Raw genomic sequence first — 916284 nt, forward strand, 5'->3', positions numbered from 1 at the left:
GTGAGCTTCGTCGGCTCGACGCCGATCGCCGAATACATCTACTCGACCGGCTGTGCGAACGGCAAGCGCGTGCAGGCGCTCGGCGGCGCGAAGAACTTCGCGGTCGTGATGCCCGACGCGGACATCGGCAACGCGGTGAACGCGCTGATGGGCGCCGCGTACGGCTCGTGCGGCGAGCGCTGCATGGCGATCCCGCTGGTCGTCGCGATCGGCGACGAGACGGGCGACCAGGTCGTCGCGGGCCTGAAGGCCGAAATCGACAAGATGAAGGTCGGCCCGGGCAACGGCGCGGGCATCGACATGGGCCCGCTCGTCACGCAGCAGCACTTCGAGAAGGTGACGGGCTTCGTCGAAGCGGGCGTGGCAGCGGGCGCGACGCTCGTCGTCGACGGCCGCGGCGTGAAGGTCGACGGCCATGACGGCGGCTACTACCTCGGCCCGTGCCTGTTCGACAACGTGAAGCCCGGCATGCCGATCTACCAGCACGAGATCTTCGGGCCGGTGCTCGGCGTGATCCGCCTGAAGTCGCTCGACGAGGCGATGGCGCTGATCGACGCGCACGAATACGGCAACGGCACGTGCCTGTTCACGCGCGACGGCGAGGCCGCACGCTACTTCAGCGACAACATCCAGATCGGCATGGTCGGTATCAACGTGCCGCTGCCGGTGCCCGTCGCGTACCACTCGTTCGGCGGCTGGAAGCGTTCGCTGTTCGGCGACCTGCACGCATACGGCCCGGACGCCGTGCGGTTCTACACGAAGCGCAAGACGATCACGCAGCGCTGGCCGTCGGCCGGCGTGCGCGAAGGGACGGTGTTCAGCTTCCCGTCGAACCGCTGACGCGCATGCCGGCTGCATGCGTCGCCGGCCTGTCGGCTGGCGATGCAAGGCGGCCAACGTGAAGATGCGAAGGCCCGCCCCGGTCGACGACGATCCGGGCGGGCTTTTTTACGTCCGCGCCGGTTGCGCGGACGGCGGCGCAATAACGCTTACGGCGCGACCACGTGCCACATGTCCTTGAAGTTGTCGCCGTTGCGGTCGCCCTGTTTCATGTCCTTCGAGAAGAAGTACAGCGGCTTGCCCTTGTACGCCCATTGCGGGCTGCCGTCGTCGCGCTTGACGATCGTGTAGGGCCCGACCGGAACGTCGGTCGCGCTGGCCTTGTACGGCGGCCAGAAGGTTTCGCACTGGCCCGTGCACGCACTGGTCCCGGCGTTGGGCTGGTCCTTGTCGAAGGTGTAGACGGTCATCCCGTTCGCGGCGACGAGCGCGCCGTTTTCGACTTTCGTGATCGAGCCTTGGGCCGAGGCCGAAGCGGATGCAATGGCGAGCAGGGCGGAGCTGACGAGCAACGCGGCTTTCATGAATGCCTCCTGTAATCCGGTGGGCGGCCGCGATCGTGCGCACGGGCGAGCGGGCGCGACGATCGCGATGAATGGTGCCGGAACGCGGTGCCGTTGCCGCCGGTGCGAGCGACTCAGGGTCGGATGGCGACGAACGGGGCGCTTCATTCACGATAGGCGGTTTTTGGCAGGGCTGCGAGAAAGTCGGGGGCGCGTGTCGGCGACGCGTAGGCGGCGCGCAACGGTGCTGCGAGTGCCGTCGCATCCGGTATTCGGGATCCGTCCCCGAGCCTGCGCGGCGTGTGCCGATGCGTCAGCGCCGTGCGCGATTGACCAGAGCGACGCCCGCGATCACGAGCGCGCGCGGCCGACGATGTCGAACCGTGCGATGACTGGCCAGCAGGCTGATTCAGTGGGTATCGGGCGGGGCGGCGCCGTCAGCGAAACGCCGGTGCCGACGCGAGCGCCGTCAGCACGACCGGCATCGCGAGCGCCGCGGCGATCGTTTGGAACGCGGTGATGCCGGCCATCAGCGCTGCATCGCCGCCGAGTTGGCGGGCCATGATGTACGACGCCGACGATGTCGGCAGCGCCTGGAACAGCAGCGCGACCGTCAGCGCCGCATCGCCGAGCCCGAACAGGCGGCCGGCCGCGAGCGTAATGAGCGGCATCGCCATGAACTTGAACGCCGACGCGACGCACACCGGCTGCAGCCATGCACGGGCCGCATCGAATTTCAGCGCCGCGCCCACGCACAGCAGGCCGAGCGGCATCGACGCGGCGCCGAGCGCGCGCACGGCCGGCTCGACGGCAGCGGGAAATGCAACACCGCCGGCCTGCATCGAGATTCCGAGCGCGCACGCAACGACGAGCGGATTCGACAGGATCTGCCGCACGAGCGCGCCCGCACCGAGCCGCGTGTCGCCATACCGCGCGAAGACCAGCACGCACATCAGGTTGACGGTCGGGACGATCGCCGCGACGCAGACGGCCGCGAGCGCGATGCCTTGTGCGCCGAACAGCCCGGCGGCGAGTGCGGTGCCGACATAGTTGTTGAAGCGCACCGCACCCTGGAACACGGACGTGAAGCCGGCGCCGTCGACCCGGACGAACCGACGGACCAGCAGAAGAAGCGCAGCGGCGACGGCGGTCGAACCGACCAGCGCGGCCGCGAGCGGTAAAACGGGCAGCGCTTGGAGTCGCGCGTTCGCGAGGCCGTCCGCGAACAGCGCCGGCAGCAGCACGTAGTAGCAAAGGCGCTCGGCCTGCGGCCAGAACGCATCGGCGATGAAACCCGTGCGACGCAGGCCATGGCCGAACGCGACCAGCAGCGCGACCGGCGCCAGCGCGAGCAGGATCGGGCCGATCATCGGCGCGCCTTCATGCAGGCTGCGTGCAGCGGCTGGCAGGCGGAGCGGCGAAACGACGCGGGAATCCATCCGGCGGGCAACATGGCGACTCGCAATCGAAAGAGTGACGATGCCGCCAAGTTAACACGCGAAATCAACAGGAATAATTGTTAATTATCGGGCGTTCAATGAGAAATTCTCATCGATGACGCGGTGACTTCAGCGGCCAGCGCACGCGCGAAACGCTCGGCCGGACGCGACTGGTGTTCGAGCAGCACGACCGCGCGCCCCATCTGCGGCTGGCCGAACGGCAAGCGCGTGACGGGCGGCAGGCGCGCGAGCGTCGCATCGGGGAGCGCGACGATCGCGGCGCCGAGCCCGCGTGCCACCATGCGTGCGATCGTTTCCGCGCTGTCCAGCACCATCTCTTCACGCACGCGCACGCCGATGCGGCGCAGCTCGGCCGCGATCATGCGGCCGGCCCAGGCCTGTGCGTCGAAGCGGATGAACGGCAGAGCTTCGAGCAGCGTGCCCGCGTCGCGTTCCGCATGGTCCGGCGGCGCGAGCAGCCAGAAGCGATCCTCGTACAGCGTCGTCCACGTCAGCTCCGCCGGATGCGGGCGCACGGGGCGCATCGTGATCGCCGCATCGAGTTCGCCGGCCGCGACGCGGTTCGCCAGCTCGGCCGACATGCCGGCCGACACGTGCACGCGCAGCGACGGATGTGAGTTGCGCAGCGCGAGCAGCGCGTCGGGCAGCGGGCCGGACAGCGCGGTCTGGATCGCGCCGATCCGCAGGCGGCCGACGAGCTTCTTCTCGTCGCTGAGCGCATCGGGAATCCGGTCGACCATCGCGAGCACCTGCTCGGCCTGCGCGAGCAGGATGTTGCCGGCTTCGGTGAGCACCGGTTGCCGGCGCGAACGGTCGAACAACTGCACGTTGTATTCGCTTTCCAGTGCCTTGATCTGCAGGCTCACCGCCGACTGCGTGAGCCCGATGGCTTCGCCGGCGCGTGCGAAGGTCCGGTATCGGGCGATGGCGACCAGCGTTCTGAATGCGCGTAGTGACATGGACGAAGTGACGTTGGCGACGGGGCCGGCATGCGGATTGCTCGCACGACGGCGGCAGCGTTCGCGTGACACGCTGCACAGGTGCAGCGAGGTCGGCGAGAACCAGCGGAACAAGCGGCCGGCGAGTTCGCGGACATCATGCCTGTGCCCGTCGAATCGGGCAACCGCGGCATTGCCGGCTTACGATGGAAAGCGCGGGCTGCCGGCCGATTCGGGTTCGCGTGGATGGCCACGGACGCGTTCCGCCGAAACATCTGCACCGGTGCGAGCGAGGCTCACGCCGATTCTTCGAGGAGGGCACGACGATGCTTCAGAACCCGGGCGACGTTGCGCGCGCGAGCTACCGCGCGTATGCCGACAAGAACCGCGACGCGATCGAAGCGCTGATCGCACCGGATTTCCATTTCACGAGCCCGCTCGACAACCGGCTCGACCGCGACACGTATTTCCGGCGTTGCTGGCCGAACAGCGTGACACTGGCGCGTTTCGATTTCGTCGAAGTCGCCGTTCACGGCGAGCACGTATTCGTCGTGTACGTGGCGGAAACGAGCAGCGGCAAGCGGTTCCGGAATGCGGAGCGGTTGCGCGTCCGCGACGGGCGGATCGTCGACGCGGAAGTGTATTTCGGCTGGAACGTGCCGCACGATGCGCCCGACGGCGGCTTCGTCGAACCGCGCGGTTGAGTGGAGGGCGCGAGCGGGCCGTGCATTGCGAAACGGCTCACCAATGCGGGATCGGCCGCCGCCGCGTCACACCCAGAGCCGATACATCCAGAACGATTCGTCGTCGATGAAGCGTTGCGTGAATTCGCTCGGCGAGAATCCCGTGATGCGCTTGACCTCGCGGCTCAGGTGCGCCTGGTCGGCGAACCCTTCGTCCAGCGCCAGCGTGGCCCAGTTGAACGCGGCGCCGGCTTCGAACCGGTCGCGCGCCGCGAAGAATGCGCTTTCCGTCCTGACGAGCGCCTGCCATTCGCGCAGCGATCGGCCGCTGTAGGTCTTGATGCGCCGTTCGACCTGACGCGGGCTGCGCGTGCCTCGCCACTCGCGCGCTTGCAGCGCGAGCCGCTCGACCCAGCTGCGCCCCGCGTTGCGCAGCGATGACAGCGGCGTCGAGGGCCGAAGCGCCTGCCAGCGGGGCGCGAGGTGGCGATCGATCACCGCCAGCGCGTCGGCGTCGCGATCCGCGCCGATCAATGCATCGAGCAGCGGGTGCCAGTCGCGGCCGAGGCACGCGTGCGCGTCGAGCACGCGGTCGTGAATGCCCGGCAGCGCGATGCCGAACAGCGTCCGCGCCGCATCGGCGGTGAAACAGATCATGCCGATCAGCCCGCCCGTCGGCGCCCATGCGACGGTGGGGGCCGAATGGCTGCCCGACAGCGTCGCGGCCGCGCCGAAGGGTCGCCATTGCGGGCCGTCGGCCGTGGGTTCGATGAAGCCGACGTCGAGATCCCGATACCACGACACGCAGACGAGCGGCGTGGCCGGAAAGTGCGAGAGTCGCTGCGCGTCGCTCAACGCGAGGCCGCGCGTGTCGTACAGGACGATCGCGACCACCGCGCCCTGCAGCGCGGCCGGCGCGGGATGCAGCCGCGCATGCGGCGACTGTCCGCCGCTTTGCACACGGGGCGCGCGCGCAAGCGGATCGGGGCATGACGGCGGGATCGATGGCGGTCCTGAGAACATGACGCCGGAGTATAGGGACCGGCCGTACGCGTGTCGATGTCGTTTGCGTTCAAGACCGCCGGCTCGCCGATGCGGACAATCCGGCGCATGAACACACGATCCTCTTCCCAATGTCCATTCCATGCGGGCACCGCTGCGCCGGCGCCCGTGCTTCACCCGCCCGGCGTATGGCCGCCGGGGCCGCGTGCCGGCCTGACGGGGTGGGCGCTGCTGCGCGCGATGTCACGCGACCTGATCGGCACGCTGGCCGGCTGGCAGCGCGATTATTGATCAGAAATATTTGATCTTGAATCAAGCTGCATAGCGGATGGGTTTATGCATGAAATAACGAGTAACCCGTTGCGGCGACTTCTGAAGCCGTCGCAAATGGCTGATAGCGGCTTTCTTCAGATGCCCCTTGGTCCGAGCGGGAGCCTGGCGTGTGATGCTGGCCTTCAAATCGGCGTTGAGCATCTCGTCGGGATTGAGCTCCGGGCTGTACGAGGGCAGGTAGAACACTTCGATCTTGTCGGCATGTTCAGCCAGCCACGCCTTGACCAGCTTGGCGTGATGAACCTTCAGGTTGTCGAGGATCAGAAACACCTTTTTGCTCCGCATGTCTTTGATCAGTCGCTTCAAGAAGTCGATCAGGATGTCGGCGTTCATCGCGCCTTCGAACACTTTCCAGCGCACCTGGCCGCGGTTCGTCACGGTCGACATGATCGACAGCCCTTCGCGTTTGCTCATGACACGCCGCTCGGGTGTCTTGCCGATCGGCGCGTAGGAGCGCCCGCGCACATCGTCGGAACGCAAGCCCGTCTCGTCGCCCCACTGGATTTCCGCACCTTCGGTCTGCGCACGGCGCGCAATCTCCGGATACGTCTCGTTCAACCACGTCTGAACCGCCTGCGGCTTTTGTTCGTACGCCCGCTTCAGCGGCTTTTGCGGCGTAAAGCCCCAGCGTGCCAAGTACAGACCGACGCCCTGCAGCGTGAGCGTGCGACCCGTACGTTGTCGAATCAACTCCCGCACGGCGTGGCGGGTCCACAGCGCAAACGGCATCTTCAACTGATCCGGCATTTGATCGCGCATCAACACACGCACCTCGATCTCCTGTTGCTCCGTCAGGGCGCGCTTCTGGGTGACGGCACGCCCGCTCGGCTTGTCACGCAAGGCTGCCGTGCCTTCCTGCACGTAACGCTTGCATATATCGAACACACCCGTTCGCGACAGATCGGTAAGTTGGGCGATCTCGTCGTAGGTCATCCCGCCTTCCCGGAGGGCGATCACCTGTCGACGCCGTTCTTCGCGCGCTTCGCGTGGAAGCGATCTCATGTCTCGTTTTTCCATGCTCAAAACGTGAGGGCTTATTTTCCAATTTCAAGATCAAATGTTTCGAATCAATACGGCGACGTCGTGCACTTGCGCGTGTGGCCCGAGCACGCGGTGGTCGTGACCGATCCGGCGCTCGCGCGCGAGCTGCTGGTCACGCATCACGATGCGTTCGGGCGCTGGGAGCGCGCGATCCGCGTCTTCGCGCAGGTCCACGGCCATAGCGTGCTGGTCGCCGAGGGCGATGCGTGGCGCGACAAGCGGCATGCGTTGCAGCCGAACTTCATGCCGAAGCCGGTTCAGGCGTTCGTTCCGGCGATCGCGGCGACGGCTGGTCATGCACTCGCGCAGTGGCCCGCGCGCGATCCGGACTGGCCGATCGAAAGCGCGCTGACGTCGTTGGCGATGGACGTGATCATGCGCACGATGTTCTCCGATACGATCGGCGACGATGCGCGTGCGGCCGAGGAGGCAGTGCGGGCGGTGAGCGCTGCGGCCGACGCAGAGTTCTATCAGCCGGCGAGCACGCCGGACTGGATGCCGTGGAAGCGCGGCAAGGCGCGGGCAAAGGCGGTGCTGAACGGGCTGATCGACCGGCAACTGCGTGCGCGCGTCGACATGCCGGAGCGTACGTGGCCCGACGATCTGCTGTCGCGCCTGTTGCGGCTGCATCGGGCGGATGGTCGGAAATGGCCGCTGCAGGCCGTGCACGACGAATGCATGACGGCGTTCCTGGCCGGTCACGAGACGACGGCCGGGGCGCTGACCTGGTGGGCATGGTGCATGGCCACGAATCCGGCCGTGCAAGCCGCCGCGCGCGACGAGGTGTCCCGCGTGCTGGGCGGTCGAGCGCCGTCCGCCGAGACGCGATCTTCGTTGCGCTATCTGGCGCAGACGCTGGACGAAACGCTGCGCCTGTATCCATCCGCGCCGATCCTGATCAGCCGCCGTGCATCGCGGCCGGTCGCGCTGGGCGCATGGCAGTTTCCCGCGCGCACGCTGTTCATGCTGCCGCTGCAGCTCATGCATCTCGACGAACGATGGTTTCCGGCGCCGCATGCGTTCCGTCCGGAGCGCTTCGCCGAAGATGCGCCGGCACCGCCGCGCGGCGCGTACATGCCGTTCGGCTCGGGCCCGCGCGTATGCCTCGGGCAGCATCTGGCGATGACGGAGATGACGGTGGTGGCCGCAATGATCCTGCAGCGTCATGTGTTGTCGGTGCCGCCCGGCATGACGCCGCCGCGCGCGGTGTTGAACGTGACGCTGAGGCCGGAGCGGGCGCTGCATCTGGCGATCGAACCGACGGGGCTGACGGCCCATACGGTCTGCGCATGATGTGGGCATAAGCGGTCGATTCGACCCGGCCTGCATCGCGCGGGCGATTGCCGTTTGTGCGACGCGGGGTCATCGAATCGTCGGAATGTGAATGCGTGCCGGCAACTGCTTGCGGCGCCACTGGCGCGGCGTCGCGTAGCACCTATGCTTGAAGGGCCCAGGCCGGGCGGAGCCCAAGGAGGATGGTCATGCGCATGCTTCTCAACATACGAATCCCTCACGAGCCGTTCAACACGCTGGTGCGCGACGGCAGCGTCGGCGACGTGATCTCGCGAATACTCGAAGCGGTCAGGCCGGAGGCCGTGTATTTCACTGAGCAGAGCGGCGGGCGCGGGGCGGTCGTGATCGTCAATCTGGATGACCCGTCGCAGGTCCCGGCGCTCGCGGAGCCGTGGTTCCTGATGTTGAATGCGGACTGCGAGTTTCGCGTGGTGATGCTGCCGGATGATCTCCGGAACGCCGGGCTCGCGCAACTCGGCGCGAAGTGGAGGTAACAGGACGCTGCGCATGACCGTGCCCCTGCCCGAAAACGGGGCGGGCGGCATGGCGCGGCGTTCGCGTGCCGGCTATTGCGCAGACTGTGACGGCTCGACGTTTGCTGCTTGCCTGTCTTTCGGCCGCCGCAGCAGCAACAGCAGGCCGCTCAGCGCAGCCGCGCCCAGGAACATGAAAAAACACCGTTCGTTCCACACGGTCAGGCTGTCGGGAGCAACGCCGCCCGCACTCCCGGCCGCGGCACCGGCTTCCAGCAGGAACGTGAAGACCGCCGGCACCGGCGCGGAACCGAGGTAGGCCAGGAACGCGAACTGCAGCCGGCCGCGCGTCAGGATCGACCAGACATCCTTCCCCATCAGGCAGGCGACCAGCAGCAGCGGCGGCACGAGCACGATCGATGCGGCGCTGATGGCACACAGAAGCAACCAGCCGAGTCCGACGAGCGGAATGAGCGACATGGATCGGGGTTCCTGTTTCCGGGCAACTTCGTTGTCGACGGAACATCCGCGTGTGCTTCACCGGATGACCACGGATTGCGGCGCTTCACGGATATTGCACGATTCCGCGCCCGTTGCCATCCGTGCTGCACGATGCGCTCATCCCGCCGCATCTTCTCCCAGCGCCTGGATGAACCGCGAAAACAGCTCGGGCTGCGACGAAATCCCGAGCTTCGCGTAAAGATGCCGCCGATGCACCTTCACCGTTTCCGGCGAGATCGCCAGCCGCTCGGCAATCGCCTTCGACGAATTGCCGCGCAGCACCATTCTCGCGATCGACATCTCGCGATCGGTCAGCACGCCCGCGCCGAAGCGCGCGAGCGCCTGCTCGACGCGCGCGCCGAGATCGGCGTCGGGCGTCGTGCGCGCGGCGTCGCCCACCAGCCGCCAGTGCTGCCGGATCGTCGCGAGCACCCACGGCATCGCGGCCGTCAGCTTGCCGAGCGGCTCGACGTCGAAGCGCGCGGCCGCGCCGAGCGACAGCGACAGCAGCGTGTCGGCGTTCGGCCGCACGAGGATCTGAATCTCGTCGTCACCGACCGCATCGCGGAAGTAGCTCAGGAAATACTCGCTTTGCCGGAACAGGTCGGGCGCGACTTCCTCGAGCCGGTAGCAGCCGTCGGCGAGCCCGTCGTGCGCGGCCTGCAGGAACGGGTCGAGCAGATATAACCCGTTCAGGTAAAGCGGCACCGGCGACGCGGCGTCGGTGCCGCCGGTGTCGTATTCGTCGAGCACGAGCGGCACGCCGTCGCGGCCGATCGCGGTCGCGAGCGCATTGTCGAACGGCGCCATTTCATTGAGCAGCAGCACCAGGAACCGCCAGAAGCGCGGCTGGCCGAGGTGATCGATTGCGCGGCCAAGCGCCTGGTGCATCGCGATTTCGGAAAAGAGACTATCCATACCACCACCGGAAGGGCGTAACACGAAGGGGGAATAGCGGTCCTGAAATTGGCTTCCTAGACTGCCACGCAATCAATCGGGCCCGAGTATGGGTGTTCAAAAAAGTGCAGCACAGGAGAACGAGATGGCGATGATGTCGGAATCGACGGGCACGCTGCAAGCGGCGCCTGCAACGGAAGACGCGCCGCGCGCGCTGTCGCAGACGCTCAGCGTGCGCGACGCGGTGATGATCACCGTATCGGGCGTGACCCCCGCAAGCTCGATCTTCGTGATCGCGCCGTTCGCGATCCAGCAGGCCGGCAGCGGCGCCGTGCTGTCGTTCCTGCTCGGCGGCGTGCTCGCGCTCGCATTCGCGCTCTGCTATGCGGAGCTCAGCGCCGCGCACCGCAGCGCGGGCGGCGAATACGTGATGGCCAAGCGCGTGTTCGGCACGCTGCCCGGCTACCTGACCTTCATCACGGTGCTGTCCGTCAGCGTGTTCATTCCGGCCGTGCTCGCGAGCGGTGCCGCGCCGTACCTGAACAACGCGCTCGGCACGCACTTCGGCAACCAGTCGGTCGCGCTGACGATCGTGCTGCTCAGCTACCTGCTCGGCATGCTGAACATCAAGACGAATGCGTGGATCACCGGCGCGTTTCTCGTCGTCGAGATCGGCGTGCTGATGCTGATCGCGGGGCTCGGTTTCGGCTCGATGCATCGCGGCGCCGACGTGCTGGTCGCGCCGGTCGTCGCGAGCGGCAACGCGCTCGTGCCGGCGACGCTCGCCGCCATCGTACCCGCGATCGGCACGGCGATCTTCTGCTACAACGGATTCGGTTCGGCCGCATACCTCGCCGAAGACTTGCGCGGCGGCAACCGCAACGTCGCGAAGGCCGTGATCTATTCGCTGCTCGTGATCCTCGTCGTCGAACTGGTGCCGCTGACCGCGATCGTGCTCGGTGCGCCGTCGCTGACGGAACTCACCAAAAGCGCCGACCCGATCGGCTATGTCGTGCGTTCGCTTAGCAACCCGGCCGTGTCGCGCGTGGTCAGCGCCGGGATCTTCCTGTCGGTGTTCAACGCGATCATCGCGATCGTGATCACGATGGGCCGCCTGTTGTACAGCAGCGGCCGGCACGCGCTCTGGTCGCGCACCTGCAACCGTGCGTTCTCGACGATCCATCCGCGCCTGGAATCGCCGTGGCTCGCGACGATCGCGCTCGCGGTGCCGTCGGCGGGGCTCGTGTTCGTGTCGAGCCTCGACGAGCTGACCGCGTTCACGGTCGACCTGCTGCTGCTGATTTACCTGGTCGTCGGGCTGGCCGCGCTCGCGAGCCGGTTCGTGCGCCGCGACGTCGAACATCACTACCGGATGCCGCTGTGGCCCGTGACGCCGCTCGTCGCGGTGGCGGGTGCCGCGTACACGCTCTACACGACGCTGGCGACGGCGACGAAGCCGACCGACCTGATCATCATCGCGGGGCTGCTGGTTGCCGCACTCGTGATGTATGTCGTCTGGGCGCGCCACAGCGAAGCATTCCGCGCGCTCTGAACGCCGGATCGTCACGTTGCAGCACCGAAACACCGAACCATTGAAAGACTGGAGGAATTGCATCATGCGCACGAGGGATCTCGGCATCCGCATCGGACTCGGCACGCCGGGCCGCTTCAACGCGATCACGGACGTTCCGGGCGTGCGGGTCGGACATTGCACGCTGAACGTCGAGAATGGCGACGCATCGATCCGGACCGGCGTCACCGTCATCGAGCCGCGCGCGGGCGCCGCGCACGATTCGCCGTGTTTCGCGGGCGTGCACGTGCTGAACGGCAACGGCGATGCGACAGGGCTCGAATGGATCCGCGAGGCCGGCCTGCTGACGACGCCGATCGCCTATACGAACACGCACAGCGTCGGTGCGGTGCGCGACGCGCTCGTCGCGAACGAGCGGGAAGCGGCGGCCGGCCGCGTGTACTGGTGCATGCCGGTCGTGATGGAAACCTACGACGGGCTGCTGAACGACATCTGGGGGCAGCACGTGAGCGCCGCGCACGTGCAGCGCGCGCTGGCCGCCGCGCAGTCGGGGCCGGTCGCCGAAGGCGGCGTGGGCGGCGGTACGGGCATGATCTGCCACGAGTTCAAGGGCGGCATCGGCACCGCGTCGCGCGTGCTCGCGGCCGATGCGGGCGGCTGGACCGTCGGCGCGCTGGTGCAGGCGAACTACGGCGTGCGCGAGATGCTGCGCGTGGCCGGTTATCCGGTCGGCGAAGTGCTGCGCCACGTGCATTCGCCGTTCCGCGCGCCCGACGCGACAGGCGAGGCCGGCATGGGCTCGATCGTCGTGACGATCGCGACCGACGCGCCGCTGCTGCCGCATCAATGCACGCGCGTCGCGCAGCGCGCGAGCGTTGGGCTCGCACGCGTCGGCGGCGGCACCGAGGATTCGAGCGGCGACATCTTCCTTGCGTTCGCAACGGGCAACGACGGGCTGCCGGCCGCGAACTACGGCAGCAAGGGCGCGCCGACCACCGGCGTGAAAATGGTCAACAACGACCATATTTCCGCGCTGTTCGTCGCGGCGGCCGAGGCGGTGGAGGAAGCGATCGTGAATGCGCTCGTCGCGGGCGGCGACGTCGAATCGCGCGGTGCGCGGGTCGAAGGGCTCGGGCAGGCGCGCCTGCTGGATGCGTTGCGCGAAGTGGGGTGGCGGCCGGGGCGCGGCACCTGAAACGGCATGCGCCGCTTCAATCGAAGCGGCGTGGAGCGGGGCAGTGCAGCGATCGGCCGGTCCGCCGCCCGCCCGCGGACTGGATGCGGGCGATGCGGGCCAGGCCGTGACGACGCGGCGTCATGCTCAGCTGCCGAAGTAGATGTTGCAGAAGCTGACGGGGCCGACACAGGCGTTCGGGTCTTCCTGCTTCGACTGCGAACGATCGACGCGGCCTGCGGCCTTGACGGCTTCGGTGCGATTCGCCTGTTGCGGTGCGGCGTCGGCCGGCGCCGGCTGTGCGTGGGCGACAGCAGCGGTCAGCGACAGGGCAACGAGGGCGAGGTGCAGCGGCTTCATTTTGTTTCTCCTGGGTGAGTGCCAGTCTCGCTGGCAGTGAGGAAACTATAGGCTCGCACTGCTTAAAGATTAATCACCGCGCCTGTAGAGCTTATTTCCATTCGGAACAAGGATCCCGTTGCACGCGCATCGATGTTCAATGGCGGCGCCGGTTGAACGGCGCGTCCTTGTCGAGCAGCGCGCTGCGCATGAAGTGCAGGCAGCCGACGATCCGCTGCATGCGGCGTCGCTCGTCGGGCACGGCGTACCACGCTTGCAGCGTGTGCTGAGCGGCGCGGATCGCGAGATTCACCGATTTCAGCGTGCGCGCATGGTGGCCGGGCGTCGGATCGTCGAAGAAGCGCGGCAGCTCGTGCAGCACCGCGTCGATCGAACCGGTCCAGCGCAGCATCTGCGGCGGTTTCGCTTCACAGAACGCGTGCAGTTCGTCGCGCAGGTCGATCACCGCATGGCCGACCTCGAGCGTCGACAGCATCCAGCGCAGCGCGTCGCGATGCTGCCGCGTGCGTCGCACGAGCATCGTGCGCAACTGCGCCATCAGGTCGTGCGTGCTCGACTGGAAGCGCTGCGCGAGGCCGTCCGGCGCGCCTTCGCACGCAAGCGTGACCTGGCGGCGCAGATCGTGCGCGATGCGGCCCGTGAGCCAGGGCATGTGGGTGGGGAACACGACCGCGAACACGAGCGAGCACGCGAGCATCGCGACGACGACGGCCAGCCCGTTGTTGATCAGCACCTCGGGCGTATACGCGATTGCGTTGTCGGGGCCCGCGAGCAGGCAGAAGAACACCGCGAAGCCGATCCCGTAGCCGGACAGGCCCGGCCGCATCGCGAGAAACGCGCCGAGGCCGAGCACCGGCGCGAGCGTTGCGCACAGCAGCGGGAAGCCGTCGATGTTCGGATACACGTAGCACAGGAACAGGTAGCCGACGGCAGTCGCGAACGCCGCGCCGACGCCCATCTGCGCGACGAACTTCGGTGCGCGCGGCGACGTCGAGCTGAGCGCGCACGCGATCGCGGTGGCGATCACCGCGAGCGAGCCGCTCGGCCACTCCGACGCGATCCAGAACGCGCTCATCGCACCGACGGCGATGACCGTGCGCAGGAACGCGAAGCCGACGAAGAACGAATTGGTCTTCACCGCGTAATGCGTGACGGAGCGCTCGAATGCGTGATCGTCCTGGTCGAGCGATGCGTAGGTATCGGCGTAGCCGAGATACTCGCCGATGAAGCGGTACAGCAGCTCGATCGCGGTATCGAAATCGAGCAGGCCGCCGGCCGCGTGTTCCTCGATGGTCCGCCGCGACGCGCGCGCGGCCTTCGGCAACGCGCCATGGAAGCGGCGCAGTTCGAGCAGCGCGCCGGTGGCCGGTGCGATGCCGTGCTGCCGCTCGTCGCGCAATGCGGCGAACCGCTGCGCGAGCGCGTCGACGTGCGGCGCGAGCGCGTCGAGCACCGCGTCGGAGCCGTTCGCGCGCAGGCGCTTGACGAGCTGGTGCAGCGCATGCAGCCGCGTGCATGCGTTCATGAACTCGCTGTTCAGCCGTGCGAGCCGCCGGCTGCGTGCGCGAATGTGCGGATCCTCGAACGACGCGAATGCGCGGTTCGCTTCGAAGCCGACGATGTCGTCGACGAAATCGGCGAAGCGCCGTTCGAAATCGCCGCGTGCGACGTCGCCCGCGAGCGCGCCGGCCGTGAACGCCGCGAACGTCGTGTGGCGCGTGTTCAGCGAGCGCATCAGCGCCTTCGCGGAACTGAGCGGCAGGATCAACGCGCTGACCGCGCCCGAGCATGCGATGCCGAGCGCGACTTCCGCGGCGCGCGTGAGCGCGGACTGGAACAGCGTCTGCGGCGTCATCACCGCCGGCAGGCCGATCAGCGCGGCCGTGTAGCCGGCGAGCACGAAGCCGTACCAGCGGAAGTGGCGGTTGCGCACCGCCAGCGCGATGCAGCCGCCGATCCACAGCGTGATGCCGGCCATGTACAGTTCGGGCTGCTGCGCGAACAGCCCGCCGAGCGCGAGCGCGGCGACGAGGCCGGCCGCCGTGCCGAGCATGCGGTAGAAACTCTTCGCGAACACCATCCCCGACAGCGGCTGCATCAGCACGAACACGGTCGTCATCGCCGTGCGCGGCTGCGACATCTCGAGACGCATCGCGATGCCCATCGCAAGGAGGGCTGCGAACACGGTCTTCGCGAGGTGCAGCCAGATCAGCCCGTCGCTGACGGCCCAGTCGCGTGCCGCGTCGCCGAGCGGATCGAGCCATGATCGCCATCGTGCCGGTTCGATGGAAGGTCGCTCGATCGCAGGTTGTGGCTTCATGAAAAGAGGGGGCCCGTGCGGGGCCCGGCGAAGTGCCGCGGCCCGTCGAAACGGGTCCGTTCGACTGGTGAGGCGCCGATTGTAGGAGTGCGGCGCCCGCGCATTAACGCAGCTATGGGGAAACGATAGTTGCAGCCGGAGTAACAATCTGTCGCATTCAGTGGAGGAAAATAGCGCCTCCGCTACAGGTTGCTCACAGGAATGGATACCCTACAAAACATGCGGGTGTTTTCGCGCGTCGTCGAGACCGGCAGCTTCACGGCCGCCGCACAATCGCTGAATTCGACGACGGGCGCGATGTCGCGCGCGGTGTCGGAGCTCGAGGCGCGCCTGCGCACCCGTCTGATGAATCGCTCGACGCGCCGCCTCGCGCTGACGTCGGCCGGCGAAAGCTATCTGCGGCGCTGCCGCCAGATCCTCGCCGACGTCGACCGCGCGGAAGAAGAGGCGAGCTGCGCGCACGAACGGCCGGCCGGCGTGCTGCGCATGCACAGCTTCGCGAGTGTCGGCCATCACTATGTATTGCCCGCGCTGACGCGCTATCACGCGCAGTTCCCGGGCGTGTCGATCGAACTGTCGCTGTCGCAGCGCATGCCCGACCTGTTCGACGGCACGAGCGACATGGCCGTCGTGACCGCGTCGTCGCTGCCCGATTCGGAACTCGTGTCGCATCTGCTCGGTTCGACGTTCAGCATTCTGTGCGCGTCGCCCGACTATGTGAAACGGCACGGCGTGCCGGCCCGTCCGCAGGATCTCGCCGCACATGCGTGCCTGACGCTGTGTACGCCCGCGTTCCCGACGCACGAATGGGTGCTCGAAGGGCCCGAAGGCGTCGAGCAGATCCACGTTGCCGGGCCGGTGCAGACCAATACGGCCGAATCGCTCGCACTCGCGATCCGCGACGGCATCGGGGTCGGCATGCTGCCGCTGTACTCGGCGATCGACGCACTGCGCGACGGCACGCTCGTGCGCGTGCTGCCCGCGCATATCCTGCAGAAGATGAACGTGTATGCGCTGTATCCGTCGCGCCGCTTCGTCGACGCGAAGGTGCGGACCTGGGTCGAGATGCTGCGCGCGCAGGTGCCGGGGATGATCGCGCGCGACGTCGAGATGCTGAATGCGATCGACCGCGAACCGCAGGCGGCCTGAGCGCCGGGCGTGCAGCGGGAGGTCGATACGTTGCGTGGGCCGGTGATCAGGCTTCTTCATGCAGACGCAACATGCGCGCCGCCCGCAGCACACGATTCATGCGGGCGGCGCGCTTCATCACATCGTCACAGCGCGGGTTTCGCCGCCGTGCCCGATTCGGTTGCCGGCTCGCCGGCCGGGCCGTATGCGGCCTGCGCAGCCTTCCGTTGCGCGAGACGCTTCGCCTGCAGTCGTTCCTGTGCCGCCATGATGTCTTCCGGATAGTTGCCGGCTTCACCGCGCGCGGGGTTGTAGCCGACCGACTCGAGATCGACCAGTTCCTGCAGCACCTGCGCGCGCGTGACGGGCGACTTCGCCGACTGGGCGAACGACAGGGCCGGCGCGGCAAGCAGGACGGCAGCGGCGGCGGTAACGACGAGCGATTTCACGAGGTTCTCCTGGGTGAGGGGTAGACGTTCGGTTCGACGCGCGATGCGCGCTCCGGACCTTCGATACGAGTCTACGCAGCGCTTGTGCGCGCAAAAACCCCGATTCCAGGCAGGCTGCCTTCCAGACGAAACAACATTGGCGCGCGTCGCCCGCAGCGAACGAACCCGCGTGCGAACGCGGGTTCGTTGCCGGCGGGCGACGTTGCGTCACACCGGTCAGAACCGCGTGCGCATGCCGATCGCGCCGACGATCTGGTTCGGCGTGCTCGACGCGCCGCCCGAACCGTTGATGAACGCCTGGTAGCCGCGTCCCGACGCATGCTGGTACATCGCTTCCGCATACAGGTCGGTGCGGCGCGACAGCTTGTACACGGCCTGCAGGTCGACCTGGTGCCACTTCGGATCGGTACCGTGCTTGCTGTCCGGGTTCGACACGCTGGCGTCCGTGTACACGTAAGCCGCACCGAGGCTGACCGCCGGCGTCACCGCATAACGCACGTTCACGTCGTAGTTGTTGAACGCGACCTGGCCGCTGGAGCCGAACGAGCCAGTGTTGTCGTACTGCGAGCGTGTATAGACGAAGCCGACGGTCGCCGGGCCGAACACGTAGCTGACGCCGCCGCCGTACGAGCGCATGCGGTCCGAGCCGATCGACCAGCCGCCCTGGTTCACGCTCTTCGCCTCGGCAGAATCGGTCGCGCCGGGGCTGGCGCTCGTCGAGCCCTTCGTGCCGTTCATCTGCAGGTACGCGCCGGCCAGCTTCAACGGGCCGTTCGTGTAGCTCGCCGCGACGCTGTACGCGCGGTTCGCGCTGAAGTTCGTCGAGTTGGAGAACGCGTACATCGCGCCGACCTTGAAGCCCGCGACCGTATCGCTCGTGTACTTGACCGCGTTGTTGATACGCAGCGAGTGGTTCAGGTTGTCGTTGTCGAACGGATGCGCGAAGCCCGCATCGCCGAAGTCGCCGGCCGTCGCGGACAGCGGCGCGACGAAGTCGACCATCGTGTCGTACTGGCGGCCGAGCGTCAGCGTGCCGTAGCCGTTACCGCTCAGGCCGACATACGCGTGGCGGCCGAACAGCTTGCCGTCCTGGCCGAGCGCGCCGTTGTTCGCGTTGAAGCCGTTCTCCAGCACGAACAGCGCCTTCACGCCGCCGCCGAGATCCTCGGTGCCGCGCAGGCCGAAGCGGCTGCCGTTGATCGTGCCGGTGGTCAGGCGCCACAGCGATGCGCCGCCGGCGTTGTTGGTATAGGCGATGCCGGCGTCGATCAGGCCGTACAGCGTGACCGAGCTTTGCGCGTGGGCGAGCGGGGCGAACAGCGCGGCCGCGCAAGCGCCGGCGATGAGGGTTTTTTTCATGGTGAAGCTCCTGCGTGTGGGACTGGAAACGAAAGTTCGGCGCAAGTATAGGAATGCACGGCGCGCGCAAGGCCGCCGGCGCGGCGAGCGCACCTTTCCGGATCCGGCAAAAGTCCTTCACAAAACTGACACGACGCGCCGAGCGCACCCGAGGCCGGCCGTTTTTGCGCGATGGCCTGCACGCGGCATTCGCCCGGCGCGACCCGGCTGTCGCGCCGTTGCAACATGCGCGGGACGCGGCACGGCGGTTGATCCGCACGGCCGACGCGCGGAGAATGAGCCGCTCGTGCCCACGACCGGAGACACACGATGCCCCAGCCCGACCGCCATCCGCCGATCAGCGCCGCCGTGTACTACCGCGATCCGGGCGTCGCGCTCGAATGGCTGCAGCACGCGTTCGGCTTCGCATGCGGCATCGTCGTCCGTACGCCCGAAGGCGAGGTCACGCATGCGGAGCTCACGCATCGCGGCGGCGTCGTGATGATCGGCGGACACTGGGCCGATTTCGTTGCGATCCCTCAAGAGATCGGCGGCAGGAACACGCAAAGCGTGCACGTGCAGCTTGCCGACGGCCTCGACGCGCATTGCGAACACGCGCGGCAGGCCGGCGCGGAAATCCTGCAGGAACCGGCCGACCAGTTCTATGGCGACCGCACCTATCGCGCGCGCGATCCGGAACAGCACGTATGGACGTTCGGCCAGCACGTGCGCGACGTGACGCCCGAGCAGGCGGCCGCCGAAACCGGCCTGACGTTCGAAGGCTGGTCCTGATGCGCGGCGCGTGCGCGCATCGATGCTTTTCATCCATAGATTCGGCGTGAACCGGAGCGCATCGCTTATCCGGATCGACCGGGTTGATGCGGAACGCGGTTGCAAGTTGCTCGCGCTATATATTCATGAAATGCATGAGTCGATTCGAAAAATACGTTTGTCGCATGAGACGCGCGAGCCTACGATGCGGTCCTGATGACGGCGCGCATGTTGCGCGCCGTCCTTTCGATCCCCGTTCGCCGACCTCATGCGCCTCGATCTCCCGTCCGCTCCCGCATCCGCTTCCCCGCCCGCCAGCCCGTTCGCGCGCGTGGCCGTCGTCACGATCCTGACCGGCGTCGGTGCGGGCTTCGGCGGCATGCTGATCGCGTTGCTGCTGCATGCGATCCAGCACGTTGCGTACGGTTACAGCATCGCGCACGTGATCGGCACCGAGAGCTTCCTCACCGGCGTGACCGGTGCCGATCCGCTGCGCCGGCTTGCGGTGCTGATCGTCTGTGGGATCGTCGCCGGCGGCGGCTGGTGGGCGCTTTACCGGTACGGCCGGCCGCTCGTCAGCATTCGCCGCGCGGTGCGTGCGGCCGATCCGCGGATGCCGTTCGTCAGCACGACGATCCACGCGCTGCTGCAGATCGTCACCGTCGCGCTCGGTTCGCCGCTCGGCCGCGAAGTCGCGCCGCGCGAGATCGGTTCGCTGCTCGCCGGGCAGCTCGCGCATCGCGCGGGGCTCACGCCCGGCGACTGCCGGCTGATGGTCGCGTGCGGCGCGGGCGCGGGCCTCGCGGCCGTCTACAACGTGCCGCTCGGCGGCGCGATCTTCGTGCTCGAAGTGCTGCTCGGCACGTTCGAACTGCGTGCGCTGATCGTCGCGGTCGTGACGTCGGCGATCGCGGCGGCCGTCGCGTGGATCGGCCTCGGCAACGAACACCAGTACACGGTGCCGCCGTTCGTACTGAGCGCGCCGCTCGTCGCATGGTCGATCGTCTGTGGACCGCTGTTCGGCTTCGCCGCGTACGGCTTCGTGCGGCTCACGACCGGAGCGCGGGCGAACGCGCCGAAAGACGGGCGGCTGCCCGTGCTTGCGCTGGTCAATTTCGCGGTGATCGGCGTGCTTGCGATGCGGTTTCCGCAACTGCTCGGCAACGGCAAGGGGCCGGCGTCGCTCGGCTTCGACGGCACGCTGACGATCGGACTCGCGGCGACGCTGCTCGTGCTGAAGGTGCTGATCGAGGCGGGCAGCCTGCGGGCCGGCGCCGAGGGTGGCCTGCTGACGCCGGGCGTCGCGAACGGCGCGCTGCTCGGCGTCGTGCTCGGCGGGCTGTGGAGTCTCGTCTGGCCGGGCGCATCGATCGGCGGGTATGCGCTGATCGGCGCGACCGCGTTTCTCGCCGCGTCGATGCAGATGCCGATCACGGCGGTCGTGCTGCTGCTCGAATTCACGCGCGCGAATCACGACAGCCTCGTGCCGATGCTGCTTGCGGTGGCCGAAGCGCTTGTTGCGTACCGGTTTGCGCAAAGGCAGGCCGAGCGGCGGGCGAACGCGATTGCGATGGTGGGCGAACACTCGGCAGCGACGCGCTAACTCAGCAACGAGGCGCGCGAGACGTTGGGCGGCCGGTCGCTGACGCTCGACGCGCTGGTGGCGAAGTATCGCGCGCGCGATTACCGGAATCCGGTCGTCGAAGTGGAAGTGAAGGGCGTGAAATTCGACTTCCTGAAGTGCGCCGACCTGTATCACGGCAAGGAACTGGACGCCGCGGCGAAGAAACACGTCTTGAGCCCGAACAGCACCTATCGGACAGGGAACCCGCGGAAACCGCAGGAGTGATCGAACGCCGCTGCGCAATGCAGCGGCGTACCGTTTCCATATCGCGCTCCCTATTCAAGCGTCCTGATCGAATTGCTGATGCCGCGCGCACAGTCGATCACGGCCGGCGCGAGCTTGCGGCGCGCGTCGTCGAACGTCCAGCGGCTCGTCGGCGCGACCACATGCACGGCCGCGACGGGCTGCCCCTGGCTGCCGAGCACGGGCGCCGCGATCGACATGTCGCCGATGAACAGTTCTTCCTGATTGGTGGCGTAGCCTTCGTGCCGCGCGCTGTCGAGCAGCGCGACGAGTGCGTCGAGCGCCGTGACCGTGCGCGGCGTATGCGGCGTGCGTGCCATGCCGTCGAGCCGCGCGCGCGCATCGTCGGGCGGCAGCGCGCTCAGGAACGCGCGGCCGCTGCCGGTGCAGTACATCGGGATGCGGCTGCCGATCGGCATGTGGATCGGCACGAACTTCGTCGACACGAAACGCGCGACGTACACCATCTCGTCCTCGTCCGGTTCGGTGAGGTTGGTGGTTTCGCCGGTCAGGTTCGTGAGCTCGGACAGGAACGGATTCGCGACGTCGATCAGCGTATCGGCCGCGAGGTAGTTGAAGCCGATCCGCATCACGTGCGGCGTGAGCTGGTAACGCCGCGTGACCGGATGCTTGCGGATATAGCCGAGCTTCTCGAGCGTATAGACCATCCGCTGCGCCGAACTCTTCGTCATCCCCGCCGCGTCGGCCACTTCCGCAAGCGTCATCGTGCGCCGCTTCGCGCTGAACGCGCGCAGCACGTTCAGCCCTTTCTCCAGCGACTGGTTGAACAGCAGGTCGTTCGACTGATCGGGCAAAGTTTCCATGAGCAGGGGCTTGATCGATTCGATATCGAATCATATCGTATCGAATATCGATACCCAAAAATCTATTTGCGATATTTTTGATTCGTTTTAAGATCGGGTCATCGTCGCAACGTCGATCGGCGACTGGCGGCGCACCGGATTATTCGAGAAGGGGACACCATGGTTTCGTTCATCAAGCAGTTCGGCGCACTGGCCGCCGGTTTCGCCACCTGTATCGCAATCTCCGCGGCATCGGCGGGCGCCGTCGCGGCCGAGCCGACGCTGAAGGTCGGCGCGACGGCCACCGGCGTTCCGTTCACGTTTCTCGACGTCAAGAGCAATTCGATCCAGGGAATGATGGTCGACGCGATCACCGCGGCCGGGAAATCGGCCGGTTTTCGCGTCGACGTGCAGCAGACCGTGTTCTCGGCGCTCATTCCGTCGCTCACCACGCAGAAGATCGACATCATCTCGGCCGCGATGCTGAAGACGCCGGCGCGCCAGCAGGTCGTCGATTTCTCCGACACGGTCTATTCGTTTGGCGAAGGCCTGATCGTGAAGGCGGACGACCCGGGCCGCTATACGTCGATGGACGATTTCAAGGGGCAGGTGGTCGGCGCGCAGGTCGGCACGGCGTTCGTCGATGCGCTCAACAAGAAGGGCATCTTCAAGGAAGTCCGGACCTACGATTCGATCGCCGACATCATGCGCGACGTCGCGCTCGGGCGCATCAAGGCCGGCTTCGCCGACCAGCCGATCGTCGCGTACCAGATCGAGCACGGCGTCAACCGCCAGGTGCGGCTCGTGCCCGAATACCAGAGCGTCGTGAAGGGGCAGGTCTGCTTCATCGTGCGCAAGGGCGATACCGCGACGCTCGAGCAGCTCAACGGCGCGATCCGCAAGATGAAGGGCGACGGCACGCTGCAGCAGATCCTGCAGAAGTGGCACATGAGCTGAGCGCCGGCCCCCGGTTCCACGCCGGTATCGCCCGCGTCTCGCGGGCACCCGCTGCGGCGGCCCGCTCGGCTGTCGCATAGGAGACCTCATGTTTTTTCAGAATGCGATCGATTTCCTGCCGATCCTGTTGAAGGGGGCGGTGGTCACGATCGAGATCACGGCATGCGCGTTCGTGCTCAGCTCGGTGCTCGGGCTGGTCCTCGCGCTGCTGAAGGTGTCGCGCAACCGCGCCGTGTCGACGGCCGGCAGCACGATCGTCAACGTGATCCGCGGGCTGCCGATCATCGTGCAGCTGTTCTACATGTACTTCGTGCTGCCCGATCTCGGCGTGCAGCTGTCGGCGTTCCAGGCCGGCGTGCTCGGCCTGGGCATCGCGTACTCGGCCTACCAGGCGGAAAACTTCCGCGCCGGCATCGAGGCGATCGACCGCGGCCAGATCGAGGCCGCACACGCGATCGGCATGCGCGGGCCGATGATCATGCGGCGCGTGGTGCTGCCGCAGGCGTTCCGCATCGCGCTGCCGCCGTACGGCAACACGCTCGTGATGCTGCTGAAGGATTCATCGGTCGCGTCGACGATCACGGTCGCGGAGATCACGCGGGCCGGCCAGTTGATCGCGTCGTCGACGTTCCAGAACATGAGCGTCTATACGCTCGTCGCGCTGCTGTATCTCGCGCTCGGCCTGCCGCTGATGTTCGGCGTGAACCGGCTCGGCAAGCGGCTCGCGCTGAGGAGAGGCGCATGATCCGGATCGATTCGATACACAAGCGCTTCCAGCAGCACGCCGTGCTGAAGGGCGTGAGTCTCGACGTGCGGCAGGGCGAAGTCGTGTGCCTGATCGGGCCGTCCGGCTCGGGCAAATCGACCGTGCTGCGCTGTATCAACGGCTTCGAGACCTACGACGAAGGCTCGATCACGATCGACGGCGTGAAGGTCGATGCGCATTCGAAGCGTATCCACGAACTGCGGATGCGGGTTGGCATGGTGTTCCAGCGCTTCAACCTGTTCTCGCACCGCACGGCGCTCGAGAACGTGATGGAAGGCCCCGTGCATGTACGGCGGGTGCCGGCCGCGCAGGCGCGCGAGCAGGCCCGCGCGCTGCTCGACAAGGTCGGGCTCGCGCATCGGATGAATGCATACCCGTCCGAGCTGTCGGGCGGCCAGCAGCAGCGCGTCGCGATCGCACGCGCGCTGGCGATGGAGCCGCAGGCGATCCTGTTCGACGAGCCGACGTCGGCGCTCGACCCCGAACTCGTCGGCGAAGTGCTCGGCGTGATGCGCGGGCTCGCGCGCGACGGAATGACCATGGTGGTCGTCACGCACGAGATGGGGTTCGCGCGAGAGGTGGCCGATCGCGTGTGCTTCCTGCACGACGGCACCATCTGCGAAAGCGGGCCCGCGCGCGACGTGCTCACGCAGCCGACGCATCCCCGCACGCAGGAATTCCTGCGTCGCCTGCTGGCGTCGGACGGCGCCGCCAACCCGGATCGACCATGAGCGAAAGGAAATCGGCACCCGCATGGCCCGACTCACAGTGGCCGGATTCGCTGTGGGCGGCGACCGCCGCGCCGGCGCCTGACACCCCCGCGCTCGATGCGTCCGCGTCGTGCGACGTGGCGATCGTCGGCGCCGGCTTCACGGGTCTGTCGACCGCGCTCCACCTGGCCGAACGCGGCGCCAACGTGCGCGTGATCGACGGCGCGCAGCCGGGCTGGGGGGCGTCGGGCCGCAACGGCGGGCAAGTGATCCCCGGGCTGAAATACGACCCCGACGAACTGATCCGCCGGTTCGGCGACGAGGCCGGCGAGCAGCTTGCCGGCGTTGTCGGCGGCGCGGCCGACACGGTGTTCGACCTGATCGCGCGGCACGCGATCGATTGCGATGCGCGTCGCCACGGCTGGATCCAGCCGGCGCCGACTGTCGCGATGCTCGATACGGTCGCGCGCCGCGCGCAGCAGTGGGCCGCGCGCGGCGCGCCGGTCGAAGTACTCGGCCGCGACGACGTCGCGCGGCGGCTCGGCACGCACGCGTACGCGGGCGGCTGGATCGATCGCCGCGCAGGCAGCGTGCAGCCGCTCAGCTATACGCGCGGCCTCGTGCGCGCTGCGCAGGCGAGCGGGGCGGTCGTGCACGGGCTGACGCGCGCCGTCGGGCTGACGCGTGCCGACGGCCGTTGGCGGATCGCGACGGCCGGCGGTGCGACGCTGTCGGCGGATCGCGTCGTGATCGCGACCAACGGCTACACGGACGGGCTGTGGCCCGGCTTGCGCCAGTCGGTGATCGCCGCGAACAGTTTCATCGTCGCGACGCAGCCGCTCGCGCCGGATCTCGGTCGCGACATTCTCGCCGGCGGCGAGGTCGCATCGGATGCGCGGCGCCTGCTGCTGTATTTCCGCCGCGACTCGGCCGGCCGCCTGCTGATGGGCGGCCGCGGCCCGTTCGCGGAGCCGCGCGCGACGAGCGACTGGCGCCATCTCGAGCGCGCGACGACGCTGCTGTATCCGCAACTGAAGGGTGTCCGGTTCGAATACCGCTGGGCGGGGCGCGTCGCGATCACCGCGGATTTCGTGCCGCACGTGCACGAGCCCGCGCCGGGCGTGACGATCGCGCTCGGCTACAACGGCCGCGGTATCGCGATGGCGACGACGCTCGGCAAGCATCTGGCCGCGCACCTGTCGGGCGATGCGCAACTGCCGCTGCCGTTCCGGGCCATGCCGATCCGGCCGATTCCGTTTCACGGGTTGCAGCGCTTCTACATCGCGGCCGGAGTGGCCTGGTATCGGCTGCTCGACAGCCTTTCCTGACGGGGCGCGGGCGCGGGTCGCCATGCGTCGTCCGATCGGGCAGAATCGACACTCCCAGTTTCCGCCGACGGATGCCGCATGACCGACTCGATCGATTCCCCCGGCCGCCGCGCGTACGCGAGCTTCGCGCAACGCTATGCGGACATCGCGCCGACCAAGGCGCACAACGCGCTCTACGAGCGTCCGGCGACGATGGCGCTGCTCGGCGACGTCGACGGCCTGACGGTGCTCGACGCCGGCTGCGGGCCCGGCATCTGCAGCGAGCACCTCGCGCGCCACGGCGCGACCGTGCACGCATTCGACGTGACGCCGGAGATGGTTGCGCTTGCCCGCACGCGTTGCGCGGGTCTTGCGGTCGAGGTGACGGAAGGCGATCTGTCGGTGCCGCTTGACTGGCTGCCCGACGGCCGTTTCGACAAGGTGCTGTGTTCGCTGGCGTTCGATTACGTGCGCGACCTCGAAGCGCCGCTACGCGAATTCTGGCGCGTCGCGCGGCCGGGAGCGACGCTCGTGTTCTCGATGGCGCATCCGATGCGCGACTGGAGGGACGAACGCACGCGCGGCGAGGGCACGTATTTCGACACGTCCCGGTTCGGCTTTCACTGGTCGGGCTTCGGCGAACCGAAGCCGTATGTCGAAGCCTGGCGGCGGCCGCTCGCCGACATCCTGAACGCGGTAGCCGACAGCGGCTGGCGGCTCGACCGGTTCGTCGAACCCAAGCCGCTGCCGGATATGAAGGCTGTGTCCGAACGACTCCATGCGGAGCTGTCGCTGGCGCCGGCCTTCCTTTGCATCCGCGCGCGCCGCTGACGCGGCGCGGCGATCAACCGGCGCTCAATGTTTCACCGGCTCGTCGTTCAGCGTGCCGAGAAACGCTTCGATATCCTGGATATCCTGCGCCGTCATCGCGGGCGTGTCGCCCGGCTTGCGATCGAACGGTGCATCGGTCACATCGACGTTCGCGCGATACTTCGGCGGGATGTCGTCGTACTGGTCGATCTTGCCGTCCGCGCCGCGCGAATAGAACTTCTGCGGCGAGATGCTGCGCTCGTTGTAGAACGCCATCACCTGGTCGAGCGTGTGGAACACGCCGTTGTGGAAGAACACATGGCGCGTCGCCGAGTTGCGCAGCGTCGGCGTGAGGAACATCCCGCAATACTGCGTCTGGTCCTTCAGGTCGTCACGGAACGGCCCGCACACGCCGAGATCGTAGAACGCCGCGTTGCGGTTCTGCGCAAGCTGCTGGTTGCGCGGCGCGCCGAGCGCCTCGTACTGGTAGTCGGTAAACATCGGCGGCAGCCCGTCCTTGCCGGGCTTCGACAGGTGGCAGCCTGCGCAATTCGCCTTGTCCGGATCGTTGAACAGGCGCAGCCCGCGCAGTTCGGCCTGCGACAGGCGCGCACGGCCCTCGAGCCAGCGGTCGTACTTGCTGTTGTACGGATGGAACGACGGATCCTCGACCTGATACCGCGCGATCGCGAACATCGCCTCCGACACCGCGAGCTGCGGGCTGTCGAACACGCGCACCCCGAACAGTTGCTCGAACTGCGCGCGGTGCGACGACTGCGCGAGCTTGTGCGCGACGTCGTCGATGCTCGCGTTCGCCATCTCGACCGGATTCAGCAGCGGGCCGAACGCCTGCTGCTGCAGCGTATCGGCGCGGCCGTCCCAGAACATCCCGCCCTGCGGCACGAGCTGCGGCGCGGCCGACGTGCCGGCCACCTTCTGCGCCTTGACGACGCCGGCCGCCGCCGCGGCCTGCTGCGCGACACTCGGCGCGGCGTCGTTTTCACCGGCATCGGGGCCGATGCTGAAGTTCGGCTGGCGGTACAGATACATCAGCGACGGCGGCGGGCGATACCCGTGCTGCGTCATCGCGAGGCCGCCCGGCTGCACGTCGAGCGCGTTCGGCGGGCCGTACGCATGATCGGGGCTGTGGCACGACGCGCACGACTGCTTGCCCGACGCGGACAGCGACGGATCGACGAACAGCGCCCGCCCGAGCTGCGCGACCGCCGACAGCGGCTGCGCGGCGGGCCGCTGCAGCGCGACCGGATGCGGATTCGCGCCCGTCCAGTCGGCGACGACGGTGCCGATCGCCGCGGGCACCCGCGCGGGGAACGCGATCGCGAACACGCCATAGCCGAGCACGGCCGCGCCGAGCACGAACGCCGCACGGCGCAGCAGGCGGGAGGGGGAACGCGGCGCGGGGGGGCCGGAGGCGTCGGGAGACGGGAACGCGGGGCGAGCTGTCATGCTGTCGGTCGGAAATCGGGCGCCGCGCGAAGCGGCGCGTTAAATGGAAACGGCCGGCGCGTGATGCGCCGGCCTGCGGTCAACGGAAGCCGATCAGATCGACGGTGCCGCGCTCAATGCCGTACCGAGCGTCGGGTCGAGGTACAGCGGCGTCGTGTTCGGCTTCGACGTGAAGTCGAACAACCCGCGCAGGTCGCCCGCCGTCGCATCGAACGAGCCGCCGCCGATGCGCTGGCCGCCGAGCCAGTTGTCCTCGATGAAGCGCACGACCGATGCCTGGTCGATCATCGTGTGGTCGACGTAGTTCTGCTTCGCGTACGGCGAGATCACGATCAGCGGAATGCGCACGCCCGGGCCGCAGCGGCCGTTCACGGTGCCGCCGTTCACGCCGGTGGTGCCGCCCGTGCCGCACTTGCCGTTGCCGTTGACCTGGTCGACGGCGTCGGACGACGAACGGGTCGGCGCCGCGTACACGTGGTCGTACCAGCCGTCCGAGTCGTCATAGGTGACGATCACGGCCGTGTTCTGCCAGTCCGGCTGCTGCTGCAGGAAGTTGACGACCTTCGTCACGAACGCCTGCTCGTCGAGCGGATCCGAGTAGCCCGCGTGCGCATCCTGCGCGGCCGGCGCCTTCAGGAAGCTGACCGACGGGAAGTTGCCGGCCTTCACCGCGGCGAAGAAATCGTCGCTGTCGTACTGGTGGTTCGCGGGTTCCGCCGTCTTGCCGTCGGTCTGGACGCTCGAACCGATCGCCGCGATCGAGCTCGGGCGCGTGTGCTGCGGATTCGACGTCGACGCGTAGTACTGGAACCAGTTGTGGTGCGGGATGTAGTCGGCCGTCGCCGCGTTCACGGCGGTGGCGACCGTGCTGCGGCTGCAGCCAGTCGTGCCGTTGCCGTTGGTCGTCGACAGGTTGAAGCCGCCCATGAAGCCGCCCCACGTGATCTTCGCGCCGTTCAGCAGATCGCCGATGTTCTTGCCCGTCATCATCGCCTGGTCGGTCGTGCTCGAGCACACGTCGAAGCCGGGGTCGACGTCGTTGATCATCGTGAAGCCGCCCTGGCCGTCGTTGATGTAGTACGAGGTGGCTGCGAGCGTCGACGGCTGCTTCGACGTCTTGACGATCTGCATCCCGTTGGTCTGCCCCGACACGACGTTCAGCGCGCCCGGTGTCGACGGGCCGTAGACCGTCGTGTATGCGTTGTCGCTCATCGCGAAGCGCTGCGCGTAGTTCCACAGCGCGGTCACGGTGTTGCCGTCGAAGTAGCCCATCACCTGGCCCTTCGTGCCGAACGCGCCGGCGCCGCCGGACGAGCCCTTGCCGGTGTATTTCGGGAACAGGTCGGCGAGGCCGTTGTCCTCGGCCAGTTGTTCGGCCGTGTACGCGTGGTTCTGGTCGGCGGTCGCGGCCTGCGTGCGGTCGAGGCGGAACGGGTTCGCCGCGTCGGTGCCGTTGGCCGTGTTCGTGAAGTTCGGGTTCGCGGTGAGCAGCGTGTCCGTCAGGCCGTTGGGCGTCGGCGTGCCGGGCTTCGCGGTGAACGCCGGTTCGCCCGACGGGTTCGCCGCGTTCGGGTAGGTGCCGAAGTAGTGGTCGAACGAGATGTTTTCACCGTAGATCACGACGACGTGCTTGATCGGCGTGGCGGTCTGCAGCGCATCTTGCGACGACACCGCGGGCGTCGACGTCGGATCGTCGCTGCCGCCGCAGGCGAACAGCGCAAGCGCCGCGGCTGCGCAGGCGGTGACGAGCAAGGCTTGACGGAACATCGGGAAACTCCAGGTAAGGCCTTCGATGGTGGAGAGCGGCCCCGTCGCCGTGTCGGTTCGGCGCGGAGCTCGCGAGAGAGCACGCGCATTGGAACAGTCGCGTATGAAGATATGGGGACGGAGCGGTTTCGCGACGGTTGCGCTGCGGTATCGATTCCATTACGGCGCAACGCGGTGCGAAAGAGAACGGAAAGGGGCAGACCGCGCGCAACCACGAAGACACATTTCGCGGCGCGCGGGGCCGTTGCCGTGAATGCCGCGCGAGGCGGGCGAGAGGGTGCCGCCGGCCGGTTCGCGCGTAATGCCGTGGTTACCGCGTTTTTGACAATCGTGTGACGTATTCATACGATGAACGCCCTGAGGCGACGATTTCATGTTGCCGACCGTTACCGAGAATTCAGCATGCCGATCCCCGTTCTGTTTGCTGTCCTGTGTGCGGCGTTCCTGCATGCGTCATGGAATGCACTCGTGCGCAGCAGCGGCGACCGGCTGCGGTCGGCCACGGTGCTGCAAATCGCGATCGGGCTGTTCGCGCTGCTGTTCCTGCCTGCCGCCGCGCCGATCACGCCCATGGGCTGGCTCTGTGTCGTCGCATCGGCCGTGATCCATGTGGTCTATACGTTGCTGCTGGTGCGCGCCTACGAGCACGGCGACCTGACCGTCGCATACCCGGTTGCGCGCGGCACCGCGCCACTGCTCGTCACGCTCGGCGCGGCGGCGTTCGCGGGCGAGCACCTGAACGCCGGCGCGCAGGGCGGGCTCGTGCTGATCTGCGCGGGCATCATGGCGATCGGGCTGGAGGGCGGGCGTGGCGCGAAGCACCGGATGACGCAGGTGCTGCCGACCGCGTTCGCGACCGGCGTGTCGATCGCGGCCTATAGCGTGGTCGACGGGATCGGCGTGCGGGAAAGCGGCAGCACGGTCGGCTATACCGCGTGGATGTTCGTATTGACGGGCATGATGATGGCCGCGTACTACCGGCTGCGCGCGGGGCCGCTGCGGCTGACGCAGGATGTCGGCGAGACGGCGAAGGCTGCGTGCGGCGGCGTATTCGCGGCGCTCGCGTACGGCATCGTGATCTGGGCGATGGAACGCGCGCCGATGGGGCCGGTGTCGGCGCTGCGCGAAACGAGCGTGGTGTTCGCGGCGCTGATCGCACGCGTGTATCTCGGCGAGCGGCTGACGCCGCGCCGTGCTGCGGGATGTGCGGTGATTGCGGCGGGGGCGCTGCTGATCAGTGCGCTCGAGGCGGTGCGGTGAAGGCGTCCCAGGATGCGCAATGCGTATATGGCCGGGTGCTGATTTTCAGAACCGAAATCCGAAAGCTGACGTGTACGCTTAATCGTTGCTGACGCAACAAATTAAACCGTATTTGGAGAGAACCGTGGAGGGGGGCGAAGCGGCGCACAAACTCCATCGGGCCGCTTCGATAGGCCGATTTAGCCGAAAAGACCTAGCGCGGGGAGCGCGTAGGTCGCAAGATGAAAGAGAACAACAAATAGCGTAGCTGCAATGAACGTGATACCCCACTTGCGCGACGACCAACGTCGGTAAGCGAAGGCATTGAGTGCGGCAAAGACGACCGAAGGCCACAAGGTCAGAGCGAACAGGCCGACGATGAATACCGCGTGTGGAGCGCAGTGTTCCATGTCGTTGCAGCCGGTCGAATGCGACGGCGGAGCAGGCCAATGAATACGGCTGAACAAAGGGACGCCCATGTGATGAGCAAACCCCATAGGAACCCCGGAACTGCAACCGACAGTCGTTTCATTTAACTTCCCAGAAAAGGATTTCTTTCGAGTCGGCCAGATCTGAATACCAATTCCCGCGTCGACCCCGAAGGTAATCAAGTGGGTTAATCATGCTCGGCACGCCTATGCGAAACCTCCAGAACGAAGCATCGAATATCGTTGACGTGACGGCAATGACGAATCCGCCGGTAGTTGTTGAGTCACTGTCTCTTGCTGCTGTTCTGCGCATCGTCGTTTCCTTTTGCGTTAAGGAATCGAAGACAGTCATTGATAAGGGGGAAATTGTCTATGGGACTAATTCGAATTTGCGTGTGATTCATTCGACGGTTTGTATGCGTTAACACATCGTCGATGTGACGTGAGGCAAGCAACAACGCGCTCGAGTTGCTGATGATCGCGAATTCCATGTCGAAATCGACCGCCACGTGGCGGCAACGCCGCCGTCGATCTCGCCGACGCCCATCTGCGAATGACCGGCAGGCGCGCCGGCTGTCACGCTTCAACCGGCATCGCGCTCGTGCACTTGATCTCGTCGAGGCACACGCTCGAATGCACGCCGCTCACGCCGGGAATCCGCATCAGCGTTTCGAGCAGGAACTGCGACAGCCCCTTCAGGTCGTGCGCGACGACCTTCAGCACATAGTCGATGTCGCCCGTGACCGAGAAACACTCCTGGATCTGCGCGAGATCGGATACCAGTTTCTGGAACTTCGACAGGTCGCGGATATGCCCGCGCTCCATCGTCACATGCACGAACGCGGTGACGCCGAAGCCGAGCGTGTCGGGGCAGAGCCGGGTTTCGTAGCGGCGGATCGCGCCGATCTCTTCCAGCCGCCGGTGGCGCCGCAATGTCTGCGCGGGTGACAGGCCGACGGCCTTCGCCAGATCGAGGTTCGACGCACGGCCGTTCTCCTGCAGGATCGAAAGCAAGTGGCGATCGATGCGGTCGAGAACCGGTTCAGGCATTTTTATTTCCTCATTTGTCTCCTGGATGCAATCTTATCTCATAATGTAGGGTTTGCATGAACGGGTTACGAAACCCGATTTCGCCGTCGCGACGCTAAACTGACGCCGGATTTTCGTGTGTGGCCGCAGCAATGCGGCGTGGGCGACAAGTCGGCGGCCGGTCTGGCGGGCACGCCGACGCGAATCGGGCGCCGCCACGCGAAGATTGCAGTCCCCAACCCGGCGGCTCCACGAACGCCGCCGGCACAGCGAAAACAGCGCCCGGCACACCGAGGCGCGCCGCACCGCTTCAGGCGGAGGCGGACAGAGTGGAGAAGACATGGTTTCTGGAAACGAGAGCGACGGCCTGAAGCGCGGGCTGAAGAACCGGCACATCCAGCTGATTGCGCTCGGCGGCGCGCTGGGCACGGGGCTGTTCCTCGGCATCGCGCAGACGATCAAGATGGCCGGCCCGTCCGTGCTGCTCGGCTATGCGGTGGCCGGCATCGTTGCGTTCTTCATCATGCGCCAGCTCGGCGAGATGGTCGTCGACGAGCCCGTCGCAGGTTCGTTCAGCTACTTCGCCAACAAGTATTTCGGCCACTTCACGGGCTTCCTGTCGGGCTGGAACTACTGGGTGCTGTACATCCTCGTCAGCATGGCCGAACTGTCGGCCGTCGGGATCTACGTGCAGTACTGGTGGCCGGGCGTGCCGACCTGGGTGTCGGCGCTCGTGTTCTTCGTCGTCATCAACCTGATCAACCTGACCAGCGTGAAGTCGTACGGCGAGACGGAATTCTGGTTCTCGATCATCAAGGTCGCGGCGATCGTCGGGATGATCGGCTTCGGCGGCTGGCTGCTCGCCAGCGGCAATGCCGGGCCGGAGGCCAGCGTCAGGAACCTGTGGCAGCACGGCGGCTTCTTCCCGAACGGCGTGTCGGGCCTCGTGATGTCGATGGCCGCGATCATGTTCTCGTTCGGCGGGCTCGAACTCGTCGGCATCACGGCGGCCGAGGCCGACGATCCGAAGCACAGCATCCCTCGCGCGACCAACCAGGTCATCTACCGCATCCTGATTTTCTACATCGGCGCGCTTGCCGTGCTGCTGTCGCTGTATCCGTGGGAGAAGGTCGTCAGCGGCGGCAGCCCGTTCGTGCTGATCTTCCACGCGCTGAGCAGCAACCTGGTCGCGAACGTGCTGAACGTCGTCGTGCTGACGGCCGCGCTGTCGGTCTACAACAGCGGCGTGTACTGCAACAGCCGGATGCTGTTCGGCCTCGCGCAGCAGGGCAATGCGCCGAAGGTGCTGTGCTCGGTGAACAAGCGCGGCATTCCGCTCGCCGCGCTCGGCGCGTCGGCGCTCGCCACCGGCGCGTGCGTGCTGGTCAACTACTTCATGCCGGGCAAGGCGTTCGAGGTGCTGATGGGCCTCGTCGTGTCGGCGCTGATCATCAACTGGGCGATGATCAGCCTGATCCACCTGAAGTTCCGCCAGGCCAAGCGCGCAGCCGGGGAGAAGACTTCCTTCCGCAGTCTGGGCTATCCTTTCACGAATTACCTGTGCCTGGCATTCATGGCCGGCATTCTCGTCGTGATGTACCTGACGCCCGATCTCCGCCTGTCGGTATACCTGATCCCGGTATGGCTCGCGGTGCTCGCGATCGGGTATCGCTTCCGTCAGAAGGATGCAGGCTATGCGGTGCGCGACGGCGCGTCCGCAGGCTGACGCAGGCCACCACCGACGATTCTTCCAAACGAGACCGACTCAAGCCATGTTCGAACACATCGACGCGTACCCGGGCGACCCGATCCTGACGCTCAACGAGAACTTCCAGAAAGATCCGCGCGACCAGAAGGTCAACCTGAGCATCGGCATCTACTTCGATGCCGAGGGCCGGATTCCGGTGATGGGTGCCGTGCGCGAAGCCGAAACCGCGCTGCAGCGCGAGAGCGGCCCGAAGCCGTACCTGCCGATGGTCGGCCTGCCTGCGTATCGCGACGCCGTGCAGGCGCTCGTGTTCGGCGCCGATCACCCGGCCCGCGCGGCCGGCCGCATCGCGACCCTGCAGACGCTCGGCGGCTCGGGCGCGCTGAAGGTGGGTGCCGATTTCCTGAAGCGCTACTTCCCGGACGCGCAGGTGTGGCTCAGCGATCCGAGCTGGGAAAACCACCGCTTCATCTTCGAGCGCGCCGGCTTCACGGTGAACACGTACCCGTACTACGACGAGGCGACCGGCGGCCTGAAGTTCGACGCGATGCTCGCGGCGATCGACGCGCTGCCGGCGCGCAGCATCGTGCTGCTGCACGCGTGCTGCCATAACCCGACCGGCGTCGACCTCGACGAAGGTCAGTGGGAAAAGCTGATCGACGTGATCGAGGCGCGCGGCCTGCTGCCGTTCGTCGACATGGCATACCAGGGCTTCGGCGCGGGCCTCGATGCGGATGCGTTCGCGGTGCGCGAGCTGGCCCGCCGCGGCGTGCCGGCGCTGGTCGCGAACTCGTTCTCGAAGAACTTCTCGCTGTACGGCGAGCGCGTGGGCGGCCTGAGCGTCGTCTGCGAGGATGCGGCCGCGGCCGAGCGCGTGCTCGGCCAGTTGGCCGGCGCCGTGCGCTCGAACTACAGCAACCCGCAAACCTACGGCGCGAAGGTCGTCGCGGCCGTGCTCGGCACGCCGGCGCTGCGCAAGCAGTGGGAAGAAGAGTTGTCCGCGATGTGCCGCCGCATCGCGCGGATGCGCCAGTCGATCCACGACGGCCTGCGCGACCACGTCAGCGGCGAAGCGCTCACGCGCTACGTGAAGCAGCGCGGGATGTTCACGTACACGGGCCTGACCGAGTCGCAGGTCGACGCGCTGCGCGAAGTGCACGGCGTGTACATCCTGCGTTCCGGCCGGATGTGCGTGGCGGGCCTGAACGACTCGAACGTCGGCATCGTTGCCGACGCAATCGGCAAGGTGCTGAAGAGCGGCGTCTGATCGTCGCGCGCCCGGCGCGCAACGCTGCCGGCCGAACCGGCTGTCTCCCGTCGCGGAGGCAGCCGGTTTTTTGTTGCGCGGCCGCGATGCGTGCTGCCCGGCTTACGCGCGCCCAGGCGCGGCGGTACGATCACGGAATCGGACACAGGACAGAGGAGCGACATGGGCATCCGGATCATCCAGCTCGGCACGCCGCGCGCGGCCGGCGAGGGCCTGCGGATCGGGACGGTGCGGCGGCCGCCGCGCGGCGTTCCGAAGGCGGAATTCGCGTCGCGCAACTACTATGATGTATGGTTGCCGACGCTGTCGCCGAGCCCCGAGCTCGTCGCGCAGGCGCAGGCGGCCGAAACGGACGCCGAATGGAACGCGTTCAAGCGCCACTTCCGCGCGGAGATGGCGCATGGCGATCCGGCAAAGGTGCTGGACCTGCTGGCGGCGCTGTCGGCGACCACCGCGTTCTCGATTGGCTGTTACTGCGACGACGAGCGCCATTGCCACCGCAGCGTGCTGCGCGAGCTGCTCGCGGAGCGCGGCGCGGCGATCGAGCCCGATGCGGGCTGAAGCGGGCTGAATCGGACTGACGCGGCGGCACGATACCGCACTGCGATCGTGCGGTGCAGCGAACCGGTTGACGTGGGTCAAGCGGGCGGCCGCGCGCGCCACTATGCTCTCGTCATGGAGTCATCACGACAATGACAGGCGGACAGATGCACATTACCTTCCCGCCCGAGCCGGCCGAATATTGCGCGCGCGACCTGGTCGTCGCGTTTTCGGCGCTGGTCGACGGACGTTGCGTGCAGTGCGCGGTCACGGCCGAGGCACTGGAAGACCATTTCGGCGCGCCGTCGCTGCTCGAACGCGACCTGCTGGCCGCGTTCGACGCGCACCGGCCGGCGATCGAAGCGATGGCACGACGGATGCTCGAGGAAATCGGCGGCCGGCCGGTGCTGCTGCACAGCGGCCACTTCCGGCTCGGCGATTGACACCGCAGGAGGGGATATGACTCTGCAGGGCAACATTCACGAACGCGACTGGTCGGTCGAAGTCGAGACGCGCCCGTGCGAATCGGGGGAATTCCGCTGCCGCGTGTCGGTCGAGCACGGCAGCGGCGCCGGGCGCTTTCATCATACGTTCGAGCACAGCCATGCGTATCCGACCGAGCGCGAGGCGATGATCGAAGGGCTGCGGGCCGGAATGACGTGGATCGAGATGAAGACGTCGCAGGTATTCAACGTATGAACGGTGCCGCGCCGACAGAGGTGCGGACAGACTTATCGGCAGGCCAGCGATCGAAGAATCCGCGCCACGCCACGGGAAATACGCACCGCCGCCTTTCGGCGCGGCCGGTGCATGCAAGGCGGTCGACGAGCGGGCGGCCCCGTCAGGAGAAACGACATGGGTGTGGGCATGCAGATCGCCTGCCTCGGATTCACGGGTTCGGCCGCGATCGAAGCCGAAGCCGGCGCGCAACTGGTGCGGCTCGAACGGTTTCGCGCGCTGATCGACGGCTGTCACCTCGCAATCGAATCGCGCGTGGCGGCCGACGGCGCGCGCACATACGACGTGCGGCTCGACCTGGTGTTTCATGACGAGGCGCTCAGGCCGCTGCCGCCGTGCAGTGGCGATGACGTGGACGATGCGCTGCACCGCGCGTTCGCCCAGGCCGAACAGGCGCTGATCGCGCGGCAGGCGGGCGGTGGCAGGGTGATGCTGCGCGACGCGGCGACCACCGATGGCACGGCTCGGTGACGCACGGCGCGCGATGCCGCGCGGACGATGCCGGCGCGTACGTCCGACCCGAGTCAGACCCGCGCGAGCGCTTGCGCGTCGATGATGCGCACGCGCTTGCCGCGTGTTTCGACCAGTGCTTCGCGATGGAAGCGCGAGAACATCCGGCTGACCGTTTCCAGCTTCATCCCGAGATAACAACCGATTTCCTCGCGCGTCATCCGCAGGTTGAATTCGGTCGCCGAATAGCCGCGCGCCTCGAAGCGCGACGACAGGTTCAGCAGGAAATGCGCGACGCGCTGTTCGGCCGACATCGTGCCGAGCAGCAGCATCTGGCTCGATTTCCGCACGATCTCGCTGCTCAGCATCTGATAGAGGAAGTGCTGCATCGGCTTGATTTCGCGGCACGCCGCTTCGAGCGCACCGAACGGGATGACGCACACGACGCTGTCTTCGAGCGCGATCGCGTCGCAGCAGTGCTGGCCGCTGCCGATGCCGTCCATCCCGAGCGTGTCGCCGGCGATCTGGAAGCCGGTCACGTGTTCGCGGCCGTCGCGATGCATCATCACCGTCTTGACCGAACCCGCGCGCACTGCATAGATGCTCTGGAACGGATCGTCGGTGCGGAACAGCGCGTCGCCCTGGCGAACCTGCCGGGTCGTGCAGATGATCGCGTCGAGCCGGCCGTATTCGGCGGCCGTCAGTTGCGGCGGCAGGCACATCGAGCGCATCGCGCAGGCCGAGCAGCGTGCGGCGGGATGTTTGGCGGCGTCGGCGCGCGTGACCGCACGAAGCGGAGTCGTCGGCCGGGGCGCGACGGGGACGTCGGCGGGGCAGGCGGTGGCTGTGGACATGAGTCGCTCCGGCACGTCAGGGGCGGTGCACGCGAGCGTGCACCAGGGATTCGATGACACGGCACGCGGCGTCGAATTCGACGGTCTTGTCGAAGAAGTAGTCGGCTCCGGCTGTCGCGCATGCCTCTCTGAATGCCGGCGCCGAATGATTCGTCAGCACGATCGTGACGATGCGCGGCGCGGCCTTCGACAGCATCCCGATCAGGTCGAGGCCGCTGCCGTCCGCGAGCCGCAGGTCGACGATCACGACATCCGCCCGGCTGCCGCGGATCTGCGTCCACGCGTGCTGGCCGTCTTCCGCTTCGCCCACGACGGCGACGCCGCGAATCGCGCCGACGAGCAGCGCGATCCGCTGCCGGACGGCGACGGCGTGATCGACGAGAAACACCCTGAGCGTGGCGGGCGACAAGCTGGCATTCATGCCGGCAGTATCGTGTTGCGCCGCCAAAAATGAAATCGGCCGAATTGGAAGTTGGTGTAGGCCGCTTCGACGCGTTGTAGGGCGTTTCCTACAACGCGTACGGGAAAGTGTCGGAGCGCTCCGGATGTTGCAACGCCGCACCGGCGCCGCGCGCGCGGCCGGTGGGCTTCGCTGCCGGGTCAGCCGGCCCGGCGCGCGTCCAGCGCATCGCGTGCGGTGCGGCACGCGGCAAGATCCCACGCAGCGCAGCCGACGCTCTTGAACAGCAGCGGTCCGCCGACGGCGAATGCGCCGCCCAGCACGTCGGCGAGCGACGCGACCTGCTGCCAGTCGACCTGCGCGACGATCAGGTCGCCGGCCTCGTGGCGCGCGCCGGCCGGATCGTCGACGACGAGCCGGCTGCCGTGCACCGTGTTCGCATCGATCTCGGCCGCATCCGCGGTGAACGCGCCGACGCCGACCACGAGCCGGCCTTCGCGCGCGGCTTCGCGGTAGACGGGCGTGCGGCTCGTCGTCAGCGTGACGACGACGTCGATCGCATCGGGAATCGCGTCGCCGTCGAGCGGTGCGAGCCGCGGCGCCTGCGCGCGGTGCGCGGCGCAGAAGGCGGCCGCGCTGTCGGCGCTGGTGCCGCGCACGTGAAGGCGCGCGTCGGGAAAGATCGCCGCGAGCGCTTCCGCGTGATTGGCCGCCTGCTTGCCGGTGCCGATCAGCAGGATGTCGCGCGGCGCGGCGCCATGCAGCGCGTCGATGCCGAGCGCGGTGACGGCCGCCGTGCGGCGGCCGGTGACCGTCGGGCCGTCGAGCGCGAAGCGCATCTCGCCGGTGGTCGCGTCGTACGCGGTCACCTGGCCGAGGATCGTCGGCAGCCCGCGCGCGCCGTTGCCGGGGCATACGTTCACGAGCTTGTGGGTGGCAAGGTCGCGCGCGCTCGACGGCATCGACAGCATCACGCCGCCGGCCTGCAGCGGCACGACCAGGCGTTCGGGGCTGACGATCTCACCCGCCGCGTACTCGGCGACGGCCTGCCTGAGCGTGGCGAGCAGCGCCGGGTAGTCGAGCAGCGCGGCCGTGTCGGCCGCATCGAAAACGGGAATCCGGGAAAGGGCGGTCATCGTGTACGTCGCAGGCGTCGGTGAACGTGGACGACGGGCGCATGACGCGCCCGCCAAGGGGGCTGCCGGATACCGTGACACGGTGGCAGTGTGGATCGAATCTATACCACTTTCCATCGCACCGGCAACCCGGAAAATAAACCGAAGCGCCGGTTTTGGTTCTAATATCTGTCCAAAAGGGTCGCCGTGGTCTCGATGCCGGCACCGCTCCGGTATAGTGCGAACCCATTCCAAGTCCACGCCCGCGACCGGGCAGGAGCCATACGATGATGTCCGCGCGTCCCGAATCACTCGAAGGCGGTTTCAGGCCGCTGCAGATCTACGAGCAGGTCGCCGAGAAGATCCGCGACGAGATTCGCGCGGGGCGCTACGCGGCCGATTCGCGGCTGCCGTCCGAGCGCGAACTCGCGGTGCTGTTCCAGGTCGGCCGGCCGGCCGTGCGCGAGGCGCTCGGCGCGCTGCAGAACGAAGGGCTGGTGTTCACGAAGCGCAATTCGGGCACCTACGTCGTCGCGTCGCCGCTCGACGTGCTCGCGGAACGCGGCGACACGCGTGCGGCGTCCGAGGCCGATTTCAGCCCGACGTCGACGCTCGACGTGCGGCTGATCCTGGAACCCGCGATCGCGCGCCTCGCTGCCTCGCACGGCCGCGCCGACCCGGGCGCCGAGCGCTATCTCGCGCAGATGGAAACCATCACCGACGTCGACGATCCGCACCAGCGCGCGCTGTGGAACGAGAGCGACCGGCTGTTCCACCGGCAGCTCGCGCTGATGACCGGCGACCCGCTGATCGTGAAGATCGCGGACGAGGTCGCGAAGACGATGGACCAGCCGCTATGGAAGCGGCTGAAGGACGACGGCATCTACGACGCGGGCCGGATCCGGCTCTACGTGTCCGAACACCGGCTGATCTACGAGGCGATCGTGTCCGGCGATGCCGATGCGGCTGCGTTCTATGTCGAGCAGCATATCCGCCGCGTGCGGCGCGACATCGCGCCGAAGTGATGCGCACGGGTTCGTTCTGGTCTGAAATATGACCAGAAACATGAAAATTATTTTGAAATTGCTTGCGATGTGACCACGCGTGTCCTACATTGGTTTCACACAAAACCAATCAGGAGACATCATGCGACATCTCGTTACCGCGCTCTCGGTGGCCGTTGCCGCCGGCGCGCTGACTTCCGCGCACGCGCAGGAAGTCGTGATGATCGGCCATTCGGCGCCGCTGACGGGCCCGCAGGCCGCGAACGGCAAGGACAACGAAAACGGCGCGCGCCTTGCCGTCGACGAACTCAACAAGGCCGGCGTGAAGGTGGCCGGCAAGACCGTCACGTTCAAGCTGATTTCAGACGACGACCAGGCCGACCCGAAGGCCGGCGTGCAGGTCGCGCAGAACCTCGTCGACAAGGGTGTCGTCGCGGTGCTCGGGCCGTACAACTCGGGCGTCGCGATCCCGGCATCGCGCGTGTATTCGAATGCAGGCGTGCCGATCCTGCCGGTCGCGTCGAATCCGGCACTCACGAAGCAGGGCTTCAAGAACATCTTCCGGATCGGCGCGAGCGACGAGCAGCTCGGCGGCACGATGGCCACGTTCGCCGCGAAGACGCTGAACGCGAAAACCGCGGCCGTCGTCGACGATCGCACCGCGTACGGGCAGGGCGTCGCCGAGCAGTTCATGAACGTCGCGAAGGCGAACGGGATCAAGATCGTCGACCAGGAATACACGAGTTCGTCGGCCACCGATTTCCTCGGCATTCTCACCAAGATCAAGGCGGGCAACCCGGACGTGATCTTCTTCGGCGGTTATGCGGCGCAGGGCGCGCCGATGGCCAAGCAGATGAAGCAGCGCGGGCTGCGCGCGAAGCTGCTCGGCGGCGACGGCATCTGCTCGGCCGACATGGGCAAGGTGGCGGGCGATGCGGCATCGATCGTCTACTGCGCGCAGGGCGGCGTCGCGCTCGAGAAGACGCCCGCCGGGCGCGAATTCCTGAAGAAGTACCACGACGCCTATCACACGGACACGCAGGTCTACGGCGTCAACTACTACGACGGCGTGAAGCTGCTCGCCGACGCGATGGTCAAGGCCGGCACGACCACCGACAAGGCGAAGCTGATCGCGCAGCTCGCGAAGTCGAACTATGCGGGCGTCGCGGGCACCTATTCGTTCGACGCGAACGGCGACCTGAAGGGCGCGCCGACGTCCGTCTACGTGATCCGCAACGGCTTGCCCGAGCCGTACGCGAAGTAACGGGGCCAGCTTGCCATCGGACGGCGGCCCGGCCGCCGTCCTTCGTTTCAACGCATTCGACCGAATATGAAAATTTCCCGATCCCTTTCCACCGTCGAAGTCCATACGGGCGGCGAAGCGTTCCGCATCGTCACGAGCGGGCTGCCGCGCCTGCCTGGCGACACGATCGTCCAGCGCCGCGCATGGCTCAAGGAGAACGCCGACGAGATCCGCCGCGCGCTGATGTTCGAACCGCGCGGCCACGCCGACATGTACGGCGGCTACCTGACCGAGCCCGTGTCGCCGAACGCCGATTTCGGGGTGATCTTCGTGCACAACGAAGGCTACAGCGACCATTGCGGGCACGGCGTGATCGCGCTGTCGACCGCCGCGGTCGAGCTCGGCTGGGTGCAGCGCACGATGCCGGAAACACGGGTCGGCATCGACGCGCCGTGCGGCTTCATCGAGGCCTTCGTCAGGTGGGACGGCGAGCATGCGGGGCCCGTGCGCTTCGTCAACGTGCCGTCGTTCATCTGGCGGCGCGACGTGTCGGTCGATACGCCGTCGTTCGGCACCGTGACCGGCGACATCGCGTATGGCGGCGCGTTCTATTTCTACGTCGACGGCGCGCCGTTCGACCTGCCGGTGCGCGAGGCGGCGGTGGAAAAGCTGATCCGCTTCGGTGCGGAAGTGAAGGCCGCCGCGAACGCGAAGTACCCGGTCGTGCATCCGGAGATTCCGGAAATCAACCATATCTACGGCACGATCATCGCGAACGCGCCGCGCCATCCGGGCTCGACGCAGGCGAACTGCTGCGTGTTCGCGGATCGCGAAGTCGACCGCTCGCCGACCGGCTCCGGCACCGGCGGGCGCGTCGCGCAGTTGTACCAGCGCGGGCTGCTCGCGGCCGGCGACACGCTCGTCAACGAATCGATCGTCGGCACGATCTTCAAGGGGCGCGTGCTGCGCGAGACGACGGTCGGCGACATTCCGGCCGTGATCCCGGAAGTGGAAGGCAGCGCGCATATCTGCGGTTTCGCGAACTGGATCGTCGACGAGCGCGATCCGCTGACCTACGGTTTTCTCGTGCGCTGAGCAGCAGCGCCGATCGGCCGCCGTCGCGCGGCCACCCGGTTGTCGTACCAGGCCTGGCGCGTCGTTCCCGTTGCGGGGGCACGCGCCTTTTTTGCGTGCGGCCGGTAGCGAAGCCGTGCGGTGTGCGCCGGCGCAAGGCCGCCACCGCCGGCGGGCCGCGCGAGTTTTGGTACGATGCACCCTTTTCAGCCGAGCTCCACCCGCGTGAATCGCCGAAACGTGTCGTCAGTGCGTGACTTATGTGCCAGCTGGGTTGCGCGCGCCCAACCCGTCGCGGCTGCCGCCGTCGCGAGGGTCAAGCCTCTCGCCGCCGCCGCGTGGCAGCATCTCCGTCGTCCCACGCGCCGCGGCGTACTGCTCACGGCGGCCGGCGTGCCGGTGCTGTTCGTGCTGTACGTGATCGCGCTGATCCCGTTCACGCCGGGCATCGGCGACATCCGCAAGGCGCGCGTCGACCAGCCCGCGCAGGTGCTGTCCGCCGACGGCAAGCTGCTGGCCGAATTCAAGCCGTCGAACCGCGAGTGGGTGCCGCTCAAGCAGATCTCGCCGCACATGGTCGACGCGCTGATCGCGACCGAGGATCATCGCTTCTACGAGCATCACGGCCTCGACTGGAAACGCACCGCGTCGGCCGCGCTCCATACGTTCTCGGGCAGCCGCCAGGGCGGCTCGACGATCACGCAGCAGCTCGCTCGCAACCTGTATCCGGACGAGATCGGCCGTGCGCCGACGCTCACGCGCAAGGTGAAGGAAGCCATCACCGCGCTGAAGATCGAGGCCGTCTACAGCAAGGACCAGATTCTCGAGACCTACCTGAACACGGTGCCGTTCCTGTACAACGCGTACGGCGTCGAGATGGCCGCGCGCACCTATTTCGACAAGTCGGCCGACGAACTCGACGTGCTCGACAGCGCGACGCTCGTCGGAATGCTGAAGGGCAACAGCTACTACAACCCGGTGCTGAACCCCGAGCGTGCGCTGCAGCGGCGCAACACGGTGCTCGGCCAGATGGTGAAGTACGGCAAGCTGTCGACGGCGCAGTTCGCGCAGTTGCAGCGCAGGCCGCTGCGCATCGACTTCGAGCGCCAGAAGGAGCCGCCGGGGCCGGCGCCGCATTTCGCGCAGCAGTTGCGCAAATGGCTGATCGCGTGGGCCGACCGCAACGACTACAACATCTACTCGGACGGGCTGATCGTGCGCACGACGATCGACTCGCGGCTGCAGCAGATGGCGACGCAGGCGCTCACGCTGCAGGGCAATCAGTTGCAGGGCATCGCGAACAACGCATGGAGCGGCCGCGACGGCTGCGGCACCGACAACGAGGTGTTCCGCACCTTCATGCGCGAGTCGCCCGAGTACAAGGCTGCGCAGGACGCCGGCAAGGACGACGCGGCCGCGATGAAGCTGCTCGCGGCCGACCGCGGCTTCATGCGCGCGCTGTGCAAGACGAAGACCGACGTACAGGCCGGCTTCCTCGCGATCGATCCGCGCGACGGGCAGATCCGCGCATGGGTCGGCAGCCGCGACTTTACCAACGAGCCGTTCGACCACGTCGCGCAGGCACGGCGCCAGCCGGGCTCGACGTTCAAGCCGTTCGTCTATGGCGCCGCGTTCGCGGGCGGGATGAAGCCGGAGGACACGTTCATCGACCAGCCGGTCGAGATCCCGCTGAAGGGCGGCGAGATCTGGCGGCCGAACGACGACGTGCCGCCGACGGGCAAGCCGATGACGCTGCGCGACGCGGTCGCGCTGTCGCGCAACCGGATTACCGCGCAGGTGATGGAGAAGGTCGGGCCGGCGGCGGTCGCACGGCTCGCGCGCGACATGGGCGTGCGCGAAAGCCCGCTCGAACGCGTGCCGTCGCTCGCGCTCGGCACGAGCCCGGTCACGCTGAAGGAGATGGTCGCGTCGTACGCGACGATCGCGAACGGCGGCCTCTACGTCGAGCCGCAAATGGTGGTGCGCATCGAGAACCGCCAGGGCGACGTGCTCGCCGAGTACGCGCCGTCGCCGCCCGAGCGCGCACTCGACGCCGAAACCGACAAGACGCTGCTCGACGTGATGCGCGATGTCGTGACGCGCGGCACCGGCGGCAGCATCCGCACGCGCTTCGGCATTCGCGGCGATGTAGCCGGCAAGACGGGCACGACGCAGGACAACGCGGACGGCTGGTTCATCCTGATGCAGCCCGGCCTCGTCGCCGGTGCGTGGGTCGGTTTCGACGACGGCCGCGTGACGCTGCGCAGCGATTACTGGGGACAGGGCGCGCACAGTGCGCTGCCGATCGTCGGCGATTTCTTCCAGCGCGCGCAGCGCGCCCGGATCGTCGACACGAAGGCGAAATTCGATACCGAGCCGTCGCCCGGCTGGTTCGCGTCGCTGCGCGAGCGTGCGACGGATCTGTTCGACACGTGGTTCAGGCCCGAGCCGACGAAGGCGCCCGCGCCGGTCAGGACGCAGCGCATGGAGCCTTCATCGGAGGCCGACGAAGGCGCCGCATCGGCCGCGTCGGCGGCATCGGCGCCCGAAGCGGCGTCCGGCGGCATCGTCGAGGAATGGATACCGGCGTCCGAAGTGGCCGCATCGGCCGCCGCATTGTCGCCAGGCGCATCGCAACCGCAGACGGCGCAGCCCCCGGCAGTGGGCGCAAGTACGACGAGCGACGGCAGTGCGGGCATCGGTGCTGCGCCGGCCGCCACGCCGGCCCAGCCGCCCGCGCCGGTCGCTCCCGACGCGACGGGCGCCTCGCAGTAACGAAGCCGTTCAGAATTCGCGCGATGCTGCCGTAATCATGTTGTCACGACAGTTCGCGCGGTCGTTCCGCGCCTCTCCGATGCGACCTCCCACCGACTACGTCGCGCTAGCGCGCGACGACCTCTGCGTTGGCGTTCCGCTCGGCTTCGATCTCTACGATGCCGACGGCGCCGCGCTGCTGCCGGCCGGCACGACGCTGAGCGATGCCGCGCAGCATGCTTTCCTGTTCGACCATTTCCGGCCCGTGCGCATGCGCGATGACGCCGATGCCGAGCCGCGCGCGCATGGCGCGGTGCCGCCCGCCCCGCGCATGGGGCTGTCGGCCGGTGCCGCGATCGGCATCCGCCGCCGGGTCGGCACGACACGCGGACTGCAGCGCTTCCGGCTAATCGGCGTCGCCGCGTCGGGCGCGCTGTTCGTCGAGCCGCAGCCGGCGGCCGTGTTCGACTTCGCGCGCGGCGACGACATCGAAGCGGTAGCGATCGGCCGGGCCGCGGTGTCCCGTTTCGGCGCGACGGTCGAGTCGGTGCAGGTGTCGGGCGCCGCGCGGTTCATGATCCTGTCGCCGCCCGGCTTCGTCGACCGGCTGCGTACGCGCGCAGAGCCGCGCGTGCCTGCGCGGATCGCGGCCTGCTGCACGGGTGGAGCCGACGGGGTGGAAGGCATCGGAATGGTGCACGACATCAGCCTGAGCGGGCTGTCGATCGCGGTCGACCGGACGATCGCCGCAAGCGGAGAGCCGTTGCGCGTGCTGCTGCCGTACGCGGCGGGCGACCGCGTCGAGCAGCTGGCGCTCGACGGCACGGTGCGGGCCGTGCATGCCGATCCGGCGGCGCCGGCACTGACGCTGCATCACGCGGCGTTCGGCGAGACCGGCGCCGACGATCTGGTCCGCCTCAAGGCCCTGCTGTTCGACAGGCTGATGGCGTCGGTGGACATCGATCAATCGCGCTGACGCGTGGGCCGCGCGCGCCAGATGCTGTATCGCAGCATTCGGCGTATGAATGTCGACAATCGTCTGATGATTGAGGCTATTCCGGCGAAATTGTACGGTTTCCGTCAACAGTGAATTTGCGATTTAAGTATTTACCCTGATAGTCACCCCTCCTAGACTTCTACTCATGCGCAACGACCCCGAGTCCGAAGCGCCTGACAAAACAATCCTGGAGGTAACGCATCATGAAATCGCTGATCAAGGCAGTTGCACTGGCCGCCCTGGTGGCCGCACCGGTCGTCTCGTTCGCCCAATCGAACCAGCAGCCGCTGACGCGCGCGCAAGTGCGCGCCGAGCTGGTCCAGCTCGAAAAGGCCGGCTACAACCCGAACGACTGGGTGAACTATCCGGAAAACATCCAGGCCGCGCAGGCAAAGATCGCCGCAGCGCAGAACACCGGCGCGCAGGCTGACGCAACGGGCTACGGCGCGAATGCCGCCGCGACGTCGCAGTCGGGCCAGCGCGTCGTCGTGCCGGCCGCCGCCGATCGCACGTCGGTGTACTTCGGCCACTAAGCGGGCCGGCGCCCGCAACGGTGCCCGGTTTGCGGTTTCCCCAAAACCCGTGCACGGTATCCGTGTACGGGTTTTTCGTTTCCGCATGACCGAATGAGCCGGGGCGAGCGCGGTGCGCCTGCCTGGCATTACGGTGCGGTGCCCGCGTGGCGGGCACGAGTCGCGAGCACGACCGCGACGCCACCGAGGATGGCGGCCGATGCGAGCGCGAGCCGCCAGGTCGGCTGTTCGGACAGGAACAGCACGGCGCCGCACGCGGCGATCGGCGGCACGGACAACTGGATTGCCGCGGCGCGCATGGCCGTGAGGTGCCGCAGCGCGGCATACCAGACGACGTAGCCGAGGCCCGAGGTGAGCGCACCGGAAAGCACGGCAAGCGCGACGCCGGCCGGCGTCACGCGCATGCGGGCGGCGAGCGCGACGCTCAACGTGAGCGCCAGCGGTGCGGCACGCAGGAAGTTGCCGGCGGTCGCCGCGACCGGATCGGCAGGCTTGCGGCCGCGTATCGAATAGATGCCCCATGCAATGCCGGCGACGGTCATCAGCGCGGCGCCTTGCGGCGTCGGCGCCGCGAGCCCCGGCGACACGAGATACAGCAGCCCGCCGAGCGCGACACCGAACCCGGCCCAGCCCGCCGGGGCGAACCGTTCGCCGGCGCGCCATCCCGCCGCGAACATCGTCAGTTGCACGGCGCCGAACAGGATCAGCGCGCCGGTTGCGGCACTGACGGTCAGGTACGCGAACGAGAAGCACGCGACATAGGCGAACAGCATCGCCGCCGCGGGCCAGTCCGCGGGCGGGGCGGGCCGTCGCGCACCCGCGCGGGCAACGATCGCGAGCATCAGCGCGCCCGACACGAGGCGCAGGCTGCCGAAGCTGGCCGCGTCGATCCGCCCGGCCTGTAGCGCGAGCCGGCACAGCAGCGAATTCGACGCGAATGCGAGCATCGCGACGGACGTCAGCGCGGCGACCCGCACGCCCGGCCGTACGTGCAGCGCGAATGCGGAGGCGGGCGGGCGCATCGCGGGCCTCACGCGTGGTTCGCGACGATCAGCATGGCCACGCCGAACAGCGCGGCGCCGAGCGGCGCCGTGAGCTGCCGCCCCCACGCCGCATTCTTTTCGATGGCCATTAGCGCGGCGAGCGACAGCATCCAGCCGAGACTGCCGGCGCCGACGACGAACATCAGCAGCATCAGCGCCCAGCAGCACCCGACGCAGAAGAGCCCGTGGCTTGCGCCCAGCGCAAATGCGTTGCGCAACGGCGTGCGGCCGCGCCAGCGGCTGATCACGAAACTGAAAGGGGTGCGGCACCGGTCCAGGCAGTGTTCCTTCAGCCAACTGAACTGAAATGCGCCGGCGAGCGCAAACACGGCCGCGCCGATCAGCCAGCCGCGCCACGCGAGCGCCGGCACATGCGCGACGCCCGTCAGCACCAGTGCATGCAGGCCGTGCGCGACGAGACCGAATCCGCTCCACACGACGACGTAGCCTACGCCGACGAGCGCGAGCAGGCGCGCCTGGTCGGGGCGGTTCGCGACGACGCGCGCGAACGCATTGAACAGCGCCAGCGTCGTCGGCAGCATCATCGCAAGGATCATCAGCGTCCAGGCGGCCGCGTCGAGCACGGCCGGCAGCCATAGCGCGCCGCCCGGCAGCGCGCGACAAAGCGCGCTGAACGGTTCGGAGGCGGCACCGTCGCCGTGCTCGAGATAACGCCCGTACGGACTGCGCGTCCACGCCCACAGCGTGATCCACGCGAATCCAACCAGGCTCGTGAGCACGAGCGGAAACAGGCGCCGATGCAGCGACGCTGCCATGGCCGTTTCCGTGCGATCGCGATTCACGCGTCGAACAGGAACGTGCTCTGCAACGCGTTGTGATTCTTCAGATCGACGTCGATGCCGATCGCCGCATTCTTCGACCGGTAGACGGGCGCCTTGCCGACGAACACGGGGGCGCCGGGCACGGTCGAGAACACGGTGTCGGTCAGCGTCGTCTGCGCGCCGCTCGGGCCCAGGTACGGCTCGAGTTCCGCGTGATAGTCGGTGCCGATCGACAGCGTGCCGCGCGCGCCTTCGACGTCGAACCGGATCGGTGCGCGCTCGATCGACACGACCTTGCCGATCAGTTTCGCGAGTTCGGCGATCGGGCCGCCGGCCTGTCCCGTATAGACCTTGAGGAGCGCCTGCTCCTGCTCGTCGGACGCCGTGTCGCTGACGTAGATCGCAGCCGTCCAGTTGCCTTCCAGGATATTGCCCGGCACGCGGCACACCGCGGCGATCGTGTTGCCGCCGACGTCGACGCCGTCGACCGTGCCCTTGTCGACATGCCATGCGACGATGGTGTCGCACACGCCGAAATCCGGATCCTCGCCGATCCAGCATGGGCACAGTACGCGACAGTTGCAGACCTCGAGCAGACGGCCTTCCAGGTGATAGCTCATGATTTCCTCCAGAGAGCGACGGCGATCGCGCGTTGCGCAAGGCAGAGGAAACCGGCTGACGAAACGTCACGCCCGCTCGGCGGCACGAACGCGAAATGCGCTGAGAAATGCGCGGAAGCGGGATGGGATGGACGCGATAGCGCTGGCCTGAAGCGGCGTATCAATTTTTCCAGTGTAGGTGCGCGTGGATGATATGCAAGCCGACGCGCGAGCATGATGCCGGCTGACAAGCGGACGCGCGTGCGCTAGCATCGCGGACGGTGTCGCCGCGCGCCGAGGCGCGGCAGGGGCGTCATGCTCCGCACCGGCTTCCACGACTTCAACGAACAACAAGGAGCATCCATGCGTGTCTTGACCGGTCTGCTGTGCTCGCTGGCACTCGCGGCGAACGTTGCCCATGCACAGGCGAATTGTGCGGACGCAACGGATCAGGCGACGATGACGGCGTGTGCCGATCGCGCGTACAAGAAATCCGACGGGGATTTGAACCGGACCTACCAGTCCGTCACCGCGCGCCTGCGCGATGCACGGCCGCTTGCCGACAAACTCGTGAATGCGCAGCGGGCGTGGATCGCGTACCGCGATGCCGAATGCAGTTTCTCCAGCGCGAATGCCGAGGGCGGCAGTGTGTATCCGATGGTCGTATCGACCTGCCTCGACGATCTGACGAAAGCGCGTACGGAAACGCTGAAGGCCTATCTGTCCTGCGAGGAAGGCGATCTCGCGTGCCCGGTGCCCGCCAGGTAGGTAAAAGTCACGAACCGTTACCGGCCGCATGCCGCGCGGCCGGTCAAGCCGCCATCCGCAGCTACACGTCGTCCGTTACACGTCGTCCGTTTCGTCGAGCAGCTTGTGCCGCATCGCGTAACGCACCAGCGCCGCTTCGTGCGGCATCTGCATCTTTTCCAGGATTCGCGTCTTGTAGGTGCTGACCGTCTTCGCGCTCACGCACAGCGCGTGCGCGATCTCGGTCAGCGTCTGGCCGGCGGCGATCCGTCGGAACACGTCGAATTCGCGATCGGACAGCCGCTGGTGCGGCAGCGTCTCGGCCGGCTCGTTCAGGCTCTGCGCGAACTGCTCGGCCATCGCGAGGCTCACGTAGACGCCGCCCGACGCCACCTTCGTGACCGCGCCGACCAATTCGGCGCTCGCGCTTTCCTTCGTCAGATAGCCTGACGCACCCGCGCGGAACGCGCGTACCGCATATTGCTGTTCCGCGTGCATCGTCAGCACGAGCACGCGCAGCGCGGGCTTCTCGTCCTTGATCTGCTTGATCAGTTCGACGCCGTTGCGGCCCGGCATCGACAGGTCGAGCACGAGCACCTGCGCGGGTGTCGAGCGCACGAGCGCGATCGTCGACGGGCCGTCGCAGGCTTCGCCGGCCACCTCGAATCCGCTGGCGTTCTGGAGGATGTGCCGCAGACCGTCGCGCACGAGCGTATGGTCGTCGGCGATGAGCACCTTGATCATGTGATGAGGGTTTCCTGTTGGACGGTACCGAGCGGTAACGCGACGGTAATCGAGAAACCGCGCGCGAGCGCGGTGTCGATCGTCACGGTACCACCGAGCATGTGCGCGCGTTCGCGAATGCCGATCAGGCCGAACGATTTGTCCTCGTGGACCGTGCCGCCGGGCGCCGCGCCGCGGCCGTTGTCCGCGACGCGCAGCACGCAGAAGCCGTCCTCGATGTCGAGCCGCAGCGCGACGCGCGTCGCATCCGCATGGCGCGCGACGTTCGTCAGCGCTTCCTGGACGATCCGGAACAGCGTGGTCGCGCCCGCGCTGGCGAACGTAAGGCCGCCCGTTTCGATGTGACGCTCGACATCGATCCCGTAGCGGTTCGTGAAATCGTTCGCGAGCCATTCGATCGCGGGCACGAGGCCGAGATCGTCGAGCATCACCGGCCGCAGGTCGGCCGCGATGCGCCGCACCGACGCGACCGTCGCGTCGATCAGCCGCCGCATGCCCTGCAGGTGCGACAGCATGCCTTCGTCCGGCTGCGCGCGGCCGGGCACGCGCAACTGCTGCTCGACCACCGACAGGTCCATCTTCAGCGCGGTGAGCTGCTGGCCGAGGTCGTCGTGCAGCTCGCGCGCGATGCGCGTCTTTTCTTCTTCACGCACGTTCTGCAGGTTCGCCGACAGTTCGCGCAATTCCTCGCGCGATTGCTTCAGCGCATTCTCGGCGCGCAGCCGCTCGGTGATGTCGCGCAGCATCACCGTATAGAGCTTGCCCGACGCGTCGCGAATCTGCGAGATCGACGCCTCGATCGGAAATTCCTCGCCGCTGGCGCGCAGCCCGAACAGCACGCGCTGGCGGCCCATCTGCCGCTCGGAAACGCCCGTCACGCCGAACTGGTCGACATGCCTCGCGTGTGCGGCGCGGAACCGCTCGGGAATGAAGCGCGACAGCGGTGCGCCGATCGCCTCCATCGCGGACACGCCGAACACCTGCTCGGCCATCGGATTGAAGATCACGACCGTCTGCTTCTCGTCGATCGTGATGATCGCTTCCATCGACGAACGGATAATGCCCATCATCCGCGCCTCGTTGAGGATGCCGCGGCTGCTCGCGCCGGAATCGGCCGTGGCGCCGGACCGGCTGCGCATCAGCGCATGGACGAGCGCCGCGAACGCGAACGACGCGATCAGTCCGGCGGCAAGCACGGTGCCGGCCGCGCGCTGCGCACCGGTCGCGCTCGGGCGGCCGTCGGCGGAATAGGCAAGCGTCAGCACGGTGCCGCCGAAATTCAGCACGTCGGTGCGCCGCAACAGGTCGGGCGAAGCCAATGCCTCGTCGGTCGTCGTTTCGACGCTGGCGATCGCGCGCGGATCGCCGCCGGCGGTCATCCACAGGTCGATTCCGCGTTCCGCGTCGAGTGCGCGCTCGACCAGGCGCCGCGGGCTCAGCGCCGCGAACAGCATCCCGTCGGCGCCGGCTTCGCGCGTGCCGGACGGCGTGGCGGCCGCATGCGGCGAGGTGCTCACGGGCAGGAACAGTGTGAGGGTGCGCGCGTCGCGGGACGTGTCGTCGTCGGCCGGGTGAACGCCGAGCGCGATGTCGCCGGTCTGCAGCGCGCGCGCCAGCGGCGCCGCGTCGGACGTGCCGAAGCGCACGACGGGCGAACTCGGCGGGGGCGCGCTGAGCGCCGCGGCCGCGAGCGCGCCGCCCGGCATCGGTTTCGAGCCGGCGAGGGCGCTGCGTGTCGCGGGCGGCAGCGGCACATAGCCGATCTGCCGGACCGGCGAGCGGCCGCTGTCGAGATCGAGCGTCTCCGCATACCGGCGCCATTGCTCGGCCGTCATTTCCGGGACGAGGCTGAATGCGCCGCGCGCGCCTTCGAGCACGGCGACGCCGGACTGCAGCTCGTGGCGCAGCATCGCGGTCACGTGCGTCGTGCGGCGCTCGAAGCGCGTACGGACGGCGCCTTGCCACTGCTCGCGCACCAGCAGCGCGACGCCGAGCGACAGCACCGCGCCGGCGCACAGCGCGACGATGCCAGCCGCAAGCGGCTGGCGTAACATGCTCTGGAGGCGCGTGGGCCCTCGGGAATCACGCGTCGGGGTTCCACTGGCGGTCATTCGATGGCCATTCTGTTGTCGGGGCGGCCCGCAGCACTCGGGCAGCGCGGCAAAACCGGGCAAAACTCGCACCGGCTGCGTACAGCGTCTATTTTGAAGATGAAATTGTGCGCGTTTTACACGTTTTATGTAATAGGGTCGGCTGAAAATGCGGCAAACGGCACGGAGCAGCGGGTGCGCCGGCCGCGCTTGACGCGCGTCAACGAGCGCGTCGGCACGTGGGGCAGACTGTTCGGCAAGCGAGCCGGCACCGGGCCGGCTTGCGGTAACGGGCCGTCGTCGTACAACGCGCGACGCATGCCCGGTCGGAGGAACGGACCATGTACAAGCGGATTTTCGTCGGGCTCGACGGCGGCCCGAGCGCGCGTCTCGCGCTGAACGAGGCGATCCGGATCGCGGCGGCGTCCGGCGGCGAGGTCACCTGCGCGTATGTCGTCGAGCATCGGCCGCAGCTCGTCGACGTCGACGCGGGCTTCGCAGCCGAGCGCGATGGCGATGCGGCGGCCACCGCCGCTGCGACGCCGGTGCTCGACGCTGCGAAAGCGGAGCTCGCTCAGCAGCACGTGCCGGGCACCGTGCGCGCGCTCGACGCGTACGGCGAGGATGTCGCCACGGTGCTGATGCGCACGGCGGCCGAAACCGATGCCGACCTGATCGTAATGGGCACGAGCGGGCGGCACGGGCTGCGCCGGCTGTTGCTCGGCAGCGTCGCGGAATCGCTGCTGCGCACGGCCGACCGGCCCGTGCTGCTGGTGCGGCACAGCGAGCCGGGCGCGCCGGCGACCGCGTGATGCATGCGGTGCGTTGCTGACGCATGAGCGGTTGCGGGCAGGAGACTGCCGCCCGCCTGTGCCGGATGTCTGCCTGATGGAACGCGCGACGCGCTGATCGGCGCAGCGCGCGTGAGTGCGCCTGTCGCGTTCGACGCATGCGTCGTCCGGACGAGAGGGCGCCCCGGATGCGCATGCATAGGCGCCATTGCACGCCCGCGGGTTGCATCCCGACCCGCAGTTCTGGCAGCATCGACCGTGTCCGCTTCCTCGCCGCGCGCATGGCCGCGGCGATCGACGCAGCGGCATCTGGCGGCACCCGGTCGTATCCGCGACGAACCGGGCCGTAGCCGGATGCCGGTTTCTCACGTTACCGACGTCATCCGCCATGCCGATTTCCGCCACCGACCTGATCCGCCAGTTCGACCTGCAGCCGCACCCCGAGGGCGGCTATTTCCGCGAAACCTACCGTGCGGCCGATTCGGTCGTGCGTCCGGCCGACGGCGCACGGCGCGCCGCATCGACCGCGATCTACTACCTGCTTTGCGACGGCGCCTATTCGTCGTGGCACCGGATCCGTTCCGACGAGGTCTGGCATTTCTACGCAGGCGATCCGCTCGAAGTGTGGGTGCTCGACGAGCGCGACGGGCTGACGATCCATCGGCTCGGCAATCCGCTCACGCATCCGGGCACGGTGTTCCAGACGGTCGTGCCGGCCGGGCGCTGGTTCGGTGCGCGCTGCGCGTCGCCGGAGCATGTCGCGCTGGTCGGCTGCACGGTTGCACCGGGGTTCGAGTTCGCGGAATTCGAGCTGGCCGACGCAGCCGCGCTGGCTGCCGCGTTTCCCGACTACGCGGAGCACGTTGGAAGGCTCGCGCAGCGCCCGGACGCGTAACTTGGTGCAGCCGTCGGTCTGAAGCCCGTGACGGTCGCGTGTGTTCCGCGCGATCCCGGTCAAACCCGTTTAGAATGCCCGTGATGCACAAGGTCTGCTGCGGACGTGCCGCGGCGGCCGTTGCGCAGCCGGTCCGACGGCCCCCGTCGCGCGGCCCGCATGTCTTCCAGGAGCGCCGCCGTGTGGCACTTTCCCATTGCAATTCCATCGTCGCTCGGCCCGTGGGCCGTGTTCGCGAGCGTGTTGATCACGCAGCTCGGCGTGCCGGTGCCGGCCGTGCCGATGCTGATTCTCGGCGGCACGATGGCGGCAATGGGGCAGGCGTCTTGGGCCAGCATGTTCGCGGCGGCGATCGGCGCGACGATGCTCGCCGATTCGCTGTGGTTCTTCATGGGCCGCACGCGCGGCCGGCGCCTGCTGAACGGCCTCGTGCGCTTTTCGCTGTCGCTCGACACGACGCTGCGCTTCGCGCGTAACGTATTCGAAAGATACGGCGCGCCGCTGCTCGTGCTGTCCAAATTCCTGCCGGGCCTCGGCCTCGTGTCGGCGCCGCTGCTCGGCACGACCGCGATCGGCGTGGGCGTATTCCTGTTCTGGGATTTGGCCGGCGCGTCGCTGTGGGCCGCGTTCTGGCTCGTCGGCGGCGCGGCCATTCACGACCAGATCGTCCAGTTCGTGCTGTGGGTGCGCGCGAGCGGCGGCACGATCCTCGACGCGTTCCTCGCGATCTTCATCACGTTCCTGCTGTACCGCTGGGTGCGCCGCGTGCAGTTCCGCCGCTATCTCGCGCAGGTACGCATCTCGCCGCCGCAGCTCGTCGAGATGATGACGTCGGACGAGCCGCCGCTGATCTTCGACGCGCGGCCGCGCGCGATCCGCGAACGCGAGCCGTACCGGATCGCCGGCGCGGTGCCGGTCGATCTCGACTCGCCGGACCTGCTCGACCCGGAAATGCTGAAACGGCCGATCGTCGTCTATTGCGTGTGCCCGAACGAGGCGACCGCGAAGCGCCTGATCGCGAAGATGCAGCGCAAGAAGATGATCCACAACATCCGGGCGCTGAAGGGCGGCCTCGATGCGTGGGAGAAGCACGGCTATCCGGTCGAGCCGCTGCCGGCCGATCTCGATTCGTCGCGCTATTTCGTGCGCCCCGAACACGGCGCGCTCGAAGGCGAATATACGGTGCGCGCGACGCTGTCCAAATAAATGCGCGCGCGGCGCCGCGCGCATTCGAATTCCGCCAGCGGTTTCACGCATCGCGATTTTGCGAAAATCGGCTGGCGTGAAACCTCCGATCATTCATATAATCCCGCCTGCATATTGCTGCGCATGATCGCGCACATTCGACGCGCGTTCGTTAGCGCCGAAAGCGATTGATCCCGTTGCCGCTCGTCACGCGCACAGCCGCGTCGCACGGGCCGCACGGGCGTATTCCGTGAAAAGCCCGATCCGTTTTCCGGATTGTTCCGGAGAATACGGATAATCCGCGGCGATTCCAGTCGGATTGACGCAGTATTCGTGTCGTTTCTCATTCGAAAAACGACAGCGGAGATTATTTCGTTTTCGGCTGCCGGGATCGGCATGAACGGTCGCGCATTGACATCGACACAATGACGGCGGCCCGCGCGCGGCTGCCAGGAGACGGACTTGAAACAACCAGAAGACCAGTTGCACCGCGGGCTGGAAGAGCGGCACATCAACCTGATGGCACTCGGCGCGACGATCGGCGTCGGCCTGTTCCTCGGCTCGGCCACCGCGATCCGCACGGCCGGCCCGGCAATCCTGCTGACCTACCTGCTGGGCGGCATCGCGATCTTCCTGATCATGCGCGCCCTCGGCGAGATGGCGATCACCAATCCGGTCGCCGGCGCGTTCAGCCGCTACGCGCGCGACTACCTCGGCCCGCTCGCGGGCTACCTGACCGGCTGGACCTACTGGTTCGTGTGGATCGTCACCTGCATGGCGGAAATCACGGCGGTCGGCGTCTACATGCACATGTGGTTCCCCGGCGTACCGAACTGGATCTGGGCGCTCGCGGCGCTCATGGCAATGGGTTCGGTGAACTTCATCGCGGTCAAGCTGTATGGCGAATTCGAGTTCTGGTTCGCGTTGATCAAGATCGTCACGATCGTGCTGATGATCGTCGGCGGCGGGTTGATGATCGCGTTCGGCATCGGCAACGGCGGTGTCGCGACCGGCATCTCGAACCTGTGGGCGCACGGCGGCTTCATGCCGAACGGCATCGGCGGCGTGATCGCCGCGCTGCCGATCGTGATGTTCGCGTATCTCGGCGTCGAAATGCTCGGCCTCACGGCCGGCGAGGCGCGCAACCCGGAGAAGTCGCTGACGAAGGCCGTGAACTCGGTGTTCTGGCGCGTGCTGATTTTCTACATCGGCGCGCTGTTCGTGATCATGTCGCTGTATCCGTGGGACCAGATCGGCACGCAGGGCAGCCCGTTCGTGATGACGTTCTCGCGGCTCGGCATTCCGGCCGCCGCCGGCATCATCAACTTCGTCGTGCTGACCGCGGCGCTGTCGTCGTGCAACAGCGGCCTGTTCAGCACCGCGCGGATGCTCTACAACCTCGCGCAGCAGGGCCAGGCGCCGGCGCAGCTCGGCCGCGTGAACCGCAACGGCGTGCCGGTGTACGGCGTGATCGTGTCGGTCGCGCTGCTGCTGATCGGCGTGCTGCTCAACTATCTCGCGCCGCAGCACGTGTTCACGTGGCTCACGTCGGTGTCGACGTTCGGCGCGATCTGGACGTGGTGCGTGATCCTGATCGCGCAGATGCGCTTTCGCCGCACGCTTTCAGCCGACAAGATCGCGCGCCTGCCGATCCGCGTGCCGTTCTATCCGCTGGGTTCGTATATCGCGCTCGGATTTCTCGGGTTGGTCGTGGTGCTGATGGCGTTCACGCCCGACACGCGCGTCGCGCTCGTGATCGGGCCGGTGTGGATCGTGCTGCTCGGCATCGCGTATGCGCTGTTCTACGCGAACCGTCCGGCGGCATCGGTGCCGACGAAGTCGTAAGCAGTACGGGCAGGGGCTGCGCGATCGTTGATCACGATCATGCGCGCGTGGGCCGGACGTCCTATGCTGAACGCATTGCTTGTCCGCGCTTCGCGTGGTCACCCGGCGATCCCCGCGACCGCGCCAGCCGTTCGGCCGCCCGGCCGTCGCGCGCCGCTTCCGCGCGAAGCTCCCGTCGTCGTTCCGCGACGACGCGCACGCACGGAGGCCTTCGCCATGCAGCCTGCTCATTCCATCCCGACGCTCGCGCGAATCGCGCTGGCCGTCGATCCGACGCCCGAATCGCTGGCCGCCGCGCGCTACGCGCGCACTCTTCTGCGCCCCGGCATGCGATTGCGCATCGTCTGCACGATCGACAACCCGCGCCTCGTATTACCCGACATCCCGCGCATCGACGCGCTGCTGACGTCGGCGCGCGAGGACATGATCCGCGAGGCGCAAGCCACCAACGCGCGGATCGCGGCGCTGTTCGACGACAGCGGCATCGAGGTCGAGCAGGTCGTCGTCGATACGTCGGTCACGGGCGGCACGGTCGCCGATGCGCTGGTGAACGACACGCTGGCGTGGCGTGCAGACGTGCTCGTGGTTGGCGCGAATCCGCATCACGGGCTGCTGCGGCTCGTCGAAGGCGCGATGTCGGACACGCTGACGACACGCGCGCGCTGCGCGCTGCTGATCGTGCCGGCCGGCTATGCACGTCCGTCGGACGGCACGCTGCAGCGGCTGATGTTCGCGGTCGACGGCAGCGAGCCGTCGCTGCACGCGGTGCGTGTCGGGCTCGGCTTCGCGGCGCCGACGACGTTGCTGTATGCGGCGTACGTGATCGATCGCGCGGTTCGTCTGACGGATTTCGTGCCGGTGCGCGCGCTGGAGGATGCGTACCGTGCGGAGGGCGAGGATGCACTTGCGAAGGTCGGTCCGCTGTTCCATGCGACCGGTAACCCGACCAAGCGCGGTATCGTCGAAACGCGTCCGACCAGCGACGACGTGGCCCATGCGCTGATGCGCGACGCCGTGCACTGGCGTGCGGAACTGCTGGTGGTCGGCTCGCACGGCCGGCGCGGCATCGCCGCCTGGCTGATCGGCAGCGTCGCGCGCCGCGTTGCGCATCTCGCGCAAGTGCCTGTCTTGCTCGTGCGTGGCGCGGAGTGACTGGCGCGCTGTCACGCACGAAGCGGGTTTCGGTTGACCTGCATCAGAAACGTCGTGCGCATCGCGTGAGATATTCATGGAGCATCCGCCGACGCGGCCGGTCTGTCGTGCAAACGTAATGACAGTCGCGCATGAACGCGGGCATCGATCGACGGCGCGTTGGTCGTCGACCCATCCTTTTCAGGAGGCGCGCCTCGCAGTGCATGGCGCATCGTCCGACCCGGAACTCTCTGGCACGAGGGTAGGCAGCCGACCGCTGCCTTGGAGGACGGGCGGGGTGCGAGTCACCCCGTCCGCTTTCCGCATTGCCGGTCCCGTCAGATTTCTTTTCCCCGCAGGAACTGTCGTGAATGCTGCCGTGTGGAACGGCACGTCATGGCACGTCATGGCGCGCGGTCGATGCGGGCCGGCGGATGCTCGCGGCATGCATGGCATCGCCGTACATGCGCGCACGCGGCAGGCCCTGTAGAAGCCAGGCCATCGCACGGCCCCGCGCCGTGCCGGCTAGAGGGTGCGAAGAATGGACCGCAGAGTGTGCCGGCGGCCGGCACCGCGGCGTACATGCGGATGCGGGCGTCGGCGCACGACATGCAGCGGTGCGCACACGCCGCATGTGCGATTGCGCAGCCGGTTCGCATGCGGCCAGCCAGGGCGCGCCTTGCGGCGCGACTCCGAAACGGCCGGCGCGTCGTCCGCGGCCCGCGCGCAGAGTGCCGCGGCGAACCGTTGCAGCGCGAGTACCGACCCCGCGACGCTCTGGTATTTTTCGCGGCCGATCTGCCCGTCGAGCGTGACGAGCAACCCGGCTTCGCGTGCGAGCGCGAGCAAGGTGTCGAGATCGTCGGACGGACGGATGCCGGCTGACCCGGCCCGGGCGGGCAGGGCGCGCGCATTGCCCGACGCGTGCCGCTGGCCGTCCCGGCCTGCGAAGTTGCGATGTGTCATGGTTGGTCTCCTGCGCCGGACCCCGCATGCCGGCTCGATGGCCGGCTGGGCGATGACCCGGTATGAACGCTTTGTTCATGCCATCAGTATCGGGCGGCGACAACGCGCTGCCAAGCAGCGTGCGCTGAAGTCGCTGTCAGGCATTGCGCGGTGCGTATCGGAATCCGCTGACACGCGTGGCGGCCGATCGGCGGGTGCGGTGCTATCTGCCGTGATCCGTGCGTTCGTTCCGACGAATGAGCGGGGTGCGGCAGACGTCGCTTGACGCATGATTTCGGCCGGTCTAAGTTCCCCAACTGCATCGGCGTCGCGCGGCGTTCCATCGTCAGCCCGTCGACCGGTGCCGCGCCCGGGGTGGCGTGGCAGGGCTTCCAGTTTCGTTCGCGGGCGGTTTGCGCCGCGAACCGGGCGCGGCCGGTCCGGAGACGGATCGGCACGGCGGCACGCAACGTGCCGTTGATCGCGCGCAAATATGCTCCGGCGCATCGCACGCCGCGCAGCCGTCCAGTCTCTAAACTTCCAGTACCGTCTTCTTTTCGTTCCTCGACCGTCAGGAGTTCGTCGATGTCCAAGGACAATTTGCTCGATTCACTCAAGGAAGCCGCCCAACAGCGTGCGATCGGCGCAGACCAGTTGCGCGCGATGCTCGACGACGAAGTGCGCGCGCTGTCGTCCGGCGCGCGTGTGCACGACTACATCCACGTGTTCGCGATCCGGCACCTGCGCGAACGGATGCGCCAGCAGGACGATCTCGACAGCGACACGCGGGCCGATACGTCGCCCGCTGAATCCGATCCGCGCCCGAGCCACCGTCTATGACGGGCGCTCGCCGCGGCTGACGCGGCGGGCGTTACCCGATCCGTCGCCGGGCCGCGGTCAAATCCCGCTCGACCTTCACGCATGCGGTCGACGGCGAGCCGGCCAACCCGAAACGCCCGGCTATTTCCGCGCACGAGGCCGTCGGCACCGTCGCCGCGCCCGGCGACCTGCACGGACACCGGTCAGGCACGGCAGTCTCCTGACGATCCGCCGACAGCCGGCGGCGTTTCGTCATACATTTCGCTGAATTGTCGCAACGGCCTCAAGTAAGCGGCGCGATTGCCGTTTACCCGGTGAACTGGTCCACCGCGCGTTCGCGCTCCCTTACCGAGTCGTTGCCATGTTCTCCTCCATCCGCGCCCGCATCCTTGCCGCGTGCGTCGCCATCGTCGTATTCGCGCTCGTCGCCACCACGCTGATCAACTACTTCATCGCACGCTCGTACAACGACGACGCGATCGACCGCAACCTGACCTCCGTCGCGAGCGGCCACGTGGTCGGGATTGCCGACTGGGTCGCCACCCGGAGCCGGATGATCGCGTCGCTGCAGGATGCCGCGCTGGCGCCCGATCCGCTGCCCGTGTTCAAGCAGATGGCCGCGGCCGGCGGCTTCACGAACGTCTACGCGGGTTATGCCGACAAGGCGTTCCGCTTCTCCGACCCGACCGGCATCCCGCCCGACTACGATCCGACCGGCCGCCCGTGGTACAAGCAGGCCGCGCAGGCCGGCAAGCCGGTCGTCACGCCGCCTTACGTCGACGCCGGCACCGGCAACCTGGTCGTCACGTTCGCGGTGCCGATCCTGCGCGACGGCGCGCTGAAGGGCGTGGTCGCCGCGGACGTCGCAATGGACAGCGTGATCGCGAACGTGAAGTCGATCCATCCGACGCCCGCGAGCTTCGGGATGTTGATCGACAGCAGCGGCCATGTCGTCGCGCACCCGAACCCGAAGCTCACGCTGAAGCCGGTCGCCGACGTGTCGCCCGAGCTCGGCGCGACGAGCGCCGCGTCGATCGCGGCCGCGACCGCGCCCGTCGAGGTCAGTGTCGGCGGCGACGCGAAGCTGGTGCGCGCGCGGCCCGTGCCGGGCACCGACTGGTACGCGCTGGTGCTGCTCGACAAGACCGAGGCGACGGCCGGGATGCGCTCGCTGCTGACCGCGTCGCTGATCACGCTGATCGTGATCGTCGGCGTCGCGTCGCTGATCATCGGCGCGATCACCGCGACCGCGTTCCGCCGCCTGTCGCTGGTGCGTCAGGCGATGGCCGCGATCGGCTCGGGCGCGGGCGACCTGACGCAGCGCCTGCCGGCCGACGGCCGCGACGAAGTCGCCGACATCGCGCGCTCGTTCAACAGCTTCATCGACAAGCTGAACGACGTGATGCGCCAGATCCGCGACGCGAGCGAATCGGTGCGCACGGCTGCGAACGAAATCGCGGCGGGCAACCAGGACCTGTCGTCGCGCACCGAATCGGCGGCGGCGAGCCTCGAGGAAACGGCCGCTTCGATGGAAGAAATCACGGCCACCGTCGGCCAGTCGGCGGCAGCCGCCGGCCAGGCCGACGAACGCGCGGCAGCCGCGTCGCGGATCGCGTCGCACGGCGGCGTGGTCGTGTCGGACGTCGTCGCGACGATGGGGAAGATCGAGGAAGCGTCGGGCCGGATCGGCGACATCATCGGCGTGATCGACGGGATCGCATTCCAGACCAACATCCTGGCGCTGAACGCGGCCGTCGAAGCGGCGCGCGCGGGCGAGCAGGGCCGCGGCTTCGCGGTCGTCGCGCAGGAAGTGCGCAGCCTCGCGCAACGCAGCGCACAGGCCGCGCGCGAAGTGAAGGTGCTGGTCGAATCGACGGTCGCGAGCGTGTCGGCCGGGTCCGGGCAGGTGCGTCAGGCCGGCGACACGATGCGCGAGATCGTGTCCAACGTGTCGAACGTGACGACGATCATTTCCGAGATCACGCACGCGGCGAACGAGCAGACGCGCGGCATCCAGGAAGTGAATCGCGCGGTCACGCAGCTCGACGAAATGGTGCAGCAGAACGCGGCGCTCGTCGAACAGTCGACGGCGGCCGCAACCGCGCTGCAGTCGCAGGCGAACGCGCTGGCGACGACGGTCGGGCAGTTCAAGGTCGCATGACGCGGCACGCCGGATGCGCGGCCGTGCCGCTCAGGAGCGGCCCCGGTCGCGCATCAGCGCGAGCCGGTTGTAGAGCGTCTTCAGGCTGATCCCGAGCGCTTTCGCCGCGCGCGGCTTGTTGCCGTCGAAATGACGCAGCGTCGCCGCGATGAAGCGCTGCTGCGCATGGTGCAGCGTCGCGCCGAGCGGCAGCGCCATTGCGCTCTCCGACGTGCGGTCGGGCGGCATCGCCAGCTTCGGCAGCGCGACGTCGATGCCGTCGTCCGCCAGGATGTACGCGCGCTCGAGCGTGTTGTGCAGCTCGCGCACGTTGCCGGGCCACGAATACGCGCGCAGCGCCGCGATCGCCGCGTCGGTCAGCCGCTTGTGCGAGCGATGCCGCGCGTTCAGCGTATCGACGAATTCCAGCGCGATCGTCTCGATGTCTCCGTCGCGCTGGCGCAGCGGCGGCACGTACAGTGCGAACGCGGCGAGGCGATAGAACAGATCCTCGCGCAACCGGCCGTCGCGCACGGCGTCGGCCGGATTATGGCGGGTGGCCGACACGATCCGCACGTCGAGCGGAATCGGCTCGGTGCCGCCCACCCGCACGATCGCGTTCGACTCGATTGCCCGCAACAGCTTCACCTGCAGCGCCGCGGGCATTTCCGCGATCTCGTCGAGCAGCAGCGTGCCGCCGCGCGCGGCTTCGAAAAAACCTTCCCGCTGCGCGATCGCGCCGGTAAAACTGCCTTTCTCGTGCCCGAACAGTTGCGACTCGGCAATATCGGGCGGAATCGCGCCGCAGTTCACGGGAACGAACGGGCCGTCCCGCTGCGCGCTGAGATCGTGCAGCCAGCGCGCGACGATATCCTTGCCGACCCCGCTTTCGCCGGCAATCATCACGCTGGCGCGGGTCGGCGCGATTTTCTCGATGCGGCCGAGCAGCGTGCGCATCGCGGAGGACCGTCCGGATAGCCGGCGGCCGTCTGCGCGCTGCTTCGACCGGTTTGCGGGTTCGACCATCGGCGTTAGCGGGCCGTTTTGAAAATCGGCATCACGTGTTCCGTTCATTGCAATATTTATCATCGACAGCGAAACGGCCGCGAAGGTGCCGCTGAATAGGAATTTCCAATGTGTGCGGCGTGAGCGGAAGGAATCGCCCATCGGTCGTTCCGCGAACCCGTGGAACGATCCACCGGCGCTTTTTTACAGAAACCCGATGAAAAAGCCGGTTGCGATTGCATTCCTCCCGGGCGGACCGCGACTTCGACCGGTGCAGGACCGGCTGCGGCCGAACAGACTGCCGCCATGACGCCGGTCCGACCATTCTCGGTCCGGACACCGCCCCAGGCCCGCATCGGGCATGTTGCTTGCTGATACCACCATGCTCGCTCGGCACGCTCGACGACAATGCCGGATGGCCGACAAGCGGCACGATGCCGCGCGACGGGAGCCGGCGCGATGCAAGGATGCAATGAGGACCCTGAACCGTGAGCTGTTACGGCAGGGTGCATGGGTCGTGCTGGCCGTTGGGCTGGCGTCCGCGCTGCAGGCGTGGGCGATTCGCGTCGTCGGCGAGCACGCGCCAATTGCGCCGCTGCCTTTCTATGCGGCCGTTGCGGCTGCTGCGTGGCTGACGTCATTCGGCGGCGGCCTGGCCGCGACCGTTGCGAGCGTGGCCGTGATCGGCATGCTGTGGTGGCGCGATGCGCCGCTGGCCACATTGTTCGCGCAGGCCGGCACGTTCGTCGCGATCGGCTTCGTCGAGTGCGTGCTCGTGACGGCCGTGAAGCCATTGCTCGCGAACGATCGTCCGCGTCCGCGCGAAATCGATGACGACGGCCACGGCAATGCCCGCTCGCCGCGCCGCGAGCCCGCGCCCGCCGCGCGCGCGCCTGACGACAGCCAGCTGCGCCGTGTGGTCGACGCGTCACCCGATGCGATCGTCGGGGTCGACGCCGCGCGGCGAATCACCAGCTGGAATCCGGCCGCGTGGCGGATCTTCGGGATCGACGCGGCGCAGGCGACCGGGCGCGACATCGTTTCGATGATCGCGCCGCGCTGGTTGCGGCGGCATCCGGTGCCCGCATCGTTCGCGAACCTGCATGCGCCTGTCGGGCCGCTCGACGTGCTGTGCGTGCGCGGCGACGGCGGCCGCTTTCGTGCGACCTTTGCCGCGTCGCCGATCATCGATGCGCAGGGCAACTGCACGGGCCTGTCGATGACGCTGAGCGAAGCGCGCGAACGCCGCCGCGACGAGCGGCGCGATCTGCGTTCGCTGCGCGGCGCGCGCGACGCGCGTGCGCAGGCCGACTCGTCGAACCGGCTGAAGGACGAACTGCTGGCCACGGTTTCGCACGAGCTGCGCACGCCGGTGAACGTGATCTACGGCTGGGTCGAGGTGCTGCGCAACGTCGACGGGCAGGGTTTCGCGCAACAGGCGATCGACGCGATCGATCGCAGCGCGCGATCGCTGTCTCACATGGTCGGCGACCTGCTCGACGCATCGTCGCTCGCGACGGGCCGGCTGCGCCTTGAACACGTGCCGGTCGATCTCGTGCGCGTCGTGGGCGACGCCATGCGCGAACTCGACGCGACGGCACGGGCGAACGGGCTCGTGCTGTCGACGGAGTACTCGATGCCGACCTGCGTGATTTCGGCGGACGGCGAGCGCGTGCGCCAGATTCTGTCGAACCTGCTGTCCAACGCGATCAAGTTCACGCCGCCGGGCGGGCGCATCACCGTGTCGCTGACGCGAGCGGGCGAGCGCGTGCGGCTGTCGGTCGCCGATACGGGGCAAGGCATTGCGGCGGAATACCTGCCGCACCTGTTCGAGACGTTCAGCCGGCCCGAAGGCGCGTTCGCTTCGCCGAAACGCGGCCTCGGGCTCGGCCTGTCGATCGTGCGCAACATCGCGCAACTGCACGGCGGCGACGTCGTCGCAACGAGTGCGGGCGCCGGACGCGGGACGACCGTGACGGTCACGCTGCCGGCCGGCTGGGACGCAGACGATCCGGTCGCACAACCGGTGCGCACGGCGGGCCGGCCGGCCGCGGCCGCGCTCGACGGCCGGCGCGTGCTCGTCGTCGACGACGACGCGACGTCGCGCGCCAGCCTCGCCGCGGCACTCGAAACGATGGGCGCGCAGGTATCGACCGCGCAGTCGGGGCACGATGCGCTCGACGTGGTGGAACGGCATCCGCCGAGCGTCGTGTTGTCGGATCTCGCGATGCCCGACGGTGACGGCTTCTGGCTGCTCGACCGCATTCGGCATTTGCCGGGCGGCGGCGGACACCTGCCGGTCGTCGCGGTCACCGCGCACGCCGGCAAGGCCGACCGTCACCGCGTGCTGGCCGCCGGTTTCGACGCATATCTGTGCAAGCCGGTCGACATGCCGACGCTGGCGAGCGTGATCGTCGACGTCGCGCCGGACGATTCACGCGACGGGAAAGTGCGCGACCGGTAGCAGCGGATACAGCGGGCGCATGGAGCAACGGCGCAGGACCGATTTCCTTACGTCGGCCGAGCGTCCCGAGTGACGGAAAACGCGCGGCCGGCCCGCTCCGTCTCGCATACGGAGGTCCCCGGATGAAAACGAACCGGATGAACCGGGACGAACGCCGGCCGGCGGCAGGCGCGCTGGCCGCCGCCGGCGCACTGGCGTTCGCGCTCTCGCACGCGCAGGCGCCGCCTGCTTCGTCGGTGCAGGTCGCGCCGGGCGTCGTCAGCCCCGGCCCGACCGCCGACGAGGCCGCCATGACGCAGCGGCCGACCGGCATCGATGCCGAATTCGTCGACAAGGCCGCGATGCTCGGCAAGGTCGAGCGACAGGCCAGCCAGCTCGCGCTCGACCGCTCGTCGAACCCGGACGTAAAGGCATTCGCGCGCCGGATGATCGACGATCTCACGCGCGTCGCCGCCGAATTGCGGCAGCTTGGCGCGCAAAAGGGCGTACCGGTCCAGACGCGGATGCTTGTCGATCCGGCAGTGACGGCATTGCGAACGAAGGATGGCCGCGCGTTCGACACGGCCTATGTCGCGCTGGCGGGCCCGCGCGCGCACGAGGCGGCGATCCGGCTCTACGAAGCCGAGGCGCGCAACGGCCGCGATCCGCAGCTTCGCGCATTCGCGGCCCGCGCGCTGCCGACGCTGAACGCGCATCTGGCCGCCGCACGGCGGCTCGCGCAGACGGTGGCGGCCGCGCACTGAATCGCGTTGCAGCCGGCCGATTTCAACGCCTGCGCCGGCCGTCGTCTTCGGGGCCGCCCGGCGACGCCTCGTACGGCGGCGAGTCGAGCGCCGTTTCGCCTTCCTCGATCAGCCAGTACGGCGCACTGCCGTAGTACGCATGCAGCGCCTCGGCCCAGTCCGGATCGGCCATGGCCGGCCAGCGGTTCCTGTCGAAGCCGGGTGCTTCGCGCACCTGCTCGGCGGCAACGGGCAGCACGAAGCATTTGCGCTCGACGTCGAGTATCAGCGCGTTCCACGGCACCGCGAGCAGCTTGTCGCCGCTCCCGCCGCGCGATGCGACGACCGCATATGCGATCCGGCCGGAACGCACGTCGAGCATGATGTCGGTGACCTTGCCGATGTCGTCGCCGTCCACCGTCAGAACGCGATCGCCTTCGAGCGTGCGGGCGGCCATCACGTCGGGCCCCGGCCCACCCGCGTGCGGGCGGCGGCCGGCGCCGACGATGCGCGCGGCGTCGCGCGACGGTTTGTCCGTTGTCATCGAAAACCTCCTGGTCGAAACGGCAACCCGGCGCACGCGCGAAACGCGTGCGTGTGCGCGTCGCACCCGGGCAGCGGGCCGTCGTGCGGAACGAGGGAGCGCGCGTGTGTCAGCGCCGACGCGGCAGCGACACGTCCTCGAGCGTATTGGCGAGCTCGTCGCGCTCAGGGCCGCCCGCGCGCGTTGCGATGTCGCCGAGCGACACGATGCCGACGAGCCGCAGGCTGCGGTCGAGCACCGGCAGCCGATGCAACTGCACGTCGGCCATCCGCTGCTGGACATCACCGACGCCGTCGTCCTCGACGCACCACTGCACGGGTGCGGATGCGACCGCCAGCACGGGCGTATCGGACGAATGGCCGTGCGACAGCGCCCGCACCGCGAGGTCGCGGTCGGTCACGATCGCGACGAGTTCGGTGCCGTCGCAAACGGGCAGCACGCCGATATCGAAGCGCTGCATCAGTTCGGCCGCATGGCGAATCGTATCGGTCGGCGCGACGCACACCACGTCGCGCGACATGATCTCGTTGACGCGATACATGAAGCCTCCTTCGTGAGCGAATCGATTCGGGAGCAGATACCGTGCCGCGCGCGCTCCGCGCACGCCGGCCCTTGTCGGCCGGACGACGGAGAAATTTGCCAGCCCGCTTGTACATCTTCCACGGCGGCAGTCGCGAACGGGCGGCAAGCGATGTCAGTGGCCGATGCCGGTCATCGCGACGATCGCGAGCACCACGGCGCTTTCGATCGCCGCCAGCGTCGCGACGCCGGCGGCGCCGCTGATTTCATGCCATCGGCGTTCAAGGATCTTCATCGGATCGCTCCGGATTTCGCCGGCCCGCCGGTGCGCCGCAGCGCATCGTGAGCCGGGTGCCGCCGTCAGCCGTGATCGCGGGGCGGGGAAGGGACGTGCGGCGCACGACGTTCGTGCTTGCCGGACGGCTTGGCGGGGTCGATACGCGTCGCACCGCCGACGGCGGGCGGATCGCTGGCCGGGAACGTCTCCTCGAGCCCTTCGTCGATGCGCTCCTCCGTCTTGTCTTCGGGCGGCGGGCGGGACGTGGCGAGCCTGAGCAGGCCGGCAGCCGGTGACACGGCGTCGCGGCGGCCGGGGGCATGAACGTTCATGGTCGAACCTCCTTGTTCGTTGATGCGGGCGCAAGCGCCGTGCCTGCGCGGCATCGGCGGCACGACGCTTGCACGCCGGGGACGCCGGCCGGTGCGACGGGCATGACCCGCGCGCCGCCGGCATGGACGAGAGGACATCGTGATGAATGCAACCAAGGAAAGGATACGTTACGACGCAAACGTATGCGGCGGCGATTTCGGCCACGTACGCGAGCGGTTCGACGCGTGGAACCGCGAATCGCTGGTCTATCGGCCCGAACGACGCATGTTCGACGGCAAGGACGAGGTGCGCGAGCTGAACGACGTCGTCTACGACGGTCCCGAACGCGCGCAGCGGGCGCTCGTCGCGCAATGCTCGCCGTCCGATCCGTTCGCGCTCGCGGTGCGGCTGATCGCGGAAGGGCGCACGATGTGGCTGGTGATGGCGGCCTACGACGACTGACCGCACGGCAGCGTCAGGCCGGATCGGGCAACGGGCACGCCGCTTGCGCACGGCCGCAGCGCCATCGAGATGTGCGCCGTCGCGCAGGAGTGACATGAAGACGCCATTCACGCTGCACCGCCCCGAACCGACACCTGACGTCGACCCCGATCCGACGCAGCCCGAGCACGACGATCCCGTCGATCCGCCCGTGCCCGAGGGGTTGCCGCACGGCGATCCGCCGTCGCACCCGCCGCCGATACGGATGCCGGGCGGGCGCGGTGCGCCGCAACCGGCCGCACGACCACTGAAAGGAGGACCATCATGGACATTCACGTGCAATCGCCAGACAAGCGCGCGATCGCTCAGGTGCTGGGCCGCTATTTCGAATCGCGCTCGTTGCGTTATCACATCGAGGAATTGCCGGGCGGCGTGCTGCATATCGGCTTTCGCGCCAGCGGCCGCCCGGTCGCCGTCACCGTATCGTTCGACGATGCTGCATACGACACCTATACGCACTGGGATACCAGCCAGAAACAGCTCGCGCTCGGGCGGCTCGCGGACGGCTTCTCGCGGATGATGTCGACGCGTAGCCCGGCCGCGCTGGCCGGCGACTATCACGTCGAGCGTTTCTGATCCGGCAACGCTTCACCCATCCATTCCGGAAAGCGGCAAAGTGCCCGCGCGCAGCGGGCGCTTTGCGTCTGCGCGCGCGTCGCGTAGGATGTCCGTTAATTCAGCGCACGCTACGTTCGTGCCGCAGGCTGCGCTGCGCTTTTCCTCAGGTTCGTTTCGCGCAACCGACGGAGACCGCCTTGATGACCGTTGCCCGCCCGTTACTGTCACCCGGCGCACGCCGGTTCGTATCCGGCTTGTCGGCATGCGCGGCGCTTGCCGCGGCCGGCGCCCGCGACGCGTCGGCCCAGACACCTTCGCCGCTCGGCGAGTGGCAATACTCGGCAGGCGTGCCGCTCGAGAAACTGTTCGATCCGACCGTCTCCACCTGGCAGGTCAGCGTCGGCGCCGCGATGACGCTGCAGCCGCGCTATGCGGGCTCCGACCGCTATCGCGTGATGGGCGGCCCGAATCTCGACATTCGCTATCGCGACCTGTTCTTCCTGTCGACGGGCGAAGGGCTGGGCGCGAACGTGCTGCGCGGGCCGAACTGGCGCGTGAGCCTGTCGGTCGGTTATGACCTCGGGCGCCGCTCGGCGGACGATCTCGGCCACCTGAACGGCCTCGACAACATCAACGCGGCGCCCGTGATGAAGCTGGCGGCCGATTACGTGATCTCGAAGGAATTCCCGCTCGTGCTGCGCGCGGATGTCCGCCGCAGCATCGGCGGCTCGAACGGCTGGACCGGCGATTTCTCCGCATACATGCCGATGCCCGGCAGCAACGAAAACTTCTTCTGGTTCGCGGGGCCGACCGTATCGTTCGCCGACTCGCGCTACATGAACAGCTGGTTCGGCGTGAGCCAGGGCGCCGCCGCTCGCTCGGGGCTGCCGGCTTATTCGTCGGGCGCGGGGATCAAGTCGGCTGGCCTGGGCGTGACGATGGTCTGGTTCGTGAACAAGCACTGGTTCGTGACGATGGACGGCGCGATCGAGCAGCTCGTCGGCCGCGCGGCGCGCAGCCCGATCACGCAGCAGTCGACCAACGGCGTGTTCGACATGTCGGTGAATTACCAGTTCTGATCCAGGTGTCTGGCCGGGCGGCGGCGTGCGGCAACTCCCGTCACATTTGATATGATTCCGACCTGTACAAACGTACAGTGATCGATTCCCGTGACGCCTGCTTCGCCGACGCCCCCGGCGTTTTACTACCTGACCAATTTCGAACGCGCGCTGGCCTGGCTCGGCGAGCGTTACGACGATCTGCTCGACCATCGGGAGCAGGCGTTCGTTCGCGATTTCGCGTTGCTGCCGCAGGCGTCGCGCGCGCTGCTGGTGCGGATGCTGATGCGCAGCGGGTCCGACTTCCGCGCAAGCAAGCTCGCGTACGACGAAATCGGCTGCACGCTCGATGCGGCCGCGCCGCTCGTCGCGCTCGGCTGGGTCGATCCGGCGCCCGCGCTGACGATCGACGAGCTGTTCGCGCTGTCGACCAAGGCCGACCTGCTGCGCATCTTCCCGTCGCTGGCCGCGCATGCGGGCGAGCGCAAGCCCGAATGGCTCGAACGGCTGCGGCCCGCGCACGATGCCGCGCAGCCGCTCGACGCGTGGTGCGCGCAGGCCGGCGACCGCGTGCTGCGCGTGACGGTCGGCGCGCTGTGCGACCGGCTGCGCCTGATGTTCTTCGGCAATCTGCATCAGGACTGGAGCGAATTCGTGCTCGCCGATCTCGGCGTGTTCCAGTACGAAAGCGTGCCGATCGCGCCGTCGTCGCGTGCGTTCCAGCAGCGCGACGACGTCGACGCGTATCTCGCGCTGCAGATGTGCCGCGACGCGCTCGACGCGTGGCCCGACGATCTGCCGTTCGACGACCTGCTGCGCGCGATCGATGCGGTGGGCTGTGCGCAGCCGTGGCTCGCGACGCGTCGCGCGAAGCTGCTGTTCGCGCTCGGGCAGACCTGCGAGCGCCGCGCCGACTGGGCCGCCGCGCTCGATGCTTACACGCGCAGCGCATGGCCGGGCAGCCGCCATCGGCGCATCCGCATGCTCGAGCGCTGCGGGCGCGACGACGACGCGCTCGCACTGGCGCTCGATGCGCGTGGCGGTTTCGAGAGCGACGAGGAGCGCCAGCGCGTCGAGCGCATGCTGCCGCGCCTGCAGCGCCGCGTCGGCCAGCGCGTCGAACGCGCGGCCGCCGCGCCGGACGTGCCGCGCGAGACGCTCGTGCTGGCGCGCCCCGACGCGTTCGTCAGCGTCGAATTCGCGGTGCGCGACCATCTCGCGCAGCCGGCGTCGACGGTCCATTACGTCGAGAACACGCTGATCAATTCGCTGTTCGGGCTGTTGTGCTGGGAGCCCGTGTTCGCGGCCGTGCCCGGCGCGTTCTTCCACCCGTTCCAGCGCGGCCCGGCCGACCTGCACGCGCCCGATTTCGCTGCACGCCGCGCGGACGCGTTCGCCGCCTGTTTCGCGCAGCTCGATTCGGGCGCGTATCGCGACACGATCCGCCGGCATTACTCGACGAAGGCGGGGCTGCAGTCGCCGTTCGTGTTCTGGGGCGTGCTGACGGACGAACTGCTCGACGAGGCGCTCGCGTGCCTGCCGCCCGAGCACCTGCGGCTGTGGTTCGCACGTCTGCTCGCGGATATCCGCGGCAACCGCTCGGGGCTGCCCGATCTCGTCCGCTTCTGGCCCGGCGAGCGCCGCTATGAACTGATCGAGGTGAAGGGCCCGGGAGACCGGCTGCAGGACAACCAGACGCGCTGGCTCGCGTACTGCGTCGCGCACGGCATGCCGGTGCGCGTCGTCGATGTCGAGTGGGCCGGCGCGGGCGGCGCGCAAGCCGACGCGGCGAGGCTGTCCGCGTGAGCTACGTCGTCGCGGTGCGGGCAATGTGCGAGTTCACCGCGCGGCGCGGCGATCTCGACCTGCGCTTCACGCCTGCGCCGACCGCGCTCGAAGGCATCGCCGGCCACGGCGCGGTCACGTCGAACCGCGGCGCGCGCTACGAAACCGAGATCGCGCTGACGGGCACGTGGGGCACGCTCACCGTGCGCGGCCGCGCGGACGGCTACGATCCCGTGGCGAACCGCATCGAGGAAATCAAGACCTATCGCGGCAGCCTCGACGCGATGCCGGCGAACCACCGCGCACTGCACTGGGCGCAGGCGAAGGTCTATGCGTACCTGATGTGCGACGCGCGCGGTCTCGCGGAAATCGACGTCGCGCTCGTGTATTTCGACATCGTGTCCGAGCGCGAGACCGTGCTGACTGAAACGCTGGACGCGCACACGCTCGCAGCGTTCTTTGCCGAGCAGTGCGCATGCTTCGTCGGCTGGGCCGAGCGCGAGACGGCCCATCGCGCGGCGCGCGATGCGGCGCTGCGCGCGCTCGCGTTTCCGCATGGGCAGTTCCGCAGCGGCCAGCGCGAGCTGGCGGTCGCCGTCTATCGCGCGGCGCGCGACGAGCGCTGCCTGATGGCGCAGGCGCCGACCGGCATCGGCAAGACGCTCGGCACCGTGTTCCCGCTGCTGAAGGCGTGCGGCGAGGGCGAGCTCGACCATGTGTTCTTCCTCACCGCGAAAACGCCCGGACGCGCGCTCGCGCTCGAAGCGGCGACGACGCTCGGCGCCGGCACGCCCGCGCTGCCGCTGCGCGTGCTGGAGCTCGTTGCCCGCGACAAGGCGTGCGAGCATCCGGACAAAGCGTGCCACGGCGAATCGTGTCCGCTCGCCCAAGGCTTCTACGACCGGCTGCCGGCCGCGCGCGACGCGGCGATCGGCGCCGGGCTGCTCGATCGCGATACGGTGCGCGCGGCCGCGCTCGCGCACGACGTCTGTCCGTACTACCTCGCGCAGGAGCTCGCGCGATGGTCGGACATGATGATCGGCGACTACAACTACTACTACGACGGCAGCGCGATGCTGCACACGCTCGCGCAGCAGAACCAGTGGCGCGTCGGCGTGCTCGTCGACGAAGCGCACAACCTGTTGGACCGTGCGCGCAAGATGTACAGCGCGTCGCTCGATCCGTTCGCGTTCGCGGCCGCGCGCGAAGCCGCGCCCGCGGCGCTGCGCAAGGCGTTCGACCGGCTCGCCCGCGCATGGGGCACGGTCAATCGCGCGCAGGCCGAACGCTATGCGGCGTATCCGGACATTCCGGGCCCGATCGTGTCGGCCGTGCAGAACCTCGTCGCGGCGATCGGCGAGCACCTGACCGACGCGCCGCGCGCGAACGGCGACGCGCTGCTGCGCTTTCATTTCGAGGCGATCCAGTTCGGCGTACTCGCCGAAGCCTTCGACAGCGCGTCGATCTTCGACGCGACGCTGCACGGCGAGCCGATGCCGCGCCAGCCGGCGCTCGACGGCGTCGCGTCGGCCAGCCGGCGGCGCCGCGTCCAGTCGACGCTGTGCGTGCGCAACGTGATCCCGGCCGGATTTCTCGCGCCGCGCTACGAAGCCGCGCGCGCGACCGTGCTGTTCTCGGGCACGCTGAGCCCGTTCCATTTCTACCGCGACACGCTCGGGCTTCCCGGCGATACGGGCTGGCTCGACGTCGACGGGCCGTTCCGCGCCGAGCAACTGACGGTGCGCGTCGCGAGCCACGTGTCGACACGCTGGCGCGACCGCGACCGTTCGCTCGAACCGATCGCCGACCTGATCGCCGCGCAATACGCGACGCGGCCAGGCAACTACCTTGGTTTCCTGAGCAGCTTCGACTACCTGGGGCGCGTGGTCGCGCTGATGCAGACGCGCCATCCGGACGTGCCGGTATGGGCGCAGGCGCCCGGCATGGCCGAAAGCGAGCGCGATGCGTTTCTCGCACGCTTCGACGCGGGCGGGCGCGGCGTCGGCTTCGCGGTGCTGGGCGGCGCGTTCTCGGAAGGCGTGGACCTGGTCGGCGAACGGCTGATCGGCGCATTCATCGCGACGCTCGGGTTGCCGCAGGTCAACGATGTCAACGAGCAGATGCGGCGCGCGATGGACGCGCGCTTCGGCAACGGCTACGACTACATGTACCTGTATCCGGGCTTGCAGAAGGTCGTGCAGGCGGCCGGGCGCGTGATCCGCACCGAGCACGACGAAGGCGTCGTGCATCTGATCGACGATCGTTACCGGCGGCGGGAAGTGCGCGATCTGTTGCCGCGGTGGTGGCGGATCGGGTGAAGGGAAACAACCCGGCGGGAGGACTGCCGGATTCGGTGCCGGGGCGTGATCCGTCGCGCAGCAATGTAGCGGTGCAGCAAGCCCGTTCAGCGCGGACGAGACGCTACAGCACGTTCAGCATCGCCAGCGCGGCTTCCTGCAGGTGCGGCAGTACGCGCCGCACGGCAGCATCGGTCGTCTCCGTGCCGATCGGCATGTTCGTGCTCAGCGCGGCGACGACTTCGCCGTGACGATTCTTCAGCGGCACCGCGATCCCGCGCACGCCGACCTGCAATTGCTGTTCGATCGCCGCAAAACCGGCGTCGCGCGCGTGGTCGACCTGTTCGAGCAGGCGCGCCTTGTTGGTGATCGTGTGCGGCGTGAACGGCGGCAGTTCGGTATCGTCGAGCCACGCTCGCACGGCCTCGCGATCCGGATGATGGGCGAGCAGCACGACGCCCGGCGACGTCAGCGGCGCCGGCACGCGCGCGCCGAGCACGAAGCCGGTCGTCATCACGCGCGACACGCCGTTGCGTGCGATGAACACGAGTTCCCAGCCGTCGAGCACGCTCACGTAAGCCGATTCGTTCAACGACGCGCTCAGTTGCTGCAGATAGGGCTGGACCGTGCGCGGCAGCCGCGCCGAGTCGAAGTACGACCAGCCGACCCGCAGCACACGCGGCGTCAGGCCGTACAGCTTGCCGTCGGTGTAGACGTAGCCGAGCGATTCGAGCGTCAGCAGGTAGCGCCGCGCGGCCGTGCGCGTGAGGCCGGTGCGCGCGGCGGCCTGCGTGGGCGTCATGCGCGCGTGCTGGCTGTCGAATGCTTCCAGGATCATCAGGCCTTTTTCGAGGCCGGCAATCCAGTCGCGTCGGTCGAGTTCAGGCTTTTTCATCGTCGGGAAGCGGTGCCGTCATGCGCGATGATCGCGTGGGAGTGGGCGATTATCGCGCAATTCTAACGGTGGGGCCTGCGCTGCATGCGTTATGCCCCGACTTTGCAGACGAGATATGGGAGATATACAATCATCGATGTATATCCAAAGTCCAAGGAGGTCCGTATGCAAGTCGCAAAGTGGGGCAATAGCCTGGCCGTCCGCCTTCCCGCCAGCGTGGTCGATGCACTGGAGCTCCGCGAAGGGGACGATATCGAAATCGTCGTCGATAGCCCGCGCGTGTTTGCCGTCAGCCGCAAGCCGAGGCCCGATGAACTTCTGCAACGGTTGCGGCGTTTCAGGGGCAAGCTGCCCGCCGATTTCAAGTTCGGCCGGGACGATGCGAATGAGCGGGATTGAGTCGGCGAAGTCGTTCGTCGACAGCAATATCGTGCTTTATCTGCTGTCCGGGGACGAAACCAAAGCGAATCGGGCGGAGGCGCTGTTCCTTCGGCGGCCGACCATCAGTGTCCAGGTACTGAACGAAGTCGCCAGCGTTTGCAGTCGAAAATTGCGGATGCCGTGGAGCGACGTGGGGCAGTTTCTGGAGCCGATCAGGAGCTTGTGCCATGTCGTACCGGTCACGATCGATACGCATGACCTGGCGCGAAGGCTGGCGGAACGGCATGGCTTGTCCTTCTATGACGCGTGCATCGTCGCCGCCGCGTCGCTCGATGGCTGTGAATACCTGTACACCGAGGACATGCACGACGGCCTGCGCGTGGACGGCGGTCCGGTGCTGCGAAATCCGTTCGCCTGAACGTCGGGAATTCCGGGTTTGCTACCGGCAGGACACGATCGTCGTTTTTGGAACCCAACATGAAATTTCGTGAACTCTCGGCGGCCTTGCTCGTTGCGGCCGTGCCGGCGCTCGCTGGCGCCAGTCCTGCAGGTGACACCAGACTGGCTCGTCCGGCCGTCGACATCCGCGCATGGCCGCGCATGCCGTCGCCGGAATTCGGCTGCACCCTCGAAAAGACTTTCGACTATCGAGACAAGCGCTTCAACTGCGCGCTGAAGAAGTACCGGAACACCGGCGACGCGTGCAAGAACACGAAGTCGTACTACGAAGGCCCCGCATTCCCCGGCCGGCTCGCGGCCCGCGTGCATCCGCTCGCGACGAAAGTCGACCTGGACTGGGAGCATGGCGACCTGCAGATGGTCACCGTGACGCTGAAGGGAACCTGGAACGAAGCGGACGTGCGCAAGGCGTTCGGGTTGCCGCGCGCGGAAGGGCGCAAGCTGACCGAGGCGGAACTGCGCAAGCAGCCGGCCAACCTGATGGACACGAGCATCCAGTATCCGTCGAGCCCGGCCGACGACGGCCTCGGCAGGCGGCCGAGCGATCCCGCGCACGGGACGACCGCCGTGATGCTGTACGGCTTCGACCACATGGGAGCGGGCGACGTCGAGTGCGGGGAGGGAGAGTAACGCCTGGAAGCGAAGCGGCGATCCTTCAACGCGCGCCGCTTGCCGGGCAGTTTGCCGACGCCGGCCGGGGAAGGAGGGAAGACGGATGCGGCGCCGACTTCACGCGAGCCGCACCCGCCCGAGCGGCATTATTCGCTGCTCGTCCACTCGACGTTCGCGCCGACCGAGCGCAGGTTCTCGACGAAATGCGGATGTGCGCGGCGAATCGGCAGCGCGTTCATGATTTCCGAGCGGCCTTCGATGCTCGCGGCCACCATCAGCAGCGCGATCGCGACGCGGATGATGTACGGGCTCTCGACGCGCGCCGGCGTCAGTTGCAGCCCGCCGAACGTGATCAGCCGGTGCGGATCCGACAGCAGCACGTGCGCGCCGAACTTCGACAGTTCGCCGGACCAGCCGAGCGCACCGTCGTAGACCTTGTTCCAGAACATCGCGCTGCCTTCCGCACGCACGCCGAGCGCGATGAAGATCGGCAGCAGGTCGACCGGCAGGTACGGCCACGGCGCGGCTTCGACCTTGGTCAGGATGTTCTGCGTGAACGGCCGGCGCACGCGCAGCGGGCCATCGCGTTCCGCGCGCGACCAGCCGTCGCGGTGCGTGACGTTGACGCCGAACTTCGCGAACGTGCGGTCGATCAGCGGGAAATGCTCGGGCGACGAGTTGCGCACGGTGATGTCGCCGCCCGTGATCGCGCCGAGCGCGAGGAACGTCGCGATCTCGTGGAAATCCTCGGCGAAGCGGAATTCGCCGCCGCCGAGCTTGCCGCCGCCCGTCACGCAGAGCCGCGACGTGCCGATGCCTTCGATCGTGACGCCGATCATCGCGAGGAACTGGCAGAACTCCTGCACGTGCGGCTCGGACGCCGCGTTCATCAGCGTCGACGTGCCGTTCGCCGCCGTCGCGCACAGCGCGAAGTTCTCGGTGGTCGTCACCGACGCGTAGTCGAACCAGTGATCGTTGGCCGTCAGCGGGCCGTCGGTGCGAACGATCAGCGAATCGGGCGTGCGCTCGATGTGCGCGCCGAAGCGCTCGAATACCTCGACGTGCGGATCGATCTCGCGCACGCCGAGCGTGCAGCCTTTCACGTCGTTCTCGAGGCGCGCGACGCCGAAGCGCGCGAGCAGCGGCGGAATCAGCATGATCGACGAGCGCATCGCCTCGGGCAGCCGGTGGACGGCCGGATCGAACTTCGTGTTGCGATGGTGGAGTTCGAGCAGGCCGGTCGTGAAGTCGACCGACACGTCGCTGCCGAGCGTGCGGAAGATGTCGAGGATCTTGCGCACGTCGGTGATGTCCGGCACGCCGACAAGGCGCAGCGGCTGATCGGTCAACAGGGTGGCGCACAGGATCGGCAGGACGGCGTTCTTGTTCGCGGACGGCTTGATGTCCCCGCGCAGCGGAGTGCCGCCGTGGACGATGAGATTCGACATGATATGGGGGCGTATCGGTGACTGACGTAGGCCCATATGATGCCATTGGTCGGCGGGCGGCGTGGAATGTTCAGCGGGGAAAAGGGGAATCGCCGCGCGTGATTGACGGTGTTTGACGTTGGGCGGGGGACCGCCGTTCGGCCGGCGGCCGACGCGGAGAAATGGCCGGCCGCGGATCGGGCCGGCCACGCGCTCACTTCGTCACTGCGCCGCGCGCATCCGCGCGGCAACCACCAGCGAGATCAGGCAGCCCGCCGCGAGATAACCGGCGACGAGGTGCCACGAGCCACCGGCGAGACTGACCAAGCCGACCGCGATGAACGGCGTGAACCCGCCGCCGACGACGCTCGCGAACTGGTAGCCGACGCCCGCGCCGCTATAGCGGTATTCGGCGCCGAACAGCTCGGTGAACAGCGGCTGCTGGACGCTCACGACCATGTCGTGCGCGGCGTTCGCGAGCAGGATCGAGAAGATCACGATCCACGCGATCGACCGCGCCTCCAGCGCGATGAAGAACGGCACCGCGGATGCAAGGCCGATCAGCGCGCCGATCAGGTAGATGCGGCGCAGGCCGTAGCGGTCGGCCAGCCACGCGAAGCACGGGATCGTCACGCAGCTCACCGCACCGACCAGCAGGCCGACGTTCAGGAACAGGTCGCGCGACATGCCGAGGTTCGTCGTCGAATAGCTGAGCGCGAACGCGGTGACGATATACATCGTGAACAGTTCGGCGAGACGCAGCGCGACGATCAGCAGGAACGCCTTCGGATGGCGCGTCAGCGCTTCCAGCACCGGCAGGCGCAGCTTGCGGTTGCCGTGCTCGACCTTCTCGACGAACTCCTGCGATTCGTCCATGCTCTTGCGCACCCACAGCCCGACCAGCACGAGCACGATGCTGAACACGAACGGCAGGCGCCAGCCCCACGACTTGAACGCGGCTTCGCCGAGCGTGTGGCTCAGGATCGACACGATGCCCGTGGCCAGCACGAGCCCGACGCCGTAGCCGACCTGCACGCCGCTGCTGTAGAACGCCTTCTTTTGCTTCGGCGCGCTCTCGACGGCCATCAGCGCCGCGCCGCCCCATTCGCCGCCGACCGCGAAACCCTGGATCGCACGCATCAGCACCAGCAGCACCGGCGCCCACCAGCCGATGGTCGCGAAGGTCGGCAGCAGGCCGATCGCGACCGTCGACAGCCCCATCAGCATCACCGTCAGCACCAGCATCCGCTTGCGGCCGAGCCGGTCGCCGTAGTGGCCGAACACGACGCCGCCGAGCGGCCGGAACAGGAAGCCGACGCCGAACGTCGCGAACGCCGCGAGCGTGCCCATCGTCGGGCTGACTTTCGGGAAGAACTCGGAATTGAATACCAGCGCGGCGACGATCCCGTACAGCAGGAAGTCGTACCAGTCGACGACGGCGCCGACGAAGCTGCCGAGCGCGGCCTTGCGGGCCTGGCTGCGCGCGCGGCTGCCGGCGGCGACGTCGAGGGTGTCGAAGGTTGGGGTCATGGCGGTGTCTCCTGGTACGGCGCATCGTGGAATCGTGGCGGCGCCGCGTCCGATGCTGCATTGAAGTCGATGAGTGAACGGAGAATAGGGTGCGCGCCGCACGGCGGCAATTGGCCAATCGGGCAAAGTGCGCGATTATCGTTCAATATCGTGCGATTATCGAACGCTTTTCGGGTTTGCACTAGGCGGCGCGGCGATATCCCGTTCGGCCAGGGTGTGCCGTCGTGAACGATCTGGTTAAAATCTGCAGCATGAAAACTCGCCCGCTCGGGGCGGATGCCCGGTCGCCACATCGGCCGCGCATGCCGCCTGCGCGGGGCGCCATCCCCCTCGACCGCATGCCCCCGGAGACTGGAATGCCCGGCAATTCCCACCCCCTGTCCAGCGATACGCCGTCCGTCGTCGATCCGGCCGCCAATCCGCTCGGGATGGCCGGCCTCGAATTCGTCGAATTCGCGGCGCCCGTGCCGGAAGCGCTCGCGCAACGCTTCGAGCAGCTCGGGTTCAAGGCGATCGCGCGGCATGTCAGCAAGAACGTCACGCTGTACCGGCAAGGGCAGATGCATTTCCTGATCAACGCCGAGCCCGATTCGTTCGCCGCACGCTATGCGGAGGAATACGGGATGGGCGTCTGCGCGATCGGCTTGCGCGTGGCGAATGCCCGGCGCGCGTTCGAGCGCGCGATCCAGCTCGGCGCGTGGGCGTTCGAAGGCGAAAAGGTCGGTGTCGGCGAGTTGAAGATCCCGGCGATCCAGGGCATCGGCGATTCGCACCTGTATTTCGTCGACCGCTGGCGCGGGCGGAACGGCCAGCGCGGCGGGGTCGGCGACATCTCGATCTTCGACATCGATTTCCGGCCGATCGACATCGCGACCGCACACACCGATCTCGACTGCGCGGGCGTCGGCCTGCAGCAGGTCGACCACTTCACGCAAACCGTCGGCGCAGGCCGCATGCAGGAGTGGCTGGATTTCTACCACGACCTGCTGCATTTTCGCGAGATCCACCAGATCGACGCGCACTGGCATGTGTCGGAGGAATCGCGCGTGATGGTGTCGCCGTGCGGCGCGGTGCGAATTCCGGTCTACGAGGAAGGCACGCGGCGTACCGAACTGATGCACGCGTATCTGCCCGACCATCCGGGCGAGGGCGTCCAGCACGTCGCATTGTCGACTGACGACATCCTGTCATGCGTCGATGCGCTGCGCGCGAACGGCGTCGAATTCATCGAGCCGCCCGCACGCTATTACGACGACGTCGATGCGCGGCTGCCCGGGCACGGCGTCGATCTCGACGCGCTGCGCAGCCGCGCGGTGCTGGTCGACGGCGAGATCGGCAGCGACGGCGTGCCGCGCCTGTTCTTCCAGACCTTCGTCAAGCGCCGGCCCGGCGAGATCTTCTTCGAGATCGTGCAGCGCAAGGGGCACCACGGATTCGGGGAAGGGAACCTCGCGGCACTCGCCCGCGCGCGCGACGCGGGCTGAGCGGCTCGCGGCGCCCGTCAAACCTCACGCGGCACTTCCCGCCCCGAGCTTGCGGCTCTGGCGACGCATGCCGTTGAAGATCGCGTCCGCCACATCCGCCGGAAAATCCACCGGGATCTGCGCCGCGACTTCGGCAATCGCGGGTTCCGTGCGCGCGGCGACAGCCGCCATCGCCACGCGCACGTCATCTTCGGTCAGGCCGACGCGCCGCCCCTGCGCGATCCAGTGACGCGGCTGGATCTCGCCGATCACGTAGTGCCGGTTCTTCCCGCGCACGGCCATCGCGAGCCGTGCGCGGCGCGGCGGCAACTGGTTGCGGCGTGTACCGATGATCGGATGCGCGGACAGCACGTCGTACAGCGGCGTGCTGCGGTACGTATTGCCGGGCAGGTGCGCGATGCTGAAGTTCTTCGCGTGGCCGTCGATCGCCGCCAGTACCCAGAACACGAGCTGCGCGACGAAGAAATTCATCCTGTCGTGCGCGGCGTCGGTCGAATTCGCGAGGATGCCCATGATCGTATCGATGCCGGGGCCGCCGTCGGATTCGTATTTCGCGCCGGACGGCGTGCCGGTCGCCTGGCACATGTCCTCCTGCGGCAGTCGCAGGATCCACGTGCCGTCACGCGAAGGACGCCGGTCGAAGCGCTCGACGATCAGCGCCTTCTGGTCGTCGAACCGGCCGATCTCGCACGGCGCGACCGGCAGGCCGTATGCGGCGACGAGCTTCGAGCACAGCCATTCGTTCTCGACGGACGTCCGCATGTCGGCCTGCATGTTCCCGACGCGCCCGAGCGGCAGCTTGAAAATGTGTGTCGTCGGCGTGCTGCCCGACGGCCGCAGCCAGCGGTTTCCCTGACGCAGCAATGCGGTCTTTTCCTGCGCGCCGGCGATCGACAGGCGCAGGTCGCCGTCCGGCTCCGCGCGGCCGGGCAGCGGAGCGGCGGTCGCGTGGCGCAGCACGTCGGCGACGGCTGCGTCGTCGAGCGCCACGCCGTCGATCGTCTCGAGGTCAACGGGCATTTCGCCGGGCGGCAGCATCTGGATCGCGCCGACGCAATCCCGGCCGATCGACGCGAGCAGTTCGAACGGTGCCGTCGATCCGAGCCGGTAACGCTGCGCGATGCGGCGGCGGATCGGCTCGCTGTCCGGCAGCAGGTTGTCGAAGTAGTCGGCGACGATCGCGCCCTGGTGCGGCTGGTTGCCGGGCGTAAAGGGCAGCGAAAGCGATAGCGGCCGCCCCTGGGGATCGTCGAGCCAGCCCGGCAGGTAGACGAGGCGCTCGACGCCGCGCCGGATTTCCCAATAGCCGACCGGAATGCCGTTCATCCACAGGTCGAGCCGGTCGTGGCGGGCGCGCGATGCCATCGTCACCAGTCCTCCCGTTTCGAGACCCGTGGCTTGCCCGGCGCTGCTGTCGCCGGCCGCTTGCGCGCGGCGCCGGTCGTGGTTTTGGTTTGAGCTTTTGCGGCCGTTGCGCCGCGCGCCGGGTCCGGCATGCGCTTTTTCGCGGCCGGCTTGGGAGCCGCCGGTCGTGCATCGGTACTGGCTGGTCCCGCCGATTCGTCCTGCGCGCCCAGGTCGAGCGTCATACGAACGCCAAGCGTGTTCAGCACCTTGAAAAGCCGTTCGATGCTCACCGCCGACGGATTGGCTTCGAGCTGCGCATAGGATTGCTGCGTGACGCCCAGGCGGGCGGCCAATTGCGCCTGCGTGAGCCCCGCGGATTTCCGGAAACCGACGAGTATCGGGCGCAACTGGGTCAGGGTCTGGACAGGAAAGGCCATCGGGCGCTCCGCAGGATGACAGGCGATCGTTTGTAATCTGAAAATACAGTCTATGGCATGTATTGTAAAAATACAAACCTGGGGCTGTATTTCGTTAAAACAAACGATAGCCTGTTACGCGAAAACCGGACCAACCCTCCTGCCGGCACCGCGACCCCGCAGCCGGCCGTATCGATTCGATCGTCGGTGGGCTGGTTGGCAACCCAAGCTCGGCCCATTCATCGCCAACCGGGCGCGCAATGGAGACAAGGAGGGGCGCCAGCGCGCGCGTCGATTCCACGCGCCACACCGATCTTCGGCCATCTCGACATTATAGAAATAATGTCAAATAAATAGACTGCAAGAATTAGATATTTAACGGTTTACGTTATATTATTTACGAAATTCCCGACGAAACCACACCATGTCCGATCTCGCCGCCGACGAACCCCGCCTGACCGCCGAAATCGAGCGCCTCAAGGCCGACTTCCCGAAAACCCGCGAGCTATACCGCGAGGTCTGCGCGCTGCTGTTCTTCCGTTTCGGCATCACGCCTACCGCGAACCGCCTGTACCAGCTCGTCCGCAAGGGCAGCATGAGCACGCCGACGGCTGTCCTAGGCGAGTTCTGGGCCGAGCTGCGGGAAAAGAGTCGCGTGCGGATCGAACATCCCGGCCTGCCGGCCGATCTGCAGGCGGCAGCCGGCGAGTTGGTCGCGGCGTTGTGGAATCGTTCGAGCACCGACGCGGCCGCCGCGCTCGACGTACTGCGCGCGGAAGTCGAAGCCGAACGAACGGCGGCGAAAGCGGAAGTCGCTACGCTGCAGGCCGAGCTGGCCCGCACCGAAACCGCGCTCGAACAACGCACGGCCGCGCTGCTGGCCGCGCAGGTGCGCATCCAGGAACTGGAGCAGGCGAGGGCGGCCGACGACGCATCGAGGCGCGCGATGCAAGCGGAGATCGAACGCCTGAAAGCCGACAACGCGGAAGGCGACCGCGCACTTGCGCAGGCGCGTGCGGATTTCACGACTCAACTTGACCGGCTGCGCGACGACGCAGGCCGGGCCGAGGAACGCTTGCGCGCATCGGAGAAGCGCGCGCTTCAGGAGATCGATCGCGAACGGCTCGCCGCCGCACGGCTGCAAAAGGAACTCGACGCGACGGCATCGCGCGCCGAGCAGCGCGATGCGCAGCAGCGGAAGGATGTCGCCGCGCTGCAGGCGCAACTCGGCGATGCACTGCATCGATGCGGGGTGCTTCAGGGGCAGCTCGACGGCGCGCAGGCGACCGATGCGGCGCGCGCCAAGGAGCTCGATGCGTTGAGGCGGGAGATGACGGTGCTCGCGCGCCGGGCACCGGTGCGCGGCACGAAGACGGCTCCGGCCGCGCAGCGAAGCGAGCGGCGGGCGCGCACGAGGAAACGCGCCGACGAAGCGGCGCGCTGACGGCGGTCGATTGTCCGGTCGCGATCGGGTAAAGTGCCGCTCAACATGTCGGCCCGGCGTTGCTAGACGACCGGTCTAATCGTTGCTACCATACGCCATCATGAATGCATCTTCAGGCGCGGAAGTCCGCCAGCACATCCTGAACATCGCGAAGCCGATCATGCTCCACAAGGGGTTCTCGGCGGTCGGTCTGAACGAGATTCTCGCTGCGGCGGGCATCCCGAAGGGCTCGTTCTACCATTACTTCGGCTCGAAAGAAGCATTCGGCGAGGCACTGCTCGAAGCGTATTTCGAAGGTTATCTCGCGCATCTCGACAACCTGCTCAAGCATCAGACCGGCACGGGCGCCGAACGCCTGATGACGTACTGGGGCAACTGGCTGCACACGCAATGCGCGGACGATCCGGAGGGCAAGTGCCTCGCGGTGAAGCTCGGCGCGGAAGTGTCGGACCTGTCGGAAGCGATGCGCGCGGTGCTGCGGCGTGGCACGAGCCAGATCATCGAACGGCTCGCGGGCGGCATCGAGGCAGGGCTTGCCGATGGCTCGCTGCGTGCGGTCGACGATCCGCCGCACACGGCCGCGATCCTTTACGAGCTGTGGCTTGGCGCAACGCTGCTGGAAAAGATTCACCGCAACCGCAAACCGCTCGAAAGGGCGATGATCGAAACGCGGCGCATGCTGAACCTGCCGCCGGCCGCGCATGACGGAGCGCAGTCGTAACCCGGGCGCGCATCGGCGCGCCTTGTTTTTGCCCCGATTCTAGACGACTGGTCTACTTATCCGCGCATGACGAATACCTCGCTCCGCGTTACGCTGTCCCGATTGTTCCAACCGCACGCGTGCAATCACGCCGGCCTGACCGCCGACGCTGCCACGCGTGCGCGCCTTCTGTCGGTCCATCCCTGATCCGATCGTGCCCACGAAGCACGTTTATTCCTGTTGACGGAGACACTCTTATGCCGCAAAGCAAAACCGCAAACCGCCAGATCATCCTGACGTCGCGCCCGGTCGGCGCGCCGACGCCGGGCAACTTCCGCACCGAATCCGGCAACGTGCCGACGCCCGGCGCCGGCCAGGTGCTGCTGCGCACGGTCTGGTTGTCGCTCGACCCGTACATGCGCGGCCGGATGAGCGACGCGCCGTCCTATGCCGCGCCGGTCGAACTCGGCGACGTGATGGTCGGCGGCACGGTCAGCCGCGTCGTGTCGTCGAACCTGCCCGCGTTTCGCGAAGGCGATCTCGTCGTTGCCGGCGCCGGCTGGCAGGACTATGCGCTGTCCGACGGCCGCGACCTGATTCCGCTCGGCCGCGATTTCGCGCATCCGTCCTACGCGCTCGGCGTGCTCGGCATGCCGGGCTTCACCGCGTACACCGGGCTGCTGAAGATCGGCGAACCGAAGGCCGGCGAAACCGTGGTCGTCGCGGCAGCCAGCGGCGCGGTCGGCTCGGTCGTCGGCCAGATCGCGAAGCTGAAGGGCTGCCGCGTGATCGGCGTCGCGGGCGGCGCCGACAAGTGCGCGTACGTGACCGACACGCTCGGCTTCGACGCGTGCGTCGACCACCGCGATCCGGCGTTTGCCGCGAAGCTGAAGGACGCCTGTCCGAACGGCATCGACGTCTATTTCGAGAACGTCGGCGGGGCCGTGTTCGACGCAGTGTGGCCGCTGCTCAACGATCACGCGCGCGTGCCGGTGTGCGGCATCATTGCGCATTACAACGACGCGGCATACGACGACACCGCGGTGTCGACCGGCCGTGATCGCGTGCCGGCGCTGATGGGTGCGATCCTGCGCAAGCGCATCCGCGTGCAGGGTTTCATCATCCTCGATCACTATGCGACCGGCTATGCGCCGTTCCTGAAGGAGATGAGCGAATGGGTCGCGCAGGGCAAGGTGAAGACGCGGGAAGATGTCGTCCCCGACCTCGCCGACGCACCGGAAGCGCTGATCGGCCTGCTGGCCGGCAAGAATTTCGGCAAGGTCGTCGTGCGCGTGGGCCCGGACGAACTGGCCTGATGCTGCGGCACGGCAACACAAACACACCGAGGTTGCACGCTGGCGTCACGCGACGCCGGCTTGTGGCATGCTCGATTCCGTTTCGAAAGGAGTGACAAGATGGCGCTTCACGTGATTGCTTCGCTGTTCGTGAAACCCGAACACGCTCAGGCCGCCGAGGCCGAACTGCGCAGCCTGGTCGTCAAGACGCGCACCGAACCGGGCAACCGGCGCTACGACCTGTTCCGCGAGCAAGACGGCTCGCCGAACCTGCACCTGTACGAAATCTACGACGACCAGGCCGCATTCGACGCGCACCTCGCCAGCCCGTATTTCGGCGAATTCCGCACGAAGTCGGCCGACTGGTTCACGGCACCGCCGGTCATCAAGGTGCTGTCGGGCATCGACGTGGCCGAGTAACGACGCAGGACCACCGCCGCGGCTCGTCCCTCCCGGGCCGCGCGGCATCCGTTGCGCACCCGTGACGGCAATGACAACGACGACCCCGCGCGGCGCGCCATGCGCGCCGCTTCCCCAATACAACGGCCCCGGAGGCTGAATGGTCACCCTCAACATCAACGGCGAAACCCGCACGGTCGACGCCCCCGACGACATGCCCTTGCTCTGGGTGCTGCGCGACGTCGTGGGCCTCACCGGCACGAAGTTCGGCTGCGGGATCGCGCAATGCGGCGCGTGCACCGTGCATCTCGACGGCGTCGCCGCGCGCTCCTGCGTGCTGCCGGTCGCGGCCGTCGCGGGCCGCAGGATCACGACGATCGAAGCCGTCGGCGCCACGCCGGCCGGCCACAAGGTCCAGCAGGCATGGCGCGAGCTCGACGTCGTCCAGTGCGGCTACTGCCAGTCGGGGCAAGTGATGGCGGCCACCGCGCTGATTGCATCGAACCCGAACCCGAGCGACGCCGACATCGACGCGGCGATGGCCGGCAACATCTGCCGCTGCGGCACGTACAACCGGATTCGCGCGGCGGTCAAGCAGGCCGCGAAGGGGGCTTGACATGTCGCGAGGACTGATCGAAGCAGGCACGGCCGCCGGACAAGCGGCAGGCGCCGGCGTGTCGCGCCGCGGGTTTCTCAAACTCGGCATGTCGCTCGGCGCGGCGGCGGGCGGCGGCATGCTGCTCGGCTTCAGCCTGCCGGCGGCGGGCGACGACACGCGCCGTTCGGTGATCGGCGGCGACGGCGATGAAACCGCGCGCGCCGGCGTGTTCGCGCCGAATGCGTTCGTGCAGATCGACCGCGGCGGCAAGGTCACGCTGGTGATGCCGAAGGTCGAGATGGGACAGGGCGTCTATACGGCGCTGCCGATGCTGATCGCCGAGGAACTCGAAGTGCCGCTGTCGAGCGTGACGCTCGATCATGCGCCGCCGAACGAGAAACTGTTCCTCGATCCGCTGCTCGGCGGCCAGCTCACCGGTGGCTCGACGTCGGTGCGCTACGCATGGGAGCCGCTGCGTCGCGCGGGCGCAACGGCGCGCACGCTGCTGGTCGCGGCGGCCGCGAAGCAATGGAATGTCGATCCGGCATCGTGCCGCGCCGCGAACGGCGAAGTGCAGCATCCGCCGAGCGGCCGGCGCGCGTCGTACGGCCAGTTGGCCGACGCCGCGGCGAAGCTGCCGGTGCCGAAGGATGTCGTGCTGAAGAAGCCGGAGGATTTCAAGCTGATCGGCACGCCCGCGAAGCGGCTCGACTCGCCGGAGAAGGTCGACGGCACCGCGCAGTTCGGGCTCGACGTGCGGCTGCCGGGCATGCTGTACGCGGTGATCGTGAACAGCCCGGTGTTCGGCGGCACGGTCGCGAGCGTCGACGACACGGCCGCGAAGAAGATTCCCGGCGTGCGCCAGATCGTTCGTGCGGACAACGCGGTCGCGGTGGTCGGCGATCACACGTGGGCCGCGAAGCGCGGCGCGTCGGCGCTCGTCGTGAAGTGGAACGAAGGCGCGGACGCGAAGGTGTCGACGAAGGACATCGTCGCCGATCTCGCGCAGGCCGCCGCGAACGGCAAGGGCGCGGTCGCGCGCAAGGACGGCGACGTCGGCAAGGCGTTCGCGAACGCGAAGACGCGCATCGACGCCGTCTACGAGCAGCCGTTCCTTGCGCACGCAACGATGGAGCCCGTGAACTGTACGGTGCACGTGCGCGGAGACGGCTGCGAGATCTGGGTCGGCACGCAGGTGCCGACGCGGGCGCGCGATACGGTGCAGCAGCTCACGGGCCTGCCGCCCGACAAGATCGTCGTGCACAACCATCTGCTCGGCGGCGGCTTCGGCCGGCGGCTCGAGACGGACATGATCGGCCAGGCGGTGAAGATCGCCAAACAGGTCGGCGCGCCCGTGAAGGTGGTCTGGACGCGCGAGGAGGACATCCAGCACGACATGTACCGGCCGTACTACTACGACCGGATCTCGGCCGGCCTCGACGCGAACGGCAAGCCGGTCGCGTGGCAGCACCGGATCGTCGGCTCGTCGATCCTCGCGCGCTTCGCGCCGCCCGCGTTCAAGAATGGCGTCGATCCCGACGCGGTGGAGGTCGCAACCGACCTGCCGTACGACCTGCCGAACCAGTTGATCGACTACGTGCGGCAGGAGCCGCGCCACGTGCCGACCGCGTTCTGGCGCGGCGTCGGGCCGACGCGCAGCACCTTCGTCGTCGAGAGCTTCATCGACGAGCTGGCCGCGCAGGCCAAGACCGACCCCGTGCAATACCGCCGCTCACTGCTCGGCAAGACGCCGCGCGCGCTCAACGTGCTCGACGTCGCGACGAAGGCAGCCGGCTGGGGGCCGTCGCTGCCGAAGGGGCAAGGGCGCGGCGTGTCGGTGATGCACGCGTTCGGCAGCTTCTTCTCGATCGTCATCGACGTCGCGGTGGACGACGGCGAGGTGCAGGTCAAGCGCGTCGTGTGCGCGGTGGACTGCGGGATGTTCGTCAATCCGAACACGATCGAGGCGCAGGTGCAGGGCGGCATCATCTTCGGGATCACGGGCGCGCTGTACGGCGAGATCACGATCGAGGACGGCCGCGTCGTGCAGAGCAACTTCACCGACTACCGGATGATGCGAATCAACGAGACACCGCCGATCGAAGTCCATCTGGTGAAGAGCGGCGAAGCGCCGGGCGGGATCGGCGAACCGGGCACGGCCGCGACCGCGGCGGCGCTGTCGAACGCGATCTTCGCGGCAACCGGCAAGCGGCTGCGCAAGCTGCCGGTCGGCAATCAACTGAAGACGGCCTGAGGGGAGGAGACGAACATGCGAAACCTCATGCTGAACTCGCTCGGCGCATCGCTGCTCGCACTGTCCGCGCTGCTGGCCGGCACGGCTGCGCACGCCGCGCAAACGGCACCGGCCGACAGCGCGCTCGTCGCGCGCGGCGCATATCTCGCGAAAGCCGGCGATTGCGTCGCATGCCATACCGCGCCGCGCGGCACGCCGTTCGCGGGCGGCCTGAAGATGGTCACGCCGATGGGCGCGATCTACACGACCAACATCACGCCCGATCCGGACACGGGCATCGGCGGGTACACGGAAGCCGAATTCGCGAGCGCGCTGCGCCGGGGCGTCGCGAAGGACGGCCATCGTCTGTATCCGGCGATGCCGTATCCGTCGTACGCGAAGCTGAAGGACGACGACGTGAAGGCGCTGTACGCGTACTTCATGCACGGCGTCGAACCGGTGAAGCAGGCGAACCGGGCGGCCGACATCCCGTGGCCGCTCAACATGCGCTGGCCGCTCGCATTGTGGAACGCGGTGTTCCTCGACACGACGCCATATGCCGACAAGCCCGGAAAGGATGCGACGTGGAACCGCGGCGCGTATCTCGTGCAGGGGCTCGGGCACTGCGGGTCGTGCCACACACCGCGCGGTGTCGGCTTCCAGGAGAAGGCGCTCGACGAAGGCGGCTCGGCGTTCCTGTCGGGCGCGGCGATCGACAACTGGTTCGCGTCGAACCTGACCGGCGAGCACAACACGGGGCTTGGCCGCTGGAACGAGGCCGACGTCGCGCAGTTCCTGAAGACCGGCGCGAACCGGCACGCGACCGCGTTCGGCTCGATGGTGAGCGTGATCAACCACAGCACGCAGGCGCTGAGCGACGACGATCTGGCAGCGATTTCCCGCTACCTGAAATCGCTGCCGGCCGCGGGCGGCACGGGCGCGCCGCCGTACAACTACGATCCGAAGCCGACGCAGGTGGTGCTGGGCCGGCCGGCAGCCGACCCGGGCGCGAAGGTGTATAACGCTTACTGCCTGCATTGCCACGGCGTGGACGGGCGCGGTTACGCGCCGCTGCTCGCGCCGCTCGCCGGCAATCCGAACGTGCTCGAAACCGATGCATCGTCGCTGATCAACGTGACGCTGAACGGCAGCGACACGCTCGTGATCGAAGGCGTGCCTTCCGCGTATCCGATGCCGGCGTTCTCGAACCAGTTGAACGACCGGCAGATCGCCGACGTGCTGACGTTCATGCGCGCCGGCTGGAACAACGGCGCGCCGGCCGTGCAGGCGGCGGACGTCGCGAAACTCCGCAAGGCGACGGCGGCCGCGCACTGAGCGCGGCCCATGCGGAACGACGGCAGGCCGGTGTGCCTGCCGTCTGCACCGCTGCCGGTTGCGCGATGCTCCCGGCGGCTTTGCTCTTTCTGTCAACCGGCGCGCGGCCGTTCGCGGCAGCGCGCGTTTTATCGACGCAATGTAGGGGTGTCTGGATGGCTAACGTGACTTATACGGATACGCAACTGCTGATCGACGGCGAGTGGGTCGACGCCGCGAGCGGCAAGACGATCGACGTCGTGAACCCGGCGACCGGCAACGCAATCGGCAAGGTGGCCCACGCGGGCATCGCCGACCTCGACCGCGCGCTCGCCGCCGCGCAGCGCGGCTTCGAAACGTGGCGCAAGGTGCCCGCGCACGAACGCGCGGCGACGATGCGCAAGGCGGCCGCGCTGGTGCGCGAGCGCGCCGACACGATCGCGCAGCTGATGACGCAGGAACAGGGCAAGCCGCTCACCGAGGCACGCGTCGAAGTGCTGTCGGCGGCCGACATCATCGAATGGTTCGCGGACGAAGGCCGCCGCGTGTACGGCCGGATCGTGCCGCCGCGCAATCTCGGCGCGCAGCAGACGGTCGTGAAGGAGCCGGTCGGCCCGGTCGCCGCGTTCACGCCGTGGAATTTCCCGGTCAACCAGGTCGTGCGCAAGCTGAGCGCCGCGCTCGCGACCGGCTGCTCGTTCCTCGTGAAGGCGCCGGAGGAAACCCCCGCATCGCCGGCCGCGCTGCTGCGCGCGTTCGTCGACGCAGGCGTGCCGGCCGGCGTGATCGGCCTCGTGTACGGCGATCCGGCCGAAATCTCGTCGTACCTGATCCCGCACCCGGTGATCCGCAAGGTCACGTTCACGGGTTCGACGCCGGTCGGCAAGCAGCTCGCCGCGCTCGCGGGCCAGCATATGAAGCGCGCGACGATGGAGCTGGGCGGGCACGCGCCGGTGATCGTCGCCGAGGACGCCGACGTCGCGCTCGCGGTGAAGGCCGCCGGCGGCGCGAAGTTCCGCAACGCGGGGCAGGTCTGCATTTCGCCGACGCGCTTCCTCGTGCACAACAGCATCCGCGACGAATTCACGCGCGCGCTGGTCAAGCATGCCGAAGGGCTGAAGATCGGCAACGGCCTCGAGGAAGGCACGACGCTCGGCGCGCTCGCGAACCCGCGCCGGCTGACCGCGATGGCGTCGGTGGTCGAGAACGCGCGCAAGGTCGGCGCGAGCATCGAGACGGGCGGCGAGCGGATCGGCTCGGCAGGCAACTTCTTCGCGCCGACCGTGATCGCGAACGTGCCGCTCGAAGCCGACGTGTTCAACAACGAGCCGTTCGGCCCGGTCGCGGCGATTCGCGGCTTCGACAAGCTCGAGGATGCGATCGCGGAAGCGAACCGTCTGCCGTTCGGGCTGGCCGGCTACGCGTTCACGCGTTCGTTCGCGAACGTGCACCTGCTTACGCAGCGCCTCGAAGTGGGGATGCTGTGGATCAACCAGCCGGCAACGCCGTGGCCGGAAATGCCGTTCGGCGGCGTGAAGGATTCGGGCTACGGGTCGGAAGGCGGGCCGGAAGCACTCGAGCCGTACCTCGTGACGAAGTCGGTGACGGTGATGGCGGTTTGACAACAGGTTGAGCGTAGTGAGGCCGCCGCTTCCGCGTATGGGGCGGCGGCGTTTTCTTGGCGCGTTGCCGACGGCGAACCTCAGCGGGCCGGCAGAATGCCTTCAAAGACGCCTTTCACTGCCTTCTGCTGGTCGGGGTTCAGATTTCCGTAGGTTAGCGGAACCCTGCCGCATTCGGCGACCTTCGCGCTTGCGACCTTTCCTTTCGCGACTGCCCATTCGGCCGACAGATTGCCTTCGAATATCATGCCGAAGTCGCTATTGGCACCTGCCGCCTGGCCCCAGCCGTCCACCATCATGGTTTCCTGCGCTCCGCCCCACGCGATCGGGTGCTTGCCGTTCTGCGACTCACCGCGGTTCTGGCAGGACTCGGCATTCGGCACGCAGTGGCCCCCGATGATTTGCGCCGGCGTGGCCTTCTTCACGTCGGCCAGGTCCATCAACATGTAGTTCTCGAGGTTGACCAGATAGTCGCGATTGCTTTCGGCGATCAGGATCGCCGCCATCGCGTTGCCGAGCGCCTGATCGTTCGCGTCGGTTCCACTCAGGCCGCCCGAGTAGACCGTCTTCATCGCGTTGAGCAGGTCCGCCGGCTTCCTGTCTTTGGTGGCCTTGGCAAACATCGTCGGGTAGTCGCTGGCGAAACACGTGCTCGGGTTCCCGTTCGCGCGTCCCCAGAAGTGAATGTAGTTCGAGTATTGCCCGCCTCCACACTGGCGATAATAAATGGCCTGGTTCATCGAGAAGAACTGACTCTGGTTTCCGGCTCCCGCGCATTGATACGCCGCGAGACGCAGGAACTTCAACGGGCTCACGACATTGCCGAAGTAGTTGCGGGTGCCGGGACCGTCCGCAGGAAGGTGATCGTTCGCCCCGTCGCAACGTTTCGGGTCGGGCGGGGGCTTTACCGGCGTCAACGGCGTATTCTCGAGGGCGGTGACTCGCGCGTTCGCGACCTTGAGCGCGGCTTCGCGCAACACCCCCGACGTCACGTAGAGCTGCGATCCGCGCATGTCGACGGCATAGCAGGCGCTCGCCCCCTGCGCCTGCGTGGCGAAAGAAAGTGCGGCGGCAAACGAACATGCGGCGATCCCCAGGGTGCCGCCGATAAAGTTACGATCGATATCCATGAACGGGCTCCAGTGATTTCGTGAATGGGAGAGGGCCCACGAGCGGGCATGCGTCAGCGATAAGCAGGCGCACGTAGACGGCCTATGGGCCGAAAGCGCTGCCCGGCATCATGGGGTGAAGGACACAGGGGGAAGGGACGTTCGGGGCGAGCTGTTGTGACCTGCCCGGGAAGCGGAGAGGCGCTGTGCCGCTGTGCGTTAGTCACGCCCGAGCGGTATTACGGGCCGCCGGCCCATTGGCTATTCTCTGATCGATACGAGTATCGGGATTTCGCGGACGGCAACGCGCGCGTAATGGAGAAATGACGATTGCGCCATAGGCTCTTCAACTGCCTCGCCCACAAAAATGCGGTCAGGTTCGTTCCTTTTTTTGTCGTGACGAGCGACGTCCGCGGTAAAGCGAACCCGGACTAGTCGAGTGACTGTCATTGCGGGGGGGCGGTCCATCGCCTATTCTCTGACCAGTACGAATATCAGGATTTCACGGACGGCAAAGGCGCCTGTAATAGAAGAACGGAAAATGCGCCATACGAAACGGGGATCATGCTGACAGAACTTGCAACAATCCCCGAGCGACGCCATTTGATTGAAACAGTCTTCCTGTGATTCGGCGATCGGCTTGAATTGAGCGATCAGCAAACGATCGATACAGCTTTCCGGCACCCAGGTCAAAACCTGGCACTTTCAACAAACAACGAAAAAGAGCAGCGGGACGCAATTCAGGCATTAACCACCACTACGGAGATATCTTCATGGCCAGCTCGATAGCGAATCAATTCGTCGATTGGGGTTCGGAATTTCACAATCCGCCGTGGCAAGCGAACGACAGCATCGCGATTGCCCCCGGCGTGACGACCGTATTCGATCTGCTGACGGCCGACGGCGTGTCGCCCGCTCTCAACCCGCAATGGCAGGGTTCAGGCGCGAGCCTGTTCATTACGGCCTTGGGTGGAGTAGAGGCCAACCAGGGCGGCAACGGCTACTGGTGGGTGTATTTCGTCAACGGCCAGATGCCCGACGTCTCATGTGCGGTCTACACGCTGCAACCCGGCGACAGCGTGGCCTGGGACTACAAGCACTACTCGAGCGGCTTGAAGCAGGCGGTTCATCCGCCGCTGGTTTGACGTTCGTCACGCGATCCATGCGACGCGGCCGGCATCGGCCCCTTCAATGCCGGCCGCTCCCCCGATAGCTTTCCACTTCCGCGTCGTACGCCGCCAGAAACGCCTTGCCGAACACCGACGCGAAATCGTCCTCGATCGCGAACACCGTATCGCGATGGGTCGCCGCATAGCGATCCCACATCCGCGCCTTGTACAGCGCGGGCACGCGCTTCTCGTACCAGCGCATCGCATCGTCGCGTTCGCGCAGCCGTTGCGGCGAAAAACGCGTCAGCAGATCCATCAGCGCGGCGCGCATGCCGGCGACCATGCCGATCTGGTGCGCGTGCAGATCCTGGAACGCATCGCTGACCGCGCTCTGCGGCGACATGAAGCCCGGCAGCGGCAGCCCGAACATCTGCCGCAGCACCGCGCCGCCGTCCGGCAGCAGTTTCAGCGGATTGTTCTCGCGATCGAGCAGCATCGTCATGTGCGCCTTCACCTCGCGCTTCAGGATGCTGCGCGACGACAGCAGCTCGACCGTGCCGTTGGCGAACAGCGCCAGCAACTGGCCCGCGATGTAGAGCTGTTCGGCCGACCATTGATGCGATTCGGCGGCCGTATCGAGCCCCGCGCCTTCGAAGAACGCGTTCAGCAGTTCGTCGGGTGTCGGCGGCGCCGGCGCACGCGCGGCATGCGGCGCCGGTTCATCGGCCGGACGCACGTCGGCGCGCGCGGCTGCCGGCTGCACGCGCACGTGCTGCGTCCACTCGGGCGCGTGGTCCGCCTGCGTCGCGGACGACGCTGCGCGATCCGCATTGCCGCGCTCGGCCGGCGGCGCCGAGCCCGGCGTGCCGATATCGCCGGACGACTGCGCGAACAGGTCCAGCGGATCGGTCGATAGCTGATTCAGGTCGCGCTGCGACGGTGCGGATGGCACGGCGTGCTGCGCGGCACGGTTCGCCGACTGCGCTGCGTCGGCGCGGGCAGGACCGCCCGGCCTGGCGCCGGTATCCGCCGCCTTGCCGCGCGGGGCGAGACGGTCCTGGAGCAGCCCCCATAGCCGGTTGCCCGCGCCTTTCGTGTCGTCGCGCGAAGGCGAGGGCGAAGGCTGCGCCGATCCGGCGGCCTCCGGCGCGCCGCGCCTGTCGACGTGCACGCCGGGCGCCATGTCGATGACCGGCGCGTCGCTGCCGTCGTCGCCATCATCGCGTTCGGCCCTCAGCACGTACGGCCCGATGCGGATGATGTCGCCGGTATTGAGCGGGCGTTCCTGCGCATAGCCGACCGGCTCGCGATTCACCTCGATCGTCGACACGCTGCTCAGGTTCTTCAGCAGGCACGCGTCGTCGCCGACCTGCAGCAGCGCCTGCAGCCGCGAAATCTGCCGCGTGTCGTCGCGCAGCACCAGATGGTTGTCGCTGGCCCGGCCGATGGTGCCGCCCGGCGGGTGAAACACGACGGCGTCGTAGGAGTCGTTTTCGACCGGTTCGCCGGCATGTTCGATCACGATCAGTTGCATGTCATACGTCGCTCGGTGGATGAAGCGCTCGCGTGGAAACCAGTTCGTTCAGGATGACGACGCATGTCTGCGGCGCGCGAACTCGAACGCGGGCCCCCAGACCGGATGCCCCTTCTCGGCGGCGGACAGGTCGAAGCGCGGGTTGAGGTCGAGAATCTTCGAGAACTCGGCGCGGCACTGCATGACGCGGTTCGTCACGCAATAACTGAACGCGAGGAGCTTGTGCGCGGCAACCTGTGTGTCGGTGTCGGCGCCGTCGATCTCCTTCGCGCGGCTCAGCAGCGCGATCGTGCGCCCGTAGTCGCCGGCGGCGTACGCGGCGCGCGCGCTGTCGACCGTCGCATGCGCGGCCGACCGGGTCGGGGACGTGCTGCACCCGCCGACCCCCAGCAACAAGGCGCCGAGGAAAATAACGAGCAATGAACGGCCTTTCATTTTTGAAATGAAAATTCGGCGTAATTGGAAGGTGGCGCACAAGCGCTGTTGGATTCTAGTGCCAATCATCGGCATCGATGCCGCTGTTACGTTTTGTTTCAACTGGGCGATCCGATTCCATTTTAATCTGAAAATGGACTACGAATTTCATCACTTGTTAATCTAGGAAAACGATCTATAGTTCGTTGTGTTTTTCGGATTCGTCAGTTGTTTTGTCAGCGCTCGGCAATGCACAAAAAACCGGACCGTCCGTTCGGGCGGCACGAACAGCCTGGCACACCATCAGCGTCGCGAGCATCCCTTGCCCGGCGGCCGGCTGGCTTGCGCCCCACGCCCATCCGACAGGTGTCCATGCAATAGAACCGGGCCGCCACGGCGAACCGGTCGGGTAAGTTTTTTCGATTAATAACCAATATCGATTCAATTACCTTTCGCCTCGACAATTCAACTTTCATAAACCCAGGATGATTTGCCCCGGTTTTTACGATAAAAATTTTCCGGAAAAAATTTCAGCGGAAGGATATGCCAGCCACATAATTACCGGTCAATTAATTGTCCCTTTTTTAATCCGATCAACCGGTTTCGAACTCGAAAACCGGCGGATGGCTATTGGGTGGCGAGGGTGGAATATGCAATGGCGGTCGAGTAGTTTCATCGTATGGGGATGCGTATTGCTGTTTCCGGGGTGCGGCGCGACGGAGCACGCGGCCGCGGTGCCGTATGCGATCACGGTCGACGTTGCGCCGGACGTCAACCCTGACATGAATCGCAAGCCTTCGCCGATCGTGCTGAAGGTGTTCCAGCTTCGAGCGGCGTCGGCGTTCGACAGCGCGGATTTCTTCTCGCTGCAGGACAAGCCCGGGAACGTGCTCGGCGCGGATTTGCTCGGCACCGACCGCGTGATCTTGCGGCCGGGCGAATCGCGCACGCTGCACTATCGCGGCAACGTCGAGGCCGGCGCGATCGGCGTCGTCGCCGAATACCGGATGCTCGAAAAGAACCGCTGGCGGCTGACGGTGCCGCTGCCGCGCGCGAAGCAGCTCAACCTCTACAAGTTCTGGCAGACGTCGCCGGGCGAGCTGAAGCTGTCGATCGCGGTCCGGAACGGCGGCATCGCACTGAACGACGCGCAGGGGCGCCCATGACCGAACCGACGATGTCCGCGACGCCGGTCGCGGCCCTCCGCCAGCGCGTGGTGTGGACCGAGGGGATGTTCCTGCGGCCGCAGCATTTCCAGCAGCTCGAACGGCACTGGGAACGCTACGTCGCGCTGCGCTGCCTGCCGCTGCAGGGGTTCTACTGGGGCTTCGATGCGCTGGAAATCGATCGCGAGCAGCTCGCGCTCGGCAAGGTCGCGCTGCGAGCCGCGTCGGGCGTGATGCGCGACGGTACGCCGTTCGACCTGTCCCATCCGGACGATCTCCCCGAACCGCTCGACGTGCCGGCCGACGCGAAGGACCAGCTCGTCGTGCTCGCGCTGCCGCTGTGGCGCGGTGGCGGCGAGGAGGTGTCGTTCGGTGCAGGTGCAGTCGTAGGCGTAGGAGCAAGCGCCGGAAACGTCGCGAACAACGCGAACGGCGGCAACGGCGCAAACGGCAACGCCGACGTCGCACGCTACGTCGTGCGCGAATACGAAGTGGCCGACGCGAACGCGGTCGCGCTCGGCCCCGCGCTGCTGCAGACGGGGCGCCTGAACGTGCGGCTGATGCTCGAAGCCGAGCTGACCGGCGACTGGCATGCGCTCGGCGTCGCACGGATCGTCGAGCGGCGCACCGACGCGCGGCTGCTCGTCGACGACGGCTACATTCCGCCGCGGCTCGTCGCACAGCGCGATGCGGTGTTGCTGGCGTATGCGCGCGAACTGCACGGGCTGCTCACGCAACGCAGCGAGGCGCTCGCGGAACGGCTGTCGGAGCCGGGGCGCGGCGGCGTGTCGGAAGTCGCGGACTTTCTGCTGCTGCAGCTCGTGAATCGTTATCTCGCGCTGACCTGGCATGCGCAGCAGCACGTGTCGACGCATCCGGAAGCGCTGTTCTGCGACTGGCTGAAGCTCGCATGCGACCTGAGCACGTTCACGGCGGCCGGCCGCCGCCCGCAGTCGCTCGCGGTCTACGTGCACGACGACCTGCGCACGAGCTTCGCGGAACTGATGACCGAACTGCGCCGGTCGCTGTCGACGGTGCTCGAACAGAACGCGATCCAGATCGAGCTGCGTGACGCGGGCAACGGCATCCGCGTCGCGACGCTGGCCGATCCGGCGCTGCGCGACACGGCCGGCTTCGTGCTCGCGGTGCGCGCGGACGTGCCGGCCGACAGCCTGCGCGCGCGCTTTCCCGCGCAGGCGAAGCTCGGGCCGGTCGAGCGGATCCGCGATCTGGTGCAGTTGCAACTGCCGGGCATCACGATGCGCCAGTTGCCGGTCGCGCCGCGGCAGATCCCGTATCACGCGGGTCATACGTACTTCGAGATCGACAAGGGCAGCGACCTGTGGAAGCAACTGGCGCGCTCCGGCGGTCTCGCATTTCATTTCGCCGGCGAATTCCCTGGGCTCTCGATGGAGTTCTGGGCGATCCGCGGGTGAGGGCGGGCATCGCGATGAATAGTTCCTCCGATTCGATCGCCACCGGCGCAGGCGCGGGCGGTTTTGTGCCGCCGAATCCGGGCGGCATGCATCCGGCCGCCGCATCCGGTACTTCCGGCGCGACCGGGCCGACGGCCACGCAGCCGCGGCCCGGCCGCTGGGCCGCGAGCGGCACGAACCCGCTCGTCGCGGCCGCGAACCCGTTGCTCAACCTGGTGCCGCAGATCCGCTCGACCGTCCATCATCCGAACCCGGCGTGGCTGCGCGAGCATCTCGTCGTCGAGATCCGGCAGTTCGAGGCGCGCGCGCAGGAAGCCGGCGTGCCGTCCGAGGCGATCATCGGCGCGCGCTACTGCCTGTGCACGGCGCTCGATGAAGCGGCCGCGCTGACGCCGTGGGGCGGCAGCGTATGGTCGTCGCACAGCCTGCTCGTGTCGTTCCACAACGAGACGTGGGGCGGCGAGAAGTTCTTCCACCTGCTTGAACGACTGTCGCAGCAGCCGCGCCAGCATCTCGACCTGCTCGAGTTGCTGTATTTCTGTCTCGCGCTCGGTTTCGAGGGCCGCTATCGCGTGCTCGACAACGGCCACGCGCAACTCGATGCGCTGCGCCGCCAGCTCGCGCAGACGATCCGCTCGGTGCGCGGCGAATTCGATCCCGCGCTGTCGCCGCACTGGCGCGACGTCGTCACGCGCGACGTCGCGCGCCGCTTCACCGTGCCGCTGTGGGTGTGCGTGGCGCTCGCGCTGCTGATCGGCTTCGGCGTGTTCGTCGGGCTGCGCATCGCGCTTGCCGGGCATTCGGATCGACTGTTCGCGTCGATCGACGCGCTGCACGTGCCGAAGCTGCAGCCCGCGCAGGCGCCGCCGCGCCCGGCGCCGGCGCCGCGCATCGCGAAGTTCCTGGCACCCGAGATCGCGGCCGGCCTCGTGTCGGTGCGCGACGACGCCGATCGCAGCGTGATCGTGTTGCGCGGCGACGGGCTGTTCAAGTCCGGTTCGACCTCGGTGATCGACCGCTACGTGCCGGTGCTCGCGCGCGTCGCCGACGCGCTGAACAAGGTGCCCGGCAACGTGCGCGCGACCGGCTATACCGACGACACGCCCGTGCATACCGCGCGCTTCGCGTCGAACTGGGACCTGTCGCGCGAACGCGCGGAAGCCGTGCGCAGCATGATCGCCGCGCGGCTCGACCATCCGGAGCGGCTCGCGGCGGAAGGGCGCGGCACGCTCGATCCGGTCGCGCCGAACGATTCGCCCGCGAACCGCGCGCTGAACCGGCGCGTCGAGATCACGCTGCTGCCGGCGCCCGGCAGCGCCGCCGTTGGCGCGACGCAGGGGGCCAACTGACATGAACCAGGCTGTCGCGCGTTTCGTCCGGCCGTTGCCGTCGCGGGAGATCTGGACCTTCGCCGGTCTCGTCGTGCTCGCGTGCTTCGTGTGGCTCGCGGGCCCGCTGTTCGCGTTCGCCGAGATCCGGCCGCTCGAAAGCGGTTGGGCGCGCGGGCTGACGATCGCGGTGCTGTTCGCCGCGTGGGGTGCGCGCGTCGCGTGGCGAAGCTGGCGCGCGGGCCGCCTCAATGCGCAGTTGCTGAACCAGTTGCGCGAGGCCGCGCCGGGGCCGGCCACCGCCGACGATCCGGCGAAGGCGCAGCTCGACGAGTTGCGCAGCCGTTTCGACGAAGCCGCAACGCTGCTGAAGAAGGTCCGCTTCGGGCAGGCCGATGCGGTGCGCAAGGGCCTGCCGCGCTGGTTCGACCGGATGTCGCGCCAGTATCTGTATCAATTGCCGTGGTACGTGTTCATCGGCGCGCCGGGCTCGGGCAAGACGACCGCGCTCGTGAATTCCGGGCTCAGCTTTCCGCTCGCCGAGCAGTTCGGCCGCGCGGCGATACGCGGCGTGGGCGGCACGCGGCACTGCGACTGGTGGTTCACGAACGACGCGGTGCTGATCGACACGGCCGGCCGCTACACGACGCACGAAGGCAACCGCGCGCTCGACGAAGCCGAATGGAAAGGCTTCGTCGACCTGCTGAAGAAATACCGCACGCGCCAGCCGCTGAACGGCGCGATGCTGACGATCAGCGTGGCCGACCTGCTCGGCGCGTCGGAGGCCGAACGCACGCAGCATGCGATGGTGCTGCGCAAGCGGCTGCTCGAACTGCGCGCGCAGCTCGGCATCCGTTTTCCCGTATACCTGCTCGTGACGAAGGCCGATCTGCTCGCGGGCTTCGCCGAATATTTCGGCAACTACGGCCGCGCGGAATGCGCGCAGGTGTGGGGCTTCACATTCCCGCTCGCGCAGAGCGAGGCACCCGGCTTCGACCTGCGCGCGGCATTCGACCGCGAATACCGGCTGCTGCACCAGCGGCTGAACGACGGGCTGCCCGAACTGCTCGCCGCGCAAACCGATGCGCGCCAGCGCGAGATGACCTACCTGCTGCCGCAGCAGATCGCCGACCTGCAGGACATGCTCGGCCAGTTCGTCGCCGAGGTGTTTTCCGTGTCGAGCTTCGAGCCGATGCCGATGCTGCGCGGCGTCTACCTGACGAGCGGCACGCAGGAGGGCACCGCGTTCGATCGCGTGATGAGCGGCATCAAGCGCTTCCTGAAGATCGAGGGCGTGCCGCCGGTCGCGCAGGTCGGCTCGACTGGGCGCAGCTTCTTCCTGAAGTCGCTGCTGCAGGAGCACATCTTCCGCGAAGCCGCGCTCGCCGGCAGCGACCTGCGCTGGCATCAGAAGCGGCGCGTGCTGCGGATCGCCGGCTACGCGCTGCTCGCGCTCGCATGCGTGGCCGTGCTGGCCGCGTGGCTGCGCAGCTATTCGAACAATCGCGCGTATCTGGACCAGATCGCCGCGCGCGTGCCGGCCGTCGATTCACGGATCGCCGGCGCGAAGTTCTCCGACGCGGCCGACATCGCGCGGCTGCTGCCCGTGCTCGATGCGCTCGGCGGGCTCGCGAATGCGGGCGGCGTCGACCTGCAGCATCCGCCGCTCGCATATCGGTGGGGGCTGTTCCAGGGCGAGAAGATCGACGAGGCCGTCGATGCCGTGTACCGGCGCGCGCTCGACGACGTGCTGCTGCCGATCGCCGCGAGCCGGATGGAGGCCGCGCTGCGCGACGCGCGGCCCGACGAAACCGACTACGCGTATGCGGCGCTGAAGGCGTACCTGATGCTGTACGACAGCGCGCACTACGATCCCGCGTTCGTGCAGGCCGTCGTCGATCTGGAGATGGAGCGCTCGCTGCCACCGGATTTCTCGCCGGCCGAACGGTCGGCGCTGCGCGCGCATCTCGCCGCGCTGTTCGGCAACCGCGTCGCGGTATCGCCGTATCCGATGAACGAGCGGCTCGTGGCCGACGTGCGCGACCGGCTGCGGCAGGTGCCGTTCTCGCAGCGGCTGTACCGGCAGCTCACGCGCACGCTGCGCCCGGCGACGTCCGCGTTCGACTTCAGCGTCGCGCGCGCGGTCGGCCCCGACGCGTCGCTGGTGTTCCGGCGCCAGGGCGGCAAGCCGCTGTCGGAAAGCGTGCCGGGCCTCTATACGCGCAACGGCTATCGCAACGTGTTCGCGCCGCGCCTGGCCGGCGAGGTCGAAGCGTACGGGCGCGAGGAAGTGTGGGTGCTGAACCTCGGATTGTCGGAGATCCCCGGGCCGAACGACGCGGCCGCGTGGGCGCGCGATATTCGCCAGCTCTACCTGAACGACTACCTGAAGATCTGGGACGACTATCTCGCGGACATCAAGCTGCAACGCACGGCGACGCTCGCGCAGAGCATCCAGGTGGCGCGCGCGCTGTCGTCGGCCGATTCGCCGCTTACGCGGCTGATGGTCGCGCTCGCGCGCGACACGGCGCTCGGCGATGCGCCGGGCGGGGCGCGCAATTTCGCGGCGCGTGCGCAGGACAAGGTCGACGAGGCGCGCAGTTCGCTGTCGCAGATCTTCGCGGGCCAGGCCAGCGACGCGAATCCGTCCGCGGCGGCGCCCGCGAGCCCCGAGCAGATCGTCGACAGCCACTTCGCCGGCTTGCGCGCGTTCGCGCCGGGCAGCGGCGACCAGGCGCAGGGATTCGACGCGGTGCTGAAGTCGATCGACGCGCTGTACACGTACCTGACGGCCACCGACGACGCGCTGCGCAGCGGCGCGCAACCGCCGCCGTCCGACGCGCCCGCGCGGCTGCGCGCGCAGGCCGGCCGCCTGCCGACGCCGTTCCGCGAAGTGCTCGACGACCTGTCGAACGTCGCGAACGGCAGCGTCGCGACCGTCGAGCAGCGCAGCGTCGCGCTGCGGGCCGGCGCGAATGTCGGCGACTTCTGCCGGCAGGTGATCGCGGGCCGCTATCCGTTCGCGCGCGGATCGTCGCGCGACGTCGCGCCGGCGGATTTCGCGCAGATGTTCGCGCCGGGCGGGCTGATGGACGATTTCTTCCAGAAGAACCTGCAGTCGATCGTCGATACGACGTCGCACCCGTGGCGCTTCGCGAACCGCAATGCGGACGCCGATCCGTCGGCGGCCGCGATGCTCGCGTCGTTCGAGAAGGCTGCGGTGATCCGCGACGCGTATTTCGGCGGCGGGGCGCGCACCGCGCAGTTGAAGGTGCAGATCCAGCCGCTCGAAATGGACCCGTCGATCACGGAGATGGTGCTCGACGTCGACGGGCAGATCGTCCGCTACGCGCACGGCCCGCTCGTGCAGAGCGCGGTGGACTGGCCGGGCCCGCGCGGCAGCAACCAGGTGCGGCTGCAGGTGTCGGCGCAGGCCGGCGCGACCGACGGTTTCACGACCGGCGGGCCGTGGGCGCTGCACCGGCTGTTCGACCGCGCGGCGGTATCGGCCGGGCACGGCTCGGACCAGATGATTGCGCGCTTCACGGTCGACGGCAAACCGATCGTGCTGCAGGTGAATGCGGGCAGCGTCCGCAACCCGTTCAGGCTGGCCCAGATGGAGTCCTTTACATGCCCTCCGAAGCAATGAGCCCCACACCGCCGCTCACGAGCACGGCCGGCGACGCGCCGGCCTGGTACGGGAAGATTCCCGGCGCCGGTGACTTCGTGAACAGCCGGCTGCCGCATGCGCTCGCGCTCTGGTGGGAACGCTGGCTCCAGCAGGGGATGGCCGCGATGCGCCAGCGCGGCGCGGACGAGATCGAACGCCATTACACGGTCGCGCCGGTCTGGAATTTCCTGATCCCGACGGGCGCCGGTGCGTCGTGCGTGCAGCCGGGCTGCCTCGCGCCGAGCTGCGACCGCGTGGGGCGCTACTACCCGGTGATCGTCACGCTGCCGATGCGTGCGGCCGATTACTGGAACGGGTTGCCGGACGCCGCCGACGCGTTCTACTGGCAGGTCGGCCATGCGCTGCTCGACGCGATCCGCCATGCGCGCGCGCCGGGCGATCTCGAACGGACGCTGGAACGCGTGCGGCTCGTGCCGGGCGGCGGCAGGTACGCGGAACGCGTCGACGGCATGCCGGCCGCGCTGCCGGAGCAGCCGGCGCCGGCCGCGTGGCCGGGGCTGTCCGGCTATTTCGATCCGCACGGCGGCACCAGCTTCTGGTGGACCAACCGCGCCGACGGATCGCCGCTGCGCACGCATGCGCATACGGGCACGCCCGACAACGCGCTGTTCCTGACGCTGTTCGGCGGCGGTCAGCAGCCCGGCTGAAGCGCGGCGGGCAGAAGACACACGGTTTCATGAGGTGGACATGAAGGACGCTGGATCGAGAGACAACGAGTACGACACGGCGACACGCGGCGACGCATCCGAATTCACGGTGCGGCCGCTGCCGCTCGGCCATCGCCTCGGTGAACTGCAGCTCGACGAGGTGCTGGGGATCGGCGGTTTCGGGATCGTCTATCGCGCGTTCGACCGCACGTTGCGGCGCGCGGTCGCGATCAAGGAGTACATGCCGTCGATGCTCGCGACGCGCGGCGGCGACTATACGGTGTCGCTGCGTTCCGAGCGGTTCGCGCAGGCGTTCGACGCGGGGCGCGGCGCGTTCCTCAACGAGGCGCGCCTGCTCGCGCAATTCGATCATCCGGGGCTCGTCAAGGTCCTGCACTTCTGGGAAAGCCACGGCACCGCGTACATGGTGATGCCGTTCTACGAAGGGCGCACGCTCAAGCAGCTGCTCGACGGCGGCATGCGGATCAGCGAGACGCAACTGCGCAACATCGTCGGCGCGCTGCTCGGCGCGCTCGACACACTGCATCGCGCGCAATGCTTCCATCGCGACGTCGCGCTCGACAACGTGCTGATCCGCCCGAACGGCAGCGCGATCCTGCTCGACTTCGGCGCGGCGCGCAAACGGATCGGCGATCTCGTCGACGACGGCGCGATGATGATCAAGCCCGGCTACGCGCCGATCGAGCAGTACACCGACGATCCGGCGTTCAGCCAGGGGCCGTGGACCGATCTCTATGCGCTCGGCGCGGTGATGCACGCGATGATTACCGGCGAATTGCCGCCCGCGGCCGTCGTGCGCAGCATCAAGGACACGTACCGGCCGCTCGCGTCGCGCGAGTTGCCGGCCGGCGAGGTATACAGCCCGGCGTTTCTCGCGGCCGTCGATCATGCGCTGCAACTGCGGATTCCGGATCGGCCGGAATCGGTCGCGGCGTTCGCGGCGGAACTCGGGTTGCGGGACTTCGACCGGACGGGCGCCGGGTATGGCGCGGCGGTCGTGCCGCCGGTCGGGGACGCGGGCAGCGGCGGGGAAGGGAAGACGGAGGCTTCGGTGGGTTCCGCTGCGGCGGGCATCGCGTCGGCTGCTGCGGCGGCGATCGGCGACGGCGGGACGGCTTCGGGCAAGACTGTGTCGGATGTGCAGTCGTCAACGCCTGAGCGTCAGGACGGTATGTCGACGCCGACGGACACCGCATCTGCTGCATCTGCCGTGTTCGGTGCCAAGCCGGAGGTGGGTGCGCCTTCAACGTCGAAGACCGCTGCGCAGGGCGCCGCGATTGCGGCAACGGGCGCGCTGGCATCGTCGGCCTCGCATGCTTCGCAGCCCGCGGCGAAGCCGGTCGAATCCGGTGCGCCGAACGGAAACGCCGAGCGTGCAACGGAGCCGGCCCCTGCCGGAACCGATACGCACCACGAAGCAGATACACGATCCACGCGTGCCGACGCAGACATCGGCAAGCGCAGCGCAGCGGATTCCGGGAACACGAACGGGAACGCGTATGCGACTGCCGGCGCCGACGATACGACCGCACCGCATCCCGCTGCATCGGCATCGAGCCGGGCATCCGCGCCGTCCGGCACCCAACGCAGCCACTTACTCGCAGGATCGCGCCGCCGCATACCGGTCTACGTCGGTGGCGCGCTCGTCGCGCTGATCGCCGTCGGCCTCGCCGCGACCTATCTGTCGCGTCCCGCGCGCGTTGCCGACGAGGCCGCACCGGGCGCGAGCCAGCCGCAGGCCGGCACGTCGTCGCCCGCCAGCACGCCGGACACCACGCTGGCCCAGCACGGACCGACGCCGATCGTCGTGCCGCCGTCGAGCCTGCCGGCCGGATCGTCGGCTCAGGTCCCGCCGCCGCCCGTTGCCGCCGCGCCGGCCAGCACACCGGCCGTAGACGCCGCCGCAACCACACCGCAGGTCGCGACCACCGTCACGAACCCGGCCCCGTCGCAATCCGGCTCCAGTTCGACCATCGCGCCCGCCGGCAGCCTCGACACGTCGGAGCGCGTCGTCAGCGTGCCGCCGTCGGCAGCGGCCGCATCACCGGCGACGACGCCGGCCCCGGCGCCGAAGCCGCCGTCGGAAGCCGATGCGGCCGTCGCCGCCGTGAACGTGCTGCCTGCCGAACAGCGTCCGCCGAAGACGCAGGAAACCGTCCAGGTGCGCTTCAACGTGCGGCCGTGGGGCGACGTGTACGTGAACGGCGCGCGGCGCGGCGCGAGCCCGCCGCTGCGCTCCGTGTCGTTGACGCCGGGCGTCTACCAGATCGAGATCCGCAACGGCTCGCTGCCGCCGTTGCACCGCACCGTTGCGGTCGATTTCGGCAGCAAACCGATCAATATCGACTATGCATTCGAATGACATCAGCCAGGCGGCGCTGGCCGCCGCCGCGCTTTCCCCGGGGCCGCCCGGCGTATCGTGGGCGACGCCGCGCGCCGACCTGATCGGCCGGCTGCTCGCGGACGTCGCGCCCGATGCGCCGTGCGGCGCGAATCTCGAATACGACGCCGAGTTCCTGCAGTTGCAGGAGCGCGCGACGCCGCGCGCCGAGCAGCAGTACGGCGACACCGTGATCCCGGCCGAGGCGCCCGACTGGGGCGCGGTCGAGCGGCTGGCGCTGGCGCTGTCCGCACGCACGAAGGACCTGCGCGTCATTGCGCACCTCGCGCGCAGCTGGATCGAGCAACACGGCCTGCCCGGCTATGCGGACGCGCTCGCGGTCGTCGCGAACTTGCTCGAGCGCCGGTGGGACGACCTGCATCCGAGGCTCGACGCCGACGACGAACCTGACCCGACGCCACGGATGAACGCGCTCGCCGACGTGGCCGGCGCGCACGACTGCGCACGTGCGGCGCGCCGCCAGCCGCTGTTCGACGGCGGCCCGAGCGTGCGCGATGCCGAACGGCTGCTCGACGGCCGCGACGAAGCCGGCGGCCGCGCAAGCCTGATTGCCGCGCTGTCGGCCGTGCGCGGCGACGGCACGACGCCGCTCGACGCTGCGCGCGCCGCGTTGCAAGCGCTGGACACGATCCGCGCGTGCGTGATCGACAAGCTCGGCCGCGAGTGGGCACCCGATGCGGGCGATGCGGAGAAGGCATTGCAGAGGATCGTGCGCGAAGTGCCGGTGCCCGAATCGCAGCCGGGCGCGTCGGACGGAGCGAACTCCACGCCGCAGGCCGCATCCGGTGACGCATCGCAGGCCGGCACCGTGCCGGCCGCGCCCGCTGCGATGCCGAACGCGCATGCATGGCGCGATGCCGAGCTAACGAGCCGCGACGACGTACGGCTCGGCCTCGACAAGATGTGCCGCTATTTCGAGCTGCACGAGCCGAGCCATCCGGCGCCGCTGCTGCTGCGGCGCGCGCAGCGGCTGCTCGCGCTCGACTTCTACGAAATCATCCGCGATCTCGCGCCGGAGAGCCTGCCGAAGCTGGACCTGCTGAGCGGCGAGCGAAGCGAATGAACCGAACGAGGGAAGCCGCCACGCGGGCGGCGGCAACGTACCGCGCAACCTGATCGACGTGAAGGAGTGGACGATGACTGACAGAACCAAGGCAGCGGGCAGCGGACAGAAGTTCATCGCGCGCAATCGGGCACCGCGCGTGCAGATCGAGTACGACGTCGAAACCTACGGCGCCGAGCGCAAGGTGCAGCTGCCGTTCGTGATGGGCGTGATTTCGGACCTGGCGGGCAAGCGCGCCGAGCCGCTGCCGGACCTGCCGGAGCGCAAGTTCCTCGAGATCGACGTCGACAACTTCGACGAGCGGATGAAGTCGGTCGCGCCGCGCGTCGCGTTCCAGGTGCCGAACACGCTGACGGGCGAAGGGATGCTCAACGTCGATATGACGTTCGAGCAGATCGACGATTTCTCGCCGGCCGCGATCGCGCGCAATGTCGACGCGCTGCGCCGGCTGCTGGAAGCGCGCACCGAGCTGTCGAACCTGCTGTCGTACATGGACGGCAAGCACGGTGCCGAACAACTGATCGAGCGCGCGATCAACGATCCCGACCTGCTGAAGACGCTCGTGCGCAATCCGCACGAATCCGCGCAGCGCGGCGATGCGACCCAACCGGAGGCCCGCGATGAATGACCCCGTCCAAACCCGCGCCGACACACGCGACGCCGCGCAGCCGGCCGTCGCGCACGACGAGTTCGCCGCGCTGCTGCAAAAGGAATTCAAGCCGAAGACGGCCGAGGCGCGCGAATCGGTGGAGCGCGCGGTGCGTACGCTCGCGCAGCAGGCGCTCGAACATACGGTCGGCATGACGACCGACGCGTACGGCAGCGTGAAGCAGATCATCGCGGAGATCGACCGGAAGCTGTCCGACCAGATCAACCAGATCCTGCATCACGAGGAGTTCCAGACGCTCGAAGGCGCGTGGCGCGGCCTGCATTACCTCGTCACGCATACCGAGACCGACGAGCTGCTGAAGATCAAGGCGCTGCCGGCGTCGCGCAACGAGGTCGCGCGGATGCTGAAGCGCTACAAGGGTGTCGCGTGGGATCAAAGCCCGCTGTTCCGCAAAATCTACGAGGAGGAATACGGGCAGTTCGGCGGCGAGCCGTTCGGCTGCCTGGTCGGCGATTTCCATTTCAACCACAGCCCGCCCGACGTCGAGATGCTCGGCGAGCTGTCGAAGATCGCGGCGGCCGCGCACGCGCCGTTCATCGCCGGGGCGTCGCCGGAGCTGATGCAGATGGATTCGTGGCAGGAGCTGTCGAACCCGCGCGACCTGACGAAGATCTTCCAGAACACCGAATACGCGGCGTGGCGCAGCCTGCGGCAGTCGGAGGATTCGCGCTACGTCGGCCTCGCGATGCCGCGGTTCCTCGCGCGGCTGCCGTACGGCGCGCGCACCAATCCGGTCGACGAATTCGACTTCGAGGAAGATACGGACGCCGCGAACCACGCCCGCTACACGTGGGCAAACTCGGCATACGCGATGGCCGCGAACATCAACCGCTCGTTCAAGCAGTACGGCTGGTGCTCGTCGATCCGCGGCGTCGAATCGGGCGGGGCGGTCGAAGGGCTGCCGAGCCATACGTTCCCGACCGACGACGGCGGCGTCGACCAGAAGTGCCCGACCGAAATCGCGATTAGCGACCGCCGCGAGGCCGAGCTCGCGAAGAACGGCTTCATGCCGTTCGTACACCGGAAGAACTCGGATTTCGCGGCATTCATCGGCGCGCAGTCGCTGTACCAGCCGGCCGAATACCACGATCCCGACGCGACCGCAAACGCACGGCTGTCCGGCCGCCTGCCGTACCTGTTCGCGTGCTGCCGCTTCGCGCACTACCTGAAGTGCATCGTGCGCGACAAGATCGGCTCGTTCCGCGAGCGCGACGACATGGAGCGCTGGCTGAACGACTGGATCATGAACTACGTCGACGGCGACCCCGTGAACTCGTCGCAGGAAACCAAGGCGCGCAAGCCGCTCGCGGCCGCGCAGGTGGTCGTCGACGAGGTCGAGGACAACCCCGGCTACTACACGTCGAAATTCTTCCTGCGGCCGCACTACCAGCTCGAAGGGCTCACCGTGTCGCTGCGGCTGATCTCGCGGCTGCCGACCGCGAAGGCGGCGAACGAATGAGCTGAAAAATGAGCGGAAAGCGGCATTCAACACGGCATTCAACCTGACCTCGAACCGAAACGGAGACGGCAATGGGCGTGGCAATGTTTATGAAGGTGGACGGCGTGACCGGCGAATCGGCGGACGCGCAGCACAAGGGCTGGACCGACATCCAGTCGTTTACGTGGGGCGCGAGCCAGCCGGGCGCGATGGCGAGCGGCAGCGGCGGCAATGCAGGCAAGGCGAGCTTCAACGATCTCGTCGTCGCCGCATACATGGACAAGGGCGCACCCGCGATCATCAAGAACTGCGCGAACGGCAAGCACCTTTCGTCGGTCGAGATTTCCGCGTGCAAGACGGGCGGCACGCAGGTCGAGTTCATGCGCGTGACGCTGCAGGAGGTGCTCGTCACGTCCGCGCAGGTGGCGGGCGTCGATCCGGGCGACGTCGCGGACCGGCTGATGATGCATTACGGCTTCCAGGCCGCGAAGGTGAAGAAGCAGTACTGGCAGCAGAACGACAACGGCGGCAAGGGCGCCGAAGTGACGGTCGGCTGGAACATCAAGGAAAACACCGAGATGTGACGGGCCGGGCAGGCACGGAGACGACGATGGACGACCCGCGAACCCGCGACGGACGCGAGGGCCCGGAAGGCAGCCTGCGCGACCGGCTGCAGCCCGCCTTGCTCGACCGCCTCACCGACGATGCGCCGCAGCGCGCGGCCGAAGCGCCCGGCACGCAATGGATCGGCACCGAGCGGCTGCGCGCGGCCGTGCTGCGCGATCTCGCGTGGCTGCTCAACACGCGCAACGCCGAGGACGGTTTCGTCGACTGGTCGGCGTTCGCGCACGCGCAGGCGTCGGTGCTCAACTACGGGATGCGGCCGCTCGTCGGCAAGCCGATGTCGGGCGTCGAGCGGATGTCGGTCGAGGCGTCGATCCGCGACGCGATCGTGCGCTTCGAGCCGCGCATCGCATCCGACAGCGTCGAGGTGCGCAGCGTGCTCGACGCGCCGGGCGGCCGGGCCGGCGAACGGCGCCACAACGTGCTGCTATTCGAGATCCGCGGCACGCTGTGGTCGATCCCGCATCCGCTCGAATTCGTGCTGCGCTCCGACCTCGATCTAGAGACGGGCGCGATGTCGCTGCAATCCGTGGCGGGGGCCTGACGCAATGGATACGCGCCTGCTCGACTACTACAACCGCGAACTCGCGTATCTGCGCGAGCTCGGCGGCGAATTCGCGCAGCAGTTCCCGAAGGTTGCCGCGCGGCTGCGGCTGCATGAATCGGGGCCGCCCGACCCGTACGTCGAACGGCTGCTCGAGGGTTTCAGCTTCCTCACCGCGCGCGTGCAGCTGAAGATGGACGCCGAATTCCCGCGCTTCACGCAGGCGCTGCTCGATGCCGTGTATCCCGGTTACATCTCGCCGTTACCGTCGATGGCGATCGTCCGGGTCGCGCCGCTGATGAACGAAGGCAGCCTTGCGCAGGGCTGGCGGCTGCCGGCCGGCACCGCGCTGCGCGCGCGACCGGCGGCGTCCGAGCAGACCGCGTGCGAATTCCGTACCGCGCACGACCTGACACTGTGGCCGCTCGAACTGACCGATGCGACCGTCACCGGCGCGCCGTCGTGGCTGCCGCGCGGCGCCGTCGCGGCGCGACAGGACGTGCGCGCCGCGCTGCGCATCCGGCTGAAGGCGCGCGGCGGCGCCAAACTATCGCAGTTGCCGCTCGACCGGCTGACGTTCCATCTCGCGGGCCCAGAGCGCGACGCGCTGCACCTGCTCGAACTGATCGCCGCGCATGCGCTCGGCGTCGTGTGTCACGACCCGGCGCAGCCGCCGCGCTGGCTGCATACGCTCGACGCCGACGCGATCGTCCACGAGGGTTTCGATCCGGCGCAGGCGATCCTGCCCGACGACGGCCGCAGCTTCCACGGCTACCGGCTGCTGCGCGAGTACTTCGCGTTTCCGGCGCGCTTCCTGTTCTTCGGCATCGGCGGGCTGCGTGCCGCGCTGGCGCGCGCGACCGGCGACGAGTGCGAGCTGACCGTGCTGTTCGATCGCCACGACGCGGCGCTCGAAGCGGCCGTCGACGTGCGCCATCTCGCGCTGAACTGCACGCCGGCCGTGAACCTGTTCGCGCGCCGCGCTGATCGGATTCCGCTGCAGCCGGGTGCGCGCGAGCATCATGTCGTCGTCGACCGCAGCCGGCCGCTCGACTACGAGGTCTATGCGGTGCAGCGGCTCGCAAGCGAGCAGCGCGACGACGGCCAGTCGCGCGAATTCCGGCCGTTTCACGCATCGTTCGCCGGCGACGACGGCAACCACGGCGCGTACTACACGGTGCGGCGCGAGCCGCGGCTGGTGTCCGCGCAGGCTCGCGCGAACGGCACGCGCACCGGCTACGTCGGCAGCGAGACCTACGTGTCGCTGGTCGACAGCCAGTGCGCGCCATACGACGAAACGATGCGCTACCTGGCGGCCGATACGCTGTGCACGAACCGCGATCTCGTGCTGCTGCAGCCGCCCGGCGACGCGAACACGTTCACGCTGCGCGTGTCGGCCCCGGTCGAGCGCATCGTCGCGATCCGCGGCCCGTCGCGGCCGCGCCCGCCGATCGCCGATGCGCAGACGGCCTGGCGGTTGATCCGCCATCTCGGGCTCGCGCGCCACACGCTGACCGATCTCGACGACGACGAAGGCGCGCATGCGCTGCGCGAACTGCTCGGCCTGCATGCCGACCCGGCCGACGCCGCGATGCGCCGGCAGATCGACGGCGTGCAGCGCGTCGCGTTCTCTCCGGTATTCCGCCGGCTGCCGGCGCTCGGGCCGCTGATGTTCGGGCGCGGCGTGCAGGTCGACGTGACCGTCGACGACCATGCGTTCTCCGGCGACAGCCCGTTCCTGCTCGGCGCGGTGCTCGAACAGTTCTTCGCGCGCCATGTGTCGATCAACGCGTTCGCCGAATGCGTGCTGACCAGCGCGCAGCGCGGCACGCTCGCACGCTGGCCCGCGCGCATCGGCAGGCGGCCTGCGATATGAAACGCGATACGTCGCCCGGCACTCGGCCGGCCGCCGAAGCCGCACGCCGCGACGCGTGGTGGGCACGGCTGCGGGCCGCGCCGCACGGCTACGACCTGTTCCAGGCGCTGCGCTGGCTCGATGCGCTGTCGCCCGGCCGCGCGCCGCTCGGCCACGCCGCGCGGCCGCGCGACGAGCCGGTGCGGCTCGGGCAGCAGCCGTCGCTCGCATTCGCGGCGTCGATGCTGGCCGGCGTGCACGAGAACGGCACCGCGCCGCCGCGTATCGCGATCCACGGTTTCGGGTTGTTCGGGCCGAACGGGCCGCTGCCGACGCACCTGACCGAATACGCGCACGAGCGCGCGGCCCAGCACGACGACCCGACGTTCGCCGCGTTCGCGGACCTGTTCCATCACCGGCTGATCCTGCTGTTCTACCGCGCGTGGGCCGACGCGCAGCCGACGGTGAGCCTCGATCGCCCGGAACGCGCACGGTTCGACGGCTATATCGCGAGCCTGATCGGGCGGTCGTCGCATGGCGACACGCCGACCACGCCGACCACGCCGACAGACACCGACACGCTCGCGCCGCATGCACGCTATTTCCATGCCGGCCATCTCGTGCGGCACACACGCAACCCGGAAGGGCTCGTGCAGATCCTGCGCCGGCATTTCGGCGTCGATGCGCGCATCGTCGAGCACGTACCGCAGTGGGTCGCGATCGAACGCTCGCAGCGCTGCACGATCCGCGCGACGCGACCGACGTTGCGTGTCGGCGCCGTCGCGCTCGGCGTCGCGGTGCGCGATGCGCAGTCGCGTTTCCGGATCGTGCTCGGCCCGCTGTCGCTCGACGCCTACCGCGGCTTCCTGCCGGGCGGGCCGCACGCGCGGCAGCTCGCGCAATGGGTGCGCGAATACGTCGGCATCGAGTTCGACTGGGACGTGCAGCTCGAACTGGCGGCCGACGCGGTGCCGGCGATCGCGCTCGGCGCGCCGCAGGAGATCGGCCGCACCGCGTGGCTTGGGCAGCGTCTCGAACCGGGCCCCGCGCGCGACCTCGTCGTCCGCTACGACGTGCGGCGTGGCCGTGCCCCCCTTCATCGCGAAACCGCCTAAACGGGAGCCGTCATGTCCGATATCGGCCGCGTCAACCTGTTCGGAAAACTGAATCCGTTCCTCTACGAGACGCTCGAGCAGGCGACCGGGTTCTGCCGGCTGCGCGGCAATCCGTACGTCGAGCTCGCGCACTGGTTCAAGCAGATGCTGCAGCGGCCCGACGGCGACCTGCAGCGCGTGCTGCGCCGCTTCGACATCGACACGGATGTGATCGACCGCGCGCTGGTCACCGCGCTCGACCGGCTGCCGCGTGGCGCGGGCTCGGTGTCGGACCTGTCCGTGCACATCGACGACGCCGTCGAACGCGCGTGGGTCTATGCGACGCTGAAGTACGACGCGACACGGATTCGCGGCGCGGTGCTGTTGCTCGCGACCCTGAAGACGCCGCAGTTGCGCAACGTGCTGATTTCGATCACGCGCGAATTCGAGCGCATCGTGCCTGACGTGCTCGCCGACGAACTCGAATCGATCGTCGCCGGCTCGCCCGAGGCGCAACCGGCCGCACAGGCATCGAAGGGCGACGCGTTGCGCGCCGCGCCCGCCGACGGCTCGGCGCTCGCGCGCTTCGCCGTCGACCTGACCGAGCGCGCGCGGGCCGGCGAGATCGATCCCGTCGTCGGGCGCGACGCCGAGATTCGCCAGATCGTCGACATCCTGCTGCGGCGCCGCCAGAACAACCCGCTGCTGGTCGGCGAGGCCGGTGTCGGCAAGACAGCCGTCGCAGAAGGCTTCGCGCTGCGGATCGCCGCCGGCGACGTACCGCCGTCGCTGCGCGACGTCGCGCTGTACCTGCTCGACATCGGGCTGCTGCAGGCCGGCGCCAGCGTGAAGGGCGAGTTCGAGAGCCGGCTGCGCGGCGTGATCGACGAAGCGATGTCGTCCGAGCGGCCGGCGATCCTGTTCATCGATGAAGTGCATACGCTCGTCGGCGCGGGCGGGGCGGCCGGCACCGGCGACGCCGCGAACCTGCTGAAGCCCGCGCTCGCGCGCGGCCTGCTGCGCACGGTCGGCGCGACCACGTGGTCCGAGTACAAGCAGTACATCGAGAAGGACCCCGCGTTGACGCGGCGCTTCCAGCTCGTGCACGTACTCGAGCCGGAAGAAGAGGCCGCGCTGACGATGCTGCGCGGCCTCGCCGCGAAGCTCGAGGCCCATCACCGCGTGCTCGTGCTCGACGACGCGCTGCAGGCCGCCGTCACGCTGTCGCACCGGTACATCCCCGCCCGGCAGTTGCCGGACAAGGCGATCAGCCTGCTCGATACGGCCTGCGCGCGCGTCGCCGTCAGCCAGCACGCGGTGCCCGCGCCGATCGAGGACGCGCGCCGCCGCATCGACAGCCTGCGTGTCGAACAGGAGCGGATCGGGCGCGAGTGCGCGCTCGGCACCGGTGATGCCGAGCGGCGCGACGCGATCGACACCGACATTGCGGCCGCGCAGGCGGAACTCGATCAGCTCGACGTGCGCTGGCAAACCGAGCGCAACGCATTGGCGGCGATCGTCGAATCACGCGCCGCGTTGCTCGACGACGATCCGTCGCGCGAACTCGATGCCGCCACGCGCGCCGAAATCCAGGCGCACCTCGCGACCGCGCAGCAGGCGCTGGCCGACCTGCAGGGCGACGCGCCGCTCGTGCTGCCCGCCGTCGACACGCATGCGGTGGCGGCCGTGGTCGCCGACTGGACCGGCATTCCGCTCGGCCGGATGGTGCGCGACGAGACGCAGGCCGTGCTGAAGCTCGCCGATACGCTCGGCGAACGCGTCGTCGGCCAGCGGCATGCGGTCGAACTGATCGCGCAGCGGATCCAGACCGCTCGCGCGAAGCTCGACGATCCGACCAAGCCGCACGGCGTGTTCCTGCTGTGCGGCCCGTCCGGCGTCGGCAAGACCGAGACCGCGCTCGCACTGGCCGACACGCTGTACGGCGGCGAGCACAACGCGATCACGATCAACATGAGCGAGTTCCAGGAAGCGCATACCGTATCGACGCTGAAGGGTGCGCCGCCCGGTTATGTCGGCTACGGGCAGGGCGGCGTACTCACCGAAGCCGTGCGCCGCCGGCCTTACAGCGTCGTGCTGCTCGACGAGATCGAGAAGGCGCACCGCGACGTGCACGAGATTTTCTTCCAGGTGTTCGACAAGGGCTGGATGGAGGACGGCGAGGGGCGCGACATCGATTTCCGGCACACCGTGATCCTGCTGACGTCGAACGTCGGCGCCGATCGCGTGATGCGGCTCTGCCGCGACTCCGAGCACCTGCCCGACACGCAGACGCTTGCCGATGCGCTGCGCGCGCCGCTGCTCGACGTGTTCCCGGCCGCGCTGCTCGGCCGGCTGACCGTCGTGCCGTATTACCCGCTCACCGATGCGACGCTCGCGCGGATCGTCGCGTTGCAGTTGCGGCGGATCGAGAAGCGGATCGACGCGCATCACGGCATCCGGCTGCGCTGCACCGACGCGGCGACCGCGCTGATCGTCGAGCGCTGCAGGACGATCGAATCCGGCGGCCGGATGGTCGACGCGATCCTCACGCACACCGTGATGCCGCGCATCAGCCGCGCGATCCTGCAGGCCACGCTCGAAGGCCGCGCGCTGTCGTCGATCGAAGTGAGCGCGGCCGATGGGGAATTCGCTTACCGGTTCGACGAGGAGGCAACGACGTGAATCGCGTATTCACCCTCGACAGCCCGCACGGCGACGACCTGAAATTCCACACGCTCGACGGCAGCGACGAACTCGGCCGGCTGTTCGAATTCCGGATCGAGGCGCTTGCGGACAGTCACAGCCTGTCGCTGAAGGACATGCTCGGCAAGCCGGTGACCGTCCGGATCGAACAGCAGGACCAGTCGACGCGCTACCTGAACGGCATCGTTGCGCGCGCATCGCTTTCCGGCAGGCGTGCCGAGCGGCACTACGGCTACGAGCTGGTCGTGCGCCCGTGGCTGTGGCTCGCGACGCGCCGCTCCGATTGCCGGATCTTCCAGAACAAGACCGTGCCCGAGATCGTGCAGGAGGTGCTGTCGACGTACGGCTTTCCGATCGAGAACCACCTCGCCGAATCGTATGTGCCGCGCGCGTATTGCGTGCAGTACAACGAGACCGACGCCGCATTCGTGTCGCGGCTGATGGAGTTCGAGGGCATCTATTACTGGTTCAGGCATGCGGAGGACACGCATACGCTGATGCTGAGCGACGCGATGTCGTCGCACACGGCGCTGCCCGGCTATGAAACGATTCCGTACATCGCGCGCGACCGCACCGCGATTGCCGACGAGGAGCACATCGACGGCTGGCTGCCCGCGCAGGAGGTGAGCGTCGGCAAGCATCAGACCAGCGACTACGACTATACGAAGCCGCGCGCCGATCTTTCGTCGCAGAAGGTCGATCCGCGCGGGCATGATCACGACGGCTTCGCGTCGTTCGAATGGCCGGGCGGCTATCGCGACGATGCGCCGGGCGCGCATTACAGCCGCGTAAGGCTCGAGGAGCAGCAGGCCGAGCACGAGCGGGCGAGTGCCGATACGGATGTGCGCGGTGCCGCGCCGGGGTATCTGTTCACGCTCGCGCATTGCCCGCGTGCCGATCAGAACCGCGAGTACCTGATCGTGCGGTGTCAGTACCGCTTTCAGGAGAACGCGTATGCGAGCGATCAGGGTGCGGAGGCTGTCGTGCATCAGACGATGATGCTCGTGCAGCCGTCGAGTTTGCCTTATCGATCGCCGCGTGAGACGCCGCGGCCGCGAACCAACGGGCCGCAGACGGCGACTGTCGTCGGGCCGCCGGGTGAGGAAATCTGGACCGATCAGTATGGGCGGGTGAAGTTGCAGTTCCGCTGGGACAGGTATGGGCAGAGCAATCAGGATTCGTCGTGCTGGGTGCGTGTGTCGAGCCCGTGGGCCGGCGGTGGGTTTGGAGGCGTGCAGATTCCGCGTGTGGGCGACGAGGTCGTGGTCGATTTCCTGAATGGCGATCCGGATGAGCCGATCGTGACCGGGCGTGTTTATAACGGCGAGAAGATGCCGCCTTGGGGGCTGCCGGGGAGTGCGACGCAGAGCGGGTTGTTGTCGAGATCGTCGCCGGGTGGAACGACCGAGCATGCGAATGCGTTCCGGTTCGAGGACAAGAAAGGCGCTGAGCAGCTTTGGATGCATGCGGAAAGGAACTTCGATGCGGAGACGGAGGCCGATCACACGCTTTCCGTCGGGAACAACCATACGCATACGGTCGGGAACGACGAGACGATGCAGGTGAAGAACAACCGGCAAAGGAGTGTCGGGCAGAACGAGACGGTGAATATCGGCAAGAACCGGGTCGCGCAGATCGGGGTGGATGAAACGCATGAGGTTGGCGGGAACCGGACGCGAACGGTCGGGAAGAAGGAAACCGTGACGATCGCGTCGGATCGTGAGGCGACGATCGGCGGCAGCCACACGGAGTCGGTCACGCATGCCAAGACCGAAACGATTGGCGAAGGCAAGACGCTGAACGTCGGACAGATGTATCAGACGACGTCGCAGGACATGAAGACGCTGGTTGCGTCGGCGCATACCGAGGAGATCGGCACGCGGACCTCGACGATCGCCAAAGCCCATACGCACACGGTCGGCGGCGAACACACCGTCAACGTCGGTGCGAACCATACGACGAACGTGCAGCATCAGGTCACCGTCAACGCCGGCGATCAGCTTTCGCTCGTCTGCGGGATGTCCAGCATCGTGATGAAAAGCGACGGCACGATCACGATCCGGGGCGTCAACGTCGCATCAAGCGGCACGGAAAGCCACAGCGTGAACAGCAAGAAGGTAACGTCGTCGGCGTCGGTCGAGCACACGGTCGAAGGGACGATCTTGAAACTGAATCCGTGACGGAGGTCCGCACGAATGCAGAACTGGCAGCCGACCAATCCGGTGGAGCGCAGGTTCATGGATGCGCATACGGACTGGATGAGTTTCGCGAAGGAACGCGACGCGCGATTGATGATATGGCAGACCGACGAGACGGATGCGGAACTCGTGCGGCTGTATTTTCAGGTCCAGGATGAAACTTCGTGTGCGGTCAGGACGATGCGGGCGTCGTTCGTCAATGAAGCGGGGTATGCGAAGGCTTTGACGGATGAGCTTATCGCGTTCTACGACAGCCGGCGCGAGGGGTCCGCAGCGCAGGGCGTGCGTGCGGATTGGCAAGCGCCGTACGACGATGGGAAGAATCCTTTGCTGTATCTGTTCACGGTTGCCGACAGCCTGATGCAGCACCATCCGGATATTTTTCCGGCGATGGTATTCGTGCTGGAACCGGCGAAAGTGCGGGATGACGCGGCATGGGTGCAGTGGATGGATGGCTTGCTGACGATCATGGCGGTCGCGCCGCAGCTTGGCGAGCGTGTGCGTTTTGTCGTGCCGCGTATCGATATCGCGCCGTTTGCAGCGTTGATGCAACGGCATCGGGCTGCGGTGCGCGTCGTGCAAGGCAAATATTCGATGGCGAGCGTGCCGCGCGAATTGCTGGCGGAGTCGGGCGAGCGCGGGCCGAGTGGTGAGTTTAGACGACATTTCGTGATGCTGACCGAGGTGATTGAAGGCGGTAATCCGGTTCGGCTCGAAGAATTGCGTGCGGCGGCGCTGAAGGTAGCTGAACGCGAGCAGTGGTTCGACCAGTGCGTTGTCGTGCATTTGATCGCAGGTGCGGCGTATCTGAAGTGGCGCGATCGCGAGCGTGCGATAGAAGCGTACCGGAGCGCCGCCAGCAGCGGCATGCTCGCGGTCGAGGCAGGGCATCCGGCAGGGCACAAGCTTGTTGCTAACGGGCTGTTCGGCGAGGCGAGCGTGCATCTGACGCACAAGGATTACGCTCACTCGGCGTATTGCTATGAACGCGCAGCGGCGTCGACCACGGCTGCAAAAGACGGGCTGATGACCGTCGAGGCGTGGCGCATGAGCGCCGTGTGCTGGGAGCGGGCAGGAGAGCGAGAGCATGCGCTCGAGGCGGGGTTCAATGCGCTCGATGCGGGATTGATGGTCGACGAACCGATGCGGGCGAAAAGTAATCTGCCGATGGTTGTCGAGTGGATGATTTCGCAGTTGGGTGTGCAAGACCGGCGGCGCAACGCGCTCAGCGAGAAGGTCGCCGCGTTGCGCGGTGGGCGCTGAGCGGGGAGGATGACGTGGGACTACTGGCCGTCAAGCATCTGGATCCCGTCGTTGGCATCGACGTTCATTCGGTGTTGGTTGCACCTAGCCCGACGCCGGTGTTTCTACCGCATCCCCACGTCGGGTTCATGCTCGACCTGCGGGAGTATGTCGAGGCGGCGAAGGGCGTCGTTGGCAGCATCGCGATGGCGATTGTTCAGGAGAAGGTGACCGAGTATCTCGAGGACCATCCGGATGTCGTGAAGAAGCTCGACGATGCGGCAGCGTTCACGTCGGGAAAACTGACGGATATCCAGGACAACTCGATCATCGAGGAGGGGCTGAAACTCGAACAGCAAGCCGCGGCACTACGGAACAGCATTGGAAGCGTGCTCGGCGCAGGCGTCGGAATGGGTGGAGCCGCCGGCAGGCCGATATTCGTGAACGGCTTGATGCGGGCCACAGTCGGGACGCATTCGTATCACGTTCCGGGGCTGCATTTTCCACTCGGGGAGTCGTTCGCACCTCCGCCGGCGCCGGATCCCATGCCGTCGGACGACGCGGAGTCGTACATGGGCAGCCGGACGGTACTGGCCAACAACGATCCGATGTCGTTCATGGCGCTGCCGGCGTTGAGTTGCTGGTCGATTGGGATGGAACCACCGGGGCATAACAGCGCGCATACGGAGCGGACTTATCCGTCGATGCCGAGTTCGGTGATGTTGCCGATTCCGGCGGGAAGGCCGGTGATGGTCGGCGGGCCGCCGGTGTTGAATATGGCTGCGGCGGCGAAGGGGCTGTTCAAGGCGTTTCAGGGGTCGAAGTGGGCGAAGAAGCTCGCGGACAAGCTGAATCTCAAGCCGGGTTTTCTGAAATGCAACATCCTGCATGCGGAACCGGTGGACGTCACGACAGGAGAAGTCATCGTTGCGCAGCACGACTTCACTGTCACCGGACATCTTCCTCTCGAATGGAACCGGCGTTATGCGAGCAGCGACCGGCGCCTCGGTACCATTGGCGTCGGATGGAGTACGCCAGCAGACATTCAATTGAATCTCGTTTCGCGCGACGACGGCATCGGGGCAGCCGTCTACTTCGTCGATCACGCCACGGCATTCGATGAAGTTCCCAGGCATGAGGGGTGGTCGACGCGGGTCTACGATTGGCAATACGGCTATGCACTGTATTCCCGCGACAATCAACTGGTACTGAGAACGGGCGAAGGCATCGAATACGGGTTCTCGTTACCGCAATCGTGGGACGCGGCTGTCGGCAGCCTAGCCAACACGCCCGCGCTAACGCTGATGCTCGACTGGATCGGCGATCTCCATGGTCACGCGTGGCTGTTCGAGCGCAAGCCTTCAGGTCATCTTTCGCGAGTACTCGAACATGACGTCGATGGTCCAAGCGGACGATGCATCGAATGCGAATCCAGTATCGTCTCGGATGTAGCGTTAACGACGTCGATGACGCTAATCGATGCCGACATGCATACATATCCGCTCGCAGGGTACGAATACGATCGCGAATTGAATCTGGTCGCAGCACTCGACGCCATTCGCAACTCGTGCCGTTTCAACTACGAGAACGGCAATCGAATGACCGGGCATACGAGCGCACGCGGCGTTTCGTTCCATTACAGCTATCTGCAAGGTAGCGACGGCATATGGCGTGTCGATCACGCATGGGGCGATGAGGGCGTGCTTGATTACCGCTTCGCCTACGATCTCGACCGATACGAAACGCGCATTACCGATTCCATCGGACACGTCGCCGTCATCCAGATGAACGGGCGTCACGTTCCGATCGCCGAGATCGACGTACTCGGAGGCATAACCAGCTACGGTTACGACGCCCATGGGCGAACCAGTACCGAGACGGACCCGATGGGCCGTACGTCTCGATGGGAATACGACGTGCACGGCAATCTGACCGCGCAATTCATGCCGGACGGTCAGGCTGTCCGAACCGAATATGATGCGAATCACAAGCCCCGGTTCGTCACCGCCCCGGGGGGGCGCCAGTGGCAATACGAATGGGATTCACGCGGACGCCTTCTCTCTTACATCACCCCATCCCGAGCGATATCCAGATACGAGTACGACAGTCATGGTCGCATCACATCCTGGACCGGGCCGAACGGCGATGCGACGACATTCGGTTACGACCGTCATGGCAATCTCACTTCAATAATCGATGCGCTTGGGAACGCCACGCAATACGAGCGTGACGCGCGTGGATACGTCGTTGGCACTGTCGATGCAGCCGGACATGAAAACCGATACGAACGCGATCCATGCGGCAGGCTCGTGCGAGCCATCGAATCCGACGGACGTGAAACCCACTGTACCTACGACGCAGATGGCAATCTGGTGCGGTATCACGATCCGGCCGGCCATGTGATACGCCTAACCTATACAACGCTTGGTGAGATCGCTAAGCGTATTCAGCCGGATGGCACCGAAGTCCAGTATCACTACGATCCTGAAGGACAACTTGTCGAGGTTGTCAACGAGCGAGGAGAGCGCTACCTGATCAAGCGCGACGCGCTAGGAAGAATAGTCGAAGAAATCGACTATTGGGGGCAGTCACGCCGCTACGAATACGGCCAGACCGGTGAACTCCTACGCTCGATCAACCCTCTCGGTCAAACAATCCACTATCGATATGACAGAGTGGGGCGAATCGTCGAGAAACGCATTCCCGATCCGGACCAGCAGAACGGATTTCGTACGGATTGCTTTCATTACGACGAACATGGGGATCTTGTCCGCGCATCAAACCCATCCGTGATCCTTCAGTTCAGATATGACTGCGACGGCCAGCTGATCGAAGAACGACAGGGTAACAACTTCAGGCTTTTCAATCGATACGACGCTGCCGGTAATCGCGTCGAACGAAAAACACATCTCGTTTCCGGTGGCAAACCCGTCGAGCAATCGATTCGTTACGGCTACAACGCATTGAATGCCGTCGTCCGAATCGAGATCGACGGACACGCGCCGATCGTTATCGAACGGGATGCGCTTGGTCAAATCCGCGACGAACGCCTGGGCGATGTTCTCCGCCGCGAGATGTCGTATGAAGCAAGAGGGCGTTTGTCTCGGCAATCGCTGCTTGCCGAGACCGGGGAAATGTTCGCAATCGAGTATGCGTATAACGCGAACGGCGATCTGATCGAGCGACGCGATTCCCGGTCGGGTATAGAGCGGTTTCAATACGACCCGGTCGGAAACGTCGTTGCGCATATCGATCCCGCGGGTACGGTACGTCGTTTTCTGTACGATCCCACCGGAAATCTGCTGCGCACCAAGAATTTTCTGACGGGCGCTATCCAGAACAGTTCGACGTCGCGCACATGGTTGCGCGAAGGGTGGCACGGCGACAGTCGCTACGTGTTCGACAGAGCGGGCAATCTCACGCACAAGCAAGATGCGGAACAGGATATTGCGCTTCGATGGGACGCCGCAGGGCAATTGACCGAGACGCTAGCGACCCGGCACTCAGGAAAAAGCAACCGCAGTCACGATTGTCGTATTCGCGTGCGGTACGAATACGACGCTTTCCAGCGACGAACCAGGAAAATCACGTCGACACTGCGGCGCGAAGTCAGCCGAACGTGTGTCCATCGATTCTTCTGGGACGGCGATATGCTCGCCAGCGAATTACGGTTCGATGCCGAAACGACGGACGAGATCACACCAGAAGCCGAGCAAGCCGCGTGTCGCCCCGGCATGGTCCAACCGGGCATGCGCGACGCGCCAACTCGTCAGGACGTACGGGACTGGATCTATTATCCGGACACATTTCGTCCGATCGCAATGGTTCATCGGAACTCCAACGTTGATATAGGGCGCACGACGCGACAAGACGAATATCCAGGCGAGACAGACGAGCCTTTACGAAAACGGTCGCGACCGCCTGCGCTGGTTCCAGACTACGCCACGCAAATCGACACAGCTGATCGGTCGCAGTCCTATCATCCGCGTGGCACAGTCTACTTCTTTCACAATGACCCGAACGGCGCACCAGTCCGCCTGGTCGATGAACATGGCGACGTCGCGTGGGAAGTGAGTTACGCCACATGGACAAGCGATGCCCCGATACAGGGGAAAGACAGAACGAATCTTGATCAGCCCATTCGTCTTCAAGGACAGTACTACGACGAAGAAACCGGTTTCTGCTACAACCGATATCGGTATTTTGACCATGAAATCGGGCAATTCATCAGTCAGGACCCGAGCCGGATCGAGGGCGGTCCAACCCTCTATCAATATGCTCCGAATCCTGCCTCCTGGGTCGACCCCTATGGTCTTGCGAACACCATTGACGGACAGGGGAATACGGTCCCGATCGTCGCCCTGGGTATCCCTGATAGGACCTTGTTCAAACCCAAGTCCGGCATCACGACGCCATACTCGCGCAATTCAAAATGCGGACCAACCCCAGCACAAACGAGGGCGGTACAAGGCAAACCATGCGCGGAGTGTGGCCAGACGAAGCCCAGGATGATTGCGGACCATATCGATGCACTTGTGGTCGAGTATTATCGAACCGGCGCCAACGACGTCAGCGTGCAATCGTCAGTTGCCGCAGTGCAACCACATTGCCCCACTTGCTCGCCATCCCAAGGGGGCAAGGCATCGGCATTTTCGAAAGCAATGAACAAGATTCTCGGTATCTGAACGCACATCCGGAAGAGGAAGATGGAATCACGACACGAAGCAGCGATTGCGGAAATGCAGCGCGAAGTATGCGAACGATATGGGTTGCGCCGCGAACCCGTGGAGGACATGGTCGCCTTCGCGACCTCGACTTTGGGTCAGATGCCTGTCTATGGCACGCGCGTTGAACGCGGTGCGGGAGACAATATCAGTTGGTACTTTCATTGTGGTGAATACTCGGACGCCGACGATTTCTATCAGCCGATACATACGGAGCATCTTCAACAAATGCTGCCGCTCGTCATCAAATATCTCGCGTTACCGCCGGGCACACATTTCATCATCGACGATCAAGGATACGAAGATGTGTGGCAGGAGCCGGCCTGAAATCGTCGCGGTAGTCGACCGCTGGGTCAATGATCGTCGCAACTCGGTTTGCGTGCAATTTTGATTTTACATAACGTGAATTATCAACGTTAAATCTTGTAGCGGCTAAGTTGTAATGTCCGCTTCTGGCTAAGTTCAAATGTCCGCTTTTCGACCCATCGTAAGCTGACCGGCCGCTGGGAATCCAGCGCTGGAGGCTTCGATGGCTGCAACGGAACGGATCACGATGACGATGTGCGAGCTGGACAGGTTCAAGGTCATTCAGGACGTGGCGGACGGCAAGCTCCAGCCGTGGCGCGCGGCCGAACGACTCGGGTTGACGACGCGGCAGATCCGGCGACTGGTCGGCCGATTGCGTGAGCACGGGCCGCAAGGTCTCGTGTCGCAACGGCGCACGAAGCCCAGCAACAACCGACTGGATAGCATGATGACTGATCGGGTGCTGTCGATCATCCGGGATCGCTACGCCGATTTCGGACCGACGTTGGCCTGCGAGAAGCTGTACGAATGCCACGACATTCGGCTGGCCAAGGAAACGGTTCGCAAGCTGATGACCGACGCTGGCCTATGGGTGCCGCGCCGGCAACGCCCGCCCAAGGTCTATCAGCCGCGAGCACGACGCGCGTGCCTGGGCGAACTGATCCAGATCGACGGCTGCGATCATCGGTGGTTCGAGGAACGGGCGCCGGCCTGCACGCTGCTGGTGTATGTGGACGACGCGACGAGCCGGCTGATGGGGCTGCACTTCACGCAGACCGAATCGACGTTCAGCTACTTCGAGGCGACGCGTGCGTACATCGAGCGCCACGGCAAGCCGAGTGCGTTCTATAGCGACAAGTACAGCGTGTTCCGCAATACAACGCCGGGCAAGACTGGTAATCGGGTGACGCATGAGCTATCGTTGAAAGTGGTGTATGCGGCGTAGGGTTGAGGCAGGAGAAGGCGGTGGCGATTGAAGGAGAATGTTGCTTCTCACGGTAACACTTCCTCAATCGAACTCCACCACCATGGCGAAACTTACGCAGGATACGAGCGGCAGTCAAACAACAGAAGCAGACATCAAGGGTACGCCCGGCCTGGACGATCTGATCCAGCAAGGGGCGCGGCGGATCATCCAGCAGGCAATCGAGGCGGAACTGGCGGCAATGCTCGAACAGTATTCGAATGTGAAGACGATCGATGGCCGGCGCGCTGTCGTGCGCAACGGGTACCTGCCAGAGCGCGAGATCGTCACGGCAGTCGGTCCGGTGCCCGTTCAGGTGCCGAAGGTCCGCGATCGTTCGGGCTCCGGCATCAAGTTCAATTCGACGATCGTGCCGCCCTATGTGCGCAAGTCGCCGCGCGTGTCATCGTCGCTGCCGTGGCTGTACCTGCGAGGAGTCTCAACCGGCGACATGGGCGACGCACTGTCCGAGCTGCTCGGCGAACAGGCTAAAGGGCTGTCAGCGAGCGTCGTGAGCCGCCTGAAGGCCGCCTGGTCAGAAGAGTACGAGAAGTGGAACAAGCGCGACCTGTCCACCTCGCGCTGGGTCTACTGGTGGGCCGACGGCATCCATACGCAAGCCCGCGCAGAGGATTCGGACGGGCAGTGCCTGCTGGTGATCATCGGCGTGAAACCGGACGGCAGCAAGGAGCGCGTGGCGCTCAACGACGGCTATCGCGAATCGAAGGAATCCTGGAAAGAGCTGCTGCTCGATCTGAAGAAACGAGGTCTGCAGGCGCCGCCGCTGCTTGCCGTCGGCGATGGCGCGATGGGGCTGTGGGCGGCGCTTGAAGAGGTGTTCCCGCAGACACGGCACCAGCGCTGCTGGTTTCACAAGATCGGCAACATACTCAACGTCATGCCCAAATCGCAGCACGGCAAGGCCAAGGTTGCGCTCGCCGAGATCTGGAATGCCGCGACAAGAGCCGACGCAATCGCCGCGTTCAACCAGTTCGTCGACACGTACGCGGCCAAGTACCCAAAGGCCGTCGAGAAGCTCACGAAAGACCGCGACGCACTGCTCGCGTTCTACGACTTCCCGGCCGAACACTGGCAGCACGTGCGGACCACGAATCCGATTGAATCGACGTTCGCGACGGTGCGCCACCGCACGAGCCGCACGCGCAACTGTCTGTCGCGCTCGACCTTCCTCGCGATGGCGTTCAAGCTGATCGAAGCGGCCGAGCAGACCTGGAGGAAGATCCGCGGCGTCGACAGGATCGAACCGCTTCTGAAGGGCATTCCCTTCAAGGACGGCACCCCGGTGATGGAAAGCACACCGGCTCCTCAAGCGCTAGCCGCCTGATCATGCCGCCCGACCCGCGTACACCAGTCTTGACGATTGCTCGTGACGCATTTCGGTCGAGCGATGTACGAGCTGAACATCGACACGTTTTGCGCAAACAGTAGTCCGGCCAAGGGGCGAGTCGAGCGAGCACATCTGACGTTACAGGATCGCTTGGTCAAGGAGATGCGACTACGCGGGATCAACACGGTGGCCGACGCTAACGCTTACGCGCCCTCCTTCATGGCTGCTTACAACGCGCGCTTCGCAAAGCCGCCGAAGAGCGACTTCAATGCACACCGGCCGCTGCGCGCCGATGAGAATCTCGACTTGGTGCTGACGTGGCGCGAGCCGCGGAAAGTCACGAAGTCGCTGACGGTGCAGTACGACCGAGTGATGTATTTGCTGGACGATACGCCGGAGAATCGGAAGCTGATCGATCGAACGATTGAGGTTTGGGAGTACCCGGACGGGCGCATCGAACTCCGAACAGAGGGTCGCGTGTTGTTCTGCAGGCAGTACGACCGGCTGGCCGAGATCGATCAAGCCGCTGTTATCGAACACAAGCGCCTGAGTCATGTGCTCCAGGTTGCTCAGGCGATCCAGGCGCAACGCGATAACAGCAGGATCGGTAAAGCTCCATCCAGAACGCATCGAGGCGACTCGACCAAGACGAACCGCAACACCTCTCAGCCGAACAAAAAGAAGCAGCGTGAGTTCACGCAGGCCGACGTCGAGAAAGTGATCGTGGATCTCGCTGAACGCAGACAGAACCAACAGCCCGCACGCAAACCTGGCCGTCGGTCTGCAAGGGACAGCGACGCAAGCGTAAGCACCCTGCCCGTTCAGGATCCACTCTTCGACACTGCGTGATCTGTAACCCAAGAGAAACACACCTCAAGCCCGCAAACCCGGACATTTCAACTTAGCTGGGAAGCGGACATTTGAATCTGGTCTAGACAAATCTGTAGTAGCTTTTTAGATGGAATGGTCGCCTCCCGCCACAACGACCGTTCCAGCGCCTGATCGTGCTTTCTCAGCTCCTGGTGTGGATGTGCGACAGTGCTTTGTCCGTTCTTCCGTTCAGGAGAGATTCCATGGAGCCCACGACGATAGCCATCGACCTGGCCAAGCGCGTTTTCCAGATTCACTTTGTCGATCCGGATGGCAGAATTCACAGCAAGGTGCTCAAGCGTGACCAGATGCTGCCATTCTTCGCCAACCGGCCTGCAGCCCGGATCGTCATGGAAGCTTGCGGCAGCGCCCATCACTGGGCCCGGCAACTGACAGCGCTCGGGCACGAAGTCAGGCTCGTAGCGGCCCAGTTCGTGCGCCCGTTCGTCAAGTCGAACAAGAATGATGCGGCAGACGCGGCAGCGATCTGGGAGGCGTCTCTGCGCCCCGGCATGCGCTTTGTTGCCGTCAAATCGGCGGACCAACAGGCAATGCTGGCGCTACACCGGATGCGCCAGCAACTGGTCCGGATCCGCGTCATGCAGGTCAACCAGCTGCGGGGATTGCTCTATGAATTCGGCGTCGTCTTGCCACAAGGCCGACGTCCATCGATCCAGGCCGCGCAAGCGGCGATCGCGACGCTAACCGATCAACTGCCGGGAATGCTGATCGATAGCCTGCGTGATCAACTGTCTCGGCTTCACCTGCTCGACGACCAGATCCAACGCATCGAGCAGCGCATTATCGGGTGGCGACGCGGTGACGAAGCCTGCCGGCGGATCTCGGAAATTCCGGGCGTGGGTCCACTGACGGCAACCGCAGCAGTGTCGGTCATCGGTCAAGCGCAAACCTTCCGTTCCGGACGGGAATTCGCGGCCTATCTCGGCCTTGTGCCAAGACAAAACGGTTCAGGCGGAAAAGTTCGGCTTGGCGGAATCAGCAAACGCGGTGACGTTTATCTACGGACCCTGCTGATTCACGGCGCACGAGCCGTGATCTCGAGTTCGAAGCATCTGCCGGCGCACATGCGGGATCTGTTGGCACGACGGCCGACGAATGTCGTCGCCGTCGCGTTGGCGAACAAGATGGCCCGCACGATCTGGGCATTGCTGGCTTACGGCCGAACTTACCAACCAGCGGCGGCGCTACCGAGCTAAAGACCCAATAAACGAACATCAAACTCATCCACGGTTGCACGGGTGATATTGAACGATGGCAAGACAGGTTGGACCGCGCAAGGGCAAGCCTGAGACATTTCTCGGACCTCGAGTCCGCTAGTTAGATTAGGACCCTTGCGGCGAAATCCATCGGGGCCGGCAGGCACGTCCTGCAATCGAGTCCGGATATAAGTCCGCAACCACCCTCCTCGCCGCGATCAAAATCGCCTTGCAAATGGGAGGCGACCATATAAGAAATGTCGCGTTTGGACCTCGGTAAGCTTGCCGGCTCCCTGTCAGATCATGGAGCCGGCGATGCACCGAACAGCACTGGTGACATTGAACATGCGAGAACTCGACCGTCTGAAGGTAATCCAGGCTGTAGTGGATTTGGGCCTGAAGCCTGGCCGCGCGGCCGAACGACTGGGCCTAACGGTCCGGCAGATCGAACGGCTAGTGATTCGGTACCGGGAATCTGGTGCGGCTGGACTGACGTCGCGCAAACGTGGTCGTCCGGGGAACCGGCGATTGGACGAGGAACTGGCTCGGCGAGCGCTGACGATCATTCGCGAGCGCTACGCGGATTTTGGCCCGACGCTGGCCTGCGAGAAGTTGTCCGAGTGCCATGGCATCCAGTTGGCCAAGGAAACGGTACGGCGGCTGATGACGGATGCCGGTTTGTGGGTGCCACGCCGGCAGCGTCCACCCAAGGTCTACCAGCCGCGAGCGCGCCGGGCGTGCCTCGGTGAACTGATCCAGATCGACGGCAGCGATCATCGATGGTTCGAGGAACGGGCGCCCGCCTGCACGCTGCTGGTGTACGTGGACGATGCAACCAGCCGACTAATGATGCTGCACTTCACGCAGACCGAATCGACCTTCAGCTACTTCGAGGCGACGCGAGCGTATCTGGAGCGCTACGGCAAGCCGGTGGCGTTCTACAGCGACAAGTACAGCGTGTTCCGCAGCCCGACCGCGGGCAAGACCGGAAGCAGCGTGACGCAGTTTGGCCGGGCCATGTATGAGCTGAACATCGATACGTTTTGCGCGAACAGCAGCTTGGCCAAGGGCCGTGTCGAGCGAGCGCATCTGACCTTGCAAGACCGGCTCGTGAAGGAACTGCGGCTGCGCGGGATCAGCACGGTAGCCGAGGCCAATGCGTATGCGCCCTCCTTCATGGCAGCCTACAACGCACGCTTCGCGAAGCCACCGCGCAGCGACTTCAATGCGCATCGGCCACTGCGAGACGACGAGGATCTGGATACGTTGTTGACGTGGCGTGAAACACGCCGGGTATCGAAATCGCTGACCGTGCTCCACGACCGAGTGCTTTACTTGCTGGACGACACGCCGGTCAACCGGAAGCTGATTCACCGCTACATCGATGTATGGGAGTACCCCGACGGGCGAATCGAAATCCGAGCCGATGGCAAGGTCCTGTCTTGCCGTCTTTACGACAAGCTGGCCGAAGTCGATCAAGGTGCAGTGATCGAGCACAAGCGATTGAGTCACGTGCTGCAAGTTTCGCCAGCGATTCAGGTTCAGCGCGACAACCGTCGAGCTTCCGAATCGCCGTCGCGAACCAATCAAGGTCAGGCCGTGCGCGGTTCAAAGCAACCCGTTGGCACGAGGAAGCAACGTGCATTTACGCAGGCCGACGTCGAGCAGGTAATCTTGGATCTCGCTGAACACCGACAGGCACAGAATCAACCTCGCAAACCTGGCCGACGGTCTGCGAAGACTAACGCAGTAAGCGTAAGCGCCCTGCCCGATCAGGACCAGCTCTTCGACACGGCGTGATCTGCAGCCCATGAGAAACAAATCCTGAACCCCTGAAAACACGACATTTCCATTTAGCTGGCGCTACGACATCTTGAAATGGCTTTGACACGCTACGCGACGAACCGGATCGCGCTGTTCTCGATGGCAGCCTGGTTGCCGTATTGCCAAGTGATGTTGCGGTGTTCATGTCCGATCGGCAGACCCGAGTAGATCGGCAGGCCGAAGCCGCCCAGCACGTCGACAAGCATCTGCTCGAGCGTGAAATCCGCGCCGTCCGGGATCGGGCAGCGCGTGAATTGCCCGAGCACGAACGCGCGGGCCCCGTCGAACGCGCCGCTCAGACGCAGTTGCGTCAGGCTGCGGTCGAGCCGGTAGCCGAATTCCGTCACGTCCTCCAGCAGTACGATCGCGTCGCGTGAGCGAAGCGACCAGCGTGTACCCGCGACGCTCGCGAGCACCGTCACGTTGCCGCCGCACAGACGTCCCCGCACCGCACCAGGGGCGCCGGACAAATGCCGCAGGCTCAGCGGGGTGCGTTTGCCACCGGTCAGCATGGCGCGCATGTCGGCACGCGTCGCGTCGTCGACCTTGGTCGCCAGGCTGTGGAATGTCGGACCATGCAACAAGCGCACGCCGGGCCGGTCTGCAAGCGCGCAGAATAGCGACGTCGCGTCGGAAAAACCGACGATCGTCTTCGGCGTCGCGATCTCGTCGGGCAGGTGCTCGAGCAGATGCGCGCAACCGAATCCCCCTCGCGCGAGCCAGACGATATCGATTGACGGATCCATCAAGGCGCGCCGCAGATCGTCCGCGCGCTCCTCGGCGGTACCGGCGAAATAGCGGTACCGGCTGCCGAGATGTGCGCTCGTCGTGACCTTGAAGCCCCAGCTTTCGACGAGCGCGATGCCGCGCTCGATTCCTTGCGGATCGGGCACACCTGCGGGCGCGACGACGCACACTGTCTTGCGTCTTGATTCCATTGAACGGATACCGTGAGGATAAGAACCCGCTGAATATACCTGATACCCCTCGCGAGCCGCTCACACCCGCGAGGCGACATTGAACGCGGGGAGATGCCATTCTCCGTCGTCCGCGAATCCGATTCGCTTCCAGCGCCGCTTGAGAATAAATCCGATAATCTGTGAGCAACCAACCTGTACTACGCCTAGAAATCTAAGAGAAGCGTAGAACCAAGCGACGCAACACGGTCCCTCAAGTACCAAGATACGATTGTTTTGTTTGTGGCAGCAAAGTTGAAATGTCGCGTTTGGACCTCGGTAAGCTTGCCGGCTCCCCGTCAGATCATGGAGCCGGCGATGCACCGAACAGCACTGGTGACATTGAACATGCGAGAACTCGACCGTCTGAAGGTAACCCAGGCTGTAGTGGATTTGGGCCTGAGGCCTGGCCGCGCGGCCGAACGACTGGGCCTGACGGTCCGGCAGATCGACCGGTGAACGCATTGCGCGCCGGCACCCCGCCCACGCGCACGCTCGCCGGCCGCCACGAAGCAGCCGGCTGCCGCCCGTTCAAGGCTCGATCACACGCGGCGTCACGAGAAAGAGCCGCTCACTATGGCCGTCCTGCCTGTCGGTCGAGCGGAACAGCGCGCCGACGAGCGGCAGCTTCGACAGCACCGGTATGCCCGATTGCGTGCTCGAGCGCGCATCCACCTTGTAGCCGGCGATCAGCAACGCCTGCCCCTGCTCGATGAACGCCTGCGTGTTGATCTCGTTCGATACGATCACCGGAATGTTGTCGACCGTTTGCTGCGACAGCTCCCCGTCGACGATCCGCACGTCGAGCTTGATCTGCGTGCGCCCGCCCTCCTCGACGACCATCGGCAGCACGCGCAGCGACACGCCCGTCGAGATGCTGTACAGGTCGGCCGACGTGTAGCCCGCGACGCGCACGAAGAACTGCTTCTTGTTGTCCATCACCGCTTCGACGTTGTCGAGCGTCGTGACTTTCGGGCTCGCGTCGGTGCGCGCCTGGTTCGACGATTCGAGCGCGTTGATCCGCGCCAGCAGATAGCGGCCCGCGTCGCCGAGCACGGCCGTCAGCGACAAACCGAGCGGGCTCGCCGGCAGGCCAACCGAATCGTTGCCAGGCAGCGTGATCGAACCGAATGTCGGATTCAGCGAACCGTTCGCATACGAGTTCTGCGACGTGAGCCCCGTGCCCGTCTGCAGGTCGAGATGGCTGTTGTGCGCGCGCCAGTCGACGCCGAGCTGCTTGAGCGCGCCTTCGTCGATCTGGATGATGCGCGCCTCGATCTCGATCAAGCGCGGCTTCACGTCGAGGAGCGCGATCAGGTCCGGATACTGCGCCATGTGTTCCGGCACGTCGCGCACGAGAATCGAGTTCGTGCGCGGATCGGCCTGGATCACCGGCAGGTCGGTCGAATCGCTCGCGCCCACCGGTACGCCGTTCGCACCGCCGCTCGCGTCGGGCCAGCCGGCGCCCGACACGCGCGCCGCGCCCGGATTGGCGATCGCGGCGGCAACCATGCCGCTCGGACGCGGATCGCCGCCCTGACCGCCCTGACCGCCGAGGCCGCCGGCCGGCATGCCCGCGCCATCGCCCGACTGCGCGCCCTGCATGTACGGCGGCAGCGGCGGCAATTGAGGCACGCCGCCGCGCCCGCCGCCGAGATCCGTCATCGGTGCGGCGCGGCTGATCGGCTTGCCGACCGTCGTCTGCGACGCGCGCTTGCCGTCGCCCGGGTGATACATCCGGTTCAGCAGCGACGCGACGCCCGGCATCGTCACCGTCGTGCCGTCGACGTTGACGTCGCGGTCGGCGGCCCACGCGTGCTTCAGCGAGAACACGCGGATCGTCGTGCCGCCCGTGCGCGCGGAATTCTCGTCGAGCCGCGCGGCGACGCTCGTCACGAGCTCAACGTAGCGCGGCGGCCCCGCGACGAGCGCGGTGCGCTGCTGCGCGTTGTAGGTGACCGGATAGCGCGGATCGGCGACCTTCATCTGCTCGAGCAGGTCCCGCAGGTCGCCCATGTTCGCGTGATCGAGCTTGACGAGCGTGCTCTTCATGTCGCTCGCGGGCGTCACGTACAGCACGGTGCCGTCGTAGTACCAGACGAAGCCGAACGACGCGGAGAGCGTGTCGAGGAAGCGCTGCGGCGGCATCTTCATCTTGCCGCTGACGGCGCCGCTCACGCCGGACGCGACGTTCGCCGCGATGTTCTGGCTCGCGGAGAGGTCGCGCAGGACGTCCTTCACGTCCTTGCCTTCCGCCGCGTACTGGATTTCGGTGCTGCGCCAGCGGATCGGCGCGGCATCGACGGAAAGGCTCGCAAGCGAGCACATCAGGGACAGCAAAATGGAAATCTTGGCCTTCATGGGTCCGTCCGGTGAGGACGCGCGGCCGTCGGTCGGACAGGCGCGCGCCGCGAATGGGAGACCCGTGCAGTTAACCGCATCCGGGCGCGGCAGCGGCCGCGCGCGGCGAAGGTCCGTTCAATAGAACGAATTGATGGTCCAGCCGGTTGCGAGCGGCGTCTGAAGGAAGGTCTGGCCGCCGCCGCAATAGGAGGACGTCCACGGCGTCTTCGCGTAGCTGTCGTACGTCGCCCATTTGCTCGAAAGCCTGACCGTGTATCCGCTGCGCGGCTCGGCGGCCACGTTCAGCGTGACGTTGATCGTCGCGGCGTCTTCGCGCAATTTCGGCGACTGCGCCTCGTTGTGCGCGATCACCTTGTCGCCCTGACGGTCGATGACTTCGACGACCAGGCGCATCTGCCCTTCCCGCCCCTTCAGGTCGCAGGTCGCATAGCTCATGTGCATGTATGCGCTCACCGCAATCAGCCCATTGTTGTCGAGCTTCACCGGCCGGTCGATCGTGTACGTGTACGTGCCGTCCCGTTCGTAGGTGATGAGCGGCGGATTCGGATACCCGCCACGGTAGGTGAACCCGCATGAAAAATCACTCGCGCCAGGCGTCTCCATCAGGATCGCGCATGCCGTGTCGGTGCCGCCGATCTTGATCCCTGACTGCGGCAGCCACTTGCCGTCCTGGCATGACAGCACTTGTCCGTCCTGGCCCATCGATATGAGGCCGGCAGTTGGACGATTTTTGTCGGACGCGCACGGCGTGTTGACGACGACACGCCCGGTGATCTCGTACTGGTTCGCGGAAACGACGCCGGGCACGATCAGGTTGTCGTTCTGATCGACCGCGAGCGCCTGCCAGGCGGCGCCCGTCCACGCATAGGCGCGGAATGTGTCGAGCGTGAGGCGCACGTCGCCGACTTCGTTCGATGCATCGGTGGGCAGATCGTTGGCCCTTTTGACAGGATCCTTCCAGTGGCCGCCCGCGCCGCGCCACACGCCACTCTTGCAGCTCAGCAGATTGCCGAGTGCGTCCGCGCCAAGCTTGCCGTTCGTGAAGTTGCCGGCCGTTCCGCAGTTCGCCGCGTCGGGGTTGCCGTCCGTGAACGTGTGCGTGAGCCAGATCGGCACCTGCATCGCGTTCGCCTCCGGATGGCCGCCGACGCCAACGCGGTACAGGTAATCGCTGTTGATCTGCTGGCCCGGGCCGTTGAAGAAGATCTCGTTCGCGAGGTGTCCCACATTCGGCGGCGTGGCGCCGTTCGGACCGCAGGTTGGCGAGCTGCCGCCGAGAAACGTGCCGAGCGGCATCCGCCACGCGTCGAATGCGCCGCGCACTTCATTCGGAAACGCCCTGCTGATCGAACCGCCGCCCGGCCCCGCACTCGCGGCGACGAGCCCGAGTTCCTTGTCGCCGATCGTCTCGCCGCCGGTCGTCACGACCAGCGCGTCGAGCCCGGTGCCGAGCGCGCTCCGCTTGACGAGTACGCACGTGTTCTGGCCGTATGCATTCGTTGGCCGAAGTGCTGCAGGCAGATCATTCGTCGCCTGCAGATCGGCAAGCTTCATCACGATGGGCGTCTGCTGGTTCGCGCGCTGCAGCCAGGTATCGTAATCGCGCTTCAACGCCCGCGTGGCGGCGGCCGTCACCTGCGCCTGGTATTGCGCGGCCTGCTCCGCACGCACGTCGTCCAGCGACGAATCCATCATCATCGCGATGCCGGCGAGCATCACTGCGGCGATCGCCAGCGCGCCGAGCACCTCGATCAGCGCGATGCCGCGCGCGCGGCGACGGGAAGACTTGAAATGCATCAGTACGCTTGCCCCATCCAGACCGGCATGCCGTTCGCAATTTTCAACCCGGCTGGCAGCGGCACGCCGCTCACCGGCGCGTTCGGATTCGCGTTGCCGGGGCGCACGACCGCATTGCGATACGCGACGCCCGCGAACAGCGAACCGTCGGCGAGCGTCGTGATTTCGCCGGTGATATTGACGGACGGCGCCGCCGACGCATACGCGACAACGGTGCCGTCCATGACGTAGTTGCGCCATAGCGGGTTCGCGCCCGGATACCATGTCGGAAACGGCAGCCGCGTATTCGGCACCGCGCCGCGCGTGCCGGGATGCACGCGCGCGTAGTCGAGCGTCGCCTGCCGGTAGATGGCGAGGTTTTCGGCGAGCGCCTGCGCGGTGCGCGCCGGTTGCAGCGCGGGAATGGCGGACGGGTCTTGCAGCGTCGCATAGACAGCGGCGATCGACGCGAAGGCCAGTGCGGCGGCGAGGGCGTACATAAGTGAAGTGGGTGATGGCGAATGAGTCTGGTGGCGTCAGTTCGACGTCCAGATAATGGTGGCGTTATCGGTGCAAGCGCCCGTCGCGTCGTTCGGCGAGACCGGATAATCGACGGATTTTTTGCCAATCTTCGCCGATTTCCAGTTTCCGCCGGCCGTCAACGTGTTGACGCAGACTTCCCTCGGCACCTGCGTGTAAGTGACTGTGAAAGTCTGGTTCGCACCGGTCACGGTCACAGTCCCTCCCCACGTATTCGAAACACCGCCGTTGCCGTCCGGTGTCAGCGTCCCCGGAAACACCTTCGCCGCACTCAAATTCGCGTTCATCGAATCCGAGCCGTAGTTGTTCACCTGCCCCATGTAAAGCTTTTTTGTGCCCGTCTGAATCGCATTCAGATCCTCAGTCAGCCGATTCGTATTCGCGCTCGAGAACGCCGACCCGAGCAGCGCGATCGCGCCGACGATCACGATCGCCGCGACGCCCAGATACGCGATGCTCTCGAGCAGCGACGCACCGCGCTCCTTGCGGTGCCTCCGGCAGAACGCCGGTGTATGTCGATAGGCGGGAGGGTTGGCGAGTGGTTTCATAGTGTGTTCTCCTGAATTGAAAATGCGCGACGTCAATGCATCGCGCGCGTCATCGCGGCGATTTCCTGCTGAATGCCGAAAAAGCCCGTCACGAGCCAGCCGATCACCATCGCGAGCGCGACGATCGCGACGCCGTTCAGCACGCGCATCTGCGCGGTAATCCGCGCGACGCCCTCTTCGAGCCATTCGTCGGCGAGCATCTTGAGTGCCGCGTCGAAGCCGCCGTATTCGGCGTAGATGCACAAATCCTCGACGATCTCGCGCGACGGAAACTGATAACCGGCGTTGAGCAGCGCCTCGCCGGCGTTGAGGCCCGACTTCACGCCGACCAGCGTGTCGTCGATCCGCTCGCGCAGCCACGGCTCCGCGACCGCGCCGATCTTGAGCAGCGCCCTCTCGACCGTGACGCCCGACGCCTGCAGCGCCGAGAACGCGATCAGGAAGCCGCTGCCCGTGACGAGCCGGTAGATCGAATAAGGCGGCACGCGATCCGCGTAGATGCGCAGCGGCCCGCGCCAGCGCGGCAGCGACCACGCGAGCGCGGCGAGCACCGCGACGAGCGCCGCGACGACGACGAGCATCCAGCCCTGCACGAACAGCGACATCAGGTACAGCGAGCGCGCGGCGCCGCGCCAGTGCGTCGGATCGGCGATCAGCGCGAACTTCGGGATCACGTGCGTGCCGAACAGGTACAGATAGCCGATCACCATCACGACGAGCCCGACCGGATACGCGACGCCGCCCGTGACCGCGCGGCGGATCTTGCGGCTCGACTGCACGATGTCGGCAACCGACACGAGCGCGTCCTCGATGCGCCCCGCCTGCTCGCCCGCCGCGACGATCATCTGCTCCGTCGCGGGCACCCATGCCTCCATCGCCTCCGACAGCATCCGGCCGTTCTGCACGGCGAGCCGCCAGTCGGTCAGCACGATCGCGAGCGGCTCGCGCGGCTTGCGCCCTTCGCGCGACGCGCGCCATTCGAGTTCCTCCAGCACCTTGAGGAGCGGCAGCCCGTTGCCGAGCATCTTCGCGATCTTCCGATAGACGCGCAGCCGCTCGTCGGCATTCAGGCAGAACTTGGCCCAGCGCCGATTCAGCTCAAGTGCCATAGCTGAATCCGACGAGCGACAGTTGCTGTCGCGCTTCGCCCGCAACCGGCGCGAGCGTGCCGACGACGCGCTCGACGCCGCGCGGATCGACGAGCCCCGCCGCGACCTTGCGCAGCGCGTGCTCGCCAAGCGTCATCCCGCCGCGCGTGCCGGTCCAGTACTCGAGCGCGCCGACCTTGTCGCCGTCGCGCAGGAATTCGAACAGCCGCGCATCGGGCAGGATCACTTCGGCGACGACGGTGCGGCCGATCGTGCCGACCGTGCGGCAGTGCTCGCAGCCGTCGCCTGCGATGCACACGTCGTGCATCCGGCTGTCGAGCGCGAGCCGCAGCCGCGCGAACAGGCCCGGCTCGATCCGGTCCGGATGATCGACGAGCCGCAGCTTGCAATGCGGACACAGCAGCTTCACGAGACGCTGGCTGATGAGCCCCGAGATCACCGTGTGATCGGTGACCATCCGCGCGTGCAGGCCGAGATCGATCAGGCGGTCGGCGATCGCGAGCGCGCTGTTCGCGTGCACCGTCGTCCACACCTGGTGGCCCGTCATCGACGCGCGCAGCGCCGTCTGCCCGGACGCGCGGTCGCGGACCTCGCCGATCATGATCGTGTCCGGATCGAGCCGCATCGCGTTCGTGATCGCCGCCGCGAACGCGAGCGCGCGCGCGTCCTCGGTCGGCGCGTTCGCGACGGGCGTCTGCACCGCGCCGTCGATCGGATATTCGATCGGGTCCTCGACCGTGATCACGTGCAGGCTGCCGCGCGACTCGTCGATCTGCGCGGCGAGCATCCGCTGCAGCGTCGTCGATTTGCCGGAACCCGTCGGGCCGCTGATGATGTTCATCCCGTGCGGCTGTGCGCGTAGCGCACGGAACGCCGCGACGTGCTCGGGCGCGAAGCCGAGCGCCGCGAGATCGGTCGCGTCGCCCGCATCGTTGTACAGGAGCCGCAGCACCATCAGGCTGCCTTCGTTGGTCGGCGTCGTCGCGATCCGCACGCCGTACAGATCGTCCGGCAGCTTGTCGCGGTCGCCAATGCTCGCGTCCTGACGTTCGCTCGGCCGGTAGCTGTTGTCCGACACGGTCGTCATCGCGCCGTACAGCGTCGCGAGCAGCCGCTCGCCGTGCTCGCGCGTGTGCTCGTTCACGCGCATGAGCTCGTTGTGGATCCGGAAGTAGACCTCGGTGCTGAAGCGGCGCACGCGGATATGGATGTCCGATGCGCGCTCGCGGCACGCGCGGCCGATCAGCTCCTTCGCGAGCACCTGCATCACCGTGTGATCGAGCCGCTCGCCGCCGCCCGCGGCGTTCTGCCGGTACGCCTCGCGCACCTGCATCAGCGTCGCGGGTGTCGGCCGGTACGGCCGGCCCATCCGGTCAAGCCGCGCGCGATACGACAGCACGAACGGATTCATCTCGTGGCCGTCTGCAATCAGGAGACGCCCGTCGTCGAACAGGCAGACGAACTTGCGTTCCTCGACGCTCGCAGCGAAGTCGCCCGCTTCGCTGACGGCGCGCGGGCCGCGCGGCGGCGCGGCATCGCCGCTGGCGGGCAGCGGCGCGCGCACGGGCGTCGCGTCGGGTGGTTGCGCGGCGTGGCTCATGATCCGCTCGCCGGCAGTGCGGGCAGCATCGGCGGCGGCGCGGCCGGGTCGGCCGGCAGCGGCGGATTGCCCGCGTACGACGGCGACGCCGTCGACAGCCTCGTGGTGCGCCCACGATTCGACACGACGACCGCACGCGGCTCGATCGCGACGACGCGTCCACCGTCCGGCAGCGCGTCGCCGCGCTGCACTTCGAATTCGGCGCCGCCGTTCATCCGCAGCGTCGCGAACGCGCGCTTGCCGACGCCTTCGATCGCCGTCACCGCGAACTGCCCGGCCGGCGCGCCGCCGCGCACGCGCGCGAGCTGCGCGGACCGCTCGGCGACCTGTTGCTCGGTCTCGAGCTTCTTCAACTGCGCCTGCAGCAGCACCGTCTCGCTTTGCAACTGCGTGAGCCGCGCGGCGGTCGCGCCGTCCTCGTCGGACGACACGGGCCCCGCCGCACGCACGGCGCCGGCGAGCACCGCCAGGCCAAGTGCGCACATCCATCGGACGCGACTATTTCGCATAGAGCACTCCTTCGAGAGTCCACTGATTGTTCTGGTAAGCAAGGCGCTGCACGCGCAGCCCCGGCACGTCGATCGCGCGCACGAACTCGGGCGGCGCGACGCCGCCGAGGCTCGCGTTCAGCCGGTACGCGCGCCACCCGACCGCGGCGGCCGCCTGCTGCGCGAGATTCGCGAGCGGGGCGCGCGCCGCCTGATCGGGAAGCAGCGGGTCCAGTTTAGCCACGGCATCGAGCCATTGGAGACGCGACAGAAGTTGCGTCCTGACAACCGAATCGTCGACGAGCGGCGTATCGCCCGCCGTCGGTGCGGCGAGCGGCACCTCGAGCGTCGCGCGTTCGCCGTCGGTGTCGACGATCGCGTCGGGCTCCGCGGCGAGCAGGTAGCGCACGTTCGAGCCATTGCGCGCCCACGTGTAATGCGCCGCGTCCGGCGTGCATTCGTAGCGATCGAGCCGCCAGCCGCCCGGCGCGAGCCGGCCGAAGCGCGTCGCGCACGCGCGCGCGAACCCGACCGCGTCGGGCAGCGCCGCCCACGGCGGAACGATGGGGCCGCTCTTCGCCTGCCGCGCGGCGAGCTCCGCGCGCACGCGTTCGAGCGCCGCCTCGCGTTGCTCGTCCTCGACCTTCGCGCGGTGATGCCAATAGGCGAACGCGCCGCCGCCCGCGACGCACACGACCGCCGCGGCGACCAGCGCGGCGCGCGGCGACAAGCGCCGCTCGATGGGCCGCAACGCCCACCAGCGCTCGGTACGCGGCCGGCCGCCACGGCGCGGCAGCAGATCGTCGAGCCGCTTCGGCTGGAAATTCTGGAAGCCCTGCTTCTCGAGCTCCAGCTCGCCGATCACGACGTTCCAGCCGCCCCAAGCGTAATCGGTATGCAGCCGTTCCAACGCTTCTTCGCGAGTGCCGACCCAGTCGCCGTTCGGCATGAACGCGTGGTCGCGCACCGCGAAGTACGCCCAGCGTCCGTCGGGCAGCGCGAACGCGCCGAGCCAGTTCGGCGCGGGCTGCCGGCGTCCGTTGTAGAACGCGCCTTCGAGCGCGATCGCGCGCGACACCATCGCGCCGAGCGACAGATGCCCGGGCGCGAAGCCGTCGCGCGTGTTCGCATAGCCCGCCGCCGCGCCGCCGCGATCGATCCGCAGCACCATCAGGTCGAACTTCAGCTTCTTCGCGAGCTCGACTGCTTCGGCGCGCAGCTCGTTGCGCCTCGACAGCGACTGCCAGAACAAGCCGCCGACGAAGCGCTGGCGGCCGATTTGAATCACCTGCGCGCTCATTGCCGGCTCCGTCAGGCGCCGCCGCGCTGCGTGACGGGCGTGATCAGGATCACGATCACCTCGCGCGAGCGTTGCGCCTCGTAGCCGCCGCCGAGCGCGATCATCTTCGGCGTGCCGATGCCGCGCTCGTCGAGCGAATCGTTCGTGCCTTCGTAGCCGCTGATGACGAGCGTCTCGCCCGACTTCATCGCGACCCGCTGCAGGAAGTTGCGCATGTCGACGTCGGGCGTCTGGATCCGCGTCGCGCCGCTGCCCGTGCTGCTCGACACTTCCTTCAGCTGGAGCAGCGACGAGATGTTCGTCGAGAACTGCAGCATCACGGTGCCATCGTCGAGCACGTGCGGCAACAGCGTCATGTTGAAGCCCGTCGTTACGGTGCCCGGCGTGAGCGCGGTCGACGAGCCGACGTTCGCGGTGTTCGTCGTCGACACCGACGCGAGATAGCCCGTCTGCGTCGCGACCTGCACGGGCACCGGCTGGTTGTTGAGCGTCGTGACCGACGCCGACGTCTTGCGCCGCACCGTCCCCTGCTGCGACAACGCGCGAATCAGCAGCTTGGTGCCGTTGAAGCGGCTCGTCGGGCTGAGCACCGTCGCGGACAGGTCGCCGGGCGTCACCGCGGCCGGCGTGAACGGGTTGGAGATCCCGAATTGCGCCGACACCGTCTTGTAGACGAGGCTCCAGTCGATCCCGTATGCGTCGCCCGCCTTCAGCGACACGCTGAGCACCGTCACGTTGAGCATCACCTGCCGCGACAGCGAGCGGTTCTGCTGCGTCATGAACGCGGCGACGCGCTCGATCACGTCGGGCGTGTCGGTCACCGAGATCGAGCCGGTCGCGGGCGATGCGACCGAGCTGCCGTAGCGCGACAGCATCGACTGGATCGCGCTCTGCAGCCCGTTGAACACGGACAGCTGCGAATTCACCGCGGTGTTCGCCGTATTGTTCGCGGTGAGGCCCGTCGTGCCGGAGCCCGAGCCGCTCGCGCCGCCGCCCGAGCCGCCGGACTGCGAGCCGCCCGACGTGCCGTCGCTCGTCGCGCCGCTCACCACCGACGCGTTCAGCGACGAGTCGCCGGGAATCGCGTTGACCTGGAACGTGCGGGTATCGGTGAAGAAGAAGCGGATCGTCCCCTGCTCGTATTTCCAGAAGACCCCGAAGCGCGCGCATGCCGCGTCGAGCAGGCCGCGCAGCGTGCCGCCCGTGTACAGGATGCGCGCCGGCGCGAACGACGTGCCGGCGCCGCCGCCGTCCGCGCCGCTGCCCGCCTTGCCGCCGCCGGACGACCCGCCACCCGGCATGCCGGGCGGCAGCGGCGGCACCGAGCGCCCGCCCGCCGCGTCGAGGAACGCGGGTGCGCCGCGCGCGACGCCGTCCGCGCCGCCGCCTTGCTGCGAACGCGCGGCCGCCTGCTGCGCGCTCGCGGCGACCTGCGTCGGTACCTGCGTGAGCCGCGTGATCTGCTCGGCGAATTCGGATAACGAAGAGACCGCGCGGTCGAACGACGCCGGCTCGTCGAATAGCGCGGGGAGCTGTTCGCGGCTCTGCAGCTTCACGGCGCCCGCCGACACCCACAGCCCGTTGTCGACGACGACGGGCGACAGCGCGTGCACGCTGTTGTCGCCGTCGGCGGTGCGCTTGAGGAGCGCGCCGGATTCGTCCGAATCGCGTCGCACGTCCCGCTCGATGCCGCTGCGCAGCCCGGTGCAACCGCTCAGCAGCGCGGCGGCCAGTAACGAAATGACGAAAAAGACGCGCATCAGCCCGCTCCCTGCGCGACGACGCGCAACACGTGATTACCTTGATAGAGAATCGCCTGGATCGGCGTCGCCGTGCGGCCGAGACTCGCGACGAGCACTTGCAGCGCATCCTCGAACGAGCCGCGCAACGTCGCCTGCGCGTCGATGCTGAAATCGACCGGCGCATCCCAGACGAGCTGCCAGCCCGCCGTGCGCGCCCATCGCAACAAGACGCCGCGGATCGTGCCGTCGGACGCGCGCACGTCCCAGACGGGTGCGTCCGCAACGGGCAGCGACGCGGGCCGCGCGGCCGTGGCCGGCGCGGCCCCGGCTGACGCCGATGGCGATATCGCGCGCAAGACGTCGACGCGCGTTGCCGTCAGCGGTGCGTGATCGAAGCGCTCGACAAATGGGCCGCCGATCGCCGGATCGGTGCCGGCGGGCGGGCCGCTCGCCGCGCAATCGGTTGCAAAAAGCGCGGTCGCGATGAACGCGGCCGCGGCGACCGTAGCGCCGTGCATCATGATTGTCCTCGTTACTCGACTGCTGCCGTGCGCCGCTGGCCCCCGCGCTTTGCTGCTCGATGATCCCGGATGCCGCGTTCGACGCCCCGGACCGCCTGCGCGGCCGGAAATGGCTTTCCGAACATGGGATTACCGCAGCGTTACATAATAGGTCTACGCACGCAGTCGCATTATTGAAGTGATTATTGCGCGGCAAATATACCCCGAACAGTTTGACAAAAGCTAGTTTGCATGCAAAATTAAATAGACCATTCAATTTTCTCTTTCACCGCGCGAAATCCGCCGCCCAATCCATTCATTCGAACTGCCAAGATGAACCAGCATGCCGCCGCCCCGCTGCGCGATCTCGCGGGCGAAGTGCTCGGCCTGATCGACCTGAAGCAGATGTTCACCGACATCCACATCGAGCAGGACCGTCCCGTCACGATCAAGACCCCGCGCGGCTGGGTCGAGACGAGCGACGAACCGGTGCTCCTCGACGACATGCGGCCGCTGCTCGACGCGATCGACGAGCATTGGGAAGCCGCGCTGCGTCAAGGCACGCTCGACCGCCCGTTCGTCCTCACGCGCTGCCGGCTGCGCTGCCACGTGTACCGCGCGGGCGGCGGCCGCAAGATCGTGATCTCGATGCGCCGGCTGCCGCTCAAGCCGCTGCCGCTCGAGGAACTCGGCCTGCCCGTCTACGTGCGCTCGATGCTCGACAACACGAAGGGCATCATCCTCGTCACGGGCCCGACGGGCTCGGGCAAGACAACGACGATCGCGTCGCTGCTCGAGCACGTCAACGCGACGCGCAACACGCATATCGTCACGATCGAGGAGCCGATCGAATACTATCTGGAGCGCCGCCAGTCAATCATCTCGCAGCGCGAAGTGCCGACCGATACGCCGAATTTCCCGCACGGGCTGCGCGAGGCGCTGCGGCAGAAGCCGGACGTCGTGATGGTCGGCGAGGTGCGCGACGCGCAGACGGCCGACACGCTGCTGCAAGCGGGCGAATCGGGGCACCTCGTGCTCGCGACGATGCACACGGGCAGCGCGGTCAGCGCGCTCAACAAGCTGCTGTCGTTCTTTCCGGTCGAGCAGCGCGACCGGCACGCGGTCGCGCTCGCCGAATCGCTGATCGGCATCGTCTGCCAGAGCCTCGTGCCGAGCGCGGACGGCGAAAGCCTCGTGCTCGCGAGCGAACTGCTGTTCAACAACAACAACCAGGTCGCGAAGCTGATCGCGGATCCGACGAAGCTGCACCTCGTCAACGAGTTCCTGCGGCGCCGCGAGGACAACATGTCGCGTTCCCTGAACGACGACCTCGCCGCGCTCGCGGCCCGCAACCGGATCTCGACGAAGGACGCGTTACGGGCGACTTACAATCGGATCGAGCTGAATGAAATGATGCAGTCGATTGTTAATCGTTAGGCACGCATCCGATCCGGCATTTTTCCATGCCGATCTAAAATCGGAAAAAATCGTATAAACATGCCGAATCCCGTGTTAATCGACTGGTGGAATTAATTTCAAAAGCCGATTGTCATCGCGCGTCTAAATCATGCCAGACCGTCGTTTAATAATGCGTGGAGTTTGCATCAATTGCCGAGCAGGCGCGTCTGCGTGCTGAGGCCGAGGCCGTCCGGCGGCGTCGCCGGCGGATGCGCGCGTAACGTCTCGCGCGTTTGCGTCGCGCGCTTCGCGGTTTCGGGGAAGCTGGCGATTGCGCTTGCCGCGGCCGGCGCGCGTCGCGCCTGCGCGGTCGGCGATGCCGGCAGCGGCCGGCGCACGGGATCGGCGGACGTCACGCGCGGCGTCACCAGCACGAGCTGCTGCGCCTCATGTCCGGCGGCAAGCGGCAGCGCGAGCGCCACGCATTCCCCTGCCGAGAGCGTCGCGCCGGACACGGTTTCGCGCGACGACGATGCGCCGGCCGAGCGGCTGTCGCGGTCCGCCCAGCGCTCGACGATCCGCATGTCGAGCGCATAACGGCCCGCCTGCGCGGTCTCGCGCGGCGTAACCCGCATCGCGAATCCGTTCCGCTGCGCGTCGAGCGATCGCGCATCGCCATCGCCCGACGTGACGAACACCTGCCGCAGACGGCCGAAATCCGCGCTGTCGTCGGGGAGCGTCAGCGTCGAGCCGTCGGCGTCGATCGATGCGTCGCCGTGCGCGGCAAGCTCGGCGATGCGCTCGCGCATCGGCGCGCAGCCGTCCGGCGCGGGCGCGATCGCCACGCGCGGGGCGGATGCGCCGGAGGATACGGACGCCTGCGTGTCGTCGCGCCACCGCAACCCGAGCGCGTCGATCTGCGCGCGCGCGAGCGTCGCGCCGAACGCATCGATCCGAATCGACGCGGGCAGCGTATCGAGCTGCGCGACGAGCCGTGCATCGCGCGCCAGCCGCGCGGGCACGTCGCGGATCAGCACGGTGTTCGAGCGTGCATCCGCGTCGACGATCGGCAGCGACGCCGTGAATTCGCGCACGCCGGGCACCGCGCGCGGCGCGACGCCGTCCTGCTCGAGCCGGCGGCGCAGCCGCGTCGCGAGCCCCGGCAGCGACGCATCGCCCGCGTCGCCGCGCACGGCGCGGTCAGCCGCCGCGCGCGCATGCAGCCTGAACGCGCGCGTCTCGGTCCGCACGCGCGCCTGCGCGGCTTCGTCGAGCGCACGCGCGGCGGCGAGCACGAGCGCGACATAGCGCGGCGGGCCGGCGACCCGCACGATCCGCGCCGCGTCGTCATAGCCGGGCCGCCAGCGCTCGTCGACGATCCGCTGCCGTGCGAGCGTCGCGCGCAGCTCGGCCGGCGTCGCGTAATTGAGCCGCACCGCCGCACGCTCGAACGCATCGGGCGCGACGAGCTGCAGCACCGCGCCGTCGTAGTACGCCGCAAGTCCGCACGTGCGCGCAACCCAGTCGACAAAACGCCGCGGCGGCAGCGCCTCGCGCACGTCGAGCCGGCACGCCGCGCCTGCGTCCGCGTCGATCGCGACGCCCGAGCGGCGGCTCAGTTCGCTCAACGCGGCGGCGGCACTCACCGGCCCCACGCGATAGTCGAAGCGCGCGAGCGGCCACGCGAGCGGCACCGCATGCAGCGCCGGCGCATGGCTCGCGAGCGCGATGGCGATGGCGGCAGCCGACGCGGCCGCGCGCCACGTCACGATGCGCGATCCGCCGGCTCTGCGTCCGCGCCCAGGTTCAGGCGGTAGCCTGTCGCGTACGCCGCATGCACGGTCCAGCCGAGGCCCGCCGCTTTCAGCCGGCTGCGCAGCCGGCTCACGTACATGTCGACCGTGCGGGTCTGCGCGGACGCTTCCGCGCCCCACACGAGCCGCAACAGATCCTGCCGCTGCACGACGGTGCCGGGATGCTCGGCCAGATGCCAGAGAATGTCGAACTCCTTCGCGCTGAATGCGTGCGACGCGCTGCCGTCGGACACGGTCAGCGTCGCGCGCGACAACACGCAGCCGCCGAGCTGCATGCGCCCGCTGTCGACCGACAGCGCCGCGAAGCGCCGCAACAACGCGCGCACGCGTGCGAGCAGCGTCTGCTTCTCGAGCGGCTTGATCAGGAAATCGTCCGCGCCGGCGTCGAGAATCTTCACGATGTCTTCTTCGTCCGAATGCACGGTCTGGAAGATCACCGGGACGATCGAGCGCGCGCGGCCACGCACCCACCCGAGCAGCCGCTCGCCCGTCATCCCGGGCAGGTCCCAGTCGAGCACCAGCAGATCGGCCCAGCTGTCGCCGAGGAAACGGCGCGCGTCGAGCCCGTCGTCGAACGCCTCGACGCGGTAGCCCTCGGCCTTGAGCCAGGTGACGAGCAGCGTGCGCTGCACCGGATCGTCCTCGACGACGACGATCTGCTTGGGCTGCTGCACGGTGCGCTGCATGTTCGGTTCGGACATCGCGGAAATGGGGTTCGTCAAGCGAAAAGGAAAGGATGCCGGCGCTCAGCCATCGGGCGTGACGCTCGCGCGCCAGCGCGCGATGCCGTCCGGCACGGCCGAAGCTGCCGCGCCTGCCGGCGCGGGCATCGGCAGGCGCATCACGAACGCCGTGCCGACGCCGCGATTCGATTCGGCGTACAGCGTGCCCGCATGCGCGGCGGCGACCTGCGCGGCGAGCTGCAGCCCGAGGCCGAAGCCCATCGAGCCACGCTTCGCGAGCGGCGCGAAATCGGTCATGCGCCCGTCCGTGGCGAGGCCCGGCAGGCCGCCGGCCCAATCGCGGATCGTTACTTCCGCGTGCGCGTCACGCACGTGCAGCCGGATCTCGACGCGCGCGCCCTGCCGCGACGCCTGCACCGCATTGTCGATCAGGTTCTGCAGCGCGCGGGCGACGAATACGCGCGCGCCGTGCAACCACAGCGGTACGGCGTCGTCGAGCCAGAGCTGCAACGCGACGCCGCGATAGACGGCGCCCACTTCGAGCTTCGGCACGAGCTCGCGCAGCATCGTGCGCAGGTCGAAGCGCATGAAGTGGCGCTGCCGGAGATCGTCCGCCGCCGATGCGACGAGGTAGTCCTGGCCGAGCAGCAACGCGTGCCGCGCGAGCTGCGCGATCCGTTCGAGGCCGCCGCACGCGGCGAACGCGTCGGGATCGGCGTCGTGCAACTGGGTCAGCGCGAGTATCGAATTCTGCGGCGAACGCAGGTCGTGCGCCAGAAAGCGCAGCGACGCGACGCGCTCGTCGAGCGCGCGGCGCAGCGGCGTGACGTCGGCGACCGTGACCGTCGCCGCGATCGCCGGATCGTGCTCAACCGGCTGCAGCGTCAGCCACAGGATCGCGTCGTCGGTTTCGAATTCGAATCCTTGTTCGAGCGTGTCGAACAGCGCGGCGGGATCCGCGCTCGCCGCGTCGCCGAGCAGCGCGTGCAGCGGCAGCCCGGCGACGAGCGTGCGGCCTAACAGCGCGTGCGCGCGCTCGGTGGCCGCGACGATCGCGCCGTCGCGGTCGAGCGCGAGCGTGCCCCACGCCTGCCGGGCCTGCATCACCTCGAGGATTCGGGCGTCGGCCCGTTGCGACACGATCAAGTTCGACTCCGGCGGACGTCGCGGTCCGCGAATGATTGGACGGGCCGCGACGCGGCGGCGCGAGCGCGCAGTGTGCACCGATTCGAAAGCGCGTGTCCAGTGCCGCCGCGCCGCCCGCGCGGTCAGAAGTCGTTCTTCTGGTCGACGTCGCCCGCGCTCACCGTCACTTCGTCCGGCGTGAACTCCATGTTGCCGCCGGCGCCGCGCTTGCCGACGTTCGCGTTCATGAGCGGATTGCCGCCCGTCTCGAGGCGCTCCAGCTCCTTCGTCGCACCGGAGTTCAGCTTCACGTTGCCGTCCTTGTCGACGACGCCGACCGAATTGCCGCTGCCGTTGTACAGGTTGCCCTGCGTGTCCATCTTCAGGTGCAGCGCCTCGCCGCCCGCTTTCGTGTTCAGCTTGACGTCGCGCATGTCTTCGCCGGGCTTGTCGCCCGTCGACGGCGTCACGTGGTTCGTCGGGGTGTTGTCGCCGGTCGGCGTGTTGCCGTTCGAATCGCCACCGATGTCCGTATCGTCGCCGTCTCCCGAATCGTCCTGCATCAGCAGCGCTTCGATTTCGTGGAGCAGCTTGTCGATCTTCTGATCGCGGCTGCTCGACGACGTCGACGAGGAGTTGAACTGCGACGGGTGGATAGTCGTCGATGTAATGCCGTTAACGCTCATGATCGTCTCGCTATGAATGTGAATCGACTGAAGGAAAGGGAACAGAACGCGCACGGCGCTCATGCGCCCGCGGTTCGACGACAAGCTTAGGCAGCGCGTACGCGCGCGCCGCGAACCGCGCGAAGCGACGTCGCGGCGACCGAAACGATCGGTCGCGCATCGTGCGCCGCCGCCGCAACGCGCGCATCGCTTCGCCGCGCACGATGTCGCTTCGCACGCGCCGGCCGCTCGCGCGCGTACGACGGCGATCATCGCAGGCGGATCATCTCTTCTCGACGCATCGCACCGACATGGCGATCAAATCGTGCAACAAAGCCGCATTGCGCGCGTTGCTCTCGGCCTTTTCGGTCGGGCTGCGCGCGAGCGCACACGCGGACCTCGACGAACTGCTGATCGCGCTGCGCGTTCTGCAGCCGCGCAACGCCGCGGTCGACCTGTGCGACGTGCGGCTGCGGATCAGCCGGCGCGACTGGATCGGCGCGCTGCACATTCTGCGCACGCTCGAAGACCAGGAGCGCGGCACGCCGATGTGCACGGCGCTGCAGAGCTGGTGCCTGTACGCGCTGCAAGACGACGATTGGCGGCGCTATGCGCAGACCGTGGTGCTGTCGGGGGATCGGGCGTCGACGGTGCTCGTCGGCCGGTTCCTCAAAGTGGATGAGCTCGCGGAGGGCGCCGGCGCGCACGACGGCGACGTCGCCGCACGCATCTCGCAACTGCTGCGGCTCGACCGGTATCAATGGGCGCGGCATGTGCATGCGAGCGGGATGGGGTGAAGATCGGGCGGGTTTGTGGTTTGCGGCGATCGTGGCGAGCCGCACATCGGTCGTCACCGTGTCACGCGAACCCGAATGTCGAGAGCCCGGATACGCGCGACGTTCGACCCGGCGAACCCGCATCTCCGTCGCGACTTCCGTCATGGGTCGGACGCGGCGGCGAAAGTCAGCGAGACCGCACGAAATCCGCGATGCGCGTCGCGACGAATCGGACGCAGGCAATCGACGCCCGGCGCGCGCGTAGGCGCGGATCGTCGCGGCCACCCCGCCGCCCTGGCGCTCCCGTGCAAGCTCCTCGCCGGTTCACGCAGCCTGGCGCGCCGACGCCTGCGCGTCGCGGGTCGCGACGGCCTCGCCCAACGGCCCCGGCGCCCTGGTGATCGCGAACAGATAGCTGTCGCCCGCGCTCATCCCGCGATTCGGACGCGCCTCGTAGTTGCGCACGACGCCCTCGCTGACGAAACCCAGCTTCGGCATGAACGGCGCGGCGCGGCCCGTCACCGAGCAGAACGCCTCGATCCGGTATACGCCCGGCTGCGCGATCAGCCAGTCGAGAAACCTGCGCAGCATCTCCGACCATGCGCGGGTCCGCACGCGCCCCGGCGCGAAGCTCGTCACGAGCCCGATCTCGACGCGCGGCAGGCGACCGTGCATCTCGAGGGTGCCGATCAGACGGCCGTCGCGCTTCTCGAACAGTCCCCAACTGAAAAACGCGCCGCTGCGCCAGCCCTCGGCGAGACGACCGATGCACGCGCGCGTTTCGTCGACGCTGCGATGCATCGGCCACGGCAGGTCGAGCGTCGTCGCCGGATCGCCGAACAGCGCGTCGAAGGCTTCACGTGCGTCGGCGGCGGTGAGCGGGCGCAGATAGAGGCGCTCGGTTTCGATCAGTTCGGGTGGGCGGATGGCGTTCATCGGCGGCTCCGGTTCAGGGAATGGACACGCCGATTGTCGGGCGCCGACGCGCGAGCGTGCCCCATGCGCGCGAAGCCGCGGCGGCGTATGCGAATCGCGATCGCGCGAGCCGCGTCGCTTCGGCGACGTTCGCGCGCGGGTGTATCGCTTCGCACCGCGATCGTAATGCGTCGCCGCGACATCGAAGCAACGCGGTGAGGCATTGGCGCGGCGAGCCCGCGCGCCGGCTTCGCCCGGCCAGAACGATCGCCCGGTGTGCAACAGCCGACCGGCGGCGACGCGCTGTGCGTCGCCCCCCGCGTCCTCACCGGTCGAAGGTCTGCGAAGGCGCCTCGTCGAACATCCGCCGATAGCCGTTGACCAGCGTCGACCGATGCTGGATCCCCCAGCGGTTCGCGATCTCGAGCACGCTCGCCGCGCGCGGCCCTTCCGACAGCAGCTCGCCGCGAATCCGCTCCATCCGCTGCCGTCGGATCAGCTGGCTCGGCGACAACCCGAGAAACGTCTTGAACGCCGCCTGCAATGCGCGCTCGGTCACGTCGATGTGCGCGGCGATCTCCCGCACCGACAGGTCGCGCTGGTCGAGCCGCTCCATCAAATAGCGATACGCGCGCCGGTACTTGCCGGGCAGCCGCGCGCTGACGTCGTCGCTCGGCGCCGCCGCATGCGTGCCGCACCGCGCGATCGCGAGCGAGGGCGCGAGCGCCGCGCCGTCCGAGCGCACGTGCCGCACCGAGGCGAGCGCATAGCGCGCATACAGCGACGACGATTCGCGAATCCGCCCCTGCTGCTCGCACACCTTCGCCGCGCAGTACAGATAGTCGAGAGTCCAGCGCACGTGCGAGCCGCAGCGCCCGGCCGCGTCGCGATACGGCGCGATCATCGCGTTGGCGACATTCGGCGCGTGCCCCGCGAGTGCCGCGAGCGCGACTTCAAGGCACACGCTGCGCTGGTAGTCGACGAGGCCCGTCTTCGCGCACCAGCTCACATGCGCATCGATCCGCGCGAGGGCCGCGTGGTCGCCGGCGGCGAGCGCGCATGCCTGGCGCATGTAGTCGACGCGCATCCGCAGCAGCGGCAGCGCATCGGCATCGGCCGCCGCCGCGCCCGTTTCCGCGAACGCCGACAACGGCAGATCGGCCAACGCGGAGCACCAGTAGACGTGATCGCCGAGCGCGTCGGCGCGACCGATCCGGTATTGCAGCAGCAAGTCCGCGCGCAGCGCGCCGGCGAGCTGCCGCCAGCGCGGATCGGCATCGCGAGCGGCTGCGTCGAGCCCGTCGAGCGCCACCATCGCGTCCTCGGCGCGGCCGAGATGATGCATGACGACGCACGCGCCGACGAGGCTCTCGAGCTTCTGCCCGACGCTCGCAGCGCGATCGTCGGCGATCCGTCGGAAGCCCGCCTGCGCGACGCCGAAACGGTTCTGGAAGAACGCCTGCCAGCTCGCGTTGCGGCAGGTCATCACGCGCGTCTGGTCGCGCGAATCGCGCAGCAGCTTCAGCGCGCGGCGGAACGTGTCCTCGGCCTCCTCGAAGCGGCCGAGCACGAGCTGGATGTCCGCGTACGCGCTGACGTCGCGCACGTCGTTGGCCGGGTCGCCCGGGTCGGCTTCGCAGCGCGCGGCGACGAGCGTGGCCGCTTCGGCGAAGCGGCCGTCGAACACGCGCGCTGCGTAGGCGTCGTTCGACGCCGGATTGGCAAGCGCGGCGGCGGCGGCGAAATAGAGTGTCGAAAACATGGTGGATCCTCTCGGCAAGCGGGTTCGAATACGAAGTTCGGGCTCGATCCGCGCGCCGCGCCGCCGCTCGTCGCGGGGCGCAGCGCATGGATGCGTGCCGCTATCGTCTCGTTCGCGCCGGATCCGCGCAGCAATTTGTGACGTTCCGTTACGATTGGCCCGCCGGTTGCGCGTGCCGCCGTCGGGCTCCGCTACACCCGCAGCCAGAAATATTCGCCGGACGCGATACCGCTGAACATCTCGTCGCCCGATTCGATGATGTTCTGCCGCCAGTAGCGGCCGTGCTCCGCATAGTGCGCGAACAGATCGGCGAGCGTCCCGCCCGTCACGTCCGGCGTGAGCGGCAATCGCATCAGCAGCACGATGCTGCCGGTGTCCGCGTCGATCCCGAGCTGCGCCTGGTCCTGCGCGTAGATCAGCAGGTTCGCCTCGAGCAGCAGCCGGTACACCGCGAGCGTGCGGCCCGCGCTGACGATGCCGTAATGGAAATTCACGTACATCGACTCCGGATCCTCGTCGAAGTAGTCGACGCGCACGTCGAAGCCCTCGACGTCGATCGTGCGCGTCTCGAGCACGTAATCGACGTCCGGCAAGCCGACGACCGCGCATACCTCCGCGACGACCTGTGCATAACGTTCCCAACTCATGACAGTTTCACCCCGGTATCCGGCGTCCCCCAAAAAATACAGCCGGCGCTCGCGCGCCGGCCGCCCAACACGATGCCGAATGGCAGCCGGCTTACTGCGCCGGCTTCGACGCGTCGCTGACCATCTTCGTGGCCTGCTTCTTCACGTCGTTCTCCGCCTTCGTCATCTCCTGCATCTGCTGCAGTTTCGTTGCAGCCTTCGAAAACGCGATGCCTGCCATCGTGTCCTTCGTCATTTCGCCCAGTGCACCGCCTACCAATGCCGACATGATTACTCTCCAGAAAGTGCGTGATTCGATCACGCGTTGACAAAGTTCCGGCGCCGCCGCTTCATGTCGCGGCCCGCCGCTTTTCTGCCGCGCAGCGTGCGGCATCGTCGGGAACGGCTCGCGCCGCTCCGTCCGCCGCCGCACGCTGCGCGGCGAAACCATGGCCGCTACGCGGCCGTCGCGTTCGCCTCGTGCAACGTCGCGACAATCCGCTGCGCCGCCAGCAAGCCGCGATAGACCTTCTGCATCGCGTCGCGGTCGTAGTCGCTCGCCGCCTGCGCGGTGGCCGCGCTCACCCGCTCGGCCGTCTCGCCGAGCGCCTCGCGGAGCACGCCGATCCGTACCGCCGCGTCAGGCGCCCCGAGCGCCTGCTCGAGCGGTCCGCATTCATCCGCTGCCCGTTCCAATGCTTCGTACATGCCGTTTCTCCCGTCAGTTGAGGTCCGGCGCGCCGTCCGCCGACGCGCCCGCAAACACGTGCTTCACGCCGTCCGGCGTCTCGATGTAGCGCACGTCGCCGATCTCGAGCATCCCCGAGTACGCGACGGGCACCGGTGCGTCGCCGGACTGGCGTGCATCGACGTCGATCGCGCGCACGTTCGGCCCGACGTCGGCGCGCACGCGCTCGACCGCCGCGCGTAGCTGCGCGATGTCCTGCACGATGCCCGACACCCGAAAGCGCCCCTGCCCCGCATACGCGACCGTCGCCCCCGACACGCCGAGCGATTCGCCGATGCTCTGCGCATCGTCCTGCGCGACGTCGTACCGGCGCTCGACGCGGTGCGCGGCGAGCCGGTCCAGCAGCTTGCGCGCGGCGAGGTCGTCGGCCTGCGTCGCGACCATCCCGGTGACCGCGATCATCGCGCCGCGCGGCGCCGTGTGCAGCTCCGCATAGCCCGCGCGCCGCAGCTCCGCGCCGATGCGCGTCGCGAGCGCATCGGTACGCTCGACCGGGGGCGGCACGCCCGGATGGGCGCTCGCCAGCATGGCCCCCATCGCAAGCAGGCCGGCGACCAGCGCGCCGCCTGCCGCCGCGCACGCGGCGAGCTTGCGTTGCGCGCCCCGCCGCGCCGCATCGGCGCCAGGCGGGGGCGCCCACAAGGTCGCGAGCAGCTCGAGATCGCTCGGCCACTCGCCGTTCGCGGGCCCGACGCACAGCGCGGTCTCGCCGAACGGCACCGGCACGAAGTCGAGCATCAGGAGCGGCGAACCATCCGCGTCGAACGCATCGGCGGCCGCCTCGGCCGGCACGGGCGCCGCACGTCGTGCGCGGGTTGCGCCCTGCGCATCGATCGACAGCAGCAGATCGCCGTCGCGCCAGTCGGTGATGCGAATCTCCGCGTCGTCGCCCGCGCCGATCCGGTGCTCGCCGGCATCGAGCGCGATTTCCGCACCGGCATGCAGGCCGGTCAGGATCCGCAGCAGCTTCATCGGTTGCTCCTTATCCGTGCGTCGTGTGTTTCATTTGCGTCGATCGAATCGGTCGCGATCGGTGCATCCGTTCGATCGCGCCGCATCGTTCGTCCATGCAGCCAGAATAGTTCGACGCGGCATCGGTGTTTGTCCGTCGCGCGAATTCGCCGCCGCATTTGCGAAGCGTCGCGTGCGCCGCGACGTTCACGCTCGCTGAGCGGCCAACACGCCCTTGTGCAACGTCTCGACGCTTGCATACGCGCGTGCGAGTTGCGCGTTCGTCGACGGACGCTCCGCGTTGAACACGATGAGCGGCAGCAGAATATAATGCGTGCTCGCGCGCTCGCTACGCGCGGCCGACGCGTCGCGCGGCGCACCGCCCGCGCTTCGCATCGCGTCGAGCAGCAACTGCTTCACGCCGCTCCAGCCGATCGGCGTCCACGGCCCGGTGTGCAAGCGGGCGGCGAGCAGGTCCGCGTTGTGATTCAGCAGCGCGGCCGTGATGCGCGCGCCGGGATCGGTATCGACGCGCCGGCCGAGCTGGAGCAGTATGTCGGCCCAAAGATGCCGCAACGCATGCTCGCGCTCCATCGGGTCCGCGAGCGTATGCGCGACGTCGCGCAGCGCGCGCTGCGCGGGCACGGGCGCCGGACGCGCTCGCGACGCGCGCACGCGCGGCAGCGCGGCGACGTTCGCCGAATCGCCGTCGCGTTCGTCCTGCTCGCGCTGCTCCCGGCCGCCGCCCTGCCCGCCCGAATGCCGGTCGTGCTCGTCGTGCGGCGCGACGTGCGCGTGCGGCACCGTCGATTCCTCTCCCGCATCGAACGCTTCGCCCTGGCTGTCGGCGCGCCGGCGCCGCCGCGATCCCGCGGCGCCCGCCTTCGGACGCGGCTTCAGCTTCGCGAGCATCTGGTTGCGCGCGGCGAGCGCGGCCGCCTGATTGCCGTTCGAATACGTGAAGCGCGTGCCGTATTTGCCGTAGGTCGTGGCGGTGCGCGCGCGCACCGGCCGGCGTCGTCGCGGATCGGGCTTCGCCGCGTGGATGGTCTGCGCGATCGCGCGCGTAATGCGGCTCATGACGGCACCGCCGCCGACAGCAACTGCTGCGCGAAATGCAGGATCTCGGCGGCCGCCCACGGCCCGGCGATCGCGACGGTCACCGTCACCGCAACCAGTTTCACGCCGTACGAGATGCTCTGCTCCTGCAGCGACGTGATCGCCTGCAGGAACGAGATCGCGAGCCCGGATGCGGCCGCGACCAGCACGACGGGCAGCGAGATGTAAAGACACAGCATCATGCCTTGCGAGGTGAGCCGGATCAGGTCATCGATTTCCATCGGACAAGCCTCCTCGGAATCGGAATCGGGATTGGAATTGGAATTGAGATCGGGACATCAGGAATAGGTCAGCACGAGGCCGTGCACGAGCGTCGACCAGCCGTCCATCACGACGAACAGCATCAGCTTGAACGGGATCGCGACGTTGGTCGGCTGCACCTGGTTCATCCCCATCGACATCAGCACGTTCGCGATCACGAGATCGACGATGATGAACGCGATATAGAGGATGAAGCCGATGCGGAACGCGTCGGTCATCTGCGCGAGCGTGAACGCGGGCGCGAGCACGATCAGGTCGTCCTCGCGCAGTTGCGCGGCCGCGGCCTTCGGCCAGATCACCGACGCGGAGCGCAGGAAGAAGCGCTTCTCGCGCTCGCGCGAGTGCGCGGCGAGGAACTGGCGGAACGGCTCCTTCGCCGCGCCGAACGCCTGCAGCATCGCCTGCGTCGGCTGCGGCGACAGCGCCTGCCCCTGCAGCTGCTGCTGCGCGGCGAAACCGATCGGCGCCATGATGTACAGCGACACGAGGATCGCGATGCCGTTCAGCACCATGTTCGGCGGCACCTGCTGCACGCCGAGCGCGTTGCGCAGCAGGCCGAGCACGACGACGATCTTCGCGTACGACGTAACGACCATCGCGATGAACGGCACCATGCTCATCACGAGCACGGCGATCAGCAGGCCGGTGATGTCGTTAAACTGAACCATCGTCGCCCGCCATCCGATCGATCCGCACGCCGAGATGCGCGCCCACCGCGACGAGCCTGCCGCCGCCGATCGCCTGGCCGTATGCGACGAGCCGCACCGGCACGTCGCGCGCGGCGAGCGGCAGCTCGAGCACGTAGCCCGGCCGCAGCGCGGCCAGCTCGGCGATCGACAGCGACAGCGTGTCGATCTCGACGTGCACGGGCAGGTCGACGTCGCCGAGCGCGGCCGGCTCGGGCGCCGCGAGCGGCGCGTCGTCGTCCGGCGCGGCGGCCGGCAGGTCGCCTGCGACGATCGGCTCGTCGAGATCGTCGGCGGTGTCTGGTGTTTCGGTCATCGTCATCGTGGTTCCCTCGATCAGAACGGTTGCATGCCATTGCGTCGCGCGACGCGCGCCCCACCACGCGTGCAGCGGGCCCGCCCGCGCGGTGCCGAGTGCGGCCGGCGCCATGTCCAGCAGCACGTCGCCCGGCCGCAGGCTGCGCAGCACCGACAGCGGCAGCGCGCGCGAGCCGAGCCGCACGCGGCCGGGCAGGCGAATGCATGCGAGCTGGCTCGCCGTATCGCCCGTCCGCTCGCGTCGCAGCCGGGCCGCGAGCGCGTCGAGCCATGGCGTCTGCGCGTCGAGCAGCGCGCAGCGCATCGGCGCGCCGTCGAGCGCGAACGACAGCACGCAACGCGTCGCGTCGAGCGCCGCCGGATGCACGGCGCGCAGCCCGCCGATCGTCACGTCGTCGAGCCCCGCCGCCGCGAACGCGGCGACGAGCGGCGCCAGCAGCGTCGACGCGAGCGCCGTGCGCAGCGACACGCTCGCGTCGCCGGGCGCGTCGGGCGTCGGCGCGGCGACGACGTCGAGCGCCGGAAACGCCGCGAGGTCGATCGCGACGCGCGCGGTCGCGCCGTTCAGTCGCAGGTCGAGCACGCCGGGGCGCGCGAAACGCGGCCGCTCGCCCGGCGCCGCGCGCCAGTCGGACAACGCCGGGAAGCGCGCGAGCCACGCGGCGAGCCGCGCATCGGCGACGATGCGCGCGAGCGCCGCGTCGAACGCGTTGCACGCGAGCAGCGGCAGCGCGGCGTCGATGCCGCGCGGCGCGGCGGCGGCGAGTTCCAGTTCGCTTGTCTCGGGTTCCATCGTCGCGGTCGGTCGGATTCGGTTGTACGGGCGCTCAGTCGACGTCGATCTCGATCGTGCGCGGCGCGCCGCGATGGGCGAGCAGCGTGTCGAGTCGCGCGTGCAGCGTTGCGCCATGCGTGCAGAGTAAGTGCCGCGTCGCCGCGTCCGGCGTCTCGAACCGAAGCCGCAAGTCGAAACGCGAAAGAACGAGGTGCAGCACCGTGTCCGGCAGCAGTGCGGCGTCGAGCGGCAGGCTGATCTCCCAGTGGCCCGACGCGTCGTCGCCGCACAGCGCCGCAATCTCGGCCACGAGCGCCTCGGCGACGCGCACCATCCGCTCGCGCTGCGCGAACACCTGATTGACGAACGCATCGGAGCCCGCGCACGCGCGCGCCATCGCTTCGCGCCCGGCCGCGTCCGGCAGCGCGGCCGGATCGCGTTCGAACGACGGCATCGCGCCGTCGTGCCAGGGCATCGATGCGTCATGTCGCCGCTCGTCGTCGGCCGCGGCGCGCTCGCCGGCCGGCGCGACGCGCGAGCGCCGCATCAGTTGCGCATAATCGAAGCCGCGCCGCGCCGTGCGCGACGCGCACGCGCCGTCCGGCCCGGCGGCAGGCTCGCCCGCGATGATTCGCACGGGCCTCAGATCGGCGGCGCTCACGCGTGGGCCGCCGCCGGCATCGTCACGCGGCCCACCGGCTTCAATTCGACCTGGTCGCCGAGTTCCTGATACGAGTAGACGGGCAGCCAGCCGAGCCGCGCCTCGATCATCCGTCGCGTGTAGCGGCGCACGTCCATCGACGTGACGAGCGCGACGTCGTCGCGCGGCGTCTCTCCGACGAACGACGCGACGCTGTCGACGAGATAGCGGACCTGCTCGGGCGGCAGCGCGAGGAAATTGCCCGCGGGCGTCTGCTTGATCGATTGCCGGATATGCTGCTCGACCGGCAGATCAAGCAGCACGGCCGGCAGTTGCCGCGCGCCGCGCGCGGCGCGATACGCGAGATAGCGCGACAGGTCGCCGCGCACGTATTCGGCGAGCATCAGCATGTCCTTCTCCTTCGGCCCCCACGCGACGAGGCTCTCCATGATGTCGCGCGCGTTGCGGATCGGGATGTGCTCTTCGAGCAGGCGACGCAGCACGTCGGCGATCCGCTGCGTCGGCAGCGCCTTCTGCACTTCGGCGACGAGCCCCGGATAGTCGGTTCCGAGCTGGTCGAGTATCCATTGGGTTTCCTGGATGCCGAGGAACAGATGCGCGTTGCGTCGCAACAGCACGATCGTCTCGTGCGCGATCACCTGCTCGGCACGCCACGCGCGCGCGCCGGCCGGCACCGCCTTGTCGTCGATCCAGTAGCTCTCGGCGAGCCCGCCCGCCGGGCCGCGCTTGGTGCAGCGGCCGGCGAGCGCCGGGTCCGAGGCCGCGTCGGGCAGCATCGTCTGGTCGGCCGGCAATTCGAGCCGCGTCTGCGGCACGTCGCGCATCAGGATCTCGCACGTCGCTTCGGGCAGCGCGTCGCTCGTCCACAGCGTGATGCCGGGAAACGGCAGCCCCTGCTCTTCCTGCAGCTTCGCGCGCTCCTCGTCGAACGCGCGATCGAGCGCGGCGGGCGCGAGCCGCGCGACGAGATCCGGCGACACCCGCACGCCGATCGCGCACGTGAAGAGCGGCGCGCGCGGCAGGATCGACGGCGTGCTGCTTTTCGCGCCCGCGCGCTGCAGCGCGATCACCGGCTCGCCGCGCGCGGTCGTGCGGCGCGCGCCCTTCTGCAGCCGGTAGCCGGAAAACGCGAGAATCGCCGACAGCAGCACGAACAGCGCCGCCGGGAAGCCCGGCACCGCCGCGAAGCCGATCAGCAGCACCGCCGCGAAGTACAGCGCGCGATAGCTGCCGCCGAGCTGCTTCGCGATCTCGGAGCCGAGCGACGTGCCTTCGCCTTCGTCGTGATCGTCCGCGACGCGCGTGATCATCACGCCGGCCGCGACCGAGATCAGCAGCGACGGAATCTGCGACACCATCGCGTCGCCGACCGACAGGATCGAGAAGCGGTTCGCCGCTTCGCCGGCCGTCATCCCGTGATACATCACGCCGATCGCGATGCCCGCGACGATGTTGACGAGCGTGATGATGAGCCCCGCGATCGCGTCGCCCTTGACGAACTTCATCGCCCCGTCCATCCCGCCGTGCAACTGGCTCTCCTTCGCGAGCGTCGCGCGCTTGCGGCGCGCCTCGTCGGGTGTCAGGATGTTCGCGCGCAGGTCCGCGTCGATGCTCATCTGCTTGCCGGGCATCGCGTCGAGCGTGAAGCGCGCGCCGACTTCGGCAACGCGCTCCGAGCCCTTCGCGATCACGATGAACTGCACGGTCGTGATGATCAGGAACACGACGAGGCCGACGACGAGATTGCCGCCGACGACGAGCTCGCCGAAGCTCTCGATGATGTCGCCCGCGTTCGCGTGCAGCAGGATCGACTTCGTCGACGCGATGTTCAGCGACAGCCGGTACAGCGTCGTGAACAGCAGGACCGACGGAAACACCGACAGCGACACGATGCTGCCGACGTACATCGTCACCATCAGCAGCGTGACGCTGATCGCGATGTTGATGCCGAGCAGCACGTCGATCACCTCGGGCGGCAGCGGCAGGATCATCAGCGAGACGATCGCGACGACCAGCACCGTGATGCCGACCTCGCCGCCGGCGGGGAGTTTGAGGGTTTTCAGCGTCATGACGACCTCTCGGAGGGAACGGCGGCGTCGGTGCGCGCGCCCGCGACCGACTCGACCCAGCGCAGGATCGCGGCCACCGTTTCAAACAGTTCTTCGGGAATCGCCGCGTCGCGCTCGACGCGGTACAGTGCGCGCGCGACGGGCGGATTGCCGACGATCGGCACGCCGAGCGCGTGCGCGTGGCGGCGCAGCGCGAGCGCGCCGTCGTCGACGGCTTTCTCGATCACCCGCGGCAGCGGATGCTCGTCGGGCGCATAGCGGATCGCGACCGCGTAATGCGTCGGGTTGACGACGAGCACGTTCGCCTGGCCGACCTTCTGCCGCGCCGGCGCGCTCGTCGCGATCTCGCGCGCGAGCCGGCGGCGCTCGCCCTTCGTGTGCGGATCGCCTTCGCTCTCCTTGTTCTCGCGCTTCGCCTCTTCCTTCGTCATCCGGTTGTCGCGCATGAACATCACGCGCGCGATCTTGTAGTCGGCCGCCGCGAACACCGTGACGACGAGCGCGACGACGCCGAGCAGCTTCATCAGCACGGTCCACAGCACGCGCGACAACTGCGGCGTCGCCTCGTACACGCTCGCGACGACCAGCGGAAACAGCGACATCATCATCTTCCAGATCACGCACGCGAGCACGACCGCCTTGACGATCATCTTCACGAGCTCGAGCAGCGACTTCATCGAGAAGATCTTCTTGATGCCCGCCATCGGATTGATCGCGTCGAACTTCGGCATCACGGGCTCGAGCGTGATCATGAAACCCGCCTGCGGCGCCTGCGATACGACGCCCGCGACGATCGCGGCGACGACGAACGGCAGCATCGTCAGCGCGGCGCTCGCGGCGAGGTCGTGCAGCGCGGACAGCGTCGCCTGCGGCGTGCGTTCGCCATTCACGAAATCGAGCGCGGTGCGGATCGTGCGCGACAGGCCGCCGGTGAGCATCGATTCACCCGCCGTCAGCACGCCGATCGCGGCGGCCAGCGTCACCGCGTCCGCGACGTCCTTGCTCTTTGCGACCTGGCCCTTCTCGCGGACCTTCTTCAGCTTCCGTTCGGAGGGTTCTTCGGTTTTCTCTTCGGCCATCGCCGCTGTTCCTGTCGAGAGTCGGACATGGCGCGTACGTTAGCGGCACGCGGCGGCGGCCGCGCGCGCCGACCCGAAGCGGCGCCGTCCGGCGCGAAGCGCGTGCGGCGCTTCGCCTCGCGCGCGCGCACTTCGCATCGGCGGCCGGGCGGGCGCGGCGCGCTGCTACCTTGTGCTCCATACGCCATTTCCTCAACGACATGCGCCGCTCGCGCGGCGACACGGAGCGCACACCATGGACGAATCCCGGCCGACCTATCTGCGATGCAACCAAGCGGCGCTGAACGAACTGATCGACGCCGCGAGCCTCGCGCTCGGCGGCGCGCTCGACGGCCCGGCCGCCGATCCCTACGACATCGGCCTGCTGATCGACGCGCTGCGCGTGCTCGCGCCGCAACTGCCCGCCGCCGACATGTTCGACGGCATGCTGCACGTCGCGCTCGGCAACTTCGACGACGCGGTGCGCGTGTTCGCGGAGATCGCGAACGGCACGACGAACACGATCTACGGCAAGGCGCTGCTCGCGTTCGCGCTGCAACTGAAGCGCGATCCGGAATGGCGGATCGCCGCCGACGAGGTGCTCGCGGCCGGCAGCCCCGCGCAGGCGGTCGCGCTCGTGCGCGCGCTCGAGCGACAGCACGACGTGATGCTCGCGAAGGAACACGCGGATCGCACGGGTGTCTGGGAGCTTCCCGAATCGGCCGCGGCGGCCAACGGCGACACGCCCGATGCGCCGCCCGCGAACCCGGCGGGCGGCTTCGATGCGCAGGCCGCGTTCGCGCATCAGCAATATCTGCGTCTTTGACGAGGAGGCCCGCATGAATGCCCCGCTTTCCCCGGTCGACCTGACCCGCGCGCTCGACGTCGCGTTCTCCGACGCGGCGGCGGCGCCAGCCGGCGCGACCTCCGCGCCGACGCCCGACGTCCCGGCCGACGTCGCCAGCCGTTTCCAGGCGCTGATGTCGAACGCGACGCCGACGCCGCCCGTCGCGCATTCGCGCGAAGCAAGCGCCGTGTCGAAGCTCGTCGAGACGTCGGACGCCGCGATCAAGCAGGTGCTCGACAACTCCGCCTACCTGAGCCAGCACGCGGACGAACTGTCGATGAACCAGATGTTCGCGGCGTCGATCCAGGCGTCGGCCGAGGCGACCGCGATGCAGATCGACCTGCAGGCAAAGATGGGCGTCGTCACGTCGACGAAGGACGCGATCGGCTCCCTGATGAAGAACCAGTGACCATGGAACGACTCCCTTCCCCGATCGCCGCCGGCGGCCGCCGCCGCGCGGCCCGGCTTGCCGCGCTGCTCGCGTGCGCGGCGCTCGTCGCCGGCTGCCAGCAGGAGCTGTACGGCGGCCTCGCCGAGCGCGACTGCAACGAGATGATGGCCGCGCTGCTGCAGAACGGTGTCGACGCGCAGAAGAAGACGCCCGACGGCGGCAAGACGTGGACGCTCGCCGTCGACGACAAGCAGATTGTCAAGGCGATGGAAGTGCTGCGCGCGCGCGGGCTGCCCGCGACGCGCTACGACGATCTCGGCGCGCTGTTCAAGAAGGACGGCCTCGTGTCGACGCCGACCGAGGAGCGCGTGCGGTTCATCTACGGCGTGTCGCAGGAGCTGTCGGACACGCTGTCGAAAATCGACGGGGTCGTCGTCGCGCGCGTGCACATCGTGCTGCCGAACAACGATCCGCTCGCACAGGTCGCGAAGCCGTCGTCGGCGTCGGTGTTCATCAAGTACCGGCCGAACGCGAATCTCGCGACGCTGACGCCGCAGATCAAGAACCTCGTCGTCCATAGCGTCGAAGGGCTGACGTACGACGAAGTGAGCGTCACGTCGGTCGCCGCCGATCCGGTCGATCTCGTGTCGGCCGCGCAGCCGAGCGCGCAGAAGTCCGGCGGTGCGATGCTCGTCGGCCTGCTGATCGCCCTCCTCGTGTGCGTCGTGCTCGCGGCCGCGGGCGGTGTGCTGTGGTGGCGCGCGCGCAAGCACGGCGGCGCGGGCGTGGGCGGGCTGGCCGCGCGACTGCGCGGCGGCAACGACGCGCAGGCCGCGGCCGCGCCTCAACAGGCCGGTGCGCGATGAGCGGCGGTGCGCCGATCGCGAGCGTCACGGCGCGGGCCGCGTGGCTCGCCGGCTACGACGCGAACGCGCGACGCGCGGCCGACTGGGTCCACGCGAGCTGGCACGGCACGCTCGCGCCGCTCGTCGCGACGACGCGCGAGCATGCACCCGCGCTGCGCGCCGCGTGCTCGCTGCTGCTGTTGCGCACGCTTGGGGCGACGTCGCCGTCGCTCGACGGTTTCGATGCGCGTGCTGACCGGCTCGCCGCGCTGCCGGTCGCCGACACGCTGCGGCTGCTGCGCGTGCGTGCGCTGCTGTGCCGGCGCACCGAGCTGCGCCACTGGATCGACCGTGCGAGCCGCGAGCGGCTCGCCGGCTGGGTTGGCGCCGACGGCTGCAACGCGCTCGCGGCGTTGCCCGACGCGCCGCGCGCGCGCGATCTCGATCGCCGCGAGCCGGTCGCGCCGCTCGCGCAACTGTCCGGCGACGACATCGCGTGGGAAGGCTGGTGCCTGTTCGAACGCGAACGGGCCTGGGCGCCGGCGGGGCCGATGCGCATCGTGCGCCACGCGTTGCCGCGCGACACCGCGCGCCCGCCGTGGATCGAACGCGCGGCGGCGGACGCGGACGGCGCGACGCTGCTTGCGCGCCTGCCGTCGCTATTTCCGGAGTGGTCATGGCTTTTTGGCTGAAAAACCGGCAGATTCCGCTCACCGACGATCTCTGCTTCGACGCGCCGCACGGCGTGCTGCGGCGCGACGCGTTCGAGACGGTTCAGGCGCTCGACGCCGCGCTCGACGCGCTCGCGGCCGAACGCGACGCGGTGCTGCACGCGGCCCGCGACGAAGCCGAACGGATCGGCGCCGACGCGCGTGCGCAGGCCGGCGCGCTCGTCGAAGCCGCGCGGCGCGAGCACGACGGTGCATATGCGCGCGGCTACGACGCGGGCCGCGCGCAGGCGATCGCCGACTGGCACGCGCAGGCGGCCGACTCGTTCGAGCAGGAGCGGCGCGTGCGCGACAAAATGCGCGAACGGCTCGCGGAGCTCGTCGCCGCGGCCGTCCAGCAGATGGTACGCGCGGAGGACGCGCGCGGTCTGTTCGCGCGCGCGGCGGAAACGGTCGAGCGCGTCGTCGCCGACGCAAGCTATCTGACGGTGCGCGTGTGCGACGCCGATTACGACGCCGCGCGCGAGCAGTTCGGGCTGCTTGCCGACGCGTGGCGCCGGCAAGGTCGCAACGTGCCGGTCGAGGTCGTCGTCGAGCCGCGCGTCGCGCGCGGCACCTGCGTGTGCGAATCCGACTTCGGCACCGTCGACGCGAGCCTCGACACGCAACTGAACGCGATCCGCGCGGCGCTCGGCCGCGCACTCGACGACGCGAGCCGCCCATGAACGCACTGACCGATTTGTCCCGCGTCGCCGACGCGATGGCCGCGCGGCTTGCGATCGAGCCTGCCGTCAGCATGACGGGCAAGGTGCTCGAGGTGATCGGCACGCTCGTGCGCGTCGTCGGCCTCGAAGCGACGCTCGGCGAGCTGTGCGAGCTGCGCAGCGCGTCGGGCGCGCTGCTCCAGCATGCGGAAGTCGTCGGCTTCACGCGCAACGTCGCGCTGCTGTCGCCGTTCGGCACGCTCGGCGAGATCAATCGCGGCACGCGCGTGATCGGCTTGCGGCGGCCGCTGTCGGTGAAGGTCGGCAACGGCATCCTCGGCCGCGTGATCGACAGCTTCGGCGAGCCGATCGACGGGCGCGGCCCGCTCGACTACGACGCGCTGCGCCCCGTGCTCGCGCCGCCGCCGAACCCGATGTCGCGGCGGATGGTGGACGCGTCGCTCGCGACCGGCGTGCGGATCGTCGACGGCCTGATCACGCTCGGCGAAGGCCAGCGGATGGGGATCTTCGCGCCGGCCGGCGTCGGCAAGAGCACGCTGCTCGGGATGTTCGCGCGCGGCGCGTCGTGCGACATCAACGTGATCGCGCTGATCGGCGAGCGCGGCCGCGAAGTGCGCGAGTTCGTCGAGCTGATCATGGGCGAGGACGGCATGGCACGCTCGGTGGTCGTGTGCGCGACGTCCGACCGCTCGTCGATCGAGCGCGCGAAGGCCGCGTACGCGGCGACCGCGATCGCCGAGTATTTCCGCGACCAGGGCAAGCGCGTGCTGCTGATGATGGATTCGCTGACGCGCTTCGCGCGCGCCGGGCGCGAGATCGGCCTCGCGGCCGGCGAGCCGCCCGCGCGGCGCGGCTTCCCGCCTTCCGTGTTCGCCGAGCTGCCGCGCCTGCTCGAGCGCACCGGGATGGGCGAGCAAGGCTCGATCACCGCGCTCTACACGGTGCTCGCCGAAGACGATTCCGGCAGCGACCCGATCGCCGAGGAAGTGCGCGGGATTCTCGACGGCCACATCATCCTGTCGCGCGAGATCGCCGCGCGCAACCAGTATCCGGCGATCGACGTGCTCGGCAGCCTGTCGCGGATCATGCCGCAGATCGCGACGCGCGAGCACGTCGGCGCGGCCGGCCGCCTGCGCCAGTTGCTCGCGAAGCACCGCGAGATCGAAACGCTGCTGCAACTCGGCGAATATCAGGCGGGCAGCGACGCGGCAGCCGACGAAGCGGTCGCGAAGATCGACCGGATCCGCACGTTCCTCAACCAGCGCACCGACGAGTACGCGCCGCCCGACGCGACACTCGCCGCACTGCACGCGCTCGTCCAATGAGGAACCCGAAACAGCGCGCCTTCGAGACGCTGCTTGCGCGGCGCGAACAGCGCGGCGCGAAGCTGCGTACCGAGCAGGCCGCGCAGCGCGCCGAACGCGACGCGGCGGCGGCCGAGTTCGCGCAGGGCGAAGCGCACGCGCACGCGAAGCTCGATGCGGCGAATCGCTATGCGGCGCGCGTCGACGCGATGGCGGCCGGCCATGCGGCGTTTGCGATCGGCGATTACGCGGCGTGTCGCCGCTATCGCGACGTGCTGCTCGACGAACACACGCTCGCGAGCGCGCAGTGCGCTCGCCTGCATGCGGCGCTGCAGGCCAAGATCGAGCAGCTCGCCGCGACCGCACGCCGGATCGCGCGCAACGACGCGCAGATCGACGTCGTGCGCGAGCGGATCCGGCGGCTCGCGTGCGCGGCCGAGGCAGCCGCCGAAGACGTACAGGACGAGGAGATCGAGGAAGGCGTGCTCGCACGCCGGCTCGCGGCCGTGCGGGCCTCGACCTGAATCCTGTTCCCGCCAATGACGGCCGGCCCCGCGAATGCATTCTCGACATCGCGGGAACGTGCCCTGGACATGCGCATGACGACCTACGACATCTTTCCGCTGCAGCACCTGGGCGACGAATTCATCGGCTTCATCGTGCTGCTCGCGCTGTCGAGCGAGCGGCTTCTCGTGATCATGACGATCCTGCCCGCGACCGCCGACAACGTGCTGAAAGGCCCGCTGCGCAGCGGCGCGGCCGCGATCTGGTGCCTGTTCGTCGCATGTGGACAGCAGGCGCTGATCCCGCAGCTCCGCGGCGCGTTCCTCGTGATCGCTTGCGCGAAGGAAGCCGTGATCGGGCTCGTGCTCGGCATCGCGGCCTCCACCGTGTTCTGGGCCGCCGAGGCGATCGGCACCTACGTCGACGATGTCGCCGGCTTCAACAACGTGCAGATGCAGAACCCGAGCTCGGGCACGCAGACGTCGCTGATGGCGACGCTGCTCGGGCAACTGACGATCGCGTCGTTCTGGATGCTGGGCGGCATGACGTTCCTGCTCGGCGCGCTGTACGAATCGTATGCGTGGTGGCCGCTCGGGTCGTTCAACCCGGTTCCCGCGCCACTGCTCGAAATGTTCGCGCAGGCGCGGCTCGACATGCTGATGAACATGGTCGCACGGATCGCGACACCGATGATGGCGATGCTGCTGCTCGTCGACCTGGGCCTCGCGTTCGTCTCGCGCTCGGCGCAGAAGCTCGATCTGATGTCGGTCAGCCAGCCGCTCAAGGGCGCGATCGCGGTGCTGATCGTCGCGGTGCTGGCGGGGAGTTTCGTGAGCGAGATGCGCGGGCAGATTTCGCTGGCTGGGCTCGCGCAGCAGGTGAAGCAACTGGCCGGCCGATAGGCGGGGCAACTGCTTTCGCACGGCGAGCGCCATCGGGACAGCTGACGTTCGGGGCGGTTCCACGCCGGCATTCATGCGAAGGATGCGTCGACGTCGTGGAAGAAGCGCGTGCTGCGCGACGCGATCGACCCGCGCCGACCGGATTCCGGTCCACGCACTCGACGTTTCGCTTTCGCGCCGCTCGCTTCGCGTATCCGGCCGTCACGCCCGCCGCGACGCGCATCATCCCTCCATCGATCGGCAGTTACCGTCATGCGGTTCCGACGGCGGAGCGGCCCGTCGATTTCGCCGTCGAGCGCCACGGCGCCCGACGCACTTTCCTCCTCTTGATCGAAGGTACCGACCATGACAAAAATCACCGGTGGCAGCATCGCGCCTCTCGACAATCACGCCACGACCACTTCGTCGAGCGACGATTCGCAGTCGACCCGGCGTTCGAGCGATCGACCGACGGGCGGCGCGACGCTGAGCGGACTGAACAATCTGTCGACGCCGCATACACGCCGCAACGACGTAACGAACCAGGCGGCCAGCCATATGGAGAAACCGGGCGCGACGTACTATTCGGCGGCCGTGTTTGGGGTCAGCTCGGTGCTGCAGCACGGCCAGCTCGGCATCACGGAAGGCTCGCACAACAGCGTGGTGGGCAATCTCGACGGCATCTCGCAAGGCAAGCAGACGCATACGGGCGCGCACATGAAGGAAAGCAAGTCGTTCGGCAAAGACGCGGTCGAGCATTTTCAGCGCGGAGAGTATCGCGACGCCGCGGTCACCGCGGCCGGTTCGGCGATCAACGCCGTGGCTTCGATGACCGTCGGGCCCGCGCGCGATTTCGAGACGGCCCGGCAACATCCGGATCCGAAAATCTCCGTGGCCGCGTCGGCGAGCCTGCATCAGGACTTCGCGACGCTGCCTTCTCCGACGCACGAATGACGCATTCGATGCGTCACGCGGCGCGCCGCCTCGCCCCCCGTCCCGCGGGGGCGAGGCGCTGGAACGGTCGTTGTAGCGGGAGGCGATCATTCCAATTATTGAACTGGCAAGCGGATATTTAAGAATAGTTTTGACGACAAAAATATTCGCGATATCTGAATTTGTTGTATTTATCAATTCAATTCCCGACCATGCCGAACGCGGCGTCGGCATTCATTCCGCGACTCGCACCAGTCACTCGAGCCTCGCACGAATGACGGTCATGCCAACCGTACCGGCGATCCCCGGCGCACCTGTCAACTCTCCCAGCTTGGCGTTCCGCATTCCGTTTCCTATTTGAAACAAAACATTCGTTAATACAATTGCGCAAATCTATATCGGCGCAACCTGGGACCCCGGCGCCAGGATCCCTGATTCCCCATCCAAACCGACCCAAGGCTCCGCTGCTCCCGAGAGCGCAGGCCTTTCGCGCGGGGCAATCCGCTTCGTGAAGCGACGCTCGTTTCGCCTCGGTGAACTTCGCGATGCTTTATTCACTGCTTCGGCAACCATGCTCGACCGGAGTCAACAAATCCCGAGATAATTAACCGGAGTCGATTAATTTAATCAAATTAAGATGTTTGATGGCATCGATTTCAATCAATAACTAGAGCCATTCATCAATATGAATGTTTACTTTCCAATCTTACTTCCGTTAAGCTTGCGGCAAGAATTTTTCGGCACCCATTGCAACGATCCAAGAATTAAGAATCTCGATTGATATGAATTAAATCGATTGATTATTGTTTATTTTGAAATTGAAATGAGACGGAATGAATCTATAAAAACCGGCAAGCCATCATGTGATTGACCGGGCTCTCTGTGCGTCGCTCGGCGACATGTGCCTGCCGCCTCGACCGCATCTCTTTGGCATCGCGATTCAGGCTGTGCGGGACGGGCCCGATCATATGGCCCGGCCGGCGCCGCACTGCTATTGCGGACTTCGAACTCACACTCTTGCGAGCGCTGACGATGGACGACTTTTGCCGCGCGAACTTGCCCCCTGCCGAGGATTGGCCGACGTTTGTCTTTGAGTTGCCGGGGCTGCAGTTTCCGCCGTTTCTCAATTGCGCCGCCGCGCTGCTGGATACTGCAGTCGAAGAACGGGGCTGGGGCGATCGCGTTGCGATCAGGACCGAGTCGGGCATCGCATGGTCGTATCGCGAATTGCGCGATGCCGGCAACCGGATCGCCAACATGCTGGTCCGCGATGCGGGCCTGGTGGCCGGCAATCGGGTGCTGTTGCACGGCGCCAATCACCCGATGCTTGCCGCCGCGTGGTTCGGCGTGGTCAAGGCCGGTGGCGTGGCCGTCGCGACGATGCCGAAGCTGCGCGCGGAAGAACTGTCGGCCATCATCGGGCGAGCCCGGGTCACGCACGTCATCTGCGAGGCCGGGCTGTCGACCGAGCTCGACGCGGCGATGGCGAGCATGCGGTGGCGCGGCGAAGTTCGGCGCTACGAGACGGACGACACGCATCCGCACGCGCGCTGGCTCGGCGGCTATTCAGCGGAATTCGCGGCCGCCGAAACGCGCGCGGACGATCCTTGCCTCATCGCGTTCACGTCGGGGACGACCGGGGAACCGAAGGCAACCGTCCATTTTCATCGAGACGTGATGGCAGCCTGCCACTGCTTTCCGCAGCACGTGCTCCGGCCCACGTCCGATGACGTCTTCTGCGGGTCGCCGCCGCTCGCGTTCACGTTCGGCCTCGGCGCGCTGCTGCTGTTTCCGATCAGCGTCGGCGCGAGCGTCGTGCTGTTGCCGAAAGCGAACCCGGAACGGCTGCTGGCCGCCGTCGACCGGCATCGGGTCAGCATCCTGTTTACGGCACCGGCGGCCTATCGGTCCATGCTCGACCATCTCGACAGGCATGACATGTCGTCCCTGCGCAAATGCGTGTCGGCGGGTGAGGCGCTCCCGTCGTGGACGCGCGACGCATGGCGGGAGCGCACCGGCCTGCACCTGATCGACGGAATCGGGTCGACCGAGATGCTGCATATCTTCGCGTCGACAGGCGACACCGGCGCGAAGGACGGCGCGATCGGCAAGGCGGTGCCCGGTTACCGCCTTGCCGTCGTGGACGAGCACGGCCAATGCCTGCCGCCCTACGAAATCGGCTATCTGGCCGTGCAGGGGCCGACCGGGTGCCGCTACCTGAATGACGCGCGGCAACGCGACTACGTCAAGCACGGCTGGAACCTGACGGGCGACAGCGCCTACCTGGACGAGGACGGCTATCTGTTCTATCAGGCGCGCGCGGACGACATGATCATCAGCTCCGGCTACACGGTGTCTCCCGGCGAAGTGGAGCAGGTGCTGCTGCGCCATCCCGATATCGCCGAATGCGGCGTCGTCGGACAGATCGACGAATGGGGCGGCACGCTCATCTGCGCGCATGTGGTGCTGCGGCCGGGCGTCGACGGCTCGGAGGCGTTGACGACGCAGCTGCAGCAGCACGTCAAGAGCGTGATTGCGCCGTACAAATGTCCGCATCGTATTGCCTATCACGCCGGCAGTCTGCCGCGCAACGAATCGGGCAAATTGCGTCGCGCCGTGCTCCGGCAGGCGGGTCATGGCGCGACGCGTCCCGTAAATCAAGCAGTCCAGAACGAGCATGCCCTATGAAAATTCTCGGAGCCGCGGTGGCCATTCCGGACCCAGCGACCACCGCGCAATCCTGCGCCAACGATTACGCGATCAAGGCAGCCAGGCAGGCGCTGCTGCAAGCCGGTTGCCTGCCGTCGGAACTGGATCTGATCGTCAGCCTGTCGATTTCTCCCAGCCGGATGGCGGACGCACCGACGATCGCCGGGCCGCGGCTGGCGCACCCGGTGCAGCGCGACCTGCGTGCGCGACATGCGGCCGTGTTCGATCTGCTCGACGCAGACTGGGCGCTCGCACTCGATCTCGCGCAAAGCCATTGCAAACAGCTCGGCTATCGACGCGCGCTCGTCGTTCGCGCGGAGGCGCTCGCGGATGTCGAACAGGTGACCACGAGCGGCTTCGCCGACGGCGCGGGGGCGATCGTCCTGACGCCTTCCGGCCATGACCGCGTGTATGCCGGCCGCTACGCGGACCTCGAGTCGCCCCCGTTCGCGACGCTCGACGCGCTTCCCGCCCGGCGCGTGAACGGCATCCTGTCACTGGCCCGCTTCGAGAGCCGGTTCGATCACGCAACCGGTCGATTCGACGCCGAACCGGCCAATGCTGCCACCGCGGTGCGCGCGATGGTCGACGCGGTGCAGAGCCGCATCGACCGGCGCCCCGCCGCGCTGTTTTGCGAATCGTGGTTGAGCGGATGGCCATCGATCGCCACCGGCGTGGGTCGCGATTTCCACGTCGATGTCGTCGCCGGTTCGACGGACATCCCGAACCCGTTCCAGTTGCCCGCGTGGCTCGCGTCCCGCGTCGCAAATTCGATGTCGTTGCGTGACGATGAACATACGGTGGTCGCCATGACGCTGGATCCGTTCAGGCCGCGCATCGCCTGCAGCACGATGGAGGTCTGATGGTGCACAACGTCCGAATCGCAAGTCTGGCCTGCCGCCTGCCGGCACGCCGGGTACCCAACGACGATCCCGTCTTCGCGGGCGTCGAGCCCATTCCGTCGGAATGGTGGCAATTCTGGGGCATCGAATCGCGCTACATGATCGATCCCGATGCCGGCGAATCCGAGCTTGCGCTGGCCGAGCGCACGGCCCGCGACGCACTCGCCCGTGCCGGCGTGGAGGCCGCCGAACTCGATCTGGTGCTGTTCAACATGACGTCGCCGTTCGTCTCGCTCGCCGACGGCCGGCGCCGTTTCGCGCCGCGGCTGGCGCGTGCGCTGCGCGACAGGCTCGGCGCCACGCGCGCGCTCGACGCCGATGTCGAGATGGAATGCGCGAGCTTCGTGCTGCAACTGCAGATCGCCACCAACCTCATCAAGCAGGGACGGGTGAAGCGGGCCCTGGTGTGCTCGTCGGAGCGCATGTCGGCAGTGGTCGACTACACCAGTAAATCGTCGACGAACTTCGGCGATGGCGCGGCCGCGGCCGTGCTCGTCGCCGAGCCGGCCGATCCCGACGGCGCCGATTGGCTGGATGCCGCGTATCACAGCGATGCAACCCGCTACGACCTCGTGACGATGCAGTGGCGCAACGCGCGGGCTGCGGCAGGCGACGACGCGGCAACCGGCGCCGACAACCCGTTCGGCGTGTATTTCACGCTCAAGCCCGAAGCGCAGGAGGCGATTTCGCGTTTCATGCCGGTGGCCATTCCCGATATCGTCGAGCGGCTGTTGCACCGGAGCGGAACGGGCATCGCCGACATCGATGCGATGGTGTTCCATCAGCCGTCGGCGCTGCTCGTGCGCGCATGGGCGCAGCGGCTCGGGCTCAAGCCCGACCAATACGTGATTCGCGTCGCCGATTGTGCGTGCCTCGTGTCGGCCGCCGTGCCGTTTGCGCTGGCCGAGTCGATCCGGGAAGGCGTGATCCGGCCGGGATCGTTGGTCGTGATTGCCGGCGCAGGCGCCGGCTGGGGCTTCGGCGCGCAATTGTGGCGCTGGGGCGAAACCGTCGTGACCGATGCGGACGATGCCGTCGCCGCCGTGACGGAGCAGGAGGTGCGGACATGACCGCCAGACTCGTCATCGCCGGGATGGGCCACGCACTGCCGGACCGGATCGTCGGCAACGACGAAGTCGCCGGCATGATCGACACCAGCGACGCGTTCATTCGCGAACGAACCGGCGTCGTGGCGCGACGCTATCTTGCCCCCGATCAGCATCTGGCGGATCTTGCGTGCCCCGCCGCGGAACGGGCGATGGCCGACGCCGGCGTCACGGCGCGCGACGTCGATCTGCTGATCGTCAATACGCTGTCGCCGGATCATCACGATCCGTCGCAAGCGTGCTACATCCAGCCCCGGCTCGGATTGCGGGAGATTCCGTGCTTCGATATCCGCGCGCAATGCAGCGGCGGGCTCTACGGGATCGAGATCGCGCGCCACTTCCTCGCGAGCGGCCTGTATCGCAACGTGCTGCTGATCTGCGCCGAGGCCCTGTCGCGGCGGATCGACTCCAGCAATGCCGGCCGCAATCTGTCGATCCTGCTGAGCGACGGCGCCGCCGCGCTGCTGCTGCAAGCGACAGACCACCCGGCGCACGGGCTGATCGACCTGACGCTCGGCGCCGACGGCACCCAGTTCGACCTGCTCAGCACGGAAGCGCCCGGCGCGCGACGCCCGCGCTTCATCGACGAAGACGACATCGCGGCCGGCCGGCACCATTTCCGGATGAAAGGCAGGCCGATGTTCGAAGACGCCACGCGGCGCATCGTCGACGCGTGCCGGCAGATGCTCGACAAGCACCGGCTGACGATTGGGGATATCGGCCTGGTCGTGCCGCACCAGCCTAACCTGCGCATCCTCGACGCGGTCATCGGGCAACTCGGGCTGCCCCGCGAGCGGTGCATGATTTCCGTCGATCAGCTGGGCAACATGGCGAGCGCGGCGTTTCCGGTCGCGCTCGCCATCGCACGCGAGCAAGGCCGCATGCCGGCTGGGCAGATCAACCTCCTCGTGACCTACGGCGCGGGCGCGACATGGGCCTGTGCGCTTTACCGGAGCTGAACGACATGCTGAACGCTTCCCCTGGGTGGATCGATCAGCGGCTGGCCCTCGTCGGCACGGCTGACGTGCCGCTGTACGTGATCGTCAACGACGAGGCCGCGACGCTGATCGAGGGCGGCCTGAGCGGCATGACGGAGCTCGTGTGGCAGCAGCTTCACGACCTGCTGCGGGACTTCGGCGGCATCCGGCATTTGCGCTATTGGCTGATCACCCACTCGCACTATGACCATTGCAGCCTGCTGATGACGCTCAAGTCGCGCATGCCGTGGCTCCATGTATCCGGTTCTCCTGACGCGTTCGACGCGTTCCAGAGCCCGTCGGCCTGCCGAACCATCCGTCAGCTCGACGCGCAGGCGTCACAGTCGTGGGATCCCGCCGCCGGCGTCGATTTCACCGAGTTGTCCGACCTGCCGTTCTACCCGGTCAATCCGGGCACGCAGCTCGACATCGGCGACGGGATGCAGATTCGCACGATCGCGCTGCCGGGCCACAGCCGTTGCCAGTTCGGCTACTACTGCCCGCAGCTGGACATCGGTTTCGTGTCGGATGCGCTCGGCGAGTTTCACGGCGCCACCAGCTGGCTGCCGCTGGTCTTTCAGGACCTGTTTGCCTATCGGCACTCGCTGGACGTCATCGAGCAACTGCAGGCGCCGCGGCTCGCATTGGGGCATCACGGCATCCTCACCGGCGAGCTCGCCCGATCGGCCGTGCGGCATGCACGTGCGTGCCTCGATGCGCGCGAGGCCAACGCACGCGCGGTTCGCGGCAACGCCACCGCCACGCACGAACTGGCCCACCACTGGACTGCGCGTTATGCGGCAAGGAGCGAACGGGTGGTGCCGCATTTCCTGCATCTCAAAAGCATGATGCACATGATCGATCTGTTCCATCGCGCCGAATAGCCTCCTGCGGATTCCCGCCGCAGCAACGCATGGGCGCCGGCCGGCGTCAGGCCGCTGCTCGCTGTTTTCATTCCTCTTCCGACGACATCATGACCACTGCGACCTTGCCGACCACGCTTAGCGAATTGCTTCAGAACCGGGCCGCCACACTCGGCGACAAAATCGCCTACGTGTTCCTGAGCGGCCCGCCCGAACAGGAACAGGCCGAATCGATGACCTTCGCGGAGCTCGACACGCGCGCCCGCCGGGTCGCCGCGCTGCTGCGGCAGAACGCGGTCGACATCGGCGACCGGGTCCTGCTGCTGTGCCGGCCGGGGCTCGACTATGTCAGTGCCTTCATGGGGTGCCTGTATGCGGGCGCCATCGCGGTTCCCGCCTACCCGCCGCGCAACAGGCAGCATATGGTGCGGATCGCCGGCATCGTCGAGAGCGCAGGCGCGAACACGATTCTGTGTTCGGCCGAGGACCATGCGCGCTGCACGACCTGGCTCGCCGATACCGATGCATCCGGCAGCACGCTGCTCGACGTCGGGGGCGCGCAGGCGCTGGATCCCGTGCATTCGCCCGCCAGCGTGCAGCCATCCCGGATCGCCTTTCTGCAATACACGTCGGGGACCACCGGTAGCCCCAAGGGCGTGATGGTGTCGCACGGCAACCTGATGCACAACCTGGAAATGATCGGCAAATGGCTGGCCTATGACGAGCGGAGCACGATCGTCAGCTGGCTACCTCCATATCACGACATGGGGTTGATCGGCGTGATCCTGACGTCGCTCTATGGCGGTTTCCGCAGTGTTCTGATGGCCCCGGAGCGGTTCATTCAGCATCCGTTCCTGTGGCTGCGAGCCATCAGCCAGTATCGGGCGGATCTGACGGGCGCGCCGGATTTCGCATACCGGATGTGCTGCCGGCGAATCTCCGACGAACAGCTGGCGACGCTCGACCTGTCGTGCCTGCGGGCCGCCTATAACGGCGCCGAGTCGGTGCGTGCCAGCACCTTGTCGGATTTTGCGCGGCGCTTCGCCGCCGCGGGCTTCGCCGCCGACGGTTTCCTGCCGTGCTACGGGCTGGCGGAAGGGACGCTGTACGTCGCCGGCCGCACGAAGCAGCATCCGATCCGGACGCTGTGCGTCGACCAGGCCGCCCTCCAGCGGCAATCCGTGGTGCCGCGCAGCGAGTTCCTGGGCGTGTCGCCGCAGCTGCTGGATCGTCCGGGCGAACGGGTCCTGGTCAGCGTGGGCCGCACCGACGGCGAACAACAGGTGATCGTGCGCGACCTGGAGACGAACGAGCGTTGCGCCGATCGGACCATCGGCGAAATCTGCGTGGCCGGCCCGAGCGTCGCCGCCGGCTACTGGCATCTGGACGAGCAGACGCATTCGACCTTCCAGCACAGTCTGGCGGGCCATCGGGATCAGGTGTTCATGCGCACCGGCGATCTCGGCTTCATTCTGGGCGACGAGCTTTACGTCACCGGCCGGCTCAAGGACATGGTGATCCTGGCCGGCCGCAACTACTACTCGGAAGACATCGAGTACGCGCTGATCGTCGGCGTGGCGGAACTCGTGCCGAACGGTTGTGCAGCCTTCATGGACGACCAGGTCGACGCGGAGCGCCTGATCGTCGTGGCGGAAGTCGAGCGCTCGCAGCGCAAGGGCAATCTCGACAGCTTCATCGACGCGATTCGCCAGGCGATCTGGAACCGCCTCGACATCGGCCCGAGCGCGATCGTGCTGGTGTCGCCCGGCAGCGTGCCGAAAACGTCGAGTGGCAAGGTGCGCCGCAGCACGTGCCGCACGCAGCTGCGCGACGGCGCACTGACGATCCTTGCACAGTGGGACGTCGACGCCGGCACGCAAACGCCGGCTGCCGATCGCCGGCAACCCGCGCGCCCGGCAGCCGGCATCGACATGCCGGCGGCCAACGATCGTCGGCGCGATGACAGCGCCACCGTCGACGAACTGAACGACTGGCTCAGGCACTACGCCCGCACGCGGATCGATTCGCGAACCATCGACGAGCGTCGCACCATTCCGCCGCACGTCGTGCTCGATTTCGGGAACCGGGGCCTGCTCGGCATGCCGATCGACCGTTCGTACGGCGGCCTCGGCCTCGGCCAGCGCGACATGTCGCGCGTGTTTGCGCAGTTGGCCGCGATCGATTCGACCCTTGCTTTCTTTGTCGCCTTGAACAACACGCTCGGGATCCTGCCGATCATGCAGCATGCGCAGCCGCCATTGCGCGAGGAATTGCTGCCGAGCCTCGCGAGCGGCCGGATGCTCGCCGCATTCGCGATCACGGAGCCGGCCGCGGGCTCGCATGTGCGCGCGATCGCCACCCGCGCGCAGCGCATCGAGTCCGGCGACTGGCTGGTCACGGGGAACAAGAGCTGGAGCGGCTCATCCGCATGGGCGGGGATCATCAACGTGTTCGCGAGGCAGGCCGACGGCACGGGGATGGTCGGATTGGCGGTGCGCCCCGGCACGCCAGGCGTGCGGATCGGCGCCGAAGAGCTGACGATGGGCGTGCGCGGCATGATCCAGAATGCGCTGCATCTGGATCGCGCGCGGATCAGCGACGCGTACCGGCTCGGCGACATCGGGCAAGGGATGTTCGTGGCGCAGCACGCGATGAACATTGCGCGCCTCGGCATCGCTGCCGTCTGCGTGGGCGGAATGAAACGCTGTGCGCAGCTGATGCATCGCTACGGGGCGCGGCGCCAGGTCGGGACCGGGCTCCTGCTGGACAATCCGCTGAGCCGCCTGCGCCTGGGCGAGCTGCGGCACCGCATCGATGGGCTCAACGCGCTGGTCGAGCACTTGTCCGCCGAGCTGGACCTCGGCGTCGCGCTGCCTGAAGACTGCCTGCTGATTTCGAAGATTCTCGGCTCCGAGCTGCTGTCGCAATCCGCTGACGAGATGATGCAGTTCCTGGGCGGCCGGGGTTATATCGAGACCAACCTGGCGCCGCAAATCTTCCGGGACGCGCGCCTGACCCGCATCTTCGAGGGGCCGACCGAAACGCTGCTGGTTCACCTGGGCAGCCGTCTGCTCAACGGAAGCGACGATTTGCCGCGCTATCTGGAGAGTGCGCTGAGCGCCGGCACGCTGGCCATGGAGCTGCGCCAGCTGGGCGCACAGCTGTCGCAAGACGGGCTCGCCAATGCGTCAAAACTCGACGGCGCCGCGCACGCCGCCGTCTGGGTCAATTACTGGCTCGGCACGGTCGCGCAATGGGGACTGCTGCTGGCGGTGATCGAACGCGCGGCTGCGCAGCAGCGCATCGACGACGGCGCGCTGCGCTGGGCGCAGAGCCAGTACGAACTCGCGATCGAGGCGGCGCAGCGGCAGGTCGGCCTGCGCTCTGCCCTGTCCACGTCGGCGGAATTGAACGACTGGGCAGCGCGCACCGGGTTCGAGATCGGCTCGATCGAACAAACGATCCCGGGCGCAAGCCAACTCGTCGATCCGTTGCTGGACGCCAATGCCGACGCGCATTCGGTCTCCCGCGCGCCCGACGCGCCAGCCGGCGAAGACCCCGGTTCGGCGGCGGCCCCGATCGTGAGCGAGCCGGCGAGCCTGATCGATCGCCAGCAGGTTCATGCCGTCGAACAATGGCTCATCGCGTGGCTGGGTGAGCGCCTCAAGCACCGCAAGGTTCGATTGACGCGCGAGTCGACGTTCGCCGAGATCGGCTTCGACTCGATCCTCGCCGTCGAAACGACGCTCGTATTCAGCGAGACGTTCGGCGTGACCGTCGATCCGTCCGCGGTCTGGGACTACCCGTCCATTCGCGCGCTGGCCGCCCATCTCGCGCCGCGGACTCGCGGCGCCGCGCCGGCGGTTGCCGTAGCGCACGCCGATTCGGATGCACCTTCACCCATTGCAGCTCAATCTTCGACCCTGTGAGACCGTCCAACATGCACGCCCGATTCGACCTGAGTGACTCCACCACCGCGCTGGCCCGGCAGCTCGAACACTATCTCGACGCATATCCCGACGAAACGCGCACATTGCTCGGCCTGTCGGCCGGTACCTCGATCGGCGTCGAGGTGCTCGACATGGAGCTGCCGGTCAGGCTCGAGCAACACACGCACGCGGCCACGCTGCGCATCGGCCGACACGATGCGCAGCGCGTGATGGCCTATACGCGCAGTTGCAACTGGGCAAGCGGCATCGTGCTGGTGCCGACGCTGGCGCGCCTGGTGTTTGCCGGCGCATTCCGCGGCCTGCGGGCCGGAGCGCCCCGCTCGATGCGCGCGTTCGCGAAGTCCCGCCAGCCCGACCCGACCCGTAACCTGGGGGTGCTGTGGGGCGCCCTCAACCTGTTGAGCCTGGCAGGCTGGCTGACCCTCGATCGCGGCGACGAAGACGCCGAATATGCGCTCACCCCGGCCGGTGAATATGTCGTCGCGTGCGTCGAGCGCGCCCGGCCGCTGTTCGAGCAACTGGCGGATGCCACGTCGGTGCTCCAGCATCTGCATGCACTATGTCATCGAACGCGCGTGGCGGCCAAAGACAGCGTGCTGTATGCGCAGCTCGCGCGGATCTGCGTGGCGGGTTGGCCGGAGCTTCCGCCCCCGGCCACCGATCTGGAGCGCCAGGTGAATGGACAGCTACGCACGGCGATGGACGGCCTGCTGCTCGGCCCGACCTGGGTCGCGCTCGATATGCCGGTGTTCGACAGACAGCCGGATGGCCAGTACTCGCAGTCGGCGCCCGGAATCCTCGGCAAGTTCGACGAGCAGCCCGGCGGGGTTGCGGTCGGCGCCTGGCCGCATGCTGATCCTGTCGTCCTGCGCGCGGCATGGGCGCTGATGTGCAAGTTCGGCATGGCGGAAATCGATCGGGAAAAGGTGCGCCTCACCGAGTCGGGCCGGATTCACCGGCCGATTGCCGCTCCATACGCGGGGTTGCCCGCATCCTATCTGCGTTCGTATGCGCTGCTCGACGAACTCCTGTTCGGCAACCCCGATCCGCTCGATATCGATAGCGACGGCCACATCGATCGCGTGATGAACGTGTATGCGTCGAGCGGCGCGGGGTCGGGGCCGGCGTCGCAGGAAATCACGACGAAAATCCTGCGCGAGCTGTTCGACGACACGCCGCTGGATCGCCAGCCGGCCGGCATCGCCGACATGGGCTGCGGCGACGGCAGCGCAGTGAAGCGCCTGGCGGAATACGTCATTACGTCGACGCGGCGCGGCCGACACCTCGCGACCTATCCGCTGCTCGTGATCGGCGCGGACTACAACGAATCCGCGCGCGGTCGCGCCGCCGCCACGCTGTCTGTGCTGAAGGACATCCCCGGTGTGCAGGTACGCGTGATCGCCGCCGACATTTCCCAGCCCGACCGCTACGACGAAGCCGTGGCCGAAAGCGGCCTGACCGTCAGGCAGCCGGACGGCAGCGTGCGCCCGGCGCGGCTGAGCGACCTGTTGCATACTTTCATGTTCCTGGTCCACAACCGCCGGTTGAGCATCCGGCGCAAGGACGCCGCCGAAGCGATCCTCGAGCGCCATCTCCGCACCGTCGATCGAGCCCGCCTGCGCGCGGTTATCGACCAGCACTATGCAGGCATCCTGACGGTATCGGATCAGGCCGGGTTGCCGATCGCGCTCGATCAGATCAAGCGTGCGTTCAAGGTGGCGTACAGCGATGCGGAAGGCCTTGTGCCCGGTTACGTGGCGGCTGCGGATCTCATCGATTTCCTGACCCGCTGGAAGCGCCACGCGAAGCACGGCTTTCTCATCGTGGAAGGACATAGCCCGTGGGCGGAGAATCTTTGCGCGCGTGCGCCGGGCGGGCCGGACACGTGGTTGCGCACCGAGCAGCTTCCGTCGGTGTTCAACTGGGGCATGCATTTCGTGTCGCGTCAGTTCATGGCGCCGTTCAACGAATTCACGCTCGCGTTGACCCTGGCCGGCCTGCGCCCCGACAGCCCGATTTATGGGCGGATTCATCCGGAGGGGTTCCCGGCGCCGGATCTGCTGAGCAACTATCGATTCTTCAGTATCGCGAACTATGTTGCCGATCCGGTCGTAACGCCGTGTCCGTGACTGCTGATCCCAAGTCACAGGTGGGTCGGCCGCGATTCGCGACATTTCGCCGAGTGCCCCTAAGCGATCGATTCAAAATTAAAATCGATGCTTGGCGCGAGCGGTGACACCTTCCGCCGGCGATCCGGCAGACAGGCCCCGAGCCCGGTTGATGGGCTCGGGCCGGTATGGCGAATGCACCTTGAAGACGTCGGCGTCGATCGGATGCCCGACCGCATGACATCGCTCGACTATCAGGGTTCGCAGTTGCCGGACGTCGGGGATTGCTTTGTACTGGCGATGCTTCGCGCACCGCCGTGCAGGTGCGAATGCATTCCCGGGCGCTGTCACGTTGGCGGGGTGTTCGCGTAACATGATGCGATGACGAGAACGAAATCGCTTTATCACGGCCACCGGTTCCCGTCGATGGTCACCCCGCTACCCTCCGCTTCACCCTGCGTGCCGGACGCTTTCGCGTCCGGCACCGCGTCACTTGCCGGCGACCGAAATCGCCGGCGTCGAGCGCGATTGCATGCGCAGCGTAAACCTGACGAGCGGCGCGGTCAGCGCCGTCGTCACCAGCGCGAACACGACGAGAATCGTGTAAACACGCGCCGGAAGAATCTGCATCTGCAGGCCGATCGATAGCACGATCAGCTCCATCAATCCGCGCGTATTCATCAGCGAGCCCACCAGCATCGCGTCGTGCGGCGCAAGCCCGGTGACACGCGCACCCAGATAGCTGCCGCCGAACTTGCCGACGAACCCGCCCGCGAAAAACACCCCGAACCACAGCCATGAAGTCGCGTCGTCGATCCTCCCTACCGACGCATGCAGCCCCGCATGGGCGAAGAACACCGGCATCAGCACCAGCTTGACGAAGCCCTCGACGCCATCGTGCCAATCCTTCGCGACGCCCGGCACACGCCGCACGAACAGCGCCGCGGCAAGCGCGCCGAATGCGCTGTGGAACCCGATCATCGAGGTCGCCAGCGCCGACGCCATCACGAAGCAGAACAATACTGCCAGCCGGTCGCGCGAGGCATGCGCCGTCGATGCGAGCCGCGCGAGCGCCGGGCGGATCACGAAGCGCACCAGCAACGCGCTCAGCGCCAGATACACGAGCAGGCTGACAAGCATGCGCGTGAATGCCCAGCCCGGCCCGCTCGACAACGATGCGATTGCCGCAAGCAGCATCCAGCCGAGCGCGTCGGTGAGCATCGCGGCAGACATCGCATGCCTCGCGCCCGCCATCGCGCCGAGCGTCAGGTCATCGACAATGCGCGCCATGACCGGCACCGCCGATACCGCGAGCGCGACGCCGCAAAACAGCACGTACTGCAACGCCGGTGCATCGCTGGCGAGCGCCCCCTTCGACACGACCGCCACGATCATGCCGATCGCGGCCGGCACGAACAGGCCGCCTGCCGCAATCGCAACCGGCACGCGCCACCGGCTGCCGCGCAGCGTGACGCCGAGCTCCATGTGCAGACCGACCTGAAACATCAGCAACACCAGACCGACCTCGCTGACTTGCGCCATTCCCGACGGCGCACGCGGGCCGAACAGCACATCGTAGAAATCAGGTGCGATGACGCCGAACAGCGAAGGCCCGAGCAGCAGGCCGGCCGCGATCTCGCCGACGACCGCGCACTGGCCGAGCCGTTCGGCAACGCGGCCGCAAACGTTGCAGAGTCCGATCACGACCACGAGTTGTAGCAGCCAGATAGTCATGAAATGCCTCAGGAAAGTGCGACCGACGCAAAGACGCGGAAGACGGACAAGCGGGTGACAGCCGTTCGGGCTCGACGGAGCCGGCTGCGGTATGGTTCGCGTACTCGTGCGATCGCAAAGGCATCCATCCTCAGACCCACTCGCCGGATTCGAAGGCATCCGGCAAGCCGATGCGTACGGCGGCTTCGACGAATTGTACGCAAGTGGCAAGATCCGCGAGGCTGCTTGTCGGGACCACGCGCGGAGAAAAGACTACGAGATCCACGCGAGCATACCGACGGACGAGACCCACGAACTGCTCGGGACTCGCCAGGTTCGCGAGCGCCTGACGGAACGATGCGGCCGAGACCGGCTCGGCTAGGGCTGCCGACTCACGCATTGCCGCTCACTCGCGGCGGCGCGGTCACGCGGTTGAGCGGTCGCCTCGGCGACGCGGTCGACCCAGCTCCGGTAGAACGCGCGGTACTTGAGCACGAGCTTGTCGTACCTGCTGTACGCGCCGCCGCCGTCCGGCTTCATCCCGTTCCAGATCTTGACGTCGTACCCCGCGGCCTGTTTGGTCTGCAGCCCGAACAGCACGTAGTCGGTCGCGCGACGCAGAGCGCCGCCCACCTTCTTGATCGAGATGAGCATGTGCATGACGTTCTTGCCGTCGCTCACCGGCGTCACGCACTGGAGCAGCTTGTATTTGACGTCTCCGTCCAGGGCGACGGTCATGACGCACCCGCCGGGGTATCCATCGAAGTGCAGGTTCATCTGCGACATGTCCATGCCAAGCGCGCGCGACAGCATGCCGAGGGGCCCGAAGTACCGGTCCACGGTGAAGTCGATCCCGGCACCGAACCACGCGCCCGCCCGCGCCAGCGACTCGACCTCCGGCCACTGGCGCCAGTCGTCGAAGAGCTTGAGCTCGAAGGCCGAGACCGGGAGCGCGTGCACAGGGGTCGCGTGCTGCGCGTCGTAGAAGTTCTCGACGATCCGCAAGACCGCCGTCGTCGTCTCGAACGCGAAGTGCAGGTGCATGAAGTCGCCGTTGTCGACGTCGGCCGCGGCGATTTCGGGCAGCGGGTGCAGCGGCTGCGGGGAGCCGTACCAGACCCACACGTAGCCGTACCGCTCGGCGGTGACCAACGTCGGCTGGCGCGCCCCGCGCGGGACGGGCTCCAGCCGGCGCACCTCCGGGCTGTGGCCGGGGATGTGAACGCACTGGCCCTGCTCGTCGTACCGCCAGTGGTGAAACGGGCACTGGATGCACCCGTCCTTGATCCGCCCGTCGGCCAGGTTCGCGCCAAGGTGCGAGCAGTGACGGTCCATCACCACGGCCCGGCCCGTCGCGCCGCGCCACGCCACGCACGGACGGCCGAACAGTGTCAACTCCGCCGGCTTGTCCTTGAGGTCGTCCGAGCGCATCGCGACGTACCAGCTCGCGGCCACGCGCGTGGTCGCGTCGTACGCCGCCTGGGGTTGCTCCTTGACGCTCGGTTGATCGAATTGAATGTCGTCCATCATTTTCTGTGTGGTCGTCGGTCGATTACTTCAGCGCCAGGCCGATGCGGGTCGTGATGTACGCCTTGAGCAGCGCGAACATCGGGTTGTAGTCGAAGTACTTTTTCACCTCTGCCGGCGCGCTGGTTTGCGTCCAGTACATCAGCTTCATCGCCGGCAGCAGGCTGTACTTCGAGTTGTTGAGCTGCGGCTTGTCCCCCGTGATGCAGTACCCGAAGCCGAACATCGGCCTGGCGAAGTCTCGTTCGTCGATGAGGGCGTGAATCCGCGCCGCGGCCTCCTCGGCCGGCTTGCGCCCGGCGCTCACGGCCTCGACCTCGGCCTTGGCGTCGTTGAACAACTGGTAGTACTCCTCCATGTCCGCGCACAGGTACCCGAGGTACGGCGGATCGTTGTCGAGGTGATCGAGGTCGCCCTCGTCGCGCGACGCGCGGAACCTCGCGTGGGCTTGCACGAGCCGGAACTGCCCGAGGATCGTGCCGACCGCCCACAGCCTGTGGAACGCGTCCCACAGGCGGAAGTCCGAGAACGCCGTGTAGCAGCAGCTGACGAAGTCGTCGTTGTGATCCAAAAGCTTCTGCTGCAGGCGCTCGATGTACTCGAAGCGCTCGGGGGAGAAGTCGTCGTCGCGCAGCGCCTTGATGAGGCGCGCCGCGAGCGCGTGGATGGTCACCGCGGTGTTCTCGAGCCCCCGGGAAAAGAGCGGGTCGATGAACCCGTTCGCGTGCAGCATCAGGCAGTAGCGGTCGCCGACGCAGGCGCTCGACGAGAATTGCAGGCGGTCGGTCTTGACCCAGTCGCGCACCGGCACGGCGTCCCGGAACTGCGCGCCGATGCTCGGAAACCGCGCGAGGAACTCGTCGAATTCCTGCTGCGCGGAGATGTCCGTTTTCGGGTAGACACGCGGGTCGAGCTGCAGGCCGACGCTCACCAGGTTGTTGGTCGACCGCGGGTGGTTGTTGAACGGAATCACCCAGAGCCAGCCGCCCTCGAACATGTGGTGCAAGGTCCCCTCGTGCCAGCGCCAGCGCTGCCCCTTGACCTTGAAGATGTCGTCGAACGGCTTGACCCCGAGCATGTGCGTGTAGAGGCTGCGGGAGTGCGTCTTGAAGCGACACGGCTCTTCGCGGAGCCCGAACTTGGTCGCGAGCGGCGCGCGGGGGCCTCCGCAGTCGATCATGTACCGGCCGGTGAACCGTTCGCCCTGGGCGGTGGCCACCGCGACGCCGTCCTTGTCGGCGTGGTATTCGGTCACGTTCGTCTTCTGGCGGACCGTGCAGCCGTATTTGATGGCGGCTTGCAACAGGTAGGCATCGACGTCTTGCCGGTAATAATGGCTCTCCGGCCCCCACGGCAGCTCGGGAATCACGCACTGCGTGAACTCCTTCGGGTCGTGCTCCTGGCCGGGCTTGTGGAACACGAAGCCGAAGTTGCGCTTGATGCCCGTGCTCGACGCGACGTAACGCTGCGTCGCATAGAACGACGTGATGTGGTCGAGCTCCGGAATGCCGTAGCGATCGGCGATGATGCGGTTCATAAGAGACGTCTCGGGGATCGACGATTCGCCGATCGTGAACCGCGGGTGCGACGACTCCTCGATGATCAGCACGCGAAACTGTTGTTTGGCCAGGATGGCCCCCATCTGGGTGCCGGACATGCCCGAGCCGAGGATGATCACGTCGAAGTGGTTGCTATCGCGCCCGTTCGCGGGGCTCTTCTGAGTCATGGGGGCAAACTCTCCTTGTGAGATGGAACACATGGCCGCGCGTGTCAGGATTCGTCGAGCGCGGCGCGGAGGCGGGACCGCGCGGCACGCGTGAGTTCGAGTAGATCGCCGAGCATGCTGGGCGCGTATCCCCCGCTGCCGATCGTGGGGCCGCTTCGCCCGGCTTCGTACGTCCGCTCCGCCAACTTGAGGTGAGGCGCCCGGAAGTGCAGCAGGACCTCGAAGACCCGCTCGAGGGCCGCCAGCCCGGCCCCGACGGGTTCGCCCCGCACGCGGGCCGCTTGCGCCTCGTCGAGCGCGCGGTCGACGAGCGCCGGCCCCCCGGCGAACCGGGCGTAGACCTCCCTGAACGCGGGAAGCACGTACGGCAGGTACGTCTCCTTGAATTCTCGATAAGCCGGGTGGTCCGATTGCGAGCCCCACAGGACGTGCTCCAGCACGAAGAGCGGCATCTCTACGGCGCCGGGGCCGAGGTAGCTCTGCCCCCCGACTCGAATCGGTTCGTAGTACGGGCGGAGCTCGTCGTAGAAGACTTGCGGCGAGATGAAGCGGTAGGCGTAAACGATCGATTCGACCATTTTCTGAAGATAGGCCGCCAGCTCGACGCACCCTTGCTCGAACGCAGGCGACCGCAGGGGCACGTCGGACAACTCGACGGTCAACGCGATGGCCGCCTCGAGGGACGCCATCGAGATGCGTACGCTCTCGAGCAGGTGCGCTTCGTCGCGGAGCCCGGTGTAGCTCCGCTGCGCGTCGGCTGCCGCGGGGTTCCAGACCGTCACATGCAGGAGCGTCTCGCGCGGCGGCAGGTCGGTCGCACGCGCCAGGTCGAGCAGCACCGGCTCGAGCCCGGGCACCGCGTCCACGGGCTCGTGTCCGTGCCGCTTGAGCGACCCCAGGAAGAACCCGATGTCCCGCATCGCGGCGGCGGCTTCGACGAAGCCCCAGCCGGCGGGCACGCCGTGCACCGGAAGGAACTCGCGCAACAGGCCGACGATGCCGGGCACGTCCTTCCTGCGATTCAGGCCCGGCAGTTGCAGGACGAGCGCCCTCGCCTGCAGCGGATCGCAGGCTGCCACCTCGGCGTGCGTGGCCGCGAATGTGCATACCGGGTCCAGGGCGCTTTCCACTACAGCACCTCCGGCGTCGCGAGCGTCGGCCCGGGCTGGCTGCGAGACAGCCCCGCGTCGCCCTCGCGCAGCGACCGCAGGTAGTCGTAGTTCGTCGGCAGGCTCGTCCGCAGACGCTCGGCCTCGCGCCGGATGCGGGCGAACATCGCCTCGGCCTTGTCGATCGACTCCGGCCGGTGCCGCAAGAGCGGCAGCGACCGGTCGGGCAGCAGCCCCAAGCCGGCAAAAATGCAGTAGTAGTTTCCGTTCAACCAGAAGTTCTTGAATTCGTAGTCGAAGGTCTCGTAGTACGTGGAATCGTCGAACGACGTGGTGGTCAGCGGCAGCCCCGCCTTGTAACGTTCAACCTTCTCCTTGATGGCGTCCGAGAGCCGCAGGTCGTGCCGGTTCGCGAGCCAGAACGGCGTGTCTTCGCGCGACGTGGTGAAATAGTGCGCCTGGACGAAATCTCGGCAGTCGTCGAACATGTAGACGATCTCGGCGTTGAATGCGTCGGTCAACCGCGGGTCGAACGAGGTGTCGGGGAAGTGCTTCACGAGCTGGTAAAGCGCCGCGTAGATGAAGTAGATTCCCGTCGATTCCAGGGGCTCCAAAAAGCACGACGACAGCCCGATAGAAACGCAGTTATTGACCCACGCCCGCCTGTTGCGCCCGACCCGGAACTTGATCTGGTTGAGCGGCTGCTTGTCCGAGAGGCCCCAGAGGTCGAGGAAGTCGGCGGTGGCCTGGTCGCGCGACGTGAACTTGCTCGAGAAGACGTAGCCGCTGCCGAACCGGCCAAGCATGGGAATTTTCCAGGTCCACCCCGAGTTCATGGCGATCGCGGAGGTGTACGGCTCGATCCCCACGCGCGCGTCGTCGTTGGGCACGGCGCTGGCGACCGCGCTGTCGCACAGCAGGTAGTCGGACATGTCGATGAAGGGTTCCTTCAAGGCCTGGTTGATCAGGAGCCCCCGCATGCCGGAGCAGTCGATGAACAGGTCCGCCTCCAGCGTGCGCCCCTCCTTGGTGGACAGGCTGGAGATGTAGCCGCGCTCGTTCAGGTGAACGTCCACGACCTCGTCGACCACGCGCTTCACCCCGCGTTCGACGGCCCAACGCTTCAGGAAGTCGGCCACCAGGTGCGCGTCGAAGTGCCACGCGTGGGACATCTGGCGGGTGCCGTCGGCCAGGCACGGTGCCAGATTGCCGTCGAGCGCCCCGGGCTGCGGGTAGCACGCGTACTCCATCGGCTGCTGGAAGCCCTGTTCGCGCTTGCGCAGCCAGTAGTGGGTAAGCGGCACGCCGTCGCAGTTCGGCACGCTGCCGAACAAATGGTAGAAGTAATCGTCGCGCGAGCGGTCGGGAGACTTCTTCCAGTTCACGAACTTGATGGCGGCCTTGAATGCGCCGTTCACCTGGGGCATCCACTCCCGCTCCGGTATCCCGAGGAAGTCGAAGAACACCTTCTGCAAACTCGGGATGGTCGCCTCGCCCACGCCGATCCGGGGGATCGCCGCAGACTCGATGAGCGTAATGTTCGCCTGCTGTTGGAGCGCCCGGACGAGGTACGAGGCAGCCATCCACCCCGCGGTGCCACCGCCCACGATGACGATATTCTTGATCGGATTGCTCATGACACGCTTCCCATAGGATTTAAAAACCGAATGGACTTCCGAGAGGGTGGTCAATTAATCGGCACCCAGAATAGGCTGGCGATTATTTAAATCAAACTGATATGTTTGACAGGGTTTTGATTTTTTATCCGCCACATTTAATTGCGCCATCCCAAATCGGAAAACTATACGTGCCGTAAGGAAATAATTTCATATTGGAGGTTTTTTTATTTTCGAGCAATTTTATGGTTAGCGTTTGTTTATTAAACAATCCATATTGTTGCGGTAGCTGTGGACGACTGCGTTATCTTGGACTTCGTAAAGTCCAATAAAAACGGCAATGGAAAGTCGGATTGTGCCGCCGAGCTAAACAGTTCAATTTTAGTCACATGAGAGGAATTATGCGGAATTTGGTGAAAAGCATCCTGATTGTGGGCGGGGGAAGCGCGGGATGGATGACCGTCGCCCATCTTTCCAAAGCGGATGATTACAAGGTAAAAATCTCACTGATCGAGTCACTCACCATTCCAAAAATTTGAGTGGTCGAGGCAACCATTCCGAATCTGCAAGAGGTATTAGCCATGCGTGGCATTTCGACGCTCATCTCGTCGCCAATTACCTCGGGGATCTCGCGGCAAGTTGGGGTGTCGAGCATATCGAGGGCGAAGTCGTCGAGACGCGACTGAATGAAGATGGCGAAATCAAGCTCGTTGAAGCAACTGCCAGACCCCATCGGCAGCAGTGACCGTGCGAAGACCCGGCAGGGGCCGGCAATGATGAAAGCGGAAAGCGCGTCGGAGCGCGCTACCCACGCTGCTTTTCCTCGAAATACGGCTGACGTGCCGCGACGAGACGCAACTCGTCGAGCAACGCCGCGGCAGCACGCAACAGATCGTCGAGCGTGACGATGCCCACCAGTTGGCCGTCGTCGCCGACGACCGGAAGCCGGCGTATGCCATGCTGCCGCATGCGCTTTGCGAGCAGCCAGACATCTTCGTCGCCGTTTGCAACCGCGACGGGTTCCGACATGATGTCCCCGACGAACAGCGAGCCCGCCTCCGCGCCCGGGCTCACCACGGCGAGCACGATGTCGCGGTCGGTCACCATGCCGACCGGCAGAAGGTGCCCTTCCCGTTCACGCACCACGACCAGATCGCCAGCGTGCGCATCGCGCATCCGTTCGGCTGCCTCGACGACCGTGATCGTTTCGAAACACGTGGCGACATCGCGAGTGCAGAGCATCGCAGCATTCATGTCATCTCCTGGTTGTCCCGGGCAACGCGAGTCGTCACCGCGGTTCGGACATCCTTGACCGTCGATCAACGTCTGTCCTGCTCCGAACCGATCAGGCAATCGACAGGTGATCGACGACTTCGCGCACACCCCTCACCGACCCTGCCGCGCCGCACGCGGCACGCTTTTCGGCCAGCGATGCGACCGTGCCCGTCAACGTAACGATCCCGTCGGCCGCGTCGATCGAAATCCCCGCGGATTCGCGCCGTGCGCGTCGCGCAAGCGCTTCGGCAACCCGGGCGCCGACGTCCGGCACCGTATGGTCGGTACGCACCCGGATGCGGTTCGCCACGCCGACGACGCCGATCATCCGGCTCACCATCGCTTCCGCCGCACGGCTCTGGAACGCGTGATCCACTTCGCCATCGAGCGTCACGCAGCCGTGATCGACCTCGACGCGAATCTCGTGATCGCGTAACGCGTCCTGCCAGCCGAGCGCGAACGTGATCGCGATCGCCAGTTCCTGATCGGCGCATGCGCTCTCCGGCGGCGCAACGTTCAGTTCGAGCACCAGCGCGCGCGCGTCCGCGACATGCAGCGCCGTTTTCTGCGCCTCGAGTTTCTGGGCCCAGCTGTCGACCGTGCCTCGCAACGTGACGATCCGGTCGCGGACGTCGACGTCGATCCGGCGCGCGTCGATCGCCGGATTCCAGAAAAGCGCCTGCTCGACATCCTGCTTGAGTGCTGCATCGGACTTCATGGCGGTCTCCCGTCGGCCCGTGTCGATCGCGGGTCTTGCAATCGGATGCGTGCCGCACCGCATTCAGCATCGCGCATGGCAACTCGGGCAGCTTGACGAGGATCAATCAACGGCGGGCTTGCCGCAGCGGGCGGCCGGCGGGCGACGCCTGAATGTGTCCGTTGATACGGTTCGGTGCGCCACACGATCACGACACCGGATTCCACGAAAGCCGTGGCAACCGGAACGCTTCGCGAATTCCTCTTACGGATATCGTTGTTATCCAAGATGGAACACGGCATCGCCGCAGGTATTGAGCCAGGTCAACGGGTTCACCGCCGCGCCGCTGTAGGAAACGTCCTACAGCCCTTCCGCATCACCTACCTCATCTTCAATGCCGGCTGATTTCCCTGGCGCTGCGCGGCATCCATACTTCCCATCAAGAACAACAAACACACGTGCCTCCCGGCGCAAAGGCAGCATCACCGTCGAGACCGGCGCATCGGTCTCCTGGCGCATCCGGTGGGGTTCTCCCTTCACGAAGGCGGCAGACGCCAAGGCCGCCAGCAATACAGCCAGCGCGATCCTGCCCGACAGCAATTCGCCGCTGCCCCACGAATTGGAGCCGATCATGGAGAGCCATGCCAATGTCTCGACGACCATGCCGTTGCGCCCGTTGCACCCGTTACGCCCGTTCATCCCGCTGCGTCCCGTCGAGCCGGCGGACCAGCCGAAGCGCGCCACGTCCCGATGTTCGACATGCACGTTGCGTACCGTCTGCATGCCGCCCGATCTTTCGCCTGACGATTTCGCGCGTCTCGACGCAATGATCTGCACGACGCGTCACGTCAGGCGCGGTGAAACGCTGTTTCGCGCAGGCGATGTGTTCAACAGCATCTATGCGGTGAGAACCGGTTCGTTCAAGACCACCATGATGCATCGTGACGGGAACGAGCAGATCACCGGCTTCCAGATCGTCGGCGAATCGCTCGGGCTCGACGGCGTGCACACCGGGCACCACAACGGCGACGCGATCGCGCTCGAGGACAGCACCGTCTGCATCATCCCGTTCGGCCAGCTCGAGCAGATGTGTCGCGAAGTACGGTCGATGCAACATCACGTGTACCAGATGATGAGCGGCGAAATCGTCCGCGAATCCGCGCTGATGCTGCTGCTCGGCACGATGACAGCCGAGCAGCGCGTGGCCGCATTCCTGCTGAACCTTTCCACGCGCTTCAAGGCACGCGGCTACTCCGCCGCGGAATTCGTGCTGCGGATGACGCGCGACGAGATCGGAGAATATCTCGGGATGAAGCTCGAAACGGTCAGCCGCATGCTGTCGAAGTTCCAGCACAAGGGGCTCGTCGCGGCGCACGGCAAGCAGATTCGCATCGTCGATTCGGACGGCCTCGAGCAAATCTGACCTCGCTGCGGGTGCGTCGCACGCAGGCTCCCGGGGCTCGCCGACCTCCGCACACTGGACATCCGACAGGCTCGCGCATGAGCGTTCCTGTTCAGCCGACAAGCAAGGCTTTGTCGGACCTTGCCCGGATCGCCGACCATGTAGAGCGCTTTCGAGTCGGGTCGATCGGCTGCGTCGTGCCTGTGCCGCCGACGGCCGCACGACGGCACTCGAAGCATGCCGTTACCCGTCGAATGCGGCACATCTTGCGACGACGCAGCCGCCGGAGACTCATTGGCCGTGCCCGCCCAGTTTCCGGATCACCTCGTCATACCCGATTTCCTCCGATTCGGCGTTGCATCCGTTGGCATGGGCAAAGGCGCCGGCCACGAGCGTTCCATTGACATGCGCAGCGTCATCGGAATTTTCGAAACCATCTTCCGAATCGAACGCGCGTAGCCGCAGCTGTTCATACTCATTTCGATTGCCGCAACCGAACGTCACGCGCCGGCATTGGCCGCCGTCGTTCCAGTCCACGTAATACATCGCATCGCGCCGCTTGATGCGATCACCGGGTTTCAGTGTGCGCTCGTAGACGCGCGCGGTGGAATCGCTCGCTTGTTCCTCGCGGCACGTCATGTCGAGCCGGTCGTAGAAGCCTTGCGCCTTCACGTGCGAGGTCAGCTGCATGCGAACCTTCTTGTCGTGGTTGACGCCCTCGGTCATGCGCTGCACGGCCTCGTTCAGGATCCGTATTCCGAGCCCCTTTTCTCGCGCTGCCGGCGCCACGCACAGCACATGCAGCTCGACTTGCTTGGCGATGTCGGTCGCCTTCTTCCGCGACTCGTCCGTCTTGAAGGTTTCGTAAGCGAATACGCCAACCGGCGTCGCCTTGTCATACGGCGTCGCGCCGTTCGCGCCAGTATCCTTGCAAAGGTATCTCGTCAGTTCGGGTTGATTCGGCCTCGATTTGACAAAGAGGTCGGCGCCTTCACGCTGCTGCGTATGCGGGTCGTCGTGGAGCGGGTAATAGTTGCCATACAGCCAGTAGTCGTCGGCGCGGGCCCAGTCCGGCCGGCACATCCTGTTGACGATCGTGTCGACGCCGCCGTTGCTTTCCAGACGATGCAGGTCTTTTCCCCATGTGTTGTTCAACTGTTTGCCCGTTTTCACGGTGACAGGCCGGCATTCGATTTCCGCCGATGCGTGCCGAGGCATGGCCGCGCTCGCCACCGTCACCGCCACCGCAATCAGCACGCCCTGCATCGATACGCACTTACCCCAGATTCGCGTCTTCATGATGTTGCCCTCCGTTGGTTGGTCTTTGCTCCATGCCGCACGCTCACAGGCACATCGCTTTTTTCGCGATCGCCCACCGGTGCATCCGGTCTTCGAGTCCATTGACACCGCCGTTGATGCGCCTCGTCAGCGACACGAAATCGCCCGAGTCGGCGATCAGGTTGCAACCATGCCGTTCCCACCACCAGGCCGCCGAGCGCGCGGCCAGCGGTTCCCGTTCGAGGAGTTCGGGCTGGCGCTCGAGATCGGCACCGAGTGCGTTGCCGCATTCGCGGTAATTCGCGCGCCCGGTGATCTGGATGAGCCCGCGTCCGAGGAAGCGCCTGCCATCGCCCGCCTGGACGTTGCCGAGTTCGGCGGCCTTGCGCGACGGCGGCTCATAGGCGCGCTGTGCAGTTGTCGGCCCCCACAGCTCGCGCGTGAGCGTGAAGCCGAGCGTCTCGTGGCCGGTCTGCGCGACGAAGGCCGCGATACGCCCGGGGGTCGAGATGCCGTACTCGGCCATCGCGGCGGCAAGTGCCGGATACCAGCGTTGCGCGAGCACGGCGGATACGGCGGCGGCGGACTGGAATTCATCGGGTGTCATCGCGTTCTCCTTGCGAGGCATGGCCGAGCGAGGCCGCGCCGGACGCGCTCGGCGGTGAGGAAACGGTCGAAGCAGTCAACGCGGCAGCGTCGTCCACCTCCGAACGCGTCGGGCTGCGCGGCGAAGGCGGAACGTTGCGATGCGCAGCCGGCCCGGTTCGTTGCGATTGCGCGTCGATCGCGGCGACGATCGCGCGCAGCGACTCCGGCTTGACGCTGACTTCGCCTGCGAACGGACGGTCGACGGCAAGCACGAAGAAGAACGCGAGTCCGAGCGTGAGCGCCCAGCTCGTGACGAGCGCGATGTTGAAGCGCGTGCCCGGAAGGATGTAAAGGAGCAGAAACGACACGACACTCGCGAGCAGCACCACGCCCCACAGCGTGGCCGGCATCGCGACGTCGAGCGTCAGCAGGCGCTGTTCGCGATGCTTGGCCATCTCGTTGACGCGTGCGAGCACCTCGCCGAGCAGCACGCGTTGCCGCTCGCTGCGCGGCTCGATCCGGTTGGCCATGTCGAACAGGCGATCGAAGCGGGCCGCCGCCTGCGCATCCGCACTCGCGTGCTGCTGCATCGTCGGCCACTCGTAACGGACGACACCATCGAGATAGGTGCGCAGCGCGCCCGAGGCGGCGTCGGCAACCGGATCGCCGAACGCGGCGAGATCGCGCGACAGCTCGCCGGCCGCGGTCGCTTCCGCGTCCACGGTGCGCTCCGCGCTGTTGTACGCGTCCCACACGCTGATCGCCGAAAACGCGACGAGCAGCGAGTTGATCGTCGTGATGACCGACACCATCGTGATCGCCATCGCTCGCTGCTCGGGATGCACGTCGACCGGCGCGATGCGGCGGAACAGCGCGTAGCCGGCCAGTGCGGCCGCGACGGTCGCGGTCACGATGAAGAGCCCCATCAGCCACGACGGCCAGTTGTAAAGAAAGAGCATGGTCATTCCCCGATTGCATTTGCACCGTCGTGACGGCCCGTGCGCGGCGCGTCTGCCGATAGCATTGCGCGTGTGAATTCGGCAAGCCGCTGCTTGACCGCATCGGCCGGCATCCCCGTTTCGAGCGATTGCTGAAGCCGCAGCAGATCCGCCGCGAGTTCGCTTTGCCATTGCACGCGCTCGGTTGCCGCATGGGCGCGATGCGCTTCGAAGGTCGCTTGCGCGGCGGCCGCGGTGTCGCCGCGCACGAGCGTCTCGAGCGTTTCGACGAGCCGGTGCAGCAACCGATGCACGGCGGTCGCCGAGAAACCGCCGAGCATCGCAAGCGCCGGCTTGCCGAAGCTGCGCGTGCTTGCGCCGTCGTACAGGTGCGGCGGCAGCAGCTCGACGAGAATCAGGCCCGCGATCACGCCGAGAATCAGCCGCGCGCCGTACGACGCGTCGTACTTCGGGTCGTATGTCGAATTCGCGACGTAGCGATGAGCCTGGAACAGCGTTGCGAATGACGCGCCGAGCCCGGCGCAGAACATCAGGAACAGCGCATTCCACAGCAGCCGGGTGCCGTGCGAATCGAGAAACCCCTGATCGATGTTCGCGACCGACACTTCCGGCGACAGCGACGTCGCAATCACCGCGACCAGAAACGTCGCGGCGGAGAGCGTCAGCGCGCGGATCAGCGGTACCGGGCCGAGCCACGCGAAGCGCGAGCGGACGCGCAGTTCGCCGTCGAGCAGCGTGACCGCCTGCGGCGTCGCGGGCGCGATCGCGACCGCGAGCCGACGATGAATCGCGGCAAGCGCATACGATGCGCCGTGCACGGACGACGCATCGTCCGCCGCGGATTCGGCCGCGGCGCGCGACGCCGCGACCATCAGCATCGACAACTGCGCGATCAGATCGGGCGCCACTGCGATTCCGTGCTGCAATGCGTAGCGCGCCATCGCATTGCATTCGATTTGCAGCTGCCCGATCAGATCGCGCCTCGATGCGGCCGTGTTCGTACCGTCCGCTTCGGGCGGTGCGTCCGCCGTTGTCCGGGACCATGAACGATGCGTGCGCATGACGGTTCTCCACGATGTCGGCGGGCAGCGCGCGCTACAGCCGCACTTCGTCGCCGCAATTGCCGCCCGGCGCCAGGACCAGCATGCCGCCCTTGTCGCGATACACGAATACGTCGGACCAGTCGCGCAGCCGGTAGCGCACTTCCGCGAGCCGTCCGTCGGGCGTGCACAGGAACTGGACCGCCTTGTCCGCGCCGAGGAAGAAATCGTGCAGTTGCGCGTTCTTCAGCTCGTCGAGCCGCACCACCTTGTTGTCGTGCTCGTTCAGGTAGCGGCCGAGGTTCGTGAGGCCCACTGCACGCGCCATCGCGGCAAGCTCGGCGGCGTAGCCGGCGGGCGCGTAGCCCGTGCAGCTCCCGTAGCGGTTCCAGTGCTGCTGGAATGCATCGGCGCTCGCAAGCGCGATATACGGCGCGGCATCGCCGGGCAGCGTGTCGGCCGGAACCGCCGCCGTGCCGCAATCGCGCCGAGGCGTATACAGGCCGATCGCCGTGATCCGGATCGGTGTGCCGTCGGCGTCCTGGCGCGCGGACGGCGGCTGGCCGGCCGTGCATGTCTGCGCGCCGTCGCCGCCGACGCACGAGCCTAGCTTCCAGGACAGCGACAGCGTCCAGTCCTGCGCGTGTGCGCCGGCACAGGTCAGAATCAGGCTGGCGGCGCAGGCCGCCCGGGTGATGCGCAACAGGGTCGACATGTCGAATTTCTCCTTGTGTGTGGCGACGTGCGCCGGCCGACGGAATCGGCCGGCGATCGGCGATCGGCCGGCGCGGCTCGCGCGCGCTCAGCGGGCCGCCTGCTGCAACAGCTGGCGAAGGTTCTGGATGCGTGGCAGGCCGGCGCCGAAGCGATTCGCGACGTCGTATTGCACGATCGGCGTGCAGATCATCCGGATCAGATGAAACAGCGCGGCGACGCGCTCCGGCCGGCGCGGCCCGAGATGGCTGGCGATCTGCGGATCGCTCAACAGCAGCGCCGCGAGCCCCGTGATGTGCGGCGCCGCCATCGACGTGCCGGATTCGGCATTGAACGCCGACCCGGGCACGGTCGATACGACGCCGACGCCCGGCCCGCACACGCCGATTTGCGGACCGTGGCACGAGAACGTCGGCGCGAAGAGGCCGTCGGGCGTCGCGGCCTGCGCGACGATCTGCGTTTGCTCCCACGTGTTGCCGGGCAGCTCGCGCTGCAGCCCCAGCGCCGATACCGCAAGCACGTACGGCGACGAGGCCGGGTACTGCACCGGGCCGCCCGAATTGCCGGCCGCGACGATGCATGCGACGCCGGATTGCACGGCCTCCATCAGCTTCTGCTCGACGGCGAGCGACGCCTGCGGCGCGCCAAGGCTCAGGTTCACGACGTCGATGTCGTGGTCGATGCAATAGTCGAGCGCCTGGATCAGCGTACTGAACTGGCCGCCGGGAAAGATCTTCAGCACATGGATCTCTGCGTCGGGCACGAAACCGCGCATCGCCATCTGCGCGTCGGCAGCCTGCGGACTGATTCGCGCGGCGATCACGCCCGCGCAATGCGATCCGTGGCCGATCACGTCGTCCTTCCAGGTATCCGGGTTCTGGTCGTTGGTCAGGTCGGCGCCGCGCAGGATATGGTTCAACAGCGGATGCGACGCGTCCGCCCCCGAATCCACGATCGCGACGCGAACGCCGCGCCCCGTCGCCGTGTCGGGAAGCTCGTCGAGGCCCATCAGGCGCTGCCCCCACCCGAGCAGCGCACGCGGCGGCACGTTCGGGTTCGGCTGGGACAACGGCGTGAGCCGCACCACGTTCGCCTGATCGCTCGACAGCAGCGGCGCCGGCAAATAGACATTCCAGTACGTGTGGGGCGGTCGCACCGCCAGCGACTGGAGCGGCCCGGGCGCCATCTGCGCGACGGTCAGCGTCGTTTCGCCTCGCGCGTCGGTGGTGCCGCTCACCGGGAAGCCGTCGCCCGCGAGCGTCACCGGCACGCCGGGTTCGGGCTGGTCGTTCGCTCCCAGCACGCGGATCGTCACCGGGCGCAAGATCATCGACGCGACGGCCGCCTGCGGACGAAGCTCGGCGCCGGACTCCTGTTGCGGCTTTTTCCCATAGCCGAGCGGATGATCCTCCTCGACGATCATTCCCGGCGGCGCCGTCGCCTGCAGCACTTGCGCGTTCGCGGGATCCATCTTGACGACATACGTGTCGGTCGCTTCGTCCGGCCTCGCCGACATCATCTGCGCGTTCTTGTGGCTGTTGATCACGCGCACGACCTCGACGCCGGGGAGCCGGCCGACCGCGTTGTCGAGGTCGTGAGCCGACATCGGCGTCACGGCCGCCTGACGTGCGAGCACGCCGCGCCGAGGCGCGATCAGATACTGGCGCTTGCCGCTCGTCACGTGGACCGCTTCGTTGGCCGAATCGGGCGGCGTGACGTCCGATGCGGTAGCCGCGTTGTCCGTCGGCATGGCTGCCGCCTTCGCGGCAGCGGGCTTCTTGTCCTTGTCCATCGCAATCTCCTTCGCGGCGCGGCAATTGCGACGCGTCGCGGGGTTGGTTGGTCGAAAGTAACGGGCGCGCATCCCGACGCGATCGGATCGTTGCGCGACGGGCGTCCGTCGGGTGCGCCACCGCGCGGTCACGCACGGTGGCGCAGGTCTTCAGTAGCAGCGGTCAGTGGAATGCCGGCTGGGCAGGCATGACGGAGAACGGCAGAAAGCCGCCGAGCTGTCCGGCGACGGAGCCGACGGTCGGTGCGACCGACTTCAGGATGTCGCCGAACACGCCTTGCGGTGCGAACGCAGCCTGCGGTTGAACGGCAAACGGCAGCAGGCTGCCAAGTTGGCCGAGCAGCTCGCCGATCATCGGCGCGGCGGTACCGACGATGGCCCCGCCCACGCCCTGCGGCGCGAACGCGGCCTGCGGTTGCATCGAGAACGGCAGCAGACCGCCGAGCTGACCGACAACGGTGCCGACAGTCGGCGCGACCGACTTCAGGATGTCGCCGAACACGCCTTGCGGTGCGAACGCGGCCTGCGGCTGCACGGCAAACGGCAGCAGGCCGCCGAGTCGGCCGAGCAGTTCGCCGATCATCGGCGCGGCGGTACCGACGATGGCCCCGCCCACGCCCTGCGGCGCGAACGCTGCCTGCGGCTGCACCGAGAACGGCAGCAGGCCGCCGAGCTGACCGGCGACGGAGCCGACAGTCGGCGCGACCGACTTCAGGATGTCGCCGAACACGCCTTGCGGCGCGAACGCTGCCTGCGGCTGCACCGAGAACGGCAGCAGACCGCCGAGCTGACCGGCGACGGAGCCGACGGTCGGCGCGACCGACTTCAGGATGTCGCCGAACACGCCTTGCGGTGCGAACGCTGCCTGCGGCTGCACGGCAAACGGCAGCAGGCCGCCGAGTCGGCCGAGCAGTTCGCCAATCATCGGCGCGGCGGTACCGACGATGGCCCCGCCCACGCCCTGCGGCGCGAACGCTGCCTGCGGCTGCACCGAGAACGGCAGCAGACCGCCGAGCTGTCCGGCAACGGAGCCGACGGTCGGCGCGACCGACTTGAGGATGTCGCCGAACACGCCTTGCGGTGCGAACGCTGCCTGCGGCTGCACGGCAAACGGCAGCAGGCCGCCGAGTCGGCCGAGCAGCTCGCCGAGCACCGGCGCGGCGGTGCCGACGATGGCCCCGCCCACGCCCTGCGGCACGAACGCACCTTGCGCCACGGTCGACGCGTAAGCCGGAATGTGTCCCGTGACCGTGTGCGGTACCCCCGGCAATGCATGGTGTACATGAGTCATTTTCAAGTCCTTGATCGAGAGGAAAGAGACGGCGCACAAGCCGCAGGCGGTGCGTCGTGCGCGCCGTTCACATGCCGGCCGGCGATGCTTCCATCGACTCAGGACGCGTGCGTCGAAGCAAACATCGGAGGAATCGGCAGGTCAATTCTGCGAGTCGGGTCCTGCCGGCTCCATTCGGCAAATGCGGTATGCGTCGTTGTCATTGCGAGCCGGACAACGGAATCGAAAATGGTTCGGTGAGCCAGCCGGAAAGCACGGCCGTATGGAGCAGCGCGCAGATATTGGTGGAGGCCGTCTTCCCGAGAAGATGCGAGCGATGCTTGCGGGCGGTCTGGTCACTGATGCCCAATGCACGGGCGACCTGCTTGTCGCTCATGCCGGCCGCGAGCAGTTTCAGGACCTCGCGTTCGCGCGGCGAGAACGGGTCGGCACGACGCGGGGCGCCGTTTTTTTGAGCACGTCAGGAAAGAGAATGAAATAGCGAATGGTCAGCTGCGCGGATTTCCGGACGCCGAATTTGTTGAGCAGATTTTCACGATGCTTGCGCGCGGTTGATACGGAAAAGACCAGTTCGGCCGCGATTTCACGGTCGGTCAGGCCTTTCGCGACCAGGCCCAACACGACTGTCTCGCGTGTAGTGAGTTTCAAGATGGATTCCCCGTTGACCCTTGAAAGGGCATCCCCTTTTCGTCACGGGAGCGGTGATCTCCTTTGAATTTTCATGACAACCTCACCAGCGACCGGACTCCGCCCCTTACGCACGCGACATGCAAAGGTGGATGCGCTCGAGACTGCAGTGATATTTCCGGCCAACCCTTTATGAAACGAATTTGCCGCGAGTATTCATGCCTGCTCGGCGGTCAAGGCAACACTGCTCGGATTATTTGAATTCGGGCGATCGGAACGATGCATCATACGCCCGCCATTCGGCTTTGCATGATGATTGATATTACTGATTGAATTGACTCAATCGGTGTGCATTAAATTATGAATTCACAGGTGAATTTTTATTTTTGTTTATAATTCACGGAATTCGAAACAAATGAGAAATTCTCGGTTATTTAATTACAAACCGACGAAATCGAATTAGACGATTGAAAGCTACCGGGTCGAGGATTTGCGCTGGGCGTCTTCGTCCTTCCGAGTCGATCCTTTTCGTTCGCAGATGCCCGCGCCCGCTAAAGGGGCGCCCGGACGGCCCTGTCTTGGCTTCGTCGAGTAACGCGGAGAGCGTGAAAATGTGAGTCGGTGCCTGCGAGCCACGCGGAAGCGGGCGCAACCGCGATCAACTTCCCGGCAGAGGTGAAATCATGCGGTCGGCTTGCGATTGCATGCAACGTCGACGCTGCATGGCAGCGTCTCCTGGCAAACCGGGCTGTTGCGCGCCTCGCCTGAGATGATCGCAACAGATTGAGCTGAACTGACGTGCAACAGGCGACCACCCGAGAAGCTCGCTATTCCGCGGGCGGCTCACCTGCACTACGCGTAGAAATATAAGAGAAACACCGTTTTGTCTCGCGGATTTCCCGACAGAAATCTCGATCGCCACTGCCAACACGCAGTTCCCGGCTACGTCACCACGCCGACCTGCCAGGGCACGAACTCGTTCTGCCCATAACCGTGCAACTCGCTTTTCGAATACGCGCCCGATGCGCAGTCGAGCATGCTCCTGAAAATGTCGTCGCCGAGCCGGGCGACCGTCGTCGTGCCGTCGATCACACCGCCGCAATTGATGTCGATGTCCTCTTCCTGACGCTCCCACAGCGCCGTGTTCGTCGCAAGCTTCAGCGACGGCGCCGGCGCGCAGCCGTATGCGGAACCGCGCCCCGTCGTGAAGCAGATCAGGTTCGCGCCCGACGCGACCTGCCCCGTCGCGGACATCGGGTCGTAGCCCGGTGAATCCATGAAAACCAGGCCGCGCACATCGATCCGCTGCGCGTACTCGAACACGTCGACGAGGTTCGTGGTGCCCGCTTTCGCGATCGCGCCCAGCGATTTCTCGAGGATCGTCGTGAGTCCGCCCGCCTTGTTGCCGGCCGACGGATTATTGTCCAGCGCGGCGCCGTTGCGCGCGCAATAGCCTTCCCACCAGGCGATTCGCGCGAGCAGCTTCTCGCCGACCTCGCGGCTGACGGCGCGCCGGGTAAGCAGATGCTCGGCGCCGTAGACTTCCGGCGTCTCGGAGAGTATCGCGGTGCCGCCCTGGCGTACCAGGCGGTCGACCGCCGCACCCAGCGCGGGATTCGCGGAGATGCCCGAGTATCCGTCGGAGCCGCCGCACTGCAGCCCCACCACGAGATGCGATGCCGGCACCGCGACACGCGTCGTGCAGTTCGCTTCCGCGAGCATGTTCGTGACCATCGCGATGCCGCGCTCGATCGTCTTGCGCGTGCCGCCGCTTTCCTGAATCGTGAAATGCTGCAAGCGTGCGCCATCCGCGTGCCCGCCTTCACGAAGCACATCGCCGATCTGATTGGTCTCGCACCCCAGGCCGATGAACAGTACCGAATGGAAGTTCGGATGCGCGGCATAGCCGGCCAGCGTTCTGCGAAGAATCGCGATCCCGTCGCCGCGCGAGTCGATTCCGCAGCCGAGCCCGTGCGTGAGCGCGATCACCCCGTCGATGTTCGGATAACCGGCCAGTGCCTGCGGGTGCACATCGCGCCGGAAATGGTCGGCGATCGCGCGGGCTACCGTCGCGGAACAATTCACGCTCGTCAGTATGCCGATGTAATTGCGCGTCGCGATCCGTCCGTCAGATCGGCGAATGCCCATGAAGGTCGCCGGTGTTTCGTCGAACAGCGTCGGACTCGCGGCCACGCCGAATTCATGCTCGCGCGCGAACTCGGCCATGCCGAGATTGTGACTGTGCACGTGCTGGCCGCGCGCGATCGCTTCGCGCGCGACGCCGATGATCTGGTTGTAGCGCCTGATCGGCTCGCCTTTCGCGATGTCGCGCGTCGCGATCTTGTGACCGGGCGGAATCAGGCCGGCGACGACGAGCGCCTCGGATGCGATCCGGGCGCCGGATACGAGCTGGCGCGTCGCGATCACGACATCGTCGTTCGGATGCAGCCGGATCGCGACCTGTTCGGTGGCGGAGGTAGTCATGGTGATGATCCTGGATGGGTCGTGGGATGGCGCGCTGGCGAAGGTTATCGATGCGTGCCGACCTGCGCGCCGCCGTGCGTGCCTTCGGCCGCCGCGTGCCCCATGCCGCGCAGCGAACGCAGCAGCAGCACGCTGACGAAGCACAACGCGGCGACCACCACGAAGCCGGCGCGCGAATCGTGCGACGCCGCGTCCGCGAACGCCTTGATCTGAGGCGACACGAAGCCGCCGAGATTGCCGATCGACACGATGAACGCGATGCCGCTCGCCGCGCCCGTCCCGCCGAGATAGCGTGTCGGCAGGCACCAGAACACCGGCTGGCACGCGACCAGGCCGGGAATCGCGATGCAGAATGCGAGCAGGGTCGGCACCGGCGTATTGATCACGGACAGCGACGCGAACGCGAGGATCCCGACCGTCAGCATGCCGGCCGCGACCTGCAGATGATTGTCGCGACGATCCGCGAAGCGGGTCGCGACGATCATCGCGGCGATCGTGCACAGCCAGGGAATCGTCAGCAGCAGACCGATTTTTCCATTGACCTGGGAGCCCATCGTCGCGGCGAATTTCGACGGCAGGTAGAACGCGAGCGGCGCATTGCCGATCTGGATGCAGAAGTACGCGGCAATGAACGTCAGCACGCGGCGGTCCTTCAGCACGCCGAACACGGCCGTCGACAGATGCCGGGGCTTCGCGCGCTCCTCGGCGTCGAGTGCGTGGCCCAGCGCCCGCTTCTCGTCCTCGGTCAGCCAGCGCGCGTCTTTCGGCCGGCTCGTCAGGTAGAAAAACGCGATCACGCCGACCACGGTCGCCATCAGGCCCTCGACCAGGTACATCCATTGCCAGTTCCGCAAGCCGAACATGTCATGCATCTGCAACAGGAAGCCCGACAGCGGATTGCCGATCAGCATTGCGATCGGCACGCCGAAGTAGAAGAGCCCGAGCGCACGGGCGCGCCCCTTCGCCGGAAACCAGTAGGTCAGGTACAGGATGATCCCGGGAAAGAATCCGGCCTCCGCCGCACCGAGCAGGAAACGGATCCAGTAGAACTGCGTCGGCGTGTGGGCAAACATCATCGATGCCGACACGAAGCCCCACGTCACCATGATTCGGCTCATCCATACGCGGGCGCCGATGCGGTTCATGATGAGGTTGCTGGGCACCTCGAACAACGCATAGCCGATGAAGAAGATACCGGCGCCGAATGCGAACGCCGCGTCGCTCAGGCCTGTGTCGGCCTGATAGGCGATCTTTGCGAAACCGACGTTCGCGCGATCGATAAACGCCAGCGCGTACATCAGCGTCAGGAACGGCAGGAGCCGGATCGCGGCCTTCCTGACCGCGCCGGCGAGATGCTGCGATTGTTGAGGATCATGGTTCATCGTTGTCTCCGGGATTGTTCTCGTCGTGGGGCCGATCGCTCACGCCCGCCATTCGGGCCCGATCACGAACAGCTTCGCGAGCGACTTCACCGCATCGACGCACAGTTCGTTGCCGCGGCCGATCGTGAAGGTCAGGCCGCGCCCGTCGATGCCGTTGCGCGCATCGGTAACGAGCGTCACGTAGGTCGCCGAGTAATCCGGATTACCGTTCATCGCGTCGGAGCCGTCCATGCTCTTCGACGTCGGAAAGCGAATGTCACGTACCTGCGCATCGATAATGCGTGTCGCCATCGCTGCATGTCTCCTTGTCGTTTCATCTCGTCTGATCTTGTCGCCGCGCCCGGACGCCCCTGCAACGAGCCCCTGCCACTGCGGCCGTTCAGCCAAGCGCCGCGATCAGGCGCGGCTGCCCGATCGGCAGCTTCAGCGCGCGCGCCATTTCGAGCACCGGGCGCAGGCGTCGCAGCTTCTTCATGTCGTGATTGCCGGCAATGTCGGCCAGCCGGTGCGCGAGGAATGGATTCGCGAACCTGTCGCGTACCTCGTCCAGATACGACAGCGCCGCGTCGCGCTCGCCGAGCGCAACGAACACCGGCATCACCTCGTCGTTCCACACCGCTTCGAGCGGTTCGCGATATGCGGGATCGTCCATCGCCGCACCGACCGTCATGTCCGCCGCACCGCCAAGCGTGAGCCATTGCTGCGCGAGCATCGTGTGTCCAAGATTGAGCAGCAGCAGTTTCAGGCGCTCGTAGCGTTCGAGATCGTCGGTCACGACGATGTCGGGGTGTTCGCACGGCAGCGTCATCCCGGCCGTGCGCCGAACCGCCCACAGCGCATACGGCTCGGCAATCGCGCCGACCGGATGGATCGGCTCCGACACGATGCGGTCGACGAGGGAATTGACCCACACGCAGCCGCCGATCAGGTAATCGACGAATGCCGCGTCCGCGCGCCAGCCCCGCGCGACGCCGACCACCAGGTCGCGCAGCGTGTCGCCGTTGCGCGCGACGAGTTCGCACGGCAGCAGCGTGACAGGCTCGCCGCCTGCCCGGAAACGCTCGTGCAGGAGCACCGCAAGCTTCGCCGCGAAGCCGCGCGGCGTGCGGTGCCCGTCAAGCAGGCCCCCGCCGTCGTCGTCGAACAGCGCATAACCGCTGTCACCGGTGTTCGATACGATCGCCCGGACGTCGTGCGCCACACGCTCTCGCAACAGCGCCCAGTCCTCGCTCGCATGCAGCGCTTCCGTGATCGCCACGCAGTCGACCTGCCGGTCGATCGTCTCGCCATGCCGCCTGCCGCGGATTCTCACCGGATAGCGTCCGGCCGCGCGCAGCGCATCGATGCGCGCGCGACTCTCGGCGCTCGACGTCGTCTGCACGACCGTCACCGCACCGAGCGCGCGGCCGACAGCCAGCGCTTCGGACGTGAACAGGTCGACATGCGCCTGCAGGAAGCGGCTGGTCCCGAATTGCAGGATCGGATTGGCCATCGGTTTGCCGTCCGCGCTCAGCATTCGACGAGCGCCTTGATCACGCCGGCGTCCGGTTCGAGCAGCTCCGCGAAGCGGTCGGGCAGATCGGCCAGGCTCAGCGCGTGCGTCTTCAGCGCATCGGTCGGAACCTGGCCGGCACGCATCGCGGCGAGCACCGTTTTGAAATCCACCGGCGTCGCGTTGCGGCTCGCGAGCAGCGTCGTTTCGCGTTTGTGGAATTCCGGGTCCGAGAACGAGATGCGCCCTTTTACGAGCGAGATCAGCACGTACTTGCCACCGTGCGCGACGAAGTCGAGGCCGCGCTCCATCGCCGCGAGATTGCCGGTGGCATCGAACACGACGTCGAAAAATTCATCGTCGGTGAGCGCCGCGAGACGCCGCGCGTCCGTGCCCGCCCCCGTCGTATCGAGCCGCACGGCGGCGTGCGCACCCAGCGCCGTCTCGCAAACCGCGAGCCGGTCTGCGCGAGCGTCGAGCACGCAAACCCGCGCGCCGCGCAGCGTCGCGAAAATCAGCGCGGCCATGCCGATCGGACCAGCGCCGACAACCAGCACGCGCTGCCCGGAGCGAACGTCGGCACGCGCCACGGCGTGTGCGCCGATCGCGAGGAATTCGATCATCGCGGCCTGATCGAGCGTGACGCCGTTCGCGTCGAACACGAATGCCTGCGGGACGGCGAGGTATTCGGCCATGCCGCCGTCCGCGTGCACGCCCAGCACCTGGATTCGCGTGCAGCAGTTCGTCTTGCCGGCCCGGCACGCGATACACGTGCCGCATGACAGGTACGGCATCACGTAGACCTGGTCGCCGGCCTTGACGCGCGCACCCGCCGGGGCGCTCTCGACGATGCCGGCCAGTTCGTGCCCCATCACGCGCGGATAGGCGAGATACGGCTGGTTGCCGGTGAAAATGTGCATGTCGGTACCGCATACGCCGACCCGCTTCACGCGAATCAGCACATCGTCGGGCCCCGCGGCCGGCATCGGACGCTCGGCAACAACGAGGCGGCCGGGTTCTTCGCAAATGACTGTTCTCATCGGGATCTCGATAACGTATGAAAAGAGGACGGTGTTGATGCAAATTGGCCTGACCAGACGAAGGCTATTGGCCTGACCATTCGTGGTCAAGCCAATTTCGTCAAATCCATGGAAAACACCTAGATCGCGATGCTGCCGAAAAAACCATGACAAGCCTTATTCTACCGTCCCATAAGGCTTACAACGGAATACACCAAGCAGCGAACGATGCCGTCCCGGGGCACTTCGGTAAGGCCAATTCAAAGGCCAATGCAAACTACTCTGTCACTGGTCTCCAGAACGCCCGATAAATTGGTCAGGCCACCAAACGTGCAGTAGACTCGTTGCTCCGGAGCACACGTGCGCGGTCCGCCGCGAGGGGGAGCATTGCCGGGCCAGTTCAATCAGGTGGATACCCGCCGTCTCTATCAGCGCATCGCCGACCAGATTCGCTCTCTGATCGAGGAGGGGCGCTTTGCCGACGGAGAACGCCTGCCGCCCGAGCGGGATCTCGCGCAACAGCTTGGGGTTTCGCGGCCGTCCGTTCGGGAGGCGCTCATTGCCCTGGAGATCGAAGGCGTCGTCGAGGTGCGGATGGGGGCCGGCGTGTTTGTGTGTGCCGTCGCGAAGGCCCCGGCGGCGCCGGAGGCATCGCTTGGCGAAAACCCGATCGAGCTGATGAATGCCCGTGCGGCGCTGGAAGGCAGCGTGATCGAGTTGGCCTGCGCCCGCGCGACGCCCGAACTGCTGGCACCTGTACGTCGCGCCGTGGAAGCGATGCGATCCGCGATTGCGGAAGGCCGCTCTCCGCTCCAGCACGATCGTGAACTTCACGTGGCAATTGCCGCGATGACGGGCAATTCCGTTCTGGTCCGACTGGTGGGCGAGCTCTTCGATGGGCGCCACAGTCCGATCTCTTCACGCGTCAGCGCACGGGCGGAGAGCAGGCAAACGTGGGCCAAAGCATTCGAGGAGCATGAATCGATCCTTCATGCGCTCGAGAATGGCGAAGTGCTGATGGCACAGGCAGCCATGCGGACACATCTTTACGCTTCGCAACGACGCTGGCTGGAGCAGGAGCGCAACTGAAGAGGCTGTGCGGCGCGCCAACGGCAACCTGTCGTCAGCGGCGCGCACGCTCGGCATTACCCGCGCACAACTGGCTTATCGTCTGCAGCGGCGGGCGGACGAGTCCACCAAGGGCTGACGTGCCGTCGGCGATCTGCCTGGCGATGCTCCGCCGCCATCACCCGAGCGCCACGGACTGATCCGGTGCTTGCCGACGCCCTGCGCCGGCAAGCACCGCCCGAACTCGCCGCCATCCATCACCCGACGATCACCTGCTGCCCGGGAGCGATCTCGCCCGGATTGCTCGCCAGATTCCGGTTGAGCTGCAGGATCTCGTTGAGCGCGACGTTGATCCGCTGACCGTCCGACATCCGCTGCTGTTGATCGGCCGGCACATGGGCCGCGGCAAGCAGCGATCCTTCGTGACGTTCGGCAATCGTCCACAACGAATCGCCCGCGACCACATTCACGGTCAGCGGCGTAGCACTTGGCGAACTCGACGGAGGCTGCGCCGGTTGCGACGGTGTCGCGGATGCGCTCGGTTGCGACGGCGTCGCTGACGCGTTCGGCTGAGCCGGCGCCGTCGTCGCGCCCGGCGACGGCGCAAGCGACGCGCCCGGCGTCGGCGTCCCGGCGTTCGAACCCGAATGATTCGTCGATGAACCGGGCGTCTTGTGCTTATCATCCGACGTCGCCGAGGTAATCAGATTGATCCCCTGCATGACGCCGAAGATCGCCACCGGCGCCAGCGCGATGCCGGTCGGCAAGCGCTCCAGCCACGGCGTCGCATTCGGGAAATGCGAATGCAGGCGCCCGGCACCGAGCAGCACGCCGGACATCGTCGTCAGCGTGCCGGTATACGGATCGCCCGTCATCGCGGTATGGATGCCGCTTGCGATGCTCATCGCCGAGGTCAGGTAATCGCCGGTCGCGCTCACGGTACGTGCCAGCTGGCTGCGATTCTCGGCATTCACGCCGCGCAGGCTGCCCTTGTAAACGATGCCGGTATAGGCGGCGCTGAATAGCCCGCCCACGGCCTGCCCGCCGGCCACCAAGTCTCCCTTCGCGTACGCCTTGGCCGCGTTCATCGTGATCGAGCCGGCGTAACCGCCCAGCGCAAGCACGCGGCCGATCCGGCCGATCGAGTGTCGCGGGCTGCCGTGATGCAGCAGCTTCAGCGAGGTCCCGCCCACCACGCCCTGCATCTGCGCGAGCATGTCGGCGGCGATCGCCTTCGTATGCGTCACCGTATCGTCGAACGACAGTTGCCCGTCATCGTTGAGCGCGCGCAGCTGCGCAGCCTTTGCCTTGCCCTCGTACGCAATCTGCTCCAGTTGCGCGCCGCGCCCCGCCACGTCGAAACCGTTCGCCTTCAGTTGCGTCTGCAGCCCGCGCACGAGCCGGTCGACCACCCGGTCGAACACGCGCGGATCGCCGTTCTTGAGGCTGGCGACCGCGCCGTGATGCAGCGCCTGGAACACGCGGCCGACCCGCAGCCCCGCATACAGCGAATTCGTCGCGGTGCGCACCGACTCCCGGCCCAGCCCGATGAGCAAGCCGGCCCCGGCGCCACCGGTTACGGTGGCCGCCGTGATGTCGCCGGCAATCCGCCGCGGCGACGGCGGCGGCCGGTTGTCGCCGATCGGCTCGTCGTGCACACGCAGCGCATGCAGTTCCGCCTGTGCGCGCTTCGCGTCGGGAATGGCGACCTTCGCGAGCTGGGCGGCCTCCCGGCGGCTCGCGCCGATCGGCTTCGTGCCGTCGTTGATCAGCGCGGGATCGCGCACGACCGCACGCCAGTGGTCGAGCGGGTCCGCCGCGGCCGGCCGCGCGCGCGTGGTCACGCGGTCGGGCACGCTGCTGCCGTATTGCTTCAGCCAGCGCCCGCCGAACGCGCGCGCGCCCTTGTCCGTGGGGAAGCGCGGCTTGTTGCCGTCGGCGTCCCACTTCTTCGTCGCGTGCTCGATCGTCGCCTTGCGCGCCTGATTCAGCCACACCGTCGTGTTGCCTTCGTAGATTTTCTGGCGCAACCCGGCGATTTCGGCGGGCGTCATTCCGTGCGCGGCGCCGATCCGCTCGACCTCCGCGAACAGCAACTGATGTTGATTCGCCAGCGTCGTCCGGTCGACACGTTCGAACACGCGCGTCAACGCATCCGCGCCGTGCAGGCGGTTGATCACCTCGGGCCGGTTGCGGTTTTCGACGATCAGCTTCGCGAGCGCGCCGGTGAGCTCCTGGTTGCCGATGAAGTCCGCGCCGTGCGTGCCGTACGACAGCCCCATATGCACCCATTCGAGCCCCTTGCGCTCGAGCACCGCGCGCAGCAGCTTCTCGTGCCCCGCGCCCGGCACCGATTCGGGTACCGCGTCCCAGCCGTGGAACGTGACCATCACGTTCGGCGCGACCGTGTCGGGATGCGCGTTCGACCAGCGTTCGAGCGCCGTGACGACCCGCACATAGTCGTGATACGTGTCGTTGGTGCCCGACTGGAACCGGTAGTCGACGCCGGACACGAGCGCGCGCGACGGCGCCGTCTCGAGCCGGATCGCGAAACCCGTGCGCGCCGCCTCGTCGAGCCAGCGGTGCAGATGTTCGAGATCGTCGAGCGCGAGCGCCTTCCCGTCCGAACCGGGCGCGGGATGAATCATCCCGTTCTCGCCGTCGAACTTCGCATGCTTCTGGTCGCCGAGTGCCTTCACCGCGCTCAGGAAATCCGGATCGTGTGCCTTGCCGAGCGCCGCCGCGAGCGAATGCGGGTCGATCACGAGCGTAACGACCGGCATCACGCCGCCGTACCGTTCGACCTGCGCGCCCATCAGCGCCGGATCGTCGCGCAACGAGTACGAACGCGCCATCGGCACCATCCTGTCCTGCAACTGCGGGTCCGAGCGCGTGTGGAATTGCCGGATCCGCTTGTCGGCGACGGTCGCGGCGCCGACGCGGCGCGTGTGCGGGCGCAGCTTGCCGTTGACCGGCAGGAATCGCGATGCCGACGTCGATACGTCGCGCGCGACAAACAGCTTGTTGAGCAGCGTGCGCCACATGCCCACGTCGACCATCACGGCCTGCGGTTCGCCCTTCAGCACGAGATTCACGTCGCCGGGCCGCCGAGCCTGTTTGTTGAATGCCTCGATCTGCTCGTGGGTCGGGAAATAATCCTCGGTCTTCGCCGCGCCGTTGCGCAGGCTGAACTCGACGACCGTGGCCGACGGCAACCCAGGCTGGTACGGTTCGATCGACAGCGACTCGGGCGCCTGGCCGCTGCTCCCCAGACGCCGCAGTTCGCCGAGCACGTCGTTGTAGCGGTGCTGGAGGCGGGCCGCCAGCGCGCGGAACGCCGCCGACTGCTGGCCGCGCACCTGCGCGTCGGACACTTGCTCCTTGAGCGCTTTCTCGCGCGCCTCGAGCGCCGCGACGCGCGTCGGCCGCGCACTGTTCAGGAAGTCGCGCGGCTGCAACTGCGTGAGCAGGAAATGCACGTCCGCGCCGAAGCGATCGGTACCGATCGGCATTTCGTCGAGCGGGATGCCCGGCTTGTTCTGGTTACCCGCGTGCTTGATCTCGTCGAACCAGCGCATCTCGCCGTTGCGCGCCGCGATCGCGCCGAGCGGATTGTCGAGTGCCTCGGCCACCGCCCGATCCGTCTTGAACACGTAGATCACGTGACGCCCGCCGTCCAGCGAGCCGTTGCGGATCGCGGTCAACAGGTGCGACACGCCGTTGCCGCTGAAGTCGACCGCGTTGAGTGTGGACTTGTCCGACGGCAACAGGTGCGGATCGACCGGCGGCCGCGGCGCCGCGTTCGTGCCGCCGCCCTGCTCCGCGGTTGCCAGCGGTTTGCGGACCGGCACGATCGACTGGAACATGTCGCCGGCCGAGCGCAACGGTTTCTTGTCGGTGGCAGCGGCGTCCTTCGCCGGCCGGAACCCGCCGATGCGATCGACGACCTCGGGCCTGACATCGCTGACCACGAACCGGATACCGCGGCGCGGCGAGCGGCCGACCGGAATGCCGCCCCGGCGGCGGCGCCGGAACACGGTACGCAGGTTCTGCTCGGGAATCTCGGTATCGCCGAGCGGCGCCTTCTCGACGTACTTCCATTCGTGGTTCGTGTTGCGCTGCGCGTAGCCGAGCACCTTGCCCGTCTCGTCCTCGACCACGTGAATCCAGCGGTGCTCGCCTTCGACCGCGCGCACCGCCTGGCGCGGCCGCTTGAAGCCCGGCGCGTCCTGCAGCTTCGACACGGCGGCGGCGAGCTCGGGATCGATCGGGCCCGACGCGGTCACGGGCCACGACGTCTTGCCGTCCGGCGTCTCGATCTTCGACGGGCCGCCGAGTTGCACCAGCTCGTCGTGCGTGACCGGCGATACGTAGAAATCGTACTGGCGCCGCGCGCGGCGCCCGTGGCCGGTGGCTTGCTCGAGCGCCTTTTGAAGCGTCTGCTGCACGCGTTTGCCGTTCAGCATCCGCGCCGGGCCCAGCGTGCCATGCGCATCGGTTTCGAGCACCGCGACGACCGCCGGCATCGCGTGCTCGGCGCCGTCGGCGGGCGGCACGCTATGCGTTGTGATCAGCACGTGCGCGTTGGGTCCGAACTGGCGTGCCAGCCCGTCGAGGGTCGGCGCGTGCCGGCCGTCGATGCGCGTGAGCGTGCGCCGGCCGACGCTGTCGAGCCATGCGGCGGCACGCGCCTGCGGATCGGCCGCTGTCGCCACCGCGGTGCCCTGCGGCGCGGCGGGCGCGCCCGCATGACTGGCGACGGTGGCGGGCGTCGCCGCGCCGGACGGGTCGCCGGCGGTGCCCGCGAGGCGGCCGGCGGCCGGATCCGCACCGCCGAGCATCGGCCAGACCGGGCGGCCGGCGACCGAGCCGACCGCGCGCAATCCGGACGCATGCACGGCCGCATATCCTTCCGGCAATCCGGAACGATCGACGCCGGCGAGCCGGTACGACACGTCGCCGGTAGCCGCATCACGGGTTCGCACGACATACATGTCGACGCCGGCCGGCTTGAACAGCTCGCCGCCGGGCGTGGTGATGCGCAGCGCGCGTGCCGGATCGTGGCCGAGCGCCGACAACAGCACGACGTCGGCCGGCGCGGCGGCCTCGACGGCGGCCAGGTTCGCCACCGCGTGGGCCGCGACGCGTTCCTGCGCCGTCAGGTCGCCCTGCGCGAAGGCGATTGCGTCCGGTAGCGCATCGGCCGGCACGTACGCGTGATGGCGCGGCCCGGTATGCGCCGCATCGAGCGCCGGGCCGAGATCGTCGTGCGCGACCACCCGCGTGCCCTCCGGCAGCGCGCGCTGTCCATCGGGCATCGTGTGGCCCTGCGCATGCGTTGCCGCGGCCGTGGCGTCGGGCACGGTGCCGCTGAAGCGGAACCAGCCTTCCTCGGGATCGAGCGCGCCGAAATCGGTGCCGCTGCCGAGCACGATGCTGCCGTCGCGCGTGACGAATTCGACGCGCAAGTTAGTCAGGCCGGCTTCGTCGAACGCCTGCATCACGCCGTCGATCACGCGGGTCGGCTGAGGCTCGTCGAGGAAATCGCTCGGCCAGTGCTGGCTCACGGTGCCGCCGGCACGCGTGACACGCGCGGCGTCGCCGATCACGCCCGGCCGATCGGTCAACGCGCTGCGGAACGGATGGTCGAGCGTGACGGATTCGAACGTCCCGTCCGGAATCGCGGTGAAATCGTAGCCGGGATCGGCAAACGTCGGATCGGCCACGCGCGGCACGGTCGGCCGCACCGGTGCCTCGCGCATCGGCCGGGCCGCCGTGTACGCGGTGGCCGGCGAAGGTTCGGCGCCCGACTCCACGCCCGACCCGGCGGGAAGCGCCGCGCGTCCGGCGCGCGCCGGGTCGCCGCGGAAACTCTGCATCGGCAGGCGATCCTTGTCGACCTGGCCGGTCAGTCGCGTCCCGCGCACGGCGGTCGAACCGTCGTGCTCGACGAGCAGGATGTCCGGCGGCGCCCAGACCGACGTCGGCCGCCCCGTGAACTCGGACAGGCGCTGCGCGAGCGCGGCGGCGAACGTCGTGCTCGCAGCCCGCACCTGACCGGGCGCAACGCGCAACGGATCGTGCTTGTTCGAACCGCCGAAGCACGAATACAGCGTCACGTCCTGCCCCGGTTCGAGATGCGGCGCGACGCGCTCGGCCACCTCGTCCGGCGTCAGCGGCCGGCCTTCGGGGCCCAGCATCGCATCGGCCGACATCCCGTGTCCGAACACCACGTGATGACCCGGCGGCGACATCAGCGCGCGCGCGCCGATCGCATGCAGCGGGTCGCTCGGCGGCATCAGCAGCGTGTCGGCCGGGCGCAGGAATTCCGGGTGCTGCGTCGCGTCGACGCCGGTCACGTCGTCGAATCCCGTCTGCAGGATCGACTGGCCGTGGATCGTCGTCGTGATCACGCCGCCGTCGACGATCCTGCGATCCGTATAGACGCGGCTGTTCTTCGGATAAATCTTCTGCGGGATGCCCGACAGGCCGTCGTCGGCCTCGTCCGCGACGGCCTGCTCGGTGCGCGCGGCCCATTCGTCCGCCGTGAAGATCTGCCCGGGCCCGACCTCGACGAGCGGGGTCGGCACATAGACGGGCGGCTCGCCCGCGTCCGGTTCGGGCGCGAGACGCGGATGCGCGGGCCCGCGCGGCGTCGATGCCGGCCGCCCGGCATCGCCCGGCGTGCCCGCGTTGCCGCGCCGCCCGCTGTCCTCTTCCGGATCGATCTGTGACTCGATCGGGCGCACCGGTTCGACCGGCGCGTCGCCGTGCGCGGTCGCGTTCGGCACGGGTTCGCCCCGCCGCGCGAACACCATCGGCGGATCGCTCGCATCGGGCGCCTCGGGGATATGCAGATAGAGCCGCGTCGACACGTCGGGATCGTGCGCCGGCACGACGATGTCGTCGCTGTTCGGATGCAGGAACAGCGCCCCGGTGCCGCGCACCGAGTTGGATGCGATCGACGCGATCACGGGCACCTGCAGCTCGTACGCAAGCTCCTGCGCGAACGGATAGCTGCCGGAGCCGAGATAGCAGCCCGTCAGCAGCACGCCGTTGCCCTCCGTATAGGCGGGATCCTCGAGCAGCTTGCGGGCGAATTCCCTCGGCGACATCGTGCTGCCGCCTTGCGTGACGGCGGCCGAGCTCTCCCAGCTCACGTCGCGCGGCTTCGTGCCGTGCGATTCGGCGATGTCGAAGCCCGACACCTTCAGGAATTGCCGCGCGGTCGCGTGGCCGAGCAGGTTCACGACGCTCGAACCCGGCACGGGCCGCAGTTCCAGCGGATTGACGCGAACCGGCTGTGCGCGGCCAGGCGAGAACTTCCCGTTCACGTCGGGTTCGATCTGGAAGCGCGCGAGCCGGCGGCCCGGATCGGGAATCGCGCGGCGCCACCCGGCCGCGTCGTCGTCGCCGAGCCGGCCGAATACCGGCGCCTGGATCAGGTCCGCGAATTCCTGCAGCAACTCGGGATCGGCGCCGCTGTGCGGCCCCTCCAGTGCGACCGGCACGCCCGGCGTGTAGCCCTTCCACGCCAGATCCTCCAGCGCGTACGTCATCTCGAGCGCGCTCGCCGAACGGCCGCTGCGCGGATTGACGATCGCCCCGCGATTCGTCAGCACGCGCCACACGTACACGCCGAGCGGCACGCGTGACTGCCCCGACGCGTCGCGGCCGCCCCAGCGGTTCGAAACCGGGCGCGGCGCCACGGTGCTCCAGTCGACCGCATGCGCGCCCTGATCGATGACCGCCAAGGCCGGCGAGAATCGGTAGGTACGCGGCGCATACTGCACCGAGTGGTCGGGCTTCCCCGCGTAACTGGGCGCGCCGGGTTCCAGCTCGATGCCGGCCGTGTAACCGGAGTCGGGGCCGTCGCTGCGATAGCGCGGCGAACGCCATACGACGAAGCCGCTCGAGCCGTACACGTCCACCCCCAGCACGTTCGCCAGCAGTTGCGCGAACGACGTCACGCGCGTGCCCGCGCCGCACGCATAAAGGATCACCGGCGATTTACCGTCCCAGCCGCTCTGGCGCACCATCTCGGCCACGTCGTCGGCGCTCATCGGCTTGCCGGTCGCGCTCGCGAACGCATCGGACCACGCGTGCGCGTACACCGCGAAGTAGCCGGGCGGCACCGGCATCAACGGCCGCTCGCCCGCCGGCAGCCGGTTCTCGGGCTGTGACGGGTCGTTCGAATAGATCGCGAGGTCGGCTTCGCGGCGCGGATACGCGCCCCACTGCGTTTCGTGCATGCCGACCAGCGCGTTGACCACGTCGATGCGCTTGCCGTCCTCGAAGCGGATCAGCGGCTTGGCCGGATCGAATCCGCGCGGATACACCACGCGCAGCGTGCGATCGTACGTATCGTTCATCGACAGGGTCAGCGCCTTGCCGGCATCGTCGAGCCCGACATGGCCGACCATCGCTTCGGGCGGCACCGTGCCGTCCGCGGCGAGCCTCGTGGTGTCGACCAGCGCGACCTGGTAGCGGCCCGCCACCGTCCCGCCGAGCGCGACCATCATCGCGTCGTGGTACGACGCATACCGCGTCACGCCGATCGTGCCGTCCGCGTCGGATGCCGCGGCCGCGCGTGCCGCCGCATCGTCGCCCGCGGCCGCGCGCCGTTCGTCCGCGTTCGCCGCGCGGATGTCGTCCGGCAGGTTGCCGCGGTCGGTCGCGGGCAGTCCGTCCTCCTCCGGGTTGCGCACGTTGCCTTCGGTATCCTCCAGCGCGTACACGTAGTATTCGATGTCTTCGAGACGGTTGCCGCCGGCGAGAACCGATCCGACCACGCTGCGCAGCACGTCCGGATCGGCCGCCGCGCGCGCGGGAATTTCCCACGACGCGGGACGTCCCGTCGTTGCAGGCGTGCCGGCCTCGGTCGGCGGCGCTTCGTCGGCGGCCAGCGCGTGCGCGATCGCCGGCGTGGGTTCGCCGTCGATTGCTTCGGCGTCGGGCGCCAGTCTCAACGGGATCGCGCCGCCGTCTTCCGGCATGCCCAGTGTGCGGTGCGCCCGCAGCCACGCGGAGAATCTCGCCCGCAGCCCCGTGCCGGCCGGCGACACCGGTTCGCCGTCGTCGGCCGATTCGCCGAAACTGTTCGCCTGTTCCTCCGCGTGTTGCCACGGGTTGCCGATCTCGCCCACCGCGAGACGCTGGTTCGCCAGCCCGTTGGCGAGCATCGAGTTCACGACGTCGACCGCGACCGGCCGCGGCATTGCCGGCGGCGCGGGCGTCTTCGTGATCGCGCGGATCGGCCGCTCCATCAGCGTGTGCGAACCGAGGCCCATCTGCGCGACGCCGATCCCGAGGTTCAGCAACTGCTGCGCGCGATCGGAATCGGACATCGCGTCCCAGTTCTTCACCAGCGACACGCCCTGGTCGGCCATCTGGTAACCGCCGATCACGCCGCCGGTGACGTTGAACACCCCGGCCGTGCGGCCGGTCATCTGCGCGAGCGTCTGGAACGCGTCGGCCCCCTGCGTCAGACTGCCGACCCCGGCCGCCTCGGCCGTGACGCCCTCGCCGCGCGATGCCAGCGTGAGCATGTCCGAGACCTGCCCGGTCGTGCGCAACAGCGACGACGCTTCGGCGAACGACTTCGCCGCGACGCCGAGCCCGCCGCCCGCGAAGCCGGCGCCGCTGCCGATCAGGCTGATCCAGTCGCCGCGCGCCTGCGCATTGCCGAAGCCGGTCGACTGGCCGTGATCGCTCAGGTTCTTCAGGTCGGCGATGGCGGTCGGCACGCCGACCGCCATCCCCGCACCGACGGCCGCCATCGCATAACCGATCAGCGGGCCGCCGCCGATCGCCCCGATCCCGCTCGCGACCAGCACGACACCGCCGGCCGCCGCGAGTATGCCGGTGCCGATCTCGAGAATGTGTTCGGCGTGCTGGTACCACTCCGTCTTGTGCGCGTCGATCGGTTCGTATTGCCCAAGATCGACGGGCGACCCATCGAGCTTCAGGTTCTTCGGCACGTACAACTGGCCGTCGTCGGACAGCGCATTGTTGTGCTGGTAGTCGTCGACGGTGTCGTACTTCCAGCCGCGATCGTCGATCAGCTTGTACTGGTCCGGATGCCCCTCGACCTGCACCTTGAACAGCGCGCTCGGCGCGGTGCCCGTGCTCTTCGACACGTAGTAGATCGGCACCAGCGACACGACCGCGTGATCGCCGCCGACTTTCCGGATCTGGTCGACGACGGTCTGGATCATCTGTGTTGCGGCGGAATTCTTCGCGTACAGCGACTGGCTGTTCACCGCCGTGCCGTTCAGCAACTGCCCGTTGCCGACGATCATCTGCTCGAGCAGCGCCATCGACGGCACGTCGTTCGCGTCGGTCGGCACCGCGCCCGGGTCGTCGGGCTGTATCCCGAGCCCCGCGCCGACGAAGTTCGTGAGCTGGTCGGAACCGACCGTGAACGTCCGGGACTGGCCGTCGAAGTTCTTCTGGAAGTCGTTGAAGTACGCCTTCAGCTGCTTGTCCGGATCGGACTTGAACAGGTTGTAGCTGGCCGTCGCGGCCTGCTTGTTCTGGTTGCTCTGCGCGTGCTCGGTGCCTTGCTGGTAACGCAGCTGGAAGTCGTTCGCGAAGCCCGAGCGGAACCGGTCGTCGTTCTGCATCTTCGACAGCAGCGCCTTCGACAGCGAAGGATCGACGCCGGACGAAAGCGCCTGGCGCACGCCGTCGAACCCGTATCCCGTGTCGCTGCCGCGCAGCGTGTAGATCATCGTCTTCGCGTTGCCGTTGGCGTCGAGCAGCCAGCTCGCGACGTCGTCCTCGCGATGCACGGGCTCGCCGTTCGCGGTCGGCTGCTGGTCGGCCAGCCCGACCGCCTTGCTGAGCCCCTTGTAGAACTCGGTGCCGTCCCCGTAAGGCTGCGGCGTGCCCGTGTTCGACTGCGTCCACTTGTTGCCGAAATCCTTCTTGACGGTGTCGAGCACGACGCCCGCGAATTCGGGCGGCGCATTGGCGAGGATGTCCTGCATCCATTTGCCGGCCTTGTCGGCATTCATCCTGCCGTCGTAACGCGCCTGCATGCTCGCCTGGTCCGTCGCCTTCGAATCGGGCTTCTGCATCAGCGGATCGATCTGCGAATGGATGAAGTTCGCGTCGAAATGCGGCTGGCCGGCCTGCGTCCACAGCGTCTGGCGCTCGTCCAGCGAGAACGATGCGTCCATGTTGGTCTTCAGCACCTGGAGCGCGGCGCCGGGGTTGCTGCCCGGGTTCTGCATCAGCTGCGAGACCTGCTGCTTCGTGTACTGCAGCCGCACGTCGGGCGCCGCCGCGAGCAGCAGCTGGATCTTCTGGTACCCGGGCCCGGGCGACTTCGGGTCGACCTTCCCCATTGCATACTGGAACACGCCCTGCTGGTCGATCTGATCCTTCAGCGCCTTGGCCGCGGCCGGGTCCTTCAGGTTGGCCGGATTCACTTCGACACCCGTCAGCTTGACGAACGCCTCCGCGAGCGGGTTCTGCTTGGCCAGCGCCTGTTCCTGCGTCGACAGCTTCGGGTCGTTCGGGTCGACGGTCTGGCCCGTGTCCTGCAGCAGCGCAAAGGTGACCGGATCGGACTGCGCGAGCTGCTTCATCTGCGGCGTCAGCGACGGATCGTCGGGATTGATCGTCGCGATCGTGCGCTTGAGCTGGCTTTGCTCGCCGAATACGTCGACGAGGCCGGTGTACCACATGCCGTCGTGGTTCTGCTTCACGGACGCGACGGTCTGTTTCTGCTCGTCGGGCGTCACGTAGGTCAGCGCGGTGTCGTCGCCGCCCGTCACCACCTTGTCGTACTGGCTCTGTGCCTGCGACATCTCCCGCGTGATGTCGGCCTCGTCGGCACGGCGCAATCCGCCCGGTTCCTTCTGCCACGCCGCGTAGTCTGCCTTCGCGTCGTTCAGGCGCAGCGTCGCGGCCGACACGTTGTATTCGTGGCGCAGTGCGGTCGTCAGCGCCGTGTAGGCGGTGTCGCTGTTCGCGTCGGCCGTGCTGGCCGCCTGACGCAACTGCGCACCGGTATCGGGGTCGTCGCGGCGGATCCCGCCCGGCAACGCGTTGTACCGCTGCAAGTCGGCATTCGCGGCCTGATCCTGCTGCGCGACCTGCGCAAGCTGGAATGCCTTCTCGTTGGTCGCCCGCTGGGGTGCCGATTCCGCCGAGACCGCCTTCTGCGCATCGTCGAGGACCTCGCCGAGCACGGGATCGTTCGGCGTCGCGTTGCGCAGGTCCGCCGCGACGCCCGCGATCGCCTTGTTCGTGTCGCCGCCGCCGTCCGCGGCGACGCGCATCTGGTTCTCGACGGCTGCCTGCACGGCGCCCCACGCGCTCTCGGCCTTCTTGACCTGGTTGTCGAGGTCGGCTTGCGACGCGCCCTGGTCGTTCAGGCGCTTGAGCGTCGCCATCTCCGCCTGCGCCAGCTGGAGCAGGCGCTGCGTCTCGGCCTGCGCCGCGGCAAGGGCCTTCTGTTCGGGTGTCTGGGCCGGAGGGGCGCCGGCGGCGCCGTTGGTGTTCGTCCCGTTGGTGTTCGTCCCGTTGTTGTTCGTCGGGTTGTTGTCGCTCTGCGGCTGCGGCACGTCGACCGGTCCGCCCCCGCCCCCTCCCACTGCCATCAACACCATGTCCGTTCTCCCGCGGCATGCGTGACGTACCGGGCAAGCGGCAGGCCGCCACGCGCAATGGTCCATTGTGCCGAACCGACAACGCGCAAAAAGTCGCGAATTACGTAGTCGCCGGCCCGGTTACGCCGGCACCGGGAAACGTGCGCTACGAATGTGGTGCGGGCAACGGCCGTTGCTTGCCGATACCGGTTCGGCGCAACACGAACGGTAAATTTTTCCGTTGCCTCCGTCCGTGTCGTCCATCCATACTCTGCGGTCGGGCGAAAGCCGCGGCGGTCGCGGCACTGCTTTGACGTTCATCGCCGTTTCCGGCTGACTTGAACGTCGAACGACAACACTCCCTCGAAAGCGACCTTCGCGATGCACTACCATCCCGACGACATCCGTCGGCTGTTCCTGAGCGTGCCGACGCTGCTGCTGAACCGCCCGGCTCCGGCCGAACGATTCCTCGCCGCCGCCGTCGATACGGGCGTCGAGCTCAAGCATGTGCTGTGCGACTACCCGCATGTCCGCTACCAGCCGCTCGACTTCCACTACCTTTGCCAGCAAAGCCTGTCCGTGCTGGACGACGCGCTGCTGGCCGACCTGACGCGCGACCTGAACCATGGATGGCGCGGCGCGCACTGGGCCGCGCTGCTGATTGCGTTATCGGGCAACGCACGTTACCTGCCGCACCTCGACGAGGTCAGGCGCCATCGCGATGTCGAGTGGTCGGCCGAGCTTGCCGAAGCCGCATCGGGTTCCGACGCATCGTCGGCGGCATTCCGTTGCTGCCAATCGATCGTGCGCTTGCGCAATCAGCTTGCTGCGTTGCCGCGCGTCGTCGTTCGGCTAAGACCCTGCCCGTCGCCGGAAGCGATCGAAGCCAAAGCGATCGCCGTTCGTGCCGCGTATCGAAGCGGCGGCGTCGAAACCGCGCTGCCGATTGCTCGCCGCTAATCGTTCGACCGTCGATCACGCGCAGACGACTTGAACCGCTTGGCGTCACGCTGAATCTGAAACGCGTCGCCGACGCCGCGACGCACACCCTCCTGCGCCACACGCGCCGCGCTCCCGACTGGATCCCCGGCGCCGGCGCGCCGCGATTCTGCTCGATTCCGCAGAGGACCTTTCCTGTGCAACGCCTTAATCGACCGTCGCACGATCTCCAATAATGGCCGCTCGATCCGCCGGCCAGCATGGCGGCGCGACCCGCCGGCGACCGCGCCGGGCCAACGATAAAAACTCCTATGCATTCCTACCAGATGAACAAGCATGCCGGCGCGCGCGTCGCGGGGACCCTGATCGCCGCATGCCTGACCGGCTTCGCGCCGGCCATCGCGCACGCACAGAGCAGCGTGACGCTGTACGGCCTGATCGACACGTCGATCACCTACTCGACCAACCAGCGCACGCAGGGCGCCGGCTCGCCCGGCAGCGGCAGCGTCGCGATGACAAGCGGCGCACTGAACGCGTCGCGCTGGGGGCTGCGCGGCCGCGAGGATCTCGGCGGCGGCATGGCCGCGGTCTTCACGCTCGAAAACGGCTTCTCGGGCACCACCGGCAAGCTGTCGCAGAAGGGCGTCGACATGTTTGGCCGGCAGGCATGGCTCGGCGTGAGCTCGAAGACGGCCGGCACGCTGACGTTCGGCCGCCAGTACGACCTGATCCTCGACTTCGTGACGCCGCTCGGTGCGTCCGGCCCCGGCTGGGGCGGCAACCTCGCGGTCCATCCGTACGACAACGACGATTCGAACCGCAACCTTCGCATCAACAACGCGGTGAAATACACGAGCCCGACGTATCGCGGGCTGACGTTCGGCGCGATGTTCGGTTTCTCGAACACGGCCGGCCAGTTCGCCAACAACGCGGCATGGAGCGCGGGGCTGTCGTATGCGAACGGGCCGCTGAAGCTCGGCGCCGGATACCTGAAGATCAGCCGCGACCGCAATGCGCCGAACCCGGACGGTGCGCTGAGCACGGTCGACGGGTCGGCGACGATCACGGGCGGCAACCAGCAGATCTGGGCCGCGGCCGGCCGTTATGCGTTCGGGCCGCATTCGGTCGGCGCCGCGTGGTCGCACTCGACCACCGACGGCGTGACGGGCGTGCTCCAGGGCAGCAATATCGCGCCGCTGAAAGGCGAATCGCTCGTGTTCGACAACTTCACGGTCGACGGGCGCTTCTTCGTCACGCGCGCGTTGAGCCTCGCCGCCGCGTACACGTACACGATGGGCCGCTTCGACACGCGCACGGGCCAGACGCGCCCGAAGTGGAACCAGGTCGTCGCGCAGGCCGACTATGCGCTGTCCAAGCGCACGGACGCGTATCTCGAAGGCGTGTACCAGAGCGTGAGCGGCGGCAACGGCAATCCCGCGTTCAACGCGACCGTCTGGACGCTGACGCCTTCGGCGAACAGCAACCAGGTCGTCGTCGCACTGGGGCTGCGGCACAAGTTCTGACGACGCGGCGCTTCGCCGCTTCACTGCCCGGTCGATCGCGTACGGCACGCGTTTCGAGCCCCGCTCGATCGTGGTGACCTGTGCAGAAAGGGCCGCGCCCGTGCGCGGCCCTTTCGCTGCGGCATTGCGTACCGCGCGGCGCCGGCGGGAGCAAGAATGCGTCCCCGACTGTCGCGTCCGCGCAAAAAATGCGGAGAAACTGGTCGCGTTGCGACATTTTTCCTACTCTGTTTGCAGCGACGCGGTGATTCGGTGTTCCGGTCGCAACACTCTTTCACATGGCGCACCACCGGCTTACGGACATGCATCGCGTCGACGGAGCCGAACCTTTCGCGCCGTTGCAGCCGGATATCTACGTGCCGATGACACGCACCACGCTTTCAACGCAGTCAACCGCTGGAGACGAACGATGAGCAAAACGAACCGATTTGCGATCCTGGCCGCCCTCGCGCTGCTGGCCGGTTGCCACCACGCGGCGAAAACACCCGAGAATGCCGGCATGGCGCCGACACCATCGAGCGAAGCCGTCGCAACGGTGACGGCCGACGATCTCGACAATCCGAACAGCCCGCTCGCGAAGCGCAGCATCTATTTCGATTTCGACGCGTACTCCGTGAAGCCCGAATTCCAGTCGCTGCTGCAGGCGCACGCCGACTACCTGCGCGGCCATCCGGCCCGGCGCGTGCTGATCCAGGGCAACACCGACGAACGCGGGACGTCCGAATACAACCTCGCGCTCGGCCAACGCCGTTCGCAAGCCGTGTTGAGCGCGCTGGAAACGCTCGGCGTGCCGGGCACGCAACTCGAGGCCGTCAGCCTCGGCAAGGAAAAGCCGGTCGCGCTCGGCCACGACGAGGATTCGTGGGCGCAGAACCGCCGCGCCGATCTCGTCTATCGTTGACCGGACGCCGCCGCGACGGCGGCATCCGCGTAAAGGAACGCGTGGCAGGCCGCCGGCCGCGGGCGCGGCCGAGCGGTGCCGTTCGGCTCGCCGGGTTCATGCGCGTCACCGTTCACGCACCCGATACGCGGCGCGTCGCGCTCAACGCCGGCGTTCGAGCCGCCGATGCAGCCAGTGCGACATCACGGCCGACGTGACGATCGCATCGAGCGTCGCGATCGCGTTGATGTCGCCGACCTTGTCCGCCTTGATCAGCCAGGTCTGGAGCAGCACATAACCGACCATCGTGCCGGCGCCCACGATCACGCCCAGCAACACGAACCAGCGCCGCCGGATGCGCGTGCCGAGCGCCCCCATGATGCCGCCGGTCACCATCGCGGGCAGGAAATAGCCGAACAGGAACGATGCAAAGAAGATCAGCGGCACCATGCTCGCGCTGGTTTTCAGGACGTCCCATGACGGGCCGTCGATCAACGACCACGCGATCAGCATCACGCCCGGCCAGACGAGCGCCGCGACCAGCGGGCCGCCGACGGCAAATGACAGGCAGCCGAACACTGCACGGCCGGACGCACGCAACGGTTTGCGCGAAGGGCTCTCGAGGGTTGCACTCATGGTTTTTGTATTTTGTAGTCGGAATCGGAATGGCGGCGTGCCGGAGTGTACCAAGACACCGCGCAGCGGATCCGATCCGGCACCATCGCGCGCGACGATACGCAAAAAGCATGGAATAAACGGCCCGCCCGAGACGTTTCGTCATCGCGCAGACGCGCGGTTCACGCGAACCGGCCTGTCCTGCGGCCTGCGCGCTGCAAGGAGATTGCAATGAAATCGACAACGTTGGCCGCGGCGTTGATCGCGGCGCTGATGCTTGTGCTGTCGGCGGGATGTACGCAGCCGGGCAGCGGCACTTCGCAAGGACCGGGCATGAGCCGGTACGGCGGCGGCGGCTCGGGAGGCGGCGGAGGCGGTGGCGGAGGTGGCGGCGGCTACTGAAGAACCGCCTCGAAAAGTCGGGCGACGCATCGCGCGCGAGCACCGGAAACCGGCCGCATCGCGCGCGACGCCCCGCCCTGCGGCGTGACCTGGACCTAACGCATCGCCTTCACGTCGGCCGGCGTGACGCTCGCGGGCTGGCCGCCCCACGTCGCGCGCAGGTAGTTCGCGAGCTGTGCGAGTTCGTCATCGCTCAGCGTGCGTGCGAAACCCGGCATCGGCTGCAGGTTTTCGAAGCCGGCAAATTTCTGCTCGTCGATGCCGTCGAGCATCGCGACCAGCAGGTTGCGCGGATCGCCCTGGCGCACCGTCGAGTTGCCGTTCATCGGCACCGCAACGTGCGGCTTGCCTTCGCCGTTGAAGCCGTGACAGCCCGCGCACACCGCGAGATATACCGAGCGGCCGGCCGCGAGCTGCGCGGCGTCGGCCGACACCGGCTTCACGGGCTGCGGCGCGGGCGGCGTATCGCCGAGCAGGTACACGGACAGCGCGCGCAGGTCGTCCTTCGTCAGGGTCTGCGTGCTCAGGTGCACGACCGGATACATCTCGCCGAACGCCGAGCCTTGCGGCGCGATGCCGACGCCGAAGAACGCCTGCAGGTCGGTGCCCGTCCAGCCGCGCGCGGCGAGGCCGGCCGGCGTGATGTCAGGCGCGGCCACGCGGCCGAGCGCGGCGCCGGCAAGCGGCTTCGCGCTGTCCAGTTGGCCCGTGAACGTGCGCGGCGTGTGGCATTCCGCGCAGTGACCGAGCGCGTTCGCCAGATAGCGGCCGCGCTGCCAGTCGGCGGATTGCCCGGCCGACGCGTCCGGCAGGCTGTCCTTCAGGAACAACAGATCCCACACGGCCATGCCGAAGCGCAGGTTGTACGGGAACTTCAGCGCGTGCGCGCGGTTTTCCTGCGCGACCGGCTTGACCGTCATCAGGTACGCATACATCGCGTCGGTATCGGCGCGCGTGAGCTGCCGGTACGACGTGTACGGCATCGACGGATACAGGCGCTTTCCCGGCGCCTTGCCGTCGTGCAGCGCGGCGTAGAAGTCGTCCGCGCTCCAGCTGCCGATCCCGTGATCCTTGTCGGGCGTGATGTTCGAACCATAGAACGTGCCGTACGGCGAATCGAGCTTCGCGCCGCCGGCGAACGGTGCGCCGTCCTTCGCGGTGTGGCACGCCGCGCAGTCGGCGGCCTTGACGAGATAACGGCCGCGCGCGACCTGATCGGCACCGGGTGCGCCGGATGCCGCGTTCGAGGCCGGCGCGTCATGGCCGCCGCAGGCGGCCAGCAACAGCGCGCAGGCCGCCGCGAGCGCGGGCAAGCCCGCGGCCCGCGCGACACGATGGGTGAATGTGCGTTTCATGCGGCGTCCTTCACGAGTCCCGGCGTCGTCAGTACCACGTCCTTGACGGCTTCGTAGTAGCGGACGTAGCCCGTGCAGCGGCAGATATGCGCGTCGAGCGCGTCGGTGATCGTACGTTCGACGTCGGCCTTCGCGATCGGCTCGCGCTTCAGGCGTTCGATCAGCACGGTTGCCGCATTGACGAAGCCCGGCGTGCAGTAGCCGCACTGGAAGCTGAAGTGCTCGAGGAACTTCTGCTGGATCGGCGACAGCTCGACCACTTCGCCCGCGTCGTTGCGCTTCGCGTGGCCTTCGATCGTGCGGATCGAGCGGCCGTGGAAGAAGTGCGCGCCGGTGATGCAGGTGCGCATTTCCTCGCTCGTGCCGTCCGGCTTGTCGACGATCACGACGCATGCGTGGCAGATGCCCTGCCCGCAACCGAGCCGCGAACCGGTGAGGCCTGCGTATTCGTGCAGGAACTCGATCATCATCAGCCCTTCGGGCACCTGCATCGGGCCGACGGCCTTGCCGTTGATGTTGACCGACAGCGGCTTCTGCTGGAACCGGACGAGCGGACGCTCGACGGCGACGGGCGCAGCAGCCGGAGCGGATGCCGGCGCGGCCGAAGCCGCGTTCGGCGCGGAAGCGCCGGTCGCAGCCGCGCTGGCGCTCGCGGCCGAAGCCGCGGTTTGGGCGGTCGTCATGCGAGCACCTCCTGAATCTTTTGCGGGGTCACCGGCAGGTCGGTGAAACGATGGCCGATCGCGTGCGCGATGCCGTTCACGATCGCGCCGACGACGGGGATCATCACCACTTCGGCGACGCCCTTCGGGGGATCCGTCTCGGACAGCGGCGGCAGGATGTCGCCCGTCTGCGACCATACGGCGACGTCGGATGCGCGCGGCAACGGGTAGCGGTTGAAGTTCCACGTGCCGTTGCCGGGGCCGTCCTCGTAGAGCGGCAGATATTCATGCAGCGCATGGCCGATGCCCATCGCGAGGCCGCCCTGCAACTGGCCCGACACGAGCTGCGGCGAAATCTGGTTGCCGCATTCCATGATCGAGTGGTGCGTGAGCAGTTCGACCTTGCCGGTCGCTTCGTGCACGGCCAGCTCGACGAGCGTGCCGACAGCCGTGTAGTACGTGACGGCCGCGTTGTTGCGGCTCGTCGGCGGGATGAACACGCGCTTGCGGTCCAGCACGCGGTAGCCGTTCGCGGTCGGCGGCAGCGTGCCGCGCATCGCGGTCGCGCCGGCCGGTGCGGCGGTGCCCGGCACCGGGCCGCTGCCGTCGCCCGTCTTGTCGCCCGTCTTGTCGCCCGTCTTGTCGCCCGTCTTGTCGCCCGTCTTCGGCGCGCCGACGCGCAGCGACAGCCCGTCGATCGGCAGGCGTTCGACCGTGCCGCCCACTTCGAACTCGGCCTCGGTCCATTGCCAGCGGTTGAACACGTGCACGACGGCGCCGGTCGGCAGGCCGAGCGCATGCGCCTGCTTCGCGAGCTGTTCGAACGTCAGCGGCTCGAGGCCGTCGGCGGTCAGCTTGCCGTCGACCCAGCGCGCGTCCTCGATGCGGATCGTGTATGGCGCGGCCTGGCCGCCGCCGAGGCCGCGCGTCCAGATCGACATCGCGGCCGGCCACAGCCCGTAGCGGAACACCGCGCGCGCGGCTTCGCGCGTGCTGTGCGTGAAGTAGTACGCCGAATTCGTCGCGCTCGACGGCGACGCATAGTTCGGCGACCAGCGCGGGTTCGCGCTCAGCCGATCCTGGTCGGCCTGCGACATGATGTACGGATCGCCGCTCGTCTCGACCGGCAGGTCCGGCCATTCGGTCACGGCAACCCGTACTTCGGTCGCCGGACGGCCGAGCCATTTCGCGACCGCGACGGCCTGCGACGTCGACATGCCCGTGCCGATCTCGGCGGCCGTGTGCTGCAGCGACACCTTGCCGTGCTCGTCGAACTCGACCTTCGCGAACGACGCTTCCGCGCCCGTGCCGAAATCCTTCTGCACGCAGGCGAAGCCGACGCCGTAGCGCTTGCCCGGGTTCGCGGCCTCGAATTCCGCCTTGCGCGCGGCGCGGCGCGTCCACAGCGGATGCTGCCTCGCGCGCTCCAGCACTTCGTCGACGCGCAGCGCGCCGGCCGGAATCGCACCCTGCGTGTTCCTCATCCCCGAACGCAGTGCGTTGCGCAGCCGGAAATCGATCGGGTCGAGGTTCAGTTGCGCGGCGATCTCGTCGATCGCCATCTCGGTCGCGGCCATGCTCTGCAGCGTGCCGTAGCCGCGCGCGGAACCGGCGTCGATCGCGCGCGACGCGATCGCCACCGCCGCGAGGTCGCTCTTCGGGAAGTAGTAGATCGATTGCGCGGCCGTCGCGCCGACCATCGCCACCGACGGCGAGAAGTTCGAGCGCCCGCCGCCGTTCGCCTCGAAGTCGCCCTTGAACGACTGCAGCAGGCCCGTGTTGCGGTCGACCGCGATCCGGTAGTGCATCCTGAACGCGTGACGCTTCAGCGACGTCTGGAACTGCTCGTAGCGATCGTTCGCGAAACGCACCGGGCGGCCGTCCGCGTATAGCGCGCAGACGAGCCCGTAGAACGGCACGTTGAAGTGATCCTTGGAGCCGTAGCCGACCGTGTAGCACGGATGCACGAACAGCTTCTTCACCGGGAAGCGGGTTTTCGCGACCATCGCGGCCGCGTTCTCCGCCACTTCGAGCGGCGATTGCGTCGGCACGACGAGATGCAGCGACTGCGTCGCGGCGTCGTACCAGCAGTTCGCGTTGTCGGGTTCGAGCGCGGCCGTATCGACCGACTGCGTGTTGTACTCGCGATCGAACACGAGCCAGTCGGCCGTCGGATGGTCGAGCTCGGCGGCGATCTGCCCCGCGAGGAACATGCCCTGCTCGTCGAGCTTGCCGTGCTCCTTGCCGTCCGGCCATACCGGCAGGTGCTTGCGCATCATGCTCGGGAAGATCGGCGCATCCTTCAGGCTCGAATAGACGTCGTCGTCGTAGGCCGTCTTGCCGCCCACGCGCACGTAGCGGAAGGTGCCCCACGGATCGCGCTCGAGCGGGCCCGTGACCGCGCCGTAGCGGATCACGTCGTCACGGAACTTGAGCGCGTTCTTCGCGAAGCGGAAGCGCGCGAAGTCGTGATAGATGAGGATCGCGACCGCATGGCCGAGATACGCGGGCGTCTTGCCGGCCGGCAACAGCATGTCGTCGCCGTAGAACGCCGGGAACGCGACGCCGTCGCGCGCCAGATCGTCGGCCGTGACCACGCGGTCCGGCTTCAGGTCGTCGCCGAGCAGCGACAGGTCGAAGCCTTCGTAGGTGCGGTCGGCCTGCGTGACGCGCAGGATCAGCGCATGCGACTGCTGCTGCGGCCAGTGCGGCATGTCGGCCGCGCGGACGTCGCGGGCGAACACTTTCGAGCCCGTGACCTTCGCGATGCCGTCGATGCGGAATTGGGGGATGCCGGTGACGCTATCCCATTTGACGGGGGTGAGGAGTTTTTCTTCGAAGAGCGCCGCGAATGCGCGGCTGCCCAGCGGCGCGACATATACCGCGACGCCCGCCAGCACGCTGGCTTTCAGAAAACCCCGCCGTGACAGGCCGTGGTTTTTCATTTGGGGGGAACCTCCTGATGCGGCTCGATCGGCGATCGGGTGTCGCGGCGTTCGGAGCGGCGCGCATTCTGGCATTGTTTTAGATATATCGCCTATAGTATTTCCCGCATGAAATACTTATTGAATTTCTTATAACGGGATTCAGCCGAGGTGCGGCGCGTGGTCGCGGGGTGCGCAATGCGTCGGCGCTTTGCGCGCGTTTGCCCCCGTCGCACCGGCTTCGGCCGGCATCGACATCTGCCGACGGGCAAGCGCGCCACGCATCGCGGCCAGTCTCCGATCGGCCGCCGTACATTGTTCCGTTCGCAACGATCCTGCCTGCCCCCTTCGAATGCGCAACAATTTCGCAGGCGTGGTTGACGACTTGCGGCCGGCGCGATGTTCAGTGTCGATGAACTGCGCCTGCCATGCGTCCGGGCACCCCGCGCCGCCCGTGTTTCATGGTAATGTCGCGCGTATCCGGCTTGCCGGCGCCTCCGCCACGTGCCGTGCGGGCGCCGCCAGCCATCGCGACTCGTGTCGAGGTCAAAAACCATGGCAGTCAGGGCATCAATCCTGAACTCCGTTCTCGCCACACCCTCCTCCGGCAACCACCGTGTCACGGCGGCGTTGCGCCCGTCGATGCTGGTCACGCTGTTCGAAGATATTCGCCCGATGGCGATGTCCGGGCTCGCGAGCGGCTTCGTCGCGGCCGTCGCGCTGATCCGGCTGCAGCAGCTCTGGTGTCTCGTGTGGCTGATCGTCGACGTCGGCCTGCTCGCCGCCCGGCTCGCGATCGCGCGTGCGTACACGGTGCACCGCGACGCCGGCGACGATCGCGCCGAATACTGGGCGAGGCGCTATGCGCCCGTGTCGCTCGCCGCATGCTACGTGCTCGGCCTCGGCGTGATGGGCTGCGTGGACGCCGTCGACGTCGAGCTCGGCACGCTGTCGGTGATGGTCGCGGGCGGCGTGTTCGGCGGGATCGCGTCGCGCAATTCGGCGCTGCCGCGGCTCGCGATGACGCAGGTCACGCTCGGCGTGCTGCCGATCGGCCTCGGCGCGTTGCTGGCGGACCGGCCCGGCGCGTGGCTGCTGCTGCCGCCGCTCGCGATCTATCTCGCGGCCATGCGCACGGTCGTCCAGCGCCATTACCGCGTGCTCGTCGCGCTGATCGCCGCGCGCCAGCGCAACGCCGAACTCGTCGCGCACTTCGACGCCGCACTCACCTACATGCCGCACGGTCTGTGCATGATCGACGGCGAGACCCGCGTGATCGTCGCGAACCGCCGCACCGCGCAGCTGTTCGGCTCGCCGCGCGAGATCATGCTCGAAACGCGGCTGGCCGACGTCGTCGCGGCGCTCGGCGCGAACGCCATATGCGATCCCGGCGGCGCCGGTCTCGCCGCGCAGTGCGACGTCTGGCTGACCCGCGACGAACCCGAGCCGTTCGACATCGTGCTCGCCGACGGCCGCCAGCTCGAACTGACGCGCCACCGCGTGCCGGACGGCAACGCGGTGATCATCGTCGAGGACGTCACCGCGCGCCGCCAGACCGAGCAGCACATCCGGCATCTCGCGCGGCACGACGCGCTGACGGGTTTGCCGAACCGCCACGAACTGCATGCCCGGCTCAAGCGGATGCTGTCGCACCGGCCGCGCATGCCGGGCCCGTCGCTCGCCGTCATGTATCTCGACCTCGACGGCTTCAAGGCGATCAACGACCGCTTCGGCCACCAGGCCGGCGACGAGGTGCTGACGCAGGTCGCCGAGCGGCTCGGCAAGACGCTGCCGCCCGGCGAGCTTGCGGCGCGCATCGGCGGCGACGAATTCGTGGTCGCGATCGACGACACGACGATGCACGCGTGCTCGATCCTCGCCGCGCGCATCATCCGGCAGATCTCGGCACCGTATACGTTGTCGATCGGCAAGATCGTCAGCCTCGGGATCAGCATCGGCATCGCGCTCGACGACGGGCACGGCTCCCCCGACGAACTGATCCGTCAGGCCGACAGCGCGCTGTACGACGCGAAGTCGGCCGGCAAGGGCATCTACCGCTTCTATTCGAACGGCAGCCGCCGCGTGGCACCGGTCACCGCCAGCTGATCCGACAGCACGCGCGGCCCGTTCATCGTCGTTTCCACTACCGGCCGCATCCTCCCGGCGATTCAATTTCGAAACGCGTTGCGTGTTCGCACGTCGCGCCGCGCTCGCGTGTCACGTGACGTGTTCCGTAACATCGCCGCTCGCCACCCGTTACGTTGACCGCAGATGCCTGCACGATCGATGCAGCGGCCGACATTTCGTGGTTGGCATTCTTATTGCTCCTTGATGGGGAAAGAACGTTTCAGGGAGCCCAACATGAATACCGTCGAAGTCCTCGCCAGAACCGAAACGATCGACGAACAAACCGTGATCGACGGCGCGTCCCTGATCCGGCGGCTCGTTTTCGAGCGCCGCACGCCCGCCCGTGAAGCCGCGTGCGTCGACAATCCGCCGCTGACGCTGTACGGCGCGTTTCGCCAGGGCGTCACCGATTACGGCGCGCGGCGCGCGAATCCGTATCGCGCCGGCAGCCGTTTCTGGGCATTGTGGGAAGAAGGACGTCTCGAAGCTGAAACATCGGGCCGCTGAGCCGGCCGCGCGTGCCGGCCCTGCTGCGGCAAGGGGTCGGCGCGAAATTTGACGCATGAATGCGGCCGGCCGCGCGGCGGCATGCGTTCACCGATGCAACATCGCGCGCGGTCTCGCATATCGGAAATTCGGCTCGCCATGCGCATCCGCGCGCATGCCGGTTGACGGCGGTCGGCGTTGCGCGCTCCCCGTGCGCCGCGTGGCGGTCGTTTCCCGATAAGATGGCAGATTCCGTTCATCGAACGATGCCGCCATGACCGCCCCTTCCTCACAGCGAACCCCCATCCACTGCGAAATCGATCTCGACGCGCCAGGCAAGCACGCGGGCTACCTGCGGCTGCCGCATTCCGTGCACCGCTCGGCGTATGGCTGGCTGCCGATCCCGATCGCGTCGATCCGCAACGGCGACGGCCCGGTCGCGCTCGTGATGGCCGGCAACCACGGCGACGAATACGAAGGCCAGATCATCGTGTCGCAGCTGATGCGCGAGATCGAACCCGAGATGGTCAGCGGGCAGTTGATCCTGCTGCCGATGGCGAATTTCCCCGCGGCAGACGCGGGCCTGCGCGTATCGCCGCTCGACGAAGGCAACCTGAACCGCAGTTTCCCCGGCGATCCAACCGGCACGCCGACGCAGATGATCGCCCACTACATCGAGCACGCGCTGCTGTCGCGTGCGCAGTACCTGGTCGACCTGCATTCGGGCGGCAGCTCGCTGCTGTACCAGGGCGGCAACATGCTCGCGATCGATCCGCTCGACGCGGACGAAGCCGCGAAGCTCAACGGGCTGCTGGTCGCGTTCGGCTTGCCGAATGCGCTGCTGCACGCGCCGAACCCCGTGCATTCGGCGTCGGCCGCGCGCCGGCAGGGCGCGATCTCGATCGTGACCGAACTGGGCGGCGCGGGCATGGCCGATCCGTCGCTGATCCGGCTCGGCCGCCACGGGCTGCTGCACTACCTCGGTTATATCGGCCTGCTGCGCGGCACGCTCGTGCCCGACGCACCGCCGACCGTCACACGCTTCATGCGCGTCGACGGCGACCGCCACTTCGTCTATGCATACGAGCGCGGGCTGTACGAGCCGCTCGTCGAACTCGGCGACCAGGTGAAGGCCGGACAGCCTGCCGCGTGGGTGCATTTCCCCGATACGCCGCTGCGCGAACCGATGCTGCACCGGTTCAACGGCGACGGCGAAGTGGTGTGCAAGCGCGTGCCCGCGCAGGTGCGGCGCGGCGATTGCCTGTTTCAGCTGGCGGAGTTGTCGGCTGCGCCGAGCGTCGGCCAATGAGTCAGATCCTATCGTTCAGGAAATCACGAACATGAAATGTCCTGCCTGCGGTGGCGCGCAACTGATCCGTGACACGCGCGACATTCCGTACACCTGCCAAGGTCGCTCCACCGTCATACCGCGCATAACGGGCGACTTCTGCCCGGCATGCGAGGAATCCGTGCTGGACATCGAAAATGCAAGCCGCCTCGGCGAAGCGGTGACACGGTTCGCAACACAGATACGAGGTCAGGCGACGTAGCCGCGCGTCATCCGTCGCCCCGCATTCATCAAACGGGCGCGCCTGCACGGAGCGCCCCATTCGGCTTGCCCCTACCCCACTCCCGCTGCAAGCCTTCTGACGTCTGCCGCGAAATCCTTATCGAAATTGCTTCGTTCGCCTTTGCCGGCCGCGCCGCTAACGTGTTCAAAACGGCGGCGGCCCGCCACATGCATCGCAGGATGCGCACCGGCCGCCGTCATCACGACAACCGCGCCGCGATAACGGAACAGACCGGACGGGCCGCGTGCCCGAGCCCCGAACGGAACGTCCGCATCGCGCGCCCTTCGCGATGCCCATGGCCACGAACGACCGCCTCATCGACACGACGCCGCTCGACGTCCGCGCGCAGCCTCTGATCGACGCGCTGATCGACGAGTATTCGACCCGTTACGACGCGTACCGCCCCGACAGCCGCGCATCCGCGCGCGACGAACTCGCGCGCTACCCGGCCGAACTGTTCGCGCCGCCCGAAGGCGCCTTCGTGCTGCTGCTGCGCGACGGCGAAACGATCGGCGGCGGCGCGTTCAAGCGCTACGACGCGCAGACCGCCGAGCTCAAGCGCATCTGGACCCGCACGGACCTGCGCCGCCAGGGGCTCGCGCGACTCATCGTCGAAGCGCTCGAGCTGCGCGCCGCGCAGCAGGGCTATCGCCGCCTGTACCTGACCACCGGTTTTCGCCAGCCCGAAGCGTGGGCGCTGTACGACCGCACCGGCTATACGCGGCTGTTCGATTCGTCGATCGACCCCGAAGCGTATTTCCACCTGCGGTTCGGCAAGGATCTCGCCGACCCGTCGCGCACGGCGTCGCTCGCCGACCTGTGGGCGCCGTTGCCCGAGCCGGCGCTGCCGCGCTAAGCCCACTGACCCGACTCCGCTCCCTACGACACAACAACAGGACGTTTTCATGCAACGAGCCGTACCGCTTTCTTCCCGCGCCATCCGCACGCTGGCCGCCGCGCTGATCGGCCTGACCGCATTCGCCGCGGCCGCCGCGACGTTCGACCTGAGCCCCGAGCAGCGCGGCCGTCCGCGCGGCGCGGCCGATGCGGCGGTCGAACGCGCGGTGCCCGCGTCGTTCAAGTTCGCCGAGCCCGGCACGCTGACGATCGGCATCGCGCCGAGCCTGCCGCCGATCAGCTCGTATGCGACCGACGCGCGCACGGTGGTCGGCTTCGACGCCGACGTCGGCCAGCTCGTGTCCGACAGCCTCGGCCGCAAGCTGAAGATCGTCGCGCTCGCATGGGCCGACTGGCCGCTCGCGCTCGAATCCGGGAAAGTCGACGCGGTGATCTCGAACGTGACCGTCACCGAGGAGCGCAAGCAGAAATTCGATTTCTCGTCGTACCGCCACGATCTGGTCGGCTTCTACGTGCGCAACGACAGCAAGATCCAGGCGATCCGCGAGCCGAAGGATGTCGCGGGGCTGCGCGTCGTGACCGACGCCGGCACCAACCAGGAAAAGATCCTGCTCGCGTGGGACCGTGAGAACGTCGCGCACGGGCTGAAACCCGTGCAGATCCAGTACTACGACGACCAGGCGATGCGCATCGTCGCCGTGCAGTCGGGCCGCGCCGATGCCGTGTTCAGCGTGAACTCGGTGCTCGCGTATCAAAGCGCGCAGCAAGGCAAGACGCGGCTCGTCGGCGCGATCAGCGGCGGCTGGCCGCGCACGGCCGACATCGCGATCGCGACGCGCCGCGGCAGCGGGCTCGCCGAGCCGCTGACCGTCGCGCTGAACGGGCTGATCAAGAACGGCCGCTACCAGCAGGTGCTCGACCGCTGGAACCTCGCGTCCGAAGCAATCGACCAGTCGCGCACGAATCCGCCGGGGCTGCCGAAGAGCTGAGCGTCGCGCGCGCCCCCGTCCATCCACGCCTCACGCAGGAATGCCGCTCACCATGTCTTATTCGCTTTCGTTGCTGGACAAGAGTCCGATCGCCGACGGCGCGAGCGCCGCCGACGCACTGCGCTTCACCACGACGCTCGCGGAGCGCGCCGAACAACTCGGTTACGAGCGCTTCTGGGTCGCCGAGCATCACGGCACGCCGGGCTTCGCGAGCTCGGCGCCGGAGATCGTCGTCGCGCACCTGCTCGCGCACACGTCGCGCATCCGCGTCGGCTCGGGCGGCGTGATGCTGCAGCACTACAGCCCGTTCAAGGTCGCCGAAGCGTTCAAGCTGCTGGCCGCGCTCGCGCCGGGCCGCGTCGATCTCGGCATCGGCAAGGCACCCGGCGGGCTGCCGCTGACCACGCGCGCGCTGCAGTGGTTCCACGACAAGGCGCGCAAGCCCGACTTCGCGGGCCAGCTCGCGGAGCTCGACGCGTTTCTCGGCTGGGGTGTCGCCGAAGATCATCCGCTCGCCGGCGCGGTCGCGATGCCGGTGCCGCCGCAGCCGCCCGAACGCATCCTGCTCGGCGGCTCGCCGGACAGCGGCGCGCTCGCCGCGCGCAACGGCTGGCGCTTCTGCTACGCGGGGCATTTCAACGGCGACGACGCGAATCTCGAACGCTCGCTCGACGCGTACCGCAGCGCGGGCGGCACGCGGCCGCTCGTCGCGCTGTACGCGGTGGCAGCACCGACACGCGACGAGGCCGAACAGCTGATCGGACCGCTGAAGATCTTCAAGCTGCAGTTCGCGGGCGGGCAGAGTTTCAACCTCGCGAGCGCGCAGGCGGCCGCCGAATTCGCGCGGCAAAGCGGCGCGTCCGACTACCGGATCGACGAGCTGCGCCCGACCGTGCTGGCCGATACGCCCGAGCGCGTGCACCGCGCGCTCGATGCGCTGAGCCGGCGGCTCGACGTCGATGCATTCGTGATCGACTCGCCGGTGACCGACTACGCGGCGCGGCTCGCGTCGGCCGAATGGCTCGGCGGCGCGCTGTCGGCCACGCCGCTGCAAGCGGCCCTCGCGGCCGACCGCTCCCTTTCCCCTGACCAGAACGCGTGACGCTCCCATGACGACCCGACGATCGATCCCCTTCGGCCTGATGCTGCAAGGCGCAGGCAGCCACATGAACGCATGGCGGCACCCGAGCAACCCGCCGGACGCGAGCATCAACCTCGACTTCGCGATCGGCATCGCGCGCAAGGCGGAAGCCGCCGGCATCGCGTTCGCGTTCGTCGCCGACGGCCTCTACATCAACGAGAAGTCGATCCCGCACTTCCTGAACCGCTTCGAGCCGCTGACGGTGCTGTCGGCGCTCGCGGTCGCGACGAAGAAGATCGGGCTCGCCGGCACGATCTCGACGTCGTACAGCGAGCCGTTCACGGTCGCGCGCCAGCTCGCGTCGCTCGACGCGATCAGCGGCGGCCGCGCGGGCTGGAACGTCGTGACGACGCCGCTCGAAGGCACCGCGAAGAATTTCGGCAAGGTGCATCCGGATCACGAGTTGCGCTACGAGATCGCCGACGAATACCTCGACGTCGTGCAGGGCCTGTGGGACAGCTGGGACGACGACGCGTTCGTGCGCGACCGCGCGACCGGCCGCTTCTTCGATCGCGCCAAGCTGCATACGCTCGATCACCACGGCCGCTTCTTCCAGGTCGCGGGCCCGCTGAACATCCAGCGCTCGCCGCAGGGGCAGCCGGTGATCTTCCAGGCCGGCTCGTCCGACACCGGCATCGGGCTCGCGGGCAAGTATGCGGACGCGGTGTTCACGCATTCGCCGTCGCTCGACGAGACAGCCGCGTTCACGCGGCGCGTGAAGCAAAGCGCGGTCGAGCACGGGCGGCAAGCCGACGACGTGAAGATCTTCCCCGGCGTCGGGCCGATCGTCGGCCGCACGGCCGCCGAGGCCGAAGACAAATACCAGGCGATCCGCGACCTGCTGACGATCGACGAGGCGCTCGCGTATCTCGGCCGCTATTTCGATCACCACGATTTCACGCAATACGCGCTCGACGCGCCGTTCCCGGAACTCGGCGAGCTCGGCCGCAACAGCTTCCGCTCGACCACCGACCGGATCAAGGCCGACGCGAAGAACAAGGGCCTGTCGCTGCGCGAGACGGCGCTAGCGGTCGCGACGCCGCGCCCGAACTTCATCGGCACGGCCGAGCATGTCGCCGACGAGCTGATCCGCTGGCACGACGCGGGCGCCGGCGACGGTTTCATCCTCGGCTTTCCGGTGCAGGCGCAAGGCGTCGACGATTTCGTCGAACTCGTGATTCCGGTGCTCGAGGCGCGCGGCCGCTACAGCCGCGACCTGCCCGGCGCGACGCTGCGCGACCACCTCGGCCTGCCGCGCAAGGCGAGCCGCCACGCGGTGCCCGGCGCGTCGCAGGAAGCGGCGGCCGAAGCGCACGCCTGACCCACCGCGGCCCGGCCACGGGCCGACGTGCCGCGCCGCCCGGGTGCGGCGCTTCCGACCGATTCGAGGACTTCCAACGACATGAGCGACACGACCCACCTCGGCGGCGCGCTGCCGCCGCTCTCTTCCCCCGGCGCGCGCGAGCCCGGCACGCGGTTCCGGATCGTGCCCGCGCGCCACCGGGCGCGCACGGCCGGCACCGTGCTCGCCGTCGTGCTGATCGCGATCGCGCTGCATTCGATCCTCGGCAACCCGCAATGGGGCTGGCCGGTGTTCGCCGAATGGTTCCTGTCGCCGCCGGTGCTGTCGGGGCTCGCGCGCACGCTGGTGCTGACGCTGCTCGGCGCGGTGTTCGGCTTCGTGCTCGGCGCGTTCGTCGCGCTGGCCCGGCTGTCGCGTTCGCGCCTGCTGTCCGCGAGCGCATGGACCTTCGTGTGGCTGTTCCGCTCGATTCCGCTGATCGTGCTGCTGCTGATCCTGAACAACCTCGGCTACCTGTACGAGCATGTGCGGCTCGGCGTGCCGTTCACCGATATCGTGTGGTTCGAAGCGCCGACGACCGACCTGATCAGCCCGTTCCTCGCGGCCGTGCTCGGCCTCACGCTGAACCACGCGGCGTTTTCCGCGGAAGTGATCCGCGGCGGCATTCTCGCGGTCGACCAGGGCCAGCTCGAAGCGGCCGCCGCGCTCGGGCTGCCGCGCAGCCGCCAGACCGCGCGGATCGTGTTGCCGCAGGCGATGCGCGCGATCCTGCCGACCGCGTTCAACGACCTGATCACGCTCGCGAAAGGCACGTCGATGGTGTACGTGCTCGCGATGCCGGAGCTGTTCTACACGGTGCAGGTGATCTATCGCCGCAACCTCGAAGTGATTCCGCTGCTGATGGTCGCGACCGTCTGGTACCTGATCATCCTGACGGTGCTGTCGGCGATCCAGGTGCAGGTCGAGCGGCACTATGCGCGCGGCGCGCTGCGCAATCCGCCGCCGTCGGTGCTCACGTTCGCGCTCGCGCGCATCGGCGTGCTGTGGCGGCGTGCCGCGTCGCGCCATTCGGCGTCGATCGTGCGGGCCGCAAGCGATACCGATACCGTGGCCGCCGCCGTGCCGCACGCCGGCGGCGAAGTGGCCGTGCATGGCGTGTCGAAACAGTTCGGCATGCAGCGCGTGCTCGACAACGTGTCGTTCGTCGCGCCGCGCGGCAGCGTGACCGCGATCGTCGGGCCGTCGGGCTCGGGCAAGTCGACGCTGCTGCGCACGATCAACCATCTCGAACGCGTCGACGACGGCTTCATCGACATCGACGGCGAACTGATCGGCTATCGACGCGACGGCGACGTGCTCCACGAGCTGAAGGAGCGCGACGTGCTGAAGCGGCGCACGGCCGTCGGGATGGTGTTCCAGAATTTCAACCTGTTCCCGCACCTGACGGTGCTCGAGAACCTGATCGAGGCGCCGATCGCCGTCGCCGGCGTCACGCGCGATGCGGCCGAGCGCACCGCACGCACGCTGCTCGCGCGCGTCGGTCTCGCGGATAAAGCCGATGCGTACCCGCGCCAGTTGTCCGGCGGCCAGCAGCAGCGCGTCGCGATCGCGCGGGCGCTTGCGTTGCGTCCGAAGGTGCTGCTGTTCGACGAGCCGACGTCCGCGCTCGACCCGGAGCTCGTCAACGAGGTGCTCGACGTGATCAAGGAGCTCGCGCGCTCGGGCACGACGCTCGTGATCGTCACGCACGAGATCGGCTTCGCGCGCGAAGTCGCGGACAACGTGCTGTTCATGGAACGCGGGCGCATCGTCGAAGCCGGCCCGCCGGCCGTCGTGCTCGACGCGCCGTCGCATCCGCGCACGCGCGCGTTCCTGTCGAGGGTGCTGTGATGCGCATCCCTGCCGATGACCGGGGCGCCACGATGATCGATCGACGTCAATTCATGACCGCCGCGCTGGTCGCGGCATCCGGCAGCCTGCCGTCGCGCATCGCGCACGCGGCGGCCGCAACCGCCGACCTCGACCCGCGCCAGGCCGGCCGGATTCGCGCGTCGCGTGACGACACGGCCATCCGCGAGGCAAGCGGCTACCGCTGGGTGCGCGACGGCGCATTCACGGTTGCGATTTCACCGCACGCGCCGCCCGTATCGACCTACGCGACCGACGCGCGCACCGTGGTCGGCGCCGATCCCGACTACGCGCAGCTCGTCGCCGATGCGCTCGGCCGCACGCTCGTGCTGGTGCCGATCGCGTGGGCCGACTGGCCGCTCGGGCTGACGTCCGGCAAGTACGACGCGGTGATCTCGAACGTCGGCGTGACCGAGAAGCGCAAGGAGAAATACGATTTCACGACCTACCGGCTCGGGCTGCACGGCTTCTATGTACGCACCGGCAGCCCGATCGCGAAGATCGCCGAGCCGAAGGACATCGCGGGCCTGCGGATCATCACCGGTGCCGGCACGAGCCAGGAGCGCATCCTGCTCGAATGGAGCCGGCGCAACGTGGCTCAAGGGTTGAAGGCGACCGGGTTGCTCTATTTCGACGACGATGCGACCGCGCGCGTCGCGTTGCTGTCGGGCCGCGCCGATGCGGAGCTGAACCCGAACGCGTCGCTCGCGTACGAGGCCGCGCGCAGCGGCAAGATCCGCCGCGTCGGCGTCGTCAATGCGGGCTGGCCGAACAATGCAGATGTCGCGATCGCGACGCGTCGCGGCAGCGGCCTCGCGCCTGCGCTGACGCTCGCGACGAATGCGCTGATCGGCAGCGGCCGCTACGGGCAGGCGCTCGCGCGATGGGGATTGCAGAGCGAGGCGATCGCGCGCGCGGAAACCAATCCGCCGGGGTTGCCGTCGTTCTGAAGGCGTCGATGCCTGAGTGACATCGCCCCGGCATTCCACGATGGAAATACCGGGGCGCAGTCGAAGCAGTACCGTTCGTCGCCGAGTCGCGCCTACGCCGTCACCGCCGCTTGATACCGGTCGAGCTCCGCGACCTGCGCATGAATCGCCGGAATCAGGTCGCGCCCGTAGGCCAGCGCATCATCGAGCGGATCGAACCCGCGAATCAGGAACGTCGACACGCCGAGCCGGTAGTACGCGCCGAGCGCCCGCGCGACCTGTTCGGGCGTGCCGACCAGCGCGGTCGAATTCCAGCGCGCGCCGGTCAGGTTCGCGACACCCATCCACAAGCGCTCGTCGAGCACGTCGCCCTGCGCGGCGGCCGCCATCAGCCGCTGTGAACCGGCATTCTGCGGCGCATGGCCGGCGATCGGCTGGCCGTTCGCGACCCGCGTCGCGCGCACACGCTCGCGGATCGCCTCGGCCTTCTCCCACGCGGCGGCCTCGGTATCGGCGACGATCGGCCGGAACGACACGCTGATGCGCGGCGCGCGCCCGCACGGCGCGGCGGCGGCCCGCACGCGCGCGATCTGCTCGCGCACCGATGCGAGCGGCTCGCCCCACGTCATGTAGACATCCGCGTGCTCGCCCGCGACCGCGAGCGCGGCCGGCGACGAGCCGCCGAAATAGATCGGCACGTGCGGCCGCTGCGCGCCCTTCACGACAGGCGACGCGCCGCGCAGCCGGTAGAACTCGCCGTCGTGGTCGACCGGCGCATCGGCCAGCCAGATCCGCTTCAGCACGTCGAGATATTCGCCGGTGCGGCGGTAGCGCGCATCGTGCGGCACGAAATCGCCGTCGCGCTGCAGGTCCGTATCGTCGCCGCCCGACACGACGTTCAGCGCGAGCCGGCCGCCGCTGAACACGTCGAGCGTCGCGATCTGCCGCGCGGCGGCCGACGGCACGATCACGCCCGGCCGGTGCGCGAGCAGGAGGCGGATGCGTTCGGTCGCGGCGGCCGCGAACGAGGCGACGATGAAGCCGTCCGCGGCGTTGCTGAAATGGCCGACCAGGATCTGGTCGAAGCCCGCCGCCTCGTGCGCCTGCGCGAAACGGCGCACGTAGTCTGGCTGGACGGCCGCGCCGCCCGGTACGTCGACCTCCGCGCCGGGCGTCGCGGTGATCATGCCGATGATGTCGACTGGCATGTCGGGATGTCCTTCTGGTTCTCGATCGGGAATCGTGGATGCGGCGGCGCGATTACTGCGCGGCGGCCGTCTTTTGCGCAGGCGCCGCGAACGCGCCCGCATACGAGCGGTCGAGCAGCTTCGACGTGTCGTACGCGGCCGGAATCACGCCGGCCTTGTGCAGGAAATCGGCCGTGTTCTGCGCATCCTTCGCGGCCGTGTCGTCGACCGGGCCCACGCGCTGCTTCGCATTGCCGAGCCAGCGATACGCGACATCGGGTTCGAGCTTCGCGCGCTTCGACCACAGGTCCGCATACTCGCGCGGATGGCTATCGACCCACTGGCGCGCGGCCACGACCCGCTTCAGGAAATCGGTAATCTCCGCGCGCTTGCCCGACGCGGCCTGCTCGTTCGCCGCGACGAAGCTCAGTGCGGGCATCAGCCCCTGTGCGGTGGTGATGGACCGCGCGCCCTGCCGAAGCGCGAGCGTGCTGACGAACGGCTCCCACAGCGACACGGCATCGACCGACCCGTTCGCGAGCGCGTTGGTCGCGTCGATCGGCATCAGGTACGCGTACTTGACCGAATCCGCACGCAGGCCCGCGTGTTCGAGCGCACGCAGCACGAGCTGCTGGCTCCAGGCGCCGCGCCACACGGCGACGGTCTTACCCTGCAGGTCGGCCACGGTGCGCACCGGCGAATTCTTCGGCACGAGGATCGCGACGCCGTCGAGGCTCTGCCGCGACACCGCGACGACCTTCACCGGCGCGCCGCGCGCGGCCAGCGTGAGCAGCGCGGAATCGCCGAGAAAGCCGATGTCGATCGCGTTGCCGTTCAGGCTCTCGGCGACGGGCGCGGCGGCCTGGAAATGTTTCCACTCGATCGTGTAAGGCAGGTCCTTCAGCATGCCGGACGCCTCCATCGACGCCTGGATGTTGAAGTAGTTCTGTTCACCGACGCGCAGCGTGACGGTGTCTTTCGCGATGCCCGGCTGCGCGGCAAGCGCCAGCAAGAGCACCGTGGCGATTCGGCTCAGCAACGTAATCTCCCGGATGGTTGGCGGGCTGCCGCGAAATGGCGGCGCCTCGTTGTCCGCCGTGCGAAACGGCCGGCACAACGGATGGAACCAGTGAAGATACGGCGCTCCCCTTCATGACACAAACGCAATATTCTTCTATACAAAGATGCAAATATTTTATGGAGCGAACAGCACCACGCGATTCCTGACGCCGCCCTCCCGCACCCGTCGTTCGAATGATTCCTCGACAGATATTTCGTTAGCGAAATAAATCCCGGACTATATTTCGCATACGAAATAACCACCTGGAACGAGGACGACCATGACCTCCCAACCGATCGAGTTTTCCGCCATCGACGGCTATCCGCTGCGCGGTACGCTATGGACGCCCGACGCCGAACCGCGCGCGCTGGTGCTGATCCATCCGGCGACGGCCGTGCCGGAGCGGCTGTATGCGGGCTTCGCGCGCTTCCTGACCGGACGCGGCTTCGCGGCATTGACCTACAACTACCGCGGCATCGGCGCGTCGCGGCCCGCGCGCCTGGGCGCGCTGCGAGCCCGCATGCGCGACTGGATGGAGCTCGACGTCGGCGCCGCGACCGCATGGGCACGGCACGCGTACGAAGGGTTGCCGCTGCTGGCGGTCGGGCACAGCGTCGGCGGGCATGCGATCGGGCTGTCCGCGAGCACGACGCACCTGCGCGCGGCCGTGCTCGTCGCCGCGCATGCGGGCAGCACGCGACTGATCGCGCAGGCGGCCGAACGCCTGAAGGTGCGGCTGATCCTGCGCGTGCTGGGCCCGCTGATGTCCGCGCTGCTCGGCTACGTGCCCGGCAAGCGGCTCGGGCTCGGCGAGGACTTGCCGGCCGGCGTGTTCCGCGAATGGAGCCGCTGGACGACGCTACCGCACTATTTCTTCGACGATCCGACACTTGGCGCGGCCGATCGCTTCTCGAAACAGCGGCTGCCGATCCTCGCGCTCGGCTTCGACGACGATCCGTGGGCGAACCCGGCCGCGATCGACCTGCTGGTAAGCTATCTGACCGGCGCGGCGGTCGAGCGCCGCCAGATCGATCCGCACGCGGCGGGCAGCGGCCCGGTCGGGCACATGGGCTTCTTCCGCAGCCGGCCCGGCACCGTGCTGTGGCCCGACCTGGCCGACTGGCTCGCGCAGGCACTCGACGCGCCGCGCGCCGCGGGCCGTCCATCCCTTTCCATTGCAGCCGGGAACCCAGCTTGAGCGAAAACCGACGACTGTTTTTCCTGTTGAACATCGGCCAGCGGCGCGTGCAGCGCTGGGTCGACCGCAAGGCCGAGACCGATACGCGCGCGAGCGCCGCGCAGGCCGGCGTGCTGTTCTGTCTCGCGAAGCAGGACGGCGCGCTGATCGGCGAAGTCGGCGCCGCGCTGCAGCTCGCGCCGTCCGCGATGACGGGGCTCGCCGACCGGATGGCGAAAGCCGGCCTGCTCGCGCGCCACGCCGATTCGGACGACGGCCGCGCGACGCGCCTGTACCTGACCGACGACGGCCACACGGCGCTCAAGCACGCGCGCGTGCTGCTGCGCGAGCTGAACGGCAAGCTGTGCGACGGGTTTTCCGACGCGGAACTCGATATCGTCGCGCGCTGGCTGCACGCGTTGCAGGACCGGTTTCCGGCGGAGCGCTGAGCAGCGGCAACACGGACGCCGCATCGCCTGCCGGCAGCGAATCGATTCGACAAACCGGCTCGCGCCGGCTGCAATCGAAAGCGATTGCGATTCGCCTTTTCGATTCGATTTCCGCGCACTCGCGACGGCAAATTTTGCGTTCGCGCCGCGCCGCTCCGGCAACGCTTTCCGGCTACGCTCTGTTACAAAAAATTGCCTGCCGCGCCGCATCCGGATCATCTACATTGCAATCCACTTCTACGCATTCTTCGCCTGCCCGAACCGGCCTCCCAGCCGGGCTGGCATCAACGACACATCCGTCACAAGCAATAAAAACGAATAGGAGTCTTGACCGAAGTGCTGGCGGTATCCAGCGCACGCGGATCGCGATGGCTGAAGCGGTATCCTGAACGACACGTCCCGGCGGCACGCATCGTGCGCGTCGCCGCGGCGCCCCGATCCGGCGGCCTGTGCCGCCGCACATCGGCTCGCGCTGCCTCGTTCCGCCGCACCATCGCGGCCGCACGTCAACGAGGAGCAGTCCATGCGACGCACTATCGTGTCCCACCCGCTTTTCACCTGCCTGCCCGCCGTGATGGCGCTGGCCTGTGCCGCCGCGCACGCCGATCCCGTGCTCGTGTCCGGCCCCAGTCCATACGCCGCCTGCACCATAGGCGGCCCCGGCACCGTCTATGTGAATGCCGAGGTCGAACCCTGGCTTTCGGTCAATCCGGCAAACCCGACGAACATGATCGGCGTATGGCAGCAGGACCGCTGGTCGAACGGCGGCGCGCACGGGCTCGTCGCCGGTTATACGTTCGACGGCGGCGCGACCTGGGCGCGGACGACGCAGCCGTTCAGCGCATGCGCGCCGGGCGGGCTCAAGTACGAGCGCGCGTCCGACCCATGGGTGTCCTTCGGCCCGGACGGCACCGCGTATTCGGTATCGATCTCGTTCAACCAGTCGAACAACAGCAACGCGGTTGGTGCGTCGGTGTCGACCGACGGCGGGCAGACCTGGAGCAGCCCCGCATTGCTGATCGCGGACAACGAACCGACCACGCAGTTCTTCAACGACAAGGAATCGGTGACGGCGAACCCGGTGAAGGCCGGCACCGCATACGCGGTATGGGACCGCCTCGAACTGCCGAACGGCAACCCGTACGCGAACCTGCATACGCAGGCGTTCCGCGGGCCGACGCTGTTCTCGAAGACGACCGACGGCGGCAAGACCTGGAGCAAAGCGAAGGTCATCGTCCACGTGCCGTCGCGCCAGCAGACGATCGGCAACCAGATCGTCGTCGATCCGAGGAACGGCACGCTGTACGATTTCTTCAACCTGATCCAGCCGCCGTTCAGCAAGGCCGCGGGCAAGGTCGCGTTCATCAAGTCGACCGACGACGGCGTGACCTGGACGCAGCCGCAGGTGATCTCGGGGCTGCAGACGGTCGGCGTGACCGACCCGAACACCGGCGAACCCGTGCGCACCGGCGACATCATTCCCGAGCCCGCGATCGATCCCGCGTCGGGCCAGCTTTACGTCGTGTGGCAGGACAGCCGCTTCAACGGCGGCAAGTACGACGAGATCGCGCTATCGACGTCGAAGGACGGCGGCGCGTCCTGGAGCGCGCCGCAGCAGATCAACACGCCGACCGGCCGGCCTGCCTTCAATCCGTCGGTGCGCGTCGACAACGCGGGCGCCGTGATGGTCACCCACTACGACTTCCGCGACCTGCTGGCCGGGAACACGACGACGCTGCCGACGGGCTTCTGGCGCAAGATCTCGCACGACGGCGGCGCCACGTTCAGCGACGAGCGGCGCGTCGGCGGACCGTTCGACATGAAGCTCGCGCCGAACGCGGAAGGCTTCTTCATCGGCGACTACCAGGGCCTCGACGTCGGCCCGTCGTCGTCGTTCCATCCGTTCTTCGTCCAGACCAGCGCGGGCAACCTGACGAACCGCACGGACGTGTTCTTCGCCCCATGACGCGAACCGGCAGCACGGCCGCCGTCGCGACGTGATCCGTCGCGCGGCGGCCGCCCGCGTCACTGCATCTCGGTCAGCACGATGCGCCCGTCGACCTTGCCTTCGCGCAGCTTCGCGAACACGTCGTTGATGTTGCCGAGCCGGTCGCGATGGATATGCGCGCGCACCAGGCCGTCGGCCGCGAAGTCGAGCGATTCCTGCAGGTCGCGGCGCGTGCCGACGATCGAGCCGCGCACGGTGATGCCGTTCAGCACCGTCGAGAAGATCGGCAACGGGAAATCGCCGGGCGGCAGCCCGTTGAGCGCGACCGTGCCGCCGCGCCGCACCATCCCGAGCGCCTGCGCGAACGCGCTGCGCGACACTGCCGTGACGAGCACGCCGTGCGCGCCGCCGATCTCCTTCTGGATCACCTTCGCCGGATCGTCGACCGATGCGTCGATCGTCAGTTGCGCGCCGAGCTGCCGCGCGAGCGCGAGCTTGTCGGGCGAAATGTCGATCGCCGCGACGTGCAGGCCCATCGCGCGTGCGTATTGCACCGCCACGTGCCCGAGCCCGCCGATGCCGGAGATCGCGAGCCACTGGCCGGGGCGCGTATCGGTGACGCGAATGCCCTTGTAGACGGTCACGCCCGCGCACAGGATCGGCGCGATCTCGTCGAATTCAACCTGTGCCGGCAAATGGCCGACGTAGTCGGGATCGGCCAGCACGTATTCCGCGTAGCTGCCGTTCACCGAATAGCCGGTGTTCTGCTGGTCGTGGCACAGCGTTTCCCAGCCCGTGTAGCAGTACTCGCAATGTCCGCAGGCCTTGTAGAGCCACGGCACGCCGACGCGGTCGCCCTCGCGCACGTGCGTGACGCCCGCGCCGACCGCCGCGACGATGCCCACGCCTTCATGCCCCGGAATGAACGGCAGCGACGGCTTCACGGGCCAGTCGCCGTCGGCCGCGTGCAGGTCGGTGTGGCAGACGCCCGACGCCTTGATGTTGACGAGGATCTGGCCCGGGCCCGGCGTCGGCACGGGCACTTCCTCGATACGCAACGGTTCGCCGAATGCGTGCACCACGGCCGCTTTCATGGTTTGCGTCATGCGTCGCTCCTGTCTGGTCATTGAGCGACCCAGTATCCGGTTTCGGCATCGGAGAACGTTGATGCGTATCAACGCGATGCGCGCTATCCGGCGATCGCGGCTGCATCGTCTCATCGCACGGCGGCGCGGCGCGGTCGGGCGCACGCCGCTTCGCGGCACGCCATACCGGTCGCACTAGCGAACGATCATCGGCCAGCGCGCCTTCCACTACAGCCGACGTTTCACCGATCCGACGGAAGCCGTACGCACCGCCGACATCCGGCTTGGAATTTGAGATGATATAACATATCATTTCGCGTGCTCGTCCGCCTGACTCCGTTCCACTGTGGGTGGCCGAGCGTCGCCGAGCCATGTTCCAACGGGTCATCGCGCGTCGTTGACGCAACAATATATCGTATCCAGCCGTGACCCGCATCGCTCGTTATCCGATCCGATTCCAACCGATTCACCGACCATGCGCGACCTCCCTCGTCTACCGCTTCGCCCGCTTTCGCCCCTTTCGCTGATGCTGCTCGCCGCCGCCGCGCACGCGCAGACCAATGCACCCGCCGTGTCGGGCACGCCTTCGGCTACCGCGCTCGCGCCGATCTTCGTGACCGCGAACCCGCTCGGCGATACCGAACTGATCTCGCCGACCGTCCAGCTTTCCGGCGACGCACTGACGCGCCGCCAGGCCGATTCGCTCGGCGAAACGCTCAACGGGCTGCCCGGCGTGTCGACCACCACCTACGGGCCGATGGTCGGCCGCCCGATCATCCGCGGGATGGACGGCGACCGGATCCGGCTGCTGCAGAACGGCGTCGCGTCCTACGACGCGTCGTCGCTGTCGTACGACCATGCGGTGCCGCAGGATCCGCTGTCGATCGAACGCGTCGAGATCGTGCGCGGCCCGGCCGCGCTGCTGTACGGCGGCAACGCGGTGGGCGGCGTCGTCAACACGATCGACAACCGGATTCCGCGCGAAGCGATCGAAGGCGTGACGGGTGCGCTCGACGCGCGCTACGGCGGCGCGAATTCCGTGCGCGCGGGCGCCGTGCAGGTCGAAGGCGGCAACGGCCGCTTCGCGTTCCACGTCGACGCGTTCGACCGCGAAACGAGCAAGCTGCGGATTCCCGGCTACGCACGCAGCAGCGCGCAACGCGCGCTCGACGGCCCCGACACGCCGCAGCCGGAAGGCAGCGTGCCGAACAGCGACGGCCGCGTGCACGGCGGCGCGGTCGGCGCGTCGTACACGTGGGCGGACGGCTTCGCGGGCCTGTCGTACAGCGGCTACGAATCGAACTACGGGTCCGTCGCGGAAAGCGACGTGCGGCTGCGGATGCGCCAGGAACGCCTCGCGCTCGCGTCCGAGGTGCGCAACCTGAGCGGGCCGTTCACGAAGCTGAAATTCGACTTCGCGTACACCGACTACCGCCACAAGGAAGTCGACAACGGCGAGACGGCAACCACCTTCCGCAACCGCGGCTACGAGGCGCGCATCGAGGCGCGGCATCGCAGGATCGGCCCGTTCGAAGGCGCGATCGGCGTGCAGTTCGGCCAGAACACGTTTTCCGCGCTCGGCGACGAGACGCTCGTGCCGTCCACCCGCACCAACAGCGTCGCGCTGTTCGGCCTCGAGGAATGGCAGGTCGTCCCGGCGCTGAAGCTGTCTCTCGGCGGCCGCTTCGAGCACGTGAAGGTCGACCCCGATCCGGCCGGCGTCGAGAAATTCGCGGGCGCGCAGCCGCGCGATTTCAACGCGGGCAGCCTGTCGGCCGGCGCGCTGTTCTCGCTGACGCCCGTGTGGTCAGTCGCGGCGAACGTCGCGTACACCGAACGCGCGCCGACCTTCTACGAGCTGTATTCGAACGGCCCGCACGATGCGACCGGCCAGTTCCTGATCGGCAACCCGAACGCGTCGAAGGAAAAGGCCGTGTCGACCGACCTGTCGCTGCGCTATGCGAACGGCCCGAACCGCGGCAGCGTCGGCGTGTTCTACAACCGCTTCTCGAACTACCTGACCGAGTACAACACCGGCCGCGTCGTGAACGACGACGGCGAGCCCGTCGCGCCCGGCGCCGACGGCTCGCTGAACGAAGCGATCTATCGCGGCGTGCGCGCCGAGTTCTACGGCATCGAGCTGGACGGAAAATGGCGCGCGTTCTCGCGGCGCGGCCATACGGTCGACCTGGAACTGACGGCCGACTACACGCACGCGCGCAACGTCGACACGGGCCAGCCGCTGCCGCGCATCGCGCCGCTGCGCGCGACGCTCGCGGCCGACTACGGCTACGGCCCGTTCGGCGCGCGTGCGCAGGTCACGCACGCGTGGTCGCAGCATCGCGTGCCCGACAACGACTTCTCGACGGACGGCTATACGTCGCTGGGCGTGATGCTGACCTACAAGTTCCGCGTCGGCGCGACGCACTGGCTCGCGTACCTGCGCGGCGACAACCTGACGAACCAGGAAATCCGCTATTCGACGTCGGTCGTGCGCGGCTTCGCGCCCGCAGGCGGCCGCAGTGTGATGGCCGGGTTGCGCACCACGTTCTGAGTCCCGTGTGGCCCGCCGCCCCTTGCGCACGCGGCGCTCGCCCGCGCAAGTTCCGGCCCCGCCCGTCGCGAGATGCGACGCACATCGTGCGCATCTCGCCGTTTTCCCATGCGCCGATGCAGACTTTTAAAACTGGCGAATGACGAGTATCCTAAAAAAAGCACTCCCCGTTCGGACGGCGAATCGCGTGCCCTGATTCCCGTCCGATCGCATTGCGGCCCCATCGCATCGCGCGCAGCGCGCCGATGGCGGCGTCCGCTTCGCGCCCCGGCCGCACGAACCTTCCCCCAACAATCGTCAGGAGAGCTGGTGAGCCGTCTCGTCGTCGTATCCAATCGCATCGCAGATCCCCGTAAAGCCGCGGCCGGCGGCCTCGCCGTCGCCGTGAAGGACAGCCTGCAGGAAACCGGCGGCGTCTGGTTCGGCTGGAGCGGCAGGCTGCGCGGCGCCGACGATCAGCCCTCGCAGGGCGAAGAGGTGCAGATCCAGAACGTCGGCGGGATCCAGCTCGCGACGATCGACCTCGACCCGCAGGACTACGACGCTTACTACCTCGGCTATTCGAACAACGTGCTGTGGCCGGTGTTCCACTACCGGCTCGATCTCGCGCAGTTCGACCGGCGCTTCGCCGACGGCTACCGGCGCGTGAACCAGCTGTTCGCGCGCAAGCTGCGCACGCTGCTGCGCCCCGACGACATCGTCTGGGTGCACGACTACCAGCTGATTCCGCTCGCCGCCGAACTGCGCGCGATGGGCTGCACGAATCCGATCGGCTTCTTCCTGCACATCCCGATGCCGCCGCCGCCGATCATGGCCGCGATCCCCGAACACGAATGGCTGATGCGCTCGCTGTTCGCGTACGACCTCGTCGGCTTCCAGACCGAATCGGATCTGCTCCACTTCGAGCATTACGTCGAAGCGGAAGCCGGCGCGGCGCGGCTGCCGGACGGTCGCCTGCGCGCGTTCGGCCGCACGCTGTCGGCCGGCGCGTTTCCGATCGGCATCAACGTCGACGAGTTCGAGTCGCTCGCCCGCGATCGCGACGGCATCGACATGTTCGACCGGATGCGCGATGAATATTCGCGCCGCCAGTTGCTGGTCGGCGTCGACCGGCTCGACTACACGAAGGGGCTGCCGCAGCGCGTGCATGCGTTCCGCCAGTTGCTCGAGCAGTATCCGGAGAACCGCAACCGCGCGACGCTGATCCAGATCGCCGCGCCGAGCCGCGAGGATCTCGGCGCGTACGACGACCTGCGGCGCGAGATGGACAGCCTGTGCGGCGCGATCAACGGCGACTACGGCGAACTCGAATGGATGCCGATGCGCTACATTCACCGCACCGTCGCGCGCAAGCGCTTGCCGGGCCTGTATCGCGCGAGCCGCGTCGCGCTCGTCACGCCGCTGCGCGACGGGATGAATCTCGTTGCGAAGGAGTTCCTCGCCGCGCAGGACGCGGCCGACCCGGGCGTGCTCGTGCTGTCGCGTTTCGCGGGTGCGGCCGAGCAATTGAAGCCGGCGCTGCTCGTCAATCCGTACGACACGCAAGGCACCGCGCAGGCGATCCAGCGCGCGCTGACGATGCCGCTCGACGAACGCCGCCAGCGCCACTCCGCGTTGATGGCGATCGTGCGCAAGACCGACGTGCACTGGTGGCGCACGCGTTTTCTCGAAGCGCTCGCGGAAGCGGCCGAAGTCGCGGCGGCCACCGAGCACTGACCGCACTCACATGTCCGTCGCCGCGTATTCGAGCGCCGCGCCGTTCACGTCGCACACATCGACCGAGATCGGGATGCCCGCACGTATGCTCTCGGTCACCACGCAATACGCATCGAACTGATCGAGCACGCGTGTCGCCGCCGCGAGATCGGCCCACGTCTTGCCGATCGACAGCCGCACGGCCATCGCGCTCACGCGCACCCTGCCCGCTTCGTTCTGCGCCATGTCGACGTCGATCCGCGCGGTGACCGGCTCCGGATCGACATGCTGCCGGTTCAGCGCGAACAGCAGGCTCGCCGCGAGACAGCTCGCGACCGACGCGGCAAGCAGCCGGATCGGGTTCGGCCCGCGCCCGTCGCCGAGCGGCGGCGGTTCATCGATGAGCACCGGCGACAGCGTCGTGCCGGCAAACCTGACTTCGAAGCCGAATCGCGCCTGCTGCGCGACTTCGACCGATACGTGCGCCTCGCTCATGGCGACTCCGTAGCTGGAAAGAGGGAAAGGAATTCCGGCGCATCGCCGCATCGACACGCGCCGGCCGCAGGATTGCGGCGCGTTCAGCGTTCGGGTTCGCGCGGCGGCCCGTACGCGACGAAATCGCGCTCGACCGCCGACGCCTGCTCCGGCGCGAGCGCGTCGCCGCGCGGACCGGCATCGCCGTCGGCTGCCGCCGCCGCGGACGACGGTTCGATGCGCCCGTCGATAAGCGCCTGCAGCGCGTCGCGTTCGAGCACTTCGCATTGCAGCAGCCGTCGCGCGATGCGTTCGAGCGCATCGCGACGTTCGCCGAGCGTCGCCGCGACCCGCGCATGCGCGTCGGCCAGCAGCGCGTGCACCTCGTCGTCGATCATCCGGGCCGTGTGCTCGCTGCAGCGTCCGGCGCCCGCATGCCATGCGCCGGGCATGCCCTGGCGCGTATCGCCGTCGTCGAACGTCGCGAGCCCGATCTTCTCGCTCATCCCGTACTGCATGACCATGTGGCGCGCCATCGCGGTCGCGCGTTCGAGATCGTTCTGCGCGCCCGTCGACACGTCGCCGAACACGAGTTCTTCGGCGACGCGCCCGCCGAGCAGCGCGTCGATCCGGTCAAGCAGCTCGCTCCTGCGCAGCACGTAGCGATCCTCGGTCGGCACCTGCTGCGTATAGCCGAGCGCGGCGACGCCGCGCGGAATGATCGACACCTTCTTCACCGGATCGCAGTGCGCGCGGCTTTCCGCGACGAGCGCATGGCCGGCCTCGTGATACGCGATGGTCAGCTTCTCCTGCGCGTTCATCACGCGGCTCTTGCGCTCGAGGCCCGTCAACGCGCGGTCGATCGCCTCGTCGAAGTCGGCCATGCCGATCGCCGGCTTGCCGAGTTCGGCCGCATGCAGCGCGGCCTCGTTGACGACGTTCGCGAGATCGGCGCCGACGAAGCCCGGCGTGCGCGACGCGAGTTCGCCGAGGTCGACCTCGGCCGCGAGCTTCACGCGCTTCACGTGCACGCCGAGGATCTGCCGGCGGCCGTTCACGTCGGGCCGGTCGATCGCGATGTGGCGATCGAAGCGGCCGGGCCGCAGCAGCGCGGGATCGAGAATCTCCGGCCGGTTCGTCGCGGCCATGATGATCACGCCGGAGCCGGCCTGGAAGCCGTCCATCTCGACGAGCAGCTGATTGAGCGTCTGCTCGCGTTCGTCGTTGCCCGACATCGGGCCGACGCCGCGCACCTTGCCGAGCGCATCGAGCTCGTCGACGAACACGATGCACGGCGCCTTCTGCTGCGCCTGCTCGAACAGGTCGCGCACACGCGCGGCGCCCACGCCGACGAACATCTCGACGAACGCCGAGCCGCTGATCGAGAAGAACGGCACGGCCGCCTCGCCGGCCACCGCGCGCGCGAGCAGCGTCTTGCCGGTGCCCGGCGCGCCGACGACGAGCACACCCTTCGGGATCTTGCCGCCGAGCCGCTGGTAGCGGTCGGGGTTGCGCAGGAACGAGACGAGCTGCTGCAGCTCGGCCTTCGCCTCGTCGATGCCCGCGATGTCGTCGAACGTGATGCCGGTTTCCTGCTGCACGTACACGCGCGCGCGGCTCTTGCCCATCCCGGTGAAATCCTGCAGCCCGCCGCGCCTGCGCAGCATCATGTTCCACACGAACACGAACAGCACGAGCGGCAGCAGCCACGACGCGAGCGACGCGATCCAGCCCGTGTCGGGCGTGCCGTGATAGCGGATGCCGGCGGCGGTCAGCGTGTCGGTCAGATGCTCGTCGGTCACGCGGTTGGTCGTGAAGCGCCACGGCGCGCCGGCCTGCTGCACGGCCGCGGCTTCGGACGCCGGCAGCATCGTGCCGGCCTGCGGCATCTTCAGCGTGCCCGTGATCGACGCGGGGCCGACCTCGAGATCGTCGACGAGCCGCGCGGCGACGAGACGGTGGAAATCGCTGTACGCGATCGACGCCGACGCCGGGTGCAGCATCAGCAACTGCGCGGCGAACAGCACGAAGAAGCCCGCCGCGATCAGCAATCCCGGGTAGTCGAATTTCCTGTCCATGGCATCGGACCAGCCGCACGCACGGTGCGGCGCGCACTCACTCCGACAACCGCACGCGACCGGCGCGCGGCATCGGCAGCCATGCGGAAGCGGCATTCATCCGCGTCATCGTCGTCTCGCTGTGTCGCCTCGGTTCGTCGCATCGATGACGCCGCGGCGGCGCCGTCGGCCGGCACCGTCGGGCGATCGTCGCCCGGGCGGCACGCCGCGACGCGCCGCCCCTGAATTCAGTCTAGCTCGCGCGCGGGCGTCGCGCATCGCCCGCCGTGCAAGTCGAATCGTCCGACAAACACCTTTCGTCGGCGGCACCCGCCGCGTTATAGTCGCGTTCATGACATTTGTGTGACAGTTGCATCGCACCTGCTTTTGCGCGACGCCGGCCGTTGCTGTCCGTTTCGCATCGCGGCAGCCCGAGCGACGCGGCCGTGTATCGATCCACACCGCCAACCTGCCCATTCGAGGAGCCCACGACGTGACCGACACCCCCGATCGCCCCGACGACCTTCCCGCCGATCCCGACCGCCGCCGCGTACTCGGCGGCCTCGCCGCGCTCGGTGCCGGTGTCGCGCTCGGCGGCTGTGAAACCACGCCGGGCAGCGCGCCGCGCTCCGCCGCCGACCAGCGCATCGACGAAGCGTTGCGCCAGCGCGTGCGCCACATCGTCGTGATCTATGCGGAAAACCGCAGCTTCGCGAACCTGTACGGCGATTTCCCGGGCGTGCGACATCCGCTGAGCGAGGTGCGGCCCGAGCACGCGCGGCAGCTCGACCGCGACGGCAAGACGCCGCTGCCCGTGCTGCCGAAGATCTGGGGCGGGCTCGTGCCGCAGGCGCAGGAAGTGGACGGCAAGCGCTACGCGATCGCCGAGCGCGACATCGACAAGCTGCCGAACGCGCCGTTCCGGATCGCCGACGCACAGGGCAAGCCGCTGCCGAACGGCGTGATCACGCGCGACCTGTGGCACCGCTTCTATCAGAACCAGATGCAGATCGCGGCCGGCCGCAACAACCAGTTCGCCGCATGGGCCGATTCGGGCGGCCTCGTGATGGGCCATTACCGCAATTCGGCCGACACGCTGCGGCTGTGGAATCTCGCGCGGCAATACACGCTGTGCGACAACTTCTTCATGGCGGCCTTCGGCGGTTCGTGGTTGAACCACATGTTCCTGATTTCCGCGCAGGCGCCGCTGTATCCGGACGCACACAAGCATCCGCATGCGGCGAAGCTGCTGTCGAAGGTCGAAGGCGACGATCCGGCCGGCACACGCCTCGCGCTCGCCGCCGATTCGCCGGCATCCGCGCTCGACGGCCCGCCGAAGTTCGCGGGCGACGGCCCGCTGACACCCGACGGCTACGGCGTGAACACGATGGCGCCGCCGTACCAGCCGAGCTACGTGCCGCCGCCCGACCCGGGCAACGCCGCGTATGCGGACCCGGACGACCATCGCGTACTGCCGCCGCAGGGCTACGCGACGATCGGCGATCGCCTGTCGGAGAAGAACATCGACTGGGCGTGGTACAGCGGCGCGTGGCAATACGCGCTCGAGCATCGCGACACGGGCACCGTGCCCGATTTCCAGTACCACCACCAGCCGTTCAACTACTTCCGCAACTTCGCGCCGGGCACCGCCGCGCGCCAACGGCACCTTCGTGATGCAGGGCTCGGCGACGAGCCGTCGACGAACCGCTTCATCGCCGACATCGATGCGGGGCGCCTGCCGGCCGTCACGTTCTACAAGCCGCAGGGCAACCTGAACATGCACGCGGGCTACGCGGACATCGAATCGGGCGACCGCCACATCGCGACCGTGATCGACCATATCCGGCGCGGGCCGCAATGGGACAACACCGTGATCGTGATGACGCACGACGAGAACGGCGGCTGGTGGGATCACGTCGCGCCGCCGGTCGGCGACCGCTGGGGGCCGGGCTCGCGGATTCCGGCGCTCGTGATCTCGCCGTTCGCGAAAAAGGGCTTCGTCGATCACACGCTGTACGACACGAACTCGATCCTGCGCTTCATCAGCCGCGTGCACGGGCTCGCTCCACTCGACGGCGTGGCCGCGCGCAACAACGCGTTCGCCGCGCGCGGCGAGACGCCGCCCGGCGATCTCACCAACGCGCTCGATCTCGGCTGACGGCCGGTTGGTCGCTTGGCCGGTTCACCGGTTCACCGCTTGAAACGACGACGCCCCGGGCAATGCGATCGATTGCCCGGGGCGTCGTGCATTTGCGGCCATGCTACGCGGCGCTGCGCAATGCGTCGCGCACCGCGTGCGCGGCGTATGTCCGTCGTGGACAGGCCCGCCGCGTCGCATTTCGCGAGATGCGGATGGAGAAACGGCATCGATGCAAAAACGTCCCGCCGCCGGCGATGGAAGCCGGCGGCGGGACGTCAGGGTCAATGCATCGTTGCGGATCGTCAGCCGCCGAGGCGCTGCTCGATCTTCTTCATCGTGTCGGTCATTTCAGCCGGCAAGCGCAGCTTCAGCATGTCGAACAGCGCCGCGTGCAGCTTCAGCTCCTCGCGCCATTCGTCGGCGTTCATCGACGTCACCGCGGCGAACTGCTCGCGCGTGAAATCGAGCCCGTCCCAGTGCAGGTCTTCATAAGCGGGGGACACGCCGAACGCATGTTCGCCGCCGCCACCGGTGCCTTCGAGACGGTCGAGCATCCACTTCAGCACGCGCATGTTCTCGCCGAAGCCAGGCCATACGAACTTGCCGTTCGCGTCCTTGCGGAACCAGTTCACGCAGTAGATCTTCGGCAACGTCGCGCCCGCGCCTTCGAGCTGCTTGCCGAGCTTCAGCCAGTGCGCGAAATAATCGCTGACGTTATAGCCGCAGAACGGCAGCATCGCGAACGGGTCGCGGCGCACGATGCCCTGCTGGCCGACTGCCGCGGCGGTCGTCTCCGAGCCCATCGTCGCGGCCATGTACACGCCTTCGACCCAGTCGCGCGCCTCGGTCACGAGCGGTACCGTCGTCGAGCGGCGGCCGCCGAAGATGAACGCATCGATCGGCACGCCGGCCGGGTTCTCCCAGTCCGCGTCGATCGACGGGCACTGCGCGGCCGGCGCCGTGAAGCGCGAATTCGGATGCGCGGCCTTGCGGCCCGTTTCCTTGCCGATTTCCGGCGTCCAAGGGTTGCCCTGCCAGTCGGTCAGCTTCGCGGGCGGCGTGTCGGTCAGCCCTTCCCACCACACGTCGCCGTCTTCCGTCAGCGCGACGTTCGTGAAGATCACGTTTTCCTTCAGCGTCGAGATCGCGTTCGGGTTGGTCTTCACGCCGGTGCCCGGCGCGACGCCGAAGAAGCCGGCTTCCGGATTGATCGCATACAGACGGCCGTCTCGGCCCGGTTTCAGCCACGCGATGTCGTCGCCGATCGTCGTGACCTTCCAGCCGTCGAAGCCCTGCGGAGGAATCAGCATCGCGAAGTTGGTCTTGCCGCACGCGGACGGGAACGCGGCCGCGACGTGATACTTCTTGCCGGCCGGCGACGTCACGCCGAGGATCAGCATGTGCTCGGCGAGCCAGCCCTGGTCGCGGCCCATCGTCGACGCGATGCGCAGCGCGAAGCACTTCTTGCCGAGCAGCGCGTTGCCGCCGTAGCCCGAACCGAAGCTCCAGATCTCGCGTGTCTCGGGGAAATGCACGATGTACTTGACCGGGTTGCACGGCCACCGCACGTCTTGCTCGCCTGCTTCGAGCGGATGGCCGACGCTGTGCACGCACGGCACGAACTCGCCGTCCTCGCCCAGCACGTCGTACACGTCGCGGCCCATGCGCGTCATGATCCGCATGTTCACCACGACGTACGGGCTGTCGGACAGTTCGACGCCGACGTGCGCGATCGGCGAGCCGAGCGGGCCCATCGAAAACGGCACCACGTACAGCGTGCGGCCGCGCATCGAGCCGCGGAACAGCTCGTTGAGCGTCTCGCGCATTTCGGCGGGCGCGACCCAGTTGTTGGTCGGGCCGACGTCGTCGCGCGATTCCGCGCAGATGAACGTGCGATCTTCGACACGTGCAACGTCGGACGGATCGGATTGCGCGAGATACGAGTTCGGGCGCTTCGCCGGGTTCAGGCGCGTAAGCGTGCCCTGGTCGACCATGGCCTGGCACAGCGCGTCGTATTCCTCCTGCGAACCGTCACACCACACGACGCGATCGGGCTCCGTGAGCGCCGCGATGCGCGACACCCAGTCGATCAGCTTGCGATGCTTGACGAAAGCCGGCGGAGCGATCAGCGGGCCGTACGTTGCTTCGGCCAGATTGTTTTGCGACATGGGGATGTCTCCAGATTATTGGACGGGAATGGGAGATGCGGGGTGAACCCGCCAGATGGGAAATGCGATCGGAATGCAGGACGCAGCAACGCGCAACGCGGGGCACGCGAGCTGTGCGCGTGTCGATGCCGCGATGCGGGCGAGAGGATGTGATGTCTCGTTAGAAGATGCGAACGCGAGTTTCGCCATGCCAGCAACCTGCCTTACAACTTCCATGCCGGCCAGCATACCATCGCCGTTATCGAGCGGGCGTTGCGTTGCAACAAGAAACAACTGTCACGACATGCAGGCACATGTGTTGCAGGAAAGTCATTTCAACTGCATCGATGCGATCGCTGTCAGGGACGAAACGCGGGGAACGTCCGTCGGACAAGCGTTTGGCGAAAGCGGCAAGTTCGGCCCGCCGGCTGCGCGCATGAAAATTGCACATGCGCGCCCGGCGAATTCTCGTTTTCGCTACTCAGGCAAACCCTGAATTAGGTTGCGTACACAAACATCGTGCTCCAACGCGTGATGTACGCCCCCGCTCAAAACGGCGCGCCCGGCAATCCGGGGTAATACGACGCTTCGTCGCTCGCGAGGAACAACGTCGCGCGTGCAATCTCGTCGGGCGGGACGACGCGCCGCAGCGGCACGTTCTCACAGTGCTTGTTGATCTCCTCGAGCGGCGCACCGGTCGGGTTCGACATCGCAGTGTTCACGTCGCCCGGATGAATCGAATCGCATGCATGCGCGGCTTTCGTCCGAACAGACGATGTGATGCAGGCGCCTTCGTTCCTGCCATCGAACGACACCACCACGAGATACGGCGATGGCCGACACGACCCGCACGCTCCATGAATACGAGCAGATCCGGTAGCTGAAGTACCGGTATTTGTGGCGCGACGCACAGGCCGCGCACGATCAGTGGAGCCGCACGGTGCACGCGCAGCTCGCGTTCCTTAACACTCAGTCATCCGTCATCCCTTTACGCGTGCTTGCCCGACGTCAACCGCTCGGCGAGATCGATGACATCAAGCCAGCACCGCCTCTACGGGACGGCGGGGTGAGAAAGGCAGCGTCGCCCCGTAGCCGAAGCGCAGGACAATATCCGGCCGCCGACCGGCCTGGCCGACAAGGGCTGCCAGTTCAGAGCGAAAGCGCGCGACTTCAACGGGTTGATTGACGAAGGCGACTTTGATCCCGAGGTTCGTCGCCGTGAGCGCGAAGCGCTGGCAAGCCTGGCCGACCTTGAACCAATGCGCCCTGTCTGCCCGATCGCCGACGAACACGGCGATGCCGGCCGACGAATCGATCTGGCGGGCGTATTTGTCGTTCTCGGTGCGGGCGGTGAAAAAACGTTCGAACGCGAAGCGGCCGAAAGCGCTCGGCAGCACGGGATTCCCGCTCGTAGCGGAGAACAGCCCATCGCCCGACATCATGGCGCTGCGCGGGTTGAAGCGGATCCACTGCTCCAGTTCGGTCAGGAAGGCCAGATCTTCCATTTGAACGCCGTTGGCGGCCACGACCAGATCCTTGACCTTGTTGACCCGCGTCCGGTCGGTGAGGACTATCAAGTGGACGCCGGGCATGGCCGCTGCCTGTTCGAGCAATGCAAGCTCGGCGACAGGAACAGGACGCCGGTCATATTCGGTGCGGGTCGATTGTCGCCTGGTAATCGCGGCATAAAGCGGACTCGTCCTCATTGATCCGCTCACGAATGCATAACGTGCCCAGTCGCCGTCCGGATTCATCTGGAGCTCGCCGGGCCGCCCTGTCGCTGCAGCCGCGATGGCGAGGTTTTCCGCTGCGCATCCCAGGCTCACGAACAAATGATGGTCATCTGGATCGACAGCCGGTGTCCTCCGCGAGAAGTCCGGCAGAACGTCGATGGTCCCTTCGCCGACGCGAAAACGCCAAGGCTGCGTATTGTGACTGTTGGCGGCGAGCGTTGCATAGCGGAGGAGGCCGCGTATGTCCGCCGGCATCGTCAGACCGGCGCGCAGGCCGTTTGCATAGGCCTCGTAGTCGACCATTGAACCCACAGTCGACATCCACGCGACGGCGCCGCCCGCCATCATCAGGGCGCCGCCGCTGGCGCCGACGATGAAACCCCGCCGGTTCACGAGAACGTAGTTGCGGCCTGCCTTGATGCAGGCAGCCCACTTCGTTGAATGCACTCGCGTAGCGCCGAAGTTACGAGAGGCAGCACCGCGAGAACTCGCGAGTCCGCAAAATCATGGCGATGAAAAGAGTTCATCGTAAGTTGTGCTTCCAACTTGCAAGTTTTCCGAAGTCAATTCACGCCTGGGGACCAATTGCGAACCGTAGGCGAAGGCACACACGGATGCGCGGCAGCAGGCCAAGTCCAATCAACCACGCATGGATTCGGGTCCACATCCTGCCATACAGTGCCGGGCGCCAACCGCGGCAAAAGTATCGTGAGCGGGAGCCGGCATGCTCTGCCGGGCCTTCCTTTCGCATCGTGCGTACTCTTTCAATCTCAGTGTTTGAAGCGGCCAGCTTTTCTCTTCACATGCATATCATGCTGCACGGCGGGCTGGCGCTCTTGACACGAGTCAAACGAGTCGAAGGAGTTTCCGATTGCCGATGCACCCGGCTAGGTCGCTGGGGAAACGAACTCCGCGTCAGCGGACGGTGATGTCGACGGTCACGATTTCGTATCCTGGGTCGGCGTTCTCGTTCGCCGCTTTTTTCGCTTCCTCATACGACAGAAAGGACATGGCGTCTTCAATCACCGGTGCCATGCCGATGTCGCCATCCTCACCGGTGCAGAGGAACTGCTCACCGGTCTTCACGACATAGATGGTCGTCATGCCTCCCTCCATGGTTTGCATGGGGAACTTCCAGTCTAGCTTCCACGATTCCGTATGCAACCCCGGCAGTCGAATTGATCTGCCGTCAAGATTCGTCGTCCTCCGTGATCGCAGTTACGCCAAAGGTCATCCGGCATGCGCCAAAGGACCAGCTCAGCGATAAACGCTTGCCATCATGACAAAACGTCTATAATTGGACAATCCATCGACCAACCCGCCCGGAACGACATGAGCGACATGAACGACTACCCCGTTTTCGACACGCTTTGCGACCTGCTGACCACGTCCGGCGCCCGTTTCCGCGTGCTGGAGCACCCGGCGGAAGGTAAATCCGACGTAATCGCCGCAATCCGCGGCACGCGCCCCGAACAGGGCGCGAAGGCGATGCTGTGCACGTTCAAGGACGGCGGCGACACGACCGCGCTCGCCGTGATCCCCGGCCACCTGAAGATCGATTTCCGCAAGGTCGCCGATGCCGTCGGCCGCCGCAAGGCGACGCTCGCGTCGCCCGATGTCGCGGCCGCCGTTACCCGCTGCGTGATGGGCGCCGTGCCGCCGTTCGTGTTCGATGGAAACGTGGCGCTCGTCGTCGATCCCGCGCTGGTCGAACGCAACGACGAGATCGCGTTCAACGCGGGCCGCCTCGACCGCTCGGTCGTGCTCGATGCGGCCGACTACGTGCGGATCGCGCGCCCGTTGCTGGCCGACATCACGCGGCCGGAAACGACAGCCGACCAGGAACACGCCGGTTGACCGTTTCCCGAAACCGTCGCATCGATCCGAAACCTGAACGCGAGCCCACCATGACCACCACCCGAAACAAAGCACAGTCGGAGCAGGCATCGCTGATCGAACAGGTGCAGCGCATCGCCGAAGGGCTCGGTGAGATGTTCGCGCCGTTCACCGAGGTCGTGGTCCACGACCTGCGCACGCCGAAGCACGCGATCCTCGCGATCCACAACAACCTGTCCGGACGCGCGGTCGGAGACCCCGCGACCGAGCTCGGCCTCGCCCGCATCGAGGACGACGATTTCCCGCAGGTGCTCGCGAACTACCCGAACCGCTTCGCCGACGGTCGCACCGCGAAAAGCACGTCGATCGGCATCAAGGATTCGACCGGGCGCTACGTGGCCGCGCTGTGCCTGAATGCCGACGTCACGCTGTTCCGCGGCTTCCAGGGCATGCTGAACCAGTTCTGCAGCACGGACGGCGAAACCGTCGCCGAAACGCTCGACCCGGCCGGCGCGGACGCGATCCGGCAACGCATCGACGCGTTCGCGACGCGCCTCGCGACGACGCCGCGCGAACTGAAGACCGACCAGCGCCGCGAGTTGATGCAGACGTTGAAGGCCGACGGCTTTCTCGAAGTGCGCCGCGCGATGGAGATCGTATCGCAGCACCTCGGCGTATCGCGCGCGACCGTGTACAACGATGCGAAATGAAACAACCGCGCTGCTTTCATGTTGACTAAACTTTCCGACCCTCGAACGACCATGAACTCTCCGACTCTCCCCACGTACGACGACGTTGCCGCCGCCGCGGCCCGGCTCGAAGGCCATGCGCACCGCACGCCGGTGATGACGTCGCGGACGATCGACGAGGCGCTCGGCGCGCAGGTGTTCTTCAAGTGCGAGAACCTGCAGCGCATGGGCGCATTCAAGTTCCGCGGCGCATTCAACGCGCTGTCGCGCTTCGACGCCGAGCAGCGCCGCAATGGCGTCGTCGCATTCTCGTCCGGCAACCATGCGCAGGCGATCGCGCTGTCGGCGCGCATCCTCGGCATCCCGGCGACGATCGTGATGCCGCAGGATGCGCCGGCCGCGAAGATGGCCGCGACGCGCGGCTATGGCGGCAACGTCGTGACCTACGACCGCTACACCGAGGATCGCGAGCAGATCGGGCGCGATCTCGCGGAGAAGCACGGGCTCACGCTGATCCCGCCCTACGACCATCCGGACGTGATCGCCGGCCAGGGCACGGCGGCGAAGGAGCTGTTCGACGAAGTCGGGCCGCTCGACGCGGTATTCACGCCGCTCGGCGGCGGCGGGCTGCTGTCGGGCACCGCGCTGGCCACGCGTGCGCTGTCGCCGCACGCGACGTTGTACGGCGTCGAGCCGGAAGCCGGCAACGACGGCCAGCAATCGTTCCGGTCGGGCGCGATCGTGCATATCGACACGCCGCGCACGATCGCCGACGGCGCGCAAACGCAGCACCTCGGCAACCTGACGTTCCCGATCATCCGCCGCGACGTCGACGACATCCTCACCGCGACGGACGCCGAACTCGTCGACTGCATGCGTTTTTTCGCGACGCGTATGAAGATTGTCGTCGAGCCGACCGGCTGCCTGTCGTTCGCCGCCGTGCGACGGATGAAGGACCAGCTGCAAGGCAAGCGTGTCGGCGTGGTGATCAGCGGCGGCAACGTCGATCTCGAGAACTTCTGCGCGCTGGTATCGACATCGGCATGAACGTCGCGGCGCGCATGAACATCCTGTCATCTGCGCGCCGCCGCTCCTTCACGTCGCGTTAAGTTTCGCGCCCTAAACTGATTACGTTGTCCTGAAGTCAGTCGTGAAGGAGCCATCATGAACACGCACGCGATCGTCGCCGCCGCCCTGGCGGCCGTTTCCCTTTCGGCGTTCGCTCAACCGGGCGTTACGTCAGCCGGTTTTCCCGCCGCATCGCCGCACGACGCAGTCGCGCAGGCGCCCCATCGTTCGCCCGGCGCGTTGCCGGCCGCCGGCTTCGTGCTCGCGAAGATCGATCAGAACAATACGCCGCCCGACCGCGGCGGCGACCCGAGCGGCCGCACGCACACCGGCACCCGCATGTAACGGCGCGTGCCGGCCGGCGCTGCCGCGCGCGGTCGTCATTGTCGGAACGACGGCAGCGACGGATCGCGCGCAGCGAGGATGTCGTCGGCGCGCCGAGCATATTCAGTTCTCCGTACAGTGATTCCGACTGTCGAAACTCGGCACGCGCAATGCGCGCCGGCCGAGCCGTTCAGCAATCGACACGAGCGTGTTGCCGCTCGGCGCCGCCGACCGCTTCGACGACACCCGCCGCATCGAAACCGATCTTTCGCCAAGTCATTAACGGTTTGATCGGAAAGAAAAAAGATCACCCAGAGTGATTTTTCCTTGAGAACGACAAACCAGACGTGGCCCGATCTGCACCCGGTGCAAGGAAGACCATCCGGCCCTCCTCACCCTTATGACGTCGAGGTCGGTTTATTTCGATTGTCTTTCGGGCGGCCGTGATGCTCGAACTGCTCACACATCTGCGGACGGCTGTCGACGATATAAGGTCGAAAGGCGATGCCCCGCTTCAGGACCAGACAAGGCCGCGCACGCCCGCGACCACCTGGATCGCGCCGAATGCCGCGACGACGACGGCTGACACGCGCGACAGCCCGTGCATGAACGCGAACGACATCTTCGTGCGCAGCGCGGCGGTCGCACCGCTCAGGCACAGCCACCAGGTTGCGGAACCGATGAACACGCTGGCGACCATCAGCGACACGGCCGGCCACATCGCGCCTTCCCTCGCGCCCGACAACGGGCCGAGTGCCGCGAAAATCCCGACGAACGACAGGATCGTCATCGGGTTCGACAGCGTCAGGCCGAACGTCGTCAGGAAATCGCGCAGGACGGTCGTGCGCGGCAGGTCGCGTTGCAGCGCCGACACAGCCGGCGCCTGGCGCGCGATGGTCCACGCGAGCCACACGAGGAACGCGCCGCCGCCGATCTTCAGGCCGACGGTCAGCATCGGGAATGCGGTGACGATGCCCGCGATGCCCAGCGCGCCGAGCAGGCCGTAGATCGCGTCGGCGCACGCGGCACCGACACCCGTCGCGAACCCTGCCTGAAAGCCGCGGCTCAGGCTGCGCTGAATGCACAGCATGCCGATCGGGCCGACGGGTACCGCGATCGACAGCCCCATTACGACGGACTTGATGAACAGCATCGCCTGCTCCTTGCGACATGCAACGGGTTGAACAGGCATCGTAGGGAAAGTCCGGTCGCCGCTGAATGCGGTTTTTAAGGAAAAATAGCCGTTCCGCCTTAAAAAACCACCGCGATGGACGATCTGGACTGGAAGATACTCGCGCTGTTGCAGGCCAACGGCCGCATCAGCTATACGGAGCTGGCCCGCCAGGTTCATCTGTCGGTGCCGGCGGTGACGGAACGCGTGAAGCGCCTTGAAACGGCCGGCATCATCGAGGGCTACACGGCCCGGATCAATCCGGCCGCGGCCGGCTATCCGGTGAGCGCGCTTATCGGCATCACGGTGCCGCAGCCGGCGAAAGCGAAATTCCTCAAGTTGCTGGAGACGATTCCCGAAGTCGTCGAATGCCATCATGTGACGGGCGCCGACTCGTATGTCATGCGGTTCGTCGCCACCAGCATGACCCACCTCGAACAGCTGATCGAACGCATCAACCTGTACGGTGAAACGCGCACATCGATCGTGATGTCGACGCCGCTACCGGTGCGCGGGCTGGCGCGGCCGCCGTCGAAGTTCGACGACGGCCGCAAGTAGCCGGCCGGGTTTTCATGGCCGACCGACAGATCCCTGCCTGAACCTTTGGCGGCCGGTGACGGCCGCCATTCGGTCATTCGGCCGTTTGCCTCTGTGACGTTCGGTGCCGATCGGCTATTTGCCGACCGCGCCGCCGAGCAGGCCGCCCACCAGCGACGTGACCGGCGCGAGCGGATTGGCGAGACTGCCCGACGGCGTGCCGCCGCCGGTGCCGGTGCCGGTAGCGGAACCGTCATGCACGATCCACGGCACGCCGCCGACCACGCTCGTCACCAGACCGGCGATCGGCACCGCGCCGTTCGCGCCGCTCGGGTTCACGAGCCCACCCACATTGCTCACCGTGTTGCCGACCGCTCGGACGAGTTCGCCGACACCGCTAACGACCGGCTGCGGCGACGCGGATGTCACCTTCCATCCGGCCGACGTGATGGCCCCGCCGACCTGCCCGAGCAGGCCGGCGACCGGCTGGCCGAGGCCGGTTGCCGTGCCGACCTGTTGCGTGAGTTGGCCTGCTGTCGTCACGAGCGGGGTGATCGCGGTGCTGAGCGCCTGCGTCGCCTGCTGGACCGGGCCCGACGACAGGGCCGAGCCGAGCATGGTGCCGCCCGACTTCAGACCGCCGGCCACCGTGTCGAGCAGGCCACCGACTGGCGTCGTGATCGGCGCCAGCGGCGACAACGGGCCGGTGCCGAGCGCCTTCACCGTTTCGCTGAGACCATTAACCGGGTTGCTGGTCGAGCCGACGATGGTGCCGAGGCCGGCGACCGTCGTGCCGACCGGGTTCGCCGTGAAGCCGATCTGGCCTATGCCGCTGCTCACGGCGTCCGCGGTATCGCGGACGAGCGTGCCGACGCCGGTGACCGTGTCGGCCGGCCCGGCAGTCACGCCCTTGCTGACGCCGCCGGGCAGGCTCGCGCCGCCTATCGTGACGCCCACGTCCGTGACGACCGAGCCGACGGAGCTGACGATACCGTTGGTGCCCGGCGTGCCGCTCGTTCCGCTGGTGCCTCCGATTCCGCTGGTGCCGCTGGTGGCGCCGCTTGTTCCGCTTGTTCCGCTTGTTCCGCTTGTTCCGCTTGTTCCGCTTGTTCCGCTTGTTCCGCTTGTTCCGCTTGTGCCGCTTGTGCCGCTTGTGCCGCTTGTGCCGCTTGTTCCGCTTGTTCCGCTTGTTCCGCTTGTGCCGCTTGTGCCGCTTGTGCCGCTTGTTCCGCTTGTTCCGCTTGTTCCGCTTGTTCCGCTTGTTCCGCTTGTTCCGCTTGTGCCGCTTGTTCCGCTTGTTCCGCTTGTTCCGCTTGTTCCGCTTGTTCCGCTTGTTCCGCTTGTTCCGCTTGTTCCGCTTGTTCCGCTTGTTCCGCTTGTTCCGCTTGTTCCGCTTGTTCCGCTTGTTCCGCTTGTTCCGCTTGTTCCGCTTGTGCCGCTTGTTCCGCTTGTGCCGCTTGTGCCGCTTGTGCCGCTCGTGCCGCTTGTGCCGCTTGTGCCGCTCGTGCCGCTTGTGCCGCTCTCGCCACTGGTCCCGCTCGTCCCACTGCTCCCGCTAGTGCCGCTCGTACTCGTCCCGACGTTGTTACCGGCCAGTTTCGGCACCGTAACGTCGCTGCCGCCGCACGCTGCCAGCGCACACGCCGCGGCAATGGCGGCGAGCGCAACGTTCGCCTTGATGAAATGATTTTGCATGGAAGTCCCCGTCAGCTATTCAGCGCGAACATTCCGGCAAGCATCTACCATGCCATCTTCGTCGGCTTCGTTAACAATTCCTCAACCGCGCCGTGGCGGCTTTCCTGACGGCACTTTCCGGTACGACGCATCGCATGCGAGTCCAGCCCTGCGGTTCGATCCGCCCTCCCGTCCCCGCGACACCGACGTAACACCGGCACTGCGTTACGTAGCACGAGCGGTGAAAAACCGGCCGCGACCGCACCTCGCTTGCTCCCGCCCCGGCACCTCGCGCATGCCACCGCTTCATCGAAAATCTCCCGTTACCTCGAAGACGCTTCCGCTGCGTGTGGAAGTCGCGCATCGCGAATGACTTGCGAACTCGGATGCCCCGTTCAAACGATCAACGTCACGCCGGCCCAGGCGATCAGCACGACGCCCAGCACGCGCCCGACCAGATCTCCACCTGGCAGGATTTTTTCCGCGAACACGAACAGCGACAGCGCGGCAATCCAGACGACATTCATCACGCCGCCGACGAACAGCAGCGCCATCAGCAACCAGCAGCAGCCCACGCAATACATGCCGTGGCGCGCGCCGAGCAGGAAACTGCCGACGACGCCCGGACGCCAGTGCGAGACAAGAAAACCGGCCGGCGCGCGGCATTGCCGAAGGCACGCGCGCTTCAGCGGCGAGAATTGATAGAGCCCGGCCAGCGCGAGAACGACTGCGGAAAGGACAGCGCTCTTCGACCACAGCATCATTGCGGAGATCAGCCCGGCCGGCTGCAGCAGCGCCTGAAGCAACGCCGCGCCGATCGAGAACGCGAGCCATGCGGCCAGATAACCGGCCAGCAGCGACACCGACGTGAACGCGGCACCCGGGCCGTCCGCGCCGCGATGCCGCAGCACGCGCCGGTACAGCATCACGAGCGGCGCCGCGCTGGGCGTCATCATCGCGATCATCATCACCCACCACATCGCGATCACGGTCGGCAGCGACGGATCCATGCTGCCCATGCCGGCCGCCAGTCGATGCGGAAAGAGCGCGACCGTCGTCATCTCCAGCGCCGACATGCCGGTTCCCGCGCCCGTCCACAGATAGAACCAGCACGCGCCGACGAGCGCGGCCATGCCGAGCAGCGTGACGACGCGCTCGCGCCCGAGCCAGGTGTCGAACGGAGTCATGCCGCGACGCGATGCCGGATCAGCCCGTGGTTGTTCATGTGCAGCCGCGCGAACTGCGCGTAGGTTCCGTCGAGCGTCAACGCGATGTTGCCTTGCGAGCGCCCCGTGCCCGAACCGATCTCGGCAAGTTCGTATTCGAAGCCGTCCGGCAGGTCGATTCGCGCGCGATGCTCGGCGCCCGTCACCGGGTTAAGAATCGGATCGCCCGCAACGTCGAACACGCCGTCGACATGAATCCGGCCGCGCCGCGCATCGACATCGACGTCGAAATCGATCTTCGTGAAGATCGGCTCGAACGCGTGCTCGAGCGTCGACGCATACACCGAGAACATCGTCGCAAACGGATCGGTATCCTGACCGGTCATGATCTTCAGCACCGCTTCGCGCTGTGCCGGGCTGGCGCGCTCGTCGACGATCGGCTGGCACTTCCCCTTGCCTTCGTGGACCGCCCCCGGCCACTGAAACACGACGGCGATCCTGACGCCGTCGAGCACCACGTCGCCGTAGTGGCCGCTGTCGATCGAAATCGCGCCCATCGCTTCGCAATTGCCGTTGGTCGGCAACGCACTGAACTGGCAAGGACAACCGTATGAGCAATTGCAACTGATCAATTCGGTGCCCTGAATCTCCCACGGAGTCATGACTCCACCTCGCGCTCGGTGACATATGAACGCTTCGAATCTAGTGCACGGCACTGGGGAAATCAAAGCCGGAATGGAAGCCCGGTTCGACGCGTGAAACCCGTGCGTTCCGGCCTCACGCGTGACGTTCCGAACTACTCGACGAAGGCGGTTCCGGCCACCGTCGTCGCACCCCGGATCTCACACGAACAGCGACGCGACAATCGCACACCACGCGGCACTCGCGCCGCCCGGAAACACTCGCCGAGGATCGCCGAGATCTCTTCCGCCGGCAGCAGCTCGCGAGTTCATTTCCGGTTCGATTGAATCAAGAGCGGCTTCGCCGCTGGCCAGCGAATACGCGTAGTCACGAATTGACAGAGTCGATTCGATCGAGCGCCATGTTGCAGCCGATTCGTCGAACACGAACACGGGTGTCGCCCGTTAATCCGGCTTTCTCGCCGCCTCTGCGACAGCCACCCAGCCCATCACGGCGCCGGCGACCCAGCAACACGTGACCAGCAGGTCGAGATCCATCCAGCCTTCGAAATTCGCGCTGTTTTCGAAGCTGCAGCGCTGATGGCCCCTGACCCACATGCAACCGCTGATGAACTGCTGAATGTGCATGTAGACGTTGAACACCGCAAAGGCGGAGGTAATGACGGCGACCCGCAGGCGTATGCTCGTTTTCATTGGCGCTGAAGGCGTGGGATGAACTGCTGCCGATCTTAAGCCAACGGCGACGGGTGACGCAATCGATCCGGTATCGGCCCGATCATCGTGGCTTGCGCGCCGCGATGTTTGCCGGCGCAGCCGTTCAGTTGACGGGTGCGGCGGTAGCGGCAGTCAGCGTGCAGCGCGCGCGGCAGGCGGCGTGACGCATCGCGGCCTGTCTCACGCACGCACCGGCTTCACACTGCGCCAACCGTGCGCCGCCATACCCGTCAGCGATGCTTCCCGCCATGCCGGCGCCGCCGGTGTTCCGCACGCGCCTGCAGCAGCGTCGGCATCAGCTCCTCGATGTATTGCCGCGCCTGCCCACGCGTCACGATCTCGCTGAAGCGCAGATGGGCGTTGTCGTGACCGACCAGCGCCGCATGCGCTTTCTTCAGGATGTGCAGATAGGCGATCAGGCTCGTGCCGTCGCGCACGGGCAGCGCGTCACGCGGGTCCGGGGTCGTGCTCATGATCCAATCCTTTGCGGGCAGTCGGTGCGGCAGGTGGTCGTCACGAGCGCCAGCAGGTCGTTGGCGAGGCGGTCGCGATCGGTCAGCGGCGCGAGGCCGAACAGCCGCTCGAGCGTCGCGGCGACCGAAGCATGATCGTACGGCGTGTGGTCGACCTTCCCGGCCGCGACCCACGGCGAAATCACGATCGCCGGCACGCGCACGCCATACACGTCGAAGCCGAAGCCGCTCGCATTCAGCGTCGCGGCCGCGCCGTCGTTCGGCGGCGGCGCGGCGCCCGGCCTGACCGAATCGTAGAAGCCGCCGTGCTCGTCGTAGACGATCACAAACAGGCTGCTGTTCCACACCGGCGAATTGCGGATCGCGTTGTACACGCGTGCGGCGAGCTGGTCGCCGCCGGCCAGCCCGTCCATCGGGTGTTGCGAGCTGCCGTTCCGGTAGGTGCCGTGCACGATGTCGCCGTAGCCGGGCTCGATGAACGTATAGCGTGCCGTGTAGCCGGCCGCGAGATCGGCCTCGAAGTGCGCGAGATCGTCGACGTCGACGAAGCTCACGCCCTTCAGCGACGCGACCTGCGGCACGTGGCCGAGCGGATCGCCCGACTGATCCTGGTAGATGCGCCAGTTGTCGTCGCCGAGCGCGCCGAAGATCGAGCCCTTCGGATAACGGAAGCCGTCGAACGCCTCCCACCCTCCCATTTCTTCCCTGGTCGGCGAATGGTCGAGCCCGGCCGACGACGCGCCGTGCAGGAAGAAGCGGTTCGGCCAGGTCGGCCCCGGCATCGACGCATGCCACGCGTCGCACAGCACGAACGCATTCGCGAGTGCGTACAGCGACGGCGCGTGCGTCCGCACGTCGGCGCCCTGCATGATCTTGCCCGCGTCGGCCGGCTGAGGCGGCGTGCCTTCGGAATGCGACGTCGCGTAGTTCGACACGAATCCCGAATTATTGACGCCCGGATAAGCCTGCCCTTTCACGAACGGCACGCCCTCGCCGCAGAGCTGTTCGAGCACGTCGGTGAACTCGTGGCACGGGTCGGTCGGCATCCGGTCGGGCGCGCCGCCGCCGAACGGATAGACGGCGCCGCCGTACGCATTGCTGTCGCCCGGCGACGCGGCGACGATGTCGGCGATGCCCGACAGCGCGAACAGGTGATCGAACGAGCGGTTCTCGAGCATCAGCACGAACACGTGCTGGATGCGGTCCTGAACGGGTGGGGATGCGGGGGCTGCGTCTGCACTCATGGCGCCTCCTGGCGTCGCGCGACGAATATCCGGTTGGCACGGTCGCGGGAGCGCTGAAGGCGATTGAAAGCAAACGAGAGGTGATACAGCGTGCGCGGGCCGCGAATTGCCGACGAGTGTACGACCGTGCCGGCATCCGCGTAAAGCGACGCACAGTGCGTGCGCGGCGTGCGTGCTCAACCAGTTGCCGATGTGGCCGGCCGGCGCAGTGCGCAGCGTATCAACGAGTACGGGGGAGAAACGACGATCCGAACCGGGCGGTTCGATCGGGGATGCGACCTGGGCCGCCGCGGCGTGACGACGACGCCGGCGACCGACGAACGGCACGACCCGTGCCGTCCATCCGGTTCGTCCCGCCACACGGCCCGGACGGGAGTCGATCGGCGCGGTGCTGCGCGCCCGATCCTGTCCGCTTAGCGGCGCGGGCCGCTGTTGCGCTGCGGACGCGGGGAGTTCGCGTCCTTGTGACGGAAGTTGATGCGGCCCTTGGTAAGGTCGTACATCGACAGTTCCAGCGTCACGCGGTCACCCGCGAGAATGCGGATGTGGTTCTTGCGCATGCGGCCCGACGCATACGCGCCCACCACCACGCCGTTTTCCAGCGTGACACGGTATTTGCTGTCCGGCAGCACTTCGTCGACGATTCCGTCCAGTTCCAGCAGTTCTTCTTTTGCCAAACCAATTCCTCCAGACAAGGTGATTGACCGCGGCCGCGGCGATCTGCCCGGCGCCGTTTCCCGCAACGGGACGACGGCCGGCAGGCTGCCGGGTATCGGTTCGTTCAGACGGGCCACGGGCCTGTCTTGCGATCGGAGCCCGGCGCGTTGCGGCGTTCGGGCGGTCGGTGGCGGCGGCGCGATGAGCGCCGCGCAAGTAGTCGGGACCGCGCCGGCTGCTACGGCATGGCGTCGGTCTGCTCGGGTTGATGCGTTAAAGCGGTGATGCGCTGGCGAAGCGGCGCTCGCTTCGCGAGGGCGTTGTGTCGCACGCGGGTCACGCATGCGATGGGGAGGCGTCACGACCGATGCATCGTGAATGTCGCGATGCATCGGTCGTGCGCATCGGAACGCGCAGGCCACCGGAACAGCGGCGCCCCGCGCGAAACTCCATCCGGCACCCGCCGCCGATCGGCGGCCGATGCCGATGCGGCTTACTGCGGCGTGATGTTCGACGCTTGCAGACCCTTCGGGCCGCGCTTCACTTCGAAGCTGACCTTCTGGCCTTCGGCCAGGGTCTTGAAGCCCGTGCCGCGAATTTCCGAGAAATGGGCGAACAGATCGTCGCCGCCGTTGTCCGGGGAAATGAAACCAAAGCCCTTGGTTTCGTTGAACCACTTGACGGTACCGGTATCCACAAATACTTCCTTAATACGAATAATTGAACATGCGCCCGCGACGGGCACAGAAAGAATCAAAGAGGGAGAGACCAACGACTGCCGCACACGGAGTGCGGCCAATGATGAGCAATCGAACTTCTTGAAGACTTCGGTCACGGACACTACGCGGTAGCGGCCGTTCCGTCAAGCTCTTTCGGTGCGACGCGTACGCACGGGCGACGCGCGCGCCTTATGTGGCGGGTGTTGCCGGCCGACGGGACCTGTTTCGATGCACCCCCTATTTTCGGTCGGCCCGCCGGTTTTTACCGCGGCTCGAACATGTGATGCAGCGCCGGCGGCGCGTCGCCTTCGCGAATCCGCATTTCGAATGTCTCGCGCGCGACGCACGTCGCGCCGCACGTCGACCACGTCCAGATAGAACCACGAATACCCGTCGCGCATCTGGTACAGCGGGCCGTCGCCTTCGCACAGCAGCGGGTTGTCGATCCGCGTCTTGCTGCACCAGATATCGACGTCCTCGTAGAACACGCGCTGCGCTTCCTTCACGTACGCATTCGCAATCTCCAGGTTCTGTTCGTCGGTCAGCCCGGCCACCTTCTTCACGATCACGCCGTAACGCAGCTCGAAGCTGTTCATGTCGATCGGCACGTGGCAGTCCAACAGCACCGGATGGATCGGCTGCCCGTTGCTCTGCCCTGTCATCTGCGTGATGTGCATGGCCGGCCCGAAATAGGTCGACAGCGCGGTCAGGCTGTCGCCGCCGAGCTTCTCGCTGCGGCCGACCATCAGTTGCGTCGCCTTGTGATCCTCGAACAGGTTTGCCGCGACCTTCAGCCCGATCCCGAGACGCGCCATCACCGCATTGCACGGGATCGACACGAGCGTGAGCGGCACGACGATGCACAGCACCGCGCGCCACGAGCGGAACGTGACAGCGCACAGCAGCGCGATCGCGTCGAAGATCGACTGCAGCATCGCGACTTCCGCGCCGGGGGTGCCGTTACATCGTCTGTTGGGACGAGAGGCGGAGAGGAAACGGACGGGACGGGCCGTGGAGTCGGTGCGGCGGGTTGGGTCAGCCGGGGGTTCGTTCGGTAGGTTTGTGCGCCGGCACGCTGGCATCGACTGGACGCGCGACCGACGGCGGCAAAAAGGCGGCTTCGCGCCACCGTTCCGGTTGAACTCGCATGCGGTTTTCGAACCGATTCCCTTGATTGAATCTCGCGGTGTGGATTTGAAACGATGCAAGTTTTAATTCCATTAATGCCTCCATATTTACTCCCCCGACAATCACTCTTAAATCACCCGGGTTGCATTAAATTATAAAAAATAATAAAGCTTATTATGTAATGTTATATTATTGAGCCGATTTATAAGGTGTAAATTTGATTTGTTCTTTGTTTCATCCAAACAAAAATCGCATTACATCCAATGCATTTTTTATTTTTACCGACCACACTGAAGATGGCCCCGAAAAATTAAATTGGCGCACGAGTTGCATTCCGACCGGCGAAAAACATTAACCAATCAATTAAAACAAAGCCTCTTCCGCCGGATCGATTGCTCAGCAACAACAAAGAGAGTTCATTGGAAACATTTTCACGCAATGTCCTCGCAGTTTATTTAATTCGCCCGGCATAATTTTCGTGCTATCTGAGGGGCGCCTCAATGTTCGACAGATATTTCGAATCTCAGAAAAACAACTCATAAGTTCGAAAGGAGATTCAAATGAGCAAACTGATCAGTAAAATCGCTGTTGTTGCGTTCGGTTCGTTGATCGCAACCAGCGCGCTGGCCCAGCAGATCAGAACGCAGGGAGGCGTGACGCAGATCACGTTACCCGAGCGCGGTCTCCAGGTGGCCGCAGTCGATTTCAAGCACGCTCTGCCGATGCCGCTGCCAAGACCACTTGTTGCGCCGCCTACCATGCTGGATTCACTGATGTACAACGCCAGGCCGGCGCTGGGCGTGCCGGGCTATGCGCAAGGCGGCGTTGGAGACGGCAGGCAAAGGCCGGTGCAACTGGTCGCGCCAGTCGATTTGAGTCAGTCCGGGGTCCAACCGCAGGAATACGGATCGTCGAATCAGCCGTATACCACTAGCCAGGTGAATGCAAGCGGCGACAATACGCAGTATTACTATCCGTTCCGCGCAGCCGGCAAGCTGTTCTTCAACATCGGCTCGGCGACCTATCTGTGCTCTGCCTCCCTGATCAAACCGGGAGTGGTCGTCACGGCCGCGCACTGCGTCGCGAATTTCGGTCAGCGGCAGTTCTACTCGAACTGGGTATTCGTTCCGGCCTACAGTAACGGAACCGCGCCCTATGGCACGTGGAACGGAGCATCCGCGACCGTCATGACTTCCTATTACGACGGCACCGATCCATGCGCTGTCGCCGGTGTCATCTGCCAGGACGACGTGGCCGTGATCGTGCTGTCGCCGCAAGCCGGATCGTATGCGGGCAATCGCGCCGGATGGTATGGCTATGGTTGGAACGGCTATAGCTACACCCCGTCAGGACTCGCGCTGATCGACCAGCTCGGCTACCCGGTGGCTTTGGATAGCGGCGTCTACATGGAGCGTAACGAATCGCAAGGTTTCGTGTCCGCCAGCAACTCGAACAACACGATCATCGGATCGCTGATGACCGGGGGGTCGAGCGGCGGCCCGTGGCTCGTCAATCTTGGCATGCCGCCGACACTCAACGGCACGGCCTTCGGCAACGCAGCCTCGCACAATACCGTGGTCGGCGTGACGAGTTGGGGTTATACGAACTCTGCGGTGAAACAGCAAGGCGCGTCGCCGTTCACGAGCAGCAACATCGTGACGCTCGTGAATACCGTATGCGGCAGCACGCCGGCAGCGTGCTGAAGGCAGCCTGACGTAACGCGTCGCGCGTGGCATTGCGCTCGTCGTGCCGATTCGGCACCGCTGGTCGACGCCTCACGCGACGCATCCTCTGCGCTGCCCAGGGCCAACCCGCGCTCCGATCGAACGCGCGACGCTAGTCGAACGGATTCACCAGCCGGACCCCCGTCTTCGCGAAATCACCGACGTTTCGGGTGACGACCGTCAGGTCGTTGATGAGCGCCGTTGCGGCAATCAGCTTGTCCAGCGCGTGCTCCGGATGCGGGACACGCAGGTGGCCCCACAACTGGCCGACATCGATGTCGATCGGCAGGATGTTAGACGCATAGTCGGACATGAGCGCGGCCAGCCAGACATCGAGTGTCGACGCCTGCTGCGAATCGCCGCGGCGGCGGATCATCTCGACGCCGCGGCGCAGTTCGGAAACCGTCACGACGGACAGGTAGAGACTGCTGCCGTCGTTTCCGGCTTCACGGAAGAACGCGCGCACCCCGCTGTTCGCGCGCTTTCCCTTCCTGATTTCGCTGATGACGTTCGTATCAATCAAAAACACGCCTGACCTCGCCGGAATCCTGCACACGTTGGAAATCCGCGTCTTCGCCAACATCGGGCATGCTCATCAGCACTTGCGCAAATGTCCTTCGCTTCGGCCGGCCGAGCGCATCGGCCAGAATGGCTCGATGTTCGGCCTCGGCACTCCTGCCATTTGCCGCAGCCTGCTCTCGCAGGCTCTGAACGATACTGTCATCCACGTTACGCACCAGAAGATTTGCCATAGGTCACTCCATCCAGGTTGCTATCAATGATAGCGCCGTGACGGTGAATTGCAAGCATTGCTATCATCGTCATGGCTGGACGGAAGACGGTGGTTGGCGTCGGCGAACGGCCGCGGCCGGCATGAATCCAGCCAACTCCCGCCGCTCGCCCGACACGTCGAACTGCTGTCCGCAAGGTAAGGCAGATCGGAACGACGGAAAAGACGGCCGAATGGCTATTCGCCGATGGAGAACCTGCGCAGGCACGCGTAGCGCCGCACGGAGCGGCTTCATTCACCGCCTCCCCGGCACATGCGGCCGCCGTCACGATGCGCGGTACGAACCCCGGCACGGCACCGTGCAAGCAAGCTTGCTGTTCGCCGGACCGGGAACGCGTTGCCGTGCGCATGACCGATACGACATGCGCGGCGCATGCGCCGCAACACGCGGCGCCCGCGACCCGATCCGATTTCCCGTTTGTTTCGATGTCGTTGCATGCCGCCGATGCGCCCGTCGTTCTGGCGAAACTCGATTGCACCAGCGGCACCGGGTCACCCGCAAAGCGCGTGCCATGCGGCGCGAAACGAGGCGGGAGAAGCGTCACCGTCAGGCACGGGTGGTTACGCGGAGCGCAATCGGGGGGAATGTTTCAGGAACGTATCCGTATTCGGCGGACCACGCCGGAATGCACGCGGCCGCCCGACAGGATGTCGAGCAGCACGACGCGCTCGGCGACCTTGATCGGGTGATTCATCGCCGGCGGCAGGCACACGACGCCGTGGCCGAGGCCGATGCGCGTCGTGCGGCCGGCCAGGTACGCAAGGAAGGTTTCCGGCGCGCGCATGTGCGCATAGTTGGTCAGCGACGTGCCCCACGCACCAGATCGTGTCGAAGCCGACCTGCTCGGCGAGCGCGTGCCGGTGCAGGCCGGGCCGCACGAATACCGCGCGGTGCTGGAGGACAAGAACGACGCGCTGCTCGTGATTTCGCAGAAACGGGCAGCATGACGATGCGCGGTGCGCATGCGGGATGCCGGCGCATCGCGCGTGGCAGGTGCGCTACGCAGGCGGGATCGAGCATCGCGCACCGTCATTGGCTTCGCCGATGACAATCAATGTCTCCAGGCAGCTTCCCGATGGCCGCCGGAATCGGTACCATCGAGCGCTTGAAGACCGGCACGCGCCGCGCGACCGTGCAACGGCGCCGCCCGCGCCCGGCCTTCGCACCGCCATTTCGCCATGTCCCGGGAACCCACGCACTCCGTACTGCTCTGGATCGTCGCCGCTGCGTTCTTCATGCAGTCGCTCGACACGACGATCGTCAACACTGCCCTGCCTTCGATCGCGCAAAGCCTGCACGCGTCGCCGCTCGCGATGCAGCCCGTCGTGGTCGCCTACACGCTGATGATGGCGATGCTCACGCCGGCGTCCGGCTGGCTCGCCGACCGGTTCGGCACGCGCCGCGTGTTCTCGGTCGCCATTCTCGTGTTCGTGATCGCGTCGATCGGCTGCGCGGCGTCGCATACGCTCGGCCAGCTCGTCGTCGCGCGCGCCGTGCAGGGCATCGGCGGCTCGATGCTGCTGCCGATCGGGCGGCTCGCCGTGCTGCGCCGCGTGCCGGGCGAACAGTACGTCGCGGCGATCGCGTTCGTGTCGATCGCCGGCCAGCTCGGCCCGATCGTCGGGCCGACGCTCGGCGGCTGGCTCACGCAGGCGATTTCATGGCACTGGGTGTTCATCGTCAACGTGCCGGTCGGCGTGGTCGGCTTCATCGCCGTGCAGCGCTACCTGCCGCACGATCAGGCGAAACAGCCGCCGCCGTTCGACTTCATCGGCTGCGCGCTGCTGTCGATCGCGATGATTGCGCTGTCGCTCGCGATCGACCCGCCGATGCCCGCGCATCGCACCGCCTGGTCGGCCGGGCTCGCCGTGCTCGGCCTGGCGAGCGCGCTCGCGTACCTGCCGCATGCGCGGCGGCGCGCGCAGCCGTTGTTCCGGCTCGGGCTGTTCCGCGAGCCGAACTTCGGTTCGGGGCTGCTCGGCAACCTGCTGTGCCGGATCGGCACGAGCGCGGTGCCGTTCATGCTGCCGCTGCTGATGCAGGTGCAGCTCGGCTATACGCCGCTGCAGTCGGGGCTGATGATGCTGCCGGCCGCGATCGCGGGCGTCATCGCGAAACGCTGGATCGCGCCGCTCGTGAAGCGCTTCGGCTACGCGACGTTTCTGGTCGTGAATACGGGGATCGTCGGCTGCGCAATCGCGGGGTTTGCGCTGGTGTCGGCGCAGCCCGCGCCGGTGCTGGAGATCGTGCTGCTGGTCGTGTTCGGCGCCGCGAACTCGATGCAGTTCGCGGCGATGAACGGCGTGACGCTGAAGGGGCTGTCGCATGCCGACGCCGGCAGCGGCAACAGCCTGTTCACGATGATGCAGATGCTGGCGATGGGGCTCGGCGTATCGATCGGCGGGGGGCTCGTGAACCTGTTCGCTGCCTGGTGGGGCTCGATGGGGCGCGGGTTCATGCTGTCGTTCGCGTGCATGGGCACCGTCACGCTGCTGTCGTCCATCGTGTTCCGGCGGATCGATACGGCAACGCCGCCGGCCGGTGCGGCAGCGCGATCGTCCGCGTGAGCGCCGCGGACGTCAGTTCGCCTGGCGGCGCTCGACGACGCGCTTGAGCACCCAGCGGATCGACGACCCGTCGGCCGGCGGCTGCGCGACGCGGTATTCGTCGACTTCGAGCGTGTACAGGTAACCGGGCTGGTACGCGAAGCCCTCGATGCCCGCGTACCAGAGGCTCCACGGCTCGCTCGGGCTGCTGCGCACCTGCAGGCATTCCATCGGCGCGACACCCGTGCAGCGCGCGGATTGCGGCGCGACGTAGATGGTCTTCGTCACCGGCCGGCCGTCGGCCGGGCGGGCCGCGTTCTGGGCCGTGACGGCCGCGTCGGTCTGGCATCCGGCGACGAGCGTGCTGCCGGCAATGACGGCCGCGCCGAGCAGCGTTCTGGATTGGCGAAGCATCTGATGTTCCTCTGGAAGCGTTGGAGGGGGCGGTTAGACGACCGGCACGGCGGCAAAGTTCACAAATACCTTACACCCGGCGATTCGCCCCCCTCATTCGTGCGATGTCGTGCGCGCGCCGACACGTTACCGTGCTCCGGTGCAGCCGCGCGCATCGCCGCCGGCGGCCCGCACGTGCACGCCGGACGCCTACTTCGCGCGTTTCGCGTCGTTCGGCAACACGAACTCGACTCGGCGATTCAGTGCACGGCCGTCCGGATTGTCCGCGCCATTCCTGAGCGTATTGGGCGCGACCGGCCGGCTGTCCCCCAGCCCCTTGACCGACAAACGCGCCTTCTTCATCCCGTGCGACGTGAGCCAGTCGGCCACGGCATTCGCACGACGGACAGACAGCGTCTTGTTATACGAGGCGGACCCTTTCGAATCGGTATGCCCCTCGATCACGATCGCCCCGGACGGAACGGACGCGACGAGCCGCAGAATGTCGTCGAGTGTCGGTTCGGCGGACGACCGGATGCTGGCCTTGTCGAAGTCGAACAGGATGTCGCCCAGCATCGACACCCGTACCGTCGCCTTGTCCTCGCGCACGGACAGGCCGTCGTGCCGTGCCGCGAGCCCCGATGCCTTGGCCGACAGATCCGATACGGTGCTGTTCAGATCGGACGAGAATCCCTTCACGTCCAGGACGGTTGCCTTGAGATCCCGAATATCGCGATGCGCCGGCGGCGCTTGCGCGAAGGCACTGCCGACGGCGGACGCCGACAGGATCAGCGCCAGGATTGATGTGATCGCTCCGGCCATGGTCAGCGATCGGTAATCTTGATGCCGTCGAGCGCCTCCACACCCGGAATCGACAACGACACCTTGGTGACGCTCTTCGGCGGAGCGGGAAATCTCCCGTACCACGTGCCCGCGCTCGGCGAATCCTTCGATGTGCTAAGAACCACGCGAGGACTGGCCAGCGGCTGGTTGTTGCTGTCAGTCAGCAGCAAGTGCTTCTTGTTGCCTGCGAGCACGTAGATGCCGTTCTCGTAGTCGCTCTTGCTGATCGAGCTATAGAGCACTTCCACCTTGTTCGCGACGAGCGGCCTGAACCGCAGCTTGATCGTCAGGATATCGCCTTCGCGGATCGCCTCGATTGCCTGCGCTTCGGCTACGCCACTCGAAACGAGCCCGACAGCCAGCGGCGTAGCGGAGGAAGACCCAGCAGGCGCCTGCGCCGACGCGGTATCGGCAAGTGCAGCGGTCGCCAGGAGCGCACCCACGACGGTGCAGATGGTTGCTGCGTTTCTAATTGGTGTCACGGGAACCGTCCTTTTTTAAGGTTATTGGTAGCGTGCGTCAATTACGAAACGAGTTCTCTCATTGCCGTTCCGGCGCTGGAACCCTGGCTGTGCCTCGAATTTGAATTCATGAATTTGTAGGGAGAATACACGGCTTTCGTAAGGACGGGCAACCGTCGCACGCATATTCCCGTGGCGCGATCCGCGCGTAAATATTTCCGACAGACCGGCGTCACGCGGTAGGCAACACTGGTGCGGACATTGCCGGACAGCGTGCTGTCGTTGGTCTGAGGTGCGCGACGCGGGGTGGATCTGTCGGGATCGTCACTTGCCGCGTTCGTCGCGGCATGCTTGAAGTCGCGGCAAATGCAGCAATTGCGTAAGGCTTGTGCCGGTTACATTACGATATCGATACCCATAACAACAGGACCCTCGAAAATGGCCGATAAACGATCCGGGATTCCGAAACGCAAGCACCGCCTTTCCACCACGATGACAGGCCTGCTCGTCTGCGCCGCGGCGTTGACCGCAAGCTGGTGCGCGCAGGCGGAAGAACACAACGATTTCATGAAATACATCGCCGGGCCGATGTATGACGGGCCGATCGCCGAACCGAAACTGCGCACGGCGCAGGACCGCGAGTTCGCCAGGAATATCCAGGACGGCGCCGCCGTCAATGAAGTGACCTTCGCGAGCCATTACATCCTGTGGACCTTTGATTGCGGACACAACGACAATTGCATGCGGGTATTCGCGCTCGACGCGAAAACAGGCAACGTGTACTGGTTTCCGTACATCGTGCGCGAACTGGCGATCGTGGACGACAACACGCCGACGGATTTCCGCTCGGACAGCCGGCTGCTCGTCGTGAACGGCAAGCCCGACGGGCAACCGCGCGGCAGATATCGCTACCTGTTCGAGAATGGCAAGTTCCGGTTGCTGGACAAGCAGGCTGGCCGCTGAGGCAACAGCGTGCTGTCGGTGGAGCCATGCGTTCGTTACGATGGGCCGCCACCGGATCGGTCTGGTCCGCTTCAACATCGAAGCGCCGGCGCATGCCGCCCGACCTGCCGAGCTTCCCGGCGCGGCAGGCGACAAGAACGGAAAGCTTCGCGGGAAAAGTCGCTGTCGTGACCGGTGCGTCGACCGGCACCGGTCAGGCAATTGCCGTCGACAGCGGATTCACCGCGTGACGATCGTGTACCATCGGCGCCTCCCGATACGCTTTGTCGCGCTGCGTTCGTCCGCCCGGCCACGTGCGCGCCCGCCACGCCCGCGCGGCCCGCACAGCGCCCCCCGCTTCGCATGACCTCACCCGTTCCGTCCGGCGCCGCACTGCGCCCGCTGCCGATCGATACGCTGACCGTGCCGGCCGCGCTCGACGGACGCGCGGGCACCAACCGCTCGGGCAGCGCGCATCCGCAGATCGCCGCGACCAACGATCTCGACGCCGTGCGCGCATGGCTCGCGCGCTTCGTCGATACGCCGACCACGTTCCAGAACTACCGCAAGGAAGCCGAGCGCCTGCTGCTGTGGGCCGTGATCGCGTGCGGCAAGCCGCTGTCGTCGCTCACGCACGAAGATCTCGTCGTCTACCGGCAGTTCCTGCTCGCGCCCGCGCCGGCCGACGTGTGGTGCGCGAACGGCGGCCGCAAGCATCCGCGCGACGACCCGCGCTGGCGGCCGTTCTACGGGCCGCTGTCGGCGGCCAGCCAGCGGCAGGCGCTGGTGATCCTGAACGTGATGTTCTCGTGGCTCGTGCAGGCCGGCTACCTCGCAGGCAATCCGCTCGCGTTGTCGCGGCAGCGGCAGCGTCGTCCCGCACCGCGCGTCACGCGCCATCTCGGGCAACCGCTGTGGCAGTCCGTCAAGGACGCGATCGTCGCGATGCCGCGCGACGATGTGCGCGCGTGCTTTCATGCGGATCGCGCGCGCTGGCTGTTCACGCTGCTGTATCTCGGCGGGTTGCGCATCACCGAAGCGGCCGACACGACGATGGGCCAGTTCTTCTGCCGGCGCGACGCGAACGGGCACGACCGCTGGTGGCTCGACGTGACGGGCAAAGGCGGCCGGCAGCGGCTCGTGCCGGCCACCGACGAGATGATGGCCGAGCTGTCGCGCTACCGGCGCGCGCACGGGCTGCCCGCGCTGCCGTCCGACGGCGAGCCCACGCCGCTCGTGCTGCCGCTCGGCCAGGCGCGCAAGCCGCTCACGCGCGCGGCGCTGCACCGGATCGTGAAGCAGGTGTTCCGGCACGCGGCCGACCGGCTGCGCGCGAACGGCGCGGCCGGCGACGAACAGGCGCGCGTGCTCGAACAGGCGTCCGCGCACTGGCTGCGCCACAGCGCCGGCTCGCATATGGCCGACGGCCGCGTCGACCTGCGACTCGTGCGCGACAACCTCGGTCACGTGTCGCTCACGACGACGAGCCAGTACCTGCACGCGGACGACGACTGGCGGCATCGCGAGACGGAGGAGAAGCACCGGATCGGGTGGTAGGTGCTCCACGCGCTGCGCGAGATGGCGTTTCGCCGATGTCTAAATCGACGCAGGCTTGCGTTTCGCATCGACGCTCAGTGATCGAGTTCGAGCCCGCCCAGGCCACCGTTGCCGCGGCACTTCGCGCGGTCGCTTTCCGCCGGCACGTCGATCTGGCCGCACAGCACGTCGATGCGCTTGCGGTAACTGTCGATCAGGCACTGCGTCGTCGTGCAGCGGTTGCGCGCCTTGAGCCACACCTTCTGGCTCGCGACGAACCGGTGATACTCGGGTGGATCCTCGACCGGATAGTTGGCGAAGTCGTCCACGACATGCTTGTAATCCGCGTTGAGCGCATCGTCGAGACGCGACAACGCCGGATTGCCGCAGATTTCGCGCTCCACGAACGTGGACGCCTTCGCGCAGTCGAACGACGCGGCCTGCGCGCCGGTCATGCCGGCCGCGACGGCCAGTGCAACTAGCCATGCTTTCATAGGGGTGCCGTACGGAAGGAAACGGCGACCGGGCATCGGCTCGCCGTGACGAACGAACGGGGATTGTCCGCCGTCGGGATCCGGAAGCTTAGGCCAATGCGCATCGCGGTTCAATACGCGGTCCTGATTCCCGGCACCCGCGCCGCGCACCGCGCGGAACGCCCCGCCCGATCAGTACACGGCCACCCAGTGCCCGGGCACCCACGCCCAGTGATTGCCGGCCCACCGGTAATGCCCCTTCGCCCAGCGATAGCCGGGTGCCGGCGGCGGCGGCATCACTTCGACGAGCGGCGCCGGCTGAGGCGGCCGCACGGGTTCGACCACGCACGCGGACATCAGCGCGGCACTCGCGCTCACCAGCACGGCAAGCGATACGGATCGGATCTTCATCTTCGATTCTCCCTTTTTGTGTAATCGGTTGGCGGGGTCGAGCGCGTAAACGCCCCGCGTCACGCGGCGCCGCGAATCAGGCCGGTCATCGGCCGCGTCGCGCCGCTTTCCGCGAACAGCGCTGACGCGGTGCGGCGCGGATCGAGCCGCAGGCTTTCGGCGGCCGCGCCCGAGATCAGCGCGTCGAGCGACGCGGTCGGCTTCAGGTCGCGGCCTTCGTACAGGTCGCCCGGCCGCAGCCCCGGCCAGTCGGCGATCACGCGGCCGCCCGCGACCGCGCCGCCCGCCAGCATCGCGACCGACGCCTGCCCGTGATCGGTGCCGCCCGTGCCGTTCGCCGCGGCCGTGCGGCCGAACTCGGTCGCGACCAGCACCGTGGTCTGCTGCCATGCGGGCCCGAGGCCGTCGCGCAGCGCGGCGAGCATCGTGTCGAGCGCTTTCAGCTGATTCGCGAGCCGCGCGTTCTGCGCGCTGTGCGTGTCCCAACCGCCCGTTTCGATCATCGCGATCCGCGGGCCGTCGTCGCGCGCGAGGAACGTCGCGGCAAGTTTGCCGACGCCCGCGGGATCCTGCCGCGCATGCGCGTCGCCGGCGAGGCCGCGCGCTTGCATCGCCGACTGCCACAGCGGGCCGAGCTGCGCGTCGGCCTCGTAAAGCGCCGACACGCGCGCGAGCAGGTCGTCCGGCGCGGCCGGCAAACCGGACGGCGCATACGACGCGGCCTGCACGGTGCCGCGCAACGCGAGCGGCACGGTCGGTGCGAACGCGATCGCGCTTTCGCGCGTCGCCGGCAGCAGCGCGGCGAGCCGGTTCAGCCAGCCGTCCTTCACCTGATACGGCGCGCGGCCGCCTGTTTCGAGCACGTTCTGTCCGTCGAAATGCGAGCGGTCGCGATACGGCGACGCGATCGCGTGGACGAACAGCGCCTGTCCGTCGCGGTATAGCTGCGCGGTCTGCACGAGCGACGGATGCAGCGCGAACGTGCCGTCGAGCCGCATTGCGGCCGTCGTATCGATCGCGAGCGCGCCGCGCAGCGACGCATACGCGGGTTCGGCATACGGGACAACGATGTTCAGGCCGTCGGCCGCGCCGCGCTGGATCACGAACACGAAGCGCCGGTCGGTCTCGACGTTCGCGAACACGATCCGCGGCGCGACGAGGATCGCGCCTGCGCCGGCGGCGGCAACGCTCAGGAATTGTCGGCGGGACAGTGCCATGTTCACCTCCGTTGGAAATCGGGCGATACGAGCAGCAGCGCGAGCGACGTGGTCGCGCTTTCCGCGCGCGACAGCGCGGCCGCGGTCGGCGCGCTCATCGAACCGGCGAGCAGCATGTTGCCGAGCGTGCGCGGGTCGAGCCGGTCGCCGGTGCGCGCGGCCAGGCGCTGCGCGATCTCGACGCGGCGCACGAGCGCGTCGGGCGCGGCCCAGCTCGCGGCGACATCGTCGAAGCCTGCCGGCGAGCCCGGCCGCCACACCGGCTGGCCGAGCTGCGCCAGCAGCGGCGCGGCCTTCAGGTCGCCCCGATCGTCCATCTCGCGCCAGCCGAGCCCGCGCAGCGACGACACGGCCCACTCCCACGGCGTCTTGAACTTGCGGTTGACCGGCGACCACGCATCGGGTGCATCGACGAGCGCGCGATAGACGGTCGGCAGATCGCCGCCGCTCGCGTCGAACGCGCGGGCCAGCCGGTCGGTCAGCGCGGGTGGCGGATTGTCGGCGACGAAATGACGGGCAAGCTGGAACGCGATGTGCCGACCCGTTGCATCCGACCGCGCGAGGTCGTGCAGGATCGCGCGCGCCTGCGCTTCGCCCGGCTGGTCGTAGGTGCGCCCCATCACCGTGCGCATGCCCGGCTCGTGCAGCTTCGGGCGAAACACGAACGCGCCGGGCGCGGCATCGCCCGGCTGCGGCCCGCGTCCGCCCGCGATGCTCCAGCCCGTCAATGCGCGCGCGAATTCCGTCACGTCGGCTTGCGTGTAGCCGGTTCGCACGCCGAGCGTGTGCAGTTCCATGATTTCGCGTGCGAGGTTCTCGTTGAGCCCGCGCTTCGCCGACGGATTGCGCGCTTCCGCGCGCAATGCGGCCGGGCTGTCCGGGCCAACCGAGCGCGCCTGGTCGAGAAAGACCTGCATCGCGGGATGCTGTTCGACGGCGACGAGCATGTCCTCGAAGCGGCCGAGCACGTGCGGGCGGATCGCGTCGCGTTCGAACGCGCCCGCATACGCGGCCACCTGCCCCTTGTCGACCGACACCGCGAAATGGTTCGCCCAGAAATGTACGAGACGCTCGACGAATGGCGCGGGCGTGTTCAGCGCGCTGTTCAACCGTGCGGCGACGGCGCTGCGATACGCGTCGTAGCCGTCGCGCCGGATCGATTGCGCGATCGCGCGCTTCGCGGCCGCGTCGTCGCCCGTCATCGCGTTGCGTGCGTTCGCGAAGCGCGTCGCGAGCGCGACCGCGTCCGGTTCGCCGGCCCACGCGGCGGGCCGCGCGTCGTAACGGTCGAATTGCGCGACCAGCGCCGCCTTCGGGTCGGCAGGCGGCGCTTCGTCGGCCCGCGCGCCGAGACCGAAGCGGTTCAGCGCGATCGCGGCCGGCGTGGTGTCGTTCGGGTGGTCCATGACGGGCTCCCTTGCGGTGCGTACCCACGTTTAACGCGGGCATGCAGGGAAATCCGTCGCGGGGATGGCAAATATTTTTTGGATCGGAGAAACGAGGAACGGGAGAGTCGGCGGAGGTGATGCACGGCAACGGCGCAAGTCATCGACACGCAACGGCGCGTGCGATTCATCTCGTGCACGCATTGCGCATGACCGAACGCGAATATCGGCGACACGCATACCGCGTGTCGCGCTGCCTGATGCTTACTGGCTTACTGGCTTACTGGCTCGCCGGCGCGTCCGGCTTTTTCTGCAGTCTCGGCGGCAGACGCCAGTTGCCGCTGTGCTGCAACCCGTCGACGAACTTCACGCGCTCTTCCGGCGTCAGCGTCGCCGCGAAATCGACGACGCTGCGTTCGACCTGCACGCGCATCGCGGTATCGGCCGCGCGCGTGCGGTCGAGCGCGGCGTCGATCGCCGCGCGATCGAGCTGCGGCGCGGCGAGCAGATCCAGCACGGTGATCCGGCCGTCGCGCCCTTCCCGCGCGAAATCGCGGCCGTTCTTGCGCGCGGCCTTCAGCGCGGCGGCAAACTCGCGCTGCCGCGCATCGGGCAATTCGTCCGCCGCGAAACGCAACGCGGTGCGTTGCGCGGGCGCGCCTGCCGCAAGCTGGTCGCGATGCGTCGAGAACCACTGATACACGCCGCCGCCGATCGCGCCGAGCATGAACACGTTCAGCACGACCGAGCCGACGAGGATGAATTTCCAGCCACGTTCGCTCATTCACCACCCCAATCCACGCTCGGGCCGCCGAACGTCGTCGTCAGATAGTCCGGCTCGTGCGGCGACGTCGGCACGCTGCCGAGCATCAGCATCGACACGGCCACCGCGCCCGCCAGCGCGCCGGCCAGGCCGACGCCCGCGAACGCCGCGCCCGACCACCACACGGTGCCGCGCCGTCGCGCGCGTTGCGGCGCGGGTGCCGACGCGACGATGCGCTCGACGAGCGCCGGTGCAGGCGGCATGACCGTGTCGTACGAAAGCCATGCATCGAGGTCGGCGGCATCGTCCAGTGCCAGCAGCGCGTCGCGCGGGTTCGCGCGCGCCCACGCCTCGGCGGCCGCGCGCTCGCCGTCCGGCCAGCGCCGCGCGTCCGAGCCGTACGCGGCGACGATGGTGCGAAATCGTTCGGGTGTCATCGCTTGTCCTCGCTAGGTGGGTCGCCGGCCAGTTGCGCGCGCAGGTTGCGCCTCGCGCGGGCGAGCAGGCTTTCCAGCGCATCGACGGTGATGCCCATCAGGTTGGCCGCTTCCACATTCGACATTTCCTGATAGTACTGGAGCACGAGTGCTTCCCGCTGCCGCGGCGGCAACGCGGCAAGCGCCTGCCGCACGCGCGCGTCGCGCGAGCGCAGTTCCGCATGCACGGCCGGCTCCGGTTGCGGGTCCGGCACGTCGGGCAACGTATCGACAGGCTCGTCGCGTCGGCCGCGCAACCGGTCGTAGCACAGGTTCAGCACGACGCGATGCAGCCACGTGTCGAAGCGCGCCTCGCCTTCGCGCCAGCGCGGCGCCTGGTTCCAGATTCGCAAGAACGTCTCCTGCGCGACGTCCTCGGCTTCGTTCCGGTCGCCGAGCATGCGCGTCGCCAATGCGAGCAGCCGCGGCAGCTTGCGCGCGACGAGCACGCGCACCGCCGACGAATCGCGCGCGCCGACGCGCGCGACGAGTTCCGCGTCCGGATCGCGGTCGCCGCGATCGTTCAACGCCGCCTGCTCCGTCGCGCAGCGCGATTGCGCCGCCCTGCCGCCCGGCTGAAGCTCATCGTCGTGCTCTCCTTGCATGCGTCGGGCCATCGCCGCGCGGCGCCACGCCGACGGTTCGGCGGTGCCGTGCGCATCGCGCGCGGCGTCGCACACGGCATCGGCCATGTCCGTTTCATCGACATCCGTGTCGCGCAGCATATCGATCCTGTCGGCCGGTTACGCGACCGTCGGCCGGCGTGCTCAATATACGACGACCGGCGCGGGCCGGTAATACACCGGACGCGCCGGCACCACGACGCAGCCGGCCAGCACGATGGCCGCGGCCGCCAGTATCACGATGGTTCGAAAAGGCATGGCTTCGACTCATGACATTGCGTGAAGGATCCGCCGCGCCGGCACGATGTTCCGCGCGGCGGCGCGCGCATCAGGCCCAGTGGCCCGGCACCCAGCGCCACGCCGGGCCACGCGCGGCCCAGTGCCCGGGCACCCAGTGGTAACCGACGCGCACCACTTGCCAGTGGCCCGGAATCCAGACGTAGCGGCCCTGCCGCCAGTGCCAGTGACCCTGGTCCCACACGTAGCCCGCGCGCGGCGCCGGCATCACTTCGACGCGCGGCGCCGGCGGTGCGTAAGGTGCGACGATCACGGCCTGCGCGAATGCCGCCGACGCCGCCAGCGCGGCCACGCATCCGGCGGCAAACCGCAATGGAACAGAAAGTTTCATGAAAGACTCCGAAGTAACGGGCATCGACCGGAAGCGGCCGTTCATGCATTAAACGGAGCGGGCGACAGAAATCCGTCGCGGTATCGACGAATAAATTTCGGGCGGATCGAACGCGCTTTGGCGCGGGCCGGCTGCCGCGCGATGCGCGAACCAGCGTATCGGCCGCCATACACGGGCTTGCCGTGCTGTCACAACGCGGCAAAACTGCCCTTCGACAATATGTGTCACCGGGATCCCGCTCGTTTCCGGCCCACGCCCCGGCCGCGCTCGCGCATGGCCGCGCGGCTCCACCTTTCGCGTCCCCATCAACGAAAACTACGACCATGTCGAACCAGGACAATCTCCCTGATCAGCCGAACGAGCCGGCCGCGTCGGTGTCGCGTCGCGGCTTCCTGAAACTCGCCGGCGTATCCGGCCTCGCCACTGCTGCCGGCGGGCTCGCGGCCGCCCGGGCCGCCGCGTCGAATCCGGACGGCACGCCCGAACAGGTCCACCTGACGTGGGGCAACGACCCGACTTCCGAAGTCGTGATCTCGTGGGCATCGCTCGCACCGGCCGTCAATCCGCGCGCGCGCATCGTCGCCAACGGCGAGCCGCCGCGCACGGTGCACGGCGTCCAGCGCCTGTACACCGACGGCCTGAACGGCGAAACCGTGTTCGCGTACCACGCGCGCGTGCACGGGCTGAAGCCGGATACGCGCTACCGCTACGAGATCACGGCCGACAACGACAGCAACGCCGCGCAGCCGTTCGCCGCGAATTTTTCGACCGCGCCGCGCGGGCGCGCGCCGTTCCGCTTCACGAGCTACGGCGATCTCGCGACGCCGAACGGCGCATGGGTGCTGTCGTCGCCGCAGAGCCGCTTCGCGGTGCAGGCCGTCGAGCAGTTCCAGCCGCTGTTCCACCTGCTGAACGGCGACCTCTGCTACGCGAACCTGAACCCCGCGCACCAGCCCGAGGTGTGGCGCGATTTCGGCAACAACAACCAGACGTCGGCCGCGAATCGCCCGTGGATGCCCTGCCCCGGCAATCACGAGATCGAGTTCAACAACGGTCCGCAAGGGCTCGACTCGTATCTCGCGCGCTATACGCTGCCGGAGAACGGCACGCGCTTCCCGGGCCGCTGGTACAGCTTCCGCGTGAGCTCGGTGCTGTTCGTGTCGCTCGACGCCGACGACGTCGTGTACCAGGACGCCGCCGCGTTCGTCGGCGGCCCCGCGCCGCTCGTGCCGGCCGCGAGCACGGGCCGCCCGCCGATCGAGCCCGGCACGTCGTTCTACGTGCGCGGCTACAGCAACGGCGAGCAGACGCGCTGGCTCGAACACACGCTGCGCCATGCGGCGCATGACGACGACATCGACTGGATCGTCGTGCAGATGCACCAGGACGCGCTCAGTTCGTCGAAGACGGGCAACGGTTCCGACAAAGGCATTCGCGAGGCATGGCTGCCGCTGTTCGATCGTTACGGTGTCGACCTCGTGCTGTGCGGCCACGATCACGACTACGAGCGCAGCTACCCGGTGCGCGGCTGCAATCACCGCGCGGGCGTCGATGCGTCGACCGGCGAAGTGGTCGAAACGCTGCAGCCGCGTCCGGTCGGCTCGAACGACCCGGATCGCACGACGTTCGACACGAGCCACGGCACGATCCACCTGATCCTCGGCGGCGGCGGCACCAGCGCACCGCTCGACGTGTACGGCGAGAACCCGTCGACCGGCTTTGCGCGGGCGAAGGTGTTCACGAAGCCGAACCGGCCGGTGCCGGGCACCGCGCCGAACACGTTCGTGCGCCAGCCGGCCGATGCGCTCGAGGATGCGATCTGGTCCGCGCGCCGCGATACGGGCACCGGTTACGGGATCGCGGTGTTCGATCACGACCCGGGCAAGCCGGGCGGCCACACGACGATCACGATGCGCTACTACCACGCGCCGGGCGCCGATCAGCACCCGACCGCGCAGTACGAGCTGTTCGAGACGATCGAGTTGAGCAAGAAGCGGCACGAGCGGTGATCGGGCCGGCGCCCGCTGCGGCGGGCGCCGGTTGCATCGCCATCGAGGAATGGGCGTGCCATGACGCGGGTTAGACTGCCCGCTTCGCACACCGGCCCATGAAGATGAGTTTCGAATACCGCATCCACACGACCCCGTCGGCCGACGCATTCGATGCAATCGCGGATGCATTGCGGCAAACGCATGGCGACATCGACGTCGATCCCGACCGACGACGGCTTGAAATTCGCGATGAAACCGGCAACTGGCCGCTGATCGGCCTGTTGACCGACGAACACGGGTTCTTCCTCGTCACGACGCTCGGGCCGACGCGTGACGCGATGCTCGACGCGATCGGACGCGCGTTGTCGGCAATCGGTGCGACATGGCGCATCGACGACGCATGACCGGCTACCGCGTTCCGCACACGCCTGAATCGGCCGCACGCACCCGGCCGCTCCCCCGCCAACGTCCGCCGCTCGGTCGCTCCCCGGCTCCGCCCCTTTAAACTATGCGTATCCGGCGTAATAGCTGCATTGCATTGCCGGTTGCGGCTGCCGCACCGCGTGGCGGCCGCAACCGGATTTTTCCGTTCGCGATGACGGCACACGCGAGCGGAACCGAATCATCCGAAATCGAATTTGAATGTTGAAACAGGCAGGAAGCATGAAGCGCAACAACAAGAACAAGGCAACGCTCGCCGGGCTCGGCGCGGTGCTGTTGTGGGCCTCGGTGGTCGCCCTCGTCCGCGGGGTCAGCGAAAGCCTCGGTGCGACCGGCGGCGCCGCGATGATCTACACGGTGGCGTCCGTGCTTCTGCTGTTCACGATCGGCTTCCCCGACCTGAGCAAGTTCCCGAAAAACTACCTGCTGTGGGGCGGGCTGCTGTTCGTCTCGTACGAGCTGTGCCTGGCGCTGTCGATCGGGTATGCGAGCAACGGCCGGCAGGCGATCGAAGTCGCGATGGTCAACTACCTGTGGCCGAGCCTGACGCTGGTCGCGGCCATCGTGTTCAACAAGCAGCGCGCCAACCTGCTGGTCGTGCCGGGCGTCCTGCTATCGATGCTCGGCATCTGCCGGGTGCTCGGCGGCGACCAGGGCCTCGATCCGGCCGGCATGCTGCGCAACGTCGCGGACAATCCGCTGAGCTACGGCCTTGCCTTCTTCGGCGCGCTGATCTGGACCGGCTATTGCACGGTGACGGCGCGCATTGCCGACGGCAAGAACGGCGTGACGCCGTTCTTCATGCTGGTCGCCGCGGCGCTCTGGATCAAGTTCGCGATCGAGGGCGGCGGCGGCATGACGTTCAGCCTTCACGCGGTCATCTATCTCGTGCTGGCGGCGTCGGCGCTGGGGTTCGGCTACGCGGCGTGGAACACCGGCATCATGCACGGCAACGTGACGATCATCGTCGGCGCGTCGTACCTGACGCCGGTGCTCGCGGCCGCGCTCGCCGCGACGCTGCTGCATGCGCCGCTGTCGGTCGAATTCTGGCAAGGCGCAGTGATGGTTTGCGGCGGGTCGATCCTGTGCTGGCTCGCGACACGCAGCCGACGCAGTGAAAAGGCAGCGCCCGTGCGGGTCGGGAAGGATGCCGAAGGCAATTGCCCCGGGTGACGATGCGGGATGCTTCCGACGGGACGCAGGGTTGCCCGCTCTAGCTTCGCGATTCCAGCGCGATACGCACCGCCAATCCGGCCAGCACGGAGCCCATCAACCAGCGCTGGACCGACGCCCAAACCGGTCGTCCCGCCAGAAAACCCGCGATGGAACCGGCCATGCAGGCGATCAGCGCGTTGACGCTGACACTCACCGCGATCTGCACGCAGCCGAGCGCCAGCGATTGCGCGAGCACACTGCCGTGCCCCGGTGAAATGAACTGCGGCAGCAGCGACAGATACATCACCGCGATCTTCGGATTCGCGAGGTTCGTGACGAAACCCATCGTGAAGAGCCTGACGCGGCTGTCGCGCGGCAACTGCCTGACCTGGAACGCGGAGCGGCCGCCCGGCTTCAGCGCCTGCCACGCCAGATACGACAGATACAGCGCACCGGAAAAGCGCAGCGCGTCGTACGCATACGGCACGGTCATCACCAGCGCGGTGATGCCCAGCGCCGCGCAAACCATGTAAAAAACGAACCCCAGCGCGACGCCGCCGAGCGACACGAGCCCTGCGCGGCGGCCCTGGCAGATCGAGCGCGAAACCAGGTAGATCATGTTCGGCCCGGGCGTCAGCACCATGCCGAGCGACACGAGGCCGAACGCAAACAGGGTGGGAAAAGCCGGCACTGGAGGCTCCTTCGCGGCAGGGCAGTCAGGGTGACGAGGTTCGAATACTGTATTGCATCTCGATCATCCTCGGCATGAATAAACTGCAAGCCGCCCATGAGCGTCGTTCATCTCGCCGGCCGCGCTACCTGCCCTTTTTCGCACGCGCATGGATCGCTTTCGCGGCTTTGGCGCGTTGTGCGTCGACGAGCCTCACGAACTCGTCGGTGACCGCGTTGCCCGCCACGTTCCACGACAACCGCACGGAACGATGCAGCCTCGGCGACAGTTCCAGCACGCGGCCGCCGAATGGCGTGTACGTGAGCGTGATGCGCGGCACGATCGATACGCCCATGCCGGCCTCCGCCATCGAAAGAATGGTGCGCATCTCCACCACGTTGAACGCCGCCCGGAGCGGCGCGCCGCCGCGTGCGAAGTAATCCGCGATCACCGGCCCGCACCCTGCCTTCGAGAAAATGAACGGTGCCGCGGACAACTGTTTTGCAGACACGCTCTTGCGGCCGCCGAACATGCCGTCCGGCGCCACCGCGACAAAATCCTCGTCGAGCAGCGGCAGAGTGTGTGCGAACGTCTTCGTGCCGGCCACCACGCCGATGTCGGCCGTACCGTCGTCGATCCACCCTTCGACTTCGCCGTCCGTGCCTTCGAGCAGCACCGCCGACACGCCCTGGTGCATCTCCTTCAACGCCTCGAGCGCGGGAACGACGAACGCCAGCGAGACGCTCGGCAGCGACGCAACCACCAGCTTGCCTTCGAGCTTGCCGCGCGACAGGCTGAACTGCTGGCGCAGCAGCTGCGCCTCCCGCACCACGCTCTGGACGTACGGCCACAGGCGTTCGCCCGCCGCCGTCAACACCACCGGCTGCCGGTCCCGCCAGAGCAGCTTGACCTGCGTGATGTCCTCCAGCTCGGTCAATGCATGGCTGATCGCGGATTGACTGCGGCTGAGCCGGTCGGCCGCGGCCGTGAGCGAACCGAGTTCGACTACGGCGGCCAGTGCCTGCAACTGGGCAAGCGTCATCGGGTCTCCTTGTTCCGGTGTATGTAAATTTCACATGAGACAGCGAAGTATCATGAATTATATTGAACTTCCCCGACAGTATCTCAAACGGCACCGCGCCAGGCCCCGCGCTGCGCCGCGGTCGAGTCGAACGTCCACGGCAGCGCCGCAGTCAGGATGCACGTTCGATCCGCCGCGTCGATTGCATGCGCACCGGCCCGCGCTCGAGAATCCATGTTGAACCACGCCGCCGCATTGCTCATGCTTGCCGATACGACCTGCCGGCCTGAATCGGGGCCGCGCGCCCGCCGGCCGCACACGAATAGCCGGCACGCGGGCAAGAAATGGCGGCGGCCCACCGCCATCGATCGCGCATGCGTTCTGAAAGCTGCAAAGCGTAGTATTCGCGGACCCGGCGTATCGCGCCGCCCGGCGGCGCGACGATACGTGACCGGCTTTGCTGCCCGCACGCTGACGCCGACGTCAGCGCTGCCCCGTTTTCAAAGGCACGAGATGGAAACCTATGTGTTGCTGGGCTGCGGACTCGGCCTCGGCCTGTTGATCGCCGTCTGGGGAATCTGGTCTCTCCGGTAAGCCGTTCAGGCCCCGTTCTTCCGAAAGGAATCCGTATGAAGACGGATGGGGAATTGTAGTTTCAGGCAACCCATTTCACCCGATTGCTTCGCAGTCCCATTCAACTGCCCATCGTCGATACGTCCGCGACGGAAGCGCCGTGCGTGCCCCGTTCGGCCCCGCGCGCTGCCCGGTTCCCCAAGACGCGTTAGACTGTTTCGATGGAACAATGCCGTTATTGCCAGAGAATCCGCGATGAATGGGATTGCCACGGGGACGAATGCCGCCGGGCAATCGCAAAGGCGCTGCGCCGGCAGCGCGCGGGCCTGCCGATGGTGCCCGATCGCATCCGCAACGAACTGCCGTCCGGCGCGCCGACCCAGCAGGTGATCGCCGTCCTGTCGCGCCAGCGCCTGCGCGCGCGCCGCGGCAACGAGGAACGCCGGGAGCGCAAGGAAATCGACGACGACGGCGTCTGATCCGGCCGCACCGCGGCCCGCCCGCGTCATCTCCACCTCCGCCGTCCTCCCCCAGCCGCCACCGGCGCCCGCCCGTACCGCGGTGCCCTTGCAAATTCGGCAATACTGAATGGGGACAGAAGACATTTGCCCCGGGATTATTGCCTCCGCGACAACGATCTTTCGCTGAAATCCACGTTTACCCTGAATCGACCGACGCCTACGATGTAATCAACCGCTTACGACATGGTGTCGAACGCGGAAAGCCAAGACAAACATCGGAGGTCACCATGAAATCGCTCGTTTCCGCAGTCGTTGCCGCTGTCGCCCTGTCCGCTTCGTTCGGCGCATTCGCCCAAAGCACCGTGACCCGCGCCCAGTTGCGCAACGAGCTGGTCCAGCTCGAAAAAGCCGGCTACAAGCCGGGCCTGTCGAGCCCGCACTACCCGGCCGACATCCAGGCCGCGCAAGCCCGCGTGCGCGCCGCCGACAATACCGGCTACGGTGCGCAACCGGCCGCGACCGTTCAGGGCGGCGCACCGGCCGCCAAGGCGCAAAGCCCGCGCGACTCGGTCTACTTCGGCCACTAAGCCTGCCGCTGCGCGCCCCGCGCGCAGTCCTCACATGCAACGAGCCCGTCCGTGACGGGCTCGTTGCGCTTGCATCGCGTGTTTTACCGGCCGGCCGTCACCGGCCGGCACCCGATGCGACGCGGCCGGCCCCGGCTTCGTCCGGCGCAGCGCCGCCGCCGACCAGGTCCTGATAGCGCACGTACGCGCACTGCGCGGACGCCTTCGCCGCATACATCGCCGCGTCGGCCTTGACGAGCAGTTCCTCGGCCGATGCGCCGTCGGCCGGAAACTCGCTGACGCCGATGCTCGCACCGACGGCCACGCGCCGGTCGCCGAACTCCAGCTCCTCCGCCATCACGATCTGGATCCGCGACGCGACATCGCCGATCACCGCCGGTGAACGCACGTCCGCAATCAGCACGATGAATTCGTCGCCGCCGAGCCGCGCGACCATGTCGTCGTTGCGCAGCACGAGGCTCAACCGCTTCGCGACCGCGACGAGCGTACGGTCGCCGGCCGAATGCCCGTGCTGGTCGTTGATCTGCTTGAAGCGGTCGAGATCGACGAACATCACGGCCAGCCCTTCGTGCACCGCGGCCGCATGCCGGATCGCGGCATCGAGATGCTCCATGAACAGCAGGCGGTTCGGCAGCTCGGTCAACGGATCGTGGCCGGCGAGGTGCGTGAGCTCCTGCTGCTTCGCGCGCAGCATCGCGACCTGCGTGCGAATCTCGACACGCATGCTGTCGAAACAGCGCGCGAGCACGCCGATCTCGTCGGCGCGCCGGACCGGAAGCTGTTCGGCGGCCGGATCGTCGAACACGTGCGTCGCGGCGCGCGCGAGCGCCTGCAGCGGCCGCGTGATCGCGCGCGCGAACAGGATCGCGAGAATCACCGCCATCAGGCTCGACACGAGCACCATCCGGACAATCCGTTCGCCGAGCATGCCGGCCGGTGCCAGCACGTCGGCAAGCGGACGCGCCATCCCGAGCACGACGAAGCGGTTGCCCTCGTCGTGCCCGAACGGCGTGCGTGCGAACGCGAACATCTGCCCCGGCGCGTCGTCGGGCTGCTCGAGGCCGTTGAGCGTCACGCTCGTGCGCGTGCTGTCGAACAGCGCGCGCGTGACGGCAAAGCGGTCCTGCATCAGCACCCGCAGGCCGCGATCGAAGCCGAACGTCTGCGCCGGATCGGGATGCACGAGGAAATCGCCCCACTCGTTCGCGAGATACACCGCATAGTCGTCCGGCAGATCGCGTTCGAGCCGGTCGACCACGCGCGACAGCTCGACGTCGACGACCAGCGCGCCGACCGTCTGGCCCGACGTGTCGACGACCGGCGTGCCCACACGCAGGATCGGCAACCCTTCGGCCTCGTGCGAACCCGTCTCGTGGTTGATCACGATCGGCGACAGGTAGATATGGCCGGGCGCCGTCGCGAGCGTATCGAATACGTAGGAAAACTGTCCTTTCTCCTGGAACGCGCTTTCCGGCAGCACGACGACGCCGCGCGCGTCGCGAACGACGCGGATGTGTTCGAGCCCGAAATTCCCGCCCGCGATCAGGCGAATCTGCAGGTATTCCGGATGATTTCTCATGAAGCTGCAATACACCTGCTCGAGCCGCGTGCGTCGCGCGCTGTCCGGCTTGTCGCTGCCCGCGACGAGCGCGGACGACGGCAACTGCGCGAGCACGAGCGCATCGGCGGCAACGTCGGACAGCGCGGTCGTGAAGCGCTGCCCGAGCAGCTGGGTCGACATCAGCAGGCTGTGCTGCGCTTCCTGCACGAGCATCGTGCGGTTCGCGCGATACGCGTAATAGCCGGTCGTGCCGGACGCGATCACGCCGATGCACGCGAGCAGCACCGACAGCTTCGACGTGAGCCCGAGCCGGATCATTTGTCGAACCGCTCCGGCCGGTCGCCCGACACGATGCGGCTCCACAGCGATTCGCGCCGCGCGATGTCTTCGACGGGCTGGAGCCACACGAGATGCTGGTGCCCGGTGTCGAGGCCCGGTGGCGGCTCGAGCGTGTTCGCGAGCCCCTGGCGCTCGGTCAGCAGCGCGCCGATCGCCGGTTCGAGCATGTAGTTGATCCACGCGAACGCGAGCTCGGCATGTTGCGCACCGCGCGTGACGGCCCAGCAGTCGAGCCATGCAAGCGCGCCTTCGTCCGGGATCACGTAGCCGACGTCCGCGCCGGCGCGACGCAACAGCTCGACCTGCTGCGTGCCGTAGTTGCCGAACATCAGCGCCGCTCGATGCTGGACGAACAGCGCGGTCGCCTCTTCGGGAAGCGTGTAGTACGTCAGCAGGTTGCGGCGCAGGTCGATCAGCTTGCGCGCAACCGCGAGCGTCTGCGCGGGCGACAGGCGGAACGGATCGGGATAGCCGAGCGCCAGCGCCGCGAACGAGAAATTGTGCTGCGCGCTGTTGAAGTCGAGCACCTTGCCGCGGTAGCGCGGATTCCACAGCTCGCGCATCGAGCGCGGCGCGGCCGAAACCTGCGTGCGGTCGTAGATCAGCCCCATCGACGAATACGTGAACGGGATCGCGTAGGTCGCACCGTCCTGCACGAGCCCGCCGATCGTCGCGAGCTGCCGGAAGTTCGGCAACTGCCGCCGCCGGTTCGGGATGCGCGCCAGGTCGATCGGCGCGAGCAGACGTTCGTGCGCGTAGCGCTGGATTTCGGCCGTGTTCGCAGCCAGCACGTCGTATGGCGGCGGCGCCGCGCCGTGCATCCGCGCCCACAGCGCTTCGTCGGAATCGACGAACGTCACTTCGACACGCACGTGAAACTGCGCCTCGAATGCGCTGACGACGTCGCGGTCCGCATAGCCGGGCCATGCCAGCACGCGCAGCACGTTGTCGTTGACGGTTTCGGGAGAGTCGGCGAAAGCCGACGGACCAGGCGCAAGCAAGCCCAGTGTCAGGATGATGAACAGCGCGCGCACGGCACCGCGGGCGCGCGTACGCGCGCCGATTCCCCTGATCAAGCGGACCCCGTATGAATCGCTCGGCTGCATTCGACCATCCTTTTTCGAGTCGATGCGATATCCCGCAACAAGACCATAAAAAATATGGGCGCGCAATTGGAAATAGCCGCACACGGCAGGTGTTGCGCATGCAGACATGCGACATGCCCGGCGCAGTGTCGATCCCGAATCGTTGCGGGCGTACGAACGCGGCAAGCCGGGCGACGAATGATCAGAAGAAAGCGCGTTGCCGGACGCTAACCGGTTCGCATTTCGATGACGACGCATTGCATGCGTCGCATACGTGCCTGCGGCCGTCGACGCCGATTGCGTCGGTCCGCCCCATTCGCGGAAATGACCGTCAGCACGATACCGGCCTGAACTTCGCGATCTGCTTCTTCATCACATGGCTTCCGAGCTACCTGCTGCCGTCGTGCGGCTTCTCGCTCGCGTCGCTCGGCACGTGGGGCATGCCGCCCGCGCTTTTCTTTTCGTGCCGCGCATCGGACAATGACCCGCGCCCGCCGGCGCGGCGCCAATCCGGCCCGCGCGCGGCGACGGCGCCCCCCGTCCACGCCGATGAAACGCTACGAAACCCTCGCACACACGATCGCCGACGACATCCGCAACGGCAACCTCGCGGCCGGCACGCGCCTGCCGTCGCTGCGGCAGATCATCGCGCAGCACGGCGTGAGCCAGTCGACGGTGTTTCGCGCGTACTACCAGCTCGAACAGTGGGGGCTGATCCGCGCGCGCGAACGCTCGGGCTACTACGTCGCGCCGGGCGCCACGCCCGAAGCAGGCCCGGCCGCGAAGCGCCGCGCGAGTCGTGCCGGCGCATCGCGCAAGGTCGACATCAGCGACCTCGTGTTCTCCGTACTCGATGCCGCCACGCAGCCCGGCATCGTGCCGCTCGGTTCCGCGTTCCCGGCGCCGCAACTGTTTCCGCTGCCGCGCCTCGCGAAGTCGCTCGCGCAGGCCACGCGGCTCGTGAGCCCGTGGAGCACGGTCGTCGACCTGCCGCCCGGCAACGAGGCGCTGCGCCAGCAGATCGCGCGGCGCTATCTCGCGACCGGTGTGTCGCAGCCGATCGACGAGATCGTCGTCACGAACGGCGCGCTCGAAGCGCTGAACCTGTGCCTGATGGCCGTCACGCGGCCCGGCGACGTCGTCGCCGTCGAAGCGCCCGGCTTCTATGCGGCGCTGCAGGCGATCGAGCGGCTCGACCTGCGCGCGGTCGAGATTCCCGTCGATCCGCGCACGGGCCTCGATCTCGATGCGCTCGCGAACGCGCTCGAGCGGCATGACATCCGCGCGTGCTGGTTCATGACCAATTTCCAGAATCCGACCGGCGTCACGCTGTCCGTCGAAAAAAAGCGCGCGCTCGTCGACATGCTCGCGGCGCGCGAGGTGCCGCTGATCGAGGACGACGTCTACGGCGAGCTGCATTTCGGCCCCGACTATCCGCTGCCCGCGCGCGCGTACGACCAACACGGCCTCGTGATGCACTGCAGTTCGTTCTCGAAGACACTCGCACCCGGCTACCGGATCGGCTGGGCCGCCGCCGGCCGGTTCGCGGAGAAGGTGCAGCGGCTCAAGCTGATGACGACGCTGTCGGCGAGCATTCCCGCGCAGGCCGGCATCGCGAACTATCTGGAGCACGGCGGCTACGACCGCCATCTGCGCAAGCTGCGCGGCGCGCTGCACACGCAGCTCGACCGGATGGACGACGCGCTGCGGCGCTGGCTGCCGGCCGGCGTCGAGTGGGTGCGGCCCGAAGGCGGGTATTTCCTGTGGCTCGCATTCCCCGACGCGATCGACGCGATGGAACTGCATCGCCAGGCGGTCGCGCGCGGGATCAGCTTCGCGCCGGGGCCGCTGTTTTCGGCCGCGCACGGCTTCGAGCGCTGCGTGCGCGTGAACTTCGGCCATCCGTGGAGCCGCGACATCGAGCGCGCGATCCGCGTGCTCGGCGAGCTAGTCGCGCAGCCGTCGGTTCGCAAGGGCGGTTAAAGCGCGCGATGCGTATCATGCGTGCCGCCGCCGCACGGGCCGCGGCCATGCAGCCGATCCGCGCGCGGGTTACATTGCCGGTCTCGCCGCTTTTTCAAGATTTCCCATGAGCCAACTGCCCTACCTCGATCACGACGCGCTGTTGAAACTGACGGCCGAAGCGGCACACGTCACGCAGCCGTGCACGTGCACGAAAACCTCGCTCGCCGGATGGACGAGCCTGCCGCTGTCGCTGCAGGACACGCAGCTGACCGAAGTAGCCACGCTCGCGCCGCCCGGCGATGCGGAGCCGACCTATGCGGAATATCATCCGGCCGGTACGCGCTACGCGTCGGACGATGCGCCGATCGCGCTGCGCCATTTCCCGTACAACCGCTGCAACGTCAGCCGCTGCCGCTCGTGCGGCCGCCTGTTCCTGCGCTATCAGGAAGGCGGCGGCTACTTCATCGACCAGCGCATCCGTGCGCTCGATCCGGCGCTCGTCGTCGACGCCGACGCATAAGACACATCAACCGGCCACGGGTATGCACGACGCATGCCCGGCCCGCCGCGCCGGCGCCGCGCCCGCCATCTGCTGCGCCCTTTTCGTCCCGATCTGCTGCTTGTCCCGCCGCACCGCGTTCCCTACGCTGTCTTCCGTTGCCCGACATCCGTCGCAACGCCCCTCCGAGCCGTGCGCATGCCGCGCCGCGGCTCCTCTCGCGTATCACGTCATGTATCGATATACCGATTTCGACCGGGCGCTCGTGCTGAGCCGCGCCGCCCAGTTTCGCGACCAGCTCGAACGCTGGCAGCACGGCACGCTGAGCGAAGACGCGTTCCGGCCGCTGCGCCTGCAGAACGGCTGGTATGTGCAGCGCCACGCGCCGATGCTGCGCGTCGCGGTGCCGTATGGCGAACTGTCGAGCGCGCAGCTTCGCGTGCTCGCGCGGATCGCGCGCGACTACGACGTGCCCGACGACGCCACCTACCGCGCCGCATGCGACGCGCAGGCGTTGCTCGGCACGCTGCGCCTGCCGACCCGCAGCGCGCACTTCACGACGCGCACCAACGTGCAGTTCAACTGGATTCCGCTTTCGAAAGCGGCCGACGTGATGGACCTGCTCGCGACCGTCGACATGCACGGCATCCAGACGAGCGGCAACTGCATCCGCAATATTTCGTGCGACGAGCGCGCGGGCGTCGCGCCTGACGAGATCGCCGATCCGCGCCCGTTCGCCGAAGTGATGCGCCAGTGGACGACGCTGCACCCGGAATTCGCGTTCCTGCCGCGCAAGTTCAAGATCGCGATCACCGGCGCCGCCGAGGACCGCGCGGCGACCGACTGGCACGACGTCGGACTGAAGCTCGTGCGCGACGATGCGGGCGAGCTCGGCTTTCGAGTGAGCGTCGGCGGCGGGATGGGCCGCACGCCGATGATCGCGACGCTGCTGCGCGCGTTCCTGCCGTGGCGGCACGTGATGAACTACATCGAGGCGATCGTCCGCGTGTACAACCGCTACGGGCGGCGCGACAACAAGTACAAGGCGCGGATCAAGATCCTCGTCAAGACCGAGGGGCAGCGCTACATCGACGACGTCGAGGAGGAGTTCCGCCAGATCGTCGACCACGACGGCGGCCCGCACACGATTGCGCAGGCCGAATTCGATCGCGTCGCCGCGTCGTTCGTGCCGCCGCGGCTCAAGCCGCGCACGCTCGACCTGCCCGACGCGAATGCGCGCATGTCCGCACAGGCGAGCCGCCATCCGGCATTCGCGCGCTGGCTCGCGCGCAATGTCGCCGCGCACCGCGATCCGGCGCTGCGCATCGTCACGCTGTCGTTCAAGCGCCGCCTGCAGGCACCCGGCGACGCGTCGCCGGACCAGCTCGACGCGCTCGCCGATCTCGCCGACCGCTACTCGGCCGGCGAGGCACGTGTCACGCACACGCAGAACGTCGTGCTGCCGTGGGTACACGTCGACGACCTGTTCCTGCTGTGGGAGAACGCGCGCGCGATCGGGCTCGCCAGCGCGAACGTCGGGCTGCTGACCGACATGATCGCGTGCCCGGGCGGCGACTTCTGCGCGCTCGCGAACGCGCGCTCGATCCCGATCGCCGACGCGATCGCCGAGCGCTTCCAGGATCTCGACCTACTGCACGACGTCGGCGACATCGACCTGCACATCAGCGGCTGCATCAACTCGTGCGGCCACCATCACAGCGGCCACCTCGGCATCCTCGGCGTCGACAAGGACGGCGCGGAGTGGTACCAGGTGACGCTCGGCGGGTCGGACGGCTCGACCGCGAGCGGCCCCGCGCGGCCGGGCAAGGTGATCGGCCCGTCGTTCTCGGCGGACGAGATCGTCGATGTCGTCGACGCGATCGTCAACGCGTATCTCGACGCGCGGATCGATGCGAACGGCCGCAGCGAACGATTCATCGACACGGTGCGCCGCATCGGCGCGGAACCGTTCAAGGCCGCCGCGAACGACGCGCGCCACCACGCGGAGCACGCATGAAGCCAGCCAGCGACAACGCAAGCACGAACGCACGCATCCGGCTGCTGACGCCGGCCGAACACGCTGGCGATACGCAGGAACACGACGATTCGACGCTGACGATCGGCAACGACGAGGAACTGCCGCCGCTTGCCGCACGGATCGCGCAGGCCGCACGCATCGACCTGCAGTTCCCGTCGTTCACCGACGGCCGTGCGTACAGCCAGGCGTACCTGCTGCGCAAGCGCTTCGGCTTCGCCGGCGACCTGCGCGCGACCGGCGACGTGCTGGTCGACCAGCTGCTGCTGATGGAGCGCACGGGGTTTTCGAGCGCGGTGCTCGGCGACGACACGGACATCGCGGCCGCGCGCCGGCAGCTCGACCGGTTTCCGGGCTTCTATCAGCGCGATGCGAGAACGGCAACGCCGCCGCACGGCACGGCGACGCAGGCCGGAAAATGAAACGGGCGGCACGCTGGCCGCCCGTACGATGAACCGGAAGCAAACCGGCAGGCACCCGCCGTAAAGCGCGGGCGCCTGCGTTCAGCGCGCCGCCACCGGCTTGCCGAACCCGCCGAGGATCTTCTTCTCGAGCGCGATGTAGTCGCGGCCGAAGTGGTGATCGCCCTGCGTCTTGATCACGTCGGCGCCGGTGTTCGCGAGCGCCGGGCACATCGTGTCCGTCTCTTCCGCGCCGTAGAAGCACTGCACGAGCTGCGGCGGCACCTTCGCGATTTCCGGCGCGACCTTCAGCGCGTTGTCGCTCGCGGGCATGCCGAGCCAGCCTGTCACGCGGATCTGGAAATCGGCGGACGGCGCGAAGCCGAGCAGCGACATCACCGCGACCTTGTCGCGCAGGTCGGCCGGCAGCCGGTTGTACGCGAACGGCATCACGTCGGCGCCGAACGAATAGCCGACCAGCGCCACGCGGTTCGCATGCCAGCGCGTCATGTACGTGCGCATCACGCGCGCGAGATCGCGGCTCACCTGCGCGGGCGGCTTCTCGCTCCAGAAGTAGCGCAGGCTGTCGATGCCGACCACCGACACGCCGTCGCGCTGCAGCGCCTCGGCGATCGTCTTGTCGAGATCGCGCCAGCCGCCGTCGCCCGAGATCACGATCGCGAGCCGGCCGCTGCCGCCCTTGGCCGGCAGCTCGACGAGCGGCAGGTCCGACACGTCGAGTTCGTCGCCGCTGCTGCCGCTGTCACGCAGGTGCGACGTGACGAGCGACACGAGCTTCGTGGTGTCGCCCGCGGCAGCCGTTTCGACGAAACCCGGCATCGCACGGCGCACGATCGTCGGATCGGGCGGGCACGGCTTGAAGCGCGGATCGAGCTTCGGTGCCGGGTTGACCGATACGACGCCGGCGATCGTGTTCTCCGGCGCCATCGCCAGGATCTGCTTCGCGATCGCGCCGCCCCGGCCCACGCCCGCGACGATCGGCGTGAAATAGCGCGACGACTGCGCCAGACGTTCGAGCTGGTGGCTGACCGCCTCGGCGTCGCCGTCGAGGTGGTGGCAGGTCTCCTGCTTCGCGGCGAGGTTCGTCGCATAACGCTCGGAATCGACGCCGACCGTCATCGCACCGGCCTTCGCGAGCGCATCGGCGGCCTGCTGATCGGCGGCATTCCAGCCGGCCTCACGCGAGAACAGCACGACGAAACCTCGCAGCGGTCCGCTCGGCTTGGTCACGGTAACGGGCCCGTAGCGGCCGCCCGACACGGTTTCGGCCTTCAAGGCGGCCGGTTGCGCGGCGCATGCGGCGCCGGCCAGCATCATTCCCGCGCAGGCGGCTGCCGCCCGCGCGATTCCCTTCTTCGACATCATGAACGCCGACCTCCAGCCAGCAATGACAGATCCGCAAGCGTGACGAACACGCCGACCGAGCCCGAGGCCGCGAGGTAACGCGGCTCCCAGTGCGGTTCGAACTTGCTCTTGAATGCGCGCAAGCCGCGGAAGTTGTAGAAGCGGCCGCCGAAGCGCCAGACCATCAGTCCGAGCCGGTGCCACGGCGACGGCATCTTCGCCGCCCCCATCCCCGAGAACGGCGCGATGCCCAGGCTCAGCTTGCGGAAGCCCGCTTCCTTCAGATGCAGCGCGAGCTGCGTAAACAGATATTCCATCGCGTACGGCGACGCGTCCGGCAGATGGCGCATCACGCCGACCGTCGCCTCGGTGTTGAGGTCGGTCGTCATGAACGTGACGAACGCGATCGGCTTGTCGGCCTGCCGCACCAGCATCACCGACTGCGTCGCGAGATAACCGTCGTGGAACGCGGCAACCGAGAAGCTCTTCTCGCGCGCGTCGCGGCTGTCGAGCCAGCCGTCGGAGATGTCGCGCAGCGCCGGCAGCGCGACCGGCACGTCGCCCGGGCCGATCACCTCGACCGTCAGCGCGTCCTTGTCGCCGCGGCGCAGCGCGTAGCGCAGGTGCGAGCGGTTCGAGCCCTTCAGGTCGAACTGGTCGAGCGCGATATGCGCTTCCTCGCCGAGCTTCATCAGCGTGAGCCCCGCGTCGAGATACAGCGGCAGCGCGTTCGCGCGCACCTGGTAGAACGCCGCGCGGCCGCTGTGCGCGTGCGCGAGCGCGATGAACTTGCCGATCAGCGCCGGCCATTCCTCGCGCGGCCCGACCGGGTCGTGCAGCGCGGCCCACGTACGGCCGTACTTCGCGTACATCAGGAACGCCTGGCGCGATTCCGAAAACAGGAACGACTTGTCGCCCATCAGCGCGAGGCCCGCATCGCTGCATTCCTGCGCGCGGATGATCCGTTCGGCGTCGAACAGGTCCTGCGGCGCGGGCTTCACGAAACGGCCTGGCGCCGGGCGCAGCAGTTGCCACAGCGCGAACAGCGCGACGAACACGCCTGCTGCGAGCGTCGCGCGCAACGCACGCGGCGCGCGCGCGTCGAACGAGAAATGCGACCACAGCTCGCGCGTGTACGGCACGTCGCGGAACGCGAAGAACAGCACCCACACGGCCAGCATCAGCACCATCGTCACCGACACGAACCAGCTCACCGTGAAGCGCTCGGCGAGCAGCGACGAATGGCGGTTGAAGCGGCGGCGGCTGACGAGCAGCAGCACGAGCAGCGTGCCGAGCACGCCGGCCTCGACGAACGCGAGGCCCTTCGCCAACGACAGCGCGAGGCTCGCGAGCGTCAATGCGAAGGTCATCCACCATGCGCCGTCGAGGCGGCGCAGCAGCCCGCGCGCGACGAACAGCAGCGCGACGCCGAGCACGCTGCAGATCACCTGCGAGCCTTCGAGCACCCACAGCGGCACGAGGTGGCGCAGGATCGCGATCCGGTGCCAGAACGCGGGCGTCGCGCTCGAGATCACCAGCATGCTGCCGACCGCGAACGTCACGAGGCTCAGGAACAGCGGCGCGAGCTGCGACACGCGCGCGGCCTGCCGCGTCACGAGCCGGCGCCGCAGCGCGCGGCCCTCGAAACCGGCCAGCAGGCCAGCCGACAGCACGAGCGGCACGCCGAAATAGATCGCGCGATACGCGATCAGCGCGGCGACCATCGCATGCGCGGGCACTTCGCGGCCGAGCGTGAAGACCATCGCGGCTTCGAACACGCCGATCCCGCCCGGCGTATGGCCGATCATCCCGAGCAGCAGCGCGGCCGCATAGACGGTGATGAAGGTCGGGAAGCCGACCGGCGCGGCCGGCAGCAGCACCCACAGCGTCAGGCCCGCCGCGACGACGTCGAGCACCGCGTAGACGACCTGCATGACGAGATCGCGCCGCGCCGGCACGTCGAACGACAGCCATTTGAAGCGCGTGACGACCGGGCGCGCGGTGTTGCCGCACATCGCGACCATCGCGGCCAGCACCACGAGCAGCGCCGCGCCGCTCCACGTGAGCACGCCGGGCGCGACGTGCAGCATCGCGGCGAGCGCCTCCGGCACGCAGACCATGCCGACCGCCGTCATCAGCACCATCGCGAGCGCCAGCGTGCCGCTGGTAAACACCGTCATCCGGCCGATCTGCGCGGGCGTGACGCCCGACACGCCGTACACGCGCGCACGGACCGCGCCACCCGTCAGCGCGCCGAAGCCGGTCGCGTTGCCGAGCGCGGAACCGGCGATCGCGCTGATCCACAGCGCGACGCGCGGCACCTTCGCGGCGACATAACGCAGGCCGACCGCGTCGCGGGCGACCAGCGCGAGATAGCTGAGCGCCGTCGCGGCCAGCGACGCGCCCCATTCCGCGACGGACATGTGGCGCAACTGGCGGATCACCGACCGGTAGTCGACGGATTCCGACAGGTGCTGGAACACGACGATCAGCAGCAGGCCGATGCCGAACGCGATCAGCGGCGACAGCACGCGCTCGTTGCGAACCAGCGCCGAGACACGGGCGATCGCCGCCGCGGCACGGCCCGGCGACCCAGGGTGGCGGGAAGACATAGGTTATTCAGTGGTGGTGCATTGCGAGTCGCGGCGCGGGATGGCCCGGCGGCGACATATCTGGTTGTTCTGCGTGGGCGGTCGGCCGAAAGTGAAGGCAGGGAGCGCCTGAATCAGAACTTACAAGTATACGGGGCTTATATTACAAAATCTTTCAGACTCGCATTGTGCGGTTTTGTGGCACGCGGGGCGCGTTAATATCGCATCAAAATCGTGCGGCCGAAAAACACAAGGTGCGCATCATACCGGGAACCTGAACGGTTTTTTCATCGGATGAATGAACGGTGGTGGATTTGGGAGAAATTCTCCTGGCCGGGCTGTGCGGGAGAGGACGAATTCGTGGGTGGGCGCGGGATCTCGGGAATGGGGACGGGTTGATGTTCGCGGCCGGCCCCCTTTTCGCCCCGGTTCGGGAATATGCTGCTCCAATTACTTCCCCCGCTCATGCTCCGCCAACCCGATCGCCTTGTAGTCGTAAGTCGGATAGAACTCCGTTCGATACGCGCCCCACGCCGTATCCTCGAGCACGCGATTGACCTCGCGCAGCCGCGAAGCCGGCAGCCGCAGCACGACGATCTGCCCGATCCCCATCGTCACGGTCCAGCTCACCACCTCGACGCCCGGCGGCGGAAACGCCTTGTAGAAACCCTGCTTCGCGAGTTGCGCATTCAGCTCGGCGAGCGGGCGCGACTGGTCGTGCTTCAGAAAGACAGTCAGCAGCACCGCGTTGTCAGGCGTGGCAACGGCTGTGCTCGCCGGCACGGTCGACGTCTGGGCCACGGCCGGCGCGCTCCCGAGCGCGACAGCAGCAACCAGCGATCCAGCAGCACCGAGGATCGGAAGCGGAAAGCGAGCGAATACGAGCATGGCGCGACTCCGTGGCTTCGTGGACAGAACCGCCATCATGCTCCGCCCCGCGAATCGCTGCCGGCAACCGGACGACGGGACTACGCCAAGTCTGCGCCGTTGCGCTCGCGCAGCACGTCGATGAACGCGCGCAACTTGGCCGGCACGTGCTTGCGATTCACGTAATACAGCCACATCGGCGGCAACGTCCGGCACGCACCCGGCAGCACCTCGACGAGCGTGCCGTCGCGCAGGTCCTGCTCGATGCGCTCACGCATGAACGCAAACGCGATCCCGACACCCGCGCGCGCCGCGTCGATCACCGCGTCGGCGTCGTTCGTCACGAATACGCCGTCCGGATCGAGATCGACGTCACGGCGCCCATCGTGCAGCAACCACTTATGCAGGCGCCCGCTCTCCGAAAACCGGAAGCGAATGCACGCATGACGCTCGAGCTCCGCGATCGACGCTGGCGCGCCGTACCGTGCCAGATAACCGGGCGACGCGACCAGCGCGCACGACAACGCGGGCGCGATCCGTACGCCGATCATGCCCGGCTGCAACCGGTCGGCGAGCCGGATCCCCGCATCGAACCCTTCCTTCGCGATGTCGACCAGCTCGTTCTCGTAGCGGATCTCGAGCCTGACTTTCGGATAGCGCTCGCGGAACACGGCAAGAATCGGCGCGATCACGAGCGTGCGCGCGAGCGGCAGAGCGGTGACGCGCAACAGCCCGCCCGGCTCGCTGCGCGCATCCTTCAGCTCGCCGCGCACCTGCATGACCTGACGGTATGCGGGCTCCGTCTGCTGCCGGTAGCGCTGCCCGGCTTCCGTCAGGCTCACGCCGCGCGTGCTGCGATTGAACAGCTTCACGTTCAGCTCGCCCTCGAGCTGCCCGATCGCGAGGCTGACGGCAGCCGGCGTCAGGCCGAGCACGGCGGCCGCCCGCGTGAAATTGCCGGCCGTCGCGACGGTCATGAACACGTGCAGCCCGGCCATCGGATCGCGTCTGCCCATCATTAAAAAAACTTGAAGCTCCTTCGAGTGGAAGGCGGATTCTCCCATATACCGCAACTGCCTACACTGGCCCTGTCGTCCCACCGGAGCCTCGAATGACCCCGCTCACCCCTGCGCTGCCGCTCGCAACCGCCCGCCGCACGATCGAAGCGGCACTCGCGCACGCCGCGTCGCTGCAGGTCGCCGGTATCGCCATCGCGATCGTCGATGCCGGCGCGAACCTGCTCGCGTTCGTGCGCACCGACGACTGCTTTCTCGGCGCGATCGATCTCGCGCAGCGCAAGGCGCTGACGGCGGTCCGCTTCCGCGCATCGACCGGCTCGCTCGGCGCGATGTCGGGCGACGGCCCGCTGCGCGGCATCGAGCACAGTCACGGCGGGCTCGTCACGTTCGGCGGCGGCGAACCGCTCGTCGACGGCAACGGCCGCTGCGTCGGTGCCATCGGCGTCTCGGGCGGCAGCGTCGACAAAGACACCGCGATCGCCCGGCACTGCAGCGACCGCTTTCAGGCAACCTTTCACACCACAAGGTAGGAACATGGCACAGAAACGCATCCTCATCACCGGCGCAGGCACCGGCTTCGGCCGCGAAGTTGCGCTGCGGCTCGCCGAACGCGGTCACGACGTGACGGCCGGCGTGCGCGTCACGGCCGAGATCGACAGCCTGACGGCCGCCGCCGCGCAACGCGGCACCGCGCTGCGCGCCATCAAACTCGACGTCACGTCGGCCCACGACCGCGCCCGCGCGGCCGATCTCGACTTCGACGTGCTCGTGAACAACGCGGGCGTCGGCGAAGCCGGCGCGCTCGTCGACCTGCCTGTCGAAATCGTGCGCGAGCTGTTCGACGTCAACGTATTCGGGCCGCTCGAACTCACGCAGCAAATCGCGCGCGGCATGCTCGCGCGCCGGCACGGCAAGATCGTGTTCGTGTCGTCGATCGCGGGCCTGATCACGGGGCCGTTCACCGGCGCTTATTGCGCGTCGAAGCACGCGGTCGAATCGGTGGCCGAGGCGATGCACGCGGAACTGGCGCCGCACGGCATCCGCGTCGCGGTCGTGAACCCCGGCCCGTACAGCACCGGCTTCAACGACCGGATGATGGAAACGACACGGCGCTGGCACGATCCGGCCGTCCACACCGTGACGCCCGAGCGGTTGACGTTCCCGCTCGAACAGCACGACCCGGAGGAAATGATCGCGAAGATGGTCGACGTGATCGAAAACGACGGCGGCGCATTCCGCAACCTGCTGCCGCAGTCGTCGGAAGCGTTCGTGCGTGCCGAACAGGCGCGCGCGTGGGATCGGCAGCAGTGACGCAAGCTGTTGGCGGCCGACGAGTCACACCGCGTCCGTCATCGACCGCCATCCCGGCAGCCCGGACCGCCGCCGGCTGGCCGGCCACCGTGCCGGGACAGCCAGCCGGCACGGTCGCGTCAAGCCCCCCGCCTGGGTTCAATACACGTCCCGCATATAGCGCCGCGCCTTCGCGAGCCGCGCGACGTAGTCGTTCGCGTCGTCGTCTGACATTCCGCCGTGCTCGGCCACGACCGCCTTCAGCGCCGTATCGACATCCTTCGCCATCCGCGACGCGTCGCCGCACACGTAGAAGTGCGCGCCTTCCTCCAGCCAGGCGAACAGCTCGGCGCCCTGCTCGCGCATCCGGTCCTGCACGTAGATCTTGTCGGCCTGGTCGCGCGAGAACGCGAGATCGAGCCGCGTCAGGAAGCCGCTGTCGTGCATCGCGCCCAGCTCGTCGCCGTAGTAGAAGTCGGTCTGCGCGTGCTGCTCGCCGAAGAACAGCCAGTTGCGCCCGCGCGCGCCGCGCGCCTGCCGCTCGTGCAGGAAGCCGCGGAACGGCGCGACGCCGGTGCCCGGGCCGACCATCACGATCGGCACGTCGCCGTTCGCCGGCGGCCGGAAATGCGCGGACTTCTGCACGAACACGGGCACGCGGCCGTCGTCCGCGCGATCGGCGAGGAACGTCGACGCAACGCCTTTGCGCGCGCGCCGGCCGTTGTGATAACGCACGGCCGACACGGTCAGGTGGATCTCGCCCCGGTGCGCGCTCGGGCTCGACGCGATCGAATAAAGGCGCGGCTGCAGCCGCTTCAGCATCCCGACCAGCTCCGTGCCCGACAGCTCGACCGGAAACTCGTGCAGCACGTCCGCAAGCTGTTGCCCCCACAACCATTGCTTCAGGTCGCCCTTGCGGTCGTCGCCGAGCAACGATTTCAGCGCGCCGTTCGCGCTGCGCGACGCGATGAACGCGAGCGTGTCCGGATGCGGGCGCGTGATGTCGAAGTGGCGCGCGAGCGCATCGCCGAGCCGCACGTCGCCGACGCCCGCCACCGACACGGGCGCGTCGGCCTTCAGCGCGGTGACGGACAGCAACTCGTCGACCAGCTCCGGGCAATTGGTCGGCCACACGCCGAGCGCGTCGCCGGTTTCGTATTCGAGGTTCGCGCCTTCGGTCGACAGCGACACATAACGCGTGTCCTTAGCGGCGCCCGGACGGTTGAGCCGCAGGTTCGCGACGAGCTTCGACGGCGCCGGATGCGCCTTCGACGGCAGCAGCCCCGACGGGCTCATCCCGCCGGACGGCACCGCGTGCAACGCGGCATCGGCCTCCTTGATCCGCGCGACGACGCGTTCGAGCCACTGGTCGGCGTCGCGCTGGAATTCGACGTCGCAATCGACGCGCGCGCACAGCCGCGCCGCGCCGAGTTCCGCGAGCCGCGCGTCGAGCCGGCGGCCGTGGCCGCAGAACTGGTCGTAGTTGCGATCGCCGAACGCGAGCACCGCGAAGTGCACGCCGTCGAGGCGCGCGGCGCTGCCGGCCTGCAGCGCGTCCCAGAACTCGCTGCCGTTGTCGGGCGCATCGCCGTCGCCGAACGTGCTCGTCATCAGCAGCACGTATTGCGCGCCCGCGAGCGACGCGACCGGATAGTCGGACATGCACGCGGTGCGGATCTCGAAGCCCGCGTTCATCAGCTGCGTCGCGTAATCCTCGGTCAGCGATTCGATGTTGCCGGTCTGCGATGCCCACAGCAGCACGACCTTCGGGCGCGTGCGCACGATCCGCACGCCGCCGGTTGCAGCGGCATCGGCCGGTAGCGCAGGTGCCGCTGCAACCGGAGAACTCGCGGGCAGCGAACGGCTGAACAGGCCCGCGAGCATCCCGTCGAGCCAGAACCGCACCGGTGGCGTGAGCGGCGCGCCGGCCGGCAGCACGGGCACGCCGCCCTCGCGCCGGCCGGCGCTCGCCTTCAGCCCGCTGACGAGGCCGGCCACGTACAGCCGTTCCGTGTCGGTCAACGGCGGCGGCGCGAAGTCGGTCACGCCGAGCGCGGCCGCGAATGCATCGATGTCTGCCATGTCGGATTCCTGTGAAGCAGCGGCCTGCACCATCGCCGAAGCGGGCCGCGCGTCGTCGGCGCATGCGTCGGGCCGCACCGTCTCCTCGTCGGCGGACGCGAACGCGTCGGTCTCGACGCGCCGCAGCGCGACCGCGCAATATTTCAGTTCGGGTTGCTGCGATTCGGCATCGATCGCGTCGTTCGTCACCGCGTTGATGCACAGGTCGTCGCCGTACACGTCGTTCCAGTGCATCGGCGCGAAGCAGTTGCCGCGCCGCACGCGCTCGGTCACGACGGCCGGCAGCACCGCGCGGCCGCGCGCCGAGCGGATCTCGACGCTGTCCTTCGCGGCAATGCCGAGCGCGCTCGCATCGTCCGGGTGAAGTTCGACGAACGGGCGCGGGTTCAGCTTGTTCAGCATCGCGACCTTGCCCGTCTTCGTCATCGTGTGCCATTGATGCTGCAGCCGCCCGGTGTTCAGCACGATCGGGAACGTGTCGTCGGGCAGCTCGGCCGGATCGACGTGCGGCCGCGCGAAAAAGCATGCCTTGCCCGACGGCGTCGGGAACGCGAGATGCAGCGCAGCGCTCCCGTCGGCCGCCTTGCGCGGCGTCTGGCTCACGCCGTCGTTCAGGTAGCGGATCGGGTGCCGCTCGCGCGCGGTGCCCGGCGCGACCGGCCACTGCACCGGGCCGTCGCGCAGCGCCGCGTGGCTCGCGCCGCGCAGGTCGTAGCCCGTCGCCGGATTCGAGAAACGCACGATCTCGTCGAACACGTCGGCCGCCGACGCATAGTCGAACGCATCGCCGAAGCCCATCGCGCGCGCGACTTCCGCGACGATGCGCCAGTCGGGCAGCGCGTCGCCGGGCGGCGCGACCGCGGCACGCATCAGCGTCATGTTGCGTTCGGAGTTGATCATCACGCCGTCGCCCTCGGCCCACAGCGCGCCGGGCAGCAGGATGTCCGCGTAGCGGTTGGTCTCGGTGTCGAGGAACGCGTCCTGCGCGATCACGAGCTCCGCGGCCTGCAGCCCGGCGATCACGTTCTGCCGGTTCGGCACGGTCGCGACCGGGTTCGTGCAGACGATCCAGCACGCCTTGATGTCGCCGGCCGCCATCCGTGAGAACAGGTCGACGGTGCCCTGGCCGGTTTCCTTGCGCAGCGTGCCGGCCGGCACGCGCCACAGGTTCTCGACGAAGCGCCGGTCGTCGTCGGACAGCACCGAGCGCTGGCCCGGCAGCCCGGCGCCCATGTAGCCCATCTCGCGCCCGCCCATCGCGTTCGGCTGGCCCGTCAGCGAGAACGGCCCGCTGCCGGGGCGGCAGATGCGGCCGGTCGCGAGATGCAGGTTGCAGATCGCGTTGGTGTTCCACACGCCGTGCGTGCTCTGGTTGAGCCCCATCGTCCAGCAGCTCATCCACTCCGGCGCATCGCCGATCCATTGCGCGGCCGTGCGCAGGTCGGCTTCCGCGAGCCCGGTGATTTCCGCGACGCGCTCGGGCGTGTAGTCGGCGAGGAACGCGGGCATCGCGTCCCAGCCTTCGGTGTATGCGTCGATGAACGCGCCGTCGATGCGGCCGTTCGCGTGTAACAGGTGCAGCAGCCCGTTCGTCAGCGCGAGATCGGTGCCGGGCCGGATCTGCAGGAACAGGTCGGCCTTGTCGGCCGTGCCGGTGCGGCGCGGATCGACGACGATCAGCTTCGCGCCGGCCTTCACGCGATCCATCATCCGCAGGAACAGGATCGGATGGCAGTCGGCCATGTTCGCGCCGATCACGAAGAACAGGTTCGCGCGATCGAAGTCCTGGTACGACCCGGGCGGGCCGTCCGCGCCGAGCGACTGCTTGTAGCCGGTGCTCGCGCTCGCCATGCAGAGGCGCGAGTTCGACTCGATGTTGTTGGTGCCGACGAAGCCCTTCGCGAGCTTGTTGACGAGGTATTGCGCCTCGATCGACATCTGCCCCGACACGTAGAACGACAGCGCGTCGGGGCCGTGCGCATCGAGCACCGCGCGCAGGCGGCGCGCGGTCTCGGCGATCGCGTCGCGCGCCGGCAGCGGCACGAGGTCGTCCTCGCGCGCACGGCGCACGAACGCGCGGTCGAGCCGCCCGGAGCGGCGCAGCGCGACGTGCGCCGACGAACCCTTCGTGCACAGCCGCCCGAAGTTGGTCGGATGGTCGGCGTCGCCGGACACCTTGACGACTTCGCCATCCTCGACGTGCAGCACCATCCCGCAGCCGACGCCGCAGTACGGGCACACGCTCTTGACGGGGGTGGCGGTCATGCGCGCTCCGGGGCGGTCAGGCCGCGATCCACACGAAGCCGTCCTCGACCCGCGACGGATACGCGCTCACCGACTGCTCGGGCGCTTCGAGGCATTCGCCGGTGCGCAGGTCGAAATGCTGCTTGTACAGCGGCGACGCGACGACGACGCGTTCGCCGAGGCTGCCGATCAGCCCGCGCGACATCACGGCCGCCTGCGACAGGGGATCGACGTTGTCGATCGCGAACACGCCGCCGTCGGCATGCGCGACGCGAAACACCGCGACCTGCTCGCCGTTGACGAGCGCGCACACGCCGGTGTTCGGCACGATGTCGTCGAGCGGGCACACGCGGGTCCAGGACAGCGGAAGACGATCGTTCATGATGGGCTCCTTGGAAAAGACGCTGGTGTCGGTCAGGGTCAGACGGTTGCGGATTCGGTCACGGCCTGCGTCGCGCTTTCGGCGACGACGGGAATCGTCACGGGCTTGCCGCGCACGCGCTCGTCGGGCGTCGCGGGGCGAATCTGGCCGCGCGTCTCGACGAACGCGATGTTCGCGTCCGGCGCATCGCTGTTCACGAAGTGGCGGAAGCGCTTGCGCGTGTCGGGATCGGTGACGGCCTTCTTCCATTCGCACTCGTAGGTGTCGACCACGTGCTGCATGTCGGCTTCGAGTTCGGCCGCGATCCCGAGCTTGTCGTGCACGACCACGTCGATCAGGTAGTCGAGCCCGCCTTCGAGGTTGTCGCGCCACACGCTCGTGCGTTGCAGGCGGTCGGCCGTGCGCACGTAGAACATCAGGAAGCGGTCGATGTAGCGCATCAGCGTGGCGCGATCGAGGTCGGACGCGAGCAGCTCCGCGTGGCGCGGCTTCATCCCGCCGTTGCCGCACACGTACAGGTTCCAGCCCTTCTCGGTCGCGATGATCCCGACGTCCTTGCCCTGCGCTTCCGCGCACTCGCGCGTGCAGCCCGACACGCCGAACTTGATCTTGTGCGGCGCGCGCAGGCCCTTGTAGCGGTTCTCGAGTTCGATCGCGAGGCCGACCGAATCGTCGACGCCATAGCGGCACCACGTCGAGCCGACGCACGACTTCACGGTGCGCAGCGCCTTGCCGTACGCATGCCCCGATTCGAAGCCGGCCGCGATCAGCTCTTCCCAGATCGACGGCAACTGCTCGACGCGCGCACCGAACAGGTCGACGCGCTGGCCGCCAGTGATCTTCGTATAGAGCCCGTACTTCTGCGCGACCTGGCCGACCGCGATCAGCCCTTCCGGCGTGACCTCGCCGCCCGGCATGCGCGGCACGACCGAATACGTGCCGTCGCGCTGGATGTTCGCGAGGTAGTAGTCGTTCGAATCCTGCAGCCCCGCATGCTCCTTCTTCAGCACGAACTCGTTGAAGCACGACGCTAGGATGCCCGCGACGGCCGGCTTGCACACGTCGCAGCCGAGCCCGCGGCCGTGCTTCGCGAGCAGTTCGTCGAAGGTCTTGATGCCTGCGACGCGGACCAGGTGGAACAGCTCCTGGCGCGAATGCGGGAAGTGCTCGCAGATATGGTTGTTGACCGCGAGGCCCTGCTTCTTCATCTCGGCCTTCATGATCTGCGTGACGAGCGGCACGCAGCCGCCGCACGACGTGCCGGCGCCCGTGCACGACTTCAGCGCGCCGAGGCTGGTCGCGCCGTCGGCGACCGCCGTGCAGATCTGCGACTTCGACACGTTGTTGCACGAGCAGATCTGTGCGGCCGCAGGCAGCGCGTCGACGCCGATCGCCGGCTTCGCCGCGCCGTCCGACGACGGCAGGATCAGGAATTCGGGCGACTCGGGCAGCTCGATGCGGTTCAGCATCATCTGCAGCAGCGTGCCGTATTCCGCCGCGTCGCCGACCATCACCGCGCCGTGCAGGAACTTGCCGCAGTCGGACACCACGAGCTTCTTGTAGACCTGCCGGCGCTCGTCCGCGTACTGGTAGGTGCGGCTGCCGGCCGTCGTGCCGTGCGCGTCGCCGATGCTCGCGACGTCGACGCCCATCAGCTTCAGCTTCGTGCTCATGTCGGCGCCCGCGAACGCGGGTGCCTCGTTCGTGTCGCTGCCCAGCTGCTTCGCGACCACGCGCGCCATGTCGTAGCCGGGTGCGACGAGGCCGTACACCATGCCGTTCCACGCCGCGCATTCGCCGATCGCGTAGATGTCGGCGTCGCTCGTGCGGCAAGCGTCGTCGATCGCGACGCCGCCGCGCGGGCCGATGTCGAGCCCGCATGCGCGCGCCAGCTCGTCGCGCGCGCGGATGCCGGCCGAGAACACGATCATGTCGGCGTCGAGATGCGTGCCGTCGGCGAACGCCATCCGGTGCGTGCCTTCCTCGCCATCGACGATCTCGAGCGTGTTCTTGCCCGTATGCACGGTCACGCCGAGCGCCTCGATCTTCGCGCGCAGCATCCGGCCGCCGCCGTCGTCGACCTGCACCGCCATCAGCCGCGGCGCGAATTCGACGACGTGCGTGTCGAGCCCCATGTCACGCAGCGCCTTCGCGCATTCGAGGCCGAGCAGCCCGCCGCCGACCACGACGCCGCGCTTCGCGTGCGTGCCGCACGCCTGCATCGCTTCGAGATCCTCGATCGTCCGGTACACGAAGCAGCCCGCGCGATCATGCCCCGGCATCGGCGGCACGAACGGGCGCGAGCCCGTCGCGAGCACCAGCTTGTCGTATGCGAGCGTTTCGCCCGACGCGAGCATGACCGTATGCGCGGCGCGGTCGATCGATGCGACGCGCGCATTCAGGCGCAGGTCGAATCGAGGATGACGCTCGAAGAAGCCGGGTTCGACGAGCGACAGGTCGTCCGCCGACTTGCCCGCGAAGAATTCGGACAGGTGCACGCGATCGTAGGCCGGACGCGACTCCTCGCCGAGCACGGTGACCTGCAGCGCGTCCGTCGTGCCCGCTTCCGCCGCGACGCATTCGAGCAGCTTGTGGCCGACCATGCCGTGGCCGATGACGATGAGTTTCATGATGACGGTTCCTTCGGTCGATCAGTTCGCGGCGTTCGCGGCGGCGGCCAGCGCGCGGTCGCGCAGCTCGGCCTCGCGTGCCTTGTGTTCGTCGGTGAAGCGCACGGCCATCGCGCACAGCGCGGTCGCGGTGACGGCGAGGCCGAGCAGGCTCAGCGTGTGCTGCACGTCGCCGACGCCCTTCAGCAGGAAGGCCGCGGCGACCGCGCCGACGTTGCCGCCCGCGCCGACGATCCCCGCGACACCGCCGAGCGCCTTGCGGTCGATAAACGGCACCAGCGCGTAGGTCGCGCCGCAGGCCATATGCGTGAACAGGCCGAAGGTCAGCATCGCGACGAGTGCGATGCCGACGCTTTGCGCATGCGAGAACCAGATCAGCCCGAGCCCTTCGCCGACGATCAGCGCGCACAGCAGCGCCGCGCGCACGTCGAGGCTGCGCCGCGCGGCGATCTTGTCGGACAGCCAGCCGCCGAGCGCGCGGGCGAACAGCGCGAGCAGCCCGAACATGCCAACCGCGAAGCCCGCGTCCTTCAGCGACAGGCTGAAGTGATCGACGTAGTACAGCGCGGCGATGTTATGGATGAACACCTCGACGCCGAAGCACGCGCCGTACGTGACGAACAGCATCCACACGCGATAGTTGCCGCACGCGGCGACGAAGCTCGCCCAGCCGCCCTTCTTGCCGCTGTCGATCGTCACGCCTTCCTTGCGCAGTGCGACGAAATCGCCTTGCGGGCAATCCTGCGTGAAGCGCCAGTACGCCCAGGCCATCACGAGCATCGCGACGCCCGGCACGACCAGCGCGATGCGCCACGACGAGCTTTCGCCGAAGCCGAGCATCAGGCCGGCGGCGACCAGCAGCGGCATCAGCGCCTGCGTCGCGCCCGCACCCGCATTGCCCCAGCCGGCCGTCGTCGCGTTCGCGGTGCCGACCACGTTCGGCGCGAACATCACCGACGTGTGGTACTGCGTGATCACGAAGCCCGCGCCGATCGCGCCGATGCCGAGCCGGCAGATCAGGAACGACCAGTAGTCGTGCGTGAACGACACGGCGAACACGGGAATCGCGCCGAACAGCAGCAGGCCGGCATAGATGCGGCGCGGGCCGAAGCGGTCGCACAGCGGGCCGACGAGCAGCCGCACGGCGATCGTCGCGGCCACCGCGGCGATGTTGATGTTGGCGACCTGTGCCGCCGTCAGATGAAATTCGCGTGCGATGAGCGGCATCAGCGGCGCGCATGCGAACCACGCGAAGAAGCATACGAAAAACGCCATCCACGTCAGGTGGAACGCGCGCATCGGCGCGGTGCGGAGGCTGAAGAGATCGATACGGGTAGCTTTGTCGGTCATGTCATCCGCCAAACGAAAAACGGCGTCCTGCGCACCCGGTCTCGTCGAGACCCGATGCGTAGGACGCCGTTGCCCATGAAGCCCGTTGCCGGGCGCGTATGTATTCGGTACTGCGGACGAATCGCCATTGACCCGTCCGAACCAGCTTACGCAAACGCCATGCCATGTCGGCCCGAATCGCGCCGGCATCCCCGCTGCGCAAGGCTCGCCGGCCAGCATGCGCCGCGCTCCGGCACGCGGCGCACGATGCGCCGCGATGCAGCGAGGCACAGATGTGGTGCGCTGCAGCACTGTCGCCGTGCGACATCGCGGTGCGCGCTGACGGGGCACGATGCACGCCGGCGCGGCATCGCGTCTCTCCGCGCGCTGCGTGCGCATTCATGCACGCGGCCGTCGCGCCGCGCTCCCGCCGCGCATCGCGCCGGTTGGCCCGGATATTGCTGAAGCTCATGCATCACACCGGCAACGGCGCCGGTGGGCAGTTCCCGCAAAACCATGCCCGTCGATCACGGCGGGCCCGTCAGGACAACGGCGTCCCTCCCGTGCGCGGCACGGCCGGATGCCGGTATGTTTCTACCGCCCGCCGCCGCCGCGCAGACAACGCGCTATCGACGGCCGCACGCACGCGGCACTGGAACACGACATGACGACAGGCAAAGTCACCTTGCTGGGCGCCGGCCCCGGCGACCTCGATCTCCTCACGCTGAAGGCCGTCAAAGCACTGGCCGCCGCCGACGTGCTGCTGCTCGACGATCTCGTCGCGCCCGGCATCGCCGAACTCGCACCGCAGGCGCGCGTGATCCGCGTCGGCAAGCGCGGCGGCTGCCGCTCCACGCCGCAGGCGTTCATCGAGCGGCTGATGCGCCGCTACGCGCTGCGCGGCGCGCACGTGGTGCGCGTGAAGGGCGGCGACGCGCTGCTGTTCGGGCGGGCCGGCGAAGAGCTCGCGACGCTGCGCGCCGCCGCGATTCCCGTGGAGATCGTCAACGGCATCTCGTCGGGATTCGCGGCCGCCGCGAGCCTCGGCATCTCGCTCACGCACCGCGAGCACTGCCAGGGCGTCACGTTCGTCACCGCGCACCGCCAGGATCACGGCGAACCCGACTGGTCGCGGCTCGCGGCGACCGGCACCACGCTCACGATCTACATGGGGATGAGCCGCGTCGACAGCATTGCGGCGGGCCTGCTCGCCGCGTTGCCGGCGTCGACGCCGGCCGCGGCCGTGCAATGGGCCGGCACGCCCGACGAACGGCGCTGGACCGGCACGCTCGGCGGCCTTGCGCGCGGCATCGACGAAGCGCGGCTCGGCAGCCCGGCCGTGATCCTCGTCGGCGGCGCGATCGGCGAGGCGGCCGTGCAGCACGAGGATGCCGCGCGCGACGCGGCGCTGGCCCGGGCTGCGTAGCATGCGCTGCATCGCGCGGCGCCGGCCGCCCACCTCTTCCGAATCCATTGGCCGCGTTCGCGCCGGCCGCCGGTCGCACACGCGCGGTATCGGAACCGCGTCCCGACTCGGCCGTCACATGCCGTTAGCGCGTCGCGCCGACCTTCCGCCGCTGCCGCTCGCCTCATGAGTTCGTCCGCCCTGCCCACCCGCCTGCGCGTGCTGCTCGTCACCGACACCGACAAGCCGATCGGCGAGCTCGGCGACGCGCTCGCGCGCCTCGGCTACGAGATGCTGAACGACGTCGCGACGCCCGCGCGCCTGCCGGCGGCCGTCGAGGAACAGCGCCCCGACGTCGTGATCATCGATACCGATTCGCCGTCGCGCGACACGCTCGAGCAGCTCGCGGTGATGAACGCGACCGCGCCGCGCCCCGTGCTGATGTTCAGCCACGACGGCGACCAGGCGCTGATCCGCGCGGCGGTCGGCGCGGGCGTCAGCGCGTATCTCGTCGAAGGATTGTCGGCCGAGCGCCTCGCGCCGATTCTCGAAGTCGCGCTCGCGCGCTTCTCGCACGACGATGCGCTGCGCCGCCGGCTCGCCGACGTCGAGCGCGAACTCGCGGAGCGCAAGCTGATCGACCGCGCGAAACGCGTGCTGATGGACCAGCGCAGGCTGTCCGAGCACGATGCGTATGCGGCGCTGCGCAAGCGCGCGATGGATCAGGGCCTGCGCATCGTCGACGTCGCGCGGCAATTGCTCGACGCGTCACCCCAGCCATGACCGCCATGAATACTTCGCCTCCCGCCGCGCCGGAACGCGCGCATCTTCGCCTCGGGTTCGTCGCGCTGAGCGACGCGGCCCCGCTGATCGTCGCGCAGCGCCTGAACCTCGGTGCGCCGCACGGCCTGACGCTCGAACTGAACCGCCAGCCGTCGTGGGCCGCCGTGCGCGACAAGCTGCTGAGCGGCGAGCTCGACGCGGCACATGCGCTGTACGGGCTCGTCTGCGGGCTGCAGCTCGGCATCGGCGGCCCGCAGGCGGACATGGCCGCGCTGATGGTGCTGAACCGCAACGGCCAGGCCATTTCGTTCTCGCGCGGCCTCGCCGACGCGTACCGCGAGAGCGGCAGCGTGCGCGACGCGCTCGCGACGCTCGGCCGCAAGCCGCTGCTCGCGCAGACGTTCCCGACCGGCACGCACGCGATGTGGCTGAACCACTGGCTCGCATCGCACGGCGTCGATCCGCTGCGCGACGTGCGCAGCGTCGTGATCCCGCCGCCCGAGATGGTCGCCGCGCTCGCGAACGGCGAGCTCGACGGCTTCTGCGCGGGCGAGCCGTGGCATGCGGTCGCCGAAGCGTGCCAGGCCGGCCGCACCGTCGCCGTCACGAGCGAGATCTGGCCCGATCATCCGGAGAAGGTGCTCGCGGCCCGGCGCGACTTCGTGTCGCTGTATCCGGCCACCGCACGCGCGCTGATCCGCACGCTCGTCGATGCCTGCGCGTGGCTCGACAGCGCCGCGCACCGGGTCGAGGCGGCCGGCTGGCTCGCGTCGCCCGACGCGATCGGCGTGCCGGCCCGGCTGATCGCACCGCGCCTGCTCGGCGACTACGGCGCGGGGCCGTTCGCGGAGCCGCCGCTGCCGATCCGCTTCCACGACGGCGGCGCCGTGAACCGGCCCGATCCGCTCGACGGCCGGTGGTTCCTGGCCCAATACCGGCGCTGGGGCATGCTCGACGGTTCGCACGACGACACGGGGATCGCCGCGGCGATCGCGCAGACCGCGTTGTATGATGCTGCGGTCGCCGAAGGCGGCGCAGCGGGCCCGTCGCGCGCGTGATGCGCGCCATGTGACGCAGTTGGCGCGCGCGCCGGAGCCGTGCCACGCCGCCCCCCGGGCCACCCGGCGGCTTCCGGCATGCGCCGCACGGACGACACCGCATTGCCACTCCGTCCCCGATCCGAATCGATGCCGAAACGAACGCGCGCGCCGCTCGACGCGCTGCTCACCGAAATCCGCGCGTGCCGCGCATGCGAAGCCGAGCTCCCGCTCGGCCCGCGCCCGGTCGTGCGCGCGCATCGCGACGCACGGATCCTGATCGTCGGGCAGGCGCCGGGCGCGCGTGTCCATGCAAGCGGCATCCCGTGGGACGACGCGAGCGGCAAGCGGCTGCGCGGCTGGCTCGACGTCGATGCCGATACCTTCTACGACGAGATGCGCTTCGCGATCGTGCCGATGGGTTTCTGCTACCCGGGCCGCGGCGCGAGCGGCGACAACCCGCCGCGCCCCGAATGCGCGCAACTGTGGATCGACCGGCTGGTTGCCGAGTTGCCGTCGGTCCGGCTGACGCTGCTGATCGGCCAGTACGCGCAGCGGCATTTCCTGCGCGAGTCGCGCAAGGCAACGCTGACCGACACCGTGCACGCATGGTGCGACTACGGCCCCGGCGTGCTGCCGCTGCCGCATCCGTCGCCGCGCAACCAGGCGTGGTTCAAGCACCATCCGTGGTTCGACGCCGACGTCGTGCCCGAACTGCGCCGCCGGGTCGCGCCGCTGGTTGCGGGTTGATCGCGCGGCCCGGCACATCCCCGCCCATCCCCGCCGCGCCCGGTTCGCTGTACCATCGCGGCTCAACCGCGTCACGAACCGCAGAATCCTTCATGCCATCCACCGCCCCGCCGCGCCTGTACGGGATGCCCGAACGCAGCGACCGGCTCGATTTCTACATCCGCGACCAGGCGTCGCGCCAGGCGATCACCGAGCCGCACCGGCACGCGTATTTCCAGATCCAGTTCAACCTCGGCGGCGACACCGAGCAGCGGATCGGCGGCGTCACGCGGCCGTTTCCGCGCGGCGCGCTCGCGTTCGTGCTGCCGCACCGCGAGCACCTGATCCCGCATCCGGAAGGCGCGCACTTCATCGTCATCAACTTCAGCCAGGTGTTCCTGCGCGCCGATCTCGACGTCGATCCGCTCGATCTCGAGGACGTGCCCGCGCACCGCTTTCCCGAGCTGACGCCGTTCCGCTTCCAGGAGCATCTCGACTTCATCCTGACCGGCGACACGTACGACGAAGCGCGGCGCCTCGCGCTGTGCATGCTCGACACCGATCGCGTGCGCACCTTCGGCTCGACCACGCTGCTGCGCGGCTACCTGCTGCAACTGATCGGCCTCGTCTGCACGCAGTACGCGGGCGCGCTCGACAAGCTCGCGCAGCGCGGCGCCCAGCGCGCGGGCCGGCGCGATGCGCTCGCGCGCGTGCTGCGGCACGTGCGTGCGAACCTGACCCGCGAGGACCTGACGCTCGCCGCGACCGCCGAGGCCGCATTCCTGTCGCCGAACTACCTCGCGCACCTGGTCCGCAAGGAAACCGGCAGCACCTTCACCGATCTCGTGACCGAGCGCCGGATCGCGCTCGCGCAATCGCTGCTGGCCCACACGAGCCGGCGCATCGCGGACATCGCGCGCTCGGTCGGCTTTCGCGACGAAGGGTATTTCGCGCGGCGCTTCCGCGCGCGGGTCGGTGTGTCGCCGAAGGCGTACCGCGACGCAAACGCCGCGTTGCCGGACGGCGACGACGCACCCGCCGCCGACGACGCGTAGTTTTGTCCCGGTAAAACGCAGTTGCGTCGCATCCGGCCGCACGCGCGTCGGGTATCGTTGCACGCATGCCGGCCCGTGCGCCGCACGGGCGCCGGCATCCGTCTACCCACCGAACGAGGCCATCCGATGTCCGCCTATGTCATCGACGCTTCCGAGCGTCCTTCCGTCGAAGTCGAACAGTCCTCCGCGCGCTTTCCGGTGCGCCGCGTGTTCTGCGTCGGCCGCAACTACGCCGACCACGCACGCGAAATGGGCGCCGATCCCGACCGCGAGCCGCCGTTCTTCTTCACGAAGCCGGCCGACGCGATCGTCCCGGCAAGCGGCACCGTCCCGTATCCGCCGCTGACGAGCGACCTCCATCACGAAATCGAACTGGTCGTCGCGATCGGCAAGGACGGCCGGTCGATCGACCCGGCCGACGCGCTGTCGCACGTGTGGGGCTACGGCGTCGGCGTCGACCTCACGCGCCGCGACCTGCAGGCCGAAGCGAAGAAGCTGAGCCGTCCGTGGGACTGGGCGAAGGGCTTCGACGCGTCGGGCCCCGTGACCGCGCTGCGCGCGGCGACAGCCACCGGCCACCCGGCCGCCGGCCGCATCTGGCTCGCGGTCAACGGCGAAACGCGCCAGCAAGGCGATCTGGCCGACATGATCTGGGCCGTGCCCGACGTCATCGCATATGTGTCGCGTTCGGTCGAACTGAAGGCCGGCGACCTGATCTTCACCGGCACGCCGGCCGGCGTCGGCGCGCTGCAGCCGGGCGACCGCGTGACGGGCGGCGTCGACGGCGTCGCGGCATTCGAGTTCGTCGTCGGCGCGAAGCCGTAACGGATCAAAGAGGCACGCACGCGGGCGGATGCGGCGCCCGCCGTGCGTTGCGCGTTGCGGCTCTGGCCGGCCCGCGACGGCATTCCGGTTGCTCAGTCGTAGCGGCGCAGGAATTTGTCGGCGACGGCCGGCGGATTCAGCGCTTTCGCCGATTCGTTTTCCAGTGCCTCGGCTGCGTCGTCGTCGCTGATCGACACGAACAGCGTGATGGCTTCCCTTGCTTCGCCCGTGCCGAACAGGCCGTCGCGATCGAGCAGCCGCAACGCCTCGATCATGTCGGCGTGGAGTTGCCGGGAGAACTCCGCGAACCTCGACCGGACAAACGTCGGGCTCAGCACTTCGTCGGCCAGCTTGCCGCAGATCACGTTGAACGGCGACGCTTCCGCCGCCGCGTACGCCCATTCGGGACAGCCCCACACGTACCACGGATCCGGGTCCGCGACCGCCTGTTGCGCGCGGACCCGGCTCAGCCCTTCGACCGAATTGGCCGCCGGCACCACCGTCATCGCGCCGCTATCCGTATAAAGTGCGAACGCGTAGAAATGCTCGTCCGGGTGCAACGCCCGCAGCGCCTTGAACGTCGCCCTCGCGGCGTCGGCAATTTCCCGCTGGAAATCAGAAAAGTCGATCATCGCATCCTCGCCCAGTCGCCCAGTCGCCCTTCGCGCGTCGGGGAATACGGCTCGCGGATGGTTCGTCGTCTCCCGGCGTTCGATGAATTGTCCGCCAATCGCGCGCGGCACGGTAGCGGGCCGCACCCGCGTTCACTGCGCGGCGTCCCGCGCGTCGAACACCCGCACGCAGACGGCAGCCGCGAGCGCGAGCGCCGCCGACAGCAGCATCATCGCGAACGGCGCATAGCCCGCGTTGCCGGCGGTCAGCACCGCGCCCGTCAGCGACGACAGCGCGGCGCCGCCGGCGATCGTCATCGCACCGGCCAGCCCCGACGCACTGCCCGCCAGCTCCGGCCGCACCGACACGGCACCGGCATGCGCGCCGGGATTGGTCAGCCCGTTGCCGATGCCGACCAGCACGCACGGCCCGAACCACGCGATCGCATGCGTCGCGCCGCCGAATACCAGCGCGAGGCTGATCAACGGTCCCGCGCACGCGACGACACGACCGCACAGGATCGTCGTCGCCAGCGCGTAGTGGCGCGCGAAACGCGCGGCCAGAAAGCTGCCGCACACGAAACCGGCGGTGATCGTCCCCATGTAGAAACCGATCTCCGCCGGCGAGATGCCGAACAGCGTTTTCGCGGCGAGCGGCGCGCCGGCCAGGAACGCGTAGAACGAGCCCGTCGAAAACGCCATGCAAAGCGCATAGGCCCAGAAACGACGGGCGCGGAGCAGCGCCGGATACGCGCGAAGCTGCCGCCCGAGACTCGACGACCGGTTCGTGTGCGTTTCGACGAGATCGAATGCGCACCAGCCGAACAGCGCGATGCCGGCCGCGCCGAGCAACCAGAAGCTCGCGCGCCAGCCCACCGTCTGATCGAGTACGCCGCCGAGCGTCGGGCCGAGCATCGGCGCGAACGCGGCCGCCATCGCCGCATAGCCGATCCGGCTCGCCGCACGGCTGCCGCCGCCGGTGTCGCGGATCGTCGCCATCGACACCGGATAGACCGACGTGATCGCCGCCTGCATCAGCCGGCACGCGAGAAACACGCGGATATCGGTCGCCATCGCGCAGCCGAGCGAGCCGAGCGCGAACACGCCGACGCTTGTCAGCATGACCGGCCTTCGCCCGAACCGGTCCGACAGCGGCCCCATCACGAACTCGAGCGATGCCGCCACCGCCGCGTATCCACCGAGCGACAGCGCGACGAGCGCATAGTCGGCGCGCAGGTCGCGCGCGATCGCCGGCAGCGAAGGCAGGAACAGGCTCAACGGCAGCACCGAGAACGCGCACAGCAGGATCAGCGTCGCGTGTCGAGGCGACGCCGCAGTGGAGTCGATGGGCAGGTTCGGTTGCAAGCGAATGTCCTCCGCGCACGAGCCGCATGGGCGTGTGCAATGCAAAAAAGTTCTTAGGGGATTTCTGAGGAGCGCGAGAAAGACTGTCTGCGTTCGGCCATCTTCAGCCGCTCGCCATCGCGTTCACACAGACAGTCGAGCGACTGCTTAGCATCGGACAACAGACCTTCGAGGTCGACTGACATCGGCTGAAGCGATCATTCGGATGCGGGCGGGTATCCTCACGTCGCGCACCTCCACGTAGCGATCGCTGTCGCTACAATATCCTCCGTAGTGGTCCGTCTCATTCCGTCAATGGATGCCCGCTATCCTTCGAAGGAGCACGAAAATGGCCCATCGTAGAGGACTCCAGCTCGCAGCGTGTGTTTCTTTGGGATTGTTGTCGTTGGCCCTTGGCTGGCCGCGAATCACCTTGGCAGGCGACGAGCCAGACACGAACGCCGGCAAAAACGCTCCCGAACCACAAGCGAAAGTCACTTGGGCTGATCGAATACGCGAGGCCAAAGTGCAACAGGGTGAACCGATTGTGCTGATCGTGCATTCGGCAAAGGATTGCGTTTTTTGCCGTCGCTGGGAAGGTTCATTAGGTGGGAAAGGCGAATTTGAATCGTGGGCCAACACTCATCCAGACGTGCATCTTTTTATTGTGGAACGTGAGGCCATAGCTGCTCCCGAAACTGTCGACGACTATCCACCGGTTGTCCAGTGGCTTTTCGAGCGGCGACAACGACTGGACAAGTTATCGCCGGGAACTCCCACGTTCGAAATCTTCGTAAGACGAAAGATTGTCTGGCAGTCGTATGGGCTACGGTCGTGGGACCGAGACGTTTTTCCGGCACTGAAGGGCCTTGACAGCCGTCGCTTGCCTTCGAGAGCGGAATAGATGTCGGCACATGATGTGAACTTGTATTGCAATTAGCGAACGTGATCAATTTCTAATACCTCCCTACGCGCCGATTCGACAAGGCTCTTGCCTGTCTCGATCCCGTGAACTGGGATCGATGCCGCCGCAATGCCGGTGCGTTGGGACGGCAGGATCGTCATAGGACCGGCGAAAAGGCGCATTGCGCATCGGAGTTCATGAGCTGCCCAGACGCGAAGTTCGCCTTTCGGCGCGAACGATCCGCTTTGTGAAGCGCCCTCAATAACCCTAACCAGCAAAGTATGGAGTGCACCGTTTCGGGTGGGGCTTACCTGATCACAATCGAGTCCTGCGCGCGGCCATCATCTTTGGCTGGTATGCCAGACGTCCCGACATCATGCAAGCATGCTGTACTGGGTGACGGCGCGCGCGAACTGCCCATTAGCCTGCGCGCACCGCTCATAAACAGGTGTGATCGCGGAGGAATCGATTAAGGCCCCCCCCAGACCCACAAGTCGGGAACCGGAGTGACAGATGAAGTTCCGCTCGCCGACTTGCAATCAGCGGCGAAAGTCAGCGACTCGGTGTACGCAGGACTGCCGCAGCCGGCGGCGACCACCGAGGACAGCATATTGCCCTGCACGGAAACCGTCATCGGCTGTTCGCAGTAAATTGAACCATAGTTCCAGTAGATCGTTGCTCCGGTCAAGTCAGGGCGAATCGTGATGGAAGTGGCAGTAGTTGAAGCTAGGGACTCATTTAGCCCATACCACCAGCTCCCCACGGGACTGCAAGGTGTAAACGTCACGTTAGCCGGCGTCGAACTCTGATTGACATAGTTTGGATCTCCACTGTAGTTTGCGGAGACGGCAACCGCACTGGGCCCGACCATCGTGGCTGAACATTTGCCGATGCCTGTATTGTTAAGAGTCGCCGTGCAAATTGTCGCCCCGCCGTCCGTTACGACGTCCATTGTCCCGGTTGGTAGGCTTTGCCCCTGATCGGGGTTGGGTGAAACGATGGCCGTGAACATAACGACGGACCCCGAGGGGGCCGGGTTCGGACTTGCCGAGAGTGTGACGATAGTCATTGCCCGTTCTACCGCGATAGCTGTTGACGCGGTCGACACGTCAAAATTTGCGTCACCGCCATACGCACCGCTGACAGGTTGTGCAGTCCCCGCCGGGGAGGCGGGCAACGTACAACGGCCGCTACCGTTGACCAGGCTCGCAGAACATTTATTCGGGCCCATGGTCACCTGAACCGCACCGGTCGGCGTTTTACCGCCACTCGCGGTGGTATCGACGGCGGCTACCGTGACACTGACTGTGACCGGGTCCCCAAATCGCAGCGGGGTGGTGCTCGACGCGATCGTGATGCCGGTGGTGGTCGGGAACTTACACGATCCAATGTTTGCCTGTGTAAACCCCTGAATATCTTTGGTGAACGGCTTGGTAGTCTTGCTCACTCCGATTGTCTTGAAGAAGCCGCTGATTCCTCCATGAGCGCCCTCCGTTATCTGAGCGCAATAAGGTGGAGTATTCGCCACAACTTTCGCGGTCAATCCCACATTCGGACCTACTCTGATGTCTGCACCTAAAAGCGCCACCGTGTTCAACGCGGCGAGTGCAGGCCTGGGATTCAGATATAGACCGGCATCGGAAGTCAGTAACGCAAGCACGGGATCGCCCGCTGTCGTGATGTCAAAAGAAGACACTGAAGACGTGCCATTAATCGCCCCGGTTGAAATTGGAGCTGCGCCGGCCACATAATCAGTTGTCGCAGTTATTGAGAGATTTGCATCGACAGTCGTTTTCGACTCTAGGCTTGCTCCTCCATGAATGACAAAATTCACGGGGATGTAGATGCTAGCCAGTCTAACCCCTACTAAATTGAGAACCGAATCGTACACGGTTAGCGGAATCGGCACGCTAAATTGTTTGAGTGGGATCGTTGTATCGACCGCGACACCCTTTGAGAGTGCGAGGGTAACCGCGGCGTTCGTCGTTTCGTCCGCGGCGATGTGACCGGATTTCAGCCCCCCTGCGGCCGCATCAAACTGATAGTCGACATCGAGCCCAAGGGTGGTACTAACGCTGCCATTTCCGGAGATGCCACTTAAGGAAAAATCCACAGGAAAAGAGAGCGTTGTGCTTGTGGTGGCCGCTTTCGCCGCACGAACGCTTGTGCCTGCGCCTGCACCGGTGACTTCCTGATCGGCGCTGATTTGATATTTTCCGGTTATCTGCAGGGACGAAAAAACCGCTTCAACTGGAGGGTTCTGCACGGTGACGACCGTTTTCCCGCCAACGCTCGACGACGTCACCACTTGGTAGGCCGTATCGTTTGTGAGAAACACTGAGCCTGGCAAAAAGTTAACCAGTGCATTGAACGTGACGGACGTATCGGAAGTAGCAATGATTTGTGCGTTTTCCTGCGCTGTCAGAACGCGTACACCTGCCTCCAGAGTCCCTTTCGCCACTTGGGTATTTGCATTCGCGGGAGGCTCACTGGTGCTTACACCGCCCCCATCCCCACAGCCTGCCAGCACCGCGAAGCCGATTGCCGCTACCCACGAACGTATGTCCATAAGCCACTCCTCACGACCGAACACGATTCGGCCTACACGCTGCGACTCATCCAGCGTCAATAGCTGTATGCGCAGCGTCAGTTGCCCCAGTGTCGGCGCTCCAATATGGAGCAGATCTCAATAACGAAGTTAACGTCGAAAACGTTGCAACGCGATTGCGAGGACCCCGCGTTCCGATGTAGACGGAATTTGTGTTGAAAACGTCACCGAGCAGCGCCTCACGCGTTGTTGGTGTTGCCAAACGCTGCACAATCGGCAGAGCGAAGATCGTGCCGAGCCGCGTGGCTGCTCGCGTGGAGCGCCGGGCGCCGAACCAAAGCGAGCAAGAAGGTTACATTCCTGAAACAGCCGTGGCGCATGCGTCGCTTGGGCTGCGTCGAGCCGCATCGTCTCCGGCCCGCTTCGTCGTTGCCGACGCGCGCATGCGTCCGTTACCGCAAGTTCGGGTGGTCCATAGGGGATGATCAGCCAACTGGCTTGACCTTTGAATGTCCGCTGCACTCCGCAATACGACGCCAGATCAGTAATGCAATGACCGGCCGCTTCGGGTCGTCAAGCGACATCCACTGAACTCCACGAAGCCCCCCCGAACAAGTCGGGGGGCGCATAGGTGCCCGCGCGGTGCCGCTACCGGATCCTGCGCCTGCATACGACTACGATGAAGAATGCCGCTTTCATGCGGGACGGCTCCTGAATGCCGGGGAGCTAATGTCGGAAGTGGTGTACGGCGGTGTGGAGCGGAATCGGCGGGAGGCGGTGGCGATTGCAGGAGAATGTTGCTTTCCAAGGTAACGAACCCAGCAACCAATCCACCACCATGGCGAAACGTAATCGGGAAGCGAACGACAGTCAAGCAACGGAAACAGAATTCAAGGGGCCCGTCGGCCTGGACGAGTTGATCCAGCAAGGCGCGCGGCAGATTATCCAGCAAGCGATCGAGGCGGAATTGAAGGCATTGCTCGAGCAATATTCGAACGTGAAGACGCTGGACGGCCGGCGGGCGATCGTGCGCAACGGCTATCTGCCTGAGCGAGACGTTGTCACGGCAATCGGACCGGTAACGGTCCAGGTGCCGAAGGTCCGCGATCGCTCGGGCTCGGGGGTAAAGTTCAACTCGGAGATCGTGCCGCCCTACGTGCGCAAGTCGCCGCGTGTGTCGTCGGCGCTGCCGTGGCTGTATCTGCGCGGCGTCTCGACCGGCGACATGAGCGAAGCGCTCAGCGTATTGCTCGGCGACCAGGCGAAAGGCCTGTCGGCAAATACCGTCATTCGTCTCAAAGCGATCTGGGCGGACGAATTCGCGCAATGGAACAATCGGGACTTGTCGGCGGCCCGCTGGGTCTACTGGTGGGCCGACGGCATTCATACTGGGGCGCGCAGCGAGGATTCCGACGGGCAATGTCTGCTGGTGATCATCGGCGTGAAGCCAGACGGCAGCAAGGAACGCGTCGCGCTCGCCGACGGCTACCGCGAGTCGAAGGATTCGTGGGTCGAGCTACTGCTCGATCTGAAGGCTCGCGGTCTACAAGCCGGCCCACTGCTAGCCGTCGGCGACGGCGCGATGGGCTTGTGGGCGGCACTCGAGGAAGTGTTCCCGCAGACGCGGCACCAGCGCTGCTGGTTTCACAAGATCGGCAACGTGCTCAACGCGTTGCCGAAGTCGCAGCAGGGCAAGGCCAAGGCCGCGCTCGCGGAGATCTGGAACGCCGCGACGCGCGCCGATGCGATCGTCGCCTACGATCAGTTCGTCGCGACCTATACGGCCAAATATCCGAAAGCTGTCGAGAAGGTCACGAAGGATCGCGACGAGCTGCTCGCGTTTTACGACTTCCCGGCCGAGCACTGGCAGCATGTGCGCACGACGAATCCGATCGAGTCGACCTTCGCGACGGTCCGCCACCGCACGACCCGCACGCGAAACTGTCTGTCGCGCGCGACCTTCCTCGGCATGGCCTTCAAGCTCATCGAAGCAGCAGAGGAATCATGGCGCCGCATTCGCGGTGTCGACAAAATCGAACAGATCTTGAACGGCGTGCCCTTCAAGGACGGAACACCGGTGACCGAGAGCACACCGGCTCCTGCTCAACCGCTTGCCGCTTGATCATGCTGCTCGACTGTCGTACACCACATTTGACATTAGCTCAATGCCGGGCCGACTGCCGGCGATACCGGACGATGGCAGGCGGACGACGCCAGCCACGTCAACGTCCTAACGCACACGCACCGACACGAACTTCCGCGCGTTGTTGCGCTGGATCAGCAGCGCGATCACGCTGCCGTTCGCTTCGAGCGACTGCACGTCGTCCGGCGTCTCGAGCAGCGCGTCGTTGATCTCGAGCACGACATCGCCCGGCTGGATGCCCGCCCTCGCTGCCGGGCCGTGCACCGCGTCCACCATCATCCCGACCGCGAGCCCCGTCGAGCGGCGCTCGTCGTCGCTCAGCGCATGCATCGTCAGCCCCAGGCGATCGCCGCCTTCGCCCGCCGCCGGCCCCGGCCGTGCAGCGGCCTTCGGCGCAACCATGCCGACTGTCGTGCCCGCGCTGCCGGCCGCGTCGTCGGCGCCCGTGATCGTCAGCATCATCGGCGCGCGCTTGCGAATCACCCGCAGCGACGCCTTCTCGCCGGGTGACAGCGCGGCGGCCAGGTCGTTCAGTTCGGCCGAGCGGCCGATCGTCTTGTCGCCCAGTTTCACGATCACGTCGCCGGGCCTCACGCCGGCCGCGGCGGCCGGCGAACCGGGCGCGACGCCGTTGACGAGCGCGCCCGCCGGACGCGGCAGCCCAAACGCCGCGGCCAGCCCGATGCCGACATCCTGCACATCGACGCCGAACGCGTTGACGGACGGCGCACCCTGCGCCGGCGCCTGAGCCTGTTGCGCCTGCATCTGCGTCTGTAGCTGCGCCCGCACCTTTGCCGCGAACGCGATCGGGATCGCAAACGTCATGCTCGCGTAGCGGTCGGTGCCCGTATAGACCTGCACCGCGATGCCGATCACGTCGCCCGCGCGATTGAACACGGGGCCGCCCGAGTTGTCGGGATTCGGCGCGATATCGGTTTCGAAGAACGGAAACGCGCTGCCGTCCGGCAGCCGGTGCGACGTCGCGCTGACGATCCCGGCCGTGACCGTGTTGCCCGATCCGTCCGGCGCGCCGATCGTCATCACCGGTTCGCCCGCACGCACCTTCGCCGAATCGCCGATGCGCACGAACGGCAGCTTCGTTGCGTTGACACGCAACACGGCGACGTCGCTTTGCGGATCGACGGTCAGCACCGTCGCCTTGAATTCGCGGTGGTCGGTGAGCCGCACCGTCACGTCGGTCGCATCGTCGACAACGTGCGCGGACGTGAGGATCAGGCCGTCGGCGCTGACGATGAATCCCGAGCCGCTGCCCGATACCGCGCGCAGCGCCGTGTCGGGCGGCGGCGCCTGCGATCCTGGCGCGGGCGCCGGCGCGGCGCGCCGGAAGAACGCGGCAAGCGGATCGTCGGGATCGAGCATCGCGAAGGACGGCCCGCCGGCCTGCTGGTCGGGCGCGGCGGTCATGATCGTCACGACCGCGGGTCCGTAACGATCGACGATCGCCGGAAAATCGACCGGCATCGCGTAAGGCGCGGCGGCCGGCCTTTCCTTCATGGCAGGTTTGACGGGCGGTGCGAGCGTCCCCGCAATGGCGGCTGGCGGCGGTAGCAAGAAACCGGCAAATACGCCCCCGATCAACGCGGTGCGAAGCACGGCGCGAGCAAGCGTCTGGCGAACCACGGTGCACCTCCCCCGGCAGTCGCGGCGCCGACTTGCGCGAGACGCGCAGGCACCCGACAAGCACCGGTACACGCATCCATTTATAGTCCACGCGGCCCGATGAAACATACGAATCGAAACCCGCATGCCGGGTGATTCAGCGGCCGCGGAGCCGCGACGGCGTTCGTTTCGAACAAAGCGCGCGATTCGTCAATCCGCACAAGTCCGGCGACCGTTCAATCCCCGCCGACCCGCTCCGCGATCGCCGACAACGTCCGCAACATCGGCTCGAACGCATCGGCCGACGTATTGCCGAAGCCGAGCACGAGCCCGTTGGCCGCCGACTCCGCATGAATCGAAAAACCCGACAGCGGAAACGGGCCGATGCCATGCGCGCGCGCCGCGTCGACGATCGCGCGGTCGCGGTAGCGCGCCGGCAGCCGCAGCGCGAGATGCAATCCGCACGGCCCGCCCTCGATCTGGTGCGGCACGCTCAGGCTGCCGTCGAGCGCGGCGAGCAGCAACCGCCGCCGGTCGCGATACAACCGGCGCATCCGGCCGAGATGGCGGCCGTACTCGCCTGTCTCGATGAAATCGGCCAGCGCGAGCTGCACATGGCGCGTCCCGCCGCGCAGCATCTCCGGCAGCACCGTCCGCACGGCGGCCAGCAGCGCCTCGGGCAGCACCAGAAAGCCGATCCGCAGCGCCGGAAACATCGTCTTGCTGAACGAGCCGAGATAGACCACGGGCGAATCGGGCGCGAGCCCGTGCATCGCACCGATCGGCTCGCCGGTGTGACGGAATTCGCTGTCGTAATCGTCCTCGATGATCCACGCACGATGCCGGCGCGCGGCATCGATCAGCGCGAGCCGCCGCGAGATCGACAGCACGGCGCCGGTCGGAAACTGGTTCGACGGCGTCGTATAGACGAGACGCGGCGTCCGCTCGCGCCAGTCGTCCTCGTCCGCGCGCAGCCCTTCCGCGTCGACCGGCATCGGCACGACGTCGAGGTCGGCCGCCTGCATCGCGGTGCGCGCGCCGCGATAGCCGGGCTCCTCGACCCACACCGTCTCGCCCGGGTTCGTCAGCAACTGCGCGCACAGCGCAATCGCGCCCTGCGCGCCTTCGGTGATCACGATCTGCTCGGGATCGCAGCGCACGCCGCGCGTCACGGCCAGGTGCCGCGCGATCGATTCGCGCAGCGCGGGTTCGCCGAGCGGATCGCCATAGGCGAGCAGGTCGCGGGCGGCACGGCGCAGCGCTCGGTCGATCGCGTGCCGCCACGCATCCACCGGGAAATGCGACAGCGCGGGAACGCCCGGCCGGAAGCCCTCCGATTCGCCGCTGCCGACGAGGCTCGGGCGAATCCGGCCGAGCCGCTGCGCGACGGCCGGTGGCGCGGCACGCCGGTGCGGCGGCGCCGGCCGCGACAGCCCGACGACGCGCGTGCCGCGGCGGTCGGACTGCAGGAAGCCTTCGGCGACGAGCTGCTCGTAGACGGCGGCCGTCGTGTTGCGCGACACGCCGAGCGTGTCGGCCAGCGCGCGCGTGCCGGGCAGCCGCGTGCCGGCGGGCATCGCGCCGCCGAGAATCGCGTCGCGCACGCGGCGCAGCAACTGGCGCTGCAGCGAGGGCGCGCCCGGCGTGCGCGCCAGCGGCGCGTCGAGCGGCAGCAACGGAGAGTCGCCGGAAGGAAAGGCAGTCGTCATCGGAACATCGCAGCGTGAAAGTGTCGGAACGTGGCGCACGGACCGTGGCACCATAAATTTGCCGGCCTGTGGCGCTTTTCATGGTACCTCGCCGCGACTACGATCGTCTGCATGCCGGCATGTCGCCGGCCGCCAACCGAAGCGAGATCGACCTTGTCCACGCTCACCAACGCCTTCCAGCAACCCATCGGCCACCCCGTTCCCGACTGGTCCGCGCGCCCGCGCCCCGAGCGCATCGCGCTCGAGGGCCGCTACTGCCGGCTCGAACCGCTCGACGCCGAGCGCCACGCGGCCGATCTGTACGCCGCCTATGCGCAGGCGCCCGACGGCAGCGACTGGACCTATCTCGCGCACGGGCCGTACACCGACGAGTCGGGCTACCGCGACTACGCGCGCGGCGCGCAGGCGAGCGCCGATCCGCTGCACTACACGGTGATCGACGTTGCCACGGGCCGCGCGGTCGGCACGCTCGCGCTGATGCGCATCGATCCGGCCAACGGCGTGATCGAGGTCGGCTCCGTCACGTTCTCGCCGCGGCTCAAGCGCACGCCCGTGTCGACCGAAGCGCAGTACCTGCTGATGAAGTACGCGTTCGACACGCTCGGCTACCGGCGCTACGAATGGAAGTGCGACGACCTGAACGCGCCGTCGCGCAAGGCGGCCGCGCGGCTCGGCTTCCGCTACGAAGGCACGTTCCGGCAGGCGATCGTCTACAAGGGCCGCAGTCGCGACACCGCGTGGTATTCGATCGTCGACGGCGAATGGCCGGCCGTGCGCGCCGCGTTCGACGCGTGGCTCGCGCCGGAGAACTTCGATGCACACGGCGAGCAACGCCAGTCGCTCACCGCGATCCGCCACGCGCAGGCGAACGCGCGCGACGCAGCCGCCCGCGCGAACGACGCGACGCGCGTCACGGTGCGTCCGCTCGTCGCCGCCGACGAAGCTGCGTGGCGCCCGCTGTGGCAGGGTTATCAGAAGTTCTACGACACCGCGCTGAGCGATGCCGTGTTCGCGACGACGTGGGCGCGCCTGATGGATCCCGCCGAGCCGATGTTCGTGCTCGGCGCATTCGACGCATCGGGTGCGCTGGTCGGGATCGTGCATTCGATCTACCACCGCTCGTGCTGGACCGAAGGGCCGTACTGCTACCTGCAGGACCTGTACACGGCGCCCGACGCACGCGGGCAAGGCGCGGGCGGCGCGCTGATCGAGGCCGTGTACGAACGCGCCCGCGAAGCCGGCGCGAGCCGCGTGTACTGGCTCACGCATGAAACCAACACGACCGCGCGCGCGCTGTACCACAGGCTCGCGAACAATGCCGGGTTCATCCAGTACCGGCACGATCTGAAGAAGTAACGCGGCTCAGCGGCCGGCCGGCGTTCAGTCGAGAACGTCGGCCGGATCCCTTGAAGCGTCGTCCTCGGGCGCAACGTCCGCGCGCGCCGCGCCGGCCGCGCACGGCACCGACGCCGGGCAGATCATCTCGTCGCCGTTCGCGGGCACGGGCCGCCGCACCGGCCGGAACACCGGCTCGCCGGGCTCGATCGGCCGCCCCGAGATCGCACAGCGGCCCGGCTGCAATGCGACGCGCAGGCGCCAGCGCTGCTCGCCGTAATGGCAACGGCCGCTCTCGACCCAGCGAATCAGCAACCCGCCGTCGCGGGCCTCCAGCACCGTGACGAACAGTTGCGGGCGCAACGGCGACACCGCGGCCGACGCTTGCTCCGGAACCGGTGCGCGGCCGATCGTCACGAGCGGATGCGCGACGCCGCCGCCGTGCGGTGGCATCGCATCGTGTTCGCCAGATGACGGCGCTTCGCTCGACAGGTCTTCTTCGCAAATCCGGCTTTCCATGGTGTTCGGCATGCTTGACGGGTTGACGTGCAGGTTGAACGGCACCGGCGCCGCGCTCAGCGCCGGCCCATCGGTTCGCGCAGCAGCGACAGGCCGATCGCCGCGCCGGCGACGGCGGCCGCGAGCATCAGCGCGATACCGCCCGACCAGCCGAACGCGCCGACGATCGCACCGATCGCCAGCGGCCCGATCACCTGTCCGAGATAGTTGCCCTGCACGACCCAGCCGATGCCGAGCGGCGCGAGCGACGGCGACGGCGCGGAGCCCGGCGCGCATGCGAGGATCGTCGCGGGCAGCATCCCGGCCATTGCCGAGAAAACGAAACCCAGTGCGACCGCAAACGGCGCGGGTGTCGCCGCGCTGAAGAGCCCGGCGCCGGCCGCGCCGATCGCGACCGATGTCGCGGCCATCACGATCCCCGGCCGCGCGCCGCGCGACAGCAGCCAACCGGCCGTCAGGTTGCCGATCACGCACGAAGCGACGATCGCCGCGCTGATCAGCCCCGCCGCGCCGACCGCGACGCCGAGGCGTTGCATCAGGAAGACCGGCAGGAACGTCATCACCGCGAAGAACTGCACGTTGTAGGTCGCGAAGCCCAGCGCGAGCAGCGTCGTCGAGCGCGACGCGAGCACGGCGCGCAGCGCCGGCCCGATGCGCGTCGAAGCGGCCTGCCGCGACGGCGAGTCGGCGGACGTCGTGACGGGCACCGCGACGGCCGCGACGAGCGTCAGTGCCGCGGCCGCGAGCCAACCGTTGCGCCAACCCCCGAGCAACGGCCCGACGAGCATCGACAGCGCCATGCCGGCCGGCATGAAGGTGCTCCAGAGGCCGAACACGACGTTGCGACGCCCGGGCGGCGTCACGCGGTTCAGCACGGCCGGCGCGGCCACGACCACGATCACGAAACCGAGCCCCTCGGCGAAGCGCGTCGTCAGCAGCAACGCGAAGCTGCCCGCCCACGCGCCGGCTACACTCGACGCGCCGAGGATGACGAGGCCCGCCATCAGCAGCAGCCGGTCGCCCCAGCGGCGCACCAGCAGGCCGGCCGCGATCCCGCTGAACACGCCGACGAACGGAAACACCGACATGATCCCGCTCAGCGACGCGAGCGAGCCGCCGAACTCGTGCTGGAGCGACGGCAATGCGATCGTCGCCTTGCCGACGTGCAACGCCGATACGATGCTCGCCAGCACGACGTTCGCGACGGCGGCCCGGTAACTGCGCGCAGGCAGCGTGGCGGCGTTGGCCGCGACAGGCGATTCGGTCATCTCCACCTCCGTTGGGGCCGCCGCGCGCAACGGGATGTCCCGCGCGACCGCGATCGGACTGGCGCACATGATACAAATTGAAGTTAACTTCAAGTAAAGGGAAAGTTGCGCAACGATGCGTTTCGCCGATCGCTGTAATGGGCCGGCGCGACAGCGACGGCATCCTGATCTAAGCTGTCGGCTTCGCCCGACAATGATGCGCACATACGCATGCAGACCGCCTCGCCCGCTCCCGACGCCACGCTTCCGCTCGACTTGGTCTGGTCGACCTTCCCCCACCGCAAGGCCGCCGTGCGCACCTTCATCGCCGGGTACTGCGCCGCGCGCAACCGCCGCGACGCGCCGCTGCACGACAGCCCGGACGGCCAGGTCGTGCGGTTCGACGCCGGCATGGGCCGGCCTTTCGAGCATTTCATGATCGAGGGTGCGCCCGCGCGCAGCGACGGCCCGTTCGCCGTCGGCGCATGGATCACGCGCTATGGCGCCGCGCCGTTGCCGCTTGCGCTGCAAGGCAGGACGCGCCGGCTGTCGGACGAGCATTTCATGGCCGCCGATATCGGCGCGCTGTCCAGCGACGACGCACTCGCGGAAGCACTCGCCTGTCACACGCCGGACGACATCGCGGCGTTCAATGCGAGCGCGTCATTCCCGCCGTTCCAGCGGAATCCGGCCGCGTTCCTGTTCGCGCACCGGTTGGACGGGCAAATCGCGGCCACCGCGCGCTACGGCTTCGCGTCGGCGCGCGATATCGTCGTCGACCGGGTCGCGACGGCGGACGCATACCGGCGCCGTGGCCTCGCGACGCAACTGCTCGCCGCGATCGTCGCGCATGCGCGGCAGCGTGGTGCGCAGCGTGTATGGCTCGTGTCGACCGAGGCCGGTCAGCCGCTGTACCGCGCCGCCGGATTCACGCCGCTCGCACCGGTCGCGGTGGACGAAGTCGTCGCCTGAGCGCGCTTCGCCCCACGCGAGCCATCCCCGTTCGTCTCGCGATTCGTCTCATTTCGCTGAGACGAACGTCCCGGCGTCTCACCCGGCCCGCGACTGCGCAATCGCAGCAAACTTCACGCACGATTCTCGTCATATCGCTTCCAGCGAACGTGTCGCGCAATGGTGCGTCGCACACTTCCGCCCCCGTCCGACCACCCCGCACCACCCGATTCACGCTGGCCCCGTTCCTGCATACCGTTCGATCGCGCAATCGCGCGACGGGCGCACCGGCAGCGACGCCTCACGCCCGACGACAACCTGACGGAGACAGCAACGTGAGTACACCGGCACCGACTACCGCCCGCAGCATGAAAGCCGCCGTCTGGCGCGGCCGCCACGACATCCGCGTCGAAGAGGTTCCCGTTCCGGAGCGCCCGCCTGCAGGCTGGGTCACGATTCGTGTGCACTGGTGCGGCATCTGCGGCTCCGACCTGCACGAATACGTCGCGGGCCCCGTGTTCATCCCGGTCGATGCGCCGCATCCGCTGACGGGGCTGAAGGGCCAGTGCATCCTCGGCCACGAGTTCAGCGGCGAGATCGCCGAACTCGGCGCGGGCGTGACGGGCTTCGCGGTCGGCGACCGCGTGACGGCCGACGCGTGCCAGCATTGCGGCACATGCTGGTATTGCAGGCACGGGCTGTACAACATCTGCGAAAACCTTGCGTTTACCGGGCTGATGAACAACGGCGCGTTCGCCGAATACGTGAACGTGCCGGCCGAACTGCTGTACAAGCTGCCCGACAACTTCCCGACCGAAGCCGGCGCGCTGATCGAACCGCTCGCGGTCGGGCTGCACGCGGTGAAGAAGGCCGGCAGCATCGTCGGGCAGACCGTCGTCGTGGTCGGCGCGGGCACGATCGGCCTGTGCACGATCATGTGTGCGAAGGCCGCGGGCGCCGGCCGCGTGATCGCGCTCGAAATGTCGGCCGCGCGCAAGCAGAAGGCGCTGGAGGTCGGCGCGAGCGTCGTCATCGATCCGAAGACGTCCGACGCGATCGCGGAAGTCAAGGCGCTGACGGGCGGCTACGGCGCCGACGTGTCGTTCGAGTGCATCGGGCACACGGCCACCGCGAAGCTGGCGATCGACGTGATCCGCAAGGCCGGCAAGTCGGTGATGGTCGGCATCTTCGAGGAACCGACGTCGTTCAACTTCTTCGACATCGTGTCGACCGAGAAGGAAGTGATCGGCTCGCTCGCGTACAACGGCGAATTCGCGGACGTGATCCGCTTCATCGCCGACGGCCGCATCGACGTGCAGCCGCTCATCACCGGACGCATCGCGCTCGGCGACATCGTCGCGCACGGCTTCGAGGAACTGGTCAACCACAAGGACCGGAACGTGAAAATCATCGTCCAGCCCGACGTCGCCTGACGGCGCACGCGGCCGCGGCCGCGGCAACGATTCGTGCCGCGGCACGCGTGCTGTTGTTCCACCCGCAAGCATCGCCACGCGCCCGGGCGACGCATCCGATTGCCGACGATTCCCCTCCAGCGCCCTGTTCCCTGCCGTCGTAATCCGAAGCGGACCTCGTGCTGCTTTTCGTTCGGACACGAAGATTAAAAGCATTCGCAATCCGAACCATCAGCCGCAATGCGCCCCCGCCGAACAAGCGCCCCGGTACGTGGCGCGACGCGATCCTCCGCAGCCCGGCGCGATTCTTCGATATACTGGACCGAACCCTTTTCAGGGCAACCACGCCCGTCGCGCGTTCGCCCCAACCTGCGTGGAATTGCGTACCGTGAAACCGCGAGCCGGCCTGATTCTCGAACTCTTCGTCAACCTGCTGCTGCCCTGGGTCGCGTACCGGGTCGCGCATCCGTATTTCGGCGAAACCGGCGCACTGTACGCGTCGGCGGTTCCGCCGATCATCTGGTCGATCGTCGAATTCGTCCGCTCGCGCCGCGTCGATGCGGTGGCGGCCGTCGTGCTGCTCGGCATCGCGCTGTCGATCGCCGGAATGGCGTTCGGCGGCAGCCCGCGCACGCTGCTGATGCGCGAATCGCTCGCGTCGGGCACGATCGGCATCGTGTTCCTGCTGTCCCTGTTCCGCGAACGTCCGCTGATCTTCTATCTCGCCCGCGCCACCGTGGCGCGGGAAATGGCCGGCGGCGCCGCGCACTTCGAATCGGTCTGGGCCGCACAGCCGGGGCTGCGGCAGATGCTCCGCCGGATGACCTTCGTGTGGGGCGCCTTCATGACGCTGGAGATGCTGCTGCGCTGCTGGATGGTCGTGACCTGGCCCGTCGAGCGCGTGCTGGTCGTGTCGCCGATCATGGGCTACACCGTGTTCGGCTGTCTGCTGATGTGGACGTTCTGGTACCGGCGGCGGATGCGCGTACGCAACAGCGTCGACATCCCGACCCGCGACGGCGTCACCGAGGTCGCCGGCCGCTGACGGCCGACCGGCCGGCGCCGGCCCGGCGGCATGTCGCCGCGCCTGCTGTATGATGCGCGGCGTCTTGTCCGACCTATGCGTTTCCTGTCATGTCCCTTTCGCTCCTTCCGTGCGCCACGATCTGGCTCGCCCTGTTCGCGGCCGCCGCACTCGTGTGGCATCGCCCGCAGCACGGCCTGAGCCTCATCCTGGCCGCGCTCGGCTATGCCGGCGCGCTGGCGTTCGGCAAGCTCGAGCCGGTCGCGCTGGCACCGCTCGCGCTGCTGGCCGCGGCCGCATGGGGCGTGTCGCCCGCACGCCCGCTCGCGGTGCGGATCGCCGCGCACGCGGTGTTTGCCGCGCTCGCGATCGCGCTGAGCCTGCACTTGGTCCCCGGTTTCCACAATCCGCTCGTGATCGCCCCGACGCGCTTCACGCCGGACGCCGTGCCGTTCACGATGTACCTGAATCTCGACAAGCCGCTGATCGGCCTGTGGCTGCTGTGGGTGCTGCCGTGGGTCGCACCCGACGTCTCGCTGTCGCGCGCGCTGCGCACGGGCGCGGTGGCGGCTGTCGCGACGGCCGCTGCGTGCCTGGCCGGCGCGCTCGCGTTCGGGATGGTCGGCTGGGCACCCAAATGGCCGGCGTCGGGCTGGCTGTGGCTCGTGAACAACCTGCTGCTCGTGACGCTCGCCGAGGAAGCGCTGTTCCGCGGCTACGTGCAAGGCGGGCTGACGCGCGCGCTCCACGCATTCACATGGGGCCCGTGGGCCGCGCTCGCGATCGGCGCGGTGCTGTTCGGCGCCGCGCACGCGGCCGGCGGCTGGCAATGGATCGTGCTCGGCACGGTGGCCGGCATCGGCTACGGCCTCGCGTGGCGGCGCGGCGGACTGCTCGCCTCCGCGCTCGCGCATGCGGGGCTGAACGTCGTCCACTTCGGGCTGTTCACCTACCCGATGCTCGGCGCCGCCCGCTGACCCCGGCTCGCGGCACCGCCCGGCGAGATACCGCGCTCAGTTTCAGTTGAACCCGGCAACCGCGTGCGGAACGTACGGGCCTTCGAGCGTGGCGATTTCGTCGTCGGTCAGTTTCAACGCGAGCGCGCCGAGCGCATCGTCCAGTTGCTGCGGCTTCGAGATGCCGACGATCGGCGCGGTGACGCCGCGCTTTTGCGCGACCCATGCGAGCGCGACCTGCGCGCGCGGCACGTTGCGCGCGGCGGCGATCGCCGCGACGGCGTCGACGACCGCCTTGTCCGCATCGGCCGTCGCGTCGTACAGCCGCTGGCCGACGTCGTCCTTCTGCTGCCGGTCCGACGATTCGTCCCAGTTGCGCGTCAGCCGGCCGCGTGCGAGCGGGCTCCACGGAATCACCGCGATGCCCTCGGCTTCGCACAGCGGCAGCATTTCCCGCTCTTCCTCGCGATACAGCAGGTTCAGGTGGTTCTGCATGCTGACGAAGCGGGTCCAGCCGTTCTGCTTCGACGTGTACAGCGCCTTCGCGAACTGCCATGCGAACATCGACGACGCACCGATATAGCGCGCCTTGCCGGCCTTCACGACGTCGTGCAGCGCCTCGAGCGTCTCCTCGATCGGCGTGCCGTAATCCCAGCGGTGAATCTGGTACAGGTCGACATAATCGGTGCCGAGCCGCTTCAGGCTCTGGTCGATGTCGGTCATGATCGCCTTGCGCGACAGGCCCGCGCCGTTCGGCCCCGGCCGCATCCGGTAGAACACCTTGGTCGCGATCACGATGTCGTCGCGCTTCGTGAAATCGCGCAGCGCGCGGCCGACGATCTCCTCCGACGTGCCGTCCGAATACATGTTCGCGGTATCGAAGAAATTGATGCCGGCTTCGACCGCCCGCTGGATGATCGGGCGGCTCTCCGCTTCCGGCAGCGTCCACGGGTGCGTGCCGCGCGACGGCTCGCCGAACGTCATGCAGCCCAGCACCAGTTTCGATACTTCCAGCCCGGTCGACCCGAATTTCACGTATTCCATCGCACGCCTCGTCATTGAAGTTGAGCTTGCGGCCGGATGCGCGCCGCCGTTCGACGCGCAGGGCGCGAACGGTGCGCCGCGCATCCGCCAGACGTCGCATGTTATCCCGCACCGCGCAAACGCGTATGACGCACACGCCGGGCACGCCGAGCGCCTCGGGCGCCCGGTCTCAACGCGGGAAAGGACGGGCCGGTTACTTGGCCTGGTCGGCGATCGGCTGCAGGAACGCGGAGAAGCCGGTCAGCATGATCTGCACGCCGATGCACAGCAGCAGGAACGCCGACACGCGCTTCGCGACCTTGGTCCCTTCGCTGCCGAGGTAGCGCGCGAGCAGCGCGGAGCGGCTGTAGACCTGCCAGATCACGACCGCGACCAGCATGGAGACGGCGATCGACACGATGCTCGACAGCATGAACTCCGACAGCTTGTGCGTGCGGTTCGCATTCAGCGCGATCGCGGTCGCGATCGAGCCGGGGCCGACCGTCAGCGGCACCGTCAACGGAAAGAACGCGCGCGTCATGATCGCGTTCGCGTCGATCGGCTTGACCGGCGTGTCGCCGCCGCCCGGCCCGTCGGGTTCGTTCAGCATCTGCCAGCCGGCCACGGCGACCGCGAAACCGCCGCCGATCCGCAACGCTTCCATCGAGATGCCGAAGAAATGCAGCACGGGCGTGCCGGCGAAGAACGCGACCATCAGCACGACGAACGCGTTGAACGCGACCTTCCTCGCGAGCAGGTCGCGCTCGTGCTCGGTGAGCGCCTCGGTCCGTTCGAGAAACAGGAATGCGATGCCGATCGGATTGATGATGCCGATCAGGCCGGTGAAGCCGAACAGGATCTCGGAGATAAGGCGGTTGACGATCATCGGGCGAAGAATCGGTCGGGGCTGGGCCGGCAGCGTGCCGGGGGTCACGCATTGTAGAGCAAGCGCCCGCGCCCGAGACGCAAAATGCGGCCGGGCGCGCTTAGCCGACGATCGTCGCGGTTTTTCCTTACTCGGCGCCCGCTTCCCACGCCGGCGGCCGCTTTGCGAAGAACGCGGCGAAACCCTCCTTCGCCTCCGGCGTCGCCCGCATGCGGGAGATCGTCTGCGCAGTGAACGCCGCGCGCTCGTCCGACGGCGGATACTCGCCGATCGCGTCGAAGAAGCGCTTGATTTCCATCAGCGTGTTCGGGCCGTTGCGAGCGAGTTCCGCGAGCGTCCGGTCCAGCGCTTCGTCGAGCGCGTCGAGCGGCACGGCCTGGTGGATCAGGCCGATCGCGACGGCCTCGCCGGCGGCGAGCTGCGTCGCGGTCAGCGCGAGCCGGCGCGCCTGGCGCTGGCCGACCGCCTCGACCAGATACGGGCCGATCACGGCCGGCAGGATTCCGAAACGCGCCTCGCTCACCGAAAAGCGCGCATGGTCGCTCGCGATCACGATGTCGCAGGCCGCGCACAGGCCCACGCCGCCGCCGAACGCGTGCCCCTGCACGCGTGCCACCGTCGGCTTCGGGCACTGCCGGATCGCGCGCATCATCGCAGCGAACCGCTGCGCGTCGCGCAGGTTCGCCGCCGCGTCGTTCGCGCTTGCGCGCTGCATCCATTGCAGGTCGGCGCCCGCGCAGAACGCGCGGCCGTCCGAGCGCAGCACGATCGCGCGCACGTCGTCACGCCGGCCGAGCGCCGTGAATGCGTCGGTCAGCTCGGCAATCATCGTCTCGTCGAATGCGTTGAGCACGTCGCCGCGCTGCAGCGTCACGGTCGCAATGCCGCGCGCATCGACCGCGACGGCCAGGGTCTTCAATCCATCCATCGAACAGGTTTCCTCGGGTAGAACGGCAAACATCGGAATCACGCGGCCTGGCGGCGGTCGATCACGCGCCGGGCCTTGCCGGTCGCGGTCGCGGGAATGCCGCCCGCCGCAATCACCGTCACGCCGGACGACACGCCGACCATCGTCTTGATCCGGTGCTGCAGCTCGCGCGCGAGCGCCGCGCGAGCGCTTTCCGTAACGGACGCCGCAGCCTCGGAGCGCAGTTCGACCGCGAGCTCGAGCCGGTCCATGTGACCGTCGCGCGACAGCGTGATCTGAAACTGGCCCGACAGCGCCGGCAGCGCGACGACGATCTCCTCGATCTGGCTCGGGAACACGTTCACGCCGCGCACGATCAGCATGTCGTCGGAACGACCGGTGATTTTCGCGAGGCGGCGCATCGCGCGCGCGGTCGGCGGCAGCAGCGCGGTGAGATCGCGCGTGCGGTAGCGGATCACCGGCATCGCCTCCTTCGTCAGCGACGTGAACACGAGCTCGCCGTGGCTGCCGTCGGGCAGCACTTCGCCCGTGACGGGATCGATGATCTCCGGATAGAAGTGGTCTTCCCAGATCACCGGGCCGTCCTTCGTCTCGACGCATTCGCACGCGACGCCCGGGCCCATCACTTCCGACAGCCCGTAGATGTCGAGCGCGTCGATGCCCACGCGCGTCTCCACTTCCTCGCGCAACGCCTGGGTCCACGGCTCGGCGCCGAAGATGCCGATCTTCAGCGACGACTCGGCCGGGTCCATCCCCTGCCGCACCATCTCGTCGATCAGGTTCAGCATGTACGACGGCGTGACGAGGATGATCTTCGGCTCGAAATCGCGGATCAGTTGCACCTGCTTCTCGGTCTGCCCGCCCGACATCGGCACGACCATGCAGCCGAGCCGCTCCGCACCATAGTGAATCCCGAGGCCGCCCGTGAAGAGGCCATAGCCGAACGCGTTGTGCAGCGTGTCGCCCGGGCGGCCGCCGGCCGCGCGGATCGAACGCGCGGTCACGTTCGCCCACGTGTCGATGTCGCGCGCCGTGTAGCCGACCACGGTCGGCTTGCCCGTCGTGCCGCTCGACGCGTGCACGCGCACGACCTGCTCGCGCGGCACCGCGAAGAGCCCGAACGGATAGTTGTCGCGCAGGTCGTTCTTCGTCGAGAACGGGAATTTCGCGAGATCGGCGAGCGTCTTCAGGTCGTCCGGATGCACGCCCGCCGCATCGAACGTGCGCCGATAGTGCGGGACGTTGTCGTACGCGTGGCGCAGCGACCATTTGAGGCGCTCGAGCTGCAGCGCCTGCAGTTCGTCGCGGCTGGCGGTCTCGATCGGCTCGAGGGCGGCGGCGGGATGCGTCGGGTGAGTCATCGGGGTGCTCCTCCAATGGAGTGATGTCGTTATCGTGTTCGGGGTAATCGGGGTGACCGGGGCCAGCGGCTACGACCGGAACGTGCGGCCGGCCGCATGCAGCGCGGCGATGAGCGGCGACACGCGATAGCGGTCCTCGCCGTAGCTCGCCGCGAGGTTCGACAGCACGCGAAACACGCGGCCGATGCCGATCGCATCGGCCCACGCGAGCGGGCCGCACGGGTAGTTCACGCCCTTCTCCATCGCGAGATCGAGATCGGCGGGCGAACACACGCCCTGGTTCACCGTGTCGGCCGCCTCGTTCGCGAGCATCGCGACGGTACGCATCGCGACCATCCCGGGCACGTCGGCCACGCCGACGACGCGAAAACCCGCCTGCTGGAACAGGCCGACCGCGTCCGCATAGGCCGCATCGCCGCACCGGAGCGCACGCGTCAGCGCGACGAGCCCGGCCTGCGCGTAATCGCGCGCAAGGTCGACGAGCACGAGATCGGCCACGCCCGTTTGCGCGGCGCGCGCGGTGGCCGGGCGGCCGTCGGTCAGCGCGATCGATGCGCGGCCGGCCGTCGCGAGCAGGTCGTCCGGACGCGCGCCGGCCGGCCGGGCGAGCGCGATGCGTTCCGCGAAGCGTGCGTGCAGCGCGGCGGCCGGGCCGTCCTGCGCGTACAGCGTGACATCCGCCGGCGCATCGCACTGCGGTTCGAGATCGGGCGCGGGCGGCGTCGCGCCGTCCGCATATGAATAGAAGCCGCGCCCCGACTTGCGCCCGAGGAAGCCTGCGTTCACGAGTTCCTGCTGGATCAGCGACGGCGTGTAGCGCGGGTCGTTGAAATACGCGCGGAACACCGATTCGGTCACCGCGAAGTTCACGTCCTGGCCGATCAGGTCCATCAGCTCGAACGGCCCCATCCGGAAGCCGCCGGCCTCGCGCATCACCGCGTCGATCGATGCCGGCGCGCCGCCCTGCTCGTTCAGCACGCGCAACGCCTCCGCGTAATACGGCCGCGCGACGCGGTTCACGATGAAGCCCGGCGTCGATTTCGCCATCACGGGTTGTTTGCCCCACGCGACCGCGGTCGCATACAGGACCTGCGCAACGTCGGGCGCGGTGGCAAGCCCGCTGACCACCTCGACGAGCGCCATCAGCGGCGCCGGGTTGAAGAAATGCAGGCCGGCGACGCGCTGCGGCACGCGCAGCCCGGCCGCAATCGACGTGATCGAGATCGACGACGTGTTGGTCGCCAGCAGGCACGCGTCGTCGACATGGCGCTCGAGCATCGCGAAAATGTCGCGCTTCACGTCGAGCCGTTCGGCCGCCGCCTCGACGATCAGCGCGGCGCCCGCCAGATCGGCCAGCGCGCGCACCGCGCGGATCCGGTTGCCGGCCGCGTCGGCCTGCGCCGGTTCGAGCCGGCCCTTCTCCGCGAGCCGCGCGAACTGTGCGCGGATGCCGGCCAGCGCGTTGTCGCAGGCCGCTTCGTTCAGGTCGTACAGCAGCACCGGATGGCCGGCCGCCGCCGCAACCTGTGCAATGCCCGCGCCCATCGCGCCGGCGCCGATCACGCCGACGATGACCGACGGCGCCAGCGCGCCCGAGTTCACCGAATGTGCAGAGGAAACAGCCATCGCTTGCGATCCGTCATGAAGTGGAAGTGCGAGCGATTATAAACCGACCGGTCGGTAGATTTATGTCAGGGCGAGCCCGAATTTGTCGTGCAATAGACCGTTACGGAAACCGCAAAGACAAAAAATTGAAGAATTGGGGCACTTTTTGTAAACCGAAAGGTCAATGAAAGCGTTCGAATATGAGATTGCGGCCCCCAAACGCCTGATAAAATTCGACAACTCGACGGATTTCAGGGGGAAACCGCGTGTCACGCCGCCACCGATGTCCATCGTCCGGTGCCCTTCCGGGGTCGGAACCGAGCGTCCGGCCGGCGCGCCGTCACGATTATTCACCCCGCCATCGGCGGCCAGCCGCATCGAACCGTTTCACCCAGCGACGGGCTCCAGCCCGCCCGCGCCCCTCGCCGCCTCATCGCGGCGAACTCGAGGCAGCGCCATTACGCGCGGCCCCCCTTCGGTTTCATCATCGTCGTTCGGCGGATAGTACGGCCGGGCTTCGTCACCCCGTGACGGCGCGTCGCGCGCCGCCACTCGCATAAGGAAACCCTCAATGCCGCTCTCGTCCAACCAGCTCCCGCGCTGGACCCTCATGGCCCCGCTTGCCGCATGGCTGGTACTCGCGCTGTCGCGCGCCGTGCCGGCCGAAGGCCTCGTCATCGCGCTGTTCGCCGCCGCACTGGCCGGCGCCGTGTTCGCCGCCGTCCACCATGCGGAAGTCGTCGCGCACCGAGTCGGCGAACCGTTCGGCACGCTCGTGCTCGCGGTTGCCGTGACCGTCATCGAAGTCGCGCTGATCGTGTCGGTGATGCTCGGCGCGGGCCCGGAGAAATCTGGCCTCGCGCGCGACACCGTGTTCGCGGCCGTGATGATCATCTGCAACGGCATCGTCGGCATCTGCCTGCTGGTCGGTGCGTGGAAGCACGGCGAACAGGACTTCCAGGGGCGCGGCGCGAGCAAGGCGCTCGCGGTGCTGGCTTCGCTGTCGGTGCTGTCGCTCGTGATGCCGAATTACCTGAACGCGGTGCCGGGCCCGCAGTTCTCGAAATCGCAGCTGGCGTTCGCCGGCGTGTCGTCGCTCGTGCTGTACGGCGTGTTCGTGTTCGTGCAGACCGTGCGCCACCGCGACTACTTCCTCGCCGATCACGACAGCGCGAACGAAACGGTGCACGCGGCGCCGCCGAGCAACCGCACCGCGGCGATCAGCATGGTGCTGCTGTTCGCGAGCCTCGTCGCGGTCGTGCTGCTCGCGAAGCTGCTGTCGCCGGCCGTCGAGCACGCCGTGCTGAAGCTCGGCGCGCCCGAAGCCGCGGTCGGCATCGTGATCGCCGCGCTCGTGCTGCTGCCGGAAGGGCTCGCGGCCGTCACCGCCGCACGCGCGAACCGCCTGCAGACCAGCATGAACCTCGCGCTCGGCTCGGCGCTCGCGAGCATCGGGTTGACGATCCCGACCGTCGCGGCCGTGTTCATCTGGGTCGGCCAGCCGCTCACGCTCGGCATCGGCGCGATGGAAACCGTGCTGCTGGCGCTCACCTTGCTGGTCAGCACGCTGACGCTCAGCCAGGGGCGCACGACGGTGCTGCACGGCGTCGTGCACCTGTCGCTGTTCGCCGCGTACCTGTTCCTGTCGGTCACCCACTGACGCCAACCTGCGCGCGGCCCGGCGGATCGCCTCCGCCGGGCCGCGCGTTTTTTTCACGTCCCTTCACCCACCTTCATTCACGTCACGCCATCGTTACCGGACCGGAATCACGAGATGCTGGCCCGCCAGGATCAGGTTCGGATTGGCGAGGTTGTTGCGGCGCTGGATCTCGCGATAACGCTGGCCGCTGCCGAGCTTGCTCGCCGCGATCAGGTTCAGCGTGTCGCCCGCCTTTACCACATACGTGTGTTCGCCCGATGCGGCCGCGGTCGTCACCGCCTGGTCGCTGACGAAGTACTTGCGCAGCAGGTCGAGATACTGCGGCGACTGCTTGAGCTTCGCGATCGCGGCGTTCAGGTAGATCAGCAGATCCTGGTCGTCGGCGCGCACGCCGATCTTGTACGCGATGTTCGAGCCGTCGAGCTTGGTCGCCGCGAACTTCAGGTCGGTGTTCTTGATCGAACTGACCGCGAACGGATAGTCGTAGATGAACGCGTCGACCGCATGACCATCGATGCTCTTCGCGATGAACGCCGGATCGGAATCGTCGACCTCGACGAACCGGACGTTCGGATACTGGCGCGTGGCAAACGCGCGCACGTCCGGGTCGCCCTTCAGGATGCCGACCGTCTTTCCCGCGAGATCGTCGGTCGAACGGATCGCCGACCCTTGCCGCACGATCAGCGAGTAGCCGAAATCGTCGACGTACGGCACCGAATAGACGACGCCGGCCGGCGTATTGTCCGGGAACGTCAGCCCGTCCATCGCCACGTCGACGACGTGGTTCCCCTTCGCGTCCGTGTCGAGCAGTTGCTTCGGCACGCCCGGGTACGTGTCGACCTCGTGACGCGTATCGACGGCAACCGGTTTGCCGCCGTGCGAGAACGACGGATCCGCGAACAGCAGCCGCGCGAATTCGACGTTGAAGCCGTGCGGCGCGCCCTTGTCCTCGCCGAAGAACGGCTCGCTCGGGTTCTGCACCGAGATCCGCACGATGCCGTTTTCGGCAATCGATTTCAGCGTGCTGGCTTGCGGCGTGAAGCCGGCCGGCAGCACGTTGGCCGACGGCGACGGCTGCGCGGGCCGGCCAGTGTCGCCCGCCTGTGCGGACGTCGAGGCCGGGGCCGCGTCATGCGCGGGAATCAGTGTCGACAGGCCGCCCTGATGCACGATCCATACGCCGACGAGCACCACCAGAAACGCGATTGCGCCGAGAAGTTTTTTCATGGTTGCGTGCCTGCAGGAAGTTATTGTTGTTTCGACGGCAGCACAGCGGGATTCGCCGCATCGGGGCCGGGAACGGGCACGTGGCCGCCGTTCAACGCCTGCTGCTGCGCCTGCTTGACCTCGGGGTTATCCATCAGCGACGTCTCCATTTCAGAGAACGCCTTGTTGACCGAGCGCATCACCGAATCGACGGCCACGTCGGTCTTGATCTGCTCGAACGTGTCGGCCGTCTGCCGGCCCGCGAGCTTGTTCATCTGCTGCGCGGCCTGCGACATGTCCCACATCGCCTTCGCGCGGTCGATCGCCGTCGCAAAATTCTTCAGCTCGGCCTGCACCTGCTTGTAGCGGCCTTCGCGAAACGCGAGCAGCTGCTTCATCGTGTCGAGCTGCGACCGGAAGCGCGGCGCATCGTCCGGATACTGCTTCTCGAACAGTTCCGTCTTGTTCTCGAAGTTCTTCACCTCGGTGCGGAACGCGGTGATGCTGTCCGCGAATTTCTGAGCCGCCTGGCGCTTTTCCGCGAGCTGGTTGATCAGCGTCTCGATCGGATTCGACTGCGCCTCCTCGACGATCATCTTCACCTTCTGGTTCGCGAACTTCATCGCGACGACCGGCGCGAAATAGATCGCGCCGAGGCCGACGACGGCCGCCGTGATCAGCGCGACCATCCCCTTCAGTACGAATAGCGCGGCCGGTGCCGCAATCGCGACGCCGGCGATGATGATCGCCCACTTGATCAGTTTTGCCTTGCCACTCCCCGAACTGCCGTTTGCTTCATTCGAAAGCTGCGACATGAGTTCTTCTCCTTGAATCTCGAACGGAACTGCGTGCGTTTGCTTCTTCAAGCTCACTCGAAATGCTTCGGACTCCGGTGCCGCCGGACGATCGGGAAACCGGCGGCGCAATACAAGGACAGCCGCCGGCGGGCGTCACGAGACGCCGGTATAGACGCCGTTCAGGATGCGGAGATCGGGAGCGGCAGGCTGCGGCCCGATGGTGCGGGCGACACCGCTCATCGACGCGGCCGGCGCGCGGACGGGGAAGTGTACCGACGCACGGTACGAAACGGGATGACGGATACGTGACGCGACGGGCGTCGGGAGAATCGCTGTTCCGGCGGGCCGACAGAAGCGGCGCCGGGATTCCGGTACGAGTGCGTAAAGGCTCATCGTTGTTCTTTTTTGCGTATCGCGGGTGCAGGAACCGCGCGGCCGGCGCGTCCCGCTCCAAATGCACTGGCGTATCGTGCGCCGACCGGCATGCAGCGTCAAGCGGTTGTCGCGGTGCAGCAAACCGCCTGGTTCTGCCGTTGAAACGCTGGTATCGAGGCGGCTTTCGTGACGGTAAGGATTCGCACGACGCCAGCCGGCCGCGCTCGATCAGGATTGCTTGCCATCGCGGCACCGCAAGCTTCCGGATTGAAAGCTTGTGACACGGCACGAACGTGCTATGCCGCCGCGCCGCCCTGCTCCTGTGCGAGAAACCGCTCGACCATCGCGTTGAACACGGGCAACGCCGGGTTGTCGTTGTCCGCCCGCCACGCGAGATACAACTCGGCCGCCACGTCGACGCCCGCAAGCGGCCGGAACACCACGCCGTCCACATGCAGCTCGCGCGCCGACGCCGGTACGAGCGCCGCGCCGAGCCCCGCACGCACGAGGCCCAGGATCGTATGCGTCTGCCCGACGTAATGCAGGTAGTTCGGCAGCCTGCCTGCGTTCGCGAACAGGCCGGAGATCATGTCGTGGAAATACTTCCCCTCGTTCGGCGAATACGCGATGAACGGCTGCCGGTCGAGATCGTCGGGACCGATGCGCTCGAACGCGGCGAGCGGCGCGTCTTGCGCGACCGCGACCAGCATCGGTTCGCGCTGCACGAGCCGGTATTCGAGCGGCTGGCGCGCGGCGCGCTGGCGCACGAAACCCGCGTCGAGCATCCGCGACGCGAGCGCGTCGATCTGCACGGTCGACACCATCTCGCGCAATTCGACGTCGACGTCCGGCAGCGCGTGCGCGGCGTGCGCCAGCAGCATCGGGATCATCCGGTACGCGCTGACGGCCGTGAAGCCGAGCGTGATGCGGCCGGCCCCGCCGTGCGCGACGCGCTGCGCGGCCTGCTCGGCCCGCGCGGAGAATTCGAGGATGTGCCGCGCGTCGCGCAGGAAGCGTTCGCCGGCCGCGGTCAGGCTCACCTGCCGGCTGCTGCGTTCGAGCAGCGCGATGCCGAGCGCGTGCTCGAGCAACTGGATCTGCCGGCTGAGCGGCGGTTGCGTCATGAAGAGCCGTCTGGCCGCGCGGCCGAAATGAAGCTCCTCGGCCACCGCGACGAAGCAGCGAAGCTGGTGCAGTTCAATCATCCAGATTTTGTATCGATCGATGGTCTTTCGAGGTTAGACCGATATCGATACGATTTCCATGCTCGGTTGCACCTGATGCGCGGCCCGCGCCGCGCACGACGACCGAGACCTTCATGACTCGTCGGCGCATTGCGGTTCGTCGCCGTGCACGGGCTGATCGGCATCGCTGCGTATACGTGGCTCGCCGTGGCTCGCGGGCGGGTTCGAGCGGATCCGCATCACGCCTCCGGGCGCATGAGCGTCGCCACGGCGCACGCGGTTCGGTCGGCGGGCCGCGCCGTCACGCGCGCTTGCGGCCGCCCGGCATCTGCTCGACCGTCAGACGGTCGAGTTCGCGCAGGTCGTTCTCCAGCGCTGGCGTGAGCGTCGTGCGCAGGTGATCGAGGAACGTGCGGATCTTCGCGTCGAGATAACGGCGCGTCGCGTAGACGGCGTACACGCTCACCGTCTGCAGCCGGTACGCGGGCAGCACGCGGATCAGCCGCCCTGCGCGGATGTCGTCGAGCACCGTATACAGTGCGACGCACGCGATCCCGCGCCCGGCGCGCACCGCGACGCACAGCGCGTCCGGCACGTTGACCTGGAACGGCGCCGGCTGCAGCGCGTAGACAGTCTCCTCGCCATCGTTGCGCTCGAGCCGCCATTCGCCGGCCGGCGATGCCGGCGTATCGAGGCGCAGGCACACGTGGTTCGGCAAATCGTCGGGCGACTGCGGCGTGCCGTGCCGCGCCAGGTATTCGCGCGACGCGACGAGCACGCTGCAACTCGTGCCGCAGGTCTGCGCGACGTAACCCGAATCGGGCAACTGCGACGCCGTCACGATCGACACGTCGTAGCCTTCCTCGACGAGATTCGGCATCCGCTGCGCGAGCGTCAACTCGACCGACACGTCGGGGTTGTCCTCCTGGTAGCGGACGATCGACGACACGACATGACTCTGCCCGAGCCCCGTCATCGCATGGATGCGCATCTTGCCGCTCGGCCGCAGCAGTGCGTTACGCGCCTCCGCGTTCGCGTAGTCGATTTCCGCGAGGATCGATTTCGCGCGCTCGAAATAACGTTCGCCGCTTTCGGTAAGGCCGAGATGGCGCGTCGTGCGATGCAGCAGGCGCGTCTGTACGTGCGCTTCGAGGTTCGATACCGCGCGCGACACCTGCGCGGTGGTCGCGTCGATTTCTTTCGCGACCGCCGTAAAACTGCCGGCTTCGACAACGCGCACGAACAGGCGCATGTTTTCGAGCATGTCCATTGAATTGGCTTGGGGAGAGTCAGTGGGGAGGCGTCGGCGGCGCTCGCGTCAGGTGGGGAACGGAGCGCGGCCGCGAACCATGCCGAATCGATGATCACCGTGCCGGGGGAAAGGCGGGAGAGCGGGCATCGGGTACGTGGTTCTGGTATGTCGGGGATTCAGTGGCCGGAATTGTACGCCGCCGCAGACAAATTTGCGCTATTGCCAGCAGCCCAAACTTTCGTCCGATGAAAGGTTCATGCAAGGCGCATGCGTCGTACGCGTGTAACGGCTTGATGGAGCGCGACAATTTACATCACAACACGATACAATTCCACCCTTGTCGCCGCACATACCCGCGCTGTCATTTTTACCGCTTACCCGTCCATGTCGTCAGGCTCATCTTCGTCGCGCCGCACGTTGCGCCAATGGCTGCACAGTTTCATTCCCCATCCGATGTCGCTCGGCTGGCGCGAGCGACTGCGTTCGTGCGCGGGCGCGCTCGTCGGCATCGCGACGGTCGGCGTCACGATGCGGTGGCTGCCCGGCGTACCGGGCCTCGTGCCGCTGCTCGTCGCGCCGATGGGGGCATCGGCCGTGCTGCTGTTCGCGGTGCCGGCGAGTCCGCTCGCGCAACCGTGGTCGATCATCGGCGGCAATCTCGTCGCGGCGACGGTCGGGGTCGCGTGCGCGCAATGGATCGCCGATCCGATTACGGCCGCCGCGGTCGCGATCGCATGCGCGATCGGCGGCATGTTCGCGCTGCGCTGCGTGCACCCGCCGTCGGGCGCCGTCGCGCTCACGGCCGTGGTCGGCGGCCCGGCAATCCATTCGCTCGGATTCAGTTTCGTGCTGGAGCCGATCGCACTGCAATCGGCGATCCTGCTGTCGGCCGCGCTCGCGTATCACGCGCTGACCGGGCATCGCTACCCGCATGGCGGCGCGCGCGCCGAAGCGAAACCGCAGACAGGCGGCGCCGCACCGGCGCGCGGCGGCTTCACGCGCGGCGACCTCGACGCGGTGCTGAAGCGTCGCGGCGAATGGCTCGACGTCGATCCGGACGATCTTGAAACGCTGCTGCGCGAAACCGAGATGCAGGCCTATACGCGCACGTTCGGCCAGTTCAAGTGCGCCGACCTGATGACGAAGAACGCAATCGAGGTCGCGCCGTCGACGTCGGTCAAGGCCGCGCTCACGCTGCTCGACCGTCACCGCGTGAAGGCGCTGCCCGTCGTCGACGGCGGGGGCCGCCTGATTGGCATCGTCACGCGCGCCGACCTCACGCGCCAGTTGTGCCGCCCAACCCCGCTGTGGCAACGCCTGTCCGCACGGCTGCCGCAATCGTTCGGCGGCCAGCCCGCGAGCGTCGCGTCGGTGATGACGCGCGACGTTGCGTTCGTGCCGGAAACGATGCCGATCACCGTGCTCGTGCCGCTGTTCACGCATTCGGGCCATCACCATATTCCGGTCGTCGATGCGTCGCGCCGGCTCGTCGGGATCATTACGCAGACGGATCTCGTCACGGGCCTCTATCGGCAGACGCAGATGCTCGAGGCTGCTTGACGCAAGCGCAACGCACCGACGCAACGAGGAATGCATTAATTTCGCTTTAGTTCGGCCATTTATATCATGCCGTGATATATTCTCCGGTTCCGAAACCGACTGCCCGCCCTCGATGAACGATACCAGACGCGCACTGAACAAAAGCGATTTCCAGCAACTGTCCGAGTTCCGCTACCAGATGCGCCGCTTCGAGCGCTTCTCCGAACGCGCCGCGCAAAGCGAAGGCGTGACGCCGCTGCAATACCTGCTGCTGCTGCACATCAAGGGTTATCCGCATCGCGAATGGGCAACCATCGGCGAGCTCGCGGAACGACTGCAGGCGCAGCATCACGGCGTCGTCGCGCTGGTGACGCGCTGCGAAGCGCTCGGGCTCGTGAAGCGCAAGACGAGCGAAGCCGACCGCCGGCAAGTCGAGGTCCATCTCGAACAAGCCGGCGAGACGCTGCTCGCCCGCCTCGCGGCGATGCATCGCGCCGAGCTGAAGTCGCTCAAGGGCACGTTCCAGGTTCCCCAGATCGATTACTGACCCTCGCTTTTACCACTCCGATGAACGCACCGCACAAACGCGATTTCTCGACCAACGAACGCCTGCCCAGGATCGCGTTGCTTGCCGCCGGGATCGGCCTGCTCAGCACGCTCGCCGCGTTCGTGCTGTTGAGTCTGATCCGCCTGTTCACGAACCTGTTCTTCTTCCAGCAGTTCTCGTTCGCCGACCGCTCTCCGGCGAACAACGCGCTCGGCGCATGGGTGATCGTCGTGCCGGTGATCGGCGGGTTGATCGTCGGGATGATGGCGCGCTTCGGTTCGGAAAAGATTCGCGGCCACGGCATTCCGGAAGCGATCGAGGCGATCCTGTTCGGCAAGAGCCGCATGTCGCCGAAGGTCGCGATCCTCAAGCCGCTGTCGTCCGGCGTCGTGATCGGCAGCGGCGGCCCGTTCGGCGCCGAAGGCCCGATCATCATGACGGGCGGAGCGCTCGGCTCGCTGATCGCGCAGTGCGTGCACGTGACCGCGGCCGAGCGCAAGACGCTGCTCGTCGCCGGTGCGGCCGCCGGCATGACGGCCGTGTTCGGCACGCCGGTCGCCGCCGTGCTGCTCGCGGTCGAGCTGCTGCTGTTCGAATGGCGTCCGCGCAGTTTCCTGCCGGTTGCGCTCGCGTGCGCGGTGGCCGGTTTCGCACGCGCGCTGTTCTTCGGCGTCGATCCACTGTTTCCGCTCGCCACGGCCGCGCCGACGCCGGTCGCGCTGCTGTCGTGCATCGTCGCGGGCCTGCTGTCGGGCATGCTCGCCTGCGGCCTGTCGGCCGCGCTGTACCGCGTCGAGGACACCTTCGCGAAGCTGCCCGTGCACTGGATGTGGTGGCCCGCGCTCGGCGCGATCGTGATCGGCATCGGCGGCTGGCTCGAACCGCGCGCGCTCGGCGTCGGCTACGACGTGATCGGCGACCTGCTGCACCAGCACATCGCGCTGAAGATCGCGATCGCGCTGCTGATCGTGAAGGCCGTGATGTGGGTGATCGCACTCGGCTCGGGTACGTCGGGCGGTGTGCTCGCCCCGCTGCTGATGCTCGGCGCCGGCCTCGGCACCGTGCTGTCGCCGGTGCTGCCGGGCGGCGACCCGGCACTGTGGCCGCTCGTGTGCATGGCTGCGACACTCGGTGCGACGCTGGGCGCACCGCTGACCGCGATCGTGTTCGCGTTCGGCCTCACGCACGACGCCAACGCGCTGCTGCCGCTGCTCGCGGCGACGCTCGTCGCGCACGGCTTCGCGACCGTCGTGATGAAGCGCTCGATCATGACGGAAAAGATCGCGCGCCGCGGCTATCACATCTACCGCGAATACGGCGTCGATCCGCTCGAGCGGCATGATATCGGCGAAGTGATGACGTCCGCCGACCGGCTCGTCGCGATCGACGGCGCGGCGACGCTCGATGCGGTCGACACGCAGTACTTCGGTGCGAAGCAGACGCATCGCGCGTACCCGGTCGTGCAGAACGGCCGCCTGCTCGGCCTCGTCGATCGCGCGACGCTCGACGCGCAGCGCGCACACGCCGCGGTCGACACGCCGATCTCGGCCGCGTTCGCCAACCGCGTGCCCGCCGTCGCGCTTGCGCACGAAACGTGCCGCGTCGTCGCATCGCGCCTCGCGATGCTCGGCTTCGAACGCCTGCCGGTCGTAGACGACGAGCAATCGCTGCGCATCACGGGCATCGTGTCGCGCAGCGACCTGATCAAGCCCGCGCTCCAGCACTTCGACGACGAACAGAAGCGCGAGCGCTTCCGTCCGATCGTCCCGGCCAACCTGCGCGACATCGGCACGCGCAAGGCCGGCTGACGCGTCCAGCATGCGAGGGCGTGCAACGCGCCCTCGCCCAGGCTCCTGTTCCATTGGAAAGCGCTTGCTTCCCGCGTTTAAAGTTGGTTAACAATCCAACCGACGAAAGTTTGTCATCATGGTACCCATGCGACGGGGCCACCATAATCAGCCATTCCACTTCGCGATCAGATAAAGAGTCGCGGCACGGCATGCAGACACATGCCGCTCGCCGCGACCGTCACGTCACCACACGACTGGGCAGCGCGCCGACCGGGCAACGCATGACGTCGTTGCAGCATCGCCCGTCCATCGACGGGCCGCACACGATGCATGCCGCGCCGCAGCAGAGTGCAGAGCACCGTAGCTGCCGTTTGGCAAGCGCGTTAACAACTTGTTTCGGAATAGCCGGAACCGTGCTTGTCCGCTGCGATCTCATTAGTACGCAGTACTGCTGCGCATCCCACTCAATCAATCACGACTCGAGGGAGATAACGTGAACGTGAAATACTTACCGCTCATCGCATTGACCGTGGCATTTTCTGCTCATGCAGCCGATTCTGCCCTGCAGAACGTGGGACAAAGCCAGAAACCCGCTGACCAGGTGGCGCAGTGCATCGCGAAGACCTGGGCCGACAAGTCGCAGCAACAGGTGACGTCGCAGTATGAACTGGCGAACGGCCTCGCGATGGCAGTTTATGCACCGGGCCAGCAACCGCCGAATGGCGCCGCTGCCGTGGTGCGCCCGGCCAACGCCGCAAACGCGAAGACCTGGGTCGGTTTCCGCGGCGGCGATGCGTCGTCGGCCGGCGACATCAACGCCTGCCTGTAACGAGACGAGAACAGGCGCACCGGATGGCCTTGCGCCATCCGCTTGTGACAAGCCCCGCTTCGGCGGGGCTTTTCTTTTTGTGTCGCCCGCGCTTACAGGTAGCTGCAGACGTAGTCGAGCGTCTCGAGCACTTCGATGTCGAAGCGGCTCTTGCCCGGCACCGAGAACGATTCGCCGGCGCCGTAGGTCTGCCATTCGCTGCTGCCGTCGAGCTTCACGCGGCACTTGCCGGCCTGCACTTCCATCAATTCGGGCGCGTCCGTGCCGAAGTTGAGCGCGCACGGCAGGATCACGCCGAGCGTCTTGCGCGTGCCGTCCGGGAAGAGCACGGTATGCGACACGCACTTGCCGTCGAAATAGACGTTCGCGCGCTTGACGACCGATACGTTGTCGAATTGGGTTGCACTGGTCATGTGATGCCTCTGCTTGCTGGATGCCGGATGGCGATGTTGTTGGAAGCCGGCCGGAGCGGCGGGCCGGCCGCTATGATACCGGCTCGCGCGGCATGCGCCGGAACTGCGCGCCCGCCGGGCAAGCGTGGTGCCCTTCAAACGACGACAGCGCGGCGCACCGGATCGTCAGGATGACTATGCGATGACGGTCGCTGCCCGAGATACCGGCTCATCGCAGCCCCTTGCGTCGCGCCGAATCGCGCAGGCAATCGAGCAGCATCGCCGCGGCCGGCGTCAGCGGGCTGTCGCGGCGCGTGACGACCTGCACCGACACGGCCGGCAAACGCTCGCGAATCGGCAGCACCGTCAACCGATCGCGTGCCCACTCGCCCTGAAGCAGTTGCTCGGGCATCGACGCGATCAGGTCGCAACCCGTCATCAGGCTGTGCGCGAGCCCGAAGCTCGGGCATTCGACGATGCGCGCCGGCACCGGCAACCCATGCGCGACGAACGAATTGAACAGCGCCTGCGTCGAGCTTTCCGGCGACGGATTCATCAGCCAGTCGGCCTCGACGAGATCGGCGAGCGACGTGGCCGACGCAAGCGGATGCTCGTTGCGCGCGACGATCAGCGAACGGCTCGCATAAAGCTCCGCATGATCGAACTCGGCCGCCAGCAATTCGGGCACGACGACAGCCACCGCAAAATCGAGCGAGCCGTCGTGCAGGCGCGGCAACGCCACGCCCGGAAACCCTTCGATCAGGTTGACGCGCGCCACCGGAAAGCGGCGCCGGAACGCGCGAAACGCATCAGGCAGGATCGTCACCGCGGCGGCCGGCGTGATCGCCGCCGCGACGGAGCCCGTCGTCGCCCCCTGCGCCTGCTCGATGTCGTCGCGAGCGCGCTGCATTTCGGCGACGATCAGCCGCGCGCGCACCTGCAATTGCTGGCCGAATGCGGTGAGTTGCACGCCGCGCGCGGTGCGCACGACGAGCGACACGCCGAGCGCGATCTCCAATTCCTTGACCGCCTTCGTCAGCGCCGCCGGAGACACGTTCAGGCGCCGCGCGGCCGCGCGGATGCTCCCCTCTTCCGCGACGGTGACGAACGCTTTCAACTGATGGTATTTCATGGCGGCGATGCGTGATCCGTGGAAACCCGGTGCGTGGCCGTGCGTGCCGGTTCAGGGTATTCCCGAGCGGCAACCGGTGGTGAGCACCAAAGCAATTTAGCAGCTTCTGGTGCGCAAAAGAAATTTATATGCTTGCACGTCATATGCGCGTCAAACGCCCCACCGGCCCCACAGGAGACACCATGTTGCAAGCCGTGAACCCCGTCATCCCCGGCATCGCCGCGATCGCCCCCGAGCTGGTCGAGGTGCGCCGCCGCATCCACGCTCATCCCGAACTCGCGTTCGAAGAGACGCTCACGAGCGATCTCGTCGCCGAGCTGCTCACCGGCTGGGGTTACGAAGTGCATCGCGGCATCGGCAAAACGGGCGTCGTCGGCGTGCTGCGCGAAGGACAAGGCGCGCGCACGGTCGGCCTGCGCGCCGACATGGACGCGCTGCCGCTCGCGGAAGCCACGGGCCTGCCGTACGCGAGCCGCCATGCGAACAAGATGCACGCTTGCGGCCACGACGGCCACACCGCGATGCTGTTGTGCGCGGCGCGCCACCTCGCGGCGACGCGCCAGTTCTCCGGCACGCTGAACCTGATCTTCCAGCCGGCCGAGGAAAACTTCGGCGGCGCGAAGGCGATGATGGACGACGGCCTGTTCGACCGCTTCCCGTGCGACGCGATCTTCGCGATCCACAACATGCCGGGCCGCGCGGCCGGCGACATGGCCTTCCGCACCGGCGCCGCGATGGCGTCGGCCGACCGCGTGACGATCACGCTGCGCGGCGTCGGCGGCCACGGCGCGATGCCGCATTTCGCGCGCGATCCGATGTCGGCCGCGGGCAGCATCATGGTCGCGCTGCAGACGATCGTCGCGCGCGAGGTCGACGCGCAGCATGCGGCCGTGATCACGGTCGGCAGCGTGCAGGCCGGCGAGACGTTCAACATCATTCCCGAAACCGTCGTGATGAAGCTGTCGGTGCGCGCGCTGAACGCCGACGTGCGCGCGCTGCTCGCGCGCCGCATCGAAGCGCTCGTGAAAGGCCAGGCGGAAAGCTTCGGCATCACCGCGGAAGTCGACTACGACTACGGCTACCCGGTGCTCGTCAATCACGCGGAGCCGACCGCGTTCGCGGCCGACATCGCGCGCCGGATGCTCGGCGCCGAGCGGGTCGAAACCGACGCCGCGCCGCTGATGGGCAGCGAGGATTTCGCGTTCATGCTCGAGGCGCGCCCCGGCTGCTACGCGTTCATCGGCAACGGGATCGGCAGCAAGGGCGGTTGCATGGTGCACAACCCCGGCTACGACTTCAACGACGACATTCTCGCGATCGGCGCGAGCTACTGGGTTCGCATCGCCGAAGCCTGGCTCGCGGCCTGACGGCCCTTCACCACGCAGTTTCGCGCTTACCGGGGGAACCCCATGGAAACGTCTGCCCTTTCATTCGCCGGCACGCCGGCCGATGCCCGCGCCGCCGCGAAGAAACGCCGGCTGATCGCGGCCGCCGCCGTCGGCAACGCGCTCGAGTTCTATGACTTCACGGTCTACAGCTTCTTCGCCATCCTGATCGGCAAGCTGTTCTTTCCCGTGCATTCGTCGTTCGGGCAATTGATGCTCGCGGTCGCGAGCTTCGGCGTCGGCTTCGTCACGCGTCCGCTCGGCGGGCTCGTGATCGGCATGTACGCCGACCGCGCCGGCCGCAAGAAAGCGATGATCCTCACGCTGCTGCTGATGGCGCTCGGCACCGCGGCGATCGCGGTCGCGCCGACCTTCGCGCAGATCGGTCTCGCCGCGCCGCTGCTGCTGGTGCTCGCGCGCCTGCTGCAGGGGTTCGCATCGGGCGGCGAAGTCGGCGCGTCGACGACACTGCTGCTCGAACAGGCGCCGCAGCATCGTCGCGGCTTCTACGCATCGTTCCAGTTCGCGAGCCAGGGGCTCGCCGCGCTCGCGGGCGCGCTCACCGGCGTCGCGCTGACGTCGACGCTGAATGCCGCACAGCTCGAAAGCTGGGGCTGGCGCGTGCCGTTCATCATCGGCACGCTGTTCGTGCCGATCGGCTATTGGCTGCGCAAGACCGTCGAGGAGGTACCGGCTGCCGCCCCCACTGCCGCGCACGACGAACCGGCCGCGTCGCTGCCGCTCGCCGACGTGCTGCGCCATCACGGCAAGGCCGTGTTCGCGGGCCTCGGCGTGACGATCGGCGGCACGTCGATCCACTACATCATCGTGTTCTACATGGCGATCTACGGCGTGCAGGTGCTGCACCTGCCGACCTGGCTGTCGATGACGGCCGGCTGCGTCGCCGGCGCGATCCTGATGCTCGTGACGCCGATCGGCGGCCACCTGTCCGACGTCTACGGGCGCAACCGGATCGTCTGGTGGACGCGCATCGTGCTGATGGCCGCGATCTACCCGGCGTTCATCGCGCTGAACCGCTGGCCGGGCGCCGCGTCGCTGCTGTCGATCATCGCCGCGCTGTCGATCGTGCATGCGATCAACATCGGCGCGACCGGCGCGATGCTCGGCGAACTGTTCCCGCGTGCGGTGCGTGCGACCGGCGGCGCGCTCGTGTACAGCGTCGGCGTCGCGATCTTCGGCGGCTTCGCACAGTTCTTCGTTACCTGGCTGATCGCGGCGACCGGCAATCCGAACGCGCCTGCGTGGTATGCGATCGGGTGCGGCGTGCTGACGCTGCTCGCGGTGCGATGCATGGATGAGAAGGCCGGGAAGTCGCTCGATTGAGAGGCGGCCGATGCGCGGCACGCGATTGACGTGGTGCGCGCGCATCGGGCATGATCGTTCCATGCGCCACGCCACGACCACTCATTCGACCACCACGCGCACGACCGCCTTCGGCGGGCTCGTGCGGCGAGTGCGCGCAAGGTCGTAGCGCACCGATTCCTCACAGGCCCCGCCGGTTCCGGACGGGGTCTTGTCGTTTCTCCGTCCGTATCGGCCACTCAGGAGAAACGCAATGTCCGAAGCCCCTTCCCCCAAACGCGCGCTGCTCGTTGTCGACATGCAGGTCGGGCTGTTTCACGGTCCCGATCGTCCGCACGACGGCGAACGTGTGCTCGCGAACATCAACCGGTTGATCGGCCTCGCGCACGAAGGCGGTGCGCCGGTGTTCGCCGTGCGTCACACCGGAGCCGCCGGCACGCCGATCGCGCCCGATTCGCCGCTCGCCGCGCTGCTGCCGGAACTTGCGATTGATCCCGCGCGCGACACCGTGTTCGACAAGACCCGGCCGAACTGCTTCGCGGGCACGCGGCTCGCCGAATGGCTGCGCGCGGCCGGTATCGGCGAACTCGTCGTCACCGGCATGAAGACGCAGTACTGCGTCGATACGACCTGCCGCGCCGCCGCCGATCTCGGCTTTCGCGCGGTGCTCGTCGCCGATGCGCACACCTGCATGGACACGCCCGCGCTGCGGGCCGAGCAGATCGTCGCGCATCACAACACAACGCTCGACGGGCCGTTCGCGATGCTGACGACGACCGAGGCGTGCGTGTTCTGAACGACACCGATCGCGCTCCGTAAACGCGACAACGCACGGGTCACGGCCCGTGCGTTGTGTGCAAGTCCGTAGTCGCCCCGCTCAGAACGTATGCATCATCCCCACATACGCGCCCGTCTGCGACTCGCCCGTCAGCGGGCTCGTACCCGACGTCGCATCCCGCGGCGTCGCGAGCAGCGAGAAGTTCGAATTCCCGCCGTTGCGCGCATACGCGACCGTGCCGTACAGGAACGTGCGCTTCGACAGGTTGTACGTGGTGCCGAGCACATACATGATCGCGTGGCCCGACGGATCGTGCGACGCATCGCCGCCGCCGTCGCCGACCTTCACGTAATACCCGCCGCCCGTCACGGCCCATTGAGGCGTCGCGGTGTAGGTCGCGCCGAGCCAGTAGTGATCCGCGCGATCGGCGACGCCGGCCGGGCTGTCCGGCGCCTGGTAGTGCGTATACGCGCCCTGGATCTTGAACTTCGACACCTTCACGTTCGCGCCGACGAAGTACTCGCGCGACGCGGTGAAGATATTGCTGAGCTTGCCGTTGTTGTCACGCAGTTCGTCGTAGATGCCCCGCACGTCGAGCACCGGCGAATGGTACGAGATCATGATCCCGTCCGAGCGGCCGAAATCGTCGGCCGCGCCGTAGTTGAAGCCGCGCGACTGGTTGCCGAACGCATATTGCGCCTGCACGTCGAAGCCGCCGATCACCGGGCTGTGATATTCGATGTTGTTGCTGCTTTGCTGCCAGTTGCGGCCGCGCACGAGCGACGCCGACGAAAACGCCTGCTGCACGAACGGATCGAATTCCCACACGCCATCGCTGTCGATGAACAGGTTGCGGCCGGCCTGCAGCTGGCCCCACGTGTCGCTCTTCAGGCCGACATACGCGCGCCGCGACCACATGCGCCCGCCGCCCGTCTGGCCGTTCATTACCTGGAACGCGGTTTCGAGGTTGAAGACCGTCGACAGCCCGCCGCCGAGATCCTCGATGCCCTTCAGCCCGAACATGCTGGTGCCCCAGTCGCCGCTTTCCGCACTCCAGCGCGACTTGCTGCCGTTCGGCGTCGCGATGTGGTTCAGGTATTCGACGCCGCCGTCGACACGGCCGTACAGCGTCACGCTCGTTTGTGCGAATGCGGCCGCCGGCGTGGCGGCCGCGATCAGCCATGCGAAATGTTTGAGTCGCAAAATGATGCCCCCTCGGAGTCTCGACCATCCGACGCGCGCCCCATGCGCGCGCCCGGTCATCCGCGATCGATCGAAAAACGTCCGGGGCCGGCCGCGCAGAGCGCGAGCAGGCCGCCCGAGATCGCGATGTTCTTGTAGAAATGAATCATGTTGTTGATCTGCTCGCCGCCCGTCATCGTCCAGTAATGATGGCCGATGAGGCCGGTGCCGATCGTATACAGCGCAAGCAGCAGCGCGAGCGGCCGCGTCTGGAAGCCGACCAGGATCGCGACCCCGGCGAACAGCTCCATCGCGACGGAGATCGCCGCGGACACGATCGGCGCGGGCGCGCCTTCCGAACCCATGAACGCGATGGTACCGGGAAAGTCGACGATCTTCTTCCAGCCGGACATCACGAACAGGATCACGAGCAGGATCCGGGAAAGCAGCAGCAGCACATCGCGCTGGGACGCGAGAAACGGTTGATTCGGTGTCATGGTGTCGATCAACGAAAAACGATGCGCGGCTGGCGCACCGGATTGCCAATGAACCGGGACGGGCGCCGCCCGCCCCGCTCTGCAACAACCGGCATCGGGCTCGGCCCGATGTGCTGTGCTCCTCCTCTTGTTCGATGCTGCTCTCTTCTTCGATGTTGCGATGTTGCCCTGCTGCTTCGCCGCGCGCCGCGTCAACGCAGCTTCGCGACGTCCTGCTCGGTCACCTTCGCGGCCGGATTGCCGAACTGCCCGGTCAGGTAGTTCGTGAGCGCGGCGATCTGCGCATCCGACAGCTCGTGGCGGAACGCCGGCATGCCGACGTCCTCGCTGCCGGCCTTGCGCTGCACGCCGTTCAGGATCACCTGCACGAGGTTGGTCGGATTCGGTGCGCCGACCGTCGAGTTGTGGAACAACGGCGGGTAATACCCGTCCGGCGTGCCCTTGCCCTGCATCTGGTGGCAGGTCGCGCAGTTGCCGAGATACAGCCGCGCCGGATCGATGCCCGACGACGCGAGCGCGACGCCGCGCAGCTTCAGGCCGTCCTCGGCCGGCTTGCCCCACGACGAGCGCGACTGCTTCGCGTCGCCGCTGGCGACGGCCGGCACCGTGCGGATGTACGTCGAGATCGCGCCGATGTCGGATTCCGTCATCTTCGAGAAGCTGTGCTCGATCGCCTCGGCCATCGGGCCGGCCGCCTGCGCGACGCCCGGCACGCTGCCGGTGCGCAGGTACTGCACGAGCTGCTGCTGCGTCCAGCCGCCGATCCCCGCGTTCGGGTCGGACGTGATGTTGTAGCCGTCCCAGCCCGCGAGCACCGAGCCCGACAGGAAGCTGCCGCCCGTCTCGTCGAGCGACTTCTCCTGCATCGCGATGCCGCGCGGCGTGTGGCACGTGCTGCAGTGCGCGAGGCCCTGCACGAGGTACGCGCCGCGGTTCCACTCGGCGCTCTGCGCCGGCTTCGGCTGGTACACGCCATCCTTCAGGAACAGCCAGTTCCAGATCTTCAGCGGCCAGCGCATGCTCAGCAGCGCGGGGATCTCGTTCTTCGGCGGCGCCTGCTTGACCGGTTCGACGCCGTGCATGAAGTACGCGTACAGCGCCTGCACGTCGTCGTCGTTGATCTTCGCGTACGACACGTACGGCATCGCCGGGTACAGGTTGTCGCCGTTCTTCGAGACGCCGTGACGCACCGCGCGCTCGAAGTCGTCGAACGTCCAGTTGCCGATGCCCGTATCGGGATCGGGCGTGATGTTGCTCGTGTAGATCTTGCCGAGCATCGGGATCGGCATGCCGAGGCCGCCCGCGAACGGCTTGCCGCCCTTCGCGGTGTGGCACGCCATGCAGTCGCCCGCGATCGCGAGGTATTCGCCGCGCTTGACCTGCGCCGGATCGGCCGCGTCGGCCGCGCGCGCGAGGCCCGGCAGCGCGAGGCAGCCGGCGACGAGGAAGGTGAGAGTAGATTTCCGCACGGTCAGACTTCCTTCTTCAGCGTGTCCGACATCCGCAGCGCGAGCGCAGCGATCGTCAGCGTCACGTTCACCGTACCGACGGTCGGCATCGTCGAGCTGCTCGAGATGAACAGGTTCGGATGGTCGAACGTGCGGCAGTCCTTGTCGACGACCGAGTCGCGTGCATCCGCGCCCATGATCGTCGCGCCCGTGATGTGGTTGTTCGGCGCGAACTCGTCGTTGAAGACGACTTCGGTGCCGCCCAGCACCTTCGCGGCCGTCGCATAGACCTCGCGCGTGTGCACGGCGCCGCGCTTCACGTAGTCGTCGATCGCGTACGTGATTTCGGGGCGCGGGATACCGATCGCGTCGGTGGCCGTCTTGCTCGGCACGATGCGGTTCTCGGGTTGCGGCAGGATTTCGTGGAAGCAGTCGAACTGCACGTAGCGCGCGGAACGGTCGCGGATCTGCGCGTCGAGCTCCTCGGGCTTCATCAGCTTGCCGCCCTTGAAGATCTTCTGCGTCTCCTGGTTGATGCGCGACATGTTCGACAGGTGGATCTTCTTCGCGGCTTCGGTCGCACGGAACGGGCCGTCGCGGAAACCGATCAGCGACGTCATCTCCTGCGGGCCGCGGCCCGGCCACAGCTTCTCGTTCGCGTAGAACGACACGCCGGTGCCCGGGTGGTCCATCAGGTTGCGGCCGACCATGTCGGAGCTGTTCGCGACGCCGTTCGGGAAATCGCGGTTCGCCGACATCAGCAGGATCTTCGGCGTCTCGATGCCGTTCGCCGCAACCACGAAGTACTTGCCTTCGACGCGATGGTCGGCGCCGGACTTGTCCTTGTAGATCGCCGCGACGATGCGCTTGTTCGGGCCGGTTTCCAGCTTGTAGACGACCGCGTTCTCGATCAGCTTCGCGCCGGCCTGCTCGGCCTTCTCGACGTGCACGATCCCGTTGTACATCGCGCCGATCGGGCAGATCGGCATGCAGTTGTTGTTCCCGCAACAGGTTGGCCGGCCGTCGTACGGACGGCTGTTGCGCGCGACCGGCTCGGTCACCACGTGGAACTTCGGGTCATAACCGTTGAGCGCGCTCTTGATCGTCTGCTCGTTGAACGACAACGGCAGCGGCGGCATCGGGTACGGCTGCTTGCGCGGCGAGTACAGGTCTTCCTCGGGGCCCGGGCCCCACACGCCGAGCTCTTCCTCGGCGCGCTGGTAGTAATGCTCGAGGTCGTCGTACTGGATCGGCCAGTCGCGGCCGACGCCGTACACGGTCTTCATCTTGAAGTCGTTCGGGATGAAGCGCCACGCGGACGCGGCCCAGTGCCACGTCGTGCCGCCCACCGCGCGGATGTACTGCGAGTTGAACTTGTGCTCGCCCTTCAGGACCAGGTAGTCGTTCGGCGGGCCGTATTCCGGATGCGGCGCCCACGGGCTCGACGGGTACGGCGCCATGAAATCGGTCTTGTCGGTCTGATTCCGAAAGCGCTCGACGATTTCCCAGCGCGGCATGCGCGGGCCGGCTTCCAGCAGGATCACCGACTTGCCCGCCATCGCGAGCTGGTGTGCGACGATCGCGCCTGCGACACCCGAACCGACGACGACGACGTCGGCCTTTTGCGTATCGGTATCGGCCATCAGGCTTGCCTCTCGATCGGTTTTTCGGCCCAGAAGCCGGGTTTGTTGGGGCAATACGAAGGGATCACGAGCGTATCGGATACGACGCTGAACATTAATGCTTCTTCGTAGGTAATCACGACGTTGTCGACGATGCCGAGATACCACGCTTCAAGAATCTTGAGCGCGAGCGCTTCCTGATCGGGATTCAGCGAGCCGGACGCGAGTGCGCCGGCGAGTTGCGGCAGGCTGTCGGCCGTCTTGAACGAGCCCTTCTGCAATGCCTGCAGGAAGCGCTGGCCGAGCACGCGGCTCAGCCCCTTCTTGCCGGTCAATGCTTCGGAAAGCGTCATGAACGTATCGAGCGGCGCGGTGCCGGGCGCATCGGCCAGGGCCCGCAACGCCAGCGAGCCCGTGAGGCCCGCCGCCGTCAGCGCCAGTGCGCCCTGCAGCCATTGACGCCGCGTGATGCCGGTTGCGGCTGCGTCGCCATTGCGACGCGAGTGGGGAGTGTCGTCGTTGTGCATGTTTCCTTCTCTCGAACGCCGGATTCGGGAAAACCACGCTTGATATTTCTCAAACTTCGGCGCGGACCTGAAATGTACGCGCACAAATCGGATCGAACAATCTTTTTATAGTCCATTAAATGTTCCGCAATCCGAGACAATCGACATTTCGCTGCATTTTTGTGTCGTCGACGCGACAAATCTGCGACGGACGCACCGGTGTCGCATGCCGGCGACACACTGCGGCAGCGCGCGACGATGCGTGCGCACGACGGTCGGTTAGAATCCCGTGCAATCAAACAGAAAGCTTCCCTCCGAGGGCAATCGAGCGATGAAGCAGCACGACAAACAGAACAACACGATTCGAACCAACCACACCACACGGCTGCTCTGGCGCATCGGCGCCGTCGCGGCGCTCGGCGGCGCCGCGGCCCTGTCGCTGCATGCGCTCGCGGCGCGCACGGTGAGCGTGTCGCCGCAAGGCACCGTCACCGAAGTCCGGCAGACCGTCGTCAAGTTCGACGAACCGATGGTCGCGTTCGGCTCGGCGTCCGCGCCGAATCCCGCGCGCGTGACCTGCAACGACTCGACCGCCGCGCGCGGCCAGGGTCACTGGCTCGACGACAAGACCTGGGTTTACGATTTCGAAAACGACCTGCCGCCCGGGGTGCGCTGCTCGGTCGCGCTCAACGACACGCTGCGCTCGGTCGCCGGCAATGCGGCCAGCGGCCCGCGCCGCTTCACGTTCCAGACGGGCGGCCCGTTCCCGGTGAACGTGCGTCCCGGCTCGCGCGAGATCGAGGAGCGGCAGGTCTTCGTGATGAAGCTGAACGGCCCGGCCGAACCGCGCTCGGCGCTCGCGAACATCTGGTGCGAAGCGGCCGGCATCGGCAACCGCATTCCCGTCACGGCCGCCGACGACGATACGCGCAACGCACTGCTCGACCATTTCGGGCTGAAGAAGGACGCCGCGCGCGTATTGACGCTGTCGTGCTCGCAGGCGCTGCCGGCGAGCGCGAAGATGCAGCTCGTGTACGGCAAGGGCGTCGCGAGCCCGAGCGGCATCGCGAACGAAACCGAACGACGCTTCGATTTCACCGTGCGCGCGCCGTTCGCCGCGAGCTTCTCGTGCGAACGCGAGAACGCGAAGGCGCCCTGCACGCCGCTGCGCCCGCTCACGCTGTCGTTCAACGCGCCGATCTCGCGCAAGAATGCCGAGGCGATCAAGCTGCGCGGCTCCGACGGTTCGCTGTCGCCGACCTTCGCGGCCGACGACCACAGCGAGGAAGTGACGACCGTCACGTTCAACCCGCCTTTGCCCGCGCAGGCCGCGCTGACGATCGAACTGCCGTCGGGCCTGCGCGACGTGACCGACCGCTCGCTGTCCAACGCCGACCTGTTCCCGCTGGCGACGCGCACCGCGCCGATGCCGCCGCTCGCGAAATTCTCGTCGGGCACCTTCGGGATCGTCGAGCGCTTCGCCGAACCCGATACGCCCGCGCTCGTGCCCGTCACGCTGCGCAACGTCGAGGCCGACCTGCATATCGCCGGCCTCAACGCGGGCGGCGCGCAGTTCGCGAACCTGAAGGTCGAGAACGACACCGCGATCCGTCAGTGGATGCGCACCGTCGACCGCTTCGACAACTGGTCGATGACGGCCGGCTCGATCGACAGCCAGATTCCCGGCCTGCTCCAACGCAAGGGCCAGCACCCCGTCTACGTGCCGCTCCAGGCCGGCGAAAAGCAGCCCGCGCCGAAGGACCGCCGCATCGACGTACGCTCGCTGTCGCTGCTCAAGGGCGAGCCCGGCGCGCAGGCGCTGACGCTGCCGCAGGCCGACCCGAAGACGCTGCGCCCGTTCGAGATCGTCGGCGTGCCGATCGACAAGCCCGGCTTCTACGTGCTCGAACTCGCGTCGCCCGCGCTCGGCCGCTCGCTGCTCGCGAAGCCGTCGAGCATGTACGTGCGCACCACCGTGCTCGTCACGAACCTCGGCGTGCACCTGAAACAGGGCCGCGAGAACAACCTCGTGTGGGTCACGACGCTCGACAAGGGCAAGCCCGTGCCGAACGCGCAGATTCGCGTGTCGGACTGCAACGGCGATGAAATCGCCGCGGGCAAGACCGATGCGCAGGGCCTGCTGAAGATCGACGGGCCGTTCGAACCGAAGCACGAATGCCGCTCGTCCGAGCGTTTCGACGACTACTTCGTGTCGGCGCGCGTCGACGATCCGAAGACGGGCCCCGACATGGCGTTCGTCAGCTCGGGCTGGAACCGCGGGATCGAATCCTGGCGCTTCAACGTGCCGACCGACACCGACAGCGCACCGACCATGCGCGCGCACACGGTGTTCGACCGCACGCTGCTGCGCGCAGGCGAAACCGTGTCGATGAAGCATTTCATCCGTACCGAGACGCTGCAGAGCCTCGCGTTCCCGTCGCAATACCCGACGCGCGTGACGATCCGCCATCTCGGCACGGGCCAGACGTACAAGCTGCCGCTCACGTGGGCCGCCGATCACAGCGCGGACACGCAGTTCACGCTGCCGCCGGCCGCGAAGCTCGGCGAATACAGCGTCGAACTTGCAGCCGGCCCGGAAGACGCGCCGACCGCCACCTACTACAGCGGCAGCTTCCGCGTCGAGGCGTTCCGCCTGCCGGTGCTGAAGGGATCGATCGGCGCGCGCGACGCGCAGAAGAGCCCGCTCGTCGCGGTGAAGGAAGCGCCGCTCGCGGTGCAGATCGACTACGTGTCGGGCGGCGGCGCATCGAACCTGCCGGTGCAGGTGTCGGCGCTGATGAAGTGGGCGTCGCCTCCATTCGCGGATCGCTTCGAGGACTTCAGCTTCACGCCGTATCGCCCCGACACGAGCGACGGCAACGCCGACGACGATTCGCAGGACGGCGACAACGCGTCGTCGAACCACGATCCCGACGCGACGAAGCTGATCGCCGACAAGCTGCCGCTGACGCTCGACCGCAACGGCGCGGGCTCGGTCACGCTCAAGGGCCTGCCCGACGTCGACGCGCCGAAGCGCATCGCGCTCGAAGCGACGTTCTCCGACCCGAACGGCGAAGTGCAGACGATCCGCGGCGACACGATCCTGTGGCCGGCCGCGGTGGTGGCCGGCATCAAGGCCGGCCGCTGGGTGTCGGTCGGCCAGCGCGTGCCCGTGCAGGCGCTCGCGGTCGACCTGCAGGGCAAGCCGCGCGCATCGGTGCCGATCGAGATCAAGGGCGTCGCGCACATCACGACGTCGTCGCGCAAGCGGATGGTCGGCGGCTTCTATGCGTACGACAACAAGAGCGACACGCGCGACCTCGGCGTGCTGTGCTCGGGCAAGACCGACGACAAGGGCCGCATGGCCTGCGACGCGACGCTCGAACAGGCCGGCAACGTGCAGCTGATCGCGGTCGCGAAGGACGGCGACGGCCGCACGTCGAACGCATCGACGTCGGTGTGGGTCACGCGCGAGGACGAACTCTGGTTCGGCGGCGACAACACCGACCGGATCGACGTGATCCCGGAGAAGACCTCGTACGAACCGGGCGAAACGGCCCGCTTCCAGGTGCGCATGCCGTTCCGCTACGCGACCGCGCTCGTCGCGGTCGAGCGCGGCGGCGTGATGGAAACGCACATCGTCGAGCTGAACGGCAAGAACCCGACCGTCGACCTGAAGGTCGGCGAATCGTGGGGGCCGAACGTCTACGTGTCGGTGCTCGCGCTGCGCGGCCGGATTCGCGAAGTGCCGTGGTACTCGTTCTTCACGTGGGGCTGGAAAGCACCGGTCGAATGGGCGCGCGCGTTCTGGCGCGAAGGCCGCCACCATGAAGCGCCGACCGCGTTCGTCGACCTGTCGAAGCCCGCGTTCCGCTACGGCCTCGGCGAGATCAAGGTCGGCACGGGCGTCCACCGTCTCGGCGTGGCCGTGACGACCGACGCGACGCGCTACACGGTGCGCAGCAAGGCGCAGGCGCACGTGAAGGTCACGCTGCCGAACGGCCAGCCCGCGCCGGCCGGCACGCAGATCGCGGTCGCGGCCGTCGACGAGGCGCTGCTCGAACTGATGCCGAACAACAGCTGGGACCTGCTCGACGCGATGCTGCGACGGCGCGCGTACGGCGTCGAGACGGCCACCGCGCAGATGGAGATTGTCGGCCGCCGCCACTTCGGCCGCAAGGCCGTGCCGGCCGGCGGCGGCGGCGGCAGCGCGCCGACGCGCGAGCTGTTCGACACGCTGCTGCTGTGGAATCCGCGCGTGACGCTCGACGCGAACGGCAGCGCGACCGTCGAGGTGCCGCTGAACGACGCGCTCACGCGCTTCAGGATCGTCGCGATCGCGGCGGTCGGCCCCGACCGTTTCGGCACGGGCAGCACGTCGATCCGCAGCACGCAGGATCTGCAACTGATCTCCGGCCTGCCGCCGCTCGTGCGCGAAGGCGACGCGTTCCGCGCACAGGTCACGCTGCGCAACACGACCGACCGCGCGATGCAGGTCGTCGTGACGCCGCGCGTGACGGGCCTCGACGTCGCGCCGCAAACCGTGTCGCTCGCGGCCAATACGGCAACCGAGGTCGCGTGGACGATCACCGTGCCCGAGCAGGCGCTCGACGCGGCCGGCGCGCTGAACTGGCGCATCGAAGCGGCCGAGCAAGGCGGCAAGCGCGCGTCCGACGCGCTGGCGGTCGCGCAGAAGGTCGTGCCCGCTCTTCCGGTGACCGTGCAGCAGGCAACGCTCGCGCAGGTCGACGGCACACTGACGGTGCCCGTGTCGGCACCGGCCGGTGCCGTGAGCAACGCACAGGGCGCGCCGCGCGGCGGCATCGCCGTGTCGCTGCAGTCGAAGCTTGCCGACGGCCTGCCCGGCGTGCGCCGCTGGTTCGAGCGCTATCCGTACCGCTGCCTCGAACAGCAGGCGTCGCGCGCGATCGGCCTGCGCGACCCCGCGCAATGGCAGGCGCTGGTCGCGCGCATGCCCGTCTATCTCGACAGCGACGGGCTCGCGAGCTACTTCCCGCCGTCGTCCGACGATTCTCACTACGGCAGCCCGACGCTGTCGTCGTACCTGCTCGTGCTGTCCGACGAGGCGAGCCGGGCCGACCCGCGCTTCGCGCTGCCGGAAGACCTGCGCACGCAGCTCGAAGCCGGGCTCGCGCGCTTCGTCGACGGCCGCATCGAGCGCAACGCGTGGGCGCCGCGCCAGGATCGCGACCTGCGCAAGCTCGCCGCGATCGAGGCGCTGTCGCGCCACGGTGCCGCGCAAGGCCGCATGCTCGGTTCGATCGAGATCGCGCCGAACCAGTGGCCGACGTCGGCGGTGATCGACTATCACGCGATCCTGACGCGCGTGAAGGACATCCCGCAGCGCGACGAGAAACGCGCGCAGGTCGAACAGATCCTGCGCGCGCGCCTCACGTACCAAGGCACGCAGCTCGTGTTCTCGACCGCGCGCGACGACGACCTGTGGTGGCTGATGACGAGCAACGAGACCAACGCCGCGCGGCTCGCGATGGAATTCGCGGGCGACCCGGCGTGGAAGGACGAGATGCCGCGCATCACGGCCGGCCTGCTCGCGCTGCAGCATCAGGGCGCGTGGCAGACGACGACGTCGAACGCGCTCGGGCTGCTCGCGGTCGAGCGCTTCTCGCGCACCTACGAGAGCACGCCCGTCTCCGGCGCGACGAAGGTCGCGCTCGGCGGCAACGAGCGCGCGATCTCGTGGTCGCAGGCGCCGGCCCCGGCCGACACGCCGGCGTCGGCCACCGCCGCGACCCGCGCCGCCGCCGCGCGCAGCGTGCTGATGCCGTGGCCGCGCGCGTCGCAGGCGCCGGCCACGCTGTCCGTCACGCAGGAAGGCACCGGGCGCCCGTGGGCGACGGTCGAGAGCCTCGCGGCCGTGCCGCTGCGCTCGCCGTTCGCCGCCGGCTACCGGATCACGAAAACCGTCACGCCGGTGTCGCCCGCCGTCAAGGGCGTGCTGACGCGCGGCGACGTCGTGCGCGTGCATCTCGACATCGATGCGCAGAGCGACATGACGTGGGTCGTCGTCAACGATCCGATCCCGTCCGGCGCGACGATCCTCGGTTCGGGCCTCGGCCGCGACTCCGAAGCGGCGACGCAGGGCGAGAAGACGCCCGACGGCGCGTGGCCGGCATTCATCGAGCGCGACTTCGACGGCTACCGCGCGTACTACGACTATCTGCCGAAGGGCAAATTCTCGGTCGAGTACACGGTGCGGCTGAACAACGTCGGCACATTCGGATTGCCGCCGACGCGCGTCGAGGCGCTGTACGCGCCATCCGTGTACGGCCTGTGGCCGAACCCGCCGATGACCGTGAAGCCGGCCGACGCGGCCAAGCAGTGAGCGCGTGATGATCGATCGGGTTTTGCCGCGGCCGGCGCGTTTGGCCGGCCGCATATTCGTCGCCGTCGTGCTGGCCGCGCCGCTCGTCGCGCATGCGCTGCCCGGTTACGACGACGTGCGCCGCGACTGGCGCAGTTCCGACTGGGTGCTGCTCGCGCGCGACGGCACGCCGCTGCAGCGCACGCGCGTCGACCTCACCGAACGGCGCGGCGACTGGGTGTCGCTCGCGGACGTGTCGCCCGCGTTCCGCGAGGCGATCGTCGTCTCCGAAGACAAGCGCTTCTACGAACACAGCGGCGTCGACTGGCGCGGGATCGCCGGCGCCGCGTGGGGCAACCTGTGGAACGAGCGCACGCGCGGCGCGTCGACCGTGACGATGCAGCTCGCCGGGCTGCTCAGCGATTCGCCGCGCCGCTCGGGCCAGCGCTCGCTGCCGCAGAAGGCCACGCAGGCGATGAACGCGCTGCTGCTCGAACGCGGCTGGCGCAAGGACCAGATCCTCGAGGCGTACCTGAATCTCGTGCCGTTCCGCGGCGAGACGGTCGGGCTCGGCGCACTGTCGCAGGTACTGTTCGGCAAGGCGCCGTCGGGCCTCGACGCGCGCGAAGCCGCGATCGCGGCCGCACTCGTGCGCGCGCCCAACGCGACGGCCGCGAAGGTCGCCGAGCGCGCGTGCCGGATCCTGCGCGACATGCATGCCGAGCAGGCGTGCGCGTCGCTCGACGGCTACGTGCAGTTCGTCACAGCGCGTCCAACCAACGCCATGCGCGACGACGGTGCGGCCCTCGCCCCGCACTTCGCGCGGCGCATCGCCGCCGAGGTCAGGCCGGCGGCCGGCGCGCAGGTCCGCACGACGCTCGATGCGCCGTTGCAACGCTTTGCGCGCGACACGCTGATGCGCGCGCTGACCGAACTCAACGCGCCCGCGCACCGGCGCAACGTGCAGGACGGCGCGGTCGTCGTGATCGACAACGCGACCGGCGAAATTCGCGCATGGGTCGGATCGTCGGGCGCGTTGTCGAGCGCACGCGACGTCGATGCCGTGCTCGCGCCGCGCCAGGCCGGCTCGACGCTCAAGCCGTTCCTCTATGCGCAGGCGCTCGACGAAAAGCGGCTGACGGCCGCGTCGCTGCTCGACGACGCGCCGATCAACCTCGCCGCCGGCGGCGGCCTGTACATTCCGCAGAACTACGACAAGGATTTCAAGGGCTGGGTGAGCGTGCGCAGCGCGCTCGGCGGTTCGCTGAACGTGCCGGCCGTGCGCACGCTCGTGCTCGTCACGCCGCACCGCTTCGCGCGCACGCTGACCGCGCTCGGCCTGCCGCTCGCGCAGGAAGGCGACTACTACGGCTTCAGCCTCGCGCTCGGGAGTGCCGACGTCACGCTGCTGTCGCTGACCAACGCGTATCGCGCACTCGCGAACGGCGGCGTCGCGCGCAAGGTCGTCGACCTGCCCGCGCCGGCGTCCGGCGCGCCCGCGCATGCGGACAGCGGCACGCGCGTGTTCAGCGAAGCAGCCAGCTTCGTCGTTACCGACATCCTCTCCGACAACAATGCGCGCGTACGCACGTTCGGCTTCGACAACCCGCTCGCGACGCGCTTCTTCTCGGCGGTCAAGACCGGTACGAGCAAGGACATGCGCGACAACTGGACCGTCGGCTTCACGTCGCGCTATACGGTCGGCGTGTGGGTCGGCAACGCGGACGGCTCGCCGATGTGGGACGTGTCGGGCGTCACGGGTGCGTCGCCCGTGTGGTCGGCCGTCGTCGGCTACCTGCACCGCGATCTGCCGAGCCGCGCGCCGCGCGCGCCGGCGGGCGTCGAGACGCGCCGCATCACGTTCGAGCGCGACATCGAGCCGGCGCGCAACGAGTGGTTCATCGCAGGGACGGCGGTCGACACGATCCGGCTCGCCGCGCCCGTCACGCCGGGCAAGGACGGTGCGCGCGCGCCGCTGACGATCGGCGCGCCGACCGACGGCACGATCTTCGCGATCGACCCGGACATTCCGCCGAAGAACCAGCGGATCTGGTTCGAACGCTCGGCCGGGCGCGCCGCGCGGTTCGCGTGGCGGCTCGACGACAAGGTGATCGGGCATGCCGACCGCATCGCGTGGATGCCGTGGCCGGGCCGGCACCGGCTCGAACTCGTCGACGCGCGCGGCAACGTCGCGGATGCGATCAGCTTCGAGGTGCGCGGCGCGTTCGCGAAGACGGCTGCGCGCAAGCCTTGAGCGCGTGAGCCGGCTGCCTACTGGCCGGCCGCGTTCGCCTTCTGCGGCTGCGCGGAGAAGTCGAGTGCCGGAGCTGTCGAGATCGACGCTTCGTTCGCAACGCTGAAGTTCGGGCGAGGCTGGTAGCCGAAGATCTTCGCGATCACGACGCCCGGGAACTGGCGGATCTGCACGTTGTAGTGCTGCACCGTCTTGATGTAGCGGCCGCGCGCGACCGCGATGCGGTTTTCCGTGCCTTCGAGCTGCGTCTGCAGGTCGCGGAACGCTTCGTTGGCCTTCAGCTCCGGGTAGCGTTCGGACACCACCATCAGCCGGCTCAGCGCGCCCGACAGTTCGCCCTGCCGTTGATCGAACGCCGCGAGCGCGGCCGGATCCTTCGCCATCTCCGGCGTCATCTGCACGCTGCCGACGCGCGCACGGGCCGAGGCCACCTCGGTCAGCACGCGCTCCTCGTGCGACGCATAGCCCTTCACCGACGCGGCGAGATTCGGCACGAGATCGGCGCGGCGCTGGTACTGGTTCAGCACTTCGGACCACGCCGCATTGATGTCCTCGTCGGACGACTGGATCGCGTTATAGCCGCACCCCGCGAGCGGAGCCAGTAAGCAGCACACGAGCAGGATTCGAAACCATTTCATTGTTGAAGACTTCCGGTTGAGCGCTCCGGGCGGAGCGGTAGTAAAAAGAAACGTTGTTTGCGCAGGTGCGCTGCGTATGGCGCCTGGTGGTTACCAGCGACCCGATGCGCCCCCGCCGCCGCTCGACCCACCGCCGCCGCTGAACGAATCGGAACTCGACGAATCGGAGTCCGCGCGCGAGCCTGACGACGGCCATTTGAAACCGGATGACGACGAGGACGAAGACGACGAGCTTCCGCCCGTGAGCTTGTCGATGATTCCGAGGATCAGCGTCAACACGCAAAATACCGTCACCAGGACTTCGCCGGGCGAATAGCCCATCCAGTGCCCGATCGCGATCAACGCCAGCAGCGTGCCGCCGATGATCGCCGCGTACTTGCGGATGGGTGCGGACCGGACGACACCGATGCCGAGCAGCCATGCCCCGACGCCCACGCTCGTCGGAACCAATGCCAGGGCCGCCAGGATCGCCTCGAGATTGCCGTCGAAGATCGCGCCGACCGGCAGCATCACGATCGGCACGATCGTCGTGACGAGATAGCTTGCCGGGAGCATCACCTGCCAGCGCAGCTTGCGCCACGCGGTCACGGCACCCAATGCGACGTTGGCCAGCCCGAGCAGGAGCCAGAACGTGAAACTGCCGTACTCGACCGGCGGCTTCTCGAGCAATCCGTTCGACATCCGCCGCTCATCGCCCGCCCGGCTGTCGCGGGACGCGAGGTCGGCCACCTCGTCATCCCGCCGCGCGTCGGTCGACGTAGCCATCTCCGGCGGCGTCATCTCGAGCGTGAGCGCAGCGACTGCATCGTTCACGCCGGCCTCGATCCGGTTCTCGCGAAACGCCGGCACGATCCGTTCGCGGATGATCCGGCCCGCGACAATATCCGGAATTGCGCCTTCGAGCCCATAGCCGACTTCGATCCGCACGGTATGGTCGTTGAGCGCCGCGACGAGCAGCAGGCCGTTGTCTATCTTGCTCTCGCCTAGACGCCATTGTTCGAACACCGCAGTCGCGAACTGCTCGATCGTCGCGTGGCCCGTCGAGCCGACCAGCAGCACCGCCATCTGTACGCCGAGCCGGCGCTCGAGATCAGCGAGGCGCTCGGTCAGTTCGGCCGCGCATGCGGCGCTCAGCGCGCCGGTCATGTCCGTCACTCGGCCTTTCAGCGGCGGCGCCGCTTCGGGATCAGTGGCGACAGGATAAGTAGCCGCTGCTACAGCCGCGTGCGTGCAGGCCGATGGCGCCGACGCGGACGATGCGCCGGCTGCCGACGCAATGGCGCCATCTACGCCGCCGGCCGGCGCGGCGAACGCCAAACTGTAAAGGAGTATTGCGCCCGTCAGCACGGCAGTCACCGCTTTCCCTATCCCGGTAAAGGCGATCGTGCTGCGCGTGCGCGTGGGGCGTCCGTCGTGTCGGGTCGTGCCTGCCCGCGATGCCGGATCGCCCTCGCAACCCGCCGGGCGCGGCCGCCCCGTCTGTCGTTTCAAGTTCATGTCGGAAACTGCACGCCTGCTCCCTCAGCAACGGCGCGTTCTCTCGTCGTTTTTAGTCGTCCCGCAGCATAACCAATTGCGAAGGGAACTGAAAGTTTTCCGGCTGGACAGGCAAACGGGCGAGCAGTTCGCGGATCGGGAATCTAGAATATGAACAGCGCCGCTTCTCCGGGCGCACCGGTTGCCCCCTTCTCCCGGACGCCCGCGACCATGAACATTCGCCACACGCGCTTCACCCGCCCCGCGCTGGGCGCGCTCTGCGTCGCAGCGCTCGCGACGCTCCAGGCCTGCAACGGCGACGCCTGCTTCGGCGTGGATGTCTGCTTCAACAACAACACGCAAACCGTCTCGCTGTCCGGCACTGCTGCCACGGGCAGCGCGCTCGCGAGCGCGCCGGTGGCGGTCAGTTGCGCGGCAGGCTCCGCGACGACGTTGACGGACGGCGGCGGCAACTACCGTGTGACGGTCAACGCCGCGCTGCCGTGCGTCATCACCTTGACGTCGGGCGGCACGAGCCTGCATTCGCTCGCGTACGCGGGCGGCACCTTCAACACGACGCCCGAAACCGAGTTGATGCTGGTCTATCTCGCGGCACAGCTGGGCACGAATACCGCCGGGCTGATCGGCAATTTCCAGGGCAATCTGCACTTCCAGCAGGTAATGGGCAGCCCGAACGCCGTGCAGGCCGCGCAATCCGCCGTCGTGACGAACCTGCAGCAGCGGTATGCGGTCACGCTGACGACGCCGGCGTTCCTGACGACGTCGTTCGTGGTCGGGCAACCGGGCGTCGACAGCGATCTCGGTGCGCTGGCCAAAGCGGGCGCGATCGATTCGAATGGATTGCCGGATCCGGTCGCCGTTTCGCTATTGACGCAGGCCGGCGCCGCGCATCCGCTGTAGGCGGCCTGCGGCGCGCAAGGAGCCAAACGTCAGGCGCCCGCTTCGTTCTCGTCGTCGGCCAGCAGCGCCCACCGTTCGTGGTCGCGCCATTCGCCGCCGATGCGCAGATAGCGCGGCGAAAACCCCTCTTTCCGGAAACCGAGCCGCCGGACCAGCGCGATCGACGCGTGGTTGCCGGGCTGGATGTTCGCTTCGAGCCGATGCAGCCCGAGTTCCCCGAACGCGACGCCGATCGTCGCGCGCAACGCGTCCGTCATCAGCCCCTTGCGGCTGAAATCCGCCATCCCGTAGTACCCGAGATACGCGCTCTGAAACACGCCGCCGACGATCTCGTTGAGGTTCACCACACCGACCACCGCCCCGGACGCCCGTTCCCGCGCGACGAGGCCGACATTCGGCCCCGTCAGACAGCGGACGAACCATTGGTCGAATCCCACCTGGTCGGTGAACGAGTCGACCCACGGCAGATGGTGGCTCCGGCTCGCGCGGTTGGCAGCGATCAAGTCGGCGGCGTCGGATCGGGCGACGCGATTCAGCAGGATCAGGCTCATGGTTCGGTCGGACGCGGTATGTGGCGCAAGCGGTCCGGCGAACGAGGCCGTTCGCCCGCGTCGCCGCCGCTCGCGATCGATCAACGAAACGCCTACGCGGCTTCCCCACTCCCGCACACGACGGTCGCGGCCTGCTGCTGCGTCAGATACCGCAACAGCTTCGTCACCATCCATACGACGATGAACGACAGCGCGACGAAAAACACCGCGAGCGGCGTCAGCACGTGGATCGACACGAAGCCGGCCAGCCCCATCATCGCGGACGACACGAGCAGCAGCGCACACCCGAGGATCGCGCTCGTCAGGCCGGCGATATGCGGAAACAGCGAATTGCCCTTGGCCATCAGCGTCGGATACATCGCGCCCGCGCAGAAGCCCATCACGAGCACCGGCGTCGCGAGCGTCCACACGCGCAGGCCGACGGTCAGCGCCAGCACCAGCATCGCGACCGACGCACCCGCCATCACGCGCGCGCCGATGCGCAGCCGCTGCTCGGCGCTCGGCAGCCCGCGCCCGTGAATCCGGTTCGACAGCCCACCGAGGAAATACATCAGGCCGATCCCGAGCGCGAGATAGCCGAAGAACGTCGGCGGCTTGTGCAGCGTGGTCTGCACCATGAACGGCCCGACGATGTTGAACACGAGCAGGATGCTGTAGCACAGCCCCTGCGCGAGGAAACAGCTCTGGAACACCGGACTCGCCAGCACCTTGCCCGCGTTCGCCATCAGCGTACGCGGCTCGAGATGCACCGGTTTCGGCAAGGTTTCCCGATAGCGCCACAGCAGCGCCCACATCACCAGCGAGTAGACGAGCAGGAACACGAGGCAGGCGCGCCAGCCGAACCATTCCTGCAGGTGCGCACCGATCACCGGCGCGACGATCGGTGCGAGCCCCCATGCGATCGACATGTACGTGAACGCGTGCATCAGCGCCTGGCCGGAGAACGAATCGGTGATGATCGCCTTCGCGAGCAGGTTGGTGGTAGCGATCCCGAAGCCCTGCAGGCAGCGCGCCAGCACGAACGTCTCCAGGTTCTGCGCGCCGAGCGACAGCAGGCAGCCGATCGTGTAGATCACGAGCCCGAACGCGAGCACGCGCTTGCGCCCGTACGCGTCGGCGATCGGGCCGAAGATGAGCTGGCCGAGCGCGTAGGCCGCCATGTAGCCGGACACACTCGACTGGATCGCCTGCGGCGTCGTCGCGAACGAACGCGCCATGTCGGGCAGCGCGGGCACGTAGATGTCGATCGCGAGTTGGCCCGCGGACGCGAACAGGCAGATCAGGAACAGCAGGAAGCGCGGCGAATTCGACTCGCGCGCGGAAATGAGCGTGGCGTTCATGACGACAGGGAAGGATTCGGGCGGCGACGACGCGGCGCGACCCGTGTGTTCGCATTGTGAACACGCGTGCGCAGCGTGCCGGGTCGCATATTGTGCCTGTTGTTACGGCAACCGATGCGATTCCCATGGCGCGGGCGAGGTTGAACGTCCATCGGGGCATGCCCGGACACATACGCCGAGCCGCCTGCGCATTCGTCCGCCGCCCTCGTACTTTCCACCCATTGACACGCCTCCCCGCCTTCGCCCTATACTCCCCGCAGCGCCACTAATTGTTGAACAATCCAACATGCTCGTTGACGCCTGACCGGCCACCGACAAGGATTTCGGCCGGATATCCACGTCTGCAAATTTCCCCGAGAGCACCGCGTCATGTCGAACTATCCCGCCGCCTATCAGGTCACCAAAGGCTCCGTCCTGAACGTCGACCGGTCCTTTTACTCCGCGATCGCGCAACGCAAGGACGCGCGGCAACGCATCGAATCGCACGTCGTGCCGATTCGCAGCGGCTTCGCGTGGACGGTGCCTGCCGGTCACGTATTCCGCATCGTCACGCTGGAAGGTCCGCAGGTCGCCGACTTCAACATGTGGAACCTGCACAATCCGCGCGAGCGCATGTGGGCGTCGCGCACGCGCCAGCTGCAGGCGGCGCACGTGACGACGTTCGACCGCATCTGGTCGACGCTGCCCTACCTGCGCCCGATGGTCACGATCACCGACGACACGCTTGCCGGCTATGGCGTCGACGGCGACGGCGGCCGCGTGCACGACCTGCTCGGCACGCGCTGCGATCCGTACGTCAACAAGTTGCTGACCGGCGAGGATTTCCATTTCCACTGCCACTCGAATCTCGTGCGCGCGGTCGCGCCGTACGGGCTGACGGAATTCGACGTCCACGACGTGCTGAACGTGTTCCAGTGCACGGGCCTGAACGACGACGACAAATACTTCATGAAGGCCTGCCCCGCGCAGGCGGGCGACTATCTCGAGTTCTTCGCCGAGATCGACCTGCTGTGCGCGATGTCCACGTGTCCGGGCGGAGACCTGTCGGTGCCGATGTGGGGCCCCGATGCGCGCGACCCGATCGACGTTTGCCGGCCGCTCGGCGTCGAGGTATATCGGCTCGATCCGGGCCTGCTGGAAGGATGGTCGTCGCCTCCCGTCGCGCCGTACAAGGGCCTGCACGGGATGCAGCCGCCCCAGGCAGACTGGCAGCACGGCAAGACCGTGTGACACAGCCCGTAGAATGACGCAACGCCGCCGGCCGGCGACGCCGGCGGCATACGATCAGGAGAGGAGCAAACGAACAGCATGGCAAGCGAAAAAGCGCGGGGACAATCGGTCGCCGACCGGATCAGCCATCAACTGCGCGAACACATCATCAGCGGCAAGCTGCCGCCCGGCACGGCGCTGATCGAGATGGACCTCGCGGCCGAATACGATACGTCGCGCAACTCGCTGCGCGAAGTCCTGCACCAACTCGGCCGCGAAGGGCTCGTCACGTTCGTGCGGCACAAGGGTGTCGTCGTACGCACGCTCAATCGCCAGGACGTGCGCGACCTTTATGTCGCGCGCCGCACGCTCGAACTGCATGCGCTGAACACGGCCGAACTCGCACAGCCGGCGCTGCTCGAGAAAATGCAGGCGGCCATCCGCGCCGCCGAGCGCGAACTCGACAAAGAGAACTGGCAGGCTGTCGGCACGCACAGCCTGAGGTTTCACCAGCATATCGTCGCACTGCAGAAGTCGACGCTGCTCGACGAGTTCTTCCGGACCATCTCGGCGCAGCTGCGCCTCGTATTCGCGTCCGATCCCGACGAGAAGCGCGTGCAGACGGCCGACTGGATCCAGCGCGAATACCGGATCTACGAACTGCTCACGCAGAACCGTCGCAGCGAAGCCGTCACCGCGCTCGCACGCTATCTCGACGATTCCGAGCGGATGCTGCTCGACGCGATCAGGCGCAGCCAGCGCGACGCGGCCTGAGCCGGCACCCTGCTTCCCGCATGCGTGCCGCGCAACGCGGCACGTACGAATCCGGCATCGAACGCCGTCACGCCTCCTCGCCCGCCGGCAGCGCGTAGCTGCCGTCGTCGCGATGCGTCTCGCGCCCCGTCAGCGGCGGGTTGAACACGCACACGAGATGCAGATCGCCGTGCGTCGCCCGCAAGATGTGCGGATCGTTCAGGTTCAGCGCGTAGATCGTGCCGGGCGTGATCCAGTGCACCTTGCCGGTCGCCGTTTCGACGACCTCCCCTTCGCCCGCCACGCAGTAGTTGGTTTCGAAGTGATGCTTGTAGTGCAGATGCAACTCCGCACCTTCATGCACGCGCGTCTCGTGAACGGAATAGCCGACGCCGTCCTGCTTGACGATCATGCGCTTGCTGTCCCAGCCCGGGCCGTGCGCGTGGCGTTCGGTATGGGCGATATCGGCCGATCTTACGACAATCATGAGCACCTCTGAATAATGACGATGAAAGATGGCAAGACTATGCCTGCCGACGGATATCGTTTCATTCGGAGTCGGCCATTGCCCGTTCGACCAACACCGCCACATCGAGCAGCCACGCGTCGTCGCCGCGGCGGCCTGTCAGCAACAGGCCTATCGGCTGCTTCTGTCGACGGTCGCCCGGCACACTGATGCTCGGCAGGTCTAGCCGATTCGCAAATTCGGTCAGACGGAATGCGCGTGCGTTCGCCGCGAGATATATGGCCTCGTCCGCCAGATCGACAAGGCGCGGCGGCAGCATCGGCACCGTCGGCGTCAGTACCGCATGCGCATCGCCGAGTTCCGTGTGGTACGCATCGGCCAGCGCCGCCAGGCGCAACAGCGCGGCCGCGTAGTCGTGAGCGCGCACGTACTCACCAGCCGCGATGCGCGGGCCGACGAGCGGATCGTAGCGATCCGCGGCCGTTTCCAGCAGCGTGCGATGCAGCATGAACGCTTCAGCCGCGATGACGCCTCCCGCCCGCGCGGCGGCGCCGGCCTCGACCGCACAATCGAGCCGCTTGCGCTCGATGCGCGCGCCCTGTGCGGATAGCCGCGACAGCCACGTGTCGAATGCCTGTCCGACTGCCGGGTCAACGTCGTCCGTCGCGAAGCGCTCGGGGACGATGAAATGCAGGTCCCTGATGCTCGCCGGTACGGGCCGGCCGGCGGTGCGGCCATGCAGCACCGCATCGACCCGCCGGCACATGCGAGCCGTCGCGGCCAGGATCCCCGGCACGTCGAACGTCGTCGACAGGAAACGCATGCCCGCATCGGGATAGCGGCCGCGCGACGGCTTGAAGCCAGCCACGCCGCAGAACGCGGCCGGAATGCGCGCCGAACCGCTCGTGTCCGAGCCGATCGACAGATCGGCCGCGCCGAGCGCCACCGACACCGCCGCGCCCGAACTCGATCCGCCGGCCACGCGCTCGCGTCGCACATCGAGCGGCGTCGCGGGTGTACCGTATGCGCGGTTCACGCCGAGCGCGCCGTACGCGAACTCGGTCATCGCGGTTTGCGCAATTCGCACCGCGCCGGCGCGGCGCAGCGCTGCCACGAGCGCGGCATCGGTTCGCGCAGGCGGGTCGCCGGCCAGGACAAGTGAGCCGGCGTGCGTGACCCAGCCTTCGCAATCGAAACACGCCTTGACCGTCAGCACCGCGCCGGCCAGCGGCACGGCGGACGCATCGCGGCGTGCCGATGCATCCGTTGCACGCGCGTCGTCCAGCGCCGCTTTGTCGCGCCGCGCGAGCCATGCCGTCCCGATGTCGTCAGGATGTGCATCGGCACGCGCGAGGCTGGTACGCAACCGCTCGACGCACGCCTGCCCGTTCGCGTCGGGATGCCGTAAATCAGAAGCGTCCATTGTCGTTCCTCGCCGATCGTTCGTTGCGGTTCATGCGAAATGGACGTGCCGCAGAAAGTCCTTCACGCGCGCATCGGCGCTGGCACGAATCCGCTCGGGCGGCACGTCGTACAGGATCCGGCCGTTCTCCATGAAGACGATCCGGTCGGATACCTTGAACGCAAAGTTCATCTCGTGCGTCACGATGATCATCGTCATCCCCTCCTTCGCGAGCGTCTCGACCACTTTCAATACTTCGCCGACGAGCTCCGGATCGAGCGCCGACGTCGGCTCGTCGAACAGCATGATCGACGGCCGCGTGGCGAGCGCCCGCGCGATTGCCACACGCTGCTGCTGGCCGCCCGACAGCTGATGCGGGTACTTGTTCGCATGGTCGAGCATCCCGACTTTCGACAGCAGCGACAGTGCCTGCAGCCGGATCGCCTCCGTATCCGCCTGCCGGTGATAGCACGGCGCCATCATCACGTTCTGCAACGCCGTGCGATGCGGGAACAGGTTGAAGCTCTGGAACACCATGCCGATGTCGAGGATCCGGTCGTGCGGCACGCGCGGCGGATGCGCGCCCGACGCACGAATGAATGGCTCGCCGTACAGATCGATCTCGCCCGCGTTCACCGGCGCGAGGCCGTTGACGGTGCGGATCAGCGACGTCTTGCCCGAACCCGACGGGCCGATGATCGATACGACCTGCCCCGGCGCGACATCGAGATGGATATCCTTCAGCACTTCGTGACGACCGTAGCGCTGCTGGATGCCTTTCAGCCGCAATGCGAATTCGGCACTCGCGCGCTTTCGCGGCGCGACGGCCGGCGTCGACAGCGGCAGTGCGATGGTCGCGGGGCCCGCCTGGGCCGGCGTGCGGCGGCTGACGTCGAGGTGCCGTTCGAGATAACCGAGCAGTCGGCTGAACACCGTGACGATCAGCACGTAATAGAACGCGACTGCCAGCATCGTTTCGAACACGAGGAAGTTCTGCGTGTACAGCCGCTGCCCGACGAGCAGGATCTCGGCGAGCGAGATCACCGACACGAGCGAGGTCAGCTTCACGATCGTGATGAATTCGTTCGCGAGCGCGGGCAGCGCGACGCGAATCGCCTGCGGCATCACGATCATCCGCTGGATACCCGTGAAACGGATGCCGAGCGCGCGGCCGGCTTCGAGCTGCCCGCGCGGTACGGACAGGATCCCGCCGCGATGGATCTCCGCGAAATAGGCGGTCTCGCTCAGCACCATCGCAATCAAGCCGGTCGTGAATGGATCGGACAGCACCGCGCTGGTGGCGGGAAACACCTGCGGCAGGTTGTAGATGAACACAAGCAGCACGAGCAGCGGCAGGCTGCGGAAGAACCAGATATACACGCTCGCGGCGCGCTTCAGACCAGTTCGGTGCGACTGCCTCGCGAGCGCCACCGGAAAGCCGAGCAACACACCGAGTAACCAGGCGGATACGCTGAGCTTCACGACGACGACGCAGGCGCGCCAGAAATCCCTGTCCCACAAGAGTTGTAACGCGTAGTGCCAATCGAACTGCATCGAAGACTCCTCAACCGCCGATAGGTGATGCAAGCGCCCGGCGCGGATCGCGCGTCCGGGCGGGCGAGCGCGCCGGCCCGGCGCGCGGTTGCCGCTTCGCGACTACTTCGCCGTGCCGAGCGCGTTCGCGACGTCGGCATCGGTCGGCACCTGCAACCCGTACTTCTTCACGAGACTGTCGTACTCGCCGCTGTGCTTCGCCTCGTCCAGCGCCCCCTCCAGCGCGCGCAGCAGACCCGCGTCATCCTTCGTCACGCCAAGGCCGATGACGATCGGGTACAGCAGCGTCGTCGAGCTGAGCTCGACACGGCCGTTCGTCTGCTTCGGAATGCCCTGCGCGACGGCCGCATCCTCGATCTGCACGTCGACGGCCCTCGACATCAGCGCGGACGTCGCTTCCGGCGAGGTCGGAAACTCGAGCATCGCAATCTCGCCGCGACCGGCCGCCTTGCAGGTGTCCTGCGAGACCACGCGCAGCTTCGGCGTCCACGACGCGCCCTTGATCGTGCCGACGCGCTTGCCGCACAGGTCCTGCGGCGTTTTCGGCAGGTATCCGCCGCCCTTCGCGACGAGCAGCGACGCGCCCGTCTTCAGGTACGGCACGAAATCGACCTGCTTCAGGCGATCGGGCGTCACGTAGAGTGCCGACGCGACGACGTCGAAGCGGCGCGCCTTCATCCCGAGGATCAGGTCGGGAAAGCGCGTATCGAGGAAAACAGGCTCAAGCTTCAGGTGGCGCGCGAGCAGCCGCGAAAACTCGGCGTCGAAGCCGGCCGGCTTGCCGCCGTCCAGGTACGCGTAAGGCGGATACGTCAAGTCGGAGCCGACCAGGAGCGTGCCGGGCCGCACCGTCTGCAGCGATGCCGCCGATGCGAGCGAGCACGCGAAAGCCAGCGGCACAAACGCGCCGCCGAGAAAACGTCGAAACGAGAACTGACCGGGCATGGCATGGCTCCTGAGGTTTTTCGGCTCCTGCGCATAGACGTCACAACGCCTCCCGCGCACCGCCACATGCGGCTTTGCGAGATTCTTCACCGAAAATTGTTGAACAATTTCGGCCGATTCTGACCAGTTAAAATTGATAACTGAATCCGGGTTTACGCGAGAAACGGCGTCACCGTGCGCGAATCATCCGCGCACGCATGCGCCGTCGTCCGGTGCCGGACGCGAGTTTCAGGACGGGGGAAATGAGCGGGAGAAGGCGGCGATCCCCTGGGATCACCGCCGAGGTGTGCGCGCCCATTGCGGACGCAACGATTTCTGCAACGCAGCCGAGATGAAAGCCGACTCGTCAGCCGGCATACGCGGCGCGCATCGACTGCATGGACCGGCAGAACGACGCACCGGACCATGCCACACTGCTAGATCACGATCAATACTGCGCCTGGTCAGTCGGATTCCTGAACAACTGTTTCATCTCCGCCGACAGCGGATAGTCGAGGCTCACGCCCTTCGGCGGAATCGGCTGCGTAAACCACTGGTTGTAGAGCTTCTCGGCCGCGCCCGACGTCTGCATCTTCGCGATCACGCCGTCGACCACATGCTTGAACGGCGGATCGTCCCTGCGCATCATGCATGCGTAGTTTTCGTGGACGAGCGGCGTGCCCGTCACTGCGTACGCGCCCGGGTTGCGGTCCTTCGCGATCTCGCCGTACAGCAGCGGTTCGTCCATCACGAACGCCACCGCGCGCCCGGTCGTGACGTTCATGAACGCTTCGGCGTGATCCTTCGCGCTGATGATCGTCATGTTCATCCCTTTCTCTTCGTTGAGCTTGCGCAGCAGGCGCTCGTCCGACGTGCCGGCCGTCGTCGCGACCGTCTTGCCGGCCAGGTCCGCAAAATCCTTCACGCCCGAATCCTTGCGCGTGCTGAAACGGATCCCATAGAGAAAAATGCTGTTCGAGAACGCGGCCTGCTTCTGCCGCTCGAGCGTGTTCGTCGTCGATCCGCATTCGAAATCGATCGTCCCGTTCTGCAGCAGCGGAATCCGGTTCTGCGACGTGATCGGAATCTCCTTCACCGTGAGGTTCGGCAGGTTCAGTTCCGTCTTCAACTGGTCGATGATGCGCGACGCGATGTCCCGCGAGTAGCCGATGTTCTTCTGCTGGTTGTCCGAATACGAAAACGGCACCGACGATTCGCGAATGCCCAGCGACACGATGCCCGTGTCCTTGATCTTCTTCAGCGTACCGGTGAGGGCCTGCGCATGCGCGGCGCCCGCCAGCGCACAGGACAGCGCGACAGCCAGCCAACGGAAGCGGCGATCCATGCTTTTCTCCTGACGAAACGTTGATCGAGTCGCGATCGTACGCCCGACAAAATTCGCCCCGTATCAGGGAAAGCGTCAGGCGCACTCCGCTGCGGCTAACTGCGGCTACGCCGCGGGCAGCCGTTTTCCGTGGCGCGCAAAAACGCCCGCGCCCGCGCGTTTCGCCCGACCGGCCGCTTGCGGGCTCGCCCCCATCTTCTGTGCCATCCGTTCCAAACGCGCGTTCATGCTGCAATGCCGCAACGTAATCGTTTGCGTCTTGCTCTTTTTTCACACAAAACATACTCAAGAAGCCGCCACAGCGGCCGTTACCCAGTGCATGGCGCGTCGCAGCAACCCCGCCGCGACCACCAGACAAAAAAACGACAAGGTCCGGTTTTGCCGGACCGGGCACACCGCCGGCACGACGGTTCTATACGAGGATCGACTTTCAACATGAAAGCCAAACGTTTCAATTTCGCGCTGGCGCGTTCCGCTCATGCGCGCATGCTCGCCGGCATGTTGTCTGCCGCCGCCCTCCTGCCCCTCGCCGGCTGCGGCGGCGGAGGCGGCGACGGCAGCAACCCGTCGCCGACCAACGCAGCACCGGCCCCCGCCCCGACGCCGGCCCCCGCGCCCGCCCCGACGGCCCCGCCCACCACGTCCGGCAGCAACGCCTGCACGACCCAGCAAGCCGCCGTGCAGATGGCCGCCCAGACCACGCCCGACGAGCCGCCGGTCGACCACCTGATCGTCAAGCTGAAGACGCTGACGGCCACGCGTGCGATGGCGGCCATCGACGACGGCACGCGGCTCGATGCGGTGATCCAGCGTTCGATGACGCGCTGGACGGCGCCGACGGCGACCGGCGCCGCACGTGCGTATGCGGCCTCGACGACGCAGACGCCGCTGAACGTGCAGGTCGAGCGAACGATCTCGAACGGCGCTGCCGTGCTGTCGCTCGGCCAGCGTGTCGCGGCCGCCGACGCGACGGCGCTCGCGCAGACATTCGCCGCCGACGCCGACGTCGACTACGCGGAACCGGATCACCCGATGAAGATCCGCGACACGCCGAGCGACCCCAGCTACAGCCAGCAGTGGTATATGTCCGACCCGACCGCCGGCATCGACCTGCCGCCCGCATGGACCACGACCAAGGGTTCGCCGACCGTCGTCACGGCCGTGCTCGACACCGGCTATCGGCCGCACCCCGACCTCGTCGGCAACCTGCTGCCCGGCTACAGCTTCATCACCAACGTCAACACCAGCAACAACGGCGTGTCGCGCGGCCCCGACGCGGCCGACCCGGGCGACTGGGTCACGCAGCAGGAACTCGACAACGCGAGCGGCCCGTTCTATCACTGCGAGAGCGAACCGAGCGCCAGCAGCTGGCACGGCACGCGCGTGATGGGCGTGATCGGCGCGACCGCCAACAACGGCATCGGCATCGCCGGCGTGTCGTGGCTCGGCCGGATCCTGCCGGTGCGCGTGCTCGGCAAGTGCGGCGGCGTGACGAGCGACATCGCCGACGCGATGCGCTGGGCGGCCGGCATTCCCGTCACCGGCGTACCGACGAACCCGACGCCCGCGAAAATCATCAACCTGAGCCTCGGCGGCGTCGGCGCGTGCAGCACGACGTTCCAGCAGGCGATCGACGACGTGAACGCGAAGGGCGTGACCGTCGTCGTCGCCGCCGGCAACGACGGCCTGTCGACCGGGCTCGACCAGCCCGCGAACTGCCGCGGCGTGATCAGCGTCGGCGCCACCGACGCGACCGGCCGCCGCGCATCGTTCAGCAACTTCGGCGCCAACATCACGCTGAGCGCGCCGGGCGTCAACATCCTGTCGACGGCCAACAGCGGCACGACGACGCCGGGCGGCGACACCTACGGCCCGGCGAGCGGCACCAGCCTCGCGACGCCGCAGGTGACGGGTGTCGCCGCGCTGATGCTCGCGGTAAACGGCAACCTCACGCCCGCGCAGATCCAGCAGAAGTTGCAAGGCGGCACGCGCGCGGCGAAGCTGGCGGCCGGCACGTCGTGCACCGCGATGCCGGCGGGCTCGGGCATTCTCGATGCAGGGATCGCCGTCGCGGCAGCCAACCAGTAACCGGTGCCCTGCCTCGACGCAGCCGCGCGCATGCCGACATGGCGTGCGCGCGGTTTGTTTTTTTCCGGCGGCCGGCGGCCCGGCGATCGCTCATCGACCCATTCCGTTTCTCGAAATAACACCTGACAAAAAGGTTGACGCTTCGCACGACGAGCCTTTACCATCGCCCCCGTCTAATTACATGGAGTGTTCTGTGAACACCGATGCGAGTTGTAGTTGGTGCTCGACCAACTTGACTGCTGCCTGAGGAAAACGCGCAGAGCCTCGTCTTCTGCCGCATCCCGGGAAGCAGGATGCGGCGTCCTTCCGGCCTGACCGGCCAGATTCCCCGCCGAATTTTTCGATGTTGTCGAATGCACGCGACGCGCCGTCGCGCGTGTGCGTTCGTGTTGCGCGCGGCGCCAGCCGCGTGCGTTTTCCGTTCGCGTGCCATCCGGCCGCGCGCCTTCGTGCGTGCGCGGCTACCGATCGCCCGTGCCGATTACCCGCAACCGACAGGAGTGCAGATGAACTCAGACGACAGTAGTCGATTACCGCTCGCCGGTGCGACGCTGCGCATCGTCCGTCCGACCGCACTCCGCGCGCCGGCGAGCGTTCCCGCCTTTACCGATCCACAGCCGATCGCGTTTGACGCGACGCGGCGGGGAGCGCTCGTGCGTCGATAACGTCACGGCCGCTCCCCGCCCGCCGCCTCGCGCGCCAGGAGCGACCATGACACAACGAAACCATTCCCAGAAAAAACAGCGCGGCTTCATCAAGACCGGCCCCGGTCAGCAGAACGAACCGCGCATCATGCGCGCCGCGCAGGAAGCGGCCCGCCCGCTCGAAGACACGCTGAAGTCGCTGCGCACCAGCACGCGCGGCCTCACCTACGGCCAGGCCGCCGACCGCCTGCAGCACCACGGCCCGAACGAAATCGCACACGACAAGCCGCCGCACTGGTCCCGCCAGTTGCTGATGTCATTCCACAACCCGTTCGTCTACGTGCTGCTGGTGCTGGCCGCCATCAGCTTCTTCACCGACGTCTACTTCGCGGCGCCCGCCGATCGCGACTACGTCGGCATGACGATCCTGCTGACGATGGTCACGATCAGCGCGCTGCTGCGCTTCGTGCAGGAATTCCGTTCGCTGCGCGCGGCCGAGAAGCTCAAGGCGATGGTCCGCACGACGGCCACCGTGCAGCGCGCGATCACCGATACCGCCGAGCCGGCGCGCCGCGAGGTGCCGATGCGCGAAGTCGTGCCGGGCGACATCGTGCACCTGTCGGCCGGCGACATGATCCCCGCCGACGTGCGCCTGCTCGCATCGCGCGACCTGTTCATCAGCCAGGCCGTGCTCACGGGCGAAGCGCTGCCCGTCGAGAAATACGACACGCTCGGCGCGGTCGCCGGCAAATCGGCGAGCACCGGCACGGCCGGCGCGGCGAACGATGCGTCGACGCCGCTGCTCGATCTCGAGAACGTCTGCTTCATGGGCACCAACGTCGTCAGCGGCACGGCGACGGCCGTCGTCGTCGCGACCGGCGAAGATACGTACTTCGGTTCGCTTGCGCGCAACGTCGTGAGCCACAAGCGCATCGAGACGAGCTTCGACCGCGGCGTCGCGAGCGTGAGCTGGCTGCTGATCAAGTTCATGTTCGTGATGGTGCCGATCGTGTTCATGATCAACGGCCTGACCAAGGGCGACTGGCTGAGCGCACTCACGTTCGCGCTCGCGGTGGCCGTGGGTCTCACGCCCGAGATGCTGCCGATGATCGTCAGCGCGAACCTCGCGCGCGGCGCGATCGCGATGGCGCGCCGCAAGGTCGTCGTCAAGCGGCTGAACTCGGTGCAGAACTTCGGCGCGATGGACGTGCTGTGCACCGACAAGACCGGCACGCTCACGCAGGACAAGATCATCCTCGAACACCACCTCGACCTGTCCGGTCGCAAAAATGAGGAAATCCTGCGGCTCGGCTGGCTGAACAGCTTCCACCAGAGCGGCCAGAAGAACCTGATCGACATCGCGGTCGTTGCACGCGCCGACGAGATCGGCGAACGCGCGAAGCCTCAGGGCTACAAGAAGATCGACGAGCTGCCGTTCGACTTCGTGCGCCGCCGCCTGTCGGTCGTCGTCGAGGATACGCGCGGCACGCACCTGCTGGTCTGCAAGGGCGCGGTCGAGGAAATGCTGGCCGTCTCCACGCATGTGCAGGATGAAGACGGCGTGCGCCCGCTCGACTTCGTCGCGCGCAAGCGGCTGCTCGAACAGGCCAACGCATACAACGAGGACGGCTTCCGCGTACTCGTGCTGGCAACGCGCACGATCCCGCGCGGCGACGAACGCGAGCAGTACCGCACCGCCGACGAACGCGACCTCGTCGTGCGCGGCTTCCTCACCTTCCTCGATCCGCCGAAGGAGTCGGCCGCGCCGGCACTCGCCGCGCTGCGCGAGAACGGCGTCGCGGTGAAGGTGCTGACGGGCGACAACCCGACCGTCACGATGAAGGTGTGCCGCCAGGTCGGCCTCGAACCCGGCAAGCCGATCCTCGGCGCGGAAATCGAGGCGCTCGACGACGCAACGCTCGCGCAGGTCGTCGAACGCACGACCGTGTTCGCGAAGCTGACGCCGCTGCAGAAGGCGCGCATCGTCAAGGCGCTGCAGGCGAACGGGCACACGGTCGGCTTCCTCGGCGACGGCATCAACGATGCGCCCGCGCTGCGCGACGCCGACGTCGGCATCTCGGTCGACAGCGGCGCCGACATCGCGAAGGAAACCGCCGACATCATCCTGCTCGAAAAGAGCCTGATGGTGCTCGAGGAAGGCGTGATCAAGGGCCGCGAGACGTTCGGCAACATCCTGAAGTACCTGAACATGACCGCGAGCTCGAACTTCGGCAACGTGTTCTCGGTGCTCGTCGCCAGCGCGTTCCTGCCGTGGGAGCCGATGCTCGCGACGCAGCTGCTCGTGCTGAACCTGGTCTACGACACGTCGCAGATGCTGCTGCCGTGGGACAAGATGGATCCCGAGTTCCTGAAGAAGCCGCGCAAGTGGGAAGCCGGCAACATCAGCCGCTTCATGCTGTGGGTCGGGCCGACGTCGTCCGTGTTCGACATCACGACCTACGTGCTGATGTGGACCGTGTTCGGCGCGGGCGCGATGTATCACCTGCACGGCGGCACGGGCGGCCAGATCGTGATGAACTCGGGCTGGTTCATCGAGAGCCTCGTGTCGCAAACGCTCGTGGTGCACCTGCTGCGCACGCAGAAGATCCCGTTCCTGCAAAGCACGGCCGCGCTGCCGGTACTGCTGTCGACGTTCACCGCGATCGCGATCGGCTGCTGGCTGCCGTTCTCGCCGTTCGCGGATGCGCTCGGCTTCATGCACCTGCCGGGCACCTTCTGGCTGTGGCTCGCCGCGACGATGGTCGGCTACATCCTGCTCGCGCAGATCGTCAAGACGATCTATGTGCGCCGCTACAAGCAGTGGTTCTGATTCCGTTCGGATAACGACGTGCCGGCCCGCGCGATGCGCGTGGGCCGGCCTTTCACGACGCTTCAAGGGTAATGCGATGAAAAGAATCCTTCCGCTCGCAGCCGCGAGCGCACTCCTCGCACCGCTCGACGCCTATCCGGCCCACCCGCTCGTCAGCGACGATACGGGCACGCAGGGCAATGCGAACTGGCAGTTCGAGTTCAACGCCGAGGAAACCTCGAAACAGGAAGACAGCGGCCGCCACCAGCTATGGAACGCGACGCTCACGCGCGGGTTCGGCGAACACGTCGACCTCTATGTCAACACGCCTTATACGCATCTGCAAACGCGCACCGACGAAAACGGCGCGGGAATCGGCGATGTCGAGATCGGCATGAAATTGCGCTTCGTCGAACGCGGGCCGCTGTCGCTCGCGCTGAAACCGAAGGTGACGATGCCGACCGGCAACGACAGTCGCGGGCTCGGCACGGGCCGCGTCGGCACCGGCGCGACGCTGCTCGCACAGGCCGACGTCGCGCGCTTCTCGCTGCTCGCGAATGCGGGCCTCGCGTACCAGCCGAATCGTCAGGGCGACCTGACGTCGGTCTGGGCAGTGTCGGGCGCGGCGCTCTACAAGGCGACCGACCGGCTGCAGCTCGTGGTCGACGTCGGCATGTCGCGCAACACCGAAAGCACCGCCGGCGCGAATCCGGCGTTCGTGCTCGCGGGCGCGATCTATTCGCCGACACGCTGGCTCGATCTCGACGTCGGCTACCGGCGCGGGCTGAACGACCAGACCTATCGTCATTCGGTGATGGGCGGCATGACGGCGCGGTGGTGATACACAGGCTGGCGCGGTGCACGCGTCGAGCCGCAACGCGACGGGCCGCCGTTCATTCACGGCGGCCCGTTTTTTCATTCATCCGGCGTCGTTCGCGCCGAACAGTTGCGCGCACACGGTGCGCCCTTCGTCGGTCAGCGCGGCGCTGCCGGTGCCGTCCTCGTTCAGCGTCGTCGCGCTCAGGCCCGCGGCATCGAGCTGCGTCAGCACGCGGCGCAAAGTGCTCATCGGCAGTTGCGCGCGCTTCGCGATCTTCGGCAGCGACCACGTCTTGCCGGCCGGATCGCTCGCGGCCTCGTTCAGCGTCGCGAGCGTCGCAACGAGTGCGGGATCGAGCGGGGATTCGTCGGATTCTGAAGTCATCGGTTCGGGTTCGTGAGCCGGTGCCGGACCGGCAGTCATCCAGGATGCAATCGCGGACACTATACGCCGCGTCACGCACCCTTGATCGCGGCACGCATGAACGACACGAAATGCGTCGTGACGGGATCGTCGCGGCCCGACAGCCACGCGAGCCCCACGCGCCACTTCGCATCCTTGCCGTCGAGCGGGAGCACCGTCGCGTCGCGCAGCAGGTACTGCGCGCGCGACGGGATGAACGCGACGCCGACGCCGGCCGCGACCGACGTCAGCACCGACTGCACATCTTCCGCCTGCTGCGTCACGTGCGGCACGAAACGGCGCTCGACGCACCATCGGTCGATCTGGGCGGCGAGCCCCGGGCCGCGCGCACGCTGCAGTGCGATGAAGCCGATCTCGTTGAGCACGTCGAGGTCGGCCGGCACGCGCTTGAAGCCGAGGTGCGGCGGCACCGCGAGCGCGAGCCCTTCGTCGATCACCTTGAACGACGACAGCCCGTCGTCGGACGGCAGGCGCAGGAAGCCGGCGTCGAGCTTGCCTGCGCGCAGCCGGCGCGTCTGCTCGGACGACGACAGGTCGCTCAGCGTGACGGCGATGCCCGGATTGCGGCGACGAAATTCCGCGACCAGCTTCGGCACGAGCGTCAGCACGGACAGGCAGATGCCGAGCCGCAGATGCCCGCGCTGTCCGCTGGTCGCCTCCCGCGCACGCGCGAGGATCTCGTCGGCATCGCGCACGAGCGCCTGCGCGTCGGGCAGGAAGCGTTCGCCGAACGGCGTCAGCTCCGCGCCGTGCCGCCCGCGCTCGAACAGCTTGCCGCCGAGGCTCGCCTCGAGCGCGCCGATCTGCTTGCTGAGTGCCGGCTGGCTCATGTGCAACGCATCGGCCGCGCGGCTGAAATGGCACAGCTCGGTGACCGTCAGGAACGTTCGCAGCAGTTTCAGTTCCATTCTTGAAGGGAATCGTAACGATCGAAATATTCATTTTACTGATCGAATGCAATGACGTTCAATACGGGCATGCCCTTCCCGGAATTTACTGTCATGTCACTAGATCACGTGTCCGAATGCGTGGCGGCCCCATCCTGCGATGGCGCGGTTGCAAACGAACGCACCGCCGCCGTCGATACGCGCGCACCGAAACGTCGTGCCGAACGCAGCGACGGACGCAGCCGCCGTTTTCGCTTCGGCGATGCGATCGAAGACGCGCCGCCACGCGCCGTGACGGGTTCGATCGCGATCAGTTTTGCGGTCGTGTCGCGGCGGAACTGGCCGCGCTGAACTGCGCCCACCTCCTGCGGTGCGCCTGTCCGGCACGGCACGCCTTTACGATTTTCATCACACGCACGCCGTTGACCGGCAGCAAAATAACGACACGAATCTGCCTGCATCACGCGCCATTGCGCGCGATCCAATCGTCATCGCCACGCGATCGACCGTATAATTTCCCGCACCCGCTGACCGCCCATGCATTCCGCGCAGCCGCATCGCGCGTGAAAAGGAGACTTTCGCTTGACCGGCCTCATCGCGCGCCTGCCTCGCGCCCGGACCACCCTGATCCTCGCCCTCTCGTTCCTGCTGCTCGCGTTCGCCGCGAACGCGTCCGCGCAGCGCACGCAGCCGCATCGCACCGCGCACGCCCACGCGCATACGAAGGCGGTCAAGAAGAAGCCTGCCCACCGCAAGATCAAGGCCGTCAAGCATCGCCGTCCGCACGCGAAGCATCGTGCAGTCAAGCGTCATGCGGCGCCGGCCCCGCAGCATCGCCGCGCGAAGCGCGCGACCGCCGTACGCCCGCGCCCGGCGGCCGCCAAACCGCGCCTGATGGCAAGCTGCGGCTATAGCCCGCGCGCGGTCAGGTCGCTGCATTCACGCGCGGCCTACGTGCTCGACGTCGACTCCGGCACGCCGCTGCTGGCCCGCAACGCGCGCACCGTGCGGCCGATCGCGTCGATCTCGAAGCTGATGACGGCCGTCGTCGCACGCGACGCGGATCGTCCGCTGAACGGCGTGCTGCGCGTCACCGCGCACGATCGCGACACGATCAAGTTCACCGGCTCGCGATTGCAGGTCGGCTCGGAGCTGTCGCGCCGCGACATGTTCCATATCGCGCTGATGTCGTCCGAAAACCGCGCGGCGGCCGCGCTGAGCCGCGACTATCCGGGCGGGCGCGCCGCGTTCGTCAAGGCGATGAACCGCGAAGCGCGCCGGCTCGGCATGCGCCACACGCACTTCAGGGAGCCGACCGGCCTGTCGCCTCACAACGTGTCGACGGCCGAGGATCTCGCGAAGCTCGTCGGCGCGGCGGCGCAGGATCCGCTGATCCGCTATTTCTCGACGGATACGTCGACCACCGTGCGCCCCGGCGACGGCGAGCTGCTGTACGTGAACTCCGACCCGCTCGTCCGCTACCGCCGCCTGCCGATCCGGCTGCAGAAGACGGGCTTCATCAACGAATCGGGGCACGGCGTCGTGATGCGCATGCGCGTGAAGGGCCGCCGCGAAACGGTGGTGCTGCTCGGCGCGCCGACGCGCGCCGGCGTATCGAGCGACGCACTCAAAATCCATCGCTGGCTGACCTGCTCGATCCAGTAAGCGCGCACAGGCGGCCGGCGCGTTCACCCTACGGGAGCGATGCCATGCAGCGCGAATACCGCTTCAGCGCATTCGGACGGCTGCTCGCCGTCGTGCGCGCGAACGGCCGCTGGACCGTGTTCGATCTCGGCGCCGAAGGCAAGCGGCGCCCGGCCGGCCTGCAGATTCCATCCGCGCTCGCCGCGGACGAACTCGCGCAATATCTCGACGACCTGCTGCACGAGAACGCCACGCCTGAATACAGCGAAGTCGTGCCGGTCGCCCTGCCCCGCCGCACGTAACCTCGTGCCGGGCGGTGCCGCGATCTGTCGGCCAATTCGACAGTTAAACTTGCAAGTTTAACTGTCGTGTTCTATGATCCGCCGCATGAACCCGCCACGCAAACCCGGCGTTTCCGCCGACCTCGTCGCCGCCGACCTGACCCTCGCGGTCGGCCAGTTGATCCGTCGGCTGCGCTCCGAGATCGAATCCGAAGGGCTCGGCATGTCCCAGACGAGTGCGCTCGCGCGGCTCGAACGGCACGGGCCGATGACGACCGCCGATCTCGCGCGCGCCGAGGCGATGAAACCGCAGTCGATGAAGGCGATCCTCGCGAGCCTCGAGGAAGACGGTCTCGTCGAACGCGAACCGCATCCGACCGATGGTCGCCAGATCCTGTTCATGCTGACCGCCGCTGGCCTCCACGCACGCCGCAAGCGCAATGCCGCGAAGCATAAGTGGCTTGGCGCGGCGATCGAAAGGCTCGCCCCCGAAGACATCGACACACTCGCCGCCGCGATCCCGCTGATTCGCCGCATCGGCGAGCAATGACCCCCGCCTGCGCGCCACGCGGCATTCGCGCGCCCGCCTTCCTTCGTCCATTCCACGGAGCCCCATCATGAGCGCAACCCGTCTCGACACGAACACGGCACTCGTCGTCATCGACCTGCAGAAAGGCATCGTCGCCCTCCCTACCGCGCACCCGGTCGCACCGGTGATCGCGCACACCCGTGAACTGCTCGACGCATTCCGCAGCCGCGGCCTGCCGGTCGTGCTCGTCAACGTCGCCGGCGGCGCGCCGGGCCGCACGCAGCAGCAGGTGCGCGTGGATGCCCTGCCCGCCGACTGGACCGAACTCGTGCCCGAACTGAACCGGCAGCCGGGCGACCATGCCGTGACGAAAAAGACCTGGGGCGCATTTACCGGTACGGATCTCGACGCGCACCTGAAGGCGGCCGGCGTCACGCAGATCGTGCTGACCGGCGTCGCGACGAGCATCGGCGTCGAATCGACCGCGCGACAGGCCCACGAACTCGGCTACAACGTGACGCTCGCCGTCGACGCGATGACCGACCTCAACGCGGACGCGCACGCGAACAGCGTCGAGCGCGTGTTCCCGCGCCTCGGCGAAACGGGCTCGACGCAGGACATCGTCGCGCTGCTCGACCGGCGCGGCGCGTGAGCGACCGACGCGCGCAGCCGGCGCTGGGCCGCGCGGCCGGCCGGCTCGATCCGTCGATCTGGAAGGTCAGCGCGGTCGCGACGCTCGGCTCGCTGCTGTCGCAGCTCGACGCGACGATCGTCAACGTCTCGCTGTCGAGCCTCGCGACCGACCTGCATGCGAGCCTGTCGACGATCCAGTGGGTGACGAGCGGCTACCTGCTCGCGCTGACGCTGGTGCTGCCGCTGAACGGCTGGCTCGTCGACCGCATCGGCGCGAAGGCGCTGTACCTGTGGTGCTTCTCCGCGTTCACGCTCACATCCGCGCTGTGCGGGCTCGCGTGGTCCGCGCCGTCACTGATCGCGTTTCGCGTGCTGCAAGGCGTCAGCGGCGGGCTGCTCGCACCGATGGCGCAGATGATGATCGCGCGCGTCGCCGGCCAGCAGATGGCGCGCGTGATCGGCTACGCGGCGGTGCCCGTGCTGCTCGCGCCGATCCTCGGCCCCGTGGTCGCGGGCGCGATCCTGCAGTACGCGTCGTGGCGCTGGCTGTTTCTCGTGAACCTGCCCGTCGGCGTGCTGGCGCTCGCGCTGGCCGTGCGGTTCCTGCCCGGCGACCGTGACGACACGCAACGGCGCACACTCGACTGGATCGGCCTCGCGTTGCTGTCGCCGGGTCTCGTGCTGTTCCTGTACGGCGCCGAGCGGATCGGCGCGGCGCCCGGCCTCGCCGCGATCGCATGCTCGGCGCTGCTGCTCGCCGCGTTCCTGCGCTTCGAGCAACGCAAGGGCGAGCACGCACTGATCGATCTCGCGCTGTTTCGCTCCCGCGTGTTCGGCGCGGCGGCCGGCACGCAGTTCCTGTCGAACGGCGCGATGTACGCGGGCCAGATGCTGATCCCCGTGTTCCTGATCCAGGCGTGCGGGCGCTCGCCGGGCGAGATGGGTTGGCTGCTTGCGCCGCTCGGGCTCGGCATGCTCGTCACCTATCCGTCGATGGGCGCGTTGACGAGCCGGTTCGGCGTGCGCCGGCTGGCCGCCGCCGGTGCGTTGCTCGCCTTCGTCGCGACGCTGCCGTTCGTGTCCCTCGCGCTGACCGGCTACGATCCGTACGTGCTCGTGCCCGCGCTGTTTCTGCGCGGCATGGGCCAGAGCGCGATCGGCGCGCCGTCGATCTCCGCCGCGTATGCGTCGGTCGAGCGCCGCAACCTGCCGATGGCGACGACGTCGCTCAATATCGTGCAGCGCCTCGGCGGCCCGACGTTCACGACGATATGCACACTGTTCCTCGCATGGCGGCTACAGGCCGAATCGTCGGCGGGCGGGGGCACGCAAGCCGCCGCATACGCGTGGGCGTTCGGCCTGCTTTGCGTGCTGCATGCGGCGAGCTTCGTCACGACGCTGCGGCTGCCGTTATGGTCGGCCGGTACGGGCGGACGAACTGCCGGCGCCGCGCGCGCCGGTTCGCGCTGAACGTGGACGCGCCGCCGCGATGTGCGCGCAGCGTCGCTACGGCCGCCACATCGGCACGATCGACACCACGAGCAGCACGCCCAACCCGACATTCAGGCAGCGCCACTGCCTCTCCGTGCGCAACACGCGCGCGAACAACAGCCCGGCGAAACACCACAGCGACAGCGACGCCATCGCGGCCAAGCCGAACGCCAGCCCGAGCAATACGCCGAGCCGCGCCGGCCCGGACGCGAGCGCGGCGAACGACGCGGCCGCGCCGAGCGTCATCGCCCAGCCTTTCGGGTTGTGCCAGAGCATCCAGACGCCGCTGACGAACCCTTGCGGCCGGTGCACGGCGGCATCGAGCCGCGGCTTGCCGCCGCGCCCGATGCGCACGGCCAGCCACACGAGATACAGCGAGCCGGCCGCCTTCATCGCGAGCTGCAACGCGGGCAGCGCAAGCAACACGCTGCCGAGCCCGGCCGCGGCGGCGGCCGCCATCGACGCCAGGCCGGCCGCGATGCCGGCCATCAGCGGCAGCGACCGCCGATAGCCGAAATGGGCGCCCGATGCGGTTGCGAGCGTCGTCGCGCCGCCCGGCGTCACGGTGGACACGATCACGAACAGCATCAGCGGCAGGTAGTCGCGAAGCAGCACGAAAGCTCCCGGTTGTCGTCGTCGAAGCCCCCGTTTTACCCGCGATCTTCCCATTACGAAAGCGAAAGCTTTTTATGCCTGCCATTAGCGTTCATAATCCGACGCATGGTACTCAATCTCGACATCGCGCTGCTGCGCGCCTTCGTCACGGTCGCCGATCATCGCAGCATGACGGCGGCCAGCCGCGCGCTGCACCTGACGCAAGGCGCGGTCAGCCAGCAGGTCGCGCGGCTCGAAACGCTGTCCGGCCCGCTGTTCGTCCGCGAGCATCGCAACCTGCTGCTCACCGCAGCCGGTGAGCGGCTGCTCGAACAGGCGCGCCGGCTGCTCGCCGTGCATGACGCGCTGCTGACCGACCTGACGGCCGGCGCGGTCGACGGCGCCGTTCGCCTCGGCGCACCGCAGGATCTCGTCGGCACCTGTCTCGCGCCGATCCTGAAAGGCTATGCGCAGGCGCATCCGCAGGTCGCGCTCTCGCTCGTGTGCGCGGCATCGCCGGAACTGCGCCGGGGGCTCACGCAGGGCGATCTCGACATCGCGCTGATCGAGGCGCCGGTCGGGCCGTCGCGCGGCGAATGCATCGCGGTCGACCGGCTGGTCTGGGTCGGTGCGAAAGGCGGCACCGCGCACCGGAACACGCCGCTGCCGGTGTCGATGGTCGCGCAGACCTGCGCGTTCCGCCCGACCGTGCTCGACGCGCTGCGCGGCAGCGATCGCGCGTGGCGCACCATGTTCGAGAACGGCAGCTTCGACGCGACGGCCGCGACCGTGCGCGCCGATCTCGCGGTGACCGTGTGGCTCGCGTCCACCGTGCCGGCCGACCTCGACATCCTGCCGGCCGGCAGCGGCCTGCCCGCGCTGCCGAACTTCGCGATCAACCTTCATCTGCCGCGCGGCCAGCGCACGCCGGCCGCGACGGAACTGGCCCGCCACCTGCGCAACGGCTTTGCGCGCTTGCGCGCGGCCGCGTAGCGCGCGGTTCACGCTATACGGTGCCGGGCTCCTGCGGCGCCTGATGCAGCGTCTCGAAGATGCGCGACGCGCCGACGATCTCGGTGATCCGGTGACGGATCCATGTCCGCGCGCAGATAGCGGTTGACGCGCCCGAACAGCACGCCGATCCCGCGCGCGGGCAGCATCTTGACGAGATCGGTCATGACCTGGGAACTGATCACCGAGAGCTACCAGAACTGGCGCGGAATGACCGAAGCGGGCGGCCGCCGCATCAAGCGCGCGCTGTTCGTCGACGCGACGAGCGTACGCTTTCTCGCGAACGACGAGATCGAACGGCTCGAACGCCTGACGCTGCTGAAGGACTATCTCGAGGACAAGGTCGACGCGATCGAGCAATGGAACGGCACGCTCGGCGCGGCCGCCGCCTGCCACCCGGCATTGCGCCGTTCACCTCGCCGCGCACTCCGATGCGAGCCGCCCCAGCACCTTCAGCGCTTCCTCGATCTGCCGCGACCACGGATAGCTGTAGTTGAGCCGGATGAAATGCCGGTAATCGGTGCCCGCCGAGAACATGTGCCCGGGCCCAACGGTGATCCGCTGAGCGAGCGCGAGCGTGTAAAGCCTCATCGCATCGACCTGCGGCGGCAGCTCGACCCACAGCACATACCCGCCCTGCGGCTGCGACAGCCGCGTGCCTTCCGGAAAGAACCGCCGCACCATCGCGCTCATCAGGCTCGCCTGCTGCGCGTACTGCTTGCGCATGCGCCGCAGATGGAAATCGTAGCCGTCATGTTTCAGGTACTCGGCGATCGCCAGTTGCTCGATCGCGGGCGTCGCGAGCGTGTTCAGGAATTTCAGCTTCTCGACCTGGTCGCGGTAGCGGCCGGGCATCGCCCAGCCGATCCGGTAGCGCGGCGACAGGCTCTTCGTGAACGACGCGCAATGCAGCACGAGCCCGTCGCGATCGAACGATTTCAGCGCGCTCGGCGTCGTGTCGCCGAAGTGCAGCTCGTGATAGACGTCGTTCTCGATCGCCGGCACGCCGTGCTTCGCCAGCAGCTCGACGAGCGCGCGCTTGCGCGCGTCGGGCATCTGGAAGCCGAGCGGATTCTGGAAATTCGGCATCACCATGCACGCGGCGATACGCTCGCGCTCGAGGATCCGTTCGAGCGCGTCGAGATCGATGCCGTCGACCGGATGCGTCGCGACTTCGAGCGCGCGCATGCCCATCCGCTCGATCGCGTGCAGCATCGCGTAGAACGTCGGCGACTCGACGGCGATCGTGTCACCCGGCTTCGCGACGGCCTGCAGGCACAGGTTGATCGCCTCGGTCGCGCCGATCGTCATCACGATCTCGCCCGGCTCGACCGCGATTCCGCGCTCCGCATAACGCCGCGCGATCTGGCGGATCAGTTCCTGGTTGCCGGGCGGCAGGTCGTCGATCACGCCCCAGCGCGTACGGCGGCGTCCGATCGCCTGCGCATAACGCGCGAGCCGCTGCACCGGGAACTGCGATGCATCGGGATACGGCGAACCGAGCGGCACCGCATCGTCGCGCGCGATCGAGCGCAGCGTCGACAGCACGAGCCGGCTCACGTCCACCGCCGACGGCTCGGCGGCCGGCGCCGACATGTGCAGTTCGGCCTCGGTCGGCGCCGCCGCGCGCGCCCGCACGAAATAGCCCGACTGCGGCCGGCTTTCGATCAGGCCGCGGCTTTCGAGCACGAGGTATGCGCGCAGCACCGTCGTGACGCTGAGCTGCTGCTGCCGGCTCGCCTGCCGCACCGAAGGAATCCGCTCGCCGGGCCGATACACGCCGCGCTCGATCTGCGCCTGGAGATCGTCGGCCAGTTGTTCGTAACGCTTCACGCGCCTCCCTTTCAACTTCCCTTCAACAACACAGTTGCGATCCGCACTGTATGAATGGCCGAAACTGTACTCTTTTTTGATGTGAACAGGTGTACACACAGCCGGACGGGTGCCGCGCGTACTCTGCACCCATCGACCCCGACACCTGCTGCACCATGAAAAAGAAATCCGCCACCGCGCGCATCGAACCGTACACCCACCCGGCCGCCGGCTGGGGCGCGCTGAAAGCCGTCACGATCAACCTGATCAAGGAAAAGGTCGCCGGCGGCAACTACCGTACGCTGCTGCGCCAGAACCAGCCGGACGGCTTCGACTGCCCCGGCTGCGCGTGGCCCGACCGCCAGCACGCATCGACGTTCGAATTCTGCGAGAACGGCGTGAAGGCGGTGGCCGCCGAAGCGACGAGCAAGCGCGTGACGCCCGAATTCTTCGCCGCGCATACGGTCACCGAGCTGCTCGAACAGTCGGATTTCGAACTCGAACAGCACGGCCGGCTCACCGACCCGATGGTGTACGACGCGCAGACCGACCGCTACGTGCCGATCGCGTGGGACGATGCGTTCGAACTGATCGCGCGCCACCTGCGCGCGCTGCCCGACCCGAACCAGGCCGCGTTCTACACGTCCGGCCGCGCGAGCAACGAAGCGGCGTTCCTGTACCAGCTGCTCGTGCGGCGGTACGGCACGAACAACTTCCCCGACTGCTCGAACATGTGCCACGAGGCGACGAGCCGCGGGCTGCCCGCGTCGGTCGGCGTCGGCAAGGGTACCGTCACGCTCGACGATTTCGAGCACGCGGACACGCTGCTGATCTTCGGCCAGAACCCCGCGACCAACCATCCGCGGATGATGGGCGAACTGCGCGAGTGCGCGAAGCGCGGCGCGACGATCGTGTCGATCAACCCGCTGAAGGAGCGCGGCCTCGAACGCTTCGCCGATCCGCAAAGCCCGCTCGAGATGTTGACGATGTCGGGCACAAAGATCGCATCGACGTTCATCCAGCCGACGATCGGCGGCGATTTCGCGCTGATCAAGGGGATGGCGAAGCGCGTGCTCGAACTCGACGACGCCGCGCGCGCCGCCGGTGCGCCGCGCGTGCTCGACACCGCGTTCATCGGCGAGCACACGGCCGGCTTCGACGCGTTCGCCGACGACCTGCGCAATGAAAGCTGGTCCGCGCTGACAGCCGAAAGCGGCGTGCCGTACGAGCAGATCGACGCCCTCGCGCAGCTGTATGCGCGCAGCGAGCGCGTGATCGCGACGTGGGGCATGGGCATCACGCAGCACAAGCATTCGGTCGCCACCGTGCAGATGCTGACGAACCTGATGCTGATGCGCGGCAACATCGGCCGCCCCGGCGCGGGCCTGTGCCCGGTGCGCGGCCACTCGAACGTGCAGGGCAACCGCACGGTCGGCATCGAGGAAAAGCCGTCACCGGCGTTCCTCGACCGGCTCGGCCACGTGTTCGATTTCGAACCGCCGCGCCATCACGGCTACGACGTCGTCGAGACGATCGAGGGGATGCTCGAAGGCCGCGTGAAGGTGCTGATCGGCCTCGGCGGCAACTTCGCGATGGCGACGCCCGACACGCCGCGCACGTGGGAAGGCATGCGCCGCTGCGACCTGTCGGTGCACATCACGACGAAACTGAACCGCAGCCACCTGATCCACGGCCGCGACGCGCTGATCCTGCCGACGCTCGGCCGCACCGAGATCGACCTGCAGGACAACGTCGCGCAAGGCGTGACGGTCGAGGATTCGATGAGCATGGTCCACGTGTCGTACGGGATGAACAAGCCGGCGTCGCCGAACCTGATGTCGGAGCCCGCGATCGTCGCGCATATGGGCCACGCGCTGTTCGGCAGCGGCAAGATCGACTGGCTCGCGTACAAGGACGACTACGCGAAGATCCGCGACGCGATCGAGGCGACGCTCGACGACTTCTACGACTACAACACGCGCATCGCGCGGCCGGGCGGCTTCCACCTGCGCGTCGCCTCGCGCGACCGCGAATGGCTCACGCCGACGGCCAAGGCGAACTTCATCGCACACGCGCTGCCGACCGACACGCCGATCCAGCGCGCCCGCGCGCTGCACGGCGAACGCCTGATGACGCTGATGACGACGCGCTCGCACGACCAGTACAACACGACCGTCTACGGGCTCGACGACCGCTATCGCGGCGTGTTCGGCCAGCGCCGCGTGGTGTTCGTCAACCGCGACGATCTCGCGATGCTCGGCCTGAAGGCCGGCGAATGGGTCGACATGGAAACCGTGTGGCACGACGGCATCGAGCGGCGCGCGGACGGCTTCCTGCTCGTCGAGTACGACATCCCGCGCGGCTGCATCGGCGCGTACTACCCGGAAACCAACCCGCTCGTGCCGCTCGACAGCGTCGGCGACGTGTGCAACACGCCGACGTCGAAGTCGGTGCCCGTGCTGCTGCATCGCGCGGCCGCGCCGGCATCGATCGCCGCCTGACGGAGCCCGACGATGATCGTTCGTCCGCGCGAGCACTGGCTGCGGATGCTGCTCGTCTGGAACGGCTCGGTGCTGCCGACCATCCTGCCGCAGCTCGTGCTGACGCTCGCGATCAGCCTCGTCGCGGTGTGGGGCGGCGGCCGCGTGCTCGGCGAGAAGGTGCCGCTGAACCCGACGCCGTTCACGCTGATCGGCCTTACGCTCGCCATCTTCGCCGGGTTTCGCAACAACGCGAGCTACGACCGCTACCGCGAGGCGCGGCAATTGTGGGGCGGCGTGCTGACCGCCACGCGCACGCTGGTGTCGCAGGCACTCTGCTACGGCGCGGTCGATCGCGACGGCGATGCGCGGCGCGCGTTCGTGCGGACGGTCGTCGCGTTCGTCTATGCGCTCAAGCATCAACTGCGCGGCACCGATCCGGCCGCGGACCTGCGCGCGCTGCTCGACAGCGGCACCTATGCGCACGTCGCCGCCGCGCGGTTCCGCCCGGTCGCGATCGTGCACGGGCTGCGCGAAGCATTCGCCGCGCGCGCCGATGCGGGCCGCCTCGCCGACACGCGCCTGTGGATGCTCGACGCGCGCCTCGACGAGCTCGTCGCGATGGTGAGCGGCTGCGAGCGCATCGCGTCGACGCCGATCCCGTTCTCGTACGACGTGCTGCTGCACCGGACCATTTACGCGTACTGCGTGCTGCTGCCGTTCGGCCTGGTCGACTCGATCGGCGCGGCGACGCCGTTCGTCACCGTGTTCGTCGCGTATACGCTGATCGCGCTCGACGCGATCGCGCATGCGATCGCCGAGCCGTTCGGCGACGGGCCGAACCATCTCGCACTCGATGCAATCACGCGGCAGATCGAACGCACGCTGCTCGAACTGAACCGCGAACCGCTGCCGGCGGAAGTGACGCCCGGCCGATCCTATCGGCTCACCTGACCCGCCGCGCGCGCCGCTCAGCCGCGGCGCGCGCGCAGGAAGCCGCCGTGCTCGGCAGCCGCATCGGCAATGCGCCGCAGCAGCACGATGCCGCGCAGCAACGCGTAGGTATCGTCGCCGTCGCGAGCAGCCACGCGCCGCCGCAGCACACGGGCCGCCGCGTCGCAGGTCCGGTCGAGCTGCGCGAATTCCCAGCGCGCGACCCGTCCGCGCACCACGGTCGCCGCACGGCGCACGGCCGGCTCGCGCGCCGCCAGTTCGGCGAGCGACAGCAGGCTGTCGCCGATTCCCCAGATCGCCAGCAGGTCGCGCATGTCGCGCTCGATCAGCGTCTGCGGCAGGCTGCCCGCGAAGCCGAGTTCGCGCGCGAGACGGTCGGCCGTGCGGCTCAGCCACGTGCTCGCGGACCACACACGCGGGTCACGCGCAATGCCGGCCAGATCGCGGCGCACCGCGCGATGCAGGCGCCGCCGGCTGGTGCCGGGATCGCCCGGAAACACGAGCGCGAACACCAGCGCGCCGAACGCGATCCCGAGCAGCGTCGAGACTGCATCATTCAGGAACGCGGCGTCGCCGATGCGCGCCGTGTTGTCCGGCGACGTGAAATTCCAGAAGAAGATCGAAAACGCACTGCCCATCGCGGCCGTGCGCGGATGACGCATCGCGATGCCCGTGCCGATCAGGAACACGCCGAGGATGTAGGCCAGCATCTCGAAGCCCGACACCGCGGGCAGCAGGACGAAATTGCAGACGACACCCGCGACGGCCGCGCACGCCGAGCCCTTCAGGAAGCCGACGACTGCACGCACCGAGTTCGGGCGGGTCGAGAACAGCGCGCCGACCACCGCCGTGATCGCGACGAAACCGGCGCCCGACGGCCACGCGGTGACGATCCAGATCGCCGACCCGGCGAGCACCGCGACGAACGCGCGAATACCGTTGTGCCAGGCGAGCACCGCATCGTGATGGAACGCATAGCGCACGCGCGACGGCGGCGGCTTCGGCCGGTCGAGCAGCGCCTGGCTCGCGAACGCGTGGTCGAAGCCCGCGAGCAGCGCCGCCAGCCGGTCGAGCGTCAGCAGGCGCGACGTGTCGGGGCCGGCCGGCCCGGCGGCCTCGGCGCGCAGCGCGTCGTCCACGCGCGAGCGCAACGCCGCCATCTCGCGCCCCAAGTCGCCTGACGCGCCCGACTCGCGCGATGCGGCGACACCGTCGAGCAAGCGCGCGGCATCGTCCACCAGCGGGTCCGGCGCATCGCCGCCGCGCGCGGCATGCTCGCGAATCGCCTGCCCCGCCGCCTGCGCGCTCAGCACGCCCAGCGCCGCGGCACGCAGATGGCCGATCGCGTTGCGCACCGACGGTGCGCCCGCCGCCGCATATTCGGCCGCCGTGTCGAGTTCGAGCGCGTCCGCGAACAGCCGGTGTACTGCCGCGCCGTTCGACTCGCGGCGCAGCGCGCCCGCGCCGACGGCAACCGCGCGATCGAGATAGCGCGCGAGCCGCGTGCGGACGTCCGTCAGCGGTGCGCCCGGCGCGAAGATCGTTTCGAACGCCGCGCCGCACAGGATGCCGATCACCACATATAGGAAACGCGCGATCGCGATGTCGAACGCATGCAGCGGCGCGGACACCGCGTCCATCGCGATGATCGCGGCCGTGTAACCCGCGAGCACCGCCGCATACGCGCGGAAATTCCGCTGGAACGTCGCGACGCCCGCGCACAGGCCGATCCACGCGGCGAGCGCCGGCAGGAACAACTCGGGCGTCTGCGCGAACGCGCCGGTCAGCGCGAGCGCGACGGCCGAGCCGATCGCGGTGCCGAGAATCCGGTACTGGCTCTTCGACAGCCCCATCCCGCGGCTGCCCTGCGCGACGATCCACACGGTCGACGCAGCCCATTTCGGGTCGTCGAGGTTCATCCGGAATGCAATGTAGAGCGCGAGCAACGACGCGGCCGTATTGCGCAGCGCGAACGCGACGGCGCCGGGCGGCAGCGTCGGACGCGCGTCGCGCAGCGCGGCCCGGACGGCCGCGAGCGGCGGCAGGCTGGGGAAAGCGAATTTCATTCGGTGAGCATACGATCGCGTGCAGGCCGCCACTACGGGGCGCCGGCAGGATGCGTTATTGCACCGCGCAGGATAATCGGCGCGACACGCAGCGATCCGGCGCGCGACGGTAAGATGCACGCTGACCGAACACTAAAACGAGCCGTATGGACTTCGAGAGCATCCGGATATTCTTGCGCGTGGTGGAACGCGGCAGCTTCACCGCCGCCGCCACGCAACTCGACATGCCGCTCAGCCGCGTGAGCCGCAAGGTCAGGCAGCTCGAGGACGACCTCGGGGTCCAGCTGCTGTACCGCACCACGCGCCGCGTGTCCGTCACCGAAGCCGGGCGCGACTACTACGAGCGTTGCCTGCGCGCCGAGGACATCCTGCTCGACGCGGACCGCCAGGCCCGTGCGCTGCGCACGGAGCCCGAAGGGACGCTGCGCGTGCTGGTGCCCTACTCGATCGGCCTGTTCGAACTGGAACCGGCGCTCGCCGAGTTTCGCCGGCGCTACCCGTTGGTCCAGCTCGTACTGATCTACGACAACAGCACGCTCGACCTCGTAGAACACGGCTTCGACGTCGCGTTGCGCGCGGGCGCGCTGACCGATTCCGGCTATGTCGCGCGCTCGCTCGGCTGGTCGCATGCGAAGCTCGCCGCAAGCCCCGCCTATCTCGATCGCTCCGGGCGACCGCAGACGCCGCAGGATCTCGTCGGTCACGACATCCTGTTCGTCGGCCGCGACATGCCCGGCCTGACGCTACGGCTCACCAACGCGGCCGGCGACGTGGCCGACGTGCCGGTCCGGCCCGTGCTGATCTCGAACGAATCGGTCACGGTGCTGCGCCAGGCCGCGAGCGGTGGCGGCATCGCGCTGATCTCCACGCACTACACCGCGCGGCGGCTCGAGAAGAACGAGCTCGAAATCGTGCTGCCCGACTGGCACCGCACTGACGACATCGAGCTTCACGCGCTCTACCCGCGGCGTGCGACGCTCGACAGCAAGGTGCGCGCGTTCGTCGAGTTCCTGACGGAAGTCTTCACCGCGTGGCGGACCGTGCCTTGACCGGCAATCGATGCGTCATATTCGGATTATTGCGGCACACGAAAGGATTTAATGAGCGCGCGAGCGTTGATCGTCGTTCGACGCATCGTTAGCCTGTGCCAATGAAAAACGACCACACCCGCTACGGCAGCCACGTGCCCGCTGCCCGCCGACGCATCACGCGCGTCGCGCCCTCCTGACCGGCGATATCCCGCCTCCCGGAGCCCGCCACGGCTTCGTCGATTCGATTGAATGCTTGAACCGCAGGCTGAGTGCGGACGGCCCCGTTTGCCGGGCCGCCCGCGCGCAGTGCGTATCGGTTCCGTTCGTCCGATCCATCCATTTCGCGGTCCGCCCGCGCAGGCATCTTGCGCGCGTGCGTGACGGTCCGCGCGCGCCGCGCCAGGCGCCCCTCCATCACGCAGGAACACCATGTCATCTCCGTCTTCCCCAGGCCCGCTGTCTGGCGGCCGGCTCGCGATCGGCACGATCGCGGTATCGCTCGCCATGTTCATGAACGTGCTCGACTCGTCGATCGCGAACGTCGCGATTCCGACGATTTCCGGCGACCTCGGCGTGTCGGTCGACGAAGGCACGTGGGTGATCACGATCTTCGCGGCCGCGAACGCGGTGTCGATTCCGCTGACGGGCTGGCTCACGCAGCGCTTCGGCCAGGTGCGCCTGTTCGTCACGTCGATCCTGCTGTTCGTGTTCGCGTCGTGGCTGTGCGGGATCGCGCCGAACCTGCCGACGCTGCTCGCCGCGCGGATTTTGCAGGGCGCGGTCGCGGGGCCGCTCGCGCCGCTGTCGCAGGCGCTGCTGCTCGGCGCGTGGCCGCGGCAGAAATCGTCGAGCGCGCTCGCACTGTGGTCGATGACGGCGCTCGTCGGCCCGATCGCGGGGCCGTCGCTCGGCGGCTGGATCACGTACGACTACAACTGGTCGTGGATCTTCTACATCAACATTCCGGTCGGCTTCTTCGCCGCGGCGGTCACATGGATCGTGTTCCGTGATCGGGAATCGGCCACGCGCCGCATGCCGATCGACACGGTCGGCCTGCTGCTGCTCGTGCTGTGGGTCGCGTCGCTGCAGATCATGCTCGACAAGGGCAAGGACCTCGACTGGTTCAACTCGCCCGTCGTCGTCGCACTCGGCATCGTCGCGCTGATCGGCTTCGCGTTCTTTCTCGTGTGGGAGCTGACCGAGAAGAATCCGATCGTCGACCTGCGGCTCTTCACGCAGCGCAATTTCGCGGGTGGCACGATCGCGATCTCGGTCGCGTACGGGATGTTCTTCGGCACGCTGGTGCTGCTGCCGCAGTGGATGCAGGGCTATCTCGGCTACCGCGCAGTCGATTCGGGGCTCGCCACCGCGCCGCTCGGGATCTTCGCGATCCTGCTCACGCCGGTCATGGGACGCCTGCTGCCGCGCACCGATCCGCGCTACATCGCGACGCTCGCGTTCGTCGGCTTCGCGGTCGTCTTCATGATGCGCACCACGTTCTACACCGATGTCTCCCACTGGGATCTCGTGCTGCCGACACTGCTGCAAGGCATTCCGATGGCGATGTTCTTCGTGCCGCTGACGTCGATCATCCTGTCCGGGCTGCCGCCGGAAAAGATCCCGGCCGCGGCCGGCCTGTCGAATTTCGGCCGCACGTTCTGCGGCGCGGTGGGCACGTCGCTGATCGGCAATGCGTGGAACGATCGCACGATCCTGCATCACGTGCGGCTCACCGAACAGGCGAGCGTCACCAACCCGATCTTCGCGCAGCAGGTCGGCGCGACACGTTCGCTACTGCACCTGAGCCCCGATTCTGCACTCGCGTTCTTCAACGCATCGGTCGATTCGCAGGCAGCCGTGATGGGGTTGAACGACATCTTCTACGTGTCGGCGATCATCTTCATCGCGATCATTCCGCTCATCTGGATCACGAAACCGTCGCGCTCGGGCGGCGGCGATGCCGATGCGGCGGCGGCCGGCGCGCATTGATTCGCGGCGGCCGGGCCACGCTCCGCGCACCGGGCCCGCGCCGCAACGCGCAGACGTAATAAAGACTTGCAATCGATACAGGCGGAAACGTCAACAGCCGGTGCCCGCTCCGCGTTTTTTCATCAAGCGCCCACGATTCGGGCGCGCAACGACAGGAGAAAACACCATGCGAGCCCTTACCCGCCATCTCGCGATCGCCGCCACCCTGATGTCGGTACTGACCGGCACCGCGTTCGCCGACACGCCGTGGCAGCAGGCGCATCCGCGCCGCGAAGAGGTCAACCAGCGTCTCGCGAACCAGAATCGCCGTATCCATCACGAAGTGAAGGAAGGCGAGATGTCGCACGCACAGGCCGCGCGCCTGCACCGCGACGACCGCAAGATCCGCCGGGAAGAGCGGGACATGGCCGCGCAGGATCACGGCCACATCACCAAGAGCGAACAGCGCGTGCTGAACCAGCAGGAAAATGCGGTCGGCAACAAGATCGGCCAGTAAGCGACCACAACAAGCGCCCAATCGCCATCGCCTGAAACGCCCGCTGCCGCCGTGCGGCAGCGGGTGCTTGTTGTATCGAATCGTTTCAACGTGCCATCCGCGTCAAATGCCGCGGGTATACTCCGTCGTCAGCCGCTCGCCGGATCGACCGTCAAAAACGGCCCGATTCCGGGCGGTTTCGTCGCGAAGCTTCGCGTTTCGCCTCCCCCGCGCCCCAGCCTCGACACGAGACACTCGACGATCCGACCATGAAACGATTCCTGCTGCTCCTTCCCGCCGCCCTGCTCGCCGCCTGCGGCTCCGCTCCCTCGTCCAACTCGGCCGCATCCGGCGCAGCGCCGATGATCTACGTGTCGTCGCAACGTCCGGCCCACGCGATCGCCAACTGCCTCGACAGCCGCCTGTCCGGCACCGAGCAGTCGCAGCACAACGGCGTGACCGACATTGCCGTCGGCTCGAATGCGTACTTCGTCACGCTGACGCCGTCGGGCAACGGCTCGGTCGTCAAGGTCGTGCGCGGCTCCGGCAGCGAGCCGCCCGAGGAAGCGATGCGCTTCGCGATCGCGCGCTGCGTGATCTGATCCGCAGCCTGCCGGCGCCGGGCGCCCGCCCGGCCCGCTCCCGCGCGCCACCGCGCGCATCGAATATTTTCATCCGGGTAGCCGTCGATGAGAGAATCGCACCCACGATTCCTTTTCAACGGAGCCCGCATGAAGCACCTGCTGTCCCGGCTGTTCGTCAGCGCCGCGCTCGTCGCGCTTGTTCCGGCTCTGCCGGTGCAGGCCGCCACGCCGCCCGGCATCTTCGTCGTCGCCACGCAGCTCGGCGAATTCACGACCCTCGACCCGAGCGGGATCTACGAACTGGTGCCGTCCGAGTACGTCGCGAACACCTACGAACGCCTGGTGCGCGTCGACCTGAAGGACCCGACGCGCTTCGACGGGCAGATCGCGCAATCGTGGACGGTCGGCGCCGACGGCGTGACCTACACGTTCAAGCTGCGCCCGGGCCTCACGTTCCACTCCGGCAACCCGGTGACCGCCGACGACGTCGCGTGGTCGCTGCAGCGCACCATCCTGCTCGACAAGGGGCCGGCCGGCGTGCTCGCCGATCTCGGCCTCACGAAGGCGAACGTGATGCAGAAGGTACGCGCGATCGACCCGCAGACCGTCGTGCTCGAAACCGACCGCAAGTACGCGCCGAGCTTCGTGCTCAACGTGCTGAGCGCGTGCCCGGCATCGGTGTTCGACAAGAAGCTGCTGCTGTCGCACCAGCAGGGCAACGATTTCGGCAGCGGCTGGCTCAGGACCAACGACGCGGGCTCGGGCCCGTACCAGCTCGTCAAGTGGACGCCGAACGAAAGCATCGTGCTGCAGCGTTTCGACAAATACCGCACGCCGTACCCGATGAAGCGCGTCGTGCTGCGCCACGTGCCCGAAGCGTCCGCGCAGCGGCTGCTGCTGGAGAACGGCGACGCCGACGCCGCGCGCAACCTGAGCCCCGACAGCCTCGCCGCGCTGACGAAGGCCGGCAAGATCAAGGTCGCGTCGTGGCCGGTGTCCGCGCTGCTGTACCTGAGCCTGAACACGAAGAACCCGAACCTCGCGAAGCCCGACGTGCAGCAGGCGATGAAATGGCTCGTCGACTACGACGGCATCCAGCGCAACATCGTCAGTACCACCTACAAGGTGCACGAAACCTTCCTGCCCGAGGGCTTCCTCGGCACGCTGAACGCACGGCCGTACAAGCAGGACGTCGCGAAGGCGAAGGCGCTGCTCGCGAAGGCCGGCTTGCCGAACGGCTTCGACGTGACGATGGACATGCCGAACGACTATCCGTACCTCGAGATCGCGCAGGCGCTGCAGGCGAACTTCGCGCAGGGCGGCATCCGCGTGAAGCTGATCCCCGGCGATGCGAAGCAGGCGATCGGCAAGTACCGCGCGCGCCAGCACGACATCTTCATCGGCGAATGGTCGCCCGACTACATGGACCCGAACAGCAACGCGCGCGGCTTCGCGTGGAACCCGGACAACTCGGACCAGTCGCCGACCAAGATGCTCGCGTGGCGCAACAGCTGGGACATTCCGCAACTGACGAAGGACACCGAGGCCGCGCTCGTCGAGCCGTCGCCCGCGAAGCGCGCGCAGCGTTACGAAGCGCTGCAGAAAGCCGTGCTCGCGAACTCGCCGTTCATCATCATGTTCGAGAAGGTAGTGCAGGTCGCGACGCGCCCCGGTGCGACCGGGCCGGAAATCGGACCGATCAACGACCTCGTGTCATACCGGACGCTGGCGAAGTAATCGCGGGCAGCAGTAGGCGGCTGCCCCCCGGTAGCCGCCTACTGCTGCCGTTCAATTGAATGCAGCCCACACCAGATACGCATTCAGCCCGACGATCACGATCGTCGCCGCGCCGGCGACGATCCGCAACGGCATCCGCATTGCGTAAGCACCCATCACGTCCTCGCGCGCCGACAGCATCAGCAGCGCGATCATCGGCATCGGCAGCACGAAACTCAGCACGACCTGACTCGCCACCATTGCGCGCGTGACGTCGCAGCCGAGCGCGACCACCGCGAACGCGGGCGCGACCGTCACCGCGCGCCGCACCCATACCGACATGCGGCGGCGGATGAAACCCTGCATCACGACCTGCCCGGCCATCGTGCCGACCACCGAACTCGATACGCCCGACGTCAGCAGCGCAACGAGAAACAGCGCACCGGCCGCCGGCCCGAGCACCGGGATCAGCGTGTGATACGCGTCGCCAATGTCGGTCATGCCCGGCGCGCTCAGGTGGAACGCCGACGACGCCATCATCACCATCGCGAGATTCACGAACCCGGCCAGCCCGAGCGCGACGACGACCTCGCGGTTCGAGAAACGCACGAGCCGCCGCCGTTCCGTGTCGTCGCGCGGCGCGGTGCGATCCTGCGTCAGGCCCGAATGCAGATACAGCGTGTGCGGCATGATCGTCGCGCCGATGATCCCGACCGCGATCGTCAGCGCCGCATGATCCGGAATCTGCGGGACGACCAGGTGGAACGCGGCCGCGTGCCAGTCCTGCGGCGCGATCAGCAGCTCGCCGAGATAGCACGCGCCGATCACGCCGACCAGCGCTGCGATCGCGGCTTCCAGCGGCCGGAAGCCGCGCTTTTCGAGCGCGAGGATCGCGCAGGTCGCGCATGCCGTCGCGATCATTCCCGCGAACAGCGACAAGTGGCACAACAGCCCGAACGCGAGCGCGCCGCCAAGGAATTCGGCGAGATCGGTCGCCATCGCGGCGATCTCGGACGCGGCCCACATGCCCCACACGACCGGCGCGGGGAAACGGTCTCGGCACAGCTCCGCGAGATTGCGGCCGGTCACGATGCCCAGCTTCGCCGACATCGCCTGGAACAGCATCGCGATCGCGTTCGCGGCCAGCACGACCCACAGCAGCCGGTAGCCGTACGCGGCGCCGGCCTGGATGTTGGTCGCGAAGTTGCCGGGATCCATATAGCCGATCGACGCGATCACGGCCGGGCCGACGAACGGCAGCAGCGCGGCGACACCGGTGCGGCGCCCTTGCAGCGCGGCGCGCGCCGCGCCGTCGGCGCCCTCGGAAGACAGGGCCGGCAGCGCGAAGCCGCCGGCGGGTTTGCTCGTGACGGGAATCATGGTGTGTTGTGTTCAGTTCGGATAAGGAGGGCTTGCCCGGAAGCGAGCACCACGGCCGGCCTGCCGGCTGCCGGCCGTGGTGGCACGACGACAGCGTTACAGCGGCACGACGTCCGGACGGTTGCGCGGAAACTGCGCGATCACGTCCGGCGCGACGTTCAGGTGCGCCTCGACGAGCTTCGGCGGCGTATGCGCGAGCCAGTCGGACAGCGACACTTCGGCGTAGCGGTCGGTCTTGAAGATCTCGAGGAACACCAGGTCGGTCTTGCCGGTGTTCTGCACGTAGTGTCCGAGGCTCTTCTTCACGTAGCCGACGTCGCCCGCGCGGAAGTCGGCCGTCTGCGCCTTCGGCCCCGTGTCGAACACGGTCATCCGGGCCTCGCCCTGCAGGTAGTACTGCCATTCGTCCGCGTTCGGATGCCAGTGCAGCTCGCGCATGCCGCCCGGATGCACGGTGACGAGCGCCGCCGCGACGGTCGTCGACACGTTGAAGTTGGTGCTGTCCGCGATCCGCACTTCGCCGCCGCGCGTCTTCCTGACCGGCTTCATGTCGCCGAGCGAGAAGATGAACGGATGCGGCGGCGCACCGGCCGACGAAGCCGACGCGCGCTGGGCTTCCGCGAGCGGGCCGGGCTCGTCGCCCTGGAAGATCCACAGGTTGTCGAGCGGAACGTTCCTGAACGCATCGGCCGGCACGCCGAAGTTCAGCGCGAGCACGTCGGGCGGCGTATGCGCGACCCAGTCGGTCAGCAGCAGCGTATTGAATTCCGACGCACGGCCGTTATCGAACGCGAGCAGGAATTCGGCGCCGTCGGTGCCGAGGCCCTGCAGCGAATGCGGCAGGCCGGGCGGGAAATACCAGAGATCGCCGGTTTTCACGTCCTGCACCGACGGCCGCCCCAGTTCGTCGAGCACCGTGATCCGGCATCGGCCGTCGAGCATGATCGCCCACTCGGCCTGCTGGTGCCAGTGCATCTCGCGAATGCCGCCGCGCGTCAGGCGCATGTTGACGCCGGAAATGGTTTCAGAAATCGCAAAATCGTCCTGCGTGACTTCGCGCGCCCATCCGCCATTTTGAATTCGTTTATGGGCATTATTGAACGACGCCCAGAATAATGGCATCCCGTTGATATCCGTGGCCGGCGGATCCTGAAAAGACGGAAACTGGTTGGCGATTGCCGGATTTTTCGGACCCGGGTCAGTCAGGCTCTGACGGTTGCGCGCATTCACCGCGCCTTCCGGCGGACTGTCCGGATTGCCGAACGAGGCGGCCTTGGCCGATACCGCAATGCCCGCGGCGGCAATGGCGCCGGCCGTACCCGCCAGCATCTTGCGTCGAGAAAGATTCGTCATGATTTCCTCTTCATTCTTGCGATTAAGCGAATTCCCGTTACGGAACACTTGCCGTTTTTCGGATTATCGAAAATCAAACATCCCGTGACGCAAGTTAAATACAAATCGCCGCAAAACTTAAATGAATTATTAACCTGAACTAATGATTTAATCTGATCGACTTTAATTTTGTAATTATTGCGGTGCGGAGGGATGCAGGGCGGCGACGGATGTCGGCGAATCGGTCAGGTACGGTGAACGTGGAAATACGACCGCGTCCGGTCGCGGTGCCTCGGATGGCGACAAGAGGAAATCCAGACGTGTAACGCCAGGCATAAACGCAAAATATGCCTGACAGACATAAAACGTACCCTTGCACGCCCTCACCCGCCCCTTGAACGCGTTTTCGACCCTATCACCCATCCTCACACCATAGTTTTTATCCGCTGGCGCGAATGATTTTGGCTTTGTTAGATGGATGACATTCGATCAACAGACGACAACGATCTAACAGCCGATGACCTGCGCGTTCGCCCGTACCGTCGAATCCCGCTATGCCGAGCTGACGCCGACCGCCAAGCGCATCGCCAGCTACATGCTCGCGAACCTGGACCGCCTCGGGCTCGAGACGGCCGACCAGATCGCGCAGCAGGCCGGCACGAGCGGCATCTCGGTCGGGCGCTTCCTGCGCAGCGTCGGCTACCGCAATCTCGACGACCTGAAACGCGAACTGCGCGGCGGCGGCGATCGCCCCTGGATGATCACCGACCGGCTCGACGAATACCGCCGCGCCGCCGGCACGCAACCGGCCGAAGGCAGCGACGGCGCGCTCGCGTCGTCGCTCGAACGCGAACTCGATGCGATCCGCCACGTGTACCGGCTCGCCGAAGGCCCCGTGTTCGCGCAGGTCGCCGATCGCATCGCGCATGCCGACGCCGTATTCATCCTCGGCATCCAGTCGACGCGCGGGATCAGCAACGCGTTCAGCAGCTACCTCGAATACCTGCGCCCGCGCGTGTTCTATTCCGACGGCCAGTCGGGCTCGTATGTCGATTCGCTGAACTCCGAATTCGAGCGGCCGTACTGCATCGTCACCGACACGCGCGCGTATTCGCGCAGCGCGCGCCGCTATTGCCAGGCGGCCGCCGAGCGCGGGCAGCCGTTCGCGCTGGTCACCGATCTCTCGTGCCCGTGGGCGCGCGAATGGCCGGCCGACCTGCTGCAGGTGAAGACCGACGTCGGCCAGTTCTGGGATTCGCTCGCGCCGCTCACCTGCCTGTTCAACCTGCTGATCACCGCCGTCGTCGACCGCCTCGGCCCCGCGATCGACCGGCGCGTCGCGCGCAATCGCGAACTGCAGCACACGTTCGACCAATTCGAATCCTGAGCGAGCCTGAACCGACCTGAACCGCCGATGAACGACCACCGCCTCGTCGAAATCACGCCCGCCACGCATCGCGTCGATATCGATCTCGTCTACGCGACCGACCGCAACCTGACCGGCAAGCCGATCTACCGCCGCGCGCACTGTCTGCTGCTGGAACCGGCCGAAGCCGCATTGCGCCGCGCGGTGGACGTCGCCGCGCAGGCCGGCTTCACGCTGCGCATCTACGACGCATACCGGCCGCCGCAAGCGCAGCAGGTGCTGTGGGATTTCCTGCCCGACCCGGACTTCATCGCCGATCTCGGCCGCGGCTCGAATCACAGCCGCGGCACCGCAGTCGACCTGACGCTGGTCGGCACGAACGGCGAGCCGCTCGACATGGGCACGGGCTTCGATGAAATGGTCGCCGCGTCGGGCCACTTCCACGCGGGGCTGCCCGAAGCCGTGCAACGCAACCGCCTGCTGCTGCTCGGCGTGATGCACGCGGCCGGCTTCGCGCACATCGACAGCGAATGGTGGCACTACGAATTGCCCGGCTCGCACGCGCTACCGCAGATCGACAACGCGGCGAGCGGTGCGTGGCGCCTGATGTAATGCACGTCCCGTTGCCGTTTTACGTTCACCCATTGCACGTTCACCTCACGATGGAGCGCAAATGAAACCCCTGACATCCCGGCTCGTCGCGGCGCTGGCCGCCGCATCCGTTCTCGCCGCCGTTCCGCTGTCCGCCGCGCACGCGGAAACGCCGAAGGACCTGTTCGTGATGGCCACGCTGCTCGACGAATTCACGACGCTCGACCCGGGCGAGATCTACGAGCTGGTGCCGGAGGAATACGTCGCGAACACGTACGACCGGCTCGTGCGGGTCGACCTGCGCGATCCGTCGAAATTCAACGGCGATGTCGCGCAATCGTGGACGGTGAGCACCGACGGGCTGACCTATACGTTCAAGCTGCGCGCCGGCCTCAAGTTCCATTCGGGCAACCCGCTGACGGCCGACGACGTCGCATGGTCGATCCAGCGCGCGGTACTGCTCGACAAGGGCCCGGCCGCCGTGCTGAACGGCATCGGCCTCACGAAGGCGAACGTCGCGGCGAACGTGAAGAAGCTCGACGACCTGACTGTGTCGGTCACGACCGACCGCAAATACGCGCCGACCTTCGTGCTGAACGTGCTCGGCTCGTGGCCCGCGTCGGTGCTGGACAAGAAGCTGCTGCTGTCGCACCAGCAGGGCAACGACTTCGGCAATGCGTGGCTGAAGACCAACGAGGCCGGCTCCGGCGCGTACAAGCTGGTCAAATGGACGGCCGGCGACAGCATCGTGCTGCAGCGCTTCGACGGCTACCGGCTGCCGCTCGCGATGAAGCGCATCGTGCTGCGCCACGTGCCCGAAGCCGCGAGCCAGCGCCTGCTGCTGGAAAACGGCGACGTCGATGCCGCACGCGACCTGAGCCCCGACGATCTCGCTTCCGTCGTGAAATCCGGCAAGGCGAAGGTCGCGGCGTCACCGCAGGCGACGCTGCTGTATCTCGGCCTGAACACGAAGAACGCGACACTCGCGAAGCCCGACGTGCAGGAAGCGCTGAAGTGGCTGGTCGACTATGCCGGCATCCAGGGCAATGTCGTGAAGACGACCTACAAGGTGCACCAGACCTTCCTGCCCGAAGGCTTCCTCGGCACGCTGAATTCGAACCCGTACAAGCTCGACGTCGCGAAGGCGAAGGCGCTGCTCGCGAAGGCCGGCGTGCCGAACGGCTTCTCGGTGACGATGGACGTGCGCAACGACTATCCGTACACGGAGATCGCGCAGGCCGTGCAGGCAAACTTCGCGCAGGCCGGCATCAAGGTGCAGTTGATCCCCGGCGACAACAAGCAGACGCTCGCGAAATACCGCGCGCGCCAGCACGACATCTACATCGGCGAATGGTCGGCCGACTACATCGATCCGCACAGCAACGCGCAGGGCTTCGCGTGGAATCCGGACAATTCCGACAAGTCGAGCTATAAAATGCTGGCCTGGCGCAACAGCTGGGACATTCCGCAACTGACGAAGGAAACCGACGCCGCGCTCGCCGAGCCGACCGCCGCGCAACGCGCGCAGCGGTACCAGGCGATGCAGAAGGAGATGCTCGCGCGCTCGCCGTTCGTGATCATGTTCGAGAAAGTCGCGCAGGTCGCGACGCGGCCCGGCGTGAGCGGGCTCGAAGTCGGGCCGATCAACGATCTCGTGTCGTACCGCAACCTGAAGAAGCAATAAGATTCGCCGCATGTCGACTCCCGCCTCCTCCCTCGAAGTACTCCGCACGCTGCCCGCGCGGCGCCCGGCCGTGCGCTGGGCACTGCGCGTGCTGCGCTGGGCGCTCACGCTCGCCGTCACGTTCGCGGGGCTGCTCGCGCTGACGTTCGTGATCGGCCGCAAGGTGCCGATCGACCCCGTGCTCGCGATCCTCGGCGATCGCGCGTCGGCCGATGCGTACGCGGCCGAGCGCATCGCACTCGGCCTCGACAAGCCGCTGATCACGCAGTTCCTGATCTACGCGCGCGACGTGTTGCACGGCAATCTCGGCATGTCGCTGCTGACGTCGAACCCCGTGCTCGACGACATCAGGCGCGTGTTCCCGGCCACGCTCGAACTGGCGACGATCGCGACGTTGATCGGCATCGCGATCGGCGTGCCGCTCGGCGTCGCGGCCGCCGTGAAGCACAACCGGCCTATCGACCACATCGCGCGCTTCGTCGGGCTGATCGGCAATTCCGTGCCGGTGTTCTGGCTCGGGCTGATGGGGCTGCTGCTGTTCTACGCGCGGCTGCACTGGGTCGGCGGGCCCGGCCGGCTCGATCCCGTGTACGACGGGATGGTCGATCCGCGCACGGGCAGCCTGCTGATCGACGCGGCGCTCGCGGGCGAATGGGACGTGTTCCGCAACGCGGTGTCACACATCGCGCTGCCGGCCGCGATCCTCGGCTACTACTCGGTCGCGTACCTGAGCCGCATGACGCGCTCGTTCATGCTCGACCAGTTGAGCCAGGAATACATCGTCACCGCGCGCGCGAAGGGCTTGTCCGAGCGGCGCGTGATCTGGCGGCATGCGTTCGGCAACATCGCGGTGCCGCTGCTCACCGTGATCGCGCTCACGTACAGCAACCTGCTCGAAGGCTCGGTGCTGACCGAGATCGTGTTCGCGTGGCCCGGGCTCGGCTCGTACCTGACCGGCGCGCTGCTGAACGCCGACATGAACGCGGTGCTCGGCTCGACGCTCGTGATCGGCGCGATGTTCATCACCGTCAACCTGCTGACCGACGCGCTGTACCGCGTGTTCGATCCGCGTGCGCGCTGAGGGCCGTTTCGACATGACCGCTTCCACCCTGCTTCTTTCATCGTCCATGCCGAAGGCCATCCAATCATGAACGCCGAGCGCCTCACATTGCGCGCGTGGCTGCTTTCCGATGCGCCCGCGTCGCGCTCGCAGGCCGCGCTCGGCCTCGCGTACCGACGCTGGCGCCGTTTCGCCACGAACCCGCTCAACCTGTTCGGGCTCGCGATCCTCGTCGCGCTGATCGTCGTCGCGATCGTCGGCCCGCTGATCATGCCGCACGATCCGCTGCGCCAGGTGCTGTCCGACCGCCTGCTGCCGCCCGGCTCGCCGTCGCACTGGTTCGGCACCGACCAGCTCGGCCGCGACATCCTCTCGCGGCTGATCGCCGGCTCGCGCCTCACGCTCGGCATCGCGCTGCTCGTCGTCGTGATCGTCGTGCCGATCGGCCTGTTGATCGGCACGACGGCCGGCTATTGCGGCGGCTTCGTCGACAGCGTGCTGATGCGCATCACCGACATCGCGCTCGCGTTCCCGAAGATCGTGCTCGCGCTCGCATTCGCGGCCGCGCTCGGGCCCGGCGTGATCAACGCGGTCGTCGCGATCTCGATCACCGCGTGGCCCGCGTATGCGCGGCTCGCGCGCGCCGAAACGATCCGCATCGCGCAGGCCGACTACATCCACGCCGCGCGGCTGCAAGGCGCGTCGGGCCCGCGGATCCTGCTGCGCTACATCATGCCGCTGTGCATGTCGTCGGTGATCGTGCGCGCGACGCTCGACATGGCCGGCATCATCCTGACCGTCGCGGGCCTCGGCTTTCTCGGCCTCGGCGCGCAGCCGCCGAGCCCCGAGTGGGGCTTCATGGTCGCGTCGGGCCGCAACGTGCTGCTCGACGCATGGTGGGTCGCGACGCTGCCCGGCATCGCGATCCTGCTCGTGAGCCTCGCGTTCAACCTGCTCGGCGACGGGCTGCGCGACGTCTTCGATCCCCGTCATGGAGCGTGACATGCCGATGCATTCCACCACCGCGCCCGCGCCGCTCTGCGAGATCGACGGCCTGAAAATCGGCTTTCGCGGGCACGACGGCGTCGTCACCGACGCGGTGCGCGACCTGTCGCTGACGCTCGCCCCCGGCGAACGGCTCGGCATCGTCGGCGAATCGGGTTCCGGCAAGTCGCTGACGGGCCGCGCGCTGCTCGGCCTGCTGCCCGACGCCGCCCGCTGGTCGGCACGCACGATGCGCTTCGCGGGCCACGACCTGCTCGCGATGTCGCCGCGCGAACGCCGGCGGCTGTGCGGCAGCCAGATGGGCATGATCCTGCAGGACCCGAAGTATTCGCTGAACCCGGTGATGACGGTCGCGAAGCAGATGGGCGAAGCGTTCCGCCTGCACGAGCCCGGGCTGCGCGGCCGCGCGCTGCGCGAACGGATCGTCGACGCGCTCGCGGCCGTGCAGATCCGCGACCCGGCGCGCGTCGCCGATGCGTATCCGCACGAGTTGTCGGGCGGCATGGGCCAGCGCGTGATGATCGCGATGATGGTGTCGACCGGCCCGCGCCTGCTGATCGCCGACGAACCGACGTCCGCGCTCGACGTCGCGGTCTCGATGCAGGTGCTCGCGGTGCTCGACGCGATGATCGCGCGGCATGGTACGGGCCTGATGTTCATCAGCCACGACCTGCCGCTCGTGATGTCGTTCTGCGATCGCGTCGCGGTGATGTACGCGGGCCGCGTGGTCGAAACCTGCGCCGCGCGCGACCTGCGCGACGCATCTCATCCCTATACGCGCGGGCTGCTCGCGGCGAACCCGCCGCTCGCGAACCCGCCGGACGAACTGCCCGTGCTGCGGCGCGATCCGGCCTGGCTCGATCCCGCACCGCATGCGCCCACACCCGCCGATCGCCAGGAGGCTGCACGATGATCGACGTCGATCACGCATCGATCCGTTTCCCGACCCGCACGGGTCACGTCGACGCCGTGCGCGACGCAAGCTTCGCGGTGCGCGACGGCGAGGTGTTCGGGCTCGTCGGCGAATCGGGCTCCGGCAAGTCGACGCTGCTGCGCGCGCTGACGGGCCTCGTGCCGCTCGCGGCCGGCAGCCTGTCGATCGACGGACGGCCGGTCGGCGGCACCCCCGACCGTGCGTTCCGCCGCCACGTGCAGATGGTGTTCCAGGATCCGTATGCGTCGCTGCATCCACGCTTCACCGTCGACCAGACGCTGCGCGAGCCGCTGTCGATCCATGCGATCGGCGACGCCGATGCGCGGATCGCCCGCGCGCTGTCCGAGGTCGGCCTCGGTCCCGCGTTCCGCTTCCGCTATCCGCACCAGTTGTCGGGCGGCCAGCGGCAGCGCGTCGCGATCGCACGCGCGCTGATCGTCGAGCCGCGCGTGCTGCTGCTCGACGAACCGACGTCCGCGCTCGACGTGTCGGTGCAGGCCGAGATCCTGAACCTGCTGCGCCGCCTGCATCGCGAACGCAATCTGACGATGATCCTCGTCAGCCACAACCTCGCGGTGATCGGCTTCCTGTGCCAGCGCGTCGCCGTGATGCAGCATGGCGAGATCGTCGAGCAGCTTCGAGTCGAGGACGTGCGCACCGGGCAGGTCGCGCGCGACTACACGCGTACGCTGCTGCAAGCGACCGAAGGCTACCGCCGTCTCGACCCGGTCACGAGCGCGCCGGCCGCCTGACATCTGCGCGACGCGCCGGCATGCGATACTCCGCACACCACGCGCCGGCTTGCCGCCGCATGGAACCCTTGTGCGTCGCACGGGTCAATTTCCTTTCGTCAACAGCTCAACAGCAATAGGGAGGCGTTCATGCTGCAATTCATCGAAACCCTGGTCGTCGGGCTCATCGTCGGCCTCCTCGCCCGCGCACTCAAGCCCGGCGACGACAAGATGGGCATCCTGATGACGGCCGTACTCGGCGTCGTCGGCGCGCTGGTCGCCGGCTACGTCGGCCGCGCGGCCGGCTGGTATGCGCCGGGCCAGGGTGCGGGCTGGATCGCATCGATCATCGGCGCGATCGTGCTGCTGGTGATCGTCGGCGCGGTGCGCAAGCGCATGGCCTGATCGCGTCGCCACACCGCCCCACGCAAAACGGCCGCTCGGGATCACCGAGCGGCCGTTTTCTTTTGGCCAACGACGATTCGCGCTACTACCGATTCGTTGATTCCGCAACGATTCACCCGCAAAAAACGGCGTCCGCCGGCAACCGTCCCTCTGGTTTACTACACCGGCATTACCCGGGCTTGCGGCCGCTCAATTTTGAGATAAATTGATTGAAGGAATACGCCGCTGTTTGCTTATTCCCGCTATTTCCGTTTTTTCATTCAAGAGGTCCGATGGATTTGCCGTTTACGCAGTCAGCATCGCGGCGTTGACGGACTGCCACCCGAGCGGCCCCGCTGCGACGCGCTTCCTCTCTGGAGCCTGTCATGAAGCATCGCCTGCTCGCCGCCTCGTTCGCCCTGGCTGCCTCGCTTCTGGCCACGTCCTCGTCCTTTGCCGCCGGCGCGTCCGGCATCATCTACTTCTCCGGCATGATCGTCGAGCCGCCCTGCTCGTTCGCGCTCGATACGCCCAACACCGCGCCCGCTCGCGTGCGCGCCGACTGCCCGCGCCCGGCGACCGGCCAGATCGCGTTCGTCGACGCGGCGAGCATGCAGGCCGTCAAGACCACGACCTTTACTCAGGCCTCGCGCGCAATCGTTTTACCGAACCGTCCGGGCAACAATCTCGCGCCGATGATCGCCGTCGTGACCTACCAGTAACACCGGCCGCCCGCGCGGCGCGCGGCGGGTCCGACGCGGCCGCGCGTCAGTCGCGATGGCGCGCGATCCAGTCGCTGAATGCGCGGATCTTCTGCTGGTTGCCGATGTTCTCGGGATAGACGAAGAAGTAGCGTGCGCCGGTCTCGAGCACGATGTCGAACGGCCGTTCGAGCCGGCGCGCGCTGACGTCGTCGTCGACAAGCGTCACGTCGCCGATCGCGACGCCGAAGCCCTGCATCGCCGCGTTGGTCGCGAGATCGAGCGTGTCGAAGGTCGGCCCGCGCGCGGGATCGACGCCGCGCTCGCCCGCATGATCGAGCCATGCGCGCCAGTCGCGATGGTCGCGGGTCGGATGCAGCAGCGTATGGCGCGCGAGATCGCCCACCGTGTCGAGCGGCGACGCCTGCCGCAACTCCGGTGCGCATACCGGCGTCAGCCGTTCGTCGAACAGCGGCAGCGCGAATACGCCCGCGCCCGGCGACGTGCCGTAGACGATTGCCGCGTCGAACGGCTCGGTCGAGAAATCGACGTCGTGCTGCCACGCGGTCGTGATCTGCACATGGAGATCGGGATGCTCGCCCTGGAAGCGCATGATGCGCGGCAGCATCCAGCGGATCACGCAGGTCGGCACCTTCAGCGCGAGATCGGTGCGCTGACGCGTGAGCTTCATCGAGATGTCCTCGATCCGCGCGAAGCTCTCGTTGACCACCGGCAGCAGCTGCTCGCCCTCGGCCGTCAGCGTGAGGCCCTTCGCATGGCGCTTGAACAGCGGAAAGCCGTAATGCGCCTCGAGCGTCTGGATCTGCCGGCTCACCGCGCCCTGCGTGATGCATAGCTGCTCGGCCGCGCGCGTGAAGCTGCGGTGGCGAGCCACCGTCGAGAAGATCTGCAGCGCGTGCAGGGGCGGAAGTCGGCGCATGAAGAGACAGGAAACGGAAGGACCGCACGCCGACGCCGGCGCGCGCTGACCGACACGATAAGCCAAACGCCGGCTTTGCGCGAGGCGCGCGACGCTCAGGCCGTCGCGGCGAGTGCGCCCGCCGCGATGCGCGCCGCCGATGCGACGACGTCCGCGCGGGCCGCCGCGTCGGCCTGCGGCTGCGTGAACGACACGGCCATCACGAGCGGCGCGCGCGACGGCGGCCACAGCACCGCGACGTCGGTCGTCGTGCCGTAACCGCCCGTGCCGGCCTTGTCCGCGACGCGCCAGCCGGGCGGCATGCCCGCCGCGATGCCGGTCGCGCCGCGCGCGCCGCCGACCATCCATTCCGTCAGTTGCGCGCGCTGCGGTTCGCGCAGCGTGTCGCCGAGCAGCAGCCGCTGCAGCGTGTCGATCATCGCGACCGGCGTCGACGTGTCGCGTTCGTCATCCGGCACGGCCTTGTTCAGTTCGGGTTCCCAGTGATCGAGGCGAAACGTCGTGTCGCCGCTCTCGTGTGCGAACGACGTGACGGCCTGCGGGCCGCCGAGCACGCCCATCAGCAGGTTGCCCGCGCCCTTGTCGCCCGAGCGCAGCATCGCTTCGCAAAGCTGCGCGATCGTCATGCCCGTGTCGACATGGCTTTCCGTGATCGGCGAACCCGACACGACTTCGTAGCGGCGATACAGGATGCGGCGCGGCAGCAGCGACGCGTCGAGCGCGCCGCGCGCGAGTATCGCGCCGGCGGCGACGACCGCATACGTGCCGCACAGAGGAAAGCGCTCGCGCGCGTGGTGGGCGATGCGCACGCCGTTCGACGTATCGAGCGCGGCGACGCCGAGCCGGCCGTTCGACGCTTTCTCGAGTGCGGCGAGTTCGGCTTGCGCGGCATGGGCGCGCCCCTGGTCGGCGACCGGCGCTGACGTGCACGCGGCGACGAACGGCGCGGCAACGGCGGCAAGCAACAGCGAGCGGCGTGTCGGAGAGTGTTCCATGGATGAATAGTGTTCTGTCGGAAACGATGGCACGAAGCAACGCGGGCACGCATCGGCGATGCACGCCCGTTCACGCCGACGGCCGGCCCGCGACGGTATTCGCCGCGCATCCCCGAAAGACGGCCGTCGGCCCCGCGCGAAGCACGGGATTCGCAAACAGCCCCTAGCCTAGCAGCGACAGTCGTCGCGTTCCAGCAGAACAGCCCGGCTTCATCCTTGCGAAGAAGGCAGGTACGGCATCGGATTCACCGGCTTGCCGTCGCGCCGCACTTCGAACAGCAGCGCGACGCGCGAGTTGTCGAGATCGCCCATCTCGGCAATCTCGTCGCCCTGGCGCACGATGTCGCCCGTCTTCACGAGCACCTTGCGATTGTGCGCATAGGCGGTCAGGAAATCCGCGTTGTGCTGGACGATGATCAGGCTGCCGTAATCGTTCAGGCCGGTGCCCGCGTACATCACGCGGCCGTCGGCCGCCGCGCGAACCGGGTCGCCCGGCCGGCCGGCGATCTGGATGCCGCGGTTCTGCCCCGGCCGGAACCCTTCGACGATCTTGCCGTTCGCGGGCCATTTGAGCGCGACGCCGCCCGCATGCCGCTTCGTTTCCTTCACGACCTGACGGTTGCTCGCCGTCGATGCCGCGGCCTGATTGCCGGCCACCGCATCGCTCGCGGCGGCCGGCGCGGCGGCCTGCGTGCCGGCCGCGCCCGACGGCGGCAGCGGCTGCTGCCTGACGATGCGCAGCACCTGCCCCTTGCGCAGCTTGCCGTTCGCGCCCAGCTTGTTCCAGGTGCGCAGGTCGGCAACGCTGCAGTCGTTCGCGGACGCGATGCCCGTCAGCGTGTCGCCGCGTTTCACGACGTACTTTTGCGCGACGAGAATCGGCGCCGGCGGCGGCGTGGCGGCCGACGGCGCAGCTGTGGGCTGGCTCGACGGCGACGGCTGCCCCGCCAGCGTGTCGCTCGGCGGGACGGACTGCGTGTTTGCACAACCGGCCATGACGAGCACGGCGGCCAGGCCCGACAGCCACGCCGCATTGCGGCAAATCTCGCGCGTTTTCATGGACGACCCGACTCCGGTTTGACAATCTTTCAAGCATCTCAAAAACGGAACGGCCGACGTGTAACCGGATGCAAACAATGATGACAAACGATCACGAACGGGACGCCGGCCGACATTCGCTACCGGTAATACGGTCCGATCCCGAAAAACTTGATGGTCTTTTCGCGTGAAAACGGAAGAATTTTCGTTTCAAGAGACTATGGCGGATTGATTCCAATAGGATTGCGCCGCCGCGCTCAACGCAGCCATGCGACGAGTTCGGAACAGGCCCACGCGATGCCGATGCACAGGAACAACACATGCAACGCGATCTTGAACGACACGCCCCACGACGAATCGATCTGCATGACTGGCTCCCCGGTGTCGAGATGCGGCCATGATCGGGCATCGATCGTGCCCCGAAAATGCGGAACCGGCGAATCGGGTCTCAGGCTGCGCCTGAGACCGACGCTGCGGTTCCTGCTAACTTATCGGCCATTCCAACGCTATCGCTCCCCGCCCATCATGCGCTTCGACCTGACCGACCTGCGGCTCTTCCTGAACATCTGCGAGGCCGGCACGATCACGAGCGGCGCCGAACGCACGCACATCACGCTGCAGGCCGCGAGCGAGCGCATCCGCGGCATGGAGGACGAACTCGGCGTGCCGCTGCTGCACCGGACCAAGTCGGGCGCGCAGGCGACCGACGCCGGCCGCGCGCTCGAACACCACGCGCGCACGGTGCTGCAACAGATCGACCACATGCGCGGCGAACTGCAGCAATACGGTCAGGGGCTGCGCGGCCATATCCGGCTGCTGTGCAACACGGCGTCGCTGAGCGAATACCTGCCCGACGCGCTGGCCGATTACCTGCCGCATCATCCGAAGCTGTCGATCAGCGTCGAGGAGCGTTCGAGCCAGGAGATCGTGCATGCGATCCGCAACAAGACGGCCGAGGTCGGCATCGTTGCCGATTCGGTCGGGCTCGGCGGGCTCGAACAGAAACCGTTCCGCGAAGACTGGCTGATCGTCGTCGTGCCGGCCGCGCATCCGCTCGCGTCGCACGACAAGGTCGCGTTCGACGCGATCGCCGACGCCGATTTCATCGGCCTCACCGACGGCAGCGCGCTGCAGGTGCATCTGGCCGACCAGGCGCGCGCGCTCGGCAAGCGGATCCGCTATCGCGTGCAGTTGAAGAGCTTCGATGCGATCTGCCGCGTGATCGCGAGCGGCGTGGGCATCGGCATCGTGTCGCGGCACGCGGCCGAGCGCGCGATGCAGACGCTGGACGTGCGGCTCGTCGAACTGGCCGATCCATGGAGCCATCGGAAGCTGACGCTCTGCGCGCGGTCGTTCGATGCACTGCCGAAGTACACACGGGAGTTCGTGGCGTTTTTGTCCGGCGAACCAGCGCCGCGGTGACGCGCGCCCCCACCCCACCGGCATACGGAGGCACGGCCATGACCGACACCGATCTCGCCACCCGCTACCGCGCGTATATCGACTGCCTGAACCGGCAGGACTGGCCGTCACTCGGCCAGTATGTCGACGACAACGTGATCCACAACGATCGGCCGCTCGGCCTCGCCGGTTACCGCGCGATGCTGGAACAGGACTTTCGCGACATCCCCGATCTCCGTTTCGACATCCGGCTGCTCGCGTGCGAGCCGCCGCGCGTCGCGAGCCGCCTTCGCTTCGCGTGTTCGCCGAAAGGGACGTTCATGGGGCTCGCCGTCGACGGCAGGAAGGTCACGTTCGCCGAGAACGTGTTCTACGAGTTCCACGACGGCAAGATCCGACAGGTCTGGTCGGTGATCGACAAGGCAGCGATCGAGGCCCAGCTTTAGCAGCGCCGGCGCGGCCGGGCGCCGGTCGTGATCGATGCGCCGATGCCCGGTTTGATTCGTTTCGATCCTTAAGGATAACGTTTTCTCTCAAATGTGATCAAACGCGCATCACTGGAGAGCACACCCGCCTGCCGCTTCAGCGTCGGTATCCCGCACTGCGTCTAATCGACTTCGGCAAAAATTCCCCGTAATTTACGTGTAATCCCGATCTCGCCCCAGCCTCCTCTCTCTTCCCACTATTCGGGTTTCTACCGGCGCCTCCGGCGTCAAAGTTCATTGACATCACGCCGTTCGATGCCTAAATTTGGAAAACGTTTTCCAACGCATCGGCGCGACGCCGGCCTCGGCCCGCGCAGGGGGAACGCTTGCCCGCTCGGGTTGTGATTCAGGCCATCCGTCGTCAGGGATCAGGGTTGCATGGCGGAGGTCAGGTACGGGTGTCGAGCGCGGCAACGGCCATACCTGCCCGTCCTTCATCACTATTCAAACTGGAGACACCATGCATCCGCGCAGCAGATTCGCGCTAGGCGCCGCGCTCAGCGCCCTTTCCGTCCTGTTCGTCAGCGCGTGCGGCGGCAGCGACGTGACCGACACGCCGCCGCCGTCGCCGCCCCCCTCTTCGACACCCGCGCTCGCGGCGAACTCGCTGCAGGCGCTCGTCTACGGCGCGCCCGACACCAGCGTGCCGGCCGGCACGAACATTCCCGTCACGATGATGGGCCAGATGCGCGCGCTGTTCGACCTGATCCGGAAATCGCCCGACTTCACGCAGGTCGTGATGGATCTCGGCGACGGCACGCCGGTGCACGTGCTCGATACGAACACCGGCGACAAATTCCTGCCCGGCAAGCTCGCGCTCGGCCTGTCGTACATCCTGATCGACATGAAGTCGAAGGGCGACCCGCAATACGCGAGCTACCTCGCGACGTACCAGTCGATCACGACCGCGATGATGGCGCAGTCGGGCGGCAACTACGCATATGCGAATACGTCGTGGGGCGAGTACTACTACCTCGTCGCGCTGAACAACCTGAAGGCGCACGGGATGCTCAACGAAGTCTTCAGCGACGCGATGCTCGCGACGCTGCAGCAGCGGCTCACCTTCTGCGACATGTTCGGCCCCGACGCGAGCGGCAAGACCAGTACGTGCCCGGCCGCCGGCACGCCGATCGACATCGCGTCGCTCAACACCGCGCAGAACTACTATGCGGTGTCCTACGGAATCGCCGGGCTGCGGCAGAAGCTCGGCTGGAGCAGCCCGTCATTCGCGTCGGCGACCGATCCGTCCGTCGCGACGATGGGCGCGCGCGACGCGCTGCTGTACACGCTCGCGAACCACATCCGCAAGGATTCGTCGGGCGGGTTCTCGGACGAAGCGTCGAACACGCACACGACCTATTACGACCAGGCGCGCTTCGACCGCTACAGCACGCTGCTGATCGGCGAAGTGGTCGAGCGCACGCTCGAGATGGGTAACGAAGCGAATCTCACGCCCGAGCTGAAGGGTTATCTGCGCAAGTCGGTCGACCTGATCCTGCCGCAGCTGAACACCGACGGCCAGGGCTTCGACTACGGCCGCTCGATCGGCCCGTACGGCGATTCCGCGTTCATGGAAGTGCTGACGGCCGCGGCCAACGCCGGTGTGCTGTCCGACCAGGAGAAGCAGGTCGCGTATGCATTCATCTACCGGGCCGCGCATCGCTTCGACACCTACTGGTACGACCCGTCGCTGCCGACGCCGTCGGTGAACATGTGGGTCAAGGGTCGCGGCACCGACACGTATCGCGGCAAGCCGCGCGTGATGGGCGAGAACTTCAGCCTGCTGCACCAGTACCTGTACGTGAACGCGTGGTGGAACAAGCTCGGCTTCGGCGGCAAGGCGCCGATGGCGGATGCGGACTACAACGCGTGGCTCGACGCGCTGCCGCGCTACACGCTCACCCGGTACAACCAGCCCGGCGACACCGCGCATCCGTACAGCGCGGCGCTGCTCACCGTGCGCGACGGCCGGCGCGTGATCAACCTGAACCTCAGCCAGGCGCCCGACTACAACTCGTTCACGCCGTACTACCCGGTGCCGTTCTCCGACAGGCTGATCTACGGCACGACCGATCTCGGCTATGCGCTGCTGGTGCCGCAGGTGTCGTACAACGGGAAGACCTACATTCCCGTCACGTACTACAGGAACCTGAGCGTGCAGCAGGCCAACGGCCAGGTGATCGTGTCGTTCGATACCGCGAAATTCCGTCTCGCGTCGAAGAACGCGGCGTACACGACCGATCTCGACCTGCAGGTGCATTCGGTGCTGACGTTCGCGCACGGCACGGTCGCGCGCAGCGATACGCTGAGTTCGGGCACGCTCGCCGGCAACCTGTCGGTCGAGACGGACTTCACGTCGTTCGCGGATTTCGCGTCCACGCATGCCAACGGCGACGGCGTATCGGTGGCATACGCGAACAGCGCTGCGACCGGCTATGCGGCATCCGGGTTCGACAACTGTGTGCTGTCCGCCTTCGACACGGCAAACGGCACGACGAATCCGCTGTCGACGACGCCGATCGGCCAGTTGCATTCGAACTTCGCGTGCACGACGAAGCCGTTTGCGCTCGGCGCGGGCACGACCCGCACGCTCGGTTGGACACTGAAGTACGCCGATCCGGCCTGAGCGGTGCGACCGCCGTCCTGTTACAGCTCCCGAAGCCGGCAGCAGAAACCGGCTTCGGGATGTTTCGGGACGGCGGGCATCACGCTCCGCGGCGATACCCGCTTACAGCCACCCCGAGGCGGCCATGTACGCACCGAGCGCAATCAGCCCGACGAAGAAACAGCGCCTGAACGCCTTCTCGCTCATCACGCGCCGCGCGTATTGCCCGCCGGCCATTCCGGCCAGCGCCGGCACGAGCGCAAGCGCCGACACGCCGAGATCGACCGTCTGCAGCGCGCCCGTCACGCGCAACTGCAAGCCGAGCGCGATCGTCGATGCGGTAAACGACAGCCCGAGCGCCTGGATCAGGTCGTCCTTCGACAGCCGCAGCGCCTGCAGGTAAGGCACGGCCGGCACGACGAACACGCCGGTCGCGGCCGTCACGACGCCCGTCAGATAGCCGACCACGGCCGACAGCCAGGTTTCGTGACGCCCCGGCGCGGGCAGCCGCGCGGCGGCCAGCCCCCATAGACCGTAGGCGATCAGCACCACGCCCAACGCCGCATGCGTCCACGTGCTGCCGGCCGCGAGCGCGGGCAACCCGCCCGTCAGCGTGCCGATCGCGAGACCGGCGAGCAGCGGCCACAGGCGACGCAGCAACGGCCCGAACGACGGGCCGAGCCACAACTGCCACACATTGGTGATGAACGACGGCACGAGCAGCAGGCTCGCCGCAGCCGACGGCGGCATCGCGAGCGTCAGCAACCCCATCGCGATCGTCGGCAGCCCGAGCCCGATCATTCCCTTCACCGCGCCGGCCAGCAGGAAAACCAGCGCGATGATCGTCAGCGTATGAATTTGCATGGAGGGCGTTCCGTCCGGTTGGGATGATTACGGCGCCGATGGTGAACCGCCGTCAGCCCGCCCGCCATCTGGTTTTGCCTGAGGCTGGCTAGGGCCTGTCGGGCGGGCCTGTCAGGCCCTCCGTTCAGGCCCCATGGATCACCCCCGCGTCTGCTCGCTGTCGAGGTGAGCCATCTGTGGCCGGATAGCGGTCACCGGCAGCCGCCCCGGCGGGAACCGCCGTTTCGATGCGCGAGAGATCATTGACCGTTAGTTGCAATTCAGGCGCGTGCAATGCGTCCTTCAATTGCGTGCGCTTGCGCGCGCCGACCAGCGGCACGATGTCGATGCCGCGCGACAGCGCCCACGCGATCGCGCGCAGCGCATCGACCTTCGAGTGGTGAGTGGATGGACCGGATTGTCGGTGCGTCGCGGCGCGCGATAAGCGCGAAACGCGAAACGCTCCACCAAACCATTCGACGCTGATCAACAATGGAGCCTGTTCCAATCCGCCAACGCTCCGCCCCGTATGGACCACCTGCAAGCAATGCGCATCTTCGCGCGCGTCGCCCATCTCGGCAGCTTCACGAAAGCGGCCGAGCAGTTGCAACTGCCGCGCCCGACGGTGAGCAACGCCGTCCAGTATCTGGAAAAGCACCTGAATATCCGCCTGCTGCAGCGCACGACGCGGCGCGTCGCGCTGACCGCCGAGGGCGCGACCTATTACGAGCGCTGCGTGCAGTTGCTGGCCGATCTCGACGATGCGGAATCGCTGTTCGAGGACGCCCGCGCATCGCCGCGCGGCGTGATCCGCGTCGACCTGCCCGAGCGCTTCGCGCTGAACCAGGTGATTCCGGCGCTGCCGGATTTTCATGCGCGCTACCCCGACCTGCGCGTCATGATCAGCACGACCGACCGCTTCGTCGATCTCGTCTCCGACGGCATCGACTGCGCGGTGCGGGTCGGCGTGCTGTCCGACACGTCGCTCGTCGCGCGGCGGATCGGCGAGATGGCGCAGATCAACTGCGCGTCGCCCGCGTATCTCGCGCGCCACGGCACGCCGAGATCGCCGGACGAACTGCCCGACCACGTCGCGGTCGGCTATTTCTCGAGCCGCACGGGCCGCGAGCTGGACTGGGAATATGCGGACATGGATACGGGCGAGCTGCACGCGGTGAAGATGCGCAGCATCGTGTCGGTGAACAGCTCGCAGGCGTATCTCGCGTGCTGTCTCGCCGGCCTCGGGCTGATCCAGGCGCCGCGCGACGGGCTCGCGCCGCTGTTCGCCGACGGCTCGCTGGTCGAAGTGCTGCCGGAATGGCATGCCGAGCCGCTGCCCGTGTCGGTGGTGTTCACGCACGGGCGCCATCTCGCGCCGCGCGTGCGGATCTTCGTCGACTGGCTCGCGGAAACGCTCGGCGGCACGCGCCAGGCGGGCTGACAAGGGCCGGCACCGGCGCGCCCGGCACCGGCCGCCGCCCGTTCAGAACTTGTGGCGGATCGCGGCGCGCACCGCGAACTGGTTCGACGACGACGACGGCCCGTCCGTCCCGACGACGTAGCCGCCGTCGGCCGCCGTGCCGGTCTTGTCGCCGCCGACCTTCTGCCACGCGCCCTGCAGATAGACGTCGGTGCGCTTCGACAGGCTGTAGTCGGCCATCAGGCCGACCGTGTGGTACTTCGGCTTGAACGAGCCGGCCGCGGCATCGAACTTGCCGTCCGTGTATACGTACTGCGCGCCGAGATAGAAATCGGGCGTGAGCTGGTACTTGCCGTTGATCTCGAAGTTCTGGAACTTCGTCGCGGTCAGCCCGAGGCCGGCGAAGGTCGAGGCCGGCAGGTAGACGGTCGACACCGGGTTCTTCACGTCCGTCTTCGTGTAAACGAAGCCGACCGTTGCCGGGCCGAACGTGTAGTTGACGCCGCCACCGAAGATGCGCAGGCGATCGGCGACGAAGTTCGCGTCGTCGGCCGCGATCGCGCCCGCGCTGCCGACGCCCGGGTTGTTCGCCTGCAGGTACGCGCCCGCGACCTGCAGCCCGGCCAGCGAATACTGCGCACCGATGCTGTACTGGCGGTTGTTCGAGAAACCGGTGCTGTTGCTGAAGCTGTACGTGCCGCCGAACGTCAGGCCGTTCCAGTCGGGGCTCGCGTACTTGACCGTGTTGTTGACGCGGAACGAGTTGTCCGTGTTGTCGTTGTCGAACGGGTGCGAAAACAGCGTGCCGCCCCAGTTGCCGTTCGCGGTCAGCGGCGCGAGATAGTCGACGACGGAATCGTACTGGCGGCCGAAGGTCAGCGTGCCGAAGCGCGACTCGGTCAGCCCGACGAACGCCTGGCGGCCAAACATGCGGCCGCCCTGGTTGAACCGGCCGTTGTTCACGTCAAAACCGTTTTCCAGCGTGAAGATCGCCTTGAGCCCGCCGCCGAGATCCTCGCTGCCCTTCAGGCCCCAGCGGCTGCCCTGCGCGAAACCGCTCGCGAGCTGGTAATTCGTCTTTCCGACCCCATTGACGTTCACGTTGTTCGTGTAATTGAAGCCTTCGTCGATCAGGCCGTACAGCGTCACGCTGTTCTGGGCAAAGGCCGGCGCGGCGAAGGCAGCGAGCGCGGCGGCAAAAATGACGTGCTTCTTCATGACGGATCTCCGGAGCCGAGGGCCGGGCGGGCCGAGCGCCCGGCGAATGTTTGGTCTGTTTTGTGTGTGGCCCGCAGGGCGGACGACGCGGTGTGCGGCCGCGTGAGGACAAAATGGTGTCACGTCGCAAACCGTCCGTCCATCGGGGTAAGGAAACCGCGCGCAAAGCGTTGCGCTCTCCCAACTGCCCCGTTGCGCAGACAGCCTGACCGGGCTTGTCGGCAGCGGCGGTCCGGCCCGCCATCCGCGTAAACCCGATGAGCGTCGCATCGGTGGCACAATGCGCATCCGTTCGCCATTTCTTCACGAAGTCATGCTTCACCCCGATTCATGCGCGGCGTATGCCGGCCGCGCACGCGGCCCGCGCCGGGCGGCGGTCCGATGACCGCGCCTGCCCGGGCCGGCCGCTACGCCGAGCTCGATTTCTTCCGCGGCCTCGTGCTGCTCGTCATCGTCGTCGACCATATCGGCGGCAGCATCCTGTCGCGCGTGACGCTGCACGCGTACGCGCTGTGCGACGCGGCCGAGGTATTCGTGTTCCTCGGCGGCTTCGCGACCGCGATCGCGTACAACTCGCTCGCCGAGCGGCACGACGAGGCCGCCGCGCGCCAGCGCTTCATCCTGCGCGCGTTCGAGATCTACCGCGCGTTCCTCGTGACGGCCGGCCTGATGCTGCTGATCACGGCCGCGCTGAACGCGTTCGCGATCGACGGCCCGAACATGCCGACCAACGATCTCGACGGCCTGCTCCACAAACCGCTCGCCGCGCTGCGCGACATCCTGCTGTTCCGCCGCCAGCCGTACCTCGCGTCGGTGCTGCCGATGTACGCGTTCTTCGCGCTGCTCGTCCCGCTCGCACTGCCGCTCGCGCGCACGCAGCCGTGGCTGATGCTCGCGTTCAGCGGATCGCTGTGGTACGCGGCGCCGCACGTCGCGCGCTTTTTGCCGACCGTCGAAGGCGCGCCGTGGGACTTCAATCCGTTCGCGTGGCAGTTCCTGTTCGTGCTCGGCGTAATCGCGCGCTGCCAGCCCGTCTACCAGACGCTCGCGCCCAGGCCGCAGGGCTGGCTGCTGACGGCCGTGTCGCTCGCGATCGTCGCCGCCGGCGCGTACTACCGGCTGCGCATCGAGCCGTTCCCGACCGATCCGTCGATCAAGCAGAACCTCGGCGCGCTGCGGCTCGTGAACTTCCTCGCGATCGCGTGGCTCGCGGCCAAGCTCGTGCACCTCGGCTGGATGAAGAAAGTCGCGCACGCGATGCCGTGGATCGGCACGATCGGCCGGCAGGGGCTGCTGTGCTTCGTCGCGGGCACCGGCATCTCGCTCGCGGTCGATTCGCTGCTTTACCAGGCGACCGAAGGCTATCTCGACGTGCCGCTCGGCCTGACCGCCGATGCCGTCGCGATGGGCCTGCTGTATCTCGTCGCCAAACTCTATGGGCCGCTCGTCGCGCGGCTGCCGTTCCGTTCGCGGCAATGACGCGCCGCGCCGTCATGCGCCGCTGCTACGATAGCCGGCGCCTCTCCTGAAACGATTCGCCATGCGCCGACTCGCCCTACCGTTCGCCGTCGCCCTGATCGCCGGCTCCATCGCCACCGCCCGCGCCACGCCGGCCGCGCCGACGGTATCGCCCGCGCCGCCGCTGGCCGCGCAAGCCGCCCAGGAGCCGCCGGTCAATCCGGGCAGCAGCGTCGCGCTGCGCACGTTCCGGTCGGCATCGCTGAAGCGCGACTGGTCGTACACGGTCTACCTGCCGCCCGGCTATAACCCGGAAGGCGCGCGCTACCCGGTGATGTACCTGCTGCACGGCAATGCCGGCAACGCGAACGACTGGATCACGCAGGGCCGGCTGCAGGCCACCGCCGACACGCTGATCGAGCGCCGCGAGATTCCGCCCGTCGTGATCGTGATGCCGCAGGGCGGCACCGACTGGTACGTCGACCGCAAGGAGAAGATGCAGAGCGCGTTCCTCAACGACCTGCTGCCCGAAGTCGAAGCGCACTTCGCGGTGTCGAACCAGCGCGCGGGCCGCGCGATCGGCGGCGTGTCGATGGGCGGCTTCGGCGCGCTGCGCTTCTCGCTGCTCGAACCCGGCCTGTTCTGCGGCGCGATGCTGCTGAGCCCCGCGATCTATGCGAACGAGCCGCCGCTCAATTCCGCCGCGCGCTATGTCGGCGTGTTCGGCGACCGGCAGTTCGACTCGCGCGTGTGGCACGAGCTCAACTACCCGGCGCTGATGCGCGGCTATTTCGCGCGTAGCTGGCGCGTGCCGATGTTCATCGCGGCCGGCGACGACGACCTGACGATCCAGGCGGAATCGAGCGTGCTGTACACGCAGCTGCGCCGTGCGCAGAACCCGGCCGAGCTGCGCATCGTCGAAGGCGGACATACGTGGGACGTGTGGCGCGGGCTGCTCGGGCAGGGGTTGAAGTACGCGCTCGAGTGCGTGAAGTGACGGCGGGCGGGCGTGGCCCCGCCCGTTTCCGTCAAGCCGGACGATGCCCGGCCCATCGTCCGCCGACAGGCGCGATGCACTGCGCGCGCCACCCGGGCGCGCACGCCGGGCTCAAAGCCACGTGCCGCCCTGCCGCTCGCTCGGCTCCTCGGCGAGCGCGTCGAAATCGTGGATCCAGTCCAGATGGTGCAGCACGCTGTCGCGTTCGGCCAGACGCGCGTTGCGCGCCTGCGCGGCCGGCCCGTCGGGCAGGTGCAGCACGTCGGCCGCGGAAATCGACGCGTACTGCACCTTGCGCGTACGGCCGCGACGCAGGCGCTCGTACGCTTCCTGCGCTTCGCGCCAGTTGCCCGGGCCGGCCTTCGCCAGTTGCGCCGCCAATACCACCGCATCCTCGATCGACTGGTTCGCGCCCTGCCCGTGATGCGGCACCAGCGCGTGCGCGGCGTCGCCGATCAGCGTCACGCGCCCGCGGCTCCAGCGGCCGAGCGGCGGGCGATGGAACAGCCCCCAGCGCTGGCTGACCGGCACGGCGGTAATCATCTGCACCACCGCCGGATGCCAGCTCCTGAACACGCGCAGTTGCTCGCCCTCTTCCGCCGGCATGACCCAGTCGCGCGACGGCCACGGCGACGGATGACGCTCGACCAGCAGGAAATTCTGGTCGCCGTCGTCGCCGATCGGATAGTGCAGCAGATGCCCGTGTGGCCCGACCCAGAACTGGATCGTGTCGGGATCGGGCAGCAGGTCCATGCGCGCGGCCGGCACCACGCCGCGAAAGCCCGAGCAGCCCGAATACAGCGCATCGTCATAACCGAGCATCCAGCGCCGCGTGATCGAGCGCGCGCCGTCCGCGCCGATCACGAGATCGGCTTCGACGCGCTCGCCGTTGTCGAACGCGAGCGTGACGCGATCGGCGTGCTGCGCGAGATCGACGAGCCGATGGCCGAGATGGATGCAGTCGAGACCGACCGCCTTCGACAGCACGGCCTGCAGATCCGCGCGATGCACGCCCCAGTACGCGCCGCCGAATTGCCGGCGATAGTCGGGTTCGCCGCGATGATGGCCGATCACCGCGCCGCTGCGCCCGTCGCGATAGACGAGGCCCGGGATGTCCGCGCACACCGCGTCGAAGGCCGCACGCAAGCCCATGCGCTCATAGAAGCGCGTCGCATTGGCCGATAGCGCGACGGCCGCGCCGACTTCGCGCAGTTCGTCGGTCTGCTCGTAGAGCTGCGCGTCGATGCCGTGCTCGCGCAGCGCGAGCGCGAGCGTCAGGCCGCCGATGCCGGCGCCGACGATCGCGATCTTCAGGTTCGTCTGCATGATGAAGGTGTCTCCGATATTCAGATGTAGGGTCTGCGGGCTGCGCAGCGGTCATGTCGAATGCATGCGCCGTATCGGTAGTGAGCTAATGTCAAATGTGGTGTACGACAGTCGAGCAGCATGATCAAGCGGCAAGCGGTTGAGCAGGAGCCGGTGTGCTCTCGGTCACCGGTGTTCCGTCCTTGAAGGGCACGCCGTTCAAGATCTGTTCGATTTTGTCGACACCGCGAATGCGGCGCCATGATTCCTCTGCTGCTTCGATGAGCTTGAAGGCCATGCCGAGGAAGGTCGCGCGCGACAGACAGTTTCGCGTGCGGGTCGTGCGGTGGCGGACCGTCGCGAAGGTCGACTCGATCGGATTCGTCGTGCGCACATGCTGCCAGTGCTCGGCCGGGAAGTCGTAAAACGCGAGCAGCTCGTCGCGATCCTTCGTGACCTTCTCGACAGCTTTCGGATATTTGGCCGTATAGGTCGCGACGAACTGATCGTAGGCGACGATCGCATCGGCGCGCGTCGCGGCGTTCCAGATCTCCGCGAGCGCGGCCTTGGCCTTGCCCTGCTGCGACTTCGGCAACGCGTTGAGCACGTTGCCGATCTTGTGAAACCAGCAGCGCTGGTGCCGCGTCTGCGGGAACACTTCCTCGAGTGCCGCCCACAAGCCCATCGCGCCGTCGCCGACGGCTAGCAGTGGGCCGGCTTGTAGACCGCGAGCCTTCAGATCGAGCAGTAGCTCGACCCACGAATCCTTCGACTCGCGGTAGCCGTCGGCGAGCGCGACGCGTTCCTTGCTGCCGTCTGGCTTCACGCCGATGATCACCAGCAGACATTGCCCGTCGGAATCCTCGCTGCGCGCCCCAGTATGAATGCCGTCGGCCCACCAGTAGACCCAGCGGGCCGCCGACAAGTCCCGATTGTTCCATTGCGCGAATTCGTCCGCCCAGATCGCTTTGAGACGAATGACGGTATTTGCCGACAGGCCTTTCGCCTGGTCGCCGAGCAATACGCTGAGCGCTTCGCTCATGTCGCCGGTCGAGACGCCGCGCAGATACAGCCACGGCAGCGCCGACGACACACGCGGCGACTTGCGCACGTAGGGCGGCACGATCTCCGAGTTGAACTTTACCCCCGAGCCCGAGCGATCGCGGACCTTCGGCACCTGGACCGTTACCGGTCCGATTGCCGTGACAACGTCTCGCTCAGGCAGATAGCCGTTGCGCACGATCGCCCGCCGGCCGTCCAGCGTCTTCACGTTCGAATATTGCTCGAGCAATGCCTTCAATTCCGCCTCGATCGCTTGCTGGATAATCTGCCGCGCGCCTTGCTGGATCAACTCGTCCAGGCCGACGGGCCCCTTGAATTCTGTTTCCGTTGCTTGACTGTCGTTCGCTTCCCGATTACGTTTCGCCATGGTGGTGGATTGGTTGCTGGGTTCGTTACCTTGGAAAGCAACATTCTCCTGCAATCGCCACCGCCTCCCGCCGATTCCGCTCCACACCGCCGTACACCACTTCCGACATTAGCTCATCGGTAGTTTCAGGAGTGGACATTCATCCCGCAATAAAATGAAATGAATCTGCTTCATCATCGAATGCAATGAGCCGGGCAATGCGAAACCCATGGAACTGAGCGAGATCGACCTCAACCTGCTGCTGCTTTTCCAGCGGCTGATGCAGGAGCGGCGCGTGTCGAGCGTCGCCGAGCAGATGAACATGAGCCAGCCGGGCGTCAGCAACGCGCTCGCGAAGCTGCGCCTCCGGCTCGGCGATCCGCTGTTCGTGCGCGGGCCGGGCGGCGTGGTGCCGACGCCGTTCGCGCTGCGTCTGGCGGAACCCGTGTCGCACGCGCTCGCGACGCTGCACGCCGCGCTCAATCCCGAGACCGGTTTCGATCCGCTGCGCGCCACGCGCACGCTGACGATCGGCATGACCGATATCGGCGAAGTCGTGTTCCTGCCCGCGCTGATCGAACACCTGTCGCAAGCAGCGCCGGGCATCGCGCTCAATACCGTGCGCGACACGAGCGTCAACCTGAGCGACGAGATGGCCGACGGCCGCGTCGATCTCGCGATCGGCCTGCTGCCGCAACTCAAGGGCGGGTTCTATCAGCGCCGGCTGTTCGATCAGCGTTATGTGTGCCTGTTCCGGCATGGGCATCCGCTCGCGGATGTGCCGTTGACGGTCGAGGCATGGCGCGACGCCGAGCACCTGGTCGTGGTGTCGGCCGGCACCGGCCACGGGCAGGTGGACGAATGGCTGAAGCGGCGCCGCGTGAAGCGCCGGGTGCGGCTGACGGTGCCGCATTTCATGAGCGTGGGCTACATCCTGCAGCGCACCGACCTGATCGCGACCGTGCCGGAACATCTCGCGCTGCAGCTCGCCGCGCCGTTTTCGCTCGGCTGGCGCGCGTTGCCCGTCACGCTGCCCGGTGCGCCAATTCATATGCTCTGGCATACGCGGGTCAATCAGGACGAAGGGAACCGGTGGCTGCGCGGCGTGGTGGTCGATCTGTTCGCGGAGGCGGGTGCGCGGGCGCGCAAGGCGGCACCCGGGCGGATGAAATAGTCGCGGTTATCGCGCAATCGAGCGGGCGGTACGATGTCGCTTGAGCTTGCTCCGGGCGCATTTCGAATGCCTTGACCGGGTGGCGAAGACATCGACCGCTCGCCCCTCTTTCCCAATTCAACCCGCAGGAAATCAAGCCATGTCTATCACGAAGAAATTCGCAGCCGTCACGGGCGCCGGATCCGGCATCGGTCGTGCGGCGGCCGTCGCGCTCGCCCACGCGGGATTCACCGTCGCGCTGCTCGGGCGCAACGAAGCATCGTTGCGCGAAACGCAGGACGCGATCCGCGCCGCCGACGGCGACGCGCACGTGTTTCCCGCCGACGTCACCGACGAAGCGTCGGTCGACCAAGCGTTTGCGCAAATCGCGCAGCAGTTCGGCCGGCTGGACGTGCTGTTCAACAATGCCGGACGCAACGCCCCGCCCGTTTCACTCGGCGAATACGAATTCGACGTGTGGAACGGCGTCGTCGCGACGAACCTGACCGGCGTCTTTCTGTGCGCGCGGGCCGCATGGCGCCTGATGAAAGCGCAGACGCCGCAGGGCGGCCGGATCATCAACAACGGCTCGATCTCGGCGCACGCGCCGCGCCCCGACACGATCGCGTACACGGCCACCAAGCATGCGGTGACGGGCATCACCAAGTCGCTGGCGCTGGACGGCCGTGCGTACAACATCGCGTGCGGCCAGATCGACATCGGCAACGCAGCGACGTCGCTCACGGAACGGATGACGCAAGGGGTCCCGCAGGCGGACGGCAGCCTGGCGCCCGAGGCGCGCATGGACGTCACGCATGTCGCGAACGCGGTCGTCCAGATGGCGAATCTGCCGCTGGACACGAACATCCTGAACATGACGATCATGGCAACCGCGATGCCGTTCGTCGGTCGCGGATAAACACGCGCTGCGGCCTGCGCCGGAAGGTATTGCCCAGGACCTGGCTCGCTGCCTTCCGGCGGTCGACGCGCCCCGTCGCTCAGGCCGGTGCCGGAGCAAGCGCGTTGTTCTCGTCGCACCGGCCGCATGCGTAGGTGGCGCCGTCGCCGGACGGTGCAACGCTGCTCATCGTGCTGACGCCCGCGCCACACGCCGCCGAAACCTGTATCGCCCTGGTTCAGCATGGTGGCCGCCGGATCCCACGCCCTTCATGTCCCGTCAATCCGTCCTGGCTTTCTTGCCGATCGACGCACGCTTGCATATGGCGAACCGACTGCGGTCCTTGCCCCGGATCCAGAGCGGCGCGTTACCGCGCCCGCGGCGGCAACGTTAGCCACTTGAACGCACTCGGCGGCGAAAGCATCGGCGAGTTTCGACGCCGAAGGCCGACCGAATCGACGCTTCCAGTACCAAGCGGGAATGCAAGCGTGGACGGCTGCTCGTATCAAGTTTGCAGTGCAATTGATTCGATTCGATCGGGCTGTGCTGGACAGGGCGGGCGAAAAGATGCTCTTGTCTGGACGTACCTTGACCCCCGATTATTTACGTCTCGGCCTGGATCAGGAACGTCGCTCGATCGCGACCGGCAATCCAACGAGGTTCCCGCCCGCGCCCGCTCCAGACGGCGCCGGAGACGGGATCACGGTACTTTGCGGCAGCCGGGCCACGCCGCCGACGTAGCTTGTACTGAATACCGTCGAAAATGTCTTCCGGCTTCAAATCGAAGTCGGCGATCAATTTCTGAATTTCTTTTATCGCACTCTGCAATTCTGTCTTGCGTGCAAGTTCAGCTTGAGTTTGCAGTGCTTGGATCTTGGCTTTCAGGTCCAGGTAGGTTTGCATGTCGTTTCCTCGGCAATGTGAGAATCGTGAATCTGGAAAGCTTGCGCACGCATCGACCCAATCTGTTTCGCAATGCATAATATTTAGCTTTGAATGTCCGCGATGCCGCGTGGAATAAAAAGCGCGATCGAGAGGGGAAATCGCGAGCCGCCTGTGCCGGGAGGTAATGAATCGCCGAACACAGGCGGAGCCGACGACCGGGGCTAGTCGATCCTGCGCGGAAGACTCGAGCGACTGACTGCCCGACGGCCCTCGGGCGTGCCGAGAGCGCAACCGCCACGGACACGAGATTCGGATGCCGTTGTCGATATCTTCGTCCGGAACGTGAGCAAGGACACGGTCGTCGTGCGCCGGGTTTCGTTCAGACGACGATTTCGCTTCCGCGGCAGACTGTCAAACCGGCGCACTGGACTGCGAACGGCTACCGCGCCCCCCGTACATGCGCACAGTGGTGGTGCGCTTATGCAAGCTGGCTCGGGATGCCGATGCTGTCGTGATCTACGTTCAGCCATGATGGTCCCTTGGTATGTACCCCAAGGCCAGGCCGCAGGCGCCGCTCATTGATTGCCCTTCAGCTTCAGCCAGACCTTGTTGCGTAGTTGAAGTGCCGCAGGCGAGCACATCTTGTACGGCTTGAGGCGATCCTTGTATTGCTCGGGTGTCTTGGTCGCGGGGTTGTTCAGCAGCGCAGGATCGATGTAGCGCTCCGACCCGACGATCTCGTTGCTGTACCGAATCGCGTTCGTCACCAGTGCAATGTTCTCGGGCCGCATCATCCAGTCGACGAACTTGTAGGCCGATTCGACGTTCCGCGCTTTTGCCGGGATAAGCAGACTATCCATGAACAGCCGGACGCCCTCTTTCGGATACACGAACCGGATGGTCGGCAGACGATCCTGCGCGCGCGCAGCGGCACCGTTCCAGACGTGCTGAACGGTGATTTGCCTGGACGCGAGACGGTCGATCGTGCAGTCGTTGCTGTAGGTCTTCACGAAGGGCTTCTGCTTCTGCAGGACGTCAAGCACGCGCTTCGCATCCTCGGGACGTTCGGTACATTCGTCCTGCCCCAGATACCAGCTCGCGGCCATGTACAGTTCCTCCTCGACGTCCAGATCGCCGATCTGGCCGCGCAGCGCCTCGGGCGGCTCGAAAAAGGATTTCCAGCTATCGTCGAGCCGGCCACCCGGCACGCGCGCGCTGTCGTATGCAAACCCGGTCAGGACGACCGTAAAGGGCATCGCATAGTCCCGCTGAGGATCGAATGCCGGATGACGGTATTCAGGCTTGATGTTTGCGATATTCGGCAACTTGCTCTTGTCGAGCTTGAGCAACAGGCCGGATTTCGCGAGCACCGGGACGTAGTAGTCGCCGGCCACCACGACGTCGTAGCCTCCTCCCCCCGCCTGCAGTTTCTGGGTCAGTGCGGCATCGCTTGCATAGGTGTCGAGCGTCGTCTCGATACCGGTATCTGCCTGGAACTTCTTGAGCAGGTTCACGGGCAGGATGCCCGGCCAGCTTCCGATATGAAGCTCGGCGGCCTGCGTCGTCACAGCGGCGAGGAGCAACATCGCCCCGATTGTTTTTTTCATACTGTTCCTATTGCTTGGAGATTTGCATGGTGTATCTCGGACTGCTTGGGCGTGGATCTTCTTTTGCCTCGTGCACCGATGACCCAGACCGCCATCAGTTGCACCGACGAAAGGCCGATGACGACGGTCGAGACAGCGCTGACCTTTGGGGTGATCCCGATCTTCATCGCACTGAAGATGTACATCGGCAATGTGGTCATGCCGGCGCCAGCGAGAAAGTAACTGGTGACGTAATCATTCATCGACGCGACGAACGACAGCAGCGCCCCTGCGACGATGCCGGGCAGCGCCAAAGGCACGGTGATTTGCCGAAATGCGGCCCAGGGTGTGGCTGACAGGTCCGCAGCAGCCTCGAGCAGCGTGCGATCGATCGTCTTGAGTCTGGCTTTGATCGGAAGGTAAGCAAGCGGCACGCTGAAGACCACATGCGCAAACAGGACGACGCCGAATCCGAGCTCGGTCTTGAACATCGAGAACAGCATCATCGTCGCGATCGCCAGCACGATTTCAGGTATGACAAGCGGAAGCGCGACGAGAAGTCCCGCCCGGTCGAACCCGTGCCGATCATTTCTCGACCACCAGGCAACCGCCGCGCTCGTCGCAAGCACGGTGGAAAGCACCATCGACATCAACGCCAGAACGAGCGAGTTCTTCGCGGCACGGACCAGCGTCGGATCGGACCACGCCTCCTCGTAGCCGCGGATACCGAACCCGTCCCAGACGAGCGCGGACGGGCCGACGTTGAAGCTCATCCCTATCACGATCAGCATCGGCAAATAGAGGAACAACAGCACCGCGATCGCGATTGCCGCGGCCAACGGAAACCGGCGCAGTTCAGGCGAATTCATGAACGCGCTCCTGTCGTTGAAAGAGCGCGCCCAGCCGGGGCATGAGCATCGCCAGAAGCACAATCGCGAGCAACGCAAACGACATGGCGGCGCCCAAAGGCCAATCCCGGCCGCCGGCAAACTGGAAATCGATCAAGTTGCCGATCATGAACGCGTGATTGCCGCCAAGCAGCCCGGGGATCGTATAGGAACCCAGTGCAGGGACAAAGACGAGCCCTACGCCCGCCATGATGCCCGGGCGGCAGCACGGCACAACCACATGGACCAGTGCGGCCGGCTTGTTTGCCCCCAGGTCGTAGGCCGCTTCGACCAGCCGCCAGTCGAGATCATCGAGCGCGGCAAAGATCGGCAGGACCATGAACGGTGTGAACGCATAGACGAGGCCGATCAAGGTCGCGAGATCGGTGTAGAGCAAGCCGAGCGGGCCGTGAATGATGCCTGCTCCGATCAAGATCCGATTCACCAGGCCGTTGTCTGCGATGACGATGATCCACCCGTACATCTGGACGACGACGCAGGTCCAGAACGGGATCGTAATCAGGATCAGCAACGCGGCTTTCCACTTCCGAGGGCGCGTCGCCATGAAAAGCGCCGTCGGGAAGCCGATCAGCAGACATCCCGCGGTGGTCAGCAGGGCCATGGTCATCGACCGGGCGAAAATGGCGAGATAGCCCCGCTGAAGGACAAGCGAACCGTCGAAGTCCCGATCGAAGACGACCCGCTCGTACGCCCGGGCAGTGAAGTCGCCCCACGCGACGCCGCCGAAGTCGAGCGGCACGCTGAGCGAGACCACTGCCAGGATGATCATGGGAAGAACAACACCCGCGACCATGACGAGCACCGCCGGGTTATACATCTTCCGCCATGATTTCAGCTTCGGCAGGTGGACCATAGGGACTTGACGCACTACCAATTACCTCAATCAGGCCGGTTCGATTGGCAGGAAGCGTATCAAATAGATCGCTCCATTTATAGGGGTTGCCCGTGCCGTTCGCGCCAATGTGTTACCCGTCAGCGCCAATGACATTATAAGTTTGGCGAACGGCATTTTATATTGGATTATTTCTCCAACAGAAATTCTCGTACTCTTGCAATTTAGATCGATGCAGGAACATTAAAGCGTTGACCAATCGTCAGGTCACCGGGAACGGTCACCGGGTACTGCGCCGCACGCCGGCGCCCCGATGGGCGCCCCATGTGGCGCCATGCGGCTTCGCCGATGGCTCGGCCAACCCCAGTCCGCCGCGGCACACGTGGCAGCTATCCGGCTTCCGCGGCATGATCGTTGGCGGATTTGCAAAAATCGTGAGATAGTTGCCCGATTCGCACCATGCATATTTCATATAACGAGATGAGAGGCGATAACGAATATGGCCATTGCTGATAAGCTGGAATACCGCCGAATGACCGAGCGCGACATCGGCGCTTTTTACGACGTGCGATTCTCCGTGAGCGAGAATAGAATCCATCCCCACCAGGTTCACCTGCTCAACCGCAACCTCCTGATCGAGAAAATCAGGCAGGGAGGCGGCTGGATTTGTGAATGTCGTGATGAGGTGGTCGGGATCTGTCTGCCGGTCATCACCGACAAGCCGTTCATCACCGCCTTGTTTGTGAATCCGTCGTTCCATGGCGCCGGCATCGGCCGGGAGCTGCTCGACCGTGCGCTGACATGGTTGAAGGAAAAGGGAGTGGCGCAAGTCACGCTCGTGACCGATCCGGGCTCGCGAGCCGATGGCTTCTACCAGCGTCTCGGGTGGAAGCGCGGCGAACTGGACGAGTATGGATGCCAGGTCGTGTTTACGAAGTCGCTAGGAGTCGAATGAAGCCGGTAGCCGACATGAGTCACCGCACTGCCGCGCAACGGCCGGCGCCGCTTCACACCATCTTCATCACGATCGACTTCATGAAGCGTATGGGGGTTCCCGTCGACGTCTTGCTGAGAGGCGCGGGCATTTCTCCGTCGGACGTCGAGCGACCCAACGCAATGGTGACGCATGCGCAGGAAATGGTGCTGTTTGCGAATGCACTCGAGGCGACCGGCAACACCGCGATCGGGCTTCATATCGGAAACGCGATCCCGGTGACATCGTACGGCCTGCGAGCCCACGCCATGCTGGTGAGCCCGACGTTGGGCGACGCGCTGCGCCTGGGCTTCGAGCATCCGTTGCTGGGGATCAGCTATTTCAGAATGAGGATAACGACAACGGGCGATGTGGCCAGAATTACGGTTGGCGGCTATACCTATCGCACGGATCTCCTGGTTTTGAATACCGACATGGTTTTCACCGCCATTCGCCGGGAGATGCGTGATTTGATCGGGCAATATCCGGAATTCCTGAGGATAGGATTTGCCTATCCGGAACCGCCGCACGCGGAATCTTACAGGGCCTATTTCAACTGCCCAATCGAATTCAATTCTCGCGAAAGTTTTCTCGAGTTCGATCGATCGACACTTGAAATCGCGCTTCCGCTCGCACACCCGATAGAATTCGAATTGGCAAAAAAGGCGTGCGCAAAGCGCGAATTCGAACTTGCGCACTGGGTCCCGTCGGACCTCATCGGACGACTACTTGGCCTGATGTACGACAACCCCGCGTGTCAAGACATCGCCGAGTTTTCCAGAGAGCTCGGACTTTCACTGCGCAGTTTGCAGCGGAAACTCCAGGAGATGGGGACGTCGTTCAGTGCCATGCACAACCTTGTACGTCAAGATCTGACATCGCAATATCTGGCCAAAAAGGAATATTCGATCAAGGAGATCGCGGCGCGATTGGGATACAAAAGTACATCCGCATTCAGCCGAGCGATGAAGCGTTGGTCGAAAGAAGCGACCGAATGAAAAAATAGGCCAGGACTGCCCGTATGAACATGGCCAGCCTCTACTCCGCCGAACTCCAGAGGCGTCAACGCAAATTTGCCACGATCCGCGACAAGCCGGAAATTGTCGGGTACTCGAAGATGTGGAAGAGTTCGATGCGCGGCCACCGGTCGGCCAGCGACAGATGAAACGAAACCGCGTGCATCGACGTGAGGCCATGCGCGAAGAAGTTATCGTGCTCGCCGAGCCGGCTCACGTTCAGGTAGGGTGAGAGCAGGACGATCAGCACGTGTTCGGGGCTATCGGGTGCCGCGTTCCGTTTGACGGGAAGCGGCATAGGTTGCTCAGGCGGCAGGCTCGCAAGCGCTTTCCGATCGAGCTTGCCGGAGCCGTTGCGCGGGAGCGTGTCGATCACGGTCAGCTCGCGCGGCCACAGATACTTGGGCAAACATTGGCGCAGATGCGCGTGCGCCAGTTCCACCGGATCCGCGATGACATGGCGCGGATCGAGCGTGATGAATGCGGACAGGCTGTCGATCTCGCTCTGGTCGCGCGTGTGGATCGCCGCCGCCTCGCTGATGAACGGCAGCGCCTCCAGCGTGTCGCCGATCTCCTGCAGGTCGACCCGATGCCCGTTGATCTTCACGAAGTCGCCGACGCGCGAGACGAAATTCAGGCATCCCTCCCGATCGACGAAGCCGACGTCGCCGGTGTCGTAACGGATCGTGCGGCCGTCGGCGCTCGCGATGAACTTCTCCGCCGTGAGCGCGGCGTTGCCCAGATAGCCGAGCGCGACCGCGTCCCCCCCGATCAGGATGCGTCCCTCCACGCCAAGCGGCACCTCCGAGCCATGTTCGTCGACGACCAGCACATGCGTGTTCTGGATCGGCAGCCCAATGCGCCGTTCACCGGGCCGATCGATCCGTTGACAGGTCGACCACACGGTGGTTTCGGTCGGACCGTACATGTTGTACGGCCGCGCCGCACGCGCGTGGATCTCGGCCGAGAGCGCCTGGCCGAGCGGCTCGCCGCCGACCAGCAGGCGGTCGAATCGGAACGATGCGCCGAGGTACGGCAACAGGCACTTCAGCAGCGACGGTGTGGACTGGTAAATCGCCGGACGGACCTGCTCCAGCAGCCGGGCCAGCAACTGCGGCGATGCCGCCCGGCCGTCATCGGCGAGTGTCAGGGTTGCGCCATTGGCAAGCGGCAGCGCGTACTCCAGATAGAAAATGTCGAAGCCGGGCGAGGTGCTGGATAGCACGCTCGTGTCCGCATCGCATCCGAGCAGTTCGCCAAGGCAGTCGATCAGGTTCGCGCATCCCTGGGTCGTGACCCTGACCATCTTGGGTTTGCCCGTCGAGCCGGACGTGAAGATCCGGTACGCTTCGCGGCTTGCGCCTGGTGGCGGCGTGCACGTCGGCGCGGCGGAGCACGCCGCCATATCGAGTTGCGGGGTGCCGACCGGCAAATCGGCGATGAACGGATGCGGCGTGCCGGCCGTATCGTGCAGCACCGCGGTTGCCGCACTCGCGTCGAGCATCTGCCTCATGCGCGGTGCCGGCGTCCGGAAGTCGATCGGGATGTAGGGCACGCCCTGACGCTGGCACGCGGTCATCGCTACGATCAGCGGCACGCCGCGCGGCAGGCAGAGCAGCATGGCGTCGCTCGTTTGCCTCAGCGTGTCGAGCGACGCCGCGCATCCAAGCACTCGCTCGTGCAGTTGCCGGTAGGTCAATTGCTCGCGGCCGGCGATCAGCGCGATCCGGTCGGGGTCGCGTTGCGCTGCTTCCGAGAACCGCGCGATGAAATCCCGGTAATGCGTCTTTGTTTGACCGCTGAGCATCGGTCGGACTCCGTCATACCTGGCTGGTGAATTCGTAGGCAAGCGCGATGAACTCGCCCGTCAAGCGGCTGATATCCGTCTCGCTGTAAATCCCGGGATCGTAGTGCGCGACGAGCCGGATGCGCTCGTCCGCGTCCGCCTGGAATTGCAGGCACAGCTCGGTGTAGAGCGGCCGGTAGCGGTACGGCCCCTCCTCCCACACATGCCCGTTCATCTCGATCCGGTAACCGGTGTTCTGGTTCTGGAACATGAACAGCATCCGGTACGGCGCGCCAGCGCGGCCCGAGGCCTGCACGATCACGTCGAGCGGTGCGTTGGCGTGTTGCATCGATTCGGCGAGACGTTCGCGGACGGCCGCCAGGATCGCGTCGTATCCGCGCGTTTCGTCGATCTCGACACCGATCGGGAGGTTCGTGATCCGGCAATCGATCTGCCCCAGTGTGTGTGCGTCGCGATTGTTCAGCGTGGTGCCGGTCAGGACCCGGCGCATGCCGGTCCGCCGTGCCACCAGCGTGTTGAATACCGCGTAGAACAGAACGAACGGCGTGATCTTGCGCACCCGGCAAACCGCCCGTACCGCGCGCAGCAGGTTGTCGGGCAGGATTGCGCACCGCTCCGCCGCGGGATACGGCAGCGGTGCGCCGGCCTCACGCGGCGCGCGTCCCGGTGTCGAGGCGAGCGTACTGGCCGGTGTCCCCGCAAGCTGCTCGCGCCAGTACGTCGCGTCCTCGGGCCGCCAGTTCGGCGTATCCGATACCGGGACCGGCTCCGCGGTGCGCTCGCCCTTCAGCGTGCGCTCGACGCGCCGCAACAGGTTCTCCAACCCGGTGCCGTCGATCAGGAGATGCGGAAAATTGATCGCGACATGATGACGCTCGCCGTGCCGCACGTACAGCACACGCGCGGCCGGACCGCGCTCGAGATCGAAGCGCCGGCCGAAGAACGCCGTCAGGCAGCGCTCGGGATCGTCCGATTCCGCGAGCGTCACCGCCTCCGCGGTCGTCACCCGCTCGCGCCGCTCGCCCAGCACGATGCCGTCGCCCGTCCATTTCAGCGTCATCGAGAAATCGGGAAGCCCGCTCAGGATCGCGTCGAGCGCGGCGCAAAAAGCCGGCCAGTCCGGCGCGACACCCGCCGACAGGCACAGCGGCACGTTGTAATGGCTGAAGTCGCCGCGCTGCAGCTTCTCGAGCAGGTAGAAGCGTGCCTGGTAGGCGTTCAGGCGCGTGCGCGGCGGTGCATCGGGCCCGTTCGACCCGGCGCGCGCGCCGACGCGCGCATTGATGCGCGCGGTCAGTAACGCGGGCGTCGGACAATCGTAGATGTCCGTCTGCGCCAGCATCACGCCGTAACGCTCGCTGACATGTGCGATCAATTCGACGGCAGAGATCGAGTCGCCGTTCAGTTCGAAGTAGTCGCTGTCGGGGGTGACCGACGGCTCGGCGAGCACCGCCGTGTAGAGTTCGACGATCTCGTCGCACGACGCTGTTCGCGCTTCCCCCGCCCCCCGGGCGGGCGGGGCCTCGGGCCGCTCGCTCGCGCCCGCAGCCGCGTTTGCGCCGCCTGCGTCCGGCACCAGCGTGTAGCGCCGTGCCGACAGTTCGGGCAGTGCCGCGTCGAACGCGCGGCACACGTCGTCCGGCGCCTGTTCGAGTATCACGTGCGCGTTCGTGCCGCCGACGCCAAACGAGCTGACGCCGCAGCACGTGCGTTCGCGCAGGTCGAGCACGTTTGCGTCGGCCGAAATGCTGAATGGCGAGTCGACGAGGGCCAGCAACGGGTTCGGATTGACGAGCCCGGCTGTGCCGGGATAAACGCGATGCTTCAGCGCGAGTACCGACTTGATCATCGACACGATGCCGGACGACCAGAACAGATGGCCGATGTGCCCCTTGATCGAGCCCAGCAGGATCGGTTCGGGCGTCGCGGGCGGCGGATAGGATTCGACGAAACGCCGGAGCGCACGCACCTCGATCGGATCCCCGATCGCCGTGGCCGTCGCATGACATTCGACGAAGGCCAGTCGATCGGGCGCGACGCCCGCATCGGCATAGGTGCCCTTCAGGAGCGCCACCTGCCCGTCCACCGCCGGCGCGGCGAAGCTGACCTTGTGCGCGCCGTCGTTGTTGACGCCCACGCCGCGCACCAGCGCATGAATCCGGTCGCCGTCTCGCCGCGCCCGGCTCAACGTCTTCAGCACGACCGCGCCGCCGCCATCGGCCGGAACGGTGCCGTCCGCCTCGGCATCGAACGGACGGCACACGCCCAGTCGCGAATAGATCGAGCCGGGCTCGTAAGCGTAGGCCCCGTCGAGCGGATACGTGATCGTCATGCCGCCCGCCACCACCGCGTCGCAGCGGCCGGCCCACAGCAGATGGCAGGCTTCGGCCGCCGCGACCAGCGACGACGAACAGCCGCTTTGAAGGTTGAAGGACGGCCCTTGCAGGTCGAACACGTAGCTGACGCGGGTCGCGAGAAAATCGGCACCCCGGTTGACCGTCTCCAGCAGCGCAGGCGGCGGCGCCATGCGCCCCTGTGCGACCAGCGCCGCGAGATGGTCGTGATAGGTACCGTTGGCCGCCTGCGACGCAACGACGCCCACCGTGCCGGGATGCGCGCCGCGCGGGTAGCCGGCATCGGCAAACGCGGCGTCGACGAGCATCAGGAACCGGCGGCACTGCGGGTCCATCACCTGCGCTTCCTGTTCGCTGATGCCGTAACGGGCGGCGTCGAACAGCTCGGCGGATTCGAGCCGCCGCTCAGGCCGCCCGCCGCGAGGCGGCGCTGCGAGCAACGCCCATAATGCTTCGTAGTCGCCGGCGCCCGGCACGCAGCAGGCCATGCCGACGATGGCGATCGGCTCGCGGGTGCCCGGATTCATTTGGTGTCGTCCATGTCGGTGAAGTCGAGCACCGCGCTGTCGGCCAGCATCGGATCCAGCCGCGTGCGGATGAACGCGAGATGCAACGGATGATTCTGGTACGCGTAGCGGTCCGCCTTGCTGTCGAACGCCATCACGAAGCAATGGCTGAAGCGGCCGTTGTGCGGGTTGTCGGCGTCGTTACGGCCGAAGTGATACGCGCGGATCGTCGGTATCCGGGTGCGCAGCCCGCCCAGCGCGCGCAGCGCATCATCCGCCTGCGACGCGCTCACGCCTTCGGCGAACGCGAACAGGATCACGTGGAAATACATAGCGCCTCCGCGAAGCGGTTGACGTGCGCGGCGACCTCCGCAAGTCGGGTGGCCTCGACGATGTCGACGTGGTGCGCGTCGATCCGCACGATCTCCGCATGCGGGCACCCGTCCCAGCCGTTGTCCGCCTTCGCCGCGTCGAATGCGCGGCGCAGCGGCCCGTCGGCGATCGGCAAGCGGCTACCGGTCGCGATGATGTTCAGGAACGGCAACGCCTGCAGCGCGGGCCTGAATGCGCGCGCCATGTCGCGCTCGACCCGGAAGACCGCGTTCAGCCGCCGCAACTGCCGTTCGTAGCGCGCCTTCCCGAAGCGCTCGACCAGCAGGCCCGCACTGTCAATGAAATACGGCAGCGCGTCATCGTCGAACAGCGCGGCGTGGCGTTCGTGAAACACGACCGAATCGATCGCGAGCAGGCCCGCGACCGGATAGCTCGCCGCGAGCCGCGCTGCAATCAGGTTCGCCAGCATGCCGCCGAGCGACCAGCCACCGATGCAAAGCGGCACGCAGACGTCCGGCACCGCCTCCGCGATCTGCGCGGCATACAGTGCGGCCAGTTCGTCGGCGTCGCGGATCAGGTCGCCTTCGTCCGAATACAGGTTGTACGAGTCGATCGCAAGCAGCTCTATGTCGTCCGACAGATGCGCGGCCAACGGCTGGTAGATCTCGGCGCCGGAAATGCTGGCATGCACGAGGACGAGCCGCAGGCGCGGCGTCGAGCGCGCCGCGCGCAGCCGCTTCACGAGCCCGCCGTCGGCGCGCGCGGGCGCCGCCAGCAATGCGGCGATGCTCCGCAGCTGCTCGCCGAAGCGATCGTGCGTGTCGATCCAGTCGAGGTCGATGCCGACGTCGAACGCGTCGTTGATATCGCTCACCATCGTCAGCGCGAGCATCGAATGCCCGCCTTCGTCGACAAACGACGTCGCGTCGCTCACTTGCCTGAGCATCAGCGCAGACTTCCAGATGTCCGCCAGCGCCGGTTCGATGCCCGGCAGTGGCGCCGTCGCCGCGGCATCCATCGCGACCGCCGGCCCCGGTGCGTCGACTCGCACGTCCGGATCGATTTCACTCACGCCGAGATCGAGGATGCGTGCATCCGGGTCCGGCACGCACGGGAGGCCATCCGGCGTCGCGTCGACACCCGCACGGCCGAAACCGTCGAACCGCTGCGCAAGCTCCGCAAGATCCATCGCCGTCACACACGCGACGCACGCGCTGCCCGCGGCGCGCCGGTTCAGCGTACGGGCGACGTCGCGGAACTCGGCACCGGATTGCCGCACGGTCTCGGCAAGGTCGCGCATCATCGCGGCGACGCGTTCCGGCGTGCTGGCGCCGACGTAGACGTGCAGCGGCCCGGGCGGCGCCGCGCCGCGAGGCTCGGCGAACGCGGGCGGCGACTCGACCAGCACCGCGCAATTGGTCCCGCCGATGCCGAGCGAATTGACGATACCCGTCAACGGCCCGGTCGCTGGCGCGCGCGATTGCGGCACATAGAGAGGCCCGTTGTCGAACGAGATGCGCGGATTCAGCGCGCGATGGTTCGCGGCGGGCGCGATGCATTGGCGCCGCGCCTGCACGGCCGCGCGCAACAGACCGGCGAGGCCCGCGACCGTGTCCAGGTGGCCGATCGACGACTTCACCGACGCGACCGCCGTGGCGTTTGCGCCGCGCCGGCTGCCGGCGAACGCCTTCTGCAGCGCCGCCGCCTCGATCACGTCGCCGATGTAGGTTCCGGAGCCATGTGCCTCGACAAAGTCGATGTCGCTCGCGTCCAACCCCGCTCCCGTCAGCAGGCCGTCGAGATTCTCGGCAACCGCCACGGAGCTGGGCGACGTATAGGTCGCCTTGTGGCTGCCGTCGTTGTTGACCCGGCTGCCGCGCAGCACGGCGAGCAGCGCGTCGCCGTCGCGCCGCGCGTCGTCGAGCCGCTTCAGCACGAACACGACGCAGCCGAAGCCCGGCACCATTCCGTCCGCATCGCGGTCGAACGAGCGCACCACGCCCGATCTCGACAGGTTCATGCCGGGATGGTACGCATAGCCGTCGTGCAGCGGAAACGGCAGGCTGGCGCCGCCCGCCAGCACGAGATCGCAATCGCCGAGCCTCAGCGCCTGCATCGCGGCGTGGATCACGAGCAGGCCGCTCGAGCACGCGGACTGCACGCCGTAGCTCGGGCCGCGCAGGTTCAGCACGTGCGACACGCGCAGCGATTGCTGCTCCTTGTTCGAGCCGATTTCGATCTCGAACGGATGGTATTTCGCCGCCACGTCGTGCTGAGCTCGGACCACGCTCGCATACTCGGTGTCGGATGCGGTGGAAATCACCGCGGTGCGCGCGGGCAGCGCTTTCGGGTAGTAGCCGGCCGATTCCGCCGCTTTCCAGCAGTGCTGGATGAACAGCCGCTGTTGCGGATCGATGATGACGCTGTCGCGCAGCGACAGCCCGTACAGGCGATAGTCGAACCGCGGCCAGTCCGTCATGTAGCCTGCCCGATCGACCCACCCCTCGCGAGGCGGTGCCGCGTCGTCGGGCGACGAAAACGCGTCCTCGCCGGCGAACACCAGCCGTTCGAAATCGCCGAGCGTGCCCGCGCCCGGCAACGCGAGTGACGCCCCGATCACCGCGACCCTGGCATCCGGTTGCGCGACGTGTGCCATGTCAGCGTGCCCAGGTGTTCCGATACTGGTCGTCGTCCACCATGAACCACAGCTCCTTCACCTTGTCGCCGACGAAGCGCTTCTCGACCATGATATTGATCCGGCGGCTGCGGCCACTCTCCTTCTCCGTGACGTCGCGAACCAGGCGCGCGAAGGTCCGATCGCCGCTCGCAAACACCGATTCGATCGTTGTCCTGATGTCCGAGTGCGCGGCGACGAAGTCGCGCATCGACGACTTCAGCGACTCGACGCTCAGATCCTTCCCGTTGAAATGGCAGACGGCGTCGTCGTGATAATGGTTATTCACCGCGGGGCAGTTGCCGGTGTCGAACACGTCCGTATACAGCGAGCGTACGACCGCGATCATGGTGTCTTCCATACTCCCTCCTTGACGAAAGTCAGGCTGTTCCCGCTGTACGGGCTCTTGCGCAGCACGCGGCGCGGCACCGCGAAAAACGGCAGCCGCCGCGCCGTGTACAGCAGTTCATCCCACGACGCGCCCGCCATCTGTTCGGCCAGCGCGTCGAACGCGAGCGGGTCCAGCGGCCGCGACGTCCAGAAGAACGTCGCGGGCGCGCCGAAATCCCATGGCATCATCTCGACCTGGTTCAGGCATGCGAGGTCGTGCAGCATCTTCTGCGCGACATGACCCATGCCCACGCGGTTGTAATTGCCGTACCGATCGAAGCGGTCTTCGCCTCGCCGGCACGCCTGCCAGACCTTCGCGACCGGCTTCGACAGATGCTCGGCCACATCGCGGAAATCGATCTCGACGTCGATCTTCCGCGCGCGCAGCACCGGCCAGTTCATCGACGCGTCGCCCCGCAGCCAGCGCCCCTGCTCGTCGAGCCAGTACTCGACGAGGGTCTGCTCGTGCGCGAGGCGCGGATAGAAATACGTGCAATACGCATAGCGGATGCGCGCGGGTATGCCCTTGTGACGCAGCATCCCGCACGCGACCTTCGAGATGTTGACGCAGTTGCCGATGGTCTTGTGCTCGAGCGGCACGTCTTCGCGCAAATCCCGGACACCGTGCGCGGCGACCTTTCCGAGCAGGTCCTCGACCCGGTACACATCCATCTCGGCCAGTCGATGCGGCCCGATTCGGGCGGCGTTCAGGCCGCCGTGATGCTCGACCACATGGCGAGCGGCCTGAAACAGCACGTCGATGTCGTCGCCGAGCGAATCGAACAGGTACCCATAGCGGCCCGGATCGGTATTCGACGTGTGCCGCAGGTAGTACGCCCGCTCAGTACGCGTATCGTTCACGAATCAGCTCCTCAAGCCCGCCCAGCGACCCCGCCTCGTAGATGTCCAGGATGTCGAGATGCACGCCGAGCTGGGTTTCGATCTCGGCCTGCAGGCGCGCGATGCCGATCGAGTCGAAGCCGATGTCGAACAGGCGAGCCTGGCGGTTCGTCGCCGGCGCGCGAGTCAGCCTCGCAATCAGACGCGCAAGCGCATCACTCCCCGCATCCCGCCCGGCCTGCTTCGCCTGTTCCGCCAGCAATGTTTCCGCGCGGCGCGCGAGCGCCCGGCCGTCGGTCTTGTCGTTGCGCGTGAGCGGCCAATCGGAGACGAACACGATCCGCCTGGGCTTCTCCCATGCGTTCAGCACGCCGTCGAGCCGCGCGTCGGCATGACGCCAGCCGTCGCGCGCCACGCCCGCCGCGTGACACACCAGCACCAGCCCCTGCATCGTCTCCGAATGGAACGCATGAACCCGTTCGGCCAGGCCGGCCTGCACGCAGCGCCGCTCGACGCCGCCGAGATCGACGCGATGGCCATTCAGCTTCACCTGCGCGTCGCATCGTCCGATGAAATGGTAAATTCCGTGCGCATCGCGCCGGACTTCGTCGCCGGTGTCGTAGAAGCGTCCGCTGACCGCACGTTCGTGCGCGGCGAACGCAGTCCCGCCCGTCTCGCCGACGTAGCCGGCGGCCAGCCCGGCGCCCGACACCAGCAGGCGCCCCTGGGCCGCCCCGTCGAGCAGTTCGCTCGTGCCGGCGCGCCGGATCTCGCACTGCACGCCTCGCACCGGACGGCCGAGCGGCACCTCGTCGACGACGCCGCGCATTACGTCGGGCGTAAGCGCGGCGATCGTCGTGAACACCGTGTTCTCGGTCGGGCCGTAGCCGTTGAACAGCGCCGTGCCGCGTGCGCCGTCGACGAAGCGGCGCGCCGCCTCGGGATCCACCTTCTCGCCACCGACCAGAAGCGTGCGCAGCGTGGCCAGTGCGGCCCAGCGATCCGCCAGCACCAGCGTGTTGAACAGGCCGGCGGTCATCCACATCACCGAGATCCGCTCGCGGCGGATCGCCGACTGCAGCACCGCGTGATCGAGCACATCGCGCTTGTCGAGCACGACGAGCGTGTTGCCGTTCAGCAGCGGTGTGAAGATCTCGAACGTCGACGCGTCGAACGACAGCGACGAATACGCGGCGAACACGTCCTGCGGGTCGAGCGGCAGGAAGTCCGGCGCATGCAGCAGGTTGCACACCGACGCGCGGCGCACCATCACGCCTTTCGGCTGCCCGGTGGAGCCCGACGTGAACATGATCGACATCACGCCGTCGAGCGCGCCGGTATGCACGGGCGCACCGGCATCGAGGCCGGTCAGCCCGAGTTCGCCGGTATCGAGATCGAGCCGCTCGACCAACGCGCAGCATCGGGCGGTGCGCAGCATGCCGGAGCGCACTGTCGCGGCCGTGCCGGCGTCGATCGGCACGAACACCTTGCCGGCGTCGAGGCAGGCCAGCATGAACACGATGGCTTCCGGGTGCGGCAGGCAGAAGCCGACGACCGGGCCCGGCGCGCGCATACGCAGCGTGGCGGCGATTCGGCGCGCGCGGTCGAGCAGCGCGCCGAAGCGCAGTCGCACCGCGCCGGAGACGATCGCCTCCTTGTGCGCGTGCACGGCGCAAACATCCGAAATAAGCTCGTACATGGCGAGTCAGTCATGTGGCGGGGCGCCGCCGGAAGTCCGGCCCCGCGCCCCTGGGTCCATTCGCGCCGTGGTTCGCCGGCGCAGGTTGCATCGCTGTTGCGGCCGGTCTCCCCGGTCAGTCGTCGCCGCCGCGACCGTCGAACACCCGCACGGCCGAATACGCGAACGCCAGCAGGAAACCGACCAGCACCAGCAAGGACAGCGGCACGGGGAATACATAGTGCCCAGACAGGCTTCCCCGCAACAGGTCCACGCCATAAGCGACCGGGTCGACGTACGCGAGCGCCCGCAGCCAGGCCGGGACGTTGTCGAGCGGATAGATGGCACCGGACAGAAAGAACATCGGCAGCAGGATCGTGTTCGTGAAGACCGGGAACGACGTGATCGCCGAGAGCCGGGCCGCGAAGCCGACGCCGAGCGCGGAAAACACGACCGCCGACAACGCCATCGCGAGCACGAACTTCACGAGGCTCGCCACCGTGAACGTCACGCCGACGAACGGCGCGAGCAGCAGCAGCAGGATCGCGATCACCATTGCCTGAAGCGCGCCCGACAGGATCTTGCCGAACGCGATCGCATTGCGCGACACCGGCGCAACGAGCAGCGCCTTCAGAAAGCCGACCTGCCTGTCGACGACGATGCCGATCGCGGCGGAGCTCGAATTGAACAGCAGCGTCAGGATCACGATACCGGGGTAGATGTACTTCTGGTACCCGCCGCTCCCGAAATGCGCGCCGGCGCTGGCACTGAGGCCCGAGCCGAGCACGAACAGATACAGGAGCGGCTGCACCAGGCTCATCAGCACCCGGTTGCGATTGATCCACAGACGCTCGATGTCCAGAAAAATGATGCCGACGATGCCGTTCATGCGACGAGGCCCTCCTTCACGTTCCTTTTGCCGACCCTCTGCCCGTTGACGAGGCTGTGCCCGGTCAGCAGCAGAAACACATCCTCGAGACTCGGCTCGCGCACCTCGACCTTCTCGACGCGCGCCGGCAAGTCCCGCACCAGATCCGGCACCATGTTCGACAGATTCCTGCCGGTGATGCACAGGCCGCTCTCGTCCGAGTCGACCGCATAGCCGCGCTCTACCAGCCAGTCATGCGCAAGCGCGTCGTTGTCGGTCGAGAGCTGGATGATGCCGCCGCCTACCTGCGCCTTGAGCGCCTGCGGCGTGTCGATCGCGACAATGCGGCCCTTGTCGATCAGCGCGATCCGGTCGGCAACGTCGGCTTCTTCCATGTAGTGCGTCGTGAAGAAAACCGTCTTCCCGACGTCGGCCAGTTCGCGCACTTTCGACCAGAACAGCCTGCGCGCGGTGAGGTCGAGGCCGAGCGTCGCCTCATCGAGGCACAGAAGCGCGGGATCCGCGATCAGCGCCCGCGCGAGTTCCAGCCTGCGTCGCTGCCCGCCCGACAATTGCCGCGCCGGGCGATCGGCGACGTCGGTGAGTTCGAGACTGGCCAGGATCTCCTCGGTCCGCTGCCGCGCGATCGCGCGAGGCAGCCCGTAGAAATGCGTCATCAGGTTCAGGTTCTTTCGAACCGACAGGATGTCGGCCAGCGCGGGCTCCTGAAAGACGATGCCGATATGGCGGCGCACCCACGCACGCTCTTTCACCACGTCGCGGCCGTAAACCTCGAGCGCGCCCGAAGTCGGCTTGCGCAGGGTCGAGAGGATCGAAAAGAAGGTGGTCTTTCCGGCTCCGTTCGGCCCCAGTAATGCGAACATTTCGCCCGGGCGGACCGTCAGCTCGACTTCGTCGAGCACCACGAGATCACCGAACTTCTTGCTCAGCCCTCGTGCGGCAATGCTGTTTTGCTGCGTAGAGACACTCATCGTGATTCTCCGGAATCCGGGAGGGTTGGATCGATGCGCGCCGCCAGCCCGATGGCCGGGCATGATTCGCACGTTATGGGGATCAATTCAACCTCGCTTCTGGTTCGTTTGACGGCATTCCGAATAGACACCGATTTTCAACGACGAAAATCCGGAATTAATTTCGACGAGCCGCACTTCTATCATGTGAGTTTCAGGCCTGTCAACAAAAGGCATACTGCAAGATTTAACAGCCACCTCGGCAGCATTGATGAAAACATCAAGCAATTCAATGGGAATCGCCTTTCTTTCGATTGCGAAAGATATTTGAAAGAAACAGGCGTCACCGTCATTTTTCGATCGAAATATATGGATCGAATAAAAATACGAAACGATCTGCGAAATGAAATTGAAAGATTATCCGGATACCGAAACGGCCTGTCTAAGATAACAGGTATACAATCCCGCACACTCCATGTATTAATCTCGTTGCAAAAGGCGGCACCCCGCAATACGAAGATGCGCCTTGATTAATTTCAATGCGACACCAAAATCCGACGAAATTCGACCCTTTGTTAAAAACAGGAACTTTTTCGCCAATTCCATTCGCAACCGGGAATAATCCCGAAAACCATACAGCCCGCTTTCACCATGAGCGTTAGTAATTCGCCACCTATTTCGAGGCGAATGGGTGTCGCGCGCCTGCAAAAATGCGAAGCGCCGTTGTAATTCCGGATTTTAATCCTGTTTGTACGGTTTAAATATCCATTTATATATCGCTCGCAATTGCGTCCCCGTTATTTTTTGAATGAGCGGACTGCGACGATTGGAATCGGATCAAGCATGCGAACCAGTTGGACAACAGGAGTTCGTTATGGATGTGCGTTGCAGTAGTCCCGCGTCGCCCGTGCACGAATCGCCCGTCGACCACGACATCTTCGGCAGCTCGATTTACTACCGGCTATTCCTCGAGGCGGAAACGGTCCGGTGGCGCATGGGCGACATACCGTGGTCGTCGATCGATATCCGCAGCACCCCGCGGGCCTGGATCGCGCTGGCCAGAGAGATCGCCTATACCGAGCTCACACCGTTCAACGCGACCGCGCAGTATCTGCAGGATTACGCGAGCGACATCGATTTTACGCAGTGGGCAACGGTCTGGCTCTACGAGGAAATGAAGCATCCGCAGGCGATGATCCGGTGGCTGCACGAATTTGGCGAGACGGTCGACAGCCGCTTCGTGACGGAGGGCCGCAAGGTCGAGATCATCCCTTCGTTGATGGCGACGCTCGTCACGAACGTCTATGCGGAAGTGCTTGCCTGGTCGTTGTACATGCTGATCTCGAAGCGCTCGCCCGAGCCGGTGCTCGCGCAGGTGACCCGCCTGCTGGCCGGCGACGAGGCGCGTCACGCGAGCGGCTTTTATTCGTATGCGAAGAAGCTGCTTGCGAACTCGGACAAACCGGATCGCGAGCGGCTGACGGCGCTGAAGGTCATGTACTTCTGGGCCGAAACCAATCACCGGGTAGAGCATCCGGTCAACCTGTTCCTGCGACGAATGGCGGACCGCCCCGAAGTGCTGGAGGCGATTCCGCTCGCCGATTTCCAGGCCTGCGCGAAGAAGATGTACGCGCGTGTCTATCCGCTGCTGGGCAACCTGCTCGGCCTGCGGATCAACAATGTCGACGACGTGTACCTGCATCTGAAAACGCTGCGATAACCCAATCCCGACGAGGAATTCCAGCAAATGACGCAAGCCGAGCATACCCACGCAAGCGAGCAGTACATCTATTCGGTCGACGACAGCCAGTGCATCGCATGCGGCGCCTGCACGTCCCTCGTCCCGTCGTGCATGCGCATGGAAGACGGTCTCGCCAGGATCTTCGCGCAGCCGGCCACCGACGAGGCACGCGCGGACATGACGGCCGCGTTCTTCAGTTGTCCCGCCGCGGCGATCCGGCGCACGCATGCCAAGCGTTGACGACGCTCGCCGAGCGGACGGCGCGCCGCCGCGATCGCGCCCGCCTGATGACCGCAAGGCCGTCGCCTTGCCTAACGATTGAAGGATTTGCCATGCGTCCAACAGCATTACCCGGTGACGAACGCCTGATGAAGCTGTTCCGCAACGCCACCGAGGAACAGTGGGTGCCCGGCCAGACGTTCGAATGGAACGTCGAATGGGACTACGCGAACCCGTTGCGCATGGCGAGCCTCGAATACGAGATCAGCGACGGTGCGTTCTGGAGCAAGGTCGGCGACAAAGGCCGCGAGTCGCTGTCACGCGACTTCCAGGTTTGGCGGCTGTCGCAGATGCTGCACGCGGAGCTGGCCGCGCTCGACGTGTGCGCGAAACTCACGCAGCTTCACACGGACGTGCCGGCCAAGCTCTGCTGCACGTTGCAGGCCGCCGACGAGGCGCGGCACGTGCAGGTGTTCACGCGGCTTCTCGACGAAATCGGCTCGGCCCCGTTCCCGATCACGCCGTCGCTCGGGACGCTGATTGACCAGGTCGGGCGTGACAACCGGATCAGCTTCCTGTCGCTCGGCATGCAGATCCTGATCGAAGGGGTCGGCATCGGCGCGTTCCGGCGCATCAGCATCGCGACCGACTCGGCGTTCGTGCGCACGCTGTTCTCCTACATCATGAAGGACGAGGCCCGCCATTTCGCGCTGGGGCGCCTGATCGTCAGCGAGCCCGAGCGACTCAACGACGAAGTCGGTCCGGCCGAACTCGACGATTTCCTCGACGAAGCGCTCGCGCTACTCGACGAGTACCTTCGCCCGACCGAGGTGCTGGCGCGATTCGGATGCTCGGCGGACCAGGCGAAGCAACTGATCGACGGATCGTCGTTCGGCAAGCAGTTCCGCCGGACGGTATTCGGGCAGATCGGCAGGCCGGTGCTCGAGCTGGATCTCGACCCGCGTGCGAAGACTCGCCAACGCCTCGAGGCGTTGGCGGGGCTGGCCAGCTGACGCCGGCCGGCCAAACGCCGTTCATCCGTCATTCGATGTCAACCGACGCCGCACGCCTCGCGTCGTCGTCCAATCTGCAAAGGGTCATCAAATGGGTCTTCTTCAGCGACTGCGGACAGCGAATGCCGAATTCGCGATGCAACTTCGCCATACCTGCCTGCCGGAGACGGTTCGCGGCGACGCCGCCGCGTTCGTCGACCTGCGGCCGGCCGACGACGACGTCGGCGGGCTGACCGGCGCGCTGTTCGGCATTCCGGACGGCGGACTGCTCGCGTGTGTCGCACCGGCGCCCGACGGCGGCCGCGTACTGTATCTCGACGCCGCCGCGTACCGGAGCGCGATCGCGCTGCGCTCATCCGGCGACGGCGACAACGCGCTCGGTCAGCTCTCCATCGCCGATGACGCGAACCTCGTGGGGCAGCCGCTGACCGACGCCGAGCTGTCGCGCATTCGCGCCGGCTACCTGCTGCGCGTGATCGCGGAACTCGTCGGCGAGGCCACCGAGGTCAAGCGGCAGACCGCGCGCTTCCTGATCGACAGGAAAAGCACGACCGGCGTCCTGATCGACCTGCCGGACGTTCGCACGCAGCTTTCGCATGTCCATGCGTGGCTCGACGTGCTCGAGGCCGCGCACGCCGAACTGACCGGGCGGCCCGCTTCGCCGCGCACGTGCGCAGAAGCCGAAGTCCTGCTGGTCGCCGCGCTCAGGAAACTGCAGATGTTCGCCAATCAGTGCGTTCAGCTGAACGGCGGCTGGGGCTACATCGAGCGCAATCCGGTCGCCGCGTTCTACCGCGACCTGAATGCGGCTCGTCCGCTGCTGCGGATCAGCGCGACCGGCCCGAGCACCCCGATCGACTGGACCCAGCCGTTCGTCGCGGCCACCGACGACGAGCACGCGTTCCGCGCGACCTTCGCCGAGTATCTGCACGAACGGGTCGCGCCCGTGTTCGACGCATGGGAGGCCGGCGGCCGCATTCCACGCGAGGGATTCGAGGAACTGGGCAAGCACGGCTACCTCGGGCAGGCGTGCCCGCGAGAATGGGGCGGTGGCGGCGCCGGCATGATTCGGCACATGCACATGACCGAGCAGATGATGCTCGAAAATCTGTTCGGACTGACGGTCAGCACGATGCTGATCGCGAATACGGTCGTGCCGATCCTGACACGCTACGGCTCGGAGGACCTGAAGGACCGCTTCCTGCCGGCGATCGCGGCCGGCCGCACGATCCCCTGCCTCGCGGTGACCGAGAGCGGTAGCGCCGGGGCGATGGTGACCACGCTCGCGACGACCGCAGACGATCGCGGCAACCATTGGGTCGTGAACGGCGACAAGCATTACATCACGAACTCGCCCGCCGCCGATGTCGCATTCGTGCTCACGCGCACGACGCGCGGCGCCGACGCGCAGGGTCTCACGCTGCTGTGTGTGTCGATGGACCTGCCGGGCGTCGAGATCGTGGAGAAATACGCGAAGCTCGGCGCACACGCGTCGGAAACCGGGCATATCCGGTTTACCGACGTGAAGGTGCCGAAGCAGAACACCGTCGGCTATGTCGGGTCCGGCCTGCTATACGTCGTCGACGTGATCGTCGAGGAGCGCGTGCTGATTGCGGCCGCCGCGGTTTCGTATGCGCTCTACTGCCTGAACCGTACGCTCGCGCAGTTGCCCGCGCGGAACGACGCGGCGGCGCTCGCTGATCTGCGCTGCGAGGCGGCGGCGCTGCGCGTGCGCTGCTGGCAAACGGCACGGCGCGCGGCGGCGCGCACGTCGATTTCCACCGACGCGGCGATGCTCAAGTACCTGTGCGGCGATTTCGTGCGCGACTGCATCGATGCGTGCGAAGACGCGCTGCTCGCGGGTCGCCGCGCGCCGGGCGACATCGCGTGGCTTCAGCGCGCGCGCCTCGACGGCCGCGTGATGAGCCTCTTCACCGGCGCGTCCGGCGTCATGAAGGACTACTACAGCCGGCGCGTGACCGCAGGCCTGCGGCTGCATGCGTCCGCGTGAGCGGGCCTGCCGCCCTTCGACGTTCGAACCGCGCTTTCAGGAGATCCAGCACCATGGCCCTTGCCAGCATGTCCCCGTCGTCCCGCGCCGAGCCCGGCAGCCGTGAGTCCGTGCTCGGCAGCGCGCGCTTCTACCATCTGTTCGACCAGGCCGAATCGGTGCGCTGGAAGATATCGGACCTGCCGTGGGAGCGGCTCGACCATTCGCTCGTTTCGGACGAGCTGCTGGACGTGGTCACCGAGATTGCGATGTCCGAGCTGACCACGTGGTCGGCCTCGCGGATGTTCCTCGAGAAATTCCACGACGACGTCGATTTCACGCAATGGGTATCCGTCTGGATGTACGAGGAGACCAAGCACCCGTACGTGCTGATGCGCTGGCTCGAGCTGGCCGGGCGTTCGTTCGACGCGGACTTCGTCGCGTCCGGGCGCGCGACCGAGCCGTTCATCCGTTCCCGCGTCGGCACCCTCGTGATGAACATCCTGTCCGAAATCGAGGCGTCGTCGATCTACATGCGGCTGTCGAAGGCCGTACGGGAACCCGTGCTGAAGACCATCACGCGATTGCTGTCGTCGGACGAGGCGCGCCACTCCGGCAGCTTCTACGTGTATGCGAGCAAGATGATCGCGTGCTCGAATCGGCCGCGCACGGAACGGATCGAGGCGCTCAAGGTCCTGTACTTCTGGCTCACCTCGCTGCGCGACGTGCAGCACCCGGTTGCAATCGTGTCGCGCCTCGTGTCGGGCCTGTCCCGGGAGTCCGGCGAACTGCCGGGCGTCGACGATCGCGGGCTGATCGATGCGCGGATGCGCTCGGTCATCGGCACGCTCGTCGGCATCTCGCTCGACAGCGCGGACGACGTGATGGAACAGATCCGCCGACTCGCGCTCGGCTGAAGCGCCAGGTTCGCCGGTTTTTACGCAATCTCATCCTCCTTCGCCACATGACACCCGAATCGATCGTAGAGGTCCTGCAACAGCACGCGGCATCCCGCCCGAATCAGCTCGCGATGCAGCACTACGACGCGCACCTCGAACCGATCGCCGGGTTGACCTACGGCGATCTCGTCGTGTCGATGCAGAAAATGGCGGCCCGGCTCGCGGACCGGGTTCGGCCCGGCGACACCGCACTCGTCGCGATGAAGTACGGCATCGACTACCTCGTCGCCCTGCTCGCGATCCTGTCGCTCGGCGGCGTGGCGATCCCGGGCATGCCGGCGAACCGCCGCTCGTCGCAGCGTCTCGAAGCCATGCTGCGGGTCGGGCAGTCGGTCGCGATGCTGCACGACGGACTGAACGATTTCACCGAAGGCATCCTCGCGCGCCACGACGTGCATGCGCTGGACCTGTCCGCGCCGGCGCAGGCTGGCGGGACCGTGCCCCCCGTGCGGCGGATCCCGGGCGAGGCCGCCGCGCTGCTGCAGTTCACTTCCGGCTCGACGGCGACGCCCAAGGGCGTGCTCATCTCGCACGCCAACATCGTCGCCAACCAGATCGCGATCGCGAAACACTTCGGCCATCGCGACGGCCTGCGTCTGCTGGGCTGGCTGCCGCTCTTTCACGACATGGGCCTGATCGGCAACGTGCTGCAGCCGCTGTTCCTCGGCGGCACCGCGCTGATGCAGTCTCCGCTCGACGTCGTGTCGAAGCCGGCGAGCTGGCTGAAGCTGATCGAGCGGACACGCGCGCACACGAGCGGCGGCCCGAATTTCATCTACGACATGTGTGTGCGGCGCGTGTCGGCGGACGAAGCGGCGAGCCTGGATCTGAGCGCATGGGAAACCGCGTACAACGGTTCGGAACCGGTGCGGCGCCACACGCTGGAGCGATTCGCGGAAAAATTCCGCGCATCCGGCTTCAGGGCCACGTCGATCTTTCCGTGCTACGGGATGGCCGAAGCGAGCCTGTTCGTCTCTGGCCACCGCTTCTTCGGGACGGATGGCGACACGGCGGCGCCGGCGACGGATTCCACGGGTACGCTTGTATCGTGCGGCCCGATCGATGCCGAGACGACGATCGTGGTCGCCGATCCCGTGTCGCTCGCGCCGCTCGACGATGGCTCGACCGGCGAGATCTTCATCTCCGGACCGTCGGTGGCGAGCGCCTACCGCGACGAATGCGGCATCCGGACCGCGCCGTTCGCATACCGCTTCGCGGCCCACGAGGGCCGGCTGTTTCACCGCACGGGGGACCTCGGCAAGATCGAACGCGGGCAACTGTTCGTGACCGGGCGCCGCAAGGACACGATCAAGATTCGCGGCGTCACGTATCACGCCGAGGACGTCGAAAGCATCATCGAGCGTGAGTGTCCGCAGATCGACGATCACACGGTCTGCATCGTCGGCCTGCCCGCCGCGAACGGCGACGAGACGGTCGCGGCCGTCGTCGAGATCTCGCGAACGACCGCCTCGTCCGCGCGAAGCACGCTGGTCTCGCAGATCCGCGAGGCCGTCTCGCTGCACGCGGGCGTCAGCGTCGCGAGGGTCTGCTTCGTCCTGCGCGGCTCGTTGAGCCGGACGTCGAGCGGAAAATTCATCAGATCGCTATGCAGGGAAAGCCTCGCCGACGGAAGTCTGGCGATCATCGATGAACTTCAGGAAGTGTAGCCACCAAGCCAAGGAGCGGGAGAATGACTGAACGTAAACAGATGACGGAAAAACTGGCGGCGGAACTCGCGCGCCTGCTTGACGTCGAGCAGCTGGACACCAATGCGACGATTGCCGGCATGGGCTGGGATTCGATGATGCTCGTCGAGCTGGCGATCGCCGCCGAGGTCGTCTATGAACGGCGCATCGACCTCGAGAAACTGCAGGTCGATTTCGACATGAAGCTCGGCGACATCTTCAATAAGGTAGACGAACTGATGCGCGAGACGGAACCGGCCGGGCCGGTCGCGGAATAGCCGCAACCCGCCCGGGCGTGGGCGGGCCCCTAGCCGCCCGCCGCGGCGTCAGGCCGGCGCGCCCACCAGGATCGCGGCGTTGCCGGGAGGCAGCCGGTTCTGCGCCATCAGTTCGTGCGCATCCGGCAGCGCATCCCATGCGAACGTGCGGGACAGGCACGGCTCGACCTTGCCGCGCTCGACCAACCGGTTCGCTTCGGCGGCCTGCTTCATGTGCGCGAAATGGGAACCCTGGATGCGCTTCTGGTGCATCCATACGTAGCGGGCGTCGAAGGTCAGCTTGTCGCAGCCGGCCTCGGACCAGCCCAACCCGGCCGGCTTCGGCAGCAGCTGGTTCCGATGCACGCGCGCGTACTGCGAGAACGAGCCGTCCGGCGTCTCGAACCCCCAGATCCGCTGGCTCGGCGACAGCATCGGATCGCCGCCGTTGCACTCCTCGTCGTCGCCGTCCACCTGATTGCAATGCACGACCACGTGGTCGCCGACCGCCCAGCGCCGGACGTTGCGTCCGACCGCCCAGACGATGCCCGACGCGTCCGAGCCGGCGACGTGGAACGGATGCCCGTGAATGCCGAGCACCGATTGCGGCATGCCGGCCGCCGCCCACACGCCGTTGTAGTTGAGCCCCGCCGCCATCACGTAGACCAGCACCTCGTCGTCGCCGATCGTCCAGACCGGCACCACTTCCCTCTGGAACGCGCGGTGCGGCGGCCCGTGGCGATCCGCGCGAATCGTCCACGCATGCATGAGACGCGGCACGCCACCGAGCGGCGGCATTTCGCCGATGTCGTACAGCGCCTTGATCGTTTCCCGGCTCATGGTGTCTCCTTCGTTGTTGTGCGTACGCGCCGTGTCACGGCTGCGTCGAGCGTTCGGCGCGCGGCGCGGCGCCCTGGACCACGACGTGCACGCGCGTCGCCGCGCGCCGGGCATGGCGGTTGGCCGCCAGCGTGACGATCAGCGCGGCCAGTTCGCACAGCCCGCCGATCGCGCCGATGTCCGCCACGGAGCTGTACGCGACGATGAACGACCCGAGCGCCGCGCCGAGCGCGAAGCCGAGATACGTGAACGACGAATTGAGCGACAGCGAGACCGGCGCGACGTCGAGGCCGGCGATGCCGATCAGCTTGGTCTGCTGGGCCGGGTTGAACGCCCAGCCGGCCGCGCCCCACGCGGCAATCGCGACCAGGATCGCGACGCGTGCATGCGCCGGCTCCAGGTGCAGCGCGCTGGCGGTCAGGCTCTCGTACGACAGCATCATCACGACCAGGCAGACGATCAGCACCTTGCCGCTGCCGAGGCGGTCGATCGCACGGCCGCTGATGAACACGCCGATGCCGGCGAACACGCCGTACAGCAGCAGCACGGCGCCGACTTCCGCGTCGCTGAAGCCGGGGCGGCCCGTCAGGAACGGCGCGAGATACGGGTAGATGGTCCAGATGCCCGCGGCCCACAGGGTCGTGATGAGCAGCGTGACCAGCACGGCGGGCTGCCGCCCGACTGCCACGCGCTGCGCGAGCGACGGCACCGACAGGTTCGCGCCGATCCCGCGCGGCAGGCCCGCCACCACCCCGAGCGTCACGATCGCGGACAACACGCCGATGCCGGCGAATGTCGCGCGCCAGCCGAAGTGGCCGCCGATCCACGCGCCGAGCGGCACGCCGAGCGCGACGGCGATCGTGATCCCGCCATGGACGGTCGCGAGCGCGCGCCCCCTGCGCTCCGGCGCGACGAGCGAGCCGGCGAGCGCATTTGCGCTCGGCATGTACAGGCCGGCCGACACGGCCAGCAGCACGCGCGCGGCCAGCAGCGACAGATAGCCGGGCGACGCGCAGGCCGCGAAGTTGGCCGCGGAGAAGCACAGCAGCGCGACGATCAGGAAGCGCCGTCGATTGACCCCCGCGCTGACCGTCGTCAGGATCGGCGAGCTGATCGCATAGGAGATCGAAAAGACGGTGACGAGCTGCCCCGCCGCCGCGAGGCTGACGGACAGATCCTTCGCGATGATCGGCAGCAGCCCGGCGAGCATGAATCCTTCGGTGCCGATCGCAAAGGCGCCCAGCGCCAGGAAATACAGCGATGCGTTCTGTTTCAGTTCGGCGGCTGACGCCATGAAATCGTCTCCCTGCTGATGAATCCGGATAGTGGGCGCGCTCGCGCGCCGCCGGTGTTCGCCCGCGCCGGCCTGACGGCGCGGCGCGGGGAAACCGGGTCTGCATGATGCCGCGCCACGGCGGCGCGCGCCCGCCTGCTGCTTGCGCGGGCGCGTTGCTTCAGCGCGCGGTCGACGAGCTGGACGGGCTGAACACGTCCTGGCCCGTCTGCACGTGGCTCCACGTGAACTGCGCGTTCGACTGCGCGAAATGCCACAGCGCGGAAATGGTCGGCACCTGGTTCTGCGTGCGGCACAGACCCGACCACGACGTCACCGTGCCGTAGTTGCCCCAGTTCACCGCGAACGACACCAGCGTGACGTTGTCCTGGCCGTTCTGCGCCGGTGCGGTGTTGGTCCAGCCGACCAGCGGGAATTGCTGGCCGCTCGTGCCCGACGGCGACCGGTAGGTGCCGGTGATCGCGCCCGTCACCGGATCGACCGACTGGATGTTCATCGTCGAGCCAAGCTGGTTGCCCCACGAGCCGACCAGGCTCGCGCACGACGGCGTGCCGGCCCAGGCCGGCGCCGGCATCATGCCCAGCATGAGAGCGGACGAGGACAGCGCACCGACGGTCGCGAACGACATGAGCATCTTTTTCACTTTTTCATCTCCTTGGTCATGAATGTGCGGATCGTTGCTCCCCGCTGCCGCTCCGCACGAACGGCAGCGTTCGCCTGCAATTCGGGTGCCCCCACCAGTCCCGGCCGGGCGCACGTCACCGACGTCAGGCCGGCTGGGCCAGCGCGAGCCGCGCCAGCACCACGTCGACCACGCTGCGGGGCGCGTCCTTCACGAAGTAATGCCCGCCGTCGATCTCGCGCACGTCGACCGCGCCCGCGAAGTGCTGCCGCCACGCGTCGATCTCGGCGGCGGTGACGACGTGGTCGTGCGTGCCGCCGAGGATCGTCGCGGGCACCGCCAGCGGCGCGCGCCCCTCGTGGGCATAGGAGTTCAGCAGCGCGATCTCGGCCCGCAGGCTGGGCAGGAACACGTTCAGCAGTTCGCTGTCCGCGAGGACCTGTTCCGGAATGCCGCGCAGGCGCTTCAGCCCCTCGATGAATTCCGCTTCCGGCAGGCCCGCGATGTCGCCGACAGGGTTGTGCAGGTGCGGCGCCGGATACGCGGCCAGGAACAGGTGCTCCGGTGCGGGCGCCCCCGCGTCGCGCAACGCATGCGCAAGCCCGAACGCCAGCAGCGCGCCGAGGCTGTGCCCGTAGATCGCGTACGGTGCGTCGAGACGCGGCAGCAGCGCATCGCGCAACGCGTCGACCAGCGCCGGATAGCGGGAATGCGCCGCTTCGGCGTGGCGCGGCGGCCGGCCCGGAAGCTGCAGCGCCTGCGCGCGACGCCACGTCGATCGCGACCGTCCGCACCTCGGCGCCCTGCCGCCGCAATTGCTCGGCCTGCGCCTGCGCCGCCGCGCCGAGGCCGAGCGCCCCATCAGGACGATCCGCCGCGCGCCGTTCGCGACCAGCCGGCGAGCGCCGCGCCGAGGCCGCCGGCGCCGCCCGTGATCAGGTGGGTGCCGCGCAGCAGCGTCGCCGGCCCGCCCGGCTCGGCGACGACGAGATCGGGATCCTGCATGGCCAGCGCCAGCTTGCCGACGTGCTGCGCCACGCCGCGCCCATGCAGAACCGCTGCACGCCGGCCGCCTTCGCGGACGCCGCGGCAGCCAGCACCGCATCGAGATCCATCAGCTTGCTGGCCGGCAGCATCGTGTCGGCATGCACCGACTGGCTGCAATAGCCGCAGTCTTCCGGACATCCGCCGGTCTTGATCGACAGCAGCTGCGAAATCTGCAGCGGACGTCCCGCATGGCAGCGGCGCTGGATCGTCTGCGCGTCGTACAGGAGATCCGTCAGCGGCGCGGCGAACAGCGCCGCGATCTGTTCGTGCGTCCAGTCGTGCCGGACGGCCGCGTCGGCGCTCCGCCCGCCTGCGGACGCGCGAACGCCGTCCGACGACGTGTCATGACTCATGTGAACGATTCCGTTGATTGAAATGAAAATCGGACGGCAGTCAGTTCCGCCCGGTGCTCAGCACCACCTTTCCGGCCACCTTGCGCTGGCGCAGCAGCTCGATTGCGTCCGCCGCCTCCGACAGTTCCATGACGCGCGATACGTGCGGTGCGAGCTTGCCGGCCTCGAACCAGCCGAACAGCGTGGCGAACGCCTTGCGCACCCAGTCCGGCCGGTTCGCCCGGTAGTGCCCCCAGTAGAAACCCATCACGTCGCAGTTCTTGACCAGCAGCAGGTTCGCCGGCACGCGCGGGATCTCGCCGCTCGCGAAACCGATGACGACGATGCGCGCCTCGGGCGCGACCACCCGCAGGCTGGTGTCGAACGCGGCCCCGCCGACCGGGTCGTACACGACGTTCACGCCCTTCCCGCCGGTCAGCGCCTTCACCTGCTCGCGGTAATCGTCCCGGCCGACCTCGATCACGTGGTGCGCGCCGTGGCGACGGGCGGCCGCCCGCTTGTCCTCCGAGCTCGCCACCGCGATCACCGTGGCACCGAGCGCCCGGCCCACTTCGACAGCGGTCAGGCCGGTGCCGCTGCCCGCGCCGTGCACCAGCAGCGTCTCGCCCGCCTGCAGCTTTGCGCGCCACGTGAGCGCGCCGTACGACGTGCCGTAGGCGATGGCGAAGCCTGCGCCGGTCGTGAAATCCATCGACGCCGGTATCCTGAACAGGTTTGCGGCAGGCAGCACGACCTCGTCCGCGAAGCCGCCCCACGCGAGGATGCCCATGACCCGCTCGCCGACCGACACCGACGTCACGCCGGGCGCCGTCTCGACGACCGTGCCCGCGATTTCGAAACCCGGCACGAACGGCAGCGCCGGCTTGGTCTGGTAGCGCCCCTCGACGATCAGCGTGTCCGCGAAATTGATGCCGCACGCATGCACGTCGACCCGCGCCTCGCCCGCCCCGAGCGGCGCCGGCGTCACGTCCCGCAGCGCGAGCGCCCCGGTGCCGTCATAGGCTTCACATACGATCGCGCGCATGATCAAGCCCCGGCCGGCACGTCGTCGGCGCGCGCGCCCCGACGGCCATCCTGCTCGATGCCGGCCGCCCCGGCCGACAGCATCTGCTCGACCCGTTCCGCAGCCTCGAGCGCGCATCCCCACGACAACGTCACACCGGCCCCACCGTGCGCGTAGTTGTGCAGGATGTGCGTGCCCGGCACGGCTTCGAGCCGCACGTTGCCGTGCCTGAACGGCCGCAGCCCGGCCCGCACCGGCTCGCCCGGATCGATCTCGACGTTCGCGAGTGCGGGCATGAACTCGATGCCACGCCGGTACATCCGCCGGATCGGCTCGTGATTGTCGAACCCGATGTCGGTACTCCATTCGTCGGCTTCCGCGATCGCGCCGAGCACGATACGGTCCTCGCCGCGCGGCACGAGGAACACGATCTCGTCGACGCCCGTCACGTGGTCATGAGACACGCAGTGCGCCTGATCAAGGCGCGGCATCTTGCTGCCGTCGTTCACGAGGCGGATCACGGCGCCGCGCAGCGGATACATCGGCTCGCCGCTCAGCTCGGCCGCCCCGAGGCCCGCGCAGTTGACGATCGCATCGACGCCGAAGTCCGCCTTCAGGCGCGCCTCGTTCGCCTGCAGGTCGCCTTCGATCCGCTGCTGGATGACCCGGATGCCCTTTGCGATCACCTGGCCCAGCAGCCAGGCCATGTAGACGTCCGTATCGACCATCGGCGCGAGATGGCAATACGCGTCGACGAGTCCGATGTCCGGATTCACGCCGTTTTCGCGGATCAGCGACGGGTCGCGCCGGAAGCCCGGCACGTGCTCGCGGATCTCGTTCATCTTCTCGAGATGGAGCGCGTGCTCCTCGATCCTGTTGCGGAAATAGAAATTGACCGGGCGGATGTAGACGCCCGTCGCCGGATCAGCCGCGAGCGTCTCGAACTTGCGGAACGACACCATGCACCAGTGCTTCGAGCGCTCCAGCGAAACCTCGTCGTCGTGATAGCCGCAGACGGCGGGCGGCCATTCCCACAGGGCGCCGGCCACCACGGACGTGATGTTCGGCGCGAATTTCTCGCCGACGACCGTCACGCGGATGCCGTGCGCGTGCAGGCACAGCGCTGTCGTCAGGCCGGCCACGCCCGCGCCTATGACGAGCGCGTGCCCCTTCTCTCCAGATACCCTCATGTCTTCTCCATGAATCGGTCGCTCCACGCGACCCCGAGGCGGCCGACAGGAAGCAGCACTGCCGGGCGCGCCGCGCCCGCCGCACGCACTACTGCGGATGATCAGCTGCCGGGCGCGCGTCCGCGCGCGCAACGCGCTGCCGGATCACCGTCGCGAGGCGCTCGATCTCGTCGTCGGGATGGCCCGCGGTGATCAGGACGCGCAGGCGGGCCGTGCCGCGCGGCACCGTGGGCGGACGGATCGCGGTCACGAAGAAGCCTTCGTCGGCAAGCATGCGCGATGCGTCCAGCGTGGCCCTCTCGTCGCCGATGATGATCGGCACGATCGGCGTCTGCGGCTCCGGAATGCCCAGCGACGCCGCGAACGCCTTCGCTTTCGCGAGCGGCCGTCCGACCAGCGCCGGATCGGTCGCGATGATCTCGAGCGACGCGATGGTCGCCGCGACCGTCGCCGGGGGTTGGCCCGTCGTCAGCCCATAGGTACGCGCGCGGTTGCGGATCAGGTCGATCACTGGGGCCGACGCCGCCAGGTAGCCGCCGTAGCTGCCCACCGCCTTGCCTAGCGTGCCCATCTTCAGGGGTACGCGCGCGTCGCGCCCGGTCGCGAAGGTCGCGCCGCGCCCTTGCCCCACCACACCGATGCCGTGCGCGTCGTCGGACATCACCCATGTGTCGAAACGATCGCCAAGCGCGACCAGCGCCTCGAGCGGCGCGATGTCGCCGTCCTGCGAGAACACGCCATCGGTCAACAGGATCGCTTTGCCATGTGCGCGCCGGTGCTCGTCCAGCAGCGCCTCGACGTGGGCGAGGTCGTTATGCCGGAACGCGACGGTCCGGCCGCGCGACAACTGCGCGCCCGCCCACAGGCAGCCGTGCGCAAGTTCGTCGATGAGGATCAGGTCCTCCTTGCCGACGAGGGCCGGAACGATGCCAGAGTTGGCGAGGTAGCCCGAGCCGAACACGCAGGCGGCCTCCGTGCGCATCAGGCCGGCGAGCCGCGCTTCGAGATCGGCGAACAACGGGTGATTGCCCGTCACGAGCCGCGACGCGCCGGCACCGGCCCCATAGCGGCGAATCGCGGCGATCGCCGCTTCCTTCACCGCCGGATGCTGGGTGAGATTGAGGTAGTCGTTGCACGAGAACGAAAGCAACCGGCGTCCGTCCCGGCGGATCCAGATCCCTTCACTTCGATCCGTTTCCGTGAGGACGCGACGCAAGTTCGCTGCGCTCAGTTCCGCGAGCTTTTGCTCTGCAAATGAATCAAGCGAATGAGTCACTGGGCCCCTCTCTTCCCGAAGTTCGGTTCAATGGACATATGCGCCGCGGTGCCCGTGCGTCCGGCCATAGGTGACGCCGTGCACGCCCCGGCAGCCTCGCTGCCACGGAAAAAACACGGGATATTTCGATGAACACGGATACGAATACACATCGGCGCAAAGCCCCTTCCATCTCTTATTCATTTGCAACTGGCGCATCGACCCCGCAAGTCAACTCATACAGAGGCGCCTTGTTTGCTTTGCGCCGGCAACTTTCGCGCAATAAAAATTTCGGATTCGATCGTTTTACGACGCATCCTGACGAAAGCGCTTTTTCAACAAAAACAAGAAACCGACAAGACATCAGGCACTCGCCAGCGCTCCGTGGAATCGTGCTTGTCGATGATGTCAGTGTCACATCACCCGGCAATTTTGCTTTTGATATCTCTCAGATTATTGTTTTTTGAATATTTTTTTATGAGTGAACCGGTACCAGCAAGCCACAAACTGCATTGCCCGGTCACCGGCCCCTGCTCTGTTTAGCGAATTGAAAAACGGGAAATGCACACCAGAACGACGCGCACCAAAACGCCGACCGATAGACTCCGGGAGTTCTTCAACGGAACATTGCAATAATGAAGCGACCCTCTGGCGATATTTTAAATCTTATTGAACCGCAAACTCATCGAGACGACAAGGTAGTACACAGCGTTTTCAAAGTCAATCTCATTATTAATCTTCATGTCGCGCGCACGAGCGCGAACATTAAACTCAATATTTAGGGGATTTGATTTGAGTTTGTTTTCAATCCTGCATGTCGAAATTACAATTCGACAAGCCCTGCGATAAATAACAGGCAATTGACTTGAAATTCGATTCAAACAGCATGATTGACACCGTCAAACGATTCACTTCTTTCCCGCATTGGCCCCGGCACTCGGCGCCAACAGGCATGTCCGTAGTTCTCGATCGTTGCCTTCGCGCAGCCCCCCGGTCACGTTCGCGCGTCGTGGGCTGCAAAAGGGCTGACTGTTCTCCGATACGGTCGCCGGCGCGAGGGCCAGTCAACCTGTACTCCCTCGTCGAGACCTGCAAAGCGAACAATGTCGAGCCGCATCGCTATCTCGCCTGGCTGTTCGCAACGTTGCCGCTTGCCACGACCGTCGACGGCTACGCATGCACTCATGCGTTGGGTAATGCCCGCCGGCCCCGAACTCCGAGGGGCGTCGTTAAAAGAAGTCTACTTCCAGACCAGGACGTCTCAAACGGCTCGCATACCTAAACATCCATGCTTTACAAAAACAAACATCCTCAAGCATCCGGATCCGGAATCCGCGCCGACTGAATCACGACCAGCGTGTCCCCCGCCTCGATCCGGCATGGCGGATCTTCATAAAACGACTGGATCTTCCCGCAGCGATCGAGCCCGACCACGATCGCGCCCGGCACGACATTCGTCATGCAGCCGATCTCGTGCGGCAGCGCCTCGCGTTCGATCAGCGTCGCGCGCCCGCGCGTCGACAGCATGTCGTTCACGAACGGCACGATATAGCGGCTGTGCACCGCATCCGCGAGCAGCAACGCGCCGATCTTCGTCGACGACACGATCACGTCCGCACCGGCCTGCCGCAGTTGCCGCTGGTACAGGTTCTCCTGGATCCGCACGACGATCTTCGTGTCGGGCGCGATGCTGCGCACCGACAGCGTCAGCAGGATCGCGGTCGGATCGTCGGTCACCGAGATGATCACGGCCTTCGCCGCGCGCACCTGGGCCTGCTGGAGCAGATCCTCGTGCGCGGGATCGCCGAGCAGCCCCGTCACGCCGAGCGACGTCGCGGCCTCGAGCGCCTGCTGCTGCGCATCGATCACGATGATCGTCGCGGCATCGACGCCGCTCTCGAGCAGCTCGCGCACGGCGATCGACCCCGACAGGCCGTAACCGCACACGACGATGTGATCGGACAATTGCTTTTGCAGGCGTTTCATGCGGAATTCCTCGATGACGCGCTGGATCACGAACTGATACGCCGTGCCCAGGAAAATGAACCATATGACGATGCGGATCGGCACGATGAAGAACGCATCGATCAGGCGGGCACGCGCGGTGACGGGCACGATGTCGCCGTAGCCGACCGTCGCGACCGTGACCATCGTGAAGTACACGAGATCGGCGACGGTCATCGGCGTGCTCTTGGTCGAGTCGCGCAGGCCGTCGCGATCGAGATACAGCACGAGGAACGCGAGCATGCACAACAGCGCGACCGCGCCGACACGAAACAGCAGCGTGCGCCGCGGCGACGTCGCGGGACGCGTGAACAGCATGCGCGCACGCGGCGCCTGCCACGGGTTGCGGGCGCGACGCAGGCGTGAGCGCAACGAACGGCGCTGGGCGGAAGGCGAGGCCAACGGGGAATCTCCTGAAGGATGCGGGCTCGATTCTACGACGGGAAGGCGGCGATCCGGCCCGACATCATTGCATCGATTCGTCCGCTACAGCATGCTGCGCGGCCGCACCATCGTCCCGTCGACGAAACGCTGCGCACGAAACGCCGACAGGTCGAGCGACGGCGCACCCGTGTCGATCCATTCGGCGAGCAGCCGGCCGACGATCGGCCCCATCGCGAAACCGTGACCGCAGAACCCCGTCGCGATCGCGAGCCCCGACGGCGCGCCCGGTGCATCGATCACCGGAATGCCGTCGGGCAGCACGTCGATCAGGCCGGCCCATGCCTCGACGATCTGCGCATCCTTCAGCGCGGGGAAGATCGCCTTGAGCTTCGCGAGCGCGCGCGGCGCATGCGCGCGATTCGGCTGCGGCTGCGGATCGCGCGGCTCGATCGGCCCGGCCGCGCCGTTGATGCGCGCAAGCACATCGCGCCACGCGGCCGAATTCACGTGCAGCCGGAATTTGTCGCGCTGCGACCAGAACTCCGGCCAGAACAGGCTCAACCCGCGCAGGTGGCCGAGCGTCAGGTCGACGTCGACCTGCATGTCGTCGGCGAGGTTGATCGCGCCGTTCTTGCGCTGCCGGATGCCGAGGCCGTGCCCCCACACCGTCGACGCCGATACCGGCGGCACCACGTTGGTGCGCATGCAGGTGCCGCGTACGGCCTGCTGCGGCAGCCGGATGCCGACGCCGTCGAGCAGCCGGAAGCTGGTCGCGCCGGCCGCGCAGATCACGCGCCGCGTGCGGATCGTGCCGCGCTCGGTCGCGACGCCAACGACCGCGCCGCCGGCCGTCTCGATCGCCGTCACGCCGCAGCCTTCGAAGAAGCGCGCGCCGGCCTCGATTGCACGCGCGGCGAACGCCGCGGCCACGCGGCGCGGCTCGGCCTGCCCGTCGGTCGCGGTATACAGCCCGCCGAGCGTGCGCGCCTGCGGCGAAAGGCCGCTGACGCGCTCGTCGATCTGCGCGCGCGTCAGCGTGCGCGTATCGAGGCCGTGCTCGCGCGCGACGGAGAGCCACGCGTTGAACGACGCCCAGTCCGTTTCGTTGTCCGCAATATAGAGACAGCCGCCCTGCCGCCATTCGAGATCGAAACCGAGGGTTTCCTCTAACCTCTCCCAGATCCGCATGCCGGCCATCATCAGCGGCACTTCGGCGGCTTCGCGCCCCTGCTGCCGCACGAAGCCCCACGCGCGTGTCGACTGCTGTCCGGCGATGCGCGACTTGTCGAGCACGACGGCCTTCAGGCCGCGCAGGCCCAGGTAATAGGCGGCCGCGCAGCCCATGATGCCGGCCCCGGCGATCACGACGTCGGCTTCGGCCGGAAGCGCCGTTTCGGCGCGGGTCAACGCATCGTGCAGCGGATAGGTTGTCGTCATTGTTTCCTGTCGGGCGTTAATACATTCGAGATACGGGCTGCCGCGGTAACGTCGTGACACACCTTTCACACAAACGCACCTTTCGCGACACTGAATGACGCCCATTTTGCGGTAAAGTTATCTTTTCCGCGCGTGGCCGGTCGGCTCGCCACTGGACGTCATGAAGACTGTCCGTCGAGACTGCCGCAAGGCGTCGTTCTGAACGTCACGATCCGTTCCCGTAGCATGACCACTGAAGCAATCACCACGGATTCCCTCGCGGTTGCCGAGCGCGTGCGCGAGCTGATGACCCGCAACGGCATCGGCAAGCGCCAGCAGACCACCGAGCTGTGCCGCATCCTCGACCTGAGTTTCTCGCAAGGCCATCGCAAACTGCGCGGCAGCAGCCCCTGGACGCTCGCGCAAATCAAGAAAGTCGCCGAAGCGTACGGCGAACCCGCCGCCCAGCTGTTCGGCGCGCAAACGCTCGACCCCGGCATGGTCGGCGCCTGTTCGCAGGAAGCCGTACTTTACGCGGGCGTCGCCGAGATTCCGTGCACCGCATGGATCGGCGCGCCGCTCGAAGCCGGCGCGCGCCCCGAGTTCGTCGCGTACGAACAGAACGGCCGCTGGCGCGTGCTGCGCCACACGGGCGTGCTGTACCAGAACGCGTACGACGTGCACAAGATCGAAATCTATCCGCGCCGCGCGGAGAGCGACAAGCTCGTCGTCGCCGTGATCGATCCCGATCGCGTCAGCGCGACCGAGCTGTGCCGCTATCTCGAACGGCAGGGTTTCGCGACGGCCGCGTTCGACGGCCTCGCGCCGTTCGTCGACGCGCTGCAGGGCCAGGCTTTCGATGCGGTGCTGACCGAATGGCTGTTCGACGACGGCACGGCCGCGACCGCGATCAAGGCGGTGCGTACGTCCGACAACCCGGGCGCGCCGATTTTCGTGCTGACGGGCGACCTGCTCACCGGCCGCGCGAGCGAAGTCGACATCAGCGAAGTGATCCGCACGTTCGACGTCGTCTGCTACGAAAAACCCGCGCGCATGGCGATCCTCAGCGCCGATCTCGCGAAACGGCTCGCGCGCGGGTAGCTTCCGTCCCTCTCCCGGACGGCCAGCGTCCGTGCGGCCGTGAACAGGTTCCTCAGTACAATAGCCGCACCTGTTCACGCCTACGCCGCCCGACTCCATGGCCCGCCTCATTCCCGACGACTGGAAAAGCCTCGCCGCGACCGGCGCGGCCGAACGCGAGCGCGAAACGCTCGCCGCGCTCGAACACGCGCTGCCCGACACCTACACCGTGTATCACGGCGTGCACTGGACGCGCGCCGACCAGGCCTTCTCGGTGTTCGGCGAAGCCGCGTTCGTCGTCGTGAGCCCGGCCGGCCGCGTGCTGCTGATCGAGCAGAAGGCCGGCTTCCTGCGCGAAACGCCGAAGGGGCTCGTGAAGGTCTACCTGCAGACCGAGCGCAACGTCGCGATCCAGCTCGCGCGCACGCAGGAAACGCTGCACCGGCGCCTGACGGCCGCGCTCGGCGCGGGCGTCTACGGCGTCGAGGCGCTGCTGTACTGCCCCGACTATTCGATCCGGCAGGCATCGATCGCCGGCGTCGCGGCCGACCGCATCGTCGACGCGTCGCGCAAGGCGCAGCTCGCGCAGGTGATCCTGCAGATCCTGCCCGAGGACGACGAACGTCTCCCGAACGCGCCGAAGCTCCACCATTTCCTCGCGGACGAGCTCGCGCTCACGCCTGACACGAGCGCGCTCGTCGGGCAGGCCGGCACGCTCGTCACGCGGCTGTCGGGCGGCCTCGCCGCGTGGGCGCGCCAGCTCGAATTCGCGCCGTTCCGGCTGCGCGTCACCGGCACGGCCGGCTCGGGCAAGACGCAGCTCGCGGTGCAGGCGATGCGCGATGCGGTCGCGGCCGGCAAGCGCGTGCTCTACGTGTGCTTCAACCGGCCGCTCGCCGACTACATCGCGCGCATCGCGCCGCCCGGCGCGAAGATCGCGAACTACCACCAGCTGTGCGACTGGGTCGCGCGCGACGGCGGCTATACGCCCGACTTCCAGGTGCCCGGCGAATTCGAGCGCCTCGAGACGCGCTTCGCACAGGCGCCGATCGCCGAACGCTGGCGCTTCGACGTGCTGGTCGTCGACGAAGGGCAGGATTTCCATGCGCCGTGGGCGGCCGCACTGGAGCGTTTGCTGGCGCCGGACGGCGCGTGGTGGTGGCTCGAAGATCCGCTGCAGAACCTGTACATGCGCGAGCCCGTCGCGCTGCCCGGCTGGGTGACGCTGAAGGCACTGACGAACTACCGCAGCCCGCGCGACCTGCTCGACTTCGTGCGCGACGTCGTCGGGCGCATCGAGCCGCTTGCCGCCGAGCTGCGCTCGGGCAGCCCGTTCGACGGGTCCGATCCGTCGGTGTCGGCATACGGGGAAGAAGGCATGTCGGGCGACGCATTGGCGCAAGCCTGCATCGACGCGACCAAGCGTGCGATCACGCACGCGCTGTCGCTCGGCTTCCGCAAGCAGGACATCGCGGTGCTGTCGTATCGCGGCCGCGAAGGCTCGGTGCTCGCGCCGCTCGACCAGCTCGGCCCGCACCGGGTCAAGAGCTTCACCGGCAAGTACGACCTGTTCGGCAACCCCGAATATCGCGAGGGCGATGTGCTGCTCGATTCGATCTACCGCTTCAAGGGCCAGTCGGCGCCGTGCGTGATCCTCACCGAAGTCGACTTCGACACGCTCGACGCGCGTGCTGCGCGCAAGCTGTTCGTCGGCGCGACGCGCGCGACGATGAAGCTGCTGATCGTCGCGTCGTCACGGGCGGCTGGGCAGCTCGCGACGGGTTGACGCAACGGGCGGGCAGCCGGCAAGCAAGCGCCCGCCGCGTCGCCGCCCGTTATCCATCAAGCCACCCGGAACGCCCCCACCGCACGACGCAACCCGTCCGCCTGCTCCTCCAGCGACGACGCCGCAGCCGCGGCCTGCTCGACGAGCGCCGCATTCTGCTGCGACACCTGGTCCATCTGCGACACCGCGCGGTTCACCTGCTCGATCCCGTCGCGCTGCTCGTTCGACGCGGCCGCGATCTCGGTCATGATCCCCGTCACGCGCCCGATCGCCTGCTGGATGTCCTGCATCGTCGTGCCGGCCACGCCGACGAGCCGCGAGCCGTTCGCGACGCGCTCGACCGATTCGCCGATCAGCGTGCGGATCTCCTTCGCGGCGGACGCCGAGCGTTGCGCGAGCGTGCGCACCTCGCCCGCGACCACCGCGAAGCCGCGGCCCTGCTCGCCCGCGCGCGCGGCTTCGACCGCCGCATTCAGCGCGAGGATGTTGGTCTGGAACGCGATCCCCTCGATCGTGCCGATGATGTCTGCGACCTTCTGCGAGCTCTGGTCGATCTCGTTCATCGTGCCGATCACCTCGCCGACCACCGTCGCGCCGCGCGTCGCAATTTCGCTCGCGCTGTCCGCGCACGCCTGCGCCTCGAGCGCATGGTCGGCGTTCTGCTTCACGGTCGCGGTCAGTTGCTCCATGCTCGCGGCCGTCTCCTGCAGCGCGGACGCCTGTTCCTCGGTGCGCTGCGAAAGATCGGTGTTGCCGGCCGCGATCTGGTGCGTCGCCGTCGAGATCGCTTCCGAACCCTGGCTGACCTGGCGCACCGTGTCCGCAAGGCTGCGCTGCATGCCGGTCACGCCATTGACCAGTTCGGCCATCTCGTCGCGCGACGACCAGCGCACTTCCGACGTCAGGTCGCCGTCCGACAGGCGGCGGAAATGCGACAGCAGCCGGTTCACCGGCTGCGTGATCGCGTAATGCAGGCCGATCGCGCAGCCGAGGCACGCGGCCAGGCCGAACGCGATGCCCGCGATCGCGCCGGTGCGCATCCAGCCGTAATAGGTCTGCGCGGTGTCGTAGACATCCTTGCCGCGCGCCGCCTGGTACGTATCGAGTGCATCGGTCGCCTGCGTCAGCGCGACCGATAGCGGCGGCGCGACCTGCATCAGCAAGCGGTCGGCCTCGTCGCGCCGGCCGTCGCGGATCGCGTCGATCAACGGCTTCAGCGCCTGCCCGATCAGCGCCTGGCGCGCGGCGTCGAGACGGCTCGCGAGCGGGCCTTCGTCGCCGTCGTGCGGCATCGCCGCGTAGCCGCGCCATGCGGTGTCGGCCTTCGCGAGATAGCCCTCGGCCTTCTTGACGAGATCGGGCACTTCCGCCGCTTCCGGATGCAGCAGCGCACGGTCGAGCGTCGTGCGCACGATCGTCAGGTTCAGGCTCGCCGCGGACAGCGCGGTCTTCGCAGCCAGTTGCTGCGTATAGGCCTCGTCGAGCGCGTGGTTCGAGCTCTGCATCCCGGCGAGGCCGATCAGCCCGGACACGACGAGCAGCGCGGCAACGAGACCGAGCGTGGAGAAGATCCGCGTACGGATCGAGAAACGGGAAAACAGGGCGTTCAGGTTCATGACGGGACGTGAGCGATGAAAAGTGCCGCGGCAATCGGTCCGCGGCACTCTGGATTACGGTTTCCCTGCAAAAAACTTGAGTCCGGCCCGCTTTCCGTCTGATCCCGGTCAATTTTTTCGCACCGGCAATCTCCTGTTACGGCTGCAACATATCGAGGCTGGGCAGAAATTGACTAGTCAATCACTGGTCGTTATATTTCGACCAATTCCCTGCCATGGCAGATATCTCGATGACAACCGACACCTTCCTTACTCCGCCGGCCGCCGAGACGGCCCGCCGCGACGCGCCGACCGGGCTGATCGTCGCCGCGCTGCTGCTCGTCATGCTGCTGTCCGCGCTCGACCAGACGATCGTGTCGACCGCGCTGCCGACGATCGTCGGCGAACTCGGCGGGCTCGACCAGTTGTCGTGGGTCGTCACCGCGTACCTGCTGTCGTCCACCGTCGTGCTGCCGCTGTACGGCAAGCTCGGCGACCTGTACGGCCGCAAGATCGTGCTGCAGGCCGCGATCGTGCTGTTCCTCGCGGGCTCGGCGCTGTGCGGCGTTGCGCAGGACATGACGCAACTGATCGTGCTACGCGCGCTGCAGGGGCTCGGCGGCGGTGGCCTGATGGTCGTCACGATGGCCGCGATCGGCGATCTGGTCCCGCCCGATCGCCGGGCGCGCTACCAGGGGATGTTCGGCGGCGTGTACGGCCTCGCGACGATCGTCGGCCCGCTGCTCGGCGGCTTCCTGGTCGAGCATCTGTCGTGGCGCTGGATCTTCACGATCAACCTGCCGCTCGGTTTTCTCGCGCTCGCGGTGATCGGCATCGCGTTCCGGCCGCACAGCGCACACGTGAAGCACCGGATCGACTACATGGGCGCCGCGTTCCTCGCGACGGCCCTCACCTGCGTGATCCTGTTCACCAGCGAAGGCGGCTCGCTGCTGCCGTGGACGTCGCCACAACTGTGGATGACGCTCGTGCTCGGCCTCGTCGCGATCGGCGGCTTCATCTACGAAGAACGGCTCGCGGCCGAGCCGATCGTCCCGCTCGAACTGTTCCGTCATCGCACGTTCGTGCTGGTCAGCCTGATCGGCTTCGTGGTCGGCACCGCGCTGTTCGGCTCGGTCACGTTCATTCCGCTCTACCTGCAGGTCGTGAAGGGCTCGACGCCGTCGCAGGCCGGGATGCAACTGTTGCCGATGATGGGTGGGATGCTCGCGATGTCGGTGATCAGCGGCCGGCTGATCTCGCGGCTCGGCTCGTACCGGATCTTTCCGATCGCCGGCACGCTGATCGGCGGGATCGCGCTGGCGCTGCTGTCGACGCTGTCGCTCGATACGCCGCTGCATACGATGTACGCGTACATGGCGCTGCTCGGGATCGGCCTCGGGATGGTGATGCCCGTGCTCACGCTCGCGGTGCAGAACACGGTCGAGTTCCGGCACATGGGCGTCGCGACATCGGGCGCGACGCTGTTCCGCTCGATCGGCAGCTCGATCGGCGTCGCGGCGTTCGGCGCGCTGTTTTCGCACGGGCTGCAGGCGCGGATGCTGCGGGCGCTGCCGGCCGGCACGGAGTTGCCGCCCGCGCTCGGCCCCGGTGCCGTGCACCAGTTGCCGGACGCGGTGCGCGACGCGTACCTGCATGCGTTCGCGGGCTCGCTGCATGTCGTGTATCTCGCGGCGGCCACCGTGGTCGCGATCGCGTTCGTACTCGCGTGGTTCGTCGAGGATGCGCCGCTGCGCACGCATAACTGATCGGCATGCGAGCCGCGCCGCGGCCGGCACCGGAAGCGCGCCACACCGCGGCCTTCAGGCCTTCGACCCGCATCGCGCCCCATCCGCAGCGGCCCGTCTTTACGGCACCAGCACGACCGCGCCCGTCGTCGCGCGCGACTCCAGCAGCCGGTGCGCATCGGCCGCCTGTTCGAGCGGCAGCCGCGCGCCGATCTCGACGTGCATTCCGCCCGCCAGCCGTTCGAGCGTCGCGCGCGCGGCTTCGCGATACCCCGCGACGTCGCGCGCGATGAAACCGAGCACGCTCGGCCGCGCGAGCGCGATCGAGCGGGCCGGCCCCAGTTCGTCGAGATCGACCGTCTGCCGCGTGCCGATCGCGGCAACCTGCCCGATGCTCGCAACCATCCCGAACGGACGGATCGCGCCGAGCGTGCGCGTCAGCACGTCGCCGCCGATCCCGTCGATCGCGTAATCGACACCCGCGCCGCCGCCGAACGCGCGTGCAGCCGCGACGAAATCCTCCTCGCGATAATCGACGACCTCGTCGGCGCCATGCGTGCGCACGAGCGCGGCTTTCGCGGCCGACCCGACCGTGCCGATCACCCGCGCGCCGAGCGCGCGCGCCCACTGCGTCGCCAGCAGCCCGACGCCGCCGGCCGCCGCATGCACGAGCACCGTGTCGCCGGCGCCGACCTGCCGGACGCGATGCAGCAGCATGTAGACGGTGATCCCTTTCAGCAGCCCGGCGGCGACCGCGTCGTCGCTCAGGCCGTCGGGTATCGGCAGCACGCGCCCGGCCGGCATCGTGCGCAGGCTCGCATAACTGCCGGTCGGCATGCCCGCATACGCGACCCGCTGGCCCGGCACGAGATCCGTCACGCCGGGCCCGACCGCGTCGATCACGCCGGCCGCCTCGACGCCGAGCGCGTCCGGCAGCGCGGGCAATGCGTGCGCCCCCGTCCTGAAATAGATGTCGACGAAATTCACGCCGACGGCGGTCTGGCGAATCCGCACCTCGTCGGCGCCGGGCGGCGCGACGGGCGCATCGACGCGGCGCAGCACACCTGCGTCGCCGTAGCGGTCGATCCCGATCCGGATGGCGGTGGCAGTTTGGGTCATGACGTTCCTCGCAATCGAATGAAGTGACACGATCATCCCATCGTGCATAATCGATCGGAATTCCCGTTTATCGCCCATCTACTGTGCAAAATTCGACCGATCCTGATTCCGTTCCCGCGTCCGCACTGCCGATGAGCTGGGACGACATCCGCACCTTCCTCGCGGTGATGCGCGGCGGCAGCCTGTCGGCCGCCGCACGCGCGCTGCAGGTCCAGCATTCGACGGTCGCACGGCGCATCGACGCGCTGGAGTCCGCGCTCGGCATCCGGCTGTTCGACCGCCTGCCGCGCGGCTGGCCGCCGACCGACGAAGGGCTGCACCTCGCCGAGCACGCCGCGCGCCTCGAAACCGATGCGCATGCGTTCGCGCGCGCCGCGCAGGGCGCGGCGGCGCTCGACGGCGTGGTGCGCGTGTCGGCGTCGCCGGTGTTCGCCAGCCATTTCCTCGCGCCGCGGCTTGCCCGCGCGCAGCGCGCATGGCCGGCGCTGCGGATCGACCTGATGGGCGAGATGCATGCGGCGAACCTGTATGCGCGCGAAGCCGATCTCGCGGTGCGGCTGTCGCGGCCGAGCGAGCCGGGGCTCGCCGCGCGCCGGCTCGGCACGATGCGCTTCGCGCTGTGCGCGTCGCCGGAATGGGCGGCCGCGCCGCCCGACACCTGGCCGTTCGTCGGCTACGACGACGCGCTCGCGCAGACGCCGCAGCAGCAATGGCTCGAACGCTTCGCGGCCGGGCGCCGTTTCGCGTTCGTCGCGAACGACCTCGCGGCGCTGCACCGCGCGTGCGTCGCCGGCGCGGGGGTCGCGCTGTTGCCGCGGTTTCTCGTCGACGATTCGCTCGCCGCAGCCGGTGCGGCACCCTCGTCCGCACCCGCGCCGCTCGTCGAGCTGACTTCCGCGCCGCGCTGCGACATCGAGCGCGAGATCTGGCTCGTCGTCCATCCGGACGTGCGCCGCTCGCCGCGCGTGCAGCGCGTCGCGGACGCGATCGCGGACGCGGTGCGCGCGGCGGACGGGCGGCTCTGACACCGCCGCCCCTTCGGAACCGCCGTTGCGGGCCGGCCGTGATCCCCGCCCCGGTTGCGCCCCGCCGATGCGCCGCTCAGGACTGCCGGACAGGCGACGCCTGACGCTCGCCGGTACTGGCCGGATGATCGCGATGCGACGCCGAGCGCCGATGATCGATCAGGCCGACCGCGACGGCCGCCGCCAGCGCGGGCAGCCCGATCGCCATGAAGTTCTGTTCCAGCGGCAGATCGATGCCCACCAGCAAACCGATGACGATCGGCGCCAGGATCGCGCCGCTGCGACCCACGCCCAGCGTCCAGCCGATGCCGGTCGAGCGGATCGCCATCGGATAGAACTGCCCCGCATACGCGCAATTGACGATCTGCGTGCCGATCGTCGACGCGCCCGCGAGGCCGACCAGCACGAACAGCAGCGCGGTCGGCATCTTGTAGCCGAGCAGCGTGATCGACACCGCGGCGAGCAGATACATCGACACGAGCACCGTCTTGATCGGAAAGCGATCGGCCAGCCAGCCGCCGCCGATCGCGCCGACCATCGCGCCGGCGTTCAGCACCAGCACGAACGTCAGCGCGGAGCCGAGGCTGTAGCCGGCGCTCGCCATCAGCCGGGTCAGCCACGAACTGAGCGCATACACCATGAACAGGCACATGAAGCACGCGATCCAGAACATGACCGTGCTGAATCCGCGGCCGTCGTCAAACAGCTGGCGAACCGGCGCGCTGCCGGCGTTGCCTTCGCGCGGGACGACATAGCAGTCGCCCGGTTGACGCCGGTATGCGGGATCGAGCCGGCGCGCGATGCGCGCGAGCTCGTCCGTCCTGCCGCGCCGGATCAGGAACGGCAGCGATTCCGGCATCCATTTCACGAGCAGCGGAACGAGCAGCACCGGCGCACCCGCGGCGACGAACACGGACTGCCATCCGTATGCCTCGATCATCCCCTTGCCCATCACGGCCGCGAGCATGCCGCCGACCGAATAGCCGCTGAACATCAGCGTCACCAACGTGCTGCGCAAGCGTCGCGGCGCGTACTCGGTCATATGGGCGATCACGTTCGGCATCACGCCGCCGATGCCGATGCCCGCCAGGAAGCGGGCGGCGCCGAACAGCGCGGGCGTCGGCGCCAGCCCGGCCGCCGCGGTAAAGACGCTGAACAGCGTCAGGCAGGCCGCGATGGCCCAGCGGCGCCCGATCCGCTCGGCGACGGTCCCGAACACGATGTTGCCGAACATCATGCCGAACAGCGCCGAGCTGACCATGAAGCCGGCCTGCGCCGGATTGACGCCCATCTCCTTCATGATCGCCGGGAGCGCGATGCCGGCCACCGCGAGGTCGTAGCCGTCGAACACGATGATCAGCGCGCACCAGCACAGCACGACGCCGTGCAGCGGACCCAGCCGCGCATCGTCGGAGAGCGCCTGCAGGTTGATTTGACGCATGGAGCTTCGTTCCTTTTTCCAGAGGGGATTCGGGCCCGGCGGTAGCCGTCGCATCACACGCGTTCGAAGTAATACGATCGTTCAGCCCATCGATTTAGTAGCTGTACGAAATTTCATCGTGAGATGCGCCGCTTTCCGTCCGGATGCCGGCGCAGTGTAGGAAGCCACAATGATTCTCACTATCCGGAATTTGCACGTGACTCGCGAACTCAGTCCGCTTTTTTTCTGGTGCCGCGTACCGCGGGCCGCGCGCTATCCGGATTTTTCCCTGGTGGGAGCGGGACTATCCGATTCTTGCGATACTTTCGACAAGTGTGACGAAGATCAATATCATCCTTTCAGGATATCTCGCTCACAAGAGAAACCGATGTGGCACGACGCGCATCCGCGGCCCGCTGGATGCGCTGCACGAAAAACGCCACGCAGGAGACGCCCCCCATGCCCCTCACCCCGAATGCGGAAGTGCTGTCCGCGCTGTACCGGAATTGCGTGTTCCGATCCGGATTGCGCGCGGATGCGCACGAGCAGGTCTCGCTGGAGCTGGCCGAGCATGCGCTGCGCTGGAAGCAGGGCGTGCCCGACGCGGCGCTTTTCAAGGGGCAACTGAATCATCTGAGCGTCTACGCGCTGCAGTACGGCGCCGAAGTCGAGGTCGCCCCGCGGCCGTTCGACGGCTTTTCGCTCGTCCACACGTCGCTTGCGGGCGGCGCCGAGATCGAGTGCGACGGGCACGTGATGGGCGTGTCCGAAGGGCGCACTGCCGTGCTGGCGCCGACGTCGCACGTCCGCCTCCGCTGGCGGTCCGGCACCCGGCAACTGATCGTCAAGGTGCCCGATTCGCTGATGCGCGCGGTCTGCGGCCGCCGGCCCGACGACGCGGCGCCCGGCCTCGCGCCGGGATTCCTGTTGCCGACGGCGCTTTCGTCGCAATGGGATCTGATCGCGCAGTCGCTGCTCAACGTGCTCGCCGTCGCCGACGACGGTGGCATCCGGGCCGAATGGCGCGACCATTTCGAACGAAGCCTCGCGCTGTTCCTGCTCGTGCATTGCCCGCCGTCGCCCGCCGCCGTGCATGCCGGCGCGGCGCCGCCAGCGCGCGGCGCGCCGGCGCAAGCCGTGTCGCGTGGCGGCATCCGGCAGATGGATGCGCTGCACGAATTCATCCACGCGCGGCTCTGCGCGCCGATCTCGCTCGAAGATCTCGCCAGGGCGGCCGGCGTCAGCCTGCGGACGCTGAACGTGCTGTGCCGGCGCTACCACGGCGCGACCCCGATGGAACTGCTGCGCAACATCCGGCTGGACGCCGCGCGCGTGCAGTTGCTGACCGACCCGGTGGCCAGCATCACCGATACGGCGCTGACGTTCGGCTTCGGGCACCTCGGCCGCTTTTCCGCGTACTACTTCGCCCGCTTCGACGAGTTGCCGCGCGACACGCAGAAGAAGCGGCCGCCGAACTGAATGCCGCGGCGCCCGGAATACGGCCGCCGCTTTACGCGCCAGGCGATCGCCCGCATAGTAACGGTCTGCCCGCATCCCCGCCCTGCCGCCCCATCGCCATGCCTGATACGCCAGCCGCCTGCATCGTCCGCGATTCGACCGAAGCCGATCTCGCCGCCATCCACGCGATCTATGCGCACCACGTCCGCCACGGCGTCGCGTCGTTCGAGGAAACGCCGCCCGATGCCGCCGAGCTGCGCGCGCGCCGCGAAGCGGTGCTGCACCACGGGCTGCCGTATCTCGTCGCAGAATGCGACGGCCGCGTGGCCGGCTACGCGTACGCGACGCCGTACCGCACGCGCAGCGCATACCGCTTCACGATCGAGGATTCGATCTACATCGACGATGCGCAGCGCGGGCGCGGGATCGGCCGCGCACTGCTCGCGGCGCTGATCGCGCGCTGCGAGACCGGCCCGTGGCGGCAGATGATCGCGGTGATCGCCGACGGCGGCACCGGCGGCTCGACGTCGCTGCATCGCGCGTTCGGCTTCGAGCCGGCCGGCACGTTGAAGGCGGTCGGCTTCAAGCACGGCCGCTGGATCGACACGGCGCTGCTGCAGCGCCCGCTCGGGGACGGCGCACGCACGCTCCCCGCCTCGCCCGGGCCTGCCGCGTCGCGCTAGAATGGCCGCATGTCAAAACAGACTCATTCCACCCCCGACGAGGCCGCGGCGGATTCCCGCAACGAGTACACGGTCGACGAGCTGGCGCGCGTGTCCGACACGACCGTGCGCAACGTCCGCGCGTACCAGGATCGCGGTTTGCTCGCACCGCCCGAGAAGCGCGGGCGCGTCGGCATCTACGACGACACGCACGTCGCGCGCCTGAAGCTGATCAACCACCTGCTCGCGCGCGGCTACACGCTGTCGAACATCCAGGACCTGATCAAGGCGATCGACGAAGGCCACGACCTGCGCTCGATCCTCGGCCTCGAAAACGCGATCGGCGGCCGCTGGTCGCATGAACTGCCGAAAACCTATTCGCTCGCCGCGCTCGCGCAGATGTTCGGGCCGCAAGCGACCACGCAGCTTTCGCGCGTGACCGAGCTCGGGCTGCTCGAACGGCACGGCCTGTCGTTCGTCGCGAAGAGCCCCGCACTGCTCGAAGCGGCGGCCGCGATGACGAAGGAAGGCATCCCGCCGCGCGAGCTGCTCGACGTGATCAGCCTCGCGCGGCCGCATTTCGACGCGATTGCGCGGCTGCTCGTCGATCTCGTCGTGAAGCGGCTCGACCGCTACGACGCCGGCACGCTGCCGCCGGCCACCGACGTGCCCGAACTGGTCGACGCGATCTGGCGCCTGCGCCCGCTCGCGGCCGTGTTCGTCGAAGGCGAGACGAACCGCGCGCTCGAAACCGCGGCGGGCGCCTATCTCGGCGGCCGCGTCGCGACGATCCTCGACAAGAAGCTCAGCGACGAAGCGGCGCGCCAGTCCGGCACGCCCGATACGCAAGGCGACGACGACAAAGCATAGGGCCGCCGCCGTCATATTCTTATCGGCAATGCTTCGTTTGCGGGCGCAACCGCCCATGCGACGATTCTTCCAACCGAGCGGCACCGGCCGCTCTCCCGAAGACGTTTCGCATGGAGTCCGTTCGATGATTCGTTTCACCCGCTGGATCACCCGCACCGCCGCCGTCACGCTCGTCGCGCTGTCCGCCGCGTCGGCCTTCGCGCAGGGCGGCGCCGACAAGGTCGTGCGCATCGGCTATCAAAAGGCCGGCCTGCTGTCGATCATCAAGGCGCAGGGCTCGCTCGAAGCGCGGCTCAAGCCGCTCGGCTACAACGTGCAGTGGTTCGAATTCCCGGCCGGCCCGCAACTGCTCGAAGCGCTGAACGCGAACAGCATCGACTTCGGCTATACGGGCGCGCCGCCGCCCGTGTTTGCGCAGGCAGCAGGCGTGCGCTTCGTGTACGTCGGCGCGGAACCGCCGTCGCCGCACAACGAAGCCGTGTTCGTGAAGGCCGATTCGCCGATCCGCTCGCTCGCCGAGCTGCGCGGCAAGAAGGTCGCGCTGCAGAAAGGCTCGAGCGCGAACTACCTGCTTCTGGAAGCGCTCAAGAAGGCCGGCGTGCGCTACGACGAGATTCGCCCCGTGTACCTGCCGCCCGCCGACGCACGCGCCGCGTTCGAAAGCGGCAACGTCGATGCGTGGGCCGTCTGGGATCCGTATTACGCGGCCGCGCAGAATTCGCTGAAGATCCGCACGCTGTCCGACTACACGGGCCTCACGCCGGCGAACAACTTCTACGAGGCGACGCGGGATTTCGCGGAGCAGCATGCCGACGTGGTCGGCGCGATCCTGAAGCAGGCGCGCGAGACGGGCCTGTGGGTCAACGGGCATCCGGCCGAGACCGCCGCGCTGATCGCGCCGAAGGTCGGGTTGCCGCTCGCGCTCGTCGAGACGTGGATCAAGCGCGTGCCGTTTGGGGCGGTGCCGGTCGACGAGAAGATCGTCGCGGTTCAGCAGGGTGTCGCGGACGCGTTCTACGCGGCGAAGCTGATTCCGCAGAAGCTGAGCGTCGCTGACAACGCGTGGAGCGACAAACGCGTGGCGAGCGCGCTCGCGGCGAAGTAACGCGCGGCGCGCGCAGTCGAGAAAGGCCGACGGGCACCCTGCCCGTCGGCCTTTTTTGGTTCTTCTCGAATTTTCGGGGAACGTGGGACGCACTGTTGGTGTTCGGCCAGTTGCAACCGTTCGCTATCCGCCGAAGACGATCTGCGGATAGCGACATCGAGAGACCACCATCTGGAAACGGCACCGCCCTAAGCCTTGAGATCTGTTGCCGCGAAATCCGGATCTTCTCTTGGCCGAAGGATTTTTTCAACGAGCCGGGCCGACATATGACGGCTCAGTAGTCTCTGCAAGTTCGCCAGCAGTCGATTTCGCGCCCCCACAACCCGATAGCTCAGATTGCGATCGAGCGCCCACAACGCATCCCGCACCACGTTCGCGACCGGCATCGGCACGCCGACAGCAGCCTCCTTCGCGCCAACAACGTCGAAAAAGGCCGTTTGCGTCGCGCCAGGACATAGCGCGACGACCCGGATGCCCCGATGCCGGTTCTCAGCCCAAACAGCTTCCGAAAATGACAGGAGAAAGGCCTTCGTCGCGCCGTAGACGGCCATATACGGATCGGGCTGGAATGCCGCGGTTGACGCGACGTTGATGACTGCGCCACCGGATCGCGCTTGCATCCCCGGCAGCAGAAGATGAGTCAGCTCGAGCGCGGCGATGCAGTTCACCAGAACTTCATCGCGCTGGCGCGTCAACGGAATCGTTTCAAAGCGCCCGTATGCTGCGAAGCCCGCGTTGTTGATCAGCACATCGACGATCGTGCCGGTCTCCTTCAGATGACGATCGATCGTGTCGACGGCGTCGGCCGCGCTCAGGTCGACCGTCAGAAAATCGGCGTCGCACGCATAGTCGCGCCGCAGTTCTGCGGCCAGATCGCGCAGCTTGTCGTGAGAGCGTGCGACCAGCAGGAGTCTCGCACCGCGTTCGGCCAACGCATAGGCAAACGCGCGCCCGATACCCGACGATGCACCGGTGACGAGTGCTGTTTTTCCGCCAAAGTCGAAAGATTTACTCATAGCTTGCTGATGGAGTGGAACGGGAGTTTGCACTCTAAACCGTTGACTATAGGCAACGGTCAAGCGTAAATGACGCTCCACGACATTGATTGGAGGCAGCATGCGCATCGGCGAGCTATGCAAGCGGGCGGGTGTATCGCGCGACACCGTCCGTTACTACGAGCGCATGGGTCTGCTGGACAAAGCAACACAACCTAACGCGACGAACACTTACAAGCGCTATTCAGAACTTTCGTTACAGCGGATAAGGCTGATCGTCCACGCGAAGGCGTTGGGCTTCACGCTGGCGGAAATTCGCGACGTTGTCCATGTATGGGAAAGTCCGACGTTCGGCGTTGACCAAAAGGTCGCGTGCCTGCAAGCAAAACTCGACGAACTCGACGCAAAGAGTCTCGCGTTGATCACGCTGCGAACAGGGTTGCTGAATGCGTTGGCCAAAGTTGGCGGCGATTGTGTCGAAGAAGAAATAGCGTGATGAGTCGCGTCCGTGCAAGTGTCATGCTGCATCGACCGGTTGAATCCGCAGTCGGAAAGCGCGGGCCTGTCAGCAATTTCGTGTTCGAGGCATATGATGTTCCCAAGAAGAACGTATGCCACCCAAACCGAAAAACACCGCCGGCAACGCTGCCGGCAATTCCCACCGAGCTGCTTGAACAGTTCGGCAATGGTCCGATGACGGCCGAGGCCATCAACGCCGCGACGATGGCGCTCAAGAAGGCACTGATCGAGCGGGCGCTGGCTGCGGTGTTCCCGGCGACCACGCTGCAAACCTGCGTCGTCCATCTGATCCGCAACAGCCTCGATTACGCGAGCTGGAAGGATCGCAAGGGATTGGCCGCCGCGATCAAGCCGATCTATACGGCACCCAGCGCGGAGGCGGCTCAGGCCGAACTTGAGGCGTTTGCCGAAGGGCCCTGGGGCCAGAGATTCCCGCCCGTCAGCACAGCCTGGCGCAATGCCTGGGACCGCGTGATTCCGTTCTTTGCGTTTCCGCCTGAGATACGCAAGGTTATATACACTACGAACGCCATCGAGAATATCAACTCGCAACTGCGCAAGATCATCAAGACGCGGGGACACTTCGCGACAGATGACGCAGCGACGAAACACATCTGGCTGGCACTGCGCAATATCACCGCTGATTGGGGACGCGCAGCCAAGGACTGGAAGGCGGCCATGAACCAATTCGCGATCCTCTACGCCGATCGTTTCGTTCGTCCGTCCGTGTGAGTCTCAACCCGCCTTGAACACGGAAATTCTGATACCCCCACTTTTTTCTACTGCTATGCCGGCAAAAGACCAGCAACACGATAGCTTTCAATTAGCCCGTCATAGACAGAGATATCCGCGCGACTTCTGGCGATGAGTTGCGCGCCAGCGACGGCTGCGAAGATAGCGCGAGCACGCCCCTCGCTATCCTCGGCGCTGGCCGTGGCCGACAGCACTTTGCTCAACCACGCAATATTCACATCTGCAAAGGTTTGGACTTCTTTCGTTACCGCTTCGGGCAAGTCATCAGATTCGGCGGCCATGAAACTGCAGAGGCATATCCGATTACCGTTCTCCAGCGCCTTGCGAAACGTCTCTGGATAGCGGCGCAGACAGTCGATCGGATCCGAGGATTCGGTCCACAGTGCGTCCAGAGTGGCCGCCGAGTCCTCCCAGTAGCGCCTTGCTACCGCCGCGCCAAGATCGGCCTTCGTGGGAAAGTGATGGTGAATGCTGGCTGCCTTGATACCAACCGCTAACGCGAGATCACGAAAATTCAGACCGTCGTAGCCATGCGACTGCGCAGCCAGCTTGGCTGCCGCGAGGATGTTTTCCCTTGAATTCGAACTGGCTTCGTTCCTCACTGCTTGCCTCGCTTAAGAAAAATACGTGTTGACCAAGCACATTATAGCGTCTAACGTAAACCTACCAAGTGGCAGGTAGGGTCGCATCAAACGGTTCGGTCCTATCTAATTTCAAACGCTTCACCCATCCTGATAGGCGAACCATGGTTTCCGACACCCGTGAATTCGACGTAAGCAAACTGGCTACGATGACGATTTACGATTTCCCCACGGGCCCTTATCCGACACGAGTCCGTATCGCTCTGGCCGAGAAGGGCCTGCAATCGCGCGTCCAGTACGTCTTGGTCGATCTATACAAGGGCGAGCACAAAAGGCCTGGGTTCATCGCCAACAAGAACTACTCCGGCACGCTACCGGTGCTTGAACTGGATGACGGAACCTGTATTGCCGAGTGCACCGCCATTACCGAATACCTCGACGCGCTCGATGGCGTACCCACGCTTACCGGTAGCACGCCGCGCGAAAAGGGTGTGATCCACATGATGAGCAAGCGCGCCGAGCTGGAATTGCTCGACGCCATCAGTGTCTATTTCCACCACGCCACGCCCGGGCTCGGGCCCGAAGTCGAGCTCTATCAGAACTCCGAATGGGGATTTCGTCAGCGTGACAAAGCCCTGAGGGGCATGCAGTACTTCAATGACGTCCTGAAAAAGCAGCCATTTGTCGGCGGGGATGCGTTCTCGATGGCCGACATCACCGTCATCGGCGGCCTGGTCTTCGCGTCGATCGTGAAGCTGCCCGTTCCCACCGAGTGTGAAGCCCTTCTCGCCTGGTACAAGAGAATGCGGGAACGCCCGAGTGTCAAGAACCAGCCGGCATTTGCCTGAAATTGCAGCTGTGGCCGGACTTCATTGGCGAGCGACCAATCTTGGATTGCAGACCCAAGCGAACGCAGTCGAGAGAATTAGCTGACATATTCCCGCTTAAGCCGAAGCCAAACTGATTGTGGCGGTCCGGCAATGGACAAGGCTAAGACATTCATCCGGGGGCTGAGCGTCTGCGAACGGACATGCGCGAAAGATCGACGCTCTTCGTAGGATGATCGGGGCCAATTTCGTCCGACCGGGAACATTGGACCGGATCACCCCTCGGAGGCAGCCCATCTTTGAACACTAACCTCTGCCAGCGCCTCGAAGACAGCGGGTGTGCGTTCCAGGCGGGCGATCGTCCGCGCGCCTTCGAGGGCGGCTACCAATGCGGCTGCGGTAGAGGACGCGCGCGTGGGAGCGAAACCGCACCCCCTAAAATGCTCCGCAATAATCTCGGTCGACTCAACAAACCCGCGTGCTATCCGTTTGGTCAGCTCGGCGTCGAGCGCGGGCAGCTCATTCGCCAGATTTTGCATCAGACATCCATACTGGAAATCAGAGGCGACCATTTCAGCCGCGAATGTCCTGAAAATCTGATGAACAAAATTCAGAGCATCACCCGTCGTATTCGCCGAGATGTCCCGTAGTACAGCAATTCGATTCGCAATGTAATTATCGATTGCTTCTTCTGCGAGTTGTGCCTTGCCGCGTGGAAAGTGAAAGTAAAACGATCCTTTAGGCGCACCGCTTTCTTCAAGGATCTGGGTCAATCCCGTCGCAGTGTAGCCCTGGATGCGAAACAGTCGTTGGGCCGTGGCAATCGCGCGAGCGCGGGCGTCAGTCTTACGTGGCATGCCGAAAACATAGCACGTTTCGCTTGATGATTCTATGGCGATTGGCATAGTATGGTGATCGCCATATCCGGAGCCCGGCGATGCCCCTCGACCCAATCGCAAGTCAAGAAGGTTCGTTCAGTGATCCACAGCCTCCCCAGATCGCGGCACGAATAGCTGAAACTCAACGTGAAACGCGCGGGTTTCCTCGCTCATCCCATGCAGAGCGTCTTCGTGTCGGGGCTGCTCGTCCTCGATTGCCCGGCCGCCGGGCGAATCGTTCGTTGCGTGCGTTTTCGCTGAAGCTGAAGACAGCGCTTGCACGCGGACGGGGTGTTCCATCATGAGTCGCCCACATCGCTTCAGGCCATCGGCGTCCCGACGAGCCTTCCTGGCGATGGGCGCGGTCAGCCTGTTTGCCCCTTTGATTCGACCCGCCCGCGCAAACCCCATAGGAGGAGTCGACTTGTCCGCATCAACATATGGCGATGGAACGCTTCCGAAGAGGGTCCGTTCGCGCATGATCCACGGGGTCAACGGCCTCGATGTCCATATTCTCGAGGCCGGTTACGAGAACCCCGGCCGGCCGCTTGCATTGCTTCTGCACGGTTTTCCCGATTTGGCTTACGGCTGGCGACACCTGATCCCGATTCTGGCTGACGCCGGCTACCATGTCGTGGCGCCCGACCAGCGGGGTTTTGGCCGCACCACCGGTTGGATGAACGACTATGACGCCCAGCTGGCGCCTTTCAGCCTTTTGAATATGGCGCGTGACGCCCTCGGATTGGTTTTGGCGTTGGGGTATCGGCGTACGGCAATGCTCGTCGGGCACGACCTCGGCTCGCCCGTCGCGGCCTATTGTGCGCTAGCCCGACCTGACGTCTTTCCCTCGGTAGTGCTGATGAGCGCACCGTTCCCCGGTCCGCCGACGCTTCCGTTCAGCATTGCGGAAAGCGAGGTATCGTCGGTTCAACCGAATACCGGCAATCAAAAGCTGGCGGCCGCGCTGGCTGCGCTCGACCCGCCGAGAGAGTATTACCAGCAATATCTGAGCACACGGGAAGCGAACCATGACATGTGGCACCCCCCTCAAGGTTTACACGCGTTTCTTCGTGCATTTTTCTACGTCAAGAGCGCCGACTGGCCGGGAAATAAGCCGCATCCGTTGAAGGCGCCGACCGCCGCAGAACTTGCGCAAATGCCCACCTATTACGTCATGGATCTCGGCAAGACGATGCCCGAGACCGTCGCTCCATTCCACCCCTCCGCCGCCGAGGTCCTGGCCAGCAAATGGCTCACCGAGCCGGAACTTGGGGTGTACACGGAGGAGTATGGCCGCACGGGGTTTCAAGGCGCCCTGCAGGCTTATCGCGTCTTTTCCGATCCTGACCTAAACGCTGAGTTGCGCCTGTTTTCGGGCAAGACGATCGATGTCCCGTCGCTCTTCATTGGCGGCAAGAGCGATTGGGGTACGTATTCGGCGCCGGGCGCGCTCGATCTCATGAGGACGAAGGCGACGACGAGAATGGCGGGCATCGAGATGATCGACGGCGCCGGTCACTGGATCCAACAGGAGCAGCCGGTTCGGCTCAGCGAACTCCTGCTCGCCTTCACCAAGGAGGTGGTTGGGGCGGATCACACCGACAGTTAGGTTGGGGAATGGCTATCGTTGCTCTTGAAAATATCGCCCGACCTCCAGACCACCGCCCCAAAAACACGACAAGCGATCCTAGGCGACATCGGCGGACACGGCATCAAGAAGCCATTTTGCGACGCGCTGACTTGCCTTGCTGCGACTGCTCGCTCGTCGTTGAATCAATGATGTCTGCCCCACGCATTCGAGCGGCGTTCCGTCGAATTTCACCAACTCGCCAGCAGCCAGATGGTCCGCCACCAGCGATTGGCGTGCGAGAGCGACGCCTGCCCCGCGGCGCGCGGCCTCGATCATCAAGCCCGCATCGCTGAACACGATCCGCCTGCGCTCTCGCGGAATATCGCATCCGTTGAACTCATACCATGCGTCCCACGACTGGTGGCGAGATCCGCCGAGACGGCTACAGTCATCTTCGAGCAACCTCATGCCGTCGAACGGGTCCGGGCGCCCGGCACGGCTCGCCCGACTGCCGGGCGCGTGGACCGGGATGAGCACGTCGTCGGTTGCCGTCATCCGCTCTCCCGGGATACCAGCCCTCGGATGCAAGCGGATCGCGAGATCGTATTCGCCTTCGTCGATGGCTACGATCTCGTCGGAAACGTGCAGATCGAGACAGATGTCTTCAAAGGACTGGGAGAGCGATTCGAGTCGGGGAGCGAGCCAGCAGTGCGCAAAGGACGAGACAACCGTCATGCGGACAGTGTCGCGGCGATCCGCGAGCCGGTTGTCCGCGTGCGCCAGCGTTCTCAGCACGCCTTCCGCTGTTGCCAGATAAGCAAGGCCATCGCGGGTCAATTCGAAGCGGCCATGGTCTCGATGGATCAGGCATGTATCGAGACGGGCTTCGAGAGCCGCTACGCGCTGGCTGACAGCACTCTGTGACACGCCGATTTCGACAGCCGCCTGCTTGAAACTCTTCAGCCGGGCGACCGCCTCAAAGGCGCGAAGCAAGTGGGTCTGGGGCGGATCACGGCGGACAGGCATCATCGGGCCTTATAGCTGATAAGAAAAACGCCATCGACAGGGGCCATCAGGGCCAATAGATTACCCGTGCGGCTATCGAAAGACAAAGGAACGGTGATGAGGAACAACTTCGAGATGTTGGCACGTTGGACCGTCTGGGCGAATGGCCTCCTATACGACGCATGCGCCAGGCTTTCGTCGGACGACTATTTTCTCGAGCGCGCCTGCGCCTTCGGCTCGATCCACAATACGCTCAATCATCTGCTTGCCACCGACCGCATCTGGCTCGGCCGGATCTCCGGGGAGGGGCATGACATCCCGTCCCTGGACCATGTCGTCTGCCAGGATTTCGAGAGCCTGCGAACCGCAAGGCTAACCGAGGATGAGCGGCTTGTCCGCATTGTCGGCACGGTCGCACGCAACGACCTGGAGAAAAACATCGACTACACGAGCATGGATGGAACGCCGCAACGAAAACCTCTTCAACTCGTTCTTTCCCACATTTTCATTCATCACGCCCACCATCGCGGCCAAGTTCATGCGCTCCTCTCGCAGACGCCCGTCGCGCCCCCCGCCCTGGACGTCACCTATTTTTCGCTCGGGTGACCCATGCTTGCGTGGAAGCGGATTGCCATCGCATGCAATGCAACGACTGATCGACCTCGGAACCTGTTTTCAGGCCGTGAGCCCCCGCAGCGCAGGAACGAGTCGGATAGCGCCGCCGGAAGATGCGCATACTCGACCCCGTTCACCTGAAAGGAGATCGTCATGGAGAATCCGCCGGCGGTGCCGTCGATGCGCGTGCGGCTCACGCCAGCCAGCACGCGAACAGATCGTGCGTCGTGGGTACCTCGTACTTGAGCAACAAGCCCGCGTGATGAAGGGCGACCATCGCCCTACTTCAACGCCCCCGCCACCTTCTTCTGCCGCCACAGACACAGCAGATCGCAAGCGACATGCGCGGCCGCGATCGCCGTAATGTCCGCATGATCGTAAGCGGGCGCGACCTCGACAACATCCGCCCCGACCAGGTTCACCGCCCCGAGCCCACGCACGATCGCCAGCGCCTGCGCGGACGACAACCCGCCCGCGACCGGCGTGCCCGTGCCGGGCGCGAACGCCGGATCGAGGCAGTCGATGTCGAACGTCAGGTACGCGGGCCGCGCGCCGACGATGTCGACGATCCGCTCGACCGCCGCGCGCGAACCGTGGTCGTGCACCCACGCGGCATCGAGCCGCTCGATCCCGAGAAAATCGTCGTTCCACGTGCGGATGCCGACCTGCACCGACGTCGCGGGATCGATCAGCCCTTCCTTCACGGCCTTGTAGAACATCGTGCCGTGATTGAGGCTGTCCGGATCGTCGTCGGCCCACGTATCGCAGTGCGCGTCGAAATGGATCAGCGACAGCGGCTTGCCGTAGCGCTCCGCGTGCGCGACCAGCAGCGGATACGTGATGTAGTGGTCGCCGCCGAGCGTCAGCATCTTCGCGCCCGAGCGCAGGATCGTGCGCGCATGCTCGACGATCGCGGGCTTGATCGACAGCGGGTTGTGCGCATCGAACCAGCAGTCGCCGTAGTCGACGGCCGCGAGATCCTCGAACGGATCGAAGCCCCACGGATACGGATTGAGCTCCGCGAGCTGCACGCTCGCCGCACGGATCGCGGCCGGCCCGAGCCGCGCGCCCGAGCGATAGGTGGTCGCGAGGTCGAGCGGCACGCCGGAAATCGCAACGTCGACGCCGTCGAGCGTGCGCGAATAGTTGCGGCGCATGAACGACAGCACGCCCGCATAGGTGTTTTCGATCGAGGAGCCGTACGGCGTCGTGCGACGGATCGCGCCGTCGCCATGGAGAAGTTCGGTCATGGTCGGACCTGTTTTCATGGGGGCCGGCTCGGCCTCGCGTTGCATGGGCGCGCGGGCCGGGCACGGCGTGGATTCATCGGGCACGCACCGGCTTGCGCGTCCAGTCGCGCGGCCGGGCGGGACAACGACAACGGCAATGTCGCGGCGATCATAGCAAGCCGAATTGGAGCCGTTGCCCCGGTTCAGCAGGGGCAACGCGTTGAAAAAATCCGGCGGCAACGCCCGCGCATCGTCACCCGGCAGCACCGGATCGCGGCGGCGGCGGGCACACACCTGCACGTGTCATCCCGACCGCGTCCTAGAAGGATTCGCCGGTTTTCGCACGCCCTTTCTTCCGGATAATGGCCGCAGCCGCGCCGACGACGACGCGCCGTCCACCGCAGACAACAACAAACCGGAGACACCCGCCTTGCTCGCCACGCTTCCCGCCACCTATCGCCGGCTCTGGCCGCTCGCCGTCGCCGCCGCGCTGCTGTACGGACTGTCGCTCGCCGCCGCGCCCTATCCGGGCCAGGCCGCCGCGAAAGCCGCGATGGGCATCCTGCTGCTCGCGGCGGGCAGCACCTGCGGCGCGCCGCGCGAACGCGCGTGGCTGTGCGCGGCGCTCGCGACGGCCGTGCTCGGCGACGTGCTGCTCGCGCTGCCCGACTGGCCGCTGTCGTTCGTCCTCGGCCTCGGCGCGTTCCTGCTCACGCACCTGTGCTATTGCGCGATCTTCCTGCGCTGGCGCGCGCGGCCGCACGGCTGGCGCATCGCCGCGCTGGTCGGGCTGTGGATCGCCGCGCCCGCGTTCTACCTCGCCTTCTTCCCGCACCTCGGCGAGCTGCTGGCGCCGGTCGCCGTCTACATGCTCGTGCTGTGTGCGATGGCGAGCTTCGCGCTCGCCGCCCGCACGCACGGCCCACTGGTGGCCGTCGGCAGCCTGATCTTCGTCGGCTCCGATACGCTGATCGGCGTCGGCCGCTTCCTCGGCGGTTTTCCGGGCATCGACTATCTGATCTGGGGCCTCTACGCGCTCGCGCAGGTCACGATCGTGGCCGGGGTTTTCCATGAGACGGCCGCCCGATCGATCCGCCCCTGATTCCGTTTCAAACAGACCGCCGCACGCCGGCGGTCTCGTCTCCGCCCCGCTCCGCCCGTGTCGACAAGCCTTTCCGCGTATCCCGCATTGCGAAAAGTGTGCTGTTCCAAACCCCGCTCAGCCTTTTCCCGCCTGGTTTCCGGCCCTTAGAGCGCCGCTTCTAGCCTCTTGCGGTTTCCGGGCTCACCCACTATCGTTACATCAACCAATGTAACATTAAAAAATGAGCCAAATCGGAGACACCCGGATGAATGCTCGCACGTTGCCTTTCGGTCCGCCCGGCCACGACGGCCTGGACGAAACCATCGACATCGCCATCATCGGCACCGGCTTCGCCGGTCTCGGGATGGCGATCCGCCTGCGGCAGACTGGCGTGACCGACTTCGTCGTCCTCGAGAAGGCCGCGTCGGTCGGCGGCACGTGGCGCGACAATCACTACCCCGGGTGTGCATGCGACGTGCAATCGCACGTCTATTCGTTCTCGTTCGCGCCGAACCCGCGCTGGACGCGCATGTTCGCGCCGCAGCCGGAAATCCGCGCGTATCTGGAAGACTGCGTGCAGCGCTTCGGGATCGGCCCGCACCTGCGCATGAACCACGAGCTGCAGCGCGCCGAGTACGACGAGGCCGCGCAGCGCTGGCGCCTCACGTTCGCGAACGGCAAGCGGCTGTCCGCGCGCGTGCTGGTGTCGGGGATGGGCGGCCTGTCGCGCGCCGCGCTGCCGGCGATTCCCGGCGTCGAGAATTTCCGGGGCCGCGCGTTCCATTCGCAGCAGTGGGATCACGACTACGCGCTCGAAGGCAAGCGCGTCGCGGTGATCGGCACCGGCGCGAGCGCGATCCAGTTCGTGCCGCAGATCGCGCCGCGCGTGAAGGCGCTCGCGCTGTTCCAGCGCACGCCGCCGTGGATCATGCCGAAGCCCGACCGCAACCTGACCGGGTTCGAGAAATGGCTGTTCCGCTCGTTGCCGTTCACGCAGAAGGTGGTGCGCAGCGGCATCTACTGGATGCTCGAATCGCGCGTGCTCGGCTTCGCGATCCATCCGTCGCTGATGAAGAACGTGCAGAAGCTCGCGCTGCGCCATATCCGCAAGCAGATTCCCGATCCAGAGCTGCGCAAGACCGTCACGCCGAACTACACGCTCGGCTGCAAGCGCGTGCTGATCTCGAACGACTACTACCCGGCGCTGTCGCGCAAGAACGTCGACGTGATCACGACCGGCATCGACCATATCGAAGCCGACGCCGTCGTGACGACCGACGGCAAGCGACACGAAGTCGACTGCCTGATCTACGGCACCGGCTTTCAGGTCGCCGATCCGTATCCGCGCGGCGCGATCGTCGGCCGCGGCGGCCTCGACATCGTCGACGCATGGCGCGACGGCGCGCATGCGTATCTCGGCTCGACGCTGCCCGGCTACCCGAACTTCTTCATGATCGTCGGCCCGAACACGGGCCTCGGCCACAACTCGATGGTGTTCATGATCGAGTCGCAGATCGAATACATCCTCGGCGCGCTGCAGGCGATGCGCCGCGAGCGCGCGGATGCGATCGAGGTGCGCCCGCTCGTCGAAGCTCGGTTCAACAGCGACCTGCAAGGCAAGCTGAAGAAGGCGATCTGGTCGACGGGCGGCTGCAAGAGCTGGTATCTCGATCCGCGCACGGGCAAGAACACGACGCTGTGGCCGGGCTTCACGTGGCGCTTCCGCCAGGCGACCGCGCGCTTCTCGATCGCCGATTACCACGCGTATCGCGCACCGCACGACACGATCGCGCGGCCGATCGCCGCGCCCGCCGCTTCCGCCTCCACTTCCGCCGAAGCGGCCTGAGCCAGACAAGGAGCCAACGACATGAGAGATTTCGCCAACAAGGTCGCCGCGATCACGGGTGCCGGCTCGGGCATGGGCCGCTCGCTCGCGATCCAGCTCGCGCAGGCCGGCTGCCATGTGTCGCTCGCCGACAAGAACGGCGTCGGTCTCGCCGAAACCGAACGGATCGTCCGTGCGATTGCGCCGAACGTGCGTGTATCGACGCGGGTGCTCGACGTCGGCGAGCGCGACGCGATGTTCGCGTGGGCCGATGACACCGCGAAGGAACACGGCAAGGTCAACCTGATCTTCAACAACGCGGGCGTCGCGCTGTCGAGCACGATCGAAGGGATGGACTACAGCGATCTCGAGTGGATCGTGAACATCAATTTCTGGGGTGTCGTGCACGGCACGAAGGCGTTCCTGCCGCACCTGAAGGCATCCGGCGACGGCCACGTGATCAACACGTCGAGCCTGTTCGGGATCTTCGCGCAACCGGGCATGAGCGGCTACAACGCGACCAAGTTCGCGGTGCGCGGCTTCACCGAATCGCTGCGCCAGGAGCTCGACATGATGAAGTGCGGCGTGTCGGCAACCTGCGTGCACCCGGGCGGCATCCGCACGAACATCGCGCAGGCCAGCCGCGTGTCGAAGAACATGGTCGGCTTCATGGTCGCGAGCGAGCAGCAAGGCAGGGACACGTTCGAGAAGTTCTTCATCACGACCGCCGACGACGCCGCGCGCACGATCCTCGCCGGCGTGCGCCGTAACAAACGCCGCGTGCTGATCGGCCGCGATGCGAAGGCCGGCGACTGGATGGCGCGCATCCTGCCGTCCGCGTATCAGGCGCTCGTCGTGCTGGCAACGCGCCGCGAGGCCGCGAGGGCCCGCCGCGACGCCGCCCGCGGCACGCCGGCGCCCGCACCGCTGCACGCCACCTACAACAACGCAGGTAATCAGGGAGGAGAACAATCATGATGACCCCGAACATGATGCCCGTGCGGCGCGACATCCGTTTCGCGCTGCCGCCCGAACGCGCGCGCGACTGGCACGTGCAGGGCGTGCCGGTCACGCACTTCATGAATGCGCTGTCGCTACTGTTTCCGGCCGGCGAACGCTTCTTCATGGATTCGGTGCGCAACTACCGCGACCGGATCGAGAATCCCGAGCTGAAGAAGCAGGTGCTCGGCTTCATCGGCCAGGAAGCGATGCACACGCGCGAGCACATCGAATACAACGACCTGCTGCAGGCGTCGGGGCTGCCCGCGCACAAGCTCGACAAGCGCCTGTGGACGATCCTCGGCTGGTTCAAGAAGGTGCTGCCGCATTCGATGCAGCTCGCGATCACGATCGCGCTCGAGCACTACACGGCGATCCTCGCGAACCAGCTGCTGTCGGGCCACGAGCACCGGATCGACGGCTCGGTCGAAGGCTACCAGCAGATGTGGATGTGGCATGCGATGGAGGAAACCGAGCACAAGGCGGTGTCGTACGACGTATGGAACACCGTGATGAAGCCGGGCCTCGGCAGCTACCTGCTGCGCACGGGCACGATGCTGACGACGACCGTGTTCTTCTGGGCGATCGTGTTCGACTTCCACGTGCGCCTGATGCGCGCGCACCGTCGCGAACACGGCAAGTTCGGCGGCATGTGGCGCCTCGTGAAGTACCTGTACGGCCCGAAGCACGGCGTGTTCCCGAACATCGCGCGCGAATGGCTCGATTACTTCCGCCCGGGCTTCCACCCGTGGGACCACGACAACCACCAGTACCTGCAGGGGCTCGACACGCTGCTCGCGAACATCGACGCGACCAACGCGCGCTACGCAACGCAGGCCGCCCCGCGCCGCGTGCCGCTGCACCCGGTTGCGCAGGCATGACGCGATGGCGCGCGCGCACGAGATGCTGACCGTCCAGTCCGGCGACGTGAAACTCGCCGTCTATGTAAGCGGATCGCGCCGCGCGCCGCCGCTGATCCTCGTGCACGGCTACCCGGATTCGGCGGCCGTATGGGCGCCGATCCGCGCACGGCTCGCGAAGCGCTACCGCGTGATCGCGTACGACGTGCGCGGCGCCGGCGCGTCCGATGCACCGCGCCGCCGTGCCGACTACACGCTCGCGCGGCTCGCCGACGACCTGAAGGCGGTGGCCGACGCGACCTGCGGCGGCCGGCCGTTCCACCTCGTCGGCCACGACTGGGGCTCGATCCAGTGCTGGGAGGCCGTGACCGACCCCGCGTTCCGTGGCCGGATCGCGTCGTACACGTCGATCTCGGGCCCGTGCCTCGATCACGTGTTCCGCGCGAAGCTGCGGCTCGAGCAGAGCCTGAAGTCGTGGTACATCGCGTTCTTCCACCTGCCGCTCGTGCCGTCGCTGGTGTGGCGGCTCGGCGGCGCGGCGCTGTGGCCTCGCTGGTTGCAGCTCACGGAACGCGTGCGCGCCGAGCGCGACCCCGTGCAACTGAAGAACGCGCTGAACGGCCTGCAGCTTTACCGCGCGAACTTCCTCGCACGGGCACGCAAGCCGCGCGAACGGTATGCGCAGGCGCCCGTGCAGCTCCTGGTGCCGGTACGCGACCGCTACGTGACGCCAGAGATGTCGGTCGACCTCGACCGCTGGCTCGGCGACCACGTGCGCGAGGAAATCGACGGCACGCACTGGATCGTGCTGCGCCACCCGGACATGATCGCGTCGCGGATCGACCGCTTCGCGTCCGCGCACGAGCGGCCGGCGGTCACGACGGCCGCGGTTCAGCGCAACGTCGGCGTCGGCAGGCGCCTGAACAGCGTCTCGTAGTCGACGACGAGCCCGTCGTCGTCGATGTCCATCTCGGCCGTGAAATTCCGGAAGATGCCTTCGTAGCGGTAGCGCCGGCCCGGCTCGATGCACTCGTAGGCCTGCTTGACCGGCGTGACCTTCAGGTCCGGCGTCGAGATGTACGCGACGTCGATCGGCCGCCGCTCGCCGCGCGCGAGCCCGAGGCGGCCGATCGGCAGCGAATTCGTGAACGGCGTCGCCGCGATGTCGATGTCGACGCAGCCGTCGAGCTCCGGCAGCGCGCGGCCCGCGCCGTCGTGCCAGTGGCCTGCGCCGTCGCCGCGCAGTTCGAGCGTGCCGCCGCCCATCACCTTGAGCACCGCATACGTCACGCGCCAGTGCGAATCGCACTCGACGCGATACGCGAGCCCGTATGCGCGGCCGTACCGCTGGCCGACCACCGCGCTTTCGACGACGATCCCGCCGCCGCTCCGGTCGAACGTCAGATGTTCGGCCCCGTCGCCCTCGAGCGACGCCCAACGCACTTCGCGCATCCTTCCGCCTCCGGGTTTACTCAATGCGAAGGATCGTCGCATACATCCCGACCATCCGGAATTTCACTGTCGACAAATCCAACGAGCGTCATTCGTTGTCGAAGTTCATGTCCCTGCCTTCAAACGAGGACCGGATAGCTTCCACGACTCGCGACGCCCTGCGCTCATTCTCCAGCTGCGGATACTGCTGCTTCAGCTTGCCGGAGATTTGCCAGCCATTTTCCTTGATGGAGCGAATGATACGGTCAGCATCCGGGCCCGGCATCTCCACGACCTCCTTGAGCCGCTCCTGGGCAAGCTGAAAGATCAGCAGCGTCCTGGCTTCATCGGCCATCTCCGTGCGAATCGTGTGCTCGACAACTCGCGCGGTATACAGAACGTGAGCCGTCAGATCCGGATAACGCCAAGCGAAGCGCGCATCTTCGTAGTTGTCGAATACGAAGTTGCTCAGCGTCCCGTCCTCATAGGTCACCAGTTCTCCGAACCGATAGGACGTTGCATAGCGGCGCATGAAGCAGCGAGAAAACACCTCGAGCGTGCGATCGTAACCGGCACGGAACTCCGTCGAACTCGTGATGGTTGCCGAGATCGGCAATATCACGCCATCCGGCACCGCCTTGTCCCGCACCAGAGAATCGTTGATCAGAAAGCGATGAATCCGGCCGTTGCCGTCTCGCATAGGGTGGATATATACGAAGCCGAATGCCAACGCAGCGGCACGTGCCAGCGGCTCTGCGCCTCGAGTCGCGGCCTCGAATTCACCGAGGCCCTCCAGCATCGCCGCCACGTCCTCGAACGCAGGAGCAATGTAATGCACGATATTCTCGCGCATCGTCGCCTGCCCGACAAAGACCGGCGAACGCCGCAACCCCAAACCGAACGCATCGTGGCCCAGAATGCCGGCTTGCAGAGTATGCAGGCTACGGTCGCTTAGTGGAGCGTCGATACGGCCGCAGTATTGCGCGATGACGTGTGCAAACCGCTGGATGCGGTCGGTCTGATCAGCCTCTTTCTCGATGAGAAAGCTCGCTCGCGACTCCTTGAACGTCAACCAGCTGGCTGTCCGCATCAGGATGTCGGCCCCGAAAACGCGATCCAACTCTCTCAATGCGGTGCCCAAGTCGAACTGCAGCGCTGCCTGCACCGCCGCGGTTCGCCGAACCAGCGGGCAGAACGCGGGCGTTCCCGGCAAGTTGTCGTGCACGCGCCAACGGCGAACGCGAAGCGACTCTGTGCGAGTAAGGTATTCAGTCGGAGAAACGGCGTTGACATAGCCGCCGTTGGTCACGTCAGGCACATTCAGGCGCCTGCCTGTCAGCCACTCGTACAGGAAACCCGCGCGTCGGGCGTATTGGCCAAAGGGAGCATTTCGGCACCACATTTCGATCGGCTCCGGTCCCACGGCTGCAAACAGGCGTGCGAAAAACTCCAAGTGAAGCTCTTCGTACTTGAGTCCGAATTCAAAATGGCCGGCGAAGTCGTCGGTGGGTCGATAGCTGGGCGGATACCGGTTTTCTACCTGCTCATCAGTTTCCCGGCTCGCACGTCCGGTGCCGATGACCGAATCGACACGCAGAGGTTGTGCGGGCGTAATACCGTAGCGAGCAGCCAGAGCCTTGAAGCCGACTTGCATGGAAAAATCTCCTACCGAGGCCGCGAAAATACTACCAATTTCCGGATCCTACCCGAAAACGCTAACGCGTTAGCATGGAGACGGAAAATCTAACGACGACCAAAATTTGCTACCAAAATAGAGAAGCTCCAAAAAAACGCTAATGCGCCTGACAAACGCATCCTGGACAACGCTTTCCGCCCCAATTCGGGGCGCCGCCCACAAATCCTGACTATCCAGGATTCCCTATTCCGGTGCATGACATTGTGTCCTATGCTCGCGGCTCGTCCTGTCCCGCCGCCATCATGCCTACCGCCCGCTCCGCCTCGCCGTCGATCGACCTGCGCATCCTGCTGCGCGGCATCGGGCAGATCGTGCTGCAGGCGAATGCGTTCACCGGCGCGCTGCTGCTCGCCGCGCTGGCGTTGACCGACGTGCGGCTCGCGTGCGCGGCGCTGGTCGGCTCGGCCGCCGCGAGCATGACCGCCGTGCTGTCCGGCGCCGAGCGCCGCGCTGTCGAACTGGGGCTGCACGGCTTCAATGGCGCGCTCGCCGCGCTGATCGCCGTGCTGCTCGCGCGCCATCCGCTCGCCGCGCTCGCGCTGGTGCCGCTGGTCGCCATCGGCGCGGCGCTCGTGCAACGCGCGATGCGCGCGCCGCTCGCCCGCTGGCGCCAGTGTCCATATTCGAGCCCGTGCCTCGCTGTTACCGCGCTGTGGCTGCCGTTTGTTGCGCTGCCGCATGCGAGCGGCGCAACGGCTGACGCGACACTGACACCTTCTTCCATCGCCGACGCGCTGCTCTCGGGCGTCGCGCAGACCACCTTCGCACAAGGCACGTGGGCCGGCGCGCTGATCGTCGCCGGCATCGCCGCCGCGTCGCGTCGCGCGACCGCGTTCGCGCTGGGCGGCGCCATCGTGTCAACCGTGCTGCTGCTCGCGCTCGGCGCGAACGGCACGTCGTTCGCCGACGGCCTGCTCGGCTTCAACGGCGCGCTCGCCGCGCTCGCGTTGGCGCCGCGCGGCCCGCGCGCCGCATTCGCGGCCGCCGCGCTCGCCGCACTGATCCAGTGGCTCGCGACATGCCCGGGCATCCCCGCGTTCACGGCCCCATTCGTGCTCGCGTCGTGGGTCACGGTGGCTGTCGCGCGCCGCTTCACCCTCGGAGAACCCGATGTCGTCATTCGCACACCGTCCTGATGCCGTGAAACCCGGCGGCCCGATCTCGGACGCAGAACGCCGGCTGCGCGTCGATCTCGCCGCCGCGTACCGGCTCGTCGCGCTGAACGGCTGGGACGACCTGATCTACACGCATCTTTCCGCGACCGTGCCCGGCGAGCCCGGCCATTTCCTGATCAACCCGTTCGGCCTCGCGTTCGACGAGGTCCGCGCATCGAACCTCGTGAAGATCGACCTGGCCGGCAACCGGATCGGCGACAGCGAACACGCGGTCAACGTGACGGGCTTCGCGCTGCACGCGGCCGTGCATGCCGCGCGCGCCGACGCCGTGTGCGTGATGCATCTGCACAATACGGCCGGCATTGCCGTGTCGATCCAGCGCGACGGGCTGTTGCCCGCATCGCAGCACGCGCTGCGCTTTCATGGCGACCTCGCGTACCACGACTACGAGGCGCTCGCGTTCTCGCCGGCCGAAGGCGCGCGGCTGACCGCGAGCCTCGGCGCGAAATCCGCGATGCTGCTGCGCAATCACGGCACGCTGACGGTCGGCCGCACCGTTGCCGAAGCCTATGTGCTGATGGATACGCTGATCAAGGCGTGCGACATCCAGGTGCGCGCGCAGGCGGGCGGCGGGCCGCTCGTGCTGCCCGCCCCGGCCGTCGCCGACCGCACCGCCGAACAACTGCGCGGCGGCGGCGCGATCGAAGGCGAACTGGAATGGCCGGCGCTGCTGCGCCGGCTCGACCGGATCGATCCGTCGTATCGCGACTGACGCCGCAACCATCGCCGCAACCGCGGCCGAATCGTTCAAACCCAACCGGAGCACCTGTCATGCCGACTTTCAATATCCAGCTGTTCGAAGGCCGCACCGTCGACCAGAAGCGCGAATTCGTCGAAGCGATCACGCGCGTCACGTGCGAGACGCTCGGCTGCGCGCCGGGCTCGGTCGACATCATCCTGACCGACGTGAAGAAGGAAAACTGGGCGACGGCCGGGAAGCTGTGGAGCGACGAGGGCTGACAGGCGTACGCAGTCCCTACGGAACCCGCCGGGCAAAATGAGCTCGAACCAAGCCGGAGCCTGAACGGCCGCGCCGCGACGTCGCAGCGCTCGAAGGAGATCGCATGATCGAGAACACACGAATCGCCTCGGCGTTGAACGAGATGGTCCTGTCCATGGGTACGGAACTGGATCGATCGCTTCAGCAAGTCAAGGAAACCTGCCCCGAACACGAGTTCGCGACCTATCGCGAATTCGTCTCATCCTTGCTCACCACGATGCTGGTCGACTTCATGAATCCACTCTATGCACGGCACCCCGATCTGAAGCCCGAGCGGCTCGACTAGCGCGCGTTCGCGCCGTCTCCCGGCTCCGCCGTTGTGCGCCCGCACATGGCTTTGTCACGCAATCGGCGCATAATGCCGGACAGACGCAGCAGCCAATGGCCACCCGGGAGACCGCCATGGAAGCGAAGAACGAGGAAGTCGTCGCACACCTGCTCTCCGACGTCGTCGAATTCGCGCGCGAGCGCCTGCCCGAAGCCACGTTCCGGATCGTCGAACCTTTCCTGCGTCATTACTACGATTTCGTCGACGCCGACGATCTCCAGAACCGCAGCATCGCCGACCTGTACGGCGCCGCGATGGCGCACTGGCAGACCGCCCAGAAATACGTGCCCGGCAGCGAACGGCTGCGCGTATACAACCCGATCCTCGAACAGCACGGCTGGCATTCCGACCACACGGTCATCGAGATCGTCAACGACGACATGCCGTTCCTCGTCGACTCGGTGACGATGGCCGTCAACCGCCTCGGGCTCGCGCAGCATTCGGCGCTGCACCCCGTGTTCCGCATCTGGCGCGGCGCCAACGGCGGCATCGAGCGCGTCGACGCAGGCGGCGCGACGTCCGGCGACGGCCAGTCTCAACTCGCGTCGTTCATCCATTTCGAAGTCGATCGCTGCGGCGACGCCGCGCTGCTCGACACGCTGCGCGAGGACATCGCGCGCGTGCTCGGCGACGTGCGCGCATCGGTCGAGGACTGGCCGAAGATCGTCGACATCGTGCGCGCGACGATCAAGGACATGAAGGCGCGCGAATCGACCGCGGAAGACATCGAGGCGCGCGCGTTCCTCGAATGGATGGCCGCCGATCACTTCACGTTCCTCGGCCAGCGCGACTACGCGCTGGTGTCGGACGGCACCGGCTTCGGCCTGCGCGGCATCGAGGGCACGGGCCTCGGTATCCTGCGCGAATCGCTGCGCGCGTCGGGCGCGTCGGACGTGACGCCGCTGCCGAAGGCGGCCGCCGACATCATCACCGGCTCCTGGCCGATCTTCCTGACCAAGGCGAATTCGCGCGCAACCGTGCACCGGCCCGGCTATCTCGACTACGTGGGCGTGAAGCTCGTCGGCGCCGACGGCAAAATCACCGGCGAGCGTCGCTTCATCGGGCTCTACACGTCGACAGCGTATTTCGGTTCGTATGCCGAAATTCCGATCGTGCGCCGCAAGTGCGCGAACATCGTGCGGCGCGCGGGCTTCCTGCCGAAGGGGCATCTCGGCAAGACGCTCGTGACGGTGCTCGAAACCTATCCGCGCGACGAGCTGTTCCAGGCCGACGAGGACCAGCTCTACGACATCGCGCTCGGCATCCTGCGGCTGCAGGAACACCAGCGCACGCGCCTGTTCGTGCGCCGCGACCGGTTCGACCGCTTCGTGTCGTGCCTCGTGTTCGTGCCGCGCGACAAGTACAACACCGACCTGCGCCGGCGCATCGCGAAGCTGCTCGTCGACGCGTACAACGGCGTGAACGTCGAATTCACGCCGCTGCTGTCGGAATCGGCGATCGCGCGCATTCATTTCGTCGTGCATGCGGAGCCGGGCACGATGCCCGACGTCGACACGCGCGAGCTCGAGACGCGGCTCGTACAGGTGGCGCGCCGCTGGCAGGACGATCTCGCCGACGCGCTGCTCGACGCATTCGGCGAAGAGCAAGGCAACCGCCTGCTGCAACGCTATGCCGATTCGTTCCCGGCCGGCTATCGCGACGACTATCCGGCACGCACGGCCGTGCGCGACATCGAGCTGATCGAGCGCGTGAAGGATTCGGGCCAGCTCGCGATGAACCTGTACCGGCCGATCGAGGCCGAGGCGCGCGCGTTCCGCTTCAAGGTCTATCGCACGGGCGACCCGATCGCGCTGTCGCGCAGCCTGCCGATGCTCGAGCATCTCGGCGTGCGCGTCGACGAGGAGCGGCCGTACCGGATCCAGACGCAGGACGCCGCGCACGCATGGGTGCACGACTTCGGGCTCGAACTCGCCGACGATACCGAGTTCGACATCGAGCGCGTGAAAGGCCTGTTCGAGGATGCGTTCGACCGGATCTGGAGCGGCCGGATCGAGAACGACGATTTCAACCGCCTCGTACTGCGCGCGCACCTGAGCGCGCGCGAAGTGACGATCCTGCGCGCGTATGCGAAATACCTGCGGCAGGTCGGCTCGACGTTCAGCGACGCGTATATCGAACGCGCGCTGACCGGCAATCCGGCGATCGCGCGCCAGTTCGTCGAGCTGTTCCTGCTGCGCTTCGACCCGCGCACCGGCGACACGCGCGACGTGCAGGCCGAACGGCTGCTGAAGGCGATCGAAGCTGCGCTCGACCAGGTGCCTAACCTCGACGAGGACCGCATCCTGCGCCAGTTCCTCGGCGTGATCAACGCGACCGAGCGCACCAACTACTTCCTGCTCGACGCGAACGGCGAATCGAAACCCTACCTGTCGTTCAAGTTCAATCCGGCGAAAGTGCCGGGCCTGCCCGAACCGAAGCCGATGTTCGAGATCTGGGTGTATTCGCCGCGCGTCGAAGGCGTGCACCTGCGCGGCGGCCGCGTCGCGCGGGGCGGGCTGCGCTGGTCGGATCGCCGCGAGGATTTCCGCACCGAGGTGCTCGGGCTGATGAAGGCGCAGATGGTGAAGAACGTCGTGATCGTGCCGGTCGGCTCGAAAGGCGGCTTCGTCGTGAAGAACCCGCCGCCGCCGGGCGATCGCGAAGCGTGGATGCGCGAAGGCATCGCGTGCTACCAGACGTTCCTGCGCGGCCTGCTCGACCTGACCGACAACCTGGTCGGCAACGCGATCGTGCCGCCGCCCGACGTCGTGCGCCACGACCCGGACGATCCGTATCTGGTCGTCGCCGCCGACAAGGGCACGGCCACCTTCTCCGACTACGCGAACGCGATCTCGCACGAATACGGCTTCTGGCTCGACGACGCGTTCGCGTCCGGCGGCTCGGTCGGCTACGACCACAAGAAGATGGCGATCACCGCGCGCGGCGCGTGGGAATCGGTGAAGCGGCACTTCCGCGAGATGGGCATCGATACGCAGACGACCGACTTCACGGTAGTCGGCGTCGGCGACATGTCGGGCGACGTGTTCGGCAACGGAATGCTGCTGTCGCCGCATATCCGGCTCGTCGCCGCGTTCGATCACCGGCACGTGTTCCTCGACCCGAACCCCGATCCGGCGGTCAGCTTCGCGGAGCGCCAGCGGATGTTCGCGCTCGAACGGTCGAGCTGGGCCGACTACGACCCGGCCGCGATTTCGACGGGCGGCGGCGTCTACCCGCGCACCGCGAAGACGATCCCGCTGTCGCCGGCCGTGCAGGCCGCGCTCGGCATCGACGCGCACGCGCTGCCGCCGACCGAGCTGATCCGCGCGATCCTGCAGGCGCCGGTCGACCTGCTGTACAACGGCGGCATCGGCACCTACGTGAAGGCCGCGCGCGAAACCCACCTGCAGGTCGGCGACCGCGCGAACGACGCGGTGCGCGTGAACGGCGCGGACCTGCGCTGCAAGGTGGTCGGCGAAGGCGGCAACCTCGGCTGCACGCAGTTCGGCCGCATCGAGTTCGCGCAGCGCGGCGGCCGCATCAACACCGATGCGATCGACAACTCGGCCGGCGTCGATTGTTCGGATCACGAAGTCAACATCAAGATCCTGCTCGGGCTCGTCGTCTCCGACGGCGAGATGACCGGGAAGCAGCGCAACGCGCTGCTCGCGGAGATGACCGACGAAGTCGGGCTGCTCGTGCTGCGCGACAACTACTACCAGACGCAGGCGCTGTCGATCGCGGGCCGCTACGGCGTCGAGCAGCTCGACGCCGAGGCGCGCCTGATGCGCTGGCTCGAACGCGCGGGCCGCCTGAACCGCGTGATCGAATTCCTGCCGACCGACGACGAAGTCGCCGAACGGCAAGCCGCGAAGCTCGGCCTCACGTCGCCGGAGCGCGCGGTGCTGCTCGCGTACAGCAAGATGTGGCTCTACGACGCGCTGCTCGAATCCGACGTGCCCGAGGATCCGCTGGTCGCAGCGATGCTCGTCGACTACTTCCCCAAGCCGCTGCAGCAGCGCTTCAGCGAGCCGATGCGCCGCCATCCGCTGCGCCGCGAGATTCTCGCGACACACCTGACCAATGCGCTCGTCAATCGCGTCGGCTGCGCGTTCGTGCATCGGCTGATGGAGGAAACCGATGCGAAGCCCGGCGATATCGTGCGCGCGTGCATCATGGCGCGCGACGTGTTCGACCTCGATGCGGTATGGCGCGACATCGACGCGCTCGACAACCGCGTCGCCGACGACGTGCAGGCGCGCATGTTCGTCGACGTCGCGCGGCTGCTGGAGCGCGCCGCGCTGTGGTTCCTGCGTCATTTGCAGTCCGGCGCGGTGGCCGACGGCGGCGTTAGCGATCTGATCGCGCGCTGCCGCGACGCGGCGCAGCGGCTCGCACCGCAACTGCCGTCGCTGCTGCCGGCCGACGCGCTCGATGCGCTGTCCGAGCGGCAGCGCGTGCTCGTTGAAGCCGGCGTCGACAGCGCGCTCGCGGTGCGCGTCGCGAGCGGCGACATCTCGGCCGCGCTGCTCGACATCGCCGAAGTGGCCGCGACCTGCAACCGCAGCCTCGAACTCGTCGCGGGCGTCTATTTCTCGCTCGGCACGCTGCTCAATTACGGATGGATCGGCGAACGCGCGGCGACGCTGCCGACGCCCACGCACTGGGACATGCTCGCACGCGCGGCCGCGCTCGCGGAAGTCGCGCGGCTGAAGCGCACGCTCGCAACGAGCGCGCTCGCGGAATCGCCGGATTCGACCACACCGGAGACGATCGTCGGCGCGTGGCGCGAGCGCCGTGACGCCGCGCTCGCGCGCTACGAGCACCTGCTCGCGGACCTGCGCGCGTCGGGCGGCGCCAGCCTCGCGGTACTGCTCGTGATCGTGCGGGAGATGGCCGTGCTCGAACGCGCGTGACGGTTCGGGCAGGGTCAGACCGTCGCGACCAGCAGCTCTTCCGCGTTGTTCGGCGGCCGCAGGCCATCCGCGCGATCGGCGAAATAGCGACGCGTCAGTTCAGCGGCCGATACGTGCGCGGCAGCCGCGAAGCCGGCCTCCAGCGCGAGCGCCTGGAGCTGCGCCGGCATGAAGAAGCTGATGAACGGCGTGCCGCTCGCGCGCGCGCCCTTCGCGGCCATTTCGAGCCCCGGGCGCACGTCCGGATCCGCGTTCTCCAGCGGCAGCAGGAACGTCATCGCGAGCGTCGAGCCCGGCGCGAGCGACGCGACTTCGCGCAGCGCGGCCGCGTTCGCTTCGCGCGTCAGGTACATGCTGACGCCGGTGGACACCACGACCGCCGGCTGGCCGGCATCGAAGCCCGCGCCGACGAGCGCATCGCGCCACGACTGCTTCGCCTCGAAATCGACCGGCACGAAGCGCAGCCAGTCGGGCACGCCGAAGCCGAGTTCGACCAGGCGGCGTTGCTTCCATGCCTGCGGCGCCGGCGGGTCGACTTCGAAGACGGTCACGCGCGACGCCATGTCGGGCCGGCGCTGCACGAAACTGTCGAGGCCCGCGCCGAGAATCACGTACTGGCTCACGCCGCGCGCGGCCTGCTCGGCCACGAGATCCTCGATGAAGCGCGCCCGCGCGACGATCGACGCGCGAAACGGCCGCGTGAACTGCGGATCCATGTCGCCGCGCTGCTGCCAGCCCGGCGCCGGCGCGAGCAGCCGAAGCCCGACTTCGTCGGCGAGCACGTGCGGCGGCGCGTCGAGTTCTACGTGCAGCGCGCGCCACAGCGCGACGCGCGCGGCGGTGCTGTCGGGGGCGTCTTCGCGGGTATCGGTCATAGCGGCCTCACGCGCCCTGCTTGCCCGGCGCCTGCAGCCGCCACACGCGGCCGTCCGGGTCGCGCACGGTCATGTCGCGCGTGCCCCAGTGCGTGTCCTCGAACGGCGTGACGACATCGACGATCGGCTGCGGCCGCACCGCCTGCTCGTCCGGCACCTTGAGCACGACCTGCATGTCCGGCTCCTCGCCCGGCGGCACTTCGGCGATGAACAGAAAAGGACCGTCGCCGCTGCGTAGCCGGCCCGAGTTGCGATCGGTTTCGAATTCCAGCGTGAAGCCCAGCGCCTGGAAGAATTTCGCCGACTTGCCCCAGTTGTGCGTCGTCAGGTACACGGCTTCGATTCGCTCGGATGACATGTCAATCCTCCTTGGTGGACGGCCCCGCGCCCGGCGGCGGCGCGGCCAGGTATGCGCGCAACGCGTCGGCCACCAGCGCGGACAGCGATTGCTCCGTTTCGATGGCGCGATGCTTGACCTGCCGGATCAGGCCAAGCGGCAGGTACACGTTGAATTGCTTCACTTCTTCGTCGGTCATGAAGGCTAGTATGCTAGCAATCTAGCAAAAGTCAACTGCGGGCGATGGCAAGGGATGTCTCGGTCGGGCGCGGCCAGCGTGCGGGCCGCCTTCAGATATCGTGCGTTCGCGCGTCTACTTCGCGGCGCGCGCCGCCAGCCGCGCAAACAGCGTGTCGAGATCGAACCCTGCCGTATCGATGCCGATCGTGTCGCGCAGGCACGCGCCCCACGCGGCCGCGTCGTCGAACGTGACGGTGCGTCCGGCCCCCGCCGCGTCGCGCAGCGTCAGCGCGGTGTTGAGCAGCGCCGCGCGGCCGTCCGGCAGCACGCGGCATGCGATCAGGTCGTTCACGAAGATCGATTCGGGATACGTCGACGTAAACCAGTTCGCGGCGTCGTAATCGATCCACTCGGCCGGCTTCAGCGAGAAACGGTAAGTGGTCTGCCAGCCGTCGGGGATCTCGAACTGCATGTCGAATTCGCCGTCGACCGGCGCGTCGATCACGCGAAACGCGCCATGCGGCGTCAGTTGCCGCTCGCCCGGCACGAAGCGCAGCGGCGCGGTCAGCGTCGCGCTGCCGAAGCCGATGTCCGCGAGCCAGACCGTATCGTCGAGATCGATGCGCAGCAGCATGTGCGTCTGCGCTGTGACGATCTCGGGCGGCCGCATCCAGCGCACGCGCGCGATCAGCGGCGTCACGCGAAAACCGATCGTCGTGAGCGCGGTATGGAACAGCTTGTTGAGTTCGAAGCAGTAGCCGCCGCGGCGGCGCCCGATCACCTTGTCGACGATCGCGGGCAGGTCGAGCGCGACGCGCGCGCCGGTCAGCGGATTGAGGTTTTCGAACGGAATCGCCTGCGGGTGCAGCAGATGCAGCCGGCGCAGCACGTCGAGCGTCGGCTCGGCCGGGCCGTCGTAGCCGATGCGGGAGAAATAGCGCGAGAGGTCGAACGAGTCAGTCATGAACCTGCACCGGTAAAAGGGACACGCCACGATAGCATCGCGCGAAATCCCCATGTTGTGCGGGGCGATTGTCCGTCATCACGCGCGATGCCGGCACCGCACCGCGCGCAGCCCCGCGCAACGTTACGGCAGCAGCTTCAGCGCGGACGACGCGACCGACGGCACCGAAATGCCCTGGCTCGTCGCGAACTGCACGGCCTGGCTGAGCGTCGCCGCGAGCGACTGCAACTGGCCCGGCGCGCTTTGCGCGATATACGACGCGGCCTGCATGTTCTGCGGATTCAGGCCCGACTGCAGCAGCGACGCGGCACTGGTCGAACCGAGATTGCCGAGCCCCGACTGCAGTTGCGAATACTGCGTGAGCCCCTGGCCGAGCGACGCGAGGCCGTTGCTGAACGCCTGCTTGTCGATCGGGCCGTGCGACGCACCGCCGCTCGCGAAAGCCTGGCCGAGCGCCTGCGACACCGACTGCTGCGCGCCGCCCATCTGCGACAGCGCGGCCGGCGTCAGCGCGTTGCCGCCGGCCAGCTGGCTCGCGGCCTGCTGCGCCTGCCCGGCCGCGCCGGTCAGCCCCATCGCCGATGCGAGCGTCGACTGGCCGGACAACACCTGCTGGTTCGCACCGACATACGCCTGCAGCAGTTGCGCGATGCCGCCCTGCGCGGGCGCCGCCTGTTGCTGGCCGCCGCCGAGCAGCGACGCGCCGAGCGACTGCAGATCGAGCTGCGCATGCGCGGCGCCGCTCACCAGGATGCCGAATGCGATGCCTGCCGAGGCCAGATGCCTGCCCGTCGCGCGAATGTGCTTCATGTGTTTCCCTCGTGCCGGAATGATTGAGGCCGATATTGTCGAAGCGCGTCGCGCGCCGCCGCAACGACTGAAACACATCGAAACGAAATCACGTCGCGCGGCCGCTTGCAATTCCGCGACCGACGGACACGGTCGAGCGGATTCGTCCGCGGTTGATGCGCGATATCACGCCTGTGCCGGCATTCGTTCTCCGGTTGCGTGAATGACGGCGGGGTTCGGGTTCTGCGAGCGAAACCGCAAAACGTATCGCGGCCAGGAAACGCGTTCTCGCGGGCGTGCTGAGTGCTGAGTGCTGAGTGCTGAGTGCTGAGTGCTGAGTGCTGAGTGCTGAGTGCCGACAAACATCGCGTTCGGGGATTGAAGCAAAACGGGCGGCTCGCCGCCACCCGTTTCGTCACCCTGCTACCCGTTACCGGCTGCCGGCCGGCCTCAACCTTACGCAGCCATCCACGCCGGCAGCCGCCGGCCGACCCGGTCGGCCGCCTGCTCGTAGCCGCGCGCGAGCTGCAGCACGGCGAGATCGGCGCGCGGGCGCCCGATCAACTGCATCCCCATCGGCAGCCCCGCGTCGTTGAAACCGACCGGCACGTTGATCACCGGGCAGCCGGCCAGCGTCCACGGTACGACCGTTTCCATCCAGCGGTGATAGGTATCCATCGCGCGGCCCGCGATTTCCTTCGGCCAGCGCTGGTCGACGTCGAACGGGAACACCTGCGCGGTCGGCGCCGCGATGAAGTCGTAGCGGTCGAAGAAGCTCAGCACGGCCTGGTGCCACGCGGTGCGCTCGACGCTCGCATCGAACACGGCCGCGCCCTGCATCGCGAGCAGCCCTTCGACCTCGTAGATCGCCTCGGGCTTCAGCAGCGCGCGGCGCGCCGGATCGCGATAGTGCGCGAGCAGCCCGCCGCCGGACAGCAGGTGCCGATGCACGAGCCACAGGCGCCAGATCCGGTCGGGCGCGAATGCCGGCAGCGCGGCATCGACGTCGCAGCCGATCTCACGCAGCGTTGCCAGCCCCTGTTCGCACTGCGCGAGCACGCCGGCCTCGGTCGCGAGATAACCGTTCCAGTCGCCGACCCACGCGATGCGCTTGCCGCGAAGGTCCGCGTCGAGCGGCTGCGCGAACACGGCCGGATCTTCCGCGCGCGACAGCGGATCGTTGCGGTCGTAGCCGGCCTGGATCGCGAACAGCTGCGCGACGTCGCCGACCGTGCGGCCCATCGGCCCTTCGATGCCGAGCTGCTGCATGAACACGTCGACGGCCGGCCAGCGCGGTACGCGCCCCTGCGACGGGCGAAAGCCGTAGATGTTGCAGAACGCGGCCGGATTGCGCAGCGAGCCGCCGAAATCGCTGCCGTCCGCCACCGGCAGCATCCGCGACGCGAGCGCCGCCGCCGTGCCGCCGCTGCTGCCGCCCGCGCTCTTCGTCAGGTCGTACGGATTGCGCGTCGCACCATAAACCTCGTTGAACGTGTGCGAACCGAGCCCGAACTCCGGCGTATTGGTCTTGCCGATGAAAATCGCGCCGGCCGCGCGCATCCGCGCGACGCCGACGGAATCGGCCTGCGGCACGTTCTCGCGGAAGATCGGCGAGCCGTAGGTGGTCCGCAACCCCTTCGTCATCGCCAGATCCTTCGGCGCCTGCGGCATCCCGTGCATCCAGCCTTGGTACTCGCCGCGCGCCAGCGCGGCATCCTTTTCCGCGGCTTCGGCGAGCAGCGCATCGCGCTCGCGCAGCGCGACGATCGCATTGACCGCGCCGTTCACGCGCTCGACGTGGTCGAGATACGCGCGCATCGTCTCGACGCACGAAATCGCCTTGCCGCGGATCGCCGACGCGAGCTCGCCGGCCGACAGGCGCACGATCGGGTCGACGGAGATGGAGGCGGGAGCGAGAAGCTGCGGGGCGCCGTGCGGCATGCGGGTCTCCTGAAATCGGAATGGAATGGCAGGCCGCGTGGCGGCGGCGGTCGCCCCCGAACCGGCCGGGAGGGGCCGCGCCGCGGCCGATGCTCTCTACTCTACGCGCCGCCGATTCGGCGACCTCCGATATTTTCCGTCGCGATTTATTGCGGATCCGACTAAATCGGGGCAACGCGTACCGGGCCGCCCGCGCCGGCCCGATCGATGAAATCGTTTATGCGCATAAACTAAAATTTCTTATATTTCTAATAGGCGCGATACGAGACGGCGCGCGTTAACGACATTTTTACGCGGTCGCCCGATCTCTTTAGATGGTTCGTTCCGGCGGCGCGCTACGCTGGAAGCATCTCGTTCCCTGGACATCGTTCATGCTCAAGCTGCTGGTTCCGGTCGGTCACTCGCCCCGCTCGCTTCAGGCGGTTCGCCACGCGACATTCCTGTATCGCGAGCGGTGCGCGTCGGAGATCGTGCTGATCAACGTTCAGGCGCCGCTCGAATCGACGCGGCTCGAGGCCTATCACCCGCTGTCGCGGCTGCGCTCGATCGAGGAAAAGTTCGCGTCCGACGATCTGGCCATGGCGGAGCGGATTCTGCATGACGCCGGCGTCAAATACAGCGTCGTGAAGAAGGTCGGGCCGGTGGCCGATACGATCGCGGCCGTGGCGGCCGAGACCGGATGCGACGAGATCGTGGTCGTCGCGCCGAGGCACGACCCGCTTCATGCGCTGATGTCGGTGTTTCGCCGCAGCGTGATGGGCCGGCTGGTGCGGATTTCGAATGTGCCGGTGACGGCCGTGCAATGACGGGAATGATGCGCGTGGCCAGCCTCGAGACTGGCCACGGGCCGGCACCGGCGACGGACGAATGAGCGGTGCAGTACGTGTTACGTGTGCGCGTTGTGCGCCGTACGCGTACCGCCCGTCACGAAGCGCTTATTTGATGACCTTGCGCCAGAACACGAAATAGGCGGCCGCCGAAGACGCTACCAGCAGGATTGCCCACATCGGAGCGAGACTGATCAGCACGGAAGAGACGTTAAGCATTTGGATTCCTCACTATTTCGACAGCGATGTTCAACATGCACCTGCTTGCCGGAACCGATGCATTCATCCGTCATCGCATTCCGTCAAATCATGCATTCATGCTATCGCTTTGAGCGGCAGCGCGACCGTCCCCTCCCGCCCGTACCCTGACATTCGTCAAACTCGCGCGAATCACACGCCTGTCGCGCTGAAATCCGTCGCGCGATTGCCGCGCTGCATGCCTATCCTCGTCTCCGGCCGCCAGCCTGAAAGCCCCTTCCTTTTGCACGCGAAACCACGAAAAACGTGACGGAATCACGCCGCCCCGCCACCGATTCAGCAGACGTTTACCGGGGGAAGCCCCAAGTGCTTCGCCGAACGTGTCCGCGTTACGCTTGAACGACGAGGAGACGCACCATGAGACGAGTCGTACATATCGCTGTTTTCGCGCTGCTGGCGTATCTCATTGCCGATCGCGCGATCCTGCATGCGCAGGGCCGCGACGCCAGCCCGCTTGCATGCGAACAGGGCGCCGCGCAAGTGAAGGCCGACGCGCTCGGCCGCGGCTTCGGCGAGGCGGCCGCCGGCAGCCAGAGCGAGGCATTCATGTCGGGTTGCCTCGTAACCGGGCGAGGCAACCGGGACGTCGCGATGGCGAACCGTTGACGCGAATCCGGTGACGTTCAGGTCGCATTCGAGTCAATTCCCGCTGTTTACCGTCATTTTCCCGATCGATGTCGCGACGGACGTCACGCTCCGGACGCCGTTTACGCCGAACGTCTGCTCGTGGCCTGTGTCGTCGCGGGGAAGACGCATCGACATCTGGGCCATCGGGCCGTCCTTGCCGTAAGCGGCGACGCCGCTTCATCTACAACAACAGTCAATCAAAAGATGAGTCATCCCAACACCGATTTGATCCAGCGTTTTTACACGGCCTTTCAGCAGCGCGACATCGACGCGATGCTCGTCTGCTATGCCGATGACATCGTCTTCAGCGATCCTGCGTTCGGCGAGCTGCGCGGCGAGCTCGCGCGCGACATGTGGCGCATGCTGGTGGCGCGTGCGCAGGAATTTTCGTTGACGTTCGGCGAGGTCGACGCGGACGAACAAACCGGGCGCGCGCAGTGGGTCGCGCACTACCGGTTCACCGCGACCGGCCGCATGGTGGTCAACCGGATCGACGCGCGTTTCCGGTTCCGCGACGGGCTCATCGCCGAGCATCGCGACAGTTTCGACCTGTGGCGCTGGGCGCGTCAGGCGCTTGGGCTGAAGGGCGCCCTGCTCGGCTGGACGCCGTTCGTGCAACGCGCGATCCGCGCGCAGGCGCGGAAGAATCTCGACGCGTATCGGGCAAAGCGCAGATAGGACGCGCGCCGCTACTATTTCATCGTGGCGTTGGCGTGTGTACCGCTTCTTGCGTGCTTGTGCAGATATGTGCGGCACCTGAAACCAGAATCGAGCGCAAGGGCTTCTCTAGCTGGGGCGTGTAGTCGTCCGGCGCGGCTTCGCACGGCCCGCTTCTGTTCCACATAACGAAAGCGAACCCCGAAGAGACCGACCTGGCGTCAACGGACGCCCCCAAACCGCAGCCGGGCAGCCAGCCGCAAATCACGCCCCTCCTGCCAGCTATCGCCAGAACCACACGGAATACCTTGCCCGCAAAGGCGCTCGGGCCGCCCACCGGCGCACGCACGGAAACGCCGACTCCCCCGCTCCGCCACGCTCCCGCGCGTCTTGCCCATCAACTCTTATATAAGACATAAGACATTTGACGTTGGAGTTCATTGAGATTAGAATCCCGCTCAAAGCAGTGCCTGGAACAGCCCCGGAGTGCCGGAAAGGCCTTCCCCTCAAACGCCATATCAGCAGGTCTCCCCATGCTTGAAAACTTTCGTGCTCACGTGGCCGCCCGCGCCGCGCTCGGTATTCCTCCCCTGCCGCTGACGGCTCAGCAAACCGCCGAACTGGTGGAACTGCTGACGAACCCGCCCGCCGGCGAAGAGCAGACGCTGCTCGAACTGATCACCTACCGCGTGCCGGCCGGCGTCGACGAAGCCGCCCGCGTGAAGGCCGGCTTCCTGGCCGCCGTGGCCAAGGGCGAGACCGCCTGCCCGCTGATCTCGCGCGAGCGCGCCACCGAACTGCTCGGCACGATGCTGGGCGGCTACAACATCCAGCCGCTGATCGAACTGCTGTCCGACGACGCAGTCGCGGCCGTGGCCGCCGACGCGCTGAAGAAAACCCTGCTGATGTTCGACCAGTTCCATGACGTGAAGGAACTCGCCGACAAGGGCAACGCGCACGCGAAGGCCGTGCTGCAAAGCTGGGCCGACGCCGAATGGTTCACGAGCCGTCCGGAAGTGCCGCAAAGCCTGACCGTCACCGTCTTCAAGGTGACGGGCGAAACCAACACCGACGACCTGTCGCCGGCACCGGACGCCACCACCCGCCCGGACATCCCGATGCACGCGCTGGCGATGCTGAAGAACGCACGCCCGGGCATCACGCCGGAAGAAGACGGCAAGCGCGGCCCGGTCAAGTTCATCGAGTCGCTGAAGGAAAAGGGGCACCTGGTCGCGTACGTGGGCGACGTGGTCGGCACCGGCTCCTCGCGCAAGTCGGCCACCAACTCGGTGCTGTGGTTCACCGGCGAAGACATCCCGTTCGTGCCGAACAAGCGCTTCGGCGGCGTGTGCCTCGGCGGCAAGATCGCCCCGATCTTCTACAACACGATGGAAGATGCAGGCGCGCTGCCGATCGAACTCGACGTGTCGCAGATGGAAATGGGCGACGTGGTCGAACTGCGCCCGTATGACGGCAAGGCGCTGAAGAACGGCGAAGTGATCGCCGAATTCCAGGTCAAGTCCGACGTGCTGTTCGACGAAGTGCGCGCCGGCGGCCGCATTCCGCTGATCATCGGCCGCGGCCTGACCGCGAAGGCACGCGAAGCGCTGGGCCTCGCGCCGTCGACGCTGTTCCGCCTGCCGCACCAGCCGGCCGACAGCGGCAAGGGTTTCTCGCTCGCGCAGAAGATGGTCGGCCGCGCATGCGGTCTGCCGGAAGGCCAGGGCGTTCGCCCGGGCACGTACTGCGAACCGAAGATGACCTCGGTCGGCTCGCAGGACACCACGGGCCCGATGACCCGCGACGAACTGAAGGATCTCGCGTGCCTCGGCTTCTCGGCCGACCTCGTGATGCAGTCGTTCTGCCACACCGCCGCTTATCCGAAGCCGGTCGACGTGAAGACGCACCAGACGCTGCCGAACTTCATCAGCACGCGCGGCGGCATCGCGCTGCGCCCGGGCGACGGCGTGATCCACTCGTGGCTGAACCGCATGCTGCTGCCCGACACCGTCGGCACCGGCGGCGATTCGCACACGCGCTTCCCGATCGGCATCAGCTTCCCGGCAGGCTCGGGCCTGGTCGCATTCGCGGCCGCCACCGGCACGATGCCGCTGGACATGCCGGAATCGGTGCTGGTCCGCTTCAAGGGCAAGATGCAGCCGGGCGTCACGCTGCGCGACCTCGTCAACGCGATTCCGCTGTACGCGATCAAGCAAGGCATGCTGACGGTCGCCAAGCAAGGCAAGAAGAACATCTTCTCGGGCCGCATCCTCGAAATCGAAGGCCTGCCCGACCTGAAGGTCGAGCAAGCGTTCGAACTGTCGGATGCGTCCGCCGAGCGTTCGGCCGCCGGTTGCACGGTCCACCTGAACAAGGAACCGATCATCGAATACCTGAACAGCAACGTCACGCTGCTGAAGTGGATGATCGCGCAGGGCTACCAGGATCCGCGCAGCCTGCAGCGCCGTATCGCGGCAATGGAGCAGTGGCTGGCCGACCCGCAACTGCTGTCGCCGGATGCCGACGCCGACTACGCGGCCGTCATCGAGATCGATCTCGCCGACATCCATGAGCCGATCGTCGCATGCCCGAACGACCCGGACGACGTGAAGACGCTGTCCGACGTCGCTGGCGCGAAGATCGACGAAGTGTTCATCGGCTCGTGCATGACCAACATCGGCCACTTCCGTGCGGCGTCGAAGCTGCTCGAAGGCAAGCGCGACATCCCGGTCAAGCTGTGGGTCGCGCCGCCGACCAAGATGGACCAGAAGCAGCTGACGGAAGAAGGTCACTACGGCGTGTTCGGCACGGCCGGTGCGCGTACCGAAATGCCGGGCTGCTCGCTGTGCATGGGCAACCAGGCACAGGTGCGCGAAGGCGCGACGGTCATGTCGACGTCGACCCGCAACTTCCCGAACCGCTTGGGCAAGAACACGAACGTGTACCTCGGGTCGGCGGAACTGGCGGCGATCTGCTCGCGCCTGGGCAAGATCCCGACCAAGGACGAGTACATGGCCGACATGGGTGTGCTCAGCGCCAACGGCGACAAGATCTACAAGTACATGAACTTCGACCAGATCGAAGACTTCAAGGAAGTGGCCGATACCGTGCAGATGTAAGCACGCTGTCGGGCTGCGGCGGGTCTTTCCCGTCGCAGCGACACGCAATGGCGCCGCAGGCTGCATGCTCGCGGCGCCATTTTTTCATACGGCTCCGGCGACGCTCCCCCGGCTCGCGACGGATCACCAGCTCGTTGAAGCCGGTACCCGCATCGGGTTCGCGAGAGAAACGATGCTCGGGAAGCATCACGAGCAGGATCTCGGCGGTCGTACGCACCACGCAACCGCTCGCCACATGGCCGCCCGACACTCGGCCGAGCGCATCGGAAACGGACATGTGCAGGTGCGCGCCGTCCGACGACACCGAGCCCGCCAGCGTCAGGATTTCGAGGTCGCCGCGCAGTTCGGTCGGCAGATCGACACCGGCAAAGCGCAACTGCGCGACGCTCAGGCTGCCGATCCCCTGGATCACGAATGCCGCGTGCGATGCATGCTGACGCAATGCGTGCTCGATCGACGCGCGCAGATCGTCGCCGGGGGATAGGCGCAGTGGATGGGCTTGCATGGTCGATATCCTGTTGGCGGACCGTGGATTCGGCCAAGGGTACGTTCGGGCGCGGAATCCGGCAAGCCACCGGCCCTGACGAACACTGCCCCCGCCTCGCTACGACACGCAGGCCTTACCCGCTAACGCGCTCGCTTGCGAACTGCGCATCCGGCGCGCCCGCCGCGACCGCTTCTCTCGTACCGGCGACAGCGCATCGGCTAGGCACGCCGATGCGATTGGTCTAGTCTGCACGGTATTCCGCGACGCGAGCCGCCACCCCGAACACTGTCCGATGACCACCATTCCGAACCGACAATCCCGCCTGCGCGGCGGCCTGCTTGGCCTGCTGATCGGCGACGCGCTGGGCGTTCCCTACGAATTCCACGACGCCGCATCGATCCCGCCTGCCGTCGCGATCGATATGACGCCGCCGCACGGCTTCGAACGCGCGCACGACGGCGTGCCGCCCGGCACCTGGAGCGACGACGGCGCGCAGGCGCTCGCGCTGCTCGACGCGCTGTGGCACGACCGCGACCTGAATCTCGACACGTTCGCCGACAACCTGCAGGACTGGTTTCATCGCGGCGCATTCACGCCGGATGGCCGCGTGTTCGACGTCGGCCTGCAGACGCAGCGTGCCTTCCATGCGCTGGCGGCCGGCGCGGCTCCGGCGGCGGCCGGCCCCGGCGACGAGCGCGACAACGGCAACGGCTCGCTGATGCGCTGCTTTCCCGTGGTCATGGTCGCCGCGTCGCACGATGAAGCGATCCGGCTCGCACGCAAGCAGAGCGTCGTCACGCACGGCCACGTGCGCTCGCAGCTTTGCTGTGCACTCTATGGCCTGACGGCGCTGGGCATCGTCGAGGGCCAGCCGGCGCCCGATGCGGTGCGCGCGGCCGAAGACGAACTGCTGGCGCGCTACGAAGGCACGAACGACGAAATCGAGCTGAAGGTCGTGCTCGACGGCCGCTTCGATGCGCCGCAAGGGTCCGGCTACGTGGTCGACAGCTTCTGGTCGTCGATCCATTGCCTGCTGTCGACGGGTAGCTACGAAGACTGCGTGAAGCGTGCGATCGCGCTCGGCAACGACACGGATACGACGGCGGCGATCGCTGGCAGCCTCGCCGGTGCGCTGTATGGCGAACAGACGTTGCCCGACCGGTGGGTCGCGATGCTGCGCGGGAAAGAAATGGTCGAGGGCTGGCTCGCGAAACCGTGAGCACCCGGCGCAACGCGTATCGCATATCGCGCGATATCCGCCAGTCAAAATGGACGGCGGATTAGAACAAGCCCGCCGCAGAAAGCAAAAAGGCCCGGACATCGCCCAGGCCTTTCTTTTCACCTCATCCGCCGCTACCGGCCGCGCTTATGCCTCAAGCGCCTCGAGCACCTTCCCCTTCGTCTCGATCCCGACGAAATGCACGGTCACCGCGGCGATCAGCGGCACGACGCCGATCAGGTAGAACGCCGGGGCGAGGTTCCCGCCGATGATCGCGTGCGGCACGACCATCGGCGCGACGAACGACGCGATCTTCAGCCACGCGCTGCCGAGCCCGCAGCCCGACGCGCGGATGCTCGTCGGATACTGTTCCGGCGTGTACACGTATGCGGTAATGAACCCCGACGCCATCAACCCGAGCGACAGCGAGCAGAAGACCGCAACGACATACACCGACGATGCGTGATAGATGCCCGCGAGCGCCAGCGACAGCGCGCACAGCACGAACGACCACACGATCACCGGCTTGCGGCCGAGCTTGTCGACAAGCAGCGCCGACGCCAGCGACCCGAGCACGCCCATCACCGAACCGATCACTGCGAGGTTCAGCGCGAGTTGCAGCGGCGCGTGATAGAAGTTCTTGTAGATCGTCGGCAGCCACGTCGACAGTCCGTACTGGATGAAGCCGCAGGTCGCCCACAACGTCGCCACCGCGAGCGTGCGCTTGCGATACGCGGCGCTGAACAGGTCGCTCATCCTGCGCTTCGGATGCTGGCGCACCATCTCGTCGAACGCGGCCGCCTGCGTGACCGGCGGCAACTCGCCGCGCACCGACGCTTCGAACACGCCGACCGCGCGCCCGGCTTCCGCGAGCCGCCCGCGCGACGCGAGCCAGCGCGGCGATTCCGGCACGAGGCGCGTGAGCACGAGCGACAGGACCAGCGGCAGCCCGCCGACGAAGTACATGATTTCCCAGCCGAACCGCGGCACGAGCCACGCACCGAGCGCCATCGACACGAGCAGGCCGATCGGGAACACGATCTCGTACAGCAGCACGAAACGGCCGCGGCCATGCGCGCGTGTGATCTCGTTGATGTACGTCGCGGCAACCGGCAGCTCGCCGCCGAGCCCGAGCCCCTGCAGGATCCGCAGCAGCACGAACACCTCGAAAGTCGGCGCGAAACCGCATGCGATGCTCGTGATGCCGATCACGGCCGAGCTCCATGCGATCGCCTTCACACGGCCGTGCTTCTCGGCCAGCGCGGGAAACAGGAAGGCGCCGATCAGCTGACCGATCGCGCCGGATGCGATCAGCATGCCGATCTGCGTCGGCGACAGCCCCCATTTGTGAATCAGCAGCGGCAGCGTCGCCGCGATCGTGATCACGTCGAAGCCGTCGAAGAACGTCGCGGTGCCGATCAGCACGCGTGCGCGGATCTGCATCGCGTTGCCGGGAAGCCGCTCGAGCCGCGCGATGATCGCGCCGGGCGTGGAGGCGGCAGCTTCCATCGTGGCGCGTCCGGCCACGACGTTGTCGAAAGTGCTCATGCGGAGTGTCTCCTGGTTTGCCGGTCAGGCAAGCGCTTTGGTCGTGTCCGCCAGGGCTTCCGTATCCACTGCCCGGCCCTGGTTCATCCACTTGCGCGCGAGCTTCAGCTCGCGTGCGTTGTTCACGGCGATGACACCTCTCACATGCCCGTCGCCAAGGAAAAACAGCGTCGCGCGGCGCGCGGCGAGATCGCCGCGCACGACGAGCTGCGCATCGGCCGGCAGATCGCCGAGGATCTGCAGGTTCACGTCGTACTGATCGGACCAGAACCACGGAATCTCCGCGTACGGCGCGCGCACGCCGAGCACGGCTTTCGCGGCCGCGATCGCCTGGTTCTGCGCGTTGGCCCACGATTCGAGCCGCACGCGCCGTTTCAGCCAGCCGTTGTGATGGTTCGCGACATCGCCGCACGCGAAGATCGCCGGGTCGCTCGTCGCACCGAATTCGTCGACGACGATGCCGTCGTCGACGGCCAGCCCCGCATCGCTCGCGAGCGATGCATTCAGCGCGAGGCCAATGCCGGCCACCGCGAAATCGGCGTCGATCGTCGTGCCGTCGGCGAGCGTCGCGCGCACCTTCGATGCGTCGCCGGGCTGCGCATCGAGCGACGCGAGCGCCGCGCCGAGACGCACGTCGACGCCGTTCGCGCGATGCAGGTCGAGCAGGAAATCCGACACGATCTGCGGCACCGAGCGGCCGCACAGGCGCGGCGCGCCTTCGACCACGACCGCCCCGACGCCGAGCTTGCGCGCGGTCGCCGCGACTTCGAGGCCGATCCAGCCGCCGCCGATCACGAGCACGCGTTGGCTCGCGCGCAGCTTCTCGCCAAGCGCTGCCGCTTCGTCGAGGGTGCGCAAGTAGTGCAGGTTCGGCGTCCTCACGATTGCGTCCGGCAGGCGGCGCGACGTGCCGCCGGTCGCGATCACGAGCCGGTCGTATTCGATCTCGCGGCCGCTGGCGCTCGTCACCACGCGGCGCGCGCGGTCGATCGACGCCGCGCGTTCCGGCTGCCATGCTTCGATATCGAGCGCGTCGAATTCATCCGGGCGCACGACGCGTACGGTTTCGATATCGGCGTCGCCGGCCAGCACGGCCTTCGACAGCGGCGGACGCTCGTACGGCAGGTGCGGCTCGTCCGCGATCATCACGAGGCGGCCCGTGTAACCTTCCGCGCGCAACGTCTTCAGCACCCAGCCGGCGGCCTGGCCGCCGCCGATCACGACGACCGTGCCGGGCGCGGGCTGCGCCTGCGTGTTCGCTTCGGTCATGATTTGCGCTCCGTCATGAACTTGCCTTCCGGCGCCTTCGCGTTTTTCTGCCGGCGCGTGTTGCCGTCGAGGCCGCCGTCGACGGCCCACTCGGCGAACACGGTCGGGCCCGGCTCGAATTCGCGCGGCTGCCATTCGGGCGTCAGCACGTCCTCGTCCGCGTAGTACTCGATCAGCGCGCCGGCCGGATTCTGGAAGTACCAGAAGTACGCAGACGACACCGGGTGACGGCCCGGGCCGAGTTGCGTTTCCCAGCCGCAGCGGTCGATATGCATGCCGCCGCCGAACACTTCGTGGATGTCGCGCACGGTGAATGCGACGTGGTTCAGGCCACGCTTTCCGTTCGGTAGCGCGAGCAGGAACAGGTCGTGATGGCCGCCGTGCGGCGCGCAGCGCATGAACGCGCCGCGGCCCGGGTAGCGATCGGACGTCTCGAAGCCGAGCAGTTCGTGATAGAACTTTTCCTGTTCGTCGAGGCAGTTCGTGAAGAACACGACATGCCCGACCTCGACCGGCTCCGCGCGTGCATAGATCGGGCTCGGCTGGTCGACACGCAGCGTCTGGCCCCACACGTTCGACGGCGAGCCCGTGATGTCGAGTTCGCGCTTGCGCGTGACTTCGACGCGGATCGCCATTCCGTTCGGGTCGATACAGCCGACCGCATCGTCGTGCGAGTAATAACCTGGCTGGCCGGCGAGCTTCGTGCGCAGCGCGTCGAGTTCCTGCTGCGTCGCGACGCCCCACGTGACCTCGCGCAGCGTCGGACCCGCTTCGAACGCGGGCGGCAGCGCCGGATCGTCGGCGTTGACGGCCAGCACGGTGCAGCCGTTCATCGTTTCGAAGCGCGCGCGCGTATCGTCGTGCGCGACTTCCTTCAGCCCCCAGTCGGCGAAAAAGCGCCGGCAGGTCGCGAGATCGTCGACGCCGTACGTGATCTGCTCGATTCCCAAAATGCTCATTGCGTCATTCCCCTTCGCTCAGTTCGCCCACGGCAGCGGCGCGTCGTTCAAACCCCAGTAGAGGCTCTTCTGCTGCATGTACTCGCGGATGCCGAGACGCCCCTTCTCGCGCCCCATCCCGCTCTCCTTCCAGCCGGAGAACGGCGTGGAGATCGAGAACAGCTTGTACGTGTTGATCCATACGGTGCCCGTCTCCAGCGCGCGCGCGATGCGCCACGCGCGCTTGTAGTCGCGCGTCCAGATGCCGGCGGCAAGACCGAACACGCTGTCGTTCGCCTGCGCGATCAGCGACGCTTCATCGTCGAACGGCATCGCGACGAGCACGGGCCCGAAGATTTCTTCCTGGCAGATGCGCGCGCTGTTCGGCAAGCCTTCGAGTATCGTCGGCTGGTAGAAGAAGCCGTGCTCGCGCCCGTCGCCCGACGGCCGCTCGCCGCCGCACAGCAGGCGGCCGCCTTCTTCCAGGCCGAGCGCGACGTAGCGCTCCACCGATTCGCGATGCTTCGCGGTGATCAGCGGCCCCATCTGCGTATCGGGCCGCGTCGGGTCGCCCACGCGCAGCTTGCGTGCGCCCGCAACCAGGCGCTTCATGAATTCGTCGTACACCGTGCGCTGCACGAACAGCCGCGAACCCGCGATGCACGCTTCGCCCGACGAGCTGAAAATGCCGTACAGCACGCCGTTGACCGCATGATCGAGATCGGCGTCGTCGCACACGATCGTCGGCGACTTGCCGCCGAGTTCGAGCGACACGGGCATCAGCTTCTCGGCCGCGATGCGCGCGATGCCGCGGCCCACTTCGGTACCGCCCGTGAACGACACCTTCTTCACCAGCGGATGGCGCACGAGCACGTCGCCGATCACCGAGCCCTTGCCCGGCAGCACGCTCAGCACGCCCTTCGGTACGCCGGCTTCCTCGCAGATGCGCGCGAGCGCAAGCGACACGAGCGGCGTGACTTCGGCGGGCTTCAGCACCACCGCGTTGCCGCCTGCGAGTGCCGGCGCGAGCTTCTGCGCGTCGGATGCGATCGGCGAGTTCCACGGCGTGATCGCCGCGATCACGCCGATCGGCTCGTACACGCTCATCGTCAGGTAGTCGCCGCGCGACGGCGTCAGCTCTTCGTCGAGCGTTTCGAGGCAGGCCGCGAAATAGCGGAACGTGTTCGCCGCGCTGGCCACCAGCACGCGCGTCTCGCCGATCGGCTTGCCGTTGTCGCGACGCTGCAGGTTCGCGAGCGCCTCGTGGCGCTGCATGATCAGATCCGCGATGCGGTACAGCACCTGCGCGCGCTGATGCGGCTTCAGCCCGGCCCAGTCGGCGCGGCGCCATGCGGCGTCGGCGGCTTCGACGGCTTCGGCCGCGTCTTCGGCGTTCGCCGTCGACACTTCCATGTTCACCGACTGGTCGGCCGGATAGATGCTGGCATAGGGCGCGCCGCGGCCGCGCCGCCACTCGCCGCCGACCAGGATGTTGCCGTCGGGTACCAGGCTCGTATCGAAAGATGTCATGTCACAAGTTCCACAAATCTGTCTCTGCGCACCCGCCCTCGCCGTGGCGCGGACGGACGTTCAATAGTCCGAATCTCTCGAAGCGCCGCTCAGATCACGCAGCGGGCCACGCGGTTGCGCAGCGCGCGGATCGCACTGAACGCCGTCAGCGCGGACGTCTTCGGGTTGTCGGGCAGCGGCTTGCCGCTCATTTCCAGCGACATCTCGCCGAATGCGCCGCACGCGGTGATGCGGTGCACGTTGCGCGCGACGGCCGGATCGGCGATCAGGCGCACGCGCGTCGCATCGAGGCCGAGGCCCGCGAGCGCGACGGTCGCCGCGACGTTCGCGTTCTTCGGATACAGCCGCGCGGCGTCGCGCGCGGTGCCTTCGAAGATCACCTTTTCTTCGGTCATCGCGCGCAGGTCGCACAATTCCTCGGCCGGCGTGCCGAGCCAGCCGAGCGGCGGCTTGCGGCCGACGTACAGCACTTCGTCGAGACCGCCCTGCTTCGCGGAAGCCAGCGCGTCGATGCCGCCGATCGCGCCGGACAGCAGCGTCAGCGTCGCGTCGCCTTCGTCGGCGGCCCGAGACAGCACGTCGAGCAGCGCGAGATCGGACAGCGCGCCGATCGATGCGACCGCGCAGTCGGTGCCGGCCTTCAAGAGCGGCACGACGTGATCGACGAGCGCACTGTGGCCCGCGCATTCGAGCGCGAACCCGGGGCGGCGGGCCAGTGCGTCGACCGACGACACGACCTCCACCGCGCCGCCCAGCACGCCCTGCACCGCGGCGCGCTGGTGGTCGGGCACGATCACGTGCGCGATGCGCAGCGCCGCATCGTGCTCGACCGCGTGATACACGGCCGCGCCGATCGCGCCGAAGCCGATCATCGCGACGTCGACGGGTGCGTGCCCGCGTGCGTGATCGTTACGCATACTGGCGCTCCGCCGGTGCTTCCTTCTTCACCGGCGGGCCTGCGAACTGCGATGCGAACGAGCCGACCGACAGCATGTCGACTTCGACCATCACCGGCCCTTCCTTTGCCATCCCTTCGCGCACGATCGCTTCGGCCTGGTCGAGCGACGTGATTCGGTAATGCGTGAGGCCGAAGCTCGCGCAGAACTGCGCGAAATCGGGCTGGTGCAATTGCACGAAGCAGCGGCGGCCACCGTAGTGCGCGTCCTGGATGTTGCGGATCACGCCGTAGCACTGATCGTTCATCAGCACGATCATCACGTTCGCGTTTTCCTGCACGGCCGTCACCAGCTCACCGACGTTGACCATCAGGCCGCCGTCGCCGACGAGGCAGACCGTCTTCGCGGCGGCACCCGCCAGCGCCGCGCCGATGCCCATCTGAATCCCCTGGCCGATGCCGCCGCCGAGCGCATGCACGCCCGCGCACGGTTCGAAGATCTTCAGCAGGCGGTTGCCCCACGTGCTGTTCGAGATCGTCACGTCGCGCACCCAGTTGTAGTCGCGGCCGACGGCGCCCTGCAGCGTATCGACGAGCTGCTTGTAGGGCCCCAGGCCCTTCGCCACATCGGCAACCGCCTGCTCGCGGGCCGCCGCGAGATCGGATGCGAACTGCGGATCGACCGACAGGCGGCCTTCGAGGCGGTCGGCCAGTTCAGCCAGCACGCGCTTCGAATCGCCGTGCACGAACAGCTCGTTGCGATAGCCGCGGTTGTCGGCGAGCGCGTCGGCATCGACGCGGAACAGCGGCTGCGGCAGCGCGAGCTTGTACTTCAGCGTCTCGTTGCCGCGCAGGCGCGAGCCGACCACGACGAGTGCGTCGCAGGTCTTGTAGAACGCTTCGACGGACGCATGCACGTTGAACGCGCCGAGCGTCGCCGGATGATCCTCGGGCAGCACGCCGCGGCCCTGCACGCTCGTCACGACGCCGAAGCCGAGCTTCACGAGGCGCTCGACTTCGTCGCGGGCGTGGCGCGCGCCGCCGCCGAGCCACAGCAGCGGACGGCGCTTGGCCGCGAGTGCCTCGGCGAGCTTCGCGACGCGTGCGGCGTCGTGCTCGCGCACCGCGACGTGTGCCGGCGCGAGGTCTTCCGGCCATTCGATTTCGGCGGCCTGGATGTCGATCGGAATCTCGACCGACACGGGGCCCGTCGGCGCGGTCTGCGCGATGCGCACGGCTTCGCGGATCGTCGGCAGCACGGTCTCGACCGTGCGCACGCGGAACGCGGCCTTCGAGATCGCGTCCAGCATCGTCAATTGATCGGGCGCTTCATGGATATAGGCGAGATCCTGGTCGAGGTACGGTGTCTCGATCTGCCCCGTAATGTGCAGCATCGCGGTGCCGGCCGTCAGTGCCTCGACCATCGCGCCGGCCGCGTTGCCCGCCGCCGTGCCCGTGCTCGTGAACGCGACGCCGAGGCCGCCCGACACGCGGGCCAGGCCGTCGGCCATGTTCACCGCGCCGGCTTCGCCGCGCGCGCCGACATACCGGATGTTGCCGCGCGAGTTGATCGCGTCGAGGATCGGCATGTTGTGGATCGAGATGACACCAAATGCGGTTTTCACGCCGCACTGCTCGAGAAAGGCGGCAATCAGCTCGCCAACCGTGGTTTTTTCAGACATGGCGTGCAAAGCCTCCAGAAACGTCGATATGGCTGCCCGTCGTGTAGGACGACAGATGCGTTGCGAGATAAAAAAGTGCCCAGGCGGCCTCGTCGGGCTTGCCGAAGCGGTTCAGCGGAATGTTCTTCTTGCGCGCGAGCGCACCCGTCCAGTCTTCCCAGCTTTCGCCGGCTTGCGCCTGCGCTTCGTAGCGGCGGCGCCACTGGCCGGACTCGACGATGCCGATCAGGATCGAGTTCACGCGGATGCGCTGCGGCGCCAGTTCGGTCGCGAGCGACTTCACGAGGCTCAGCACGCCCGCGCGCGCCGACGACGTCGCGACCATGTGCGGCTCGGGCTGCAGCGCGAGCAGCGAATTCACGCAGGTGATCGTCGGCGCCTGCGCGTCGCGCAGCAGCGGCAGGAACGCGCGCGTCGGGCGGATGATGCTGAAGTACTTCAGTTCGAGCTCGTCGCGCCACGCGTCGTCGGTCGTATCGGCGAAGGTCGACACGCGGCCCTGGCCTGCGTTGTTGACCAGCATGTCGGTACCGCCGAAGCGCGCGGACACCGCTTGTGCGAACGCGGCCACGTCGGCTTCGTCGAGCACGTTGCAGCGCTCGGCGAGCAGTTGCGCGCCCGCGTATTTGTCGCGAAGCATCGCTTCGGCGCGTGCGAGGCGGTCGCTGTCGCGGCCGCAAATCGCGACCGATGCGCCGGCCTGCAGGAATCGTTCGGCCGTCGCGAGGCCGATGCCGGACGAACCGCCCGTCACCACCGCAACCTGCCCGGTCAGATCGATCTCAATCATCGGAGTCCTAACGCCTTCATAAACGTGTGCTCGTCATCCGAGCGGTAATTGAGCCGCCGCGACAGTTCCGCCGCCGCGCGCTGCACCTTGTCGATCAACCCGTCCGCGATCAGCGCCGCGTCGATCTCCGGCCGCGGCACCGTCACCGTGATGCACGCGACGATCTTCTGCGTCTCGTTTCGCACCGGTGCCGTGACCACCGAGATGCCGCGTTCGAACGACGAATTGCTGACGCCATAGCCGCGCAGCACATCCTCGCGGATCACTTCGTACAACGCATCGACCGTCTCCGGCGTCGCGCTCGTCATCCGGTTCAGCGTGCCTTCCGGATACAGCGAGCGCAGCGCCTTCAGCGACAGGTCGCCCATCAGCACGTGGCCGTGCGTCGTCGCATGCGCGGGCAAGCGCGTGCCGACGTTCACGCGGATCGAGCTGAACACCGGCGACTGGCTCTGCGCCTTCGCGACGAACACGACGTCGCGGCCGTCGCGGATCACGATGTGCGTCGTGAAGCCGGTCGCGTCGCGCAGGCTCTCGATCACCGGCAGGCCGAGATCGGTCAGCTCCAGCGAGCTCAGGTATTCGAAGCCGAGCCGCAGCACGGCGATGCCGAGCTTGTAGTTGCGATCCTTGTCCGCACGCTCGAGAAAGCCGAGCGATTCGAGCGTCTGCAGCAGACGGAACACCGTCGTGCGCGGAATGCCGAGCCGCTTCGACAACTCGGGCGCGCCGAGCACGGGCTCGCGCGGCGAGAATTCGGCGAGAATCCGCAGCCCGCGTTCGAGGCCCGGCACCACGTAGCTGGCCTCGGCCTTGCCGTTTTCGGGTTCTTGTTGCAGCGGTTCGCTCATGCCAGACCCCACTGCGTATCACACTGACGACAGAACGTGTCGATCAGTGCGGAATAAACGGCCGGCGCTTCCACGTACCCGGCATGACCGGCTTGCGGAATAACCTGCAGCCCAACGTGCGCGGCCGCGGCGATCCGCTCGCATGCGGCGGGCGGCGTGATCGCGTCGTTCGCGCCGACGGCCACGGCCGTGCGGCCGCGAAAACCGGCGAGATCGGCCGCGAGATCGGCATTCGCGAGCAGATGCGTGGCCTGCGCGTAACCTGCCGGCACGATGCGCGCCATGTTCCAGCGCACCCACGCACGCGCATCCTCGCTCGCGAAACCGGACAGCATGTTGCCGCTGCGCTGCTCGGCGAGCCCGGCCGGACCGAGTTCCGCGAGCATCGCGAGCCGCGCGTCGCGGCGCGACTCGCGCGTTTCGGCGGGCGCGCTGCCGTAGCCGCCGGCAGGCGACACCAGCAGCAAGCCGGCGATCCGGCCGGGCATCACGCGGGCGAGACCGCCCGCGACGATCGCGCCGAGCGAATGCCCGACCAGCACGCAGCGTTCGATGCCGAGTGCCTCGAGCCACGCGTTCAGCGATGCCGCGTAATCGGCGGCAGCCGGCGACGCACCGTGCACGGGCGTCGACACGCCATAACCGGGCGCATCCCACGCGAGCACGCGCCGCGATGCGCCGAGCGCGTCGAGCTGGCGCACCCACGATGCGGCGCCCGAGCCGATCCCGTGCAGCAGCACGACGGGCAGCGCGCGGCCCGCATGCTGCGCGCCGGCCTCGCGATAACCGATCGTGCCTGCCGCGCCGGCCGCGCAACGCTGCTCGGGAAACTGTCCGAGCAGCGTTGCGAATGCCGCGGTGCGGTCGCGTTCACGTTTGTCGATGACACTCATTGCTTCACCGGCTCCGTATCAACGCTTGATCTTCGCGAGCGGCGAATCGGGCGGATACGTCGGCGTGATCGGCTTCGGCGAACCGAGCATCACGCACATCAGCGCGTCTTCCTCGCCGATGTTGATTTCCGTGCGATACACGCCCGGCGGCACCGAGATCAGGTCGCGCTCGCCGAGGATCGCTTCCCACGTCTCGCCGTCGCGCTCGCAGATCACCTTCATCTTGCCGCGCAGAACGAAGAAGATTTCTTCCACGTCGATATGGATGTGACTCGGGCCGATGTTGCCGGCCGGGATGACCATCGTCGAGAACGTGAAGTTGCCGGCCGGCACCGTGTTGACGTCCTTCGCGACGCCCGTGCCGCCGGTGCCGACATAGCGCATCTGCGCACGGCGGTACTTCGGGTCGTAGTCGGCCTGGAACTTCAGTGCGTCCCAGTCGTAGCGCCGCGTCGCGTAGCGCGCGACGCGCCCTTCCATCCAGTCGTTGAAGCTTGCGCCTTCCGGCTGGTCCCACGACTTGCGTTCGAGATCGGCGTCCGCCATCGTCAACTCCTTCATCAAGGGTGAAAACATCAATTCATCACGAAGCCGCCGTTCACCGGCAGCAGTTGGCCCGTCACGAAGCGCGCGCCGTCCGACAGCAGGAACAGCACGGGGCCCGTCACGTCGTCGGGCACCTGCGCACGCGTCAGCGCGCGGCCCTGCAGGTAGAACGCGTGGCGCTCGGCCGGCACGTAGGCCGTCGCCTCGACTTCGGTCAGCCCCGGCGCGATCGCGTTGACCGTCACGCCGTGCGCGCCGAACTCGCGCGCCTGCGCATGCGTCATCGCGATCACCGCGCCCTTGCTCGCGACGTACGCGAGCAGCTTCGGCGCGCCCCACAGCGCGGTGTCCGATGCGAGGTTCACGATCGCGCCGCGGCCCGACTTCGCGAGGTGCGGCAGCGCCGCATTGCTGACGAGCCACACACCGCGCACGTTCACGTTCATCACGGCGTCCCACGTCGCGACGTCGAGCTCCGTCGACAGCTTGCCGCCCGAGTTCGTGATCGCCGCGTTGTTGATCAGCGCGTCGATGCCGCCGAGCGCGGCCGCGCCCTGCGCGACGAATGCGTCGACGCTCGCCGGATCGGCCAGGTCGAGCGCGAAGAAATGCGCAACATGGCCGGCTTCCGACAGTTGCGCGGCCAGCGCACGGCCGTCGTCAGCCAGCACGTCGCCGAATGCGACCTGCGCGCCCGCGGTGACGAGCGCCTTCACGAACGCCGCGCCGAGACCTCGCGCGCCGCCGGTGACGAGCACGCGGCGCCCCGCGAGCGGCACGACCGGTGCGAGCTCAGCCATTCGCGGGCTCCGATGCGGCTTGCGCCGCGCGATGCGCGTCGAGCGCGGACAAGTGTTCCTGCGCACGCTGGCGCAGCATCCGGCGCACCCGCGTGATGCCGACGTCGTGCTGGTACAGGTATTCGTGATCGCGCGCCTGCGGCGCGAGGCTTTCGAGGACATAGCGGTCCTGCTCGAGCACGTCCCAGTGCAGCCCTTCGAGGCGGTTGCGGTACATGAAACGCCACACGTCGCGCTGCCAGCCGCTGACCTTGCGCGTGCGCCAGAAGTAGACCTGGCAGTTGTCGCCGTCGACCGGCGTCGCGAAGCCGATGATCCCGAAGTTGCCGCCCGGGCCGAACTTCTGCTTGTACGGAATCGCGAGGCGCATCCACAAGCAGCCGGTTTCGCCGAGTTCGACCCAGTCGAAGTTCACGTCGCGCTGGCCGATCTTCTCGAACATCAGGCCCGTTTCCGTCTTGCGCACGCGCATGTCGGCCTGCTTGTCGCCTTCGGCCATCGAGTGCGACGTCGCATGCAGGTACGCGCCGTGCATCGGGTCCATCACGTTGTCGATCGCGTACTGGTAATTGCACTTCCAGTTCGACACGCACAGGAAGTGGCCATATTCGTCGGCGACCAGTTCCTCGGGCAGGTTCAGCGGCGCCGGCTCGCCGTGCGCTTCGTCGCCGAACCACAGGAAGATCGCGCCGGCCTTCTCTTCGACCGGATAGGACTTCACGCACTTCGTGCCTTCGAGCGGACAGTTCGACACGGCCGGCACACGGTTGACCGTGCCGCCGCCGTCGACTTCGATGCCGTGATACCAGCACGCGATGCTGCCGCCGAGGTTCCAGCCGAGCGACAGCCGCGCGCCGCGGTGCGGGCAGCGATCCTCGAGTGCGTGGACCTTGCCGTCGTGATCGCGCCACAGCACGATCTGCTCGGACAGGCGCGTGAGGCCGACGGGTGCGTTCGACACCTGCCAGCTCGGCGCGACGGGATACCAGTAGTTCTTGATGCCGCGGTCGAGATAGTCACGGACCGGGTCGTGTTGGGAAGCGTGTTGTACGGGGGACGTCATCAGTGTGCTCCGGATGCGGTTGTCGTCGGGTCGGCGGATCGCGCGCTCGGCGGGGTCATTCCGCGAGCGCGGCCATTTCGGCGCGGAAGCGCTCGGGCGTCCACGGCGTGCCGTCCGGTGCGCGGAAGCCGATGCGGTTCAGGCCCGCGACGACGTCGTCCAGTTCGGTCGCACCGGCTTCGAACACGCGTTCGAGCGCATCGCCGAGATCGTTCTCGTACTGGGTCGGCTCGGCCTTGCGGTTCTGCCAGATCCGGTTCTCGACCTGGCCGGGGATCTCGATCTGCCCCTTGCCGGCGACGTTGTTCGGCTGCGGCGCCACCCACGGCTTCAGGAAGGGATTGAAGTTGACGGTCGCTTCTTTCATGTCATTCCACCTTGATCTGGATTTCCTCGCCGGCGAGGCGCACCGCGTACTGCTTCAGCGCGCGTCCGCCCGGACCCTTCAGGCATTCGCCCGTCCTGATGTCGAACACGGCCTCGTGCAGCGGGCATTCGACCGTGCCTTCGTCGACGAACCCCTGCGTCAGCAGCGCGTACGCATGCGGGCACACGTTCTCGAGCGCATACACGTCGTCGCCGACGCGGTAGATCCCGATTTCGACGCCGTCGGTCCGCTTGAACTCGATCGGCGTGTCTTCCGACAGCGCGCCGGCGTGTCCGGCGCAAATCCATTGTTCAGACATCTCACACCCTTCCTTCTGATCGACTCTCGGTTTGCCTCTCGTTTTGTTCCATATTAGGAACAACAGTTTATGGATGGTGATTATAGAAGTGACTTTCCACGAGTAAAACAAAAAGCTGCGTGCCCTAGGGAAAACACCGACCACCAGGTCGACCATTGACCCCGCCTACCCCATCAAATGTGATTTTTTGTTTTTTGGCAGGTAGTTATGCCCTTTTTGCGGGCTCCGCGCAGTGATGCCGCGCACCGTCCGGGAACCCATCCGTCCCGAAAAATTTATTTTTGATCACGCGCCTGACGCCCCTATACTCCATTCCATCAGAGGCACGTCGTTCCTTATATGGAACACGAGAAATGCCCATCCGGCGGTGGAACACGCGTGACGGCCGGCCGTCCCCGCGCATGCCGCCACGACACGTTTTCATCAGGTTGGAGAGTCAGGAGATCAAATGGTCAAGCATGCGGTGGTAGCAGCAGCAGTCATCGGGATGGGCGCCACGTCGGGCGCGTGGGCGCAGAGCAGCGTGGTGCTGTACGGCAGCCTGGATGCGGGCGTCGCGTACGTGAACAACGTCGGCGGTCATGCGAAGTGGGCGATGATCCAGGGCAACACGCAGCCCGATCGGTGGGGCCTGAAGGGCAAGGAAGACCTCGGCGACGGCCTGTCGGCGATCTTCCAGCTCGAAAACGGCTTCTATACGAACAACGGCCAGTTCGCGACCGCGAACACGATCTGGAACCGCGCGGCATTCGTCGGCCTCAGCTCGGAGCGCTACGGCACGCTGACGCTCGGCCGCCAGACGCCGCTGTCGTTCGACTATCTCGATCCGCTCAGCACGGCCTACCTGGCGCTGAGCTGGTACGCATTCCACCCCGGCAACATCGACGGGCTCGCCGCAACCGGCAACGTGCCGTACAACAATTCGGTGAAGTACCGTTCGCCGACCTACGCGGGCTTCTCGGCCGCGGCGACGCTCGCGCTCGGCAACACGACGAACTTCTCGACCGGCAAGTCGGTCGGCGTCGCGCTGAACTATGCGAACGGGCCGTTCAAGGCGTCGGCCGTCTACTCGAACGAGCACGACCGCTCGATCCTGATCGGCCAGACGGGTATCGCGTCATTCCAGGGGCAGAACACCGCGAACGGCTATATCGCGAACAAGGTCGAGAACATCGGCGCGGGCGCGTCGTACCAGTTCGGCGACTTCCTCGTGCACGGCCTCTACACGCGCACGAAGATGCAGTCGAACGGCTTTTCGGATACGTTCCAGAGCTATGACGCAGGCGTGAACTACCGCAGCAGCGCGTTCAACACGATCGCGGGCGGCGCGGCGACCACGACGCTGGCCGGCCGCCGCTGGACGCAGGTCGAGCTCGGCGACATCTACGCGCTGTCGAAGCGCACGCAACTCTATGCGAACGTGTTGTACGAACACGGTTCGGGCGGCGCGAAGGCCGCGTTCTTCACGGCCGGCGTATCGAGCACCGCGAACCAGGTGATCGTGCTCACGGGGATCCACCACTCGTTCTGAGCGGTTTCGCGCGTTCGCACCTGAAACGACAAGAGCGGCCCGCGAGCCGCTCTTGTCGTTTGCGATGCCGGGCGCGTCGCGCCACCTGTACGTCAGAACATCGCGACCTTGTGGCGCGCATGCGCGAACGTCGGGTCGCTTTCGAGCGGACGATAGTTCAGGCGCTGCGACAGGTCGACCGCCGCACCGCACACGGCTTCGACGAGCCGCTCCTTCTCGCCGGCCTCGCCGATCTCCGAGCGCGGCACCGTCGCAGTGATCGCCGCGACGATCGAACCCGAATGATCGCGCACGGGCGCGGTCACGGCCGAGATGCCGCTTTCGAACGCCGCCTCGCTGACCGCATAGCCAAGCCGCGCGTACTGCCGCACGCGCTCGTACAGTTCGTCGACGGTGCCCGGCGTGCGCTCGGTGAACTGCTCGAGCCGCTTTTCCGGATAGAGCTGGCGCAGCGCGTCGCGCGTCAGGTCGCCCATCAGCACGTGGCCGTGCACGGTCGCATGCGCGGGCAGGCGCGTGCCGACGTGCACCTTCACCGAACCGAACATCGACGCATTGCTCTGTGCCTTCGCGACGAATACCACGTCGCGCTGGTCGCGGATCAGCAGGTGCGTCGAGAAGCCGGTGGAATCGCGCAGCCGTTCGAGCACGGGCGCGCCGAGATCGGTCAGTTCGAGCGAGTTCAGGTATTCGAAGCCGAGCCGCAGCACGCCGACGCCGAGCCGGAAATGGCGGTCGCCGTTCACGCGTTCGAGAAAACCGAGCGCCTCGAGCGTCTGCAGCAGGCGGAACGTGGTCGTGCGCGGAATGCCGATGCGCTTCGACAACTCGGGCGCGCCGAGCACGGGCTCGCGCGCCGAGAATTCGGCGAGGATCCGCAGCCCGCGCTCGAGCCCCGGCACCAGATAGGACGAAGCGCCGCCGGACGATTCGTCGTCACCGGCAGCGGCAGGATCGGGTGCGTCACTCATCGTTGTCTTGACCATGTGGACATGGACGGAAGGAAATCAGTCACGAAACAGGTCATGGATCGTCGTGGATATTCAGTCATGCTACTCCAGCGCGCGCGCAGGCTCGCACCCGCGCGCTTCGCCGCGACGCAGCCTGCGCATCCGCGAACCCATGCAGAGTCATTCACGGTCGAGAGGATAGCAGCGATGGACAGCGCGACGCCATGCGGAAATCGCCGAACGGCGGGAACCCGGCCGTTGCCCGTTTCGGGCGGCTGAAAGACCGCGAGCGGCGCGGCATCCGGCGCCGCGCCGCCTACAGGCGCGACAGGTGGACCCGGATGTTCGCGCGATCGTACGTGAAGCCGCCGGCCGCATCCTGCTCGAGCACTCGTGCGAGGTCGACCGCATACATCCATCCGCTGCCCAGACGGCCGCCGTTCACGGCCCGGATCCGGCTGCCGCCGACCGCGATCGCGGCATGAAAGACATTGCCGCCGCGGGAGAAACCGACCGCGGTTCCCGCCGGAATGCTGGCGCGCCCGTCCCATTGATCGCCGGTCTCGAAGTTGAATCGCGTCCTCCAGTGCTGACCGATCGTGTCGAGCAGCGCACCGGGCGCGATCATCGCGTCGCCGCGCAGCAGGTACCGGACATAGGCCGCTGCGTCGTAGCAGACGCCGCCGGATACATACTCGTTGATGTCGGCCATGCCGTACATCAGCGCTTGCGCATGTTTCTGCTTTTCGGCGAAGCCGGATTGGGCGACATGGCCGCCTAACTGGGTCAGTTGCATGGGTAGGTCCTTTTGAGGAAGAAGGGCATCGTCGTCCCGCCAACGCAATAACCTCATATCTTATTACGATATCCGCCGGCAGCGGCCGGCCCGGGCGTCACGGCGCGCGCGCCGCCGACGCCGGTGCGGCGGCCGCCGCGTCGGGATTCGGCGCGAGCCGCAGGCGCACGCGCAACGGTTGCAGCATGTCGGGCGGCGGCGGCTCGGCCAGCAGGCCGCCGGCCGTGAGCAGTTGCCGCAGCGTCGCGTCCGCGTCGGGATCTCCCAGCGACGCGAATTCGACGCGCGTGACGACGCCGTTCGCGCCGATCCATCGGCACTCGCGCGCGGTACCGCGCGATGTGCGCATCGCGGTTGACGGAAGACAGGAATCGATCGGGAAAAACGGCGGGCGGCGGGCGTCAGGCGGTAAGTCGATCCTCGGGCGGGATCGACGCGACGGCGTCAGGCCGTCACGGCGGCGTCATACTCGGCGCGGGCAAGCTGGCCGGCGGCGTACGCCTCGGCTTCGCCGCGAAAGCCTTCCCGGCTGAATGCGACGACTTTCACCCCGACGCCGGTCGCCCGCTTCACCGTCAGCGCCCATTGCCATCCGCCGTCTTGTTCAAAGACGTGCAGCGAGGGTTCGAAGGAAGGGTCGAGTACGGTCACGCGTTAAGCTCCTGCCCCCTTGCGCGTTGCATCGGCAACGCACGGGGCATGTCGAAAGGGTCGCGCCGGTATGCGGCGCGTTTCAGCCATTCGACAGTCTAGTCAATGATTGTTGCGACGCACCATCAGAGGTTTCACTCATCTATCGGAACCGGCCGGTCGATCGAATATTCCTGAAACCCATATGGGACGGGCCTCAAAGCCGCTTCAGGCAACACGGTACAACGCTCATGCGGCAACGTGCCGCACGCGCGGCCGATTGCGTGCATCGGTCGTTCGTGGGTCACAAAAACGGGGCGGGAACCTCCCGGCCATCCGGGCACCGCTTGACAGCCTGCCGCTACCGGCCCGTACCGGCCGGCATCACGCGCCGGAATGTCAGGTTGACGCGCTCGCCCTGCACGCTCGGCGCCTTCGGCACGCGATGCTGCCATTCGGCCTGCGTACGCCCACGCATCACCAGCAGGCTGCCGTGCACGAGGCGATACGCATGCGTGACGCCGGTCGCGCGATGGCGAAGATCGAACACGCGCATCGCACCGAGGCTCACCGACGCGATCACCGGCGCATCGCCAAGTTCTGGCTCGTTGTCCGCGTGCCAGCCGAGGCTGTCCTGCCCGTTGCGGTAGCAATTGAGCAGCACGCTGTTGAATCGCGCACCGCATGTCGCCTCGACCGCGTGCTTCAGGTCGAGCACGGCCGGCGTCCACGGCGCCGGCACGTTGCGGATCCCCGAATACACGTAAACGGCGTCGGGCTCGCCCTGCCACGCCGTGAGCCTCGGCAACGGAATGCGGCCGCGCGGCGTGCGGATCGTGTCCTGCCGCCACGCGACCTCGCCGATCAGCGCGGCCAGCGCGCGGTCGGCGTCGGGTTGCGCGAGCCAGTCCGGGTACCAGTCCACGTCGGGCACGGGCGTGTCAGAGAAAAGATCGGGCGTCGACATGTCGGGAGGAAACGGGCGGTGAAGGGGACGAACAGCGCATGCCTGCATACTAGCCAACGGCGCCGCGCGCCGCTATGCGCCGTGATTCGCCGATGAAAGGGCCGATGAAAGGAAACCGCCGCGCACCGCGATGCGCGTTCTCGCATCACGCTATCATCGCGGCGTGTCGCGGCGCCCTGCCGCGGGGCGCGGCTTTCTTCCGCCATGCCTGCCGGCACGCCCCGGCCGTGTTCTTTCCGGATCCCATCATGACGACGCTCTCCGATTCCGCCCTCGATCAACTGTTCCTCACCGCGCGCACGCACAACGCGTGGCAGGACAAGCCCGTCGACGACACGACGCTGCACCGGCTGATCGACCTGACGAAATTCGGCCCGACGTCGGCGAACTCGAGCCCCGCGCGCTTCGTGTTCGTCAAGTCGCCCGAAGCGAAGGCGCGCCTGAAGCCCGCGTTGTCCGCCGGCAATCTCGCGAAGACGATGGCCGCGCCCGTCACCGTGATCGTCGCGATGGATTTCGCGTTCCTCGATCACCTGCCGCGCCTGTTCCCGCACGCCGACGCACGCAGCTGGTTCGCCGGCAACGATGCGCTGATCGAGGCCACCGCGTTCCGCAACTCGTCGCTGCAAGGCGCGTACCTGATCCTCGCCGCACGCGCGCTCGGCCTCGATGCGGGCCCGATGTCGGGCTTCGACGGCGCGAAGGTCGATGCCGAATTCTTCGCGGGCACCGCGATCAAGAGCAACTTCCTCGTGAATCTCGGCTACGGCGATCCGGCCGGCCTGTTCCCGCGCAGCCCGCGCCTCGACTTCGACGAAATCGCCCGCATCGAATGACGGGGCTCGCTAGCCGCCGCGCGTCAGCCGGATCAGCGTGATCTCGGACGGCACGCCGAAGCGGTTCGGCGGCCCCCAGTATCCGGTGCCGCGGCTCGTATAGAGCCACAGATCGCCGAAGCGGCTCAGCCCGCCGATCACCGGCTGCTGCATCCGCACGAACGGCGGCCACGGCAGGAACTGGCCGCCGTGCGTGTGCCCCGACAGTTGCACGGTAAAACCCGCGCGGTTCGCCGCTTCCGCGCTGCGCGGCTGGTGCGCGAGCAGGATCTTCGTGCCGACGTCGCGCGGCGCGCCCGCCAGCGCCTGCTCGGGGTCGCTCCGATGCGCGGGATCGAACCCGCCCGCCGTGAAGTCGGTCACGCCGGCGAGCACCGCACGCGCGCCGTCGTGCTCGATCAGCACGTGCTCGTTCAGCAGCACCGTCAGCCCGATGCGCCGGAATTCGTCGATCCACTCATGCGCGCCCGCGTAATACTCGTGATTGCCCGTCACGAGAAAGCTGCCGTGCCGCGACTGCATGCGGCCGAGCGGCGCGGTGTGTTCGCGCAGGCGCTTGACCGAACCGTCGACCACGTCGCCCGTCACGACGACGAGGTCCGCATCGAGCGCATTGACCGCGCGCACGATCCGTTCGATATAGGGCCGCTTGATCGTAGGCCCGACGTGGATGTCGGACAGTTGCACGATCGTCAGCCCGTCGAGCGCGGCCGGCAGCCCGGCGACCGGAATCGACACGCGCTTGACCGCCGCCGTGCGGCGCGCGCCCGCAAACCCGATCGCGGTGACGAGCACCGCGGCCGCCAGCACGCCGAGCGCCGTGTCGGCCGCGGCGCCGCTCCACGCGCCGTCGTGCCCAAGATGCCGCCACGCGAACACGCCGAGCAGCACGAACTCGCGCAGGACAGTCAGCACGAGCAGCGACGAGAAGAAGCCCATCACGAGCGAGCCGGCCCAGCCGACCAGCGTCGCGGCCCAGCCTTCGTCGAAGCGGCGTGAGAACATGCCGACCGGGATCAGCACGACGAAGCTCGCCAGCACGAGCGCCGCGATCGTGCGCGCGACCGGCGACGCGAACGCGGCGGGAATGATCCGCATCCCGACGTACAGATGGAACAACACGCCGATTGCAATGAACCGGACAAAGAAACTTCGCATGGAGCGCTCACCTTCGTTGCAATACGGCTTCCGCGAAATCCGTAACACGGGGCCGTGACGCCCCATGCCGCGCTTCGCGCCATACGTACGATGGTACACAGATCCCGGCTACGACGACCGGTCGCGGCCGCCGGTGGAGCCTCGCGTGGCTTCGCGCGGCGATCGGCCGTTTCCACACCGATTCCGCCGCGTCAGCACGGGAAATGCAGCCCGCCCTCTTTCGTCTGACGATCCTTTACAGTCCGTTAGCAACCCTACACGAGCTTGAGCTGGCAGAATCGCGGCGATCCGGCCGCCGCTGCCGAAACGCGATGCCGGACGGGCCGATATGACCGCCCGGCCTTTCACAGCCGGCCACGGGGCTTGTCGCACATGCGGGACGGACGGCTGGCGGTCCGCATCGCGCTGCTTTATTATCGGCCCCGTATCTCGGAATCGTCGTCGCGGCGACGAACCGCATTGCGCCGCGCCCGGCATCCCCCCCATCGTCGAGCTCGTCACACCATGAGAAAAACAACGCCGCGCGCGCCCCTGCGCGTCGCCGCCGTCCTGACGCCAGCCCTGCCGCTCGCGGGCTGCGCATCGCGCGGCGCACCGTCGTACGTGCTGTTCGGCGCGTATTTCCCGCTCTGGCTCGTCAGCGCGATCGTCGGCATCGTCGGCGCGATCGTTGCGCACCGCGTGTTCGTCGCGACCGGCTGGGCCGCCACGGTCCCTTACCAGCTTGCCGTCTGCACCGCGATCGGGCTCGTGATCGCCGTGCTCGTCTGGCTCACCGGCACGGGGCCGTTCGCATGAAGGCCGCCGGAACCGCCCGCCCCGCCATGAAAGGCCGCGTGATTGCGCTCGCGATCGTCGCGCTCGGCATCGCGGCGCTCGCGTACGCATACCACCGCACGACGGCCTACCCGTCCACCGACGACGCGTCGATCGACGCGGACGTCGTGCATGTCGCGTCGCCTGTCGGCGGGCGCATCGTGCGGCTCGCGGTGCATGAAAACCAGCGCGTCGCGAAAGGCGACCTGCTGTACGAAATCGATCCCGTACCGTACCGGCTGACGGTTGCACAGGCGCAAGCCGACCTCGAGCTCGCGCGCGCATCGCTCGACACGCGCCGCCGTTCGCTGATCGGCGAACGCTCGAACGCGGCGGTCGCCGCCGAGCAGGTCAAGCGCGCGACGCAGAACGCCGACCTCGCGACGCGCGACGTGAACCGGCTCGCGCCGCTCGCCGCGCAGGGCTACGTCAGCGCACAGCAGTTCGACCAGGCGAAGGTCCGCCAGCGCGACGCGGCCGTGTCGCTCGCGCAGGCGCAGGAACAGCAGCGCGCGTCCACACAGACGATCGGCGACGAAGCCGACGCGATCGCGACGCTGCATGCGCGCGAGGCCGCGCTGGCCCGCGCGCAGCACGCGCTCGACGATACGGTCGTGCGCGCGCCGCACAACGGGCTCGTGACAGGCTTGACCGTGCTCGCCGGCGAGACCCTCGCGCCGAACCAGTCGATCTTCACGCTGATCGACGCGAGCGAATGGTTCGCCGTCGGCAATTTCCGCGAAACGTCGCTGAATCGCATCGAGGTCGGAGACTGCGCGACCGTCTATTCGATGATCGACCGCAGCCGCCCGATGACGGGCAAGGTCGTCGGCATCGGCGCGGGCATCGCGGACAGCGCTCGCATCAACCTGCCGCGCTCGCTGCCGATCGTGCAGAACTCGGTGAACTGGGTACACGTCGCGCAGCGCTTCCCCGTGCGCGTGAAGCTCGACGAACCCGACGGCAAGCTCGTGCGCGTCGGCGCCAGCGCGATCGTCGAGGTCCGGCATGGCACTGCCTGCCGCTGACGTCCGCTCGCCGGGCCCGCGCGAAGTCCTGCGGCTGCTGGCACCGTTTCCGGGGCGCGCGGCGATGGCCGTGCGCGTCGCGCTGATCTGCGCGCTGGTCGTGCTCGTGACGAGCGGCTACGGCACGCCGGAAGCCGCGATCTCCGCGTATGTCGTGTTCTTCCTGAACCGTGCCGACCGCGTGACGAGCGTCGTGCTTGCGGTCGCGATGCTGCTGCTCGTCACGGTCGTGATCGCGCTCGTGATGGGCGTCGCGATCTTCAGCATCGACTATTCGATCCTGCGGGTCGCCTGCATGACCGTGATGTCGATCGGCCTGCTCTACCTGACATCCGCCAGCAAGCTGCGCCCGGTCGGCGCGATCCTCGCGATGATCGTCGGCTTCGGGCTCGACCAGCTCGGACTGGCGCCGTTCGGCGAAGCCGCGACACGCGCGTTGCTCTATGCATGGCTGATGGTCGCGATCCCGGTCGGTGTCGCGATCGTCGTCAACCTGCTGATCGCACCGTCGCCGCGCAAGCTCGTGCACGCGCAGCTCGCGAAACGGCTGCGGCTCGCCGCGCGACGGCTGCGCGGCGATGACAGCGGCGATGCTCGCGCCGCGTTCGACGCGAGCCTGCGCGAAGGCGACAAGCAGTTGCTCACGTGGCTCAAGCTGTCGAAGCTCGAAGGCTCGTCGGCGGCCGCCGACGTCGTCGCACTGCGGCAGGCCATCGCATCGAGCACCGCGCTGCTCGTCGCGGTCGCGCTCGCCGACCGCGAACCCGATGCGCGGCTGCCCGACGCGTTTGTCGAGCCGATCGCGACGACGCTCGACGAGATGGCCGCCATCCTCGAACGCGGCGGTTATCCGGTCGACGTGACGCTCGCGCTACCGGCAGCCGAAGCGCTGCCACCGCTCGCGCGCGTCGTCGCGACGGATCTGCACACGGCGATCACGCACTTCGCGGAACCGGCCGAGGCCGATGCTTCGGCCGACACGGCCCACGCGCACGCCGCCGACACGCCTGCCGAACCCGCCGCACCGCCCGCCCCCGGCGGCGGCTTCTTCCTGCCCGACGCGCGCACCAATCCCGACCACATCCGCTATGCGCTGAAGACGACGGCAGCGGCGATGTTCTGCTACCTGCTGTACTCGCAGCTCGACTGGTCGGGCATCCATACCTGCTTCATCACCTGCTACATGGTGTCGCTCGGCTCGACGGCCGAGACGGTCGAGAAGCTCACGCTGCGCATCGCCGGCTGCATCGTCGGCGCGCTGCTCGGCACCGCCGCGCTCGTGTTCGTCGTGCCGTCGCTGTCGTCGATCGGCGAGCTGATGGCGCTCGTGTTCGCCGGCGCATGGCTCGCCGCGTGGGTCGCGTTCGGGTCGCCGCGCATCGCCTACGCGGGCTTCCAGGTCGCATTCGCGTTCTTCCTGTGCGTGATCCAGGGCGCGGGCCCCGGCTTCGACCTGACGCTCGCGCGCGATCGCACGATCGGCATCCTGCTCGGCAACGTGGTCGTGTATCTCGTGTTTACGCGCATCTGGCCCGTCAGCATCGGCAAGCAGATCGACGCGGCGCTCGCCGCGCTGCTCGACCAGTGGCGGCGCGTCGCGCAGATCGCTCAGCCGGCCGAGCGGCGCGCGCTGGCCGCCGAAGCGTTCGCACGCCACGGAGCGATCTCGCAGGAGCTCGGCCTGATCCATTACGAACCGTCGTGGGTGCGGCCGGCCGCCACGTGGCTCGCCGCACGGCGGCGCGCACTCGCGGAACTCGGCGCGCTCGAAGGCCCGCTGTTCCTGCTCGCCGAGCGCGCACCGGGCGACGCGGCGATCGGCGCGCGGCTCGCACGCGTGGTCGACCTGCACGACGACGAAGCCGCGCCTCGCGCGGATTCCCCCGCGCCGCCGGCCCCACCGCCGAATGTCGCCCCCACCGACCCCGCACGCGACGCGCTGCTGAACCTGATCGACACGCGGCTCGCGCACATCGCCGACGCCGCCCGTCAAGCCACACCGAAGGAGCCTGCCCCCCATGCGCCTACCTGAACCGCCGGCCGCCTCGATCGCCGCCGCCGCCCTCGCGACCGCCGTCGCGCTGGCCGGCTGCGCGACGTCGTCGATCGATCTGGCGCCGGAGGCGTCCGACCGCCCGTGGCAGCCGCAGACCTCGGCCGCGGGCGACATCGTGCCCGCACCGCCGCGCGCGACCGCGCAAGGCGCGCACGACTACACGCTGCCAGCCACGCCCGCGCTCGCGTCGGTAGCGCCGCCTGCCGCGCTCGATTCCGCGCATGCGTACACGCTGCCCGAGCTGATCGATCTCGCCGAATCGGCGAACCCGCTGACGCGCATCGCATGGAACGACGCGCGCAATGCGGCGCTCGCGGTCGGCATCGCGAAAGCCGCCTACCTGCCGAAGCTGTCCGCGACGGCCATGGGCGCGTACCAGGCGAGCCACGGCTCGACGTCGACGATACTCGGCGACTCGTCGAGCGACACGACCGTGCACGGCACGATCTCGGCGCTGTCGCTGCAATGGCTGCTGTTCGATTTCGGCGGCCGCGCGGCGCGCGTGGAAGCGGCCGAACAGGCGTCGATCGCATCGAACGTCGCGTTCACGGCCGTGCACCAGCAAGTGATCCACGACGTGACCGTCGCGTACTACCGGTACGAAGCCGCGCGCTCGCGCGCACTCAGCGCGCAGCAGGGCCTCGCGAACGCAGACGCGATCCTCGCGGCGTCCCGCGCGCGGCTCAAGCATGGCGTCGGCACGGTCGTCGAGCTCGCGCAGGCGACGCAGAACCGTGCGCAGGCGAACCTCGCGCTCGTACAGGCGAGCGGCACGGAGAGCGACAGCTACCTCGCCCTCGTGTCCGCGCTCGGCATCTCGCCGCTGTCGAAACCGACGATCGCCGCGCTGCCGAAACGGCCGCTGCCGCCCGCGCTCGGTTCGTCGGTCGACGCGATCGTGTCGGACGCGATCGCGCGCCGCCCCGACCTGCAGGGCGCGTTTGCGCTCGAAAAAGCCAATCGCGCGAAGATCAAGGCCGCCGAAGCCGCGTTCATGCCGAAGATATTCCTGTCCGCTTCGACGTCGTATGCGAGCGGCGGCACGGCCATCTCAGCGCTGCCCGCGATCGGCGACCAGGCGCCGACCGTCAACCTGAACGGCAGCCGCTACGGCGGCGGCGTGTTCCTCGGCGTGACGATCCCGCTGTACGACGGCGGCCTGCGTTCGGCCGTGCTGATGCAGGCGCGCAACGACGCGCAAAGCGCATCCGCGCGCCTCACGCGGACCAAGGAAGAAGCCGTCCGCCAGGTCGTCGCCGCGCAGAACGCGGTGCAGACGAGCCTCGCGTCGCACGACGCCGCGACCGCGCTCGTCGATGCCGCGCAGACGAGCTACGATGCGGCGCTGACCGCGTACCGGAACGGCGTCGGCTCGGTCACCGATGCGACGATCGCGCAAAGCCAGCTGCTCGCGGCGCGGAATGCGGAGGTCGACAGCTACGCCGGCGCGCTGTCGGCGGCTGCCGCGCTCGCGCTCGCGACAGGGACGATCGGCTCCGCGCAGTAGCGCGACCGCCGCCAGGCGGTTGACGCATGCGCACGCCGCCCACTAGAATGCCGCCCATTCTTCCTTCAGGAACCATCGTGGACAGTTGCAGCACTCCGTTGCGTGCGCCGCTTGCCGCCTGAACGCCTGTCCGACGCAGTTCTCCTGCCCCGGCTCGCGTTCCGCGAGCCCGCACGCCTACCGTTTCACACTGAATGACGCATACGCACGGTACAGTACCGCGCGATGACGGCTATCCTCGCGTCGCCTTCGGCATTGCGCCACGGCGATGCGAGCCGCTATGCGCGCCTTGCACGGCAGGACAACCATGACTTTCGATTTCGCACTCCGTCTTTTCACCGCGTTCGCCTGCGGCGTCGCCATCGGCCTCGAGCGCCAGATGCGCCAGCGCACGGCCGGCCTGCGCACGATCACGCTCGTCGCGAGCGGCGCGTGCCTGTTCGTCACGCTCGGCGTGTTGACCGGCAACGGCGTCGCGGGCGTCACGCAGATCGCCGCGTACGTCGTGTCGGGCGTCGGCTTTCTCGGCGGCGGTGTGATCATGCGCGACAAGGGCTCGATCCAGGGCATCAACACGGCCGCGACGCTGTGGTGTTCAGCCGCCGTCGGCGTGCTGTCCGGCTCCGGCCATTACGTGCCCGCGCTCGCCGGCACGGGCGTCGTGCTGCTCACCAACACCGTGCTGCGCGGCGTCAGCCAGGCGATCAACGCAACGCCCGTGTCGAACGCCGATCTCGTGCGCGAATACCAGATCACCGTGATCTGCCTCGCCGCCGACGAAGTGCATATCCGCACGCTGCTGTCGAACTCGATGTACGCGAAGCCGCTGTCGTTCCAGAGCCTGACGAGCGAGGACGTGCCCGACCAGCCTGACCGGCTGAAAGTGACCGCGACGCTGAAGCTGCATCCGAAGGATCAGCAGAAGCTCGAGCAGATCGCGAGCCGGATGAGCATGGAGAAGAGCATTTCCAGCGTGAGCTGGACCGCGAAGGAAGCGGAGCCGTTGATGGAGTGAGCGGCATGGCGGCCGCCGGATTCGGCGTCGCCGCCCTCGCTCGCGTCAGGGTGCCTCGATGAGCCCGGCCGAGATCGCCTTGACGACCGCCTGGACCTTGTTCGTCGCGCCGAGCTTCTCGAGGATGTTGTTGACGTGGAAGTTGACCGTCCGCTCCGAGATGCTGAGGATCTGGCCGATTTCGCATGCGGTCTTGCCTTCGGCGGTCCAGCACAGCACCTCGCGCTCGCGCGCGGTCAGCGTGACGCCCGCCGCGGGTGACAGCTTCGGCACCATGAAGCGGCTCATCAGCGAATGCGACAGGTTCGCGAGCCAGTTCGTCTGCAGCGTCAGCATATTGATCTCGGCCGGCGTGAGCCGGTCGGCGTGGCGCGCGATGCTCAGCAGCCCGAACGCACCGCGGGCCGCCCAGCTCGACTGCGCGACACCCACCGACAGCCCGAATTCGCGCGCGTCCTGCCACAGCGGGTTCGAATCGATCCGGTCGACATCCGGCCAGACGATCATGTTGGTGCTGTGCGCGCCGTCGCGCACCGTCGAATCGATCTCGATGTAGTTCCGCGCCTGGTAGTGCGCCATCCAGCCATCCGGATAGGTATCGAAGATCGCGACCGACGGTTTCGACACCGGCAGCGGCACGCGAATGCCGTAACAGCAGTATTCGAATCCCAGCCGTCTGGAATAGGCGGCGATCCGCTGGAAGAGCTGCTGCTCGTCTTCCGCGGCGCTGAATTGTTGATAGGCATCCTGCCAGCGCAGTTCCATTCGTTCTCCGACAACGTCACGCTGTCATACTTGTCAGGTGCCAGCTCCAGTTCGAGGCTGATACATTCCGCGCATGACTTCACCTTTGCTGCACCCGGTCCCCGGCCCGTCCCCGGACGGCTACGTGCGCCTGTCAGAAGGCGCACTGGCCGCGCTTGCACTCGATCATGTCACAAGCGGCCTCGATACATCGCTGCTCGCGGAACTGCGCGACAACGCGATCGACGCACGCCTCGCCGGCTATACCGAATGGCAGCGCACGGCCCGTGCCGGCGTCCCTTACGTGACGGTCGGCTGGGACTGGTACCTCGAACGCGCAACGGGCACGTTCGTCATCACCGGCGGCGACGTCCGCAGCAACGTAATGGCCGTCGACGCCACGGGTGCCGACATCGGCATGTTCCGCACGGCCACCGCTCTCGTAGCGCGGCTCGCCTGCATCGACTGGCACGCCGCGGTCGCGTCGGCCCTGCTCGGTCGCAACGACGCCTATCATGCCGGTCCGACGCTCCAGTGACAACCGGCTGCGCATTCATCTGACAATTTCCAAGATGCTGGCGCTCTTTATAAGCAAAAGCGCCCGGTTTTTCAATCCCGTCGATCAAGAAACCGTTACCACGTCCTAAATGGCGTCTTTACGCCGCCCAACCTGTAAGAGTTACCAGTTACCGCCTCCTCGTGCCGCGCGATGTAATGCATGCATACAAAAGCACAAATCCGAGGACACCATGCGGACCTTCGTTCACGAAGAAGGGCGGTTGCCACACGAACTTGCAGCGGATCTCGGGCGCTACCGGCGCCGCGTGTTCGTCGAACAACTCGGTTGGGAGCTCCCGTCGGCGAACGAAAGCTTCGAGCGCGACCAGTTCGATCGCGACGATACCGTGTACGTGTTCGCGCGAAATGCCGGCGGCGACATGTGCGGATGTGCGCGCCTACTGCCCACGACGCGCCCGTATCTGCTGCAGTCGCTGTTCGCCGACCTGATCGCCGCAGACATGCCGCTGCCGCAGTCGGCGGCCGTCTGGGAGCTGTCCAGGTTCGCGGCAACCGACGACGAAGGCGGGCCACGCAATGCCGAATGGGCCGTGCGACCGATGCTCGCGGCCGTGGTCGAATGCGCGGCGCAGCTTGGCGCACGGCAGTTGATCGGCGTGACGTTCGCGAGCATGGAGCGGCTGTTCCGCCGGATCGGCATACACGCGCACCGCGCAGGCCCGCCGAAGCAGGTGGACGGACGTCTGGTGGTCGCGTGCTGGATCGATATTGATCCGCAAACGTTTGCGGCACTAGGAATCGAGCCGGGGCAGGCAGCCCGGCAAGCCATCGCCGCCTGAGCCGGAACGCGCGTTTCCGTCCGGGCGGCATCGTAACGAAGGAGAACCAACGTGGACCAGTCTCAGGTCTTTCGCGCGATGATGCCCGGGTTGACGAGCGCCAACGGCGCCCGCATCGCGGTCGCCTATCCGTCGTTTCCCAGGCCGCTGCCGCTCGTGCGGCTCGACCGCCGCGGGCTCGTGTTTCGTGCCGCCGGCGCCGCGCCGCTCGTCTGCGGGCTGCCGCGCGCGGCGACGCTGCTGGTCGCGGACGAGCCGCTGTGCTCGCTGCGCCTCGTGATCCGCGACATCGCCCATGCCGGCGACGGCCGCCATGACCTGACGATGCAGCCGTCCGGCGCCGCTGGCGACGAATTGCTGTGGCATGCGCTGCGCGACCACGCACCGTACCGGCGGATTCAGCATCCGCTCGCGCCCGTTGACGCGTCCCTCGCCGCGAACAGCGAACCGCGCGCGGCGGCCGGCGAAGCCGGGCCGCGCCCGTCGCGCAGCGCGGCTTTCCGCCTGCCGTGCCACAGCGACGCGCTGTTCTTCGCGGACTGGCTCGAATATCACTTCGACGAGCTGCGCGCGCTGTCGCAACAGCACGGGCCGCAACTGCAACTCAACCAGCTCGAACGGAAAGTTGCCGACGACGAGGTTGGCGTGCGCTTCGTCTACGACATCGACGGACACGCGACGCGGCACGCGCTGACCGACTGCGCGCGCGAGGCCTGTGCGTGGATCGAGACGGAGATGCGCGACAAGTACGCGCTGCCTGTCGCGCAGGAGCGGTTTGGCGCGTTTGCGGCGCACGCGCGGGCCGGCGGCATGTAAGTGCGGTATCGGTTGCGTCGACGCGAGGCGGCCGGTACGGCAGCAAGTTGCATCGATACAACGGGGGCTTGCCAATCTTCGGGTTTTCCCTTAAATTTACGTCTGTCTCCTCCATGTCTCCAAACATGGATTCAGCCCGCTCAAGCAGCGGGCTTTTTTATTGCCTGTGCGAATTGCGGGGCCATACTGCCCGACGCCCTCTGCCAGAGCATTCCGGCGCGCCACAATCCGAATCGGTCGGATTATCATCGGCGGGACTGCCACGCTCCCCCCGAGTCCAACTTGCACGCCCATCTGCGCATTGCCCGCCCGGTTGGCAACCTTGCCAGAACCGAGCGCATGTATCGCGACGCCCTCGAATTGTCGGTGCTCGCGCGCTTCGAAGATCACGACGGCTTTTCCGGCGTGATGCTCGGACGCGAAGGACTCGACTACCACTTCGAATTCACGCACTGCCCGGACCATCCGATCGCGCCGTCTCCAACGCCCGAAGACCTTATCGTCTTCTACCTGCCCGATCGTCCGGCATGGGAAGCTGCCTGCGAGCGCGCGACCGCGCACGGCTTCATGCCTGTGATGTCGTTCAATCCGTACTGGGAGATATCGGGCCAGACATTCGAGGATGCCGACGGCTACAGGATCGTGCTGCAGAACGCCGCATGGCGCTGACGGCCCGATGCACGTATGCCGTTCAGGTAACGTCACGAACCCGGATGCAGAACGGATGAAGGGGAAATCGCGATCGTCGCGTCGGCCGACGACGATCGGAAGAACAAGCAGCGAGAAACGGGCGCCAGTGCGCCCGCTGTAATTACTCGTTTTCCTCGAAGTAATGCCCGAACTTCGTCTGCTTCGTACGGATATAACGCTCGTTTTCCTCGCGCACGGGCACCGCGAGCGCCACGCGTTCACAGACGGGAATGCCGTGCTTCGCGAGCGTGTCGAACTTCTTCGGGTTGTTGCTCATCAAGCGCACCGACGTCACGCCGAGGATCCGGAGGATCGCGGCGGCCGAGTCGTATTCGCGAGCGTCGTCGGGCAGGCCGAGGTCGAGGTTCGCCTCGACAGTATCGCGCCCCTGCTCCTGCAGCGCGTATGCGCGAATCTTGTTGCTCAGGCCGATCCCGCGCCCCTCATGGCCGCGCAGATACAGCAGCACGCCGCGGTCTTCGGCCGCGATGTAGCGCAACGCGAGATCGAGTTGCTCGCCGCAATCGCAGCGGTACGAGCCGAACACATCGCCGGTCAGGCATTCGGAATGCAGTCGCGTCAGCACGGACTGCTCGCCGGTCACGTCGCCCATCACGAGCGCGAGATGTTCGGCATCGCTGCCCGATACGCGGAATGCGTATGACGTGAACGTACCGTAGCGCGTAGGCAGCGACGCAGTGGCGACGAGCGTCACGCACTCGTCGGCCTGGCCGTTGCCCGGCGTGGGCGATTGGGGACGCAAAGACATCATGAATTCAATCGAAACGTTCAGGAATGTAGGAGTTGTGTGGATAGTGCGTGACGGGAGTTTACCGCTAATCTGGAAACGTCACGCGACTGCCGCCGCCTGCCCGGCTATACTGGGCCCATCGGGTGACGCGCATCACGCCTGCCTTCCCTGCATCGACCTGCACACGGAGAAAGCGAATGAGCACGACTGTCGCGCAGATTCTCAAGGCCAAGCCGGATTCGGGCCGCACCATCTACACCGTCAAGAAGAACGACCTCGTCTACGACGCCATCAAGCTGATGGCGGAAAAGGGCATCGGCGCTTTGCTGGTCGTGGACGGCGACGACATCGCAGGCATCGTCACCGAGCGCGACTACGCGCGCAAGATCGTCCTGCAGGACCGTTCATCGAAAGCCACCCGCGTCGAGGAAATCATGACGGCGAAGGTGCGCTACGTCGAACCGTCGCAGTCCACCGACGAGTGCATGGCGCTGATGACCGAGCACCGGATGCGCCACCTGCCCGTCCTCGACGGCGGCAAGCTGATCGGCCTCATCTCGATCGGCGACCTCGTGAAGAGCGTGATTGCCGATCAGCAGTTCACGATCAGCCAGCTCGAACACTACATTCACGGCACGCCCGCGGTTACGTCCGTCTGACCCGCTCCAGCAAAAAAGGCCCAAACGCGTAAGCGTCTGGGCGGAAAGCCGCCGGCATGCGGCGACGGAGGTTCTGCTCCTGCGGGCGAACAACGCGCGCGGACGGCGCGCGTCTCGTCGATTAAGCGGTGCGCTCGGGCAGACCGGGGACGTTCGGTTAGTTGCCGAAGTAGACCGAGTTCACGGGATTCGGTGCTTCCCGCGTCATGCGGCGGCCAGCTTGTCCGGCACCCGTCGCCACTGCACCGTAGCCGCTCGTATCGGCCTGCGCGAGCATCGGCTGGTTCGGCTGGATCCGTTGTTCGGCCGCCTGGATATTGCTCGGATATTGCGAATCGCTCGCCAGCGGCTTGTAGCCGTTCTGTTCGAGTTGCACGAGTTCGGCCTTGACCTGGTCGCGGGTCAGCCCTTGGTCGGACTGCGCAAACGACGCGATCGGGGCGGCAAGGACGGATGCGGCGATGGCTGCGTAGATGATCGACTTCATGATTTACCTCCGGAATATGTTCTCTTTTGACGTCGCCTCGGCAGGACTGTCTGAAGCGATTGAGTTCAGTGTAGTTCTCGCCACTCCAAGGGGAAACCCTTAGTTTCAACATACAGCGTTGCGATTTTGGAAAATATCGCCCACTGTTTATGGACCGGGGCATTGCCACTTGCCTCATCCGCACAACAATCGCTGACGAAACGCCAACAGCCGGATCACATATCCCGAAGGTTGTGTTGTAAAATCGTAAGGTTTTATTCGCCAGTCGATTCAATATTCCATCCACCATGTACGCGCTCACGCCCCTCTCGGTTTCGCTGTCCGGCCCGGCCGGCGCGCGCGCACGCGCCGGCCATCCGGCGCATCCACTCGCTCGACGCACGGCCCAGGCGCCGCTCGCCCCTGCCCGGCGCCTGATCTGACGGCTCGGTCTCCTCCCGGAGCCAGGTCAGACAGGCTCCGGGCGATCCTCATAGGCACGCCACGCCTGCCCCTGCCGATCATTTGGAGAACTGCCATGAAACAACGCCTTTACCAGTTGACTGAACTCGACGTCGCTCGCCTCGAGAAGCACGCCGAACACAACCCGCGATTCCAGACAATGCTCGACACACTGCTCGAACGCGCCGACATCGTCCAGCCCGACGCCATCAAGGCGAACGTCGTCACGATGAACTCGCAGATCACGCTGCTCGATGAAGCGACCCAGGAACAGGCCACCTGGACGATTGTTTATCCGGACGCCGCCAATCTCGAACTCGGCCGCCTGAACGTCTTCTCGCCCGTCGGCATGGCGCTGCTGGGTACGCAGCGCGGCCAGATGGTCAAGGTGATGCAGCCGAGCGGCGCCGAAAAGCTGATGAAGGTCGCCGCGATCGTGTTCCAGCCGGAAGCCAACGGCGAATACACGCGCTGACGCCGCCGGTCGGCAAGCGCCGCAACGGGCGCAGAACGAAAAAAGCGAGGCACAGGCCTCGCTTTTTTACGTCTGGACGATCCGGATTATCGTCTTCGCAATTTACAGACGAAAAAAAGGCGCCCGAAGGCGCCTTTTTCGATGCTGCGAAGCGAGTTACCCCGCCGTCACGCTTAGAAGCGGTGACGCAGACCAACCGTTGCTGCGGTTTGGTTGATCGACGAGCTCGGAGCCGTCGTGACGTCGCCGTTGTAGATCGAAGCGCCGCCGGCGTTCTTCGATGCACGTTGGTACACAGCTTGTGCGTACACGTCCGTGCGCTTCGACAGAGCGTAGTCAGCTTGCAGGCCGAACTGGTTCCAGTGCGCGCTGCTGCCGTCAACCTTCGCGTTCGTGTACGTGTAAGCAGCACCCAGGCCGAGAGCCGGCGTCAGGTTGTACTTTGCGTTGACTTCGTAGTTGTCAGCGCGCAGCGAGCCGCCGCCGTTCGCTTGGTTGTCCAGACGCGATTGCGTCCATGCTGCGCCGACTTGCGCCGGGCCGAATGCGTATGCTGCAGCTGCACCGAACGTGCGGTTACGGCCTTGAGCGGCGAACGCGTTGACTGCGCCCGACGGGTTAGCCACCGAACCGATGTTCGCTTGCGAGTATGCTGCACCCAGCTTCAGGCCTTGGAACTGGTACGACGCACCGCCGCTGTACGCACGGTTGTTGCCGAAGTTCGTGTTGTTCGAGAACGAGTACGTGCCGCCGAATTGCAGGCCAGCGTAGTTCGCGCTCGTGTACTTGACCGTGTTGTTCAGCGCGACGTCGCCGTTCGTGCTCAGACGGTCGTTGTTCAGCGGGTGCGCGAAGTACGTGCCGCCCCACGAGCCCGTTGCCGTCAGCGGCGCCAGGTAGTCTTGCGTTGCGTCGTACTGCTTACCCAGCGTGACCGTGCCGTACTGGCTCGACAGACCAACGAACGACTGACGGTTGAACATGCCGCCGTTGCCGTTCGCGAACTTGCCGTTACCGATGTTGAAGCCGCTTTCCAACGTGAAGATTGCCTTCAGGCCACCACCCAGGTCTTCCGAGCCACGCAGGCCGAAACGGCTCTGGTCAATGCCCGAACCCATCGCCCACTGCGACTTGCCGTTGACCGGCTGGCCAGCTGCGTTGACGCCCGTTGCGATGTTGCTTTGGTAGGTGATGCCTGCGTCCAGCACGCCGTACAGCGTGACGCTGCTTTGCGCGTGAGCGACGGTAGCGAACGATGCTGCTGCTGCTGCAACGATCAGAGTCTTGTTCATTCGTGGAGCTCCCTTCTAAAAAGAGGCAGGTCTCGCGACCTTGTTTCATAAACGGTCTCAACCGCCCGGGAACGCCATCGGTCCTGCTGGCCGCGCCCGGATAGTTGCCCGTTTGGGAACCGTGAGTTTAGGGGTGTACCCTAGGGGCGCGATCCGCAAATAAAGAAATAAGCTTTTCCAGAACTAGAAATAATGAACCTGGGGCTGAGTTATAAGTATTTGTTTTGACGCCTGTTTTTGACTTCTTGACGGGGGCTTTTTGGAGGCTTTCATCGGACCATTCTTTCATGTCATCGTCTTGACGGTTGCATAGAAACAACAAACAGGTTCGGCTGAACACCCCGAAATCGGCAATTTTTACCCATTCCAGTCTCAAAATGCCGGGCTTCGATCGTCTAAAGCGTGTCGGTCGACCAGTAAACAGGGAGCGACGCCCGTGCAGCGGGCGATGTCCGCCTGTCAGTCCGCAGAAACGGAAGGCCGATCTCCACCGGCTGGCCGCCCAGCCGTGTGCCGTGACACGCGGTAACAGCCTTAACCGCCGGCGTAACCCGGCAGGTGTACCGGCACGCTAACGTAAGGCAGCCTCCAATACAGAACAGGACACGCCATGAATCGACGCTCGTTGCTGCGCGCCATCGGATTGACCGCCGCCTTCGTCGGCACCGGCTGGCTCCGCGCCGCCTCGGCCCAGCCCGCGCCGCCGGTGTACCGGCCGTCCGGCCCGAACCGCGTGCCCGGCGGGCCGCCTTATGCCGACCGCCCGGGCTTCGGGCCGCCGGCGGCCCGGCACGACCGCCGCCCGCCGCCACCACGGCCGCACGGCTATATCTGGACGGACGGTTACTGGCGCTGGCAGCGCGGCCGCTATATATGGGTGCCCGGCCGCTGGATCGCACGACGCCCCGGGCGTCGCTGGGTGCCCGGCTACTGGCGTCGCCAGGGACAAGTGTGGGTCTACGTCGACGGTTCGTGGCGATAGGCGGTTGCCCGGGTCCGGCCCATGGCGGCCCCGGGCCCAAAGCCGGACGGCGTGCGAACCCGCGTCGTTCGGCTCCGGAATCATGGTGCCCGACAGGCGCACTCGCGGCGGCTGCGCCGCGCGCCCCTTCCCCGGAACGATCCCGACCGCCAAAGCCGACGCCTGGGCGTCCAATCAGGCAACGTCGACACGCAATATGTCCGCCGATCTCCGGCGCGTCATCGTGCATCGACCGAATTCCCGCCACTCTCTTATCGCGCGCATCGCATGCCGCGCGACAGACGGCTGAATGTTTCGCCCCCCGGGTGCCAGGCCCATTATCCGGGCGCCATATCGCAAGCGCATCGCCGCATTCGCGACGAATACGGCAAGGCATCGTCGAGCCGTCCATTCCGGCAAAATAATTCGGATAACGAAATCATGAGATGCCGATGCGATTGTATCGAACATGCGTCACCGCATCGCGCTCCGTCCGCAACAGCCCGACAAGCGACAGAACGGCACGTGCATCCCCTCAGCGCGCGCCGCCCTCCTGCCCCCGTGCCCGAAGGCGCGCGGCACAGATCGCAGATGATGTTCGTCGGCCCACCGGATCATCGCCTGCATCGGCGTCAGGAACGAACGCCCGAGGTCGGTCAGCGCATATTCGACGCGCGGCGGCACTTCGGCAAACAGCGTGCGGCTGACGAAGCCGTCCTGCTCGAGCCGCTTGAGCGTGCGCGACAGCATCTGGATCGACACATCGCCGATCGCGCGGCCGAGTTCGTTGAAGCGCATCGTTCCGCCGGACAGCGCTTCGAGCACGAGCAGGCTCCATTGGTCGCCGATGCGGTCGAGCACATCGCGGATCGGGCACGGCTGATCGAGTTCGACGGTTTCGTCGGCGAGCGGGAACGGCATGACTGGATTCCCTTTCACGGGCAATGCACGGTCACCGCGGTGTGACCTGTTCACACCGCGGTGACTTCTTGTGACGGGGTCGCGGCAACTGTACCATTCGATCGACCCGAAAGCCGCACGTACGAATTGGCCAGTTCAACGAAGCATGACGATGCAGCCCGTCGTCGCAACGTCGCCGGTCGCGACGCCCCCTGCGTGTCGCTACGGCATGCGTGCTCGCGGCCAAGCCCCCATCGCCCGCCGATCGGCACGATCGTAACGATCGGCGCAATCCGCAGGCGCGCATCGCACGCCAACCGACGAATCGCCAGACAAGGAAAACGCTACATGTCATCGCTCCACTCCCCCGTTCGCGCCGTTGCCGCATGCGTCCTGCTGGCCGCATCGGCGGCCGCATTCGCCGCCGGCCCGGCCACGCGCGACCTGGCCGCCGAGGAAGCCAACCGCCAGCTCGTGCTGACGTTCTACGACCGCTTCTTCAACAAGCACGAAGCGGTCGAGGCAGCCGCCGTCGTCGCGGACGACTACAAGCAGCACAACCCGCACGTACCGGACGGCAAGAAGCCGTTCGTGTCGTACTTCGTCGGTGCATTCCAGAAGAACCCGGCATCGCGTGCGCGCATCGTCCGCAGCGCGACCGACGGCGATCTCGTTTACCTGCACGTACATGCAACCGAGCGTCCGGGCGATCGCGGCGAAGCGGTCGTCGACATCTTCCGCGTGAAGGACGGCAAGATCGTCGAGCACTGGGACGTGATCCAGTCGGTGCCCGAAACGGCCGCGAACCGGAACACGATGTTCTGACACGCGGGCCGGCGCGCCGCGTGCAACGATGCGCGCCGGCCGCCGCCAAACGACCGGCCACCCGCCACGCAAGCGCCGCTGCCCCGCGCCGGCGAAGTCCCCTACAATCGAGCAGCGCCGCCGCGCCGGCCGCGGGCTCGCATGACCGCACCGCAGGCGCGCCGCCGCACACGAAGCGCGACCGGCGCGCGCAGCTCGCGCACCTGAAGCTCGTCGATCCGGCCGACATGAGCCGTTTCGACCGGCTCGGCGCGATCGCAAGCGCGCAGACGCCGTGGACGGCCGCACGCGAGGAGCAGCAACAGCGCTACCGCGACCTGCTCGGCAACAAGCGCGCCGCGCGGAATTGCCCGTTCCGCAGCATGCGCGACGCGGGCGTGATGCTCGCGGCCGGTTCAGACTGGTCGGTCAGCACGATGGACCCGATGCAGATCATCCAGACGGGTGTCACGTACCTGCCGACCGACCAGCCCGACAGCCCGCCGTGGAATCCGCACGAGCGCCTCGACCTGCTCACGATGCTCGAAGCCTATACGGTGAACACCGCGTACGCGCCGCGTTTCGACGACTGCACGGGCTCGCTCGAAGCGGGCAAGGACGCGAGCTTCGCGATCCTCGACCGCAATCCGTTCGCGCCCCCGGTCGAGACCTTCGCGCAAACCCGCGCGATCGAGGCGAGCTTGCGCGGCGAAATCGTATACGCCGCGCCGGGCTGGGCCGACTGAAGCACGAACCGGCACGAACCGGGCGGCCGTCAGGCGACGTCGAGCGCCAGCACCTGCCCGGTCGTCAGCACGTCGCCGAACGTATCCGACAGCGCGGCCAGCGTCGCGCGATGGAGATCGCGGTGCGGCACCGTGTCGCCGTCCGCGACGTCGAGGTCGCGCGTCGCGCATGCATCGTCGACGACGATCACCGCATAGCCGAGCGGCACTGCATCGCGGGCCGCGCCGGCGACACACGCATGCGTCATCAGGCCCGTGACGATCAGCGTGTCGATGCCGGCCGCCTTCAGGCGCGCATCGATGTCCGTGGTCGGGAACACGCTCACCGACGTCTTCTTCACGACCGTGTGGTGCGGCGCCGGCTGCAGGTCCGCGTGAAAGCGGAAGCCGTCGCTACCGTCGGCGAAGATCGGGCTGTCGGCCGTACCGACGTGCTGGACATGAAACACGGGAATGCCCGCACGGTCGGCGAACGCGATCACGCGCCGCGCGTTGGCGAGCGCGTGCGGCCCTTCCGGAATCGGCAGGCGGCCGCTGAAATATTCATTCTGGAAATCGATCACCAGCAGCGCGGTGCGGGCGGCGACGATCGACGTCGGCGCCGTCGCGCCGGCCAGGGTACGGATGGTCGGATGTTGCATGGGTCGCTCTCTCGGTTGGCACATTGAACGGAACGGCGCGCGGGCTTGCCGGCGCCGCCGGACGCGGCCTGGGGCTTCCCCGGCCGCGAGGCGCCAGTGTCGGGCAGAGCGGCTTTGCGCGACAGCGGCCCGCAGGACAACGTCCGACAGGATCGGGCCAACGTGCGCGCGACCGCGGTTCAGGAAGCGCGGCAGGCGACCAGGCCTCGCTGAACGGCCGGCCGCGCGGTGATGTCGGCGAGCCAGCGCTCGACATGCGGGTAATCGGCAACGTCGAGATCGAGTTCGGCCGCCGAGCGCAACCATGGAAACGCGGCGATGTCGGCGATCGAGTATCGCGACGATGCGAGATACGCCGATTCCGACAATCGGCCGTTCACGACCCCATAGAGGCGCCGCGCTTCGTTCCGGTAGCGAGCGATCGCTTCCGCATTGACCGTCTTCGATGCATGCAGGAACCACCAGAGCTGGCCGAGCATCGGCCCGATCCCGCCGATCTGGAAGTGCAGCCATTGCTGGACCGCCGTACGCTCGGCCAGCGTTTCGGGGTGCAGACAGCCCGTCTTCGCGGCGAGATAGCCGAGGATCGCGCCGGATTCGAACACGGCCAGCCCGGTGTCGTGGTCGACGATGGCCGGAATCTTGCCGTTCGGGTTGATCGCTAGAAACGCCGGGCTGCGCTGCTCGCCGGCGGACAAGTTCACGTGCACGAGGTCGTGCGCGAGCCCGGCCTCTTCCAGATAGATCGCGATCTTGTGCCCGTTCGGCGTGTCGGCCGTATAGAACGTGAGGGAGTGAGTCGATGTCATGTCGGTCCTTGTCATCCGGTTATCGTTGCAACCGCAATCGTTGCAATTGCAATCCTACGCCGGGACCTGGGGCTCCGGTACATGCCAGCACTCGAAAGAGGGATATGCAGACTGTGCGATCCGGGCAGGCCGGCGCGCGGCGGGCAAGCATGGTCACGCCAACCCGGCTATTTCGCGCGAGCCGCACAGGCGATGCACCGGTATGCGCGCGGCCGACGCGCGAGCCGGATGCCGTTACTTCGCGTCGGCCGTCGCTTCACGCGCCGCGGTGGTCGCGCGATCGAGCGCGGCGGCCATCGCCACCTGCTCCTTGCCGGTGAACTGCCCGAGAAAGAGCTCCGAGACCGTCGACTGGTACACCTTCCACATCTTCTTGCGCAGTGCCCGCCCCTTGTCGGTGATGCTCGCGTACGCGGCGCGGCCGTCCTCGGCCGAACGGGCGCGCGTGACGAGCCCCTCCTGTTCGAGCCGGTCGACGAGCCGCGTGAGGTTGTAGCGCTCGATCGCGAGCACGTCGGCCAGTTCGTGCATGCGGCGAGTGCCATCAAGCCCGCTTTCGAGCCCCCACAACGCGTCGTACCACGCATACGCGGGCAGGCCGGCATCCGCGAGGCGGCGCTCGATCTCGCGAATCATCGTCCGGTGCGCGCGGACGAACGAGAACCACAGATCGGGTTCGGATGCACTCATGTCAGGTCGTTCCTTTCGTTTAATTGCAGATGCAATTAAATCTTACCTCGATATGATTCCCGTCCACATATAGTCGCGCACCGCGCGGCAGACAAGATCGTTCCGGCCTGCCGCCCGCCCTGCCCGCGCTACTGCTCCGACTGCGCGAGCGGCCCTTGCGCGCGCTGCGCCGTTCCCGACGGCCAGCCGCCAGCGAGCGCCTTATACAGCGCGACCGTCGATGCCGCGCTGCGCGTGCGCGCGTCGGCCGCCGCATCCTGCGCCTGCAGCAGCGTCCGTTGCGCGTCGAGCACTTCGTAGTAGTCGATCGCGCCGGCCGAGAAGCGCGTCTGCGCGAGCTGAGCGGCCCGTGCGCTGTCGTCCGCGGCACGCACGAGGTGCGTTGTCTCGTCACGCGTGCGTGCGACGCGCAGCAGCGCGTTCTCCGTTTCCTCCAGCGCACCGAGCACGGTCTGCCGGTACTGCGCGAGCTGGCCGGACGCTTCCGCGTCGCTCGCGGCGATCCGCGCACGCACGCGGCCGACGTCGAGGAACGACCAGTCGATCCCGAGCGCGATCAGGTTCGTGTCGCTGCCCGCGCGGAAGAACCCGTAGCTGCTCGTCGCGCTGCCGAGCAACCCCGACAGCGTGAAGCGCGGAAACAGGTCGGCCGTCGCGACGCCGACGCGTGCGGCCGCCGCGTGCAGCCGCGCCTCGGCGGCCGCGACATCGGGGCGCCGGCGCAGCAGGTCGCCCGGCGTGCCGGGATCGATATCGGCGGCAAGCGCCGGCAGCGGCACCGGCGTGCCCGGCGAAGCGGCTGCCTTCGGGAGATCGAACCGGCCGATCAGCGCATCCGGCGTCTGCCCGGTCAGCACCGCGAGCCGGTGCTCGTCGACGCCGATCGCGGCTTCGTACACGGCAATCCGCGACGTCGTCGATTCGTACTGCGCCCGCGCACGCGCCGCATCGAGTTCGGAGCCGCGCCCGGCGCCGACGCGCGCATTGATCAGCGCGAGCGTCTGCTTCTGGTTGTCGGCGTTGTCGCGCGCGATCCGCAACCGCTCCTGCGAGCCGCGCAGATCGACGTACGTGCTCGCGACCTCGCCGGCGATCGCGACACGCACCGCGCGCACGTCCGCCGCGCTCGCAACCGTTTCCGCGCGCTGTGATTCGATCGAGCGGCGCACGCGACCGAACAGGTCGAGTTCCCACGCCGCGTTGATCCCGACGCTGGAGATCGGCGTATCGCGCTGGCTGCGCGGCGCGCCGAACGCCTGGTCCTTGCTCGTTAGTTGATGGCCGATCTGGCCGCTCGCGGTAATCGTCGGATAGCGGTCGAACGTCGCCTGCGACAGCAGCGCGTTCGACGCGTCGTAGCGCGACACGGCAACCTGCAGGTCCTGGTTCGCCGCGAGCGCCGTGTCGATCAGCCGCGTCAGCGCCGGATCGCCGAAGCCGCGCCAGAACGCGGCATCGGCATCGGCCGACGCGTCGGGCGGCATATCGGACGGTGACGCGTCACGCTGCGTCGCCGGCTGTGCGTCGCGCGCGAACCGCGCGGCCGTGGCCGTGTCGGGCCGCTTGAAATCGGGGCCGACCGCGCACGCGGCCAGCGTCACCGACATCGCGAGCGCGGAAAGACGGAAAGCGGCGCTCATCGGTTTTCTCCTTCGAGGGTGCCGTGCTGTTCGCTCCAGACGGCCGGCGTACCGCCCGCGAGCTTGCGGATCGCCACATAGAACACGGGCGTCAGGAACAGCCCGAACAGCGTGACGCCCAGCATCCCCGCGAACACGGTGACGCCGGTGGCCGCGCGCACTTCGCTGCCCGCGCCGCTGCCGATCAGCAGCGGCACCGAACCGGCGATGAATGCGACCGACGTCATCACGATCGGGCGCAGCCGCAGCTTGCACGCTTCGAGCGCGGCCTCGATCACGCCCCTGCCCTGGATTTCGAGTTCGCGCGCGAACTCGACGATCAGGATCGCGTTCTTGCACGCGAGCCCCATCAGCACGACGAGACCGACCTGCACGAACACGTTGTTGTCGCCGCCCGACAGCCACACGCCGAACAGCGCCGCGCACATGCACACGGGCACGATCAGGATCACCGCGAGCGGCAGCGTCCAGCTCTCGTACAGCGATGCGAGCACGAGGAACACGAGCATCACCGCGAGCGGGAACACGACGATCGCCGCGTTGCTTTGCGTGACCTGCTGGTAGCTGAGGTCGGTCCATTCGAGCGTGATGCCGGGCGGCAGCACCTCCTTCGCGATCTGCTGGAGCTTCGCGATCGCCTGCGACGACGACATCGCCTTCGGATCGGCGTCGCCGATCAGGTCGGCGGCCGGATAGCCGTTGTAGCGGACGACCGGGTCGGGCCCGTACGCGGGCCCCACCGTCACCATCGAGCCGATCGGCACCATCTCGCCCTTCGCGTTGCGCGTGCGCAGGTTCGCGATGTCGGCGGCCGTCTGCCGGTGACCGGCATCGGCCTGCGCCATCACGCGATACACGCGGCCGAACACGTTGAAGTCGTTCACGTACATCGAGCCGAGATAAACCTGCAGCGTGTTGAACAGGTCGGTCAGCGCGACGCCCTGCGCCTTCGCCTTCAGCCGGTCGACCTTCACCTCGAGCTGCGGGATGTTCGCCTGGTAAGAGCTGACGGGGTAGCTCATCCCCGGCGTCTTCGCGACCGCGGCCTGGAACGCGGCAAGCGCGTTCTGCAGCGCCCCGTAGCCGAGCCCGCCGCGATCTTCCAGGTACAGCGAGTAGCCGGAGCCGTTGCCGAGGCCCTGGATCGGCGGCGGCATCAGCGCATAGGTGATGCCGCCGCCGATGGCCGCGAAGCGCGCGTTCAGGTCCGCGTTGATCTGCGCGGCGCGGCGGTGACGCTGGTCGAACGGCTTCAGGATCACGTACGAGTTCGTGATGTTCGGCGTGTTCACGCCCTGCAGCGCATTCAGCCCGGCAAACGCCGGCACCATCTCGACGCCGTCGGTGCCGAGCGCGATCTTCGTCATCTGCTCGGTCACCGCGCTGGTGCGCGCGAGCGACGCGCCTTCCGGCAGCTTCGCACCCGCGAACAGGTACAGCTTGTCCTGCACGGGGATGAAGCCGCCCGGCACCGCGTTGAACAACAGCGCGGTGGCCGCGAGCAGTGCCGCGTAGACCGCGAACACCACGCCGCGCCGTTTCAGCGTACGCGCGACGACGCCGTGATAGCGCTCGGAACTGCGCTCGAAGAAGCGGTTGAACGGATGGAACAGCCAGCCGAATGCGCGGTCGAGCGCACGCGTGAGCGCATCCTTCGGCGCACCGTGCGGGCGCAGCAGCTTCGCGGCGAGCGCGGGCGACAGCGTCAGCGAGTTGATTGCGGAGATCACCGTCGAGATCGCGATCGTCACCGCGAACTGCCTGTAGAACTGGCCCGTGACACCAGACATGAACGCCATCGGCACGAACACCGCGCACAGCACGAGCGCGATCGCGACGATCGGCCCCGACACCTCGCGCATCGCCTGGTGTGCGGCATCGCGCGGACTCAGCCCCTGCGCGATGTTGCGCTCGACGTTCTCGACGACGACGATCGCATCGTCGACGACGATCCCGATCGCGAGCACGAGCCCGAACAGCGTCAGCGTGTTGATCGAATAGCCGAGCAGATGGAGAAACGCAAACGTGCCGACCACCGACACGGGCACCGCGACGAGCGGAATGATCGACGCGCGCCAGGTCTGCAGGAACAGGATCACGACGAGCACGACCAGCACGACGGCCTCGATCAGCGTGTGCTGCACCGCGCGGATCGATTCGCGCACGAACACGGTCGGGTCCCACACGGGGCGATATGCGACGCCGGGCGGGAAGCGCTTCGACAGTTCGTCGAGCTTCGCATACACGGCCTTCGCGACGTCGAGCGCGTTCGCGCCCGGCGACAGGAAGATGCCGACCACGGCCGAATGCCTGTCGTTGAAATACGAGCGCAGTGTGTAGTCGCCCGCGCCGAGCTCGATGCGCGCGACGTCGGACAGCTTCACGACCTGGCCGTCGCCGCCGTTGCGCAGCACGATGTCGCTGAATTCCTGAACCGTGCGCAGGCGGCCGCGCACGTTGATCGACACGAGGAAGTCGTGCGCCTTCGGCGACGGCTCCGCGCCGAGCTGGCCGGCCGACACCTGCACGTTCTGCTCGCGCACGGCCGCGATCACGTCGCTCGCGGTCAGCCCGCGCGACGCGAGCCGGTTCGGGTCGAGCCACAACCGCATCGCGTAGTCGCCCGAGCCGTACACGCCGACGTCGCCGATGCCGGTGAGCCGCGACAGCTCGTCCTTCACGTTCAGCGTCAGGTAGTTGCGCAGGTACAGCGAATCGCGGCTGTTGTCCGGCGAGTAGAGGCTCACGTACATCAGCGGCGTCGGCGACTGCTTCTGCGTGGTCACGCCGTACTGGCGCACCTCGTCGGGCAGGCGCGACAGCGCCTGGCTCACGCGGTTCTGCACGCGCACGGCGGCCGTGTCGGGATCGACGCCCTGCAGGAACGTGACGACGACCTGCAGGCTGCCGTCCGACCCGGCGACCGACTTCATGTACATGATGCCTTCGACGCCGTTGATCGCCTCTTCCAGCGGTTCGGCGACCGATTCGGCGATTTCCTTCGGGTTCGCGCCCGGGTACGTCGCACGCACGACGACGCTCGGCGGCACGACTTCCGGGTATTCGCCGGCCGGCAGCATCGGGATCGAGATCAGGCCGATCGCGAAGATGACGATCGACAGCACGACCGCGAAGATCGGCCGGTCGATGAAGAATCGGGAGAAATCCATTACATGCCTCCCTTCATTGCGCGGCCGGCGCGCCGGCGTCGGCCACGGCCTGTGTGCCGCCGCCCGTGCCGCTGCCGCTGCCGCTGCTGCTGCCATTGCCGGCACCGGCGTCGGCACGCACGGGCAGCGCCTTCGGCTTCACCTGCGCGCCCGGATAGTAGATCCGCTGCACGCCGTCGACCACCACGCGGTCGCCCGCCTGCAGCCCCTTCTCGACGATCCGCTCGCCCTCGAGCTCGCGGCCGATCGTCACGTCGCGCCGCAGCGCCTTGTCGCCGGGGCCGATCACGTACACGTACTTGCGGTCCTGGTCGGTGAGCACGGCCTTGTCGTCGACGAGCAGCGCATCCTGGTCGCGGCCGCTGACGAGCTGCACACGCGCATACAGCCCCGGCGTGAACGTGTGGTCCGCGTTGGTCAGCCGCACGCGCGCGCGGATCGTGCCGGTTTGCGGATCGAGCCGGTTGTCGAGGAAGTCGACGGTGCCCGCGTGCGGGAAAGCCGTCTCGTTCGCAAGACCCACGCGCACCGGATCGGCGCCGATCGCGCGATGCTTCGGATCGGCCCGCCGCGCGTTATAGCGCAGGTAGCTCTGCTCGTCGCAGTCGAAATACACGTAGACCGGATCCTGCGACACGACGGTCGTCAGCAGCGTGTCGTCCGCGCGCGCGAGGTTGCCGGCGGTCGCGACCGCGCGGCCGACGCGGCCCGCGATCGGCGCGCGCACTTCGGTGAAGCCGAGATTGAGTTTGGCATCGGCGACGGCCGCGTCGGCCGCCTGCAGGTCCGCGCGCGCCTGCTCGGCGGTGGCGCGCGCGTTGTCGAGTTCCTCCTGGGAAGTTGCATGCGCATCGATCAGCGTCTGCACGCGCTTGAGCTGTACGTTCGCAAGGCTCGCGGCCGCGCGAGCCCGCTGCTGCTGCGCGTTCGCGCGGTCGAGCGCGATCCGGTACGGTCGCGGGTCGATCTCGAACAGCAACGCGCCCTGCGCGACGAGGTCGCCCTCCTTGTAGGCAACGCGCTGCAGATAGCCGCTCACGCGCGGCCGCAGTTCGACTGCGTCGACCGCTTCGACGCGACCGTTGAATTCGTCAGCGAGGCGGACCGTACGCGGCGCGACGGTTGCGACGCCGACTTCGGGAGGGGGATAGGCTGACGCTGCACCTTTGCCGTCGTGACAGCCCGACAACGCCAGCAGCAATGCGCAAGTGGCGCCGAAAGGCGACGTCCTGCGTAGGGATAAGGAGAACATGATGCCTCGCGACGGGTTAAACTGCCGCGTAGCATAAAAGTTGAAGTTAACTTCAAGTCAAGCTTTTCCCGGAGAACGCCATGGGTACCCCGGAAGAACCGAAATGGCCGCTGATGTCGATCCGCGAAGTGGCCGCGCGCAGCGGCGTACCGGCGTCGACGCTGCGGTTCTACGAGACGCGTGGGCTCATCAAGTCGCACCGGAACGGCTCGAGCCACCGTCACTATTCGCGCGCGGTGCTGCGGCTGATCGCGTTCATCGTGTTCGCGCAGAAGATCGGCTATTCGCTCGACGAGATCGCCGAGCAGCTCGTCAGCCTCCCCGAGGACACCGCGCCGAGCAACAAGGACTGGCAGCGACTGTCGCGCGGCTGGAAGCAGCGCGTCGCGAGCCGGATCGAGGAGCTGCAGCGGCTCTACATCAACCTCGACGAATGCATCGGCTGCGGCTGCCTGTCGCTGAAGCGCTGCAAGCTGACCAACCCGGAAGACCGCGCGGGCCGCAACGGGCCCGGCGCAAGGCGCTGGCTCGGCGACAAGCCGCCTACGGACGTCGAATGATGCGTGGGCAGGGAACGGCGCGTAATGGCGCGCGGAACGCTGTGAGCGAACCGGGTCTGGTTGCCGCGACATGACCGCGCGCATCGTGCGCGCGGCGCTCAGTCGCCGATGATGTTGAGCGCGGCGGCGAGCACGGCCTGCTTGAACGCGTCCCGCTGCGTCGGCAGCGACGTGAACGCCAGCATCATGTGGCTGTACGACACCGTCGTGCCGATCGCGCTCGCGATCATGAAGAACAGCACGTTCGGATCGACCGGGCGAATCGCGCCAGCCTCGACCGCGTCCGCCAGCAGCGGAAACATCGCATCGTGATAAGGACGCACGATCCGCTCCTGCAGCCGGTCGAGCCGCCCGCCCACCTCGGTCGCCGCGGTCGAGAAGAACATGCCGATGTCGGGCTCGTCGAATTCGTGATCGACGCACAGCTCGAGCGCGCGCCGCACGCGGTCGCGATGCGGCAGTGACGACGTGCGCAACGCACGCAGCGCGTCGAACATCGGCGTCGCCAGGTCGACGATCTGCTCGACGACGGCCAGCCACAACGTTTCCTTCGTACCGAAATGATGGGCGATCAGCGCCGCGTCGACGCCCAGCTCGCGCGCGACCTCGCGCACGCTCGTCGCGTCGTAGCCGCGCTTCGCGAACGTGCGGCGCGCGGCCCGCAGTATCACGTCCGGACCGACGGACGCGCCCGCCAGCGGCCGCCCGCGCGTACGCCGCTTCGACGGCGCGCGCTCAGTGACTTCAGCCACGTTTTCCTGCTCCCTTGAATGGTTCGAATGCCCGTGTTCGGGCCCCGGTTTCACGTCACCGGAACCGGGTTGCCTGCCCCGCTCCGTTGACACGCGAAGCCGGGAAGCGCTAGGATCATACCTTATTCATCATGTGATGATTTATTCATGACAACCCCTACACGCATCGTCATCGTCGGCGGCGGGATCGCCGGACTGCAGCTCGCGACCCGCCTGGGCGAGCGCCTCGGCCGGTCCGGGCGCGCGCAGGTCACCGTCGTCGACCGCAGTCCGACGCATATCTGGAAGCCGATGCTGCACACGATCGCGGCCGGCACGCGCGACGTCCAGCAGCAACAGGTGATCTTCCTCGCCCATGCACGCGACCACGGCTACACGTACCAGCCCGGCGAACTGAAGGGGCTCGATCGTGCGCGCCGCCGCGTGCAGCTCGGCGAGATCCGCTCGCAGGACGGCGACGTGGTGATCGAGGCCCGCGAACTCGAATACGACGTGCTGATCCTCGCGCTCGGCAGCCAGGCCAACGATTTCGGCGTGCCCGGCGTGCGCGAGCACTGCTACTTCATCGACAGCCAGCAGCAGGCCGAGACCTTCAACGAAGCGTTGCGGATGCGCGTGTTCCGCAGCATCGCGCGCGACGAGCCGTTTCGCGTCGCGATCGTCGGCGCGGGCGCGACGGGCGTGGAACTCGCGGCGGAGCTGAGCCGGTTGCTGGAAGTGGCGCAGGCCTATGGCGACGCGACGGTGCGCGAACGGCTGCAGCTGACGCTGCTCGAAAGCGGCCCGCGCATCCTCGCCGCGTTTCCGCCGCGGATTTCCGCGTCGGCGCAGCGGCGGCTCGAACAGATCGGCTTTCACGTGCTGACGTCGACGCGCGTCACGTCGGCCGACGCGAACGGCTTCCACTACGGCGACGGTTCGTATGCCGAAGCAGACCTGATGGTCTGGGCGGCCGGCGTGAAGGCGCCCGATTTCATGCAGGCGCTCGGTGGGCTCGACACGAACCGCGCGAACCAGATCGTCGTCGGACCCACGCTGCAGGCCACGGGCGACGAGCACGTGTTCGCGATCGGCGATTGCGCGAGCCTGCTGCCCGACGGTCACGAACGGCCGCTGCCGCCGACCGCGCAGGTCGCGACGCAGCAGGCCGAGCATCTCGCGAAGCACCTGCCCGCGTGGCTCGACGGCAAGCCGATGCCGCCGTTCGCGTTCCACGATTTCGGTGCGCTGGTGTCGATCAGCGACTACGACGCGTTCGGCACGCTCGGGCAATTCGGGTTCTTCCGCGGCGGCTTCATCCAGGGGCGTTTCGCGCAGTTCAGCCACCTGATGCTCTACCGGCGGCACCAGCAGGCGCTGCACGGTTTCTCCAAGGCGACCCTGCTGTGGATCGCCGAACGGATCAACGGCTGCGTGCAGCCGCGCATCCGCCTGTCGTGATGCCGCGCATCGCGGTGTCGCGTAACGTTTCGAGGACAACAGACATGAACGACAGTGCAGCGCCCTGGCTCATGACCGTCGCCGCGATCGGCGGCAGCTTCGACATGCCGTCCTTATCGTGGGGCACGCGGCGGCGCAGCGTCACGCGCGACCGGCTGCCGTCGTGGGACGCGACGAGCCGGCCGACCATCAGCGTGCTCGAGCGGCCCACGGCCGACACCGCGATGATTTCGTGGTGCGATGCGTGCACCGGGCACTACGGCTACCAGAAATGGCGGCTGTTCACGACGCGCAAGCGCGGCACCTGCGCGCTGTCGGGGCGGCCGATCGGGATCGGCGACAGCGTCTATGCGCCGCAATTGCTCGGCTCGACGCCGGGCAACGCCGCCGCGATGGTGCTGGCGGCGTGCATCGACGAAGCCTGCACCGCTCGAGGTCAGCTCGACGCAGCCTGACCGGCGCCGTAGGCCGGATCGTTGTTCTGCCGTTCCAGTTCGGCATCGAGATGCGCGGCATGCACCTCCGCCTCTGCTTCCGACATCAGTTCGCCTTCCCACTTCGCGACCACCGCGCTGGCGATCGAGTTGCCCACCGCATTCGTGGCCGAGCGGCCCATGTCGAGGAACGTGTCGACGCCGAGAATCAGCAGCAGCCCGGCTTCCGGGATGTTGAACTGGTGCAGCGTCGCCGCGATCACGACGAGCGATGCGCGCGGCACGCCGGCCATCCCCTTCGACGTCAGCATCAGGATCAGCAGCATCGTGACCTGCGTGCCGAGCGACAGATGGATGTTGTAGGCCTGCGCGATGAACAGCGACGCGAACGTGCAGTACATCATCGAGCCGTCGAGGTTGAACGAATAGCCCATCGGCATCACGAAGCTCGCGATCTTGCGCCGCACGCCGAAACGGTCGAGCGCGTCGAGGATCTTCGGATACGCGGCCTCGGAGCTCGCGGTCGCGAACGACAGCATGAACGCTTCCTTGATCAGCAGGAGCAGCTTGAACACGCGGCGGCCGAGGAACAGCAGCCCGGCGGCGACGAGCGTGGCCCACAGCAGCACGAGGCTCACGTAGAAGTCGCCCATGAACACCGCGAACTTCAGCAGGATCGACAGCCCGTTGATCGCGACGGTCGACGCCATCGCCGCCATCACCGCGAGCGGCGCGAGCTTCATCACGTAGCCGGTGATCTTGAGCATCACGTGCGACAACTGGTCGATCGCGGCGACGAGGATCTTGCCGCGCTCGCCGAGCGCCGCCAGCGCAACGCCGAAGAACAGCGAGAACACGACGATCTGCAGGATCTCGTTGTTCGCCATCGCCTCGGCGAACGACTTCGGCACCATGTGGCCGACGAAATCCTTCAGCGTGAACTTGGACGTCGCGAGATGCGCGGACGCACCGATGTCCGGCAGCGGCAGGCCGAGGTTCTCGCCGGGCCGCAGCAGGTTCGCCATCAGCAGCCCGAGCAGCAGCGAGATCAGCGACGCGGTGACGAACCAGCCGAGCGCCTTCACGAACACGCGCCCGACGGACGACGCATCGCCCATGTGCGCAATGCCGACGACGAGCGTCGAGAACACCAGCGGGCCGATCACCATCTTGATCAGCCGCAGGAACACATCGGACACGAGCGAGATGTAGCCGGCGATTTCCGCGGCCGACTGCTTGTCGGGAAGCTGCGTGAAGATCAGGTAGCCGATGAAGATGCCGGCCGCCATCGCGAGCAGGATCCAGCCTGCCGCAGACATTCGTTTGTTCATAACGGGATTCGTCGCACGGTGAAGGGGTTGACGGATGAAAGGTGCGTGTCAGGGCACGTGTGTGGCAAGCCGGTCGTACGCGCAATGCCACGCACAGGCGCCGATCGTGCTTGCGGATGTCCGCGAACGGACGCGCTGCCGCCGTCGCGGCCTTCGCGGAAACGCGAATGCGGGCGGCGGCGGTTCAGCATGATGCGATCGGGTCAGTAGCCGATCGCCGATCCGGCCGGACGGCGCGGATCGTTGTAGCCGTAGATGAAGCCGACACGCACGTTGCCGGACACGGACGAATCGTTCCCGGAACTCTGGCGGCTCGCCGCTTCGGTGCCCGGCAGGCCGACCATGATCAGCTCGGCCGCGCCCCACGGCGTCTGCTCGACCATCTTGTAGCCCATGTTGCGCAGGATCGCGAGCGTGTCGGGCGACAGGCCGTAGGTTTCGTAATAGACCTCGTCGGGCAGCCACTGATGATGGATGCGCGGCGCGGCGACCGCGTCCTGCGGCGTCATCCCGTAGTCGATCACGTTCAGTACGGTCTGCAGCGTGATCGTGATGATGCGCGACCCGCCCGGCGAACCGACCACCATGAACACCTTGCCGTCCTTCGTCACGATGGTCGGCGCCATCGACGACAGCGGGCGCTTGCCCGGCGCGATCGAGTTGCGCGTGCCCTGCACGAGGCCGAACAGGTTCTGCACGCCGACCTTCGTGGTGAAGTCGTCCATCTCGTCGTTCAGGAAGAAGCCCGTGCCCGGCGCGATGACCACGGCGCCGAAGCGGCCGTTGACCGTATAGGTCGTCGATACCGCATTGCCGTCGTGGTCGACGATCGAGTAATGCGTCGTCTCCGGCTTCTCGTGCACGCCGACGCCGGGCTGCACGTCGACCGACGGCGTCGCCGTGTCGGCATGGATGCTCTTGCGGATTTGCGCCGCGTATTCCTTGCTCGTCAGCTTCGCGACCGGATTGTCGATGAAGTTCGGATCGCCGAGCAGCGTGTTGCGATCCTCGTACGCGTGCCGCATCGCTTCGGTCATGTAGTGGACCGACGCCGCGGAGTGATAGCCCAGCTTGCGCAGGTCATACCCTTCGAGGATGTTCAGCGTCTCGCACATCGTCACGCCGCCCGAACTCGGCGGCGGCGCCGACACGAACTCGTAGCCGCGGTACGTGCACTTCAGCGGGGCCATGTCGTCGGCCCGGTAGGACGCGAAATCGGCCGCCGTGATCAGGCCGCCCGCCTGCTTCGACGCCGCCTCGACGATCTTCGGAATCTCGCCGTGATAGAACGCGTCGGGCCCCTGCGCCGCGATCCGCTCCAGCGTACGGGCCAGATCCTTCTGCACCAGGCGGTCGCCCGGCTGCAGCGGCGTGCCGTCGGGCCGCAGGAAGATGCGCGCCGCATCCGGGTCCTTCTTGAAGCGGTCGATCGTCGTGTCGAGGATGTCCGTATCGCCGCGCGTCAGGATGAAGCCGTCGCGCGCGAGTCGGATCGCGGGTGCCATCACCTGCTTGCGCGTCAGCTTGCCGTATTTGCGCTGCGCGAGATCGAGGCCGGCGACCGTGCCCGGCACGCCGACGGCGCGATAGCCGTACAGGCTTTCGCCCGGGCGCACGTTGCCCGACGCGTCGAGGTACATGTTCGCCGTGGCCGCGGCCGGCGCGGTCTCGCGGAAATTGATGAAGCGATCGCGGCCGTCGGCCAGATGCACGGTCATGAAGCCGCCGCCGCCGATGTTGCCGCAGCACGGATTGGTCACCGCCTGCGCATAACCGACCGCCACCGCCGCGTCCACCGCGTTGCCGCCATGCTTCAGGATGTCGACGCCGATCTGCGATGCGAAGTGCTGCGACGACACGACCATGCCGTTCTTCGCTTCAACCGCGGGGTCCGAAGCGGCGAACGCGCACACGCTCAAAGCCGACAACAGGGTGAGTACGACGAGCCGCCTCATGCGGAATCCTCCAGACAAATAACCGGGCCATGCCGGGATGCGCCGCCGCGTCATCGCGTGCCAACGCTGCCGATCCGGCATGTAATAAACGGTACATTCCGGCGAGGCCGCGATCATAGCACTCGCTTTTTTTCGCCAAAACCTAGGGTTACTACTGAATTTCGTAGCGAATACGAGCGAAAACGCTTCCGGGGAAATGTTCATTTCATTACATCGATGAAGGGACCGCATGGCCGAGTGATACGTCCCTCTAATTTCGGCCCGCGCGCGTCTCGCCGCACGTCGATCGGCTAACATGCGTGGAGTCCCGGCAGACGCACGTCTGCCGTTTGTCATTCAGATAAGAGAGCTGGAGTGCCCGATGGGGACGAGCATCAGGGCGTTGCTGTTATCCCAGATGGATAGCTTCACGCCGTCGGAACAAAAGGTTGCGCACGCGTTGCTGGATCGCTATCCGAGCCTCGGCCTCGGGCCGATCGCGAGCTTCGCGAAGCAGGCTGAAGTCAGCGATCCGACCGTGTTCCGCTTTGTCGGCCGGATCGGCTTTCCGAATTACTCGTCGTTCCAGCAGGCGCTGTACGACGAGATCGACACGGCGATGAATTCGCCGCTCGCGCGAATGGATGCGTTCCATTCGGAAACGGGCCTGCGCGACAGCCATTCGGCGATTTTCCAGCGGCTGTCAGAATCGCTCGCGGCCACGATCGAAGGGCTCGACGCAGCCGCGTTCGACGCAGCCGTGGCGTTGCTGGCCGATCCGGACGTCCGCATTTTCTGCGGCGGCGGGCGCTACACGGCGCCGCTCGCATCGCTGTTTTCGTTCACGCTGGCCTATGCGCGCCCGCACGTGCAGTACGTCGAACCGAACGTGAATCTCGCGTCGGTCGCACTGACCGACATGGGGCGCAACGACGTACTCGTCATCTTCGACTTTCGCCGCTACCAGAAGGACAGCATCCGCTTCGCGCAGGCCGCGCACCGGCTCGGCACGCGGATCCTGCTGATCACCGACGAATGGATGTCGCCGATCGGCAAGTTCGCGGAGATCGTGCTGCGGATCCACGGGCGCCCGTTCGCGATGCTGCAGACCAATGTGCCGGCGCTGGCGCTCGCGGAAGCGCTCGTGATCGGCGTGACGAACCGGCTGCCGGAGCTGGCGCGGCAGCGGATGGAAAAGATCGAGCATCTCAATACCGGGGGGATCGATCTGGACGCCAACCAGCGCGATTTGCCCGAATGACGATCGCTCGCCATTCGGGTGCGGGCGTCAGCTCTCGACATCCTCGAGACTGAACACCTCGGTCTTGTCGTTATACGAAAAGACTTCGCCGTAACGCCCCCAGTCGATCACCGCGTCGAGCGTTTCCTCGGCCGCTTCGTCCGACAGGAAATCTTCCAGCTCCTGCTCGAAGCGCACGCGCGGCGCACGATGGCCCGGGCGCTCGTTCAGCACCTTCTTGATCCGTGCGGCGAGCGGCACGTGCTTCAGCAGGTGATCCGCGAACATCAGCTTGCGCTCCTGCGTGCCGAATTCCGCGAACACGCGCGCGGGCGGCGTCAGAAATACGTCGCCTTCCCGCACGTCCGCGAAACCGAGGTACTGCAGCACTTCGGCGATCGGAAACAGTTCGTCGACTTCCAGATGCAGCGTGCGCGCGATTTCCGGCATGTCGGCACGGCCATGGTACGGCGCCATCGCGAGCGTTTCGATCAGGCCGGCCATCAGGTTGGTCGACACCTGCGGCAGCCAGCTGCCGAGCTCGAGCCCCTTCTTCGTCGCCTCGCCGGTCTGGCGGGCCGTCATCTTCGCGTAGATGTCGTCGACGAGCTTGCGGAAATCGGTGTCGAGACGGTTGCGCGGGTGCTTGAACGGCACCTTGATCTCGGCGATCACGCGGCCCGGATTCGACGACAGCACGAGGATCCGGTCGCACATGAACACGGCTTCCTCGATGTTGTGCGTGACGATCAGCACCGACTTGATCGGCATCCGCCCTTGCGTCCACAGGTCGAGCAGGTCGGTACGCAGCGTCTCGGCCGTCAGCACGTCGAGCGCCGAGAACGGCTCGTCCATCAGCAGGATCGTCGGATCGACGACGAGCGCGCGCGCAAAGCCCACGCGTTGGCGCATGCCGCCCGACAGCTCACGCGGGTACGCGTTCTCGAAGCCGTCGAGACCGATCAGGTCGATCGCGGCCAGCGCGCGCTCGCGCCGCTCGCGCGCGCCGACGCCGAGCGCCTCGAGGCCGGCCTCCACGTTCTGCAGCACGGTGAGCCACGGGAACAGCGCGAAGGTCTGGAACACCATCGCGACGCCTTCGGCCGGGCCGCGCAGCGGCTGGCCGAGGTAGGTCACTTCACCGCCGGTCGGCTCGATCAGCCCGGCGATGATTCGCAGCAGCGTCGACTTGCCCGAGCCGGAGCGGCCAAGCAGCCCGACGATTTCGCCTTCGCGCAGCGACAGGTTCGCGTCGTCGAGCACGAGCAGTTCGCCCTGCGACTTGTTGAAGCCGCGGTTCACATGCTCGACGCGCAGGATTTCTTCGCCGAGGCGCGGCGGCTGCAGCGGCTGGGATGTCTTGACAGGGGCGTTGATAACGGTCGAATTTTGCATCGCGCTTACTCTCAATCGAGACGGAGCCGGGATTCCGCATAGGCGTACATCGGACGCCACAGCAGACGGTTGAACAAGGTAACGAACAGGGACATCACCGCGATGCCCAGGATGATCTTCGGAAAGTCGCCGGCGGCAGTCATCTGCGCGATGTACGCGCCGAGGCCGTGCGCGACGACCTTCGTGTCGCCCCACTGCACGAACTCGGACACGATGCTCGCGTTCCACGCGCCGCCCGACGCGGTGATCGCACCCGTCACGTAGTACGGGAAGATGCCGGGCAGGACCGCCTGCCGCCACCACTGCCAGCCGCGGATGCGGAAATTCTTCGTCGCTTCCTTGTAGTCGTTCGGATAGGACATCGCGCCGGCGATCACGTTGAACAGGATGTACCACTGCGTGCCGAGCACGATCAGCGGCGACAGCCAGATGTCGGCATTCAGGTGGAAGTGGACAATCACGATCACGAACACCGGGAACAGCAGGTTGGCCGGGAACGCGGCAAGGAACTGCGCGAGCGGCTGGATCTTCTCGGCCAGCGCGGGGCGCAGCCCGATCAGCACGCCGAGCGGCACCCAGATCACCGACGCGATCGCGATCAGCACCATCACGCGCAGCAGCGTGATGAGCCCGAGCACGAGCACGTGCCCGACTTCGCCCATCGTCACACCGGTCGCGACGAAGCTGACGACGCGCCACACGACGTACACCGTCAGCACGACCACGAACACGCCCCACACGATGTCGCCGATGCGCGACGAGCCGCGTGCCGACGCACTGCGCGACCGTACTCCCTTCAGCGACGGCACGCGCAGCGGAATCCGCGCGGCCTGCGACAGCAGCCAGCCGGCCGGCACGAGCAACTGATGAATCAGGTGCGTGCGGCGCATCATGTCGAGCAGCCACGATTGCGGCGCATCGCCCGACGCGGTGTTCTCCATCCGGAACTTGTCGGCCCACGCGACGAGCGGGCGGAACAGGAACTGGTCGTACGCCAGGATCACGACCGACATCGCGACGATCACCCAGCCGACCGCGCCGATATTCTTCGCCGAGATCGCCTGCGCCAGATACGCGCCGATCCCCGGCAGCGTGATCGTCTGGTTGCCGACGGTGATCGCCTCCGACGCGACGACGAAGAACCAGCCGCCCGACATCGACATCATCATGTTCCAGATCAGGCCCGGCATCGAGAACGGCACATCGAGCTTCCAGAAGCGCTGCCACGGCGTCAGGTGAAAGCCGCGCGACACTTCGCTCAGGTCGCGCGGCACCGTGCGCAGCGACTGGTAGAAGCTGAACGTCATGTTCCATGCCTGGCTCGTGAAGATCGCGAAGATCGCCGCAAGCTCCGCGCCGAGCACGCGGCCCGGGAACAGCGCGAGGAAGAACGTGACCGTGAACGAGATATAGCCGAGCACCGGCACCGACTGCAGGATGTCGAGGATCGGGATCAGCACCATGCCCGCACGGCGGCTTTTCGCGGCGAGCGTGCCATAGACGAGCGTGAACACGAGCGACGCGACCATCGCGGCCAGCATCCGCAGCGTGGTGCGCAACGCGTATTCGGGCAAGTTCGACGGATCGAGCGAGATCTTCTGCGTCTGCAGCACGCCGATCGGCGCCATCGTCTGATGGAAGCCGACGATCGCCATCGCCAGCAGGCAGATGATCAGCGGAAACGCAACGGCATCCCAGCGGTTGGGGAGCACGCGCCACGCCGAGGCGTGCGCAGTGCGGTTCGGATCGAAACTGATATCCATCGGTAGCGTCTTGTGTCGGATTGAAATTCGATGGGACCGGCCGCGTGCCGCGCGACCGGGCGTTGCGTCGGCCAACGCCGGTCAGAACAGCCCGCGCAGCGCCCGGTACAGGACTGCCGACAGCGCGATCGACGCGGGCAGCGTCAGCACCCGCGCGAGCATGAGGTTGCGCACCGTGTCCCAGCGCAGGCTATAGACGATGCCGCAGGCAATGATCAGAAAAAACAGCGCGAAGCTGAGGGTACGGGTGCGCTGGCTGGCCGCGCCGCTGGTTTCCGTTGCCGCGAGATTCGGCATGAAGGGGGCTCCGGAGAGGTGACTCGGTGTCGCAGGCTATCGGGCGGCCATGACGCAAATGTGACGTATCGATTACAGGACATTAACAAGTCATCGTTCGGCATCCCGACGGCCGCCTTGCGCGTCCGCCGGCACCGGTGGCCGAATTCACGCATCGCGGGAATAAAACCGTCGCTGCGCCGGTATGGCACACGAAGGCGCCGGTTTATTCCAGGACGATCCGGCCGTCCCGTTTCGTCATACGATTGCGAGGCTCCCATGTCTTCATCGAATCCCACCCGCCCGTCGCGCCGCAAGGCCCTGCAATGCATGGCCTTCGGCGGCCTCGGCACGCTGTTTACGCTGTCGGGCGGCATCCTGACGCCGTTCGACCTCGCGCTCGCGCAAACCGGCGACGCACGCCCGGCCGACGCGGGCCGGCCGCTGTTCGTGCAGATCAGCGACACGCACATCGGCTTCAACAAGGACGCCAATCCCGACGTGTCGGCCACGCTGCGGCAGACGATCGAACTCGTCAACGGGATGCCGGCGATGCCCGCGCTGACCATCCATACCGGCGACATCACGCACCTGTCCAAGCCGGAGGAATTCGACCACGCGTCGCAACTGCTGTCCGCGCTGCGCGTGTCGGAACTGCATACGGTGCCCGGCGAGCACGACGTCACCGACGGTTCGGGCGCCGAATATTTCAGCCGGTTCGGCAAGGCGTCGGACAACCGCGGCTATTACAGCTTCGATCATGCGGGCGTGCACTTCATCGGCCTCGTCAACGTGATGCATTTCAAGCCGAACGGGCTCGGCAGCTTCGGCGACGACCAGCTCGCGTGGCTCGCGCAGGATCTGAAGGGCCGCTCGTCGAGCACACCGATCGTCGTGTTCTCGCACATGCCGATGTGGACCATCTACGAGCCGTGGGGCTGGGGCACCGGCGATGCGCCGCAGACGATGGCGCTGCTGCGCCGCTTCGGCTCGGTCACCGTGCTGAACGGGCACATCCACCAGATCGTGTCGAAGGTCGAGGGCAACGTGACGTTCCACACGGCGCGTTCCACCGCATTCCCGCAGCCGACGGCCGGCAACGGCCCGGGCCCCGTGCCGCTCACGGTGCCGCGCGACCAGTTGCCGAAGATGCTCGGCGTGACGACGGTGGAGTTCGCCGGGCACCCGGCCGCGTCGGCGCTGCACGACGCGACGCTGGCCTGATAGACATAAGGAGACCGACATGACCCGCTTCAAGCAACCAAAAATCATCGCGGCGCTGATCCTGTGCGCGGCCGCCGCCGGCACGCCGCTCGCCGCGTTCGCGCAGGGCCCGGACGGCCCGCTGGTCACGATCCGCAACTTCATGTTTTCGCCGATGTCGACCACGATCAAGGCCGGCACGACGATCACGTGGAAGAACCTCGACGCGGAGCCGCACACCGTCGTCAACGACGCCGGCATCTTTCATTCGAAGGCGCTCGACCAGGACGAGACGTACTCGTTCCGCTTCGACAAGCCGGGCGTCTACAAGGTGTTCTGCGGGATTCATCCGTACATGAAGGAGACGATCACCGTCGAATGAAGCGGCCCGCCACGAAACGCGCGGACGAACTGCGGGCGGCGGCCGCCTACAATGGTCATCGTCCCATTCGCCCGCGTGGCAAACGGAGCCGCCCATGCCCAGGATCGACCTCCGCACCGTGCCCGAACGCCGCGGCAGCGGCTATCCGCGGCCGTTCGACGCGCCGTGCGCGCAGCGCATCCGCCAGCGCCTCGGCGACGCCGGCGGGTTGCGCGATTTCGGCGTCAACCTGATGCGCGTGCCGCCGGGCGGCTGGTCGAGCCAGCGCCACTGGCATTCCGCCGAAGACGAATTCGTGTACGTGCTCGAAGGCGAACTCGTGATGATCGAGGACGGCGGCGAGACCGTGCTGCGCGCGGGCGACTGCGCGGCGTTTCCGAAAGGCTCCGGCAACGGCCATCACCTCGTCAACCGGTCGAACGCGGTCGCCGTCTATCTCGAGGTGGGCTCGCGCTCGCCGGACGACGTGATCACCTGCCCCGACATCGACATGATGAGCCCGAGCAGCGACGGCCGGTTCCTGCACAAGGACGGCACACCGTACCCGGACGCGTGACGCCCGCCGTACGGCGGCGCATGCCTGCCGATGCGCGTGGCAATGCCGATCCCCCGCCGCCGATCGCCTACACTGAATCGAACTGTTCGGATCCGACCCACTGTCACACGCAGCGAGGCAAGCCATGACCGCGAGCCAGCCGGCACGAATGGATCTCCCCGGGCAAGTCGTGCTCGTGCTTCAGGGCGGCGGCGCACTGGGTGCGTACCAGCTCGGCGTCTTCCAGGCGATGGACGAAGCCGGCATCCGGCCCGACTGGGTGGTCGGCACGTCGATCGGCGCGATCAACGCCGCGCTGATCGCCGGGAATCCGCCGGAGCGGCGCTACGAGAAGATGCTGACGTTCTGGCAGCGCGTGACCGAACGGACCCGCTTCGACGTGCCCGCGCTGCTGCCCGGCTGGGACAAGATGCTGGCCGAGCTGACGATCATCGGCGGCGGCATCGCGGGATTCTTCCAGCCCAATCCGGCATCGTGGCTCGGCCCAATGGTCCGCCTCGGCGTCGATCGCGCGTCGTACTACCGGATCGCGCCGCTGCGCGACACGCTCGCGTCGCTGATCGATCCCGGCCTGCTGAACGCGGGCCGCCCGCGCCTGACCGTCAGCGCGGTCAATGCGTGCACGGGCACGATGCGCTATTTCGATTCGCGCGACACGCACCTGGGAATCGACCACATCATGAGCTCGGGCGCGCTGCCGCCCGCGTTCCCGGCGATACGGATCGACGGCGAGCCGTACTGGGACGGCGGCGTGTATTCGAATACGCCGGTCGAGGTCGTGCTCGACGACAATCCGCGCCGGAGCTCGATCATCTTCTCGGTGCAGATGTGGAATCCGGCCGGCCCCGAGCCCGAGAGCATCTGGCAGGTGTCGGAACGTCAGAAGGACATCCAGTACGCGAGCCGCACCGACAGCCACATCGCGCGCCAGCAGCAGATCCACCGGCTGCGCCACGTGATCCGCGAACTGGTCCGGCACGTGCCGGAAGCCGAACGCGCGTCGCCGGCCGTGCGCCGGCTCGCCGCGTGGGGGTGCGAAACCACGATGCACCTGATCAAGCTCGCGGCACCGCGACTCGACGGCGACAATCAGTTGAAGGACATCGATTTCACGCCGGCCGGCATCGCGGCGCGCCGGCAGGCCGGCTACGACGCTGCGAGACGGGCCATCGCCGCCCGTCCGTGGGACCTGCCGATGGACCCGACGGAAGGATTGACGGTATTCGATCCGGACGCGCCGCCGGTTGGGGAAAAAACGGCATGACGTGCGGCGTCGCAACCGCCTGTCGATCGCCCCGGCGCGATCAGGTGCGCGCGGCCCGGAGGTGGGCGCGGCCGGCATCGCTCACGTTGACCTCCGCGATGCCACCGGGTACATGGTGCCGGACCACGTAGCCGCGCGCGCAGGCTTCCTCCCACACCGGCAGGCGCGGGCACGACGTGCGCCATGCGTCGATCACCTCGTCATAAGGCCGCGCACGTGGCCCGATCCATTCGAGCAGGTCGAGGATCAACGGCTCGATCGTCGCCGTTTCGCGCAGGCGTTCAGCCAGCGCGTCGACGCCCGGCTCGTGACCGTTCCAGATCGTGACCGCATGACAGTCCAACTTGCGAAAGCTCCGCAGCGTGCGGAGCGTGTCGAAGTAATCGTCGAGGATCGTGATGTTCATGGAGCGCTCCTGGCAACGCCGTCATCCTGAACCGTGAGCCCCAGCTTGGGAAATGAATTTATCTTGTCGATTCCTGCATTTTCCTGATCGATCCATTGTCGCCGCGCCTATCGCACGCGCGCTCACTGCCCCGCCGCGCGCACGACCGGCGCCGTTTCGGCGACGACCGGACACGATTGCGGCAACGCCTGGCCGAACAGTACGGCCAGCCCGCAAGCGGACGTGAACATGCCGAGATTGTCGTGCCCGACGCCCGGCACTTCGACGACCTGCTGCGCGAGATCGTCCGGGTGCCGCTTCTTCAGGTAATCGAAATACGCGAGCCCGCGCGCGAGCCGGTAGGGGCCTTGCGCCATCGCCGCGCACGAGCGGTCGATGAAATGCGTATACGGGTTCGTGTCGGCCTGCCCGAGCAGGTACACGACGTGGCGCGCGACGTAGCGCGTTTCGAGTTCGCGCACGTCCTGCGACGCGACGTAAGGCGGCGCCGACTTCAGCCCGTATTTCCATTGCGTCGCGCGCGGGCAGGCGCCGCCCGCGATTGCCTGCGCGTCCGGCCGTTCGTCGTCAAAATACAGGTAGCTCGATGGGTTCGCGACCACATAGCGCACGGCAATGCCGGCCTGCACCAGCGCATCGCCTTCGTGCCCGGCCACCGCGTAGCGCTGCAGCAATTGCGCGCCGGCCGAATGACCGATCACGACCACGGTCGACAGCGCGGGGTACAGGCTGCGATCGGCGAAATGCGCAAGCAACGCATCGAGCGCGGCGAACGAACTGACCGGGCCCGGCTGGCGCGCCGGCTCGCCGCCCTTCCATCCTTCCTGGGTCCAGGCCAGCGTCTGCGCGGGCAGCGAAAACGCGCGCGTGTCGGCGCGCGTCAGGAACTGCGGAGCGACGACCATCGTGCCCTGCCCGGCCGTGCCGGCCTTCTCGACGACCTTGAGCCCCGACGCATAGTACGCGTCGGCATTGCGCAGCGTGCCGTGAATCACGATGAAGACGCGCGTGACGTCGGGCGCGGCCGTGTCGAGCGGATGATCGGCATAGACGGGCAGCACCGCGCTGCCTTGCGGCGTATCGACCGCCACGCGCTGGTCGGCCGCGGCCTTGACCGGGGCCTCGAGACGTTCGCGCTGCGTGGCGGCGTCGGCCGGACACGCGCCGCCCAGCATGCCGATTGCGGCACCGGCGGCCGCGAGCGGAATCGCGCACGACAGGGTTCGGGCGGCCGGCAGCACGCGAGAGAGCCGGATTCTTGCAAAGGCGACGGAAATGAGTGACATGGCGACGGACCTGGTTGCGGGTATGACTTTAACGGCGATGGACGCAGAATCCGTCGCGCGCTGCCGATCCGTTGCGGAAAGCGGTTCAGTCGAATACCTGTTTCGCATCGGTGCGCTGAGTCTCGCACTCATGTTCAGCGCTTCGCCCCCGGCTGCCATGTTCGGAATGGCGTATCCGCGTGATCCGGCACGATACGCAGCGTCGCATGAAGCTGCTGTATCGTAACGGCGTCCAATATTCCCGTGATGTGTCAGATGACTCCGCTCTTTCGCAATCCAGCCTTCTATCAGTTGCTTGCCGACAGCCATGCCCGACTGCTCGGTCGCCCGCTCGTGCCGGCCACCATTCCCGAGAATGACGCAACCGAGTGGCTCTACGAGAGCGCGCCGTTCGCAGTGCTTGCACACAATACCGACCCCGATCCGCTTTTTATCTATGCCAACAAGGCCGCGCAGCGCCGATTCGGATATGGCTGGGATGAAATCACCCGGCTTCCGTCCCGGCTCTCTGCCGAAGCTCCGAATCGCGAGGAACGGCAGCAATTCCTCGCACGCGTACAGCGGCTTGGTTACGAGACCGGTTACAAAGGGGTTCGCATCACGAAATCCGGCCAGCGCTTCATGATCGAGGAAGCAACACTGTGGCAACTTCTCGATACGGACGGCAGATTGCACGGCCAGGCAGTCGTCATTCCCCGTACACGCGACATCTGATTGCATTACTCGCGGTCCGCGCGAGACAACGCAAAGCCGGAATTGGTTGCGTCCGCCAACTGTAGAAGGAGCGCCTGCGGTAGCCATGCGTGCAGTGCCGGTCAACCTCGCACGACGATAGCGAATCGCCTTAGTCGACAGCTATCAACCCCATAGCCAGCAGTGCTTTCAAACATATCGTCAAATTACGATATATGATTCGCCCATCGACGATACCCGTCTGCCCGACCGAAAACACCTGCTCCATCCATGCCGACCGAAATCGACATCGACGCGATCCTTAAAGCGCTGTCCAACCCCGTGCGCCGTGAAATTCTCAACTGGCTGAAAACGCCGGGCGAGCATTTTCCGGCGCAGACGCTGCCGTACGATCACGGCGTCTGCGCGGGACAGATCGACGCGCGCTGCGGGCTGTCGCAGTCGACCGTCTCCGCGCACCTCGCGACGCTGCAGCGCGCGGGGCTCGTGACGTCGACGCGGATCGGCCAGTGGGCGTTCTTCCGGCGCAACGAGGCCGTCATCGACGCATTTCACGACGCTTTGCGCCGCGATCTCTAGCCAACCGGCCGTATCGGCCACGCGGGCCCGCGTTGCGCATGACGCGATGGCGCGCCCGCCTTTCGAGAAGAGGTTATCTGTCATGCCCACGCTGTTCGATCCCGTTACCCTCGGTGAACTGACTCTGCCGAACCGCATCGTGATGGCACCGCTCACCCGCTCCCGTGCGGGCGCGACGCGCGTACCGAACGCACTGATGGCCCGCTATTACGCCGAACGCGCGTCGGCCGGCCTGATCATTACCGAGGCAACCTCGGTCACGCCGCAGGGCGTCGGCTACGCGGACACGCCCGGTATCTGGTCCGATGAGCAGGTCGAAGGCTGGAAGCAGGTGACGCAGGCCGTACACGCGGCCGGCGGGCGCATCGTGCTGCAACTCTGGCACGTCGGCCGGATCTCCGATCCGGTGTTCCTGAACGGCGACCTGCCGGTCGCGCCGAGCGCGATCGCCGCGGGCGGGCACGTGAGCCTCGTGCGCCCGCAGCGTCCGTACGTGACGCCGCGCGCACTCGAACTCGACGAAATTCCGGGCATCGTCGCCGCGTACCGAAAGGGTGCCGAAAACGCGAAGGCGGCCGGCTTCGACGGCGTCGAGATCCACGGCGCGAACGGCTACCTGCTCGACCAGTTCCTGCAGGACAGCACCAATCGCCGCACCGATGCCTACGGCGGCCCGATCGAGAACCGCGCGCGCCTGCTGCTCGAAGTGGTCGACGCGGCGGTCGACGTGTGGGGCGCCGGCCGTGTCGGCGTGCACCTCGCGCCGCGCGGCGACGCGCACACGATGGGCGATTCCGATCCGGCGGCAACGTTCGGCTATGTCGCGCGCGAACTCGGCCGCCGCAAGATCGCGTTCATCTTCACGCGCGAATCGTATTCGGGCGACCACTTGAGCCCGCGCCTGAAGGAAGCGTTCGGCGGCCCGCTGATCGCGAACGAGCAGTTCACGCCCGACACCGCGCAGGCCGCACTCGCTAGCGGCAGCGCCGACGCGATCGCATGGGGCAAGCTGTTCATCGCGAACCCCGACCTGCCGCGCCGCCTCGAACTCGGCGCACCGCTGAACAAGCCGGTGCCGGAGACGTTCTACGCGGAAGGCGAAACGGGCTACACCGACTACCCGGCGCTGAGCGACGCGGCCTGACGGCCGGGCAGCACGTGTTCAGGCGCGCACGTCCGCACGCATGAACACGCGCTGCGTCTCGTCGAGCCCGCGCGCGACGTGATGCGCGCGGACCGCGCGCAACGTATCGTCGAGCGACGCGTCGTCGATGATCAGGAAACCGAGGCGCGTGTAGTACGGCGCATTCCACGGCGCGTCGCGGAACGTCGACAGCACGACCTGCGCGATACCCTGCTGCACCGCGCGCGCCGTCACCTGTTCGATCAGGCGCGCGCCGATCCGCTGTCCGGCATGCGACGGCGCGACATCCAGTTCCTCCAGATACAGCCGCTGCGCATCGAGCAGCCGGTAGAACGCAAACCCGACGCACGTGCCCTGCGCATCGACCGCGACAATCGCGCGGCCGCCGTCGATGCGTGCGAGCACGTCGGTCGTATCGGTCGGCTCGCCATCGGCGATGTCGGTCATGCCGATCTCGCGAAACCGCTGCGCGGCGGCGACTTCCACGGCAGCCATCGCGGCCGCGTCTTCCCGCGTGGCGGGACGGATCAGGATCGATGGAGTCATGACGGCAATTCAGGCAGTCTGGAACGGCCGTCACTATAATCGAAACTTCATACGTTTCGAATGCCCATCCACGAGGTCCGTCATGACGTTGTCCGCGCTTGCCGTCTTCGCCTTCGCCCTGCTCGTCACCGCCGGCACGCCCGGCCCGAGCGTCGCCGCGCTCGTCGCGCGCGTGCTGACGAACGGCGTGCGAGACGTGCTGCCGTTCCTCGCGGCGATGTGGCTCGGCGAAGCACTGTGGCTCACGCTCGCGGTCGCCGGGCTGTCCGCGTTCGCACGCACGTTCGAGACGGGCCTGATCGTGCTGAAACTGCTCGGCGTCGCATACCTGCTGTTCCTCGCGTGGAAGATGTGGACCGCACCGACCGGGACGGGCGCGGACGACCTGCCGCGCGGCCAGTCGCCGTGGCGCATGTTCGTCGCGGGCATGCTGGTCACGCTTGGCAATCCGAAGATCATGCTGTTCTATCTTGCGCTGCTGCCGACCATCGTCGATCTGACGCACGTGGGCGTTCTCGCGTGGGCCGAACTGGTCGGCACGATGCTCGCGGTGCTGATCCTCGCCGACTGCTTCTGGTCGCTGCTCGCGGTGCGTGCGCGGGCGTTCCTGACGTCGGCGCGCGCGAAGCGGATCGCGAATCGCACGAGCGCGGCCGCGATGGCGGGTGCGGCGGTGGCGATCGCGACGCGGTGATACGGTATCGCGGCGTTGTCGTGGAATCCGGCCATGCCTGATGTACGGGGACACGACCTCCGTGAGCGCGGATTTCCCCCCCGGTCACGCAGGCGCTTCCTCAAGCGTCGATTGTCGGCGAGCCATGCCACCAGCACGACGACAGCCGCGGCGATCGGGCTGGTTCGTTCAGAACGGCCGTCGCTCAACCTGGTAGTACCGGGCGCTCAGGTCTTTCCGTTCAATCCTGGCTTTTCGCGGACCAATACATAGAGACACATCTTCGGTGAAGCCCCCCTCGGACCGTTCCCGCATGCCAATTTCTGACCACTGTTGGTGTCTGTGAAGCCGGTCCTGAAAAAATCGATGGCCTCTTGTTCCATGAGATCGAAAGCGTTACTCACATTGATGGCATCTTCCTCGTATACCGGAACCATCCATGTGTAATCGGGCTTGTTGACTTGGTGATCCTTCAGCCGGGCTTCCTTATTGCTGGTGACGCCGATATAGAACATGTCGTATTTTTTTTGTCTGGCGAAATGACTCAACACCTGTTGCAAGTGAAAGACCACAACGCCGTATTGCATGACGCCCTTGGTACCGGCACCCCGGTGAACAATGTCCCTGTTCAGCGCAAGTTTCTTATGCTCCGGGTAAAGTTTCAAAACCATGATTGACCTCCACGAGTGATGAAGCTTCAATAGGCTGAAACTATCGTTCATTCGGTCAAAGTCTGGATGACTAAAAGTCTCGCGACCCTCAAGCTTCGGGAAGCCGGCCGGATGAATACTCATAAGAATGCACGAGTCACGTATTTGCGTCGACAGGAAATGAACCAGGGCATGATCAATTGCGATCCACGTGCTCCTGACTAGGGGCGCTTCTTCCACCGTTTGAAGAATGAGTGCTCTTTTGCCCTGGAGGCAACAAGCACTCGATGAAGAACAGACGCTCCATCGTCGGCGCGACACGTTCGGCGGCATGGATCCGGCCGACGCACGTCGGCTCGGCGGCCCGCCGCGCACCCGACGCCGCTCGAATCGATCCCGCCCGGATCGGCTTCTTCGATTTTTCGCGCGGCGGCTATACGGGCCTCGTGCTGGCCGGTGCCAATCCGGATTTCGTGCACGCGCGGGTGGCCTGCCCGGACCCGACCTGGCTGATCTGCAAGCAAATCCGCGACCATGACCTGCCACGCCAGCCGCTGACGCACGATCCGCGCATCAAGGCCTACGTGCTCGCCGACCCGCTCGACGAATTCCCGAGCGCCGACACGCTGAAAGATATACATGCGCCGATCCAGCTATGGGCATCCGAATCGGGCGGCGACGGCGTGGAGCCGGAAACGATCCCCGCGCTGGCTGGCTTGCTGCCGCAGCGGCCGGAATTCCACGTCGTTCCGAACACCGCGCATTTCGCGTTTGTCGCGCCGTGTTCCGACGCATTGAAACAAATTGCGCCGCGGATTTGCACCGACGCAAACGGATTCGATCGCGCCGCTTTTCACCGAGCGCTCGACGCAAAGGCGCTCGCGTTCTTCACCGCGAAGCTCCGCTAACAGCGAAACGCCTTGCGCCAGACGGCCGGCGCCCGCGCATGGTCGTTGCACTCGATCAGCGCGCGCACCAGCGCCCAGTCGTCGTCATCGCAGAAATCAAGCAGCATCGCACCGCACGGGCCGCGCTGCTCACGCAATCGTTCGGCCAGCCGCGCATGAATGCCCTGCACCCGGCCGTCGCCATGCGCGACCGTCGACGGATTCGCGCCCATCCCCGTCCCGCTGCAGAAGTTGATCGCCCAGCGGCCGCTTTCCGGTGTCGGCAGATGCGTGAGCAGCGCGTCGATCGCGCGCCACTTCCAGTCGATCGAAGCAGCCACTGGCACGCGGTATTCGTCCTGGATCACGAACGCACCGTCGGGATGATCGATCGTGAACGTCGCGTTGTCGGGCCACGCGGTCAGGTCGATGCCGAGCGGCCGGCCGCTGCGAAAGCGCCGCAGCAGCACGACCGCGCCGCGCACGTCGCCGAGCGCGGGCAACGTGCTGCCGGCATGCCAGCGCAGCCGCGGGTGGCGCGCGCGATGCGCGTCGAACGTCGCATCGAAGCCGCGCGTGCACGCATGCGCCGGCCATTCGTCCTTCACCGACATCACGATGCATTCGCGCGGATGCGCATCGAGAAAGCGCGTGCAGGTTGCCAGCACGTCGTCGAACGTCATGCCGAGCGCAACGCCGCCGTGATGAATGTCGAACGCATCGCGCACGTGCCGGCAGCGGATGTCGAGCAGCCGCACGCCGTGCGCGAGCTGCGCATCGAGCGGCGCGCGCTGCGTGCGAACGAGCCGATCGTCGACCGTATACGCACAGGTGTCATGGCTGCCCGGTAGGGTCAGCGTATGCAGCAGCCGCGCATCGTCGAGCGCCGACATCCAGTCGGCGGGCGGCGGGCGCGTATCGTGGCTCGAACGGATCATGATCGATGAATGACAAGGAAAGAAAACCGTGGGTAACGGCGTCGGATGTCGCGGCGCGGGCCGGTGTATCGCGCTCCGCGGTGTCGCGCGCGTTCTCGCCGACGGCGAGCATCGCGCCGCAAACGCGCGAACGCGTGATGGTCGCCGCGCGCGCGCTCGGCTATCAGGTCAACCTGATCGCGCGCGACATGATCACGCAGCGCAGCAGCATGATCGGCGTCGTGACGGCCGGCTTCGAGAATCCGTTTCGCGCGCGGCTGTTGACGGACCTGATGGCCGCGCTCGGGCAGCGCGCGCTCACGCCGCTCGTGACCAACGCGGAAGACCCGCGCCAGGTCCGGCAATCGCTCGAGCAACTGCTCAGCTACCGGATCGCGGGCCTCGTGATGACGTCCGCGTCGCCGCCGCTGTCGGTGGCGCAGCAGTATCTCGAACACCGGATCCCCGTCGTGATGATCAACCGCGACGCGAACCTGCCGGGCGCGGATGTCGTCGTCAGCGACAACGCGGCAGGCGCCGTTCATGCGGTACAACGGCTCGTGCGGGCCGGCGCACGCCGGCTCGCATTCGTCGGGCCGCGCGGCGCGAGCTACAGCGCACAGGCGCGCGCCGCGGCGTTCGAGCATGCGATCGGGCGCGGCGATGCATACGACGCGACGCTCGCGTGCGTACTCGACACCCAATCCGACACCCATGCGTGCGGGGTCGACGCCGCGCGGCAACTGTTCGCGGCCGGCGAGCGGCCCGACGGCGTGTTCTGTTCGTCCGACCTGCTCGCACTCGGCGTGATCGACGCCGCGCGCAGCGAATTCGGGTTGCGCGTGCCGGACGACCTGCGCGTGGTCGGCTTCGACGACATCCCGGCCGCCGAATACGACGCCTATCGGCTGACGACGCTCCGGCAGGACACGCGCGGCCTCGCGCACGCCGCGGTCGACCTGCTCGCCGACCGGATGCGGACGTTCGACGGCCCGTCGCGCACGCGTGTCGTGCCGGTCACGCAGGTGGTGCGGCATAGCTGCGCATGACACGGTGAAATCGGGCGCGGCGTTGCCGCGCGTCACTTCAACCCGCCCGCGAACCCGCGCAACAGGTAGCGCTGCACATAGCCGGCCACGGCCAGCGTGGGCAGCGACGCCATCAAGCCCGCGCTCATCAGGTCGCCCCAGTCGATGCCGTTCTCCGTCACATAGCCGGCGATCGCGAGCGGCAGCGTGAAGCGGCTCGGCGTCGACACGAACAGCAGCGCGATCAGGAACTCGTTCCACGCGGCGATGAACACGAAGATCGCGGTCGCGATCAGCCCCGGCGCGCACAGCGGCAGCACGATCTGCACGAGCCGCCGCGCGAGCCCCGCGCCGTCGATGCAGGCCGCTTCCTCGTATTCGACCGGTACGTCGCGCACGAACGCGAGCAGCATCCAGATCGCCATCGGCAATGCGTAGATTTGATACGCGAGCATCAGGCCGAGCGTCGAATCGAGCAGGTGCAGCCGCTTCGCGAGCGCGAACAGCGGCACCGCGATCGTGATCGGCGGCATCAGCTTCAACGCGAGTACCAGCACCAGGAACAGCAGGTCGAGCCGTGCCGGAAACCGCAGCCGTACGAGCGCATACGCAGCCGGAAACGCGAGAGCCAGCGCGAGCAGCGTCGTGCCGAATCCGACCAGCAGCGAATTGAAGAGCGGCGCGCCGATGCCGTTGGACCATACCGACGCGAAATGCTCGAAGGTCGGCGCGGCCGGCCAGATCCGCAACGGATGATCGAGGCGCTCGAGTGTCGGCATGAAGGCCGCGCCGGCCATCCACAGGCACGGCAACAGCAACAGCGCGAGCGCGGCAACACGCAGCGCCCACGGCATCGCGCGACCGAATGCGGCGCCCGTTCGCGCGCGCGAGATACCCACTGGTTGCGCCGTCATGCGCGCCGCTTGCGAACCGTCTGCCATACATACCCCGAGACCAGCAGCGCGGACGCCGCGAGCATCAGCACCGACGCGGCACTCGCCGGCCCGACGTTGAAGAAGCGGAAGCCCGTGTCGTAGATATAGGTCGACAGCGTCTGCGTGGCGTTGCCGGGGCCGCCGCCCGTCAGCGCATAGACCTTGTCGAACAGCTTGAACGTGTCGATCGAGCGCAGCAGCAGCGCGAGGCCGATCTGCGGCGCCGCGAGCGGCAGCGTGATGTCGCGCAGGCACTGCCACTCGCTCGCGCCGTCGGTGCGCGCGGCTTCGTACAGTTCACCGGGAATCGATTGCAGCCCCGCCAGCACGATCAGGAACGCCATCGGCGTCCACTGCCATACGTCGACGAGCGCGAGCGACCACAGCGCGAGATGCGGATCCGACAGCCAACGCACGCCTTCGATGCCGAACGCCGCGAGCAACTTGTTCAGGAATCCGTCGAAGTTGAGCCAGTTGCGCCAGATCGCGGAGCACACGAGCGTGGACAGCATCATCGGCAGGATCGCGAGCGGCAGCGCGATGCGCCGCCCCGGAAACGCGCGCACGAACAGCAGCGCGAGGCCGAAGCCGAGTGCGACCTCGGCGAGCGACGCCACGATCGTGAAACGCAGCGTATTGCCGAAGCCGGCCGTGAACGCGTCGTCGCCTAGCACCGCGCGATAGTTCGCGAGCCCCGCAAACGCGCGGCGGCCGGCCGCATAGTCGACCCGGCAGAACGAGTCGATCAGCACCTGCGCGACCGGATACAGCGCGAGCGCGGCGAGCACCAGCAGTGCGGGACCGAGCAGCGCGACGAACGGCAGGCTGCGGCCGAAGGCTTTCATGCGCGGGTTCCGGGCGACGTATCGAGGCGGGCCGTCACTTGCCGGCCGCGGCCATCGCCTGCGCGATCTTCTGCTGCGCCTGGCGCAGCGCGGCGTCGGGCGCGGCCTGCCCGGTCAGCGCGAGCTGCAGCTGGTCGCCGAGAATGCTCTCGACCTGCTGCCAGTCCTTCACGCGCGGCCGCGCACGGCCAGCCTCGAGCGCCTTCAGTTGATCGGGATACCAGCGGTACTGGCGCACCAGCGCCGGATCGGCGAACACGCTGCGGCGGGTCGGCGGAATGCCGATTCCGGCGAGGCGCGTCTGCGTGTCGCGGGCGGTCAGGTAAGCCAGGAAGTCCTGCGCGAGCTTCGCGTGCGGCGCGTCCTTCGGAATGCCCATCTGCCAGATGCCGAGCATCGGCGCCGGGCCGGCGGTCTGCCCGGGCGGCGGCTGCAGCGCGATCTGCCCGACCACGCGCGACTGCTTCGGATCGTCGAGCGCCGGCACCCATGCAGGCCACACCTCGATCGACTGCGCGGCCGTGCCGCGCTGCAGCGCATCGCGCACTTCCGCCGCGCCGTACACGTCGACGTCCTTCGGCGCGGACGCCTTCAGCGCGAGGAACGTCTTCAGCGCGGCCTGCGCTTCGCGCGAATCGATCGTCACGTTGCCGGCATGGTCGAACACGTCGCCGCCGTAGGCCCACAGGATCGGCAGGAAGCCGGTCACGACCGGGTTGCCCTTCGTGCCGCGAAACACGACGCCCGACACACTCTTGTCCGCGCCGCCGACGGTCTGCGCGATCTTCAGCACGTCGTCCCAGTTGCGCGGCGGCTGCAGCTTGTATTTCGCGAGCAGGTCCTTGCGGTACGCGAACATCTCGACGTTGCCGACGATCGGCAACGCATACAGCGCGCCGGCCGCGTTGCGGCCGAGCGCGACGGCGGACGGCACGAGATCGGCGTCCGCGAGCGACGCGGGCAGCGGCTTCAGCCAGCCGTTGCCGATGAATTCGGGCGCCCACGTGTCGTCCATCATCACGAGGTCGTACGCACCGGTGCCTTCGCGCATCGACAGCTTGAGCTTCTGGTACAGGTTCGCGTTCGGCAGCTTGAGCAGCTCGATCTCGGTGCCCGGGTGCAGTTTGTTGAAACCGGCGACGGCGTCGGCCAGCCCCTTGCCGTAGATGTCGTCACGGCCTGCGATGACGAGATCCGCGGCAACGGCGTGCGTGGCGGCGAAGGACAGCGCAAGGGCGGCGGACAGCGCGCGCAGGCGGCTCAGCAAGGTCATGGGGTCTCTCTCGTTCGGCGTGGTGGCGGGACAGCCGGGCGTTGCACACGTGTGCAACGCGGGCGACGCTTCCGGCTGCCTGAAGCGAACGCCATTGTTCACGCCGATCGTTAAGAATTTATGGCACGCGGCGGAAGAGACAGCCGCCGGGCCCGGCGGCCGCCTGCCCGCCCGACCACACGGGCCCCGTCAGAAGTTCACGCGGATCCCGGCCATCACCGCCAGTTGCCGGCTCGAGTTGCTGTTGGCGAGCACCGGAATCTGCGCGTAGTTCACCGCATTGCCGTTCGTATCGGTGCCGAGCCCCGTGCCGCTCGCGATCTGGCCGATCGCGACCGCATACAGTGCCGTGCGCTTCGACAGGCTGTAGTTCGTGCCGACGTTCAGTTGGTGGAAACGCGTCGTGCCGCGCCCGTCGGTATGCGCGGCGTTGAAGATGTACGCGACGCCGCCCTGCAGCGCGGGCGTGAACATGTACGTGACGTTCAGCTCGCCGATGTCGAACGTGAACGCCTGCGTGCGCGGCTGTTCGGCAGTCGAGAAATAGCGGCTGTCGCCTAGGCGCGTATGCGTGTATGTGAGCGCGACCGTCGCCGCGCCGAACGTCACCGAGCCGCCCGCGCCGAACGCGCGCATCGAGCCGGCGTCCTGAAGCAGGCAATACATCGCGCCCGGATTGCTGCACGCGAAATCGCCGATATAGCCGCTCGCGCCGCCGAGCGCCGCATCGAGCGGCTGGTGCAGGTCGAGGTAACCGACCGAGAACGCCACCGGCTCGCGCGTGTACGTCGCGGCCACCGCATAACCGCGTTTCGCGGAAAAGTCGCCGGCCTGCCCGCCGAAGCTGAACGTGCCGCCGAACGTGAGGCCATTGAAATCGGCGCTGGTGAACTTCACCGCGTTGTTGAAATTGAACGCGGCGTTCAGGTTATCGACGTCGCCGAGATGCGAGCCATACGGCGTCGCCCAGTTGTTGCTCGACACATACGCGCCCAGCATGTCGGTGTACGAGTCGTATTGCCGGCCGAGGCCGAGCGTGCCGATCCCGTCCTGGCGCAGCCCGACCCACGCCTGCCGGCTGAATGCGGTGCCGCCCTGCAGCGCCTGCCCGTTCGCGGACAGGAACTGCTGTTCGAGCGTGAACACCGCGTCGAGCCCGCCGCCGAGCGGCTCGGCGCCCTGGAAGCCGAAGCGGGACGGCACGAGGTTGCCGCCGCCCATCTGCCACGCATGGCCGCCGCCCGTGCTGCCGTCGGCGCGCGTGAACTGCTGGTTCGTCGAGTAGATGACACCGGTGTCCACGGTGCCGTACAGCGTCACGCTGCCGGAGGCCTGCGCATGCGCGTGCATGCAACCCAGCGTAGCCGCGGCCGCGGCCAGTCGTCGTCCGATCTTCATGTCCCGTCCTCTGGTGTCGTCGATTCGCAGTGCAAATCGATCGTGTTGTCGATAGGGGTGACGGGACTCTATCCAGCGAAAATTCAGGACCTCTATCTCAAATCGGCAAACGATGGATCGCGCTGCCCGCGACGATGTCCGACGACGCCGTCGCGGTGCGCGTGCGTCAGTCGGGACGCGTCGTCTGGGAAGGCAGCTCGCCGAACAGGTCGCGATACTCGCGCGCGAAATAGCCGAGATGCGTGAAACCCCAGCTCGCGGCGGCCTCGCCGACGCCGAGCTGCTGTACCGGCGTCGTGCGCAGCATGCGCCGCACCGCGTTCAGCCGGATCGTGCGCAGATAACCGACCGGCGTGACGTCGGCAACGCGCTGGAAGCTGGTTTGCAGCGTGCGGCGGCTGCAGCGCAGCGCGCGGCACAGTTCGAGCACGGTGACGGGTTCTTCGGGCCGGTCGCGCAGATGCTTCTCGCAGCGGCTCACGATGTCGCTGTAGGTGGCATGCGTGATGTCGCGCCGCTCGACGCCGATGCCCTGTTCAAGCGCATCGAGGAACATGCCGAGCATCGCGTCGCGGAACATCTTGCGGGTGGCCGCGTATTCGAGGTGGCCCGGGTTGCGCTGCGCATCGTCGATCAACGACGACAGCCGCACGCCGAGCGCGACGCCCTGCTCATCGGACAGCCGCGTCACGTGCCGCAGCTTGCGCGCGCCTGCCGCGCCGAATTCGGCCTCGCACAGCTCGTCGACCATGTCGGACGCCGCGCTGATCCCGACGAGCCCCATCCCTTCCGGCGTATGGAATTCGAAATCCTCGCCGGCGCGCAGCGCGAGCAGCGCATAGCCGTCGACCGGCTGGCCCTGGAACGTGCCCGCGAGCGGCACGGACAGCGGCACCGCGAGCGACGTGCGTCCGGCCGGCGCGAGCCCGGTTTGCGCGACGCGCCGGTTGGTCGTTTCGCGGAAGAAGTGGAAATCGTCGTACAGCACCTGCGTGACCGTGCCCCTGAAGCGGCCCGGCGTCATCTGGCGGTAGACCTGATGCCAGCCCGCGATCGCGAGCCCGTGGTCGTGCACGTCTTCGTGCGAGCGTGACTGGAACAACATCGGCGCCTCCGGTAAAACCCTGATTCCTGGATGCGACCGAGGCGTTCGCCCCGCCGCAACGCCACAGCTTACCCGCGCAAAAACCTGCGCAGTGCCGTTTCGAACGCAAGACAGGCCGCCGACAGCGCAACAGCCTGCTCGCCGGTCAGCCGAACGTAGCGGCGAAACGACGGCATCCGGTTCACGACCTCGCTGCCGCCGAACGGCACGATCGCGAGCGTCCAGCGGCCGTCGCGCGCGTCGATCGCGCAGTCGGTCAGGTGCAGCGGCCGCAGCGCATCGGCCATCAACGGCTCGGCGACCAGCGCAGCCACCGTGGCGACGAATCCGAAGTCGCATCCCGGCGCTGGCGCCGCATCGATACCCGTGCGGCGCAGCCAGCCGGTCTGCCGCACGCGGGCGCTGCCCTGAACAGCCGGGCCGTGTACGGTCACCGTCACCTTCACGCTGACCGTATGCATCAGGAACTGGCGCTCGACGCGCTCTTCGACGTTCACGCACACGCCGTTCGGTAGCCTTGCCGTCCGACTGCCCACACCGTCGGTATCGCGCACGGCATGCAAATCGGCGAGCACGCGCGCGGTGATCGCGCCGGGCCGATGGCCGGGCGGCGGCGCATCGGGCGCCGCGCGCCACCGGGCGAGCGCGGCCTTCACGACGCGACGTGCTCGTTGCGCAGCACTTCCTCGACCGGCACCGGCTTGAACGGATGCCGGCGCTGCACGACGAGCGTCCAGAACAGCGCGTATAGCGCAGTCAGCCCGAGCATCGCGCCGAACGGCACGTAGATGTCGCGCGCGTTCATGCCGGGCGGCGTGATGTACCAGATCGCGAGCACGATGCCGACGCTCGACACGATCTGCGGCAGCGGGAACAGCGGCGAACGGTACGGACGCGGCAGGTCCGGGCGGCGGATGCGCAGCATCACGACCGACGCGGTGACGAGCAGGTACGCGGTGCCCCACGCGCAGGTCGCGGCAAGCACGAGATGCAGGATGCTGTCGAGATTGCCGTTGATCAGCCATGCATGGAAGATCGGCACGACCGCCGCCACGACGATGCCGACCACCGGCGTCTTGAAGCGCGGATGCAGGTACGCGAAGCAGCGCGGCAACGCGCCGTCGATCGCCATCCCGTACAGGATCCGCGGCAGCCCGGCCATCAGCGTGTTGATCGTCGCGGCGCCCGCGAACAGGAATGCGATGCCGAACCAGATGCGGCCGAACGGGCCGAGCACCTGCAGCGCGAACGCGGGAATCGCGCCCGGCGTGTCGAGCAGGTGCGTGAGGCCGTCGGGGCTCACGGGCACGTTCGCGACCTGGCGGCGGATCGCCGCGCCGTACAGAAACATGCAGATCGCGACGCCGACGAGGCCGATCGTCATCGCGCGCGGAATCGTGCGGCCCGGCGCCTTCATTTCCGGCGCGAGCGGCGTGACGAACTCGCAGCCGACGAACATGAACATCGCCATCCCGACCAGCGACAGCACGGCCGGTACCGACGTGCCGACTTCCGAGCCGCCGAACCAGCCGTCGAGGTGCACGGCCGGCGCGGCCGCGAGCCCGAGGATCCCGAAGATCATCAGCGACAGCCACATGCCGGCCGTCAGCACGATCTCGAGCTTGCTGAACACCTTGATGCCGATGATATTGGTGATCGCGAACGTGATCACGAGGCCGACGCCGACGAGCCAGGAGCTGTTGTGCTTCTCGAACGCGGCGTTCAGCGATTCGAAATTGACGAGCGCCATGATGCCGCTCAGGATCGTCTCCGCCGTGCCGGCGAACACGTGCACGAGGAAATACGCGGAAATCGTGCCGGTGATCGCCCAGAAGCGGCCCAGCCCGCACGACAGGTAATCGTAAACCGAGCCGGCCGTCGGCAGCATCGCGGCGGCTTCGGAGAACGTGGTCGCCTGCGCCTGCATCATCACGAACGCGATGATCATCGCGACCGCGAACGCCCATCCGCCCATCCCGAAGCCCGACGTCGCGGTGAGGATCACCGGGCTCGCCATGATGAGGCCGACGGCGCTCGCCAGCGCGGTCGGAAAGCCGACCGCGCCCGCCTTCAGTGCGGTGCCGCCGCCCGCTTCGGCCGGCGTGCCGGCGGACGTATCGCCCGCGGCGCCGGTAACTTCTGACCATCCCGACATCGTCGTCTCCTTCCGTTGTTGACCTGAACCCGCGCTTCGGCACCCGGGCCCCCTGTCGATCACACCTCGATCCGATGTCGAAAAAATACGCAGGCAAAATAATCCGGTCATAGCGCAAATCGGCAAACCGGCAGCGGCCAGGCTGCCCGCCGCCGGTTTGCGGTCACGCAATCATGCCGTCATCCGTCACGCGAACGGCACGGCCTCGAAGCCCGCCGCGAGCGCGTCGACGATCCGGTCGAGCTGTTCGCGCTGGATCACGAGCGGCGGCGACAGGATGATCTTCGTGCCGACCGGTCGCACCAGCACGCCGTTCTCGCGCGCGACTTCCGCGACCGCGTTCGCATAGCCGGACAGCGGGTCGATCGGCTCGCGCGTCTCTTTGTTCGCGACGAGGTCGAGCGCGAGCATCAGCCCCTTGCCGCGCACCTCGCCGACCGCCGCGAAGCGTTCCGCGAACGGCTGCAGCGCTTCGAGCAGATACGCGCCCTGCTTCGCCGCATTCGCCGGCAGGTCTTCCTTGACGACGATGTCGAGGCTCGCGATCGCGGCCGCGCACGCGACCGGGTGGCCCGCATACGTGTAACCGTGCATGATCGCGCCGCCGAAGTCCGCATTCGCGGCGAACGCGTCCTCGATCCGCGCGTTCACGACCGTCGCGCCGAGCGGCACGTAGCCCGACGAGATCCCCTTCGCAAGACACATGATGTCCGGGCGCACGCCCCAGCCGCGGCTGCCGAACATGCTGCCGCTGCGGCCGAAGCCCGTCACGACTTCGTCGGCGATCAGCAGCACGCCATAGCGATCGCACACCTCGCGCACGAGCGGCCAGTAGTTGGCCGGCGGCACGATCACGCCGCCCGCGCCCTGGATCGGCTCCGCGATGAACGCGGCGACCGTGTCGGGGCTCTGGAACTGGATCTCGCGCTCGAGCATTTCCGCGCAGATCCGGCCGAGTTCCTCCGGATCCTGCGTGAACGGGTTGCGGTACAGCCACGGCGTCTCGACGTGGAAGCAGCCGGGCAGGTTCGGCTCGTAGTTGCGGCGGAACACCGTGTTGCCGTTCACCGACGCGCCGCCGAAGTGCGTGCCGTGATAACCCTGCTTCAGCGAGATGAACTTCGTGCGATCGGCCTGGCCGCGCACCTTCCAGTACTGGCGCGCGATCTTCAGCGCGGTCTCGATCGCGTCGGAGCCGCCCGAGCTGTACAGCACGCGGCGCATCCCTTCCGGTTCGAGCATGTCGATCACCTTCTTCGACAGCTCTTCCGCACGCGGATGCGAGATCCCGTCGAACAGCTGGAAGTATTCGAGCTCGTCGAGCTGGCGCACGATCGCGTCCTTCACTTCCTTGCGGTTGTGGCCGACGTTGACGTTCCACAGGCCCGCGACGCCGTCGACGAGCTGCCGGCCCTCTTCGTCGAACACGTAGCAGCCGTCGCCGCGCACGATGCGGATCGGCTTGCGCTGCTTCATTTCGTTCGGGTGCACCATCGGATGCCAGAATTTTGCTTCGTTGTAGCTCATTGCAGTCTCCACTGTCGGATCGTTTGAACCTGGTCGTTCGGGTTCGAGGTTCTAGGTTCGCGCCGCGCGTCAGTGCGCGATGCAGACGGATTTGGTTTCGGTGAAGCCTTCGATCGCGTACTGGCCGAACTCGCGGCCGATGCCCGATTGCTTGTAGCCGCCGAACGGCATCGACGGGTCGAGCGGGATATGACAGTTCACCCACACGGTGCCGGCCTCGATCTGCGGCACGAGATTCATCACACGCTTCAGGTCGTTGCTCCAGATGCTCGCGGCGAGGCCGTACGGCGACGCGTTCGCGAGGCGCACGGCGTCGGCCGCGTCGTCGAACGGCACGACGACGATCACCGGGCCGAACACCTCGTCGCGCACGATCGCGCTGTCCGGATGCGGATCGGCGATCACGGCCGGCTTCACGAAATAGCCGGGCAGGTCGTCGGCCGGCGTGCCGCCCGCAAGAAACGTGAGGCCGGCGCGGCGCGCGCCTTCGATGTGCTGGACGACCTTGTCGCGATGGTGCGCGGAGACGAGCGGGTTGATCTGCGCGGTCGTGTCGAGGCCAGCGCCGAGCTTCATCGACTGCGCGACGCCCGCGAGGCCGTCCGAGAGCTGCGCGAACTTGCTGCGATGCACATAGATACGCGACGCGGCCGCGCACACCTGCCCCTGGTTGAAGAACGCGCCGGCGGCGACGCCGTCGAGCGCCTGCGCGACGTCGATGTCGTCGAGCATCACGATCGGGTTCTTGCCGCCGAGTTCGAGCGAGAAGCGCGTCATGTTCTGCACGGCCGCCGCGCCGACCAGCTTGCCGGTCGCGGTCGAACCCGTGAACGAGATCTTCGCGATCGACGGATGGCTCGCGAGCGCGGCGCCGCACGTACGGCCGCCCGTGACGACGTTGAACGCGCCGGGCGGCACGCCGGCTTCGCGTGCGAGTTCGGCCAGGCGCAGCGCGGTGAGCGGCGTTTCCGGCGACGGCTTCAGCACGATCGTGCAGCCGGCCGCGAGCGCGGGAATCAGCTTCCACACCGCGATCATCAGCGGGAAATTCCACGGCACGATCGCGGCGACCACGCCGACGGGCTCCTTGCGCGTATAGGCCGTATAGCGCGTGCCGGGCGGGAACGGGATCGAGACGTCGAGCGTCTGGCCGGTGATCTTGGTCGCCCAGCCGGCCATGTAGCGCACGTATTCGACGCTCGCGCCGACCTCGATCGCGCGCGACACGTGGATCGACTTGCCCTGGTTCAGCGTCTCGAGCTGCGCGAGCGTTTCGGCGTCGCGTTCGATCAGGTCGGCGAGCTTCAGCAGGATGCGTTCGCGGTCGGCCGGACGCAGCCCGCTCCACACGCGCGTGTCGAACGCGTGCTTCGCACTGGCGACCGCGCGGTCGACGTCGTGCTCGTCCGCATCCGCGACCGTTGCGAGCCGCTCGCCCGTCGCGGGGTCGTACACGTCGAGCCGCGCTGCCGCGTGCGCGGGCTGCATTTCACCGTCGATGAAGAGGCCGAAATCGCGCGCAACGAAGGTGCGCACGGTGTCGCTGACGGCGACGAAGTTCGTGTTGCTCATGGGCGTCTCGATGATTGTCGTGGCTGGACCGCGTGCGCGTGGGCACGCGGGCGTCGGACCACTGTATCGAGCGAGGCGGGCGCGCAGTTAGCGCAAATTGGCAGGGCGTGGGGGGAAGGTGGCGAGTTCGAACCGCGCGGTGGCGCCTGGTGGGGCGAGACCGAGAACGTGCCCGATATCGGCGCGGACAGCCGCTGTTCCGATACCGGACTATCGTCCGGTCGTTGAAGGGCTAGTTTCTGAAACCGTGCGCCATCGACGCGAGGAAGTCGTATGCCTGGTAGTCCAGCCAATAGACGCCGAGCGCAAGCGGAATCAGGAGGTATAGCGAGTCGTACGTCCCACTTCTCACCGTTCTGATGATGAAAATCGGCAGCGCAATACTCAACGCGATGACCACAAGCGAAGCGGCAATGATCGCGACGTCCATTTTTCCGGCCCTTGGTTGTTATCGAAACGACGATTGCGCATGGTACTGCACGATCTCAAGGGCCAGCGAGCAGAACGATTACAGGAACAGCGCCCCGACCAGCTCGGTGCGGTTCGACACGCCGAGCTTGCGATACATGCGCATCAGGTGCGTCTTGACGGTCGGCTGGCCGAGCGCGAGATCGCGCGCGATCTCCTTGTTCGAACGGCCGTCGCGCACGAGGCGCGCGATCTGTTCCTCGCGATAGGTCAGCCGTTCCTCGCAGCCGATCCGGTGAATCCCGCGCCGCGCGCGCAGCAGCGGGCTCAACGCGACTTCGGCGACAGGCTGCAGCCGCGCGAGCGCATCGATCTCGCCCGGCGCGAATCGGCTCGCCGTGCTATTCCCGGCCTCACCTCCAGCCGCCTCGCCCATCCCGAAGCGCAGCAATGAGAACGCGCCGACCGTGCGGCCCGCGTCGCGCAGCCAGATCTCGACGACGTCGGCCACGTCGTGCCGCCGCAGGAAACGGGTCCAGTACGCGGACGCCTCGCGCCTTTCGTCAGGCAATTGGGAAGCGAGCGTGACGACCGCGCATTCCCCTGCCGCGCAGCGCGACGGATGCAGCGGATCGAGCATCCGGTAGCGCGCGACATAGGTGCGATGCATCGACTCCGGCATCCCGAACAGCTCGAAATCGGCCGGTTCGCCGCTCTGGTCGAGCCGGTAGAACACGATCGCGGACGGGCTCGCGAACGCGTCGAACGCGTCCACGCACGCGCGCAGCGCACGTTGCCAGTCGGCGGCGTCCTGATCGGCGGGAACGGATGGGGTCGGCACGGAGGAATCGGCTGGCGGGCGAAGGCGTCTAGGTTCGGGCCAGCCTACCGGCGCCGAAAAGCGCCGGTGAGCACAAATCGGCAAATCGTCCCGGTCTGGCGAATTCGGCCGGTGTGGCCGGGACGCGGGCGCGCGACGGTGCGCGCGCCTTCTATCAGCGCGCGTTCGCGGCGAACGTGTCGCAGGCGCTCACCTCGCCCGCCTCCATCCCGCGTCTCAGCCAGTACACGCGCTGGTCGCTGCTGCCGTGCGTGAAGCTTTCAGGTACGACATAACCCTGCCCTTGCTGCTGCAGCCGATCGTCGCCGATCGCGGCGGCCGCCTTCAGCCCCTGCTCGAAATCGCCGGGTTCCATCAGCCGCTGGTTCGCACGCTGTGCGTTGTTCGCCCACACGCCGGCGAAGCAATCGGCCTGCAGCTCCATCCGCACCGACAGCGCGTTCGCGCGCGCCTGGCTCGAACGCCTGCGCGCGGCGTCGACCTTGTCGGAAATGCCGAGCAGGTTCTGCACGTGATGGCCGACTTCGTGCGCGATCACGTAAGCCTGCGCGAAATCGCCGCCCGCGCCGAAACGCTTGCGCAGTTCGTCGTAGAAACCGAGATCGATATAGACCTTGCGGTCGGCCGGACAGTAGAACGGCCCCATCGCCGTCTGGCCCGTGCCGCATTCGGTCGGCGTCGAGTTCGTGAACATCACGAGCTTCGGCGGCTCGTACTGCGCATGCAGCTGGGTGTTGAACACGCCCGTCCACGTGCGCTCGATATTGCCGAGCACCTTGCGCGTAAACACCGAGCCCGGATCGTTCGCCGGCGAGCCCTGGCGCTGTGCCGGTGCGGGCTGCGCCTGCTGCTGCCGGCCCTGCAGCGCCGATGCGCCTTCGAGCACCACGCGCGGGTCGATCCCGAAGAAATACGACGCGGCCAGCGCAACCACGATCGTGCCGATGCCGATTGTCGCGCCGCGCCCGCCGCCGAAACCGCCGGCGCCGCGGCGGTCCTCGACGTTCATGCTTTCTCTTTCGTCATCCAGCCTCATTGCCGGCCCCTCCCTTCCTTGTCGATGGTCCGGCCGCGCCAGCGCGCAACCGGGCGATACCCCGTGGTGACACGATCCATCGGCAGACGCGATGCCTGCGCATCGGGCGCATGCTCGCGCCGATCCCGCCGGCCTGCCGCTTCGCACGCACGACGGAATCGGCCGGCCGACGCGCCGCGCGTCGATGCGCGCGCTCGCCCGCGCTATTTTGCCGGGCTTTCGTGACTTATCCCAAAAATGTGGAGGATAGAGCGATTCGGCGCCGGACATCGTCAGCTTTTGCAAAATGGACCACGGCCGTAGCGGCGAGCCGGACGCCGTCCGCATTCATCCTTTCGGCTGATACCGGCGCTCGCCCGCGCCGCCTAAAGTGACCGGCAACGCCCCCCTTTCGGAGAACGACATGACGCACCAGCAACCCCGCACGATCGCGATCACCGGCGCGGGCACCGGCATCGGCGCAGCATGCGCGCGCCGCTTCGCCGGCCGCGGCGACCGCGTCGTGCTGATCGGGCGACGTCAGGCGCCGCTCGACGCGCTGGCCGCCGAAACGGGCGGCCTCGCGCTAGCCGGCGACGCCGCAAGCACCGCCGACTGGGCCGGCTTCCTGCCGTGGATCGCCGAACGCTTCGGCCGCGTCGACGCGCTCATCGCGTGCGCAGGCGGCCACGGCGTCGGCCGCGCGGACGAAACCGGCGACGCGCAGTGGCGCGACGCAATGCACGCGAACCTCGACACCGCGTTCGTCAGCGCGCGTGCGTGCCTGCCGGACCTGATCGCGCAGCGCGGCAGCATCGTGCTGGTCGCGTCGATCGCGGCGCTCGCAGCCGGCCCCGGCGTATGCGGCTATACGGTCGGCAAGCACGCGGTGCTCGGTCTCACGCGGTCGCTCGCCCGCGACTACGGCCCGCACGGCGTGCGCGCGAACGCCGTGTGTCCGGGCTGGGTCCGCACACCGATGGCCGACGCGGAAATGGAACCGCTGATGGCCGCGCACGGCGACACGCTCGACGATGCGTATGCACGCGTCAGCGCCGACGTGCCGCTGCGGCGCGCGGCCGATCCGCACGAAATCGCGGCCGTGTGCGCGTTTCTCGCGTCGCCCGATGCATCGTTCGTGACCGGCGCGACGCTCGTCGCGGATGGCGGTGCGATGGTCGTCGACGTGCCGACGCTCGCGTTCGACAAGCTTTGATGCGCGAGGGCACGCCGCCTGCGTGATGCGTCGCTGCGGGCGGCGTTCCGTGCGACGTCCTCCGGCACTCCGACGCCCGCTACGGCACGCTCACCGCGCCGCCCGCTCGTTTCCCGCTCCAAAAATCCGCTACCATCGACCGATCCCACCGCCCCGCCCGGCGCCGCCTCACCGCTCGGACTTCGATGAACATCCGGTTTCTTGAAACCTTCGTCTGGCTCGCGAAGCTCGAAAACTTCCGGCTGACCGCCGAAAAACTGCACACGACGCAAGCCGCCGTGTCGAGCCGCATCGCATCGCTCGAAGAGGCGTTCGACGTGCGCCTGTTCGACCGCAACACGCGCTCGGCCACGCTCACGCCCGCGGGCCGGCGCATGCTGGCCTATGCCGAGCGGATCGTGCGGCTCGACGGCGAAATGCGGCGCGACATCGACGCAGCGAGCGATGCCGGCCTGATCCGGATCGGCGTGATCGAATCGATCGTGCACAGCTGGTTTCCAGCGCTGATGGCGCAACTGCGCGAGCGTTATCCGCGGCTCGACGTCGAGATCACGAGCGACACGACACTGCACCTGATCCGCCTGCTCAGCACCGACGGCGTCGACCTGATCCTGCAGACCGATCCGGTGCCGGGCCCCGATTTCACGAACCTGCCACTGTGCGAATTCCCCGTGCGCTGGGCGGCAAGCCCGCGCCTCGGGCTCGGCGGCCAGCCGCTCGACGTCGCACGCCTCGCGGAATTTCCGATCATCAGCTTCTCGCGCCACTCGGGGCCGCACGCGACGATCGAGCGGCTGTTCGCGGCCGTCGAGCGGCCGGCCAGCATCAACTGCATCACGTCGGTCGCCGCGATGATCCGCCTCGTCGCCGACGGCCTCGGCGTGGCTGCGCTGCCGCCCGCGATCATCGGGCGCGAACTGCACGAAGGCGCGCTCGAACTGCTCGACGTCGAACCCGAATTCCCCGCGCTGCCGCTCGTCGCGACATACCGCAGCCAGGGCCTGCCGGTCGCCGCACGCATCGCGGAACTGGCGAGCGAGATCGCGCGCGCGATGCCCGCCGCCGCGAGCATCGCGAAGCCGGCCGCACCGGCCAGCCCCGACCCCGTCGACGCAGCGCCCGCCCGTACGACGGCCAAAACAAAGAAAAATACCAAGGCAACTGCGAAGCGCACGACGAAATCCGCGCCGCCCGCCGCCGCCCCGGCCAAACGCCGCCCGCGCCGCTCATAAGAAAACCTGTTCACCGCGAATTTGTTTTCTTGTTGGACGGGCGCGGCCCGTCTTCGGGAAACTGCGGTTCCTGACACACCCCTGTCACGAGGAACCCCGCGATGACCCGCCTTTCCCTTCCGCACGGCCAGCTTTGCGTCTGGACGGATATCGACCCCGCGCACGAAGCCGATTTCAACGCGTGGTACGACCGCGAGCACATGCAGGAACGTGTCGCGATTCCCGGCTTCACGCACGCACGGCGCTTTCGCGCGACCGACGGCGGCCCGCGCCAGTATCTCGCGCTGTACGTGACGGACACGCTCGACGTGTTCCGTAGCGACGCGTACCGGCGCGCATTCACGCAGCAGACCGCGTGGTCGCTCGCGAACTTCGAACGCATGACGGGCACGCAACGGCGCGTCGGCGAACTGACGATCGAGGCCGGCGACGGCGAAGGCGCGCATCTCGCGCTGTTCGTGCTGCCGCCGGAACGCATCGACGTGCTGCAACTGCGCGAGCGCTTCGACGCCGCGCTGCGGGAACCAGGCATTCACGCGGCGCGGCTCTTCCGCACCGCGCCCGAGCTGTCCGCGCCGATCGGCGCCGATGCGGCCGCCCGCCCGGCCGCCGACGCGCTCGTGCTGATCGAAGGCAGCGACGCGGCCGCGACACGCCGCGTGGCCGCCGCACTCGCCGGGCACGAAGACGTACGCACCTTCGACCTGCTGTGGCGCGCCGCCGCGCCGCTGCCGGTTGCGCGCCGCGACGCGGAAGCCGAAGCGGAACCGGCCGCCGCCGCGCTGCCTGCCTGAACGCCGACGCCGGCCGCGCCGCTTCCGCACGCGGCCGACGCGTCGGCCCCGCGCTTGATCCCGTTCTCCGTCACGACAGGCCCGAACCCATGAGCACTCTCGCCCAGCCCGCCGCCCACGCGCCCCGCCGCGTCCGCAACAGCCGACTCGCGACCGCGAGCATGATCGGCACGTCGCTCGAGTGGTACGACTTCACGATCTACAACACGCTCGCCGCACTCGTCTTCAACCACCTGTTCTTCCCGTCGGTCGATCCGCTGGCCGGCACGATCCTCGCGTTCTCGACCTATGCGGTCGGCTACGTGTCGCGCCCGCTCGGCGGCTTCGTGTTCGGCAATCTCGGCGACCGCATCGGCCGCCGCGCGGTGCTGATGCTCACGCTCGTGCTGATGGGCGTGACGACCGCGCTGATGGGCGCGCTGCCGACCTATGCGCAGGCCGGCATCCTGAGCCCGATCCTGCTCGTCGCGCTGCGTTTCGTGCAGGGCGTCGCGCTCGGCGGCGAATGGGCCGGCGCGGTGCTGCTGTCGGTCGAGCATGGCGACCAGAACCGGCGCGGGCTGTCCGCGTCGTGGACGCAGATGGGCCCGTCGTTCGGCACGCTGCTCGGCACCGGCTGCATTGCGCTCGTGACGCTGTCGACCACGTCCGCGAACTTTCTGTCGTGGGGCTGGCGCGTGCCGTTCGCGGCCAGCGCGCTGCTCGTCGTGTTCGGCTTCTGGCTGCGGCGCGGCGTCGACGAAACGCCGCAGTTCGAGCAGCTCGCCGAATCGCATGCGACCGCCGAGGTGCCCGTCGCCGACGTGCTGAAGTACCACTGGCGGCGCCTGCTGATCGCGGGCGGCGCGCGGATCGGCTCGGACGTGCTGTATGCGCTGATCGTCGTGTTCACGCTGACCTACGTGACGACCGTGCTGCACCTGTCGCGCCCCGTCGCGCTGACGGCCGTGATGGTCGGCACGGCCTGCAATGCGCTCGCGGTGCCGTTCTTCGGTGCGCTGTCGGACCGCTTCGGCCGCCGGCCCGTGTACCTCGCCGGCGCGATCGCCGGTGTCGTGTGGGCATTCGTGTTCTTCGTGATGCTCGATTCGGCACGCCCCGGCGCGATCGTCGCCGCTGTCGCGATCGGCCTCGTGATCCATGCGGTGATGTACGGCCCGCAGGGTGCGTTCGTGACCGAACAGTTCCCGACGCGCGTGCGCTATGCGGGCTCGTCGCTCGCGTACACGCTCGCCGGCATCGTCGGCGGCGGCTTCGCGCCGCTCGTGATCGCCACGCTGTTCCGGCAGACGGGTACGACGACGGCCGTGTCGCTGTACGTCACCGCAGCGCTCGTCGTCACGTCGATCGCACTCCTCGCCGCGCGCGAGACCGCGCACCGGCCGCTCGCGGAATGAGCGCCGCCGCAAGCCGATTCATTCCTTCGCACTTCAAACGGATATCCGCATGCAAGCCCTGTCGTTCAACGTGATTTCCCGGCAACGCGCGCCTGCCGCCGTCGACGTCGAGATCGAGCGCGTCGTGATTGCCGGCTGGGCCGGCCGCGATCCGGCGGCGATCCGCGCGCACATCGACGAACTCGCGGCGCTCGGCGTCGCGCCGCCTTCGACCACGCCGTGCTTCTATCGCGTGTCGTCCGCGCTGCTGACGCAGGCACCGTCGATCGGCGTACTCGGCGCACGCTCGGGCGGCGAGATCGAATGCGTGCTGCTCGACAGCCCGGCCGGCACTCTGGTCACGGTCGGCTCCGATCATACGGATCGCGAAGTCGAGGCGTATGGCGTCGCGGTGTCGAAGCAGGTGTGCGCGAAGCCGCTCGGGTGCGATGCGTGGCTTTACGCGGATGTCGCCGATCACTGGGACGCGATCGAGATGCGCTCGTGGTTGGTCGCGCGTGACGGCGAGCGGATTGCATATCAGCACGGCGCGGTCAGCGGCCTGCTCGCGCCGGACGCGCTGTGGCAACGCTTCGACGACCGCCGCACGATGCCCGCGCGCTGCGCGATGTATGGCGGCACAGTCGCCGTGCATGGCTCGATCGCGGCGATGGGCGACGGCGACGCGTTCGAGATGGAACTGCACGACCCGGTGCTCGGGCGCAGCCTTCGGCACCGGTATGCGGTCGAGGTGTTGCCGGTCGTGGCGTGACGGGAGCGGCGGGCCTGACGGTTGCCGAAGTGAAAGCGGTGCACGCATGCTTTCATGCCCGCACGTTTCGTTCGCCTCAGCCTCTCGCGCCGCCGTTCACCGCAAGCACCCCAACCCCGCCAGCGTCGCCTCCACCGCCGTATCGAGCGGCGTCAACGGCTCGCGGCCGAGCACCGCCGTCACCCGCGCGTTGTCCATCCTGAGCGGCTCGCGCCACAGGTAGCGCATCTCCAGCATCTCTCGCAGCGTCGTGACGAACGGCGCCGCGACCCACACGAGCCACCACGGAAAGCGCCGCACCGCCGGTCGCATTCCGTGCCGCTGCGCCACGCGACTGATGGCCGCGGCCATCTGCGTGCCGTCCGCGTCCCAATGCCCGCCGAGATGGAAGCGCGCAAACGGCTCCAGCGTGTCGCGCCGCTCGATCAGCTCGACCATCGTGCGCGCGACATCCGGCAGATACGCCCACTGATGGCCAACGCCCGGCCGCCCCGGCACGCTGATCGTCGAGACGGGCCGCCCCGGCTTGACCAGCCCCTGCGCAAACCAGTTGTTGCCGGCACGCGCCCCGAAGAAATCGCCCGCGCGCACGACGATCGTGCGGACGCCCTGCGCGGTCGCTTCCTGCAGCCGCCGCTCCAGTTCGACGCGGATCGCGCCCTTGCGGGTCGTCGGATGCTGCGGTGCGTCTTCGCGCAGCACCGGAAACGCGTCGGCGCCGTAGTTGTAGACCGTGCCGGGCAGCACGACGGTCGCCTGCGCCACCGTCGCCGCCGCGATCGTGTTGTCGATCATCGGCAGCACCTGCGTCGGCCAGTTCCGGTATCCGGGCGGGTTCACCGCGTGCACGATCACGCTGCAGCCGCGCGCGGCCCGCACCACCGCCTCGCGATCCAGCGCGTCGCCGCGCATCCATGTGATGCCGTCGCGCTCCACGACGTCGGCATCGAGCCCGCGCTTGAGCGCGCGCACCTGCCAGCCGGCATCGCGCAACTGCCGCGCGACTTCCCCGCCGATCCCACCGCTCGCGCCGAGTACGAGTACCTGTCGTTGCGTCGCACCTGTGTTCGTCGTCATTGCCGTTCTCCTTGAATGAAACCGTCGTGAGATGCATTCTGGCGCGCGGGAGGCTAATAATGAATTGCCCAGCATCGGATATCAGCTATACATTTATGTATGACCACCGATCTGAACTGGGAACGCTACCGCACCTTCCTCGCGGTGCTGACGGAAGGCTCGCTGTCCGGCGCGGCGCGCGCGCTCGGCATTACGCAGCCGACGGCCGGCCGCCACGTCGCGGCGCTCGAGGCCGCCTTCGGCCAGACGCTGTTCACGCGCTCGCCGTCGGGCCTGCTGCCGACCGAGGCGGCGCTCGCGCTGCGCGGCCATGCGGAGGCGCTGCGCAGCGCGGCGGCCGCGTTCGAGCGCGCGGCCGCGAGCCACGGCGCCGGCGTGCGCGGCACCGTGCGGATCTCGGCCAGCGACGTGATCGCCGTCGAGGTGCTGCCGCCCATGCTCGCGCAATTGCGGCGCGATCATCCGGGGCTCGTCATCGAACTGGTGCCGACCGACCGCATCCAGGACGTGCTGAACCGCGAGGCCGACATCGCGGTGCGGATGGCGCCTCCCGCGCAGGACGCGCTCGTCGCGCGGCGCGTCGGCGCGATCGAGGTCGGGCTGTATGCGCGCGACGACTACGTGGCGCGCAACGGCGTGCCCGCGACGATCGACGAACTCGCGCATCACGCGCTGATCGGCTTCGATACCATCACGCCGTTCATCCGCTCGGCAGGGCGCGGGATGCCGCTATGGAAGCGCGATGCGTTCGCGCTGCGCACCGACAGCAACCTCGCGCAGCTCGCGATGATCCGCGCCGGCTACGGCGTCGGTTTCTGCCAGACGGGGCTCGCGAAGCGCGACGTGCGGCTCGTGCGCGTGCTGCCGGACGGGCCCGCGATGAAGCTGGAAACCTGGGTCGTGATGCACGAGGACCTGCGGACGAGCCCGCGCTGCCGGGCCGTGTTCGATGCGCTGGCGGACGGGTTGCGCGCGTATGCCGACGGAGAAGCCGCCGAATAAAAGGCTCGAATTGCCCGGACGGTACTACTCGTGGATTTTCCCGGCGAACAGGATGTCCGCCATGCGCCGCCATGGATTGCCAGGCACGTCGTAGAAGCGCAATCCTTCCTCCGACGCTTCGGCCCAGTCGACCATCGCCTCCAGGTACTCGCCGATCGAGCGGTTTTCCCAGCCGAGCGCGGCACGCGCGTATGGCGACGGCGGCACGTCGGCTTCGAGCTGCCGCTCCGTGTTCCAGTCATGGCCGAGTACGCGCAGGAAATGGATCAGCGAGCGCTCGTCGATCACACGCTCCAGCGCGTCCTGCAGCCTGTCGGCCATCTGGCTTTTCAGTTCGTCGTTCATGCTCATGCGTAGGCCCTCTCCCGCGTCTCTCGAATACGCGCCGCTGCATGTGCGCGGCGCGTGTTTACATCAGCAATTGCCGCGACAGCACCTCGCGCGCCTGCGTGACGGTTTCGCGTTCGCCCGGCATCGGCGGCGTCAGCGAAAACACCGCGTCGGGCAGCGGCGGCAGCCGGTATTTCGCGCCGAGCCGCATCATGCCGTCGCCGATCGCCGACGCGCACAGGCAGCCGACACCGAGCCCCGCCGCGAGCATCGACTGCAGCCCCGCGACACCCGACGCGCTGTGCACGAGCACGTACGGCGTGTGCTGCTCGTCGAGCGAGCGCACCGCGATCTGATGCATCATGCAGTCGTCCGGCAGCAGCACGAGCGGCAGCGGCTCGGGCAATTGCTCCGCGAGCGCGGGCGACGCGACCCACGACAGCGGCTCGCGCCGCAACACCCAGCGCGTATCGGCCGACGCCGGCCGGAACGGCCCGCTCGACAGGTTCATCACGACGCCGAGATCGATCTGCCCTCTCGCGTGCGCCGCCTCGATGTCCGCGCTCTTCATCGCGCTCACGTGCAGGCTCAGTTGCGGGTAGCACTCCCGCAGCCGCGCCAGCAGGCCCGCGACTTCATTCGTCCGGTAGTAGTCGGTGATCGCGACGCGCAGCTCGCCCTTGATCGCCTGCCCGCGCAGCTCGTCGAACGCGGCCTCGTTCAGCGCGACGATCCGCCGTGCGTGCTGCAGCAGCCGCGTGCCGGCCGGCGTCGGCTCGACGCCGCGCTTGCTGCGCACGAACAGCGGCATGCCGGCGCGCAATTCGAGCTTGCGCACCTGCTCGCTGACCGTCGACTGCGACAAGTGCAGCAGCGGCGCGGCGGCCGTCAGGCTGCCGGCGTCCGCGACCGCCGCGAAAGTGCGCAACTGGTCCAGATCGAAACCGCGCATCGCCATTCTCCATCCATCGATTAACCCGATGGATGCTACCATCCTTTCCCGCTTTTCCGATTCGTCGACCGCACCCAGAATACGGGGTCAATGGCCGGCTGCGCCGCGCGCGCATACGGCCCTCATTCTTTTCGGACCCTTCGTTCATGACGAACCACACTCTTGCCCCTTGCGCGCCGGCCGGCGCGGCTGCCGCGGCGACGCCGCGCAGCCATCATGGCTGGGCGCTCGTGGTCCTGCTGGTCGGCGCCATTCTGCCGCCGCTCGACTACTTCATCGTGAATCTCGCGCTGCCGGCCATCCGCGACGGCATCGGCGCGCGCCCGGCCGAGCTCCAGCTCGTCGTGTCGGCCTATGCGTGCGCGAGCGCGGTCGTGCAGATCACGGGCGGCCGCCTCGGCGACCTGTACGGCCGCAAGCGCATGTTCATGCTGGGCATGGCCGGCTTCGTGCTCGCGTCGACGCTGTGCGGGCTCGCCGGCAGCGGCGCGGTGCTCGTCGGCGGCCGCGTGCTGCAGGGCCTGTTCGCTGCGATCCTCGCGCCGCAGGTGCTCGCGACGATCCGCAGCGTATTCAGCCCGCAGGAACAGGTGCGCGTGATGGGCTTCTACGGTTTCGCGTTCGGCCTCGCGGCCGTGATCGGCCAGCTCGGCGGCGGCGCGCTGATCAGCCTGCATCCGTTCGGGCTAGGCTGGCGCGCGATCTTCCTCGTCAATCTGCCGATCGGCATCCTTGCGCTCATCGGCAGCTGGCGCTTCATCCCGGAAAACCGGCCGCCGCGCGGCCAGCGCATCGACGTGCCGGGCACGGTGCTGATGTCGCTGTTCCTGCTGATGCTCGTGTATCCGCTCACGCAGGGCCGCGAGGCAGGCTGGCCGCTGTGGATGATCGCGTGCGTCGTCGGCGCGCTGCCGATGCTCGGGGCGCTGCTGGCGGTCGAGGCGGGCCGGCTCGCGCGCGGCCGCGATCCGCTGCTCGACGTGCGCCTGTTCCGCAACCCGGTCGTCGCGCTCGGGCTCTTGCTCGCGTTCCTGTTCTACATGCTGAGCGCGTTCTTCCTGAGCTACGGAATCTATCTGCAGGGCTGCCTGAACTGGTCGCCGCTCGCGTCCGGGTTCGCGATCCTGCCGCTCGGGCTCGGCTTCCTCGCGAGCCCGCTGCTGATGCCGCGCCTCGTCGGCCGGTTCGGCGGTTATCGCGTGCTCACGCTCGGCTTCGTCATGCTCGCCGCAGGCGTCGCGACCGCCGCCGCGCTCGCCCGCGAAGGCGCGCCGGGGCCAGGCTTCTACGCGGGCATCGCGGCGATCGGCATCGGGCAAGGGCTCGTACTGCCGTCGGTCGTGCGGATCGTGCTTGCGGAAGTCGACGCGGCCCGCGCGGGCGTCGCGTCAGGGATGGTCAGTGCGATGCTGCAGATCGGCGCGGCCGTCGGCGCCGCAACGATCGGCGGCGTGTTCTTCGCGCGGCTCGGCGTGCATCCGGCCGCGGTCGATTACGTGCAGGGGTTCCGGACGTCGATGTTCACGCTGACCGCCGTATTGCTTGCGTGCATCGCACTGTCGACGGCACTCGGGCCGCTGCATCGGCGGCTGCATGCAGGTGCGTGACGCGGAGCGTGGATCGCACCGCCAGCGGGATCTGCGGCGGAAAGGTGAATGCACAGCCGATCGCCGGTATCCGGCTCATCGGTGTTTTTTGCGTTGCGCCTGCCGCGCTTCCCACTCGGCCAGCTCGATGCGATAGCGCGCCAGCGCTTCGTCGTACAGGTCGAAGACGCACGGCGAGCAGCCGCTGTTGCAGCAGTCTTCCAGTTCAGGCTGTTCGGGCGGGGTCGGACGGGGATCGTCCTCGGACGGATCGGATGGATCGGTAGGGGCAGGCGTGGGCACGGCGAAGATCGAATGACGAGGAACGTTCACCAGTATAAGTGTATGCCGCCCGGCCTGCCGGCAGTGTCACGTCCGTCCGCAGACGCGTGCACACCGCCCGCTCGTTAGTTCGATGCACGCGATCCCGTCGGGTGCCGCGAGGCCCCTGTCGCACCGGACAGCGTCCTGGCGATGTCGTCGTGGTCGTCGTGCGGCGGTGGTCATGCGTTCATCCATAATGGCGCGACTGCCGACGAAGCGGGCGGTGCGCGCCGACAACGCGCTTTTCGTTGCGTTCCTGAATGCCGCCCTCCGTGCAGCCGCGTCTTTCCCACCGATCGCCAGGAGTCGAGTCATGGCTGAAGCAGTGAATCCGCCGGAAGTCTGGGCGCCGTTCGGCGCGTTCTCGATGGCCGTGATCCAGGGAGACGGCCGGATCGTGCATCTGAAGGGGCAAGTCGCGCTCGACCGCGACGGACAACTGGTCGGCCACGGCGACATGCGCATGCAGGTGCGGCAGACGCTCGACAACATCCGCGACGTGCTGGCCGCGATGGGCGGGCAAATGCGCGATGTGATCTCGCTCGTCCACTACGCGACCGACATCGATGCATTCATGCAGGCCGGCGATATCCGCAAGACCTGCTTTGCCGAACCCTATCCCGTGACGACGACCGTTCAGGTCGAGCGTCTCTACCATCCGGATTTGCTGATCGAGATCGCGGCCGTTGCCGAAATTCCGCTGACGCGATTTCGGCGGCCTTCGCCTCACGCGTGAATCACGGCCGTCCCGCGCCACAGTGCGCGCCGGACGGGGTACCACCGGCCGACGCGCATGCAAGATCCGCGCTTACTTCGCCTGCGCACCCGGCTTCACGGCATCCGCGCCCGACTTGTCGCCCAGCGGCTGCCACGCGGCGCCGAGCGCATACCAGTCGATGCGGCGCGTGAGCGTCATGATGCCGGCGAGGATCGCGAACAGCAGCAGCGAACCGAGCATCAGCGCGTTGTCCTCCGACAGCAGCAGCCCGTAGAGCGCCGCGTACAGCATCGCGAGCAGCGCCGCGAACGTCGCGCCGCGCTTCACGCTGTGCAGCACGAACGACAGGTAGAAGCCGAGCAGCCCGATGCATGCGCCGCTCGCCGCGAGATACGCATGACCGAACGCGATGTGCTCGGACAGGCTCAGCAGCAGCAGGAAGAACAGTGCGAGCGACAGGCCGACCAGCAGGTACTGGATCGGGTGAATGCGCAGCCGCTTCGCGAGTTCGTACATGAAGAAGCTCGCGAACGTGAGCATCACGAACAGCGCGCCGTACTTCGTCGCGCGTTCGGCCTGCAGATAGACGTTCACGGGTTCGATCACCGATACCGACGCCATCTCGATCGCACCCTCCCCGTTGCCGGTCGCGACCTGCTCGCGCGCCTTCGTGTTGAACGACGTCACGTGCCAGTTGCTGGCGAAACCATGCGCATCGATCGTGCGCTCGCCCGGCAGGAACGCGCCGCCGAAGCTCGGATGCGGCCACGTCGATTTCAGCGAGAAATCGTTCTGGTCGGCCACCGGCGCGAACGCGACGGATTCCGCGCCCGCCAGCGGCAGGCCGATGCTGAACGGCACGACGGCCCCTGCATTTGCGTCCGCCAGCGCCGCGAGATCGATAGTCGCGTGCACGCCCTGACGCAGGCTGTCCAGCCGCGTGCCCTGCTCCACGTCGAACCGCTTGCCGCCAAGGCGCAGGTCGGGCTGCGCCTTCAGCCCGCGAATGTCGCCGATGCCGATCGCGACATACGCACTGTCGACCGCGAAGCTCACGTGGCCGTCGGCCTGCGGCAGCTTCTTCAGGTCCGGCAGCATCAGCGTGCCCGTCAGCCGGCTATCCAGCCCGTACACGAGCGCCTTGTGGATGCCGCGATAGCGCACCTCGACCTTGAGCGTGCCGTCGACGTTCAGCGTCTTCGGAAACACGAGCAGGCGCTTCGTCTCGCTTCTCAGGCTCGTTTTCGCCGCGCCGCCGGCCGGCGTGTCGTCGCGCACACGCGTGACTTCCGTGTAATGCACGACGAGCACCGGCCCCGTCACCGTCTGCGGCCCCGCGTAGCTGGCCCAGATGCTCTGCAATGCGCTCCGGCGATACTCGGCGCGTTCCTGCACGATGCTTTGGACCATCTGCAGCGGGATCAGGATCGCCAGCGCGAGAAACGCGGTGATCACGGACTTGAACAACAGGACTCGATTCATTGCTGACGGATACCGGAGTGGAAGATGCGGTCAGCATGAGCGGGCCCGGTGAAGGCCGCTTGAAGCCGGTGTGAAGCGAATGTGTGGCGAGCGTGAAGCGCGCTCAGCCCGGCGACGGCAGCGTGAGCGTCGCGCACGCGCCGCCTTCGTCGCGGTTCGCGAGCGCGACCTGGCCACGATGCAGCATCGCGACTTCGCGGACGAAACACAGCCCGAGGCCCGTGCTGCGATCCTGCCCGTCGGGGCGCGGCAGCGAATAGAAGCGTTCGAATACCCGCGACAGCGCGTAGTCGGGCACGCCGGGGCCGTCATCGATAACGCGCACGACCGCGACATGCGCCCTGCCCGCCGGCTGCCGTTCGAGCGCGACCCGGATCGTGCTGCGTTGCGGCGCGAAATCCAGCGCGTTGTCGAGCAGGTTGCCGAGCGCCTGGCGCAGCAGGAACGGATCGCCTTCGACGACTGCCGGATCGGAAGCGTCGTTTGCGTCGATCCGCAGGCTCACGCCGCGCTGGCGTGCGCGCGGCTCGATATCCTCGACGAGCTGTTCGAGCACCGGCAGCAGCGCGACCGGCTCGTGTACCGACAGGCGCTGCTTCTGCTCGACTTCGGCCAACGCGAGCAGCTTGCGGATCATCTGTTCGAGTCGGCCGGCCTGGCGGCGGATGTTTTCGGTGAAGCGCCGGCGGTTCGCGACCGGCATCTCTTCCTGCAGCAGCTCCGCCGCGCCGCTGATCGCGGCCAGCGGGCTTTTCATCTCGTGCGTGAGCGTGTGAATGTAGGTTTCGACGTACTGCCGGTCCTCCAGACGCTGGTGCATGCTCTCCACCGCGCGCCCGAGCTCGGCCAGCTCGTTCGCGCCCTGCAGCGGCATCGCCGCGCGCTCGCCGGCCGCGATCGCGCGCGCATAGCGTTGCAACCGCCGCAGCCCGAGCACCAGCCACCATGTGCAGGCGGCGCCGATCAGGATCGCGCCACCCATCAGCAATGCGCCGTACAGCATGATCTTGCGCTGGCTGCGCGCGATGAACGGCGCGACCGTCTGGTTCGGCTTCGCGATCGTCAGCACGCCGACGATCTCGTTCCCGCGCCGGATCGGCGCCGCGACGTGCATCACGGTGCTGCTGTCGTCGTTCGGATCGGCGCGCGTGCTGCGTGCGCCGTATTCGCCGCGCAGCGTCCGGTACACGTCGTTCCAGCGCGAATAGTCCTGCCCCACTGCGCTGCCGGTCGAGTCGTAGCGCACGATACCGTGCGCGTCGGTGATGTAGATGCGGTAGCTGATCGTATTCTTGTGCATGCCCCATACGTTCGCGCTGACCGGGCTCTCGTGCAGTTTTTGGAGTTGCCGCGCGAAGGCGCCGTCGGCGATATGCCCGTTCGCCATGTCGTCGGCGGCCAGCGTCGCCAGCACCTGCGCGGTGTCGACGAGCGTGTCCTCCATCGCTTCGCGCACACCGGGCTTCACTTCCTGCACGAACACGCGCAGCGTGATCAGCGCGGCAAGACCGACGATCAGGAAAAAACCGAAGAAGATGCGCAGGCCGATATGCATGGCGGTGCAGGTCGTTACGGTTGCAGCGAATAACCCATCCCGCGATGCGTGCGGATCGGGTCGCGCTCGGGATCGATCGCGCGCAGTTTCGCGCGCAGCGTCTTGATGTGCGTGTCGACCGTGCGGTCGGCCGAATCGAGCGCCTCGTGCCATACGAGGTCCATCAACTGCTCGCGCGAATAGATGCGCCCCGGATGCCGGACAAGCAGCGCCAGCAGGCCGAATTCATAGCGCGTGAGGTCCAGCGCGTGGCCGAGCCACGATACGCGCGCGCCGGCGGTATCGAGCACGAAGCCCGGCGCGGTTGTCGCGGCCTGCGCATCTGCCGGCGCGGGCGTCGTTTGCGGCCTGGCTGTCCGGTAGAAGCGCCGCAGGATCACGCGCACCCGCGCGGCCAGCTCGCGCGGCGAAAACGGCTTGACCACGTAATCGTCGGCGCCGATTTCGAGCCCGACGATCCGGTCGATCTCGTCGTGCCGCGCGGTCAGGAAGATCACCGGCACGTCGGTGAACGTGCGCAGCCGCCGGCACACTTCGAAGCCGCTGAGGTCCGGCAGGCCGACATCGAGCACGACCAGGTCGAAGCGCGACTCGCGCAGTTGGTCGAGCGCCGCCTGCCCGAGCGTGCAGTGGACGGTCTGCATGCCGTCGGTGCCGAGGGCGTAGACGATCGTGTCCGCGATCGCCGTTTCATCTTCGACGATCAGGATCTTGGGCTGATTCATGGTCTCAGGCTGGGCTCGCGCGTTTCCGGTGCGACATTGTACGCACGGCCGGCCGCGGCGCGAGCCGCAATGCGGCGAGCCCCGCCCGCGCGCGCTACGCCACGCGGCCGCTCACCGGAATCGACGCGCCGGTGATCGCCTGTGCGTCGGCCGACAGCAGGAATCCGATCGTCGCCGCGATCTGTTCAGGCCGGACCCAGCGCGTGAAATCCGCGTCGGGCATGTCCGCGCGGTTCGGCGGCGTATCGATGATGCTCGGCAGGATCGCGTTCACCGTCACGCCGCGGTCGAGCAGTTCGGCCGCCAGCGCCTCGGTGAGACGCGCGACGCCGGCCTTCGCGGCCGCATAAGCGCCCATGCCCGCGCCGGCCTTGAACGCCGCGCCGGCGCCGATGTTGACGATACGTCCGGCCGGGCTCGCGACCAGATACGGCAGCGCGGCCTTCGACGCGTTCAGCGCGGTCTTTACGTTCAGCTCGTACATGCGGTCCCACGTGGCGGCGTCGCCGTCGGCGATCGTCTGCCATACGAACGCGCCGGCGATGTTCAGCAGCGCGTCGACCCGGCCGAATTCGCGGTTTACCGATTCGAGCGCGCGTGCGGCGGCCTGCGGGTCGACAAGGTCGATGCCGCCGATGCGCAGCGCGTCGGCCGGCACGCCGGGCAGCGTCTGCGCAGCCGGCGCGGCACCGCGGCCGATCAGCGCGACGCGTGCGCCGCGCTGGCCCAGCCATGCGGCCGTCGCGACGCCCAGATGACCGAATCCGCCGGTGATCGCGACTGCCTTGCCTTTCAGGTCGTGTTCCATCGATGTGCTCTCCTGGATCGAAGATGGGTGGTTGATGCATGAGTCATGCCGGCCGCGGCACGGACGTGCGCGGCCGGCGCTTCGACAGCGTAGCGCCGTTCACGCCTGCGTGCGCGCGGCGACTACGCTGCGGCGCAGTTCCTCCGTTGTTTCGCGCTGGTTGCCCGGACGTCAGCCCGGCGGCGGCATCGCGAAGCGGAACGCGGTCCATACGTCGCGGGCCGCCGCGACGCCGCAGGCGAGGCTCGCCCGGTGCTCGCGCTCGACGACGAACGGATTGCGCGAGGGGACCGGCGTGACAACGCCGTAGCGGCACGGCTCGTTCGGCTACACACGGCGACCGCGTGGCTGCCGACGGCGTCGGCGAGCCGATGCGCCGCGACTCCGCACGCGAGGCCCGACAGGCACGCATGCAGACAGCCGGGCATAATGCACGAGGCCCGTTCGGCGTGGCGCGAGCCGCGACCGGGCCGTGCCGGGCTACCCGACGCCTACGCCGATCCCGTATCAAATACTGAACCTCAACCCGTCAATCCCATGCAAGTACTCGTCGTTGGAACCGGCAAGCTGGCCAATGAGCTGCTTGGCTCGCACAAGCTCGACCCGGCAACCTGTCGCGTGATGTCCTGGTCGGACCGTGCACGAACCGGCGAACGGCATAGCGACGCCCGACGTAACGACGCCCGATCGATCGTCGTGCATGCCGGCTCCGGCCGCGAACTCCCCGCCGCGATCGCGTTTTGCGAGGCCACCGCGTCGCCGCTCGTCGAACTGTCCACCGGCTCCGACCTCGAAACCGGAACGCACGGCTTCCCGGTCGTGCTGTGTCCGAACACGAACATCCTGATGCTCAAGTTCATGAGCATGCTGGAAACCAGCGGCCACCTGTTTCGCGACTGCGAGATCAGCCTGACGGAGTCGCATCAGGCAGGCAAGACGTCCGTCCCCGGCACGGCCGTCGGCATCGGCCAGTCGCTCGGCGTGCGGCCGGAAGACATCCGCTCCGTGCGCGACCCGGACGTGCAGCGCAGCGAATTCGCGATCCCCGACGATCAGCTCGGCCGCCATGCGGTTCACCGGATACGCATTGACGACGGCGCGTGCAGCCTGCAGTTCGAATCGCGCGTGTACGGTGCGACGCCCTATGCGGATGGCGTGTCGCGCATCGTCGAAGCCGTCCGCCAGCACGATCTCGAAAACCGCCGCTATTCGATCGTCGAGTTCATCCGCAACGGCTGGTTGTAGTCGCGGCGACGTGCGGCGGACCTGCGACGGTGCCGCCACCGGAACCTGCCGGCCGCGGTCCCGCCACGGCCACGACGGATGCCGGTTCGACACCGCCGTCACACGTCTCCCAGCGCCGCGCCGCTCTCCGGCAAGGTCGCACCGCCGTCGACGACGATCGTCTGCCCCGTGATGTACGCAGCATCGTCCGAGGCGAGAAACAGCATCGCGTTCGCGATGTCCTCCGGCTCGCCCATTCGCGCGAGCGGAATGTCGCGCGCGATCTGCGCCGCGACCGACGCGTCGCCGAGATTGCCGGCCGCCGGCGTGCGAATCATCCCCGGCTCGACACCGTTGACCGTCACGTTGCGGCGCGCAAGCTCCAGCGCCGCCGCGCGAATGAAGCCGTTCACGCCGGCCTTCGACGCCGCGTAGTGCGCGAGCCCCGGATAGGCGACGCGCGGCCCCGTCACCGACGATGTGACGAGCAGCCGCCCGGCCCCCGCGCGCTCGAATGCGGGCAGCGCGGCCTGCGCGAGCCAGAACAGCGCCGACAGGTTGACCGACAGCGTCCGCTCGAGCGTCGGCTCGTCGATCTGCGTGAACGGCGTCAGCGGAAAATACGCGGCGTTGTGGACGACGACATCGAGCCGGCCGCCGTCGCGCTCGACCGCTGCGACCAGCGCGCCCAGTTCGTCGCGGCTGGCGGCGTCCACCCGATACGCGCGCGCAGCGCCGCCCGCGCCGGCGAGCGCATCGGCCTGCGCGGCGGCGGCCTCGCCGTTCAGGTCGGCGAGCGCGACGAACGCGCCGGATTCCGCGAAACGACGTGCGATCGCCGCGCCGATCCCTTGCGCGGCGCCCGTGACGATCACGACGCGCCCGCTGAAATCCGCACGCAGTCGGCCGCTGCCCGGCACGGCATTCATCGCTGCGCCTCGCCGCCGAGCGGATGCACGGTTTCGTTCAGCACCTGCGCATGGGCGCCGATCTGGAAGTTCGACAGCGTGCCGAAATCGCCGCCGTGGTAGCCGAAGATCTTGCCGTCGGTCTTGCGCTGAGCAAGATCGATCAGCACGACGCCGAGCGTCGGCACCACTTTTTCGCGCCACACGAACAGATACAGCGCGTCGTCGATCCGGAAGTAATGGCAGCGGTCGACATCGGCCAACCCGCCTTCGACGCCCTGCAGGCACTGCCACGCGTAGAAGTTCTCGTTCAGGTAGATGTGCTCGTAGCATTCGGTCGGGCTGTAGCGGTACATCGTCCGCTTGCCGATCAGTTCGCGCGTCGGCCCGTGCAGCGGCCCCGGCCGTGCGTGACCGCCGAGCGTGCCGTGCCGGAATTCCGCGTCGACCGCCGTCAGCGGCAGCCCGCGCGCGACGCGCGTGAACGCGTCGATGCGCGTGTCGGCTTCGGTCGGCAGCACGCCGACGACCGACGTCCATACGCCGCTGTCGAGATCGATCACGAGACTGACCGACGTCGCGCGGGCGGCCGTGTCGATGTAGTCGACGAAGTACAGCGCGTCGCGCAGCCGCGTCACGCGGCACGGCTCGCGGCCGCCCGCGTCGGTCGCCGCGTCGCGCCACTGCAGCGCGCCCTGCTCGAACGTATAGACGCGCCACGCGCCCGATGCATCGCCGAGCGCCAGCGTACGCCCGGCGAGCGCGTCGACGGGCGCGAGGATGTTCGCTTCCGGCGCGAAGCCGTCCGCGAGCGCGCCAACCTGAATGAATACCGGATCCTGTCGTTCCACCTGCCGCCTCCCGCGCAGCTTCAGGCCCGGCGGGCCGTGTACGCTGCTCATGTGCACATGGTGCGGGCTGCGCGCGGCGCGCGGTATCGGCCAAAAGGATGAAGGGCGCGCGGCGCCGGAACGCGCTAAAGTGCACGTGATCCGCGCCGCACCCGGCGCGAGGAGCGCACATGCACCGTGTCACCCACTACCGACGGACCGGCGAAGGCATCGAGGCGATCAGCCTCGAATCCGACCGCGCGTTTCCGCGCCACGCGCACGACGAATTCGGGGTCGGCGTGATCGTGAGCGGCGCGCACCGGTCGTGGAGCGGCCGCGGGCAGGTCGACGCGCTGGCCGGCGACGCGATCATGGTCAACCCGGGCGAAATGCACGACGGCTCGCCGATCGATGCCGGCACGGGCCGGCGCTGGCGGATGCTGTACCTCGCGCCCGCGCTGGTCGCGGGCGTCGCGGCGGAAGAAGGCCTCGGCGGCGTCGAGCTTGCGCATCCGGCGGTGCGCGACGCGCGGCTCACGGCCGCCGTCGGCCGGTTGCATGCGCGCATCGTCGCCGGGGAAACCCAGCCGCTCGCCCGCGACGAGGCGCTGGTGATGCTCGTCGCCGGGTTGCTCGCCCGGCACGCAAACCGCACGCTGCCGGCGGCCGGCGTCGCGCCGGCGATCCGTATCGCCCGCGAACGGCTCGACGCGGCGCCGTCCGCGACCGTTTCGCTCGCCGAACTGGCCGACCTGAGCGGCGTGAGCCGCTTCCAGTTGCTGCGCGGGTTTGCACGCGAACTCGGTATCACGCCGCACGCGTACCTGATCCAGTCGCGCGCGCGGCTGGCGCGCGCGCTGCTCGCCAACGGCCTGCCGATCGCGGATGCCGCGGCCGAAGCCGGCTTTGCCGATCAGAGCCACCTGACGCGCGCATTCGCGCGCCAGTTCGGAATCACGCCGGGGCGGTTTACGCAGGCCGGTTGACGCCGCTGGCGTCCGCGCGCAACGCGATCGAACGCGGGTCCCGCGTCGACGATGGTGGCCGACGCTGCTGCGGCGGCGTCGGCTGACGCCAACACTGACGCACGCTCGCAAGGCGGCCCCACGCACCGCACTCGCCACGCCCTCCCTCCCGCCCGCCCGCTGCAATTTCATTCAAGACGCGCACCGCCGCCGTACGCGACGATGCGCGCATGAAAACACGACTGATTGGCTATCTCTATCTCGCCGCCGCGATGGCGGGCGTCGGCAGCACCGTCATCGCGAGCCGTCTCGCGGCCGGCGGCCTGCCGCCGTTCGCGGCCACGGCGCTGCGCTTCCTGATCGCGACGCCGCTGCTGTTCGCGCTGATGCGCGCGCAGCGAATGCGCTGGCCGCGCATTTCCCCACGCGACGCCGTGCTGCTCGTCATCCAGGCCGCGGCGGGCGGCGTCGGCTATACGGTGCTGCTGATCAGCGGCACGAAGCTGTCGTCGCCGCTCGATGCGGGCGTGATGCTCGGCACGCTGCCGGCGATGTCGACGCTGATCGCGGCCGTCGTGCTGCGCGAGCGGCAGACGCCGCGCGACTGGGTGGCCGCCGCGCTCGCCACGGCCGGCGTGCTGTTCGTCACGTTCGCCCCCGGCCAGACGATGCCGTCGCTCCAGACGCTTGCCGGCGATGCGCTGGTGCTGGCCGCCGTCGCGTGCGAAGCCGTCTTCATCCTGCTGAACCGGCGGCTTGCCGCACCGTTGCCGCCGCTCGCGCTGTCCACCGCGATGTCGGGCCTCGGCTTCGTGCTCGCCGTCGTGCCGGCCGCGTTCGAATGGCGCGCGGCGGCGACCGGCTGGACCGTCGGCGCCGTGTCGGCAATTGCCTACTACGCGCTGGTGCCGACCGTGCTCGGCTACCTGTGCTGGTATGCGGGCTCCGCACGCACGAGCGGCACCGAGGCCGCGCTGTTCACGGCGGTCGCGCCGGTCTCGGCCGTGCTGTTCGCGGTCGCGCTGTTCGGCGAGACGCTGACCGGCACGCGTGTCGCCGGCATCGCGCTCGTCGTCGCGGGCATGCTCGTCGGCGCGACGCGGCGGCGCGAACCGCCCGCGCGTGCACGCGATGCGCAACCGGCGAACTCGGTACAGCCGGCCAGTCCCGCGCCGTCGGCGCAAACCGCCGCCGACTGATCCGAATTCGTGCTCATCTCGTTGTTGAAGAAATCCAGGCCGGTCGATCCCCGCGTTCGCGCGACGCCGCCGGCAACTGTAGGAATGTGTCCGCGCGCCGCAAAACCGTTGCGCACCACCGCGCAAGATGCAATATTCGCGTGGCCGGAACCTTTGACAACCATCTAACAACAAGCCGCCAAGCAATGAACAGGAAGGACGCCAAAACAAGAATCGCGGTGCTGCTGTCCGCGGGAACGAGGAAGGCCGACGTACTGGCCGAGCTGTCCGGACAGGGGCTCAAGGATCGCGTGATCGCAAGCCTGATCGCGTCGCGCCCCGATCCGGAACGCTGTCGCAAGAACAAGGTGCACACCTGGATCCTGGTCGCGCTCGGCACCCTCCAGCTGGCGATCAGCCTGATGCTCGCGTATTACTTCTCCGCCGCTGCCGGCGATCTAGGCGTGTCGGGCGCGCTCGGCAATGGCCTCGTCGTGGTGTTCCTCGCGCTGACCGTGCCGCTGTCGCTGCTGTTCATCTGGGGCTTCGCGACCCATCGCGTCGGCGCGTATCACGCGTTCATACTGCTGTCGCTGCTGCAGTTGCCGAAGACCGTCGCCGAGCTCGGACGCGATCCGTCGACCGCGCTGCCGGGCCTCGCGGTCACGCTGGTGCTGGTGGGCTACGTCTGGTTCGTGCGCAACCGGATGTTCCCCGACTACGGCTGGTTTACACCGCGCAAGGTCGAAGGCCGCTACGCGTTCGTCGAACACGCCTGACGCCGCCGGCGTCAACGCCACGCCGCCCCAAAAAAAGCGCCGGGCCGCCCCGCAATCGCGGGACGGCCCGGCGCTTTCTGCATTCCGGAACCGGTCGGCTTACTTGGCCTTTTCGGCCGTATCGCTGATCGCCTGGCCGCCCTTCGAAATGTCCTGGCCCACACCGGCGACCGTATTGCAGCCGGCGAGCGCGGCGGTCACAACCAGCAACATTGCAGCAATCGTACGCGTCATTCTCATTCTCCTTCGAATCAACAAGCCCGACCGGGCGAATCGTTTGCGGCATGGCGCCCTGACGATGCAGGGCACGGGGCCTGACCTGATTATACGGAGGCGGACGCCGCGCGCCAGTGCGAGCCCGTCGAGTGTCACACGCACCGCACAGCCCGATCGCGCAGATTTTCCTTGACTTCACTACGCCACGAACTAATATACGCACCGCGTATATTTTCCGCCAGGAGCCGCCGATGACCGTTCCCCAGCAAGCCTTCCTCCGCGACGCGATGCGCCGCCTCAACATGACTCGCGAAGCGTTCGCCAATCGCATCGGCGTCAGCCGGCGCGCACTGGATACCTGGCTGCTGCCCGACGATTCGCAGGAATCGCGCGGGATGCCCGAGATCGTCGAGCGCTTCGTGTCGGAAATCGTCGAACGTTCGGCACCGGAAAGCGGGGCCTATACGCAAAGCGTAGACAATCAGGGGCTCGCGAAGCAATTCCTGTTCGAAGGCAAACCGCAACTGCTGTCGGTCGACCAGTTCTCGCGGGAATCGGTCGAGGCGCTGTTTCGCGTGGCTGACGTGATGCAGCCGATCGCGCGGCGCCACAAGATTTCGCGCGTGCTGGAAGGCGCCGTGCTCGGCAACCTGTTCTTCGAGGCCAGCACGCGCACGCGCGTGTCGTTCGGCGCGGCGTTCTGCCGGCTCGGCGGCTCGGTGTGCGACACGACGGGCTTCACGTTCTCGTCGATGGCCAAGGGCGAATCGATCTACGACACGAGCCGCGTGATGGCCGGCTACGTCGACGCGCTCGTGATCCGCCACCCGGAGAAAGGCTCGGTGGCCGAGTTCGCGCGCGCGACCAACCTGCCCGTGATCAACGGCGGCGACGGCCCCGGCGAGCACCCGAGCCAGGCGCTGCTCGATCTCTATACGATCCAGCGCGAGTTCTCGCGGCTGGGCAAGATCGTCGACGGCGCGCACATCGCGCTGGTCGGCGATCTCAAGTACGGCCGCACCGTGCACTCGCTCGTCAAGCTGCTCGCGCTGTACCGCGGGCTCAAGTTCACGCTCGTGTCGCCGCCGATGCTCGAGATGCCGGCCTACATCGTCGACCAGATCTCGACGAACGGCCATGTGGTCGAACAGACGACCGACCTCGCGGCCGGGCTGCGCGGCGCGGACGTCGTCTACGCGACGCGGATCCAGAAGGAGCGCTTCACCGACGAATCGTTCGAAGGCTATACGCCGGATTTCCAGATCAACCAGGCGCTCGTCGACTCGGTCTGCAAGCCCGACACGCTGATCATGCACCCGCTGCCGCGCGACAGCCGGCCGGGCGCGAACGACCTGTCGGTCGACCTGAACCGCGATCCGCGCCTCGCGATCTTCCGGCAGACCGACAACGGCATTCCGGTGCGGATGGCGATCTTCGCGGTGCTGCTCGGCGTCGAAAACCTCGTCCAGCATTCGATGCGCGACGCGACGTGGCGCCCGCCGGCTTATCTCGGGCCGGAGGACGCGGTGTTTCACGGAATCGATTAAGTCGCGCCCGGGTCTCGCGCCCGCCCGCCATCGCTTCACGGGACGGGCGCGCTTGCCTGACGCAGAACGCGCCGTGTTGCACGGCGCGTTTTCAATTTCAGCGCAGGTGATGGGTGCCAGAAACCGGGCGCTACCGCGCCCACGGATCGATCACGCGAAGCCCCACCGCCTCGAACGGCGCGACATCGCGCGTGGCCACGATCAGGCCGTTCGCCTCGGCCGTGGCGGCGATAAAACAATCGACAGGCGCGATCGCGCTACCTGCGACGCGGGCCCGAGCCCGCAGGCTCGCATACGCTTTGCTCGCCGCATCGTCGAACGGCAGGATTCGGCCTCGAAACAGCGGCACGACACGCTGCTCGATGCTTTGATGCAGCCACTCGCGCCTGCGCCCTTCCGGCAATACAGCCACGCCGAATCGCATCTCCGCGAGACTGATTGCAGCCAGAAACAGCGTCTCGACGTTCTGGGCATCGAGCCACTCGATCACCGCTGCGCTCGGCTCGCGTCGCAGGGGTTCGGAAATGACATTCGTATCAACAAGGATCATTCGAAGCTCATCGGATCGGTTGACGTCTTGTCGCGCTGGACGTCGACATCGACTCCACCAGCCTCCCGCCCGATTTCCGCCAGCAACGTTCCCAGCTTGAGCCGCCCGCCTGGCAGGACGGCCTGTTCGAGAATGTCACGTACCTCGGCTTCGGTGCTTCGTCCGTGCTGGGCCGCGCGAACCCGAAGTGCGCGATGCACTTCATCAGGCAAATTTCGAACGGTGATCACCGGCATGATGCGCCTCACTAAGATTGCTTTCAATGCAGTCATATTAGCATCTTGCTGTCATACCGAGTGAATCACGACACTGCCGCTCTAACCGGCCCGACTAGCCCGTCACACTCGGCCAATCGGCCATCATCCACAGCCCATCCACCCCACAACATTCGTCAACAATTCCCTTTCAAACGATAACAAGAACGCTTCTCATTCAACAAAAAATTACATAGAATGCCGGCTGAAAACAAATCGTAATAATTCCCGGCGGCATGCACATTTCCGTAGCACATCTCCCCCGGGGCCACATCGCGAGGTCCAAGCGCACCATGAAGTCCCGTTCCGACGAGTTGAAGCTCGGCAAATTCACCACCCTGTGCAGCGTGCTCGCCGCGAGCCCTGCATTCGCCGACGGCGCGCCGCCGCCGGCCCCGTCCAGCACCGAAGGCCATCTCGCACCGATCGAGATCCAGGGCAAGACCGAGCACAGCTACAAGGCCGACTTTTCCGCTTCCGCGAAATTCACCGCGCCGCTCGTCGACACGCCCAAATCCGTCACCGTGATTCCGCAGGAACTGATCCGGAACAGCGGCGCGTCGACGCTGACCGAAGCGCTGCGCACCGTGCCCGGCATCACGTTCGGCGCCGGCGAAGGCGGCAACCCGCTCGGCGACCGTCCGTTCATCCGCGGCTACGACACGCAAGGCAGCATGTTCGTCGACGGCATGCGCGACACGGGCGCCACGACGCGCGAGATCTTCAACACCGAACGCGTCGAGATCACCAAGGGTTCCGACGGCGCGTACGGCGGCCGCGGCGGCGCCGGCGGCAGCATCAACCTGATCACGAAGGCCCCGCACCTCGGCACGACGGCCAGTGCGAGCGCCGGCCTCGGCACCGACCGCTATCGCCGCTTCACGGCCGACGGCAACTGGCAGTTCGCCGATCACGCCGCATTCCGCCTGAACCTGATGAGCCACAACAACGACGTCGCCGGCCGCGACGCCGTCAACAACGAGCGCTGGGGCGTCGCGCCGTCGATCGCGTTCGGCCTCGGCACGCCGACGCGCGTGACCGCGAGCTACTACCACCTGTCGACCGACGACATGCCGGACGGCGGCATTCCGTACGTCTACGGCTTCAACATCCCGAAGGGCGTCACCGACGGCCCGGCAAACGTCGATCGCCACAACTTCTACGGGCTGATCGACCGCGACTTCCGCAAGACTACGTCGGACATCAGCACGATCAAGATCGAGCACGACATCACGTCGTCGCTGACGATCCGCAACACCACGCGTTACACGGAATCGACGCAGGACTACATCTGGACGCAGCCCGACGACAGCCAGGGCAACGTGGTGAACGGCAAGGTCTGGCGCCGCAACAACAACCGCAACAGCTCGATCAACAGCATCGCGAACCTGACCGAGCTGTTCGGCGAATTCCGCACCGGCCCGTTCAAGCACAGCTTCACGACCGGCATCGAGCTGACACGCGAATGGGGCAAGCGCGACACGTACAACGTCGCGACGGATAACGGCAAGATCTGCCAGAAGGGCATTGGCGCGGCGTCGGGCTACAACTGCACGAGCCTCTGGTCGCCGAACCCGAACGATCCGTGGGCCGGCTCGATCACGCGCAACAACGACTACGCGCATGCCCGCACCACGACGAAATCGATCTACGGCTTCGACACGATCGAGATCACGCCGCGTTGGCAGGTCAATGCCGGCGTGCGCGTCGACGACTACTCGACCCGCTTCACCGACACAAAGGTCAACGGCAGCAAAACCTATACGCGAGACGACACGCTCGTGAACTGGCAGGCCGGCCTCGTGTTCAAGCCCGCGCAGAACGGCAGCATCTACGCGTCGTATGCGACTTCGTCGACGCCGGCGGGCATGCTGCTCGGCGAAGGCAGCGAAACGCAGTCGCTCACGCCGGGCCGCGGCGGCGTCGGCCCGAACGCCGACCAGATGGCGCCGGAAAAGAACCGCAGCATCGAGCTCGGCACGAAGTGGAACGTGCTGAACGACAAGCTCGCGCTGACCGCCGCGCTGTTCCAGATCGACACGACGAACGCGCGCGTGACGCTGCCGAACAACCAGTACGCGATGGTCGGCAACAAGCGCGTGCAGGGTCTCGAGCTCGGCGTCGCAGGGCAGATCACGAAGCAGTGGCAGGTGTTCGGCGGCTATACGTACATGAAGAGCGCGCTGCGCGACAACGGCAAGGATGCGGCGAACAACGGCAACCGCTTCCCGAACACGCCGAAGCACAGCCTCACGATGTGGTCGAACTACGACGTGACGCCGAAGTTCACGGTCGGCGGCGGCGCGTTCTACATGTCGGAAGTATTCGGCGACCCCGCGAACCTGCGCGCCGTGCCGTCGTACTGGCGCTTCGATGCGATGGCGCAGTACCGGTTCAACAAGAAGCTCGACCTGCAGTTGAACGTGAACAACCTGTTCAACCGCACGTACTTCGACCAGGCGTATCCGGCGCACTACGCGTCGATTGCACCGGGCCGCTCGGCGTTCGTCACGCTGAACGCGCGCTACTGATCGATGGAGGCCGTATCGCTGAAGGCGCTCGCGTCGGTATCGCCGCGCGAGTTCGCCAATATCCTGGCCGGGCCGCCCGAGCGCGCCGCCGCGTGGGTCGCGGCGGCGGCCGACAACGGCATCGTCGATGCGCAGGCCGTCTACGGGCAGTACCTGCTCGACGGCCATGGCGTCGCGCGCGATCCGGCTGCCGCGTTCGGCTGGTTCCGGCACGCCGCGCGGGCCGGCCACCCGATGGCGATGAACATGCTCGGCCGCTGCTACGAGTTCGGCTGGGGCACCGCCGCGTGCGCGCCGGTCGCCGTGTACTGGTACCGGCTCGCCGCGCAGGCGGGGCTCGACTGGGGCATGTACAACTACGCGACGGCACTCGCGCTCGGCAACGGCGTCGACGAGAACCGCGCCGACGCGCTCGACTGGTTCCGCCGCGCGGCTGCGCTCGGTCATGCGAAATCGATCAACCTGATCGGCGGCTTCTACGAGGACGGTTGGGCTGTGCCGGTCGACCACGACGCCGCGTTCGACCACTATCGCCGCGCAGCCGTTGCCGGCGACTTCCGCGGCCAGTTCAACTTTGCGCGGCTGCTCGCCGAGCGCGGGCGCATCGACGAAGCGCTCGTCTGGCTCGCGCGCGTGCCGGCCACCGCAACGCCCGCGTTCATCGCGAAGATGCGCGCGTATCTCGCGTCGTCGCCGATCGACGCGCTTCGCTCGGCGGCGCTGCAACTGCCGCCGCATGCAATGGAATCCGCATCATGATGCTTCATATCCCCGGCGTATTGACCAAGCCGCAGGTCGCGCAATGCCGCGACCTGCTCGATGCGGCCGACTGGGTCGACGGCAACGCGACGTCCGGCGCACAGTCGGCGCTTGCCAAACGCAACCGGCAATTGCCGGAAGGCTCGCCGGCCGCGCGCGCGGTCGGCGACGCGATCCAGGATGCGCTCGCGCGCCATCCGCTGTTCTTTTCGGCGGCACTGCCGCTCAAGGTGTTTCCACCGCTGTTCAACCGCTATGAAGGCGGCGAGACGTTCGGCACGCACGTCGACAATGCGATCCGGCTGCTGCGCGGCACGGATTTCCGCGTGCGCAGCGATCTGTCGGCGACGCTGTTTCTCGAGGAACCCGATGCGTACGACGGCGGCGAGCTGTGTGTCGAGGATACCTACGGCGTGCATCGCGCGAAGCTGCCGGCCGGCGATCTCGTGCTGTATCCGGCGTCGAGCCTGCATCACGTGACGCCCGTTACGCGCGGCGAGCGCGTCGCGTCGTTCTTCTGGATCCAGAGCATGGTGCGCGACGATGCCGACCGCACGCTGCTGTTTCAACTCGATACGCAGATTCAGCAACTCTCCGCGGACAAAGGGGCGCACGACCGGGGCGTGATCGCGCTCACCGGGATCTATCACAACCTGCTGAGACGGTGGGCGGATGCCTGAGCCATCTGGCGGGGCCCGCAAGGTCCTGAAACGCGTGCCCCCTTTCGGCCAAGCCAGTCCACCGTCCAACACAGCCGCCTTATGCCCGCTGCAGGAGATCGATCGCCTTGTCTGCATCGTCCGCCGAATCGACCGCGAAATAGGCAATGAACTGGGAACCCAGTACGGCGGCCGAGACGCCACGGAGATTGATCGCGCCGTCCGCGAGCATCTGGGCCAGTTGCCCGATGATGCCCATTTGATCCAAACCCATTACGCGGACGGAGTGAACGCTCGGGGTGACGCTGAACCCCACCTGCGTGGCCGCGCGAATCACCGCGTCTCCCTGCAGTGGCGCGACAAACACGACGCCCTTGCCCGGCGTCTCCGATGTGCGGCGTGCAACGATGAACTGCAAGTCTGCGCCGGCAGTCCGCAGCGCGCTTAATACTGTCGCGAGGCCGCCCGGCTTGTCCTCGATGGTCGCCGCCCAGACATCGACACGTTCTACGCTCAGTTCCATGGCAGTCCCTCCCGCCTGAGAACCCCGATAGAAAAAATCTAGATCACAGCAAGCGCGCGAGCAAGGCGCACAGCGTCTTCCGGCCCCCGGCATCGACACCCCCCTGTCGCGCTTTGCATGCATCGGGTGACGCCTGACCTTCGCGACTTGCCTTCCTCCGCCGCACCGCCATAAAATGACCATCGTCAAATGACCATGCTCATATCATGATGCCGCACGCTCCCGTTTCGAAATCCGAATTCAAGGCTCGCGCACTCGAATACTTCCGGCTTGTCGAGTCGTCGGGCGAAAGCCTGATCGTCACCGATCACGGCAAGCCGACGCTCGAGATCCGGCCGTATCACGCACGCGAGGCTCAGCCGTTGGACATATTGCGCGGCTCGGTCATGCGCTACGACAATCCTGTCGATCCGATTGCGGAAGATGATTGGGAGGCGTCGCGGTGATCGTGCTGGATACGCATGCATTGGTGTGGTGGGTAGCGGGCGATCCTTCGCTCAGCAAGAAAGCGCGAAGTGCGATCGACCGCGCGCGCAGCGAAGGCGCACTCGCGGCATCCGCGATCTCCGCGTGGGAGATTGGGATGCTGGTGCGCAACGAACGCCTCGCACTGACGATGGATGTCGACGCGTGGCTCGCCACCGTCGAGCAGATCGACGGCATGCGCTTCGTGCCCGTCGACGCCGACATCGCCGCGAAATCCACTGCGCTGCCCGGCACGTTCCACAAGGATCCGGCCGACCGCATGATCGTCGCCACCGCGCGGCGGCTCGGCGCACCGCTCGTCACCCGCGACGAAAAAATCCGCGCTTACGCGCACGTGAAGACGCTCTGGTAAGCGTCGCCCGCCCACGGGTCAAACCGCAGCGCATCCTCCGCCGGACTCTGGCATATTGGCGATTCGTCTGACCAAAACGACCAAGATCGGCCACCTGCGGCGGAGCACGCGTCCCGGGCGGCCCGCTCACGGCCCGCAACCGTCATCGCGCCACCTCACCCGCCATCGTGATACCGCTCTCCGATCCCGTTGTCCGGTCGATCGCCCTGATGGAGTCGCACGAAGGGTTCGTCGATCTCGCCACGTTCGATGAACGCATCGCCGTCGACCTCCCGCGCAGCGTCGTTTCGAACCCGAGTCCGCATTTCCTGAAGGTACGCAACGGTGTCGCCGAACGGCTGGTTGCCGCCGCGCACGCGCTCCCCGACGGCCTGCGCCTTTACGTGAAGGAAGGTTATCGTCCGCTCTCGCTTCAGCGCGAATACTTCACCGGCCATCTCGCGCAATTGCGTGCGGCGCTGAATCCGCTGCCGTCCGACGACGCGCTGTACGAACTCGCGAGCCACTACGTCGCGCCACCCGAGGTCGCGGGTCACCCGACCGGCGCTGCCGTCGACCTGACGTTGATGTCCGCCGACGGCGCCGAGCTCGACATGGGTTGCATACTCGACGCCACCGACCAGGAATCGTCCGGCGCGTGCTACACGCACAACGCATTCATCAGCCGTACGGCCGCGCGCAACCGGCACGTACTGATCGCCGCCCTGACCGGCGCCGGCTTCACGAATTACCCGTCCGAATGGTGGCACTGGTCGTTCGGCGACCGCTATTGGGCCGTCATGCAGCGGGAATCGCACGCGATTTACGGCCCCGTCGAGGAAAACATGCTCGACGAAGGTGCGCGATGACAGTCTTTCCGACTTGACGGGCGCGACTCGGTAACATCCTCACTTGCCGATCCCCGCCCGCTCCCGCACAATCGCAGCACCTGTCTCACTCCCCCCGCGCCGATGTCCTACGCGTCACTCGTCACCGGCGTCCTGCTCGCCGGCGGTCTCGGTCAACGCTTCGATCCAAGCGGCCTGCACAGCAAGCTGCTCGCGCGGCTTCCCGACGGCACGCCGGTCGCGGTCGCGGCCGCCCACCGTCTCGCGGCGGCCACGGCCGACGTGATCGCCGTCGTGCGTCCCGGCGCCGAAAAACTCGCGATCCTGCTGAACGAAGCCGGTTGCCAGGTCGTCTATGCGCCCGATGCGTTGCGCGGCATGGGCGCAAGCCTCGCAGCCGGCGTGCGCGCCACGCCCGATTCGAACGGCTGGCTCGTCGCGCTCGGCGACATGCCGTGGATCGCGGCATCGACCTATGAAGCCGTCACGCGCGCGCTCGACGCCGACGATGCGTCGATCGTCGCGCCTGCGCATCGCGGCGTGCGCGGCCATCCGGTCGGCTTCGCCGCGCACCACTTCGATGCGCTCGCCGCCCTCGACGGCGACACGGGCGCGCGCGCGCTGTTCGCCAGCGCGCCGGTGAAACTGCTCGACGTCGACGATCCCGGCATCCTGCGCGATGTCGACACGCCGCAGGATCTGCGCTGACCGCGCTCGCGCGGACCACGCAATGCATTGCAGTACAAGATCCCGCCCGACGATCGACAATCGTGAATTCATGGATTTCACCGACGACCGACAAGCCGCCGCAAGAATCCCGCAGCAAACGCTCGCCCGATTGCCTATAACGGAGACGAGGCGCACCCACCGCGCCGCCGCCGTCACGCATTGCACGAGCCCTCCATGACCGACCACACGACCCCGACGCCCGAACCACCGGCCGACCCGAACCGCGATCCGGAAGACGACCCGCTGTCGTCGCCGCCGGGTCATCACCACGACAACCCGCAGCAACCGGACGGACCGCCGAGCAAAGACCCGGTCTAGTTGCGCGTCGGCCGCTCCACGCATTCGCCCCTATTTCCCGTCATGCGCGGTCGATGGCAGCCGGCCGCCCGTCACCGCATGACGTGGTCTATCGCGCCGTATACCCGCCGTCGATCGGCAGCGACACGCCGCTGATCATCGACGCCGCGTCGCTCAGCAAAAACAGGATCGGCTCGACGACCTCGTCCGGCTCCGCAAATCGCCCGAGCGGAATCGCCGCCAGCATCGGCGCGCGCTTCTCCGGTTCGCTCCACGCGAACTGCGCCATCGGCGTGAGCGTGACGGTCGGGTTCACGCTGTTCACACGAATGCCGTGCGGGCCGAGCTCGATGCACAGCACGCGCGTAATCGCGTCCATCGCCGCCTTCGACGCGCAATAGCTCAGATGCGCGGGCAAGCCGACAAGCGCGGCCTGGCTCGATACGTTGACGATGCTGCCCCGCGCATGCACCGCACCGCGCCCGTCGCGCACGATCATCTTCCGTGCAACCGCCCGCGCCACGAGCGCCGCGCCGCGCGCATTGACGGCCATCACGCGGTCGAAGTGCCCGGCGCTGACGTCGAGCGCCGGTTCGAGCGACGCGATCCCCGCGCAATTGACGAGGCCATCGAACGCATCGTGCGCGGCGAGCGCGGCATCGATCGCGTGTTCGTCGCCACCGACATCGATGCGCAACGTATCGCCCCCAATCTCACCGGCGAGCGCCTCGAGCGCGGCCATGTCGCGCGCTGCCGCGACGACCTGCGCGCCTGCCTGCGCCAGCGCAACCGCGCATGCGCGCCCGATGCCGCTCGATGCACCCGTGACGAGCACCCGCGAACCGCTGAAATCGAATCGTGTCGTCATGATGATGTGTGCAGTTCGTGCATGATCGGCTTGAGTGCCGGATACAGCGCCGTGTAAAGCCCGAAGCGCACCGCATACGCACGCGTACGTTCGGCATCGGGTCGCGCGCGCTCGACGAGCGTGACCCAACCGCCCTGCGCGTCGTCGTGCGACACGAGCCCCGCCCCGACACCCGCGAGCAATGCCGCCCCCATCGCGGCTTCGACGTCCTGCTCGATCGTCCACACCGGAAAGCCCGTCACGTCCGCGATGATCTGCATCCACAGCGCCGAATGCGCGGCACCGCCGACGACGATCAGCCGGTCGTCCAGCACCACCGCGCCGCGGCGGCCGGCCTCGATGTTGTGCCGCAACGCGAACGCGACGCCTTCGAGCACCGCGCGATAAAGATGCGCCCGCGTATGTGCGAGACTCAGCCCGACGAACGCGCCGCTCGCCTTCGCATCCCACACCGGGCTGCGCTCGCCCATCAGGTACGGCAGGAACAGCACGCCGTCGGCACCGGCCGGCACACTTTCGGCCGCTTCCTCGAGCAGCACGTGCGGATCGCCGTGCGGCAGCAGGCGTGCCGCATCGATTTCGGCATGACAGAACTGGTCGCGAAACCACGCGACCGATGCGCCGGCCGTGATCGCACCGCCGAACACGTACAGGTCCCGCTGCCCGTCGAACACGTGCGGCATGCTGACGAGCCCGTGCCGCGCATCGACGTGCCGGCTCACATAGCCCCAGCACATGCTGGTGCCGATCATCGCGACATGCTGCCCGGTGCGCGTCGCACCGGCCGCGAAGGTTGCAACGGCCGCATCGACGCCGCCCGCGACGACGGGCGTGCCGGCCTGCAGCCCGAGCTGTTCGGTCCATTGCGACAGCAGCCCGCCGACGATCTCCGTCGAATCGACGAGCCGCTCGGGCATCATCGTCGCCGGAATGCCGAGCATGTCGAGCGCGTCGTCGGACCACTCGCGGCGCGCGACGTCGTACACGCCGCCGATGTTGCCGGCCGAGCTGTGATCGACCGCGACTTCGCCGGTCAGCAGGTAGATCACGTACGCGTTCGGCGGCAGGAAATAGCGCACGTTCGCCCACACGTCCGGCCGCTGGTCGCGCAGCCACAGCATCTTCGTGAAGCCGTAGTAGCTGTCGACGCCGTTGCCCGTGATCACGCGCAGCCGCTCGACGTTCACGTGCTCGCCAACCCAGTCGACTTGCGCGGTCGCGCGCCGGTCCATCCAGATCAGGCATGGATGGAGCGGCCGCATGTCGCTGTCGACCGGAATGCCCGAGCCACCGTACAGGCTGCTCACGCACACCGCGCGGATCGCATCGGCCGGCACGCCCTGCGCACGCGCATCGCTCACGCAGCCGGCGATGCATTCGAGCACGGCGTCGAACCACACCTGCGGCCACTGCTCGGCCCATAGCGGGCGCGGCGTATCGGGCTGGTAGCCGGCCGAACGCCGCGCGACGATCGTGCCGTGCCGGTCGACGAGCAGCGCCTTGGTGCTCTGCGTGCCGATGTCGACGCCTATGACGTATTCCATGATGTCTCCGGTGAGGCGCACGCCGGCCGTCAGCGGGCCGGCTTCAGCAGCACCTTGATCGATTCGGGCGATTTCGCGACGCGGATCGCGTCGTCCCAGTCCTCGAGCGCGAAACCGTGCGTGACGATGCCTTTCGACGTGACGAGCCCGCGCGCAAGCAGGTCGATCGCGACCGGATAGCAGTATGGCCCGAGGTGCGCGCCGCGCACGTCGAGTTCCTTGCGATCGCCGATGATCGACCAGTCGACGGTCGCATCCTCGCCGAACACGCTGAATTCGACGAAGCGGCCAAGCTTGCGGATCAGGTCGAGCCCCTGGTTCACGCCGACCGGCGCGCCGGTCGTTTCGATGTACACGTCGCAGCCGTAGCCGTCGGTCAGCGCGCGGACGATCTCGCGCGCATCGTCGCGCTGCGGGTTGATCGTCACGTCGGCGCCGTACTCGCGCGCGAGTTCGAGCCGTTCGTCGATCAGGTCGATCACGACGAGCTTCTTCGGCGTCTTCAGGTGCGCGACCTGCGTCATCATCAGCCCGAGCGGGCCCGCTCCCGCGATCACGACGACGTCGTCGAGCTGGACGTCGCCGCGGTTCACCGTATGGATCGCGCACGACAGCGGCTCGATGATCGCGGCATCCTCGAGCGATACGCCGAGCGGAATCCTGTGGACGATCGCGGTCGGCGGAATGCGCATGTATTCGGCCATCCCGCCGTCGGCGACCTCGCGCTGGAAGCCGAAGATGTTGTGCACCTCGCACATCCAGTACTGCCCCGACTTGCAATAGCGGCACTTGCCGCACGGCACGATCTGCTCGGCGATCACGCGGTCGCCCAATGCCACGCCGAAATGCTCGGCCGCGCCGTCGCCGAGCGCCTCGACGTAGCCGAAAAATTCATGGCCGGGAATCACGGGCGCCTTCACCCACGGGTTCGGGCCGCCCCAGAACATCTTCGCGCCCGTATAGCATTTGCAGTCGCTCGCGCAAATCCCGCACGCGGCGATGCGGATCACGAGTTCGTTCGCGCCGGGGCGCGGCTTCGCGACCTGTTCGACGCGATAGTCCTCGGGGCCGTGGCAGATGACCGCGGTCATCCGCGGCTGGGCTTCGGGTGTCGTCATGAGTTTTCTCTTTCGTTGATGATTCGGATATCTGATCGATCGCGCATTACCGCGATCGTTCTCGGCTGATGTAGATCGCGAGCAGGATGATTCCGCCCTTGATCACGTTCTGCACATACGGGTTCACGCCGATCATGTTCAGCCCGTTGTTGAGCACGCCGAGCAGCAGCGCACCGACCAGCGTGCCGAGGATCGCGCCGCGCCCGCCTGAGATCGACGTGCCGCCCATCACGACGGCCGCGATCGCGTCGAGTTCGAAACCCACGCCCGCGTTCGGCTGCCCGCTCATCAGCCGGCCCGTCAGCACGATCGCGGCGAGCGCCGACGTGAGCCCGGCCAGCGTGTAGACGATCAGCTTCACGCGCGCGACGCGCACGCCGGTGAGCCGCGTCGCCTGCTCGTTGCCGCCGATTGCATACACGTAGCGGCCGAACGGCATGCGATCGAGCAGCAGCCACGCGATCGCGTAAACCACCAGCATGATCAGCACGGGCGCCTGGATGCCGAGCACCTTGCCGCTGCCGAAGAACGCAACCCAGTCGGGCAGCCCGTCGATCGGATAACCTCCCGTATAGATCAGCGCGAGGCCGCGCGCGATGCCCATCGTCGCGAGCGTGACGATGATCGGCGGCATCCCCGCGAACGCGACGAACACGCCGTTCAGGAAGCCGAACCCGAAGCCGACCGCAATGCCGATCGCAAGCGCGGCGACCGCGTTGACGCCCGCGACCATCAGCCCGGCCGCAAGCGTGCCCGACAGCGCCATCACCGAGCCGACCGACAGGTCGATCCCGCCCGTCAGGATCACGCAGGTCATGCCGACCGCGATGATCGCGTTGATCGATACCTGGCGCAGCACGTTCTCGAGGTTCGCGGCGGACAGGAAGCTCGGGCTCGCGATCATCATCGCGATGCACACGACGACGAGGCCGACGAGCGGATAGAACAGCGTCGAGCGCCGCAACTGTGCCCACATCGCGCGAGGCGGCGGCGCATCGCCGTTTCCGGCGTTGGCCGCGAGCGTGGTGGAAGGCGTGGAAGAAGAATCAGGCAGGTTCATGGGTCGCTCCTCGCGTGCCGGCCGTGGCATGGGTCATGACCGTGTCGGGATCGATCTCGTCGCCTTCGAGCGTCGCCTCGATGCGGCCCTGCCGGAACACGGCGACGCGATCGCACATGCCGACGATTTCCGGCAGCTCGGACGAGATCATGATGATGGCGTAGCCTCGCGCGGTGAGTTCGCGCATCAGCCCGTAGATTTCCGCTTTCGCGCCGACGTCGATGCCGCGCGTCGGCTCGTCGAAGATCAGCACCGACGTGTGATGGTTCAGCCAGCGCGCGATCACGACCTTCTGCTGATTGCCGCCGGACAGCGTCGCGACCTCGGTATGAATCGACGGCGCCTTCACGCCGACGCGCCGCATCACGTCGTGCGTCGCGCGCGCCTCGCCGCGACGGTCGATCAGCCAGCGCATCGACCGGTACTTGCCGAGGTTGTTCAGCGAGATGTTGTCGCGGATCGAGAACGACGTGACGAGCCCTTCCGTCTTGCGGCTTTCCGGCAGGATGCCGATGCCCGCGCGCAGCGCATCGGCCGGATCGCCGAGCTTCGCCGCCGCGCCGCGCACGCGCACGTCCTTGCGGTACGCACGCGTCGCGCCGATCACCGCGAGCGCCGTTTCCGTGCGGCCCGAGCCGACGAGCCCGGCGAAGCCGAGAATCTCGCCGGCCCGCAGCGCGAAGCGGTTCACCGGGCCGTCGCGCTCGATCTGCAGCGCATCGACTTCGAGCACGGCCGGCGCGTCGGACGGCAGCGCGGGCTTCGGCGGAAAGCTGCTCTCGATCCGGCGGCCGACCATCATCCGCACGAGCTGTTCGACGTCCGTGCTTGCGACGTCGGTCGTCGCGACGTACTGGCCGTCGCGCAGCACCGTGATGCGGTCGCACACCGCGAAGATCTCGTCGAGGTGATGCGAGATGAAGATCATCGCGACGCCCTGCCGCTTCAGCTCGCGCATGATCGCGAACAGGTGCTCGGCCTCGGCCGGCGTGAGCGTGGCGGTCGGTTCGTCGAGGATCAGGATGCGCGCGTCGAGCGACAGCGCCTTGCCGATCTCGACGAACTGCTGCTGCGCGACCGACAGCGCACGGATCGGCGCATCGAGATCGATCGACACGCCGAGCCGCGCGAAGATGCCGGCCGCCGCGCGGCGCATCCGCGTGCGGTCGCGCGCGCCCCAGCGCGTGCGCAGCTCGCGGCCGAGGAACAGGTTGTCGACGGCGTCCAGGTGCGGGATCAGGCTGAATTCCTGGAACACGATGCCGACTCCCGCCGCGACCGCCTCGTGATAGTTCGAGAAATGACGTGCGGTGCCGTCGATTTCGATCGTGCCGGCATCCGGTTGATGGATGCCGCACAGGATCTTCATCAGCGTCGACTTGCCCGCGCCGTTCTCGCCGAGCAGCGCGTGGATCTCGCCGCGCGCGATGTCCAGGTGAATGTCGGACAGCGCCTTCACGCCCGGAAAGCTTTTTGTGATGTGGCTGAGCCTGAGTATCGTTTCCATCGGCTTCTCCGTGCGAAGGGCGCCGGCCATGCCGCCCCCCTTCGCGTCGCATCGCACGTCGTTCACCAGCTGAAGCCCTTCGCATTGCTGCGATCGACGACCTTCACGTCGACCGGAATCGCCTTCGGCACCGTCGCGCCCCACTTGCGCGCGATCGCGATGCCGAGCGCGATGCGCACCTGGTCGGCCGGGAACTGCGCGGTCGTCTCGATGAACTTCGAGTTCGGTTTCTGGATCGCGGCGATCGCCTCGGGCGCACCGTCGACGCTGGTCAGCTTGATGTCCTTGCCGGAACCCTCGATCGCCGCGAGCGCACCCATCGAGCCGCCGTCGTTCACGCTGAAGATGCCCTTCAGGTTCGGATGCGCGGAGATCATGTTTTCGGTGACCGACAGCGCGGTCGCGCGCTCCTGCTTGCCGTTCTGCGTGTCGACGAGCTTCACGTTCGGGAATTTCGCGAGCCCGGCCTTGCAGCCGCGCACGCGTTCGAGGATCGGCACGACCGGAATGCCGTCGAGGATCGCGACCTCGCCGCTGCCGCCGATCGCCTTCGCGAGGTATTCGCACGACATCACGCCCGCGTCGTAGTTCTTCGAGCCGACGAACGAATCGACCGGCCCGTTCGCATTCGCATCGACGGCGACGACGACCGCGCCGGCCTTCTTCGCCTGCGTGATCGCCGACTGGATGCCGGTCGAATCGGTCGGGTTCACGAGCAGGATGTCGATCTTCTTCTGCAGCATGTCCTCGACGTCGCTCACCTGCTTGCTGACGTCGTGATGCGCGTCGGTCACGACGACCTGCGCGCCGATCGACGTGGCCGCATCGTTCAGCGCCTTCTGCATCGTCACGAAATACGGGTTGTTCAGTTCCTGGAACGTCATGCCGATCCGCAGCGGCGCGGCATGCGCGACGGCTGCGGGCAGCAAGGCCGCGAACGCGGCGAGGGCCGCCATCCGGGCGGCGCGGCTGAATGATGAAGCGGGCGATGCGTGCGTCATGACGGTGTCTCCATTTATGTGCGGCTTTTTCGAGGTTGAACGAGCCCCTCGCGACGTGAGCGACGCGATCGGCCGGGTGAAACGGTGTGGAACGTTCAGGCGGGCGGCGGCCCGGCGATCATCCGGGCTGCGGCGCGAGTTCGGGCGCGCCGGGCGTCAGCACGCGCGGCGGCATCGGATTGCCGGTGGGCGCCGCGTGCAGCGCAAGCTCGCGGCTGCGCGCGTTCAGGCGCTGCAGCGCACGGAATTCGGACGGCGCCATCCCCTTCACCGAGCGGAACTGGCGGTTGAAGTTCGATACGTTGTTGAAGCCGGCCTGGAAGCAGATGTCGGTGATGTTCGCGTCGTCGGCAAGCAGCATCTGGCACGCGGATTCGATCCGCAGCCGGTTCACGTACTGGACGAACGGCATGCCTGTGTGGCGGTGAAACGCGCGCGAGAATGCGCTGACGCTCTGCCCGGTCAGCTGTGCGAGTTCGGACTCGCGCAGCTCGGATGCGAGGTTCTTGCCGATATACGACAGCGCGTGGCTGAGCCGCGTCGGCGTGACGTCCGCCTGGTCGTATGCGGGGCTCGCGAGCAGCGTGCGATCGGCGGCGCCGCAAAGCCGTTCGAGGATCGTCATGAACAGCGCGATGCGGCGCATGCCGCGCGCGGCCAGCAGTTCGTCGAACAGCGGTGCGATTGCGGCGCTGGTCGCATCGTCGAAGCCGACGCCGCGCCGCGCGTCGTCGAGCAGCGCCTGCGCATCGCGGCATTCGGGAAACGCATCCATGCAGCGGCGCACGAACGCCGGGGCGAACTGGATCACGAGGTTGCGGCGCTCGACGGTTTCGCCTTCTGCCATGTCGCTGACCCAGTTGTGCGGCAGGTTCGGGCCGAGCAGCACGAGATGGCCGGGGCCGAACGAGCCGATGTGATCGCCGACGAAATACTTGCCGCGCGTCGCGACGATCAGGTGCAGTTCGAATTCAGGATGGAAATGCCAGCGGATCGTGCGATACGGGTAACCGTGCGACCAGACCTTGAACGACTCGTCGCGTCGCACTTCGACCACTTCGAGATCGGGATGCATCATGTTGGCGTCTCCATTCCCATGTATCGCTGGCCGGCCTGTTCGGCTGTTCGCTCGTGCGCCGCGTGATTCGCGTGTTTCGCGCGGCGACGCGACCGGTCGCATGGGAAGCAATGTAGGTCGATCGCGCGCGCGGCTCCACCAACTTTACGCCTGATTTCCGATACTTTTTTGCGCTTTCCGGCCGTAAACGGCGCCGGACAGCAAATTTGTGCAGCGCGCAACGGCACCGGGCGGCGGCCGCCGGGTCGGTGCGATGCGCGCGCCGATGGCTTACGCGGCTGCGTGCTCGCGCGCCGTGCGCACCTCGTACGCCTTGAGGTGGTTGTATGCGATCCGCAGCAGCGACAGCGCATCGGCCGCCTGCGGGTCGCGGCGCGCGAGCAGGTCGCCGATCACGTGATCGGCTTCGACGCGCGCATGGTTCTCGACGTCGCGCAGCATCGACGCGGTCAGCGGCGACGGCGTCAGCACCATCCGCTGCATCCGCTCGATCGCCGCCGGGTCGGGCCGGTGGCCATTGTGTTCGGCGATCGCGCTGCATTCGCCGAGCATCGTCTCGAGCAGGCGACGGCCGTCCGGCGCGGCGAGAATGTCGCCGACCGAGCCGCGGAACAGCGACGTGCTCGCGGCGAGGGTCGCGAGGAATACCCACTTCTCCCACATCCGCGCGGCGATGTCGTCGCTGAGCGTCGCGTCGAAGCCCGCGCCGCCGAGCACGTCGGCCACCGCGCGCACGCGCGGCGATTCGCCGCCGGCGAGTTCGCCGAACGACACGCCATGCGTGTCGTTCAGGTGCACGATGCGCTGCTCGCGATCGAGCGTGGCCGCGATCACGCACAGCCCGCCGAGCACCTGCGCGGCGCCGAACCGGTCGCGCAGCACGTCGAGGTGACGCATCCCGTTGAGCATCGGCAGGATCAGCGTTTGCGGGCCGACGAACGGCGCGAACGACGCGATCGCGTCGTCGAGGCTGTACGCCTTGCAGCTCAGCAGCACGAGGTCGAACGGTGCGACCCCGGCGCCCGCATCGCCCGCGCGCACGGTCTGCACGTTCGCGAGCGTCAGGTCGCCGCGCGGGCTGCGGATCAGCAGCCCGTCGCGCGCCAGCGCGGCCGCGCGGCCGTCGCGCACCAGGAACGTCACGTCGCGCCCCGCCGCGGCCAGCCGGCCGCCGAAGTATCCGCCGACCGCGCCGGCCCCTACCACCAGAATTCGCATCGTTGCCTCCTTTCGGTTTCATTCGGCGCCGCGCCGCCGCCCGCCCGGGCGCCCGGCGCGCGCAATCGCTCCGACAGTATAGCCATGCCCCGTTATGCATATGCATAGATACCCGTGCCCACGTCGACGGCATGAGCGACCGCACCATTTCTAAGGGATTTCCCGCCTACGGCGACGCGCGTCGCCTGCCGTCAAGACACTTACCCCGTCACGCCGTTCCGGCGAGCATCCTCGACTGACCGACCACATACCATGCGCAACCTTTCCCTGAATCAGAAACTCGCCTCGATGATCGTCATCCTGTGGCTCGGCCTGCTCGTGATCGCCGGGCTCGGCGCGTGGCAGACGCGCACATCGATGATCGCGGACCGCCGCGATCAGCTTGCCGCGCTGGTCGCGCAGGCCGCGAGCGTGACCGACCATTACTACAAGCTGTCGCAGCAGAACGCGATGCCGGAGGCCGACGCGAAGCAGAAGGCGCTCGAGGCGATCGCCGCGATGCGCTACGGCGCCGACGGCTACATCTCCGTCAACGACTCGAAGCCCGCGATCGTGATGCATCCGATCAAGGCCGAGCTCAACGGCAAGGACGTGTCGAATTTCACCGATCCGAACGGCAAGCACCTGTTCGTCGAGATCGTGAAGGCCGGCAACCTGGAAGGCGGCAAGGGCTTCGTCGAGTATCTGTGGCCGAAGCCGGGCGCCGACAAGCCGCAGGAGAAAACCAGCGCCGTGCAGCGTTTCGCGCCGTGGGACTGGTATCTGGTGACGGGCATGTACATGAACGACGTGCACTCGGCCGTGCTCGCGAGCATCGGCCGCTGGCTCGCGATGACGACCGTGCTCGGCGCGATCGCGACCGCCGTGATGGTGCTGGTGCTGAAAAGCGTGCGCGCGAGCCTCGGCGGCGAACTCGAGGTTGCGCTCGACGCCGCGCAGCGCATCGCGCAGGGCGACCTGACCGCGCGCGTCGCCGTGAAGCAGGACGATCGCGGCAGCCTGCTGCATGCGCTGCACACGATGCAGGGCGGGCTGATCGACATGGTGTCGCGCGTGCGGATGGGCACCGAGAACATCAACGTCGGCGCGAGCGAGATCGCGTCCGGCAACACCGACCTGTCGCAGCGCACCGAGGAACAGGCGGCCGCGCTCGTGCAGACCGCGTCGAGCATGGACCAGATGACCGCGAACGTGAAGCAGAACGCGGACAGCGCCGCGCAGGCCGCATCGCTCGCCGGCCAGGCCGCGCAGGTCGCGACGCGCGGCAGCGCGGTGGTCGACGACGTCGTGCGCACGATGAACGAGATCACCGGCCGCTCGCACAAGATCGGCGACATCATCGGCGTGATCGACGGGATCGCGTTCCAGACCAACATCCTCGCGCTGAACGCGGCCGTCGAAGCCGCGCGCGCGGGCGAACAGGGCCGCGGCTTCGCGGTGGTCGCGGCCGAGGTGCGCTCGCTCGCGCAACGCTCGGCGACGGCCGCCAAGGAGATCAAGTCGCTGATCGTGTCGTCGAACGAGACCGTCGAACACGGCGCGACGCTCGTCACGCACGCGGGCGAGACGATGGCCGAGCTCGTGCAGTCGGTGCGGCGCGTGAACGAGATCCTCGACGAAATCAGCCATGCGTCGCGCGAGCAAAGCGCCGGGATCGAGCAGGTCAATCGCGCGGTGGGCGAGATGGACCAGGTCACGCAGCAGAACGCGGCGCTCGTCGAACAGGCGGCGGCCGCCGCGCATTCGCTGCGCGATCAGGCCGAAGCACTGCGCGACGCCGTCACGCGGTTCGCGTTGCCGGCCTGATCCTGGGGGAGCGTGCGGGCGCGGCTTGCCGCTGCCACGCCCGCGCGCCCCTGGCTTCGTCATACGCCCTCATGCCTGTGCCCACCGGTAGCGCGTCGAACACATCCACCTGCTCGCCGCGCAGCGCCGGCCAGCATTCGGAAGCGAATGGGGCGCTGTTCCGAACGACGCTTGCGCGGTGGGTCCCGCGTCATGTTACTTCCCGGTGCAGCACTTGTTAGGGCAATCGGGCAGGAAGGAAATTTCCACGCGCCGCCCGTTGTCCACGTCGCCATGCGAATAGACGCGTACGCTTGCCCGAACGGTCCCGCGTAGAAAGCCCAATTGCTCTAGCAGCGCACGCCCGACTTGCAGTCGTGATTGTGCAAGTGCCTGCGCCCCGTGTTCATCTTCTTCAGCGTGACCACTAATTAACGTCGTCTCTTTTGTTGCGTGATTGGCATAATTAATCTTTTTTTCGGCCACCCAATTTGCGATGCGAACGACTTCCGAGTTCGATATGGTTGCGTCATTCCTATTAAAATATATATCAAAATTCTCGCTCGCGATGCATGCAAATGCCGAATTGGATGCAGCAAGCAATATACCAAGCATGAATTTATGCATTATAAATTACGTATCCAGCAACACTATCAGCATTATTGATGGCTTGATCCGGACTCTCCGATCCGAAGGTCAGACATTCCGCGATAAAGTAGCGATGATCCTTGGTAGCCATCGTGTCATCAAAGTGACTGACCTCATGAATCAATGTGGAAACTACAGAATCCTTATCCCACGAAAAATGACGCATAGAGCAAAAATCAGGATGTATGGCAATTGTATGAGTTGCCGTGTCCGGTGCGCAAACAGATGCAGCGACACCGGATTTATTTGGATTCGGAACGCATCCGATATACCTGAATCGATCGCTATCCCATCGGGTAAAATTGAATGCCGACATCCCCTTTAATACCCGTGCGATTGCCGTCAGACCTGCAAGTAATGTTATGCAGGTCGCTTCGTCTGCCTTGCCGAACCACTGTAGCACACGCGCCTCGTCAGCGTTAGACCAACGCTGCAATTCCAGGATTCTCTGCTCAACCAGGGAAACGGCACGATCGCGCTGACGTAAAATCATTCCCCGAAACTCACTGTTTGTCATGTTTTGACAAATTCTCTCCGTATTGATCCTTACTTCAACCGTCGAGCCGGGGTTGGTATTGGTAACCGCACCTGAATGTACAAGGAACCATTCCCCACCATCATTCACGTCAAAATCGTTCATTTCTTCAAAATCCCTTCGTATAGATTTTCAAGGACGCTGCTGCGTCAGTGGCGAAACGGCGCATTCGGTCAGCACTGTCAGTGGCGCCGAAAAAAGTCTGTCCCGTGTCGGTAACGACTCGATAGCGGACATTTGCGATGTGGGCGATCGGAGTCATGTTCTTTCTGGACCATAAGCTCGAATACCTTATGCGCGGATGGACCATATACGGTCGCCGGCAATAATTGCATTGTCTATAGGACGAGTATTATTTTGCCTCGCACTCCCACTTAAATTGAAATTCCGTTACTCTCCGCAAAACTGGTGGAAGGATGGGCGATCAATCGAGTGCCGACGTTCACGAACTACGCGCGACGATGCGCCGCAATCTCGGCACTGACCACGTGTTATCGTCGGTGCCCGCCCGCAAGTACATCCACCTCGATCCAATTCGGTGAACTTCGGTGAACTATCTCGTGTTGAGGTTCACGGTCAATGCGCGCTCGTCATGGACGCGGCCGAAAACCGCCTCCACGGCATCGAGCTATACGCGGTCTACGCGCGCTTCACGCAGACCGAATGACCAGCCCGGCGCGCACGTGCTCACACCGCGCCGCCGGCCCGCGGCGCGGCCGCACCGATGCCCAGCCCCAGCCCGGCCGCCCGCTGGATCAGCTCGACGTCGTTGTTCGCGCCGAGTTTCTTCATCGCGCTGATCTTCTGCGCGCTGACCGTCTGCTTGCCCTTGCTCAGGCGCTGCGCGATCGTCTTGATCGACACGCCCGACAGATATAGGCGAATCACCTCGATCTCGCGCGCCGACAGCTTCACTGGCGCCTCGCCGCGCTCGCCGATCGCATCGACCGCGCGCCTGACGCACGGCGACAGGTAGCGCCCGCCGCTGTAGCTCGAATGGATCGCCGTGACGATATGGCCGACTTCGTCGAACTTGCTGACGATGCTCACGCCGCCAATCGCGAGGATCGACCGGAAGATCAGCGGGTTCTCGTTGCCGACCAGCGCGACGATTCCGGCGTTCGGGCGCGTGCGCCGCAGCCAGTCGAACAGCGCGAGGCCGTCCATCTGCTCGTCGCCGCGGATCGAATAATCGACCAGCACGATGTCGCAGTCGACGCCGCCGAGCGACGCGACCAGCTCGGCCGCACTCCGGTAGACCGCGACGAGCTCGATGGCACAGGCGCTGCCGGCGATCTGCTCGATGCCGGCCAGCGTCAACGGCCAGTCGTACGCGAAAACGATGCGAACATTGAATTTCCTCATGCGCAGTTCCAGGTGGTTCACCGGCCGCGCGGCGCGGAACGCGCGCGGCCGGTTTGGCGTTGAAAGGATGTCCGGGATATTTTTATCCCGAAGATCGATTCTATGAAGCCGCGCGCGGGCGGGATATCGGACGGCATCGGGATTGGCCGCCGGAGACGTAATACGAGTTTGATATTTGCGTCGGTTCAGATGCCCGGCATCGGCCGGACGGCCGGCATTGAGCCCTTGCGGCCGGCCAGCAGGTAAAATTGCGGCGTTTGCATGCCACTCCGGGCACCCGGCGGCGAGCGACGCGCCGACGACGGCCGCGCACCACTGCCCTTTTGCCGGCTGCCCATACTCCGGCTGCCCGTACTCCCAGCTTTCCCCATGACCGAATCCGACCTGCAATCCGACGACACCTCCATCCACGAAGACGGCCTCTGGCGCGACAACGGCTGGACCGCCCGCATCATCAAGAACGAAGACGACGACGGCTGGGCCGTCGAGATGATCAAGGACGGCGAGTCCGAACCCGCGCTCGTCGGGCCGTGGACCATGGGCCGCGACAAGAAGAACCCGAAGCCGATGGACGCGAACGCGTTCCGCACGCTCGTGAAGACCGCGACCGAGGTGCTGATGCGGCACGAGCAGCAGCGGCGCGCGATGCTGCACAAGGAAGTGACGGTCCAGGGCGAGGACGGGCAGGATGTGTCGGTGACGCTCGACATCGTGCCGGACGAGTTCGAGCCGTACGCGCAACTCAAGGCGTTCGATCCGTACGGCGAGCTGCTGGCCGACGCGAAGGTATCGGCCGGGTTCAAGCTCAGCAAGGCCAGTGCCGAGCGCTGGGTCGCATCGGGCTTCGAACGGCCGGCCTGACCGGGCGGCGGTGCGCGGTCAGGCGCCGGCGCCCTGCCGCGCGCGCTGCAGCCGGCGCTCCGCCAGCTTGCGCCGCACGAGCTGCTCGAACTGCTGCGTCGCAACCTCCGGATCGCGCGCGGCCAGCCCGAGCGCGTTGCGCGCGAGCTGGATCGGCGTCAGCACGATGCCCCACGGCAGCCCCCACCAGCCGAGCGTGACCGATGCAAGCAGCGCGATCGCCTGCTTCTTGCGGCCGCAGCGGCGGCAGCACACGTGGCGCCGCGTCGCCCAGCGCGTGACGAACACCAGCGATACGACGCGATGCGACGCGTGGACGTCGACCGGATGCCCTTCGCGCAGGCAAATCGGGCACGGCCCATACCGCCAGTCGTCGACGTACTGCCGGACCTTCGCGTCGGGCACCCGCTCGGCCTCGACGACGATCGGATGCGCGTGCGCGCACGCCGGACTGCAATAGCGGCGGCCGTCGATCGACTGCCCGCCGACCAGGAACGTCCTGCCGCAGTGACTGCACTCTGCCACGATAACCCCGGATAAGCGTGATACGCCGCGTGCCGGCCGCGCGCATCGATGCGCCGGCGGTCCGGACGGGCCATTTCATGCTTTAACGGCCGCCGCCGCACGGTCTTGAGCGGACGCGGTCATCAGGCGGTACAGCGTCGCGCGCGAAATGCCGCCGCGACGTCCGCATGCTGGTGGTGATGGCGCAGCAGTATTTCCTCGATCGCGTGCCGCTCGGCCTGCCGACGCACTTCGGCGAGCGTCGGCCGCCGCCGCATCAGCCCAGCAGTTCCTTCTTCCGCAGGTGCACGACGTCGCGCATCGGCGGCGCGCCGAACAGCCGGCTGTATTCGCGGCTGAACTGCGACGCGCTCTCGTAGCCGACCACGGCAGCCACCGACCCGACGTCGCCGCCCTGCCGCAGCAACAGCCGCCGCGCCTCGTGCAGCCGCAACTGCTTCTGGTACTGCAACGGGCTTAGCGTCGTCACGTGCTTGAAATGGTGGTGCAGCGACGACACGCTCATGTTGACCGCCTGCGCGAGCGTCTCGACGCGCATCGGCTCCGCGTAGTGATCGCGGATCCATTCGATCGCGCGCGCGATCCGGTGCGTCTGGCTGCCCGCGATCGCCATATGCCGCAGCCGCGTGCCCTGCCCGCTCGTCATCAACCGGTACAGCAGTTCCTTTTCGATCAGCGGCGCGACGACCGGAATGTCGGCCGGCGTATCGAGCAGCCGCAACAGCCGCAGCGCGGCGTCGAGCAGCGGCGGCGTCAGCTCGGCGAGCGCGATCCCTTCGCCTTCGGGGCCCGCGTCGGGCTCGGGCAGCCGCATCTCGGCCGAGAGCTCCACGATCCGCTGCGGATCGAGCCTCAGCGACAGGCACAGGTAGGGTTCCTCCGGCGACGCGCGCGTCACGCGCGACAGGATCGGCAAGTCGATCGACGTAATCAGGCAATTCTGCGTGTCGTATTCGTAAGCGTGGCCGGCCACGATTACGCGCTTCGCGCCCTGCCCCGCGATCACCAGCGCGGCACACGACACGGCGCAGCCGAGATCGACCGGACGCGTGTGCCGATGCAGCATCAGGCCCGGCACAGCGGTCGAATGCGAGCCATCCGCCGGTGCGAAGCGGCCGATCAGCGACGCCAGCTCGCGCCGCCCGGATTCGCGCGACGCCGCGATATCGGTCATGTCCATGACGAATCCTCGATTGATTTCCCCATGTCGCGGGAGCATAGCGAAACGGCCCACGGCGTGCCCGGGATTTGCAGGATTGTTCAATAAATTTGCAGGATTGGGTAGACGCAAAAACCGGCTGCTCGCGCACACTGCCCGCTAACCGGGCGCATGCCGGGTTTTCCCCACGGAGACAACCAAAATGCCTACCTCGTTTGTCCTCAACGGCAAGAACGTTACGCTCGACGCCGATCCGTCGATGCCCGTCCTCTGGGCGATTCGCGAACACGCGGGACTGACCGGCACGAAGTTCGGCTGCGGCATGGCGCAGTGCGGCGCGTGCACGGTGCATCTCGAAGGCCAGGCCGTCCGCTCGTGCGTGCTGCCGCTCGCCGGTATCGCCGGCAAGCACGTCACGACGATCGAGGGCCTGCAGAGCAAGCCCGCGCAGGCCGTGCAGGCCGCGTGGGTCAAGCAGCAGGTTCCGCAATGCGGCTATTGCCAGTCCGGCCAGATCATGTCGGCCACCGCACTGCTCGAACAGAACCCGAAGCCGACCGACGCGGACATCGACGCCGCGATGAACGGCAACCTGTGCCGCTGTGCGACCTACGCCCGCATCCGGGCCGCGATCCACGACGCGGCCGCGACGCTGGGAGCCTGACCATGACGATCGAACTCGACAACCGCGATTCGGTGCGTCCGTCGCGCCGAACGTTCCTGAAGGCCGCGGGCGCCGCGGCAGCCGTCAGCCTGACCATCGGCTTCGAATGGGCCGGTCTCGGCCGCCGCGCGCTCGCCGCAACCGCGCCGGCCGCCGATTTCGCGCCGAACGCGTTCCTGCGTATCACGCCCGACGGCGCCGTCACGGTCATCGCGAAGCACGTCGAAATGGGCCAGGGCGCGTATACGGGCATCGCGACGATCGTCGCCGAGGAGCTCGACGCCGACTGGTCGAGCGTGCGCGTCGAAAGCGCACCGGCCGACGCGAAGCGCTATGCGAACCTCGCGTTCGGCACGATGCAGGGCACGGGCGGCAGCTCGGCGATGGCGAACTCGTGGCAGCAGCTGCGCGAAGCGGGCGGCAAGGCCCGCGCGATGCTCGTGTCGGCCGCCGCGGCCCGCTGGAAGGTGCCGGCCGGCGAGCTGACGACGGCCAATGGCGTCGTCACGCATGCGAAGAGCGGCAAGACGGCCGCCTACGGCACGCTCGTCGCCGACGCATCGAAGCTGCCCGTGCCGGACAAGGTCGTGCTGAAGCAGCCGGCCGATTTCAAGCTGATCGGCCAGCGGATTCCGCGCGTCGATGCATCGGCGAAATCGAACGGCACCGCGCCTTTCACGCTCGACACAACCTTCCCCGGCATGCGCGTCGCGCTGCTGCAGCGCCCGCCGCGCTTCGGCGCGACGGTCAAGTCGTTCGACGCGACGGCCGCGAAGGCGGTGCCGGGCGTCGTGTCGGTCGTGCAGGTGCCGCGCGGCGTCGCGGTCGTCGCGACGGGCTTCTGGGCCGCGAAGCAGGGCCGCGACGCGCTGAAGGTCGAATGGGACGAAAGCAACGCCGAAAAGCGCGGCTCGGCCGAGATCATGCGCGAATACCGGCAGCTCGCGGAGAAACCGGGAACGTCGGCGCGCAAGGACGGCGACGCCGACGCGGCGATCGCCGGCGCCGCGCGCAAGCTCAGCGCGACATACGAATTCCCGTATCTCGCGCACGCACCGATGGAGCCGCTCGACGCGGTCGTCAAGCTGACGCGCGACGGCTGCGAGATCTGGGCCGGCGACCAGTTCCAGACGATCGACCAGGCGAACGCCGCCAAGGTCGCGGGCCTGAAGCCCGAGCAGGTGAAGATCCATACGCTGTACGCGGGCGGCAGCTTCGGCCGGCGCGCGAACGCGTGGTCGGACTATGTGGTCGAGGCCGTGTCGATCGCGAAGGCGCTCGGCGCGGACGGCAAGCCCGTCAAGCTGCAGTGGACACGCGAGGACGACATCCAGGGCGGCCTCTATCGGCCGATGTACTTCCACAAGCTCGACGCGGGCCTGACCGCGGACGGCAAGCTGGTCGGCTGGCGCCACCGGATCGTCGGCCAGTCGATCCTCGCCGGCACGCCGTTCGAGGCGTTCATGGTCAAGAACGGCATCGACGCGACGTCGGTCGAGGGCGCGGCGAACCTGCCGTACGCAGTGCCGAACGTGTCGGTCGAGCTCACCACCGCGAAGACGGGCGTGCCCGTGCTGTGGTGGCGCGTGGTCGGCAGCTCGCACACGGCCTACGCGGTCGAGGCGTTCATCGACGAAGCCGCGCACACCGCCGGCAAGGATCCATACGCGTTCCGCCGCGACCTGCTCGCGAAGGAGCCGCGCATGCGCGCGGTGCTGGAACTGGCCGCGCAGAAGGCCGGCTGGGATCCGGCCAAGCCGCTGCCGAAGGGCCGCGGGCGCGGGATCGCGGTCGCCGAGGCGTTCAAGAGCTATGTCGCGCAGGTGGCCGAGGTGTCGGTCGACGCGGACGGCAAGGTGAAGGTCGAGCGCGTGGTGTGCGCGGTGGATTGCGGGATCGCGATCAATCCCGACATCGTCGCCGCGCAGATGGAAGGCGGCATCGGCTTCGGGCTCGGTGCGGCGCTGCACAGCGCGATCACGCTGAAGGACGGCCAGGTCGAACAGCGCAACTTCGACGGCTACAACGTGCTGCGGATGGCCGAGATGCCGAAGGTCGAGGTGTATATCGTGCCGTCGGCCGAAGCGCCGACCGGGGTCGGCGAGCCGGGCGTCGCGCCGATCGGGCCGGCAGTCGCGAACGCGATCTTCGCGGCGACGGGCGAGCGGCATTACGTGCTGCCGTTCGATTCGGCGGATAGCGCGAAGGCTTGATGAGCCGGAACGCCGGCTGGGGGATGGAAACGTCTCTCGGCCGGCGTCTTTTGTCGAAGCGTGGCCGATGTAGGGTTCGATGTCGGCAAAAAACACTCACAACCAATTGATTTAAATAGCCTATTCATCAAACCACGTAGGGTTCGATGTAGGGTTCGCGGTCCGGCAAAAAACCATGTGCTGCCCGCCACGAATGCCGCCTCCCCCACACGTTACGTCAGACGTAACGCCCGTAACGTCGCCTCCTCGATGCTACGTAACAATTCTTCAAAATTGCTCCGCCCGCTTCATCACCCGCCCCCGCTCTCCGCGTTAAAAATTCTTTTAAATTCAAGGCTCCACACCGCCCGCGCCCGGCACGCCCCCCGCCGACACCTGACCTTCCCTCCCTTGGCCCGGAAGTTGCAGTACGTAACCCGCAAAACACTCCTTTATGGACATGCGAGGGCCACCATGGATTGCAAATACCTGTACATCGACAACATAAAAATCAATTTCGTGCGCCGCACGATCGAAATCGACAACAAGGTCATTGACGTTACGCCGCGCGAATTCGACGTCGTCGAATTCCTGCTCGACAACATGAACAAGGTCGTGCCGCGGCAGGCAATCCAGGAAGCCGTATGGGGCCGTGAACTCGCCGTGTCGTCGCGCACGCTCGATACCCATATCTCGCGGATCCGCTCGAAATTGCAGCTCGAGCACGACAAGAACCTGCGGATCATCCCGATCTATGCGGTGGGCTATCGCCTCGTGCTGTTCGGTGCGGCAATGACGCACGTCGAGCGCCACGATGCGGCGCCGATCCTGCGTGCCGCGCCGCCGGCCATGATGGCCGCCGACTACGCCTGACGATTCACCCGCGCGCCGCCCGCTCGCGGCGCGCCAGCAACACTCCCCCCACCGCGCTGTGCAGGTTCGCAGCGCTTCGCGTCCCGCCAGCCGGATGCGGCCTGCACGCCGCCCTGCCCGCCAGCCAGCCAGCCAGTCGCGACCCGACCGCCGCCTCCGGGCGGCGGTTGCTTTTGGCCGCCCGCCGCCGCGCATCGCGCTGCGCGGCATTCCATCACGCGGTGTCACGCTTCGTAGCGCCCTGCGCTCCCCGTCGCCGCGCGATGCACGCGACTACGGATTCCGGCGCGGCACACAGCCATGGCCGTCCCTACAATCGACGCAGCAGCCGCGTGCCCGTCCGCGTCACCGGCCCCATAACAACCCGTCGAACCGACGCCGAATCCGCCCCGATCCCGCCGTGCCTGCGCAGTTCCTGACGAATGCCGACGCCGGCGACGCCGCGAACCGGGCCATGCCCGCCGCTTCCGTGCCGCCCGCCGCTGCGCCGGCCGCGGTCGCGCTCGACGCGTCGCCCTACCTGCCGCGCCTGTCCACCGCCGCCGCGCGCGGGCTGTCGCACGCGTACTGCGCGACCGGCGCCGTTCCGGTCACGCTCGGCGAGCATGCGTACGAGGTGCGCTGGCGCATCGATGCCGAGCCGGCCGCGGATGCGCACGCCTATCGCTTCGTCGTCGGCCCGGCCACCGGCACGCTATGGATCGATCCGATCGCGGAAACGGAATGGCTCGGCGACGCGGCCGACCCGGCCGTGCCGGCCGTGATCCGCGCCGCACTGCTCGCCGACCTGTGCGCGCCGCTCGCGGCCGTGCTGCAGGCCGCGACGCGGCAGCGCGTGGAACTGCTGCCGCCGCCCGCGAGCGCGTCCGCCTGGCGCGCATCGCCGGCCGCGCTGCGCTTCGAGCTGCGGCGTGCCGACGGCGCAGTGCGCTGCCACGGCGCACTGCTGTTCGACGCGCCCGATGCGCTGGCCGTGTTCTTCGCGGCCGCGCCGGCCGCGCTCGCCGACACGCGCGCGGCCTATGCGAACCTGCCCGTGCCGCTCGTGTTCGAGATCGGCCGCACCGAGCTGACGACGGCCGAACTGGCCGATGTCGTCGGCGGCGACATCATCGCGATCGAGCGCTGGCAGGCGCACGAGCAGAACCTGCTGTGCGTCGCGCGGCTGCCGGCCGCGCCGGCATGGGAGATCATCGGACGGCCGTCGGGCAACCGGCTGACCGTCGAACGAATCAGGGAGATGCCTTTGGAACCGACCCGCACCGACACCACGCCCGCGACGGCGCACGACGCGCCGCCCGCCGATGCGCCGCGCACGCTCGACGGCCTCGCGGTCGACCTGCGCTTCGAGCTGCCGCCCACGTCGATGCCGCTCGGCGAATTGAGCGCGCTGCAGCCGGGCGCCGTGATCGAGCTGCAGCAGGGAATCAACCAGAGCGTGATCCATCTGGTCGCGAACGGGATGCTGATCGGCACCGGCCACCTGATCGCGGTCGGCCAGAAACTCGGCGTGCGCGTCGTCACGCTGACGCAACCCGCGCCGCGCGAGCGCTGAGCGATGGGCAACCTGCCGAATCCGGTCGCGCTGATCGCGGTGATCGCCGCGCTCGGCATCGCGCCGTTCGCGGCGCTGATGGTGACGAGCTATACGAAGCTCGTGGTCGTGCTCGGCCTCCTGCGCTCCGCGCTCGGGATCCAGCAGGTGCCGCCGAACCTCGTGCTGAACGGCATCGCGCTGATCCTGTCGCTGTTCATCATGGCGCCCGTCGGGATGTCGATCCGCGACGCACTGCAGGCGCGCCACTTCGACGCATCGGGGCAGCTGTCGACCGCCGACGTCGGCGCGCTCGCCGATGCCGCGCTGCCGCCGATCAAGGATTTCCTCGTGTCGCATACGCGGCAGCGCGACCGCGAATTCTTCGTGCGCACCGCGACGTCGGTCTGGCCGAAGAACCGCGCGGACGGCATCAAGGACGACGACCTGCTCGTGCTGGTGCCGAGCTTTACGCTCGCCGAACTGACGAAGGCATTCCAGATCGGTTTCGTGATCTATATCGTGTTCATCGTCGTCGACCTGCTGGTCGCGAACATCCTGCTCGCGCTCGGGATGCAGATGATCTCGCCGACGACGATCTCGGTGCCGTTCAAGCTGCTGCTGTTCGTCGCGCTCGACGGCTGGTCGCTGCTCGTGCACGGGCTCGTGCTGTCGTACCGCGTGGCGGGCGCGGGATGAATGCGCGCGGCCTGCGAACCGCCGCCGCGCACCTGTGCGCGCTGGTCGGGCTGCTCGTGCTCGCATGCGCCGGAATGCAGCCGCACATCGCGCATGCGGCCAGCGGCGCGGGCTTCGCGCAACTCGCGCGCGCCTGTGCGCCGAACGTCGATCCCGACACGCTCGCCGCGCTCGTGCGCACCGAGTCGGGCTTCAATCCGTATGCGATCGGCGTGGTCGGCGGCCACCTGGCGCGCCAGCCCGCGTCGCTCGACGAGGCGCGCGCGACCGCGCGCGAGCTTGCGTCGCGCGGCTTCAGCTACAGCGTCGGCCTCGCGCAGGTGAACGAACGAAATTTCTCGAAATACGGGCTCGACGAAGCGACGATGTTCGAGCCGTGCCGCAACCTGCGGGCCGGCGGCGCGATCCTGACCGAATGCTTCGCGCGCTCGTCGGGCACCGGCCGCGCCGCGCAGGCCGCATTGCGCGCGGCACTGTCGTGCTACTACAGCGGCAACTTCACGACCGGTTTCTCGAGCGGCTACGTGAGCCGCGTCGTCGCGAGCGCGCAGCGCAACGCGCGCGAAGGCGGCGTCGAACCAATTCCGGTCGTGAGCGACACGCCGCCGCCCGAGCGCCGCCGGCGTATGGACGCGGCCGCCACCACGCCGCCCGAACACGCGCGGCGGCTGGCGTCGCCTGCCGCGTCCGCCGATGCGCCTTCGTGTCACGCGCGCCCGGTGGTGATGATGTGCCGCGGGCTGCCGGCGAACCAGGCGAAGCGGCTGTGCGTGCGGTGTCTCGACCAGTAAACCGGTGCGGCGCGGGCGTACGCGCCGACCGTCGCCGGCAAGTCGAACGCCGCGTCACCCGGCCCGCTGCGCCTCCAGCCACGCCTGGAACATCAGCACCGTCCACAACTGATGCTGCCAGTTCATCCGGCCCGTCTGATGCTGCCGCCACAGACGCTCGACCGCGGCCGCATCGAAGAAACCCTCTTCGCGCAACCGCGACGGCCGCAGCAACGCCTCGGCCCAGTCGCGCAGCGAGCCGCGCAGCCAGTGATCGACGGGCGCGCAGAAGCCCTGCTTCGGCCGGTCGATCAGCGCGGACGGCACGTACTGGTCGAGCAGCCGGCGCAGCAGCGCCTTCGACTGCCCTTCCGGCAAACGCACCGACGCCGGCACGCGCCACGCGAATTCGACGACGTGATGGTCGAGGAACGGCATGCGCGTCTCGAGGCTCACGGCCATCGCCGCGCGGTCGACCTTCGCGAGAATGTCGGTCGGCAAATACGTGAGCGTATCGATCGCCATCGCCTGCTCGGCGAAGCTCAGGTGCGCGGGCCACGCGGACACCGTGTCGAGCGGCGTCGGCGGCTCCTGTCCCGACAGCGCGATGCGCTCGGGATGATGCACCGACGACATCAGCAGCCGGTACAGGCCGATGCGGCTCTCGGCCGTCATCACATGGCCGAGCTTGTGCAGGCGGTCGCCGATGCGCGACGCCGATTCGCGCGCCTCCACGCCGCCCCATGCGCCCTGCGCGACGGCCGCGAGCTGGTCCGCGTGATCGGGCCGCAGCGCATGCAGCGCGGCGGCGATCCGCGCGCGCACGGCGGCCGGCACGCGATGCAGCTTGCGCCACAGGCGCGGCGTCAGGAAGTAGCGCGTATAGCCGCCGAACAGCTCGTCGCCGCCGTCGCCGGACAGGCTCACCTTCACATGCCGGCGCGTCAGCTCCGACACGAGAAAGGTCGGGATCTGCGATGCATCGGCGAACGGCTCGTCGTAGATCGACGGCAGCTTCGGCACGACGCCGAGCGCATGGTCGGCGGTCACGTAAAGCTCGGTATGCCGCGTGCCGAGATGGCGCGCGACGGCCTTCGCGTAACCGGCTTCGTCATAGCCGGCTTCGTGGAAGCCGATCGTAAACGTGTCGACCGGCGTCGCCGATTGCGCCTGCATCAGCGCGACGATCGCCGACGAATCGACGCCGCCCGACAGGAACGCGCCGAGCGGCACGTCGGCTTCCATCTGCCGCGCGACGGCCTGGCGCAGGATCGCGTCGAGCTGGCCGACGGCCTCGTCGGCACTGCCCTCGAACGGCTGCTCGCGGCCGCTCTCGATCGCCTGTTCGAGCGTCCAGTACGCGCGCACGCGCGGCGTGTCGCGCGCATGCTCGAACTGGATGTACGTGCCGGGCGGCAGCTTGCGGATGTCGCGATAGATCGTGTACGGCGCGGGCACGCTCGACTGGCGCAGGTACAGGCACAGCGCGTCGCGGTCGACCGTGCCGTCGAAGCCCGGATAGCCGCGCAGCGCCTTCAGCTCCGACGCGAACACGAGCGCGTCGCCGATCCGGCCGTAGTAGAGCGGCTTCTCGCCGATCCGGTCGCGCGCGAGCGTCAGCACCCGCGATGCGCGATTCCACAGCGCGAACGCGAACATGCCGGTCGCGCGCCGCAGCGTCGCCTCGACGCCCCACGCGACGATCGCCGCGATCAGCACCTCGCTGTCGGAGTGGCCGCGCCACGCCGGTGCGCGACCCGCGCGCTCGAGCTCCGCGCGCAGTTCGCGATGGTTGTAGATTTCGCCGTTGAAGACCATGACGTAGCGGCCGCACGCGGACGCCATCGGCTGCCGGCCATGCACCGACAGGTCGACGATCGCCAGCCGCCGGTGGCCGAGGGCGATGCCGGCATCCGGATCGACCCAGATGCCCTGCCCGTCCGGCCCGCGATGCGCGAGGCTCGCCGTCATTCGCGCGAGCGTGCCGCGCGCTGTCTCCTCATCGATGGCGACGGTATTCAGAAAGCCGTCGATTCCACACATGTGATTTGTCTGCCCCTGTTGACTTGTTCCGTCACGCGCGGCGCAACCTCGCGGCCCGCTGTCAGGCGTGACGGTCGAGCCATATTACGAAGAAATAATTCAGCAATAATTCACTGGTGAATTCGGGCCGCGACCGGAAAAAAAACGGCGTCAAGCGCCGCACACGCATGACCGCGCAAAGGGCCATATCGAAATGGAGCGATTGGCCACGCCGGTTCGCTGACCGGAAAAAGGGGGATATGCCCGCCGCCGCGTGCGTCAGACAGCGCCGGTCGCCCATTTCAGCAACTGCGCGACCTCGCGGAAATGCTGCTGCTGGATCGTGCCGTTCTCGGGTGTCGTCTCGTACAGCGCCTGCGCGAGCCCGACGTTCGCAAGCGTCGGGCGCAGCGCGTCGCGCGCGAGCCGCACGATCCGCTCGGCTGCCTCGCCTTCGCCGCGCGCGAGCACCCACGGCAGCGTGCCGATCCCGCCGTAATAGAGCGCGACCGCGACGCGCGGCGAATAGACGACCACCGACGCGAAACCGATCCGGTCCGGCAGCGACGCGAACTGCGCTTCGCGCGCGAGCTGCCGGCGCTTCGCCTCGATGTGCGGGTCGCCCTCGTCCTCCTTGTGCTCGCGTCGCACTTCGTCGATCGACATCTTCATCTTCTGGTTGAACTCGTGACGCTGATGCACGATGTCGATCAGCGCCATCACGATGTAGATCAGCGCGGCCCAGCCGAACAGCAGCATCAGCAGCTTCACGATCAGCGCGAGGATCGACATAGGCCGCGTGAAACCCGACTGCACCGACGGGTCGAGCGACTCGACGATCAGCCAGCCGAGCGTCGCGGCGAGCAGCACCGTCTTCAGCAGCATCTTCGCGAGATTGACGAGGTTGCGCATCGACCACAGGTTCTTCAGCCCCTCGGCCGGATTGAGCCGCGACAGTTGCGGCATGAGCCGGCTCCACGCCATCACGCCGCCGACCTGCACGAAGCCCGCGAGCAGCCCGGCCAGCAGCCCGGCCGCGACGATCTGCGCGGACAGCGTCGCCCAGTCGCGCGCGGCACCGTCGATCAGCACCGCGATCCGTGCGGACGGGTCGGCCGCGCCGACCGCGTCGAACACGAGCCGGAACAGCGACTGCAACCGCGCGAACAGCGTGCCGATTCCGACCGCGAGCGCGACGCATACGCCGACGAAGAACGCCGACGAAATCGTTTCCGCGCTCTTCGGCACATCGCCTTTCTCGCGCGCCTCGCGCAGGCGCTTCGCGGTCGGCTTCTGGTCCTTTTCGGCCATATCGGCTCCGTCGCGCGCTCAGGCGCCGCCGTGCGCGGCGAACAGCGCGCGCAGCAGCGCCATCAGCCCGCTGTCGGGGCTCAGCAGCGAATGCAGCGCCGCGTACACCACCGGCAGGAACAGCACCATCATCAGCAGCGCGAGCGCGCTCTTCAGCGGCTGCGAGAACACGAAGATGTTGAGCTGCGGCACCGCGCGCCCGACGAGGCCGATGCCGAGCTCGACGAGCACCAGCACGATCGTCACCGGCGCGGCGAGCTTCACCATCCATTCGAAGATCGTGTCGGTCTGCCGCACGATGAAGGTCTGCAGCATCGACGAGAAATCGGGGCCGAGCGAGCCGATCGGCCACCACGCATACGACTGCGCGAACAGTTGCACGAGCACCTGCAGGCCGCCGGCCGTGACGAACAGCGCGATCGCGACGAAATTGAGGAAGCCCGAGGTCGGGCCGCCCTCGTGGCCGCCCATCGGATCGAAAAACGCAGCGCTGCCGCTGCCCGTCTGGAAGTCGATCAGGTAGCCGACGCCCTGGATCGCGAACAGCACCGCGCTGAACGCGCCCGCGAGCAGCATGCCGACCACCGCCTCCTTCGCGACGAGCAGGCACCACATCAGGAACGGCAGCGCAGCCACCTGCGCGGAGTCGATCGCCGGCGCGACGAACGCGGCGATCACGACGGCGATCCCGTTGCGCACGAGCCCCGTGATGATCTGCTCGTTGAACACCGGCACGACGAACATGATCGGCAACAGGCGCGGCATCACGTAGAGCAGCGGCCGCAGCGTACCCGCGACGTCGTTGAAACCCGCGGCCTGGTCTAGCATCGGCGCTCCGCGGCGGCGGGCGGCTCGGGGTCGTCGGCCGGGGCGGCCGGGGTGGTTGAGGCGGTTGAAGCGGCTGCGTCGCTCATGTCGCTCATGTCGCTCATGTCGCTCATGTCGCTCATGTCGCTCATGTCGCTCGCGTCGACCGAGCCGGCTTCCGCAGCGGCCGGCCGGGCGGCCATCTCCGCGTCGAACGCGGCGGCCGCTTCCGGCTGCGCGGCCGCGTGGCCGGCCAGGTCGCCCGCCGCGCCTGACCATACCCCGGCCGTCGCGAAGCGCCGCACCGCGTAGCCGTCCGCGACTTCGTCGGCATCGCGCTCGACCCGCGCGGCGCGCGCGTGCAGCGCCTTCTCGCCGGCCTTGTCGAGCTTGTCCTCGGCGGCCTTCGCCTTGCGCGCGGCGCGCTGCAGGTCGGCCAGCGTCGCCTCGTGGCCGCGATGCACGTGCGCGGCCTCGCTCACCGACGCGTTCGCGGTGCCGATGTGCCGGTCGAACGTGCGCGTATCGGCCGCCGCGTTCTGCAGCGCGCGCGCCTCGCGCACATCGTCGGCAAGACGCGTCTGGATCGCGGCCTTCGCGGCCACCTGCTGCGCGAGCTGCGCGTGCGCGGCGTCGAGCGCGCGGCGGCTCTGCGCGGCGATGCCCTGTTGGCGTGCGGCCGCGACGCGCGCGATCTGGCTGCGCATCTCGCGCACGCGCTTCAGGCGCGCGAGCGTGGCAAGCACGAGGCGATCGTCGGCTTCAGACATGATCGTTCGCCAGCTTCGTCAGCTTCGCGAGCAGCGCGTCGAAGTGCACGTCCTCGTGCGACGCCTGCGCGCAGAACGCGCCGATCGCGTCGCGCGCGCGCAGCGCGAGATCGCCGAGCCGGTCGCTGCCTTCGCGATACTCGCCGATCTGCACCAGCAGTTCGATCTCCTGGTACTTCGCGATCAGCTCGCGCACGCGCGCGGCCGCCTGCTGGTGCGCGCGGCTCGCGACGAGCGGCATCACGCGCGACAGGCTCGCGAGCACGTCGATCGCCGGATAGCGGTTCGCGAGCGCGATCTTGCGCGACAGCACGATATGGCCGTCGAGGATCGAGCGCACTTCCTCGGCGATCGGGTCCGATTCCTCGTCGCCTTCGACGAGCACCGTGTAGAGCGCGGTGATCGACCCGTTCGCGCCCTGCCCCGCGCGTTCGAGCAGGCGCGGCAGCACCGCGAACGTCGACGGCGGGAAGCTGCGCCGCGTCGGCGGCTCGCCGCTCGCGAGGCCGACCTCGCGCTGCGCGCGCGCGAAGCGCGTCAGCGAATCGACCAGCAGCAGCACGCGCTTGCCCGCATCGCGGAAGTGCTCGGCGATCGCGGTGGCGACGAGCGCGGATTTCACGCGCTCCATCGCGGGACGATCGGACGTCGACACGACGACGATCGAACGCGCGCGCACCTCGGGCGACAGGCTGTGTTCGATGAATTCGCGCACCTCGCGGCCGCGTTCGCCGACCAGCGCGATCACGTTCACGTCGGCCTGCGCACCGCGCGCGATCATCCCGAGCAGCGTGCTCTTGCCGACGCCCGACGGCGCGAAGATGCCGACGCGCTGCCCGACGCCGAGCGTCATCAGCCCATCGATCACGCGCACGCCGGTCGGAAACGGCGTGCCGATCATCTGGCGCGCGAGCGGATTCGGCGGGTCCTGCTGCGTCGACACCCACGCGGCACCCGTCACCGGCCCGCGATCGTCGAGCGGCCGGCCGAGCCCGTCGAGCACGCGGCCGAACAGCCCTTCGCCCACCGGAAACACATGCTCGCGCCCGGACGGCACGACGGTCGTCTCCGGCGACAGCCCGGCCACGTCGCCGAGCGGCGTGAGCAGCGTCGTCTGCCGCGAAAAGCCGACCACTTCGGCGAGCAGCGTCGGCTGGTTCGGCGTGCGAAGTTCGCAGATCTCGCCGAGCCGCGCGCGGATGCCCGTCGCGTTCAGGATTTGCCCGACCGCGTGATTGACGCGGCCCTGCACCGATACCGGCGAGAAAAACGCGAGCCCCGCGTCGAGTTCGCCGACGAGGCGGCCGCGATCGAACGGCGCGCCGTCGTCGTCGCCGCTGCCGAACGGCTGCGTATCGTCGAGCGGCACGTTCATCGCGCGGCGCCCTTCAGCGCATCGCGGCGGATCGCCTGGCGCAGCGCATCGATCTGCAGGTCGAGGCTCGCGTCGATGCGCCCGGATGGTGTCTCGACCGTGCACGCATGGCGTTCGAGCTGCGCATCCTCGACGATGCGGATCTTCTGCCGGTTCGATTGCCCCGCGAATGCACCGTCGAGCGCGTCGCGCATTTCGTCCTTGCGGCCCGGCGCAACATGCACGACCAGAAACGCCTCGTCGCGCACGAGCGGCGCGATCCGCGCCAGCGCGGCCTCGTACAGCTTCTGCGTGCTCATCTCGCCGACGATCGCGCGCACGGCCTTCACGACGATGTCGGCCATCGCGTCCTTCATCGTCTCCATCGTGCGCGCGGCGGCAAGCGCCTGCGTGTAGGCCTGCGCGGCCTGCTCGCGCTGCGCGCGGCGCATCCCTTCGTCGTAGCCGGCCGCCTGCCGCTTGTCGAATTCGCGCTGCGCGTCGGCGACGATGCGTGCGGCCTCGTCGTGCGCGGTCGCGATCACCGCGGACGCGTCGAGCAGCGCCGCGTATTCGCGCTCCTTGAGCACCTTGCGCTCCGACAGCAGTTGCAGGTTGTCGCTCGTGATCAGAAAAGCCAGTCCCATGACGCAAGCCTCTCGGGAATCAGAAACAGGAACATCAGTTCGCCGAACTGGTCGCGCTGCGTGCGGTTCAGCCAGTACGGCGCTTCGTCGTCGATCGCGCGGTTGAACTTCAGGCGCGCGCGCCGCGCGATCGCGTCGCCCGCCACGCCGATGAAATCCGCGAGCAGCCGTCCGCCGCGTGCGCGGATCACGACGGGCAGCGCGGCGGGATCCGCGCGCCACGGTTCGAGCGTGTCGGCGAGCGCGCCGAATTCCGGCGCGCGTTCGAGCGCGAGTTCCAGTGCGTCGCCGCCGAGCCGGGCCGCGACTTCCGCGCGGATGCGCCGCACGGTCAGCGCATCGCGCAGCCAGTTGCGATGCAGCAGCAGCCCCGCATACGACGCCAGTTGCTCGAGCGCCGCGCCGGGCAGCAGCGCGAGCCGCGCGCACGGGTTCGCGACGTCGAAATCGTGCCGATCGGCCACGCCGTGCGCGTCGAGCAGGTGCCGCGCGAGCAGCTTGCGGCCGGCCGCGCCGAACGCGTCCGGCGAGCGATAGCGCGCGGGCCAGTCGGCCGGCACGCGCGTCACGTGCAGGTAACGATCGGGCCGCAGGTTGAAGTCGCAGACGAGCGCATGAAACGCGGCACGGCGCGCGGCGGGCGGCGGCGCGAGCGGCTGCAGCCACGGCAGCGGCGCCGTGTCGGACAGGGCGGCCGCGTCACCCGGTGGTGCATGCGAATCGCTCATGCGCCGTCGCGCGCGCCGTCCGGCGTGCGCAGACCGCCGCCGGCCGGCTGCGCGGACGCGCCGCCATTGGCCCCGCGCGGCGCGCCGAGCAGGCCGGCAAGCCGTGCGCCGAACATTCCGCGCCGCGCCGCCGACAGCGCGATCACCGCGCAGGTCAGCAGGATCAGCGCGAACACGAGCCAGCCGAGCGGCGAGCGCAGCCGCACGATATCGGTCACCGCGCTGCCGATCCCGTCCACGCGCGTTGCTTGCGCGGCGGCCGGCTGCAGGAACAGCGACACGTTGTCGTACTGCAGCCCTTCGATGCTGTGCGCGACGAGATCCTTGACCATCGGCGCCATCGCGCGCAGGTCGACGCCCGATCGATAGCGGATATACACGGCCGCCGACGACGGCTTGATCTTGTCCGCGAGCGGATCGTTCTCCGGAATCACGACCTGCACGCGCGCGACGACCACGCCCTCGATGTCCTGCAGCGTGCGCGACAGGTCCTGCGACACGCCGTACAGATAGCGCACGCGTTCCTCGGCCGGCGTCGACACGAGGCCCTGCTTCTGGAACAGCTCGCCGAGGCTCGCATAGCTCGGCTTCGGCAGCCCGTTCGCCTGCAATACCGTGAGCGCCGACTGCATGTCGCCGTCCGCGACGCTGACCAGCCATGCGTTGCGGTCCGACGTGTCGCGCGCGTCGTTGTCCTTCGACGCGCTGATGCCCGCGTCGCCGAGCACCGCGACCATCTGGTTCGCATCGCGCTCCGACAGGCCCGAGTACAGCTCCTTCTGGCACCCGGCCAACAGCACGAGCAGCCCCGCGAGCAGCGCGCGCGCCGCCCGGCTGCGCCACGCATGCGCGCGCGGCGTCGAATCGATCGTCGTCATCGTTTGTCCGCTTCAGGGTGCGTGAGGCCGAATCCGGCCTGCACGCACGCTTTCACTCCTGCGTCTTCAGCACGGTGTGCGTGAAGCCGTTCGCCGCCTGCGCGACCGACAGGCTCAACTGGTATTCCGAAATCGTGGTGGTCGCCGTCCACTGGAAGTCCATCGCCTTCACCATCGTCATCATCGGATCGCTGCGGCTGTCCGCCATCGACGTCAGCATTTCGCTGCGATGCTTGTCGATGTTCGCGTACCGCGTATCGAGATCGTTGCCGTAGGTGCGCAACCGCTCGACGAGCGACGACTGGTTCGCCTGCGCGGGCGTCATCTGCACGGCCGGCGCCGCATCAGCCGGCGCGCGCGACATCGCGACGCCCGACGAAGACGACGCCGCCGGCGACGCACCCGGCTGCATCAGCGCATCGAACTGGCGCACCTGCGCCGGATCGGACGCCGAGCCCGTTTGCTGCACGGCACCCGCGAGCGCGGCCGCGCCCGGCGGCGCCGCGCCTACGCCTGTCACTGACATATCCATGCCCTCCTTGGCTGGCAGGCGCCGGACCGGATCGGTCGGGCCCGCCCGGAACAGGCCGGCCGGCACGCGCGCATCAGCGGCCGGGCACCCTTCGCGGGCAGACCCGGCGCGTGTCGGCACGCGGCGCGGCCGGCGACCGGCGTCATGCGCGGCCGGCCGAGCTCAGGTGTTGCGCAACCTGGGCGTTCGCCGTCCCCTCCTGCGCGGTCACTGCGTTGCTGGTTTCGAACGTCGCAGTCGACTGCTGGACCTGGAAGTTGATCTTCGTCAGTTCGAGCTGCGTCTTGGTCAGGTCGTCGGCCTGCTGCTGGACCTGGTTCGTGTTGGTTGCACCACCTGCGGCCTGGGTACCCATGTTTCGCTCCTTAACGTGAAGTTCATTCACCTTCCGGCGGCGGCCCCATGCCCCGCCGGCGACGTGAGCCGCCGCACCGATGCGACGCCCCGCGTAATGCGCGCACCGCCTGTCGAGCGATGCGCATGACCTGTCGCAGCGCTAGTGCGCCGCCTCCTTCGTCAAAGCACCGGCCGACTTGGCACCCGCTTGCGGTACGCCCGGCAACAGCGTCGGCCCCGGCACCGGCTGCGCGACTCCAGCCGCCGCACCGCTCGCGAGCGGCGCCACGGGCGGCGCGGGTGCCTGCTCGGGCGCGTTCGCCGACGCGCCGCCGAGCGGCATCGTGATGCGCTGGCCGTTGCGTTCGAACACCACTTCGTCCGCGCCGATCGACACGACGGTCGGCCCGTCCTTCAGCCGCGCGCCCTCGAAATAGCGGCTGCCGTCGACCGTCTCGATATAGCGCTGGTCGCCGTCGCCGGCGAACACGGTCGTGATCTCCGGAATGCCGGCCATCCCGCCGAGCGTCGTCGTCGTGCGCGGCGCGGCCGGATCGGCATCGCGCACGTGATCGACCACTTCGAGCGCCGGGCGCGCGTCCTTCATGTAGTTGCGGATGCGCGGCTCGATCTGCGCGCGCGCGGCCGCGCCCGTCAGCTCGATCCGGCCGCGGCCGAGATACGCGACCGTCAGCGCCGTATCGCTGAAATAGGTCTGTGCGGTCGCCACCAGATCGCTGACCACGTAGATGTTGCCGAGCGCCGCGTTGTCGACACCCGCGACGATCTGCGCGACGCGTTCGCGCGCGGCCGGGTCGCTCACGTAGCCGGACACGATCACGCCGTCGTCGCGTGGCGCGACGGCCAGCTCCGGATACGCGTGCAGCAGTTGCTGCAGCCGGTGCGCGCGCGCGAGCACCGATTCGTGCTGCCACGGCAGGCGCCCCGACCACGCGACGAAGCCGTAGCCGAGCGCGCCGAGCAGCACGCCGATCCACAGCGCGACCAGCGCGATCACGAGCCGCCGGCTGCCGAGGCGGCGCAGCCCGCCGGTAAGCCAGCCGAGCCACGCTGCCTCGCGCGCGGCGTCCGGCGCGTCGGTTTCGTCGGGCACCGCGACGCTCGCCTGCGCGTGCCGTGCGATGCCGAGCCGGATCGAGCCGACCGTCACGACGTCGTGCGGCGTCATCGAGCGGCGGCCGCTGCCGAGCGGTTCGTCGTTGAACAGCACCGGTGCACCGGCGTCGCCGCCGTGGTTCTGCACGGTCACCGCGAGCGCGCCGACCTGCAGGCACACCTGTTTCGCACCAATCTCGCGATCGGGCAGGATCACTTCGCAATCGGCCGCGGTGCCGACCCAGTTCGCGCCGCGCGCGAGCGACATCGTGCGGCCGTACATCGGCCCGCTCAGGAAGCACAGGTTCCACGGCGACGCGAGCGCGGCAGCGCCTGCCCCCGCGCCTCCCGCGCCGCCGGGCAATGCGCCGTCGCCGTGCGGATCAATGATGGTCGTCGACATGAGGGGTGGCTCCTGCGGTCGTCGCCGGCTGCGACGCCGCGTCTTTCGGCGGCGGCGGCAGCGCGGGCGGCCCGAACTTCGTGCCGGGCAGCGGCTTCGGCGTCAGCGGCACCGCGACGTCGTTGTCCGGCGGCCGATACATCGACATGCCCTCCCGATTCGCCGGCCCGTCGGCGCCCGGGTTCACGGGCGAGCCGTCCGGCGCGTACATCGACGCGGTCGTCACCACGCGCGGCGTCAGCAGGTAGAACCGCTCCATGTGGTTGCCCGACTTGTCGGTGTACTTGAACAGGTTGCCGATCAGCGGGATGTCGGACAGCCAGGGCACGCCGCTCTTGTTCAGCTTCACCTCGTCGTCGTTGAAACCGGCGATCAGCAGGCTCTTGCCTTCGTCGATCATCGACTTGGTGACGATATTGCGCTGCTGGATCACCGGAATGTTCGACACGGCCTGCCCCTGCACGACGTTGCCGTCCTGGATGTCGATCGACATCATCACGCTCTGCGGATTGCCGGATACGGCGGCCGCGTTGCGGATCGCCTCGTCGACGATCATCGGCGTCACCTTGATGCTCGTGCCGGTCGTCACGCTGTACAGCGACGAATCCTGGTAGCCCTGCACCTGCACGTAGAACTGCGTGAGGTTCTCGAGGATCGCCTCGGTGTTGTCGAGCGCGAGCACCTTCGGTTTCGAACGCAACTGCGCCTGCCCCTTCTGCGCGAGCGCGTTCACGCGCGTGAGCAGGTAGTTGCGCAGCGAGCCGCCGATCGATGCGGTCAGCGCGATACCGGTCGGCAGGAAGGTGCCCGTCTGCCCGGTTTCCGACGTGCCGACGCCGAACGTCAGCGGCGGATTGCCGGAGCCGTTGTACTGCGTGTTGCCGTTCAGCGGATTCGCGCCGTTGCCGATCTGCACGTCGCCGTGCGTCGTGTGCAGGCGCCAGTCGATCCCGAGGCTATCGAGCGAATCCTCGTTGATGTCGATGATCGTCACGTTGATCTCGACGATGCGCGGCCGCTCGTCGAGCTGGTTGATCAGCGACTGGTAGCGATACATGTTCTCCGGCAGGTCGCGCACGATCACCGCGTTGATCGCCGGATCGGCGACGATCTGCGGCAGCGTGTCGCCGCCGCCGTTCGAGAACGGCGAGAACCCGGCCGTCGCGCTGCCGTCGCCGGAATAGCCGCCCGAACGCGGGCCGCCGGAGATATCGGGGAAATCGAGGCGCGGCACCGCGATCGTCAGCCCCGAGCCGAGCTTGACCTGGCGCGCGGCCTGCCCGAGCGACGTGCTCGACGGCAGTGCGTTCGTGCCGCCGCCCTTGCCGAACAGCCGGCTCAGAATCGTCGCGACGCCCGGCACGGTCACTTCCTTGCCCGAGCGGTTGATCGTGAAATCCGACGCCCAGCCGTACTTCAGCCGGAATGCGCGGATGTCCGCATGCGCGCCGTTCGCCGCCGGATCGCCGACCGAGCCGACCGCCTGCCGCACGAGCTCGACGTAGCGGCGCGGGCCGGCCACGTACACGCTGTTCGCGCGGTCGTTGATCACGAGCGTGTAGCGCTTGTCGGGAATCTGCATCGCCTGCAGCGCGCGGCCGATTTCGCCGGATGCGTTCGGCGGGATCGGGATCATCTGCGTCTGCGACTGGTCGGCCGGATCGACGTACAGGAACGAGCCGTCGTAGTACCACGTGAGCCCGTAGGTCGAGCAGATCGTGTCGAGCGTCTGCTGCGGCGTGCCCGAGAAACGGCCGCTGATCACGCCGTCGACCTTCGGGTCGACCACCGCCGTCACGCCCTGCGACGATGCGAGTTCGCGAATGAAGTCGCCGATCTTCTTGCCGTTCGCGACGATCGTGAACGGCTTGTTGCGCCAGCGCAGGTCCGCGGCGCGGGCCGGCTGCGCGGGCGCCATGCACAGCGACGCCGTGAGCAGCGCGGTCGCGCACATGGCAAGCGCGGCCCGTTGCAGGCTGCGCGGTTGAAACCGGATCGGGGCGACGCGTCGACGCATCAAAGGACTCCTGTGGAAGAAACGAACATGCGTTCCAGCGCCTGCTGCGCGAAGCGCAGCACTTCGCCGCCGAGCCAGCCCGACAGCAGCACGAGTGCGACCATCACGGCGATCAGCCGCACCGCGATGCCGATGTTGGCGTCCTGCACCTGCGTGACGGCCTGCAGGATCGCGACGACGAGGCCCGTGACCGTGGCGATCAGCACGATCGGCAGCGACAGCAGCAGCACGAGCATCAGCGCCTGGCGCGTCAGGTCGAGGATCGTCGAGCTCGTCATTGCACGGCTCCCGGCACGCGCACGTCGGCGCCCGCGCCGACCGAGCCGTCGTCCGGCGGGTTCTTCACCCAGCCGATCGTGTGCAGCTGCACGTCCTCCTCGACCTCCTGGTACGACAGCACCGCCAGTTCGGGCAGCACCGGCTGCAGGATCGTCTTGACATAGCGGCGCGCGCCGAGCGCGACCATCACCGCGAGCCGCGCCGCGCCCTGCGCGTTGCCGTGGCCGCCGGGGCCGGCCGCCTGCGCGGCCTGCACGATCGCGCGCACCTGTTCGCCGATGTCCTGCTTGATCGCGCTCGACAGCGCGAGGAAATTGCCCTGCTTGGTGCGCATCACCGCACTCTCGATCCGCTCCTGCAGGTTCTGCTCGAACAGCACGACCCGCAGCTGGCGCGTCGTGCCCGCATGGCGGTCGGTAATCATCCGGCGCAGGTCGACGCGCACGAGCTCGACCAGCGCGATCACGTCGTCGGGTTCGTTCGGCGCCCACGTGATCAGGCTCTCGAAAATCACGCGCAGGTTGCGGATCGGCACCTGTTCGGCGAGCAGCCGGCGCAGCACTTCGGTCACGCGCTGCAGCGGCACGAGCCGCGTCAGCTCGCCCACGAGTTCGGGGTGTTCGCGGCGCACGAGATGCACGAGCGCCTGCGTCTCCTGGATGCCCAGCAGTTCGTCCGCATGCTGGCGCACGATCTGCTCGACGTGCGCGGCGAGCGCGCTTTCGCTCGACAGCCACTTGCCGTCCGGCGCGGCACCGTCGGGCTTGATCCACAGTGCGGTCGCGAACGGGCCGAACGCCTCGGCCGGCTGGCGCTCCGCGCGCTCGGGCAGCGGCGCGACACCGTCCCACAGCAACCAGCCCGGCTTCAGCGCGCCATGCGCGGCGAGCACGTCCTGCAGGTAGATCCGGTACGTGCCGGCCGCCGCGCCTTCGTCGTCGTTCAGCGTGATGCGCGGGAACACCGTGCCGATATCCGCGTCGACGCGCGCCTTCGCGCTCGACAGCGCGGCCTGCAGTTGCGCGAGGTTCAGGCTCGTGCGCAGGTCGTCGGACAGCGATACCGCGATCAGCGACGTGACGCCCGCCGCATGCGACACCTTCGCGGGCTGGCCGTCGTCGGCCGTGCCGACGCGCCCCGCGATCTGAATCAGGTTGAAGCTCGGCGCGGTCGTCTTGTGCTTGATCTGCGAGAACGCGAACGCGCCGAGGCCGAGCGCGATCAGCGCGAACGACCATTTCGGAAAGCCGGGCACGACGAGAAAACCTGCCAGCACCAGCGCCGCGATCAGCAGCGCGCGCGGATGCGCACCCAGTTGCTCGCCGAGCTGTTCGCCGAGCTGGCGCTGCCGCGCATCGCGGGTCGCGACGCGCGTCGTCACGATGCCGGCCGCGATCGACACGAGCAGCGACGGAATCTGCGACGCCATCCCGTCGCCGACCGTCAGGATCGCGTAGCGTTGCAGCGCCGCGCCGATATCCATCCCGTGCATCAGCGTGCCGACCGCGATCCCCGCGACGATATTGATGAACGCGATCACGAGGCCCGCGATCGCGTCGCCCTTCACGAACTTCATCGCGCCGTCCATCGCGCCGTGCATCTGCGACTCCTGCTCGAGCTTCTCGCGGCGCTCGCGCGCTTCGTCGGCACTGATGATGCCCGCGCGCAGGTCCGCGTCGATGCTCATCTGCTTGCCCGGCATCGCGTCGAGCGAGAAGCGCGCGCCGACTTCGGCCACCCGCTCCGACCCTTTCGCGATCACGATGAACTGCACGACGGCGATCACGAGGAACACCACGCCGCCCACCACGACGTTGTTGCCGACGACGAGCCGCCCGAACGCGTCGATCACGTGGCCGGCGTTCGCATGCAGCAGGATCAGCTTGCACGACGCGATGTTCAGCGCGAGCCGGAACAGCGTCGTAAACAGCAGCAGCGCGGGAAACGACGAGAAGCTGACCGCCGACGGCACGTAGGTCGATACCGTCAGCAGCACGACACTCACGGCGAGATTCAGCGAGATCATCCCGTCGAGCGCGGCCTGCGGCAGCGGCAGGATGAACAGCGCGACGACCGCGACGATGAACGCGGCGATGAACAGGTCGGCGCGCGGCGACGCACCCCGCAGACGCCGTCCGGACACGCCGCGGCCAGCGGAAAACAACCGCTGCCAGTCGCGGGGGAGCGCCTTCGGTTCTGCCATCGTGCCGGTGTCCTGTCGTCGTTATCGCCGGCTGGCGCGGGCAACCCTGCCCCGTGCCGCACGGACCGTTGAATGGGACGAGTGTAGCGATGCGAACCGATGGAAAAAGGGATGCACCTCGTAGCGCGAAAGCGCGTTTGCCGGCGGCGATCGGATCGGACTACGAAACCCGGCGACGCGTTCGGGCACGCATCGCCGGAACCGCTTCCATCGCTCGGCGGGCCGCCCGCGCGTGCGTCAGGTCAGGGCTGAAGGCGCCGTGCGGCGAGGTACGCGAGCTGCGCGCGGTTCTGCACGTTGAAGAGTTTTTCGAGCGAACGGATATGGTGGCCGACCTTGTGCAGCGACGTACGCAGCGCGCTCGCGATCTCCTGGTCGGACAGCCCGTGCACGAGACGGTCGAGCACCTGTTGCTGCTCGTCGCCGAGCGCGAAGCCGCGCATGCGCGCGATGCGCGCCTCGAGGAACGGCAGCGCGACACGATGCACGGCGAGGCTCACGGCCAGCGCGCCACCGATCACGCGATCGTCGATCCATTCGGTGCCGTGCGTCTCCGACGTCACGTTCACCGCGACGCGCAGGTCGAGACGCGGCGCCGACAGGCTGAAGATCACGCCGCTGTTCATCGCGTGCGCGCGCAGATGGCCGGCGAGGGCCAGCACCTTGCGGTCGCCGCTGCCCTGCGCGGCCGCCTCGATCTCGTCGAGCCGCCACGCGACCGGAAAGCCGCTCTGCCGCACCTGCGCGAACCGCGGGTCGCTCTCGTACAGCATCCCTTCGATAAACGGCTGCATGAACGTCGCCGGCGCGAGGTCGCGCAGCAGATGCGCGCACAGGATGCGCCGCCCGATCATTTCATAGGCGCCGTAACCGAGCGTACTGAAACCGATTTGCCGCAATCGCGCATGGCATTGCGCGAAATCGGCCGACGCAAGGTCGGTTTTACCGAGTGCAATTTGAATGCCGGTAAAAACGTCGCGGTCGATTGCCTGATATTCGTTCGAATAAGCGGCAGCGGCCGCTATATCGGCCTGTGAAAACCACTCGACGCGTGGTGCGCCGTCAGCATATGTCATGAGGAGCCCACCCTTTCCCAATATGTGAAACTGCGCCCCGTCACGATCTGGTCTTTTCTTTATGATTTTCTGGTCGTTGTTATATGCGTGCGAATATGAACCTTTCGCCGCAATTAGTATTACGGCATATTACGCGCACATAGACATTTTTTGTACAATGCCCCCGCGTTTCGTCAGGGATGACGATCGGCGCATATCAAAACGATGCTCGATCGCACCGCCGCGAATGCCGTATACGATACGGCCGCCGCCAGGCGATGCGCGTCGATTCCGAGGGATGGCTCATGTCCGATATTGCATTGCATGAAGAAGCGGTCGCCAAGACCTTTTCCCGCCCGTCGCGCGGGTCGAGCGCATGCGCGGACGCGCTGCGGGAGCGTACCGTGCAGGTCGTCTGGTGCGACGACGTCAAGCGCGGCGAAGTCGCGCAGCCGCACGCGCCGACGCTCGGCGTCGCCGATACGCTCGCGCATGCGCAGAGCACGGCCGAGCGCAACCGGATCGTCACGAGCCTGCTGCACCTGACAGGCTTCTCGACGTTCGCGTACTTCGCGCTCGAATTCGCGCGCGAGCGTGTCGAAAGTCTCTACCTGCACGAAGCGTTCACGCCTGCCACCTATCGCGGCGACTATGTGCGGCACAACCATCACGACGTCGATCCGCGCACGCTCGGTGCGCGCGTGTGCAACATGCCGATCGTGTGGGACCTGCAGCAGTTGCGCCGCGAACACCGCGAGCGCGACGCCGGCCCGTGCGTGACGCCGGCCGCGCTCGACGGTTTCCTGCAGACGATGCAGGACGACGGGATGTGCAGCGGCATCATGTATTCGATGGCCGTGCCCGGCACGCGGCTGCATGCGTTCATGAGCTTCACCGCGCCGCGCCGCACGCGCGAATGGATCACGCCGGCGACGATCGAGCAGGCGCTGTCGATCGGGCTGTCGGTGCACAAGTTCGCATCGCCGCAACTGATCGCGACGTCGCGCGAGCGTACGGTAAACGGGCTCACGCCGTTCGAGCAGGAACTGCTGCTCGGCATCGCCGAAGGCGCATCCGACAAGGAGATCGGCCGGCGCCTCGACACCAGCGCGCACAACGTCGACTATCACCTGCGCAAACTGCGCAAGCGCTTCGGCGTCGCGAACCGGATCCAGCTCACGTACCTGACGTCGAAGCTCGAGCTGATCTGACGGCGGCGCGGCGCTTGCGCAAAGCGAACGTGCAACGTGTAAACGCCCATGCCGGCCTCGCGGGCCGGCATGGGCGGGTTGCGGCGCGGTGCCGGGTCCGGCGCCGCTTCCTGGCAGACGATCCGCGTTACTTCAGCAGCGTCATCTGCACGACCTTCACGATCACGAGACCGACCGCGATCACCAGATAGCCGCGCAGCACGGCCATCCAGATCCGCGTCGCGAGCGTCATGTTCTGCGGCTCGAGCGTGTCGAGCGGCGGCATGCGCCACGTGTCGCGCAGCGAGCGATCGAGCACCGGTTCGACGACGCGCTTGTGGCGGCGAATCAGCACCGTCGCAAGATAGCCGGCAATTGCGAGCACGGTGCCGCCCACCAGTACGTCGACGATCGCTTCGCCGCTGATGTCCGGATACATCACCGACGCGGTCAGGATGATCGACAGCAGCACGAGCACCCAGATCACCGCGCCCGTGAACACGTTGAGCTTCGTCGAGTTGACCCAGGGCCCCAGCACCTGGCGGTCGTTGCACAGCACGAGCAGGAACACCGTCGCGCTCGGCAGCAGCACGCCCGCGAGCGTCTGCACGGCTTCGGTCAGCAGGCCGAGCGGGCTGCCCGGGATCAGCACGAGCGTGGCCGCGGCCGCGACGATGCCGAAGTACACGAGATAGAAGCCCTTCGCGTCGGACACGCCGCGGTGCAGCGAATGGCGGATCTTGAACACGTCGCCGATCGCATACGCGGTCGACAGCGACACGGCCGCCGCGCCGATGATGCACGCGTCGAGCAGCGCCACCGCGAACAGCGTCGCGCCCGTGCGGCCCGCATACTTCTCGAGGCCTGCGATGATGCCGCCCGCGTCGGTGAAGTTGCCGGCTTCCGGATGCCCGCCGAACAGCGCGGCGCTGAAACCGATCATCGCGACCGCGCCGATCAGCACGAACGCGATGCCGATCCACAGGTCGGCCTTTTCATACTTCATGAAGCGCGGCGTGATGCGCTTGTCGATCACGTAGCTCTGCTGGAAGAACAGCTGCCACGGTGCGACGGTCGTGCCGACGATGCCGATCACGAGCAGCATCACGTCCGACAGCTTCGCGTGCGCGGGCCAGTTCGGCACGAGGAAATCGCGCGTCATCTGCGCGACGGGCGGATGGATCGACACGAGCACCGGCACGAGCAGCAGGCTCAGCACGCACAGCCCGATCGCAAACCGCTCGAAGCGCCTGAAATCGCCGGTACTCACCGCGGCCATCGTCAGCGCGGCGGCCACGCATACGCCGGCCACCTTCGGCAATCCGAAGAAATCCAGCACGAACGTGATGCCGATGAACTCGGTGACGATCGTCAGCGCATTGAGCAGGAACAGGTCGATCACGCTGAACGCGCCCCAGAACTTGCCGAAGCGCTCGAAGATCAGGCGCGCATGGCCGACGCCCGTGACCGCGCCGAGGCGCAGCACCATTTCCTGGTTCACGTACAGCACGGGCACGAGCAGCAGCAGCGTCCACAGCAGCGTCGTGCCGTAGTTCTGGCCGGCCTGCGTGTAGGTGCCGAATGCGCCTGCGTCGTTGTCGCCGACCATCACGATGAGGCCCGGGCCGATGATCGCGAGCAGCGTGCGCAGCCGCGCCCACCATGTGCCGCGCGCGGCGGTGTCGTGATGCGCGATCGTGCCGAGCGCGCCGCGGATGTCGCCGACATGGGCTTCGTCGAGCACGGCGCTGCGTTCCGCGACGATCGGTGGAGAGACGTTGGATGGCGTGGACATGATGTGTTCCGTACGGCTAATGGTTATCCGATGAGCGTGTGACCTGGGGATGCGTACGCGGGGCCTGCCCGCAGGCAGCCGCGCGTGCGCATGCCGAGGCGCGCTCGGCGCTTCTTCAGTGGCGGATCAACGATTTCAGCTGGTTCAACAGGCGGGAGAACACCCGCGGACGGGCGTCGAGCGTCAGCATCGCGTCGTATTGGTTGCGCGATTCGGCGACGTGCGGCAGGTTCGACAGCAGAAGGCCGAAGTTCATGGTCTGGCTCCGTGCGGCGACGGCAGGCGTGCCGGCCGCGTGGTGGGCGCGGGGCCAGTCCGGGGCCTGAACGACGTGTCAGGCTAGTCGGCCGGAGTGTCCCTGCGACCCGGGTTCAAAAGGGTCGGTGCGTGAAACGGGCATAAGGGACAACTGTCACTGTCGTTCATGGCGGCTCCTGTGCGGTGTTCCGGGGGAACACGGTTGACCGCCGTCCGGCTTGCGGGCCGCCGTTCGCGCGCATGAAAAACGCATACGCGAACGCGGCCGCATACCAGGCGGCGGCATATCCGGACGGCGCATGCGAAAACGCATCACGCTAACCGGCGCGAATCAGGGTGCACGTAGGGAGTTGCTGCGGAATACTGCTGCGCGCACCGTTTGCCCGGGGACAAACGGCGGCTTCGATGAGGCGCGGACGTCGGTCGCTCAGGCGGAAATTTCGTTCGAAGATCGACTACTGCAGGCGTCCAAGGCGGCGGCCCCAAGAGTGAAGATGCCGAATTCTATGAACCGCCCGAAAGTGAAGTCAACCCCTCCAAACCCCATTTCCAGAAATAAATTTCCCTCCTTGCGACGCTGAAAGATTTGCCCTTGAAATGACGTACCGAAACCTTTCAGCACGTCACGAACCGGTCACGCGCCGATGCATGCGAACAACGGCAGGCGCCCGGCAGCGCCCTCTGCTTGCCGACCGCGTGCCGCCGCGACTCGCACACCACATACATCGTCTTTTCTGCGCTTTTTACTTGCACCGCAGCAAAAGTCGCGACTACAATCCGCCCCAATTCATCAAGGGAGTCCCTCCGTGGACACATGCTCTAGTTGCAGTTCGATGCCGGTCCAGGCCGGCCAAGCCATCGCGAGATAGCAGCCAGACGCATGTCTTTCGCCGCTAGCTCGCATTCGTCGGGTTAGCGCGCTTCCTCCCGGGCCGGCCATCGCCGGTTCATCAGTCGCACGCTCCGTCATGTTCCAACCTCCGATCGCAGGCCGCGTCATACGCCCGCGCTCGATCACGTCGTCCGGCCTGCGCCGGACCGGACGGAGGCAGCGTCATGTTCTTTCAATCGTTCGCGGTCAGACTCAAGCGCATCGTGCACGTCGCATGCGACCGCTCGTTCGTTTCCGGCCTCTCGCCGCTCGCCCATGCGTTCGGCAACTGGCGCGGCGCGGCACTCGCCCACGTGCCGGCGGCACCGCGCCCGCTCGACTGCATGCTGGTCGCCGCGATGGCGGCCGCGGTCGCGCTCGCCGCGCTGCTATGCTCGGCTGCATCGCGCCTTGGCTTCGCGCAAGTGTGGCGCGTAGGCGGCTGGCTGCCGTAAGCCCTCGGCGCGCGGTGGCGCCACGCGCCATGTGCCGCCGCGCGAGCGCCTCGCCACGCGTCCCGCATCACGTATTCTTTTCTTCAGTCTAACTAATCAAATCGCCGACGGAATCCGCATGAAGAACCATCTCGAACCCGTTCCGCGCAAGCCGCGCGTCAATGCGCTCGCCGCGCTGCTGCTGTCGCTCGCCGCCGCGCCCGCGTTCGCGCAATCGTCGCCGCCGGCCGCGGCCGAACCGGCGGCCGGCGCCAGCGACGCCGCCGCTCCCGCACGACAGGCCGCCGATGCTGCCGCGCCCGCCCCCACCGGCCTGTGGGAGCGCTCGAACCTGCTCGGCAACATGGGCGGCCTGCGCGACCTCCTCGGCGATCACGGCGTCACGCTGAGCCTGCAGGAAACCAGCGAGTACCTGTACAACACGTCCGGGGGCACGAAGCGCGGCGGCGCCTACCAGGGGCTCACGCAATTCGGCTTCAACGTCGACACCGGCAAGGCGATCGGCCTGCCGGGCGGCACGTTCAACGTGTCGGCGCTGCAGATCCACGGCACCAACGCCACGCAGCGCTACCTGCAGACGCTGCAGACCGCGACCGGCATCGAGGCGAATTCGACTACGCGCCTGTGGGAGTTCTGGTACCAGCAGTCGTTGCTCGACGGCAAGGTCGACGTGAAAGTCGGCCAGCAGAGCGTCGACCAGGAGTTCATGGTGAGCCAGAACGCGGCGACGTTCATGAACGCCACGTTCGGCTGGCCCGTGCTGCCGTCCACCGATCTGCCGTCCGGCGGCCCCGCGTATCCGCTGTCGTCGCTCGGCGTGCGGCTGCGCGTGAAGCCGGCCGATGCATGGACCGCGATGGTCGGCGTATTCGACGGCAACCCGGCCGGCCGCACCGACGGCGACGCGCAGGTGCTGAACGCGCACGGCACCAACTTCAACCTGCGCAGCGGCGCGTTCGTGATCGGCGAAGTGCAGTACGCGCTGAACGCGCCGCCGGCCGACCCGAAGGCGCCGCAACCGGCCGGCCTGCCGGGCACCTACAAGCTCGGCTTCTGGTATCAGTCGCAGCATGCGAACGATCCGCGCTACGGCACCGACGGCCTGTCGCTCGCGAATCCGGCGAGCAACGGCATTCCCGCCACCCATCGCGGCAACTACGGGCTCTACGCGGTCGCGGACCAGATGGTCTGGCGGCCGTCGGACGACAGCCCGCGCTCGGTCGGCGTGTTCGCGCGCGTGATGGGCGCGCCGGGCGATCGCAATATCGTCGACTTCGCCGCCAATGCAGGCGTGACGCTGAAGGCGCCGTTCAAGGGGCGCGACAACGACGTCGCGGGCATCGCGGTCGGCTACGCAAAGCTCGGCTCGCATGCGCGCGGTCTGGACGGCGACACCGGCACCTACACGACGCCCGGTTATCCGGTGCGCCGGGCAGAGACGGTCGTCGAGGCGACCTACCAGTACCAGGTCGCGCCGTGGTGGCAACTGCAAGCCGACCTGCAGCACTTCTTCCGTCCGGGCGGCGGCATCCCGAACCCGAACGCGGCGGGTGCGCGCATCGGCGACGAAACGGTGGTCGGCGTGCGCACGACGATCACGTTCTGATGCAAGCCGCATACGGAAGCGGAAACGAAAACGGGCCGGACGGCCGCTTGCGCGACAGTCCGGCCCGTGCGTTCGCCTGCAGCGCGCTGAACGCGCCGCAGGCGCCGTGCGTCACTCGCCGTATAGCCCGAGCAGTTTCAGCGTGACGCCGTTGGTCCAGCCGAAGCCGTCCTGCAACGGATATTCGCCGCCACCGCCGCCGCCCGTGCCCGCGCCTTCGACCACGTACTTCTCGACGAGCTTGCCTTCGGTTGCATACACATGCTTCACGTCGGAGAGGAAACGCGTGCCGATGTCCTTCGCGAGCGCCGGTTCGCCATAACGACGCAGCCCGTCGATCGCGATCCACTGCAGCGGCGCCCAGCCGTTCGGCGCGTCCCACTGCTGGCCGGTATTCTCGGTCGTCGTCGCGAGGCCGCCCGGTTTCAGCAGCGTCTTGCGCACCTCGCGCGCGGTCGCCTTCGCGCGCTCGGGCCATGCGACGCCCGCGAACAGCGGATACAGCGCGGCCGCCGTCACGCCGTCGCGCGGCTTGCGCAACTGCCAGTCGTAGTCGCCGTAGTAGCCGCGGCGGTTCCACAAATAGTGGTTGATCGCGGCCGCACGCCGTGCCGCGCGCCCCGCGAAGTCGGTCACGCATGCGACGTCGCGCGTGACCGCGCAGCCCTTCACGATCGTCGTCTCGAGATGGAACATCAGGCTGTTCAGGTCGACCGGCACGATCGACGTCGTGCGGATCGTCGCGAGCGTCTTGCCGTCGCCGAACCAGCGCGAGCTGTAGTCCCAGCCGCTTTCGGCGCCTGCGCGCAGGTCGCGGTACACGTCATTCGCCGGACGGCCGGGCGCAGACTTCGCGGTCGTCACGTCCTCGAGATACGACTCGTCGCGCGGCGTGTCGCTCGCGTCCCAGTAGCGGTTCAGCACCGCGCCGTCGGGCATCGCGACCACGTTGCGCGCGGCCTGCCCGCGCGGCGTCGTGGTTTCGCCCTGCATCCAGTACGCATGCTCCTTGCGCAGTTGGGGCAGGTATTTCTGGTAGACCTTGTCGCCTTCGGCCTGCGCGGCGAGCGTGACCATGTACGCGAAGAACGGCGGCTGCGAACGGCTCGCGTAGTACGTGCGGTTGCCGTTCGGGATGTGCCCGATCGTGTCGATCAGATGCGCGAAGTTGTCGAGCATGTCGTCGACGAGATCCTCGCGGCCCGACACCTGCAGCCCGAGCATCGTGAAATAGGTATCCCAATAGTAGCCTTCGCGGAAGCGGCCGCCCGGCACGACGTACGGCTTCGGCATCGGAATCAGCGAACTGTATTGCGGCACCGTGACGCTCGTGCGCGTGAGCTGCGGCCACAGCCAGTCGATGTGCTGGCGCAGCGTCTGGTTCGGTGGCGGCGTCACGCCGCCTTCCGGGGGCGGCGTGAAATGCTGGTCGACGAAGGTCTTCAGCGAGAAGCCCGGCTGCGATTTCTGTTGCTGATACAACTGCACGATCGTCGCGGAATCGGTATCGGGCGTCGCGTCGACGAAGGTCTTCTGGTCGGGATAGATCTGTGCGGTCTGCACCGCGACGAACAGGTCGCCGTAGAGCTGGCTCGGCGGCGGCAGCAGCGTGCCCGACGCGGGGACGCCAATCGCGGCCGCGGTCGGCACGGCCGACTGGCTGGCCGCCTGAGCGGCGGCCTGGTTCGCATTGTCGGCCTGCGCGGCGCAGCCGGCGACGGCGAGATACGCGACGGCCAGTGCGGCGGCCCAGCGCAGACGCGGCGCGGGCGGCGCATGACGCGGTGCATGATGACGCGAGAAGCGACGTGAGAAGCGAGATGCAATCGATGCGGCACGACGTGACGTCATGGCGTGTCCCCTCCTTTCGATGGTGAGTGGCCCGGCACGAGGTCTCGTTCGCGCGCGCGCTCGTCTCGATGGCCCTCGATCGATGCGCGTCATAGGTTGTGTTGCGAGTGGGTCCGACTGTCGCATAAAACGTGCACCGCACGCAAGTTTCGCGGCCGCAGCGACAGGTCGATGTCATGTGTCGTGTCATGCGCCGCAGCCGGCGCGGCGGTCGTCTCTTCTTTCGCGCGCGGAAGCAGGAACGACTGTTGCAACATGCGGAACAAGTGTTGCCGCGCGTGACGCATCGACAACAATATGGGCATAATGGCGTCTTTACCGCGCGCCCAGCCCATGTCGCCCGTCTTTCTAGCACCGCTCATCGTTGCCTGTGCGTTGTTCATGGAAAGCGTCGACGCGAACATCATCGTCACCGCGCTGCCCGCGATGGCGAGGGACTTCGGGCACAACCCCGTCACGCTGAACGTTGCGATCACGGCCTACGTGGTCGGGCTCGGCGTGTTCATCCCGATCTGCGGCTGGCTCGCCGACCGCTTCGGCGCACGCTCCGTCTTCCGCACCGCGATCGGCATCTTCGTCGTCGGCTCGCTGATGTGCGCGGCCTCCAGTTCCCTCGGCGTGCTCACGTTCGCGCGCTTCATTCAGGGCGTCGGCGGCGCGATGATGGTGCCCGTCGGCCGCATCATCATCTTCCGCGCGGTGCCGCGCTCGGATCTCGTGCGTGCGATGAACTACCTCGCGATTCCCGCGCTGTTCGGGCCCACGGTCGGGCCGCTCGTCGGCGGCTTCATCACGACCTACCTGCACTGGCGGATGATCTTCTTCATCAACGTGCCGATCGGCATCTACGGGATCTATCTCGCGAGCAAGCACATCGCGAACACGCACGAGCCCGATCCGGGCCCGCTCGACTGGTTCGGCTTCCTGCTGTCGGCAAGCGGCGCCGCATTGCTGCTGATGGGCCTCACGCTGCTCGACGGCTCGCTCACCTCGCGCTCGAACGCGATCGTGATGTGCGTGGCCGGCACCGTGCTGCTCGCGCTCTACGTGCCGTACGCGCGCCGCAAGGAGCGGCCAGTGCTCGACCTCAGTTTCCTGAAGATCCCGACCTACCACGCGAGCGTCGTCGGCGGGTCGCTGTTCCGCATCGGCCTTGGCGCGGTGCCGTTCCTGCTGCCGCTCGCGCTGCAGGAAGGGCTCGGCATGAGCGCGTTCCATTCGGGGCTCATCACGTGCGCGTCCGCGCTCGGCGGCGCGATGAGCCGTTCGACGGCCACGCATACGCTGCGCCGTTTCGGCTTTCGCACGGTGCTGATCTACAACGCGGCATTCGCTGGGCTCGCGATCGCCGCGTACGGCGTGTTCCATCCCGGCATGGCGACCTGGGCGATCTGGCTGATCGTGCTCGTCGGCGGCATCTTCCCCGCGCTGCAGTTCACGAGCCTGAACTCGATGATCTACGCGGACATCTCGCCGCGCGACGCGGGGCGCGCCACGAGCCTCGGCAGCGTGGTGCAGCAGATGTCGCTCGGGCTCGGCGTGACGGTGGCCGGTATCGTGCTGCACGTGTCGCACTGGCTGCAGGGCCACCAGACGATGGTGTGGTCGGATTTCTGGCCCGCGTTCGTCGTGGTCGGGCTGTGCTCGTTCGCGTCGATTCCGATTACGCGGCGGCTGCCGCCCGGCGCCGGCGACGAGGTCGCGCGCGGCAAGCGGCAATAAGCGGCAAACATTTCGGTTCGCCGCGTTGCGGCGCGGCAAAACACGACGACCTGTCCCGCGCGCTGCGGCCGGGGGAAACGCGTGCCGCGGCATGACACGTCGCGCGACAGCCGGCGAAAACCGAAAAAACAAAAAAATCAGCGGACATCCACACGGGGCCGGTGCTCAGCCGCATGGATGTCCGCTCAGGGCTCCGGGTCTCCCGATGGGGGTCGAGAATCCCGGATTCGCTTCCTGCGTGCCATGGACATATGTGCGTCGGAAGCGGAATCGTTGCGCGCACTTGTCGTCGCGCCATGCTCTGCACTATAGGGAAACTTGCGAAACGCATCTGTCAAGCATTGTCAGACGCGTTGCATCAGCGCTTTCCAATGGAACAGGAGCCTGGGCGAGGGTCTTCGCTGGTTCTTGTGTAGCGCCTTTGGCGCGTTTCCAATGCAAATGAGCCTGTTGTTGGCCCGATACGCACGAGTTGACCGACATCGGAGCACCGGGGTGGATGATCATTTACCGGATGATCATCAACTTGAACGAATCGCAAATCCGCGCCCTGGACCAAGTGCGTGCCGTCCTCGACGGCACACAGACGCTCGACTTCGCACCCGCCGCGTGCCCTCACGAACGGCGCGAATGGGTCGCCTCCGTGCTACGGCGCTTTCGCTACGACCGGCTCAAGCGAACTCACCGGGGGCTCGTGCTGCGCTATCTGCGCCGCTTTAGCGGCTTCAGCCGAGCTCACATGACACGGCTGGTACAACGCTGGGTGCAAGGGCAAAGGCTCGCGTGGCTGAAGGGCACGCCCGCGAATGCCTTCGCCCGCCGCTACACCGATGAGGACATCTTCACGCTCGCCCAGACCGAGCGCGAGTACGGCAGGCTTTCCGGACCGGCGATGGTCGTGGTGCTGCGCCGGATGTATCAGGTCTACAACGATGAGCGCTACGAGCGCCTGCAGCACCTTTCAGCATCTCACCTGTACAACCTGCGACGTTCGCAGGCTTATCGTCTGCATCACACGGTCTACACGAAGACTCAGGCCAATCCCAGAGGCGCGGCAATCGCCGTGCGCCGGGCTCCCGCGCCAGAGAACCGCCCCGGCTTCATCCGCATCGACAGCGTTCATCAGGGCAACATCGACGAACAGCGCGGCGTGTATCACATCAACGCCGTCGACTGCGTAACCCAGTGGGAAGTCGTCGCGACCGTGCCATCGTTGGAGCGGGAACACATGCTGCCGGTACTGCGCGACATGATTGACCAGTTTCCGTTCCGTATTCTTGGCTTTCACAGCGATGGCGGTTCGGAGTACATCAATCACGAGGTCGCGAAGATGCTCAAGGAACAACTCATCGAGTTCACCCGCTCACGTCCACGACGCTGTAACGACAACGCCCTGGCCGAATCCAAGAACGGCAATGTCGTGCGCAAGCAATTCGGCTACGCGCACATACCGGCCGAGTGGGCGAAGCAGTTCAACGCCTTTTGCGTAGATCTGCTTAATCCGTTTTTGAACATGCACCGACCCTGCCTTTTCGGCACCGAAGTCCCTGATCCCAGGAAGCCGGGCCGCATGCGACGCGTTCACCGAGCCGAAGATGTGATGACGCCGCTTGAGAAGCTAGCCAGCCTGCCGGACGTGGATGATTTCCTGCGCAAGGACATCACGATCGATCAACTGAAGCAGCACGCGCGCAGCCAGACAGATGTCGAAGTCGCCCGTCAGGTTCGCCAGGCGCGGGAACGTCTGATGGGCAAGGTTGCCGACCAAACCCGGCCTCGGTACCCCGATGTATGGAGCCTGGCTCGGGCACGCCGCGCATAGCCCGCAAGGATGCAAGCCGCTATGGGCTATGCCCGTCACAGCTTCCCCTCGCAACCGAGACTCCCCATACCCTAAAATGCAGTTCCCTTTAACGACCATCCAACCCCAAGTACTCCGCTCCCTCCAGGCTCCTTTCGGTTTTGGAAAGTACTCATCGGCGCGTCGCACACGCGCGCCGCTTTCGCGCTAAAGTGATCGCCGACCGCCACCCTCATCCGCCATTCCGATGCTTACGCTCTCGCCCGCCGCCGCCCGCGCGCTGCATCTCGCCGCACAAGGTCTGCTGACGCCGCCCCGCCGCAAGGCGACCAAGGCCGACGTGCTCGATACGATCCGCCGGATGGCGCAGTTGCAGATCGATACCATCCATGTCGTCGCGCGCAGCCCGTATCTCGTGCTGTTCAGCCGTCTCGGCGATTTCTCGCCGCAGTGGCTCGACGAACATCTCGCCGAGGCACGCCTGTTCGAATACTGGTCGCACGAAGCGTGTTTCCTGCCGATCGAGCAGTTCGGCCTGATGCGCTACAAGATGCTCGATCCGTCGGGGATGGGCTGGAAATACGCGGCCGAGTGGCACGCGCAGAATCGCGACGAGATCGAGCGGCTGCTCGCGCGGATTCGCGACGACGGCCCGGTGCGATCGGCCGATTTCGTCCGCGAAGATGGCGTGAAGGGCAACGGCTGGTGGGACCGCAAGCCCGAGAAGCGCCACCTGGAAGTGCTGTTCACGACGGGCGACCTGATGGTGTCGGAACGCCGCAATTTCCAGCGCGTGTACGACGTGCGCGAACGCGTGCTGCCCGGCTGGGACGACACGCGCGACCTGCCGCCGCGCGAAGCCGTGCTGCCCGCGCTGCTCGACTACACGTGCCGCGCGCTCGGCGCCGTGCGCGCGGACTGGGTGGCCGACTACTATCGGCTGCCGCGCCGTTCGTATCGCGAGGAGCTGGAACGGCTCGCGGATGCGGGCGACCTGATTCCGGTGCAGATCGACGACTGGAAGGAGCCGGCCTATGTGCATCGCTCGCTCGACGCATTGCTGCCGGCCGCCGCGGCCGACACGCTGCGCTCGACGGTCACGACGCTGCTGTCGCCATTCGACCCCGTCGTATGGGACCGGCGGCGAGCGTCGACGCTGTTCGGTTTCGACTACACGATCGAGTGCTATACGCCCGGGCACAAGCGGCGCTACGGCTATTTCTGCCTGCCCGTGCTGCATCGCGGCCGGCTGGTCGGCCGCGTCGACGCGAAAGCGCACCGCACGCTCGGCACGTTCGAACTGAAGGCCGTGCATGTCGAGCCGGGCGTGCGGGTCGGCACGGGGCTCGCGGCCGACGTCGCGAAGGCCGTGAAGAAGCTCGCGGCGTGGCACGGCACGCCGGAGGTCAAGGTCGCACACGCGCCGCCGGCCCTCGTGCAGGCATTCGCGCAAACCTGACGCCGCATGCCGCCGGAGCGTCAGCCGAGCATGTGCATGCCACCGTCGATATAGTGCGTGCCGCCCGTGATCGCCCTTGCACCGTCGCTCGCAAGGAACGCGCAGAACGCGCCGACGTCGTCGATGTCCAGCGCGTGATGCAGCGGCGCCCGGCGCGCGGTGTCGTCGAGCAGCCGGTCGAAGTCCGGCAGGCCCGATGCCGCGCGCGTCGGCAGCACGCCCGGCGAAATCGCGTTGACGCGAATGCCGCTGCCGCCGAGTTCGGCCGCCAGGTACCGCACGCTCGATTCGAGCGCGGCCTTGACCGGCCCCATCATCCCGTAGTTCGCGACGACCTGCTCCGCGCCGAGATAGCTCATCGCCATCAGGCTCCCGCCCTGCGTCATCAGCGGCTCGGCGAGCCGCGCCATCCGGATGAACGAATGGCACGAGGTATCCATCGCCAACGAGAAGCCTTCCGGCGAGCTGTCGACGACGCGGCCGTGCAGATCGGCCTTCGGTGCATACGCAACCGAATGCAGCACGAAATCGATCGCGCCCCATTGCACCGCGATCGCGTCGAACACCGCCGCCATCTGGTCGGGCCGCCCGACGTCGAGCGGCATCCGGATCGGCGCGTCGAGTTGCGCGAACAGCGGCTCGACGTGCGGCAAGGTCTTCTCCGACTGCCAGGTCACCGCGAGCGTGGCACCCGCCCGGCAAAACGCACGCGCGCATCCCCACGCGATGCTCTGCTCGTTCGCAATGCCGACGACGAGCCCCCGCTTGTGTCGCAACGTCATGCCGCCCCCTGTCGATCCGCGCCGGCCTAGCGCTGCGCCGCGATCCATCGCGCGATGTCCGGCCACACCGCCTTCAGCGTGCGCGACCCCATGAACAGGCCGATATGGCCGCCCGGCACGAGCCGGCTCTCGATCCGCGACGCGGGCGTCCCGAGACGGTCGCGCGCCCCGAACACCTGCTCCGGCGTCGTGATGTCGTCGGCCTCGCCCGCGAGCAGATAGGCCGGGCACGCGACATCCTTCAGGTCGAGCGTGCGCCCGAGCGCAACGAACGTGCCTTTCGCGAGCCGGTTCTCCTTGAAGATCTGCACGATCGCCTGCAGGTACCAGCGTCCCGGCAGGTCGATCGGGCTTTCGTACCAGTTCGCGAACACCTCGCGCTTGCGCAGGTATTCGGGATCGTCGAGATGCTCGTACAGGTCGACGTGCTCTGCAAGATAGTGCTGGTCGGGATGCATGTTCTTCCAGCCGCGCAGCATGAAGCGCCCGCGCATCAGCCCGCCGCCCATCGCCACGAGCTCCTCGTAGAACGACGTCGGATACGTGTGCACCATCCGCTTGATCGGGCCGTCGCCCGCGTCGGTGTCGATCGGCGAGCCCGCCAGCACGAGGCTCGCGACCTTGTGCGGGAAACGCGCCGCATACATCGCGGACATCCAGCCGCCCTGGCACAGCCCGACGAGATTCACGCGGCCGCCGAGCTCGTCGACGCACACGTTCAGCTCGGCCAGATACTGGTCGATCTCGAGGTCCTTCATGTCCTCGGTGGCCGAGCGCCAGTCGGTCAGGTACAGACGCGTCACGCCGTGCTCGCGCAGCGTCTGCATCAGGCTCTGCCCCGGCTGGTAGTCGGCGATCATCGCGCTGTGCCCCGCGTACGGCGCATCGACGATCGTCGGCAGCCCGTGCGCCGGCGCGACCGAATAATCGCGAAACGTCATCGTCCGCAGTTCCAGCAACGGCCGGTTCGTCGATGCCAGCGCCGGATGCACTTCGAAATGCAGCTTCTCCTCTTCCGCGAGGAAGCGGAGATTGCGCGCGGCGATCTCGGAACCGGCCGCGAACATCGCCGTGGCGGCGGCCATCGGCCAGAACATCGGCAGCGCGGGGGCGCTGACGGCAGGGGAAGACGTGTCGCGTGCTGTCATCGAAGGTTTCACCGGGTCGGATACGGCGTGGAAGGGATCGCGTCGTCCAGCACGCGGCGCGTGTGCCGCGCGATCATCAGGTTCTCGTCGGTCGGGATCACGCGCACCGTCACGCGCGACGCGTCACTCGAAATCACCGGCAGGCCGGCGGCGTTCGCCGCGTCGTCGAGCGCGATGCCGAGCCACGCCGCGCGGCTGCAGATCCGTTCACGCACGCGCGGCGCGTGCTCGCCGATGCCGGCGGTGAACACGAGCGTGTCGAGACCACCGAGCACGCCGGCCAGCGCGGCGAGTTCGCGAGCCGCGCGGTACGCGAACAGCTCGACTGCATGCGCGGCCGACGGCGCGTCGCTCGCGAGCAGCGTGCGCATGTCGCTCGACACGCCGGACACGCCGAGCAAGCCCGATTCCGTATAGATCAGATGCTCGACCTCGTCGAGCGACCGGCCCTCGTGACGCTGCAGGTACAGGATCACGCCCGGGTCCAGCGCGCCCGTGCGCGTGCCCATCGGCAGCCCGTCCACGGCCGTGAACCCCATCGTCGTCGCCACGCTGCGGCCGTTCGCGAGCGCGCACAGGCTCGCGCCGTTGCCGAGGTGCGCGACGACGGTCCGGCGCTGCGCCCACGACGGATCGAGCCCCGCGAGTGCCGTCGTAATGTATTCGTACGACAGCCCGTGGAAACCGTAGCGCACGATCCCCTGCTCGGTCAGCGCGCGCGGCAACGCGAACTCCCGTTCGAGCGCCGGCATCGTCGAATGGAACGCCGTGTCGAAACACGCGACCTGCGGCAGGTTCGGCGCGACCGCGGCGACCGCGCGGATCGCGTCGACGTGATGCGGCTGGTGCAGCGGCGCGAGCGGCGAAAGCGACGCTATTGCATCGAGCACGCGCGTGTCGATCCGCACCGGCGCGGTGAAATACGGGCCTCCGTGCACGACCCGGTGCCCGACGCCGTCGAACGCGGCCTCCCGCCCGACGTGAGCCGCGAACCACGCGTGCAGCGCTTCGATCGCGCCTTGGTGCCCCGGTCGCGCGACGGGGCTGTCGGCGAGCGTCGCGCCGTGCGCGTCGGCCACGCACAGACGCGGGGCGCCATGCAGGTTCTCGACCTGCCCGTGCAGGCCCGCATCGAGCGAGCGATCCTCGCGCGTGTCGTAGACCGAGAACTTGAGGCTCGACGAGCCGGCATTGAGTACCAGTACGGGATGTCGCATCGCGCCCCCGTCAGCGTGCGTCGGCCGCAGCGGCCGGCGCGGCCGCGAGCGCCGCCGTCGTGCGCGCCGCCTCCGCGACGAGCGCCGCGATCGCGCAGCTCGCCAGGCGCGTGCGTTCGCTGTCGGCGCGACTCGTCAGGATCACCGGCACGCGCGCGCCGAGCACGATGCCGGCCGCATCGGCGTTCGCCAGGAACGTCAGCTCCTTCGCGAGCATGTTGCCCGCCTCGAGGTCGGGCGCGAGAAGGATGTCCGCATCGCCCGCGACCGCCGAACCGAGATGCTTGAGCCGCGCGGCTTCGGGGCTGATCGCGTTGTCGAGCGCGAGCGGCCCGTCGAGCAGCGCGCCGGTGATCTGGCCGCGCTCGGCCATCTTGCACAGCGCGGCCGCGTCGAGCGTCGACGGCAGCTTCGAGCTGACCGTCTCGATCGCCGACAGGATCGCGACCTTCGGCTGACCGATGCCGAGCGCGTGCGCGAGATCGATCGCGTTTTGCACGATGTCGGCCTTCTGCTCGAGCGTCGGACGGATGTTGACCGCCGCGTCGGTGATGAACAACGGCTTGTGGTAAGTCGGCACGTCCATGATGAACACGTGGCTCAGGCGCCGCCCGGTGCGCAGCCCCGTATCGGCGCGCACCACTTCCTCCAGCAACTCGTCGGTGTGCAGGCTGCCCTTCATCAGCGCCTGCGCGTCGCCCGAGCACACCAGCTCGACGGCACGCGCGGCCGACGCGTGGCTGTGCGGCGCATCGACGAGCCGGTAGCCGGACAGGTCGACGCCGAGCGTCGCGGCAAGCGCCGTGATGCGCGCCGTCGGTCCAACCAGGATGGGCACGACGATACCGGCCCGAGCGGCGGCGACGGCCGCGCGCAGCGATACCTCGTCGCAAGGATGCGCGACCGCGACCGTCACCGGGCGTAGCGAGCGGCAACGCGCAATCAGCGCGTCGTACTTCTGGTGCTGGCGGAAATCGGTCATCGAATACCCCTTCGCGAGGATCACGTAAACGGATTCTGGTGCGAGACCGGGCGAAATCGTTTGACCCTCGTCAATCGTTTCAGGTGAAGTCCCGATAGCATGAAACCACACGATGACATCCGGATGGCCGCGGCGCCCCCCTGACATGCACATACGCGAAATCCGCTCGAAGATCGCCAGTACGTCGTCCACGCGCACGATCACCAAGGCGATGGAAATGATGGCGCGCACCAAGATGGCGAACGCGCAGCGACGCGCCCGCGAGTTCCGCCCCTATGCGGCGCGCATCGGGGCGATGGCCGCACGCGTGCTGCGCGACCGGCCCGACCACGTGTCGGCGCTGATGGCGCGACGCGACCCCGTACGCCGCGTCGGCCTGATCGTCGTCAGCACCGATCGCGGGCTGTGCGGCCCGCTCAATGCGCGGTTGCTCGTTGCATGCGTGGATGCGCTCGAACGCTGGGACCGGGCCGGCGTCGCGTGCGAACTGAGCGTGATCGGTGCGCGCGGCATTGCGCCGCTGATGCGCCACGGCGCGACCATCACGGCGCGCGCGAGCGGCCTGGCCGCCGAGCCGCACTTCGACCAGTTGCTCGGCGCGCTGCTCGTGCCGCTGACCGCGTTCGTCAACGGCGAGCTCGACGAAGTGCACGTCGCCTACAACCGGCTGACGAGCCCGCTCGCGTACGAGCCGCGTATCGACGCGATGCTGCCGATCGCCGGACTCGACACCGGCGCGCCGACCGACGGCGCGGCGGCATCCGACTATCTTTACGAGCCCGCGCCCAAACCGGTCGTGGACACGTTGCTGCTGCGCTACGTCGAGGCAACGCTCTATCAGGCGGTCGTCGAGAACTATGCGTGCGAACAATGCGCGCGGATGTTCAGCATGCAGACCGCGACGGACAACGCCGACCGCGTGCTGCGCGAACTGCGGCACCTGTACCAGAAGACGCGACAGGCGCAGATCACCACCGAGCTGTGCGAAATCGTCGCCGGCGCGGCGGCAGTCTGAAGGGGGCGCGCATGACGACGTCGATGAGGCTCGACATCCTGAGCGTGGAAGCGGTGCTGTATGCCGGCGACGCGCATTTCGTCGTCGTCCCGGGCGAAAGCGGGGAACTAGGGATCTATCCGCACCACGCGCCGCTGCTCACGCGGATCCGGCCCGGCGTCGTGACGCTCGTCGACGCGCCGACCGGCGAGCATCGCCGCCTCCTCGTCGCGGGCGGCGTGCTGGAGGTCGGCCGCGACGGCGTGACGCTGATCGCCGATCACGCGCTGCGTACGCCCGAACTCGACGATCTGCGCGCACGCGAAGCACGGCATGCGGCCGACGACTGGCGCCGGCGCTACGCGCACGAAAACCGGCGCGCGTTCGATTTCGCGTCGGCCCGCGCGGAACTGATGGATGAAATCCGGCGCTTCTTCACGATGGCGCTGCGGCAACAGGCGCCGCACGACAAGCCGGGCGGAGCCGGCTAGACGCCGGCTCCGGTGCCGCCCGCTCAGTCGCGCAGCTTGCGAAAACGCGGCGTGCCGTCTTCGAGGTTGCCGTTGAACATCGCTTCCGGCCGCACCCAAAGGCCGCGCGCGTGCGGCCAAAGATGCTCGTACACAACCACCGATTCCTCGGTTTCGGAATGGCGGGCGACGCCGATGTAGCGGTACAGCCCGCCCTTGTAGTGGCGATGCGTCGCGAGCTGTTCGGCTTCCTGTTCGGTCATGATGGGCTTCTCTTCGGCAAAAACGGAAAGCGCGTATTGTATGCGCTGCGCCGCGCGTCAGCGTTTCGTATAGATGTCGGGACGGCGGATCTCCATCAGCCGCTCGGGATTCGCGGACGGCCCGAAGCCGACCGGCCGGTACAGCTCGTGCGCGTCGGTCGTCACGAGCATGATGCGGCGCAGGCGCTGCACCATCTCCTGCGCGAATACGTGATCGATCAGCGCGCGGCCGTAGCCGTTGCCGCGTTCGGCCGGCAGCACGAACACGTCGCACAGGTACGCGAACGTCGCGTGATCGGTGACGAGCCGCGCGAACCCGACGAGCCGGTCGCCGACATACGCACCGAAACACAGCGAACCCTCGATCGCACGCTCGACCACGTCGCGCGGAATGCCCTGCGACCAGTACGCATCGCGATGCAGGAAGTCGAAGATCGCGTCGATGTCGAGTTCGCGCTTGTCGGTGGAAAATCTCAGCGTGGCGGAAGTGGCAGCGGGCACGTCTGTTCTCCGGTGGGGGGCGGAAGGCGGAGCATCGACGATACCGCGCTGTGGGGCGGGCTACAAGCGGGCACTACCACGCCGCTGCTGCACGACAGGTGAGTCCTCTTGCCGGACGGCAACGCACGCGTATCGGGCAAAATGCGCGTGCTCGCCGCCGGATATCGGCCCACCGCGACAGCTCGCCGCATTCGCCCGCTTACCCGCGCGCGCATTTCGGCGGATGATGTAGCCCGCTCGATCAATCCGCCACCTCGCCACATGCCCTACCGCCTCATCGCCTTCGACTTCGACGGCACGCTCGCCGATTCGCTCGACAGCTTTCTCGCCGCGCTGTCGGAAGCTTCGCGCCTGCACGGCTTTCGCGACGCGACGCCCGAGCTGCGCCCGGCACTGCGCGGCATGTCGGCGCGCGACATCATCCGTGCGCTCGACGTGCCGATGTGGAAAGTGCCGCGCGTGACGATCGACATGCGCCGCCTGATGAAGCCGCGCATCGCGCAAATGATGCTGTTCCCCGGCGTCGACGACACGTTCGACGCGCTCGCCGCGCGCGGCATCCGCATTGCGATCGCCACGTCGAATACCGAGGACATCGTGCGTGACCGGCTCGGCCCGCGTGCCAGCGGCCGCGTCGACACCTTCGCGTGCGGCATTCCGCTGTTCGGCAAGGCACGTCGCCTGCGCGCGCTCGTTCGCGAGGCCGGCGTGCGCGCCGACGAAGTGCTGTACGTCGGCGACGAAATCCGCGATGCCGACGCGGCACGACGCGCGCACATCGCATTCCAGGGTGTCGCGTGGGGCTACACCACACCCGACGCGTTGCAGGCGCATTGCGCGACGCCGTTGCTGCCGCGCCTCGATGCACTGCTCGATCGCGTGTGACGCATTCAAGCGCATCGCACGCGCAAGTCGTCACGTCGCTCGGCGCGCACGACACGGTAACGGCAGCACGACGATGAAATGCAGATGACACGCGCGTGCATCCCGCACGCCGCACACGCGCAAAAATTGCCGCCGCCACGCGTGCACCAGGTACGCAATACCGGCACGCACACCTGCTCATCGATGCGTCTTACCAACCGTTACACAAACCACAGCGCGGTTGCACCTGCTACCCGACCGCTCTCCTAGAATCATTCGGGCCGGGACACACTTCGACCGGCGCCGCGGCAGAGCGGCGGTCGAATCCGGCCCGGGCGCGCCCGGTCTCTCGCACAGCTACGGATCACGTCATCCGTTTTTTAACCAGAGCCCCGATCGAAAGGAGGTCCCATGAACCGCTTTCCCCACATCTCGCGCCTTGCCTTGTCTGCCGCTGGCCTGCTTCTCGTCGCCGTGACGGCGACCGCGCAAACCGCGCAACCGGCACCCGCAGCGCCCGCCGCGCCGGCCGCTGCCGCGACGCGCATTCACGAAGCCGACCAGGCCTTCATCACGGACGGCACGAAGACCGTGTCGACGCAGCACGACGCGGCACGCATCGCCGATGCGCGCACGTCGGACAGCCAGGTCAAGGCCTTCGCGCAACGCGTGTCGGCCGACGATGAAAAGATCATCCAGGCGATGCGCGCCGCAAGCCCGCGCGGCGTCGACGTGCCGGCCAACGACCCCGACACGACCGTGCTGAACAGCATCAAGAGCCTGCGCGGCGCCGAGTTCGACAAGGCGTATATCGAGCAGGTCGCGCTCGCCGGCCAGCAGAAGACGATCTCGGCTTTCCAGGCCGAAATCGCATCGGGCCGCGACACGAAGCTGAAGGAAGTCGCACGCCAGTCGCTGCCGATTCTGCAGAAGCACTACGCGGACGCGCAGAAACTCGCGGAGCGTCACCACCTCGCATCGGCGCAGTAACGATGCAGCGCCGCGCGTCGTGTGCGGCGCACCGCTTCCCCTGTCGTCGCGCAGCCGCGTCCCCTGCCGGCTGCGCGATGCACGTCTGACCAGCCGACCCGCGAATACGCGCGCCGCACGTCACGCGTTATGCGTTATGCGTTACGTCGCGAGCTTCGCCATCAACCGCCCACGCACGTCCGGCCATTCTTCGTCGATGATGCTGAAGCGCACCGAATTGCGCTTGCGGCCGTCCGGCATGATCCGTTCGTGACGCACGATCCCTTCCTGCTTCGCGCCGAGCCGCAGAATCGCCGCGCGTGATTTCTCGTTCAGCTCGTCGGTCGTGAACTGCACGCGCACGCAGTGCAGCGTGTCGAACGCATAGGTCAGCAGCAACCACTTCGCTTCGGTATTCGCACGCGTGCGCTGCGCCGACTCGCCCAGCCACGTATGACCGATCTCGAGCTTGCGATTCTTGCGATCGATCTTCCAGAAGCGCGTGCTGCCGATCACACGGCCCGATGCGCGATCGACGATCGCAAACGGCATCACGGTGCCGGCCGCGCGCCCCTGCAATGCCGTGTCGATATACGCGTCGATCGTCTCCGCGCCCGGCACGACCGTGACCTTCAGGTTCCACAACTGGCCGTCCGCGGCGGCATCGAGCAGCGCCTGCCGGTCGGATGCTTCGAGCGGCCGCAGTTCGACGCGCTCGCCGATGAGGATCGGTTGTTCGACGGAAGATGAAGCGTCGGTCATGACGGGTTTCCGGAAAGTGAGGCCGATGGCGGCGAAACGCCCATCATACGGCGCTGTTTAACCGAGGTGCGCGGCCAGCCGGCGACGGATCGCTTTCGCCTCGCCGCGCAACGCATCGGCAAACGCATCGACGAGCAGGTTCTTCGGCCGGTGCTCGGGCACGATCATGCTGACCCGATACGGGAACGACCGCGTGAGCGGCCGCACGTGCAGGTCGCGGCCGACGAAATCGAGCGCGGTCAGCGGATTGACGATCGCGGCGCCGAGCCCCTGCCGCACGAACGCGCACACCGACACGGCCGACGGCGTGTCGACCACCGAGCGCGGCGCGACGCCCAGCTGAGCAAACGCCTCGTCGATCAGAATGCGATACGGATCGTTCAGCGACAGGCTCACGAACGGCCGATCGGCGAGATCAAGTAGATCGATCGCGTCCTGCGCGAGCAGCGGATGGCCGTCGGGCAGCACGCATACTTCGTCGACTTCGAGCAGCGGCGTAAGCACGGTGCCGGCCGGCGCGACGTCGTGCTCGGTCAGCCCGAGGTCGTACCGCTGCGCGGTCAGCCACTCCTCGAGCACCGGCGATTCCTGCGTCGCGACCGACACGCTGACGCCCGCGTGGGCCGCGTGAAAGCGCCGGCACGCGCCGGGCAGGATCGCGTGCGAGAACGCCGGCAGCGCGATCACCGAAAGCTGCCCGTCGCGAAACTCGCGCAGGCGCGCAGCCGTCGCCGCGACGCGCTCGAGCCCCACATACGCAAGCCGCACGTCGTCGAACAGCGTGAGCGCGGCCATCGTCGGCCGCAACCGGCCGTGCGCGCGCTCGAACAGCGCGAAGCCGACGACCTGCTCCATCCGCGCGAGCTCGCGGCTGATCGTCGGTTGCGACGTATAGAGCATCTCGGCCGCGCGCGTCGTGCTGCCGGTGACCATCAGCGCGCGAAAGACCTCGATATGGCGGTGCGTGAGCATGGTCTTCTATATCAGAAATGAATCGAATGTCGAATAACAAGCATTTTACTGTATAGATGAACAGGCGCATCATTCACGCTATCCGTTCATTCGACACGATTCATCCGCCATGTCCCTCGATTCCCGCCAGCTCGCGACGCTCGCGCAGCAATACGGCACCCCGCTGTGGGTGTACGACGCCGACGTCATCCGCGACCGCATCGCCCAACTGCGCCAGTTCGACGTGATCCGCTACGCGCAGAAGGCGAATTCGAACGTCCATATCCTGAAGCTGATGCGCGACGAAGGCGCGTGCGTCGATGCCGTGTCGCTCGGCGAGATCGAGCGCAGCCTCGCGGCCGGGTTCAGTCCGGCCGGCGAGCCGGAAGGCGTCGTGTTCACGGCCGACCTGATCGACCGTCCGACGCTCGCGGCCGTGCTGAAGCACGGCGTGACCGTGAACGCGGGTTCGCTCGACATGCTCGCGCGCATCGGCGAGCACGCGCCGGGCCACCGCGTGTGGCTGCGCGTCAACCCCGGTTTCGGGCACGGCCACAGCAACAAGACCAACACCGGCGGCCCGCAGAGCAAGCACGGCATCTGGATCGACGACGTGCCGCGCGCGATCGAAATCGTGCGCCAGTACGGGCTCAAGCTCGTCGGCATCCACATGCACATCGGCTCGGGCGTCGACTACGGCCACCTGTCGCAGGTGTGCGATGCGATGGTCGACCTCGTCACGTCGCTCGGCCATGACATCGACGCGATCTCGGCCGGCGGCGGCCTGTCGATTCCGTATCGCGACGGCGAGCCGCGCGTCGACGTCGGTCACTACTTCAGCCAGTGGGACGCCGCGCGCAAGCGGATCGAACGGCACCTCGGCCACCCGGTACGCATCGAGATCGAACCGGGCCGCTTCCTCGTCGCCGAAGCCGGCACGCTCGTCACCGAAGTGCAGGCCGTCAACCGCCGGCCGAAACACGATTTCGTGCTGATCGATGCGGGCTTCAACGACCTGATGCGCCCGTCGATGTACGGCAGCTACCACGCGGTGTCCGTGCACACGCACGACGGCGCGCTGCCGGCCGGCCGGCCGCTCGTCGACCTCGCGATTGCGGGGCCGCTGTGCGAATCGGGCGACGTGTTCACGCAGGATGCGGGCGGCGTGGTCACGCACCGCAAGCTGGCGCAGCCGCAGATCGGCGACCTGCTGTTCCTGCACGACGCGGGCGCGTACGGCGCGTCGATGTCCTCGAACTACAACAGCCGGCCGCTCGCGCCGGAAGTGCTCGTCGATCGCGGCGCGCCGCGGCTGATCCGCCGCCGGCAGACGATCGACGAATTGCTCGCGCTCGAGACGTTCGAGTAACGCGCTTTCGGCGTGACGAAGGCCAACGGCCAGGCTTGCCGCTACCGGCAGCCTGGCCGTTTTGCTTTTCGGCATGCCGCCGGTTCGCGCGGTCGCGGCCCGGAGCAACCGCTCGGCCGCACCGCAGCAGCGTCACCCCGCGCGCTGCACGGGCGCCATTTTCGAGAAGTACTTCGCACCGGCCACGCAGCCGACCACGACGACCGTCACGACGACCATCGACGGCGGCACCGTCTCGTGCAGCAGCCCGGCGGCCAGCAGGAAGCCGAAGAACGGCTGCAGCAGCTGCAACTGGCCGACGCCCGCGATCCCGCCGAGCGCGAGCCCGCGATACCAGAACACGAAGCCGATCAGCATGCTGAACAGCGACACGTACGCGAGCCCCCACAGTGCGGCGGCATCGACACCGTCGAACGACGCGGGCCACGTAAGCCACATGAGCGGCAGCATCAGCGGCAGCGACAGCACGAGCGCCCACGAGATCACCTGCCAGCCGCCGAGATCGCGCGACAGGCGCGCGCCTTCCGCGTAGCCGAGCCCGCACGCGACGATCGCGGCCAGCATCAGCGCATCGCCGACCACCGACGCCTGGCCGCCGTTGCGCAGCGCAAACGCAGCCACCGCGCCGCTGCCGACGATCGAGAAGATCCAGAACGGCAGCCGCGGCCGTTCGCCGCCGCGCCACACGCCGAACAGCGCGGTCGCGAGCGGCAGCAGCCCGACGAACACGATCGCGTGCGCGGACGTCACGTGCTTCAGCGCAAGCGCCGTCAGCAACGGGAAACCAACCACGACCCCGAGCGCGACGATCGCCAGCGACACGGTCTCGGCCCGCGTCGGCCGCTTCTGCTTCAGCACGACGAGCAGCAGCAGGCCGAGCGCGCCGGCGATCGTCGCGCGCGCGAACGTGAGGAACAGCGGGTCGAGCCCCTGCACCGCGACACGCGTCGCAGGCAGCGAGCCACTGAAGATGATCACGCCCAGCAGGCCGCTGAGCCATCCGTCGGTCGTCTTTTGCACGGCAAATCCTGAACGGGGAAAGGTGGATGACCGATGATCCGCCGCCCGCGAAAAACGCGTAAGCTACACCCCAATACAATCCGGACAAACTGTACTGAACAACTGGCTGTACAGTTCATTCTTCGCCATGAGCCATACCACCCCGATTCCCGTTCCGCCCGCGCCGTCGCGCACGCGCGTCGAAACCGTGATGGATACGTTGCGCGCGCGGATCGCGAGCCGCGCGCTGATGCCCGGTGCGCGCGTGCCGTCGATCCGGATGATGGCCGACGCGCTCCGCGTGTCGAAATCGACGGTCGTCGATGCATACGAGCGGCTCGCGAGCGAAGGCGTGCTCGTCGCGCGGCGCGGCTCGGGCTTTTACGTGTCGGGCCACGCGCCGCCGCTCGCGCTCGCCGATCTCGGCCCGCGCCTCGACCGCGAACTCGATCCGCTGTGGCTGTCGCGCCAGTCGCTCGAGGCGGCGCCGACGACCGTGAAGCCCGGCTGCGGCTGGCTGCCGTCGTCGTGGCTGCCCGACGAGAGCCTGCGCCGCGCGCTGCGCGCCGTGTCGCGCGACGAATCCGACGCGCTGACCGACTACGCGACGCCGCTCGGCCTGCCCGCGCTGCGCCAGCAGCTCGCGTGGCGGCTCGCGCAGCACGGCGTCCACGCGGAACCCGCGCAGATCATGCTGACCGACGGCGGCACGCACGCGCTCGACCTCGTATGTCGCCTGCTGCTGGAGCCGGGCGACACGGTCGTGCTCGACGATCCGTGCTACTTCAACTTCCAGGCGCTGCTGCGCGCGCATCGCGCGCGGATCGTCAGCGTCCCGTACACGCCGAACGGGCCCGATCTCGCGCGCTTCGAACAGGTACTCGCCGAGCACCGGCCGCGCCTGTACATCACCAACGCGGCGCTGCACAACCCGACCGGCGCGACGCTCGCGCCGCCCGTCGCGCACCGGCTGCTGACGCTCGCGGCCGAGCACGACCTGCTGATCGTCGAGGACGACATCTTCGCGGATTTCGAGAGCACGCCCGCGCCGCGACTCGCGGCGTTCGACGGGCTGTCGCGCGTCGTGTCGATCGGCAGCTTCTCGAAGACGCTGTCGGCCGCGATCCGCTGCGGCTACGTCGCCGCACGCCCGGAATGGATCGAGGCGCTCGTCGACCTGAAGCTCGCGACGTCGTTCGGCAACGCGCAGATCGGCGCGAACGTCGTGCACCGGCTGCTCGTCGACGGCACGTACCGGCGCCATCTCGACAGCCTGCGCGCGCGTCTCGCGGACGCGATGGGCGAGACGATCCGGCGCCTCGCGCGCGCGGGGCTCGGGATCTGGACGGAACCGCGCGGCGGCCTGTTCGTATGGGCGCAACTGCCCGACGGGCTCGATGCCGCACGCGTCGCGCGCCACGCGCTGGACCGCGACGTCGTGCTGGCGCCCGGCAACGTGTTCAGCGCATCGCGCAGCGCGACGTCGTACCTGCGCTTCAACGTGTCGCGCTGCAAGGGGCCGGCGGTGTTCGATGCGCTTGCGCGGGCGATGGAGGCGGCAAGCGCGGCGGAGCGCATGGGTGCGCGGGACGATGCGGACGGGCGCGTGCTGGCCGGTGAGCCGTGAGAACGGGCGGAGGTGCAAACGGTAATCGAATGGTTCCGTAATCAGCTGTTTCCTTCACCCGCGGCGTCATCTTTCGCGCTCGTGGTCGATGGGTCGCAAAATCGTACTCATCCCATAGACGAGCGCGCTCCCGACAACCGATAGTTTCCCAACTTTTTTACCGGGATCTATCGAGCCAATGAACGGGATTTTGAATTCACACGACGCTGCCGAAGACGACGAATGGGTTTTCGTTGGCACCGCCTACACGAACACGACGCCAGGATCCGTTCATGTTATCGACCTCGACCTGACACCGATCTGCGAGAATATGTCGAACAAGGCATTCCGGAAACTGATCGTGCAGTTGCGTGACGCGGCGATTTCGTTGATTCAGGATCGGATTCACGGTATTGCACATTGGGAGCAAGGAGAACAGAAACGCGTTCAGACCTGGTTCGGACGATCCGATGACGCAATTCGACACCACCTGCAAACCGGGTTGCCGAAGCTTCTGCGCGTCATGCAGGAATTGAAACCGGAAAATGTCATCCGATGGGACGCGCAGAAACAGCGAAACATCACGTGTACCGTATTTCCCGACAACGGAATCACCGATGCCGCTGTATGCAAACCCGATTCGGACAAGAGAGTCATTGCAATCTATCCACACTTCTGCACGCTTCCCGACGCTCGACTCTCTTCCAATTGCAAGTTGAAGGTCCTGATTCACGAGTGTACGCACTACGTCGATACCTTCGACTCGAATGACGAGATCTACGGATTCGGGACCGGCCTCAAATACTGGGCGCGAGATCATCGGGATCTGGCGATCAATAACGCCGACAGCCTCGCTTGTTATATTTCATTCTTTGACGACAGGGTCCTGTGGTGAGATCTCTCGCGCATCTGACGAGCATCGCGCTCGGGTTATGCCTGGCGTTTTCGCCGCCGCTCTCGGCATGTACCGTTTCCGAAGACATGCTGGACAGTGTCCCGCTCAACTCTTCCGACATCCCGAATGAGGATCGAGTCAAGATCGCGGACATGGTTATCCGTGCCCGTCAGTGGCCTGATGCGGACATTCGCGGCATCATCTCTGCCGGTGCGTATATCGGTGAAAAGGACCCACAAGTGCTTGCGCTGCGTCGAGCGGCCAGTCTGAGGGAATACCTCGTCCAGCTCGGCATCAAGGACGAGAACATATGGTCGGACACGCACATGATCTCGAAACCGTATCCGAAAGACAGCGCCGGCTACGAGGGTTATCTTCAGATCGGACTGACCCTGGTTCCGCTGTGCACGGACGGATGCCGGCATCTTTGCGACGATCCTCGCATCACACCGACATCCAGAGCCATCCGTTGACAGCGATCTCCTTTCGACGAAGCCGCCATCGAACATCGCTGGCGGCGGGGTGACGCGAACGTCGCGCGTCACTCCGCGCCTCCCCTCACACCTCCCCCGCGTGCGCCCTCGCCCGCACCTCCGCAAGCGTCGTATCGACCAGCAACCGCCCCGTATCGAACACCGTCTCGAGCGCCTCGTCCCATTCGCCTTCCAGCGTACGATCGTCCCATGCAACAGGCAACGTCACCGTCCGATACTCGCCGGTACGGCGATTGCGCAGCAGCGTGAGCCGCCCCTTCTTCGAGCGCTTGCCCTGATCGGTGACCGGATCCTTGCGGACGTCGTGCCACACGCCATCGCGCCGGATCGCCGAGCACTTCATCGCAAAGCGCTGCGTATCGCGGTTCACCTGCTGCAGCAACGCGCCGCCCATGCCGAACACGACATTGCCGGCCGCATAACCCGCGTCGTCGAGCGCGGAAAGAATCGCGTCGATCGACAGCTCGTCGACACCGTCGCCCTGGATCACGCGCACGCGGTTCAGCACGCGCCGCCCCTTGCCGTTCAAGGTCGAGCCGAACGACACGTCGAGCGCGCGCACGGTCTGCATCACGATCTTCACGGGGTCGCCCGAATCGGGTCGCACGACGAGCGTCGCGCCGGAATCGATCACGGCCTGCCTCAGTTCGCCGCCCCACAGATCGAGCGCGGCGAACAGATCGTAGGAGTCCGACACGACCGACACGATCGCGCCGGGCAGCCCGAAGCGGCGGATCATGTTCCGGTACGCATCGGCCTCGCCTTCTTTCCCCCACGACGTGATCGTGCTGTGCTCGGCCGCCGGCACCGAGTATGCAGCCATCGGCTCGCGATAAAAACGGTTCGCGGCCAGCACGCCAAGCACCGTGTCCGAGCCCATGAAGTTCACGAGGTGCGCCGCGCCGCCGATCGCGGCCGACTCCGCGCTCGACACGCCGCGCGCGCCGAAGTCGTGCAGCTTGAACGGCAGTTGCGCGAGATCGTCGTCGGTCCTTTCGAGGAAACGGCGGATCGTCTGCCGCAGGTGCCAGCTTCGCGTCGCGACCGTCACCGGATACCAGACGCGCAACAGCATCGTCTCGAGATACGATGCGAGCCAGAACACCTGCGGATCGTCGCATTCGACGGTCATCAGCACGTTGTGCACCGGCACGACCGAACCCTCCGGCACCGCGCGGATCTTCACGGGCAGATAGCCGTCGTAGCGTTCGACGATGTAGCGCCACCCTGCTTCGTTGAACGGCACGCCGTGCACCGTGAAGAAATCGCGCGCGTCGTCGATCATCGCGTGCGTGACCGGCTTGCACAGATATTCCTTCAACAGCATCTGCAGGCCGAAGAACAGCGTGCGGTCGTAGCGGCCGCCGCGCGATTCGACGTACGAGAACATCGCCGACGCGTCGGGCGGATATTGCAGGAAGTGGGAAGCCTTGTACGAATCCGTGTCGAGGATCGGATTGGCGAGAACCGCGGCAAAGCCGCCGGGATCGTTTTGCATGGCTAGAGCTCCTCTAGGCCGTTGAAGTGCCGCCGCGTCTGTCGCGGCGGACCGGAATGCGGGGACTCAGCGGGTCACAGCTTCCCCAGGAAGTGATACGCGATGTCGAAGTGATCCTCGAACATCACGTTGCGCATCTGCGCGAATTCGTTGAGCGGCACCCAGCGCGCCTTGTCGGCGTCGTCGCTGCCCTTCACGCGCGGCAGCTCGCCGGTCGGGAAGTTGAACAGGCACGCGTGCGTGATCGTGCGGCCGCGCAGCGAGCGGGACGGGTGATCGAACACCTGCCGATCCTTGATCGAGCCGCGCAGCACGGGCTCCGGCAGCTTCAGGCCGGTTTCCTCGCGCAGCTCGCGAATGCACGCCGCATCGAGCCGCTCGTCCTGGTTCACGAACCCGCCCGGCAGCGCCCACAGGCCGCGGCCCGGTTCGCTGCGGCGGCGCACGAGCAGGATATGGCCCGAGTGCACGACCACCGCGTCGACCGTCACGAACGTGACGGGATACGGCGCGGCCGCCCATGCCTTGCGATACGCGGCGATGAATTCGGCTTCCGACTTCAGTTGCGCGAATTCCGGCTGCGTGCGAAAACGCTCGAGCCAGCCGAACACGGGTTCCGGCACGGCCCACTGCACGAAGCTGTTGGTGCGTTCTGCGAAATACTGATCGCGGATCTCGGTGGCGGAAATGTCTTCGGTCGCATCGACGTCGACGAGCTCCCATTGCGGGAACATCCGCAGGTAATACGACGTGGCGTCCTTCTCGTGGCCAATCAGCCCGACCTTGCGCTGCGCGACTTCACCGAGCGCGGACGCGACGGCGTCCTGCACCCAGCGCACCCAGTCGCCATCGTTGTACGTCGAATCCTGCAACGGCGCGATCGTCACGCGGTCGCGCTCGGACGCGTCGAACAGCGAAGCCAGCATCTGGCGGCGCTCGTCGAACGAGAACGGATCCTTGATGGTGCGGGGCTTGTCGGTCGACCCGATCAGCACGCACACGCGCTCGGCCCGGCTCAGTGCCGACTTCAGCACGTTCAGGTGACCACGATGCGGAGGCTGGAAACGACCAATGAAAACGAGCGCGTCGAAGCGCCGGTTCTGTTGCGTACTCATGAGGCTCCCTCAAGAGATTGAAACGCTTCGGGTCTTTCCCGAAGGGTTGGAATGAATCCTAGGTGAAATCCCGGAATGCGTCAATCGAGCACACGCTCGACTTGACCATGTCTGACGAAATGCGCGGTATTGGCGGGGTACACTCGATTTCATCCTAATCCGCACCATTGCGCCCGCCATCATGAGGATCTCAGTCAGCCGGACCGTCGGTGTCGATCGCAGACGCCTCTTCACGTGGTCGCAGGATTACGCGCGGCGGCTCGTGTGGGACAGCTTCCTCACCGACGCCTATCTGCTCGACGAAACGACGGCCGACGTCGGCGTCGACGCGTTCTGCCGCAGCCAGTCGGGCGCCACGATGGTGTCGCGCTACATCTCGTACCGCCCGCCTCAGGTCGCTGCCGTCGAAATGGTCGAGGGGCCGAAGGTGCTCGAACGCTTCAGCGGAAGCTGGAACTTCACCGAACACACGCCGGGTTCGACCGAAGTGAAGTTCACGTACAACTTCCGCGTCCAGCCGTCCTGGCTGCGCTGGCTGCTCGAACCGCTGATCGGCGCGTTCTATCTCGTGCAGACGCGCCGGCGCCTCGATTCCTTCAAGCGCTGGGCCGAAGCCGAAGCGCTGCCGCGCTGATACGCACTGCCGCGCACCCGCGCGCGGTCCGGCATGTTTGCGCCGCCGCCCTGCCGATGCGTACGAGCGCGCTGCGGCCGCCCCATCTGGCATTGGCGGGATTCGCCGAACACGGGAAAGCGACGGGCGGCCGTCACTCCGACGGCCACCATTCGTCATTGCGGCGGCACCGCCACCCGCTATAATCGCGCGACATTCCGACTGCATTGAGCAGGCCGACGGTGCCGCGCCGTGCGACGCGCCGCATGCCCTCCTCGACAACAACAATGACGAACCGAACCATCCGACGCCTTCGCCCGTTCGTGCGCGCCGCCGTGCGCGTGCTCGCGTGCGCCCCGCTGCTCGGCGCGCCGCCGGCGCTGCATGCAGCCGACACCGCAGGCACCGAGCCCGCATCCGGGCCCTACATCGTCGTCGACACCGGCCATACGCCGGCTCACCCGGGGTCCACCGGCGCGAGCGGCCGTGTCGAATACCTGTACAACCTCGACCTGTCCGCCGCGGTTGCGGAAAAGCTCGCCGCGCACGGCGACCGCGTGCGGCGCACGTCGGCCGACGGCCGCGAGATCGCGCTCGACCAGCGTTCGACGCAGGCGCCCGACGCGAACCTGTTCGTGTCGATCCATCACGACTCGATGCAGCAGCAATTCATCGACGCGGGCCGGCAGCGCGAATTCCGCGGCTTCTCGGTGTTCGTGTCTGAGCGCAATCCGCACTACGCGGAAAGCCTGCGCTGTGCGAAGGCGATCGCAGAACGGCTGGTCGCGGCCGGCGAACGGCCGTCGCTGTACCACGCGCAGCCGATCCGCGGCGAGAATCGCCCGCTGATCGACCCGCAACTCGGCATCCACCGCTTCGACGATCTCGTCGTGCTGCGCACCGCGCCGATTCCGGCCGTGCTCGTCGAGGCCGGCGTGATCGTCAATCCCGACGAAGAAGCACGGCTCGCGCAACGCGGGACGATCCAGCGCCTGTCCACCGCGATCGCGGGCGGGATCGACGCATGCACGGCGCCGAAGTGACGGCATTGTCCATCGGGACCAACGGTTTTCACCCAGTCAGGAGCATCAAAATGAAAAAGAAGAATCTGTTCGCATCCTGCGCGTTGTTCGCGCTTGCCGTTCCGTTCGCCGCGCACGCGGCCGGCTGTGCGAAGCCGCACAGCGCGTTCGACCAGGTGTACTGCAGCAGCACGCAGTTCTCGCAGACCGACCGCGAACTCAACGACGAATACGGCCGCCTGCGCAAGCAACTGAGCGGCGACCAGCAGGCGACGCTGAAGGCCGGCCAGCTCGCGTGGATGAAGCAGCGCGACGCGCAGTGCAGCGAAACCCGCAACAACGGCTACCTCGTGGATCTCCAGTGCGCGACCGACATGACGGCGTCGCGGCTGTCGTTCCTGCGCGAACGCGAGCGTGAATGCACGAGCACGGGGTGCGTGGCGTCGAAGCTCGGCGAGTAAGCGCTTCGCAGGTGCCGTGTCGCGAAGCGGTTCGCGGCACGGCATGCGCTGCGCATCGAGAATCGTTCGATCAGGCAGAACACGCATGACACCGAATACGACAACGATCGATATCCGTGCTGCCACGTCCGCCGATGCCGCGGTCATTGCCGACATCCACGTCGCGTCGTGGCAGGCAACCTACACGGACATCATGCCGGCCCCATTCCTCGCCGGCCTCTCTGTCGAAAAGCGCACGACCTTCTGGCGCTGTGCGCTCGACGCCGGCCGCCCGCGCGTCGCGCTCGCATTCACGGGCAATGACGCGGCGGGCTGGATCGCCTATGGTCCGACGCGCGACACCGACAAGGATCGCGCGTGGGGCGAGATCGAAGCGATCTATCTGCATCCGTCGCATTGCGGGCAAGGCATCGGCGCGGCGCTGGTCGATCACGCGTGCCGATCGCTGCATGACGCGAGCCACGCATGGGTATCGCTCTGGGTACTCGTCGAAAACCGTCGCGCAAGGGCATTCTATGAACGCGAGGGCTTCGTCGCCGAAGACGACATCAAGACGTTCGAGATCGACGGTACGCCGATCGAAGAAGTGCGCTATTGGCGCGCACTTCCCTAATTTGCTTCTTCGACGCGCGCGGCAATCACAAAAACCACCGATACTCCCGCGCGCCGATTTCATTACGAAAATCCAGCTCCTCCTGCCGCTTGTTCTCGCAATACACCATCACGAACTCGCTGCCGAGCCGTTCGCGCACGGCCGGATGATCCTGCATCGCCGCGACAGCTGACAGCATCTCCTTCGGAAAATCGATCCCGCTGCCGCGATCCTCGTTGAGCGGCGCGATCGGTTCGATCCGCGCATCGAGCCCATGCTCCATCCCGGCGAGGATCGCCGCGAGCACCAGATACGGATTCGCATCCGCGCTCGCGAGCCGGTGTTCGATCCGCAGGTTGCGCGCATCCGACTCCGGAATCCGGATGCAGGCATCGCGATCCTCGAAACCCCAGCTTGCGCGGCTCGCCGCGTTCACCATCGACCCGTAGCGCCGGAACGCGTTGTGATTCGGCGCGAACACGGGCATGCAATGCGGCAGCAGCGCGAGGCATCCGGCCACCGCGTGCCGCAGCGGGCGCTGCCCGTCCGCCGCGAGCAGGTTGCGCCCCGCGTCGTCGTACAGGCTCACGTGCACGTGCATCCCGCTGCCCGGCGCATGCAGGTAAGGCTTGCCCATGAAGCTCGCGCGATAGCCGTGCTGCAACGCGACGCCGCGTGTGCTGCGGCAGAACAGCGCCGACCAGTCGGCCGCGCGCAGCCCGTCGTCGGTATGGCCGAAATTGATCTCGAACTGGCCGGGCCCGAGCTCGGCCGTGATCACCGTCGCATCGACGCCCTGTTCGCACGCGGCCTCGACCATCTCGTGCAGCACGTCGGAGTAGCGCGACAGCCGCTCGATATGCATGTTCGGCTGATCGTCGCGGTCGTCGCTCAGGCGATCGCGCGGATACTGCGGCATCCCTTCCGCGAGCTGCGCGGCGAACAGGTAGAACTCGAGTTCGAACGCGACGACCGGCCGGATGCCGCGCGCCGCAAAACGCCGCAGCACGCGCGCGAGCACCTCGCGCGGCTCGAACTCGATCGGCGCATCCGTGCCGTCCGAGCTGATCAGCATCTGCGCGAGCGGCTGCCGCTCCCAGCGCACACGCTTCAGCGTGCCGGGAATCAGGCGGCGCTGCGCGTCGGGGTCGCCGTCGTTGAAGCAGTAGTCGCCGATCTTGTAGAGGCCGCCCTGTGTGCCGAGCAGCACGCAGTTCTGCGGCAGCTTCAGCAGCGAGCCCGACGCGATCTTCTCGAGCGCATCGATCGGGTAGCGCTTGCCGTAGAAGTGCCCGGGCAGGTCTAGGCAGATCAGGTCGACATAACGAATCTCGGGGTGCGCCTGCCGGAATGCGCGGACTTCACCGACCAGCGCGGGAACGACGTCAGCCATGTCTCATCCTTTCCATGTCTTCTATGGCGGTGCCGCAGCGCGGCGAACCGGATTCACGCGGCACACATGACAACGCACGCCGCATTCAAATCAGTACTGCAAACATGCTGTGTGGCGCGGCGGCCTGCGGCACCGCCAGCCCCGCCGACGACTCAGGTGAACACCCAGATCACGCGCGTCGGTGCGTCTGTAAGGTTGGCATAACGGAACCGCTTGTGCGCAGGCAGCTGGAACGCATCGTTCGGGCCGAGCGTGACGGGCGTTTCATCGCCGTCGATCCAGATCGTCAGTTCTCCTTCGAGCACGAAGCCGCCCTGCTCGTCGCTGTCGTCGACGGGCCGCTCGCCGCTGCTCGCGCCTGGCGCGAGATGGCTTTCGAGAACCGAAAAGCGCGAGCGCATGTTCGGCGATACGAGGATGTCGGTAATGCCGGCCGCGTAATACACGGTGCGCCGCTCGTCGGGCCGCGTGACCCACGGCACGCTGCGCGGCTTGCTCAGGCTGTAGAAATACGTGGTCGGCACGCCGAGCGCCTCGCCGATCGCGGTCAGATCCGCGACCGTCGGGCGCGACAGCCCGCGCTCGACCTGCGACAGAAAGCCGACCGAGCGGCCGATCCGCTCGGCGAGGTCGTTCAGCGTGACCTTGCGATGCTTGCGCAGGTCGCGGATCAGGATCGCCAGACTTTCTATCTCTTCCTGTTCGTTCATGATGGGTTCCGAAACGGTCAGACGGTGTCGCGCAAACGGTACCAGGCCTTGCCGATCGCTTCCAGCGGCGCGGCGAGCCGGTCGCCGCCGGGGAAGCGCGGGTTGCGGATGCGCCGGTACTGCGCGAGCAGGCGCTCGTCGCCGAGCACGGCGTCGGCGACCGCGCGCGCACCGGCGAGCGTCGGCAGCACGCCGTGCCCCGAGAAGCCCTGCAGCCAGAAACGCTGCCCGTGGCGGCCGATGTCCGGCGTGCGGCGCATGCTGATGTCGATATGGCCGCCCCACGCGTAATCGAACGGCACGCCGGCCAGTTGCGGGAACACGCGTTCGAGGTGCGGGCGCGTCGCCGCCGCGATATCGGCCGGAATGCCGCCGAGATACGTGCAGCCACCGCCGAACAGCAGCCGGTTGTCGGGGCTCAGGCGGAAGTAGTCGGGCACGAACTGGTTGTCGATCACGCAACTGTTCTGCGGCAAAAGCGAACGCGCGACGTCGGGTGCGAGCGGCGCGGTCGCGACCTGGTACGTGCCGACCGGCAGCAGCCGGCGCGCCAGGTCGCGATCGAGCCGGTCGACGTACGCGTTGCACGCGAGCACGAGCACGTCCGCGCGCACTTCACCGCGCGCCGTGCGGGCGATGTGGCCGCCGGCCGTCTCGCGGCAGTCGAGCACGCGGCTCTGCTCGAAGATGCGGCCGCCTGCGCGCTCGATCGTCTGCGCGAGGCCGAGCGCGAGTTTCAGCGGATTCAGGTGGCCGGCTTCCGGATCGTGGAGTGCGGCGAGATAGCGCGTGCCGCCGATCCATTCGGGCATCTCGTCACGCCCGATCACGCGCAGCCGGTCGTAGCCCCAGCGCTCGGCCGCCTCGTCGCGGGCCTGCGCGAGCATCGCGACGCGGCGCGGCCGCACCGCGGCCCACAGGCTGCCGGGCCGGTAGTCGATGTCGAAGCCGTGCCGTCCGGGCAACTCGCGCACCTCGGCCGCGGCCCAGCGCATGCTGTCCCACAGCAGGCGCGCGCCGTCGCGGCCGAGCGAATCCTCGAGCGGCTGCATGTCGCACGACCAGCCGAGCAGCGCCTGCCCGCCGTTGCGGCCCGACGCGGCCCACGCGACACGGCTCGCCTCCAGCACGACGACGCGCTTGCCGGCGAGCGCAAGGCGCAACGCCGTATGCAGCCCGCTGAAGCCCGCGCCGACGACGAGCACGTCGGCGTCGATGCGCTCGTCCAGTTCCGGACGATGCGGGATCGGCGCCGGGTAGGTGCCGGCGTAGTAGCTTGCGACGTGACGGTCGGACTGCACGAACATGCGGACTCTCGTGAAATTTTCGTCGAGAAATTTCATGAAAAATTAGCACGACAATTTCACACAGGCAAGCGTGCGGGAAAAGCGGCGCATCAGTAGTCCGGTGAACTAAAGTTGCTCTCTTTTCAGCCGACCTCGGCACAATCTTACACTTTGCAGAAGTGGCGCAATTTCCCGAGCCATTCACCCCGACGCAAGTGATAGAACGGAATCCATGGAGATTACAACGATCGACATCGACCTTGCCAAGAATGTGTTCGTGTGACCTGAAAGGCGCCTGAATAGAGCCGAAGCATATCTTCTGGAGCAATGTCGCGCTCGGGCAGTGCAATTTCGACCACGGCGCGGATGGCCTCGCTGCGCGTTAAAAATATAGATGGGTCTCGAGATTTCAGGTCAGTGTTAGCTGAAGCTCCTGTCCAGGCATATTTACCTGGTAGCCCATTGCCCGATAGCCGCGCTTGCGCTTTTCCCACATGCGCAGCAGCACCGGATACCCGCCGTCCACGTAATCGAGCACCCGCACTCCGGTTTTACCCACATGCTCCCGGTGAAGCCGGCCGACATACTGCTGCAGGGTGCCCTTCCAGGCAACCGGCATAGCCAGCACCAGCGTGTCCAGTGCCGGATGGTCGAAACCTTCGCCGACTAGCCTGCCCGTCGCCAACACCACGCGCGGGATACCATCAGTCAGTGCGTCAAGGGCGGCCAGCCGGGTGGCGCGTGCTTTTCTGCCGAGCCGTCCGTGCAGCACGAACAGCGACTGCACCGTGTCTTGCAGCATCTGCCGCAAGCTTTCGAGATGGTCCGTCCGCTCGGTGAGCAACAGCACGTTACGCCCTTGCCCGTACTGTTCACGTACAGCTGCCGCAATCATCTGCGTGCGTGGGGTGTCCTGCGCGAGCTGTGCGAACACCGCTTGGATTGGCGCGTCGGCCGCAACGTCCACCGTGGAGGTGAGCCTTTGCGGGAAGACCTCAAGGACCTGCGGTGCGCCGGCGGGTGATTTCGCAGCATGCCGGATCGGTCCACACAGCATGAACATCACCGGCTGCTGGCTGTCGCGCCGCACCGGCGTCGCGGTCAAGCCGAGCACGTAGCGTGCATTGACACCCTTGAGCACAGCCTCGAAGGAATCCGCGGAGACGTGATGACACTCATCGACGATGACATGGCCGTAACGCCGCAACAGCTCGCCCCGGGCGCCATCGGGTGCCACCGATTGCAACATCGCGACATCGATCCGGCCCGTCGCATTCGACTTACCGCCGCCAATCGTGCCGATCTCGCGCGCCGAGTGCGAGAAATAACTGAAGGCGCTCGTGCCACTGCTCAAGCAGTTCCCGGCGGTGCACAAGCACGAGGGCGTTGACACCACGCTGCGCGATCATCGCGGCAGCCATCGCGGTCTTGCCGAATGCTGTCGGCGCATGCAGGATGCCGGTGTCATGCCGTAACAGATCGGCCACGGCCTCCTGTTGATCATCGCGCAACGTGCCGGCGAACGACGCTACGAGCGGCTCGCCCGCGTAACGTTCGTCGCGGATGTCGCAGGCGACATCGTTGTCGCGCAGCAGCGTCATGACTTCGTCGAGACAACCACGCGGTAGTCCGATGTGGCGCGGGCAGTTCTCCGCGCGACCGATGATGCGCGGCTTGTCCCATACGCTGAAACCGCGTGCCTGAGCTCGGTAGAACTCCGGATTCTGGAAGGCTGCCAGTCGAATGAGGCGATTGAGCAGTGCTTGGGGAAGCTGCTCCTTCTCGAAATAGAGCTGGTTCGCGAGCGTCAGTGTGAGCGATTCCGGCATTGGTCCGGCCAATCGTTTCGGCAGCGCAGGCGGTGGCTTCCGAGCAATCGTCAAGACTGGTGTACGCGGGTCGGGCGGCATGATCAGGCGGCTAGCGCTTGAGGAGCCGGTGTGCTTTCCATCACCGGGGTGCCGTCCTTGAAGGGAATGCCCTTCAGAAGCGGTTCGATCCTGTCGACGCCGCGGATCTTCCTCCAGGTCTGCTCGGCCGCTTCGATCAGCTTGAACGCCATCGCGAGGAAGGTCGAGCGCGACAGACAGTTGCGCGTGCGGCTCGTGCGGTGGCGCACCGTCGCGAACGTCGATTCAATCGGATTCGTGGTCCGCACGTGCTGCCAGTGTTCGGCCGGGAAGTCGTAGAACGCGAGCAGTGCGTCGCGGTCTTTCGTGAGCTTCTCGACGGCCTTTGGGTACTTGGCCGCGTACGTGTCGACGAACTGGTTGAACGCGGCGATTGCGTCGGCTCTTGTCGCGGCATTCCAGATCTCGGCGAGCGCAACCTTGGCCTTGCCGTGCTGCGATTTGGGCATGACGTTGAGTATGTTGCCGATCTTGTGAAACCAGCAGCGCTGGTGCCGTGTCTGCGGGAACACCTCTTCAAGCGCCGCCCACAGCCCCATCGCGCCATCGCCGACGGCAAGCAGCGGCGGCGCCTGCAGACCTCGTTTCTTCAGATCGAGCAGCAGCTCTTTCCAGGATTCCTTCGATTCGCGATAGCCGTCGTTGAGCGCCACGCGCTCCTTGCTGCCGTCCGGTTTCACGCCGATGATCACCAGCAGGCACTGCCCGTCCGAATCCTCTGCGCGGGCTTGCGTATGGATGCCGTCGGCCCACCAGTAGACCCAGCGCGAGGTGGACAGGTCGCGCTTGTTCCACTTCTCGTACTCTTCTGACCAGGCGGCCTTCAGGCGGCTCACGACGCTCGCTGACAGCCCTTTAGCCTGTTCGCCGAGCAGCTCGGACAGTGCGTCGCCCATGTCGCCGGTTGAGACTCCTCGCAGGTACAGCCACGGCAGCGACGATGACACGCGCGGCGACTTGCGCACATAGGGCGGCACGATCGTCGAATTGAACTTGATGCCGGAGCCCGAACGATCGCGGACCTTCGGCACCTGAACGGGCACCGGACCGACTGCCGTGACGATCTCGCGCTCTGGCAGGTACCCGTTGCGCACGACAGCGCGCCGGCCATCGATCGTCTTCACATTCGAATACTGTTCGAGCATTGCCGCCAGTTCCGCCTCGATTGCCTGCTGGATGATCCGCCGCGCCCCTTGCTGGATCAGATCGTCCAGGCCGGGCGTACCCTTGATGTCTGCTTCTGTTGTTTGACTGCCGCTCGTATCCTGCGTAAGTTTCGCCATGGTGGTGGAGTTCGATTGAGGAAGTGTTACCGTGAGAAGCAACATTCTCCTTCAATCGCCACCGCCTTCTCCTGCCTCAACCCTACGCCGCATACACCACTTTCAACGATAGCTCGTGGCTTCCACGGCTCGACCTGATCCTCTTCGGCGACGAACGCAACGTCGAGTGGATGGGCGCCAGAGCTAATGTCGGAAGTGGTGTACGGCGGTGTGGAGCGGAATCGGCGGGAGGCGGTGGCGATTGCAGGAGAATGTTGCTTTCCAAGGTAACGAACCCAGCAACCAATCCACCACCATGGCGAAACGTAATCGGGAAGCGAACGACAGTCAAGCAACGGAAACAGAATTCAAGGGGCCCGTCGGCCTGGACGAGTTGATCCAGCAAGGCGCGCGGCAGATTATCCAGCAAGCGATCGAGGCGGAATTGAAGGCATTGCTCGAGCAATATTCGAACGTGAAGACGCTGGACGGCCGGCGGGCGATCGTGCGCAACGGCTATCTGCCTGAGCGAGACGTTGTCACGGCAATCGGACCGGTAACGGTCCAGGTGCCGAAGGTCCGCGATCGCTCGGGCTCGGGGGTAAAGTTCAACTCGGAGATCGTGCCGCCCTACGTGCGCAAGTCGCCGCGTGTGTCGTCGGCGCTGCCGTGGCTGTATCTGCGCGGCGTCTCGACCGGCGACATGAGCGAAGCGCTCAGCGTATTGCTCGGCGACCAGGCGAAAGGCCTGTCGGCAAATACCGTCATTCGTCTCAAAGCGATCTGGGCGGACGAATTCGCGCAATGGAACAATCGGGACTTGTCGGCGGCCCGCTGGGTCTACTGGTGGGCCGACGGCATTCATACTGGGGCGCGCAGCGAGGATTCCGACGGGCAATGTCTGCTGGTGATCATCGGCGTGAAGCCAGACGGCAGCAAGGAACGCGTCGCGCTCGCCGACGGCTACCGCGAGTCGAAGGATTCGTGGGTCGAGCTACTGCTCGATCTGAAGGCTCGCGGTCTACAAGCCGGCCCACTGCTAGCCGTCGGCGACGGCGCGATGGGCTTGTGGGCGGCACTCGAGGAAGTGTTCCCGCAGACGCGGCACCAGCGCTGCTGGTTTCACAAGATCGGCAACGTGCTCAACGCGTTGCCGAAGTCGCAGCAGGGCAAGGCCAAGGCCGCGCTCGCGGAGATCTGGAACGCCGCGACGCGCGCCGATGCGATCGTCGCCTACGATCAGTTCGTCGCGACCTATACGGCCAAATATCCGAAAGCTGTCGAGAAGGTCACGAAGGATCGCGACGAGCTGCTCGCGTTTTACGACTTCCCGGCCGAGCACTGGCAGCATGTGCGCACGACGAATCCGATCGAGTCGACCTTCGCGACGGTCCGCCACCGCACGACCCGCACGCGAAACTGTCTGTCGCGCGCGACCTTCCTCGGCATGGCCTTCAAGCTCATCGAAGCAGCAGAGGAATCATGGCGCCGCATTCGCGGTGTCGACAAAATCGAACAGATCTTGAACGGCGTGCCCTTCAAGGACGGAACACCGGTGACCGAGAGCACACCGGCTCCTGCTCAACCGCTTGCCGCTTGATCATGCTGCTCGACTGTCGTACACCACATTTGACATTAGCTCTGGGCGCCACCCGTAGCACGAAAAATCACGCCCTCGATATCGCGCCCATCCATCATCCGAATGGTTGCCAGATACGCCCACTGGTCGGCATAGGGCTCGAAGCGTTCGTTTACAAACACGCTGCAATCGCGCTCACGTGGCTGCTTCTGCAGCGGCAGCGCGATCAGGTTACCAAAGCCGCCTTTAGGGAGAACATCCTGGTTCGGAAAGAGTCGATCGTAGGACGATAACTCAAGCTGCCGGGTCCGGGCGCAGGTATGGCTGATGATTGCCGCCCCCATCCGTCGCGCCTCGCGCGCGATGACAGCAGACGAGAAAAATATCCACGCATGCGCGCCGTTGCCCGAGCGAGAAATTTCAATCGAAACGGGCACGCCCAACTCTTCACACGATTGCCGGAACGCCATCACATCTTCGCGCCAGCCTGCTTCGTCGAAATCGACGGCGAGCAGATAACAGGTGCTGTCCAGCATCAGTGGATAGAGGCCCACCGTATGATCGCCAGCCAGATGCGCATAGATGACCCGATTGTCCAGTGGCAACAGCAAGCGATACCCACAATCCGCGCAGCGGATGCGAGGTTTGTCGCAAATTCCTGTTCGCCACTCATTGGCGCAGGCCGGCGCATAGCCCGACTTCCCCGAATGGCGGCTTTCCCAGCGAATCGGATAGACGTCCGTGCGGCCGCGAAACAATCGCCGGAAGAGTTGCACTTTCCGCTCTGGCGAAAGTATCGGGGCGCTTGTGTTCCGATTCGTTGGTGACAGTTCTCGCCGAGCCACTTGCGCGGACCTACCCCGCGTCGGCGCGGTTGCCGTCAGCATGGCGGCGAGTCGGACATTTTCAGCATGCAGACGAGCGAGCTCTGCGAGCAGCTCTTCGTGTGTGAAATTTCCCCGGCCCACCATTGGTACCTTGCCTTCGCTCATCGCTCTTTCGGTCGAAACCGCATTCTCCGTCCTACACTCCGATTACACACATGCCGGCTGCTGCGTATCATCGTCCGACATTAATGGCTCGATTGTACCCACGAGTCATGCCCGCTATCGATCGCTACGTCGAAACCGCGACACACAAAAATGCCCTTCGCAATAATCAAGCGACGATGCGGCGTTTCGGGATTGGATTGAGAGGCTCCTGCCGACGAGTGCCAGTGCAATCGCACCTTGCCGACCACAAATTGCCCTGTGACCGGGAGGCACGCCAGTACAGCAAGCGTCTGTTCAACTCGCCTTGAGTTACCTTGAAGGGCTCCGGCGCATCGTACCCACCATCCGGGATTGCGCCACGTCGATGCCCCCTTCTTGATTGACGGCGGCACTTCGATGATCGTTGCATCAGCCTGCACACCTTCTTTCCTCCAGACCACGTTCGCTCAGCGAAAGGCCAATTTCGTCGAACAGCTGCGCGCCAGGTCATAATCGAGCAGCAGGTCCGGAACTTCAGCAGCGAAGTCACCCCGACATGTTCTCGATGGCCAGAACAATCTCGTCAAACGACCGCACGCGATACTATTGCACGGCACATCCTGTAGCCCTTCGTGCAATCGACCGAACCATAACGACAGGAAATAGATTCGAAGTTTTCGCTCCAGATCGATCGGTGGGCGGCCGCGCTCACCCTGCGGGCGATACGACTCGATTGCCGTCAACAATCGCGCACAGTACCGACTTCTCCATCTCGTCAAGGAAACGCTGCCAACCGGTCAAGTTCTCCCTTCTGCACTTTCCGTTTCCGCAACGCTCATGCTGTTTCATCGTCGTGACCTCATCCGGTGAACGACTTCTTACAACGCCCGCGAACACGTCGGCGTAGGTTGCCGAGCTAGAGCAATCAACTTTCCCTCGTTGACGCCTCACGCTGGAGTCAGCAGCGGGAGAATCGACGACACGGCTCCGTTGGCACTTTTCTTCTCGACATGCCGCGAACCGTACACCCTCCCCCTCGCAAAGTCCAGTTGCTATCGCTGATCTAAATCTATCAGATCCGTATACATAAAATCAGGGCAGCCGATCTTCGAAATTTTTCGAGGCATTCGGGATGCGGAACATCGACCACCAACTGCGTCGCTCAGATAATCATCGGCCAACTCTCACGAACCGCCCCAAAAAAATCAAGACAAATCTCATCGCGCCATGAGGGATACGAACAGATACTATTAACTCGCTTTTTGGAATTCCCGAAATCTGCTTACACATATGGCGCAATAGCGCATCATGCATCCCAGCCGTTTCAGACCTGTCAGCCGCTCGACTCACCACGATAGCCGAACGATTAAACGTATCGGGACGCAATGCATTGCCCAGCACGATCAGCGGTCGCGCTTCGTGCTGGGCGTCATGCTGTTCGCCTTTATTGCACTCGCGCTGCGCGCGTTCTGGATTCAGATCGCCCATCACGACTTTTATACACTGCAGGGACAGAAACGCTATCAGAGCACGATCGAGCTACACACCATGCGCGGACGAATTGTTGATCGGCATGGCGCCACGCTGGCAATCAGTCTTCCCAGTTACGAAGTTTGGGCAAATCCCCAAGAGATTGCTTCATCGAATTACGAGGCGCTCGCGAAATCGCTTGATTTGCACCCCACCACCTTGATATCGCGCTTACACAACAATCATTCGACCATCTTGCTAAAAAAACAAGTCGATGTTGCCACTGCCAAGCATCTTGAAGAACTCGAAATCAAAGGGATTACACTCGTTTCCGACACGAAGCGCTACTATCCGGAGGGCGAGTCCGTCTCACACATTGTTGGTTTTACCAACATTGACGATCAAGGCCAAGAAGGTGTTGAGTTGTCAGCTAACAGCCTGCTTACCGGGGTGAGCGGGCAACGAAAAGTTATTCACGACCGACTTGGCCGCATCATTTCCGATGTCGATCCCACCGTACCAGCCAGCCCTGGAGCCACAGTCGAACTGACCATCGACAGGCGCATCCAACAAATCACCATGTGCGCCCTCAGCCTTGCCGTCAACAAACATCACGCGCAAGCGGGCAGCGCTGTTGTGCTCAACGCACAAACGGGTGAAATTCTTGCGCTCGCCAATTATCCCAGTTTCGATCCAAATGACCGGATCCATCTGGGCGGTGCCCCATTGCGCAATCGCGCCGTGGTCGACACCTTCGAACCCGGCTCGACCATTAAACCGATCATCGTTGCTCTATCATTAGATCAGAATACGGTGACACCAGAAACCACCATCAACACTACGCCTGGAACCTTTAAAATCGGTCCAGCCGTCATTCATGACACCTCAAATCATGGGGTTATCACTATTGCCCAAGCACTGCAAAAATCAAGCAACATCGCACTCGCGAAGCTTGCATTAAGATTGCCTGCCCGGACGATCTGGGAAACCTACCAACGATATGGGATCGGACAGACACCACAGCTACACTTTCCCGGCGCGGCCTCAGGTCGAGTTCGGTTGTACACGCACTGGCACCCGATCGAACAAGCAACAATGGCTTATGGTTACGGTTTGTCGGTATCCTTACTACAACTAGCACAACTCTATACCGCCTACGCGGGCGATGGCACCCTTCATCCAGCCTCGCTCATTCATAGGGCCGATGCAGCACCACCTGCCGGTGCACGCGTTACCACACCATCAAGTGCCGCCGCCATCCGCACCATGCTCGAGATGGCCGTCAACGCCAGCGGTACTGGACGTACTGCCCAAGTCGCCAGGTACAGGGTCGGGGGCAAGACAGGAACCGCACGCAAACAAGTTGGCCGAACGTACGCTCGCAACAAATATCGCGCATTGTTTGTTGGCATGGCTCCAATTGCACAGCCACGCCTCATTATTGCCATTATGATCGATGAACCTCATTCACAAAGCTATTACGGTGGCGCAGTCGCCGGGCCAGTGTTCGCATCAATTGTAGCCGAATCACTTCCGATGTTGGGGGTTGCACCAGATTCTACTGCAACCCTCACATCAATCAATCACAGCCCGACAAGGAATCAACGAGATCAACCGCCATCACCAGACCAATCCAGAAACGAAATACACTCGGGAACGTCGAGACCGATATAGGCATCGAGTCCACAAAAGATCAGCCTCCATTCTTCATCACAGCATCCGCTGGGCCTGCCCGGCGAAACAGCAACAACATTCAGAATTGTCTTAAATTCCTTCGAATATTTCCGCCTTCCAATAGTTAATAATTTACAATTCCTAGGTCGATTAATCAACTCGGAGGACGCCCCGCCATGCCATCCATCTACGAAAATGCGCGACGCTATCATCCCGATCTTCCAAAACATGTGGAAATCATCGATTGCACGCTGCGCGACGGCGAGCAGGCTGCGGGTGTCAGCTTCAACGTTTCAGAAAAGATTAATCTGGCTCAAGCACTCTCTGGCGTCGGCGTGCGCGTGCTCGATGCTGGATTTCCCGCTGCGCGCGGCGCTGATCGTGAGGCTATGCAAGCGATTCACGAGCGCACTCCCGAATTGACCCTAATCGGAACGTCACGCCCGCTCAGGAGCGATATTAAGGCTGTCGTCGAAGCCTGCGCGAGTGAGATCGTACTATTTGCTCCTATCAGTCACGTCCGCCTGTCTCCGCGATACGGTCGCACGCCAGCCAATGCCGAAAATATACTTACGCATGGAGCAGAAGAAGCTGTCAGTCGAGGGCTACAGGTCAACCTCGCTTTCGAGGACGCTACGCGCTGCGACGCAAACTGGCTAGCCGAACTGCTCGACCGTATTCATGCGCGTATCCCGCTTCGACGAATCATACTCGGAGATACGGTAGGATGCGGGCATCCAGGCTTGATCGCCAAACTTTTTACCCGAATCCGACAAAGTATCGATCCGACTGTTGTGCTCAGCGCCCATTGTCATAACGATTTTGGGCTCGCAGTCGCCAATTCGCTCGCTAGCGTTTGCGCTGGTGCTGGCGCAATCATGTGCACTATTAACGGCATCGGCGCCCGCGCCGGGAACGCCGATTTTGCCGAAGTCGTTGCTGCACTTATACATCTTTATGGCATTAATCCAAAAATAGATGCAACCAAACTGACATCACTGTCCGAGCAAGTCGAACTAATCAGTGGAATTCATATGAGCGCGATTAAACCCGTCACCGGGTTCAATGCATTTCGACATGAATCGATAGCACATGCCGATGCTGACATCAACGATACAAAAATCTATGAGTTTTTATCGCCAGATTGGCTAGGAAGGACATCCGAATTTGTGCTCGGCACCCATAGTGGTAACAATGCGCTTCGAGCACAACTCGCTGAGTCGTATAGCACTCTTGATGATGCCCAGCAAAAGGATTTGCTGCGGCGCATCAAGCTTGCCTGTCAAGTTCGCGATAAAACGTCGCATTCCGATGAGTTTGAACAAATGTGCAAAACTCGGGCACGTCTTCTCGGCGGACTCGATCTAGGATCAATAGGAGACGATTAGAAGCCACGCCCCCTTTGCTAAATTACTTGCGGTGAACTGCCACTCGTGGGTCGCGCGCAGCTCGCCAAGTGGTTGAAGCACCGCTTGATCTCGGATAATCCGAAGAATGTATGCATGTCAGTCGAATCACTGAAAGCAAACGGCACTTGGTTGATGTACAAGGCTCGGCCACCCGCCCCGCACGTCAACTTCGTGCCGCTGCGCGAAGAATCGAACCACTTCGCCCAGCTTCATTCACCATTTCGCGGATCTCGCGCAGCGGATGCGAAGCCGGAGCGAGATCGTCCAGCTCGCGAACCGCGAGCAGGCTTTCAATAATGGTGTCGACAGCGCGCATGCCCTCTCGAGAACAAGAATGGCTCTCGTATCAACTACCGGGCATCGAAGATGCGGCGGTATTTCAGCAGAATGTTAGCCAATCGTGTTCTCGCTGTTGAAATTCGTTGAGCCTTCGTTACCGCTCGACATCAAAAATCCAACCCACCCTACACGTTAAACTATGCGCGCATTAACAATTAATTTTCGCAAACCGCATCGAACTAAAATCCATCGCGCCAGCCATTCTATTGGCTCATTTTAGAGTCAATCCAATCACCATCGACAATAATCCATTATTTATCAAATAAATAATAACCTTCATTTTCGGCGCCACCAAATTCCGTCTGATTATTTTTCACTAGCACACCATCTCGGTGGAGTCATCGATCGCATTCCATCGATACCACTGAATCCATCGGAGATTTCAATGTCGAATCGAACACGCATTTCGATTTTATTTGGCGGAAAATCCGCAGAACATCGAGCATCACTGGAATCGCTCCGTCACGTCGTTGAGGAGATTCATCGTGGCGATTCTATAGAGATAGAACATATTTACTATGTGGATGTCGAAGGCTTCGTGACAACCACGCGGTTCCAACCCGATCTGCCCGTGAACAACTACATGCGGTCTCGTGAGTCCATGCCGTACTGGGCAGCCCTCGGGGAGATGGCTAACGCCGGCACGTTTGTCCTGAACTTGCTGCACGGAAACTTCGGCGAAGACGGGCATGTTCAAGGTGCGGCAGCAATAACGTCCGTGCCAGGAAGTTTCGGCCCCGTACTCGCAGCCAGCCTAGCGATGAGCAAATACCACATGAATCAATTTGTGGCCAGCACCCATCCGGAGGTACGCATACCGGACACGCTCCTGATGCATGAGCGCCATCTCTCGGAATCCGGCGTCCGCATCGTTGATCGATTTTCTGGAGCAATCGTCGTCAAGCCCAACTCCCTGGGTGCATCGTTATTCACGCATCGCTATCTTGTCGATTCCGAATCGATTTCGTTGATCAAAACTAATCTTGAGCAAATATTCGAATACGATGCACATGCCTTGATTCAACAGTATATTCCGGGCACAGAGTATTCGGTCGGATGCATCCAGAAGGGCGAATCGATTATCGCATTGCCAGCCGTCCGTATCGAAACAGATGGAGCGTTCTTCGGCCACGAACAAAAACATCGCACAGGAAAAGCGAACGAGATCGTCGTAACGGACGAATCGACGATCATCCGCATGCTGAAAAACATATCAGTCGACATATTTCGATCCGTCGGCTTCAGAAACATGTGTCGATTCGATTTTATTGTTTCTCCGGATGACTCGGTCTTCTTCCTCGAGGCTAATCCAATCCCCGGCCTCATGCGCAACAGCCTCTTCCCAAAGATGCTCGCGGCGTCGGATATCACCCTCGGCGAAGCAATCCTGCAGTTCCGTAACAATTTCCTGTCGGAGAAGCAGCGGAAAAGCTTCATCGACTATCAAATCGACTGACCCGGAGGCGTACATGGAACGAATCGGCCTGATAGGCGGAGTAAGCTGGGTATCGACGATGGAATACTATCGTCGGCTGAACATGCGGGCACAGCGAGCAGGGGGCGCGCATGTTTCCGCTGATCTCGTCATGGTAAGCCTGAATTTCGAAGAGATCCTCGCGCGGCAGCAGGCTAACGATGCCGACGGCGAGTACGCCATTCTCGCCCGCGCGGCAGACATCATTCAGCATGCAGGGGTACGAAAGCTGATGATTTGCTCGAACACGACGAGCAATACCTGCGACCGGCTTCAAAACAGTTTCGATCTGGACATCGTCAATATCATCGACGCAACCCGATCGCACGTTCTGGATCGCGGCTACAGGCGCGTCGGGTTGTTGGGAACCCGGTACGTGATGGAGCGTGAGTTCTATCGCGAGCGACTCGAATTATCCGGGGTCGAAGTGGTGATACCTGAAACAAGCGATCGCGCCGTGATCCACAACATCATTTACCAAGAGCTGTGCCACGGAATCTTTTCCCAGGTATCGCGCGATATCTTCATGGGCGTCGTTAAACAATTTGCGCTTTCCGGTGTCGAGGCGGTCATTCTGGGATGCACGGAGATTCCGCTCATCCTCCCTGACTTCAGCTTCCATGGTGGAATCGCCGTCATCGATTCCATCGACGTACATCTCGATTCGGCACTTGGCGTATCGAACAACAGATCCATGATTGAGGGCCACGACCTTGAGCTCGGTGCAGGCAGAATTTTTTCTGGCAATCCTGGTGCTCGTCACCGTACGGACCCTGCTGTTCAGGCGGGTCGCTAACGACATCGATCCGGATGCCACTGCACTTTGCGTAGGCTTGGGCACGGTCGTAAGTTGCGTCACGGTGTGGTCGGCGCTGACAGCAGTCGGCCACGCCCCAGCCAGCCAGCCAGATCTCGTCGGCATAGGTGCCGGTCTGGTCAAGGGCGCATTGCTCGCGGTACTAATGGCCATGCAGCAGCGCCTGATTGGGCGGAGTCTATCGGCAACGACCTATACGTTCCCAATCGCGGTCGGATTCATCGCGGTAGTCGAATGGGGGGCATTCGGAACACGCCTCACGCTGGGTGGTGTCGCCGCCATCGCAATGCTGTTTGCGGCCGGGGTTGGTTTTGCCCTGTTCGGTCATCTCACTTCGATGCAAGCGGCGGACAAACGGCGGTTTGCGTGGATGATTGTAATCATCGTGGGTTTTGCCCTTTGCGACAAGGTTGGCATCCCCCGAACAGGGTGGCTTCCCTATCTCTTCTGGACTGGAATCGGAAATGTCCTGGCCGCGTGGTTAGTTCGCCGCAAGCTGTTCGGCATTCGCGTCCGGCCGCTCCTGTTCGTCGGCGCGATATGGGCACTACCTGAGCTATTCTTCAATTTTTCATTGCAGACGGTCCTACCTGTCGCATTCGGCTACTTGGCGATTTCCCTTCGTGTTCCATTGCTGCTGGGTGTTTCGTCCGTTCTCTTCGGTGAAGGCAAACTCCGCGGGCAACTTGCTTTCGGTGTAGTGGCCGCAGTAGGTGTTGCACTTCTGCTTATGGGATAACACATGATCGACGTACCGTATTTTTCTCAATGGGAATCCAGGACTCTGATCTCCCGCTTTCTGTCACGCGAGCTGCGCGCCGAGGACGATCCGCTCTGGCGCAACTCTGGCGCCAGCAGCCCGAGCGAATATGCACAATGGTGCCCGCACATTTGCGGCATCGCATGCTTGAAGATGTTGCTGGCACATCGCACCCACCGAGTGATCCCGCTGTTGGAACTCGTGCATGAGGCCATAACCTTCGGCGTCTATCAACCCGAGCTGGGCGACAAAGGTAAGCGCCTGATCTACCGGCCATTCGTAAGCTGGATCGGTGATCGCTTTCAAATTCAAAGCCGTGTCGTCGAACAGATGGACTCGACCGCGCTCGAGCCCAGTTTGCGTGAAGGACATATGCTCATGGCGTCGGTTCATCCAGGCATCCGGGAGGCAGGATTTGAGCCGCCCAGCCGCGGTGGACATCTCGTCCTTGTGCTTGGCATCGATCCGGGGACCGACGATTGGGTATTTCATAATCCGTCGGGTTTTGCACGGGATACGCAAGAGTATGTATCGATGAGGCGCAGTACGTTCGATCGCTATTTCGCGAATAGGGGAATCTTGATTGCGCCGTAAATGCCCAATGCGGCTTCCTGCAGATATCCACGCGAAAAGAACGACGATCCTGGCCTTCGAGGCGACCGATGCCGTGCAGGTCGACTTCGGCGCCGGGCCGACGTTGGATCTTTGTGATGACGCTTTGCTGGTCGCGCCATCAGAACGCCGAGATTGTTCCGGGCCAGACCGTCGAGACGTGGCTGGGCTGTCGCCAACGCGCCTTCGAATGGTTTGGCGGTGTGCCCCCGCCCGGGTCGTCTTCGACAACGCGAAGTGCGTGATCATCCGAGCCAGCCACTACGACTCCGCCGCCCTGCGCCCCTACGCCTCGTTGTGGCGGGCGCCGAATACATCAAGAAATCGTTCGTGCCGCTGCGCGAGTGGATCATACAGCAGGCCGGCACGCGCCCCCGGCGTCACGCTCGCTGCTCGGCACCGTACGCGCTGGTCCACAAAGAGCTGTGGCTGCAGGCGACCGACACCGTCATCCAGCTGCTCCATCGGCATGCACTCGTCGTCACGCATCCGCCGGCAGTGCGCCGGCGGCCGCCATACCGTGCCGGCTCACCGGCCGCCCAAAGCGCACCTGGCTCGAGCACGATCCGTAGTGGCGCCTGGCACGTGTCAAGGAAATCAGCATCAACGCCGTATTTCCGAATATGATTGATGCTCTCCTGCATTCGCGTGACATACACGTATCCGGAGCCATGCGACCATGCCCTCCATCACGCCCACGGGCATTTCGTCAATCGCATGGTGGTGGACGCTATTGGAATAACATCACCAGTGTTTCCCTCAACACAAGCTGCGCCATTGTCGCAAACGCGCCATTAAAATATGACGTTCGTGACAAAGAATTTAATGAGTGAGACTAAGTATCTCACCTTCCGACAGTCCGGTAACACGCATGACCGCCGCTCGATCCAGCCCAGTGGCCAACATCGCCCTCGCGATCTCAACCGTCGCCTCCTGACGTCCTTCCTGACGTCCCTTCTGCTCCAGCTTCTGCGCTATCGTCATCAATATCCCCTCATGTTGCGGCACTCGTTGCGCAAGCTCCCGCATAAAGCCCTCTGGATCTAACGTATCACCTGCTTGCATCATGTAGTTCAGCAGGGACGACAACTGCTCCCCACCAGTATATCCAGCCGCCAGCAATATCGCCAACTGCTCCACTAGTTCCGCCAAATCCCGCCGACGGATATGCTTTTGCAGCAGCTCCAGCATTGCCATTCGACGATGCGTCATGATCTCGTCATCGGCCATTGCCGTCACATCCACCAACGGAAACGCCCCGCCGTACAGTTCTCGGGCGACCTCCGGCTCACTGAATTCGTCCACCCAGCACATTGAATAAGGGTACGGACTTATTTGCCCGTGATAGAACAACATCGGGATCACCAGCGGCTGTCGATCATGTCCAACGTCCAAATGCCGTTGCATCGCCGCCACCGCGTATCGCATCAACCGAAATGCCATATGCCGGTCCGGACTGCTCTGATGCTCGATCAAGGCGTACACATAGCCATCGCCTCGCGATGTCTTTAACGACCAAAGGACATCCGAGTAATAAGCACGCAAATCCTCTTCCACGAAACTACCCGACTCCAGCCGGATGCTCGCCAGGTCACAACAGGCAAGCAACGGCGCCGGCAAATGGAGTTCCAGAAAATCCCGCGCGGTGTCTGGCTGCGTGAGCAGCTGTTTGAAGACCGCATCGTGTGGCGCCTGTGTCGATTTGCCCTTCTTCATGCTGATTCCGATCAGTATCTCGGCCAATACTCTAGCATGAGGCCCGAAATTGTGCGACGCAGCATTTCGCATGCTCATCACATCTGTTGGGTCCCGTCGGGCCCGGCCAATCGCCTATGTTCGATCCCTTTTTTGCCCTCGCTTTAGCGCTATCTTAGTGCTAGCTCCACGGCTTCAGATAGTATGGCTCGAGGGTCGGGGGATCTCCTGCAGCCTAGCGTTGTTCGCGCCCGGGAATCAGCAATGGTTCGAAACTGCGTCGTGGTTGCGAGGTACCTCGAAACGGATCGGGCCGTCGTCGGAACGGTCTTGGCTCCCGTGCCATTGCGCTGGTTGGTCATGGCGATTGGTTTGTCCGCACCGAGCGGGTAGCCCAGACAATCGCTCATCTCGACGACGCCCAGCGCCTGCTCGATCAGCGCGTTCTCGAAGGCCAGCGTTGCGGTATAGATCGCGTCAGCCGCCATCGGGCCGCTGCCGAATTGCTCAAGCAACTCGACAGGAATGGCCGGCAGGTCTATCGGTTTGACTTTCGGTTAGCGAGGCATACATCCTCCTTCGGAGCATGATATGCCTTGAACACAAAATGACTGACAGGCCCAGTCGACGTTCAACTTCAACCCGAATACATGTTCCGCCGCTCTGCCGGCAGGCAGTGACCTCAGCGCAGCCGCATTCATTTAGATTTAGAACCTGCGGGAAGCGCTCCAGAAGCGCACCACCGCGCTATTCTCGGAACTCTTGCTATCGCCGTAGGGAACAAGTAAGTTGCCAACATGATGTTACTCCGGTAGCGACGATCTGATATGGCCGCCTACCCTATTCGCTGGAAATGCGTCAGGCTCGAACTCAATTGAATACCCGCCTCACTCCTACCGCGATCAATATCAGACTGGCTAGTGCGATAGATCCACTATAGAACAACAGCGCGACGACATCCGTTGTCAACCGAGAGAATGCGAACCCGACTAACAACATACCCAATCCTAACGCGGTGCGCTCCGCAGCATAAGATATTCCGATCACATGATCACGCATCGTCGCCGGAGTCAATTGCAAGAATGAATAGTAGATCGTCTCTGTTGCGGCATCGAAAGCGCCCGCCCAAAAGGCGAAGGCCAACATACCGGGCACAGTGCGTACCACGAAGACGCAGAGAAAACAGACAAATGTCAGAATCAGTGCCCCAATAAAGTATGGTTCAAGCGGCTGACGGCGCCATTCGAGCCGCTTGAGCAAACGCGGCGTCACCGGTGTGGAGACAAGGCGTCCGGCGCCCCATACGGCCATCAACCAACCGTAGAGAATTACGGGATGGTAAGCGTCGAACAACTGCGACCTGATCGGGAAACCGACGTTGTGCACACTGGAGCCAAACGCCTCGACGAAGCGCGCGCCGATCACGAGTAACACTGTAGCCGGTAGATAAGGCCCTACGCCCGACGGAACGTTAGTGGTGGAAGTCAGCGTTACCCCAGACGTACATTGCTGGTTTGGCATTCCACCCACTATAACCAGAAACGAAACCGCGGAGATCGCGAACGTGACTGAATCAATCAGGAACACGTCCTTATAGACTAGATAGTGCGTGACGACCGATGCCATCAGACTACCGCCTACCACCGATACACCATCCGTTGCACATAGGATCGCGTTGAAACGATGCCGCCCCTCCCGCCCGACCATTTCCGGAACGTCAGACATGATGGAAACTCGGTATATGCCCTGAAATACACCAATCAAGAACGGCACGACATATACGAGTACCGTATCGGCCGCACGCGATGAAAAGACCAACATGCCAATCGCAAGCGCACTACCAACCTCCGCCGAAAAGATGAGGGTACGGCGCGAAAACCGACTTAGCCGCGGCACTGCGGCTGCACCCGCGACTGAACCTAGCAGTCGCAATGCCATCGCCAATCCGAGCAGCACTGTGCTGCCACTAATATCAAGCGCATACGTCGCCAGCACGATACTAATCATCATCGAACTGGTATCGGAGATGGTCTTGAACGCAAGCCAGACGTACAACGGCGCCAGCGAATATGATGTCCGTTTTTCCAGACGCAACTCGGAATTCATGACGAAGTCAACTCGCTGAAGAAAAGCAAATCAAAAGCATGTCCCGGAACGCGCGTTTTAACGGGTTCACCTGCTGAACAGCATTGGCGCTGTGGTAGAGCAGCGCATCATTCACGATCACAGTGTCAAGGAAGTGCTGCAACGGCTGAGCGTGTAACGGTACTGCGGACTCCTTTGATATGTGGACTTCCGACACCACCGGCTGAATGTTGCAGCTGTCGACGAAATGCATAAACACCCAGTCTCCCCCATCCTGGTGGATCCCTGAAGTCGTCGGACTAACGACGCCATGCTCAGCAATGATCCGGAACAGATGAACCTGGATCCTATACTCATGCTCTGGAACCAACCGCTCACGGAGAATGCTAATGTCCGTCTCCAGAATCTGACGGAAAATCGCGCTGTCGATGAAAGAGTTTTCTGCATAGGTCAATCGATTAATGCCGCGCGTATAATCCACGTCGTATGTGGCCGCGGGCTCGAAATCCGTATTCCGATCGATCTCAAGCGAACGACTCGGCATCAAACGATACTGCAGGAATCGTCGCTCGCGTCGCGTATAGTTCTTATAGTTCTCATCGGCCACCAAACGATCCCAGTGACGCTTGAACAATATTTCCTCATCGACATCGCGTCGGATCATGTCGCGAAAGCACAGTGTATGGCAATAGTTGCGTTGATTCAGATCGTCGATGACGACATCGATGGACATGGGTGCCTCCAAAGGTAAGATCAAGGCGAATTTTCAGGAAACAATTTCCGGTTTCAAATCGCGCACAATCCGCTCGTAAAGACTAATCGCGTGTTCGCGTCCACGCACGGCCGCCCACCCCTTCAGCAAGTAGTTTTCCTCGGTTTCTGCGTGGACATGACTCCCCACTGGACATCCAATCTTGTATTCGATGATCGCAGGGTCAGAAGCGGCGAGATCGAGTCCGTTGATCCCGTTGAATTGCCCACTCCGCTCAGGAAATAAGGCGAACATCGAGTAATGTTGTCGCCCTTGTGCCGCACGCAAGCATCCGTTTCGCAAGCACTCGTGCAAACCGGACGCGCGCGTCTGTATCATCATGTAGAGTTCGTATGGGTCTAGGCCCGCGATGTCCTTGAGTGCCGAATTTACATAGAGTCCACCAAGTCGGGGGTTGATCTCGACGACGATCGGGCCATCATTCGATAAGCGAAACTCAAGATGCACGATCGCATTTCGCAAACCAATCGCTTCGAGGCACTCGATTGCATACTGCTTAATCGCATTACCCTCTCGCGTACCAAACGAAACAGGCGGGGAAATAAGCAGGTTCTCCAGTATCGTGCCGCGCTTCTCGGTCAGGATCAACTTCTCGTTAATCAATACCGGATAAACTTGCTCATCAAGAACAACACACTCGACGCTACCCTCAATTCCTTCGATATATTGCTCAAGGAGAACACTCCTACCCGGCATATACGAAATCGCGCGCCCATTGATGTGAATCTCGCGCGGCATACCGAAATAATCGGAGACAGCAGATTCAGCATACTGTTCGACGAAGAGCTCGTAGTGATCGCGCAATTCACTCCAACTCCGGCATTTTGCAACAAAAGCCGATCCTGCGCCGCAAGGCGGCTTGGCAATCACCGGATAACCAATGGCCTCAGCCGCCGCCCGCAATCTGCCTACAGAATTACATATGTCATATCGGACCGAACGAATCCCGTTCCGCTGCAGTGCTGCTCGCATTAGGAACTTGTTGTTGCACATCTCAATGGCCGCAGTCGTCGAATGGACTCTACCCGTTATCCGACAAACCTCGGCGACTATCGCGCCGATCTCGCCACAAGCGGACGCTTGGCCGGCATGACAAAAGACCGCCATTATGTCGTATTGCGCGTCAAGCCGCTCGAGCAGGCGCAGCAATGACTGAACTGAAAGTGAATCAAGATCCCACACACTGTCGCGCCGTGAACCCCTCTCGTCTACCGCACCGTTTCGACGGACAATCGCGCTCAGACACGCAAGCCCCATCTTCCGGGCCGCCTCAAAGTGAGCATCCTGATAATCGCTCACTGATAGCAGAGCACCCTCGATCTGCACAAATAGAACCGCTTCTTGTCGCACGTATTCACTTGGATGAGACATCATTACGCTCCTCTTCATCGGATCAACCATCGACCCAGTCGCACGTCTCACCCAGCCAGTTGACGAATCGGTAGATATGTTGATCCCCGGATTCAACGAACCGAGGGATATCGTCATCATTTTCGAATAGGGGTACAGTAAATTTTCCTCTCGCATGGGGCAACACGTACTCGGGCAGCGCGATATTGGAAACGCGACGCTTTAATTTCTTCATGATACCAATGGCGTCGCGAATCGATGCCTTATAGACCGATTCGCCGGGAGAGAATGGCATAAAGTGATACAAATAGTACGGCTTGACGCCGCAACGATACAGCTCGATGAAAAGCCGATGCAGCGTTTTCTCATCATCGTTGATGCCACGAAGGAATGGCGTGTTTGCGAAAACAATTGGTACTACTGATTGAATTCGCTTCAATGCCTTCGTGAAAACGTTGCTAAGCTCATTCGGATGGCAGACATGAATTCCAAATGCATGCACCCGATGCCGCTCAAGCATGGAGACAAGCTCATCAGTGACCCGGTAGGGATTGAAGGTAAGTGACCTGGAATGAATCCGGATGAGGAGATCACGCTCGATACTACGCAAGTCGGCGAGATGTTCCTCTAGCCTGGAATCGGACAGCATCAGTGGATCACCACCGCTCAGAATAACTTCTTCGATCGACGGATTCTGCTTGATGTAGGCTAAACTTTCACCGAAAATATCCCGGCTGGCCTTCTTTTTTTCACTGTTGACTTCGAGTGTCCTAAGCGCCTCGAAACAGAACTGACAGTACGAATGGCAGGTGTTGAGCATACGCAGAATAACGCGATTGTCGTACTTGTGTTGACAGATTGGCGTCTTCATTTCATGCGACAGCTCCCAATTCTCCGATTCACCGTCGTACCCCCCTACCGTTTCCCCCTCCCCCCAAAAAGGAACGACCTGTCGCCAAAGCGGATTCATGGTGATTTCACCATCATCAAGTGAATCCAGAATCAAGCGCAAGTAATATGGTGTGATCTGCAGCTTGCGGCCATTCAGATGGGATCGAATGTGCGAGCTCAGTTCATTCGACCAGCCACCGCAAGCCTCGCGCAACGACGCTTCATCGCGGATTGCATTTCGTTGTTGCCATTGCCAATCACTCCATTCCGCACACTCGAAACTGGGATGTTTGGAACTCTCCTGACCGACTGCAATTTCCATATGATTCGTAGCGACCATTCCCAACCTCCATGTTCACCAAGATGCTAACCATACCGATATGCGCATCTTTCGCCTCGAGCAGAGATGCTCGGAAAGGGTAAATCATCCAAACCGCCCTTACACATCGTCACCGGCTGCGATCCGACGCCCCCCATATCCCAAACGTGCTACATAACCCCTCAATTTGCCCTTTACCGCCGTCGACCATCGCACCGCCCGCGCTTTTTTACAAACTCATTCCCGACGCCCATTGATATCGCGGCGATACATGGCACTCAACCATGTTATATCTTTACGTCTCGCCAGTCGGGCAGACACACATTTATGCACTCAACCAATCCACCCGAACTCTCGACATATGCTAACCGTTCCGTGGCATTTAATCAGGCGCGCAAACCGATTAACATCACATACAAATAGATAGGGAAATCCAACTTGTGCGAACCCACCCATTTTCTAACATCAAACGACGGCCGGCCCGCCCAATAACCACCGTATCATCATGTATTTTCACACTTACTTGCAACACCGTCTGGAGATGACGCAGACGCCTCGCGCACCACAAAGAACATAAGGAATACCAGATTGACCGACCATCATAATTACGCCGCATTAGATTGACCCTCACCATTCATATGGCATTAATTTAAATACAAACCCGACCAACCTCACTGATACGGCTAAAAAAAAGGCCGCGTATGCGGCCAAAAGAGCTCCCCAAGTGCCGTCCAGGCACTCCGTGACGACAAGCTTCGGTCACCACGGATCTTCAGTTTGTCGGAATACAGCACACAATTCAACGAGAATTGTCTCGATATATTATTTCGATTCAACTCAAACGTCCCGGCATGGTAATCCATTTACCATCAACGTATCTCGCCATGACGTGACGAGAGCGACCCACACGCCCCCCTCTCCCGGCACCCCCGCGACAAAGCAGCGCGGCGGCGTAATTCCGCGAAGCGTCGAACTACGCCTAGCAAATAGCCATGCCGTTCGGCCGAAGATTGCTTGCCATGATGAAGTCCACGGCTAACACTTGAGATTGTGGACCGCCCGCATGGCTTGAGCCAGCGTTGGGGAAAAGTGAGCAGAGCATCGCGGCCTGTTTACGAAACTGATACCCCAACACGCCCCGCAGTCGCGAACGCGTCCATAACGCACCTCAGGGAAACGGCTATGAGACATCCTAGAGTTGCGGCACAGCAACCTTGACGTAAAAAGACGTGCTATCGATGTTCCGATAAGGACGCACTTACCCGTCAACCTCGATATCGATACGCATTGCATAGATCCCGGTGCTTCAATAGCATTCGACTGTACTCCGAGTCAAACTCCGGTCCGCCGATAACTTGCAGCTTAGTTAACCCCTCCGACGATGGGGCCGACTCTGATTTAGGATCGGCTAGATAATAGGTAAAACGCGGCATGGGTTGATTTTTCTTTGGCACTGCCTTCAAATAGCCGTTGGCAACAAGGTTAGAAATAACCGCCTCACCACGACCTTTTGTAAACCCAGTCAGATCTATCAAGTCTTTCATTCCATAAGGCTTACCGCGGACCATTGCCGCCAGCATAGATGGTGCACATGCTGTCACACGTAGATCCAAAGGGCGAATTCGTTCAGCACGCGCATAATAGCGTGTACGAATCCGCCCTGATGCATCCGCCTGTCGATGGCGCTTGTCGACACGCCCTTGCATTACGAGCGTGGCCAACCACTCGTTTGCCTGAACCGTGGAAATTCCCAGCATCGCTGCAAGTCGAAAAGCCTCTGATCCAGGCTTATCATTCAGTGCATCCATGATAGTTTGTGCGGTGACCACTCGCGGTCGGGTTTGCTTCGACATGGTTAGCCTCCAGCAAGATTTGATAAAGGCGAGAAATCAAACTGATCAATGCTGCAACGAACCTGGATATTCCGATGACGTCGCCCCTCTACTGACATGCGCTATCCTGCACCAGTTGTGACTTGAGGTCTTCACAAAGCAGATCGACCCACATTCGAATAGTGGGATCTCGCAAGCTGATCGGCGCCAGGTGCACTTCGACAATCCACGAAGGCATGGCATATTCCGGCATAAGTCGAACGAGACTCCCAGTCCGACAATCCTGACTGACACAATACAATGGCACGATACCGATACCCATTTGCGCCCGAACGCCATCCGCCACCGCGTCTTCATCGTTAATGTGCATATGTCCGCGGATACGCTCCGCGTCATCTCCCTCCTCACATCTGGCATTCGTAACCTCCGGCAGCGACAACCCCAGACACCGATGGCGTTCAAGCTCGGAGATGCGCGTTGGTATTCCGTGTTGTGCAAGATAATCGGGCGCTGCACACATCACAAGCGGTATTTCACCAATCAACCTTGTCTCCCACTCAGTACCGATCGCTAATGACAGCCTCCGTGTCGACGGGCGAACGGTAATTAACATGTCAAGCGGAAAGTCACCTTCGACGGACATCTCCGTCTGAAAGGGGTGCATACTCAATTCGATAACGGTGGGCGACCAATTTCGGATGCGGGCAACAGCTGGCATAAGAAGATGTCGCCCGAACCCCACCGGACACCCCACTCGCAAATCTGGATTGCCGCGGCGCACCTCCGCCTCAGCATTCCGGATCGCCGTGAGGATTTGCTGACAACGCCGCAGATAGCGCTCACCGGCTGGCGTCAGTTGCACGCGACGTGTTGAGCGTATCGCGAGCCGAACATTCAGGCATGCCTCAAGCTGCGAAATAGCACGCGAAACTCGAGTCGGCGACATTCCGAGAATGCGGCCGGCTTCTCGGAAACTGGCCATCTCCGCTACGTGCGCAAAAACACGCATATGATAAATCGTAGTAATAATCAGTCTCCACTCACACTGAATGCTCGGTCACATCGTCGCCGTTCGGGACCCAATCGGCAATCGCGCGGTCAAGCCCGGCAAGCTGTTGGGCGATTTGCTGAGAATCCTTCTTTTTTCGCGAGCTACAAACCAGCTCGATCTGCGCCGCTTGCGCTGCACTCACGGAATCCCCAATCATTCGAGCAGCGCCTTGAATACGATGCGCATGATAGGCGAGCCGTTCCCACGCCTCTTTGCTCAGCGCATTACGTGCAGCGAGTATGTCTTCTCGGACGGAATTAACACACGCTATTCGCCACCCCCGCTCACTGGTCGGGATAACCATTTCGCCGTCGTCGTTCAGGTTTGTGGAATGATCCAACCACTGACCCAGCGCCTCACGCAATTCGCTAAGGCGAATCGGTTTATGTAACACCGCATCCATCCCACTGCTTCTGCATCGCTCGGAATGCTCACTATCGATGCTGGCTGAAATCGCCAAAATCGGCGTCCGCGGCTGCTCGCGCGTTTGCTCAATTTTCCGCAATTGACGAGCAACAGCATATCCGTCCATATCGGGAAGTTGGCAGTCAAGCAAGACCGCAGAGAACGTGCCTGCCGAAAACGTCGTGATCGCCGTGCGCCCCTCCTCGACCGCTATGCCGATCAACCCAAGTTGCTGAATCTGTGCCTCAAGGACAACTCGACTCGATGCGTGATCCTCGACGATCAGGATTGGCGGCGTATGGTGATGTGCACTCAGCGGCACAACAGATTCGCGATTTGACAAAGGATTTCCGATAACGGTCTCCTGCGCAACAATCAACACGGGGATATCGACACGCACGACGGTTCCCACATCCAACACGCTTTCTAGTTTGATGTGCCCACCCATGGCATCGATCAACTCACGACAAATCGCCAAACCAAGTCCTGTTCCGCCAAATCGCCTTGTCACAGACATCTCGCCTTGCGAGAACACTTCGAACAATTTTTTCTTGGCCGAATCCGGAATACCGATACCGGTATCCTGAACAGTGAAAACGAGCCATGCTCCGCGCATATCGGCGTACCAGTTTACACTTAATTCGACCGCTCCCCGACCGGTAAACTTGATTGCGTTGGATAGCAAGTTCAGCAACACCTGCCTCACGCGTGTCGGGTCGAACATCATTGTCGGCATTCCGCCCTCTGGTAAATGCAAAAGCAAATCCAGCTGCTTTTCGCGCGCGGACGCCTCAACCAAATCAATGGCTTCGCGCGCGACCAGATCGCCATGAGACGCGATGCACTCCAATTGAACCGCTCGCGCTTGCAGCCGAGTGTAATCCAATAGGTCGTTAAGCAATTTAAAAAGCGACTCCGCTGCACTACTAGCGACGTCGATCAAACGCCGCTCCTGCTTTTGCAGCATACCTTGCTTTAGCAACTCGACCGCAGCAAGAATCGCATGGATAGGTGTTCGGATCTCATGACTTATGGTTGCCAAGAAGAGATTTTTTTGACGCTCACTTGCAAGTGCGACCTGGCGTGCACGCCGCGCATGATATATGGCTATCACTAAGGCAATGATCAGCCCGATGGCCAAGAAAATTGGTATGCCAAAGTATCTAAACAGTGCCTCAAAAGAGGGCCGCACATAGTCGGCCTGATTGAGCCAACGATCGCTGATCTTCTCGGCCTCGATGTCATCGATATTGGCAAGCGACTTGTTGACGATGGAAACCAACAGGGCATCCTGCGAATGCACCGCCATACGCAGCATCGCTGGCGCATCCGGCAATGTTCCGGCAATATGCAACACGTTCTCGTAGCGCCCACGAAGCAATGGGTATGCGATCGCATCGGTCACAATAGCAGCATCTACTTGTCCACGCGCGGCGGCGGCCGTAGCGTCCGCCTCACTTGGAACACTAACCAGATGCACGTCAGGGTAGCGATGCCGGAACCAGCTTTCGTATTTTCCTGATTGTTCGACCGCAATGGTGCGTCCGGCGAGCCGCCTAGCATCGAATACAATCGGAAACATGCTCCGGGCAACGATTAGTGAGCTGCCGGAATAGTAAGTTCTCGAATAAAGCGGCGAATCCAAACTTTCTCCCGGCAGTTCTTGAAACGCACCCGGTAGGATATCGACCTTACCCGAATTAAAAGCATTTACCGACTCGGCCCAACTGGCCGTTTTTACCAATTCAAGGCGCATCCCCGTCGTCGTCGCGACATCCCGAAGGTAATCGATGCTTAATCCTTGGGGCACGCCGTTCTCGATAAACTCAACAGGTCTCCAAGCCGGATCGACCGCGAAGCGGATGACAGGATGTGCCCGAATCCACGCCAGTTCCTGAGCATCAAACAATTCCCGCCCCACATCCATTGACCACGCGGGTATGGCACCGAAGAGAAATATTATGGCGAGCCCAATACGCTTATCCATGGTCATTACATAATGCGACTGACCTGGAACAGCTCATGATCGTTCGCGATACCCAGTTTTCGAAACGCACGCTGCTTTTGACCACTAACGGTCTTCACGCTTCGACAGAATTTCTCTGCGATTTGCGTCACCGAATACCCTTCCAAGCAGCAGCGAATGACTTCCACCTCGCGAGCAGTCAACTTACAACTCTGCAGATGATCTCCCAACGGCTCGATCCTGATGCTGTCACTTGCATCACCATCGTCGTCAAACATTTTTAAATTTGACATGCCCGTTGGCACATAATCTTCACCACGCATCACGCAATGAATTGCATTCGCCAAATCACTCAAATCTTGACTTTTCCCGACAAATCCATTCGCGCCTGCACGCAACGCCATTTTGGCTGTCAACGGGCTCTCGTGTGCTGTGACCACTAGAATTTTGATATGTGGATAGCGAATCCTCAACATCCTGATCAAATTCAATCCATCAGCATCCCGATGCTGCAGAGAATAATCGACCAACAGCAAATCTACTTCAGTTCTTCCCAACTGAATCAGCAGTTCACGCCCTGTGGCACACTCACCGACTACTCGAACGGTAGGGCATTGCGCCAAATAAGCGACAAGCCCTTGTCTTACCACTGCATGGTCGTCCAGCAACATCAATCGCACCGGTTGATTCCATGTCCACATAATATGCATTCCCATAAACCTCTTGCCTCGAGCGCCCATACTCGAAGCGAACCCAAAGAGCATAATACGTATTCAGCTCGTGCCCAGCGCAATTAATTTCTCGCGCCACTTCATCGACGCTCCAATTCCTTGGACATAAAATATTTCCACCAATCCGCAGCCACCCATAAAATACCAAGCAAACACAGCATCGAACCGATAAATTTATGCAGGCAATTGGCGACCCAACACCAATCCGGATGAGGCTCTACAATAAAAAAGGACCAATTCAAGCCTTCCAAGAAAATCGGGCGGCCCGCACAATTAACCATCACAACCTCCAGCGCCAGCTGAAATAAAACAGACGCATACAACACAAAGAATATTAACTTATCCCGACGACTCCAGCGCCCAGTTAATGCATTTGATCGCACCATTAAAATCAACCGCGAGGCAATCAACAACATCACGAGCAATCCACCCCAAAGATGGATGCTCATCCAGACACCATAATCAGCCCGTGTCACCATCCGCCCATCAAACGCGACATAAACTGAGGCCACCAACAAGAGAATCAGCCAGTGCACATAAACGATGATTCGACCGCTCGCAACAAATATCACGGATTTTAGGATCGCCATAAACCATGAGCACCCGCTTCAAAAGCGACCTTACTTTTCATCTCCTTGCCCTGAATCCGGCAGCGTTCGGCACGCTGGACCAGAGACTGGCGGAGCATCCGTTGGATATTCTTGCTTGCCCAACACGTACGCCGGACTGGTGACAACCACCCCATCATTCATTGTTGCCTCTACGAAGTAGGCACTCCATCCCAGCGGAGGGATTGCAACAGGAACCTTGACTGATACAGGGCCGCTCCCCTTCGGGAGTCTGAGCGACGTCGGCGTATAACGCACGCCACAGGCATACCGGAAATCACGAGCATTGCCATTCGTTGCAGCCCAAAGCTTTAATTGCTGCGGCGTCTCGTCGAGCGATAGATTAATTTCCACATCCCGTTGATCCAGGGTCGCTCGCAAGACAGGCATCGGCTTCTCGCTCCGATAACGCATCACAAATGCAGAAAGTGCTTCGACGGCCGGCACTCGTACGCCCGCATGAGATACATTTGGCACCATGCGCAGAGCCGGACTACCCGACAACTTGTCGAGATAAAGGGTAGCACCATCTGGCACAAAAAAATCGTCGCCGCTTGCGTTGATAATGTACTCTGTCACCTTGCGCTTATGCGACATCAATCCTGAAAAGTATTGAAGAGGATCGATAATTCTCGCGAGTTGATCAAACTCAGGTTTGCCCAAGTGCTCATGGATCCGATCACGATAATAGGGCGCAAATGCAATGGGCCAATGATGGCCATAGGATTGATAAATGTGTTGCAACGCCGATTGCATGTCGAGCAGATCCATGGCAAACGGAACGATTGCGTCCACACGCGAATCTTCCGCAGCGACCAGCCATGTCGCCCAGGCACGCTTGGACAACCCAGACACAGCGAAATGAGCCAATCCCAATGTCGGCAATTCTCGCTGCGCGAGTGACATCGCCCGCGATACCGCCCCTGCCATAGGAAGTTCGATTGGCGAAACCGCACGCTGACCCGACGCCTCCATAAACAGCCGCCAACTCCGAGCAACACTTTCGTCCTCGATGCGCGGTATCCCATCCCCGGAATAAGTCAATCGTTGATTAGGAATATCACTCACCGAGATCACCACAACCTTGGTTTTCTGTGCAATCGACGCGAGCGACTCCCCAGAAAAATCGGGGGTAATTCTATCAGCTGGCCCTGGATATCGAATTCCATTATTGACCACAACCAACGCTCGCCCCGACGCAGCTCGCTCTGGAATATATAGATCGACATTATGTATCCAATCAGCAGGCGTGACCTGATGATTCGGAGACCAAGACTGAGACACAAGCCGATAAGAGCGCCGCTCAACACCCGCCGCAAACTGCTCATTTTCCATCGTATAGCGCAATGGCTCTGCCTCTAGCGCCTTCTTGTAGAGCGACAACGCATTCGCCGAAGCCGCACGATCCCCGTCGTATCCATCAGCCCCACCGCCAACATGCCGCGAACAGGCTACAAGTGCCTGAGCCACCACAATGATGCACAACAGCCATCGATAGCGCCACATACCTCTCCCGTTTACATCAATCAAATCCCGGCCGGACAATCCCTGAAATTCACCGCCGAAATTTCTTTCGTAACCTGGCAAGCAATGATGATCCGAGAATCATCCGCACCACCCATTCAATTCGGACTACGTATCGTTCAAACAAGAATCCCATCACTCTGGACACTCCCGTTTTGCTAGTTTTCCACGCGCCCGGACATGAACAAAATGCCCCCTCAATGCAACGCATTAAGGACGGCGCACCTTGTTTCCTGCGCGACATCAACATTCAATTCACGGGTAGCTATCCCACATTCCCGAGAAAAATAGCGCGCAGCGAATCAGCAAGGCACCCACGCGAAAACTCATTGATCGGTATGCTTTGCTGCTCACTCTACCCTGCATCATGCGGAATTTGTCCACACACACGCGAACAACGACGGCTCCGCCCGCTTACCGCGACAGCACGATCCGATCATAATCAGACCGATTGCGTCACATCCAGCGCCTCATGCTCTCAGCCAATTTCGCTCGCCCGCAACCTCAAGTACGAGCACGAGCACCTAATGCTTGAGCGAATTATCAATGCGAAACGCACCAATGACACCCATCCAATGAAGATTCACGGATTCCTTAAAATTTCTTAAGCTCCGCGCCAACAAAGTCGAGCCCATCTCGCAAGACGAGTTAGATTTATTGTGAGCAAGATTTCACCCAAACGGCGACAGATATGTCTCAGTTTGGGTGCCATAGAAAAAAACAATCGATTGCCTTGAGCGATTCCCCCCCAACCGCTACAGCCACGAGCCAAGGGGCACCACGCCAGACGGGCGGCCGGCGTCGCCGATAGAGCGAAGCGCGAGGAGGTCTGAAGTCCCGATGGCGCCGACAAAATGGATGTCGATATCTGCCTCCACCACTGGAGACTGTTCTCTTTAGCGTCGATGCCGGTAAAAGGCCGCCTAGGTCACTCAATTCCGCAACCGCATTGGCAGCCCACTTACCCAGAGATCCATCCGGCGGTGCCACTCTGCTTGAGCGCTGGCCGCACCCAAACACACTCGCCCGCCGCCTTGCGAAGCTCGTACCGCGCATGGCAAGAACTTGGCGACCGAGATCGTTCAGCGCTCAACGTGCAAATATTGGCCGCCCCGGATCCGCATGCCGGGAGTCGGCGTCAAGGCCACCGCCTGACGCAGACCGAATTTACCCATAGCCAACCTGCCATTCCACACTCGAACGTAGCTCGCTTGTCAAGACCGCGCGGACTCAAGAACCTGCTCGCCTAGCCCACGCAACTCCGCGATACTCTTGACCCCCATCAGGATGAGCGAGGCCTCGATCTCGGATCGAAACAATTCGATCACGCCAGCGACACCGACGGCGCCGCACGCAGCCAAACCATAAACGTAGGCGCGCCCTAATGCGACGCCACTTGCGCCGAGCGCAATCGCCTTAATCACATCAGCGCCACGCCGGATGCCTCCATCCAGAACAACGTCCGCATCAGAACCTACGGCCCTGGCAATTTCCGGCAAAACCCGGATCGTGGATGCAGCGGGATCTAACTGCCGACCGCCATGATTGGAAACCATCAAGCCATCTGCTCCGCAGTCAAGCGCGCGGCGCGCATCATCGGCCGACATTATGCCTTTAACAACGAGCCGCCCGCTCCACGCGACACGCAACCATCGCATTGCCTCCCACGTCGAATCGGGATCGATCTGCTGCCCCAGTCCAACGGACTGGTCCATGACCCACCGACCGAGTTCGGGATATCGGCTAATTGTTCCCAAGCGTGGAATCCCATCCGCCATCAGCCACCCGAGCCAGGCGGGATGACGCAGGACATCCACTAGCAAGCGAACGCTCGGGACGCGCCTGGCGCGGAATCCATTGCGCTCGTCTCGCTCCCTGCGAGGTGTCACGGGCGTGTCGACCGTCCAGATCAGGGTCTTGATGCCTGCCGCCCGCGCACGATCAAGGAGGTTCTCAGTCAGTGCACGGTTGCGCAACATGTACAACTGAAAATACAGCGGCCCTTTCCGTACGGCGGCCACGTCCTCGACAGAACAGACTGAAAAGGTCGACAGGCACTGCGCAATGCCGCACTCACCTGCCACCTTGGCGGCAACCAGCTCGCCGCGCCGCGCCATCATTCCGGCAAAACCGATAGGACCCAGCATCAACGGAAGTCGATGCGTATCCCCAAAAAACGTGGTCGCCAGATCCACTGCGGATACGCCACCCAACACCCGCCCCCGCAACACCCAACGATCGTAGTCTGCACAATTGCGACTCAGGGTTGATTCGCCATTTGCACCGCCGTCGAGATAGTCGAAGAGCACCCTGGGGAGGTTCCGGCGGGCCCGCCGGCGGTAATCTTCAATGTTTACGTAGCTATTTCTCATCCGATCCACCCTCTCGACAACCGCATCCCGCCGATGCCCCGATAAGTGCACGCTCTCCGATCAGCACCAGGCAAGAAGTCCTGACAGCGTCAAAGTTGGCGAAGTCATAGACCACGTTACCGCAAGCGGGAGAGTATACTTTCACATGAAAGTAACTGGACCTTACTTACATCTGAAAGTAAAGTCAACATCTCCTGCTCATACTGCTCCGACCCCATGAAAGTAGAATCCGACACGACGGCTACGCCGAACGACGAAGACGCCCCCCATCGTTTCAATCTTCGCGATTATCTGCCCTACCATTTAACGATCCTCTCCAATCATCTCGCTGCTGCATTGAACAAGACATACGGGAAAAGGTGGGGGCTCAGCGTCTCGGAGTGGCGGGTACTGGGAATCCTGATGAGCGACGGATCGATGACAGCCGTTGAAGTCGCCACGGAGGCCGATCTTGATCAGGTGGCGGTTCATCGCGCAACCTCGCGCCTCCTCGAGCGTGGCTTGGTGTCGCGGGAGGTGGACGCCGTCGACAAGCGCCGCAAACCGCTGAATGTCACGCAGCAAGGCGAACAGTTTTATGCGGAAATTGCGCCCTTTGCACTCGAACTACAGAGGAATCTCCTTGCGCCATTGAATGAAAATGAGCAGACGCAGCTATGGGCGCTGATCAGAAAATTGTCAGCGCGCGTGGAGGAACTTTGAAGCCCAACTCATTCGTGACCGACAAACCGAAATCTCAATGGAGATAAATGATCGGGAGGACGTGCTCACGCAGCCATTGTCATCTAGATCAGCAATGAGTACCCCTTTGCAACACGCGAGCCATCAACATTTCCCCACAAAGCATCGCTTTTCGATCTGGCATACCGGCTTGCGTGCAGGAAATATTCGTCTTTGCGGAAAACGCTCCACCGACAGCATAAATCACCATTGCCATGGACTCGAGTCGCCGCCAAAGAAAGCGAAATTTGGAGATATTTCGCGCTGCCCCCTGTTTATAAATTTTCGGTAGATTTTATCGTAGCAGCACAAATAAATATGTCTTCCACAAAAAGTCAATGCCACGTCGATTAAATTGGGATCGGAACATTCCCAAGCGCCCCAGCCACACCGAGCTCGCCGATGAACAGAACTTTTTGCAATTGATTGTGGTGCCACATCCATTTTGAGAACTTTCCGCATATTCAGGCCGACTAAATCCCGGGAAACGGCGGTTAGAATGGCGCACCATCACCCACCCTCCACCGCCGCCTCGCGTTGGTATTTCGAGGGGGTCTTCTCCATTGTCGCGCTATCTAGCGCTCATCGGCTATGCGGATTTCCCAATGAAGCAAAATGGCAATATCACCACCTACATTGCGATCGCGATGGTCCTTGGCATCGTTGTCGGCTACGCCTGCCACACCGCCTTTCCCAATCCACAGACCACAAAGGCGATCGCTAGCTACGTGTCACTGTTATCTGACATGTTTCTGCGTCTCATCAAGATGATTATCGCGCCGCTCGTGTTTGCGACGCTGACCATTGGCATTGCGCGCATGGGTGATGCGGGTGCGGTCGGTCGGGTTGGCGCGAAAGCACTCGGCTGGTTCTTTGTTGCTTCGTTTGCATCACTGCTGTTTGGATTGCTGATGGCCACGGCGCTCCAACCAGGCAGTCACATCAACCTGCCGCTGCCTGAACCTGACGCGCAGACTCACCTAACAACTGGCGCCTTCACCCTGAAGGAGTTCGTCACCCACCTTGTGCCGCGCTCAATCGCAGAGGCGATGGCAAACAACGAGATTCTGCAGATCGTCGTATTCTCAATCTTCTTCGGTACCGCGCTGTCGGCACTCGGCAATTCGGGTAAGCGACTTGTGGGGGTGCTCGAGGATATCGCACAAGTGATGCTGAAGGTCACCAGCGCGGTGATGTGGTTCGCACCTGTTGCCGTGTTTGCGGCACTTGCGTCCATCATCACGACGCAAGGCCTCAGCATCCTGTTCACGTTCGCCAAATTCATGGGGAGCTTCTATTTCTCCCTCGCGCTGCTCTGGGGGATCCTGATGCTTAGTGGCCTTGCATTTCTCGGCAAGCGCACGTTCCATCTCATCGGTTTGATTCGCGAGCCATTTCTGTTGTCATTTGCGACGGCGAGCTCGGAGGCATCGTACCCGAAGCTGCTCGACGCACTTGACCGCTTCGGCGTAAATCGCAAGATCTCGAGTTTCGTGTTGCCGATGGGCTATTCGTTCAACCTCGATGGCACGATGATGTATTGCACATTCGCGGTGCTGTTTGTCACGCAAGCATACGGGATCCATCTGCCACTCACCACACAATTGACGATACTACTGCTTCTGATGCTCACGTCGAAGGGGATGGCAGGGGTGCCGCGCGCATCGCTCGTCGTGATCGCCGCGACACTCCACCAGTTCAACCTGCCGGAGGCCGGACTCCTGTTGATCATGGGTGTTGACACCTTCCTCGACATGGGTCGATCAGCGACCAACGCAGTTGGCAACTCGATCGCGGCTGCGGTGATCGCAAAATGGGAGGGCCAATTGAACGAACCGGAAGAGCATAACGAGATTGAATCTTCGCTGCCCGAGATCAAGCACATGCAATAGCGCATATTGACAACGACGATCCTCCCATCAACGGCGCCGACTTGGTGCATTGCTTCTTGCCTCCCGTGCTGCACGACGTTGGATCACGAACAGGCCGGTAGGGAGTCGCCACCACGCGGGAGTGATCGATGGTCAACCGGCGGAAGCACCGCTGGCCGAGCAGCGTGAGTATCATGCAGCATAAGATCGTCGGTCGAGAACAATCCGATTGCCCGTGGATGCCAACATCCAGCCGCTGACAGAAACTTGATGCCAGCAGATATGACCGATAGTAACGAGGCAGTCCCCGCCGGAGGTCGTGAAGAAACAACGCTGGTTGGCGTGAACGTCTCGTTTGCCGGCGATGCTTACAGTCGAACAGCACCGATTCCAAGGTCTAGGCGGGGTGCGGGTCGATCTGAAAAAACGGATGTACTGTTAATGTGTAGCGCAGCAGCCTAAAACTGTGCGCCATCCCGTGGCATCAGTACGGACAGATCGGCTTGATTGACCTTCGCCGAGTGATCTGCCCCCACCCAGCATTAGACATTTTAATGCATCTTGTATTTTGCTTAATAAACTTTAAAACACTCCCCAGCATCGCCATACTTCACACGTCTGCTGCCACTTGGCCGCGAAATCATCTACCGATTAAATCAATAAGGAACTCATATGAAATATATTCCCATCCTCATGACGACCATCATGCTTGCGTGGCCTGCTGAGATGTTGCTTGCCGCCCCTGCCCGCCCACTCGCTCATCCGGTCGCGGCCACATCGACATCAAGCACCATTCATTCGCCCCGTCACCGGAAACCCAAATCTGTTTCCAGTCACACATCGTCAGCACACGTGATGCCAAAACACACACCAGCCGGTTCGCTTCCCGCGCGGCGCGTCCAATCAAAGTAATCATCACCGGAACGATTTCCATCGCAGTCATTTCTTATGAAACCATCCACCACAGTATTGCGCTACCTGATTATCGCGTGCACCGCAAGCGCCTTAGGTGCGTGCGGCGGCGACAACGATGCCGGAGAGTTGTTGGGGATTACAAAACCCGCCGTCCGTTTTGTCAATGCGGTACCAACGACATCACTTGACATTTACCGCAACGGCAAACGCTTTGCATTTACACAACAAGATTACCCTGCGGTATCGAAGTTAGGTTCTTTTTCAGCCGGTGTATCCACGTTTTCTGCACGCGGCAGCAACCACCCCGAACAAGGCGATATCGGCGTAGCCGGTAGCATCAATGGCGATCGCGGCCATCGATACTTGCTGTCTGCGTTTCCCAGCGCGAGGTCCACGACTAGCGGATCTGATTCTATTGACTTACGTATCGTAGATGATCCACATGATTACAAAGCGCCGCTGGCCCCAACCCTGCGCATCCTGAATGCTGCCGCCAATACGCAAGCCGTTGACGTCTATGTCACACGCCCCCAAGAGCAGCTGTCGGCGCCAACTGTAACATCGCTAGCGTATCAAGCAACTTGGCCAGCCTCTGGAGTGAACTCCTTCAAGCTACCGGCTACCGGCTATCGTATCCGGGTCTCCGCGACCGGCGACCCGGGAAATATCCTGTTTGATTCACAAACAATCAACGCTCATCGCAATGCCGACCTGATTGCCGTCCTCTTGCCCGCACGGATTGCCGCAGGCCCGATATCTCGGGGAGACTTGAAAATGTTAGTCGATGACGCCAATAGCAACGACGCGACGCGTGAAATTATCGATCATTCAGCAAAGTAGTCCAGCATATTGGAGATAAAAGTTTGACCCTGCCCGGATACCACATTCAGCAAGATATTTGATAACTTTTTGACTGCATGGAGAACAGGATGGCAAATAAAGTAATGCCGAGACCAGCATAAAGGTGAGCGCGAAATCTGGCGCGCCTGGATTTGATGGCTCGGAGAGCCGAGGATTGTGCCCACGATAATTTTTTGTGGGCACAATTCATGGAAATAGTGACGATTGTGAGTTTTTGCCGCTGCGAGACCAAAGTAGGTGCCAATGGGAAACGCAGCTACGACAGGCTACAAGGGTTCGTTGGGTGATGCGATCCACGCAGTGCTGTGCGGCGCCGGCCACAACCTATGAATGATCCTGCGCTCGCTGCGGCATTTTTACGCCCTGATTCCACTCGCTTTACCCAACTTCCAAGCCGCTGCGCCATTGGCGACATAGCTTCAGCTGCGCGGCAAAACGAATTGTTCAGGGGCGAATCAGGAGATCAATGGTTGCTCAACCACTGGTAAACCGTCGGATTGTCGTCGCACTGGCCAAACCCGCATTCGACCAACGTCGAAAGAAGATTGGCCGCCACGATAGCGACGAAGATACCTGTGGCCACTTTGCCGAGGATGTTTATTTTTTGGGACTCCGGATGCTCCCAGCTCCGAAGCACAAGCATCCCCGCGACAAATAGCACCGTCAGCACCGCGGTGATGGCCGCCCAAGTATAGAAGTGCAGCCCGAGGAAGGATGATCCGTACGCCCCAGAACCTGGCGTGATGTGCAGCAAAACTTGCCGAAGCGCGATCGCACCCGTTGTCAGTGCGCCTACTAGGATCATGCCGTAGTGCGCACTGCGAATGCCGAAGCAAACATTCTGGACGAGCCCGAGGCCGATCAGGACCAAGCCGACTCGCTGCAATAGGCACAACGGACAGGGTAATTCGCCGAGGCTGAATTGATAATAGAATGCAATGCACAAAGTCAAGCATACACCGAGCAGCGCCAGGCCATTCAGATTTTGACTGCTCCACGTGCGCTCGTGGCGGGGGGCGGTGTTCGTACGAGTATCCATTTGCAGGCCCCTTAAAACACGAGATTGAGCGCTTCGGTGGCGTGATGCTTGAAGGACGCGAGCGTGATGACGAGCGTCACGAGATAGAAGACGATGGTCGCCTTTCGCCTACCGAGCATTGATGCGCCCGCAGTGACAAGTGCCAGCAGGAAAGGAAGAAACATGAACATGGTTACCTCTTTGTATGATGAAAAACGGAATGGAAGATCGGCGGGGGAGTAGCTCGGAAATATAGGGATTGAAGAACCGCTCCGTGTTGTGCCGGAGATCGCCGAGTTTGGCGCCATGCAGCGCAAGCGCGCCAACTCCAAGTTTCGATTGTAAGCCTCCTCCGCTTCTGCTGATGCTGGCACGGCAGTTACTACCGTCATCGAAATCAAACGAGTACGATCAAAATTCGGGCGAATTGCTATCATTCGGCGAGTCATGAAAATTCCCGCGCTTATCCGAAAATCGTTATAAACCACCATCCGCTCATTTTCGTGCGGTAAACGCCCGATCGAACTGCCGAGCTCGCTGCACTTCGTCGCTGTGAAGGTAGGTCGACGTCGTCGAGATCGAAGCATGGCGCAGGTTGTCACGCACCATGATCAGTTCTGCACCCCGCGCCAGCGCATGCGATGCATGCGTGTGCCGCATCCAGTGCGGGCTCGCGCGGCGCAACTTCTCCGCCGTCACGGGCCGCTCGTCCTGGATCGCATCGGCGACCAGCACGAAAAACCGCCTCAGCACGCGCCAGAGTCGCGTGCTTTCTATGCGGGCGCCGTCCTCGTCGAGGCTCGCGACAAGCGGCGTCGCCGGGTTCCAGCGCACGGGAGTGACCGGCAGGCCGCGCTGTACAAGGTACTGGTCGAGCGCCGTTCGCGCCAGCGTCGGCAACGTCACCTTCCCGCGCTTGCCGCCCTTGCCGAGCACGTGCAGCCAGTGATCGCCGTGTTCGTCCCGGCGGATGTCTGCGAGCGTCGCACCTACAAGCTCGCTCGCGCGTAGGCCGGTTGCGTACCCGAAGTCCAGCAGGAAGCGCAGGCGCTGAGCGGCCGGCACGCTCCAACCGTAGGACCACTCGAGGCCGTCTGCAAGCGTGCGGATCAGCAACCACTCGCCCTCGGAGAAGCCGCGCGACACGTCTAATCCGGCGCGTGGCGCATGGTTCTTGACCTTCACGCCGGCGAACGGATTCGCGAGCACGTAGCGCTGCTCAATCAGCCAGCGGAACAGCGCCGACAAGACGTTCAGTGCGTATGCCCCGGATCGTGTCGACAGCGGGCCAGTGAACGGCCGCCACTCGACACTGTGCCGCGGCCGCGACGGCCCGACCCAGCGCTCGCGCGGCGTGGGGCGGCGCAGGAACGCCCGATACGCGATCGCGTCGTCGGTGGTGAGCGACGACAGCGCGCGGCCGCGCTCGACGATCGCCCACAGGATCAGGCGTTCCGCTTCCTTGCGGTAGGCGCGCTGCGTGGCAGCCGATTCGTGCAGCGACAGCCAGGACTGGATCGCCTCGTAGTCGTTGGACGCGCTTAGCAAGCAGGCTGTCCGCGGCGCCCGAAACTGTCCGTGCGAGCCGTCGACTTCGTGCGGCACGCGCAACTGCTCCCACGGCACGACGTCGCCGGCAGGCGCCGCGACAACCAAGGCCCGTGCCCGTTCGGTCAGTGCCGGGTGGGCGGCGAAGAACGCCTCCACGCGGCGCGCGCCGGCGACGCCGAGTCCGGCGATCGCGGACCACCAGCGGCGACGGCGCGGAATTCGCACGGTCAGATCGGCCAGCGTCCGAATACCATGTGCCCGCAGCGCGGCCACCACGCGAGGCGGCAGCCATCGATCGATGGCGTCGGCGATGTGCGGTTCCGGTGCCGGCAGGCTGCGCAACGTCTCGATCGCGCGCGCGACGGTGTCGGCCGACGCGGTGGATCGCTCGCCGAATGTTTCGGTCAGGTCGGCTCGGTGACGGCTCCTCGCGAACGCGTTCAAGGTGCGCCGAATGCCGCCGAGCACGCCGCGCGCGGATGCCCCGGGTGCCTTGCGCTCGCCCAGATAGCGCGCGACGGCCGCCCGAGCGTCGAGTCCGGCATACCACGCGCGCAGCGCAGCCAGTTCGGCGTCGCTGGGGAAAGTGACGGGTTCGGTCTCGCGTGTTTTCATGCTCGCCAGTTTAGAGAAAAAATGATCATGGACAGATAATAGTGGTTATCTGTCCAGTATCATCTAAAACCTGACACCTGTCTTTCCATTGCTGCCGTCAGGTACCCGATGCGGCCGCGATCGGCGAGCGCTTGCCAGCCACAATGTAGTGTTGCAGTCGTTTCCAGGCGTCCAGATAGCGATGCCACGGGACGGCGGCCAACTGCTCGTCGTGAACCACGAGAATTTGTTCGATGGTCGCCAGTTCGTGGTCGAGCAGCAGGCAGCGCTCGCCTTGCTCCGCACGTGTGACGCACGCATTGAGCGCCGCTTCGGCGCGTCGATACAGATCAAAATCAGCACCGTCCGAAGTCGCTTCCCGCAGATAGAACGCTAGGTACACTACGCGTACCAGGCAACTGAGCTGATCGAGATCGCCACGGCCGCCCCGGACGGTGGCCAAGGCGAGGTGGTTTTCCAGCGACAGCGCACGGACCTTTTCCGTCGGCAGAGGCAACAACATTTCTCTCGTCAGGCCTGATAGGCCCGTTCTTTGCGAAGAACGCTTCCTGCTTTCCATCTTGTTCACTCGTGACTGAATTTCGGCCCGCTTATCATGCCAGATCGAAGCGATCCAGCCGAACGATCGTCGGGCCGATGAACTCGAAGCGGCGCTACAATCGTCCTCCCGAGGCGTCGCGACGCCGCAAACCGATTTCCGTCGATCTCATCGGCTCCGCCTGGAGTCTGCTCCATGAACCAGAACGAACCACGAACGCCGGTCTGGCGACCGGTCAGCTATCTGCTGATCGTCTTCGACCTGTTCGGCGGACAGTTGGACGAAGCGCAGTCGCATCATGCCAAGCTGGAGTCGCCTACATCCCCACGTGCTGGACGACGCAACGCTCGCCCGAATCCGGCAGATTTACAGCGAGCAACGGAACTCCTCCCTTTTCAGCGTGAACAGTTCAAGCGTTGGCAGTTCGAGGTCTCGACGCCAGAACAGCGCGACATGCTCGCGCATCTGACGGCGCGGGCTGATCAGTTGTCGGCCCTGCAGGATCAGATTCTCGCGCCGGTCGACGAACTATCTCAGGGCTCTATCAACCGGATCATGGGCATGAGCGATGCTGACCTCGCCGCGGCGGTGTTGTCGGGCCGCCTCAATCTGCCGAAACGCTAATCCGCCGGCACTGCGGGGACTACCAGGAACGGGCTGCGTCAATGACCAAAATTCATGAACCCGCGTACCCGGTAGTACTCCCAGCAGAGCTGGAAGAGGCGGAATTGCGGAAGGTCTATACACCCAGCGCAGCAGAGATCCGGTTCGTCTTTGGTCAGTTCCGCCAGGCGCCGACGCGTGTACTGATCCTCGCGCAATTGAAGCTGCTGCAGTGCCTCGGGTACATGCCGGTGATCTCGGATGTGCCGCCGGCCATCATCGAACACGTATGTGCCGTGCTCGGCGTTCGTCCGCTACCGCGCGCGACCCTCGCGCGCTACGACCGATCAGGCAGTAAATCCCGGCACCAGAAAATCCTTCGCGAGTTCGTCCGGATTCTCCCCGTCGACAGCGCAGTCCACGCATGGCTGGCTGAATTAGCGGCTAATACGGCCCGGACCAAGGCGGAATTGCCCGATATCGTCAACGTGATGCTAGTGTCCTGTTCTGTTGTTAACTGGTCTATGTTCACGTAGCATGTTGACGTCAACGGAACGGGAGACGTCAACATGGCGATGGGACGACCGAAGGCGGAACTGGTGCTGAGCGAAGACGAGCGTTCGCAACTGACATCGATAGCGCGTTCTCGCTCGATTTCGGCTGCGCTGGTCTCGCGGGCGCGCATCGTGCTGGCGGCGGCTGACGGCGAGCCCAACAGCGCGATCGCGCAGCGCCTGCAACTCACGCGTGCCACGGTGGGCAAATGGCGTTTGCGGTTCCTGGAGCAGCGCATCAACGGACTCTATGACGAAGTACGTCCCGGCAAGCCGCGTACCATCGACGACGAGCGGTTGGCCCAACTGATTCACAAGACCCTGCACACGAAGCCGGCAGATGGATCCACTCACTGGAGTGTGCGCACGATTGCCGCGGAAACCGCCATCTCGCCGACGAGCGTGCACCGTTACTTCAAACTGCTGGGTCTGCAGCCGCACCGAAGCGAAAGCTTCAAGCTCTCGACCGATCAGTTCTTCATCGAGAAACTGCGCGATGTGGTCGGCTTGTACCTGAGTCCACCGGAGAACGCGCTGGTGCTGTGCGTAGACGAGAAGAGCCAGTGTCAGGCGCTCGAACGCACGCAACCTATGCTGCCGATGGGTTTCGGTTACGTCGAAGGCGTCACTCACGATTACGTCCGTCATGGCACCACGACGTTGTTTGCCGCTCTGAATGTGCTCAATGGCGCCGTGCTCGCTACCTGCAAGCCACGTCATCGACATCAGGAATTCCTGTCGTTCCTGCGCGAAATCGACAAAGCCGTGCCAGCCGCACTCGACGTGCACTGCATCGTCGACAACTACGGCAGTCACAAGCATCCGAAGGTCAAGGCGTGGCTGGCAGCACGCCCCCGCTGGCACATGCATTTCATTTCAACCTACAGTTCGTGGCTCAACCAGGTCGAACGCTTCTTTGCGTTGATCACCGACAAAGCGATCCGTAGAGGCTCGTTCGGCTCGGTCAAACAACTGATCAAGCGCATCGATCAATTCGTCTCCCACTACAACGAAAACTGCAAACCGTTCGTCTGGACCGCATCAGCCGATTCCATCCTCGAAAAGCTGCATCGACTTTGCTCGCAAATCAGCGGAACAGGACACTAGAAGAGTTGGTCCGGCGCCGCTACGAACTGCCACCCCTCGCGACGCTCACCCGAATCGCCAGCCAGGCCCGCAGCCAGCTCCATGAGTCGATTTATCGCGCCTTCATCGACACCGGGCAAGAAGAAGCAACGCGAGATCACGCAGGCCGACGTCGAGCATGTGATCGTGGATCTGGCGCAACGTCGGCAAACCGCAAAGCCGCCAAACAAACCTAGCCGTCGGTCTGCAAAAGCTGGAGAAACGAACGTGAGCGCCCTGCCCGTTCAGGAGCCGACCTTCGACACTGCGTAACGCTCAAAATGAGGAAAGAGACGCAGCCAACCAACCTTAAAACCGGACATTTCTGGCTGGCGCCCCGACATCTTGAAATGGCTACGACATTGACAGAGGGTCTGAATAACTATTCAACGATCCGGAGGCGACCTCGCGCATTTTCCGCGCCCCTCGACGTATTTCGCCTTCGGCGCGGCGACTCGTCCCAGCCGGCACCGCGGCCAAGGGCGGCTCCGAACTCCAGCCCCGCGTCGAGACCATAGGTGCACGTATCGCGAGCTTTTGATGGCACCGTCCACCGGACGCTGACCGGTCTCAGCATATCAGCATAGCGATTGGCTTGATAATTATGCGCCAATGGCGTATAGTGCCCGCCATGTACACCATCATCGAAACCCCGATTTTTCAGCGGTACGCGGATGAAATCTGGCGCAACGACGAGCGAGAGGCATTCATCAACTGGCTCGCGGACAATCCTCTAGCCGGCGACGTGATTCCCGGCACGTCGGGGCTGCGCAAAGTGCGCTGGGCGCGCGCCGGGATGGGGAAACGCGGCGGTTCGCGCGTCATCTACTACAACCTACTCGATGACGGCGAAATCTGGCTACTGATTGCATACACGAAAGCGAAGTTCGACAACCTGCCGACGAGCTTTCTCAATCAACTTCGTGAGGAAATCGATCGTGAATAAGGAACTGGAACGGTTTCAAGCGGACCTGCTGGAATCGGCCCGCCAGATGAAGGCTGGCCTCGCTGGCCGCGTGACGCGCGTACAGCCGACTGAGGCCTCCATCGCGCGCGCAAAGGTTGGCATGTCGCAATCGGAGTTCGCCGGTCTGCTTGGCGTCTCGGTGCGCACCTACCAACAGTGGGAACAGGGCCGTCGCAACCCGACCGGCGCGGCGCAGACGTTGCTGCGCGTCGCCGTGCAGCACCCCGAAGCCCTGAAGGATCTCCAGCCCGCCGGCTGATCTCCGCAGCGGTGATCCTGCCTCGTTTTCACGTACAGCATGTCATGCAGCAGCGCGTAGGGTTTCGTATTCGACGGGAGTGCAGTAGTCGATCGACGAGTGCATGCGCTGTCGATTGTAATAGCCTTCGATCCAGTCGACGATGTCCAGGCGCGCCTGAGCGCGGGTTTCGTAGCGTGTTTGGTAAATGCGTGCCCGGTAGATGGTCGCCAAATCGCGTCGATCATGTGCCAACCCGCTTCCTCCGGCCAGCTCAAGCAGGCGCCGCGACAAGCTGCCCACATTGCCGCTAGACGGGCCCGCCCGTGCATCGCGTCCCTCGCCCGACGGGCCGCCTTGTCGAGGCGCGCGATCGCCGACCAGCACCGGCATCGCCGGTGCCGCGAAGCACAAACCATCCGGCGTGGCGCGCCAGCCAGACCCGCTCGTAGCCGGTTGCGTCGAGCGCCATCGCATCCCACGCCGCGACGCCCGAACAAGCGCCCGCCGTTGCCCGCGCGTCGGCAGCCTGCCAGACCGCGGCCAGATTGACGCGCGCCGCATGGGCCTCCAGCCAGTCTCGCGCAGAGGCCGCCCCCAGCACCGAGCACCGAGCACCGAGCACCGAGCACCGAGCACCGAGCACCTTATAATAACGGGTAGGCATAAGACCGCAAGCTCCAGCAGTACGTGCCGACATCCTGGTGCTCGACGATCTCGCGATGGCGCCGATGTCCGATCAGGCGCGGCGCGACTTGCTCGAGGTGCTTGACGACCGGCACGGCTCGCACTCGACGATCGTCACCACTCAGATCCCCATCGAGAACTGGCATGCCGCCATTGGAGATCCGACGCTCGCCGATGCGATCCTCGACCGGCTCGTTCACAACGCGCATCGCGTCACACTTGCCGGAGAATCGATGCGCAAGCGCCGAAATGGTTTGACCAGCAAGGCAGTGGCGGAGTAAAAACGCTCAGACCCACGTCGCCACTTCCCCAGCGTTCGCTTGCGCGTGGAATGCCCGTTCGGATAACCGTGGAATGGATGTTCGCTTACGCGTGGAATGAGCGTTCGGTTTGCGTGGAATACGCAATAGCGTGAACACAACCTAGTCCAGCCTTGGATTCAATGCGTGGAACGACGAATCCTCCACCTCCTCGTACGCGCCCCCACCACAATTTTGAACATCTAATCGTCTACTTGCGTAGCTTACACACATTACACCCCCCACTCGTCCTTATAACCCCAAACGGCAAACGACTCTCGAATGAGATAATTCTGCAATTCACCCCGTTATTGCCGGCCACTCTTGACACGAATTACCCCCCCAACGTAACCTAGATTTGTCATTTATGAATTGACTCAATTCAAGAATGACATTTATATATTTTATTAATAGGAGATATCATGGTCGAGCAAAATCAATTCATTCTCGAAGAAGACGAAAAGCAAATCGACGCAAACCAGGTGTCGGATGAAGAGCTGACACTGGCACTCAGCTCCAGCCTTTCCAACAAGGAATGGCAAGAATAATCCCGCTCCAAACCTATTGAATAGGACAGGCACACGCAGTGTGCCTGCAGGTTAATCCTACGAATCCGGTTACGGCGGCGCAATCAACGCCATCACATCAGCATTAATCTGATACGTCATCCGCAAACAGAGACGATCATTACAATGCCATCAAAAAGATTCAGCGATTATCTGACGACGATTCGTCAGACTGCGCGAGAAATCCCCGTTGAAGTGGCGAAAACGCTACTGAAAGAGGCCGTGCCATTTTTCGATGTCCGCGAAGAAAGTGAAATCGGCGACGGTTTAATTCCCAATGCTCACGCCCCTGGGCGAAGTTTCCTGGAGATCACTGTTGCGGAGCAGGTCAGTGACCTTAATGCGCCCATCGTTCTGTATTGCGCGAGTGGAGTGCGCTCGTTGATGGCCGTCGCTTCGCTGCATGGGTTGGGTTACTCGAACGTTGTCTCGCTCACCGGTGGCTTTGCAGCCTGGAAAGCCGCCGGACTGCCCATTGAGCGCTCAAGCGCACTCAGCATGGTCGAGCGTAAGCGATACGAGCGTCAGTTGATCCTGCCTCAAGTCGGACCTTCCGGCCAAGGCAAACTTCACCAAGCGAAAGTCCTAGTCATTGGTGCAGGCGGTCTAGGCTCATCCTGCCTGCAGTATCTCGCAGCAGCGGGCGTCGGCCAGATCGGCATTATCGACCACGACCGTGTCGATCTCGGCAACCTGCAACGCCAAGTCATTTATAGCGTCGGCGACATCGGCAAATTGAAGGCCAGCGCCGCTGCGGATGCACTCAGGAGCTTGAATCCCGAGATCCACGTGCAGGCGTTCACCGAACGCCTCGCTACCGCCAACGCTTCTCGTATCTGTTCATCATTCGACATTCTGGTGGACTGCACCGATAACTTCACCGCGCGTTACCTGATCAACGATACTGCTGTCGCCATCCATTGCCCCGTCGTCCAGGGAGCGGTTTTCCGATTCGAGGGCCATGTCTACCTGCTCAACCATCGTGGCGGTCCCTGCTACCGCTGCCTGTATCCGGAGTCTCCCCCAACGGATATCGCCCCCACGTGTTCAGAGGCCGGCGTCATCGGTGTCGTGCCCGGTCTGATTGGCGTATTACAGGCGGCCAAGGTCATCAAGCTCATCTTGGGGGTCGGCACCAATAGCAATACGGCACTCGTTTATCACGCGCTCGAAGATCGCTTCTCCGAGCGAAAACTGCAACGACGCACCTCCTGCGCATGCACAGGCGTTCATCCGGCAATGCAAGCTCATCCCGCCACTTTTCATATGGAGTCGAACCCCTGATGAGAGCACGCTCCACCTTAATCATCGACGACTTCTACGACGACCCCATCATCATTCGGAGCCTCGCCCTTAGTCTCAAGTTTCGCCCTAAGGACAATGCCATGTACCCAGGCGCTGAAGCATGGACCGACCTTCGAGACTGGGAACCGGTGCGTCAAGTCATTATGACCGAGCTCGGCATGGGCAATCGCGAAACTCCGATCCCGGGCAAAAACTTCAAGCAAGGCAAGTTCCGCCTCGCCATGAAGGAACACGAATCGAGCCGCCCCGACGCCGTTCATCACGACGCGCAACGCTATTCGGCAATCGTTTATCTCGCACCCAACCAGTATTGCACAGGCGGAATCGGAATTTACCAGTGCAAATTGAGCGGTCAAACCGTCATGAATCGCATCTGGTTGGCTTCGCTTAGCGAGCGATTCGACGTCGCGATCAACGACCCCGCCTTTCCCGACCTGGTCCATCGCTATTGTGCCGACTGGTCCAACTGGGAACAAATCGGTGAACTGCCAATGCGATTCAATCGACTCATCATTCTGATGGCACGCTGCTTTCATGCCTCCACCGGAATCTTCGGCACTGATCCGGCAAGTGGCCGACTCACGCAGCATTTCGAAATCTATCTGTAAATGGCCAAAATTACCGTTACCCTGCCGAGTTCGATGGTCAACGCCACACTACGTGTTGAGGCCAGCGATTTGCAGCAAGTATTCCAACACATTCAATCAACCGATAATCAAACCTTCAATATTCTGTTCAAGAAAAGTGAAGTCGGAATACAACCCAAAGCCTTTGTTGCCCTCTTTGTGAACGATACCCAAATTTTTGATACCGATACCTACTTGCACGACGGTGATCAGGTAACGTTTGCGACTGCTATCGCGGGAGGCTGACCATGGATGCATCAACCATCCAGCGCCTTTATCTACGCGCGCTTTACACTGGAATCGCTGAGCCTATCGGATCCGATGAGCAGACGTTTTTGCTTGCGCACATGGCTATCAAACGCCTGCCAGTCGAGCAAGCCGCACGAATACGCAACCTCCGAACCGTACTGCACGATGATATGCGGCTACTCAGTCGCGTGCTGGACAAGGGTGAACTTCTGCCTTACGTCCAGGAGTACGCTCGCTCGGATCTGTTCTGGATGTACCGTGGTCGCTCGCTGATCGAAGATTTCTGCCTGTATTTCGTTCAATTTTCGGATGCATCTCCCGTTTTCAAGCTGCTTGCCCGCATCGAAGGCGTCTACTCTGGATTATCCACTTCGAATCGGATCGATAGCCCGTGGTCTGAGCACTTCACGTCACATGACGGTGACGTGATCAGCGAGTGTTTCGCCGCGCCATTTGCCCTGTCCTTCGAAACCCTGTTCAGCAAGCCATCTTCCTATCAGCCCCATGCGCGAAACGTCAACTGCGTCGTCCAGCGACATGAGCAAGCCATCCAAGTCAAATTTCGCGACGCCTCGACATGCAAGCAATCGGCTTAGGTCTCGACTTCCAGCATCGCCACGGCTACGGCCTACCATTGGCAACCTTACTCGAATCGTTGACATCTCGTCTGTCCCATTTGTCAATTGTCGGACTGCTCACGGACACTGAGGCGCGACAATTTCGAAGCATGACTTCTCTGCCGCTTGTGCATCACTTTACCGGTGTCGCACCGGCGGGAGCAACCGGAGTCAATCTGGACGCTTTGCATGCGCAGTGTGCAATTAGTCACGCACTCGACGCAATCTGGTGCTTGGAAGACATTGGCATCTGGAATATCGGCCCCTACCACATCCCCTATTTTGCCCCACCCGTACTGTGCCAGGCCGTACTGGATCAGACCGTCGATGGTATAGCCACCATCCAGCATGAAAGCGCGATGCCGTTCCTGGCTGAGCTTCCGTCTTGCAGTTTCGTTGCGGGCGACATGACGCTCGATGCATTTTTCAACCAACTGACCGATCGCATCGGTTGCGGCATCGTACTTGACGTCAGCCATGTGTTCTCTTATGCACGCTATTGCGCTCGAGAGCCGCTCGATGTACTTACCGCGCTGCCACTTGAGCACGCCATCGAAATCCACGTGGCTGGCGGCAGCATCCATCCCCAGTATGCGTGGCGCTATCGCGACACCCATTCCGAACCGATCGCCGCACCGGTGCTGGCGCTGCTTGACACGGCCATTGCCCGTTGCCCCAATCTTCGAGCGATCACTTATGAGATCGGCGCAGGCATTGCACCCGAGCTAATCAGCGAGGAAATCACCCGGCTTCAGGAAATCGCCAATCGACATCGCTTTGTGCCGCGCGTTACAAAGGAAAACTAAGCCATGCCCCCTCAGGAATCCCTGCCCACCATCTCCACGGACTGTTTCGATGGTACGGGATGTCGCGTGGCGGTCTATGACAAGGCCCCTCGCGGCAGCGTTCGCCGCTTCGACCAGATCGAAGACATGAGCGAGCATGTCCGTCGGATCACCGGCTTCCTCAAAGATCCTCGGCTCGATGGGTTTGCACCAGGATGTGAACTCCTCTCTGTTAGCATTCGCGATTGCCTCGAATCCGGCTACGATGCCGTCAAGGAACGGCTCGTCGCCGAACATGGCCCAATCCATATCGAGGCCCACGCGTATTCGGGACCCGCTTCCGCGGCCATGGCCGACTACGAAGCACAAATTGCGCGATCCGCACGCCACCCGTCGACACAAAGTCTCATCCTGTGCTCGCCAGGTCACGATGCGAATCGTGTCCGATCCCCTGCAACCTCCGGCGCAACCGTAACAGTCGGACTGTGGCGCCACGACCAACGCATCGTCGGCGCCGGCCTCGGCGAGCTAATTAAGCCCGCGTTGCTCGTCGCCGATCAGACCTATCCCGCGCTAAACCCGGACGACAGCATCACGCCCATCGGTGGCACGTCGCCCGCCGTTACATTTGTCGCCGGTCTCGCTGCACTCCTTCACGAGCGCCTGCGTCACACTCGATGCCCTCTGCAACTCCATGCCGCGCTCCTGTTACTTGCATCTCCCTGCAGTGGCACATTTTTGTTGGATAACATTGCCGTGTTGCGCCAACCCATCGGGGGATACACGCTTACACCCGGTAAAGCGCGCCAACGCCACCTCACCCTGCGCATCAACCGCACCGATGCCGCCTCGTGCCGACTCTCCGTTGTCGCGACCCCCAGTACCGCGGAATCCATCGCCCGAGGCCATCGCTTTCGAGTGACGATCCGCGCAACGGTCGATGAGAAAGCACATCCGATCGACGACGATCGCGTGCTGCTGACACTCGACGAACTGGATCCGCAAGTGTCGCACCAGGTCACCCTATCGATCGACGGCCTCACTGACGCCTCGGCCATCACATGGACCGGCGCACACGTCGACGTTCTGGCAGACGAAATCGTTCCGGTCAAATCCGCCGGCGACACGGTCGTAGTCGGCATCTCCGCGAGTCATGATGCATCGGCCGTCCTGGCGCTAAACGGCGAACTCATCGCTGGCATCCAGCTCGAGCGCCTTACCAGGATCAAACACGACGGAACGTCGTCATTGGCTCACGAACAGGCAATTCGCTACTGCCTGGACGTCACCGGCCTGACCGCCGACGACGTAGATGTCTTCGCATTCAATGTGCAAGCACTCGCCCCCGGTTACGTCGGCCTGACCCAACCGCTGGCACGAAGCACTTTTACCCTGTTCGATCCGCTGGGCCCCAAAGCACTCTTCATCAGTCACCATCTATGCCACGCATATGCCGGTTACAGTGGCAGCCGCCTGGAACAGGCGACTGTCGCGGTAGCCGACGGCTCCGGGGGCGTGAGCATTGGTCACGATGATCTCGTCCTCGACGGCGAGCAATTGGCAACCTACCTGCGACGCGGCAGGGGAAACGATCCAATGCAACTCCATGTTTTTTCGGTCTACGCGTTCAACCGCCATGGCTATCGCCTCCAGCATCGCGAGTACGCACCTTCATTTAATGTCCGCAGCGGCAGCGAGTCCCTGGGCGAAACCTATGCGTCCGTAAGTCAACTGGTATTCGGCTCGTGGCAGGCATCCGGCAAACTGATGGGCCTCGCTCCATACGGGGTGGCCACGCGCAGTCACACTCTGCTGCACCGTACCCCCGACGGCGAGCTCAATTTCTCATTTGCCTGGAAACTGTCCACTCAGTTTCCACAACCTAGCAGCAATGTCCTACATTACGCCGATCTGGCCGCCCGTATCCAGTCTGATCTCGAAACAGCACTGCTCGATCGCTTTCATCGACATGTCGGGCTGGGGGCATCACTGGTCTTCTCCGGCGGGATCGCCCTGAATTCCGTCGCCAACTATCGTATTCGCTCAGAGCTGCAGCCCCGCGACTTCTCGCTCCTGCCCGCGCAGCATGATGCTGGAATTGCCATTGGTGCTGCTGCTGCTGCCCTGCATCGACTGACGGGCGTCGTCCCCAACCACCTTTTCCGGCACGATTTCCTCGGGTATCGGTACAGCGAGCGCGACGTCGCACTGGCGATCAACGCGTTTTCGGATCGCCTCCAAGTACGGCGCGTCTCGCCTGCTGCCATCGCCCAGCGCATCGCCGATGGCGCCGTGTTCGGATTCTTTTCCCTTCACAAGGGTAGCGAATTCGGTCCGCGCGCGCTAGGCGCCAGATCGATTTTGGCCGATCCACGCAAGCGATCCACTTGGAATTCTGTCAATAAATGGATCAAATACCGAGAAGAATTCAGACCATTTGCTCCGGTGGTCACGGCCGAAGCCTTGTCTACCTTCTTTGACGCACATGGGACGTTTCCGTACATGCTTGAAATCGTCAAAGTTCGCGAAGCGTTTCGCTCAACGCTCGCTGGCATCACGCACGTCGACGGCAGCGCGCGTGTGCAGACCGTAACAGCAGACGATGCCCCCGAAATTCACGCGCTGCTTACTGCGTTTGAAGCGGTGGCAGATGTTCCGATCCTGCTCAATACGTCATTCAACGTGCGTGGACAACCTATGGTCGAACAACCTGGCCATGCGCTCGAGATGCTACTCAGTACACAACTGAGCGGCGTCGTCTTTGGTGACCTGCTCGTCGAGATACCGGAGAGCACAGACAACTTTGCCTTGGACGACAAGCTTACATTCTCGCCCGGTACCCGCATGGAAATCACCGCCAATCAGGACGGCTCCTCGAGCGTGCTGCGCGTATGCAATCAGGGGAAAACCATCCGCCTGCGAGCTCCCGTGTACCAGGTATTGCAGGCAATCGCATCCGGCTGCAATGTCGGCGAGGCGCTCAAGTACGCCGGTACCCAACATAGCACCACGTGTCTGGACATGCTACGTCGATTTGTACGCCTGCGCATGCTCAACTGGCAACGCCCAACCAATGATCACCCAGCATCATGAGCCTACGTGCAATGACGCCCAAGCAGGTCGCCACATCGCTGATTCGCAGAACAGAAGCACTGGGTATTTCGCGATTTTCCAATCTCGGCCCTTTCGTGTCGCTCGACGTCCGGGTTGTGCAAGCGGTGCGGGTTACGCTGGCAGATGGGCAAGTCTCAGCGACGACCGGAAAAGGTTGGAATCTTTGGCAAGCGCTTTGCGGAGCGTTAGGCGAAGCATTCGAGCGATACTGTGCGGCCCATCCCCCGGTCCCTGATGTCACGCACCGAGACATTGCGCAAGCTGTCTCGCTGGCAGGCTGGGGGCACCCCGTCAATTTTGTGCCGCGAGATGTCTTTCCGGCACACGAACTCATTTCGGGGCGATCATTCTTGCTACCCGCTCTGGAGGTGTATTTCCCCTACCATGGCCCCGATCGTGCCCGCACCTCCGTACGCCCCCACACCTCGGGTCTGGCTAGCGGCTCAACCCTCGAGGAAGCAACGCTGTTCGGCTTACTTGAGGTGATCGAACGCCATACGTCATCGATGTTCTTCTCGCAATTTCTGCATGCCCCTACGGGCGCACTGATTCATGCTGGCTCGATTCCTCACTCGCCCATCACATCGGCGCTAGAAGAGCTGACCACCCAGGGCTACGAATCGTTCATCTTCAGGATTGATGCGCTGTTACCCGTCTACTATGTTGCCATTCTCGACACTGCCAACCTCGGTCCGAAATTCATGGTCTCGGGGGTTGCCGCACACCTGGATGAATATCAAGCACTTGAGGGCGCATTTCTCGAAGCCATGCAAGCGGTTGTTATCGCGGCCCAGGGTGCACGTGAAGACCTGAGTCGCCACGCGAGCTCGTATCGCGACCAACAAATGGGCCAACGCAATCCGTACTACCGCATTCGCTCCCATCTCGCACACACCAACCCCACGATCGCGTTCCCACACGCGACCGTCGCGCTTAATCAAAGCGCGGCCGAAGTGCTTCCGCACCTCCTCACCTATCTACGAGGCGCCGGAGTCCAATCCGTCTATCGTTGCGATCTGTCACCGCCGGGCTGGCCGCTTCACGCCGTCAAACTGATCGTGCCGGGAATGTTCGATACTCACATCAATTCATCGAGGTGCAATCTTGCTGCTACAACGGCGTGCCCCCCCCATCGTATTTGGCGGCCCCTCACTGCGCCTGGCCCGAGAAGTTTATCCACATGACTTCGATTATCAGCCCCCGGTTCAGCGCGGCGATCTGCACCGGCTACTTGAGACCGAGCCTACGCGTCGTGGATGCGTGTTAATCACCGACGGCGTCTTCGGCGAAAGTATGGCTGTTTCGCCGTGCGAATGCATGGATTTGCTCCATGCCGGCTGGCTACTGCTCGGTGCCTCAAGCATGGGCGCTCTGCGTGCAGCCGATTGCAACCGTGTCGGGATGATCGGAATCGGCGAAATCTATTTCGGCTTCAAACTAGGCTATTACCACAGCGATGCCGACGTTGCGGTCCTCTATCAGCCTGCAACTCACAACGAGCGAACCATCTCACTCGCACAAGCAGACTGGATAATCCGTCATTTCGCCCAAGAACATTCCATCTCAGGACCCGCCCATCATCGACTGTTACGTGACTTACGCGCCGTTCCTTGGTTTGAACGCCACCCTCAGGTTGCCGGGAAAATTATCGCACATCATTTCGGAATGCCAGCATTATGTGCCGAATTCCTATCTATGTGGCAGAACCCTACCTGGAGTCCGAAAGCACGTGATGCACTGCTTGCGTGTGATCAGCTATTCCGATATTTCTTGAAACGCACCACCTGATTCATTTTGTACGGACATCATTGCTCCAAGCTTTCATTTTTCTTACCCTAATCCCCTCACTCACGCACGAGCGCACACATCGACGGCGCGTCCGCTTCCGCATTTACTATTGAACCCTCCCATGACCTGGATCAAGCGACTCGGATACCTATATAACATCGCAAAAGGTAGTGAATCGATTGCCAATCAAATGGCACACCTCATTGTAGGTGTGCTGAGTGGCCTGCCTGATTTCGCCGTCTCCTTGCGGGTTAGCATCGCATTCTATTTGGGGGCTACCCTGGAATTGCCCACTGGCATCCTGGCCGACGTGTTAGGTCATCGACGCGCTCTGGTGTATGGTTATATCACACTGTCCTTTGCGAGCTTCTGCTTATTCCTCGCGTGTCACGACACGCATTCCTCCGTGACACTCCCATTTCTTATACTGAGTAGCATCTCAAGTGCCATCGGAGGTGGTTGCGTCTCGGGTTGTCTTCAGGCATACATTCAGGATTACATCGACTCAAAAGTCAGCCAATCCGGCCAACAGGGCCAACCACTCGATGAAATACGAACCAAGGCTTTGGTGCGCGCCCAAGCGTATGGCAATCTCTTTTCTGCCTATATGCCAACGCTCGTGCTTGCCGCGACCCTCGCAAACTATTATGCGACGGGACACAGTGAATGGTCCCTACTAATTCCCGTCATCACGTATGGCGCACTTTCCCTGTTTTTTTTCGTAATCGGTAGGCGTACCGGCAAGTCGGCGCCGGGTCGATCATTCAATGCACATTGCCGCAAGTATGGCCAACGACTGGTCAGCTTCCATCTCACCCTGCGCCGACAGTCATGGCGCGGGCAAGCCAGATTCACGATCCTGTTCTTGCGTATGGCGTTATCGATTCTTACCGTGATCCACGTTCATACCTATCTGCTCGTGTCCCAGCTGCGCGACATCGACCTGCAACACGGAACGCTAAGAGTGCTGGCGGCCGGACTTCTTGTACTGGCTGCATTTGATCTCGCTCATATTCCCAAAGGCTGGCTAGCCCCCTTTATCACAAAGAGATTTCGCGCGAATCAGTTGATCTATTTTTCATTGTTCAGCCAGATCGCTCTGGCACTGGTCGCCCTGATTGGATTCAATCAGGGATACACCACGAGTGCCGTGATCGGTTACGCATTGCTATTCCAATGCATATTTTCGCCGGGCCATATGACACTCCAAACATGCCTGTTGGCCGAAATGCCAAAGCACTTACGGGCCACCGCTTTCAGTATGGTACAAACCGTCGTGCTCATCGCATACGGCTCGTATTCCGTACATCTCGTCGCCCGCGGGTCCGGACTGGATACACCTTCCCGGATTATTACTCAACTATTGGTCCTTGCAGGAATTGGTGTAGCCCTTGCCATCGTATCGGGGTGTCTCAATGCGACATGGCGATCCGATATGCCGCTCGATGTCACACCGCGGTAAATTCATCAAATGAAAACGACCACTTCAACTCAAGATCTTCCCGTCGCCGATCTGCAGACCGCACGATTGATTCTGCGCCCCGCAACCACCACAGATGTCGCCCCTCTCTTGGCGTATCATTTGAACAACCGTCAGCACCTTCAACCGTGGGAACCTCTCCGGGGGGCGGAATTTTATACGCGCCCCGCTCTACAAAGTCGGCTTGAAAATATGGCACTGCACGTGCGCTCAGGAAACGCCTTACACTGGCTGATCTGGCACCCCGATAGCGATACGCTACTCGGAGAATGCAATTTCACCAATATTATCCGCGGCATATTTCAGGCATGTCACCTCGGGTACTCGATTGCCGAATCCGCACAGGGTCAAGGATTCATGTATGAAGCACTATCTCGTTCAATCGAATATGTATTCGACACATACGGATTACATCGCATCATGGCAAGCTATCGCCCCGAGAATATTCGAAGCGAAAAACTATTAAAGCGACTCGGATTTGAAACTGAAGGAGTCGCGCGTTCCTATCTAAAAATAAATGGCCAATGGGCGGATCACGTGCTAACGTCACGAATTAATCCGCAGACGACTTGATACACTCGGGGCAACTTAAGTGAGGTCAGACGGAATTCGTGGAGGCCAACGGGTTAAGCAGCGATCTGATTCAGATAGAAACGCTGCGTGAACGCGACAGGCGATTGGTAGTTCAGACGCGCCTGCGTGCGCTGCCGGTTGTAGAAGATCTCGATGTATTCGCTGATCGCCAGGCGTGCCTGCTCACGTGTGGCGAAACGTTGATGATAGATCAGTTCATTCTTCAGCGTTCCCCAGAAGGATTCGATCGGGGCGTTGTCGTAACAGTTGCCACGGCGGCTCATCGACGCGCGCATGTCAAACTGGCCGATGAGTGCTCGATAGGCGAGCGCACAATATTGCGACCCGCGGTCGCTATGGTGAATCAGGCCCGCCGGCGGTCGTCGGGTCACGACAGCGCGGAACAGCGCCTGCATGACCAGATTTTTCGTCATCCGCTCGCTCATCGCGTAGCCGACGATTTCGCCACTGTACAGATCCTTCAGGCCGGCAAGGTACAGCCAGCCCTCGTCGGTCGCGATATAGGTGATGTCACCGCACCAGGCTTGATTGGGCGCCGTCACCGAGAAATTCTGGTTCAGCAGATTCGGCGCGACAGGCAGATCGTGCTTCGAATTCGTCGTGGCCTTGAACCGACGTTTCTGCTTGCAGCGCAGTCCCAGTTTTCTGCGCAACCGTCTGATTCGATGCACGCCGATTCGCACGCCACGTTCCTCGAGATGTTGCTGCAGGCGCTCGGGCCCGAAACTTTCCCGGGTTCGCTGATGCGCCGCGAGCACCTCCGCTTCCAAGCGAGGTTCCTGCCGAGTTCTTTCGGACGGTTTGCGCTTGCGCCACGCATAGTAGCCGCTTACCGATACGCCCAGCACGCGGCACATCGGCGGCACGGAGTAGTCCTGTCGCATTTGTTCAATCACGCCGTACTTCACCGCGACTCCTTCGCGAAGTACGTCGCGAACTTTTTTAGGAGATCGCGCTCCATTTTGACCTCGGCCAGTTCGCGCTTGACCTGTGCCAGCTCGGCCTCCATCTCCGTCAGTGGCTTCTGGTGCCGACCGACATCTTTCAGCTTCCCGGCCTTCGCCGCGCGCACCCAGTTTGCCAGCGTTTTCATTGGGATCGACAACCGCCGGGAAGCTTCCGATACCCCAACACCTTCAGTCAACGCCAACTTGACCGCTTCGTCGCGAAGCTCCTTCGTATAGACCGCTCTTGGAATTCGATTCATCCATGCCTCCGTTTCTCAATTTTACGAAACGTTGGCTTCCATTTTTTTCGACCGGCCTTAAACCGCCGGGGCGAAGTTCACGTAGACCCATGATGAAGGTAAGCCCCTGGCGAAGTCATCTTGACGGGACCGATCGTCGAGATGGTCAAGCGTCGGCTGGAATCCAGCGATGGGGCAGCAGCTGTGCGATGTCGATAGCACGGTGGGTCGGCAACCGGGTCAACACGTCTTTCAGGTAAGCCAACGGATCGTGTCCGTTCAGTTGTGCGGAGCGGATCAACGTCATGATCGCGGCTGCACGCTTGCCCGCGCGCAGCGATCCGACGAACAACCAGTTCGACCTGCCGATAGCCCATGGGCGGACCTGGTTTTCCACCCAGTTGTTGTCCGCTGGCAGATGCCCGTCGTCCAGATAGCGCGTGAGCGCCTCCCAGCGTTTCAGACTGTAATCGAGCGCCTTGGCAATCGCCGAGCCCTCGGGGACACGTTGTCGCTGCTCGAGCAGCCAGGCGTGGAGTGTGTCCGCGATCGGTCGAGCCCGTTCCTGACGCACGATACGTCTTCGGTCGGGTTCAAGTGCCACTACATCACGTTCCACTTCGTACAGCGCGCCGAAGTACCGCAGCGCCTGCGCGGCGAGCTCGCTTTGGTGCTTGACGTGCAGGTCGAAGAACTTTCGGCGGGCGTGGGCGAGGCATCCGATCTCGGTGATCCCGTTTTCGAAGCCAGCCTTGTAGCCGCCGTAGTCGTCGCACACCAGCTTGCCGCGCCATTCGCCCAGGAAGGCGCGCGCGTGTTCGCCGGCACGACTGTCGGCGAAGTCATAGATCACCGCTTTCAGATCGGTGAACTGCGTGGTGCTGTACGCCCATAGATAGGCGCGATGGGTCTTGCCTTTGCCCGGTGCGAGCCTCTGTACCGGCGTCTCGTCGGCGTGCAGCACGTGCTGCTGCAACAGTTCCTGCTGGAGCGCGTCGACCAGAGGCTGCAATCGCACGCCGCATACCCCGACCCAGGCACCGAGTGTCGATTGCGGTATCGCCAAGCCCGCACGTGCAAAGATGCGCTCCAATCGATAGAGCGGCAAGTGATCGGCGTACTTTGCCACCAGCACCCACGCGAGCAGCGCAGCAGTCGGGATGCCCTTGTCGATCACCTGCGGCGCAACCGGCGCCTGCACCAGCGTCTCACATGCTTTGCACACCCACTTGCCGCGGATATGCCGCTCGACCTTGAACACGCCGGGCGTATAGTCCAGCTTCTCGCTGACGTCCTCGCCGATGCGTACGCGCTGGCAACCACACGCGCAGGTTGTATCGTTCGGTTCGTGATGGATGTCGGTGCGGGGGAACTGCGGCGGCAGAGGTGCACGTTTCGGTTGCTGACGCGCCTGGCTGGCTCGCTTCTCCGGTTGCAGCGCTTCGAGCTCGGTTTCAATCGCCGCCAGATCCGCGTCGATCGCTTCGTCGAGCAGGCTCATTTGCTCTTTGTTGAACTGTTCGCTGCGCCTACCGAACTGCTGCCGCTTGATGATCGACAGCTCGTGCGTGAGCTGATCGATCCGCGTTTGCCGATACCGCAGCTCCCGCTCCTTCTCATCGACCTCGCGGTCCTTCTCCCTAACCTCGACGATCAACGCCGCAGCCAAGGTGCGGAGCTGTTCGGGACTGAGGGCGTCGAGGTCGGATGGCAGGTCCATGGCAACCAGTCTGCCAGACGCCAACCCGATACGGAAGCGGAACAGTTTACGTCCGGCACAGCATCATAGGACGGTGATCGCGTGGTCCGGCGTGAGCGTGCGCCACGGCAATCCCGCCACCAACGCGCGCAACTGCTCCGGATTCAGCGGCAGCGCGATCGCTTGCTCACCGTTGGTCCAGACGAATCGCCCCTTGTTCAGGAGCTAATGTCGGAAGTGGTGTACGGCGGTGTGGAGCGGAATCGGCGGGAGGCGGTGGCGATTGCAGGAGAATGTTGCTTTCCAAGGTAACGAACCCAGCAACCAATCCACCACCATGGCGAAACGTAATCGGGAAGCGAACGACAGTCAAGCAACGGAAACAGAATTCAAGGGGCCCGTCGGCCTGGACGAGTTGATCCAGCAAGGCGCGCGGCAGATTATCCAGCAAGCGATCGAGGCGGAATTGAAGGCATTGCTCGAGCAATATTCGAACGTGAAGACGCTGGACGGCCGGCGGGCGATCGTGCGCAACGGCTATCTGCCTGAGCGAGACGTTGTCACGGCAATCGGACCGGTAACGGTCCAGGTGCCGAAGGTCCGCGATCGCTCGGGCTCGGGGGTAAAGTTCAACTCGGAGATCGTGCCGCCCTACGTGCGCAAGTCGCCGCGTGTGTCGTCGGCGCTGCCGTGGCTGTATCTGCGCGGCGTCTCGACCGGCGACATGAGCGAAGCGCTCAGCGTATTGCTCGGCGACCAGGCGAAAGGCCTGTCGGCAAATACCGTCATTCGTCTCAAAGCGATCTGGGCGGACGAATTCGCGCAATGGAACAATCGGGACTTGTCGGCGGCCCGCTGGGTCTACTGGTGGGCCGACGGCATTCATACTGGGGCGCGCAGCGAGGATTCCGACGGGCAATGTCTGCTGGTGATCATCGGCGTGAAGCCAGACGGCAGCAAGGAACGCGTCGCGCTCGCCGACGGCTACCGCGAGTCGAAGGATTCGTGGGTCGAGCTACTGCTCGATCTGAAGGCTCGCGGTCTACAAGCCGGCCCACTGCTAGCCGTCGGCGACGGCGCGATGGGCTTGTGGGCGGCACTCGAGGAAGTGTTCCCGCAGACGCGGCACCAGCGCTGCTGGTTTCACAAGATCGGCAACGTGCTCAACGCGTTGCCGAAGTCGCAGCAGGGCAAGGCCAAGGCCGCGCTCGCGGAGATCTGGAACGCCGCGACGCGCGCCGATGCGATCGTCGCCTACGATCAGTTCGTCGCGACCTATACGGCCAAATATCCGAAAGCTGTCGAGAAGGTCACGAAGGATCGCGACGAGCTGCTCGCGTTTTACGACTTCCCGGCCGAGCACTGGCAGCATGGGAGGTATCCGGAATTTCGTGTGTGAGGCGGGTTGAGATTCAGACTCCAATGTTGAATCGTTCCGGGTAAAGCAGCGCAAACTGGGTCATGGCGCTCTTCCAATCGTGCCGGGAGCCGGTCCACTTGGCAACGACGTTGCGCAGGGCCAGCCAGATCAGTTTGAGCGCGGCCTCGTCCGACGGGAAGTGGCCGCGCGCCTTGATGATCTTCCGAAGCTGCATGTGCAGCGACTCGATCGCGTTGGTCGTATATACAATTTTCCGGATGTCGGGCGCGAAGGCATAGAACGGAATCACCTGATCCCAGGCCCGGCGCCAGAGTGCGGCAATCGGGGGGTATTTCGTACCCCACGGGCTCGTATCGAACGCATCCAGCGCCACGGCGGCTGCTTCGGCCGACGGTGCCCGGTAGACCTCCTTGAGCGCCGCTGCGACCGATTTCCTGTCTTTCCAGCTGGCGAAGTCCAGCGAGTTCCGGATCAGATGCACGATGCAGGTCTGGACCGTCGTTTCCGGGAACACCGTGTTGATCGCTTCCGGGAAGCCCTTCAGGCCATCGACCACGGCGATCAGGATGTCCTGCACGCCGCGCAGCTTCAGGTCGTTCACCACCCGCAGCCAGAACTTAGCCCCCTCGGTCTGCTCGATCCAGAGGCCCAGCACGTCACGTGTGCCGTCGCGGCGCACGCCCAGTGCCAGGTAGATCGCTTTGTTGCGCACGACGCCTTCGTCGCGGATCTTGACTCGCAAGGCGTCGAAGAACACGACCGGGTACATCGGCTCGAGCGGCCGCTGCTGCCATTCGCGCACTTCGTCGATCACGGCATCGGTCACCGTGCTGATGAAGTCCGGCGACACCTCGATGCCGTACATCTCCAGCAGGAAACCCTGAATCTCCCGCACGCTCATGCCGCGTGCGTACATCGCGATGATCTTGTCGTCGAAGCCGGTGAAGCGTCGCTCGCCCTTGGCGATCAGCACCGGATCGAAGGTGCCTTCGCGGTCGCGCGGAATCTCGACGTCGAGCAGGTCGTCGTCGGTCGCGATGCGCTTGCGGCTGGTGCCATTGCGATGGTTCGTGCGGCCTACCGGCTTGGCTTCGCCCTTCTCGTAGCCCAGGTGGTGCGTCAACTCGCCGCCCAGCGCGCGCTCGAAGATCGCCTTCTTGAGCGCAGCGAGCTGCTCGTTGATCGTTGCGCGGTCCAGCGTCCCGGGCACCAGTTGCTTGATCAGTTCCGGGTCCAGGTTCAAGCCCTTGCCCGGCTCAATCGTCACTTCTTCCTTGCGTTTGCGTGGCATAAAGTGGCTCCTTGGCCATCAGTTTATGCCTCACACACAAAGTTCCGGATAGGCTCGCAGCATGTGCGCACGACGAATCCGATCGAGTCGACCTTCGCGACGGTCCGCCACCGCACGACCCGCACGCGAAACTGTCTGTCGCGCGCGACCTTCCTCGGCATGGCCTTCAAGCTCATCGAAGCAGCAGAGGAATCATGGCGCCGCATTCGCGGTGTCGACAAAATCGAACAGATCTTGAACGGCGTGCCCTTCAAGGACGGAACACCGGTGACCGAGAGCACACCGGCTCCTGCTCAACCGCTTGCCGCTTGATCATGCTGCTCGACTGTCGTACACCACATTTGACATTAGCTCCTTGTTCAGACGCCGTGCGGCAAGCCACACACCCAAGCCGTCGTAGACCAACACCTTCATCCGCGTCGATTGCCGGTTGGCAAACAGATATGCATGGTGCGGCCGCACCGCGCCGAACACCTTGACCACGTGCGCCAGCAACGTATCGACGCCGGCACGCATGTCGACCGGCTCCGTCGCCAGCCAGATGGTATCGATGCGAATCATCGCAGCCAGTCCTGTAACCACGTCGCACATTCGCCGGCCGCTGACACGGGCCAGCGCACCGTGACCGTCGCGGCTCCCCGATGGATTTCGATCCGGATGTCAGCGCAACCCGATGCGTTAGCCGGTGCGTCGAGTTGCAACGGAACGAATGCGGCAGGAACGCCCTTCGTTTCGACAGACTCCGCAGGCGCCCCCGACGCCTCTCGCGTAGCCGCCACCCATCGACGCAGCAGATTGGCATTCAATCGGTAGTGCAGCGCCACCGCCGCAATCGACACGTGCGGCTGCATCGCCGCGCGGATCGCCTTCTCCTTGAATTCCTTGCTATGTCGCCGACGACCCCCGGTCGGGCGAAGCTTGTCGTCAAGTGGCGTTGCCTTCGTCATCATGTACACCTGTCCATCAAAAATTTTAATGGACACGATGCTCCTTGCTTTCAATGGCCGCCTTCAAGATGACTTCGCCGGGGGCTTACTGATGAAGCTGCGAACGTTCATCAACACCAGCGAGAGGGGAAGTCCCTTTCATTCTCTAGGGATATAGACTGAACTGAACAAGGGGCAAGATGATGTCCGCGAAAAATACACGCGCATGGACTCGGCTCGCCCCAACTTCGTGTGAGCGTACGTCCCAACACGATCATCAGCATGGGTGCTACCCAAAACTTCCTCCCGGCAACATTGGGATGCTATGACAGGATCGAATTGCTACCAGAGGCGCAGCTCAAACTACTTCGGACGTTCGCCGTTGCGCGAGGGTCTTATGCAGCGCCACGACAACTCGGGTGAGAAATGTCAATATTGTTGATATCAAGTATGTGCAACCCCGTTATTATTCGCATGATTGTTTTCTTGATATTTTTCGCGGCAGCATGTATTTTAATCATGGCAATAGAGCACTTTGCGGCTGAAAGGCCTTCAATACCGAGAACAGGATGGGTCGTCATTCGTTTCGTCGTGATTGCGCTTGCGTTTTCAATCATGACAATCTCGGTGGTGAGGAAAATCATGTCATCTGCGACGCTTGCCCTTTGTTCCACTGCTTCCGACTGGACCGCGGCGGGAATAGCAATTGGACTACTCGTCTCGTTGAGCGTTGTTATTTTGGTGTTGGCGCGCATCAAACCGAGAAATATAAAGAGTCAGGCCTGCAGAATTCGTCATCGCGGCCAGACGCGCGCAATAGCGGACCATGATTGACTTCGATGTCCAATGATCCACTTCCGGGAACACGACGCGATGTGCGTCCGAAGCCACGCCCCGCCGGTTGCAACCGCAACAGCAAAGGAGATAACCGCACAGATCTGGTTTCGGACGCAGAGAGCCCAGCGTCGCAAGAAGGGTTTGATGCCCAGCCGGGCAATCGCGCGCAGCAGCCATCGCAGGTTGAAGCCCGTCGCGCACAGCACCACGTGCAACGCATCGCCGGTCGCCCCCTGCAGCCAGCAGCGCCGCAGCCCGTGATCCTGTTTGACGTGCCCGATCACCGGCTCGACCGCTTGTCGGCGCTTGAGCCACTTGCGTTGCTGCGCGCTCAGCGTCTTGTACTTGCCACGGTGGATCAGCTGCGTCGGCACGATGGCTGCATCAACACCGCGATAGCCCAAGTCGGCGAGCACGGTCGTCGGCTTCGGTTCGCCCGGCACGTTTTCCAGCAGGATTCGCGTCTGCTCGAGCTGCTCGGCCAGCGTATGGCCGTCGTACGGGTTGCCGGGGAACGTGCGCGCGCCCACGATCAGTCCGCTCTTTTCGGTGATCGCCAGGCTGGCCTTTACGCCGAACTCGTACGGCTGCCGGGCTTTGCCCTTGGCGACGCACTCGACCTCCGGTGCATGAAGGGCGTACAGCTTGCCCTTGTCCTTCGGCCGTTGTCGGCAGACCCGCCAGGCCCGCCCAAGCCAGACCGTCAGCGTCGCTCGATACGAGTCGGCCGCCGCGGCCAGCTTGCGCTCAATGTCGCGCAGCAGTCGACCGAGCACCGTGCGTTGCCGCTTGAGGACACGGCGCAGTCGCCTGTACTGCTTCGCGTGGGCGTAGCCGCCGGCGCGGCGGCGCAGTTGCTTGCCTTCGCGTTCGTAGGTCTGCTTCAGCGTCAGTCCGGCGCGCTGAGCGAGCTTCACCAGCTTCGCGCGCGCGAGCTCGAGCAGTCGACTGTCGGTCGGGAACGCAATCGCCTTCTCCTGGACCGTCGTGTCGACGATCACGCGCTTGAACTCGTCCGAGCTCACCGCCTTCATGTCCACCACAACTGCGATCGTCGTCGCCAGCAGCTCCTCGACGCCCGATTCGCCGAGCGCCTGCCGGAACCGCACCAGATTGGTCGGATCGCACGGCAGGCGCGGCTGGAAATAGTCCTCGCCGCAGAAGTACTGCCAGTAGTTGTTCTCGGCCCAGCGCTCACATACCGACTCGTCGCTCTCGTTGAACGCGTGCTTCAGGTAGAGCAACCCCGCCATCAACCGGATCGACAGCCGGGGGCGGCCCGCCCCACTGACTCCCGCACCCGCGAGCTTCGGTGTCGGTCCGAACAGATCGATCACTTCCGTCGCGATGCCTTCCCGCTCACGTCGCGCAAACAGCGGCGTGAGCGTGGCTTCAATCTGCGCCCAGGGCAGTCGCGTCGCAAGTACCGCGAGCGCGGTGACGCAAATCGATCATCGCATCCAGGCGACTACGGAAGAAATCGTCGGTCATCTCGGCGTCCTCAAACTCCCAGGTTTCGATTCAGATCGATATTCGTTCTGGGAGTTCTGCAGCTCCCAAATTCCGCTCAACCCTTTGCTACATCAGCCTCGGCAGTGTTTTGCAGGCCTGACTAAAGAAGTAAGCAATTGCAGCACGATTCACCAGGCCGCTAACATGAAAGAGTTGCTGCCGCACTACGAGCAGGTGGCGATGCAAACTCCCACGGTTGAACGGGTGGTTTTGCTGGGCCAGAATCGCTACCCGGCACCCATCCCCCACTATAGCGAAGAGTGTGCTGCGCTCAGCGGTGATCGGATTGCAAGCGAGCAGCCTTAGCAGCGCCAAATCGGGAGGTGTCCGGAATTAATGAGATGGCCCCTCCACCTTACGAGCGGTACGCTTTTTAGGGTATTTTCACTCTTGGAGACCATTATGAAGAACGTGACGCTGATAGGGATCGACCTGGGCAAAGGCCAAGTCGCCGCAAACCAACGGGATCGTCGAACGGCTGCACAAGACCATGCTCAACGAGTTCTATCGTATCGTCTTCCGCAAGAAGATCTACGACTCGATATCTCCATGTTGCAGACAGACCTTGATGCGTGGCTCGACCAGTACAACAATGAACGAGAGCATCAGGGGCGCTGGTGTTACGGCAAGACGCCGATGCGCACTTTCCTCGATTCGCTCGATCTCGCCAAGGAGAAACTCATCCCCCATTGATTGCTCGTTCTTTGTAGGCCCGACCTGTCAGATCGAGTCCCGGCCAATGCACTTGTAGCGTCGTCATGGAAGCCTTGTGCGGGCGCCCTTTACATGACCCGCAAGCTTGCGGGCTTCGGCCATATGGTCAAACTTATTTCGCCGCAGTTCGTGAAACCGTTCGTCAAGAGCAATAAAAACGACTTCGTCGACGCCGAAGCAATCTCTGAAGCTGCTTCGCGACCATCGATGCGCTTCGCTACACCGAAGAGCGAATCTCAGCAGACGCTGTCGGCGCCGGCGCACGCTTCTAATACGTTCCACTCGGCAACGATCACGAGCGCGTCGGGGTCGGCCGCCGCGTCTTCCGACGGCGCGCAACCCGTGACGTCGACCGTTACGCCGTAACGTTCCGAACGAATGCTACGTAACAAAATCTTTTTTCGACCTTTTCCAGTGAGCTTCATTCAGCCTTAAAGATTCTTGGGGGCCCGCCGCCAGTGCGGCTACCATCGCAGTCCCACGATCTGATTTTGGGCCCGGAAGTTGCAATAGATCACCTGCAACACTCCTTATGGACTTGCGAGGGTCACCATGGATTGCAAATACCTGTACATCAACAATATAAAAATCAACTTTGTGCGCCGCACGATCGAAATCGACAACAAGGTCGTCGACGTCACACCGCGCGAATTCGACGTGGTCGAATTCCTGCTCGATAACATGAACAAGATCGTGTCACGGCAAGCTATCCAGGAAGCGATCTGGGGCCGCGAACTTGACGTGTCGTCACGCACGCTCGACACCCATATCTCACGCATCCGTTTGAAACTGCGGCTTGATCGCGACAAGGACCTGCGCGTTCTCCCAATCTATGCGGTTGGCTACCGGCTGGTGCTATTCGGTGCGACCATGTCGGACGTCCAGCTCGACTACGCCGGGCAGCCGCTGCGCGCCGCAGCCGGCACTGGCGCCGCTTATGCGTAGTGAGGCTGGCCCATTTGCTGCGGGGAGCAGCCCCTTTACTATCTTCACGCCCCGATAATCGGGGCTTTGGCCAGCCAGGTCCGGCATGATTCTCGCCCAGAGTCGCAACCGTGATCCGGGGTGTTGTCACCGGGCCTGGTGGGTGGCTGGTGATCGCTGATAGGGGGTTGGCCGGGATATCCCGACGCCGCCCGTAACGGGGATGCCGAGACTTGCCACCGTTGTTGCAGGCCAATCCGTTCACTCTGCTCATACTTCGATGCAAGACAACACGCTTTTGGCGAGGTCCACACCCAATGCCGTACGAATCATCTTGGACTTCCGGTTTGCTTGTGAAGAGCTCTATGATCTTGCAACTTCAGCAATTTGTACCGTCGGCCCATGAAGATTCAGCGTCTCGCGCTCACGGGTGGGAGGCGTCCATTCCATTCGGAATGGCTTCTGCCCTACCATTGAGCTACACCCGCACGGTTCGCGGATCAGCCGGCGACGCGCTATCTTACTCGGTAACGGGAATCAAGAAGCGATCGCGGTTCTTCACGGAGGCGATCCATTGCGGCGGCTTGCCGCGGCCGCTCCAGGTCGTGCCCGTCTTCGGATCTTGGTACTTCGGCGCAACGGGCGCACGTGTAGCGGACGCAGCAGCGCGTCGGCGCCCGAACAGCTGCTCAGGTGTGATGTTGTATTCTGCAATCTGTTCGCGCATTGCCGCAACGATGCTGTCAAGTTCGGCGAGTCGCGCTTCTTCAGCTTGCTGTGCCAATGCATCAGCCTTTGCTTTGAGTTCCAGGTAAGTCGACATGAGAGAGGCGAAGATTCCTTTGGATAATGAGCTGACAGGGTAATCAGTGAAGGAATTTTAGTCAACGGCGAAAGGCTATTATTTTGAATCCATTTATCACATAAAAAGATACCACGCCGTCAGAATAGTGCGTGACGACGACCGGTTGGACTCCGCACGTTAGCGTCAGTTCATGTGATAAATCACAAAGAGAGAGTGAGATGCAAGCGGGCGGCGCTCGCGCACGGCGGGCGGCGTCGTCGTTGCGTCCGGGGCAGCGTTGCTAACGCTCACGCTGACTGGCGATGGCTTGGCTTGGTGCGCCATCCAACGGGGTGGCGGCCCCGGTCCGGTGCCAGAGGGCACTGCTGGGCATCCCTGCGGATGCGGGCCAAGGTGCGCACGAAGGCTTTGAAGGTCATGACGAGACCGTTGCGGGCGAGGATTTCCAGCGCGTCAACGCGCCTGACGCCGGAGGCGATAGCTGTCTGCCCGTCGTCGAAATGATCGCGTAGGCGCGCGACGGGGTCGAGCGTTGATCGCTGGTGGCAATGGCGCGGAGTTCGGCGGAAATATTGGCGGGAGCGTACATAGCGGTCGTCCATTCGCTGATTGTGAGCGAATAATGACCTCCTCCGCTCGAGTCGTCACTTGTGCGTCACTAATCGGTCCCTTAAATATCACCTGCTGGACTCGGTTTCGCCACTTTTCTGACAACCGTTGACACCTTGTTGGCACCGACTTGCCACCTATACGTCATCTCCGTTCGTTCGGCTCAGCGCATTGAGGCACGGACCACCGCCGGCTTTGCAACACTGACGCGCTCAGGCCACTAATGCGCGGCTGGACGCAATGCCAAGTATTGGTTCAGGAAATCGCCTGGCTCGACAGACAGATTTCGAACACGCTGGCCATGATCCCCAGTTGCTTGGAGGTGTGCGGCGTAGGCCCGTTGACCACATCCGCAGTTGTTGCGAGCATGTTGATGCACGGCAATTCAAAAAACGGCCTGCAGATCGCCGCCTGGGTCGACACCATACCCCGGCGACAGAACAGCAGCGGCGGTGAACCGCGGCTCGGGCGCATCACCAAGCAGGGCAACGACTATATGAGAACCTTGCTATATCAAGGCGCGCTTGGCCATCCTTACCGCCCCTCGACGTGTCGACCGGCTCGTTCGATGGATCGTCCGTCTGCAGGCCCACATCGGCTATTACCCGACACTGGTGGCCGTCGCCAACAAACGTGCCCGCATGCTCTGCCCCCTCGCAAAAGACGAGAAATTCGATCCATCACAAGGGTATATTGCTCCACGCGCGGGGATCCGGCGCAAGCACCAGCTGAATCAGGCATCAACTCCGTCTCCCCCACACTCGGAGTCACAGCAGGCAAATAGGACCGCGAGAATAATTTGGCGGGTTCAGGCTTACGACCAGTCGAAATCCGCGGGACACTCGTACCATATGCCTGCACACTGCAATTCGTGCAACCGCATTTGACGCTCAGAGTCTCGTCACTTAGGGCGCTCGAGATTGTGCAAGGCCGACTGAGCAATCAAACAAGAACTTCCATCTCCATGGTGGCGGATACTTTCTGATCATGCATGACTCGCCCCGAAAAGACGTAATGAGAAAGGGCAGTCGATTGAGACACGCATTCCACCTCGAAGGTAAGTGACTCAAGCGCGGAAACGAGCTGAAGTGCCTCAAGGTCGACTCGAATTATCGTATATTTTCGCTGCTCTCCAAGCATGTGATGCAGTAACCGACTTCGTACCTGAGCGACCGTATCGGCCAGAATTGCCACCGGCCACGTTGGGTAGTCTTGAAAGTGCCCGGCGAACTGATGTTGCGGAAGAGGTGGGGAGTATGCCTTTAATAGCAGGCCCTCCACTCTCCCAAATTCGAGTGGGATCGGATTTTTATAAGGCGATTCATCGGTAGTGGCTTCGGAGAGAATACGATAACGCTTGAACAAACGCCCAAAAAGCGGAGCGGGCAGGATTTGATACTCGCAGTGCAGATGCGCGAACGGCTTTCCGTCGGTAACGATCGCGTGCGCGCTCATTGTTCGAGAGTCGCATCGTGTTACTTCAGCAATCGCTTGAAAAGGCTCGCCTTGAGGTCGAGTTGGGGTGTCGCGCAAATGGGTTAAGCGCGCCTTGGTTGCCAAGTAATAGATTTTCTGATCAGATTGTGCGAGCGCTGCCGCGCAAGAACCAAGGATTGCCAAATGGCGTCCGATTTCCGCCGAGGCCACCGATCCACGCTCAAACCCGGTTGACTGTTCTGAAGCAAACACGCCAAGCACAGTTGAATTGCCTTGGTCATGTAATTCACGAAAAGCAAAGTAAGGTCGTTGCACGCCAATGCGGCGACAAATTTCCTCAATGTCCAACGCTTTCATGGAGTTTACTCACTGTTTGTTGTTTGGCAAACTCGATTGCAACGCTGACGCGTTGACGGCGAAAACAGCTTGCGCCAATCCCTACGGCGTCTAGATGAGGACTTCTCTTCGAGCCACGATGAAAACCGCACCGACAACCCTAAAAAACCAGTCGGCCTCGAGACTTGGAGGGCGTCAGGTCGGCTAGCCATTCACGCTATTAAGTATCAGCGCGCCATTATGGCGACCTTCCTCGGCTCCATTACGCTGCTCCATGTCAATCCGCGGCGTCGAAGAGATCGCGTCCCTCCGACCGGAATTATTGGCGATTACTCTCTGCTGACAGCCTCACCATGTCGTGTGAGGAGGAGGAAGTATCGACTGATGAGGCGCGATCCAATCGCCTTGCCATACAGTAACGCGCGGAAGTTCCGCAACATTGGGATCCCCACCGGTCACGACACGGACGCCAGCCGTCGTGACTCCTTTAATCGTTCGCGTAAGACGGACCGTACAGTCCGAATTAATCGAATACGTTCCGGAAATGGCTGCGGTCGCGAAACCGGTCGGCGTGGACGTCTTTTCGGTGCCGGAGATCGCACCGTTATTATAGGTCAGCGACTCGATGGTCGATACGGGATTGCCCAGATTATCGTGCCCCTGTTCGATTCCATCGGTCGCGATGCCATTGAGCGAAAACCCGCTGCCACACGCGTTGGCCCCCACCGGATCGACCGTACGCACCATCTGCAAGGCTTCGTCATAACCAGCGTCCGCATCGAGAACTGCGCCACTGTGTGCCAGCCCACCCGTATCTACATCGTTCACATCCAGGTTATAGGTGGACGCTTGACCGTTCAATGTCAGGTTCAACGTTCCGTTACCGCAGTCAGTAATCGCATAAGTGCCCGCGTTCTGAACGATTCCTGAATCTTGCACACCCGAGTTAGTCGCCTCAAACAGCCGTGCCGAAGTGATATTGCCATTGCCATCAGCGACAATGTAACCAGTCGTTGACATAGTCGAATGCGCCAGGCAGAGAATGCCCAGAAGGCAGACGTTATATGCGTCCCCCTGTCCGGACAGGACATATTTCCCGTTCAGGCTGGCGTTATTGCACGTCTGTGCTAAAGCCGGCTGCATCAGCGCCGAAAAAATCATCGTGAACATGACCGCAATAAGACGTTTCATGGCGATCCCCTTATGGAGGCAAACATGGATTGATAGGCAAACTAATGAGCACCCGTTACCTGCGCATGATTGAACTGCTCGACATCGCCGCCCGCCGGCAGTAACAAAACGAATTGATCGGCCGGAGAGGCTGGCAACAAAAGCATAGAAGAAGCCAATCGTTTTTCCAGTACTTTTTTGAAAGAAGATAAACTTGTTTGCCGTTCGACATCGTATATGTCGCGATGTGCGCCCATGAATGCAATCATGATTTCAATCGGCGTCCGAACTCCGATTGGGCGAAACACGCAGTGGTCTTGCGAAGCATCTCGTAGATCGTGCGCAGCTCACGGCTCTCTCGCTCCAAGTCCTTCAGGCGTGCCAGCACGTCGCACCCGGTCGCTGTCCGCGGTCACACTCCGCCTGACAGATCCACTTGCGCACCGCCTCGCGCGACTTCCCAATCTTTGCGGCGATCGAGCGGATCGCCGCTCCTGCGTTTCGTACTCGTGCTGCTGCTCAGCCAGCAGTTCTTCAACACCGACTTCACACAGCGCCCACCTCCCGCACCAGATTCATTGGCGAGCACTACAGGTGTGGCCCCAGACAGGTTTCGTTGCTGAAAGATTCAAAAAAATGGAAGAAGCCTTCAATCGGTATCTGGCATCGACCGGCTCTGCCGCGTAGCGCCAAACTCCGGTGGCAGTCTCAATTTTCAGCCTCCGCGCAAACGAAGGACAAGATGCAGTGTCGACTCCTTCTTGATATTGTAGTCACTTAGCGTTCTGCCATCCTCGAGTTGCTTCCCTGAGAAGATCAGGCGCTGTTGATCTGGGGGAATTCCTTCCTGATCCTGAATCTTCACTTTTACGTTATCAATGGTATCCGACGGCATGGCCTCGATTGTTACTGTTTTTCCCCTGAGCGTTTTCACAAAAAATTGATCCGCCATGACGGGCAGTGCGAAGACGGTCAGACTTGCAATCAGCGCGGTGCAGAGGGAGATCTTTACCGAGTTTCGATGCTTCAGGATTTTCATGTTCAGATTCCTTTAAAGATAACTATTGAGCAATGGTCAAGCCACTTGGCTCGTTGCCGATCGGCCCTTTAGCACTTTCGCCGAAATCACTGAGCACGTGACGTTGGCCAGAGGCAGGATCGACCGTGAGCATCGTGCCACTTCCATTGGCATCGGTTACCGCGAGCAATCCGCGCGACGGCAGCCAGGCGATACCATTCGGCGCGACGCCCACGGCTCCCTGAGAGGCGTCGCTAAAGTCTGACAGGCGCGTGCGATGCCCTGAAATTGGATCGACTCGCACGACGGCCCCGCCACCGCCGGCGCTTAGGTCTTGCACCAGCACATATATCTGGCCGGATGGACTGACTGCGACTCCCATGGGAGTCGACTGCGGGTTCGTATCGACCCAACCTTGGTGACTGTTACCGAAATCGCTCAGCACGGTACGAGCGCCCGTGGCGGGATTAACTGCGAATAATTCACCCTCGCTGTTTGTACCCGCACTGCCATCAGCGACTAGCACAGTACTGCCTAATCCCAGCAAGCCCGGGAAGTACGCCATGCTATCCGGATATTGACCTTGATTAGAGCCGATACCAAAGTCCGAAACCAGCACACGATTACCGAAACTGTCCACCGAAAAGATCGCGCCTTGATCATTCGTTCCTGCTAGCGGGTCAGCGACAAGAATGCCAGACCAATTTAACAAGCCCGGAGCGATTACCAATACGGCGCAGGGATACTGTCCGACGGGGCCCTCGTTACTATCGCCGAAATCACTGAGTAACTCTCTGTTCCCTGTAGTCGGATCGATCTTGAACAGCTCTCCCTGGCCATTCGTTCCGGCACTGCCATCGGTTACCAGAACAGCAGACGGACCGAGCAGGCCGAGCAGAGCAGGAGGCATCCAACCCACTGAATTCGGGTCAACACCCGTCGGCCCCTGAGTGTCGCGCCCGAAATCACTGAAGACTGCTCGTGTTCCAGACGTTTGGTTGACAATAAATAATTCGCCGCGCTGCCCAGTGCCAGCGGTCTGGTCAATTACAAGCAGGCCACCCGTCTCAACGGAAGTCGCTTTCGAAATCCCGGCAAATCCGAACACGAGCGCTAGCGCGAGGGCCGCAGACTTAAGATTTCCCATCTTAGTTTCCTTTCTCAAGAATAACAGCCGAATTTTCTTCGCAGTGGACACCTATTACGACTGCCACGCATGGCACAGACTTAACATTATCCGCAAGCGATATCATTTGAAATTGATGCATATACCACCACCATCAGAAACACGAGAGAAATGACCAAAAATATCAATGACAGCCATGCCCCTTCGCGCGCAAAGAAGGGTTTAGATGTCGCTCAATTTAATTGAAATACACATGGAAGAAATTTGTTTTATTTGCATACCCTCTATGACCGGATTGTGTGATAAATATAGGCATCCTATGAAGAAAATTCAATTAAAATCAAGCTATCGTTTCCGCGAAGAAGCGTCGTCATGGACTGGCGAAGAAATGGCACCACTATCTTTTCTGCCTCGATTTTTAGAATCCTGACAGGGGGTACAATTGCGGTGAGTCTTGGCGCAGACATCATTGCCGTGACACTGCTTGCGAGGGGGAAATGGCTGCCTTGGCAGGATCTTCCTTATGATCGCGAGACCCTGCCGCCGTCATTGACCAACCCCACCGTGTCGCCCTCCGGAAATTCGTTGTCGTCCCTTCCTCTGCAGTCGCCAACTAGGAAAGTTGCCGACGTACTGGCGCAACTGGACGCCCACCATGCGACGCCGTTTGTCGCGCCATCCGCGTCCCAAAGCCTCACCTTGCTGGATGCGCTCCGACGTGCGATACCGTATCCGTTTTCGATACGCTGGCCCGCCGCCCGGATCCCGAATGCCTGTTTGAAACGCTGCCTGATGCCACGGTTCACTGTAGTGACTGTCGATTGCGCGACGCCCACTTGTAGACTCCCCCGTCCGACAGCTTGCGCACGTGCTTCACATTGCTTTTAGATATGTCTATTTCCACGAAGCGATTAACAGCACGACACGCAAAACGCAATTCCACATTGACAGCGATGTCACTTCATGTCGGTTTGAACGGCGCCCCTTATATTCATTCTTGCTCAATTTCAAATGATCCATTATTAATAACCGCGCGTACCGAGCGGGCCATATGATGGCGCGTAGAAAGTGACTTCCGGCTCAGAAAATCGCCCGCACTCACCCGATGTACTCCCTTGACTTTCACATCGCGCTTTCAACTCATAATACTCACCATCGCCACCGTTGCTTCGGCACTCCGAATACTTCATATTGGCATATGCATCTCCATGTTGAATTTTTCGAGCGCAATACTCGTGAGAAGCTCTTGTAGCAACGTAAGTCCCACCGTCAACTTCGTCAAATTGAGTAGTACCATAAAAGCTCTTTGCCACTGCGCACTCTGTTGAACTGGACAATGTTGCAATTATCATATACAAAATTACCCTTCCCCATCCAACACGGCGTATTGTGTTCATTCCTGCCTCCGATAAGTTGCCGGCGCAAAATTGGTTGCACGATTTGCGTCACCGATAGCACCGTCTCCAGACATCTCAAGGAGAGGATACGGAAAATATCAAGTACGTCACGCGTAGATTGTCAGCGTCATCTCAGTCGACTCAAAAATTGTCGTCCTCGAATCCCACTGACTTTTCTCCACTGGTTTCACCATTGCCGACAACTGCATTGCCACTCCTACTTTCGGCCGTCAACGCGCTATTTGCGCCCCCATTAACAAATCCAAGGGCAGCAGTCATTCCCGTAGAGCGACTCCACGAGGCAGCCACCACATGCTGATCAGATGTTTCGCAGGTCAGCGCCATCTTGTCGATGTCACTGAAACCAGAGGGACTGCAACTTGAGCCACCTGCAACCGGAGGAATCGAAATAATGGTGCCATTTGAAGGGGCCCAGAATCCTGGCTGGTCAAACCCATTGGGATCACGATAGACGAAAACGATATGCCCAGTAGCGTTAATCGATCGACCGATACTGACAGCGCCATTCGGCAAGTTCAATAAAACCGGCCCGCTACTAGGCGTTGCCCAATAAGCCGACTGCGGATGATCTGGCGCCGGAAAATGGCATGTACCTACACTTTGAAGTGAGTCATTAATTGAAGCAACTGTGCAATGGGTGGCTCCCGCCGGAAGTTGCAGGGAGGTGACTCCATAGCCACACACACCGAGGAGACAACTCGTATTCTGGGCTATTCTGGCAATCATCGGTCCGGGATTGGCGGGGCTCGAATTGGTTGGGCAATTCAAGGCTATACCCGGGCGACCGTTTTGATAGGCGTCGTTGATGTCAGCCGCAACGCAGTTGTCACCATACGCTGATACTAGAACGGGACTAGCGGCATAACCACCGGCCGGCCAGAACACTACCGTATCATTACCTCCCGCCGACACACTTTCGCCAACTACGTCACCATGCTGATTGTAGTTGTCAAATCCGGTGCTGACGTCGGGAACAAGATTCAAGCCTGTCAGAATTGGCAACGGATTCAAGGCGACCGGAGGAACAGAGGACTTGCCCGGAGTTGTCCACACAACCGCACGACCGAAATTATTGGTGGTCGCACAAACGCCAATGACTACGCCCGAATTTGGCATGGCCCCACCGCTACAACTCTGACCGCTGACGAGCGGTGCCAGAACGCTTGGGGTGGTTCCTTTCTGCGCACTATAGATCGCCACTCCTGGCGCTGACGGGTTAGCTGGCGTACAACTCCCGGCTGCCTGCTTGCTGTCGTTAATATCAGTCATGCTGCACTGCACGAAGCCGCCAGGATCAGGATACGGCACCTCTTGAGCGTGCGATATGAGTGGGAAATTCAATCCTTGGACCACCACCAGAAAGATCAGCCCACTATTAAGAAGCGCCTTCATTACTTCTCCCTTTTTGGAAAAATACATAAGCACCACATTAACGAATTACGAACTTGCTGTTGCGCAGCGATTGCCATTTGCGATGATCGCCGAAGATAAATCCCTCCCTCCATGTGCCCCGCCAATCAAAGCGACGCGCAATTATATGACTGTTAGTCTCGCATTGAACACGACAATTGCCCAGCAAGATAATGAATGACTTATTGCAAATGCTGCACCCGGCACCTATGCAATCGCGCCACGATCAAGATCATTTGAAATTGACACACACATACCTCACCATCAGGCACGGAAGATAGTGGGCCAAAAATACAAATAACAGCCGTGCCTCTTCGCGCACAAAGAAGTGTTTGGATGCCAATCAATTCAATCGAAATATTCCTGAAAGCAATTTGTTTTATTTTCAAGAGCCCCCTCGGATCGCATGGTTTGCTTAATATAGGAGTCCTCTGAAGAAATTTCAATTAAAATAAAGTCGTCGTTTCCGTGAAGGAGCGTCGTCATGGACTGGGGCGTTGTTGCATAAATCTGGCACGCCCGCGGTCGACTGACGTTTACACACAACGGCCGGTCCGGCACCCCTGTTAACGATTCGGGTTCCTGCGTAGATTCTCGATTTTTGGCTTCGAGAAGATGCGCAGGGACAAGGGCAAGACGAGCGAGCGGAAGGCGCGCTACCGAGTCAAGAACTGGCCAGCCTACAACGCCGGCCTGATCAACCGAGGTAACGTCACGATGTGGATCGATGAAGCCGCCCTGGCGAGCACGCTGGAGGCCGGGCCGACGCGCGGCCGTCCGCGTTTGTACAGCGACGCGCTGATCCAGGCGCTGCTGGGCATCAAGACCGTGTTCCGTCTGCCGCTGCGCGCGCTGCAAGGCTTCGCGCAAAGCCTGCGCGAGCTGGCTTTCGCCACCTTACCCGTGCCGAACTACACGACACTGAGTCGCCGAGCGCAGACGCATGAGGTCCAACTGCCGGTCATTGGCGACGGCGAGCCGATCCATCTGGTGGTCGACAGCACCGGCATGAAGGTCTACGGCGAAGGCGAATGGAAGGTGCGCCAGCATGGCTATTCGAAGCGTCGCACATGGCGCAAAGTGCATCTCGGGCTCGACGCGAACACCGGTCAGGTACGTGCCGCGCTGATGACGCATCAGGACGTCGCCGACGGTGACGTCCTGGCCGAACTGCTCAACCAGATCCCGGACGACGAGTTGCTCGATGTCATCGGCGGTGACGGGGCCTACGACACCAAACCCTGTCATGCCGCGATCGCCGCACGCGGCGCAACGCCCTCGATTCCGCCGCGCGAAGGCGCCGCTCATTGGCCCGCGAACACGTCCGGCGCGAAGTGGCGCAATGACGCCGTCGATACGACCGCCCGCCTCGGCCGCGACGAATGGAAGAAGGGCAGCGGCTACCATCGGCGCTCGCTCGTGGAGAACGCGATGTATCGCTTCAAGATGCTCACGGGTAACCACTTGTGGGCACGACGCACCGATACGCAGGCCACCGAGGTCGCTATCCGCGTGGGCGTGCTGAATCGCATGGCGGACCTCGCACGCCCGCAATCCGTTCGCATTGCCTGAAACATGAACATAGGCCTTACCTCGTCATCACGCTCGATTTATGCAACAACGCCATGGACTGGCGAAGAAATGGCACGACAATCTTTTCTGCCCCGATTTTTAAAACCCTGACGGGGGGCGCGATTGCGGTGAGTCTTGGCGCAAGCGTCATTGCCGTGACACTGATTTCAATGGGAAAATGGCTGCCCTGGCAGGATTTCCCTCATGATCATGAGACCCTGCCGCCGTCATTGACCAACCCCGCTGTGTCGCCGTCCGGAAATTCGTTGCCGCCCTTTCCGCAGCAGTCGCCAACTAGGCAAGGTGCCGACGTGCTGGCGCAACTGGACGCCCACCATGCGACGCCGTTTGTCGCACCGTCCGCGTCCCAAAGCCTCACCTTGCTGGACGCGCTTCGACGTGCGATGACCGTATCCGTTTTCGATACGCTGGCCCACCGCCCGGATCCCGAAGGCCTGTTTGAAACCGCCGCCTGGGCCGCCGCATGTCAAGCCGGTACGCTGCCGGATGCCGCGGTTCGCTGCAACGACAGTCGATTGCAAGATGCCCGCTATGCGGACCAAATGCTGGCTCAGGCGGCTGGCGCCGGACAGGCGGGCGCCATTATCGAGCTGGCGCTGCGCTATCCGGCGCAATGGGCCGCGATTCCGTTGGGTAATGGTGTCATGCTGGACGATGCGATCTACTCTCTTGCACAGCATGGCGATCTCCGGGCGCTCTCGCTCATCCAGCAGGCATGCGTGTCGCCGGAAACCTGCCAGAACAAGCAACTGACCCGTAACGTCCTGTATCTGCTGATGATGCGTACCACCGGGACCAACGCGGTCGCCGTGGAGGACGGTCAGCAATTGGAAGGAGACGCTCAGGCGCAACAGCAGGCGCGGGCCCGAGCAAGCCAGATTCAATTGTTACATTGATAATTGTCATTACAAGAGGGAAATTGCTGCGCAGCAGATCGACCGAAAGGCGTCGCCGGGGTGATGATTCAGGCACTTTGGTCTAATCGACGGAGCGCGATTGAATGCAACCACGGCGACACGCTTCGTCGCGATACCAGGTTGACCAACAACCTCACGCCATCTGATTGGGGAAGGTCTGTCCATATGCCGCATGCTTACGATTTCTTGGGCAAAGACGAAAGCGCGACAATGGTGGGAGATTCGCATCGGCGAGAGATGCTTGCAGGAGGATGTCGCCAGAATTTATCGAACGTGTTCTGGGCAAGCCGTGGGTACGGGTAGATATTGCAAAAGACATGGCTGTGGAATAAGTTGACGATGGTCGGACTTGCGCGAATCGACATCGTTGAAAAAGACATTTGATCGCGTAACGCAGCCCCTTCCCCAAAAGGAGATTGATCTTCAGGCAACGACAAGATGTTGGTGGTGAGGCTTCTGGTTGTCAAGATTTTGGCAATCGATTTGACAACGCATTGGATGGATAGCGTGTTCTTCTCACGACACTACCGGAATAATCATGAAAAAATTTCCGCATCGGCAGAAATTGCGCAACCGCTTCTCACGAAACTTCTCCGCAACACTACTCCTGCTGTGTCTGTTCACGGGAAAACATGCCATGGCCGACGACCGAAACGCTCTGTGGAACAAGATAAACCATCAATGCGTCCCTGATTTTTCTCATGGCGATGAATATGCGCCGTGCGCACTCGTCGATGCCAACCGAGGTTTTGTAATTTACAAAGTTGACAACGATGCTTATCAGTATCTTTTGTTGCCGACCCGAAAAATAACTGGCATCGAAGACCCCAAGCTGCTGGAACCCGGCCCCAACTATCTTTACCTGGCGTGGCTGTCCCGGACGTTTCTGATGGAGCGATTGGGCAAACCGATCCGCGAACGGGATGTTGCCCTGACAGTCAACGCAAGCAATGCCCGCTCTCAGGATCAGTTGCATATTCACATCTCATGTTTATCGGCAGAAGCACGATCAGCGATCAATCAGACAATCAAGAGTGGTTCGAATGCGCCGATCCGGATTGGATCCCACTATTTTTTTCATCAAAAAATCAGCATTTCAGACTTGAAAACTGATAATCTTTTCAAGATCGTTCGTGGCAAAGTTGCGTGGGCAAAAGGAAACATCGCCTACTCAGGAGCCGCACTTGTCAATCTGGATCCAACGACATTTCTCTTGCTTTGGTCGTCCGGCAACAAGCAGCATGGAATTTTTGCCGAACAGATCCAGGATCATTCCTGTGCGATTGCTGGAGAAGCGAAATCAGAATGAGATACGGCGGATAAGAAAGTGTGCCTTGGTATTTCCGAACGATTGATGCTCGTTACACAAGATGGCGCATACTTCGCGGGCGATTACGCTGTTGAACCCGGGGATGCGCCCAGCACGCTGGTTATCTTTGCTCACGGACACCATGAGACACGCCCTGTATTTTATGGGTACATGTAAACGGGAAATCCGCAAAGCGTTACGCAAGTCGGTACCGCAACAATGGCTGTTGATTGCCGAGACGATCAAGGGTTTCCAATTCTGCAGGGAGCCTATGATCTCATTTATGCGGCACGATGGGTATTCCTGAAATGGCCGTCTATTCAGAAAATTATGTTGTTCGGCACATCCATGGGAGGAGCAACATCGGGAACCGCCATCTCGGAGCTCGCCAGACCTGAAAACGCGACCGCGCTAAATGGGAGGACGGTCAATAGTTGGATCGACGTGTCAGGTGTGAATCTGCTGAATGAAACAGCATTGCAGGCACCGCTGTTCATGCCGGACGCTGTGGCCGAGATCACGCGCGCCTTCCAGGCAACGGGAGACTCCTCCTATTCTCGCCGCTCGCCGGCGATGAATGCCCGAAGTCTGAAGCAAGTCAAGGTTGTTCATGCAAGACACGACGGTCTGGTGACACTCGCCAATCCATTTGCCGGTCTCAAGGTGCGCGGTGCGCGCCGCAAGGCAAACTGGACAGTTCCCGGGCCTTCACGGCCAGCGAATGGGAACTGATCCGCACGATTGCCGATGGGCTCGAGGGTCGTATGGCTGAGCAGTGCCGGCCGCGCAGCGCCTGCGTTTCGTGCTTGACTTCGGTTGTGCCAGGCCTGCGGACAGCCGAACTTGTCTGCGTTGCGCTCAACGGCATTGAAACCGGCGCTCGCGGTGAACGCTGGCTTCACCTCACCTGCAAGGGAGCAAAACCAGGAAAGGTGGAGAGATCGCAAAGCCTTCAACAGTTGTTCAGAGGCTACTCTTTATTGCCTCGGTTAGTCGCCTGCTATTGTCGCTGCTGTTAGTGGTGCGTTAGCCCGATGCCGATCATGTAACGCTGTGCTGAAGAGGCGGCGGGCCAAGTATTCGTTGCGAATATGGCATTCGACGACACAGGCCGAAAATGGCTGATAATGAATCTCGACACCTTAAAGACGCGCACAGACAAATCGGTAGTGGCGCAAAAAATCTATCGAATATCGAATGTCAGTCGTTAAACTGAGCTCAAGGCGCGGAGATCGATAACGTGCACCGAGTGTCTTTGCAGACGAATCAGCCCCTGCCTTTTAAGGGTGGAGAGGGAACGGCTAACGGTCTCCATCGTCATGCCAAGATAGCTGCCAAGATCTTCGCGAGTCATGTTTAAATCAATGGTTGTCGAGAGCTGTCCGTGCATGCGACAGCGTGTTACGGTATTCAATAGGAAAGTGGCAACCCGCTTCTCGGCGCTGAGCGTGCTGACAAGCATCATGTGTAACGATTCTTGCCTGATTTGGCGGCTCATGAGGTTGAGTAGTTGAGCGTGAATCGATTCAGTGCACACCGGATCAACAAGTGTCGCATATGAAATAATCCGGACTACGCAATTCTCAAGCGCGATGGTGGTTCGCGGATAAATTCCATCACAAATTGCGTCTAAACCGATAATATCGCCAATAAAGTGCAGGCCGGTAACTTGTTCGCGACCGTCAGGGGTAGCGGTGCCGGATTTGAGGGAGCCGGTGAGGACAACATATAAATTGACGAATTTGTCACCTTGGCGGAACAGGATGGTTCCGCGATCAATGCGCCGTTCGTGCCCAAAAAGAGAGTTAAAAGATTGGCACGTCGTATTGTTGCGGACGGTGAGCGGGCAATGATTGATGCGTTGCGTCGCATCGATGCCATGATTGTCTGGTGGCTGACCGATCTTGATTTCGGGCGTCGACATAGTTGCATCACTCCACAATGTGAAAGACGGATCAAGCGGTCGGAGATTTTTGTGCGTGCCTATGATCTCAGATTCTGCAATGAAGAGGGCCGCGGGGAGATCTGAAGAAGCTTAGTGATTACCCTTAATATTGGGAAATGGCGAAAAAATTTGCGCGACTGGCTAGTCGCACCCTGAACAATTCATTTTGTCATGAAGTTGAAGCTATGTGGCCGACGACACGGCGGTTTGAAAGTTGAACAAGGCGGCGAGAATCAGGGCGCAAAAAAGCCGCAGCTTGCGCAGGATCATCCGCAGGTTGTGGCCGGCACCGCACGGCGTGGATCGCATCGCCCAGCACGCCCTTGAGCCCAATTGCGATCGAGCTCGCCGTCAGCCTTCCTGAGGCCAAGGGCGAGCTCGATCGCACTGCGCCGCCGGATCATCGCGCGCAGGCCGCGCATAATGCCGGGTCGCAAACCAGGGGATAGCCCCCCCCCCTATCAATGACGATTCCCTTCGGCGATCTCCGCTTGAACGTCGCTCAAGATCGCTGCCTGCTCCAGTGCTTCGGCCAGCGGAGGCCCATCGTACGGATTGCCCGGCATCGAGCGCGCACCTACCCCCACCTTCCTTATGCGACTTTGTGATCGACATCCGCCTCGATGCTTGCAGATGACGTATTCTCTTCGGCTACGGCCGACGGAGACGGAACCGCCGGTCCCGTCACCAGCCTTGTGGGCGAGCAGGACAATGACACTGCGCAAGCGGTGCTGGCACCCGCTCCGGCGGGAACGAGTCGGGAAGTCCGCACGAAACCAGTTCAAGCGAAGCTGTCACGACTCTTCACTCTTCCTCCCTATCGACGGTCAGGAAATTAGTTCAAGATGCTTGGCGCCATTCGGCACGGCGTCGACAACCAAGCGTCGATCGAAGGTCGCCAGCTTGCCCTTGTGTGCGCGCGCCAGCGCCAGCAAGTACGTGTCCGTCAGCTGCGCCGACGACAGCAAGCGCGTGGCGTCGACGTGCTTTTCGTCCAGCAAGCTCACATCATCCGGCCAGAAAGTGTGCCCGGCGTGCGCCCGCAGTTGCGCGACGAGCGGGGCGACGGAGGCCGGCGAACCCATCGTGTTCGGATACTTCGGATTACCGATAATCCGCAGCACGCCGTTCTCGGTCAGTGGGCAAGTCGACCATGCGGAATGCCCTACTCGGCCAAACCATGCATGTGCCGGCTCGTGCTGAACATGGGCAGGATCCAGCAGCGCGATAAGAACGTTGACGTCGAGCAGGTAGGTCATCAAAGTGAATCGTCACGAAGTTGATTAACGACGTCGAGCGTGACCGGACGGTTCGTCGCGGAGGACGGCATCAACGGCAGCCCGTTGCGGCTCGTCTGGTTGGTCGTCGTGCGTTGCAATGCGGCGCGCGCGAGCTCCGAAATGACCTTGCCGATACTCGTGCCGGGCTTCGCACGCTCCCGTGCGAAGGCGAGGACGTCGTCATCGATGTCGATAGTGGTACGCATGGGGTTCTCCTGGTGAGCATCAAACATCAAGCGTCACCCATTGTACCCCAGCTACATCAATCATCAAGCATCGCGCATCATTTCTGTTCTAAACCCGGTTGACGGGCGGTATACTGGTCGCGTACTTGGAATCGTAAGCTCACGTCGTGAAAACGCGTCAGACCGAGGGCTGCGTCGATCGGAGTTTCCCCGATGCCGACTCGCTTGCCGCACTGCGTGGCTGGTATGCGGGCCTGTCCTCGCGCGCCGCAGTGGCCCGCTACCTGTCCGGGTGCAGGGCAGCCGGTGAATCCTCGCGCGGTCTCATCGGGAATATCCGTCGGCAACTGGTCGCCTTTGCCCACGGCCGCCATCGCCCAACTTGGCGGCTGTCTTCGAACATTCGATCTCAGAACGGCACGATCACGCAAGCACCGTCGAGCGTGCGATCAGGACGCTGCGATCGCTGCCGGCACCCCAGCCGGGGGTAACCGACGATGTCGCGCTGTGGCTCGTGCCACGCACCGTCAGCGCACTGCATGCCCATGGCATCCGTACGCTTGCGGACCTGACCGTCCGCATTCCACGTCGGCGTCAGTGGTGGACCGGAATCAAAGGACTCGGAGCAATCGGTGCCCAGGTCATCGAGGCCTTCTTCGACTCACATCCGGCACTGACCGAACGCGCCCGCGCATTGGTTCCGTTCAGCCAGCCAGTATCGTGCCGTGGGAACAGTTGTGCCCGGGGCGATTCACTTCCCAGGATCCTTGGCGGGCACGAGCACGCTTCGCGCGCAGTGGATCAGCAGGGTCCTGAGATAAGAATCTCCACGTTTGCTAATGCCACGGAGAAGCACCTTGCCTCAGGAGCCGGATTGCCGCGGAACCAAACCCAGATGCGCTGCGAATTCTCGTCCAGCACTTTATGGCGTCGAGCATCGGCACCGCTCGCTCCTGGCGCGGACTGCGTCGTTCGTCGGGTGGCTTGCCGCGGATCTGCTCTTCGAGTTCGTATAGCACGCCGATCCGACGCAATGCCTCTTCCGTGGTAAGTCAGTATGACTTTCCGTGAGGCAGGGCTGGCCTAGCGCGGGGCATTCAACGCGGGTTAGCATCGCTGCCAGAGCCGCATGGGTGGGCAGGCCGCACCCCGGCATTCCCCACGGAGGCCAGCATGAACAACGATAGCACTACAAGGGCTTCCCCGTTGAGCGCAAGCTCGAGCGTGGTTTTCGGTTGATGCATTGATGCAATGCCGTACTGGTGCGTGTGAGAAGGTGAAGGACTGCTGTACTACAACCGGTCATATTGGACCAATGGTCCGGACCCTGATGAAAGACGCGCGCGAGGACCTCGTTCGCTGTTCGGGAGTTAAATCCCCCGTGCTATCCCAGGTACGCCCCACGCGGGTCCAACCCGCTTCACATCACCGCTGGCAGTGCAAAGTGATCTTCTATCTGGTCATGGCTGTGTCATTTTCGAAGTGGCAATCGGTTGGTGCACTGCAGGCTTTATGCAGCAACCGGATCGGGCTTGAAGTCCTCTCCGTATTTCAGGACCGCCCAGGCCATCCTTGCATTCTTGGCCGCAATCGCGACGGCCGCACGCCAATATCCGCGGCGTTCGACTAGGCCTCGGACCCAGCGGCTCAAGCGGTCCTGCTTCTCGCCGAGATTGGCGATGACGGCGCGAGCTCCGAGGACCAGCAGGCTGCGCAGATAGGCATCGCCCGCTTTCGTGATGCTGCCCAGCCGGGCCTTGCCTCCGCTGCTGTGTTGGCCGGGCGTGAGCCCGAGCCAAGCCGCTACCTGGCGACCGTTCCTGAAATCATGTCCTCCACCGAGGCTCGCGAGCAGCGCGCTCGCTGTGGTCGGACCGATGCCTCGCAGTCTCATGAGTCGCTTGCTGCGCTCGTCGTCACGGGCGATTCCGCTGATTGCTCGATCGTATTCTTCAAGCCGATCCTCAATGTTGCCGGCATGCTCAAGCAAATCGCTGATGCAGCGCCGGGCCCAACCCGGCAGGTTGTCCAGATGTGGCGTGATCTCTCTTCGCAGTCGCTCCGGGCTCCGAGGTAGCACGACGCCGAATTCGGCGAGCAAGCCACGCATCCGGTTGTAGGCAGCGGTTCGTTCCTCGACGAATCCCTGCCGGGTCCGATGCAGGCAGAGCGTCGCCTGCTGATGCTCGTCTTTCAGCGGTACGAAACGCATGCTCGGACGGGTTACCGCCTCGCAAATGGAGCAATCGTCAAGACTGGTGTACGCGGGTCGGGCGGCATGATCAGGCGGCTAGCGCTTGAGGAGCCGGTGTGCTTTCCATCACCGGGGTGCCGTCCTTGAAGGGAATGCCCTTCAGAAGCGGTTCGATCCTGTCGACGCCGCGGATCTTCCTCCAGGTCTGCTCGGCCGCTTCGATCAGCTTGAACGCCATCGCGAGGAAGGTCGAGCGCGACAGACAGTTGCGCGTGCGGCTCGTGCGGTGGCGCACCGTCGCGAACGTCGATTCAATCGGATTCGTGGTCCGCACGTGCTGCCAGTGTTCGGCCGGGAAGTCGTAGAACGCGAGCAGTGCGTCGCGGTCTTTCGTGAGCTTCTCGACGGCCTTTGGGTACTTGGCCGCGTACGTGTCGACGAACTGGTTGAACGCGGCGATTGCGCCGGCTCTTGTCGCGGCATTCCAGATCTCGGCGAGCGCAACCTTGGCCTTGCCGTGCTGCGATTTGGGCATGACGTTGAGTATGTTGCCGATCTTGTGAAACCAGCAGCGCTGGTGCCGTGTCTGCGGGAACACCTCTTCAAGCGCCGCCCACAGCCCCATCGCGCCATCGCCGACGGCAAGCAGCGGCGGCGCCTGCAGACCTCGTTTCTTCAGATCGAGCAGCAGCTCTTTCCAGGATTCCTTCGATTCGCGATAGCCGTCGTTGAGCGCCACGCGCTCCTTGCTGCCGTCCGGTTTCACGCCGATGATCACCAGCAGGCACTGCCCGTCCGAATCCTCTGCGCGGGCTTGCGTATGGATGCCGTCGGCCCACCAGTAGACCCAGCGCGAGGTGGACAGGTCGCGCTTGTTCCACTTCTCGTACTCTTCTGACCAGGCGGCCTTCAGGCGGCTCACGACGCTCGCTGACAGCCCTTTAGCCTGTTCGCCGAGCAGCTCGGACAGTGCGTCGCCCATGTCGCCGGTTGAGACTCCTCGCAGGTACAGCCACGGCAGCGACGATGACACGCGCGGCGACTTGCGCACATAGGGCGGCACGATCGTCGAATTGAACTTGATGCCGGAGCCCGAACGATCGCGGACCTTCGGCACCTGAACGGGCACCGGACCGACTGCCGTGACGATCTCGCGCTCTGGCAGGTACCCGTTGCGCACGACAGCGCGCCGGCCATCGATCGTCTTCACATTCGAATACTGTTCGAGCATTGCCGCCAGTTCCGCCTCGATTGCCTGCTGGATGATCCGCCGCGCCCCTTGCTGGATCAGATCGTCCAGGCCGGGCGTACCCTTGATGTCTGCTTCTGTTGTTTGACTGCCGCTCGTATCCTGCGTAAGTTTCGCCATGGTGGTGGAGTTCGATTGAGGAAGTGTTACCGTGAGAAGCAACATTCTCCTTCAATCGCCACCGCCTTCTCCTGCCTCAACCCTACGCCGCATACACCACTTTCAACGATAGCTCTCGCAAATGGCGGCCGCATCCGCCGCATCGTTCTTGCCGCGCTTCCCCGACATGCGATAAGGCGCCACGAGCCTGGGCGCCATTAACTTGGCTGTATGGCCGTGTTGTTGGAATACACGAGCCCAGTAATGCGCGCCGGAGCATGCTTCCATGCCAATGACGCACGGCGGCAATTGTGCAATCAAGGTTACCAGTTGTTCGCGCGATACACGTGGCTTGATCAGCAACGCCTTGCCAACCTCGTCCACGCCGTGAACGGCGAAAACATTCTTGGCAAGGTCGATTCCGATGGTCACAATAGGCATGGACTTCCCCTCCTGTTGGTGTTGATGAAGGTCGAGAACTTCATCATGGCACGTTGATGCCGATTCGCGGCTTCCGCCGCAGCCTCGGGACGGGGAAGTCCCTTTCATTCGCTGTACGTCGGGTTGGATGTGCACAAGGAATCGATCACGGTCGCCTATGCCATCGACGGGGGCGAGGTCGAATCGATGGGCAAGATTGGAACGACGCCGACGGACATCGATCGCCTATGCAAACGGCTGCAGTCGAAAGCACGACAGGTACGCGTCGTTTATGAAGCAGGGCCTTGTGGCTACGGCCTCTATCGACGCCTGAGCAAGCAAGGTTTCGACTGCATGGTATGCGCGCCGTCACTGATTCCGCGCAAGCCCGGGGAGCGCGTGAAGACGGATCGGCGCGACTCGATCAAGCTGGTGCGTTCGCTGCGCGCTGGAGACTTGTCGGCAGTCCACGTACCGAGCGTCGAAGATGAGGCGTTCAGAGATCTGGCCCGAGCTTGGGCCTCAGCCCGAGACGATTTGCGGCATGCGCGGCAGCGACTGAAATCTTTTCTGCTTTCGCACGGGGTGCACTACATTGGGCGAGCAGACTGGGGAGCGGCACACCGGCGCTGGCTGAGCAAGTATTCGTTCGAGGATGCATGGCGACAACTGGCGTTTGAAGAGCATCGGCGGACGATCGAAGATCGTCTGGCTCAATGTGATCGGCTGGAAGCCGCGCTGCGCGAAGCGGTGACCGAATGGAGTTTCTATCCCGCGGTTCTTGCGTTGCAAGCCATGCGGGGCATCCAGTTCATCACGGCCGTGGGGATGATCTCGGAACTCGGCGATCTGTCGCGCTTCGAGCATCCGTGTCAGCTGATGGCGTGGCTTGGCATCACGCCCTCGGAGCATTCATCCGGAGGGACGCGACGCCAGGGTGGCGTGACCAAGACCGGCAACAACTACGCAAGAAAGTTGCTGGTGGAAGCCGCCTGGAGTTACCGGCATGCGGCGCGGGTGGGGCCGCAGATACAGCTTCGACACGAAGGTTTGCCGAAGGCCATCATCGATCGGGCGTGGGACGCCCAGGTGCGGTTATGCCGGAAGTATCGCAAGCTGGTGGCGAGAGGAAAGAACGTCAACGTTGCGGCGGTTGCCGTTGCCCGGGAACTGGCTGGGTTTATCTGGGATATCGGCCGATTGGCGATGTCGCTGGCATTGCCGCGCCGCGGTGCACAACCAGCATAGTGAGCCAGAGGCACGACATTACGACACAACATTGTTGAGAGTTTCCTGAAGGCGGCGTAGCCCGGTACAAGAGCAACCCACGGCGCCGCTTCGCGACGGCAGCAACAGGCCGATTCGCGGCGTAAGAAGGTGGCAGGCTCAGATGACGGACCTCTGTAATGCGGTACCCAACCCGCGGATATCAGCGTGATTCACCGTCGGCTTTACTGCTACGTCGCCCTCAGGAAATTCCTATGCCTATGGAAAAACTGGAAAACCAATCGCTTCGCTTGACACGGAAAGTCATATCAGCGGCTCGTGGCGGCCGTTGGCCCACGGGGCCTGATCGAATGTATTGAGCTATCGTTGAAAGTGGTGTATGCGGCGTAGGGTTGAGGCAGGAGAAGGCGGTGGCGATTGAAGGAGAATGTTGCTTCTCACGGTAACACTTCCTCAATCGAACTCCACCACCATGGCGAAACTTACGCAGGATACGAGCGGCAGTCAAACAACAGAAGCAGACATCAAGGGTACGCCCGGCCTGGACGATCTGATCCAGCAAGGGGCGCGGCGGATCATCCAGCAGGCAATCGAGGCGGAACTGGCGGCAATGCTCGAACAGTATTCGAATGTGAAGACGATCGATGGCCGGCGCGCTGTCGTGCGCAACGGGTACCTGCCAGAGCGCGAGATCGTCACGGCAGTCGGTCCGGTGCCCGTTCAGGTGCCGAAGGTCCGCGATCGTTCGGGCTCCGGCATCAAGTTCAATTCGACGATCGTGCCGCCCTATGTGCGCAAGTCGCCGCGCGTGTCATCGTCGCTGCCGTGGCTGTACCTGCGAGGAGTCTCAACCGGCGACATGGGCGACGCACTGTCCGAGCTGCTCGGCGAACAGGCTAAAGGGCTGTCAGCGAGCGTCGTGAGCCGCCTGAAGGCCGCCTGGTCAGAAGAGTACGAGAAGTGGAACAAGCGCGACCTGTCCACCTCGCGCTGGGTCTACTGGTGGGCCGACGGCATCCATACGCAAGCCCGCGCAGAGGATTCGGACGGGCAGTGCCTGCTGGTGATCATCGGCGTGAAACCGGACGGCAGCAAGGAGCGCGTGGCGCTCAACGACGGCTATCGCGAATCGAAGGAATCCTGGAAAGAGCTGCTGCTCGATCTGAAGAAACGAGGTCTGCAGGCGCCGCCGCTGCTTGCCGTCGGCGATGGCGCGATGGGGCTGTGGGCGGCGCTTGAAGAGGTGTTCCCGCAGACACGGCACCAGCGCTGCTGGTTTCACAAGATCGGCAACATACTCAACGTCATGCCCAAATCGCAGCACGGCAAGGCCAAGGTTGCGCTCGCCGAGATCTGGAATGCCGCGACAAGAGCCGACGCAATCGCCGCGTTCAACCAGTTCGTCGACACGTACGCGGCCAAGTACCCAAAGGCCGTCGAGAAGCTCACGAAAGACCGCGACGCACTGCTCGCGTTCTACGACTTCCCGGCCGAACACTGGCAGCACGTGCGGACCACGAATCCGATTGAATCGACGTTCGCGACGGTGCGCCACCGCACGAGCCGCACGCGCAACTGTCTGTCGCGCTCGACCTTCCTCGCGATGGCGTTCAAGCTGATCGAAGCGGCCGAGCAGACCTGGAGGAAGATCCGCGGCGTCGACAGGATCGAACCGCTTCTGAAGGGCATTCCCTTCAAGGACGGCACCCCGGTGATGGAAAGCACACCGGCTCCTCAAGCGCTAGCCGCCTGATCATGCCGCCCGACCCGCGTACACCAGTCTTGACGATTGCTCGAATGTATTGTAGTTCCCACTAAATTTTTTAGTGGGAGCCAAAGTGGACGAGATACCAGCCGCCAAACGCGTGAAGTCGAGCAAACGGCCGAACTTCGCGGACGAGTTCAAGCGAGCGCTGGTCGAGCAAACGTTCGAGCCAGGCGCGTCGGTTTCGCTGGTTTCCCGGCGTAACGATGTCAACACCAACTTGCTCTTCCGATGGCGTCGCCAATATCTTGAAGGCGCCTTTGGCCCGCCGTGCCCTGAACATGTAGTCCAGAAACCGACCGACGGTATTCCGACGTTGTTGCCGGTGAGTATTGTTGATGAGACCTTGGTCGCGGCCTCTGCGAAGACGACCGTGGAAACCGTGCCGTTGGCGGAAGGTGTTTGCGAGATCGAATTTGAACGGGCTCGGATTCGTCTGCGCGGTGATGTATCGCCGGCAATGCTGAAGCTGCTGATTCGCGAGCTATCACGATGATCGGCTTTCCAGCGGGTACGCGCATCTGGCTTGCAGCGGGCGTGACCGACATGCGCTGCGGGTTCCAAGGGCTGGCCGCGAAAGTGCAGACCGCGCTCGAAGAGAATCCACTGGGCGGCAATGTCTTTATCTTCCGCGGTCGCCGCGGCGATCTCGTAAAGCTGCTTTGGGCGACCGACGACGGGCTCTGGTTGCTCGCGAAACGATTGGAGCGAGGTCGTTTTATCTGGCCGCAGGCAGACGGCGGAAAGATCCATCTGACGAGCGCTCAACTGTCGATGCTGCTCGAGGGCATCGATTGGCGGCAGCCACGCCGCACCGCCGCGCTGTCGATGTTGTAAACCGCAGCGAAGGCTCGTAAACTGCGACGCATGTCCAAAGATGCGCCGCTTCCCGCTACCGTCGCTGAGCTCCAGGCTCTGGTGCTCGCGCAGCAGGCATCGTTGCTTGAGCAGCAAGCATCGATCGCAAGCATGGTGCGGGAGATCGCCGCCCGCGACGATGAAATTGAACGTCTGAAGGCGCAAATCGATAAGCTCAGGCGGATGTACTTCGGCAGCAAGTCCGAGAAACTGGCCCGGCAGAGATCGATAAACTCGAGGCGCAACTCGAAGACCTGACGGCCGGCCAGGGGGCTGCAGAGACACGAGGGCAACGAGACAAGACGTCGGCACCACCCGGGCGAAGGCCCACGCGCGAGCCACTGCCACCGCACTTGCCGCGCGACGAAATCGAACTTACGCCGGATCCGGCTTGCCCCATGTGCGCGACGCTGATGCAGCGGCTTGGCGAGGATGTATCCGAACAGCTTGCCCGCGTGGCGGCCGCGTTCAAAGTGATCCGAACGATCCGACAAAAGCTGTGCTGTCCTGATTGCGGTCACATCGAACAGCCCGCGATGCCCAGCCTGCCGATTGAGCACGGCATCGCGCATCCGAGTCTGCTGGCCGATATTGCGGTATCGAAGTTCGCCGATCACCAACCGCTGTACCGCCAATCGGAGATTGCGGCACGCGACGGCGTGACGCTGGATCGCGCCAGCATGGGTCGCTGGATCGGGCAGATTGCCGAGCTCTGCGGGCCGCTGGTTGAAGCGATCCAGGGTTACGCGCTGGTCCCCGGAAAGGTACACGTCGACGACACTCCGGTCGCTGTCCTCGCGCCAGGCAACGGAAAGACAGTGACCGGACGTTTCTGGGTCTACGTGCGCGACGGTCGCCGCTCGGGTTCGACGGACCCGGCTGCAGTATGGTTCGACTTCTCCTCGGATCGCAAAGGGGTCCACCCTCAAACCCGGCTCGCCGCATTCCACGGCATCCTGCAGGCCGATGCTTACGCCGGGTTCGATCAACTGTACGCGAGCGGCGAGATCCAAGAGGCGGCATGCTGGGATCACGCGAGACGGTACATCTACGATGTTCACGTGCGCACACCGACTCCGGATACCCAGCAACTGCTCGAGATGATCAGCGAGCTCTACAGCATCGAAGCCGACATCCGCGGCAAGGCGCATAACGAGCGTTTGCGCGTGAGGCAGGAAAAGACCAAACCGTTGCTCGCGAAGTTCGAAGCGACGATCAGGGCGAAACTCGCGACGCTGTCGACGAAGTCCGCGCTCGCCAAAGCGATCAACTACTCGCTGAACCATTGGGCGGCGCTCGTGTTCTACTGCGAGGACGGTCGTGCCGAGATCAGCAACGTCCTTGCGGAAAATGCCCTGCGCTGTGTCGCGCTCGAACGCAAAAACTACCTGTTCGTCGGCTCCGACAGCGGGGGCGAGCGGGCCGCTGCGATGTATAGCTTGATCGGGACGTGCAAGCTCAACGGGATCAACCCGCGTGCTTACCTGGAATACGTCCTGACCCACATCGCTGATCACAAGATCACTCGCATCGACGAATTGCTCCGCTGGAACGTGGCCCACAAACTGAAGCCGACCACCCCACCTACATCCTAACCATGTAGGTCACGGACGCCACCACGCCATCACCATCATGCCCCACGCGCGCGCGAATGGGGGACTGGCCCAGCTGAGTCGGTTACGATGCAATCACGAAACCCGACACATTACAATATAGTTAGCAATCCACAAATTGACATATGTTGCCGTCAGACACACGATGCGGCCGCAACCGGCGAGTGCTTGCCGACCACAATGTAGCGTTTCAGTCGTTTCCAAGCGTCCAGATAGCGATGCAACGGGACGGCGGCCAACTGCTCATCATGGACAACCAGAATCCGCTCGAGGGGCGCGAGTTCATGGTCAAGCAGCAGACAATGCTCGCCTTGCTCCGCACGCGTGACGCACGCAGTGAGCGCCGCGTCGGCGCGTCATGCCTGGCCCGGTCCCAAACTCCAAGGGGCGTCGGTAAAAGACAGCATACGCTGCACTAGCGTGCCTGAGCGCCGACTGATTCGCTTTCATCGCCTTTTCGTTTGCGAGCTAATTTCCTGTGCACGAGTTAAGTAAGCGCCGAATCGCAAGGGCCTTCTCCGATATCTCGAATAGCGCGCGATTTCCAATCCGGCCAATTTCACGAGAGGCGGAGTTCGTTGATGGGTTGAACGTGCTCATTTCATAACGCTTAGTCAAGCCAGAGTATCGCCCCCAAACCGCTCGGACCGGAATGTTTGCGCGATTGGCCAATGTCTGCGCAGTTGAGAACAGCCCACCAGCGGCACCATAGCAGGATTGTATTTCGATAAATTTAATCTGATCACAATCCAAATCAACGCCATGCCGACGCCCCCCCTCATAACCTCGTCAAAAAGGCGAGACGGTTTCATGTGATTTATGTTTCCTGGTGCACCATGCGCACGAATAACCAATATTCGCTCCTCCTTTGACCAATCGATATAACTGTCCGGACCAAGAGGCTTAGACGCCATCGGATTTACCCCCTCCGTCATCGCCCCCACGTTCTGATCATCCTCATCCCAGACGGATTTCTGGATTTTTCTAGACGAATTTCTTGCCATTCCTTGCGATACGGCAACCTCATTTTTGCGAGGCATACCACCCTCCAAGACCATTAAGTTTAGAATATAAAGAACCGCTCATTCTTTTTAATGCAACGAGATGCGCTTTAGCGCTCCGCTAAAAAGACGGGCGACACGCGTTATTTTTACATAGAATTGAGCCCAGCAAGGCAATGCCTGTTTGCCGCAATCGAAGCGAACGCACTATTATCGACGCTCGAGAGTTGTCATACCGGCGCGCCGCGCTGCTACATGGCACACCCGCTCACAGATAATCGGCACGGCCGAGCGCAATTCGGCGACTGACATGCTTGCCGATGCAATGCGACTTGCGAGTCGCGCCCATTACGGTTGGCGGAGACAAGACTTAAACTACAGACTTTCCAGCGAGCGGACGGCCATCGAACGTAACAAGCCCCACCGGCACCCGTCGGATGACTTCTGGCGCAACGCACGTTGGGCGTTCCCTATGTCGAACATACCTTTGACGGGATGCGCATTGTGCACCGCACCAAGCACTACTCGACGGTCGTCCGCATCACGTCGCTCCGTTATCACTGCTCGCCGTCCAACCAATCACCTCCGAAGCACTGCAGTCTGGCTCAATCGATCGCACCGCGGAACGGCATAAATGCAACAGAACTTAAGGCGATTCTGAGAGCCATGGAATCTATGGAAAGACGGATTATTGTGCTCAAGTAACCGCTTTCTGGTTTTCGACTGGCACTACTGTGTTTTGTTTGGCCTGCGACTCAAAAACATCTGATCCGTCAGCCCTGCCAGCACACCACCCACAAAGACGCTGGGCCGATAAAAGGAAGTCGCACGGGTTGCCACCTCTCGAGCCCCTAGATCGATCTGAGGAATACCGGACTGTCGGATAATATGAATCGAACTGGCCCATACGACTCCGCCGATACCCGCCCATGCAATCGCACTCATGCACATGGGGCAAGGTTCCCCGGTTGTGTAGAGTGTGGTGTCAGCCCATCCATGATTGCCGTATTGTGCAACATAATCGTTGATAGCAACGACTTCACCATGAAACATTGGATGCCTCGAAGACGTATTAACCCCATGCGCGAGAATCTCTCCCGTCGTAGAATTGCTGATGACGGTTCCGAACGGATATAGCAGATTTCGGCGCGCTTGCCTAATTGCTTCATGCATGGATTGTTCGTGGAACGTTCGCATATCGTTCGACAGCGAGCGACTGTCCTGAGGCTTTCTATGCTGCGAAATCACGTCTTCGCCCCCGCCGACAAACAGCTCACCGAGACCGACCAGCCCCATCCTTTTGAGCCATATGCGCCGTATTCTATTCATGCATAACTTTGATGAACCGTAATCGGCCATGGATCGCACCTCCCTTCCAATAAACGTTGCCGTCGTAGATGACTACATTGGGGCCAACACCACTTTCAGGCCGCGTCACAACTACAGTCGCACTCGAGTGGTCGCTGCCCTCACATTCCGCCTTGCCAATCTCGCGGCGGACCAGCATTTTAGGCAACGACACCGACCGCAAAGTACAGGGTCAGGAATGACCGATAGATTGAAGCATTGGATAGGTCAAGAGAAAAAAGTGCAACACATTCAGACCAAAATGCGCAAGCACCGCAGCGTGAAGTCCGCCAAAGCGGTAAGCCAGACCATATCCAACTCCAGCGATGCTACCGACCACAACCCATTGCCACCCGCCCGCAATGTGCGCCAATCCGAACAACGTCGCCGCCACACAAAGCGCAAGCGCGTCCCCAAAGGGCCGTTGCTTGAGCAAACAACTGAGCCCCCCCTGTAGATAGCCACGAAACAAAGCCTCTTCGGTGAACGTGACAAGCAACAGATTGTTCAGCAACCACAGCCAACTAACATCTGGCCATTTGGGGGCCCACACGACAAGCCCGAGTAATGCGGCAGCAGCCAGACATGCCACTGCCGTTATCAATAGCCCGCCGATACCCGCTATCAACGAAGCTCGCCGCTCTTGCTGAAGTCGAATCCAGGGTAAAACCAGCAACAGCCAGAAGCCAATCAGCGGCTTGTCAAGGTTGAGATACATCGTGAATGGCACGGCATCCGGTGTGAATCGCGCGGGACCAATTACTCTCGGATTATGAAAACCAGGGAGCAAATGCATACTCAATGTAACGGCGAGCGCAATGAACAGCGCATGTCCAAGGTATTGGACATGTGGCTTACGATTTGGTTGGACGGCATAGGCTGCGATAATAAGCAACGCGATAGGAATTGCCGCTTGGTACCCAAGCTGCCCGCTCATCAACGCGGCACCATAGCCTAAGATGAGCACGCTCAAGCTGAGCCTGCGAGCAGATAACCATGTCGCTGGCGTCGCAAGAAAAATTGCTACCCAAGGTAACGCAAACATATTGACTCCGAGGTGTGATCCGCTCGGGAAGCCAAGCGGCAACTATCTAAACATAGCGTCTGAAGAAGTGCGGTGTCTACAGGTGTGCCCTCCTTAAAAGAGAGGCACGTCAAAGCTGAGTGCAATAAACGTGAGCGCTGGGTAGGTGAACGGCCGTGTTGGTAGTGTTGGGTGCGCCGCCCCGACTAACGCGCACTGCAGCGCTTTGTTTTCTGGCAGAGATCGAAATTCACCGTCTGGAGCGATAGCCGAGCTCGTCCACTATAGGTCTGACCGATCACCATCCTTTCGCTGTTCTTGGCGTTACACGATCGTTAACTACTGTAACGGATACCACGTTACTCCGGCTTGGAGTCCGGTCCCGGTCGCTTGCGTTGCTGCCCGTGAGTCCGCTCGGCAAGGCGATCAGCTACTGCCGAAGCCAATGGCCGTACCTGAGCCGTTACGTGATGAACGATCGCGCTGCCATCGACGACAACGTCCTCGATCGAGACATCCGACCATTCAGGTTGAAAAAATGCCAGCGCGAAACAATTTCGGTTACCGATACTATTTTGTGAATTGCTGTACGCGAAATCGAGGTAGATGCATACTCATCTTGAGGACAAAGGCACGGAAATCGACTGCATTCGTGATTCTGTCCGCATTGTATTGACTTCATCGATTTTTGCCGACTAGTCTAGTCGTTCGTTGTTCAACCGAAAATATTTTATTTATCCCTATGGCAACTTATCTCGAACTGAAAGCACAGGCTGATGCGTTGGCACGGCAAGCAGAAAAAGCACGACTCGCGGAACTGGACAGCATCATCGCAGCGATACTCGACCAGATTGCCAAATATGACATCACGCCCGAGCAGTTGTTTGGGCGTCGGCGCGCTGCCGCACCTAGCACCCGCCCGCCCGTTGCACCCAAGTATCAGGATCCGAGAACGGGTGCGACCTGGAGTGGCCGCGGCAAGCCGCCGCAATGGATTGCCAACGCGAAGAACCGCGATCGCTTTTTGATTCCCGTGACCGAGTAGACGAACCGGGAGAAGACGGCACTAGTTGATGCCCTGAAACAGACTTACACGCTACCGGAGCTTTTGGCTGAATTGGGGCTTGCCCGTACTTCTACTTCTATCACCGGACGCGAACACAGACTGCCGACAAATATGCGGGTGTACGTCATGACATCGCAGATATCTTTGGTCTGAACCGGGACCCGGCCCTGTTGTGAACCGCGCCGGGAATGTAGGAGACTTCGGATCTTAGCTGTAACGTGAGATTTGAACTATGGAAAGCGAAAACAAGGAAGGAAGCCCACCGGGACGCAGTATTCGGATGAGGTTCAGGAACGGGAGTCCATGTACGGATTTTGGGCACACCGAACGAAGAATCATTTGCAACTGGTGAGCGAACATAGCCGCATCGCGACGGTCAAGATTAACCGGCGATGTCCCCAACTGGGTCTCGGTAGAACGCGCCGGCGCGATGCGCCGAAGCGTGCTCGCTGTGCTTGTTCACGCCCGCCTTGCCTTCCCTGTCGTAGCTGCGCTTCCCGTCCACGCCCTCTTTGGTTACTCGCAGCGGCAAAAACACGATCGTCACTATTGCCCATGAATCGTGCCCACAAAAATTATCGTGGGCACAATCCTCGGCTCACACCGAGCCATCAAATCCAGACGTGCTAAATTTCGTGCTTACCTTTGATTGAGGCGTATTGTGGACTAGGTCGTGCACTGCCGCCGCTCGACACTAGCGCTCGCGGCGCTCCGGGCATTATGCGGGCGCGCTGTGGGCAGCGACGTCAGAACGGGCTGCGCATCGTGTCGCCGTTGGTGAACATCACGTCGACGACTTGATAGAAACCCATCGCCGTATCCGCGACTTCCCAGACCGCAAGGATCACGTGATAACCGGTGCGCACCGGCAACCGGCATTGGTGAATAGTGGGCTGCAGTGGCACCAGGTTCGCGTTCGGGTCCCAGTATGGCCGCCCCGAATTCTGGATCGTGCAAAACGGTTTGGGTTCGAACTGAGCACGAGTCAACTTTTCCGACGAATTCCAATCGGCGCGCGTGATGAAGTAGTTCCAGCGACGCGTCTTGTGGACAGCGCTGAATTCCCATTTGAAATTTTGCAATGCACCAGAGCGTAGCGGAATTTTCAGCCAGCGGCTCGGCGACTGCTCATTCAGCACTGGCAGAGCACCATTCGTGCTGGCGCCGGCGATTTCGCCATCTATCGGTGGTGCGGCATTCCTGGCATCGTCTGGGGCAAATGAATCCGACAGAGCGTCTTGTGTCGCAGGGAAGAACTTCCCGTTCTCCATTGCGTTCGCATGCCATGCATCGACATGGCAATTCGGGTTTTGGCCTTGCGTGCACAGCACGATGCGCGATGGTGGTTCAGTTAGTCGGCCATGCGCATGAGCATTGGCTGTCATGGCCAGCAGTGTTGCGCTGGCCAGCGCACGTAGTATCAGGGAAGCAACGTTTCTGTGGAAAATCTGGTTCATGAGCCCTCATGGCATCGATATCGGAACGGATATACGCGCATCAAATCCGCCGCAAAGTGTTGAACGGCGACTTCCCGCCTACGCGCGAAACCACGAAAGCCGATGAATTATCGCCATACCCCACAAACGACTTTCGTGGAATCTTATTTTATCCACAAAGCAAGAAGAAGATCCATCAATAAATCTTCATTCCATACAATCCTTTAATCTTGGAATAATTTATGAAATTATATCATTTGATGCAATTTTTAATATTTAAGCATTGGCCATTTATATTAAAAATTGGCAATTTTGAAATTGAGCTGCGGCGTTGAGTTGCCCGGTAGCGCGATCGCTTGCTCATCGTTGCCCCAGGCGAATCGCCCCTTGTTCAGACGCCGTGTGGCAAGCCACACACCCAAGCCGTCGTAGACCAGCACCTTCATCCGCGTCGATTGCCGGTTGGCAAACAGGTATGCATGGTGGGGCCGCACCGCGCCAAACAGAGGTGGCTGCGCGAATTCGGACAGTTGGATAAGTGGAACGACCGGGGCCTGAGCCGGCGATAATGCCGGTCAAGGAACGTGAGAAATGACGAAGAGAACCCAACGGACCCACTCGTCAGCATTCTAGGCCGAGGTGGCACTGGCGACGGTCAAAGGCGACCGGACGCTGGCCGAACTGGCGCAGCAGTTCGATGTACATCCGAACCAGATAACGGAATGGAAACGGCAGTTACAGGAGCGCGCAGCGGACGTGTTCAGTGCGGCCGGCGCGCCATCGAACGAATCGCCGGTGGACCTGAAGTCGCTGCACGCGAAGATCGGCGAGTTGACGCTGGAGAACGATTTTTTAAGCGGCGCGCTCACCAAAGCGGGGTTGCTGAGCGCAAAGCGATGATTGACCGTAGCCATGCGTTGTCGGTATCGAAGCAAGCCCGACTGGTCGGCATCGCGAGATCGAGCGCGTATTACCGGCCGCGGCCGGTCAGCAAAATGTCCGATCAAGGTAGTCAGTTCACGGCGAACGCCTTCACCGAGACCGTGCTGGGCCGAGGCATCCGGTTGTCAACGGACGGCAAGGGAAGCCGGCGCGACAACGTGTTCGTCGAGCGGGTGTGGGCAGCATCAAGTATGAGGAGGTCTATCTGAAAGCGTACGAATCGGTCAGGCTCGCCCGGCGCTCCATCGGTGAGTACATCAGCCTATGCTGACCTTACCCCGCCGAGTACACCATTCGTAAGTTAGTGGGCTCGCCGGTTTTCGGTTGATGCAGTTGCCGGAATTGGTCCGGCGCCAGTTGCCCCAGGGCACTATGCGGACGCACCGAGTTGTAGTCGGTGCGCCACGCTTCGATTCGCCCGCGCGCATCGTCGAGACTGACGAACGCATGCTGATTCAAACATTCTTCCCGCAGTCGGCCGTTGAAACTCTCGATGTGAGCGTTCTCCACCGGTTTGCCGGGCCGAATGAACTGCAGTTTTACGCCGTGCTCGTGCGCCCAAGCGTCGAGCGCCTTGCTGACGAACTCCGGGCCATTGTCCACCTGAATCAGATGGGGGCGCCGTCCTCGTTGCCGCAACTGCTCGAGCACACGCGCCACGCGAACACCCGTCAGCGAGAAGTCGACCTCGATGTGCGGACACTCCCGGTTCCACGTATCGATGATGGTCAACATTCGAATGCGTCGACCATGCACCAGCGCGTCCGCAACAAAGTCCATTGACCAGCTTTCGTCGGCGCCATTGGGTGTCGACATGACCACGCGCAAATGACTCGGACGCTTCTTTCGCCGTTTCAGGCGAAGCGATAGACCTTCTGCGCGGTACAGTCGCTCAGTGCGCTTGTGGTTCTGGACCAGGCCTTCTCTGCGTAGCAAGACGTGCAGGCGGGGCGAGCCAAACCGTGGCCGCTGCTGTGCCAGTTCGCGCAGCCGCTGCCGCACTTCGTGGTCAGCGTCTGGTGGGGCCGGCCGCCGGAACGTCCGGCGATTCAGACCAATCAGCGCGCACGCCCGGCGCTCCGAATAGTCGTGCTGTTCAATCACCTGCTGCACGACTTCCCGGCGCTGCGCGGGCGAACTCACTTTTTTCCGAGAACGTCCTTCAGAACTTGGATGTCCAGCGCCTGGTCTGCCACCAACCGCTTGAGCCGCTGGTTTTCCTCTTCCAGTTGCCGCAATCGTCGTGCTTCCGATACATCCATGCCGCCGTAGCGGCTACGCCAGTTATAGAACGTCGCGTCCGATATGCCGTGCTTGCGGCACAGGTCTGCGACCTTCATGCCTGCATCGGCTTCCTTCAGCACCCCGATAATCTGCTCTTCACTGAACCGCGATTTCTTCATGACAAGGTTTCTCCTGCGGCCTTGCCACTAACTTTACAGTGGGATACTTCAGAGGGGAAAGGTCAATACAACCGGAAACGGCATCATTCGAGCCTGGCGGATCAGACACCGGATGAGGCATACTTCGCGACGCTGCCTGCGATTAAATCGACAGCATTATCGCCTCGGCCGCTCCATTTAAAAATCTCAGAAGACTGTCCAAACGAGCGAGGCCACCTCTGTCGGCCAATAGAGCATCAACGGTCACGTACATTTTCTTTCGGAAGGCCGCCCCGATTGGCGCTTCGGACTATGCCCTCGCGCCAATCGGGGCAACATCAAAAATTCAACCACTGTCAGATTTAGTCTAGTCCACCGCAGTTGACGTCAATCCGTTGCAGCTGGCTCCGGTATAGCAACCGCCGATGCGTTGAGTAGAATCGGATATTCGTTCGCATTTTCGCCGAGTCATCATCTGACAGTACCCTCACGACTTTGGCTGGCGCGCCGAGAATCAACGCGCGCTCTGGAAATATCCTGCCGGCCGGCACGACGGCACCGGCCCCAACCAAGCATTCACGTCCGATCACGGCGCCATCAAGCACCACCGCCTGGATGCCGATCAGCGAACCTTCGCCAATTGTGCAGCCATGCAACACGGCTTGATGGCCAACCGTGACCATCTCAGCAATCTTCAGAGGCCGGCCAACGTCAGTGTGTAGTACGGCGCCGTCCTGAATATTGCTGCCTCGTCCCACGATAATTCGTTCGGTATCGCCGCGTAGTGTTGCACCAAACCACACGCTCGAATTTTCATCCAAATGAACGTTACCGATTACCGCTGCCGTGTCCGCTACGAAAACGCTTTTGTGTACTGTTGGGGAGAATTCTCCCAGCTTGTAGATAGCCATCGTTTTTCTCTCGCTGTCAGGCATACTTTCGTTTAGGCGAAGCCGACAGGTTACGCGGCATCTCGAACATATTTCTCACCTGCTCTGCAGTTTTCACATCGATGCCCTTGGCAGTCAAATCCTGACGAAGTTTGCGCACCTGTTCCCACGTGCCTCGAGCTTTGCGAACACCGCCCGGAACGCAGGTGTCGAATACATTCAACCCATCCTCCAGTCCGATCCGCACACCATCTAAGCGCAGGCATAATGCAAGATCGGCGAGCATGATCTGCAACGGACCGGGTAGCAGGAGCGAGATTTTCGACGAGGAGAAGCAATTGCGGAGCCGATTCACAACGGGATCCAGTTGTGCGGCGGCCAGGTCCACGGCCCGGTGTTGACTCCCTGCATCGCCTGCGGCCAGATACCGGCCGATTTCCTTGCGAATGTCAGGTGCGATGAGCGAATCGTCTTCAAGTTCGCCAGTGATGGGATCGCGACGATACTGATCGACGCCTGCGACCAGCATGAACAGAACGGGGCAGCCAGTCGCCTCAAGCAGCTCCTGGTATAAGGTTGTCGCATTGTCGACGATGGTATGATTAAAGACTTCCACTTCGGGGCGTGTGCCAACGCGCTGAAAATGCTCGAACTGTGCAGCTAGAAAATCTGGTGCATTGTCATAACCGCCCCCGGTATGGAACAACACCGCGGCAGGGCTGAGCGAGGCCATTTCCGGGGGCGCGCCATCGCAGTACGGTTTCAAATGCAAACGCCTCAACTCGCTGCGCGCGCCCTGGCGATCGCCTCGTACACTCGTTGACAGATTCAGAATGGCGGTTGCATCATTCTCTCTGATCATTGGCACAATTGCATCATACTGGTCCAGCACGATCTGATTACGCTGAGCGCCAACGGTAATTGTGCCAAGCCATGGAATGCTGACGTGTGTTTGGTCTGAAAGTTCTCGTGTATGCAAGTGAATAATTGCGGCCCCTTCGTTCAGGGAACGAAGTGATTCATCGGCGATTTCTTCGGGCGTGATAGGCAAATAAGGCGATCGGGCTTTTCCTGGTTGCCAGTATCCGGCGTCACAGATATGCCAGCCGGCATCGCTCATTTTCTTCAACATCGCCGGACATTCACTCCGAATCGAGTCAACCAGATTGGATGGTAGAAAAGTGTGGAGCTTTTCATGCGTCCAGATCAGGTCGCCGCTTTTCGTCACAATCCAGCCGTATGTGGTCAATTGCAGCACGATTCGTCGCACAAGATCGATTGATGGGATGTTTTCAAGCCACTCTCGTGGCACGACACCCATGTCGGACGAGGAGCACACAGGCGGATACCAGCTTGCGCCTTCCTGCAACCATCCAGCAGCCCCGATGGCCATGCGAGCCGCCGAGGGGTCCGGGCATTGCTTAAGCCAATCATCTGAGACCGTACAGCCGTGCCCAAATTGAACCAACAACCCGCCGGACGATGTGGACTCCCACCCATTGGCTTGCAATTTCTCAATGATTTGGTTTCGCATGGAATTATTAAGCAACCGATGAAGCAGATCAGTGGAAATGAAGGTCGGCTCGAGCGGAGCAAGCCATTTTGGAACGGCACCGGTCGGAGCTGCAGTGATATACATGGATGTCATGATTGATACCTCAAATAATTAAATGACTACGCCTAATAAAAATTAGCAAAAGCTATCCTAACCGATTCACCGGAAATTGCAAGCAAAATGAAATAGTGTAGAATGGTAATTTATAGGTTCATAAATTGAAATTATCTGGATGATTGGTGATTTTTTAAAAATGGTTTCGTGATCAGTTGAGTCTGTGGTCGGGCCTGCAAAACTATGCCGAGCCTGATGTGGCGAGAATTTATAAGCGACAGCGAGTCGTTGAACTCCCGGAAATAATGCCGATCTGAATCAGATTCAGGGAGTATGAGCACGCCGCGACGATCGACGATTTTTTCCGAAGCCGCCTGGACACGATGATCGATCTGCGCCACCCGATTGCGGTACTCGTGATGCCCCTGCCGTTGATGCCACTGTTCGCGCATTGCGATCGGGCAAGTGTGGCTACGGAAGCATTCGATCTGTTCGGGACGACGCCCAAGCTTGCCGGCGCCCGCGTTAGCTTGACCGATCAGCCGCGCCTGCCGATCCGACTGATGGCCGGGATGCGATACCTGAAGCACGCGTACGGCCTGTCGGACGGCCGTGTGCGAGCGGTGGACGGGGAACAACTACTGGCAGTATTTCTGCGGCGGTGACTATTTCCAGCCACGCTTGTCGTGCGGTCCGACGAATCTGGGGCGCTTTCGGCAGGCACTGGGCGAAGCCGGCGCCGAGGCGCTGCGGGCGACAACCATCGAGGTCGAGGTAGGCATGAAAACGGTCGCGTCGAACGAGTTCCCGTGCGCGATCGTCGATACGACAGCACAGAAATTGGCGATCGCGTGCACGTTGAAGCGCGCCGGCCGCCGGCGTTGCCGCCTGGACAGCAAGACTTCTTCGGCGAATGCGGCGAGCTCGAGCAGCTGGCCGAACAGTAAGAACGCACCACCCCAGGACTGCCACCATGCATCCACGCTGTATCGTCGAGGGCACCGGCCGCACGCGAATCCCGACTCGAACTGCCAACGATCAGGATGGACAGCGCTCGACTTGGCTCCGCTTGTTGCGGATCGGCGTAAAGGAGCCGGGGATGATCGGCTTAATGGCGCCATTGGAACCGGGGGGTGTTGATGGCGGTCTAGAACCGCGCTTAAACGGCGGCGCAATGTCGAGTAATTTGCTCAAGTACGAAGAGGCCGCGAGGGCCCCTTCGATGTGATGCGCTCGGCGCCGTTCAGAACGGCGGATCGCGTTTTCGCGTACGAACGTTTCGTGACGCGCGCAGTTCGCGCAACTGTTCGTGGAGCTGATCGCCGTAGAAGTCGGTAATCGTCGTGAGCAGATCATCAAGCAGCTTGAACACGGCCAGCGCCTGCTCAGGCGTCCAGTCGTCAGGCACGACGAACGGTAGACCGCGCCGGCGCCCCGATGGCAACAGCGGTGTGGGACTCATGATGTTGCCACCTTCTGCGCCGCGGGCCTGCGGGTTTTACGCTGCCGGGCCCGTGCCTCGTTGCGCTCGCGCGCTTCCTTGAGCCGGTACGACTCGCTCTCGATCGAGATCACCTCGGCGCGATGGACGAGGCGGTCCACCAACGACACCACACAGGCCGCGTTCGGGAACACGTCCGACCACTCCTTGAACGGCTTGTTGGTATCGTCACGATGGTCGAGCGCTTTTCGTATCGACGGCTGACGAGCTCGAACAGCAGGTCGGCGTGGCGGTTCGAGTATGAGAGATAGCCGACCTCGTTAATCACCAGGATGTCCGGCGTGGCATAGTGCTGCAAGCGTCGACGTAACGCCCAGTCGCTGTCCAGTGCCGCAAGTTCGCCGAGCATTTCGCTGGCCGACTTGAACAACACTGTGCGCCCTTGGATGAGCGCTTGGTGCGCCACGTTCTGCGCGAGCGTTGACTTGCCGACGCCGTTCGGGCCGATGAACACGACGTTGGTCGTGTCTTCGAGGAACGAGAGCGACATCAGTTCCTCGACGGCCACATGATCGATTCGCTTGGGCCAGTCCCGGTCGAAGTCGGGCAGGATCTTAAACTTGCCAAGCTTCGCGGCACGGATACGTCGCTGCAGCGAACGGTGCGTGCGCTCATCCTCTTCCCATTGGAGCAGCGGCGCGAGCCATGCGGAGCCGACCACCTTGAGCCAGTGTTCGACGAGGCCGTTCAGACGCAATGCCTTGGCGCGCAAACGCAGCATCTCATTGTTGTTCGGGGTTGACGCCATCCTTTTCCTCCCCAGTCAGTTGATCGTAGGTGTCGAGTCGATGAGGTTGCATGGGCGTATCCTTGCGCTGCACGTGCTCCGGCAGATTCATGGCAATGGGGGGCGGTGCGCCGCGCGCGGTGCGGCGGCGCTCTAGCGCGGCACGCACGGTGTTCGTATGGGGAGACCCCGCCCGTAGAGCGTCTTCGACGGCAGCCTGCAACTCAGCCGCACCATATCGGTCAAGCAAGCGCAGTAGCGAGGTCGTTAGCCCGCCGACGCTTGCGCCACGTTCGGCTGCGCGAATCAGCAAGAGCTCGCAGGCGGGTACCGCTCGGGTCAGGCTGTTGAGGCCGCGGTGTTGCCGGGCTTCGCGCTTGAACTGCTCAAGCGTCTTAAGGTGCTGCGGGTCTTCAATCTGTTCGGCCCGGTCGTAGCAGCGTCGATGGCTGGCGATCATCTCGGCGCCGTCGAACACTCGCACCTGGTTGAGGTCCGCACGAACCGTCAACGTGCGCCGTACATGGGTATGTGGGATCGTGTAATCGTTCAGGTCGAAGCGCACGTAAGGCGTCTTGCCGGCCTTGACGGCGAGTTGCTCTTCGACGGGATACGGGTTGTCGGGCAGCGACAGCAGCAGCGGCTGCCCCGGGGCAAACGCCTCGCGCACCGTCGTCGCGTGAGCCTCGGGGCAAGGCCGGTCGGCTGCTTGGGTTCGGCACCACCCAGTGATGAGCACCACCATACGCCTCCATTCCGATCAAGCATCGTGCTCGATTCGCGAAGTGCTCAAGGAACTGCGCTCGCTTGATCGGCTTGTTCACGATTTCGCCCGTTTCCTGATCAACGTAGTGGACCTGAAACACGGTTTTCGCAATGTCGCTTCCAACTGGCGTAGCATTCATCTGTGGGCCCTCCGGTTGCCGGGAAATGCGTGCGTTTTCCATCCGGGCACATCGATGCCGTTGGCCCGTGAGGATCCACCTTACTCTGTCCCCTACGTTCACGGGTGGGACGCGTTCATTTCATTGCTTACGTTTGTATTCGACCACGTCGATTTACTTGCATACCTACGATGTCAAGCAGGCACGGCAGTTCGGGCAGGCATTTACCGACTGAGTTACTCGCTCGCCACTTGAGCGAACAAGCAGATCGATGTTCACAATGTGAAATGGCGGAAATTTCTGGGGTTCCAGCGTAGCCCCCCCCTCTGGCACCGACGTCTTTGGCCCCATCCTCACCGCGCCAGGAATTACACGATTCACGCGCCAACATGCCTGGACCTCGCATATCCCACAACACCAATTCGGCCTCATAGCCTTTCGGCATAAGCCTTCCAGGATTGTTCGGGGCGGTCTTCCTACCAGCCTCATGGGACATTTTTTTGAATACCTCGGCTATTTATTTCACGAACTATTTTCACAATGTCACACGATCGATGGGATCGTTTCATAAAAATCATTAAAATTACCATTCTATTCCATTTCAATTGCCTTGCAATTTGGCTTAAATTTGTTAGTATCTCTCATGCAATTGCGAGTTAAATGGCAATCATTTTTATCGGAGGATCGTCAATGACGTCTATGTTTATCACTGCCGCGCCTATCGGTGCAGTTCCGAAGTGGCTTGACCCGTGCGAGCCAACCTTTATTCAATCAGACATACTCCAACGATTGCTTGATACGTCCGACGGCGATCAAATCATTGAAAAATTGCAATCCGATGGATGGGAGCTCGTGTCTCCCGGCGGTCTATTGATTCAGTTTGGGCATGGCCATCCGGTTTCTGACGATTTGCTTGAGCAGCTGTCGGATCCTCCGACGGCTCGAGCGGCCATCGAAACTGCTGGATGGCGGCAACGCGGTAAGATTTGGCACCCTCCCGATCCATCCATTTCTGAAACGATCGTCGTACCACGTGAGTGGCTTGATGAAATCTCATCGGTCGATCTTGCACGACGGCTTGTGCTGCAATTAACCACATACGGCTGGATTGCGACGGATAATGGAGATCTGATTTGGGAGCACACAAAACTCCATAGTTTTTTGCCACCAATACTGATTGACGCGATTCGCGTAGAATCCCCTTCCGTGCTGGAAAAGATGCGGACCGCCGGCTGGAAAATATGTGGCACCGGATACTGGCAACCGGGGAAGGCTCGGTCGCCGCATTTGCCGATTACAACAACATCGATTGTGGCCGAGTCGCTTCGTTCACTTGAGGAAGGAGCTGCCATTGTCCACTTGCACACACGCGAACTGGCAGACCGCACGAATGTCTACATTCCTTGGCTCGGTACGATTACCGTTGGGACCCAGCGCAATCAGATCGTATCGAACCAGTATGATGTCATCGTGCCTGCGATAAGGGAGAATAATGCGGCGGCAATTCTTAACTTGTCGACAAGCGTACGAGGCAATCGCGAAGGGGCACGCAGTGAATTGCGGCGCGCTCATTTGAAACCCTACGGCAATGGCAAGGCCCCGGAATTGGCCTAGTTAAGTCCAGCGCCAGTATTGTTCCATGGCGGGGGAGGTTATGACAATGCGCCGGATTTTCTGGCTGCTCAGTTCGAGCATCTTCAACTCGTTGGCACCCGTCCGGAGGTGGAAGTCTTTAACCACACAATCGTCGACAATGCGACGACCTTGTACCGAGAATTCTTTGAGGACGCAGGTACCCCTGTAATGTTCATGCTGGTAGCAGGTGTCGATCAGCATCACCGCGACCCGATCAGCGGAGAACTTGAAGACGACTCGTTGATTGCGCCAGATGTTCGAAAGGAAATCGGCCGGTGTCTGGCGGTAGGTGACTCTGATTGTCGACAACGTGCGGTTGAACTCGCAGCCTCACAACTCGATCCCGTCGTCAACCGACTCCGGGACTGTTTCCCTTCGTCGAAAATCTCCATCCTGCTGCCAGGTCCTTTGCATGCCATGCTGGCCGATCTCGCCCTGAGCCTGCGCCTTGACCGAGTGCGGATTGGTCTTGAGGACGGGTTGAATGTGTTTGATGCCTGTGTTCCAGGAGGTCTACGCAAAGCGCGGGGCACTTGGGAGCAGGTGCGCAAACTCCGCCAAGACTTGCTCGCCAGGGGCGTCGAGGTGAAAACCGCAGCACAAGTGAGAGACATGTTCGAGATGCCGTGTGGTCTGGCGGTTCAGCCAACACGAAAGTACGCTTGATACCGGGAGAAAAGATATGCCCATTTATCAACTGGGGGAGCATGTCCCAACAATACACGAAAGCGTATTTGTGGCAGACACGGCGGCCGTGATCGGTGACGTCCGACTCGAGGAACATTCGAGCGTGTGGTTCGGCGCAACGCTGCGAGGCAATACCGAGTCGATTTTTGTCGGCCGGGGAAGCAACATTCAGGACGGGGCCGTTCTACATACTGAGGTCGGTCGTCCATTAAGGATTGCTGCGATGGTCACGGTCGGCCACCAAGCGGTATTGCATGGTTGCACAATCGGAGAGGGTTCATTGATCGGCATTCAGGCAGTGGTGCTCGATGGCGCCATAATCGGACGTGGGTGCTTGGTGGGGGCCGGCTCAGTCGTGACTGCCGGCAAGGTATTACCAGACCGGTCGCTGATTCTCGGTGCACCGGCCAGAATAGCGCGGGTTCTGTCAGATGAAGACGTAGCAAAGCTGCAGGAGAACATTCGATTCTACGCAGCGCACCGGAGCTAATGTCGGAAGTGGTGTACGGCGGTGTGGAGCGGAATCGGCGGGAGGCGGTGGCGATTGCAGGAGAATGTTGCTTTCCAAGGTAACGAACCCAGCAACCAATCCACCACCATGGCGAAACGTAATCGGGAAGCGAACGACAGTCAAGCAACGGAAACAGAATTCAAGGGGCCCGTCGGCCTGGACGAGTTGATCCAGCAAGGCGCGCGGCAGATTATCCAGCAAGCGATCGAGGCGGAATTGAAGGCATTGCTCGAGCAATATTCGAACGTGAAGACGCTGGACGGCCGGCGGGCGATCGTGCGCAACGGCTATCTGCCTGAGCGAGACGTTGTCACGGCAATCGGACCGGTAACGGTCCAGGTGCCGAAGGTCCGCGATCGCTCGGGCTCGGGGGTAAAGTTCAACTCGGAGATCGTGCCGCCCTACGTGCGCAAGTCGCCGCGTGTGTCGTCGGCGCTGCCGTGGCTGTATCTGCGCGGCGTCTCGACCGGCGACATGAGCGAAGCGCTCAGCGTATTGCTCGGCGACCAGGCGAAAGGCCTGTCGGCAAATACCGTCATTCGTCTCAAAGCGATCTGGGCGGACGAATTCGCGCAATGGAACAATCGGGACTTGTCGGCGGCCCGCTGGGTCTACTGGTGGGCCGACGGCATTCATACTGGGGCGCGCAGCGAGGATTCCGACGGGCAATGTCTGCTGGTGATCATCGGCGTGAAGCCAGACGGCAGCAAGGAACGCGTCGCGCTCGCCGACGGCTACCGCGAGTCGAAGGATTCGTGGGTCGAGCTACTGCTCGATCTGAAGGCTCGCGGTCTACAAGCCGGCCCACTGCTAGCCGTCGGCGACGGCGCGATGGGCTTGTGGGCGGCACTCGAGGAAGTGTTCCCGCAGACGCGGCACCAGCGCTGCTGGTTTCACAAGATCGGCAACGTGCTCAACGCGTTGCCGAAGTCGCAGCAGGGCAAGGCCAAGGCCGCGCTCGCGGAGATCTGGAACGCCGCGACGCGCGCCGATGCGATCGTCGCCTACGATCAGTTCGTCGCGACCTATACGGCCAAATATCCGAAAGCTGTCGAGAAGGTCACGAAGGATCGCGACGAGCTGCTCGCGTTTTACGACTTCCCGGCCGAGCACTGGCAGCATGTGCGCACGACGAATCCGATCGAGTCGACCTTCGCGACGGTCCGCCACCGCACGACCCGCACGCGAAACTGTCTGTCGCGCGCGACCTTCCTCGGCATGGCCTTCAAGCTCATCGAAGCAGCAGAGGAATCATGGCGCCGCATTCGCGGTGTCGACAAAATCGAACAGATCTTGAACGGCGTGCCCTTCAAGGACGGAACACCGGTGACCGAGAGCACACCGGCTCCTGCTCAACCGCTTGCCGCTTGATCATGCTGCTCGACTGTCGTACACCACATTTGACATTAGCTCAGCGCACCGGCGACCACTGTACCGAGATAAATTGTGTCGAATTGACGCGTCTATATGTAATGCGGAGAGAGGTATGAGGTTACGCCACGAACTGCAGTACGATTGGGAGGGGCGCCATGCCTCAAAAGCTTGACATCTCCGAGATTCGCCTCTTGTCTTCGGTAAGCGCGATATGATCACCGAAATGCACGATACATACGTATTGGCTATGCAACCAACGTTGCGCGAGGCCCCTAAAGCAGTGCCGGAGCAGTATTGAGCGTGCTCAAACAGTGCGCGATTGGTGTGGCCTCGGCTTCCAGATAGTTGACCATGCGACGGCTAGACACAAGTGTGCTGGCCGTCGCTCTCAACCAACCTTACCGCTTCAGTCTTGAATTCCTTCGTGTATTGAACGAATCCAGCTGGCGCTTTTCTTCGTACACAGAAAATTATCCAACTTTTTTCTGTGCGCGAAACCAAGACAGCGTCAATTGTCAGCGAATCCCCGGATCGTTCGGGAGACCACTGGATGCTTGCTCTTTGATTGGCGCAAACAGCCTTGGCTGCACGCCCGGATGCGCTTTACCTAGTCTAGATGTTTTGCTTGACAGTACACTCTGACCGAATGAACGTCGGTTTGCCATGCAACTATATCAAGCTCGAGCGTACCAGGAGCGCGTCTTGCGAACGCAGGTGGTCTGCAGGCGGGATTCTTGGAACGAAAAGTGCAAATAATAAAGGAAATAAATTCGTACTGCGAAAAATCGATTTATTTTCATAAAGCGAAATCAAATATATTTGTATAGAATCAAATTTCCCCCTCCTCCTCGCTCGCGCAAGAATTAAATTGCGCAATAATTAACCAGCAACGACGCTCCCTTGTCATTAATAACCAATTATCCTGTTCGTTCATATATCCATAATGCGGACCAGTAAATCATGAAAACTATCAAGCGAAGTCTCTCCGTCGCCACCTATGGCATACTATGTTCAGTTCTCCCCGTACACGCGGTCGTCGTTACGCCCCCTGGCCCAAGCGCGATGCCTATGCCCTTTATCGCGACGGGACCAGCCACGGTCAGCAAAGCGGGGATTCCCATTAGCTGCAACATTGTATTTACAGGCAGTATTGATGGTGGTGGAAAAGTGTTAATCACCAGTGCTACCTTCAATGGCTCATCGCTTTGCAAAACAATTAAGGCGAACGCGAGTGCAAATGCCCCATGGTCAGGTCAAGTTGATAGCCCAGCTCAATTGACGATTGATAATGTGATGGTTAGCGTTAACGTACCGCTCGTCGGTGGGCAGTGTGGCCCTAGTAAAATCACCGCGCAGATTCGCGATTCCGACAATGAGACGAGCGTCGGTCTGAATAATGTCAACCTTTCGGGAGACTGCGGGATCACTGGCTCTCTGGTCACCAGCCCGTATATGCATATTGCACCCTGAGGCACGGGATGGCACCACCAGATCAAAAACCTTCTACGGAGGCAGAATTTGGACTCAGTTATCATTGGGCAGAGAGGCTGCATGGGGATGCTCCGGACTCCCGCCAGGGTCAACGAGCCGGTGTAGAGAGGTTGATAGCGATGGACATTTGCGGTCGACATTTGTTGTAGAAGTGGCACCACCGTTCGATGAACGCCTTGGGCTCGACTCGGCGGTGGACCCATTCTAAAGTCGACAACTTGTCACCTAGCCTCCTCGACAAGGTAATTTTTTCAAGAGCTGATTGACGCAATGAAGTGCGAACCGACAGCGACTTCTCGCGGCCAGCTGCATAACCTTGAAGTAAATTTCGACACCTTAGTCTGACCGAATGAATGTCAGTTTTCCGTATAGCCGAATGGGTTGCAACAGCGTCAGGACACGTACTGAGAATTGAGGCTGACATCGCCCTCGCCTGCTAGACGTTTTTGGGTATATTTATCGATCACATCGCACCTTCGAAGCGCGGCTGTCAAACCTCTGGTCATAGGCGAAGTCGCAGTGCCAGACTGATTTGGGTTGGGTCGTTCCGAGCAAGTGAACGCTGTCGCCGCAGCGATGAGGTCGAGAACACCGTCTCGGAATATATAGGACACGGCGCCCCATATTGGGCGTAAAAGCGATCCGCCGAACGCCAATCATACTGACATCCGATGATAGCCAATGCGTGGACTTACCTGGGATGCTGCAACCAGTTGTTCACCCAAGCCGTGGTTTTCCCCATCGACTTGTGCGTGCAGATTGCTACCCGACGGCTCAACCCAAATGTAACAGCATGCCTTGCGTTGCGGAACTCCTGCCGAGTCGAGGGCGCTTGCAGAGCCCCGCGCGGACCCGTGAGGCCTCTATTTCACGGCCATCAGTCGTTCTCGGCGGCGTGAGTGCAATTTGTCGTCTATCGGTTTTTGCAGCGTGAACTTCTTCGTCAAGAACTCAAGCCTTGAGCGTGTGCTCGTCGGCACGACAGTGATAGAGCAGGCGATGGTCCATCCGACCGATTCGCGTTTGCGTGAGCGCTGCCAGGAGCATCTGGTGAAGGCGGCCCCCCCTGCGCGGTCTGAAATTGCGGCAGAACTACAACCGTGAGGCGCCGCGTCTGGCGAGCCAGATCGACTGCTACAAGCATGTGAAGCAATACAAGCGGATGAAGAAGGCGTTGCGGACTTTGCGTTCGCGCGTGGGCCGTGTGATGTGCGACGTCGAAAGGCAACACGATGGCGTCGTGTCTGAAAGCCGCTCGGCACTGGAAGAACTGACCGGTCAGTTCGAAGCGAATTCTGTCGCAGAAGCAAAAGATCAAGAACAAGCTGTATGCGCTGCACGCACCGGAAGTCGAGTGTCTGGCGAAGGGCAAGGCACGCAAAACCGTACGAGTGCGGCGTGAAGGTGTCGATCACGGCGACGCACAAGGAAGGGTTGGTGGCGGGCGCGCGCTCGATGCCAGGCAACCCGTACGACGGCCATACGCGAGTTGAAGCACTGGAACACTGCAGCGATCCTGAGCGACGCCCAACCGGAGATCGCCCATCGACCGCGGGTACAAGGGTGCCGCCATCGACGGCGTGAGACCTATCACCCGGGTTTGCGACGAGGCATCAGGCGCGGCCTGCGGGCGATGATGCGGCGTTGAAGCGCGATTGGGCTGGCCATCGGGCACATGAAGGCCGACGGCAAGCTCGATCGAAACTGACTCGAGGGCGGGCTGGGAGACGCAATTCACGCAGTGCTGTGTGGCGCCGGCCACAATCTGCGGATGATGCTGCGCAAGCTGCGGCTTTTTTTACATTTTACACCCTGATTCTTGTCACTTTGCTCAACTTCAAAATCGCTACGTTGTCGCCGGCGTGAGCCTATCTGCACGACAAAACGAATTGTTCAGGGTCGACTATTTAGCAAGTTGTAGAACTCCGTCATGGAAATTCTGATAGAAGTTATATTCTAACCAGCTCCATCACCGCCCACGGACGCCGCTCTCGCCAATGATCAATCTCCCACATCAGTCGCCGATGGGCGAATGAAACCTACGCCGGCGATGCGTGCAACAACCGATGTGCAAGAATGCGCGCTCCAATTTTCACCTCTTCGAGTCGATTTGCATTAGCTGCAACTCTGCGTGTAGCCGCCCGATCAAGCATACACACTGTCCTCGGGGTATCGATTTATCGCACCGCATCAACGCCAACCTGACCTCTGCGCTCGGCATCGGTTCAAGATAAAAACAAAAACATTTAAATGCAATTATTAGATTGTTTTTTTCAAAACATCAAATGGCTAGCCTTATTCTGCCAACATATAGCATTTTTCTCCGAATCATACATTTGATGGCAAATTCGCTTTAACATTCACACTCGGAAAGATATATAGATATCGGACACGACCTCGATGAATAGTCCCCCTGATTTTTCCGTGCCAGGCGATAGCTCCCGTTATTCGGCAACGCGTGCGCGGGCCCGTCATACTTGGCAGATCGGCATCCTATTGCAAGATAATTTTCCGCTCGTCGAGGTGAGCAACGTGGCTGAGGTCTTCGATCTCGCGAACCGCTTCCTTGCACCCGCCCCGCAGTCGTATTTTTTGAACTGGCTGTCGGCAGATGGCGGTGCTATACCGTCGCGCTCCGGCATGTGTACCTCAACAGAACGTGTTGACTCACATCATGTCGGACGCTTCGATATCCTTTTCATAGTCAGTGGCGCGTCGCATGCACTCGCCGCCGCCGAAGCGAGTGATTGGCAACACCTACTTGCTCTCCCGGACGTTCGCCTTGCCACGAATCACAACAGCCTCGCACTTTTCGCGCTTCCGGCGACACCTAGTGCTGATGCAACTTCACAAGCGATTTCGTTAGTGCGGCGTACGGCAAACGCGAGACTAGCTGCACGTATAGCACGGCAGCTCGCGGACGCCCATCCTGCACACAACGCGGACGTATGGATCGACGTGCCGCCACTTGGGATCAGCGAATCGATTCGGGCGCTCGCACGCCGGATGCGCGAGGATTGCGCGCAACGCCTGTCGATCCCCGAAGCCGCACACATGGTCTCGATGAGCGAACGAAACTTCGTGCGGCACTTCAAGGTGGAAATCGGTTTGCCACCGGCAGAGTATTTGCTACGGGCACGCCTCGATCTTGCCTGCTCGCTGCTCGCCGATTCGGACCTGCCGGTCGATAAGATCGCACGACGCGTCGGGTTCCGTTGCGGTGATCGCCTCGCAAAACTGTTCCGTCAGCGCTTTTCGATGTCACCCACTGAGTATCGCGTCGTGGCGCGTCGGCGTCTCGCCGGTGTGTGCCCGCTCACTACCTTGGAGGGAACCGAATGATGCCCACCTTTTCTCAACTCGCCGACGTCTTCTTGATCCTCCTTGCTGCGTCGGGCGCCCATCAGATGAGATTCGATTCAGCGGGCGACTTCACCGATCTACAGGCCGTCTTGGTTGGCTCTGCGGTCGCGCTATCACTGGTCATTTTCCCGCTTTTCGGAGTTTATCGCTCGTGGCGGAGCAAACCAGTATTTGCGTCGCTGCTCAACATGATTTGCGCATGGGCGGCCGTCCAGGCGACCAACGTCACGCTCGTCTTTTTGACGCGAGAGTCCGCCTTGGTATCTCGGGGGTGGTTTGTGCTGTGGAGCCTCTTGTCGATCATCGGGCTGCTGACTCGTATCATGCTGAGCAATCGGCGCAGTATTAGCCATCAGGGGCGCAAGGTCGCAATCGTCGCCGGCGATACTGAGATCCGCCGGATGGTCAAGCGAATCCTGCTCGCCCAGCACGCGGGCTTTACGCCAACGATCGTGTTCGACACGCACGATCACCAAAATGCAAATGTGCTTGGCGTGCCCGTTACTCAGCGACTCGACCAGTTCGTCGCCACGGTGCGCCGCGAGCAGGTGCCGGAAGTATGGATTGTAGGGCGGCCAAGCGAGGTACAGCCGGTTGAGTGGTTCGTCGAGACGTTTCAACACGATTTCGTCAACATCCGATTCTTCCCCGATCTTGCTCGTCTCGCGTTCGGCGACGCCGGTGCAGTCGATCTGCTTGGCGTGCCAGCAATCAACATCGTGACTTCGCCAGTCAACCGTCTACAGATCGTGCAGAAGGATATCTTTGACCGGCTAACCGCCTCGTTCGCGCTAGTCGCGCTCGCGCCGGTGTTGGCCGCAATCGCGATCGCCGTGAAGCTCTCTTCATCCGGCCCCGTGTTGTTCCGTCAACGCAGGATGGGTGTTGACGGCGTCGCCTTCACGATCTACAAATTCCGTACGATGGTTGTCCATCACGAAGCGGATGGGCGGATCACGCAGGCGATACGGTGCGATCCACGCATCACACGGGTCGGCGCATTCCTGCGGCGCACAAGCCTCGACGAACTGCCACAGTTCATCAACGTGCTGCGCGGCGAAATGTCAATTGTCGGACCGCGCCCGCATGCGATTGAGCACGACGAGTTCTACAAGAATCTCGTCAGGCACTACATGTATCGCTACCGCATCAAGCCAGGCATCACCGGCTGGGCGCAAGTCAACGGCCTGCGGGGGGAAACCCGGCAAGTCCAGCATATGGCGGATCGCGTCGCACTCGACCTGTACTACATCCGCAACTGGACTTTCTGGCTTGACCTGAAGATCGTATTTCTGACGATCCTCAAGGGATACCGTGACTCCAGCGCCTATTGACCCAGTCGGTACCGATCGCCGCCACCTTGTTCGTCCCTGGCGGAAGCCTAGCGCGGCCGGCATGGCCGTCTTTCCCACTTACGTTTGAATTGTACGATGCCGTTTTCAATCTCCGGGACTGCACGCCGGTGCCTTCTTCTGTCGATACTGTGCTGCTTGTCCGGCTGCATGTTCGCGCCCGGTATGAAGTTCGATGCGAGTGCGCTCCCGGGCGCTCCGATCGCCGTAACCGAACTCGATCCGACAAGTGTCGCGCAAATCGATACGCTCAATGAAAATGTGCTCGCCAAACGCTGCGAGTCCGACGGACTTGCGGGTACTGGCGAGCTATACCGGATTGGGCCAGCCGATGTCATCTCGATCATTGTTTGGGATCACCCTGAACTCGTTATACCTAACCTCACCTACGAGATCGGCGCGCCGAGCGGAACACAGCCGCAGAGCATAGGCATGTCAAGCCAGCGCCTGCCAGGCTATGTCGTAAGTGACGATGGAATCCTGCAGTTTCCGTACGTGAAGCGCTTCCGGATAGGTGGACTAACGGAGATCGAGGCGCAACAGCAACTCGAGGCCGCACTTGAGCCATACATTCATGATCCGCAAATCTCGCTGCGCGTTATCGGGTATCGAAGCAAGAAGATTTACGTGAATGGTGAGGTTCGCACGCCCGGGGTAAAGCCCATCACTGACGTACCGATGACGCTCGCGCAGGCGCTTCACGAAGCAGATGGTGTACTCAGCACCGGCGATGCTAGCCGAATGACGCTGCTGCGAGACGGCCGGCGCTATGGCATCTGTCTGCCCGAATATACTGCGCGCGGTTTGAACGCAAACCGCATTCCACTTATCGACGGTGACGTGCTCCGTGTGCCGCCGCAAAGTGACTTCAACGCATTCGTGCTCGGCGAGGTGTTGCGGCCCGGTGCCGTCAAGTTCCGCTCAGATGGCCGTCTAACGCTGTCGCAAGCGCTCGGCATGGCGCAGCCGAACCAGGACACCAGTGACCCATCGCAGATCTACCTAGTGCGTCCTCCCGAGAATATCCGCGAGCTGCGCGATATCAGCAAAGATCCGCTCGCGCGCGGCCGTCCGGTCGATGCCGAGGTGTATCACTTGAACGCGAAGTCCCCTCAGGGGTTCGCCCTGGCACAGCTGATCGAGCTACGGCCAGACGACGTCGTCTACGTCGACGCGCCTGGCATCGTGCGCTGGAACCGCGTGATAGCACAGATCCTGGGTGGAACAACAGCAGCCTACAACGTCCAAAATGCGGCGAAGGGGGGGTGGTGGTGATCGGCACGATTCTAGTTGTATGTCATGCGAACGTCTGTCGCAGCCCACTGGCCGAGGCTCTGTTGCGACGCGCACTACCGCGTGTCCGGCTCAGCTCGGCCGGCATCGCCGCGCGGAGCGGCGCGCCTGCGGCGCCGCTCGCACGCGATGTGGCTCGCGCACGCGGACTCGACCTGTCCACGCACCGCTCCCAGGCGCTGACCCAAGATACATGTGCGCAAGCCGACTTGATCCTTGTAATGGAAACCGCCCAACGTCGTTACCTCGAATTGCACTATCCGTTCGCGCGCGGTCGCGTGTTCAATCTTGCGGCACCGGGCGTCGGCCCGCCCGACGTCACCGACCCGTATGGCGAGCCACCCGAGGCGTTTGTGGCGTGCCTGGATCATCTCGAACGTTGTGTTGTGTACTGGCGTGATCAGATCGATGCATCTGCCACCCACGCGAATGATCGCTAAACACTAGTCTTCCGTTTCGCCGTCTCGGACGGTACGCGCTCCTTTATCACCATGTCATCTACTGACGCCACATCTGACGACCGTTACAACGAACTCGACCTCGTCGGCACGTTGGACATCCTGCTCGCTCATCGTCGCCGGATCATCGCAGCAATGCTTGTCGGCCTGATTCTCGGTGTGCTTGGTGCATTGCTGCTGCCGCCCCGCTACCAAGCCGACATGATGATTCAGGTCGAGAGCAGCCCGGATGGTACCGTCGCGAACAACTTTGTCTCCGACGTATCCGCGCTCTTCGACGTGAAGTCCTCTGCTGCCGCCGAGGCACAGATAGTCGCGTCGCGGTTTGTCGTCACGCGTTCAGTGGATCACGTCCGACAGTTCATCGACGTCCGACCCAAGCGCTTCCCATTGATCGGTGAGCCACTCGCGCGAGTGTTCGGCCGTGTGCCGCCGCCTGCCTTTATTGGCCTCGGCGGCTATGCGTGGGGTACAGAAAGTGCAGACGTCACGCGCTTCGATGTACCCGTCGTACTGGAGGACGAACGCTTCATACTGACGACTCCATCGCTGGGCACCTGGTTGCTGAGCGGCCCCGGCATCGACACGCCAATTAAGGGTCGCGTCGGCACACCGGTAACCATCGCGTCGACGTATGGCGAATTGGTCCTTGATGTTGCCGGCTTCCAGTCTCCGCCCGGCACGCGCTTCACGCTTGTGCGTCGATCACGCAGCCAGACTATCAGTGATGTGCAGACCGCGCTGACGGTGCAGGAACGCGTGAAGCAATCGGGCGTCGTTGTTGCGACACTGACGGGCGACGATCCCGGCCGTGTCGAGCGTCTGCTTGGCGAGATCGGTCGCCAATACGCGGCGCAGAATGTCGCACGAAAATCGGCCGACGCCGCGCAATCACTCGCGTTCCTCGAGAAGCAGTTGCCAACAATGAAACACCAGTTACAGGAAGCCGAAGAACGCCTCACCGCAGTACGCAATCAGAACGGCACCATCGATCTGCCCGAGGAGGCACGTCTCAGCCTGCAGCAAGGCGCACAGGCGCGCACGCAGCTCTTGCTCCTCCAGCAAAAACGCGACGAGCTAACGACACGCTTTAACGCACGTCATCCAAGCCTGATCGCGCTGGACCGTCAGATCGGCGCGCTGCGCGCAGAGCAGGCAACGGTCGACGTCCAGATTAAGCGCCTGCCCAATCTGCAGCAGGACATTGCGCGCCTGACGCTCGATGTCCGTGTGCACACCGATCTCTACACTGCTCTGCTCAATAACGTGCAACAGCTCCAGCTCGTCAAGGCAGGCCAGGTCGGCAACGTGCGAGTTGTAGATTTTCCAGTTGTCCCGGACGAACCAATTCGACCCAATAAGCTGATTGTGATTGTCGGCGCGACGCTTGCTGGCTGCGTGCTCGGCATCACGTTCGCGTTTGCGCGCGATTTGCTGTTTGGCGGCATCACTGGTCCGGACGAGCTCGAGCGTGCCGTGCCACTGACTGTCTACGCCGTCGTGCCCTCCGCGCCGGCACAACGTCGACTCCATCGCCGCATTACGGAGATGGTGGGCGGCCCACATCTTCTAGCCACCGAAGTCCCCGCGGATCCTGCGGTCGAGAGTCTGCGCAGTTTACGCACCGCTCTGCTCTTCACGCGGCCGGCCGCGAGCAGCAAGATCTTGCTTGTCACGAGCCCGGAGCCGGGTGCCGGCAAGTCATTCGTGCTCGCCAATCTCGCCGCCGTGCTGGGCGGCAGCGGCCACCGCGTCGCTGTGATCGACGCCGATCTACGGCGTGGCTATTTGAACCAATACTTCGGGCTACCGCGAGCGCCTGGTCTCGCCGAGGTTCTGGCGGGTACGGCGTCGCTCGACAGCGTACTGCGCCGCGAAGTGGCACAGCACGTCGATTTGCTGACCACGGGCGCGTTGCCAGCGAATCCCGACGTGCTGCTGCTCAGCGAACAGCTTGGCGTGCTGCTCGACGTACTGCGCGCGCGATACGACTATGTACTGATCGACGCGCCTCCCGTGCTCGCTGCCGCAGATGCGATCGTGATTGGCCGTCACGCGCACTCGGTGCTGCTGATCGCCCGCGCGGAACAAACTCGCGTCGGCGATGTGCGCGAAGCGCTGAAACGGATGCGGCATGGCGGTGTCACGCCCGTAGGCGCCGTGCTCAACGGGCTACTGCCACGTCTTGGCCGATACGGCGGCAAGTACGGCGACTATCGCTACACCCGATACGACAACAGCTCGCAAATTCGTCCAAACTGGATCCGGCGCATATTGCAAACCACCGCTCGATGGAGAAGATCATGACACTTCTGATGAAGGATCCTCATCCCGCCTCCGCATCGCCCCGCCAGATACCGTCCGACCGCCGCGATTTGTCAGGCATGAGACGTCCGCTGCGGGTTGCGCTCGTTGTCGAGGCGGCCGGTGGCGGCGTCGGCGTACATCTCGCCGACCTCATTGAGGGGCTTGCCGAAGCGGGTGTCGAACTTCACCTGATCGCGCCGACAAGTGAGCGCTTCGATTCAAACATCTTGACCCTGCGGACCGTAGGCCGCTGTGCATCGTTCGTGCGACTGCCCATGGAGCGTGCTGTGTCCTGGCGCGACGCCCGTGCGTATGCGCACCTGTTCCGCCACCTTTCACGAATCGCGCCCGACATTGTGCACAGCCATAGCTCGAAGGCGGGCGCACTCGCTCGCGCGTGCCGAGGGTCGTGGCGGCACGTATATACGCCGCACGCGCTATACACGCTGAACCCGCAGCTCACGCGCGGTCAGCGCCTCCTCTACGGCGGAATCGAGCGCGTGCTCGGCACGTGCCTGACCGACCGGTTGATCGCCGTGTCGATCGACGAAGCGTATCATGCGCGATACGCACTAAAACTGCCACTTGGTCTCACAACCGTTATCCACAATGGCATTCGTGACTTTGCGCGCCTGCCGCGCAGTGCTGCACGCAAAGCACTCGGGCTTTCGCCGAAAGGCTTCACAGTCTGCTTCGTTGGACGCTTCTCATTTCAGAAGGGCCTTGACCGCCTGATGGCAGCGTCCGACCTGCTCGCGCAGCGCTACGGCGACGCGATCGAAATCGCAGTAATCGGGAGCGGCGACCTCGCGCAAGCCGCCGCCCGCTCGGAAGCCGCGTATCCACCGAACCTGCGTCTGCTCGGCGAACTCCCCGATGCGCGCCGCTACTTCGGTGCTTTTGACCTGCTCGCATTGCCAAGCCGCTACGAGGGCTTCCCGTACGTCTACTTAGAAGCAATGGCCGCCCGCCTGCCAATCGTCACCACCCAAGTCGCGGGTGCTGCGGAACTGGTCATGGCCGAGCGGATCGGCGTCGTCGTCGCAAACAACGACGCCCCTGGGCCGCTCGCCGATGCGATTGGTGCGTTGCACGAAGACCATCACACACTTACGCGTCTGAGCACCAATTGCGCCCTCGCGATCGAGCGCTTTAGTGCCGCACGAATGGTGCGCCGCACGTTAAGCGTCTATCACGAAACCGTCTATGGCACCGGCTCCTAACCGCCTCGACCAAAGCGCGGTCATGGACAAAATCACAGCAACTTCCGGCTCGTTCTGTTATTCCACCGGATCCAAGATTCCCACGGGTCGAGCCACACGTTCTTCGCCTCTCGGTCTTGCTAGTCAAGCAAACCGTCGATCCCTCTCTGGCAGGATCAAATGAAAAATCACGCCGATCATTCAAACGTGGTAACGCAGCTAACCAGCGTCCCCTTTTTGCTCGCGATAAACGCGGGAATTTACCGGAGCAACGGATGAAACGCCCTCTCCATGTCGTCCTACTGCATGCCTACAGCCGTAGCAATTCCGGCGACGGACTGCTCGTCGATCTATCCATCGATCTGCTGCGTGAAGCATTCGGTACCAACGTGCGCACGACCATCGTAGCCGCGGATCCGGATTCGTTCGCGGGCTCGGATCGCTCGATTGGCGCGCCGGTGCTTGCGCAGCGTAGCGTCGCCGGTCGCCTTGCAGCAGCCGTGCGCGGTCCCGCCACGCTCTCGGCCGTGCTCGCCGACGCCGACTTAATCGTCGGTGTCGGCGGTGGTTACTTACGCGCGCTCACGGTCGCCGAAGCGCTGCGGCTTGAGGTCGGACATCTCCTCCAATTGCGCGCCGCACGAGCATCCGGCAAGCCCACAGTCTATTTGCCGCAAAGCGTTGGTCCAGTGCGTGCCGGCTTGCCGATCGCATCACGCGCGTGGCAGGCACGCGTTGCCGCGCTGCTCGGCGAGTGCGCGACTGTGTTCGTGCGTGACGATCGCTCCTTCGCGATGCTGAGCGGTAATTCGAACACGCGTCGCGCACCGGATCTGGCGGCGCTCGCGTTCGGGATGCAGCGCCCGCGTCCGGCCATCTCCCCAAACGCGCCAGTGCGTCACGTCGCTCTGGTTCTACGCGCAGCACCGCGCTGGAGTCGCGCGCAATGCGCACACTATCGCCGCGCAATCGATCGATTGATTGCGCGGATCGCGTCTCGCAGCCGGATTTCCCTCGCGGTGCAAAGTAAAGGGCGCGGCAACGACGATACAGCGTTTTACCGGCAGTTCGGCGTCGCTCGTCCGCTACCAGCGTTACGCCATATACTTGCGGACGATCCGCCTGACTTCGTTGTGTCGGTGCGTCTGCATGGTGCACTCGAATCGATTTTGGCAGGTGTACCTGCATTCCACCTGAGCTACGAGCGCAAGGGCTTCGGCGCCTTCGCGGACCTAGGACTCGACGATTGGGTTGTCAACGCGGCCGACTTCGATGCCGATGCGGTTGCCGACCGCCTGTACGCACCGAGCGCCGCGTCACGCTTTTGGACCGCAGCGACGAACCGCGCCGATGCTTTACGATACAAACGCGCGGAACTGATCGCCGCGCTGCGCGACGCCGCAGGAACTGCAACATGCTGATCCGCATCGCGATGCGGGTGGTCGCGCTCGGTGCGAAATTCGCGCTGACGATTGCGATCGCACGCATGCTCGGTTTCGCGGCGATCGCCGACTATGGACTCGCGATCGCGATCTCGGTGATTGCATCGAAGGTGCTCGGTCTCGGCTTCAGTGCGGAGTTGAACCGGCGGCTTGCCCTGCCCGCGCCGCGGCAAGCGATCCGTGACGCACGCACGATCGCAATCGTGTATGTGCTCGCGTATCTGGTGCTCGGCTCGGTCGTGTTACTGGTCCGATTCAAAGGCGGTTTAGCTGCGTCGCACGTATCGGCATCGACGCCGTGGCTCACGATCGTTGCGGTCGCAATCGCCGAGCACTATGCGTTTGAGTGCAACACCTACGTGTTCTCGCTGCACCACACTCGCACCGCATCGCTCATGCTGTTCGTGCGCTCCGGCGTCTGGCCGGCACTGGCGATGGCCGGACTTGGGTCCGGCGTGATCGTCAGGCTCGATACGGTGCTGCTGCTCTGGATTTCTATAAACAGTGTTGTCATCATCTGGGCATGGCAAACGCTCATCGCTGTGGCCACCGCTTCGGAGCCAGCGCCCCGTCGCGTCGACGGACATCGCGATACGCTTCGGCTGTGGCGCGACGGCCTGTCGTTCTATGTGGGTGCGGCGCTCCTCGCAAGTCTGCAGTATGCGGAACGACTGATCGCCGCGCCGCTCCTCAGCGACGACGCGCTCGGCCGCTACGTGTTCGCTTGGTCAATCGCGAACGCGATTCAGACCATCGCGTTCGCAGCAATTGTGTCGACCGCCGGTCCTGCGCTCGCCAAGGCAGCCTCGGTTGAATCGCGCACGTTTGCGCCAACGCTACGGCGCGCGCTGTACGTGTCGCTGCGCTTGACGCTGCTGCTATCGGGTGGGATCCTCCTAGTCCGTGAGCCGCTATTTCGCCTTGCGCATGAGCCGCTCGACTCGAATGGTACGACACTGCTTACAATCCTGCTGCTATCGTTTGTGCTGCGCGGCACAATTGACCTGCTGTGGGCAGCCGCGATCGCCCTGCGGGTCGGCCGCACATTCGCGCTCGCCACTGCCCTGCTTGGAGCTGGCAGCCTGCCCATCACATGGTACGCAATCCGTGCGCATAGCGCGTTGGGCGCCGCATGCGGTCACCTGTTGACCAGCGCGCTGCTCGCAACGGGATTCGGCTGGCTGCTCATCCGTGTGGGCGCCAATGGCCGGATCGCGTGCGTGCCGTTGCGATCGGAGGCGAAGCACGATGCGCTATGACGGCACACGAAATCGTTGGCGATTAAGCCGTGGCATAGTACGCCTTGTTGCAAGCTGCTACGCGTTCGGCTACTTGGTGCTGTACCGTAACGCAGGCGCGCTGCTGCCCGAGTTTATCTTCCGTGATGCAGAGAAGATCCAGACGCAGATGAGTGGTGCCGATACCTTTGCCGATACATCGTTCGATGCGGTCGGCAAGCTGTATGGATGGCTCGGCGGCGGTGTCGACGCCTTCATCGCAGGAATTGGCGTGTGTTTTATCTGGGCGATGCTGCGATCGGCGACCAGCTTCCGGCTCATGGCCGCGGCGCTTGTGTTGTCCTTGCCATGCGTATTCTTCAATCTGTTCGTTACCAGCAAGGACACCTTGGTGGTGCTGATGTCGTTGCTTGTTGTGTGGGCCGGTCGTCGACTCGCCGGGCGCGGCTCACTAATTGCCATACTGGCGCTTTACGGCGCGTACGCGTACTTCATCCGCAGCTACTTCGCGCTGATCGCGGCGATCGCGTTTGCATGTGTGATGTCTCGCCGGCTGTCGCCGCGCGGCCGGTTTGTGCTCTGGGCCGCCACCACTCTGTCTTTCGCGCTGCTCCCAAACTGGGTCTACTACGCACTGCTCCATCCGCGCGATATGGCGGTCGACTACCTGGTATACCAGTCGCCATTCGGTGTGCGCACGAGCTTCTACAATCCGGTAGATCCATCGTCATTCTCTGGTTTCGTCATCGACTACCTGTATGCGATTGGGCGACTTAATCTCGCTCCGCTGTTTTCCCCTGGCCCGAAAGAGCTCGTGATGCAGATTTTCGTTACGCTCGCCATCGGGCCTGCACTGCAAGTGCTGCGACGCGCCTGTGTCGCAGCGGATCATTCACCGGACGCCGTGTTCGCGAGTCTCGTACTTGGACACGTCGCTGTGTCGATGCTGTTCGAGCCGGATCTCGGTAGCTACATCCGACATCTATCGAGTGTTGCGCTGCTACCGATGTGCCTGCTCGCGCGACGCATGCGGCCCACATGCTCGGCGGTCGACTCAGGGCCTGCGCTGCCTGGCACTACCCGATGATCGCGAAGCCGGATCGACCGAGCCCTCGACACGCGGCAGCTCAGCACTGGCTACGCCGAGCGATGGCTTTGCCAGCCCGCTGACTGTCACGAGCCCGTAGTTGCGCTGCGTCTGGTCTGACCCGCTCGCCGAATCCTTCCACTCGTAGATCGATACGATCGGCATCCCTGTGTTGGGCAAGGCTTTAAGGAATTCGCTTACCTGTTCAGCTTGACCCGTGTTGCCGCCAGTGGCCGGGATCGACGGTACTCCCCATTCGGTGATGACCACCGGCAGTCCGTAGCGTTCTTTCACGTCCTCGCTGACCGCGGTGATTTGCGAGGCGGACAACCCATAAGCGTGATACGACACGGCCCCTAGGCACCCTGGAGCGCGCTGCAGCACCTGGGCGAGCAGCACATCAGGCACTGAGCCGTTAAGCGGCGGTCGCGAAAAGCCCAGCCCAAGTATCGGCACCGAGGTGCTGAGCGCTCGCCATTGCGCACAAGCAGCTAGCATAAACGGCGCAAGCGTGGCTTCCACCTGACCGCTCGGCCAGTACTTTGTCAGATCCGGCTCGTTCAATAGCTCTATTGCGAGCAATTGACTTGCATGGGCCTGTTCGAGCGCAGCAACTTCGCGCCCAAACGCAGCACCAACGCTCGACAACGCGTCACCATGCTGCATCGGATCGACCGACAGCTTGCCGAACGGGCGCAGTGGGCGCACGGTCATCAGCACACGAAGGTTCGCGGACCGAGCATACTCGAATGCGGCCTCGACTTGCCTTCGATACGCGTCCGACCCAAGACTGTCGGTCCAGACGCCGAATCGGACGAATTGGAAACCGGTTTCGCGAATACGAGCAGCATCGGCCGCAGTGAAATCGCGTATCCTAACTTGAACGCCAACGCGCAACTCGCCGACCGTCGTCCTTAGAAGTTGGGGGGGCGCAGTATTTCGCTGCGCAACCGCTGCGAAGGCAACGCTTGCCATCAGTATCGCAACAACCGCGCGACGCAGTAGTGCTAAAATATACGAGGTGGGACCGATACGCAGGAGCAGCGATCGCACACCCTGCTGAGATAGACGATATGAGTTCATGAGATTAACTCCCGGGATAGGCGGTGCGGTGGCACCCCTATGTCTTTCGTCAATGTTAGATCCTATGAAGCGAGGGCCTCGACAAGCTGACGCCTAAAATTGGCGTGCTGGGGTTTGCTTAATGCGGCACCGCTTCGGACAGCGGATCCTACGAATGCCTTGCCCCCTTGCCGAGCAAATTCGCGTGAGAACAGCCTACTGTCAGTCATCGCCTCGAGTTGATCGTGCAGGATGCCCATCTGTTTTGCTGCTTCACGCAAATAACGGTCCGCTTGCCGGATAGTGTCGATATCTTGGTGGCGCTCCGCACGTGCCGACGCTGCAACAATCGCCCCTGTCAAGGGTGCGACAAGGTAAGGAGCGCCGGGCTCTTCATCGTTGAATCGTCGAGTCCAACCGGGGTGGTAGCGCGCAAATATTGAAAAATAGGCATAAATTTCGCTGATTGCGACGCTTAACAGTGACACATGTTCCGTTGGCAGCCTCATCTTTTCATTGCAATAATGACGTGAATCGAATAAATGAGTTCCGGGCGAGTATAATATAGGAGGCCGGCTATTCCACTGTGGCGACGAGCGTTATCGCCTAAATCAGAATGCAAAAAATCAATCCTGCCCTGCTGGGGAAGAGGCAAACATCAAGTGACCGAACGTACGCTATGTTTATAGCTTGGCGTATGAGAAATCGCAAGTCAGCTGTAATCGAATGAAGTCGAGCCACAATCATCGGCAACACCGAACCTAGCGAGTGACTGGTATCGCCAATAGGAAATTGGTCCGGGATACCTCGACGGTAAGCCCCGGCGAAGTCATCTTGACGGGACCGATCGTCGAGATGGTCAAGCGTCGGCTGGAATCCAGCGATGGGGCAGCAGCTGTGCGATGTCGATAGCACGGTGGGTCGGCAACCGGGTCAACACGTCTTTCAGGTAAGCCAACGGATCGTGTCCGTTCAGTTGTGCGGAGCGGATCAACGTCATGATCGCGGCTGCACGCTTGCCCGCGCGCAGCGATCCGACGAACAACCAGTTCGACCTGCCGATAGCCCATGGGCGGACCTGGTTTTCCACCCAGTTGTTGTCCGCTGGCAGATGCCCGTCGTCCAGATAGCGCGTGAGCGCCTCCCAGCGTTTCAGACTGTAATCGAGCGCCTTGGCAATCGCCGAGCCCTCGGGGACACGTTGTCGCTGCTCGAGCAGCCAGGCGTGGAGTGTGTCCGCGATCGGTCGAGCCCGTTCCTGACGCACGATACGTCTTCGGTCGGGTTCAAGTGCCACTACATCACGTTCCACTTCGTACAGCGCGCCGAAGTACCGCAGCGCCTGCGCGGCGAGCTCGCTTTGGTGCTTGACGTGCAGGTCGAAGAACTTTCGGCGGGCGTGGGCGAGGCATCCGATCTCGGTGATCCCGTTTTCGAAGCCAGCCTTGTAGCCGCCGTAGTCGTCGCACACCAGCTTGCCGCGCCATTCGCCCAGGAAGGCGCGCGCGTGTTCGCCGGCACGACTGTCGGCGAAGTCATAGATCACCGCTTTCAGATCGGTGAACTGCGTGGTGCTGTACGCCCATAGATAGGCGCGATGGGTCTTGCCTTTGCCCGGTGCGAGCCTCTGTACCGGCGTCTCGTCGGCGTGCAGCACGTGCTGCTGCAACAGTTCCTGCTGGAGCGCGTCGACCAGAGGCTGCAATCGCACGCCGCATACCCCGACCCAGGCACCGAGTGTCGATTGCGGTATCGCCAAGCCCGCACGTGCAAAGATGCGCTCCAATCGATAGAGCGGCAAGTGATCGGCGTACTTTGCCACCAGCACCCACGCGAGCAGCGCAGCAGTCGGGATGCCCTTGTCGATCACCTGCGGCGCAACCGGCGCCTGCACCAGCGTCTCACATGCTTTGCACACCCACTTGCCGCGGATATGCCGCTCGACCTTGAACACGCCGGGCGTATAGTCCAGCTTCTCGCTGACGTCCTCGCCGATGCGTACGCGCTGGCAACCACACGCGCAGGTTGTATCGTTCGGTTCGTGATGGATGTCGGTGCGGGGGAACTGCGGCGGCAGAGGTGCACGTTTCGGTTGCTGACGCGCCTGGCTGGCTCGCTTCTCCGGTTGCAGCGCTTCGAGCTCGGTTTCAATCGCCGCCAGATCCGCGTCGATCGCTTCGTCGAGCAGGCTCATTTGCTCTTTGTTGAACTGTTCGCTGCGCCTACCGAACTGCTGCCGCTTGATGATCGACAGCTCGTGCGTGAGCTGATCGATCCGCGTTTGCCGATACCGCAGCTCCCGCTCCTTCTCATCGACCTCGCGGTCCTTCTCCCTAACCTCGACGATCAACGCCGCAGCCAAGGTGCGGAGCTGTTCGGGACTGAGGGCGTCGAGGTCGGATGGCAGGTCCATGGCAACCAGTCTGCCAGACGCCAACCCGATACGGAAGCGGAACAGTTTACGTCCGGCACAGCATCATAGGACGGTGATCGCGTGGTCCGGCGTGAGCGTGCGCCACGGCAATCCCGCCACCAACGCGCGCAACTGCTCCGGATTCAGCGGCAGCGCGATCGCTTGCTCACCGTTGGTCCAGACGAATCGCCCCTTGTTCAGACGCCGTGCGGCAAGCCACACACCCAAGCCGTCGTAGACCAACACCTTCATCCGCGTCGATTGCCGGTTGGCAAACAGATATGCATGGTGCGGCCGCACCGCGCCGAACACCTTGACCACGTGCGCCAGCAACGTATCGACGCCGGCACGCATGTCGACCGGCTCCGTCGCCAGCCAGATGGTATCGATGCGAATCATCGCAGCCAGTCCTGTAACCACGTCGCACATTCGCCGGCCGCTGACACGGGCCAGCGCACCGTGACCGTCGCGGCTCCCCGATGGATTTCGATCCGGATGTCAGCGCAACCCGATGCGTTAGCCGGTGCGTCGAGTTGCAACGGAACGAATGCGGCAGGAACGCCCTTCGTTTCGACAGACTCCGCAGGCGCCCCCGACGCCTCTCGCGTAGCCGCCACCCATCGACGCAGCAGATTGGCATTCAATCGGTAGTGCAGCGCCACCGCCGCAATCGACACGTGCGGCTGCATCGCCGCGCGGATCGCCTTCTCCTTGAATTCCTTGCTATGTCGCCGACGACCCCCGGTCGGGCGAAGCTTGTCGTCAAGTGGCGTTGCCTTCGTCATCATGTACACCTGTCCATCAAAAATTTTAATGGACACGATGCTCCTTGCTTTCAATGGCCGCCTTCAAGATGACTTCGCCGGGGGCTTACGAATGAAGCGATTTTAGAGGCGGTGGAGCCGACGCGGCGCCGCAGCCAAAGCAAAGAATTCAAGGAGAAGGTGATCCGAGCGGCGATGCAGCCCAACGTGTCGATCGCAGCGGTCGCGCTGCATTACCGGTTGAGCGCGAATTTGCTGCGTCGGTGGGTTGCCGCACGGGACCTCCGTGCGAATAGTGTGCCGTCCGTAGACGATCAAGAAATGCATCGGTGTGATGAGCCGGCAGCCCGCCGGATTCGCTGACTGTGCGTGTCGCATTCATCTGATCTCTCCTGGCCGGCGCCATAGCCAGCCGGAGAAATCATACGTTTATGCCGACACAGCGATCATGAAATGCCATATCCACCGCCACGCGCATGCACGACGCGGCATAATCGGGGAGTCGGCATAACTGGTTTCATGCCGCTAGCGGCATGAAACCAGTTGTTATCTGCAGGCAGATGCCCATCATCCAGATAGCGAGTAAGCGCCTCCCAACGCTTCAGGCTGTAATCGATCGCTTTGGCGATCGCCGATCCATCGGGGACGCGTTGCCGCTGCTCGAGCAGCCAGGCATGGAGCGCATCGGCGATCGGTCGAGCTCGTTCTTGACGCACGATGCGTCTTCGCTCGGAGTCAAGCTCAGCCACATCACGTTCCACTTCATAGAGCACTTTGTTGCCCCGTCTAGATGGGTGCTCGCCACGGATCGACGAGCCTGAGCGCCGAGTGACCGGGTGGGGGCGTCCATTCCATTAACGCCGCTCCCCGCTGACAGCCTCACCATGTCGGGTAAGGAGGAGGAAGTGTCGACTGATGATGCGCGATCCAATCGCCTTGCCATACAGTAACGTGCGGAAGTTCCGCAACATTGGGATCCCCACCGGTCACGACATGGACGCCAGCCGTCGTGACTCCTTTAATCGTTCGCGTAAGACGGACCGTACAGTCCGAATTAATCGAATACGTTCCGGAAATGGCTGCGATCGTGAAACCGGTCGGCGTGGACGTCTTTTCGGTGCCGGAGATCGCACCGTTGTTATAGGTCAGCGACTCGATGGTCGATACGGGATTGCCCAGATTATCGTGCCCCTGTTCGATTCCATTGGTCGCGATGCCATTGAGCGAAAACCCGCTGCCACACGCGTTGGCCCCCACCGGATCGACCGTACGCACCATCTGCAAGGCTTCGTCATAACCAGCGTCCGCATCGAGAACTGCGCCACTGTGTGCCAGCCCACCCGTATCTACATCGTTCACATCCAGGTTATAGGTGGACGCTTGACCGTTCAGTGTCAGGTTCAACGTTCCGTTACCGCAGTCAGTAATCACATAAGTGCCCGCGCTCTGAACGATGCCTGAATCTTGCACACCCGAGTTAGTCGCCTGAAACAACCGTGCCGCAGTAATATTGCCATTGCCATCAGCGACAACTGCCGCGCGTCAAACAAGATGAGAGCAGCGCGTCAATCAGGAAACGCTTGCCAGCGTCAATCAACATCGGCATTATCATTTCTGCCGCGACATTCTCAAGCTGATTGTCGCGCGTCTCTCATCCAGATTGTCGCGCCACAGCATCGACCTCTGCCGGCAGGCGCTGCGGGGCGACGCCCCGTGATCGATCCAGCCGGCCGGCTGCCGCGTCGCGTTCATGCTCTTTTCGGCCGCGCGGCGGTGTCGCCTTTTGGCGGGGTCTTCGTGCGCGGGGCGGTCGCCAGACCCGCGGAGGCAGCCAGCGGCCGCCGCGGCGCCTCGAGCGCCGACGCCACGCGCATCAGCTCGTCGAGCTGCGCATGCTGGCTCGAGTTAACGGCCTTCAGTGCGAGCGCCTCGCCGACCGCCTGCTGGCGCGTCGCGCGCTCGCTGATGAGCTCGGCCACGAGTCGCGCTCACTGTCAAGCGCGGTGATGCGGCGCTCGGCAAACTTCAGCTGCGAAGTGAACTGCGCGTGTTCTTTCTTCAGAGCCTCGCGCTTGTAGGCAGTTTCCTGCAGCAGTTGTTTCGATAGCGCCTCGTACCGCTGCTGCGCCTGGGCGAGTCCTTCTGCGTGCGCTCGCTCAAGCGACGCCCGTTCGGCCGTGGCGGCCTCGAGGTGGGCCTGCCGGCCTGCAGCGTCGCGTCGAGCGCGGCATACCAGTCCCGTATCAGCGTGTGCTGCGCGCGCAGGTCGGCCAGCTCCGCGTCGCGGCCGGTGAGGGCTGAACGCAGTTCGGTGACTTCCTGCCAAAGCGCGCGCATCTGTTCGGCGTTATCAGGTGGCATGCCAGGCATCGCGATCTCGACGAGCCCTGCCCGTACGACCTCGGCCTCGATCGCGTTCAGCGCGCGGGCAAGGGTGGCCGGGTCGCCGGCACCGAGGCGCGTGCGCGCCTTGCGCACTGACACGAGTTGCCGGAAGCGCGCGCCGGTCAAGGGCGCCGCGTCACCCGCCTCGGCGAGCATCGCAGGCACGGTGGAGCGACTCTGGTCAGGGGTGGCGGCAGCCGGACGGGGCATGCGAGGTTCCGGAAAGGAGACGGGCGAATTTCCGGCCAATTATTCCATCTTCGTCCGCAGGCCTTCCATACCATGAGACCGATAGCCGGCAATCTATTGCCGCAGCGATGAAACATGACACCATGCCGATGAGCAACAGCTTTTAGGCCAGCCTCGCCGAAGAAGTAATCTCTGACGGCCACCAGCTTGGCTTGGTCAAAGTTGTTCATAGTCCCTTCAGGTCGGAGTCCAACCTTCCGGGGGCAGCGCTGTAGTTCATGGCCCCATTTTTTGTGAATATTTCTTGAGTTTTCCATTATTCGATCTATATTTTCGGAGTACGAAATTCTTGTTCCGATAAATCCTGCGCCGGCACTGGCCGGGAGTCGCTCAAGTGATTCACAAAAGTTCCGTTTTGCTTTCTATTAAGCAAACATTTATTTTTTATCCGTTGGGGGAGAGACATGAAGCAGATTGGCCGTTTTATCCTTTTCCGTCATGGATTGATTGGCATCGGACTCAGTGTCTTGGGTACTCCGGTAGCTTACGCATGGACGGATGATACGCCCGTAAGTGCCAGCCAGTGCGGTGCCGCTGATGTCAATGATGTCGGTACGGTGATTGAGAACTGCAAGGTCTCCAATGCCTCGGTCCCCTACGTGACGATTGCGGGCAGCCCCGTCCAGCTATCAGCGCTGCCCAATACTGTGGGTGGTGTACCGTGTTCAGTGATGGCGCTGAATAACGCGGCGGCGGGTCAGGACACGATCGTGGGCTCATGTCGAGATGCCAAAAACGTATCGCAGGCAGTAGCCTGGTCATCTGGATCGCCCAATACACCGAGACAGCTAATGCCCTATTCCGGGGTATTGGCGATCATTGGTGGGGGCGTCAAAAGTTCCATCGACGGGGTCAACCTACAGGGCGTTGTGATCGGCGAAAGTATTGACGCGAACGAGACTCGGTTACCCGTCTATTGGGCACCAGGGGCGAATGCCGCGACGCCGCTAAATGCACTGCTCGCTCTCCAAGCAAACTGCGTGCCGACTGATATCAATGACGTGAAGCAACCGTCTGTCGTGGGCAACTGTCCGGCTGGAGACGGCAGAACCAACGGTGTGCTGTGGCCATCGCTCGCATCGCTTTCTTATACCGTGCTACCCGCACCGGCTGGCGCAAGCTACTGCAGCGCCCGCCAGATCAATCTGAATGGTCAGATTCTTGGCGAATGCATTTATGGTAGCGACACCTACCGTGCGGTCGTATGGGGCTCCGGGGGCACCGGCCCTACGGTGCTACAGACGATCAATGGCAATCTGACGCTGCGCACGGTTGGCGTGGAACTAAACGATGCAGGTTTGGTCGCGGTCAATTTCTTGGGAAGTCAATCCCATGCGGGCTTTCTCGAACCAGCACTGTGGAATCCAGCTAGTGGAGCCAATGCGTCGTCCATCGCACTGCCGTCCGGTGCTATCCATGGCACGGTGAGTGGTCTCGGCAACAACAACAAACTGGTGGGGAATTTTGAGACCGTGAGTGGTGACGTACATCCGTTCCACGTTGAGCCGAACAGTCTGGTGGCGGTTGATGACGGGGCGCCGGCAGGTGGACCGAGTGCTGGAGTAGTCGCGTGGTCCAAATCGGGGGTGTATGAGGCGGTGACCGCTGAGGACAGTAATCAGCATTTGCATGCGGAGGTCCAAACGATTCCGTAACCGGAGGTCAACGTGGCACTGTCGTGGTCGGATAAATCGATGCGGGGTTCATATCAATGGGGAGGAGTAGAGATGAACCAGACATGTAGAGGAAATGGCTGGCGTGTTGCGTTGTCGGTGGTGATATTAATTGGCATTCGTCACACTCATGCGCTAGCTGACAATAGTTTTCGCGGTAACGGGTATCAGGAAAGCGCGGCACATACGGGCGCATCCGATGGTGATTATTACGACTGCAAGCGCCGAGCCGAGGAATTCGGATTGGTGGTGGGAAAGAATGCCAACTGTATTTATGGGAAGTTATCCAAGCGGAATTCGGATGCATCGACCGATATGGGGATAATAAAAGCACTCGGAGAATTTGATAATAAGGTGCTTTTGCGCGCAATGGAAGAGCAGCATGGTAGATTTTAAATTAATCGAATTAAATGATTTCGTTAAATGGTCTGGGATGTGAGGCTGCCATAAATCGATGCCGGCTTCGTGCCAGTGGGGAGAGTAGAGGTGAACCAAGCATGTAGAGGGAAAGGTTGGCGTGCCGGGTTGTCGTTGGCAATATTGATTGGCATTCGCCATACTCATGCGCGTGCTGACAATAGCTTTCCGGTAGCAAGTATCAGGAAGGCAGGGGTTTCCAGCGGATTCCCGTTTTGAATACGAACAGGATTCCGTCGAGCGCCGCACGATCGGATACGTGCAGACGACGAGGATCGCTCTTGGCGCGAGGCTTCGCGGCCGGCAGCAATGGTTCGATCAGTATCCATAGTTCGTCGTCAATGATCGGCGCTTCCATCCCTGGGCTACCGGTGTTCTGGTGCCCAAGGTTAACACCTCGCCGAGGAAGCAAACAGTCCCTTCACAGATTTTTTAAGCTGATCTCTAAGAAAACTTGCGTCATTCGATCTTATATTATTTAATTCCATCCAAAGCACTGTTGATTAGGAATGCATTGATATTGCACAAAACCGCGTTCTCTCGATCTACCATTTGTATACAACGGACGAGATCAGCAAAATGTTAATACGATCTTTGCAATTGCGACGCGCCTTGGCCAAGATACGACACGTCTTTGCCCGAAATGAAAGACACGTCATCTGGATCACTCTGGCGACGCCAGCGGTTGGCACGGCTTTGGCAGTCACGTTTCTCGTGAACGGCATCATCCAGCCAACCACGGTAGAAATCACCGTGGCGGTTACATTGTATCTGCTAACTGGTCTCGGAATCACGATTGGTTTTCATCGACTGTTTGCCCATCGCGCCTTTACTGCACCGACCGGCGTCCGTCTGATGCTCGGTATCCTCGGCTCAATGAGCGCTCAAGGTTCGCTCCTGTTCTGGGTCGCGACTCACCGCCGTCATCACGCCGCGACCGACCGCGCCGGCGACCCGCATTCCCCATACTTTGCGGACGGCATCGCGATCGGTCGATGGTGGGGCCTGCTGCACGCGCACCTCGGCTGGATGCTCAAAGTAAGTTCTGCCAGCGGCTGGAACAGGATCCCGGACTTGCTGAACGACCGGATAGTGCTGTTTGTCAATCGCTGGTATTTCGCGTGGGTCGGCCTGGGTCTTGCACTTCCCGTTATTATCTCCGGCCTCTGGTATGGAACCTTCGAAGCGATGGTCAGTGGATTGTTGTGGGGGGGGCTGGTACGCATCTTCGTGTCCCAGCAAGCAACGTGGAGCATCAACTCACTTGCTCACGTCGCCGGTATTCGCAGATTCGTTACGCAGGACCAGAGCCGCAACAATGCGCTCGTCGCGCTCATTTCTCTTGGTGAAGGGTGGCATAACAACCATCACGCCGCTCCTATGTCAGCCCGATTCGGGCACGCCTGGTGGGAAATCGATCCCGGCTGGCTGACGATTCGAATGCTTTCACGCTTCGGGTTGGTTAGTGATGTTAAGAGCAATCGTCAAGACTGGTGTACGCGGGTCGGGCGGCATGATCAGGCGGCTAGCGCTTGAGGAGCCGGTGTGCTTTCCATCACCGGGGTGCCGTCCTTGAAGGGAATGCCCTTCAGAAGCGGTTCGATCCTGTCGACGCCGCGGATCTTCCTCCAGGTCTGCTCGGCCGCTTCGATCAGCTTGAACGCCATCGCGAGGAAGGTCGAGCGCGACAGACAGTTGCGCGTGCGGCTCGTGCGGTGGCGCACCGTCGCGAACGTCGATTCAATCGGATTCGTGGTCCGCACGTGCTGCCAGTGTTCGGCCGGGAAGTCGTAGAACGCGAGCAGTGCGTCGCGGTCTTTCGTGAGCTTCTCGACGGCCTTTGGGTACTTGGCCGCGTACGTGTCGACGAACTGGTTGAACGCGGCGATTGCGTCGGCTCTTGTCGCGGCATTCCAGATCTCGGCGAGCGCAACCTTGGCCTTGCCGTGCTGCGATTTGGGCATGACGTTGAGTATGTTGCCGATCTTGTGAAACCAGCAGCGCTGGTGCCGTGTCTGCGGGAACACCTCTTCAAGCGCCGCCCACAGCCCCATCGCGCCATCGCCGACGGCAAGCAGCGGCGGCGCCTGCAGACCTCGTTTCTTCAGATCGAGCAGCAGCTCTTTCCAGGATTCCTTCGATTCGCGATAGCCGTCGTTGAGCGCCACGCGCTCCTTGCTGCCGTCCGGTTTCACGCCGATGATCACCAGCAGGCACTGCCCGTCCGAATCCTCTGCGCGGGCTTGCGTATGGATGCCGTCGGCCCACCAGTAGACCCAGCGCGAGGTGGACAGGTCGCGCTTGTTCCACTTCTCGTACTCTTCTGACCAGGCGGCCTTCAGGCGGCTCACGACGCTCGCTGACAGCCCTTTAGCCTGTTCGCCGAGCAGCTCGGACAGTGCGTCGCCCATGTCGCCGGTTGAGACTCCTCGCAGGTACAGCCACGGCAGCGACGATGACACGCGCGGCGACTTGCGCACATAGGGCGGCACGATCGTCGAATTGAACTTGATGCCGGAGCCCGAACGATCGCGGACCTTCGGCACCTGAACGGGCACCGGACCGACTGCCGTGACGATCTCGCGCTCTGGCAGGTACCCGTTGCGCACGACAGCGCGCCGGCCATCGATCGTCTTCACATTCGAATACTGTTCGAGCATTGCCGCCAGTTCCGCCTCGATTGCCTGCTGGATGATCCGCCGCGCCCCTTGCTGGATCAGATCGTCCAGGCCGGGCGTACCCTTGATGTCTGCTTCTGTTGTTTGACTGCCGCTCGTATCCTGCGTAAGTTTCGCCATGGTGGTGGAGTTCGATTGAGGAAGTGTTACCGTGAGAAGCAACATTCTCCTTCAATCGCCACCGCCTTCTCCTGCCTCAACCCTACGCCGCATACACCACTTTCAACGATAGCTCTGATGTTAAAGCGCCCCGGTCCGACCAGCTTGACAAACACGGCCTTCCTCCCTCGTCGGATTCAGACAACAAGGTACATGATGACACGTACACAAGACACCATTGAACATTGGCTCGTCGAGCGAGTGAGCATGCTGTTAAAAACTTCTGCGGCCGATGTGGACGTCAATGAGCAACTGATCTATCTGGGTGTCACCTCGAGTCAGGCACTCGCCCTGACCGCCGACCTCGAAGAGTATCTCGGCTGCCCGATCGATCCAGCAGTGATGTGGGAGTTTCCGACGATCCGACGTCTGGCCGAGCGATTCGCCTGCACCTCACCGTCACCTACTCCGCGGGGATAGAGATGGACTGTCATGTGCGCGACTACCCGTACCCTGCACCGGCGCACCCTCGTTTACAAGATGTCTTGCGGCACCTTGCGCAGACGAATTCGGATGCGATTGCACTCACCTTCGTCAGCTATCCCAACGGGAAAGAGCAGGAGGAGTCCATCAGCTACCGCGAACTGGATCACCGCGCGGGCGCAATCGCTGCGGGACTCGCAACCTATGCAGCACCTGGTGAACGGATTCTGCTCGCGCATGAGCCTGGACTGGCATTCCTGGAGGCTTTCTTCGCCTGTCTGTACGCTGGAGTGATTGCGGTTCCACTGCCCCCATCGACTATCCGCAATATTCACCGGCTTACTGCAATCGCCGGCGATGCAGATGCGCGCGCGCTCGTCCTTACGCAGGTGCAGGTGACTCGCTCAGCAACGACCGGGCAGCTACCATTGCCAGTGTTCGACAACGAGATCCTTGCGCGCCCTGCTCATCCCTGCTTCCATCCACCGAGCAAGGACTCGGATTCGATTGCGTTTCTTCAATACACCTCTGGGACGACGGGTAACCCGAAAGGTGTCATGGTGCAGCACCGCAACCTGATGGCCAACCTGACCCAGTTGCACATTGCGACTCAGATCAATTCGTCTGATATCTCTGTCACCTGGCTCCCTCATTACCAGAGCTATCGTTGAAAGTGGTGTATGCGGCGTAGGGTTGAGGCAGGAGAAGGCGGTGGCGATTGAAGGAGAATGTTGCTTCTCACGGTAACACTTCCTCAATCGAACTCCACCACCATGGCGAAACTTACGCAGGATACGAGCGGCAGTCAAACAACAGAAGCAGACATCAAGGGTACGCCCGGCCTGGACGATCTGATCCAGCAAGGGGCGCGGCGGATCATCCAGCAGGCAATCGAGGCGGAACTGGCGGCAATGCTCGAACAGTATTCGAATGTGAAGACGATCGATGGCCGGCGCGCTGTCGTGCGCAACGGGTACCTGCCAGAGCGCGAGATCGTCACGGCAGTCGGTCCGGTGCCCGTTCAGGTGCCGAAGGTCCGCGATCGTTCGGGCTCCGGCATCAAGTTCAATTCGACGATCGTGCCGCCCTATGTGCGCAAGTCGCCGCGCGTGTCATCGTCGCTGCCGTGGCTGTACCTGCGAGGAGTCTCAACCGGCGACATGGGCGACGCACTGTCCGAGCTGCTCGGCGAACAGGCTAAAGGGCTGTCAGCGAGCGTCGTGAGCCGCCTGAAGGCCGCCTGGTCAGAAGAGTACGAGAAGTGGAACAAGCGCGACCTGTCCACCTCGCGCTGGGTCTACTGGTGGGCCGACGGCATCCATACGCAAGCCCGCGCAGAGGATTCGGACGGGCAGTGCCTGCTGGTGATCATCGGCGTGAAACCGGACGGCAGCAAGGAGCGCGTGGCGCTCAACGACGGCTATCGCGAATCGAAGGAATCCTGGAAAGAGCTGCTGCTCGATCTGAAGAAACGAGGTCTGCAGGCGCCGCCGCTGCTTGCCGTCGGCGATGGCGCGATGGGGCTGTGGGCGGCGCTTGAAGAGGTGTTCCCGCAGACACGGCACCAGCGCTGCTGGTTTCACAAGATCGGCAACATACTCAACGTCATGCCCAAATCGCAGCACGGCAAGGCCAAGGTTGCGCTCGCCGAGATCTGGAATGCCGCGACAAGAGCCGACGCAATCGCCGCGTTCAACCAGTTCGTCGACACGTACGCGGCCAAGTACCCAAAGGCCGTCGAGAAGCTCACGAAAGACCGCGACGCACTGCTCGCGTTCTACGACTTCCCGGCCGAACACTGGCAGCACGTGCGGACCACGAATCCGATTGAATCGACGTTCGCGACGGTGCGCCACCGCACGAGCCGCACGCGCAACTGTCTGTCGCGCTCGACCTTCCTCGCGATGGCGTTCAAGCTGATCGAAGCGGCCGAGCAGACCTGGAGGAAGATCCGCGGCGTCGACAGGATCGAACCGCTTCTGAAGGGCATTCCCTTCAAGGACGGCACCCCGGTGATGGAAAGCACACCGGCTCCTCAAGCGCTAGCCGCCTGATCATGCCGCCCGACCCGCGTACACCAGTCTTGACGATTGCTCGAGGTCATCGCCGACGTGGCGCAGCCAGCAACCGCCACGATCATGCTGAAGCTTATCGGCCTGGATCCGAATCTCTGGCGTGAGTACGCTGCCCCCTACCATGATTTCTCGTTCCGACGGGTCCCGTCGGACGTTGCGGCACGCCAGCTCTACCATATGTCGCAGCGGCTTATCGAAGATGTGAAGCGAGTGCGCCAAGCGCCGATTGAGGGGACATTGCTAGCCGACCTGCTACAAAGGCCATTCAAGGAACGCCCACTAAGCGACGAAGAGATCGTTACGATCATCACCACCTTGTTCGGTGCAGGCTCAGAGACCGTGCAAGCGTCGATTGGCACCGCAGTGGTTTATCTTGGCGAGCATCCTGAGCAACGCCGCCGGCTAATCGAGGAACCGGCCCTTATCGTGGGTGCAGTCGAGGAATTTCTGCGCACGCTTGCCGCCCAGCCGTGCATTGCTCGCACGGTAACTACCGACTACAAGCTCGGTGACGTGCAGTTGCGTAAAGACGATAAGGTACTGCTTTTCTGGGCGGCAGGCAATCTCGATGCGGACCGCTTTCCAGCACCATTCGAAGTCGATTTCGAGCGACATTCCAATCCGCATTTGTCGTTTGGAGCGGGCACGCACAAATGCTTGGGGATGCATCTCGCACGAATCGAAATTGCCACATGCATCGAGGCAATTCTTGAATTGATTCCAGATTACAGGCTACGGGAGGACGAATTGTGTCTGGCACGAGACTGCTCGCTGATATTTGGGTTCGAACGCATTCCAATTGAGTTTCAGGCACTGGGGTCCCCTTGATCAAGCTGCGCGACTCGATCGCCACCTTGCAGACGGACCTTGATGCGTGGCTCGACCAGTACAACAATGAACGAGAGCATCAGGGCAATGGTGTTACGGCAAGACGCCGATGCGCACTTTCCTCGATTCGCTCGATCTCGCCAAGGAGAAACTCATCCCCCATTGACGACTTATTCTTTGTCGGCCCGACTACCTGTCAGATCGAGTCCTGGCTAATACAACCCAGGCGACCGAAGTTGCCGTTCGAGTGGGCGTGCTCAACCGCATGGCCGAACTCGCCCGCCCGCAGTCCGTCCGCATCGCCTGAGATCATGAACAAAGGCACGACTTCATCCTCACGCCTGTTTTATGCAACGGCGCCGCTCAGATCGATCATCGCATCCAGGCGGCTACGGAAGAAGTCGTCGGTCATCTCGGCGTCCTCAATTCCCAGGTTTCAATTCAGATCGATATTCGCTCTGGGAGTTCTGCAGCGCCCAAATTCCGCTCAACCCGTTGGTACATCAGCCTCAGCAGCGTTTTGCTGACACGACAATTTTTACAATTTTCTTACAGTGAAATAAGACGAACGTTTACCGCTTGTAGTTCATGCGTAGCATGTACCACCTCGAATTCGACTTTCTGGCCTTCTCGTAGCGCCTTGATGCCTTCGCTTGTGATTGCCGTGAAGTGTACGAACACCGCCTCCCCACTCACGTCCAAGGTGATACTGCCGTAACCCTTGTCTACGTCGAACCAATTGACAACGCCTATCATCATATTGCTCGCTCTCCGAGATGGCCGTCAGTCGCTCACTAACGACGAGAGTGCTCCACCCAGGTCACAGTGCAACCGCATCGAAATTGATTGACAGTCGCCGCGTGCAAGAGCTCTCGCCGAGAGCGGGATCAACATCGCCCACATTACCTCATCAGTTCAGCATTAGTCAGGCATGCCACTTTTCAATTGCAATAACTGCATTTGTTCCACCAAACGCAAACGAATTGGAAATTGCCGATCGGATTGGGCGGTGGTTCGCATAGTTTGGCGTGACGTTGAGCGCACACTGCGGATCCAGGGTGTCGAGATGAATCGTTGGGGGAACAACATCATGCATAATCGCACCTAGCGTAGCCACCAATTCTAGAGCACCAGCTGCGCCAATTAAATGCCCATGCATCGATTTTGTAGACGATACAGATACCTGTTTCCCATGTGTGCCGAATACGCGCCCAATAGCACGCATCTCCATTTCATCGTTTGCTCGCGTGCCAGTACCGTGTGCATTCACATAATCAACGTCCTCCGGCCTCCAACCAGCATCTCGCAACGCAAGTTCGATTGCGGCGGACATTCCGCTCTCGCTAGGGAGCAGCATATCCCTTGCATCACTGGACATGCCTACTCCTGATACTTCACATAGAATGGGGGCATCCCGCCGACATGCATGCTCGTCAGTTTCTAAGACAAACATGGCTGCCCCTTCTCCAAGCACAAGCCCCGATCTGTTGGCAGAAAACGGGCGACACGTATCGTCCGACAATACACGCATAGCCTCCCATGCCTTGATGAAACCCGGAGAAAGACTTGCCTCAGCGCCACCAACTAAGGCAACATCGATAATCCCCGCTCGGAGCAGATGAACGGCCTGCGCAAACGCGTGATTGGACGATGCACATGCGCTAGACACGACGAAGCTTGGACCGGTGATCCCATGTCGAATGCTAATATGGGATCCTGGCGCGCTCGGCATAATACGCAAGATTGTCGATGGATCAAGTTGGTGCTTATTGTTGCGATAGATATCTCGAAATCCCAAATCGCGAGCGATTTCGCCTCCGTTTGCCGTTCCAATGATGAGTGCTGTGCGCGATGCCAGTTGAGAATTTTTTGTAAAATCAAGCTGCGCGCTTTCAATTGCCTCATCTGCAGCTACAATTGCGAACTGCGCAACTCGATCAAGTACCCGAAGCATTTTTCGATCAAACTGCTGGGCTGGATCAAAATCATTCACCACCGCGGCAATCGTTGATCTCAGCACGATCCCCGAATCCGCATCGAGATGCAATCGTTGGATGCCGTCACGGCCTTCAACCATTGCCTGCCAAGTTGAAGCCATATTTATGCCCAACGGACTTATACAACCAGCCCCACTTATCACGATACGGGGTCGTCGGCAGGCCATGCTATACTCCTATGCGAAGCTGTTTTTCCAAATATTCAATCAGTAATTGTGGTGTAGAATTTTCGAAATCAGGGATCGGCAAAGGAAAATTGAAATTGTACACTCTTTCGCACTCAGCAATAAAACCTATCAGATCGAGGGAATCGAGATCAATTTCTTTGATTGGCTTATTCAAATCCGCCTCCGCGATATTAATATTATTTGCCGACGCATATTCGAATAGGTGTTGTTGTAAAGATCGCATTTTATTCCTCATTTTTCACAAAATGCTGATATAAACTACGCACCAAGGAGAAGTGTTGCGGAAAGTCTTCCCAGATTGCGGTCGCGAGCCACGACGACGCAGTCAATCAAGCAAGTATTATCAATAATTTTCTTAATTCGAAGATGGAAATCTAATGGGGTTGAGAGTGATGCGATCGTTTCAGTTTCGATGTCGGCCCGCTCGACCGTAAAAGACTTGATTCCACCCATTAAAGTGGAAATTAGATGAGCCATCGCCTGGCTAACGGCATACATCACGACAGCTACCGGCCAAATTGGAAAATTCAAAAAATGACCCGAGCTATGGGTGTAACCAGGATGGCGTAGGCTTGCGATCAATTTGTCTTTTTTAACTGACGTATATTCTAACGGCAACCTAAGGCCATAGGGCGACACTCCGCAAAATGGCACCTCATCGACCTTAAAAGGGCGCGCAATCATTTGGAATACGTTAGCAGGTACGGCATGATACCGAACATTGAGTGCTCCAAGCACGTTTTCATCCGACACCAATTCAGTGCATGCTACGACGAAATTCCGATTACGATTTTCAACCCGCGCTCGCGCCGTGAGTACTCCAGCGTTTCCTCGATGAACATCTCCCGAACTCCGAACCCACGTTGCGCGATCGACGAGATAATATATGCACGCACCCCCATGCCGCCCATCGTCGGTTAAAGCGGCTGCACATGAACCCAGAATTGCAAGATGCCGACCGGCTTCTGCCGTCGAAATTGTGCCGCCCTCAATGCCAAGAGGTTGCTCGGGAATGATGTCGCCATACACTGTCCATTCGGATAAATCACGCCTGTAGAGCGAAGAAAATGAAAAATACGGTGGACTGACGGCGATCAGCTTGTAAATTTCCTCGAGATCAACTGACATCACCGACCCAAGTGAACATTGTCGACGAGGTTGCATATCAACGCCCTCCTTCACGGTAGAGTACGCACGGTCCCAGAACGCCTTTTCTAATCACGAATAGCCCGGGGTCGTCGTGGCAGCATCGCCAACGTCGCAAGCCAATAAATTCACACCCGATATCGTCACCCGCTACCCTCAGCTCGTGTTCAGGAAGATTTTTCATCTTCTCGAACTATTCCTGCCGACATGCATCAACTGCGCCAGATCAACTGGGGGATGTTGGCGCATTCACAATCCCTTCACTCTCTACAATAACTGTCAGTCAGATTAACCGTCACACCAAACTCATGCGACCTCCCGCCTTGCACTTGCTGATGTTGACCAACTTAGTAAATGTATGGCACACACCGATTGATTTTGCCCTTCTGATTCTAGTGGAAAACAGCCCCTTTATTACATTGGACCCCATTGAGAAAGAGCCCCGACTATTGCTCTACGCGCTTGCAAGATGGGATCCGAAGACGAGCACGCATACAATTAAAATGTTATCTTTGCAGTTTGCTTTCATTTCCGCCCCCCTTGCAAATGAGGCTCGGCCGGGAATCGCAAAAATCGGTTCAGTCGCAGCAGTGAAGTCGGCCGAAAGTCTACCCAGAGTTGGTTTGGATTCCTTGCATCTGCAACTGTCAGCATAGGGAAAAGCCCGAGAGGTCCAAGATTTATTCGAAAACTTTCATTTTGCAATCTTTCAATTATTCATAAAATATGACATTTTTATTGAAGGACGCGTGAAGTTTCACACTTGGGGTTCAGGTTTAGGCCTGAACCCCAAAACGTGATTACGTGAATTACGGAGTGCCCGTGAAGTCAGTCCCTTGCACGTAGGCTCCTGTACCAAGCTGCAGGTTTAGCTTCAGGCCCAGAAGGTTCGAGACGGTAAGTTTCAGCCGTTCATTTGTGAAATTCACGGGCACCGATACTGGAATCGACGCGGTATACGATCCCAATAAGCACGCAGACAAGACCTGAGTCACAGTACCAAGATGTCGGAGTGAGCCGCCATTCATATCGGTGGAGTCCAAGCTTACGCTTGTTAAAACACCCACGCCTACCGTGCAAGGCAAGGTGAGCTGGAAGGCGGAGCCACTCTCAAACGTTCCCGTGAGAGTTGGATCGCTGAACCAGGTTACCGAGCTCAGCAAGCCGATCCCCAGCAGAGAAGGAGAGCCCGGCGTCTGATTCATCGTGTATCCACCCGCGGTCATCGGAGCGTCGCTGCCATGCAAGTACAGCTTCAGCGTGTGCGATGGCGGCGGCGTCGTTCCTCGCTTGACGATCGCAAGGCCGGTGGGAAAATTTCCAACCGCTATCGAAGTAGTGACGGTATTGTTGGATGTGTTAATCACCGATACGTTACTCGCCTGTTGATTGGCGACATAGGCTATAGTTCCGCCCGTTGCAATAGCGATCCCAAAGGGAGAGACGAGATTCGATATAGTACTTGTTATGGCGTTGCTTGCCGTATTAATAACGGCCACATCGTTATTGAAGTTGTCGCTGATATAAGCCTTGGTCCCGTCTTGAGTAAACGCGACATCATCCGCTGCCGAGAACCCACCGATTCTGGCTGTCAATGTGTTGGAAGCGGTATCGATCACCGATACTGTCCCGCCGCTGCCATCTGCGACATAGACCTTGGCTCCATTTGGAGTCACGGCAATACCAATTGGATTGCTGCCCGGAAGGGCGACCGTCGCTGTCTCTGTATTGCTAGCCGTATCGATTACCGACACATTGGCCGACGAGGAATTGGCCACATAGACATGCTTGCCGTCAGGCGTTACTGCTATACCATTGGGAGTTTTGCCACTCACAGAAATCGTGGCCGTCACCGTATTCGTTGCTATGTCGATCACTGATACACTGTTTCCCGTAAAGCTCGTTACATAGGCTCTGGTTCCATCTGGCGTGATCGCAATTCCAGCTGGTTTCACCCCAACAGGAATTGTCGTCACAACGTTAGTGATGCTGGTATCGATGACGGAAACATTGTTCGAGTTGGCATTCACGACATAGACATGCGTTCCATCCGGCGTGACCGCGAGCCGAAATGGATTTCCGCCCACCGCAACCGTCGCCACCACAGTGCTGGTTTCCGTGTCAATAACAGAGACGGTATTGTCATTTCGATTGGTGACATAGAGCGCTTCTTTTGGAGCGGCTGCGTAGCTTCTTGCAGTCAGCAGAAAGGAAGCCAACAAGAAAACTATAAAGAGGAAAAAACGATAGTTTCGCATTTTAGGGAACCCTCCCAGCCGCACATGGAATGCAGCCTGTTTAAGAGACATGAACGATCAAATTTTGAATCGACAAACAAATTCGCGGGCATCAGTCTCCAGAATATATAGTGCGACGCTCAGGTGTTTGTGTGATTGAAAAATCCATTGTTGAAGCAATGCTCCATAACACCTTTCCTTGCCTATGGATCGGCGTGTACAGCAAAGGCTTGCGAAATTGCAAACTCTCACGACACAGCAATTCAAGCGTAGGTCACCCATGGTCGAAAAAATGAAGCAATCTGATCAAATTTCGGTCGTTGAAGGTATCCGGATGCGTATTCCACGTAAAACGACCAGCCATTCCACGCGAATGGCGACCAGCGATTCCACACGAATGCGACCAGTTGAGGTCGCGTTGCGGGGTTGAGTGCTGTTACTCCGAATCGGGTTGCGGGGTCAATCCGTTTGCTGGCTTGCGCATCCATTCGCCGCCCATCCAGGAAGAACGCCAATCGCCGATCAGCGAACAAGTCAAATCACGCCGCGTGATCTAGTCAAATCTAGAGGTGGAAAGACCGATCCGTGAGCTCGGATCGGCGCCCTCGTGAATTGTTATCGTTTGCCAAGTCAAGATAGGCCAAACTCAAAACAAAGGCAAAGAGAATTTCGCTCGATGCGTCCCAGCCCACTCTCAGCGCGGCGTTGCATAAATCGATCGTGAAGACGAGGCAAGGCCTATATTCATGATTTCAAGCAATGCGAACCGATTGCGGACGTGCGAGGTCCGCCATGCGGTTGAGCACGCCCACTCGAATGGCCACCTCGGCCGCCTGCGATTCGGTGCGTCGTGGCCACGGGCAGTTTCCCGTGAGCGTCTTGAAGCGATACATTGCGTTCTCCGTGAGCGAGCGTCGATGGTAGCCGCTGTCCTTCTTCCATTCGCGGCGGCCCAGGCGGGCGATCGCATCGTCGTATCGGGGATCACGCGCTTGAATTCGTCGAGGCCGACGGCCTTCATGTCTACCGCGACCGCAATCGTGATGGCCAGCAGTTCCTCCATGCCGGCTTCACCGATCGCCTGCCGAAAACGTCCCAGGTTCGTCGGATCGCACGGCAAGCGCGACTGGAAATAGTCCTCGCCGCAGAAGTACTGGAAGTAGACGTTCTCGGCCCAGCGTTCACAAACGGCTTCGTCCGAGAGGTTGTTCCTTCAGGTACAGCAGCCCGACCATGCGCCGGATCGGCAGGCGCGGTCGTCCCGCCGCGCTCACGCCCGCACCGGCGAGCCTCGGTGCCGGACCGAGCAGATCAATCTCGTCCGTCGCTCGCCCGACATGATCACGATGTGCAACCAGCGGTGCAAGCGTCACTTCGATCTGCGCCCACGGCATGCGCGTGGCAAGTACGGCAAACGCATGGCGCAGATCAATCATCGCGTCCAAGCGGCTACGAAAGAAATCGTCGGTCATCGTGTCCTCGAACTCCCAGGTTCTGAATCAGAACGACATTGCTTCTGGGAGTTCTCCGACTCACAAAACTATCGCGGCCCCTTGCTGCGTACGGCCTCGCAGCGTTTCGCATGTCCGACTTCTATGGGCGGTGAGTGGCACGCATGACGGCGAGTGGCCGCACCGGGGAAGGTCAAGCGCGTTCTGGCGAAGGAGCATCGCGAGCCACGGCTGTCGCTGCCGACGCGCCGTCGTGCCACCATGCAGCGACCGTCCCGTTTCATCGCTTTCCGGAGGGGCTCCGCGGACGGCGAAAGCAAGTTGAAACTATGTGGAAAATGTTCAAACCGTCGCGACGCATGAGGGCTGGCGCCTCCCTCCGCCACGCGCCCCATTGCCATCAACCACGCGTCTGCACACGTGCCTTTCCGTTCTCGAAGACAGGCCGCATCGACCGTGGCAGGCTGATCCAGCATGGGTGACCGGGACATACGGGGCGCGGGCACACTGTGTCGCGCGGCGCGCGGCGGTATGGCTGCGGACACAAGAATCGGGGCGAAAGCGTCGTCCCAGCCCTCAAAAATGCCAGGCGCAAACGTTCTCCCCAAACGCGTCGAATTACCCTACGATATGAATGAAGCATGCAACGTTGGTGTGAATTGTTACTAATTTCTCACCAACACAAAATCGTCCGTCAGGCTGCACGGCGGATGGCACACAAAACGAGAGGAATCCTAAAAAATGACACGCCGCGTGCGATCACATCGCATCCGAACACGACAGGCCGATATGCCACGGTAAGAGCAAGTCGCTGCTGTGCGCGTCGCGCGAGGTTCGTACGTGCCTCCCTCGCGCGACACACGCTGCTCCCAGTGACTGAACCACGCATGGCATCGACGACCGTCGCACCGCCCCGTCCCCAACAACTGACGCGGGCGACACGCCACGCGCGTTCGTCCACGACTTGGCCTGCTCGATCCTGACCGCTGACGCAACCGCCCCCTCCCCCTGGTCCCGCACGGGTTCTTCGCGATGTTCTGCGACGCGCGGCCGGAGCGGGATGGCCACCTGCACCCTATACCGCGAGTGATAAATTGAAGACATTCTTTTTGTCGTGTTACCCGCCGCGCGGCAGAGCGTGCCCATGAGTGCGGTCGTGAAGCGCGGCCGCCCCACGGCCTCCCTAGTCCTGAGTGAATTGGAATACGAACAGCTCACGGCTTTGACGATGCGCCCCCTGGCGACACGCGCGTTGACCTTGCGCGCCTGCATCGTGCTGGCCTGTGCCGAGGGCCTCGATAACAACGCCGTCGCGGCGAAACTGCATATCGCCGCGCGTACGGTCTCGCGGTGGCGTGCGCGCTTCATCCAGGATGGGCTAGACGGACTGTTCGATGCGCCGCGCCCGGGTGCGCCTAGGAAGATCGATGAGTTACAGGTCAATGCCCTGATTGCCAAAACCCTCGAGTCGGTGCCGCCCAACGCAACGCTTTGGACTACGCGCACGATGGCCCACGAGATGAGCATGTCGCAGGCGGCCGTCTCGCGAATTTGGCGGGCGTTCGGCTTGCAACCGCGCCAGCGCCTCAGGCTTTCCGACGATCCGTTCTTTGTCGAGACGGTCCGCGAGATCGTCGGACTGTACCTCGATCCGCCGGTTAAGGTGATGGTGCTGAGCGTGGACGAACAGCACCCGATCCCAGCGCCGGACCACCCGTCGCTGACGCGCCCGAGGGTGCTTGGCGTATCCGAGCAACGCCCGCGCGCGGACCGACACCACGGAGCGCCCCCCGTCATCGCGGCGCTCGACCTCGCTGGCGGTGCAGTCAGCAATGCATTGCCCTGGCGCCAGCGCAGCAGCGCCTTCCTGCAGTTCCTGCGCACCCTGGAAGCCAGCGTGCCACCCGAACTGGACATGCATGTGGTGATCGACACCGACCGGACCCTCAAGACATCCGCGATCCAGGTTTGGGTGGCGCGTCATCCGCGTTTTCATGTGCATGTCACGCCAAGCTCAGCGGCGTGGCGCCATCAGGTTGAACGATGGTTTGCCACGCTTGGCGAACCACTCGTCTGCCGAGGCACCCATGGCTCGACTTGGCCACTCGAACAGGCGATCCGCCAGCATCTCAACCACCTGCCGACCGATCCTCGGCCTTTTGTGTTGACACCATTGGCCGACAATCGCCTCACCGGCAGTGTGTGATTTTAGTTACTTATTTCCGACTCGCGCGGGCTCCCGTCCTACGCAAATGACCTATCCGCACACCTCGAATTGCCCTATGGTATGAAGTCATGAAATGGCACAACCATCGCACCCGTCATTAGTACTACAGCCGTAACTATTTTTATTATATTATGTTAGTAGTGCGATTCAATATATGAGCGATGAAATCACTCGTAAAGTGCTGGGAGCGCGAACTTGAGGCGTTACACGCACGTCTGGCAAACCAGTTCAGTCGGTCCGAGTCGCGTGAGCGGTCACTGTCCTATTTGAAGGGACTGCTGGGTACGGCCGAGCGCAAGAACGGCTGGCAGCTTGCGGAATGGATCGGAGACTCGACCCCTGACGGAGTGCAGTACCTGCTCGAGCGGGCGAAATGGGACGCGGACGCCGCGCGTGACGTATTGCGGCATTATGTGGTTGAGCAACTGGGTACGCGTGACGCAGTGCTGGTGGTAGACGAGACTGGCTTCGTCAAGAAAGGTGAACACTCAGCCGGCGTGCAGCGCCAGTACAGTGGCACCGCCGGGCGCATCGAGAACAGCCAGATCGGGGTGTTTCTCTGCTATGCCGGCAACGGGGGTAGCGCCTTCATTGACCGCGAGCTTTATTTGCCCAAATCCTGGATCGAGGACCCGCAACGCTGCATGTCCGCGGGCGTTCCGGATACGAGGAAGTTCGCGACCAAACCGCAGCTTGCCAGACAGATGCTTGAGCGGGCACTGGACGCGGGGGTGCCGTGCGGCTGGGTGACAGGCGACGAGGTATACGGCGGCGACCGGCATTTACGACTATGGCTGGAGTCGCGCGAACAATCCTTCGTGCTCGCCGTAGCGAAGAACGAGCCGTTGTGGTGGCAGGGGCCGACCTACGTTCGCGCAGACAAGATCGCAGCAAGCCTGCCGGCCGGCGCATGGCGACGTCTGTCGGCGGGCGCGGGGGTCAAAGGCGAGCGTTTGTACGACTGGGCGCTAACTCCGCTCTGGCGTTTGCAGATGACGGCGGAGGAACGTCGATTCGGGCATTATCTGCTGGTAGGGCGCAGCCTTGACGAGAAGCGTGAGCACGCCTTCTACGTGGTGTATGCCCCACGCAGGAAGGCTACGCGACAAACGCTCGTCAACGTCGCGGGCCGCCGGTGGGAAATCGAGATCGGCTTCGAGGCGGCCAAGGGCGAATGTGGCCTGGACCAGTATGAGGTTCGCCGATGGCAGGGCTGGTATCGCCATATCACCTTCGCTCTGCTTGCCCACGCCGCACTCGCCACGCTGCGGGTCCGCGGCAAAAAAAACGCCTGATGGCGTGGTGCCGCTCAGCGTCCAGGAGATCCGCCGGTTACTGTGTCGGCTGTTATGGCGCGCGACCCACTCGATCGATTGCATACTGGAATGGTCCATCTGGCGCCGGACTCATCAATGGCGGGCACAGCAGTCTCATTACCGGAAGCGCGGGTGTTCACCTCCATAGAATTAGTTACGGCTGTAGTATTAGAGCCGCTAACACAACCTGGACATGAAGCCATGAGTGCCATATCCTTGCGGCATGGTCAGACGCAAAATCAGCAATGAGTTATGGGCGGCACTGGAACCGCTGATCCCGGTTTTCACGCCGTCGCCCAAAGGCGGTCGACGTCGCACAGTCGATGACCGCGCAGCGCTGAACGGCATCCTGTATGTCCTGCAAACCGGTATTCCATGGGAAGACTTGCCGCAAGAGCTCGGTTTCGGCAGCGGTATGACGTGCTGGCGACGTCTACGAGACTGGCAAGCCGCAGGCGTGTGGGCGCGATTACATGTGGCGATGCTTCGTCGATTGCGCGAGCACGACCAGATTGATTGGGAGCGGGCAAGTCTTGATGGCGCCAGTGTTTCCAGCCCCCGGGGGGGTAGGAAACCGGCCCCAACCCGACGGATCGAGGAAAGCTCGGATCGAAACGGCACATCGTTGTAGACGCTCGCGGCATCCCACTGGCCGTCACGGTCACGGGCGCCAACCGACACGACTCGATGGCATTCGAACCCACACTGGATGCCATCCCGGCAGTGCCGGGCTTGAGCGGCCAGCCCCGCAAACGTCCGGGAAAATTGCATGCTGACAAGGGCTATGACTTTGCTCGCTGCCGGCGCTATTTGAAGCAGCGAGGCATCAAGGCTCGTATCGCCCGTCGCGGCGTGGAAAGCAGCGAGCGGCTCGGACGGCATCGTTGGGTCGTCGAACGCACGCATGCTTGGTTCGCCGGTTTCGGCAAACTTCGCATTCGCTTCGAACGTCGCCTCGATATTCATGTCGCTTTGCTTGCCCTGGCTGCCGCTGTTGTCTGCTCTCGCTTCGTTGACGACTTGTGTTAGCGACATCCGTTGCCTGCCCGCGCGTCCCTGCCGGAGCGCGCCGCGTTTCACGTCCGATGTCTCGGTGGTACTTCGCCCGCCTTGTGCGGGCTTTTTTTCCGGCGTGTCACCCCATGGCGCGCGACCAGTCAGGTCAGAACGCCGTGCGGATGTCGTCGAGCACGACAGTGACAGCAACCTCGGAGCCAGGCATGCGTCATCCGTTATTGAAATGGGGGCGTCGGTTCCGCCTGCGAAGGCTCGCCATCGCAATGGCAGCGAATCCGGCTTCGCGCGGGTGGGCCGACGCGTGAACGGCCGCGCCGGATTCCGCGGGACCCGCGCTGGAGGCGCAAACGGTCAGGCAGATCGTCCGGACGAGCGTGAGCGGCTCGAAAGTGCGCATCCGCCTTTCCAATCTGTCCGGCAATACGCCGCTGACCGTGAGGCCCGTCCGCGCGGCGCTGCATGCCCGAGGCGCGGATCCGGTCGCCGGCAGCGATCATGCGCTGCTATTCGAGGGCACGCCTCACGTCACCCTTACCACCGGCGACAGTTTATTGAGCGATCCGGTGAAGATGAACTGAGATTGACCCGCCAAAACGGACACCTTCTTTTGAAGAGGAAGCGCCGAGATGGGCAAGACTCGTACGCCGCGCCCGGCGGAGTTCCGGGTGCAGAAGATGAAACTGGTCAAGTCGGAGGCTACCGAGCACCTTCCGCGTCGCCCCGCTTGGACGCCACACACACTTCCGAGTCGCGCCGGTCCGTGCTACCCTGAACGCCACGCTTTCGATGGTTCATCCATGGCCCAGCCGCCCGCCACCACCCCGCACGATGCGCTGTTCAAGCAGTTTCTCACCCACCCCGAAACTGCACGGGATTTCCTCGAACTTCACCTGCCGCCCGCGCTCCGCGAGGTCTGCGACCTGTCCACCCTGCGCCTCGAGTCCGGCAGCTTCGTCGACGACGACCTGCGCCCATATTGGAGCTATCGTTGAAAGTGGTGTATGCGGCGTAGGGTTGAGGCAGGAGAAGGCGGTGGCGATTGAAGGAGAATGTTGCTTCTCACGGTAACACTTCCTCAATCGAACTCCACCACCATGGCGAAACTTACGCAGGATACGAGCGGCAGTCAAACAACAGAAGCAGACATCAAGGGTACGCCCGGCCTGGACGATCTGATCCAGCAAGGGGCGCGGCGGATCATCCAGCAGGCAATCGAGGCGGAACTGGCGGCAATGCTCGAACAGTATTCGAATGTGAAGACGATCGATGGCCGGCGCGCTGTCGTGCGCAACGGGTACCTGCCAGAGCGCGAGATCGTCACGGCAGTCGGTCCGGTGCCCGTTCAGGTGCCGAAGGTCCGCGATCGTTCGGGCTCCGGCATCAAGTTCAATTCGACGATCGTGCCGCCCTATGTGCGCAAGTCGCCGCGCGTGTCATCGTCGCTGCCGTGGCTGTACCTGCGAGGAGTCTCAACCGGCGACATGGGCGACGCACTGTCCGAGCTGCTCGGCGAACAGGCTAAAGGGCTGTCAGCGAGCGTCGTGAGCCGCCTGAAGGCCGCCTGGTCAGAAGAGTACGAGAAGTGGAACAAGCGCGACCTGTCCACCTCGCGCTGGGTCTACTGGTGGGCCGACGGCATCCATACGCAAGCCCGCGCAGAGGATTCGGACGGGCAGTGCCTGCTGGTGATCATCGGCGTGAAACCGGACGGCAGCAAGGAGCGCGTGGCGCTCAACGACGGCTATCGCGAATCGAAGGAATCCTGGAAAGAGCTGCTGCTCGATCTGAAGAAACGAGGTCTGCAGGCGCCGCCGCTGCTTGCCGTCGGCGATGGCGCGATGGGGCTGTGGGCGGCGCTTGAAGAGGTGTTCCCGCAGACACGGCACCAGCGCTGCTGGTTTCACAAGATCGGCAACATACTCAACGTCATGCCCAAATCGCAGCACGGCAAGGCCAAGGTTGCGCTCGCCGAGATCTGGAATGCCGCGACAAGAGCCGACGCAATCGCCGCGTTCAACCAGTTCGTCGACACGTACGCGGCCAAGTACCCAAAGGCCGTCGAGAAGCTCACGAAAGACCGCGACGCACTGCTCGCGTTCTACGACTTCCCGGCCGAACACTGGCAGCACGTGCGGACCACGAATCCGATTGAATCGACGTTCGCGACGGTGCGCCACCGCACGAGCCGCACGCGCAACTGTCTGTCGCGCTCGACCTTCCTCGCGATGGCGTTCAAGCTGATCGAAGCGGCCGAGCAGACCTGGAGGAAGATCCGCGGCGTCGACAGGATCGAACCGCTTCTGAAGGGCATTCCCTTCAAGGACGGCACCCCGGTGATGGAAAGCACACCGGCTCCTCAAGCGCTAGCCGCCTGATCATGCCGCCCGACCCGCGTACACCAGTCTTGACGATTGCTCCCCATATTGCTCTGATATCCTCTGGTCGCTCGACACCCGACTCGGCGACGGCTATGTCTACGCCCTCATCGAGCATCAAAGCACCCCCGATCGCCACATGGCGTTCCGCCTGATGCGCTATGCGATCGCCGCGATGCAGCGCCACCTGAACGCCGGTCACGACGCCCTGCCGCTCGTGATCCCGATCCTGTTCTATCATGGCGTCGTCAGCCCCTATCCCTGCTCGATGCGCTGGCTCGACGCCTTTCCCGACCCGACCATCGCCGCGGCCCTGTACGCCGGGGCGTTCCCGATCGTCGACGTCACCGTCATCCCCGATGACGACATCATGACCCATCGCCGGGTCGCCCTGCTCGAACTGCTGCAGAAGCACATCCGCCGCCGGGATCTCGCTGACCTGCTCGAGCAACTGGTCACGTTGCTGGTGGCCGGGTACACTACCCCTGAACAATTGCGCTCGATCGTCCACTACATGCTCGTGACGGGCGACACCGCTGATCCAGAACGTTTTATTCGCGCGCTGGCGCAACGCGCCCCGCAGCACCAGGAGGCATTAATGACCATCGCTCAGAAACTGGAACAAAAAGGCCTCGAACAAGGTCGCCGCCTCGGTCGCCAGGAAGGGCTTGAACAAGGGCTTGAACAAGGGCTCGAACAAGGGCTCGAACAAGGGCTCGAACAAGGGCTCGAACAAGGGCTTGTTCAAGGCCTCGAACAAGGTCGTCAGGAAGAAGCGCGGAAGATCGCCCGCACGATGCTGGCCAACGGCCTGGATCGGGCGCTGGTGATGACCGTCACCGGGCTGTCCGACGAGGTGCTCAAGCAGATCGCGCACTGATCGGGCCAGCCAGTTCCCGGGCGACGCGTCGTAAGTGCATGCTTGAGTCTGGCCGACACTATCAGGACAGTCGTCGCGGACGTCTCGCTCACGCGCCGGCAGGCGCGCTACCGAGATCGTCAGCAGAAAGTGACGCATCAGCCTTCAACTGCGCCTGTCGCGAATGATATACTGGGGCCGTCCTCAAACGACGTCGTCAGCGCAGAGGAAAACGTCGTCGTATGTCTCGTGACGATCTCGGCTGACCTGGTGGCGCTGACCCTGCGCCTGTATCACGTGGAGAAGTAGCGCTGCAACACCATTGCGCGACAACAACTGCACGTTCATCACACCACCGTGTCGCGCGTGCTGGTTCAGGCTTACCTACTATGGGTGTATCCGACTTCTCACCGGCGCAGACGACTGGCTTGCGGTCCTTGACCTTCCCAGCCCAGACGGTGTTGTTCGAATGCTTACATTTACCCTGACAAGGCTTGCCGATTGGCCTCGCCGGCCGCGCGTGCGACGGTCCGCCACATTTCGATCGGATCATCGTTGGTTGGATGAGGAAGGGTACGAGCCCGACGGATCAATCGAACCAATGCACGATTTTTCTCAACAAATTCTCCGATTTGATGGGCCTTTTTAAAAATCTTCTCTTGAGTAATTTCGACATCACTCTTACCCCAATTCAAATCAATCCGCTCACTCAACTGCTCCATGATCGCATAGCGCAGCGGGGGGAGTGGATCGTTCTCATGACGCTCATAAGCTCGATAAGCTGCTATTAAATAATGAACTGCCTGACGCTCTGTTTCATCAAGCAGCTCATTGAGCTTGAGCGCCTTATCATGACTGATTCCGTGAGTGGCCTTGATAGTATCGTAAGGTATGCTGGTCAGCTCTCTAAACGGAATGCCCAATCCGCTGGCCACCTTGATTAATTTCTTGATATCTCGATAAACTTTTTTTCGCTTGTCCTGCCGCGAATAATAGTGCGTCTCACCAGGCAGCCATGAAGCGACATCGGCGTTGAGCAATGTCTCTCGAATATCCTGGGTTTTGGGATATTGCCCGGGTGCAATCTTGGGCCATTTTGCCTTGTCGATGATGCGGTTGAGGGCCGCATCGAATAAGCGCCCTGCCATATACCGACCCGCGACAGCTCCGGCGATGGTGCCCACTCCCGGCAGGATCATAGTCCCGAGCGCCCCACCGCCTAATGCGGCACCGCTTCGGACAGCAGATCCCGCGAATGCCTTGCCCCCTTGCCGAGCGAATTCGCGTGAGAACAGCCTACTGTCAGTCATCGCCTCGAGTTGATCGTGCAGGATGCCCATCTGTTTTGCCGCTTCACGCAAATAACGGTCCGCTTGCCGGATTGTGTCGATATCTTGGTGGCGCTCCGGACGTGCCGATGTGGCAGCCATCGCCCCTGTCAAGGATGCGCCACTGGCAAGGTAAGGAGCGCCGGGCTCTTCATCGTTGATTCGTCGAGTCCAACCGGGGGTGGTAGCGCGCAGATATTGAAAAATAGGCATAGATTTCGCTGATTGCGCCTCTTAATAGTGACACATGTTCCGTTGGCAGCCTCATCTTTGCATTGCAATAATGACGCGAATGGAATAAATGAGTTTCGGACGAGTACAATATACCGGGTCGGCTATTCCATTTTGGCGACAAGTATTATCGGCTAAATCAGAATGCAAAAAAAATCAATTCCGTCCCGCTGGGGAAGCGGCAAGCATCAAGCGACCGAGCGTATGCTATATTTATAGCTGGGCGCATGAGAAATCGCAAGTCAGCTGCAATCGAATGAAGTCGAGCCACAATCATCGGCAGCACCGAAACAGGCGAGTGACTGGTATCGCCAAAAGGAAATGGGTCCGGGATACCTCGACGCTGTTAGCTGGCCGTTAAAATATCCCGGCGGGTCAGTTCTGCTTGGACATCAACACTTACCCGGCAAGCGATTTCTAGTCAATATGTCCGGGAAAACGTTGGCGAGCTACACCAAGATCAAACCACGATTGTCTAACTCTGACGGACTTGGGGTTATTGGTGACGGCACGAATCCACGCTGAGTCGTTTGCAGGCACCCATTGGGCGTCGCGCGTGCGAATATGCTTATTTTGTTGAGCCCACAAGTGCATCTTCAACTCAAAATCATCGCAGTAGTTGCGGGCCTCACAAACGATACCGGCCCACGGATCAACAACCCAACAATCTTCATAATCGGAAAAACGGACATGATCGCGTGCCGTAGCCGGCGGGCGCCCGACCAACGTAAATCCATGCGTCCCCAGATCATCCACTTGATACTGCTCAGCATAGCCACCACTCCGATTGATCATCTGTGCGGCCGCCCCTGACATTTCGCCGCAGTTACCTGCTCCCCGCTCCATCGCCTCCGTATAATCGACCAGCACGGGGCCATTCTGCATAGCTCGTTGTGTCCTGGCTATTTGAGTCTGTTGAATATCGCATATAATAGGATATGCGCGCTGTGCCCGCTGTATGCTGGAGATATCTCCCTGCCGCCGCTTGTTGCCAGATTTTATTCCACTCGTCTTAAAACGACTTCTCACCATCGCAAATGCCCAACGTGCAAAAGTTTGATTGCGATCCGTGGACGGGAAGTCAGGTAAAGTCGGCCAATGATACTGCTGATGTGACGAATGTTGAGTTTCATCTGCAGCTAATGATCGCATCTGCCTCTGAAACTCTTGCTCGTTAAATTGAGTCCAGCTTGCCGAGGAGGCGTGTTGCCCGCTATTGGCATCTGAATTTTCTAGCGGCGTGACCTGATCAAAGTAAAGATCGTCTAAATTTAGTAGCGGAAAATTTGTGCCGGGCAGCGAGCTGCTGTCAGCCTGATCCCGCTCTTCAGCGTCACGGCGACGGCGAGCGGGTTGAGTTTGAGGCAATTTCGGATGATACATGACTGCACCTCAGTGTTATTGAGTTGGCGCTGGCGAGTCGAACAGGCAATCGCCACGCCATGGATAGAAAATAGTCCAATCTGGAATCAATTGCCAGCATTGTCGACGAATGAGCAGATCTTATACCTGCTACATACCTGCAAACTGACGTGCGACATGCTAGCCCCCTTTTTCAGATGCTTCTCATCTGATTACTTGCATCCACCACGGCGTGCGACCTCAAAATCATGAAGCGTCCATCAATCGATTCACGGCGAAGACGGCCCGTACTCACGCGAAATGGCACCCGCTCCGAAACGCTGTGCGTCTACCCATCTAGAGTCTCTGTTCGAACATCTTGATACCTAAACTAAAGCAAACCGGCTCAAGCCTGCGACTTCAATCTCACGGTATAAAATAAACGTGCAATGCAATTCCAGCACACCCCGCCATCGATAATTGGCCATCCGCTTTTTTAAATACCCGTCGCGCTCCGCCACCTTCAATTCCGGTGTACCTTATACGCTCCGCCAACTGCCCCTGAGGAATATTGCCAATCCAACACAATCATCATTGATCACTCATCAACCATTCAATTTTAAGCTCCGCGCACTAACTCGATACGGCAGCAGGCTTAGCCTCATCATCGGATGGGAAGTCCATCAGGAGATCTCCAATCACGCTCTTTCCAACCGTCGTCATATAACCGAAGAATGTCGTGCTCGGTAACCATTCAGTAAAAAGCTTGTATATTTCATCAATGTAACTACCCACGTCCAATACATCATCTGGCACGATCTCAGGATGCCGCTTGGCAAAGCGTTCTTTGAAAATATGGCTGAATGACCTTTTGACATTTTCGGGCAACACCTCAACGAAAGCAGCACCACGCCCCTTCGCGTAACGCCCTGTCATTTCAAGCATTCCCGGGACGTATCTGCCGATCAAGTCTCCAAGCATCTCGTTGGCAATCGATATCAAAGCATCGCACACGGCCCTTCGTCGATCGTCGGGGCGATCAGCCAGATCGGCACGAATAAGGCCCGGCAGTGTCGAACTAAAGAAGGTCAATAAAACTTGAGTCTTGAAGCTACCATAAGCGGCAGACACGACACTGCTCGAGCCAAACGTAATAGGTGCAGTCGCGGCCGCCAGCAAGGTGCCCATTGCATCGATGATGCCGGCGGCAAAATCCGCTCTGGACTCGCCCTTCGACTTCACCAGGTAGTCCATATTGGCATCCAGGGATTGAATGTGAGCGGAAGTCAGTGCTTCCGTTACGTTCTCTGATTCCTTGAACCACAAGATCGGCTGGTTATCCAGTCCCTTCTGTGATGCCCGGCTTCGTCCGCCTCGTACATTGTAGCCCGTCTTTCCGTCTGAATTCATGACGCTCGCAAAACTTGCCTGGCGCCCCAATGGCAAATGTCGCCTCATAAACTCGCCTAAATCCTCGCGATTTTCTACGGCTATTGAATAATTGTTGGCTCTGATTTCGTAATGGCGGTCATCATGCAATGAAATAATTGTACCGTTATATTCTCGCTCGATCTCGTTATATCGATTCCGCTTGCTCGACGCCTCCTCGTATGGGATAAATAGCAAACCCGGCACCACCTCATTGCCTACATAAACCAGGTGAGGATTCTCGCCACTTGCAATATAGTTCCTGGCGGCCGATTGGCGCGGCGACACCTCCTCCAGATTTGCCTCGGAATATCGAGTCACCGCGGATTGGCGAAGGAACTCAAATAGCTGAAATACTTTATTTCTTATGTCCGGATTGCTCATCTGCGCACGCAACTCTCGCAAATAGTCAACCTGCATATCAGCTTCGATGATGGCATCGGTTGTTTCCTTGGGAATTTCCTCTGGAAACACAATGCTCATCTGATTTTCATAAAAACCCGAATCTCGAACATGTCGACGCATTAAAATGTCACGAACCGTATAGGGCCCACCTGGTACTTCCGCGCGAGGAACGATAATTCCGGTGGGGTTTTTAACCAGATCCAGCGTAGCAACCGAAACATAGACTTTGACGGGCATATCTGCTCGCAGCCCGAGCCCACTTGCCCCTGTCCTGGCTGCAATCCCGTCGATATATTGATCAATCCATGCATTGATATCAAGTACGGGGTTGCTGCTGGCCTCACTCGCGTCGAAAAGCAAGTCCATCGCCTTCGAAAAATCCGCCTCCATGGCTTGCTTCGTTCGGGGATCCACCTTTGACCAAAAGTCATTGATATTTATTTTTGCTCTCAAATACAAATAATCAATTACTTTGCCCAAGATCGCATCACTTTTCTCAGTGGAGAATCCGGTTGCGTCGCTGATGACTTCCTCCGCTGGTTTAAAATCCAACAGAAGGGAAAGCAACGTGTGCTGCATCGTCCCCTTACTGTGATGCATTGAAGTGAATACCCTGGAATCCTTTCTTATCCCGTATTCTGCTTCCATCATTTGAATAAAGGCCAGATCGGTTTGACTCAGCCTGCTGCCCACACTCCGCTTAACGCGACCTGTGCGTTGACCACGCTCACCTAAATCAGTGGAGGGTTGCTCCATCCCGGCCGGGCGCTCTCCTTGAGGGGCGGTATTGACGGGGTGGGCGATTGGCCTTTCGGAGATTCCACGAGCTTCAGCAGCGTCTTCGCTCATCTGCGTCAAACTCGAGAACAACGCCGCACGCTGAGCCTTCAACTTCTCGATCTGTACGTCGCGGTATGTCGTCAGGCCTGCCCCCCAGCCAACGTCGGTCGCGAGTCCCGTGGCCGGTTTGGCATAGCCGGTGACAAACGCCCATCGATCGGGGTCGTTCCCCGCTAATCCACGATAGACACCGTAGCCAAACAGGCCGACGGCCAACACGCGATCGGCGGCAGGCGGCAAAATATAGGTAAAAAGTCGGAAGATCAGTTTGAAAATCTCGCGCTGAACGTACTGCTTGATTGCGGCATGGGGATAGTCCTGGCCTGGCCGCACGGAGCGCTTGAGCGCGCGCACGCCCAGCGGAATGAGAAACGGCGCCAAGGCGATTTTCAGCCACCCGAAATGCAGGCGGGTCAATTTCCGGACGGGTGCCATCGACATCATGGTGTTGAGCATTGCGTCGCCCTGGCCGGCCACCCACGAAAAATAACCCAGCGCCAGATTGGCCCCGACTTTTTTTGTCCCCCATTCTGCAAGATACTGGTCAATCGATTTGCTGCCCGCCAGCATTTGCTCGGCCGTCGCGGGCCATAAAACGCCGCCCTTTTGCGCATCCCTGACTGCATTTTCGATGCGCTTTGTCAACAATGCGCCTTCCGGGTCTTTTTCTGTCGCAAGGTCACGGGCAATTTCAGCGCTCAACTGCTCCATGGCGCGATCCACGTCGCCCATGCTGGCATCCGGATGCTCGTTCCGATAGGCCTGCTTTTCTTCATGAATCCATTGGCCGATGGCCTTGGCCAGCATACCACCGCGCGAATAGTGGTTCACCGATTCGCCCGCGTAGCGCTGGGTCGCTACCTTGATGCGTCCTTTGACCTGTCGAGCCGCATCCAGCGCATCGGTCGCCCGCTCCAGCGCGGCCGCCCACTCACCCTTGTCCGCATGGTGCACGGCATCTGCTAGGTATTGTGCAGCGCTCTGGAGTTTCTCGGCTTCCCTTTCGAGCGCCTGCGCCAACCCGGCCTGCTGCGCATTCGCCTCGGCCCGTTGCGCTTCAGGTGCCGCCCCGGAAGCCTCAGCCTTACCCATGCTCAGCGCTTCCTGGCGAGCGCTATCCACCACACTCTGCGCAATCTGCCCGACAAAGCGGGTCGTCTGCTCGAGCGACGCGTGTGCGGCCAGGATTTCGTCCTGACGGGCGTGGGCCTTTTGCGCTCGTCTTTCTGCTCGGGTCACGGGCTCGCGATGCCGCTCCAGTATCGTCGCGATGGCCATCAACTCCGGCGAGCTGGGCGTCTCGGCCGGGGCAGTGACCGGTGTCGCGGTCGAGGCAGATTGGACGCGTCGGCTTCTGGCCGCCGCGCGTTGCGCCCGCACGAACGCGTCTTGCGCCGCTTGGATATTCTTCACAGGTTCGATCAGCCACTGGGCGACAACCAATACCCTTTGCGTGTCGGCCAACAACGTCTGTGGCATGCTCTTTAACGCCGCCGTCACGGCTTTGTCACGGCGGGCAAACGGCAGACCGACGCGACTTGGCAGGCGCGACACGCTCCCCAGGGTCTTGAGGACTTTCGTGCCGGCCAGACTCATCACATCATCAGCCCGGTGCAGCCAGGTTTGCGCTTCTTTCCTGGTTTGAGCAAATCCTCGCCCCATCAGAACAAACGCGTCCGCAGACATGGCATTGGCCTGTGCCAGACTGGTGGGAAACTCCGCCGCAAGGGCGCGCACATCAGTCGCCGCGCTCATGACTTTGGCGCCCGCTTGACCGACTCGCGACTTCTTGGGGAGCTTGATTTCGTCGCGCAGGCTTTTGAGGGTGGACTCGATTGCCTCGAGCATGCGCCTGCCCTCCATCACTAACCCGGATAACCTACCGACGGGGTCCACCGCCGCAGACAGCTCACCGAGCGGATCGTGCCGCAAGATGGCCAACAACTGCATTTCCGCTACCCGATCCGACGCCGCATTCGCCGCCTGGTGCGTCAGCAGCATCCGGACGCTCAACTCCTCCTCGGCCGCGGCTTGTCCTCGCTTGATTGCGGCCTCCTGAATGAGCGCCATCTTTGCGTGCAGCGCCGTCGGGGCGCTTGCCCAGGCCTGGACCATCCTTTCATTCTTCCGGATATCGGAGTCTGGCACCTGCCCTGGGTTGGCGAGCAGCAAACGCCCCGCATCCTGCAGCAGTTGCTCCTCGACGATCGCACCCAGTCCGACCCATGCCCGAGCTTCAAACAAGTTGCCGACGTCACTCAATCCGACCGACGCGACCGTCAATGACTCGACGGTGTCGTTTAACGCTTGCGCGACCACCCGCAGCGTATCGGAGGGCGTTTGGGCTTCCAGGGCTTCCCACAGACTGGCGTGAACGGTCCCCAAGCGCTCAGCGAGCGCACGAAGCCCATGCGCGACGTGCTGGATACGCGCGTCCTTTCGTTCCTCCTGAAGGGCCGTCACGGCCTGATCCAACCGCACCCAACCGGCGTGATCAAACCCCAGCCTTTGCCGATTTCTGCCGCTGCGCTGATACTCTTTCAACAGCGGCCGCTGGTGTGCACGGTAACGTGCCTGAAAGACGGCGTGCATCGATGCGGGTGTTGTCTCTTCGTCTTGCTCGTCCCTTCTTTTGCGATTATCGAATCGCGGATGCTGCCCCCATTCTTTGTCGATGCCCACATCATGCTCCTTATGTTCCCTTGCGACCTCACCGTCCAGGAGAGCAATCGGATGCAACTTTCATCTGTGGCAGCCATGCCGCGAGATCCGGTTGCCAGCCACATTCGTACGTGAATCACAGCGGTCGGCCTGCTTTAAGCTAGATGCCTCGTTGATGACTGATGGATCTGTCACCCACATGTCTGCCCTCCCGGCGAGATTGCGCCGAGTCACGTCTCGTCGTCAAGGCTGCACAGGAAGTGCCCTCTTGTCCTTCTCCTGTTGTAGTGGGGGATCTCGTTTCAGCCTATCACAATTATCAAGAATCCTTATTGATACGCTTGATTAACGATAACGTAAATGGCCCCCCGTCATTGCGCGGCGTCAAACTCGTGCCGAGCGTGCCAGGCTATGTCGGGAAGACGAAAAGATTGCCAAAGCGACGCAACCCCCCATGAACCGCATCGACGATGGCCCCTATCCGGCGCGCGGCGCTGACACCAACCAGTCGGTCCCCGGATCCTTGATCGCAATCAGCCACGAACCCGCTGCTTGATCCGTTTGAGAGAGGCTCCGGCAGTTCTCACCGCCAAAGCCGAACCCAGGCCCCATCATGCAGATCGACGCGGCTCAGAACAGCTTGCTGCGTACATTCTCAAGGCCCAGTCGACCACAGCACCTGACTGCAAAGTGAACGCTTCCAGGGTTTATTGCGTATGTTTTACACGATGCTTTAACATATCCGCCCGCCTTGAAAACTTTTGTCCGCATGCATCACACATAAACGGCCTGTCTCCAGTATGTTTTGGCATATGCGCCTTAAGATTGTCAGAGCTTCTAAACGACGCATTGCAGATGCTGCATATGTACGGCTTCTCCCCGGTATGAATTCGATTATGCCTGTCAAGGTTGCTCCAACTCTTGAATCTTTTATCGCAATGACTGCATGCATAGGGGCTTTCTCCCGTATGCTGCCTCTTGTGCTCCTTGAGTCGAGTCGATGTTTTAAACCACTTAGCACACACATCGCAAACAAAAGATTTATTTTCGGCGTGCTCTTGCTTATGCCGAGAGAGTGAGGCTGCGCTCGGAAATCTCGAATCGCAGACCGTGCAAGCATACGGTTTTTCGATGACATGCCTTATTTCGTGCTTCTTAAGATCTCTAGAACTCCTGAACCATTTATCGCAAACACCGCAAACGAATGACTTTTTATCAGCATGCTCCTGATTGTGCGCTACGAGACTTCTTTTATGTTTGAACTTGGCGCCACAAATCTGGCACATGTAAGGCGTTTCGTCCGAATGAGATTTCTTATGCTCCTTAAGATCGCTCGACGCCCCAAATAATTTCCCACAGGTATCGCAAGCAAAGGCCTTTCCATCCGTATGCATCTTTTTATGCCTTGTGATGGATCCTGGATGCAGATATTTTGCACCACAAACCTGACAATCGTAAGATATTTTGCTCACAGCCGTTCGATTCTTCTTGGGGTCATTCAGCCCATCAGAAGGCCTATCCTGGGAATCGATGCCAAGGAACTCCTCCCTGAGATGTGTTTTCCTGTGCCGAGCGAGGGACATTGAATTACTGAATACTTCACCGCAACTCGTGCATGAGTAAGTCCTCCCCTCATCATGAGTGAGCTGATGCATTTTCAGGGCACGTCGACTTGAATAGGTTTTATGGCAGACATCACAAACGAACGTTTGCTTCTCAACAGGAATCGGCGCCCGCTTCCCAATGGAATTCGAATCTGGAGTGGCTTTTCTATGAGCCTTGTGCGGATGAGATTTTTCGCCGGCGTGACTGTGCTTCTGATGTCTTTTGAGCCCGCTTGACGTTTTACACCCTTTCCCGCAAACCTCACAAATCTTGACGGGCTTCGGGTCCCCATGCACATGAAACATGTGGTGATTCCAACCGTCCTGGGTCTTGAGCTGCCGACCGCAGAGCACGCACGGAGGCGGCCAATCCGCGTGAGCGCTGGCCTGCTCCTTCTTTTGTTTCCGGGCCCGGCCCGGCCTCTTTTCGCTGACCGGGAGCGCTGCGTGAGCCGCCTCGCGCGGTAAAATCACCGCGTAATGATGATCCGTCTGCATGACTCGAATGAGCCGCGTCGGGTCCGCCGGACTCTCATTCACGACACCATGCTCGTCCATATAGGACGGCACGAATGCCCCATTCGCATCGTCCATCGAAATCGCCGTGATCGGGCGATACATCGCCACCACGAACCCCTCGTCGCCTCCTGCTATCCCATAGGCCTCATTCAGGTTCCTGATCAAGCTCCGACCATGGCCGCCTCGGTCCGCATCCAGTGCGAGCATCGCCGTCGACATACCGCCATGCCCCGGTTCATCAACGAAAGTTTGACGCTGCTTTTGCACCGCCCCTTCCAGGGTGGTCTCCTCAATCGGGCGCCGCTGCGTCGCTCGAGCCCCCATGTTCAACGCATACAGCGAGCAATTATTTCCTCGACCACTCGTCTCCTGGATCTCCAGTTCCTGCGTGGCAAGCCACTCGACAAATCGCGCCAGATACCGATCTTCCAGTTCACGCTGCGCGGCGAGTGCGGCCTCGTACGACGCGTCATCCATGACGTCTTCGGCCGCGGCATCTTCGTTCAACACCGCCATGGCCAGTGCCAGGACATCCTCGACCTGTCCTGGCTCATCGGTCTGTGGCTCGGGGTCATTCAACACCGCCATGGCCGTTTCCAGGATGTCCGCGGACTGTCCCGGCTCATCGGCCCGTGTCCCCGTGTCGGCCAGCGCAACCGACGGGTATGCGGAATCCGGCGACGGCATCATCTGCGCCTGATCATCGGCACCGGTGTCGACCGTGTCGACTGCCATGGGCTCAGTGTCCGGCATCATCGGACTTGTCTGGGGCGACTCCGACATCGGCGCGATGGGCGACGGCGCGCGCGCTACGGCCTGCTCCTCCTGCCTGACCTGATTGATGTATTTCGCCACCGTATTCACCCGCCGGAGCAAGGTTTCCTCAGGCCGACGCTCGCCCGACGGTCCCGTCACAAACGCACACCAGTCGCTGCGATGATGCGTCTGCCGGCTACCACTCGAATTCATCAAGGCCGTGAGCGCCCTGACGGCCTCACCCCTCTTCCAGAAATATTGCGCAAACGCGCTAACCTCATGCGGCGACAACCCCTGCCCCTGGGGTACAGCGTGGACGATCGGTTCAAGACTCGACCACGGCGAACGTCCTGCCTGATCCACCCGACCAGGCACAGGTGCGGGAATACTGATCGCAGCGCGCCAACCCCTTGACTGACTCGGCAAAACAGGCAACGCTCGAATGGCTCCGCTGGCATCCTGAAGGTGAATCGGATGTTCGATCCTCCAGGCGAGATAGCCGACCGCCGTATCAAAGTCGCCCCGATCGGCATTCTCCGGCCCGCGCAACCATTCCCTGAGCTGCTTCTTGACCTTTTCGCTGCCTGAGACACGAGGACCTGTGTCGGCGCTGTCGGCCGGTTCGTACTCACTACGCCGGCGACTTGTTCGGCCTGAACCGCCTGCGCGCCCCTCCTGGTTCTTGTACATATGCCTGATTTCCTTGATGCGATAATTGTCGATGCATTAAATGGCGAGAATGAGGCAAAATATTTTTATGAATTCGACGAAATATATAATTTCAAATCGAAATTAACGATCGAATATGGCACCAACGAGTTAATGAACGGCAGCGATAACACTACCCCGTCAATTTCAGAATCTTGGATTGCCCTAAATCGCGAGCGCTCTCTGCTCGATTAGCCTAGATGAGGCTTCGGCACGTTCTTCTCCGAAGCCCAATCTCGAGCCGGTCACGTCAATTGGTTCTACCAGGGCATTTTTTCATATGCCTTTTCAATACGTGGTTATATTTAAACGCCTTGCTGCAAATTGAACACGCAAAAGGTCTTGCGTCTGCATGCATCCGATTGTGCCTTGTGAGGTCGCCGCGATTTGCAAATCCTTTATTACAAATTCCGCATATATGAGGTCTGTCCCCAGTATGAATTTTCATGTGCACGCTCAGATTGCCGGATTGCGAAAATCTCTTATTGCAAATATTGCACACGAAAGGCCTTTCTCCAGTATGCGTCCGCTTATGTATATTGAGTTTTGATTTTTCTGCAAACGGTCTCTCGCAGATATCGCAAACAAAAAATTTTTTATTGGCGCTCTTTGGCTGATTTTCTTTCGGGGCACCTGGATTTAAAAGCCTTGCAACGTATTCTTGGAGTCGATGGTATTGCTGTTCGTCATGTGTGTGGCGAGGCGCCGCTAGGACACTTACCTGTGCACGCTCTTTTACGCAAACATGTTTTTTTAAGGTACTGTTGGACGCAAACCCTCTTCCGCAGACTGTGCACTTGAAACGCTTTTTGCCATCATGCGTCCGCTTGTGTCTTACGAGGTCGCTGCGACTTTTATATCGCTTATTGCACATTTCACATGCATAAGGTCTTTCTCCTGTATGAATTACCATGTGCGTCTTTAGATGACTTGTGCTCAAAAACCCCTTCTTACAAATATCACACACATAAGGCCTTTCTCCGGTATGAGACCGCTTGTGCACATTAAGGTTTGACTTGTTCTGAAACGGTTTATTACAGACGTCGCAAACCAGGTCAGTTCGATCAGGCTCCGGTTTCTTCTTATGTGCATCAAACATGTGGTTCATCCACCCATGCGGGGTCTTGAGCTGCCGACCGCAGAGATCGCACGGAGCCGGTCTATCCGCGTGAGCGCCGGCCTGCTCTTTCTTTTGTTTCCGGGGCCGGCCCGGCCTCTTTTCGCTGACCGGGAGCGCTGCGTGAGCCGCCTCGCGCGGTAAAATCACCGCGTAATGATGGTCCGTCTGCATGACTCGAATGAGCCGCGTCGGGTCCGACGGACTCTCATTCACGACACCATGCTGGTCCATATAGGACGGCACGAATGCCCCATTCGCATCGTCCATCGAAATCGCCGTGATCGGGCGATACATCGCCACCACGAACCCCTCGTCGCCTCCTGCTATCCCATAGGCCTGATTCAGGTTCCTGATCAAGCTCCGACCATGGCCGCCTTGATCCGCATCCAGCGCGAGCATCGCCGTCGACATACCGCCATGCCCCGGTTCATCAACGAAAGTTTGACGCTGCTTTTGCACCGCCCCTTCCAGGGTGGTCTCCTCAATCGGGCGCCGCTGCGTCGCTCGAGCCCCCATGTTCAACGCATACAGCGAGCAATTATTTCCTCGACCACTCGTCTCCTGGATCTCCAGTTCCTGCGTGGCAAGCCACTCGACAAATCGCGCCAGATACCGATCTTCCAGTTCACGCTGCACCGCGAGTGCGGCCTCGTACGACGCGTCATCCACGACGTCTTCGGCCGCGCCATCTTCGTTCAACACCGCCATCGCCTGTGCCAGGACATCCTCGACCTGTCCTGGCTCATCGGTCTGTGGCTCGGGGTCATTCAACACCTGCATGGCCGTTTCCAGGATGTCCGCGGACTGTCCCGGCTCATCGGCCTGTGTCCCCGTGTCGGCCAGCGCAACCGACGGGTATGCGGAATCCGGCGACGGCATCATCTGCGCCTGATCATCAGCACCGGTGTCGACCATGTCGACTGCCATGGGCTGAGTGTCTGGCATCATCGGACTTGTCGTGGGCGACTCCGACATCGGCGCGATGGACGACGGCGCGCGCGCTACGCTCTGCTCCTCCTGCCTGATCTTTCCGATGTAATCCGCCACCGTATTCACCCGCCGGAGCAAGGCTTCCTCGGGCCGACGCTCGCCCGACGGTCCCGTCACAAACGCAGACCAGTCGCTGCGATGATGCGCCTGCCGGCTACCACTCGAATTCATCAAGGCCGTGAGCGCCCTGACGGCCTCACCCCGCTTCCAGAAATATTGCGCATACGCGCTAACCTCATGCGGCGACAACCCCTGCCCCTCGGGTACAGCGTGGACGATCGGTTCAAGACTCGACCACGGCGAACGTTCTGCCTGATCCCCTCGACCAGGTGCAGGCGCGGGAATACTGATCGCCTTGCCCCAACCCCTTGACTGACCTGGCAAACCGGGGAACGCTCGAATGGCTCCGCTGGCATCCTGAAGGTGAATCGGACGGTTGATCCTCCAGGCGAGATAGCCGACCGCCGTATCAAAGTCGCCCCGGTCGGCATTCTCCGGCCTGCGCAACCATTCGCTGAGCTGCTTCTTGACCTTTTCGCCGCCTGAGACACGAGGACCTGTTTCGGCGCTGTCGGCCTGTTCATGCTCATTGCGCCGGCGACTTGTTCGGCCTGAACTGCCTGCGCGCCCCCCCTGGTTCTTGTACATATGCCTGATTTCCTTGACATCCAATACCCACTCACCCCACAGCTTGAGTGAGCAAAGGTGATTTAATTGGATAAATCAAATATTTTTCAAATTTATGCGAAAATTAATCTCTAAATAATGATGTGATCTCAATATTATGTTGCGCCTGAAAAGAATCCGAACACCCAATGCCTCCTAGACTGCGATCCGCCTATATGTGATTGCAGCATCCTGAATAGACGCCATTCAGGCTCGAATCAGTCGACACGATCACAACATGCCCACGCTTCAAACAGGTTTACGATGCCATCCATGCTTCATGTGCATTGTAAGATTAATTTTCTGCGCAAACCCTTTATTGCAAACATTACAAACAAAGGGTTTTTCTCCAGTATGCGTTCGCTCATGGTTATCAAGGTCGCGCGTTCTCTTAAACCGCTGACTACAAAATTTGCATACAAAAGACTTCTTCTCGACATTCGGTCTCCCATGCATTTTGCGATGCCTCGAGAAAGTAGCGTAATGCTTAATCGCTTTCCCACATACTTCACATACGTAAGGCCTCTCTCCGGTATGACGCCTCTGATGCTCCTTAAGGTTGGTTGAAGTTGCGAACGATGCGTCACATGTTTCGCACCGGTGAGGTTTTTCTCCAGTGTGAGTTAGTCTATGCCGATAAAGCCCCGCCGGAGCCGCGAACCCTTTCCCGCAAGTACTGCAAACATAAGGCTTCTCACCCGTATGCGATCTTTCATGAATTTTAAGCTGGGTCGAATCCTTGAACCACTTTTCGCAAATATCGCAAACAAAGGACTTTTTCGTGGCATGCGATTTTGCATGCTTCCTGAGGGATCTCGAGCTGGAAAATTCTTCACCACAAACTGTGCATGGAAAATTCTTCGCTTTACCAGAATTTTTCCGAGGCATGCCGAGGGTGCGTTGACGTGAATACCCTTCAACGGCGCTGGAGTCAGAAATCTCGGTTTCGCGTACCACGCGCTGACCAGAATTTTCACCGGCGTGACTACGCCGCTGATGTATTCTGAGTGTGTCTGACTTTGCATACCCTTTCCCGCAAAACTCACAAATATTGGCGGGTTTCGATTTCCCATGTATCTCCTGCATGTGGGTATGCCACGTATCCCAGTTATCGAACAGTTCTTCGCATGCTTCACAGGGAAGTGGTCCAGCCGCGTTAACGCCGGCCTGCCCCATTTGTTTCCGCGGGCGGCCCCGCCTCCTTTTGCTGACCGGGAGCGCTGCGTGAGCCGCCTCGCGCGGTAAAATCACCGCGTAGTGATGATCCGTCTGCATGACTCGAATGAGCCGCGTCGGGTCCGCCGGACTCTCATTCACGACACCATGCTCGTCCATATAGGACGGCACGAATGCCCCATTCGCATCGTCCATCGAAATCGCCGTGATCGGGCGATACATCGCCACCACGAACCCCTCGTCGCCTCCTGCTATCCCATAGGCCTGATTCAGGTTCCTGATCAAGCTCCGACCATGGCCGCCTCGGTCCGCATCCAGCGCGAGCATCGCCGTCGACATACCGCGATGTCCCGCTTCAGCAACGAAAGTTTGACGCTGCTCTTGCACGGCCTCATCCAGGGTTTTCTCCTCAATCGGGCGCCGCTGCGTCGCTCGAGCCCCCATGTTCAACGCATACAGCGAGCAATTATTTCCTCGACCACTCGTCTCCTGGATCTCCAGTTGTTGCGTGGCAAGCCACTCGACAAATCGCGCCAGATACCGATCTTCCAGTTCACGCTGCGCGGCGAGTGCGGCCTCGTACGACGCGTCATCCATGACGTCTTCGGCCGCGGCATCTTCGTTTAACACCGCCAACGCCTGTGTCAGGATAGGCCCGAACTGCTCTGGCTCATCGGTCTGTGGCTCGGGGTCATTCAACACCGCCATCGCCTGTGTCAGGATAGGCCCGAACTGCTCTGACTCATCGGCCCGTGGCTCGGGGTCATTCAACTCCACCATGACCGTTTTCTCGGTATGCGATTTCGCATGCTTCCCGAGGGATGCCGAGCTGGAAAATTCTTCACCACAAACTGTGCATGGAAAATTCTTCGCGTTATCAGGATTTTTCCAAGGCATGTCGAGGGTGCCTTGACTTGAATGATCATCAACGGCGCTGGAGTCAGAAATCTCGTTTTCGCGTGTATGCCACGTATCCCGGTTCTCGAACAGTTCTTCGCATGCTCCACCGGGAGGCACTCCAACCGCATTAGCGCTGGCCTGCCCTTTCTTTTGTTTGCGGGGGCGGCCCGGCCTCCTTTTGCTGACCGGGGGCGCTGCGTGAGCCGCCTCGCGCGGTAAAATCACCGCGTAGTGACGATCTTCCAGTTCAGGCTGCACGGCGGGTGCGACCAATTCCTCGGGCCACATCTCATCCATGACGTCATCGGTCGCGGCATCTTCGTTCAACTCCGCCATTTCCTGTGCCAGAACATCCCCGACCTGTCCTGGCTCATCGGACTGTGGCTCGGGGTCATTCAACACCGCCATGGCCGTTTCCAGGATGGCCGCGGACTGTCCCGGCTCATCGGCCTGTACCCCCGTGGCGGGCAATACAAAACATGTCCTCATATGTTTTCTCAAGGCATAACCATAAAAAAACGCCTCACCGCAAGTTGAACACTTGTAAGGCCTGTCGCCTGTATGCTTTCTGGAATGCTTTGATAGGCTGCTTCGAAATGGATAATCCTTTCCACAAACGTCACAAACATAAGGGCGCACCCTGGTATGAACGACCTTATGCTCAATAAGATTAACTTCCTGCGCAAACCCTTTATTGCAAATATCACAAACAAAGGGTTTTTCGCCAGTGTGCGTTCGTTCGTGGCGCTCAAGGTCGCGCGTACCCCTATATTTGCTACCGCAAAATTTGCATACAAAAGACTTTTTCTCGTTCTTCTCGGTATGCGATTTCGCATGCTTCCTGAGGGATGTCGAGCTTGAAAATCCTTCACCACAAACTGTGCATGGAAAATTCTTCGCTTTGTCACGGTTTTTCCGAGGCATGTCGAGGGTGTGTTGGCTTGAATGCCCTTCAACGGCGCTGGAGTCAGAAATCTCGTTTTCGCGTACCACGCGCTGATCAGAATTTTCACCGGCGTGGCTCTGCAGCTGATGTCTTTTGAGCGCGCTTGACGCTTTATACCCTTTCCCGCAAACCTCACAAATCTTGGCGGACTTCGGCTTGACGGACTTCGGCTTGGCGAGCTCCGGTTTCTTCTTATGCCCATCAAACATGTGGTTCTTCCACCCATCCGGGGTCTTGAGCTGCAGACCGCAGAGCACGCACGGAGGCGGCCAATCCGCGTGAGCGCTGGCCTGCTCTTTCTTTTGTTTCCGGGGGCGGCCCCGCCCCCTTTTGCTGACCGGGGGCGCTGCGTAAGCCGCCTCGCGCGGTAAAATCACGGCGTAATGATGATCCGTCTGCATGACTCGAATGAGCCGCGTCAGGTCCGACGGACACTCATTCACGACACCATGCTCGTCCATATAGGACGGCACGAATGCCCCATTCGCATCGTCCATCGATATCGCCGTGATCGGGCGATACATCGCCACCACGAACCCCTCGTCGCCTCCTGCGATCCCATAGGCCTGATTCAGGTTCCTGATCAAGCTCCGACCATGGCCGCCTTGATCCGCATCCAGCGCGAGCATCGCCGTCGACATACCGCCATGCCCCGGTTCATCAACGAAAGTTTGACGCTGCTCTTGCACGGCCTCATCCAGGGTTTTCTCCTCAATCGGGCGCCGCTGCGTCGCTCGAGCCCCCATGTTCAACGCATACAGCGAGCAATTGTTCCCTCGACCACTCGTCTCCTGGATCTCCAGTTCCTGCGTGGCAAGCCACTCGACAAATCGCGCCAGATACCGATCTTCCAGTTCACGCTGCACCGCAAGTGCGGCCGATTCATCGTACGGCGCTTCATCCACGACGTCTTCGGTCGCGACATCCTGGTTCAACGCCACCATGGCTGTTTCCAGGATGTCCGCGGACTGTCCCGACTCAGTCGCCCGTGTCTGCGTGTCGGCCAGCGCAACCGCCGGATATGCGGGAGCCGGTGTCGTCGGTGCCTGCTCATCGGTGCCAGCATCGACCGTGTCGACTGCCATGGGCTCAGTGTCCGGCATCATCAGACTTGTCGTGGGCGACTCCGACACCGGCGCGATAGGCGACGGCGCGTGCGCTGCGCGCTGCTCCTCCTGCCTGATCTTTCCGATGTAATCCGCCACCGTATTCACCCGTTTGATCAGGGCTTTGTCAGGCCGACGCTCGCCCCCCGAGCCCGTCACAAACGCAGACCACCCGCCCTCTCGGCTCGGCACGTCACGATTCGCGTTCATCAAGGCCGTGAGCGCATGAACGCTCTCACTTCGGAACCAAAGAAGCGGCGCCTCCAGGCGCAAGCCCTCCGGCAACCGTACGTTCGCCGCTCTTACCCCTTCGACAACAGGTTCAAGACTCGACCAGGGCGAACGTCCTGCCTGATCCACCCGACCAGGCGCGGGCACGGGAATACTGATCGCATCGCGCCAACCCCTTGACTGATCTGGCAAAACAGGGAACGCTCGAATCGCTCCCCTGGCATCCTGAAGGTGAATCGGATGTTCGATCCTCCAGGCGAGATAACTGACCGCCGTGTCAAAGTCGCCCCGATCGGCATTCTCCGGCCTGCGCAACCATTCGCTGAGCTGCTTCTCGACCTTTTCGCTGCCAGAAACACGAGGACCTGTGTCGGCGCCGTCGGCCTGTTCATGCTCATCGCGCTGGCGACTTGTTTGGCCTGCATTGTCCGCGCGCACTTCCTGGCTCTTGTACATATGCCTGATTTCCTTGACATCCAATACCCATTCACCCCACAGTTTGAATGAGCAAAGGCGATTTAATTGGATAAATCAGATTTTTCAAATTTATGCGAAAATTAACCTCAGAATAATAATGTGACCGCACTATTGCGTGGCGCCTGAGCAAAATCCTAACACTCAATGCCTCCTCGGCTGCGATCCGCCTATATGTGATTGCAGCGTCCTGAATGGACGTCATTCGGGCACGAATCAGTCGACACGGTCACAACAGGCTCACGCTTCAACCAGGTTTACGATGCCATCCATGGCGATCGAAGCAATCGCCAATGAATTTGATCGCGTCATTAACGCGTTCGCGGACGGTGACGCTCACGTTGTTGGGCCAATTTTCGGATTCGCATCAATCACGATACCTACCCCATTTGAATCCACCTGAATGACGTCGGCGATGCCTTCCATCGCCGGCGCCCGACCTCAAGCCCTTCGTGTCAATTGACGCTAACCAGAACATGTCTTCATGTGCCTTCTCATGGCATAACCATACATAAACGCCTTACCGCAAGTTGAACACTTGAAAGGCCTGTCGCCCGTATGTGTTCGATAATGCCTTGACAGGTTGCTTCGAGATCGATAATTCATTCCGCAAACGTCACAAACATAAGGACGCGCCCCGGTATGAATTAAATTATGATCAACGAGATTAATTTTCTGCGCAAACCCTTTATTGCAAACTTCACAAACAAAGGGTTTTTCGCCAGTATGCGTTCGTTCATGGTTCTCAAGGTCGCGCGTTCTCTTAAACCCGCAACTGCAAAATTTGCATACAAAAGGCTTTTTCTTGACCGGCACCCGTGCGCTTCCTGCAAGCGGTCCTTCGCTGGCGTGGCTCTGCAGCTGATGTCTTTTGAGCCCGCTTGACGTTTTACACCCTTTCCCGCAAACCTCACAAATCTTGACGGGCTTCGGGTCCCCATGCACATGAAACATGTGGTGATTCCAACCGTCCTGGGTCTTGAGCTGCCGACCGCAGAGCACGCACGGAGGCGGCCAATCCGCGTGAGCGCTGGCCTGCTCCTTCTTTTGTTTCCGGGCCCGGCCCGGCCTCTTTTCGCTGACCGGGAGCGCTGCGTGAGCCGCCTCGCGCGGTAAAATCACCGCGTAATGATGATCCGTCTGCATGACTCGAATGAGCCGCGTCGGGTCCGCCGGACTCTCATTCACGACACCATGCTCGTCCATATAGGACGGCACGAATGCCCCATTCGCATCGTCCATCGAAATCGCCGTGATCGGGCGATACATCGCCACCACGAACCCCTCGTCGCCTCCTGCTATCCCATAGGCCTCATTCAGGTTCCTGATCAAGCTCCGACCATGGCCGCCTCGGTCCGCATCCAGTGCGAGCATCGCCGTCGACATACCGCCATGCCCCGGTTCATCAACGAAAGTTTGACGCTGCTTTTGCACCGCCCCTTCCAGGGTGGTCTCCTCAATCGGGCGCCGCTGCGTCGCTCGAGCCCCCATGTTCAACGCATACAGCGAGCAATTATTTCCTCGACCACTCGTCTCCTGGATCTCCAGTTCCTGCGTGGCAAGCCACTCGACAAATCGCGCCAGATACCGATCTTCCAGTTCACGCTGCGCGGCGAGTGCGGCCTCGTACGACGCGTCATCCATGACGTCTTCGGCCGCGGCATCTTCGTTCAACACCGCCATGGCCAGTGCCAGGACATCCTCGACCTGTCCTGGCTCATCGGTCTGTGGCTCGGGGTCATTCAACACCGCCATGGCCGTTTCCAGGATGTCCGCGGACTGTCCCGGCTCATCGGCCCGTGTCCCCGTGTCGGCCAGCGCAACCGACGGGTATGCGGAATCCGGCGACGGCATCATCTGCGCCTGATCATCGGCACCGGTGTCGACCGTGTCGACTGCCATGGGCTCAGTGTCCGGCATCATCGGACTTGTCTGGGGCGACTCCGACATCGGCGCGATGGGCGACGGCGCGCGCGCTACGGCCTGCTCCTCCTGCCTGACCTGATTGATGTATTTCGCCACCGTATTCACCCGCCGGAGCAAGGTTTCCTCAGGCCGACGCTCGCCCGACGGTCCCGTCACAAACGCACACCAGTCGCTGCGATGATGCGTCTGCCGGCTACCACTCGAATTCATCAAGGCCGTGAGCGCCCTGACGGCCTCACCCCTCTTCCAGAAATATTGCGCAAACGCGCTAACCTCATGCGGCGACAACCCCTGCCCCTGGGGTACAGCGTGGACGATCGGTTCAAGACTCGACCACGGCGAACGTCCTGCCTGATCCACCCGACCAGGCGCGGGCACGGGAATACTGATCGCAGCGCGCCAACCCCTTGACTGACCTGGCAAAACAGGGAACGCCCGAATCGCTCCCCTGGCATCCTGAAGGTGAATCGGATGTTCGATCCTCCAGGCGAGATAACTGACCGCCGTGTCAAAGTCGCCCCGATCGGCATTCTCCGGCCTGCGCAACCATTCGCTGAGCTGCTTCTCGACCTTTTCGCTGCCAGAAACACGAGGACCTGTGTCGGCGCCGTCGGCCTGTTCATGCTCATAGCGCTGGCGACTTGTTCGGCCTGCACTGTCCGCGCGCACTTCCTCTCTGTTGTACATGATTGATATCCTTTGCACTCAAAATGCAAACACACCGCACGGTACAAATTAAATCAAGCCCCTCGCCGGCCTCGTTTGAACATTCTATTTTATAATTTTTGCAAATGAATTGGTTTTTCCCTATTTATCCATGCCTGACAATAACTTAATTCTTGATAAAAAATATTATCTCACCTCTTCGCTCGCCCATTCGATGAGCCTCGGCGTAAGAAAAATCGCTTTCCCGATGCCCATCCTGCTTGCCTCTGGATATTTGACGAAAATCATGCGATAAAACGCCCCCACCACACACTGGCGCGCGGGTACATATCGATTTGCGTTCAATCTCGCCATCGCCAATTGATACGCCGCTTTTCATATGTATCATGCATCCTCCGGCGCATCTGTTGGCGACTCATTTGATTCTTCCCAGAACCAGGCCGCGACCGTCATTTTTCGACCAGACTTGAGCACCCCCTTTTCGTACGTGGCAATCAATGCATCCAGAGCGAGATAATGGACCTCTTTGGCCTGCGAAGGTGAACGACGACGACGCGTTTTGGGTTCGGCATACGTAGGGATCTGCTTTTTCGCATGAAAAACGTTGTTAACCTGCTCAAGGGTGAGCCCGTTTAATGAATTGGAGCGGCAGGTGAACAATAGAAATTCGTCATATTGTAGTCCTGCTCGCTCGACATCATTCAGGATATCCGAGGTGCGGGGTTTTCCCCGATATATCAGCTCGTCATGACGCCGATAGGTGGCCTCCATGTCGGCAGGCGGCAGAAATTGCAGCGGCTGAAAATCCGGACCTAATACGTCAAACTTGGGCACGATAAAGTCCATCTGCCGCAAACCAGCCGTGATCGGCACCGCATAGCGATTCGCTGCGATAGCGTTTGAAATATCGTCCTCCGTATCTTTCTCGAACCAGAGATGTCGATAGTCGCCAACCTGATTCCTGAACTGCGCTCCAGTGTATCTCTGCGGATCCGGTGAATTCCAATAGCGGTTATACGCTATTTGCTGCAGAAAAGTCGATCGGTTGGTCACGTAGGTTTGTTGCGGCGCGGTCATTAGGTAAAATTGAGCCCTTAACTGGGCATCCGGAACCGCAACGGGGTCAGGAAATACCTCGCGCAAGGCAGCATCCCACTGAAGAGGGTAATTCGGTGGATCATTTACTACCGCCCGATGCAAAGACAATTCCACCAAAGGTGTAAAGGCATGCTCGGTCAATTGTCGAGTAGTTGCTTCAAGCACATCATTATGTGGTTGAAGATAAACATAAGTCAGCCCCGGCCGCATATTCATCGTTTCCGGCACCGAGTACGAACCGTGTGCAGACAAGGCTAACGAGCGGGACGGTTGCCCACTTTGCGTGGTATACAGCCATGAGTGACCGAGGTCGACCCTGATGACATCGTGAGCAAGCGGTACATATTGGCGAAGCGGTACGCCTCGCGCAGAGACAGAAACGGGTGATTGATTACCGACGGCTGGAAATACGAAAGGGGCACGCTTGAGTGCAGGCAGCGGTGCTTCGCCTGCCATTGGTTGACTGCGATCGCGGAACGTGCCAAATATCGGCGAGAGCTCCGTGTCGGCCAGTCGTTCAACATCAATCTGTTTGACTTCAAACATCAGATTGGCCAACGTCGCGGGCTGATGCGTCGACTGCCTCACCGGCTGGACGATCTTCTCCAACGCGACCTGGAAGGCATCGGCCGACGCAAACACGGCCAATCCTGCTGACGGATCGTACAAATAGTATGTCCGCGGTTCAAGCACGAGACTGTTCGCGGCTCCCGGACGCATGCCAACGAGGAGGTCTGCGCCGCCCGTCGTCACCCAGAGGAAGACCGGACTCATCCATTTCCCCAAAACCGCCGTCACCGTCTGCGCATCCAGGTAGCCCCACTTGATGAGATGGCGTTGAACGTCGTGATGCGTGATCATCGGCACGAATGCGTCTAATGCGTTGATCAGATCGTTCGACCGACCGGGGTAGGCGTACGCTTGCTGCCGACTGATCAACGTGGGTGCATGCTCGTCGTGCAATGCGACCGCCATGGCGAACAGCGCCGGGCGAACGAACCTGGGGCGGGCGCCCTCGGCTGGCAGGGCCACGTTGTGTACCTCGATGCTGCCCTCGGTGAGGATCGCCCGTGCCGACATGAGCTGAGCGTCACGGAGTTTGACGAGCTGCGCGTAGAGTGCCCCCAACACCCATTGATTGGGCACTGGCTTTTCCCCTTCGGCCCGATAGATCCGCATGACGTCCGTCTCGGACATGCCTGCGCGCCATCCCGCCGACGTGGCTTCGTCAGGATGATCCAGTCCCGCTTGATAGTTGCTCGAGGTAGCATGCCGCTGGTGGACACGATAGACCGTCTCGACAAGCAGTTGCCGCCGCAGATCGGCCGCTCGCCCGGCCGCCGCAACCGGGACATCCCATTGCGCGGCGGGATTGGTACGATGACTACTGAAACCCGGCGCGCTCGCGTGATCGGATTCATGCTGGACAGTGTTCGTCACCGCAGGGGCATCGCCCATGCGTTGTCCATCGGAGGGACCGCCCGGCTTGCCGTTTTGCGGGGCGGTTCCAGGCTGTTGCGCGTACTGTGTATAGGCCTTGAGCGTCGAATAGTCTCCGACAACTTCTTCGGTGGCCGTCGACATGTCCGCGGACAGCTTGCGTCGAACAAGCACGGGCGTGACGTCGCTCTCAACTGTGACGGCAACGCCCGGGCGTCGGACCAGTTCGGTCAGAATGTCGCGCTGCGTCATCCCATACTTGACGCGACAGCCCGCAAAGATCACATCGCGATAAGCCAGTTTCCTCTCCCTGACATCGGTCAGGATCTGACTCAAACGCACCCCGTCACTCCCCGGGTTCACGGTCAGCACATCGATACGGTCGAGCGCCCCTTGACTGGCCAGAATGCGGTTGGTGTCGAGCTTGTTGGACAACGCACCGATACGCTCCCCGCTGAGACTATCTGTGATGCCGCTGCCCACATGGCTGACCACCCGGTCCTTCAGGCTTTGCGTGTCGCGACTGCCGGTCACGAACACACGTCGCAACGTCTCGTCCGACACATCATGGTAGGCCTGCTGATGGGAGAGCGACTTGCGCGCGACATGACCACTGAGCCGCGCCTTCGTGGTAGACCAATCGATATCGAGACTGTCCACGGGGACCTCGATGCGGGTCGCGCGTGCCCCGCCGGCCGTCCCACCCAGCCAATTGGACAGCCGCGTGCGCGTGTCTTCGGAAATATCGCGTGACTGCAGGGTCTGGTGATCCGGCAACGTGATGGTCAGCGTGTCATCGGCCGCCCTGGACACTTGCGCAAAGTAGTGAGGCCGTTGGGTCAGCACGCGCTCACTCGCGGGCATCTTGAGGGATTCACCATGTGCATTGAGCAGTTTCAAGCTCACCCCTGCCGGCAGTGACATGTCGCTGTCGACATAACCCGAGTGACCGAGTATCAACAAGCTGCTTGCACCCTCACGCCCATCCGACGTGTAAAGCCGCATATCACGCCCGATAGGGATATAGCCAATGGCCTCGTTGGACTGCGTATCCCGGGCGCGCCGCACCGTCACGAACTTGTCGGCCTGCACTCGGGACAGGGAGACCTGCACATTGCTACGCACCGGATCGGGACGCGCGTTCGCCCGCAATGCGGCCAGATTGCGCCCGAACTGTTGCGGGGTGTATTCGTGCACCTGGAAGGTCCACGACGACGGGGTCGCCGCGCTGACATCCGTGTGCAGGGCCTGCATGTCAGACATGGAGATCGAGCTGGCGTCAGCATCGGCAACAAACAGCCTGGCGAGCAGGCTGCGCTGGGTGGACACATCGAGTGCCGGGAATGCCGACGAATACAGCTGCTTCAAGGCGGGGACATCCGCGCTGACTTCGCCCTTTTTCTCCAGCCATGTCGCCAGCGTCACGGCCGGCAACAACCCTGTTTCGCTGGTGGACTGCAGCACGTAGCAAGGACGCGCCAATGTCGCCGTGGCGGTCTCGCCAGCGGCGGGGAAATCGAGCAGATAGCGATGCGAAAGCCGCTCATCGTCAACCAGCACGACATAGCTCTTCGTCGGTACCAACGAGGCCACCAAGTCATCGTAGCTTTGCGTGCGATGAGCCCCGCCATTGGGCGCGGTGGGGTCAAGCAGCGTCTCACGCTCGGCCATCAGCTTGAACAGATTCAGTGCCACGTCGCGATCGTCGGGGTCCCGAATCGTGGCGGGCCCCTGGCCGGCCAGGAGCCGTTGCCGTTGAACCTCGACCGGCTGGCGATAGAAGTCCGAGACAGCGCGGGTGTAAGCGCGATCGGGGCGACGTGCGACCATCCGGGTTGCCCAGTCCGGCTCCCACAAAGCACGCTCGAACGCCGCGCCCTCTTCGGTCAGTGCGCGACGCAAGTCGCGCAGCACCTGGGTGCGGCCGGCGCTGCCGGCGGGGACGTGAATTTCGTCCGGCTTGAGCTGCCCCTCCAGGATCTCCAGCTTGGTGCGCAACTCGAGGCCCCAGAGAACCAGACATTCCGTGGAGCGGTCCGCGGCGAGCAGATACCGAAACCGCCCCGGCACCATCAACGCCTGATTGATGCGATGGGTCATCTCCGACAGGAACCTGATCTGTTCGACGATGGGCCCCTTGGCCACGGCGGCGACTGCGCTGTCATCCCATTGGCCCAGCAGCGCACGAAAGTTCCAGGCGCCGACGCGACCGAGTTCCGCTTCGATCTCCTCGCGCTTGCGCATTTTGAGCGCGTTCAACTTGCCGGGCTGGTCATAGGTTTCCAGAAACAAGGACCTGTAGCGACTCAGGCCATGCAGCGGCGTACGACTGACATTGGCAAGCGCTCGCTTCAGAGGCGGGCTCAGCCGATCGCTCATCAGCTTGCGATCCAGGATCGTCTGGGCGACCTCCACCGGATGCCATCGATTCTCGTACCAGGTCGGCGCGTTCACGAGCCCACCCGTCGCGACCGTCACATCAACGGGCGCCACCGCGTGATCAAAGATGTCATTCCTGCGGATGACCGAGTTCGCATGCATCTTGATCATCAACTGTTCCCAGCTGTGCTCCGTGCCCACATAGACCGCGTGCGCATAATCAATCGCCGCCTGACTGAACTGACTGATGGTCGGATCGATAATGAGGCTCTCTTCGTTTAACCTGACGCGCACTGCCACATGGTCGATTTGCGTACCGCGCAAATTGTTCCAAAAATAGAGTTGAACAATCTCCGGTGCATAATGGTTCCGCCTCAAGATGGTCGATACGATGCTGGCCGCCTCGTGACATCTCGCCTTGGGCGCCTCGATGGCTCGGCGCAGATCGCCATGACTGGATTCCGTCATGCAGTCGAGCAAAGCCGTGAGTTGTTTTTTCCATTCAAGATTGTCTGCATCGACCTTGAACTCAATGAAGTGGAAACGGCGATTGGTCTGTGGATCCGCGACGCGCAGGGCCCCCTTGTCGTTGTAGAGAAGCACCGGGCGATCAAGATAATCGCGCGTGATCGAGATCGATCCGAGTTCCTGCTCGAGGCGATCGGCATCCCACCCCTTCTGGGTCGCCACACGGCGCCACTCATCCGTGCTCAGCGGATGAGGCGTACAACTCGAGCCGGCCGCAGCAATCGTGCGCTTCACACGGCATCGGAACGCCAACCGATCCAGCAGCGTCTGCGTGTCGGATGCCGCAACATCGTCGGTACGCGGTCCATGCGGGGCGGGCTCGGTCTGCACCAGGGCTTGCTTTATTTCGCTATCGGACAACTTTCGTGCGGCCCGGAAGGCTTCTTTTGCCTTGCGGGTCAGCCGCGTGAGCGCGGCTGCATTGTTCAAGTGACTACCCAGGCCGATCGAGAACGCATAGCCATAGCAGTATTCGACAAACGGGAACGCAGACTCCTCCGACTGCTCCTGGGTCAGCGCTTGCGCGCCCGCGACGGTGCCCTGCAGGATATCGACCAGATAGCCGAGCGTTTTGGCCATTCTGAAGCTGCCCGACGACAGCGTGGTCCCCAAGACATCCAATCCTTCCATCCATCGGTCAAGGGATCGTTCGCGCCCGGAATAGACGAGCGTATCCAGATCCGAACACACGGCCTCCTCCATCACCGTCAGCAAGTGACCGGCCCACTCGGTCGATGGTGAAAACTCGAAGTCCCGATCGCCGAAGAATACCTCCATGTATTGCCCCGATCCGCCCGGCTGCAATCCGGCACGCATGTATTCGGCAAAATTTTCGTTATATTTGATTCTGGCGCCAATGCCCTGGTTATTCGTTCTGAAACCCGGCGACATATTCAAGCCGCTAAAGGCCTTCTCGCGATCAGCCATCGACAACCCGGACGACACCATGTCCGCAAGTCGCCTGATATCGCTCACCCCCTCTTTTTGGCCACGCCAGTCCGCCGGCACCGAGACCATTCCGGACTGCGACTCAGACGTCGACACCAGCCATCGCTTGCCGCCACTTTGCACGGACACGAGATTGGACAGTGTCGACTGGCGGAATTTGACATTGGAGATTTCGAGCGAGCTGAAGTCAACCCCGTCTTGCCCCGCCAACTGAGCAATCAAACTTCCCATGCTCATATGGGCGACAGCGGTTTTCAGTGTGCTTCGATTCGCCGCAAAATAGGATTTGACGGCGCGGCCCAAATCATCGTAAATCTCGCCGGAACAGAGTGATTCGATCAGGGAAGCATCGAAGGGCTGAGGCCAATCATAGGACGACGAGATGGTTGCCAGGGCACCGATATCGCGCTTGACATCCCGGGCATGCGCCCCCAGTGCGATCTCCTTGATGGTATAAGCGGGTTTTTCCCACATCAGTCCAGGCGCGACGGTCCCTACCTTGTGATAGAGCCAGCCCTTGAAGCTGGTCATCGAGGTAAAAAAGCGCGTCCACGTCTGTGAAACCTTGATCGGCGTATTCTTGTAGTGCTCGTAGTTGAGCTTGGCCAGGTTAAACGCGCTGGCGAGCCAATGGTCCACCCAATCGTCGCCCGTCCACGACAGTCGAAACGACCGCTTGAGGCCATCCGTGAGTGCCTCGCGATGCGGCGATGCGCTTGCTGTATCGCCCCGCTTTTTGAACATCGCCAAATCCAGTCGACCTTCCGACGGAATGGCCAACGTGTTCATGAGCCGATCGATCCAGGCATCGCGCGATTCCGGTTCGCCCGCAACCGTCTGTCGTCGTGCGTCGCTCCACGACTGAGCAAAATCGAGGTACGCGTGGGCCGCCGTCAGGTTCCACATCACCGACCGATTAAAGCGGGCCGCGGCCGAACCATTGCGCGAATCGGTCAGTTCGTCGATTTGCGCGTCAGTCAACCACTGCGTCGACAGCCCCATCCATTCGAGCATCTGCCGCGCTGCACGCCGACGCCGGCCGTCGGGCGTGCGAATCGGCGCCGAGCGTCCATCCAGATAGTCCGACGCGCTCTGCAATGCGCGTCGTTGCGCGCGATAATCGTCCCATCGTTGCAGCAGGACAGCCAGCTTCATCAGCGCCGGGTTGGGCTCAAACGCCTGCGCCCCTTGCTCCTCGCCTGCACGGGTCGGATGCCCATCCGGCAATTGTGCGGCGCTCAGCGCGGTTTCGCACCACTGCTGGTACTGCGCCTCAATGAGATGATGGGCGCGTTTTCCTTCCGTCAAGGCCGTACGTTCGTCCGTCCTGACAGTGTTCATCACGCTCAGCCAGTCGGAATGTCCGGCGGTTGCCGCTCGCGCAGGGTCGTGCGACGCCGACGCGTGCCGCGCAGATGTCAGAAAACTGTGCGCATAAGCGGCCTCAAACGCTGTCAGCCTCTGACAAGCCAGAACGCGACTTAACCATGACGGCGCCAAACCCAATGTGGTTGCGGCAGTCTCCACTGCCGGCAGCGGTGCCGCCTGCTCGGTCCATGCCTGTCGCGCGGTTTCGGCTTGCCAGGCGCGTCGCGTCGACTCGGGCAGCAACGCGTTCACCAGCATGCTTCGCGCACAGAGCTGAAGCTTGTCCATGTCCGCGGCTTCGCTCGATGACACTTGCGCGAGCTGCGGCGTCACAACGACCCCCGTGCGCGCCAGAGTGGAGGGCACCCGGTAATCCGTCTGGCGGCTCAGCTTGATCTCATAGAATTGCGCCCCCGCCGTTTCGATCAGTACTTGATCCGGTACCCACGTCGCCTCGACCTTGATCAAGCGCGGCGCACCATAACCACTCAAAATGAGACCGATGGTGTCACGCAGGTCGTTGAGCGAGGTCTGCTTGGTCTGATCCTGTTCATTGGCCGCCGCACTGGCCACCTGCTGGCGGATCCCGGCCAACTCGCGATAAAGCACCGTCGCGAGCATGGCCGTCACACGATC

The 916284-nt window shown here is 65.2% G+C and carries 786 protein-coding genes and 56 pseudogenes (2 of these 842 running past the window's edge); 408 read left to right on the plus strand and 434 right to left on the minus strand.

Features of this window, described 5'->3' with window-relative positions; all coding sequences use genetic code 11:
* On the plus strand, positions 1–840 hold the 3' portion of the coding sequence (locus FPJ27_RS10710) for a CoA-acylating methylmalonate-semialdehyde dehydrogenase (protein ID WP_204422862.1). It extends 678 nt beyond the left edge of the window; the window shows 840 of its 1518 coding nt (coding positions 679–1518); its start codon lies beyond the left edge, outside the window; its stop codon occupies positions 838–840.
* 149 nt (positions 841–989) lie between these two features.
* On the opposite strand, the gene FPJ27_RS10715 is transcribed toward FPJ27_RS10710, so the two are convergent.
* The 3 genes from FPJ27_RS10715 to FPJ27_RS10725 all read right to left on the minus strand — a co-directional run bounded on the left by FPJ27_RS10715 (position 990) and on the right by FPJ27_RS10725 (position 3762).
* A complete protein-coding gene (locus tag FPJ27_RS10715; protein ID WP_204422863.1) occupies positions 990–1364 on the minus strand; it encodes a hypothetical protein in 375 nt (124 codons plus the stop codon).
* Positions 1365–1780: 416 nt separating this feature from the next.
* Positions 1781–2713, minus strand: coding sequence for an AEC family transporter (locus FPJ27_RS10720; RefSeq protein WP_204422864.1), 933 nt, complete (start codon positions 2711–2713; stop codon positions 1781–1783).
* 164 nt (positions 2714–2877) lie between these two features.
* Positions 2878–3762 (minus strand): LysR family transcriptional regulator, encoded by an 885-nt coding sequence (locus FPJ27_RS10725; protein ID WP_204422865.1) that lies wholly within the window; start codon positions 3760–3762, stop codon positions 2878–2880.
* 305 nt (positions 3763–4067) lie between these two features.
* Between FPJ27_RS10725 and FPJ27_RS10730 the strand changes: the two genes are divergently transcribed.
* Positions 4068–4445 (plus strand): nuclear transport factor 2 family protein, encoded by a 378-nt coding sequence (locus tag FPJ27_RS10730; RefSeq protein ID WP_204422866.1) that lies wholly within the window; start codon positions 4068–4070, stop codon positions 4443–4445.
* 66 nt (positions 4446–4511) lie between these two features.
* Here the strand turns inward: FPJ27_RS10730 and FPJ27_RS10735 are convergent, their stop codons facing one another.
* Complete coding sequence (locus tag FPJ27_RS10735; RefSeq protein ID WP_204422867.1) at positions 4512–5447, minus strand: AraC family transcriptional regulator; 936 nt, start codon at positions 5445–5447, stop codon at positions 4512–4514.
* A gap of 87 nt (positions 5448–5534) precedes the next feature.
* Between FPJ27_RS10735 and FPJ27_RS10740 the strand changes: the two genes are divergently transcribed.
* A complete protein-coding gene (locus FPJ27_RS10740; RefSeq protein ID WP_239483279.1) occupies positions 5535–5717 on the plus strand; it encodes a hypothetical protein in 183 nt (60 codons plus the stop codon).
* A gap of 21 nt (positions 5718–5738) precedes the next feature.
* Here FPJ27_RS10740 and FPJ27_RS10745 read toward each other — a convergent pair whose 3' ends face one another.
* Positions 5739–6776 (minus strand): IS630 family transposase, encoded by a 1038-nt coding sequence (locus tag FPJ27_RS10745; RefSeq protein WP_204421199.1) that lies wholly within the window; start codon positions 6774–6776, stop codon positions 5739–5741.
* Between the two features lie 9 nt (positions 6777–6785).
* Between FPJ27_RS10745 and FPJ27_RS10750 the strand changes: the two genes are divergently transcribed.
* On the plus strand, positions 6786–8093 hold the full coding sequence (locus FPJ27_RS10750; protein WP_204422868.1) for a cytochrome P450: 1308 nt from the start codon (positions 6786–6788) through the stop codon (positions 8091–8093).
* Positions 8094–8281: 188 nt separating this feature from the next.
* A complete protein-coding gene (locus tag FPJ27_RS10755; protein WP_072436923.1) occupies positions 8282–8587 on the plus strand; it encodes a panthothenate synthetase in 306 nt (101 codons plus the stop codon).
* A 72-nt stretch (positions 8588–8659) separates the two neighbouring features.
* Here the strand turns inward: FPJ27_RS10755 and FPJ27_RS10760 are convergent, their stop codons facing one another.
* The gene (locus FPJ27_RS10760; RefSeq protein ID WP_204422869.1) at positions 8660–9046 is read right to left on the minus strand and encodes a hypothetical protein; all 387 of its coding nucleotides are present in this window, start codon (positions 9044–9046) and stop codon (positions 8660–8662) included.
* Between the two features lie 138 nt (positions 9047–9184).
* Positions 9185–9985 carry a LuxR C-terminal-related transcriptional regulator gene (locus FPJ27_RS10765; RefSeq protein ID WP_204422870.1) on the minus strand — a complete coding sequence of 267 codons (801 nt, stop codon included), beginning with the start codon at positions 9983–9985 and terminating at the stop codon, positions 9185–9187.
* 124 nt (positions 9986–10109) lie between these two features.
* Here FPJ27_RS10765 and FPJ27_RS10770 point away from each other — a divergent pair, with 124 nt between their 5' ends.
* Both FPJ27_RS10770 and FPJ27_RS10775 read left to right on the plus strand, forming a co-directional pair.
* Entirely contained in the window at positions 10110–11516 is a 1407-nt protein-coding gene (locus FPJ27_RS10770; RefSeq protein ID WP_072436738.1) for an APC family permease, read from the plus strand.
* 64 nt (positions 11517–11580) lie between these two features.
* Entirely contained in the window at positions 11581–12690 is a 1110-nt protein-coding gene (locus FPJ27_RS10775; RefSeq protein ID WP_204422871.1) for a P1 family peptidase, read from the plus strand.
* A gap of 126 nt (positions 12691–12816) precedes the next feature.
* Here FPJ27_RS10775 and FPJ27_RS10780 read toward each other — a convergent pair whose 3' ends face one another.
* Together FPJ27_RS10780 and FPJ27_RS10785 are read right to left on the minus strand one after the other, a co-directional pair.
* Positions 12817–13029, minus strand: a complete 213-nt coding sequence (locus FPJ27_RS10780; RefSeq protein ID WP_034179600.1) for a hypothetical protein — start codon at positions 13027–13029, stop codon at positions 12817–12819.
* A gap of 136 nt (positions 13030–13165) precedes the next feature.
* Entirely contained in the window at positions 13166–15349 is a 2184-nt protein-coding gene (locus FPJ27_RS10785) for an FUSC family protein (protein WP_204422872.1), read from the minus strand.
* A 201-nt stretch (positions 15350–15550) separates the two neighbouring features.
* Between FPJ27_RS10785 and FPJ27_RS10790 the strand changes: the two genes are divergently transcribed.
* Positions 15551–16498, plus strand: a complete 948-nt coding sequence (locus FPJ27_RS10790; protein ID WP_072436741.1) for a LysR family transcriptional regulator — start codon at positions 15551–15553, stop codon at positions 16496–16498.
* Between the two features lie 125 nt (positions 16499–16623).
* On the opposite strand, the gene FPJ27_RS10795 is transcribed toward FPJ27_RS10790, so the two are convergent.
* Both FPJ27_RS10795 and FPJ27_RS10800 read right to left on the minus strand, forming a co-directional pair.
* Positions 16624–16926, minus strand: a complete 303-nt coding sequence (locus tag FPJ27_RS10795; protein ID WP_072436742.1) for a DUF4148 domain-containing protein — start codon at positions 16924–16926, stop codon at positions 16624–16626.
* 216 nt (positions 16927–17142) lie between these two features.
* Positions 17143–18285, minus strand: coding sequence for a porin (locus FPJ27_RS10800; protein WP_072436743.1), 1143 nt, complete (start codon positions 18283–18285; stop codon positions 17143–17145).
* A gap of 309 nt (positions 18286–18594) precedes the next feature.
* On the opposite strand from FPJ27_RS10800, the gene FPJ27_RS10805 reads away from it, so the two are divergent.
* The 3 genes from FPJ27_RS10805 (at position 18595) to FPJ27_RS10815 (ending at position 20884) form a co-directional block, all read left to right on the plus strand.
* Positions 18595–19056 carry a VOC family protein gene (locus FPJ27_RS10805; RefSeq protein WP_204422873.1) on the plus strand — a complete coding sequence of 154 codons (462 nt, stop codon included), beginning with the start codon at positions 18595–18597 and terminating at the stop codon, positions 19054–19056.
* A 247-nt stretch (positions 19057–19303) separates the two neighbouring features.
* On the plus strand, positions 19304–20638 hold the full coding sequence (locus FPJ27_RS10810; RefSeq protein ID WP_204422874.1) for a chloride channel protein: 1335 nt from the start codon (positions 19304–19306) through the stop codon (positions 20636–20638).
* A 24-nt stretch (positions 20639–20662) separates the two neighbouring features.
* Entirely contained in the window at positions 20663–20884 is a 222-nt protein-coding gene (locus FPJ27_RS10815) for a T6SS amidase immunity protein Tai4 family protein (protein WP_204422875.1), read from the plus strand.
* 50 nt (positions 20885–20934) lie between these two features.
* On the opposite strand, the gene FPJ27_RS10820 is transcribed toward FPJ27_RS10815, so the two are convergent.
* Entirely contained in the window at positions 20935–21726 is a 792-nt protein-coding gene (locus FPJ27_RS10820) for an IclR family transcriptional regulator (RefSeq protein ID WP_034179587.1), read from the minus strand.
* A gap of 159 nt (positions 21727–21885) precedes the next feature.
* Between FPJ27_RS10820 and FPJ27_RS10825 the strand changes: the two genes are divergently transcribed.
* The 5 genes from FPJ27_RS10825 (at position 21886) to FPJ27_RS10845 (ending at position 26276) form a co-directional block, all read left to right on the plus strand.
* Complete coding sequence (locus FPJ27_RS10825; RefSeq protein WP_105389975.1) at positions 21886–22662, plus strand: ABC transporter substrate-binding protein; 777 nt, start codon at positions 21886–21888, stop codon at positions 22660–22662.
* Between the two features lie 88 nt (positions 22663–22750).
* Positions 22751–23407: an amino acid ABC transporter permease gene (locus tag FPJ27_RS10830; protein WP_111018094.1), complete on the plus strand. Its 657-nt coding sequence runs from the start codon at positions 22751–22753 to the stop codon at positions 23405–23407.
* A complete protein-coding gene (locus FPJ27_RS10835; protein WP_072436749.1) occupies positions 23404–24159 on the plus strand; it encodes an amino acid ABC transporter ATP-binding protein in 756 nt (251 codons plus the stop codon). Before FPJ27_RS10830 ends, FPJ27_RS10835 begins: the two co-directional genes overlap by 4 nt.
* Entirely contained in the window at positions 24156–25466 is a 1311-nt protein-coding gene (locus FPJ27_RS10840) for an FAD-binding oxidoreductase (protein WP_204422876.1), read from the plus strand. Before FPJ27_RS10835 ends, FPJ27_RS10840 begins: the two co-directional genes overlap by 4 nt.
* Positions 25467–25544: 78 nt before the next feature.
* Positions 25545–26276, plus strand: a complete 732-nt coding sequence (locus FPJ27_RS10845) for a class I SAM-dependent methyltransferase (protein ID WP_204422877.1) — start codon at positions 25545–25547, stop codon at positions 26274–26276.
* A gap of 24 nt (positions 26277–26300) precedes the next feature.
* On the opposite strand, the gene FPJ27_RS10850 is transcribed toward FPJ27_RS10845, so the two are convergent.
* Both FPJ27_RS10850 and FPJ27_RS10855 read right to left on the minus strand, forming a co-directional pair.
* Positions 26301–27722 (minus strand): cytochrome c peroxidase, encoded by a 1422-nt coding sequence (locus tag FPJ27_RS10850; RefSeq protein WP_204422878.1) that lies wholly within the window; start codon positions 27720–27722, stop codon positions 26301–26303.
* Positions 27723–27815: 93 nt separating this feature from the next.
* Positions 27816–29489, minus strand: coding sequence for an alkaline phosphatase family protein (locus tag FPJ27_RS10855; RefSeq protein WP_204422879.1), 1674 nt, complete (start codon positions 29487–29489; stop codon positions 27816–27818).
* A 402-nt stretch (positions 29490–29891) separates the two neighbouring features.
* Here FPJ27_RS10855 and FPJ27_RS10860 point away from each other — a divergent pair, with 402 nt between their 5' ends.
* A complete protein-coding gene (locus tag FPJ27_RS10860; RefSeq protein ID WP_204422880.1) occupies positions 29892–30749 on the plus strand; it encodes an EamA family transporter in 858 nt (285 codons plus the stop codon).
* Positions 30750–30928: 179 nt separating this feature from the next.
* Here the strand turns inward: FPJ27_RS10860 and FPJ27_RS10865 are convergent, their stop codons facing one another.
* Positions 30929–31339 (minus strand): hypothetical protein, encoded by a 411-nt coding sequence (locus tag FPJ27_RS10865; protein ID WP_239483280.1) that lies wholly within the window; start codon positions 31337–31339, stop codon positions 30929–30931.
* A gap of 393 nt (positions 31340–31732) precedes the next feature.
* A complete protein-coding gene (locus FPJ27_RS10870; protein WP_034179576.1) occupies positions 31733–32206 on the minus strand; it encodes an Lrp/AsnC family transcriptional regulator in 474 nt (157 codons plus the stop codon).
* Between the two features lie 319 nt (positions 32207–32525).
* Between FPJ27_RS10870 and FPJ27_RS10875 the strand changes: the two genes are divergently transcribed.
* From FPJ27_RS10875 to FPJ27_RS10900, 6 genes are all read left to right on the plus strand, one after another.
* A complete protein-coding gene (locus tag FPJ27_RS10875) occupies positions 32526–33911 on the plus strand; it encodes an amino acid permease (protein ID WP_175959084.1) in 1386 nt (461 codons plus the stop codon).
* A gap of 46 nt (positions 33912–33957) precedes the next feature.
* A complete protein-coding gene (locus FPJ27_RS10880) occupies positions 33958–35160 on the plus strand; it encodes an amino acid aminotransferase (RefSeq protein WP_204422881.1) in 1203 nt (400 codons plus the stop codon).
* A gap of 162 nt (positions 35161–35322) precedes the next feature.
* Positions 35323–35721 (plus strand): DUF488 family protein, encoded by a 399-nt coding sequence (locus FPJ27_RS10885; RefSeq protein ID WP_072436759.1) that lies wholly within the window; start codon positions 35323–35325, stop codon positions 35719–35721.
* Positions 35722–35852: 131 nt separating this feature from the next.
* The gene (locus tag FPJ27_RS10890) at positions 35853–36143 is read left to right on the plus strand and encodes a DUF1488 domain-containing protein (protein WP_072436760.1); all 291 of its coding nucleotides are present in this window, start codon (positions 35853–35855) and stop codon (positions 36141–36143) included.
* A gap of 16 nt (positions 36144–36159) precedes the next feature.
* On the plus strand, positions 36160–36399 hold the full coding sequence (locus FPJ27_RS10895) for a UDP-glucose 4-epimerase (RefSeq protein WP_204422882.1): 240 nt from the start codon (positions 36160–36162) through the stop codon (positions 36397–36399).
* 156 nt (positions 36400–36555) lie between these two features.
* On the plus strand, positions 36556–36909 hold the full coding sequence (locus FPJ27_RS10900; RefSeq protein ID WP_072436762.1) for a metal ABC transporter ATPase: 354 nt from the start codon (positions 36556–36558) through the stop codon (positions 36907–36909).
* Positions 36910–36962: 53 nt separating this feature from the next.
* Here the strand turns inward: FPJ27_RS10900 and FPJ27_RS10905 are convergent, their stop codons facing one another.
* The 3 genes from FPJ27_RS10905 to lhpI all read right to left on the minus strand — a co-directional run bounded on the left by FPJ27_RS10905 (position 36963) and on the right by lhpI (position 39278).
* A complete protein-coding gene (locus tag FPJ27_RS10905) occupies positions 36963–37742 on the minus strand; it encodes a helix-turn-helix domain-containing protein (RefSeq protein WP_204422883.1) in 780 nt (259 codons plus the stop codon).
* A 16-nt stretch (positions 37743–37758) separates the two neighbouring features.
* A complete protein-coding gene (locus tag FPJ27_RS10910) occupies positions 37759–38163 on the minus strand; it encodes a response regulator transcription factor (RefSeq protein WP_072436763.1) in 405 nt (134 codons plus the stop codon).
* A gap of 179 nt (positions 38164–38342) precedes the next feature.
* A complete protein-coding gene (gene lhpI / locus FPJ27_RS10915; protein WP_072436764.1) occupies positions 38343–39278 on the minus strand; it encodes a bifunctional Delta(1)-pyrroline-2-carboxylate/Delta(1)-piperideine-2-carboxylate reductase in 936 nt (311 codons plus the stop codon).
* Between the two features lie 266 nt (positions 39279–39544).
* Here lhpI and FPJ27_RS10920 point away from each other — a divergent pair, with 266 nt between their 5' ends.
* From FPJ27_RS10920 to FPJ27_RS10945, 6 genes are all read left to right on the plus strand, one after another.
* A complete protein-coding gene (locus tag FPJ27_RS10920) occupies positions 39545–40282 on the plus strand; it encodes a GntR family transcriptional regulator (protein WP_111018080.1) in 738 nt (245 codons plus the stop codon).
* 121 nt (positions 40283–40403) lie between these two features.
* The gene (locus FPJ27_RS10925) at positions 40404–41525 is read left to right on the plus strand and encodes a branched-chain amino acid ABC transporter substrate-binding protein (RefSeq protein WP_204422884.1); all 1122 of its coding nucleotides are present in this window, start codon (positions 40404–40406) and stop codon (positions 41523–41525) included.
* Between the two features lie 66 nt (positions 41526–41591).
* Positions 41592–42599, plus strand: a complete 1008-nt coding sequence (lhpH, locus tag FPJ27_RS10930) for a trans-3-hydroxy-L-proline dehydratase (RefSeq protein ID WP_204422885.1) — start codon at positions 41592–41594, stop codon at positions 42597–42599.
* A gap of 174 nt (positions 42600–42773) precedes the next feature.
* Positions 42774–45353 (plus strand): transglycosylase domain-containing protein, encoded by a 2580-nt coding sequence (locus tag FPJ27_RS10935; RefSeq protein ID WP_204422886.1) that lies wholly within the window; start codon positions 42774–42776, stop codon positions 45351–45353.
* 79 nt (positions 45354–45432) lie between these two features.
* A complete protein-coding gene (locus tag FPJ27_RS10940; RefSeq protein ID WP_204422887.1) occupies positions 45433–46308 on the plus strand; it encodes a PilZ domain-containing protein in 876 nt (291 codons plus the stop codon).
* A gap of 224 nt (positions 46309–46532) precedes the next feature.
* Positions 46533–46862 (plus strand): DUF4148 domain-containing protein, encoded by a 330-nt coding sequence (locus FPJ27_RS10945; protein WP_072436769.1) that lies wholly within the window; start codon positions 46533–46535, stop codon positions 46860–46862.
* 128 nt (positions 46863–46990) lie between these two features.
* Here the strand turns inward: FPJ27_RS10945 and FPJ27_RS10950 are convergent, their stop codons facing one another.
* From FPJ27_RS10950 to FPJ27_RS10960, 3 genes are read right to left on the minus strand one after another with little or no spacing between them, the layout of a single operon-like run.
* The gene (locus tag FPJ27_RS10950) at positions 46991–47884 is read right to left on the minus strand and encodes a DMT family transporter (RefSeq protein WP_204422888.1); all 894 of its coding nucleotides are present in this window, start codon (positions 47882–47884) and stop codon (positions 46991–46993) included.
* An 8-nt stretch (positions 47885–47892) separates the two neighbouring features.
* Positions 47893–48681 carry a DUF2182 domain-containing protein gene (locus tag FPJ27_RS10955; RefSeq protein WP_204422889.1) on the minus strand — a complete coding sequence of 263 codons (789 nt, stop codon included), beginning with the start codon at positions 48679–48681 and terminating at the stop codon, positions 47893–47895.
* Between the two features lie 23 nt (positions 48682–48704).
* Positions 48705–49307: a DUF1326 domain-containing protein gene (locus FPJ27_RS10960; protein ID WP_072436771.1), complete on the minus strand. Its 603-nt coding sequence runs from the start codon at positions 49305–49307 to the stop codon at positions 48705–48707.
* Between the two features lie 342 nt (positions 49308–49649).
* On the opposite strand from FPJ27_RS10960, the gene FPJ27_RS10965 reads away from it, so the two are divergent.
* The gene (locus FPJ27_RS10965) at positions 49650–50054 is read left to right on the plus strand and encodes a lysozyme inhibitor LprI family protein (RefSeq protein WP_072436772.1); all 405 of its coding nucleotides are present in this window, start codon (positions 49650–49652) and stop codon (positions 50052–50054) included.
* Between the two features lie 75 nt (positions 50055–50129).
* On the opposite strand, the gene FPJ27_RS10970 is transcribed toward FPJ27_RS10965, so the two are convergent.
* Positions 50130–50777, minus strand: coding sequence for a response regulator transcription factor (locus FPJ27_RS10970; RefSeq protein WP_034179559.1), 648 nt, complete (start codon positions 50775–50777; stop codon positions 50130–50132).
* Positions 50774–52888, minus strand: a complete 2115-nt coding sequence (locus FPJ27_RS10975) for a PAS domain S-box protein (protein WP_204422890.1) — start codon at positions 52886–52888, stop codon at positions 50774–50776. Before FPJ27_RS10975 ends, FPJ27_RS10970 begins: the two co-directional genes overlap by 4 nt.
* A gap of 320 nt (positions 52889–53208) precedes the next feature.
* Here FPJ27_RS10975 and FPJ27_RS10980 point away from each other — a divergent pair, with 320 nt between their 5' ends.
* The 5 genes from FPJ27_RS10980 to FPJ27_RS11000 all read left to right on the plus strand — a co-directional run bounded on the left by FPJ27_RS10980 (position 53209) and on the right by FPJ27_RS11000 (position 58735).
* Complete coding sequence (locus FPJ27_RS10980) at positions 53209–53679, plus strand: universal stress protein (RefSeq protein WP_072436774.1); 471 nt, start codon at positions 53209–53211, stop codon at positions 53677–53679.
* Positions 53680–54046: 367 nt separating this feature from the next.
* Positions 54047–54553 carry a cupin domain-containing protein gene (locus tag FPJ27_RS10985; RefSeq protein WP_204422891.1) on the plus strand — a complete coding sequence of 169 codons (507 nt, stop codon included), beginning with the start codon at positions 54047–54049 and terminating at the stop codon, positions 54551–54553.
* A gap of 180 nt (positions 54554–54733) precedes the next feature.
* Positions 54734–55759, plus strand: a complete 1026-nt coding sequence (locus FPJ27_RS10990) for a DedA family protein/thiosulfate sulfurtransferase GlpE (protein WP_072436776.1) — start codon at positions 54734–54736, stop codon at positions 55757–55759.
* A 441-nt stretch (positions 55760–56200) separates the two neighbouring features.
* Positions 56201–57583: an amino acid permease gene (locus FPJ27_RS10995; protein ID WP_204422892.1), complete on the plus strand. Its 1383-nt coding sequence runs from the start codon at positions 56201–56203 to the stop codon at positions 57581–57583.
* Between the two features lie 216 nt (positions 57584–57799).
* Positions 57800–58735 carry a universal stress protein gene (locus FPJ27_RS11000; protein ID WP_204422893.1) on the plus strand — a complete coding sequence of 312 codons (936 nt, stop codon included), beginning with the start codon at positions 57800–57802 and terminating at the stop codon, positions 58733–58735.
* A gap of 504 nt (positions 58736–59239) precedes the next feature.
* Here the strand turns inward: FPJ27_RS11000 and FPJ27_RS11005 are convergent.
* Together FPJ27_RS11005 and FPJ27_RS11010 are read right to left on the minus strand one after the other, a co-directional pair.
* Positions 59240–59680, minus strand: coding sequence for a hypothetical protein (locus FPJ27_RS11005; protein WP_204422894.1), 441 nt, complete (start codon positions 59678–59680; stop codon positions 59240–59242).
* Positions 59681–59763: 83 nt separating this feature from the next.
* Positions 59764–60252, minus strand: coding sequence for a hypothetical protein (locus FPJ27_RS11010; RefSeq protein WP_204422895.1), 489 nt, complete (start codon positions 60250–60252; stop codon positions 59764–59766).
* On the opposite strand from FPJ27_RS11010, the gene FPJ27_RS11015 reads away from it, so the two are divergent.
* A complete protein-coding gene (locus tag FPJ27_RS11015; protein ID WP_072436780.1) occupies positions 60245–60499 on the plus strand; it encodes a DUF3562 domain-containing protein in 255 nt (84 codons plus the stop codon). The two genes, FPJ27_RS11010 and FPJ27_RS11015, sit on opposite strands and share 8 nt — an antisense overlap.
* A gap of 340 nt (positions 60500–60839) precedes the next feature.
* A complete protein-coding gene (locus FPJ27_RS11020) occupies positions 60840–62639 on the plus strand; it encodes a methyl-accepting chemotaxis protein (protein WP_204422896.1) in 1800 nt (599 codons plus the stop codon).
* Positions 62640–62669: 30 nt separating this feature from the next.
* Here FPJ27_RS11020 and FPJ27_RS11025 read toward each other — a convergent pair whose 3' ends face one another.
* On the minus strand, positions 62670–63707 hold the full coding sequence (locus tag FPJ27_RS11025) for a sigma-54 dependent transcriptional regulator (protein ID WP_204422897.1): 1038 nt from the start codon (positions 63705–63707) through the stop codon (positions 62670–62672).
* Positions 63708–64095: 388 nt separating this feature from the next.
* On the opposite strand from FPJ27_RS11025, the gene FPJ27_RS11030 reads away from it, so the two are divergent.
* Together FPJ27_RS11030 and FPJ27_RS11035 are read left to right on the plus strand one after the other, a co-directional pair.
* Positions 64096–66087: an ATP-binding protein gene (locus FPJ27_RS11030; protein ID WP_204422898.1), complete on the plus strand. Its 1992-nt coding sequence runs from the start codon at positions 64096–64098 to the stop codon at positions 66085–66087.
* 122 nt (positions 66088–66209) lie between these two features.
* Complete coding sequence (locus FPJ27_RS11035) at positions 66210–66830, plus strand: DUF4142 domain-containing protein (protein WP_204422899.1); 621 nt, start codon at positions 66210–66212, stop codon at positions 66828–66830.
* 22 nt (positions 66831–66852) lie between these two features.
* Here the strand turns inward: FPJ27_RS11035 and FPJ27_RS11040 are convergent, their stop codons facing one another.
* The 3 genes from FPJ27_RS11040 to FPJ27_RS11050 form a co-directional block, all read right to left on the minus strand.
* Complete coding sequence (locus FPJ27_RS11040) at positions 66853–67353, minus strand: PRC-barrel domain-containing protein (RefSeq protein WP_204422900.1); 501 nt, start codon at positions 67351–67353, stop codon at positions 66853–66855.
* Positions 67354–67462: 109 nt separating this feature from the next.
* Positions 67463–67894, minus strand: coding sequence for a CBS domain-containing protein (locus tag FPJ27_RS11045; protein ID WP_034179547.1), 432 nt, complete (start codon positions 67892–67894; stop codon positions 67463–67465).
* 338 nt (positions 67895–68232) lie between these two features.
* Positions 68233–68481 carry a hypothetical protein gene (locus FPJ27_RS11050; RefSeq protein ID WP_072436784.1) on the minus strand — a complete coding sequence of 83 codons (249 nt, stop codon included), beginning with the start codon at positions 68479–68481 and terminating at the stop codon, positions 68233–68235.
* A gap of 142 nt (positions 68482–68623) precedes the next feature.
* Between FPJ27_RS11050 and FPJ27_RS11055 the strand changes: the two genes are divergently transcribed.
* From FPJ27_RS11055 to FPJ27_RS11075, 5 genes are all read left to right on the plus strand, one after another.
* A complete protein-coding gene (locus FPJ27_RS11055) occupies positions 68624–68923 on the plus strand; it encodes a hypothetical protein (RefSeq protein WP_204422901.1) in 300 nt (99 codons plus the stop codon).
* A 303-nt stretch (positions 68924–69226) separates the two neighbouring features.
* Positions 69227–69538 carry a hypothetical protein gene (locus FPJ27_RS11060; RefSeq protein WP_072436787.1) on the plus strand — a complete coding sequence of 104 codons (312 nt, stop codon included), beginning with the start codon at positions 69227–69229 and terminating at the stop codon, positions 69536–69538.
* A 182-nt stretch (positions 69539–69720) separates the two neighbouring features.
* Entirely contained in the window at positions 69721–70599 is an 879-nt protein-coding gene (locus FPJ27_RS11065; protein WP_072436788.1) for a MipA/OmpV family protein, read from the plus strand.
* A gap of 90 nt (positions 70600–70689) precedes the next feature.
* The gene (locus FPJ27_RS11070) at positions 70690–72384 is read left to right on the plus strand and encodes a VRR-NUC domain-containing protein (protein WP_204422902.1); all 1695 of its coding nucleotides are present in this window, start codon (positions 70690–70692) and stop codon (positions 72382–72384) included.
* Complete coding sequence (locus FPJ27_RS11075) at positions 72381–74681, plus strand: ATP-dependent DNA helicase (protein WP_204422903.1); 2301 nt, start codon at positions 72381–72383, stop codon at positions 74679–74681. Before FPJ27_RS11070 ends, FPJ27_RS11075 begins: the two co-directional genes overlap by 4 nt.
* A 103-nt stretch (positions 74682–74784) precedes the next feature.
* Here FPJ27_RS11075 and FPJ27_RS11080 read toward each other — a convergent pair whose 3' ends face one another.
* On the minus strand, positions 74785–75555 hold the full coding sequence (locus FPJ27_RS11080; protein WP_072436791.1) for an IclR family transcriptional regulator C-terminal domain-containing protein: 771 nt from the start codon (positions 75553–75555) through the stop codon (positions 74785–74787).
* Between the two features lie 165 nt (positions 75556–75720).
* Between FPJ27_RS11080 and FPJ27_RS11085 the strand changes: the two genes are divergently transcribed.
* The 3 genes from FPJ27_RS11085 to FPJ27_RS11095 are packed head-to-tail and all read left to right on the plus strand — an operon-like array spanning position 75721 to position 77025.
* The gene (locus FPJ27_RS11085; protein ID WP_175959113.1) at positions 75721–75954 is read left to right on the plus strand and encodes an AbrB/MazE/SpoVT family DNA-binding domain-containing protein; all 234 of its coding nucleotides are present in this window, start codon (positions 75721–75723) and stop codon (positions 75952–75954) included.
* Entirely contained in the window at positions 75941–76354 is a 414-nt protein-coding gene (locus FPJ27_RS11090; protein ID WP_204422904.1) for a PIN domain-containing protein, read from the plus strand. Before FPJ27_RS11085 ends, FPJ27_RS11090 begins: the two co-directional genes overlap by 14 nt.
* Before the next feature lie 59 nt (positions 76355–76413).
* Positions 76414–77025 carry a hypothetical protein gene (locus FPJ27_RS11095; RefSeq protein ID WP_204422905.1) on the plus strand — a complete coding sequence of 204 codons (612 nt, stop codon included), beginning with the start codon at positions 76414–76416 and terminating at the stop codon, positions 77023–77025.
* Positions 77026–77153: 128 nt separating this feature from the next.
* On the opposite strand, the gene FPJ27_RS11100 is transcribed toward FPJ27_RS11095, so the two are convergent.
* Together FPJ27_RS11100 and shiA are read right to left on the minus strand one after the other, a co-directional pair.
* Positions 77154–78455, minus strand: coding sequence for a UDP-N-acetylglucosamine 1-carboxyvinyltransferase (locus tag FPJ27_RS11100; RefSeq protein WP_034179537.1), 1302 nt, complete (start codon positions 78453–78455; stop codon positions 77154–77156).
* A 201-nt stretch (positions 78456–78656) separates the two neighbouring features.
* Positions 78657–79964: a shikimate transporter gene (gene shiA / locus FPJ27_RS11105; RefSeq protein ID WP_072436793.1), complete on the minus strand. Its 1308-nt coding sequence runs from the start codon at positions 79962–79964 to the stop codon at positions 78657–78659.
* A 356-nt stretch (positions 79965–80320) separates the two neighbouring features.
* Between shiA and FPJ27_RS11110 the strand changes: the two genes are divergently transcribed.
* Positions 80321–81448, plus strand: a complete 1128-nt coding sequence (locus FPJ27_RS11110; protein ID WP_204422906.1) for a VOC family protein — start codon at positions 80321–80323, stop codon at positions 81446–81448.
* Between the two features lie 24 nt (positions 81449–81472).
* Here the strand turns inward: FPJ27_RS11110 and FPJ27_RS11115 are convergent, their stop codons facing one another.
* On the minus strand, positions 81473–82813 hold the full coding sequence (locus FPJ27_RS11115) for a type II toxin-antitoxin system HipA family toxin (RefSeq protein WP_204422907.1): 1341 nt from the start codon (positions 82811–82813) through the stop codon (positions 81473–81475).
* A 2-nt stretch (positions 82814–82815) separates the two neighbouring features.
* The gene (locus FPJ27_RS11120; protein ID WP_072436796.1) at positions 82816–83232 is read right to left on the minus strand and encodes a helix-turn-helix transcriptional regulator; all 417 of its coding nucleotides are present in this window, start codon (positions 83230–83232) and stop codon (positions 82816–82818) included.
* A 403-nt stretch (positions 83233–83635) separates the two neighbouring features.
* Between FPJ27_RS11120 and FPJ27_RS11125 the strand changes: the two genes are divergently transcribed.
* From FPJ27_RS11125 to FPJ27_RS11160, 8 genes are all read left to right on the plus strand, one after another.
* The gene (locus tag FPJ27_RS11125; protein ID WP_204422908.1) at positions 83636–84655 is read left to right on the plus strand and encodes a DNA-binding protein; all 1020 of its coding nucleotides are present in this window, start codon (positions 83636–83638) and stop codon (positions 84653–84655) included.
* 100 nt (positions 84656–84755) lie between these two features.
* A complete protein-coding gene (locus tag FPJ27_RS11130; protein ID WP_072436798.1) occupies positions 84756–85376 on the plus strand; it encodes a TetR/AcrR family transcriptional regulator in 621 nt (206 codons plus the stop codon).
* 236 nt (positions 85377–85612) lie between these two features.
* Positions 85613–86671, plus strand: a complete 1059-nt coding sequence (locus tag FPJ27_RS11135) for an NADP-dependent oxidoreductase (RefSeq protein WP_204422909.1) — start codon at positions 85613–85615, stop codon at positions 86669–86671.
* A 99-nt stretch (positions 86672–86770) separates the two neighbouring features.
* Complete coding sequence (locus FPJ27_RS11140; RefSeq protein ID WP_072436800.1) at positions 86771–87070, plus strand: putative quinol monooxygenase; 300 nt, start codon at positions 86771–86773, stop codon at positions 87068–87070.
* A gap of 139 nt (positions 87071–87209) precedes the next feature.
* Complete coding sequence (locus FPJ27_RS11145) at positions 87210–87665, plus strand: (2Fe-2S)-binding protein (protein WP_131948378.1); 456 nt, start codon at positions 87210–87212, stop codon at positions 87663–87665.
* A 1-nt stretch (position 87666) separates the two neighbouring features.
* On the plus strand, positions 87667–89901 hold the full coding sequence (locus FPJ27_RS11150) for a xanthine dehydrogenase family protein molybdopterin-binding subunit (RefSeq protein ID WP_204422910.1): 2235 nt from the start codon (positions 87667–87669) through the stop codon (positions 89899–89901).
* Positions 89902–89916: 15 nt separating this feature from the next.
* Positions 89917–91215 carry a cytochrome c gene (locus FPJ27_RS11155; RefSeq protein WP_204422911.1) on the plus strand — a complete coding sequence of 433 codons (1299 nt, stop codon included), beginning with the start codon at positions 89917–89919 and terminating at the stop codon, positions 91213–91215.
* Between the two features lie 155 nt (positions 91216–91370).
* Positions 91371–92816: an NAD-dependent succinate-semialdehyde dehydrogenase gene (locus FPJ27_RS11160; protein ID WP_204422912.1), complete on the plus strand. Its 1446-nt coding sequence runs from the start codon at positions 91371–91373 to the stop codon at positions 92814–92816.
* An 80-nt stretch (positions 92817–92896) separates the two neighbouring features.
* Here FPJ27_RS11160 and FPJ27_RS11165 read toward each other — a convergent pair whose 3' ends face one another.
* On the minus strand, positions 92897–93946 hold the full coding sequence (locus FPJ27_RS11165) for a hypothetical protein (protein WP_204422913.1): 1050 nt from the start codon (positions 93944–93946) through the stop codon (positions 92897–92899).
* Between the two features lie 752 nt (positions 93947–94698).
* Here FPJ27_RS11165 and FPJ27_RS11170 point away from each other — a divergent pair.
* A complete protein-coding gene (locus FPJ27_RS11170) occupies positions 94699–95070 on the plus strand; it encodes a DUF4430 domain-containing protein (protein ID WP_204422914.1) in 372 nt (123 codons plus the stop codon).
* Between the two features lie 43 nt (positions 95071–95113).
* Here the strand turns inward: FPJ27_RS11170 and tagH are convergent, their stop codons facing one another.
* Positions 95114–96568: a type VI secretion system-associated FHA domain protein TagH gene (gene tagH / locus FPJ27_RS11175; protein ID WP_204422915.1), complete on the minus strand. Its 1455-nt coding sequence runs from the start codon at positions 96566–96568 to the stop codon at positions 95114–95116.
* Between the two features lie 48 nt (positions 96569–96616).
* On the minus strand, positions 96617–97003 hold the full coding sequence (locus FPJ27_RS11180) for a TssQ family T6SS-associated lipoprotein (protein ID WP_175959215.1): 387 nt from the start codon (positions 97001–97003) through the stop codon (positions 96617–96619).
* A gap of 629 nt (positions 97004–97632) precedes the next feature.
* Here FPJ27_RS11180 and tssJ point away from each other — a divergent pair.
* The 23 genes and pseudogenes from tssJ to FPJ27_RS11295 all read left to right on the plus strand — a co-directional run bounded on the left by tssJ (position 97633) and on the right by FPJ27_RS11295 (position 132332).
* Positions 97633–98148 (plus strand): type VI secretion system lipoprotein TssJ, encoded by a 516-nt coding sequence (gene tssJ / locus FPJ27_RS11185; protein ID WP_034179516.1) that lies wholly within the window; start codon positions 97633–97635, stop codon positions 98146–98148.
* A complete protein-coding gene (gene tssK / locus FPJ27_RS11190) occupies positions 98145–99584 on the plus strand; it encodes a type VI secretion system baseplate subunit TssK (RefSeq protein ID WP_072436809.1) in 1440 nt (479 codons plus the stop codon). The genes tssJ and tssK overlap by 4 nt, the downstream gene beginning before the upstream one ends.
* 14 nt (positions 99585–99598) lie before the next feature.
* Positions 99599–100933, plus strand: coding sequence for a DotU family type VI secretion system protein (locus tag FPJ27_RS11195; protein WP_204422916.1), 1335 nt, complete (start codon positions 99599–99601; stop codon positions 100931–100933).
* A 1-nt stretch (position 100934) separates the two neighbouring features.
* Positions 100935–104561 (plus strand): type VI secretion system membrane subunit TssM, encoded by a 3627-nt coding sequence (tssM, locus tag FPJ27_RS11200; protein ID WP_204422917.1) that lies wholly within the window; start codon positions 100935–100937, stop codon positions 104559–104561.
* Positions 104543–105250 carry a type VI secretion system-associated protein TagF gene (gene tagF, locus FPJ27_RS11205; protein WP_204422918.1) on the plus strand — a complete coding sequence of 236 codons (708 nt, stop codon included), beginning with the start codon at positions 104543–104545 and terminating at the stop codon, positions 105248–105250. Before tssM ends, tagF begins: the two co-directional genes overlap by 19 nt.
* A gap of 40 nt (positions 105251–105290) precedes the next feature.
* A complete protein-coding gene (locus tag FPJ27_RS11210) occupies positions 105291–107633 on the plus strand; it encodes a serine/threonine-protein kinase (RefSeq protein WP_204422919.1) in 2343 nt (780 codons plus the stop codon).
* Positions 107620–108735, plus strand: a complete 1116-nt coding sequence (gene tssA / locus FPJ27_RS11215; protein ID WP_204422920.1) for a type VI secretion system protein TssA — start codon at positions 107620–107622, stop codon at positions 108733–108735. The genes FPJ27_RS11210 and tssA overlap by 14 nt, the downstream gene beginning before the upstream one ends.
* A 73-nt stretch (positions 108736–108808) precedes the next feature.
* Positions 108809–109363 (plus strand): type VI secretion system contractile sheath small subunit, encoded by a 555-nt coding sequence (gene tssB / locus FPJ27_RS11220; protein WP_034179510.1) that lies wholly within the window; start codon positions 108809–108811, stop codon positions 109361–109363.
* Positions 109356–110864, plus strand: coding sequence for a type VI secretion system contractile sheath large subunit (tssC, locus tag FPJ27_RS11225; RefSeq protein ID WP_204422921.1), 1509 nt, complete (start codon positions 109356–109358; stop codon positions 110862–110864). The genes tssB and tssC overlap by 8 nt, the downstream gene beginning before the upstream one ends.
* Before the next feature lie 71 nt (positions 110865–110935).
* The gene (locus tag FPJ27_RS11230) at positions 110936–111427 is read left to right on the plus strand and encodes a type VI secretion system tube protein Hcp (RefSeq protein ID WP_072436815.1); all 492 of its coding nucleotides are present in this window, start codon (positions 110936–110938) and stop codon (positions 111425–111427) included.
* A gap of 26 nt (positions 111428–111453) precedes the next feature.
* Positions 111454–112011, plus strand: a complete 558-nt coding sequence (gene tssE, locus FPJ27_RS11235; protein WP_204422922.1) for a type VI secretion system baseplate subunit TssE — start codon at positions 111454–111456, stop codon at positions 112009–112011.
* A gap of 4 nt (positions 112012–112015) precedes the next feature.
* Complete coding sequence (gene tssF / locus FPJ27_RS11240; RefSeq protein WP_204422923.1) at positions 112016–113887, plus strand: type VI secretion system baseplate subunit TssF; 1872 nt, start codon at positions 112016–112018, stop codon at positions 113885–113887.
* A complete protein-coding gene (gene tssG / locus FPJ27_RS11245; RefSeq protein WP_204422924.1) occupies positions 113884–114981 on the plus strand; it encodes a type VI secretion system baseplate subunit TssG in 1098 nt (365 codons plus the stop codon). The genes tssF and tssG overlap by 4 nt, the downstream gene beginning before the upstream one ends.
* A 12-nt stretch (positions 114982–114993) precedes the next feature.
* Positions 114994–117642 (plus strand): type VI secretion system ATPase TssH, encoded by a 2649-nt coding sequence (gene tssH / locus FPJ27_RS11250; RefSeq protein WP_204422925.1) that lies wholly within the window; start codon positions 114994–114996, stop codon positions 117640–117642.
* Positions 117639–119843, plus strand: coding sequence for a type VI secretion system tip protein VgrG (gene tssI / locus FPJ27_RS11255; RefSeq protein ID WP_204422926.1), 2205 nt, complete (start codon positions 117639–117641; stop codon positions 119841–119843). The genes tssH and tssI overlap by 4 nt, the downstream gene beginning before the upstream one ends.
* A gap of 15 nt (positions 119844–119858) precedes the next feature.
* Positions 119859–121124: a hypothetical protein gene (locus FPJ27_RS11260; RefSeq protein ID WP_204422927.1), complete on the plus strand. Its 1266-nt coding sequence runs from the start codon at positions 119859–119861 to the stop codon at positions 121122–121124.
* A gap of 14 nt (positions 121125–121138) precedes the next feature.
* Positions 121139–125788: an RHS repeat-associated core domain-containing protein gene (locus tag FPJ27_RS11265; protein WP_204422928.1), complete on the plus strand. Its 4650-nt coding sequence runs from the start codon at positions 121139–121141 to the stop codon at positions 125786–125788.
* A 21-nt stretch (positions 125789–125809) separates the two neighbouring features.
* A complete protein-coding gene (locus tag FPJ27_RS11270; RefSeq protein WP_239483282.1) occupies positions 125810–126154 on the plus strand; it encodes a hypothetical protein in 345 nt (114 codons plus the stop codon).
* Between the two features lie 202 nt (positions 126155–126356).
* Positions 126357–127007: pseudogene (locus FPJ27_RS11275) on the plus strand (ISNCY family transposase); the annotation flags it as partial.
* Between the two features lie 109 nt (positions 127008–127116).
* Positions 127117–128442, plus strand: coding sequence for an IS256 family transposase (locus tag FPJ27_RS11280; protein ID WP_239483157.1), 1326 nt, complete (start codon positions 127117–127119; stop codon positions 128440–128442).
* 42 nt (positions 128443–128484) lie between these two features.
* A pseudogene (locus FPJ27_RS11285) lies at positions 128485–129294 on the plus strand (ISNCY family transposase); the annotation flags it as partial.
* Between the two features lie 224 nt (positions 129295–129518).
* Positions 129519–130532: an IS110 family transposase gene (locus FPJ27_RS11290; RefSeq protein ID WP_204421161.1), complete on the plus strand. Its 1014-nt coding sequence runs from the start codon at positions 129519–129521 to the stop codon at positions 130530–130532.
* A 315-nt stretch (positions 130533–130847) separates the two neighbouring features.
* Entirely contained in the window at positions 130848–132332 is a 1485-nt protein-coding gene (locus tag FPJ27_RS11295; protein WP_204422929.1) for an ISNCY family transposase, read from the plus strand.
* 92 nt (positions 132333–132424) lie between these two features.
* Here FPJ27_RS11295 and FPJ27_RS11300 read toward each other — a convergent pair whose 3' ends face one another.
* The 11 genes from FPJ27_RS11300 to FPJ27_RS11350 form a co-directional block, all read right to left on the minus strand.
* Entirely contained in the window at positions 132425–133294 is an 870-nt protein-coding gene (locus tag FPJ27_RS11300) for an LD-carboxypeptidase (protein ID WP_204422930.1), read from the minus strand.
* A 549-nt stretch (positions 133295–133843) separates the two neighbouring features.
* Positions 133844–135673 carry a type III secretion system outer membrane ring subunit SctC gene (gene sctC, locus FPJ27_RS11305; protein WP_204422931.1) on the minus strand — a complete coding sequence of 610 codons (1830 nt, stop codon included), beginning with the start codon at positions 135671–135673 and terminating at the stop codon, positions 133844–133846.
* 117 nt (positions 135674–135790) lie between these two features.
* Positions 135791–137473 (minus strand): shufflon system plasmid conjugative transfer pilus tip adhesin PilV, encoded by a 1683-nt coding sequence (gene pilV, locus FPJ27_RS11310; protein ID WP_204422932.1) that lies wholly within the window; start codon positions 137471–137473, stop codon positions 135791–135793.
* Positions 137473–137952 carry a type IV pilus biogenesis protein PilM gene (pilM, locus tag FPJ27_RS11315; RefSeq protein WP_072436839.1) on the minus strand — a complete coding sequence of 160 codons (480 nt, stop codon included), beginning with the start codon at positions 137950–137952 and terminating at the stop codon, positions 137473–137475. Before pilM ends, pilV begins: the two co-directional genes overlap by 1 nt.
* A 36-nt stretch (positions 137953–137988) precedes the next feature.
* On the minus strand, positions 137989–138540 hold the full coding sequence (locus FPJ27_RS11320) for a type 4 pilus major pilin (protein WP_204423159.1): 552 nt from the start codon (positions 138538–138540) through the stop codon (positions 137989–137991).
* Positions 138541–138572: 32 nt separating this feature from the next.
* Positions 138573–139649 (minus strand): type II secretion system F family protein, encoded by a 1077-nt coding sequence (locus FPJ27_RS11325; RefSeq protein ID WP_204422933.1) that lies wholly within the window; start codon positions 139647–139649, stop codon positions 138573–138575.
* Positions 139639–141249 carry an ATPase, T2SS/T4P/T4SS family gene (locus tag FPJ27_RS11330; protein WP_204422934.1) on the minus strand — a complete coding sequence of 537 codons (1611 nt, stop codon included), beginning with the start codon at positions 141247–141249 and terminating at the stop codon, positions 139639–139641. The genes FPJ27_RS11325 and FPJ27_RS11330 overlap by 11 nt, the downstream gene beginning before the upstream one ends.
* Positions 141246–141734 carry a type IV pilus biogenesis protein PilP gene (gene pilP, locus FPJ27_RS11335; protein ID WP_175959216.1) on the minus strand — a complete coding sequence of 163 codons (489 nt, stop codon included), beginning with the start codon at positions 141732–141734 and terminating at the stop codon, positions 141246–141248. The genes FPJ27_RS11330 and pilP overlap by 4 nt, the downstream gene beginning before the upstream one ends.
* Positions 141735–141747: 13 nt before the next feature.
* On the minus strand, positions 141748–143037 hold the full coding sequence (gene pilO2, locus FPJ27_RS11340) for a type 4b pilus protein PilO2 (protein ID WP_204422935.1): 1290 nt from the start codon (positions 143035–143037) through the stop codon (positions 141748–141750).
* A gap of 11 nt (positions 143038–143048) precedes the next feature.
* Positions 143049–144797, minus strand: a complete 1749-nt coding sequence (locus tag FPJ27_RS11345) for a PilN family type IVB pilus formation outer membrane protein (protein ID WP_204422936.1) — start codon at positions 144795–144797, stop codon at positions 143049–143051.
* Positions 144797–145300: a toxin co-regulated pilus biosynthesis Q family protein gene (locus FPJ27_RS11350; RefSeq protein WP_204422937.1), complete on the minus strand. Its 504-nt coding sequence runs from the start codon at positions 145298–145300 to the stop codon at positions 144797–144799. Before FPJ27_RS11350 ends, FPJ27_RS11345 begins: the two co-directional genes overlap by 1 nt.
* Positions 145301–145612: 312 nt before the next feature.
* Between FPJ27_RS11350 and FPJ27_RS11355 the strand changes: the two genes are divergently transcribed.
* Positions 145613–146716: an ATPase, T2SS/T4P/T4SS family gene (locus FPJ27_RS11355; protein ID WP_072436846.1), complete on the plus strand. Its 1104-nt coding sequence runs from the start codon at positions 145613–145615 to the stop codon at positions 146714–146716.
* Positions 146717–146883: 167 nt separating this feature from the next.
* Here FPJ27_RS11355 and FPJ27_RS11360 read toward each other — a convergent pair whose 3' ends face one another.
* The 4 genes from FPJ27_RS11360 to FPJ27_RS11375 all read right to left on the minus strand — a co-directional run bounded on the left by FPJ27_RS11360 (position 146884) and on the right by FPJ27_RS11375 (position 151048).
* On the minus strand, positions 146884–148446 hold the full coding sequence (locus tag FPJ27_RS11360) for a secretion protein (RefSeq protein ID WP_204422938.1): 1563 nt from the start codon (positions 148444–148446) through the stop codon (positions 146884–146886).
* Positions 148443–149192, minus strand: a complete 750-nt coding sequence (locus FPJ27_RS11365) for a response regulator transcription factor (protein ID WP_072436848.1) — start codon at positions 149190–149192, stop codon at positions 148443–148445. The genes FPJ27_RS11360 and FPJ27_RS11365 overlap by 4 nt, the downstream gene beginning before the upstream one ends.
* A 45-nt stretch (positions 149193–149237) precedes the next feature.
* Entirely contained in the window at positions 149238–150314 is a 1077-nt protein-coding gene (locus FPJ27_RS11370; RefSeq protein WP_204423161.1) for a HAMP domain-containing sensor histidine kinase, read from the minus strand.
* Positions 150315–150442: 128 nt separating this feature from the next.
* On the minus strand, positions 150443–151048 hold the full coding sequence (locus tag FPJ27_RS11375) for a hypothetical protein (protein ID WP_072436934.1): 606 nt from the start codon (positions 151046–151048) through the stop codon (positions 150443–150445).
* A 227-nt stretch (positions 151049–151275) separates the two neighbouring features.
* On the opposite strand from FPJ27_RS11375, the gene FPJ27_RS11380 reads away from it, so the two are divergent.
* Complete coding sequence (locus FPJ27_RS11380) at positions 151276–151761, plus strand: HrpB1 family type III secretion system apparatus protein (RefSeq protein WP_072436849.1); 486 nt, start codon at positions 151276–151278, stop codon at positions 151759–151761.
* 303 nt (positions 151762–152064) lie between these two features.
* Here the strand turns inward: FPJ27_RS11380 and FPJ27_RS11385 are convergent, their stop codons facing one another.
* From FPJ27_RS11385 to sctU, 13 genes are all read right to left on the minus strand, one after another.
* Positions 152065–152676: a GNAT family protein gene (locus FPJ27_RS11385; RefSeq protein ID WP_204422939.1), complete on the minus strand. Its 612-nt coding sequence runs from the start codon at positions 152674–152676 to the stop codon at positions 152065–152067.
* A 304-nt stretch (positions 152677–152980) separates the two neighbouring features.
* Entirely contained in the window at positions 152981–154417 is a 1437-nt protein-coding gene (locus FPJ27_RS11390; protein WP_204422940.1) for a helix-turn-helix transcriptional regulator, read from the minus strand.
* Between the two features lie 191 nt (positions 154418–154608).
* Positions 154609–155064, minus strand: a complete 456-nt coding sequence (locus FPJ27_RS11395) for a CesT family type III secretion system chaperone (RefSeq protein ID WP_072436852.1) — start codon at positions 155062–155064, stop codon at positions 154609–154611.
* Between the two features lie 91 nt (positions 155065–155155).
* The gene (locus FPJ27_RS11400; RefSeq protein ID WP_006762820.1) at positions 155156–155332 is read right to left on the minus strand and encodes a hypothetical protein; all 177 of its coding nucleotides are present in this window, start codon (positions 155330–155332) and stop codon (positions 155156–155158) included.
* 167 nt (positions 155333–155499) lie between these two features.
* Positions 155500–155751, minus strand: coding sequence for a type III secretion protein (locus FPJ27_RS11405; RefSeq protein ID WP_072436854.1), 252 nt, complete (start codon positions 155749–155751; stop codon positions 155500–155502).
* A gap of 13 nt (positions 155752–155764) precedes the next feature.
* A complete protein-coding gene (hrpD5, locus tag FPJ27_RS11410) occupies positions 155765–156763 on the minus strand; it encodes an HrpD5 family protein (protein ID WP_204422941.1) in 999 nt (332 codons plus the stop codon).
* Between the two features lie 186 nt (positions 156764–156949).
* Positions 156950–157822 (minus strand): type III secretion system protein, encoded by an 873-nt coding sequence (locus tag FPJ27_RS11415; protein ID WP_204422942.1) that lies wholly within the window; start codon positions 157820–157822, stop codon positions 156950–156952.
* A complete protein-coding gene (sctS, locus tag FPJ27_RS11420) occupies positions 157819–158082 on the minus strand; it encodes a type III secretion system export apparatus subunit SctS (protein WP_038743708.1) in 264 nt (87 codons plus the stop codon). The genes FPJ27_RS11415 and sctS (FPJ27_RS11420) overlap by 4 nt, the downstream gene beginning before the upstream one ends.
* 57 nt (positions 158083–158139) lie before the next feature.
* The gene (gene sctR, locus FPJ27_RS11425) at positions 158140–158790 is read right to left on the minus strand and encodes a type III secretion system export apparatus subunit SctR (protein ID WP_010109702.1); all 651 of its coding nucleotides are present in this window, start codon (positions 158788–158790) and stop codon (positions 158140–158142) included.
* Complete coding sequence (gene sctQ, locus FPJ27_RS11430) at positions 158777–159919, minus strand: type III secretion system cytoplasmic ring protein SctQ (protein ID WP_204422943.1); 1143 nt, start codon at positions 159917–159919, stop codon at positions 158777–158779. The genes sctR (FPJ27_RS11425) and sctQ (FPJ27_RS11430) overlap by 14 nt, the downstream gene beginning before the upstream one ends.
* Before the next feature lie 34 nt (positions 159920–159953).
* Positions 159954–160562: a type III secretion system protein SctP gene (gene sctP, locus FPJ27_RS11435; RefSeq protein WP_204422944.1), complete on the minus strand. Its 609-nt coding sequence runs from the start codon at positions 160560–160562 to the stop codon at positions 159954–159956.
* Positions 160559–162631 carry a type III secretion system export apparatus subunit SctV gene (gene sctV, locus FPJ27_RS11440; RefSeq protein WP_204422945.1) on the minus strand — a complete coding sequence of 691 codons (2073 nt, stop codon included), beginning with the start codon at positions 162629–162631 and terminating at the stop codon, positions 160559–160561. The genes sctP and sctV (FPJ27_RS11440) overlap by 4 nt, the downstream gene beginning before the upstream one ends.
* On the minus strand, positions 162628–163710 hold the full coding sequence (sctU, locus tag FPJ27_RS11445; RefSeq protein WP_072436861.1) for a type III secretion system export apparatus subunit SctU: 1083 nt from the start codon (positions 163708–163710) through the stop codon (positions 162628–162630). Before sctU ends, sctV (FPJ27_RS11440) begins: the two co-directional genes overlap by 4 nt.
* Positions 163711–163945: 235 nt before the next feature.
* Here sctU and FPJ27_RS11450 point away from each other — a divergent pair, with 235 nt between their 5' ends.
* From FPJ27_RS11450 to sctT (FPJ27_RS11485), 8 genes and pseudogenes are all read left to right on the plus strand, one after another.
* Positions 163946–164515, plus strand: coding sequence for an HrpB1 family type III secretion system apparatus protein (locus FPJ27_RS11450; protein WP_072436862.1), 570 nt, complete (start codon positions 163946–163948; stop codon positions 164513–164515).
* A 13-nt stretch (positions 164516–164528) separates the two neighbouring features.
* The gene (locus FPJ27_RS11455) at positions 164529–164945 is read left to right on the plus strand and encodes a type III secretion protein HrpB2 (RefSeq protein ID WP_204422946.1); all 417 of its coding nucleotides are present in this window, start codon (positions 164529–164531) and stop codon (positions 164943–164945) included.
* A 2-nt stretch (positions 164946–164947) separates the two neighbouring features.
* Entirely contained in the window at positions 164948–165793 is an 846-nt protein-coding gene (gene sctJ / locus FPJ27_RS11460) for a type III secretion inner membrane ring lipoprotein SctJ (RefSeq protein WP_204422947.1), read from the plus strand.
* Positions 165790–166464 (plus strand): type III secretion protein HrpB4, encoded by a 675-nt coding sequence (locus tag FPJ27_RS11465; RefSeq protein ID WP_204422948.1) that lies wholly within the window; start codon positions 165790–165792, stop codon positions 166462–166464. The genes sctJ (FPJ27_RS11460) and FPJ27_RS11465 overlap by 4 nt, the downstream gene beginning before the upstream one ends.
* On the plus strand, positions 166449–167165 hold the full coding sequence (gene sctL / locus FPJ27_RS11470; protein WP_204422949.1) for a type III secretion system stator protein SctL: 717 nt from the start codon (positions 166449–166451) through the stop codon (positions 167163–167165). Before FPJ27_RS11465 ends, sctL (FPJ27_RS11470) begins: the two co-directional genes overlap by 16 nt.
* Positions 167162–168490, plus strand: coding sequence for a type III secretion system ATPase SctN (gene sctN, locus FPJ27_RS11475; protein WP_204422950.1), 1329 nt, complete (start codon positions 167162–167164; stop codon positions 168488–168490). Before sctL (FPJ27_RS11470) ends, sctN (FPJ27_RS11475) begins: the two co-directional genes overlap by 4 nt.
* The gene (locus tag FPJ27_RS11480; protein WP_204422951.1) at positions 168487–168993 is read left to right on the plus strand and encodes a type III secretion protein HrpB7; all 507 of its coding nucleotides are present in this window, start codon (positions 168487–168489) and stop codon (positions 168991–168993) included. Before sctN (FPJ27_RS11475) ends, FPJ27_RS11480 begins: the two co-directional genes overlap by 4 nt.
* A 75-nt stretch (positions 168994–169068) precedes the next feature.
* A pseudogene (gene sctT, locus FPJ27_RS11485) lies at positions 169069–169872 on the plus strand (type III secretion system export apparatus subunit SctT); the annotation flags it as partial.
* Positions 169873–169946: 74 nt separating this feature from the next.
* Here the strand turns inward: sctT (FPJ27_RS11485) and FPJ27_RS11490 are convergent.
* On the minus strand, positions 169947–170222 hold the full coding sequence (locus FPJ27_RS11490) for a hypothetical protein (RefSeq protein ID WP_204422953.1): 276 nt from the start codon (positions 170220–170222) through the stop codon (positions 169947–169949).
* On the opposite strand from FPJ27_RS11490, the gene FPJ27_RS11495 reads away from it, so the two are divergent.
* The 8 genes from FPJ27_RS11495 (at position 170221) to FPJ27_RS11530 (ending at position 183423) form a co-directional block, all read left to right on the plus strand.
* Positions 170221–170808, plus strand: coding sequence for a hypothetical protein (locus tag FPJ27_RS11495; RefSeq protein WP_204422954.1), 588 nt, complete (start codon positions 170221–170223; stop codon positions 170806–170808). The two genes, FPJ27_RS11490 and FPJ27_RS11495, sit on opposite strands and share 2 nt — an antisense overlap.
* A 1011-nt stretch (positions 170809–171819) precedes the next feature.
* The gene (locus tag FPJ27_RS11500) at positions 171820–173475 is read left to right on the plus strand and encodes an AMP-binding protein (protein ID WP_204422955.1); all 1656 of its coding nucleotides are present in this window, start codon (positions 171820–171822) and stop codon (positions 173473–173475) included.
* The gene (locus FPJ27_RS11505) at positions 173472–174359 is read left to right on the plus strand and encodes a hypothetical protein (protein ID WP_204422956.1); all 888 of its coding nucleotides are present in this window, start codon (positions 173472–173474) and stop codon (positions 174357–174359) included. The genes FPJ27_RS11500 and FPJ27_RS11505 overlap by 4 nt, the downstream gene beginning before the upstream one ends.
* Positions 174359–175468 (plus strand): 3-oxoacyl-ACP synthase III family protein, encoded by a 1110-nt coding sequence (locus FPJ27_RS11510; protein WP_204422957.1) that lies wholly within the window; start codon positions 174359–174361, stop codon positions 175466–175468. The genes FPJ27_RS11505 and FPJ27_RS11510 overlap by 1 nt, the downstream gene beginning before the upstream one ends.
* Positions 175465–176463, plus strand: a complete 999-nt coding sequence (locus FPJ27_RS11515) for a ketoacyl-ACP synthase III (protein ID WP_204422958.1) — start codon at positions 175465–175467, stop codon at positions 176461–176463. Before FPJ27_RS11510 ends, FPJ27_RS11515 begins: the two co-directional genes overlap by 4 nt.
* A 5-nt stretch (positions 176464–176468) precedes the next feature.
* On the plus strand, positions 176469–177365 hold the full coding sequence (locus tag FPJ27_RS11520) for an MBL fold metallo-hydrolase (RefSeq protein ID WP_204422959.1): 897 nt from the start codon (positions 176469–176471) through the stop codon (positions 177363–177365).
* 89 nt (positions 177366–177454) lie between these two features.
* Positions 177455–181273: an AMP-binding protein gene (locus tag FPJ27_RS11525; RefSeq protein ID WP_204423163.1), complete on the plus strand. Its 3819-nt coding sequence runs from the start codon at positions 177455–177457 to the stop codon at positions 181271–181273.
* Between the two features lie 11 nt (positions 181274–181284).
* Positions 181285–183423: a hypothetical protein gene (locus tag FPJ27_RS11530; RefSeq protein WP_204422963.1), complete on the plus strand. Its 2139-nt coding sequence runs from the start codon at positions 181285–181287 to the stop codon at positions 183421–183423.
* A gap of 468 nt (positions 183424–183891) precedes the next feature.
* Here FPJ27_RS11530 and FPJ27_RS11535 read toward each other — a convergent pair whose 3' ends face one another.
* Positions 183892–185136, minus strand: a complete 1245-nt coding sequence (locus FPJ27_RS11535; protein ID WP_204422965.1) for a cation:proton antiporter — start codon at positions 185134–185136, stop codon at positions 183892–183894.
* Between the two features lie 86 nt (positions 185137–185222).
* Here FPJ27_RS11535 and FPJ27_RS11540 point away from each other — a divergent pair.
* Positions 185223–185401 (plus strand): annotated as a pseudogene (locus tag FPJ27_RS11540) (transposase); the annotation flags it as partial.
* Between the two features lie 92 nt (positions 185402–185493).
* Here the strand turns inward: FPJ27_RS11540 and FPJ27_RS11545 are convergent.
* The 4 genes from FPJ27_RS11545 to FPJ27_RS11560 are packed head-to-tail and all read right to left on the minus strand — an operon-like array spanning position 185494 to position 191114.
* Positions 185494–186642: a Rieske 2Fe-2S domain-containing protein gene (locus FPJ27_RS11545; protein ID WP_204423165.1), complete on the minus strand. Its 1149-nt coding sequence runs from the start codon at positions 186640–186642 to the stop codon at positions 185494–185496.
* Positions 186643–186667: 25 nt separating this feature from the next.
* Positions 186668–188368 (minus strand): tryptophan 7-halogenase, encoded by a 1701-nt coding sequence (locus FPJ27_RS11550; protein WP_204422966.1) that lies wholly within the window; start codon positions 188366–188368, stop codon positions 186668–186670.
* Between the two features lie 44 nt (positions 188369–188412).
* A complete protein-coding gene (locus FPJ27_RS11555; protein WP_072436880.1) occupies positions 188413–189498 on the minus strand; it encodes a monodechloroaminopyrrolnitrin synthase PrnB family protein in 1086 nt (361 codons plus the stop codon).
* A complete protein-coding gene (locus FPJ27_RS11560; protein ID WP_204422968.1) occupies positions 189498–191114 on the minus strand; it encodes a tryptophan halogenase family protein in 1617 nt (538 codons plus the stop codon). The genes FPJ27_RS11555 and FPJ27_RS11560 overlap by 1 nt, the downstream gene beginning before the upstream one ends.
* Before the next feature lie 392 nt (positions 191115–191506).
* Between FPJ27_RS11560 and FPJ27_RS11565 the strand changes: the two genes are divergently transcribed.
* Positions 191507–191632 (plus strand): tryptophan 7-halogenase, encoded by a 126-nt coding sequence (locus FPJ27_RS11565; RefSeq protein WP_204422970.1) that lies wholly within the window; start codon positions 191507–191509, stop codon positions 191630–191632.
* Positions 191633–191897: 265 nt separating this feature from the next.
* Here the strand turns inward: FPJ27_RS11565 and FPJ27_RS11575 are convergent, their stop codons facing one another.
* From FPJ27_RS11575 to FPJ27_RS36415, 3 genes are all read right to left on the minus strand, one after another.
* Positions 191898–192347, minus strand: a complete 450-nt coding sequence (locus tag FPJ27_RS11575; protein WP_072436883.1) for a CBS domain-containing protein — start codon at positions 192345–192347, stop codon at positions 191898–191900.
* Between the two features lie 91 nt (positions 192348–192438).
* Positions 192439–193086 carry a BON domain-containing protein gene (locus tag FPJ27_RS11580; RefSeq protein ID WP_072436884.1) on the minus strand — a complete coding sequence of 216 codons (648 nt, stop codon included), beginning with the start codon at positions 193084–193086 and terminating at the stop codon, positions 192439–192441.
* A gap of 339 nt (positions 193087–193425) precedes the next feature.
* Complete coding sequence (locus tag FPJ27_RS36415; RefSeq protein ID WP_239483320.1) at positions 193426–193848, minus strand: hypothetical protein; 423 nt, start codon at positions 193846–193848, stop codon at positions 193426–193428.
* Here FPJ27_RS36415 and fnr point away from each other — a divergent pair.
* Positions 193742–194488, plus strand: a complete 747-nt coding sequence (gene fnr, locus FPJ27_RS11590) for a fumarate/nitrate reduction transcriptional regulator Fnr (RefSeq protein ID WP_239483305.1) — start codon at positions 193742–193744, stop codon at positions 194486–194488. The genes FPJ27_RS36415 and fnr overlap by 107 nt on opposite strands.
* A 270-nt stretch (positions 194489–194758) precedes the next feature.
* On the opposite strand, the gene FPJ27_RS11595 is transcribed toward fnr, so the two are convergent.
* The 14 genes and pseudogenes from FPJ27_RS11595 to FPJ27_RS11660 all read right to left on the minus strand — a co-directional run bounded on the left by FPJ27_RS11595 (position 194759) and on the right by FPJ27_RS11660 (position 209154).
* Positions 194759–195766 (minus strand): GNAT family N-acetyltransferase, encoded by a 1008-nt coding sequence (locus FPJ27_RS11595; protein WP_177318344.1) that lies wholly within the window; start codon positions 195764–195766, stop codon positions 194759–194761.
* 43 nt (positions 195767–195809) lie between these two features.
* Positions 195810–196352 (minus strand): glycoside hydrolase family 19 protein, encoded by a 543-nt coding sequence (locus FPJ27_RS11600; RefSeq protein ID WP_072436888.1) that lies wholly within the window; start codon positions 196350–196352, stop codon positions 195810–195812.
* Positions 196339–197298 carry a DUF4239 domain-containing protein gene (locus tag FPJ27_RS11605; protein ID WP_239483285.1) on the minus strand — a complete coding sequence of 320 codons (960 nt, stop codon included), beginning with the start codon at positions 197296–197298 and terminating at the stop codon, positions 196339–196341. The genes FPJ27_RS11600 and FPJ27_RS11605 overlap by 14 nt, the downstream gene beginning before the upstream one ends.
* Positions 197295–198353: a hypothetical protein gene (locus FPJ27_RS11610; RefSeq protein WP_239483286.1), complete on the minus strand. Its 1059-nt coding sequence runs from the start codon at positions 198351–198353 to the stop codon at positions 197295–197297. Before FPJ27_RS11610 ends, FPJ27_RS11605 begins: the two co-directional genes overlap by 4 nt.
* 34 nt (positions 198354–198387) lie before the next feature.
* Positions 198388–199047, minus strand: coding sequence for a hypothetical protein (locus tag FPJ27_RS11615; protein WP_072436890.1), 660 nt, complete (start codon positions 199045–199047; stop codon positions 198388–198390).
* 87 nt (positions 199048–199134) lie between these two features.
* Positions 199135–200838: a S8 family serine peptidase gene (locus tag FPJ27_RS11620; protein ID WP_204422977.1), complete on the minus strand. Its 1704-nt coding sequence runs from the start codon at positions 200836–200838 to the stop codon at positions 199135–199137.
* Positions 200839–201001: 163 nt separating this feature from the next.
* Positions 201002–202129, minus strand: coding sequence for a hypothetical protein (locus FPJ27_RS11625; RefSeq protein WP_204422979.1), 1128 nt, complete (start codon positions 202127–202129; stop codon positions 201002–201004).
* A 199-nt stretch (positions 202130–202328) separates the two neighbouring features.
* Positions 202329–202505 carry a hypothetical protein gene (locus FPJ27_RS11630; protein ID WP_239483287.1) on the minus strand — a complete coding sequence of 59 codons (177 nt, stop codon included), beginning with the start codon at positions 202503–202505 and terminating at the stop codon, positions 202329–202331.
* Positions 202506–202522: 17 nt separating this feature from the next.
* Positions 202523–202777 carry a LuxR C-terminal-related transcriptional regulator gene (locus FPJ27_RS11635; RefSeq protein ID WP_175963571.1) on the minus strand — a complete coding sequence of 85 codons (255 nt, stop codon included), beginning with the start codon at positions 202775–202777 and terminating at the stop codon, positions 202523–202525.
* A 921-nt stretch (positions 202778–203698) separates the two neighbouring features.
* The gene (locus FPJ27_RS11640; protein WP_204422981.1) at positions 203699–205240 is read right to left on the minus strand and encodes an altronate dehydratase family protein; all 1542 of its coding nucleotides are present in this window, start codon (positions 205238–205240) and stop codon (positions 203699–203701) included.
* Between the two features lie 44 nt (positions 205241–205284).
* Positions 205285–206622, minus strand: a complete 1338-nt coding sequence (locus FPJ27_RS11645) for an MFS transporter (RefSeq protein ID WP_072438560.1) — start codon at positions 206620–206622, stop codon at positions 205285–205287.
* 63 nt (positions 206623–206685) lie between these two features.
* Positions 206686–206913: pseudogene (locus FPJ27_RS11650) on the minus strand (fuconate dehydratase); the annotation flags it as partial.
* An 88-nt stretch (positions 206914–207001) separates the two neighbouring features.
* Complete coding sequence (locus FPJ27_RS11655) at positions 207002–208114, minus strand: mannitol dehydrogenase family protein (RefSeq protein WP_204422983.1); 1113 nt, start codon at positions 208112–208114, stop codon at positions 207002–207004.
* Between the two features lie 17 nt (positions 208115–208131).
* Positions 208132–209154, minus strand: a complete 1023-nt coding sequence (locus tag FPJ27_RS11660) for a zinc-binding alcohol dehydrogenase family protein (protein WP_204422985.1) — start codon at positions 209152–209154, stop codon at positions 208132–208134.
* A 366-nt stretch (positions 209155–209520) separates the two neighbouring features.
* Between FPJ27_RS11660 and FPJ27_RS11665 the strand changes: the two genes are divergently transcribed.
* Both FPJ27_RS11665 and FPJ27_RS11670 read left to right on the plus strand, forming a co-directional pair.
* Positions 209521–210222 carry a FadR/GntR family transcriptional regulator gene (locus tag FPJ27_RS11665; protein ID WP_204422987.1) on the plus strand — a complete coding sequence of 234 codons (702 nt, stop codon included), beginning with the start codon at positions 209521–209523 and terminating at the stop codon, positions 210220–210222.
* Positions 210221–210340: pseudogene (locus tag FPJ27_RS11670) on the plus strand (helix-turn-helix domain-containing protein); the annotation flags it as partial. The gene FPJ27_RS11665 and the pseudogene FPJ27_RS11670, both read left to right, overlap by 2 nt.
* A 118-nt stretch (positions 210341–210458) precedes the next feature.
* Here FPJ27_RS11670 and FPJ27_RS11675 read toward each other — a convergent pair.
* Positions 210459–222821, minus strand: a complete 12363-nt coding sequence (locus FPJ27_RS11675; protein WP_204422989.1) for an LWXIA domain-containing protein — start codon at positions 222819–222821, stop codon at positions 210459–210461.
* Between the two features lie 360 nt (positions 222822–223181).
* On the opposite strand from FPJ27_RS11675, the gene FPJ27_RS11680 reads away from it, so the two are divergent.
* From FPJ27_RS11680 to pal, 3 genes are all read left to right on the plus strand, one after another.
* A complete protein-coding gene (locus FPJ27_RS11680; protein ID WP_204422991.1) occupies positions 223182–223760 on the plus strand; it encodes a hypothetical protein in 579 nt (192 codons plus the stop codon).
* A gap of 290 nt (positions 223761–224050) precedes the next feature.
* Positions 224051–225262: a porin gene (locus FPJ27_RS11685; RefSeq protein WP_204422992.1), complete on the plus strand. Its 1212-nt coding sequence runs from the start codon at positions 224051–224053 to the stop codon at positions 225260–225262.
* Positions 225263–225671: 409 nt separating this feature from the next.
* The gene (pal, locus tag FPJ27_RS11690) at positions 225672–226163 is read left to right on the plus strand and encodes a peptidoglycan-associated lipoprotein Pal (RefSeq protein WP_204422994.1); all 492 of its coding nucleotides are present in this window, start codon (positions 225672–225674) and stop codon (positions 226161–226163) included.
* A gap of 141 nt (positions 226164–226304) precedes the next feature.
* Here pal and FPJ27_RS11695 read toward each other — a convergent pair whose 3' ends face one another.
* Entirely contained in the window at positions 226305–226778 is a 474-nt protein-coding gene (locus FPJ27_RS11695) for a hypothetical protein (protein WP_204422995.1), read from the minus strand.
* 210 nt (positions 226779–226988) lie between these two features.
* Here FPJ27_RS11695 and FPJ27_RS11700 point away from each other — a divergent pair, with 210 nt between their 5' ends.
* Complete coding sequence (locus FPJ27_RS11700) at positions 226989–227159, plus strand: hypothetical protein (protein WP_177318371.1); 171 nt, start codon at positions 226989–226991, stop codon at positions 227157–227159.
* A gap of 95 nt (positions 227160–227254) precedes the next feature.
* Here the strand turns inward: FPJ27_RS11700 and FPJ27_RS11705 are convergent, their stop codons facing one another.
* The 3 genes from FPJ27_RS11705 to FPJ27_RS11715 are packed head-to-tail and all read right to left on the minus strand — an operon-like array spanning position 227255 to position 232121.
* Positions 227255–228514, minus strand: coding sequence for a cytochrome c (locus tag FPJ27_RS11705; RefSeq protein ID WP_204422996.1), 1260 nt, complete (start codon positions 228512–228514; stop codon positions 227255–227257).
* Positions 228511–229197, minus strand: coding sequence for a (2Fe-2S)-binding protein (locus FPJ27_RS11710; protein ID WP_072438577.1), 687 nt, complete (start codon positions 229195–229197; stop codon positions 228511–228513). The genes FPJ27_RS11705 and FPJ27_RS11710 overlap by 4 nt, the downstream gene beginning before the upstream one ends.
* Positions 229194–232121, minus strand: coding sequence for a molybdopterin cofactor-binding domain-containing protein (locus FPJ27_RS11715; protein WP_204422997.1), 2928 nt, complete (start codon positions 232119–232121; stop codon positions 229194–229196). The genes FPJ27_RS11710 and FPJ27_RS11715 overlap by 4 nt, the downstream gene beginning before the upstream one ends.
* Positions 232122–232655: 534 nt before the next feature.
* On the opposite strand from FPJ27_RS11715, the gene FPJ27_RS11720 reads away from it, so the two are divergent.
* The 10 genes and pseudogenes from FPJ27_RS11720 (at position 232656) to FPJ27_RS11765 (ending at position 243433) form a co-directional block, all read left to right on the plus strand.
* Positions 232656–234206 (plus strand): sensor domain-containing diguanylate cyclase, encoded by a 1551-nt coding sequence (locus tag FPJ27_RS11720; protein WP_072438581.1) that lies wholly within the window; start codon positions 232656–232658, stop codon positions 234204–234206.
* 255 nt (positions 234207–234461) lie between these two features.
* On the plus strand, positions 234462–234734 hold the full coding sequence (locus FPJ27_RS11725) for a hypothetical protein (protein WP_034180142.1): 273 nt from the start codon (positions 234462–234464) through the stop codon (positions 234732–234734).
* A gap of 253 nt (positions 234735–234987) precedes the next feature.
* Positions 234988–236022: a succinylglutamate desuccinylase/aspartoacylase family protein gene (locus FPJ27_RS11730; protein ID WP_204423000.1), complete on the plus strand. Its 1035-nt coding sequence runs from the start codon at positions 234988–234990 to the stop codon at positions 236020–236022.
* Between the two features lie 31 nt (positions 236023–236053).
* Positions 236054–236245 (plus strand): annotated as a pseudogene (locus tag FPJ27_RS11735) (type II toxin-antitoxin system MqsA family antitoxin); the annotation flags it as partial.
* Positions 236246–236579: 334 nt separating this feature from the next.
* Positions 236580–237140, plus strand: a complete 561-nt coding sequence (locus FPJ27_RS11740) for a GNAT family N-acetyltransferase (protein WP_204423005.1) — start codon at positions 236580–236582, stop codon at positions 237138–237140.
* Between the two features lie 49 nt (positions 237141–237189).
* Positions 237190–238131, plus strand: a complete 942-nt coding sequence (locus FPJ27_RS11745; RefSeq protein WP_072438587.1) for an ABC transporter substrate-binding protein — start codon at positions 237190–237192, stop codon at positions 238129–238131.
* 52 nt (positions 238132–238183) lie between these two features.
* A complete protein-coding gene (locus FPJ27_RS11750) occupies positions 238184–239233 on the plus strand; it encodes an LLM class flavin-dependent oxidoreductase (protein ID WP_204423007.1) in 1050 nt (349 codons plus the stop codon).
* A 7-nt stretch (positions 239234–239240) separates the two neighbouring features.
* On the plus strand, positions 239241–240593 hold the full coding sequence (locus tag FPJ27_RS11755; protein ID WP_204423009.1) for an LLM class flavin-dependent oxidoreductase: 1353 nt from the start codon (positions 239241–239243) through the stop codon (positions 240591–240593).
* A gap of 81 nt (positions 240594–240674) precedes the next feature.
* Positions 240675–242465 (plus strand): amino acid ABC transporter permease/ATP-binding protein, encoded by a 1791-nt coding sequence (locus tag FPJ27_RS36810; protein WP_204423011.1) that lies wholly within the window; start codon positions 240675–240677, stop codon positions 242463–242465.
* Between the two features lie 32 nt (positions 242466–242497).
* Positions 242498–243433 carry an ABC transporter substrate-binding protein gene (locus FPJ27_RS11765; protein ID WP_204423013.1) on the plus strand — a complete coding sequence of 312 codons (936 nt, stop codon included), beginning with the start codon at positions 242498–242500 and terminating at the stop codon, positions 243431–243433.
* A 92-nt stretch (positions 243434–243525) separates the two neighbouring features.
* On the opposite strand, the gene FPJ27_RS11770 is transcribed toward FPJ27_RS11765, so the two are convergent.
* A complete protein-coding gene (locus FPJ27_RS11770) occupies positions 243526–244620 on the minus strand; it encodes an LLM class flavin-dependent oxidoreductase (RefSeq protein WP_204423015.1) in 1095 nt (364 codons plus the stop codon).
* A 52-nt stretch (positions 244621–244672) separates the two neighbouring features.
* The gene (locus tag FPJ27_RS11775; protein WP_204423017.1) at positions 244673–245638 is read right to left on the minus strand and encodes an ABC transporter substrate-binding protein; all 966 of its coding nucleotides are present in this window, start codon (positions 245636–245638) and stop codon (positions 244673–244675) included.
* Between the two features lie 301 nt (positions 245639–245939).
* Between FPJ27_RS11775 and FPJ27_RS11780 the strand changes: the two genes are divergently transcribed.
* From FPJ27_RS11780 to FPJ27_RS11790, 3 genes are all read left to right on the plus strand, one after another.
* On the plus strand, positions 245940–246857 hold the full coding sequence (locus FPJ27_RS11780; protein ID WP_204423019.1) for an alpha/beta hydrolase: 918 nt from the start codon (positions 245940–245942) through the stop codon (positions 246855–246857).
* Positions 246854–247285, plus strand: a complete 432-nt coding sequence (locus tag FPJ27_RS11785; RefSeq protein WP_072438603.1) for a MarR family transcriptional regulator — start codon at positions 246854–246856, stop codon at positions 247283–247285. The genes FPJ27_RS11780 and FPJ27_RS11785 overlap by 4 nt, the downstream gene beginning before the upstream one ends.
* A 523-nt stretch (positions 247286–247808) precedes the next feature.
* Positions 247809–249251 (plus strand): sialidase family protein, encoded by a 1443-nt coding sequence (locus FPJ27_RS11790; RefSeq protein ID WP_204423021.1) that lies wholly within the window; start codon positions 247809–247811, stop codon positions 249249–249251.
* 59 nt (positions 249252–249310) lie between these two features.
* On the opposite strand, the gene adhP is transcribed toward FPJ27_RS11790, so the two are convergent.
* Positions 249311–250339 (minus strand): alcohol dehydrogenase AdhP, encoded by a 1029-nt coding sequence (gene adhP / locus FPJ27_RS11795; RefSeq protein ID WP_072438607.1) that lies wholly within the window; start codon positions 250337–250339, stop codon positions 249311–249313.
* 454 nt (positions 250340–250793) lie between these two features.
* Between adhP and FPJ27_RS11800 the strand changes: the two genes are divergently transcribed.
* Entirely contained in the window at positions 250794–252872 is a 2079-nt protein-coding gene (locus FPJ27_RS11800; protein ID WP_239483288.1) for a TonB-dependent receptor, read from the plus strand.
* A 309-nt stretch (positions 252873–253181) separates the two neighbouring features.
* A complete protein-coding gene (gene otsA / locus FPJ27_RS11805; RefSeq protein ID WP_175963546.1) occupies positions 253182–254588 on the plus strand; it encodes an alpha,alpha-trehalose-phosphate synthase (UDP-forming) in 1407 nt (468 codons plus the stop codon).
* 6 nt (positions 254589–254594) lie between these two features.
* Here otsA and FPJ27_RS11810 read toward each other — a convergent pair whose 3' ends face one another.
* Entirely contained in the window at positions 254595–255062 is a 468-nt protein-coding gene (locus FPJ27_RS11810; protein WP_072438613.1) for an OsmC family protein, read from the minus strand.
* 83 nt (positions 255063–255145) lie between these two features.
* Entirely contained in the window at positions 255146–257119 is a 1974-nt protein-coding gene (gene ftsH / locus FPJ27_RS11815; protein WP_204423023.1) for an ATP-dependent zinc metalloprotease FtsH, read from the minus strand.
* Between the two features lie 472 nt (positions 257120–257591).
* Between ftsH and FPJ27_RS11820 the strand changes: the two genes are divergently transcribed.
* On the plus strand, positions 257592–259256 hold the full coding sequence (locus tag FPJ27_RS11820; protein WP_204423026.1) for an acid phosphatase: 1665 nt from the start codon (positions 257592–257594) through the stop codon (positions 259254–259256).
* A 284-nt stretch (positions 259257–259540) separates the two neighbouring features.
* On the opposite strand, the gene FPJ27_RS11825 is transcribed toward FPJ27_RS11820, so the two are convergent.
* Positions 259541–261406, minus strand: a complete 1866-nt coding sequence (locus FPJ27_RS11825) for a phosphoenolpyruvate carboxykinase (GTP) (protein ID WP_204423029.1) — start codon at positions 261404–261406, stop codon at positions 259541–259543.
* Between the two features lie 55 nt (positions 261407–261461).
* Between FPJ27_RS11825 and FPJ27_RS11830 the strand changes: the two genes are divergently transcribed.
* Positions 261462–261881 (plus strand): hypothetical protein, encoded by a 420-nt coding sequence (locus FPJ27_RS11830; RefSeq protein WP_204423032.1) that lies wholly within the window; start codon positions 261462–261464, stop codon positions 261879–261881.
* Between the two features lie 52 nt (positions 261882–261933).
* Here the strand turns inward: FPJ27_RS11830 and FPJ27_RS11835 are convergent, their stop codons facing one another.
* From FPJ27_RS11835 to FPJ27_RS11845, 3 genes are all read right to left on the minus strand, one after another.
* Entirely contained in the window at positions 261934–262095 is a 162-nt protein-coding gene (locus FPJ27_RS11835; RefSeq protein ID WP_239483289.1) for an SDR family oxidoreductase, read from the minus strand.
* A 324-nt stretch (positions 262096–262419) separates the two neighbouring features.
* A complete protein-coding gene (locus FPJ27_RS11840) occupies positions 262420–263565 on the minus strand; it encodes a nitroreductase family protein (RefSeq protein ID WP_239483290.1) in 1146 nt (381 codons plus the stop codon).
* A gap of 468 nt (positions 263566–264033) precedes the next feature.
* Entirely contained in the window at positions 264034–264222 is a 189-nt protein-coding gene (locus FPJ27_RS11845) for a hypothetical protein (protein ID WP_034180926.1), read from the minus strand.
* A 237-nt stretch (positions 264223–264459) separates the two neighbouring features.
* Between FPJ27_RS11845 and FPJ27_RS11850 the strand changes: the two genes are divergently transcribed.
* The 4 genes from FPJ27_RS11850 (at position 264460) to FPJ27_RS11865 (ending at position 267056) form a co-directional block, all read left to right on the plus strand.
* Positions 264460–264975 (plus strand): YbaK/prolyl-tRNA synthetase associated domain-containing protein, encoded by a 516-nt coding sequence (locus FPJ27_RS11850; RefSeq protein ID WP_175963586.1) that lies wholly within the window; start codon positions 264460–264462, stop codon positions 264973–264975.
* Positions 264976–265025: 50 nt separating this feature from the next.
* Positions 265026–265664 (plus strand): helix-turn-helix transcriptional regulator, encoded by a 639-nt coding sequence (locus FPJ27_RS11855; RefSeq protein ID WP_175963542.1) that lies wholly within the window; start codon positions 265026–265028, stop codon positions 265662–265664.
* A gap of 51 nt (positions 265665–265715) precedes the next feature.
* The gene (locus tag FPJ27_RS11860; protein WP_072438623.1) at positions 265716–266690 is read left to right on the plus strand and encodes a threo-3-hydroxy-L-aspartate ammonia-lyase; all 975 of its coding nucleotides are present in this window, start codon (positions 265716–265718) and stop codon (positions 266688–266690) included.
* A 117-nt stretch (positions 266691–266807) separates the two neighbouring features.
* On the plus strand, positions 266808–267056 hold the full coding sequence (locus FPJ27_RS11865) for a hypothetical protein (protein WP_175963540.1): 249 nt from the start codon (positions 266808–266810) through the stop codon (positions 267054–267056).
* Positions 267057–267549: 493 nt separating this feature from the next.
* Here the strand turns inward: FPJ27_RS11865 and FPJ27_RS11870 are convergent, their stop codons facing one another.
* Positions 267550–268188 carry a LysE family transporter gene (locus FPJ27_RS11870; RefSeq protein WP_204423042.1) on the minus strand — a complete coding sequence of 213 codons (639 nt, stop codon included), beginning with the start codon at positions 268186–268188 and terminating at the stop codon, positions 267550–267552.
* Between the two features lie 114 nt (positions 268189–268302).
* Here FPJ27_RS11870 and FPJ27_RS11875 point away from each other — a divergent pair, with 114 nt between their 5' ends.
* A complete protein-coding gene (locus tag FPJ27_RS11875) occupies positions 268303–268764 on the plus strand; it encodes an Lrp/AsnC family transcriptional regulator (RefSeq protein WP_072438626.1) in 462 nt (153 codons plus the stop codon).
* Positions 268765–268878: 114 nt separating this feature from the next.
* Here FPJ27_RS11875 and FPJ27_RS11880 read toward each other — a convergent pair whose 3' ends face one another.
* The 10 genes and pseudogenes from FPJ27_RS11880 to FPJ27_RS11925 all read right to left on the minus strand — a co-directional run.
* The gene (locus FPJ27_RS11880; protein ID WP_239483291.1) at positions 268879–270438 is read right to left on the minus strand and encodes a collagen-like triple helix repeat-containing protein; all 1560 of its coding nucleotides are present in this window, start codon (positions 270436–270438) and stop codon (positions 268879–268881) included.
* Between the two features lie 374 nt (positions 270439–270812).
* Positions 270813–271604, minus strand: a complete 792-nt coding sequence (locus FPJ27_RS11885) for a DUF2182 domain-containing protein (RefSeq protein ID WP_072438629.1) — start codon at positions 271602–271604, stop codon at positions 270813–270815.
* Positions 271601–272245 carry a DUF1326 domain-containing protein gene (locus FPJ27_RS11890; RefSeq protein WP_072438630.1) on the minus strand — a complete coding sequence of 215 codons (645 nt, stop codon included), beginning with the start codon at positions 272243–272245 and terminating at the stop codon, positions 271601–271603. The genes FPJ27_RS11885 and FPJ27_RS11890 overlap by 4 nt, the downstream gene beginning before the upstream one ends.
* A 180-nt stretch (positions 272246–272425) precedes the next feature.
* Positions 272426–272656: a hypothetical protein gene (locus tag FPJ27_RS11895; protein WP_143155717.1), complete on the minus strand. Its 231-nt coding sequence runs from the start codon at positions 272654–272656 to the stop codon at positions 272426–272428.
* Between the two features lie 12 nt (positions 272657–272668).
* The gene (locus FPJ27_RS11900) at positions 272669–272917 is read right to left on the minus strand and encodes a hypothetical protein (protein ID WP_072438631.1); all 249 of its coding nucleotides are present in this window, start codon (positions 272915–272917) and stop codon (positions 272669–272671) included.
* Positions 272918–273168: 251 nt separating this feature from the next.
* Entirely contained in the window at positions 273169–273411 is a 243-nt protein-coding gene (locus tag FPJ27_RS11905) for a hypothetical protein (protein ID WP_072438633.1), read from the minus strand.
* The gene (locus FPJ27_RS11910) at positions 273408–274655 is read right to left on the minus strand and encodes an alkaline phosphatase family protein (protein ID WP_204423043.1); all 1248 of its coding nucleotides are present in this window, start codon (positions 274653–274655) and stop codon (positions 273408–273410) included. The genes FPJ27_RS11905 and FPJ27_RS11910 overlap by 4 nt, the downstream gene beginning before the upstream one ends.
* 413 nt (positions 274656–275068) lie before the next feature.
* Positions 275069–275332, minus strand: coding sequence for a translation initiation factor IF-1 (gene infA / locus FPJ27_RS11915; protein WP_034180178.1), 264 nt, complete (start codon positions 275330–275332; stop codon positions 275069–275071).
* A gap of 473 nt (positions 275333–275805) precedes the next feature.
* Positions 275806–276009, minus strand: coding sequence for a cold-shock protein (locus tag FPJ27_RS11920; RefSeq protein ID WP_006483056.1), 204 nt, complete (start codon positions 276007–276009; stop codon positions 275806–275808).
* 284 nt (positions 276010–276293) lie between these two features.
* Positions 276294–276813, minus strand: a pseudogene (locus FPJ27_RS11925) (3-ketosteroid-9-alpha-hydroxylase); the annotation flags it as partial.
* A gap of 894 nt (positions 276814–277707) precedes the next feature.
* Here FPJ27_RS11925 and FPJ27_RS11930 point away from each other — a divergent pair.
* A pseudogene (locus FPJ27_RS11930) lies at positions 277708–278862 on the plus strand (trypsin-like serine protease); the annotation flags it as partial.
* A gap of 133 nt (positions 278863–278995) precedes the next feature.
* Here FPJ27_RS11930 and FPJ27_RS11935 read toward each other — a convergent pair.
* The 3 genes and pseudogenes from FPJ27_RS11935 to FPJ27_RS11945 all read right to left on the minus strand — a co-directional run.
* Positions 278996–279466, minus strand: a complete 471-nt coding sequence (locus FPJ27_RS11935) for a type II toxin-antitoxin system VapC family toxin (RefSeq protein ID WP_083534045.1) — start codon at positions 279464–279466, stop codon at positions 278996–278998.
* Positions 279399–279635 (minus strand): DNA-binding protein, encoded by a 237-nt coding sequence (locus tag FPJ27_RS11940; RefSeq protein ID WP_014899176.1) that lies wholly within the window; start codon positions 279633–279635, stop codon positions 279399–279401. The genes FPJ27_RS11935 and FPJ27_RS11940 overlap by 68 nt, the downstream gene beginning before the upstream one ends.
* A 655-nt stretch (positions 279636–280290) precedes the next feature.
* Positions 280291–280525: pseudogene (locus FPJ27_RS11945) on the minus strand (LLM class flavin-dependent oxidoreductase); the annotation flags it as partial.
* Between FPJ27_RS11945 and FPJ27_RS11950 the strand changes: the two are divergent.
* Both FPJ27_RS11950 and FPJ27_RS11955 read left to right on the plus strand, forming a co-directional pair.
* Entirely contained in the window at positions 280481–280621 is a 141-nt protein-coding gene (locus tag FPJ27_RS11950) for a hypothetical protein (protein WP_239483293.1), read from the plus strand. The pseudogene FPJ27_RS11945 and the gene FPJ27_RS11950 overlap by 45 nt on opposite strands.
* Positions 280622–280852: 231 nt before the next feature.
* On the plus strand, positions 280853–282241 hold the full coding sequence (locus FPJ27_RS11955) for a DHA2 family efflux MFS transporter permease subunit (RefSeq protein ID WP_204423049.1): 1389 nt from the start codon (positions 280853–280855) through the stop codon (positions 282239–282241).
* Positions 282242–282253: 12 nt separating this feature from the next.
* On the opposite strand, the gene FPJ27_RS11960 is transcribed toward FPJ27_RS11955, so the two are convergent.
* The 3 genes from FPJ27_RS11960 to FPJ27_RS11970 all read right to left on the minus strand — a co-directional run bounded on the left by FPJ27_RS11960 (position 282254) and on the right by FPJ27_RS11970 (position 283938).
* On the minus strand, positions 282254–282634 hold the full coding sequence (locus tag FPJ27_RS11960; protein ID WP_072438642.1) for a DUF4377 domain-containing protein: 381 nt from the start codon (positions 282632–282634) through the stop codon (positions 282254–282256).
* A 189-nt stretch (positions 282635–282823) separates the two neighbouring features.
* Entirely contained in the window at positions 282824–283435 is a 612-nt protein-coding gene (locus FPJ27_RS11965; RefSeq protein ID WP_204423178.1) for an OmpA family protein, read from the minus strand.
* A 2-nt stretch (positions 283436–283437) separates the two neighbouring features.
* On the minus strand, positions 283438–283938 hold the full coding sequence (locus tag FPJ27_RS11970) for a hypothetical protein (RefSeq protein WP_239483294.1): 501 nt from the start codon (positions 283936–283938) through the stop codon (positions 283438–283440).
* A gap of 345 nt (positions 283939–284283) precedes the next feature.
* Between FPJ27_RS11970 and FPJ27_RS11975 the strand changes: the two genes are divergently transcribed.
* The 3 genes from FPJ27_RS11975 (at position 284284) to FPJ27_RS11985 (ending at position 286416) form a co-directional block, all read left to right on the plus strand.
* On the plus strand, positions 284284–284880 hold the full coding sequence (locus FPJ27_RS11975) for a hypothetical protein (protein ID WP_143155719.1): 597 nt from the start codon (positions 284284–284286) through the stop codon (positions 284878–284880).
* A 92-nt stretch (positions 284881–284972) separates the two neighbouring features.
* Positions 284973–285110: a hypothetical protein gene (locus FPJ27_RS11980; RefSeq protein WP_177318373.1), complete on the plus strand. Its 138-nt coding sequence runs from the start codon at positions 284973–284975 to the stop codon at positions 285108–285110.
* A gap of 112 nt (positions 285111–285222) precedes the next feature.
* The gene (locus FPJ27_RS11985) at positions 285223–286416 is read left to right on the plus strand and encodes a tyrosine-type recombinase/integrase (protein WP_204421265.1); all 1194 of its coding nucleotides are present in this window, start codon (positions 285223–285225) and stop codon (positions 286414–286416) included.
* A gap of 74 nt (positions 286417–286490) precedes the next feature.
* Here the strand turns inward: FPJ27_RS11985 and FPJ27_RS11990 are convergent, their stop codons facing one another.
* The 8 genes from FPJ27_RS11990 to FPJ27_RS12025 all read right to left on the minus strand — a co-directional run bounded on the left by FPJ27_RS11990 (position 286491) and on the right by FPJ27_RS12025 (position 292371).
* Positions 286491–286889, minus strand: a complete 399-nt coding sequence (locus FPJ27_RS11990; protein ID WP_072438651.1) for a lysozyme inhibitor LprI family protein — start codon at positions 286887–286889, stop codon at positions 286491–286493.
* 171 nt (positions 286890–287060) lie between these two features.
* The gene (locus FPJ27_RS11995; protein ID WP_072438653.1) at positions 287061–287279 is read right to left on the minus strand and encodes a YXWGXW repeat-containing protein; all 219 of its coding nucleotides are present in this window, start codon (positions 287277–287279) and stop codon (positions 287061–287063) included.
* Positions 287280–287338: 59 nt separating this feature from the next.
* On the minus strand, positions 287339–288496 hold the full coding sequence (locus FPJ27_RS12000) for a DUF1501 domain-containing protein (RefSeq protein WP_072438655.1): 1158 nt from the start codon (positions 288494–288496) through the stop codon (positions 287339–287341).
* 2 nt (positions 288497–288498) lie between these two features.
* Positions 288499–289902, minus strand: a complete 1404-nt coding sequence (locus FPJ27_RS12005) for a DUF1800 domain-containing protein (protein WP_204421266.1) — start codon at positions 289900–289902, stop codon at positions 288499–288501.
* A 259-nt stretch (positions 289903–290161) separates the two neighbouring features.
* Positions 290162–290665 carry a periplasmic heavy metal sensor gene (locus FPJ27_RS12010; protein ID WP_204421267.1) on the minus strand — a complete coding sequence of 168 codons (504 nt, stop codon included), beginning with the start codon at positions 290663–290665 and terminating at the stop codon, positions 290162–290164.
* Complete coding sequence (locus FPJ27_RS12015; RefSeq protein ID WP_072438661.1) at positions 290662–291081, minus strand: hypothetical protein; 420 nt, start codon at positions 291079–291081, stop codon at positions 290662–290664. The genes FPJ27_RS12010 and FPJ27_RS12015 overlap by 4 nt, the downstream gene beginning before the upstream one ends.
* Positions 291078–291845 (minus strand): RNA polymerase sigma factor, encoded by a 768-nt coding sequence (locus FPJ27_RS12020; protein ID WP_072438663.1) that lies wholly within the window; start codon positions 291843–291845, stop codon positions 291078–291080. The genes FPJ27_RS12015 and FPJ27_RS12020 overlap by 4 nt, the downstream gene beginning before the upstream one ends.
* 226 nt (positions 291846–292071) lie before the next feature.
* Complete coding sequence (locus tag FPJ27_RS12025) at positions 292072–292371, minus strand: YXWGXW repeat-containing protein (RefSeq protein ID WP_034180189.1); 300 nt, start codon at positions 292369–292371, stop codon at positions 292072–292074.
* 323 nt (positions 292372–292694) lie between these two features.
* Between FPJ27_RS12025 and FPJ27_RS12030 the strand changes: the two genes are divergently transcribed.
* From FPJ27_RS12030 to yddG, 3 genes are all read left to right on the plus strand, one after another.
* The gene (locus FPJ27_RS12030) at positions 292695–294380 is read left to right on the plus strand and encodes a metallophosphoesterase family protein (protein WP_204421268.1); all 1686 of its coding nucleotides are present in this window, start codon (positions 292695–292697) and stop codon (positions 294378–294380) included.
* A 98-nt stretch (positions 294381–294478) separates the two neighbouring features.
* Positions 294479–294766 (plus strand): hypothetical protein, encoded by a 288-nt coding sequence (locus FPJ27_RS12035; protein WP_204421269.1) that lies wholly within the window; start codon positions 294479–294481, stop codon positions 294764–294766.
* A 259-nt stretch (positions 294767–295025) separates the two neighbouring features.
* Positions 295026–295976 (plus strand): aromatic amino acid DMT transporter YddG, encoded by a 951-nt coding sequence (yddG, locus tag FPJ27_RS12040; protein ID WP_204421270.1) that lies wholly within the window; start codon positions 295026–295028, stop codon positions 295974–295976.
* Positions 295977–296016: 40 nt separating this feature from the next.
* On the opposite strand, the gene FPJ27_RS12045 is transcribed toward yddG, so the two are convergent.
* Both FPJ27_RS12045 and FPJ27_RS12050 read right to left on the minus strand, forming a co-directional pair.
* Entirely contained in the window at positions 296017–296649 is a 633-nt protein-coding gene (locus FPJ27_RS12045) for a LysE family translocator (RefSeq protein ID WP_204421271.1), read from the minus strand.
* A gap of 124 nt (positions 296650–296773) precedes the next feature.
* The gene (locus FPJ27_RS12050; protein ID WP_072438672.1) at positions 296774–297670 is read right to left on the minus strand and encodes a LysR family transcriptional regulator; all 897 of its coding nucleotides are present in this window, start codon (positions 297668–297670) and stop codon (positions 296774–296776) included.
* A 213-nt stretch (positions 297671–297883) separates the two neighbouring features.
* Here FPJ27_RS12050 and FPJ27_RS12055 point away from each other — a divergent pair, with 213 nt between their 5' ends.
* The 3 genes from FPJ27_RS12055 to FPJ27_RS12065 all read left to right on the plus strand — a co-directional run bounded on the left by FPJ27_RS12055 (position 297884) and on the right by FPJ27_RS12065 (position 299270).
* Entirely contained in the window at positions 297884–298243 is a 360-nt protein-coding gene (locus FPJ27_RS12055) for a hypothetical protein (RefSeq protein ID WP_204423255.1), read from the plus strand.
* 200 nt (positions 298244–298443) lie between these two features.
* Positions 298444–298701 (plus strand): hypothetical protein, encoded by a 258-nt coding sequence (locus FPJ27_RS12060; protein WP_006478949.1) that lies wholly within the window; start codon positions 298444–298446, stop codon positions 298699–298701.
* 269 nt (positions 298702–298970) lie between these two features.
* Positions 298971–299270 (plus strand): DUF4148 domain-containing protein, encoded by a 300-nt coding sequence (locus FPJ27_RS12065; RefSeq protein WP_072438676.1) that lies wholly within the window; start codon positions 298971–298973, stop codon positions 299268–299270.
* Positions 299271–299367: 97 nt separating this feature from the next.
* Here FPJ27_RS12065 and FPJ27_RS12070 read toward each other — a convergent pair whose 3' ends face one another.
* Both FPJ27_RS12070 and FPJ27_RS12075 read right to left on the minus strand, forming a co-directional pair.
* The gene (locus FPJ27_RS12070; protein WP_204421272.1) at positions 299368–301149 is read right to left on the minus strand and encodes a sensor domain-containing diguanylate cyclase; all 1782 of its coding nucleotides are present in this window, start codon (positions 301147–301149) and stop codon (positions 299368–299370) included.
* A complete protein-coding gene (locus FPJ27_RS12075) occupies positions 301146–302276 on the minus strand; it encodes an extracellular solute-binding protein (protein WP_072438681.1) in 1131 nt (376 codons plus the stop codon). Before FPJ27_RS12075 ends, FPJ27_RS12070 begins: the two co-directional genes overlap by 4 nt.
* Positions 302277–302804: 528 nt before the next feature.
* Here FPJ27_RS12075 and FPJ27_RS12080 point away from each other — a divergent pair.
* The 4 genes from FPJ27_RS12080 (at position 302805) to FPJ27_RS12095 (ending at position 307176) form a co-directional block, all read left to right on the plus strand.
* The gene (locus tag FPJ27_RS12080; RefSeq protein WP_204421273.1) at positions 302805–304238 is read left to right on the plus strand and encodes a PLP-dependent aminotransferase family protein; all 1434 of its coding nucleotides are present in this window, start codon (positions 302805–302807) and stop codon (positions 304236–304238) included.
* Positions 304239–304344: 106 nt separating this feature from the next.
* Complete coding sequence (locus tag FPJ27_RS12085; RefSeq protein WP_204421274.1) at positions 304345–304740, plus strand: hypothetical protein; 396 nt, start codon at positions 304345–304347, stop codon at positions 304738–304740.
* Positions 304741–304951: 211 nt separating this feature from the next.
* Entirely contained in the window at positions 304952–306736 is a 1785-nt protein-coding gene (locus FPJ27_RS12090; protein ID WP_072438689.1) for a nitrite/sulfite reductase, read from the plus strand.
* Positions 306733–307176 (plus strand): DUF934 domain-containing protein, encoded by a 444-nt coding sequence (locus tag FPJ27_RS12095; RefSeq protein ID WP_204421275.1) that lies wholly within the window; start codon positions 306733–306735, stop codon positions 307174–307176. Before FPJ27_RS12090 ends, FPJ27_RS12095 begins: the two co-directional genes overlap by 4 nt.
* An 81-nt stretch (positions 307177–307257) precedes the next feature.
* On the opposite strand, the gene FPJ27_RS12100 is transcribed toward FPJ27_RS12095, so the two are convergent.
* The 4 genes from FPJ27_RS12100 to FPJ27_RS12115 all read right to left on the minus strand — a co-directional run bounded on the left by FPJ27_RS12100 (position 307258) and on the right by FPJ27_RS12115 (position 312994).
* A complete protein-coding gene (locus tag FPJ27_RS12100; RefSeq protein WP_204421276.1) occupies positions 307258–308541 on the minus strand; it encodes a virulence factor family protein in 1284 nt (427 codons plus the stop codon).
* Entirely contained in the window at positions 308538–311132 is a 2595-nt protein-coding gene (mprF, locus tag FPJ27_RS12105) for a bifunctional lysylphosphatidylglycerol flippase/synthetase MprF (protein WP_204421277.1), read from the minus strand. Before mprF ends, FPJ27_RS12100 begins: the two co-directional genes overlap by 4 nt.
* A 429-nt stretch (positions 311133–311561) precedes the next feature.
* Positions 311562–311999: a hypothetical protein gene (locus tag FPJ27_RS12110; RefSeq protein WP_072438697.1), complete on the minus strand. Its 438-nt coding sequence runs from the start codon at positions 311997–311999 to the stop codon at positions 311562–311564.
* Between the two features lie 80 nt (positions 312000–312079).
* Positions 312080–312994, minus strand: coding sequence for a LysR family transcriptional regulator (locus tag FPJ27_RS12115; protein WP_204423182.1), 915 nt, complete (start codon positions 312992–312994; stop codon positions 312080–312082).
* Between the two features lie 95 nt (positions 312995–313089).
* Between FPJ27_RS12115 and FPJ27_RS12120 the strand changes: the two genes are divergently transcribed.
* Together FPJ27_RS12120 and FPJ27_RS12125 are read left to right on the plus strand one after the other, a co-directional pair.
* Positions 313090–313527, plus strand: coding sequence for a heme-binding protein (locus FPJ27_RS12120; protein WP_204421278.1), 438 nt, complete (start codon positions 313090–313092; stop codon positions 313525–313527).
* 4 nt (positions 313528–313531) lie between these two features.
* Complete coding sequence (locus tag FPJ27_RS12125) at positions 313532–314308, plus strand: SDR family oxidoreductase (RefSeq protein ID WP_072438703.1); 777 nt, start codon at positions 313532–313534, stop codon at positions 314306–314308.
* Between the two features lie 138 nt (positions 314309–314446).
* Here the strand turns inward: FPJ27_RS12125 and FPJ27_RS12130 are convergent, their stop codons facing one another.
* Genes FPJ27_RS12130 through FPJ27_RS12145 form a run of 4 tightly spaced genes read right to left on the minus strand, consistent with a single transcriptional unit; the run spans position 314447 to position 322975 of the window.
* Entirely contained in the window at positions 314447–318634 is a 4188-nt protein-coding gene (locus tag FPJ27_RS12130) for a bifunctional nitrate reductase/sulfite reductase flavoprotein subunit alpha (RefSeq protein ID WP_204421279.1), read from the minus strand.
* A 16-nt stretch (positions 318635–318650) separates the two neighbouring features.
* A complete protein-coding gene (gene nirD / locus FPJ27_RS12135) occupies positions 318651–318995 on the minus strand; it encodes a nitrite reductase small subunit NirD (protein WP_204421280.1) in 345 nt (114 codons plus the stop codon).
* 38 nt (positions 318996–319033) lie between these two features.
* Positions 319034–321625, minus strand: coding sequence for a nitrite reductase large subunit NirB (gene nirB / locus FPJ27_RS12140; protein ID WP_204421281.1), 2592 nt, complete (start codon positions 321623–321625; stop codon positions 319034–319036).
* Between the two features lie 21 nt (positions 321626–321646).
* A complete protein-coding gene (locus tag FPJ27_RS12145; protein ID WP_204421282.1) occupies positions 321647–322975 on the minus strand; it encodes an MFS transporter in 1329 nt (442 codons plus the stop codon).
* 643 nt (positions 322976–323618) lie between these two features.
* Here FPJ27_RS12145 and cobA point away from each other — a divergent pair.
* From cobA to FPJ27_RS12175, 6 genes are all read left to right on the plus strand, one after another.
* Entirely contained in the window at positions 323619–324380 is a 762-nt protein-coding gene (gene cobA / locus FPJ27_RS12150; RefSeq protein ID WP_204421283.1) for a uroporphyrinogen-III C-methyltransferase, read from the plus strand.
* Positions 324381–324545: 165 nt separating this feature from the next.
* Positions 324546–325142, plus strand: a complete 597-nt coding sequence (locus FPJ27_RS12155; RefSeq protein WP_034180215.1) for an ANTAR domain-containing protein — start codon at positions 324546–324548, stop codon at positions 325140–325142.
* A gap of 5 nt (positions 325143–325147) precedes the next feature.
* On the plus strand, positions 325148–326200 hold the full coding sequence (locus FPJ27_RS12160) for a CmpA/NrtA family ABC transporter substrate-binding protein (protein WP_204421284.1): 1053 nt from the start codon (positions 325148–325150) through the stop codon (positions 326198–326200).
* Positions 326201–326329: 129 nt separating this feature from the next.
* On the plus strand, positions 326330–326929 hold the full coding sequence (locus tag FPJ27_RS12165) for a uracil-DNA glycosylase family protein (protein ID WP_204421285.1): 600 nt from the start codon (positions 326330–326332) through the stop codon (positions 326927–326929).
* Between the two features lie 92 nt (positions 326930–327021).
* Positions 327022–327963 carry a helix-turn-helix transcriptional regulator gene (locus FPJ27_RS12170; RefSeq protein WP_204421286.1) on the plus strand — a complete coding sequence of 314 codons (942 nt, stop codon included), beginning with the start codon at positions 327022–327024 and terminating at the stop codon, positions 327961–327963.
* 126 nt (positions 327964–328089) lie between these two features.
* Positions 328090–328788 carry a fumarylacetoacetate hydrolase family protein gene (locus tag FPJ27_RS12175; protein ID WP_072438717.1) on the plus strand — a complete coding sequence of 233 codons (699 nt, stop codon included), beginning with the start codon at positions 328090–328092 and terminating at the stop codon, positions 328786–328788.
* Positions 328789–328880: 92 nt separating this feature from the next.
* Here FPJ27_RS12175 and FPJ27_RS12180 read toward each other — a convergent pair whose 3' ends face one another.
* Positions 328881–329420, minus strand: coding sequence for a DUF4303 domain-containing protein (locus FPJ27_RS12180; protein WP_204421287.1), 540 nt, complete (start codon positions 329418–329420; stop codon positions 328881–328883).
* Between the two features lie 132 nt (positions 329421–329552).
* Entirely contained in the window at positions 329553–330764 is a 1212-nt protein-coding gene (locus FPJ27_RS12185) for an MFS transporter (protein WP_204421288.1), read from the minus strand.
* Positions 330765–331092: 328 nt separating this feature from the next.
* On the opposite strand from FPJ27_RS12185, the gene FPJ27_RS12190 reads away from it, so the two are divergent.
* Positions 331093–331647, plus strand: coding sequence for a hypothetical protein (locus FPJ27_RS12190; protein ID WP_204421289.1), 555 nt, complete (start codon positions 331093–331095; stop codon positions 331645–331647).
* A gap of 469 nt (positions 331648–332116) precedes the next feature.
* Here FPJ27_RS12190 and FPJ27_RS12195 read toward each other — a convergent pair whose 3' ends face one another.
* Positions 332117–334216, minus strand: a complete 2100-nt coding sequence (locus FPJ27_RS12195) for an Ig-like domain-containing protein (protein WP_204421290.1) — start codon at positions 334214–334216, stop codon at positions 332117–332119.
* An 817-nt stretch (positions 334217–335033) separates the two neighbouring features.
* On the opposite strand from FPJ27_RS12195, the gene FPJ27_RS12200 reads away from it, so the two are divergent.
* Positions 335034–336317: an IS256 family transposase gene (locus FPJ27_RS12200; RefSeq protein WP_204420906.1), complete on the plus strand. Its 1284-nt coding sequence runs from the start codon at positions 335034–335036 to the stop codon at positions 336315–336317.
* Positions 336318–336425: 108 nt separating this feature from the next.
* On the opposite strand, the gene FPJ27_RS12205 is transcribed toward FPJ27_RS12200, so the two are convergent.
* Positions 336426–337979, minus strand: a complete 1554-nt coding sequence (locus tag FPJ27_RS12205; RefSeq protein ID WP_204421291.1) for a trypsin-like peptidase domain-containing protein — start codon at positions 337977–337979, stop codon at positions 336426–336428.
* A gap of 215 nt (positions 337980–338194) precedes the next feature.
* Positions 338195–339667 (minus strand): PLP-dependent aminotransferase family protein, encoded by a 1473-nt coding sequence (locus FPJ27_RS12210; RefSeq protein ID WP_204421292.1) that lies wholly within the window; start codon positions 339665–339667, stop codon positions 338195–338197.
* Between the two features lie 153 nt (positions 339668–339820).
* Between FPJ27_RS12210 and FPJ27_RS12215 the strand changes: the two genes are divergently transcribed.
* Positions 339821–341023, plus strand: a complete 1203-nt coding sequence (locus FPJ27_RS12215) for a GNAT family N-acetyltransferase (protein ID WP_204421293.1) — start codon at positions 339821–339823, stop codon at positions 341021–341023.
* A 24-nt stretch (positions 341024–341047) separates the two neighbouring features.
* Here the strand turns inward: FPJ27_RS12215 and FPJ27_RS12220 are convergent, their stop codons facing one another.
* Together FPJ27_RS12220 and FPJ27_RS12225 are read right to left on the minus strand one after the other, a co-directional pair.
* Positions 341048–341533 (minus strand): DUF3331 domain-containing protein, encoded by a 486-nt coding sequence (locus FPJ27_RS12220; RefSeq protein ID WP_204421294.1) that lies wholly within the window; start codon positions 341531–341533, stop codon positions 341048–341050.
* A gap of 44 nt (positions 341534–341577) precedes the next feature.
* On the minus strand, positions 341578–342789 hold the full coding sequence (locus FPJ27_RS12225; RefSeq protein ID WP_204421295.1) for an MFS transporter: 1212 nt from the start codon (positions 342787–342789) through the stop codon (positions 341578–341580).
* A 210-nt stretch (positions 342790–342999) separates the two neighbouring features.
* On the opposite strand from FPJ27_RS12225, the gene FPJ27_RS12230 reads away from it, so the two are divergent.
* The 4 genes from FPJ27_RS12230 to FPJ27_RS12245 all read left to right on the plus strand — a co-directional run bounded on the left by FPJ27_RS12230 (position 343000) and on the right by FPJ27_RS12245 (position 347132).
* Positions 343000–343740: a GNAT family N-acetyltransferase gene (locus tag FPJ27_RS12230; RefSeq protein ID WP_204421296.1), complete on the plus strand. Its 741-nt coding sequence runs from the start codon at positions 343000–343002 to the stop codon at positions 343738–343740.
* A gap of 347 nt (positions 343741–344087) precedes the next feature.
* The gene (locus FPJ27_RS12235; RefSeq protein ID WP_072438739.1) at positions 344088–345152 is read left to right on the plus strand and encodes a 2,3-butanediol dehydrogenase; all 1065 of its coding nucleotides are present in this window, start codon (positions 344088–344090) and stop codon (positions 345150–345152) included.
* A gap of 367 nt (positions 345153–345519) precedes the next feature.
* Complete coding sequence (locus FPJ27_RS12240; protein WP_072439081.1) at positions 345520–346176, plus strand: VC0807 family protein; 657 nt, start codon at positions 345520–345522, stop codon at positions 346174–346176.
* Between the two features lie 89 nt (positions 346177–346265).
* Positions 346266–347132: a CPBP family intramembrane glutamic endopeptidase gene (locus tag FPJ27_RS12245; protein WP_204421297.1), complete on the plus strand. Its 867-nt coding sequence runs from the start codon at positions 346266–346268 to the stop codon at positions 347130–347132.
* Between the two features lie 42 nt (positions 347133–347174).
* Here the strand turns inward: FPJ27_RS12245 and FPJ27_RS12250 are convergent, their stop codons facing one another.
* From FPJ27_RS12250 to FPJ27_RS12270, 5 genes are all read right to left on the minus strand, one after another.
* On the minus strand, positions 347175–348155 hold the full coding sequence (locus tag FPJ27_RS12250) for an aldo/keto reductase (RefSeq protein WP_204421298.1): 981 nt from the start codon (positions 348153–348155) through the stop codon (positions 347175–347177).
* Between the two features lie 193 nt (positions 348156–348348).
* Positions 348349–349020, minus strand: coding sequence for a MarC family protein (locus FPJ27_RS12255; protein WP_204421299.1), 672 nt, complete (start codon positions 349018–349020; stop codon positions 348349–348351).
* A gap of 127 nt (positions 349021–349147) precedes the next feature.
* The gene (locus FPJ27_RS12260) at positions 349148–349948 is read right to left on the minus strand and encodes an enoyl-CoA hydratase-related protein (RefSeq protein ID WP_204421300.1); all 801 of its coding nucleotides are present in this window, start codon (positions 349946–349948) and stop codon (positions 349148–349150) included.
* A 38-nt stretch (positions 349949–349986) separates the two neighbouring features.
* Positions 349987–351309, minus strand: a complete 1323-nt coding sequence (gene paaK, locus FPJ27_RS12265) for a phenylacetate--CoA ligase PaaK (protein ID WP_204421301.1) — start codon at positions 351307–351309, stop codon at positions 349987–349989.
* Between the two features lie 69 nt (positions 351310–351378).
* On the minus strand, positions 351379–352935 hold the full coding sequence (locus tag FPJ27_RS12270) for a 3-hydroxyacyl-CoA dehydrogenase (protein WP_204421302.1): 1557 nt from the start codon (positions 352933–352935) through the stop codon (positions 351379–351381).
* 550 nt (positions 352936–353485) lie between these two features.
* Here FPJ27_RS12270 and FPJ27_RS12275 point away from each other — a divergent pair.
* Positions 353486–354574, plus strand: a complete 1089-nt coding sequence (locus tag FPJ27_RS12275) for an ionic transporter y4hA (protein ID WP_204421303.1) — start codon at positions 353486–353488, stop codon at positions 354572–354574.
* 93 nt (positions 354575–354667) lie between these two features.
* On the opposite strand, the gene FPJ27_RS12280 is transcribed toward FPJ27_RS12275, so the two are convergent.
* The 4 genes from FPJ27_RS12280 to FPJ27_RS12295 form a co-directional block, all read right to left on the minus strand.
* Positions 354668–355801 (minus strand): transporter substrate-binding domain-containing protein, encoded by a 1134-nt coding sequence (locus FPJ27_RS12280; RefSeq protein ID WP_072438755.1) that lies wholly within the window; start codon positions 355799–355801, stop codon positions 354668–354670.
* A 20-nt stretch (positions 355802–355821) separates the two neighbouring features.
* Entirely contained in the window at positions 355822–356595 is a 774-nt protein-coding gene (locus tag FPJ27_RS12285) for a hypothetical protein (RefSeq protein ID WP_204421304.1), read from the minus strand.
* Positions 356596–357248: 653 nt separating this feature from the next.
* Entirely contained in the window at positions 357249–358157 is a 909-nt protein-coding gene (locus FPJ27_RS12290) for a LysR substrate-binding domain-containing protein (RefSeq protein WP_204421305.1), read from the minus strand.
* A gap of 280 nt (positions 358158–358437) precedes the next feature.
* Complete coding sequence (locus FPJ27_RS12295) at positions 358438–359406, minus strand: LysR family transcriptional regulator (RefSeq protein WP_072438761.1); 969 nt, start codon at positions 359404–359406, stop codon at positions 358438–358440.
* Between the two features lie 366 nt (positions 359407–359772).
* Between FPJ27_RS12295 and FPJ27_RS12300 the strand changes: the two genes are divergently transcribed.
* The 4 genes from FPJ27_RS12300 (at position 359773) to FPJ27_RS12315 (ending at position 364093) form a co-directional block, all read left to right on the plus strand.
* Positions 359773–360948, plus strand: a complete 1176-nt coding sequence (locus FPJ27_RS12300) for an HPP family protein (RefSeq protein ID WP_072438763.1) — start codon at positions 359773–359775, stop codon at positions 360946–360948.
* Positions 360949–361060: 112 nt separating this feature from the next.
* Positions 361061–361474, plus strand: a complete 414-nt coding sequence (locus FPJ27_RS12305) for a helix-turn-helix domain-containing protein (RefSeq protein WP_072438765.1) — start codon at positions 361061–361063, stop codon at positions 361472–361474.
* 20 nt (positions 361475–361494) lie between these two features.
* Positions 361495–363282 carry a chloride channel protein gene (locus FPJ27_RS12310; protein ID WP_204421306.1) on the plus strand — a complete coding sequence of 596 codons (1788 nt, stop codon included), beginning with the start codon at positions 361495–361497 and terminating at the stop codon, positions 363280–363282.
* Between the two features lie 475 nt (positions 363283–363757).
* Positions 363758–364093 (plus strand): hypothetical protein, encoded by a 336-nt coding sequence (locus tag FPJ27_RS12315; protein ID WP_174418674.1) that lies wholly within the window; start codon positions 363758–363760, stop codon positions 364091–364093.
* A 92-nt stretch (positions 364094–364185) separates the two neighbouring features.
* On the opposite strand, the gene FPJ27_RS12320 is transcribed toward FPJ27_RS12315, so the two are convergent.
* Both FPJ27_RS12320 and FPJ27_RS12325 read right to left on the minus strand, forming a co-directional pair.
* The gene (locus FPJ27_RS12320; protein ID WP_006478890.1) at positions 364186–364506 is read right to left on the minus strand and encodes a pyrimidine/purine nucleoside phosphorylase; all 321 of its coding nucleotides are present in this window, start codon (positions 364504–364506) and stop codon (positions 364186–364188) included.
* 208 nt (positions 364507–364714) lie between these two features.
* The gene (locus FPJ27_RS12325) at positions 364715–365617 is read right to left on the minus strand and encodes a LysR substrate-binding domain-containing protein (protein ID WP_072438769.1); all 903 of its coding nucleotides are present in this window, start codon (positions 365615–365617) and stop codon (positions 364715–364717) included.
* A 182-nt stretch (positions 365618–365799) separates the two neighbouring features.
* Between FPJ27_RS12325 and FPJ27_RS12330 the strand changes: the two genes are divergently transcribed.
* The 3 genes from FPJ27_RS12330 to FPJ27_RS12340 all read left to right on the plus strand — a co-directional run bounded on the left by FPJ27_RS12330 (position 365800) and on the right by FPJ27_RS12340 (position 369121).
* A complete protein-coding gene (locus FPJ27_RS12330; protein WP_204421307.1) occupies positions 365800–366984 on the plus strand; it encodes a M20 aminoacylase family protein in 1185 nt (394 codons plus the stop codon).
* Positions 366985–367026: 42 nt separating this feature from the next.
* A complete protein-coding gene (locus FPJ27_RS12335; protein WP_204421308.1) occupies positions 367027–368346 on the plus strand; it encodes an MFS transporter in 1320 nt (439 codons plus the stop codon).
* Between the two features lie 232 nt (positions 368347–368578).
* Positions 368579–369121, plus strand: a complete 543-nt coding sequence (locus tag FPJ27_RS12340; protein ID WP_072438774.1) for a cysteine hydrolase family protein — start codon at positions 368579–368581, stop codon at positions 369119–369121.
* 81 nt (positions 369122–369202) lie between these two features.
* Here FPJ27_RS12340 and FPJ27_RS12345 read toward each other — a convergent pair whose 3' ends face one another.
* The 5 genes from FPJ27_RS12345 to FPJ27_RS12365 form a co-directional block, all read right to left on the minus strand.
* Entirely contained in the window at positions 369203–370306 is a 1104-nt protein-coding gene (locus tag FPJ27_RS12345) for a porin (RefSeq protein WP_204421309.1), read from the minus strand.
* 56 nt (positions 370307–370362) lie between these two features.
* Entirely contained in the window at positions 370363–370782 is a 420-nt protein-coding gene (locus FPJ27_RS12350) for a DoxX family protein (RefSeq protein WP_204421310.1), read from the minus strand.
* Positions 370783–370973: 191 nt separating this feature from the next.
* Positions 370974–372251, minus strand: coding sequence for a cytochrome c (locus tag FPJ27_RS12355; RefSeq protein ID WP_072438780.1), 1278 nt, complete (start codon positions 372249–372251; stop codon positions 370974–370976).
* A gap of 2 nt (positions 372252–372253) precedes the next feature.
* Positions 372254–373873: a GMC family oxidoreductase gene (locus FPJ27_RS12360; RefSeq protein WP_072438782.1), complete on the minus strand. Its 1620-nt coding sequence runs from the start codon at positions 373871–373873 to the stop codon at positions 372254–372256.
* A complete protein-coding gene (locus FPJ27_RS12365) occupies positions 373873–374379 on the minus strand; it encodes a sugar dehydrogenase complex small subunit (protein ID WP_204421311.1) in 507 nt (168 codons plus the stop codon). Before FPJ27_RS12365 ends, FPJ27_RS12360 begins: the two co-directional genes overlap by 1 nt.
* A gap of 310 nt (positions 374380–374689) precedes the next feature.
* On the opposite strand from FPJ27_RS12365, the gene FPJ27_RS12370 reads away from it, so the two are divergent.
* Both FPJ27_RS12370 and pbpC read left to right on the plus strand, forming a co-directional pair.
* Positions 374690–380722: an MG2 domain-containing protein gene (locus tag FPJ27_RS12370; protein WP_204421312.1), complete on the plus strand. Its 6033-nt coding sequence runs from the start codon at positions 374690–374692 to the stop codon at positions 380720–380722.
* Positions 380723–380729: 7 nt separating this feature from the next.
* Positions 380730–382955, plus strand: coding sequence for a penicillin-binding protein 1C (gene pbpC / locus FPJ27_RS12375; protein WP_204421313.1), 2226 nt, complete (start codon positions 380730–380732; stop codon positions 382953–382955).
* A 17-nt stretch (positions 382956–382972) separates the two neighbouring features.
* Here pbpC and FPJ27_RS12380 read toward each other — a convergent pair whose 3' ends face one another.
* Together FPJ27_RS12380 and FPJ27_RS36430 are read right to left on the minus strand one after the other, a co-directional pair.
* Positions 382973–383593 (minus strand): LemA family protein, encoded by a 621-nt coding sequence (locus FPJ27_RS12380; protein WP_072438790.1) that lies wholly within the window; start codon positions 383591–383593, stop codon positions 382973–382975.
* 90 nt (positions 383594–383683) lie between these two features.
* Positions 383684–384739, minus strand: coding sequence for a TPM domain-containing protein (locus FPJ27_RS36430; protein WP_239483178.1), 1056 nt, complete (start codon positions 384737–384739; stop codon positions 383684–383686).
* Positions 384740–385300: 561 nt separating this feature from the next.
* Between FPJ27_RS36430 and FPJ27_RS12390 the strand changes: the two genes are divergently transcribed.
* On the plus strand, positions 385301–385990 hold the full coding sequence (locus FPJ27_RS12390) for a hypothetical protein (RefSeq protein WP_204421314.1): 690 nt from the start codon (positions 385301–385303) through the stop codon (positions 385988–385990).
* A gap of 29 nt (positions 385991–386019) precedes the next feature.
* Here the strand turns inward: FPJ27_RS12390 and FPJ27_RS12395 are convergent, their stop codons facing one another.
* Complete coding sequence (locus tag FPJ27_RS12395; protein WP_204421315.1) at positions 386020–386541, minus strand: GNAT family protein; 522 nt, start codon at positions 386539–386541, stop codon at positions 386020–386022.
* A 92-nt stretch (positions 386542–386633) separates the two neighbouring features.
* Entirely contained in the window at positions 386634–387881 is a 1248-nt protein-coding gene (locus FPJ27_RS12400; protein WP_204421316.1) for a multidrug effflux MFS transporter, read from the minus strand.
* Positions 387882–388250: 369 nt separating this feature from the next.
* Here FPJ27_RS12400 and FPJ27_RS12405 point away from each other — a divergent pair, with 369 nt between their 5' ends.
* Complete coding sequence (locus FPJ27_RS12405) at positions 388251–389111, plus strand: DUF1989 domain-containing protein (protein WP_175959260.1); 861 nt, start codon at positions 388251–388253, stop codon at positions 389109–389111.
* Positions 389112–389189: 78 nt separating this feature from the next.
* On the plus strand, positions 389190–389864 hold the full coding sequence (locus FPJ27_RS12410) for a GntR family transcriptional regulator (protein ID WP_204421317.1): 675 nt from the start codon (positions 389190–389192) through the stop codon (positions 389862–389864).
* A gap of 67 nt (positions 389865–389931) precedes the next feature.
* Here the strand turns inward: FPJ27_RS12410 and FPJ27_RS12415 are convergent, their stop codons facing one another.
* The 5 genes from FPJ27_RS12415 to FPJ27_RS12435 all read right to left on the minus strand — a co-directional run bounded on the left by FPJ27_RS12415 (position 389932) and on the right by FPJ27_RS12435 (position 395534).
* A complete protein-coding gene (locus tag FPJ27_RS12415; RefSeq protein ID WP_204421318.1) occupies positions 389932–390330 on the minus strand; it encodes an ectoine synthase in 399 nt (132 codons plus the stop codon).
* Positions 390331–390391: 61 nt separating this feature from the next.
* Positions 390392–391732: an amidase family protein gene (locus tag FPJ27_RS12420; RefSeq protein WP_204421319.1), complete on the minus strand. Its 1341-nt coding sequence runs from the start codon at positions 391730–391732 to the stop codon at positions 390392–390394.
* A gap of 30 nt (positions 391733–391762) precedes the next feature.
* Positions 391763–393265 (minus strand): amino acid ABC transporter permease/ATP-binding protein, encoded by a 1503-nt coding sequence (locus FPJ27_RS12425; RefSeq protein ID WP_204421320.1) that lies wholly within the window; start codon positions 393263–393265, stop codon positions 391763–391765.
* A 102-nt stretch (positions 393266–393367) separates the two neighbouring features.
* Positions 393368–394210, minus strand: a complete 843-nt coding sequence (locus FPJ27_RS12430; protein ID WP_204421321.1) for an ABC transporter substrate-binding protein — start codon at positions 394208–394210, stop codon at positions 393368–393370.
* 427 nt (positions 394211–394637) lie between these two features.
* Positions 394638–395534 carry a glutamate/aspartate ABC transporter substrate-binding protein gene (locus FPJ27_RS12435; RefSeq protein WP_204421322.1) on the minus strand — a complete coding sequence of 299 codons (897 nt, stop codon included), beginning with the start codon at positions 395532–395534 and terminating at the stop codon, positions 394638–394640.
* Between the two features lie 435 nt (positions 395535–395969).
* Here FPJ27_RS12435 and FPJ27_RS12440 point away from each other — a divergent pair, with 435 nt between their 5' ends.
* The 4 genes from FPJ27_RS12440 (at position 395970) to FPJ27_RS12455 (ending at position 401916) form a co-directional block, all read left to right on the plus strand.
* Positions 395970–397622 carry a S8 family peptidase gene (locus FPJ27_RS12440; protein WP_072438928.1) on the plus strand — a complete coding sequence of 551 codons (1653 nt, stop codon included), beginning with the start codon at positions 395970–395972 and terminating at the stop codon, positions 397620–397622.
* Positions 397623–398128: 506 nt separating this feature from the next.
* Positions 398129–398287, plus strand: a complete 159-nt coding sequence (locus tag FPJ27_RS12445; protein ID WP_175959268.1) for a hypothetical protein — start codon at positions 398129–398131, stop codon at positions 398285–398287.
* A 46-nt stretch (positions 398288–398333) separates the two neighbouring features.
* Positions 398334–401096 (plus strand): magnesium-translocating P-type ATPase, encoded by a 2763-nt coding sequence (gene mgtA, locus FPJ27_RS12450; RefSeq protein WP_204421323.1) that lies wholly within the window; start codon positions 398334–398336, stop codon positions 401094–401096.
* Between the two features lie 76 nt (positions 401097–401172).
* Positions 401173–401916, plus strand: coding sequence for a transporter (locus FPJ27_RS12455; protein WP_204421324.1), 744 nt, complete (start codon positions 401173–401175; stop codon positions 401914–401916).
* Positions 401917–401994: 78 nt separating this feature from the next.
* On the opposite strand, the gene FPJ27_RS12460 is transcribed toward FPJ27_RS12455, so the two are convergent.
* Positions 401995–402279, minus strand: a complete 285-nt coding sequence (locus FPJ27_RS12460; protein ID WP_110281303.1) for a transcriptional regulator — start codon at positions 402277–402279, stop codon at positions 401995–401997.
* Positions 402280–402350: 71 nt separating this feature from the next.
* Entirely contained in the window at positions 402351–403226 is an 876-nt protein-coding gene (locus FPJ27_RS12465) for a LysR substrate-binding domain-containing protein (protein ID WP_096474087.1), read from the minus strand.
* A gap of 51 nt (positions 403227–403277) precedes the next feature.
* On the opposite strand from FPJ27_RS12465, the gene FPJ27_RS12470 reads away from it, so the two are divergent.
* The 6 genes from FPJ27_RS12470 (at position 403278) to FPJ27_RS12495 (ending at position 407762) form a co-directional block, all read left to right on the plus strand.
* The gene (locus FPJ27_RS12470) at positions 403278–403556 is read left to right on the plus strand and encodes a hypothetical protein (protein WP_072438948.1); all 279 of its coding nucleotides are present in this window, start codon (positions 403278–403280) and stop codon (positions 403554–403556) included.
* A 231-nt stretch (positions 403557–403787) separates the two neighbouring features.
* Positions 403788–404870, plus strand: a complete 1083-nt coding sequence (locus FPJ27_RS12475) for a serine hydrolase (RefSeq protein WP_204421325.1) — start codon at positions 403788–403790, stop codon at positions 404868–404870.
* Positions 404871–404914: 44 nt separating this feature from the next.
* Positions 404915–405151 carry a hypothetical protein gene (locus FPJ27_RS12480; RefSeq protein WP_204421326.1) on the plus strand — a complete coding sequence of 79 codons (237 nt, stop codon included), beginning with the start codon at positions 404915–404917 and terminating at the stop codon, positions 405149–405151.
* Positions 405152–405224: 73 nt separating this feature from the next.
* The gene (locus FPJ27_RS12485) at positions 405225–405680 is read left to right on the plus strand and encodes a MarR family transcriptional regulator (protein ID WP_072438954.1); all 456 of its coding nucleotides are present in this window, start codon (positions 405225–405227) and stop codon (positions 405678–405680) included.
* 67 nt (positions 405681–405747) lie between these two features.
* Positions 405748–406311 (plus strand): isochorismatase family protein, encoded by a 564-nt coding sequence (locus FPJ27_RS12490; protein WP_204421327.1) that lies wholly within the window; start codon positions 405748–405750, stop codon positions 406309–406311.
* Positions 406308–407762 (plus strand): DHA2 family efflux MFS transporter permease subunit, encoded by a 1455-nt coding sequence (locus FPJ27_RS12495; protein WP_204421328.1) that lies wholly within the window; start codon positions 406308–406310, stop codon positions 407760–407762. Before FPJ27_RS12490 ends, FPJ27_RS12495 begins: the two co-directional genes overlap by 4 nt.
* A gap of 36 nt (positions 407763–407798) precedes the next feature.
* Here the strand turns inward: FPJ27_RS12495 and FPJ27_RS12500 are convergent, their stop codons facing one another.
* Positions 407799–408452: a LysE family transporter gene (locus FPJ27_RS12500; protein ID WP_204421329.1), complete on the minus strand. Its 654-nt coding sequence runs from the start codon at positions 408450–408452 to the stop codon at positions 407799–407801.
* A gap of 51 nt (positions 408453–408503) precedes the next feature.
* Here FPJ27_RS12500 and FPJ27_RS12505 point away from each other — a divergent pair, with 51 nt between their 5' ends.
* Positions 408504–409370 (plus strand): LysR substrate-binding domain-containing protein, encoded by an 867-nt coding sequence (locus FPJ27_RS12505; protein ID WP_204421330.1) that lies wholly within the window; start codon positions 408504–408506, stop codon positions 409368–409370.
* A gap of 13 nt (positions 409371–409383) precedes the next feature.
* Here the strand turns inward: FPJ27_RS12505 and FPJ27_RS12510 are convergent.
* Positions 409384–409567: pseudogene (locus tag FPJ27_RS12510) on the minus strand (sodium-independent anion transporter); the annotation flags it as partial.
* Here FPJ27_RS12510 and FPJ27_RS36435 point away from each other — a divergent pair.
* Positions 409548–409772: pseudogene (locus FPJ27_RS36435) on the plus strand (mechanosensitive ion channel family protein); the annotation flags it as partial. The pseudogenes FPJ27_RS12510 and FPJ27_RS36435 overlap by 20 nt on opposite strands.
* Positions 409773–409799: 27 nt before the next feature.
* On the opposite strand, the gene FPJ27_RS12515 reads toward FPJ27_RS36435, so the two are convergent.
* The gene (locus FPJ27_RS12515; protein ID WP_204421331.1) at positions 409800–411221 is read right to left on the minus strand and encodes a PLP-dependent aminotransferase family protein; all 1422 of its coding nucleotides are present in this window, start codon (positions 411219–411221) and stop codon (positions 409800–409802) included.
* Positions 411222–411376: 155 nt separating this feature from the next.
* Between FPJ27_RS12515 and FPJ27_RS12520 the strand changes: the two genes are divergently transcribed.
* A complete protein-coding gene (locus tag FPJ27_RS12520) occupies positions 411377–413701 on the plus strand; it encodes an FdhF/YdeP family oxidoreductase (RefSeq protein WP_204421332.1) in 2325 nt (774 codons plus the stop codon).
* Between the two features lie 12 nt (positions 413702–413713).
* Positions 413714–414634, plus strand: coding sequence for a bestrophin family ion channel (locus FPJ27_RS12525; protein WP_204421333.1), 921 nt, complete (start codon positions 413714–413716; stop codon positions 414632–414634).
* Between the two features lie 17 nt (positions 414635–414651).
* Here the strand turns inward: FPJ27_RS12525 and FPJ27_RS12530 are convergent, their stop codons facing one another.
* Positions 414652–416700, minus strand: coding sequence for an FUSC family protein (locus tag FPJ27_RS12530; protein WP_204421334.1), 2049 nt, complete (start codon positions 416698–416700; stop codon positions 414652–414654).
* A 146-nt stretch (positions 416701–416846) separates the two neighbouring features.
* Between FPJ27_RS12530 and FPJ27_RS12535 the strand changes: the two genes are divergently transcribed.
* From FPJ27_RS12535 to FPJ27_RS12555, 5 genes are all read left to right on the plus strand, one after another.
* On the plus strand, positions 416847–417749 hold the full coding sequence (locus tag FPJ27_RS12535) for a LysR family transcriptional regulator (RefSeq protein ID WP_204421335.1): 903 nt from the start codon (positions 416847–416849) through the stop codon (positions 417747–417749).
* 411 nt (positions 417750–418160) lie between these two features.
* Positions 418161–419720, plus strand: coding sequence for a DHA2 family efflux MFS transporter permease subunit (locus tag FPJ27_RS12540; RefSeq protein WP_204421336.1), 1560 nt, complete (start codon positions 418161–418163; stop codon positions 419718–419720).
* Between the two features lie 166 nt (positions 419721–419886).
* A complete protein-coding gene (locus FPJ27_RS12545) occupies positions 419887–420216 on the plus strand; it encodes a hypothetical protein (RefSeq protein WP_204421337.1) in 330 nt (109 codons plus the stop codon).
* Between the two features lie 248 nt (positions 420217–420464).
* A complete protein-coding gene (locus FPJ27_RS12550; protein ID WP_034180272.1) occupies positions 420465–420797 on the plus strand; it encodes a sugar ABC transporter ATPase in 333 nt (110 codons plus the stop codon).
* A 129-nt stretch (positions 420798–420926) separates the two neighbouring features.
* Complete coding sequence (locus tag FPJ27_RS12555; RefSeq protein ID WP_204421338.1) at positions 420927–422516, plus strand: ABC transporter substrate-binding protein; 1590 nt, start codon at positions 420927–420929, stop codon at positions 422514–422516.
* Between the two features lie 51 nt (positions 422517–422567).
* Here the strand turns inward: FPJ27_RS12555 and FPJ27_RS12560 are convergent, their stop codons facing one another.
* Both FPJ27_RS12560 and FPJ27_RS12565 read right to left on the minus strand, forming a co-directional pair.
* Positions 422568–423875, minus strand: a complete 1308-nt coding sequence (locus FPJ27_RS12560) for an Nramp family divalent metal transporter (protein ID WP_204421339.1) — start codon at positions 423873–423875, stop codon at positions 422568–422570.
* Between the two features lie 96 nt (positions 423876–423971).
* Positions 423972–425228: an oxalate decarboxylase family bicupin gene (locus FPJ27_RS12565; RefSeq protein WP_072438967.1), complete on the minus strand. Its 1257-nt coding sequence runs from the start codon at positions 425226–425228 to the stop codon at positions 423972–423974.
* Between the two features lie 496 nt (positions 425229–425724).
* Between FPJ27_RS12565 and FPJ27_RS12570 the strand changes: the two genes are divergently transcribed.
* The 9 genes from FPJ27_RS12570 to FPJ27_RS12610 all read left to right on the plus strand — a co-directional run bounded on the left by FPJ27_RS12570 (position 425725) and on the right by FPJ27_RS12610 (position 433684).
* Positions 425725–426594, plus strand: coding sequence for a MurR/RpiR family transcriptional regulator (locus tag FPJ27_RS12570; RefSeq protein WP_204421340.1), 870 nt, complete (start codon positions 425725–425727; stop codon positions 426592–426594).
* A gap of 27 nt (positions 426595–426621) precedes the next feature.
* The gene (gene ddpX, locus FPJ27_RS12575; protein ID WP_204421341.1) at positions 426622–427185 is read left to right on the plus strand and encodes a D-alanyl-D-alanine dipeptidase; all 564 of its coding nucleotides are present in this window, start codon (positions 426622–426624) and stop codon (positions 427183–427185) included.
* Positions 427186–427246: 61 nt separating this feature from the next.
* Positions 427247–428848, plus strand: a complete 1602-nt coding sequence (locus FPJ27_RS12580; protein ID WP_204421342.1) for an ABC transporter substrate-binding protein — start codon at positions 427247–427249, stop codon at positions 428846–428848.
* Between the two features lie 10 nt (positions 428849–428858).
* Positions 428859–429929 (plus strand): ABC transporter permease, encoded by a 1071-nt coding sequence (locus tag FPJ27_RS12585; RefSeq protein ID WP_204421343.1) that lies wholly within the window; start codon positions 428859–428861, stop codon positions 429927–429929.
* A gap of 66 nt (positions 429930–429995) precedes the next feature.
* Positions 429996–430910, plus strand: a complete 915-nt coding sequence (nikC, locus tag FPJ27_RS12590) for a nickel transporter permease (protein ID WP_204421344.1) — start codon at positions 429996–429998, stop codon at positions 430908–430910.
* 1 nt (position 430911) lies between these two features.
* Positions 430912–431826: an ABC transporter ATP-binding protein gene (locus FPJ27_RS12595; protein ID WP_204421345.1), complete on the plus strand. Its 915-nt coding sequence runs from the start codon at positions 430912–430914 to the stop codon at positions 431824–431826.
* A complete protein-coding gene (locus tag FPJ27_RS12600; protein WP_204421346.1) occupies positions 431823–432599 on the plus strand; it encodes an ABC transporter ATP-binding protein in 777 nt (258 codons plus the stop codon). Before FPJ27_RS12595 ends, FPJ27_RS12600 begins: the two co-directional genes overlap by 4 nt.
* Before the next feature lie 129 nt (positions 432600–432728).
* Positions 432729–432983, plus strand: coding sequence for a GlsB/YeaQ/YmgE family stress response membrane protein (locus FPJ27_RS12605; RefSeq protein ID WP_034180284.1), 255 nt, complete (start codon positions 432729–432731; stop codon positions 432981–432983).
* A 365-nt stretch (positions 432984–433348) separates the two neighbouring features.
* Entirely contained in the window at positions 433349–433684 is a 336-nt protein-coding gene (locus tag FPJ27_RS12610; protein WP_204421347.1) for a type 1 fimbrial protein, read from the plus strand.
* A gap of 46 nt (positions 433685–433730) precedes the next feature.
* Here FPJ27_RS12610 and FPJ27_RS12615 read toward each other — a convergent pair whose 3' ends face one another.
* The 3 genes from FPJ27_RS12615 to FPJ27_RS12625 form a co-directional block, all read right to left on the minus strand.
* Complete coding sequence (locus FPJ27_RS12615; protein ID WP_204421348.1) at positions 433731–434603, minus strand: LysR substrate-binding domain-containing protein; 873 nt, start codon at positions 434601–434603, stop codon at positions 433731–433733.
* A 95-nt stretch (positions 434604–434698) separates the two neighbouring features.
* Entirely contained in the window at positions 434699–435598 is a 900-nt protein-coding gene (gene bla, locus FPJ27_RS12620) for a class A beta-lactamase (protein WP_204421349.1), read from the minus strand.
* A 210-nt stretch (positions 435599–435808) separates the two neighbouring features.
* On the minus strand, positions 435809–436657 hold the full coding sequence (locus FPJ27_RS12625; protein ID WP_204421350.1) for a peptidoglycan DD-metalloendopeptidase family protein: 849 nt from the start codon (positions 436655–436657) through the stop codon (positions 435809–435811).
* 504 nt (positions 436658–437161) lie between these two features.
* Here FPJ27_RS12625 and FPJ27_RS12630 point away from each other — a divergent pair.
* From FPJ27_RS12630 to FPJ27_RS12640, 3 genes are all read left to right on the plus strand, one after another.
* The gene (locus FPJ27_RS12630; RefSeq protein WP_204421351.1) at positions 437162–438058 is read left to right on the plus strand and encodes a LysR substrate-binding domain-containing protein; all 897 of its coding nucleotides are present in this window, start codon (positions 437162–437164) and stop codon (positions 438056–438058) included.
* 38 nt (positions 438059–438096) lie between these two features.
* Positions 438097–438483 (plus strand): ester cyclase, encoded by a 387-nt coding sequence (locus FPJ27_RS12635; RefSeq protein ID WP_204421352.1) that lies wholly within the window; start codon positions 438097–438099, stop codon positions 438481–438483.
* A gap of 499 nt (positions 438484–438982) precedes the next feature.
* Positions 438983–441148, plus strand: coding sequence for a hypothetical protein (locus FPJ27_RS12640; RefSeq protein WP_204421353.1), 2166 nt, complete (start codon positions 438983–438985; stop codon positions 441146–441148).
* A 102-nt stretch (positions 441149–441250) separates the two neighbouring features.
* Here FPJ27_RS12640 and FPJ27_RS12645 read toward each other — a convergent pair whose 3' ends face one another.
* Together FPJ27_RS12645 and FPJ27_RS12650 are read right to left on the minus strand one after the other, a co-directional pair.
* Entirely contained in the window at positions 441251–441991 is a 741-nt protein-coding gene (locus FPJ27_RS12645) for a sulfite exporter TauE/SafE family protein (RefSeq protein ID WP_204421354.1), read from the minus strand.
* Positions 441992–442129: 138 nt separating this feature from the next.
* Positions 442130–442409 (minus strand): annotated as a pseudogene (locus FPJ27_RS12650) (aldo/keto reductase); the annotation flags it as partial.
* Positions 442410–442499: 90 nt separating this feature from the next.
* On the opposite strand from FPJ27_RS12650, the gene FPJ27_RS12655 reads away from it, so the two are divergent.
* Positions 442500–443411: a LysR family transcriptional regulator gene (locus FPJ27_RS12655; protein WP_175959304.1), complete on the plus strand. Its 912-nt coding sequence runs from the start codon at positions 442500–442502 to the stop codon at positions 443409–443411.
* A 42-nt stretch (positions 443412–443453) separates the two neighbouring features.
* Here FPJ27_RS12655 and FPJ27_RS12660 read toward each other — a convergent pair whose 3' ends face one another.
* Positions 443454–444608, minus strand: coding sequence for a porin (locus tag FPJ27_RS12660; RefSeq protein WP_175959305.1), 1155 nt, complete (start codon positions 444606–444608; stop codon positions 443454–443456).
* A 381-nt stretch (positions 444609–444989) separates the two neighbouring features.
* Between FPJ27_RS12660 and FPJ27_RS12665 the strand changes: the two genes are divergently transcribed.
* Both FPJ27_RS12665 and FPJ27_RS12670 read left to right on the plus strand, forming a co-directional pair.
* A complete protein-coding gene (locus tag FPJ27_RS12665) occupies positions 444990–446087 on the plus strand; it encodes an OpgC domain-containing protein (RefSeq protein WP_034180944.1) in 1098 nt (365 codons plus the stop codon).
* Between the two features lie 61 nt (positions 446088–446148).
* A complete protein-coding gene (locus tag FPJ27_RS12670; RefSeq protein ID WP_204421355.1) occupies positions 446149–447063 on the plus strand; it encodes an alpha/beta hydrolase-fold protein in 915 nt (304 codons plus the stop codon).
* A 111-nt stretch (positions 447064–447174) separates the two neighbouring features.
* Here the strand turns inward: FPJ27_RS12670 and FPJ27_RS12675 are convergent, their stop codons facing one another.
* Positions 447175–448389, minus strand: a complete 1215-nt coding sequence (locus tag FPJ27_RS12675) for an FAD-dependent monooxygenase (RefSeq protein ID WP_204421356.1) — start codon at positions 448387–448389, stop codon at positions 447175–447177.
* A 124-nt stretch (positions 448390–448513) separates the two neighbouring features.
* Positions 448514–449797, minus strand: coding sequence for an IS256 family transposase (locus tag FPJ27_RS12680; protein ID WP_204420906.1), 1284 nt, complete (start codon positions 449795–449797; stop codon positions 448514–448516).
* Between the two features lie 208 nt (positions 449798–450005).
* Between FPJ27_RS12680 and FPJ27_RS12685 the strand changes: the two genes are divergently transcribed.
* Both FPJ27_RS12685 and FPJ27_RS12690 read left to right on the plus strand, forming a co-directional pair.
* Entirely contained in the window at positions 450006–450950 is a 945-nt protein-coding gene (locus FPJ27_RS12685) for a LysR family transcriptional regulator (protein WP_204421357.1), read from the plus strand.
* Positions 450951–451089: 139 nt separating this feature from the next.
* Positions 451090–451848, plus strand: coding sequence for an SDR family oxidoreductase (locus tag FPJ27_RS12690; protein ID WP_204421358.1), 759 nt, complete (start codon positions 451090–451092; stop codon positions 451846–451848).
* A gap of 582 nt (positions 451849–452430) precedes the next feature.
* On the opposite strand, the gene FPJ27_RS12695 is transcribed toward FPJ27_RS12690, so the two are convergent.
* The 4 genes from FPJ27_RS12695 to FPJ27_RS12710 form a co-directional block, all read right to left on the minus strand.
* Positions 452431–452730 (minus strand): H-NS histone family protein, encoded by a 300-nt coding sequence (locus FPJ27_RS12695; RefSeq protein ID WP_204421359.1) that lies wholly within the window; start codon positions 452728–452730, stop codon positions 452431–452433.
* 557 nt (positions 452731–453287) lie between these two features.
* Positions 453288–454319 carry an extracellular solute-binding protein gene (locus FPJ27_RS12700; RefSeq protein WP_204421360.1) on the minus strand — a complete coding sequence of 344 codons (1032 nt, stop codon included), beginning with the start codon at positions 454317–454319 and terminating at the stop codon, positions 453288–453290.
* Entirely contained in the window at positions 454316–455167 is an 852-nt protein-coding gene (locus tag FPJ27_RS12705) for an ABC transporter permease (protein ID WP_204421361.1), read from the minus strand. Before FPJ27_RS12705 ends, FPJ27_RS12700 begins: the two co-directional genes overlap by 4 nt.
* Entirely contained in the window at positions 455154–455999 is an 846-nt protein-coding gene (locus FPJ27_RS12710; protein WP_239483308.1) for an ABC transporter permease, read from the minus strand. Before FPJ27_RS12710 ends, FPJ27_RS12705 begins: the two co-directional genes overlap by 14 nt.
* A 538-nt stretch (positions 456000–456537) precedes the next feature.
* Here FPJ27_RS12710 and FPJ27_RS12715 point away from each other — a divergent pair.
* Positions 456538–456993 carry a GNAT family N-acetyltransferase gene (locus tag FPJ27_RS12715; RefSeq protein ID WP_204421363.1) on the plus strand — a complete coding sequence of 152 codons (456 nt, stop codon included), beginning with the start codon at positions 456538–456540 and terminating at the stop codon, positions 456991–456993.
* Positions 456990–458009 (plus strand): AraC family transcriptional regulator, encoded by a 1020-nt coding sequence (locus FPJ27_RS12720; protein WP_072439030.1) that lies wholly within the window; start codon positions 456990–456992, stop codon positions 458007–458009. Before FPJ27_RS12715 ends, FPJ27_RS12720 begins: the two co-directional genes overlap by 4 nt.
* A gap of 64 nt (positions 458010–458073) precedes the next feature.
* Here FPJ27_RS12720 and FPJ27_RS12725 read toward each other — a convergent pair whose 3' ends face one another.
* The 9 genes from FPJ27_RS12725 to FPJ27_RS12765 form a co-directional block, all read right to left on the minus strand.
* Complete coding sequence (locus FPJ27_RS12725; RefSeq protein ID WP_204421364.1) at positions 458074–459834, minus strand: AMP-binding protein; 1761 nt, start codon at positions 459832–459834, stop codon at positions 458074–458076.
* Positions 459835–459847: 13 nt separating this feature from the next.
* On the minus strand, positions 459848–462715 hold the full coding sequence (locus FPJ27_RS12730) for a polyketide synthase (RefSeq protein ID WP_204421365.1): 2868 nt from the start codon (positions 462713–462715) through the stop codon (positions 459848–459850).
* Positions 462712–463026, minus strand: a complete 315-nt coding sequence (locus FPJ27_RS12735; RefSeq protein ID WP_072439035.1) for a Dabb family protein — start codon at positions 463024–463026, stop codon at positions 462712–462714. Before FPJ27_RS12735 ends, FPJ27_RS12730 begins: the two co-directional genes overlap by 4 nt.
* Positions 463011–465683, minus strand: coding sequence for a beta-ketoacyl synthase N-terminal-like domain-containing protein (locus FPJ27_RS12740; protein WP_204421366.1), 2673 nt, complete (start codon positions 465681–465683; stop codon positions 463011–463013). Before FPJ27_RS12740 ends, FPJ27_RS12735 begins: the two co-directional genes overlap by 16 nt.
* 1 nt (position 465684) lies before the next feature.
* The gene (locus FPJ27_RS12745) at positions 465685–466062 is read right to left on the minus strand and encodes an ester cyclase (RefSeq protein WP_175959322.1); all 378 of its coding nucleotides are present in this window, start codon (positions 466060–466062) and stop codon (positions 465685–465687) included.
* The gene (locus FPJ27_RS12750) at positions 466047–466952 is read right to left on the minus strand and encodes a transglutaminase domain-containing protein (protein WP_072439041.1); all 906 of its coding nucleotides are present in this window, start codon (positions 466950–466952) and stop codon (positions 466047–466049) included. The genes FPJ27_RS12745 and FPJ27_RS12750 overlap by 16 nt, the downstream gene beginning before the upstream one ends.
* Entirely contained in the window at positions 466933–468630 is a 1698-nt protein-coding gene (locus FPJ27_RS12755) for a non-ribosomal peptide synthetase (RefSeq protein ID WP_204421367.1), read from the minus strand. The genes FPJ27_RS12750 and FPJ27_RS12755 overlap by 20 nt, the downstream gene beginning before the upstream one ends.
* A 115-nt stretch (positions 468631–468745) precedes the next feature.
* Positions 468746–469498 carry an ABC transporter permease gene (locus tag FPJ27_RS12760; RefSeq protein ID WP_072439045.1) on the minus strand — a complete coding sequence of 251 codons (753 nt, stop codon included), beginning with the start codon at positions 469496–469498 and terminating at the stop codon, positions 468746–468748.
* A complete protein-coding gene (locus FPJ27_RS12765) occupies positions 469495–470403 on the minus strand; it encodes an ATP-binding cassette domain-containing protein (RefSeq protein ID WP_204421368.1) in 909 nt (302 codons plus the stop codon). The genes FPJ27_RS12760 and FPJ27_RS12765 overlap by 4 nt, the downstream gene beginning before the upstream one ends.
* A gap of 99 nt (positions 470404–470502) precedes the next feature.
* Between FPJ27_RS12765 and FPJ27_RS12770 the strand changes: the two genes are divergently transcribed.
* The 8 genes from FPJ27_RS12770 (at position 470503) to FPJ27_RS12805 (ending at position 478333) form a co-directional block, all read left to right on the plus strand.
* A complete protein-coding gene (locus FPJ27_RS12770; protein ID WP_204421369.1) occupies positions 470503–470982 on the plus strand; it encodes a hypothetical protein in 480 nt (159 codons plus the stop codon).
* A gap of 340 nt (positions 470983–471322) precedes the next feature.
* Positions 471323–472168, plus strand: a complete 846-nt coding sequence (locus FPJ27_RS12775; protein WP_143155737.1) for a hypothetical protein — start codon at positions 471323–471325, stop codon at positions 472166–472168.
* 27 nt (positions 472169–472195) lie between these two features.
* A complete protein-coding gene (locus FPJ27_RS12780) occupies positions 472196–472429 on the plus strand; it encodes a ferredoxin (protein ID WP_204421370.1) in 234 nt (77 codons plus the stop codon).
* A 92-nt stretch (positions 472430–472521) separates the two neighbouring features.
* Positions 472522–473421: a ferritin-like domain-containing protein gene (locus tag FPJ27_RS12785; protein ID WP_204421371.1), complete on the plus strand. Its 900-nt coding sequence runs from the start codon at positions 472522–472524 to the stop codon at positions 473419–473421.
* Between the two features lie 136 nt (positions 473422–473557).
* Positions 473558–475432 carry an acyl-CoA dehydrogenase family protein gene (locus tag FPJ27_RS12790; RefSeq protein WP_204421372.1) on the plus strand — a complete coding sequence of 625 codons (1875 nt, stop codon included), beginning with the start codon at positions 473558–473560 and terminating at the stop codon, positions 475430–475432.
* Between the two features lie 53 nt (positions 475433–475485).
* Entirely contained in the window at positions 475486–476328 is an 843-nt protein-coding gene (locus FPJ27_RS12795; protein ID WP_204421373.1) for a ferritin family protein, read from the plus strand.
* A gap of 113 nt (positions 476329–476441) precedes the next feature.
* Positions 476442–478037, plus strand: a complete 1596-nt coding sequence (locus FPJ27_RS12800; RefSeq protein ID WP_204421374.1) for an AMP-binding protein — start codon at positions 476442–476444, stop codon at positions 478035–478037.
* Between the two features lie 23 nt (positions 478038–478060).
* A complete protein-coding gene (locus FPJ27_RS12805) occupies positions 478061–478333 on the plus strand; it encodes a phosphopantetheine-binding protein (RefSeq protein WP_110281290.1) in 273 nt (90 codons plus the stop codon).
* 48 nt (positions 478334–478381) lie between these two features.
* Here FPJ27_RS12805 and FPJ27_RS12810 read toward each other — a convergent pair whose 3' ends face one another.
* The 8 genes and pseudogenes from FPJ27_RS12810 to FPJ27_RS12845 form a co-directional block, all read right to left on the minus strand.
* Positions 478382–479152, minus strand: a complete 771-nt coding sequence (locus FPJ27_RS12810; RefSeq protein WP_204421375.1) for an alcohol dehydrogenase catalytic domain-containing protein — start codon at positions 479150–479152, stop codon at positions 478382–478384.
* Positions 479153–479186: 34 nt separating this feature from the next.
* Positions 479187–480446: an MFS transporter gene (locus FPJ27_RS12815; RefSeq protein ID WP_175959334.1), complete on the minus strand. Its 1260-nt coding sequence runs from the start codon at positions 480444–480446 to the stop codon at positions 479187–479189.
* Positions 480447–480606: 160 nt separating this feature from the next.
* A complete protein-coding gene (locus FPJ27_RS12820) occupies positions 480607–481089 on the minus strand; it encodes an avidin/streptavidin family protein (protein WP_275557382.1) in 483 nt (160 codons plus the stop codon).
* Between the two features lie 124 nt (positions 481090–481213).
* The gene (locus FPJ27_RS12825) at positions 481214–482173 is read right to left on the minus strand and encodes a thioesterase domain-containing protein (RefSeq protein WP_343300096.1); all 960 of its coding nucleotides are present in this window, start codon (positions 482171–482173) and stop codon (positions 481214–481216) included.
* Positions 482097–482468: pseudogene (locus FPJ27_RS12830) on the minus strand (biotin synthase); the annotation flags it as partial. The gene FPJ27_RS12825 and the pseudogene FPJ27_RS12830, both read right to left, overlap by 77 nt.
* A gap of 40 nt (positions 482469–482508) precedes the next feature.
* A complete protein-coding gene (locus FPJ27_RS12835) occupies positions 482509–483492 on the minus strand; it encodes an NADPH:quinone oxidoreductase family protein (protein ID WP_204421376.1) in 984 nt (327 codons plus the stop codon).
* 2 nt (positions 483493–483494) lie between these two features.
* On the minus strand, positions 483495–484661 hold the full coding sequence (locus FPJ27_RS12840; RefSeq protein ID WP_204421377.1) for an FAD-dependent oxidoreductase: 1167 nt from the start codon (positions 484659–484661) through the stop codon (positions 483495–483497).
* 88 nt (positions 484662–484749) lie between these two features.
* Positions 484750–485811: an aminotransferase class I/II-fold pyridoxal phosphate-dependent enzyme gene (locus tag FPJ27_RS12845; protein WP_239483181.1), complete on the minus strand. Its 1062-nt coding sequence runs from the start codon at positions 485809–485811 to the stop codon at positions 484750–484752.
* Between the two features lie 254 nt (positions 485812–486065).
* On the opposite strand from FPJ27_RS12845, the gene FPJ27_RS12850 reads away from it, so the two are divergent.
* Both FPJ27_RS12850 and FPJ27_RS12855 read left to right on the plus strand, forming a co-directional pair.
* Positions 486066–486383 carry a hypothetical protein gene (locus FPJ27_RS12850; protein ID WP_204421379.1) on the plus strand — a complete coding sequence of 106 codons (318 nt, stop codon included), beginning with the start codon at positions 486066–486068 and terminating at the stop codon, positions 486381–486383.
* 562 nt (positions 486384–486945) lie between these two features.
* Positions 486946–487124, plus strand: a pseudogene (locus tag FPJ27_RS12855) (transposase domain-containing protein); the annotation flags it as partial.
* Positions 487125–487227: 103 nt separating this feature from the next.
* Here FPJ27_RS12855 and FPJ27_RS12860 read toward each other — a convergent pair.
* Positions 487228–488322: a potassium channel protein gene (locus FPJ27_RS12860; RefSeq protein WP_072443240.1), complete on the minus strand. Its 1095-nt coding sequence runs from the start codon at positions 488320–488322 to the stop codon at positions 487228–487230.
* A gap of 84 nt (positions 488323–488406) precedes the next feature.
* On the minus strand, positions 488407–489741 hold the full coding sequence (locus FPJ27_RS12865) for an FAD-binding oxidoreductase (RefSeq protein ID WP_204421380.1): 1335 nt from the start codon (positions 489739–489741) through the stop codon (positions 488407–488409).
* A 225-nt stretch (positions 489742–489966) separates the two neighbouring features.
* Here FPJ27_RS12865 and FPJ27_RS12870 point away from each other — a divergent pair, with 225 nt between their 5' ends.
* Both FPJ27_RS12870 and FPJ27_RS12875 read left to right on the plus strand, forming a co-directional pair.
* Positions 489967–490821, plus strand: a complete 855-nt coding sequence (locus FPJ27_RS12870) for a helix-turn-helix domain-containing protein (RefSeq protein ID WP_072443244.1) — start codon at positions 489967–489969, stop codon at positions 490819–490821.
* Positions 490822–490918: 97 nt separating this feature from the next.
* Positions 490919–492586 (plus strand): ATP-dependent helicase, encoded by a 1668-nt coding sequence (locus FPJ27_RS12875; protein ID WP_072443247.1) that lies wholly within the window; start codon positions 490919–490921, stop codon positions 492584–492586.
* 56 nt (positions 492587–492642) lie between these two features.
* Here the strand turns inward: FPJ27_RS12875 and FPJ27_RS12880 are convergent, their stop codons facing one another.
* The gene (locus tag FPJ27_RS12880; protein WP_204421381.1) at positions 492643–494202 is read right to left on the minus strand and encodes a methyl-accepting chemotaxis protein; all 1560 of its coding nucleotides are present in this window, start codon (positions 494200–494202) and stop codon (positions 492643–492645) included.
* A gap of 230 nt (positions 494203–494432) precedes the next feature.
* Between FPJ27_RS12880 and FPJ27_RS12885 the strand changes: the two genes are divergently transcribed.
* Complete coding sequence (locus FPJ27_RS12885) at positions 494433–495947, plus strand: MDR family MFS transporter (protein ID WP_204421382.1); 1515 nt, start codon at positions 494433–494435, stop codon at positions 495945–495947.
* A 99-nt stretch (positions 495948–496046) separates the two neighbouring features.
* On the opposite strand, the gene FPJ27_RS12890 is transcribed toward FPJ27_RS12885, so the two are convergent.
* Positions 496047–497045, minus strand: coding sequence for a quinone oxidoreductase (locus FPJ27_RS12890; RefSeq protein WP_204421383.1), 999 nt, complete (start codon positions 497043–497045; stop codon positions 496047–496049).
* Between the two features lie 131 nt (positions 497046–497176).
* Here FPJ27_RS12890 and FPJ27_RS12895 point away from each other — a divergent pair, with 131 nt between their 5' ends.
* On the plus strand, positions 497177–498070 hold the full coding sequence (locus tag FPJ27_RS12895; RefSeq protein ID WP_204421384.1) for a LysR family transcriptional regulator: 894 nt from the start codon (positions 497177–497179) through the stop codon (positions 498068–498070).
* Positions 498071–498146: 76 nt separating this feature from the next.
* On the opposite strand, the gene FPJ27_RS12900 is transcribed toward FPJ27_RS12895, so the two are convergent.
* Positions 498147–499511, minus strand: coding sequence for an MFS transporter (locus tag FPJ27_RS12900; RefSeq protein ID WP_072443251.1), 1365 nt, complete (start codon positions 499509–499511; stop codon positions 498147–498149).
* A 438-nt stretch (positions 499512–499949) separates the two neighbouring features.
* Between FPJ27_RS12900 and FPJ27_RS12905 the strand changes: the two genes are divergently transcribed.
* The 4 genes from FPJ27_RS12905 (at position 499950) to FPJ27_RS12920 (ending at position 503585) form a co-directional block, all read left to right on the plus strand.
* Complete coding sequence (locus FPJ27_RS12905; protein ID WP_204421385.1) at positions 499950–500969, plus strand: AraC family transcriptional regulator; 1020 nt, start codon at positions 499950–499952, stop codon at positions 500967–500969.
* Between the two features lie 98 nt (positions 500970–501067).
* Positions 501068–501631, plus strand: a complete 564-nt coding sequence (locus tag FPJ27_RS12910) for a GNAT family N-acetyltransferase (RefSeq protein ID WP_204421386.1) — start codon at positions 501068–501070, stop codon at positions 501629–501631.
* 9 nt (positions 501632–501640) lie between these two features.
* Entirely contained in the window at positions 501641–502480 is an 840-nt protein-coding gene (locus FPJ27_RS12915; protein ID WP_072443286.1) for a MerR family transcriptional regulator, read from the plus strand.
* A 124-nt stretch (positions 502481–502604) separates the two neighbouring features.
* A complete protein-coding gene (locus tag FPJ27_RS12920) occupies positions 502605–503585 on the plus strand; it encodes a sulfonate ABC transporter substrate-binding protein (RefSeq protein ID WP_204421387.1) in 981 nt (326 codons plus the stop codon).
* A 188-nt stretch (positions 503586–503773) separates the two neighbouring features.
* Here the strand turns inward: FPJ27_RS12920 and FPJ27_RS12925 are convergent, their stop codons facing one another.
* Complete coding sequence (locus FPJ27_RS12925; protein ID WP_072443290.1) at positions 503774–504601, minus strand: SDR family oxidoreductase; 828 nt, start codon at positions 504599–504601, stop codon at positions 503774–503776.
* A 100-nt stretch (positions 504602–504701) separates the two neighbouring features.
* Between FPJ27_RS12925 and FPJ27_RS12930 the strand changes: the two genes are divergently transcribed.
* Positions 504702–505076: a heavy metal-responsive transcriptional regulator gene (locus FPJ27_RS12930; protein ID WP_204421388.1), complete on the plus strand. Its 375-nt coding sequence runs from the start codon at positions 504702–504704 to the stop codon at positions 505074–505076.
* Between the two features lie 257 nt (positions 505077–505333).
* Positions 505334–505831: pseudogene (locus tag FPJ27_RS12935) on the plus strand (transposase); the annotation flags it as partial.
* Positions 505832–505884: 53 nt separating this feature from the next.
* Here FPJ27_RS12935 and FPJ27_RS12940 read toward each other — a convergent pair.
* Positions 505885–506454: a TetR/AcrR family transcriptional regulator gene (locus FPJ27_RS12940; RefSeq protein WP_072443294.1), complete on the minus strand. Its 570-nt coding sequence runs from the start codon at positions 506452–506454 to the stop codon at positions 505885–505887.
* A gap of 143 nt (positions 506455–506597) precedes the next feature.
* Here FPJ27_RS12940 and FPJ27_RS12945 point away from each other — a divergent pair, with 143 nt between their 5' ends.
* Positions 506598–507281 carry a glutathione S-transferase gene (locus tag FPJ27_RS12945; RefSeq protein WP_072443296.1) on the plus strand — a complete coding sequence of 228 codons (684 nt, stop codon included), beginning with the start codon at positions 506598–506600 and terminating at the stop codon, positions 507279–507281.
* 254 nt (positions 507282–507535) lie between these two features.
* Here the strand turns inward: FPJ27_RS12945 and FPJ27_RS12950 are convergent, their stop codons facing one another.
* Entirely contained in the window at positions 507536–508165 is a 630-nt protein-coding gene (locus FPJ27_RS12950) for a TetR/AcrR family transcriptional regulator (protein ID WP_204421389.1), read from the minus strand.
* 451 nt (positions 508166–508616) lie between these two features.
* Between FPJ27_RS12950 and FPJ27_RS12955 the strand changes: the two genes are divergently transcribed.
* Positions 508617–509747, plus strand: a complete 1131-nt coding sequence (locus tag FPJ27_RS12955; protein WP_204423186.1) for an alpha/beta hydrolase — start codon at positions 508617–508619, stop codon at positions 509745–509747.
* Positions 509748–509825: 78 nt separating this feature from the next.
* On the opposite strand, the gene FPJ27_RS12960 is transcribed toward FPJ27_RS12955, so the two are convergent.
* On the minus strand, positions 509826–510701 hold the full coding sequence (locus FPJ27_RS12960; protein WP_204421390.1) for a LysR substrate-binding domain-containing protein: 876 nt from the start codon (positions 510699–510701) through the stop codon (positions 509826–509828).
* A gap of 129 nt (positions 510702–510830) precedes the next feature.
* Here FPJ27_RS12960 and FPJ27_RS12965 point away from each other — a divergent pair, with 129 nt between their 5' ends.
* On the plus strand, positions 510831–511319 hold the full coding sequence (locus tag FPJ27_RS12965) for a DinB family protein (RefSeq protein ID WP_072443304.1): 489 nt from the start codon (positions 510831–510833) through the stop codon (positions 511317–511319).
* Between the two features lie 290 nt (positions 511320–511609).
* Here FPJ27_RS12965 and speB read toward each other — a convergent pair whose 3' ends face one another.
* A complete protein-coding gene (gene speB / locus FPJ27_RS12970; protein WP_072443305.1) occupies positions 511610–512578 on the minus strand; it encodes an agmatinase in 969 nt (322 codons plus the stop codon).
* Positions 512579–512987: 409 nt separating this feature from the next.
* Here speB and FPJ27_RS12975 point away from each other — a divergent pair, with 409 nt between their 5' ends.
* The 5 genes from FPJ27_RS12975 (at position 512988) to FPJ27_RS12995 (ending at position 518262) form a co-directional block, all read left to right on the plus strand.
* On the plus strand, positions 512988–513659 hold the full coding sequence (locus FPJ27_RS12975; protein WP_204421391.1) for a lysoplasmalogenase: 672 nt from the start codon (positions 512988–512990) through the stop codon (positions 513657–513659).
* 247 nt (positions 513660–513906) lie between these two features.
* A complete protein-coding gene (locus FPJ27_RS12980; protein WP_204421392.1) occupies positions 513907–515487 on the plus strand; it encodes an NAD(P)/FAD-dependent oxidoreductase in 1581 nt (526 codons plus the stop codon).
* Positions 515488–515508: 21 nt separating this feature from the next.
* Positions 515509–516444 carry an SDR family NAD(P)-dependent oxidoreductase gene (locus tag FPJ27_RS12985; protein WP_034180339.1) on the plus strand — a complete coding sequence of 312 codons (936 nt, stop codon included), beginning with the start codon at positions 515509–515511 and terminating at the stop codon, positions 516442–516444.
* On the plus strand, positions 516441–517346 hold the full coding sequence (locus FPJ27_RS12990) for a metal-dependent hydrolase (protein WP_204421393.1): 906 nt from the start codon (positions 516441–516443) through the stop codon (positions 517344–517346). The genes FPJ27_RS12985 and FPJ27_RS12990 overlap by 4 nt, the downstream gene beginning before the upstream one ends.
* Positions 517347–517350: 4 nt before the next feature.
* A complete protein-coding gene (locus FPJ27_RS12995) occupies positions 517351–518262 on the plus strand; it encodes an alpha/beta fold hydrolase (protein WP_204421394.1) in 912 nt (303 codons plus the stop codon).
* Here FPJ27_RS12995 and FPJ27_RS13000 read toward each other — a convergent pair.
* Both FPJ27_RS13000 and FPJ27_RS13005 read right to left on the minus strand, forming a co-directional pair.
* Positions 518217–518777, minus strand: a complete 561-nt coding sequence (locus FPJ27_RS13000) for a putative glycolipid-binding domain-containing protein (protein WP_204421395.1) — start codon at positions 518775–518777, stop codon at positions 518217–518219. The two genes, FPJ27_RS12995 and FPJ27_RS13000, sit on opposite strands and share 46 nt — an antisense overlap.
* Before the next feature lie 88 nt (positions 518778–518865).
* Positions 518866–520410: a Fic family protein gene (locus FPJ27_RS13005; RefSeq protein ID WP_072443314.1), complete on the minus strand. Its 1545-nt coding sequence runs from the start codon at positions 520408–520410 to the stop codon at positions 518866–518868.
* 284 nt (positions 520411–520694) lie between these two features.
* Here FPJ27_RS13005 and FPJ27_RS13010 point away from each other — a divergent pair, with 284 nt between their 5' ends.
* The 5 genes from FPJ27_RS13010 (at position 520695) to FPJ27_RS13030 (ending at position 527871) form a co-directional block, all read left to right on the plus strand.
* The gene (locus tag FPJ27_RS13010) at positions 520695–521588 is read left to right on the plus strand and encodes an urea transporter (protein ID WP_204421396.1); all 894 of its coding nucleotides are present in this window, start codon (positions 520695–520697) and stop codon (positions 521586–521588) included.
* Positions 521563–522339 carry a class II aldolase/adducin family protein gene (locus FPJ27_RS13015; RefSeq protein ID WP_204421397.1) on the plus strand — a complete coding sequence of 259 codons (777 nt, stop codon included), beginning with the start codon at positions 521563–521565 and terminating at the stop codon, positions 522337–522339. Before FPJ27_RS13010 ends, FPJ27_RS13015 begins: the two co-directional genes overlap by 26 nt.
* Before the next feature lie 59 nt (positions 522340–522398).
* Positions 522399–522587, plus strand: a complete 189-nt coding sequence (locus tag FPJ27_RS13020; RefSeq protein WP_072443320.1) for a 4-oxalocrotonate tautomerase — start codon at positions 522399–522401, stop codon at positions 522585–522587.
* A gap of 104 nt (positions 522588–522691) precedes the next feature.
* On the plus strand, positions 522692–522913 hold the full coding sequence (locus FPJ27_RS13025) for a hypothetical protein (RefSeq protein ID WP_204421398.1): 222 nt from the start codon (positions 522692–522694) through the stop codon (positions 522911–522913).
* Positions 522914–523029: 116 nt separating this feature from the next.
* Complete coding sequence (locus FPJ27_RS13030) at positions 523030–527871, plus strand: NAD-glutamate dehydrogenase (RefSeq protein ID WP_204421399.1); 4842 nt, start codon at positions 523030–523032, stop codon at positions 527869–527871.
* 14 nt (positions 527872–527885) lie between these two features.
* On the opposite strand, the gene FPJ27_RS13035 is transcribed toward FPJ27_RS13030, so the two are convergent.
* The 6 genes from FPJ27_RS13035 to FPJ27_RS13060 all read right to left on the minus strand — a co-directional run bounded on the left by FPJ27_RS13035 (position 527886) and on the right by FPJ27_RS13060 (position 532957).
* Complete coding sequence (locus FPJ27_RS13035; RefSeq protein ID WP_204421400.1) at positions 527886–528746, minus strand: class I SAM-dependent methyltransferase; 861 nt, start codon at positions 528744–528746, stop codon at positions 527886–527888.
* Between the two features lie 7 nt (positions 528747–528753).
* Entirely contained in the window at positions 528754–529104 is a 351-nt protein-coding gene (locus tag FPJ27_RS13040; RefSeq protein ID WP_204421401.1) for a VOC family protein, read from the minus strand.
* A 1-nt stretch (position 529105) separates the two neighbouring features.
* Positions 529106–529282, minus strand: coding sequence for a ribbon-helix-helix domain-containing protein (locus FPJ27_RS13045; RefSeq protein ID WP_072443330.1), 177 nt, complete (start codon positions 529280–529282; stop codon positions 529106–529108).
* A gap of 114 nt (positions 529283–529396) precedes the next feature.
* Positions 529397–530227, minus strand: coding sequence for an arylamine N-acetyltransferase (locus FPJ27_RS13050; protein WP_204421402.1), 831 nt, complete (start codon positions 530225–530227; stop codon positions 529397–529399).
* Positions 530228–530350: 123 nt separating this feature from the next.
* Complete coding sequence (locus FPJ27_RS13055; protein ID WP_072443334.1) at positions 530351–531037, minus strand: hypothetical protein; 687 nt, start codon at positions 531035–531037, stop codon at positions 530351–530353.
* Positions 531038–531472: 435 nt separating this feature from the next.
* The gene (locus FPJ27_RS13060) at positions 531473–532957 is read right to left on the minus strand and encodes an amidase (protein WP_204421403.1); all 1485 of its coding nucleotides are present in this window, start codon (positions 532955–532957) and stop codon (positions 531473–531475) included.
* 371 nt (positions 532958–533328) lie between these two features.
* Here FPJ27_RS13060 and FPJ27_RS13065 point away from each other — a divergent pair, with 371 nt between their 5' ends.
* The 4 genes from FPJ27_RS13065 (at position 533329) to acnB (ending at position 538445) form a co-directional block, all read left to right on the plus strand.
* Positions 533329–533763, plus strand: coding sequence for a universal stress protein (locus tag FPJ27_RS13065; protein ID WP_204421404.1), 435 nt, complete (start codon positions 533329–533331; stop codon positions 533761–533763).
* A 636-nt stretch (positions 533764–534399) separates the two neighbouring features.
* Positions 534400–534648 carry an adhesin gene (locus tag FPJ27_RS13070; protein WP_072443340.1) on the plus strand — a complete coding sequence of 83 codons (249 nt, stop codon included), beginning with the start codon at positions 534400–534402 and terminating at the stop codon, positions 534646–534648.
* 225 nt (positions 534649–534873) lie between these two features.
* Positions 534874–535347: a nuclear transport factor 2 family protein gene (locus FPJ27_RS13075; RefSeq protein ID WP_204421405.1), complete on the plus strand. Its 474-nt coding sequence runs from the start codon at positions 534874–534876 to the stop codon at positions 535345–535347.
* Between the two features lie 512 nt (positions 535348–535859).
* A complete protein-coding gene (gene acnB / locus FPJ27_RS13080) occupies positions 535860–538445 on the plus strand; it encodes a bifunctional aconitate hydratase 2/2-methylisocitrate dehydratase (RefSeq protein WP_105392112.1) in 2586 nt (861 codons plus the stop codon).
* 109 nt (positions 538446–538554) lie between these two features.
* Here the strand turns inward: acnB and FPJ27_RS13085 are convergent.
* A pseudogene (locus tag FPJ27_RS13085) lies at positions 538555–538950 on the minus strand (PPC domain-containing DNA-binding protein); the annotation flags it as partial.
* Positions 538951–539224: 274 nt separating this feature from the next.
* On the opposite strand from FPJ27_RS13085, the gene FPJ27_RS13090 reads away from it, so the two are divergent.
* Positions 539225–540151: an ADP-ribosylglycohydrolase family protein gene (locus FPJ27_RS13090; RefSeq protein WP_204421406.1), complete on the plus strand. Its 927-nt coding sequence runs from the start codon at positions 539225–539227 to the stop codon at positions 540149–540151.
* Between the two features lie 147 nt (positions 540152–540298).
* On the opposite strand, the gene FPJ27_RS13095 is transcribed toward FPJ27_RS13090, so the two are convergent.
* From FPJ27_RS13095 to FPJ27_RS13160, 14 genes are all read right to left on the minus strand, one after another.
* Positions 540299–541699, minus strand: a complete 1401-nt coding sequence (locus FPJ27_RS13095) for an MFS transporter (RefSeq protein WP_204421407.1) — start codon at positions 541697–541699, stop codon at positions 540299–540301.
* A gap of 24 nt (positions 541700–541723) precedes the next feature.
* Positions 541724–542968 carry an FAD-dependent oxidoreductase gene (locus FPJ27_RS13100; protein WP_204421408.1) on the minus strand — a complete coding sequence of 415 codons (1245 nt, stop codon included), beginning with the start codon at positions 542966–542968 and terminating at the stop codon, positions 541724–541726.
* On the minus strand, positions 542965–543927 hold the full coding sequence (locus tag FPJ27_RS13105; RefSeq protein WP_204421409.1) for a VOC family protein: 963 nt from the start codon (positions 543925–543927) through the stop codon (positions 542965–542967). The genes FPJ27_RS13100 and FPJ27_RS13105 overlap by 4 nt, the downstream gene beginning before the upstream one ends.
* Positions 543928–543945: 18 nt before the next feature.
* Positions 543946–545436 carry an aldehyde dehydrogenase gene (locus FPJ27_RS13110; protein WP_072443352.1) on the minus strand — a complete coding sequence of 497 codons (1491 nt, stop codon included), beginning with the start codon at positions 545434–545436 and terminating at the stop codon, positions 543946–543948.
* Between the two features lie 89 nt (positions 545437–545525).
* Entirely contained in the window at positions 545526–546353 is an 828-nt protein-coding gene (locus FPJ27_RS13115; protein ID WP_204421410.1) for an aspartate dehydrogenase, read from the minus strand.
* Positions 546346–548013: a thiamine pyrophosphate-binding protein gene (locus FPJ27_RS13120; RefSeq protein WP_204421411.1), complete on the minus strand. Its 1668-nt coding sequence runs from the start codon at positions 548011–548013 to the stop codon at positions 546346–546348. Before FPJ27_RS13120 ends, FPJ27_RS13115 begins: the two co-directional genes overlap by 8 nt.
* Positions 548006–548803 carry an SDR family oxidoreductase gene (locus tag FPJ27_RS13125; protein ID WP_204421412.1) on the minus strand — a complete coding sequence of 266 codons (798 nt, stop codon included), beginning with the start codon at positions 548801–548803 and terminating at the stop codon, positions 548006–548008. Before FPJ27_RS13125 ends, FPJ27_RS13120 begins: the two co-directional genes overlap by 8 nt.
* On the minus strand, positions 548800–549654 hold the full coding sequence (locus tag FPJ27_RS13130; RefSeq protein ID WP_204421413.1) for an IclR family transcriptional regulator: 855 nt from the start codon (positions 549652–549654) through the stop codon (positions 548800–548802). Before FPJ27_RS13130 ends, FPJ27_RS13125 begins: the two co-directional genes overlap by 4 nt.
* A complete protein-coding gene (locus FPJ27_RS13135; protein ID WP_204421414.1) occupies positions 549651–550547 on the minus strand; it encodes an alpha/beta fold hydrolase in 897 nt (298 codons plus the stop codon). The genes FPJ27_RS13130 and FPJ27_RS13135 overlap by 4 nt, the downstream gene beginning before the upstream one ends.
* Before the next feature lie 18 nt (positions 550548–550565).
* A complete protein-coding gene (locus FPJ27_RS13140) occupies positions 550566–551093 on the minus strand; it encodes a cupin domain-containing protein (protein WP_034180369.1) in 528 nt (175 codons plus the stop codon).
* Between the two features lie 29 nt (positions 551094–551122).
* Complete coding sequence (locus FPJ27_RS13145; protein WP_204421415.1) at positions 551123–551893, minus strand: SDR family oxidoreductase; 771 nt, start codon at positions 551891–551893, stop codon at positions 551123–551125.
* Complete coding sequence (locus FPJ27_RS13150; RefSeq protein WP_204421416.1) at positions 551886–552956, minus strand: aromatic ring-hydroxylating dioxygenase subunit alpha; 1071 nt, start codon at positions 552954–552956, stop codon at positions 551886–551888. The genes FPJ27_RS13145 and FPJ27_RS13150 overlap by 8 nt, the downstream gene beginning before the upstream one ends.
* A gap of 55 nt (positions 552957–553011) precedes the next feature.
* Positions 553012–553323, minus strand: coding sequence for a recombinase-like helix-turn-helix domain-containing protein (locus tag FPJ27_RS13155; RefSeq protein WP_034180372.1), 312 nt, complete (start codon positions 553321–553323; stop codon positions 553012–553014).
* A 1-nt stretch (position 553324) separates the two neighbouring features.
* Positions 553325–553642 carry a non-heme iron oxygenase ferredoxin subunit gene (locus FPJ27_RS13160; protein WP_027789384.1) on the minus strand — a complete coding sequence of 106 codons (318 nt, stop codon included), beginning with the start codon at positions 553640–553642 and terminating at the stop codon, positions 553325–553327.
* Between the two features lie 448 nt (positions 553643–554090).
* Here FPJ27_RS13160 and FPJ27_RS13165 point away from each other — a divergent pair, with 448 nt between their 5' ends.
* Positions 554091–555173: a porin gene (locus FPJ27_RS13165; RefSeq protein WP_204421417.1), complete on the plus strand. Its 1083-nt coding sequence runs from the start codon at positions 554091–554093 to the stop codon at positions 555171–555173.
* 92 nt (positions 555174–555265) lie between these two features.
* On the opposite strand, the gene FPJ27_RS13170 is transcribed toward FPJ27_RS13165, so the two are convergent.
* The 5 genes and pseudogenes from FPJ27_RS13170 to FPJ27_RS13190 form a co-directional block, all read right to left on the minus strand.
* The gene (locus FPJ27_RS13170) at positions 555266–556159 is read right to left on the minus strand and encodes an IclR family transcriptional regulator (protein ID WP_034180374.1); all 894 of its coding nucleotides are present in this window, start codon (positions 556157–556159) and stop codon (positions 555266–555268) included.
* Between the two features lie 280 nt (positions 556160–556439).
* Positions 556440–556919 (minus strand): type 6 secretion system effector deamidase TecA, encoded by a 480-nt coding sequence (tecA, locus tag FPJ27_RS13175; RefSeq protein WP_204421418.1) that lies wholly within the window; start codon positions 556917–556919, stop codon positions 556440–556442.
* A 97-nt stretch (positions 556920–557016) separates the two neighbouring features.
* Positions 557017–557232 (minus strand): annotated as a pseudogene (locus FPJ27_RS13180) (YbaB/EbfC family DNA-binding protein); the annotation flags it as partial.
* A 131-nt stretch (positions 557233–557363) separates the two neighbouring features.
* On the minus strand, positions 557364–557570 hold the full coding sequence (locus FPJ27_RS13185; RefSeq protein ID WP_034180396.1) for a hypothetical protein: 207 nt from the start codon (positions 557568–557570) through the stop codon (positions 557364–557366).
* A gap of 340 nt (positions 557571–557910) precedes the next feature.
* Complete coding sequence (locus FPJ27_RS13190) at positions 557911–558516, minus strand: alpha-ketoglutarate-dependent dioxygenase AlkB (protein ID WP_204421419.1); 606 nt, start codon at positions 558514–558516, stop codon at positions 557911–557913.
* A gap of 248 nt (positions 558517–558764) precedes the next feature.
* Here FPJ27_RS13190 and FPJ27_RS13195 point away from each other — a divergent pair, with 248 nt between their 5' ends.
* Positions 558765–559352, plus strand: a complete 588-nt coding sequence (locus FPJ27_RS13195) for a malonic semialdehyde reductase (RefSeq protein ID WP_204421420.1) — start codon at positions 558765–558767, stop codon at positions 559350–559352.
* A gap of 9 nt (positions 559353–559361) precedes the next feature.
* Here FPJ27_RS13195 and FPJ27_RS13200 read toward each other — a convergent pair whose 3' ends face one another.
* The gene (locus FPJ27_RS13200; protein ID WP_204421421.1) at positions 559362–560510 is read right to left on the minus strand and encodes a metallophosphoesterase; all 1149 of its coding nucleotides are present in this window, start codon (positions 560508–560510) and stop codon (positions 559362–559364) included.
* 504 nt (positions 560511–561014) lie between these two features.
* Between FPJ27_RS13200 and FPJ27_RS13205 the strand changes: the two genes are divergently transcribed.
* The 5 genes from FPJ27_RS13205 (at position 561015) to FPJ27_RS13225 (ending at position 566932) form a co-directional block, all read left to right on the plus strand.
* The gene (locus tag FPJ27_RS13205; RefSeq protein WP_072442498.1) at positions 561015–561308 is read left to right on the plus strand and encodes a hypothetical protein; all 294 of its coding nucleotides are present in this window, start codon (positions 561015–561017) and stop codon (positions 561306–561308) included.
* Entirely contained in the window at positions 561305–562354 is a 1050-nt protein-coding gene (gene mdtN / locus FPJ27_RS13210) for a multidrug transporter subunit MdtN (RefSeq protein ID WP_204421422.1), read from the plus strand. Before FPJ27_RS13205 ends, mdtN begins: the two co-directional genes overlap by 4 nt.
* Positions 562335–564386, plus strand: a complete 2052-nt coding sequence (locus FPJ27_RS13215) for an FUSC family protein (RefSeq protein WP_204421423.1) — start codon at positions 562335–562337, stop codon at positions 564384–564386. The genes mdtN and FPJ27_RS13215 overlap by 20 nt, the downstream gene beginning before the upstream one ends.
* Positions 564373–565917 carry a TolC family protein gene (locus FPJ27_RS13220; protein WP_072442492.1) on the plus strand — a complete coding sequence of 515 codons (1545 nt, stop codon included), beginning with the start codon at positions 564373–564375 and terminating at the stop codon, positions 565915–565917. The genes FPJ27_RS13215 and FPJ27_RS13220 overlap by 14 nt, the downstream gene beginning before the upstream one ends.
* A 307-nt stretch (positions 565918–566224) precedes the next feature.
* Positions 566225–566932 (plus strand): MgtC/SapB family protein, encoded by a 708-nt coding sequence (locus FPJ27_RS13225; RefSeq protein WP_010089673.1) that lies wholly within the window; start codon positions 566225–566227, stop codon positions 566930–566932.
* A gap of 45 nt (positions 566933–566977) precedes the next feature.
* Here FPJ27_RS13225 and FPJ27_RS13230 read toward each other — a convergent pair whose 3' ends face one another.
* A complete protein-coding gene (locus tag FPJ27_RS13230; protein WP_072442490.1) occupies positions 566978–567697 on the minus strand; it encodes an autoinducer binding domain-containing protein in 720 nt (239 codons plus the stop codon).
* A gap of 73 nt (positions 567698–567770) precedes the next feature.
* Here FPJ27_RS13230 and FPJ27_RS13235 point away from each other — a divergent pair, with 73 nt between their 5' ends.
* From FPJ27_RS13235 to FPJ27_RS13250, 4 genes are all read left to right on the plus strand, one after another.
* Positions 567771–568214 (plus strand): DUF4902 domain-containing protein, encoded by a 444-nt coding sequence (locus FPJ27_RS13235; protein ID WP_072442488.1) that lies wholly within the window; start codon positions 567771–567773, stop codon positions 568212–568214.
* A gap of 211 nt (positions 568215–568425) precedes the next feature.
* Positions 568426–569034, plus strand: coding sequence for an acyl-homoserine-lactone synthase (locus tag FPJ27_RS13240; protein WP_204423188.1), 609 nt, complete (start codon positions 568426–568428; stop codon positions 569032–569034).
* A 51-nt stretch (positions 569035–569085) separates the two neighbouring features.
* Positions 569086–569850, plus strand: coding sequence for a hypothetical protein (locus FPJ27_RS13245; protein ID WP_072442484.1), 765 nt, complete (start codon positions 569086–569088; stop codon positions 569848–569850).
* Between the two features lie 282 nt (positions 569851–570132).
* Positions 570133–570519, plus strand: a complete 387-nt coding sequence (locus FPJ27_RS13250; protein ID WP_034180408.1) for a VOC family protein — start codon at positions 570133–570135, stop codon at positions 570517–570519.
* 142 nt (positions 570520–570661) lie between these two features.
* Here FPJ27_RS13250 and ribA read toward each other — a convergent pair whose 3' ends face one another.
* On the minus strand, positions 570662–571312 hold the full coding sequence (ribA, locus tag FPJ27_RS13255) for a GTP cyclohydrolase II (protein WP_034180409.1): 651 nt from the start codon (positions 571310–571312) through the stop codon (positions 570662–570664).
* A 176-nt stretch (positions 571313–571488) separates the two neighbouring features.
* Between ribA and FPJ27_RS13260 the strand changes: the two genes are divergently transcribed.
* Positions 571489–571950 (plus strand): CBS domain-containing protein, encoded by a 462-nt coding sequence (locus tag FPJ27_RS13260; protein WP_072442482.1) that lies wholly within the window; start codon positions 571489–571491, stop codon positions 571948–571950.
* A gap of 157 nt (positions 571951–572107) precedes the next feature.
* Here FPJ27_RS13260 and FPJ27_RS13265 read toward each other — a convergent pair whose 3' ends face one another.
* Entirely contained in the window at positions 572108–572437 is a 330-nt protein-coding gene (locus FPJ27_RS13265) for a DUF4148 domain-containing protein (protein ID WP_047902886.1), read from the minus strand.
* Positions 572438–572954: 517 nt separating this feature from the next.
* On the opposite strand from FPJ27_RS13265, the gene FPJ27_RS13270 reads away from it, so the two are divergent.
* Entirely contained in the window at positions 572955–573353 is a 399-nt protein-coding gene (locus FPJ27_RS13270; RefSeq protein WP_006486027.1) for a GreA/GreB family elongation factor, read from the plus strand.
* Between the two features lie 173 nt (positions 573354–573526).
* Here the strand turns inward: FPJ27_RS13270 and FPJ27_RS13275 are convergent, their stop codons facing one another.
* A complete protein-coding gene (locus FPJ27_RS13275; RefSeq protein WP_072442479.1) occupies positions 573527–574645 on the minus strand; it encodes a porin in 1119 nt (372 codons plus the stop codon).
* Positions 574646–575255: 610 nt separating this feature from the next.
* On the opposite strand from FPJ27_RS13275, the gene FPJ27_RS13280 reads away from it, so the two are divergent.
* On the plus strand, positions 575256–575627 hold the full coding sequence (locus FPJ27_RS13280) for a YXWGXW repeat-containing protein (protein WP_204421424.1): 372 nt from the start codon (positions 575256–575258) through the stop codon (positions 575625–575627).
* 514 nt (positions 575628–576141) lie between these two features.
* Here FPJ27_RS13280 and FPJ27_RS13285 read toward each other — a convergent pair.
* Positions 576142–576527: pseudogene (locus FPJ27_RS13285) on the minus strand (helix-turn-helix domain-containing protein).
* A 327-nt stretch (positions 576528–576854) separates the two neighbouring features.
* Between FPJ27_RS13285 and FPJ27_RS13290 the strand changes: the two are divergent.
* Together FPJ27_RS13290 and FPJ27_RS13295 are read left to right on the plus strand one after the other, a co-directional pair.
* A complete protein-coding gene (locus tag FPJ27_RS13290; protein WP_204421425.1) occupies positions 576855–577331 on the plus strand; it encodes a nuclear transport factor 2 family protein in 477 nt (158 codons plus the stop codon).
* Between the two features lie 20 nt (positions 577332–577351).
* Positions 577352–578056, plus strand: a complete 705-nt coding sequence (locus FPJ27_RS13295) for an amidohydrolase family protein (RefSeq protein WP_239483182.1) — start codon at positions 577352–577354, stop codon at positions 578054–578056.
* Between the two features lie 29 nt (positions 578057–578085).
* On the opposite strand, the gene FPJ27_RS13300 is transcribed toward FPJ27_RS13295, so the two are convergent.
* The 6 genes from FPJ27_RS13300 to FPJ27_RS13325 all read right to left on the minus strand — a co-directional run bounded on the left by FPJ27_RS13300 (position 578086) and on the right by FPJ27_RS13325 (position 586258).
* Positions 578086–578697, minus strand: a complete 612-nt coding sequence (locus FPJ27_RS13300) for a cysteine hydrolase family protein (RefSeq protein WP_204421426.1) — start codon at positions 578695–578697, stop codon at positions 578086–578088.
* A gap of 179 nt (positions 578698–578876) precedes the next feature.
* Positions 578877–579506, minus strand: coding sequence for a glutathione binding-like protein (locus FPJ27_RS13305; RefSeq protein WP_204421427.1), 630 nt, complete (start codon positions 579504–579506; stop codon positions 578877–578879).
* A gap of 234 nt (positions 579507–579740) precedes the next feature.
* A complete protein-coding gene (locus FPJ27_RS13310; RefSeq protein WP_204421428.1) occupies positions 579741–580196 on the minus strand; it encodes a MarR family transcriptional regulator in 456 nt (151 codons plus the stop codon).
* Between the two features lie 128 nt (positions 580197–580324).
* Positions 580325–581836, minus strand: coding sequence for an efflux transporter outer membrane subunit (locus FPJ27_RS13315; RefSeq protein WP_204421429.1), 1512 nt, complete (start codon positions 581834–581836; stop codon positions 580325–580327).
* Positions 581833–585006 (minus strand): multidrug efflux RND transporter permease subunit, encoded by a 3174-nt coding sequence (locus tag FPJ27_RS13320; RefSeq protein ID WP_204421430.1) that lies wholly within the window; start codon positions 585004–585006, stop codon positions 581833–581835. Before FPJ27_RS13320 ends, FPJ27_RS13315 begins: the two co-directional genes overlap by 4 nt.
* A 13-nt stretch (positions 585007–585019) precedes the next feature.
* Positions 585020–586258: an efflux RND transporter periplasmic adaptor subunit gene (locus FPJ27_RS13325; protein ID WP_204421431.1), complete on the minus strand. Its 1239-nt coding sequence runs from the start codon at positions 586256–586258 to the stop codon at positions 585020–585022.
* A gap of 80 nt (positions 586259–586338) precedes the next feature.
* Between FPJ27_RS13325 and soxR the strand changes: the two genes are divergently transcribed.
* Positions 586339–586818, plus strand: a complete 480-nt coding sequence (gene soxR, locus FPJ27_RS13330; protein WP_034180419.1) for a redox-sensitive transcriptional activator SoxR — start codon at positions 586339–586341, stop codon at positions 586816–586818.
* Positions 586819–586916: 98 nt separating this feature from the next.
* Here the strand turns inward: soxR and FPJ27_RS13335 are convergent, their stop codons facing one another.
* On the minus strand, positions 586917–587570 hold the full coding sequence (locus tag FPJ27_RS13335) for a TetR/AcrR family transcriptional regulator (RefSeq protein WP_204421432.1): 654 nt from the start codon (positions 587568–587570) through the stop codon (positions 586917–586919).
* Between the two features lie 147 nt (positions 587571–587717).
* On the opposite strand from FPJ27_RS13335, the gene FPJ27_RS13340 reads away from it, so the two are divergent.
* Both FPJ27_RS13340 and FPJ27_RS13345 read left to right on the plus strand, forming a co-directional pair.
* On the plus strand, positions 587718–589010 hold the full coding sequence (locus FPJ27_RS13340; protein ID WP_105392037.1) for an NAD(P)/FAD-dependent oxidoreductase: 1293 nt from the start codon (positions 587718–587720) through the stop codon (positions 589008–589010).
* 44 nt (positions 589011–589054) lie between these two features.
* Positions 589055–589465, plus strand: a complete 411-nt coding sequence (locus FPJ27_RS13345) for a DUF3331 domain-containing protein (protein ID WP_204421433.1) — start codon at positions 589055–589057, stop codon at positions 589463–589465.
* Here the strand turns inward: FPJ27_RS13345 and FPJ27_RS13350 are convergent.
* The gene (locus tag FPJ27_RS13350) at positions 589447–590775 is read right to left on the minus strand and encodes a dicarboxylate/amino acid:cation symporter (protein ID WP_204421434.1); all 1329 of its coding nucleotides are present in this window, start codon (positions 590773–590775) and stop codon (positions 589447–589449) included. The two genes, FPJ27_RS13345 and FPJ27_RS13350, sit on opposite strands and share 19 nt — an antisense overlap.
* A gap of 203 nt (positions 590776–590978) precedes the next feature.
* Positions 590979–592730 (minus strand): gamma-glutamyltransferase, encoded by a 1752-nt coding sequence (gene ggt, locus FPJ27_RS13355; RefSeq protein WP_204421435.1) that lies wholly within the window; start codon positions 592728–592730, stop codon positions 590979–590981.
* 361 nt (positions 592731–593091) lie between these two features.
* Between ggt and FPJ27_RS13360 the strand changes: the two genes are divergently transcribed.
* Positions 593092–593970: a MurR/RpiR family transcriptional regulator gene (locus FPJ27_RS13360; RefSeq protein ID WP_072442456.1), complete on the plus strand. Its 879-nt coding sequence runs from the start codon at positions 593092–593094 to the stop codon at positions 593968–593970.
* A gap of 27 nt (positions 593971–593997) precedes the next feature.
* Here FPJ27_RS13360 and FPJ27_RS13365 read toward each other — a convergent pair whose 3' ends face one another.
* The 3 genes from FPJ27_RS13365 to FPJ27_RS13375 form a co-directional block, all read right to left on the minus strand.
* Positions 593998–595344 (minus strand): nitrate/sulfonate/bicarbonate ABC transporter ATP-binding protein, encoded by a 1347-nt coding sequence (locus FPJ27_RS13365; RefSeq protein WP_204421436.1) that lies wholly within the window; start codon positions 595342–595344, stop codon positions 593998–594000.
* Positions 595345–595355: 11 nt separating this feature from the next.
* Positions 595356–597107: an ABC transporter permease subunit gene (locus FPJ27_RS13370; RefSeq protein ID WP_072442454.1), complete on the minus strand. Its 1752-nt coding sequence runs from the start codon at positions 597105–597107 to the stop codon at positions 595356–595358.
* An 81-nt stretch (positions 597108–597188) separates the two neighbouring features.
* On the minus strand, positions 597189–597404 hold the full coding sequence (locus tag FPJ27_RS13375; RefSeq protein ID WP_072442453.1) for a hypothetical protein: 216 nt from the start codon (positions 597402–597404) through the stop codon (positions 597189–597191).
* A 258-nt stretch (positions 597405–597662) separates the two neighbouring features.
* Between FPJ27_RS13375 and FPJ27_RS13380 the strand changes: the two genes are divergently transcribed.
* From FPJ27_RS13380 to FPJ27_RS13395, 4 genes are all read left to right on the plus strand, one after another.
* Positions 597663–598607: a metallophosphoesterase gene (locus FPJ27_RS13380; RefSeq protein ID WP_204421437.1), complete on the plus strand. Its 945-nt coding sequence runs from the start codon at positions 597663–597665 to the stop codon at positions 598605–598607.
* A 19-nt stretch (positions 598608–598626) separates the two neighbouring features.
* Positions 598627–598968 carry a cupredoxin family copper-binding protein gene (locus FPJ27_RS13385; protein WP_072442450.1) on the plus strand — a complete coding sequence of 114 codons (342 nt, stop codon included), beginning with the start codon at positions 598627–598629 and terminating at the stop codon, positions 598966–598968.
* A 94-nt stretch (positions 598969–599062) separates the two neighbouring features.
* Entirely contained in the window at positions 599063–599524 is a 462-nt protein-coding gene (locus FPJ27_RS13390) for a cupin domain-containing protein (RefSeq protein ID WP_204421438.1), read from the plus strand.
* 124 nt (positions 599525–599648) lie between these two features.
* Complete coding sequence (locus FPJ27_RS13395) at positions 599649–600788, plus strand: patatin-like phospholipase family protein (protein WP_072442446.1); 1140 nt, start codon at positions 599649–599651, stop codon at positions 600786–600788.
* Between the two features lie 40 nt (positions 600789–600828).
* Here FPJ27_RS13395 and FPJ27_RS13400 read toward each other — a convergent pair whose 3' ends face one another.
* Positions 600829–601194, minus strand: a complete 366-nt coding sequence (locus tag FPJ27_RS13400) for a 3-phosphoglycerate dehydrogenase (protein ID WP_204421439.1) — start codon at positions 601192–601194, stop codon at positions 600829–600831.
* Between the two features lie 122 nt (positions 601195–601316).
* The gene (locus FPJ27_RS13405) at positions 601317–602480 is read right to left on the minus strand and encodes an alpha/beta fold hydrolase (RefSeq protein WP_204421440.1); all 1164 of its coding nucleotides are present in this window, start codon (positions 602478–602480) and stop codon (positions 601317–601319) included.
* On the opposite strand from FPJ27_RS13405, the gene FPJ27_RS13410 reads away from it, so the two are divergent.
* The 4 genes from FPJ27_RS13410 to FPJ27_RS13425 all read left to right on the plus strand — a co-directional run bounded on the left by FPJ27_RS13410 (position 602479) and on the right by FPJ27_RS13425 (position 604896).
* Positions 602479–602706, plus strand: a complete 228-nt coding sequence (locus tag FPJ27_RS13410; RefSeq protein WP_204421441.1) for a hypothetical protein — start codon at positions 602479–602481, stop codon at positions 602704–602706. The genes FPJ27_RS13405 and FPJ27_RS13410 overlap by 2 nt on opposite strands.
* Positions 602707–602735: 29 nt before the next feature.
* A complete protein-coding gene (locus FPJ27_RS13415; protein WP_072442523.1) occupies positions 602736–603194 on the plus strand; it encodes an MEKHLA domain-containing protein in 459 nt (152 codons plus the stop codon).
* Positions 603195–603443: 249 nt separating this feature from the next.
* Complete coding sequence (locus tag FPJ27_RS13420; RefSeq protein WP_034180436.1) at positions 603444–603752, plus strand: helix-turn-helix transcriptional regulator; 309 nt, start codon at positions 603444–603446, stop codon at positions 603750–603752.
* 82 nt (positions 603753–603834) lie between these two features.
* Complete coding sequence (locus tag FPJ27_RS13425; RefSeq protein ID WP_204421442.1) at positions 603835–604896, plus strand: alkene reductase; 1062 nt, start codon at positions 603835–603837, stop codon at positions 604894–604896.
* 18 nt (positions 604897–604914) lie between these two features.
* On the opposite strand, the gene FPJ27_RS13430 is transcribed toward FPJ27_RS13425, so the two are convergent.
* Positions 604915–605442, minus strand: coding sequence for a GNAT family N-acetyltransferase (locus tag FPJ27_RS13430; protein ID WP_072442440.1), 528 nt, complete (start codon positions 605440–605442; stop codon positions 604915–604917).
* Between the two features lie 82 nt (positions 605443–605524).
* On the opposite strand from FPJ27_RS13430, the gene FPJ27_RS13435 reads away from it, so the two are divergent.
* Positions 605525–606136, plus strand: a complete 612-nt coding sequence (locus tag FPJ27_RS13435; protein ID WP_204421443.1) for a LysE family translocator — start codon at positions 605525–605527, stop codon at positions 606134–606136.
* A 206-nt stretch (positions 606137–606342) separates the two neighbouring features.
* Here FPJ27_RS13435 and FPJ27_RS13440 read toward each other — a convergent pair whose 3' ends face one another.
* Positions 606343–606786: a hypothetical protein gene (locus FPJ27_RS13440; protein WP_072442521.1), complete on the minus strand. Its 444-nt coding sequence runs from the start codon at positions 606784–606786 to the stop codon at positions 606343–606345.
* A 350-nt stretch (positions 606787–607136) separates the two neighbouring features.
* Here FPJ27_RS13440 and FPJ27_RS13445 point away from each other — a divergent pair.
* A pseudogene (locus FPJ27_RS13445) lies at positions 607137–607673 on the plus strand (dienelactone hydrolase); the annotation flags it as partial.
* Here FPJ27_RS13445 and FPJ27_RS13450 read toward each other — a convergent pair.
* A complete protein-coding gene (locus tag FPJ27_RS13450; RefSeq protein WP_204421444.1) occupies positions 607670–608590 on the minus strand; it encodes a phosphatidylinositol-specific phospholipase C in 921 nt (306 codons plus the stop codon). The pseudogene FPJ27_RS13445 and the gene FPJ27_RS13450 overlap by 4 nt on opposite strands.
* A 5-nt stretch (positions 608591–608595) precedes the next feature.
* On the opposite strand from FPJ27_RS13450, the gene FPJ27_RS13455 reads away from it, so the two are divergent.
* Positions 608596–609618 (plus strand): LacI family DNA-binding transcriptional regulator, encoded by a 1023-nt coding sequence (locus tag FPJ27_RS13455; RefSeq protein WP_204421445.1) that lies wholly within the window; start codon positions 608596–608598, stop codon positions 609616–609618.
* 32 nt (positions 609619–609650) lie between these two features.
* Here FPJ27_RS13455 and FPJ27_RS13460 read toward each other — a convergent pair whose 3' ends face one another.
* From FPJ27_RS13460 to FPJ27_RS13515, 12 genes are all read right to left on the minus strand, one after another.
* Positions 609651–610511, minus strand: a complete 861-nt coding sequence (locus FPJ27_RS13460; RefSeq protein WP_204421446.1) for a carbohydrate ABC transporter permease — start codon at positions 610509–610511, stop codon at positions 609651–609653.
* Positions 610508–611377 carry a sugar ABC transporter permease gene (locus tag FPJ27_RS13465; protein WP_152865218.1) on the minus strand — a complete coding sequence of 290 codons (870 nt, stop codon included), beginning with the start codon at positions 611375–611377 and terminating at the stop codon, positions 610508–610510. The genes FPJ27_RS13460 and FPJ27_RS13465 overlap by 4 nt, the downstream gene beginning before the upstream one ends.
* A gap of 34 nt (positions 611378–611411) precedes the next feature.
* Positions 611412–612650: an ABC transporter substrate-binding protein gene (locus tag FPJ27_RS13470; RefSeq protein WP_072442431.1), complete on the minus strand. Its 1239-nt coding sequence runs from the start codon at positions 612648–612650 to the stop codon at positions 611412–611414.
* A 189-nt stretch (positions 612651–612839) separates the two neighbouring features.
* A complete protein-coding gene (locus FPJ27_RS13475) occupies positions 612840–614048 on the minus strand; it encodes a porin (RefSeq protein WP_204421447.1) in 1209 nt (402 codons plus the stop codon).
* Between the two features lie 166 nt (positions 614049–614214).
* Positions 614215–615153, minus strand: a complete 939-nt coding sequence (locus FPJ27_RS13480; RefSeq protein ID WP_204421448.1) for a helix-turn-helix domain-containing protein — start codon at positions 615151–615153, stop codon at positions 614215–614217.
* Positions 615154–615221: 68 nt separating this feature from the next.
* Complete coding sequence (locus FPJ27_RS13485; RefSeq protein ID WP_204421449.1) at positions 615222–615809, minus strand: DUF3156 family protein; 588 nt, start codon at positions 615807–615809, stop codon at positions 615222–615224.
* Positions 615806–617308 (minus strand): APC family permease, encoded by a 1503-nt coding sequence (locus tag FPJ27_RS13490; RefSeq protein ID WP_204421450.1) that lies wholly within the window; start codon positions 617306–617308, stop codon positions 615806–615808. Before FPJ27_RS13490 ends, FPJ27_RS13485 begins: the two co-directional genes overlap by 4 nt.
* Before the next feature lie 186 nt (positions 617309–617494).
* On the minus strand, positions 617495–618835 hold the full coding sequence (locus FPJ27_RS13495) for an aspartate aminotransferase family protein (protein WP_175959509.1): 1341 nt from the start codon (positions 618833–618835) through the stop codon (positions 617495–617497).
* Positions 618836–618904: 69 nt separating this feature from the next.
* The gene (locus FPJ27_RS13500) at positions 618905–620407 is read right to left on the minus strand and encodes an aldehyde dehydrogenase family protein (RefSeq protein WP_204421451.1); all 1503 of its coding nucleotides are present in this window, start codon (positions 620405–620407) and stop codon (positions 618905–618907) included.
* 232 nt (positions 620408–620639) lie between these two features.
* Positions 620640–620837, minus strand: a complete 198-nt coding sequence (locus tag FPJ27_RS13505) for a hypothetical protein (RefSeq protein ID WP_175918254.1) — start codon at positions 620835–620837, stop codon at positions 620640–620642.
* 78 nt (positions 620838–620915) lie between these two features.
* Positions 620916–621656, minus strand: a complete 741-nt coding sequence (locus FPJ27_RS13510) for a helix-turn-helix transcriptional regulator (RefSeq protein WP_204421452.1) — start codon at positions 621654–621656, stop codon at positions 620916–620918.
* A 154-nt stretch (positions 621657–621810) separates the two neighbouring features.
* A complete protein-coding gene (locus FPJ27_RS13515; protein ID WP_204421453.1) occupies positions 621811–622692 on the minus strand; it encodes a neutral zinc metallopeptidase in 882 nt (293 codons plus the stop codon).
* 403 nt (positions 622693–623095) lie between these two features.
* Here FPJ27_RS13515 and FPJ27_RS13520 point away from each other — a divergent pair, with 403 nt between their 5' ends.
* The 5 genes from FPJ27_RS13520 (at position 623096) to FPJ27_RS13540 (ending at position 628061) form a co-directional block, all read left to right on the plus strand.
* Positions 623096–623887 (plus strand): SDR family oxidoreductase, encoded by a 792-nt coding sequence (locus tag FPJ27_RS13520; RefSeq protein WP_204421454.1) that lies wholly within the window; start codon positions 623096–623098, stop codon positions 623885–623887.
* 185 nt (positions 623888–624072) lie between these two features.
* Complete coding sequence (locus FPJ27_RS13525) at positions 624073–625119, plus strand: LysR family transcriptional regulator (protein ID WP_204421455.1); 1047 nt, start codon at positions 624073–624075, stop codon at positions 625117–625119.
* Between the two features lie 101 nt (positions 625120–625220).
* Entirely contained in the window at positions 625221–625913 is a 693-nt protein-coding gene (locus FPJ27_RS13530) for a DUF4286 family protein (RefSeq protein WP_204421456.1), read from the plus strand.
* Positions 625914–626002: 89 nt separating this feature from the next.
* Positions 626003–627310, plus strand: coding sequence for an MFS transporter (locus FPJ27_RS13535; RefSeq protein WP_072442408.1), 1308 nt, complete (start codon positions 626003–626005; stop codon positions 627308–627310).
* Positions 627311–627359: 49 nt separating this feature from the next.
* Positions 627360–628061 carry a DUF2848 domain-containing protein gene (locus tag FPJ27_RS13540; protein WP_204421457.1) on the plus strand — a complete coding sequence of 234 codons (702 nt, stop codon included), beginning with the start codon at positions 627360–627362 and terminating at the stop codon, positions 628059–628061.
* A 96-nt stretch (positions 628062–628157) separates the two neighbouring features.
* Here FPJ27_RS13540 and FPJ27_RS13545 read toward each other — a convergent pair whose 3' ends face one another.
* Positions 628158–629138 carry an NAD-dependent epimerase/dehydratase family protein gene (locus FPJ27_RS13545; protein WP_204421458.1) on the minus strand — a complete coding sequence of 327 codons (981 nt, stop codon included), beginning with the start codon at positions 629136–629138 and terminating at the stop codon, positions 628158–628160.
* A gap of 99 nt (positions 629139–629237) precedes the next feature.
* Here FPJ27_RS13545 and FPJ27_RS13550 point away from each other — a divergent pair, with 99 nt between their 5' ends.
* Positions 629238–630140: a LysR family transcriptional regulator gene (locus FPJ27_RS13550; RefSeq protein WP_072442402.1), complete on the plus strand. Its 903-nt coding sequence runs from the start codon at positions 629238–629240 to the stop codon at positions 630138–630140.
* Positions 630141–630164: 24 nt separating this feature from the next.
* Here the strand turns inward: FPJ27_RS13550 and FPJ27_RS13555 are convergent, their stop codons facing one another.
* Positions 630165–630485 carry a hypothetical protein gene (locus FPJ27_RS13555; protein WP_204423190.1) on the minus strand — a complete coding sequence of 107 codons (321 nt, stop codon included), beginning with the start codon at positions 630483–630485 and terminating at the stop codon, positions 630165–630167.
* 64 nt (positions 630486–630549) lie between these two features.
* Complete coding sequence (locus FPJ27_RS13560) at positions 630550–631422, minus strand: LysR family transcriptional regulator (RefSeq protein WP_111020334.1); 873 nt, start codon at positions 631420–631422, stop codon at positions 630550–630552.
* A gap of 146 nt (positions 631423–631568) precedes the next feature.
* Here FPJ27_RS13560 and FPJ27_RS13565 point away from each other — a divergent pair, with 146 nt between their 5' ends.
* Positions 631569–633029, plus strand: coding sequence for an MFS transporter (locus FPJ27_RS13565; protein ID WP_072442400.1), 1461 nt, complete (start codon positions 631569–631571; stop codon positions 633027–633029).
* Positions 633030–633104: 75 nt separating this feature from the next.
* Here the strand turns inward: FPJ27_RS13565 and FPJ27_RS13570 are convergent, their stop codons facing one another.
* Positions 633105–633311, minus strand: a complete 207-nt coding sequence (locus tag FPJ27_RS13570) for an oxidoreductase-like domain-containing protein (protein ID WP_072442398.1) — start codon at positions 633309–633311, stop codon at positions 633105–633107.
* A 334-nt stretch (positions 633312–633645) separates the two neighbouring features.
* Between FPJ27_RS13570 and FPJ27_RS13575 the strand changes: the two genes are divergently transcribed.
* The gene (locus tag FPJ27_RS13575) at positions 633646–634068 is read left to right on the plus strand and encodes a RidA family protein (RefSeq protein WP_072442396.1); all 423 of its coding nucleotides are present in this window, start codon (positions 633646–633648) and stop codon (positions 634066–634068) included.
* A 72-nt stretch (positions 634069–634140) separates the two neighbouring features.
* Here the strand turns inward: FPJ27_RS13575 and creD are convergent, their stop codons facing one another.
* The 4 genes from creD to FPJ27_RS13595 form a co-directional block, all read right to left on the minus strand.
* Positions 634141–635532: a cell envelope integrity protein CreD gene (gene creD, locus FPJ27_RS13580; protein ID WP_204421459.1), complete on the minus strand. Its 1392-nt coding sequence runs from the start codon at positions 635530–635532 to the stop codon at positions 634141–634143.
* A gap of 103 nt (positions 635533–635635) precedes the next feature.
* The gene (creC, locus tag FPJ27_RS13585) at positions 635636–637087 is read right to left on the minus strand and encodes a two-component system sensor histidine kinase CreC (protein ID WP_204421460.1); all 1452 of its coding nucleotides are present in this window, start codon (positions 637085–637087) and stop codon (positions 635636–635638) included.
* 14 nt (positions 637088–637101) lie between these two features.
* On the minus strand, positions 637102–637812 hold the full coding sequence (gene creB, locus FPJ27_RS13590) for a two-component system response regulator CreB (RefSeq protein WP_204421461.1): 711 nt from the start codon (positions 637810–637812) through the stop codon (positions 637102–637104).
* 94 nt (positions 637813–637906) lie between these two features.
* Positions 637907–638620, minus strand: a complete 714-nt coding sequence (locus FPJ27_RS13595) for an SDR family NAD(P)-dependent oxidoreductase (RefSeq protein ID WP_204421462.1) — start codon at positions 638618–638620, stop codon at positions 637907–637909.
* 537 nt (positions 638621–639157) lie between these two features.
* On the opposite strand from FPJ27_RS13595, the gene FPJ27_RS13600 reads away from it, so the two are divergent.
* The gene (locus FPJ27_RS13600) at positions 639158–639865 is read left to right on the plus strand and encodes a dihydrodipicolinate reductase C-terminal domain-containing protein (RefSeq protein WP_072442385.1); all 708 of its coding nucleotides are present in this window, start codon (positions 639158–639160) and stop codon (positions 639863–639865) included.
* 98 nt (positions 639866–639963) lie between these two features.
* Here the strand turns inward: FPJ27_RS13600 and FPJ27_RS13605 are convergent, their stop codons facing one another.
* Complete coding sequence (locus FPJ27_RS13605) at positions 639964–640773, minus strand: SDR family oxidoreductase (protein ID WP_204421463.1); 810 nt, start codon at positions 640771–640773, stop codon at positions 639964–639966.
* Positions 640770–641603: a molybdenum cofactor biosynthesis F family protein gene (locus FPJ27_RS13610; RefSeq protein WP_204423191.1), complete on the minus strand. Its 834-nt coding sequence runs from the start codon at positions 641601–641603 to the stop codon at positions 640770–640772. The genes FPJ27_RS13605 and FPJ27_RS13610 overlap by 4 nt, the downstream gene beginning before the upstream one ends.
* Positions 641604–641773: 170 nt before the next feature.
* Between FPJ27_RS13610 and FPJ27_RS13615 the strand changes: the two genes are divergently transcribed.
* The 3 genes from FPJ27_RS13615 (at position 641774) to FPJ27_RS13625 (ending at position 644504) form a co-directional block, all read left to right on the plus strand.
* Positions 641774–642568: an AraC family transcriptional regulator gene (locus FPJ27_RS13615; protein ID WP_204421464.1), complete on the plus strand. Its 795-nt coding sequence runs from the start codon at positions 641774–641776 to the stop codon at positions 642566–642568.
* Positions 642569–642777: 209 nt separating this feature from the next.
* Positions 642778–643746: a DMT family transporter gene (locus FPJ27_RS13620; protein WP_204421465.1), complete on the plus strand. Its 969-nt coding sequence runs from the start codon at positions 642778–642780 to the stop codon at positions 643744–643746.
* Between the two features lie 185 nt (positions 643747–643931).
* Entirely contained in the window at positions 643932–644504 is a 573-nt protein-coding gene (locus FPJ27_RS13625) for a permease (RefSeq protein WP_072442377.1), read from the plus strand.
* A gap of 99 nt (positions 644505–644603) precedes the next feature.
* Here the strand turns inward: FPJ27_RS13625 and FPJ27_RS13630 are convergent, their stop codons facing one another.
* Complete coding sequence (locus tag FPJ27_RS13630) at positions 644604–644738, minus strand: entericidin A/B family lipoprotein (protein WP_021158165.1); 135 nt, start codon at positions 644736–644738, stop codon at positions 644604–644606.
* A 233-nt stretch (positions 644739–644971) separates the two neighbouring features.
* On the opposite strand from FPJ27_RS13630, the gene FPJ27_RS13635 reads away from it, so the two are divergent.
* A complete protein-coding gene (locus tag FPJ27_RS13635) occupies positions 644972–646267 on the plus strand; it encodes an aspartate carbamoyltransferase (RefSeq protein ID WP_204421466.1) in 1296 nt (431 codons plus the stop codon).
* Positions 646268–646397: 130 nt separating this feature from the next.
* Here the strand turns inward: FPJ27_RS13635 and FPJ27_RS13640 are convergent, their stop codons facing one another.
* Both FPJ27_RS13640 and FPJ27_RS13645 read right to left on the minus strand, forming a co-directional pair.
* Complete coding sequence (locus FPJ27_RS13640; protein WP_204421467.1) at positions 646398–646817, minus strand: type II toxin-antitoxin system VapC family toxin; 420 nt, start codon at positions 646815–646817, stop codon at positions 646398–646400.
* Positions 646814–647053, minus strand: coding sequence for an Arc family DNA-binding protein (locus FPJ27_RS13645; RefSeq protein ID WP_204423192.1), 240 nt, complete (start codon positions 647051–647053; stop codon positions 646814–646816). The genes FPJ27_RS13640 and FPJ27_RS13645 overlap by 4 nt, the downstream gene beginning before the upstream one ends.
* Before the next feature lie 311 nt (positions 647054–647364).
* On the opposite strand from FPJ27_RS13645, the gene FPJ27_RS13650 reads away from it, so the two are divergent.
* From FPJ27_RS13650 to FPJ27_RS13660, 3 genes are read left to right on the plus strand one after another with little or no spacing between them, the layout of a single operon-like run.
* On the plus strand, positions 647365–649602 hold the full coding sequence (locus tag FPJ27_RS13650) for a TonB-dependent siderophore receptor (protein WP_204421468.1): 2238 nt from the start codon (positions 647365–647367) through the stop codon (positions 649600–649602).
* Between the two features lie 3 nt (positions 649603–649605).
* Positions 649606–650361, plus strand: coding sequence for a tetratricopeptide repeat protein (locus FPJ27_RS13655; protein WP_204421469.1), 756 nt, complete (start codon positions 649606–649608; stop codon positions 650359–650361).
* Complete coding sequence (locus tag FPJ27_RS13660; RefSeq protein ID WP_204421470.1) at positions 650358–651041, plus strand: Fe2+-dependent dioxygenase; 684 nt, start codon at positions 650358–650360, stop codon at positions 651039–651041. The genes FPJ27_RS13655 and FPJ27_RS13660 overlap by 4 nt, the downstream gene beginning before the upstream one ends.
* A 79-nt stretch (positions 651042–651120) precedes the next feature.
* On the opposite strand, the gene FPJ27_RS13665 is transcribed toward FPJ27_RS13660, so the two are convergent.
* Positions 651121–651543, minus strand: a complete 423-nt coding sequence (locus FPJ27_RS13665; protein ID WP_034180480.1) for an amino acid-binding protein — start codon at positions 651541–651543, stop codon at positions 651121–651123.
* 206 nt (positions 651544–651749) lie between these two features.
* On the opposite strand from FPJ27_RS13665, the gene FPJ27_RS13670 reads away from it, so the two are divergent.
* The 5 genes from FPJ27_RS13670 to FPJ27_RS13690 all read left to right on the plus strand — a co-directional run bounded on the left by FPJ27_RS13670 (position 651750) and on the right by FPJ27_RS13690 (position 654255).
* A complete protein-coding gene (locus FPJ27_RS13670) occupies positions 651750–651989 on the plus strand; it encodes a type II toxin-antitoxin system Phd/YefM family antitoxin (protein WP_034180481.1) in 240 nt (79 codons plus the stop codon).
* Positions 651986–652381 carry a type II toxin-antitoxin system VapC family toxin gene (locus tag FPJ27_RS13675; RefSeq protein ID WP_204423193.1) on the plus strand — a complete coding sequence of 132 codons (396 nt, stop codon included), beginning with the start codon at positions 651986–651988 and terminating at the stop codon, positions 652379–652381. The genes FPJ27_RS13670 and FPJ27_RS13675 overlap by 4 nt, the downstream gene beginning before the upstream one ends.
* 209 nt (positions 652382–652590) lie before the next feature.
* Positions 652591–653229 carry a M15 family metallopeptidase gene (locus FPJ27_RS13680; RefSeq protein ID WP_204421471.1) on the plus strand — a complete coding sequence of 213 codons (639 nt, stop codon included), beginning with the start codon at positions 652591–652593 and terminating at the stop codon, positions 653227–653229.
* A gap of 102 nt (positions 653230–653331) precedes the next feature.
* Positions 653332–653916 carry a nucleotidyltransferase family protein gene (locus tag FPJ27_RS13685; RefSeq protein ID WP_204421472.1) on the plus strand — a complete coding sequence of 195 codons (585 nt, stop codon included), beginning with the start codon at positions 653332–653334 and terminating at the stop codon, positions 653914–653916.
* A 195-nt stretch (positions 653917–654111) separates the two neighbouring features.
* Positions 654112–654255, plus strand: coding sequence for a hypothetical protein (locus FPJ27_RS13690; RefSeq protein ID WP_165948077.1), 144 nt, complete (start codon positions 654112–654114; stop codon positions 654253–654255).
* A gap of 88 nt (positions 654256–654343) precedes the next feature.
* Here the strand turns inward: FPJ27_RS13690 and FPJ27_RS13695 are convergent, their stop codons facing one another.
* The 8 genes from FPJ27_RS13695 to panE form a co-directional block, all read right to left on the minus strand.
* A complete protein-coding gene (locus FPJ27_RS13695; protein ID WP_204421473.1) occupies positions 654344–655102 on the minus strand; it encodes an SDR family oxidoreductase in 759 nt (252 codons plus the stop codon).
* Positions 655099–656646, minus strand: coding sequence for an FGGY-family carbohydrate kinase (locus FPJ27_RS13700; protein ID WP_204421474.1), 1548 nt, complete (start codon positions 656644–656646; stop codon positions 655099–655101). Before FPJ27_RS13700 ends, FPJ27_RS13695 begins: the two co-directional genes overlap by 4 nt.
* Positions 656647–656675: 29 nt before the next feature.
* Positions 656676–657764: an alcohol dehydrogenase catalytic domain-containing protein gene (locus FPJ27_RS13705; RefSeq protein ID WP_204421475.1), complete on the minus strand. Its 1089-nt coding sequence runs from the start codon at positions 657762–657764 to the stop codon at positions 656676–656678.
* Positions 657765–657810: 46 nt separating this feature from the next.
* Positions 657811–658824, minus strand: coding sequence for an ABC transporter permease (locus tag FPJ27_RS13710; protein ID WP_027789502.1), 1014 nt, complete (start codon positions 658822–658824; stop codon positions 657811–657813).
* Entirely contained in the window at positions 658811–660331 is a 1521-nt protein-coding gene (locus FPJ27_RS13715; protein WP_204421476.1) for a sugar ABC transporter ATP-binding protein, read from the minus strand. The genes FPJ27_RS13710 and FPJ27_RS13715 overlap by 14 nt, the downstream gene beginning before the upstream one ends.
* A 62-nt stretch (positions 660332–660393) precedes the next feature.
* The gene (locus tag FPJ27_RS13720) at positions 660394–661332 is read right to left on the minus strand and encodes a substrate-binding domain-containing protein (protein ID WP_204421477.1); all 939 of its coding nucleotides are present in this window, start codon (positions 661330–661332) and stop codon (positions 660394–660396) included.
* A 118-nt stretch (positions 661333–661450) separates the two neighbouring features.
* Positions 661451–662410 (minus strand): AraC family transcriptional regulator, encoded by a 960-nt coding sequence (locus FPJ27_RS13725; RefSeq protein ID WP_204421478.1) that lies wholly within the window; start codon positions 662408–662410, stop codon positions 661451–661453.
* Between the two features lie 270 nt (positions 662411–662680).
* Positions 662681–663628: a 2-dehydropantoate 2-reductase gene (panE, locus tag FPJ27_RS13730; protein WP_072442349.1), complete on the minus strand. Its 948-nt coding sequence runs from the start codon at positions 663626–663628 to the stop codon at positions 662681–662683.
* A 252-nt stretch (positions 663629–663880) separates the two neighbouring features.
* Between panE and FPJ27_RS13735 the strand changes: the two genes are divergently transcribed.
* Positions 663881–665434, plus strand: a complete 1554-nt coding sequence (locus FPJ27_RS13735) for a methyl-accepting chemotaxis protein (protein WP_204421479.1) — start codon at positions 663881–663883, stop codon at positions 665432–665434.
* 195 nt (positions 665435–665629) lie between these two features.
* Here the strand turns inward: FPJ27_RS13735 and FPJ27_RS13740 are convergent, their stop codons facing one another.
* The 3 genes from FPJ27_RS13740 to FPJ27_RS13750 form a co-directional block, all read right to left on the minus strand.
* Positions 665630–666040, minus strand: coding sequence for a hypothetical protein (locus FPJ27_RS13740; protein ID WP_204421480.1), 411 nt, complete (start codon positions 666038–666040; stop codon positions 665630–665632).
* A complete protein-coding gene (locus tag FPJ27_RS13745; RefSeq protein ID WP_204421481.1) occupies positions 666033–666701 on the minus strand; it encodes a M35 family metallo-endopeptidase in 669 nt (222 codons plus the stop codon). The genes FPJ27_RS13740 and FPJ27_RS13745 overlap by 8 nt, the downstream gene beginning before the upstream one ends.
* A gap of 582 nt (positions 666702–667283) precedes the next feature.
* Positions 667284–667961, minus strand: coding sequence for a response regulator transcription factor (locus FPJ27_RS13750; protein WP_204423195.1), 678 nt, complete (start codon positions 667959–667961; stop codon positions 667284–667286).
* 369 nt (positions 667962–668330) lie between these two features.
* Here FPJ27_RS13750 and FPJ27_RS13755 point away from each other — a divergent pair, with 369 nt between their 5' ends.
* The gene (locus tag FPJ27_RS13755) at positions 668331–668822 is read left to right on the plus strand and encodes a hypothetical protein (protein ID WP_072442345.1); all 492 of its coding nucleotides are present in this window, start codon (positions 668331–668333) and stop codon (positions 668820–668822) included.
* An 18-nt stretch (positions 668823–668840) separates the two neighbouring features.
* Here FPJ27_RS13755 and FPJ27_RS13760 read toward each other — a convergent pair whose 3' ends face one another.
* Both FPJ27_RS13760 and FPJ27_RS13765 read right to left on the minus strand, forming a co-directional pair.
* Positions 668841–669347: a hypothetical protein gene (locus FPJ27_RS13760; protein WP_204421482.1), complete on the minus strand. Its 507-nt coding sequence runs from the start codon at positions 669345–669347 to the stop codon at positions 668841–668843.
* Positions 669348–669603: 256 nt separating this feature from the next.
* The gene (locus FPJ27_RS13765) at positions 669604–670527 is read right to left on the minus strand and encodes an AraC family transcriptional regulator (protein ID WP_204421483.1); all 924 of its coding nucleotides are present in this window, start codon (positions 670525–670527) and stop codon (positions 669604–669606) included.
* A gap of 181 nt (positions 670528–670708) precedes the next feature.
* Here FPJ27_RS13765 and FPJ27_RS13770 point away from each other — a divergent pair, with 181 nt between their 5' ends.
* The 6 genes from FPJ27_RS13770 (at position 670709) to FPJ27_RS13795 (ending at position 677259) form a co-directional block, all read left to right on the plus strand.
* Positions 670709–671170 carry a (2Fe-2S)-binding protein gene (locus tag FPJ27_RS13770; RefSeq protein ID WP_034180497.1) on the plus strand — a complete coding sequence of 154 codons (462 nt, stop codon included), beginning with the start codon at positions 670709–670711 and terminating at the stop codon, positions 671168–671170.
* A gap of 2 nt (positions 671171–671172) precedes the next feature.
* The gene (locus FPJ27_RS13775) at positions 671173–673383 is read left to right on the plus strand and encodes a xanthine dehydrogenase family protein molybdopterin-binding subunit (RefSeq protein WP_204421484.1); all 2211 of its coding nucleotides are present in this window, start codon (positions 671173–671175) and stop codon (positions 673381–673383) included.
* Positions 673384–673836: 453 nt separating this feature from the next.
* The gene (locus tag FPJ27_RS13780; RefSeq protein WP_072442338.1) at positions 673837–674235 is read left to right on the plus strand and encodes a winged helix-turn-helix domain-containing protein; all 399 of its coding nucleotides are present in this window, start codon (positions 673837–673839) and stop codon (positions 674233–674235) included.
* A 400-nt stretch (positions 674236–674635) separates the two neighbouring features.
* Positions 674636–675790: a type III secretion system cytoplasmic ring protein SctQ gene (gene sctQ, locus FPJ27_RS13785; protein ID WP_204421485.1), complete on the plus strand. Its 1155-nt coding sequence runs from the start codon at positions 674636–674638 to the stop codon at positions 675788–675790.
* 3 nt (positions 675791–675793) lie between these two features.
* Positions 675794–676468 carry a type III secretion system export apparatus subunit SctR gene (gene sctR / locus FPJ27_RS13790; RefSeq protein ID WP_034180501.1) on the plus strand — a complete coding sequence of 225 codons (675 nt, stop codon included), beginning with the start codon at positions 675794–675796 and terminating at the stop codon, positions 676466–676468.
* Positions 676465–677259: a lytic transglycosylase domain-containing protein gene (locus FPJ27_RS13795; RefSeq protein ID WP_204421486.1), complete on the plus strand. Its 795-nt coding sequence runs from the start codon at positions 676465–676467 to the stop codon at positions 677257–677259. The genes sctR (FPJ27_RS13790) and FPJ27_RS13795 overlap by 4 nt, the downstream gene beginning before the upstream one ends.
* A gap of 54 nt (positions 677260–677313) precedes the next feature.
* Here FPJ27_RS13795 and asnB read toward each other — a convergent pair whose 3' ends face one another.
* From asnB to FPJ27_RS13870, 15 genes are all read right to left on the minus strand, one after another.
* Complete coding sequence (asnB, locus tag FPJ27_RS13800; protein WP_204421487.1) at positions 677314–679281, minus strand: asparagine synthase (glutamine-hydrolyzing); 1968 nt, start codon at positions 679279–679281, stop codon at positions 677314–677316.
* A 258-nt stretch (positions 679282–679539) separates the two neighbouring features.
* The gene (locus FPJ27_RS13805; RefSeq protein WP_204421488.1) at positions 679540–680571 is read right to left on the minus strand and encodes an EscU/YscU/HrcU family type III secretion system export apparatus switch protein; all 1032 of its coding nucleotides are present in this window, start codon (positions 680569–680571) and stop codon (positions 679540–679542) included.
* A gap of 18 nt (positions 680572–680589) precedes the next feature.
* Positions 680590–681399, minus strand: a complete 810-nt coding sequence (gene sctT, locus FPJ27_RS13810; protein WP_034180505.1) for a type III secretion system export apparatus subunit SctT — start codon at positions 681397–681399, stop codon at positions 680590–680592.
* Complete coding sequence (locus FPJ27_RS13815; RefSeq protein ID WP_204421489.1) at positions 681393–682148, minus strand: hypothetical protein; 756 nt, start codon at positions 682146–682148, stop codon at positions 681393–681395. Before FPJ27_RS13815 ends, sctT (FPJ27_RS13810) begins: the two co-directional genes overlap by 7 nt.
* On the minus strand, positions 682141–683523 hold the full coding sequence (sctN, locus tag FPJ27_RS13820) for a type III secretion system ATPase SctN (RefSeq protein WP_204421490.1): 1383 nt from the start codon (positions 683521–683523) through the stop codon (positions 682141–682143). Before sctN (FPJ27_RS13820) ends, FPJ27_RS13815 begins: the two co-directional genes overlap by 8 nt.
* On the minus strand, positions 683520–684149 hold the full coding sequence (sctL, locus tag FPJ27_RS13825; RefSeq protein ID WP_034180508.1) for a type III secretion system stator protein SctL: 630 nt from the start codon (positions 684147–684149) through the stop codon (positions 683520–683522). Before sctL (FPJ27_RS13825) ends, sctN (FPJ27_RS13820) begins: the two co-directional genes overlap by 4 nt.
* Positions 684131–684877: a SctK family type III secretion system sorting platform protein gene (locus tag FPJ27_RS13830; protein WP_072442324.1), complete on the minus strand. Its 747-nt coding sequence runs from the start codon at positions 684875–684877 to the stop codon at positions 684131–684133. The genes sctL (FPJ27_RS13825) and FPJ27_RS13830 overlap by 19 nt, the downstream gene beginning before the upstream one ends.
* On the minus strand, positions 684874–685755 hold the full coding sequence (gene sctJ / locus FPJ27_RS13835; RefSeq protein ID WP_204421491.1) for a type III secretion inner membrane ring lipoprotein SctJ: 882 nt from the start codon (positions 685753–685755) through the stop codon (positions 684874–684876). The genes FPJ27_RS13830 and sctJ (FPJ27_RS13835) overlap by 4 nt, the downstream gene beginning before the upstream one ends.
* Before the next feature lie 52 nt (positions 685756–685807).
* Complete coding sequence (locus FPJ27_RS13840) at positions 685808–686281, minus strand: hypothetical protein (RefSeq protein ID WP_034180983.1); 474 nt, start codon at positions 686279–686281, stop codon at positions 685808–685810.
* A 148-nt stretch (positions 686282–686429) separates the two neighbouring features.
* Positions 686430–686642, minus strand: a complete 213-nt coding sequence (locus FPJ27_RS13845) for a hypothetical protein (protein WP_034180511.1) — start codon at positions 686640–686642, stop codon at positions 686430–686432.
* A 141-nt stretch (positions 686643–686783) separates the two neighbouring features.
* The gene (gene sctD / locus FPJ27_RS13850) at positions 686784–688142 is read right to left on the minus strand and encodes a type III secretion system inner membrane ring subunit SctD (protein WP_204421492.1); all 1359 of its coding nucleotides are present in this window, start codon (positions 688140–688142) and stop codon (positions 686784–686786) included.
* Complete coding sequence (gene sctC / locus FPJ27_RS13855; RefSeq protein ID WP_204421493.1) at positions 688123–690159, minus strand: type III secretion system outer membrane ring subunit SctC; 2037 nt, start codon at positions 690157–690159, stop codon at positions 688123–688125. The genes sctD and sctC (FPJ27_RS13855) overlap by 20 nt, the downstream gene beginning before the upstream one ends.
* On the minus strand, positions 690159–690437 hold the full coding sequence (gene sctS, locus FPJ27_RS13860) for a type III secretion system export apparatus subunit SctS (protein ID WP_006480854.1): 279 nt from the start codon (positions 690435–690437) through the stop codon (positions 690159–690161). Before sctS (FPJ27_RS13860) ends, sctC (FPJ27_RS13855) begins: the two co-directional genes overlap by 1 nt.
* Positions 690434–692641 (minus strand): type III secretion system export apparatus subunit SctV, encoded by a 2208-nt coding sequence (gene sctV / locus FPJ27_RS13865; protein WP_072442316.1) that lies wholly within the window; start codon positions 692639–692641, stop codon positions 690434–690436. The genes sctS (FPJ27_RS13860) and sctV (FPJ27_RS13865) overlap by 4 nt, the downstream gene beginning before the upstream one ends.
* Positions 692642–692883: 242 nt before the next feature.
* A complete protein-coding gene (locus tag FPJ27_RS13870; protein WP_034180515.1) occupies positions 692884–693717 on the minus strand; it encodes an autoinducer binding domain-containing protein in 834 nt (277 codons plus the stop codon).
* Positions 693718–694001: 284 nt separating this feature from the next.
* Between FPJ27_RS13870 and FPJ27_RS13875 the strand changes: the two genes are divergently transcribed.
* Positions 694002–694907, plus strand: coding sequence for a LuxR family transcriptional regulator (locus FPJ27_RS13875; RefSeq protein ID WP_072442503.1), 906 nt, complete (start codon positions 694002–694004; stop codon positions 694905–694907).
* A 127-nt stretch (positions 694908–695034) separates the two neighbouring features.
* Here the strand turns inward: FPJ27_RS13875 and FPJ27_RS13880 are convergent, their stop codons facing one another.
* Together FPJ27_RS13880 and FPJ27_RS13885 are read right to left on the minus strand one after the other, a co-directional pair.
* Positions 695035–696681 (minus strand): Nramp family divalent metal transporter, encoded by a 1647-nt coding sequence (locus tag FPJ27_RS13880; protein ID WP_204421494.1) that lies wholly within the window; start codon positions 696679–696681, stop codon positions 695035–695037.
* 115 nt (positions 696682–696796) lie between these two features.
* Positions 696797–696937: a hypothetical protein gene (locus tag FPJ27_RS13885; protein ID WP_165948028.1), complete on the minus strand. Its 141-nt coding sequence runs from the start codon at positions 696935–696937 to the stop codon at positions 696797–696799.
* A 1058-nt stretch (positions 696938–697995) separates the two neighbouring features.
* On the opposite strand from FPJ27_RS13885, the gene FPJ27_RS13890 reads away from it, so the two are divergent.
* Positions 697996–698265 (plus strand): hypothetical protein, encoded by a 270-nt coding sequence (locus FPJ27_RS13890; RefSeq protein WP_072442312.1) that lies wholly within the window; start codon positions 697996–697998, stop codon positions 698263–698265.
* Between the two features lie 118 nt (positions 698266–698383).
* A complete protein-coding gene (locus tag FPJ27_RS13895) occupies positions 698384–699871 on the plus strand; it encodes a carbohydrate porin (protein ID WP_204421495.1) in 1488 nt (495 codons plus the stop codon).
* 111 nt (positions 699872–699982) lie between these two features.
* On the opposite strand, the gene treA is transcribed toward FPJ27_RS13895, so the two are convergent.
* Entirely contained in the window at positions 699983–701722 is a 1740-nt protein-coding gene (gene treA / locus FPJ27_RS13900; protein WP_204421496.1) for an alpha,alpha-trehalase TreA, read from the minus strand.
* 89 nt (positions 701723–701811) lie between these two features.
* Complete coding sequence (locus FPJ27_RS13905) at positions 701812–702105, minus strand: hypothetical protein (protein ID WP_177318409.1); 294 nt, start codon at positions 702103–702105, stop codon at positions 701812–701814.
* Between FPJ27_RS13905 and FPJ27_RS13910 the strand changes: the two genes are divergently transcribed.
* The 3 genes from FPJ27_RS13910 to FPJ27_RS13920 all read left to right on the plus strand — a co-directional run bounded on the left by FPJ27_RS13910 (position 702056) and on the right by FPJ27_RS13920 (position 706704).
* Positions 702056–703444 carry an MFS transporter gene (locus FPJ27_RS13910; RefSeq protein WP_072442306.1) on the plus strand — a complete coding sequence of 463 codons (1389 nt, stop codon included), beginning with the start codon at positions 702056–702058 and terminating at the stop codon, positions 703442–703444. The two genes, FPJ27_RS13905 and FPJ27_RS13910, sit on opposite strands and share 50 nt — an antisense overlap.
* Positions 703445–703916: 472 nt before the next feature.
* Entirely contained in the window at positions 703917–705266 is a 1350-nt protein-coding gene (locus FPJ27_RS13915; protein ID WP_226263835.1) for a transposase family protein, read from the plus strand.
* 226 nt (positions 705267–705492) lie between these two features.
* Complete coding sequence (locus tag FPJ27_RS13920; RefSeq protein ID WP_204421497.1) at positions 705493–706704, plus strand: crosslink repair DNA glycosylase YcaQ family protein; 1212 nt, start codon at positions 705493–705495, stop codon at positions 706702–706704.
* Between the two features lie 20 nt (positions 706705–706724).
* On the opposite strand, the gene fabI is transcribed toward FPJ27_RS13920, so the two are convergent.
* The 4 genes from fabI to FPJ27_RS13940 are packed head-to-tail and all read right to left on the minus strand — an operon-like array spanning position 706725 to position 710833.
* Positions 706725–707486: an enoyl-ACP reductase FabI gene (fabI, locus tag FPJ27_RS13925; RefSeq protein ID WP_204421498.1), complete on the minus strand. Its 762-nt coding sequence runs from the start codon at positions 707484–707486 to the stop codon at positions 706725–706727.
* Between the two features lie 26 nt (positions 707487–707512).
* A complete protein-coding gene (locus tag FPJ27_RS13930; protein ID WP_072444176.1) occupies positions 707513–708634 on the minus strand; it encodes an alpha/beta fold hydrolase in 1122 nt (373 codons plus the stop codon).
* 8 nt (positions 708635–708642) lie between these two features.
* Entirely contained in the window at positions 708643–709851 is a 1209-nt protein-coding gene (locus FPJ27_RS13935) for an acetate/propionate family kinase (protein ID WP_204421499.1), read from the minus strand.
* A 10-nt stretch (positions 709852–709861) separates the two neighbouring features.
* A complete protein-coding gene (locus FPJ27_RS13940) occupies positions 709862–710833 on the minus strand; it encodes a phosphate acetyltransferase (RefSeq protein ID WP_204421500.1) in 972 nt (323 codons plus the stop codon).
* 145 nt (positions 710834–710978) lie between these two features.
* On the opposite strand from FPJ27_RS13940, the gene atpG reads away from it, so the two are divergent.
* Both atpG and atpC read left to right on the plus strand, forming a co-directional pair.
* Entirely contained in the window at positions 710979–711848 is an 870-nt protein-coding gene (gene atpG / locus FPJ27_RS13945) for an ATP synthase F1 subunit gamma (RefSeq protein ID WP_204421501.1), read from the plus strand.
* A gap of 11 nt (positions 711849–711859) precedes the next feature.
* Complete coding sequence (gene atpC, locus FPJ27_RS13950; RefSeq protein WP_072444191.1) at positions 711860–712318, plus strand: ATP synthase F1 subunit epsilon; 459 nt, start codon at positions 711860–711862, stop codon at positions 712316–712318.
* A 23-nt stretch (positions 712319–712341) separates the two neighbouring features.
* On the opposite strand, the gene FPJ27_RS13955 is transcribed toward atpC, so the two are convergent.
* Positions 712342–712560: a DUF1653 domain-containing protein gene (locus FPJ27_RS13955; protein ID WP_006480837.1), complete on the minus strand. Its 219-nt coding sequence runs from the start codon at positions 712558–712560 to the stop codon at positions 712342–712344.
* A gap of 57 nt (positions 712561–712617) precedes the next feature.
* Entirely contained in the window at positions 712618–713061 is a 444-nt protein-coding gene (locus FPJ27_RS13960; protein ID WP_204421502.1) for a GNAT family N-acetyltransferase, read from the minus strand.
* A gap of 261 nt (positions 713062–713322) precedes the next feature.
* On the opposite strand from FPJ27_RS13960, the gene FPJ27_RS13965 reads away from it, so the two are divergent.
* The gene (locus FPJ27_RS13965) at positions 713323–713946 is read left to right on the plus strand and encodes an HAD hydrolase-like protein (protein WP_204421503.1); all 624 of its coding nucleotides are present in this window, start codon (positions 713323–713325) and stop codon (positions 713944–713946) included.
* A gap of 390 nt (positions 713947–714336) precedes the next feature.
* Positions 714337–714915, plus strand: coding sequence for a DUF4142 domain-containing protein (locus FPJ27_RS13970; RefSeq protein ID WP_072444196.1), 579 nt, complete (start codon positions 714337–714339; stop codon positions 714913–714915).
* A gap of 141 nt (positions 714916–715056) precedes the next feature.
* Here the strand turns inward: FPJ27_RS13970 and FPJ27_RS13975 are convergent, their stop codons facing one another.
* Together FPJ27_RS13975 and FPJ27_RS13980 are read right to left on the minus strand one after the other, a co-directional pair.
* Positions 715057–715656, minus strand: coding sequence for a GNAT family protein (locus FPJ27_RS13975; protein WP_072444198.1), 600 nt, complete (start codon positions 715654–715656; stop codon positions 715057–715059).
* 57 nt (positions 715657–715713) lie between these two features.
* Positions 715714–716628 carry a LysR family transcriptional regulator gene (locus tag FPJ27_RS13980; protein WP_072444200.1) on the minus strand — a complete coding sequence of 305 codons (915 nt, stop codon included), beginning with the start codon at positions 716626–716628 and terminating at the stop codon, positions 715714–715716.
* A gap of 109 nt (positions 716629–716737) precedes the next feature.
* Between FPJ27_RS13980 and lysA the strand changes: the two genes are divergently transcribed.
* Positions 716738–717976, plus strand: coding sequence for a diaminopimelate decarboxylase (gene lysA, locus FPJ27_RS13985; protein WP_072444202.1), 1239 nt, complete (start codon positions 716738–716740; stop codon positions 717974–717976).
* Between the two features lie 132 nt (positions 717977–718108).
* Here the strand turns inward: lysA and FPJ27_RS13990 are convergent, their stop codons facing one another.
* Positions 718109–718996: a DMT family transporter gene (locus FPJ27_RS13990; protein ID WP_072444204.1), complete on the minus strand. Its 888-nt coding sequence runs from the start codon at positions 718994–718996 to the stop codon at positions 718109–718111.
* Positions 718997–719123: 127 nt separating this feature from the next.
* Here FPJ27_RS13990 and FPJ27_RS13995 point away from each other — a divergent pair, with 127 nt between their 5' ends.
* The 3 genes from FPJ27_RS13995 to FPJ27_RS14005 all read left to right on the plus strand — a co-directional run bounded on the left by FPJ27_RS13995 (position 719124) and on the right by FPJ27_RS14005 (position 721949).
* A complete protein-coding gene (locus FPJ27_RS13995) occupies positions 719124–720602 on the plus strand; it encodes a PLP-dependent aminotransferase family protein (RefSeq protein ID WP_204421504.1) in 1479 nt (492 codons plus the stop codon).
* 178 nt (positions 720603–720780) lie between these two features.
* Positions 720781–721476, plus strand: coding sequence for a M35 family metallo-endopeptidase (locus FPJ27_RS14000; protein WP_204421505.1), 696 nt, complete (start codon positions 720781–720783; stop codon positions 721474–721476).
* Positions 721470–721949: a hypothetical protein gene (locus tag FPJ27_RS14005; protein ID WP_110281436.1), complete on the plus strand. Its 480-nt coding sequence runs from the start codon at positions 721470–721472 to the stop codon at positions 721947–721949. Before FPJ27_RS14000 ends, FPJ27_RS14005 begins: the two co-directional genes overlap by 7 nt.
* Positions 721950–722034: 85 nt before the next feature.
* Here FPJ27_RS14005 and FPJ27_RS14010 read toward each other — a convergent pair whose 3' ends face one another.
* Positions 722035–723468 carry a nicotinate phosphoribosyltransferase gene (locus tag FPJ27_RS14010; RefSeq protein ID WP_204421506.1) on the minus strand — a complete coding sequence of 478 codons (1434 nt, stop codon included), beginning with the start codon at positions 723466–723468 and terminating at the stop codon, positions 722035–722037.
* A gap of 74 nt (positions 723469–723542) precedes the next feature.
* Positions 723543–724583, minus strand: coding sequence for a bifunctional nicotinamide-nucleotide adenylyltransferase/Nudix hydroxylase (locus FPJ27_RS14015; RefSeq protein ID WP_072444214.1), 1041 nt, complete (start codon positions 724581–724583; stop codon positions 723543–723545).
* Between the two features lie 181 nt (positions 724584–724764).
* On the opposite strand from FPJ27_RS14015, the gene FPJ27_RS14020 reads away from it, so the two are divergent.
* The 4 genes from FPJ27_RS14020 (at position 724765) to FPJ27_RS14035 (ending at position 727292) form a co-directional block, all read left to right on the plus strand.
* Positions 724765–725217, plus strand: coding sequence for an SRPBCC family protein (locus FPJ27_RS14020; RefSeq protein ID WP_069748780.1), 453 nt, complete (start codon positions 724765–724767; stop codon positions 725215–725217).
* Between the two features lie 266 nt (positions 725218–725483).
* Positions 725484–726239, plus strand: a complete 756-nt coding sequence (locus FPJ27_RS14025) for an N-acetylmuramoyl-L-alanine amidase (protein ID WP_204421507.1) — start codon at positions 725484–725486, stop codon at positions 726237–726239.
* A 50-nt stretch (positions 726240–726289) separates the two neighbouring features.
* On the plus strand, positions 726290–726679 hold the full coding sequence (locus FPJ27_RS14030; RefSeq protein WP_072444220.1) for a lysozyme inhibitor LprI family protein: 390 nt from the start codon (positions 726290–726292) through the stop codon (positions 726677–726679).
* 85 nt (positions 726680–726764) lie between these two features.
* Entirely contained in the window at positions 726765–727292 is a 528-nt protein-coding gene (locus FPJ27_RS14035) for a GNAT family N-acetyltransferase (protein ID WP_204421508.1), read from the plus strand.
* Positions 727293–727317: 25 nt separating this feature from the next.
* On the opposite strand, the gene FPJ27_RS14040 is transcribed toward FPJ27_RS14035, so the two are convergent.
* The 6 genes from FPJ27_RS14040 to FPJ27_RS14060 form a co-directional block, all read right to left on the minus strand.
* The gene (locus tag FPJ27_RS14040) at positions 727318–728664 is read right to left on the minus strand and encodes a glutamine synthetase family protein (protein ID WP_204421509.1); all 1347 of its coding nucleotides are present in this window, start codon (positions 728662–728664) and stop codon (positions 727318–727320) included.
* A 152-nt stretch (positions 728665–728816) separates the two neighbouring features.
* Positions 728817–729374 carry an XRE family transcriptional regulator gene (locus FPJ27_RS14045; RefSeq protein ID WP_072444226.1) on the minus strand — a complete coding sequence of 186 codons (558 nt, stop codon included), beginning with the start codon at positions 729372–729374 and terminating at the stop codon, positions 728817–728819.
* A 17-nt stretch (positions 729375–729391) separates the two neighbouring features.
* Positions 729392–730681 (minus strand): FAD-binding oxidoreductase, encoded by a 1290-nt coding sequence (locus FPJ27_RS14050; RefSeq protein WP_204421510.1) that lies wholly within the window; start codon positions 730679–730681, stop codon positions 729392–729394.
* A 388-nt stretch (positions 730682–731069) separates the two neighbouring features.
* Positions 731070–732014 (minus strand): DEAD/DEAH box helicase family protein, encoded by a 945-nt coding sequence (locus FPJ27_RS14055; protein ID WP_343300097.1) that lies wholly within the window; start codon positions 732012–732014, stop codon positions 731070–731072.
* A complete protein-coding gene (locus FPJ27_RS36915; RefSeq protein ID WP_343300098.1) occupies positions 731941–732489 on the minus strand; it encodes a DEAD/DEAH box helicase family protein in 549 nt (182 codons plus the stop codon). Before FPJ27_RS36915 ends, FPJ27_RS14055 begins: the two co-directional genes overlap by 74 nt.
* A gap of 83 nt (positions 732490–732572) precedes the next feature.
* Positions 732573–733898: an IS256 family transposase gene (locus tag FPJ27_RS14060; RefSeq protein WP_239483157.1), complete on the minus strand. Its 1326-nt coding sequence runs from the start codon at positions 733896–733898 to the stop codon at positions 732573–732575.
* 250 nt (positions 733899–734148) lie between these two features.
* On the opposite strand from FPJ27_RS14060, the gene FPJ27_RS14065 reads away from it, so the two are divergent.
* Complete coding sequence (locus FPJ27_RS14065; RefSeq protein ID WP_204420906.1) at positions 734149–735432, plus strand: IS256 family transposase; 1284 nt, start codon at positions 734149–734151, stop codon at positions 735430–735432.
* A 35-nt stretch (positions 735433–735467) separates the two neighbouring features.
* Here FPJ27_RS14065 and FPJ27_RS36440 read toward each other — a convergent pair whose 3' ends face one another.
* Positions 735468–736403 (minus strand): DNA primase small subunit domain-containing protein, encoded by a 936-nt coding sequence (locus FPJ27_RS36440; RefSeq protein WP_343300099.1) that lies wholly within the window; start codon positions 736401–736403, stop codon positions 735468–735470.
* Between the two features lie 374 nt (positions 736404–736777).
* Positions 736778–737221, minus strand: a pseudogene (locus FPJ27_RS36445) (IS5/IS1182 family transposase); the annotation flags it as partial.
* A gap of 469 nt (positions 737222–737690) precedes the next feature.
* Here FPJ27_RS36445 and FPJ27_RS14075 point away from each other — a divergent pair.
* Positions 737691–739526: a penicillin-binding protein 2 gene (locus tag FPJ27_RS14075; protein ID WP_204421511.1), complete on the plus strand. Its 1836-nt coding sequence runs from the start codon at positions 737691–737693 to the stop codon at positions 739524–739526.
* 176 nt (positions 739527–739702) lie between these two features.
* Positions 739703–740914 (plus strand): hypothetical protein, encoded by a 1212-nt coding sequence (locus FPJ27_RS14080; RefSeq protein WP_204421512.1) that lies wholly within the window; start codon positions 739703–739705, stop codon positions 740912–740914.
* Between the two features lie 184 nt (positions 740915–741098).
* Here FPJ27_RS14080 and FPJ27_RS14085 read toward each other — a convergent pair whose 3' ends face one another.
* On the minus strand, positions 741099–741251 hold the full coding sequence (locus FPJ27_RS14085) for a hypothetical protein (protein ID WP_204421513.1): 153 nt from the start codon (positions 741249–741251) through the stop codon (positions 741099–741101).
* A gap of 408 nt (positions 741252–741659) precedes the next feature.
* Here FPJ27_RS14085 and FPJ27_RS14090 point away from each other — a divergent pair, with 408 nt between their 5' ends.
* From FPJ27_RS14090 to FPJ27_RS14105, 4 genes are read left to right on the plus strand one after another with little or no spacing between them, the layout of a single operon-like run.
* Positions 741660–742730: an ATP-grasp domain-containing protein gene (locus FPJ27_RS14090; protein ID WP_204421514.1), complete on the plus strand. Its 1071-nt coding sequence runs from the start codon at positions 741660–741662 to the stop codon at positions 742728–742730.
* Between the two features lie 13 nt (positions 742731–742743).
* Entirely contained in the window at positions 742744–743544 is an 801-nt protein-coding gene (locus tag FPJ27_RS14095; RefSeq protein WP_204421515.1) for an amino acid racemase, read from the plus strand.
* On the plus strand, positions 743462–744304 hold the full coding sequence (locus FPJ27_RS14100) for a hypothetical protein (RefSeq protein WP_204421516.1): 843 nt from the start codon (positions 743462–743464) through the stop codon (positions 744302–744304). The genes FPJ27_RS14095 and FPJ27_RS14100 overlap by 83 nt, the downstream gene beginning before the upstream one ends.
* A gap of 3 nt (positions 744305–744307) precedes the next feature.
* The gene (locus FPJ27_RS14105; RefSeq protein ID WP_204421517.1) at positions 744308–744919 is read left to right on the plus strand and encodes a C39 family peptidase; all 612 of its coding nucleotides are present in this window, start codon (positions 744308–744310) and stop codon (positions 744917–744919) included.
* Between the two features lie 303 nt (positions 744920–745222).
* On the opposite strand, the gene FPJ27_RS14110 is transcribed toward FPJ27_RS14105, so the two are convergent.
* From FPJ27_RS14110 to FPJ27_RS14170, 14 genes and pseudogenes are all read right to left on the minus strand, one after another.
* Positions 745223–745402, minus strand: coding sequence for a hypothetical protein (locus tag FPJ27_RS14110; protein ID WP_204421518.1), 180 nt, complete (start codon positions 745400–745402; stop codon positions 745223–745225).
* A gap of 357 nt (positions 745403–745759) precedes the next feature.
* Positions 745760–746653: an Rpn family recombination-promoting nuclease/putative transposase gene (locus FPJ27_RS14115; RefSeq protein ID WP_204421519.1), complete on the minus strand. Its 894-nt coding sequence runs from the start codon at positions 746651–746653 to the stop codon at positions 745760–745762.
* 217 nt (positions 746654–746870) lie between these two features.
* Positions 746871–747174, minus strand: a pseudogene (locus FPJ27_RS36450) (IS256 family transposase); the annotation flags it as partial.
* 328 nt (positions 747175–747502) lie between these two features.
* Positions 747503–748738, minus strand: a complete 1236-nt coding sequence (locus FPJ27_RS14120; RefSeq protein WP_204421520.1) for an MFS transporter — start codon at positions 748736–748738, stop codon at positions 747503–747505.
* 7 nt (positions 748739–748745) lie between these two features.
* Positions 748746–749450: a 2OG-Fe dioxygenase family protein gene (locus FPJ27_RS14125; protein ID WP_204421521.1), complete on the minus strand. Its 705-nt coding sequence runs from the start codon at positions 749448–749450 to the stop codon at positions 748746–748748.
* A gap of 33 nt (positions 749451–749483) precedes the next feature.
* The gene (locus tag FPJ27_RS14130) at positions 749484–750863 is read right to left on the minus strand and encodes an ATP-grasp domain-containing protein (protein WP_239483185.1); all 1380 of its coding nucleotides are present in this window, start codon (positions 750861–750863) and stop codon (positions 749484–749486) included.
* Between the two features lie 19 nt (positions 750864–750882).
* Positions 750883–752070: a radical SAM protein gene (locus tag FPJ27_RS14135; RefSeq protein ID WP_239483186.1), complete on the minus strand. Its 1188-nt coding sequence runs from the start codon at positions 752068–752070 to the stop codon at positions 750883–750885.
* A gap of 1244 nt (positions 752071–753314) precedes the next feature.
* Positions 753315–753902 (minus strand): hypothetical protein, encoded by a 588-nt coding sequence (locus tag FPJ27_RS14140; protein WP_204421522.1) that lies wholly within the window; start codon positions 753900–753902, stop codon positions 753315–753317.
* An 88-nt stretch (positions 753903–753990) separates the two neighbouring features.
* Complete coding sequence (locus FPJ27_RS14145) at positions 753991–754890, minus strand: LysR family transcriptional regulator (protein ID WP_204421523.1); 900 nt, start codon at positions 754888–754890, stop codon at positions 753991–753993.
* 31 nt (positions 754891–754921) lie between these two features.
* Positions 754922–757324 (minus strand): transporter substrate-binding domain-containing protein, encoded by a 2403-nt coding sequence (locus FPJ27_RS14150; protein WP_204421524.1) that lies wholly within the window; start codon positions 757322–757324, stop codon positions 754922–754924.
* A 5-nt stretch (positions 757325–757329) separates the two neighbouring features.
* Positions 757330–757974, minus strand: a complete 645-nt coding sequence (locus tag FPJ27_RS14155) for a response regulator transcription factor (RefSeq protein ID WP_239483187.1) — start codon at positions 757972–757974, stop codon at positions 757330–757332.
* 140 nt (positions 757975–758114) lie between these two features.
* Positions 758115–758624 carry a hypothetical protein gene (locus FPJ27_RS14160; protein ID WP_204421525.1) on the minus strand — a complete coding sequence of 170 codons (510 nt, stop codon included), beginning with the start codon at positions 758622–758624 and terminating at the stop codon, positions 758115–758117.
* Positions 758625–758654: 30 nt separating this feature from the next.
* On the minus strand, positions 758655–760229 hold the full coding sequence (locus tag FPJ27_RS14165; RefSeq protein ID WP_239483188.1) for a PhoPQ-activated protein PqaA family protein: 1575 nt from the start codon (positions 760227–760229) through the stop codon (positions 758655–758657).
* A 1151-nt stretch (positions 760230–761380) separates the two neighbouring features.
* Positions 761381–762475 (minus strand): alpha-hydroxy acid oxidase, encoded by a 1095-nt coding sequence (locus FPJ27_RS14170; protein ID WP_239483189.1) that lies wholly within the window; start codon positions 762473–762475, stop codon positions 761381–761383.
* 279 nt (positions 762476–762754) lie between these two features.
* Between FPJ27_RS14170 and FPJ27_RS14175 the strand changes: the two genes are divergently transcribed.
* Together FPJ27_RS14175 and FPJ27_RS14180 are read left to right on the plus strand one after the other, a co-directional pair.
* Positions 762755–763240, plus strand: a complete 486-nt coding sequence (locus tag FPJ27_RS14175; RefSeq protein ID WP_204421527.1) for a MarR family winged helix-turn-helix transcriptional regulator — start codon at positions 762755–762757, stop codon at positions 763238–763240.
* A 623-nt stretch (positions 763241–763863) separates the two neighbouring features.
* Entirely contained in the window at positions 763864–765150 is a 1287-nt protein-coding gene (locus tag FPJ27_RS14180) for a dicarboxylate/amino acid:cation symporter (protein WP_204421528.1), read from the plus strand.
* A 682-nt stretch (positions 765151–765832) separates the two neighbouring features.
* Here FPJ27_RS14180 and FPJ27_RS14185 read toward each other — a convergent pair.
* The gene (locus FPJ27_RS14185; protein WP_204421529.1) at positions 765833–766063 is read right to left on the minus strand and encodes a hypothetical protein; all 231 of its coding nucleotides are present in this window, start codon (positions 766061–766063) and stop codon (positions 765833–765835) included.
* A gap of 14 nt (positions 766064–766077) precedes the next feature.
* Here FPJ27_RS14185 and FPJ27_RS14190 point away from each other — a divergent pair, with 14 nt between their 5' ends.
* Both FPJ27_RS14190 and FPJ27_RS14195 read left to right on the plus strand, forming a co-directional pair.
* Positions 766078–766884, plus strand: a complete 807-nt coding sequence (locus FPJ27_RS14190; protein ID WP_204421530.1) for a DUF4397 domain-containing protein — start codon at positions 766078–766080, stop codon at positions 766882–766884.
* 291 nt (positions 766885–767175) lie between these two features.
* Positions 767176–767322: pseudogene (locus FPJ27_RS14195) on the plus strand (IS5/IS1182 family transposase); the annotation flags it as partial.
* 46 nt (positions 767323–767368) lie between these two features.
* Here the strand turns inward: FPJ27_RS14195 and FPJ27_RS14200 are convergent.
* The 4 genes from FPJ27_RS14200 to FPJ27_RS14215 form a co-directional block, all read right to left on the minus strand.
* Positions 767369–767944 carry a disulfide bond formation protein B gene (locus FPJ27_RS14200; protein ID WP_204421531.1) on the minus strand — a complete coding sequence of 192 codons (576 nt, stop codon included), beginning with the start codon at positions 767942–767944 and terminating at the stop codon, positions 767369–767371.
* An 11-nt stretch (positions 767945–767955) separates the two neighbouring features.
* A complete protein-coding gene (locus tag FPJ27_RS14205) occupies positions 767956–768414 on the minus strand; it encodes a DUF5993 family protein (RefSeq protein WP_204421532.1) in 459 nt (152 codons plus the stop codon).
* A 4-nt stretch (positions 768415–768418) separates the two neighbouring features.
* Positions 768419–770089: a site-specific integrase gene (locus FPJ27_RS14210; RefSeq protein ID WP_204421533.1), complete on the minus strand. Its 1671-nt coding sequence runs from the start codon at positions 770087–770089 to the stop codon at positions 768419–768421.
* A gap of 97 nt (positions 770090–770186) precedes the next feature.
* On the minus strand, positions 770187–770591 hold the full coding sequence (locus FPJ27_RS14215; RefSeq protein ID WP_204421534.1) for a hypothetical protein: 405 nt from the start codon (positions 770589–770591) through the stop codon (positions 770187–770189).
* 231 nt (positions 770592–770822) lie between these two features.
* Here FPJ27_RS14215 and FPJ27_RS14220 point away from each other — a divergent pair, with 231 nt between their 5' ends.
* From FPJ27_RS14220 to FPJ27_RS14245, 6 genes and pseudogenes are all read left to right on the plus strand, one after another.
* Positions 770823–771251 carry a hypothetical protein gene (locus FPJ27_RS14220; protein WP_204423256.1) on the plus strand — a complete coding sequence of 143 codons (429 nt, stop codon included), beginning with the start codon at positions 770823–770825 and terminating at the stop codon, positions 771249–771251.
* A gap of 41 nt (positions 771252–771292) precedes the next feature.
* Positions 771293–771727: pseudogene (locus tag FPJ27_RS14225) on the plus strand (DUF4158 domain-containing protein); the annotation flags it as partial.
* 72 nt (positions 771728–771799) lie between these two features.
* Positions 771800–772891, plus strand: a complete 1092-nt coding sequence (locus tag FPJ27_RS14230) for an IS630 family transposase (RefSeq protein ID WP_204421535.1) — start codon at positions 771800–771802, stop codon at positions 772889–772891.
* An 81-nt stretch (positions 772892–772972) separates the two neighbouring features.
* Positions 772973–773182, plus strand: coding sequence for a hypothetical protein (locus FPJ27_RS14235; protein WP_239483191.1), 210 nt, complete (start codon positions 772973–772975; stop codon positions 773180–773182).
* A 358-nt stretch (positions 773183–773540) separates the two neighbouring features.
* On the plus strand, positions 773541–773855 hold the full coding sequence (locus FPJ27_RS14240) for a transcriptional regulator (protein ID WP_204421536.1): 315 nt from the start codon (positions 773541–773543) through the stop codon (positions 773853–773855).
* Complete coding sequence (locus FPJ27_RS14245; protein WP_204421537.1) at positions 773848–774135, plus strand: helix-turn-helix domain-containing protein; 288 nt, start codon at positions 773848–773850, stop codon at positions 774133–774135. The genes FPJ27_RS14240 and FPJ27_RS14245 overlap by 8 nt, the downstream gene beginning before the upstream one ends.
* A gap of 42 nt (positions 774136–774177) precedes the next feature.
* Here the strand turns inward: FPJ27_RS14245 and FPJ27_RS14250 are convergent.
* Positions 774178–774327 (minus strand): annotated as a pseudogene (locus FPJ27_RS14250) (IS3 family transposase); the annotation flags it as partial.
* Positions 774328–774803: 476 nt separating this feature from the next.
* Between FPJ27_RS14250 and FPJ27_RS14255 the strand changes: the two are divergent.
* From FPJ27_RS14255 to FPJ27_RS14305, 12 genes and pseudogenes are all read left to right on the plus strand, one after another.
* Positions 774804–775082, plus strand: a pseudogene (locus FPJ27_RS14255) (ATP-binding protein); the annotation flags it as partial.
* Positions 775083–775522: 440 nt separating this feature from the next.
* Positions 775523–775648, plus strand: coding sequence for a hypothetical protein (locus FPJ27_RS36815; RefSeq protein WP_275557384.1), 126 nt, complete (start codon positions 775523–775525; stop codon positions 775646–775648).
* Between the two features lie 144 nt (positions 775649–775792).
* The gene (locus FPJ27_RS14260; RefSeq protein WP_204421538.1) at positions 775793–776950 is read left to right on the plus strand and encodes a ThiF family adenylyltransferase; all 1158 of its coding nucleotides are present in this window, start codon (positions 775793–775795) and stop codon (positions 776948–776950) included.
* Positions 776950–777579, plus strand: a complete 630-nt coding sequence (locus FPJ27_RS14265) for a DUF6445 family protein (protein WP_204421539.1) — start codon at positions 776950–776952, stop codon at positions 777577–777579. The genes FPJ27_RS14260 and FPJ27_RS14265 overlap by 1 nt, the downstream gene beginning before the upstream one ends.
* Positions 777580–777843: a MoaD/ThiS family protein gene (locus FPJ27_RS14270; protein ID WP_204421540.1), complete on the plus strand. Its 264-nt coding sequence runs from the start codon at positions 777580–777582 to the stop codon at positions 777841–777843.
* A 2-nt stretch (positions 777844–777845) separates the two neighbouring features.
* On the plus strand, positions 777846–778442 hold the full coding sequence (locus FPJ27_RS14275) for a hypothetical protein (RefSeq protein WP_204421541.1): 597 nt from the start codon (positions 777846–777848) through the stop codon (positions 778440–778442).
* Entirely contained in the window at positions 778424–779269 is an 846-nt protein-coding gene (locus FPJ27_RS14280) for a DUF692 family multinuclear iron-containing protein (RefSeq protein WP_204421542.1), read from the plus strand. Before FPJ27_RS14275 ends, FPJ27_RS14280 begins: the two co-directional genes overlap by 19 nt.
* 3 nt (positions 779270–779272) lie before the next feature.
* On the plus strand, positions 779273–782341 hold the full coding sequence (locus FPJ27_RS14285; protein WP_204421543.1) for a carbamoyltransferase C-terminal domain-containing protein: 3069 nt from the start codon (positions 779273–779275) through the stop codon (positions 782339–782341).
* A gap of 11 nt (positions 782342–782352) precedes the next feature.
* Positions 782353–783546 (plus strand): YcaO-like family protein, encoded by a 1194-nt coding sequence (locus FPJ27_RS14290; protein WP_204421544.1) that lies wholly within the window; start codon positions 782353–782355, stop codon positions 783544–783546.
* A gap of 76 nt (positions 783547–783622) precedes the next feature.
* The gene (locus FPJ27_RS14295) at positions 783623–784150 is read left to right on the plus strand and encodes a TfuA-like protein (protein ID WP_204421545.1); all 528 of its coding nucleotides are present in this window, start codon (positions 783623–783625) and stop codon (positions 784148–784150) included.
* Positions 784151–784271: 121 nt separating this feature from the next.
* Positions 784272–785612 (plus strand): MFS transporter, encoded by a 1341-nt coding sequence (locus FPJ27_RS14300; protein ID WP_204421546.1) that lies wholly within the window; start codon positions 784272–784274, stop codon positions 785610–785612.
* A 9-nt stretch (positions 785613–785621) separates the two neighbouring features.
* The gene (locus tag FPJ27_RS14305; protein WP_204421547.1) at positions 785622–786203 is read left to right on the plus strand and encodes a GNAT family N-acetyltransferase; all 582 of its coding nucleotides are present in this window, start codon (positions 785622–785624) and stop codon (positions 786201–786203) included.
* 53 nt (positions 786204–786256) lie between these two features.
* On the opposite strand, the gene FPJ27_RS14310 is transcribed toward FPJ27_RS14305, so the two are convergent.
* Positions 786257–787431, minus strand: a protein-coding gene (locus tag FPJ27_RS14310; protein ID WP_204421548.1) for an IS3 family transposase whose coding sequence is annotated in 2 segments (ribosomal slippage) — positions 786257–787170 and positions 787170–787431 — 1176 coding nt in all. Because the reading frame shifts where the segments join, the coding sequence is not laid out codon by codon here.
* Positions 787432–787576: 145 nt separating this feature from the next.
* Complete coding sequence (locus FPJ27_RS14315; protein ID WP_204421549.1) at positions 787577–789130, minus strand: IS66 family transposase; 1554 nt, start codon at positions 789128–789130, stop codon at positions 787577–787579.
* 316 nt (positions 789131–789446) lie between these two features.
* On the opposite strand from FPJ27_RS14315, the pseudogene FPJ27_RS14320 reads away from it, so the two are divergent.
* Positions 789447–790487 (plus strand): annotated as a pseudogene (locus FPJ27_RS14320) (IS256 family transposase); the annotation flags it as partial.
* A 34-nt stretch (positions 790488–790521) separates the two neighbouring features.
* Here the strand turns inward: FPJ27_RS14320 and FPJ27_RS14325 are convergent.
* A complete protein-coding gene (locus tag FPJ27_RS14325; RefSeq protein ID WP_204421550.1) occupies positions 790522–791781 on the minus strand; it encodes an IS256 family transposase in 1260 nt (419 codons plus the stop codon).
* Positions 791782–791841: 60 nt separating this feature from the next.
* Between FPJ27_RS14325 and FPJ27_RS14330 the strand changes: the two are divergent.
* Positions 791842–792093, plus strand: a pseudogene (locus FPJ27_RS14330) (IS256 family transposase); the annotation flags it as partial.
* Here FPJ27_RS14330 and tnpB (FPJ27_RS14335) read toward each other — a convergent pair.
* The 4 genes and pseudogenes from tnpB (FPJ27_RS14335) to FPJ27_RS14350 form a co-directional block, all read right to left on the minus strand.
* The gene (tnpB, locus tag FPJ27_RS14335) at positions 792094–792342 is read right to left on the minus strand and encodes an IS66 family insertion sequence element accessory protein TnpB (RefSeq protein ID WP_204421551.1); all 249 of its coding nucleotides are present in this window, start codon (positions 792340–792342) and stop codon (positions 792094–792096) included.
* Positions 792339–792764 (minus strand): transposase, encoded by a 426-nt coding sequence (locus FPJ27_RS14340; RefSeq protein ID WP_239483192.1) that lies wholly within the window; start codon positions 792762–792764, stop codon positions 792339–792341. The genes tnpB (FPJ27_RS14335) and FPJ27_RS14340 overlap by 4 nt, the downstream gene beginning before the upstream one ends.
* A 338-nt stretch (positions 792765–793102) precedes the next feature.
* The gene (locus FPJ27_RS14345; protein WP_204421552.1) at positions 793103–793351 is read right to left on the minus strand and encodes a hypothetical protein; all 249 of its coding nucleotides are present in this window, start codon (positions 793349–793351) and stop codon (positions 793103–793105) included.
* 348 nt (positions 793352–793699) lie between these two features.
* Positions 793700–795035: pseudogene (locus FPJ27_RS14350) on the minus strand (IS5 family transposase); the annotation flags it as partial.
* Here FPJ27_RS14350 and FPJ27_RS36455 point away from each other — a divergent pair.
* From FPJ27_RS36455 to FPJ27_RS14370, 4 genes and pseudogenes are all read left to right on the plus strand, one after another.
* Entirely contained in the window at positions 794982–795362 is a 381-nt protein-coding gene (locus tag FPJ27_RS36455; RefSeq protein ID WP_239483318.1) for a hypothetical protein, read from the plus strand. The pseudogene FPJ27_RS14350 and the gene FPJ27_RS36455 sit on opposite strands and share 54 nt — an antisense overlap.
* 133 nt (positions 795363–795495) lie before the next feature.
* Positions 795496–795749 (plus strand): annotated as a pseudogene (locus FPJ27_RS14360) (integrase core domain-containing protein); the annotation flags it as partial.
* 53 nt (positions 795750–795802) lie between these two features.
* A pseudogene (locus FPJ27_RS14365) lies at positions 795803–796025 on the plus strand (IS110 family transposase); the annotation flags it as partial.
* A gap of 297 nt (positions 796026–796322) precedes the next feature.
* Complete coding sequence (locus FPJ27_RS14370) at positions 796323–796715, plus strand: winged helix-turn-helix domain-containing protein (protein WP_204421554.1); 393 nt, start codon at positions 796323–796325, stop codon at positions 796713–796715.
* A gap of 499 nt (positions 796716–797214) precedes the next feature.
* On the opposite strand, the gene FPJ27_RS14375 is transcribed toward FPJ27_RS14370, so the two are convergent.
* Both FPJ27_RS14375 and FPJ27_RS14380 read right to left on the minus strand, forming a co-directional pair.
* Entirely contained in the window at positions 797215–797517 is a 303-nt protein-coding gene (locus tag FPJ27_RS14375) for an H-NS histone family protein (RefSeq protein WP_204421555.1), read from the minus strand.
* Positions 797518–797786: 269 nt separating this feature from the next.
* Complete coding sequence (locus FPJ27_RS14380; RefSeq protein ID WP_204421556.1) at positions 797787–798101, minus strand: hypothetical protein; 315 nt, start codon at positions 798099–798101, stop codon at positions 797787–797789.
* A gap of 335 nt (positions 798102–798436) precedes the next feature.
* Between FPJ27_RS14380 and FPJ27_RS36460 the strand changes: the two are divergent.
* Positions 798437–798634 (plus strand): annotated as a pseudogene (locus tag FPJ27_RS36460) (transposase); the annotation flags it as partial.
* A gap of 416 nt (positions 798635–799050) precedes the next feature.
* Here FPJ27_RS36460 and FPJ27_RS14390 read toward each other — a convergent pair.
* The 7 genes and pseudogenes from FPJ27_RS14390 to FPJ27_RS14415 form a co-directional block, all read right to left on the minus strand.
* Entirely contained in the window at positions 799051–799902 is an 852-nt protein-coding gene (locus tag FPJ27_RS14390; protein WP_204421558.1) for a hypothetical protein, read from the minus strand.
* 327 nt (positions 799903–800229) lie between these two features.
* A complete protein-coding gene (locus tag FPJ27_RS14395; protein ID WP_204421559.1) occupies positions 800230–801072 on the minus strand; it encodes a hypothetical protein in 843 nt (280 codons plus the stop codon).
* A 41-nt stretch (positions 801073–801113) separates the two neighbouring features.
* Positions 801114–801320: a hypothetical protein gene (locus tag FPJ27_RS14400; protein WP_204421560.1), complete on the minus strand. Its 207-nt coding sequence runs from the start codon at positions 801318–801320 to the stop codon at positions 801114–801116.
* A gap of 20 nt (positions 801321–801340) precedes the next feature.
* A pseudogene (locus FPJ27_RS36465) lies at positions 801341–801543 on the minus strand (IS3 family transposase); the annotation flags it as partial.
* 223 nt (positions 801544–801766) lie between these two features.
* Positions 801767–802090 carry a ubiquitin-like protein gene (locus FPJ27_RS14405; RefSeq protein WP_204421561.1) on the minus strand — a complete coding sequence of 108 codons (324 nt, stop codon included), beginning with the start codon at positions 802088–802090 and terminating at the stop codon, positions 801767–801769.
* A 22-nt stretch (positions 802091–802112) separates the two neighbouring features.
* Positions 802113–803216: a hypothetical protein gene (locus FPJ27_RS14410; RefSeq protein WP_204421562.1), complete on the minus strand. Its 1104-nt coding sequence runs from the start codon at positions 803214–803216 to the stop codon at positions 802113–802115.
* Between the two features lie 1517 nt (positions 803217–804733).
* Entirely contained in the window at positions 804734–806005 is a 1272-nt protein-coding gene (locus FPJ27_RS14415) for a hypothetical protein (RefSeq protein ID WP_204421563.1), read from the minus strand.
* 633 nt (positions 806006–806638) lie between these two features.
* Between FPJ27_RS14415 and FPJ27_RS14420 the strand changes: the two genes are divergently transcribed.
* The 4 genes and pseudogenes from FPJ27_RS14420 to FPJ27_RS14435 all read left to right on the plus strand — a co-directional run.
* Positions 806639–807595 carry an IS5 family transposase gene (locus FPJ27_RS14420; protein WP_204421564.1) on the plus strand — a complete coding sequence of 319 codons (957 nt, stop codon included), beginning with the start codon at positions 806639–806641 and terminating at the stop codon, positions 807593–807595.
* Positions 807596–807648: 53 nt separating this feature from the next.
* Positions 807649–808512: a hypothetical protein gene (locus FPJ27_RS14425; protein ID WP_204421565.1), complete on the plus strand. Its 864-nt coding sequence runs from the start codon at positions 807649–807651 to the stop codon at positions 808510–808512.
* A 559-nt stretch (positions 808513–809071) separates the two neighbouring features.
* Complete coding sequence (locus FPJ27_RS14430; protein WP_204421566.1) at positions 809072–809842, plus strand: CDP-diacylglycerol diphosphatase; 771 nt, start codon at positions 809072–809074, stop codon at positions 809840–809842.
* A 636-nt stretch (positions 809843–810478) separates the two neighbouring features.
* Positions 810479–810777: pseudogene (locus tag FPJ27_RS14435) on the plus strand (integrase); the annotation flags it as partial.
* Positions 810778–811049: 272 nt separating this feature from the next.
* Here the strand turns inward: FPJ27_RS14435 and FPJ27_RS14440 are convergent.
* From FPJ27_RS14440 to FPJ27_RS14455, 4 genes and pseudogenes are all read right to left on the minus strand, one after another.
* A complete protein-coding gene (locus tag FPJ27_RS14440) occupies positions 811050–811766 on the minus strand; it encodes a helix-turn-helix domain-containing protein (RefSeq protein WP_204421567.1) in 717 nt (238 codons plus the stop codon).
* 204 nt (positions 811767–811970) lie between these two features.
* A pseudogene (locus FPJ27_RS14445) lies at positions 811971–812405 on the minus strand (IS5/IS1182 family transposase); the annotation flags it as partial.
* A gap of 209 nt (positions 812406–812614) precedes the next feature.
* The gene (locus tag FPJ27_RS14450; protein ID WP_239483193.1) at positions 812615–813046 is read right to left on the minus strand and encodes a TA system VapC family ribonuclease toxin; all 432 of its coding nucleotides are present in this window, start codon (positions 813044–813046) and stop codon (positions 812615–812617) included.
* Positions 813046–813273 carry a CopG family transcriptional regulator gene (locus tag FPJ27_RS14455; RefSeq protein ID WP_204421569.1) on the minus strand — a complete coding sequence of 76 codons (228 nt, stop codon included), beginning with the start codon at positions 813271–813273 and terminating at the stop codon, positions 813046–813048. The genes FPJ27_RS14450 and FPJ27_RS14455 overlap by 1 nt, the downstream gene beginning before the upstream one ends.
* A gap of 146 nt (positions 813274–813419) precedes the next feature.
* Between FPJ27_RS14455 and FPJ27_RS14460 the strand changes: the two are divergent.
* Positions 813420–813990 (plus strand): annotated as a pseudogene (locus FPJ27_RS14460) (phage integrase family protein); the annotation flags it as partial.
* A 19-nt stretch (positions 813991–814009) separates the two neighbouring features.
* On the opposite strand, the pseudogene FPJ27_RS14465 reads toward FPJ27_RS14460, so the two are convergent.
* From FPJ27_RS14465 to FPJ27_RS14485, 5 genes and pseudogenes are all read right to left on the minus strand, one after another.
* Positions 814010–814171, minus strand: a pseudogene (locus tag FPJ27_RS14465) (transposase); the annotation flags it as partial.
* A pseudogene (locus tag FPJ27_RS14470) lies at positions 814167–814298 on the minus strand (transposase); the annotation flags it as partial. The pseudogenes FPJ27_RS14465 and FPJ27_RS14470, both read right to left, overlap by 5 nt.
* Positions 814299–814762: 464 nt before the next feature.
* Positions 814763–815494: pseudogene (locus FPJ27_RS14475) on the minus strand (IS110 family transposase); the annotation flags it as partial.
* A 40-nt stretch (positions 815495–815534) separates the two neighbouring features.
* Entirely contained in the window at positions 815535–816860 is a 1326-nt protein-coding gene (locus FPJ27_RS14480) for an IS256 family transposase (protein WP_239483194.1), read from the minus strand.
* A 66-nt stretch (positions 816861–816926) separates the two neighbouring features.
* Positions 816927–817235 (minus strand): annotated as a pseudogene (locus FPJ27_RS14485) (transposase); the annotation flags it as partial.
* 111 nt (positions 817236–817346) lie between these two features.
* Between FPJ27_RS14485 and FPJ27_RS14490 the strand changes: the two are divergent.
* From FPJ27_RS14490 to FPJ27_RS14510, 5 genes and pseudogenes are all read left to right on the plus strand, one after another.
* Complete coding sequence (locus FPJ27_RS14490; RefSeq protein ID WP_204423210.1) at positions 817347–818462, plus strand: IS110 family transposase; 1116 nt, start codon at positions 817347–817349, stop codon at positions 818460–818462.
* A gap of 406 nt (positions 818463–818868) precedes the next feature.
* Positions 818869–820194, plus strand: a complete 1326-nt coding sequence (locus FPJ27_RS14495) for an IS256 family transposase (protein WP_239483157.1) — start codon at positions 818869–818871, stop codon at positions 820192–820194.
* Positions 820195–820345: 151 nt separating this feature from the next.
* A pseudogene (locus tag FPJ27_RS36470) lies at positions 820346–820465 on the plus strand (transposase); the annotation flags it as partial.
* A 233-nt stretch (positions 820466–820698) separates the two neighbouring features.
* The gene (tnpB, locus tag FPJ27_RS14505; RefSeq protein ID WP_059788156.1) at positions 820699–821043 is read left to right on the plus strand and encodes an IS66 family insertion sequence element accessory protein TnpB; all 345 of its coding nucleotides are present in this window, start codon (positions 820699–820701) and stop codon (positions 821041–821043) included.
* Between the two features lie 132 nt (positions 821044–821175).
* Positions 821176–822659, plus strand: a pseudogene (locus tag FPJ27_RS14510) (IS66 family transposase).
* Between the two features lie 632 nt (positions 822660–823291).
* On the opposite strand, the gene FPJ27_RS14515 reads toward FPJ27_RS14510, so the two are convergent.
* The 3 genes from FPJ27_RS14515 to FPJ27_RS14525 form a co-directional block, all read right to left on the minus strand.
* Positions 823292–823717, minus strand: a complete 426-nt coding sequence (locus FPJ27_RS14515; RefSeq protein ID WP_204421571.1) for a hypothetical protein — start codon at positions 823715–823717, stop codon at positions 823292–823294.
* 690 nt (positions 823718–824407) lie between these two features.
* Positions 824408–825037 (minus strand): nucleoside deaminase, encoded by a 630-nt coding sequence (locus FPJ27_RS14520; RefSeq protein ID WP_239483195.1) that lies wholly within the window; start codon positions 825035–825037, stop codon positions 824408–824410.
* A gap of 181 nt (positions 825038–825218) precedes the next feature.
* Positions 825219–826070 (minus strand): CPBP family intramembrane glutamic endopeptidase, encoded by an 852-nt coding sequence (locus tag FPJ27_RS14525; protein ID WP_204421572.1) that lies wholly within the window; start codon positions 826068–826070, stop codon positions 825219–825221.
* A 374-nt stretch (positions 826071–826444) separates the two neighbouring features.
* On the opposite strand from FPJ27_RS14525, the pseudogene FPJ27_RS14530 reads away from it, so the two are divergent.
* From FPJ27_RS14530 to FPJ27_RS14540, 3 genes and pseudogenes are all read left to right on the plus strand, one after another.
* A pseudogene (locus FPJ27_RS14530) lies at positions 826445–826576 on the plus strand (transposase); the annotation flags it as partial.
* 215 nt (positions 826577–826791) lie between these two features.
* Complete coding sequence (locus FPJ27_RS14535; protein ID WP_204421573.1) at positions 826792–827094, plus strand: H-NS histone family protein; 303 nt, start codon at positions 826792–826794, stop codon at positions 827092–827094.
* A pseudogene (locus tag FPJ27_RS14540) lies at positions 827095–827270 on the plus strand (IS3 family transposase); the annotation flags it as partial. It lies immediately after the preceding gene.
* Between the two features lie 227 nt (positions 827271–827497).
* On the opposite strand, the gene FPJ27_RS14545 reads toward FPJ27_RS14540, so the two are convergent.
* The 3 genes from FPJ27_RS14545 to tnpB (FPJ27_RS14555) all read right to left on the minus strand — a co-directional run bounded on the left by FPJ27_RS14545 (position 827498) and on the right by tnpB (FPJ27_RS14555) (position 828997).
* The gene (locus tag FPJ27_RS14545) at positions 827498–827662 is read right to left on the minus strand and encodes a hypothetical protein (RefSeq protein WP_204421574.1); all 165 of its coding nucleotides are present in this window, start codon (positions 827660–827662) and stop codon (positions 827498–827500) included.
* Positions 827663–827861: 199 nt separating this feature from the next.
* The gene (locus FPJ27_RS14550; protein ID WP_204421575.1) at positions 827862–828572 is read right to left on the minus strand and encodes a lytic polysaccharide monooxygenase; all 711 of its coding nucleotides are present in this window, start codon (positions 828570–828572) and stop codon (positions 827862–827864) included.
* Between the two features lie 275 nt (positions 828573–828847).
* A complete protein-coding gene (gene tnpB / locus FPJ27_RS14555) occupies positions 828848–828997 on the minus strand; it encodes an IS66 family insertion sequence element accessory protein TnpB (RefSeq protein ID WP_239483196.1) in 150 nt (49 codons plus the stop codon).
* Between the two features lie 193 nt (positions 828998–829190).
* Here tnpB (FPJ27_RS14555) and FPJ27_RS36475 point away from each other — a divergent pair.
* A pseudogene (locus FPJ27_RS36475) lies at positions 829191–829752 on the plus strand (hypothetical protein); the annotation flags it as partial.
* Positions 829753–829766: 14 nt separating this feature from the next.
* On the opposite strand, the gene FPJ27_RS14570 reads toward FPJ27_RS36475, so the two are convergent.
* From FPJ27_RS14570 to FPJ27_RS14610, 9 genes and pseudogenes are all read right to left on the minus strand, one after another.
* Positions 829767–830896, minus strand: a protein-coding gene (locus tag FPJ27_RS14570) for an IS3 family transposase (RefSeq protein ID WP_204421579.1) whose coding sequence is annotated in 2 segments (ribosomal slippage) — positions 829767–830647 and positions 830647–830896 — 1131 coding nt in all. Because the reading frame shifts where the segments join, the coding sequence is not laid out codon by codon here.
* A gap of 341 nt (positions 830897–831237) precedes the next feature.
* Complete coding sequence (locus FPJ27_RS14575) at positions 831238–831786, minus strand: gamma carbonic anhydrase family protein (protein ID WP_204421580.1); 549 nt, start codon at positions 831784–831786, stop codon at positions 831238–831240.
* 16 nt (positions 831787–831802) lie between these two features.
* Complete coding sequence (locus FPJ27_RS14580; RefSeq protein ID WP_204421581.1) at positions 831803–833413, minus strand: 3-keto-5-aminohexanoate cleavage protein; 1611 nt, start codon at positions 833411–833413, stop codon at positions 831803–831805.
* Between the two features lie 131 nt (positions 833414–833544).
* On the minus strand, positions 833545–833964 hold the full coding sequence (locus tag FPJ27_RS14585; RefSeq protein WP_204421582.1) for a hypothetical protein: 420 nt from the start codon (positions 833962–833964) through the stop codon (positions 833545–833547).
* A 75-nt stretch (positions 833965–834039) separates the two neighbouring features.
* On the minus strand, positions 834040–834357 hold the full coding sequence (locus tag FPJ27_RS14590) for a hypothetical protein (RefSeq protein ID WP_204421583.1): 318 nt from the start codon (positions 834355–834357) through the stop codon (positions 834040–834042).
* 260 nt (positions 834358–834617) lie between these two features.
* The gene (locus FPJ27_RS14595) at positions 834618–834836 is read right to left on the minus strand and encodes a hypothetical protein (RefSeq protein ID WP_204421584.1); all 219 of its coding nucleotides are present in this window, start codon (positions 834834–834836) and stop codon (positions 834618–834620) included.
* Positions 834833–835623: pseudogene (gene istB, locus FPJ27_RS14600) on the minus strand (IS21-like element helper ATPase IstB). Before istB ends, FPJ27_RS14595 begins: the two are co-directional and overlap by 4 nt.
* Positions 835598–836347: a hypothetical protein gene (locus tag FPJ27_RS14605; RefSeq protein WP_239483319.1), complete on the minus strand. Its 750-nt coding sequence runs from the start codon at positions 836345–836347 to the stop codon at positions 835598–835600. The pseudogene istB and the gene FPJ27_RS14605 overlap by 26 nt, the downstream one beginning before the upstream one ends.
* Positions 836328–836507: pseudogene (locus FPJ27_RS14610) on the minus strand (IS110 family transposase); the annotation flags it as partial. The gene FPJ27_RS14605 and the pseudogene FPJ27_RS14610, both read right to left, overlap by 20 nt.
* Positions 836508–837146: 639 nt before the next feature.
* Between FPJ27_RS14610 and FPJ27_RS36480 the strand changes: the two are divergent.
* The 15 genes and pseudogenes from FPJ27_RS36480 to FPJ27_RS14680 all read left to right on the plus strand — a co-directional run bounded on the left by FPJ27_RS36480 (position 837147) and on the right by FPJ27_RS14680 (position 855926).
* Positions 837147–838100, plus strand: coding sequence for a 3-keto-5-aminohexanoate cleavage protein (locus FPJ27_RS36480; RefSeq protein ID WP_239483197.1), 954 nt, complete (start codon positions 837147–837149; stop codon positions 838098–838100).
* A gap of 18 nt (positions 838101–838118) precedes the next feature.
* The gene (locus tag FPJ27_RS36485) at positions 838119–838787 is read left to right on the plus strand and encodes a 3-keto-5-aminohexanoate cleavage protein (protein WP_239483198.1); all 669 of its coding nucleotides are present in this window, start codon (positions 838119–838121) and stop codon (positions 838785–838787) included.
* 16 nt (positions 838788–838803) lie between these two features.
* The gene (locus FPJ27_RS14620; RefSeq protein WP_204421585.1) at positions 838804–839298 is read left to right on the plus strand and encodes a gamma carbonic anhydrase family protein; all 495 of its coding nucleotides are present in this window, start codon (positions 838804–838806) and stop codon (positions 839296–839298) included.
* 108 nt (positions 839299–839406) lie between these two features.
* Positions 839407–840690 (plus strand): IS256 family transposase, encoded by a 1284-nt coding sequence (locus FPJ27_RS14625; protein ID WP_204420906.1) that lies wholly within the window; start codon positions 839407–839409, stop codon positions 840688–840690.
* Positions 840691–841653: 963 nt separating this feature from the next.
* Positions 841654–842163, plus strand: coding sequence for an activator protein (locus tag FPJ27_RS14630; protein ID WP_204421586.1), 510 nt, complete (start codon positions 841654–841656; stop codon positions 842161–842163).
* A 963-nt stretch (positions 842164–843126) separates the two neighbouring features.
* Positions 843127–844050, plus strand: a pseudogene (locus FPJ27_RS14635) (IS5/IS1182 family transposase); the annotation flags it as partial.
* 534 nt (positions 844051–844584) lie between these two features.
* Entirely contained in the window at positions 844585–845526 is a 942-nt protein-coding gene (locus FPJ27_RS14640; RefSeq protein ID WP_204421587.1) for a helix-turn-helix domain-containing protein, read from the plus strand.
* The gene (locus FPJ27_RS14645; RefSeq protein WP_204421588.1) at positions 845523–846881 is read left to right on the plus strand and encodes an undecaprenyl-phosphate glucose phosphotransferase; all 1359 of its coding nucleotides are present in this window, start codon (positions 845523–845525) and stop codon (positions 846879–846881) included. Before FPJ27_RS14640 ends, FPJ27_RS14645 begins: the two co-directional genes overlap by 4 nt.
* Positions 846882–847064: 183 nt before the next feature.
* Positions 847065–848174 carry a polysaccharide biosynthesis/export family protein gene (locus FPJ27_RS14650; RefSeq protein ID WP_239483199.1) on the plus strand — a complete coding sequence of 370 codons (1110 nt, stop codon included), beginning with the start codon at positions 847065–847067 and terminating at the stop codon, positions 848172–848174.
* The gene (locus tag FPJ27_RS14655) at positions 848171–848632 is read left to right on the plus strand and encodes a low molecular weight protein-tyrosine-phosphatase (RefSeq protein WP_239483311.1); all 462 of its coding nucleotides are present in this window, start codon (positions 848171–848173) and stop codon (positions 848630–848632) included. Before FPJ27_RS14650 ends, FPJ27_RS14655 begins: the two co-directional genes overlap by 4 nt.
* Positions 848633–848683: 51 nt before the next feature.
* The gene (locus tag FPJ27_RS14660; protein ID WP_204421591.1) at positions 848684–850957 is read left to right on the plus strand and encodes a polysaccharide biosynthesis tyrosine autokinase; all 2274 of its coding nucleotides are present in this window, start codon (positions 848684–848686) and stop codon (positions 850955–850957) included.
* Complete coding sequence (locus tag FPJ27_RS14665; RefSeq protein WP_204421592.1) at positions 850954–852180, plus strand: glycosyltransferase; 1227 nt, start codon at positions 850954–850956, stop codon at positions 852178–852180. Before FPJ27_RS14660 ends, FPJ27_RS14665 begins: the two co-directional genes overlap by 4 nt.
* A gap of 254 nt (positions 852181–852434) precedes the next feature.
* Entirely contained in the window at positions 852435–853580 is a 1146-nt protein-coding gene (locus FPJ27_RS14670; protein WP_204421593.1) for a polysaccharide pyruvyl transferase family protein, read from the plus strand.
* Positions 853574–854860 (plus strand): hypothetical protein, encoded by a 1287-nt coding sequence (locus FPJ27_RS14675; RefSeq protein WP_204421594.1) that lies wholly within the window; start codon positions 853574–853576, stop codon positions 854858–854860. The genes FPJ27_RS14670 and FPJ27_RS14675 overlap by 7 nt, the downstream gene beginning before the upstream one ends.
* Positions 854850–855926, plus strand: coding sequence for a hypothetical protein (locus FPJ27_RS14680; RefSeq protein WP_204421595.1), 1077 nt, complete (start codon positions 854850–854852; stop codon positions 855924–855926). The genes FPJ27_RS14675 and FPJ27_RS14680 overlap by 11 nt, the downstream gene beginning before the upstream one ends.
* On the opposite strand, the gene FPJ27_RS14685 is transcribed toward FPJ27_RS14680, so the two are convergent.
* From FPJ27_RS14685 to FPJ27_RS14705, 5 genes are all read right to left on the minus strand, one after another.
* On the minus strand, positions 855894–857009 hold the full coding sequence (locus tag FPJ27_RS14685) for a glycosyl hydrolase (protein ID WP_204421596.1): 1116 nt from the start codon (positions 857007–857009) through the stop codon (positions 855894–855896). The two genes, FPJ27_RS14680 and FPJ27_RS14685, sit on opposite strands and share 33 nt — an antisense overlap.
* A 62-nt stretch (positions 857010–857071) precedes the next feature.
* Positions 857072–857497 (minus strand): hypothetical protein, encoded by a 426-nt coding sequence (locus FPJ27_RS14690; RefSeq protein WP_204421597.1) that lies wholly within the window; start codon positions 857495–857497, stop codon positions 857072–857074.
* 350 nt (positions 857498–857847) lie between these two features.
* A complete protein-coding gene (locus FPJ27_RS14695; protein WP_204421549.1) occupies positions 857848–859401 on the minus strand; it encodes an IS66 family transposase in 1554 nt (517 codons plus the stop codon).
* A 63-nt stretch (positions 859402–859464) separates the two neighbouring features.
* Complete coding sequence (gene tnpB / locus FPJ27_RS14700) at positions 859465–859800, minus strand: IS66 family insertion sequence element accessory protein TnpB (RefSeq protein WP_204421598.1); 336 nt, start codon at positions 859798–859800, stop codon at positions 859465–859467.
* Positions 859797–860222 (minus strand): transposase, encoded by a 426-nt coding sequence (locus tag FPJ27_RS14705; RefSeq protein ID WP_239483192.1) that lies wholly within the window; start codon positions 860220–860222, stop codon positions 859797–859799. Before FPJ27_RS14705 ends, tnpB (FPJ27_RS14700) begins: the two co-directional genes overlap by 4 nt.
* Positions 860223–860360: 138 nt before the next feature.
* Between FPJ27_RS14705 and FPJ27_RS36490 the strand changes: the two genes are divergently transcribed.
* Entirely contained in the window at positions 860361–860528 is a 168-nt protein-coding gene (locus tag FPJ27_RS36490; RefSeq protein ID WP_239483200.1) for a hypothetical protein, read from the plus strand.
* Positions 860529–860710: 182 nt separating this feature from the next.
* Here the strand turns inward: FPJ27_RS36490 and FPJ27_RS14715 are convergent.
* From FPJ27_RS14715 to FPJ27_RS36500, 4 genes and pseudogenes are all read right to left on the minus strand, one after another.
* Positions 860711–860935 (minus strand): annotated as a pseudogene (locus tag FPJ27_RS14715) (transposase); the annotation flags it as partial.
* Between the two features lie 109 nt (positions 860936–861044).
* Positions 861045–861569, minus strand: coding sequence for a hypothetical protein (locus tag FPJ27_RS14720; RefSeq protein WP_204421599.1), 525 nt, complete (start codon positions 861567–861569; stop codon positions 861045–861047).
* Positions 861570–861913: 344 nt separating this feature from the next.
* The gene (locus FPJ27_RS36495) at positions 861914–862144 is read right to left on the minus strand and encodes a hypothetical protein (RefSeq protein ID WP_239483201.1); all 231 of its coding nucleotides are present in this window, start codon (positions 862142–862144) and stop codon (positions 861914–861916) included.
* A 79-nt stretch (positions 862145–862223) separates the two neighbouring features.
* On the minus strand, positions 862224–862706 hold the full coding sequence (locus tag FPJ27_RS36500; protein WP_239483202.1) for a DNA-binding protein: 483 nt from the start codon (positions 862704–862706) through the stop codon (positions 862224–862226).
* A gap of 497 nt (positions 862707–863203) precedes the next feature.
* Between FPJ27_RS36500 and FPJ27_RS14730 the strand changes: the two genes are divergently transcribed.
* On the plus strand, positions 863204–864454 hold the full coding sequence (locus tag FPJ27_RS14730) for a hypothetical protein (protein WP_204421600.1): 1251 nt from the start codon (positions 863204–863206) through the stop codon (positions 864452–864454).
* Between the two features lie 72 nt (positions 864455–864526).
* The gene (locus tag FPJ27_RS14735; RefSeq protein ID WP_204421601.1) at positions 864527–864868 is read left to right on the plus strand and encodes a hypothetical protein; all 342 of its coding nucleotides are present in this window, start codon (positions 864527–864529) and stop codon (positions 864866–864868) included.
* Between the two features lie 205 nt (positions 864869–865073).
* Here the strand turns inward: FPJ27_RS14735 and FPJ27_RS14740 are convergent.
* A pseudogene (locus FPJ27_RS14740) lies at positions 865074–865247 on the minus strand (transposase); the annotation flags it as partial.
* A gap of 221 nt (positions 865248–865468) precedes the next feature.
* Between FPJ27_RS14740 and FPJ27_RS14745 the strand changes: the two are divergent.
* Complete coding sequence (locus FPJ27_RS14745) at positions 865469–866425, plus strand: acyl-CoA desaturase (RefSeq protein ID WP_204421602.1); 957 nt, start codon at positions 865469–865471, stop codon at positions 866423–866425.
* Here FPJ27_RS14745 and FPJ27_RS14750 read toward each other — a convergent pair.
* Positions 866407–867732, minus strand: coding sequence for an IS256 family transposase (locus FPJ27_RS14750; protein ID WP_239483157.1), 1326 nt, complete (start codon positions 867730–867732; stop codon positions 866407–866409). The two genes, FPJ27_RS14745 and FPJ27_RS14750, sit on opposite strands and share 19 nt — an antisense overlap.
* A 147-nt stretch (positions 867733–867879) precedes the next feature.
* On the opposite strand from FPJ27_RS14750, the gene FPJ27_RS14755 reads away from it, so the two are divergent.
* The 5 genes and pseudogenes from FPJ27_RS14755 to FPJ27_RS36505 form a co-directional block, all read left to right on the plus strand.
* Complete coding sequence (locus FPJ27_RS14755) at positions 867880–868146, plus strand: acyl carrier protein (RefSeq protein WP_204421603.1); 267 nt, start codon at positions 867880–867882, stop codon at positions 868144–868146.
* Positions 868147–868160: 14 nt separating this feature from the next.
* Positions 868161–868820: an AMP-binding protein gene (locus FPJ27_RS14760; protein WP_204421604.1), complete on the plus strand. Its 660-nt coding sequence runs from the start codon at positions 868161–868163 to the stop codon at positions 868818–868820.
* Positions 868821–868877: 57 nt separating this feature from the next.
* The gene (locus tag FPJ27_RS14765; RefSeq protein ID WP_239483157.1) at positions 868878–870203 is read left to right on the plus strand and encodes an IS256 family transposase; all 1326 of its coding nucleotides are present in this window, start codon (positions 868878–868880) and stop codon (positions 870201–870203) included.
* Positions 870204–870239: 36 nt separating this feature from the next.
* Complete coding sequence (locus FPJ27_RS14770) at positions 870240–871052, plus strand: cytochrome P450 (protein WP_204421605.1); 813 nt, start codon at positions 870240–870242, stop codon at positions 871050–871052.
* Positions 871053–871069: 17 nt separating this feature from the next.
* Positions 871070–871218: pseudogene (locus FPJ27_RS36505) on the plus strand (IS481 family transposase); the annotation flags it as partial.
* Positions 871219–871601: 383 nt separating this feature from the next.
* Here the strand turns inward: FPJ27_RS36505 and FPJ27_RS14775 are convergent.
* The 7 genes and pseudogenes from FPJ27_RS14775 to FPJ27_RS14810 form a co-directional block, all read right to left on the minus strand.
* Positions 871602–871811, minus strand: a complete 210-nt coding sequence (locus tag FPJ27_RS14775; protein ID WP_204421606.1) for a cold-shock protein — start codon at positions 871809–871811, stop codon at positions 871602–871604.
* A 166-nt stretch (positions 871812–871977) separates the two neighbouring features.
* Positions 871978–873150 carry a beta-ketoacyl-[acyl-carrier-protein] synthase family protein gene (locus FPJ27_RS14780; RefSeq protein ID WP_239483203.1) on the minus strand — a complete coding sequence of 391 codons (1173 nt, stop codon included), beginning with the start codon at positions 873148–873150 and terminating at the stop codon, positions 871978–871980.
* A gap of 345 nt (positions 873151–873495) precedes the next feature.
* Positions 873496–874365: a hypothetical protein gene (locus FPJ27_RS14790; protein WP_204421609.1), complete on the minus strand. Its 870-nt coding sequence runs from the start codon at positions 874363–874365 to the stop codon at positions 873496–873498.
* Between the two features lie 827 nt (positions 874366–875192).
* Entirely contained in the window at positions 875193–876692 is a 1500-nt protein-coding gene (locus FPJ27_RS14795; protein WP_204421610.1) for a YncE family protein, read from the minus strand.
* 680 nt (positions 876693–877372) lie between these two features.
* A pseudogene (locus FPJ27_RS14800) lies at positions 877373–877591 on the minus strand (IS5/IS1182 family transposase); the annotation flags it as partial.
* Between the two features lie 134 nt (positions 877592–877725).
* Positions 877726–877770, minus strand: a pseudogene (locus FPJ27_RS36510) (hypothetical protein); the annotation flags it as partial.
* Positions 877771–877801: 31 nt separating this feature from the next.
* On the minus strand, positions 877802–878092 hold the full coding sequence (locus tag FPJ27_RS14810) for a hypothetical protein (protein ID WP_204421611.1): 291 nt from the start codon (positions 878090–878092) through the stop codon (positions 877802–877804).
* 1123 nt (positions 878093–879215) lie between these two features.
* Between FPJ27_RS14810 and FPJ27_RS14815 the strand changes: the two genes are divergently transcribed.
* The 7 genes and pseudogenes from FPJ27_RS14815 (at position 879216) to FPJ27_RS14845 (ending at position 885886) form a co-directional block, all read left to right on the plus strand.
* Positions 879216–880277: an IS630 family transposase gene (locus FPJ27_RS14815; protein WP_204421612.1), complete on the plus strand. Its 1062-nt coding sequence runs from the start codon at positions 879216–879218 to the stop codon at positions 880275–880277.
* Positions 880278–880459: 182 nt separating this feature from the next.
* Positions 880460–881762 (plus strand): annotated as a pseudogene (locus FPJ27_RS14820) (IS701 family transposase).
* 75 nt (positions 881763–881837) lie between these two features.
* Positions 881838–882643 (plus strand): annotated as a pseudogene (locus FPJ27_RS14825) (IS5 family transposase).
* A 362-nt stretch (positions 882644–883005) separates the two neighbouring features.
* Positions 883006–883209: a hypothetical protein gene (locus tag FPJ27_RS14830; protein ID WP_204421614.1), complete on the plus strand. Its 204-nt coding sequence runs from the start codon at positions 883006–883008 to the stop codon at positions 883207–883209.
* Between the two features lie 219 nt (positions 883210–883428).
* Positions 883429–883614, plus strand: a pseudogene (locus tag FPJ27_RS14835) (Rpn family recombination-promoting nuclease/putative transposase); the annotation flags it as partial.
* A gap of 66 nt (positions 883615–883680) precedes the next feature.
* Complete coding sequence (locus tag FPJ27_RS14840; protein ID WP_239483157.1) at positions 883681–885006, plus strand: IS256 family transposase; 1326 nt, start codon at positions 883681–883683, stop codon at positions 885004–885006.
* 58 nt (positions 885007–885064) lie between these two features.
* Positions 885065–885886 (plus strand): Rpn family recombination-promoting nuclease/putative transposase, encoded by an 822-nt coding sequence (locus FPJ27_RS14845; protein ID WP_239483312.1) that lies wholly within the window; start codon positions 885065–885067, stop codon positions 885884–885886.
* A gap of 458 nt (positions 885887–886344) precedes the next feature.
* Here FPJ27_RS14845 and FPJ27_RS14850 read toward each other — a convergent pair whose 3' ends face one another.
* From FPJ27_RS14850 to FPJ27_RS14885, 8 genes are all read right to left on the minus strand, one after another.
* Positions 886345–887295 carry a hypothetical protein gene (locus FPJ27_RS14850; protein WP_204421615.1) on the minus strand — a complete coding sequence of 317 codons (951 nt, stop codon included), beginning with the start codon at positions 887293–887295 and terminating at the stop codon, positions 886345–886347.
* 546 nt (positions 887296–887841) lie between these two features.
* Entirely contained in the window at positions 887842–888807 is a 966-nt protein-coding gene (locus FPJ27_RS14855; protein ID WP_204421616.1) for a hypothetical protein, read from the minus strand.
* 591 nt (positions 888808–889398) lie between these two features.
* Positions 889399–894120 (minus strand): hypothetical protein, encoded by a 4722-nt coding sequence (locus tag FPJ27_RS14860; protein ID WP_204421617.1) that lies wholly within the window; start codon positions 894118–894120, stop codon positions 889399–889401.
* Positions 894121–894806: 686 nt separating this feature from the next.
* Entirely contained in the window at positions 894807–897668 is a 2862-nt protein-coding gene (locus FPJ27_RS14865; protein ID WP_204421618.1) for a C2H2-type zinc finger protein, read from the minus strand.
* A 268-nt stretch (positions 897669–897936) separates the two neighbouring features.
* On the minus strand, positions 897937–900444 hold the full coding sequence (locus tag FPJ27_RS14870; protein ID WP_204421619.1) for a C2H2-type zinc finger protein: 2508 nt from the start codon (positions 900442–900444) through the stop codon (positions 897937–897939).
* Between the two features lie 267 nt (positions 900445–900711).
* Complete coding sequence (locus FPJ27_RS14875) at positions 900712–905277, minus strand: C2H2-type zinc finger protein (protein WP_204421620.1); 4566 nt, start codon at positions 905275–905277, stop codon at positions 900712–900714.
* 483 nt (positions 905278–905760) lie between these two features.
* Entirely contained in the window at positions 905761–907908 is a 2148-nt protein-coding gene (locus FPJ27_RS14880) for a C2H2-type zinc finger protein (RefSeq protein ID WP_204421621.1), read from the minus strand.
* Between the two features lie 363 nt (positions 907909–908271).
* Positions 908272–916284, minus strand: the 3' portion of a protein-coding gene (locus tag FPJ27_RS14885; RefSeq protein ID WP_204421622.1) for a cycle-inhibiting factor. Its footprint extends 4191 nt past the window's final position; 8013 of the gene's 12204 nt are visible here — the last part of the coding sequence; its start codon lies off the right edge, out of view; the stop codon is at positions 908272–908274.

The sequence above is a fragment of the Burkholderia sp. MS455 genome, from assembly GCF_016899445.1.
GTDB lineage: Bacteria > Pseudomonadota > Gammaproteobacteria > Burkholderiales > Burkholderiaceae > Burkholderia > Burkholderia pyrrocinia_C.

What these genes read in the sequence shown, in the direction of transcription:
- FPJ27_RS10715 (WP_204422863.1), bottom strand. Translation starts at nt 1,364, where the DNA reads ATGAAAGCCGCGTTGCTCGTCAGCTCCGCCCTGCTCGCCATTGCATCC.
- FPJ27_RS10720 (WP_204422864.1), bottom strand. Translation starts at nt 2,713, where the DNA reads ATGATCGGCCCGATCCTGCTCGCGCTGGCGCCGGTCGCGCTGCTGGTC.
- FPJ27_RS10725 (WP_204422865.1), bottom strand. Translation starts at nt 3,762, where the DNA reads ATGTCACTACGCGCATTCAGAACGCTGGTCGCCATCGCCCGATACCGG.
- FPJ27_RS10730 (WP_204422866.1), top strand. Translation starts at nt 4,068, where the DNA reads ATGCTTCAGAACCCGGGCGACGTTGCGCGCGCGAGCTACCGCGCGTAT.
- FPJ27_RS10735 (WP_204422867.1), bottom strand. Translation starts at nt 5,447, where the DNA reads ATGTTCTCAGGACCGCCATCGATCCCGCCGTCATGCCCCGATCCGCTT.
- FPJ27_RS10740 (WP_239483279.1), top strand. Translation starts at nt 5,535, where the DNA reads ATGAACACACGATCCTCTTCCCAATGTCCATTCCATGCGGGCACCGCT.
- FPJ27_RS10745 (WP_204421199.1), bottom strand. Translation starts at nt 6,776, where the DNA reads ATGGAAAAACGAGACATGAGATCGCTTCCACGCGAAGCGCGCGAAGAA.
- FPJ27_RS10755 (WP_072436923.1), top strand. Translation starts at nt 8,282, where the DNA reads ATGCGCATGCTTCTCAACATACGAATCCCTCACGAGCCGTTCAACACG.
- FPJ27_RS10760 (WP_204422869.1), bottom strand. Translation starts at nt 9,046, where the DNA reads ATGTCGCTCATTCCGCTCGTCGGACTCGGCTGGTTGCTTCTGTGTGCC.
- FPJ27_RS10765 (WP_204422870.1), bottom strand. Translation starts at nt 9,985, where the DNA reads ATGGATAGTCTCTTTTCCGAAATCGCGATGCACCAGGCGCTTGGCCGC.
- FPJ27_RS10770 (WP_072436738.1), top strand. Translation starts at nt 10,110, where the DNA reads ATGGCGATGATGTCGGAATCGACGGGCACGCTGCAAGCGGCGCCTGCA.
- FPJ27_RS10775 (WP_204422871.1), top strand. Translation starts at nt 11,581, where the DNA reads ATGCGCACGAGGGATCTCGGCATCCGCATCGGACTCGGCACGCCGGGC.
- FPJ27_RS10780 (WP_034179600.1), bottom strand. Translation starts at nt 13,029, where the DNA reads ATGAAGCCGCTGCACCTCGCCCTCGTTGCCCTGTCGCTGACCGCTGCT.
- FPJ27_RS10785 (WP_204422872.1), bottom strand. Translation starts at nt 15,349, where the DNA reads ATGAAGCCACAACCTGCGATCGAGCGACCTTCCATCGAACCGGCACGA.
- FPJ27_RS10790 (WP_072436741.1), top strand. Translation starts at nt 15,551, where the DNA reads ATGGATACCCTACAAAACATGCGGGTGTTTTCGCGCGTCGTCGAGACC.
- FPJ27_RS10800 (WP_072436743.1), bottom strand. Translation starts at nt 18,285, where the DNA reads ATGAAAAAAACCCTCATCGCCGGCGCTTGCGCGGCCGCGCTGTTCGCC.
- FPJ27_RS10805 (WP_204422873.1), top strand. Translation starts at nt 18,595, where the DNA reads ATGCCCCAGCCCGACCGCCATCCGCCGATCAGCGCCGCCGTGTACTAC.
- FPJ27_RS10810 (WP_204422874.1), top strand. Translation starts at nt 19,304, where the DNA reads ATGCGCCTCGATCTCCCGTCCGCTCCCGCATCCGCTTCCCCGCCCGCC.
- FPJ27_RS10820 (WP_034179587.1), bottom strand. Translation starts at nt 21,726, where the DNA reads ATGGAAACTTTGCCCGATCAGTCGAACGACCTGCTGTTCAACCAGTCG.
- FPJ27_RS10825 (WP_105389975.1), top strand. Translation starts at nt 21,886, where the DNA reads ATGGTTTCGTTCATCAAGCAGTTCGGCGCACTGGCCGCCGGTTTCGCC.
- FPJ27_RS10830 (WP_111018094.1), top strand. Translation starts at nt 22,751, where the DNA reads ATGTTTTTTCAGAATGCGATCGATTTCCTGCCGATCCTGTTGAAGGGG.
- FPJ27_RS10835 (WP_072436749.1), top strand. Translation starts at nt 23,404, where the DNA reads ATGATCCGGATCGATTCGATACACAAGCGCTTCCAGCAGCACGCCGTG.
- FPJ27_RS10840 (WP_204422876.1), top strand. Translation starts at nt 24,156, where the DNA reads ATGAGCGAAAGGAAATCGGCACCCGCATGGCCCGACTCACAGTGGCCG.
- FPJ27_RS10845 (WP_204422877.1), top strand. Translation starts at nt 25,545, where the DNA reads ATGACCGACTCGATCGATTCCCCCGGCCGCCGCGCGTACGCGAGCTTC.
- FPJ27_RS10850 (WP_204422878.1), bottom strand. Translation starts at nt 27,722, where the DNA reads ATGACAGCTCGCCCCGCGTTCCCGTCTCCCGACGCCTCCGGCCCCCCC.
- FPJ27_RS10855 (WP_204422879.1), bottom strand. Translation starts at nt 29,489, where the DNA reads ATGTTCCGTCAAGCCTTGCTCGTCACCGCCTGCGCAGCCGCGGCGCTT.
- FPJ27_RS10860 (WP_204422880.1), top strand. Translation starts at nt 29,892, where the DNA reads ATGCCGATCCCCGTTCTGTTTGCTGTCCTGTGTGCGGCGTTCCTGCAT.
- FPJ27_RS10870 (WP_034179576.1), bottom strand. Translation starts at nt 32,206, where the DNA reads ATGCCTGAACCGGTTCTCGACCGCATCGATCGCCACTTGCTTTCGATC.
- FPJ27_RS10875 (WP_175959084.1), top strand. Translation starts at nt 32,526, where the DNA reads ATGGTTTCTGGAAACGAGAGCGACGGCCTGAAGCGCGGGCTGAAGAAC.
- FPJ27_RS10880 (WP_204422881.1), top strand. Translation starts at nt 33,958, where the DNA reads ATGTTCGAACACATCGACGCGTACCCGGGCGACCCGATCCTGACGCTC.
- FPJ27_RS10885 (WP_072436759.1), top strand. Translation starts at nt 35,323, where the DNA reads ATGGGCATCCGGATCATCCAGCTCGGCACGCCGCGCGCGGCCGGCGAG.
- FPJ27_RS10890 (WP_072436760.1), top strand. Translation starts at nt 35,853, where the DNA reads ATGACAGGCGGACAGATGCACATTACCTTCCCGCCCGAGCCGGCCGAA.
- FPJ27_RS10895 (WP_204422882.1), top strand. Translation starts at nt 36,160, where the DNA reads ATGACTCTGCAGGGCAACATTCACGAACGCGACTGGTCGGTCGAAGTC.
- FPJ27_RS10900 (WP_072436762.1), top strand. Translation starts at nt 36,556, where the DNA reads ATGGGTGTGGGCATGCAGATCGCCTGCCTCGGATTCACGGGTTCGGCC.
- FPJ27_RS10905 (WP_204422883.1), bottom strand. Translation starts at nt 37,742, where the DNA reads ATGTCCACAGCCACCGCCTGCCCCGCCGACGTCCCCGTCGCGCCCCGG.
- FPJ27_RS10910 (WP_072436763.1), bottom strand. Translation starts at nt 38,163, where the DNA reads ATGAATGCCAGCTTGTCGCCCGCCACGCTCAGGGTGTTTCTCGTCGAT.
- lhpI (WP_072436764.1), bottom strand. Translation starts at nt 39,278, where the DNA reads ATGACCGCCCTTTCCCGGATTCCCGTTTTCGATGCGGCCGACACGGCC.
- FPJ27_RS10920 (WP_111018080.1), top strand. Translation starts at nt 39,545, where the DNA reads ATGATGTCCGCGCGTCCCGAATCACTCGAAGGCGGTTTCAGGCCGCTG.
- FPJ27_RS10925 (WP_204422884.1), top strand. Translation starts at nt 40,404, where the DNA reads ATGCGACATCTCGTTACCGCGCTCTCGGTGGCCGTTGCCGCCGGCGCG.
- lhpH (WP_204422885.1), top strand. Translation starts at nt 41,592, where the DNA reads ATGAAAATTTCCCGATCCCTTTCCACCGTCGAAGTCCATACGGGCGGC.
- FPJ27_RS10935 (WP_204422886.1), top strand. Translation starts at nt 42,774, where the DNA reads ATGCACCCTTTTCAGCCGAGCTCCACCCGCGTGAATCGCCGAAACGTG.
- FPJ27_RS10940 (WP_204422887.1), top strand. Translation starts at nt 45,433, where the DNA reads ATGCGACCTCCCACCGACTACGTCGCGCTAGCGCGCGACGACCTCTGC.
- FPJ27_RS10945 (WP_072436769.1), top strand. Translation starts at nt 46,533, where the DNA reads ATGAAATCGCTGATCAAGGCAGTTGCACTGGCCGCCCTGGTGGCCGCA.
- FPJ27_RS10950 (WP_204422888.1), bottom strand. Translation starts at nt 47,884, where the DNA reads ATGCGCCCGCCCGCCTCCGCATTCGCGCTGCACGTACGGCCGGGCGTG.
- FPJ27_RS10955 (WP_204422889.1), bottom strand. Translation starts at nt 48,681, where the DNA reads ATGGCAGCGTCGCTGCATCGGCGCCTGTTTCCGCTCGTGCTCACGAGC.
- FPJ27_RS10960 (WP_072436771.1), bottom strand. Translation starts at nt 49,307, where the DNA reads ATGAGCTATCACCTGGAAGGCCGTCTGCTCGAGGTCTGCAACTGTCGC.
- FPJ27_RS10965 (WP_072436772.1), top strand. Translation starts at nt 49,650, where the DNA reads ATGCGTGTCTTGACCGGTCTGCTGTGCTCGCTGGCACTCGCGGCGAAC.
- FPJ27_RS10970 (WP_034179559.1), bottom strand. Translation starts at nt 50,777, where the DNA reads ATGATCAAGGTGCTCATCGCCGACGACCATACGCTCGTGCGCGACGGT.
- FPJ27_RS10975 (WP_204422890.1), bottom strand. Translation starts at nt 52,888, where the DNA reads ATGACCGCCAGTGGAACCCCGACGCGTGATTCCCGAGGGCCCACGCGC.
- FPJ27_RS10980 (WP_072436774.1), top strand. Translation starts at nt 53,209, where the DNA reads ATGTACAAGCGGATTTTCGTCGGGCTCGACGGCGGCCCGAGCGCGCGT.
- FPJ27_RS10985 (WP_204422891.1), top strand. Translation starts at nt 54,047, where the DNA reads ATGCCGATTTCCGCCACCGACCTGATCCGCCAGTTCGACCTGCAGCCG.
- FPJ27_RS11000 (WP_204422893.1), top strand. Translation starts at nt 57,800, where the DNA reads ATGCAGCCTGCTCATTCCATCCCGACGCTCGCGCGAATCGCGCTGGCC.
- FPJ27_RS11005 (WP_204422894.1), bottom strand. Translation starts at nt 59,680, where the DNA reads ATGACACATCGCAACTTCGCAGGCCGGGACGGCCAGCGGCACGCGTCG.
- FPJ27_RS11015 (WP_072436780.1), top strand. Translation starts at nt 60,245, where the DNA reads ATGTCCAAGGACAATTTGCTCGATTCACTCAAGGAAGCCGCCCAACAG.
- FPJ27_RS11020 (WP_204422896.1), top strand. Translation starts at nt 60,840, where the DNA reads ATGTTCTCCTCCATCCGCGCCCGCATCCTTGCCGCGTGCGTCGCCATC.
- FPJ27_RS11025 (WP_204422897.1), bottom strand. Translation starts at nt 63,707, where the DNA reads ATGATAAATATTGCAATGAACGGAACACGTGATGCCGATTTTCAAAAC.
- FPJ27_RS11030 (WP_204422898.1), top strand. Translation starts at nt 64,096, where the DNA reads ATGAGGACCCTGAACCGTGAGCTGTTACGGCAGGGTGCATGGGTCGTG.
- FPJ27_RS11035 (WP_204422899.1), top strand. Translation starts at nt 66,210, where the DNA reads ATGAAAACGAACCGGATGAACCGGGACGAACGCCGGCCGGCGGCAGGC.
- FPJ27_RS11040 (WP_204422900.1), bottom strand. Translation starts at nt 67,353, where the DNA reads ATGACAACGGACAAACCGTCGCGCGACGCCGCGCGCATCGTCGGCGCC.
- FPJ27_RS11045 (WP_034179547.1), bottom strand. Translation starts at nt 67,894, where the DNA reads ATGTATCGCGTCAACGAGATCATGTCGCGCGACGTGGTGTGCGTCGCG.
- FPJ27_RS11050 (WP_072436784.1), bottom strand. Translation starts at nt 68,481, where the DNA reads ATGAACGTTCATGCCCCCGGCCGCCGCGACGCCGTGTCACCGGCTGCC.
- FPJ27_RS11055 (WP_204422901.1), top strand. Translation starts at nt 68,624, where the DNA reads ATGAATGCAACCAAGGAAAGGATACGTTACGACGCAAACGTATGCGGC.
- FPJ27_RS11060 (WP_072436787.1), top strand. Translation starts at nt 69,227, where the DNA reads ATGGACATTCACGTGCAATCGCCAGACAAGCGCGCGATCGCTCAGGTG.
- FPJ27_RS11065 (WP_072436788.1), top strand. Translation starts at nt 69,721, where the DNA reads ATGACCGTTGCCCGCCCGTTACTGTCACCCGGCGCACGCCGGTTCGTA.
- FPJ27_RS11080 (WP_072436791.1), bottom strand. Translation starts at nt 75,555, where the DNA reads ATGAAAAAGCCTGAACTCGACCGACGCGACTGGATTGCCGGCCTCGAA.
- FPJ27_RS11085 (WP_175959113.1), top strand. Translation starts at nt 75,721, where the DNA reads ATGCAAGTCGCAAAGTGGGGCAATAGCCTGGCCGTCCGCCTTCCCGCC.
- FPJ27_RS11090 (WP_204422904.1), top strand. Translation starts at nt 75,941, where the DNA reads ATGAGCGGGATTGAGTCGGCGAAGTCGTTCGTCGACAGCAATATCGTG.
- FPJ27_RS11095 (WP_204422905.1), top strand. Translation starts at nt 76,414, where the DNA reads ATGAAATTTCGTGAACTCTCGGCGGCCTTGCTCGTTGCGGCCGTGCCG.
- FPJ27_RS11100 (WP_034179537.1), bottom strand. Translation starts at nt 78,455, where the DNA reads ATGTCGAATCTCATCGTCCACGGCGGCACTCCGCTGCGCGGGGACATC.
- shiA (WP_072436793.1), bottom strand. Translation starts at nt 79,964, where the DNA reads ATGACCCCAACCTTCGACACCCTCGACGTCGCCGCCGGCAGCCGCGCG.
- FPJ27_RS11110 (WP_204422906.1), top strand. Translation starts at nt 80,321, where the DNA reads ATGCCCGGCAATTCCCACCCCCTGTCCAGCGATACGCCGTCCGTCGTC.
- FPJ27_RS11115 (WP_204422907.1), bottom strand. Translation starts at nt 82,813, where the DNA reads ATGGCATCGCGCGCCCGCCACGACCGGCTCGACCTGTGGATGAACGGC.
- FPJ27_RS11120 (WP_072436796.1), bottom strand. Translation starts at nt 83,232, where the DNA reads ATGGCCTTTCCTGTCCAGACCCTGACCCAGTTGCGCCCGATACTCGTC.
- FPJ27_RS11125 (WP_204422908.1), top strand. Translation starts at nt 83,636, where the DNA reads ATGTCCGATCTCGCCGCCGACGAACCCCGCCTGACCGCCGAAATCGAG.
- FPJ27_RS11130 (WP_072436798.1), top strand. Translation starts at nt 84,756, where the DNA reads ATGAATGCATCTTCAGGCGCGGAAGTCCGCCAGCACATCCTGAACATC.
- FPJ27_RS11135 (WP_204422909.1), top strand. Translation starts at nt 85,613, where the DNA reads ATGCCGCAAAGCAAAACCGCAAACCGCCAGATCATCCTGACGTCGCGC.
- FPJ27_RS11140 (WP_072436800.1), top strand. Translation starts at nt 86,771, where the DNA reads ATGGCGCTTCACGTGATTGCTTCGCTGTTCGTGAAACCCGAACACGCT.
- FPJ27_RS11145 (WP_131948378.1), top strand. Translation starts at nt 87,210, where the DNA reads ATGGTCACCCTCAACATCAACGGCGAAACCCGCACGGTCGACGCCCCC.
- FPJ27_RS11150 (WP_204422910.1), top strand. Translation starts at nt 87,667, where the DNA reads ATGTCGCGAGGACTGATCGAAGCAGGCACGGCCGCCGGACAAGCGGCA.
- FPJ27_RS11155 (WP_204422911.1), top strand. Translation starts at nt 89,917, where the DNA reads ATGCGAAACCTCATGCTGAACTCGCTCGGCGCATCGCTGCTCGCACTG.
- FPJ27_RS11160 (WP_204422912.1), top strand. Translation starts at nt 91,371, where the DNA reads ATGGCTAACGTGACTTATACGGATACGCAACTGCTGATCGACGGCGAG.
- FPJ27_RS11165 (WP_204422913.1), bottom strand. Translation starts at nt 93,946, where the DNA reads ATGGATATCGATCGTAACTTTATCGGCGGCACCCTGGGGATCGCCGCA.
- FPJ27_RS11170 (WP_204422914.1), top strand. Translation starts at nt 94,699, where the DNA reads ATGGCCAGCTCGATAGCGAATCAATTCGTCGATTGGGGTTCGGAATTT.
- tagH (WP_204422915.1), bottom strand. Translation starts at nt 96,568, where the DNA reads ATGCAACTGATCGTGATCGAACATGCCGGCGAACCGGTCGAAAACGAC.
- FPJ27_RS11180 (WP_175959215.1), bottom strand. Translation starts at nt 97,003, where the DNA reads ATGAAAGGCCGTTCATTGCTCGTTATTTTCCTCGGCGCCTTGTTGCTG.
- tssJ (WP_034179516.1), top strand. Translation starts at nt 97,633, where the DNA reads ATGCAATGGCGGTCGAGTAGTTTCATCGTATGGGGATGCGTATTGCTG.
- tssK (WP_072436809.1), top strand. Translation starts at nt 98,145, where the DNA reads ATGACCGAACCGACGATGTCCGCGACGCCGGTCGCGGCCCTCCGCCAG.
- FPJ27_RS11195 (WP_204422916.1), top strand. Translation starts at nt 99,599, where the DNA reads ATGAATAGTTCCTCCGATTCGATCGCCACCGGCGCAGGCGCGGGCGGT.
- tssM (WP_204422917.1), top strand. Translation starts at nt 100,935, where the DNA reads ATGAACCAGGCTGTCGCGCGTTTCGTCCGGCCGTTGCCGTCGCGGGAG.
- tagF (WP_204422918.1), top strand. Translation starts at nt 104,543, where the DNA reads ATGCCCTCCGAAGCAATGAGCCCCACACCGCCGCTCACGAGCACGGCC.
- FPJ27_RS11210 (WP_204422919.1), top strand. Translation starts at nt 105,291, where the DNA reads ATGAAGGACGCTGGATCGAGAGACAACGAGTACGACACGGCGACACGC.
- tssA (WP_204422920.1), top strand. Translation starts at nt 107,620, where the DNA reads ATGCATTCGAATGACATCAGCCAGGCGGCGCTGGCCGCCGCCGCGCTT.
- tssB (WP_034179510.1), top strand. Translation starts at nt 108,809, where the DNA reads ATGACTGACAGAACCAAGGCAGCGGGCAGCGGACAGAAGTTCATCGCG.
- tssC (WP_204422921.1), top strand. Translation starts at nt 109,356, where the DNA reads ATGAATGACCCCGTCCAAACCCGCGCCGACACACGCGACGCCGCGCAG.
- FPJ27_RS11230 (WP_072436815.1), top strand. Translation starts at nt 110,936, where the DNA reads ATGGGCGTGGCAATGTTTATGAAGGTGGACGGCGTGACCGGCGAATCG.
- tssE (WP_204422922.1), top strand. Translation starts at nt 111,454, where the DNA reads ATGGACGACCCGCGAACCCGCGACGGACGCGAGGGCCCGGAAGGCAGC.
- tssF (WP_204422923.1), top strand. Translation starts at nt 112,016, where the DNA reads ATGGATACGCGCCTGCTCGACTACTACAACCGCGAACTCGCGTATCTG.
- tssG (WP_204422924.1), top strand. Translation starts at nt 113,884, where the DNA reads ATGAAACGCGATACGTCGCCCGGCACTCGGCCGGCCGCCGAAGCCGCA.
- tssH (WP_204422925.1), top strand. Translation starts at nt 114,994, where the DNA reads ATGTCCGATATCGGCCGCGTCAACCTGTTCGGAAAACTGAATCCGTTC.
- FPJ27_RS11260 (WP_204422927.1), top strand. Translation starts at nt 119,859, where the DNA reads ATGCAGAACTGGCAGCCGACCAATCCGGTGGAGCGCAGGTTCATGGAT.
- FPJ27_RS11270 (WP_239483282.1), top strand. Translation starts at nt 125,810, where the DNA reads ATGGAATCACGACACGAAGCAGCGATTGCGGAAATGCAGCGCGAAGTA.
- FPJ27_RS11280 (WP_239483157.1), top strand. Translation starts at nt 127,117, where the DNA reads ATGTTGCTTCTCACGGTAACACTTCCTCAATCGAACTCCACCACCATG.
- FPJ27_RS11290 (WP_204421161.1), top strand. Translation starts at nt 129,519, where the DNA reads ATGGAGCCCACGACGATAGCCATCGACCTGGCCAAGCGCGTTTTCCAG.
- FPJ27_RS11295 (WP_204422929.1), top strand. Translation starts at nt 130,848, where the DNA reads ATGCACCGAACAGCACTGGTGACATTGAACATGCGAGAACTCGACCGT.
- FPJ27_RS11300 (WP_204422930.1), bottom strand. Translation starts at nt 133,294, where the DNA reads ATGGAATCAAGACGCAAGACAGTGTGCGTCGTCGCGCCCGCAGGTGTG.
- sctC (WP_204422931.1), bottom strand. Translation starts at nt 135,673, where the DNA reads ATGAAGGCCAAGATTTCCATTTTGCTGTCCCTGATGTGCTCGCTTGCG.
- pilV (WP_204422932.1), bottom strand. Translation starts at nt 137,473, where the DNA reads ATGCATTTCAAGTCTTCCCGTCGCCGCGCGCGCGGCATCGCGCTGATC.
- pilM (WP_072436839.1), bottom strand. Translation starts at nt 137,952, where the DNA reads ATGTACGCCCTCGCCGCCGCACTGGCCTTCGCGTCGATCGCCGCTGTC.
- FPJ27_RS11320 (WP_204423159.1), bottom strand. Translation starts at nt 138,540, where the DNA reads ATGAAACCACTCGCCAACCCTCCCGCCTATCGACATACACCGGCGTTC.
- FPJ27_RS11325 (WP_204422933.1), bottom strand. Translation starts at nt 139,649, where the DNA reads ATGGCACTTGAGCTGAATCGGCGCTGGGCCAAGTTCTGCCTGAATGCC.
- FPJ27_RS11330 (WP_204422934.1), bottom strand. Translation starts at nt 141,249, where the DNA reads ATGAGCCACGCCGCGCAACCACCCGACGCGACGCCCGTGCGCGCGCCG.
- pilP (WP_175959216.1), bottom strand. Translation starts at nt 141,734, where the DNA reads ATGTGCGCACTTGGCCTGGCGGTGCTCGCCGGCGCCGTGCGTGCGGCG.
- pilO2 (WP_204422935.1), bottom strand. Translation starts at nt 143,037, where the DNA reads ATGAGCGCGCAGGTGATTCAAATCGGCCGCCAGCGCTTCGTCGGCGGC.
- FPJ27_RS11345 (WP_204422936.1), bottom strand. Translation starts at nt 144,797, where the DNA reads ATGCGCGTCTTTTTCGTCATTTCGTTACTGGCCGCCGCGCTGCTGAGC.
- FPJ27_RS11350 (WP_204422937.1), bottom strand. Translation starts at nt 145,300, where the DNA reads ATGATGCACGGCGCTACGGTCGCCGCGGCCGCGTTCATCGCGACCGCG.
- FPJ27_RS11355 (WP_072436846.1), top strand. Translation starts at nt 145,613, where the DNA reads ATGAACCAGCATGCCGCCGCCCCGCTGCGCGATCTCGCGGGCGAAGTG.
- FPJ27_RS11365 (WP_072436848.1), bottom strand. Translation starts at nt 149,192, where the DNA reads ATGTCCGAACCGAACATGCAGCGCACCGTGCAGCAGCCCAAGCAGATC.
- FPJ27_RS11375 (WP_072436934.1), bottom strand. Translation starts at nt 151,048, where the DNA reads ATGAGCGCCGTGCGCGTTCTGTTCCCTTTCCTTCAGTCGATTCACATT.
- FPJ27_RS11380 (WP_072436849.1), top strand. Translation starts at nt 151,276, where the DNA reads ATGGCGATCAAATCGTGCAACAAAGCCGCATTGCGCGCGTTGCTCTCG.
- FPJ27_RS11385 (WP_204422939.1), bottom strand. Translation starts at nt 152,676, where the DNA reads ATGAACGCCATCCGCCCACCCGAACTGATCGAAACCGAGCGCCTCTAT.
- FPJ27_RS11390 (WP_204422940.1), bottom strand. Translation starts at nt 154,417, where the DNA reads ATGTTTTCGACACTCTATTTCGCCGCCGCCGCCGCGCTTGCCAATCCG.
- FPJ27_RS11395 (WP_072436852.1), bottom strand. Translation starts at nt 155,064, where the DNA reads ATGAGTTGGGAACGTTATGCACAGGTCGTCGCGGAGGTATGCGCGGTC.
- FPJ27_RS11400 (WP_006762820.1), bottom strand. Translation starts at nt 155,332, where the DNA reads ATGTCGGCATTGGTAGGCGGTGCACTGGGCGAAATGACGAAGGACACG.
- FPJ27_RS11405 (WP_072436854.1), bottom strand. Translation starts at nt 155,751, where the DNA reads ATGTACGAAGCATTGGAACGGGCAGCGGATGAATGCGGACCGCTCGAG.
- hrpD5 (WP_204422941.1), bottom strand. Translation starts at nt 156,763, where the DNA reads ATGAAGCTGCTGCGGATCCTGACCGGCCTGCATGCCGGTGCGGAAATC.
- FPJ27_RS11415 (WP_204422942.1), bottom strand. Translation starts at nt 157,822, where the DNA reads ATGAGCCGCATTACGCGCGCGATCGCGCAGACCATCCACGCGGCGAAG.
- sctS (WP_038743708.1), bottom strand. Translation starts at nt 158,082, where the DNA reads ATGGAAATCGATGACCTGATCCGGCTCACCTCGCAAGGCATGATGCTG.
- sctR (WP_010109702.1), bottom strand. Translation starts at nt 158,790, where the DNA reads ATGGTTCAGTTTAACGACATCACCGGCCTGCTGATCGCCGTGCTCGTG.
- sctQ (WP_204422943.1), bottom strand. Translation starts at nt 159,919, where the DNA reads ATGGAACCCGAGACAAGCGAACTGGAACTCGCCGCCGCCGCGCCGCGC.
- sctV (WP_204422945.1), bottom strand. Translation starts at nt 162,631, where the DNA reads ATGACGCTGAAAACCCTCAAACTCCCCGCCGGCGGCGAGGTCGGCATC.
- sctU (WP_072436861.1), bottom strand. Translation starts at nt 163,710, where the DNA reads ATGGCCGAAGAGAAAACCGAAGAACCCTCCGAACGGAAGCTGAAGAAG.
- FPJ27_RS11450 (WP_072436862.1), top strand. Translation starts at nt 163,946, where the DNA reads ATGGACGAATCCCGGCCGACCTATCTGCGATGCAACCAAGCGGCGCTG.
- FPJ27_RS11455 (WP_204422946.1), top strand. Translation starts at nt 164,529, where the DNA reads ATGAATGCCCCGCTTTCCCCGGTCGACCTGACCCGCGCGCTCGACGTC.
- sctJ (WP_204422947.1), top strand. Translation starts at nt 164,948, where the DNA reads ATGGAACGACTCCCTTCCCCGATCGCCGCCGGCGGCCGCCGCCGCGCG.
- FPJ27_RS11465 (WP_204422948.1), top strand. Translation starts at nt 165,790, where the DNA reads ATGAGCGGCGGTGCGCCGATCGCGAGCGTCACGGCGCGGGCCGCGTGG.
- sctL (WP_204422949.1), top strand. Translation starts at nt 166,449, where the DNA reads ATGGCTTTTTGGCTGAAAAACCGGCAGATTCCGCTCACCGACGATCTC.
- sctN (WP_204422950.1), top strand. Translation starts at nt 167,162, where the DNA reads ATGAACGCACTGACCGATTTGTCCCGCGTCGCCGACGCGATGGCCGCG.
- FPJ27_RS11480 (WP_204422951.1), top strand. Translation starts at nt 168,487, where the DNA reads ATGAGGAACCCGAAACAGCGCGCCTTCGAGACGCTGCTTGCGCGGCGC.
- FPJ27_RS11495 (WP_204422954.1), top strand. Translation starts at nt 170,221, where the DNA reads ATGACAAAAATCACCGGTGGCAGCATCGCGCCTCTCGACAATCACGCC.
- FPJ27_RS11490 (WP_204422953.1), bottom strand. Translation starts at nt 170,222, where the DNA reads ATGGTCGGTACCTTCGATCAAGAGGAGGAAAGTGCGTCGGGCGCCGTG.
- FPJ27_RS11500 (WP_204422955.1), top strand. Translation starts at nt 171,820, where the DNA reads ATGGACGACTTTTGCCGCGCGAACTTGCCCCCTGCCGAGGATTGGCCG.
- FPJ27_RS11505 (WP_204422956.1), top strand. Translation starts at nt 173,472, where the DNA reads ATGAAAATTCTCGGAGCCGCGGTGGCCATTCCGGACCCAGCGACCACC.
- FPJ27_RS11510 (WP_204422957.1), top strand. Translation starts at nt 174,359, where the DNA reads ATGGTGCACAACGTCCGAATCGCAAGTCTGGCCTGCCGCCTGCCGGCA.
- FPJ27_RS11515 (WP_204422958.1), top strand. Translation starts at nt 175,465, where the DNA reads ATGACCGCCAGACTCGTCATCGCCGGGATGGGCCACGCACTGCCGGAC.
- FPJ27_RS11520 (WP_204422959.1), top strand. Translation starts at nt 176,469, where the DNA reads ATGCTGAACGCTTCCCCTGGGTGGATCGATCAGCGGCTGGCCCTCGTC.
- FPJ27_RS11525 (WP_204423163.1), top strand. Translation starts at nt 177,455, where the DNA reads ATGACCACTGCGACCTTGCCGACCACGCTTAGCGAATTGCTTCAGAAC.
- FPJ27_RS11530 (WP_204422963.1), top strand. Translation starts at nt 181,285, where the DNA reads ATGCACGCCCGATTCGACCTGAGTGACTCCACCACCGCGCTGGCCCGG.
- FPJ27_RS11535 (WP_204422965.1), bottom strand. Translation starts at nt 185,136, where the DNA reads ATGACTATCTGGCTGCTACAACTCGTGGTCGTGATCGGACTCTGCAAC.
- FPJ27_RS11545 (WP_204423165.1), bottom strand. Translation starts at nt 186,642, where the DNA reads ATGGACGACATTCAATTCGATCAACCGAGCGTCAAGGAGCAACCCCAG.
- FPJ27_RS11550 (WP_204422966.1), bottom strand. Translation starts at nt 188,368, where the DNA reads ATGACTCAGAAGAGCCCCGCGAACGGGCGCGATAGCAACCACTTCGAC.
- FPJ27_RS11560 (WP_204422968.1), bottom strand. Translation starts at nt 191,114, where the DNA reads ATGAGCAATCCGATCAAGAATATCGTCATCGTGGGCGGTGGCACCGCG.
- FPJ27_RS11575 (WP_072436883.1), bottom strand. Translation starts at nt 192,347, where the DNA reads ATGAATGCTGCGATGCTCTGCACTCGCGATGTCGCCACGTGTTTCGAA.
- FPJ27_RS11580 (WP_072436884.1), bottom strand. Translation starts at nt 193,086, where the DNA reads ATGAAGTCCGATGCAGCACTCAAGCAGGATGTCGAGCAGGCGCTTTTC.
- FPJ27_RS36415 (WP_239483320.1), bottom strand. Translation starts at nt 193,848, where the DNA reads ATGCAGACGGTACGCAACGTGCATGTCGAACATCGGGACGTGGCGCGC.
- FPJ27_RS11595 (WP_177318344.1), bottom strand. Translation starts at nt 195,766, where the DNA reads ATGAAGACGCGAATCTGGGGTAAGTGCGTATCGATGCAGGGCGTGCTG.
- FPJ27_RS11600 (WP_072436888.1), bottom strand. Translation starts at nt 196,352, where the DNA reads ATGACACCCGATGAATTCCAGTCCGCCGCCGCCGTATCCGCCGTGCTC.
- FPJ27_RS11605 (WP_239483285.1), bottom strand. Translation starts at nt 197,298, where the DNA reads ATGACCATGCTCTTTCTTTACAACTGGCCGTCGTGGCTGATGGGGCTC.
- FPJ27_RS11610 (WP_239483286.1), bottom strand. Translation starts at nt 198,353, where the DNA reads ATGCGCACGCATCGTTCATGGTCCCGGACAACGGCGGACGCACCGCCC.
- FPJ27_RS11615 (WP_072436890.1), bottom strand. Translation starts at nt 199,047, where the DNA reads ATGTCGACCCTGTTGCGCATCACCCGGGCGGCCTGCGCCGCCAGCCTG.
- FPJ27_RS11620 (WP_204422977.1), bottom strand. Translation starts at nt 200,838, where the DNA reads ATGGACAAGGACAAGAAGCCCGCTGCCGCGAAGGCGGCAGCCATGCCG.
- FPJ27_RS11625 (WP_204422979.1), bottom strand. Translation starts at nt 202,129, where the DNA reads ATGACTCATGTACACCATGCATTGCCGGGGGTACCGCACACGGTCACG.
- FPJ27_RS11630 (WP_239483287.1), bottom strand. Translation starts at nt 202,505, where the DNA reads ATGAGCGACAAGCAGGTCGCCCGTGCATTGGGCATCAGTGACCAGACC.
- FPJ27_RS11640 (WP_204422981.1), bottom strand. Translation starts at nt 205,240, where the DNA reads ATGACTACCTCCGCCACCGAACAGGTCGCGATCCGGCTGCATCCGAAC.
- FPJ27_RS11645 (WP_072438560.1), bottom strand. Translation starts at nt 206,622, where the DNA reads ATGAACCATGATCCTCAACAATCGCAGCATCTCGCCGGCGCGGTCAGG.
- FPJ27_RS11655 (WP_204422983.1), bottom strand. Translation starts at nt 208,114, where the DNA reads ATGGCCAATCCGATCCTGCAATTCGGGACCAGCCGCTTCCTGCAGGCG.
- FPJ27_RS11660 (WP_204422985.1), bottom strand. Translation starts at nt 209,154, where the DNA reads ATGAGAACAGTCATTTGCGAAGAACCCGGCCGCCTCGTTGTTGCCGAG.
- FPJ27_RS11675 (WP_204422989.1), bottom strand. Translation starts at nt 222,821, where the DNA reads ATGGTGTTGATGGCAGTGGGAGGGGGCGGGGGCGGACCGGTCGACGTG.
- FPJ27_RS11680 (WP_204422991.1), top strand. Translation starts at nt 223,182, where the DNA reads ATGCACTACCATCCCGACGACATCCGTCGGCTGTTCCTGAGCGTGCCG.
- FPJ27_RS11685 (WP_204422992.1), top strand. Translation starts at nt 224,051, where the DNA reads ATGCATTCCTACCAGATGAACAAGCATGCCGGCGCGCGCGTCGCGGGG.
- pal (WP_204422994.1), top strand. Translation starts at nt 225,672, where the DNA reads ATGAGCAAAACGAACCGATTTGCGATCCTGGCCGCCCTCGCGCTGCTG.
- FPJ27_RS11695 (WP_204422995.1), bottom strand. Translation starts at nt 226,778, where the DNA reads ATGAGTGCAACCCTCGAGAGCCCTTCGCGCAAACCGTTGCGTGCGTCC.
- FPJ27_RS11700 (WP_177318371.1), top strand. Translation starts at nt 226,989, where the DNA reads ATGAAATCGACAACGTTGGCCGCGGCGTTGATCGCGGCGCTGATGCTT.
- FPJ27_RS11705 (WP_204422996.1), bottom strand. Translation starts at nt 228,514, where the DNA reads ATGAAACGCACATTCACCCATCGTGTCGCGCGGGCCGCGGGCTTGCCC.
- FPJ27_RS11710 (WP_072438577.1), bottom strand. Translation starts at nt 229,197, where the DNA reads ATGACGACCGCCCAAACCGCGGCTTCGGCCGCGAGCGCCAGCGCGGCT.
- FPJ27_RS11715 (WP_204422997.1), bottom strand. Translation starts at nt 232,121, where the DNA reads ATGAAAAACCACGGCCTGTCACGGCGGGGTTTTCTGAAAGCCAGCGTG.
- FPJ27_RS11720 (WP_072438581.1), top strand. Translation starts at nt 232,656, where the DNA reads ATGGCAGTCAGGGCATCAATCCTGAACTCCGTTCTCGCCACACCCTCC.
- FPJ27_RS11725 (WP_034180142.1), top strand. Translation starts at nt 234,462, where the DNA reads ATGAATACCGTCGAAGTCCTCGCCAGAACCGAAACGATCGACGAACAA.
- FPJ27_RS11730 (WP_204423000.1), top strand. Translation starts at nt 234,988, where the DNA reads ATGACCGCCCCTTCCTCACAGCGAACCCCCATCCACTGCGAAATCGAT.
- FPJ27_RS11740 (WP_204423005.1), top strand. Translation starts at nt 236,580, where the DNA reads ATGGCCACGAACGACCGCCTCATCGACACGACGCCGCTCGACGTCCGC.
- FPJ27_RS11745 (WP_072438587.1), top strand. Translation starts at nt 237,190, where the DNA reads ATGCAACGAGCCGTACCGCTTTCTTCCCGCGCCATCCGCACGCTGGCC.
- FPJ27_RS11750 (WP_204423007.1), top strand. Translation starts at nt 238,184, where the DNA reads ATGTCTTATTCGCTTTCGTTGCTGGACAAGAGTCCGATCGCCGACGGC.
- FPJ27_RS11755 (WP_204423009.1), top strand. Translation starts at nt 239,241, where the DNA reads ATGACGACCCGACGATCGATCCCCTTCGGCCTGATGCTGCAAGGCGCA.
- FPJ27_RS36810 (WP_204423011.1), top strand. Translation starts at nt 240,675, where the DNA reads ATGAGCGACACGACCCACCTCGGCGGCGCGCTGCCGCCGCTCTCTTCC.
- FPJ27_RS11765 (WP_204423013.1), top strand. Translation starts at nt 242,498, where the DNA reads ATGATCGATCGACGTCAATTCATGACCGCCGCGCTGGTCGCGGCATCC.
- FPJ27_RS11770 (WP_204423015.1), bottom strand. Translation starts at nt 244,620, where the DNA reads ATGCCAGTCGACATCATCGGCATGATCACCGCGACGCCCGGCGCGGAG.
- FPJ27_RS11780 (WP_204423019.1), top strand. Translation starts at nt 245,940, where the DNA reads ATGACCTCCCAACCGATCGAGTTTTCCGCCATCGACGGCTATCCGCTG.
- FPJ27_RS11790 (WP_204423021.1), top strand. Translation starts at nt 247,809, where the DNA reads ATGCGACGCACTATCGTGTCCCACCCGCTTTTCACCTGCCTGCCCGCC.
- adhP (WP_072438607.1), bottom strand. Translation starts at nt 250,339, where the DNA reads ATGACGCAAACCATGAAAGCGGCCGTGGTGCACGCATTCGGCGAACCG.
- FPJ27_RS11800 (WP_239483288.1), top strand. Translation starts at nt 250,794, where the DNA reads ATGCGCGACCTCCCTCGTCTACCGCTTCGCCCGCTTTCGCCCCTTTCG.
- FPJ27_RS11810 (WP_072438613.1), bottom strand. Translation starts at nt 255,062, where the DNA reads ATGAGCGAGGCGCACGTATCGGTCGAAGTCGCGCAGCAGGCGCGATTC.
- ftsH (WP_204423023.1), bottom strand. Translation starts at nt 257,119, where the DNA reads ATGGACAGGAAATTCGACTACCCGGGATTGCTGATCGCGGCGGGCTTC.
- FPJ27_RS11825 (WP_204423029.1), bottom strand. Translation starts at nt 261,406, where the DNA reads ATGTCGCAAAACAATCTGGCCGAAGCAACGTACGGCCCGCTGATCGCT.
- FPJ27_RS11830 (WP_204423032.1), top strand. Translation starts at nt 261,462, where the DNA reads ATGGGAAATGCGATCGGAATGCAGGACGCAGCAACGCGCAACGCGGGG.
- FPJ27_RS11835 (WP_239483289.1), bottom strand. Translation starts at nt 262,095, where the DNA reads ATGTCGAACCCGACCGGTGCGCCGCTCGAGGAGATCAACAAGCACTGT.
- FPJ27_RS11845 (WP_034180926.1), bottom strand. Translation starts at nt 264,222, where the DNA reads ATGACGACCATCTATGTCGTGAAGACCGGTGAGCAGTTCCTCTGCACC.
- FPJ27_RS11850 (WP_175963586.1), top strand. Translation starts at nt 264,460, where the DNA reads ATGAACGACTACCCCGTTTTCGACACGCTTTGCGACCTGCTGACCACG.
- FPJ27_RS11855 (WP_175963542.1), top strand. Translation starts at nt 265,026, where the DNA reads ATGACCACCACCCGAAACAAAGCACAGTCGGAGCAGGCATCGCTGATC.
- FPJ27_RS11860 (WP_072438623.1), top strand. Translation starts at nt 265,716, where the DNA reads ATGAACTCTCCGACTCTCCCCACGTACGACGACGTTGCCGCCGCCGCG.
- FPJ27_RS11865 (WP_175963540.1), top strand. Translation starts at nt 266,808, where the DNA reads ATGAACACGCACGCGATCGTCGCCGCCGCCCTGGCGGCCGTTTCCCTT.
- FPJ27_RS11870 (WP_204423042.1), bottom strand. Translation starts at nt 268,188, where the DNA reads ATGCTGTTCATCAAGTCCGTCGTAATGGGGCTGTCGATCGCGGTACCC.
- FPJ27_RS11875 (WP_072438626.1), top strand. Translation starts at nt 268,303, where the DNA reads ATGGACGATCTGGACTGGAAGATACTCGCGCTGTTGCAGGCCAACGGC.
- FPJ27_RS11880 (WP_239483291.1), bottom strand. Translation starts at nt 270,438, where the DNA reads ATGCAAAATCATTTCATCAAGGCGAACGTTGCGCTCGCCGCCATTGCC.
- FPJ27_RS11885 (WP_072438629.1), bottom strand. Translation starts at nt 271,604, where the DNA reads ATGACTCCGTTCGACACCTGGCTCGGGCGCGAGCGCGTCGTCACGCTG.
- FPJ27_RS11890 (WP_072438630.1), bottom strand. Translation starts at nt 272,245, where the DNA reads ATGACTCCGTGGGAGATTCAGGGCACCGAATTGATCAGTTGCAATTGC.
- FPJ27_RS11900 (WP_072438631.1), bottom strand. Translation starts at nt 272,917, where the DNA reads ATGAAAACGAGCATACGCCTGCGGGTCGCCGTCATTACCTCCGCCTTT.
- FPJ27_RS11905 (WP_072438633.1), bottom strand. Translation starts at nt 273,411, where the DNA reads ATGAGCACGACCCCGGACCCGCGTGACGCGCTGCCCGTGCGCGACGGC.
- FPJ27_RS11910 (WP_204423043.1), bottom strand. Translation starts at nt 274,655, where the DNA reads ATGAGTGCAGACGCAGCCCCCGCATCCCCACCCGTTCAGGACCGCATC.
- FPJ27_RS11935 (WP_083534045.1), bottom strand. Translation starts at nt 279,466, where the DNA reads ATGTTGGCGAAGACGCGGATTTCCAACGTGTGCAGGATTCCGGCGAGG.
- FPJ27_RS11940 (WP_014899176.1), bottom strand. Translation starts at nt 279,635, where the DNA reads ATGGCAAATCTTCTGGTGCGTAACGTGGATGACAGTATCGTTCAGAGC.
- FPJ27_RS11955 (WP_204423049.1), top strand. Translation starts at nt 280,853, where the DNA reads ATGTCCCGGGAACCCACGCACTCCGTACTGCTCTGGATCGTCGCCGCT.
- FPJ27_RS11960 (WP_072438642.1), bottom strand. Translation starts at nt 282,634, where the DNA reads ATGCTTCGCCAATCCAGAACGCTGCTCGGCGCGGCCGTCATTGCCGGC.
- FPJ27_RS11965 (WP_204423178.1), bottom strand. Translation starts at nt 283,435, where the DNA reads ATGGCCGGAGCGATCACATCAATCCTGGCGCTGATCCTGTCGGCGTCC.
- FPJ27_RS11975 (WP_143155719.1), top strand. Translation starts at nt 284,284, where the DNA reads ATGCAGCAATTGCGTAAGGCTTGTGCCGGTTACATTACGATATCGATA.
- FPJ27_RS11980 (WP_177318373.1), top strand. Translation starts at nt 284,973, where the DNA reads ATGCCGCCCGACCTGCCGAGCTTCCCGGCGCGGCAGGCGACAAGAACG.
- FPJ27_RS11985 (WP_204421265.1), top strand. Translation starts at nt 285,223, where the DNA reads ATGACCTCACCCGTTCCGTCCGGCGCCGCACTGCGCCCGCTGCCGATC.
- FPJ27_RS11990 (WP_072438651.1), bottom strand. Translation starts at nt 286,889, where the DNA reads ATGAAAGCATGGCTAGTTGCACTGGCCGTCGCGGCCGGCATGACCGGC.
- FPJ27_RS11995 (WP_072438653.1), bottom strand. Translation starts at nt 287,279, where the DNA reads ATGAAGATCCGATCCGTATCGCTTGCCGTGCTGGTGAGCGCGAGTGCC.
- FPJ27_RS12000 (WP_072438655.1), bottom strand. Translation starts at nt 288,496, where the DNA reads ATGGCACTGTCCCGCCGACAATTCCTGAGCGTTGCCGCCGCCGGCGCA.
- FPJ27_RS12005 (WP_204421266.1), bottom strand. Translation starts at nt 289,902, where the DNA reads ATGGACCACCCGAACGACACCACGCCGGCCGCGATCGCGCTGAACCGC.
- FPJ27_RS12010 (WP_204421267.1), bottom strand. Translation starts at nt 290,665, where the DNA reads ATGAGCGAACGTGGCTGGAAATTCATCCTCGTCGGCTCGGTCGTGCTG.
- FPJ27_RS12015 (WP_072438661.1), bottom strand. Translation starts at nt 291,081, where the DNA reads ATGACACCCGAACGATTTCGCACCATCGTCGCCGCGTACGGCTCGGAC.
- FPJ27_RS12020 (WP_072438663.1), bottom strand. Translation starts at nt 291,845, where the DNA reads ATGCTGCGCGACACGGATGTCGATGAAACGGACATGGCCGATGCCGTG.
- FPJ27_RS12025 (WP_034180189.1), bottom strand. Translation starts at nt 292,371, where the DNA reads ATGAAACTTTCTGTTCCATTGCGGTTTGCCGCCGGATGCGTGGCCGCG.
- FPJ27_RS12030 (WP_204421268.1), top strand. Translation starts at nt 292,695, where the DNA reads ATGTCGAACCAGGACAATCTCCCTGATCAGCCGAACGAGCCGGCCGCG.
- FPJ27_RS12035 (WP_204421269.1), top strand. Translation starts at nt 294,479, where the DNA reads ATGAAGATGAGTTTCGAATACCGCATCCACACGACCCCGTCGGCCGAC.
- yddG (WP_204421270.1), top strand. Translation starts at nt 295,026, where the DNA reads ATGAAGCGCAACAACAAGAACAAGGCAACGCTCGCCGGGCTCGGCGCG.
- FPJ27_RS12050 (WP_072438672.1), bottom strand. Translation starts at nt 297,670, where the DNA reads ATGACGCTTGCCCAGTTGCAGGCACTGGCCGCCGTAGTCGAACTCGGT.
- FPJ27_RS12055 (WP_204423255.1), top strand. Translation starts at nt 297,884, where the DNA reads ATGTTGAACCACGCCGCCGCATTGCTCATGCTTGCCGATACGACCTGC.
- FPJ27_RS12060 (WP_006478949.1), top strand. Translation starts at nt 298,444, where the DNA reads ATGGAACAATGCCGTTATTGCCAGAGAATCCGCGATGAATGGGATTGC.
- FPJ27_RS12065 (WP_072438676.1), top strand. Translation starts at nt 298,971, where the DNA reads ATGAAATCGCTCGTTTCCGCAGTCGTTGCCGCTGTCGCCCTGTCCGCT.
- FPJ27_RS12070 (WP_204421272.1), bottom strand. Translation starts at nt 301,149, where the DNA reads ATGATCCGGCTCGGGCTCACGTCGAAGCTGTCGGTGCTGCTCGCGTGC.
- FPJ27_RS12075 (WP_072438681.1), bottom strand. Translation starts at nt 302,276, where the DNA reads ATGCAGCCGAGCGATTCATACGGGGTCCGCTTGATCAGGGGAATCGGC.
- FPJ27_RS12080 (WP_204421273.1), top strand. Translation starts at nt 302,805, where the DNA reads ATGAAACGCTACGAAACCCTCGCACACACGATCGCCGACGACATCCGC.
- FPJ27_RS12085 (WP_204421274.1), top strand. Translation starts at nt 304,345, where the DNA reads ATGAGCCAACTGCCCTACCTCGATCACGACGCGCTGTTGAAACTGACG.
- FPJ27_RS12090 (WP_072438689.1), top strand. Translation starts at nt 304,952, where the DNA reads ATGTATCGATATACCGATTTCGACCGGGCGCTCGTGCTGAGCCGCGCC.
- FPJ27_RS12095 (WP_204421275.1), top strand. Translation starts at nt 306,733, where the DNA reads ATGAAGCCAGCCAGCGACAACGCAAGCACGAACGCACGCATCCGGCTG.
- FPJ27_RS12100 (WP_204421276.1), bottom strand. Translation starts at nt 308,541, where the DNA reads ATGATGTCGAAGAAGGGAATCGCGCGGGCGGCAGCCGCCTGCGCGGGA.
- mprF (WP_204421277.1), bottom strand. Translation starts at nt 311,132, where the DNA reads ATGTCTTCCCGCCACCCTGGGTCGCCGGGCCGTGCCGCGGCGGCGATC.
- FPJ27_RS12110 (WP_072438697.1), bottom strand. Translation starts at nt 311,999, where the DNA reads ATGCTCGTATTCGCTCGCTTTCCGCTTCCGATCCTCGGTGCTGCTGGA.
- FPJ27_RS12115 (WP_204423182.1), bottom strand. Translation starts at nt 312,994, where the DNA reads ATGGGCAGACGCGATCCGATGGCCGGGCTGCACGTGTTCATGACCGTC.
- FPJ27_RS12120 (WP_204421278.1), top strand. Translation starts at nt 313,090, where the DNA reads ATGACCCCGCTCACCCCTGCGCTGCCGCTCGCAACCGCCCGCCGCACG.
- FPJ27_RS12125 (WP_072438703.1), top strand. Translation starts at nt 313,532, where the DNA reads ATGGCACAGAAACGCATCCTCATCACCGGCGCAGGCACCGGCTTCGGC.
- FPJ27_RS12130 (WP_204421279.1), bottom strand. Translation starts at nt 318,634, where the DNA reads ATGACCGCCACCCCCGTCAAGAGCGTGTGCCCGTACTGCGGCGTCGGC.
- nirD (WP_204421280.1), bottom strand. Translation starts at nt 318,995, where the DNA reads ATGAACGATCGTCTTCCGCTGTCCTGGACCCGCGTGTGCCCGCTCGAC.
- nirB (WP_204421281.1), bottom strand. Translation starts at nt 321,625, where the DNA reads ATGAAACTCATCGTCATCGGCCACGGCATGGTCGGCCACAAGCTGCTC.
- FPJ27_RS12145 (WP_204421282.1), bottom strand. Translation starts at nt 322,975, where the DNA reads ATGACCGACAAAGCTACCCGTATCGATCTCTTCAGCCTCCGCACCGCG.
- cobA (WP_204421283.1), top strand. Translation starts at nt 323,619, where the DNA reads ATGACGACAGGCAAAGTCACCTTGCTGGGCGCCGGCCCCGGCGACCTC.
- FPJ27_RS12155 (WP_034180215.1), top strand. Translation starts at nt 324,546, where the DNA reads ATGAGTTCGTCCGCCCTGCCCACCCGCCTGCGCGTGCTGCTCGTCACC.
- FPJ27_RS12160 (WP_204421284.1), top strand. Translation starts at nt 325,148, where the DNA reads ATGAATACTTCGCCTCCCGCCGCGCCGGAACGCGCGCATCTTCGCCTC.
- FPJ27_RS12165 (WP_204421285.1), top strand. Translation starts at nt 326,330, where the DNA reads ATGCCGAAACGAACGCGCGCGCCGCTCGACGCGCTGCTCACCGAAATC.
- FPJ27_RS12170 (WP_204421286.1), top strand. Translation starts at nt 327,022, where the DNA reads ATGCCATCCACCGCCCCGCCGCGCCTGTACGGGATGCCCGAACGCAGC.
- FPJ27_RS12175 (WP_072438717.1), top strand. Translation starts at nt 328,090, where the DNA reads ATGTCCGCCTATGTCATCGACGCTTCCGAGCGTCCTTCCGTCGAAGTC.
- FPJ27_RS12180 (WP_204421287.1), bottom strand. Translation starts at nt 329,420, where the DNA reads ATGATCGACTTTTCTGATTTCCAGCGGGAAATTGCCGACGCCGCGAGG.
- FPJ27_RS12190 (WP_204421289.1), top strand. Translation starts at nt 331,093, where the DNA reads ATGGCCCATCGTAGAGGACTCCAGCTCGCAGCGTGTGTTTCTTTGGGA.
- FPJ27_RS12195 (WP_204421290.1), bottom strand. Translation starts at nt 334,216, where the DNA reads ATGGACATACGTTCGTGGGTAGCGGCAATCGGCTTCGCGGTGCTGGCA.
- FPJ27_RS12200 (WP_204420906.1), top strand. Translation starts at nt 335,034, where the DNA reads ATGGCGAAACGTAATCGGGAAGCGAACGACAGTCAAGCAACGGAAACA.
- FPJ27_RS12210 (WP_204421292.1), bottom strand. Translation starts at nt 339,667, where the DNA reads ATGACGACTGCCTTTCCTTCCGGCGACTCTCCGTTGCTGCCGCTCGAC.
- FPJ27_RS12220 (WP_204421294.1), bottom strand. Translation starts at nt 341,533, where the DNA reads ATGCCGAACACCATGGAAAGCCGGATTTGCGAAGAAGACCTGTCGAGC.
- FPJ27_RS12225 (WP_204421295.1), bottom strand. Translation starts at nt 342,789, where the DNA reads ATGACCGAATCGCCTGTCGCGGCCAACGCCGCCACGCTGCCTGCGCGC.
- FPJ27_RS12230 (WP_204421296.1), top strand. Translation starts at nt 343,000, where the DNA reads ATGCAGACCGCCTCGCCCGCTCCCGACGCCACGCTTCCGCTCGACTTG.
- FPJ27_RS12235 (WP_072438739.1), top strand. Translation starts at nt 344,088, where the DNA reads ATGAAAGCCGCCGTCTGGCGCGGCCGCCACGACATCCGCGTCGAAGAG.
- FPJ27_RS12245 (WP_204421297.1), top strand. Translation starts at nt 346,266, where the DNA reads ATGTCCCTTTCGCTCCTTCCGTGCGCCACGATCTGGCTCGCCCTGTTC.
- FPJ27_RS12250 (WP_204421298.1), bottom strand. Translation starts at nt 348,155, where the DNA reads ATGGAATACGTGAAATTCGGGTCGACCGGGCTGGAAGTATCGAAACTG.
- FPJ27_RS12255 (WP_204421299.1), bottom strand. Translation starts at nt 349,020, where the DNA reads ATGATCGTCAACCGCCTTATCTCCGAGATCCTGTTCGGCTTCACCGGC.
- FPJ27_RS12260 (WP_204421300.1), bottom strand. Translation starts at nt 349,948, where the DNA reads ATGGATGGATTGAAGACCCTGGCCGTCGCGGTCGATGCGCGCGGCATT.
- paaK (WP_204421301.1), bottom strand. Translation starts at nt 351,309, where the DNA reads ATGACTCACCCGACGCATCCCGCCGCCGCCCTCGAGCCGATCGAGACC.
- FPJ27_RS12270 (WP_204421302.1), bottom strand. Translation starts at nt 352,935, where the DNA reads ATGGCTGTTTCCTCTGCACATTCGGTGAACTCGGGCGCGCTGGCGCCG.
- FPJ27_RS12275 (WP_204421303.1), top strand. Translation starts at nt 353,486, where the DNA reads ATGCCGCTCTCGTCCAACCAGCTCCCGCGCTGGACCCTCATGGCCCCG.
- FPJ27_RS12280 (WP_072438755.1), bottom strand. Translation starts at nt 355,801, where the DNA reads ATGAAAAAACTTCTCGGCGCAATCGCGTTTCTGGTGGTGCTCGTCGGC.
- FPJ27_RS12285 (WP_204421304.1), bottom strand. Translation starts at nt 356,595, where the DNA reads ATGTCGCAGCTTTCGAATGAAGCAAACGGCAGTTCGGGGAGTGGCAAG.
- FPJ27_RS12290 (WP_204421305.1), bottom strand. Translation starts at nt 358,157, where the DNA reads ATGATTGAACTGCACCAGCTTCGCTGCTTCGTCGCGGTGGCCGAGGAG.
- FPJ27_RS12295 (WP_072438761.1), bottom strand. Translation starts at nt 359,406, where the DNA reads ATGGACATGCTCGAAAACATGCGCCTGTTCGTGCGCGTTGTCGAAGCC.
- FPJ27_RS12300 (WP_072438763.1), top strand. Translation starts at nt 359,773, where the DNA reads ATGTCGTCAGGCTCATCTTCGTCGCGCCGCACGTTGCGCCAATGGCTG.
- FPJ27_RS12305 (WP_072438765.1), top strand. Translation starts at nt 361,061, where the DNA reads ATGAACGATACCAGACGCGCACTGAACAAAAGCGATTTCCAGCAACTG.
- FPJ27_RS12310 (WP_204421306.1), top strand. Translation starts at nt 361,495, where the DNA reads ATGAACGCACCGCACAAACGCGATTTCTCGACCAACGAACGCCTGCCC.
- FPJ27_RS12320 (WP_006478890.1), bottom strand. Translation starts at nt 364,506, where the DNA reads ATGACCAGTGCAACCCAATTCGACAACGTATCGGTCGTCAAGCGCGCG.
- FPJ27_RS12325 (WP_072438769.1), bottom strand. Translation starts at nt 365,617, where the DNA reads ATGAAATACCATCAGTTGAAAGCGTTCGTCACCGTCGCGGAAGAGGGG.
- FPJ27_RS12330 (WP_204421307.1), top strand. Translation starts at nt 365,800, where the DNA reads ATGTTGCAAGCCGTGAACCCCGTCATCCCCGGCATCGCCGCGATCGCC.
- FPJ27_RS12335 (WP_204421308.1), top strand. Translation starts at nt 367,027, where the DNA reads ATGGAAACGTCTGCCCTTTCATTCGCCGGCACGCCGGCCGATGCCCGC.
- FPJ27_RS12340 (WP_072438774.1), top strand. Translation starts at nt 368,579, where the DNA reads ATGTCCGAAGCCCCTTCCCCCAAACGCGCGCTGCTCGTTGTCGACATG.
- FPJ27_RS12350 (WP_204421310.1), bottom strand. Translation starts at nt 370,782, where the DNA reads ATGACACCGAATCAACCGTTTCTCGCGTCCCAGCGCGATGTGCTGCTG.
- FPJ27_RS12360 (WP_072438782.1), bottom strand. Translation starts at nt 373,873, where the DNA reads ATGGCCGATACCGATACGCAAAAGGCCGACGTCGTCGTCGTCGGTTCG.
- FPJ27_RS12365 (WP_204421311.1), bottom strand. Translation starts at nt 374,379, where the DNA reads ATGCACAACGACGACACTCCCCACTCGCGTCGCAATGGCGACGCAGCC.
- FPJ27_RS12370 (WP_204421312.1), top strand. Translation starts at nt 374,690, where the DNA reads ATGAAGCAGCACGACAAACAGAACAACACGATTCGAACCAACCACACC.
- pbpC (WP_204421313.1), top strand. Translation starts at nt 380,730, where the DNA reads ATGATCGATCGGGTTTTGCCGCGGCCGGCGCGTTTGGCCGGCCGCATA.
- FPJ27_RS12380 (WP_072438790.1), bottom strand. Translation starts at nt 383,593, where the DNA reads ATGAAATGGTTTCGAATCCTGCTCGTGTGCTGCTTACTGGCTCCGCTC.
- FPJ27_RS36430 (WP_239483178.1), bottom strand. Translation starts at nt 384,739, where the DNA reads ATGACCGGCGCGCTGAGCGCCGCATGCGCGGCCGAACTGACCGAGCGC.
- FPJ27_RS12390 (WP_204421314.1), top strand. Translation starts at nt 385,301, where the DNA reads ATGAACATTCGCCACACGCGCTTCACCCGCCCCGCGCTGGGCGCGCTC.
- FPJ27_RS12395 (WP_204421315.1), bottom strand. Translation starts at nt 386,541, where the DNA reads ATGAGCCTGATCCTGCTGAATCGCGTCGCCCGATCCGACGCCGCCGAC.
- FPJ27_RS12400 (WP_204421316.1), bottom strand. Translation starts at nt 387,881, where the DNA reads ATGAACGCCACGCTCATTTCCGCGCGCGAGTCGAATTCGCCGCGCTTC.
- FPJ27_RS12405 (WP_175959260.1), top strand. Translation starts at nt 388,251, where the DNA reads ATGTCGAACTATCCCGCCGCCTATCAGGTCACCAAAGGCTCCGTCCTG.
- FPJ27_RS12410 (WP_204421317.1), top strand. Translation starts at nt 389,190, where the DNA reads ATGGCAAGCGAAAAAGCGCGGGGACAATCGGTCGCCGACCGGATCAGC.
- FPJ27_RS12415 (WP_204421318.1), bottom strand. Translation starts at nt 390,330, where the DNA reads ATGATTGTCGTAAGATCGGCCGATATCGCCCATACCGAACGCCACGCG.
- FPJ27_RS12420 (WP_204421319.1), bottom strand. Translation starts at nt 391,732, where the DNA reads ATGGACGCTTCTGATTTACGGCATCCCGACGCGAACGGGCAGGCGTGC.
- FPJ27_RS12425 (WP_204421320.1), bottom strand. Translation starts at nt 393,265, where the DNA reads ATGCAGTTCGATTGGCACTACGCGTTACAACTCTTGTGGGACAGGGAT.
- FPJ27_RS12430 (WP_204421321.1), bottom strand. Translation starts at nt 394,210, where the DNA reads ATGCCCGGTCAGTTCTCGTTTCGACGTTTTCTCGGCGGCGCGTTTGTG.
- FPJ27_RS12435 (WP_204421322.1), bottom strand. Translation starts at nt 395,534, where the DNA reads ATGGATCGCCGCTTCCGTTGGCTGGCTGTCGCGCTGTCCTGTGCGCTG.
- FPJ27_RS12440 (WP_072438928.1), top strand. Translation starts at nt 395,970, where the DNA reads ATGAAAGCCAAACGTTTCAATTTCGCGCTGGCGCGTTCCGCTCATGCG.
- FPJ27_RS12445 (WP_175959268.1), top strand. Translation starts at nt 398,129, where the DNA reads ATGAACTCAGACGACAGTAGTCGATTACCGCTCGCCGGTGCGACGCTG.
- mgtA (WP_204421323.1), top strand. Translation starts at nt 398,334, where the DNA reads ATGACACAACGAAACCATTCCCAGAAAAAACAGCGCGGCTTCATCAAG.
- FPJ27_RS12455 (WP_204421324.1), top strand. Translation starts at nt 401,173, where the DNA reads ATGAAAAGAATCCTTCCGCTCGCAGCCGCGAGCGCACTCCTCGCACCG.
- FPJ27_RS12460 (WP_110281303.1), bottom strand. Translation starts at nt 402,279, where the DNA reads ATGACTTCAGAATCCGACGAATCCCCGCTCGATCCCGCACTCGTTGCG.
- FPJ27_RS12465 (WP_096474087.1), bottom strand. Translation starts at nt 403,226, where the DNA reads ATGGAACTGAAACTGCTGCGAACGTTCCTGACGGTCACCGAGCTGTGC.
- FPJ27_RS12470 (WP_072438948.1), top strand. Translation starts at nt 403,278, where the DNA reads ATGACGTTCAATACGGGCATGCCCTTCCCGGAATTTACTGTCATGTCA.
- FPJ27_RS12480 (WP_204421326.1), top strand. Translation starts at nt 404,915, where the DNA reads ATGCAGCGCGAATACCGCTTCAGCGCATTCGGACGGCTGCTCGCCGTC.
- FPJ27_RS12485 (WP_072438954.1), top strand. Translation starts at nt 405,225, where the DNA reads ATGATCCGCCGCATGAACCCGCCACGCAAACCCGGCGTTTCCGCCGAC.
- FPJ27_RS12490 (WP_204421327.1), top strand. Translation starts at nt 405,748, where the DNA reads ATGAGCGCAACCCGTCTCGACACGAACACGGCACTCGTCGTCATCGAC.
- FPJ27_RS12500 (WP_204421329.1), bottom strand. Translation starts at nt 408,452, where the DNA reads ATGGGAAGATCGCGGGTAAAACGGGGGCTTCGACGACGACAACCGGGA.
- FPJ27_RS12505 (WP_204421330.1), top strand. Translation starts at nt 408,504, where the DNA reads ATGGTACTCAATCTCGACATCGCGCTGCTGCGCGCCTTCGTCACGGTC.
- FPJ27_RS12520 (WP_204421332.1), top strand. Translation starts at nt 411,377, where the DNA reads ATGAAAAAGAAATCCGCCACCGCGCGCATCGAACCGTACACCCACCCG.
- FPJ27_RS12525 (WP_204421333.1), top strand. Translation starts at nt 413,714, where the DNA reads ATGATCGTTCGTCCGCGCGAGCACTGGCTGCGGATGCTGCTCGTCTGG.
- FPJ27_RS12530 (WP_204421334.1), bottom strand. Translation starts at nt 416,700, where the DNA reads ATGAAATTCGCTTTCCCCAGCCTGCCGCCGCTCGCGGCCGTCCGGGCC.
- FPJ27_RS12535 (WP_204421335.1), top strand. Translation starts at nt 416,847, where the DNA reads ATGGACTTCGAGAGCATCCGGATATTCTTGCGCGTGGTGGAACGCGGC.
- FPJ27_RS12540 (WP_204421336.1), top strand. Translation starts at nt 418,161, where the DNA reads ATGTCATCTCCGTCTTCCCCAGGCCCGCTGTCTGGCGGCCGGCTCGCG.
- FPJ27_RS12545 (WP_204421337.1), top strand. Translation starts at nt 419,887, where the DNA reads ATGCGAGCCCTTACCCGCCATCTCGCGATCGCCGCCACCCTGATGTCG.
- FPJ27_RS12550 (WP_034180272.1), top strand. Translation starts at nt 420,465, where the DNA reads ATGAAACGATTCCTGCTGCTCCTTCCCGCCGCCCTGCTCGCCGCCTGC.
- FPJ27_RS12555 (WP_204421338.1), top strand. Translation starts at nt 420,927, where the DNA reads ATGAAGCACCTGCTGTCCCGGCTGTTCGTCAGCGCCGCGCTCGTCGCG.
- FPJ27_RS12560 (WP_204421339.1), bottom strand. Translation starts at nt 423,875, where the DNA reads ATGATTCCCGTCACGAGCAAACCCGCCGGCGGCTTCGCGCTGCCGGCC.
- FPJ27_RS12565 (WP_072438967.1), bottom strand. Translation starts at nt 425,228, where the DNA reads ATGACGAATCTTTCTCGACGCAAGATGCTGGCGGGTACGGCCGGCGCC.
- FPJ27_RS12570 (WP_204421340.1), top strand. Translation starts at nt 425,725, where the DNA reads ATGACCTGCGCGTTCGCCCGTACCGTCGAATCCCGCTATGCCGAGCTG.
- ddpX (WP_204421341.1), top strand. Translation starts at nt 426,622, where the DNA reads ATGAACGACCACCGCCTCGTCGAAATCACGCCCGCCACGCATCGCGTC.
- FPJ27_RS12580 (WP_204421342.1), top strand. Translation starts at nt 427,247, where the DNA reads ATGAAACCCCTGACATCCCGGCTCGTCGCGGCGCTGGCCGCCGCATCC.
- FPJ27_RS12585 (WP_204421343.1), top strand. Translation starts at nt 428,859, where the DNA reads ATGTCGACTCCCGCCTCCTCCCTCGAAGTACTCCGCACGCTGCCCGCG.
- nikC (WP_204421344.1), top strand. Translation starts at nt 429,996, where the DNA reads ATGAACGCCGAGCGCCTCACATTGCGCGCGTGGCTGCTTTCCGATGCG.
- FPJ27_RS12595 (WP_204421345.1), top strand. Translation starts at nt 430,912, where the DNA reads ATGCCGATGCATTCCACCACCGCGCCCGCGCCGCTCTGCGAGATCGAC.
- FPJ27_RS12600 (WP_204421346.1), top strand. Translation starts at nt 431,823, where the DNA reads ATGATCGACGTCGATCACGCATCGATCCGTTTCCCGACCCGCACGGGT.
- FPJ27_RS12605 (WP_034180284.1), top strand. Translation starts at nt 432,729, where the DNA reads ATGCTGCAATTCATCGAAACCCTGGTCGTCGGGCTCATCGTCGGCCTC.
- FPJ27_RS12610 (WP_204421347.1), top strand. Translation starts at nt 433,349, where the DNA reads ATGAAGCATCGCCTGCTCGCCGCCTCGTTCGCCCTGGCTGCCTCGCTT.
- FPJ27_RS12615 (WP_204421348.1), bottom strand. Translation starts at nt 434,603, where the DNA reads ATGCGCCGACTTCCGCCCCTGCACGCGCTGCAGATCTTCTCGACGGTG.
- bla (WP_204421349.1), bottom strand. Translation starts at nt 435,598, where the DNA reads ATGGAACACTCTCCGACACGCCGCTCGCTGTTGCTTGCCGCCGTTGCC.
- FPJ27_RS12625 (WP_204421350.1), bottom strand. Translation starts at nt 436,657, where the DNA reads ATGAAAACGCGCGAGATTTGCCGCAATGCGGCGTGGCTGTCGGGCCTG.
- FPJ27_RS12630 (WP_204421351.1), top strand. Translation starts at nt 437,162, where the DNA reads ATGCGCTTCGACCTGACCGACCTGCGGCTCTTCCTGAACATCTGCGAG.
- FPJ27_RS12635 (WP_204421352.1), top strand. Translation starts at nt 438,097, where the DNA reads ATGACCGACACCGATCTCGCCACCCGCTACCGCGCGTATATCGACTGC.
- FPJ27_RS12640 (WP_204421353.1), top strand. Translation starts at nt 438,983, where the DNA reads ATGCATCCGCGCAGCAGATTCGCGCTAGGCGCCGCGCTCAGCGCCCTT.
- FPJ27_RS12645 (WP_204421354.1), bottom strand. Translation starts at nt 441,991, where the DNA reads ATGCAAATTCATACGCTGACGATCATCGCGCTGGTTTTCCTGCTGGCC.
- FPJ27_RS12655 (WP_175959304.1), top strand. Translation starts at nt 442,500, where the DNA reads ATGGACCACCTGCAAGCAATGCGCATCTTCGCGCGCGTCGCCCATCTC.
- FPJ27_RS12660 (WP_175959305.1), bottom strand. Translation starts at nt 444,608, where the DNA reads ATGAAGAAGCACGTCATTTTTGCCGCCGCGCTCGCTGCCTTCGCCGCG.
- FPJ27_RS12665 (WP_034180944.1), top strand. Translation starts at nt 444,990, where the DNA reads ATGACCGCGCCTGCCCGGGCCGGCCGCTACGCCGAGCTCGATTTCTTC.
- FPJ27_RS12670 (WP_204421355.1), top strand. Translation starts at nt 446,149, where the DNA reads ATGCGCCGACTCGCCCTACCGTTCGCCGTCGCCCTGATCGCCGGCTCC.
- FPJ27_RS12675 (WP_204421356.1), bottom strand. Translation starts at nt 448,389, where the DNA reads ATGCAGACGAACCTGAAGATCGCGATCGTCGGCGCCGGCATCGGCGGC.
- FPJ27_RS12680 (WP_204420906.1), bottom strand. Translation starts at nt 449,797, where the DNA reads ATGGCGAAACGTAATCGGGAAGCGAACGACAGTCAAGCAACGGAAACA.
- FPJ27_RS12685 (WP_204421357.1), top strand. Translation starts at nt 450,006, where the DNA reads ATGGAACTGAGCGAGATCGACCTCAACCTGCTGCTGCTTTTCCAGCGG.
- FPJ27_RS12690 (WP_204421358.1), top strand. Translation starts at nt 451,090, where the DNA reads ATGTCTATCACGAAGAAATTCGCAGCCGTCACGGGCGCCGGATCCGGC.
- FPJ27_RS12695 (WP_204421359.1), bottom strand. Translation starts at nt 452,730, where the DNA reads ATGCAAACCTACCTGGACCTGAAAGCCAAGATCCAAGCACTGCAAACT.
- FPJ27_RS12700 (WP_204421360.1), bottom strand. Translation starts at nt 454,319, where the DNA reads ATGAAAAAAACAATCGGGGCGATGTTGCTCCTCGCCGCTGTGACGACG.
- FPJ27_RS12705 (WP_204421361.1), bottom strand. Translation starts at nt 455,167, where the DNA reads ATGAATTCGCCTGAACTGCGCCGGTTTCCGTTGGCCGCGGCAATCGCG.
- FPJ27_RS12710 (WP_239483308.1), bottom strand. Translation starts at nt 455,999, where the DNA reads ATGGTCGCGGGTGTTGTTCTTCCCATGATCATCCTGGCAGTGGTCTCG.
- FPJ27_RS12715 (WP_204421363.1), top strand. Translation starts at nt 456,538, where the DNA reads ATGGCCATTGCTGATAAGCTGGAATACCGCCGAATGACCGAGCGCGAC.
- FPJ27_RS12720 (WP_072439030.1), top strand. Translation starts at nt 456,990, where the DNA reads ATGAAGCCGGTAGCCGACATGAGTCACCGCACTGCCGCGCAACGGCCG.
- FPJ27_RS12725 (WP_204421364.1), bottom strand. Translation starts at nt 459,834, where the DNA reads ATGCTCAGCGGTCAAACAAAGACGCATTACCGGGATTTCATCGCGCGG.
- FPJ27_RS12730 (WP_204421365.1), bottom strand. Translation starts at nt 462,715, where the DNA reads ATGAATCCGGGCACCCGCGAGCCGATCGCCATCGTCGGCATGGCCTGC.
- FPJ27_RS12735 (WP_072439035.1), bottom strand. Translation starts at nt 463,026, where the DNA reads ATGTATTTCCACGTGATCCTGTTCGCGTTCGCCGAAGGCGTGAGCGCG.
- FPJ27_RS12740 (WP_204421366.1), bottom strand. Translation starts at nt 465,683, where the DNA reads ATGGCACACGTCGCGCAACCGGATGCCAGGGTCGCGGTGATCGGGGCG.
- FPJ27_RS12745 (WP_175959322.1), bottom strand. Translation starts at nt 466,062, where the DNA reads ATGGAAGACACCATGATCGCGGTCGTACGCTCGCTGTATACGGACGTG.
- FPJ27_RS12755 (WP_204421367.1), bottom strand. Translation starts at nt 468,630, where the DNA reads ATGTACGAGCTTATTTCGGATGTTTGCGCCGTGCACGCGCACAAGGAG.
- FPJ27_RS12760 (WP_072439045.1), bottom strand. Translation starts at nt 469,498, where the DNA reads ATGAACGGCATCGTCGGCATCATTTTTCTGGACATCGAGCGTCTGTGG.
- FPJ27_RS12770 (WP_204421369.1), top strand. Translation starts at nt 470,503, where the DNA reads ATGCGCGCCGCCAGCCCGATGGCCGGGCATGATTCGCACGTTATGGGG.
- FPJ27_RS12775 (WP_143155737.1), top strand. Translation starts at nt 471,323, where the DNA reads ATGGATGTGCGTTGCAGTAGTCCCGCGTCGCCCGTGCACGAATCGCCC.
- FPJ27_RS12780 (WP_204421370.1), top strand. Translation starts at nt 472,196, where the DNA reads ATGACGCAAGCCGAGCATACCCACGCAAGCGAGCAGTACATCTATTCG.
- FPJ27_RS12785 (WP_204421371.1), top strand. Translation starts at nt 472,522, where the DNA reads ATGCGTCCAACAGCATTACCCGGTGACGAACGCCTGATGAAGCTGTTC.
- FPJ27_RS12790 (WP_204421372.1), top strand. Translation starts at nt 473,558, where the DNA reads ATGCAACTTCGCCATACCTGCCTGCCGGAGACGGTTCGCGGCGACGCC.
- FPJ27_RS12795 (WP_204421373.1), top strand. Translation starts at nt 475,486, where the DNA reads ATGGCCCTTGCCAGCATGTCCCCGTCGTCCCGCGCCGAGCCCGGCAGC.
- FPJ27_RS12800 (WP_204421374.1), top strand. Translation starts at nt 476,442, where the DNA reads ATGCAGCACTACGACGCGCACCTCGAACCGATCGCCGGGTTGACCTAC.
- FPJ27_RS12805 (WP_110281290.1), top strand. Translation starts at nt 478,061, where the DNA reads ATGACTGAACGTAAACAGATGACGGAAAAACTGGCGGCGGAACTCGCG.
- FPJ27_RS12810 (WP_204421375.1), bottom strand. Translation starts at nt 479,152, where the DNA reads ATGAGCCGGGAAACGATCAAGGCGCTGTACGACATCGGCGAAATGCCG.
- FPJ27_RS12815 (WP_175959334.1), bottom strand. Translation starts at nt 480,446, where the DNA reads ATGGCGTCAGCCGCCGAACTGAAACAGAACGCATCGCTGTATTTCCTG.
- FPJ27_RS12825 (WP_343300096.1), bottom strand. Translation starts at nt 482,173, where the DNA reads ATGCGGTGCTGGCTGCCGCGGCGTCCGCGAAGGCGGCCGGCGTGCAGC.
- FPJ27_RS12835 (WP_204421376.1), bottom strand. Translation starts at nt 483,492, where the DNA reads ATGCGCGCGATCGTATGTGAAGCCTATGACGGCACCGGGGCGCTCGCG.
- FPJ27_RS12840 (WP_204421377.1), bottom strand. Translation starts at nt 484,661, where the DNA reads ATGAGGGTATCTGGAGAGAAGGGGCACGCGCTCGTCATAGGCGCGGGC.
- FPJ27_RS12850 (WP_204421379.1), top strand. Translation starts at nt 486,066, where the DNA reads ATGAACACGGATACGAATACACATCGGCGCAAAGCCCCTTCCATCTCT.
- FPJ27_RS12865 (WP_204421380.1), bottom strand. Translation starts at nt 489,741, where the DNA reads ATGACGACAACCTATCCGCTGCACGATGCGTTGACCCGCGCCGAAACG.
- FPJ27_RS12870 (WP_072443244.1), top strand. Translation starts at nt 489,967, where the DNA reads ATGACCACTGAAGCAATCACCACGGATTCCCTCGCGGTTGCCGAGCGC.
- FPJ27_RS12875 (WP_072443247.1), top strand. Translation starts at nt 490,919, where the DNA reads ATGGCCCGCCTCATTCCCGACGACTGGAAAAGCCTCGCCGCGACCGGC.
- FPJ27_RS12880 (WP_204421381.1), bottom strand. Translation starts at nt 494,202, where the DNA reads ATGAACCTGAACGCCCTGTTTTCCCGTTTCTCGATCCGTACGCGGATC.
- FPJ27_RS12885 (WP_204421382.1), top strand. Translation starts at nt 494,433, where the DNA reads ATGACAACCGACACCTTCCTTACTCCGCCGGCCGCCGAGACGGCCCGC.
- FPJ27_RS12890 (WP_204421383.1), bottom strand. Translation starts at nt 497,045, where the DNA reads ATGACCCAAACTGCCACCGCCATCCGGATCGGGATCGACCGCTACGGC.
- FPJ27_RS12895 (WP_204421384.1), top strand. Translation starts at nt 497,177, where the DNA reads ATGAGCTGGGACGACATCCGCACCTTCCTCGCGGTGATGCGCGGCGGC.
- FPJ27_RS12900 (WP_072443251.1), bottom strand. Translation starts at nt 499,511, where the DNA reads ATGCGTCAAATCAACCTGCAGGCGCTCTCCGACGATGCGCGGCTGGGT.
- FPJ27_RS12905 (WP_204421385.1), top strand. Translation starts at nt 499,950, where the DNA reads ATGCCCCTCACCCCGAATGCGGAAGTGCTGTCCGCGCTGTACCGGAAT.
- FPJ27_RS12910 (WP_204421386.1), top strand. Translation starts at nt 501,068, where the DNA reads ATGCCTGATACGCCAGCCGCCTGCATCGTCCGCGATTCGACCGAAGCC.
- FPJ27_RS12915 (WP_072443286.1), top strand. Translation starts at nt 501,641, where the DNA reads ATGTCAAAACAGACTCATTCCACCCCCGACGAGGCCGCGGCGGATTCC.
- FPJ27_RS12920 (WP_204421387.1), top strand. Translation starts at nt 502,605, where the DNA reads ATGATTCGTTTCACCCGCTGGATCACCCGCACCGCCGCCGTCACGCTC.
- FPJ27_RS12925 (WP_072443290.1), bottom strand. Translation starts at nt 504,601, where the DNA reads ATGAGTAAATCTTTCGACTTTGGCGGAAAAACAGCACTCGTCACCGGT.
- FPJ27_RS12930 (WP_204421388.1), top strand. Translation starts at nt 504,702, where the DNA reads ATGCGCATCGGCGAGCTATGCAAGCGGGCGGGTGTATCGCGCGACACC.
- FPJ27_RS12945 (WP_072443296.1), top strand. Translation starts at nt 506,598, where the DNA reads ATGGTTTCCGACACCCGTGAATTCGACGTAAGCAAACTGGCTACGATG.
- FPJ27_RS12950 (WP_204421389.1), bottom strand. Translation starts at nt 508,165, where the DNA reads ATGCCAATCGCCATAGAATCATCAAGCGAAACGTGCTATGTTTTCGGC.
- FPJ27_RS12955 (WP_204423186.1), top strand. Translation starts at nt 508,617, where the DNA reads ATGATCCACGGGGTCAACGGCCTCGATGTCCATATTCTCGAGGCCGGT.
- FPJ27_RS12965 (WP_072443304.1), top strand. Translation starts at nt 510,831, where the DNA reads ATGAGGAACAACTTCGAGATGTTGGCACGTTGGACCGTCTGGGCGAAT.
- speB (WP_072443305.1), bottom strand. Translation starts at nt 512,578, where the DNA reads ATGACCGAACTTCTCCATGGCGACGGCGCGATCCGTCGCACGACGCCG.
- FPJ27_RS12980 (WP_204421392.1), top strand. Translation starts at nt 513,907, where the DNA reads ATGAATGCTCGCACGTTGCCTTTCGGTCCGCCCGGCCACGACGGCCTG.
- FPJ27_RS12985 (WP_034180339.1), top strand. Translation starts at nt 515,509, where the DNA reads ATGAGAGATTTCGCCAACAAGGTCGCCGCGATCACGGGTGCCGGCTCG.
- FPJ27_RS12990 (WP_204421393.1), top strand. Translation starts at nt 516,441, where the DNA reads ATGATGACCCCGAACATGATGCCCGTGCGGCGCGACATCCGTTTCGCG.
- FPJ27_RS12995 (WP_204421394.1), top strand. Translation starts at nt 517,351, where the DNA reads ATGGCGCGCGCGCACGAGATGCTGACCGTCCAGTCCGGCGACGTGAAA.
- FPJ27_RS13000 (WP_204421395.1), bottom strand. Translation starts at nt 518,777, where the DNA reads ATGCGCGAAGTGCGTTGGGCGTCGCTCGAGGGCGACGGGGCCGAACAT.
- FPJ27_RS13005 (WP_072443314.1), bottom strand. Translation starts at nt 520,410, where the DNA reads ATGCAAGTCGGCTTCAAGGCTCTGGCTGCTCGCTACGGTATTACGCCC.
- FPJ27_RS13010 (WP_204421396.1), top strand. Translation starts at nt 520,695, where the DNA reads ATGCCTACCGCCCGCTCCGCCTCGCCGTCGATCGACCTGCGCATCCTG.
- FPJ27_RS13015 (WP_204421397.1), top strand. Translation starts at nt 521,563, where the DNA reads ATGTCGTCATTCGCACACCGTCCTGATGCCGTGAAACCCGGCGGCCCG.
- FPJ27_RS13020 (WP_072443320.1), top strand. Translation starts at nt 522,399, where the DNA reads ATGCCGACTTTCAATATCCAGCTGTTCGAAGGCCGCACCGTCGACCAG.
- FPJ27_RS13025 (WP_204421398.1), top strand. Translation starts at nt 522,692, where the DNA reads ATGATCGAGAACACACGAATCGCCTCGGCGTTGAACGAGATGGTCCTG.
- FPJ27_RS13030 (WP_204421399.1), top strand. Translation starts at nt 523,030, where the DNA reads ATGGAAGCGAAGAACGAGGAAGTCGTCGCACACCTGCTCTCCGACGTC.
- FPJ27_RS13035 (WP_204421400.1), bottom strand. Translation starts at nt 528,746, where the DNA reads ATGACCGATACCCGCGAAGACGCCCCCGACAGCACCGCCGCGCGCGTC.
- FPJ27_RS13040 (WP_204421401.1), bottom strand. Translation starts at nt 529,104, where the DNA reads ATGTCATCCGAGCGAATCGAAGCCGTGTACCTGACGACGCACAACTGG.
- FPJ27_RS13045 (WP_072443330.1), bottom strand. Translation starts at nt 529,282, where the DNA reads ATGACCGACGAAGAAGTGAAGCAATTCAACGTGTACCTGCCGCTTGGC.
- FPJ27_RS13050 (WP_204421402.1), bottom strand. Translation starts at nt 530,227, where the DNA reads ATGACTGACTCGTTCGACCTCTCGCGCTATTTCTCCCGCATCGGCTAC.
- FPJ27_RS13055 (WP_072443334.1), bottom strand. Translation starts at nt 531,037, where the DNA reads ATGAAGCACATTCGCGCGACGGGCAGGCATCTGGCCTCGGCAGGCATC.
- FPJ27_RS13060 (WP_204421403.1), bottom strand. Translation starts at nt 532,957, where the DNA reads ATGCCGCACGGCGCCCCGCAGCTTCTCGCTCCCGCCTCCATCTCCGTC.
- FPJ27_RS13065 (WP_204421404.1), top strand. Translation starts at nt 533,329, where the DNA reads ATGCTCAAGCTGCTGGTTCCGGTCGGTCACTCGCCCCGCTCGCTTCAG.
- FPJ27_RS13070 (WP_072443340.1), top strand. Translation starts at nt 534,400, where the DNA reads ATGAGACGAGTCGTACATATCGCTGTTTTCGCGCTGCTGGCGTATCTC.
- FPJ27_RS13075 (WP_204421405.1), top strand. Translation starts at nt 534,874, where the DNA reads ATGAGTCATCCCAACACCGATTTGATCCAGCGTTTTTACACGGCCTTT.
- acnB (WP_105392112.1), top strand. Translation starts at nt 535,860, where the DNA reads ATGCTTGAAAACTTTCGTGCTCACGTGGCCGCCCGCGCCGCGCTCGGT.
- FPJ27_RS13090 (WP_204421406.1), top strand. Translation starts at nt 539,225, where the DNA reads ATGACCACCATTCCGAACCGACAATCCCGCCTGCGCGGCGGCCTGCTT.
- FPJ27_RS13095 (WP_204421407.1), bottom strand. Translation starts at nt 541,699, where the DNA reads ATGAGCACTTTCGACAACGTCGTGGCCGGACGCGCCACGATGGAAGCT.
- FPJ27_RS13100 (WP_204421408.1), bottom strand. Translation starts at nt 542,968, where the DNA reads ATGACCGAAGCGAACACGCAGGCGCAGCCCGCGCCCGGCACGGTCGTC.
- FPJ27_RS13105 (WP_204421409.1), bottom strand. Translation starts at nt 543,927, where the DNA reads ATGAGCATTTTGGGAATCGAGCAGATCACGTACGGCGTCGACGATCTC.
- FPJ27_RS13110 (WP_072443352.1), bottom strand. Translation starts at nt 545,436, where the DNA reads ATGACATCTTTCGATACGAGCCTGGTACCCGACGGCAACATCCTGGTC.
- FPJ27_RS13115 (WP_204421410.1), bottom strand. Translation starts at nt 546,353, where the DNA reads ATGCGTAACGATCACGCACGCGGGCACGCACCCGTCGACGTCGCGATG.
- FPJ27_RS13120 (WP_204421411.1), bottom strand. Translation starts at nt 548,013, where the DNA reads ATGTCTGAAAAAACCACGGTTGGCGAGCTGATTGCCGCCTTTCTCGAG.
- FPJ27_RS13125 (WP_204421412.1), bottom strand. Translation starts at nt 548,803, where the DNA reads ATGATTGAGATCGATCTGACCGGGCAGGTTGCGGTGGTGACGGGCGGT.
- FPJ27_RS13130 (WP_204421413.1), bottom strand. Translation starts at nt 549,654, where the DNA reads ATGAGCGAACCGCTGCAACAAGAACCCGAAAACGGCAAGGCCGAGGCC.
- FPJ27_RS13135 (WP_204421414.1), bottom strand. Translation starts at nt 550,547, where the DNA reads ATGAGTGTCATCGACAAACGTGAACGCGACCGCACCGCGGCATTCGCA.
- FPJ27_RS13140 (WP_034180369.1), bottom strand. Translation starts at nt 551,093, where the DNA reads ATGGCGGACGCCGATCTCGAACGCAAGTCGTGGGACCAGCCGGAAGGC.
- FPJ27_RS13145 (WP_204421415.1), bottom strand. Translation starts at nt 551,893, where the DNA reads ATGGCTGAGCTCGCACCGGTCGTGCCGCTCGCGGGGCGCCGCGTGCTC.
- FPJ27_RS13150 (WP_204421416.1), bottom strand. Translation starts at nt 552,956, where the DNA reads ATGACGTCCCCCGTACAACACGCTTCCCAACACGACCCGGTCCGTGAC.
- FPJ27_RS13155 (WP_034180372.1), bottom strand. Translation starts at nt 553,323, where the DNA reads ATGAAAGAAGCGACCGTCAACTTCAATCCCTTCCTGAAGCCGTGGGTG.
- FPJ27_RS13160 (WP_027789384.1), bottom strand. Translation starts at nt 553,642, where the DNA reads ATGTCTGAACAATGGATTTGCGCCGGACACGCCGGCGCGCTGTCGGAA.
- FPJ27_RS13165 (WP_204421417.1), top strand. Translation starts at nt 554,091, where the DNA reads ATGGTCAAGCATGCGGTGGTAGCAGCAGCAGTCATCGGGATGGGCGCC.
- FPJ27_RS13170 (WP_034180374.1), bottom strand. Translation starts at nt 556,159, where the DNA reads ATGGTCAAGACAACGATGAGTGACGCACCCGATCCTGCCGCTGCCGGT.
- tecA (WP_204421418.1), bottom strand. Translation starts at nt 556,919, where the DNA reads ATGCAACTGACCCAGTTAGGCGGCCATGTCGCCCAATCCGGCTTCGCC.
- FPJ27_RS13190 (WP_204421419.1), bottom strand. Translation starts at nt 558,516, where the DNA reads ATGTCGACGCCCGATCTTTTCTCTGACACGCCCGTGCCCGACGTGGAC.
- FPJ27_RS13195 (WP_204421420.1), top strand. Translation starts at nt 558,765, where the DNA reads ATGACGACGCTCTCCGATTCCGCCCTCGATCAACTGTTCCTCACCGCG.
- FPJ27_RS13200 (WP_204421421.1), bottom strand. Translation starts at nt 560,510, where the DNA reads ATGCGAAGTTTCTTTGTCCGGTTCATTGCAATCGGCGTGTTGTTCCAT.
- FPJ27_RS13205 (WP_072442498.1), top strand. Translation starts at nt 561,015, where the DNA reads ATGAGAAAAACAACGCCGCGCGCGCCCCTGCGCGTCGCCGCCGTCCTG.
- mdtN (WP_204421422.1), top strand. Translation starts at nt 561,305, where the DNA reads ATGAAGGCCGCCGGAACCGCCCGCCCCGCCATGAAAGGCCGCGTGATT.
- FPJ27_RS13215 (WP_204421423.1), top strand. Translation starts at nt 562,335, where the DNA reads ATGGCACTGCCTGCCGCTGACGTCCGCTCGCCGGGCCCGCGCGAAGTC.
- FPJ27_RS13220 (WP_072442492.1), top strand. Translation starts at nt 564,373, where the DNA reads ATGCGCCTACCTGAACCGCCGGCCGCCTCGATCGCCGCCGCCGCCCTC.
- FPJ27_RS13225 (WP_010089673.1), top strand. Translation starts at nt 566,225, where the DNA reads ATGACTTTCGATTTCGCACTCCGTCTTTTCACCGCGTTCGCCTGCGGC.
- FPJ27_RS13230 (WP_072442490.1), bottom strand. Translation starts at nt 567,697, where the DNA reads ATGGAACTGCGCTGGCAGGATGCCTATCAACAATTCAGCGCCGCGGAA.
- FPJ27_RS13235 (WP_072442488.1), top strand. Translation starts at nt 567,771, where the DNA reads ATGACTTCACCTTTGCTGCACCCGGTCCCCGGCCCGTCCCCGGACGGC.
- FPJ27_RS13240 (WP_204423188.1), top strand. Translation starts at nt 568,426, where the DNA reads ATGCGGACCTTCGTTCACGAAGAAGGGCGGTTGCCACACGAACTTGCA.
- ribA (WP_034180409.1), bottom strand. Translation starts at nt 571,312, where the DNA reads ATGATGTCTTTGCGTCCCCAATCGCCCACGCCGGGCAACGGCCAGGCC.
- FPJ27_RS13260 (WP_072442482.1), top strand. Translation starts at nt 571,489, where the DNA reads ATGAGCACGACTGTCGCGCAGATTCTCAAGGCCAAGCCGGATTCGGGC.
- FPJ27_RS13265 (WP_047902886.1), bottom strand. Translation starts at nt 572,437, where the DNA reads ATGAAGTCGATCATCTACGCAGCCATCGCCGCATCCGTCCTTGCCGCC.
- FPJ27_RS13270 (WP_006486027.1), top strand. Translation starts at nt 572,955, where the DNA reads ATGAAACAACGCCTTTACCAGTTGACTGAACTCGACGTCGCTCGCCTC.
- FPJ27_RS13275 (WP_072442479.1), bottom strand. Translation starts at nt 574,645, where the DNA reads ATGAACAAGACTCTGATCGTTGCAGCAGCAGCAGCATCGTTCGCTACC.
- FPJ27_RS13280 (WP_204421424.1), top strand. Translation starts at nt 575,256, where the DNA reads ATGAATCGACGCTCGTTGCTGCGCGCCATCGGATTGACCGCCGCCTTC.
- FPJ27_RS13290 (WP_204421425.1), top strand. Translation starts at nt 576,855, where the DNA reads ATGTCATCGCTCCACTCCCCCGTTCGCGCCGTTGCCGCATGCGTCCTG.
- FPJ27_RS13300 (WP_204421426.1), bottom strand. Translation starts at nt 578,697, where the DNA reads ATGCAACATCCGACCATCCGTACCCTGGCCGGCGCGACGGCGCCGACG.
- FPJ27_RS13305 (WP_204421427.1), bottom strand. Translation starts at nt 579,506, where the DNA reads ATGACATCGACTCACTCCCTCACGTTCTATACGGCCGACACGCCGAAC.
- FPJ27_RS13310 (WP_204421428.1), bottom strand. Translation starts at nt 580,196, where the DNA reads ATGAGTGCATCCGAACCCGATCTGTGGTTCTCGTTCGTCCGCGCGCAC.
- FPJ27_RS13315 (WP_204421429.1), bottom strand. Translation starts at nt 581,836, where the DNA reads ATGAGCGCCGCTTTCCGTCTTTCCGCGCTCGCGATGTCGGTGACGCTG.
- FPJ27_RS13320 (WP_204421430.1), bottom strand. Translation starts at nt 585,006, where the DNA reads ATGGATTTCTCCCGATTCTTCATCGACCGGCCGATCTTCGCGGTCGTG.
- FPJ27_RS13325 (WP_204421431.1), bottom strand. Translation starts at nt 586,258, where the DNA reads ATGTTCTCCTTATCCCTACGCAGGACGTCGCCTTTCGGCGCCACTTGC.
- soxR (WP_034180419.1), top strand. Translation starts at nt 586,339, where the DNA reads ATGGGTACCCCGGAAGAACCGAAATGGCCGCTGATGTCGATCCGCGAA.
- FPJ27_RS13340 (WP_105392037.1), top strand. Translation starts at nt 587,718, where the DNA reads ATGACAACCCCTACACGCATCGTCATCGTCGGCGGCGGGATCGCCGGA.
- FPJ27_RS13345 (WP_204421433.1), top strand. Translation starts at nt 589,055, where the DNA reads ATGAACGACAGTGCAGCGCCCTGGCTCATGACCGTCGCCGCGATCGGC.
- FPJ27_RS13350 (WP_204421434.1), bottom strand. Translation starts at nt 590,775, where the DNA reads ATGAACAAACGAATGTCTGCGGCAGGCTGGATCCTGCTCGCGATGGCG.
- ggt (WP_204421435.1), bottom strand. Translation starts at nt 592,730, where the DNA reads ATGAGGCGGCTCGTCGTACTCACCCTGTTGTCGGCTTTGAGCGTGTGC.
- FPJ27_RS13360 (WP_072442456.1), top strand. Translation starts at nt 593,092, where the DNA reads ATGGGGACGAGCATCAGGGCGTTGCTGTTATCCCAGATGGATAGCTTC.
- FPJ27_RS13365 (WP_204421436.1), bottom strand. Translation starts at nt 595,344, where the DNA reads ATGCAAAATTCGACCGTTATCAACGCCCCTGTCAAGACATCCCAGCCG.
- FPJ27_RS13370 (WP_072442454.1), bottom strand. Translation starts at nt 597,107, where the DNA reads ATGGATATCAGTTTCGATCCGAACCGCACTGCGCACGCCTCGGCGTGG.
- FPJ27_RS13375 (WP_072442453.1), bottom strand. Translation starts at nt 597,404, where the DNA reads ATGCCGAATCTCGCGGCAACGGAAACCAGCGGCGCGGCCAGCCAGCGC.
- FPJ27_RS13380 (WP_204421437.1), top strand. Translation starts at nt 597,663, where the DNA reads ATGTCTTCATCGAATCCCACCCGCCCGTCGCGCCGCAAGGCCCTGCAA.
- FPJ27_RS13385 (WP_072442450.1), top strand. Translation starts at nt 598,627, where the DNA reads ATGACCCGCTTCAAGCAACCAAAAATCATCGCGGCGCTGATCCTGTGC.
- FPJ27_RS13390 (WP_204421438.1), top strand. Translation starts at nt 599,063, where the DNA reads ATGCCCAGGATCGACCTCCGCACCGTGCCCGAACGCCGCGGCAGCGGC.
- FPJ27_RS13395 (WP_072442446.1), top strand. Translation starts at nt 599,649, where the DNA reads ATGACCGCGAGCCAGCCGGCACGAATGGATCTCCCCGGGCAAGTCGTG.
- FPJ27_RS13400 (WP_204421439.1), bottom strand. Translation starts at nt 601,194, where the DNA reads ATGAACATCACGATCCTCGACGATTACTTCGACACGCTCCGCACGCTG.
- FPJ27_RS13410 (WP_204421441.1), top strand. Translation starts at nt 602,479, where the DNA reads ATGGCGACGGACCTGGTTGCGGGTATGACTTTAACGGCGATGGACGCA.
- FPJ27_RS13405 (WP_204421440.1), bottom strand. Translation starts at nt 602,480, where the DNA reads ATGTCACTCATTTCCGTCGCCTTTGCAAGAATCCGGCTCTCTCGCGTG.
- FPJ27_RS13415 (WP_072442523.1), top strand. Translation starts at nt 602,736, where the DNA reads ATGACTCCGCTCTTTCGCAATCCAGCCTTCTATCAGTTGCTTGCCGAC.
- FPJ27_RS13420 (WP_034180436.1), top strand. Translation starts at nt 603,444, where the DNA reads ATGCCGACCGAAATCGACATCGACGCGATCCTTAAAGCGCTGTCCAAC.
- FPJ27_RS13425 (WP_204421442.1), top strand. Translation starts at nt 603,835, where the DNA reads ATGCCCACGCTGTTCGATCCCGTTACCCTCGGTGAACTGACTCTGCCG.
- FPJ27_RS13430 (WP_072442440.1), bottom strand. Translation starts at nt 605,442, where the DNA reads ATGACTCCATCGATCCTGATCCGTCCCGCCACGCGGGAAGACGCGGCC.
- FPJ27_RS13435 (WP_204421443.1), top strand. Translation starts at nt 605,525, where the DNA reads ATGACGTTGTCCGCGCTTGCCGTCTTCGCCTTCGCCCTGCTCGTCACC.
- FPJ27_RS13440 (WP_072442521.1), bottom strand. Translation starts at nt 606,786, where the DNA reads ATGGTTTTGAAACTTTACCCGGAGCATAAGAAACTTGCGCTGAACAGG.
- FPJ27_RS13450 (WP_204421444.1), bottom strand. Translation starts at nt 608,590, where the DNA reads ATGATCCGTTCGAGCCACGATACGCGCCCGCCGCCCGCCGACTGGATG.
- FPJ27_RS13455 (WP_204421445.1), top strand. Translation starts at nt 608,596, where the DNA reads ATGAATGACAAGGAAAGAAAACCGTGGGTAACGGCGTCGGATGTCGCG.
- FPJ27_RS13460 (WP_204421446.1), bottom strand. Translation starts at nt 610,511, where the DNA reads ATGACGGCGCAACCAGTGGGTATCTCGCGCGCGCGAACGGGCGCCGCA.
- FPJ27_RS13465 (WP_152865218.1), bottom strand. Translation starts at nt 611,377, where the DNA reads ATGAAAGCCTTCGGCCGCAGCCTGCCGTTCGTCGCGCTGCTCGGTCCC.
- FPJ27_RS13470 (WP_072442431.1), bottom strand. Translation starts at nt 612,650, where the DNA reads ATGACCTTGCTGAGCCGCCTGCGCGCGCTGTCCGCCGCCCTTGCGCTG.
- FPJ27_RS13475 (WP_204421447.1), bottom strand. Translation starts at nt 614,048, where the DNA reads ATGAAGATCGGACGACGACTGGCCGCGGCCGCGGCTACGCTGGGTTGC.
- FPJ27_RS13480 (WP_204421448.1), bottom strand. Translation starts at nt 615,153, where the DNA reads ATGTTGTTCCAGTCACGCTCGCACGAAGACGTGCACGACCACGGGCTC.
- FPJ27_RS13490 (WP_204421450.1), bottom strand. Translation starts at nt 617,308, where the DNA reads ATGTCGGGATGGTCAGAAGTTACCGGCGCCGCGGGCGATACGTCCGCC.
- FPJ27_RS13495 (WP_175959509.1), bottom strand. Translation starts at nt 618,835, where the DNA reads ATGAGCTACAACGAAGCAAAATTCTGGCATCCGATGGTGCACCCGAAC.
- FPJ27_RS13500 (WP_204421451.1), bottom strand. Translation starts at nt 620,407, where the DNA reads ATGAGCAACACGAACTTCGTCGCCGTCAGCGACACCGTGCGCACCTTC.
- FPJ27_RS13505 (WP_175918254.1), bottom strand. Translation starts at nt 620,837, where the DNA reads ATGGACGTCGCGATCATTGCCGCTTCGCTTGTGGTCATCGCGTTGAGT.
- FPJ27_RS13515 (WP_204421453.1), bottom strand. Translation starts at nt 622,692, where the DNA reads ATGAGGCTGGATGACGAAAGAGAAAGCATGAACGTCGAGGACCGCCGC.
- FPJ27_RS13520 (WP_204421454.1), top strand. Translation starts at nt 623,096, where the DNA reads ATGACGCACCAGCAACCCCGCACGATCGCGATCACCGGCGCGGGCACC.
- FPJ27_RS13525 (WP_204421455.1), top strand. Translation starts at nt 624,073, where the DNA reads ATGAACATCCGGTTTCTTGAAACCTTCGTCTGGCTCGCGAAGCTCGAA.
- FPJ27_RS13530 (WP_204421456.1), top strand. Translation starts at nt 625,221, where the DNA reads ATGACCCGCCTTTCCCTTCCGCACGGCCAGCTTTGCGTCTGGACGGAT.
- FPJ27_RS13535 (WP_072442408.1), top strand. Translation starts at nt 626,003, where the DNA reads ATGAGCACTCTCGCCCAGCCCGCCGCCCACGCGCCCCGCCGCGTCCGC.
- FPJ27_RS13540 (WP_204421457.1), top strand. Translation starts at nt 627,360, where the DNA reads ATGCAAGCCCTGTCGTTCAACGTGATTTCCCGGCAACGCGCGCCTGCC.
- FPJ27_RS13545 (WP_204421458.1), bottom strand. Translation starts at nt 629,138, where the DNA reads ATGACGACGAACACAGGTGCGACGCAACGACAGGTACTCGTACTCGGC.
- FPJ27_RS13550 (WP_072442402.1), top strand. Translation starts at nt 629,238, where the DNA reads ATGACCACCGATCTGAACTGGGAACGCTACCGCACCTTCCTCGCGGTG.
- FPJ27_RS13555 (WP_204423190.1), bottom strand. Translation starts at nt 630,485, where the DNA reads ATGAACGACGAACTGAAAAGCCAGATGGCCGACAGGCTGCAGGACGCG.
- FPJ27_RS13560 (WP_111020334.1), bottom strand. Translation starts at nt 631,422, where the DNA reads ATGCGCGGTTTCGATCTGGACCAGTTGCGCACTTTCGCGGCGGTCGCG.
- FPJ27_RS13565 (WP_072442400.1), top strand. Translation starts at nt 631,569, where the DNA reads ATGACGAACCACACTCTTGCCCCTTGCGCGCCGGCCGGCGCGGCTGCC.
- FPJ27_RS13575 (WP_072442396.1), top strand. Translation starts at nt 633,646, where the DNA reads ATGGCTGAAGCAGTGAATCCGCCGGAAGTCTGGGCGCCGTTCGGCGCG.
- creD (WP_204421459.1), bottom strand. Translation starts at nt 635,532, where the DNA reads ATGAATCGAGTCCTGTTGTTCAAGTCCGTGATCACCGCGTTTCTCGCG.
- creC (WP_204421460.1), bottom strand. Translation starts at nt 637,087, where the DNA reads ATGCATATCGGCCTGCGCATCTTCTTCGGTTTTTTCCTGATCGTCGGT.
- creB (WP_204421461.1), bottom strand. Translation starts at nt 637,812, where the DNA reads ATGAATCAGCCCAAGATCCTGATCGTCGAAGATGAAACGGCGATCGCG.
- FPJ27_RS13595 (WP_204421462.1), bottom strand. Translation starts at nt 638,620, where the DNA reads ATGGAACACGACCTGAAAGGCAAGGCAGTCGCGATCACCGGCGGATTC.
- FPJ27_RS13600 (WP_072442385.1), top strand. Translation starts at nt 639,158, where the DNA reads ATGCAAGTACTCGTCGTTGGAACCGGCAAGCTGGCCAATGAGCTGCTT.
- FPJ27_RS13605 (WP_204421463.1), bottom strand. Translation starts at nt 640,773, where the DNA reads ATGAATGCCGTGCCGGGCAGCGGCCGACTGCGTGCGGATTTCAGCGGG.
- FPJ27_RS13615 (WP_204421464.1), top strand. Translation starts at nt 641,774, where the DNA reads ATGCACCGTGTCACCCACTACCGACGGACCGGCGAAGGCATCGAGGCG.
- FPJ27_RS13620 (WP_204421465.1), top strand. Translation starts at nt 642,778, where the DNA reads ATGAAAACACGACTGATTGGCTATCTCTATCTCGCCGCCGCGATGGCG.
- FPJ27_RS13625 (WP_072442377.1), top strand. Translation starts at nt 643,932, where the DNA reads ATGAACAGGAAGGACGCCAAAACAAGAATCGCGGTGCTGCTGTCCGCG.
- FPJ27_RS13630 (WP_021158165.1), bottom strand. Translation starts at nt 644,738, where the DNA reads ATGACGCGTACGATTGCTGCAATGTTGCTGGTTGTGACCGCCGCGCTC.
- FPJ27_RS13635 (WP_204421466.1), top strand. Translation starts at nt 644,972, where the DNA reads ATGACCGTTCCCCAGCAAGCCTTCCTCCGCGACGCGATGCGCCGCCTC.
- FPJ27_RS13640 (WP_204421467.1), bottom strand. Translation starts at nt 646,817, where the DNA reads ATGATCCTTGTTGATACGAATGTCATTTCCGAACCCCTGCGACGCGAG.
- FPJ27_RS13645 (WP_204423192.1), bottom strand. Translation starts at nt 647,053, where the DNA reads ATGCCGGTGATCACCGTTCGAAATTTGCCTGATGAAGTGCATCGCGCA.
- FPJ27_RS13650 (WP_204421468.1), top strand. Translation starts at nt 647,365, where the DNA reads ATGAAGTCCCGTTCCGACGAGTTGAAGCTCGGCAAATTCACCACCCTG.
- FPJ27_RS13655 (WP_204421469.1), top strand. Translation starts at nt 649,606, where the DNA reads ATGGAGGCCGTATCGCTGAAGGCGCTCGCGTCGGTATCGCCGCGCGAG.
- FPJ27_RS13660 (WP_204421470.1), top strand. Translation starts at nt 650,358, where the DNA reads ATGATGCTTCATATCCCCGGCGTATTGACCAAGCCGCAGGTCGCGCAA.
- FPJ27_RS13665 (WP_034180480.1), bottom strand. Translation starts at nt 651,543, where the DNA reads ATGGAACTGAGCGTAGAACGTGTCGATGTCTGGGCGGCGACCATCGAG.
- FPJ27_RS13670 (WP_034180481.1), top strand. Translation starts at nt 651,750, where the DNA reads ATGATGCCGCACGCTCCCGTTTCGAAATCCGAATTCAAGGCTCGCGCA.
- FPJ27_RS13680 (WP_204421471.1), top strand. Translation starts at nt 652,591, where the DNA reads ATGGAGTCGCACGAAGGGTTCGTCGATCTCGCCACGTTCGATGAACGC.
- FPJ27_RS13685 (WP_204421472.1), top strand. Translation starts at nt 653,332, where the DNA reads ATGTCCTACGCGTCACTCGTCACCGGCGTCCTGCTCGCCGGCGGTCTC.
- FPJ27_RS13690 (WP_165948077.1), top strand. Translation starts at nt 654,112, where the DNA reads ATGACCGACCACACGACCCCGACGCCCGAACCACCGGCCGACCCGAAC.
- FPJ27_RS13695 (WP_204421473.1), bottom strand. Translation starts at nt 655,102, where the DNA reads ATGACGACACGATTCGATTTCAGCGGTTCGCGGGTGCTCGTCACGGGT.
- FPJ27_RS13700 (WP_204421474.1), bottom strand. Translation starts at nt 656,646, where the DNA reads ATGGAATACGTCATAGGCGTCGACATCGGCACGCAGAGCACCAAGGCG.
- FPJ27_RS13705 (WP_204421475.1), bottom strand. Translation starts at nt 657,764, where the DNA reads ATGACGACACCCGAAGCCCAGCCGCGGATGACCGCGGTCATCTGCCAC.
- FPJ27_RS13710 (WP_027789502.1), bottom strand. Translation starts at nt 658,824, where the DNA reads ATGAACCTGCCTGATTCTTCTTCCACGCCTTCCACCACGCTCGCGGCC.
- FPJ27_RS13715 (WP_204421476.1), bottom strand. Translation starts at nt 660,331, where the DNA reads ATGGAAACGATACTCAGGCTCAGCCACATCACAAAAAGCTTTCCGGGC.
- FPJ27_RS13720 (WP_204421477.1), bottom strand. Translation starts at nt 661,332, where the DNA reads ATGACGCACGCATCGCCCGCTTCATCATTCAGCCGCGCCGCCCGGATG.
- FPJ27_RS13725 (WP_204421478.1), bottom strand. Translation starts at nt 662,410, where the DNA reads ATGATGCATCCCGATCTCGAAGTGGTCGAAGTGCGACGCGACGAGTCG.
- panE (WP_072442349.1), bottom strand. Translation starts at nt 663,628, where the DNA reads ATGCGAATTCTGGTGGTAGGGGCCGGCGCGGTCGGCGGATACTTCGGC.
- FPJ27_RS13735 (WP_204421479.1), top strand. Translation starts at nt 663,881, where the DNA reads ATGCGCAACCTTTCCCTGAATCAGAAACTCGCCTCGATGATCGTCATC.
- FPJ27_RS13740 (WP_204421480.1), bottom strand. Translation starts at nt 666,040, where the DNA reads ATGCATAAATTCATGCTTGGTATATTGCTTGCTGCATCCAATTCGGCA.
- FPJ27_RS13745 (WP_204421481.1), bottom strand. Translation starts at nt 666,701, where the DNA reads ATGAACGATTTTGACGTGAATGATGGTGGGGAATGGTTCCTTGTACAT.
- FPJ27_RS13750 (WP_204423195.1), bottom strand. Translation starts at nt 667,961, where the DNA reads ATGAGGAAATTCAATGTTCGCATCGTTTTCGCGTACGACTGGCCGTTG.
- FPJ27_RS13755 (WP_072442345.1), top strand. Translation starts at nt 668,331, where the DNA reads ATGACCGAATCCGACCTGCAATCCGACGACACCTCCATCCACGAAGAC.
- FPJ27_RS13765 (WP_204421483.1), bottom strand. Translation starts at nt 670,527, where the DNA reads ATGGACATGACCGATATCGCGGCGTCGCGCGAATCCGGGCGGCGCGAG.
- FPJ27_RS13770 (WP_034180497.1), top strand. Translation starts at nt 670,709, where the DNA reads ATGCCTACCTCGTTTGTCCTCAACGGCAAGAACGTTACGCTCGACGCC.
- FPJ27_RS13775 (WP_204421484.1), top strand. Translation starts at nt 671,173, where the DNA reads ATGACGATCGAACTCGACAACCGCGATTCGGTGCGTCCGTCGCGCCGA.
- FPJ27_RS13780 (WP_072442338.1), top strand. Translation starts at nt 673,837, where the DNA reads ATGGATTGCAAATACCTGTACATCGACAACATAAAAATCAATTTCGTG.
- sctR (WP_034180501.1), top strand. Translation starts at nt 675,794, where the DNA reads ATGGGCAACCTGCCGAATCCGGTCGCGCTGATCGCGGTGATCGCCGCG.
- FPJ27_RS13795 (WP_204421486.1), top strand. Translation starts at nt 676,465, where the DNA reads ATGAATGCGCGCGGCCTGCGAACCGCCGCCGCGCACCTGTGCGCGCTG.
- asnB (WP_204421487.1), bottom strand. Translation starts at nt 679,281, where the DNA reads ATGTGTGGAATCGACGGCTTTCTGAATACCGTCGCCATCGATGAGGAG.
- FPJ27_RS13805 (WP_204421488.1), bottom strand. Translation starts at nt 680,571, where the DNA reads ATGGCCGAAAAGGACCAGAAGCCGACCGCGAAGCGCCTGCGCGAGGCG.
- sctT (WP_034180505.1), bottom strand. Translation starts at nt 681,399, where the DNA reads ATGCTAGACCAGGCCGCGGGTTTCAACGACGTCGCGGGTACGCTGCGG.
- FPJ27_RS13815 (WP_204421489.1), bottom strand. Translation starts at nt 682,148, where the DNA reads ATGTCTGAAGCCGACGATCGCCTCGTGCTTGCCACGCTCGCGCGCCTG.
- sctN (WP_204421490.1), bottom strand. Translation starts at nt 683,523, where the DNA reads ATGAACGTGCCGCTCGACGATACGCAGCCGTTCGGCAGCGGCGACGAC.
- sctL (WP_034180508.1), bottom strand. Translation starts at nt 684,149, where the DNA reads ATGGGACTGGCTTTTCTGATCACGAGCGACAACCTGCAACTGCTGTCG.
- FPJ27_RS13830 (WP_072442324.1), bottom strand. Translation starts at nt 684,877, where the DNA reads ATGAGCGATTCGCATGCACCACCGGGTGACGCGGCCGCCCTGTCCGAC.
- sctJ (WP_204421491.1), bottom strand. Translation starts at nt 685,755, where the DNA reads ATGACGACGATCGATTCGACGCCGCGCGCGCATGCGTGGCGCAGCCGG.
- FPJ27_RS13840 (WP_034180983.1), bottom strand. Translation starts at nt 686,281, where the DNA reads ATGTCAGTGACAGGCGTAGGCGCGGCGCCGCCGGGCGCGGCCGCGCTC.
- FPJ27_RS13845 (WP_034180511.1), bottom strand. Translation starts at nt 686,642, where the DNA reads ATGGGTACCCAGGCCGCAGGTGGTGCAACCAACACGAACCAGGTCCAG.
- sctD (WP_204421492.1), bottom strand. Translation starts at nt 688,142, where the DNA reads ATGTCGACGACCATCATTGATCCGCACGGCGACGGCGCATTGCCCGGC.
- sctC (WP_204421493.1), bottom strand. Translation starts at nt 690,159, where the DNA reads ATGCGTCGACGCGTCGCCCCGATCCGGTTTCAACCGCGCAGCCTGCAA.
- sctS (WP_006480854.1), bottom strand. Translation starts at nt 690,437, where the DNA reads ATGACGAGCTCGACGATCCTCGACCTGACGCGCCAGGCGCTGATGCTC.
- sctV (WP_072442316.1), bottom strand. Translation starts at nt 692,641, where the DNA reads ATGGCAGAACCGAAGGCGCTCCCCCGCGACTGGCAGCGGTTGTTTTCC.
- FPJ27_RS13870 (WP_034180515.1), bottom strand. Translation starts at nt 693,717, where the DNA reads ATGACATATGCTGACGGCGCACCACGCGTCGAGTGGTTTTCACAGGCC.
- FPJ27_RS13875 (WP_072442503.1), top strand. Translation starts at nt 694,002, where the DNA reads ATGTCCGATATTGCATTGCATGAAGAAGCGGTCGCCAAGACCTTTTCC.
- FPJ27_RS13880 (WP_204421494.1), bottom strand. Translation starts at nt 696,681, where the DNA reads ATGTCCACGCCATCCAACGTCTCTCCACCGATCGTCGCGGAACGCAGC.
- FPJ27_RS13885 (WP_165948028.1), bottom strand. Translation starts at nt 696,937, where the DNA reads ATGAACTTCGGCCTTCTGCTGTCGAACCTGCCGCACGTCGCCGAATCG.
- FPJ27_RS13890 (WP_072442312.1), top strand. Translation starts at nt 697,996, where the DNA reads ATGTTCTTTCAATCGTTCGCGGTCAGACTCAAGCGCATCGTGCACGTC.
- FPJ27_RS13895 (WP_204421495.1), top strand. Translation starts at nt 698,384, where the DNA reads ATGAAGAACCATCTCGAACCCGTTCCGCGCAAGCCGCGCGTCAATGCG.
- treA (WP_204421496.1), bottom strand. Translation starts at nt 701,722, where the DNA reads ATGACGTCACGTCGTGCCGCATCGATTGCATCTCGCTTCTCACGTCGC.
- FPJ27_RS13910 (WP_072442306.1), top strand. Translation starts at nt 702,056, where the DNA reads ATGTCGCCCGTCTTTCTAGCACCGCTCATCGTTGCCTGTGCGTTGTTC.
- FPJ27_RS13905 (WP_177318409.1), bottom strand. Translation starts at nt 702,105, where the DNA reads ATGAACAACGCACAGGCAACGATGAGCGGTGCTAGAAAGACGGGCGAC.
- FPJ27_RS13920 (WP_204421497.1), top strand. Translation starts at nt 705,493, where the DNA reads ATGCTTACGCTCTCGCCCGCCGCCGCCCGCGCGCTGCATCTCGCCGCA.
- fabI (WP_204421498.1), bottom strand. Translation starts at nt 707,486, where the DNA reads ATGACGTTGCGACACAAGCGGGGGCTCGTCGTCGGCATTGCGAACGAG.
- FPJ27_RS13930 (WP_072444176.1), bottom strand. Translation starts at nt 708,634, where the DNA reads ATGACAGCACGCGACACGTCTTCCCCTGCCGTCAGCGCCCCCGCGCTG.
- FPJ27_RS13935 (WP_204421499.1), bottom strand. Translation starts at nt 709,851, where the DNA reads ATGCGACATCCCGTACTGGTACTCAATGCCGGCTCGTCGAGCCTCAAG.
- FPJ27_RS13940 (WP_204421500.1), bottom strand. Translation starts at nt 710,833, where the DNA reads ATGACCGATTTCCGCCAGCACCAGAAGTACGACGCGCTGATTGCGCGT.
- atpG (WP_204421501.1), top strand. Translation starts at nt 710,979, where the DNA reads ATGCACATACGCGAAATCCGCTCGAAGATCGCCAGTACGTCGTCCACG.
- atpC (WP_072444191.1), top strand. Translation starts at nt 711,860, where the DNA reads ATGACGACGTCGATGAGGCTCGACATCCTGAGCGTGGAAGCGGTGCTG.
- FPJ27_RS13955 (WP_006480837.1), bottom strand. Translation starts at nt 712,560, where the DNA reads ATGACCGAACAGGAAGCCGAACAGCTCGCGACGCATCGCCACTACAAG.
- FPJ27_RS13965 (WP_204421503.1), top strand. Translation starts at nt 713,323, where the DNA reads ATGCCCTACCGCCTCATCGCCTTCGACTTCGACGGCACGCTCGCCGAT.
- FPJ27_RS13970 (WP_072444196.1), top strand. Translation starts at nt 714,337, where the DNA reads ATGAACCGCTTTCCCCACATCTCGCGCCTTGCCTTGTCTGCCGCTGGC.
- FPJ27_RS13975 (WP_072444198.1), bottom strand. Translation starts at nt 715,656, where the DNA reads ATGACCGACGCTTCATCTTCCGTCGAACAACCGATCCTCATCGGCGAG.
- FPJ27_RS13980 (WP_072444200.1), bottom strand. Translation starts at nt 716,628, where the DNA reads ATGCTCACGCACCGCCATATCGAGGTCTTTCGCGCGCTGATGGTCACC.
- lysA (WP_072444202.1), top strand. Translation starts at nt 716,738, where the DNA reads ATGTCCCTCGATTCCCGCCAGCTCGCGACGCTCGCGCAGCAATACGGC.
- FPJ27_RS13995 (WP_204421504.1), top strand. Translation starts at nt 719,124, where the DNA reads ATGAGCCATACCACCCCGATTCCCGTTCCGCCCGCGCCGTCGCGCACG.
- FPJ27_RS14000 (WP_204421505.1), top strand. Translation starts at nt 720,781, where the DNA reads ATGAACGGGATTTTGAATTCACACGACGCTGCCGAAGACGACGAATGG.
- FPJ27_RS14010 (WP_204421506.1), bottom strand. Translation starts at nt 723,468, where the DNA reads ATGCAAAACGATCCCGGCGGCTTTGCCGCGGTTCTCGCCAATCCGATC.
- FPJ27_RS14015 (WP_072444214.1), bottom strand. Translation starts at nt 724,583, where the DNA reads ATGAGTACGCAACAGAACCGGCGCTTCGACGCGCTCGTTTTCATTGGT.
- FPJ27_RS14020 (WP_069748780.1), top strand. Translation starts at nt 724,765, where the DNA reads ATGAGGATCTCAGTCAGCCGGACCGTCGGTGTCGATCGCAGACGCCTC.
- FPJ27_RS14025 (WP_204421507.1), top strand. Translation starts at nt 725,484, where the DNA reads ATGACGAACCGAACCATCCGACGCCTTCGCCCGTTCGTGCGCGCCGCC.
- FPJ27_RS14030 (WP_072444220.1), top strand. Translation starts at nt 726,290, where the DNA reads ATGAAAAAGAAGAATCTGTTCGCATCCTGCGCGTTGTTCGCGCTTGCC.
- FPJ27_RS14035 (WP_204421508.1), top strand. Translation starts at nt 726,765, where the DNA reads ATGACACCGAATACGACAACGATCGATATCCGTGCTGCCACGTCCGCC.
- FPJ27_RS14040 (WP_204421509.1), bottom strand. Translation starts at nt 728,664, where the DNA reads ATGGCTGACGTCGTTCCCGCGCTGGTCGGTGAAGTCCGCGCATTCCGG.
- FPJ27_RS14045 (WP_072444226.1), bottom strand. Translation starts at nt 729,374, where the DNA reads ATGAACGAACAGGAAGAGATAGAAAGTCTGGCGATCCTGATCCGCGAC.
- FPJ27_RS14050 (WP_204421510.1), bottom strand. Translation starts at nt 730,681, where the DNA reads ATGTTCGTGCAGTCCGACCGTCACGTCGCAAGCTACTACGCCGGCACC.
- FPJ27_RS36915 (WP_343300098.1), bottom strand. Translation starts at nt 732,489, where the DNA reads ATGCCGGAATCGCTCACACTGACGCTCGCGAACCAGCTCTATTTCGAG.
- FPJ27_RS14060 (WP_239483157.1), bottom strand. Translation starts at nt 733,898, where the DNA reads ATGTTGCTTCTCACGGTAACACTTCCTCAATCGAACTCCACCACCATG.
- FPJ27_RS14065 (WP_204420906.1), top strand. Translation starts at nt 734,149, where the DNA reads ATGGCGAAACGTAATCGGGAAGCGAACGACAGTCAAGCAACGGAAACA.
- FPJ27_RS36440 (WP_343300099.1), bottom strand. Translation starts at nt 736,403, where the DNA reads ATGAGCGAAGGCAAGGTACCAATGGTGGGCCGGGGAAATTTCACACAC.
- FPJ27_RS14075 (WP_204421511.1), top strand. Translation starts at nt 737,691, where the DNA reads ATGCATCCCAGCCGTTTCAGACCTGTCAGCCGCTCGACTCACCACGAT.
- FPJ27_RS14080 (WP_204421512.1), top strand. Translation starts at nt 739,703, where the DNA reads ATGCCATCCATCTACGAAAATGCGCGACGCTATCATCCCGATCTTCCA.
- FPJ27_RS14085 (WP_204421513.1), bottom strand. Translation starts at nt 741,251, where the DNA reads ATGCGCGCTGTCGACACCATTATTGAAAGCCTGCTCGCGGTTCGCGAG.
- FPJ27_RS14090 (WP_204421514.1), top strand. Translation starts at nt 741,660, where the DNA reads ATGTCGAATCGAACACGCATTTCGATTTTATTTGGCGGAAAATCCGCA.
- FPJ27_RS14095 (WP_204421515.1), top strand. Translation starts at nt 742,744, where the DNA reads ATGGAACGAATCGGCCTGATAGGCGGAGTAAGCTGGGTATCGACGATG.
- FPJ27_RS14105 (WP_204421517.1), top strand. Translation starts at nt 744,308, where the DNA reads ATGATCGACGTACCGTATTTTTCTCAATGGGAATCCAGGACTCTGATC.
- FPJ27_RS14110 (WP_204421518.1), bottom strand. Translation starts at nt 745,402, where the DNA reads ATGGAGCAGCTGGATGACGGTGTCGGTCGCCTGCAGCCACAGCTCTTT.
- FPJ27_RS14115 (WP_204421519.1), bottom strand. Translation starts at nt 746,653, where the DNA reads ATGAAGAAGGGCAAATCGACACAGGCGCCACACGATGCGGTCTTCAAA.
- FPJ27_RS14120 (WP_204421520.1), bottom strand. Translation starts at nt 748,738, where the DNA reads ATGAATTCCGAGTTGCGTCTGGAAAAACGGACATCATATTCGCTGGCG.
- FPJ27_RS14125 (WP_204421521.1), bottom strand. Translation starts at nt 749,450, where the DNA reads ATGTCCATCGATGTCGTCATCGACGATCTGAATCAACGCAACTATTGC.
- FPJ27_RS14130 (WP_239483185.1), bottom strand. Translation starts at nt 750,863, where the DNA reads ATGATGTCTCATCCAAGTGAATACGTGCGACAAGAAGCGGTTCTATTT.
- FPJ27_RS14135 (WP_239483186.1), bottom strand. Translation starts at nt 752,070, where the DNA reads ATGGTCGCTACGAATCATATGGAAATTGCAGTCGGTCAGGAGAGTTCC.
- FPJ27_RS14140 (WP_204421522.1), bottom strand. Translation starts at nt 753,902, where the DNA reads ATGTCGAAGCAAACCCGACCGCGAGTGGTCACCGCACAAACTATCATG.
- FPJ27_RS14145 (WP_204421523.1), bottom strand. Translation starts at nt 754,890, where the DNA reads ATGCGTGTTTTTGCGCACGTAGCGGAGATGGCCAGTTTCCGAGAAGCC.
- FPJ27_RS14150 (WP_204421524.1), bottom strand. Translation starts at nt 757,324, where the DNA reads ATGGATAAGCGTATTGGGCTCGCCATAATATTTCTCTTCGGTGCCATA.
- FPJ27_RS14155 (WP_239483187.1), bottom strand. Translation starts at nt 757,974, where the DNA reads ATGTTGCTGGACGACCATGCAGTGGTAAGACAAGGGCTTGTCGCTTAT.
- FPJ27_RS14160 (WP_204421525.1), bottom strand. Translation starts at nt 758,624, where the DNA reads ATGGCGATCCTAAAATCCGTGATATTTGTTGCGAGCGGTCGAATCATC.
- FPJ27_RS14175 (WP_204421527.1), top strand. Translation starts at nt 762,755, where the DNA reads ATGAAAGTAGAATCCGACACGACGGCTACGCCGAACGACGAAGACGCC.
- FPJ27_RS14180 (WP_204421528.1), top strand. Translation starts at nt 763,864, where the DNA reads ATGAAGCAAAATGGCAATATCACCACCTACATTGCGATCGCGATGGTC.
- FPJ27_RS14185 (WP_204421529.1), bottom strand. Translation starts at nt 766,063, where the DNA reads ATGGAAATCGTTCCGGTGATGATTACTTTGATTGGACGCGCCGCGCGG.
- FPJ27_RS14190 (WP_204421530.1), top strand. Translation starts at nt 766,078, where the DNA reads ATGAAACCATCCACCACAGTATTGCGCTACCTGATTATCGCGTGCACC.
- FPJ27_RS14200 (WP_204421531.1), bottom strand. Translation starts at nt 767,944, where the DNA reads ATGGATACTCGTACGAACACCGCCCCCCGCCACGAGCGCACGTGGAGC.
- FPJ27_RS14205 (WP_204421532.1), bottom strand. Translation starts at nt 768,414, where the DNA reads ATGGTGGTTTATAACGATTTTCGGATAAGCGCGGGAATTTTCATGACT.
- FPJ27_RS14210 (WP_204421533.1), bottom strand. Translation starts at nt 770,089, where the DNA reads ATGAAAACACGCGAGACCGAACCCGTCACTTTCCCCAGCGACGCCGAA.
- FPJ27_RS14215 (WP_204421534.1), bottom strand. Translation starts at nt 770,591, where the DNA reads ATGTTGTTGCCTCTGCCGACGGAAAAGGTCCGTGCGCTGTCGCTGGAA.
- FPJ27_RS14220 (WP_204423256.1), top strand. Translation starts at nt 770,823, where the DNA reads ATGAACCAGAACGAACCACGAACGCCGGTCTGGCGACCGGTCAGCTAT.
- FPJ27_RS14230 (WP_204421535.1), top strand. Translation starts at nt 771,800, where the DNA reads ATGGCGATGGGACGACCGAAGGCGGAACTGGTGCTGAGCGAAGACGAG.
- FPJ27_RS14235 (WP_239483191.1), top strand. Translation starts at nt 772,973, where the DNA reads ATGAGTCGATTTATCGCGCCTTCATCGACACCGGGCAAGAAGAAGCAA.
- FPJ27_RS14240 (WP_204421536.1), top strand. Translation starts at nt 773,541, where the DNA reads ATGTACACCATCATCGAAACCCCGATTTTTCAGCGGTACGCGGATGAA.
- FPJ27_RS36815 (WP_275557384.1), top strand. Translation starts at nt 775,523, where the DNA reads ATGGTCGAGCAAAATCAATTCATTCTCGAAGAAGACGAAAAGCAAATC.
- FPJ27_RS14260 (WP_204421538.1), top strand. Translation starts at nt 775,793, where the DNA reads ATGCCATCAAAAAGATTCAGCGATTATCTGACGACGATTCGTCAGACT.
- FPJ27_RS14265 (WP_204421539.1), top strand. Translation starts at nt 776,950, where the DNA reads ATGAGAGCACGCTCCACCTTAATCATCGACGACTTCTACGACGACCCC.
- FPJ27_RS14270 (WP_204421540.1), top strand. Translation starts at nt 777,580, where the DNA reads ATGGCCAAAATTACCGTTACCCTGCCGAGTTCGATGGTCAACGCCACA.
- FPJ27_RS14275 (WP_204421541.1), top strand. Translation starts at nt 777,846, where the DNA reads ATGGATGCATCAACCATCCAGCGCCTTTATCTACGCGCGCTTTACACT.
- FPJ27_RS14280 (WP_204421542.1), top strand. Translation starts at nt 778,424, where the DNA reads ATGCAAGCAATCGGCTTAGGTCTCGACTTCCAGCATCGCCACGGCTAC.
- FPJ27_RS14285 (WP_204421543.1), top strand. Translation starts at nt 779,273, where the DNA reads ATGCCCCCTCAGGAATCCCTGCCCACCATCTCCACGGACTGTTTCGAT.
- FPJ27_RS14290 (WP_204421544.1), top strand. Translation starts at nt 782,353, where the DNA reads ATGACGCCCAAGCAGGTCGCCACATCGCTGATTCGCAGAACAGAAGCA.
- FPJ27_RS14300 (WP_204421546.1), top strand. Translation starts at nt 784,272, where the DNA reads ATGACCTGGATCAAGCGACTCGGATACCTATATAACATCGCAAAAGGT.
- FPJ27_RS14305 (WP_204421547.1), top strand. Translation starts at nt 785,622, where the DNA reads ATGAAAACGACCACTTCAACTCAAGATCTTCCCGTCGCCGATCTGCAG.
- FPJ27_RS14315 (WP_204421549.1), bottom strand. Translation starts at nt 789,130, where the DNA reads ATGGACCTGCCATCCGACCTCGACGCCCTCAGTCCCGAACAGCTCCGC.
- FPJ27_RS14325 (WP_204421550.1), bottom strand. Translation starts at nt 791,781, where the DNA reads ATGCCACGCAAACGCAAGGAAGAAGTGACGATTGAGCCGGGCAAGGGC.
- tnpB (WP_204421551.1), bottom strand. Translation starts at nt 792,342, where the DNA reads ATGATTCGCATCGATACCATCTGGCTGGCGACGGAGCCGGTCGACATG.
- FPJ27_RS14345 (WP_204421552.1), bottom strand. Translation starts at nt 793,351, where the DNA reads ATGATTTTCCTCACCACCGAGATTGTCATGATTGAAAACGCAAGCGCA.
- FPJ27_RS14370 (WP_204421554.1), top strand. Translation starts at nt 796,323, where the DNA reads ATGGATTGCAAATACCTGTACATCAACAATATAAAAATCAACTTTGTG.
- FPJ27_RS14375 (WP_204421555.1), bottom strand. Translation starts at nt 797,517, where the DNA reads ATGTCGACTTACCTGGAACTCAAAGCAAAGGCTGATGCATTGGCACAG.
- FPJ27_RS14380 (WP_204421556.1), bottom strand. Translation starts at nt 798,101, where the DNA reads ATGGACGACCGCTATGTACGCTCCCGCCAATATTTCCGCCGAACTCCG.
- FPJ27_RS14390 (WP_204421558.1), bottom strand. Translation starts at nt 799,902, where the DNA reads ATGAAAGCGTTGGACATTGAGGAAATTTGTCGCCGCATTGGCGTGCAA.
- FPJ27_RS14395 (WP_204421559.1), bottom strand. Translation starts at nt 801,072, where the DNA reads ATGAAACGTCTTATTGCGGTCATGTTCACGATGATTTTTTCGGCGCTG.
- FPJ27_RS14400 (WP_204421560.1), bottom strand. Translation starts at nt 801,320, where the DNA reads ATGATTGCATTCATGGGCGCACATCGCGACATATACGATGTCGAACGG.
- FPJ27_RS14405 (WP_204421561.1), bottom strand. Translation starts at nt 802,090, where the DNA reads ATGAAAATCCTGAAGCATCGAAACTCGGTAAAGATCTCCCTCTGCACC.
- FPJ27_RS14410 (WP_204421562.1), bottom strand. Translation starts at nt 803,216, where the DNA reads ATGGGAAATCTTAAGTCTGCGGCCCTCGCGCTAGCGCTCGTGTTCGGA.
- FPJ27_RS14415 (WP_204421563.1), bottom strand. Translation starts at nt 806,005, where the DNA reads ATGAAGGCGCTTCTTAATAGTGGGCTGATCTTTCTGGTGGTGGTCCAA.
- FPJ27_RS14420 (WP_204421564.1), top strand. Translation starts at nt 806,639, where the DNA reads ATGCGCAGGGACAAGGGCAAGACGAGCGAGCGGAAGGCGCGCTACCGA.
- FPJ27_RS14425 (WP_204421565.1), top strand. Translation starts at nt 807,649, where the DNA reads ATGGACTGGCGAAGAAATGGCACGACAATCTTTTCTGCCCCGATTTTT.
- FPJ27_RS14430 (WP_204421566.1), top strand. Translation starts at nt 809,072, where the DNA reads ATGAAAAAATTTCCGCATCGGCAGAAATTGCGCAACCGCTTCTCACGA.
- FPJ27_RS14440 (WP_204421567.1), bottom strand. Translation starts at nt 811,766, where the DNA reads ATGTCGACGCCCGAAATCAAGATCGGTCAGCCACCAGACAATCATGGC.
- FPJ27_RS14450 (WP_239483193.1), bottom strand. Translation starts at nt 813,046, where the DNA reads ATGACCTACCTGCTCGACGTCAACGTTCTTATCGCGCTGCTGGATCCT.
- FPJ27_RS14455 (WP_204421569.1), bottom strand. Translation starts at nt 813,273, where the DNA reads ATGCGTACCACTATCGACATCGATGACGACGTCCTCGCCTTCGCACGG.
- FPJ27_RS14480 (WP_239483194.1), bottom strand. Translation starts at nt 816,860, where the DNA reads ATGTTGCTTCTCACGGTAACACTTCCTCAATCGAACTCCACCACCATG.
- FPJ27_RS14495 (WP_239483157.1), top strand. Translation starts at nt 818,869, where the DNA reads ATGTTGCTTCTCACGGTAACACTTCCTCAATCGAACTCCACCACCATG.
- tnpB (WP_059788156.1), top strand. Translation starts at nt 820,699, where the DNA reads ATGATCGGCTTTCCAGCGGGTACGCGCATCTGGCTTGCAGCGGGCGTG.
- FPJ27_RS14515 (WP_204421571.1), bottom strand. Translation starts at nt 823,717, where the DNA reads ATGCCTCGCAAAAATGAGGTTGCCGTATCGCAAGGAATGGCAAGAAAT.
- FPJ27_RS14520 (WP_239483195.1), bottom strand. Translation starts at nt 825,037, where the DNA reads ATGGCCGATTACGGTTCATCAAAGTTATGCATGAATAGAATACGGCGC.
- FPJ27_RS14525 (WP_204421572.1), bottom strand. Translation starts at nt 826,070, where the DNA reads ATGTTTGCGTTACCTTGGGTAGCAATTTTTCTTGCGACGCCAGCGACA.
- FPJ27_RS14535 (WP_204421573.1), top strand. Translation starts at nt 826,792, where the DNA reads ATGGCAACTTATCTCGAACTGAAAGCACAGGCTGATGCGTTGGCACGG.
- FPJ27_RS14550 (WP_204421575.1), bottom strand. Translation starts at nt 828,572, where the DNA reads ATGAACCAGATTTTCCACAGAAACGTTGCTTCCCTGATACTACGTGCG.
- tnpB (WP_239483196.1), bottom strand. Translation starts at nt 828,997, where the DNA reads ATGAAGGTGCTGGTCTACGACGGCTTGGGTGTGTGGCTTGCCACACGG.
- FPJ27_RS14575 (WP_204421580.1), bottom strand. Translation starts at nt 831,786, where the DNA reads ATGGCTATCTACAAGCTGGGAGAATTCTCCCCAACAGTACACAAAAGC.
- FPJ27_RS14580 (WP_204421581.1), bottom strand. Translation starts at nt 833,413, where the DNA reads ATGACATCCATGTATATCACTGCAGCTCCGACCGGTGCCGTTCCAAAA.
- FPJ27_RS14595 (WP_204421584.1), bottom strand. Translation starts at nt 834,836, where the DNA reads ATGAGTCCCACACCGCTGTTGCCATCGGGGCGCCGGCGCGGTCTACCG.
- FPJ27_RS14605 (WP_239483319.1), bottom strand. Translation starts at nt 836,347, where the DNA reads ATGGTGGTGCTCATCACTGGGTGGTGCCGAACCCAAGCAGCCGACCGG.
- FPJ27_RS36480 (WP_239483197.1), top strand. Translation starts at nt 837,147, where the DNA reads ATGGCAATCATTTTTATCGGAGGATCGTCAATGACGTCTATGTTTATC.
- FPJ27_RS14620 (WP_204421585.1), top strand. Translation starts at nt 838,804, where the DNA reads ATGCCCATTTATCAACTGGGGGAGCATGTCCCAACAATACACGAAAGC.
- FPJ27_RS14625 (WP_204420906.1), top strand. Translation starts at nt 839,407, where the DNA reads ATGGCGAAACGTAATCGGGAAGCGAACGACAGTCAAGCAACGGAAACA.
- FPJ27_RS14630 (WP_204421586.1), top strand. Translation starts at nt 841,654, where the DNA reads ATGAAAACTATCAAGCGAAGTCTCTCCGTCGCCACCTATGGCATACTA.
- FPJ27_RS14640 (WP_204421587.1), top strand. Translation starts at nt 844,585, where the DNA reads ATGAATAGTCCCCCTGATTTTTCCGTGCCAGGCGATAGCTCCCGTTAT.
- FPJ27_RS14645 (WP_204421588.1), top strand. Translation starts at nt 845,523, where the DNA reads ATGATGCCCACCTTTTCTCAACTCGCCGACGTCTTCTTGATCCTCCTT.
- FPJ27_RS14650 (WP_239483199.1), top strand. Translation starts at nt 847,065, where the DNA reads ATGAAGTTCGATGCGAGTGCGCTCCCGGGCGCTCCGATCGCCGTAACC.
- FPJ27_RS14660 (WP_204421591.1), top strand. Translation starts at nt 848,684, where the DNA reads ATGTCATCTACTGACGCCACATCTGACGACCGTTACAACGAACTCGAC.
- FPJ27_RS14665 (WP_204421592.1), top strand. Translation starts at nt 850,954, where the DNA reads ATGACACTTCTGATGAAGGATCCTCATCCCGCCTCCGCATCGCCCCGC.
- FPJ27_RS14670 (WP_204421593.1), top strand. Translation starts at nt 852,435, where the DNA reads ATGAAACGCCCTCTCCATGTCGTCCTACTGCATGCCTACAGCCGTAGC.
- FPJ27_RS14675 (WP_204421594.1), top strand. Translation starts at nt 853,574, where the DNA reads ATGCTGATCCGCATCGCGATGCGGGTGGTCGCGCTCGGTGCGAAATTC.
- FPJ27_RS14680 (WP_204421595.1), top strand. Translation starts at nt 854,850, where the DNA reads ATGCGCTATGACGGCACACGAAATCGTTGGCGATTAAGCCGTGGCATA.
- FPJ27_RS14685 (WP_204421596.1), bottom strand. Translation starts at nt 857,009, where the DNA reads ATGAACTCATATCGTCTATCTCAGCAGGGTGTGCGATCGCTGCTCCTG.
- FPJ27_RS14690 (WP_204421597.1), bottom strand. Translation starts at nt 857,497, where the DNA reads ATGAGGCTGCCAACGGAACATGTGTCACTGTTAAGCGTCGCAATCAGC.
- FPJ27_RS14695 (WP_204421549.1), bottom strand. Translation starts at nt 859,401, where the DNA reads ATGGACCTGCCATCCGACCTCGACGCCCTCAGTCCCGAACAGCTCCGC.
- tnpB (WP_204421598.1), bottom strand. Translation starts at nt 859,800, where the DNA reads ATGATTCGCATCGATACCATCTGGCTGGCGACGGAGCCGGTCGACATG.
- FPJ27_RS36490 (WP_239483200.1), top strand. Translation starts at nt 860,361, where the DNA reads ATGCAGCCCAACGTGTCGATCGCAGCGGTCGCGCTGCATTACCGGTTG.
- FPJ27_RS36500 (WP_239483202.1), bottom strand. Translation starts at nt 862,706, where the DNA reads ATGCTCGCCGAGGCGGGTGACGCGGCGCCCTTGACCGGCGCGCGCTTC.
- FPJ27_RS14730 (WP_204421600.1), top strand. Translation starts at nt 863,204, where the DNA reads ATGAAGCAGATTGGCCGTTTTATCCTTTTCCGTCATGGATTGATTGGC.
- FPJ27_RS14735 (WP_204421601.1), top strand. Translation starts at nt 864,527, where the DNA reads ATGAACCAGACATGTAGAGGAAATGGCTGGCGTGTTGCGTTGTCGGTG.
- FPJ27_RS14745 (WP_204421602.1), top strand. Translation starts at nt 865,469, where the DNA reads ATGTTAATACGATCTTTGCAATTGCGACGCGCCTTGGCCAAGATACGA.
- FPJ27_RS14750 (WP_239483157.1), bottom strand. Translation starts at nt 867,732, where the DNA reads ATGTTGCTTCTCACGGTAACACTTCCTCAATCGAACTCCACCACCATG.
- FPJ27_RS14755 (WP_204421603.1), top strand. Translation starts at nt 867,880, where the DNA reads ATGATGACACGTACACAAGACACCATTGAACATTGGCTCGTCGAGCGA.
- FPJ27_RS14765 (WP_239483157.1), top strand. Translation starts at nt 868,878, where the DNA reads ATGTTGCTTCTCACGGTAACACTTCCTCAATCGAACTCCACCACCATG.
- FPJ27_RS14775 (WP_204421606.1), bottom strand. Translation starts at nt 871,811, where the DNA reads ATGATGATAGGCGTTGTCAATTGGTTCGACGTAGACAAGGGTTACGGC.
- FPJ27_RS14780 (WP_239483203.1), bottom strand. Translation starts at nt 873,150, where the DNA reads ATGGCTTCAACTTGGCAGGCAATGGTTGAAGGCCGTGACGGCATCCAA.
- FPJ27_RS14790 (WP_204421609.1), bottom strand. Translation starts at nt 874,365, where the DNA reads ATGTCAGTTGATCTCGAGGAAATTTACAAGCTGATCGCCGTCAGTCCA.
- FPJ27_RS14795 (WP_204421610.1), bottom strand. Translation starts at nt 876,692, where the DNA reads ATGTCTCTTAAACAGGCTGCATTCCATGTGCGGCTGGGAGGGTTCCCT.
- FPJ27_RS14810 (WP_204421611.1), bottom strand. Translation starts at nt 878,092, where the DNA reads ATGACCGACGATTTCTTTCGTAGCCGCTTGGACGCGATGATTGATCTG.
- FPJ27_RS14815 (WP_204421612.1), top strand. Translation starts at nt 879,216, where the DNA reads ATGAGTGCGGTCGTGAAGCGCGGCCGCCCCACGGCCTCCCTAGTCCTG.
- FPJ27_RS14840 (WP_239483157.1), top strand. Translation starts at nt 883,681, where the DNA reads ATGTTGCTTCTCACGGTAACACTTCCTCAATCGAACTCCACCACCATG.
- FPJ27_RS14850 (WP_204421615.1), bottom strand. Translation starts at nt 887,295, where the DNA reads ATGGCTGCCACATCGGCACGTCCGGAGCGCCACCAAGATATCGACACA.
- FPJ27_RS14855 (WP_204421616.1), bottom strand. Translation starts at nt 888,807, where the DNA reads ATGTATCATCCGAAATTGCCTCAAACTCAACCCGCTCGCCGTCGCCGT.
- FPJ27_RS14865 (WP_204421618.1), bottom strand. Translation starts at nt 897,668, where the DNA reads ATGTACAAGAACCAGGAGGGGCGCGCAGGCGGTTCAGGCCGAACAAGT.
- FPJ27_RS14870 (WP_204421619.1), bottom strand. Translation starts at nt 900,444, where the DNA reads ATGTACAAGAACCAGGGGGGGCGCGCAGGCAGTTCAGGCCGAACAAGT.
- FPJ27_RS14875 (WP_204421620.1), bottom strand. Translation starts at nt 905,277, where the DNA reads ATGTACAAGAGCCAGGAAGTGCGCGCGGACAATGCAGGCCAAACAAGT.
- FPJ27_RS14880 (WP_204421621.1), bottom strand. Translation starts at nt 907,908, where the DNA reads ATGTACAACAGAGAGGAAGTGCGCGCGGACAGTGCAGGCCGAACAAGT.